We start from the raw sequence: 783,162 nt of genomic DNA, 5'->3' as shown, positions 1-783,162 counted from the left end.
ACTCAGCATTGGGCTGGAAAAGCCCTGTCGCATTCGAAAGGAAAGTGGCTTAAACGAGCACTTGGGGCGGCACAAAAACGGGACAGGTCCACTCCTTAATTGGGTCTTTGCCACTCCGGGCGACCTTACGCCATCGTTCGGCACTGTTACGGACTTCTTTCAGGCCCACTTCCGTAAATGAACCGAGACCCATTTCGCGTCGTCTGCCGTGGATTTGGACCCGCAGAAACCATTGCCCGCCGCCATCAGCGCGTTTGTGCAGCCAAAGCCCGCCACCGTCGTTGTATTTTCCGGGAGGCGCTGTCTTTACCTTGACTGCCGTGAGTTTGTTTAGTGCAGGCATCGATCCACCTTCATGTCCACCCTGTATTCAGGGACACAGTGAAACACTTGGAGCTAAAGGGAAACAGTAAAGTACCCGCAAAGCACTGTCCTTGCGCAATTTTTTCCACGCCGGTGGATATAGGGGGACAAGCAGAAATACAGGGCAACGGTACTTCAAGGCATCTCGACCGCACCAAATCTTTTCGCATCCTGTGAAGCACGGATCAGCTTATGCGAAGCAGGCTTTGCCGTTCTGGTCTGTTCTCTTGCATTGCAAATCCGAGGCCCGTAACTAAGCCAGGTGTCGGGAAGCGCGCCATACCTCTGCAATGATGCGATTTTTCCCTTCGTCCTGAGTTTGCGAGCCAAGGTTGCGGGTAGGTGCGATGAGACTTGTCATATCAACGATGAAAGACGAGGGGCCGTTCATCCTTGAATGGATCGCCTATTACCTTTCGATCGGGTTCACGCATTTCATAGTCAATTCGAATGACTGTTCTGATGGCACCGATGCGATCCTGAAAAGATGCGAGGAACTGGGTTTTCTGGTGCATATCGATAACCCCGGTCCCTGGAAGCATGGGCCGCAGGCGTCGGCCTATGCGAACGCTATGGAACATCCCTGGTACGCTGAGGCCGAGTGGATTCTGGTTTGTGATGTCGACGAATTTCTCGATATCCGTGTTGGGGACGGCACGCTGGACGATATGTTTCGCACCTTTCCACATGCAGACGGATTTGCCGCGATATGGCAGATGTTCGGACACAATGGGATTGTCGAGTTTGAAGACAAGTTTGTGATCGAACAATTCACATCTGCAGCAGAGTTGGGGGTGGTCACACCGCAGAATGTGCGTGCCTTCAAATCGCTTGTCAGAAACAACGGGTCTTATCGGGCAATCAACACACACCGTCCGCGTGGCCCAATCGCCGGAAAGGCCGAAAGCTTTGCATGGATTGATGGTGACGGAGATCCCTTGCCACCTGCAATGCGGCGAAACGGTTGGTCTCATTCCACGACTGGCGCGGCCTTTGGGCAGCAGTTTTTCAGGATGAACCACTATGCCGTTCGGTCCATTGAGAGTTATCTGATGAAGCGGCTGCGGGGGGATGTAAACACAACCGCGTTTCATCCCAAGATGGAGGCGACGGGACAAGCCTATTGGCACATGCATTGCTTCAACAAAGTTGAAGAATTTTCGATCCTTTCCAAATTGGACCGCCTTGTAAAATCGTATGATGAACTACGTGCGGATGGTGTTCTGGGAGTCTTGCACGAAAAAGCTGTTGCTTATCACAAGCGCCGTATCTCGGAGATACGTGAAACAGAGGCCGCGCAGGGATTCATAACCCGGTACAAGAATTTTGCCGGGGGGCGATATATAAAGGCGCTGGATCTGGGCGTGATGGAAGAAGGCGATCTTTCCTTTGATGCCGAGACCTACAAAGACCCCGAAGTTTCTTTCGCGCAAGTTGCGAAATGGACGCGTTTGGGCAAGATGTCCAAACCTGAAAACTCACGACCCAATAACTATCCCTGGTTTACCCGGCTGGATTCTCTGGGAACGGCCATGGAGTACGAAGAAGCGGCGGCACAGCATGCATTAATCACTGATGCAAAACAGGTGGACTTGCCGTTCGATCCGAAGGACCCATCTTTCCTGCCGCAAGTGTCTCCGGAGGTTGAAAGAACGAAAGAGCAGCGACAGCGGTTCTTGCGGTCAATTAGTGGCAAGAAGAACTGGGTTTTGATCGGGCATGTCGAAACCGAAATCGTAGAAGAAATACTCGCATTGGATGCAGTCGCGCAATTGACAATCATCGGGCCATGGGGGCTGTCGTGGGATACGTTCGCCTGCAAGGATACAACGCAAGATAGTAATCTACAGGCCCTGGATCGCGCGTTCTATGCATTGCTGGAGTATTTCCGCGAACCGATCATTGCGGGGCGTCTGAGGGTCTACCGAGCGCTGCCGCCTTTGATGCTGAAGTTGTTTCAGGATCAAAGTGTGGGCGTCGTAATCATACGCGGCGTTCGCGCCGAGCGTGTCATGTTACAATTGTTGAACCGGATCGACAGGGTTCTGGCTCCGGGCGGAAGTATCGCCTTTACATCCTACAGGCGGGGCAAAGGGTCTTATTCCGGCATGTCTTCGGCGATTAACCGTTTTCTTGCGAGCAAAGCGAGTGACTATCGGATTACAAGCCTCGAGCCTCCGTGGCTTGGTATCGACAAGTTGCCACCACTTTCCAAAAACGACACATAGCTTCTGGTTCTTGAGGCAACGACATGTTAGCCATTGCCCAATAAACAAAACGGGTTTCGCGAGAAATCAATACCCGTCTGCAAGTGAGGTCGAGATGTCAAACGAACCCAGAGTGATCGGTGCTGTTCCCGGCAGCCAGAATAAACCGAACGCAGACAAGGCAACCAAGCGCAAGAATACAAAAGACGCGATCCGTCGTACGTTCCTGACGCGCCTTCCCAAGGGCGGGGTGGCTGTTGAGATCGGTGTCTGGCAGGGCGAGTTTTCTCCGACAATCCTGAAATTGCTTGAACCCAGTCAGTTGTTTCTGATCGATCCCTGGAAACATATTGGCGAGGAATCGCACACAACGGCGTTTGTCGGCCGGACCGAAGACGAAAAGATGGAAGCAATCTTCCAGAAGGTCGTCACGTCCTTCGAAAAAGAGATCGAGGAAGGCAAGGTTGGCATCATTCGCGATTTCTCGGTGCCGGCATTAAAGCTCTTTGACGATGAAAGCATTTCATTTGCCTATGTCGATGGGGATCATTCTTACGAGGGCGTTACTGCGGACCTGGAGGCGTTGTTTCCCAAGATCAAATCGGGTGGGATCATGGCGTTCGATGATTACCACCGTCGCGGCTGGTGGGGTGATGGCGTGATCCGGGCCGTCAACGAGTTTCTGGGCAAACACCCCCGTGAATTGCGTATCCGGGCAATTGCTGGTGCGCAGATCGCTATAGAAAAAATCACCCCGCAAGACGACAGCAAGAAACAGGGCGACTAAGCGTCTGGGGTGGATGGCAGCGATGAACAAGCCTCAAAAAATCCTCATCTCTGCGATGAAAAATGAGGGCCCATATATTCTGGAATGGGTGGCTCATCATAAAGTTTTGGGTTTCGACAGGATCATTGTTTACACCAACGATTGCACGGACGGTACGAACAGAATTTTGCGCCGCCTTGAGGCCCTGGGGCATGTTGAATTTCACAGGAACCGCGTGGGAACGGGCGGGATTCACAGATCAGCACTGAGGCAGGCCCGCCGTTTGCCCGTCGTGAAAGAAGCCAAGTGGGTCTATGTCTGCGATGCGGATGAGTTTCTGAATATTCATGTCGGAAACCATAAGGTGGACGACCTGATTGAGGCCACACCGGGCGTGGATGTCATTTCGATTCCCTGGAAGATATTCTCGAACAGCGGTCGCCATGTGTTGCGCGACGCGCCAGTGACGCAGCAGTTTTTTGATGGTGAGTTAGAGTATGAGCAGGGCGGGGCGGGGCGCCGGTTCGTCAAATCGCTTTTCCGACAGGGCGAAGTCTATCTCCGCTATGGTATGCACAACCCGCATCCCAAATCCGAATTTGAGGCAGGTGTGTTCCGGTCTGTTCCCGGGGGGCACGCGAAAGAACCCGCACCTTTTGGGAATCATGTTGCACCGCCTTTTGGATTTGAGATTGCACAGATCAATCACTATGCGGTCCGCTCCACACAAGCCTATCTGGCCAAGCGCAGCCGTGGGCGAGCTAATCACTCGTCCCAGACGTTGGGAACGGAATACTGGGACCGCTGGAACCGGGGTGGCGCGACGGATGAGACGATCCTCAGGTACAAGGGCGAAGTTGACGCACTGATGGCGGAGTTTCAGTCCGATGGGCGGCTAGCTCGGCTTCACCGAAAGGCATTCCTGTGGCACAAGGCGTTGATCGAAGACCTTCTCAAACAGCCAGAATACAACGCGCTTTACCAGACGCTTGTTAATAAGCCGGCTGTTGAATTTGTTGCTAAAGACCGCGGATTGCACGCGCGTCTTTCGGCAGACAAGCAACCGTCTTCCAGCGTAAAACAGCCTGAATCCTGAAAAACCCGCCTTCGGAGAAACTGCATATGGCCGCGGAAAATACTCTTCCCACAATCGGAATGCTCTGGTTGGAAGGTCCTCTCAGTTTTCTGGAGCAGATGTGCCTTTTGTCTTTTGTCGCGAACGGACACAGGGTCGTGCTGTTCCACTATGACGAAGTCGAGAATGTACCCGAAGGTATCGAACTGGTTTCGGCGAACGAAATTCACGAACCGCAGCGGTTCATTATGAACAACCAGTTTAAAACACCGGTTCCGCAATCTGATATTTTCAGGCTGCAGCTGATGCAAAAAACCGATTTTCTCTGGTGCGATACGGATGTGATTTCTTTGAAACCGATCCCGAAAGCGGATCATATTTTCGGTTTCTTCAATCGCAATACGATCTGCAATGCGATCATGCGGTTGCCGTCAGACAGCCCCGCATTGAAAGCGTATACGGAATACAGTCTTGATCCATTCCCGATCCGTCCTTGGGTAGAAGGTGAGGAACGCGAGAATCTGGAACGCCAGAAGAAGGCCGGTGAGTTGCCTCATGCCTCGGATCAGGCACACAGTGTTTACGGACCCGGTGTCATGACGTGGTTTCTGCGACATCATGGCGAGATAGAACACGCCAGCCCACCCCCGGTGTTTTACCCGTTGCCGTTTCGGCAAACGGGGCAGGCGAACGACATTCCAGCGCGGGAGTTTCGAAAAAAGTACCTTACGGATCAGACGCAGGCCGTCCATCTTTGGGGCCGTCGGATGCGTTGGTGGATTGCCAAGGGTGTAAAACGTCATTCATTTCTGGATCGAAGGCTGCGCGGTTTGGGGATCAGTCCTGCCAATGCACCTTTGCCACGCAGAGGGCGGGGCGCGCCGCAGAAAATCGAGTTTCCCGACTTGCTTCCGGACTTGCGGATCAGCAAAGAGGAAATCAGTGAAGCCACCAACGGCGTGATGTCCGTAGCTCAGGTCGCAAACTCTGAGCAGTTCTTCAAATTGGCCCAGGTTGAATTGGATAAGATAAAAGACAAAGGGCTTTATGGGGTGAATGACAAACCCCAATCGGGTCATCAGCGAGGTTGGGATCACTATGCCAATGACGCATTGCGGTTGAATGCTATGTCTATGTCATTGTCGAGGTTTGCCAACAATCAGCGCTATTTGCCTGATTTGAGCAACCCCAAGACCGTGACTGAGAAGATGCTGGTCATGAAGCTGTTTGCCGAGATGCCCGAAGTGTCGGCGGCTGATAAGTTGACGGCGGAAAGTTATATCCCAGAACCAGCCAGGAACCTCGTTACACCGGTGAAGCGCTATTGGGTTTCATCGTCGCCTGAGTTGCCGGAAGACCTCGACCTCGAGCCCGGCAGCTATTGGCTCAAATGCAATAACGGGCAGGGGCAAAACCACAGGATCACCTGGCCCATGAACACAGAAGACCGCAACCTAGCCCAGGAAAAGCTTAACAATTGGAGCAATAAACCCATTCCCCATGGCTTCTGGGCGGCAGAATGGTGGTATTCCACGATCGAAACGCGCTATTTCCTTGAAGAGGATCTGGCGGCTGAAGGTCAGGATATCATCGACTGGAAATTCTGGGTTGTCGCCGGAAAGGTCCAGATTGTTCAGGTCGACCGGGACCGCTCTCGGGGGCATGTGCAGATGATCCACGACCGGGATTTCAACTTTATCCCGAAAGAGCTGTACTTCCAGACAAGCGATGACACCGAGCCCAAGCCAGAGGTCTTTGACGATATGGTCGCAATAGCCGAAGCGGTTGGGCAACGTGTCGAGTTTGCGCGGGTGGACCTTTATGTAATTGGCGACAAGATATATCTTGGCGAAATCACTCTCTGCCCGTTTGGCGGAAAACGCAAGATGCGTACTCCCGAACTGGATGTGCAGATGGGTGAGGCCTGGGTTGGCACCCGTCTGTTCCCGAACTGATCAGGTTACTCGACGGCGATTTCCTGACGCAGCTTTCCTGTTGTCTTGTCAAAGATCAGGACGCGGTTGTCGTCGGTCACGACCGCATACCAGTTGGACCCGATGGTCAGGGCCTGTGCCCGGGCACCGTCGGGCAGGTTGATTTGATCTGGCAAGGCGGGTGTGCGGTCCGATAGGCGGATGACAATCAGGGCGAATGTCACTAGAACCCCGCCAATCATCACCGCGGTCAGCAGCATGACCATCCGCCGCAGCAATCGCAGCTGTGGGGTTTCCTGCGGTTCTTGGGGTTCGGAAGGGACAGTCATGGGCACCCGCCAGATTGAGTTTCAGATCGCGGCCGATCCGCCGCCTCGCCTTGATAAGGCGCTTTCGCGGGATGTGCCAGACGGTGAAAACCTGTCGCGCACGCGGTTGGCGCGCCTGATCGAGGATGGCGCGGTTCGGATCGACGGGACCCGGATTCAGGACCCAAAGGCCAAAGTGTCCGAAGGGGCGCAGGTCGCCATAACTGTAGCCGAGGCGGAAGACAGCCATATCGGTGCTGAAGACATCCCGCTTGAGGTTGTTTTCGAAGACGCAGACGTGATCGTCGTCAACAAGCCAGCAGGCATGGTCGTGCACCCCGCGCCGGGCTCGCCCGGGGGTACGATGGTCAACGCCTTGCTACACCATTGCGGTGACGCTTTGTCAGGTGTTGGGGGGGTGAAACGCCCCGGTATCGTTCACCGGATCGATAAGGAAACCAGCGGTCTTCTGGTGGTCGCTAAAACGGACGCCGCGCATCACGGGCTGGCCGAGCAATTCGCAGCACATAGCGTCGAGCGCTATTACCGTGCTGTGTGTTACGGGGTTCCGGATGCAAGTGATCCTCGTTTGCGCGGCGTCAAAGGTGTCAGCTTTGAGCCGGGCAACATCATGCTTGTGACGACCCAGCTTGCGCGGCACAAGACCGACCGTCAAAGGCAGGCGGTGTTGTTTCATGGCGGGCGCCACGCTGTGACACGCGCGCGGGTTGTTGAAACATTTGGTGCGCCTGCTGGTCTGGCTTTGATCGAATGCTGGCTCGAGACCGGGCGAACGCACCAGATCCGCGTTCATATGGCCCATGCCGGGCATGGGCTTGTCGGGGATCCGGTCTATGGTGGAAAGCGGAAACTGGCGACCAAGGCGTTTGTGCCTGCCGCCGCCGAATGCGTGTCCGGCTTTCCCCGGCAGGCGCTTCACGCCGCCGTATTGGGGTTCGAGCACCCGGTGACCGGCGAAAACCTGCGGTTTGAAGCCGAACTGCCGCAAGACATGGAGAACCTGATTGCCGCGCTTCGTGCACCGCTGACATAATAAGCAAAGTCCTGTGAGTAAGAGTTTCTTATCTTTCCTTCATGAAAGATTAATTTCAGACTGTTAGCAGCACCTCTTGAACAGGATGGGTTCTTTACCCATATCCTATGTTAAAGACTTAAACATTTGTCGGAGGGACATCATAATGGCAAATTACGCAAATCTCCCCGCGCCGACGCCCGAGGGCGGCCTGAACCGCTATATGCAGGAGATTCGCAAGTTTCCCCTGCTTGAGCCAGAAGAAGAATACATGCTGGCCAAGCGCTGGGTTGAAGAGCAGGACACAGAAGCCGCGCATAAGATGGTGACATCGCACCTGCGGCTGGCGGCCAAGATTGCCATGGGATATCGCGGCTACGGTCTGCCGCAAGCCGAAGTGATTTCCGAAGCCAATGTGGGCCTGATGCAGGCGGTCAAACGTTTTGACCCTGAAAAGGGTTTCCGTCTGGCCACCTATGCCATGTGGTGGATTCGCGCCTCGATTCAGGAATATATTCTGCGGTCATGGTCGCTGGTGAAACTGGGCACAACTTCGGCGCAGAAAAAACTGTTCTTCAACCTGCGCAAAGCCAAGGCGCGCATCGGTGCACTGGAAGAGGGCGACTTGCGCCCCGAAAACGTCGCGCAAATTGCCAATGATCTAGGCGTGACCGAAGAGGAAGTCATCAGCATGAACCGCCGTATGTCCGGCGGGGACGCTTCTCTGAACGCCACGGTCGGGTCCGAAGGCGAAGGCACGATGCAATGGCAGGACTGGCTTGAGGATGAAGACGCCGACCAGGCCGGAGATTATGAGGCGCGCGATGAGTTGGAAGCGCGTCGCGAGTTGCTTGCTGCGGCGCTGGACGTGTTGAACGACCGTGAAAAGGACATCCTGACCCAGCGCCGGTTGCTGGATCAACCGGTTACGCTGGAGGACCTCAGCGCCCAATACAATGTCAGCCGCGAGCGGATCCGTCAGATCGAAGTTCGCGCGTTCGAGAAGCTGCAAAAGAAAATGCGGGATCTGGCACGTGAAAAAGGGATGCTGGGTGTCAGCTGACCACAATACCAGCCTGCAATAGCTGCGGGCTGGTTTTTACACTTGTGCGAAGAAACCGCCTCTTCGCGCACATGCCCGGCGCGTCCTGACAGATCATTTCCTGCTGAACGCGTATGACCGCTATCCAGACTGTGAAGCCAAAAGAATGGCCGCAGGGCCAAAGCTATGGTACGGCAAAGACGCGTTTCATTTCGATGACGGTGTGACAGGTCGATCCTGCGGACCTCGCAGGGGCACGAACCCTTTGGGGTTCAAACATCTATGGAGAGCGTTATGCAAAAACCGGTTCAGTTTGGCGTGTTAGGTGCCGCGAAATTCGCGCGTGAATACATGGCACCGGCGATACATGCCGCCAACGGGGCGCGACTGGCTGCGCTGGCGACGTCAGACGCGGCAAAGGCTGAACCTTTTTCGTCGTTCTGTCCCGATCTGAAAGTGTTCGAAAGCTATGATGCGCTGTTGGCGGACCCTGGTATTGATGCGGTCTACATACCACTGCCCAACCATCTTCATGTGGAATGGAGCCTGAAAGCGCTGGATGCCGGCAAGCATGTGCTGTGCGAAAAGCCGATGACTATGAAGGCGGATGAGTTTGAGGCATTGATCCAAAAGCGCGACGAAAGCGGCTTGCTTGCTGCCGAGGCGTACATGATCGTGCATCACCCCCAATGGCAACTGGCACGTAAACTGATTGCGGATGGTGCAATCGGAAATCTGGTGCATGTAACCGGGGCGTTCAGTTTCGACAATCGGGCAGATACCCAGAATATTCGAAACCGCGCTGAAACGGGCGGCGGCGGATTGCGTGATATCGGGGTTTACGTGATCGGCGGAGCGCGCTTTGCAACGGGGCAAGAACCGGTGGCGATACAGTCAGCCATCCGTTGGCAGGATGATATCGACATCTTCACCGAAATTCGCGCGCAGTTCCCCGGTTTTACCTACTCAAGCTACGTGTCCATTCGGATGCATCCTCATCAGGAAATGGTGTTTCACGGGGACAATGGCCTGATCCGCCTGACAACTCCGTTTAATGCGCGTGTGTTTGGTGAAGCCCGGGTCGAGTTGCATCGCCCGGGGCTTGAGGTGCTGGTCACCCGGTTCCCTGGAGCAGACCATTACAAGCTTCAGGTCGAGGCCTTCTGCCGCTCGGTCAGGGAAGGAGTAGAGTATCCCTGTCCGCTGGAGTTTTCTCGGGGGACGCAAGAGGTGATTGACCGCGTGTTCGACGGCGCAGTTTCGCTGTAACTTGCCCTTTGCGCGCGGGCTCGGCTATCCTTTTGCTTACGTTTAGCAGGAGATGACCCATGGCCGGAGGCTGGGCGCGCGACGGCGCAGTGAGCGAACAGATCGAAGCGTCGATTTCGGATGAACTGGCGCGGATGCAGGCGCAAAAGCGGCCTGTTGGTGAAAGCCTGACCCATTGCGCCGAATGCGAAGAGCCGATCCCTGAGAAACGCCGCGTTGCTTTGCCGGGCGTGAAGCTGTGCCTTGATTGCCAGCAGGAACGGGATGGTGCGTACAAGGCACGTGGCGGCGTCAATCGGCGTGGGTCAAAAGACAGCCAGTTGAAGTGATCTCAGGTACGGCTGCTACAAGCCCAGACTTATTGCTACGCAAACTGTTCGATCACCAGAATATTGTAAGCTTTGCCATATGCTCTCGAAACATTCCCAGGGCATCAATTGGTAAGATTGCGCCATCTTCGAGCAATATCTTGGTTCGGATTAGTTCAGGGCCAAACTCTCGTTCATGGTAAAAGAACACGATTTCGATTTCTCGCTGACTTGCAATGTCTTGTTCAGAGATAAATCCTGACAAAGAACCTCCACGCATACGTGCTGGACGTGTTTTCAGGCATTGGCCGGCGCCGCTTACTACCAATTCCGTGCAATAAACCTTGCGTTCTGAAAGATACCTTTCGCTCAAACTTCCATAGTGTTCAGACGTGTAAGGCGTGATGGCTTCCAAGAGAGCTGTGACCGGAGAAGCGCACTCTAAGCAGGTGTATCTAATAAATGCCTCATTGAACTCGGCTGACCAGATTTCCTCTCTTTCCATGTTGGCGATAAGGTATGACCCATCAAGGCGACCAAACCGAGTGCCTTCTGCATAGCTTGTTTGTGCGAACAGAATTGTGGCGATTGCCATCAATTGAGTAAGAAGTTTCAATGGCCATCCAGCATTCAAGGTTACTTTTCTTCACTGAGAAATCACTTTTACCATAAAGTCCGGTCCAAAGCTGTTCAACGCCAGGTTCGTCCCGCGTAGCGGGCGTTCAGGGGCCCCTTGGGCGCGACAGTGCCGGGCATGGCAGGTTTTTTCAGCAAGGCAGATGTCGCGACCCTCTGTCGAGGGCGTCTCAACCCTCCATCGCCTCCAACTCGTCAATGAAGCCTGAGATCATCGACAGGCCCTTGTCCCAGAACTTGGGGTCGCTGGCGTCCAGGCCGAACGGGGCCAGCAGTTCCTTGTGGTGCATTGAACCACCAGCGCGCAGCATGTCGAAATACTTGTCCTCAAACCCTTCCGCGCCGCTTTCGAATACCGAATAAAGCGCGTTCACGAGGCCGTCGCCGAAGGCATAGGCATAGACATAAAAGGGCGAGTGGACGAAGTGGGGGATGTATGCCCAGAAGGTCTCGTACCCGTCCATGAATTCGAATGCGGGGCCAAGGCTTTCGGCCTGAACGCTCATCCACAGGGCGTTGATGTCATCCGGGGTCAGCTCGCCCTCACGTCGGGCGGCGTGCAACTTGCATTCAAAGTCGTAGAAGGCGATCTGGCGGACCACCGTGTTGATCATATCTTCGACCTTGCCAGCCAGCAGAACCTTGCGCTGTTCCGGGGTTTCGGCCTGTTCCAGCATCTTGCGGAACGTCAGCATCTCACCAAAGACCGAGGCGGTTTCCGCCAGCGTCAGCGGGGTGGATGACAGCATCTCGCCCTGACCGGCGGCCAGCACCTGATGGACGCCGTGTCCCAGTTCATGGGCAAGGGTCATCACATCGCGCGGTTTGCCCAGATAGTTGAGCATCACATAGGGGTGGACATCGGTGACCGTCGGATGGGCGAAGGCCCCCGGCGCTTTGCCAGGTTTCACCGCAGCGTCGATCCATCCTTTTGAGAAGAAAGGCGCCGCGATTTCGCCCATCCGGGGATCAAAGGCATCATACGCGTTCATCACCGTCTTTTGGGCCTCTTCCCAATTCACGATACGCGTGTCTTCCATGGGCAGGGGCGCGTTGCGGTCCCAGACCTGCATGACGTCCAGTCCAAGCCACTTGCGCTTCAGCTCATAATAGCGATGGCTCAGTTTGGGGTAGGCGGCCACGACTGCCTCACGCAGGGCCTCGACCACCTCGGGCTCGACATCGTTCGACAGGTGACGCCCGGTCTGAGCGGTCGGCATCTTGCGCCAGCGATCGACGATTTCTTTCTCTTTGGCCTGCGTGTTGTGGACACGGGCGAAGGTTTTTACGTTGTCCTGAAAGACCGATGCCAGTTCGCGCGCCGCAGCCTCACGTTTCGCGCGGTCCTGTTCCGTCAGCAGGTTCAGGGTGCCTTCGATGTTCAATTCTTCACCGTCGACATGAAAAGCCAGACCGGCAATCGTTTCGTCGAACAGGCGTTCCCATGCGTCGCCGACAACCCCCAGATCATGAAGGAACTTTTCCAGTTCATCAGACAGCTGATAGGGCTTCATTGCGCGGATGCGGCGGAACACAGGTTCGTATCGGGCAAGATCTTTGTTGGCCGCAAAATGCGCCTTCAGAACGTCGTCTTCGATCCGGTTGATCTCGAGCGTGAAGAACACAAGCGGAGTGGTGAAGATCGTGATCTTTTCCTGCATATCCGACAGGAATTTGGCGCGCTCTGCATCAGTGGTCAGTTGGTAATAGCGCAGACCAGCAAAGGACATGATACGCCCGGCGATGGTGTTGATCTTTTCGTTGCGATGCACACAGGCCAGCAGGTCTGCATCATCCAGATCGGCCAGTTTGCCTTCGTAATCAGCAGCAAATGCGGCACATTCGCCTTCCAGCCAATCCAGATCGCGCGCTAATTCGGGTGCGCCTTCCGAGGTATAGAGATCGCTCAGATCCCATTCCGGAAGATTGCCCAGATTGCCGGAGCCACCGGTTGCGTTCGCGTCACGGACAGGGAAGGGGAGGTCGCGCATGGATCACCTTTAGTAGACTGCTTTTGCAAACATCTAGGGCTGGCGCGCCCGGATCACAAGCGGCCAATTCCAAAGGTGAAAGGGTTTACGAGGAAACCAGCTCGGATGCGCCATTGGCCTGATTGGCCAGAAAATGCGCCGCAATCTTGTCCAGAACCGGCCCTCGAACCTCGGGTGCTTCCATCAGCACCTCGTGTTCACCATCCGGGATTTCGATCAGCGTTCCGTTGGGCCAATTGGCCATGCGCGCACGAATTGCCTTGCGGTCAACGATTTGCTCATGGCTGCCCAGAAATGTCAGGCAGGGTGTTTTTGGGGCGGGCTGTTCCATCAACCAAGCACATTCATCCAGCGACTCGCGCAGCCACAGATTTGATGGGGCACCCAGCGCAAGTTCAGGATGCTCATTCAACTGATCCTGCATCATCCGGTACATGTCTGGATCACGGGTCAGCATATTGCCTTCGAAAGGTTGCGACAGGACATAACTTTTGAGCGTCGTGGTGGGGGGCGTCCGCTCGCCCAGGCCAAGTGCTGTGCCCCAATAGGCTGTCACGCGGCTTAGGGGTTTCATGACCGGGGTGAAGAAAATTCCCCACATCGGGCCCGTGAAGGCACACGCGGCAAAGCAGCCATTCTCGATGACGGCACGCAACCCGATTGCACCGCCCATCGAATGCCCGACCACGTACCATGGTTTTGGCAGGTCCAGCGCGCTTGCAAGTTTCAGGGTGACCTGAACGTCCTGCTGGTAATCGGTGAACTGATCGACATGTCCGACCCGAGCATCGTCCAGCAACCGATCCGCAAGACCCTGACCGCGCCAGTCGACAGCCAGCATGGCGAACCCACGCTCTACGAATTCGCTGGCAGTATTGCCGTATTTTTCTATGTATTCCGTGCGTCCCGGAAACATCATGACAGTGCCATGTGCCTTTCCGCCCGGAAGCCAGTGAGCAACGCGGATGCGTTTTTGATCCGACGTCGTCAACCAGTGGGCCTTTCCACCGGCGGGGCCGCCGGCCACGTCTTCAAACAAAGGGGCCGGCGAGAACTCCATCAGGCCAGTACCGATGCCAGCTTCATGGCAACACCCATGTCGCCATCAATGCTCAGCTTGCCGGACATGAACGCACCTGTCGGGTTCAATTCACCGCTGAGGATTTGTTCGAACGTGTCGGCATCCGCGCTTAGGGTGACATCAGCATCATCGTCGCTGACCCGCGCGCCGTTGGAATCCAGGACAATAGCACCCAGATCGGCGATATCAAACTTGGCCGAGGCATCAAACGCGCCGCCTTCCAGTTTTTCATTCAAAGCGGCGGCTGCCTTTTCAAGTGTCTCGCTCATGTTTTTCCTCATATTGTTAGTGCGCCGTGAATGGACATCCCCGGTCGCAACGCTACACTGACTATTGTTATGAGCATTGCAATCCACAATCTCAAAGGTACCGTCGCGGCACTTTTTGTCCTAGTCACGATTTCCTCCACTTGCCTTGCGCAACAGGCGGATTCACGGGACGAGGGCGAATTGCTGCAACAACTTGCCCAATCGACGCCCGAGCAGGCCATTGCCCTGGATCGGCAGTTGCAAGTTCTGTGGGCCCAGTCCGGTTCAGCATCGGCCGATCTGCTACTGGAACGTGGCCGCGAAGCGTTGGATGACGGTGACGTAGGTGCGGCACTGGAACATCTGACCGCCCTGACGGACCATGCGCCCGATTTTGCTGAAGGCTGGCACCTGCGCGCTTCGGCCTTTTTCGGGATCGAACGGTTTGGCATGGCCGCTGCCGATCTGGAACATGCCCTGACCCTGAACCCCAACAATTACGAGGCAATCTATGGTCTGGGCCTGATCTTTGAGATTATCGGACAACCTGACAAAGCCTACGACGCCTATTCACGGGCATTGGCTATACATCCCCACCACGAAGAAGTAACCAATGCGGTGAATCGACTGAAGCCGCAGATCGACGGCGCAGCGCTGTAAGGTCCGGGCAGGGGGCAAAGGTGAGCGGGTCATCCCGAATAGTGGCCGTTCTGGGCCCTACGAACACAGGTAAAACCCATTACGCAATCGAACGGATGCTGGGATACCGCACAGGTGTCATCGGTCTGCCGCTGCGTCTGCTTGCGCGTGAGGTCTATGACAAGATCGTCGCCATCCGCGGGCCGTCGGTTGTTGCGCTTGTCACCGGTGAAGAGCGGATCGTACCCCCCCGGACCCAGTATTGGGTCTGCACTGTCGAGGCGATGCCCGAAGGTATGGGTGCGGATTTCGTGGCGATTGATGAAATCCAGCTGTGTGCCGATCCCGAGCGCGGCCATGTCTTTACAGATCGCCTGCTTCGGTCGCGCGGAACAAACGAGACGCTTTTTCTTGGTTCTGACACGATGCGCGGCCCGATTGCAGCGCTGGTGCCCGAGGCGCAGTTTGTCCGACGCGAGCGGATGTCGCAGCTGGTCTATTCCGGTTCGAAGAAACTCAGCCGGATGCCGGCCCGCAGCGCTATTGTCGGGTTTTCGGTCGAGAATGTGTACGCCATCGCGGAGCTTCTGCGCCGCCTGAAAGGTGGTGCGGCGGTGGTCATGGGGGCCCTGAGCCCACGGACGCGGAATGCTCAGGTGGAACTTTATCAAAATGGCGAGGTTGATTATCTGGTTGCCACAGATGCCATCGGCATGGGCTTGAACCTGGATGTAAACCACGTTGCATTTTCATCCCTGACCAAATTCGACGGGCGGCGGATGCGCCCGCTTGCCCCGAATGAACTGGCCCAGATCGCAGGCCGGGCCGGGCGTGGCATGTCGGACGGCACCTTTGGCGTGACCGGAGAGGCGCCGCCGCTGGACGAAGGTGTCGCGCAGGCAATCATGGACAGCCGGTTTACGCCGATGAAAAAGTTGAACTGGCGGAATGCCGCCCTCCGGTTTGGCTCGATTGACGCGCTGATCAACTCGCTTGAGGTCAGTCCGAGTGACGAACACCTGATCAAAGCCCGCCCTGCTGACGACCTGAATGTGTTGAAATCGCTGTCACAACAGGCCGAGATTGCCGCCCGTGCAAGTGACGGTCCATCCATCCGATTGCTGTGGGATGTGTGCAGAATCCCTGATTTTCGCGGCATCAGCCATGCAGAGCACGCCAGTCTGCTGGAAGTGATCTATGGCCACCTGCACGAACGCGGCAGTATTCCTGATGATTTCATGGCCCGGCAGATACGGCGGATTGACCAAACCCATGGGGATATCGATGCGTTATCCAAAAGGTTGGCATATATTCGCACCTGGACATATGTTGCGCAACGAAACGGTTGGGTGCGTGACGAATCACATTGGCGTGACGAAACGCGCACTGTAGAAGACAGACTGTCTGACGCACTACATGAGCGACTGACTCAAAGATTTGTGGACCGGCGTACATCGGTTTTGTTGCGGCGGCTCAAACAGAAGGAGGCCCTTTTGGCCGAAGTAAATGACAAGGGTGAAGTGACCGTCGAAGGCGAATTCGTCGGTCGTTTGGAAGGGTTCCGGTTCAGCCCGGACAAAAGCGCGCAAGGAACCGAAGCGAAAGCGCTCAAATCGGCATCTTTGCAAGCACTCGCGCCGCAATTCCATCTGCGTGCCGATCGCTTCTACAATGCGCCCGATACCGAAATTGATTTCACCGATCAGGGCGGCCTGATGTGGGGCGAATATGCCGTTGGCAAACTGGTTGCCGGGGCCGAACCTCTCAAGCCTGTGGTCGAGGTTTTTGTGGATGAGGCCGCCGGTCCGGATGTCGAACAGAAGGTGCGGCGCCGGTTGCAACATTTCATCGACCGCAAGATCGCTGCGCTATTCGAGCCGTTGCTGAATCTGTCGCGCGACGAGGAACTCAACGGTCTGGCGAAAGGGTTTGCTTTCCGCATGGTCGAGGCGCTGGGCGTTCTGCCGCGCGCCGGTGTCGCGCAAGAGGTCAAGGATCTGGATCAGGACGCCCGCGGCGCCTTGCGCAAGCACGGTATCCGGTTTGGCCAGTTCACCATCTTCATGCCGCTCTTGCTGAAGCCCGCACCGACGCGTCTGCGCCTGGTGTTGTGGGCGCTGTATGGCGGTTTGCAGGAATTCCCCGAAGCACCGCCTCCGGGGTTGGTAACAGTGCCGGTCGCCAAGGATGCACCGCAGGGTTACGATACCATGTGCGGCTACCGCGATGCGGGCGACCGATCGATCCGTATCGATATGCTGGAACGTCTGGCGGACATGCTTCGTTCGGAAGATAGCCGTGGCGGGTTCGAAGCCAAGCCGGATATGCTGTCGATCACTGGCATGACGCTTGAACAGTTTGCAGACCTGATGCAGGGGCTCGGCTACAAAGCCGAGCGCGGCGAGCGTGACAAGGTCAAACCGGCCCCGGTAGAGCAGCCTGAGACAGAGGCGGCTGAACAAGCCGTTATCGATGAGACGCCAGCACCTGACACGGCCTCAGAAGAGGTCGCCGCGCCAGCCGAGGCCACCGAAAGCACTGAGGCGGCAGCAGAGGTCGTCGCAGAAGGTCAGGTTGCGGAACCTGCGTCGGATGAACCCGAGGTTGAAGTGTTCTACACCTTCACCTGGGGTCGTCAGCGCCAGCCGAACCGTGGCCCGCGCCGCGAGCCGGGGCAGGGCAAGGGGAAACCACGGGGCAAACCGCAGGACGGCCGTGGCAAACCGCACGGCAAGAAGGGCGGCAAGCCGCAGGGTGCCAAGACCTTCTCGTCACGGCCACCGAAAAAGGAAAAGGCCATTGATCCCGACAACCCGTTCGCCGCAGCGCTTATGGGTCTGAAGGACGGCAATTGACGCAAGATGGCCGAGGCCAAACTGCGAATTGACAAATGGTTGTGGCAGGCGCGGTTCTTCAAGACCCGCAGCCTTGCCGCCAAACAGGTCAGTGGTGGCCATGTCCGGCTGAATGGAAACCGGGTGCTGAAACCGGCGCAGACCGTGGCCCCCGGTGACGTTCTGACCTTCTCGCAGGGCCGCATTGTCCGCGTTATACGTGTGGAAAAACTGGGGGAACGCCGCGGTCCGGCGCCCGAGGCGCAAACGCTGTACTTTGATATGACCGAAAAGCAGGAAGCGCCTCCTGTAAATCCGGGTTTCGAGGGAAAAGGTCGACCAACCAAGAAAGATCGACGCGCTATTGATCTTTCTCGCCCGGAAGATCACTGATCCTGTCTTGAAGAGCGGGCCAGACTGAATTAGCTAGTCGCTCAAACCGCAAACAGGAATCCGACCATGACCTATGTAGTCACCGAAAACTGTATCGCCTGCAAATACACCGACTGTGTCGAAGTGTGTCCGGTGGACTGTTTCTACGAAGGTGAAAATACGCTGGTCATCCATCCTGACGAATGCATTGACTGCGGCGTGTGCGAGCCCGAGTGCCCCGCCGACGCGATCCGCCCCGATACCGAGCCGGGTATGGAGGAGTGGGTTGAGTTCAATCGTAAGTTTTCCGAACAATGGCCGGTGATTGTCACCAAGAAAGACCCGCTGCCAGATGCGGAGGAGCGTGACGGTGAAGAGGGCAAGATGGAGAAGTATTTCTCGGAAGCGCCCGGCGAAGGCGGCTGAGTGATTCGTTCCAAGCGGCCTGTTTTGGCATAAAGACCGCAGCACAACCTGTTGAATGCAGGTTGAATATGATAAATTCCCGTAAGGTAAACTTTCGGGCGTCGTAAATTTGTGATATACTGCACCTACATGATGACCGAGATTGGGATGCGCTCCGTAAGTATGCTCACTTTGGAGTTCTGAATTTGTGACAATATCGCCGCCTGACGGGGCTGAGACAGTCCCCGCATGTGGTGCTTTTGTTGTCCGTGTCCCGTCCGCAAGCAAGGAAGAAACTGAATGACAAAGTCGAAAAAGCTCGAGTTCCGCCCGAACGACTATGTTGTCTACCCCGCCCATGGCGTGGGCCAGATTATCTCGATCGAGGAACAGGATGTCGCGGGATTCTCGCTTGAGCTGTTCGTCATCTCATTTGAGAAAGACAAGATGACGCTGCGCGTGCCGACCAACAAGGTGACCGAATCCGGTCTGCGGTCGCTCAGCTCGCCCGATGTGATCAGTCAGGCGATGAAAACGCTGAAAGGCAAGGCCAAGGTGAAACGCGCCATGTGGTCCCGCCGTGCGCAGGAATATGAACAGAAGATCAACTCGGGTGACCTGATCTCGATCGCCGAAGTGGTCCGTGACCTGCACCGCACCGATGATCAGCGCGAGCAGAGCTATTCCGAGCGTCAGCTATATGAAGCTGCCTTGGAACGTCTGACCCGTGAGGTCGCGGCTGTTTCAGGCGCTGGCGAGGTGTCAGCTGCCAAGCAGGTTGACGAGGTTCTGACCTCACGCGCAGCCTGATCGAAGGTACTTTGACAAAACGGGCCGTTCCAAATTTGGGGCGGCCTTTTTCGTGGCTTGGTGATTTGTTCAAGTGGCGCTAATTTCACTGTATATGCAGCGGATTACTGGACAGACATGAAGCAGACTGTGAAATACCTGTATATCGGACACGACCCTGTTTCGGTCTGGTTTAGGTATGCACTGATCCTGTTTGACGTGGCGACAATCATTTTCTTTGTCGGGACGGCCCACATCCCGCACGGGCCGGGCTTGACCGTTGCAAGCCAACTGGTCGGTGTGCTGATCTTTCTGGATTTCGCTGCGCGTCTCTGGATTTCAAAAGACCGCTGGAGATTTTTGCGCCAGATCTACACAGTGGCGGATATCGTGGTCGTCCTCTCGCTGGTGCTTGATCCGTTTTTGACAGGAAACCTGGCTTTCCTGCGGATATTACGCGCCCTGCGTCTGATCCATTCATATCATCTGCTCTGGGATCTGCGGCGCGACAGCCGTTTTTTCCGCACGCATGAGGACGCTGTTATCGCGGCGATCAACCTGCTGGTCTTTGTCTTTGCCACCTCGACGGCCGTTTTGGTGTTTTTTATCCCCGAAGACGCGCAAACGCCCTACATAGACGCGCTGTATTTTACCATGGCGACGCTCACTACGACCGGGTTTGGCGACATCACTTTGGTCACACCGGGCGGCAAAATGTTTTCCGTCTTTATTATGGTCGTTGGCGTGGCCTTGTTCGTCCGGCTGGCGCAGGCAATTTTCGCGCCACAGAAGGTCCGTCACAAATGCCCCAGCTGTGGGTTGTACCGGCACGACCCGGACGCCGTGCATTGCAAACATTGCGGCGATACGTTGCGAATTGAAACTGGGGGCGCTTCTTAGATCTGGGCGCTGAGGGCAAGCAGAAACGTGATCTCCGCCAATTGCTGTGACGCGCCCAGAATATCTCCGGTTTGACCGCCGATCTTGGCTTTCGCGACGAGCCCCAATACCGCGACGACCAAAGCCGCGCAGACTATCGCGTTAAGCGCCAGACTTCCGCACAAGCTGAAAGCGACCAGAATCGCGATGCCCACGGCGATACAGGCTGATCCTGCGCCGGGGGTGCCAACTGAATGGCTCAGGCCCGACTTTCTGGCGTTTGGAAGAAGAACCATTAGTGCTGGCATCAGGGCGCGGGAAAATACGCAAGCTGCAACAACCATCCAGATCGGACCAACAGCCAGCATGGTGGAAATCGCGGATATTCGTAAAATCTGCGAGATCATCAAGGCAAGCACGCCGTACGTTCCAATCTGGCTGTCCTTCATGATCTCCAGCCGACGTTCAGGGGTGAAACCGCCCCAAAGCCCGTCGAACGTGTCGGCCAAACCATCCTCGTGCATAGCGCCCGTCAACAGGATCAGTACCGCGACCAGCAACGAGGCTGCCACAAACGGGGGCAGTTGAAGCCTCATCGACAGCCAACCGGTCAGGCATGCCAGTCCGCCAACGACCAGCCCAACCAGTGGAAATGCCCATACCGATTGTGCCTGCCGGGCAAACACGGCTTTGGGCAAACGGGGCAGGGGCAGGCGGGTCAACAGCACCAGGGCCAGCGGAACATCCCACAGGGAAAACGGTTTGGTGTCGTTTTTATGCACGCCCGTGCCTTTCGGGGTCTTGTTGGTTTCGATCCTTCGGTTAAACACGCAGGACCACTCTGATGCAATGAGGCTTTCATGCTGCCTGAACTGAATGATTTGAACACGTTCCGTGCTGTCCTGGCGGGGGCTCCGGGCCCGGATGCCGCTGCGGTGCAGGGCGCGGCCGAACGAAATGGACAATTGACCAAACCCCCTGGTGCGCTTGGTCGGCTTGAGGATCTTGCGGTCTGGTATGCAGGATGGCGAGGGGACGCCCGTCCACAAATCAGCGCGCCTCAGGTCATTGTGTTTGCCGGAAATCACGGTGTTAGCGCGCAGGGTGTTTCGGCCTTTCCGCCGGAAGTAACCGTGCAGATGGTGATGAATTTCGAACATGGCGGGGCGGCGATAAATCAGTTGGCAAGGGCGGCAGGCGCGAAGATGGATGTTCACGCGCTGGATCTGGACAAGCCGACCGCGGATTTCACCCAAACCCCCGCCATGACAGAGGATGAGTTGCTGGCCGCGTTGCGCACTGGCTGGCTGGCCGTTGATCCGCAATCCGATCTTTTGGTGGTCGGCGAAATGGGGATTGGCAACACCACCCCGGCTGCGGCTATTGCCTGCGCGCTGTTTGGTGGCGACGCGTCCGATTGGACAGGGCGCGGAACCGGTGTGGATGACGCCGGTCTGGTCAACAAAACCCGTGTCGTGGCCGAGGGCGTCGCGAAACACACGTCGAATGATGGTCTGGACATCCTGCGCTGTCTGGGTGGGCGCGAGATTGCTGCGATGGCGGGTGCAATTGCTGCCGCGCGGGTGTTGCGCATCCCGGTGATCCTGGACGGGTTCATCTGTTCGGCCGCCGCAGCCTGCTTATGGAAGCTGTCCGATGGCGCGCTGGATCATGCCGTGGCAGGCCACCAAAGCGCCGAAGCGGCCCATGGTGCCGTGCTGGCAAAATTGGGTAAAGAGCCGTTGCTGAGCCTTGGCCTGCGGTTGGGCGAAGGGTCCGGCGGGGCCTTGGCGATCAACATTCTGAAAAGTGCCGTCGCCTGTCATTCCGGCATGGCTACCTTTGCCGAAGCTGGGGTTTCGGACGGCTAAACCCGCACCTGACCCGGGCAAAGGCCTGGGTCAGGCCGATTTCTTGGCGTGCTCTTCAGCCAGTTCCAGCAGCGCGGTTTCCAGATCCTTTTCCAGCGCCTGCGAACGCTCGATGTATTTCTTGTTTTCGGCGATTGGCATTCCGGGGACCCAAAGCTCGGCCAGATCGCGCACTGCCTTCCTGTCATGGTGGTAAAACGTCTGTTCAGCCTGGGCTGCTTCGTATTCACTCAGTCCGATATTCTCCAGAACATAGCGACCTGCGCGCAGCGAACTGTCGAACATTTCCCGCACGATGTCATTGGCACCCGCCTGATACAACTCGTATACATGGGTCCGGTCGCGGGCGCGGGCGATGATGTGAAGGTCAGGACGCTGCCGTCGGGCATAGCTGACAAGCCGTGTGACTTGCTTGTGATCATCCATAACGGCGACAAGAACGGATGCTTTGTCCAATCCCGCCGCGCGCAACAGTTCCGGCCGAGTGGGATCGCCCAGAAAGCCTTTGACGCCAAATCGGCGCATCAGCTGAATCGTTTCAATATTGTGGTCCAGAACGACTGTCTTGAAACCGCTGGCCCGCACCAGCCGGTTGACGATCTGACCAAAGCGACCAATGCCGGCGATGATGACCGGGCCCTTTTCGTCAATCACGTCAGGTTCGGGGCTGGCCGCGGAATCGCCAATCTTCCGCGACAACGCATCGTAGACGATGAAAAGAAGCGGCGTGATCAACATCGTCAGAGCAACGATCATCAGCAGTTTCTGCGACAGGTCGGGCGGAATGACATTCTGTTTCGTCGAAAATGCCAGCAGGACAAAACCGAACTCACCAGCCTGCGCCAACCCAAGGGTGAACAACCAGTGATCACGTCCCCGCAGTTTGAAGGCCTTGCCCACCAGAAATAGGATGATCCCCTTGGCAAGTATCACAAGCAGCGCCAGTCCAATCAGGTCCAGCGGGTCGTTGAAAAAATAACCGAAGTCTATTCCGGCACCGACCGTGATGAAAAACAGCCCCAGAAACAATCCTTTGAACGGCTCAAGGTCGCTTTCCATTTCATGTCTGAATTCAGAACTGGCCAGAACAACGCCTGCCAGGAACGCGCCCAGGGCAGGTGATAGGCCGACCAGTGTCATCAGAAACGAAATGCCCACGACAATCATCAGTGCCAGTGCGGTGTACATCTCGCGCAGACGGGTTGCGTGGATGAAGCGAAACAACGGTCTTGTCAGGTAGACACCGGCCAGAATGACAAACACCACCGCGCCGATTGTGACCAGGGTAACGGCCCAGCCCGGCAGCCCTTCAACCAGCGACAGGCTGTGATCGCCCGCGCCATGTGAACCTCCGGCCCCCCTGTCTATCGATCCATCGGCTTGGAAGCGCGGCATGGCGGGCAGGGCCAGCAGTGGCAACAAAGCCAGAATTGGGATCACCGCGATGTCCTGCGTCAACAGAACCGAAAATGTCGCGCGGCCGCCGTTTGTCTGCATCAGGCCTTTTTCTGACAGGGTTTGAAGAACGATCGCGGTCGATGAAAGCGAAAGGGTCAACCCCACCGCCAGAGCAACCGACCATGGATGGTTGGCGTACATGGCCACGGCAGCAATCGCGACTGTTGACAGCAACACCTGCAAACCGCCCAGACCCAATAGCTTGTCGCGCATATCCCATAAGGCGCGTGGCTCCAATTCCAGACCAATGAGAAACAGCATCATCACCACGCCAAATTCGGCCACATGCTGAAGATTTTCGGTTTCCGCTCCGACTAACCCCAGTACGGGTCCGATTATGATCCCGGCTGCAAGATAGCCCAGCACAGATCCCAACCCCAGTCTGGCAGACAGGGGAACGGCAATGACTGCCGCTGCCAGATAGATCGAAGCCTGGTATAGAAAGTCGTCCATGTGTGTCCTCGGAACCTTTTCAGGTGGGAAGGGGGGCGTCGCGTTTAAGTTGATCCATTACAATCTGGCTCTGTACTCGTGCAACGGCAGGATGCGGCAGGATCACCTGATGTAGCAAGCTGTTGAGGGCGGACAGGTCGTCACAGTAGATGTGCAGCAGATAGTCTGCCTCACCCGTCATCGTCCATGCGCTGGTAATCTCGGAGCGGGTGTCGACCATGCGGGCAAAGCTTGCGGATTGCTCGGGGCCATGGGTGCCCAGATGCACCTGAACGAACCCCTGCACCTGCAGGCCCAGTTTCAGCGGGTCCAGCCGGGCAGCGTACCCGGTGATGTACCCTTCGACTTCAAGCCGCTGTCGGCGGCGTCCCGCTTGGCTGGGCGACAGGTTCAGCATTTCACCCAGTTGATGGGCCGTCAGATGCGCGTCTTTTTGCAGCGCGGAAAGCAGTCGCTTGTCGGTTGCATCCAGCATGTGCGGAAAAATCCTGGTTTTATTAACTTATATGCGCGTTTTGCGCGTCATCTTGCAGTTTATACGAAAACAATGCGCAGAAACAGCGTCAGAAAAGTCGTATTTTTGAATCAGCAAAGAAATTCCTGTTTTCGTAGGAGACGCGCCATGGGTCCTTTCCCGCACAATGCCCCGAAATCCGTGATCAGCGAAGAAAACCCTGCCGGTACAGATGGGTTTGAATTCGTCGAATTCGCCCATCCAGAACCGCAGGAGTTGCGTGACCTGTTCGCAAAGATGGGGTTTGATCTGGTGGCCCGCCACAAGGAAGATCCTGCCGTCGAGCTATGGCAGCAAGGGGATGTGACGTACATCCTGAATGCTGACCCGGACAGTTTTGCGGCTAAGTTCGTGGCTGAACATGGGCCCTGTGCGCCGTCGATGGGCTGGCGGGTCGTGGACGCGCAAAAAGCGTACGAGCATGCCGTGTCAAAAGGTGCGGAACCTTACGACCACGCTGACAAAACCATGAATGTGCCTGCGATCAAGGGTATTGGCGGGTCGCTGATCTATTTCATTGATCAGTACTACGACACATCGCCCTATAATCAGGAATTCAACTGGATCAAGGAATCCAAACCTCGGGGCGAGGGGTTCTTCTATCTCGATCACCTGACGCACAATGTCTACAAGGGCAACATGGACAAGTGGTTCAAGTTCTATGGCGACCTGTTCAACTTCTGTGAAATTCGTTTCTTTGACATTCAGGGAAAATTCACCGGCCTTTACAGCCGTGCGCTGACATCACCCTGCGGGCGCATCCGTATTCCGATCAACGAGGACCGCGGCGAGACCGGGCAGATCGTGTCTTACCTGAAGAAATACAAAGGTGAAGGCATTCAGCATATCGCGGTTGGTAGCGATGACATCTATGCCTCGACCGATGCCATTGCTGAAAACGGCCTGAAGTTCATGCCGGGTCCGAATGAAGCTTATTACGAGATGTCCAGGACCCGCGTGGTCGGTCATGAAGAGCCGCTGGACCGGATGATGAAACACGGCATCCTGATTGACGGTGAAGGTGTCGTTGACGGGGGCGAGACGCGCATCCTATTGCAGATCTTCTCGAAAACGGTGATTGGCCCGATCTTCTTCGAGTTCATTCAGCGCAAGGGTGATGATGGTTTCGGCGAAGGGAACTTCCAGGCGCTGTTTGAATCCATCGAGCGCGAACAGATCGAAAGCGGCGAGATTTCCGCGGCTTGATCCAAATGAACCAATAAGTCGGGGGCGGTTCTGCTGCCTCTGACGTGCCTGTCTACAGGTGATCGGTCACGGCTTTGAGCGCCTATGTCAGCTGCGCGGCATCGCCAGGGTCACGTTGCGACCTTTCTTTTGATAACGCAGTTCACTGTCACTGATAGCAATGACCTTGCCGCCGTCAATACTGTCCCCAACTTTCAGTTTTTTGTAGCGCCCGCTGGGAAGCCGGACCAAGGCGCGACGGTTTGCGGGTGTGCCGTAAACGCCGATCAGATTTAAGCGACGCAAGTTGATCGCGTTATCGAGCGTGGCCTGCCGGGCTACAGATGCGGTTGTGGGAATCTTGGGCGCGACCGATTTCGCCTGAAACGATCCGGCGTCGTCTAAACTCTGGTCCAGCGCGGCCGTTGATCCAAGATTGGAGTTACCAGAAGCAGATGCCTTTGCAGTAACAAGACCCGCCGGGCGCACTCTGGGGCGCGGGACGCGGACAACGGCCAATGCTGTTGGCGTCTCGTCGATTTCTGTGCGCGCTTGCAGACTGTCCGGGCGTGCTTTTGGTCGCTTCGTCGAAAGCTCTGCCAGCGACCGCCCCCCCAACTGCCCGCGTTCGAAGCTCTCGACCAGATCTGCGGGGCGAGGTTTGGGGCGAAGACCGGCCAGTCTTTCGTCGACCTCGTCAAGTACGGGTTCGTCTTCGAAACGCACTGGCGTTGCTGGCGGAACCTTCGACGGTCGGCCCTGATAAACGACAATCCCATCCGGGTTCAGCGTCCCTTCCGGCGTGGGCGTTACCAGCCCGCGATCATCCAGATTGAACCGCGCTCCTGCTATGCCATGTTGCACGTCCCGAACAAAGGGTTCGTCAGTATCGAAACTGGAAGCCGGAGGCAGGGCAACCGCATCGCTGGACAGGTCGGATTTGTCAATCGACGTCAGATACAGATCGTCCGGTTCCGGGGCTTCTGGCACGTCCAAAGCGGCCGGAGGCGTTACATTCACACCGGAGGCAGCGCTGATATCCTCATCTGCCTCGGGGTCCTGAGCTACAGATTCAACAGGGGTCGGGGCCACCTTGAGTGCCTCAAGGATTGCTGCGTCGGTTGGGGTGAGTTCCGGTTGTTCTTCGGCTTCGGCGTCAGTAGGTTCCGGTGTTGGGGGCACGTCCCTGTCCAGAGGAGGCTCAGGTGGCAAGTTTTCCGGGGGGGCAATTGCCGCAACTTCGGGCACTATCGGTGGCAGGGCGTCGATTACCGGCTCGGAAACACCTGTCTCGGTTGGAGTTGGGCTCAGTGCGGCCTGATCTGTTTCTCCACCGCTGTCCAAGGCCAGCCAAACGCCGAAAGCGCCACCAAGAAGAAGCGCCGCGGCAAATGCCGGGATAGCAAAACGCGGTGCCTGCGCTTTTGTGGTCGCAAACTTATTGTCAGGTGTTTCGGGGGTCAGAAACACGTTTGGTGCTGCCGTGCCTGCAATGGGATGCGCTGGTTTCCCAGCGGATTTTGCCGGTTCGGGCTGGTGTGTGTTTTTTACCGGCAGCGGGGGCTCTGTTGGTTGGGTTTTCGATGCGCCCGAACGTTCTGTGAACAATGCCTCTCGGGGGAATGCGTCTGCGTCTTCCTCGGCGCAAAACAAAACCGGTACGAAACCATGGTCCGAGGCAAAGGCCCTCGCCTCGCTCAGCGTTTCCTGCGCAACAGCAGCAACATAGGTGGTGCCGCCTTCGGTCTGATAGTCGTAGCTGAGTTCGGACAAAGCGTAAGGCGTTGCGTCGGCAAGTGCGCTCTCGATACGTTCGACCGTGTCTTCGGGGGGTAAGTCATCGGTTGCAACCTGAAGGTATCGAACTTGTTCGGAAGGCAAAACAAGCTTGCAGCTCAGGTCGTTTTCCAGCGCAAAGGCGTTTTCCCGCAAAACCTGCATCTGACCGGACAGGTCCGGCGAATCCAAAGGAATCGAGCCGATAACGAACCATTCGTCATCCGAGTGATGATACAATGATATTCCGGTCGCAGAAAAAGACAGCGCAAAGGCAGGTTTCATAATCCGCAGGAACCATAATTATCAACGTCAATGCAAACACCATGGCGTTCGCAGACCGACATTAAAGCAGGAACTTGCCGAGGGAAAGAAAAAGGCAAACTCTCCTCTTGTATGGCAATGCATCGCCGACCCATCTTTAACCCAAGCAAATCGGAGTGATAACATTGAAGACATTCGCTTTTCTGGCCGCAATGATGGCCGCAACGACCGCTGGACTTGCCCATGCGGAAGAACGTCGCATCACCGTTGACGCAACCGGAACCATCGATGTTGCCCCCGATATGGCGACGATCACATTGGGTGTGACAAATGAAAATGCCGAGGCTTCGGCAGCGATGCAGGCCACCTCGGACGCAGTTGCGAAGGTTCTTGCGCGCCTGACCGGGATGGGGATTGAAGACCGCGATATTCAGACCCGCGATCTGTCGCTTTCCCCTGTTTGGTCTGGGCGGCACGGGCAGAATGGGGAAACACCGGAAATTTCGGGGTTCGCTGCCTCGAACCGCGTGTTTGTACGTGTGCGTGATCTGTCCAAACTTGGAAGCATCATGGATGCGGTCATTCAGGATGGCGCCAACGATTTTGGCGGATTGAGCTTTGGGGTGCAGGATACCAAACCAATCGAAGCCCAAGCGCGCGCGCAAGCTGTCGGCGAAGCTATGGCCAAGGCCGAGCAGCTGGCACAGGCGGCGGGTGTAACCCTTGGCGCGGTGCAAACGATTTCGGAACAAACGGGGGGCGTGCGCCCGATGCCCGAGATGCGCATGATGAGCATGGCTGACGCAGGGGGTGTTCCTGTCGCAAGTGGTGAGGTTTCGGTGTCTGTCAGCGTCTCGATGGTGTTCGAGATCTCGGAATGAATTCAACCTGTCGCACGGGCTGTCAGCGGTTTTCGTTGCTGGCCCGAAGCGTCGAAATTGTCGGGTGACAACCAGGCCTCGAAAGCATCACGGATGCGTGGCCATTCGGTATCTATGATTGAATACCAGGCTGTGTCGCGGTTGCGCCCTTTGTAGTGGGTTGCTTGGCGAAACACGCCTTCGAAGGTGAACCCAAGCCGCTCTGCCGCACTGCGCGACGGACCATTCAGCGCGTCGCATTTCCATTCGTAACGCCGGTAACCCAGTTCATCGAACACGCGCCGCATCATCAGATACATGACTTCGGTTGATTGTGGTTTGCGCTGAAGCAGGGGTGAAAAGTGGATATGCCCGACCTCAATCGCTCCGGCAGCGGGTTCGATCCGCAAATATGAGGCCATGCCCAACGGTACGTCATCACCGTCCAGAACGGTATGGAACATCGGGTCCGCGTCCATGCAGTTGGCGCGCGTCCAGTCTTCGAACTCAGGTTCGCCAGCAAACGGGCCGTAGGGCAGGTACGTCCAGTTGCGGCCAACCGTGTCCATTGAAAACGCCCGGAACAGTCCGGGCGCGTGCCTGTTCACATCAAGGGGCACGACGGAACAATACCTGCCCACCATCGGCGTATATGGTGGTGTCGGGCGTGGAAAGTCACCCGAAACCGGTAAACCGATGGGCTGGCCAAGATCGTTTGTGTCGTGCTGGGTCATGGTCAGGCGGTTGCTTTGGCCAGGGCCTGATCAAGGTCGGCAATCAGATCGCTCGCATCTTCGATACCGATGGATACGCGCACCACGCCCGGACCTGCGCCCGCGGCTTCCTGCTGTTCCGGGGTCAATTGACGGTGTGTGGTCGATGCCGAATGAATGATCAGCGAACGCGCGTCGCCCAGATTGGCTACGTGGCTGAAAATCTCCAGCGCATTGACCAGTTTGATACAGGCGTCATAGCCGCCCTTCACTGCAAAGGTGAACAATGCGCCTGCACCACGTGGATACTGAGCCTTCACCCGATCCTGATAGGGTGAAGAGGGCAACCCGGCATAGGTGACGTAGTCCACGCGATCATCCGCTTCCAGCCAGGCCGCGATTTTTTGCGCGTTTTCAACATGACGCTCCATCCGCAGCGATAGGGTTTCGATCCCCATCAGCGTGTAGTGGGCTGCTTGCGGGTTCATGGTCATGCCCAGATCACGCAGACCGATGGCGATGCCATGGAAGGTGAAGGCCAGCGGGCCAAAGGTCTCGTGGAACTTCAGTCCATGATAGGCCGGTTCGGGTTGGCTGAGCGAGGGGAACTTGTCATTTGCCGACCAGTCGAACTTGCCCGAATCCACGATGCAACCGCCGGTGACCGTACCGTTGCCGGTCAGGTACTTGGTGGTTGAATGCACGACCAGGGTCGCGCCGTGATCAATCGGGCGGCACAGATAGGGCGTGGCCGAGGTGTTGTCGACGATCAGCGGAATGCCCGCTGCATCAGCCGCGTCCGCCAGCGCGCGGATATCCGTCACATAGCCGCCGGGATTGGCGATGGACTCGCAGAAAATCGCACGGGTATTCTCATCGATTGCGCCCTTCATCGCGTCCAGATCATCGGTGTCGACAAACTTGGCAGACCAGCCAAAACGTTTGATCGTCTGGCTGAACTGCGTGACCGTGCCGCCATACAGACGGGTCGAGGCGACCACGTTGCAACCCGGACCCATCAGCGGGAACAGCGCCATGATCTGGGCCGCGTGCCCGGACGAGCAGCAAACAGCACCAACGCCACCTTCAAGTGTCGCCACGCGTTCCTGAAGAACGGCCACAGTTGGGTTGGTCAGGCGGGAATAGATAAATCCTACTTCTTGCAGGTTGAACAGGGCTGCTGCGTGGTCTGCATCGCGGAACACATAGGCAGTTGTCTGATAGATCGGTGTCTGGCGCGCTCCGGTCGCCGGGTCGGGGCGGGCGCCCGCGTGAATTTGCAACGTGTCGAAACCGTAGGTGGGGCCGTCAGACATCTTGAAATCTCCTGTTGGAATTTGTCTTGCGAAATCTGTAGGCCATTGCCCGCCTGCGCACAACGATCCTGTCAGCGCAGCCAGAGGCCCTTGCTTTTGATCGTGTTGCGGATGGCCTGTTCACGTCGTGGCAGATGATCCCGGTCAAACAGGGCGCGGACTTTTGCGCCTTTCCCCTGCAGCACCATCTTTTTCAGTGGCTCGTATTGCTTGAGAACCTTCTTGACCTTGTTTGGAGCGACGACGGTTTCCAAGACGTCTATCACATGGTCGCTTTCACGGGCGTAAAGCAAGGGAAACAGGCGATAGTGGCAACTGACGGACCCGTCCAGCAAACCGGGGGGCAAAACATCACGACCGCCACCGAACGAGTGAATGACAAGGGGCAGGGCGGCCTGGTCCAGCCAGGGGTCAAGGCTTTGGCCAGTCAGCTCCGGAATGTTTTCGTCGCGGATTGTCCTGGCGTAGTCCAGAAAACGCTCACCAAATCTCCGCGGGCATTTATAGAAGAAATAGCCTGCATTGAAATACAGGTACCGCCGCCAGTGGTCATGGGGTTGATCGGTGTCCAGCGAGCTTTCGAAATCCAACCCGAACCGGGCGTAAAGCGCGCGCCAGATACCGTCAAAGCCGGGGCCATACAGCGTTGGTTTGGGCCATGTCCCTTCAACCTTCAGTGATGCGCTGGGGCGGTCGAAGTCAAAAGGTACAGATGTGATCTCGCCAGTGATCAGCGTGTCGGTGTCAAAGAACACAAAGGGCTCATCTTCCGGCAGGGCCATCAGCGCTTCGATCTTGTTGCCGTAGGGATAGCTTTCACCGAATACATGCGAGTCGAAGGGCAGAATTTCGGCATCCAGTTGTTTCAGGGCATTCAGAACTTCTTCGTCCTGAATGCGTGGGTCCTGTTTCCAGCGTGGCCCCGGATTGGGCGTGGCGACAAACAGTTTGCCCTCGAATTGCGGCGAAGAATGGCGCAGTGAAGCCGCAAACAACAGGGATTCATATTGCAGGCGGTTGTTTTGACCGACGACCGCGATGTTGAATTTCTGTGACGTTGCCTGCATCTATGCCCGTTTCCCGACAGGTGTTTGACCGTGCACCTTGAAGTTCGGATTACAGCAAGCGGCCCAAGGCGTCAAAAGCGGAAAATTTGAAATTTCATCACGCGATCCCATTTCTTTCAGGGGTCGCAGCAGAAAGGGTTACACATGCGGATCAATGCGGATTTCACAAAACGGGTCGCAGTTCATTTTGACAATAGCGAATGGGTTGCTTCCCCTGCGGCTGGCGTCGAGCGTAAAATGCTGGACCGGATTGGTGATGAGGTGGCCCGTGCAACGACCATTGTCCGCTTTGCGCCCGGCAGCGCTTTTTCCGCCCATACCCATGACGGCGGCGAGGAATATCTGGTGCTGGACGGCGTATTTCAGGACGAGACCGGAGATTTCCCCGTCGGCAGCTATGTGCGCAATCCGCCGACGTCCTCGCACACTCCGTCTGCAGCGGAAGGCGCGACCATTCTGGTCAAGCTGCACCAGTTTGACCCGCAAGACCGTACCGAGGTGCGCCGCTCGATAAATGGCGATTCTGACGTGCAACTGTTCAAAGATGATCATGAGGACGTTTTTGTGCGGACATGGGCGGCGGGGGACGTGGTCGAGCTGGATGCGCGCGACGGAATGGAAGTGTTTGTCATAAGCGGCAGTTTCTGTGAATCGGGGGAGGAATTTTCGACATGGGACTGGTTGCGCTTGCCGCCCGGAACGCACTCTCGGGCCGTTGCAGGGCCTGACGGCGCCCGGGTTTGGACCAAGTCCCGCCATCTTGGCGGAATGGTCTGAAAGCTTTTCGGCCCTGAAATTAACCAAAATGCCAATGAATCCGGGTTTTACGGCCCGGATTTTCAATTTTTTGACCATTTGGCAAATTTTACCAATTGATAAAAAATTTATTTGTGGCAAGCTGAGGTCATAACAAACATATCTACAGGGAGTAGAGTGATGGCACAGGGCCAGATGGCACCCGGCATCGTCGCCGGGCGGCTTTCAAGCGATGAGCTGACCTCGAATTTCACCGATCTGCATCCGCCCTTGGCCCCGCATGAGGCCGCAGTTGCAGCAGACCGTTGTTATTTCTGCTATGACGCACCTTGCGTGACAGCGTGTCCGACAGACATCGATATTCCGCTATTCATCCGTCAGATTCAGGCCGGACAGCCGCAGGCAGCCGGGCGAACGATTTTTCAGCAGAACATATTGGGCGGAATGTGCGCCCGTGTCTGTCCGACGGAAACACTGTGCGAAGAGGCCTGTGTTCGTGAGGCGGCCGAAGGCAAGCCGGTCGAGATCGGACGGCTACAGCGCTTTGCGACGGATGATCTTATGTCTGCGGGCGCGCATCCGTTTGAACGTGCGGCATCAACCGGGAAGACTGTTGCTGTCGTGGGGGCAGGGCCTGCTGGTCTGGCCTGCGCGCATCGTCTTGCCATGCTGGGCCATGACGTGGTGATCCACGAAGGCAAGCCCAAACCGGGCGGTCTGAACGAATACGGGATTGCCGCCTATAAATCGACCAACAATTTTGCGCAGGCCGAGGTCGACTGGCTGTTGAAAATCGGTGGTATCACGGTTGAAACCGGGTCGGTTCTGGGTGAAGGCATCTCGCTGGATGGTCTGGTCGAAAACTACGACGCGGTGTTCCTGTCCATCGGACTTGCCGGGGTGAATGCCCTGCGCGCGGATGGTGTTGACAAGGACGGCGTGCGGGATGCCGTCAATTTCATCTCGGACGTGCGGCAGGCTGGTGATCTTGCACAGCTTCCTGTCGGGCGGAACGTCGTCGTGATTGGCGGAGGCATGACTGCCGTGGACGCAGCGGTAAAGTCCAAATTGTTAGGTGCCGAGAATGTCACCATTGCCTATCGCCGGGGCCGCGACGCCATGGGTGCCAGCCGGTACGAGCAGGATCTGGCAGCCTCGCACGGGGTTCAGATCTTGACCAACGTGCAGCCGGTGGCGGTACACGGCAATGGAGCCGCTACCGAGATTGAGCTGGAATATACCTCGAGCCAGAACGGCCAACTCACCGGAACCGGTGAAACGGTCCGGCTGCGGGCAGACCAGGTCCTCAAGGCCATCGGTCAGACGCTGGAAGGTGCGCCGGAAGGGCTGAAGCTGGACGGCAACAAGATCGCTGTCAGCGGTGCGGGACGCACTTCTTTGGCCGGTGTCTGGGCGGGCGGAGATTGCGCGGCGGGGGGCGAAGACCTGACCGTTACGGCTGTTGCCGAAGGCCGGGATGCAGCGATGGACATCCACGCGACGCTGGTTTCGTGATAGGATGGGGTATTCACCCCATTCCTTTCGCTGCTGAGGTATTCCCATGTCCCAGATCGAACAAGCCGTAGCGCAACACTACACCACCGGAGCACTGACCGACCGCGTCCGCGCGGCGCTTGAGGCCAGCGGTATCGATCCGGATGCGGCCACGGTCGCAGACCTGAAAGCAGGGGACGAGTTCCACACGGGTGGCGTTCTGGCGACCAACAACCTGTTTGCGCAGTTGTCGCCGACCCATGCGACGCGCGTTCTGGATGTCGGATGCGGTATCGGCGGAACCTCTCGCTATGTTGTGGATCGCTATGACTCGACGGTAACGGGCGTCGATCTGACACCGGAGTTCGTTGAAACCGCCAGGGTGCTCAGCGATATGGTCGGGCATTCCTCGAAAACCAGCTTTCATGTGGGCAGTGCCTTGGAGATGCCGGTGCCGGATGCTGGGTTCGATCTGGCTGTCATGATGCATGTGGGCATGAACATTATGGACAAGGCCGAGCTGTTCGCCGAAGTGTCGCGGGCGCTAGCCAAGGGCGGTACTTTTGCCCTGTTCGATGTGATGGGCGGAGACGTGGACGAGCCGCTGGCTTTCCCTCTGCCGTGGTCCACTGTGGCCGAAACCTCGTTCGTGGATGCGCCGGATGTTTATAAGTCTGCGGCAAGCGCCGCGGGTCTTGAACTGGTGACAGAAACGGATCGCACCGAATTCGCGATACAGTTCTTCGAGGACGTCTTTGCAAAGATTGCTGAATCCGGCCCGGCACCGCTGGGCATTCATCTGATGATGGGCGAGACGGCACCCGAAAAGTTCCAGAACTACGTCAAAAACCTCAAGGCCGGGCGCATACGCCCGACCGAAATGATATTCAAAAAATCCGGCTGAGCCGGGAAGGGAGAAGCCATGGCCGATCTGACGACTAACTTTCTGGGCATTTCCAGCCCCAACCCTTACTGGTTGGCCTCTGCGCCGCCGACGGACAAGGAATACAATGTTCGTCGCGCGTTTGAGGCCGGTTGGGGCGGTGTTGTGTGGAAGACGCTGGGGTCCGAGGGGCCGCCGGTTGTAAATGTGAACGGCCCGCGGTATGGCGCGATTTACGGTGCCGACCGTCGTTTGCTGGGACTAAACAATATCGAACTGATCACCGACCGCCCGCTTGAGGTGAACCTTGAGGAAATGGCGCGGGTCAAGTCCGACTATCCGGATCGCGCCCTGATCGCTTCGATTATGGTGCCCTGCGAGGAAGAAGCCTGGAAAGCCATTCTGCCCCGCGTGGCCGAAACCGGCGCGGACGGAATCGAACTGAACTTCGGTTGCCCGCACGGGATGAGCGAGCGCGGTATGGGGTCCGCCGTAGGGCAGGTTCCGGAATATATCGAAATGGTCACGCGGTGGTGCAAGCAATACTATGACCGACCGGTCATCGTGAAACTGACACCGAACATCACCGATATCCGCAAACCTGCGGCGGCGGCCAGAAACGGTGGCGCGGATGCGGTGTCGCTGATCAATACGATCAATTCGATTACCAGCGTCAATCTGGACACGTTCAGCCCTGAACCTTCGATCGATGGCAAGGGCAGCCACGGCGGGTATTGCGGCCCTGCCGTGAAACCGATCGCCCTGTCGATGGTGTCCGAAATCGCGCGGGCCGAGGCGACGCATGGCATGCCGATCTCGGGCATCGGGGGTGTCACCACATGGCGTGATGCGGCCGAGTTTATCTCGCTGGGATGTGGCACGGTGCAGGTCTGTACCGCTGCGATGACCTATGGGTTCAAGATCATTGATGAATTGACTGCAGGTCTGTCGGAATGGATGGATGAAAAGGGGTATACCAGCATTGATGAGGTGATCGGGCGCGCGGTGCCCAATGTCACCGATTGGCAATACCTGAACCTGAACTACATCGCCAAAGCCAAGATCGATCAGGACCAGTGCATCAAATGCGGCCGATGCTATGCCGCCTGTGAAGATACCAGCCATCAGGCGATTTCAATGTCGGATGACCGTGTGTTCGAGGTGATGGATGACGAATGCGTCGCCTGTAACCTCTGCGTTGATGTCTGCCCGGTCGAGGGCTGTATTTCGATGGTGCCGATGGCGGCGGGTGAAATCGATCCGCGCACCGGGAAAGAGGTTCAGCCGACCTATGCGAACTGGACCACGCACCCGAACAATCCGATGGCCAAAGCAGCGGAATGATCGAGACAGGGAATATCCCTGAGGGGCCGCTGACGTGGCCCCTGCATTCATGGCGTCAGAAGCTTTCGGTACAGCGTATCGACAAAGGGTTCTGCACCCTCAAACGGGTTTTCGTCACCCAGAATAGCCCGCACCTGAACGTCGAAATCGGCATAATGCTGCGTCAGCGCCCAGATCGAAAACATCAGATGATAAGGGTGCAACCGCGCGATTTTGCCCTGATCCATCCAATTGGTGAGAATGGTGACCTTTTCGTCAACCAGTTGTTTGAGATCATTGGACAAAGCGTCGTGAATGCGGGGCGCTCCTTGCACAAGCTCATTGGCAAAAAGGCGGCTTTCCCGTGGTAGCTCCTGACTCATTTGCAGTTTCCGGCGAATATAGGCCAGCATTTCCTCCATCGGATCACCGGTCTCATCCAGATCGTGCAGGGGCGCCAGCCAGGTTTCCAGCAAGCCCGAAAGCAATTCGGTGTGGATCGCCTCTTTCGACGCGAAATAGTAGAGTAGATTGGGTTTGCTCAACCCCGCCTCGGCAGCAATCTGATCGACGGTCGCCCCACGAAACCCGTGTGCAGAAAACACATTCAGGGCAGCCTCGAGAATCGCGGCTCGGTTCTTCTTCTGGATACGAGTCGGTGCGCGGTCTTTCGGCATGATTTCAGTATGTCTCTTTTTTCGTCGGATAGGCACGGATTACACTGAAATTTCAGGCTTTGCCGCGCAATTTCTTGACTGATACCGAACCCGTGATAGCGTGAGTTTGACCAGTTGGTCAAATCAAGACACCAATAGCGAGCAAAATCGCAAGCAAACAGGGAATAAGACAATGGCAGCTCCGGCGCAGAATCTCAGGATCAATGGCGACAGGTTGTGGGACAGCCTGATGGAGATGGCCAAGATCGGTCCCGGTGTTGCGGGGGGGAATAACCGGCAAACTCTGACTGACGAGGATGCCGAAGGCCGCGCCTTGTTCCAGAAATGGTGTGAAGAGGCCGGATGCACCATGGGGCTGGACCAGATGGGCAACATGTTTGCGCATCGTGAGGGCACCGACCCGGACGCTTTGCCGGTCTATGTGGGTTCGCACCTGGACACGCAGCCGACTGGCGGAAAATATGACGGCGTTCTGGGCGTTCTGGGCGGGCTGGAGATTATCCGCACGCTCAATGATCTCGGGATCAAGACAAGACATCCCATCGTGGCGACCAACTGGACCAACGAGGAAGGGACGCGATATGCGCCCGCCATGCTGTCGTCTGGTGTCTTTGCGGGAATGCACACGCAGGACTGGGCGTATGACCGTGAAGATGCCGATGGTAAGAAATTCGGGGATGAACTGAACCGGATCGGTTGGCGCGGCGAAGAAGAAGTCGGCGCGCGCAAGATGCGCGCTTTCTTTGAGTTGCATATCGAACAGGGTCCGATCCTTGAAGCCGAAGGAAAGGATATCGGCGTGGTCACCCACGGTCAGGGTCTGAGCTGGACACAGGTCACGGTGACCGGCAAGGATGCTCATACCGGTTCAACCCCGATGCCGATGCGCAAGAATGCCGGGCTTGCGATGGCGCGCATTCTTGAGAAAGTGGACGAAATCGCCTGGTCTCACGCACCGCATGCGGTCGGTGCCGCGGGGCATATCGACGTTTTCCCGAATTCTCGCAACGTAATCCCGGGCAAGGTGGTGTTCACGGTCGATTTCCGCTCGCCCGAGCTGGAGGTGATCACCGACATGGAAAATCGCCTGCGGGTGGCGGCGGAAGATATTGTCGAAGAAATGGGCCTGCAGGTCGAATTCGAGAAAGTCGGCGGTTTCGATCCGGTGAAGTTCGACGACGATTGCGTGTCTGCCGTGCGCGATGCGGCTGAAAGGCTGGGCTATTCGCATACCAACATCATCTCGGGCGCGGGGCATGATGCCTGCTGGATCAACCGTGTTGCCCCGACCACCATGGTCATGTGCCCCTGTGTGGACGGGCTGAGCCATAATGAGGCTGAAGAGATCAGCAAGGATTGGGCGGCAGCCGGGGCAGATGTCCTGCTGCATGCCGTGGTCGAGACTGCCGAAATCGTGGAATAGGGGGCGCTGCCCCCGTCGCCCAAGGGCGACTCCCCCGGGATATTTTTGGCCAGATGAAGCAAGCGGCGCAGACCGCATCAGGGAGTTTAAAATGAGTACTGTTATTAAAAACGGAACCGTTGTCACCGCGGATTTGTCATACAAGGCGGATGTATTGGTCGAAGGCGGCGTCATCACCGGGATCGGGATGGGTCTGAAAGGGGATAGCGAGCTGGACGCGTCAGGCTGTTATGTGATGCCCGGTGGGATTGATCCGCATACCCATCTGGAAATGCCGTTCATGGGCACCTATTCCAGCGACGATTTCGAAAGCGGTACGCGGGCCGCCCTGGCCGGGGGCACGACGATGGTTGTTGACTTCGCGCTGCCCAATCCGGGCGAAAGCCTGCTGGATGCCCTGAAGCGTTGGGACAACAAATCGACACGGGCGAATTGCGACTACTCGTTCCACATGGCGGTGACATGGTGGGGGGAACAGGTATTTGACGACCTCAAGACCGTGATCGAGACGCGCGGCATCAACACGTTCAAGCATTTCATGGCCTATAAAGGCGCGTTGATGGTGAATGACGATGAGCTTTATGCTTCGTTCAGGCGTTTGGCCGAACTGGGCGGCATCGCAATGGTGCATGCCGAGAACGGAGACGTCGTTGCCGAACTGAGTGCCAAGCTTCTGGCCGAGGGGAACTCTGGCCCGGAAGCGCACGCTTATTCCCGACCGCCGCAAGTAGAGGGTGAGGCCACAAACCGGGCCATTATGATCGCAGATATGGCGGGCGTGCCGCTGTATGTTGTTCATACATCCTGCGAAGAGTCTCATGAGGCCATTCGCCGAGCCCGAATGCAGGGCAAGAGGGTGTGGGGAGAGCCGCTGATTCAGCATCTGACCCTCGATGAAAGCGAATATTTTAATCAGGATTGGGACCACGCCGCGCGGCGGGTCATGAGCCCCCCGTTCCGCAATAAGCAGCACCAGGACAGCCTGTGGAATGGCCTGCAATCAGGATCGCTGAGTGTTGTGGCAACCGACCATTGCGCCTTTACGACCGCACAGAAACGCTTTGGAGTTGGGGATTTTACCAAGATCCCGAACGGGACCGGTGGTCTGGAAGATCGGATGCCGATGCTGTGGACGCATGGTGTGAATACCGGACGCCTGACGCCCAATGAATTTGTTGCGGTGACTTCAACAAACATCGCCAAGATACTGAATTGCTATCCGAAAAAAGGCGCGATCCTTGTTGGAGCGGATGCAGATATCGTCGTGTGGGATCCTGAAAAAACGAAAACGATCAGAGCCAGTACGCAGCAATCTTCGATTGACTATAACGTGTTTGAGGGCAAAGAGGTCAAAGGCCTGCCGCGCTTTACGCTGACCCGCGGACAGGTTGCGGTACATGATGGTGAAATCCGCACGCAGGAAGGCCATGGCGAGTTCGTTGCGCGCGAGGCAAATACGACCGTCAACAAGGCTTTGAGCGCGTGGAAAGAACTAACCGCCCCTCGGCCAGTTGAGCGGACAGGTATCCCGGCGACGGGGGTTTGATCCGTTGGGCCGCTGTCTGGGCGGCCCCGGCACCACTCTTTTCAAGGCAGTAGAATGACCACTGAAAGCACGACCCAGCACGTCATCGAAGCAAGGCAGCTTGACCTCACCTTTCAAACCAATGACGGGCCTGTTCACGCGTTGAAAGACGTGAACCTGACGATCGACAAGGGTGAATTTGTTAGTTTCATTGGCCCCTCGGGCTGTGGGAAAACCACTTTCCTGCGCTGTATTGCGGCCTTGGAGACACCGACCGGCGGGTCGCTGACTGTCAACGGAATGACAGCGGACGAAGCACGGCGGAACAGGGCCTATGGGTATGTCTTTCAGGCAGCGGGCCTTTATCCCTGGCGCACCATAGCAAAGAACATCAAGTTGCCGCTTGAGATCATGGGCTATTCCGCATCCGAGCAGGAGGAAAGGGTGAGAAAAGTCCTGGAACTGGTTGATCTTGAAGGATTTGGAGGAAAGTTTCCCTGGCAGTTATCCGGTGGGATGCAGCAGCGCGCCAGCATCGCCCGGGCTTTGGCCTTTGATGCTGATATCTTGTTGATGGATGAGCCGTTCGGCGCTTTGGATGAGATTGTGCGGGACCACTTGAATGAGCAGCTTCTGGCGCTTTGGGACAGAACAGAAAAGACCATCGGCTTCGTGACGCATTCGATTCCCGAAGCCGTATATCTGAGCACCAAAATTGTCGTGATGAGCCCGCGGCCGGGGCGGATTACGGATGTGATCGACAGCCCGCTGCCAAAGGAACGGCCGTTGGACATTCGTGACACTCCGGAATTCATCGAAGTGGCCCATCGTGTTCGCGACGGGTTGCGGGCGGGGCATTCTTATGACGACTGATCCGGGGACAGAAACCATCAGACGGGCCGTGGTAGGTGACGTGCCGGCTTGTGCCCGCGTGATTTACAACTGGGCCTGGCAGACGGACTGGATGCCTGAAGAATTGCCGGTGGAGGAATTGGCGACCCTGATCCACGAAGCGTTCGACAGTCGCGAGATCTGGGTCGCGGGTGATCCGGTTGATTGCTACATGTCCATAGATCCGGCGCAGTGTAAAATCGGTGCGTTGTATTGCAGCCGGACGGGGCAGGGAATTGGCAAGCGTTTCGTTGCCAAGGCGAAGCAGGGTCGGACCCATCTTTGGCTGACAACACACAAACCCAATCAGGCGGCGCAGAGGTTTTACCGCCGTGAAGGGTTCGAGGTAACTGCCGAAGAACCACCCGTACCGCCGGATACAGTGCCCGTCTATCGAATGGAGTGGCACGCATGAAGCAGATCATTGCCGTTTTCACCGTCGTCGCCGTGATCGTTCTGTTCTGGTATGTCGCTTGCGTTCCGATGAACATCAAAGGGGTTTTGACCGAGCTTGAACGTGGCGGTGCCGAGGTTCAGCCACCCACCGCAAGTGCGCGCCGGGATCTGGGAGAGTTCGGTCTGGTTCTGAATAATTCGTTCGCGATTCCAGCAACTTGGGAGCAAGGCAAGCCCCGTTTGCCATCACCTCATCAGGTGGCGATTGAATTGTGGGATACAACTGTTCTGAAGAAAATCAACTCGAAAAGATCGCTGATCTTTCATGGGTGGGTGACACTCAGCGCTACGATGCTGGGCTTTGTTATCGGGACCGGGCTGGGTGTCCTGTTGGCCGTTGGGATCGTGCATAGCCGCGTGATGGATTTGTCAGTCATGCCATGGGCTATCGTGAGCCAGACGATCCCGATTATCGCTTTGGCACCGATGATTATCGTGGTTCTTTACTCGGTCGGGGTTCAGGGGATCATTCCCAAGGCGATCATATCAGCGTATCTGAGCTTTTTCCCGGTTGTCGTCGGTATGGTCAAAGGGTTGCGCAGCCCTGACGCGATGCAACTTGACCTGTTGCGGACTTATAATGCCAGCCAATCGCAGGGGTTTTGGAAACTGCGCCTGCCGGCGTCGATGCCATACCTGTTCACCTCGTTGAAGATCGGTATCGCGGCGTCGTTGGTCGGCGCAATCGTGGGTGAGCTGCCGACAGGCGCTGTCGCAGGATTGGGTGCTCGGTTGCTGGCAGGCAGTTACTATGGTCAAACCGTGCAGATATGGTCAGCGCTGTTTGCTGCGGCCATTCTGGCTGCCTGCCTGGTCGGTTTGCTGGGATTGATTGAACGGTCGGTTCTGAAGCGGATGGGGATGGCGCAATGATGTTGGTTGTCTTTGCTTTGCTGCTGTGGGCTTTCGGCTGGTGGTTGAACAGCCGATTGGCCAGTGGCCCGCAAGCCGACAGCCAGATGGTACGCTTTCTGGCACCGGTGATTTTTGGTCTGACCATTGTTGGAGCCTGGGAGCTGGTGGTCCGTGGGCTTGAAGTGCCGCTGGTCATTCTGCCGGCACCGTCTGCCATAGCGGTGCGATTTGCAGGTAGCCTTGACATTCTTTGGGCCGACTTTGTTCAGACGATCCTGAAAGGGGCGCTCAGCGGATATGTCATCGGCTGTGGATCGGCCTTCCTTATGGCGATTGCCGTCGATCGGTGGGATTTCCTGCGTTTGGGGCTATTGCCAGTTGGAAATTTCGTCGCGGCTTTGCCCATTGTGGGGACGGCACCCATTCTGGTCATGTGGTTCGGGTTTGATTGGCATTCCAAAGCGGCGGTGGTCGTTGTGATGGTGTTCTTTCCGATGCTGGTCAATACCGTGGCCGGTCTGCGCGAGGCCACCGCAATGCAGCGTGACTTGATGGAAACCTATGCTGCAAGCTATTGGCAGAGCTTTCTGAAGCTGCGGCTGCCTGCGGCGATGCCTTTCATTTTCAACGGGTTGAAGATTTCGACAACTTTGGCTTTGATTGGCGCCATCGTGGCGGAATTCTTCGGATCGCCAACGCTCGGTATGGGATTTCGGATTTCCACCAGCGTCGGTCAATTGTCGTTGGACATGGTCTGGGCCGAAATCGTTGTTGCCGCTATCGCGGGTACGGCCTTTTATGGCCTGGTGGCGGGAATCGAAAAAGTGGTGACGTTCTGGCACCCCTCACAACGCGGATAAGACGAAGAAAATCAACAGACCCTGAAAATCGGGGCGCAACAAGCAACTAGGAGAAATGAAGATGAACAAGCTATTCAGCGGGGCGGTTGCCGCCTTTGGTCTGGCAGCCAGTACGGCGCTGGCGGCGGATGAAGTGACACTGCAACTGAAATGGGTCACGCAAGCACAATTCGCGGGCTACTACGTTGCCAAGGACAAGGGCTTTTACGAGGAAGAAGGGCTGGACGTTACCATTCTGCCCGGTGGGCCTGACATCGCTCCGACACAGGTGATTGCGGGCGGCGGTGCTGATGTGACCGTTGAATGGATGCCTGCCGCTCTGGCCGCACGTGAAAAAGGGTTGCCGTTGGTGAACATCGCCCAGCCGTTCAAAAGCTCGGGCATGATGCTGACCTGCTGGAAAGATGCCGGTATTTCGTCGCCTGAGGACCTGAAGAACCGCACTCTGGGTGTCTGGTTCTTTGGCAATGAGTTCCCGTTCATGAGCTGGATGAGCCAGTTGGGCATCAGCACTGATGGGAAAGGCGACAACGGTGTGGAAGTTCTGAAACAGGGCTTCAACGTCGATCCGCTGCTGCAACGTCAGGCGGATTGCATCAGCACCATGACCTACAATGAATACTGGCAGGTCATCGATGCCGGTGTCAGCCCGGATGAACTGGTAACCTTCAAATACGAAGACCAGGGTGTCGCGACGCTGGAAGATGGTCTTTACGTTCTGGAAGAAAATCTCAGCGATGCGGCCTTCACCGACAAGATGCAGCGGTTTGTTCGAGCCTCGATGAAAGGTTGGAAATACGCCGAAGAGAACCCCGACGAAGCGGCGGATATCGTGCTGGAGAACGATGCAACGGGTGCGCAGACGGAAGAACATCAGAAACGCATGATGGGTGAGATCGCCAAGTTGACCGCAGGTTCGAACGGCGCGCTGGACCCGGCGGATTTCGATCGCACCGTTGGTACCCTGCTGGCCGGAGGTTCTGACCCGGTGATCACCAAGACACCCGAAGGGGCCTGGACGCACCAGATTACGGACGCTGCTCTTAACTGACGCTAACCGTTAATTTGAAGGTCAAAAACGCGGTCCCAATCGGGGCCGCGTTTCGCATTCGTGGTGTCGGAATTGTGTCTGTACTTGGCACCGATATAAAGTAGTATTTCCCTGTAAACTTACGCGTTTCTATACGAAGGGTCGATAATAGGGAATAAAATGCAGGAATTTTCAACAGAATTCAGTGCTGCGATTGCCTTGATCCTTGGGGGAGATTCTGAGCTGTGGGCAATTGTGCTGTTGTCTCTGAAAGTGTCCGTATTTGCGGTGCTGGTTTCTGCTCTGATCGGAATGCCCGTGGGGGCTGCGTTGGCCGTCGCCCGGTTCCCCGGCCGCCGGATGCTGATCGTCCTGATGAATGCACTGATGGGGTTTCCACCGGTTGTCGTGGGCCTGCTGGTCTATCTGATGCTGTCCCGTTCGGGCCCCTTGGGGGTGCTTGAGCTTTTGTACACTCCGACCGCCATGATCATCGCGCAGGTGGTGTTGGTCACTCCCATTGTCGCGGCTCTGACGCGACAGGTTGTTGAGATGCTGGCTGAAGAATATTCAGAACAGCTGCGGTCCTTGGGAGTGTCACGGCTGGCCTCGGTCCCGGTTTTGTTGTGGGATGCGCGACTGGCACTGGTCACGGCCTTGCTTGCCGGTTTCGGACGCGCCATCGCCGAGGTGGGCGCGGTTATCATCGTTGGCGGAAACATCAATCATGTGACCCGCGTGATGACGACAACCATTGCGCTTGAAACGTCGAAGGGAAATCTGTCGCTGGCACTGGCGCTGGGGGCGATCCTGATCGGGATTGCAATTGCGGTAAACGCGATGGTCAGCGCGGTCAGTTTGCGGGCCGAACAGGAGGGGTTGCGCCATGCGTGACGTGATCTGCGAGATGTCGAACTGTCTAACGGTTGAAAAAGTGCAAATTCGCAGCAACGGCAAGGTTTTGCTGGATGTTCCTTCATTGGTTCTGGATGGTCCGGGGCCGACGTTGCTTCTTGGCCCCAACGGTGCGGGAAAAAGTCTGTTGCTGCGGTGCTTGCATGGCCTGATCTCGCCGGATCGCGGGCGGGTGGTGCAGGATGGAAACCCTCTGGGCGCTGCGCAGAAAGCGCGCCAAGCCATGGTATTTCAGAGACCGGTTCTGTTGCGACGCTCTGTTGCTGCAAACCTGGGCTTTGTCCTCAAGCGTCAGGGCATGGGGCGAGCGGCGAGAAAGGCACGTATCATCGAGTTGCTGGCCGAAGGCGGGCTGGAGGGGAAGGCCTGGCAATCTGCCCGGTCGCTTTCGGGGGGCGAGGCCCAGAGGCTGGCCATTTTGCGTGCCTTGGCGCTGGAGCCCGAAACACTGTTTCTGGACGAACCGACCAGCGCCCTTGATCCCGGCGCAACACAGATGATCGAACGTATGGTTCTGCGCGCCTCGGCGCGGGGTGTACGGATCGTGATGGTGACACATGATATTGGGCAGGCCCGTCGTTTGGCCTCGGATGTGGTCATGATGCAGGGCGGTCATGTGGTTGAACACGGCCCCGCAAAACAGGTTTTGGATACCCCCGAAAGTGAAGCATCGCGTCGCTATCTCGCGGGTGGATTGGTTACCTAAAAGATAAAACGGAGAAAATGATGTTCCGCGCAATACTTCGGGCGGCAGTGATGGCCCTTGGTCTGTCGGCAAATGCGGCCTTGGCAGAGACACCGTTCATTGTCGTGCAGTCTACGACATCCACCCAGAACTCGGGGCTGTTGGACTATATACTGCCGTGGTTCGAGGCCGAGTCGGGCATTGACGTGCGGGTTGTGGCCGTAGGAACCGGTCAGGCAATCCGCAATGCGGTCAATGGTGACGGGGACGTCCTGCTGGTTCACGCCAAATCCGCCGAAGAGAAATTCGTCGCTGATGGATATGGCGTGGAGCGGAAGGACCTGATGTATAACGATTTTGTATTGGTGGGCCCCAAGGCAGATCCCGCCGGAATTCGCGGTGGTGCCGACATTCTGAGCGCTCTTACAGCGATTGCAAAGGCTGAAGCCCCGTTTGCGTCGCGCGGTGATGACAGCGGAACGCACAAGGCCGAGCTGCGGCATTGGTCGGCTGCGGGGCTGGACCCAACCGGCGCGTCCGGCAGTTGGTATCGGGAAACCGGTTCAGGTATGGGTGCGACTCTGAACGTGGCCAGCGGCATGGATGCGTATACTCTGACAGATCGGGCGACCTGGCTGTCCTTTGGTAACAGAGGCAATCTTGAGATCCTGGTCGAAGGCGACCCGCGTCTGTTCAACCAATATGGTGTGATCCTCGTGAATCCTGAAAAGCATCCGCATGTACGGGCGGCCGCTGGTCAGCGTTTCATCGACTGGTTGACCGGGCCCGACGGGCAGCAGGCGATCGCCTCTTTCCGGCTGGACGGTCAGCAGGTGTTTTTCCCCAATGCGCATTAAGCTGGCCTGCGGCCAGCCCCTGCGGGGCGAGTATTTTTGAAAAGATGAAGGCGCGGGTGGATTTTCACCCGCTGGCCCCATTGTGGTGGATCGTGCCAAGACCAGACAGGTCATAGCCGCCGAACTCGCGCGCCCGCTGGGCGAACTGACCCGAGCGCAACAGGGTTAGCAGTTTCTGTATCGGCGGATCGAAAAAGGCCCGACGCCAGATGGCAAGATCCAGCCGCTCGGAATGAGTGGGGACAAAACCCAAGTTGTAGAGACCGGCTAGGGCGCCAAGCCCAAAACCTGCCTCGGCCTTCCGGTCATGTAGGGCGATCGCAAGCTCTTCTTCTGTACGTGCGCAGCCGGGTCGAATGTCCAGATCATCCCGGCGCAGGCCGTGGGCGTCCAGTTGGGCGTCAAACAGGCGCTGGCTTGCCGCACTGTCCTGACGCAGTATGACGGTGCGTGACTTGAGGTCGTCAAAAGAATTGATGTCGGATATGCCCGGGGCAAGAAGCAATCCACGCTCACGTCGGGCGACTTCGTATAGGATCACCGGGGCTTCGCCCAAAGTGTCTTGCAGGGATTCCTTGTTGAATCCGCCATTTTCGTGGATGTGTAACACAGCGCCCTGCGCGCTGCGTTCACTGAGCCTGATCAGGCCATCAAAAGAACCGTCGTAATAGGTGGCCAGCCCCGACCCACTTTCACGCAGCGCCCAGTCCAGCAAGGGATCGTGGCTGCCTGCTATGATCGGGGGCAGGGGCGGTTCTGCGACCTGAGGGCCGGATCGCGACGCGTTGAGCCAGGCAATGATCTCGGCCCGCGGAAATAACAGCTTGCCCATGGCGCGCACACACGGCACCTCGCCTGACGAGGCAAGGTCATAAGCCTTCCGCTCGCCAATGCGCAGCAGATCGGCCAGTTCACGGGTGGTCAGATATTGCGCCATTCAGTCGAGGCGCACGGCGATGCCGGACGTAGTGTCAGCGGTGCTGAACCCGATCTGTTCCAGCACAAACGGGGCTGCGCCTGCAATAACGACCATCGTGGCGACGGCGGCAAGAAAGGCTTTCATGGGCTCCTCCGGTTCAGTTCCGGTCAGTTGTTGCGCGACGCAGAAAAGCGATAAGATCCTGGCGATCCTGTGATTTGGCAATTCGCTGCATCGGCATTTTCGACCCCGGAATGTAGTGGTCTGGCCCCTCGTCGAAAAGGGCATTTATTGTCTCGTCATTCCAAATGATATCAGAGCCTTGTAATGTATCCGAGTACAAATATCCACGAACCGTGCCGGCCTGACGTCCAAATACACCGTGCAGGGTTGGGCCTGCACGTCGCGCGTTATCTGATGACAGGCTGTGACAGATCGAACATTTGCGCGCAAACTGGCGTTCCCCGTTGTCCATCTCATCAGGATTTTTCAGGAAACTCGGTTCTGTCGAGGCCATCTGGTGTTGGTCGGACAGAGCGTCCACAGGCCAGCTGTACATCGCCTCGTCAAGTCCGCCCGCATGGATGTTTTTACCGTCTTTGGAAAATGCCAAAGCCCAGACCGGACCGCGCAACGTGGCGCGAAAATCCTGTGCAATGCGCCAATCGACGGTGTCGATGACCATAATATACCCTTCGCCGTCGCCTACGGCCAAAAGTTTCCGATCCGGGCTGAGCGCAAGGGTAAGGATCGGGCGGCGGTCCAGAGTGAAATCGCGCTCTTCACCGTTGGAAAGGTCAAGGATACGTGTGACACCGTCTACCGCACCATAAGCGAGCCAGTTGTCCTGTGCATTCAGCGCCAGTTCATTGATGCCGAACCCGTGCTCGACCAGACGCCTTGTTTCTTGCCCGCTGGACACATCCCATAAGCGCAAAGCGCCGTCGACGCCCGCCGAAAAAAGCTGCGTGCCGTCAGGTGAGAATGCGACCGCGTTTACGCCACTGCCGGTCGGTCCAAGCCGCGCGGGTTCTGTGCCATCGACAGGCCACAGGCCGATTGTTCCATCCCAGCTGGCCGTGGCAATAAGGGTTTCTGACGCGGCAAGGCCAACAATCTTCCCCTTGTGTCGGCCAATGATTTCACCGCTTGGCCATTTGCGCAGGGTGAAATCGTCTCCGGCAGAAAAGAAAGCGGAGCCGTTGAACGCGACTGCGTTCACGGCGGCCTCGTGCCCTTCGAACCAATTTGGCGTTTGCCCGGTCCAAAGACCCACAGAGTTATCGAAACTGGCTGTTGCGATGCGACCGTCTGGCGCGGTGGCGATGCCCATGATGGGGCCGCCATGCCCTTTCAGCGTGAAGAATTCTGCCACGGCGGGCAGGGGCACCAGCGCCAGCGCCAGAACCAGCCCACGCATCTATTCAGCGGGTGAGGCGGCTGCTTTGCCAGCCTCTTTTTCCTGCACCTCTTCCAGCCAGAGCGAGTGATGCTCGCGCGCCCATTGTTCTTCGACCTCTCCGGTTCCCATGGCGTCAAACGCGCCCTCCATCCCGACCGAGCCGAGATAGATATGCGCGACGATGATCGCGATGAACACATAGGCAATCATGACATGCCAGACTTGGGCGAATTGCATCTCTTCCTGCGGTGACATCTGCACCGGCAAGGTCAGACCCAGCGCCTGCGGAATACCCGTGGCGTTTGCGACCGAGAAGGTCTTGGCGAACAGGGGCATCTCGAACGGGAACAGCAGTGACAAGCCGGACAGGCTGATCGACACGCCCAGCAGGATGCAGGCCCAGAAGATGATCTTTTGCCCCGCATTAAATTTCCGGGCGGGCGGGTGGTTGCCCTTGGTGAACAGGCCCCCGCCAGCGGCCAGCCATTTCAGGTCAGTGCGGTTGGGGATGTTATGAGCAATCCAGTTCACCGTGACGATGATCAGACCCAGCATGAAAGCCCAGGCCAGATTATTATGCAGCCACTTGCAGCCCTGTGCGATGGTGGCGAAACCTTCCTTGCCGAAGATCGGGATCAGGAAGTCGCGACCATAGAGCGTAAGCAAACCAGTAATGCCGAGGATCAGGAACGATCCAGCAAACAGCCAATGGCCAAAACGTTCAATCCCGTTGAAACGGGTGACCGTTCGGCCTGTTTTCTCTCCATCGATGCGGATTTTCCCACGGATCAGGAAGAACAGCAGAATGATGCCCAGCATCCCGGCGATGATGTAAGTGCCATATTCGCGCAGCGGTCCGCTGCGGAAGTTCAGCCACCACATGCCGCCATCCTGTATCAACACGCTTGCAGCGGGGCCGTTTGACGATACGGTCACATTGGCCGAGCCATAGCGCAACGCACGATATACATCACTGTCCGACGCGACACCACGGGTGCCAAGCTGACCCATCAGACCCTCGACATTGCTCTGGCCGGTATTGCCGGAGCGATATCCGTTATCCACCTGCTCACCACGTTGCCGGGCGAGAATATCTTCAAGGGTCGTCGCTCCGCCGGTTCCCGCCCTTTCAGGCGTGGCGTTGCTGTCATCGGTCGTTTGGGCGGCTGCCGAAAAGGTCAGCCCAAGGGTGAACAGAAAAGCGATGAGGAAGCGGAGCATCTGAACCTCGGTCAAATTCCAAGATCGGACAACCCGCGCCGAGCGGGTTGTCCATTGCTTTGTGCAGACAGCGGCTTAGCCGTCTTTCTGGTCGTAGGCAGTACCCCAACCCCAGGCGCCCGAGCCGAAACCGCGCGCCACGACGCGTTCACGGTAAACAGCCGACACCACGTCGCCGTCACCGGCAAGCAGGGCCTTGGTGGAGCACATCTCGGCGCAGATGGGCAGTTTGCCCTCGGCGATCCGGTTGCGACCGTATTTGGCGAACTCTGCGGTCGAGTGGTTTTCTTCGGGACCACCGGCGCAGAAGGTGCATTTGTCCATCTTGCCGCGTGAACCGAAATTGCCTGCCTGCGGGTATTGCGGCGCGCCAAACGGGCACGCGTAAAAGCAATAACCGCAACCGATGCACAGGTCCTTGGAGTGCAGGACAACACCTTCTTCGTTCTGATAGAAGCAGTCGACCGGGCACACCGCCATGCAGGGCGCATCCGAACAATGCATACAGGCCACCGAGATCGAGCGTTCGCCCGGGTTGCCGTCATTGATCGTCACCACCCTGCGGCGGTTGATACCCCAGGGTACCTCATGCTCGTTCTTGCACGCGGTTACGCAGGCGTTGCATTCGATGCAGCGTTCAGCGTCGCAGAGAAACTTTGCTCTAGCCATTAATCGTCCTCCTTACGCTGCCGAGATCTTGCAGAGAGTACACTTGGTCTCCTGCATCTGGGTCACTGAATCATAGCCATAAGTCTGGGCGGTGTTGGAACTTTCGCCCAGAACATAGGGGTCAGCACCGGCGGGGTATTTGTGCCGCAAGTCCTCGCCCTGGAAATGGCCGCCAAAGTGGAAAGGCATGAAGGCGACACCGGCACCAACCCGATTGGTCAGCATTGCCATCACCTTGACCTTACCGCCTTCCGGACCTTCGACCCAGACCTGTTGCCCGTCCCGAATGCCAAGGTTGTTGGCATCGCGCGGGTTGATCTCGACGAACATATCCTGCTGAAGTTCAGCAAGCCATGGATTAGACCGGCTTTCCTCGCCGCCGCCTTCATATTCGACCAGACGACCTGACGTCAGGATTATCGGGTAATCCTTTGAAAAGTCGTTCTTTTGGATCGAAGCATAAAGGGTGGGCAGGCGATATGCGTGCCGGTCCTCGTAGGTTGGATAGTCCACCACCAGATCACGCCGGTTCGTATAAAGCGGCTCGCGATGCAGTGGGATCGGATCCGGGAAGGTCCAGACGACCGCGCGGGCCTTGGCGTTCCCGAAGGGCGCACAGCCATGCTTGATCGCCACCCGCTGGATACCGCCCGAAAGGTCGGTTTTCCAGTTGGTCTCGGGGCCTGCAACGGCATCGATTGCAGCGCGTTCTTCAGCCGTCAGGTCGCCGTCCCAGCCAAGGTCCATCAGCATCTGCATCGTGAATTCAGGGTATCCATCCTGAATTTCTGATCCAACGCTATAGACACCTTCGGCCAGCAGGTTGTCGCCATCGCGTTCCACTCCGAACCTGGCGCGGAAGGTCAGGCCGCCTTCGGCCACCGGTTTGGACATGTCATAGAGGTTCGGAGTCCCCGTATGACCCATCTCAGCGGTTCCCCAGCACGGCCAGGGCAGACCATAATATTCGCCGTCGTTTGGTCCACCAATGGCTTGCAGCGTGGTTCGGTCGAACGTGTGCTGATTGGCCATATGGCTTTTCAAGCGTTCCGGCGACTGCCCGGTATATCCAATGGTCCAGAGGCCTGAGTTGAATTCACGCGTGATGCTTTCAACATTCGGGGTCTCGGGGTCTTCCATCTCGATATTGCGGAACAGGCGATCCGCCCAACCGAACTTATTGGCGAACTTGGCCATGATGACCTCGTCCGGCAGGCTTTCGAACAGCGGATCAACCACCTTGTCACGCCACTGCAACGAGCGGTTTGACGCGGTGACCGAGCCACGGGTTTCGAACTGCGTACAGGCGGGCAAAAGGTAGACGCCATCGGTGCGGTCATGCAGAACGGCCGAGACAGTGGGATACGGGTCGATCACGACCAGCATGTCCAGCTTTTCCATTGCCGTTTTCATTTCCGGACCCCGCGTTTGCGAGTTCGGCGCGTGACCCCACAGAACCATGGCACGGACATTGTTGTCCTGATCCATGTTCGCAGGGTCTTCCAGAACACCGTCGATCCAGCGGGATACCGGGATACCGCTTTCATTCATCAGCGGTTTGTCCTTGCCGTCTTTGCCCTTGATCGTGACGAACTGGCCCTTCAGCCAATCCAGGTCTTCGCCCCAGACGCGGCTCCAGTGGCCCCATGCGCCTGCGGACAGGCCGTAATAGCCGGGCAGGGTGTGGGACAACACACCAAGGTCTGTCGCGCCCTGCACGTTGTCGTGGCCGCGGAAGATATTGGTGCCACCACCCGAGGTACCCATGTTGCCCAGCGCAAGCTGAAGCACGCAATAGGCGCGGGTGTTGTTGTTGCCGTTGGTGTGCTGCGTGCCACCCATGCACCAGATGACCGTGCCGGGGCGGTTGTTCGCCATGGTTCGGGCAACACGTTTCAGTTGTGAGCCGGGCACGCCAGTGACGCGTTCTGTTTCTTCGGGCGTCCATTTGGCCACCTCATCCTGAATCTGGTCCATGCCCCAGACACGGGTGCGGATGAATTCTTTATCCTCCCAACCGTTGTCGAAGATGTGCCACAGGATGCCCCAGATCAGCGCAACGTCTGTGCCTGGGCGGAAACGGACATATTCATCCGCATGGGCCGCGGTGCGCGTAAATCGCGGGTCGCAGACGATCAGCGGTGCGTTGTTCTGCTCTTTCGCGCGCAGAACGTGCAGCAGAGAGACAGGGTGCGCCTCGGCCGGGTTGCCGCCGATGATGAAGATGGCGCGCGAGTTGTGGATGTCGTTATACGAATTGGTCATGGCGCCGTAGCCCCATGTATTCGCAACACCCGCAACCGTGGTCGAGTGGCAGATACGGGCCTGATGGTCCACGTTGTTCGTGCCCCAGTAGGCGGCGAATTTGCGGAACAGATAGGCCTGTTCGTTATTGTGCTTTGCAGAGCCCAGCCAATACACGCTGTCGGGCCCGGATTCTTCGCGGATCGACATCATGCCATCGCCGATCTCGTTGATCGCCTCTTCCCAGCTGATGCGCTTCCACTCGCCGCCTTCCTTTTTCATCGGATATTTCAGGCGGCGCTCGCCGTGGGCGTGCTCGCGAACCGAAGCCCCCTTGGCACAGTGTGCACCCAGATTGAACGGGCTGTCCCAGCCGGGTTCCTGCCCGACCCAGACACCGTTCTGTACTTCGGCAACGACGGTACAGCCGACCGAACAGTGGGTGCATACGGATTTGATGTTTTCGACGGCCTGATTGGCCGCTGTCTGGGCACTGGCTGGCGTCACGGTTCCACCCGTGGCACTGATCGCGGCAAGGCCGCCGATCGTCAGGCCCGAGCCACGCAGGAATGCGCGGCGATCGACGGTTTTCTCGCCGACCTGGGACAGGATACTTGTCCGCTGGGGGCGTCTCGCAACCCCGTTGGTCTTTTTCCTAAGCATGTCTTTCCTCCCTTGCGCGCCGTGTCAGCCACGGCTGGCTTGGTACTGCTGAAACCGACGTCAGGGCCAATCGCAACCGTCTGCCGGGTGTGAAAGCGTCCGGTCCTAGAACCGGGTGCTCTCGATGTAGGCGCGTGTATGCGCAGTATCCTGAATGCGGGTTTCGTCGATCGGCAGCGCGGCGGCTTCGGCCTTCCCGGTCAGGCTGGCGGCGGCGACGGCAGCAGGTGCTGCGGTTCCGGCCAGTTTGAGGAAGTCACGGCGGGTGGCGCCTTCTTCCTTGGTCTTGCTCATGGGAACCTCCTTTCCCAATTGCAGTGTAACGCCCGTTTGGGCGCTGGCGAATGACAGCGGTTCACGCTGTCGTCATCCGGAACGCTTCGCGCTCGATCTCCATGAACACCCGACCGGCAGTGCCGACGGATGCATAAAGAACCGAGTTCTCGGCTGCTTCCAAATCCGAATAGAAATGCGTGGCCCACGGGCCGATATGCTTGCTCCAGAATGCCTTTTGGTCATCCAGGGATGCCGGGCTGCCAAAACGCCCGACGATCATTCCGGCCATCATCTCCATCAATGAAGCGATGTTATCTTCGGGCTCGAACACGTTCTGGGCACGTGTGATCCCGCGAACCGCCATGTCATTGCGCAGCTGAGCCAAGGGTTTCTCGTTCAAAAAGCCCGTCAGGTAGAAGCTGGCATAAGGCAGCAACTCACCCCGGCCCAATCCGATGAACAACGCATTGAATTCCCGTTCGGCAGCGGATGGCTTGGTCACCTTGGCAACCCGCGCCATGGATTGAATGGCCTTGCCAAGATCCGTGTCATCTCCGACCAGACCAGCCATTTGGTTCAGCAACATCTGGTCCGGAGGACCTGCCAGTAACAGACCCAGAAAGTTATAGAAATCCGCGCGCAGGCGATCCTCGGCTGAAACATCCAGAGTGTGCGCGTCACTTGCGGTCATTTGGTCATCCTTCAAATTCAAATGTCATTCGACGTGGCGACGGGAGACGTTCGAGTTCTTCGGGCTCTTCTACCTGAACCACTGAAACCGGATCTGGGGCAGGGTCGGGGTCAACTGACACGACCTCTGGTTCTGTGAGCGTCTCAGCTTCGATTTCGTCTACTTCCGATTCTTGCGCGTCGGCGGCCAGTGCTTCGACATGCGCCAGCATGCCTTTTCCAACCTGATAGGCGGTTTGGATGTTTTCGATCACGCAGGCCGCATCGGTGTAGTCCTCGCCGTAATCAACTAGCCCGTCGACATTGGCCAGAACAGGGTTCAACCGCCACAACCGCCGCAGGGCGCGGCGCCGCAGGCGATCAGGCACTGCCTTGGACATAAAGCCGGAAACATCATCGCCGGGTCCGAGGGTATCGGGATTGGGAAGGTTGAATTCGGCCAAAATCTCGGCGTCACTCTTTTCTTCAAGTTCGGCGTGATGGGCTGCGATCACCTGTTCTTCAAGGACCAGCGCCTCGGCTTCAGCTTCGGCCTGAACGGCTGCCTTTCGGCGCGACCAGAAATCACGCCGCTCTGTCATTGCAGCACCCGTCTTGGTGCGCGAAATACATCCGATGCCTGCCGGATACGCGCGTCGCCCTTACCATCCTCCACCAAATCGGTTCGCTTTCTGTCGCGACGGCGCTTGACGAACACTTCGTGCTGGTGATGTTTCAGGGTGAAATCCCGTACCCAGGCGATCAACCCTTCGGTCATTGGGATTTTCTCGACAATCTCTTCGCCGGTGTCCGCGTAATCCTGCCCCTGGAACGGAGAAGCGGTGATCAGAACTGCATTCAGGGGCGTGTCGCCCTTCAGCTCATTCCGCAGTACAAGATAGATCGAGGGTTGCCCGTCCGACAGGTTGACCAGGTAGGCTTCAGTCTCGTCCGCCCAGAGGGTCAGGGGAAGGGTGGCAGCGTGGTATTCGACCGCCTCGCCTTCGCGGCGCAGTTCCTGCCAATCGGCTGGCCCTGCACCGGGCAACACGGCGACCGCGCGCCAGTTCCAGCGGGCCCAACGTGTGACCCCGGGTGTTTTGCGCACAATGACGCCAACCGGCATGTCGATCTGGCTTGCGGCCTTGGCCACTGGATCCTCCCCGAAAGGCTCTCCCCTGCCTTTCCATGTCCACTATGGTACACAAAATAGCCACGTGCCAAGCCTGCGCTTTAATACTTTGGTCGTATTCCCGGTAGCGTCTTCGTGATCAAAGCCTGAGAAGGCTTTTGTTTTATGGGATTTTGCCGCGAAACTCTGCCGGGCGCGCTGTGCACTTCGCAGGGTTGAAGTTGCTTCATCGGGAATGCAGCCTAAAGTGCAAAGGCGGGAATGCAGCCTAAAGTGCAAAGGATCGGGACTGCTTCCCGAGGGAGGGGACATGGGCACGAAACTTTTGCTCTGCGATTGCGCGGGAACTCAGGCGCTGGATCCGGACAGGATCGAAAGCGCCTGCGGGATTACCTGTTCAAAGGTGCATACCGCGCTTTGCACAAAAGAACTGCAATCTGCTGCATCCTTGATGCAAGAGGGCGATACCGTCATCGCCTGTCTGCAGGAACAAGAGGTGTTCCGGTCGCTTGCCGAAGATATGAATGTCGAAATTCCCGGCTTTGTCGACCTGCGGGATCGCGCCGGTTGGTCCGATCAGGGCGCGGATGCGACGGCCAAAATGGCTGCCTTAGCTGCCGAAGCGTTCCTGCCGCAACCGGTGACGCCCAGCGTTGATGTTATCAGCGAAGGCACGTGTTTTATCATTGGTCCTGGTACCGTTGCCTTTGGACTGGCGGAAAGGTTGGCCCGAACACTGGCGGTAACCGTTCTGGTCACGGATCAGGCTGAGCCAGACTCTCGGGCCTTCGATGTCATTCGGGGACAATTGCGGTCTGTTTCGGGTGCTCTGGGTGGGTTTTCCTTGCGTCTGGACAATGTGCAGCAAGTGGTTCCCGCAGGCAGAGGTGCTTTCAATTGGACGGAACCAAGAGATGGGGCGCAATCGGCCTGCGATATCATTGTTGACCTGACGGGGGGCACGCCCTTTGTGCAGGCTCCGGCCAAGCGCGAAGGGTATTTGCGGGCTGATCCCAAGGATGCGGTTTCTGTAGAACGTCTGGCTTTTGACGCCGCCCAACTGGTCGGAACATTCGAAAAACCTCTGTACGTGCGACTGGAGGAAACACTTTGCGCCCATTCGCGGGCGGAACAGGTCGGATGCTCAAACTGTCTGGATATCTGCCCAACCGGTGCAATCACACCCTCGGGCGAGCATGTGGCGATTGATCCGATGGTCTGCGCCGGGTGTGGCGAATGCGCGGCGGTCTGCCCGTCATCGGCGATAACCTATGAAGATCCACCTGTTTCGGCCTTGCTGTCACGGATGCATATTCTGGAACGCACGTACCGAAGAGCAGGCGGAATCGCACCCCGGTTGCTTGTGCACGACGCCTACGGTGCCGAAATGACAAGGCTTACAGCAAGGTTCGGCCGGGGATTGCCTGCGGATGTTATCCCGCTGGAATTGAAAGTGATATCCGGGTTCGGCCATTCGGAAATGCTGGCCGCGCTGGCACATGGATTTGCGCGTGTGGATGTGTTGCTGGCCCCGAAGACCGAACGGGATGCGCTGGATCGCGAAATTGAACTGGCACGTGCCATAACCAGTTCGGATGCGATCGGGCTGATCGAGGAGGTGGACCCTGATGCGATGGCAGACTTGCTGTATGCGCAAAATGTCCCCGAACCGTTGGCAAATCCGGTCTTGCCACTTGGCAACCGCCGACAAATCGCGCGGCTGGCAGCACAGGCCCTGAACCCGCAGGCCAAAGCCCCGCTGCCATTGCCTGAAGGTGCGCCTTACGGTGCCGTTGCTGTGAATACAGACAGTTGCACGCTCTGTCTAAGTTGCGTGTCGCTGTGCCCGTCCGGGGCTTTGATGGATAACCCTGACAAGCCCCAGTTGAACTTTCAGCAGGATGCGTGCCTGCAATGCGGAATGTGCAAGACGATCTGCCCCGAAGACGCGATCACCTTGGTGCCGCAACTGGATCTGAGCGATGCTGCCCTGTCTCAGCAGGTCCTGAACGAGGAGGAACCGTTTGCCTGCATCGAATGCGGGGCTTTGTTCGGGGTGAAATCAACCGTTGAACGGATCATGGAAAAGCTTTCGGGCACGCACCCGATGTTTGCCACGTCGGATCAGGCACGGATGATCCAGATGTGCGACAATTGCCGGGTGAATGCTCATTTCCAGCAGCAGGACAATCCGTTCCAGTCAAAACCCAAGCCTCGGGTCGTTACCACCGAGGATTACTATTCGGATAGAAAGGATCACTGAAGCTTTAGCGGCGCGCCCAGATCAGCGGCGTCTATGCGCGAAACAAACGCCAGGATGGCTTCAAGATCGTCCAACGTCATCTTGACCGGGTGAATTGGGGATGGGCGCTCGGGATCAAAGGGCGGTGTCAACCCGTCGATCTGCGTGAATGCGGGGTGGGGATTGAGGGCAAAGAACGCTTCGAACCGTTCCGACCAATCCGGCATCGCGCGCAGGACGGCGAAAGAGGGGGTCGAGCCAAGCCCGTTCATCCGATTGCGGGGGCCAATCACATGACATCGACCACAATGGGTCATCGACAGTTCTTCGCCCAACACGGTGTTGCCGTCCAGGGTATCGTCCGACTGGGTGACCTTGGGATCAAAGCTGGCGCTGAACGGTTCACCCACCACAGGAGGAAAGCTTTCGACAGTGCGCTTGCCGATCTCTGATTGCAGCCAGTCGCGAAACCGGATTTGACGATCATCGCCTTCGATCCGCAGGTGATAAACCACGCCACCACGGGCAAAGACAGGATCGCCGGGTGGTTCGGTTACCAGCACCATGGCACCGGCATCATCTGCGACAACGCGTATCCCGGTCTTGAGAGAGAAGCGAGGAAGGATATGTTGCAACAGACCGGAGTCGTTAACCTCTGCCGGGGCCGCAAGGCCAATCGCCTCCTGCGACAAGGAGGGGGTGGCGGTGAGCGTCAGGCTCAGGCACAACAAGACAAGGCGCATGGTTTAGCCTAACTATGAAGGCTGTTACGCGTCAAATGAACAGAAAGAGACGGAGACACATGCAATGAGCGGCGACCAATACATGTCGACACGCACGCCCCTGTCGGCGGGGCATACCAAGGAGAGAACAGCGTGAGTGTTCGTGACGCGGTTCTGGCGAACCTGAAAAAGATCACCGATCCGGTTTCAGGTCAGGACATTGTCAGTGCGGGCATCGTGCGTGCGCTGAATGTCGAGGGCGATACGGTTCGCTTTGTCCTTGAGATCGACCCGAAGCATGCCGAAAAGATGGAACCTGTGCGCGCAACAGCTGAAAAGGCCGCACAGATGGTTGAGGGCGTCGTAAATGTTTCGGCCCTGATGACTGCGCATTCCGATAAGGCGCCGCCGGACCTGAAGCCGAAACCCAAGCCCTCGCAAACTGGACCGCAGGCCGTTCCCGGTGTCGACCGGATCATTGCGGTTGCTTCTGGCAAAGGGGGTGTGGGCAAATCCACCGTGTCGGCCAATCTGGCCTGTGCGCTGGCCGCAGAAGGGCGGCGCGTGGGTTTGCTGGACGCGGATGTTTACGGGCCGTCGCAGCCTCGGATGTTGGGTGTCTCGGGCCGTCCGGCCAGCCCCGATGGCAAGACCATCCTGCCTCTGCGCAACCACGGCGTCACCATGATGTCGATGGGGTTGATGACCAATGAAGGGCAGGCCGTTGTCTGGCGCGGGCCGATGCTGATGGGGGCGCTGCAACAGATGATGAGCCAGGTGCAATGGGGTGCCCTGGACGTGCTGATCGTCGACCTGCCGCCCGGTACCGGCGACGTGCAACTGACGCTGAGCCAGAAATTCAAGGTGGACGGCGCTATTGTCGTCTCGACGCCGCAGGACGTGGCGCTGATTGATGCCCGCAAGGGAATCGACATGTTCAATCAGCTCAAGACGCCTATCGTTGGGATGATCGAAAACATGTCCACGCATATCTGTTCGAACTGTGGGCATGAAGAACACGTCTTTGGTCATGGTGGTGTCAAGTCCGAGGCCGAGGCGATGGGCGTGCCGCTGCTGGGTGAAATCCCGTTGCATCTGGACATTCGTATCGCCGCAGACGGGGGTGCGCCTATTGTGGTCAGCAAACCAGACAGCCCTCAGGCTGAGGCTTTCCGCAAGATCGCCCGCGATATGATCGCCAAAGGCACCGCATGAGCCAACCGGTCTTTCCCCCTTTGTTGACGGGCCACCCGGTTCAGGGTGGGGAAGACCCGTTTGAACGCGCCCAGGCTATGGCGGCGCTGGGCTGCGATGCGGGGGCGGTTGTTCATAACATTCAGGCCGATTACCTGCGTGTCGCGATCGTTTTCGCGCCCGAGGTGCCGCTTCGGGACGCGATGGCGATGCTGCCGCTTTGTGCTGTTGGGTTTCAGAATGCGCTGGGCGCTCTGGCCCCACCCGAAGTGGCAGTGCATCTGGGGTGGGATGGTCTGATTTGTGTGAATGGTGCGAAATGCGGTGTGTTCCGCGTTTCGGCCTCCGGGGAAAACGCGGAAGAAGAACCGGATTGGCTGATTGTCGGCTGGGAGCTCGCATTGATGCAAACCAGCAGCGCGCCCGGCGAAACGCCGGATGTCACAGCCCTTTACGATGAAGGTTGTGCCGAGGTTTCGGCCACGCAACTGGTCGAAAGCTGGTCACGCCATATGCTGACCTGGCTCAACCGCTGGCAGGAGGATGGCAACGCGCCCCTGCATGCCGAATGGATGGGCCTGCTGCGTGGGGTAGGTGAGCCACTGGACGATGGCGGTGTATTCCTTGGCACGGATGAGAGGTTTGGAATGCTGATCCGCGACGGGGTCAACACCCGCCTGCGCCCGCTGACGGAACTATTGGAGAACGGACGATGAAACTGGCCCGCGCGATCCATTTCGATGAAAGCGACATGAACGTGTTCCATTCTCCGGCACGTACCGGCGAATGGTGCGTTTCGGGCGGGTTCGAGTTTTCGAACTGGAGCGGCGCGGATCTGGAAGGTAAGGCGCGTCAGGCTTTTGCGAATGGCTGGCTGGGGTTGGAAACCTTTGGCCGGGTGACATTTGTGGCGGTAACCCAGATCGAAGCGGCTGAAAGGGATCAGATCACCCGCAATCTGGCAGAACATTTCGTGCAGTACTACGGAGCGCCCTCGGTCGAAGCGGCATTGAGCGTGGCACAGAACGAAATCGATCACATGTCAGAGCTGTGTGAAGACCATGCCGCCAACACGCTGCTGACCGTCGCCAGAGAATTGTCTGAGACAGGAGTGCACGAAGCCTTTCGTGTGATCACTCCGCAAGACGCACAGCTAGAGGTTCTGGCGGTGCATGGGTCGCTGGACGACTAGAAAGGGTCGACAAACCCGCCGAACTGACCGCGCTTGAAGATCAGACCCTTGCCGGTGCGGTACATGACCTGATCCACATGACCCACAATGATCAGATGATCTCCAGCCTCGTGCCGGGCATGCAACCGGCAGTCAAACCGTGCCAGACAATTGGCCAGCTGCGGGCGATCAGCCTCGTCCGTCGTCCACTCGGCATGGGTGAAATCCACACCGTCGCGGGCAAATCTAAGCGCCTGGTCCTGTTGATCCTGAGCCATCACATGGATCGAGTAATGCGTGCAGGTGCTGAAAGTGTCGAAGCGGTTTGACTCTTTGGCCAGGCACCACAACACCAGCGGCGGATTTAGGGACACTGACGCGAACGAGTTTACAGTGATTGCACGCGGGCCGTCTTCGGTTTGCGCAGTGATCACGGTGACGCCTGTTCCGAAACATCCCAGCGCCTCACGAAAGGCGTGGCTTTGATCCGGGGTCGGTGTGAAAATCTTTTCCGTCATATCGCGCGCGTGTTCCTTGGCCGCGCATCAGGTGCCATGCGTGGCCCGGATTGTCCACGAAAAGCTGAACGGCGTTTGCAAATTTCGGTGTTAATTCAGGTCTTCCAGAAGACGTCCGTGTTTGCGGGTCTGGACGATGACTTCGCCAAAGGTGTTCAGCCCGCGCGCTTGCAGAATGGGCAGCATCTTGACCAGCGCCTCGGCCGTTGCCACCGCGTCGCCCAATGCCGTATGGCGCAGCGCCTCGGGGATAGTGATGTCCAGCCGTTCGCACACTGCGTCCAGTGTATGTGTATCGCTTGCGCCGAACAAAACAGCCGACAGCAGCACAGTGTCGAGTATCGGATGATCCCATTCGACTTCCATACGCTTGGCATGGCGGCGCAGGAACGCCATGTCGAACGGGGCGTTATGGGCTACGATCACCGCATCGCGTGAGAATTGGTGAAACACACGCCCGGCTTTGACGATATCCGGCGCGCCCTGAACCATGCGATCACTGATCTTGTGCACGCGGGTCGAGGCAGCAGGGATCGGAATGCCCGGATCAACAAGCATGTCCAGATGCTCGCCCGCAACGATCTTGCCTTTCACAACGCGGACCGCGCCGATTTGAACGATCTCATCCTTGTGCGGCAGCAAACCGGTTGTTTCCGTGTCAAAGACCACAAAACACAGATCCAGCAAAGAGCGGTTTTCGAACGCACCGTCACCCGGCGTGTCCAGCAACTCGAAATCATAGACCAGTGGGCGGGCCTCATCTGGCGACATACGGGCAACGCTGTCTTCGAACACCAGCATGTAACCGGGTGCGTCCCCCAGTGGCTTCATTCGGGCCGAATAGGTTTGTCGGCCGTCCACGCTGGTCAGGGTGCAGAAAACATCCTTACCTGATTTGCACAACTTTCCATACGCGTCCGTCAGCCCCGTCGATTCGATGTATTCGAAGAGCGAGGCGTTCAGGCGGGGATGCGCGATCTGGGCCAGCACCTCGGCTGCCTGACCATCATACAAAACGATCTGGTGTTTCGGACTGGCCAGCAACATGGCGACCGGGATTTCGGTCAGAAGGGCAGTAAGGCGCTGTTTTTCCGCCGCCAGATGAGCGGTTTCGGCGGCCACCGCCTCGGCCGTGTGCATGGCATTTGCGGCAAGTTGCTCGGCCAGGCCGGCCGCTGCTGGGGCCAGATCGCCCAGGTATCGCGCGGCCTGCATGTCCAGATCGGTGCTGACACCGGCATGAGCGCGGGCCCGCAGTTGCGCTGAAAGCCGTTCGATCGGCTTGGCGACATTGTCGTCAAACAACAGCCAGACACCTGCGATCAAAGCCAGCAATCCAAACCCGATCAGAACCTCGGCAAAGATGAAGTCATCAAACAGGTCAGGTTGTGCGGCCCGGGCATAGGTGATCCACAGGGCGGCGGAACTGATTGATATCCCGCCGAGCGCGAGCAGACAGAAAAACAGAAATATCCTGAGCCTGAGGCTTAACCCTGTGAGCATGGTCAAACCCCGCAGGTGGCGTCGATGATGGGGTCGGCAGGCCCGGCAGATATCCAGTCTGCATTCAGCAGACGCCCGTCATCGGAAAACTCAGCACCGTCCGCAAGGTTGGCGCGACGATTCTCGGCACAGTTTACGACCACGGGCAGTTTTGAAACCGGGGCCCAGCGGCCGAAGAAGTAAAGATCGACAAGCCGTTGATCTGGCACGTTTTCGTTTGTTCGCACCGACACGGTATCGATGGCGGCAAAGCGGTCGACGAAGGGCATGGCGTAGGTCCACGGGCGGTAGAGGGCGCGGCTTTCAACCTCTTGCACGATTGCCATCTCCTTGGGAAGCTGTTCGCGCGTACGGTCATACCAGGAATATTCGCTGGAGATGGTCACAGCGATCATCCCCAAACCCGCCGCGACCGGAGTAACCCATTTCGGCAACCGCCCTCCGGTCAGCTTGTTCAGCACAAGAACGATACCCGCAAAAGCGAAGCCCGCAAAAACAGTGCCGATCAATTCCAGAAACATCGTGTCACTCCGTTCTTCAGATGCATGTCAGCCCAGCATTCCCTTGCCGTGGCCGACCGCCGATTGCATCGTTTTTACCACAACGAAGGCGTCACGAAGATGACTTCGCTCAAAGTCCGAAAGATCGGAAGGTGGCAGATAATTGTCTGGTTTCTTGCCTGATTTGACCAGTTGGACCTGATGTTCCAGCCGGGTTTCGGCGATCAGATCATAGGCGTCCAGTAAATCGCGTGCACCCGACGCGCTGAGAACGCTATTGGCCTCAGCCGCTTTAAGGCGGGCGCGGGTATTGGCCTCGGGCAGTTCGCCTTGCAAGGCGTAGATCCGCGCCAGATCCACGACCGGAACAACACCATTGTGTTTCAGATCCAGCGTATTGCGGTGTTCGCCCGACCGGATGGTTGCAAACCCACGCAGCAACCCCAGCGGCGGGGTGTGTTTCAACGAGTTCGAGATCATATGTGCGACGAAGATCGAATTGGACCTGGCCGCCGCCAATGTGTCGGCCTGCAGGTCGGCGAACAGGTCGAACGCGCCGCCAATCGGACGCAAGTCAAACATGACCGAGGCCAGCATCTGCGCTTCGGGGTTCGGTTTGGCGATCCATCCCTTGAAATAGTCGCGCCAGACACGCACCGGCTGACACCAGCGCGGATTGGTCGCCATCATGTCGCCGGGGCAATAGAAATAGCCACAGGTATCCAGCCCATCCGACACAAACTTGGCCAGCTTTGCAAAGTACTCCATATCCGCATCGGTCACGCCGTCATCCAACATCAGGCAGTTGTCCTGATCCGACACGCCTGTCTGCTCCTGCCGCCCTTGCGAGCCGCAGGCCAGCCACAGATACGGCACAGGGGGCGGGCCCAGTTTCTGTTCGGCAAGGGCCAGAAGGCGCCGGGTAACCGTGTCAGCAATATCGGTGATTAGGCGCGTGACGATTTCGTGCCGGTTCCCGCCTGCAACCAGTTGCACCAGCAGCTGTGGGATTTCCGCCGTTACCCGCGCCATTTCTTCGGCGGTATTTGCCTGCGCGATGCGTCGCACCAGTTCGGCCGAGTTCACAGCCTGGTAATGTGTCAGGTCGGTTTGTGTGACAATACCGACCAGCCGACCGCCCTCGGAAATCGGGACGTGGCCGATGCCGCGTTCCATCATGATGTGCAACACGTCTGAACCAATGTCGCCGGGTGACAGGGTGACGGGGTTTGCGGTCATGATTTCGGAAACCGGCGTGGACGGAGGCAGGCCGTCCGCAACGTACTTGCCCGAGATGTCCCGCAGCGTCGCGATGCCCTGCAACGTGTCGCCGTCCGTGATGCACAGCGACGAGATGTGTTTATCGCGCATGATCTGCGCCGCTTTCTGAACTGGCGTATCCGCGGGGCAGGTGGCCGGGTTATGTGCCATCAGAATATCAATGGAACTGGTCGCAAGGCTTTGCGGGCCACTTCTGTCGCCGCGTGTCCGGTCGAAGAACTTGGCGACCACATCGTGACCGTCGATCAACTCGCGCACCAGATCCGGTGGCAAAACAATCAGGACCGACGGAGTGTGCGCACGCGCCTTGGTGGCTGCCTTACCGTCTTTCAGCAGTCCGCGCTCTCCAAAAGAATTGCGCAAACCCAGTTGAGAGACAACGGCACCATTCTCATCGGTGATTTCAACCTGTCCTTCATAGATCACGAACACACCGGGAAGCGCATGACCCAGTTCATAGACCGAGGTGTCTTCCTCGACTTCCCAGACCTCGATCTGTTTTACGATCTGATCCAGTGCATCAGCCGGTAACGCGTCATAGGGATGAACGGATTTCAGAAACCGGGCGATTTCATCGTGGGACAGGGGCATCTGATGTCTCCGATGTTCTGGTGAAAAAATCCCGCCCAGTGGTATGCCGGGCGGGAGTAGTGGATCGAAAGACGCGGTCGAAGGCAAGAGCCAACGACCGCATCATGCTCACTTGTTCTGAGCTGCACCCGCACCACGGGGAATGCGAACGCTTTCGACCAGTTCCTTGATCTCCTGCGGAGTTTCCTTGGTCATGCCAGCCACAACATAGGCGACAGCGAAGTTGACCATGGCACCGACAGCGCCGAACGAGGTCGACTGGATCGGACCCAGCAACGGATCGGCATCGGTGAACGAGTTGGTGTCCGGAATGAACAGCCATCCCTTGTGCAGGAAGATGTAGACCAGTGTAACGACCAGACCTGCCAGCATACCTGCAACAGCACCGGTGTTGTTGATGCGGGTCGAGAAGATCCCCATCATCAGTGCCGGGAAGATCGAGGCTGCCGCCAGACCAAAGGCCAGAGCAACAGTCTGTGCCGCAAAGCCCGGAGGATTCAGACCCAGCCAGGTCGCTACAGCAATCGCCACAGCCATCGCAATCCGTGCCGACAGAAGCTCGCCTTTTTCCGAGATCTGCGGGTTGATTGCGCCCTTGATCAGGTCGTGAGACACGGCCGACGAAATCGCCAGCAGCAGACCCGCAGCAGTCGACAGAGCAGCCGCAAGACCACCGGCAGCGACCAGACCAATCACCCAACCGGGCAGGTTGGCAATCTCGGGGTTGGCCAGGACCAGGATGTCGCGGTTGAACTTGGTCAGTTCGTTACCGACCCAGCCTTTTTGTTCCGCAATCGCCTGCATCGATTCAGACTTGTCATTGTAGTACTGAATCTTGCCGTCGCCGTTCTTGTCTTCCCAATCCAGCAGACCGGTTTTCTGCCATGTGGCCATCCAGTCGTACCGAGCATCATTGTCGATCTGTTCGACTGTAACGGCACCACCTTCGATGCCACCATTGGGCCACATCATGTCGGTGATATTCAGGCGGGCCATTGCGCCAACAGCCGGAGCGGTCAGATACAGCAGCGCGATGAAAACCAACGCCCAGCCAGCCGACCAGCGTGCATCAGCAACTTTGGGAACGGTGAAGAAGCGCATGATAACGTGCGGCAGACCGGCAGTACCGATCATCAGCGACAGGGTGAACAGCACCATGTTCAGCGTGTTCGAGTGATGGGCCGTGTATTCGTTGAAGCCCAGCTCTGTCACGATGCCGTCCAGCTTGGTCAGCAGCGGTACACCGCTTGCAGTGTCGCCAAACAGACCCAGTGCCGGAATCGGAGTGCCGGTCAGCTGTAGCGAGATAAAGATGGCAGGGATGGTGTAGGCGGTGATCAGCACGCAGTACTGAGCGACCTGTGTATAGGTCACGCCCTTCATCCCTCCGAACACCGCGTAGGCAAACACAACGCCTGCACCGATCAACAGCCCGGTGGTGTTCGACACTTCCAAGAAGCGGCCAAAGGCAACCCCAACACCGGTCATCTGACCGATAACGTAGGTCACCGATGCAACAATCAGACAGATCACCGCAACGATGCGTGCTGTCTGGCTGTAGAAGCGGTCGCCGATGAACTCCGACACGGTGAACTTGCCGAACTTCCGCAGGTAAGGCGCAAGCAGCAGGGCCAACAGCACGTAGCCACCCGTCCACCCCATCAGGAAGGTCGAGTTGTCATAGCCGGTAAAGGCAATCAGGCCCGCCATCGAGATGAACGAGGCCGCAGACATCCAGTCTGCCGCTGTCGCCATACCGTTGGTGACCGGGTGTACGCCGCGACCGGCGGCGTAGAACTCTGATGTGGAACCCGCGCGGGCCCAGATCGCGATGCCGATGTACAGCGCAAAGGATGCGCCGACAAACAGCAGGTTGATGGTAAACTGATCCATTATCCCCGCTCTCCCTTACTCTTCATCCACGCCGTGTTCGGCGTCCAGCTTGTTCATGCGCCAGGCGTAGTTGAAGATCAGCACCAGAAAGACCAGGATCGATCCTTGCTGAGCGAACCAAAAGCCCAGATCAGTACCACCGACGGCGATGCCCGACAGCAGCGGACGCAGCAGGATGCCGAATCCAAATGACACCAGCGCCCAGATCACGAGGCTGATGTAGATGAGGCGCAGGTTGGCCTGCCAATAGCCCTTGTCGGCTTCGGCTGCCTGCGCGGAGTTTGTAGATTGATCCGCCATTGCGGGTTCCTCCTTCGCTTCCTCGTTTGGCGGCCCGGTGCCCAACTCCTCCAGTGCGTCGGTCCGCTTCTCGACAATGCCCAACACCGTGTGGTGACAGGCAAAACTCCACCAGTCCGCCAAGGCGGTCTTTTGAAGTATTCTTTTTAGGATCAAAGCCTTGTGGCTTTTCTCCTCCCCTTAACTCATTACGTCGCCGACGATCCCTTCGAGATCGCCTGCGATATCTTCGATCCTGCCCATAGCATTGATGCGTTTCAGAACACCGTGACTGTCGTAGTAGGTGATCAACGGCGCGGTCTGTGCGTGATAAGCCGCCAGGCGCGAAGCCACGGTTTCAGCGTTGTCATCCGCGCGGCGCTTGAATTCGGTGCTGCCGCACTTGTCGCACTTACCGTCTTCGGCAGGCTTCTTAAACTGGTCGTGGTACCCTTCACCGCAGCCCGCGCAGGTATAGCGGCCCGAGATGCGGATCACCATTTCTGCATCTTCCACTTCCAGGCTGATTGCTGCGTTGATCTTTTGGTCATTGGACGCCAGCAGACCATCCAGCGCCTCGGCCTGAACCGTTGTGCGGGGGAACCCATCCAGAATGACACCCTTGGCGCAATCTGGTTGCGCCATACGATCGCGCAGGATCGCAATGACGATCTCGTCACTGACCAGATCACCGGCTTCCATCACGGCTTTGGCGGCTTTGCCTGCTTCGGTACCTGCGGCAACGGCTTCGCGCAACAGGTCACCCGTGCTGAGTTGAACAAGTCCGAATTTTTCTTCCAGCATCCGGGCCTGCGTGCCCTTCCCGGCGCCCGGAGGGCCGAGAAGGATAAGAACAGCGGGTGTGGTGATTGTGGCAGCGTCCATCACATCCTCACTTGTTCGCGCGGTTTTCGATCAGGTCTTCGACCACCGACGGGTCGGCCAGCGTCGAAGTGTCACCCAGCGAACCGAAGTCGTTTTCGGCGATCTTGCGCAGGATGCGACGCATGATCTTGCCCGAACGTGTTTTGGGCAGGCCCGGGGCCCACTGGATCACATCGGGGCTGGCGATCGGTCCGATCTCGGTCCGGACCCAGGTGCGCAACTCCTTGCGGAGCTCTTCGCTTGGTTCACGGTCGTTCATCAAAGTGACATAGCAATAGATGCCTTGCCCCTTGATTTCATGAGGATATCCGACAACAGCAGCTTCTGCCACGGCGGCGTGCGCAACCAGTGCGCTTTCCACCTCGGCCGTTCCCATGCGGTGGCCCGACACGTTGATCACATCGTCCACGCGGCCGGTGATCCAGTAGTCGCCATCTTCATCGCGACGGCAGCCATCACCAGTGAAGTAGTAGCCTTTGTAATCCGAGAAATAGGTCTTTTCGAACCGCTCATGATCGCCCCAGACGGTGCGCATCTGGCCGGGCCAGCTGTCTTTGATGCAGAGCACACCCTCGACACCATTGCCTTCGATCTCGACGCCGGACTGCGGGTCCAACACCACCGGTTCGATGCCAAAGAACGGCTTCATTGCCGATCCGGGCTTCATTGCATGGGCACCGGGCAGGGGGGTCATCAGGTGACCGCCGGTTTCCGTTTGCCACCATGTATCCACGATGGGACATTTGCCCTTGCCGACGACATCGTTGTACCAGTTCCAGGCCTCTGGGTTGATCGGCTCACCCACGGTTCCCAGGGTGCGCAGATCGCTGAGGTCGCATTTCTCGACAAACTCTTTGCCCTGACCCATCAGGGCGCGGATCGCTGTAGGCGCGGTGTAGAATTGGTTCACCTTGTGCTTTTCGCAGACCTGCCAGAAACGCGATGCGTCCGGGAAGGTTGGTACACCTTCAAACATCAGCGTGGTCGCACCGTTGGCCAGCGGGCCATAGACGATATAGCTGTGGCCGGTGACCCAGCCCACATCCGCAGTACACCAATACACGTCGCCTTCATGATAATCGAAGGTGATCTCATGCGTCATTGCGGCGTAAACCAGATAGCCGCCGGTTGTGTGAACAACGCCTTTTGGCTGACCGGTCGAGCCAGAGGTGTATAGGATGAACAGCGGATCTTCAGCGCTCATTTCGGCTGGTGCGCAGTAGTCGTCCGCCTCAAGGGCCATTTCGTTGTAATCAAAGTCACGACCGTCGATCCAGGTGGTCTGACCACCGGTGCGTTTCACGACAAGGCACTTGACGGTATCCTTGCAGTGCAGCAGCGCCGCGTCGGCATTGGATTTCAGGGGCGTTTTACGACCACCGCGCGGAGCCTCGTCCGCAGTTATGACGACCTTGGCGTCACAGCCATTGATCCGGGCCGCCAACGCGTCCGGCGAGAAGCCTGCAAAAACGATAGAGTGAATTGCGCCGATCCGCGCACAGGCCAGCATGGCATATGCAGCCTCGGGGATCATCGGCAGATAAATGACAACGCGGTCGCCTTTGCGCACACCCAAAGATTCAAGGACATTTGCCATGCGGCAAGTGCGGCGGTGCAACTCCGCGTAAGAGATATGCTGAGCCGGATCATTTGGATCGTCCGGCTCCCAGATGATTGCCGTTTGATCACCGCGGGTTTTCAGGTGGCGATCCAGACAGTTGGCCGAAACATTCAAGGTGCCATCGGCATACCAGTTTATCTTAACCGAACCGAAATCGTAGTTAACGTCTTTGACCTGGGTGAAGGGTTTGATCCAGTCAACGCGCTTGCCTTGCTCGCCCCAGAATGCGTCGGGGTCACTGATCGAAGCGGCGTACATGTCGGAATATTTTTCGGCATCAACATGCGCACGTGCGACGGTTTCTGCGGATGGCGGATAGGTCTTGGCATCTGCCTGGGCAGCGGTGGTCATTTTTGAGGCTCCTCCCTCTGGACTGGATTGCGTTGGGACATTTTTTGCCACTTGGTCCGGCAATGTCGATCCCGTTCCTCCCCGAGTTCGAATATTACCGAGTTCTGAAAATAAATAAATAAATTGCCGGAATCCCTGAATTTATTTGTAAAGAAATTTCTAACTACGACCATATCTAGTAAAGAAAACGCACTAATTCCGTAAAAATCCATTTAAAATATATGGATAGGTGTAACACATGTCCTACTTGCAGTTCCTAACACAAGTAGGTGTCAGTCCACGAATGTCGGGTTTTTCTACATGCGCAATCCAAGCGGGAACTGCTTCTGATACCAGCGGAAAACCAAGGCAGGGTTGGCACAGTAGAATGTTGGCGCTAGCTTGATCCTCAAGCGCCTCGGGAGGAGGCGCATCAATGGGAGATCAAATGATGAAAAAGATGTTGAGCGGCGCCGCTGTCGCCGCCCTGAGCTTTGCCTTTGTCGGTGAAGCTTTTGCTACTGAGTGGAACGCATCGGTCTGGGGCAAGCGTCGAGCCTTCACCGAACATGTTGAAAAACTGGCCGAACTTGTTAGCGAAAAAACCGGTGGTGAATTCACCATCAATGTCAGCTATGGCGGGTTGTCCAAGCCGCGCGAAAATCTGGACGGCATTGAAATCGGCGCCTTCGAGATGGCTCAGTTCTGTGCAGGTTACCACCGCGACAAAAACCGCGCGATTACCGTTCTGGAGCTGCCTTTTCTCGGCGTGAACAACCTGCAGGAGGAGGTGGCGGTCAGTCATGCGGTTTATGACCACCCCGCAGTCAAGGATGAGATGGCGCAATGGAACGCCCGCATCATCATGACCTCACCGATGCCGCAGTATAATCTGGTCGGCACTGGCGAGCCGCGCGATGAACTGGCTGATTTTGACGGAATGCGGGTCCGTGCAACTGGCGGTTTGGGGCAAGCCTTCGAGGCGGTCGGAGGTGTTCCGACTTCGGTCCCGGCAACCGAGGCATTCAATGCCATGGAATCCGGTGTCGTCGACACCGTGGCCTTTGCCCAGCACGCACATCTGTCTTTCGGGACGATCAACGAAGCCGACTGGTGGACGGCTAACCTGAACCCGGGAACGGTAAACTGCCCGGTCGTGGTCAACATTGACGCTTACGAGGCTCTGCCGGCTGCGCATCGCGAGGCGCTGGATAGCTCGATTGATGAGGCGATTGACCACTACCTGACAAATTACGACGGATTGCTCGAGCAATGGGACAGTGTTCTGCAAGAAAAGGGTGTCCAGAAAGTCATGATTGATGATGCCGTGATTGCAGAATTCCGCACCAAAGCAGCCGACCCGATCCGTGAAAAGTGGATCGCGGAAATGACGGAACAGGGGCTGCCAGCGCAGGATCTTTTTGATCTCGTGCAGATGACGCTGACGCAACAGCGCGGCGGCAACTGATCCTGAACCCGGGTGCCTGCCAGGCACCCGGTACACCAATATTGGGGAAAACTGGAATGGCAGGACAGGCCACAGTGCTGGTGGACGGAAGTCGTCTGAGCCAGCTGGATCAGCAGTTGTTGAAACTGGAGCGTTTTCTCGCGCTCATCAGCGGTTTGGCAGTATTTGGCCTGATGGTCCTGGCCGTTATCTCGGTCAGTGGGCGCAATGCCCTGAATGCCCCATTGCCAGGATATGTTGACTGGATCGAACAGGCGATGCCATTGATCGCATTTCTTGGCATTTCTTATGTTCAACGCGACGGTGGCCACATCCGCATGGACATCGTTCTGTCGCGCCTTCACGGCAGAGGGTTGTGGTTGTTCGAACTGATCTCGGTGGTTTTGATCCTGCTTCTGATGCTTGCACTGGTTTGGGGCAGCTGGTCTCACTTCGACCGCTCCTTTGATTTCGGTGCACCATTGTGGAGCCGCGACAGTTCCATTGATATCGGGATTCCATTGTGGCCCGCCAAACTACTGGCCCCTATCGCGTTTTCTGTTCTGTGCCTGCGGCTTGCCTTGCAGATCTGGGGATATGGCCGGGCTTTTTTGCTGGGACTGGAAGCTCCGGTGGCCGTTCCGTTGATTCAGGACGCGGCAGCACAAGCAGCGGCTGAGGCCGAACAGTTCGAAGGGCAGGACTGATTTATGGACACGATAGAAATTGGCCTCTGGGTCACAGGCGGGCTTCTGGTCTTTGTCGTGGTCGGCATGCGCGTGGCTTTTGCTGCGGGTTTGGCCGGGTTAATTGGGCTGATTTGGATTTTTTGGGCCAAGTTTGGGTATGATCCGGCGCGGTTTGGAAAAGCGCTGACTGTTGCGGTCAAAACCGCCGGGCAAGTGCCGCATTCCAAAGTTGCCTCTCATACTCTTAGCTTGATCCCGACCTTTATCCTGATCGGGTATCTGGCTTACTACGCAGGTCTCACGCGGGCATTGTTCGAGGCTGCAAAACGCTGGGTCGCATGGGTTCCCGGAGGGTTGGCGGTTTCAACCGTATTCGCCACTGCTGGTTTCGCCGCGGTGTCGGGTGCCTCGGTTGCCACCTCTGCCGTTTTCGCCCGCATCGCGATCCCGGAAATGCTGAAGGTAGGCTACAACAAACGCTTTGCTGCTGGTGTGGTGGCCGCCGGAGGAACGCTGGCATCACTGATTCCACCATCGGCTATTCTGGTGATCTACGCGATCATCGTCGAGCAGGATGTTGGGAAGCTGCTGTTGGCGGGGTTCATTCCGGGCGCGTTTTCAGCGATCATCTATGCCGTGCTGATTGTCGGGATCGCTGTGATCTTTAAATCTGTCGGTCCTCCAGTCACAGGCTTTACATGGAAACAGCGCTTTTCGGCCCTTCCCGGAGCCATTCCTATTGTCGCCGTCATCCTGATTATCATCTGCTTTGTCTATAACCCGTTTGGTGAAAAAGCGTGGGGCACACCGACGGAAGGCGGCGCAATCGGCGCCTTCATTGTCTTCTGCTTCGCCTTGTTCCACGGGATGCGATGGAGTGAGTTCAAATCAGCGTTGCTAGAGACGGCCAAGCTTACTGCGATGATCTTTTCGATCATCTGGGGCGTTCTGATCTATGTGCGGTTTCTAGGGTTCGCAGACCTTCCCGGCGCCTTTTCTGACTGGATAACTGGGCTCGAGATGTCGCCCATGTTGATCCTGATCTGTATTCTTCTTGCCTACGCCGTGTTGGGCATGTTCATGGATGCGATTGGAATGCTGCTCTTGACCTTACCTGTTGTTTATCCGGCGGTTATGGCGCTGAACGGTGGTGAATCTGTCAGTGCCGCAGACAGTGCGTTTGGCATGTCCGGCCCGATGTGCGCGATCTGGTTCGGAATTCTGGTAGTCAAGATGGCCGAATTCTGTCTGATCACACCGCCCATCGGACTCAACTGCTTTGTCGTCGCCGGGGTGCGACCGGATTTGAGTGTTCAGGATGTTTTCAGGGGTGTGACACCCTTTTTCGTGGCCGACGCGCTGACCATAGCAATGCTCGTGGCTTTCCCTGGTATTGTACTCTACCTGCCATCGCTTGCGGGGTAGGTAGGATGCGAGGCTCTGCCTCGCGCTCCGGGATATTTAAAGCCAGATGAAGAAGGGATCCCCTGCTTCATCTGGCCAACAAATATCCCGGGGGAGGCGCCCGGCACGGGCGGCGGGGGCAGAGCCCCCTTAGGCGCGCCTAACCGGCCCGCATCAGCATTCCGAACAGGTCGCGCGGATCGTCCGGGTCGGCCAACATGTCCAGAGGCTCAAAGAACGCGGTGCCTTTGATCGCCTGCTTGACATAGCGTAGGGCTGAGAAATCTTCGATTGCGAAGCCAACACTGTCGAACAGGGTGATTTGGCGGTCGTCTGTGCGCCCTTTGGCGGCACCGGTCATAACCTGCCACATCTCGGTCACGGGATGATCAGCATCCAGCGCTTGAATTTCGCCCTCGATCCGGGTTTGCTCGGGGTATTCGACGAAGATGTCAGAGCGCAGCAGGATATCGCGATGCAATTCTGTCTTGCCGGGACAATCACCACCGATGGCGTTGATGTGGACGCCGGGACCGACCATGTTGTCGGTGAGGATGGTGGCGTATTTCTTGTCGGCCGTGCAAGTAGTGATGATCTGAGCACCTTCAATAGCGTCTTCCGGTGTCTTGCATGGGATGACCGTCAGGCCTTTGCCTTGCAGGTTTGCGGTGCATTTCGCTGTTGCACCGGGATCGGTATCGTAAAGCCGGACAGTGTCGATCCCGCACATTGCCTTGAAAGCGAGGCATTGGAATTCGGACTGCGCCCCATTGCCGATCATGGCCATGGTCGTGGCATTCTTTGGGGCAAGATAGCGCCCGACCAGAGCCGACGTTGCCGCTGTGCGCAATGCAGTCAGCATCGTCATTTCGGTCAGCAGAGTGGGATACCCGGTGTAAACATCCGCCAGCAATCCGAATGCGGTCACAGTTTGCAGACCCTCGGAGGTGTTTTTGGGATGTCCATTCACGTATTTGAATCCATATGCCTCCCCATCCGAGGTGGGCATCAGTTCAATCACTCCGTGGGGTGAATGTGCCGGAATGCGCGGGGTCTTGTCAAAGCTTTCCCACCGTTTGAAATCGGATTCGATCTGATCGGCGATCTGTACGATCATCTGTTCGACTCCTATGTGGTGAATCAGCCGCATCATGTTGTCGACGGACACAAAAGGCACGAGCGCCTTTTCAGAAGGTTGGGTCATCAGAAACTCCGGGTGGGGCGGTCAAAGATGCGACGGCCCATAAGTGAGGCGGCCAGATCGACCATCAGTTTTGCGGTGCGGCCACGTTCATCCAGGAACGGGTTCAGTTCGACAAGATCCAGCGAACTGACCAGTCCGCTTTCATGCAGCAGTTCCATGACCAGATGAGCCTCGCGCTCGGTCGCACCGCCGGGAACAGTGGTGCCGACGGCAGGGGCAATGGCCGGATCCAGGAAATCAACATCCAACGAGACGTGAAGAATAGCGTTTTCGGCTTTCACGCGATCCAGGAACGCCAGCAACGGCGCCTTGATCCCATGTTCGTCAATGCTGCGCATGTCGGCCAGCATGGCGCGGTCCTGTTCCAGCGCCAAACGTTCCGCCGGGTCGACAGAGCGCAGGCCAATCATGCCGACTCGATCGGTTGGCACGACAGCGGGTAAGGGCGGAAGCGCCTCGAATCCCGACCTTCCTGTGAAATAGGCGACAGGTGTGCCATGCAGGTTGCCGCTGTCTGTACTGTCGGGGGTGTGAAAATCACTATGCGCATCCAGCCACAGAACGAATAGCGGGCGGTCGACCTTAGCAGCATAGGCGGCCATCCCGGTCACGGTTCCCATGGACAATGCGTGATCGCCGCCCATGAAGATTGGAATGCCCTGTTTAGCTGCTGTCAGTGCGGTCTTGCTCAGCGCTTGCGTCCATCCGACGCATTCGGGCAGCGCGAACAGGTGCGGATGCTCGGGCAGGTCCGTTTTTTCAGGTTGCACGTCGCCCCAATCGCAAACGGAGTGACCAAGATCGGCCAAGGCCTGATCCAGCCCGGCCACGCGATATGCGTCAGGACCCATTCGGCAACCCTGACGCCGTTTCCCGGCGTCCATCGGCGCGCCGACTAAAATGATGTTTTTGCGTTCCATGTGGTCCATTTAGGCCGTCACTGTGTCTTGCGTGAAGAGCACAAAATGCTCAAAATGGATCAGGAAACTCCTTAATGAGAAGGTAATATGGACGAATTGGATAGTCGTCTGCTGGGCGCATTGCAGCGCGACGCGCGCGCCAGCCTGTCAGAGCTGTCGGAAACGCTTGGTGTGACCCGCACGACGGTGCGCAGCCGTTTGCAACGGCTCAAGCAATCCGGTGAGATCGTCGGTTTTACCGTGTTGACGCGTCGGGATCTGGCACAAAGCCCGGTACGTGGGCTGATGATGCTGGAAATCGAGGGGCGCGGCACCGAGCGCGTGATGTCCCGGATCGGAGCCATGCGGCAGGTCACGGCGGTCCATTCGACCAACGGCAGTTGGGATTTGATTGCGGAAATCAGTACGGAAACTCTGGCCGAACTGGACGAGGTTTTGTTTCAAATTCGCAAGATCGACGGCGTTACACGTTCGGAAACGAACCTGCTGCTGTCAACGCGCAAGGGGCGGCTCTAGTGCTTTGAGATGAATGCGACTTGTGCCAGAGTTTGTGAGCAGACAGGGTGCGGCTTACCCTAAGGTAGGCCGCTTGCTGTCTAAGGGTTCAGTATATCCGGAAGGCTTACGGCATGACGACATCTGAAAAAGGCGACGGGCCTTTAGCCGGACAGTGGGCCGAACGACTTGCTGGTCTGCTGGAAAAACCCTGGCTGCGCATCGCGATACCGGTCGTTATTACCGGGATTGCCCTTTCGGTTTTGCACGATCTGTCGGCCCATGTGAAATGGTCGGATGTCCAGACCGATATTTCGGCGACATCATGGAAATTGATGTTTTTTGCGATGTGCTGGACAGCGTTCAGCTTTTTGTCGCTGTCGCTCTATGATGTGTTCGCGGTACAGAGCGTGGCAGATGGCAAGGTGCCGTTACCTGTGGCGGGGATGGCCGGAGCCAGCGGATACGCGGTGTCGAACTGCCTTGGGTTTTCCTACATCACGGGAACCGCGATCCGGTATCGGATATACGCGTCGCTTGGCTTGGACCTTGGCCGGGTGGCTGGCGTAATCGCGACCTCATGGGTGGCGTTCTGGATGGGTCTGATCCTGATTTTGGGTTTGTTGCTGACCCTGCACCCGGATGGAATATCCAAGGTGATGCCCGTCAGCGAAACGGTCGAAACCACCGTAGGGTTGTGCTTGCTGGCTGCATTTGTTGCGATGTTCATTTGGCTGTCCAGCGGTGGCCGGCGGTTGGCTGTTGCGGGCGTCGGTTTCGATCTGCCCGGAGGGAAACTGGCGGGCCTGCTGACGTTGGCTGCCATTGGGGACCTGTTTGGCGCATCCATGGTGCTTTACGTTTTGATGCCGGATGATCTGGGTGTCGGGTACCCGTATTTCTTCACGATCTATATCGCTGCCATTGCCGTTGGGATCCTAAGCCATGCGCCGGGTGGGATCGGCGTGTTTGAGGCGACATTGATTGCCGGTCTGGGGGCGTCAGGCCGTTCGGATGTGATTGCTGCGTTGCTGCTTTACCGGGTGGTTTACACTTTTCTGCCATTTGCAGTCGCCAGCCTTTCCATTGCCGTTGCATCTGCCTTGACCCAAAGACACATGATCGGCGGTGCCGCCATCTGGGTCTATCGCGTGATCCGTCCCATGGTTCCGATAGTCGCGGCCGGGGTTGCCGCGGCGGCCGGAGTGATCTTGCTGGTGTCGGGCGCTTTGCCAGCTGGGGCGCAAAAGCTCGGCACGCTGAAAGATATTCTGCCGCTTTCGTTTGTCGAGGCTTCGCATCTAGCAGGCAGCGTCGTAGGCGTGCTGCTGTTGCTGGTCTCGCGCGGGTTGTTCCGCAAGCTCTACCGGGCATGGATCGTTGCGATGGTGCTGATGGGGGCAGGGTTCTTTGCTTCGCTTGCAAAGGGGCTCGACATCCACGAAGCGCTTTCGATGCTGGGAACGATTGGTCTGCTGGCCATGTTTCGTGGCGCGTTCTACCGAGTCAGCGGCGCGTCGATATTTAGGCTGAACATCCCATGGCTGATCAGTGTCGTGGTTCTGCTGGCGGTGATTTTCTGGATCGGGCTGTTTGCATATTCGCATGTCGAATACCAAAACGATCTGTGGTGGCAGTTTGCCTGGAACGGTGACGCTTCGCGCTTTCTGCGGTCCAGCCTTGTTGTGGCCGTGATCGTGGGCATTGTTGCCGTGAACTCTCTGTTCGGGCGTGAGATACCGACACCGCAGCGGGTTGAAATCCCAGAGGTTGTGGAGCAGCTGGTGATGGAGAGTGAGGATACGGAATCCCAGATCTCGCTTACCGGCGACAAGCAATTCCTGATCTCACCGGATGAGACCGCGTTTATCGCCTACGCCGACACGGGCAATGCGCTGATTTCAAAAGGAGAACCTGTTGGTGACGAGAGGGCCGGGCAGCAACTGATCTGGCAACTTCGGGAAATGGCGGATCGCGAAGGTAAACTCTGCGCGTTCTACAGTGTCTCGACCAAATATCTGCCGACTTTTCTGGATCTTGGACTGTCGATCCTGAAGATTGGTGAGGTTGCGCGGGTGTCATTGCACGACTTCTCGCTGGACGGAAAGTCGCGCAAGCGGTTCCGGCAGGCCAAGAACCGTGCTCAACGCGAAGGATATGTGTTCGAGATCATTCCGAAGGAAGAACTGGCGCCTCTGTTGTCAGATTTGCGTGGGATTTCAGACCGCTGGCTTGCGCAAAAGGCCGGTGCAGAAAAGGGCTTTGCACTGGGGGGATTTGATGATCAATACCTGTCCTATTTCGATCATGCGATCCTGCGTGATGGCAATACCGGCAAGATCATGGCCTTTGCCAATCTGTTCCAAGGAGGGAACAAGTCCGAGCTGTCACTGGACCTCATGCGTTATGAACCCGATAGCCCAAGTTTCGTCATGGACGCTCTTTTCGCCGACATGATGGATTGGGGGGCGCAGCAGGGGTTTCACTGGTTTTCACTGGGTGCCGCACCGTTCTCAGGGATCGAAAACCGTCAGCTTGCTTCGCTTTGGAACCGCATCGGTGGGTTCGTTTACGAACATGGCGAACAGTTCTACCATTTTGAGGGCCTTCGTGCGTTCAAGCAGAAGTTCGATCCGGAATGGAGCCCGAACTATCTGGCCAGCCCCGGTGGGCTGGCCGCGCCCCGCATCCTCTATGAGGTTAATATTCTGATCTCGGGCGGATTGCGTGGATTAACCAAGTAGCACCTAATTCAGGCTTGCGCGGGTTGGGGTTTTCTGCAGCAGATCGCCCCAATCCGTGCGATAGGCCATCTCGGCCAGAACGGTTTCAGGCAGGAATTCCTGATTTTGACGGATTTGCCATCCGCCGCCCAGACCCTTGTAAACCGCCACCAGGTTGCTGGATACCTGCTGCCGCGCCTCGATCAGATTGGCCTGCGACCGCAATAGTGCGGTCTGGGTGTTCAGCACGCGCGAATAATCGGCAATGCCATCTGTATATTGGCTGACGGCGATTTCGGCAGCTTTGCGTGAGGCTTCGACACTTTGCTGATAGAACCCGACCTGCTTACGTGCCTGCGCATAAGCGACCATGGCACTTTCAACCTCGGAATAAGCGGTCAGCACAGTGTTCTGATAATTCGCAATCAGCGCCTGGTAAGCGGCGTCCTGCGCGCGAACATTGTTCTTGATGCGGCCATAGTTCAGCACATTCCAGACCACACCGGCACTGGCCAGACCGGTGGTGCTGCCACCGCTGAACAGATCGCGCCCGCCGGATGCCTGCAGACCGATTGCGCCTGACAGGATGAATTGGGGATACAGGTCCGCCATCGCGATGCCCACTTGTGCCGATTGCGTGGCTGCCGCCAGTTCAGCCGCGCGTACATCCGGGCGGCGGCGCAGCAATTCAGCGGGAACGCCCACTGCCACATTTGCCCGGGCCGATGGAATGCGGCCGGTATTGCCCAGCAGACCGGTCATGCGTGAAGGTGTCGTGCCCAACAACACCGCAAGCGCGTTCTTGGTCTGTTGCAGGTCGCTTTCCAGTTCGGGTACCAGCGCCTTGGTGTTGTTCAGCAGGGCGGCGGATTCCTGTACGTCCAGTTCCGTGGTGACGCCATTGTTAAACCGCAGCTGAGTCAGGTCTGCCGAGTCCTGCTGCAATTTGATGTTCTCGCGCGCAATTGCCAGCGTCTCTTGCAGCGCCCGGATATTGACGTAAAGCGCGGCGACATCCCCGGTCAGCGTAACCAACGCGTCGTCGTAGTTTGCTACTTGCAGGGCCAGATTGGATCGCGCGGCCTGAACGCCGCGCCGCTGCGCGCCCCAGACGTCCAACTCCCACTGGGCATCGAAGCCGACTTGCGAGGTCGAGAACTCGGTATCCAGCGGGATGACGCGATTGACATCCGAAATTGGCCCCAGATTGTCGCTGATCTGGCGCCGTTCAAGCGAGCCGCCAATGGCCTGCGACTGCGGGTAAAGCTCGCCAAAGGCGATACCCAGTTGCGCGCGCGCCTGCAAAACCCGCGCACCAGCGACCTGAAGTGTCAGGTTCTGGGCGTAGGCCTCGGCAATCAGTTTGTTAAGGGTCGGATCATTGAATGTCTGCCACCATTTCACGACAGGCGCACTGCGCGAGGTCAGCCCGCTTTGACCGGCGCTGGGGTTGTTGACCTCAATCCATTGTTTTACGACAGGTGAATTGGGGCGCACAAAATCCGGTCCAACGGGTGTGCAAGCCGCGAGAGTGGCGGCGCAAATGGCGGTTCCCAACAACCTGCGGAGTGTCATGGCGCGCATCCTCAGATATCCAGGGGTCGGATGAAGTTGGCGAAGGAATAAAGGCGGATGTTGATGCGCCTCAGAAACTCAAAACTTTTGCCCTGGCCTGTATAGATTGCCACAGCGGCATGGCCGCCCGCTGGGAAGATGTGGTCTTCCGGCACATCGACGGTGATCTGAACCGCAATCCGACCGGGCAGTTTGGGCAGCTCGAAACCGGGCAGGCGGCCCGACGGGATGAGTTGCCCTTGACGGGTGGCCCACCAGATCGCTTCGACCTTGCCCGTCAGGATTTCACCGGGATAAAGATCAAGCGCGACTTCGACCTCTTGTCCCGGTTCGACAAATTTCAGGTTCTGCTGGCGGAATGTGGCAAGGATATAAGGGCTTTCATCAGTCACGAAGCTGGCAATCGCACCCAACCGGACGTCACCGACTACCAATCCGGGGCGGGCCTGCTGTGAGACGATCATGCCATTTTCAGGCGCATAGATTGTTGTGTTTTCCAGAAAATACTCGGCTTCGGCCAATTGCGCCTGCGCCTGAAGGATGCCCGTGTTCACGCCGTCAATCTGCGATTCCAGCGCCAGTTGAGCCTTGGTCAGGTTGGCCCCAGCCTGTTTGACGGCGGCCTGATCTTCCGTCACCTGTTCGTTCCATCGATCCAGATCGTCCTGACGGGCGCCTCCGGCCGGAACAAGATTCTCATACCGCGCCTGTTGGGTTTGCGCATAGGCCAATTGCGCATTGGCCCGTTCGACAGCTTCGGTCGACGCAATGACATCCTGTTCAAGGATTTTGGCATTCTGCTGTGCCGCCACCAACTGGGCCTGCGCATTATCGACCGCCAGCGAAAACACCGTATCATCGAACCGATACAGCGGATCGCCCTTTGCGACCGGTGTATTCGGTTCAACAAGAACCTCGGACAGAATCGTCGGCTGTGTCAGCTTGGGGATGATCTGTATGGTCGAACGTACCACGTGGCTGTCTGCTGAAAACGGCTGAAAGAAGCGCAATGCCACAAGGAAGATCAACAGCAGGTGTGCACCCACCCAGAACGAAACAATGCCCCAGGCAATGTTGAACTTCAGCCATTCCAGCTTGAAAAAAATGAGCCAGACGAAAATGATGTAGAACAGCGTGATGCCGAGGGCGACGAACATAGGAATTAGGGTCCTTCGGTCTTAACTGGGTTGTGTGTCATCTGTGTCCAGACGATCCTGGTATTCGGGTTTGACCTTGCCGCCAAGGCGTTTGATTTCATCGCGAATGGCATCTTTTTCCTCGTCCGGGCCCCGGCGAATATCGACCGTGACGCCATCGTGGAAAGCCCACATGAAGGCGTGAACCCAAGGCACGACAGCCAAAAACCCCATCCATCCCATGATCTTTACGGCTTCGGCATGGGGATGATTACGTTTGATCGCGATCCGCCCCGGAAGGCCCATAATGAACAGGAACAGCGCCATAACTGCTGCAAGCAGCAGGATCAGCGCGACCAATGTCAGATAGTCATAATAGCCCAGCGGCTGGCCCAATAGTCCCATGTGTGTGCCTCCATCAGGGGAAGGTTAGGGTATCCTCAGTCATTCGTTTTCAGTTCGTCAATCAACTTGTAGTCCGTTGGCGGGTCATCACAAATGCCCGGTCCGCATTCCAGCAGAGTTGAACCGGCGTTCAGTACGGCAAGTGCCAGCATGACAAAGAAGGCGGTTTTGGCCAGCTTGTTTCCCCCAAAATGTACCTCGCTGGCCGCGCCCGAGTCATATTGGCGATCAAACAGCAGCATGAACGACGTACCCAGCAGGACAAGGAAAAAGGCGATGCCCGCCCAAGTGTAATAATGCAGCCCCAGAACGGGCGATCCGTAATGGCCGGTTCCAGGCACAATGTGCAACAGGATTTGCCGGATCGAAACACTGCCGCCATACAAAGCGGCAATGAGCATGATGGCATAGTGCTGCGGTCGCGCGCCATAAAGCAGGTTCAGGCCCAGCCCGACGCCGACGGCTACAAAGCCGACACGCTGCAACAGGCAAAGCGGACAGGGCAGTTCGTAAAGGACAAGTTGATAGAAGAACGCCAGCGCCAGAACGAGACTGACGGCCAGCATTCCGATCGCGTTTAGTGTACGTGACAGTTCGGGTGTCATGATGAGGCCCTCAAAGCTGAATTGTCAGCTGACTGGTGGCGTGGAATTTCAACCAGTAGATACTCAGGGCAATCGTAAGGAAGAACAGCGCATTGCCTGCCTTTGTCATGTTGAAATAGTTGAGCCCCATCGTGGCAGTAAGTAATGCAAATAAAAGCGCAATCATGGCCCGGTGCTCCCCTCCCGTGCACATATCTTTATGCAAACGATAGTGTCAGGCCGGGTGGCATCTGGCAAGCGGCGCGGTAAATTGGAGACTATTCTTAATGTCCGCTAGTTACACAGGACGATGTCCGTTTGCCATTCCTGACTGCGCAGGTGCAGATCGCCTGGTAACGGCGCATCCGTGTAAATTGCGTCGATTTCTGCCAAAGAAGTGATGCGCGCCGGAGCCGAGCGGTGAAACTTGGAATGGTCGGCAACCAGAAATGTGCGGCGTGCCTGCGCAATGATGGTCTGGCTGACTTGTACCTCCTGAAAGTCGAAGTCCAGAAGATCTCCGTCAGTGTCCAAAGCTGAACAGCCGATTACGGCAAGGTCAAATTTGAATTGCCGAATGGTCGAAACAGTCAGGTTCCCGATCAACCCGCCGTCGGTGCGCCGCAGGACGCCACCGGCCATGACGACCTCACAATCCGGGTTCTCAATCAGAATGTTTGCGACATTGATGTTGTTGGTCACAACCATCAGATTCTTGTGGTTCAGCAATTGCCGCGCCACGGCCTCGGTCGAGGTTCCGATGTTCATGAAGATCGATGCGCCGTCGGGGATATCGGTGGCGCAAGCCTGTGCAATACGGGTCTTGGCGTCGGCGTTCAGGGCACGGCGGTCTTCATATCCGATGTTTGACACGCCCGAGCGCAGCACCGCGCCGCCATGCACCCGATCCAGTTTACCTGCCTCGGCCAACTCGGTCAGGTCGCGCCGGATCGTCTGGACCGTGACACCAAATCTTTCGGCCAACCCGTCAACGGTGACGCGGCCTTCGGCCCCGGCAATGTCCAGAATGTCAGATTGGCGAAAAGACAGGGACATGGTGTTTCCAAACTTGAAGTGTTTCTTTCGTTTTTGTTCTTTTTGGCCGATTTTGCAAGAACGGTATTAGGAGATTTCAGGTTAGTGTTGCAAAGCGAAAAAATTCGAACATAAACATTGACCATACGAAGGATGTTCTGGCAAATGCCTGTCATCCATCCTGACAAGGAATCATTGGCATGCAGTCAGCGGACGTTCAGACAACGGACCTTTTTATCATCGGGGGCGGGATCAATGGTTGCGGCATCGCTCGGGATGCTGCTGGTCGCGGGCTGTCAGTTACATTGGCAGAGATGAATGATCTGGCCTCGGCCACATCATCAGCCTCGACGAAATTGTTTCATGGCGGGTTACGCTACCTGGAGTATTTCGAAATCCGTCTGGTCCGTGAGGCTCTGATCGAGCGTGAAACCCTGTTGCGCGCGATGCCGCATATCAGCTGGCCGATGCGCTTTGTGCTGCCCTACCACAAGGACATGCGGTTTGACTCGGAAACGCCGACCTCCCGGCTGCTCAGTACGGTCATGCCGTGGATGCGGGGGCGGCGTCCGGCTTGGCTGATCCGGTTGGGTTTGTTCATGTATGACAATCTGGGTGGTCGCAAAATTCTGCCGGGCACCACGTCGCTGAACCTGCGATCGGGTCCGGAAGGCGTCCCGTTACAGGACAAGTTCGAAACGGCTTATGAATATTCTGATTGCTGGATCGAAGATTCACGGTTGGTGGTCCTGAATGCCCGCGACGCCGAGGCGCGCGGTGCGCAGATCATGGTGCGAACCGAGGTGATTTCGGCCGAGCGGGTGGACGACCTTTGGCAGGTATCACTTCGTGATCGCAGTAGCGGCGAAACCCGTCTTGTCCGGGCCAGAATGCTGATCAATGCGGGTGGCCCTTGGGTCGGGGACATCATCCAGACCAAGATCCGAGTGAACTCACGCGAGGGTGTTCGACTTGTTCGGGGCAGCCATATTGTGACACCCCGGCTCTATGACCACGACAAGTGTTATTTCTTTCAGGGCGAAGACGGCCGCATCATTTTCGCCATTCCGTATGAACAGGACTTTACCCTGATCGGCACAACGGATCAGGATCACCCGGACCCTGACACGAAACCCGTCTGTACCGAGGTCGAACAGGAGTATCTGTGCGCCTTCGCATCGAAGTATTTCAAGCGCCCTGTGACCCGCGAAGATGTTGTGTGGACCTATTCTGGTGTGCGGCCGCTTTATGACGACGGTGCCAGCAGTGCCACCGCAGCAACGCGAGATTACACGCTGAAAGTCGATGCGCAGGGTGGGGCGCCTGTTTTGAACGTGTTTGGCGGCAAGATCACCACCTATCGCAGGCTCGCGGAAAGTGCTCTGGAGAAGGTTGGTGAATTCTTTCCAAATATGCCGGGCCCCTGGACCGCTGGTGTGGCGCTGCCGGGCGGTGACTTTCCGGTTGACGCAGTTGAAGCCCTGACTGATCAGCTTCAAGCCGCGTATCCGTTTCTGGGTGCCGCCTGGGCTGCACGCCTGATCAGGGCCTATGGAACCGAAGCAACAGATGTCCTTGGGGATGCGCAACAGCTGTCTGATCTGGGCGAGGATTTTGGCGCAACCCTGACCGCGCGGGAAGTCGCGTGGCTGATCGACAAGGAATATGCACGGACCGCCGAAGATGTCGTCTGGCGGCGCAACAAGCTGGGCCTGCGACTGAATGCCGAGCAGATCGCGCGGATCGACGGCTGGATGGCTGAACGGCTGGCCCCCGGCTCGACCTGATCCATCTTTCTATCCTCTTGGCGGGTGATGAGTGTTGTGCTAGCCGTTGGATACGGTCGGCAGACACCGAGGCGTCGCTGCTCTTACCCAGAGTGCTAAACCTGCCAGTGTATGTGAAACTATCGCAACCATCAGGGCGTTGTTTCGTCAAGTCAACGACCAACGATCGCGCAAAACGCCCGATATGGATTTGTGATGAGCAAAACTCCTGTACCCTTGCACGCCGATGATCTGACCGGATTCGTGCGTATCCTGTCCCAACAACTTGGCGACTCCAGCCCGTCGCACCTGAACCTGATGAACATGGTCGCTCGTGCCGCCGGGTTTCAGAACGTGCAACATATGCGCGCCACCAGTGCCGCTGCCCGGCGGATCGAGACCCGCCTGAAACAGCCGGCTGCTGACATGCGCACGGTTGAGCGCACACTGCACCTGTTCGACGGGCAGGGCAGACTTCGGCAATGGCCGTCAAAACGATCGGTGCAGACTTTGTCCTTGTGGGGGCTCTGGTCTGCGGTACCGGCAGCCGCGGTGCTGCAAGAGGGTGAGGTCAACACGTGCCTCAATGCCGAACATTGTTTTGATGACCCTGCAACCCTGCGCCGGACCATGATTTCATGTGGGCTGCTGACACGGAACCGGGATGGATCGGATTATCGCCGGGTCGAGCAGGCACCGACACCAGAGGCAAAGGTGGTGATCCGCGAACTCTCTGAACGTCGGCGGGGAAGACCAGACTGACGCCAGAAAAAAGCCCCGCTGATGGGCGGGGCTTTGATCGGATCAGGCCGCTTCTTCTGAAGGGCCGGGATCGTTTTTGCTGCCTTTCAGCCACTCACGCATGCTTTGCATCAGGGCGTAGAGGACAGGCACCACGATCACGCCAACCAGCGTCGCGGCCAACATGCCACCGAACACGGCGACACCGATGGCTTTCTGGCTGGCCGCACCTGCACCATTGGCGGCCAGCAGCGGTACGACGCCCAGCAGGAAAGACAGGGCAGTCATCATAACAGCGCGGAACCGCTGATGAGCGGCCTCGACGGCAGCTTCCTTGATCGAAAGACCCTTGGCGCGCTGTTCCATTGCAAACTCGACGATCAGAATGCCGTTCTTCGAAGCCAGACCCACCAGCATGATCATACCGATCTGTGTATAAAGGTTAATATCACTGCCAACGATGGCAACCGCGGCCACCGCCCCGAACAGGGCCACGACCACTGACAGCAGGATCGAGACCGGCATAGTCCAGCTTTCATACTGTCCCACAAGGAACAGGTAACCGAATAGGATGGCCAGCCCCAGAATAATGATCACCAGGCTGCCTGACGCCAACTGTTGTTGTGCCGTCCCCGTCCATTCGAACGAGTATCCCGGCGGCAGGGCTGAAGCAGAGACCTCTGTCATCGCGGTGATCGCATCGCCGCTGGAAAGGCCCGGTGCAGGCACCGCCGTAACCGTTGCCGACCGGAACAGGTTATGCCGTTTCAGCAGAACCGGCCCCAACACGTTTTCTACGTCGATCAGGGTGCCCAGTGGCACCATGTCGCCCTTCTGAGAGCGCACATAGAGGCTGGCAATGTCATCGACATTGTCGCGATAGCTGCCTTCCGCCTGGATCATTACGCGATAGACGCGACCAAACAGGTTGAAGTCGTTGACATAATACGACCCCAGCTGGGCCTGCATGGTCTGGAAAATCTCAGCCACCGAGACGTCCAGTGTTTTGGCTTTCTCGCGGTCCAGATCCACGAACAGCTGCGGAACGTTGGCGCGGAATGTCGTATAGGCCTGCCCGATCTCGGGGCGCTGGTTGGCCGAATAGACAAACGACCCCACAGCCGAAGCCAGATCCTGCGGCGAGCCGCCTCCGGTTTGCTGCACCTCCATCTCAACCCCGGCAGACATGCCAAGACCCTGAATTGGTGGCGGGTTGAAGGCAACGGTCGAGGCTGCGGTTTCGTTATTCGCGATGGCCAGCACCTTGGCCAGAATGGCCTTGGCGCTCAGGTCCTCCTCCTGCCGTTCGGCCCAGTTGTCGAGGTTCACGAAGATCGCAGCGCCGTTGGTGATTGTGCCGTTCAGCAATGAAAAGCCATTGATCAGAACGGTGCTGGACACACCCGGGATCTCGCGTATCTGGTCATCGAGGCGCTTTGTCACGGCCTCGGTCCGTTCCAGCGTCGCGGCGTCAGGCAGTTGCACGTCAACAAAGAGATAACCATTGTCTTCCAGCGGGATAAACCCGGCTGAGGTGTTCGACATGATTGCCCCTGTTCCCATGCCGAGACCAACCACGATGGCCAGCGCGATAGCTGGAAAGACAAGCAGTTTGCGCACAATAGCGACATAGCCGTTGCGAACGCCACCAATGAAGTTTTCGAACAGCGCAAGTAGCCCTTTGGGCGGCCCTGAGCGGGCCTTAAGGACCAGCCCGCACAGGGCAGGTGACAGTGTCAGCGCGTTGATGGACGAGATCACAACAGCGGTCGAGATCGTGACAGCGAACTGAGAGTACAACCGCCCTGAGATGCCCGGCATGAATGTCACCGGCACGAAAACCGCCAACAGAACCAGCGTGGTCGCGATGACCGGACCTGTGATCTGCCCCATTGCCTTACGGGTGGCTTCTGCCGGGGGCAGCCCCTCATCAGCGATGATGCGCTCGACGTTTTCGACCACGACAATGGCGTCATCGACCACGATGCCGATGGCCAAAACCAGCGCAAACAGCGAGATCGTGTTCAACGACATGCCGAAGGCCAGCAAGAAAGCAAACGTGCCGATCAGTGAGACCGGGATGGCAACCGCCGGAATGATCGTCGCGCGCCAACTTCCCAGGAACACAAAAACGACCGAGATCACGAGGGTAAAGGTCAGGATCAGTGTCGATACGACGTCATTCAAAGAAGCTTCGACAAAGTCTGTCGTGTTAAAGGGGACATCATACTCCACATCCGTCGGGAATGCGCGGGACAGCCGCTCCAGTTCCGCCTGCACGCGCTCTGAAACGGCCAGGGCGTTTGCGCCGGGGGCCTGATAGATACCGATCACGGTGGCGGGCACGGACTGAAAATAACCGGACGCCGAGTAAAACTGTGCACCAAGCTCAACCCGGGCGATATCCCTTACGCGGACAATTGCGCCGGCGTCTCCGGTACGGATCACGATGTTGCCAAATTCTTCGGCTGACGTCAGTCGCCCTTTGGACTTGATCGTGTATTGAAAGGTCTGGCCTTCGGGAACAGGCGGTGCACCAATCGAGCCTGCGGACACTTCGATATTCTGTTCGCGGATCGCGTTGATCACATCGCCTGGTGTGATGGACAGGGCTGCCATCTTGTCCGGGTCCATCCAGACCCGCATGGCATATTCAAGGTTGGTCAGAACATCAGCCTTACCCACGCCCTGCACACGCGCCAGCGCATCGCGCAGGTTGATCGAGGCATAGTTGGAAAGAAACACGCTGTCATAGGTGCCGTTGGGCGAGGTCAGCGTGACCAGCATCAGCATGTTGGTCGACGATTTTTGTGTAACAACGCCCGAAGATGTCACTTCGGCGGGCAACGACGACATTGCCTGTGCCACCCGGTTCTGCACGTTGACCGAGGCGATATCGGGGTCGGTGCCAACTTCGAAGGTTACGTCCAATGAATACGAGCCGTTGTCAGACGATCTGGACGTCATGTAGATCATGTCGTCCACACCGTTGACCTGCGCCTCGATCGGTGCGGCAACAGTGTTTTCCACTGTTTCCGCATTTGCGCCGGTATATTTGGTGGATACGTTGACGACGGGCGGGGTAATGTCAGGGAACTGCGCGACCGGCAGCACCAGATAGCCGATGCCACCCATGATGGTCAGTACCAGCGAGATGACAAACGCCAGCTTTGGCCGGCTGATGAACAGGGCTGAGAACATCGATTATTCTCCCGGCTGTTCAGAAGCGACGACCGCGTCAACAGCCACGCCGGGGCGGACCCGTTGCAGGCCCTCGACAATCACGCTTTCGCCCTCACGCAAGCCTTCCGTAACGATGATGGCAGTACCTTCCGTGTTGCCTGTGGTGATGTATCGCTGCTCCACCATCTGTTTGTCGTTTACTACAAGAACAAAGTCACCACGCTGGTCGCGTTGCAGTGCAGCTTGCGGCACCAGAACTTGCAGGGTTGGTTGCAGCGCTTCAATCTGCACGTTCACGAATGCACCATCCAGGATCAAACGGTCGGCATTTTCGAACTGGGCGCGCATTGTGATCGCACCGGTCAACGGGTCGATACGATTGTCAACGAATACGATCCTGCCCGTTTCATCCAACTTGGTTCCATTTGGCAGCGTGATATGCACATTGGGGCTTTGCGGGCTGTCAGCAAGAGAGGCGGAATTTGCGCCAACGGTCTGAAGAACCGAAGTGAAGATTTTTTCGTTGAGCGAGAAATTCACATAGATCGGCGTCTCGCTGACAATGTTCACCAGCGGGGGGTTGGTCGGGCCTACCACATCGCCGACACTGGTGGTGATGCTGCCGATACGCCCATCAAAAGGCGCGTGGATCTGTGTATAGCTGAGGTCCAGTTCGGCCTGCTGGATCGCTGCATTTGCGGCCTTGACCTGAGCCTCGGCGACCAGTTCGTTTGCCCGCGCGATGTCACGTTCGGATTCAGGTGTCGCGTCGCGCTTGTAAAGCTCTTCCTTACGCGCCAGGTCAACCTTGGCCAACTCAAGATTTGCCTCGGCCCGGTTCAGATCAGCTTTTCGGGCCTCCAATGTCGCTTCGTAAAGGTCCGGTTCGATGGTGAACAACAGGTCGCCTTCTTTGACCGTTGCCCCATCCTCGACATTTCGGCTGTTGAGAAAACCGTTCACGCGGGCGACGATGTCGACCTTATTGATCGCCTGAGCGCGCCCTATGAAGGAAGCCTCGTCGGTGATTTCTTCGGTGTAGGCGGCCGCAATCGTAACTTTCGGTGCCGCTCCTTCGTCCTGTGCAGTTGCAGGTTGGGCCAGTCCCAGGGATATCAGCAATAATGCGGTGGCAATTGGATTGCGGGCCTGAGTTGGAAAAGGGAAAACTTGGGACATGGCGAAAGCCTCGTGCATTTCAGAAACAATTGGTGTCCATCCCGGCGGTCACAATCGCGCGAGTCGACAAAACTTGTTTGCAGGATGGCTTGTTTACCACGATTTCTCAAGCGCGATGAATCCCGAGGTGGTTCGCGATGACGCCAAAAATTTGAGCAAGTAAGCTGGTTTAGGTGTCGGCCCGTTCCGAGGTGCCGAACGAAAACAGGGGCCAACGGCCCCCGTTTGAGTATCCGAATATCAGGGTGGTCAGCCGCGTTTACCAGCGAATTTTGCCTGCCATTCTTCGCGCTGTTCGTCTGTGATCTTGGCGAACAGAACGTCTGGCACGGTAAGGTCGTGACCCGCGGGTAGCGCGTTCAACGCTGCGGCTACGTCTTCCGGCCAGCTGGTATCAAGCGTGTTCATGGCGCTTAGCATCTTGGCCGAGGTATCAGGGATGAACGGCGCGCTGAGCACCGCATAGAACCGGATCAGGTTCAGGCCCAGACGCACCTGCGCAGCGGCCCCTTCGGGGTCTTCTTTGAAGGTTGACCACGGCGCCGCAGCTTGCAGGTATTCATTGCCAGCCACCCAGATGGCCCGCAGTTCCTGAGCCGACTTGCGGACGTCCATTGCTTCCATATGCGCCTCGTAAGCGCGGACGCGTTTGGTGAGTTCATCGATCAGAGCGTTCTCACGCTCGCCAAAGTCACCGCCTTCGGGCACCACCTCACCGAATTTCGAGCGGCAGAACTTGGTGATGCGGCTGACGAAGTTGCCTAGAACATCGGCCAGATCCTTGTTCACGGATTGTTGGAAGTTCTCCCACGTGAACTCGCTGTCGCTGCTTTCTGGCGCATGGCTCAGCAGCCACCACCGCCAGTAGTCAGCTGGCAGAATCTCGAGAGCCTGATCCATAAAAACGCCACGCCCCTGCGAGGTCGAGAACTGGCCGCCGTCGTAATTCAGGTAGTTGAAGGATTTCAGGTGGTCGACCATTTTCCACGGCTCGCCCGATCCCAGAATAGTGGCGGGGAAAGAAAGTGTGTGAAACGGCACGTTGTCCTTACCCATGAACTGGACATAGCGCACATCGTCCGCGCCCTTATCGGTGCGCCACCAGCGTTCCCACTCAGAATCGGGTTTCCCCGTGGAATCCGCCCATTCCTTGGCACAGGCGATGTATTCAATCGGCGCGTCGAACCAGACATAGAAGACCTTGCCTTCCATACCGGGCCAGTCCTGATCGCCTTTCTTGACCGGAACGCCCCAGTCCAGATCGCGGGTGATCCCCCGGTCTTGCAACCCGTCGCCATCATGCAGCCATTTCTTGGCAATGGATGTGGTCAGGATCGGCCAGTCGGTTTTGCTGTCAATCCAGGCATCCAGCTGATCCTTCATTGCCGATTGGCGCAGATAGAGGTGCTTGGTCTCGCGTACTTCCAGATCCGTCGAGCCCGAAATGGCCGAGCGCGGTTCAATCAGGTCGGTTGGATCCAACTGCTTGGTGCAGTTTTCACACTGGTCGCCACGTGCGTTCTCGTATCCGCAATTGGGGCAGGTGCCCTCGATATAGCGGTCCGGAAGAAAGCGACCATCTGCGTTGGAATAGATTTGCTTTTCCGTGACCTCGCGGATCAACCCGGCCTCATCCAGCTTTCCGGCAAAATGTTGGGTCAGCTTTTTATTCTGCTCGCTGGATGAGCGGCCAAAGTGATCAAAGCTCATCCCAAAACGCTTGGCGATGTCAGCCTGAATTTCGTACATGTCCGCGCAATACTCGGCCACCGGCTTTCCAGCTTTGGCAGCGGCCAATTCGGCTGGCGTGCCGTGTTCGTCGGTGGCGCACAGGAACATGACCTCGTTCCCCCGGCCACGCTGGTAGCGTGCATACAAGTCGGCAGGCAGTTGCGAGCCGATCAGATTGCCGAGATGCTTGATCCCATTGATGTAAGGGATCGCCGAGGTGATGAGAATCCGAGCCATATTCCGTTTCCGCATATCTAACTGCGCGTTCGTCTAACCTAAGTCACCGCTCAGCAAAAGCCCGGTTTCGTAGGTGACTGGAATAACTCTGATTTGTAACGCGCGCCTGATAGGGCGACCAAGCCGCCGATGGCCGTTGTAATACGGTCAGATTGTGGTCAGCCAATACGCAGACTCTGCGCAATGCAGGGCTGCGGGTCCGCTATTCATTCCTCGCGGGCGCGTTTCAGCAACCTTCCGACCGTAAAGGATGTACGCGGTGCGTAGACGTAATTGGTTCTCTCCGCGGGTGTTGGACGCGACCGCATCCGGGCCAGGCCGAAACCGATCAGGAATACGTGGCCGACCGCAACAAATGCAAACAGCGCGCTGGGGCCGAAATCCTGGATCAGTGTTGACGTGATATAGGGTGACGCAATAGCCCCCAGCGCGTACCAGAACATCAAGGCGGCAGACAACTCGACCCTTTGTTCGGTTGTCGCAAAATCGTTGGCATGTGCGGATGACACCGAAAAGATTGGGAATGTCGTGAACCCAAAAAGCGCCGCTGCAAGCATGACACCGACGGTTCCCGTGTCGCTTGCCGCCATTGTGACCCCGCAGCTTAGTACCGCCGCGACCGAAAGCCAGATCAAGACCCAGCGCCGGTCGTATTTGTCCGCGAGCCATCCCATCGGATACTGCGCCAGCGCCCCGCCCAGAACGAAAGAGGCGAGGAAGAAGGCGATTTGATCCACTCCCAACCCGACTTCCTGACCGTAGACGGGCCCGACCATTCGGAAAGATGCTGAACTGAGTGCCGAAACAATGACGCCCGCGACGGCCAACGGCGAACTGTGCCATGCCAGTTTCGGGCGCAGGCGGGGGGCGTCGGGCGTCTTCGGCTGACTTGCGCGTGTCAGTGTCAGCGGCAGCAATGAGGCGCAGCAAAGGATCGCCAAGAGGTTATAGGAAACATACGAGGCGGGTGGCAGGACGGCGATGATCAACTGAGCACTCAGCGAGGCACCCATATCGACGATGCGATAGGTGCCCATGGCTCGTCCACGTGTCTCATTGGTCACTTTTGCATTCAGCCACGCTTCGATGACAGTGTAACTACCTGCCACACATGTGCCCGAGGCGATGCGCAACGCCGCCCATACATAAGGATTGTCTGTCAGGGTGTGCCCGATCAACCCCATCGCGCCCAGCGCTGTGCATACGGCAAATGCGCGGGAATGCCCGACACTGCCCATCAGTCGCGGCGCCCACCAGCAACCTATGAAAAAGCCAAGGAAATGCGCTGAACCCAGCATACCGATCTGTTCGGTCGAAAAGCTTAAGGTGATCCCGGAAATGGCATCAAGTGGCCCGACGCCGCCCGTTGAAAGCTGAAGCAGAATGACCGAAAGAAACAGGGCGGCAAATGAAATGATCGTGCGCATGGTTTTCTCAGATAGGCGGCGTCACCGGACAATGCGCGCAACTATTCGACTTTATCCAGTCGTTTTTTGCTTTTTGTCGATTAGGTTGCACGAATGATCTCGGCACGTATGTCCAGTCCGACGTTTTGTCCTACCAGATCGGGATAACCCGAGGCACCGAAATCGTGCCGGTTCAATGTCCCGGTCAAACCTATGGACAGGCGGTTGAGGTCGTTCGCGGCTGTTCCGGGCTGGCGGTATAGGTTGGCATCCAAAGTTATGGGGTGCGTCACATCTCGGATACTCAGTTCCCCCGTGACACGAGCACCATTCGATATGCGCCCATCGGCCCCCAATTGAATGTCAGTCGATACGAATTGAATTGTCGGGTAGGTTTCGGCGCCCAAAACACCGGGGCCGAGCATCGGCATGCGGGCAAAGGGCAAGCGTGTTCTGGCCTTGTTGACATCCAGCACCACCGTGACCCGGCTGTTTTGCAGGCGGTGCATGTCAATCTGTACGTCCGCCTGCCGGATCGGCATTGATCCGGTCTGAGGGATACCTGACAGATCAAAGGTAAAACCAACCACGGTGGCTTTCGTTGACAAAATGTATGGCTGCAACGCGGCTTGCACCGTACGGGCCAAAGGCAGAGCCACCATCCCTGCAAGCACCAAGCGGCGGGTCAGGTGTGTCACGCCATGACCGTGTCCCGTCTGGGGCGGGATCTTTTGATCAACATCAGAACGATGGCAATGTTCAAACCGTTCCAAAGAATTCCGTTGACGAAGGCCAGGTGGTAACTTCCGGTGACATCGTAAATCCAGCCTGACATCCAGCCGCCAAGCGCCATGCCAAGGATGGTCATCATCAAGACGAATCCGACCCGCGCCCCGGCGTCCTGCGGCGGCATGTATTCACGGACAACCAAAGCGTAGCTGGGCACGATGCCACCCTGCGCCAGACCGAACAGCAAGCTGATCACATAAAGTGAGACCATCCCGTCATATGGCAGGAACAGGAACAGGGCGATGCACTGCAAGACTGAGCCGATCAAGAGCGTCATGACGCCGCCCAGACGGTCGGCCAACAGGCCCGAGAGAATACGGCTGGCGACGCCACCTAGCAGCATCAGCGATAGCATTTCGGCCCCCACTGCGGGGCCGTATCCCAGCCCGACGCAATACGACACGATATGGACCTGTGGCATGGACATCGCTACGCAGCATCCAATACCAGCCAGGCCAAGGATGTACTGTAACACGCGTGGTGAAACGCCGACAGTGCGCGCGTTGATCTGGGCTGTGGCCGCGGCTGTGCTGTGTGCTTCGACTGGGACCTGACGACGCAACAGCAAGGACAGGGGGATGACAATCAGCAGCGTCAATAGCGCCAATGTCAGGTAGACCTGTTGCCAGCCATCCCGTAACAGAATGCCGGACAGCAGGGTGGGCCAGATTGCGCCAGAGATATAGTTTCCGCTGGCCACCAATGCGACGGCGAACCCACGCCGCTTCATGAACCAGTGCGAGATATCGGCGATCAAGGGGCCAAACCCGATCGATGTTCCCAGCCCGACCAGCAGATGCGCCGCAGATAGTAGTGTTATATTCGGGGCCAGCGTTGCCAATAGATAGCTGAAGGCGCTTAATACAGCGGCGCCGATCAGGGCGCGTGTCACGCCCAGCCGGTCCACCAGTTGTCCTAGCCACATATTGCCCAGCGCAAATCCGATCATCGTAAGCGTATATGGCATCGAGGCTTCGGCGCGACTGGCGCCGAATTCTGCTTCGACAGTAGGCATGACCACGATGACCGCCCACATCCCTACATTCGCCACAGTTGCGATGGCGAGCGTGATCAGAAGGCGAATCCAGGAATAGCGGCTGTCATGGATCGGATGGCTCATGCGGCGACGCTAGGGTGCGATCCGGAGTTTGGCGAGTCACATCTTGCGTGATCCTTGCGGCTTCACGTCAGAATGTCCTCTGTTTCAATGCGTTTCAGGTGCAGACCGGTGCGGGCAGCAGTCTGAGTGGCCTGCCAGCTGACCGGGGGCAGGGCGCGGGCGCGGCGGCGGGTCAGGGTCCAGTGTCTGGTATCTCCCTGATGGGCGGCGGCCATGTGCCAGCGTGTCTCAACCCCTTGTGCGCCGCCATCACCGGGCGTCAGCAGCAAGCCAAGCGGGGCTTGGCCCATCGTACCGCCTTGTTCTGCGGCCAGATGCATCCGCCGCACCGGCGTCAGCCCCGGCGCGCCGGGCAGGTCGCCTATGATCAGCGGGATGGCCCCGCTGCGCAGCGCCTCTTCAATACACCATAGCAGATCTTCGGCGCGGGTGGGGTGGACGAACAGAAAACGCGCCGGATCAGCAAAAGCCATAATTCCGTCGGGGTTCAGTTGGGCGGGCTCCCACGCGGGGGAAATCCACAGCACGGGACCCTGTGTCTGACCAGCCAGCCAGATGGCAAAGCTGCGCCGGGCGGGGCCGCAAGATTCATGCACGCGACCCGGTTGCAGGGTGATCTGCGAATGGAGATTTATCCCCGGGATCTGACGTGCAGGTTTGGGACCAAGAAGCTGAGCAGACATGCCCGCAAGCTATCATGTTCCACTTTTGTTCTCAAGAGGTGAGGAGCATCAACGGGACAGGATCAGCTTGCCATCCGCAAACTGAATGCTTGAAAAACGGTGCAGATATTCCATCCCCAAAAGCGATTTATCCAGCTCACCCTCGTTGACCCAGGCCGAAACGTTCTGATCCGTAATGGGTCCTATCGTCAGGGTCTCAAGCCGCACCGGCGCGGTACGCACCTCACCGTTTGCAGTCAAGGCGCGGCCGAAATAGTTCAGCTGATCGGGATCAATGCCTGCCCGTTTGGCATCCCGCGCGTTCAACACGATCTGGCTGGCACCGGTGTCGACAAGAAAGGTGATCAGCTCACCATTCACCAGAACCGGAAGGTAATAATGGCCATCATAAGCGCGGGGAACCTCAACCGAGTTACCGGTGACACTCATCTGCGGCGCGGGAGCGACCGAGGAACGAATATCCTCCCACAGACCGACCAGTGCAATGACCCCGACAAAAATGAACACCCATGCCATGACCTGCTGCAACGTCTTGCCAAGCGACTGCCGATTATGCGTGACAAACCACATCAGCAGCGCCGCCCCCAGCAGGGCCAGATAGATCAGGCGTCCAATATCGAAACTGTCCATGCGGTTCCCGGAAATCCCCTTAACCTTGTTAATATGGGGGCTTAAGATGCGAATCCAAAGGCCTTGAGGCCATCAAGAATAAACTGAACAGACAATGCAGCCAGCAGCATCCCAAGAAGCCGGGTCAACACGTTCAGCCCGGTTTTCCCCAAAAGCCGTGCCACGGCCCCTGATGAAAGATACATCACAAAAACCATTGCCAGAACGACCAGCATAACGCCGATGACAACCGCCAGACCCTGAATGCCGGGATGTTGACCGGCCAGCAGGATCATGGTGGCAATCGCACCGGGTCCTGCAATCAGTGGGATGCCCAGCGGAAACACCGACGGGTCCGGATGTTCTTCTTCTTCGGCACTGTTTTCACGACGTTTGGTCCGGCGTTCAAACAGCATGTCGAGCGCGGTCAGAAACAGAAGAACACCTCCCGCAACGCGAAACGCCTCCATCGAGATGCCGACAAAACCCAGCAACGCTTCGCCAAAGGCCGCGAACATGGCCAGAATGCCGCCTGCCGTCAGGCATGCGCGTATCGCGACAGAGCGGCGCGTGTGCCAATCCATGTTCTGGGTCAGGGCCACAAAAATCGGCGTTTGCGCCGGTGGATCAAGAACCACGAAAAGCGTTGTGAACGCAGTGATCAGAAATGCGGTGTCAATCACTCTTTGCTACTCTGTTGCAGATGTTTCAAAATTTTTAGGGCGTCTTCGGCCCGTCCGGAGGGAACATAAACATGATCGTGGTGATAGCCCGCAACCATGTTCGCCGGAATTCCGGCCTGTGCCAACACCCCTGAGACCGCAGCGGTCAGACCCACGCCTTCGAGCGAGGAGTGCACTTGAAGCGTGATACAACGCATAGCAACCGCCTCTTTTGGTGCGCAATGGAACGGAACGATTAAAGACAGACCTTCGGCCTCGACATAACTGGCGCGTGTCCCGTCGGGCCAGTCCATATCTTCGGGCCAGACCACAAATGCGAATTCGTCGGGTTGAATTTCGGGGTGCATTCCCGCGATCATCGCTTTGGTTTCAACAACGGGATCGCTCATACCGTTTCTGCCTGTTCCAGTCGCTCGGCAGCGGCGATCCAAAGCGCTTCTGCTTTTTGCATGGCCTCGACCACCTCGGCGAATTTGCGGTTCCAGGTTTCCAGATCGTTGATCTTGTCGTCCTCGTATAAAGCCGGGTCGGCCAGTTTTGCCGCGAGCTTGTCGTGCATCTCTGTCAGTTTCTCGACCCGGTCCTCGCATTTGCGCAGGTCCGCCCGCAGTGCCAGCATGGTATCGCGCGAGGTACGTTTGGGCTTCTCTGTTTGCGGCTTTTCTTTCACCGGCTTGTCACGCGCCAGCAAAAGGGCCCGGTAGGATTCAAGGTCACCGTCATAAGATTTGACCGTACCGTCCGAGACCAGCCACAACCGATCGGCAACAAGCGACAGAAGGTGCATGTCGTGGCTGACCAGCACGACAGCGCCGGAATAGGCGGTCAGTGCTTCGACCAGCGCCTCACGGCTTTCGATATCCAGATGGTTCGTCGGTTCATCGAGGATCAGCATATGCGGTGCGTCGATGGTGGCCAGCAGCAGCGACAGGCGTGCTTTTTGCCCACCCGACAGGCGGCCAACCTCGGTTTCCGCCTGTGCTGCGTTCAGGCCGAACCCCGCCAAACGCGAGCGCCACTTGCCCGGCGCCTCGTCCGGGCGCAGGCGGCGCAGGTGGTCCAGTGGCGTTTCGTTCACATAAAGCTCGTCCACCTGATGCTGAGCGAAATACCCGATGCGCAGCTTGTTGCTGCGGGTCATCTTGCCTGCCATCAGGGGCAGGCGGTCTGACAGCAGTTTGGACAGGGTCGATTTACCCTGACCGTTCTTGCCCAGCAGCGCGATGCGGTCATCCTGATCGATGCGCAGGTTCAGGCGGCGCAGTACTTCGGTTTCGCCATAACCCGTCACACCGCCTTCAATCTGGATGATCGGTGGCGACAGTTCCTCGGGCTCGGGGAAGGAAAACGCACGCAGCGCGGCCTCTTGCGGGGTTGAGACCAACTGGATGCGTTCAATCATCTTCAGGCGCGATTGGGCCTGTACGGCTTTTGACGCCTTGTAGCGGAAGCGATCCACAAAGCTTTGCAGGTGTGCGATGCGGGCCTTGGCCTTTGCATTCTCGGATTCCGCCTGCGCTAGACGTTCCGCCCGCCGTTCGGCGAATTTGTCATAAGGCACGGCGTAATAGGTGAGTTTGCGATCCTCCAGATGCAGGATCGACCCTACGGCGCGGTTCAGCAAGCCCCGGTCATGGCTGATGATTATGACCGTGTGCGGATATTTCGCCAGATAGCTTTCCAGCCACAGCGCGCCTTCGAGGTCCAGATAGTTGGTCGGTTCGTCCAACAGCAACAAATCCGGCTGCGAGAACAAAACCGCCGCCAAGGCCACTCGCATCCGCCAACCGCCCGAGAAATCCGAGCAGGGGCGCAACTGGTCTGCGTCGTCAAACCCCAACCCCTTGAGGATCGAGGCCGCGCGGGCCTCGGCCGACCAGGCGTCGATATCGGCCAGCCGCGTCTGGATTTCGGCAATTCGCGTGGGATCTGTTGCGTTGCCAGCCTCGGCCATCAGGGCGCTGCGTTCGGTATCAGCGGCCAGAACAGTGTCGATCAGCGAAACGTTGGACGAGGGGACCTCTTGCGCGACCCCGCCAATGCGGGCGCGCTTGGGGACCGAAATATTGCCCGATTCCAGCGCCAGTTCCCCGCGGATCAGGCGAAAAAGCGTGGTCTTTCCCGTGCCATTCCGGCCCACAAGGCCAACCTTGTGACCGTCTGGTATGGTTGCGCTGGCGCCATCAAACAATGGGCGGCCTTCAACGGCATAGGTGATGTCTTCGATCCGTAACATGGAGCGCTCTTAGCAGAGGTGTGATGCCGCCGCCAGCGGCTTGGCATTTTCAAGTGTCAAGCAATGTGTTAGCGCTGTCTCGTTTGCTTTTTGAAACGGGTTTCCACATGCGCGCGGCCCGGACGCCTCCATCCCTGATCACGTTGATCTTTGCTACGGCGCTGTCTGTACTGACGCTCAACATGTTCCTGCCGTCGCTGGCACATATGAGTGAAGATTTCGCTGTGGATTACGGTCTGATGAACCTGTCGGTCGCGGGGTATCTGGCGGTTTCGGCAGTATTGCAACTGATTATGGGCCCTTTATCGGATCGCTTTGGTCGCAGACCTATCCTTTTGATTTGTATATCAATATTTGTCCTTGCGTCGATCGGATGCACATTGGCTGAATCGATCTGGGTTTTTCTTGGCTTCCGTCTGCTTCAGGCTGCTGTTGTCGCGGGCTCGGTCCTGTCCAGCGCGTCGATCAGAGACCGTTACGCACCGAATGAGGCGGCAAGCAAACTCGGTTACGTCGCGATGGCCATGGCTTTGGCCCCGATGCTTGGGCCGATGTTGGGTGGGGCGCTGGATATGCTTTTCGGTTGGCGCTCGGGGTTTGTCCTGTACTCGTTGCTTGGGGCAGGGTTGCTGGTGCTGCTTTGGTTCGACATGGGCGAGACCAACACCAACCGCTCGTCCACATTTGGTGCCCAACTGCGCGAGTATCCACACCTGTTCCGTGCCCGCAGGTTCTGGGGTTATGCCCTATGCGCTGCGTTTTCGATTGGGGGGTTCTACAGCTTTATCACCGGTGCGCCGCTGGTTGCCGCAGCGTGGTTCGACCTGAGCCCCGCAACGCTTGGGCTGGGGATTGGCATCATCACCGGCGGGTTCATGGTTGGCAATTTTGTCACCGGTCGGATTGCGGCCCGGACGCGGCTGACGACGATGATCTTGTCGGGGCGGATCGTGGCCTCGACCGGGCCGTTTTGCGGATTGTTGCTGTTCCTCGCTGATCTGGGATCGGTCTGGGTCTTCTTCGGCTCGGCAATCTGTGTCGGCTTTGGCAACGGTTTGACCAATGCCAATGCCGCGGCCGGTGTCATGTCGGTACGCCCCGGACTGGCAGGAAGCGCGGCAGGGCTGTCGGGGGCAATGATCGTGGCTTTGGGCGCTGTTCTGACCTCAATGACCGGCGCGTTCGTCAGCCCCGAAAACGGGCCGTATCTGGTACTGGGCATGATGTGGGCCTGTAGCTTTGCCGGCTTGATGGCGGTGCTTTACGTCCGTCGACTGGACCGCGTCGACCCTTTGCCGGACACAATCTGAACTGCAAAGCCACCGGCAAAGCATCATTACACTTTTCATGGACCAAAGACCGTGATACCCGGCGCGCGATGGATTTCGGCGCGGGTCCCGCGTCACATTATAAGGAGAGGCCGACATGGCACTGGAACGCACATTCTCGATCATCAAACCCGATGCAACCCGCCGCAACCTGACCGGCAAGATCAACGCCAAGTTCGAAGAAGCTGGCCTGCGCATTGTGGCGCAGAAACGCATTCACATGACCAAAGCTCAGGCTGGCAAATTCTATGACGTTCATGCCGAGCGTCCGTTCTATGACGAACTGTGCGAATTCATGTCGTCGGCTCCGGTTGTTGTTCAGGTTCTGGAAGGCGAAGGCGCCATTGCAAAGAACCGTGAAGTCATGGGCGCAACAAACCCTGCAGACGCAGCACCCGGCACCATCCGCGCCGAGTTTGCGGAATCGGTCGGTGAAAACTCGGTCCACGGTTCGGACGCTCCGGAAACCGCAGCGGTTGAAATCGCATATTTCTTCTCGGGTATTGAGCTGGTCGGCTAAGCCACAGCCATTGCTGACAAATAGGGGCCGCATCCTTGGTTGGGTGCGGCTTTATTCGTTCAGACCTGCTTTAGGTCCTTTGGTGCAACACGAACCCCGATGGCGTCCAGATCTGCAATCATCTGGTTTTCCGGAGCCGCCGCGTTACCGGCTTTGATTGCGTCGAACCTTTCGCGCAGGGCTTTTTTCTCGTCGCCCTTGCAGTCGTTCCACGGCCGGCCCTGCAATCCCATCACCAGAACGTAATATCCGATGAAATGCGCCCTGGTGCCGGCGCGCAACAGGCGAGCATAGACTTCGTCCGGCCCCAGTTCACGCAGCGCCTCGGCCGAATGAATACCAGCACGGGCGCAGGCCTGTTCAAAGGCGGGGCCAAGGTTTCGGATTGAAGATACTGGTTCGCTCATAGCGGTGTCTTACTTCGGCGCCCGGGGCCTGTCACCCCGTGAATACACTCGGTCGCAGTCATAATGCCTTGATGTCCTTTCGGGTTCCGCCGAGACTGAACAAGAAAACCCAGAATGGCGTTGGGGCAGCCCACCAAACAAAGGGGCGGGCGCGCAAATGACCGTTGAGAAACCTGTAAAGGGGTTTCTGAGTTTGAACTGGAAAGGCCTATCATGACCAGATCGTCAGGCGATCAGTTCATTTTCCCAGCGAAGATTGACGAAACGGCACTGGCACATGCCATTGCCGGGTTTTCCCCAAAAGCTTCACCCGATAGTTCCGTCGCAGCTTTCGCATTGCTCGATTGTCACGATCAGTCATTGCGCGCCTCCGGTCGTGCTTTGATCCATACTGGCGGGATGTTGCACCTGCTGCGGAAGGATCATGGCCCTTTGTCTCAGCAATACTCGGGGTATCTGCGGTTTGCGCGGGACTTGCCAGAAGGGCCGGTTCAGAAGGCGCTGAACGACTTTCCTGAACTGCGGGCGCTGACGCAGATCGGTGTTGGGGAGATCAAGGTTCAGACCTTTGCCGTACTAGATGATCTGCAAAAGACAAAAGTCAGGGGAACTTTAACGTACATGTCGACGCCATCAGGGCAGGCGACTATTGTACGAATTCAGAAGTTGCGCGGGTACAAGAAGGCTTATCAGTCGGTCTGTTCCTCTATCGCCAGCATTACGGGCGGTGTTCATGATATTGAAACGCTCTATTCCAGCCTGGTTCCAGACATGGTTCCCTATCAGGCCAAGCCTGAATTGAAGATTGGTCAAGCAGAACCTTCCTGCGAAGTCGCTGCAAAAATCATTCAAACACATCTGCGGGTTGCGCGGCAAAACGAAGAGGGCGTGATCGCTGATATCGACACTGAGTTTTTGCACGATTACCGGGTATCGTTGCGCAAGATCAGGTCAGTGATCAGCCTGTTCAAGAGTGTGTTGTCCGTAGCCCAGACGGCCGAGCTGAAGCGGGTCTTTTCCGACCTCATGACCCGTACTGGACCTCTGCGTGATTTGGATGTCTACCTTCTGGAAAAAGACAAGTATTTCAATCTTATCCCGCCGAATCTTCACTCAGGACTGTCCGAGATGTTTGATCAGTTTCAAACGGAACGTACACAAGAGCAACTGCGCCTGTCACGCTGGTTGCGCAGCGCCGACTACACAACGTCCATGACCGACCTGACCGCAATGTTCGCAGGTTCAGATCACTTGGACCTTGGGCCAAACGCGCATCTCGGTGCGTATGACTATGCCTGCGCGCTGATCTGGAAGCGCTATCGCAAGGTGTGCAAACTGGCGCGCGGCATAAGCGACGATAAACCAGACAGGAAGGTGCATGACCTTCGTATCGAATGCAAAAAGCTAAGATATCTGATGGAATTGTTTGCCCCACTATTCGACGGGAATGGATTTAGAGTGATCCTTAAGCCATTGAAAAAACTTCAGGATAGTCTTGGTTTGTTCAACGACTATTCTGTTCAGCAAGATGCGTTGTTGACCTTTGTTGCGTCTCGCGCCGATACGCAAGGCCGCGTGGACGCGCAGATCGGTTTGTCCGTGGGCGGCCTAATCGCTGTGCTTGATCAACACCAAAAGACGGAAAGAAAGCGCGTTGTCGCAAGTTTCCATCAGTTTGACGGGCAAGAAATCCGGCACATGTTCCGCAGTCTGTTTCACCACAAAAAGGAGTAAGGAATGAAGATCATTGCCTTTTACAGCAGTAAGGGCGGTGTTGGACAAACCGCGACTTCCGTGAACCTTGCCTATGTCTGTGTGCAAACCGGACGGCAGGTTTTGCTGTGCGATCTCGATTCTGGGGGTGCGTCTGGGGTCTATTCTCGAGCCGCCGATGAAATCCTTGTTCCTGCCATTCCCACAACCCTGTTCGAGCGGTTATTTGGTCAACTGGTTAGCATTTTCGACAAACACAATATGCATCAGAAAAGCTGCGGGCGTTCTTTTCAATGGCGCAGCATCGGGCCTTTGCCAATACTTACGCAGGTCGCGGCGCGGCTGGCAAGCATACCGGGCGGCGTTCGATGAGCTGGAAGAAAGAGTGGGGGCGCTCCGATGAGCACAGAAATTGAGCGCAAGTTTCTGGTGGCAAATTTACCGGACTTGAGCCGCGCAGAAAAAGCAATGGTGCGTCAGGGTTATCTTACCTCTCCGGATGATTCGACCGAATTGCGTCTGCGGCAAAGGAACGATGTGTTTTTCCTGACCTTGAAAAGGGGAGGTGATCTTGTCCGTGTTGAGCGTGAGACAGAGATAACCCGAGACCAGTTCGAAACTTTCTGGCCGGAAACCCAAGGACGCCGGGTCGAGAAGGTACGTTACACGGATCAAATGCCGGACGGCCACCAGTTCGAGCTGGATATTTTCTCAGGCGGCCTGGAACCCCTGCGTTTGGTTGAGGTTGAATTCCATACCAGTGAAGCCGCAAATGCTTATGTCCCACCGGATTGGTTCGGTGCGGAAGTCACAGGCGATAAACGGTATAAAAACACGATATTGGCGGTAAACGGACTGCCGGATTAACTCTGAATTGCCAGATTGATCGTGGTTTCCAGACCCGGGTCGCAGTTTCGGGCTGCGAATGTTCCGCCATGCATATGGGAAATCGCGGCAACCAGTGCGAGCCCCAATCCCGCGTTGCGTTCCGTCCGCGCCGGATCAAGCGTGACGAAGGGAAGCTGAAGGCGATCCAACTCTCCGGGCGGAACACCCGGACCACGGTCCCGAACCCGCAATTGGGCAAATCCGCCTTGGGTACCGATTGAGATCGTGATTGCGGTATCTGCCGGTGCATAGCGCATAGCGTTTTCCAGCAGATTGGAAAGAGCCTGCGAGAGGAGGGGCCGGTGCCCCTGAATAGCTGGGGCAGAGCCCGTAACCTCAAGACGGATGTCCTGATCCGCAGCCACCGGATCGTAAAGCTCTACGACATCGCCAACCAGTTGCTGCAAGTCAATGTCTTCGAATTGCTCGCGACCCAGACCAGCCTCGGCCCGCGAAATTTCGGTAAGCTGCCCCAAGACCCGCAAAACATGGTCGATTTCTCCCGTTGCCCGCGCAATGTCGATTTCGCGGTCCAGATCGCTTTTGCCGGGCTCGGAAAGGGATTCGACCCGTTGACGAAGGCGGGACAAAGGAGAGCGCAAATCATGTGCGATAGAGTTTGAGGTGGTGCGCAGATTACTGACCAGCTCTTCGATCCTGTCGAGCATGTTGTTCAGCGTTCCAGAGACCTGATCGAACTCGTCCCCGGTTCCGCGCAGGGGCATCCTTTTGGAAAGATCGCCGGAAACGATGTTTTCGGCTGTGCTTGCAATGTCCGACAGGCGTGAAAACACCAGGCGTGTGAACAGCCAGCCGGTGATCACGCTCAGAACAAATGCTATCCCTAGCGCCAGTGCCAGAGATCGGAACAATACACGGTCGAATTGTTGACGGGCCGCCGCATCCCGTCCCACCAGAAGGCGTTCGCCACCGGGCAGGCGGATCGATGCCGCCGAGATAGGCACCAGTTGGTCATTGTCAGCCCTGCGCAGCTCAAGGTCGACCCAACCGCTTCCGGCGGTCACATTGACCGGCCATGTTTTCAGGTTACCCACAAGCTTGACGCCTTGCCGATCCGCCAGAAGATACAGCGCGTCTCGGTCGGGCGCGCTTGGAAGACGGCGTTCGATCGCTGTGATCAGCCCGATCAGACCGCGCCGTTCATATTCATCTGCAAGCCCGGTCAGTTCGGCGGACACGACTGATCGGGTCTCGGATTCGATGCTTCTGTTGGCCGTCACATAGACCAGTGCCAGCACGGACGCGGTCAGGAACGTGCTTAGCACCATGCTGGTGGCGACAAGTCTTGTTCGTGAATTATTAAGGGAAAGCCGAAGGTTATCCATCGGACATCATGTAACCTGCTCCGCGAACAGTTTCAATCAAAGGTGTGTCTCCGCCTTCATCCAACTGGCGGCGCAGCTTTGAGATGTGAACATCCACAACGTTGGTGTTCGGGTCGAAATGATAATCCCAGACGCCCTCAAGCAGCATGGTACGCGACACGACACGGTTCTTGCGGCGCAGAAAGAATTCAAGGATCTGGAATTCACGGGGCGTCAGCGTGATCTCATGGCCGTCCCGCGTAACCTTGCGGGTCAGAAGATCCATTTCAAGATCCTTGCAGGTCAGAGTCGGCGTTTCCTCGGATTCCTGCGGACGTCGCAACAGGGCTTCGATCCGTGCATGAAGTTCCTGAAACGAGAAGGGCTTGACCAGATAATCGTCGGCGCCTGATCGCAATCCTTTGACGCGCTCGTCCACTGCACTCATGGCCGTCAACATCAAGACCGGTGTTTTCAGCCCTGCTGCACGCAGGGATTTGATCAGGGACAGCCCGTCCAGACCGGGAAGCATCCTGTCCAGCACAATGGCGTCAAACCCGCCATCCGTTGCGTGGTACAATCCCTCGCGGCCATCAGCAGCCGTTTCGACAACATAGCCTTCTTCGCCAAACCCTTTGGCAATGAAATCCCTGGTGTCAGCGTCATCTTCGACGATCAACAGACGGCGGCTCATGATCTGGCTCCTTTTCCCTTGGGATTTAAACACATTATCCAAACAAAGCCCATGGAATGCAGAATATCTTGCCGGGTGCTGGGCACGCACCCGGCAAGCCCGACGGACAGCGGACAACTCAGGTCCGCCGGGTGAGGCGCGCGCCGGATCTCCCCATCAAGCGACGCGCGCATAGTGTTGGTCAGACCAATTCGACGGCAACGAAGATTTGGCTGCCGGCCCGATTGATCAATACCAGTGCCGGGTCCGTCTTTTCGCTGTCCAGTGCCGCCTTCAGCGCTTCGGGTGTGAACGTGTCTTGGTTGCCCAGTTTGACGATCACGTCACCACGTTGCAGACCCGCCCGAGCCGCAGGGCTGTCCGGTTGCAGGTCTGTGACGACCACACCTTCGACGGCTTTAGCGATACCTGCCTCGGCCCGCACCGTTTCGGTCAGGGGGGCCACGGTGACACCAAGCGACGTGCCTGCCGCCTCGGATTCGACAGGGGTGTCGGACTGGGCCGCCGCTACCTGATGCTGGCCAACGGTCAAAGTGACCGTTTCCTGTTTGCCATCGCGCAGAATGGTCAAATTACTGGCGGTGCCGACCTTGGTTGTGCCCACCAGAATGGGCAGGTCACCACTGGAGTCTACGGCTTCGCCGTTGAAGGACAGGATAACATCGCCTTGCTCCAGAACGCCATCTGCAGGGCTGTCGGCGACAACATCTGCCACCAGTGCACCCGAGGAGGCATCAATTCCCAGTGCCGCCGCAAGCTGCGGGCTGATATTCTGGATAGATACACCCAGCCACCCACGGCTGACCTGCCCGTCATCCTGCAGATCGGCTGCAATATGTTCAACGATGTTCGACGTTACGGCAAATCCCAGTCCGACAGATCCGCCACTGGGGGAATATATGGCCGAGTTCACGCCAATCACTTCGCCGTCCATGTTGAAAAGCGGGCCACCAGAGTTGCCCTTGTTGATGGCGGCGTCCGTTTGAATGAACTCGGCATAAGGCCCGTCCGAGATATTGCGCCCTTTGGCCGATACAATGCCGGTAGTAACTGTCGAGCTCAAACCAAACGGGTTGCCGATCGCTACGACATCTTCGCCTACGCGGATTGCATCGCTGTCACCCAGTTCGACAGCTTGCAGGCCCGGGCCTGCATCAATCTTCAACACTGCGATGTCTGTCAGCGGGTCGGTGCCAACCACCTCGGCCTCAAATGTCCGGTCATCACTTAGGCGAACGGTTACAGTCGCGGCATTGTCCACCACATGGTGATTGGTGACGATATAACCGGCTTCATCCAGTACAAACCCTGACCCGAGCCCTTGTGCCGGCCCGCGTTGAGGCATGTTGAACCCTTCAGGCCCACCAAAGCGCTTGAAGAATTCCCCAAACGGATGACCGTCGAAATCAAAATTCTGCCCCTGTGCGGGGCTTGAGGCGGCCTTTTGTTCGGCAATGATGGTTACAACCGAAGGGGAAACGGATTCGACAAGATCGGCAAGCGCCTCATCCGCCATCGAAGGTAAAGCGGTTGTGGCCAGCATGGCTGCGCCCAATGCGCTGACCCCCATCCAGTTGGATGTGCGGGGAAGTAAAAGCGAAGATTTTCGGATGCTCATTTCTGTCTCCTGGTTTGATCACGCAATTTCCGTTGCGCGTTGAGACATGAGATGCACTGGCAGGATTGGGGTTTCCTGACTGATCAATTAATAAATCTTAATTTTGCCACAAAGCGGGTGTTTTGTGGCGAAGGACGTTGATCAGGATTCGCTGATTTAACCGGGTAGGTCGAAGGCGAATCGGAGGATTGTTGCCAAAACAGACGTCAAACTTTCAAAAAAGTTGAATTTTCATTGTTTTGTTGACAATGCTTTCACTGAACAGTGGGGAAAAATGCTGCTCTTCCAATGGTTGTGGGCGAGTCCGGGAGTCATCGGACTTGACGCTGTAACTTTGCTGACAGGCAGCTGAATGGGTGCATAAGTTTGCGCTTAATCCCGAATCGTTGATATGCGCACCGGACTTGGATCGCCTATAGGTTGAGCAAGCCCTGGGGCTATGTTGCCTAAAAGCCAAATCGAGGTGCGCGAAATTAACCTATTCTTCCAATTTTACGTTGTTTCTAAGGATCGGATAAGTGAGGATGAAATTGCCCAAGTGAGGGGAAGCCAAAAGCGCTAGGGGGCGCTGGCGGCTAACTCAGTTACCGGAAGTTTTAGCGGCGTGTTAACGAGGGGGTCTTGTTTAGGTTTAGCTGCTAGGGAACCAGAGTGTCTTTAAGACCTATTGGTCAAACTTTTGGAATTGTGGAAAGTGGTAGTCTTGTATTGGGCACCGGCCCGGTCGATATCGACCGGGCCGTGTTTATTCAAGAAGTGCGCTTCTTACACCAAGCATCCCAATCTTCCGGCGTATCCAAATCCAAAACCGCGTTTTGACCGGGAAGTGGTTGCAGGAATACGCCACCCTGTTGTGACCGAACCACCGTCTGCGCGCCGTGATCGCCGTGCAATACCAAGAGCTGACTGAAAAGCGTCCGATCGAAGATCACCGGGTGCCCGGGCTTTCCATCTGCGGTTGTTCCGCGCCAGATTACATTGTCGGGATGTAATTGACGTGCATTCAAGATCGTTCTCAGATCAGCCTGGGTCAGGTCAGGTAAGTCGGCCAGCAAAACCATGACTGCGGGTGCGTCTACAGGAAGGTATTCTATGGCGGTGCGCAAACTGGCGTTCATTCCCTCTGCCGCGTCCGGAACCGGAACGGTCTGAACATCCAGTCCCGCAAGTGCGTCATATCTTGGGTGTGGACGCGGTGGCAGGGCGACAAGGACAGGCGCCACACCACGCGCAAGGGTCGCCGTACGGGTCAGCAGTGGAATGCCGTCGATTTGCTGCAAAAGCTTGTCCAACCCGCCCATACGACTGGATTGACCGGCGGCAAGCAGGATGATTGGGATTTCGGTCATTGTGCCTCACTGCCGTCAGTCATGTGTGCTGTCATCCCCTCATGCGTGTGCCATCTGAGTCAAACAAAGGTGTCGAGATAACCTTCGCTTTGCGCATCTGCCCCAGAATCTCGATTTCAACCTCCAGACCATCTTCTATGCGCCCGGACGGAAGAAAGCCCATGGCGACGGATTTTTGCGCAAAATGAGAGTAGCCGCCCGAGGTACAGAACCCGACAACCGAACCATCCAGCCAGATCGGTTCATAGGCGTTGACGTCTGCATCGTATGTTTCAACTTCGAAGGCTGCCAGCTGGCGGGTGGTTCCGTTGGCCCGTTCTGCTTCCGCTGTATCGCGGCCGATGAAACGGGTGCTTTTGTTGAAAGCAATGAACCGGTCCAACCCCGTTTCTGCGGCGGTGTAATCTGGCGAATATTCCCGCATCCATGAGCCAAAGAACTTGTCTAGCCGCAGGCTCATCATTGCGCGCATTCCGAACGGAACAATGCCGTGGGGTTGTCCGGCCTCCCACAGCGTCCACCAAAGCTGACGCTGCGCTAAGGGGTCGCAATAGATTTCGTAACCAAGATCACCCGTATAGCTGACACGCTGAACGATACAGTCGGTCATGCCGACAGTCATCCGGCGCACGTTCAGGAAGTTGAAATCGGCCAAGTCGTCTCGGGTGCAGGCTGCCAGAACCTGCGTTGCCTTCGGGCCGGCAATCTGGAAGCCGTTCAACCGGTCGCTGACGTTTTCAATCCTCACGCCGTCCTGAGCGTTTTGCTGGAACCACCGCATGTGGAAGGCCTGACTGCCATAAGACGCCGTAAGCTGGAAGTCGGTGTCAGTCAGGCAGGAAACGGTGAAATCACCGATTAGCTTGCCCTTGTGCGACAGCATCGGGGTCAAAGACAGCCGACCGGGTTTCGGAATGCGGCCAGCCATGATCCGGTCCAGCCAGTTCCGAGCATCGGGTCCGGTGATGCGGTATTTGCCGAAATTGTGGACTTCGTTGATACCCACAGCTTCACGCACCGCCCGCACTTCGCGCCTTGTCGCCGTGAACGCGTTCGAGCGGCGGAAGGATGGCGTTTCAAACCCCGGCTCATCTTCCTGAGCAAAATAGTTTGGGACCTCAAGGCCGTATTGCTGCCCCCAGACCGCGCCCAGCTCGCTGAAGATGTCATACATTGGTGTTGTGCGGTTGGGGCGCGCGGCAGGCAGTTCTTCGTTCGGATAGGCGACGCTGAAGCGTTTCTGATAATTCTCGATGACTTTGGGGCGGGTGTAACCTGGGCTGATCCAGTCTCCGAAGCGGGCAACATCCATGGCAAACACATCGCGCTCGGGCTCGCCTTCGATCATCCACTGCGCCAGCGTCAGGCCAACGCCGCCACCCTGACTGAACCCGGCCATGACACCGCAGGCCGACCAGTAGTTGCGCATTCCGGGTACAGGGCCGACCAGCGGGTTGCCATCAGGGGCAAAGGTAAACGGCCCATGGATCACCGATTTTATCCCAGCCTCAGCCAGCACAGGAAAGCGGCGATACGCGAATTCGATACTGTCGGTGATCTTTTCATAGTCATCGGGCAGCAACTCGTGCCCGAAATCCCAAGGGGTGCCGTCTACTGCCCAGGGCTTGCAGGGCTGTTCGTAGAACCCGATGCACAGGCCACGCCCTTCCTGCCTTAAATAGCTTTCACCTGCCGGATCCATGACGTGCGGATGCTCGCCACCCGCATCGATAATTGCTTCGATCTGTGGGATCGCGTCGGTGACAAGATATTGATGCTCCATCGGGTGCAGGGGAAAATAGACACCGGCCATGGCGCCAACTTCACGTGCCCAAAGCCCGCCTGCATTAACAATGTGTTCGGCATGGATTGTGCCCTTGTCGGTGACGACATCCCAGCTTCCATCGGGGCGCTGGTTGGTTTCACGCACCATACAATGGGTTTCAATTGTGGCACCGCCCATTCGCGCGGCCTTGGCATAGGCATGGGTGGTGCCTGAGGGGTCCAAATGTCCATCCAGCGGATCGTAAAGAGCACCGATAATTCCGTCGATATTTGTAATGGGCGCGATCTTTTTGATTTCTTCCGGGCCGACGATTTCTGTCTCAAGCCCCATGAACCGATGCTTGGCGCGTTCCGCCAGCAGCATATCAAACCGGTCCTGATTGTCGGCAAGTGTCACACCGCCCACATGGTGCAGGCCGCAGGACATGCCGGTGATCTGTTCCAGTTCTTTATACAGCCTGATCGTGTATCCCTGTAGCGCCGCCATGTTGGTGTCGCCGTTGAGGGTGTGAAACCCGCCTGCCGCATGCCAGGTCGATCCGCTGGTCAGTTCGGACCGTTCCAGCAACATGACGTCCGACCACCCGAGCTTGGTCAGGTGATAAAGAACCGAACATCCGACAACGCCGCCACCAATGACGGCCACCTGGCATGTGTTTTTCATCTGCTCCTCCATCTCTGGTAGGACGGTGCAGATCAACGATAAAGCATTCTGTCATACGAGCGACAGAGCGCGTCGTTTTTGTCTGGCGTCCAAACCCTATAAGGGCCGCACTTTCAGGGCTGTGATACGATTGCCTTCGCGTGCTGTAACCTCGAACCGGAAGCCATGGAACGAAAACACTTGCCCAACAACCGGGATCATCTGGGCTTCGTGGATGACCAGACCAGCAAGAGTGTTGGCTTCTTCATCCGGTAGCGACCAGTCCAGCGCACGATTGACATCGCGAATGGTCATAGCGCCTTCGACAAGGAATTGGCCATCATCCGTCCGCACGACCGGCACCTCTTCGGCGATATCGAACTCATCGGCGATTTCGCCCACGATTTCTTCCAGAATATCCTCAAGCGTGATCAGTCCACGCAATGAGCCGTATTCGTCCACCACTAGCGCAAAATGACCGTGCATTCGCAGAAACTCGCGCATCTGGTCATCCAGAGTTGTGGTCTCCGGAACGAAATAGGGGGCATTTGCGACCTTGCCGATATCGAAGCTGGCCAGCCGGTCGGTGCCGCCGTCGCTGCTGCCAGCCTGTGCATACATCGCGCGGAACAAGTCCTTGGCGTGAACAACGCCAACAATGTTCTCCTGCTCGTCCCTGAAAACGGGCAGACGAGTGTGAGGGCTTTCAAGGCATTGCCTCAGGATAGCTTCGGGTGGGGCGTTCGCATCGATCATTTCGATGTTGGAACGGTGGAGCATGATCTCTTCCACCGTGCGGTCGCCCAGATCCAGTGCACCGAGGATGCGGTCGCGATCTTCTTTTTCGACAACCCCTTCCGAATGGCCCAGTTGCAGAGCGCCTGCGATTTCTTCGCGCACGGCCAGAATATTGCTGTCAGGATCGATCTGAACTCCGAACAGACGCAATACGCCACGCACCAACAAACGTACGGCCGCGACGACAGGCGAAAACACTGTCACGACCACGCTGATGATCGGCGCAACCGCCGCAGCGGCCTTCTCGGAATTGGTGATGGCGTATGTCTTGGGCAGCACTTCGGCAAAGATCAACACCAGAAAGGTCATGACCAGCGTTGCCAATGCCACGCCGCTTTCACCGAAAAGACGTGTGAACAACGCCGTCGCCAGTGACGCGGCCAGAATGTTGACGAGGTTGTTACCCAGCAGAACCGACCCGATCAAACGTTCGTTGTCGTCGGTGATTTCCAGAGCCTTTTTGGCCCCGCGCGATCCCTTGTCGGCCTGAGCGCGCAGTTTTCCCCTAGATGAGGCGGTCAGCGCCGTTTCCGAGCCCGAGAAAAATCCGGACAGGATAAGCAGGAACAGGATAGCGCCGGTCGTAAACCAGAATGCGCCGTCGATCATAGAAGGTAAGGGTTCCATTGGTCCTAGATAGGTTAGTGTACTGCATCCGTTATGGGGACGTCGCCCCGCTGGATCAAGGTCTTAGCCCTTGTCCTCATTGCGGTCTTTGCTCAACGGGTGATGTTGCAACACCAGTTCCGCCAGACGTTCATCCAGAACATGCGTATAGATTTCTGTCGTCGCTACGTCTGCATGGCCCAATAACGTCTGGATCGATCTCAGATCAGCGCCGTTGGCCAGCAGATGCGTAGCGAATGCATGGCGCAGCGTGTGTGGTGTGACTTTTTCAGAAAAAACACCGCCGCGTACAGCCAGCTCTTTCACCAGCAAAAAGAACCTGTGCCGTGTCAGATGACCGGACTTTCCGCGTGAAGGGAACAGAAAGCGCGAGCGCTGAGCGCCTTTTTCCGCGGCCAGGTCCTCGGCCTCGTCCCGCGCGCTCAGCCACGCGGCCAAAGCATCCCGGGCCGGCGGCGACAGGGGGACCATTCGCTCCTTCCCCCCTTTTCCCAGCACCAGCAACATCCGGGGGTCGCCACGGGCCGAGGAGACGGGCAGGGAGACAAGTTCAGTCACCCGCATTCCGGTGGCGTACAAAACCTCCATCAGGCAGGTGTTTCTTAGCCTGTCAGATTCGGTTCGCCCGGTTTTTCGAGCAGCCTCCAGCAAACGATCAACTTCGGGCACATCCAGCGTCTTGGGCAGCCGTTTCTGCCGGCCGGGACCTTTGATCTGAATGGCAGGATTGGTCGCGCGCCAGCCTTCCTCGAAGGCAAACCGGTACAGCTGCTTGATAGCAGACAAACGCCGTGCGCGGGTCGAACGTGACAAGCCCTGTGCATCGCAGTCGATCAGGTAGGCTTCGATCAGGTCGCGATCTGCCTGATCAAATCCGGATTTCTTGCGGTCCAGCCATTCGGCAAAATCTTTCAGGTCGCGCCCATAGGCCAGCAGCGTATTGGTAGCCGCGCCAAGCTCTGCCGCCTGTGCCTGCAAGAACGTTGAAATCCACAGGGCGTCTGATGCCGGAGAGCCCATGATCAACGCTTTTGCAGGATCAAAAGGGACAGGGCCGCACGTCGCGCGGTGTCTTCCAACCCAACGCGCCGGAATGTTGCAATCGCCGCTGTCAGGTCCACCAGATTGCCCCGTGCGCCATGTGCAAACAGTTGCATGGCTTCAATAATGGCTTCGCCCAATTGACCGTTGGCCAGCAGCGCATCAATGTCGCCCGGCACAGGCGCTGCCCATTCAAACCCCTGAGCGACAGCATCAGCCAAAGGGGACGGGGACACCGCGCGCCCGGGGTCACCTTGTGCCAAAGCGGCAAGAAATCGGGTTTCGTTGGATGTGTCGGGCGCTGCCAAGGCGGCCTGTTCGTAAAGCCCCGACAGCATCAGAATACGCCAGCGCAGGATTTCGGTGGTGGCAACCGGCAATGTGACAGACGACAAGCGCTCGGCGAACAGTTCGGCAAACGGAACCTCAAGCCCGACACCGCGCATCTGTTGCCAGACCGGTTGCAAAGTCTTTCCGATCGCTTCCGCGTTCCCGGTGTCTAACGCGCTTTCAAAACGCTGAACGGCGGCCACCCGATCCCAGACAGCACCTGAGGCTGCCGGATCACGCTCGGTATAAAGGCCCAGCAGCTGATTGGGGGTTAATGCGCCAATACGGGTAAGCCGTTCCGCTGCTTCGATCTGTGCCTTCCAACCCGCGACATCGCGCAGATCCGCATTGGCAAACGCCCGCGGCAGCGGAGCGGAAGGAAGCCGTTCGCCAATTGCCTCAAACAAACGGAACGTCAGGGGATCAGGGTTTTCCGGCTGCGGCAGGTAAGCTGCGCCTTCATACAGTTCCGGGCTGAGGAAACGGTCCAGAACCGCCAGATCCTCGGGTGGAAGGATTTCAAGCGCATGTGCCGCCTCAAGCGTCAGCGCAGCCGAAGCCCAATCCCCGCGGCGGGCCTTGCAGAAGATCTGAGCCGCATAGTCCCGCGAAAGATACGGTTCGGCAATAAGGGCGGTACAACTGCGATCCTCGTCCCCGGTCAAGAGCGTCGCATCGAACCAGCGCTTGAACCGGTCCTGCGTGTCAGTGGGTCCGGCCAGTTGAACAAGCGATTGTGCCGGATCAGCGGCACCCAGTTGCATCAACCGATCCAGCCGGGCCAGCAAAAGGGTTTCTTCGGCCAGAGGTCCCGACGGCGCGCGGGTTTCAGACAAGAGCAACGTGAACAACAAACGCTGCATGGCCGGGTTGTCACGCACGTGGACGTCGGCGATCAGTTCGGCCAGGCGATCCGCCTCGCTGCCCTGCCAAAGGTCGACGGGCAGACCGGTGACAGAGGACGAAACAAGGCCCAGCGGCTGCGATAGTGCCTCAAGCGAAGTCAACTCAATTTCCGGCAATGCGCCATCTTGCGTAACCGGTGGTTCCAGCAGAACGGTTCCCGGCAGGTTTTCCGGCGGGTCTGTCAGCCATTCGATGGCGGATAAGGGTTCCTGCGCATGTGCCGACCCGGCCAGTGTGATTGCCAAAAGCAGTTGCTTAGTTGACATCCAGTACAACCGGCTCGCGAATTTCACTTTGAGGCGCAGAGAAATCCACACCAAAGAATGGACCGACATAGGCATAGGCAACCAGCCCGATGAATGTCAGGCACAGAACATATATCAGGAACTTGATCAGACGGCTCATGGCGTCACGCTGCCTCAATTTTTGATTTTGACCAAGTTATAACTGGCATTTTTCCCAAGATCACGTCATTCACGGTGAAATGAGCGAAATTAAGCATAACACGCATTCAGCGGACGCGCAGACCCGATTTGATCTGCACAAAACCGTGGTTCTGGTGGGCATGATGGGGGCCGGTAAGACGGCCGTGGGCCGCGCTTTGGCCGCGCGTCTGGGTGTTCCCTTTCTGGATAGTGATGCCGAAATCGAATCAGCCGCCAACATGACCATCCCCGAAATCTTTGAGCGGGACGGGGAGCCGTTTTTTCGCACCAAGGAAACACAGGTCATCAGCCGCCTGCTGGACGAAAAAAAAGGCATCCTTTCAACGGGTGGCGGGGCGTTTCTTCAGCCCGACAACCGGCGTTTGATCACCTTGCGTGGGGCGTCTGTCTGGTTGCGGGCAGACCTGAAAGTTTTGTGGAGCCGAGTTCGCCACAAGGACACGCGCCCACTGCTGCGCACCGTTGATCCGTATGCGACATTGAAAGCCCTCTACGAGGCGCGTGTTCCGGTTTACGCCGAGGCGGATCTGATCGTGGATTCGGATGGCGAAACGTCGATCGAGAATATGGTGGACCGGGTTGTCGACGCCTTGTTGGCGCGCCCTGATGTTTTGGAAATCAGATAATGCATCAAACAGTACATGTGGAACTGGGTGACCGTTCGTATGACGTTGAGATCGGTCCGGATCTTCTGGCGCGAGCTGGCGAATGGATTGCACCGCTATTGGCGCGTCCCAAGGTGGCCGTCCTGACAGATGAAAATGTCGCTGATCTACATCTGGACTCGCTGCGTGCGGGTCTGAAAGTCGCCGGGATCGAAATGTCCGCGCTGGCCTTGCCCGCCGGCGAAGCGACCAAAAGCTGGCCTCATTTCGAACGCGCGGTTGAGTGGCTGTTGGCAGAAAAGGTTGAACGTAGGGACGTTGTTGTGGCCCTTGGTGGTGGGGTAATTGGTGATCTTGCAGGCTTTGCAGCGGCCGTCCTGCGCCGTGGTGTTCGGTTCGTGCAAATCCCCACGTCTTTGCTGGCGCAGGTCGACAGCTCCGTTGGGGGGAAAACAGGGATCAACGCCCCTCAGGGGAAGAACCTGATCGGCGCTTTTCATCAGCCATCGCTGGTTCTGGCAGATACATCTGTGTTGCAGACCATGACCCAGAGGGACTTTCTTTCAGGGTATGGCGAGGTGGTGAAATACGGCTTGCTTGGGGATGCGGAATTCTTTGAATGGCTTGAGGTGAACGGGCGAAGTGTGTCTTCAGGCGACATGGCCGCACGTGTGCGTGCGGTAACCCGCTCGGTTCAGATGAAAGCCGATATCGTGGCCCGGGATGAAACCGAACAAGGTGACCGCGCCCTGCTGAATCTGGGGCACACCTTCTGCCATGCCTTGGAGGCCGCCACAGGGTATTCCGACCGTCTTTTGCATGGCGAGGGCGTGGCCATCGGCTGTGCACTTGCGTTCGAGCTTTCGTCCCGCCTTGGCCTGTGTTCACAAGAGGACCCAAGCCGGGTACGCGCACATCTGCGGGCGATGGGCATGAAAACGGATCTGGCTGATATTCCGGGCGAATTGCCAAGTGCCGAGGTGCTGGTGGATCTGATGGGGCAGGACAAAAAAGTCGTGGACGGCCAACTGCGGTTTATCCTGGCCCACGGAATTGGTCAGGCATATGTGACTTCGGATGTGCCGAAGGATGCGGTCTTGTCGGTTCTGTCGGACGCTCTCGCCCCGGTGTGACGCAAGGGGTTAACGACCCTGAATGACCATCAGCTCGCCGATGTTTTCGCGGGTTATGTAACCGATCATGCGACCGCCATGGGTCAGAACTGCAATGGCCGGCGCCCCATTGTGCAGGTGTTCCAGCACGTCCTCAAGGCCGGTTGTCAGCAGGACTGTGGGGACGTTTGTATCCATGATCGAGGTCGCGGGTGCGGTTCTGGGCTGGTCGCTTGCAAGGGCGGTGAACAGGCGATCGCGTGTCACAAAGCCCAGCAACGTGTGATTTGGGTCCAGTATCGGAAATTCGTGCTGCGTGGTGTGAATGACGGCTTGTGCAGCTGTGCTCAGCGTATCACTGGGAGAAAGTGCGTGAAACTCGGTGATCATCGCGTCACGGGCCAGAACACGACGAACCGCAGATCGCAAAGCGACTTCCTGGCTTTCTGCATTGGCTGCAAAGAACACGAATACGGCGATCAATACCAGAATTGGATTGCCAGAGCTCAGCCCTAGAAATCCAAACCCGATGGCGACAACCTGGCCACCAACGGCTGCAATTCGGGTGGCTTTGACACGATTCATGCGTAAACACAGAAGTGCGCGAAAGACGCGGCCTCCGTCCATTGGGAAGGCCGGGATCAAGTTGAAGATGGCCAAAAGCAGATTGATATAGGCCAGCTTGTCCACAATCCTCACATTTGGTGACTCCAATTGCGCGAGGGTCTCAAGCGGCATCCCTGCGCCAAGCACGGCAAGGCCAATAAAGATTGCGATATTCACTGCCGGGCCCGCAAGCGCCACCAGAACCTCTTGCATGGGTTTTTCCGGCATTCTCTCAAGTCGGGCCAGGCCGCCGATGGGCAGAAGGGTGATGTCGGGGGTTTTGATACCATAGCGCCGCGCCATAAGGGCGTGACCGAACTCATGCGCGACAACGCAGGCAAACAGCGCCAGAACAAAGAGAAGGTTCTCTATCGCGGCTGGCATGCCACCGGCTGAGAACGCGGCAAAACCGACCCATGCAAGCAGCAGAAAAAAGGTGACATGGACCCTCAATTCGGACCCGAGCAATCGGCCGAGAGAGAAGGACCATGTCATGTTGTTTCTCCGTTTTACTTAGAACGGAATCTCGTCGTCGTCGATTCCGCCCGATGCAGGCGCCGGAGAGCTGGATGGACCGCCATAGGGGTCACCGTAACCGCCACCGGCCTGGCCGCCACCATAACCGCCGCCGCTGCCGCCACCGCCTTCACTACGACCGTCCAACAGGGTCAGTTCCCCGCGATAGGGGCGCAAGACAACCTCGGTCGTATAACGATCCTGACCGGACTGATCCTGCCATTTGCGGGTTTCCAGCTGGCCTTCGATATAAACCTTGCTGCCCTTGCGCAGATATTGCTCGGCGATGCGGGCCAGCGGTTCCGAGAAGATGGCAACCGAATGCCACTCTGTCCGTTCACGACGTTCACCCGTGTTGCGGTCTTTCCAGTTTTCCGAGGTGGCAATGCGCAGGTTGCACACTTTGCCACCGTTCTGGAACGACCGGACTTCGGGGTCGCGGCCAAGATTTCCCACCAGAATGACCTTGTTGACTGAACCCGCCATGTAAATCCTCGTTCTGTTCTGCGTAAATGCGCCGAATCTGGCGCAATGAGTTTCGTGAGACCCTATACGGCCTGCATCATGGTTGAAAACAGTTGATACAACACTGTCGAACAAGAGTCTTACTGTACTATTTACCAAGCTTTCATTTTTTGCGGGAATACCTATACTCCCACTGGTTTTGATCGAGCAGGATAAGCAAAGATGCGTTCTTGGGTTGCTGGGTTTTCCGTTGCCTGCCTTGTATTGGCCGTTGCGCCGGTGCAGGCACAAACATTGTCCAGCAAAAGCCGCAAGGATATTTTCCTGAAACAGGCGAAGGTTCTGGATTCTCGTGCGGCAACCCAGTACCGCGACTCGGCCCGGCTGAAACCCAAAACAACGCGCGATCAGGTCAGCAAACGATATTCAGGAAAATATCGCGGAGAGTATCTGGAAATCGCGCGGCGTGTTGCCCGCCTTCACAACATCCCTGAAGATCTGTTCTTGCGTCTCGTGCAGCAGGAAAGTGGATGGAACCCTCAGGCGAAGTCACATAAAGGTGCGTTGGGATTGGCGCAACTTATGCCACAAACGGCTGAGCTTTTGGGCGTAAACCCGCATGATCCCAAGCAGAACCTCGAAGGCGGTGCTAGATATCTGTCCTGGCAGTACCGCAAGTTCAAATCGTGGCCTTTAGCGCTGGCGGCCTATAACGCGGGGCCTGATGCGGTTGAAAAGCATGGTGGTATCCCGCCGTACAAGGAAACCCAGAACTACGTAAAGATTATCTGGGGCGGCTGAAACCGATGCTGCGCCGCAGAGTGTCGTATTCTTGATTCAGTGTAACGCCTCCAACTAACCTGACAGGGTATCGCCCAATAACTGGTGAGGCCCCTTATGCCTGCTGATCACCCGCAGATTCCCAAAGAAACGCTGGCAAACTGGCAGCAACTTGTTGATCTGGTCGCAGAACTGGCCGACGTGCCCGCAAGCCTGATCATGAAAACCGACGCGCCGGATCATGCGGTTTTGATCACATCCGATCACCCCGAGAATCCATATCCGGTCGGTCTGAGTTTCCAGTTGAACCCCAAGCTATATTGCCAGGGTGTTCTGGAGCGTGACGGAGAATTGGTGGTCGAGGACGCCAAATGTGATCCGGTTTGGGCGGACAACGACGACCTGGAACACGGAATGACCTTTTACATCGGCTTACCGCTGAAATGGCCCGATGGCTCGGTGTTTGGCACAATCTGTGTTCTGGACCGTAAACAGAACCGGCGGGCCTTGTTGTTCCGAGAGGGGCTGGCGCAGTTCGCGCGCATGGTCGAGTCGGATTTGGCTTTGTTGCAAGAGGTTTATCTGAGACGCGCGTTGGAGGAGAAACTGAACGAAACACTTGCCCAGCTTGAAACGCGTGTTTCGGATCGAACCCGAGAGTTGCAGGAGACGAACACAGCGTTGCGCGTATTGCTCTCAAGTCTCGACGATGACCGCAAGAACCGGGATCACGAAATCGTCGAGCAGGTTCGAAGCAGAGTTTTGCCGTATCTTGAAAAGGTTCGGGCGCAGCTTTCCGGCGACGAGGCGCAATTTGTCTATCTTGAGCTGGCCGAAAAGAACCTGAACGAGATCACATCTTCGCTGTCTGACAAGTTGACGGATGCCTTCGCGGCAATGACCCCGACCGAAATGGAAATTGCACAGATGGTCATGTTTGGGAAAACCACAAAGGACATTGCCAAGGCCCTGTCCCGAGAGACGTCGACAATCGATTTTCACCGCAACAACATTCGTCGAAAACTAGGACTTGAGGGACGGGATCAAAACCTGCGCAGTCATTTGCTCTCGATTTCGTGAATGCCGAATATGGGGATTGCCCCCATATTTCACCCCCATTTTTTCGGTCTGAGCCGATGTGTTTTGGCTTGTTACCCTCTGGGTTGAGGTGCGGAAAAACGGCGCACGTCCAACAGAGAGGTACAAAGATATGGATCGCAAGGATCTGAAACCGACCATCCTGAAAGGGGACAGGGATCATCTGGCACCGGGGCTGTCTCGGCGGTCACTTTTCATGGCGGCAGGTGCTGCCGGTGTTGGCGCGACAGCTTCAGTGCTGGGGGCAAAACCGGCCGAGGCGCAATCGCAAGTCTGGTTGCAGCCAGGAAACAATAACCACGTGATCGACCTGCAGGGATCGACGGGTCAGGCCAGTGCCGGAGTTGTCGGTATCGACTATTATGGCCATTGCGCCATAAAGATCACCTCGCCCAACGGCGCAACGGTCCTGTTCGACCCCTGGCGTGATGACCCGTCGGGCGCGTGGGGGCTTTGGTTCCGCAATGAATTCCCCCAGATCCCGGTGGACATTACCTTGTCGACACATGCGCATTTCGATCACGACGCGATCGAACGACCAAGCTCGACCATGGTGCTGGACAGGATGGTGGGCAATTTCGAGTTCGCCGATATCAAGATCACCGGTTTTGCAGATAAACATGCCTGCGTGGCGCCGGGGTGGTACAACTGGACCAATGCACTGGCCGAGTTTGGGGTCGAAGCCTGCCCGCCGAACAATGTGGGTCATATGGATATGGTGGTCTATCTGGTGGAAACAGGCGGCATTCGTACGCTGATCTGGGGTGATAATCGCCACAATCCGCCTCAGGAGTTTTGGGACGCCGTCGGACAGGTCGATGTTCTGACCCTACCGGTAGACGGGTCGCAACATATCCTGAGCTTCGATCAGGGTAATGACATCGTGGCCAAGCTAAAGCCCAAGATCATTATCCCAACTCATTACCTGAACGAAGTCACGTCTTATACGCTGACCACGCTGCAATCAGCAGACGAGTGGGTAAAGGGACAGCAAAGCTATCAGATGCTTGACAGTGCCAGCCTGAAACTGGAGGCCGGAGAGATTGCTGGTATGAACCAGGAGTTCATGCATTTCGGCAACAATGTCATGACCGGCTGAGAGTCTTACAGGGAACCACCACTCACAGGCGCCGCCAGTTTCCTCGTGAAACGCGGCGCTCACAGAAAGGGCCGGTCAACGACCGGCCCTTTCCAATGAAGATCCGCAAACCTATTCGGCCGCGACTTTGATTACTGGCTGCATCCGTGCCAGCACCTCTTCGGACAAGTGGCACTTCACCTGATGCCCCTCGGCCAATGTCTGCACAGGCGGCACATGCGACTCACAGCGCCCATCTGGCACTTCGGATTTCCAGCGACACCGTGTCTGGAACGGGCATCCCGGTGGTGGGTTCATGGCCGAAGGAATATCACCTTCCAGTACGATGTGCTGCTTTTCGACCGATGTATCGGCGATGGGAACAGCACTCAGCAGCGCTTCGGTATAAGGGTGGTAGGGGGGTGCAAAAACCTGATCAGTTGTGCCCAGCTCGACCACGTGGCCCAGATACATCACCATTACCCGGTCGCTGAGGTATCGCACGATGGAAAGGTCATGGCTGATGAACAGCAACGTGGTTTTGTGCTCGCGCTGAATTTCCATCAGCAGGTCGGTCACCGCAGCTTGCACCGAAACGTCCAGCGCCGATACGGGCTCGTCGGCTACCACGATGCGCGCATCGCCAGCAAAGGCGCGCGCGATACCTACGCGCTGCTTCTGGCCACCCGACAGCTGACGCGGCATCCTGTCGGCAAAGGCGCGCGGCAGCTTCACCAGATCCAGCAGCTCCAGCATCCGCTTCTTGCGCTCAGCCTCAGAATTGCCAACACCGAAGATTTCCAATGCCCGGATGATCTGGCGCCCAACGGTCATCGACGGGTTCAGCGTGTCGAACGGGTTCTGAAACACCATCTGAACTTCACCAACGGTCTTTGCGTCGCGCTCTTCTATGGGCACCTGTTCGATATTGCGGTTGTCCAGAAGAATCTGCCCGTCCGTGGCCGTCTCAAGACCCATGAGAACTTTGGCAAAGGTGGACTTGCCGCAACCGGATTCGCCCACAATGGCCAACGTCTCGGATTCATGCGCCTCGAAACTGAGCGTTTCGTTTGCCTTCACAACCTTCTTTTCGCCACCGCCGAACAGGGCATTTGCTGCAACCTCATAGTATTTCTTGAGGTTGTCCATCTTCAGAACGACCCTGCCGATCTCACCTTTCTCTTTCTGTTCACCCACCGTGATTGGTGCGTTCCAGTCAATCTCTTTGAATTTAAGGCAACGGGTATGGTGCCGGTCATTTCCGGGCACCGCCTCCATCAGGATGTCCTTGGCGTCACAGCGACCTTCTTCGAAATAGTCGCAGCGCGGACCGAAGTTACAACCAGGGGGCCGCTCATGGGGTAGGGGAAAGTTCCCCGGTATAGCCACCAGCGGACGCGAATTCTTGTCGGCCCCCGGCAGCGGGATCGACCGGAACAGGGCCTGCGTGTAAGGATGCTGCATCTCGTCAAACACATCCTTGATCGAGCCGCGCTCGACCGCCTCACCCGAATACATCACGCAAAGCCGGTCACAGGTTTCCAGAACCAGCCCGAGGTTGTGCGAAATGAACAGCATCGAGGTGCCGTATTTCTTGCCCAGATCCTTCACCAGCTCGACCACGGCAGCCTCAACCGTCACGTCAAGTGCCGTTGTTGGTTCGTCAAGGATCAGCAGCGCCGGTTTCGACATCAAGGCCATCGCGATCACGATGCGCTGCTGTTGACCGCCTGACAGCTGGTGCGGGAACGAGTTGAGCATTCGCTCGGGGTCCGGCAAGCGCACATCGGTGACAACTTCCAGCGCGCGCGAATACGCTTCTTCCGCGCTGACGCCCTCGTGAATCATGGGCACTTCCATCAGCTGCTTACCGATCTTCATTGCCGGGTTCAGTGAGGCCATCGGCTCCTGATAGATCATCGCGATCTCATTGCCGCGTATGTCGCGCAATTCGTCTGAACTCATTTCCGCCAGATCACGACCCTTGAACTTGATCGTACCACCAACGATGCGACCGTTTTTGCCAAGGTCCTGCATGACACCTAGCGCCACCGTGGATTTGCCGCAACCGGATTCACCGACCAGACCAACAGCTTCACCGGGTTGCACACTGACAGAGAAATCCATCACGGCCGGAATTTCCCGCAGGCGGGTAAAGAAGGAAATCGACAGCTTGTCGATCTCAAGGATCGGGCCGTCATAATCCGCCATCTTGCTCATCTTGTATCTCCTCGCCAGATCGAGGGGATCCTCTTCATCTGGCTAAAAATATCTCGGGGGGTCCGGGGGGCTGGCCCCCCGGTCGCTTTCACATCAGTCTTTCAGACTTTCTTCGCGCAACCCGTCGGCCAGCAGGTTCAGACCCAGAACCAGCGTCAACAAGGCCAGCGCGGGTGGCAGAGCAGGGTGCAGGTAGATCGACAAAAGCTTGCGCCCCTCGTTGATCGTCGACCCCCAGTCAGGGCTTTCAGGTGGCAGGCCCAGACCAAAGAAACCTAAGGTTCCCAGTAGGATGGTGGTATAGCCAATACGCAGACAGAAATCGACGATCAGCGGGCCGCGCGCGTTGGGTAGGATTTCCCACAACATGATGTACCACGGACCTTCGCCACGGGTTTGTGCTGCCGCCACGTAGTCCCGTGTTTTGATGTCCAGCGCCAGTCCGCGCACGATGCGGAACACGGTCGGCGAATTCACAAAGACCACCGAGACAAAGACCACCAGAATACCGCCTGGAATATCGAACAGATCCAGATAGGTCGGCAGCCCCCAGATACGATAGGCGTCGGTATTGATGATGTAGCCACCGGTCGAAATCAGAGACAGGTAGAACCAACCCGCTACCCCCAAAACTCCGATCAGCAGCGGTGTTCGGAAGTTCGGTCTGGTATAGTAGCGTGAGTTCAGCAGCACACCTAGGAAGATGATCGGGAATACGAACAAGACGGCCGCCATATAGTTCGGTACACCGGTCGCAACGATCTCGGGCGTGACCAGCAGATAGAACAGCAGGATCACCGGGAAGGCCAGGATCAGGTTCGCAAGGAACGACAGCAAAGTATCCAGCCGACCACCATAATAGCCTGCCGGAAGACCCAGCGTGATGCCAACCATGAAGGCAAACATCGTGGCAAGCGGGGCGATCTGAACAACAATCCATGCCCCTTTGACCATGCGGCTGAACACATCGCGCGCCAGATTGTCGCCACCCAGCAGATACCAGGCGTATTGACCGTCCTCTAGATTGGAAAGTGGCGTACCTGGCACTTTGTTCTTCATGCCCGAAACCTGCGACAGCGGGTCATGCGTGACGATCAAATCCATCGCGCCGAATACTCCGGTGAAAACCCAGAACATTACAAGGCCAAAGCCGATCATGCCGATGGGACTGTCAAACAGTTTGCCGTAGAGGCCAAGCTTGCGTTTGAAAGCGATCGACATGGCATAAAGGATGATCAACGACACCCATACGGGCAAAAACTGCTGGGACATGGCGCCAATAATCCCGGCGCTTGTGCCCATTAGTACGCCCAGTACGATATAGGCGAGCGCGATTCCGACACTGGCCAAGAAACTGTAGCGCAGTGCAAGTTGTATCAGTGTCCGCAGGCCCGAGCTTGAGCTCAACGTACCGTCCGGGTTCACCGTCATCTGGTCTTCGGGCAGCACGATGCTGGCCAGCATCCAGACGGCAATTGACAAGACCATTAGCGCAAGGCCAAGGGCAAAAAGCGGGTTCAGGAAGGCGATAGAGCCGGTCCAGGTAAGTGGTTCCATGATCTAACCCTCCTTAAGAAATGCGGATGCGCGGGTTGAGGTAGACATAGCCGATATCCGAAATCAGCTGGGTCACCAGCACCACAAAGACCGACACGACCGAAATCGCCAGCAACAGCTGAATGTCGTTATTGCCTGCGGCCTGAACCAGCGCCCAGCCGAAGCCCTTGTAGTTGAACAGGGTCTCGACGATCACTACACCATTCAGCAGCCAGGGGAACTGCAGCATGATGACGGTGAACGGTGCGATCAGCGCGTTACGCAACGCGTGCTTCATGACGATATTCGGGAACGAGACACCCTTAAGGCGCGCGGTGCGGATATATTGCGCCGTCATCACTTCGGTCATCGAGGCGCGGGTCATCCGTGCAATATAGCCCATCCCATAAAGCGCAATGGTCAGGACCGGCAGGAAGAAGTTCTCAAAGGTCGGGTTCTCCATCGCTTGCGTGGCCGTGCCTTTGAACCACTTCAAACCAACTGCGGATGAGGTGAAGATCGCGATAAAGATCACGCCCGAGACATATTCCGGCGTCGCCGTCGTTGTGATGGCGAAGGTCGACAACGTCCTGTCAGTGGCAGATCCTTCTTTCATTCCTGCCAAAACACCAAGGATCAACGCAGACGGAACCATCAGCAACATGACCCAGAGCATCAGACGACCAGTCAGAGCCAACCGGTTCCCAACAACGGTGGAAACCTCTTCCTTGAAGACAGTCGAATAGCCCCAATACCCTTGCAGGATTCCGCAGAAATTCGGAGATTCTTCGGCGGTTTTGCCCGGCAGAATGCATCTTCCCTGAACGGTTCCGTCTTCATTCGTGTAACGATAAGAGGGCAGGACACCCAGCCATTCGCCGTATTTTATCGGAGTGGATTGGAGGTAACCATTTTTGCTCAGGTAGCTCTCAACCTGTTCATCCGACATCCGAAAGTTGCCCTGCGTTTTCGCCAGCTTCTCGAGGTTAGGATAGAGGTTGGTTAAGAAGAAAACCAGGAATGTCAGACACAATGCCGTCAACAGCATGATGCCAACGCGCCTTAGAATGAAAAGTCCCATATTTGCCCCTGTGGGTCGGCTAGCGCGGGTTTCATGGAACGCCACGCTTAGCTGTTATTATTTGTTCGTCGCATTCAGGACGAAGAGGCCGCGCCGGGGTGGCGCGGCCTTTTGCTTTTTCGCTCAGGACGTGAAGCCGAACTTATAAAGCTGCGGCAGGTCAGCGATATGCTTTTCAACACCTACCAAATTGTCGCGGTGATGGCGCATCGCTGTCCGCCAGTAAGGCTGGATCGTAACACCTTCGTCGATCATGATCGCCTGCAGTTTGGCCATTACTTCGCGGCGCTTATCTACGTCGGCGATCGAGTTCGCTTCGGACAGCAGGGCGTCGAACTCTGCATTGGCGAAACCTGATTCATTCCAGGCAACGCCTGACTTGTAGGCCAGCGCCAGAACCTGCGTACCCAATGGGCGGTGGTTCCAGTTCGTCGACGAGAAGGCGTATTTCGTCCAGTCGTTCCAGAAGGTCGATCCCGGCAGAACTGTATGCTTGGCCTTGATACCCGCGTCGTTCAGTTGCGCTACAACCGCTGCCGTAGTGTTACGGCGCCAGTCATCGTCGATCGATTGAACTTCGTGCTCAAAGTCACCCATACCCGCTTCATCCATCAGGGCTTTCGCCCCGGCAGGATCGTACGGGATGCGAGTCACGGCCGAGTCATGTTCGGGGTGCATCGGCCCGACATGGCAGTTGTCAGCCGGAATGCCGTAGCCTGACATGCCCAGCTCCAGGCACACTTCGTTGTCCACCGCCATGGCCAAAGCCTGACGAACGCGCTTGTCGCCGTAGATCTTGTTGCCGTTTTCGTCTTCGGCCAACTGGTTCGGGCGGATAACGATGGTGAAGCCCGACGGGATTTCCGAGCGCACAAGCCCAATTCCGTCGAAGATGTCGACGAATTCGCCAACAGATTCCCAGTTCATGTCGATCTCTTCGGCCTCATAAGCCGCAAGGAATGCAGCCGGGTCAGTGCCGTAGTCGATGAACTCGATGCGGTCGATATAGCCGCCTTTTCCGGCCTCATATCCCCACCAGTCGAAGCCTTCGTTGCGCACCAGCACGCCTTTAACGCCAACTTCGTGGCTGTCAGGCAGCATGAAACCTGTGCCGACCGGGTTTGAAAGCATGTCGTTCGCATCGAAGCTGCTATGAACGATAGGAGCGGGATAGTCCGCCATGCCCGGGATGATCGTGATGTCAGGCGCGTTGCACTTCAGTTTGACAGTATGGGAGTCGACAACGGTGATTGCGCCGTCCGCAGCTTTCTGAGTGCTTTCGTCGATAAGCGACGCCATACGCGATGCCATCGAGTTGCCTTCCAGACCAGCGTCACACCATCCTTCGATGTTGCGGGCCACGTCTTCGGCTGTGAAGTCATCGCCATTGTTCCACTTTACGCCCTTGCGAACGTTCAATGTGTATTCGGTGGCGTCGGCGTTGGCTTCCCAGCTTTCCAGCAGCATTGGCTTGAACGAGCCGTCGTTGTTGTATTCGACGAGGTACTCAAGCCAGCCTGCTGTGAAAGTGGCAATTTGCGTCCAGTCATAAGTTCGCGGATCTTTAAGCGCGCGCACTTCCATCTGATAGCGGATGGTTCCACCGCGTTGCGGCTCTTGCGCCGCCGCAGGTGATTGCAGACCGATCAAACCATAGGCCGTCGGTACCGCGACACCCAGCGCCGTTGCGCGGACCAGAAATTCCCGGCGGCTAAGCTTGCCGTCACGGTATTCCTGCGCGTGCATCTCGGCCGCCCAGTGCACCTTGTCTGTGGTGATTGCCGTATTGGTCATAAATGTCTCCCTGTGACATTGATTTTGTTGATTTGTTCTTGTTCTAAGCGACACGGGCTTGTCCGGTCGAAAGAAAGAAGGATTCCGGTTTTTGGACTCTGTGCATCCCCATGCCGCCATTCGGCACCAGAAATCACTCAACGTCAACGTTCGGAATCGACATAAAATGCACAAAAGCGACGTTCCCGCAGTGTTGATATTTCAGTACGGATTTTGTCATGTGGCGCCCCGCAAGAAGAAACCCTTGCGGAGATTCTGCGTCAAATCACTGATAACAGACGAAAAACCAGTTAGTTTCCGTTGATCTGTTTGCTTTCGGTGTCATATCCTGTGGAATGAACAACTCCAGATATCACTTTGAGAAATCAACGTGATTCCATGTTTTCATTCTTGCCCGAAACCACGTGCGTTGACGTTTGGCAAATTGCCGGGTCGAGATTGTGGCCCGTTCACGGGCCTGATCCAAAGTCAGTGTTCCATCCAGATAGGCCATAAGCTCTGGCACACCAATGGCTTTGCAGGCGGGAAGAGCGGGGTCGAAACGATCCCGCATGGCGCGTACTTCGTCGATTGCTCCCAATTCAAGCATCTGATTAAAACGGCGCTCGATCCGATCCAGAAGCCACGCTTTGTCGACGTCAAAAACGATAGGAACCGCATCATTGAGCCGTAAAATTGGCGGTGGCGTATCGGCCTGCCAAGATAACAGGCTGCGCCCCGTGGCACGCTGCACTTCCCAAGCGCGCTGCACGCGCGCGCGGTTCTGTGTATCCAGGCCAGCCAAAGTCTGTTCGTCAACCCCGGCGACAAGCTCGGCAACGGTCAGCAAGTCTGCTTCGGCCCGCACCTGCACCGGAGTTGCGGGGATCTCGGCCATGCCTTGGGTCAGGGCCGAGAAATACAATCCTGTCCCGCCGACAATGATTGGCCGCTGGCCCCCGGTCAGCAGTGGCACCACTTCTCGCAGCCAGTGACCGGCCGAATACTCCTGATCATAGGCGATGTGACCATAGAGCAGATGCGGTACGCGTGCTTCTTCTTCGGCAGATGGTCGGGCCGAAATCACGCGCCAACAATCATAAACCTGACTTGCATCGGCATTGACGATGACCCCGCCATGCCGTTCGGCGATCTCCAGCGCCAGCGCTGATTTCCCGGATGCAGTCGGCCCTGCAATCAGGACAGGTTTGTCATCGGGAATAGGGGGCAATTGCCGAAATATCGCGTCTGTTGATCGCCGGGTCATATGCGGTTGCCTCAATCCTCACCAACCGCATTGAACCTGCGGAGCTTTTGCTTCATTTTGCGCCGGAAATTAACCCCGTGCCAGCCCGGAGCGCAACATGAGCCTTTCCCCGTCTTCTGAAACTGCCGAAACCCCGAAAACCACATACAAACGTGTCATGTTGAAAATTTCAGGAGAGGCATTGATGGGGGATCAGGGCTTTGGCCTGCACCCGCCAACCGTTCAGCGCATCGCGCAAGAGGTGAAATCGGTTCACGATCTGGGCGTTGAGATCTGCATGGTTATCGGTGGCGGAAACATTTTCCGGGGCCTGAGTGGATCTGCTCAGGGTATGGAGCGGACGACAGCAGACTATATGGGGATGTTGGCCACGGTGATGAACGCACTGGGTATGCAATCTGCCCTAGAAGAGATTGGGGTGTTCACCAGGGTCATTTCGGCCATTCGCATGGATGAAGTGTGCGAGCCGTATATCCGCCGCCGCGCCGTACGACACCTTGAAAAGAAAAGGGTTTGCATCTTTGCGGCCGGCACCGGCAACCCGTATTTCACCACCGACACCGCGGCGACCTTGCGCGCCAATGAAATGGCGTGTGAGGCGATTTTCATGGGCAAGAACGGTGTCGACGGCGTTTACGACAAGGATCCCAAACAACATGCCGACGCGGTGCGTTATGACACGGTCACCTATGACGACGTTCTAGCCAAGCGGTTGCGGGTCATGGATGCGTCAGCCATCGCGCTGGCGCGTGACAACAACCTGCCTCTGATCGTCTTTGGTCTGGATGAGCCCGGCGGTTTCCGTGGAATTCTTGCAGGCGAGGGGACATATACCAAAGTTCAGGGTTGAGGCCCGAACGAGACCCGCCCCAGAGTGTTGGAAATTCAGCCCCGGCAACCCCGCCGGGCTTTTTCTTTTGCTTCAGCTTGACGGTCGCGGATGGTGCTGTCTAAGTAGCGTTGTCCTTCCGAAGAGAAGGGCTGCCCGGTGTTTCGTCAGCTCATGGCGCAAGCACAGGCTGGGCTGGAAGACCTGCCATGATTTCTGAGATGCCCGGAAACATGAGCGGGCATCTTGTTGATATGACAGCACAACTAAGGAGCAATGAGGCATGAGCTCTCTGGATATCGATTTCGTTCGGGCACAGTTTCCGGCATTTTCCGAACCCAGCCTGGAAGGACAGGCTTTTTTTGAGAACGCTGGCGGGTCTTATACTTGCAAGCCGGTGATCGACCGGTTGACGCGGTTCTATACGCAACGAAAGGTTCAGCCCTACGCCCCGTATGAAGCAAGCCGTCTTGCAGGTGCCGAGATGGATGAGGCACGTGCGCGCATGGCCGCCATCCTGGGTGTTGAAACTGATGAGTTGAGCTTTGGCCCTTCGACAACACAGAATACCTATGTTTTGGCGCAGGCATTCCGGCAGTGGATGAAACCCGGTGAGGCGATTGTCGTGACCAATCAGGATCACGAGGCAAATTCGGGCCCATGGCGTCGTCTGGCCGAGGCAGGGATTGAGGTGAGGGAGTGGCAGATCGATCCGGAAACCGGATCACTGAACCCACAGGATCTGGAAAACATGTTGGACGAAAAAGTGCGTCTGGTCTGTTTCCCGCATTGTTCCAATGTCGTGGGCGAGATTAACCCGGTCACCGAGATCACTGCGATTGCCCACGCGGCTGGTGCATTTGTCTGCGTGGACGGCGTATCTTACGCCCCGCATGGGTTTCCGAATGTTGGCGATCTGGGGCCGGATATCTATCTGTTTTCAGCCTATAAAACTTACGGCCCGCATCAAGGCTGCATGGTCATTCGCCGCACACTGGGAGAGTTACTGCCCAACCAAGCGCATTATTTCAACGCTGACGTTCTGTATAAACGCTTTACCCCGGCGGGCCCGGATCATGCACAGATTGCTGCAAGTGCAGGTATGGCCGATTACGTCGAGCTCTTGTGTGCTCATCACGGCGGGCCTGACATGGGCGCGGCAGAGCAGGGTGCCTTTGCCCATGATCTAATGCGCGCGCATGAGGTGTCCTTATTGCAACCGGTTCTGGATGCGGTAAAGGATCGCAATGCGGTGCGTCTGATCGGCACATCAGACGCCACCCGGCGCGCGCCGACTGTTGCGCTGTCGTTGAACTGCCCGGCTGAACCGGTTGCAGCGGAACTGGCGCAATACGGTGTTATGGCTGGTGGCGGCGACTTTTATGCTGTGCGCCCATTGCAAGCGATGGGAGTAGATCCGGCACAGGGCGTTTTGCGGGTCAGCTTTACGCATTATACCTCGCAGCAGGAGATTGATCAGCTTTTGGAGGCGCTTGAACGCGTTTTGTGATCCACTCTGCTTGGGGCTTCGTAGAACGAAGAAAACCTCAGGGTGGATATGGAAAACGAGCCGTCTCCGATCATCTTATGGTTCCGACGGGATCTGCGCCTGTCGGACCATTCGGCATTGACTGCTGCTGTTGCAAGCGGCCGTCCGATCATACCAGTCTTTGTTCATGACCCTCTTGTGCAACACCTTGGCGCGGCCCCGAAATGGCGGTTGAGGTTGGGTCTGGAGGTCTTTTGCGACGCTCTGACGAGGCTTGGTAGCCGTCTGATCCTGCGGCGTGGCGATGCGCTTGAGCAATTGCGGACACTTGTCAAAGAGACGGGCGCAAAGGCTGTCTATTGGTCGCGGGCCTATGATCCAGCGTCGATCAGACGCGATACACAGATCAAAACGGCGCTGTCCGAACTGGGTGTAAGCGCAAAGTCGTTTCCTGGTCATTTGCTTTTTGAGCCCTGGACAGTAGCAACAAAGCAGGGCCAGCCGTTTCGTGTCTACACCCCTATGTGGCGCGCGGTTCAGCGGCGGGACGTGCCAGCGCCGGATGCGTTGGTGTCACGCTTGGCGGGGCCTGCAACCTGGCCTTCCAGTGATAAACTGAGCACCTGGCATATGGGTGCGGACATGTACCGAGGCGCTGCAATCGTGCGCCCCTATGTCCAACCCGGCGAGAAGGCCGCCCGCGATCGACTTGAGCACTTTCTCGACCAAGTCCCCCGTTATTCCAATGACCGTGACCGGTTGGATCTGGACGGAACATCAAACCTGTCAGAATACCTTTCATTGGGCGAGATCGGGCCACGCACGGTCTGGCACAGGGTTCAACAGGCTGCGATGACGGGAACCCCCGGCGCCGAGGCATTTCTGCGGCAGTTGGTCTGGCGTGAGTTTGCCTATCACCTGATGTTTCACTCACCGCATCTGCTGACTGATAACTGGAAAGCGGAATGGGATGATTTCCCGTGGAATATCGATCCAGATCACCCTGAAGTTGCCGCCTGGAGGCAGGCCCGAACCGGAATTCCTGTCGTCGATGCTGGCCTGCGGCAGATGTATGTGACAGGCCGTATGCATAACCGGGCCCGGATGATTGTTGCCAGTTACCTGACCAAACATCTGATGACACACTGGAAAATCGGGATGAACTGGTTCGAGGATTGCCTGATTGACTGGGACCCAGCCTGTAACGCCATGGGCTGGCAGTGGGTTGCGGGATCAGGCCCCGATGCGTCGCCCTTCTTTCGTATATTCAACCCCGAAACGCAGGCGGAAAAGTTTGATCCGCAGGGGGCTTACATGCGGCGCTGGATCGCCGAAGGCCAGACGAAACCCAGTGACGTTGCACTTTCCTATTTCGCTGCGCTTCCCGGTTCATGGAACCTGTGTCCGCAGGCGGATTATCCCGAACCTGTCGTGAAACTGGCGGATGGACGAAACCGCGCCTTGCGTGCGTATGAAAGCCGAAAATCCCACTAAGGAACTGAAAACTTGCCAGAAACAAAATCGCGGCCTAGCCTGATACCTGTGCCGCAGAGGGGAGAGCGGATGGTGCTGACGACGATAGAGGGGCAGTCGGATCTGCCCAGGTATTTCGCCCAGGTGTTCAAGATGCTGGCCCGAATGGAGTCGGGGCGACTAGACATAACATTGCCTGATGGCCGCATCTTTCGCGCAGAGGGGCCAAAGGCAGGGCCTGTTGCTCAGATCGATATCCACGACGGAGATGTTTTTGCCCGTCTGATCCGCGAAGGCGAGCTGGGGTTTTCTGATGCCTACCTTGAAGGACATTGGAGCACGCCTGATCTGCGCTCATTCATGGATCTTGTCCATCTGGGGTCCGAAACCGTCTATGACGGGTTTACTGGAAAGTTCCTTGTCCAGGCCTATGAACGGCTGCGGTTCTGGCTTCATCGCAATAGCCGGACGCAGGCGAAAAAGAATATCTCGTACCACTATGATCTGGGTAACGACTTCTACGGTTTGTGGCTGGATGACACGATGACTTATTCCAGCGCCATTTTTGAGACCGGGCAAGAAAGTCTTGAGAAGGCGCAAACTGCCAAATATGCCAGCCTTGTCGATGAAATGGGGGCCAAACCCGGTGACCACATTCTGGAAATCGGATGCGGTTGGGGCGGTTTTGCCGAATATGCCGCGAAAGAGCGGGGTTTGCATGTAACCGGCCTTACGATTAGTGAGGAACAGTTCAAGTTTGCTAATGAACGTATTGAAAAAGCAGGGCTTTCAGATCAAGTGACATTCAAGTTGCAGGACTATCGCGACGAGCGTGGACAATATGATGGCATAGCCTCAATCGAGATGTTCGAGGCGGTGGGTCAAAAATACTGGCCGGTTTATTTTGAAACCGTTCGTGAGAGGCTGAAGCCAGGGGCGCAAGCGACCTTGCAAATCATAACCGTAGGTGACCACCGCTGGGATTATTACAAGAACGGTGTTGATTTCATTCAGAAATACATATTTCCGGGTGGAATGCTTCCGTCGCCCACGATCCTACGGCAGCAGATCAATCAGGCGGGTTTGAATGTGGTGAAGTCGAAAGAATTCGGCAAAAGTTACGACCTGACGCTGCGGCGGTGGTATGAGACGTTCAATGCAAAATGGGAACAGATCGCAGACCTCGGCTTTGATGAGCGTTTTCGCCGCATGTGGAATTATTATTTGACTGCCTGTGGCGCAGCCTTTGACACGCGCAATTGCGATGTGACACAGATCACCGTATCAAAGCAAGTTAACTGACGGACCGTAACATGCCCACTGCCTCGCGTCTTGTAGCCGCCGTTTGTCTCATCGTGCTGGCATTCATTGTCTCTGGCATGATTATCGAAAACGGTGAAGAAGGTAAGGATTACGGGTACTTTACCCTGGTTAACATGGGCCTTGGCGCGGTATGCGGGTGGGGAATCATGGGCAAGCGTGCAGGGCGCGGCTGGACTGCTGGGATCAATAACGGTCTGACTGGTGTCGCCTCGCTGATTTTCTGGGCGTTGTTCGTGCAGGGCTGTTACGAAATGTTCCGGCTTGCCATGCGCAATCGTTACGGTGGCCCATTTGAGGCCATTCTGGCCATTTTCAAGATCGGGATTGAGTACGGTAAGCTGTTGATTTACCCGGAAATCCTGATTGCATTCCTAATTGGGGCTGTTGTATCGGGACTGGCCACAGAACAGGCCGCCCGATCATGGCGCTGATCCGTTTCCCGACAAGAGAGATCGACTTTGTCTGATTTGTTTTTTTATGGAACGCTGCGACACTTGCCGTTGTTGGAACGCGTTCTTGGTCATCCTCTGAGCAAAACCAAAGCGCGGCCCGCCCAACTTCGAGGCCATGCTGTCCATTCTGTTCAGGGGCAGGATTTCCCAATGATCCTGGAAATGGAAGGTGCCAGTGCCGAAGGTGTACTGGTGCAGGAATTGTCGTCTGTGGATCTGGCCAGGCTTGATTATTACGAAGGGTCATTCGACTATGATCTGAAGCCGTTGAAGGTCGAATTGGAAGACGGGACCGAGGCCGAAGCGCAGGTCTTTTTTCCTGCCCCCGATGCCTGGAGACCGGGTGATTTGTGGTCGCTTCAGGACTGGGCGGACAGATTGGGCGAACTTACAACGCTCGCCGCTGAGGAAGAGATGGCCTATTTCGGGAAGGTTGATCCCCGGATCTTGGCCCGCAGTATTCGCGCCACTCAAACGCGTGCCTGGTCAAAGATTATGGCCGGGCAGCGGAGAACCGGTGATCCGCGGGACATTGCAAAAGACGTGATCGTGCATCGCCATGACCGGGTGTATCTTGATTATTTCGGGATGGAGGAAATCGATCTGCAACATCGGCGGCATGACGGCAGCATGGGGCCGGTACTGCGCCGTGGAAGCTTGTTGCAGGGTAGTGCGGTCGGCGTTCTGCCCTATGATCCGGTCCGCGATACCGTTTTGATCGTGGAACAGTTCAGACCACCGGTTTTCCTGAACAACGATCCGGAACCCTGGCTTTGGGAAGCGGTGGCCGGGATGATTGATCCGGGTGAGACACCCGAACAGGCCGCGCATCGAGAGGCGATGGAGGAGGCGGGTATTCGTTTTGACAGGCTGGAATATGCTGGCGGTGCCTACACCTCGAGCGGATCTTCCACCGGGTTCATGTATCTTTATGTTGGTCTGGGTGAGTTGACGCACACCACAATCACCGGTGGCCTGGACACAGAAGGTGAAGACATCCGCAGTCAAATCCTGCCGTTCGACGAATTCATAGACATGACGGATCGCCATGTTTTCAAGGATCTACAATTGGTGTCTCTGGCTTATTGGCTGGCCCGCCACCGGGACAGATTGCGCGGGTGACTATCCCGCTTGTGGTCGCGGCGGTGCGGCTGTAAATCTTCGATGGTACAAAACGACAAGGGGCCATCATGCGCATTGCACGAGATCTTGCTGACGCAGTAGGAAAAACACCGCTGATCCGGCTGCGCCGCATCAGTGAAGAAACTGGTTGCGAAATTCTCGGCAAAGCCGAATTCATGAACCCCGGTCAATCCGTCAAGGACCGTGCTGCACTCTATATTATCCGTGATGCCATTGCGCGGGGCGATTTGAAGCCCGGTGGCACCATTGTGGAAGGCACCGCCGGCAATACCGGTATTGGTCTGGCGCTGGTGGGGGCGTCAATGGGGTTCAAGACCGTGATTGTGATCCCGGAAACCCAGTCGGAAGAAAAGAAAGACATGCTGCGGCTGGCCGGTGCACAACTGGTTCAAGTTCCGGCTGCACCTTATCGCAATCCCAACAATTTCGTGCATTATTCCCGGCGTTTGGCCGAGGAATTGGCGCAGACGGAACCCAATGGGGCAATCTGGGCCAACCAGTTTGACAACGTGGCGAACCGTCAGGCCCATGTTGAAACCACTGGACCCGAAATCTGGGAACAAACAGACGGTAAGGTCGACGGGTTTATCTGTGCTGTCGGGTCGGGCGGTACGTTGGCCGGGGTTGCCGAAGCGTTGCAGCCCAAGGGTGTGAAAATCGGTCTGGCCGATCCTATGGGTGCGGGTCTCTACTCCTACTACACCACCGGTGAAATCGCGATGGAGGGCGGATCGATTGCCGAAGGTATCGGACAGGTGCGGATAACAAAGAACCTGGAAGGGTTCACGCCGGATCATTCCTATCAGATCACTGACACCGAGGCGTTGCCGTATATCTTTGACCTGCTCCGTGAGGAGGGGTTGGTCATGGGCGGGTCGACCGCGATCAACATGGCGGGCGCCGTGCGTCTGGCCAAGGAAATGGGGCCGGGCCACACGATTGTGACTGTCCTTTGCGACTATGGCACACGGTATCAGTCCAAGCTGTTCAACCCGGATTTCCTGCGCGAAAAAGACCTGCCGGTACCGAATTGGATGACCGAAGCACCGCGCAGCATTCCTGGCGTTTTTGAGGACGTGTGATGCCCAAGCAGGTTCGCCTGTTTCTGACACTGGTTTTCCTGTGTCTTGTCGGGGTCGCAGGCGGCGCTGTTGCGCAGCTGACCGACAGGCAAAGTGAGTATTACCGGGGCTGGATAAAAACTGCGGACCGTGCCGAGTCGGTGATCGAAGCGAACCGTGCGTCAAACGCTGCGTTCGAGAATTTGCGTTCTGAAATAAACGGTTACCGAGAGGACTTTAACAAGGCGCGCAGCGCCAACACGGATCGTATCGCAACGCTGGAAAGCCAGATCAAGGCGCTTGGTCCGAAACCCGAAGGGGACGCGACCGAACCTGAAGACATCGCCAAACTGCGAACTCATCTTAATGATCAGCTCAACAGTTTGCGCGTGCCCCGCATCATTTCCGAAGAAGCGTATAGCCGCGCAAACGGATTGATCAGTGAAATCGACCAGATTATCCGGACACGGCAGACAAAGGAGTTCTTCCAGCGCGGCCCGTCGCCAATCAACCCCGTATATTGGGGACCCGCATGGCAGGATGTAAAAGAAGCGTTTCTGAGCCTGGCGAACGAAACACTTGCCAACCTGCGTTCGGACGTCGTCAAAGAGAATATCCGTGATCGCGGTTTGGCTATTCTGTTTCTCGTGAGCCTGGCGGCGGTTTTACTGGTCTTCGGCAAGCGTTGGTCCGAGCGGGGCGGCGATTATCTCAGGACGCTGGGCGGAGCGGGGACCGGGGCCTGGTCCTTCATCATTTCGCTGTTGCGAATACTGTTGCCCTGGATTGGTGTCGTTGCCGCCATCGCTGCGATCAGCTTGTCGGGTGTTCCCGGCCTGCGCGGCAGCTTGTTGCTGGAGAATATCTCGTATTGGGCGGCAATCGCCTTGTTCTACGACTGGATCGGCCGACAGATTTACCTGATTGGCGCCTCACAGGGCTTCAAGCGCCTGTCTGCCGCGCGGATCACCGAATTGCGCATCTACATCGATCTGTTGGCTTTGATGCTGATCCTGCACGAATTGGCGCTCCTGTTTCAGCAGATCGAAAATGTCTCGGATGCGACCCGTGCGGTTATCAGCTTTCCAGTGATTGTCGGAACGGCATTGCTTTTGCTCCGCGTGCGGCAAATCCGAACGAACGACCGCCTGCTGGACCAGACGGCGTCTACCCGGGCCGCTGGATTCAGCCAGTTGGTAGAATTCCTGCGCAAGGCCATGTTCCTGCTGGGGATCGCAACACCCGTACTGGCACTGGTTGGCTATACTAATGCGGCCGAAGCGATTGTGTTTCCGGCGGTAAAAACACTGGTTCTGATTGCCGCACTGGCAATTTTTCAACGGTTTGTCAGTCAGATATACGGATGGATCACAGGGCAGGGCGACGCTGCGCGCGACTCTCTTTTTTCAGTCTTGGTGGGCTTTGCACTGGCCATCGTCGCGCTGCCTGTTCTGGCGATATACTGGGGCGCGCGCGAAACGGACCTGCTTGAAGTATGGTCACGTCTGTTGCTTGGCTTTGACATCGGTGGTGTCACGATCTCACCCAGCAATTTCCTGACATTTATCGCCGTTTTCGCAATCGGTTATACGCTGACGCGGTTGTTGCAAAGCGGGCTGCGCAACTCGCTGTTACCCAAAACCAGTATCGATCCGGGCGGGCAGAACGCAATTGTCGCTGGCTCGGGGTATATCGGGATATTTCTGGCTGCGTTGGCCGCGATCATGGTCGCGGGGTTTGATCTGTCGTCTCTGGCAATTGTCGCAGGTGCACTGTCTGTCGGTATTGGCTTTGGCCTGCAAACGATTGTGTCTAATTTCGTGTCCGGTATCATCCTTCTGGTCGAACGGCCGATCTCCAAGGGTGACTGGATCGATGTGAACGGGATGATGGGCTACGTGCGTGACATCTCCGTCCGATCGACCCGGATCGAGACGTTCGACAGAACGGATGTGATCATTCCAAACTCGGACCTGATCAGCGGCGTCGTCACCAACTACACACGTGGCAATACCATCGGTAGGGTGATTGTACCGGTCGGTGTCGCCTACGGAACAGATACACGGCTGGTCGAGACCATTCTGGGCGAGGTCGCAAACAACCACCCGATGGTTCTGGCCAACCCGGCGCCCAGTGTGGTGTTTCAGGGATTTGGAGCGGATGCGTTGGATTTCGAGATCAGAGCGATCCTACGGGATGTGAACTGGGTTTTATCCGTCAAATCCGACATGAACCACGAGATCAATCGACGCTTTCTGGAAGCGGGTATCGAGGTGCCGTTTGCACAGCGTGATATCTGGTTGCGCAATCCCGAAGCTTTGCAGACCTCGAACAAGGTTAAAGAGGCAGGCCTTGCGCCCAAACAGAACACAACCGATTCAACGGCAGGAAAGCCAGTTGAGCTGACAGAATCTGATCTGGACCCTGACGCGGGCGATGAAATCTGACGACCAGCCCGACAGCTGAAAGGTCGCGTTTCTGGTCGCTTGACGCTCTGGGTAGACTACCGGATTTAATTGATCCTTTCCGATGATTTCACCGAATTGGGGACTTGCAAATCTCATGACATTGGTCCAAACATCGCCGGCACGGAGAGGTGGCCGAGTGGTCGAAGGCGCACGCCTGGAAAGTGTGTAGGCGGGGAACCGTCTCCAGGGTTCGAATCCCTGTCTCTCCGCCATTACCCCCTTAGTCAGAAACCCAAACCCGCCCCAGCGTCTCGGCTGTGTACAACGTGGTTTCGTGTACCACGCCGGGTCTTCGAAAGCGCAGGATTTTAAATCCAGGACACTTTTGCTTTTCCTAAAATGAACGCGCGTTAAGCCGGAAAACGAAAAAAATACCATAAACATTAACAAAAATGTCCATTTGATATAGAATTACAGTGTTTTTGTTCGGTAACTCTTGGGTTTTCGTGTGGCGCAAACGCTTTATGATAAATACGGTGGCTTCAAAACGATTAGCCGTGTCGTGATGACCTTCTATGAAATGGCGTTGGATTCGGATGACATCGGCCATTATTTTGAAGATATTGATATGCCGCGGTTGATTGATCATCAGACGAAGTTTGTATCGTCCCTGATTGGCGGACCGGCGTCATTCAGTGATGACAGGATCGAAGCCGTACACAGGCATCTGAGTATTTCACACGACGAATTTGATGTGATGGCTGAGCTGTTTGGCGAAGCGCTGAGCGTGCATGGTATGTCCGATCAGGATATCAAAACCGCGCTGGCTGCAATTGAAGGGAAGCGTTCAATTATCGTCGCCCGAAACGCGGCATGAGCATTCATGCAATAAACGAACAGCTGTTACGCGCCATCGGTGTCGGCATTGCCGTGGTGCGCGCCTCGGATCTTCAGTTCGTTTTTCATAACGGGCCGTTTTCGGAGTGGTTTGGAACCCCCGAGAACGGCAGTACTCTTACGGACATTCTTCCCGCCCTTGATCCCAAAGAATTGGAAGACGTCAAGCAATCGGGCTTGAGATATTCGGTTGAATTGCAAATCAAGCCGAAGCGGCGGACCTTGATCTTTGCAGTCGCAGTTTCGTTGGCCAAAGGGCTGTCCGAGCAGGTTCTGATTGTCGAATGCCAGAACATCACGCGCATTCGCGAGCTGGAAAGCATGATCGACAGCTATTCCACCATGGTCGAACGCAACACGCGAGAGCTGGAGCGCGAGAAAGAGCGGGTTGAACGGCTGCTTTTGAACCTGATGCCACGGGCCGTTTATGAAGAGTTCAAAACCTTCGGTGTTGTCACTCCGCAGCTCTACAAGCAGGTGTCTGTAGTCATGCTGGACTTTGTGGGTTTCACCGATTTCGCGGCCAAGACCGACCCGACAGTGACCCTGAGCGAGTTGAACGACATTTTCACAGCGTTTGACAGGATCGTTGAGCAATTCGGGTGTGAAAGGATCAAAACAATTGGTGACGCATATCTTGCGGTCTCAGGCATGCCTGACCCGACACCCGATCACGCGACGGCAGTGGCCCATTGCGCGGTACGTTTCCTGCGTTATCTCGAACGCCGGAACGAAAGCCACCCGCACAAATGGCAGGCCCGGATCGGTTTGGGCATGGGGGCCGCGGTCGGGTCTGTCGTGGGTATTCAGAAATACGTCTACGACGTTTTCGGTCCGGCGGTAAATATCGCGTCCCGACTGCAAATTTTCGCCAATCCTATGAAAATCGTTGCGCCGGAAGAGATGAAATACGCCCTGATTGACGAATTTCAGGTCTCGGACCTGGGACGTGTTGATATAAAGGGAATGGGCGAGATGAATCTGATCAACGTAACGTCCGGGCTGAGCTTACCGCAAAGCAGCCGAACTTTTTGACAGGTGTCAGTCGTCCTGCGGGATCAGGCCCAGCCCTCGCAGGTAGATTCCAATGCCGCTTTCCAGCAGGTCTTCCGGGGGGAAGGGTGACGTCGCTCCGGTATTGCGCGCGTATAATTCAACCACGCCATGGCTCATCGCCCAGATATGTGCGCTGAACATCGACGCGGGCGGGCGCTTTTCAGGTGGAATATGTTGTGACAGGTCGTCGGCGGCTTTTTCAAGAACCGATTTGGCCCGATTGGCGGCCATTGATAGTTCGGGGGTGCGATTCAACGAAATTCCACTTTCGAACATGGCGATGTAATGGCCGGGGTTCTTCCGCGCAAAAGCCAGATAGGCCCGCCCGGTTGCCTCGAAGGCGGCAAGGGCAGAGGGTTGGCCCTTGTCATAAGCGTATTGCATCAGGTCCGCGAACATCTCGAACCCTTGCCGTGCAGCTTCGGCGATAAGGTCTTCGCGCCCTTCAAAATGGCGATAGACAGCGGCGGGTGTTACGCCAGCGGTTTTGGCGGCTTCAGATAACGTAAAACCTGTCGGCCCCTTTTCTTCGATCAGGGACAAGGCTGCCTCGATCAGGGCTTGCTTTAGGTTTCCGTGATGATAACCGCGTTTCGACATCCCGGCCTCAGGTTCTTTGATTAGGTATTGGAAGACAAGGGGATAGACCAAATACACACGGTCGTCCAACGCTTGCCCTTGAAATCCTTGGCCGGGCAGGGTGAAAACGCAACCTAGGCGTCCCAGACATCCGGACCACCGCAGATCAGGGGATCAATGTCGCCAATGCTTTTTGCGTCCTTCTCATCATAGTCCAGCGTGTGCAGAACCGTTTGAATTGCTGCAAGACGGGCGCGTTTCTTGTCGTCCGACCGGACAATTGTCCAAGGAGATATGTCTGAATGTGACCGGGTCAGAGTTTCTGAAATCGATTGTGTGTATTCGTCCCACTTGTCCAACCCAGCCACGTCAATAGGGCTGAGTTTCCATTGCTTTAATGGGTCGGTTTCACGGGCCAGAAAGCGGTTCAGCTGCTCAGCCCGCCCGACATTGAGCCAGAACTTGAAGAGTTTGATGCCATCATTGACCAGACCCGTTTCAAGCGGCAGAACCTGACGAAAGAACCGCTCGCGCTCTTCCTGGGTGCAGAAACCAAAGACGTTCTCGACCACGCCGCGATTGTACCAGCTGCGGTCAAAGAACACGATCTCGCCAGCGGCAGGCAGGTGAGGGATGTAGCGCTGAAAGTACCATTGACTGCGTTCAGTCTCTGAGGGTTTGCTGAGCGCCACATTGCGCGCGCCGCGTGGGTTCAGGTTTTCGCGAAACCGTTTGATCGTTCCGCCCTTACCGGCGGCATCGCGGCCTTCGAAGATGATGGCGATCCGTTGCGCCGTGTCCTTGACCCAAGATTGCATTTTGACCAGCTCGATCTGGAGCAGTTCCATCTGCTCTTCATAGTCTTTGGTCTTCATCTTCTCGCTATACGGGTAGGTCGGGTTCAGGATTTCGCCTTTCTTCGAATTCTTGATCTCGTCCCGCACAGCTTTGGGCGCGCTTTCCTGAAAATACTTCTCGATAGAACCTTTTTCGGTCCGGGCCATATGTCACCTCGCGATAAAACCCATATCCGACTATGGATTAGAGCTTGGATTAACGCAAACCTGCACGCCGCGCTGCACGATCAATTGCGGCGGCAACCTCGGGCGCTGCGACAACCTGCGGCATGTGACCGATCCCCGGTAACGCGACCAGTTCGGCCTGCGGGATTTGCTGGATCAGTCGTTGGGAATGCCACTCGAGGCCGACAGTGTCGTCGGCGGTGCCGTGAACGATTTCGGTTGGCACTGAAATCTCACCGTATTTTGGCTGCAATTGGGTTATCTCATCCAATAGATTGGCCCGTTGCTTGGCATTTGCATGCATGGAACTGCGCCGGATGGTCAGGCCGGGTCCGAAATGCTGGGCATATCCAGCGGGGGCCGATTGGGGCGCAAATACAGTGTCCAATGCCCGTGTCACGTACCAATCGGGCACGAAGGAAGAGATCAGGGGCAGGGCGAGCGCGTTGCCGACCGTGGTAGATGCCAATTGGTTAAACCCATCCAGCGGCGTTTCCCACGGAATGGCAGCAGGTGCGATCAGAACAAGCGCCGAGAGATCCTCGGGCCTTGTGACCGCCCATGCAAGTGCCACTGAACCGCCATAGCTTTGGCCCGCAACGATTGGCTTTTCCGCCCCAAGTTGGGCAGCAGCTTTTTGCAGGATATCCGCTTGCTCCGTGATCGTTTCACCGTCTGGGTTGAAACTTTCTGAAAACCCCAGGCCGGGCCGGTCAAAAACGATGACGCGGTAGTTTTCCGCCAGAATGGGTGCCAGCGCAAAGGTCATGTCGCGGGTGTTGCCGCTTGAGCCGTGAAGAAGGACAACATCCGGCCCATTCCCCATGATAACCGCATGAACGGCGATCCCGTCGACATCAAGAATCTGGCCTTCGGGTGGGAAAGCCGCTTCTGCCTGTGCTTCGTTCCGGGCGCTGCGCCACGCAGTCACAACGGCAAGGCCCAGAATGATGAGGCCAAAGGATATCAATGTTTTAGCGGCCAATTTCGCTCATATCAAAAGGCGTCGTCTGATAGATTTCGTTTATCCAGTTTCCGTAAAGAAGATGCGCGTGGCTGCGCCAACGGTTTTGAGGTGTCTTGGATGGGTCATCATCCGGATAGTAGTTGATCGGCACGTTGATGGGCGTGTCATTGGCGACGTCGCGGTCATACTCCTGTTTCAGCGTGTCGCTGTCATACTCAAAATGATTGAAGATATACAGTGCGCGGTGGCTGGGATCTTCGACCAGACAGGGACCCACATCATCACTGCCCAGCAGGGTCGTCAAACCCTGCGCGGCGTCGATCTCATCTTGTTTCATTTCCGTCCAGCGGCTGACCGGTATAACGCAATCGTCAGAGAACCCACGCAAAAAAGGTGATGCAGGGTTCAGGTTGCGGTGACGGAAACAGCCAAAGGCCTTGGCATCCAGCATGTGTTTTCGGACACCGTGAAAATGGTTGATCATCGCCATCCCGCCCCAGCAAACACCAAAGGTTGAATGAACGTTGGTTTGGGTCCAGTCGAAGATCTCGCTGATTTCATCCCAATAGGTGACATCACCAAATTCCAGATGCTCGATCGGCGCGCCAGTAATGATCAGGCCGTCGAACTTTTGGTCCTTGACCTCCTGAAAAGGTTGATAGAACTCGGACATATGCTCGGCGGCGGTGGTTTTTGTCTGGTGTTCCGTCATACGGATCAAAGACAGTTCGATCTGCAACGGGGTTGCGCCGATCAGGCGCGCAAACTGGTTTTCCGTCTGAATCTTCTTCGGCATCAGATTCAGCAACCCGATGCGCAGGGGGCGAATATCCTGACGCATTGCCTGATCCTCGGACATGACCATAACGCCCTCTTTGTTCAGGACGTCGAAAGCGGGCAGATCTGAGGGGATTTTGATGGGCATGTGTCTGACTTCGAAGAGATTAGGGAAAACTGGTAGTTAGGCGTTATTGCGTCTGGCCTCAAGGGTACGTTCGATCAACTCATCGAAATCGGCCGCATCGCGGATCTTGCCGATGTCATTGGCATCAATCGTCACGCCCCAGTTCTTTGCCATCGCCTCGTACCGGGGCTGACGATGGGCCAGGGCTTGTGCATAGGTCCAGCGGACAAAATCATCGGGGTTGACCTCGGTCTCTGCACAGCCGTGTTGATCCAGATACTCTGTCCAGGAACGGGTCAGGAAATCGGCCTGATAGGACATGGGTTTTGGGGCCTTGTCGAAACGGCGCACAAGATCGGCCGTATGACCCTCGTCACCCTTCAGCCAGATCATGAGGGTGTGCCGCGCGAGTTCGGACAAAACCTGATCCCTTGGGTCTTTGGGATCCACCCACTCGCAGATGGATCCGCCCGTATCGCAGATAAAGTGAGGATATTTGTACAGACGCTCGGCGCGGTCGATGAAGTATTCGGTGTCCAGCAGCGCATGAATTTCGGCCAAGCGAAACTGTTCCTGCCTGCGGCGGTATTCCGGCATGTCCAAGCCGCCCAGATCGGGGTTTCCCGGCTTGCCCAGATAAGCAGCAACAGGTGTCAGATTGGCGAATGAAATATTCGAACCGATATAGATCGAATCCGACAACAGCAGTTCACGCAAGAACGGAACTTTCATGGCCTCGGCCTTGGCATTGTCGGTGATGTACTCGCCCATATAGCGCGTTCCGATCCGGTAATCGATCGAGTAGTGGAACCAGTTCCCGGAATCTCTGAGGATGTTGGATACGTAGGTCTTGCCTAATCCTGACATGCCAAAGAACAGCACTTTCTTGCGGCTTGCGGTGCGCCAGTCATTGGCTGAGGTGTAGATCATTTTGCGCTGTCCTTTTTGCCCTAGCTAAATCGGGCAGCGCACGGCGTCAATTGGGCCGGGACGAACGATTCAGAACCAAAAGGCCAATCGCCAGAACGGCAAAGCCCAGAAAGGCGTTTGGGGACAGGGACTCTTCGCGCAGCAATGCGCCCAGAACAATAGCGACCGGGGGTATGACAAGCGTCACCAGCATCAGATTGCCACTGCCGGCCATTGCCAAAACCCGATAGTAAAGCAGATATGCGCCGGCCGTTGCGACTATCGCATAATACCCGATGGCCGCCCAGGTTATCGCGGGTAACGCCAAGCTGGGTATTCCATCAACTGCTAGTGTTATTGGTAATACCAGCACTGTCGAAGCCGTCAGCATACCGGCGGCGGCAATCACTGGGGAAAGGTGCGATAACGTTTGCCTCGCCCAAGCCGCGGCACATGCGTAGGAAACTGTTCCGGTCAACACTGCAATCTGAGCGGTGCTTTGCAGGCTGAAATTCAAGAAATTCTGCACTCCGATCGCGATTGAGACACCAAGAAAGCCCAAGCAGACACCCAGTAGCCGGGTCTTTGTCAATCGTTCGTCGCGAAAAAACAGTGCTGCAATCAGAACGCCGAAGATCGCAGTCGCCGCGTTCAGGATCGCCGTCAGACCCGTGTCAATGTACAGCTGCCCCCAAGCCATCAGGCTAAAGGGGATGACGTTGTTCAATAGCCCCATGACCAAAAAAGCGCCCCAGATACCGGGCGAGCGCGGCACCTTGATCCCCTTGATCCAAGTCACCAGCAACAAGACAAGCATGGCCCAGAATGTGCGATGCAAAACCGACGTCATCACGGGAAGCGTGTCCAGAGCGACCCGGATGGAAACAAAGGAGGCGCCCCAGATCAGTCCAAGCAACAAAAGCTCGGCCCAGGCGCGAAGAGAGAGGTGTTTTTGTGCATCCATACGGGCACTGTTTCATTGAAGTTAACCAACGGCGACCCGGTTCATGCGAAAAAGCCCCGCAGAAACTGCGAGGCTTTGTAGGAACATATGATACTCAGATCAGTTCAGAGCGTATGTGATCTGGAAACCAACGCTCCAGGCGCTGTTGCCTGTGAATGTACCACGTGCCGCCGGACCGGCGCCATTCGCGGTGGCATCTCCGATATCCGTGTAACGTACACCACCGGAAATTTTGGCATTCTCAAGAGAATAGGTGCCACCCAGACCGATGCTCCAGAACCCATCTGTCGGGCCGAGGTTCGACACCGGCGTACCTTGGGAAGATTCGTAGCCCAGTGTCACAGCACCAGAAAACTCTTCCGAGAACTGATAGCCCAAACCCAGAGAGTAGGTGAAGGTGGCTTCGTCATAGTCAACCAGGTTCGTGGTCGGCGGATAGTTTGGCGGGTTATACACAAGCTGTGGCCAGTCGACCCAACGGATCGAGCCAAACAACAATGTCTTGGGCGCCACACCGGTCTGGAAATCCAAGTTGATTGACTGCGGTGTTTCAATCTCACTTGTGGTGTTGAACGTTGCCACAGTCCCCGGCGGAATTGGTGGGATAGGAGGCGGATTGAGCGATTCTGTCTGCGAAAGGTCGTGGCTGATCTTGGAGTTATAAGTCAGCGATACACGTGCTGCGATTTCGGGTTTTTCCCAGGCGACACCAACAACATACCCAAATGCGGTATCAGCGCTGGTATCCACCTGATAGCCTGCGGTAATGGGAACAGTTATCGAGGCCTTGACGCGCTGCGCGCGAATACCACCGATCGCACTGAACCCGCCATCGAATTTGTAGCGCAGCAGCGCTGTGATGGCATCTGTATCCGCTGTCGCCCTCAGGCTGTCGGTTCGACCGCCGGGAATTGGGTTGATAGACAAGGGATACGTGCTCGCGTACTGAATATCGGCACCGAAGGGCTGATCATACATGATGGCGAAATCAAGCTTTTCTGTAAGCGCCGTTTTGTACCCCAAGTGCGGTGTAAAAAAGTCGTTCGCAACTTCACCTGAATCAACGGGTTGGCCACCATTTGTGCCAAAAACGTCTGGCATCGTACCGGTCACGCTTGGGTCGGTATACCCCAACCGAAACTGAACTGCAGAGCCTTCTTCAAAGATCAGGTTGATACCCTGACCGCTGCGGTCCAGGCCGCCTGCAAAACCAGCCGTTGCTCCAACGCACAAAGCGCACGTTGCGAGTAGTGTTGTTTTCATTCTGTCCTCCCGAACTTTTTCGAGTATTTGCCTGGCGAAGAATTGAGTGAGTCCAGCGCCTACTCGTGTGTAATGCGCGATACTTTCTTTTCAGTTAGTTTAAGGTCAACTGGTGACGGTGCGTTACTTGTTGCCACTACAGTTCTGAACTGTTGCTAAACTGTTACGATTTTCGGACCAGATGTTCAGGAAAATGCCTGCAAAGATGATAGCGGCGCCGATCAGCACCCAATGGTCGATGGGCTCGTGATAGAGGATCATTCCGATCACCGCGATTGTCGGAAGGCGTGCAAAATCAAAGGGAATTACGACGGTTGCCGGGGCGATAGACAGGGCATTGGTAATGCAAAAATGCGCCAGCAAACCCGCCAACCCAACCAGAATCAAGTAGGGCGCGGTTTGCATTGTCGGAAGCACAATCTGACCGTCGATGCCAGCGGCTGTGGCCCCAAGGACCGCTTGCATTGCGGTCAGCCAGAAAACGATACACCCAATACTGGAAAATCGCGTAAGCTTCTTGGTGGTAATCGTTGTAAACGCAAAGAAAACCGCTGATGCCGCTGCTGTTATTAAGCCGGGGCTCAGGGGGGCAGCGCCTGGGCGTGTGACGATCAGAACCCCTGAAAACCCAATTAGCGCCGCAATCAACTTGAGCGGGGTCAACCGTTCGTTCAGAAACAGCGGCGAAAGCAGGATCACCCAAAGCGGTTGAGTGAACTCCAGCGCGAAAACCTGTGCCAAAGGAGCCACTGCCACGGCGTAGAACCAGAGATTTTGCCCTGTAAAGTGTAAGGTGTTTCGTAAAGCATGCAATCCCAGCCGTTCGGCTGAAACCTGCTGCCAGTTGCGCGTTAAAGTCAGGACTGTTGCAACAACAACGAACCCCACGATGCTGCGATACATCATGATTTCAAAGGTATCATGCGCAGAACTCAGCTCACGCCCTGCAACCGCCATGGATGAGAATGAGGCGATCGCACCTGTCATCCATAGACCGGCCTTCAACACGTCTTTCTGCGCATGGCTCATTTCGGGCGTCCCTCAGGTTCGTCGCGTAGCCGCGCGGCCAAAAGACCGCAAGGCCAAGAGCTTATGATAAGCAGGCTAGGTTTGCCCGGCCATTCAAACGTCGAAGGTGCACCAGATTCAAGGTCGTATAGATGACTGCCCCGAACAAAGGCTTGAACGAGAAGGACGTTTTGCAGCTCAATCAGTTAAGTTTTACGCAGACACCCACCGGTTATTCCCACTCGATGGTGCCGGGTGGTTTCGATGTGATGTCATAGGTGCACCGGTTGATGCCCTTAACCTCATTGATGATCCGCGTTGCCGTTTCGCCCAGGAACTCATGGCTGAACGGGTAGTAGTCTGCGGTCATGCCATCGACAGATGTGACGGCCCGCAGCGCACAGGCGTAGTCATAGGTGCGTCCATCACCCATGACGCCTACCGTGCGCACTGGCAAGATGGCGACAAAAGCCTGCCAGATGTCGTCATAGAGGCCGTGTTTACGGATCTGGTCGATATAGATCGCATCGGCTTCCCGCAAAATACCCAGTTTTTCACGTGTGATCTCGCCGGGGCAGCGGATTGCCAGACCGGGCCCGGGGAAGGGGTGACGCCCGATGAAACTCTGCGGAAGGCCAAGTTCACGGCCAAGCGCGCGAACCTCATCCTTGAACAGCTCTCGCAGGGGTTCGACCAGTTTCAGGCCCATCTTTTCCGGCAAGCCACCGACATTGTGGTGCGATTTGATGGTTACAGAAGGACCGCCCGAAAATGACACCGATTCGATTACGTCCGGATAAAGCGTGCCTTGCGCCAGGAACTCGGCCCCTTCAATGGTGTCGGCGTGTTTCTGGAAGACGTCGATGAACAGTTTGCCGATGATCTTGCGTTTGGTTTCCGGGTCGCTTTGCCCTTCAAGTTCGCCAAGGAACAGTTCGGATTCGTCCGCGTGGATCAGTTGGATGTTGTAGTTGTCGCGGAACATGCCGACGACTTCTGTCGCCTCGTTCTTGCGCAACAGCCCGTGGTCAACGAAGACGCAGGTCAACTGGTCTCCAATCGCCTCGTGGATCAGGATCGCCGCGACCGAGCTGTCAACGCCGCCCGACAAACCGCAGATGACCTTCTTGTCACCAACCTGCTCGCGGATCTTGCGGATCATCTCCTCGCGATAGGCCCCCATGGTCCAGTCGCCCTTGAAACCGGCCAGCTTGACGAAGTTCTCGTACAGCTTCGCGCCCTTGGGCGTGTGGTGCACCTCGGGGTGGAACTGCACGGCATAGAAATGGCGCGCTGGATCGGCTGTGATCGCAAAGGGCGCGTTAGGCGATGTGCCAAAGACCTGAAATCCCGGCGCGATTTCACTGACGTGGTCACCGTGGCTCATCCAGACCTGTTCATCCCCGTCGTCAAACCAGCCCTTCAGAATTTCCAGTTCGTCTTTTGGCGTGACAAAAGCCCGACCGAACTCGGCGGTGCCATGGCCACTTTCGACCTTGCCGCCAAGCTGGTGCATCATCACTTGCTGGCCATAACAGATGCCCAGAATCGGCACGCCGTAGTCAAAAATCTCTTGCGGAGCACGGGGCGACCCTTCGCGCGTCACACTGTCCGGCCCGCCCGAGAAGATCACGGCGCGCGGGGCCATTTCCCGCACGAAATCCATCGTGACATTCTGGTAAGGGTGAATTTCGCAATAGACATTCAGTTCGCGCAGGCGGCGGGCAATAAGCTGCGTAACCTGGCTGCCGAAGTCGATGATCAGAAGGCGGTCGTGGGATGTCTGGGTCATGTCAGCGCCTTAGGGCAAGCCTGCACATTTCGCAAGAGCGAGGTCCGATTCCGGCGCGGGATTCGATGAAGATCGCCACACAGGCCTTCGGCACTCGTGTTTCCCGCCGTTCGTGATCCGAAGTAGACAGGTGCGGTAACAATTGGGCCGCACTTTCCAAAATCCGATTATCCCCAATGGCAGCCCGTTGGCGGGATTGCAGAACGGCAATGTCGCTTTTTCCCCCAACGTGCCGCAATCCCTATGCTTGCGTTCCGGCAAACCTGTATCAAACGCTCAATCTAACCAACAACACGGGATCTTCTCATGACCGAGGCAAACACCCGGCGCAGGGCGAGAGGTGGCGGTGGCGCTGCCCGCCGTGCCGAGCGGACTGCAGTTCGTATCGAGACCGCGAAATACATCGAACGCAACATTCCGAACTTCGAAATCCTCAATGAAGAGGCACTGGAGATCATCGAAAACAATGCGGAAACCGTGTTGGAAGAGATCGGTGTTAACTTTGTTGATAACCCTGCCGCTCTGGAACGCTGGCGCGACGCTGGCGCGGATATCGACGGTGAACGCGTGCGCATTCCGCGTGGCCTGGCTCGTGAGCTGATCAAAACTGCGCCCAGCGAGTTTACCCAACATGCCCGCAACCCCGAGAAATCGGTCGTAATCGGTGGTCGAAACATGGTTCTGGCCCCGGTTTACGGCCCTCCTTTCGTGCGCGATGCACAGGGCGGCCGTCGTTACGCGACGATGGACGACTTCAACAAGTTCGTGAAACTCGCCTATATGTCCAAGTGGTTGCACCATTCGGGCGGTACTGTGTGTGAGCCGACCGACATTCCGGTGAACAAACGCCATCTGGACATGTTGAAGGCGCACATGACCCTGTCGGACAAGCCTTTCATGGGTTCTGTGACCGATCCCAGCCGGGCTCAGGATTCGGTCGAAATGTGCGAAATCCTGTTCGGCAAGGAGTTCGTTCAGCAAAACACGGTGATGACGTCGCTGACCAACATCAACTCGCCGATGACATTCGACGATGTGATGATGGGCTCGCTGGAAGTCTATGCACGTAACAATCAGGCCTGCATCATCTCGCCCTTTATTGTGGGCGGCGCGATGGCGCCGGTCTCGGTGGCCGGTACTTTGACACAGGTTTTGGCCGAGGTTCTTGCCGGTGTGGCGTACAGCCAGATCGTCCGTCCCGGTGCACCCGCGATCTTTGGTGCATTCGTGACTTCGATCGACATGAATTCAGGTGCACCGACCTTCGGAACACCAGAAGCTGCGCATATCACCTATGGCGCGGGTCAACTGGCGCGGCGTCTGAACTTGCCCTATCGGTCCGCAGGATCGTTCTGTGGCTCGAAACTTCCGGATGCGCAGGCGGCTTATGAAACAGCGAACTCGCTGAATATGGGACTGTTGGCTGGCGTGAACTTCATGTTGCATGCCTGCGGCTGGCTGGAAGGCGGCCTGGTGGCCGACTTCGAGAAATTCGTTATGGATGCCGACCAGTTGGGTGTTTTGCATTCGCTGGCCAAAGGCGTGGCCTATGACGAAAACGCGCAGGCCATGGATGCGATCCGGGAAGTTGGCCCGGGCGGGCATTACCTAGGATGTGCCCACACGCAGGCGAACTTCAAGGAATCGTTCTGGAAGTCCGATCTGCTGGACTACAAGCCATATGAAACCTGGCAGGAAGAAGGCGCACGTGATACGCGGGCTCTGGCCTCTGCGCGGGTTGGACACCTGCTTGCTAATTACCAGCAACCGCATATGGAACCGGATACAGCCGCAGCGCTGGAAGCCTATATCGCCGAGAAAAAGGCCTCCATGCCGGATGCGTTCTCCTGATTACTGAAGGACCGGGGCGCGGCTGGCCTGATACAGCCGCGCCTCACCCAACAGCGCGATAAGAATGTCGAGATGCCGGACCAGAGAGTATGCGGCATCATCTTCTTTGCGCAGTTCATTTACCTCTTTTTCCATCTCCATCAGTCGCAGCAGGGCCTGACCTGAACCCGGCAATGATCCGTATCCCAGAATACGTTGCAGATGCCTGTCCCGGTTGTACTCTCTCGCTCCGAAATTTGCGGCTCTTGCCAACATGCGTGGGCGGTGAAGCGTTGAGATCATTGTCATCAGGTCCTGCATCTTATGTGTCCTGTGTCTGAAGGTTTACGGGACCATTAAATGCACAACCTAAGCGGGTGTTGCCTGCGTGACAGCCTCTCCGAACGATGGTTTCACGACTGTTTATCTTTTTGAATCAAATCTGGTTCGTGCCTTGTGAGGTTAACGAACGAGTAACGAATGGACCTCTAGTTAGATTTGGTTAACCCGCAATCCGAGGGCGAAAAGTGACATTTTGTTTTGTCGACGAGGGCAAATAATCATGGAAAACAACATGGCTTTCACCATTCCGGCATGGGTTCCAGAGGGGGCGCAAAGATACCTTGCTCATACCGAAACCGGACGCTCGATCCGCGATATCGCGAGATCGGCAGGTTGCCATGCGTCAACCATCCTCCGGCAAATCCGGCGTATCGAGATGCGCCGTGACGATCCATTGGTGGATGCTGCTTTGCAATCGCTGGCAGAAACACATTTTTCCATGTCCGATGACGCAGGCGACGCGGTCGTGATCGCGGATGAAGCTGCCCAGGAAGAAGCGTTCGAAAGAGAAGCATTGCGCATTTTGCGCCGCCTGAGTGAAACCGGTTCGGTTCTTGCCGTGGCTGAAGAAATGGACAAAGCGGTAGTCGTTCGCGACACCGGCAACGCCGGAGCGACCAGAACCGCGGTCGTCGATTGCGAGATCGCTCAGGCTCTGGCCTTAAAGGACTGGATTTCCTGCGATAACCCCGGTCGTATTTCACGGTATCGGATTTCTGCAGCTGGCCGAACGGCCCTGAGCCACCTGATTGCGAAAGCGGAAAACAAGGCGCGGGTGGGGACTGAATTTGGATTTGCCGAAGCCCAGTCGTTGTTTCAGTCTAAGACGTCGGCCGGGGCGGCTGACCGGATCAAGCGCATTCGCTATAGTGCCACGGAAAGCCCGTTGGTTGCCCTTGCACGCAGACGTGACCGCGATGGCAAGCCTTTTCTGGATGAATCGCTTGTCAGCGCCGGGGAGCGTTTGCGCGAAGATTTCGAATTGGCGCAGATTGGCCCACAGGTTTCACAGAACTGGGAGCGGTTTCTAACGGCTGGTGGCCGCGGCAGTTATGACAGTGAAAGCCACGGAGGAAAGGGGTCATCCGACGCGCGGGACCGCGTGGCGCGGGCCTTGTCTGATCTTGGCCCCGGACTAAGCGACGTTGCCCTGCGGTGCTGTTGCTATCTCGAAGGGTTGGAACTGGCGGAAAAACGCATGGGCTGGTCAGCACGATCCGGAAAGATTGTTCTGCGGATCGCGTTACAGCGGCTGAAGCGCCACTATCAGGATCAGGCTGAACGCGACCGCATGATAGGCTGAAGGCACAAAAAAAGGCCCGTCAAAACGGGCCTTTCTTCGTCTTGTTAATACTCAGACCAGTTCGGGCTCTGCCGTTGCCTGAAGATGTTTCATCAGGTTTTCGGGCGAAGACACGCCATAGGGATCTTCGGGGCAGTTATCCATCAGGCCAGGTTCTTCGAACCACGCTTCGACAACACCGTCGGCTACGATGGCCGCATAGCGCCATGACCGCATACCAAAGCCCAGATTGTCCTTGTCAACCAACATACCCATTTTGCGTGTGAACTCGCCCGACCCATCCGGAATGACCTTAACGTTGGTCAGACCCTGATCTTGCGCCCATTTGTTCATCACAAAGCTGTCGTTGACAGACATGCAGTAGATTTCATCGACACCCCTGGCAATGAAATCGTCATACCCGTTTTCAAAGCCGGGCAGTTGATATGTCGAGCAGGTGGGCGTGAACGCGCCGGGCAACGAGAACAGGATCACGCGTTTTCCGGCAAAATAGTCAGCGGTGGTCTTGTCTTCCCAACGGAACGGGTTTGGTCCTTCGATTGAGTCATCGCGGACACGGGTGTGAAAGGTCACGTTGGGTAGTATTGCGCCGGATTTCATAGTCAAGCTCCTGTGATTCACCTGTGGTTTTGCCGTGACTTAAAACAGTTCTAAACTGCCTTCAATCGACGAAATGCCGCATTCTGAATTAATAAAATTTTCTCATTAGGCATTGAAAACATGCGGTAAAACGGGAACTTGCAATCGCGTTCTTGCTCATGCACGGCGGCGTTGCATGGCGGCTATGCGCCACTGGTGTAACACTGCACATCTGTCTATGTTATGAGCGACAAGATTGACCCAAAGTCAGGAATACTGCCCGTGCGAGATCTGAAGATCCCCGAACAGCGCCACCCGGAGAAAGCGCACCGCCCAGATAATGCGCAGCCCAAGAAACCGAACTGGATCAGGGTCAAGGCACCCGGCGGCAAAGGCTATGCAGATACGCGCCGGATCATGCGCGATAACAATCTGGTCACCGTCTGCGAAGAGGCGGGATGCCCCAATGTCGGCGAATGCTGGAGCCAGGGCCACGCCACTATGATGATCATGGGCGAGATCTGTACTCGTGGCTGCACATTCTGCAATATCGCTACTGGCCGCCCAGACGACCTTGACGCCTTTGAACCCGGCCGGGTGGCACATGCGGTCGAAAAACTTGGCCTGAACCATGTGGTTATCACCTCGGTCGACCGGGATGATCTGAGTGATGGTGGAGCCGAGCATTTTGCGCAGACCATCCGCGCGGTGCGGCACCGCTCTCCCAAAACCACGATCGAGATTCTGACGCCCGATTTTCTGAAATGCGATGCGGATGTTCTGGAAATTGTGGTCCAGGCAAAGCCGGATGTCTTCAATCACAATCTGGAAACAGTACCGGGTCTGTACCCCGAGGTTCGCCCCGGCGCGCGGTACTTCCATTCCCTGCGTCTATTGCAGCGGGTGAAAGACCTTGATCCGTCGATCTTTACCAAGTCCGGTATCATGGTTGGGCTTGGCGAAAACGAACAGCAGGTGCGTCAGGTCATGGATGACATGCGCGCGGCGGATATCGATTTTCTGACAATTGGCCAGTATCTGCAACCGACACCGAAACACCATGGCGTTGATCGTTTCGTTACACCCGACGAGTTCGCGTCATACGAAAAGGCGGCATACGGCAAAGGCTTTCTGATGGTATCTGCGACACCTTTGACCCGGTCTTCTTATCACGCTGGTGACGATTTCACCCGACTGCGCGCGGCGCGTCTAGAAAAGCTACAAAAAGCGTGACACCGGATCAGATCGCGCGACTGACTCGTCTGCGCCACGAGCTGCATCAACACCCCGAACTTTCGGGACAAGAAAAGAAAACCGCGGCGCGGGTGGCTGAATTTCTGCGCGACGCTGGTGCTGACCATGTCATGACCGGAATAGGTGGGCACGGGATCGCTGCTGTTTTCGAAAGTGGCCAACCCGGTCCCACGCTGGGCATTCGCTGCGAACTGGATGGGCTGCCGATCCAGGAGTTGGCGAACCATTCCTATGTATCACAGGTCGTGGGCAAAGGGCATTTGTGCGGTCACGATGGGCATATGACAATAGTTCTGGGCGTGGCAGACGGGTTGAAGCATCAACACCCCAAGAAGGGCCGCGTCGTATTGATCTTCCAGCCAGCCGAAGAGACCGGCCATGGTGCAATCGCTTTCCGAGCTGATCCCCAATACGCCGAGGTTGCGCCCGACCTGGTGTTGTCTTTGCACAACTTACCGGGATTGGAGTTGGGGGCGGTCGAAATTTGTGACGGTCCTGCCAATTGCGCCTCACGTGGGATGCAGATCGTCCTGACCGGAAAGACGTCACATGCTGCCGCTCCGCAAGATGGGGTGTCACCTGCCGGTGCGCTGGCAAACCTGATGCCGGCTTTGACCGCGTTAGGCGGCGGCGGGGATCTGAATGACAACTACGCGTTGACGACCGTCACACATGCAGCGTTGGGTGAGCGCACGGTCGGAGTAGCACCGGGGCGGGCCGAGCTGTGGGTGACGCTTCGCACCGTCACGGACGCGAGAATGGCGCAACTGATCAGCGACGCTGAGTCGCTGGCCCGCGAAACGGCCAAAGCCGAAGGGCTGGCGGTCGAAATCAGTTATGACGAAGTGTTTGAGGCTTGTGCCAATCACCCGGAAGCAGTTTCGATCCTGTCCAAGGCCTGCACGGAGCAGGGCGTTTCTTGCAGGTTGACCGATCAGCCACAGCGTTTTTCAGAAGATTTCGGCCAGTTTGGAAAAAGCGCGAAAACCGCAATGTTCTGGTTGGGGTCGGGGAGCGACCATCCCCAGTTGCACAACCCGGACTATGATTTCCCGGATGCGCTTATTCCGATTGGGACCGGGATATTTTTGAAGGCCATCGACGCTGTGTTAGGCCGCGACTGCTAGGACCGAGGCTTTCAGTTCATCAGATCGCCAACGATTCCAACAGCTTCTATTACAGTCTTCGTATCATCCGATATCGAGATTATTTCGTCGTCGACCCGAATATACCGTTGCCCTGGCTTCAGCGGTTTGAGCTTCCAGTTGTCGAGGTCGTCAATATAATCAAAACGCAGGTCGTTCGGCAATTTCTGACCTCGGGTGTATCGTTTGATTTGACCGGGCGGAACAGCTTTGCCGTTTGACTTAATGGATTTCTCTACTTTGGTTTTGTTGGCACCTTGCCCTTTGCCCTTGTTGTCTTTTGCGTAAGACGCACCTGCAAGGGACACGATCGCCAAAAAGACGCCCGCTATCGCGAAAAACCGCTTCATCATCAATACTCCTGCTATTTCCTGAAAGGTAAAGCGACGAGGCGATGATAGTCCAATGATATTCTGGAAATTGAATTGTTAAACGGGTCTGAGCACGAGATCTGTAAATTGCCCGCTCAGCTATTCGTCTGTAAAGCGGACTTTGCCAATATAGGGCAGGTTGCGATTGCGTTGGGCGTAGTCAATTCCATATCCCACGACAAATTCGTCTGGAATCTCAAACCCGATCCAGTCTGATCGGAAATCCACTTCGCGGCGGCTCGGCTTGTCCAGCAGGGCAATGGATTTCAGGCGCGCGGGGTTACGGCTTTGCAGCAACTTGGTGACATGGTTCAACGTATGGCCAGTGTCAACGATATCCTCGACAACCAGCACGTCGCGCCCTTCAATTGCGCCGCGTAAGTCTTTGAGAATACGAACTTCCCGGCTGCTCTCCATCGCGTCTCCGTAAGAAGAAGCTTCAAGGAAATCCACTTCGATCGGAAGGTCAAGTTCGCGCACAAGGTCGGCGATGAATACAAAGCTGCCGCGCAGCAGACCCACGACCACCAGCTTGTCGGTGTCTTTGAACTCTGCCGAAATGTCGCGACACAGCTCCTCGATTCGAGCAGCGATGGCCTTTGCCGAGATCATCTCATCTATCACATATGCGCGGTCAGTCATCGCAGCCCCCTTGATCTTTGGCGCGCAACATACGACATGACGCGCCATTGTCACCTGCAAATACCGGACGTCATGCCTATCCATTCGGAAACCCGCCACCTGCCTTATACAGCCCAGCAGATGTACGACCTGGTTGCCGACGTGGCCAAGTACCCGCAATTTCTGCCGTGGTGCGCTGCTGCCCGCATTCGCAAGACCTATGCGCTGGAAGAGGCTGAGGTGATGGAGGCAGATCTGGTCATCTCGTTCAAGGTTTTCCGGGAACGATTTGGCAGCAAGGTAACCCTGTTTGCGGATCAAAAGAAAATCGACACCGAATACCTGGACGGCCCCTTCAAATACATGAAATCCGACTGGCAGTTCGAGGACGCGCCTGATGGGGGTTGCAACGTCTCGTTCCATGTGGACTTCGAATTCAAGAATGCCATCCTGCAAGGGATTATCGGCGTGGTATTCAACGAAGCCATGCATCGGATCGTGCGCGCGTTCGAGGCGCGCGCGCAACAACTCTACAGCTAGGTCTTTACCCTTGTCAGGCGCACGCTAGACTACGCGCATGACGGAATTTACAGCATCATTGGCCGCATTTGCGGCAGGCCCGGTTTCGACGTCGTCTCAGGCAAGAATCGTCACGTCGCTATCTGTTCTTGACTGGGTCGCTGTGGGCCGGGCAGGCGCGCGCGAACCCGTCTCAACCACGGTTCGCGAAATGATACTGTCCGAGGGCGGGAATCCTCAGGCACATCTCTTTGGCGGCGGCTCGGCACCGCTGCGTGGTGCGGCGTTGGTCAATGGCACGGTGTCCCACGCGCTGGATTACGATGACACGCATTTCGCCCATATCGGGCATCCTTCCGTCGCCATCCTGCCCGCAGCCCTTGCTGTGGCCGAATGGGATGACCTTATTCTAGTCGACATGCTCGAAGCCGCTTTGGTGGGCATGGAAACCTCAATCCGAATTGGCTTGTGGCTGGGGCGCGGCCACTATCAGGCAGGGTTTCACCAGACGGCAACATCCGGTGCCTTCGGGGCGGCAGTTGCTGTCGGTCGTTTGCTGGGGTTTAACGCAAACCAGATGCGAATGGTTCTGGGTCTGACGGCAACGCGTGCGGCGGGGCTGAAGGCGCAGTTCGGAACCATGGGCAAGCCGTATAACGCCGGACTTGCCGCCTCGGCAGGGGTCGAGACAGCATTGCTGGTGCAGCGCGGTTTTCATGCCAACGCCGACGCGCTGGAAGGTCCTTTTGGGTTTGGCGCAACGCATCAAGGCGCGGCAGACCAAACTGCTCTGGATGGGTTGGGCGATGAATGGCTGTTTGAAACGGTCAGCCACAAGTTTCACGCCTGTTGCCACGGTCTTCACGCCGCGCTGGAAGCCGCGCGGGAGTTGGACATAGCAGAACCGGAGGTCGCCGAGATCCAGATAAAAACGCATCCGCGCTGGATGAGTGTGTGCAATCAGCTGTCACCGACAACCGGACTGGGAGCCAAGTTTTCCTATCGGACAGTGATCGCGATGCAGGCACTGGGATATGATACGGCTTTGCCTGGCAGTTTCACTGACAAGGTCTGCCTTGACCCGCGTATTACGTCTTTGCGCGACTGCATCACGGTCGAGGCAGATGACAGCCTGTCAGAAACGCAGGCGCATCTGTCCCTGTTGCGTCGCGATGGCATTCGCCGCGAAGCAACGCATGATCTGCTGAACCCAATGTCGCTGTCTGACCGCGAGGATCGCGTGCGCGACAAAGCGACCAAGCTGATCGGCGCGGATGAGGCGGACACGATCTGGTCGATGCTGCGCACCGGGGGGCGTGCCCGCGATCTGGCCGAACGAATGGCGGGTTAAGCCACGCACCAGTGCAACGGAAAACCCGGGTCAAACACAGTGACCGGTCCATCGCCTGTGTCAATCCTTGAGGGATACGAAACGGGCTCACCCTTGGTCAGGGTGATCATATCCTGGTTCACCGGCAAGCGATAGAAACCTGGCCCGTTGAGCGACACAAAGCCTTCCAGCTTGTCCAATGCATCTTCCCGGTCAAACATTTCGGCGACCAAAGACATGGTGTTGGTCGCTGTGAAACAACCGGCACAGCCGCAAGCCATTTCCTTGTTGGCATCCGTGTGCGGGGCGCTGTCCGTGCCCAGAAAAAACCGCGCATCGCCCGATGTCGCGGCGGATAGCAGGGCCAGACGGTGTTCTTCGCGCTTGGCAACAGGAAGGCAATAGTAATGCGGTTTGATGCCACCAACCAGGATATGGTTGCGGTTGATAATCAGGTGATGCGCCGTGATCGTTGCACCCAGATCAACCGCGTTGGCTTTGACATAATCCACACCATTTGACGTGGTGATATGTTCCATCACCACACGCAGGCCTGGTGTCGATCTGCGGATTGGATCAAGAACACGGTCGATGAACACGGCTTCGCGGTCAAATATGTCGATCTCGGGATCCGTCACCTCGCCATGTACGCACATGGGCAAGCCGATTTCGGCCATCTTCTCAAGCACCGGGCGCACTTTGTCGAAATCGCGCACACCCGAGGCAGAGTTGGTCGTTGCCCCGGCAGGGTACAGCTTGACGGCTTTGATCAGACCGCTGGCATGGGCTGCAGCGACATCTTCGGCATCTGTATCCTCGGTCAGATACAGGGTCATCAGCGGCTCGAACGTCATACCGTCGGGCAGGGCCGCCAGAATGCGGTCTCGATAGGCAGCGGCCTGGTCGCCGCGCACAACCGGCGGCACCAGGTTCGGCATAATGATCGCACGGGCGAAATGGCGCGCGGTTTCGGGCAGGACGGCCTGTAGCATCGCGCCATCGCGCAGATGCAGATGCCAGTCGTCGGGGCGGCGGAGCGTAAGGGTGTCGGTCATGGCCTTCCGCTAGCATAGCTGTTGCGAAAGACCAACTGCGTCCGCGCAAGGCACAAAAAAAATCTTGTCAACCGACCTGAACGTCGTAGCTCTGTCCAAGGTTGAGGCCTTGACGCCCAGACACTTGCATGACCTGTTTATCCCTAAAGCAGAGAGGGGTTCCATGACACAGCCAGATTCCATCGATGCCGTGCAGCAGATGCTGGGTCGTCAGGGCTATGTCTGCGGTCGCGCCCTTGCGACGGTTGTGTTCCTGTCGCTGAAGCTTGGACGCCCGTTATTTCTGGAAGGCGAAGCAGGGGTTGGAAAGACCGAGATCGCCAAGGCTCTGGCATCCGGGTTGAACCGGCGCCTGATCCGGTTGCAGTGCTACGAAGGGCTGGATGCGTCGTCAGCTGTTTACGAATGGAATTTTTCGGCGCAGATGGTCGCGATCCGAACGGCTGAGGCCGCGGGTGGGGCCGACCGGGGCGCGTTGCAGACTGAACTGTTCTCGGACGAATACCTGATCGAACGCCCCTTGTTGCAGGCAATGCGCCCGGACGAAAATGGAGCGCCGGTTCTTCTGATCGACGAACTGGACCGGACCGATGAACCGTTCGAAGCCTTTCTACTGGAAGCTCTGAGTGATTTTCAGGTCACGATTCCTGAACTGGGCACTGTTGTAGCACCCGAACCACCGATTGTAATTGTCACGTCGAACCGGACCCGCGAAGTGCACGATGCCCTCAAGCGTCGCTGCCTGTATCACTGGGTTGATTATCCTGATTTCGAACGTGAGATCGAAATTCTGCATGCGCGCGCGCCTGAAGCTGCGGAAGGGCTTAGTCGCGAGGTTGTAGCCTTCGTTCAACGTTTGCGCACCGAGGATTTGTTCAAGAAACCCGGTGTGGCCGAGACCATCGACTGGGCGAAATGCCTGTTGGCGCTGGATGTGTTGAACCTCAGCCCCGAGGTGATCGGCGACACGCTGGGTGCGATCCTGAAATATCAGGACGACATTCAAAAACTTCAGGGGTCCGAGGCCAAACGCATCCTCGACGAGGCCAAGGCCACGCTCGAACCGGTCTGATGTTTCATCTTTTTCCAAATACTCCGGGGGTATGGGGGCAGAGCCCCCATAACGTCTGATGGCCGAACAACTTTCGCTGGATATCCCGGACAACCCAAAGCTGGCGCACAACATCACCCATTTTGCCCGCGCACTCAGAAAGGCTGGGCTGCCAATCGGACCCGGTCGTGTGATCGACGCAATTCGTGCCGTGCAGGCGGCAGGTTTTTCCGAGAAACAGGATTTCTATTGGACCTTACACGCCTGTTTCGTGAACCGCCCGGAACACCGCGTGGTTTTCGCGCAAGTCTTCCGAATGTACTGGCGAGATCCGCGTTACATGGAACACATGATGGCTATGATGCTTCCTGCAATTCGCGGCGTTCAGGAAGAACGCAATGCCGATGCCGCTGAAAAGCGCGCAGCTGAGGCGCTGCTGGACGGGGTTGAGCGTGATTTGCCGGACGCTGCAGGACAGGAGGAAGACGAAACCGAGATCGAAATCGACGCAACCCAGACCGCATCGTCCGAGGAGCGGCTGCGCAATCTGGACTTCGAGCAGATGAGCACGGTCGAAATAGCGCAGGCCAAGCGCGTATTGGCGCGGATGACACTGCCAGTAAAGCCAATTGAATCACGCCGCGGGCAGACCAGCCATCTGGGGCACCGCATCGACCGTGCCCGCACCTTGCGCGCGGCCATGCGGCAAGGAGGTGAGTTGCGCGATATTGCCAGGCTACAGCCCAAACCGCGCTGGCCAAATCTTGTCGCACTTTGCGATATTTCCGGCTCGATGAGCCAGTACAGTCGGATCATCCTGCATTTCCTGCACACGGTATCGAACACCAAGGGAGCGGGTTGGGCGAAGGTCCATGCCTTCACATTCGGCACACGCCTGACCAACATAACGCGCCACCTGCACCAACGGGATGTAGACGCGGCACTTGCCGCCGCAGGGGCCGAGGCGCAGGATTGGGAAGGCGGCACTCGCATCGGAGAGTGTCTGCATCAATTCAATCGGGACTGGTCACGCCGGGTGATGGGGCAAGGGGCGGTCGTTCTGCTGATCACCGACGGGCTCGAGCGGGGTGATCCCGAGCTCCTCAGGAAAGAGATCGAGCGTCTGCACCTTTCCTCAAAACGCCTGATCTGGCTGAATCCCTTGTTGCGTTGGGACGGGTTCGCACCCAGGGCGCAAGGCGTTGCCGCGATGCTGCCGCATGTTGACAGTTTTCGCGCAGGGCATTCGATTGCCTCACTCGAAGACTTGGCCGCAGCGATTTCAGAACCCGACGACCAGGGGCAGAAAGCGCGGCTGATGGCCGCGCTTTCTGATTAGCAGATTACGACAGCTGCTCTTCGTTGCACTTGCGGGCCATCTCCATGGCTTTGTAAGTGCCTGTCAGATCGACCGTGAAGGCATAGGATGTCTCGGGGAACACGATCATGACCTTTTTCTTTGCCAGATCATCCGCGAACTGAGGGCTGTCCGACAGGACATAACCACCGGAATAGCCTTTGGTGATGTTACCTTTCATGCCGGTCGCTTCACCCAGATAGATGTTGTCGCCCAGCAGGATGGCGACTTCTTGCGTCTCGCCACGTTTGATATCGGTTTCAGCCTTGGTGAACACGCCGACATATCCCACACCGCGATCTTCGGTCAGACCCATCTGAACGACGTTTTCCGCATCATCAACGGCCTCGATCAGGCAGGATTTCTTTTCATTGTCGATGAAGATTTTCCAGCCTTCAACCTCTCCATAGCGTTGGAATGTGTCAGCCCACGCTGCGGTTGAAGTCAAAAGACCAACTGCCGCGCCCAGTGCAAGAATACGTTTCAACTGCATGTCTCCGATCTATGAATTGTTTGGTATGCAAGCCAGACCCGATGCCGGTTGCCTGTACAGGCTAGAACTCGGGTCACAAACAATCAATGCTATGATTTGTTGAATATCTTTCAGGCCGTGGCGTTGCCTTATGGGGTTCAATATAGACCTTTTGGTAAGCTTGGTGCGCTTTTCATCCCGCAAATCCCGCTTATGTTGGTGTCATAGGTCATCCGGAGGTTCCGATGGAGCGATTCGACAACAGTCCTGAAACGGCGCTTGACTGGCACCGCAGCGGGCGCGGCGCGGCGCTCGCTACAGTTGTCGAAACCTGGGGCAGTGCGCCGCGGCGGGTGGGATCCCAATTGGTGATTGGCGGTGATGGTCGGATAGAAGGCTCTGTTTCTGGTGGATGTGTCGAAGGTGCTGTTATCGTCGAGGCGCTTGAAGCCATTGATGAAGGCGAAGCGCGTTTGCTTGAATTCGGGGTCAGTGACGACGATGCCTTCGCGGTTGGTTTGGCCTGTGGGGGGACCATACGCATTCTTGTCGAACCCATAGGAAAAGTCCTGCCAGAATCTATGTTGGCGGAACTGGTAGCCGCTCGGGCCGCTCGAACGCCCGTTGCCTACGAAGTCAACATCGAGACCGGGCGCAGGGCGCTGCGCCGCAACGCTTATGCCGACAGGCTGCGTATGGATCGGTCAGGGTTCGAAGAGGATGGCCAGACCTTTGTCGCAGTACATAACCCACCGCTGAGGTTGCTGGTTGTTGGGGCGGTTCACATCGCGCAGGCTCTGGTACCGATGGCGCGGATTGCGGGCTATGATCCAACCATTATCGACCCGCGTGACGCCTTCGCGTCCAGTGCGCGTTTTCCCGGCGAAACGATCCTGACGGATTGGCCGGATGAAGCTGTTGCGAAGCTGGGACTGGACGCGCGGACCGCGATTGTCCTGCTGACACATGACCCAAAACTCGATGATCCGGCGCTACATGCCGCATTGGACGCCGATGTGTTCTATATCGGTGCATTGGGGTCAACACGCACCCATGCCAAGCGCATTGAGCGTATGAAAGCGGCTGGTTTCACCGATGCGCAAATCTCTGGCATTCATGGGCCCATTGGCCTGGATATTGGGGCCGACGGTCCCTCGGAAATCGCGGTTGCGATACTGGCGCAGATCACTGCAGTTCTTCGAGGGAAGGCATGAAATTTGGGCCTGTACCGGTCTCCCGGGCAGAAGGAGCTATTCTGGCGCATTCGGTTACAGCGGATGGGCGAAAGCTCCGCAAAGGGCTTGAATTGCGCGCGGAACATGTAGCGCAACTGGAAAAGGCTGGTTTAAGCGAGGTCATTGTTGCCCGGCTGGATACCGGTGATTGCCATGAAGATCAGGCGGCACGCAAACTGGCGTCTGCGCTGGCACCTGATCCAGCTTCAGCCAACTTGCGGGTAACCGAGGCTTTTACCGGGCGGGTAAATCTTTTGGCCGATGGGCCCGGGGTTGCCGTGCTTGATGTTCACGCACTTGAAATGTTCAATCAGGTCAATCCGATGATTACCGTTGCGACCGTTCCCCAGTACCAGCAAATGGGGGCGAACGGCATGGTGGCGACCATCAAGGTCATCTCATATGCCGTGCCAGAGGCTGATGTTCAGCGCGCCGCCGGGCTGGCAAAAGGAGCTGTGCGTTTGGCGCGGCCAGTTCATCGGACAGCCGGTCTTGTTGTCACGGAAATTCCCGGTGGGCCGCCGAACGAAAAGGGGATTGCCGCAATTCGGGGACGGGTCGAGGCATTGGGAATGGAGCTTTCGGAGGTGCAGATTGTTCCGCATCGAACGGATACTTTGACCAGCGCGATTTCTAAGGGGAAAGGTGATCTTCTGATGATATTGACGGGTTCGGCCACCTCGGACCCGAACGATGTCGCACCGTCGGCCGTTCGGCTGGCTGGCGGGACGATTGATCGCTTTGGTATGCCGGTTGATCCGGGAAACCTGCTGTTTCTGGGGGACCTGCAAGGCCGACCTGTGATCGGTTTGCCGGGATGCGCCCGCTCTCCGGCGTTGAATGGGGCGGATTGGGTGCTGTCGCGTGTCGCATGCGGGATTGAAACAACAGGCGCAGATATTGCCGGAATGGGGGTTGGCGGGTTGTTGAAGGAAATCCCGACCAGACCCCAGCCGCGAGCGAAACGAAACGACTGACCGCCGCCAAGGTCCGCTATATTGCGTATGTACTATTGATATTCTAGGGTTTTCTCATCCTTGGCAAAACGCCGGGCCGCCAATACGCGCCGGTGTCCTCCCGCGCTTTTTGAAACTGTTCGACCCTATCCCGTGCAGCTTCGCCCCCTGCATCAAAGAGATGACCGAGCAGGCATTCCAGAACCGCCATCGCGCCGGAAAAGCTTGAAAACGGATGTAATGTGCGGGTGCTGACGGGCAGAACCACATCCGGGTTGACGCCGGGGGCAATCACCTCGCTATCCGACAGCAGTACAATCTTTATGGCCCTGTCGCGGGCAAAGCGCATCGACTGGATCGTATCTGCGGAGTAGGGATGGACCGTGATGGCAAACAAACAATCCTCGGACGTGGCCTCGACCAGGTCATCGATGGCCGAGCCCATGTGCCGAGGTATCAGCTGTAATCCGGGATGGGCCATGCGCCCCGCGTAGTGAAAATAATAGGCCAGCGCATGACTGGACCTTGTGGCGGTCACATAACAGTGACGTGCAGACACCATGTATTCAACGGCACGCTTGGCCAAATTCGGCTCCATCAGACGCAGAGAGCGGGACACAACATTCATCTCATTGCGCGCGAATCTGGCCTGTGCGCCGTGGAAAGGGTCTTGTCCGGGTGATGTGGTTAGCCACCCATGACCTATCCTGTCTTCGCTGTCTGTTGTGAGGGCAAGGCGAAATGGGTGGCGGAAGGCGTCAAAACTGTCGAAACCCATACGCTGCGCCAGTCGAACAAGAACACTGGTGCTGATGCCGATCCGGTCAGCGGTCACCCGGACCGGGTTCAGGCCGAAATCACCGGGATGGTCGATGATATACTTCGCCGCGACTTGCATCTGCGCAGGCATCTCATCGATCTCGCGCCGAATTTGGCTGGTCAAGGCTGCAAGGGTGGGTGTCATGCAGAAAAGAAACATATGTTTTCTTTAGTGTAAATTGAAAACGTCATCCAGCGACTCTAACTGAGGGCAAAGACTTGGGTGGTGCTATGACATCAAAAACAACTGACAGCTTGGACAGGCCCTACATTCTGGTTGCGCCAAACGGCGCCCGGCGGAGCGCGTTGGATCATCCCGCCTTACCGCTCAGGATTGATCAGATCGTCACGTCAGCACGGGATTGTCATGCTGCGGGTGCGGACGGGTTGCATCTGCATATTCGAGATGCAGACGGACTGCATTCACTGGACGCCGGATTGTACCGGGAAACGCTTGCGGGATTGCAGCGCGAGGTTCCAGGAATGGAGCTACAGATCACGACCGAAGCAGCCGGGCAGTTCGACGTAGCATCGCAACTGGACTGTTTGCAAAAGGTGCAACCTGAATGGGCCTCAATCTCGGTGCGTGAAATCGCGCGCGACCTGAACCTTGCGCCCAGGGTCTATGCACAATGCGCGGATCAGGGCACGCGGGTTCAACATATACTGTATGATGCTGACGATGCACGACTACTGGACCATTGGCGCGCTCAGGGCATCGTACAGGCGGATCAGACAGACCGTTTGCTTGTTCTGGGGCGATACGGTGATGGCCAGCAATCTATGCCAGCCGATCTAGAGGCTTTTCCAAAAAGCCCGGCTCGTTGGATGGTGTGCGCCTTTGGTGCGCAAGAACATGCCTGTCTGGCCGAGGCTGCGCGACGCGGTGGTGACGTGCGGGTTGGGTTTGAAAACAGTCTGACCGGGCCGGATGGCAGACCGTGGGCAGATAACGCGGCTTCGGTCGCAGCATTAGTTGAATTGCTTGGAAGGGCAAAGAAATGAGTCATGTTTTCCCACGTCACACGAAATCGGACCTCCCCGTCGCGGTTGGCGGCGATGGCTGTTATCTGATTGATACAGAGGGCAAGCGATACCTGGATTGCGGTGATGCCGCAGTATCATGTCTGGGTCATTCGAATCAGGCTGTGATCCAAGCGGTACAGCAGCAGGTGGAACAGATCGCCTTTGCACATACCGGGTTCATGACATCGGAACCGGCCGAGGTTTTGGCCGAATTGTTGATCCGGCATGCACCGGGGGATCTGGACCGTGTGTATTTTGTTTCGGGCGGGTCCGAAGCGACCGAAGCGGCAATCAAACTGGCGCGCCAATATTTCCTTGAAATCGGACAACCTGAACGCCGTCACGTTATCGCGCGAAAGCAAAGCTATCACGGCAACACTTTGGGGGCTTTGTCCGCCGGGGGCAACGCATGGAGACGGGCACAATTCGCCCCGATGCTGATCGAGATGACCCATATCTCTGCATGCTACGAATATGCCGAAAAACCGGAAGACGAGAGCAGTTTTGACTACGGCCAGCGTGTGGCGAATGAATTGGAAACTGAAATTCTGCGGCTGGGTCTCGATACGGTCATGGCATTTATGGCCGAACCAGTGGTCGGGGCCACCCTTGGCGCAGTTCCTGCGGTTGAAGGATACTTCAAGCGTATTCGCGAGATTTGCGACCACTATGGTGTGATGTTGATTTTGGATGAGGTGATGTGTGGTATGGGCCGAACCGGTCACCTGTTTGCCTGTGATCATGACGGTATCGAACCGGATATTCTTTGTATTGCCAAGGGGTTGGGGGCTGGATATCAACCAATCGGGGCCATGCTGTGCACCGGTAAGATCTATGACGCGATTCGCGATGGATCAGGGTTTTTCCAGCATGGGCACACCTATGTCGGTCATCCGGTCGCCACAGCCGCCGCATTGGCGGTGGTCCGTGAGTTGACCGAACGGGATTTACCTGCGCGTGCCGGGGTCATGGGCAACAAGCTGCAATCCGCCCTTGAGGCAGCATTCGGACAGCACCCGAACGTGGGAGATATCCGTGGTCGTGGGTTGTTCCGAGGTGTTGAACTGGTCGCTGACCGTGACACCAAGGAACCTTTTGATCCATCACGCGGCATCGCAGGTAAGGTGAAAAAGGCAGCACTGGCCGAAGGGTTGATCTGCTATCCCATGGCTGGCACGCGGGATGGCCGGAATGGTGATCATGTCCTGCTGGCACCACCTTTTATCATCGAAGAGGAACAGATAGGCGAACTCGTCAGCAAACTGGAACGCGCCATTTCCGCCGTGCTTTGACATTACCGTGAGTGCACTGTTCGCCCGCAGCTTATTTGTTAGTGTCGCGGGAGAAGTATCTGAAAAGGCGAAATCAATGGTGCTGGATATTTGGCGCAGCTTCCGCGCGCTTCCCCTTTGGGTTCAGATCTGGGTGGCCGTAATATTGGTGCCGGTTAATTTGGTTCCGCTTGCTTTCCTGGATCAGCCGCAGGGGATGCTCATCGCTGTTCTGGCGATTACCGGTATGGCGCTGAACATACCCATCATGGCGGTTGCGCGCGGGATGAGCGGTGCGATGGCTTTGCCGCACATTCTGTGCTGGGTTCCACTGGTTGTCATCGTAACGCTTTTGTTGTTTTCCGATGCGACCCTGAGCATTGCCTTTATCAAGTTTCTTTGGGTGCTTCTGATCGTTGACATAATTTCCTTGCTTTTCGACTTCAGAGATGCGGTCAACTGGTTACGAAGCAGACGCGCGACCTGAACGAAAAAGCCCCTTCGGCAGCGAAGGGGCTTTGATCGTTTCTGTCTTTTAAGCGGATTACTTATGCGGAAGCGGGCCGATCATCATGACCATCTGACGGCCTTCCATCTTTGGCATGTTTTCGATCTTGCCGACCTCTTTGATGTCCTCGGCCACACGTTCCAGCAATTCGCGACCCAGGTTCTGGTGCGCCATTTCACGGCCGCGAAAGCGCAGGGTGACTTTGACCTTGTCGCCCTTTTCCAGAAACTTAAAGACGTTCTTCATTTTGACGTCATAGTCATGCGTATCTGTGTTCGGTCGGAACTTGACCTCTTTCACTTCGATGACTTTTTGTTTTTTGCGCGCTTCGTTTTCGCGTTTTTGCGTTTCGTACTTGTACTTGCCGAAATCCATGATCTTGCAGACCGGTGGGTTCGCATTGGGCGAGATTTCGACCAGATCAAGACCTGCATCTGCGGCCATCTGCATGGCTTTGGCGGGATGAACCACCCCGACGTTTTCACCTTCGGCGCCAATCAGGCGAATTTCGGGGGCACGGATCTTATCATTGACGCGCGGGCCTGTGTCTCTCTGTGGCGGCGCGTTGTGAGGTCTGCGAGCTATGGGTTCATTCCTTTGATGATTGCAGAATTTCGAGCCCGGAATTTAAACCGGGCAGAGCCGCACTTCAAGCGGCATAAATACAGGGTAATGCGAAAAAACTTGTTTTCTGCCGGTGTTTTTCGCGTTCAGGGTGGCAAAGCCCTGAACGCAGGGTTGCTTTAGCCGACAAAGGCTTTTTCGATCACGAACTCCTTGGGTTCCGAGTTGGCACCTTCACGCAATCCAAACCCTTCGAGGATTTCCTTGATATCTAGGTTGAAAGCCAACGAACCGCATACCATTGCACGGTCGGTTTCGGGCTTGATGCCACCGTCAATACCCAAGTCGGAAAACACGGTGCCGTCCTGAAGCAAAGTGGTGATGCGACCCATCTTTGGGCTCTCTTCCCGTGTGGTGGTCGGGTAATAGCGGATCTTGTCGGCAAATCCTTCACCGATCAGTTCGGCCAACAGTTCGTCCTGACGGATGCTGTCGATCAGTTGACGGCCATATTCCAGCTCTGCCACTTCGCGACAGGTGTGGGTAATGATGACCTCGTCATAATCCTCATAAGTCTGCGGTTCACGCAGCAGCGAGGCAAAAGGCGCAAAGCCGGTGCCGGTCGCAAAAAACCACAGGCGCTTGCCGGGCAGCAGGGCGTCATGCACCAATGTGCCAACCGGTTTGGGACGCAGGATAATCTGGTCACCCGGTTTGATATGTTGCAATTTCGAGGTCAGCGGGCCGTTCTGAACCTTGATCGAATAAAACTCCAGCTCTTCATCCCACGAGGGCGAGGCGATGGAATAGGCGCGCAGCAACGGCTTGCCGTTGTCACCCAGCAGACCAATCATCACAAACTCGCCCGAACGGAAACGCAGCGAGGCCGGGCGAGACACCTTGAATGAAAACAGGCTGTCGGTCCAGTGTTTGACATCGGTTACAGTTTGCGCGTCCGGCAGGACGGGGACTTTTACGGCGGTTGCTTCGCTCACGGGCTTCATCTCTGTCATCGTTTACCTGCCGGTCTGCTAAACCGACATCTCCGTTTAATCTTTGATCCAAGTCAGGAAAAGGGGACAGATTGCCCCCTTTGCGTCACAGGCTGGCAATCGCGGGATCAGCCGCGCAGGCGAGCCTGATAGTTATTCTCTTTCCAGTTCGCGCGGGCCAGCCACTGATCCTCGGGTTGGCGGTCTGCCAGTTCTCCGTCGATCTCGACCTCGTCAAAGCCGCTGCGGCGCGCCATGGCGTATTGATCGGCAAGCACATGCCCTTTGGCGCGCAGCCGGCCTTTGTAGCCCTTCAGGCGCAATGTGCGAGCGATGGTAAATCCGCGACCATCTGCGAAAGACGGGAAGTCTACCCGAACCAGCCTCGTGCCGCCCAACCGGTCAAACAGTTCGTCCGGGTCTGTCTCCGAGCTCACGTCTAGCGCGACCACGTCATTGGCGGCATCATCCAGAGTGACAAAGCCGTCGGTCCAGTCATCAGGCGAAAAGCCCTCATCCGTTACGATTACGTTCATGTTTTCTCTCCGACGCGCATCATCTTGCCATCGACAAAATGGATGCCGCATTCTTCCTTGTTCTGATCGCGCCACCGTCCGGCGCGGGGGTCTTCGCCCTCTTTGACAGGCGAGGTGCAGGGCGCACAGCCGATCGAAGGGTATCCTTTGGCCACCAGCGGATGCCGGGGCAGGTTGTTTTCATCCATATAGGCCCGCACATCCTCGGGCGCCCAATGGGCAAGCGGGTTGACCTTGATCCGACCTGTTCCGTCCTCGACCTCGAAGAATTCCAGCGCAGCGCGCGTGCCTGCCTGAAACCGCTTGCGTCCGGTTATCCAGCCATCGAACCCCACCAGCGCCATTTGCAGCGGGAAAGTCTTGCGCAGGTTACAACATGCATCGGTGTCGCGCAGGCGCAATGCACCGTATGGGTCTTCGCGCTCAACTTCTGCATCCTCGGCCCGGATGATGCGAATGTTGGTAAGCCCCAGACGCTCGCTCACCTCCTGCTGGTATTCCAGCGTTTCGGTGAACAGCATTTGCGTGTCCACGAAAAGAACGGGCGTTGCCTTGTTCACCACCGCCGCCATGTGCAAAAGAACGACAGATTCCGCACCAAAGCTCGAGACCAGAGCAAGCTCATCGATCTCTTCAATTGCCCCATGCATGACATCATGGGCGCTGTGGTGCCGGAACCGGGCATTCAGGTCTTCGACACGTTCAGTCAGTTCGCGTCTGTCCCGGCCCAGTTCCGTCTGGATCAGGTCAAGCGGCATTTGCTCGGGCCTCGGGGTAGAGGGCGTCTTTGAACGGCGCCATGCCCACCCGGCGATATGTTTCCAGGAATGTCTCCTCTGCGCTTGCACGCTGGTTCAGATAGGTGTCGACAATGCGCTCAACGGCAGGAACGATTTCGTCATAGGCAAAGCCCGGACCGGTGCGATCACCAATTGCCGCAGTTTCGGTCGCATCGCCACCCAGAGTGATCTGGTAATTTTCCACGCCTGCGCGGTCCAGACCCAGAATGCCGATATGGCCGACATGGTGATGACCACAGGCGTTGATGCAGCCTGAGATCTTGATCTTCAGGTGGCCGATGTCATGCTCGAGCTTCAGGTCCTCGAACCGCGTTGCAATTTCCTGAGCAACCGGGATCGAACGCGCCGTCGCCAGCGCACAATAATCCATGCCGGGGCAGGCGATGATATCGCTGATCAGACCGATATTGGCGGTTGCCAGCTCGTATTCCTTCAGCTTGGCGTGAATTGCAGGCAAGTCCGATTTGTGGACATGCGGCAGGATCACGTTCTGCTCATGGCTAATCCGCAGCTCGTCATAGGCGAACTCTTCGGCCAGATCGGCCATAACGCGCATCTGCTCGGCAGTTGCATCGCCCGGTGTTGCCCCATGCTTCTTGATCGAGATCGTTACAATCGCGTGGTCCGCATTCTTGTGCGGCGCGATGTTGGTGTCGACCCACGAGCGGAAGACCGGATCGTTGGTATAGGCGCTTTCAAACGACGCAACCGAAGCATGGCGGAAGGCAGGCGGTGCAAAGTGGCCCTTGATCTCTTCCAGCAGGTTCATATCCGCGCCTTTGAACTGCGGGCGGACCTTCAGGAAGCGTTCGTTGACCTTGGCGCGGATAGCGTCGATGCCATGCTCGTGCACGGTGATCTTGATACGTGCCTTGTACTTGTTGTCACGGCGACCAATCTGGTTCCAAACTGAAACGGTGGCTTCCAGATAAGCCAGCAGGTCGTCAAAGGCGACAAACTCGGACAATTCCTTGCCGATCATGGGCGTACGGCCAAGGCCACCGCCAACAATGACGCGCGCGCCAAGAACGCCGTCACGCTCAACCAGTTGCAGGCCGATGTCATGCGCCTTGATCACGGCGCGGTCGTTTTCACTGCCAGTGATGGCGATCTTGAATTTGCGCGGCATGAACTGGAATTCCGGGTGGTCGGTCGACCACTGGCGCAGCAATTCGGCGTAAGGGCGGGGATCAGCGACCTCATCCGCAGCGGCACCGGCAAAGTGGTCGGCGGTCACGTTGCGAATGGTGTTGCCCGAAGTCTGGATGGCGTGCATGCCAACCTCGGCCAGCGCGTCCAGCATATCCGGCACGTCGCTTAGCTTTGGCCAGTTGTACTGGATGTTCTGACGGGTGGTGAAATGGCCATAGCCTTTGTCCCACTTCTCGGCCAGCAACGCCAGTTGACGCATCTGTGCACTGTTCAGCGTGCCATAGGGAATGGCGACACGCAGCATGTAGGCGTGCAGCTGCAGATACAGCCCATTCATCAGGCGCAGCGGCTTGAATTCGTCTTCGGTCAACGAGCCGTCAATGCGGCGTTCCACCTGGGCGCGGAACTGCGCGTTACGTTCTGCCAAAAATGCTGTGTCGAACTCGGAGTAGCGATACATGTCTAGCTGTCCTTGTTTGCAGCCCCGAACCTAGGGGCCTTGAAGGGGAGAGAGATGGCCAGAGGTCAGGCCCGGGGCTGCGGGGAAGTTTCCTGTTTGCCGTGGGCATAGTTGGACGGACCAGTCCGGCGGAAATCTTCCCGAAAATGGGTGGGCTCGGGGCCGTTCTTGCCCGCAACGGCATCGGCCAGATAAGCGCCCACGACTTTATTTGCCTGACGCGCCGCATCCAGCAGACGCACCTGTGCATGTGCTTCGTCAGTGATCAGTTCCGCTTGCGACAGATCACGCGTCCAACTGTCATCTTCGGTCTGGTAAATGACGTCACCTATCAGCAAATCATTTGCGGTGACGACTTTGGGGGTAAAAGCGCGGGCCATCAGGCAAGCTCCTTGTTGAATTCGGTTACGGCCTGCGTCGCTTCGCGCGGGGCAAGGCCATAGAATGTCAGGGCTGGTCCGTCCATTTCGGCGGTGGCCAGGTCGGCGGGCAGTTGATCCAGTGTGGTGGCCAGAATCCGCTGGTTCGGGCGCGAGGCGTTTTCGACCAGTGTGACTGGAGTAGCGCGATCGGCGCCGTGCATGATCAGGCGACCCTGGATAAAGCGGGCAGATTTCTTGCCCATATAGATCGCAGCAACCGAACCGGCCCGTGCCAGGGCATTCCAGTCATGATCGGCAAAACCTTTCATGTCATGCCCGGTCAGGAACCGCACCGAGGAATTCCGGCCGCGTTGAGTCAGGCTTTGGCCGATACCAGCCACCGCGGCAGAGGCCGCCGTGATACCGGGAACGATCTGCCACGTGATTCCAGCCGCCTCGACGGCCTCAATCTCTTCATCCAGACGACCAAAGACAGTCGGATCGCCGGACTTCAGGCGGACCACGCGGTTACCTTTCAGGGCATATTCGACCAAAAGAGCGTCGATATCACTTTGCTTCCAGGATGGGCCGAATCCGGCTTTGCCGACATCAACCAAAGCGGCGCTTTGACCGGCTATGTCCAGAACGGGTTCACTGATAAGGCGGTCATGCAGCACAACATCAGCCTGCTCAAACGCAGTCAGCGCCTTGAGTGTCAGCAACTCGGGGTCGCCCGGACCTGCGCCGACAAAGTCGACATGCCCTTTGGTGCCTGTTGTGCGAACGTCCTGCATCGGATCATCTCGGGTGTGGTTTGACTTGACCCTCAATATAGGAAATATTCCCACCAAAGCGCCATATGGGCGCTCAAATAAGGACAAACGTTCCATCGAAACAAAATTTTGGAACGAAAGCTTCGATGTGGAAGGAATATTGGAATGTCGGTGCGGATAGATGATACGGATCGGAAAATTCTGGCCGAGCTGCAACGTGATGCAGGGCAGTCACTGGACGAAATAGCGGCTCGGGTCGGCAGTTCAAAGACGCCTGTCTGGAATCGTATTCGTAAGCTCAAGAGTGCGGGAATCATTGGTCAGCAAACGGTTTTGCTGGATGCCGAAGCGCTAGGGTTTGAGGCGACTTTCTTTGTTTTGATCCGCACGTCGGAACACGAGGCTGAGTGGCAGCGCAAGTTCCTTAAGGCATTGCGCGAACATCCCGAAGTGCAGGAGGCGCATCGGCTGGCAGGCGACATTGATTATATTCTCAAGGTTCGGGTCAAGAACGCGCGCGCCTATGATCAATTCTACCAGTCGCTGATTTCGGAGGTACGGGTGCACAATGTGACCGCGCTATTGTCGATGGAAGAAATCAAGTCCACAACGATGCTTCCCCTCAACGCATTGGTTGAAGGGGCATAGAAGGCAGGTGCTGCCAGCGCCGGATCGATCCGCGCCTTATATAGGTCAGACCTGAACCATTAACCGTTCCAGACCATGGAAGTGATAGCTGTCTGAATAGGTCGGCGGATCGGCAAGCCGCAGGTTCGGGCAGCTGTTGAACAGAATGGGCAGGGCTATGCGCATTTCCAACCTTGCCAAAGGGGCGCCGACGCAGAAGTGGATGCCTCCACCAAAACTTGTGTTGACCTCAATCGAGCGCGTCGGAACAAACCTTTCGGGTTCATCCCAGACGGTAGGGTCGCGGTTTGCAGCGCCAAGCAAAAGCGCGACCTGATCACCGCGCCTGAACGAATGCCCAAATATGTCAAGGTCTTCATACGCATACCGTGTGAACATATGCAAAGGCGGGTCATAGCGCAGGATTTCTTCGATCGTTGCGTCGATCTGGTCCGGTGCCAGAACGTCGGGGCTGGTATGTGTTTGCAACAGGGTTTTCACACCGTTTGCCAGCGAATGCACGGTTGCTTCGTGACCTGCATTCAGCAGCAAGATGCATGTTGCGACCAGCTCGTCGATGGACAGCTTTTCGCCTTCCTCCTCGGCGCTGATAAGCCGGGTGATCAAATCGTCACGCGGATCGTTGCGTCGTTGTTTAATGTATCCCAACAGGAAATCCGTGAACTCCTGAGAGGACTTGGCGGCCTTATCCTCGGTCGCCTGTGTCCGGTTGGCCTGATACATCGCGACCATGTCATGCGACCACTGCAACAGGTTGGGCGCCATGTCTTCGGGAACGCCCAACAGTCGGCAGATAGTTACCACCGGGACCTGAGTGCAATAAGCGCTCAGCAGATCGAAAGGTGTATTCGGAAACGCCTCGACAAGACTGTGGCATAGCGATTCTATGGAAGGCTGCAACGCAGAAATTTCCCGCGACGTGAAAGCGCGCATAACAAGCGCCCTTAGGCGGGTATGTCGCGGGGGTTCAGCTTCAAGCAGCGAATGGGCTTCGATAGCCAGCCAGGGGGCCAAATGGGCGGGGCCCTGTATCGCGCATTCAGGCGGAACTTCCCGCCCAAACCGGCGGTCGCGAAGAAGTGTTCGCACCGCATGGCAGGACGTCGCAGCAGCCATATCGTAGTCGCGCCAATAGAACAGATCACCAGCAGCGCGGGCCTGATCATAGAAAGGGTAGGGGTTCTGAACGAAACCCGGGTCTGTCGGGGATTGCGAGAATGACTTCATGCGACGCACACTTGCCACGAGCCGCGTTGAATGCAAGACCCTGTCTATGCAGAGAGTTTGGATCATTGTCGGTTTTTTGTCCGCTGTCGGGCTGCTGTCAGGTTTTGTTTGGTCTTATGGCTATCGTCAGGCGCTGTCTCAGCTAAGTGACAAGGCCGAAGCTGACCTTGAACTGGCGGCGGATCGGCTCAGCACCCAGATGCAGGTCTACCAGGAATTGGCGGTTCTGATGGCGACACATCCCGCTTTGCACGCGTTGGATACACCAACACAGATACATGACGCGCAAGCGATGTTGCTGGACGTTGCTGACAAGACAGCGGCCGTCAACATGATGTACCTGGATCGCAACGGTCGGGTTCTGGTCGCTGCACAGCCAGTGACACAGCGAGACATGTCCGCACATCCTGCGTTCAGGCGCGCCATGCAGGGGGCGGCGGGCACCGCGCATGAGGTGGTTCCAGACAGTGGCGACCGGATATATTCCTATGCCGCTCCGACTTTTGCCGCCTCCGGGCAAGTCGAAGGTGCAGTGATGGTGGTTGCCGATGTCCAGGATATTGAACAAACTTGGCGGGGCAGTACCGAAGCCGTTTTCTTTGTTGATTCTGACGGTGTCGTCTTCATCTCGAACCGGTCGGACTTGCTGTTCTGGAGCCGCGAGGTTGGTCAGTCCGGGCTGTCACCGCCAGAGGGTGCGTCAGTGGATTTTGCTGAGACGCGGGTCGGCCAGCATGAATTGTGGCGGCTGAACTGGGGGCGGTACTTGCCACGCGATGCGTTGCACCTAACGCTTGAATTGCCTGTGATCGATATGACCGCCGAGGTTTTGGTGGACGTGGCCCCGGCCCGGCGACTTGCCGGGTTGCAGGCGGCGGCGGTCGCCGCGATCTGTCTGGCGTTTGGCGCGATGCTGTATCTTGCGATGGAACGGCGACGGACGCTGGCGAATGCCAACACGGTTCTGGAAAGCCGGGTGGCGCAGCGTACCCGTGCTTTGACCCAAGCAAACACCGCATTGCGCCGCGAAGTTGCAGAGCGTCAGGAGGCCGAAGCAGCACTGAAAAAAGCGCAGGCAGAGCTGGTGCAGGCAGGTAAGCTCAGCGCGTTGGGGCAGATGTCGGCGGGGATCAGCCACGAACTCAACCAACCGTTGATGGCAATCCAGCAGTTCGCCGACAATGGTACGGCCTTTCTTGAACGCGGCAAAGGCGACAGGGCCAGCGAAAACCTTGGGCGTATTTCGGAAATGGCCGCCCGCATGGCCCGGATCATCAAGAACCTGCGCGCGTTTGCCCGCAACGAAAGCGAACCGATGGGCCGGGTCGATCTGGTGCAGGTTCTGAAAACTGCCGTCGAATTGACCGAAACCCGATTGCGTGACGATGATGTAACGCTGGAATGGGAACCGGGACAGGCTGCGGTTTATGTTTGGGGGGGTGAAGTCCGCTTGGTGCAGGTCTTTGTTAATCTGATCAATAACGCGGCGGATGCGATGCTGGGGAGACCCAAGCGGTACATTTCGATTGTGATGCACGAAGAAGACCGGTTGCGCGTTTCTGTGCAGGATACCGGACCGGGGATCGAAGACCCCGACCGGGTGTTCGAGCCGTTTTACTCGACCAAAAGCGTAGGATCATCTGAAGGTCTGGGGCTTGGTCTTTCTATATCATATGGTCTTGTTCAAAGCTTTGGGGGTGAAATCCGCGGGGCAAACACGGCTGATGGCGCAGTGTTTACCGTCGAGCTGGAGCCCTACGGAAAAGAAGAGGCTGCATGATGCGCAGGGTTCTGTTGGTCGATGATGACGCAGCTGTTCGCGAGGCATTGGCGCAAACCATTGAACTTGCAGATTACGCACCGACAACAGCCGGTTCTTTTGTGGCGGCCAAGGATCATATTCGGCGGGATTTCCCCGGTGTGATTATTTCGGACATTCGAATGCCCGGGCGGGATGGCTTCCACTTGTTGGCGTATGCTCGGGACATCGACCCCGAGCTTCCGGTGATCCTTTTGACCGGAGAAGGTGATATCCCAATGGCCGTAGAAGCCATGGGAAAAGGAGCGTTCGATTTTCTCGAAAAACCCTGCGCTGCGTCTGACCTGATGGATGTTCTTGAACGCGCATTCGCAGCCCGCACCCAAGTGTTGGAACAGCGCGCCCTGAAATCCGAACTTGAAAGGGGGGACCCGGCCGCACGTTTGCTGTTTGGCCTGTCTCCGCAAGCTGAGGCGCTGCGGGATCGCGTGCGGACCGTCGCACCGACAGGGGCCGAAGTTCTTGTTACCGGCCCGCCGGGCAGCGGCATATCCAAAGTAGCCGAAGTGGTTCACCTGATGTCGCCCGCTGGTCAGGGGCCTTTTGTCAAACGTCCGGCTTCAAGTCTAAGCCCCGATGACCTTGCCCAAAGCTGCGGCGATGCCGTGGGTGGTTCCCTGTTTCTGGACGAAGTGTCCGCCATGCCCCAAGCCACGCAGTTTGCGGCGTTGGAGATCATCGAGCGGGGTCCGGGGGGGCGCATTATTGCAGGAACAACCGCTGATCTGTCTGCGTTAAGTTCGGAGGGGCGGTTCAACGCTGATCTGTTTTATCGTTTGGATGTAATGCGGGTGCGTGTTCCTTCACTGGCGGAACGCCCCGACGACATTCCGGTTATCTTTCGTCACTATGTGGCGCAAGCGGCCGAGCAGGCAGGCATCGCAATTCCCGAGATTTCGTCTGAACATCTGGCGGCCTTGATGGCCAGCGACTGGCCGGGCAACGCCCGTTCGCTGATGTCAGCAGCGATGCGGTTTGTTCTTGGGATGCCTGAGGAGGTTGCGCAGGCTACGGATCTGGGGTTGAGCGAACAGATGGCGCGGGTTGAACGATCTTTGTTGATTGCAGCTTTGGGCCGCCACAATGGAAAAGCGTCAGATGCGGCCAAGGCGCTGAAGCTGCCGCGCAAGACCTTTTACGACAAGCTGGCGCGCTACCAGATTCGTCCCGAGGATTACCGCAGATAAGCAGGAACCGGATTGGCACATCTGATTCGAAGAAGTGATTCGGAAATTGTGCGGAAATCCGCACAAGCCGCTCTGAGGATGTGCGAGTTTTCGCACGGCTCGGACCTGGGAAGCGCAGAACCTGAACCAGCAACGGCGTAACACTTTGGTATTAAACAGGTAATCAGACACTTTCCGCAATCGCAGTCAAAAGTTGTGTGCTTTACCCTGAGTCGCTTCACTGCACGCCATACGGCGCTTACCCGGCGTCGACTGCAAGTTTCAAGGAACTCTGGGAGGATATCAGATGAAGCTTCTGACAACGGCAGCAACAGCGCTTGCTCTGACAGTAACCGCAACGGCTGGTATGGCTGCATGCGACGAAGGTGAAATCGTCGTTAAGTTCGCGCATGTGACGAACACCGACAAACACCCCAAAGGTATCGCGGCATCGCTGTTGGAGCAGCGGGTCAACGATGAAATGAACGGCACGATGTGTGTTGAGGTCTATCCGAACTCGACGCTCTACAACGATGACAAAGTTCTCGAAGCGATGTTGCAGGGCGACGTGCAACTGGCCGCGCCCTCGCTGTCGAAGTTCGAGAAGTTCACCAAACAGTTCCGCCTGTTTGACCTGCCGTTCATGTTCAAGAATGTCGACGCTGTAGACGCGTTCCAGGCCTCGGCCGAGGGGCAGGCGATGAAAGACAGCATGCAGCGTCGTGGCCTGCAAGGTCTGGCGTTCTGGCACAATGGCATGAAGCAGATGTCGGCCAACAAGGCTTTGGTTGATCCGTCGGATGCAAACGGTCTGAAGTTCCGCGTGCAGTCGTCAGATGTGCTGGTGGCACAGATGGAAGCCATCGGGGGCAGCCCGCAGAAAATGGCGTTCTCGGAAGTGTATGGCGCGCTGCAACAGGGCGTTGTGGACGGGCAGGAGAACACCTGGTCGAACATCTACGGCAAGAAGTTCTTTGAGGTGCAGGACGGTATCACCGAAACCAACCACGGCATCATCGACTATCTGGTCGTGACATCGGTGGATTGGCTGGACAGTCTTGATCCGGCGGTGCGGGATCAGTTCCTGACTATTCTGGCCGAAGTTACCGAGACCCGGAACAAAGAAGCCTTTGCTGTGAACGAAGCGGCCAAAGCGTCGATCATCGATGCAGGCGGCGTCATCCGTGAACTGACCCCTGAACAGCGTCAGGCCTGGGTCGACGCAATGAAACCGGTTTGGGACAAATTCGCCGGTGACGTGGGTCAGGACAAGATCGACGCGGCACAGGCCATCAACGCCGGGTTCTGATCCGGTCAAAGACCGCGCGTCCGGGGACTGGGGAGTATTCGACGCGCAGGCCGGGCGGGCTGAAATGGCCCGCCCCATTCTCAACTCTCTCTTCAATAAAATGCGGGGACTGAAAGATGTCTGGTGCGAACTCCGGCCAGGGCGGGCTGATCGACCATATCGAAGAAACCCTGATCGCGTTGCTTTTGGGCCTTATGACGGTCGTTACATTTGCCAACGTGATCGCGCGGTTTGTTTTTAATTCCAATATCCTATGGGCACTTGAGTTGACAGTGTTCACGTTTGGCTGGCTGGTGCTGCTGGGCGCGTCTTACGCAGTCAAGAAACATGCTCATCTGGGCGTGGATGCAATCCTGAACATGCTGGCGCCAGCACCGAGGCGCCTAATGGCGTTGGTCTCGGTTGGATGCTGTCTGGTGTTTTCTCTGCTGATGCTCAAAGGGGCATATGATTATTGGGCCGTCTTTGCAGATCTGCCGCCAACATCGGGCCGCTGGTTCCCTACCGGGTTTGATTTCGGCGCACGCAGCCAGAGTTTCTACGAGGTAGACGACATCCCCATGGTCGCTCCGCTGCGCTTTCTGGAAGACCTGATCAACTATGGCGAGGGGTATGAAAAACTGCCCAAGGTCGTACCTTATCTGGTTCTGCCGGTGTCCATGCTGCTGCTGGTGATCCGGTTTACGCAGGTCGCCGTTCAAATTTGGCGTGGTGAGACCGATCGCCTTGTCGCCAGCCACGAAGTCGAGGACGAGATTGAAGAAGTCCGCGCACAACAAGGGGTGCATGACTGATGGACGTTATCCTTCTTTTCTCGATGGTCATCGGCCTGCTGCTGATCGGGGTTCCGATTGCGGTTGCACTTGGCCTCAGCTCGACCCTGTTCCTGCTGATCTATTCCGACAGTTCGCTGGCTTCAGTTGCAGGCACGCTGTTTGAGGCGTTCGAGGGGCATTTCACCCTGTTGGCGATCCCGTTCTTCATTCTGGCCTCGTCCTTTATGACGACAGGTGGTGTAGCGCGTCGGATCATCCGTTTCTCGATTGCTTGCGTGGGGCATCTGCCCGGCGGTCTGGCGATTGCGGGCGTGTTTGCCTGTATGCTGTTTGCCGCGCTGTCAGGATCGTCCCCGGCCACGGTTGTGGCGATCGGGTCGATTGTCATCGCAGGTATGCGCCAGGTTGGGTATTCCAAAGAGTTTGCCGCTGGTGTGATCTGTAACGCGGGTACGCTGGGCATCCTGATCCCTCCGTCCATCGTGATGGTTGTGTATGCTGCCGCCGTCGAAGTTTCAGTTGGGCGCATGTTTCTGGCTGGCGTTATTCCCGGTCTGATGGCTGGCTTCATGCTGATGGTCACCATCTATGTCATGGCAAAGGTCAAGAACCTGCCCAAGGGTGAATGGAAGGGGTGGGGTGAGGTCTTTACCTCGGCCCGCGAGGCCGGTTGGGGCCTGTTCCTGATCGTTATCATTCTGGGTGGCATTTATGGGGGTATCTTTACCCCGACCGAGGCTGCCGCGGTTGCTGCCGTCTATGCCTTTTTCATCGCCAGTTTCGTCTACAAGGACATGGGTCCGCTGAGTACGGAAGGGGACGCACAGAACCTGCCGCTGCTGAAAAAGCCTTACGCGTTGGTCGCGGCGTTCTTTCACCCGGATACCAAGCATACACTGTTCGAGGCGGGCAAGCTGACGGTGACGTTGTTGTTCGTGATCGCCAACGCGCTGATCCTTAAGCATGTTCTGACGGACGAACAGGTGCCGCAGCATATCGCCGAGGCGATGCTGACCGCAGGGCTAGGGCCGGTGGCGTTCCTGATCGTTGTGAACGTGATCCTTCTGATCGGTGGACAGTTTATGGAGCCGTCGGGCCTGTTGGTGATCGTCGCACCGCTGGTGTTCCCGATTGCCATCGAGCTGGGCATCGATCCGATCCATCTGGGCATCATTATGGTGGTGAACATGGAAATCGGAATGATCACGCCTCCGGTTGGTCTAAACCTGTTCGTAACCTCGGGCGTTGCAGGTATGCCGATGATGAGCGTTGTTAGGGCAGCGCTGCCGTTCCTCGCTGTTCTCTTCGTCTTCCTGATTATGGTGACGTATATACCGTGGATCTCGACCTTCCTGCCCAACACTTTCATGGGCCCGGAAATCATAACCAATTAAGTGGTTTGACGATGTACGTAGCCGGGCGGTTTCGACTGCCCGGTTTTTTCGTATCTTGAACCCCGGCATCAAGTGCTTAACTCGGGTTCAGAGGACGACCTCCCCATAATGGGACATCTTTCGGGACGACCCGAACGAATACGAGGTTGTCATATGCCCTGGATCTTTCTTCTTTTTGCTGGCCTGTTGGAAATCGTCTGGGCTGTAGCGATGAAGCAATCGGCTGGTTTCACCCGATTGTGGCCTACGGCCTTTATGGCTCTTTCGATGATCGGCTCTTTCGGCCTGTTGGCGCTGGCGATGCGCGACCTGCCATTAGGCACGGCTTACACCATCTGGACGGGTATTGGGGCAGTGGGGGCGTTCTGTGTCGGTATCCTGTTTCTGGGCGAAGCCCTAAGCCCTGCGCGGATTCTCGCGGCCCTTCTGATCGTGTCGGGTCTTATCCTGATGAAGCTGGCATGAGCCCTTTATTGACCAAGCTATTGCGCTTGGGCAGGGTTCAGGAAACACGGGAAATGGAGACCGGAATGCTGACCGAGACCGACAAGCGCCTGCTGCGCGTTGCTTATGACGAGGCCAAAGCCGGGTTTGACGAAGGTGGATGCCCGATCGGGTCAGTTCTGGCGCGGGGTGGCGATATTGTTTCACAAGGGCGTAATCAACGTGTGCAGGGCGGGGATCCGATCGCACATGGCGAAATGGATGCCTTGCGCAAAGCGGGACGTCAGAAAACCTATCGGGATACGGTTCTTTACACGTCGTTGTCACCTTGCATGATGTGCTCGGGCACTATCGTTCAGTTTGGTATCCCGCGTGTGGTGATCGGCGATACCCAGAACTTTGGTGGCAACGAAGACTTCCTGCGCGAACGCGGTGTCGAGGTGGTGATAGCCAACGATCCTGACTGCATCGCACTGATGCAGCGGTTCATCGAAGAAAAGCCAGAGCTTTGGGCCGAAGATATTGCCGAGTAAAGGCGAATCCTAGACGCTCTCCAGCGCCTGAATAATGCCCGTGAAATCCCCGGCCTTCAGGCTGGCGCCACCCACAAGCGCACCATCGACATTTGAAACCGCAAAGATCTCCGCCGCGTTGGAGGGTTTGACCGACCCACCATACAGAAGACGGACAGAGCGGCCCACACCTTCGCCAAAGCGGCGCTCTAGCCGGGCGCGGATGAAGTCGTGAACTTCCCCAATCTCATCAAGCGTCGGAACCTTGCCGGTGCCGATGGCCCAGATCGGCTCATAAGCAATGATCAGGTTCTCGCCGGTTGCCTGATCCGGGATCGACCCCGACATCTGACCGCCGATTATGTCGAGCGTGTTGGCCGCCTCGCGTTGCTCCAGACTTTCGCCTACGCAAATGATCGCTTTTAACCCCGCGTCCATCGCTGCACGGGCCTTGGCGCGTATATCCTCGTCATGCTCTTCATGGTCTACGCGACGTTCGGAATGACCCAGGATGACTGACGTCGCGCCCGCGTCCAGCAGCATCTCGGCGCTGATATCGCCTGTATGCGCGCCCGCGCTTGCCGCGTGACAATCCTGCCCACCAACGGTGACTGCTGACCCGCGTACGGTGTCTGCGGCACGGCTGAGCAATGTTGCCGGAGGGCAGATGAGTATATCGACCGAAGCGTCTGGGTGAGACTTGCACAGTGCTTCAAGCTCGCTCAGCGCAGCACCGGTTCCGTTCATTTTCCAGTTTCCTGCCGCAAGCCTGCGCCGCATACCCGTATCTCCCTGATCATTCGATGATTTAGGATGCGGATAGCATTGTCGACGCGATCTTACAATTCCACGGATCGGGTGGGTTCACGCGCTTTGATCGACAACACGGCGTTCGGGCGGGCCCGTGTCACGGGATTATCCGGCGCAAACTAGGATTGCTGCGTGATGCTTTCATCGAATTTAATGGATTCACCGCAACCGCAGGCGTCGACAACATTCGGGTTCCTGAACTTGAAACCTGATTCCAGCAACGACACCTCGTAATCGATTTCAGTCCCGAACAGGAACATCTGCGCCATTGGCGCGATCATGACGCGTGCTCCATCCTGTTCGACAACTTCATCATGCGGATCAGCCTGATCGACATATTCCATGGTGTATTCCATGCCTGCACAGCCGCCTTTCTTGACGCCAATGCGCAAGCCAGCGTGGCCACCCGAGTTCATCAGGCGGGTGATTTGTTCTGCGGCTTTAGGTGTCATGGTCACAGCCTGTTTGCCGGGAATGCCGAACATGTAAGTCTCCGTTGTCGCGCGTTGCGTTTAATTTAGGGCTCAGGAGGTCAAGGCTCAAGACGGTGTGTTATAAAGAGTTTTATCCGGATGAAACAACCCGGCATTCAGAATGGGTTCGCTGAAGATATCCAACTGTGAGACCGTGGAACTGAATGGGTTCAAGTTGGTCAGCCGTTAATTCGGTTTGCTTTGATATACTATCGGAAAGGATATTATTGTGAATGATTTACAGGCGATTGTTAATTCGATCTTGATGCGCGCGGTGCTTACCATTGCAGTTCTTCTGTTTGTTCCGGATGATGCGGCGGCCACCAATGATGGAGAGAGGCATCCAGTAAACTGCGCGACCGCCGAGGGCGATTTGCGCGCCATCGCGGCCGAGAAAAAGCACGCGCAGGACCAACAGTTGGAAAGTGTTGCCGCCATTACTCCTGCCGGGGCACTTTTGGGGCTGGTCACAGGAACGGAACACAAACGGCTGCAAATGCTGTCGGGCGACTACATCAATCAACTTGACGCCAGATCTGCGGAGATCAAAAAGACCTGCAATTTTAACTGATTACCCGACGTTCGGTGGTTTGGATAAGAAAAAGGACCGTTCTCGGGCAAGAACGGTCCGTGTTTCGGGGCCGGAACTCGGGGGGCGGTCAAATCATGTCTGGCCCGAGGCGACACTGATTGGTGCCGTCCACAGGTCTTTTCCTGCATCATTGTGACAGGGACAGCACGAGCAGGTAACAAAAACGCCAATGTTTTGTGACAAATACCCGGGAAACTGTGGCAGGTGCCTACATAAATCCCAGTTCCAGACGTGCTTCGTCTGACATCATCTCCATACCCCAGGGCGGCTCCCAGGTCAGTTCCACGTCAACCTCTTTGATGCCTGCAACAGGCTCGATCGCTTCCATGATCCATCCGGGCATGTCGCCGGCAACAGGGCAACCGGGTGCTGTCAGTGTCATGATCACCTTCACGGCGTTGTCCGAGGAAATGTCGATCGTGTAGATCAGGCCGAGGTCATAGATGTTCACCGGGATTTCCGGATCGTAGACCGTGCGACACGCCTCGACCACGGGCTCGTACAGGGGGTGCTCAATGGTTGACGGCGCAATCAGCGGTGTGCCTTCAAACTGTTCGCTCGGGTGAGTCATCTTTGCCTCGGGTCAGTTGCCTGAGCGATTATATAGGGAATAGGAGCAACAGGGTCCAGTAGGGCGGCGGCGCCGATTGGGGCGCCGCGGCAATTTAGTCGTTGATGTCGTGGTTGAAAGTTTTGACCTGACCGTTCGGCAACGCAAACAGTTTCCGCAAAACAAGCCACGCAATCAGTGACATCACTGCAAAGATCAGCGCCAACACGTTCAAAGACAGAGCCATTCCGGATACGGCAAGGATAAGGCCCGTGACTGCGGCTCCGATTGCAAAGCCCAGAAAAATGAACCCTGGCAGGACAATCTCAAGGATACCCAGCGCCAATGCGGCGGCGAGCCAGATCCACCAGGTCAACCAGAATGGGTCTGCCATCATTTTCCTCCTTTTAGCATTTTGAATGCATCACCAAAGGCTTCCAGTGCGTTGGCAGGCACAACAATAGTTTGCTTGCCAGTACCGTTTCCAAGCGCATTCAGGGCTTCAACCTGCTTCAAGGCAACCTGATACTGGGCCGCTTCTATGCCGTTATCCTGAATGGCCTTGGCGACCACACCTGTGGCATAAGCTTCGGCTTCGGCCTGAATGCGCCGCGCCTTGGCGGTTTGTTCCGCCGCATAAAGCTCGGCGTCGGCATGCAGCTCGACTGCGCGCTTCTTGCCCTCGGCTTCTGTCACCTGCGCACGACGGGCGCGTTCGGCGTTCAGCTGTTGAAGCATGGCGTCACGGGTGGCCTGATCCAGATTTACGTCCAGAATCTCGGCGCGGGTGACTTCGATGCCCCAGTCATCGACAGCTGTTTCAACGCTTTCCTGAATACGCGTGATCAGTTGGGACCGGTTCGACTGAACCTCATCCAGATCCATCTTACCAATCTCGGCGCGAACGATCCCGGCGACAGTGGTGGCAATCGCGCCATCTACATCGCGAATCCGGTAAACCGTCTTTTCAGGTTCGAGAATACGGTAGAAGACCGATGTATCGATCTGCACCAGAACGTTGTCCTTGGTGATTGCGTCCTGCGTCGCGTTTGGCAGCTGGCGTTCCAGGATCGATATCTTGTGACGCGCAATGTCCAGTAGCGGAACAATAAAGTTGATGCCGGGGCCAAGCACGGAATGCAGGCGCCCAAACCGTTCAACCACATATTTTTCGGACTGTGGTACAATCTTGATGCCTTTGAAAATGATAACAATTACCAGCACTGCTGCCAGCAGGTAAATGATGTTCGACGAAAGCAATCCGATGATTTGGTCTTCGGTCATTCTGTCCTCTTATTGTTGTGTACTATAGTATACATGTGGCGATTGAGTCGCCCGATTTCAACTCTGGTATGAGGGGAAAGCAGCGTCATGCAAATGCCCAGATAGTGAAACGCGGCATTGAAAATTAGTGCTGTGACCGCTTTGCATCCCTGATTGTTTGCGATATCGGGCTTGGATGAAAATGATAATCGATACAGATCCTGGCATCGATGATGCCATGGCAATCGCCTATGCCGCCGCAGCGCCCGAGATCGAGCTGATCGGCCTGACCACCGTGTTCGGAAACACGCATGTTCACCAATCCAGCCGCAATGCCCGGTTCCTGCTTGATAAGCTGGGTCTGGATCTGCCTGTCGCGGAAGGGGCTGCGGTTGCCCTGGGTGCCGATACGCATTCGCCCTCCGAACATGTGCATGGTCCCGAAGGATTCGGTGACCTGACTGAAATTCCCGAAATTGGAAGCAACCACGCCCTGCCAGCTGCTGAATTTCTGGTTGATATGGCGCGAACCCACAAGAAAGAGCTGGTGGTGTGCGCCGTGGGCCCCCTGACCAACATCGCCAACGCCATTCGTCTGGATCCGGAATTCGCCGACAATCTGGGGCGTTTGGTGATCATGGGCGGGGCGGTGTACTGCCCTGGTAATATTACAGTACATGCCGAGGCCAACATCTATCATGATGCGATTGCCGCTGAAGAGGTCTTTGCCACACCGCCGGAAACCGTACTGGTCGGCTTGGATGTCACGCTGAAAACGCTCTACGAGACTGCAGATTTCGAAAGCCTGGCAATGCGATCACCTGACATGGGGTCCTTTCTGCGAGATATCTCTCGCTTTTACCTGAAGTTCTACAAGGACGTCGGTGGTCTGGAGGGCTGCGGCCTGCACGATTCGACGGCTGTGATTGCTTGTTCTCATGGTGCTATGTTTGACATGGTCGAAACGGGTCTGCGGGTTGTCACCGAAGGCGACCAGAAGGGTGCGACGCGACCTGATCCGGAACGTCCCGCAGTTCGGGTCTGCCGCGACGTGGATGGGGCAGGGGTTGTTCAACTGTTTACAGACCGTGTTGCCTCGCTACCCTGACGGGTTGCAAAGACCGAACGGATCGGGCAAAGCCTGCCCGGTTCGGCGACCCGAGGCGATGACATGACCCAACAGTTTTCTTTTGATCTGAAAGCCACAGACGGCAAAGCCCGGACCGGTGTGATCAGCACACCGCGCGGCGACGTGCGAACGCCTGCCTTTATGCCGGTTGGCACTGCGGCAACGGTCAAGGCGATGATGCCGGAAAGCGTTCGCGCGACGGGGGCAGACATCCTGCTGGGGAACACCTATCACCTGATGCTGCGTCCGACCGCTGAGCGTATTGATCGACTGGGTGGACTGCACAAGTTCATGAACTGGGATCGGCCCATTCTGACAGATTCCGGCGGATTTCAGGTCATGTCGCTGGCCGGTTTGCGCAAGCTGACTGAAAAGGGCGTAACCTTCAAATCCCATATTGACGGGTCAAAGCACGAATTGACGCCGGAACGGTCGATGGAGATCCAGCGCCTGTTGGGCTCGGATATTGTCATGTGTTTCGATGAATGCCCTGCGCTGCCAGCGGATCGTGACCGCATTGCCGAGTCGATGCGCCTGTCGATGCGTTGGGCCGGACGGTCGCGCGATGCGTTTGGCGATCGTCCGGGGCATGCGCTGTTTGGCATCATGCAGGGTGGGCTGGAAAAAGACCTGCGCGAAGAAAGCGCCGAGGCGTTGAAATCTATCGGTTTCGAAGGCTACGCAGTTGGTGGCCTGGCCGTCGGCGAAGGGCAGGAGGCCATGTTCTCTTGCCTCGATTATGCCCCCGATTTCCTGCCATCGGACAAGCCGCGCTATCTGATGGGCGTTGGCAAACCCGACGATATCGTCGGTGCTGTTGCCCGCGGGATCGACATGATGGACTGTGTGTTGCCCTCGCGGTCCGGGCGTACAGGGCAGGTTTTCACCCGTTACGGTGTGGTGAACATCAAGAATGCCCGTCACGCAGACGATCCGCGGCCGCTGGACGAACGCTGCACTTGCCCGGCTTGTTCGAATTATTCCCGCGCTTACCTGCACCACGTGTTCCGTGCGAATGAGATGATTTCCGGCATGTTGCTGACATGGCATAACCTGCATTATTTTCAGGAGATCATGGCCGGCATGCGCGACGCGATTGCCGCGGGCGCGTTCGAAGTCTGGCAAGCCGATTTCCACGCGCAGCGCGCGCAGGGGGATATCGAACCGCTGTGATGTTTTGCCCCCTCTAAGGCGAAAACGGGCAATTCTGCACAGCAGGGCTGTTTTCTGGCGACTGATCGCGCAAGACCGGGGCGTATTCTACTATTTTGGTGGATATGTTCCCGGCACGCCTTGCAGTCCGCCAAACCTCGGTTCATTCTGATTGGTGATACATGGCGGTAAGGTTGAAAATGGGCGATGAGGCCCCACCTTTATCGTCCAAGACAGGAGACGGTCAAATGTTGCCTCGATGAGGGACAAGTACCGTCTTGCCAACGATAAGGATAGAGCATGCAAGAGCCTCTGAATTCCTCCTACCCCGTCCTGCCGCTGCGCGATATTGTGGTGTTCCCACATATGATCGTTCCGCTTTTCGTAGGCCGTGACAAATCGGTCCGCGCGCTGGAAGAGGTGATGCAGGACGACAAGCAAATTTTGTTGTCCAGCCAGGTCGATCCCGGCGTTGACGACCCTGATGAAGAAGGCATCTACCGCACCGGCGTTCTGGCAAATGTGCTGCAACTGCTGAAGCTGCCCGATGGCACGGTAAAAGTGCTGGTCGAAGGGCAGGCGCGCGTTCAGATCACCGAGTTTCTGGAGAACGAAGAGTTCTTCGAAGCCCGCGCGGAATACCTGACCGAAATTCCCGGCGACGTCACCACGACCGAAGCACTGTTGCGCACTGTCGCGGACGAGTTCGAGCGTTACGCCAAAGTGCGCAAGAACATCCCCGAAGAGGCACTGACCGCAGTGGGCGATACAACCGAGCCTGCGAAGCTGGCCGACCTTGTGTCGGGGCATCTGGGCATCGAAGTCGAACAAAAGCAGGAGCTTCTGGAAACTCTCAGCGTCAGCGAGCGGCTTGAGAAGGTCTATGGCCTGATGCAGGGCGAGATGTCTGTTCTGCAGGTCGAGAAGAAGATCAAGACCCGCGTCAAATCCCAGATGGAGAAGACGCAGCGTGAATATTATCTGAATGAGCAGATGAAGGCCATTCAGAAGGAACTTGGCGATGGTGAGGACGGCAGCAACGAAGTTGCTGAACTGGAAGCCAAAATCGCCGAGACCAAGCTGTCGAAAGAAGCGCGGGAAAAGGCCGAGGGTGAGCTTAAGAAGCTCAAGAACATGTCGCCCATGTCGGCCGAAGCCACAGTCGTGCGCAACTATCTGGATTGGATTCTTGCTCTGCCTTGGGGCACCAAGTCCCGTGTCAAAAAGGATCTGGGCCGCGCGCAGGAGATTCTGGACGCCGACCATTATGGGCTTGAGAAGGTCAAGGAACGGATCGTTGAATACCTTGCGGTTCAACAGCGCTCGAAAAAGCTGAAAGGGCCGATTCTGTGCCTTGTCGGTCCTCCGGGCGTCGGTAAAACATCGCTGGGTAAGTCGGTTGCGAAGGCAACCGGGCGCGAGTTCATTCGCATCTCATTGGGTGGTGTACGCGACGAATCCGAAATCCGGGGCCATCGTCGGACTTACATTGGCTCGATGCCCGGCAAGATCATTCAGGCGCTGAAGAAGGCGAAAACCACGAACCCGCTGATTTTGTTGGATGAAATCGACAAGATGGGGCAGGATTTCCGGGGTGACCCGGCATCCGCGATGCTTGAGGTGCTGGACCCCGAACAGAACAACACGTTCATGGACCATTATCTTGAGGTTGAATATGACCTGTCCAACGTGATGTTCCTGACCACGTCGAACAGCTACAACATGCCCGGGCCTCTGCTTGACCGGATGGAGATCATCCCGTTGGCCGGTTACACCGAGGACGAAAAGCGTGAGATCGCCAAGCAGCACCTGATCAGCAAACAGGTCAAGAACCATGGTTTGAAAGCCAAGGAATTCGAACTGACCGATGAGGCGCTGCAAAAGATCATCCGCACCTATACCCGTGAGGCGGGCGTACGGAACCTTGAACGTGAAATCGCCAAGGTTGCGCGCAAATCGCTGACCAAGATCATCAAGAAGGACGCGGAAACCGTTAAGGTCACACCCGAAAACCTGCAAGATTTCCTGGGTGTGCCGAAATTCCGTTATGGCCTGGCCGAGCAGGACGATCAGGTTGGTGTTGTCACCGGTCTTGCCTGGACGTCAGTGGGTGGCGACCTGTTGCATATCGAAGCGTTGAAACTGCCCGGCAAAGGGCGGATGAAGACGACCGGTAAGCTGGGCGATGTGATGAAGGAATCCATCGACGCCGCTTCGTCCTATGTGCGTTCGATTTCACCTCAGATCGGGGTAAAGCCGCCGCAGTTCGACAAGATCGACATTCACGTTCACGTACCGGATGGCGCGACACCCAAGGATGGCCCATCGGCTGGTTTGGCTATGGTCACGTCGATTGTCTCGGTTCTGACCGGTATTCCCGTTCGGAAAGACATTGCTATGACCGGCGAAGTCTCACTACGCGGGAATGCGATGCCGATTGGTGGTTTGAAAGAAAAACTGCTGGCCGCGCTGCGTGGTGGGATAAAGACCGTTTTGATCCCGGAAGAGAATGAAAAGGATCTGGCGGATATCCCGGACAACGTCAAAGAAGGGCTGAAGATCATCCCGGTCAAACATGTCTCGGAAGTTCTGGAACATGCTTTGGTGCGTAAACCGGAACCGATCGAATGGGACGAAGCCGCGGAAGAGGCCGCGGCAGCGGCGGCCGCGTCGCCCGGTAATACCGGACCTTCCGCGACCGCGCATTAAGTCTTTGGTGAGTCAACAAAAGGCGAAGCAATAGCTTCGCCTTTTTTGTTGAGGGATGTAGTGAAGACCGCACCATGCAGCGCCAAGACGTTGCATGAAACCAGCGTTTCATTTTGGGCATCGGTGTGCTCTGGAAAATGGTGGGTGATAACGGATTTGAACCGCTGACATCTTCGATGTGAACGAAGCGCTCTACCACTGAGCTAATCACCCATGGGACGGGGTGATATCTTTCCCGAAGGTTGGCTGCAAGGGAAATAGAACCTGCGGCATCCGCAAAAAATCGCGCCGTATACAAAATTCTGGAATCTGACAAAAAACTTGAAAACGCCGCTTGACGCTGCCCGAGCGTAGCCATAATACACCCAAACGTTCAGCAATGAACATGCAGCGGGCGGTTGTAGCTCAGTTGGTTAGAGTACCGGCCTGTCACGCCGGGGGTCGCGGGTTCGAGCCCCGTCAACCGCGCCACCGCTGCCAACCTTGGTCCAGGCAAAAGGCCACGAAAATAGATGCGCGGTTGTAGCTCAGTTGGTTAGAGTACCGGCCTGTCACGCCGGGGGTCGCGGGTTCGAGCCCCGTCAACCGCGCCATTTTCATCCTCAAGCAGATCAACGGTTGCGCCTTTACGGGCACCTTTTTCCAATCCATTGATCATTGCAGGTTCTAATCGGCGAAATTTCGACTGTTCACTAAATGTTCTAACTTTTCTGTTGGAGTCTTGGTCTGGCTCGCCTATCTCTTAACCACTTGTTTGTTGGGGGCCGCATATGGCTGAGCTGAAGAATATCGAGGTGCGCGGCGCGCGCGAACATAACCTCAAAGGTATAGACGTTGATATCCCTCGGGATCAGTTGGTGGTCATCACCGGACTGTCGGGTTCGGGGAAGTCCTCATTGGCGTTTGACACCATCTATGCAGAAGGCCAGCGCCGGTATGTCGAAAGCCTTTCGGCCTATGCCCGGCAATTCCTGGATATGATGGAAAAGCCGGATGTCGACCATATCAGCGGCCTGTCTCCGGCAATTTCGATTGAACAAAAGACGACGTCCAAGAACCCGCGTTCAACTGTGGGCACGGTAACCGAAATCTATGACTATCTGCGTCTGTTGTTTGCGCGCGCCGGAACGCCCTACAGCCCGGCCACCGGGCAGCCGATTGAGGCGCAGCAAGTGCAGGACATGGTCGACCGGATCATGGCAATGGAAGACGGCACACGCGGCTATCTTCTGGCCCCCATCGTGCGCGACCGGAAGGGTGAGTACAAAAAAGAATTCCTGGAGCTGCGCAAACAGGGTTTCCAGCGCGTCAAGGTGGACGGAGAGTTTTACGAACTTGATCAACCGCCTGTATTGGATAAGAAATTCCGTCACGATATCGATGTGGTTGTTGATAGACTGGTTGTACGGGAAGGAATGGAAACGCGCCTGGCCGACAGCTTGCGCACCGCTCTGGACTTGGCGGACGGGATTGCCATATTGGAAACTGCCCCGCGCGAGGGTGATCCGGAACGCATCACATTCAGTGAGAATTTTGCCTGCCCGGTCAGCGGTTTCACCATTCCCGAAATCGAACCACGCCTGTTTTCGTTCAACGCGCCATTCGGTGCCTGCCCGGATTGTGACGGTCTTGGGGTCGAGTTGTTTTTCGATGAACGCTTGGTGGTGCCGGACCAGACTCTGAAACTCTACGATGGTGCTTTGGCCCCATGGCGAAAGGGCAAATCACCATATTTCCTGCAAACCATCGAGGCCATCGCGCGCCATTACGAGTTTGACAAGAACACGCCCTGGAAAGACCTGCCGAAAAATGTGCAGGAGGTCTTTCTGCGTGGGTCCGGGGATGATGAAATTCTGTTCCGGTACGACGAAGGCGGGCGCGTCTATCAAGTGACCCGCAGTTTTGAAGGCGTGATCCCGAATATGGAACGGCGGTACCGCGAAACTGACAGCGCGTGGATTCGTGAGGAATTTGAACGATATCAAAACAATCGCCCCTGCGGCGCCTGCGAAGGCTACAGGCTGCGGGCCGAAGCGCTGGCGGTTAAGATCGCCGGGCTGCATGTGGGGCAGGTGGTGCAGATGTCGATCCGTGAGGCTTTGGCGTGGATCGAAGATGCGCCCAACCACCTGAGCGCCCAGAAAAACGAAATTGCCCGCGCCATCCTCAAGGAAATTCGCGAGCGACTTGGTTTCCTGAATAACGTTGGTTTGGAATACCTTACGCTGTCCCGTTCAAGCGGAACGCTGTCAGGAGGCGAAAGCCAGCGTATTCGTCTGGCCAGTCAGATCGGCTCGGGGCTGACCGGGGTCCTCTATGTGCTGGATGAGCCTTCGATCGGACTGCATCAGCGTGACAATGACCGGCTTCTGGATACGCTCAAGAACCTGAGGGATCAGGGCAATACGGTGATCGTTGTAGAACATGACGAGGAAGCCATCCGCGAGGCTGACTATGTTTTCGACATCGGTCCGGGGGCAGGTGTGCATGGCGGTCAGGTGGTCAGTCACGGAACGCCTGCGGAAATCGCGGCAGATGCGGCCTCCATTACCGGGCAGTACCTGGCAGGAACGCGTGAAATCGCGGTTCCGGTGCAGCGTCGGAAGGGGAAGAAGCAGAAAGTCACGGTGGTCAAGGCCACGGGCAACAACCTGAAGAATGTCACAGCCGAATTCCCCTTGGGCAAATTTGTTTGTGTCACCGGTGTGTCGGGCGGGGGTAAATCCACCCTCACGATTGAGACATTGTTCAAAACCGCGTCAATGCGGCTGAACGGGGCACGTCAGACACCAGCACCCTGTGAAACCATCAAGGGGCTGGAGCACCTCGATAAGGTCATCGACATCGACCAGCGCCCCATTGGGCGAACGCCGCGTTCAAACCCGGCGACTTACACCGGGGCCTTTACCCCGATCCGAGATTGGTTTGCCGGTCTGCCCGAGGCTAAGGCACGCGGGTACAAACCCGGTCGCTTCAGCTTTAACGTCAAAGGCGGGCGGTGTGAGGCATGTCAAGGTGACGGTGTCATCAAGATCGAGATGCACTTTCTGCCGGACGTCTATGTGACTTGCGAAACCTGCAAAGGCGCGCGGTATAACCGCGAAACGCTTGAGATCAAGTTCAAGGGTAAATCCATCGCGGATGTGCTTGATATGACAGTGGAAGATGCGCAGGAGTTCTTCAAGGCCGTGCCCTCAATCCGGGACAAGATGGACGCCCTTGCGCGTGTGGGTCTTGGCTATATCAAGGTGGGTCAACAAGCCACGACGTTGTCAGGTGGCGAGGCGCAGCGGGTGAAGCTGTCAAAGGAACTGTCGAAACGTTCAACCGGACGTACGCTCTATATTCTCGACGAACCGACAACAGGTCTGCATTTCGAAGATGTTCGCAAGCTGTTGGAAGTGCTGCACGAACTTGTCGATCAAGGCAATACGGTCGTAGTGATTGAACATAATCTGGACGTGGTTAAAACCGCGGATCATATCATCGACATTGGACCTGAAGGTGGTGATGGCGGTGGCGAAATTGTCGCCACCGGAACACCGGAAGACATAGCCGATGTTGAACGCAGCCACACCGGGCGATACCTGAAGCCGATGCTGAAAGGGGCGCGTGTCGCGGCGGAATAAGTGCCCAGACGCGGACTCAGTTCAGGATATCTGCGATCGCGCCGATCAGGTTCAATACTTTGCGTGTCTCGGGGTCGACCCGGTACACGTAGTCACCTGCACGGACATATGAGTAGTTTCGGTTCAACCCATAGCGATAAGGGTCATTGATCCAGCGGTAATCGTTGGTAATGAAGTCACCATCGCGATAGATTTTCTTTGCCTGACCCGGCGGCACACAGGGAACGGATTTCTTGGCCAGACCCGGAGGGCAATGCCCGGCCTTGTTTTTTGCAACCGCGGCAACCGGGGAAAGGGCCAAAGCCGCCAGAGTTGCCGTCGTTACCAAAAATCTCGTCATGTCGCCTTCCTTTGCGATTTGGCCAGCCGGGCCTTTTGTTCATGACTGCCTAGATGGTCGCTTGCCCAAGATCTGTCAAATCGTTGGGCAAGATGCCGCCAGTTGTCTTAGTCACGCCTGCGCTTTTCAAACCGTGGCAGCATGGCACTGAAATCGCGTCCCTTGCCATCTTCGTTCTCGACAAATTGCTCATAAAGCGCGGTGGCAACCTGACCCATTGGCGTATCTGCATCTGCACTCTCAGCCGCCTGCTGGCTGAGGCGCAGGTCCTTCAGCATCAGCTCAGCCGCGAATCCGGGGGCATACCCATTGTCCGCAGGGCTTTGCGGGCCGACACCGGGGGCAGGGCAATAGGCGTTCATTGTCCAGCTGTATCCGGACGACGTACTTACCACGTCAAACATCTTTTGCCGGTCCAAACCCAGTTTGTCGGCCAATGCGAAGGCTTCACAGGTTGCAATCATAGTGACACCAAGGATCATGTTATTGCAGATCTTGGCAGCTTGACCGGCACCGGCCTCACCACAGTGAACAGCTTTCTGCCCCATGATATCGAACAGGGGGGATGCCTTGGCAAACGCGGCCTCTGATCCGCCAGCCATGAAGGTCAGCGTGCCAGCCGCCGCACCTCCGATGCCGCCAGAAACTGGCGCGTCTACGGACAACAGTCCGGCACTGATGGCCTGATCCGCAACTGCCCGCGCGCTTTCCACATCAACTGTCGAGCAATCGATTAGCACGGCACCTTGTGCCATTGCAGGAATGATCTGATCCGCAACGGCCCTCAGAATCGCACCGTTTGGCAGCATCGTGATGACAGCATCGGCCGCTGCAACAGCTTCCGAAGCGGTTGCGGCTTGAGTAACCCCGTCAACCGTCACGCCTGCTGTATCAAAGCCAAGTACTTTATGACCGGCTTTTGCAAGATTGGCTGCCATTGGCGCGCCCATGTTTCCCAGTCCGATGAAACCGATTTGCATCTCTTAATCCTCTTCGAAAGTCAGGGCGTCCGCACCCAGGGGCTGAAGCATTTTCGACACGGTAACCAGAGGGACGTTCATGTCAGGAAACTGCCAGTTCGGGTTGCGATCCTTGTCGATGATCTGCGCGCGGATGCCTTCCAGAAAATCGCCATGCTCCATCGCGCGGTGGGTGAAACGATACTCCATCTCCAGAGCTCGGCGTATGGTCAGAGAAGGGGAGCGCAGGCGATGAAGAACCTCGATTGTGCAAGCCACGGAAAGCGGTGCGTTTTTCCTCAGCATGCCCAGAGTTTTCGCCGAAAACTCACTGTCGTCGCTGCGCAGACTGTTCAGAACGTCGCCAAGGGTTTCACCGGAAAAATGCTGATCGATTTGGGCCTGCAAGTTCACCAATTCACCATCGGTCGGTGTATCGGCGTGGTCAGCCAACAGCTCAGCGTTTCCAGAGGCTTCGAGCAACTCGATCAGATCGGACCATTGTGATTGCGGGATGAAAAGGTCGGCAAACCCTGCATAGATCGCATCCGCAGGCCCCATCCGATAGCCCGTTGTTCCCAGAAACTCACCCGCGCGTCCAGGCGCAAGGGCCAGCATCAACGAGCCGCCGACATCCGGCACCAGTCCGATGGAGCATTCTGGCATGGCAATCTTTGCGCTTTCTCCCACAACGCGATGGCTGCCATGGCATCCGATGCCAACACCGCCGCCCATCGCGAACCCCTGAAGAAAGCTGATGACCGGTTTGGGATATTCGAAGATCAGGGCATTCAGACGGTATTCGTCACGCCAGAATTTCTGACCGTAAGAAAAATCACCCTTGGTGCCGGTTTCATAAAGTTCAGCAATATCACCGCCCGCGCAGAAGGCCTTTTCCCCTTCGGCGTCCAGGATGATCAGGTTAATCTCATCGTCCTCGCGCCAGTTGCGCAGCGCTGTGTCGATAGCCATGCACATGTCATAGGTCATCGCGTTCAGCGCATGAGGACGGGTCAGGGTGATACGCCCGGCACGGCCTGTGGTGCGGATATCGATATCTGACATGGGTGCCTCAGCGATTGGCAAGCAATTGGCGTGATACAATCACACGCATGATCTCGTTCGTGCCTTCCAATATCTGGTGCACACGAAGATCACGCACAAGCTTTTCGATGCCGTAATCCGCAAGATAGCCATAACCGCCATGCAATTGCAGGCACTGGTCCACAACTTTCGATCCGGTCTCGGTAACGAACTTCTTGGCCATGGCGCAGAACTTCGTGGCATCCGGCGCGCCCTGATCCAGCTTCCAGGCTGCCTGCCGAAGGAACGTACGCGCGGCCTGCAATTCGATCTCCATATCCGCCAGACGGAATTGAAGGGCCTGAAACTGGTCGATGGATTGGCCAAAAGCCTTTCGTTCGGACATGTATTGCAGCGTCATATCCAGCCCGGCCTGAGCGGCCCCAAGCGAGCAGGCAGAAATGTTAAGCCGCCCGCCATCCAACCCCATCATCGCGTATTTGAATCCGTCACCTTCCGCGCCCACAAGGTTTCCGGCCGGTATCTTGCAATCGTCGAACTGAACTTGCGCGGTGGGTTGGCTTTTCCAGCCCATCTTCTGCTCGAGCGCGCCAAAGCTGAGGCCGGGCGTGCCGTCTTCAACGTAAACGGTCGAAATCCCTTTGGGCCCGTCCTGGCCAGTACGCACCATACAGACGTAAGCGTCGGAATATCCGCCGCCTGAAATGAAGGCCTTTGTTCCGTTCAGCGTATAGCCTTCGTTGGTCCGTTCGGCGCGTGTTTTCAGCGCTGCCGCATCCGATCCAGAACCGGGCTCGGTCAAGCAATAACTCAACACAGTTTTCAAGCTCAGAACATCGGGCATGATGCGCGCCTTGAGGTCATCGTCTGCAAAGTTGTCGAGCATCTTGGCGCACATATTATGGATCGACAGGAACGCCGCGACCGACGGGCAGGCCATCGATAGGGCCTCAAAAACCAGAGTTGCATCCAGACGGGTCAGGTTTGACCCACCGCTGGCCTCGGACACGTAAAGGGCGCCGAAGCCAAGCTCTCCGATTTGGGGCCATAAGGTTTTGGGGATCGTTCCATCAGCCTCCCATTGCCGGGCAAAAGGGGCGATATGTTCCTGACCAAAGGCATGTGCCATGTCGAAAATGGCTGTTTGTTCCTCGCTGAGTGCGAAATCCATGGCGCTCCCTCCCATCGGCAATGAATTGAACAGTTGTTTATTTCTGAATTCTTACAGAAATTTTGCAGGCTCAACAATGGCTCTGGGCAGGGGACTGTTGTCGCCAGTGTCTAAAGATCCGCGTGGAACTCTTCGATCAGGTGGCGCACGACGGCCTTGCCAGGATCTTCCCCGCGCGCGGAAGCCTCGGCATGAACGCGGCGCTGGCGTGTGGCCGAGGTGCCGTTTTCGGCGATCTGCCGCAGGCGGGCCAGTTCCGACATTGTGCCCAGTGCCTCGGCGTCTTCGGCCAGCAATCCCATCAGATCACCGATCAGGTCGGACATGGGTTTGATCGAGCGATCGCCGAAATCGATCAATCCTTCGCCCACACCATATCGCTGCGCGCGCCAGCGGTTTTCACCTATCAGAAAGCGATCATATTGCCGCCAGCGCAAGTTGCGATCTTTCAAGCGGCACAACATTCTGGTCAACGCCTGAACAAGGGCGGCCAGTGAAAGCGTGTGTTCCAACCTTGGCTGGACATCCATAATCCGCGTTTCAAGCGTTGGAAAGCGATGCGAGGGGCGCAGGTCCCACCAGATCTTAGTGGTATCTTCGATGACCCCAAGTTCAATCAAAATACCCGTGGTGCGCTCATATTCGCCCCAGCTTGCAAAGACCGGTGGCAGACCGGTACGTGGCAGATTGTCAAAGACGGTCAGACGGTACGACGACAGGCCCGTATCCTCGCCGTTCCAGAAAGGCGAGGACGTTGACAACGCCAGAAGATGCGGCAGGAAGTAAGACAATTGCGGCATCAGATCAGAACGCAAGGCTCGGTCTTCGACCCCGACATGAACATGCATGCCGCAGATCAACATCCGGCGGGCCACGCCCCCAAGCGCGTGTTGCAGCGCATCATAGCGTTCCTTTCGGGTGTGATGCTGATCCTTCCAGTTCGCAAAAGGGTGGCACGACACGGCTATTGGTGACAGGTTATATTCCGCAGCCCGTTCCGATACACAGGAGCGCAGGCGTTTCAGGTCCTCGCGCGCCGAAGCAACGGTTGCATGCGGGCGGGTGCCGACTTCTATCTGACATTGCAGGAATTCGGGGCTGACCTGTCCTTCGAAATCATTCTGACAGGCTTCCATCAGCGCTTCGGGAGCTTCGGACAATTGGAGGCTGTCGCGGTCTACAAGAAGGTATTCTTCTTCGATCCCGATCGTGAATTCCTGCTGCATGGCGGCCCTCGCGGTAGTTATTTTGATCAGTGAATACGGAAATTTTCTTTTTGCCAAGGGTTTGCCCGGCTTGTCCTTGCAGAGGAACGACCACCAAAGGTATGGAATAACGCAGCAAAGACCACGGAGCCAGCGACTTGAAACCCAGAAAATTCCCGCAGATCAACGCCGCCCTGGATGAGCTGGGTGTGAAACTGGTCGACAAGGTCACCGAACAGGATGAGCGCGCGCGGCTGGAAGCTTTTGAGGCTGCCGGAGGTCTGACGCGCCCCGTCTATGCTTTGTCGCCGGGAATGGATGGGTTTGATATTTCGCAACTGGTCAGTGAATACGCCGCGCATAAGCATGCGCTGGACGCGCTGAAGGATCCTGAGCGCAATCAGACCGGCTATCGTGCTGGAAACGGCTATTACGACAGCCCCGACGCGGATGCCTTGTATCTGATGATCCGACGCTTTCAGCCCCGGCGGGTGATCGAGGTTGGATGTGGTAATTCGACCCGAGTAACCCGGCAGGCGGCCATCGATGGCGGGTTTGACACCACGATTACGGCAATCGATCCGTATCCCCGCGCTGACATTGCCCATGTTGTTGATCGGTTCGAGCAAAAACGGCTGGAAGAGGCCGACCCGGTACTGTTTTCAGAGCTGGAAGCCGGCGACGTCCTGTTTATCGACTCCAGCCATGTTGTGCGGATGAGCAACGACGTCGCACACTTGTTCTGCCGCATCATTCCGACACTGAAGCCCGGAGTGGTGATCCATGTGCACGATGTTTTTCTACCCTACGAATACCCCAAGCGGTTCTTCTATGACTGCCCGGGTTGGGGTGAGCAGTATATGCTGCACGCTTTGCTGCAATCTGGAGCGTATTCAATGCTTTGGCCGGGATATTACCTGCAACAAGATCGACCCGATGCTGTCGCCAATTTGCCCTTTTTGGCTGAAGGGCGCGCGCAAAGCATCTGGGTGCAGCTAAAAGAAAAGTGATCTCAGACTGATCCGGCGTGACGAAAGCCCCGTACCTCTTTCCATAACAAGCTGGAGAGGAGAAGACAGCCATGTTACGTCGTACTTTTATGGGCGCAGCCGCCGCATTTGCATTTGCCATGCCGCTCAAGGCGCAGGCAGCAGATATCGTTGATACCGCTGTAGCGGCCGGATCATTCAACACGTTGGTTGCCGCAGTTCAAGCTGCAGGTTTGGTAGATACCCTGAAAGGAAAAGGTCCATTCACCGTCTTTGCCCCAACAGACGAGGCGTTTGCTGCATTGCCCGAAGGCACGGTGGAAACGTTGTTGTTGCCGGAGAACAAAGATCAGCTCGTGTCGATCCTGACGTACCATGTTGTACCAGCCAAGGTGATGTCTGGCGACATCGCTGGCAAGCGCGCGAAGGTTCTGACTGTTCAGGGTGATCGGCTGAGCGTGAATGCCAAAAACGGCGTCAAAGTGAATGACGCCAAGGTCATACAGGCAGATATTGAAGCAAGCAATGGTGTGATCCACGTGGTCGACACTGTTATCCTGCCGGAATGATGCTCTGTTCCTGAAGAGTCAAAAGCCCCGGCGTATGACCGGGGCTTTTGCTTTTCTGAGCTGGTAGATCAGACCAAACGAACCTGTGTGCCAATCTGGACCAGCGGATACAGTTCCTCGACATGTTGGTTGTACAGGCCGATACAGCCAGACGAGCTCTGCCGGCCGATCTTGCGGGTATCATGCGTGCCATGAACCAGGTAAGCGGGCCAATCCAAATACATCGCGCGGGTGCCCAGTGGGTTTCCGGGATCACCGCCATCGATCCGAATGGGCAGGCTGGGGTCACGCTCGCGCATCGAGGCGGTCGGTGTCCAGCTTGGGAACTCGGTCTTGCGCACAACTTTTGTGTAGCCGCGTTTTGTAAGCTCTTCGCTCATGGGCACAGAGCTGGGGTACAGCTTATAAGTGCCATCCGGCGCCCAATAGTGAACCGCGCGGCTGGTAATGTCGGCCAACAGGCAACCTACGCCCAGCTCATCAAAATGGTCCTGCCAGTTTTGCTGCGAGAAGGACGACACATTGCGTCGGACCGGAAGCTGAGTGCTGATCGCGTCTTCTGTTTCCGGAAACGCGTCCGTGCTTTGTGCCCGAACAAGGGCAGGGGTTGCCATCAGGGATGCAGCGCCCAGCAGGGCGGAACGACGGGTTATTCGGGATTGGGCCAAGGTTGCCTCCGGTAAGTTCACTGCTCGCTGTGTATTTGGCGGCAAGATATTTCCATTGGTCGCAATTTTCCAGAGAGACGCACCTGAATTTCTTGTGAGCGTGGGGAATTTGAATGCTGTTCGGCGGAAAGATGCGAAAACCCGGCCCTGAATGGGGCCGGGTTCCATAATCTTGCAGGCTGAAATCAGTCCATGGCTTTGAAGTTGAACTCGCCACCTTCCTTGATGCCCGACGGCCAGCGTGCGGTCACTGTTTTGGTGCGGGTGTAGAACTTGAAGCTGTCCGGGCCATGCTGGTTCAGATCACCAAACATGGATTTTTTCCAGCCTCCGAAGGTGTGATAAGCCAGCGGAACGGGGATCGGAACGTTGATGCCCACCATGCCGATATTGATCCGGCTGGCAAAGTCGCGCGCTGTGTCACCGTCGCGGGTAAAGATCGCTGTGCCGTTTCCGTATTCGTGGTCCATCGCCAGGCCGATCGCCTCTTCGTAGGAACCTGCACGGACAGTCGACAGAACCGGGCCAAAGATCTCCTGTTTGTAGATGTCCATGTCCGGAGTGACGTGGTCAAACAGATGCGGGCCGACAAAGAAACCGTCCTCATAACCTTGCAGGCTGAAGTCGCGGTTATCGACGACCAGCTTAGCGCCTTGCTCGACACCCGAATTGATCAGACCAAGGATACGCTCTTTCGCGGCGGCGGTTACTACAGGGCCCATGTCGACATCGTCACCAGCGGTGTAGGGGCCCACTTTCAGCTTTTCGACGCGCGGTATCAGCTTTTCGATCAGCTTGTCCGCGGTTTCTTCACCAACCGGAACCGCAACAGAGATTGCCATGCAGCGTTCGCCTGCTGCGCCAAACCCGGCACCGACCAGCGCGTCGGCGGCCTGATCCAGATCGGCGTCGGGCATGACGATCATGTGGTTCTTGGCACCGCCAAAACACTGGGCGCGTTTGCCGTTTGCGGTGGCACGGCTGTAGATATACTGAGCGATCGGGGTAGACCCCACAAAGCTGACGCCCTGAATGATCTCGCTGTCGAGGATCGTATCAACGGCCTCTTTATCACCATTCACGACCTGGAACACACCCTTGGGCAGACCGGCTTCGACAAACAGTTCGGCCAGCATCAGCGGAACCGAGGGGTCACGCTCGGACGGTTTCAGAACAACGGCATTCCCGCAGGCCAGTGCCGGACCGACATGCCACAGGGGCATCATCGCAGGGAAGTTAAAGGGCATGATCGAACCCACGACACCCAGCGGTTGGCGCATGGAATACATGTCGATGCCGGGGCCTGCGCTGTCGGTGAACTCACCCTTCAGCATCTGAGGCGCACCGATGCAGTATTCGATCACCTCCAGACCACGCTGCAAGTCGCCCTTGGCATCGGGAATGGTCTTGCCGTGCTCGCGGCTTAGTGCCTCGGCCAGTTTGTCCATGTCGCGGTTCATCAGGCCGACCATTGCCATCATGACACGTGCACGTTTCTGAGGGTTGGTCGCGCCCCACTCCGGCTGGGCAGCGGCTGCGGCCTCAATGGCCGCCGTGGTTTCCGCAGCACTTGCCATCGGGCACTTGTATTGAACCTCGCCCGTAGCCGGGTTGTAGACGTTGTCGAAACGACCGGATGTACCGGCGACCATTTCGCCGTTCAGGAAATGGGTCAGATCTTGCATCAATAACTCCTCCGATAGATTTGTGCGCACAATAGGCTTGCAGAAATCCCGCGAACAGAGGCAATGTCTCAAAAGAGTTTTGCAAAAATGCAAAAGGAAGCGGTGTGACTCCAAACTGGGACGATATGCGGATCTTTCTGGCCGTGGCGCGCGAGGAAAGTCTTTCCTCCGCTGGTCGTATCCTGAAAATCGATCCCGCCACCGTGGGGCGACGTGTTGCGCGATTGGAAACGACGCTGGATTCTGCGTTGTTCACAAAGTCGCAGCAGGGATATGTCCTGACACCGGCAGGGCAGCGCCTGTTGGAACATGGATTGCATGCAGAAGAGGCGATGCGCGCAGCGGCCGGAGCCGTGGCCGGATCCACGAAATCACTCAGCGGGCAAATCCGGATCGGCGCGCCAGATGGCAGCGCAAATTACCTGTTGCCCCAGGTCTGCGCCAGGATCAGTGATTCAAACCCGGAACTGGATATTCAGATTCTGGCTCTGCCGAGGGTGATCAACCTGTCCCGTCGCGAGGCCGATATGGCCGTGACCGTCAGCGCGCCAACCGCAGGGCAGCTTTTGGTCAAGAAAGTCAGTGATTACAAACTGCATTTGGTCGCGACCGATGAATATTTGAAACGTCACGAACCAATCCACTCGGTCGCTGACCTCAAGGGGCACCGGTTGATCGGTTACATTCCCGACATGATCTTTGACCGCGAACTGGATTACCTGAACGATATTGGGGTTGACCGTGTCGCGCTTGCATCGAACTCGGTCTCGGTGCAATTGCGGCAGGTCAGTTTGGGAACTGGCGTTTGCGTGGCACATGACTTTACGTTGCCGTTCCATCCGGGGCTTCGGAAAATCCTGACGGATCAAGTGAGTCTGACGCGCAGTTTCTATCTGGTTCGGCATGAAGGAGATCAGCGCAACGAACGGTTGAACCGCTTTGCCGATGCCCTGACGCGCGGCATTCGCGAGGAAGTGCTTCGATTGGAAGCAGATGCCGGTGCTTGACAGGTCGCCACAATCGCGCAACGCTTTGGAATAAGTGTTATTATTCCGGAGGAATTCTTCATGTTGGTACAGGCTATCCTGACGTCCAAAGCGACAGACGGCGTTGTAACGGTGGCGCCAATGGCGACAGTTTCAGAAGCCTCGAAGATTCTTGCGGAAAAGCGGATCGGGACGGTTGTTGTTTCTGACGATGGCGGAGAAACCGCGATTGGAATTCTGTCTGAACGCGACATCGTCCGCGAGCTTGCCGCCAGCGGTAGTGGCTGTCTCGACCAGCCTGTAAAATCCTACATGACGCAGGACCTGATCACGACGACGCGTCAGGCCTCTGTTCAGGATATCATGGCCCGCATGACAGAAGGACGCTTTCGCCATATGCCGGTTGTCGAAGACGGTAAACTGATCGGCATCGTCACACTTGGTGACGTGGTAAAGGCCCAGCTGGCCGAACTGGCGATGGAAAAGGACGCCCTGGAAGGCATGATAATGGGGCACTAACAGCAAGGGGTGCCAAAGCAATCACTTGCACCTGCAGCAAAGTTGTGTTTGCTTGCGCAGAAATTTTATTGCGCAGGAGGGCGTGATGCGGGTTGGTTTGTATCCGGGAACCTTTGACCCTATCACCATAGGGCACATCGATATCATTCGCCGGGCGGCTGCATTGGTGGATAAACTGGTCATTGGCGTCGCTATCAACCGGGACAAAGGCCCGTTGTTCTCGCTGGAAGAGCGCGTCGCGATGATCGAGGCCGAATGCGCCGAACTGACCGAACAAACCGGTACTGAAATTATCGCTCATCCCTTCGAAAATCTATTGATCGATTGCGCAAGGGATGTCGGTGCGCAGATCATCGTCCGCGGTTTGCGCGCTGTCGCGGATTTTGAGTATGAGTTCCAGATGGTTGGTATGAACCGCGCACTGGACGACTCGATCGAGACTGTCTTTTTGATGGCCGAGGCACGCCATCAGGCGATTGCTTCAAAACTGGTGAAAGAAATTGCCCGCTTGAACGGGGACGTGTCAAAGTTTGTCACGCCCCGTGTCAATGCCGCACTGCGTGAGCGGTTAGGCTAGGGCACCCATCGCGGCGGCCGTATCCAGCATCCGGTTTGAAAAGCCCCATTCGTTGTCATACCAGGCCAGCACGCGAACCAGCGTACCGTCGGTGACTTTGGTTTCTGCCAGTGACACCGTCGAGCTGTGCGAGTCGTGGTTGAAATCGACCGAGACCAGAGGACGGCTTTCCGCGGCCAGAACACCGGGGATCTTTGCCGCGGCATCAATGAACAGTTGATTGACCTCATCTTCGGTCGTTGGGCGCGAAACCTCGGCAACCAGATCAACGACCGAAACGTTCGGGGTGGGTACCCGGATGGCCTGACCCGTCAATTTGCCCCTGAGTTGCGGCAGTACCAGCCCCACAGCGGCAGCTGCACCGGTTGTGGTAGGGATCATCGACAGGGCTGCGGCGCGCGACAGGTAGGGGTCTTTTCCAACCGTGTCATGCACAGGCTGGCTGGCGGTATAGGCGTGAACGGTGGTCATGTTGCCATGTTTGATGCCAAGACCAGCGTCCAGCGCTGCGGCAACCGGAGAAAGGCAATTCGTGGTGCAGGATGCGTTCGAAACGATCAGATCGTCGGCGGTTAGTTCGCTATCGTTGACACCAAAGACGATGGTTTTCACACCGCCGTCACCCCGTGCAGGGGCTGAGATCAGGACTTTCCGTGATCCGTTCTTGAAGTGACGTTCAGCCGCTTCTCGTGTGCGGAAAACCCCGGTGCATTCCAGAACAACGTCGATATCAGACCAGGGCAGGTCTTCGGGATTACGCTCACTGCTCAGGCGGATCGGGCCGCGGCCCACATCCAGACCGGCGTCTGTAAGCGTGACAGGGTTGGGATAACGGCCATGAACGCTGTCAAATTCGAACAGATGCGCGTTCATGTCGGGCTTGCCCAAGTCGTTGATCGCGACGATTTCAACGTCTTTACGTCCGCTTTCCATCACCGCGCGCAGAACCCCGCGCCCGATCCGTCCAAATCCGTTGATCGCTAGTTTCAGGGTCATGGTTCGCTCCGTACAAATATCTCAGCCATATGAGTTAGCGCTAACAATTACAGATCAAGCGAAATGTCAAGAAAAACCTCTGTCATCGCCAAAAAGCGAGCCAGTCCAGAAAGTCGTATAGCTTCTTACCGAGGAACAACATGTGCTCGGTTCCATACAAGGCTACGTCCAGCATCATGCCCCCAAGCAACAGGACGCCAAGCCAGATAGCGATTTGATTGTTCATGTCGGTTCCGAACGAAAATGCCCGCCCAGATAACCTGAGCGGGCACCAACGTACAAGCGAAGTCCGAAGGGTCAGTTAAGGCGGCCCATGGCGACGGCTACGTCTGCCATGCGAACCGAGAAACCCCACTCGTTGTCATACCAGGCCAGCACGCGCACCATGCGATCATCGACGACACGGGTCTGGTCGGGTGCGAAGATCGAGCTTTCTTCGGTGTGGTTGAAATCGGTTGATACCAGCGGTGCGGGCTCATATCCCAGAACGCGCTGCATCGGGCCCTTGGCTGCTTCTTCGACGATTGCGTTGATCTCGGCCACCGAGGTGTCACGCGACGCGCGGAAGGTCAGGTCAACCGCTGAAACGTTCGGGGTAGGGACCCGGATGGCAGACCCGTCCAGACGGCCTTTCAGGTTTGGAAGAACTTCACCCAAAGCTTTGGCAGCACCGGTTGAGGTCGGAATCATCGACATCGCGGCAGCGCGGGCGCGATAGAGGTCGCTGTGGCGACGGTCCAGCGTGGGCTGGTCGCCGGTATAGGCGTGAATGGTGGTCATGATACCGTGTTCAATGCCGACGCCCTCGTCCAGCACCTTGGCCAGCGGGGCCAGGCAGTTTGTGGTGCAGGAGCCGTTCGACACCATGTTGTCGTTCGCGGTCAGGGTGTTGTGGTTTACACCAAAAACGATGGTTTTGTTCACGTTCTTGCCGGGGGCGGACAGCAGCACCTTACCTGCACCGCGATCCAGATGTGTTTTGGCCTTGTTGCCGTCATTGAATTTACCGGTGCACTCCAGAACGACGTCACAGCCCTCCCAGTCCAGTTCATTCATATCGTAGGTCGAAAACATCTGCATCGGGCCACGGCCCAGATCCATTGTGTTGCCTTCGATCGAAACTTCGCGCGGGAACCGCCCGTGAACGCTGTCATATTTTAGCAGATGCGCAGAGGTTTCCAATGGGCCGGTTGCGTTGACTTTGATCACTTCGATGTCGTTACGCCCCGACGCGGCGATGTGCGACAGGGTGCAGCGGCCAATACGGCCAAAACCATTGATACCGACCTTGATGGTCATGTGACGTCTCCTGATGCGCTTGCGTTGAGGGCCATATAGCGGCGAAATGGGAATCTCAAAAGGGCAAAAACGGCATATTTTTAAGGTGTTAGCGCAAACCTGCGACGGTTGCGCTAACGCTTGCGCTAGCCGTTGGATCAGGTAGGGTCCAGATGCGGCAGTGATTGGGAAAGGAAACGCAATGAGTGGTCTTTTGGCCTTGTTGGACGATGTGGCCGGGATCGCCAAGGTTGCGGCGACATCGGTGGACGATGTCGTGGCCGCGGCGGGCAAGGCAGGGGCCAAGACGGCCGGTGTGATCATCGACGACGCTGCGGTAACACCAAAATACGTTCAAGGCTTTGCCCCGGCGCGCGAATTGCCGATCATCTGGCGTATCGCGCGCGGTTCGGTTTTCAACAAAATCATACTCCTGTTGCCGGTAGCCTTGCTGCTGGCCAATTTCGCCCCGTGGCTGATCACCCCACTGTTGATGCTGGGTGGATCATATTTGTGTTTTGAAGGTGCCGAGAAGATTTTTCACGTTCTGTTTCCTCATGGAAGTCACGTCATAGAGGAAGACATGAAAAACCGGGATCCGGGCCATCTGGAAGAGCAGAAGGTCAAGGGCGCGATCAAAACTGATTTTATCCTCTCAGCCGAGATTATGACCATTGCACTGGCGGCGATCGAAGCGCCAAACCTTTGGATGCAGGCCGCAACTTTGGCCGTTGTGGGGATTGGCGTGACTGTGGTGGTTTATGGCTCGGTGGCGTTGATCGTGAAGATGGATGATGTTGGGCTTTATCTGGCGAGTAACGCTCCAACGCCTGTTGGTCGTGGCTTGGGTCGCGGTCTGGTCAAGGCAATGCCGGCTGTGATGAAAACCTTGTCGGTCGTCGGAACTGCGGCGATGCTTTGGGTCGGTGGCTCGATTGTCATCCACGGTCTGGAAGTGCTTGGTTTTGGTTGGCTGCAGCATCAGATCTATGACTGGGCCAAAGCGATTGCGTATTCAGCGCCCGAGGACTGGGCCGCTGCGGTGAAATGGCTGGCCAAAGCGACAATGGACGGAGTTCTGGGCCTAGCCTGGGGACTGGTTTTGATCCCAATGGCCACCAAGGTGATCATGCCTTTGTTCGGCAAGTCCAAAGCGCACTGAAAAGAAACGGAAAAGGGCGGCTGAAGCCGCCCTTTGGTTGATTGTTCTGGTATAAGCTTACAGCCCCAACAATTCCTTGACCTTGGCCACGGTTGCTTCGGCGGAGATGCTGAAATGCTTGTATAGCTCACCGGCAGGGGCCGAGGCACCAAAGCTCGACATGCCGATGAACCCGGCTTTGGCTTCGCGGCCACGTTCACCCAGCAACCAACGATCCCAGCCGCCAGCACGAACCGCGGCTTCGATACCAACGCGGACCGGACCTGCCGGAAGGACGCGCTTGCGGTAGGCTTCGTCCTGCTCTGCGAACAGCTCCATGCAGGGCATCGAAACAACACGCGTGCCGATACCTTCGGCCTCGAGCGTCGCTTTGGCTTCCATGGCCAGCGACACTTCGGAACCTGTTGCAATCAGGATCGCCTGACGCTTACCTTCTGCCTCGGCCAGAACGTAAGCACCCTGAGCGGTCAGGTTCTTGGTCTTGTGCTCGGTACGTACCGTTGGAACACCCTGACGGGTCAGCGACAGGACAGAGGGGCTGTCCTTGAAGGTCAGCGCCAGTTCCCATGCCTCGGCCGTTTCAATGGTGTCAGCCGGGCGGAAGACAAAAGTGTTGGGGGTTGCACGCGAGATCGCCAGATGCTCGACAGGCTGGTGGGTCGGGCCGTCTTCGCCCAGACCGATCGAGTCATGGGTCATCACGAAAACCGAAGGGATCTTCATCAGCGCCGCCAGACGCATGGACGGGCGGGCATAATCGGTGAAGGCCATGAATGTACCGCCATAGGGGCGGATACCACCATGCAGCGCCATGCCGTTCATTGCCGCCGCCATGCCGTGTTCACGGATACCATAATGGATATAGCGACCCTTGCGGTTCTCCGGAAGGAACACGCCCATATCGGCCGATTTTGTGTTATTTGACCCGGTCAGGTCCGCCGAACCACCAACGGTTTCGGTCATGATCGGGTTCACAACGTTCAGGACCTTCTCCGACGACGAACGGGTGGCCAGTTTCGGCTGGTCTTCGGACATCTGCTTTTTGAAGGCACGAATGGCTCCGGCCAGACGCTTGGGGGCCTCGAACGCATAGGCGCGGGTGAACTCAGCCTGCTTTCGCTCGGACAGTTGTGCGAAACGCGCTTCCCATTCCGCACGCTCGGCAGCGCCACGTGATCCGATGGCTTCCCATGCGGATTTGACATTGGCAGGTACGTCAAACGCGTCATGCGCCCAGCCATAAGCCTTCTTGGCGGCCTTCAGCTGATCCGCATCGGTCAGCGCGCCGTGCCCTTTTGACGTGTCCTGCGCCGCGTGGCCCAGAGCAATGTGGGTTTTACACGCGATCATGGTTGGCTTTTTCGACTTCTTCGCCTGAACGATGGCCGCGTCGATGGCCTTGGGGTCATGACCGTCGATTTCGATCACATGCCAGCCCGAGGCCGCAAAGCGACGAACCTGATCGGTGCGGTCGGCGATGTCGACGGTGCCGTCGATGGTGATGTTGTTGTTGTCCCAGAAGACGATCAGCTTGCTCAGCTCGTGACGACCGGCCAGGGTGATTGCCTCCTGGCTTACGCCTTCCATAAGGCAGCCGTCGCCCGCGATGACATAGGTATAGTGGTCTACAACCTTCTTGCCATAATGCGCGCGCTGGATTTCCTCGGCCATCGCAAAGCCCACGGCGTTCGAGATACCCTGACCCAGCGGTCCGGTCGTGGTTTCAACACCAGCAACCAGAAAGTTTTCTGGGTGGCCTGCGGTTTTTGCGCCCAGCTGGCGGAAATTCTTGATCTCCTCCAGCGTTACATCTTCATATCCCGTAAGGTACAGCAACGAATAAACCAGCATCGAACCATGGCCTGCGGACAGGATGAAGCGGTCGCGATCCGGCCAGTTCGGGGCCGAGGCGTCAAACTTCAGATGCTTTTCGAACAGGACAGTCGCGACATCCGCCATGCCCATGGGCATACCGGAATGTCCGGAGTTTGCAGCGGCGACGGCATCAAGGGTCAATGTGCGGATGGCCGCAGCTTTGTCCCAGTGTTCGGGGTTGGCATTGCGCAGCGCAGTCAGGTCCACGGGCGTTGTTCCTTTGGATAAAAAGCAGATTGCGGGCTCAATACCACTCAGCACTCAAAGTGCAAGCAGAACCGGGGTTTATCCGCTTGGATTGCGTGAACTGCGTGGTCCAAGTAGTTGAAAGCAAACAGTGGGTATTTTCTGTCGCATTCCGTTAGACTGGCGGCAGGCGGGATTCGATTTTGATTCGGATCGCTTCGCAACAGAATGAACCTTGATAAAGAGGTGACAGGGGCATGAGCCAACTTGAGGAATTACAGCACCGCATTATTGCGGCGATGGACCGTATCGGAACGGGCGTCGACGCATTGGGCGGCGCGTCCGTAGATGCCCGGCCGGATGACGGCCTCCAGGCAGCGCTTGAAGATGAAAAAGTTGCGAACGCGCAGCTTCAGGAACGTCTGAGAACCCTAAAGGAACAGCACGAACAGGAAGTGGACGGGCTGAGAGCCGATCTTGAGGAGTTGCGAAGCGCTCCGACCAATACAGCCGAAACAGACGCTCTGCGATCCGAGCTGGAAGAAGCCCGTGCGAAAATCGCGACGGTCGAAGCCGCGCGCGCTGAATTGGCCGAAGCCAAGGCCGCATTGGACAACAGCACCGAGCTGGAGGCGCTGAAAGCGGAAAACAGCCGTCTAAAGGACGAACTGTCAGATACAGTCCGCGTCGACGACCTGAGCGCCGAGCTTGAGATGCTGCGCGCTGAACGGACCAGTCACGGCGCTGCAATGTCGCGACTGGACGACGATCTGCAACGGATGCGCAAGGCAAACGAGCAGTTGCGCACTGCGATAGAGGAATTGCGCGCCGCCACCGCCGAAGGTGTCGCAGATGCCGAGCTGCTGAACCGGGCCACCGTCGCGGAACTGGAAGCAACGCGCGCAGCACAGGCGTCAGACGCCGCCGAAGCGCAGGCAGTTCTTGCAAGGTTGGAACCTCTGCTGTCGCAGGCGAAACTTGTTGAAGGTGAGGTAGAGTGATGCCCGAAGTGACCATTCATATCGGCGGGCGCGGTTTTGAGGTATCCTGCCGAGACGGGGAAGAGCCCTTTCTGCACGCTGCCGCCAAAGTGTTGGACGACGAGGCACAGGTGCTGTCCGATCAGATCGGTCGTATGCCGGAATCCCGCATGTTGCTGATGGCCGGTTTGATGCTGGCCGACAAGACTGCGGCAACAGAGGACAAGGTCAAGTCGCTCGAAGGGAAACTGGCCGAAGCCGAAGCCGAGCTTCAGGCGCTGCGAAGCGCCCCGGCGCCCGAACCTGAGCGCATTGAAGTGGCTGTGGTTCCACCATCCGTTACAGATACGCTGGCCGAACTGGCCGCACGGGCCGAAGCGCTGGCCGCAGTAGTTGAGGAGAAAAAGGCACGATGAAGTTCCTGCGCAAATTCATCTGTGCGGTGGCGCTGATTGCGCCCGCGACAACAGCATTGGCTGAGATCGATATTCTGTCTGTCACCTTCACCTGTGAAAACGGAATACCGCTGCCTGTCACCTATTTCAACGCGCCGGACAGTACGGGTGCAGCGGCAACCTTGGTGGACAATTCTCTGGTTGTGATGCGTCAAGTCCAAAGCGGGTCTGGTATCCGCTACGAATCCATTGGTGATGGTGGAACCTACATCCTGCGCTCGAAAGGGTGGGACGCGTCCGTAAGCTATTTGGCGGCAGGCGCCGCCGTTGAGCAGGATATCTACCGGGGTTGTTCCAGCCGTTAGGCTGGATTACGCGTTTGCTTCGCGAATTTTGTCGGCTGCTTCCTTGTTGTAGCCGACGTTGTTTTCGTCGAACAACGCGTCCAGTTCGCCCGACAGAGTCATCTCGGTGATGATATCGCAGCCGCCAACAAACTCACCTTTGACGTAAAGCTGGGGCACAGTGGGCCAGTCGGAATAATCCTTGATCCCCTGACGCACCTCTTCATCGGCCAGAACGTTCACATCCGTGTATTCAACGCCCATGTAGTTCAACACGCCAGCCACGCGCGAGGAGAACCCGCATTGCGGCATTTCCTTGGTGCCTTTCATATACAGCACCACATCGTTGGCTTTGACGGTTTGGTCGATCTGGGTCTTAACGTCGGTCATCTTGTTTTTCCTTTTCATCCGCACCTGCGGGGATTGTTCCATCACTGGGCAAACTGGGTGCCCATCCTTCCGTTTCAAGCCGCCGGTGTTCGGCCTGCGCCATTTCCACCGGATCAAGCCCGTACCTCTCAAGGCCGCCCACTTTGCTGAGTTCACCCGGATCTGGACGCATGTCGGCGAGGTTGCGTTTTCTGTTCCGCTTCACATAGGCTTCGATCAGCGCGGCGGCAACTATCAAAGCTGCGATTGCTGATATCCAAACCTGCCATGAACTCATTTTTTGGGAACCATCGCTTTGGCGTAGGCCTGTGGGTCTCTGGTGACCCGAGACACGGTTACATGACCACCGCCGCCTCCCAACACGGTTCCGTGGTCTATCAATTGGTCTCCGTGACCAGGTTTCACACCCCGAATTTTGTCGGAGCGCCTATTTTTCATTGCCGATCTGATAATAAAGGCGCTGCCGGCAAAGGCAATCAGTCCACAAATGCCGTATATCCAGACGGTTGCACTCACTCAGGTACTTTCGTCGTCAGCGCCAGCGCGTGCAGCTCACCATCTGGGCCATCCATCTTGCCTTTCAGCGCGGCATAAACCGCGCGTTGTTGCTGCACCCGGTTTTTGCCGCGAAAGCTCTCGTCCACCACCATGGCGGACATATGAACACCGTCGTTGCCGCCGACCTGAATATCCGCGTCAGGAAAAGCTTCTCGCAGCAGGTGTTCGATTTGATGGGCGCTCATCGGCATGTAGGTAACTCCTGAAGGTCTTTCCAAAGATGTAGAGCGCCTGAACCGGGCGCGCAAGGGCACATGAATATGCCAAAACGACGAAACCTGCGCTTATTCAGAACGCAGGTTTCGAGCGAGATTTATTCAGCCTGATCAGGCGACGGCGTCGGCAAAGCTGTTGCGGAAAACGGTCGTCAGGTCTTCTAGCGAGGCCTCCGAACCGCCGATCCTGACGGTATCTCCAGTAAAACGACCTACAGAGACCAGCGGCACACCTGCCTGACCTGCCGCGATCATCAACGCCTCGGCCTGATCAAAGTTGCACGCGACCAGATACCGTGCCTGATCTTCCCCGAACAGGAATTCCGTCGGTGCATCATCGAGACAAACGCCAACCCCGGCCGCCTCGGCCAGTTCGAAGGCCGCAAGCGCAAGACCGCCATCACTCAGGTCTGTGCAGGCCTTGATCATTCCACGATTGGCGCGAATGAAATCACCATTGCGTTTCTCGGCGTCCAGATTCACATGTGGCGCGTCGCCATCTTCTCGGTTGAAGACCTCGGCCAGAAGGGCGGACTGACCCAGATGGCCTTTGGTTTCGCCGATCACCAAAGCCACGTGGCCTTCGCGCACCTCATTGCCGATGATTTCATCACTGTGTTTCAGCAGCCCGACAGCGCCAATTGTGGGGGTGGGCAGGATCGCCTGACCGTCGGTTTCATTATACAGTGACACGTTGCCTGACACGATCGGCATATCCAGCGCGCCGACTGCGGCGCCGATGCCCTGAATGGCGCCGACAAACTGACCCATGATTTCGGGCTTTTCCGGGTTGCCGAAGTTCAGGTTGTCGGTGGTAGCCAACGGTTTCGCCCCAACAGCCGTCAGGTTACGGTAGGCTTCGGCCACCGCCTGTTTGCCGCCTTCAACCGGGTTGGCGCGGACGTAGCGCGGGGTCACGTCAGAGGTAAACGCCAGCACCTTGTCGGTGCCGTGCACGCGCACCATACCCGCACCCAGGCCCGGTGTCCGGTTTGTATCCGCCATTACCATCGTGTCGTATTGCTCATAAACCCACTGCTTGCCCGCGTAGTTGGGCGACGATAGCAGGGCGCGCAGGCCGTCAATCGGGTCGATCTGAGGCACTTCAGCCAGTTCTTCGGCTTCGGGCGTCGGCACCCAAGGGCGATCATATTCGGGCGCGGTCGAAGACAGTTTGGACAGGACGAGATCGGCCTTGACCTCACCGTTGTGCATGATCAGGAAGCGGTCTTCGGCAATGGTTTCGCCAACGATTGCGAAATCGAGATCCCATTTTTCGAACACGGCGCGGGCCTCGGCCTCAAGTTCGGGTTTGAGAACCATCAGCATGCGTTCCTGAGATTCGGACAGCATCATTTCATAAGCTGTCATGTTCTCTTCGCGCTGGGGGACGTTTTCCAGATCCAGACGTACGCCCAGACCGCCCTTGTCGCCCATCTCAACCGCGGAACAGGTCAGGCCCGCGGCACCCATGTCTTGAATCGAGATCACGGCACCGGTCTGCATCAGCTCAAGCGTTGCTTCCATCAGGCGTTTCTCGGTGAAGGGATCACCCACCTGAACAGTAGGGCGTTTTTCCTCGATGGTGTCGTCAAACTCGGCCGAGGCCATCGTCGCGCCGCCAACACCGTCGCGTCCGGTCTTGGCACCCAGATAAACCACAGGCATTCCCACGCCCGACGCGGCAGAGTAGAAAATCTTGTCGCTGTCGGCCAAACCGGCGGCAAAGGCGTTCACAAGGCAGTTGCCGTTGTAAGCCGGGTGAAAGCGGACCTCGCCCCCAACGCAAGGCACACCGAAACAGTTGCCATAGCCGCCAATGCCTTCGACCACGCCGTTGACCAGCTGGCGGGTTTTGTGGTGGCCGGGTTCACCGAAGGACAGCGCGTTCATCGAAGCGATCGGGCGGGCACCCATGGTGAACACGTCCCGAAGGATGCCGCCGACACCCGTTGCCGCGCCTTGATAGGGCTCGATGTAAGACGGGTGATTGTGACTTTCCATCTTGAAAACAACGGCCTGACCGTCGCCGATATCCACGACACCGGCATTCTCGCCCGGTCCGCAAATGACCTGAGGTCCCGAGGTCGGAAGAGTGCGCAACCACTTCTTCGACGACTTGTAAGAACAATGTTCGTTCCACATAGCCGAGAAAATGCCAAGCTCGGTAAAGGTCGGTTCACGCCCGATGATCTCGAGGATCATGTCGTATTCCTCGGGCTTGAGCCCATGTGCGGCAATCAGATCGGGTGTGATGGCGGGCTCTTGCATCTTCTGTCCTGTGTCCAAGTGGGCCGAGATTGCGCGCCTTGTAGGGCAAGCACGCGCGTGTGGAAAGGGTCAAGTCGGCGCAGGTCGCGTCTTTCAAAGAAAAACGGAACCGGCATCACGGCCGGTTCCGAAAAACCGCACAGCAGTCCTGCTGCAAATCGCCGACGTAAACCCCGAAGGTTACGCCGATCCCTGGTCTTTGTTGACCTCGGCAGCAGCTGCGGCGCCAACAGCAGTCTTCTGCTCGGGCGTCAGATGCTCGACCTCTTCCAGTCCGGGAATTGCAACGCGCACCTCGCGGCGGGCAAAGTCGATGCCGTTGGCCTTGAACTCGGCCTTGACCTTGTTGAAGATTTCCTTGCGCAAGGTGAACTGCTTGCCGGGCTTTGCCATGAATTTACCGCGAATGATCATGCCCACATCGTCGAAGTCGAACACACCCTGAGACTTGAAGGGTTGCAGGAAGCCTTCTTTGTGGGTTTCGTCCTCCATCATTTCGGCCCCGATCTTCTTGAAGATTTTCTTGACCTTGTTGGGATCGGTATCGAAGGGCACGGTGAACTTCAGCTTCATGATCACCCAGTCACGGCTGTAATTCGTCAGCTTCTGGATTTCACCATAAGGGATTGTGTGCACAGGCCCCCTGTGATGACGCAGTTGCATTGAACGGATCGAGATTTTTTCGACCGTTCCGGTGGTTCCGCCCACATCGACATATTCGCCGACGCGGAAGGCATCATCGACCAGAAAGAAAACACCGCCCACGATATCCGCCACCAGTTTCTGAGCACCAAAGCCGATGGCCAGACCCAGAACACCGGCACCGGCCAGAAGCGGTGTGATGTTGATACCCAGCGCACCCAAGGCCAGCAGGCCAAAGATTACCGAAATTGTGACTTGGGCCGTAATCCGCATCAGCGGCAGGACCGTCGCCAGACGAGAGCCTCCGGCACCGCCGCCTTCACCGCTTGCTTCCTCGTCGACTGCTTCAGCTGCGGTCTGTTCCTTGGCCAGCCTGCGGTTGATCCATAGTGAAACAACCTCGTTCAGGATGTAGCCGACCGCAATGATCAGAAGGAATTCAATGACAGCGCCGCCAACTTCGGCACTGACACCGGCCGAGGCGACATTGCGCAGGTCAAGATGCCACGCGCGGGCGATCATGAAAACCACGACCAAACCCGCAATAACCCGCCCAATACGGATATAGCTGCGCTTGGCCGCGCGATGAGCGCGTTCGGCCAGCGGGCCTTCGCCTGACATTGGTGGCTGCAAATGGCGTACCAGCCCGCGGATCAAAGTGTCGAGAGCAGGGGCAATCAGTAACCAGAACATGGTTGTGAAATGCGCACCACGACCCAACAATCTCAGCGTCGATGGATCGCGTTGTGCGACCAGGAATTCGACCAGCAGCCAGATTGTCACCGAAACACCAATGGCGAAGTAGGGATAATAATGCGCAACTTCTTCATCGAATTTCGTGTGATCCGGATCTGTTCCCAGCATCATCTGAGACAACCCTTCGCGCGCGGTCCATGCGATAATAGCGATATAGACATGGGTTGCCGCGTTCAGCCAGAAGCCGATGCGTGTATCGTCACCTGTCACGCCATTAAGAGCGTTAAAGCGCACAACAAACAGTGTGAACCCAATCAGGATCAACAGCCCGATCAGATTGCGATGCAGATATTTTGCCCAATGGTCGTCAATACTCACCAACCGATATTTGGGCTTCTCCGGTGCCAGAACAAAACGTGAGGCCGCAGCCCCCAGGCGTGGAATCCAGATCAAATAGAAAACAAACGGAGCGGCATAGGTGATCTGTTCGGGTGTCAGAAGCCCGCGACCAATCGCGCGAATGACAACATAGAACACGATCAGCCCGGCAATTTCGCGGCAGAACCTGCGGAACAGGTAACTGATGGCGCCCCTGAGATCGGCCTCATCCCCAACTTCGGTCGCTTCATGCCAGCGACGGGTCAGGAAAATGAACAGTTTCTCGGCTATGAAACCCGCAATCAACACAGAAAGAATAAGCCCAAACAGGGTAAGGACGCCGGACGTTCCAAACGTGTCGCTGAAATTGCCAAACGCAGTTATCTGTGCCGTGACAATATTGGGAAGCGTGGTCAGAACATGTGTCCAGGACGAGACCATCTCGGCCCATATCTCACTGATTTCGGTCAGCGGGTCTTCCACGTTCGCCTTCTCGGCAGCCTGCTTTTCGGCGACCGCATCAAGGCGCTCTAACAGAATGGCGCGCACCTGGTCATCTGACATGCGGGCAACCAGACCATCGACCTGCTCAGGTGTTAGATCGTCCGGAATGGTCACTGAAGAAGTTGAGCCGGTATCTTGCGCATAAAGCGGAACCGCCAAAAATAGAGTGCAGACAATCGCCAACATAAGGCGGAATGGGTGGAACATGATTCTCCCTCGAACACGAAATTATCTCGTTTTTTTGGGATCATATGCCTATGCGTGTATTTTTCCCAGAGCTTTCGCTGACTTGATGCAACGCCTAGAGCAAAAAAAAGGCCGAGCAATAAGCTCGGCCGTAGTCCAACAGGGAGGTATGAAGATGATGAGCGTTTCAGCATCACCGCCTTCGAGTGCTCATTTAGGGGTCAGATTGTAAACGTTCAAGGAATTTAACCCTGAAATGTCCTCATGCCCGCTATGCCATTTATGCATAGCTAAAGTTTTCCCATCTTTTTCAGTTGTTTGCGCTGTGCGATGATCTCGTCCTGCACAAAGTCGCGGAACGCCCCGACACGTTTGGAGTGTCGGAGTTCTTCGGGATAAGCCAGATAGACCGGCACGTCAGCGGTTTCGACATCCGACAGAACTGGCACAAGATGCGGGAAATCCTGTGTGACGTAATCTGGCAGAACCCCAATGCCGAGATTGTGCAACACTCCCTGAAGGACGCCGAAGTAGTTGTTTACCGTCAACAGGGATGCGGGATTGTAGGTCATAAGGTGGCGAACCATGGCCGCGCTGGCGCCCACCTGGGGTGCCGCGGGTGTTTGACAGATCAGCCGGTGATTTTGGATATCCTCCAGAGATTTCAGCATTCCACCATGGGCTTCGATGTAGTTGTGCGTCGCGTAAAGCGCCATCTGAACCGTCATCAGGCGTTTTCGCACAAGATCTGCCTGGCTGGGTTCCTTCATGCGAATGGCGACATCCGCTTCTCGCATGGGAAGGTCCAGAACTCGTTCTTCCAGCATCAGGTCGATGTTCAGATCAGGATATTGTTCATAAAGCTTGGGCAGGCGAGGGGCGAGCCACAGTGTGCCGAACCCAAAGGTCGTCGTGACCCGAAGAACGCCAAAGACCTCTTCTTCACTGTCGCGAATGCGTGCGGCAGCTGCGTCCAGCCGTTTTGACATGGCGGATGTGGCGTCGAACAACAATTCACCCTGTTCGGTGAGAATCAGCCCCCGGGCGTGACGGTGAAAAAGGGTGGCATCCAACGACTCTTCCAGCGCACGGATCTGTCTGCTCACGGCGGATTGAGACAAATTGAGCTTGTCCCCGGCATGTGTGAGGCTGCCCGCATCGGCCACCGCGTGAAATATTCTAAGCTTGTCCCAATCCATCGCCGCAACTTTCGTTATCTTTTCGAACGCCTATATGAAACAGGTAACAAGTTCTACAATCAAAGGCCGAAATCGTTACAGTTCAGTGCATAAAACCTATACAGGTCAGAAATTATGACCTAAAATGCGCTGAGTACATGCACACTGATCTGGCGAGGGGAGACGTCTGATGAGTCAGCCACAGATTACGTTAAACGACCGGTTCGATCTTGAGAAAAGCCCCGTTCTTCTGAACGGAACACAGGCGCTTGTCCGGTTGATGCTGATGCAAAAGGCCAGAGACCGGCAGGCGGGACTGAACACGGCGGGGCTGGTGACTGGATATCGTGGCTCGCCACTTGGCGCTGTTGATCAGCAGATGATGCGGGCGCAAAGGCAGTTGTCCGAAAGCGATGTTACGTTTCAGTTCGGATTGAACGAAGATCTGGCGGCAACGGCGCTGTGGGGCAGCCAACAGGCCGGCTTGCGCGGCGACGGCAAGTTCGATGGGGTTTTCGGGCTTTGGTACGGCAAGGGACCGGGTGTAGACCGATCCGGTGACGTCATGCGCCACGCGAATATGGCCGGAACCGCCAAGCATGGCGGTGTGCTTATGGCGATGGGTGATGACCATACCGGCGAAAGCTCGACCGTGTTGCATCAGTCCGAATGGTCACTGGTAGATATGTATATGCCGGTCGTCAGCCCGGCGGGCGTGCAGGAAATCCTCGACTACGGAATATACGGCTTTGCGCTTAGCCGTTTTGCCGGGGTTTGGGTTGGGCTAAAAACCATGAAGGACACAATCGAGGTTACTTCGGTTGTGGATGGTCGCCCCGACCGAATGCAGGTTACCGTACCTGATTTCGATATGCCGGAGGGCGGTTTGAATATTCGCCTTGGGGACACGCCGCACCTGCAAGAAACGCGCGTCATCGATTACAAAAGGTTTGCAGCCGAGACGTTTTCGCATGCCAACAAGCTGGACAAGCGGATTTGGGGCAAACCGGGTGCAAAGATCGGGTTTGTTGCCGCGGGCAAGAACTGGCTGGACCTGACCCATGCGCTGTCGCTGTTGAACATCGATGAATCCGAAGCCGAACGGCTGGGGATCACGACCTACAAGGTGGGGCAGACTTTCCCGCTGGACATGGTCGGGTTCCACGACTGGGCCGAAGGGCTGGACCTGATCGTGATCGTCGAGGAAAAGCGCAAGCTGATCGAGGTTCAGGTCAAAGAAGCTATCTTTGACGACCGCCGCGGTCGCCGGGTTTATGGGTGGTACAAGGGCGGCGCCGGTACGTTGCACCGCGATGAACTGTTCCCGACCCGTGGCGCGCTGGACCCGATCATGATTGCTGAAAAGCTGGGTGAGATCCTGATCGAAGAAGGGCGTGAAACCGATGGTATTCGGGCCGGGCTGGCCTCTTTGTCCGAGGCGCGCCGGGCCGACAATGCGCAGGAAATTGCAACGCGGCTTCCGTACTTCTGCTCGGGCTGCCCGCATAACAGTTCGACCAAAGTCCCGGATGGCAGCCGTGCCTATGCAGGGATCGGTTGTCATTACATGGTGCAGTGGATGGACCGGAACACCACGGGCTTTACCCAGATGGGTGGTGAAGGCGCGAACTGGGTCGGTGAGGCCCCGTTTTCGACCACCAAACACGTGTTCCAGAACCTTGGCGATGGCACCTATAACCACTCGGGCGTTCAGGCGATCCGCGCGGCGTTGTCTGCAGGCACGAACATCACCTTTAAGATCCTGTTCAACGATGCCGTCGCCATGACGGGCGGGCAGGAGAATGAAGGCGATCTGACCGCAGAACGGATCGTTGCCGAAGTCAAAGCCATGGGTGTCCGTGAGGTTGCTCTGGTCTATGACGAAAAGGAAGACGTGAACTTCAAGGCTCTGCCGTCGAGTGTTCAGACATTCGAGCGTGCGGAACTGATGCAGGTGCAGGAGAAGTTCCGCGAGATCGAGGGTGTTTCGGTCATTGTCTACGTTCAGACCTGTGCGGCCGAGAAGCGCCGCCGCCGCAAACGCGGCACGTTCCCGGACCCGGACAAGCGTGTGTTTATCAATACCGATGTTTGCGAGGGCTGCGGCGATTGCGGGGTGCAATCGAACTGCGTGTCGATCGTTCCCAAGGAAACAGAACTCGGGCGCAAGCGGGCCATCGATCAGTCAAGCTGCAACAAGGATTATTCCTGCCTGAACGGCTTTTGCCCGTCCTTCGTTACGCTTGAGGGGGCGAAGATCCGCAAAGAGGCAACAACCGAAATCGACTTGCCCGATCTACCGATGCCGGTGCTGCCCAAAATCAGCGGTACGCATAACGTGGTGATCACGGGTGTCGGGGGAACCGGTGTTGTCACGCTGGGTGCGATCCTTGCGCAAGCTGCCCAGATTGACGGCAAAGGCGCGGGCATGATGGAAATGGCGGGCTTGGCGCAGAAGGGCGGCGCGGTCCACATCCATTGCCGTCTGGCCAACGCACCCGAAGACATCAGCGCCATCCGTGTCGCAACCGGCGAAGCCCATGCGCTGATCGGCGGTGATCTGGTGGTATCCGCCGGAGCCAAAACATTGGGCCTGACCCGCACTGGCCGTACAGGCGCCGTTGTGAACAGCCATGAGACGGTTACAGGCGACTTTACGCGCAATACCGAGTTCCGCATTCCCGCCGATCAATTGGAACTGGCTCTTCAAGCACGACTGAAAGAAGATGTCTCGCTGTTTGACGCGACCGAGTTGGCACGCGCCGTGATGGGCGACTCGATCTATTCCAACATGATGATTTTTGGCGCAGCGTGGCAGCGCGGGTTGTTGCCCGTCAGCCATCAGGCGATCTTTGATGCCATCGAATTGAACGGAACTACGATTGAACGGAACAAACGTGCGTTTGATATCGGGCGTTGGGCGGTTCTGCATCCGGCAGAGGTACAGTCCATTCTGTCCCCGACCGTAACCGAGATGCCCAAATCGCTGGATCAGAAGATCGAATCCCGCGCAAGCCACCTGACCGACTACCAAAGTGCGCGGCTGGCCAAGCGGTATCGCAAGCTGGTCGACAGTGTTGAGGATGCGGATATCCGCGAAGCGGTGGCAAAGGGCTATCACAAGCTGTTGTCCTACAAGGATGAATACGAAGTCGCGCGCCTTCTTCTGTCAAGCCGTGACAAAGCGGCTGCCGAGTTCGATGGCGATTTCAAGATGACGTTCCATCTGGCTCCACCCTTTTTGGGGGGATCGGGCAGCAACGACAGACCCCGCAAACGTGCGTTTGGCGAAGCCATCCTTGGCCCACTGAAGCTTTTGACCCGGTTGAAGGTGCTGCGCGGTACGCCATTGGACATCTTTGGCTATTCGTCGGAACGCAGGATGGAGCGTGCGTTGATCCGTCAATATGAAAAGGACATGCGCGAGGTTCTGCCGCGTGTGTCGCAGACCACACGCGATGCGATTGCCGCCCTGGCCCGTTTGCCGCTGGATATCCGTGGGTTTGGCCCCGTATTGCGCGCGAACGAGGCCAAAGCAGCCAAGCGGCGCGAGGAATTGCTGGCCGTCATTCGCGGCGGAGGGGCAGGGTTGCAGGCCGCGGCGGAATAAAACGTCACAAGCGTGTCACGATAGCTAGGCAAAATTGTTACTTGCACTTATTTTGCAGGCAGCAAGCCGGAGACCCATATGCCTTCTCGTCGTCATGCCGTTCGCGACATTTCCTACGCGCATTCCGCCGAAACCAAAGGCGGGCGGATGGTTATCAAGCTGATGGAGAACACGACGGGCCGTATGCGCCTGATCAAACGCGCGGACGGGTACGAGAAAGAAGTTGCCAATGGGCGCGACTTTTGGGCCGTGATGGTCGAACGCTATGGGCTGACTCTGGACGTGGCGGGGGGATCGCTTTCGAATATTCCGAAAGACGGTCCTCTGATCCTGATTGCCAATCATCCCTACGGAATTCTGGATGGCCTGATGATGGGACATATCCTGTCCGAAACGCGGGGAGATTTCCGCATTCTGGCTCATCGGGTGTTTCGCAAGGCCGAAGACCTGAATCGCATCATTTTGCCAATTTCGTTTGATGAAACGAAAGAGGCGATGCAACTGAACCTTGAGACCCGAAAAACCGCGCTCAACTATCTGGGCGAAGGCGGGGCGATCGGCATTTTCCCCGGCGGGACGGTCAGCACCGGGGTTAAGCTGTTCTCCCACCCCATGGATCCGGGTTGGCGCGGGTTTACCGCGCGGATGGTGGCCAAATCGAATGCCACGGTTGTTCCGGTTTTCTTTGATGGCCACACCTCTCGTCTGTTTCAGATCGCCAGCCATCTGCACAGTACTTTGCGGATGGGCCTGCTGATCAAAGAATTCAAGAAACGCGTTGATACACCGGTGAAAGTCGTGATCGGAGAGCCGATAGGCCGTGACATTCTGGACCCGCTCAGCAAGGATACACGCAAGATGATGGATTTCCTGCGCAAAGCCACGTATGAGCTGTCTCCAACGCCGTTGAAGTCTTATGATTACGGCTATGAGTTTGAGGAACGGCATCGCGCCTGAAGGATCTAATGGCAGTAGGTATCTTCGATTCCGGTTTGGGCGGTCTGACCGTCCTGAGTGCCGCGCAGCAACGTCTGCCGGACGTTGATTTCCTGTATTTTGCAGATAGTGCACACGCGCCTTACGGTGTGCGTGATGCCGAGGATATCTATCAGCTGACCCGCAAGGCGGTTCAGGATCTGTGGTCGCGTGGCTGCAACCTGGTGATTCTGGCCTGCAACACGGCCAGCGCCGCAGCGTTGCGGCGCATGCAGGAAGAGGGCGTGCCCAGCGGCAAACGCGTTCTTGGTGTTTTTGTCCCGTTGATCGAAGCGCTGACCGAACGGCAATGGGGTGACAATTCTCCGCCGCGCGAAGTGGCCGTCAAACATGTGGCGTTGTTTGCAACGCCTGCCACCGTGTCCAGCCGGGCCTTTCAGCGTGAATTGGCGTTTCGGGCTATCGGTGTAGATGTCGAGGCACAGGCCTGTGGCGGCGTTGTGGATGCCATAGAAGACGGCGACATGATCCTGGCCGAAGCCCTGGTGCGCAGCCATGTGGATGCGCTGAAACGCAAGATGCCGGAACCTCAGGCCGCTATTCTGGGCTGCACGCATTATCCGTTGATGGCCGAAGCATTTCAGGCGGCGTTGGGTGAAGATGTGCAGGTTTACAGCCAGGGGACGCTTGTTGCTGACAGTCTGGCAGATTACCTTCAACGTCACCCCAGCATGTTGGGTGAGGGCCCGAGTGGTTTCCTGACAACAGGCAAACCCAATGTGGTAAGCGACCGGGCGACGCAGTTCCTCCGACGACAAATCACCTTCCAGGCTGCCTGACTTAGGTCAAGGACGCAGCCGCTTTGCTTCCCTTATTTCAAGGCCGTCGCATCGGCGGTCGAAACATGTGACACTCAAGTGAAAGAGGTCTGACATGACCCATAAAATCGCAATTTTGGGCGCTTCGGGCTATACCGGCGCTGAATTGGTGCGGCTGATTGCCGAGCACCCGAACATGGATATCGTCGCGCTGGCCGCCGAACGTAAGGCTGGCATGACAATGGCGCAGGTTTTCCCGCATCTGCGCCACATGGATTTGCCTGATCTGTGCAAAATCTCCGAGATCGACTTTTCTCAGGTCGACCTGTGTTTCTGCGCCTTGCCGCACAAAACCAGTCAGGAAGTGATCCGGGACTTGCCGAAAGACCTGAAAATCATTGACCTGTCCGCAGACTTCCGGCTGGCAGACCCCGACGAGTACAAAAAATGGTACGGCAATCCGCATATCGCGCTAAGACAGCAGGAAGAGGCGATTTATGGTCTTACCGAGTTCTACCGCGAAGACATCAAGGAGGCACGGCTTGTTGCGGGTACCGGGTGCAATGCGGCGACCGGGCAATATGTTCTGCGGCCACTGATATCTGCCGGGGTCATTGATCTGGACGATATCGTTCTTGATCTGAAATGCGCCGTATCAGGGGCAGGGCGGTCACTGAAGGAAAACCTGCTGCACGCTGAACTGAGCGAAGGCAGCAATGCCTATTCCGTCGGCGGGACACACAGGCATCTTGGAGAGTTCGATCAGGAGTTTTCGAAACTTGCCGGTCGGGCTGTGCATGTGCAGTTCACGCCCCACCTTATCCCTGCAAACAGGGGTATTCTGGCCACAACCTATGTGAAGGGTGACCCGCACAGCATCTACGAAACGCTTGCCAAAGCCTACGCGGACGAGCCGTTCATCCAGATGCTGCCGATGGGTGAGACCCCTTCGACCCACCATGTGCGGGGGTCGAATTTCTGTCACATCGGTGTTGTGGCGGATCGGATTGAGCGGCGCGCAATTGCAATTGCAGCGCTGGATAACCTGACAAAAGGTAGCAGTGGGCAAGCCTTGCAGAACGCGAACCTGATGTTAGGTGAAGATGAAACTCTGGGCCTGATGATGGCCCCGCTTTTCCCGTGAGGATGGTATGAAAACGCTCAAGAAACGTCGGCGCGTACAAGTCATTCTGGTGGCAGTTGTTGCCTTGGTGGCGGCAACAGCGTTGATTGGCTGGGCATTGCAGGACGGGATCAACTTTTTCCGCTCACCCAGTGAGGTGATTGCCGAGCCGCCGAAACCAACCGAGGTGTTCCGGATAGGCGGCTTGGTCGAAGAAGGCTCGATCATTCGCGGACAGGGCGAAACCATTCGTTTTGTTGTAACGGATGGTGGTGAAAGCGTTCCGGTCTCGTTCACAGGTGTTCTGCCTGACCTTTTCTCGGAAAATCAGGGGATGATCGGCACAGGCAGTTACGTGAACGGAGTCTTTGAAGCGACTGAAATTCTTGCCAAACACGATGAAACCTACATGCCGAAAGAGGTCATGGACGCTCTGAAAGAGCAAGGTGTCTACAAAGGCGCGGAAGAAAGCTGAAGCCGTTTGACTCTGTTACGGAGCGTTGCGTGCATGGTGCATGCAGCGCTCCGTTTCGTTTTAAATCATTAATTTCTGTCGGAAACGGTGTGGCCACCTAACGTTACGAGGGTGGTATGCAAACGGTTCGGCAAATTGCCAAAGAGATTGTGGCCCGTGAAGGGGGCTTTGTTGATGACCCCGACGATCCGGGCGGGGCAACCAAGTTCGGGGTCACGATTCACACCCTGCGCAGGCTGGGTTTGGATCTGACTGGCGACGGTCGGGTTGACGAGGCGGATGTGCGCGCATTGTCCCGTCGGCAAGCGGTCGACATTTTTGTGCGGCACTATTTCGACAAGCCGCGCATTGTTGAGCTGCCCGAAACCCTGCATGCCTCTGTTTTCGACATGTATGTGAATGCCGGTGCGCAGGCGGTGAAGATCCTTCAGCGGCTGCTACAGGAAATGGGGTTTAACGTCACCGCCGACGGCGTGATAGGCCCGCAAACCGTGGCGGCCTGCCAAAGCGCGGCGCAGCCAGAGCCTGACGTCTTGCGCGACGCTTACGGAATTGCGCGGCGAAACTACTATTTTCACCTTGCTGATCGGCGGCCTGCATCCAGAAAATACGCGCGTAGCCGATCAGGCGGCAAAGGTGGCTGGATAAAACGGTCGGAAGAGTTCCTTTCGCCGCGTTATCACCTGTCGGACAGCGATTTTAACAGAAGGATCGCGGCATGGGGCTGATTTCAGGTGTGCTGGCGCTTTTGTTTGGTAACGGGCGCAACGTCTTACAGGAAACCGCAGAACTCTATCGTGAAAACACCGAAGCAGGCGCAGTACGCGCCAATGAGATTCAAACTCAGGCCATGGTGCAGTTCGGTAGCGAATTTCAGGCACCTCAGAAGGGTCTTTTTGACCGTGTCATGGACGGCGTGAACAGGTTACCGCGCCCGGCGCTGGCATTGGGAACGCTTGGCTTGTTTGTTGCCGCCATGGTCGACCCAATATGGTTTGCCGCACGGATGCAGGGCATAGCCTTGGTCCCAGAGCCGCTGTGGTGGTTGCTGGGCGTGATCGTATCGTTTTACTTTGGCGCGCGTCATCAAAGTAAAATGCAGGATTTTCAGCGGGATATCCGCTCAACCATGACGCAACTGCCAACGGTCATGAGCAATATCGAGGCCTTGCGCACGATGCAGAGCGACAGCCCGGGAGTTGCTGATCCCGGTCCGGATGCTGTGCTGAACAGCGATGTCATACGTCCCGAGGAAAACCAGGCGTTAAACGATTGGCGAAAGCTTCGCGGTATCTGACCCGCGACACTTTGTGCGTACAGATCAAGCTAAAGGTCATGGCCCCCGGTTCCGCACCGGCGTATATTCCGGGGCATGATTACAGAACTTGGCCACTTCACCCTGATCCTCGCGTTCTTTGTCGCAATTGTGCAAAGCGTTGTTCCCCTGATCGGCGCCTCAAAACGTTGGACCGGCTGGATGGCTTTTGCAGAGCCCGCCGCCATCGTGCAGTTCCTGCTGACGGCGTTTGCGTTTGGTGCTTTGATCTGGGCGTTTGTAACCTCTGACTTTTCCCTCAGGATCGTGGTCGAGAACAGCCACACGGCAAAGCCGATGCTGTACAAGATCAGCGGAACATGGGGCAACCACGAAGGATCCATGCTGCTTTGGGTGCTGATCGTCACCCTGTTTGGAGCGATGGCGGCTTTCTTTGGTGGCGGCTTGCCACCGACACTCAAAGCCCGTGTTCTGGCCGTTCAATCGGCCATTGCCGTGGCGTTTTTCGGTTTTATCCTGTTAACGTCGAACCCGTTTGACCGGCTGGCCATCGCTCCGTTTGACGGGCGCGACCTGAACCCGCTGCTTCAGGATCCCGGGCTGGCCTTCCATCCGCCGTTTCTGTACCTCGGCTATGTCGGGCTGAGCATGGCTTTCAGCTTTGCGATTGCGGCCCTGATCGAAGGGCGTATCGATGCGGCATGGGGCCGTTGGGTGCGCCCCTGGACGCTGGCGGCCTGGGTTTTCCTGACTATCGGTATCGCGCTGGGGTCCTGGTGGGCCTATTACGAACTCGGCTGGGGCGGTTTCTGGTTCTGGGACCCGGTCGAAAACGCGTCCTTCATGCCCTGGCTGTTGGCGGCGGCGCTGTTGCATTCGGCAATAGTTGTGGAAAAGCGCGAAGCATTGAAAAGCTGGACCATTCTGCTGGCAATCATCGCGTTTGGATTTTCCCTCATCGGTACGTTTATCGTGCGATCAGGGCTACTGACCTCGGTTCACGCATTTGCCAATGATCCGGAGCGCGGTGTATTCATCCTGATCATTCTGGTCTTCTTCATCGGCGGCGCGCTTACCCTGTTTGCCGCACGGGCACAGGCGATGGAGGCCAAGGGCGTTTTCGGCATGGTCAGCCGCGAAAGCGCGCTGATCGTGAACAATGTCCTTCTGGCGGTCAGTTGCTTCGTCGTTTTTGTTGGGACGATGTGGCCGATGGTCGCCGAGATGATGTTTGACCGCAAACTTTCGGTTGGGGCACCGTTTTTCAACGCGGCGTTTTCTCCGTTCATGGTATTGCTGGGGTTGATCCTGCCAATCGGGGCGATGCTGCCGTGGAAACGCGGTCGGCTGGGCAAAACGGCTTGGTCCCTGCGCTATGCCTTTGGTCTCGCGCTGGCGATTGCGCTGTTGGTTTGGGCCATGCAGACCGGCCGCAGCGCGTTAGGGCCCGTAGGCCTGTTCCTGGGGGCATGGATCACTTTCGGTGCAGCCATTGATTTGTGGAGCCGGACAGGCCGCAATGGCAGCTTCAAACGTCTGATCCGACTTCCAGGCGCCGATTGGGGTAAGGCAGTTGCCCATACAGGCCTTGGGGTGACGATCTTTGCGATTGCCGGTCTGACCGCATGGGAGGCAGAAGATATCCGTGTGGCGCAGCTGAACCAGCCCTTCGAAGTAGGTCAGTTCACACTGACGTTGCAGGACGTGCGACGGGTTCAGGGGCCGAACTATTTTTCAACCACGGCTGATGTTCTGGTCGAAAAGGGCGGTCGCGCCATTGGAACGCTGCATCCCGAGAAACGGGATTATCCCGTTGCACGCATGCCGACGACCGAGGCCGCGATTGACTATCGTTTTCTTGGTGATCTTTACGTCGTCATCGGGGATCAGCAGGCAGATGGCGGCTGGGTCATGCGAACCTATATCAAGCCTTTGGCGAACTGGATCTGGGGTGGTTGTATCCTGATGGCGCTCGGTGGTGTCCTCAGCCTGAGCGACAGGCGGTTCCGCGTCGCCGCAGGTGCGCGAAAAACACCAGCTGGCGGAGTACCTGCGGAATGAGACGCCTTGTTCTGATCTTGCTGCTGCTGGCAGCGCCGGTGTTTGCGGTACAACCTGATGAGGTTCTGGACGACCCTGTTCTGGAGCAGCGCGCGCGCGACCTGAGTGTCGGGTTGCGATGTTTGGTGTGTCGCAATGAAAGCATTGACGAAAGCAACGCTGAACTGGCGCGCGATCTGCGTCTTCTTTTACGCGAACGGTTGGTTGCGGGTGACACCGACGAAGAGGCCGTCGCGTTTATCGTTGACCGCTACGGCGAATATGTCTTGCTCAAGCCCACCACCAGCGGCTCGAATCTGCTGTTGTGGCTTGCCGGGCCGATCATGTTGCTGATCGCTGCCGCAGTCGGGTTGAACTTTCTTCGCACACGCGCCAGGGCGCAGGTTTCAGGTGAAACCGAAGCTCTAAGCGCGGAAGAACAGGAACGCCTTCGCCAAATTCTTGAAGACTGACGTTTGGTTCTGCTTTTCCCAACCTGCCCGGACAAGTAAACGTGCTGAAACACGTGGCGCGAGGGAAAAGTCTTCATGAATTACGAAACGGTTCTATTGGACATATCGGACGGTCTGGCGGTTCTGACCCTGAACAGACCGGACAAGATGAACGCGCTGACCACTCGGATGCGGGCAGAGATTACCCACGCGATGAAAGACGCCGCGGTTAAAGCGCGCTGTATCGTTATCACCGGCGCGGGGCCGGCGTTTTGTTCCGGGCAGGATCTGGGGGATGCATCATCGACCGGCAAGATCGATCTGGAACGATCATTGCGCGACGAGTACGAGCCGATGCTGGAAGCCATCCACAGCTGTCCGGTTCCGACGATCGCTGCTGTAAACGGACCTGCTGCGGGGGCAGGGGCCAACCTTGCGCTGTGTGCGGATGTGGTTATTGCAACGGAGAGTGCGTACTTCCTGCAGGCGTTTGCACGTATCGGCTTGCTGCCCGATGCCGGGGGCACCTGGTTCATGCCGCGCCAGATGGGCTTGGCCAAAGCGATGGGGGCGGCCTTGTTTGCTGACAAGATCAGCGCCCGGCAGGCCGAAGAATGGGGCATGATCTGGGAAGCTGTGCCCGATGATACGTTTGCCGCACATTGGCACAAAAGGGCAGAATATCTGGCCAAAGGTCCAACGGCGGCCTATGGCGCGATCAAACGTGCCATTCGCGGGACGTACGAAAACACATTGCAGCAGCAGCTTGCGACCGAGGCGCATCTTCAAGGTGAATGTGGCCGGTCGCGGGATTTTGCTGAAGGTGTAGTGGCGTTCATGGAAAAACGCCCTCCGAAATTCGAAGGGCGTTGATAAGCGTCAGGCGCGGCGGCGACGACGCGTACGGCGTTCGGGGCCCGCGTCGTCCTCGGTTCCGTCGGAAGCCGACGAAAACGGCCCCAATGCCTCGGTGATCTGATCCAGTGTCGGGCGCTCGCCGCGCGAAGTGGTATCCAGCGCTTCGCGCATTTTGCGCAGATGATCGGGCATGGTGCCGCAGCACCCGCCAATGATTGTGGCGCCCGAATCCCGCGCCATGGCAGCATACCGACCCATCAGTTCGGGTGTCCCGTCATAGTGGATATGGCCATCCACGTATTTCGGAATGCCCGCATTGCCCTTTGAGATCAGCGGGCGCTCGGTGCCTTGCGCAGCAAAACCCAGAACCGTGCGCAGGATATCCGACGCGCCGGTACCACAATTGGCCCCAAAAGCGATCGGTGGGTTTGGCAAGGTTTCAACCAAAAGCGCAAGATCGGCCGAGGTGACACCCATCATTGTGCGCCCGGCCGTGTCAAAGCTCATCGTGCCGCACCAGGGCATGTCGGCCAGTGCAAAGGCCTCGGCTGCCGCGCGGAACTCCTCGGGCGCGCTGATGGTTTCTACCCAAAGAACGTCAACCCCGCCCGCTTTCAAAGCCTCGGCCTGTTCATGAAACATTTCAACCGCTTCGGAATGCGACAGGCTGCCGACCGGCTCCATAATCTCGCCGGTGGGTCCAACCGATCCGGCCACGACAACAGGGCGCCCGGCTTTGTCTGCGACTTCACGTCCAAGTTCTGCGCCGATACGGTTTAGCTCGCCCACGCGGTTCTGCGCATCATGCAGTTTCAGACGCGCCGCAGTGCCTCCAAACGTATTGGTCAGAAACAGGTCGCTGCCCGCATCGACTGACCCCTGATACAGCGCCCTGATCTTGTCCGGAGCATCCACGTTCCACAGCTCAGGTGCATCACCTGATTGCAGACCCATGTTAAATAAGTTGGTCCCCGTTGCACCGTCCGCAAGGATGGCGTCTTTGGTGTCCAGAAGTTTGCTCAGCGCGTTTGTCATAGGGTTATTCCAGAAAAAGCGTATAAACGCTGCAAAAAAACAGAGACGCCCCATGTCTCATGACCAGGGCGTCAAATCAAATTCATAAAACTCATGAAGATCATGAGTTTTGCATTTCAGGCAATCAATGCTCGCCTTCCGCCATCACCTGTTCTTTGGCCTCAACCAGAAGCTCGGCCATTTTCGAACGGATCGTGGCTTCATCTGCAAGATCACCCAAGTAGGCTTTGACTGCCTCGACAACATCGTCCTCGCCGACATGCTGCAGGTCGGTATGAACCAGTTCCTGGCCGTATTTCCGTGCCTGTTCAACAGTTTCGCCCTTCAGCGCAGACGCCCAGACAGCCATAAAGCGGTTGCGGCGCATCCGTGCGATGAACTGCATCTTTTCGTCATGGGCGAATTTGCTTTCAAACGCGGCTTCACGTTCGTCGAATGTGGTCATTGGTTGGGGACCCCTTGGATTACCGTTTCTCACTGATGATATGACAATAGGACACTCTGGGTGCAAGGTATTTGCGCTGCGTCAAAGGCCCTCGGGGCAGCGAACTTGCGGGAACGCAGGGCTTGCACTATGAGGACGCCAACGTGAAGGGACTCATTCCCTTTCGCCAGTCTGGAAAGGTCGCTTATGGCGCGTCGCAAGAAAATCTACGAAGGCAAGGCCAAAATTCTGTATGAAGGCCCCGAGCCGGGCACCATCGTACAGTATTTCAAGGATGATGCCACCGCGTTCAACGCCGAGAAGAAGGACGTGATTGATGGCAAAGGCGTGCTGAACAACCGTTTGTCCGAGTTCTTCATGACCGGGCTGACCCAGATTGGCATTCCGAACCACTTCATCCGGCGCCTGAATATGCGCGAACAACTGGTGCGCAATTGCGAGATCATTCCGCTGGAAGTGATCGTGCGCAATTACGCGGCGGGTTCGATGTCGAAACGTCTTGGCATTGCCGAAGGGACGCAATTGCCTCGTCCGATCGTTGAATATTGCTTCAAGGATGATGCTTTGGGCGATCCTCTTGTCACTGAGGAACACATCGCCGCGTTTGGCTGGGCCAGCCAGCAGGACATGGACGACATCCTCAGCCTTGCGCTGCGCGTGAACGATTTCCTGAGCGGCGTGATGCTGGCGGTGGGAATCCGTCTGGTTGACTTCAAGATCGAAATTGGGCGCGTGTTTGAAGGCGACTATCAGCGGCTGGTTGTTGCGGACGAAATCAGCCCGGACAGCTGCCGCCTGTGGGATATCAAGACCGGTCAGAAACTGGACAAGGATGTATTCCGCCGCGATCTGGGCAGCCTGACAGATGCCTATTCCGAGGTCGCCCGAAGGCTGGGTGTGCTGCCTGCCAGCAATGTCACCAAGCCGACGCTGATCAACTAAACACTCCTTCTCAGCAGCGCCGCCCCCTCAGGGCGGCGTTTTGCCTTTGCCATGTTGTTGGCAGAGCAGGGTGTTTGCGTGTGGCCGGGCTGTTTGATCAGGTGACTATTCCGAAGTTTCCAGCTGCTGCGCCAACAAAACTACTCAGGTCCAACTGACGGCGCAGGATCGTCACTCGCCTGCGGCAAACTGCGTTTGAAACAGGGTTGTCGAAACCCATCAGGCGCGCTATCCCCCGCGCAACGAAATGGGCCTTGTATGCGGCCCACAGTTGGAGTTGCCAAAATGAAAGCACGGGTTCATGTGATGCTCAAGAACGGGGTGCTGGACCCGCAGGGCGAAGCAGTACGGCACGCATTGGGTGCAATGGGCTTTGATCAGGTCGAAGGCGTACGTCAGGGCAAAGTCATCGATCTTGAGCTTGCCGATGGCGCGACCGAGGCAGACGTGACCGAGATGTGCGAAAAGCTTTTGGCCAACACCGTCATCGAACGCTACGAGATCGAACTGGTCTGATTAATGCGGGCCGCGCGTCTGATCACCTATCGTCAACCGCTTGAGGTGTCGACGATCCCCGACCCGGTTCCCACCGAAGACGGTGTTGTGGTGCGGGTGCTGGCTTGCGGCGTGTGCCGGTCCGACTGGCACGCCTGGTCGGGCTCAGACCCCGACGTTGTCCTGCCCATGACACCCGGCCACGAGTTTTGCGGCGAGGTGGTCTCGGTCGGAACGCGCGTCACACGGTGGCGTGTCGGGGACCGGGTGATTGCGCCCTTCATCCTAGCCTGTGGGCATTGTCCGGACTGCGCGCAGGGTCATCAGACAATCTGCCCGAACCAGGTCGTGCCCGGCTTTACCTGTGACGGGGCTTTTGCTGAATATGTTGCCGTGGCTCATGCCGATGCCAACCTGACATCCTTGCCAGACAGCATCGCGCCTGAAATCGCCGCCGCATTGGGGTGTCGCGTAACCACGGCCTGGCAGGCGCTTGTTGGCCGGGCGCAGGTGCAGGGTGGTGAGTGGATTGCTGTCTTTGGCGGCGGCGGTGTCGGAATATCAACGCTTCTTCTGGGCAAGGCGCTTGGCGCGCGTGTAATCGTTGTCGATATCGCCGAAGACAAGCTGGCCTATGCCAAAACTCTGGGCGCCGATGCGGTGGTCAACGCCGCAACATGTGATGCCCCACAGGCGGTGAAAGACATCACCGGTGGCGGTGCCCATGTTGCGATCGAGGCGCTTGGCGTCGAAGCCACGACCGTTTCCGCCATGCGATCCCTGCGTAAAATGGGTCGCATGGTGCAAATCGGAATGCCCGCAGGGGACCATGCGCAGATGTCGCTGCCGATGGATGTGCTCTATTCTGGTCAGCTCTCCGTGTTTGGCACCCGTGGGATGCCAAGCTGGCGCTATCCGTCGCTGTTGTCGCTGATCGCGGGTCAAGGGGTCGACCTGAGCCCGCTGGTGACCCGGAAAATAACCCTGAACCAGGTAAGCGCCGAGCTTGCCGCTTTTGACCATCCAACGCCTCCGGGTGTTGCGGTTGTCACAGATTTTGTCTCGTAGGAGGGCCCGCCATGCGCGCAGCCGTAATCGTATTCCCCGGATCCAACTGTGACCGAGATCTTGCCGTCGCCTTTGAGCAGGCCGGTTTTCAGGTCGATATGGTCTGGCACAAAGACGCGGCTTTGCCCGAAGGTATTGATATCGTGGGTGTGCCGGGCGGGTTCTCTTACGGAGACTACCTGCGGTGCGGCGCAATCGCTGCGCAATCGCCGATTTGCAAGGCCGTCGTCGAACACACGCAGCGCGGCGGTTATACCGTCGGAATTTGCAACGGTTTTCAGGTTCTGACGGAAACCGGCATTTTGCCGGGCGCCTTGCTGCGCAATGCCGGGCTGAAATACATCTGCAAGACCGTTGGCCTAAGGGTTGAAACCAGCGACAGCGCGTTTACCAGCGGTTACAACGCAGGCGATGTGATCGGTATTCCGATTGCGCACCACGATGGCAACTATTTTGCGGATGACACGACACTGGCCGCTTTGAAAGATCAGGACCGGATCGCGTTTACCTATGCCGAAAACCCGAACGGCTCGGTCGGGGATATCGCCGGGATCCTGTCGGAAAACCGCCGCGTGCTTGGAATGATGCCGCACCCCGAACGCGCAGCAGATCAGGGCCATGGCGGCACAGATGGGGTGGCGTTGTTCCGCGCATTGTCAGGTGTGTTTGAAGCGGCGTGACTTGAGGTCTCGCCCGCCGGGGCGTAACCTTTCGCCATGAACCCCGAAGTTCGATCTGGCTGGTCAAATATGTTGAAACCGTTTCGTGGTGCACCGCTGGGCTGGCGGTTGCGGCTGGCGGTTCTTGTTCTGCTGGTCGCGACAATTGCAACGGTGTGGGTCACGAACCGGCTGTTGACCGACAGGTTCACCGAATCCACGCGCAACCGGGCGGAACTGCGGCTGACGCTGTATTCGGGCAACTTGCTGAGTGAACTGCGCCGCAACTCGATTGTTCCGCAATTGCTTGCCCGCGACCCGACGTTGATTTCGGCATTGCAGTCAGGCGATTACACCCTGTCGACACAGCGCCTTATTTCATTCGTGGAAGAGATCGGCGCGGCCTCACTGGTATTGCTGGACAGCGACGGGCGCACAGTTGCCGCGACCGACCGGAACAGGTTGGGCGAGGGGCACCGGAACACGCCCTATTTTGTGGATGCGATCCGCTCGAACGCGACGATCTTCTCTGTTATTCCCAAGGACGCAGGCGGATACAGCTTTGTGTATTCGCGCCGGTTGGAGAACGGGGCGGAGTTTCTGGGGGTGATCGTCGTCGAGGTTGACCTGCAAAAGTTCGAACGCGCTTGGGCAGGTATCTCGGATGCGGTGATGGTTACCGACAGCACCGGCAACATCATTTTGTCCACGGAACCCCGCTGGCGCGGGCTGGATGAGAACACGGCGATGCTGCGCCAACCGCCACAAGGGGCGATCCAGCGCGCGATCCGGGCAACAACCGATTGGACCGCGCTGCCGCCTGATGCCTATCTTCAGGGCGAAGCGGTGATGCGGATCGAGACGCGCATTCCGTTCCGCGGCTGGCAGATGACCTCGTTCACGACCTATGCCTCGATCCGGGAAAAGGTGAACAGCGTTCTGGCGCTGGAAATCATGGGATTTGCGATTCTTCTGGCGCTCGCGTTCTATGCGTTGAGCCGCCGTGCCACGTTGCGCATGACCCTGTTCCAGCGCGAGTCGGCAGAGCTTCGCGCATTGAACGCGCGGCTGCAGCGGGAAATCGCTGAACGTGAACGGGTTGAAAAGACGCTGGATTTGGCGGAACAGACGCTTGCGCAAAGCTCGAAACTGGCCGCCCTTGGCGAGATGTCGGCCGCGGTCAGTCATGAGTTGAACCAGCCACTGGCGGCAATGAAAACCTATCTGGCCGGGGCCCGCCTGTTGCTGCGCCGCAACCGCCCGGAAGAGGCCCTTGCCAGCTTTGGTCGCATCGATGGTCTGATCGAACGGATGGGCGCAATTACCCGGCAGCTGAAGTCTTATGCACGCAAGGGGGCAGATGCGTTTTCACCAGTAAATCTTGGTGAAGCGCTGGCCTCATCCCTGTCGATGATGGAGCCTCAACTGCGTCAGCGACACGTGAAGATCACACAGATCGTACCAGAGGAACCCGTGATCGTGATGGGGGACCGAATGCGCATCGAGCAGGTCATGGTCAACCTCTTGCGAAACGCACTGGACGCCACCAAATCAGTGGCGGAGCCGGATGTGGAAATCATCCTGGCAGCGGGTGACACGGCTGTGCTGACCGTACGCGACAACGGGCACGGAATCGAGGATATCGAAAACCTGTTCGAGCCGTTCTACACAACCAAACAGCCCGGAGACGGTGTTGGTCTGGGGCTTGCCATCTCGTCGGGGATCGTGAACGACCATGGGGGACGGCTGACTGCACGCAACGGCCAATATGGCGGTGCGGTGTTTGAAATGCAGTTGCCTGCATTGGGAAGCGACGGCCTTGAAGCCGCGGAATAACGAGGAATGACTATGGCACAAGCCATGAAAATTGCCATTGTTGACGATGAACAGGACATGCGCCAATCGATCAGCCAGTGGCTCGCTTTGTCCGGCTATGACACGGAAACCTTCGCCAGCGCGGAAGATGCGCTCAAGGTGTTGGGTCCGGATTATCCGGGGATAGTGATTTCGGACATCAAGATGCCCGGAATGGACGGCATTCAGCTTCTCAAAAAGCTGATGGGCGCTGACAGCACGTTGCCCGTGATCATGATCACCGGTCACGGCGATGTTCCGATGGCTGTCGAGGCGATGCGTGTCGGTGCATTCGACTTCCTTGAAAAACCCTTCAATCCCGACCGCATGTCGGAACTGGCCAAAAGGGCCAGCAATGCGCGGCGTCTGACGCTGGACAACCGCGCGCTGCGCCGGGAATTGTCCGGCGGCACCCAGATCATGAACAAGCTGATCGGCGCCAGCCCGGTTATGGAACGTCTGCGCGAGGATATCCTCGATCTGGGTCAGGCGGATGGCCATGTGCTGATCGACGGAGAGACAGGGACCGGAAAGACGCTTGTTGCACATGCCTTGCACGCGGTTGGCAGCCGTGCCGGTAAGAAGTTCGTGCTGGTGTCCTGCGCGGCGCTCGAGGAAGACGCGCTGGCCAAACGTCTGTTTGGGCCGATGATGCCTGAAGACGCCCAATTGCCCGCCATCGAAGAGGCGCGGGGCGGAACGCTGGTTTTGGAAGATGTCGAAGCGCTCAGCGATTCCCTGCAAGCCAAGCTGCTCAGCGTGATGAACGAGCAGGGCACGCCGGCCGAGACACGCATCGTTGCGATCTCGAACCTGCAAGAGGCCGGAAAAACCTCCGAAGATGTCTTACGGCCGGACCTGTTCTACCGACTGGCCGCCTTGCGCATCACCATGCCGCCCCTGCGCCAGAGGGGCGAGGATATTCTGACCCTGTTTACCCGTCTGAGCGAGCAGTTCGCCGAAGAATACGGCTGTGATGCGCCTCAGGTAAGTGCTCAGGAAGCGGCGCAGCTATTACAGGCACCCTGGCCGGGGAACGTACGTCAGTTGATCAATATTGCCGAACGCGCGGTGCTGCAATCGCGCCGCGGGTCCGGAACAATCGCCTCGCTGTTGATGTCAGATCACGAGGAAATGCAGCCGGTCATGACCACCGAAGGCAAGCCGCTGAAGGAATATGTCGAAGCCTTTGAACGGATGCTGATCGACAACACGATGCGGCGGCACAAAGGCTCGATCGCGTCTGTGATGGATGAGCTGTGCCTGCCGCGCCGGACGCTGAATGAAAAGATGGCCAAATACGGCCTCCAGCGGTCGGACTATCTGTAAACTTTGTGGCGGGGGCTCTGCCCCCGTCGCCTTTGGCGACTCCCCCGGGATATTTTTGGCCAGATGAAGGCGATCCCGCACGCCGTCGCAGGGGCGGTGCAGTTTGCCCATTGTCTTTTCCACAGGACTGCTTTTATTGTGTCCGGACGGGCCGGGCCAGTTTTGTGTCCATAAGCCCCGAATCATTGAGTTTCGCTGCTTTGCTGATGGTGATGACGGATTGTTCGCCGCAAAGCAGACCGATTGTGCCTCATTTGGGGCAATGTAGTACCTGAGTCCGACATGTCGGGCGAAAGGAATAATGGGCAGGCGGCGGCGCGAACCGTGCCTGTCGGAGAAGAACCGCGATGACGCGCGCGCAACGATTGAGTGACCGGGCAGGGGGCCACAGCGCCAGACCCTGCCGCGCGCCGTCCAATATCGCCCTGACAAGACACCTCCCCAAATGTGCCTGTCCACCTGGACGGGTCAGGACAACGCGTTTGGCGCGGTGCACCAAGGACACATGGCTAAGAAAATGCTTATCGATGCCACCCACGCGGAGGAAACCCGCGTCGTGGTGGTCGACGGAAACAAGGTCGAGGAGTTCGATTTTGAATCCGAAAACAAGCGCCAGCTTGCTGGCAACATCTATCTTGCAAAAGTAACACGGGTTGAGCCGTCGCTTCAGGCGGCCTTTGTGGATTATGGCGGGAACCGGCACGGCTTCCTGGCGTTTTCGGAGATTCACCCGGACTATTACCAGATCCCAATCGCCGACCGCGAGGCGTTGATGGAGGAAGAGCGCGCCTATGCCGAGGCCATGAAGGCACGGGATGAGGCTGACGAGGGCAAGCCAAAAAAGCGGCGTTCTCGGTCCCGATCAAAGGCCGCGGATCTGAAGTCGGACGATTTGGTCGAAACGATGGAAGTTTCGACCGAGCCGACCGGTATGGAAACCATCGATTTTGACGACAGTGATGAAGCGGACATGGAGGTGCCCGAGGGGACATCGCCAATGGAAGTCGTCGCTGAAACACCTGTTGAGGAGCCTGAGGACAACGAAGCGCCGGAAGCTGTGTCAGATGACACTGCAGAGGAAACGGCTTCGGAAGACGAGGCTGAGGTTGAAACGGTTGAGGCTTCACAAGACGACGCAGCAGGGGATTCTGATGACGCGGCGGATGTTTCAAGCGCTGACGATGGCGATGAAGCGTCTGGATTGTCTGAAGATGACCAGGACGCAGATGATGGCGACGCGGATGAAGAACACGCAGACGCCGCCGCGAAAGATGACACGATTGAATCCGTGGCCGAGGAAGACGACAGCGAAGACATCCGCCCTCCGCGCAAGCCACGCCCGCGCCGGTACAAGATTCAGGAAGTGATCAAAGTGCGCCAGGTTTTGCTGGTGCAGGTCGTCAAGGAAGAGCGCGGCAACAAAGGGGCGGCCCTGACGACATATCTGTCGCTGGCCGGTCGCTATTGTGTTTTGATGCCAAACACCGCCCGTGGCGGTGGGATCAGTCGCAAGATCACCAACGCGGTTGACCGCAAGAAACTGAAAGAAATCGCCGCGGATATTGATGTGCCGACAGGGGCGGGTTTGATCATCCGGACTGCGGGCGCGAAGCGCACCAAGTCGGAAATCAAGCGCGACTATGAATACCTGCAACGCCTGTGGGAGCAGATCCGAGCATTGACCCTGGAATCCATCGCACCTGCGAAGATCTATGAAGAAGGCGATCTGATCAAACGGTCGATCCGGGACCTTTATAACCGCGATATCGATGAGGTTCTGGTCGAGGGCGAGGGCGGATACCGCATCGCCAAAGACTTCATGAAGATGATCATGCCGTCGCACGCCAAGAATGTGAAACGGTACGAGGACGCGCTGCCGCTGTTTGCACGCTATCAGGTGGAAAGCTACCTGGCGGGGATGTTCAACCCGACTGTTCAGCTGAAATCTGGCGGGTATATCGTGATCGGCGTGACCGAAGCGCTGGTGGCGATCGACGTGAACTCGGGCCGGGCCACGAAAGAAGGCTCGATCGAGGAAACGGCGCTGAAAACCAACCTGGAGGCTGCGGAAGAAGTGGCCCGCCAGTTGCGTCTGCGTGACCTTGCCGGTCTGATTGTCATCGATTTCATCGATATGGACGAGCGCAAGAACAATGCGTCCGTTGAAAAGCGTCTGAAGGACAAGTTGAAAACCGACCGTGCCCGCATTCAGGTCGGCCGGATTTCAGGTTTTGGCCTGCTCGAGATGAGCCGTCAGAGGCTGCGCCCCGGTATGATCGAGGCGACCACGCAGCCATGCCCGGCATGCCACGGCACCGGCCTGATCCGTTCGGACGACAACATGGCACTGTCGATCCTGCGTCAGATCGAAGAGGAAGGCACCCGCCGCCGCTCACGCGAGGTTCTGGTGCGCTGCCCGGTCAGTATCGCGAACTTCCTGATGAACCAGAAGCGCGAGCATATTGCACAGATCGAATCGCGCTATGGCCTGTCTGTACGGATCGAAGGCGATGTGCATCTGGTCAGCCCGGATTTCTCGATGGAGAAATTCAAGACCGCCAGCCGCATTGTTCCCGAAGCGACAGCACCTGTCGTGTCGGTCGATGCCTCGCTGATGGATCTGGTCGATTCTTCGGACGAGGAAGAAACCGAAGAGGATATCGCGCCGACCGAAGATGACACCAAACCCAAGCGCAAGCGCCGCCGTCGTCGTCGCAAGAAGGGCGGGGGCAATGGTGACGCGCCGGAACAGGGCGCGGATGACGGTGAAGGGACAGAGCAGGAGGATGCCGCAGGCGAATCCGCTGAAACCGAGACCGCTGTCGAGGCAACCGAAGCCGAAGCGACGGAAGAGGAAAAACCCGCCAAGCCCAAACGCAAGCGCGCTCCGCGCCGTCGTAAGAAAGATGCGGTGGCAGAAGAGGCTTCGGAACAGACAGAAGCAACTGATGCCGATACCGCGGCTGATGCACCGACGGTTGAAGAGGCGGCCTCAGACGCTGAATCCGAACCTGCCGAGGCGGTTGTCGCCGAGCAAAGCGAAGCGGCTGAGGCTGCTGAAGCTAAGCCAGAAGCAACAGAGGTGGCCGAGCAGACTGAGGAAGTCGCGCAAGCTGAAGCGATCGTTGCGATGGAAGAACCTGAAGTTCAATCTGCCGATGAGCCGGTCGAAGACGCGCCCGTGGAAGAAACACCCGTGGCAGCAGAACCTGAACCGGTGCTTGAAACTGTGGCAGATGAACCTGAGCCAGAATCCGACAGGCCCAAACGGCGCGGATGGTGGTCGTTGGGCAACTGATGAAAGGGCGGGCAGATTTGCCCGCCTTTTTTATATCATTAAGTCAGTCGGATTTTTGGATCAGATAGACCTGATGTTCGCCATCCAAATCCTGAGACAGCAATGTGTGGCCAGCTTCGGCGCAAAAATGCGGGACATCGATGATGGCTGCCGGGTCATCAGCCAGTACACGCAACACAGAACCTTGCGGCATGGATTTCAGCCGTTTGCGGGCCTTGAGGACGGGCAGGGGGCAAAGAAGGCCCAGCGCATCCAGCGTATCTGTAATCTCTGACATGATTTTCGGGATAGGGCGTAGTTGTAATATTGTCCAGATTCCAAGCACGAGGATGTGACTCATTGGCCCCGTGACGGACCGCCAATCATCACTTATGTGCTTAGACATGTTCGGAATAGAAATCATAGACGCGGGGCTGCTGCCCGCCATGTTTGTTGCCCTGCTGGGTGGCCTGATCAGCTTTCTGTCGCCTTGTGTGCTGCCCATCGTGCCGCCCTATCTGGCATATATGAGCGGCGTCACGATCAACGAAATGCAGGATGAGACCCGCGCCCGGCGCAAGGCAACCATGTCAGCGCTGTTCTTTGTGTTGGGCCTGTCGACAGTTTTTCTGCTGTTGGGTTTCACTGCATCTGCCTTCGGGGCGTTTGTGCTGCAAAATCAGGTACTTTTCGCCAAACTGTCCGGTGCCGTTGTCATTGTCTTTGGTCTGCATTTCCTGAACGTCTTCCGCATCCCCTTTCTGGACCGCGAAGCGCGGATCGAAACCGGTGATTCCGGTGGTTCGGTCTTTGGTGCTTATATTCTTGGATTGGCCTTCGCATTCGGCTGGACGCCCTGTATCGGGCCCCAACTGGGCGCGATCCTGTCCCTTGCGGCGACCGAAGCCTCGGTGGCGCGGGGCACGCTGTTGCTGGGTGTCTATGCGGCTGGATTGGGTATTCCGTTCCTGCTCGCAGCCATGTTCCTAAACCGCTCTATGACGGTGATGAACCGGATCAAGCCCTATATGGGTGTGATCGAAAAGGTCATGGGCGGGCTGCTTCTGTTCGTGGGCATCATGCTGGTGACAGGCCTGTTCACCCGCTTCAGCTGGTGGTTGCTGGAAACCTTCCCGGCACTTGCGAATTTCGGCTGAGCGTCTGCCCCCCTTACCTTGACCTAAAGCCTGCGTTAACCTGCGCGGCAGAAGGTAAAGGCATGAGCAGTCAGAGAAATCAGTCACAGGTGCGCAAACGCCGGGTGTTCTACATCCCCGGTTATGACCCGATGCCGCCGCGACGATATCGCGAGCTTTACCGAACCGAGTCGCAAGCGCAGGCCCGGATTTCGGGATATGAGATCGCCATGGCTCCCAAGTCCGCGGAGGGTCTGTTCGGCTGGTCCGTGACGTCCATTCAGGACGGTGCGTCCGTCGAGACTGAAATTGAAGTACTGGTCTGGTCAGACATCGTGCGCGACAGCATGTCCGCGTCGATCCCTGCCACCTATGCGCAGTTGGCCCACACGGCGTGGATATACATTTCGACCGGTGCTTTGTGGCGCCTGATGCGGTTGCGCAAAGGCCCGGTGATTGCGGCGCTCTATCCGGTGGCGATGTTGGTGTCTCAGCTGCTGGTTGCGTTTGCAGTCGTGTGGGCATCCGTGGCGATGGCTGGCTGGTGGGGTCTGTTTCCGGGTATCGCCGTTGCGGTTGCGCTGATGCTGTGGTTCCGCAAGATCGACAACCGGTTGTTTGCCTACTACCTGATGCATGATTACGCCTATTCCGCACAGTTAAAGGGGGAAACTCCGCTAAAACTGAAGGAAAGGCTGGCCGCATTCCGCAAAGCGATTGAAGCCGCGCTGATATCCAGTGTGGATGAGGTTCTGGTGGTGGGCCACAGTTCGGGTGCGCATCTGGGGGTGTCTGTTCTGGCCGACCTGATCCGCGACAGGGCCGTGCCGCAACAGGGGGCAGAGTTGTCGTTCCTCAGCCTGGGGCAGGTGATGCCTATGGTGTCCTTTCTGCCAAAAGCGCATGGCCTTCGGTCCGACCTTCAATTCCTGTCCTCCAGTTCAGCCATCACATGGGTCGATGTCTCGGCCCCCGGGGATGGCTGCGCATTTGCGCTGTGTGATCCGGTGGCCGTTACAGGGGTGGCCAGGCCGGACAAACGCTGGCCGCTTGTCCTGTCGGCGGCCTTTACCCAAACCCTGGCGCCTGAACGTTGGAAAGCCCTGCGCTGGCGGTTTTTCCGGCTGCATTTTCAATACCTTTGCGCATTCGATAAGCCGGGTCCGTACGACTATTTCCGAATTACGGCAGGCCCTTTGACGCTGAAACAGCGGTTCCTTGGGCGCACACCTTCGCGCAGCCGGATTGAGACGCCAGTGTCCAAATACACGTCGGTGCGTCCATGACCCCGCCCAAGCCCCAGCCGCGCGCAGACAAGGTTTCCCTACTGCGTTACCTGAAACTGTTTCGTCAGGATCTGCTGTCTGCACAGCCAGCGCGCCTTTATCGCGCGTGGATGGCCGAATTCAGGACACCCTTCTTCCGGTCCTTCCTGGTCAATGAACCGGACCTGATTGACATCGTCCTCAGGAAAAGCCCCGAAGATTTTCCTAAATCGGGCCGGATCAGCGAAGGCCTGCGCCCCTTGCTTGGAAATTCGGTGTTTCTAACCAATGGAGAGACGTGGAAACGTCAGCGACGCATCATTGACCCGGCATTTGAGGGCGGGCGGCTGAAAGACACGTTTCCCGCCATGCTGGCCGCAGCAGACGCTTGTGTTGAGCGGTTGCGCCCCCATGTCGGCAAACAGATCGAAGTCGAAGAACAGACAAGCCACGCCGCAGCAGATGTGATTTTTCGCACCTTGTTTTCGGTGCCGATCGACCACGCCATAGCCAGCAAGGTGTTTGAAAAGTTCCGCAACTACCAGCGCGAACAACCTCTGCTGAACCTTGCAGCTTTCGTTCCGCTGCCCAAATGGATGCCTCGGTTCCACTCCCGGACGACACGGAAAAACGCCGAAGACATTCGTAACCTGATCACTGACCTGACCCATGAGCGGGCAGAGGCGATCAAGGCCGGAACCGCCCCCGATGATCTGGCAACCAAGATCATGACAACCGCTGACCCTGAAACCGGTCAGTATTTCGGGCCCAAAGAAATGGTCGATCAGGTCGCGATCTTCTTTCTGGCAGGCCATGAAACCAGCGCATCGGCCCTGGCGTGGACATTGTACCTGCTGGCGCTTTATCCCGAATGGCAGGAAAGGATTGCTGACGAAGCTGCCGCTCTGGACAACCCGACCTTTGCCTCGGTTTCCAAACTCAAGATCAGTCGCGACGTGTTTCGCGAGGCACTGCGCCTGTACCCACCGGTTCCCATGATGGTGCGAGAGGCCAAGTGCCCACACCAGTTCCGAAACAGGGACGTTCCCAACGGGTCACAAATCGTCATCAGCCCCTGGCATGTGCACCGTCACGAACGGTTATGGGACGATCCTGATGGCTTTGACCCGACCCGCTGGAACAGTGAAAACGGCAAAACATGCCAGCGTAAGGCATATATCCCATTTTCCGCAGGTCCCCGCGTCTGTACCGGGGCCGGGTTTGCAATGGTCGAAGGGCCGCTGATCCTGTCGATGCTGGTGCGGAATTTCAGATTCGAAACAATCAGCGGCAAAACGCCGGTTCCGGTGGCCCATCTGACAGTTCGATCCAGGGATGGCATATGGTTGCGGCTGGTTGAGCGCTAACAAACTACCATCGGTCCTGACTGTGATGTATGCGGGGGAAGACATCGGAATCATCATTGAACGGGAAAACATTATGGCCAAAGCAGAACAGCGCGCGCAGATGATCAACGGCGCAGGCTTTATCGCGGCATTGGATCAAAGCGGCGGTTCGACCCCGAAAGCTCTGGCGTTGTACGGCGTTGACGCGTCGACCTACAGCTCGGACGCTGAGATGTTCGGCGAAATTCAAAAGATGCGCGCGCGGATCATTCTGGCAAATGACTTCACCAAAGACAAAGTCATCGGTGCGATCCTGTTCGAACGCACCCTTGGTGAAGAGATCGAGGGCCGCAAGGTCGCAGATTACCTCTGGTCGGTCAAAGGCATCGTGCCATTCCTGAAAATCGACAAGGGCCTCGAGGATCAGGCCGACGGCGTTCAGTTGATGAAGCCGATCCCCGGTCTGGCCGATACGCTGGCTAAGGCAGAAGGCGTGTTCGGGACCAAAGAACGTTCGGTCATCCATGAGGCCAATGCCGAAGGCATCGCGGCCGTGGTCGCCCAGCAATTCGACGTTGCCCGTGAAGTGACTGACGCCGGAATGGTTCCGATCGTCGAGCCGGAGGTCAACATTCATTCAGAAACCAAGGCCGAGGCCGAGGACATTCTGAAAGCTGAAATCCTAAAGAACCTCGACCAGCTGGACGAGGGTCAGGAGGTCATGCTGAAGCTGACGATCCCGACACAGGCAAACCTGTATGACGAACTGGCCGACCATCCGCGCGTTCTGCGCGTTGTTGCGCTGTCAGGTGGGTATTCGACCGAAGAGGCCTGCGACCTGTTGGGACAGAACGGCAAAATGATTGCGTCTTTCTCGCGCGCACTGACCGAAGGTCTCTCGAAACAGCAATCGGACGCCGAATTCAACACCGCTTTGGGCGGCAATATCGACAAGATATTCAAAGCCTCTGTCTGATCCTCAGACAGGTTTCGTGAAAGAGCGGCGCAACTGTGCCGCTTTTTTTCTGCTGATACAGCCTTCGGCATGGTCATTGACCAGCCCCATGGCCTGCATGAACGCAAACACCGTCGTGGGGCCAACAAATTTCCAGCCCCGTTTCTTGAGGTCCTTCGACATTGCCACCGACTCGGGCGATGTGGATGCCGATTGTGGCGGCGGCGGGGTTTCCGCCTCATACCGCCAGACATAAGCGGCCAGCGATCCTTCCGACGCCACCAGTTCCTGCGCGCGGCGGGCGTTGTTGATCACCGCCTCGATCTTGCCCCGGTGGCGAATGATCCCATCATTTTGCAGCAGACGTTCAACATCGGCTTCAGAGAACTCAGCCATCTTGTTGAAATCAAACCCGCAAAACGCTTCTCGGAAATTCTCGCGCTTGTTCAGGATCGTGCGCCAGCTAAGACCCGACTGAAAGCTTTCCAGGCACAGTTTCTCGAACAGTCGCCGGTCATCCGAGACCGGAAAGCCCCATTCGGTGTCATGATAGTCAAAGAATTCCGGCGCCGCCTGGCACCAGGAACACCGAGGTTGACCGTCAGGTCCCAATACCGTGCTTCCCATGAGTGTACCCCTTTTGTTCCTTGGGGACGTTACACCCAACAGCCAAGATCTGACAAGCGTTAAACCTTGTCTCGGTACCAGTTCAGAATAAACACGCGAATAGCCGAGGCCAATCCGGTTTCCGGGTCGCGGTCAACATCAATTTGCGCAGCCAGTGCATTGATTGGCTGATCTTTTTCTTTCGCAATGTCGCGAAATGCCCGCCAGAATTCGTCTTCAAGCGAGACTGATGTCCGGTGTCCCTTGAGGGTCAATGAACGTTTTACCGGTCGACCGCTCATTCATCCAGCTCGTGATTGTCAAGGTCACGCTTCTGCTTGCCCTGCTGAAGCCTGACGATTGCTTTCTCGGACTTGGTGCGCCCAAAGGCGACGGCATTCTGATCTGCGCGGGCCTTCTTTTCGGCCCGCGCCTTTTCTTTTCGATACCGGTTCAGGTTGACCGGCTTGCCCATCAGTCTTTCGGGCCGATCATCTGTTCGGGGCGCACAACGGCATCAAAGGTTGCCTCGTCCACAAACCCCAGCGCGATGGCTTCTTCCTTGAGGGTTGTGCCGTTCTTATGCGCGGTCTTGGCGACCGTGGTGGCGTTGTCATAGCCGATGGTCGGGGCCAACGCCGTCACCAGCATCAGCGATTCCTTCATCAGCTTGTCGATGCGCGGCTCATTGGCCTTGATGCCCAGCAACATCCGCTCGGTAAAGCTGTCGGCGGCGTCGCCCAGCAACTGGATCGATTGCAACAGGTTGTAGGACATCATCGGGTTATAGACGTTCAGCTCGAAATGGCCCTGACTGCCTGCAAAATTCATCGCGGCGTTGTTGCCCATCACATGCGCCGCAACCTGTGTCAACGCCTCGGCCTGGGTCGGGTTCACCTTGCCGGGCATGATGGACGAGCCGGGCTCGTTCTCGGGCAGGATCAGTTCGCCAAGCCCCGAACGCGGGCCAGAGCCCAGGAAACGGATGTCGTTGGCGATTTTATAGCAGCTGCCCGCGATGGTCGCCAAAGCCCCGGACATAAAGACCATGGCGTCATGGGCGGCCAGCGCTTCGAACTTGTTCGGCGCGGTCACGAAGGGCAGGCCGGTGATCTGCGCCATATGGCCCGCAACCGCTTCGCCCCAACCGTTTTGGGTGTTCAGGCCGGTGCCTACGGCGGTGCCGCCTTGCGCCAGTTCGTAGATGCCGGGCAGCGCTGCGTGAACGCGTGCAATCCCCTGACGAATCTGGTGGGCATAACCGCTGAATTCCTGCCCCAGTGTCAGAGGCGTTGCATCCTGCGTATGAGTCCGGCCGATCTTGATGATGTCCTTGAACTCATCAGCCTTCTGCTCAAGACCAGAGGCCAGTTTTTCAAGCCCAGGCAGAAGGACGTCACGAACACTCATCGCTGTGGCGATGTGCATCGCGGTGGGAAAGGTGTCATTCGACGACTGACCCATGTTGCAGTGATCGTTCGGATGCACGGGGTCTTTTGAACCGATGACACCGCCCAGAATTTCGATGGCGCGGTTCGCGATGACCTCGTTCGAGTTCATGTTCGACTGGGTGCCGGAACCCGTCTGCCAGACGACCAGCGGAAAGTTGTCGTCAAACTTGCCTTCGATCACCTCACCCGCGGCCTGAATGATGGCATCGGCAATCCTGGCATCCAGTTTTCCGGTCGCCTTGTTCTCCATCGCGCAGGCTTGCTTGATCACGCCCAGCGCACGCACAATGGCAATGGGTTGTTTCTCCCAACCGATCGGGAAGTTCATGATCGAACGCTGCGTTTGCGCGCCCCAATACTTGTCGACAGGAACCTCGAGCGGGCCAAAGCTGTCGGATTCGGTGCGGGTCTGAGACATCTGTCACTCCGTCTGGTATGCTGTTGTATGCCGTTTAGCCGCAGCCAAGCTGTGACGCAATCGGCCAGTTGCGCGCACCTTAAACCCAAGGGCGTCAAAGGTATAGGCGCGGGGTGCGTCACTTTTATTGTTATCGTCGGGGAATGTGCCATTGTGCGCGGCCCCCTCTCAGCTACAATAGGTTCGTAGCCGCCTTGGAGGACAAGATGTCTAATTTCCATCGCATTACGCTTGAAAAAGCGATCGTGTTATTTGCTGTCTGTGCTTTGTGGCTGTCTGTTCTGGGCGCATCTGCGCGCGCCGCGGACATTACCCCGTTCCTGGGGGATTATGTGGGCTCGGCAAATGTCGTGGATGCGGACGGAACCTCAACCCCGCGGGATATGAGCGTTTCCATTTTCGAGACCAAAAACGGGTTCAACGTCAGCTGGCAAACCACGACCTACAAGCTGGACGGGCGGGTAAAAGAACAGCAGTTTTCCATCGACTTCGTGCCCTCGGACCGCCCGGATGTATTTTCGGCCGCAATGAAACGCAACGTGTTCGGTCATGAGGTTCCGCTGGATCCGATGAAAGGTGAACCCTTCGTCTGGGGGCGTATCGAAGGCGAAACGCTGACGGTGTTTTCGTTGTTCATTGACGTTGACGGCGGATATGAATTGCAGCAGTTCGACCGAACCCTGGCCGAAGACGGGCTGAACCTGTCATTCTCGCGCTTCATAGACGGTCAGAAATCCCGATCTGTCGAAACATTTCTGATGAAACGCTGAACCCCGCGCAGGGCGGGGCTCAAAGGCTTATTTGCGGAAGCTGTCCAGCGACACGACATCGGCGTCGTGATGCGCCTGTTCTTCCTCTTCGACTTCGATCAAGTCCTCTGCAACATAATCGTCCTCATCTTCGTCGTCCGGGCTTTCGAACCGCAGTCCAAATTCCACCGATGGATCGACAAAGGTCTTGATCGCGCCATAGGGGATGTAAAGCGGTTCCGGCGCGTCTCCGAAATTAAGGGTAATGGCGAATCCGTTCTCTCCGACCTCGAGGTTTTCAAACCAGTGTTGCATGACGATTGTCATTTCTTCCGGATACCGGTCGCGCAGCCAATCGGCGATATCCACGCCATCTTCGCGTGTGTCGAAGGTAATGAAAAAGTGATGCGCTCCGGGCAGACCGGATTTCGATACATCCGTCAGCACAGTCTTGATAAGCCCGCGCATGGCGGTGTGCATCAGGTTGCCATAGTCGATGCCTTGCGACATGTGTCATCCTCAAAAGTGGTTAAGCTCAGCATAGGGGTTTTGTTCGGAAACGAAAGGGCAGGTATGATCGGATTGATCAGATATTATGCGCAACCAGCCCTGCCAGTGACATCAGAACCAACACTGTTCCGATCCCCAATTTTAGTCGAAATATCAATATTCCAGCAATAAAGGTTAACGCAAGCGCCGGGATGTTGAGCGAAGACACTTGGGGCACGGGTATTGCCGCCGGACCCAAATTCATGTCTGGCACCGATTCGAAAAGAACGTTCAGGGCAAACCACACGGAAAGGTTGAGAATCACTCCGACAACAGCGGCGGTAATGCCGTGAAGGGCGGCAGACAGGCGGGGGCGTGTGGCCAGACGGTCAAGGTAAGGGGCCGTCAGGAAAATCCACAGAAAGCAGGGCACAAACGTTGCCCATAGCGCAACAGCGCCCGCAGCAAGCGCCAGTGAGAATCCACCGTTGATCTGTCCCGCCAGCATGGCGACAAACTGTGTAACCAGTATCAATGGCCCAGGGGTGGTTTCTGCCAGCCCCAATCCGTCGATCATCTGGTCTGCACTGATCCAGTGGTACTGATCCACAACCGTTTGCGACATATAGGCCAGAACGGCATAGGCGCCGCCAAAGGTCACAACAGCCAGCCGGGCAAAGAACCATCCCAGATCGCTGAGCAATTGGTGGCCGCTGAGTGTTAACGCGACAAGCGGCCCCAGCCAAAGCGGCAACCAGATCGCTATCGTCCGGGCCGAGCGGGCAAGGTGCGGCGTGTCCTGAGCCGCGGTTTTCCCGATGGGTCCATTATAACGCAAATACCCCCACAGGGCCGCGATCAGAATGATCAGCGGGAAGGGCAGGTTGAACAGAAAGATTGACAGAAACGACAGGCCTGCGATGACACGATGTTCCATATCCGTCAGCGCCTTACCTGACAGCTTGCGCAGGGCTTGCAGGACGATCACGATGACGGTCGCCTTGATGCCGGTAAATGCGGATTGCACCAGTGGAATGTCGCCGTATGCTGAATAAAGCGCGACCAGAACAGTAATGACAAACGCCCCTGGCAAAACGAACAGGCTGCCCGCAATCAACCCGCCCGCGACACCGCGCAAGCGCCAGCCTGCGTAGGTAGCCAATTGCATTGCCTCGGGACCGGGCAGCAACATGCACAAGGAAAGCGCGCGCAGATAGGTCTGTTCATCCAGCCAGGGCCTGCGCTCGACCAGCTCCTGATGCATCAACGAGATCTGGGCAGCCGGGCCCCCAAATGACAACAGGCCGATCCGTCCGAATACCTTGAAAAGGTCCAGTGCCGTAGGTCTCATGCGCCATGACCCGATGGCCAGTCATGCTTTTCATCAAACCCGTCGCGTGCCCAGCGGAACAGGGCATCATAAAGGTGCAACCCGGCTTCAAGCTGAGCATGATCATCGCGATACTGGCGGGACAAACCGACCGAGAACGCCAGCAACCCAGCGGCTTCCGGGGCCAGATCATTCTGGTCGGTATCCGCAGCGCGAATGATCCGGGCCATACGCTCAAGCGCCTCGGTTCGCAGGTGAAATGCCCGGATCATCGTGTCAAATGTGCAGCCGCTGTCCCGATGCGTCCAAAATGTATTCGGAACGTCAAAGGGGGTGGCACCAAAGTGATCAACGACTCCCTGAACTTCTTCCGACGCGACGAAAAGGAACCGTGCATTGCGATCAACAAACCGGCGGATCAGCCAGGGGCAGGCGATACGGTCAATTTTGGGCCTTTGACGCGTAACCCACAATGTGCTGCCGTCAATGCGCGCCGGCAGAATCGACAAGGGGATCAACGGCGCCTCGCGCTGTTCGCGCCACCCTTCAAACCCGCCTTCCAGATGTTCGGCGTTTTTGCCCATCCCGCGCAGCCAGGACGCCACCCCTTGGCTGAGCTTTTTGCCCTTGTGGCAGATTACTACGCAAGGGTCGTCGCCAATCAGACGACTCATCGCGTCGATTTCCGTGTGCGGGCAGCGAATTGACCCCGGAATCAACCGCGGATCGTCGCTGAAATCCGCATCGGTGCGTATATCGATCAGAACCGGCGCCCGAGGCGTTCCGATTAACCGGCTCAATTGGGTTGGTGTGATGGCGTTAAGAGCAGCCATAGCATGTCTCCTTTAGTCATTCGGATCCATGCGAAGCTTGGGCTGACGCCTCACGGGGTGTTCGCAAGCTGACCCCCTGCATCAGTGCTACCGCGCAAGAACGTAGGGGGTCAAGTTTGCGGTTTGAACCGTCAGGCCCAGTCGAGCCTCTGACCGGTCATGCACACCGGAAGGGTGTCGGCAGGAAACTGACCCATCTCTTCAAAAAACGAGATGAAATCGAAATGATTATACGCTTCGACCATCTTATTGTTTTTGAACCGGGCCATGACCTGACCGGTGACCTCCAAAGGGGCACCATTATCGGCCCGGCACGTCTGCACATGCAGGATGGCGGATACCCAATCGCCATTCTCGATGATCTTGGGCAAATCCACCTTGATATCCCCCAGGACATGGCGAAATGCCGTGACGAGATCCCGAAAATCGTCTGCACCCACCTGCATTTCGGGGATCAGCCCCTCGGCCATGGTTTCGGGCGCAAAGAACTGATCGATTGCCTCGGTGTTTCCGTTTTCCCAAACCTCAGAATACCAGGATCTGAGTATCTCTGAATTCGTCATCTCAACGCTCCTGTCCAACTGCGAACACGATGGCAAAAAGGAATGAACAAACTCTGAATCTGCGCAAAGGCGGCATAAATATCAGACATATTGGGGGGGAAGTGCAGGTTTCTGTTGCCAGGTACCTGCGAACCCCGCCTTACGCGGCTAGGCGCAAGGACTTAAGTTTCGGTCTTGTTACTGCTTACGCAGCAACTGCAACCGGAGCACGATTGTCGTTTGCAATTGTACTGTTTTCGCCGGTAACGGTGGCAGACAGCCGAGACAAAGCTTACCCCTTTAGACGTTCGTCGATCCTGTTTCGGCCCCGTGATCCTCAAACGAAGGATTTTGGTGGAGCCGCCGGGTACCGCCCCCGGGTCCGATCCGCTTATTACGAGCGCGTTTATGTCCATAGTCCCGAAGGACACCTCATATATAGGTGAGGAGAGCTGCGGATGCAAACCCGGAATGCACATCTTTGTTAGCTTTAATTACAAAGCGTTATGCAGATCTATTGAAGTTGGCGGCGATCAACCATATCGCCAGCACCAGTTCGATTCCACCAAAGGTTGCTGCCTTCACAAAAGGCGGGTTATCCAGCGCCAGTGACAGGAAGCGGCCCAATGCGGCACCCGCATAGACTATGCCCAGCATTGTGTAGGCCATCGGAGCATTCAGCCAGATGACAGCAATGCCCGAGACCACAAACAGCCCTCCGACCGAAGCGCGCAGCTCGCTCAGACCCATGGTGCTGTTGGTAGGTGCAAGATCCAGCGCGTTGGCGGTATGAACTGGCGCCAGAAAGCCGAACAGGCCAAAACCGATTGTCAGCAACGCGGCAATGACATTCAGGGTCGTGATCATCCGGGCCTCATTGAATTGTAATATCAGCACCTGAGGATAGTGTGTTGCGGCCCAAAGGAAAGCGATTAAACCGCCGACCACAGCCCCAAAAGACCAACTAAAACAAGGCTGAGCGCCCAGATGAGTTCAAGGTTGAACCAGCTGCGGGACAGGAAACGCAGCCCCAGCCAACGATAAACAGCGAAGGCCAGAAACCCTCCGCCCAGAACCATGGCGGCGGTATGCAAGGCCGCGACCCCCAGAACCAGCAGACCGTTTGTTGTCATGATTTTGGAGATCGCCTGATGACCGGCATCCAGTTCATCCAGCTGGCACAGACCAAGATAGATCGGAACCAGCATAAGGGCGGCCCCGTGGGCAAGCGCCACGAGAAACGACCACAGCGCCAGTTTGCTGGGCGGTATGCGCGACAGAAAACGGGGATGACGGCGGGTGATCGCAATGTATAGCCCCATCGCGATGACAATCAACGCAGCCCCGATGCGGATTTCCCGTTGATAGTCGACCAGAACGGCCATCAACGCAAAAGGCAGAAGGACACCCAGCATGGCAATGAAATGTCCACCTGCCAAAGCTGCCAGCGCGCGCCAGAGGGCGGATTGGCGCTGCTCCATCAGGGCCGAGGAAACCGCCAGCGGCCATCCCATCCCGGGGTTCAGCCCGTGATACGCGCCGCTCAGAACAACGGCCAGCCAAAGGCCAGCCGTTGATGTCATCAGAATCTCCAATTCAGACCGAGGGGTAACAGAAACTGTCGGTTGAACAATCTCCACCCTCCAGCCGGATTTGGTGGCTGCGATATCCTTTGGGGAAATCAACCCAGAATTTCGGGTCCAAAACCAGCCCGCCATTCTCACCGACATCCGCCTTGACCATGGCCGCGCCGCCTTCTTCGGGATAGAACTGATCGTCCCACGTGGAATAAAGTGAATTGGTCCAATAAACGCGTTTACCATCGCGGCTGATCTCGACCATTTGTGGCCCATAGCCAAAGGTCTGTCCGTTCGGATGTTTGGTCTTTTTGACAATACCTCCGATTTCAACTTTCCCGGCAAGGGTCGGGTTCATCGGATCGGATACATCATATTGATGCATCTCGCCGGTGCCCCAGCAAGCGACATAAAGGTATTTGTCATCCAGGCTCAGGTCGATATCGGTGACCAGTGGCGGTACAGCGGCAAACCCCTTCAGAAGTTCAGGAAGATCATCTGGATCAGCGGGTTGTGGGTCGATGGTGATCGTTTTCTTGGCTTCGAACGTGCCATCTTCATTGCGCCACCACGTAAAGATTGCGCCTTGCAGGTTGGTGGTATCGACGACAACACCACAGAACCCGTATTGTTTGACCGGGTCATGCGCGGGCCGGATTTCCAGCGCCATCTGGTGGTTTTCGCCCAGATCGATGGTTTGGATATTGGTCCGGTTGCGCAGGTTCCAGAAATGGATGCGGTGACCGTATTTGTTCGAAAGCAGATCCTCGGCCACCAGCCCGTTTTCAAATTGCGGGGGAAGGCCCCATTCGGAACTGACCATGTAATCGCGCGGCAGATTCCACCAGAAATCATAGTGCTTGTCCTGCACGCCGCGCTCGATCTCATAGCGCCCGATGATCTCGAAGGTTTCACAATCCATGATGAAAATACCCGGAGGGCCATCCGTGCCGTCCTCACCGCCGCCGCCCAGCGTGCTCACATAGATGCCTTCCGGCCCGCAATGGATCGTGTGTGGTCGTGAATACCCTGTTTTGTCAAAGACTTCCTCGGGTTCGATGATCTTGTGAATCTTCGCCTCAAGCGGGTTCTTTACATCGATGATGTATATCCGGCTGGAACGGATACCGGGGATGATCAGATAGCGACGTTCCAGAAACGCATGACCGCTGAGCGGTGACAGTGACGACGAACAGGCATTCCAACCAAAATGGTGAAACTCGTCGCCTTTTTCGGGCATGATCACCTGATGCACGATTTTCCCGAAATCGGCCGAGGTTGGATCGACATTCACTACTGCCAGCCCGTCGGGTTGCGAAAAATCGGGGCTGAGCATCAGCGTAAAAGCAAGCGTTTCTGCGGGGCCCTCCATCGCCAGCTTGGCCGAAGGATAAAAGGTTGGGTCCGGTCTTTTGTTCATAACGTCCTCCCGTAAATCATTGTCATTCAATTCTTATTGAGAGTTCCGGTCTTGATGCCGGATGACATTCTGCCTGCTCGACCTCTGCCTTTAAAGTATGTTTCCGTTTAAGCCTTCAGGCCGGTTTACGTTTGCGTTCAGCCACATCGTGGGCCAGCTGCTGTGTGTAATGTTCCAGATCGACCAGCGTGGCGTCGACGGTATCTGCGTCTCTGGCCTCAAGCGCGTCTGCAATTCTGGTGTGCAATGCGATGATTTCTTCGCGCGAACGTGCCGTGAAGGTAATCATGTTCATCAAAGGCTGCATCGCCTCGACCGCGCCAGCCAGTTGATAGGACAGGACCGGGTTGTCGGCCCCGTCCACCAAGGCCCTGTGGAAGGTGACGTCTGATGCACAAAACGCCTCATCCGTCAGACCGGGCTGGGACTGGCGAAAGATTTCCGCCCGCATCGTGGCAAGCTGATCCGCTGTTCGTCTCTGGGCAGACAGGGGGGCACAGGCCCGCTCCAGCGCATAGCGGGCCTCGCAGGCCGTATCAAAGCTGACAGCGTTCATCGACAGCAGCAGGGTCGAGGTCGTGATCTGCTGCGAATAGGCATCTTCGAAACTCAGACGGTTTACGAACGCACCTCCGGTTGCGCCACGCTGTGTGCGGATCAGGGATTGCGCCGCCAGTCGTTTCAAAGCCTCACGCACCGTTGGGCGCGAAACTTGAAATTGCTCGGAAAGTTCCGCTTCCGAGGGCAGGCGTGCATCCACGATCAACTCGCCTGAGACAATCGCGTCCCGGATGGCATGTGCAATCTGGGCAGACAGGTCGGCGGTTTTCCGAGGCGCGGTTTTCATGTTCAGAAGACCCTGAGCAAATTTTTATTTGTCTGACATTTAAAAGTCTGACATTTGAAAAGCAAGAGAGTTGAGTCGGGAGGCCGAAGTGAGTCGTACTTGGCTGCGCAGCGGAATGTGGCTGGGCTTTTATGTCCTGATCCTGTGGGCATGGTGGGTCATGTTCGCGATGGGCCGCGACATGGATCTTGACCTGATCGGTCGTCCGGGGCCCATGGGGCAGGCGATGGCCGCGATGGACCCGCGCATGGACATGTACATGCCCATGGCCGAGTTTGGCACGCTGTTCTGGATGTGGGCGATCATGATGGCCGCCATGATGCTGCCGACGCTTGTGCCAACCCTGCGCAGTTATGACGACCTGATCCGCAGCGCCAATGGCACCCGTGCCGGGTGGCTGGGTGTGCTTGCAGGGTATTCCTTGGTTTGGGTCGGGTTTGCGGCTGTGATCGCGGGAACGCAACTGGCTTTGCTGTTTGGTGGCGTGATCGACATGCTGGGCATTGCCAGATCCGGCTGGGTTGCGGGCGGGTTGATGATAGCGGTTGGCGCGTTTCAGTTCTCGCGCGTCAAAGAGGTCTGCCATGGCGTGTGCCACGCCCCAATGACCTATTTCCTGGGCCATTGGAAAACCGGATTTGCGGGCGGTGTGCGCATGGGGCTGGGCCTTGGTGCCTTCTGCGTCGGATGCTGCTGGGGTTTCATGGCGCTGGGATTTGTGGGCGGCGTCATGAGCCTGTTGTGGATGGGTCTTGCGACCCTGTTCATGGTATTGGAGAAACTTCCCCAGATCGGGCATGCTGTGACCCGGCCAATGGGGTTTGCGCTGATTGCGGGCGGTCTTGTTCTGCTCGTTTATCCAATTAGCTACGGAGGATAAGGCAATGGCTAAGAACAGAAAACCAGACGCCGACCGGTTGCCCGTCAGCCAACGCATCGACAGCCGGATGCCCAATCCCAAACGGCGCGAGATGAGTCCGACGGACTGGGCCATCAAGGGTGAGTTGATCCTGAACTGCTCGTGTGATGTGTTCTGTCCCTGCGTCGTTTCACTGGGCGCGCACCCTCCGACCGAAGGGCATTGCCATGCCTGGATGGGTATAATCGTTGATGAGGGCCATTATGAGGGCGAGGACCTGTCGGGTCTGAATGTCGGCCTGCTTGTGGATATTCCCGGCCGGATGGGTGAAGGCCAGTGGAAAGTGGCGGCTTACGTCGACGAACGCGCCAGCGGCAAAGCCTATAACGGGCTGCTGCAAATCTTCAGCGGGCAGGCGGGCGGTACCACCGGTCTGTTCACCATGCTCGTCAGCGAAATCATCGGAGCCGAACGGGCGCCGGTTCAGATCGAGCGCGACGGCACCAAACGCCGCATCATGATCGGTCGCAAGATTCAGGGTGAGATCGAGATGTTGGCGGGCAAAGACCCCGAGCATCCCGTGATGGTTTCAAACTCAAAATACTGGATGGGACCGGACATCATCGTGGCGCGCGGCACCAAATCGAAAGTGCGCGACTACGGTCGCGTTTGGGATTTTGGTGGCAAGTCCGCTGAGATTTGCCCGATTGATTGGCACGGGCCCAAATGATGATCACAGGCGCGTTTGCGCAAGATGTGGCGCGCCAAAAACACTGGCAAAACTCGCAGTTGGCCGCGTTTCTGCATTAGCTGTCGCATCAGGAACTGACCTGTTTATCGGGCCAATCACCTGTTGCTTAGTCGTAAAAGAGGTCGATGTCACAATGCCTTACGAAAACTATGTGATCCATTTCTTCAACCATCAGACCCACCACCGGGGTCAAATGCGCAAGATGCTGACCGAAGTTGGGTCGCAAGCGCCCGTCAGCGATATCATTTTTATGCCCAAGGAGGTTTGAATGCCGCAGATTTCCGCCTCTCGCCGGTTGCGGCGCACACCGTTTTCAGACGGGGTCGAGGCCGCAGGGGTCAAGGGGTACACGGTTTATAATCGTATGCTGTTGCCCACGGTCTTCGAAAGCGTCGAAGCCGATTACCGGCATCTGAAATCCCATGTGCAGGTCTGGGATGTCGCGTGCGAGCGGCAGATCGAGCTGCGCGGACCGGACGCCGCGCGCCTGATGCAGATGCTGACCCCGCGCGAATTGCGGGGAATGCTGCCGGGGCAATGTTTCTATGTCCCCATCGTGGATGAAACCGGCGGTATGCTGAATGACCCGGTTGCGGTAAAACTGTCCGAAGACCGCTGGTGGATTTCAATCGCTGACAGCGATCTGTTGTTGTGGGTCAAGGGAATCGCCGTTGGATATCGTCTGGATGTGCTGGTGGACGAACCGGATGTGTCACCTCTTGCTGTTCAGGGTCCCAAAGCTGACGATCTGATGGCGCGTGTCTTTGGCGACCGGGTGCGCGACATCCGGTTCTTCAAATTCGATATGTTCCAGTTTGAAGGTCGCGATCTGGCTGTGGCGCGATCCGGTTATTCCAAACAGGGCGGGTTCGAGATTTATGTGGAAGGCAGCGATATCGGCATGCCCCTGTGGAACGCTCTGTTTGCGGCAGGGGAAGATTTGCAGGTGCGCGCCGGATGCCCGAACCTGATCGAACGGATTGAAGGCGGTCTGCTGTCCTATGGCAATGACATGACCGACGACAACACCCCGCATGAGTGCGGTCTGGGCAAGTTCTGCAACACACATACCGCGATTGGCTGTATCGGCAGGGACGCGTTGCTGCGTGTGGCCAAGGAGGGGCCCGTTCAGCAAATCCGCCCCATCGCCATTGCGGGCGATCCGGTGCCTGGCTGCGACCGTCCATGGGACCTTTACGGCGAAGGCAAGCGTGTGGGGCAGGTGACCTCGGCCGCGTGGTCACCCGATTTCAACACCAACGTAGCCATTGGCATGGTACGCCTGAGCCATTGGGATGCGGGAACGGAGCTGGACGTGGAAACGCCAGATGGGATGCGCCGCGCGACCGTGCAGTCGCATTTCTGGATTTAAAGGGGGGTTTTGGGGGCGCTGCCCTCGTCGCTGCGCGACTCCCCCGGGATATTTGGGGCCAGGTGAAGCAGCGGGCCGGTTACAGAAACACGAAAGGAATTGAGAGATGTTCAATGCACTTGTGATGGACAAGGACGAAGAAAGCGGTTTGGCGAGCGCGTCGGTCAGGCAGCTTACGCTGGATGATTTGCCGCATGGCGACGTCACGGTCGCGGTTGAATATTCCACAGTGAACTACAAGGATGGTTTGTGTCTGTCCCCCAAAGGGGGCGGTTTGGTGCGGGCGTATCCGCATGTTCCCGGAATTGATTATGCCGGTACCGTCGAGGCATCGACCGATGCGCGTTACAAGCCGGGTGACAAGGTTGTTCTGACCGGGTGGCGGGTAGGCGAGGCGCATTGGGGTGGATATTCGCAGAAAGCCAGTGCCAAGGCGGACTGGCTTGTGCCTCTGCCGGATGGGCTCGATGCCCGGCAGGCGATGGCCGTAGGCACCGCCGGGTTTACCGCGATGCTGGCCGTGATGGCGCTGGAGGATCACGGGCTGACCCCCGATCGCGGCCCGGTTCTGGTAACCGGGGCGGCCGGTGGTGTTGGGTCGGTGGCGACAGCCATTCTGGGCCATCTCGGGTATGAGGTGGCCGCCGTGACCGGGCGACCTGAAACCGGCGATTATCTGAAATCGCTGGGCGCAACGACAATAGTGCCCCGCGATGAGCTGAATGAGACAACCAAGCGCCCACTGGAAAGTGAAACCTGGGCGGGCTGCGTGGATGCCGTGGGCGGTGCGATGCTGGCGCGTGTGCTTGGGCAAATGAAATACGGCTGTTCGGTTGCGGCCGTGGGTCTTGCGGGCGGCGCGGCGCTTCCTGCAACGGTGATTCCCTTCCTGCTGCGCGGCGTGAACCTTCTTGGCATCGACAGTGTGATGCAGCCCTATGAAAACCGGGTTCGTGCCTGGAAAAGGATTGCAACCGACCTGCCGATGGACAAGCTTGAGTCGATGGTACAACCAGCGGCCTTGTCCGACCTTCCGCAACTGGGTGCCGATATCCTGAAAGGGCAGGTCAAAGGGCGCGTTGTTGTCGATGTGAATGCCTGAGCGCAGTTGACAGCCTAAACCCGATACGATGCCGTGTCGGGTTTTGCGCAGGCGGTTTGGTACAAAATGATCGCAACACCTCTGGCCATTGGTACAAAACCGCCTCATGATTGCTATACATCCCAAATGTGATGGCGTAAGACCCATCCAAAGAGTACCTGAATACGGGGAGTGAGCAGCATGTCTGACGACTTCGAACTGGACACCGATGACCTGAAACGCCGTATGGATGGCGCAATGGCCAATCTGAGAACCGAATTTGCCTCGCTGAGAACCGGGCGCGCCTCGGCTTCGATGCTGGAACCTGTCATGGTCGACGCGTATGGCTCGATGACACCGATCAACCAGGTGGGCACCGTCAACGTGCCTGAGCCCCGCATGGTCACTATAAATGTGTGGGATAAGTCATTGGTCGGGAAGGTTGAAAAGGCCATTCGTGAAAGCGGCCTTGGCATCAACCCGCAGCTGAACGGCACCATCATCATGCTGCCGATTCCTGAGTTGAACGAAGAGCGTCGCCGTGAACTGGGCAAGGTCGCTGGCCAATATGCGGAAAGTGCCCGGATCGCGATCCGCAATGTGCGCCGGGATGGCATGGATCAGATCAAGAAGGCAAAAGCGGATGGTATGTCTGAAGACGACCAGAAGCTTTGGGAAAGCGAAGTGCAGGATCTCACGGATGCGATGATCAAGGCGGTCGATGCGGCGCTTGAAACCAAGCAAACTGAAATCATGCAGGTCTGATCTGGTCTGATGCCGAAAGATCCCCAAACCGATCCGGTCTGCGGCCCGCGCCACGTCGCTATCATCATGGATGGCAATGGCCGTTGGGCGCAGGCGCGTGGTCGCCCCAGGTTGTTTGGGCACCATGCCGGTGCGCGGCGTGTTCGCGAGGTTGTCGAGGCCTGCCCGCATCTGGGGATCAAGTATCTGACAGTGTTTGCATTCTCGACCGAGAACTGGAAGCGAACGCAGGTTGAGGTGGCCGGGTTGATGAGCCTGTTTCGGCGCTACATCATCAAGGAGACACGGACCCTGGCGGACAATGGCATCCGGGTTCGGTTCATAGGTGATCGGGTAAGGTTGGATTCGAAACTGACCGAATTGATGGATTCACTGGAAGAGGAAACCAAGGACAACGACCTTGTTCATCTGACGGTCGCCCTGAACTATGGCGGTCGGGACGAGGTGGCGCGCGCCACCAAACGTCTCGCGCGGGATGTGGCCGACGGGCGGCTTAGACCCGAGGATGTGGATGAAGAAACGTTACCTAAGTATCTGGATACACGCGTTCTTCCGGATCCTGACCTTGTCATTCGCACCAGTGGAGAAGCACGGATTTCGAACTTTCTGCTGTGGCAGTCCGCCTATTCCGAGTACGAATTCATAGATACGCTGTGGCCGGATTTCACCGCCGCAGAACTCGAGAGGCTTTGTCGCAACTATGGGGCCAGAGAGCGTCGGTACGGGGCGGTTCTGGCATGAGTGATGGCCGGTGGTCTGATCTGACGAGCCGGGTCCTTTCTGCCGCCGTTCTGGTTGCGATAGGGGCCATCGAAGTCTGGCTTGGCGGTCTCTGGTTCGAGGTCTTCATTGCGGCTGCTTGTGGCCTGATGACCTGGGAACTGGTTCGGATGATCGACCCTGAAAGCCAGGGTGTGGCCGTCCAGTTGGGCGTTCTGACTGCGATTGCGGTTATCCTCAGCTACCACCTGCCGGCGCTATACACGCTCCCGGTCGTGCTTGCGCCAGCTTTGGTGGGCATGGGACAGATCAGCCGTTCGAAACCCCTGTACGGCTTGTTCGCGGTCTGGATTGTTGCGGCTGGTCTGGGTTTCATATCCATTCGCGAAAACTCGGGTTTTGGCTGGATGGTCTGGCTGATCGCGGTGGTGGTTGCCACCGATGTGGCGGGCTATTTTGTGGGTAAAATGGTCGGTGGACCCAAGTTCTGGCCAAAGGTCAGCCCTAAGAAAACATGGTCGGGAACGGCAGGCGGATGGGCTGCTGCGGCCTGTGTCGGTATCGCCTTTGCAAGCCACGCGGGTTTCGGCTTTGCCTTTGTTGTTGTTTCCGTTCTCGCATCAATGGCCAGTCAGGCGGGTGACATAATCGAAAGCGCGATCAAACGTAAATTCGGGGTCAAGGACAGTTCAAATCTGATCCCCGGCCATGGCGGCTTTCTGGATCGGTTCGACGGCATGATGGGGGCTGCGGTGTTTGTTCTGATCGCAGGGCTTCTGTACACGCCGGGTGAGATGTAATGCGACGGATTTCCGTTCTTGGGGCCACGGGGTCGATCGGGCAAAACACGCTTGATCTGATTTCGCGTAAACCCGAAGACTATGATGTGGTGGCCCTTACCGGCGGCGCAAATATTCGACAACTTGCTGATGACGCTCGTCGGTTGCGTGCCGATTTGGCTGTCACGGCACATGAAGACAGGTTGGAGGACCTGCGCGCCGCACTGGCCGGAAGTGGGGTCGAAGCGGCGGCCGGGCCGCGTGCGATCGCCGAGGCCGCAGCGCGCCCGGCGGATTGGGTCATGTCAGCCATCGTCGGAGCAGCGGGCCTTGCGCCTGGGATCGAAGCCCTGAAACAAGGAACAACACTGGCCTTGGCCAACAAGGAAACATTGGTCTGCGCAGGATCGTTGGTTCTGGACACTGCAAAAAACCATGACGCGCGTTTGCTTCCTGTCGACAGTGAACATTCGGCGGTGTTTCAGGCATTGGTTGGTGAAGATATCAACGCTGTCGAGAGGGTGATTATCACCGCAAGTGGCGGAGCGTTCCGCGATTGGCCGCTGAAAGATCTGGCAAACGCCACCGTCGAACAAGCGTCCAGCCATCCGAATTGGGATATGGGCCAGCGGATCACGATCGACAGTGCCTCGATGTTCAACAAGGCGCTGGAACTCATAGAAACAAAAGAATATTTCGGAGTTTCCCCGGATCAGATCGAAGTTTTGGTTCATCCCGAATCCATTGTCCATGCAATGGTCGGGTTTCGGGATGGCGCGATGATGGCACATATGGGCGCCCCCGATATGCGCCACGCCATTGGGTATGCGTTGCACTGGCCCGACAGGCAGGAGCTGCCGGTTCAGCGGCTGGACCTCGCAAAGCTGGGACAGCTGCGCTTTAACGAACCGGATCTGACACGCTATCCAGCCCTGAAACTCGCCTGGGACGTGATGCAGCGTGGTGGGCTGGCTGGCGCAGTATTCAATGCCGCCAAGGAACGCGCGCTGGATCACTTCATTGCGGGCCGGATCGGCTTTCTTGATATGGCGGATACCGTTTCTGCCGTATTGGACAGGTTTGACGCAACGGGTGGCCTTATTGATGCCCCGATGACACTTGATAACGTGCAGCAAACCGACCATCTGGCACGTCAGTGGGTCGATAACACTGTGATGGAACGAGCAGGATAGAAATTTGGACGTACTTTCGCTGATCCCGCAATTCGGCAATCTGCTGTGGACGATTGTTGCCTTTGTTATTGCGCTGTCGGTCATTGTGGCCGTGCATGAATATGGCCATTACATTGTGGGCCGGTGGTCTGGTATCCATGCCGAAGTCTTTTCGCTCGGGTTTGGACCGGTGCTCTGGAGCCGCAAGGATAAGCGCGGAACCAAGTGGCAGATCGCAGCGTTGCCTTTTGGTGGATACGTGAAATTTCTGGGCGATGCCAATGCGGCCTCGGGCAAGGATGAAGAGGCGATGGAAGACATCGCGACCCAAAATCCTGAGGAGTTGCGCCGCACCATGCACGGCGCCCCGCTATGGGCACGGGCAGCAACTGTCGCGGCTGGCCCGGTCTTTAATTTCGCCATGTCCATTCTGGTTTTTGGCCTGATCTTCTGGTCACAGGGCGTGTCGCGTGAACCCCTGACCGTTGGCGCGTTGCAGCCTTTGCCAGGCACCGTGCAGGAATTGCGCGAGGGAGATGTGATTACGGCTATCGCCGGTCGTCCGACACCGGACTATGACGAAGAAGTCGCATGGAAGGAGTTCATCGATCAGCTGCCTGTTCAACCGGTTCTGGATTATTCCGTGATCCGCGATGGCCAACCCCTTGAGGTTCAGGCCCCCTGGATGCTTCCGCCGCTGATCCGTCAGGTTGCTCCGCGTAGCGCGGCTATGGATATCCAACTGAAGCAAGGGGATGTCATCACCTCGGTCAATGGTGAACCGATCTTTGCCTTCGAACAGCTAAAGGATCATGTCGAAGGATCGGACGGCCGCGTCTTGCTGCTTGAAGTCTGGCGGGATGGGTCCGAGTTGGAATTTGCCCTGGCGCCCCGGCGCACGGATGAACCGCAGCCTGATGGTGGTTTTGTCACCCATTGGCGCATCGGAATCGTCGGCGGCATGATGCTTGAGCCTGCAACCGTACCGGCTGGTCTTTTCGATTCCCTAAAGGGCGGTGTCATCCAGACTGGACGCATCATCGAAGGGTCCTTATCCGGCATGTGGCACATGGTGACGGGTGCAATCAGCACCTGCAACATCTCGGGGCCAATCGGAATTGCCGAAACCTCGGGGGCGATGGCCAGCCAGGGGGCACAGAATTTTATCTTCTTCATTGCTGTCCTGTCGACGGCGGTCGGGTTGTTGAACCTGTTTCCCATTCCGGCGCTGGATGGCGGACATCTCGTCTTCTACGCCTACGAGGCCATTGCCGGGAAACCGCCCAGCGACCGGGCGATGCGCATACTCATGGGCATTGGAATTTCGATCATTCTGACCCTGATGCTGTTTTCGGTCAGCAACGACCTGTTCTGCTGAATGTGGCGGCTGGAGCAGATTCCAGCCGCATTACCGCCATATTTCAGCGCTACAATATTCCCGTCTAAAGGGAACAGTCATGTCCAAAACGCTGAAAAAATCGTATCAAAGCTTTAGCTTCCTCTTCATGTTGAATTGGGATGTTATGTTGAGTTTTGCCGTTACAGCGTTGGCGATGGCTGGGGCCGCCTATCTGGCGGGAATGTGATTCTCGGGAAAATCGTAGGTCTGTTGTCGCGAAGCCGTCTGCCTAACTGCTTCGATATCGCCTTTTGACAAGCTCATTCAATCCCGTTACTCAGCATTAAAGTCTCAAAATTCTGGGTAGAGCATAAAATGACTGACAGGCGAGACGCAGGCACATCCTGCGGGGGGCATATGCCGACAAACAATATTTTGTGGCAGGCGCTAACGGTTTTTTTCCTTTTTGTTGCGGTAAGTTTACTGGCGTTTCCGCATGCGGCATCGGCGCAAAACTACACAATCAACTCGTTCGATGTTGAGGGGAACCGCCGGATCGAAACCGGAACAATTATCGCTCGGACCGGAATCGAACCGGGCCAGACTGTAACTGCCGGGCAGCTTAATGATGCCTATCAGCGTTTGCTTGACAGTGGTGTATTTGAGACAGTTGAACTGACGCCGCGCGGCACGACTCTGGTCATTCAGGTCCAGGAATATCCAACGATCAACCAGATTAGCATCGAAGGGAACGCTCGCGTCAAAGACGACGTTCTTCTGGACGTGATCTCGTCGCAACCCCGCCGGGTCTTTACGCCACAGGCGGCCGAAGCAGACGCCGACACCATTGCCGAAGTGTATTCGGCCCAGGGTCGCGTCGCGGCAACCGTTATTCCTCGCATTATCCGTCGCAGCGACAACCGGGTTGATCTGGTCTTTGAAGTGGCAGAAGGCACGACCATTGAGGTCGAGCGCGTCAGCTTTGTCGGCAACCGCGCCTATTCGGACCGGAGGCTACGCCGGGTTCTGGAAACCAAACAGGCAACCTTCCTGCGGACGTTCTTCCGCAACGACACATTTATCGGCGACCGCATTGAATTCGACAAACAGGTCATTCGCGATTTCTACCTGTCGCGGGGCTATATCGATTTCCGTGTGAACAGCGCCAACGTCGAATTCACCCGCGAACGGGATGCGTTCTTTCTGGTGATGAACGTCACCGAAGGCCAAAAGTTCTCGTTTGGAAAGATCACGACGGTTAGTGAAATCGCCGGCGTTGATGCAGCGCCTTATCAGGATGTGCTGAAAATCAAACCGGGCGTGACGTATACGCCGACGCTGGTGGAAAACTCGATCGCGCGGCAAGAACGCCTTGGGTTGAAACAGGGTGTCGATTTCCTGCGGGTTGAACCGCGTGTGACGCGCAATGACCGTGATCTTACCCTGGACATTGAATTTGTTCTGACGAAAGGTCCGCGGATTTTTGTTGAACGGATCGATATCGAAGGCAACACCACCACGCTGGACCGTGTGATCCGCCGCCAGTTTGACACTGTAGAAGGTGACCCCTTCAACCCGCGTGAAATCCGTCAGGCCGCGGAACGCATCAATGCGCTTGGGTTCTTTGCAGTTGCGGAGGTCGAGCCTCGGGAAGGGTCGTCACCCAGCCAGGTCATTCTGGATGTGGATGTCGAGGAACAGCCTACAGGTTCGCTGAGCCTTGGCGGCAGCTACTCGGTCACAGACGGCTTCGGGATTGCAATCGGCCTGAACGAGGCAAATTTCCTGGGACGCGGTCAGAATCTTGGTGTTTCGATCTCGACAGCACAGGATTCAGAACAGTACACGATTAACTTCACCGAACCCTATTTGCTGGGCCGAAAGCTGCGTTTCGATCTTGGACTGGGACTGTCGGCGACCAATTCCGGCTTTGCCAGCTACGACACGAGCTCGTTGTTCTTCACACCTCAGCTGACCTATGCAATCGGTGAACTGTCCGCTCTTCGTCTGCGCTATGGCTGGGACCGCAGCGAGATGACGCAACAAAGCAATCAGACCAATGGCGCAGTGATCGCATCCGAGATCGCGCAAGGCAAACGGACGTCCAGTTCACTGGGACTGTCCTACATTTATGACAGCCGGATTGGTGGTCTGGACCCGAATTCTGGTGTTCTGTTCGAGGTGGGCGTCGACGCGGCAGGCCTTGGTGGTGATAACAAGTATTTCAAAACCACTGCGCGCGGTATCGCCCAAACGCGGGTCTGGAATGAAGAAGTGGTACTACGGGCCACATTGGAGCTGGGTGCGTTGAATTGGAGTGGAAATGACTTCAGCCGCACCGTCGACCGTTTTGTGTTGGGGCCTCGTACTTTCCGCGGTTTTGAGCCTGCGGGTCTTGGCCCGCGTGATTTGTCCAATGGTCAGGACGATGCCATCGGCGGCAACTATTACTGGGTCGCGCGTTTTGAAACCGATTTCCCCTTGGGTCTGCCCGAGGAACTGGGCCTGCGGGGCGGTCTGTTCTATGACGTTGGAAACCTTTACAACATCAACGATGTGAACACCGCAGGGGCAAATATCGTTGGCGCAGACGGGTCCATTCGTCACGTTATCGGTATCTCGGTCTTGTGGGAAACGCCGTTTGGACCTTTGCAGTTCAACTTCTCGAAGGCTCTGAAAAAGGAAACGTTCGACAAGGAACAGAACTTTGACCTGACCATTCAGGCCCGGTTCTGATCTGCGATGACGAACAGGTTCTTTACCTTGATACAGGGCCCGCTTTGGGCCCTGTGTGCATTTATGATGCTGTTTCAGGCCCCTTCGGCTGATGCGCAGCAGCTAGGTGTTCCGCAAGCCAGCGTGGTTACGTTGTCCGGTGAGCAGCTGTTCAAGAATTCCGCATTTGGGCAACGTGTGTTGCGCGAGATCGAAAAAGAAAGCGCAATGCTTGCGGAAGAAAATGAACGGATTGTCGCGGAACTCAGCCGAGAAGAAAAAGACCTGACCGAAAAGCGTGCGACCATGCCAGCGGAGGAGTTTCGCCCGCTGGCCGAAGCGTTCGATGTCAAGGTTCAGTCCCATCGAGACGGACAAAGGGCAAAGCTGGACGCGCTGGCACGTCGTAGCGAGGAAGCGCAGCAAACGTTTTTTGAAATTGTTCGCCCGATCCTTGTTGATTTGCTACGCGAATTCGGGGCCAGCGTGATCATCGAACGCTCCAATGTCGTTGTAAGCACGTCAGATATCACCGAGGCCGCGATAATCCGCGTGAACACGGCAATTGGCGATGGCAGCGGGTTGCAAAAGGACACAAGCGAATAGGTTCGCTTGCCCTTGCGAGGCTGTATTGCTAACCACGCTGAAAAAGAAACATTCAGAACGGGATACCTGAATCATGACAACGGAACCCAAAAGCGCCGATATTCAGTTGATCCAAAGGATCCTGCCGCATCGTTATCCGTTTTTGCTGGTCGACAAGGTGGTGGACATCTCTGGCTATCAATCAGCCCGAGGTATCAAGAACGTCACCATGAACGAGCCGCATTTCCAGGGCCACTTCCCGGGAACACCGATCATGCCGGGTGTTACCATCGTCGAGGCGATGGCGCAGACAGCAGGCGTAATGCTGGGCGTGGGTATGGATGTCATCGACACCGAGTTGCTGATCTATTTCATGAGCATCGACAAATGCAAATTCCGCAGGAAAGTTGTTCCTGGCGACGTCCTGGAAATGCATGTCGAAACGGTTCGCGGCAAGAAAGGTGGCAAGCTTTTCAAATTCAACGGCCGCGCAACTGTTGATGGTGAAGTGGCCGCCGAGGCAGAATTCTCGGCCTATGTCGATTGGGATATGGAAAAAACAACATGAGCCGTATCCACCCCAGCGCAATTATCGAAGACGGGGCGCAGATCGGGCAGGATTGCGTCATCGGTCCTTTTAGCTATGTGGGCGCCAATGTAAAACTGGCTGATCGGGTCGAACTGAAGTCTCATGTCGTTGTGACCGGTGACACATCGATTGGCGAAGACACCGTGATCTTTAATTTTTCGGTGATCGGTGAGATTCCGCAGGACCTGAAATTTGGCGGTGAAAACACGCGCCTTGAAATCGGTCAGCGCAACCGCATTCGCGAGCACGTGACGATCAATACCGGGACCGAAGGTGGCGGCGGTGTAACCCGGATCGGGGATGATTGCCTGCTGATGGCAGGTGTTCATGTGGCCCATGACGTGCAGATCGGCAACCGGGTTATCATGGTGAACCACGCAGGGGCAGCTGGTCACTGCATCGTCGAGGATGATGTGATCGTCGGTGGCATTTCGGGCCTGCACCAGTGGGTGCGTGTTGGTCGCGGGGCGATCATCGGTGCGCTCACCATGGTGCCAAAGGACGTCATTCCCTACGGTTTGGTACAAGCCTCCCGGGGTGAGCTTGAAGGTCTGAACCTCGTGGGTCTCAAGCGTAAAGGTGTTTCGCGCGAAGACATCTCGGCGTTGCGTGCCGCGTTCAAGGAGCTGTCTGAAGGCGATGGAACATTCATGGATCGCGCCTACCGTCTTGGTCAGGGTAACGACAGCGACTATGTGCAGCGGATCGTTGATTTTGTCACCGGACACAGCGATCGGTCGTTCCTGACACCGAGGAAATAGGAACATGCTTGCGTTGATTGCGGGAACCGGGGCACTGCCGACCGAATTGGTTGCCCAACTGGCGGAACGTCCGCTGATCTGCGCGATGGAAGGGTTCCTGCCGGATGATCTGGTCGCAGATATCGTGTTTCCGCTTGAACAGCTTGGCAGTTTTATTGCCGGGCTTCAGGCGAAGGGCGTGACCGAGATTTGTATGGCCGGCGCAGTTCGGCGCCCGAAGGTTGATCCTAAACGTATTGACGCGGCGACGATGCCATTGGTTCCGGTGATCCAGCAGGCCATGCTGTCGGGTGATGACGGAGCATTGCGGGCTGTCATTGGCCTGTTGGAAGGCGCAGGATTGCGGGTGTGCGCCGCGCATGAAATCGCCCCTGGCCTGTTGCCGCCTTTGGGCTGTCTGACTGATGTGCACCCATCCGAGAGTGATATGGCAGATGCAGACCGCGCTGCCGGAATTCTGCGGGCCATGGGGGCTGTGGATATTGGTCAGGCCTGTGCAGTCTCAAAAGGGCAGGTGTTGGCAATCGAAGGCATCTTTGGAACCGCCTGGATGCTTCAATCCCTGACGCAACGCCCGGACGCGGGGGGCGGCATACTGTTCAAAGGCCCAAAGCCCGATCAAGATCGGCGTGCTGATCTGCCGGCCATCGGGCCAGATACCGTCACGGATGCGGTCGCGGCAGGCTTGTCTGGCATCGTTCTGGAAAAGGGCGGTGTGTTGGTTTTGGACAAAGAACAGGTCATCGCCGAATGTAACCGCCTTGGGCTGTTCCTGTATATTCGCGAGCGGGCGGTCTGATGCGCGTCTTTCTGGTCGCCGGTGAACCTTCGGGCGACCGGCTGGGCGGCGCGTTGATGGAGGGGCTGAAAACACTGATCCCCGATATTGAATTCGACGGCGTGGGCGGACCATTGATGGCGGCTCAGGGGCTGACCAGCCGGTTTCCGATGTCGGAACTTTCGGTGATGGGTTTGATCGAGGTTCTGCCGAAGTTTTTCCACCTCAAGCGTCGAATCTCGGAGACCGCGCAAGCAGTGTTGGACACGCGGCCGGACGTTCTGATCACCATCGACAGCCCCGATTTCAGCCTGCGTGTCGCCAAAATCGTCAAAGTCGCCAGTGATATCCGCACCGTGCATTACGTCGCGCCCAGTGTCTGGGCCTGGCGTCCGGGGCGAGCGGACAAAATGGCAAAGGTCATCGACCATGTGCTGGCACTGCTTCCGTTTGAGCCGCCATACATGGAGCGGGCAGGGATGGAGTGCGACTTTGTCGGCCACCCTGTTGCCAGCGAACCGACGGCAACACAGGCCGAGATTGCGGCCTTCCGGAGCAGGTACGACCTAGGGGATGCACCTGTCCTGCTGGCTCTGCCCGGATCGCGCCGGGGTGAGATCGAACGTCTGGCAGACACGTTCGGTGAGGCATTGCGGCTGTTTTTGACGGACCATCCCAGTTATCGTGTCGTGGTTCCAACCGTGGGTGCGACAACTGACCTGGTCAACGCTCTGACGCAAAGCTGGCCGGGCGCACCAATAGTGCTCGACCCGCGACAAATGGGGGCCGGGCAAGCCACGGTCGAAAAACGCGCGGCTTTTGGCACGGCATGTATCGCGCTGGCCGCTTCGGGTACGGTTTCTTTGGAACTGGCGGCGCAGAATACACCTATGGTGATCGCCTACAAACTCAATTGGCTGACCCAGAAAATGGCCGAACGCATGGTCAAGCTGGACACTGTTACATTGGTCAATCTGGTATCTGAAACACGCGCCGTGCCTGAATGCCTGCTGAACGATTGCCAGCCAGACAAGATCGCCAAAGCCCTGCATGATGTGACCAATGCCCCTGACGCTCAGCAACTCGCGATGAACCTGACAATGGAACGGTTGGGGCGCGGAGGAGAAGCTCCGGGGTTGCGGGCGGCACGAGCTGTGCTGGACAGAATGCAGATTAAGAATGCTTGATCACACGCTGTTCGCCGCTTCAGCCGGGGTTGCCATGATATCCACCAATCTGGACAATCTGGCCGTCCTACTGGGTTTGATATTGGTGATCGAGCAACGCCGCGCCATCATTGGCTTTGCCGTCGCGCAGACAATTGTTCTGACATTGGCCATGACCGTCGCATTGGGTGTTGACCAGAGCGGCGCACCGTTTTGGATCGGGTTTCTGGGTCTTGTACCACTGGCCTTTGGTTTGCGCGGAATCTGGCGGCAGTTTTTCGGGGCCAATTCTGAAGGAACCGAGGTAAAAGGGGCCGTAACATCGGTGGTTTCCCTGTTCCTGAGCCTGTCGATTGACAGTTTCGCGGTCATGACACCGCTATTGGCGGAGTCTGCCCCTTCATACCGTGTTGCCGCCTTGATCGGCGCAGCACTGGCCGCTTCAGTTCTGGTCGTAGTTGCCGCCTGGGGCGCACCTCGGGCCAAAAGCCTTGGGCCACGCGTCGCCCGTATGGATCGGATCGCCCCATATATCATGGTCTGCGTCGGGCTTTACATCCTCTTCAATTCGCCCACGGATGCCCTGTAACAGGCCTGTTTCGGCATTCCGTCTCGGGTTTGTTATCCGAGACCGTCTGTTGCAGCGGTGCGGACTTAAGATATCCTCGCTGAAAAGGAGATTTCATCATGACCCGCATCCCCCCTTTGTCAGACCCTGAGATGGCAGACGAGACACGCGCGTCACATGCGGCTTTGGGTGCTTATGGCCCGTTCGACAATTGGGCCCGGGTTGCCGCACATTGTCCACCGGTTCTGGAACATGTCGCGGGCATGTTGACGGCGTTGCGGGAACAGCAAACCTTGCCGCGTCGTGCGCTGGAACTGGCCATGGTGACGGTTTCCAAATTGAACGCCTGTGACTACTGCGTCTCGCATCATACTCCGCTGTTGACGGTTGCAGGTCTCAGCCCCGAAGGCGCGGCGCGCCTGCCAGATGTCGACAACCACCCCGAACTGGACGCGTGCGACAAGGCAGTCGTGCGATACGCCGAGGCGGTGACGACACGATCAGGCCGCATGCGCGACGCCGAGGTTTCCGGCCTGCGGGACTGGTTCAGCGATGCCCAGATTGTCGAGTTAACCTGGCGCATCGCATTGTGCGGTGCATTCAACCGGTTCAACGATGCGCTTCAGATCCAGATCGAACCCGTGGTTGAACCCGTTTCAGCCTAGTATCCGCGCCAGATCCAGCCACCGCCAAAGATGCGGCTGCCTTCTGAGGCATAGAAGACGCAGGCCTGACCGGGCGAGATGCCTTCTTCGGGTGTCAGCAATTCCACCTCAGCAGCGGTGTCGGACAGCGGTCGAATAATGGCCTCGCGCGGGGGGCGGGTCGAACGGACCTTGACTGACAGGTGCCATTCTTCGCGCGATGTGAAGGCTTCATCGCCCAGCCAGTTGATCTCACGCACGGGAACGACACGCGTTGCCAGCATCTCTTTGGGGCCGACAACGACCTGTTTTTTGTCCACGTCCAGCTTGACCACATAAAGCGGCTCGCTCAGGCCGCCGATGCCCAAGCCGCGCCTTTGGCCGATCGTGTATTGGATCACCCCGTTGTGCTGCGCCAGAACGCGGCCATCGGCATGAACAATCTCACCCGGTTCCGCAGCACCGGGGCGCAGCTTTTCAATGACGTTGGCATAGTTGCCGTCGGGCACAAAGCAGATGTCCTGACTGTCGGGTTTGTCCGCCACAGACAACCCATATTGAGCCGCCATTTCGCGGGTCGCGTCTTTTGACGGCAAATGACCCAACGGGAAGCGCAGGAAATCAAGCTGTTCGGGCGTTGTCGAGAACAGGAAATAGGATTGATCCCGGTTAGCGTCTTCGGCGCTGTGCAGTTCCGGGCCGTTTGGCCCCATCTTGCGTTGGATATAGTGCCCGGTGGCCATACAGTCGGCCTCAAGATCCTTGGCGGTTTCCAGAAGGTCCTTGAATTTTACGCGCTCGTTGCAGCGAATGCAGGGGACGGGTGTTGCGCCTGCCAGATAGCTTTCCGCAAATTCATCGATCACCGCGTCCTTGAAGATGTTTTCATAGTCCAGAACATAATGGGGAAATCCACGCTCTTCCGCTACGCGGCGCGCATCGTGGATATCGATCCCGGCACAGCACGCCCCTTTCTTGGCCAGAGCCGCGCCATGGTCATAGAGTTGCAGTGTCACCCCCACCACATCATAGCCCTGATCGGCCAAGTAGGCCGCGACGACAGAGCTATCGACGCCCCCTGACATGGCCACAACCACCCGCGTTTCCGACGGCGGTTTGGCAAAGCCAAGCGAGTTCAGCGGGGTCTCGGTGTCGAGGGCCATTGGCGGTTCCTGTCCGGGTTAAGAAAGACCGGCAGAATATAGGAAAATTCTACACACTCTCAAGGGGCGGTTTCATACGACCTTAAGTAGGCTGGCGCCAGCTTTGATGCAGCAAAAAGGGTAAAGCGATGTATTTGCACAAAGTGGAAGGGCCAAGGTTTGTTTCTCTGCCGGATGGATCCATACTGACGCGCGCCGATCTGCCGCCGACAAGCACAAGGCGGTGGGTAGCCTCCCGCAAGATTCTGGTCGTGCGTGGGGTACTTTACGGGCTGATCAGCCTGTCTGAGGCAAAACAGAAATACGGCATCAGCGACGAAGAATTCAACGGCTGGGTTTCTCTGGTCGCGGAACACGGTGTCGAGGCTTTAAAAGCCACGGCCTTAAAAAAGTATCGACAACCTATAGGTGAGCGGGAATAAATGATTCAACGGTAACGTCAGATTAACCATTCTTGGTCAGGTTTAATTTTAATTGGAATTATTGACCCGAATTGGAGCAGTGAAAATGCGTATACTTCTTGTCGAGGATGATCCGACCACGTCCAAAAGCATCGAACTGATGCTGACGCATGCGAACCTTAACGTCTATGCAACGGATCTTGGCGAAGAAGGTATCGATCTGGCAAAGCTCTACGATTACGACCTGATCTTGCTGGACCTGAACCTGCCAGACATGAACGGGCATGAAGTGTTGCGCCAGTTGCGGATTGCCAGGGTGGAAACACCGATCCTGATCCTATCGGGTGCAGATGATACGGACAGCAAGATCAAAGGCTTCGGGTTTGGCGCGGATGACTACCTGACCAAGCCCTTCCACCGTGAAGAACTGGTGGCTCGTATCCATGCCATCATCCGCCGGTCGAAAGGGCATTCGCAGTCCATCATCCACACAGGTCGCGTGGCCGTTAACCTGGACGCCAAAACCGTCGAGGTGGACGGAAAAACCGTGCACCTGACAGGAAAAGAGTACCAGATGCTGGAATTGCTCAGCTTGCGCAAGGGTACGACTCTGACCAAGGAAATGTTTCTGAACCACCTATATGGCGGCATGGACGAACCCGAGCTGAAGATCATCGACGTCTTCATCTGCAAACTGCGCAAAAAGCTCAGCAACGCAACTGGTGGTGAGAATTATATCGAAACCGTTTGGGGGCGGGGCTACGTGTTGCGCGACCCGCAAAGCAACACTCTGGACGAGACGCGAATGGCGGTCGGCCTCTGATTTGAACCGTTTGTGTCGCTGGTAGTCCAGGGCGGCACATTGCACTCACGGCTCAGCACATCTGGACCTGGCCATGGCCTCGCCCTATCACTGAGGTCCAAGAACGCGTGACAGGGCGAGGCCATGAGCAATTCCATTCCCATATCAGACCTGACGGATGATGAGGCGCGTGCCGAACTGGCGCGGTTGGCGGACATCCTGTCGCGAGCCAACACTCTGTATCACGCAGAAGATGCGCCCGAGTTGTCGGATGCGGATTATGATGCCCTCAAACGCAGAAACGCCGAGATCGAGGCGCGTTTCCCCCACCTGAAACGTGCTGACAGCCCGACAGAGCAAGTCGGGGCCAAACCGGCGGACGGGTTTTCAAAAGTTACTCATGCCGTCCGAATGATGTCACTGGGAAATGCGTTCGACGATGGGGACATTACCGATTTCGACACCTCGATTCGCAAATATCTGGGCCTTGATGCAGGTGCGCCATTGGCTTTCACAGCTGAACCCAAGATTGACGGCCTGTCTTTGTCCTTGCGATATGAGAACGGACAGCTGGTTCAGGCCGCGACGCGGGGTGACGGTGAAGTTGGCGAGAACGTGACGGCCAACGCCTGCACAGTCCCCGATATCCCACAGCTGATCGAGAACGCGCCCCAAATTCTTGAGGTCCGGGGCGAGATTTACATGTCTCATTCCGATTTTGAAGCGTTGAATGAGCGGCAGGCTGAACGGGGGGGCAAACCCTTTGCCAACCCGCGCAATGCAGCGGCAGGGTCACTGCGCCAGCTGGATTCGGAAATTACCCGTTCCCGCCCATTGCGCTTCTTCGCCTATGCATGGGGTGAACTGTCAGAGCCTTTGGCAGATACTCAGATTGGAGCAATTGAGCGTCTTGCGACCCTTGGCTTTCCCACGAATTCCTTGACGCGCCTATGTGCCACGACTGAGGACATGATCGCTCATTACCGGGATATCGAAGCGCAGCGTGGGACTTTGGGGTATGACATCGATGGGGTCGTCTACAAGGTAAACGATCTGTCTTTGCAGGCACGTCTGGGTTTCCGCTCAACGACGCCAAGATGGGCAATTGCGCATAAGTTCCCAGCCGAACTGGCCTGGACCAGATTGGAGGCGATCGACATTCAGGTTGGTCGTACAGGGGCGCTCAGCCCCGTGGCACGGTTGCATCCTGTAACGGTTGGCGGGGTGGTCGTCTCCAATGCCACTTTGCACAACGAGGATTACATCGCCGGGCGCGACGCCAAAGGCGGCACGATCCGTGATGGAAAAGATATCCGAGTGGGCGATTGGGTTCAGGTCTATCGCGCGGGCGACGTGATCCCCAAACTGTCGGATGTCGACTTGTCCAAACGCCCCGCCGATGCACGCCCCTTTGCCTTTCCGACACATTGCCCCGAATGCGAGAGCGATGCGATCCGCGAAGAAGGCGACGCGGTTCGACGGTGCACCGGCGGCCTGATCTGTCCTGCGCAGGCCGTTGAAAAGCTGAAACATTTCGTGTCGCGCAAAGCCTTTGATATAGAAGGGCTGGGTGCAAAACAGATTGAAATGTTCTATGGTGATCCAACCCTTCCGATCAATGCGCCAGCTGATATCTTCACGCTGGAACAGCGGGACTCAGCTAGTCTGACGCGGTTGAAAAACCGGGACGGGTGGGGCGAAACATCCGCCAGGAACCTGTTCGAAGCCATTGATGAAAAACGGAAGATTCCCTTTGCGCGCTTGTTGTTCGCACTGGGCATTCGACATGTTGGTGAAGTGGGCGCGCGTGATCTGGCACTTTTTTACCGCGACTGGGATGCAATGGCGCTGGCGTTGGACACTGCACGCCCGGCTGCGCTGGCCCAAAGGCGGGCGGATGAGGCGGAAGATGCCGAGCGTGCGGCGGCCCAGCTTGAAGGGCGTCGCGCGCGCGTGAAAGAAGTGCGGGACGCAGCCATCGCGGATGCCAATGTCGGTGCCGATGCCAATGCCGCCTGGACAGAGCTGATCGGCATCGACGGTATTGGCGCAACGCTTGGACTTTCGCTGTCGGACGCATTTGCCAATGAAGAGGAACGACGGGCTTTCGACACGCTGCGCAGCGAATTGACGGTTATCGCCCCCGACGCGCCAGCCTCGGACAGTCCGGTCGCGGGTAAAACCGTAGTGTTCACCGGAACGCTGGAAAAGATGACCCGCGCCGAAGCCAAAGCGCGGGCCGAGGCGTTGGGCGCTAAGGTTTCCGGCTCTGTCAGCAAGAAAACCGATATTCTGGTCGCAGGTCCCGGGGCCGGGTCAAAGGCGAAAAAGGCAGCGGAACTTGGGATCGAAACTTTGGACGAGGATGGCTGGCTTCAGCTGATAGAAGGCGCATGAGCGGACGGCCCGAACAGCTTTTCCCGCTATTTGCGGGGCTGGAAACGTTGGATGGTGTCGGCCCCAAGACCGCACAGGCAATGGCGCAGACCGGGGTGGAATCCCCGCGCGATGTTCTGTTCAGCCTGCCTTATGCCGTGGTGGATCGGCGCAGGCGGGATACAATTCAAGGGGTGGACCTGCCGGCCACTCTGACTGTCGAAGTGACAGTTGGCCCGCACAGGCCGCCCCGCAACAAGGGGGGGGCCTACCGCGTTCATGTCGAAGACAGTCAGGCCGATTTCCAGCTGGTCTTTTTCCACGCACGTGGTGAGTATCTGAAGAAAGCGTTGCCACAAGGATCACGCCGCGTGGTTTCCGGCAAGTTGGAACTGTTCGACGGTATGGCGCAGATGGTGCACCCAGACCACATGCTGCCCGTTGAACAGGCCGGAGATATCCCGGAATTCGAACCGGTTTACCACCTGACGCAAGGGCTGACGCAGAAAACAGCGTTCAAGGCCAGCCGCAGCGCATTGGCACGCGCACCCAAGCTAGAGGAATGGATCGATCCGGCGCAGGTGTCACAGCAAAACTGGCCGAGCTGGTCGGCGGCCGTTCACGCCGGTCACAATCCGCGCGGCGCGGATGATGTAGCGCCGTTTGCCCCTGCGCGTCAGAGGTTGGCGTATGACGAGTTGTTTGCGCATCAGCTGACGCTCGCTCTGGCCCGGCAACGAGAGCACAAGTCGCGGGGGATCGTCAGCGTGGGAACCGGGGTACTGCAATCGAAAGTGCTGGCAAGCCTTCAATATCGCCCGACTGGCGCACAAACGCGCGCCATTGATGAGATTTCGGCTGATATGGCGTCTGACGCCCGAATGAACCGGCTGTTACAGGGCGACGTCGGCGCCGGTAAGACGCTGGTGGCCTTCATGGCCCTTCTGATCGCGGTTGAGGCAGGCGGGCAGGGCGTGATGATGGCCCCGACCGAAATTCTGGCGCGCCAGCATCTGGAAGGATTGCGCCCCCTGGCGGAGCAAACCGGAGTGGTTCTGGAACTGCTCACCGGGCGTGACAAGGGCGCGGAGCGGCGTGCCAAGCTTGAGGCGCTTAAACAAGGCGATATTCACATTCTGGTTGGCACACATGCAGTGTTTCAAAGCGATGTTGAATTCAAGGCGCTGAGATTGGCCATCGTCGACGAACAGCACCGGTTTGGCGTGCGGCAGAGGATGGAGTTGTCGGAAAAAGGCAAGGGGGCCGATGTTCTGGTGATGACTGCCACCCCCATCCCGCGCAGTCTGGCGCTGGCGCAATATGGCGACATGGATGTTTCGGTGCTGGATGAAAAGCCTCCGGGGCGAAAACCGATCAAAACGGCAATTGTCAGCACACAGCGTATGGACGAAGTCATCGCCCACCTGCGGCGCGCGATTGATGAGGGGCGACAGTGTTACTGGGTGTGTCCTCTGGTCGACGAATCCGAAGTTTCAGACCTTACAGCGGCCGAGGAACGCTTCAAACGCCTGCGGGCCATTTTGGGTGAGGGCGTTGTGGGGCTGGTTCATGGTCAGATGCCACCAGCCGACAAAGACGCCGCAATGAGCGCATTTCAGAACGGGCAAACAAAGGTCCTTGTTGCCACGACGGTGATCGAGGTCGGCGTGAACGTACCCAACGCAACGATCATGGTCATTGAACGGGCCGAGATCTTTGGGCTCGCGCAATTGCACCAGTTGCGGGGGCGCGTTGGGCGCGGGGATGCGGAATCCACCTGTTTGCTGATGTATCAACCACCGCTCAGCGACGGAGGGCGCAAGCGGCTGGAGGTTCTGCGCGAGACAGAGGATGGCTTCCGAATCTCGGAAACTGACCTTAAGATGCGAGGCGCGGGCGATCTGATTGGTACTGCGCAATCCGGGTTGCCAAAATTCCATATCGCGGACCTGGAACGTCAGGCAGGATTGATGGCAGTCGCCCAATCCGATGCGCGGGCGTTGCTGACGACCGATCCCAAGCTGACCTCGGACAGGGGACAGGCCGCGCGTGTTCTGCTTTGGCTGATGAAACAGGATCAGGCGATCCGTTTGATTTCAGTGGGTTAGCTTTAGCGTCCCCTAAAGTTCACAAATGTTCTCAAAAAGTTCTTTACCTGCGCTTGGAAATATGAGAACAAAAGGTCAACAAAGGATTAAAACTCTGACCGGAGGTGACCCTATGCTGACCCAGATCAAGACCGCTTTCAGCCGCGCGCAATCGACTATCCTGCAGGATGCCGTTGGCGTGTTGTCTTTGGTCGTGATGCTGATGGTGGCCCTTCACCTGCCGGTTGGTTTCTAAGCCTTTCTGCCTGCGATCTCGTGCCGAAAAATCCGCGCTGTCATCCCCATTTCAGTCAAGGGTGACCTGCCTGTCCCAAACCCCTTGAGGGGCCATGCCTCGGCCCCGCGCGGTACACCGGACCCCACACGAGACACGCAATACCTGCCGCCGCCCTTTCGCCCGGAAAGCGCGGCGGCTTTTTTTACAATTGGCCGGTTTTGAAGATCTCCAACAGCGCGGACAGGACTGAGTTGGCAGCAACCGAGGCTAAAATCATCCCCATGACACGGCTGATGATTGCCGCGCCTGAATGACCGATCAGCCGAATGATGGGCTCGGCCAAAAGCATCAGTACAAACGCAACCAGCAATACGGAAAGCATGACAAGCGCTGTGATACCCTGATCCGCGATGCTGTAACGGTGGTTGTCAGTTAGGATAACAATTGCCAGCATTGCGCCGGGGGATGCCAGTGAAGGCACGGCAAGCGGGAAAATCGCCGGGTTCTGCTGGTGGTACGCGTCTTCACGATCTTCTTCGGCTTGCCGTTGTTCGACCTCTTGTTTGCTTTCACCAAAGATCATCGTCAGGGCAAACAGAAACAGGATAATGCCGCCAGCGACCTGAAAAGAATTCAACCCGATATCCAGCGCTTCGATCAGCACCTGACCAAATACAAGGAAGAACAGCAATACGGCAGCACTTATCACGGCTGCTAACATCGCTGTCCGCCGCCGGCCTGCCGCGTCCAATCCGGCAGTAACTGCAATGAAAACGGGAATTGTTCCAATCGGGTCGATAACGACCCAAAGCGTCACGAAATGCTCGAGCAAATTATTCAAACCCATCCCTCCTGAAATCTGGGCAGAGGGTAAACGGGTTTACGCCAAATAGCTATAATCAGGCGCAGTTGGCCTGTTCAGCCTGCGCCATGGCCTCAGCCGTGGCATCCAGAACCAGCAGGATCGACGCGTGGCGGTTTTTATAATCCCGTGCGGGCATAAGCACCTCAAGCCCATCAAACGGCACCTCAGGTGCAGGGCCGCCAGTCTTGAGCATGGCCGCCAACTGATCGCGCGCAGCTTCGACCTGCGCCCGCGACGCGCCAATTATTGCTTCCCCAACGACCGAGGCGGACGCTTGCCCCAAAGCGCAGGCTTTGACGTCCTGACCAAAGGCACTGATCTGACCATCGCGAACCTTGATGTCCACAGTTACTGTCGATCCGCATAAAGGTGAGCGTTTCTTGACGGTTGCATCGGGATCTTCCAGTCGCTCAAGATGCGGAATATCCGCAGCCAGCGCCAGAATGCGCCCAGAGTACAGCTTAATCAGGTCGTTCTCGCCGCTCATGGCTTTCCCTCGTCGTGTGTTACCCATACATAGTGGCGAGCCCACCGGATGCAAAAGGTTTTTGAGATGTCTGACCCAGTCGTGTTTGATCCCTCTACTTTGAGATTTAATGAGGCGGGTCTGATCCCGGCGATTGCGCAGGATGAAACATCAGGCGAGGTTCTGATGATGGCCTGGATGAATGTACAGGCGGTTGAAAAGACCCTCGAAACCGGGCGGGTGACCTATTGGTCACGCTCGCGGCAGGCTTTCTGGATCAAGGGCGAAACCTCGGGCCATGTGCAGGAATTGGTGGATTTCCGGATCGATTGCGACCGGGACTGTCTACTGGTTCTCGTCCGTCAAACCGGAGCAGCCTGTCATACCAACCGACGAACCTGTTTTTTTACCGCCGTTCGGGATGGGGACGAAACTGAACTGATGGCGCCAATGGAATAGGGGTCAAAGCCCAACCATTCGGCGTATGTCATCTGGGCTGGCCCCTTCGGCCCGGTACTTTGCAATTGCGCGGGCATCGTCACGTTTGGCCAGCCGTTTGCCTGCATCATCGCGGATCAGATCATGATGGAAATACTCGGGTTTCGGTAGGTTCAACAACGCCTGCAAAAGAACGTGGATGCGGGTTGCTTCGAACAAGTCCCGCCCTCGAACCACCTGTGTTACGCCCTGAGCAGCATCGTCAAGCACAACGGACAAGTGATACGACGTCCCCATGTCGCGGCGGGACAGAACTACATCACCTATGGTGGTAACCACCTCATCAGGCGTGAAAGTGATAATGCCGGTTTCGCCGCCCGGACCCGATCCCAACTCAAGAAATTGGTACCTGTCCGGGTTGCGGACCGCCTGACACGCCTTGACCACATCCAATCGCAAGGGGTCCTGAGTTGGACGAGGAAGGTTCGATAAATCTTTGCCAGCAAACCTTTTTCGACAGGTCCCGGGATAAACAAGCCCGTCGGGTCCAAGCATGGGTGCGCCTTCCTGCGGCGCACTGGCTGCTGCTGCGATATCTTTGCGATTACACGTGCATGGATACAAAAGCCCCTGCGCCCATAGCTGGTCCAACGCCTTATGGTAAACGTCCATACGATCCGATTGGCGCATTACGGGTTCTGGCCATGTCAGCCCCAGCCATCTGAGGTCGCTGTATATCTGATCCTCCCATAGCTGTCGTGAGCGGGATCGATCGATATCCTCAATTCGCAGCAAGAACCGGCCGCTTTCAGATGCGGCCCTATCGCTGGCAACCAACGCAGAATACGCGTGCCCAAGGTGAAGGGGGCCTGTTGGGGATGGCGCAAAGCGCGTTACAAGAGTCACGCTTTTTCTAATACATACACGTCAGAGTTAAGGTTGATACCAGGCAGGTGGGGACCGTGTTCACGAAATAACAAACGTGCTGCCCCCATGTCGACCCAATCCGTCAGACGGCAAGTGAATTTATGGTCCGCCAACGCATGATCGTTCAGCGAAAAGCCAAGCAAACCACCCTTGGGCAGTGCGTGCATCAACAAATCCAGTGTCTCGGGCGGGGCAGCACCTTTTCCGATCACTCCTATGGCTGTGATCATCGTGTACTCCCCACGCTTCAACGGCGCGGGTTTGGCGATATCGAATCCGGTCAATGCTCGGTAAACGCCTTTGCTGGCGGCTTCCTGAAGCATGTTCTCTGTTGGATCCATCCCATCGATGACCTCAAAGCCAACTGCGCGCAGGGCAAGCCCTGACAACCCGGTGCCGCAGCCGTAGTCCAGAATAGGTGTCTGAGGCTTCGGTGCGAAAGACCACAAAGCCGCTGCTACACGGCCCGGCGTGGCGTAACCGTGTTCACCAACTTCCTTTTCATAGGTTGCAGCCCAGTTCTGATAGTGCGCTTCAGTCGCTTCAGGCGTGCCGAGATTGTATGTGCTGTTCAGAAACGTGTCGTTCATTCCAGCATGCTAGGCTGAGACCGCATTACGCGTCCAGTCAGCAATGCTCCAACCAGGTACTCCATTCGGCTTTGGCCCGGTCGGTATAGGCCTTGTACCGGTCTTTACGACCCCGACGCCCGCCTTTCAGACCATCCACGGGGCGAAACAGGCCGAAATTCACGTTCATCGGCTGAAAGGTCTTGGCCTCGGCACCGCCCGTAATGTGGTGAATCAAAGCACCCATTGCACTGTCTTGCGGAACGGTTGGCAGGTCACGCCCCAAAATCTGAGCGGCGGCCAGCCGACCGGCCAGCAACCCCATCGCGGCGCTTTCTACATAGCCTTCGACACCCGTGATCTGTCCAGCAAACCGAATGTTGGGTTTGGATTTCAACCGCATTTGCGAATCCAAAAGCGTGGGAGAGTTGATGAACGTATTGCGGTGAATGCCGCCCAACCGGGCAAAGCTGGCATTTTCCAAGCCAGGGATCATACGGAACACGTCGGTCTGGGCGCCGTATTTCATCTTTGTCTGGAAACCCACGATGTTGAACAAGGTGCCCAATGCGTTATCGCGGCGCAACTGCACCACTGCATGTGGTTTCACGTCGGGCTCATGCGGGTTGGTCAGCCCGACCGGTTTCATCGGACCATGGCGCAGCGTTTCGCGACCGCGTTCGGCCATAACCTCGATTGGTAGACAGCCGTCGAAGTAACCTGCTGTCTCTCCTTCGTGAAATACGGTTTTATCTGCTGCCAGAAGCGCGTCTATGAAGGCTTCGTACTGGTCCCGGTCCATCGGACAGTTCAGATAGGCTGTGCGTTCTTCTTCGGTCTCGCCCTTGTCGTAGCGTGATTGCATCCACGCTTTGCTCATGTCGATGCTCTCGGCATAGACGATCGGTGCGATGGCGTCGAAAAAGGCAAGTGCGTCAGACCCTGTCTCGGCCTGGATGGACTGACCCAGCGTGGGTGACGTCAGGGGACCGGTCGCAAAGATCCACTGGCCTTCGTCGGGCAGGGTCGTCACTTCTTCGTCGGTTACCGTCACACGCGGGTGGGTGCGAAGTTTTGCGGTCACACTTTCTGCAAACGGGTCACGATCCACAGCCAGCGCGCCACCGGCTGGCAGGCGGTGTTCATCGGCCGTTGTCATGATCAACCCATTGGCGGCGCGCATTTCCCAATGCAGCAGGCCCACGGCATTCTGCTCATCATCATCCGAGCGGAACGAGTTCGAACACACCATTTCCGCCAGATTGCCGGTCTGATGTGCAAAGGTGCCGATGGTCGGACGCATTTCGTGGATCACAACACCCACACCCATTTCAGCAGCTTGCCAGGCCGCTTCTGACCCGGCCATGCCGCCGCCTACAATATGCAAAACTTGTGTCATGCGATGCCACATAGGGCAGACCACAATCGGGCGCAACTGAGGCGAAGCGGTTTCGCGAATTTTATCGAAGGGGTCTTGGGGCCGCCGCTGCGGGATTGTCAGCGCTGGTGAGAGAGACCAGCTGGAGGGACCTTCCGCCCACGGCGACCCAAAAGTGTCCTGAGGCCTTGGCCTCGACCCAGCTTTGCCACAGTGTCGCCCTTTTGAAAAGTGCAAAATTCAAAACAGTGGCGAAAAATGTGCAAAACAATTGCATTATTGGGACCAATTTGGGGGGCGTTTTTCGATAAAGGCTGAAATGCCTTCTTCTGTATCCCGGTACAGCATGTTTTGCGCCATTACGTCGCCGGTATAGGCATAGGCCTGATCCAGCGGCATCAGAAGCTGTTGATAAAACGCCTCTTTACCGATTTTGACAGCGGCTCCTAGCTTGGAGGCAACCTGTTCTGCAAGCGCATTGGCTTCGTGTTTAAGATGCGTCATGGGGACAACGCGGTTGACCAAACCCAAATCGGCAGCACGTTCAGCTGATATGAACTCTCCTGTTGTCAGCATTTCAAATGCCTGCTTTTTGGGGATATTGCGGCTGAGGGCCACCATTGGGGTGGAGCAGAATAAGCCGATATTAACGCCGTTCACTCCAAACCGCGTGTCTTCGGCGGCGACGGCCATGTCACAGGTGGCCACCAACTGACACCCGGCGGCGGTTGCAATGCCGTGGACCTGTGCGATGACGGGCTGGGGCAGGGACTGGATTGACATCATCACCTTCGCGCAGCGAGAAAACAGGTCATTGAAATAAGCTTTGCCGCCATCTTCGGACTGGCGTCCGGCCGTCATCTGTTTCAGATCGTGGCCAGCGCAAAATGCCTTGCCCTGACCCGCCAGGATCACTGCCCGGATCGACGTGTCTTTACGCAACGTGTCCAGTTCAGCCTGAAGCGCCGACAGCATCTCGTCACTCAGCGCGTTCAGCCGCTCTGGGGCGTTCATTGTAAGCCGCGCAACAGCGCCGGTGTCGTTACGTTCCAGAATTGCCATCTTGCCCTCCGATCCCATGTTGGGCCAACTCTAGGTCGGTATGAGCAGGAGGGAAAGCATGGCGTTGGCAATGAACCGGGACGAACTGTCACAATACCTTAAGCAGGTTTTCCCGCAGGTGCACAAAGACTTTGTCGTCGAGGACCTGACCGAAGATACAATCACTATGCGCCTTGTTGTGCAGGATCAGCATTTGCGGCCGGGGGGCACGGTTTCGGGGCCATCCATGTTTGGGTTGGCCGATGTTTGTGTATACGCAATGGTTCTGGCGCGAAAAGGGCGTCAATCCCTGGCGGTCACAACGAACAGTTCCCTGGATTTTTTGCGCAAACCAGAAGGCAACACGGACATGATCGCCAAATGTCGCCTGCTGAAACTGGGCCGGACTTTGGCCGTCGGTGACGTGCTTATGTATTCCGATGGCGCAGAAGACCCAGTTGCCAGAGCGACGATGACCTATTCCCTGCCACCAGCAGGGTCTGCAGCCGCGAAATTCGGATAAAAAAAGACCGGGGACAAGCCCCGGCCCAGGAAGAGGTCCCAATAATGGGACTGGGGATCAGTTAAATCTGCCAAAAATGGCGCTTTACTTCGCGGCGCGCATCATGACGGGTCAGACCGACGTCTTTCAGCAAGCGGTCATCCAGATAACTAAGATTGACGCGGCTGCGGCGACGACGCTCCCATTGAGTGACCGCTGCCGCAAACCGCACGGCCAGTGCAGCGGCCAGAGGCAGCCGGGGGCTGTCGGTCAGCAGCAGAAGGGCGGGGGTGTGCATTGTGCGTGTCATCTCGGAATTCCTTTCAAATTGTATTGACACAAATTAGCTGTACTTGATACACATGACTGATACATTCGAAATTGTGTCAAAAGCAAAGGAAGAATTGTAATGGATACAATTTGGCCAGAGGCGCTGCCGAAATCCAAAGGACCGAAATACACTCTGGTTGCTGACACAATTCGAAAAGCCATAGATAACAAATCTTTGGAAGTCGGTGTCAAACTCCCTCCGGTGCGCGAACTGGCGTATCGCCTGCAAATAACACCTGGTACAGTCGCGCGCGCCTATACAATCCTGACAGATGAGGGGTTGTTACAAGCCGAAGTCGGACGTGGTACATTTGTTGCGCCGCCGAAATCGCCCATTCTTGACGACGTTTGGGCGCGGCAACTGCATCTTCGCGACGACAAGTACAATGCCAATGTAAGCCTGTTCAGCCCTAGGTTGGCGGATATGGGGCAGGTGTCCCTGATCCGTGAATGTCTGAAAAAAGTGTCGCAAGCCGATCCGGGTTTGTTTCTGAATTACCCGACGCGCGATGCGTACCAGCCCGTGCGACAGGCGGTTGTGGACTGGTTGTCAGATCTTCCGCTGGGTGCACTGACCCATGATGATATTGTGTTGACACATGGTGGCCAGAACGGGCTTTGCGTTGTGTTTCAGACGATCCTGCGCGGGCCCAAACCTGTCGTGCTGGTCGAGGACCTGTCTTATGCCGGGTTCCGTCGCGCAGGCGAACTGATGCGCGCGGAAGTGGTCGGTGTGAAGATGGACAAATGGGGTGTCGATCCCGCAGCGTTGGAGCATGTTCTGCGCCAGACCACAGCGCAGGCCGTCTGTGTGTCGCCAGAAGTTCAGAACCCAACGGGCGCGCACACACCGTTGGAGCGGAGGAAAGAGATCGTTGAGATTGCCCGTCGCTTTGATTTGCAGATCATTGAAGATGACTGCTATCGCATGGGCGATGCCCGAGAGCCCAGCTTTCGGGCGCTGGCGCCTGAACGGGGATGGCACGTGTCATCAATCTCGAAGATTCTGACACCGGCATTGCGTGTGGGTTTTGCTATCGCCCCCAGAGAAAGAAGTGTGGATTTGCGCCGGTCCGCTGAATACGGATATTTCGGATTAGCCCAACCCTTGGCGGAATTAACCCGTCATTTGCTGTCCGATCCGCGCACGCGCCAGATCGCCAAGGATGTGCGCACGCGGATGGGGGATTATCTACGCGTCGCCGTCAATACCCTGGGTGGGTTTGATCTGAACTGGGGCCCGGACGTTCCCTTTGTCTGGCTGAGCCTTCCGTCTGGCTGGCGGTCGGCTGCATTCAGTCGCGCGGCCGAGAGGGAAGGGATACAGCTCCGATCCGCCGACGAATTCGCGCTGCGCGATGGGCGCGCGCCGAACGCGGTACGTATTGCCATGAATGGCCATGTGTCGCTGGAACGGTTCGAGGACGCGATGCAACGCCTGCGCATACTATTGGACAATCCGCCTGAACAAATCAGCGTTTGAGGGTGGGGTAAAATAATACCTATTTTTTAAGTTCTTGTTTTTACATACATAAATAAGACAAGTGTTGCTTGACCTGCGTGCAGGCACCTCATAAAACCCGTCCATCGAATTCGGGCCGCTCCGCTGGGGCGGTCTTTCACATCAAACAGGACTATCCTGCCATGAAAACCTTTTCTGCAACACCTGCAGACATCGACAAGAAGTGGATCCTGATCGACGCCGAAGGCGTTGTTCTGGGCCGTCTTGCTTCGATCGTCGCCATGCGCCTGCGTGGCAAGCACAAAGCGTCGTTCACCCCGAACATGGACATGGGCGACAACGTCATCGTGATCAACGCTGACAAAATCCAGATGACCGGCAAGAAGCGCGAAGAAAACTTCTACTGGCACACTGGCCACCCGGGCGGCATCAAGTCGCGCACCAAACAGCAGATTTTGGAAGGTGCGCACCCCGAGCGCGTGGTCTTCCAGGCCGTCAAGCGCATGCTGCCAGGCAACCGCCTGTCGCGCCAGCAGATGACCAACCTGCGTATCTATGCCGGTGCCGAGCACCCGCACGAGGCCCAGGCCCCCGAAGTTCTGGACGTCAAGTCCATGAACAAGAAAAACACCCGGAGCTAATGACCGATGGTTGATCAGATCAATACTCTCGAAGAGCTGAGCGCCGTCGCAGGCGTTGAAACCGTGGCCGAAGAAGTCATCGTGCGTGAACCCGTACGTGACGAGCTGGGCCGCTCCTATGCCACTGGCAAGCGTAAAGACGCTGTTGCCCGCGTTTGGATCAAGCCGGGTTCCGGCAAGGTCACCGTGAACGGCAAAGATCAGGACGTCTATTTTGCACGCCCCGTTCTGCAGCTGATCCTGCGCCAGCCGTTCCAGGTTGCCGGCGTAGAAGGTGAATTCGACGTTGTTGCAACCGTCAAAGGCGGTGGCCTGACCGGTCAGGCCGGTGCGGTTAAGCACGGCATCTCGAAAGCGCTGCAACTCTATGATCCGAACCTGCGTGGCGCACTGAAAGCCGCTGGCTTCCTGACCCGCGACAGCCGCGTTGTGGAACGTAAGAAATTCGGTAAGCGCAAAGCCCGCCGTTCGTTCCAGTTCTCGAAGCGTTAATTCGCCGGGAATACCAAAAAGAAAGGGCTCGCACTTGCGAGCCCTTTTGCTTTGCGCGGGTCAGGGATTCATTCTTCGTGAACGAGTTTCCACGCACCGTTTTCAACAACGTTGACGAACACAGTATCCGCGCCCTGATGATCCTCAGGACCATAGGTGATGTGGTTGCCAACCAGATCGTCCTGATAATCCAGCGTTTCCATCGCTGCGATGAAACTGTCCTGCGTCAGATCAGGGCCTGCGGCCTCCAACGCCTTAACCATCATTTCAGCCGCCGAATAACCCAGCATGGCAAATCCGACCGGATCTTCGCCTGTGGCTGCCTTGTATTCCTCGATAAATGCGGCCGGGGCAGGTTGATCCGCACGCGCCCAAAGATCCTGCCACGAAGCTGCCGCGTAGAATCCATCAGTCACGCCACCGGGCACCTGCGCCACGACCGTTAGGAAACTGGCCGAGGTGCCGAGAAATTTCATATCAGTCAGGCCCATTTTCTTTGCGGTGCCCACGACGGTGATTGCCTGCCGCACCCCAAGCGCCATGGTGACGATATCGCAACCCTCTTCCTTGAGCTTGCTCAGCGATCCGACAAAGTCCGTTTCATCCGGTTTATGGGTGGTTTCTGATCCAAAAGTGATCCCGGCCTCTTCGGCTCCGGCCTTGCTGCCTTCTAGAATTTCCTCACCAAAATCTGTCGGCAGGTACATGGTGCAGACCGTCTTTGAGCCAAACTCGCCTGCCAGATAGTTCACGCCAACGCGCGCCTGATCGAAATAGGTCGAGAAGGAGGTGAACTTGTTCCGCATGGGTTCCTGCAACATCTGACGCGCAGCTGTAAGAGGCGCTACGTTGGGAATGCCTTTGGGATCCAACAGCTTGAACCCTGCCATGTTCATCGGCGTGCCAAGCGATTGCAGCATGGCGAATACTTTGTCGCGATTCAGCAGTTTGTTATAGCCCTGCATGGCTCGCGGCATCTGATAGCCGTTGTCTTCGACCACGTAACGAATTTTGCGCCCGTGCACGCCGCCAGCCGCATTCACCCGATCAAAGACAACATTTGCACCTTTGGTTGCCGGAACACCCACTGCGGCGAAAATCCCGCTCAGGTCGTTAACCGAACCAATGACAATCTCATCATCGGTCACGCCCTGTGTTTGCGCCCAACCAAGTGTTGCCGATGCTGTCAGCAGTGATGCAGCCGCCAGCCTGTTGAGTAATTTCTTCATCTCTTTCCTCCCGTTAATCTTTTGGTCAAGTGTACATATCTTCGATCAGATGCCCGTGTTTCTTTTCAACCAATCCGCGTTTCAGCTTCATCGTGGCTGTAAGCTCGTCGTCTTCAGCGGTCAGCAGGACGTCAATCAGACGGAAATCCTTGATCTGCTCGACCCGCGCAAATTCTGCATTAACAGCGGCAATTTCCGAACTGATCAACTGCCTGATTTCCGGTGCTGCGCATAGCGAGGCAAAATTCGAGAAGGGGATTTTATGGCCCTGCGCGTATTTTTCGACATTTTCCTGATCAATCATGATCAGTGCCGTCAGAAATTTACGCCTGTCCCCGATGATGATTGCGTCCGCGACATAATGACTGAACTTAAGGCGGCTTTCGATCTCGGCTGGGGTGATGTTCTTACCACCTGCGGTGATGATAATGTCCTTCAGGCGGCCCGTGATGGTGACATAGCCATCCTTATCTAATGTCCCCATATCTCCGGTACGCAGCCAGCCGTCGGCGGTAAAGGTTTCTGCCGTTTTCGCGTTGTTGCGCCAGTATCCCTGAAAAATGTTCAGGCCCTTCAGTTGGATTTCGCCATCGCCCGAGATACGGATGTCGCACCCTTCGACGGCTTTGCCTATGGTTCCGATCTTATTACTGTCTGTGGTGTTGAGTGTGGCAAGGCCCGAAGTTTCGGTCATCCCGAACCCTTCCACCAACGGCACGCCGATGGACCAGTACCATTTCAGCAGATCAGTCGAGATTGGGGCGGCACCTGTTCCGCCTCGTCGCAGTTTGTCCAGACCCAGCATCCGGCGCAGGTTTTTCAAAACCAGCTGATCCCAGAACCAGAATCTGGTGGCGACGCCGGATGGAACTGGTTGGCCTGCGCTCAGATATCCGGCACGGCGCGCACCAGCTTTCAATGCCAAACCGAATGCCAGCCGCCCCAAAGGCGTGGCTTCCTGTGTTAGGATCTGGACATGTGAGTAGATCTTTTCCCAAACCCTTGGCACCGCTGTGAAGGTTGTCGGCGAAACCTCCTGAAGGTTTGCAAAAACAGTTTCAGGGCTTTCGGCAAAATTGACAGTGCAGCGGGCCGCCAATGGAAAATAGACCGAGACATTACGTTCCAGAATGTGACACAGAGGCAGGAAACACAGCTGTTCATCGCTGGGCAGCGCTGGCAGCGCCCGTGCCGCGGATTCGATGGCCGCCAGAATATTTTCATGGCTAAGCATTGCGCCTTTCGGCTGACCCGTTGTTCCCGACGTATAGACCAGCAAGGCAGTGTCCTGCGGTTTGGCCAATGCAATTTCCGCTTCGAAGCGCCCGGGCTCGGCCAACTCGGCCTTGTGGCCCAAGGCGAACAGCTCGTCGATCATCATGCAGCGCGGATGGTTCAGGTCATGCAATCCTTCGTCCTCAAGGATGATTACCTTGATCAGATCGGGAACCTCGGTCTCAATTCCCAGAAACTTGTCCAGATGTTCTTCATCCTCGACAATCAGAAACCGGCTGCCGCTGTCGTTGATCAGATACTGCAACTGACTGGCGGAATCCGTGGTGTAGACGCCGGAAGCGATACCGCCAACGCCCTGAATACCCATGTCGAGCCAGGCCCATTCCTTGCGATCTTCGGACAGGATTGAAACCACATCGCCGCGTTCCAGTCCCAGCTTGCGCAAGGCCAGCCCGATCCATTTGGCATGCTGCCAGTAATCGGCCCAGGAATAGGATTTCCAGATACCCAGGTCCTTTTCGCGATGCGCCGTTCGGCTGCCCAGTTCGGCACATCGGCTTTGGAACAACTCGGCAATGGTGATGCAGCCATCAACTCGTACCGGGCGCTGTCCTGCTGTTGCGTTGAACTGAACGCCGTTTATCACGACCTGAGGGGGGAGGGGCGTGGCGTCCATCCGTTTTACCTCCACGTCTTTTTCCGCTTCCAGCGGCGGCTTTCGCGCGCGCCTTCTTCTTGTTTTCCAAGATAGAAGCTTTGAATATCCTCGGATCGCAAAAGCGCATCCGCGGCCCCGTCCATGACGATGCGACCCACCTCCATGACATAGCCGTGATGCGCCAGTTCCAGCGCCGCATTGGCATTCTGTTCAACCAGCAACATCGTCATATTCTGTTCTTCGTTCAGACGTTTGAGAATGCCAAAGATCTCTTGCACCAGCAGAGGGGACAGGCCCAATGACGGCTCATCCAGCAACATGATACGAGGTCTGGCCATCAATCCGCGCCCTATGGCCAGCATCTGTTGCTGCCCACCCGAAAGGGTTCCGGCCTCTTGCGACCGACGGCTTTTCAGAACCGGAAAATAACGAAAGACCAGCTCACGATCCTGTTCGATCTGGTCTTTGTCTTTGCGGGTGTAGGCGCCGAGGCTCAGGTTATCATCAACCGTCAGAAGTGGAAAAACTTCGCGCCCTTCCGGGATGTGAACCACCCCGCGCTGGACAACCTTGTGCGGTTCCCAGCCCTGAATGTCACCGCCGTCAAAGGTGATCGTTCCCTTTTCCGGGTCCATCACGCCAGAGATGGTTTTCATCAAGGTGGTCTTGCCCGCGCCGTTTGCGCCAAGGATCGACACGATTTTTCCTTCGTGAACATCCAGCGAAACGCCCCGAATGGCCATGATTGGGCCATAGAAACTTTCGATATTGCGGACTTGCAAGATCGGAGCGTTCATGAGGCTTTCCCCAGATAGGCCTCGATCACGGCCGGGTGCGATTGCACGTCTGCCGGTGGCCCGAGGGCCAGCTTTGCCCCATCTGCCATGGCCAGGACCCGGTCGGACACGCCCGATACCAATCCCATGTCGTGTTCGACCATCAGCACGGTAATGCCCATTTGCCGCCGGATATCGTCGATCCACCAACGCATATCGGTCGTCTCTTCCACTGACAGTCCCGAGGCCGGTTCATCCAGCAGCAGCAACTTGGGATCGGTCGCCAGGGCACGTGCAACTTCGACCACTTTGCGCACGCCGTAAGGCAGCCCTGAAATCATCTTGTCGCGATAGGCCTGCAAGTCGAGGAAATCGATGATTTTTTCAACTTTTTCCCGGTTCTCCAGCTCTTGCCGTCGAACTGCAGGGGTGAACAAAAGTTCCGAAATCAGGTTCGTAGTCCGATGCCTGTGTCGTCCGACCAAAAGGTTTTGCAGGACAGTTGCGTGTTCGAAGAGCTCGATGTTCTGGAAGGTTCTCGCCACACCAAAGGCCGCCACGCCAGACGGTTTGACCTGAAGCAGATCGTGACCATCAAACCTAATCGACCCTGAAAACGGTTCGTAAAAGCGCGAGATCAGGTTGAAGACCGTCGATTTGCCCGCGCCATTCGGCCCGACTATGGCAAAAACTTCGCCCTTCTGAACCTCGAAGGACAAATTGTCCACGGCCGTCAGACCACCAAATTTCAGGGTAACGTTTTCAAATTCCAGCAAGCTCATCTCAGACGCTCCGTCTTGAGATAGGATTTCTGCCGTTTGAACATGTCCTTGCGATAGAAAGGAAACAGTTCGAACCAGGTGCGGATTTTTAGCCAGCGGCCATAGATGCCCATGGGTTCGAAAAGGATGAAGCCGATCAGGATCATGCCAAAGATGCCGAACTCCAGCCCCGGAATGGCAACGGTGTTTCCACCGATAATCGCGCCGACATATTCCTTTGAAATCGATAGAAACTGCGGCAAGAACCCGATGACGATTGCACCCAGAAACGCGCCATGGATCGAGCCCAGCCCGCCAATAACAATCATCATCAGCAATTGGATCGAGATCAGGACGCTGAAGGTTTCATTGTTAAACGCACCAGCAAACAGACCCATCAACGCGCCGGCCCAACCTGTAACCGCACAGGACAGGGCGAATGAAATCATCTTTGTTCGCGCGATATCTATACCCATCGCCTGCGCCGAAACCTCGGAGTCGCGCACGGCGATGAAGCTGCGACCCAATGGGGCCCGCAGCAGGTTTATATATCCCAACGTGACCAGAACGGTGACGAACAGAACCAGCCAGTAAAAAAGATCAGGCGTCCCCCAGCGGTCAACCGTAAGGCCAAAGATCTCGACCCCGCCGATATATTTACCAGCGACACCACCAGTGATCGGCTCGGACAGAACGATGATGTCATCCATCAGGATGGACAGCGCCATGGTAAAGATCGCCAGGTAGATACCGTGAAGCCGCAGCGCAGGGACTGCGACGGTCACGCCCGCGATCCCGGTCAGAATTCCGGCCAGCGGAAACGCGACTAGAAAAGGAACGCCTGCCTCAATCAGGGCCACGTTGGCGTAACAGCCAAAGGCCAGAAAGGCCGCATGGCCCAGGCTGACTTGCCCTGTATGTCCGGTCAGGATCATCAGACCCAGACCGGCGATGGCCCAGATCAGAACGTTTGTCAGTTCACCCAGATAGAAATCGTCCAGTGCGAAAGGCGCGGCCGCGACGACAAACAGTAGAAGCAGATAAAGGCGCAGCTGGAACCCGTCTTTCCAGGGGCGGATATCCTGCATGTAGTCGGTTTTGAAAACGATCCGCATGGCTCAGACCTTCTTGACCCGGACCTGACTGAACAGCCCGTTTGGTCGGAAGATCAGGACGGCAAGCAGCAAAGCGTATGGCGCGACCTGGCTGTAACCTGCCGCAATGTACCGGCTGGCGAAGGGTTCGATAACACCGACAATCAGCCCTCCGGCCAATGCACCCGGCAAACTGCCGAACCCGCCGATAACGGCGGCGGCAAACGCCTTGATACCCAGCAATCCGGTTGTCGGATCCACAGCACCTTTTGTAGCAAAGAGAATTCCGGCAATTCCCGCAACGCCTCCGGCCAAAGCCCAGACCCATCCTTGAACACGCCTGACGGGAATGCCCATGTAATAAGCTGCCAGCTGGTTTTGCGAGGCGCCCTGCATCGCCAGCCCCAGTTTGGTGCGGCTGAAGAAAACATAGAGCGACCATGTCAGCAGCACCGTGACAATGATTATCGCGACATCTTCCATCCCCAGTACAAGACCGCCCATACGCACTTCTTTGCCCGCAAGCGGGTTTTGCAGCGTTTGCGGCTCGTGCCCCCAGATCAGACCGGCAATGAAACGGATCACAAAGCCCAAAGCAATGGTCAGTATGACAACGGCGGTCTGGCTTTCACCAAACAGGCGGCGAATGATCAGGCGATCCAGAAGATAACCAAGCGCCCCCATGATTCCCAATGAAACAGGCAGAGCGAGCCAGAACGGCAACCCCATATATTCGGTATTTGTCAGGCCGATGGTCACAAATGCGCCCAGCATCATGAAATCGCCCTGCGCAAAGTTCACCGCTTCGGTCGCCTTGTAGATCAGTACAAAGCCAAGCGCGATCAGGCCGTAGACACACCCGTTCGCCAGCCCGCTAATCAGCAGCTGCGCATTATCCACACTGTCCTCCCTCCACCGGTTTTCCAGCGTCTTCTTCCGCCCGCGTGTATCCTCCGGCAACGCAGGTGAGTTCTACTATGGGGTGATAATCACCTTTCCGTCACTCTTTTTCAGCGCATCGGCAAGATTCGACACAAGATTTTCGAGTGTAAGGTGTTCGGAAACATCCGTTTTCCAGCGACCATTGGCAAAGCGGGCCTGAACTTCGGCCACAACCCGTATTTGGTCAGCGGGCGGTGTCGACATCATCCATTGCGTCAGCCAGAAACCTTCGATCCGTTTGCCCATGAAAATCAGCTGGCCGGTCTGGGAAAGCGTTGGCGCTTCGGTCGAAAGTTTGCCGTAGCTGACCCAGCGCGCCCGGTTGGGCATGGCGCAGAACAGTTTCTCGGACAGTTGATCCGTCACCGCATCAAGGAAGACCCGCGGCTTCAGCGTGGCGCTTATCGCGGCAAACTTCTCGACGATTTCAGGATCGGACGTCACAAGCACTTCGGCAGCTCCAAGACTTTTCAGCGTGTCGACTGTCTCGGCCCGGCGCACCAGCGCGATGGGTTTCAACCCCAGATCACGCCCGAGGCTGCACATCAGTTTTCCCAATTGGCTGGACGCAGCGGATATCACAAATGCATCGCCGTCTTCCCTTGCCATGTCCACCATCGCCATCGCGGTGAGAGGGTTGACGATTTGCGCGGCGCCGTCATCATCTGAAATATCCGGACGCAAGGGAATACACATTTGCATCTGCGTCACGATGTATTCCGCCCAGGCGCCGGAACCTGCGGCCACGAAAGCGACGCGCTGTCCCTTCAGCGCCTCGGCACCTTTTCCGGTTGCAACGACGTCGCCACAGCCTTCGAAGCCGGCCGCGGCACCTTTGACGCGCGGCTGGCCGTATTCACCCTTGATGAAGTGGAGGTCGGACGGATTGACCGACGACGCGCGCAGGCGGATCAAAACCTGACCGGGGCCGGGATTGGGAACGGGCAGTTCCGCGGGTTCAAGCCAATCAGCCGCATTCTCGATGACTGGTCCGGTCGAAGTGGCCGAGTACCCGCCGTGTTTCAGGATGGCAGCTTTCATTGTTTGGGGCAGGTCAGTCATGGGATCGTCCTCAAGATGGCTTGTTCAATGTGCACACCCCCTTAAACAGGAGATTGCCAACGGGCGACCTCGGGGTGAGGATGTGTTGTCGGGGCAGCCAATCAAAAGCCGAACACTGGGTCAATTCAGAGAAACGATAACGTAAGGGCACGACTGGAAAATTGGCGTGCGGGGTAGGGGCCGGAAACTGGCAACCGGCCCCTTCTTTGTTACTGCTGCGTCAACAGCGCGGTCAGTTCCTGAATCTTCAAGGCGATGGTTTCAGGCGACTCTTTAATGTCATTTACAATCTTGATCGCCTGTTCTTTCAGATCCGTGGCCAATGTGCTGTCCTGAATCGAGCTCATGATACCTTCATAGTCGAAATTGGTGGGGTCCAGCTTGCCTTCCTGAATCCAGGAGCTCAGCAATTCCTGTCCCTGACCCGCCAGCGCCGCCACCTGATCACCGGCTTGCTGTGCTGCCTCGGATGCTTGTTCCGCAACAGACGAAGCTGCCTCACTGGCTTGGTCGGCAACCGACGATGCGGCTTCCTGCGCCTGTTCGGTCAAGGATGAAGCTGCCTCGCTGGCCTGTTCTGTTGCACCTTCCAGCGCATCAGACGCAGCTTCCTGAGCGGTTGACGCGGCATCAGCCACTGCATCGCCCGCCTCCTGCGCTGCGGATTGCACTTGTTCAGCCGGAGTTTGTTCGGACTGGTTGAGATAGTAGTAACCACCAACACCGACAGCGGCGATGATGATCAGGATAAGAATACGCGACATGTGTGTCTCCTTTGGAAAATGTGTCGCCGGGATGCGTTAAATGTAGCGGAGATACAAAGGGGAATTCCTGTGAATTCTCAGCAGAATACAGGTTTGGGCCGTGCTACGCTGATTGCACCCGATTTCACGGCAAGAACACGCCGGGTGACCTAGGCCACTACAGTTTCTGACAGCGGATCACTTGCAATTTGTTGAGAACACAGATCAGACCGGAAGACGTTTTCTGACAGCCTTCGATATTGGGAATGTGGCGGAGAGACAGGGATTCGAACCCTGGGTGGGCTTGCACCCACAACGGTTTTCGAGACCGCCCCGTTCGACCACTCCGGCACCTCTCCGCGGGGGTCTGTGAGGGGGGGATTTAGTCAGGAACGAACGGGGGCGCAAGCAGAAAATTCCGGAAATCGTGATTGCCGGGATTTTCCGTTGCCTGCCAGCGCAAAACACCTACTCTGAAAGGTATGACACAGTTTGCACACCGCATCGCCTTTTGGTTTCTCGCCCCGTTTCTGGCACTTGTTCTGGTTCCTTTGGAGCTTTCTGCGGCGAACCGGGATCGGATTGAGGCTTTTTTGACGACGACCGGTTTTGACGTAGCTCTTGAAAGCATCGCCCTGAGCTCACGGTCCGCGCCGCAGATGTTGGGTGTTGACCCAGAGGGTTTCGGCTCGGACTGGACCCGTTTGACGGACGAGGTTTTTGAAGTCGGTGCAATGCACGACACCGCAGTTTCCATTCTGGAACAGACCCTAAGTGACGAGGCCCTGGCACACGCTGTCGAGTTTTACGCGTCTAACCTTGGTCAACGTCTGGTCGTGGCCGAAAATGCCTCACACATGCAAGAAGACGATGACGTCAAGCAATTGGCAGGCCAAAGGATCATTTCTGATCTGATCAAGAACGGGTCGAAACGGGTCGAAAGTTTTAAACGCATGAACGCCGCGATCGATTCCACAGGTACGGCGTTGCGTGCCTTGCAGGAAATTCAGGTGCGCTTCCTGCTGGCGGCCAGCGCATCGGGAGTCATCGAGCTACAGCTGGACGGGGATGAACTGCGTGAATTGATGAAGCAAAATGAACCGGCAATGCGTCAGTCACTGCAATTGTCCAATCTGGCGGGCGCTGCTTACACCTATCAGGGTTTTTCCGACGCTGATGTCGATACATATGTTGACGCGCTGGAACAGCCGCTGATGCAGGAAGTCTACGAGCTGTTGAACGCCATCCAATATGAGATCATGGCCATGAGGTTCGAGGTTCTGGCCGCGCGGATGGCCGAATTGCACCCGGCACAGGACATTTGATGCAGCGCGCTATTCTGGCATTTGTGGTCGCCTTGTGTTGGGCACTGCCGCTTTATGCCGATGGAAAAGTCGATCGATTGGCAAAAGCCATGCGTCTGACACAGGTGATGGAAATCCTTGTTCACGAGGGGCAGGGCCACCGCGAGACTCTTGACGATACTTTTTTGGACAACAAGGGTGGCGCTTTTTTCGAGTCGCAGGTCAATCGTATCTACGATCCCCTTTGGATGCGGGAACATCTGACGGACGCCTTCAAAGAAGGTATGTCCGATGTTCAGCTTGATCAGGCCATCTTGTTTTTTGAAAGCGATCTTGGCCAGACCATCGTAACACTGGAAAACTCGGCCCGGCGCGCCATGTCGGATCAGGCAATCGAAGACATGGCCCGAGAATCCTACAAATCCGCAGAACGCAGCACCGCTCAGTTTGCTTTGGTCAAGGAATATATCGAGGCAAATAACCTGATTGAAAAGAATGTTCAGGGGGCATTGACGTCAGACTACAGCTTCTTTCGGGGTCTTGATGTTGATGCGCGGACCGACGATCAGGAACTGCTGGCCGAGCTTTTGTTGCAGAAGGACAGTCGGAGCGAGGACACCGAAGAGTGGCTTTTCTCGTTTCTTCTTATGGCCTACCGCCCGTTGGATGAGGCTCAGATGCGCGAAAATATCGCGTTTTCAAGAACCGAAACGGGACGGGCCCTGAATGACGCCGTGTTTGACGGCTTTGACCGCATGTTCAATGATATTTCCTATCGCCTGGGGCAGGCGGTTGCACAGGCGCTGAGGGCGTCCGATCTTTAACGCCGCTTTGGTGTTGACTTTTACCTGCATTCTATGGATAAGCGCGCATCCCGGCCGGTTTTCCGCGCCGGGTATCGTTATTATTTGGCCTGCATGACGTTGTCAGGGGTCATTCACACAGCCCGAAAAGGGCGCGCTGTTCGAGGTGGCATTCAAGTTTCTTGGGGCCAAAACACCCGCAAAGGGGACCACAGAACGCGGGTTAGAAAAGGAAAAACGCATGTTTGCGGTCCTCAAGACTGGCGGCAAGCAGTACAAGGTTCAGGCGGGCGATATCCTCCGCGTTGAAAAGCTGGCTGCCGACGCAGGTGAAAAAGTTCAATTCAACGATGTTCTGATGCTGGGCGGTGACGCTCCGGTTGTTGGCGCACCTTTCGTTGCAGGCGCAGGCGTTCAGGCCGAAGTGATCGAACAGATCAAAGGTGACAAGGTCATCAAGTTCGTCAAACGCCGTCGTAAGCACAGCTCGAAGCGTACCGTTGGCCACCGTCAGAAACTGACACTGGTCAAAATCACCGACATTCTGGCGTCGGGCGCCGACAAATCGGGCATCAAAGCTGCAACCGGTTCCGCTCCGGCTGGCGAAGCGGCACCCGCTGCAAAGCCTGCCAAGAAAGCCGAAGCCAAGGCTGAAGCACCCGCTGCTGCCGCTGCTGACGATCTGACCCAACTGAACGGTGTCGGCCCTGCCGCCGCCAAGAAGCTGGTTGAGGCCGGTATCGAGAGCTTTGCCGCTCTGGCCGCCTTGTCGGATGAGCAGATTGCTGCTATCGAAACGGTCAAAGTGAAACCCGAATGGGTTGAGCAAGCCAAAGAATTGGCTAAAGGCTAAGGAGAGAGAGAATGGCACATAAAAAAGCTGGCGGTTCCTCCCGTAACGGTCGCGACTCAGCTGGTCGTCGCCTTGGCGTAAAACTGTATGGTGGCCAGGCCGCTATCGCAGGCAACATCATCGTGCGTCAGCGCGGCACCAAGTTCTGGCCGGGCGAAGGCGTAGGCATTGGCAAAGATCACACCATCTTTGCAACTGTCGATGGCGCCGTGAAGTTCCACAAGGGACTAAAAAACCGCACCTTTATTTCGGTCCTGCCAGTGGCGGAGGCCGCAGAGTAAGCCGAGACCCAGAAGGTTTAAGAAAAATTCATGGGGGACCGGCACAAAGTGCCGGTCCCCTTTCTCGTTTTAACGCAGTCGTGATCGAAAGAACCAATGACAGTCGCAACCACCAGTTTCCTGATATTTGCCGCCTCTCAGGTCGGCACGCCAGGGCCGGCCAACATGGTCCTGCTGGGAACTGGTGCGCGCTATGGGTTTCGGGCCGCATTGCCTTTTGTGGCCGGTGTCGTGCTTGGTAAGCAGCTGATTATCTGGCCCGTGGGCTTTGGTCTGCTGGAACTGGCGGAACAGGTTCCGACGGTCTTTGCGGCGCTGAAATATGCTTCGGCTGCATATATTTGCTGGCTGGCGTGGAAGATCGCGAATTTGCGACTGTCGCGCGAAACTGCGGTTGGTGATGTTCCGGGATTCTGGGCAGGGTTGATCGTGCATCCGCTGAATCCAAAAGCCTGGGCCATGATTGTTGCAGGTTTTACGGGCTTTGTCGCGGCGGGGACGTCCAGCTTTGATGCAACGCTCACGATCGCTCTTAGTTTGTTGATCTGCCAGATTGTTTTGCACCCGATCTGGACTTTTGCGGGGGATAGAATCGCGCATGCGGTTGAAGGTCGCCCGGCGGAAAAATATCTGATGTGGACGTTGGCGGGTCTTACGGTCGCGTCCGTACTATTCGTGTTGTTCGGAGGAGGAACACACCAATGAAGCTTGAGACAATAATAAATCAGCCGGTCATTGAAACCGAGCGGTTCGATCTGCGCCCCCTGCGCCGGTCGGACATGGGCCTTATCGAGCATTATGCAGGTGATGAGCGCGTGGCGCGGATGACCACCAGTATCGCACATCCACTGGCCCCCGGATCGATCGAAGCCTTTGTAACCCGTTCGATGGCCGACAACCGGGATGAAGACGTCTGGGTCATGGATGCCACCAAGGACGGAGGTCCGGAACTGATCGGTGTGATTTCGCTGAAACGACTTGACCGGAATCAGTCCGAAGTCGGCTATTGGGTCGCGCCGATCTATTGGAACACGGGCATTGCCTCGATGGCTGTCGAAGCACTTGTTAACGCCAACCCGCTGGAGAACGCGACGATGTTCGCCAGTGTGTTTCAGGATAATCCGGCCTCGGCCCGGGTCCTGACCCATTGTGGGTTCCAGTATCTGGGCGATGCGGAAAGCTATTCGGTGGCACGCGATGCGAATGTGCCCACCTGGACTTACAGTAAAAAACTCTGACTTGTGGCCGATGGGGCCTTTGCAGTAGGGGACACACATGAAATTTCTCGATCTCGCAAAGGTCTACATCCGGTCCGGGGCCGGCGGTAGCGGCTGCGTCAGCTTCAGACGCGAAAAGTTTATAGAATACGGCGGCCCCGATGGCGGGGACGGCGGCAAAGGCGGGTCTGTCTGGGCCGAAGTTGTGGATGGGCTAAACACCCTGATCGACTTCCGCTATCAGCAGCACTTCTTCGCCAAAAACGGGCAACCGGGCCGGGGGCAGCAACGCACCGGCAAGGATGGGGACGATATCGTTCTGCGTGTGCCGGTTGGCACTGAAATCCTGGACGAAGACGAAGAAACCGTCATCTGCGACCTGACCGAAGTCGGGCAACGTGTTCTGCTGGCCAAGGGCGGCAATGGCGGGTTTGGCAACCTGCATTTCAAATCTGCCACAAATCAGGCCCCGCGCCGCGCCAATTCGGGGCAGGCGGGGATTGACCGCACAATCTGGCTGCGGCTCAAGCTGATCGCCGATGTGGGTCTTTTGGGTATGCCGAATGCAGGCAAGTCGACCTTTCTGGCGGCCACGTCGAATGCGCGGCCCAAGATTGCCGACTATCCGTTTACCACGCTGCACCCCAATCTTGGCGTTGTCGGCGTGGACAACGTCGAATTTGTTGTGGCCGATATCCCGGGCCTGATCGAAGGTGCTCATGAAGGCCGTGGCATTGGTGACCGTTTTCTGGGTCACGTGGAACGCTGTGCCGTGTTGTTGCATCTGGTCGACGGCACCTCTGCGACGGTCGCCGATGATTACCGCACGATCATTCACGAGTTGGAAGCCTATGGCGGCGAGCTGGCTGAAAAGCCCCGGATCACTGTTCTGAACAAGATCGACGCGCTGGATGACGAAGAACGTGCCCTTGCCGTCGCAGAGCTTGAGGAGGCCGTGGGCGGCCCCGTCATGACGATGTCCGGTGTGGCGCATCTGGGTGTAACCGAAGTTCTGCGGGCGCTGCGCAGCCAGATTGACGACAACCGTGTGCGTCAGAAACCCGCTGAGGAGGCACAGCCTTGGCAACCCTGACCTCGGCACGCCGTCTGGTGGTAAAAATCGGGTCGGCTTTGCTGGTTGATCGCGACACTGGCCTGCTGCGGTCTGACTGGCTGCTGTCGTTGGCGCAAGATGTTTCCTGGCTCAAGGGGCAGGGGAAAGATGTGATCCTTGTTTCATCCGGTTCGATTGCACTTGGCCGCGGAGTATTGGGCCTGCCGATGGCGGCACTGCCTTTGGAACAGTCGCAGGCTGCTGCTGCGGTTGGGCAAATCCGGCTTGCACGCGCCTACGAAGAGGCGTTGGCACCCCATGGGATCACTACAGCGCAGGTTCTGGTGACGCTTGAAGACAGCGAAGATCGCCGCAGGTATCTGAACTCGCGCGCGACCTTGGAAACTCTGCTGGGGTTAGGCGTCGTACCGATCGTCAATGAAAACGACACGGTTGCAACGGACGAAATCCGTTATGGCGACAATGACCGCCTGGCCGCGCAAATCGCCGTGACAGTAGGGGCCGACCAACTGATTCTGCTGTCGGATGTGGATGGTTTCTATTCCGGTAATCCAAAAGAAGATTCCTCCGCGACGCGCTTCGAGACAATCGACAGGATCACACCCGAGATTGAAGCCATGGCTGGTGATGCGGGATCGGGCCTATCCAAAGGTGGGATGAAGACAAAGCTGTTGGCGGCCAAGATGGCAACCGCTGGTGGTTGCGCCATGGCAATTACTGAAGGGTCGGTTCTGAACCCTTTGAAAATGCTAGAAAACGGTGCCAATTCCACATGGTTTACTGCGACATTGGATCCACATGCAGCCCGCAAACGCTGGATTTCGGCAATGAAACCTCGGGGTGAGATCACAGTGGACGAGGGGGCGGCCAAGGCACTGGCCAATGGCAAAAGCCTGCTCCCTGCCGGGATTGTGGAAGTGACCGGAGATTTCGGTCGCGGCGATCCTGTCGCCGTCCTTGATCTGGAATCCCGCCGTCTGGCTCAGGGGATAAGCCGGTATACGGCGCAGGAAGCCGATGCGATCAAGGGGCGTAAGTCTTCTGAGATTGAAGCGACGCTGGGCTATCCCGGCCGCGCAGCCCTCATCCACCGGGACGACCTCGCCCTTTAACTTTCAATAAGATGATCTGAAAGGCACGCGATATGAAAGACTTCGACAGCATTCCTGCTCTGATGGAAGATCTTGGGAAACGTGCCAAAGCCGCTTCGCGTGAACTGGCTTTCGCAACAGCTGAAAGAAAGCACGCAGCGCTGATTGCAGCCGCAGATGCGGTTTGGGCCAATCGGGCACGGATCATCGAAGCCAATCAAAAAGATCTGGAATTCGGCCGCGACAAGGGTCTGAGCCCCGCAATGATGGATCGCCTGATGCTTGATGAGGCGCGTGTTCAGGGCATGGTGGACGGGCTGAGAACCGTCGCGGAGCAGGCCGACCCGGTGGGTGAGGTTCTGTCTGAGTGGAATATGCCCACGGGCCTTAACATCCAGCGCGTCCGGACACCGTTGGGGGTTATTGGCGTGATCTACGAAAGCCGACCCAACGTGACTGCGGATGCCGGGGCGCTGTGCCTGAAATCGGGCAATGCGGTAATCCTGCGTGGCGGATCCGAAAGCTTTCATTCCTCAACCGCGATCCATGCCTGTCTGGTCGAAGGGCTGAAGGCCGCGAACCTGCCTGAAGACGCCATTCAACTTGTGCCCACACGCGACCGCGCCGCGGTGCAGGAGCTGCTGACGCTGACCGACTATGTCGACGTCATCGTTCCACGCGGAGGCAAGGGACTGGTGGGCCTTGTACAACGAGAGGCCCGTGTGCCGGTCTTTGCCCATCTCGAAGGCATCGTGCACATTTACATCGACAAGGCTGCTGATCCGCAGAAAACGCTGGAAGTGGTACTGAATGCCAAGACTCGCCGCACTGGTATTTGCGGAGCCGCTGAATGCTTGCTGGTTCATCAGGATATCGCCGACACACTGGGGCGTGACGTGGTTGCGGCACTGGTCCAGTCAGGCGTCGAGGTTCACGCCGACGGTGTCCTCGCTGGGGAGGGTACAGTTGCTGCTACGGCGGAAGACTGGGGAAAAGAGTTCCTCGACAGCGTGATCGCGGCGAAGCCCGTTGCCGATATTGATGCCGCGATTGCTCATATTCAGCAATACGGCTCGAACCACACCGATTGCATCATGACCGAGGATGACGCAGCAGCGGCCCGTTTCTTTGAGCGTCTGGACAGCGCAATCCTGATGCACAATGCCTCGACTCAGTTTGCGGATGGTGGCGAGTTTGGCATGGGGGCAGAAATCGGAATCGCGACGGGCAAGATGCACGCGCGCGGACCGGTTGGGGCGGCGCAATTGACCAGTTTCAAATATCTCGTGCGCGGGAACGGAACGATCCGGGCTTAAAACCGAAGTGACACGCGGGTTGCCGAGGTTTCAACGGCAATCCGCCGACCCATCGCAGCTGCCGTTTCAGGCAGCAACGCGAACTGAACGTGCGCGGGCGTGATCTTGGTGGGAAACCGACCTGTCACGACGTTCTTCCAAAGATCACCATCGACATTCAACCGGTCTGCAACCCCGGTCACTATCCAATTGTTGCCCTGATTGACGATTTCGACTGCGCCGCCCAGCGGCATGGCACTTTCGCAGCACATAAGCGCCAGAAAGGCCAGTTTGACCTGATTACGCGGCACTGGCCCGGTCAGGTTCCAGTTGACCCGTATCCGCCCGGCACGCTCGATATCTTTCAGCAGTTCGGTTACTTCGGTCCGACCAAGCGGCTGATCACTGGCCGAGCCAAAGGCAACGCGGAAAAAGCGAATACGTGCCCCGGCACTTCCGACACTGCCCGAGATCAGTTCCATCTCGGGGCCCTGTACGGCGCCCACCATATCCAACAGCTCAAGCCCGTTGGTGATCGCCCCGATCGGGCTGATCAGATCATGGCAAATCCGCGAACCGATCAATTCGGCCAGGTTGACGTTGCTCTCGCCCATGCGTACCTCCGACTGTATCTGCCGCACGTCCCGGAGGCCCCTATGACAGACATGAATGCTATACTTGCACCGGGCATGTTTGTCCGCCACCCGGATTTTCCCGAATGGGGCGTCGGACAGGTTCAGTCCAACATTGCAGGCAAGATCACCGTAAACTTTCGCGAGCAGGGAAAAGTGGTGATCGACGGAACGCGCATCGCCCTGATGCCGGTCTTTGATCTGTGAAAGTGGTTTAGGAAAGGTTAACAACGCTGACCGAAGCGGGGCTTGTTGCCTTTGGCTGAAAAACTGCGGTATCAGCAGCCAAAAGAACACGGATCGCCCCATATGCCGGATACTGGCCCTTCTTTCACTGTAAAACTGGCCGAGACCGAAGCCGACCTGCAAGCAGCTCAACGCCTGCGCTATGATGTCTTCGTGCGTGAGTTGGGGGGCGGCGGAGAGATGGTCGATCACGATGCTGGCCTCGAGAAAGACCGTTTCGACCCGTATTTCGATCATATGTTGGCCTATGATGATCACACCGGCGAAATTATTGGCGTCTACAGGATGTTACCGGACGAACGTGCCGCGGAACTGGGGCAATTCTATTCTGAAGACGAGTATGACCTGACCGTACTCAAGAACAGTGGGCGCAAACTGCTGGAGTTGGGACGGTCGTGCCTGCACCCCGACTACCGTGGGGGTACGGCAATGTACCACCTGTGGAACGGTTTGGCCGCTTATGTAGCGGAACGTGACATTGAGGTGCTGTTCGGCGTTGCGAGTTTTCACGGAACAGACGTGACCACATTGGCACAGCCCTTGTCGATGCTTCACCACAACCATCTGGCTCCGCCAGAGTTGCGCGTACGGGCGCAGCCCGATGTTTTTCAGTCGATGGACCTTGTGAAACCAGAAGCTTTGGACCGCCGCGCCGCCATGGTTCAGGTGCCAGCATTGATCAAAGCCTACCTGCGCTTGGGTGGTTTCGTGGGCGAGGGCGCCTTTATCGACCACACCTTCAACACAACGGATGTTTGCCTGATCCTCGACACGACGCGCATGAATGAACGGCAGCGTCGAATTTATGGCGGGGCGTGACGCTGTGAATGACCCGCTCTGGAATAGTGAAGACGCGCCCGATCCGATCGAGCTGGGCGTTACCGGATGGGTTCTGGTCATTCTGCGCGGAGTCCCGCTGGCGGCCCTTGTCTTTGGTGGCCTGATCATCCTTCTGGCCGTTCGTCTGATCGAGTATCCGATTTTCGGCGTCCGGCGACCTGTGACGCCGTTCATCACACAGTTTGTCTGCCGCAACGCGTTTCGAATTCTTGGCATCGGGTTCCGCACATCAGGCGCGCTGATGAAAGAGAGGGGGGCGGTGGTGGCAAACCACACGTCCTGGCTGGATATCTTTGCTCTGAACGCGCGCAAGCGGGTCTATTTTGTCTCCAAGGCAGAAGTTGCCAAATGGCCCGGTATCGGCTGGCTGGCCCGTGCGACCGGGACGCTGTTCATCGAACGGGATCGCAAGAAAGCCAAGGAACAAACCAAGCTGTTTGAAACCCGCCTGAAAGTGGGTCACAAACTGTTGTTTTTCCCCGAAGGCACCTCAACCGACGGGCTTCGCATTTTACCTTTCAAAACAACGCTTTTCGCCGCGTTCTTTGCAGATGAGTTGCGTGATTTCATGTATATCCAACCCGTTTCTGTGGTGTTTCACGCGCCCAAAGGCCAGCCAAAACGCTTTTATGGCTGGTGGGGGGATATGGAGTTCGGGCCGCATTTGCTGAAGACCCTTGGCGCACGTCGGCAAGGAACTGTTGAACTAATATATCATGCGCCAGCGCGGGTCAGCGACTTTGAAAACCGCAAGGCTCTGGCCGCCCATTGTGAAGACGCCGTCAGGCATGCGCACGCATTGGCGCAGCTTGAAAAATAGGGGCGATTGGCCCTTGCGTAGCGCGCAAACCTGCCTTATACGCGCGCCATTCAAACCCGCAGGCGGGGTTTGGCCTTTTTGAGGGAGACATCCTCATCAAGACCGCCGGTTGGAGCGTCCGCTTCTTTCACCCCCGCCCAGGCGTAAACCGGAAAAGGAAAATTGCATGGCTCTTCCCGAGTTCACCATGCGTCAGCTGCTGGAAGCTGGCGTTCACTTTGGTCACCAGACACAGCGTTGGAACCCCCGTATGGGCCCGTTCATCTACGGCTCGCGCAATGGCATCCACATCATGGACCTGACCCAGACCGTTCCGATGCTGGATCAGGCTCTGCAGGCTGTTCGTGACACCGTCGCAAAAGGTGGCCGCATTCTGTTCGTTGGTACCAAGCGCCAGGCAGCTGGCCCGATCGCTGAAGCGGCTGAAAAGTCGGCTCAGTACTACATGAACCACCGCTGGCTGGGCGGCACGCTGACCAACTGGAAAACCGTTTCCCAGTCGATCAACCGTCTGAACCAGATCGACGAAGCCATGGAATCGGGCGCAGAAGGCCTGACCAAGAAAGAGCGTCTGGGCATGGAACGTGACCAAGGCAAACTTCAGGCGTCGCTGGGTGGTATCCGCGAAATGGGCGGCGTTCCGGACCTGCTGTTCGTCATCGACGTCAAGAAAGAAGCACTGGCCATCGCAGAAGCCAACAAACTGGGTATCCCGGTTGTGGCTGTAGTCGACACCAACTGCTCGCCCGATGGCGTTGACTACATCATTCCCGGCAACGACGACGCGGCACGCGCAATCGCTCTGTACTGTGATCTGGCCGCACGCGCCGCTCTGGACGGTATGACCGCGCAGATGGGCGCAGCAGGCGTTGATCTGGGCGCATTCGAAGAAGCTCCGGTTGAAGAAGCTCTTGCGGAAGAAGCCGCAGAAGCCCCTGCCGAAGCGTAAGCTGCCCGTCACGTAAATGACATATGGGGCAGGGTATGACCTGCCCCAATTCCGTTTGAATTGAGGAGAGCCAAAAGATGGCAATCACAGCAGCAATGGTTAAAGAACTGCGCGACTCGACCGGCGCAGGCATGATGGACGCAAAAAAAGCGCTGACCGAAACCGGCGGCAACATGGACGACGCCGTTGACTGGCTGCGTACCAAAGGCCTAGCCAAAGCGGCCAAGAAATCAGGCCGTACCGCAGCAGAAGGTCTGGTTGCTGTTCACGTCAACGGTGGCAACGGTGTTGCTGTCGAAGTGAACTCGGAAACCGATTTCGTTGCGAAAAACGCTGAATTCCAGGAAATGGTCAGCAAAATTGCAAACGCGGCTGAAGGTGTGGACAACATCGAAGCGCTACTGACCGCTGATCTGGGCGGCAAAAGCGTTGCCGACACCCTGACCGACAAGATCGCCACTATTGGCGAAAATATGTCAGTGCGCCGCATGGCCAAACTGTCGGGCGACACTGTTGTGTCTTATGTGCACAACGCTGCGACCAACGGCATGGGCAAAATCGGTGTGCTGGTTGCACTGTCGGGTGGTGATGAAGCTATCGGCAAGCAGGTTGCGATGCACATCGCCGCTGTGAACCCGGCCGCCCTGTCTGAGGCCGACATGGACCCGGCAATTGTCGAGAAAGAAAAGCAGGTTCAGATGGACATCGCCCGCGAATCCGGCAAGCCGGAGCAGGTGATCGAAAAGATGATCGAAGGTCGCATGAAGAAATTCGTCGCCGAATCGACATTGCTGAGCCAGCAATTCGTTGTGAACCCTGATCTGACCGTTGAAGCCGCTGCAAAAGAAGCCGGCGCAACCATCACCGGCTTTGTTCGCCTGGAAGTCGGCGAAGGCATCGTTGTGGAAAAAGAAGACTTCGCTGCCGAAGTCGCAAAAGCCGCTCAGGGCTAAAGAAAGGCTCCGACAGGGGCCTTGCTGAACAAAGTGAAAGGGTTACGCGTCGCGTAGCCCTTTTTTGTTGGTGGCACATCAGAGAATTGGCAAAGAAGTGAAGGATTGGAGGGCCCCGCATGATGGGGATGGTCGAGGCCCCCCAAAATTCCGACACAGGTACGCGGACGAATAGGCGCCCCCTTGTCAGAGTGATTGGAGAGCTTTGAAATCGCAAAGATCCAACCGAATGTTCCCTGGCTAAAGCCACCACTCACGGAACACTCTCACTTTGCAACTTTTAGGTTAGATTTGAAAAGTAGTGATTTCCTTACCTAGGGTAAACTGACGCGGGATGGCGTCATAAAAACACTCCTAAACTTCCATAATGAACATCTGATTATGCAAAGATGCCTTCAAAACAGCCTGAGCCGTCGTTTCAACCGACAACGCCTCACGGGCGAGTCGAAGATGCTTTTCGACAGTTGCCGCTGTCAGGCCCATCAGCAAGGCTATGTCCTGCGTGGTTTTTCCGTCACCAACCCATTGCAACGCCTCGCGCTGACGCTTTGTCAGGGCCCGGTTCGGTGGGTTGAAAGGCAATGTCAGGATCTTCAGATGCGCAACGTTGTTCATCAAAAGAATGTCTTCACCATGCTCTTGCCAGATCGCGTCAATGTCTTCCTGGCTCATCCCTTCCTTGGCGGATAGGGAAATCGCCCCTTTCGAGCGCACAGAGACCGAGTTGAAACTGATGGTGTAACCAGAAACGACGCCCATGGACTTGTTGAACTCGAAAACCTCACGCTCTTTATCGGTCATCGACCCGCGAGAATGCATGTCCAGCAACATTTTCCAGCTGGCGGCACCTTCATTGTCCAGCGCCCATTTCAACATGGGGGCGTGAAAATACAAACCGTCCTTGATGAAGCCATCCACATAGGCACGGTTATGGTTAGTCAGAATGACAAAGTCCTCTGGATCACCCAATGAGGTTGCCGTCCTGTATTGCGTGTGGCCGTAGATAAGGCGATCGAACCCGAATTCCGCCATCTGTCGGCAATGCGCATCCCACAGGTCTTCCAGGGTCTTGGCATAGCTGACAAACCGCAGATAATCCCTGAGGGTCATGCCGTGCCACCTGCTTTCAAATGCGCGGCCAGCGCGTCCAGAGCAAGAACATAGCTTTGGGCACCAAAGCCACAGATCTGACCCAGAGCAACAGGCGCGATATAGGACTTGTGACGGAATGCTTCCCTTGCATGGATGTTTGACAGGTGAACTTCGACAACCGGCAGTTCAACTGACGCGATGGCATCCATCAACGCAACCGACGTGTGTGTGAACGCCCCCGCATTGATCACAAGGCCATCCTGCACACCGCGTGCGCCGTGGATCGCATCAATTAACACACCCTCATGGTTGGATTGCAGATGCGAGACTTCAAGGCCAATGGACGCGCCATGGCGCTGGCACTCCTCCTCGATCATCTTCAGAGTGGTGCTGCCGTAAACCTCGGGCTGCCGTGTGCCAAGCAGGTTGAGGTTTGGGCCATTCAATACCAAAACGTTGTGCATGTCTTCACGATCCCCATTAATGGTACATAGACGCCTAAAGGTTGGGTTGTCTACCTGCCTTTGCCGGATCGAGTACAGTCGAAAAACCGGTGTGCGAAGCGGGTCGCTATTTTGTTCAGGGCTTCAACTTTCCGCCATGGTGACAACGATTTTTCCCAGAACGGAACGTTGTGACAATTGTTCAAGCGCCTCGTGCGCGCGGGCAAGCGGGAACCGCGCGCTAATTCGCGGTTTGATTTTGCCGGCTGTGTAAAGATCGAACAGGTTCTTGACGTTGTCAGCATGGCCGATTGGGTCGCGGAAAACTGACGCGCCCCAAAACACACCAACGATCTGACATCCTTTCAAAAGGGCCAAATTCAAGGGAATCCGCGGAATGCCCGCTGGAAAACCGACGACAAGGTAACGACCTTTCCAGGCCATGCTGCGCAGGGACGGTTCGGCCAGCGTACCGCCAACAGCGTCGTAGACGATGTCTACGCCGTCAAGACCGGCAAGTTTCTTAACTTCGGCTGAGAAGGCTTTTTGCGCATCCTTGTCCATGTCGCGCGGGTAAATCACCACGTCATCGGCACCAATCTGGCTACAGAATTCGGCCTTTTCAGGTGATGAAACGGCTGCGATCACCCTGGCACCCATGGCTTTGCCCAGTTCAATGGCGGCTGACCCCACACCTCCGGCGGCACCCAGTACCAACAGGGTTTCACCGGGTTGAATCTCCGCCCGATCCTTCAACGCGTGGTAGGACGTGCCGTAGGTGAAAATGAAACAGGCGGCATCTTCATAGGGCATCGCATCAGGAATTCGGATTGCAGTGTCCGCCATGAGCGTGACATGGGTCGAAAACCCACCATGCCCGGTAAGGGCCAAAACACGGTCGCCTGGCTTCAATCCATTGACGCCTTCGCCCACAGCCAGAACTTCACCCGCAATTTCACCGCCCGGAGCAAAGGGCCGTGGCGGCTTCATCTGGTACAGATCGCGGATAATCAACGTGTCCGGAAAATTCACGCCCGCTGCTTTCACACTGATCAAAAGCTGACCTTTGCCCGGCTGCGGATCTGGTAGGGTCGTAAGCTCCAGGGTTTCGGGACCGCCCGGTGCGACGCTGAGTAATGCTTGCATACCGCCTCTGATCTGCCTGTACTTTGTGTCGAGGAAGTTTTGGTGCAGCATGGTTTTTTGTCAACGCTACGGTCCAACGCCTGCCGCGACGGCAAGAGGAACGCAATTTGTATCAGGATGAACTGGCGACAAAGAAACTGAGGAGCACAAAATGACCCCCGACACCCTCTTTTCGCTTCACGGCAAAACCGCTTTGGTAACAGGTGGGGCGACAGGTATTGGCCGCATGGCAGCCGAGGCGCTGGTTCAGGCAGGCGCGCGCGTGCTCATTGCCTCAAGAAAAGGAGACGCCTGTGCCACGGTCGCTGCAGAACTGAACGCGCTGGACGCGCCGGGCAGCGCCGAAGGCTTTGCCGGTGACATTGGCAGCGCAGCCGGTATAGGCAAGCTGGTCTCTGACATTCAGGAGCGTACGGACAAACTGGACATCCTGATGAACAACTCGGGGGTGTCCTGGGGTGCTCCCATGGGGCAGTTTCCCTACGATGCATGGGAAAAGGTCATGTCTGTCAACGTGACAGGGATATTCGAACTGACCCAGAGGCTTTTGCCAATGCTAATGAAATCAGGCACCGCCGAAAACCCGGCGCGCATTGTCAATGTGGGGTCAGTCATGGGTGAAGTCCCAATGGGCGATGGGGCCTACAGCTATTCGGCCTCAAAGGCTGCTGTTTTGCACCTGACCAAGGTCTTGGCCAAGGAACTTTCACCGCACCACATCACGGTTAACGCACTCGCTCCGGGGCCGTTTGTGTCGCGCATGACTGCCTTTGCGACAGCCGATGAGGATACCAGAGAACGGGTTGGCAAGTCTGTACCTCTGGGTCGCGTCGGACGGGACGAGGATATTGCAGGCTGTATGTTGTTCCTGTGCGGTCGCGGCGGCAGCTATGTGACAGGCGCAGTGATCCCGGTTTCGGGTGGGATCAACGTGGTGACCGCCGGAAACATCTTTGCCGAGGCCCTGTGACGGGAAGACAGCCAATGAAAACCGAAATCAATCTGGATCTGGCGGCGGTAGATGCGTATCTGAGCGCGCATCTTTCCGGCTACAACGGGCCATTGGATGCGAGGAAATTTGATGTCGGGCAATCCAACCCGACGTTTGAGTTACGCACACCAGAGAAAGCCTATGTGCTGCGCCGAAAGCCCGCCGGCGTATTGCTGAAATCGGCACATGCCGTTGATCGCGAATTTCGGGTTCAAAGCGCCCTTGCCGGGAGCGAGGTTCCGGTGCCCAAGATGTATCTGCTGTGTGAAGACGACAACGTCATCGGCTCGGCCTTCTATGTGATGGAACGCTTGCAGGGCAGGGTGTTTCCGGACCCAACGCTGCCCAAAGAAAGCAACGAAACCCGCGCCGCCATCATTGACGAAATGAACAGGGTTCTTGCCCAATTGCACATGGTGGATATCGATGCCGTTGGCCTGTCTGACTATGGGCCGATTGGCAACTATTACGAGCGTCAGATCGCGCGCTGGACCAAGCAATACCGCGCGTCCGAGACCTCGGCCATTGCGGATATGGATGCGCTGGCTTCAGCGCTCGAGACCTCGGTACCGGCCGATGACGGGCAGCGCACGCTGGTGCATGGGGATTACCGCATCGACAACCTGATGTTTGCGCCGAACCGGGCGGAATGTATCGGGGTGCTGGATTGGGAACTGTCGACGATCGGTCACCCTTATGCGGATCTGGCCGCAGTAATCATGCAATGGCAGTTGCCGCCGGGAAAACAGGGCCGGGGGCTGGCGGGTGTGGATCGATACAGCCTGGGCCTGCCCAGCGATGAGGCATTCATTGCCCAATACTGCAAACGTCGAGGCCTGGATGGCATAGACAATTTCGGCTTTTATCTCGGCTTCAATTTCTTTCGCATGGCAGGCATCCTACAGGGTGTCTACAAACGCGCGCTGGATGGGAATGCGTCAGACCCCGACCGAGCAAAGGCTTTTGGCGCATATGTTCCTATATTCGCCCAGCACGGCCTGAAAGCACTTGAGTCCACATTAGAGTGACGACCTATCAAGCTGTTTTTATGTCACTATCTTGCCTTGAAAGTTCAACCTCAAGATTTGGCAGACTGTTCTTTCCAAAAAACAGCTCAGCCCCGGTGAACATGCTGGGAACCCCAAACACACCTCGCCGAACCGACGACTTGGTCATCTCTTTCAGTTTCAGTTTAACGTCGGGGCTCGCCATGGCTTCGCGAATTTTGCGAACGGGCAAGTCGTTTTCATGCAGGATATCCGTTAGGACACCGATCTCGTCCGCCTTCTGACCATGTACCCATATCGCATCAAAAACCGCGTTTATATATCTGACTTCCCAAGGTTTTCCATTGGCAAAACACGCGCCGCGCATGGCAAGTTTTGTGTTGATCGGAAAATGCGGGCTCATATGAAAGCTCAACCCACGACGGCGGGCAAACCGGTGCAGATCATGCGTCAAATAGGCTGTCTTTTGGCGGTTTTCGGAATACGCCTGAAATGGGCTTTGGTTATGCGTCGCCTTGAACACCGCAGGCAGCAGGACAGGAACATAAGTAATGCTTGCGTCATAGCGCTCGGCAAGATCGGGGAGCATCTTATGGGCGAGAAACGCGTTCGGGCTGCAAAAATCGTAAATGAAGTCTATGGTCTGCGTCATGGGGTTCCTCCCTTTCGGTTCCTTGAAATCTTGTTCATTGAACTTCAGGCGAATCTGCGTCGAAATCAGTCTAACATTCCATTGTGAGGCACGCTGATGAAGCCCGTTCACGAATTTCTCTGCAACACGCAACTTTTTGCTGCTATTTCAGGTCACAAGCTCAAACAGTCGCAGTTTAGTACCTCACGGAAGTTCCCAAATGTCCCACAGGCAATCCATGTTTGATCAAACCCGGCTGGATCGGCTTAGCCATTGGATGGAAAACTATGTTGAGCAGCGCAAATATGCCGGATCATCCTTTTTGCTGCGCCACAAAGGGAGTGAGGCCTTTTTTCATGCCTGTGGTGTCAGCAGCCTCGAGACTGGCCGGCAATTCCAACGCGACACGCTGGTGCGCATTTATTCCATGACCAAACCGATCACATCGGTCGCGTTGATGACATTGGTCGAACGCGGGCTTGTTCACCTGAACGCGCCTGTGTCTGAGTTTCTACCTGAATTCAAAGATATGCAGGCGCTGGTCCCGGGGGCGGAGAAACTGGATCAGACCGAGGCTGCACCGCCTCCAACGCTACATCAGTTACTGACGCATACCAGTGGGCTAAGCTACCCGTTCAACCCCGGGCTTTTGCCCCAAGCGATGGATGAACAGGACCTTATTTTCAAACCCAATCAGGGGCTTCTGGAACATCTTGTGCGCGATCTGGCAGGGCTGCCACTGGCGTTCCAACCCGGTGCTCGCTGGGAATACTCGGTCGGGATTGACGTGCTGGGTCGTGTGATCGAGTTGGTCTCGGGCCAGTCATTGGAGCAGTTCTTTCGAAGCGAAATCCTTGAGCCGCTGGACATGCGCGAAACAGGTTTTTCCGTACCCGCTGGGGCAGGGGATCGTTTCGCATCGCTTTACACCCCATTGGCTGGCGACGCGATGGCGCTGAATTCCGCGGATCACGGTAGCGAAAGCCTTAGACTGTTCGATTCCCACATAGAATCCCCGTTCGAAAACACGACGACCTTTTCCGGCGGTGGCGGTCTGATTTCGACAATCGATGATTATGCCAAATTCGCGGACATGCTTCGAAATCGGGGGGCCGGGAACGGGTACCGCATACTTGGCCCGAAAACCGTCGATTTCATGATGCGCAATCACCTTCCCGGGGACATTGCTTCAATGGGTCCGCAGAGTTTCGCAGAGCAACCGATGGAAGGAATGGGCTTTGGGCTAGCCGGTGCGGTTGTTCTGAATCCCGGTCTGGTAAGGGTTCCCGGCTCTATCGGGGATTTCAGCTGGGGTGGAATGGCGTCGACCTATTTCTGGATTGACTGGCAGAATGACCTGACGGCGATTTTCTTTACCCAACTGTCCCCCTCAAGTTCGTACCCATCCCGCGCCGAACTCAAGGCACTGGTTCATGCGGCCATGATTGAATGATTTCCTCTGTACTGATACCCGGTGCCGGACGACACAACTTGCGAGCAGACGATGACCGAAGCGGAACGTATCTTACTGGATCTTCTGGATATTGAACGGCTTGAGATCGATCTGTTTCGCGGGACAGGGTCGGGCGGTGAAACCCCCACACGCATCTTTGGCGGACAGGTCATCGCGCAAGCGCTCGCTGCGGCGTATCGGACTGTTGAAGAACGGTTGTGCCATTCGCTACACGCCTATTTCATTCGCCCGGGAGATCCAGAGAAACCCGTTATTTATCAAGTTGATCGCGCGCGAGACGGAGGTTCGTTCACAACCCGCCGTGTGGTTGCGATTCAGCATGGAAAGCAAATCCTGAACATGTCGGCATCCTTTCATGTCCGGGACGAAGGTTGGGACCATCAGCATCCGATGCCCGTCGTGAACGCACCGGAAGCGTACCCGTCCCGATCTGAATTGCGTAAAACATACGTTGAACGTGTTCCCGAAAGGTTGAGGGGCGAATTGCTGCGCGAGCGCCCGATAGAGGTTCGGGAAGTCGATCACCTGGATCCATTCACACCGAAAGTCTCTGACGATCGAAACCAGACTTGGTTCCGTATGCCTGCAGCCGCTTCCGTTGACGCCAGAACGCAGCACTTACTGCTGGCTTATGCGTCTGACATGAACCTGATGTCCTCTGGATTGCGGCCACACGGTCTGAGCTGGTTTAGCGGAGAGTTCAACGGCGCAAGTCTGGACCACGCGCTATGGTTTCACGCACCGGTAAATTTTCAGAACTGGCATCTGTACGTAATGGACTCGCCGTGGACGGGGCAGGGACGCAGTTTTAACCGTGGATCGATCTATTCCGAGGACGGTACCCTTGTTGCATCTGTCGCACAGGAAGGATTGATGCGCAGAATTCGCGCACGACCTTAAGTATTGCCAATAAACCTTTGATTTAACTTCTGCATTCCGCTAAGCCACCGATCGTAATCAGCCGCTTTGAATTGCAAATAATCAGCGACTTGTGGATGAGGCAGAATCAAAAACCGTTCATTTCGAATAGCTTGCACACAGGATTCAGCCACATCTCTGGGCTCAAGCATCCCATCAATCGAAGCTACTGAGATTTCATGGCCTTCGGTCATTTTCGAACGTACCGCCTGCGGACACAGGACCGAGACTTTCAATCCTTCAGCGCCATATGTCAGCGAAAGCCATTCGGCAAATCCTACAGCCGCGTGTTTGGTGACCCCATATGGGGCTGCACCAGGTTGGTTCAGCAAACCTGCCGCAGACGCAGTTATCATTATATATCCGCCGCCGCGACGAACCATGCGTGGAACCAGATGGCGAGCAGTCCAGACATGGGACATGACATTGATCTTCCAGATCCGATCCCAATCTTCGTCCGCAACATCGAGACCGCCAAGCGTCAGAATTCCGGCATTTGCGCAAAACAGGTCAATTGGACCGACAGTTTCTTCAACAAAATCAATCAGAGCCTTGATCTGCGCTTCGCTGGAAACGTCGCAGGGATACGCCTGACCACCAATTTGCTCTGCGACCAAATTTGCGCCAGCGATGTCGACATCCGAGCAGATTACACGTGCACCTTCTTGGGAAAACCGTTCTGCAAGACCACGACCAATACCTTGGGCAGCGCCGGTGACAACGACAGTTTTGTTCTTAAGCTCCATGCGTATTCCGGACAGGTTCGTTACAGTGTTTTCAATGTGTTGGCTTGCCTTCCGTATTACAAGTATTACGTTTTTACCATAATACCGATTACACGCTAATTGAAAGTAGCGGAGATATACTCAGATTCCACTGCAATCAGTCATCAGACCAATGCGATCAACACAGGTCTGATGCGATTTATCCCAACGCGTAACCTGCACCGCGGACTGTTCGAACCGGATCATCCCCGCCGTGTTGCGTTAAGGCTTTGCGCAGTCGTCCAATGTGAACATCAACGGTACGCGTATCGACATAGATGTCGCGTCCCCAGACCCGATCCAGCAATTGTTCACGGCTCCAGACCCTGCCCGGCTTTTCCATGAACGTGCTAAGAAGCCGGAATTCGGTTGGACCAAGTTTCAAGGGCTTGCTGTCACGGCTGACCTTGTGGGTTTCCGAATCCAGAATGATGTCATCGTACTCCAGTCGCAAGCCAACAGTTGCAGGTCGGACGCGGCGCAGTTGTGTTCGGACACGCGCCATCAGTTCGACGATCGAATATGGTTTGACCACATAATCGTCGGCACCAGTTTCCAGCCCGCGAACCTTGTCTACCTCTTCTGATCTGGCCGACAGCATTATTATCGGGATCGAACGTGTGTCCGGACGGCTTTTGAGCCGGCGGCAAACCTCAATCCCGCTTAGGTTGGGCATCATCCAGTCCAGAACAATGATATCCGGGCAGTCTTCGTCGACCAGCAGCATAGCTTCGTCACCGTTGGCCGCCTTTGAGACGCGAAAACCTTCGGCTTCAAGGTTGTAGGCCAGCACCTCGCGTTGGGCCAACTCATCCTCGACCACCAGAACCGTCGGTTGATCTGCGGACATCTCAAGCCTCTCCTACGCTGTTTGCGACGTTATATCGGCCTTGGGCCGAGCCTCGGTCGGGCGGTCGCCTGTAACCAGATACACCACCTGCTCGGCAATCGAGGTTACATGGTCGCCCATACGCTCGATGTTCTTGGCGATGAAATGCAGGTGCATACAGGCCGAAATATTGCGCGGATCCTCGGCCATAAAGGTCAGGAATTCGCGGAACAGGCCGTTATACATCTGGTCGACCTCTTCATCGCGGTTGATGACGTCGGTGGCCAGTTCCGCGTCGCGCTGAATATAGGCGTCCAACGCGTCGCGCAGCATACGTTCAACTTCGCGCGCCATGCGGCGTAAGGCAGCTGCGCTGCCGCTGATCTCGCCCGCATTGGCCAGAACGGTCGTACGCTTGGCGATGTTCTTCGCGTAATCGCCAATCCGCTCAAGATTGCCGGATACTTTCAGGACCGAAAGAACCAGTCGCAGGTCACTGGCCGTGGGCGCGCGCAACGCAATCAGACGCGCGGTTTCCTCGTCGATCAGGTCTTCCAACGCGTCGATGGCCTTGTCACCTTGTCGTACTTCCTGGGCCAGCTCAACGTCACGGCTTTCAAGCGAGCGCGCCGCGCCCATGATAGCGGCCTCAACCAGACCGCCCATCTTCATGATATGCGCCTGGATTGTTTCGAGGTCGCGGTCAAAAGCAGATGCAATATGTTGTTCGCTCATTGTTTGATACCTGTGCTTAGCCGATACGGCCTGTAATGTAGCTTTCCGTGCGCGGATCGACCGGATTGGTAAAAATCTGACCGGTTTCACCGAATTCCACCAGATTACCCAGGTGGAAAAAGGCCGTTTTCTGACTGACGCGCGCGGCCTGCTGCATCGAGTGGGTGACGATCACAACCGAATATCGGGAACGCAATTCGTCGATCAACTCTTCGACCTGTGCGGTTGCAATCGGGTCCAGCGCCGAGCACGGCTCGTCCATCAACAGGACTTCCGGTTCAGTTGCCACGGCGCGCGCGATACACAAACGTTGCTGTTGCCCCCCTGACAAACCCGTGCCAGGCGAATCCAGACGGTCCTTGACCTCATCCCAGATTGCGCCTCGACGCAGTGATTTCTCAACGATCTCATCCAGTTCCGCCTTATTCTTGGCCAAGCCGTGGATACGCGGACCATAGGCCACGTTGTCGTAGATCGACTTGGGGAACGGGTTCGGTTTTTGGAACACCATGCCGACTTTGGCGCGCAACTGAACGGGGTCGACCCGCTTGTCATAAATGTCTTCGCCGTCCAACAGGATATCACCTTCGACACGGCAGATATCGATGGTGTCGTTCATCCGGTTCAGACACCGCAGGAAGGTCGATTTTCCACAACCCGAAGGACCGATAAAGGCCGTGACGGTCTTGTCTTCGATCTCAACACTCACGTCCTTGATGGCGTGGGTATCACCGTAGTATACCTGAACCTTCTTCGCGTTGATCTTGATGTCTTTGGAGTCCACGGTTCTCTCCACTCGTGTCATGTCGTTCATTATTGCCCCCAATTACCAGCGGCGTTCAAAGCGGCGGCGCAGGATGATAGCGATGATATTCATGGTCAGCAGGAACATCAAAAGGATGATGATTCCGCCCCAGGCCTTTTCGTAGAACCCGACATCAGCGCGTGCGGCCCAAGTGTAAATCTGGGCGGGCATTGCCGAGTTCGGCTCGGTAAAGCCGGCAAGGAACCCGTCGGGATATCCCCGCGCCACAAAGCCTACCATGCCGATCAGCAACAACGGCGCGGTTTCACCCAAGGCTTGTGCCAGACCGATGATGGTGCCGGTCAGAATGCCCGGCGCGGCCAAAGGCAGCACGTGGTGGAACACAGCCTGCATTTTCGAGGCCCCTACCCCCAACGCTGCATCACGGATCGACGGCGGAACCGCTTTCAGCGAGGCGCGGGTCGAGATGATGATCGTCGGCAATGTCATGAGGGTCAGAACCAGACCACCAACCAGCGGCGCCGATTGTGGCAGGTGCATGAACTGGATGAACACGGCCAGACCCAGAATACCGAACACAATCGACGGCACGGCTGCAAGGTTCGAGATGTTCACTTCAATCAGGTCGGTGAACCTGTTCTGTGGAGCGAACTCTTCAAGATAAATCGACGCTGCCACACCAATAGGCAGTGACAGGCCCAAAACCACCAGCATCATGAAAAACGACCCAATGACCGAGGCGCCGATGCCGGCACCGCCCGGGTTGTCAACGCCAGAATCCGCACCGGTGATGAACGGCCAGTTGAAAGCCTGCTTGATGATGCCCGCCTGTTCCAGCGCATCAACCAGATCCAGATCGCTAAGCTGCAGAAACCGGCTGTCCTGCAAGGTGTCACGGGACACGCGGCCTTTGAAATACCCGTCGACCCGGCTGGAGGCGGCCAGATCAAACTTGACCGGATCACCCAGCTTGCCGGGGTTATCGGCATAGTAAGTTCGGATTGTACCGCCGATTTTACCAAGAAGACGTTCGATCGCCGCTTCGTCGAAATCAACGCTGATCCCTTGGTCTTCCAGTTCCTTGCTCAACTGAGCGATGAACAGGTTGGAATAGGCCTTAGTCTTGAACAACGTACTTTCCGCCTCGTCTCGCTGCGCAGCGGACAAGGTGAAATCCACGCTGACAACAGTGCGCTGAAAGGCCGGAATACCCTGCGACAGGATCGAGGCGAACAGAACGATCAGGAAGAACAGGCCCGTTGCAATCGCGACAATCCCGTAGGCCCGAAATCGTTTCTCTGCATTTGCGCGTTTTTTGGTATGTGCATCCGCTACAGTCAGCGAGACAGAGCGATGACCTGTTTCAGGACTTTGCATACTGGCGTCGGTCATTCGTATTGCTCCCGATACTTACGCACGATGTAGAGGGCAAAGATGTTCAGCCCAAGCGTGAGGGTGAAAAGGGTCATGCCCAGTGCAAAGGCCACAAGCGCCTCGGGCGATGCGAAATCCGCGTCTCCGGTTAGCTGGCTCACGATTTTTGCGGTTACCGTCGTCATGGCTTCAAACGGGTTCAGGCTCAGCCGTGCTGCCGCCCCTGCCCCAAGGACCACGATCATAGTCTCACCGATGGCGCGCGATGCGGCCAGCAGGATCGCCCCCACGATACCCGGAAGCGCAGCTGGCAGAACGACCTGACGGATGGTTTCCGATTGCGTTGCGCCCAATCCGTAAGAACCGTCACGCATGGCCTGCGGCACCGCATTGATGATGTCATCGGACAAAGAGGACACAAACGGGATCAGCATGATGCCCATGACCAACCCAGCGGTCATGACTGCCGTGCCAGCTTTCATCCAGCCAAGCCCCTCATCCCCGAACAGGCCAAGCAAAAGCGGACCAACGGTCAGCAGCGCAAAAAGGCCGTAAACGATGGTCGGGATACCGGCCAGAATCTCGAGCAGCGGTTTTGCTACGGCGCGGACACGGGGGGAGGCGTATTCGCTGAGGTAAATCGCGGCGAACAACCCGATCGGGACGGCCACCAGCAGCGCAACGATAGAGATATAGAATGTCCCCCACAACAAGGGAATAATACCAAGCTCAGACGACCCGCCGCGTCCCGAAAAACTGGGGGCCCATGTCGTGCCGAAAAAGAAATCGGTAGCAGGGTAGAGCTTGAAGAATTCCCAAGTATTGAAAACCAGAGACAGGACGATCCCGACAGTGGTCAGAATTGCGATGGATGCGGCCGCCAGCAACAGAAAACGCACGCCCTGCTCGACCACATTACGCGCGCGGTATTCTGCGTGAGTTTGAAACCAGCTGGCTGCAGCACCGGCGAGTGCCGTCAGTATGACGGCGACAGTCATGACCGAATAGCCGGTCGCATTCATGATCCGATAACTTTGCGCCGCGCGCAGCACAGGTTGCGTGATATCCGACGTCACCACCTGCCCGGCATCCTTCAGACGCTGGGTCATGTCGATTACATCCGCGCGCGCGTTGCGCGCCAGTTCCTCGGGTATCTGCCCGGCGGCAACCGCGTTATCCAGACCGTACGCGGTGCGACGGACCTCGGCCATGACCAGATTTAGGGACGAGCCGTCTTGGATGGCGGAACCCGAGATCGTTTCAGAAACCTGAGAGTTCACGTAAAGCGGTTGTACCAGCAACCAGAGGATCATAAGGCCAAATGCGGGTACGATCGTCTTGAGAGCGACATTTGCGCCATAATACGACGGCAGCGAGTGCAAAGCCCGGGTATCTCCTGTGGCGCTTTGCAGGGCGCGTGTGCGCCCCAACACGTAACCGACTGAAGCAATCGCAAGCACGATCAGAACGAGCCATACTATCGGCATGAAACCCCCATTTGGTCTTGGCCGGGAAAGCTGAAAAATGTGGGGGCGACATAAATGCCGCCCCCGGTATTTCGAACCAAAGGCGGGATTAGCTGCCCGAACCCATGGTGACTTCGTTGGCGATTGCATCCTGAGTTTTTGCCAGCTCAGGGTCCGCAACCAGACCATAGTTTGCCAGAGGACCCGAAGCGCCTGCGATTTCGTCGTGGGTAAAGAACTGGGCATATTCTTTCAGGCCGGGGATCACGCCGATATGGGCTTTCTTCACGTAGAAGAACAGCGGGCGCGAAACCGGATATTCACCGGTCGAGATGGTTTCGGTCGAAGGAGCGATACCCGACATGGTGGCCACTTTCAGCTTGTCGGTGTTGTTCTCGTAGAACGCCAGGCCGAAGATGCCGATGCCATTGGGGTTGGTGTCGATACGCGCCAGCGTTTCGGTGTAGTCACCATCGATGTCGACCGCCTTGCCGTCGGTACGTACAGCCAGACATGCATCTTCTGCGTCGTCTTCGCTCATACCGCCAGCAATCATGGCTTCCATCGCGCCGGTTGCTTCACACCCGATCAGCAGAACTTTTTCTTCGAACACTTCACGGGTGCCGTGCTTTGTACCCGGAATAAAGCCCGCGATTTCTACATCAGGCAGTTCGGGGTTGAATTCAGCCCAGGTGGTGTAAGGGTTATCAACCACTTCGCCGTCTTTCAAAACTTTTGCGCCCAAAGCGTTAAAGATGTCAGCAGGTTCAAAAGCGGTGAAGGCAGGACCGGTCTGCTGGCTTGCAAAAACGATGCCATCATAACCGATGCGGACTTCCATGATGTCAGTCACACCGTTTTCGGCGCAGGCTTTGATTTCTTTTTCACGGATCGCGCGTGATGCGTTTGCAATGTCGATGGTGTTTTCACCAACACCCTCACAGAAACGCTTTAAACCGGCTGACGAACCGCCCGATTCAACAACCGGGGTCGGGAAGTCGGTGTTCTCACCAAACAGTTCCGCAACGATCGAGGCATATGGAAGAACGGTCGACGAACCGGCAACCTGAACGTTGTCACGGGCAGCAGCGGTGGTTGCCGAGACGGTGGCGATTGCCAGCGCAGAAGCCGACAGTTTTACAAAGGACATTTCAGTCTCCTTGAAAAGGTATGATTGATCACCCCCATGATGATCCTGCGTGCACCCCTAGGGGCCGTGCGTAAGCCTTTTGTGACAAGTGTGTAACGCTTTTATGACAACCTTCGATTATCCGGAGATTTCGGGTCAAAAATTGTAACGAGGCAGATTTTGAAGGGCGGCAATGCGGGAAGGGCTACCGTGGTAAGATGACCGTAAAGACGGACCCTTTTCCCAACTCACTTTCCACGCGCAACCGTCCACGGTGGCGATTGACGATGTGCTTGACGATAGCCAGCCCCAGCCCCGTTCCACCCAACTGCCGGGATCTGTGATTGTCGGCGCGATAGAATCGCTCGGTCAGACGTGGCAGATGCACGGAATCAATTCCTGGCCCCTTGTCGATGACCTTCACCCGCACCCCAGGCCCACGCATGGCCGAGTCACGCTCTGATGACAGAACGCTGACTGTGACGCTACCACCGCTGGCACCGTATTTTATTCCGTTTTCGATCAGGTTGGTGAATACCTGCCGTAACTGATCGCTGTCTCCGGTCACGGAAAGCGGGCCGTCCTGTGCGTCAAGCGTCAGCGTCACGCCCGCCTCTTCCGCCAGGGGGCGCAACGAGTTCAGGGTGGATTGCAGCAGCCCTGTCAGCTCCAGCTGTTGATTTGGTCGAACTCTTTCTTCGCTTTCCACGCGGTTCAGGGACAAAAGATCGCCAACCAGCCGGTTCATCCTGTTGGCTTCATCGGCCATGATTTGCAAGAACCGGTCACGTGCAGCCGGATCGTTGCGCGCAGGGCCACGCAAGGTTTCAATGAAGCCCATCAGTGCCGTCAAAGGCGTCCGCAATTCGTGACTGACATTGGCAACAAAGTCGCGGCGCATCTGACTTGCCTGTTCCAGATGCGTGACATCTTGAAAAGTGGCCAGAACGGCCCCGCCCGACACGGCTCCGACCCCGTTCATATACCGGCATTGCACATCAAATGTCGTGTCCTGTGCACCATCATTGGAAAGATGACGTGCCGTCTTGGTTCCCTTCGATTGAAGGCTTTGTTCAATTGCTTCAAGAACCTGTGGCTGCCGCAGGATGGTCGCAAAATGCCGCCCCACGATATTCTGCCCCAAAAGGGTTTTCGCATCCGTATTGGCGGCAACGATCCGTTCGGTCTGATCCACCATCAGCGCGGGCATAGGGATGGCCTGGACAAATCCATCAAGAAGGTCATCTGACATGCTTCAAACCCCGATCAATCCACGCGCCTTATTGAGCAGCTCTCAGGGTGTCACGAAACCTGCGCATGTTTTCCTGATAGTGCAGCGCGCTTAGGGTAATCCGTTTTGCTGCGACCTCGTCCAGCTGGCGCACCACTTTGCCCGGAGCCCCCATCACAAGGGAATTATCCGGAATCTCCTTGCCTTCCGTGATCAGGGCCCCTGCCCCGATCAGGCAATTCCGGCCGATCCGGGCACCATTCAGAACAATCGCGCCCATTCCGATCAGAGTATTTTCTCCGATCGTACACCCGTGCAGCATCACTTTGTGTCCGATGGTGCAATTCGGACCAATCGACAAAGGATACCCGGCATCGATATGCATGACGCAGTTTTCCTGAACGTTGCTACCTGCACCAACGCGGATTTCCTCGTGATCTGCGCGTATCGTGCAGCCGAACCAAACCGAGGCGCCCTGTTCCAGCACGACCTTGCCGATTAGGTTGGCATCGGGCGCAACCCACGTGTCCTCGTGAAAATCCGGCATGTGCTCACCTAAAGCGTAGATCGTCATGACAGCCCCTCGAATTCGTTTTGAAGTTTGCGCACGTGCTGTTGCAGATTTGGCTGTTGAATACGGCGCATCCGTTCGGCGCTGACGATGGTCTTCAGCTTCTTTTCGGTCGCCTCAAGATCGTCATTGATCAGGACATAATCGTAATAGCCCCAGTGGCTGATCTCGTCCCAGCTTTTGAGCATCCGCCTTGCGATAACTTCATCGCTATCCTGTCCACGCGATTCCAGACGGCGGCGCAGTTCAGGGATCGACGGCGGCAGGATGAAGATCGACAGCGCGTGTTTACCCAAGTCCGAATTGCGGATCTGAACCTCACCTTGCCAGTCCACGTCGAACAGAACGTCCTTGCCCGCGTGAATCGAGCTACGCACCGGATCAGCGGGTGAGCCGTAGAAATTGCCGAAAACATGCGCATGTTCCAGCATCTGGCCATTGGAGACCTTCTGCTTGAACTCGTCCTCTGAAAGAAAATAGTAATCCCGCCCATGTTCTTCTCCCGGACGCGGGGCGCGGGTTGTGGCCGAGACCGAAAACTCAAGGTCCTTGTCCCAGTCCATCAGCCGCTTTGCCAGGGTGGATTTGCCTGCCCCGGACGGGGAAGACAGGATGATTAAAAGGCCTCGGCGATCCGCCATATCAGTCGTTCCCATCATTATTCTACGTTTTGCACTTGTTCGCGCATCTGATCGATCACCGCCTTCAGTTCCAGCCCGACAGCCGTCAGTTCCGTACTCTGAGCCTTGGAACACAGCGTGTTGGTTTCGCGGTTGAATTCCTGCATCAGGAAATCAAGTTTGCGTCCGACAGCCCCTTCCTGCCCAAGCAGCTCTCTTGCTGCGACGACATGTGCAGACAGGCGGTCAATCTCTTCGGTAATGTCGGCTTTAACCGCGATCAATGCCAGTTCCTGCGCGACGCGATCCGGGTCCGCGCCCTGCGCGTTGTCCAGTACGTGCGCCAGATTGTCCCGCAATGTCGCGGCCATCTTGTCCTTACGATGCACGGCCAGATCAGCTGCCCGAGCTGTCAGCGCCGCAACTTGGTCCAGCTGTGTGTTCAGCACAGTAGCCAACGCCTCGCCCTCGGCCCGGCGCATATCGACAAAAGCGGCCAACAGGTCGTTGAAATCTTCGGTCAGGCGCGCAACCAGCGGAGCGGGATCATCCGCATCTGCGGTTGCATCCAACATGCCTTTCAGTGCCAATAGGTCCGAGGCGCGCGCCGGCTCCAGAGCAATACCGCGCGCAGCTGCCATCTTGTGTGTTTGTTCCAAAGCGCTCAGGGCCGCGGCCATAGCGACCTCGTTCAATGCCAGTTCCGAGGCAGAGTCCTCGCGGGTCAGACGCATTGAAAGGGTCACATTCCCTCGGCTCAGGGATTTTGACAGCGCGGCCCGAAGGGCCACCTCAAGCCCGGTCAGCCAATCAGGGACGCGCAGGCGCATATCAAGGCCTTTGCCGTTAACACTGCGCAACTCCCACGTCCAGCTGTGCGGTCCGTATTCCCCCTTCCCCGAGGCAAACCCGGTCATGGATCTGATCATGCCTGTCCTTTCCTGTGACCTCACCCATTTGGATGTGTGCCGCACCTAATGCGATTGGCCGGTGCAGAGCAAGAGTTTGCTGAGGCCGCATTTGTTTGGCGTAAGTTAACCATTCGTTAAAGAATTGCTCCAAAATTGAATAAACCCGAGTCAAACTACCCCTGGTAATGGCTTGCAGGCCACAAATGCTCCGGTTGTGTTGCATTTAATGAAAATGGCGGCCAATTGACGTAAGGGTGAAGAAAATGAAAACCTTTTTCGGGACTGGTTCCGGGTCAGAATTTGGAAAGATCGTCGCAATGGATCGCTTTGACAGTGGGCGCAGCCTTACGCCGATCCGCCAGGCCGAGGCGTATTGGACTGCATTGCTGAGCGGTGACGGTGTTCCGATGCGGTCTCAGGTCGACCCGCGTGGACTGGAAAACATACTTGAATATACTTTCATTCTTGAACGGATCGCGCCCGGACTGGCCCGGTTTCGTCTTGCCGGAAGCCACTTGAACGCGCTTGCGGGTATGGAGGTTCGCGGCATGCCTGTGACGGCCTTTTTCCAACCTGATGACCGCGCCAGTCTTAAGGACGTTCTGGAGCAGGTATTCGCAGCACCCGCCGTTGCCGAACTGGGGCTGGATTCGAGCGGGATACTGGGACGTACCCGGATGCAGGCCTGCATGATCCTTTTGCCGCTCAAAAGCGATCTGGGCGACGTCAGCCGGGTTCTGGGCGTCATGGTTGCGGATGGTGCGATTGGTAAAACCCCACGCAGATTTTCGATTACGGATACGCGGATCAAATCGTTTTCGGAAGTTCAGGCACCAGTTCCTGCTGTGCCTCATACCGTTGACGGTTTTGCCGAAGACCAAACGGATTTCAAACGCGCGGCCAAACACCTTCGTCTGGTCGTGTCGCGCGATGACTGAACCAGATTGAACACCCGGAACAAAAAAACAGCGGACCGTTGGCCCGCTGTTTTTCTTTCTTTTCTAACGCTTAACTTGCGGCGCGTTTCGATCCATTACGGCGCAGGTTGGTCAATTCTTCCGCCACAAGGAACGCCAGTTCCAGTGACTGAGACGCGTTCAGGCGTGGGTCGCAGGCGGTGTGGTAACGATCCGACAGATCCTCTTCGGTCACGGCCCGCACACCACCGGTGCATTCGGTAACGTCGAGACCGGTCATCTCGAAATGGACACCGCCAGGGATCGTGCCCTCGGATTGATGCACACCAAAGAAATCGCGCACCTCACGCAGGACAGAATCGAACGGGCGGGTTTTGTAGCCCGTGGCCGATTTGATCGTATTGCCGTGCATCGGGTCGCACACCCAAGTAACCTTGGCGCCTTCTTCCTTCACGGCCTTGACCAGACGCGGAAGGTGTTCACCCGCCTTGCCTGCACCAAAGCGCGCGATCAGGGTCAGACGGCCCTCTTCATTTTCAGGGTTCAGCTTCGACATGAGAACCTTGAGATCTTCTGCCGTCGTCGTCGGACCACATTTCAATCCGATCGGGTTCAGAACGCCACGACAGAACTCGACATGTGCGCCGTCAGGTTGGCGTGTACGGTCGCCGATCCAGATCATGTGGCCAGACCCGGCCAGCCAGTTGCCCGAGGTCGAATCCAGACGGGTCAGCGCCTCTTCATATTCCAGTAACAGACCTTCGTGACTGGTGTAGAATTCAACGGTCGAGAATTCGTGCGTCGTGTCTGCCGTGATACCAGCCGCTTCCATGAAGTCGATGGTGTCCTGAATGCGGTCCGCAACTTCGGAATACTTCTGAACGTCCTGTTCGTCGGTAAAGCCCAGCGTCCACGAATGAACACGGCTCATGTCGGCGAAGCCACCGGTTGAGAAGGCACGCAGCAGGTTCAACGTGGCCGCCGCCTGCGTGTAGGCCTGCAACATCTTTCCGGGATTCGGAATCCGCGCTTCGGGCGTGAACGCCAGTTCGTTTATGATGTCACCCCGGTAGCTGGGCAGTTCTACACCATTCACAACCTCTGTCGGGGCGCTGCGCGGCTTTGCAAATTGACCGGCCATGCGACCGACCTTTACCACCGGCACCTTGGCACCGTAGGTCAGAACCATCGCCATTTGCAGCATCACCTTGAAGGTGTCACGGATCGCATCGGCGCTGAATTGTTCAAAGCTTTCAGCACAATCCCCGCCCTGAAGCAGGAAGGCCTCGCCGCGACCGGCGGCACCAAGATGTTGCTTGAGGCGCCGCGCTTCACCCGCAAAGACCAGCGGGGGATACTGCGAAAGCTGGGCCTCGACCTTGGCCAATGCGGCCGCGTCGGTATAGTCTGGCATCTGAACCCGGGGCTTGTTGCGCCAGTTCGACTTTTGCCATTCGGTCATAGCTTTGATCTCCGCTGAAGTGTTCAGGTCGCCTCTATACAAAAAGCAATGAAGAGTGACCATATCCCATTTGCGCCTCTTGACGCCGCAAACAAGCTTTGATCATGGTGACTGCCAAATACGCCGCAGGATACCTGGTTTTCCCGCGCAGAATTAAGGACATTTTGTCATGCAAGTGCAACGCCAAGCAGTCACGGTCGAAAATGCTGGGGCCATGCCCCGTCATTTCGTTTTTGTCCTTTTGGACAAGTTTTCGCTGCTGTCTTTTGCATCGGCACTCGACAGCCTGCGCATCGCAAACCGCATGGCGGACAAACAGCTTTATACATGGACTCTTTCAGGTGAAGGCGGAGATTCGATTTCATGTTCGGCCGGAACCGAATTCAAGCTCGATCGTGACCTGGACGAACTGCAACGCGACGATGTCGTTCTGATTTGTGGGGGCGTTGACGTGCAGGCTGCCACAACTAAACGCATTCTGAACTGGTTGCGGCGCGAGGCACGGCGCGGACTGCGGATCGGCGGTCTGTGCACGGCTGCTTATACCTTGGCCAAGGCCGGTCTGCTGGACAACAAGCGGGCGACCATACATTGGGAAAACTCCGACAGTTTCATCGAAGAATTCGATGAGGTCGAGTTGACGAAAGCAGTCTTTCAGATTGACGGCAGTCGTATGACGACGGCTGGCGGGACTTCATCCATTGATCTGATGCTCAAGTTGATTGCAGACGATTTCGGCGAAGACCTGGCAAATGCGGTGGCGGATCAGATGATCTATTCGTCTATCCGGACAGATCAGGACACGCAGCGCCTGTCTACACCGACACGTATTGGCGTACGTCACCCCAAGTTGAGTCAGGTCATCCTGATGATGGAAAAGAACATAGAAGAGCCGATCTCACCTTCGATTCTGGCCAAAGAAGTCGGCATGTCGACCCGCCAGCTTGAGCGCCTGTTCCGGCGTTATCTCAGCCGCTCGCCCAAGCGGTACTATATGGAACTTCGCTTGCACAAGGCGCGGAACCTGCTGATGCAAACGGATATGAGCGTCATCAACGTAGCGCTGGCCTGTGGGTTCGCTTCGCCCAGCCATTTCTCAAAATGCTACCGCGCGCATTACAACACCACACCCTATCGCGAACGCGGAGCGCAAAGCGGGCGGCTATCGGTGTAAGGTCACTCCGCCGGAGATATTCTGTAAACTGCCCCCTTTCCAACCGAAATAAACCAGATCGACCCGTCTGGCGCTTCGACGATATCGCGGACGCGCTCGGTTTCAGGGCTTCTGATCTGTTCGGCTTCATGCAATGGATCGCCCTGAAGTCGGGCGATATAGTCAAATTTCAAAGATCCTACGAAAACATCACCTGCCCATTGCGGCCAGAGCTTGCCGGAATAAACCAGCAGGCCAGACGGCGCGATGGAAGGATCCCAGTAGTGAGCTGGCTGTTCCAGCCCCTCTTTGGCTGTACCTTCTCCGATTTTTTCACCCGAATAATGCGTACCATAGGAGATGAGAGGCCAACCATAATTCCGGCCTGCGCGGGGTTGGTTGATTTCATCTCCACCCCGCGCCCCGTGTTCCGAGATCCAAAGTCGGCCAAGCGCGTCCAAATCCGCGCCCTGCGGATTTCGATGACCGTATGACCATATCTCGGGTTCGATATTCAATTGCCCGACAAAGGGGTTATCCGCCGGAACTGTCCCATCGCGGTTGATACGGATGACCGAGCCCATGGGATTGGACCGATCCTGTGCATTCTCCGCCTGCCCCCGGTCACCGAGGGTCACGAACAATGTCCCGTCCAGCGCTTCGACCACACGACTGCCAAAATGCCGCCCGCCCGTACCACCGGGCGATGCCTCGAAAATTACTCGGATGTTCTGAAGGTTTTTGCCAGTCTCGGGCAGGTGCGCAACCGCAACCGCAGTCCCTGCACCGTCGCCCTGAGGTTTTGCGAAGGTCAGAAAGACCTCTCGGCTTTGATTGAAATTGCGCGAAATCGTGACGTCCAGCAATCCGCCCTGCCCCAGAGCCGCAACCTTTGGAACGCCTGAAACATCCCCAACTTGTCCATTTCGCACATACAGCAACCTTCCATCCCGTTCCGTGACGAGGAAGCTTTCATCGGGCAAAATGCCAACCGCCCATGGGGTCTCTAGCCCGCCGATCATTTCTTCCAGTTCGATCATTCCGGTGGAAACCGACAACGTCTGGGCTGCGGCATTCAAGGCGCAGAGTGAGAAAGACAGAATCATCGCCGTCCTGAACATTCTGATCCCTTTCGATAACAATCAGGAGTGAGTCCCAACAAAACAGATAGATTTTCAACCGAAAAAGACACGTTTGCGTTAGGACTTTTCTTTTCCGAACAGCTTGCCTAGGGTCGTCGCCAGAACGAATACGTTCACAACTGGGAGTAACCATATGAAAAAGCTGCTTACTGCAACTGCAGCAACTGCATTGCTGGCCGGCACAGCCATGGCCGAAGATGTCAAACTGGGGATTTTGATCGGCTTTACCGGCCCGATTGAATCGCTGGCCCCTGCCATGGGGTCGGGTGCTGAGCTGGCAATCGCCGAAGTCAACGAATCCGGCAAGTTCATGAACGGCGCCAGCGTGGCTGGTGTACGTGCCGATACCGGCTGTATCGACAATGGTCTGTCCACCTCGAACGGCGAGCGTATGATCGCAGACGGCGTTGCAGGCATCATCGGTGGCGACTGTTCGGGTGTAACCGGCGCGATTCTGCAAAACGTTGCCATTCCAAACGGCATGGTCATGATCTCGCCTTCGGCGACCTCGCCCGGCCTGTCGACCATGGAGGACAACGGCCTGTTCTTCCGCACCGCACCGTCGGATGCGCGCGAAGGTCAGGTTATGGCTGATATCCTCAAGGATCGCGGCATCAACTCGATCGCGCTGACCTATACCAACAACGACTATGGCAAAGGTCTGGCCGATGCGATCCAGACGTCCTTCGAAGCGGTTGGCGGTGAAGTGACCATCGTTACGGCGCATGAAGACGGCAAGGCCGACTATTCGGCTGAAGTTGGCGCGCTGGCTTCGGCCGGTGGAGACATTCTGGTTGTCGCGGGTTATCTGGACCAGGGTGGTCTGGGCATCATCCAGTCGTCGCTGGACAGCGGTGCGTTTGACACCTTTGGTCTGCCCGGTGGCATGATCGGTGACTCGCTGCCCGCAAATGTCGGCCCCGACCTGAACGGCTCGTTCGGTCAGATTGCCGGGTCCGGTGGAGAAGGTGCCGAAAAGTACTTTGCACTGGCCGAAGCAGCCGGGTTTGACGGGTCGTCGCCCTATTCGCCCGAATCCTATGACGCGGCAGCGCTGTTCATGTTCGCCATGCAAGCCGCCGGTTCGACCAACCCGGCAGATTACGCGGGCAAAGTTATGGACGTCGCCAATGCGCCGGGTGAAAAGATCTATCCGGGTGAACTGGCCAAAGGTCTGGAACTGCTGGCCGCCGGTCAGGACATCGACTATGTCGGCGCGTCCGGTGTCGAGTTGATCGGCCCCGGCGAAAGCGCAGGGTCGTACCGCGAGATCGAAGTGACCGACGGCGAAAACAAGACCGTCAACTTCCGTTGATCCCGCATATCAAGCTATAAAATCAGACAGCCCGGGCCTTGTGTCCGGGCTGTTTCAATGACAAAAGGCTGCACCTCGTTTCACGGGGACAAGGCAAGGGGATACCATGATCGTCGTCGAGGACGTGCATAAGCATTTCGGCGGGTTTCACGCGGTGGACGGGGCGTCGCTGGAAATCCAAAAAGGGTCGATCACCGGCCTGATCGGGCCCAACGGGGCCGGAAAAACCACTCTGTTCAACGTGATCGCCGGTGTTTTGCCTCCGACCAGCGGAAAGGTGGTTATGGATGGTGAAGATATCACTGGCCTGCCTCCGCATGAGCTGTTTCACAAAGGTTTGCTGCGCACGTTCCAGATCGCGCATGAATTCTCGTCGATGACCTGCCGCGAAAACCTGATGATGGTGCCCGGTGCGCAATCGGGTGAGGCGCTGTGGAATACCTGGTTCGGACGCAAGCGCATCGCTGATGAAGAGCGCGCGTTGAAAGCCAAGGCAGACGAGGTGCTGGAGTTTTTGACCATCGAACATCTGGCCGATCACAAGGCCGGTCAGGTTTCGGGCGGTCAAAAGAAACTGCTGGAACTTGGTCGTACCATGATGGTGGACGCCAAGATCGTATTTCTGGACGAGGTCGGAGCAGGCGTGAACCGCACCCTGCTGATGACCATCGCTGATACGATCCTGCGCCTGAACAAAGAGCGTGGTTATACGTTTGTTGTCATCGAGCACGACATGGATTTCATCGGCAAGATCTGCGACCCGGTCATCTGCATGGCCGAGGGTAAGGTTTTGGCCGAGGGTACTCTGGATGAGATCAAGGCAAACGAGCACGTGATCGAAGCCTATCTTGGCACCGGCCTCAAAAACAAAGACAAGCTGGAGGCCCAGACATGACCGCTGGCATGAGCGACAACCCCTATCAGGACGACAAGGGCAACAAGGACGCATCGATTACCAACACGCAAGGTATCGGAACAATGACGCCTGCCCATCGTAAAAGCGGGACGACTCATCGCGTTGAAGGCGGCCCGTTTCTGATCGGCGACACCATGACCGGCGGTTATGGCAAAGGCCCGGATATCCTGCATGACTGCACCATTGCCGTGGACAAGGGTGAGATCGCCGTTATCGTCGGCCCCAACGGTGCGGGCAAGTCAACGGCGATGAAGGCCGTGTTTGGGATGCTGGATGTGCGCGCCGGCTCTGTACGTCTAGACGGCGAGGATATCACCAGCCTCACCCCACAAGATCGCGTGATCCGCGGTATGGGCTTTGTTCCTCAGACATCGAACATTTTCACCTCGATGACTGTCGAGGAAAATCTGGAAATGGGTGCCTTTATCCGTCACGACGATTTCTCGGACACGATGGAGCAGGTCTATGATCTGTTCCCAATTCTGCGTGACAAACGCAACCAACCTGCCGGCGAACTGTCTGGCGGTCAGCGCCAACAGGTTGCCGTGGGTCGCGCGCTGATGACGCAACCCAAGGTCCTGATGCTGGACGAGCCCACCGCAGGTGTCTCACCCATCGTGATGGATGAGCTTTTTGACCGCATCATCGAGGTCGCACGCACCGGCCTGCCGATCCTGATGGTTGAACAAAACGCCCGCCAGGCACTGGAGATTGCCGATAAGGGATATGTGCTGGTTCAGGGGCGAAACGCCTATACCGGTACGGGCAAGGAATTGCTGGCTGATCCGGAAGTGAGAAAGAGTTTCTTGGGCGGTTGAGGATGAGACGGCGCACAAACTCCCATTTGGTGCGCACCGTCCTCCTCATTCTAGCAGTGGGTTCGCAGAAACACGTTGCTTCAAGGAAAACAGTGTAGAAAATCACTGCATAACTAAGTGCAACCGCCTTCCTAATTCTCACCCCGCCGGATTGCTACAATATCCGGAGTCATTCGCGGCATGTGGACCTTTGACCGACATGTCATAGTGCAGGTTATCGAAATCCACCACAAAGGTCACCACGTCCTGATCCATGATATGCAGGAAGGTGAGCGAGTTCAGACCGGGAATAATCTGCGCCTCGCCCTTGATGTTTTCGGCCACGATGAACCCCTTGTCCGTCTCACCCGACCGCGCCAGAGTCACCGATCCCCCGTTTTTGTCGGAGAGGCAATTGACGACAAAATCCGCGCCATTCAGCGGGTCGTCGATTGCAGCTTGTACGAATGTGGGCATCAACAGGCCAGCCGTGATCAGCGCGGTAAATCTCATGAGTTTCTTCCTTCGGTTACTTATGCCTGCCCTCGCGCGCTATTACGCTCGCGAGATCAGCCTTATATTTCGGTACTGGCTGCGCTCGACAATCACATCTTCCGCAGCTCAACGAAGTGAACTTAGGAAAAACCCTTTCGTATCATAGACCTGAACCAGCTATTTCACCGGAACTTGAGGCCAGGTGAGGTGGTGTGCGCTCAGCTTGAGACAAAAACAATCTGGGGCCCTAGATTGGCAGACAAAACGGCCCGGCGCGGGTCACTTTGAACCTGAATCGCTCACCCCATGCCTGATTGTGTTTTCAATATGTCAGGATAATGGTGCGTTGAATTTGAGGACGTTAAACATGACTGTTATTTACTTGTTTTAATGGCTCTTTCACGAGACCAAATCGGTTATTTTCACGCGTTACTCAAAGGGCAAAAAACACGCTTAAGTTCAATTTGTGACATAATGGAGCTTTAGGCGGGCCATCCACGCCGGTCGGGCCATATTACTGAACCAATGGCTCGACAGTTCGAAGGCGAATGCAAAATCGAAGACAAGGACCCGCAGACTATGAAACTCTGGATCGCTTTGCCGCTTGCCCTATTTTCGGCCACTCAGGCAGTAGCCGAAGAACGCCACCTATTGTGCACCTCCGACCGCGACGGCAGCGAAATCCGCCTTAGCCGTGCCGCGGACGGTGACAAAGGTAGCATTGAAACCCCAATAGCCGCAGGCGATGCTGTGATCCTCAAAGGCGTGGGCAGCATGACGTTCATGTATATCGAAGGTCAGAACGTGATGACGCTGGTGGTTCAACTTGACGACATGTCCTATGATCTGTCTGTCAAAGGTCCCCATGCCGACGAGGATTTCGGCAAATGCCAAGACGTTCAGGCGTGACTTTGCATCCAAGCAATACTGCCGGGTGGCCACGCTGACCTCAAAAGTCGCGCGGCTTCACCTGCGGGTTTGGTTCTCGGAATCTCACAAGCCTTTCTGGTTCCGCGTTATCCAGGCAAAAAACGTTCGTCCAATTCGTTGAAAACCATAGCCGTGTGTTGAATTACCAATGGTACACATGCCATAAAGCCGCACCCGGACAGTGAGAAGAATTCATGGATTTACTGAACGCGTTGGTCACACTGGCCAACTTTGTCATCGTGCCTGCGATTGCCTATGGCAGCCAGCTGGCATTGGGAGCGCTAGGCGTGACCCTGATCTACGGCATCCTGCGGTTTTCGAACTTTGCCCATGGTGACACCATGGCCTTTGGGGCGATGATCGCTGTGCTTGTCACTTGGGGCTTACAGGCCGCTGGTGTCAGCTTTGGGCCGTTGCCGACTGCCCTGCTCGCCCTGCCCTTTGCCATCCTTGGCTGCATCCTGCTGGTGTTGGTCACGGACAGGCTGGTCTACCGCTTTTACCGCGAACAAAAGGCCAAGCCGGTTATCCTTGTGATCGTATCAATGGGTGTAATGTTCATCATGAACGGTTTGGTGCGCTTTATCATCGGGCCGGATGACCAAAAGTTTTCGGACGGTGCAAGATTCCTGATATCCGCGCGGGATTTCAAATCCATGACGGGCCTTCAGGAGGGGCTGGCTATCAAGACCTCGCAAGGGATTACACTGATAGTGGCCGTTATTGCCGTGGCCTTGTTGTTCTGGTTCCTCAATAAAACACGAACCGGGAAATCGATGCGCGCCTATTCCGACAACGAGGATCTGGCGCTTTTGTCCGGCATCAACCCTGAACGTGTTGTGATGATCACCTGGATCATCGTAGCCGCCTTGGCGACCACAGCGGGTGTTCTATACGGGTTGGACAAAAGCTTTAAACCCTTCGTCTATTTCCAGCTTCTGCTGCCGATTTTCGCTTCGGCCATCGTGGGTGGCCTTGGTAACCCACTGGGCGCAATTGCAGGCGGGTTCATCATCGCGTTTTCCGAGGTGACGATCACCTATGCCTGGAAAAAAGTTCTGACCTATGTGGCCCCCGAAAACCTGGAGCCGTCCGGATTGGTCCAGCTCCTGTCCACCGATTACAAATTCGCTGTCAGCTTTGTCATCCTGCTGATCGTGCTTCTGTTTAAGCCCACGGGCCTGTTCAAGGGAAAAGCAGTATGACCGAATCTGTCAAAAACACTCTGCTTTTCATTGCTGTTGGCAGTCTCATTTTGCTGACCGGTTTCACGCAAAGCTGGAACACTGCCGTTCTGATCCTGAACATGGGGCTGATCTCTGCCATCATGGCGATCGGTGTGAACCTGCAATGGGGCTTTGCGGGCCTGTTTAACGTAGGGGTCATGGGCTTCGTCGCGCTGGGCGGTCTGGCCGTGGTTCTGGTTTCGACAGAGCCTACTCCGGGTGCTTGGGGCGCCGGCGGTTTTGGTATCGTTCTGTCCTTGCTACTGGGGGCTGCCACCGTTGTTGCAGCCGTACTGGTGGCAACAAGACTGCCCAAAGGCCGGGTGCAGACGCTCACAATAATCACTGTCCTTATCGTCGGCTTCTTCCTCTACCGGGCCGTGTTCGACCCCAATGTTGCCGCGGTCGAGGCCATTGACCCGGCGATTGCCGGAAACATCGGTGGACTGAACCTGCCCGTTCTGCTGGCCTGGCCTGCCGGAGGTCTGCTGGCTGCCGGGGCGGCGTGGCTGATTGGCAAAACCGCGCTAGGGCTGCGGTCAGATTATTTGGCGATTGCCACGCTGGGTATCGCCGAGATTATCATCGCCGTCATGAAGAACGAGGACTGGCTGGCCCGCGGCGTGAAGAACGTCTATGGCATCCCGCGTCCCTCCCCGGTTGTCGGGTATGAAGTTGACTTGCAGCAAGATCCGGCTTTTCTTGCCCGCGCCGAATGGCTGGGGCTGGATCCGGTCACTGCATCCACCCTCTCGGTGAAGCTTGGGTATTCTCTGCTGTTCATGCTGGTTCTTCTGGTGCTGCTCTGGATGGCGCAAATGGCGCTGAAAAGCCCGTGGGGCCGTATGATGCGCGCAATCCGCGACAATGAAGTTGCAGCCGAAGCGATGGGCAAGGACGTCACCCGTCGCCACTTGCAGATTTTCGTATTAGGGTCGGCCATTTGCGGCATCGCAGGCGCGATGATGACCACTCTGGACGGACAGCTGACGCCGGGCACCTACAATCCGCTGCGCTTTACCTTCTTGGTTTGGGTCATGGTGATCGTTGGCGGTTCGGGCAACAACTTCGGAGCCGTTTTGGGTGCGTTCCTGATATGGTTCTTGTGGGTTCAGGTCGAACCGATTGGCTTGTGGTTGATGAGTGTTATCACTGCAGGCTTGCCGGATGGCAGCGCGCTGAAGGCACATCTTATTGATAGTGCCGCACATATGCGCCTTTTCACGATGGGCCTGATCCTTTTGATTGTTCTCAGATTCAGCCCAAGGGGTCTGATCCCCGAGAAATAGGTCCGCGCCACGTTCCAATGTGCAAAACCGCGCCACTTATCTGGCGCGGTTTCTTGATTCTTAAGGTTTTTCTGAATAAACGAACCCACCACAGTGTTTTCGATTTGCGGCAGGTTGCTGGCACTCACCCTCGCCAATGCCGTTTCAATCGATCAACAAGACGAGTAGATAAGAGTAGAAAATGAAAGCACCACATCTGAAATCACTCATTCTGTTTACGGCTATTGCGGTCGCGGTATCCGCTTGTGTCCCCAGCCCCGAAGATCTTGAGACGACGCCCATCAAGGTTCAGACACCTAAAGGTGTCGTGACCTGTCAGCTCTATCGTCAGGATCGTGTGACCTGGGACCGTGCAATCGACTTCCCAGCCACGAAGATGTCTGTTCCCGAGGCTGACGCCTATTGTCGCCAGGAAGGCCAACGCCGACTGAAGTAAACGCTGTAGCGCCCACCAAGGACGCTACGTTTTTACCTGTTGCGAAACAATCCGCCGAGGATACCGCGCACGATCCGGCGCCCGGTTGTGCCCTTAAGCTCTTTGATCACCGCTTCGGTCATTGCCGTGGCAAACGTGTCCTGCTTGCGCTCAACACGGGAGGAGGACCGGCCGACCCGGCTGCCCGAATATCTGCGGGCCGAAGAATATTCGCGTTCGATCGGCGATTGCGCTTCAAGAACTTCGTCGGATTCGGCCAGTTCTGCGGCATTGGCCGCAGCTTGGGCCCGAGCCTGAAGAATCTCGAAGGCAGATTTTCGATCTACGCTCTTGTCGTATTTTCCTGCCATCGCCGAGGCGGCAAGGATATCCCGACGTTCGGCATCTGAAATTGGCCCCAGCTGAGATCCCGGCGGACGAATAAGCGTACGCTCGACCACGCCCGGAACACCTTTCTTTTGCAGCATTGAGGTGACAGCTTCGCCAACGCCGACTTCGCGAATTGCCGTTTCCGTGTCAAAAGTCGGGTTCTCGCGATAGGTTTCAGCGGCCAGCCGCAGGTTCTTTCGGTCCCGCGCCGTGAATGCCCTTAATGCGTGCTGAATACGGTTGCCCAGCTGTCCAAGAATATCTTCCGGGATATCGGCGGGGCTCTGAGTAATGAAGTATACACCCACACCCTTTGAACGGATCAGGCGGGCGACCTGTTCGACCTTGTCCACCAGAACCTTTGGCGCATCGTCGAACAACAGATGGGCTTCGTCAAAAAAGAACACCAGCTTTGGTTTTTCGGGGTCTCCGACCTCTGGCAGCTCTTCGAACAGTTCACTCAACAGCCACAACAGGAACGTTGCATATAGCCGTGGGGCTGCCATCAGCTGGTCTGATGCCAGAATGTTCACTATTCCGTGCCCGTTTTCGTCAGTTCGCATCAAATCGGCCAAATCCAGCGCCGGTTCGCCAAACAGTTTTGTTCCGCCCTGATTCTCGAGAACCAGCAGACGTCGCTGAATCGCCCCGATTGATGACGTGGATACATTGCCGTATCGCAATGACAGTTGCGCCCGATTCTCTCCGATCCAGACCAGCAGCGCCTGTAGGTCCTTAAGGTCCAGCAACGGCATCCCTTCTTCGTCGGCCACGCGGAATGCGATATTCAGGATACCTTCCTGCGCCTCGCTCAACTCCAGTAACCGCGACAGCAACAGCGGACCCATTTCCGTCACCGTCGTGCGCACTGGATGGCCCTGTTCACCGAATAAATCCCAGAATGTCACCGGGCAGGCAGAATAGGCAAATTCCTCGAACCCGATCCGACTGGCCCGGTCCTGAAAGGCCTGATGCAGTTTGTGGGCCTCGCTTCCGGGAAGGGCCAGACCAGACAGATCCCCTTTCACATCCGTGAGGAATACCGGGACACCCGCCTGAGAAAAACCTTCTGCAAGAATCTGCAACGTCACGGTTTTGCCGGTACCGGTTGCCCCGGCAATCAACCCGTGGCGGTTGGCATATTTCAACGCCAGTTCCTGCGGCTGGCCATAGTTTTCACCGCCACCGCCCAAAAAGATATTCGTGCCCATTAACATTGCCTTATTGTTCACCGATCTGCCGCCAGCATACAAAGTTAACCTTTGACTGCGATAGTCAATTTGCCTTGCATTGCGGGGCAGACTTCCTCCCTGTCGACTGGCCGTGCCTGCTGGCACGGCCTTTTTGGTTTGGCCATCGGATTATTATTCTGGCGCATAGATTAAAAAATGAGGATAGCTGTTGACCCGTGTGCGCCCCTTCCGTAGGGTTTGCGCATAAATAAGTCGGCCAGTCCGACGGGGAGAAACTTATGGGGAAGGGAGCTGGTCGAACAGCTCCCTTTTTCTAATCTCCGAAGGTGCGGTTCCAGGCCTCAGGCAAGAATCCGTTCACGTTCGCAAAGGCCGTTCTGTTAGTGCCTGACACTGGTTCAGAAGAGTGTTAAACGAAGCAAAAAGATCAATCATCAACCCGAGGCATTCATGTTCAAGAAAATCCTCTCGTTCAACACGGTCGCCGCTGTTCTGCTATCCGGCGCAGCGTATGCACAAGACACAACCACAACCGCGCCAGACGCCGGTCTGGACCTTGGTCAGGAAGGCCCCCGGGTCGGAGAACAGTTCGTAAAGGAAGAATTCGGCGATTGGGACGTATCCTGTATCAAGGCACAGGAAGGCGAGGATCCTTGCGCCATCGTTCAGGTTCTGGAGGGTAAAAATGGTGATCCGATCGCAGAAGTATCCATCGGGAAACTGCCAGAAGGTGGTGCCGCCGTTGCTTGGGCAAATGTGATCGTACCCCTCGAAACTCTGCTGCAAGCGCAACTGGCCCTGTCAATCGATGGCGCGCCGCGTAAATTGTACAACTACCACCAATGCGTTCCCGTGGGCTGCATCGCGCAACTAGGTCTTAGCCAAGGGGATATCGACGCGATGAAAGCTGGTACCAAAGCGACGTTTTCACTGGTTCCCGCCCGTTTCCCGGATCAGGTTCTTGAAATGGACATGTCGCTCTCCGGCTTCACATCGGGCTTTGACGCTCTGAACGTCAACACAAACTAAGAAAAAACATCCGTGGAAGCCGCCGTTTTATTAACGGCGGCTTTTTCACTAAACCCGCTTCAGGGCCAGTACCGCATTCAACCCACCAAAGGCGAATGCGTTGCTAAGCGCGACGTTGACCTTTGCTTCGCGTGCTTCGTTCGGGACCACGTCCAACGCGCATTCCGGGTCCGGTTCCTCATATCCAATCGTCGGTGCAATGACACCGTCCCGCAGTGCCATGATGCAGGCCAGCAGCTCAACAGCTCCGGTCCCGCCTATCAGGTGGCCGTGCATGGACTTCGTGGACGATATCATCAGATCGTCTGCGTGCGGCCCAAACACGTCGGCCACGGCTGCGCATTCGGTTTTGTCATTTGCAGCCGTTCCCGTGCCATGCGCGTTGATATAACCCACATCTTTTGCGTTCAGCTTCGCATCGGCCAAGGCACCGGCCATGGCACGCGCGGCCCCTTGTTTGCTGGGCATCACAATGTCCGAGGCATCCGATGACATGGCAAAGCCGACAACTTCGCACAGTATTTCGGCCCCTCGGGCGCGGGCGTGTTCGTATTCCTCAAAGACAAAGACGCCAGCCCCTTCACCCTGCACCATTCCGTTGCGGTTGGCACTGAACGGGCGGCACGCGTCTTTCGACATCACGCGCAGACCTTCCCAGGCTTTTACACCGCCGAAACACAACATCGATTCGGACCCGCCCGTAACCATGACCGGAGCCGCGCCGCTGCGCACCATCTGAAAGGCCTGAGCCATCGCATGGTTTGATGACGCACATGCTGTCGACACGGTGAAACTGGGGCCCTTCAGGTTATGTTCCATTGAAACATGACTGGCGGCTGCATTGTTCATGAGCTTTGGAACGACAAAGGGGTGTACCCTGTTCTTCCCATCCTCATAAACAGAACGGTAATTGTCATCCCAAGTCGAAACACCACCACCCGCGGTTCCCAGAACAACACCTGATCTTGCTGCCAACTCGCCGTGAAACTCGATGCCCGACTGCTCAATCGCCTCTTTGGCTGCCGTCAGGGTGAATTGCGTGAAGCGGTCGTACAGCGACATCTGCTGTCGGTTGAACCGCCCTTCCGCCTCGAAACCCCGGACCTGTCCGCCGATCTTGATGGCCAACCGATCAACATCCCGGAATTCAAGTTCCGAAATACCACAACGACCTTCGCGCATTGCTTCCAGCGTGTCAGGGACCGAATGGCCCAGCGAATTGATCGTACCTGCTCCGGTAATGACAACGCGTTTCATGAGCGTGTGTCAGACCTTTTCCGACACAAGCTTTTCGATCCCAGAGATGATCGCGGCCACATTGGAGATATCGAAGTCATTGGCCTCGGGCTCGTTGGCATTGAAAGGAATCGAAATGTCGAACTCTTCCTCGATGGCAAATATGCTTTCGACCAGCCCGAGGCTGTCGATACCCAGATCTTCCAGCGTGCTTTCGGGCGTTACATCCGATGGCTCCAGAACGGCCTGCTCTGCAATGATCGCGATGACGCGGTCGCTGATGCTCATGTCGATCCCCTGATTATCAGTTTGAGGTTGATTTAATCGCTCGGGGTCTGTTTGAAAACAGCCTTTTTCAATGCCTCGACGTCGCGTGCCATACGGGGCAAACGCCGTTGTGCCTTGTAGATGTCCGTATGCGTTTCCATTTTGACGCCGGGATACCCCATGATCACGCGACCAGCGGGTACGTTGGACAGTATCTTAGTGCCGCCACCGGCAATAACCCCATCCCCGATGAAAATGTTGTCGACAACGCCGGTCTGACCGCCCAGAACCACGTTGTTTCCGATCTCAACCGAACCCGACACACCAGTCTGACCGCACAACAGGCAGTCCTGACCGACTCGGGTGTTGTGCCCGACATGGACCAGGTTATCCAACTTGGAACCGTGGCCAATATACGTATTTCGGATCGTGCCATTGTCGATTGTGCAATTCGCGCCAATTTCGACATCGTCACCGATTTCCACAGCACCCAGCGAGTGAATGCGCAGCCAGCTCTGAGCTTTGGCCTCACCCTGATCGCCCATTGTCTTGCGTACATTTTCGACGCCCGAGACTTCGGGGGTAACAAAACTGAACCCGTCCCCTCCGATCCGGGCACCGGGTTGCGCAATAAAACGATCTCCGATCTGCGCCCGTGCGCCAATGCTGACCATTTCGCGCAACACTGCCTGGTCGCCCAATATGGCGTCCATTCCCACGGTGCAATGTGCCCCTATGACAGAGCCTGCGCCGATCCGGGCGCGCGCTCCTACAACAACCAACGGTCCAATCGCCACGTCAGAACTGATTTCAGCTGTTGGATCGATCACGGCCGAGGGGTGAATCCCCGGCTCAACTCCTTGCCCACGGTCCAGCATGGAAGTGATGCCAGCCATCGCCATACGGGGACGTTTTACAAAAATCGCCGCACGCAATCCCATCGCCTGCCAGTCGGCCCCTTCCCATAGGACGGCCGCACGAGCGGCTCCGTTGGTAAGCGCCTCGGCGTATTTCGGAGACATAGCCATCGCCAGATCTGTCGGGCCTGCATCGCCCGGTTCGGCGGCGCGCACAATCGTCAGGCCGCCGTCACCCTGACATTCGGCCCCCAGAGACTCGGCAATCTGTTGTACGGTAAACTGCATGGCGGGCTTCCTTTTGGCAGGATTTGCCCTGTGCTTACCCCTGAACATCCGGCAGGGCCACCCCTGCCTTTTGCAAGGCTTCCCAAATCTTGCCGTCCCGCCCATAGACATCGCGGCGATAATGCACTTCACCTTTGGGCCCGATATAGGCCGTGCGGTAAATCAGATGCACCGGAACTTTCTGTTCCAAATTAACTTTGGTCTCTTTTCCGGTGTTCAGAACGCGATGGAAGAATGCCTTTGGATCTTCCTCTTGTTTGGCCAGCAGGGCGTATGCAAATTCAAAGGGCTGGGCCAAGCGGATACACCCATGTGAAAAGGCCCGAACTTCGCGCGAGAACAGGTTTTTCTGTGGAGTATCATGCAGATAGATGTTGTGCTTATTGGGGAACATGAACTTCACCAGACCCAGCGCATTGCTTTGGCTGGGCGGTTGACGCATTGCGAAGGGAAAATTGCTGGTCGTGAACTGGGTAAAGTCCACCGCACCCCGATCGACCTGCCTGCCGCTTCTGTCAGTTATCAGAATATGGCCCACGGAATTCGGGTTTGATTGCAGTTTCGGAAGGTATTCCTTGGTCACGATCGAGCGGGGAACATGCCAGCTTGGGTTGATCACCATATGCTCCATCTCATCCGAAAATTCCGGACTTCTTCGATCATGCACATTTTTACCGATGACTGCGCGGGTTTCAAAAGTGACTTGCCCTTCGTCCACGATCTTGGCCGTGAAGTCCGCTTGGTTCACAAGGATATGACGCGTGCCGCGTTCCCGAGGCAGCCAGCGTTCGCGTTCCAACGCAACGTAAACGGCTTTCAACCGGTCTGTGGCTGGACGGTTAATTTCAGCAATCGTCCCCTTGCCCGCCACACCATCGGTTTCAAGCCCATGCGCGGATTGGAAGGCACGAACGCCTTCAAGCAACGCGCTGTCGAAAGACGGGCTGGCGGACGGTTTCATGTAACCCATCACCACCAGACGGTCGCGCAGCTTGACAACATTCGGTCCCGTGTCGCCGTATTCCAGTTTGCTTTCGGGAACTGTTGGCCCCCATCCCCCTTGAAATACCAGCTTTTCCAAGGACAGCTTCTGCTTCATCAATGCGCGGTATTGATGTGATTGCGGCGCCAAGACTGTAAAGTAGGCCGCGCCCAGAGTGCTTATTCCCAGCAAATGCTCAACAGTGCTGCGTCGTTCTACGGACCGAACCAGCCCATCATCCACACTGCCGGGCCGGATTGCGCCCGCATAAAGCGCGTCGGCATATTCGACAAAGATACGGCTAAGTTCTGCTTCAACCGCACCGAGATCGCGCACCGAACGGGCCTTTTCCATCTTCTCCATCACGGCGGCAACAGTCGGCTCGGCCTGTGGAAGGCCGTGCAGATGCGCATTCGTAAGCGCATTGATCAGCGCCGCCCGGCGTTGAGTGTGTTCAGGCGTATCGCCGACCCAAAGCGGCAAAAACCCGTTTGCCCGGTAGAACTCAACCAGTTGCGGCGCCTGCTGAGTATGTTCAGCCATCGCCATCTGAAACGCAGTTCCTGGCGTAGCTTCAGACGACACATTGGCGACGGATGCGGTAGCCACGAAACACGCGGCAAACAGGATGCTGGTACTGGTGCGGAGAACAGAAAACATAGGATGGCCTTGGAATTCAATAGTTTGAACTGGTGATTTATACGTCGATCAACTATGCAGTCGTGCCAGAACGCTTGTCCACTCACGATATCCTTACCAAATCGCTTCTTCGTGGGCCTGATGCGCGTTTGCATCGGCTGCGCGGCCCAAAGCCCACAACTGCGAAATATTTGTGATGCTCTGTGGCAAATGCGCAAAAAACTGCCGAAAATTCCCCCTTGAAAAGGTAAAAATGAAACACTTCTTGGCCCTCGATTCCGATTGTGCCATAAATCCCGCATCTGGGATGGGAATAATTAAGACAGTGCACGTAACATCGTGTGCAGGCAGGAACAGTACGGGACGAAACCAAAATGACAGAGAGCAGTTCCTCGGGCTTGACCCGGCGTGCCCTATTGGGAGCGTTTGCAGCAACGGCAGTCGTAGCAGCACCCACCTACTCCAACGCAGCAGGCTTTTTACGCGGTGGCGGCGATATTCGTCGCATTCGTATGTATTCCGGTCGCACTGGCGAACGGTTGGATATGATCTATTGGGTCGATGGTAAGTATATCAAGGACGCTGTCAAAGAAGTGAACAACTTCATGCGTGATTGGCGCACAGATCAGGTAAAATCCATCGATTTACGCACGATTGATATCATGGCGGCATCACACAGCTTGCTGGATGTCAACGAACCCTATATGCTGTTGTCCGGCTACCGCTCTCCTCAGACCAACGCAATGCTGCGTTCCCGGTCCCGCCGTGTGGCGCGCAACTCGCTTCACATGGAAGGGCAAGCAGCTGATTTGCGCCTTGCCTCCCGCTCGGTATCGCAGATGGCCAAGGCGGCGATGTCGTGCCGCGCAGGCGGTGTTGGTCAGTATTATGGATCGAACTTCGTACACATGGATTGCGGCGTAGTTCGCACCTGGCGCGGGTAACACCTTGACGCTCCTCCCGGTTTGTTCAGAACTTTAGCTGACTGTTTATTCCGGTCGGTTTTATAGTTTTCGTGGCGATTGGCGGCAGAGCCGCCAAGTCTGCTAATTTGAATTTCTCGGTACCTGGCAGGGTATCCCTCTCTCAAGCACTACAACTCGGCTATGGTTATTAGCTTGCGGGCCGTTGTGATGACTGCACGATCAACGCGCAAAGCGAGCTAATTCACAAGCCTACAGTTCTGGGCTCCCGACTTCGATCCAATTTTGAATATTGGGTGGCGCACCTGAGAGGATTCGAACCTCTGGCCTCTGCCTTCGGAGGGCAGCGCTCTATCCAGCTGAGCTACAGGTGCCTTGGCCGTTAGCTAACCTTGTTCCAATCCGGGTGCAACTGCAAATCGCGATTGCCGCACCCCAATCAAGACCAAAATCAGGCAAACAGATCATGCGCCAATTCAAGCGCTTCGATCAGCGTGTCAACTTCATCGGTAGTGTTATAGAGACCAAAGCTGGCGCGGCACGTTGCCGTCACCCCCAGGTGGTCCATCAGTGGCCCGGCACAGTGGTGACCGGCACGAACCGCAACACCCTTCTTGTCGAGAATGGTTGAGACGTCGTGTGCATGGCCAGCACCGTCCAGCGTAAAGCTGAAAATCGCGGCCTTGTCCGGGCGAGTGCCCTGAACCTGCAACCAGTTCAGCCCTGTCAGACGTTGCATCGCGTAATCGCGCAAGCTGGATTCATGGGCAGCGATGTTTTCCATCCCCAAGTCCATCATATACTCCAGCGCTACGCCAAGACCGATGGTCTGAACGATCCCCGGCGTGCCGGCCTCGAACTTCATAGGCGGGTCATTATAGATGACTTGATCCTTACTGACCTCTTTGATCATGTCGCCGCCACCGATAAAGGGGCGCATTTCGGCCATGCGGTCGGATTTGATGAAAATCGCACCCGACCCTGACGGACCATAAAGCTTGTGGCCAGTGATCGCGTAGAAATCGCACCCGATCTCTTCGACATTTACCGGCATGTGAACGGCACCCTGACTGCCATCAACCAGAACCGGGACGCCCTTGGCGTGGGCACCGTCAGTTATGGCTTTCACATCCACGACCGTACCCAGCACGTTCGAGCAGTGTGTCACAGCAACCAGCTTGGTTTTCGGCCCGATTGCATCGATTACCGCCTGAGGGTCAAGCCCGCCCTCTGCGTCGACATCGACCCATTTCAGCACGATGCCCTGTCGTTCGCGTAGGAAATGCCAGGGTACGATGTTTGCATGATGCTCCATCACACTCAGAACGATCTCATCCCCCGCTTTAAGTCGCGGCATAGCCCAGCCATAGGCGATCAGGTTGATCCCTTCGGTGGTACCAGAGTTCAGGACGATCTCATTCTCGTTCGATGCCCCCAGAAACCGCGCGGTCGTGCCACGAACGGCCTCGTATTTCTCTGTCGCAAGATTGGACAGAAAATGCAGGCCACGATGGACGTTCGAATACTCCTCGGCATAGGCCCGCGTCACCGCGTCAATGACCACCTGAGGTTTCTGAGCCGAAGCACCATTGTCGAGATACGTCAAAGGCTTGCCATTCACCTGACGCGACAGGATCGGAAAGTCAGAGCGGATTTTCTGCACATCATACATAAGAGAGGTATTCCTAGACGGGCCCGGTTGGGCTTAGAAACAGAACGAAAGGGATGGCGACAAAAGCTGACAACACAATTACCGCAAAGGATTTCCAGAGAGACCCGAACTGATGCGCTTCATTCAGAAAATGAAGCGTGACGTAAAGGCTCAGGATTGCTGTCGCCAACAATGTCATCATCATCAGAAACGGTAAGGTCAGGCTCAAGATCAGCGTCACCACCAAGGCGGCAATTTGCAGGAACTGCAGCCAGATCGTCAAAACCATCAGATCATCGAACCTCGCCAGACCTCCCAGCATTCGCCCGACCAGCAGGAATGCGACGATGCTCAGCATCATGGCCCCGGCCGAGCGCACCAAAACGATGGGAAAACTCTCGAGCGCAGGAGAGGGTTGACCCGCCGCCATTGTTATCGACAAATCTATTCCCAATTGGACAGCGCAGTTCAAAACGACCGCCAGCGCAAATGCCAGCCAAAGCACTTCTCGCCCCAGTTTGAGCGCCATCAGCCGTCGCGCCGCTTCGGCCGGGTTCTTGATCGTCAAGACCGCCAGATTTCCCAGGAAACTCGAATTCATGCGACGGACCTTTGCACTTGTCTGAGACCGGATACCCAGAACCAAACAAAAACAGCAACCCAGACGAAACCCACAAACGTCAAGGTAGGCCCTGGCCCGATGAATCCGGCGACAAGGCCGTTCAGCAGAACCAGCGGTGCAGAGGACAACAGCGCCCAGAACAGCGCCAGACGCGCACCATAAGCGCTTCCCTGCCCGCCAAACAGGCGCGCCGCCCAATGAGACACCAGTGCCAGCGTGTAAAAGACCAAGGGCAGAATGAACACTGATCCAAGCAGAGCACCACCCAATAGCATGTTCAGTTCAACGCCTTCCAGATGCGCTTTGCGCGCAAGGCCAGGCATCTGGGCGATGAATGCCACCACACAAAACGCCATGACAAAGATCAGCGCCCGGTCTTCTCGTTGCCCCATATCCAGAAGCCTGCGCACCACGCGCCCCGGCCCCCGGTATGTTGCCAGGATATCCGACGAAAGGGCCATCAGCTTCGGCGCGCCAGCCACCCTTCCAGACGGCTTACGATTTCATCTGCCAAAGCGTTGTCTTCGATCTCGTCCACTGCTTCTGCCAGGAATGCCAGCGTCAACATGTTGGTCGCGTCCTTGACCGGAACACCCCGTGACCGAAGATAGAACAGCGCCGTTTCGTCAATCGCGCCCGAGGTTGAGCCGTGGGAACACGCCACATCATCGGCGTAGATCTCAAGTTCGGGTTTGGCGAGGAACTGGCTGTCATCATCCAAAAGCAGAGATTGGCTGATTTGGTACCCATCGGTTTTCTGGGCCCCTTCCTTTACAAGGATCTTGCCCTGAAACACTCCGGTCGCACCGTTGCGCAGCACTTTCTTAAAGACCTGACGGCTTTCGCAATTCACCGCGTCATGGGTGATGAACACCGTGTCATCATGGTGGAAATCACCATCCCCAACACAGGCCCCGGCCACATGCGCCACAGCATTGTCGCCGGTCAGTTCAACAACCTGTTCGTTACGGGTCAGCACCCCATTCGCTGTCAAGGTGAAGGACTTGTAGACCGACTCTGCCCCCAAACGCGTGAACATATGGGTCGCGGCGCGACGTTCATGGTCCCTGCCTTGTGCCCGCACATGATGCAGCGTCCCCTTGTCGGCGATTTCAATCTCCATGCATTTGTTGAAACGCGACGCCGCCGGACCGGATTCAAGAATTGTCACCTCGGCCCCGCTTTCCACACGAATAACGTGATGCAGGATCGCGTCGGATGTCGGTGAGGCATGACGATAGATCAGGTTGATCGGTTTAGAGGGTTTGCCCGTAACGTGAATGGCGACACCGTCCGACGCAAAGGCCGTGTTCAATGCAGCCAACGGACGTTGAACCGGGGACTGGCCACGCGCTTCCAGAACGCCATACAGGTCTTTTGCCCAATGAATGTCTTTGCAGCAGATGTCTTCAATCCGGTCGATCTTGACACCGTCCAGCGACAGCTCATCGGATTCCTCGGCGCTGAACACCCCGTCGACAAAGACTATTTTCAAACGGTCGAGGTCGTTGAAAAGTACCGGTTCATCATTGACAAACACCGCCGCAGGCAAAGCCTCGGCAGAAATCAGACTGTCGGGCTGGGTGTATTTCCAATACTCATCCCGGCGCCCCGGCAGCCCGGATTCCAGAACACGCGCCAGAGCGTCTTCGCGTGCACCGCGGGTGCAGCCCGCGTCAGGCATGGTCAGCGCAGCCAGACGCGCCTCGGTTGCGGTTTGTTTCGCTTGCGGCAAAGCCATCAGTTCACCTCGGCCAGAATGTCGGCATAACCGTTGTTTTCAACCTCAAGCGCCAGATCCGGGCCTCCGGTTTTGACAATGCGGCCATCGGCCATGATGTGCACGACGTCAGGTTTGATGTGATCCAGCAGGCGCTGGTAATGGGTGATGACCAGGAACCCACGGCCTTCGTCCCGCAGGGCATTCACACCTTCGGCGACCAGCTTCATCGCATCCACATCAAGGCCCGAGTCGGTTTCGTCCATGATGCACATCTTCGGTTCAAGCATAGCCATCTGCAGGATTTCGTTACGCTTTTTCTCACCGCCCGAAAAACCAACATTGACCGGGCGCTTAAGCATATCCGCGTCGATCTTTAGCGTCTTGGCCTTGGCACGCACTTCTTTCAGGAAGTCTGCGGCAGACAGTTCCTCTTCTCCACGGGCCTTGCGCTGCGCGTTTACTGCGGTGCGCAGGAACGTCATGTTGCCAACTCCGGGGATTTCAACCGGGTATTGGAAGGCAAGGAAAACACCTGCTGCTGCGCGTTCCTCCGGTTCCATCTCCAGCAGGTCCTGACCGTCCAGAGTGGCCGAACCTTCGGTTACTTCGTACCCGTCGCGCCCCGACAGAACATAGCTGAGGGTCGATTTGCCCGACCCGTTCGGCCCCATGATCGCGTGTACCTTGCCAGCCTCGACCGTCAGGTTCACACCTTTTAGGATCTGCTTGTCTTCTTCTTCAAGCTGTACGTGCAGGTTTTTGATTTCCAGCATTTTTTGTCCTTTTGCGTATCGCAAGGGGCCCTTGGCCCCGTATTGTTCTAGCCCAGTAATCTGCGGATCAGTCTGGCGATGATCCAACCCAGGATCGCCCCGCCACCTACTGCCCAAACCGGGTTGATGAATTCCATGTAATGGGTGTTGACGTAGGCCACGCCAAGCAGACCGCCCAGAACCGGCAATGTGTACCCAAGCCAGGTCAGCACATCATCCTTACGGATGCGGGTTCCGGGTGACCGCGTCATTACCCAACCGAACCTTCAAGTGAGATGGCCACCAACTGCTGTGCTTCCATCGCAAACTCCATTGGAAGCGCCTGAAGCACATCTTTGCAGAATCCGTTGACCACCAGCGCTACGGCTTCTTCTTCGTCCATGCCGCGCTGACGGCAGTAGAACAGCTGATCGTCATCCACTTTTGACGTCGTCGCCTCGTGCTCAACGCGGCTCGAGTTGTTCTTGACCTCGATATAGGGAACCGTATGTGCACCGCATTTGTCGCCGATCAGCAGACTGTCACACTGCGTGTAGTTCCGGCTGTCCTTGGCTTTCGGGTGCATCGACACTAGCCCACGATAGGTGTTCTGGGCCTTGCCCGCGCTGATGCCCTTGGACACGATGCGCGACTTGGTATTCCTGCCCAGATGAATCATCTTGGTGCCGGTGTCGGCCTGCTGATAATTGTTGGCTATCGCGATAGAATAGAACTCCCCCTGGCTTTCATTGCCGCGCAGGATGCAGGACGGGTATTTCCATGTCACGGCCGATCCGGTTTCCACCTGTGTCCACATCACCTTGGACCGGTCACCCCGGCAGTCGGCGCGTTTGGTCACGAAGTTATAGATACCACCCTTGCCGTTTTCATCCCCCGGAAACCAGTTCTGAACGGTCGAGTATTTCACCTCAGCATCTTCTTCGACGATGATCTCGACCACAGCGGCATGCAGTTGCGCCGTGTCGCGCTGGGGTGCGGTACAGCCTTCCAGATATGAGACGTACGAGCCCTTATCAGCAATGATCAGGGTGCGTTCGAACTGGCCCGTGTTCTCGGCGTTGATCCGGAAATAGGTGCTTAGTTCCATCGGGCAGCGAACCCCCGGCGGGATGTAGACGAACGAACCATCCGAGAATACGGCCGAGTTCAGTGTCGCATAGAAGTTGTCCGATACGGGAACCACGGTTCCCAGGTACTTCTTGACCAATTCGGGATGCTCTTTGATCGCCTCAGAGATCGAGCAGAAGATCACGCCTGCCTTTTTCAGTTCGGCCTGAAAAGTCGTGCCCACGGAAACCGAGTCAAACACTGCATCGACTGCCACCTTGCGGCCTTCGGCAGGTGCATCCTCAGCCCCTTCAACACCAGCCAGAATCATCTGTTCTTTCAGAGGGATACCAAGCTTCTCGTAAGTGGCGAGCAGCTTTGGATCAACCTCATCCAAAGATTTGGGTTTCTCTTCCATCGATTTGGGGCGGGCATAGTAATACTGGTTTTGAAAATCGATTGGCGGATAGTGAACCATCGCCCATTTGGGTTCTTCCATTTTGGTCCAACGCTCGAACGCGGCCAGACGCCATTCGGTCATCCACTCGGGCTCATCGTTTTTCCCCGAGATCAGACGGACGATATCCGGGTTCACGCCTTTGGGCGCGTATTCCATCTCGATATCGGTATCCCAGCCATATTTGTATGTGCCGACCTCGCGAACCGCGTCCACGGTTTCCTGATCGACACCTTCTTTTACCTGGGTCTGGTCCAAAGCGGCCATGACTTACCCTCCGTCAGATCACGCAGCCCGCGCGCGATGCTTTTTCTCTTTTTCAAGCCACGTTTCGGCGAAACGCAGCACATCTTCTTCAGTCGTCTCTGGCCCCAGCGATACGCGGATTGCGCATGACGCCACCGTCTCATCAAATCCCATTGCCGTCAGAACCCGACTGGTTTTGACCTTGCCGCTGGAACAGGCGGATCCCGCACTGATGGCAAAGCCAGACAAATCCATCTGCATCACCTGCGTTTCGCCTTTCCAGCCGGGCGTCGCGAAACACAGGGTATTCGGGAGTCGCTCCTGATCTTTCCCGACAAAAATAGTAGATATTGCACCAGCCTCAAGGGCGTTATCTAGAATATTTCTAAGTTCTCTGACTTTTTCCCATACTCCATCCGCCAGATCGCGCTGAGCAGCCTCGGCAGCCGCGCCAAATCCGGCAATGCCCACCACATTTTCAGTACCAGATCTTCGGCCCATTTCCTGTCCGCCACCGCTGGCCAAAGGTTCGATATCGATACCTTGCCGCAGGATCAAAGCGCCAACACCTTTTGGCCCGCCAATCTTATGCGCCGACAGGATCGCCATATCAGCGCCGCTCCAGGCGAAGGAAAATGGAATGCGTCCGACAACCTGCGTAATATCCAGCAACAGCCAGTCCGCGCGCCGCGCGCCATAGGGCCACTGGTTCTCAACTTTCTGTGGCGGCTGCGTGATGACTCCGGTTTCGGAGTTCGCAAGCCCCATCGCCAATATGTGCCCAGGGCCAAAGGGATGCTCGCTACAATGGGTCAGATCGAAATGCGACCACAGCGCATCGTGGGCAGTGCTGTCGACAAAGACGTCGCAGCCTTCGGGGCGATTTTGCAGAACCCGCGCCGCTTCAGTTGCGCCAGAGGTAAATATGACCTCTTGCGGACGGCAACCGACGGCCTCGGCGACCTGCGCCCGCGCGCGTTCGACCAGCGCTTTTGCGGCACGTCCTTCCGCATGAACAGATGACGGGTTCCCGACCACATCCATCGCCGCGATCATTGCCTCGCGCGCTTCGCGTCGCAGCGGCGTAGTCGCGTTATGATCCAGATAAACACGTTTCATGAATACATCTTTTCCTGCACAGAACTCATATGCATGTTCGACTTACCCAGCTCATTCATCGACGACGGAAAACAGGCTTGGAACTGCCGGGCAAGGCGCAAGGTCGTTTCTGATCACATCCGACAGGCGCGTCTGGTGCAGGAAGACATAAACATGCGCGCTCAGGCTTTCCCACAAGCGGTTCGTCAGGGATTGCGCCCTGCTACCCGATGACGCACCGGATGCTCCGGCCCCTTTTTGCAGCGCATCAACTGTCTCATCCACAGCGGCCAGAACCTCGACCACGCGAATCTCGGACGCGGGGCGTGCAAGACGATACCCCCCTCCGGGCCCACGGACAGAAGCAACCAGTTCCGCGCGACGCAGCTTGACGAAAAGCTGCTCAAGATACGGCAGAGAAATGTCCTGCCGTTCCGAGATTTCGCCCAGGGTTACCAGCCGGTCTGTTGGCTGAAGCGCAATATCCGCCAAAGCGACCATCGCGTAACGCCCTTTGGTCGAAAGCTTCATGCCCTGCCCCCTTTTAGCCGGATCTGCGCGAAATCATTGACGCCGACGCTGCCAGTGCGTATCTCCGACTGACAGCGCGATTGCGCCAAGCAATGTAATTAGAACCGTTCTAAGGTGTCCGACGATTATAGTCAAGTATATCCGGATACCCGCACGAAAATGACAGGACCAAAGCACACATGCCCGAGGTGATTTTTCCCGGACCCGAAGGCCGCCTGGAAGGCCGTTACCACCCGCAAAAGGAAAAAGACGCACCGATCGCTATCGTGCTTCACCCGCATCCTCAGTTCGGCGGGACCATGAACAACAAGGTGGTCTATAACCTGCACTATGCCTTTTACAACATGGGCTTCACAGTGCTGCGCTTTAACTTCCGCGGCGTCGGTCGCAGCCAGGGCGAATATGATCAAGGTGTTGGCGAGCTGAGCGATGCGGCATCTGCGCTGGATTACCTTCAATCCATGAACAACAACTCGAAACACTGTTGGGTTGCGGGCTTTTCGTTTGGGGCGTGGATTGGAATGCAGTTGCTGATGCGCCGCCCCGAAATCACGGGTTTCATCAGCGTGTCGCCGCCTGCAAACATGTATGACTTTTCCTTCCTTGCGCCCTGCCCGTCTTCGGGCCTGATCATCAACGGATCGGCTGACCGTGTGGCACCACCAGCGGATACCACCGCGCTGGTCAACAAATTGCACGAGCAAAAAGGGATCACGATCACCCATAACGAGGTTGAGGGCGCGGATCATTTCTTCCAGGATCGCCACATGGACACGCTGATCACAGATGTCAGCGACTATGTGAAACGTCGGCTGACCGAGAACACCCGCTAATGTCCGACACCATCACATCGCTCGCGGCCAAACTGGCCGAAGATACGATGAAGGTCATGGACGAAACCGGCGAAGACCGGTTCTTTGTGGAAGTGGGTGAAGTTCTTGGTGCGGCGTCTCAATCTCTGGAAGAGGCTTTCCTGACGGAAATCCGCGTGCGACTGGCTGAACGCAAGGCCAGACAATTCGTGATCAAGCGCCTCGCTTCGCATCGCGCGAAACTCAAGGCGATTGAAAAGCAATGACCGATCGCCTGGTTGCGCAGGTCGCATTTCTGAAACGGGCCGACAATCTGAAACTGGTCGAGCGGGCAAATGTCCTGCTTGACCAGTCAAGGCCCGAAAACTCCGCCGAACACAGCTGGCACTTGGCTTTGTGGGCAATGGTCATGGCGCCACTGGCCGGGCCGGACATCTCGGTCGACCGGGTCATCCGCATGTTGCTGCTGCATGATCTGGTCGAGATCGTGACAGGTGATCACCCGATTCACCTCAACACGGATTGGGATACCGTGGCCGAGGCTGAACAGGCCGCAGCACAGGAATTGTTTGGCCTGTTGCCCGACGAACAGGCACAGGAATTTCTTTTTCTCTGGCACGAGTTCGAGGCGGACCAGACCCCGGATGCCCGGTTCGCCAAGATTCTGGATCGCTGCCAGCCGCTGTTTCAGGTTCTGTGCGCCACTGACCCGCGACAGGATCATGTGGAAATTGCGCGGTCGAACCTGGCGGGTGGGCGCGCAGCTTACCTGGCCCATGCCTTTCCACTGGCCCACCAGCATGCCACAAACCTCTTGACCAAGTCCGACCCTCAGGATGACGCATTCACGAAAAGATTGGCGTTTCTCACAGAAGCGGACCAGTTGAAATCCGTTCTGCGCGCGTCACGCCTGATGGCCAGTGACCGGTTCGAAAACTCGGCGGAACATTCGTGGCATGTCATGCTCTACGCCTGGGTATTGTCGGAATACGCGCATTCGGATGTTCAAGTGGACCGAATCCTCCAGATGTTGCTTTTGCACGATGTTGTCGAAATCGACGCGGGCGACCACCCGATCCACGGACTTGTCGACCACGCGGAACAAGAAGCCAAGGAACAGGCCGCCGCCAAACGACTGTTTGGCCTTCTGCCTGACTGTCAACACAGGTCATTTACTGAACTATGGCGCGAGTTTGAGGCGGCTGAAACCCCGGAAGCCAGATTTGCAAAGGCTGTTGACCGGTTTCAAACACCCATAGCAAATCTGGAAACAGGTGGCGGATCATGGGTCGAATACAAAGTAAAATTCGATCAGATTGTAACACGTGTCCGACCAGCTATTGCAGCGGGAGCACCTCAGCTGTGGGACTGGCTGCAACCGCAACTGGTTGTGCATTTTGAACATGTCGAAACACCCGATCCTCAAACATAAAAAAGGAGCCTGAAGGCTCCTTTTTTCTTGCTTGGTTTCTAGCGGCGTTCAAAAAACACTACTACCATCAAACTGTTGAACCACGTTGGCTGCATTCACTTCGACGGACCCCCCGTCAGCAAGCCACCCAATCGCCACTATCAGACCCGAAGCAAATATGATTGATTTCGCAAATAACGTCATCGCTCAAAACTCATTAACAAAAATAAAAAATATAGGGCGAATATTACATTCATTCGATTGAAAAAACAGTCAGGTATACCTGACCCAAGGTAATCTTGTAGACTGCATGGCGGTCGACGTATTTCACTCACGAAGATCGCCACCAAGCCGCCCGACCCACCCTTTTCGAGGTACTCAAATGCCCCAAGCCTATCTGTATCTGTTACTGGCAGTGCTGGCGGAAACCATTGGCACGACGGCCTTGCAAGCCAGCCAGCAGTTTTCGCGGTTCTGGCCATCAGTGATCGTTGTCGTTGGGTACGCGTTTGCGTTTTACCTCATGGCGCTAACGCTGAAATTCATGCCTGTCGGTATTGTTTATGCAATCTGGTCCGGTCTCGGTATATTCCTGATCGCCGTGATCGGATTCATCGTGTTCGGCCAAAGGCTGGACTGGCCTGCGATCCTGGGGTTGACGTTGATATTGTCCGGAATCCTGATCATTCACCTCTTTTCAAAGACTGCCGGGCACTGAAGGCCGGTTAGGGCTGGTATATTTTGCCGCGCCGCGTTATGCGCGCGGCAACTTCCCGTTCAAAGGCTGACCTCTCATGGACCTGCGCAACATCGCAATCATCGCTCACGTGGACCACGGCAAAACGACCCTGGTGGACGAGCTGCTTAAACAATCCGGTGCATTCCGGGAAAATCAGGCCGTCGCGGAACGCGCCATGGACAGTAACGACCTGGAGCGTGAACGCGGCATCACCATCCTGGCCAAGGCCACCTCGGTTGAGTGGAAAGACACACGCATCAATATTGTCGACACCCCTGGCCACGCCGATTTCGGCGGCGAGGTCGAGCGCATCCTCAGCATGGTCGACGGTGTTGTTCTTTTGGTGGACGCCGCAGAAGGCCCAATGCCCCAGACCAAGTTTGTAACGTCCAAGGCACTGGCGCTGGGCCTACGCCCGATCGTGGTTCTGAACAAGGTCGACAAGCCGGATGCCGAACCGGATCGCGCGCTGGACGAATGCTTTGACCTGTTCGCCAATCTCGGCGCGGATGACGACCAGTTGGATTTTCCTTCAATGTACGCCTCGGGCCGTTCGGGCTGGGCGGATATGGAGTTGGACGGTCCCCGCAAAGACTTGAGCGCGCTATTCGACCTGATCGTCGATCATGTCCCTGCCCCGAAGCAGGTCGATCACAAAAATGAACCCTTCCGGATGCTGGCCACGACACTGGGCAGCGACCCTTTCATCGGTCGTATCCTGACCGGTCGTGTGGAAAGCGGTACGCTGAAGGCTGGCGACAGCCTCAAGGCGCTCAGCCGCGATGGTTCGGTCATCGAAAACTTCCGCGCCACGAAAATCCTGGCGTTTCGGGGACTGGCCCAGCAGCCCATTGATGTGGCCGAAGCAGGCGACATCGTGACCATCGCTGGCATGAGCAAAGCCACCGTAGCGGATTCACTGGTTGCCCCTCAGGTCACTGAGGCCCTGCCCGCGCAGCCCATCGATCCACCGACCATTACCGTGACCTTCGGTATCAATGATTCTCCGCTAGCAGGCCGTGACGGCAAAAAAGTTCAATCACGCGTCATTCGAGACCGCCTGATGAAGGAAGCCGAGTCGAACGTCGCCATCCGTGTCACCGACACCCCCGGCGGCGAGGCGTTCGAAGTTGCGGGCCGCGGAGAGCTGCAAATGGGCGTTCTGATCGAGAACATGCGCCGAGAAGGCTTTGAGCTTAGCATCTCGCGCCCGCAGGTTCTGTTCCGTGAGGAAGGTGGGCAGCGGCTTGAGCCCATCGAAGAAGTCACTATCGACGTGGATGACGAATATTCTGGTTCCGTTATCGAAAAGATCACCGGCGCCCGCAAAGGTGAACTGGTCGAGATGCGCCCGGCTGGTACCGGCAAGACGCGGATCATCGCCCATGTCCCGTCCCGTGGTCTGATTGGTTACCACGGCGAATTTCTGACCGACACGCGCGGTACCGGTGTACTGAACCGTGTGTTCCACGATTGGGCGCCACATAAGGGGCAAATTCCGGGCCGTCGCGCAGGCGTTCTGATCTCGATGGAGAAAGGTCAGGCTGTGGCTTATGCGCTGTGGAACCTGGAAGAACGTGGCCGTATGTTTGTTGGTCCGCAAACAGACGTATATCAGGGTATGGTGATCGGCGAACACTCGCGAGACAACGATCTGGAAGTGAACCCGCTCAAAGGCAAGAAGTTGACAAACGTGCGCGCCAGTGGATCCGACGACGCGGTCCGCCTGACGCCGCATATTCAGTTCTCACTGGAAGAGGCAATTGCCTATATCGACGATGATGAACTGGTGGAAGTTACACCAAACGCGGTGCGCCTGCGGAAGCGTTTTCTTGACCCGCACGAGCGTAAGCGGATGGCCAAATCTGCCTAGAACACCCTCAGGTTGCAAACTGACCAAACGGAAACAATGGCAATAGTGTGGCATATTTGCTTCCAATACGACAAAAGACGAAATCAGAAAAACCGGGCTCACTGCCCGGTTTTTATTTGAAAACTAACACCTTTCTCCGCATGGTTGAAAATTTCCGCCCCGGGCCTCACCAACAAGATATTGTAGGCGCCCTCGAATTATGGTCAAAACACGTCAGAAGTGTGACGTCCTTCACAAACACCGATATGGGAATGGTGCATAGAAGGACGTAGTTTAGTTATCGAGTTCCAAGGAGTTCAAAATGGGTAATAGAGCTCGCAAGTTTCCACTGTTTTTTATTGCGACAACTTTTCTGCTTTCACCTGCCGGTGAAACCTTTGCCGCTGGGACATGTACGGTTGCAACAGCACGGCAATCCGCTGCGTCCGCGCAGGTTTTGTGCGAATGCGATGCTGTGACATCCGGCATGATCCGCTACATTCAACGCCGTCATGACTTCGATCAGATTCTGGCGCGCGTCGGTGCAGAATGCGCCCCGCTGGCAGGTCTGCTAAGTGACTTCCCGACCGCATCGATCGGTGTCTCAGACCAGAGATCCGGCGACGGACCTTCCCAGGAAAATGGCACGCCCCCCAATGGTGGCGGCGGTAACCCAACCGGTGGCGAAGAACCTGGTGGTGAAGAACCCGGTGGTGAAGAGCCCGGTGGCGAAGAACCCGGTGGTGAAGAACCCGGTGGCGAAGAGCCCGGTGGAGAAGAACCCGGTGGCGAAGAGCCCGGTGGTGAAGAACCCGGTGGTGAAGAGCCCGGTGGTGAAGAACCCGGTGGTGAAGAGCCCGGTGGTGAAGAACCCGGTGGCGAAGAACCCGGTGGCGAAGAACCCGGTGGCGAAGAACCCGGTGGAGAAGAACCCGGTGGGGAAGAACCCGGTGGTGAAGAGCCCGGTGGTGAAGAGCACGAAGAAGACTGATAAAGACGAAACCGAATACCAGCGAACCGGCCCTAGGAACGCGGAGCATATTCGATAGAAAAAACTCTGCTGGTCGAGGCTTCGGGGCTGGAATACGTCGATACGCAAAACGTTCGGATTAATCCGTCCAAGCGTAAGGTCAAAGACTACACTCTTGGGCGCAGACCAAATCTGCGTCCAAGGGTAAGATTTTGGGTAGGTAAATATACCGCTGAGGTCAGCTGCGCCCGTAAACGCCGACCCATTGACTGGGCCGCTTCGGATCTTGCATGCGCAGGAACAAATAGCGCGTAGCTGTCCAGGGTTTGATCCGGTTTGTGAGATTGTCCAAGATCAGGTCGCCCTGCGCCGAGCGGTAGACCAGAACCGCATGAGGCGTCCGGCGTGTGTCCAGAACGGTCGCAATCAAAAGCTTACTTGGATCAACCCCGGCATGGATCAGATCCCTTTTCTTCAACAATGCAAAGTCTTCACAATCACCGCCTCTGGGTGTTGGCAAGGCCCATCGCTCACGCGTTTTGTACTGGGACTGATCCGTAACTTCCCGGGTCGACGCGTTTACGCGGCGATTCACTTGATTTACCACCGTCAGCTCTTGGTGGCTGGACAACGTGACCGAGCGTTTTGCAGTGCAAGCCCAGTTATATTGGTTGCATAGGTTGATTGCGCCTGAGGGCGGAGGTGAAGACGCAACGATTGGGATAAAGACGCCGTCGGATGCCTGCGCGACAGGTGCCGAGGCGATTACGCCGATACACACGGTGCAGATACCCAATGCGCGCGCCGCAACCGATGCAGGCACGGAAACACACCTCTTGGTTAAATTCGCTAATGAAATCATGCGAGTTCCCCGATCCGATGTTCTTCGAATGATTACATGGCCACCTGCACCACATTCTGTTTCTTGAAACTATCTGTGATCAGGTGTTACGCGCAATCTTTTGAGACCTTGCAAAGGAAACAGGGCAGAAATTCGTCCGAGAATCTGACAATTTCACGTAAGAATTTTGTTGGCGGGGCCACAATTCTGCCAGGACCCATTCGACAGAACAGGAGCATCAAAGGGTAAGTGATTGAATTAAAACAATTAAACAAAAAACAGCCCGCTGTCGCGGGCTAATCAGTATCAACCAAACATGACATAAGCCGAATCTTGCTTATTCACTGCCGGTTTTCTTGGAAATATCAGCGCCTTGGACGCAAGGCCCATATGTCACTCGGTGATTTCCACCACAACCAGTTCACGCTCACTTGCGCCGCGCGCGTGATTCAGGGCCTGCTGGTACTCATCCGAGTTATAGCATTCAACCGCAGCCTCCAGCGTTGGGAAGCGCGCCACTACGTTTCGTGGACGTTCCTTACCTTCCAGCTGAACGTACCGTGCAGCACGGGCGATAAACTCGCCCCCGTGCTTGGCGATGGCCGGTCCGGCCAGTTCCGCGTATTTGCCGTAAGCCTCAGTGTTCGTCACCGTGACATGCGCAATCCAAAGAGCAGCCATATTAACCTCCCAAAACCTGTTGTGCGGCCTTGATTGCCGCATCTGCATTTGATGCATCCTTGCCGCCGCCCTGGGCCATATCAGGACGACCGCCGCCGCCTTTTCCGCCCAACTCGATTACCGCAGCTTTGACAAGATCCACCGCCGAAATCTGTCCGGTCAGGTCTTCTGTCACACCAGCCGCAACGGCCGCCTTGCCGCCCGTATCCGCAATCAGCAACACCGCACCCGATCCAAGGCGGCTTTTGTGTTCGTCGATCAACGCAGGGAGGTCCTTACCTGAAACACCGCTAAGGGCTTGCGCCAGGAATTTCACACCATTTACATCCCGCGCCTCGGCACCACCGCCGTGACCGGCCCCACCAGCCATAGCCAGATCCCGGCGCAACTGAGCCACTTCGTTCTGCAAAGCCTTGCGTTCGTCCAGAAGGCTTTTCACGCGCGCCACAACGTCGTCCGGTTGCGCCTTCAGTTCTGATGCGACCTGAGCCAGACGTTGATCCTGTGCCGAAAGATAGCGGAAGGCTTCATCCCCGGTCAGCGCTTCGATCCGGCGCACACCTGCACTGCTGGCGCTGTCACCCAACACAACAAAGGTGCCGATATCACCTGTCTGGCGCACATGTGTACCGCCACAGAGTTCTATCGACCACGTATCGCCGTCATGGCCTTTGCCTGTTGGTGCCTTGCCCATGGAGACGACACGAACCTCGTCACCATATTTCTCGCCGAACAGGGCCTGCGCGCCCAATGCGCGCGCGTCGTCGGGTGTCATGACCCGGGTTTCAACAGTCGAATTCTGGCGGATGAAATCGTTCACCTCACGTTCGACTTTCTGGATTTCCTCCAGGCTCAGCGCTTTGGAATGACTGAAGTCGAACCGCAGACGATCCGCTGCGTTCAGCGAACCGCGTTGTGCTACGTGGTCACCTAGCGTTTCGCGCAGGGCTTCATGCAGCAGGTGCGTGGCCGAGTGATTGGCGCGAATGGCGGAACGGCGGGCGTGATCAACCTCAAGCTCTACCGCGTCGCCCTTGCAAACAACGCCGCTTTGAACCGCCACCTTATGAGCATAGACCTTGCCGTCGGCAAACTTCCTCGTGTCCTCCACGCGGCTCAGGTGATCGCGATCCTCCAGCCTACGCAACGCGCCAGTATCGCCGACCTGACCGCCGGCCTCCCCGTAGAACGGGGTCTGGTTCACGACGACCCAACCGCTGCTGCCCGCGTCGATCTTGTCGACCATTGCGCCATCAACAACCAAAGCGGCAACCTGCGCTTCGGCTTTCTCGGTATCGTAGCCCAGAAAATCCGTCGCACCGGCGGTATCCAGCACATCAAACCATACAACCTGATCCGCTGCTTCACCTGACCCGGCCCATGCAGCACGTGCCTTGGCCTTCTGTTCAGCCATCGCGGTGTCAAAACCGTCCGTGTCGACGCTCAGGCCCTTTTCACGCAGCGCATCCTGCGTAAGATCCAGTGGGAAGCCATACGTGTCGTAAAGCTTAAAGGCCGCTTCACCTGACAGGGGTGCCCCCTCAGAAAGCCCTGAAACCTCATCATCCAGCAACTTCAGACCACGGTCCAGTGTCTGCTTGAACCGGGTTTCTTCCAGCAGCAGCGTCTCTTCGATAAGCGGTTGCGCCTGTTTCAGTTCAGAATAATGCCCGCCCATCTGCTGCACCAGCGTAGGTACCAGGCGATGCATGACAGGATCCTTGGCGCCCAGCAGGTGCGCATGGCGCATGGCGCGGCGCATGATCCGGCGCAGAACATATCCCCGGCCGTCATTGCTGGGCATCACACCGTCTGCAATCAGGAACGAGGTCGACCGCAGGTGATCCGCGATCACCCTGTGATGCACGTTCTGGTCGCCATACGGGTCGACACCGGTCGCATCTGCCGAAGCCTCGATCAAGGTTTTGAACAAGTCGGTGTCGTAATTGTCATGGCTGCCCTGCAACAGCGCCCCAATCCGTTCAAGCCCCATACCTGTGTCGATGGACTGCATGTCAAGCTCGACCATCGAGCCATCTTCGAACTGCTCGTTTTGCATGAAAACGACGTTCCAGATTTCGATGAACCGGTCGCCATCTTCCTCGGGTGATCCCGGAGGGCCGCCCCAGATGTGATCGCCGTGATCATAGAAGATCTCGGTACACGGGCCGCAAGGTCCGGTCGGACCCATCTGCCAGAAATTGTCATTGGTGGCGATGCGAATGATCCGGTCCTCGGGCACACCGACCTTTTTCCAGATTTCAAAGGCTTCATCATCGGTATGATAGACGGTGGTCAACAGGCGGGTCTTGTCGATACCGAATTCCCTGGTGATCAGCTCCCAGGCAAATGGGATCGCTTCATGTTTGAAATAATCCCCGAATGAGAAGTTTCCCAGCATCTCAAAAAACGTATGGTGACGCGCCGTATAGCCAACATTGTCGAGGTCGTTGTGCTTGCCACCCGCACGCACACATTTCTGCGCCGTGGTGGCGCGTTTGTAATCGCGGGTTTCCAGACCGGTAAACAGGTTCTTGAACTGCACCATGCCTGAGTTCACGAACATCAGTGTCGGGTCATTGCGCGGCACCAGCGGGCTGGACGCGACGACCTCATGCCCTTGTTTTTCAAAGTAGTTCAGAAAAGTCGATCGGATGTCGTTCAGGGTTGGCATAGGGCTCTCTCGGCGCACATATATCTTGGTCTCCGTTGGTTTAGCCCCCTGTCAGGTGAGTGTCCACAGCAGAGGCACACAGGAACGAAACAAGGCGACCCGATCAGGCCGCCTTGTTTCAAGTGATACAGTCTTTGCGCAGATGTCAGGGGTTACCCACCTCAGGACATCAGGCCTCCAGAATATCGTCATCCTCGGCAACGCCTGGCGACATATCGAATTCCAGTCCATGCGCTGCGCGGATCTTGTCTTCGATGTCCAGCGCCACCCGGCTGTTTTCCCGCAGGTATTGTTTGGCGTTCTCACGCCCCTGCCCGATCCGCTCATCACCATAGCTGAACCAGGACCCGGACTTTTCGACAACACCAGCTTTAACACCTAAATCCAGCAATTCGCCCATCTTCGAGATGCCTTCGCCATACATGATATCGAACTCGACCTGCTTGAACGGCGGTGCGACCTTGTTCTTCACAACTTTGACGCGGGTCTGGTTCCCGACCACTTCATCCCGGTCCTTGATTGCGCCAATCCGGCGGATATCCAGCCGAACCGAGCTGTAGAATTTCAGCGCATTGCCACCGGTTGTGGTTTCCGGGCTGCCGAACATCACGCCGATCTTCATCCGGATCTGGTTGATGAAGATGACCATGCAGTTCGAGCGGCTGATCGAGCCTGTCAATTTGCGCATTGCCTGGCTCATCAGCCGGGCCTGTACACCCACGCTGCTGTCGCCCATGTCCCCTTCGAGTTCCGATTTCGGCGTCAGGGCAGCGACCGAGTCGACAACAACCATATTGACTGCGCCCGAGCGCACCAGAGTATCTGTGATTTCAAGCGCCTGCTCACCGGTGTCAGGCTGCGAGATCAGAAGCTCATCCAGATCAACACCCAGCTTGCGGGCATATTGCGGGTCCAGAGCGTGTTCCGCATCTACGAACGCGCAAACTCCGCCCCGCTTTTGCTGCTCAGCAATGCAATGAAGGGTCAAAGTGGTTTTACCCGAGCTCTCAGGCCCGTAAATCTCAACGATACGCCCCATCGGCAGCCCGCCGATACCCAGCGCGATATCCAGACCCAGCGACCCGGTCGAGCTCGCCTCGATGTCCTGCCGGGCATCTTCTCCCAGCTTCATGATCGACCCCTTGCCGAACTGCCGTTCGATCTGGGCCAGCGCACTGTCGAGCGCCTTTTGCTTGTCTGCGTTTTTCTTGTCGCTCATTGTCAGAAGATCCGCCATTGTCCTGTCGCCTTCCCTTTTGTCACACCCTTAATCGGGCGGCAATCGCTGCTTTGTTCGCCTCTTGTTCCTTATGAGATCAAAAAGAGAACATTTCAACTAAAACTTACAGAAATCAGTCTTCTGCAATTGTGTTAAAGAGTCGTTTACGACAATCTGCACAAGTAACATGGCAACCTTGGGAACCGATAAATGCTTGTTTTTTATAAAGAACGACTTGCTTTTCTTTCAGTCCCCAAGACCGGAAGCACGGCTTATCACACGGCGTTGCGTGACCGGGCCGATCTCATCGTGACACATCCGCCAGAGCTGAAACACGCCCCGGTGCGTCGGTATGACCGGTTTTTCCAGACCATGTTTCGAAAACTGTTTGATACCGAGATGGAAATTATGGCCGTTGTGCGCGAGCCGTTGGATTGGCTGGGCAGCTGGTACCGGTTTCGCAGTCGTGAAGACTTGATAGGTCAACCGCGCTCGACACGTGACATGAGTTTTGACGCATTCGTGCAAGCCTATTTGCTGGACACACGTCCCGAGTTCGCCAATGTCGGCAGCCAGGCGCAATTTTTCCGTACCCGCAACGACAGTTCTGGCGCTCGTCATATCTTCAAATACGAACATCAGGACAAGGTGTTGGACTTTCTGCAAACACGTCTGGACATGCAGATCGACCTGAAGCGCGAAAACGTATCGCCTCCGGGAGATTTGCATCTGTCACCTGCGACCGAACAGAAGTTTCGAAATGCCTTACCGGAAGAATTTGCGCTGCACAAAGCCGCATTATGATCCATCAATTGAGTTGTTGAAACACAGCCTCTGTCAATTGGTTGAGGGAAAACGGTTTGGGCAGGAAGGTTGAGTTGGCAATATCCGGACCGGTATCACCGAAAACGCCTTCGGTATACCCGGACACGAAGATCACACGCGCGTCCGGGCGCGTCTCCATGGCCTTGCGCACCCAAGTGGGCCCGTCCATTCCTGGCATGACAACATCTGTGACGAATACATCAACACTTAACGCGGAATCTTCAAGCAGTCGAAGCGCCTCTTCCGCCGAGTCCGCCTCGAGCACGGTGTAACCTTTCAGCCGCAGGGCGCGAGTCGCAAAGGCGCGAACAGGCGCCTCATCCTCGACCAGCAGCACCACGCCTTCGCCCTGCCTGGCGCTCTGGGCTTCGGGCTGGACTGGCGATTCAGTTTCGACCTCGGACGTCGTCGCGCAAACCGGAAGAAAGACAGTGAACTCGGTGCCCCGTCCAATTGCGCTGTCGACAAAGATAAACCCACCGGTTTGCTTTACGATCCCGTAGGCCGTTGACAACCCCAACCCGGTGCCCTCACCAGTTCGTTTCGTGGTGTAGAAGGGTTCGAAAATCTTCTGCAGCTTATCAGCTGGGATACCAACACCGCCATCCACAACCTTGACTGTCACATAGTCGCCCGGTTGTACGGTTGCCCTGTCCCGCATGAGAGGCTGCAAAAGGGTCAACACACTGGTTTCAATGCGAATTTCACCACCGTCCGGCATGGCATCTCGTGCGTTAACGACAAGGTTCATCAGCACCTGCTCAAGTTGACGCTTGTCCGCCCGCACGGGTTTGAGCACCGGATCGTGGCTCAGCGTCAATTGCACCTTCTCGCCAACCAAACGGTTCAGCAAGTGAATAAGATCCGATATCGTGTCACGCAGATCCAACACTTCGGGCCTGAGGGTCTGTTTTCGCGAAAACGCCAAAAGCTGACTGACCAGCGCGGCGGCCCGGTTGGCATTCTGATTGATCTGCACCAAATCCCCGTAATCCGGGTCATTCTGGTCATGGCGCAACAGCAGCAGATCGCAGTGACCGGAAATGGCCGTCAGCAGGTTGTTGAAATCATGTGCAACACCTCCGGCCAATTGCCCTACGGCCTGCATCTTCTGGCCCTGAACGAATTGAGCTTCGAGCGTCTTCAGTTCAGTCGCATCGTTCAGAACCGCGATCAGGCATATCTTTCCATCGACAAACACACGGCTCAGGGTGACTTGAACAAAGATTTCCTTGTCGTCCCTAATGAACTGCAAAAACTCTGATCGCTGCGTTTCTTCATGCGCCTCGGTTCGTTTCAACCAATCCAGCACAGGGCCCCCCACGCCCCGCATGATGTCGCTGATGTTACTGCCTTCAAGCTGCTTCTTTCCCAACAGTTTCGCCGCCAGCCGATTACTGTCCAGAATGATGCCGTCCTCGGAAAGTCTGAGGATTGGAACCGGAAGGTCAGAGAAGGACATGACCGCATCCTGTACGGGCATCTGCGTAATCGGTAACAAACAAAGGCTTCGTTCCGACCCGGATTGAGAAAATTCGGACACGGCTGCCAGAACATGACCATCGCGGGTCCTGACTGCGTTGACAGCCCCGGTCCGCGGTTCGGCTTCGCTGAAAATATCCTGCGCCCTGGCAGGGTGCGCACCAAACAAACGCTCGGCCGTGGCATTGACACGCAATACGTCACCTGCGCGTCCAAGGGTTACGACCGGCAAGCCAAGGGTTTGCCAGCTATCCTGTTGAACACAGCTAAAGTTCCAGTAGAACAGTCCCGGCCGCAATCGGTGCACGGAAACCGAAATAGTCCGATCGCCACCGGGAAACTCGCTCTGGGCGCTTCCTGTGGATTGCGCCCGCGATTGTAGGCTCAACAAGATCGCCGAAGGGTTAGCAAACCTGGAGCGCAAACAGCGGGCAAGGTTTTCGCCTCGTATGGCCCCCAGCTTTTTGTCCGCCAGGACGTTCGCGGCCAATATGTCACCATACCCGTTTGAGATCACGACCGGAGCATCCTCGCGCTCTGCGAAAGCGGCCAAAAGGGCTGATATCTGTTGCAAATGCCTGTTCGCAATCGCCCCCTTGATCCCAAACAAGAGCGCCACAACCAAAAGGGAAATGCCTGTTGCCAGCAAACCTTTCGTCCAATCCGACGGCAGAAACCCAACCGCAGGTGCCAAGCTGATCAACAGCGCCACAAACATCAACGCCCCGATCCGAAACACCGATGGAGTATTGGCGGCTGAAGGGGCTGGAACAAATTCAGTGATGTCAGGCATAAACGGCTCGGGCACAGGTTTTTGCGGTAATAACAGGTAGAGTTGGTTAACACTCGCCTAACGGCGCTAAAAAACAAATCAGCTACCCTGGGTTGTATTTACCGAAAGATCAGCGCGTCAAGTGTGACGTAAAGAACCCGTCGGACCCGCGTGTTACCTGCCATGCCTGCCGGAAGGTTTCACGCCAGCCCGCATGTTGCGCCAGAAACCTGTCGACAACCGCATCGTTCTCGTCGGCAAGAACCGAGCATGTCGCATATGCCAGCACTCCACCTGCTTGGACCAATGGCGTGATATCTGCGAGAATTTCAGCCTGAATGACCGTGAGTTCTTGCAAACGTTCTTCAGTCAACGCCCATTTGCCTGCCGGTGCGCGCCGCCACGAACCGCTGCCAGAACACGGGGCGTCAGCCAAAATGACGTCAAAAGGCCCGTGACCAGCAAGTTCCGCGCTGTTCAGGATGGTTATTCTGGCCCCTGCCCGTTCTGCCCGAGCCGGAACATCCTTCATTCGGCGCGCGTTCACATCATGAGCGTAAACCTCGACACCCTTGTTGGCCGCAATCGCAAGCGACTTGCCACCGCCCCCGGCGCAATAGTCCAAAACGCGCATTCCAGGGCGCAGATCCAAGGAAGCAACAACCGCCTGACTTGCCGCATCCTGAAGCTCGACCAAACCCTGAGCGTATGCCTGGCTTTGCGCAACCCGACGCGCGCCCTCTGTCACCTCCAGAGCAGTTTCACAAATCGGCGTTGGACGGGCTGAAATACCGTCGGTCGCCAAAGCATCAATCGCCCGGGTTACATCCGTTTTCAACAAGTTGACCCGCAGAAAAACCGGGGCGCGTTCCTGCAATGCCAATGCGCAAGGAACGGCGGCATCGTTCAAGGATGAGACGAGCTTTGGCCACAGCCATTCGGGAAAATCATATCTCTCGGCTTCGGATGCAAAATCCCTTGATACTTCGTCATTTTGAAGGGCTTCGGGCGCGTGGCGGTCGCCGGTAAACAACTCAACCGGATCTTCACCCGATGCGCGAATGGCGCCGATCATCAGGCCGCGACCAGCTCCGGAACCACCCAACGCAGCAAACGAGCGTTTGCACCGCAAAGTGTCAAACACATGATCGCGAATAGCTGCCCGATCCTTGGAGCCCGCAAACCTGCTGCGCCGCGCCCAGCCGGTCAGCGCCTTTTCAACCGGGGCCCCGGCGAGAATTTCATCCAGAATTTCAATCGAGGCCTGAACGCGGGCAGCAGGTGTCATCACGGATTACCTTGGCTGAAAAAGGCCGTGACAGGCCAATCCAAAATCACTACGGCACCCCGTGCTAGGGTGCCGTATGTCATGCGCAACGGCTTACATCACCCGGTAGTTCGGGCTTTCACGTGTGATCTGAACATCGTGTACGTGGCTCTCTTTCAGACCTGCGCCCGTGATCTTCACGAATTGGCAGTTTCTGCGCATCTCTTCGACAGTCGCGCAGCCGGTGTATCCCATCGCAGCGCGCAAACCACCAACAAGCTGGTGGATCACTGCACTGGCTGATCCTTTGTAAGGAACCTGCCCTTCGATCCCTTCGGGTACCAGCTTGTCATTTGCCGCGTCCTTCTGGAAATACCGATCCGCCGATCCGCGCGCCATCGCGCCAAGACTGCCCATACCGCGATAGGATTTGAACGACCGGCCCTGATACAGAATGACCTCACCCGGGCTTTCGTCTGTGCCCGCGATCATCGAACCCACCATGGCGCACGACGCACCGGCGGCAATTGCCTTGGCAAAATCGCCCGAAAACTTGATGCCACCATCCGCAATGACCGGAACATCCCCCGCCGCGGCGGCACAATCACTGATCGCGGTCAACTGAGGGACACCAACGCCCGCCACCATGCGTGTTGTACAGATCGAGCCGGGGCCAATACCCACCTTGATGGCGTCAGCACCTGCGTCGATCAGCGCCTTGGTCGCCTCGCCTGTAGCAACGTTTCCGGCAATGATCTGAACCTCGTTCGACAGGGTTTTGACCCGTCTCACCGCATCCAGCACGCCCTGAGAGTGACCATGCGCCGTATCGACCACAATGATATCAACGCCCGAAGCTACCAGCTGCTCGGACCGCTCAAAACCCGCGTCTCCAACCGAAGTCGCGGCAGCCACTCGCAGGCGGCCAAGCCGGTCTTTGCACGCTGTTGGGTTCAGAACCGCCTGCTCGGTGTCTTTCAACGTTAGCAGACCTGTAAGTTTACCCGTGCCATCAACCACAAGCAATTTTTCGATACGACGGGCCCGCATCAGGCTTTTAGCCTCTTCCAGATCGGCGGGTTCTTTCAGCATTGCCAGGTTTTCCGAGGTCATCATCGCCTTGATCGGTGTGTTGTCGGAATTGGCAAAGCGCATATCCCTGTTGGTCACGATACCAACAACGCGGCCATCCGCGTCAACTACCGGGAAACCGGTAAAATTATAGCGCTCGACCAGAGCCTTCGCATCGGCCAGGGTTTGATCCGCGCGCAAGGTAACAGGGTTGTAGACGATACCCGACTCGAACCGTTTGACGCGGCGAACTTCGCGAGACTGCTCTTCTACGGAAAGGTTCTTGTGGATGACCCCGATACCGCCTGCCTGTGCCATGGCAATGGCCATGCGCGCCTCGGTCACCGTGTCCATGGCCGAGCTCAGCAGCGGGATGTTCATGGTAATCTCACGCGTGACACGCGTGGTGGTGTCCGCTGTTGCCGGCAGCACTGAAGATGCGGCCGGAACCAGAAGAACGTCGTCAAAGGTGAGTGCCTCACGAATCTGCATCTGAATACCCCATGCAAAAGCCCGTTTGGCGGTGACCCTATTGCATGGATTGAACCAAAGGAAAAGCCCTTGAGGGCAACTCTGTGGCTCTAGTTGACTATACAGCCGAAGAAAACGACGCATGCCGTGCAAATCGTGCCGCTGATAGCCCTTTCCCTTTGCGCTCAAACCCATATCTTGCCGGGAAAACGCGCGAACACAAAAAGGCATGTCACTCATGACCAACGACCCACTTGTCGTCTTTACCCCGTCCGGCAAACGCGGGCATTTTCCTGTCGGCACGCCCATTCTGACCGCAGCCCGCCAATTGGGAGTGGATCTGGATTCGGTCTGCGGGGGCCGTGGTATCTGTTCAAAGTGTCAGATCACCCCAAGCTATGGCGAATTTCCCAAGCACGGCGTCACGGTGGCCCAGGATGCGCTGAGCGAATGGAACGCGGTCGAGCAACGTTATGACGACAAGCGCGGCCTGAAACCCGGTCGTCGTCTGGGCTGTCAGGCCTCGGTTCAGGGCGATGTCGTGATCGACGTGCCGCCGGAAAGCCAGGTGCATCGTCAGGTCGTTCGCAAGGCCGCCACTGCACGCGCCATCACCATGGATCCGGCAACGCGTCTGTATTTCGTGGTGGTGGAAGAGCCCGACATGCATTCGCCAACCGGCGATCTGGAGCGCCTTGAACGTGCGCTGCGCGAGCAATGGAAAATTGACGCGGCCACGGCGGACCTATCGCTTCTGTCCAAGCTGCAGCCGGTTCTGCGCAAAGGCAAATGGGAAGTCACTGTGGCAGTTCACAAAGGCCACAAGGACAGCGTCGCACGCATTGTCGAAATCTGGCCCGGCCTGCACGAAGGCGGGATGTATGGGCTGGCCATCGACCTCGGCTCAACTACGATTGCGGCTCATCTGACCGACCTGGAAACCGGCGAAGTCAAAGCGTCATCGGGTCTGATGAACCCGCAAATCCGCTTTGGCGAAGACCTGATGAGCCGTGTTTCATATTCCATGATGAACCCCGGCGGGGATCGGGAAATGACAAAAGCCGTGCGCGAGGCGATCAATGATCTGACCACCTCAATCGCCGAAGAAGCTGGCATTGACACCGCGCTGATCGTTGAAACGGTGTTTGTCTGCAACCCGGTCATGCACCATCTGCTGCTGGGTCTGGATCCCGTCGAGCTGGGTCAGGCGCCCTTTGCCCTGGCCACGTCCGAGTCGATGTCCCTGCCCGCACGCGAGATGGAACTGACCACCATGAACCCCCGCGCGCAGGTCTACATCTTGCCTTGCATCGCGGGCCATGTAGGCGCGGATTGTGCGGCGGTTGCCCTGTCCGAAGAACCCGGCAAATCCGAGGATTTGGTTCTGATCGTCGATGTGGGCACCAATGCCGAAATCCTGCTGGGCAACACCAGCCGCGTTCTGGCCTGTTCCTCACCTACCGGGCCTGCGTTTGAAGGCGCTCAGATCAGTTCTGGCCAGCGCGCTGCACCCGGTGCGATCGAGCGGATCGAAATAGATCCCCTTACCAAGGAACCCCGCTTTCGCATCATCGGGTCCGAGAAATGGTCGGACGAAGACGGCTTTGACCTTGATGTCGCCACCACTGGTATCACCGGCATCTGCGGCTCGGGCATTATCGAAGCTGTGGCCGAGATGCGTATGGCCGGTCTTCTGGACGAAAGCGGCCTGATCGGATCGGCCGAGCAGACTGGAACGGCCCGCTGCATTCCTGAAGGCCGCACACATGCTTACCTGATTCACGATGCCAGCGCCGAAGGTGGCCCCCGCATCACCGTCACGCAGGGCGACATCCGCGCCATCCAGCTGGCAAAATCCGCGCTATATGCCGGTGCGCGTCTGCTGATGGACGAGATGGAAGTTGACAAGGTGGATCGTGTGGTTCTGGCCGGTGCCTTTGGCGCTCATATCTCGACCAAACACGCCATGGTTCTGGGCATGATCCCTGATGCACCGCTGGACAAGGTCACCAGCGCGGGTAATGCCGCTGGTACAGGCGCGCGGATTGCGCTGTGCAATATCGGATCACGCGCTGAAATCGAACGCGTCGTGCGCGAGATCACCAAGATCGAAACCGCAATTGAGCCGAAGTTCCAGGATCATTTCGTGGCCGCCAACGCGATCCCGCACAAAACCGATCCATTCCCGGAACTGGCGCAGGTTGTCACGCTGCCCAATCCAAGCTTCAACACGGGCGGAGAAAGCGAAACAGGCGGTGGACGCCGTCGCAGACGTCGCGGTTAAACCAGCATTGGAACGACTCGCAGGTACGCCTCGGGTCGTTCCCCAAACTGGTTTCAGGTTGCGCGTCGCACCTCGCCCAGCGACGAAACGCCCATCTGCGCCATGGCAATACTCATTTCATCACTCAGCACAGACCACAGCTGCTCAAGCCCTTCTTCCCCTTCTGCCGCGATTGCAAATTGCAGGATGCGGCCGAAGAAGGCAAAATCTGCCCCGTTTGCCAACGCTTTCAAAACATCCTCGCCCGAGCGCAAACCGCTGTCGTAAAACAGCGGGTAATCCAGGCCGACGGCGTTCCGAATTTCTGGCAATACGGCAATCGGCGCTGGCGCACTGTCCAACTGGCGCCCACCGTGGCTTGAGACCTGAATGGCATCGACACCTGCCGACCTGAGGCTCAGCGCGTCCTCTGCATCCAGAACGCCCTTGACCACCAGTTTCCCGGCCCACTGGTCGCGCAGACGGGCCAAAGTCTCCCAGGTCGCCCTGGCCCGGCTTTCCCGGCGATCAAAATCATATCCGTCCATCAGGAAATTCGCCATTTCGGGCTTGCCCCGCAGCAGCGTCGACAGCGACCACCGCGGATGAAGCGCAAAATCAAGCACCTGTTTCGGACCCATTTTGAACGGCATCCTGAACCCATGGCGCAATTCGCGCGGGCGACGTCCCACTTCGGGTACGTCAACCGTCAGTACCAGCGTTTCGTACCCCGCAGCCTTTGCGCGCTCGACCAGCTTGAACGTGCCACTGCCATCGCCGCTGAAATACAGCTGAAACCAGGCATGTCCTTCTGCCTCGACAATCAGGTCTTCCAACGGGGTCGATGCGACGGTTGAGACCCCAAGCGGCACCTCGTACCGCGCCGCAAGACGTGCCAGCATCAGATCTGCACCGGGGGCCGACAGATTGCACATACCCATCGGTGCGATGCCAAACGGGCGTTGGGTCGAACCGCCAAAGACGGAACAAGCCAGCGACCTTTCACTGACATCTTTCAGAATCCGAGGGCGAAGGATCAGCGCATCCAGTGCAGCCCTGTTTCGGGCTGCGCCAACCTCGGCCCCGGCAGACCCATCGATATAGTCAAACACCATCCACGGCAGACGCCGCCGCGCCAGGCGGCGGGCGTCTTCGGAACTGTGGATAGCGCTGGATAACATCAGGCCTGTACGGCCTTCATGAACCGGTCGCGGATCACCACCGGATCCATCGTGATAACAGGCATCTTGGCATTTCCGCTTTCGCACTTAGCCACGATGATGGTCATCTGTTTCGAATCCAGCGCTTCTTGCAGCACGCGGCCGGTGTCTTCGGCCTGACATTCGATTACGCGCTCGCATCCTGCGGCTTCCGCCATTTTCGCCAGAGAGGTCTTCTGCCCGGCATACGTCGGCTGATCCCCAGTGGACCCGTACGACCCATTATCGACGATCAACAGGATATAGTTGTCCGCCACGTTGTTGGCGATGGTCGGCAAGGTACCCAGATTGGTCAGAACCGACCCGTCCCCATCGATCACGATAACCGGCTTGGGCTGCGACAAGGCCAGACCCAGACCGATGGATGAGGCCAGCCCCATCGTGCCCAGCATATAGAAATTGGTAGGCTGGTCGTCGATGGCATGCAGTTCCTGACTTGGAATGCCGATGTTACAAACAACAAGCTGATCGCGCAGGATCGGAGCGATTTCTTTCAGAATCTCAGAACGGATCATTGGTCGCCATAGCCTCCCCAGAAACTGGCATCGGTCAGAATGGCGACCGGTTTATTGCACATAAAGGTGTATTTGAGGATCGTGTCGAGCTCCTCAACATCTGACTGATGGTGGAAATGATAAGTCGGGATATTCAGCTGAGCCAGCAGCGCTTTGGTATGCACGGCCATTTCAACCTGGCAGGCAACCGGTTCGCGCAGCTCTCCGCGATAGGAAATCAGCATGGGCAAAGGCATTCGGTAAAACTGGATCAGTGTCGCCAGCGTGTTGATCGTCACACCGATTGCGGTGTTTTGCATGATGATCGCGGAACGCTTGCCGCCCATCCATGCCCCGGCGCACAGGCCCATCCCCTCGTCTTCCTTGTTGGACGGGATGTGATAGATGTCCTCTCGCTGGTCGATTTCAGCGATGACGCCTGCCAGTTGCTTGCAGGGGACGGTGGTGACGAACGAGATATCGTTGGCCACCAGATCGTCGGTTATCTTCTTGTCTATGTTCATGGTCGGGCTGTTGGTCCTGTTGGGGCGCTTGGCGCGATTAAGGAAATCAGGTTCTGCGATGCACATGTACAGCGCAGGGGGCATGACGAACAACGCGTGACGCTGTCGATCCCAGAAAGTAGTCGCTTAGATCCGGTTTATGCGAACCTATGACAATGCAGTCCACATTGTTGCTGGTCGCGTAGTCAATGATGGTGCGGGCGGTGTGCCCTTTGATGATTTCGGCTTTCACACCATCCAGCCCGTCAACTTTTTGCAACAAGGCCTGCCTCGCGCGCTCGAACCCTTCGGCTACTGCGGATTTGTCCAGATAGGCGCTGACCGATCCCTGTGGCATTTCGTAGACATGCAAGCCGATGACCTCGGCCCCGTTTTCGGACAAGGCACGCGCAATCTCCAGCGTATGCTGTGAAATGCCGTGATCCAAAGCCATCGGGACCAGAATTTTCTTGTACATGGTGGCCTCCAGTTCTGTCAGGTTTATCCCCAGGGTCTCAGGATAATCTTTGGTGCGGCTACAGAGCCAGAGCGGATATCGCGAAACGCCTGCGCGCCATCAGCCAGTGCTCGCTCATCAACCCAATTCAGTGCGCCAAGACGGCCGTCAAAGATCGCCTGGGCCGTGTCGCGGAAATCCTGCGCGGTGTAGGTGTAGGTTCCGATAAAGGTGATCTCCTGCAAGGTCATGCGACGCACGTCCAGACCTCCGGCATCTTCACCCAATCCGACATGCGCGATCACGCCACCCGGCGCGGCCAGGGTCGAAGCGACCGACCGTGTCGCGGCATATCCAACAGCATCAATGACCAACGGGAAAGACCCATTGGGCGCATCCACGAGCGCAAAACTTTCGATTTCCGCCAGATAAGCCCGGCGCAACGCGTTTGGTTCCGCGATTGTAACGTCTTCAATGCCCTGTGCCCGCAGGGCCAAGGCTGCCGCAAGGCCAATGGCCCCCCCGCCGATCACCAAGGCGCGGCGGTCCATCGCAGAATGCAGAGCCTCGATTCCCAATCTGACTGCGTGCCAGCTTACCGCCAGAGGTTCAGCCAGCGCAGCCTTGGCGAAAGAGACATCCTCGGGCACGTCGACAAGATTGCTGCCGGGCATCGAGACGTATTGCGCGAAAGCGCCTTCGCGCGGTGGCATCGAGATGATCTGACGATCCGGGCACAGATTCTCGCGACCCGTCCGACATGCCGCGCATTGGCCACAGGTTACCAGCGGGTTGATCGTCACCCGGTCACCGGCGCGGATACCATCAGCTATGACACCGGCTGCCTCGTGCCCGAGGATCAGGGGCGCTGGGCGACGTGCATCATGGCCCAGATAGGCGTGCATGTCCGATCCGCAGATGCCAACCGCCTCGACCCGGATCAGGTGTTCCGATGCGCCCGGTTCGGCATTCGGCACATCGTCAAACACCATGTGTTCAACACCTTTGTAAACCAGAGCCTTCATTTGGCAGTAAACCCTCCGTCAACCATCAGAACCTGTCCCGTGACATAGTCAGACGCCCGAGAGCATAAGAACAGGATCGGCCCGTCGATATCCTGCATCCGCCCATTGCGTCCGATACAGGTTTGCGCGGCGTTCCGTTCTGCGCGCTTGGGGTCCTCGAACACGGCCTGAGTCAGTTCGGTGGGAAAGAACCCCGGGCCGATGGCGTTGGCGTTTATGCCAAAGGGCGACCACGCCTCGGCCATGGCGCGTGTCAACTGCCCGATCCCCGCCTTGGACGCGCCATAGGCGATACCACCTGGAAAAGCGCGCGTTGTTTGTAGCGAGGCGAAATTGACAATACGCCCCCACCCCTTTTCCTTCATCGCCGGAACCATCGCCTGGCTGAGGAAGAACGGCGCGCTCAGGTTCAGGGCAAGCGTGGCATCCCACCCCTCAGGAGTAACATCAGCAGCAGCCTCACGCGTATTCACCCCAGCCGCATGGACCAGAATGTCGGGGGGGCCAAACTTGGAAGTGACGGCCTGTGTCAACGCATCTACCCCAGCGCGATCTGCAACGTCTGCAACAACCGCTGCAGCGCGCGTGCCAATCTCGGCCCGCATCTCCGCCAACGCATCACTGCGCCGGGCAACGCCGATAACACGGGCACCTGCTGCGGCAAGAGTCCGTGCCACTTGCCGCCCAAGTCCCGAGCTGGCACCGGTGATACACGCCACCCGGCCAGTCAGGTCAAACAATGAGCGCGGGTCATCCATCGGCAGTCAAGTCGAACTGCTCGTCCGGGAAGTACTTCGCAAGACGCACATCTGCTGCACGGGCGTGACCCTCCATTCCTTCTAACCGCGATATCCGCGCGGTCGCTTCGGCAATGGGCTTCGACCCTTCGCGCGTAGCCCGCTGCCACGTCACTATCTTCATGTATTTGTGGACACTCAGCCCGCCAGTATAGCTGGCCGCGCCCGAGGTTGGCAGAACATGGTTCGTACCGGTCGCCTTATCTCCGTATGACACGGTTGTTTCCTCGCCCAGAAACAGCGATCCATAACAGGTCAGTCGTTCCAGCCACCAATCTAGATCCTCAGCCTGAACCGTCAGATGCTCAGGTGCATATTCGTCGGAACAGGCGGCCATCTCTTCGCGGTTGGAACAGACGATAACCTCAGCATAATCGCGCCATGCGGCCGAGGCGTTCTCGCGGTTCAGTTCCGGCAGATCGGCGATGAGCGCAGGTACCAGTTCCATCACCTTTTGCGCAAGGTCGCGATCATCGGTGACCAGCCAGACCGGCGAGTTGTATCCGTGCTCGGCCTGACTGACCAAATCGGTGGCGACGACATGCGCATCGGCAGACTGATCGGCAAGGATCAAACTGTCGGTCGGACCTGCGATCATGTCGATACCAACCTTGCCGTACAGGATGCGCTTGGCTTCGGCCACGAACTGATTGCCGGGGCCCACAAGGATGTTGGCGCGCGGCAAACCGAACAGACCGTAAGTCATGGCGGCAACACCCTGCACGCCCCCCATGGCCAGAATGCTGTCGGACCCGCAGATATGCGCCGCATAAACGATGGCAGGCGCAACCCCTTCGCCAGGGCGCGGAGGCGAGCACGCTGTGATGTGGCGACATCCCGCAACTTTCGCGGTGGTCACTGTCATAATCGCACTGGCGATGTGGCTGTATCGCCCCCCTGGCACGTAACACCCTGCAGCATCCACTGGAATTGCCTTCTGCCCGGCGACGAAACCCGGAACGATCTCGGTCTGAACGTCAGATACGGTCGCTTTCTGCGTTTCGGCAAAGCGCCGCACATTGTCATGGGCGAAACGGATGTCGGCCTTCAGCTTTTCGGACACTTTTGCACAGGCGGCCTCAATCTCAGCCGGGGTCAGCAAGACATTCCCTTCGTACTTGTCGAACTTGGCGGCGTATTCTCTTGCCTTTGCATCACCGCCCGCCTCGATATCGGTCAGAATTGTCTTCACCGTATCATGCACCTCTGAGGCGTGTGATTGAGCCGTTAAAGTTGCCTTTTTCAGATATTCACGAGGCATGTTCAGCAGGTCCTATTGGTAGATTTCAGGTAGCAATGTTGTCGACACGGCTGGCACGTAGGCGATCAGGATCACTACGATCAGCATGGTCAATACGAAAGGCACGGCTCGGGCGGCAATCTTCAGAATGGATTCACCGGTAATGCCAGATACGACAAACAGGTTCAGCCCCAGCGGCGGGGTGATAAAACCCACTCCCAGCGCGGTGATCATCATGATGCAGAACTGGATCTCATTCATGCCGATATTGTCCGCCAGTGGTTTCAGGATAGGTGCCAGGATGACGATATTCGGCGTCGTCTCCATGACGCAGCCCGCTGCGATCAGGATGCCGATCATCAACAGGATCAGCAGAGATGGGTCGTCTGTCAGCGAGGTCACCGAAGTGACAAACCCCTGAGGAACACCCATGATCGCCAGCGCCTCGGCCAGCGGAGCCGAAAAGGCGATGATCGGCAGGATCACCCCGTTCACCTTTGCAGAGCTGACCAGCATCGACGGAAAATCCGCCAATGTCAGCGTACGCAGGATGAAGCCCATGATGATGGTGACGACAACAGCCGTGGCACCAGCCTCAGTCGGCGTAAGTCGGCCCGAAAAGATGCCATAAAAGATAATCCCCGGCACGATAAAGGCATACCAGCCAGACCTGAGCGCCTTGCCCAGATTGGCCAACCACTCCCCCATGGTCATCATGCCGCCGCCTTCGTATGCATAAAGGCGGTTCATGATGATGTTGGTGATCAGGATCGACACCAGGATAGCCAGACCCGGGATCAGGGCGGCCAGAAAAAGCGTCGATGCGGAAATACCCAGCACAAGGCCGATGATGATATAGGCGATCGAGGGCGGTATCAGAATGCCGGTGCAGGCACCGGCCGCGACCAGAGCACAGGCGTAGGGGCGCGGATACCCGCTTTCCACCAACCGGTTGATGGTCATCCTGCCAACCGCAGCAGCCCCGGCGGCGTCTGATCCCGAAATCGCGGCAAACATTCCGCAGACCAGCACCGTGGCCGATCCGAAGCCGCCCTTGGCGAAGCATGTCAAAGCCTCGGCAACATCCAGAAACTTGCGTGACAACCCCGTCCGAACCAGAACATCCCCGGTCAGGATAAACAGGGGCACGGCAGTCAGGGCAAAAGCATCGATGCCGGTAAACAGGCTCTCTCCGACAAGGCTGAGAGGAAGGTCACCGGACATGATCAGCATTACGATCGCAGCCGTTCCAATGGCCGCCCAAACCGGTACGGCCAAAGCGATCAGGGCAACAAACAGGATCACCGGCAGATAAAAATCCCAGCCCAGTTCAACAGTTTGATTGAGGGAGTTCCAAAGCATCCGGTCTCTCCTCAGTCAAACAGTTTGTCGCCTTCGAAGACGGGCGTGCCGTCGCGAAGGCATTTCAGATCGCGCAACAGGGATTGGATCAGCCGCCAGATCATCAGGGCAAACCCGGTCGGCACGGCCATCAGGAACCAAACCTTGGAAATCCGCAATCCGTCCGTAACGGAACCAAACTTGGCCGAAACGTGCACGGCTTCATACGACCAGTAGAGTGCGATGATCGCCACCAGGAACATCACCAGATCGCCGAAGATATAAAGCAGTGCCTTGGGGCGCGGCCCGACATAGTGCATGATCACATCGATCCGGATATGAGCGCGCTCTTTCACCGCGGCAGCAGCACCGATCCAAGCCAGATAGATAAAGGAATACCGCACGATTTCCTCGCCCCAGATCGAGGAATAGGCGAATATCTCGCGCCGCAGCACCTCGATGGCCATGGTGATCACCAGCATCACGTAGAACACCAGCAGCAACCAGCGTTCTGCGTTTCGGTCAATGTTCTGAAGAACGGTCATCTGATCCTCCGGCGATGGGACAGCCCAGTCCGTACCTGCCTTGACGGGCCACTGTCGGCCGCGCGGTACAAGAATCGTGGACGCCGACAGGCGCCCACGGGTTTCACCTTAGGCGTCGTGGACGTAGTATTTGCCCTGCGTACCGGCCGCTTCGACCAGCTTCTCAAAGTTGTCCATCGAACCGGCCAGTTCCGTCTTGAAAGGATCCCATTCCGAACGCTGATACCCACCGGCATCCTGCCATTCCGCCAACTGATCATCGCTGAGTGAATGGAATTCAACACCTGCCTTGTTCAGCTCGGACATGGCGTAAGCACGCGCCGATGGAACCTTGGACAAGTTCTGATGGCCAGTCATCTCGGCACCCCACATAATGCCTTCCTGCACGTCAGCAGGCATCGAGTTGAACCACTCCAGATTACAGGAATAAACCTGACTGTCCGGAACGGCCTGCGTGAAGGTCACATGGCTGAGGATGTCCTTGAAACCAAAGACATACAGTGCGCCAACTGACGGGTCGAGCGCGTCGGCAACACCCTGCTTGATCGCCGAAGGTGTTTCACCCCATGCCACAGGCGTCGGGTTGGCACCAACCATGCGATAGTATTGTTGCAGCATCTTCGAACCGGGAACGCGGAACTTGATCCCGCCCATGTCCCCCGGTGTTATGACCGCATTGCCACCCTGCCGGACTGCGACAACACGCGGATCGATGTTCACGTAGAACAGGGCCTTGAAGCCTGCCGCCTCGACCTTGGGGTGGACTTCGCTTTTCCACGTGTCCGAATGGACAAGGTTGGTGAAGCGCTGGTTCGACCCGCACAGATACGGCATGTTGATCAGGTCGACCGTGGACGCAAAAGGCGCAAAATTCGACAGCGAGTGCTGCGCGGCCTGAATGGTTCCACCCTGTACTTTCTGCACCAGCGCACCGCCCGCGCCAAGCTGACCACCGGGGGCCAATTTGACATAGACCTTGCCGTTGGTAGCATTCTGGATGTTTTCCTTCAGATCCAGCTGCATGATCGGATAGCTGCGCGACGCACCCAGCACATAGGCTGTGGCCACCGTCATAACGTGGTCTGCGGCCTTTTCGCGCTCACTTTCTTCTTTTGCGGTTTGCGCGGCAGCCTCGGAAGACCACAAAACACCCCCTGCCCCGGCAACCAATGCGGCCGTGAACGCGCCACTTGCGCTCAGCTTCAGAAAGTTGCGACGTTCTGTTGACGTCAGTTCAATCTCGTCGTTGTTCATGAATTGCCCTCCCAAGCAAAAGTTTAGCTGCCGTCTGTTGCGTTTCGGTCAGCTTCCTTTTTCAGAATCGCGACAACGAACAAAATCGACGCCGCGAACAGAACCAACATCTCTCCTACGTCACCAAGAAACGCGCGGCCTGCGAAAGCACCCAAAGCAACGTTGGCGAAATAGATCGCGAAAACGACGACAGATGCAGCAAGGACCATTTCCGGGACTCCCGTTCAGAATCGGCTCAACACCTTTGTAAGCGCTTACATCAATATTGCAAGCGCTTACATTGGTGCTTTCATCATTTGAAAAATGCGATTAACTTAAGCCAACTGGAATTGAGAGTTCGAGAATGTCAAAACATCGGTCTGCTCCGACACTGGATGACGTTGCCAAGGCCGCGGGTGTTTCGACCGCGACAGTGTCCCGGTGTCTGAACAACCCGCAACAAGTTGTTGAAGCAACGCGCAAGCGTGTCCTGTCGACGGTCGAGGAATTGGGGTACACGCCAAATTTCGCGGCCCGCGTGATGGCGGCCAAGCGGTCATTTACCATTGGCGCCATCATCCCCACCATGGAAAACGCGATATTCGCAAGGGGGTTGCAGGCGTTTCAGGAAGAGATACATCAGCGTGGTTACACGCTGCTGGTCTCCAGTTCAGCCTATGAGCCCGAAGCGGAAAAGGATCAGATCCGAACCCTGGTCGCACGGGGTGCGGATGGGCTGTTATTGATCGGTCATGACAGGGACGCAGATATTTACGATTATCTGGACAGACGGAAAGTGCCCGCGCTGGTTGCCTGGTCCTTTCTGCCGGATAAACCTGTGCCGTCAGTTGGGTTCGACAACCGCAAGGCCATGAAAGCGCTGGCAGACCAGATCATCAGACAGGGACATACGCGTCTTGCGACGATATCGGGTATCAGTTCGGGTAATGACCGGGCGCGGCTCAGGATCGCTGGGATAAAAAGCGCCATGGCTGAACACGGCCTGCAGCCGGATGACCTAATGGTGATCGAAACCACATATGAGTTCGAGAATGGCGCGACGGCATTCAGGGATCTCATGGCGACTGACATGCCGCCGACCGCAGTTTTGTGCGGAAACGATGTTCTGGCAGTCGGCGCATTGAGGCAGGCGCAGAAAATGGGGCTCCGAGTGCCCGAAGACGTGTCGATTACAGGCTTTGACGACATCGAAATCGCGCGCATTGTCAGCCCTGCCCTGACAACGGTTCACGTGCCCCACCGTGAAATGGGTCAAAAGGCTGCGCAGGAGTTGATACGAATGATCGAAACGAACTCTGCGGGCCAGTCTTTGGAGCTTTCGACCCATTTGGTCACCCGAGACTCCTTGCTTGACCGCATTCCTTAAGGCTCAGAAAGTTCGGCGATTCATTGCATGTAAAAGGCGCACCGGTCTACGATTCAGTGTGACGTTCCGCTTTCATTGACCTGAATCAAAGCACGCAATGCGACCACATAGTGAAGTACGAATATATCATCGGGCCCGACGCTCACTTGCCTGACCCCAAGCAAATTTTCCGGTGATCAGTGATTCAGTGGTGTGAAAGTTCGCTCCGTGGGCGCGGCGAACGTGCGGCGCGCTCTCCTGCCGACTACCCTCTGGCTACTCGGCACTTACCGCATGCCAGTAAATGCAAATGATCAAGGCGACGGGACCAAGCACGGAAACGTCGATGCCAACTTAAGACACGCGATGTAATCCAATTGGCGGATAGATGATGTCCATCGTTGAACAAAAGACACCAAAGCTGCGGCGGGCGCTGACGACCCCGCTGCTCACGCTCTATGGGCTTGGAGTTACTGTTGGAGCCGGAATTTACGTGCTTGTTGGTGCGACGGCCGGGATTGCGGGCCCGTATGCCGCTGTTTCGTTCCTGATTGCTGCACTTGTTGTTGCGCTGACTGCCCTGTCTTACGCAGAATTGGCAACCCGATATCCAGTGAGTGCAGGTGAAGCCGCTTATGTCGAAGCAGGGTTTCAGAAAAGCTGGATGGCCGTTCTGGTTGGTCTCGCGGTGGCCGCCTCGGGCATCATCTCGGCCTCGGCCGTGGCTATCGGGGCCGCGTCGTACCTTCAAACGCTTACAGGTTTAGGCATTTCAAGTCAGACAATCGGTGTAGTTCTGATCATGGGGCTGATCGCCCTATGGGGGATCACGCAGTCGGTAATGGTGGCGGCAGTCATTACCATCATAGAGATCAGCGGGCTACTTGTCGTTATTGGTTGGGGCCTGTCCCTTCCTGAGCCTCAGGGCTATGCGCTCACCCAGATGGTTCCCGGGCTGGACCCAAACGCCTGGAGAGGGATTTTGGCCGCTTCGCTTCTGGCGTTTTTCGCCTTCGTGGGTTTCGAGGACATGGCAAATGTCGCTGAAGAAGTTAAAGACCCCGCCGGAACAATCCCGAAAGCGATCCTGTTGACGCTTGTTCTGGCCACGGTCTTGTATCTTGGTACGTCCATGACTGTTCTGTATGTGGTGCCGATCGATGTCCTTTCGACGTCCGCCGCACCGCTGGCCCTGATTTTTACGGACGCGCCCGAGGTTATCCAGCAGGGGTTTTCGACCATTGCCATCGTAGCCACGATCAATGGTGTTCTGATCCAGATGATCATGGCATCCCGCGTGATTTACGGGCTCGCGGATCGGGATCATTTGCCTAAGTTTCTGGCTACGGTATCTCAGGTCACTCAGACGCCAACGGTAGCGACAATCATGGTCACGGCGATAATCCTGTTGCTGACCCAAACGCTTCCAATCGCCATTCTGGCCGAGCGCACGTCGCAAATTGTTCTGGGGGTCTTTGTGCTGGTCAATCTTTCACTGATCCTTTTGAAGACCCGGGCTGAAACCGATGAACCGCAGTTCCGCGTGCCACTTGTTGTTCCCCTCTTTGGGGTGGTGACCAGTTTGTTGCTTTTTGCGTCCGCGTTTCTGTAAGCCTGTATCATTGGGTCAAGGAAATCCTGCGATGCGATTTACGTGAACATGACCACTGACCAGCCTTCTACAGGAGCGCCGCTTTCTGCATGGTGGCAAAGAACCTTTGTTGATCTGGCGCGACAGATGCGATGGTCCTACCTGCCACCGCTCATGGTCTACTTTGCCGCCGGGGTTTCTGGCCTGACATCGGTCGTCGGCGCTTTTTTTCTTAAGGACTATCTTAACCTATCCGCTTCCTTTGTAGCCGGGTTGGCGTTTTGGGCCGGGCTTCCCTGGATCTTGAAAATGCCACTGGGTCATATCGTTGATCTGTTTTGGCGGTGGAAGTCATTGCTGATCCTATTGGGGGCAACCCTGATCACCTTGTCCCTGCTCACCATGTACGGGCTTGTGGCCTTTCCCGGACATATGGTTGATGTCATACCGCTGGAACACTGGTATATCATTGCCCTGCTCTTGGCGCCTTCCGGCTATGCCATTCAGGATGTCGTCGCCGACGCGATGACGGTCGAGGCCGTTCCAAAGATCAATCCCCACGGGCAGCCGTTTTCGCCCGAGGAAACCCGTGCGCAGCATACAACAATGCAAACACTGGGCAGGATCGCCATTTTCTCGGGATTCGCAGCCGTAGCCGCGGTCAATATCTGGGTGTTCTCGGGAACCGAGGGCATGCAGAAATCAGACCGTCTTGCATTGTATGGCAACGTCTATCTGATCGCGCTTGTCATTCCCCTGTTGTCCGTCAGCGGTGTGGTTTTGCACGGTTTGATACAGCGTCAACATCTTCGCCTAGGTCATCCCCCGCATACCCCTGACGAAACCACCGAGGTCAAATGGCCAATCCTGCTGGGCGGTCTCGCCTTTGTTGTACTGAGTATCGTGTTGGGAACATCGAATTTCCAACTCGCCCAGGAAACTATTTTTGTAGTCTCACTGAGTGTGATCTTGTACCTGATGTCGCGCTTGGTGAAGGAACTGAACCCAAATCAGGCAAAGGCTCTGATTGGTACGGCGATAATCATTTTCGTGTTTCGTGCGGTTCCTTTGCCCGGGCCGGGGCTGACCTGGTTCGAAATCGACGAGTTGGGGTTTGACGAGCAGTTCCTGGCAATCCTGGCGCTTCTGACGTCCCTGCTTGCACTGGTCGGGCTCATCGTTCTGAGACCGTTTATGGCCAACCGCTCGATTGCGCAGGTCGTTATCATTCTGACCATCGCGTCGGGGGTCCTCGCCCTGCCCAACCTTGCGCTGTATTACGGCGTGCATGAATGGACATCTGCGCATACCGGCGGGATCGTAGACGCGAGGTTCATTGCAATCCTCGACACCGCAGTTGAATCCCCGCTGGGTCAAATCGCGATGGTTCCGATGCTGGCCTGGATCGCACGTAATGCTCCTGTGCATCTGAAGGCAACTTTCTTTGCCGTCATGGCGTCATTCACCAACATGGCCTTGTCGGCCAGCAGTTTGGCAACGAAATACATGAACCAGATTTTCGTGGTGTCGCGCGCGGTAACCGACCCGGAAACCGGTGTCGTCACATCGATTGCCGATTACGGCCAACTTGGACACCTGTTGATCGCCGTGGCCCTGATTTCTGTGATCATTCCGTTGACGGTCGTATTCTTTGTTCAAAAATCGCCTTTCCAGACCAGTGATTGATCACTGGCTGACAGTTTCATTCAGCAAGGTTTTCAGGTGCAAAACCGGAACCCCGATGTTTGAACCCCCGAACTCTGGCAGGATCGCGGCGTTAATCGCGACCACCTCTCCCTTGCGGTTCAGGGCCGGCCCTCCGCTTCCTCCTGACGTTGTTTCTGCGTCGTAAACGACTGCACCCGGGCTTGTCTGCGCCACGATTCCTCGGCTGGCGAGAGGTTGAACCTGGTTTTGCGCAGATAACCGTGCGGCGATCGTCCAGAAATTGACGGACCCGTCTTTCTCGAGCGTTTTCAGAAATTCCGGCCCCGCCTGCGCAATTAACGCTTTCAGGCCAGTAGGATACCCCAGAAGAAAGACTTCGTCACCGCTGCGAGGAAGGTCATCGGCCAGTCGTAATCCCAGCCCCTCGATACGGTTTGGATCAACCGACAAAAGTGCCAGATCAGCGGTTTCACTGAACCGGTCCAAAGTGGCCTCGATCGGATCGGCCTGACCTGGCAGATAGGCCAGCAACCGCAGCATCTCGGCCTCAAGACCTGCGTTTTTCAGCGCCTGAGCCTTGTCGCCGGATGTCCAGGGCAAGGCAACGTGGCGGTTGGTGGCCAACAGCGGCGTACCCTCCAGCAGAAACCCGGTGCCGGTGAACTGGAACTCCGCGGGCTCACCTGTTGCGTCCGGTTCGATCCAGGGTTGACCGAAGGGTGTTTGCAACTTCTCTCCGTTCGGGCCCAACACATGGCGCAGCAGTTTACCGCTTTCGATATGACGTAATCCGTAGGCGCCCTGAATGAAAGCCACGGATTGAGTAGAGGCGGTGATAACCCGCGTGGACGCCCCCGCGCGCTGTTCAAGGGTACCCAACCGCTGCTCGGTTGATATCAGTTGGTTCTGAAAGGCATCCCTCAACGCCACAAGGTCTTCTGGGGTCAGCACATCTTCCCGCGTCTGGCTAAGCATGGCCGACACCGCTTCGATCTTGCGGGCTTCCTGTTGCAGGCTGTCGGCCAGTCTACGGTCGTTTTGATAAAGCAGGAACAGCAGACCTGCGATCAGCGCAATCGCTGCAACCACCGTAATCCTGAAGAACATAGTGGTTTGAGAAACAAGCCTTCGCCCACTCTCACGCAGCGCACCCGACATTCTTTGGGCAAAGGGCCGGCGACTTGACCGCGCATAAGCATAGGCGTCACTCAGGATATCCTCGACCGTGTGACGAATGGGAAACCTCTGAGTACAAATGCGGTATCGGGAGATCGGGCCCAATTCGCCAAATTCGATCACGTCGCCGTGTTTCAGCGTTGCCGACACAATCTTGTGGCCATTGACCCAGATGTCTTGCCCTGCCAGCGCGTTGAGCACATAGCCCCCCTCGAACCACTGAAGCGTTGCGATGTCTTCGTCATGGGGTGGTGTGTTGTCTTTCAGGCGCAGACCTAGCGCACGGCCTTCGCCAACAGAAACAGTCAATGCGCTGTCAACAAGCCAGGAAACCGTTCCACGGGACGGGCCGGTCAGGCTCTCCAGAAAGGCATGAACATCACCTGCGCAAGGCTCTTGGGGTGTACTCGTGCCGGTCTGATCAATTTCCCGCATAGTTGGGCTCTGCTCAACAGTGATGGGGTCACTCTATCATAAGACGCCCGGAATCCTACCAATCGCGAGAGGGATGCCCAAAACCGGAAATATCCACTGGCACAAGTCAATTTGGTGGAACGTCCCGATACGACCCCCATGCCTGCCGGAGCAGGCCTTCACCGGAAATCGCCGTCTGACCTGAAAGTTCTGGAGCGGGTAGCGGGAATCGAACCCGCGCGTTCAGCTTGGGAAGCTGACAGGCTACCATTACATCATACCCGCCGCACCCCTGAGATATAACCAGAGTTCCCTGACACGCAAGCCGGATCGTTTCAGGTTGCCCGGAAAAAGTCACTCGGTCCGCGCACGAAGACTGTCGATCAGCGAGTCATCTACATCCAAAGCCTGGATGGCCGCCTCAAGCGTGCGGCTGTCCAGATGTTGCGGGTTCAGATCGACCCCGGCTGAAAAGGCTTTGACAATGGCCTTCATGGCGCTGATGCGCGCGTATCTTTTGTTATTGGCCGGTATCACGTGCCACGGTGCCAGATCGGTCGACGTCCGGGCCAGCATTTCATCCACGGCGATCTCGGTATCATCCCATTTCTCGCGATTCCTGAAATCCTCGTATGTCAATTTCCAGCGCTTCAACGGGTTTCTTAGTCGTTCAGTAAACCGCTGCATCTGTTCATCTTCAGAGATGTGGAAGAACAGCTTGACGATCCGGGCACCATCGTCGACCAGCATGCGTTCGAAATCGTTGATTTCCTGATAAGCAGCGCGCCAGCGTGTTTCCGGGGTCAGGTTCTCGATCCTCTCGACCAACACGCGCCCGTACCAGCTGCGGTCGAAAGCGGATATCGCTCCGGACGGTGGCAAACGTTCCCAAAACCGCAGCAGGTAATGCCGGTTGAGGTAGTAGTTCCGGGGCGCCCCAATTGGCCAGACCTTAAAGCTGCGCGGGTCCAGAGCCTGGCTGATCCTGCGAATGGTTCCCCCCTTGCCTGCCGCATCCCAACCCTCGAACACCAGCACACCCTTGAGCCCGTGAAACAGATACGCTTGTTGAATCCTAGCCAGCTTGGCCTGAAGATCAATCAGTTGCTCGAAATACTCCTTTTTGCCCAACCGCTTGGTCAGATCCGCTTCTGAGAGTTTCGGGGGGTGATGTTTACGCATGGTGCCACCTGATCGTTGCGTCCCGGATCAGGATATCCTGAACCCTTGCGCAAAATCGACATTGATCAGAGTCAAACGAAAAAGGCCGGGCACAGTGCCCGGCCTTAGCTGTCTTTGTTGATGTAATCAGGCGCGGCGACGACGGCCACCGCCGCGACGACCACCGGCTGCGCCACCGGCCTCGTCAGGTGATTTGTTGAACCTGATCCACTCCCCACCATGCGGGTCGTTGTTGGTCAGCAGGTTGGCGGCGCGGATGGCCTCCATCTCCTTACCGGCGCGCGGCTTTGTGGAGCCCAAGCCGAACATCTGAACGAACGCCTCGTCATCCATGCCTTCGGGCAGGATGATGCCAGCTGCGGCAACGGCTTCTTTTTTCTCGGCAATTTTTGCCTGCGTCACTGGCAGAGCCACCGGGTTCATGATCGCCGAGGTCATGCCGGCACCCATTGCCATCGGCAGGAAGGCATTGTTGATGCCGTGGCGGTTCGGCAGACCGAACGAGATGTTGGACGCGCCACAGGTGGTGTTAACGCCCAGCTCCTCGCGCAGGCGACGGACCAGAGCAAACACCTGCTGACCGGCAGTTGCCATCGCACCGATCGGCATGACCAGCGGATCAACAACGATGTCGTGCGCAGGGATGCCGAAATCAGCGGCACGTTCAACGATCTTTTTGGCCACTTCGAAACGGACATCGGGGTCTTCCGAGATGCCTGTGTCGTCGTTCGAGATTGCCACAACAGGAACATTGTATTTTTTGACCAGCGGCAGAACCAGTTCCAGACGCTCTTCCTCACCTGTGACCGAGTTCAGCAGAGGGCGACCTTCCGCCGCCTCAAGACCCGCTTCCAGAGCACCGGGAACCGACGAGTCGATACACAGCGGAACTTCAACCAGCCCCTGCACCAGCTCAACGATCTTGCGCATAAGCGGCGGTTCGGTCTCGTTCGGGTTTGGGTTCGAGTTGTAGACGACGCCCGCATTGATATCCAGAACGGTTGCGCCCGCCATCACCTGTGCCAGCGCATCTTTCTCGACGGTCGAGAAATCGCCTGCTTCCAGTTCGGCCGCCAGCTTTTTCCGACCGGTCGGGTTGATCCGCTCGCCGATCACGCAGAACGGTTCGTCAAAGCCCAGAACGGCGGTTTTTGTTTTTGATTCTACGACTGTACGGGTCATGTCCGTTCCTTAGGAGTTTGCAGGCTGCGCCGAGGCGCCGCCATTATTGATCGCCCAGTTGGCGTTGGTTTTGATCCCGCCCAGCGGGAAGAAGTGCACGTTGGTGATGTTGAAATCCGGGTTGGCCGCCTTGTGGTTGGCCAATTCAGTCACAACATCATTCGGCTCATAGGGCAGCAGAAGCTTCGACACATCCATGGCGCGCTTTTGCAGAACTTTCAGCGACGGGCCGACGCCGCAGGCAATTGCGAACTTGATCAGGGTCTGCAGTTTGGCCGGACCGGCGATACCGATGTGGATGGGCAGGTCGATACCCGCCTCTTTCAGACTATCTGCCCAGGCGATGATCGGTTTGGCATCGAAGGCAAACTGGGTTGCCAGCGCCATCTCGGCATCCGTGGTCTCGTTGAATTTCTGTTTCCAGCGCAGGGCGTCATCGACATTCTTGGTGGACCCATCGGGATCGATGTCCTTGTTCCCCTCGGGGTGACCGGCAACATGAAGACGTGTGAACCCTGCCTTGTCGAACAGACCGGTTTCCATCAGCTGCATGGAACTGTCGAAATCGCCATGCGGCTTTGTCACGCCACCGGCCAGCAACAGCGCCTGTTCGACGCCCGCCTCGCCCTGGTACATTGAGATCCAGTTTTCCAACGTCGCCGCATCCTTGATGATCCGCGCCGGGAAGTGGGGCATGACAGGATAGCCTTCGGCTGCAATCCGCTTGGCTGTCTTGACCATATCTTCAATCGGGGTGCCTTCGATATGGGCAATGTAGACGCGTGTGCCTTCGGGCAGCAGCGCGCGGAAATCCTCGACCTTTTCGGCGGTCCGCGGCATGACCTCGATCGAATAGCCTTGCAGGAAGGCTTCGACGGTCGGGTTCACAGGGCTGTTTTCGACCACATCACGTTTCTTGAAGTTCAGCAAAGCCATTGAGGCCTCCCATTAAGATCCGGGCTTATGCCCAACCGTCATTTGCGATCAGCGCTTTAATGCGGTCCTGATCGTATTCCTTTTCCAGACGCAGGGCCTCGGCCTCGGCTACTTCTGCCGGGTCGCCATCAACCGCAAAAGGCTCGGCCTTGCGCCATTCGGCCAGATAGGCATCACTGTCCTTGGCGTTTACCTTCATGGCGGCGCGGTCGATGGCTTGCTCGAACCGTTCTTCCAATTGCCGCTTCGCGCCGCGACGGCCTTTGCCGACGATGACCTGAGCGGGAATGTCGCGCCAGTACACGATGGTGACGTCAGGCATTACTGTGATTCCTCCTAACCCGATGGGCCGGTTCTAAACTTCAATGTGGGGATGGGTCGGTCGGTTTTCGACACCCGGCGCTTTTCAAGCGACGTTTTCGCCCACGGTGGCGTGGCGGGGTTTTAACCCGTCTCGCGACGAAAACGCATACCAAAATTCTCATTGTCACTATGAGAGCGCTGCATAATGAACAAAAAGCCCCGGACGGCATGACCCGCCCGAGGCTTGATTCAGCGCGTCTTGCCAGGGTTAACCGACCAGCCCGCCGTCTAGACGAGTAACCGCAATGATGGCTGAACGTGGAACCGAGTTACCACCGTCGGGCCAGTGGCTGTTGCCGTCTTCACCGGGGTGCTGAATACCAACAAACATGGTGCGGCGATCCGGCGACCAGCTGAGCCCAGTGATCTCACACTCGTTCGGTCCAACCAGAAAACGACGGATTTCACCGGTAACCGGGTCGCCTGCCAGCATCTGGTTGTTCCCCTGCCCTTCGAAGTCGCCCTCGTTGCTGTATTTGCCGTCGGTCTGGATCCACAGCAGGCCGTTGCTGTCAAACTTCAGCCCATCGGGCGAGTTGAACATGTTGTCGGCGTTGACATTATCCGAGCCGCCATAAGCATCCTGATGCACGGTCGGGTTTCCGGCCAGTACATACAGGTCCCATTCAAACCCCGATGCGCCATGATCACCGCCTTCAGGACGCCAGCGCACGATCTGACCGTATTTGTTCGCATCGCGCGGATTCGGCCCGTTGACCGAAGTGTCGTCGCCACCGGCATTCGGTTTCACACCGCGGTTCTTGTTGTTGGTCAGGCAGCAATAGACCTCGGGCGCGTTCGGATTGGCCGCAACCCATTCCGGGCGGTCCATAGTGGTCGCGCCCACGGCCGACGCTGCCTGTCGCGTATGGATGCAGATTTCGGCCTGCGACGTCATACCAGTTGTTTCGGGGGTCAGGTCCAGCCACTCACCAGTCCCGTCGTCGTTGAACTTTGCAACCGACAACGTACCGTTCTCAAGCAGCGCATTCGTATCCACACCAGCGGCATAAACACCTTCCGAGACGAAGCGATACAGGAACTCGCCCCGTTCATCATCGCCCATGTAGACGACGACGCGACCGTCATTGTTCACAATGGCCTCGGCGTTTTCATGCTTGAACCGACCAAGCGCGGTCAGCTTGCGAGGCGTCGAGGCCGGATCGGTTGGGTCGATTTCGACAACATAGCCTGCGCGGTTCGGCTCGTTGGGGTTTTTCGAGACATCGAAACGCTCGTCAATTCCGGCCCATCCGTATCCCCAGTCTTTGGACGAAACGCCATAGCGCTGAAGTTCGGCGCTGACTTCATGGTTTTCGTCTTCAGCCGAGAAGTAGCCGTTGAAATTCTCTTCACAGGCCAAATACGTCCCCCATGGGGTCATGCCGTTGCCACAGTTGTTCCAGGTGCCCTTAGAGGTGGTGCCTGTCGGATCAGCGGCAGTTTTCAACAGATCATGGCCCGCGGCAGGGCCCGTCAGTGACATGTCTGTCTGCGGCGTGATGCGGCGGTTATACGGGCTATCCTTAACAATGCCCCACTTGCCATCGGTAGCTGCAATCTCGACCACCGTCACACCATGCGCCATCATGCCTTTGGCAACATCGTCATCCGAGGCGGCCTTGGCGTCCGGGTTGTTTCCCCAAAGGATATCGCGATTGGTGTATTCGTTGTTTACGACCAGCAGAACGTGACCCTCGTGCAGAAACACATCCTGACCGTCGGTGTTATCACCGAATGCACGTTCCTGACTGGCGGCAGTTCCACGGGTGGCCGGATCGAATTCGGGCGCATCAGACCAAAGCGGATCACCCCAGCGCACCATCACCTCGGCCTGGTAGCCCGGCGGCACGATGACGTCATCGGCAGTTGACGCCGGAATCGCCTCGAACGCAAAGCGATCTGCGGCTGCGCGCACACCAGTCGGAAGCAGCGCCCCACCCAAGGCCGTGAAACTTCCCATCGCCAATACGCCGCCCAGAAATCCACGACGTGATAAGGCACGCTCGACGACGCGGTCAAACTCACATTCCTCTGGGCGCGGATTCACCACTTCATCGAATTCGTCAAAGGTCAGGACACGTTCATCTTTCATGGCAGGCTCCGTCTGCGGCTAATTGCGATCAAGAATCCCTCAAGCGGGATCAAAGTTCAAATCGCACCTCAGTATGAACGGCGTGTGACATCCAGACTAAATTCGAAATGGAAATCGCTTGCACGTCGGCGATGCGCCGCCTAGGGTCAAATCAACTCGAAAATCGGAGGGCGTTACGATGGCGCCCAAGCGTCCCAAAGGTGCGGGCGCGTTCCCGCAAGCGGTCGAAAGCCCCGCGCCGGCAAGACCCGATCCGGATGCCCTGTATGCGGCTCTGGATTTGGGAACAAATAGTTGCCGCATGTTGATAGCCCAGCCCAAGGGCAGCGGGTTTCATGTGGTTGACAGCTTCTCCAAGTCCGTGCAGCTGGGCGCGGGTCTGGAACGCACCGGACGTCTGTCGCGGGCGTCGATGGCACGCACCGTTCAGGCGCTGCGAATCTGTCAACAGAAGCTCAAACGGAACAAAGTGAAACGGATGCGTCTGATCGCGACCGAGGCCTGCCGCCGCGCCAAGAATTCCCGCGAATTCATCCGGCAGGTCAAACGCGAAACCGGGCTGACGCTTGAAATCATCCAACCCGAAGAAGAAGCCCGTTTGGCGGTGATTTCCTGCGCCCCGCTGGTGTCCACCAAGACCGAACAGCTGTTGGTTGTCGATATTGGCGGCGGTTCGACCGAGCTGGTCTGGATCGACATTTCGTCCGTCCCTCGCCGTGACCGCCCGGCTGCGATCATGCGTTTGCATAACGGATTTCACACGGTCGACAGCCCTTTTCCGGCTGCAAAAGTCGTGGACTGGATCAGCGTGCCGCTGGGTGTTGCCACGTTGCGGGATCAGTTCAATGACGTCGAAAACGACGCCGCGCGGTTTGCGTTAATGAGCTGGTTTTTCGAAGAAAACCTGGCCGATTTCGCACCTTACAAAGATGAACAAACCCGTGAAGGTTTTCAGATCGTCGGCACCAGCGGAACTGTCACTACGGTTGCGGCATCGCATCTTGGCCTGAAGCGTTATGACCGGACCAAAGTTGACGGGCTGCGTATGACCAGTGACCAGATTGACAAAGTGATACGCGGGTATTTAGAACTCGGCCCTCATGGGCGCCGCCGGGATCCTCGGATTGGGGAAGACCGGCAGGCCCTGATCATGTCCGGCTCGGCCATTTTGCAGGCATTGTTGCGCTGTTGGCCCACTGATCGCCTTTCCGTGGCAGATCGGGGCCTGCGCGAGGGCCTGCTTTATGCGCAGATGAGCGCGGACGGGGTACTGGAAGACGGACCGTTCTGATGGCGAAGACACCAACTGGCAAAAACAACTCGGGGCGCGGGCAACGTGACCTGAAGGTAAAGGTAAAAACCGCACGTGGTCGCAAGCTGAGTTCGACCCGCTGGCTCGAACGGCAATTGAACGACCCCTATGTCAAGCGCGCCCAGACCGAAGGATACCGTGGGCGGGCCGCGTATAAGATCATGGAACTTGACGACAAGTTCCGCTTTCTCGTACCCGGAGCACGGGTTGTTGATCTGGGATGCGCACCCGGTGGCTGGTGCCAGGTTGCAGTCAAACGGGTAAACGCGCTTGGTGAAAAATCGGGGAAACGGATCGGAACGGTGCTGGGCATCGACTTGCAGGAAGTGGAACCGGTTGCGGGTGCCGATACCCATGTGCTGGACTTCATGGAGGATGACGCCGACCAGAAGGTCAAGGACTGGCTGGGTGGCAAGGCGGATGTTGTAATGTCGGACATGGCCGCAGCGTCCTCGGGTCACAAGCAGACCGACCATCTGCGGATCATCGCGCTGTGTGAAACTGCGGCCCATTTCGCCTTTGACGTGCTGGAAGAAGGTGGCACATTTGTAGCCAAGGTTCTTGCTGGCGGCGCCGAGGGCGATTTGCAAAAACTTCTGAAGCAGAAATTTCAGAAAGTGGCGCATGTGAAACCGCCCGCATCCCGTTCAGACAGCTCCGAGAAATTCGTTATAGCAACCGGGTTTCGCGGCTGAACTTAATCTTCCAAACGGATACGGTTTCCGGTCAGACGTTGTTCACGCAACGACGTGGCCGCCATACCCTGCAACATCAGAGTATCCCCGTGCGAAACATATACAGGCTCGCGATTGCGCAGCTCTTCAATGCGCTGCGCCAGTGTAGCAGGGTTCGGCCCGGTTGCTTTCTGTCTTGTTGACTCAGTGGACATACATCACCTCAAAACAACAGTTCTGAAATGCCGTTAGCGTAAAATCTTGCCGTGAAGATGGAACAAATCGGGCAAGCCTGTGCCGGATCAGGGGCCCAGTTGTTGCAGCAATTGCAGCAAGGCCGGGTCATCGGGCAACCTGCCCAAGGCTTCTCGCAGGGCGATACGTGCGGCTTCCGGGCCGCGATTTATCTGTGCCAGCTGTACCACCATGGGCCACGCTTCGGCACGTTGAGGGTCCAGCGCTACAACCTCGCGAAAGGCCCGTTCGGCAGCCGGGGCGTTGCGCAGCGTCAAGGCCATCCCCCCCAGAACCAGATGCGTTTCCGGGGCATCCAGCCTGTTCGAGATCGCCGCCTGCCACGCGGCCATCCCCTGCCCGGCCAGACCCTGTTGCTGAGGTGTCAGAGCTTGAGGAGGGATACTCAGATACTCCTTGGCGGCGGCAATGCGAACGTTGCGAAAAGGATCAGACAAAAGGGGCTCTAACCTTTGGGCACGATCCGTTGGGCTCGCCTGACGCTGCAAGGCTGCTGCATTTGCGCGTATCAGCGGATCGTCTTCCTGCAACAGTGGCGCTGTGTGCGCGGCAACTTCGGGCGAGCCGAAGGGTTGCAGCAGATACGCCGCTGTTGCGCGCACGATAGCGGGTTGCGAGGGGTCCATTGCGACAGCAATTAAACCCTCTGGCGTTTTCAACTGACCATCGGCAGCAGCTTTGAATACCGTACCAAAATGTGCGCCCCGATTGGCTGTGTCAGGAAACCACCCTTTGATCCGGCTGGCAGCCCAGACCTGATCCTTATTCTGGTGGCAATCAGTGCAGGCATCAGCCCCTAATCCCAAATCCGGTCGCGGCACGCGAAAGCTGTGATCCCGGCGACCGTCCACTCCCATATAAGTGCGTTCGATCATGTGGCAGCTTTTGCACTGGGCACCCGCGCTATCCATAACGTGATGATGGTGACTGGGGGTATCGTATTCCTGTTTCGCTAGCGTCGGGAATTCAGGGTTTGCGGCCGTGGAATGACATTGCGTGCAAATACCGTTGCCTTCGGCCTTCAACTGCGCGCTGTGTGGCTCGTGGCAGTTCATACACCCGACCCCTCGGGCATACATCTTGGATTGCAGGAACGAGCCGTAAACGTAGACCTCATCAAGTATCTGCCCGTCCGGATGATAGGAACCGGGCCGCAACACAGCCAGGTTATAGGCATCATGATACGGGGTTCCCGGCAAAGGACTTCCGTTGCCATGCGCCTCGCGCCGCGAATGACATCCGGCACATTGCTGGATCCCGGCCTCGGTCTGGCCCTTGCCCCAGCTCATCGAGAAGCCTCTATCACTCAGCCCCTCGGCAACGCCCTGCCCTTTGGTCCAATCGATATGTGCCGATCCCGGTCCATGGCAGGCTTCGCAGCCAACACCAATCTCGGCCAGTCGGGAAGAGTATGTTCTGGATTGCGCGTCGTAGTTCTTTTCAAACCCTGTGGCGTGACATTCGGCGCAGCGCGCGTTCCAGTTCTTGTAAGGGCCCGTCCAGTGCAGCCCGTCTTCTGGCGGCAGATCCTGATCGGGGTATAAGTGATACCAGCGCTTCTGCTCGGTATCCCAGACCACATCAAAACTTTGCAACCGCCCCGGTTCGGTTTCAAACAGAAATTGTTGCAGAGGCGTGATCCCGACAACGGAATGCACATCATATGCCGTCGTCGCACCGTCTTTTTCAGTTACACGAGCTGTGAACCTGTCTGCCTGTTTAGTAAATTCAACCGTCATCCCGTTCTGCACGAACCGGGTTCCATCGAAATCGGCGACCAGATGGCCGTCGCCAACTTCCGTCCAGGCCAAGGCATGATGAGACGAAGCCCATGCCTCGGCCTCGCGTTGATGGCAGTCCGAACATTGATCCGACCCGACATATTCCAGTGACTGCGCCTGCCCTTCACTTGCGAGGGTTAAGCAAGCCGCCAGAATGGCAAATCTCATGCCATATCTCCTTCAGCGGCGTTCCGAAGGTCGATTAATGCGCCGTTGTATTCAGCGCCAAGGATCAGCATCGCAGAACACAGATACAGGAAGATCAGCGCAGCCATTGCCCCGGCCAAACCCGCATATGTGGCACTGTAGGTGGCGAACTGGCTGATATAGACTGAAAATGCCCATCCGCCAGCTGCCCACAAAACCAATGTCAGTATGACGCCGGGCAGGATCTGGGTCAGGCTGTGCCTGCGGGTTGGCAGGATTAGATGAGCCAGCAGGACGGTGCCTGCCGGAACGGCCACGGTAAACGTCCACCGCAGGCGATCTACGGACAGCCAGTCCGCTACCGGAGCTTCGGTATGCTCTGCCACCAGTTTCGTGTAGACCGGCAAGACCACCTCGACCGTTGCAATAACAAGGATTGCCGAACCGCCAAGGATAACCAGAACCAGACACAAAAGCCGGGTCTTCCAAAAAGGCCAACTGTCCTGATCGTGATAGGCCTGATTCATCGCAGCGCGAACTGCGGCAACCCCGTTGGAGGCAAAGTAGATCGCAAGTAAGCCACCCAGCGTAATCACACCCGACCCTGCCCCGGCCAGAACGGCACGCAATTCGGCCACGATAGGGTCCGCAACATCCTTGGGCCATGCCCCGAACAGCAGATCAATCAACTCATCAGTGACATAGTCCTGCGACAATGCCCCGGCCAGCGCCACGGTGAACAACACAAAGGGAAACAGGGCCATCATCAGCGACATGGCGACGTGGCTGCTCATGACAGGTCCGTTTTTCCTGACGAACCGGCGAAGTGCCAGCCACAGTGCCTGAAGCGGGCGGCCAAACGGGGGAATCGTGGGCTTTGTCATCCTGCAACCCTAACCTGCCGAAATAAAACACAGAACCCGTCATCGGTATCAAAGTGACAAATGCCGATCTGCAAACGGCTGACTGCATTGCTAAAAACGGATTGCAGGTGCAGGATTGGAAAAAGCGGGGCGATCACCAGCCTGCGTAAGAACAGATAAACAGGATACTGAATGATCCCGGATCAGGAAGATTTCACGGCTCGCCCCAGGCTAAAACTGTCTGTTGTCCGCGACACCTGCATTATCGCGACGCTGATAGTGTTGGGGCTTTATGCGGGGGCGAACTTCCTGATCCCTCTTGCCATGGCGCTGCTGGTCAACGTTCTGATCATTGCGCTGAGCGACCGCGTTACCGCGCTGACCCGTGCTCCGGTCTGGTTGGCCAATATCGCCGGAGTGACCGTGGTTCTGGTGGGATTGTTCATGATCATGTACGTGCTGGGCAGTCAGGCAACGCAGTTTGCTCGGTCCGTCAGCACCTACGAAAACCAGTTCGACGGGGCGGTTGAGCGCATAACCGGTCTTGTCGGCAACGATGTCACCACTTTCATCCGCGACAATCTGGTCAGCATCGACATGACCTATGTCGCACGCCTGTTGCTGGGCAGCGCTACGTCCCTGCTAAACCAGTTCTTTCTGATCAGCCTCTATGTCGCGTTCCTGATGGCCGAGCGTCTGGCCTTTCGCAAGAAAATTCAACTTGCGGCTGGTGACCCCCAAACCGGCGCAGATTTTGCGACCATGCTTGATGCCATATCGATCAGCCTGCAACGATATGTTGGGGTAAAGACGCTGATCAGCCTGATCACAGCGGGCATCAGCTATTTTGTATTCAGGGTTCTTGGCTTGGAATATGCGGAAACCTGGGCCGTTTTGACCTTTGCTCTGAACTTCATACCCTCGATCGGGTCGATCATAGCGGTGTTTTTCCCAGCCATGATCGCGCTTGTTCAGTTTGATACGATCGTTCCGTTTTTGATTATCTTATTTGGGTGCGGCACCCTTCAATTCCTGATCGGTAACTTCCTTGATCCGGCCATGCTGGGACGTTCGCTGAACATGTCGACATTCCTAGTTATTCTGGCATTGACCTTTTGGACAACTGTCTGGGGCCTGATCGGTGCTTTCCTGAGCGTGCCACTGACGGTCTGCATCCTGATCGTGTTCAGCCACATCCCTGCTTTACGCCCGGTCGCAATCATGATGTCTCTGGACGGCCAATTGGGCGAGGAGGACAGTCAGGCGCGTGCGAAAAACTGAACCACGGCGTGGCAAAGGCTTAAGTTCGTCGGGTACCGTACACAGCGGCCAGCCTGTCCGCGTATATTGAACCGCATGCCGGTGTCGCTACCCGAAACCTCAGGTCTGACAACTGGCTATCAATGCGCCCCGATCCAGCAGTCGAACCCGGCCATACCCCAGTTCGATTAACCCCAAATCCACAAGCCGGTGAAGGTTCCTGTGCAAAGTCGGCTGCGATACAGCAATCATCGCTGCCAGATCGTCTTGCGAAACATCAATCCAGCCTTCGGTTTTCGAGGTCCCTTCGTCCAAGTGAAGCAACCTCAAGACCAGCCGCTTCTCCGTTCCCGTCACAGCCAGATTTGCCATGATGCGCAAAGCGGTCCGCATATTCTCATGCGTCAACGCATAGAAATCCCGGATGTAGTCAGGATTGTTCTGAATCAACCGCGAGATGCTCAGGTTAGGGAAAAACAAGGCTTGAGTGGCTTGCGTCGTGACAACACTGACCAGACGCAGTGCACCAGCAAACAACGCAAGATCGCCGATCCAGAACCCAGCGCCATCGCGGTGCAAAACGAACTCCTGACCATCGTCCGCTGGGGCCGTTATCTGCACACCACCGCTGAGAATCGCGTAGATTCCATTTGCCGTATCACCGTAGTGGTACAGTGTCTCACCCGCCTCAACCAATTTCAGTATGCCAAGAGCTGCCAAATCGGCTTGAAACTCTGACGAGCGGTCACTGAACCATCCGGTGTTTCGTAATAGCTTCAGATTATTCATTTTGTCTCACATTTGTACTTTGAGATATAATCATATGATGAGTTTCCAACGCAAGAACTGACCTATGCTGAAAACGTTCGATTCCCAGGATCTGATATTTTCGACATGGGAATCAACACATTGCTGCCGTGTTGTTCATGCGTTTGAACGCCGGAGATTTAATTTTCCAAGGGTCACTAAGATCCTCTCAAATCAGGAGCAAACCATGTTACCTCCACGTTCGCTATCCGGCACCTGGCGCAGTAACTTGCGCCGACTTGCCGTGGTAACCGCCACGTTGACACTGGCCATACCCGCCTGGGCGCAGAACCAGAAACCGAATATCCTTGTGATCTGGGGCGACGATGTTGGTCAGTCCAACATCTCGGCCTACACGCGGGGGTTGATGGGGTATCAGACACCCAATATCGACCGTATCGCCGAAGAAGGTATGATGTTCACGGATTACTACGGTGAACAGTCGTGCACGGCTGGGCGATCATCTTTCATCATGGGGCAATCCGTTTTCCGCACGGGCCTGTCCAAAGTTGGCCTGCCGGGCGCTGAGGAAGGCATGCAGATCGAAGACCCGACCATTGCGGGCCTTCTGAAAGCGGAAGGCTACGCCACGGGTCAGTTCGGAAAAAACCACCTGGGCGACCGGGATGAACATCTGCCGACAAACCACGGTTTTGACGAATTTTTTGGCAACCTCTACCATCTCAACGCCGAGGAAGAGCCGGAAAACATCGACTATCCCAATGATGCTGTTCTGCCCGATGGCAGAACCTTCCGACAAGCTTTTGGCCCGCGCGGTGTAATCAAGTCGACAGCAGGTGGTGAGATCGAGGATACCGGCCCGCTGACCAAGAAGCGTATGGAAACGGTCGACGATGAAACCGCGGCAGCTGCGATTGAATTCATCCGCAAACAAGAGGAAAGCGGCACACCGTGGTTCGTCTGGTGGTCAGGCACCCGGATGCATTTCCGCACGCATGTTTCCGAAGAGAAATGGGCAAAAGCCAATGAAATCGTGGGCAAGCAGGTGGATGAGTATACGGCTGGCATGATCGAACACGACATGCATATCGGTGACTTCCTTACTGCGCTGGACGAGCTGGGCATCGCCGATAAAACCATCGTGTTTTATTCGACCGACAATGGTCCGCACATGAATACGTGGCCAGATGCCGCGATGACACCGTTCTGGGGTGAGAAAAACACCCAATGGGAAGGCGCATGGCGCGTACCCGCCATGGTTCGGTGGCCCGGCAAGATTGCCGAAGGCGCTGTGTCGAACGAGATCGTGCACCATATGGATTGGTTGCCAACATTCCTGGCGGCGGCTGGCAACGAAACCGTGAAAGAAGATCTTCTGGAAGGCGTCACCGTGGCCGAAGTTGGCGGCGGGCGTGACTACCGCGTGCATCTGGATGGCTACAACATCCTGCCGTTGCTGACCGGCGAAACAAATGAGAGCCCGCGCAGGGAAATCTTCTATTTCACCGACGATGGTGACCTTGCGGCACTGCGCTTCGGTGATTGGAAGATCACCTTCCTTGAACAAAAGGCATGGGCAACCTTGCGCGCCTGGATGGAGCCTCTGACCCCTCTGCGTGTGCCATTGATCGCCAACTTGCGACGCGACCCATACGAGCGTGGCTATCGCACATCGAACACCTACTATGACTGGATGCTCGACCGTGCCTACATGCTGGTACCTGCGCAAGCCTATGTCGCGCAGTTCCTTGAAACCTTCAAGGAGTACCCTCCCCGGCAAGAAGCCGCGAGCTTCAGCCTCGACAAGGTGATGGAGAAGTTGACGTCACCCCCGGGCGCACCGTGATGCTGGCCGTTTGATCCAAGACACGACAAAGCCGGAGTCCCGATACCGGGGCCCCGGCGCTTCTCATTGGCAGTTGAAAATTGAGGAATAATCCGTGCGTCTGTTTTTGATATTGTGCAGTGTGCTAGGAGCGACGGTCGCCATCGCCGACCCCTTGCCCTCTTGGAACAATCTAGAATCCAAAGCGAAAATCGTTTCGTTTGTTGACGAGGTGACCGACCCTGCCTCAGCTCACTACGTGACGCCCGATGACCGGATCGCCGTATTCGACAATGACGGAACGCTTTGGGCCGAACAGCCCGTGTATTTCCAGTTTGTTTTTGCCATGGACCGACTGGCCGATCTGGCCGAGCGGGACCCGTCGATCCTGGCAACTCCTGCTTTGGAAGCTGCAGCAAAGGGTGATCTAGCGGCCGTTCTTGAAGGCGGGCATGAGGCGCTGATCGAAGTTGTCAACGCATCGCATTCTGGCACCAGCGTCGATGACTTTCAGGCAGGTGTTGCGCAGTGGCTGGAAACCGAACGCCACCCTGGCACCGGCCTGCCCTATGACCAGATGACCTATCAGCCGATGGTCGAGTTGCTGCGTTACTTGCGTGATGAGGGTTTCAAAACCTACATCGTATCCGGCGGCGGCATTCATTTCATGCGCGCCTTTGCCGAGGATGCATATGGTATCCCGCCGGAACAGATATTGGGGAGCTATGCAGACAGCACCTATAAGGTGATCGACGGCAACCCGACGATCATCAAGGCACCGGGGTTAGCCTTCATCGACGACAAGGAAGGCAAGCCGATCAACATCGAACGTACGATTGGCAGACGCCCGATTCTGGCCGCAGGCAACTCGGACGGAGATTTCGCTATGCTGGATTGGACAACGTCGGGTGATGGCCCGCGTTTGGGAATTCTGATCCACCACACGGACGCCGAACGCGAATGGGCCTATGACCGCGAAAGCCCAATAGGAAAGCTGGCAGACGGGCTGGATCAGGGTTCTGACAAGGGATGGATCATTGTCGATATGGCGCAAGACTGGTCACGCATCTACACTGGGGCAAACTGAACGGCCCGAAAGATGTAAGACCCCATGTGGACAGCGCTGGTATCTATCTTTGTATTCACGTTGTACGTGGCTGCATTTGTGTTTTCGATCCGAGCAGCACAAACCGCGCGAACACCGCAAGGTGCAGTTGGGTGGGTGGTCTTTCTGGTATCAGCACCTTTCCTGGCGGTGCCGTTGTATCTTTTTCTGGGACACCATCGCTTTCACGGATATCGCATCGCGCGCCAGAAAAGTGAGCGGGTTGTTGAAGGGATCAAAACCTTTGCCGATTACTCAAGGCCCGATCCCTCGTCTATGTCGATCAATCCGCGCCCATTCGAGTTTCTGGCGCATCTTCCTGTGTCCAGCGGAAACGGTGCCCGGCTGCTGGTTGACGGGCACGCCACATTCGACGCCATTTTCGACGCCATCGACAAGGCCAAGAACTATATCCTCATTCAGTTCTACATCATCAGAGACGACGCACTGGGCCGCAAACTGCAATCCAAGCTGATCGAGGCGACGAAACGTGGGGTTCACGTCCGTTTCATGACCGATGCAGTCGGCAGTTATGGTTTGCCGCGCGCGTATCTGGATACCATGCGTGAAGCCGGGATTGATGTCGCCGACCCTCGTCAACAACGCGGCCCGAATTTTCGGTTTCAGCTGAATTACCGAAACCACCGCAAAACCGTCATTATCGATGGCGAGACAGGCTTTATCGGTGGGCACAATGTAGGCGAGGAATATCTGGGCAAACACCCGCATTTCGGCCACTGGCGCGACACTCACATCATGATGTCCGGTCATGTCGTCCGGCAATTGCAGCTTATCTTCACCGAAGACTGGCATTGGGCACATAACGAAGACCTGATCGATGAACTTGACTGGGCGGGCAGTGAATCCGAACAGAACATGAATGCCCTGCTGGTTGCGACCGGGCCCGGAGACGAAACCGAAACTGGCGCCATGATGTTCTTTGCGGCAATCGCCGAGGCAAAAGAACGGTTGTGGATTGCGTCGCCTTACTTCGTACCCGACATCGATGTCATGACAGCCCTGCAACATGCCGCGATGCGCGGTGTGGATGTACGCATCCTTGTTCCTGACATGATCGACCATCGCCTGCCCTGGCTGGCCGCGTTTGCCTATTTCGATGAAATCCGCGACTGCGGCGTACGCGTGTTCCGCTATACCGGTGGGTTCATGCATCAAAAGGCGTTCGTTGTTGACGAGACGCTGGCCGCTGTTGGAACAACAAACCTCGACAACCGATCCTTCCGCCTCAACTTCGAAGCAATGGCGCTGTTCTTTGATGCCCGGGCTGCGCAGGCCGTCGACCAGATGCTACAAGAAGATTTCGAATCTAGCTACGAACTGACCCGCAGGTTGCGTCAACAACCGGCCCACATCCGCTTTGGTGCGCCGCTGGCGCGGTTGTTTGCTCCGATCCTTTAGGAAAAGAACCTCTCCTGAAAGACGCGTGTCATCAGTGCGACCAGATACGCGGTCGACAATCCAAACGCCAACAGCCCGGTGACCGAGGCAAACGAGCCGAAAATGCGCAGCCCTTCACCCAAAACGATGTCGCCGTATCCGAGCGTCGTAAACGTCACCAACGAGAAATAGATGGCCGAGTTCCAGTCCGGCAGAACATTCAGCAATACCCAGACGATAGCCCAGATCCAGACCTGAATGGTGTGCGTTGCGATAATGAAGCCCAAGGCAACGGCAATTGGCCCCGCGGTTGCCACAAACACCCCGCGTGTGACCCATCTTTTATCCATCTTGATTATGGACATCGTGCACCAGGTCAGAAAGAGAATCTCGATCAGGATGCAAATACCCAGAAAGGTACTGCCCCAAACGATCTGATGCAGCAACGTCATGTATTCTCACCCTGAATTTCGACCATGGATTGCCTGGGCACAATGACCTTTAGAACCACAAGGCACAACCCCGCCGCCAGATGAAGTAGCCTGCGGCGAAAGGAACCGGAGTAAGGTCTGCACTGGACAGTTGGGAAGTCCAACGCACATCCTGTGCAAAAAAGGGCGCTTCATGCTGTTGATCATCGACCGAGTTCAGAAAACCTACCCCGGCGGGCGGCCCGTTCTGCGCGACGTGTCTCTGACACTGGATCAGGGACAAACGCTTGCTCTGACCGGTGACAGCGGCAGCGGTAAGAGCACCTTGCTGAATCTGGCCGCCGCCCTGGACAGTTTCGACAGAGGCGAGATTACGCTGGATGGCACGCCCCTGTCCCCTTTGGATGATGCGGGCCGGGCCGAGCTGCGGCGCAGAAAGGTTTCGCTTGTGTTCCAGCAGTTCAACCTGATCCCATCGCTGACCGTGGGGCAAAACCTGTCCTTTCATGCCCGCCTTGCAGGTACCGAAGATGCCCAATGGTCCGGGCAATTGGCAGACCGGCTTGGGCTTTCGGATCTGCTGGACCGCTACCCCGAAAGCTTGTCGGGCGGCCAGCAGCAGCGGGTGGCCATAGGACGGGCCATGGCCGCGCGCCCGAAACTGTTGCTGGCGGACGAGCCGACAGGCAATCTTGACGAAACCGCCAGCGCCAAAGTGCTGGACCTGATGCTGTCACTTGTTTCTGATACTGGCGCGGCTTTACTACTGGTGACGCATTCCCCGCAGATCGCGGCCCGTCTGGACACGCACCTACGGCTGAGCGGCGGGTGCATCCAATGACATTGGCCGTCGTCCAGGCCCTGCTGTCCCATTGGCGGGTGCACCGGTTGCAACTGGCAACACTGCTAATCGGTATCGCCCTGGCAACTGGTTTGTGGTCCGCTGTTCAGGCCATCAATGCCGAAGCCCGCGCCAGCTATTCCCGTGCCAACGCCCAGCTGGCACTTGGGCAGTTTGACGAGTTGCGAGATCCAGCCGGTTTCATCCCCATGTCCCGCTATGTCGATCTGCGTCGCGCGGGATGGCAGGTGGCCGCCGTACTGGAAGGCCCTTATCGGGTCGCTGGACGTACGTTGCGTTTGATGGGCGTGGATATGGTGGCCTATCCCGCCTTGCCCGCAATTACCGAGGCCCAGCAAAGCGGTGCGCCGCCCGACCCGGCGGACATATTGACTGCTCCGGGCCGCCTGCTGGTTTCGACAGAGTTGGAGCACTTGTTGCGCGGTCACGATACTCTGCCCCCGGTTCTCAGTACCTCAGCGCTGCCGCCGGATGTGATCCTGACGGATATCGGCGTTGCCGAACGTCTTCTGAATCAGCCCGGTTCAGTCTCGCGGCTCATTATTCTGCCCGATCAACCCCGCGGGCTTCAGCCCCTGACCACGATCGCGCCAGAGCTGGAACGCATCAGCCCGTCACAAAAGATCGACACTGCTCGGCTGACCGACAGTTTCCACCTGAACCTGTCAGCCTTTGGATTGCTGTCCTTTGCAGTCGGCCTTTTTATCGTGAACGGCACAGTCGGGCTGGCATTTGCCCAACGCAGGGGCATTATCCGCACGCTGCGGGCACTGGGTGTTTCGATGCGATTACTGGTCTGGCTGATCCTTGCCGAGCTGACATTTCTGGCCTTGATCGGTGGGCTCGTCGGGTTGCTTTTGGGCTTCTTTCTGGCCGGAGCACTTCTGCCCGATGTCGCGGCCACGTTGCGTGGCCTTTACGGCGCACCAGTAACAGGGCAACTGACGCTGCAACTGGAATGGTTTTTGGCTGGGATTGCCATGGCAGTCTTTGGCACATTGCTGGCCAGCGGCCACGCATTGTGGCGCCTGTCGCGTATGCCCCTGCTGGCAAGTCCGGGCGTTCAAGCGTGGCGGGGCGACCCCCGCGCGCGCCATCTTGCTGCGGCGATGGGTCTGATCATGATTCTGGGTGGCGGTTTGGCCTATGTCACTTTCGGGGGGCTGATCGCCGGGTTTGCCCTGTTGGCTGGCTTGCTAACCGGTTCAGCTTTGATGTTGCCTGCGCTTTTGTCTCTAACGCTTTCACTCTGCGGCCGCGCGGCGCGGGGGCCTGTTGCCCAATGGGTTTGGGCAGATATGCGGGCACAACTGCCCGGATTGTCACTTGCCCTGATGGCCCTGTTGCTGGCTTTGGCGGCGAATGTCGGCGTAGGCACGATGGTGTCCAGCTTCCGGCTGACATTCGTCGGGTGGCTTGACCAGCGCCTGACGTCAGAACTCTACCTGACTGCCAGCGACGACGATCAGGGGCAGGAGATTACCGACTGGCTGCGCCCTCAGGTCGAAGCCATTCTGCCAATCCGAAATGTGGAATTGTCGCACGAAACGGGGCCTCTGTTTCTTTACGGTGTCGTGGATGATCCGGTCTATCGGCAGAACTGGCCGGTGATCACCTCAAGCCCGAATGCATGGGATGACGTCATGGCCGGACGTGCGGTTCTGATCAACGAGCAACTGGCCCGGCGTGCCGATCTCTGGCCCGGCGGTGCTTTGGCCTTATCGCGGGACCACATCCTGACCATCGCCGGGGTCTATTCGGATTATGGGAATCCTACCGGGCAAGCCATCGTCTCGATGGACCAACTGAACCGGATCGCTCCGGGTACGGAGGCCCGCCGCTTTGGCATTCGTCTAAACCCCGAAAACGCAACCGAAATGGTGCAAACCTTAAGGGAACGGTTCAATCTTCCACGTCAGTCTGTCGTACAGCAAGCTGCAATGAAGGCGCAGTCGTTGTCGATATTTGAGAAGACTTTTGTCGTGACCTCGGCCTTGAATGTGCTGACCCTCGGCGTGGCAGGATTTGCCATTCTCACCAGTCTACTGACCCTGTGGACCCAGCGCCTGCCACAGATCGCACCGGTCTGGGCGCTGGGGCTAAACAGGGCGCAACTTGCAGGGCTGGAACTGTTGCGCAGCTTATTGCTGGCGGCATTGACCGCCTGTCTGGCGTTGCCACTTGGGCTTGTTCTGGCATGGGTTCTGCTGACGGTGATCAACGTTCAGGCTTTTGGTTGGCGCCTGCCGATGTTCGTCTTCCCCTGGGATTGGCTGCGGCTGTTTCTACTGACCCTTCTTGCTGCCCTGCTTGCCGCCGCCCTGCCCGCGCTACGGATGCTGCGCCTGCCACCCGCCGATCTGCTGAGAGTGTTCGCCAATGAACGTTAGGACCCTTCTGTTCCTTCTTATGTGGCTCTACCCGATACCGCTTTGGGCGCAGGGCTACGCAGGTCTCGGCGGGTCGGCCGAAGGCTTTGACGTGCCAGTAGCCGGGTATGAGTTTGATTTCCCAAGGGACCACGGCCCCCACCCGGCCTACCGCATCGAATGGTGGTATCTGACGGCCAATCTCCAAGGGGACGACGGCCTGGACTATGGCATTCAATGGACTCTGTTCCGATCTGCCCTGAAGCCCTATGACAGCGACGGGTGGCAAAGCCCGCAACTTTGGATGGGTCATGCTGCCGTGACGACCCCCAAGGCTCATCTTTTTACCGAGCGATTGTCACGCGGGGGGATTGGGCAGGCCGGTGTGACAGTACAACCGTTTGAGGCCTGGATTGATGAATGGCGCATGGCCGGATCGGATTTGGACAGCCTGTCACTGACGGCAAATGGTGAAGACTTCGGCTATGACCTTTCGCTGACTGCGCAAGGGCCATTGGTTCTTCACGGCGACGCGGGCTATTCGGTCAAATCTTCTGATGGGCAGGCAAGTTACTATTACTCGCAGCCCTTCTATACAGTCGAAGGCGTGCTGCATTTGCCGGATAGCGAAGTCCGTGTAACCGGTCAGGGCTGGCTGGATCGGGAATGGTCCTCACAACCCTTGGCGGCAGATCAGAGGGGTTGGGATTGGTTCTCGCTCAGCTTTGAGGGCGGCGATAAGCTGATGGCTTTTCGCCTGCGCGGGGACCGAGGCGACTTCACTTCGGCCACCTGGATCAATTCAGACGGCAGTACTGAGGCCATCCCCAACGGCTCAATCAGCCTTTTGCCGCTGAGTACCAACGAGGTTGCCGGGCGTGACATCCCGACACACTGGCAAGTCGATCTTGTGGACCGGGGCATAGAAATTCAGGTCTCCGCCCTGACACCTGATGCGTGGATGGGTACCAGTTTCGAATACTGGGAAGGCCCTGTCACCGTAACCGGCAGCCATGAAGGCGTTGGCTATCTTGAGATGACAGGCTACTGAACCAACCCGATATTTGTTCACGACCAGCGACGCGATCTTTTGCGCGCTGGAAAATCAGTCAGCGAACGACATACACCGAGACGTTGGAATGCCGCACCACTCGCGCGGCATTCGGGCCAAGCAGGTAGTCCTTAAAATCCGGCTTATGCGCGCCGATCACAATCAGATCGGAACCGGCGCTTTCGGCGGTTTTCAGAATCTCCTGATAGGCTGTGCCTGTCGCAACGACATGGCGGATGCTTTCATTGCGCTCGGCCCCCAATGCCGAAATACACAGCGCCGTCAGTTTGGCCTGCGCCTCAGCCAACGCCTTGTCGTGAAAATCGGATTCAAAGAACCCGGACACCCAGCTTTCCCCGAAATCGGGCAACACAGTCACAACATCCAACTGTGCCCCTTCCAGATCCGCCAAAGCTGCGGCTTTCTTCAGGACCGGAGCATCAATCTCGCCATTGCTGATATCAATGGCACACAGAACAGAACGTGTCATGCGGGCACCCCTTGTCTGGCGGCACGGCCGCGTTGCAGGAACGCGATAAGTCCCAAGAGGATCATCGCTGGGATATAAACCAACTGCTTGGGCAGCTGGTCGGACGGTAAGCTGACCGAGGCCAGGCGTACGGGTTCATCGCCATAGTAGTCGAAGATGCCCAGATCGTCGGCCACCGGCGTGCCGAACAGCGGCTCGTCAAGCTTGATCAGTCCGTCCTCGGGGACCAGCAGCAAGCCCATCGCCTCGACTCGCGCGGCCCCTCCTTCTTCGTCGCCCACAGTGACAACAACGGTTGTATCCACCATCTCGAGCGTATCGAAATCGGGGCCCGCGACGACCAGGCGTACATCTGTTCCCGGCGGTGTCTGACCAATGGTTTCTTCGAATGCAGCGGGTTCAACCGATTTGAACGGAGGCGAGATACGATCCATGAAAAAGTCTGGTCGAAACAAAGCAAATGCCACCAGAACGAGCGCGACACTTTCATAGATACGGCTGCGGGTCAGGAAATACCCCATCGTACCCGCCGTGAAGACCAGAATCGCTATGGTCGCGAAAACGGCCACCGTGATCCCTTCAAGCCATGTAACGTCGATCAAAAGAAGATCAGTGTTGAAGATGAACACAAAAGGCAGTGCCACGGTGCGCAGGCTGTAGAAAAACGCCGTGAAACCGGTTTTGATCGCATCACCGCCCGACACAGCAGCCGCCGCGAAGCTTGCAAGCCCAACAGGCGGTGTAACATCGGCCATAATCCCGAAGTAAAACACAAACAGGTGCACAGCGATCAACGGTACAATCAGCCCGCTTTGCGCGCCCAGTTCAACGACGACCCCGGCCATCAACGAGCTGACAACGATATAATTCGCCGTGGTCGGCAGACCCATGCCCAGAATCAGGCTGAGCAGCCCAACCATAACCAGCATAAGGATAAGATTGCCGCCTGAAAGGAACTCGACCAGGTCAGCCATTACTTGCCCAACACCCGTCAAAGTCACTGTGCCGACGATCACGCCCGCAGTGGCAGTTGCCAGCGCGATACCGATCATGTTCCGTGCACCATCAATCAACCCCTGCCACAGGTCAGCGACGCCATCGACAAAGGTGTTCTTGAGATTGCTCTGCCCCCGGAAAAGAGCCTTGAGCGGTTTCTGCGTCAGCAGGATTACGAACAGCAAAGCGGTCGCCCAGAACGCCGACAGTCCCGGCGATTTCTGTTCGATCATCAGGAAGTAAACCAGAACGATGATCGGCAGCAGGTAATGCAAACCTGCCTTATAAATATCAGCGATAACAGGAAGCGTGACCTCTTTTGCATTCGGGTCGTCCGGCTCAAGGTCCGGCACCTGAGCGGCCAGATAGAGCAATCCGACATAAACCGCGCAGACGATCAAGCTCAGCACCAGGCCTGCCGCAGACGGTACCCAGCTTGTTACAGCATCGACCGGGAATTGCGAGCCGTAACAAAGCCCTGCAAACACCAGAAAGAAAGCCAACATACCCACAACGGTTCGCGCCAGATGCACGTCACGGTCGCCCAAAGTCGGCATGTTTCGCTTCACAGCTTCCAAATGCACGATATAGACCAGCGCGATGTAAGAAATCGCCGCAGGGAGGAAGGCGTGGGTGATCACCTCGACATATGAGATGCCCACATATTCCACCATCAGGAAGGCAGCCGCGCCCATCACAGGTGGCATGATCTGACCGTTGACCGATGAGGCCACTTCGACCGATCCGGCCTGTTCACTGCTAAAGCCCACACGCTTCATCAGCGGAATGGTAAATGTTCCGGTCGTCACAACGTTGGCAATCGACGAGCCCGAGATCAGGCCGGTTGCAGCGGAACCAACGACGGCCGCTTTGGCCGGACCACCACGCAGGTGTCCAAGCGCACCAAAAGCCATTTTGATGAAGTAGTTCCCCGCCCCTGCCTTATCCAGCAGCGCACCGAACAGCACGAACAGGAACACGAATTTGGTGGAAACGCCCAAGGCGATGCCAAACACGCCTTCAGACGTGATCCACATATGGCTCATCGCCTTTTTGAGACTCGCACCTTTCCAGCGGATAACTTCCGGCACCCATTCAGATGCGCCAAAGAAGACATAGGCCAAAAAGATCGTCGCGATAATTGCCATGGCCGGGCCAAGCGCGCGTCGCGCGGCCTCGAACAGTAGCACCAAGCCAAGCAACGCGACCCATTTGTCCGTATCGTCGGCCAAACCGCCTGCATTTACGATCTTGTCATAGAAAAAATAGCCATACAGCGCGACGAACGCACCGACCAAGCCCATGATCCAATCCTGAATCGGGATAAAGCCACGCGGGCTGGTTTTCAGCGCTGGATATGCCGCAAATGCCAGAAACAGAGCGAAGGCAAGATGGAATTGCCGCGCATTGTTTACCACGCTACCTGGCAACACGTAGTTTGCGAGCGGCGACGCCAGGATAACCTGAAAAATCGACCAGATCGCGGCTACAATCGCCAGGAAGACACCTACATTCCCGACCGGATTACGCCCGCCCGCGTCGGATGATGCGACCAGATCCTGAAGCTCTTCTTCGGAAAGCGGACGATTGGATTGAGTGTCGGAATTCATCAAATGTCTCCCCGTCGCGGCCATTTTTGACCTTCTAACTCACCTGCTTGGTACAGGCGTTGTGCAGGGCGCCCTAAAAAGCGCCCTGCTTCAGGTCTGGTTTACTGAATCCAGCCTTTTTCTTTGTAATACTTCTCGGCCCCCGGATGCAGCGGCGCCGACAGGCCGTCCGCGATCATTTCTTCGGGCTTGAGGTTGGCAAACGCCGGGTGCAGTTTTTTGAAGTCTTCAAAGTTTTCAAAGACCGAGCTGACCACCGCATATACCGCGTCGTCCGACACATCTGCCGAAGTCACAAAAGTCGCACCTACGCCAAACGTCTGGGTGTCGCCGTCAGAACCACGGTACATGCCACCGGGGATGGTTGCAGTACGGTAGAACGAATTGTCGTTGACCAGCTTGTCCACGGCTTCACCGCTGACATTCACCAGAACCGAGTCACAGGCTGTGGTGGCTTCCTGGATCGAACCAGACGGGTGACCAACGGTATAAACCATAGCATCGATCTGGTTGTCGCACAGGGCAGCCGATTGTTCAGCCGCTTTCAGCTCTGTCGCCAGTTCGAAATCATCGGTTGACCAGCCCATTTCGCTCAGAAGAACTTCCATGGTGCCCCGCTGACCGGAACCGGGGTTCCCGATGTTCACGCGCTTGCCTTTCAGGTCTTCAAAGTTTGTGATGCCTGCATCGGCGCGGGCCACAACAGTAAAGGGCTCAGGGTGGACCGAGAAGACGGCGCGCAGGTTTTCGAAAGGACCGGCCTCTTCAAATTTCGAGGTGCCGTTATACGCGTGATACTGCCAGTCGGACTGGGCAACACCGAATTCCAGCTCGCCTTCGCGAATTGTGTTGATGTTGTAGACCGAGCCACCGGTCGATTCGACCGAGCAGCGGACACCGTGTTCCTTCCGGCCCTTGTTTACCAGACGGCAGATCGCGCCACCTGTCGGATAGTAAACACCGGTCACGCCGCCGGTACCGATTGTAATGAACTCTTCGGCATACGCCGCCGGAGCCAACATGGCTGCGGTTACAAACGCGCCGAGGCTCAATTTGCTGCTGTTTCTCATTTCAATACTCCCACATTTTTTGTCTGGCAGTTGGAATTCAAATCGATCATCTGCCCATAAAACTGTGCCGATAACGATAATCGGCCCGCCTTACAGCAGGTGCAACCTGTTGAATTTTCCAGTTTCTCCCAACCCCTTTGAGGGTTCATTCAGATACTATCAATGTCAAGGCCAGCGCCAGCCTGACTCGCATCAATCCGCATATATGAGCGCAGATTTCGAATTTTCCCCTCTGGCACACAGCAATACCCGCCAGATCGGTCTTCCTGGTCTTTGCTCCCAAATATGTTCAGGTCGGTTCAACAGCGGGTCGTATATGGTGCCCTTTCGCAGGGAGAAGTTGATACCAGAGGACTGAAAGGAACCAGACCAGATCGAAAAGTAAGAATTAAGTGTGCGAACACGCAAGTGGCCCGAAAAGAAAAACAGGAAGCAGGTTCCCCTAACTCCCTGTTTTTACTTTGGTACCCAAGGCCGGACTCGAACCGGCACGGTATCACTACCGGGGGATTTTGAATCCCCTGCGTCTACCATTCCGCCACTTGGGCCACGAACACTGGATTAGCGCCCATCAAAGGGAAGGTCCAGAGGCAAAAATCATCCAATAATCCATTTGTTTCCACTGCGATGGTTGACGGGCCGTCAGGTGCGTGGTTTGGCTTTCCCGGGTCGAGAACGGGATTTGAGTGCTTAATGTTGCGATCGCTTTATGACTGGACAATTCGTCTGGCGGAACACCCTCATGCGCTGTGGGCGCTGGCCGTAGTGGCTTTTGTCGAAAGCTCGTTCTTTCCAATCCCCCCCGACGTTCTGATGATTCCGATGATCCTGGCGCGCCCGTCGCGCGCCTGGCTGATTGCATCTGTTGCCCTGGTGGCTTCGGTTCTGGGCGGGATGCTGGGCTACGCGATTGGTGCGTTTTTCTATGAAAGTCTGGGACAGCCCATTCTTGAATCAATGGGCAAGGCTCATGCGATGGAAGAATTCAACACTCGCTTCAACGATTTCGGGTTCTGGGCGGTTCTGGCCGCCGGTGTGACGCCTTTCCCGTACAAGGTCATCACCATTATGTCCGGCTGGACAGGAATGCCGCTTGGAACATTCATCGCAACGTCGATACTGGCACGCGCGCTCAGATTCTTCCTTGTTGCGGCCCTGCTTTGGGGCTTTGGCGAGCCGATCCGTGAGTTTATCGAAAAACGCCTGGGGCTGATGTTCACCTTGTTCATCATCCTGTTGTTTGGTGGCTTCCTGGTGGTGAAATACCTATGACGAGACGTTCACAACTTATCGCACTGGCAAGTCTTGGGTCCCTGGCCCTTCTGCTGGCAGCTTTTGGCTTTCAGCATCTGGGCGGCCTTGCCCCATGTAAAATGTGTATCTGGCAGCGCTACCCGCATGGGTTCGCAATCGCAATTGGCGTTTTGGCGCTGGCCTTACCAAGGCTAAGTTTCCTGCCCCTCTGTGGCGCAATGGCCGCCGCCACCACTTCGGGCATTGGGTTCTATCACGCCGGCGTTGAGCAGGGGTGGTGGGAAGGTCCGACCAGTTGCACATCCGGCAGCATCAGTGGGATGTCGAATGACGATCTGTTCGATCAGATTATGTCCGCGCCTTTGGTTCGCTGCGACGATATCCCGTGGGAAATGTTCAACATCTCGATGGCTGGGTGGAATGCCATTGCCTCGGCTGTTCTGGTGCTGATCTGGCTCGCGGCGTGGAAGTCAGGCCGGGCCTAGAATTCGTCCAGCTCTGCATCCCAATACAGAAAATCGATCCAGCTTTCGTGCAAGTGATTGGGGGGGAATTTCCGACCAACATTGCGCAGTGCTTCGGCGTCAGGCTGGCGCGGCGGCTTACGCAGGTTCATTCCTGCCTGACGCAGTGATTTCGACCCTTTGCGCAGGTTGCACGGGCTGCAGGCCGCCACAACGTTCTGCCAACTAGTCACCCCACCGGCGGCGCGTGGCACCACATGATCAAAGGTCAGATCACCACGACTGCCACAATACTGGCATCGGAACTCGTCCCTCAGAAATAAATTAAAGCGCGTGAAGGCCACGCGCTTTCTGGGTTTTACATAGTCTTTCAAAACAACGACCGAAGGTATTCGGATCTGCGTACTCGGGCTGCGAACCACTTCGTCGTATTCGGCCACGATGTCGACCCGATCCAGCCAGGCGGCCTTGATCGCCTCTTGCCAGGGCCACAGGGACAACGGGTAATAAGACAGGGGGCGATAATCGGCGTTCAAAACCAATGCCGGATGATGCTTCAATGCACCTGGCTCCCTGACAAATTCGGTCCTGAAGTCTCCGTCCATATCAGAATCGCTCCTCGCTCTGCTCTGCCCGTTTTTGACATCAGAGCGGGGAACACCCGCCCCGGCCTTAATATAACTATATATCGTGTTAATACTCTGACAAGCCCTGATTTTCCACAATATGTCGCAAACTGGGTAATGCGAATCCGTAACAGGCACATGACAGTTATCCACAGCTTGCGCGGGGTGCACTCTTCAGGGTATGCGCACGTCATGTCCTGGTTCATTCGCTTCAACAAACCTTATGATGTGCTGCCGCAGTTCACCGACCGCGACAATGCGGATACGCCGCGCAGTACACTGTCCGATTTCATCGATCTGCCCGGGGTTTATCCCGCCGGTCGACTGGACCGTGACAGCGAAGGTTTGATGCTATTGACCGACCACGGCAAGTTGCAGGCGCAGATCTCGGACCCCAAGCACAAGATGGCAAAAACCTATTGGGTTCAGGTCGAAGGTATTCCGGACGAAACCGCCCTGAAAGCGCTGCGAAACGGCGTCGAGTTGAAAGACGGCCTGACCCGTCCGGCGAAGGTGCGGCAGATCGACGAGCCAGACAACCTGTGGCCCCGCACCCCGCCAATCCGCGAACGCGAGACTGTACCAGACAGTTGGATAGAACTGTCCATACGCGAGGGCAAAAACCGTCAGGTGCGTCGAATGACGGCCGCCGTGGGCCTGCCGACCCTGCGCCTGATCCGCTGCCGCATCGGTGACTGGACATTGGACGACCTGGAACCGGGCCAGTGGGACAGCCTGCCCATGCCGTCCCTGAACTCCACACCGCAACGAAAACGCGACCGTCGACCGCGCCGGTGACATACCCTGCCCTGATCTGCTAAACTCGGGTCATGAAACTAACCCCCGGAATACCGGCCCCTTCGGCGATTCTGGAAGCGTCGCTTTATGTCGATGATCTGGACGCAGCGGAACAGTTTTACGGCGAAGTACTGGGCCTGGAACGCATTCAGCGTGTCGCCGACCGCCACGTGTTTTACCGAATTGGCGGATCGGTCCTGTTGATCTTTAACCCGGAACAGACGGAACAGCCGCCCCTGAACCCGGACATGCCTGTTCCGTCCCACGGCGCCCGTGGTGCAGGACACGTGTGTCTTGTACTGACCCGAGATGAAATCGCGGTAATGCGCAAGCACCTTTTGGACTGGAATGTCCCCGTAGATGCAGAATTCGACTGGCCCGGAGGCGCACGTTCCTTGTACGTGCGCGACCCGGCCGGAAACTCAATCGAATTTGCGGAAGCCCATCTTTGGTCTTGAACCCATACAAAACGACCGTGTTCCGCTGAACTGACCTTACTGGCTAAAGGCTCAGCTTGTCGCGCATGAAGGCCAGAGCCACACTCAGCCCGTCCGGGGCGATTCCGTGCCCGGTGCCCTTCATGACATGGGCATAGACCTCTTTGAAACCGGCGGATTGCAGGGCCTCTGCCGCTTCGGGCAAGGATTGCGGCGGGACGACGTCGTCGGCATCGCCATGCACCAGCAGTACAGGCATCCGGCTGACGGTTTCGTCTGCCAGAAGGTCCGCCTCTAGCAAACGGCCTGAGAAAGCGACAATTCCGGCCACGGGGTCTTCGCGGCGGGGCGCGACATACAGGCTCATCATCGTGCCCTGGCTGAAACCAAACAGGACAACCTGTTCTGGCAACAGGTCTTCATCCACCATCAGAGCATCCAGAAAGGCGTTGAAATCCTCGACCGCCATTTCCATGCCCCTGCGCGCCTCTTCTTCGGACGACCCGTCAATCCAGGGAATCGGAAACCACTGAAAACCATTGGGCATTCCGGGGATCTGCTCGGGCGCGTCCGGGGCCACGAACAATGTGTCGGGCAGATGTTCACCCAGCGGGTCGGCCAAACCCAGCAGATCGGCACCGTTTGCGCCATAGCCGTGCACGAACACCACAACCGAGCGCGTGTCGCCCGAAACAGGCTCTTTCCGGAGCGCATTCAAAACCCGTGTCATCTGATCCCTTCTCTTTGCTTTGCAACCCGGTAATAGGCCCACAGCACCCGCGCCGCAACCGAGCGCCAGGGCGACCAGGCCTCGGCCATCTTGCGCAGTTCTTTATCCGTTGGGCGGTTGGGCAGGTCATAAAGGATGCGCGCGGCCTCTTGCAGCGCCAGATCACCAGGTGCGATCACATCAGCGCGACCAAGCGAGAACATGGCGTATATCTCCGCAGTCCAGACGCCAATGCCTGACACTTGCGTCAGCGTGGCCACAATTTCTGCATCAGAGGCATCACGTAACGCTTTGTAATCTATACGCGCTTCTGCCAGAGCCTTTGCATAGCGGATCTTCTGACGGCTTAACCCTACGGCCCGCAGATCGTCATCCGTTGCCCACATGATCTTTCGCGGACCCGTCAATTTGGCATCTTGCAGGCGTTTCCATATTGCATTGGCCGAAGCCACGCTGACTTGTTGGCTGACAATGGCACTCAGCAGTTGCGCGAACCCGTCGGGACGGCGACGTAACGGCAATGGGCCAGTCTGTTCCATTGCATAGGCCATGCGCGGACAGCTCTGGGCCAGCCAGTCGGCCCCTTCCGCCACACAATCCGGCGTTTCGATGATGCGGCCAACGGGCATCTGTTCTCCTTGCTCGGTTGTCACTGGCACGTTAGGCGCATGTGCCGCAGATGCAACCGGCTTGTGCCGCATACACTTAGCCGATAACCATTCCGCCATGACCATGATCTCGACCCTTCCCGATGACCGTCAGGCCAAACGCAACGTTGCTGTCTTGGTGGCAGCGCAGGCCATTCTGGGCGCACAGATGCCAATGATGTTCATCGTCGGAGGGCTGGCGGGTCAGTCGCTGGCGACCAATCCCTGCCTGGCGACATTGCCCATTTCGCTGATTGTTCTGGGATCGATGCTGGCAGCCACGCCGATCTCGGCCATCATGCAAAAATGGGGGCGTCGGGTCGGGTTCCTTGTTGGCGCGACATCCGGTGCGTTGGGCGGGCTGATCGGAGCCTATGGCCTGTTTCTTGGCTCTTTCCCCGTCTTCTTGGTCGGCAGCCTGTTAACAGGCATCTACATGAGCGCCCACGGATTCTACCGGTTCGCCGCAGCGGACACCGCATCGGACGAGTTCCGCCCCAAAGCGATTTCCTATGTCATGGCTGGTGGATTGGCAGCTGCCATCATTGGCCCGCAGATCGTAAAGCTCACGTCCGAAGCCTACGTCATCCCGTTTCTGGGCACCTATCTGGCTGTCATTGGGATCAATGTACTGGGGTCCGCCCTGTTCTTCTTTCTTGATATCCCAACGCCCGCAAAACCCACCGGCACCGAGCCCAAGGGACGATCGCGACTGGAATTGCTGAAAACACCCCGCATCGCCGTGGCCATCATATGTGCCATGGTATCTTACGCGCTGATGAATCTTGTGATGACTTCGACGCCGTTGGCCGTGGTAGGTTGTGGTTACTCGGCCAATGACGCCGCTGACATCGTCACCAGCCACGTGCTTGCCATGTATGTGCCCAGTTTCTTTACGGGTCACCTGATCGCCCGGTTTGGCATCGAAAGGATTGTGGCGCTGGGTCTGGCGATTCTTGCAGCCGCTGGCCTGGTCGCTTTGCAGGGCGTAGAATTAGGGAACTTTTTCGTCGCTCTCATTCTTCTTGGTGTTGGATGGAACTTTGGCTTTATCGGCGCGACCACGATGCTGGCCGCATCGCATGAGCCGCAGGAGCGCGGCCGGATGCAGGGCCTCAACGACCTGCTGGTGTTTGGCGGAGTGACTATGGCTTCGCTGGCTTCGGGTGGATTGATGAACTGCTCGGGCGGTTCCCCGGTCGAAGGGTGGACAGCAGTCAATCTTGCTATGATCCCATTGCTGACACTGGCAGGCGGCGCCCTGTTGTGGCTGGTTCTGCGACCGGCCGACCCGGAACGGGCCTGATCACCAGCGCCCGCTGCCCGCAGTCCACATCAAGGACAGCCGTTGCTGTATTTCTCCCGGAACAAGATCACCGGAGGCAACACGTTCTGGGCTAGCTATTGCTTGCTTCAAAATCCGTTCGGCCAACCACCCGGAAAATAATGCTGGCCGTGCCTCGGCCGAAATCTCAGCCCGATGCGATCTGGCTTTTTGCAGGCGATTTAATGCGGTTCCGGCCAAGGCACGCACCCCTTCAGGGGTACCGTCCAAAAGCGGTATCCGCCCGCGTTGTTCCAGTTCAGGAATAGCCCTGAGCCAGTTCGCCACCCCAACCGCATATCCAAAGTCACGCAACACAGTTTCATCGGCCACCCCCAGCGCCTGGGCTGATGCAACAACCAATGAGCCCGTGCTGTGATCGATGTAGGCGTCAAAGTGCTCCTGATCCTCGAACGGATCACGATATATATCCCAACGCCTTACGGCCACATATTCATCCAAAACACCAGCCAGATGGGGCGAAAGAACCTGTGACAAGGGTGTTACTACCTCGTGCCGCCGTACGGTTGCCCCTTCAGCAATTTCCTGTAGCGCGTCACGCCACCATTGCAGCCGCATCTCGGCGATCATCGGCTCTTGCGTCGCCCAGGGCGCGCGGGCAACTTCGACGTTTAACGCGTAAATCGGGAACAGGACTGCACGGTCTGCCACCGGTGCAGCCATCGCTGCGCGGAAACGATCTGGATCAGCCCGTTGCACAAGTTCCGCGCAGGCCTTGACGTCTTGGTCAAAGACCACGCTCACTCGGCTGCTGCCTTTTTCGGATCACAATCGCGCACCAGTTTCCATTGAATCGCATCCAGAAGCGCCTCGAAAGACGCATCGACTATATTCGCGCTGACGCCCACGGTGGACCAGCGCCGCCCCTGCCCGTCTTCGCTGTCGATGATGACACGCGTGACCGCTTCGGTGCCGCCTTGCGTAATCCGCACCTTGAAGTCGACCAGACGCATATCTGACAACACCTGTGAATACTGGCCCAGATCCTTGGCCAAGGCTTTGGCTAGGGCGTTCACCGGCCCCCTGTCGCTGCCTGACTCGTCCATGGATTCGCTGACAGACAGCTTCTTTTCACCATCCACTCTTACGACAACAACGGCCTCGGACAGGCTGACCATCTTGTTGTATTTGTTCTTACGCCGTTCAACGGTGACTTTGTAACGCTTGACCTCGAAGAACTCAGGCAATTGACCCAGCTCTTCCCGCGCCAGCAGTTCAAAACTGGCCTGAGCGGTGTCATAGGAATATCCATCCGCCTCGCGGGCCTTTATCTGGTCAAGGATGCGGCCAAGTGCGGGGTCACCTGCCTCAACACGCAAACCAGCCTCGGTCAAACGCTTGCGCAGGTTTGACTGACCAGCTTGGTTCGACATCGGAATGATGCGGGCGTTCCCGACGCTTGCGGGGTCCACATGCTCATATGTCGATGGATCCTTGAGGATCGCGCTGGCGTGCAGTCCGGCCTTATGCGCAAAAGCCGACGCCCCGACATAAGCCGCCTGCTTGCTGGGCACCCGATTCAGAACATCATCCAGCATCCGGCTGACCCGGGTCAAACCAGCCAAAGCCTCACGGCTGACACCAATATCAAACTGCGACGCATAGGGTTCCTTCAACAACAGAGTCGGGATCAAAGCGGTCAGGTTCGCATTGCCGCAACGTTCGCCCAAACCATTCAATGTACCCTGAATTTGCCGTGCACCGGCCTCAACAGCAGCCAGAGAACAGGCAACGGCATTTTCGGTATCGTTATGGGTGTGAATGCCCAGCCGATCACCGGGCAACCCGGCTGCGATCACCTCGGATACAATCCGCCCGACCTCGGACGGCAAAGCGCCACCATTTGTGTCGCACAGGACAACCCACCGCGCGCCAGCCTCAAGCGCTGCGCGACAAACATCCACGGCATATTCCGGATTGTCCTTGTAGCCGTCAAAGAAATGTTCCGCATCAAACAGCGCTTCTCGCCCCTGCGCGACGATATGCGCGACCGAGGCGCGCACGTTTTCTGTGTTCTCTTCCAGTGAAATACCAAGCGCGTGGGTGACGTGATAATCATGCGACTTGCCGACCAGACAAACAGCCTGCGTTCCCGCATTCATCACGGCTGCCAGCACATCGTCATTCTCGGCTGATCGTCCTGCGCGTTTGGTCATGCCGAACGCCGTCAACCGGGCCTCGGTCTTTGGGGCCACCTCGAAAAACGCGCTATCGGTCGGGTTGGCGCCGGGCCAACCGCCTTCGATGTAATCCACGCCCAAAGTGTCCAGCGCCTGCGCGATCTGCACTTTTTCTGCGGTCGAAAACTGCACGCCCTGCGTTTGCTGCCCATCGCGCAGGGTTGTGTCGTAGAGGTAGAGGCGTTCCTTAGTCATCAGACCTCCTCCAGCTTGGCAGCATCAAAACCGGCGCCGGGCACCAGTTCGACACTGTTCTTGCTCATCCGGACTTCAAGCCCTGCCGCAACATAAGCTGCCTTCAAGCGATCAACTTCCGAGAAGTCCTTGCTTTGCATTGCGATTTCGCGTGCCTTCGCTAAACGGTCCGCATGAGAGGTCAAATCGACAGATGCGGTATCTGCCCAGTCGCTCATCTCAGGTAAAAGCAAACCCAGCAGTTGCGCACTGGCCAGCAGACCTGCGGCGTCACCGTCTGAAGCCAGACGATAAAGCTCGCTCATGGCACCTGCCGTATTCAGATCGTCACTTAGTGCTGCGATGACTTCAGGTGCCGCGTTGGCTGCGGGCTCGATGCCCGCTGTCAGCGCCCGCCACTTGCGCAGCGTCGCCTCGGCCTCACGCGCCTTCTTTTCGGTCCAATCCATTGGCTTGCGATAATGCGTCTGCAGAAAGACGAAGCGGATTACCTCGCCCGGCACACCCTGCTCCAACAGATCATGCACGGTAAAGAAATTGCCCAGCGATTTGGACATCTTCTTGCCCTCAACCTGCAACATCTCGTTGTGCATCCAGACCCGCGCGAACTCCCCATGCGGGTGAGCGCATTTGCTCTGGGCGATCTCGTTTTCATGATGCGGGAACATCAGGTCATTGCCACCACCATGGATATCAAAGCTCTCGCCCAGCAATTCATAGCTCATGGCCGAGCATTCGATGTGCCAGCCCGGACGTCCCCGGCCCCACGGGCTGTCCCAGCCCGGGAGATCATCAGTCGAAGGCTTCCACAACACGAAATCCATCGGGTTTTTCTTGTATGGCGCGACCTCGACCCGCGCGCCCGCAATCATGTCATCGACCGACCGGCCAGACAGTTTGCCATAGCTATCTTTCCAGCTGTCGACCGCGAACAGAACATGACCTTCGGCGGCATAGGCGTGACCCTTGGCAATCAGGTCTTCGATCATCGCGATCATCTGGGCGATATACTGGGTCGCGCGTGGCATCTGGTTGGGTTCCAACGCTCCCAACGCGCCCATGTCGTGCAAGTACCAATCGATGGTCTCGTCCGACCGCTCCTGCACCAATTGCTCAAGCGTGCCTTCTGCGCCCGCCTGTTTGCGCGCCAATGCCGTTGCGTTGATCTTGTCGTCCACGTCGGTGAAGTTGCGCACATAGGTCACGTGCTCTGTGCCATAGACATGGCGCAACACGCGGTAGAGCACATCGAACACAACCACCGGGCGGGCATTACCCAAATGGGCACGATCATAGACCGTTGGGCCACAGACATACATCCGCACGTTTTCAGGATCGATCGGTACGAAGTCTTCCTTCGTCCGCGTCCGTGTGTTGTGCAGCTTGATCGTCGTCATCGGTCGGGCTCCTAAGAAACAGTAAAGGCTTACGCGTTGGCGCGGGCTTAGCAACTTGTCTCAGGGATGAAAACGAAAGAAACCGGCCCGCTTGATAAATCAGCAGGTAATGCAGCAGATAATAATGATGCAGGTCACCGGGTTCATGGGACATCGGTTAGCATGGGATCATTCCCAAGCCAAGTGTTGAGTTTGCCATCCCCGTTCGGCACAGTGCCGAACATGGACCGAGATTTCGTCAATTCCATCTGCAAAACGCTGCCCGGCGCTGAACTGTCCGATCCCTGGGGCGGTGGCCATGACGCCTGGAAAATTGGTGGCAAAATGTTCGCCTGTATCGGGATCGCAAATGACGGTGTTTCCGTAAAAACACCCGATATCGAAACGGCTCAGATGTTGATAGACACCGGGATCGGCATAAAAGCCCCCTATTTCCACCGCAGCTGGGTGCGTCTTCCGTTTGACACCGGTGCAGACGAAATGCGCCATCGTTTGACTGTGTCCTATGACCTTGTCCGCGCATCATTGACCAAAAAACTTCAGGCCTCGATAGCGCCGCGAAGCTGATTGACAAACGCCTGCCGCTCTGCCCCATTCAGCGCAGAGTAACCGGGGCCATTGTCATGGAATTGTCCAAGCGCATCACGCAGATCACCGGCGGCAGCGACGGGTGGGAGGTGTTCAATCGGGCCCGACGGATGCTGAATGAAGGGCATGCCGTGACAGAATTGACAATCGGCGAGCATGACGTTCGTACCGACTCGTCGATCCTGCACGCTATGGACCTGTCGGCCCGCAACGGTCACACCGGTTATGCCACGGTGCCCGGAACGGATTTGCTGCGCGATACGGTTGCTGCCCGGGTTCAGTCCCGCACAGGCATCCCAACGACGCGCAACAATGTACTGATCACGCCCGGTGGGCAGTCCGCCCTGTTCGCGGCGCATATGGCGGTGTGCGATCCCGGCGACACCGGGCTGTATCTGGACCCGTATTATGCCACCTACCCCGGAACGATTCGCGGTGCCGGGGCCATTGCCCGCGCTGTTCGGACCGCTGCAGAGGATGCATTTCAACCGCGCGCAGATTTGATTGATGCAGCGGCGGAAGGCGCGGTTTCGCTGTTGATCAACACGCCGAACAACCCGACCGGAGTGGTGTATTCCCGTCAGTCACTTGAAGCCACTGCCGATGTTTGCCAACGCCGTGACCTGTGGCTGATATCAGACGAAGTCTATGACACCCAGATCTGGGAGGGCGAGCACCTGTCCGCCCGCGCGCTGCCCGGAATGGCCGATCGTACCTTGGTGGTTGGATCAATGTCCAAATCACATGCCATGACCGGGTCCCGATGCGGGTGGATCGTTGGTCCGGAATACGTGATCCGCCACCTGATAGATCTGGCTACTCATACAACTTATGGCGTTCCGGGGTTCATTCAGGACGCGGCCAGCTTTGCACTGACCGCAGGACAGGAACTTGAAAACAAGATCGCCGCGCCATTCCGTCGCCGCCGTTCATTGGCGATAGACGTATTGGCGGCACAGAACACAGTGGGGCTCATCCCGGCGCAGGGTTCTATGTATCTGATGCTGGATATACGGGCGACCGGGCTGACGGGCGAAGGGTTTGCGAACGCCCTGCTGGACACTCATGCGATTGCCGTCATGCCGGGCGAAAGCTTTGGCAAAGCCGCAGCGGGTCACATTCGGGTTGCCATGACCGTGGATGATGAGAAATTTGTCAGTGCCTTGAGAACCCTGTGCATGTTTTCAGCGCAGCTCGCCAAGCGACACGCGGCTGAATAGCTGCATCTAAAACCGAAATGTCGTACGCAGGTTGAAAACATTGGTGTCCAGACTGCCGCTGGATCGGGTGACATCGTCGAAATTCTGCCGCAGTGCCTCACCGCTGATAACGAAATTCTCGCCAATCGGATAGGCCAATCCGATTCCGTAAACCGCTGCCGTGTCACTGTCGACCGACGTATCAGCCCGCGCCGCGCCTACGACCACGTATCCCAGAGCGTTACCGAATTCATATCCGCCACGCAGTTTCAAGCTGGTCATGCTGTCGAGACTGCCCTGAGACTGGCCAAGGTTCAGGGACAGCCGGTTATATTCCAACTCACCGCCCAGAACGAAATTCCCAAAGTCCTGATCATAGCCCAGATGCGCACCAAAGGCCGTATCATCGCCATTCGCACCGCCCGGACCGTCGGCATCTGCAAATCCAAAACTGAACCCTGCATACCCGCCAGTCCAATCCTCAGCCGCAACAGGGCTAGCTCCGGCGATCAATATCGCAACAACAAGGACGGAAAAAGGGTTCATAGTCGGGCTCAATGCAACACCGCTCTGGTTTCGATCAGAGGCATGACTTCAATTCAATCTGTGACCTGCTGGTCATAATTCAACTCCGCTCAGCAGACCTTGGAAGTAAGTGAATGCAGTATAACAGATTTCTTCCAAAACGGGTGAAAATCTCGGCGTTTGGTTCTTTGACCCCAAAAGCCCTAAGAATTGTTCATGTGAATAATTATCAAAGGTCGCAAATAGAACAGATTGTGTCGCCGCGTTTTGGAATGGTCGCGCAAGACGTTGAGGGGCAAAATGGCAGACGACGACTGGAAAATCAGCCTGATCAGCCGCACCATTGGGGCAGATCGCGGCCGTGCCGCACGGGGACGGCCGTAAAGGTGTGCTTGCTGACACCTTAAGACATCACTCAACGACCGGATTCTTGAAATGAACGACCAACCCCGCAATTCATCGCGCAGTGGCGGCCGCGCCGCGCGCCGTGCTGCCCGTGCAACCGCACTGCCCGAGCACCTGCGACCTGTCCGCCCCGGAATGGAAGGCGGCGTCCTGAATGTACTGACACAGGCGCAGATCGAACGCATCCACGAAGCAGCACTGACCGCGCTTGAAACCATTGGCCTGGCGGACGCCCCGCAAAGTGGCATTGACTATCTGGTCGGTGCAGGCTGCACCTTGGGCGACGATGGCCGTATCCGTTTCCCGCGTGCCCTTGTCGAGGACACGATTGCTAAGGCGAACCGCTCGGTCACTTTGTACAGCCGGGATGGAAACACCGATCTGGAATTGTCCGGCACCAAAGTGCACTACGGTACGGCCGGAGCCGCCGTGTCCATGGTTGACGTGCACGGTCGGGAATATCGTCATTCCACCGTGCAAGATCTGCACGATGCCGCACGTATCTGCCAGCAGCTTGATAACATTCACTTTGTGCAACGGCCAATGGTTTGTCGTGACATCGCCGACAACCTCGAAATGGACCTCAACACGATTTACGCCTGCTGTTCGGGGTCCTTCAAACACGTCGGAACATCTTTCACCGAGCCAAGCCACGTCGCACCGGCGATGGAGATGATCTATATGATTGCGGGCGGTGAAAACAAATTTCGCGAGCGCCCCTTCGTTTCGAACTCGAACTGCTTTGTTGTTCCTCCAATGAAATTCGCAACCGAAAGCTGCGAAGTGATGGAAGCATGCATCAAGGCCGGTATGCCTGTCTTGTTGCTATCTGCCGGTATGGCCGGTGCCACAGCGCCGTCGACCATCGCCGGTGCGATCACGCAAGCAACTGCGGAATGCCTGGCGGGATTGGTTTATGTTAATGCCGTAAGTCCCGGTGCCCCGGCGATTTTCGGCACCTGGCCCTTTGGTCTGGACCTGCGGACCGGTGCCATGTCGATTGGTTCAGGGGAACAGGCCCTTCTGACTGCCGGATGCGCCCAGATGCACCGGTTCTATGACCTTCCGGGCGGTGCTGCGGCTGGCGCATCGGATTCGAAACTGCCCGATATGCAGGCCGGCTGGGAACAGATGTGTTCGAATGTCATGGCAGGTCTGTCCGGTCTGAACATGGTATATGAGGCGGCCGGGATGCATGCCTCGTTGCTGGGGTTCTGCCTGGAAAGCCTGATCCTCAGCGACGATCTGATCGGACAGGCGCTACGCTGTGTACGCGGGATCGAGGTGACGGATGACACGCTGGCACTGGATCAAATGGCGGCGGTATGCATGGGCGGCCCAGGCCACTATCTGGGAACTGACGCAACGCTGAGCCGGATGCAGTCAGATTACGTCTATCCAACATTCGGAGATCGCTCCTCGCCGAAAGAGTGGGTGGAGCTTGGCAAGCCCGATCTGGTGGAAAAAGCCGTAGCCCGGAAAGAGGAAATCCTTTCCACCCCTTCCCCTGCAAGGTTCGACCCGGTTCTGGACGCCGAGATTCGGAAAAAATTCAAAATCCATCTTCCCGCCTAAGGTGATGGAAAAGGCGGCCCGAAATGGATCGGGCCGCCTGTTCACTCGATGCCTACCCGTCGCTGGGCGGCAGCAATCCTGCCTCCTGCGCGATCGCGACCTCGTCTGCATCCAACGCTCCGTCACCATTGGCATCCATGGCCGAGAAAGTGTCAGCGTTGATTTCCGGTACGACTGCCTGAATTTCCTCGATGGTCAAAAGACCATCACCGTTGGTATCGGCTGAGGATTGGGCCGAAGCAACGCCGGGCAAGCCCAGAACGGCCACGGAAAGCCCGATCAAATAATGCGATTTCATTTCAGTGCCTCCTGAAAGGTGTGTTTGTGTTTACGTCCGGACAGCGCCCAGAAGCACATGGACACCCCGGCGCGTCACGCGCTTTGGTAGAGTTTCGTGATTTCACGCCAATCTTCGCGTGTTTGCCCGAGTCGGGTTTGCGGCCCTCCGCCTGAAGAAGGCGGCAAAACCTGTATCGGCGGCTCTTGCCCGACAGGACCACCTCAATCCGGCAATGTGGCGCTTATTCGGGACGACTCGGCGGGTAAAAAGAAAGGGGGCCGAAGCCCCCTGTCAGTTTCGCCTTCCAGGCTCATTTCGTTGACCGCCCGGTGTTTTTTTGCCTGCGGCCTGGACTGCGCATGGGGCGAGCGCACCCGCCCCTTGAAAGAGTGGGAGGGAGCAAATATTCCGCCCCACCCTGTTCCCGGCCAACACGGGCATGTCGGCCGAGTGGAGAAAGGTCAGTCGGTAAGTCTCAGACCTGTTCTCCGTATTCGTCGGGGTCGGTTACTTAGGGCAGCGTCCGACCCCTACGCCCCGGGGTGCCGGGGCGTTAAAGTCAGCTACACCCGCTTGTCGCGCCGCAGGTGTTGCACTTCATGCAAGTGCCGTTACGCACCAGCGTGTAGTTTCCGCATTCGCCACAGGGGTCGCCCTCATAGCCCTGCATCTTGGCTTTGGTGCGGGCGTCCATTCCGGTTGCCACTGCCGTTTCGGTGGCAGGCGCTTCGAACACAGTTGCTGTTTCCGACATTCCGGCCACGTCGCCATAACTGCCGTTTAACACCATCAAATCCTGCGGCAGACGCTTGCGCAGATACCCGGTCGAGCTGATTTGTTTCAACACTTCCAAAGACTTGGACGCCGCAGTTTCACTGATTTCCGAGACATTGGAAACGCCTTCCTCTTCTCCGCGGCCAAGATCATCAAAGGTAGCACCCTCGGGTTTCACATGGGCGAGATCGGTACGGTCCAGATAAGACACGGCCAGTTCGCGGAAGATGTAATCCAGGATCGAAGTCGCGTTCTTGATCGAGTCGTTGCCTTGCACCATCCCTGCCGGTTCGAACTTGGTAAAGGTGAAGGCGTCGACAAACTCCTCCAGCGGCACGCCATATTGCAGGCCGACCGACACGGCGATGGCAAAGTTGTTCATCATCGCCCGGAAGCCAGCGCCTTCCTTGTGCATGTCGATGAAAATCTCGCCCAATTGACCGTCTTCAAACTCACCCGTGCGCAAGTACACCTTGTGGCCGCCAACGATTGCCTTCTGAGTATACCCCTTGCGGCGATGCGGCAGTTTCTCGCGATGGCTGCGGATGATTTCCTTGACCACAACTTTCTCGATCACCTTCTCGGCGAGAACGACGGCTTTTTCCTGTGCAGAGCCGCTTTCCAGCACCTCGGCCGCCTCGTCATCATCCTCGACCAGCGCAGCCGCAAGGGGCTGAGACAGTTTCGAGCCGTCGCGGTACAGCGCGTTGGCCTTTACACCCAGCGACCAGCTAAGCTCATAGGCCTTCTGGCAATCCTCGATTGTCGCATCATTCGGCATGTTGATCGTTTTGCTGATCGCGCCCGAAATAAAACTTTGTGCCGCCGCCATCATGGTGATGTGGCTGTCAACCCCAAGGAAACGCTTGCCTTTCTTGCCGCACGGGTTGGCGCAGTCGAAGATCGCGTAGTGTTCTTCCTTCAGATGCGGTGCACCTTCCAGAGTCATGGTTCCGCAGACATGATCGTTCGCCGCGTCGATATCCGCCTTGGTAAAGCCCAGATGGCGCAGCAGATCAAACGTTGGGTCATTCAGCTTGGTCGCTGGAATGCCCAGAACACCGGTGCAGAAATCTTCGCCCAGTGTCCACTGGTTGAAGACGAACCGGATGTCGAAGGCGCTTTCCAGCGCGGCATCCACCTTGGCCAACTCGTTCGGGCCAAAGCCATGACCCGTCAGTGAAGTGTGGTTGATCCCCGGCGCGTTGCCGATGGTGCCGTGGCCGACCGCATAGGATACAATCTCTTCGATCTGCGACGAGGAATAGCCAAGCTTTTCCAGCGCAGAAGGTACCGAGCGGTTGATGATCTTGAAGTAACCGCCGCCTGCCAGCTTCTTGAACTTCACCAGCGCAAAATCGGGCTCGATTCCCGTGGTGTCGCAGTCCATCACCAGACCGATGGTGCCGGTGGGGGCAATCACAGTGGCCTGTGCGTTGCGGTAACCGTTCTGCTCGCCAAGGCTCAGCGCCTCATCCCACGCCGACATGGCCAGATCGACCAAACGCTTGTCGGGGCAGTTACCATGGTCCAGAGGCACCGGCTTGACGGCCAGCTTCTCATACCCCTCGGTCACACCCTGCGCCGCGCGGCGATGGTTGCGGATAACGCGCAGCATATGGTCGGCATTGCGCTTGTATCCCTTGAACGGGCCAAGCTCACCGGCAATTTCAGCTGAAGTGGCATATGCCACACCGGTCATGATCGCGGTCAGGGCACCGCAGATCGCCCGCCCCTCGTCCGAGTCATAGCTGTAGCCCATGTTCATCAGCAGGCCGCCAATGTTTGCGTAACCCAGGCCCAGAGTGCGGAAGTCGTACGACAGCTGCGCGATTTCCTTTGACGGGAATTGCGCCATGGTTACCGAGATTTCCAGCGTCAGGGTCCAAAGGCGCGAGGCATGCATGTAGTCGGCTGCCTGGAACTCACCATCCTTGAGGAAGGTCAGCAGGTTCATCGAGGCCAGGTTACAGGCCGTGTCATCCAGGAACATGTATTCCGAACACGGATTCGATCCGCGAATTTCACCATCTTCGGGGCATGTGTGCCATTCGTTGACCGTGTCGTGGAACTGGATACCTGGATCGGCACAGGCCCATGCAGCGTGGCCGACTTTCTCCCACAGGTCCCTCGCCTTGACCGTCTTGGCAACCTTGCCATCGGTGCGGTTGATCAGCTCCCAATCGGCGTCTTTCTCAACAGCGGTCAGAAACGCATTGGTCACGCGGATGGAGTTGTTCGAGTTCTGGCCCGAAACCGAGCTATAGGCTTCCGAGTCCCAGTCCGTGTCATATGTCGGGAATTCGATGCTGTCGTGACCCTGCTTGGCATAATCCAACACACGTTTGATGTAAGTCTCGGGGATTGCTACCTTTTTCGCCTCGCGGATCGCCTTTTTCAGCGCTTCGTTCTTGTTGGGATCATAGGCATCCTCGGCAGCACCGTCCCATGAGCGAATGGCCTCGAAAATACCGTTCAGCATCTTCTCGTGCATCTTCGATCCGGCAACGATCGAGGCCACTTTCTGCTCTTCGATTACCTTCCATTCGATGAATTGTTCGATATCGGGGTGATCCGCATCGACAATAACCATCTTTGCTGCCCGACGGGTTGTCCCGCCTGATTTGATCGCGCCAGCGGCGCGGTCGCCGATCTTGAGAAAGCCCATCAGGCCCGAGGATTTGCCGCCACCCGACAGTGCCTCACCTTCCGCACGCAGATGGCTGAAGTTGGTCCCGGTGCCCGAGCCGTATTTGAACAACCGTGCTTCGCGCACCCACAGATCCATGATGCCGCCTTCGTTCACCAGATCATCATCGACGGACTGGATGAAGCAGGCATGTGGCTGCGGATGTTCGTAGGCGGATTTGGATTTGGTCAGTTTGCCGGTCTTGTAGTCGACATAGTGGTGCCCTTGCGCCGGACCGTCGATTCCATAGGCCCAGTGCAGGCCAGTATTGAACCATTGCGGGCTGTTTGGGGCGGCGCGCTGAGTCGCCAGCATGTACCGCATTTCGTCGAAATAGGCGCGCGCATCCTCTTCGGTCGAAAAGTAGCCACCTTTCCACCCCCAGTATGCCCACGCACCGGCCAGCCGGTCAAAGACCTGCTTGGAGGAAATTTCGCCGTCGAATTCAGCATCTTCAGCGGGAACCGACCGCCACAGGAATTCAGGAACGTCTTTTTCCTTAACTTTGGTCAGTTTGGACGGGACACCAGCCTTGCGAAAGTACTTCTGGGCAATCACGTCGCTTGCCACCTGCGACCAGGTTGACGGAACTTCGATCCCTTCCAGGCGGAACACAATGGTTCCATCGGGGTTTCGGATTTCAGATGTCGCAGACACAAAATCCAGTTCCGAATAGGCATCCTGATCTGGTTTGGTGAATTTTCTTTCAATCTTCATGTCCGCAGCCCTAGTTAAATTCCGCCTAATTTTCGGTTCACGGCACTACATTTTGAGTTGCGGAGCACCACCCGCAACGCCGACAGAAGCGCGCAAAGGTACTGGTCGCTGTTTTGGACAGCGAAAAAACCGTTACAACGGCTGCACGTTAATAGACTGTGCTTATCCGACCCTCGCCTGTTGCCGTCCCGGCTTGAACACCAGATATTGTGGCAATCTCTTCGGCTCATACAATTTGACGTATATTGCCATAGAAGGTCAACGCCCTTTTTCAGCCAAATTTGAAATCTTTTTTGTTGACCAGACCCAGACACGAGGGGTGTGAAACTCAAGGTCCGATTCCTCCACAGGCTCGCCTTCGGCAAATTCTCGGTCACATCTCGAAGTCTCAAATCGAATTACCGTTTTTACCAGCATAGTTATCTGTATTTGATCAACCAACGCCGCGCTGGTTAGGCTGTAAAGGAATCATCTTCGTCGGGTCTGTCGAACCCACGCTGAACGACCAAAGGTTCACTTCGGAATGAGAAAGGCCAAATGAATGAAGTTGCTTCGCTTTATCCCCGCGTTGGCCTGTATCGTGGCCTGCACGCCACAAGAAACGCCCACCCCGTCACGTAGCGCGCTGTTCGAAACGCAGCCTCAAAGGTTGTTTGAGGCATTTGAATCCAGTTGTTCTGGACCCGGCAAGGTATTTGAGAAAATCGGCAAACAGGCTTTTGAGTGCAGCGAATACCTGCCCCCAAAAGCGGCAGCCTATTTGATTCTGAACTATGACGGATTTCCGCAGGACCTGCCCCAGAGTGTCATGCGCCTGACATCGTCAAAAACAGGTTCCGGCTATCGCGTCGACGCACGATCGTACTTTAAAGTGCCGCAGAAAACCGGAGCAATCGTTGAGGTTCCACTGGAAAGTGACGCGCTGGATCAGGCGATCAGCTCGTTGTATCTGGCGATGGGCGGAACGCCCACATGAGAATGTGAAGGAAGTGGTCGGGGCGGCAGGATTCGAACCTACGACCCCCTGTACCCAAAACAGGTGCGCTACCAGACTGCGCCACGCCCCGGACCGTGCGCCTTCCTAACGATGACAATCTGATTTGAAAAGCCCTAACAGGGCCAAATCGCAGGACCTTGCGAAAAAATTTCGTGCTGCATCTGAGTGCCGACGCCGATAGAGTAGCGCGCGGACAATCCGGAATTGATTTCCAGTACCGCAAAAACGGCATCCCCACCTTCAATCGGTGTCAGATCGCCGGGAATCGCACTCTCATGCACATGTGTCACTGTGCCCGTACGGTCCAGAAATATCATGTCGAGCGGAATCAGTGTGTTCTTCATCCAGAACGCGACAGGTTGCGGTGGATCGAACACGAACAGCATACCGGATCGATTCGGCAACGACTCGCGAAACATCAACCCTTTTGACCGTTCCTGAGGCGTAACCGCCAATTCCACGTCAAATCGGATTGTCGCGCTGTCGTTTCTGAGAGTGATATGATCAACGCTGCACGCAGCAAATGCCCCCCCTGTCCACAGTGTGATCAGAAGTGTCCAGAATACCAGAAAACGAGTCATCGAAGTGTCAGCCGTCCAGCGCGGCTTCCCAGGCGAGAACCTGCGCCGCCATTCGGCCGCGCTTGCCATCAATTACGCGCATCGCAAGCGCCTCTCCGGGCTGGAGGTCAGCAAGCCCCGAGCGCCGCAACACTTCGATATGCAAGAACACGTCTTCACCGCGCCCAAAAACATTTGCGAACCCGAAGCCCTTGCCTTTGTCGAACCACTTCACCCGCGCGGCCTCCAGAGGGGCTTCTGCGATAGCGTCCGGATCCAACTCGGCGAAATCGGCCAACATCATCGACTCGGCGCGCGCTGGCGGGTCAATTGCAACAACCTCAACCGCCTGAACACCTCTGTCCGTGCGGTGTGTCATGATCTCGATACCCGCTCCGTCCGCGACGGAACTCTGACCGAAATTGCGCAATACGTTCACATGCAACAGAATATCCGGGCCGCCTTCGTCAGACACAACAAAGCCGTATCCCTTGGCGGGATCGAACCATTTCACGTGTCCACGGACGCGATACATGTTGTTCAGGTCTTCTGGCACGGTTTTCCCATCGCGAATTTTAGCAGTTCGTTAAGGGTCTGTTGTTTATGGGATTGGCAGACAATTTCAAGCCGAAAAAATTGTTTACTTTCTGCTTGTTGCATTTCACGACACGTGAACGTCATGGATTCAACCTTTCAACATGCCATGCCGATCCCGGCTCAATTCGTTGCCATCTGAACCGGTCATGCAAGCGAAATGCTCCATCGGCCCAGAACTCAATCTCTGTCGGCGTTAATCGGTACCCGCCCCAGAATGGAGGACGAGGTGGATTCGGCCCAAGTTTAGCGGTCACTTTCGCGACCTCTGCCATCAAAGCTGTCCGACTTGAAAGCGGTTGTGACTGCTTTGAAGCCCAGGCACCCAACCGGCTTTTCAATGACCTTGATGCATAATACGCATCAGCCTGGGGCCCGTTTTCACGACATACTGTACCACGAACACGAAGTTGACGCCGCAAAGATTTCCAATGCATTACAAATGCAGCTTTTTCCGACGTATCCAGCTCACTCGCTTTGACGCTTTCGTAGTTTGTATAGAATACAAATGAATCCGCTTCGATTTCTTTCAGCAGAACCATGCGTGCATTTGGCAAACCATCCGGGTCAACGGTTGCAAGCGCAATCGCATTCGGATCATTCAATTCAGTTTCTTCAGCCTCAGCTAACCACCGGGCCGCAATTTCAAACGGATCGGAGCCAGCAAAGATGCCATCACGCTCGGTCATTTCCATCCCCTGGAAAGTATTAATGACGAGCCTAAGGCGAGAACCCGCTGCGAGCAAGAGCGCACGGCCTTGATGCAGCGCTACCAATGGCATAAACCATGCCAATCTAACGCGAAGACAGGCGGAGAACCAAACATGTCAAATCAGTTGATGGCCGGCAAACGTGGCCTCATCATGGGACTGGCCAATGACAAATCAATCGCATGGGGAATCGCCCGCGCCTTGTCCGAAGCCGGAGCTGAACTTGCCTTTTCTTATCAGGGTGACGCTTTAAAAAAACGTGTGGACCCGCTGGCTGCGCAATTGGGCAGCGAAATTGTTCTGCCCTGCGACGTGAGCGATGAGGCTTCAATTGATGGGCTTTTCTCGGCGCTGGAAGAGAAATGGGGCAAGCTGGACTTTATCGTTCACGCCATCGGGTTTTCTGACAAGAACGAATTGCGTGGACGTTATGTGGATACCAGCCGGGCCAACTTCACGCTGACAATGGATGTCTCCGTCTATTCGTTCACCGCGGTTATGCAGCGCGCGGAAAAGATGATGTCCGAAGGCGGCAGTGCCATAACACTGACCTATTACGGAGCCGAGCAGGTGATGCCCCACTATAACGTGATGGGTGTTGCCAAGGCCGCTCTGGAAGCGTCGGTCAAATACCTGGCCGAGGACCTGGGCAAGGACGGTATTCGCGTGAACGCGATCTCGGCCGGCCCGATCAAAACCCTGGCTGCCAGCGGCATTGGCGATTTTCGCTACATCATGAAATGGAACGAGTACAACTCTCCGCTGCGCCGCAACGTGACCATTGACGATGTCGGCAAGTCGGCCCTGTACCTGCTGTCGGACCTCAGCAGCGGCGTCACCGGAGAGAATCTGCACGTGGATTCGGGTTACCATATTGTCGGAATGAAGGCCGTTGACGCCCCTGACGTGGAAAAAGGTTAAGAACATGAGCGCTAAGGACCGCCTGCCGCACGAAAAAGGATTTCACATCAGCTGGGACCAGATCCACCGCGACTCGCGCGCATTGGCGTGGCGTCTGGACGGGCAAGGCCCCGATGATGGCAGCTGGCGTGCTGTTGTGGCGATCACCCGTGGCGGCATGGCCCCTGCGATGATCGTCAGCCGGGAACTGGATATTCGTACCGTCGACACGGTCAGCGTGAAATCCTACCACCATCAAGCTCAGGGTGAGGCGGAAGTTCTGAAAGCACCCGATGCCAAGTTAATGGGCGACGGAACCGGAATTCTGATCATCGACGATCTTGTAGACAGCGGGAAAACCCTGGAACTGGTTCGGGAGATGTATCCGAAGGCGCATTTTGCGACGGTTTATGCCAAGCCCAAGGGACGCCCTATGGTGGATACGTTCATCACCGAAGTCAGTCAGGACACATGGATCTTTTTCCCGTGGGACATGGCCCTTCAATATGTCGAGCCCTATCGCGGCACCGATTGAAATCAGATCAGTAGGCAGCACATGACGCTCAGCCGTACCGCCGCAACATTCGCGCCGCCAGTGATGGAAGCGCGCCGATGGCTCGAGGGCGTTACGTTCCCACCCGAACGCCCGCTGATCAACGTAAGCCAGGCGGCGCCGGTTGACCCGCCGCCGCTGGCCTTGCGCGAGGCTATGGCCGAATTTACCGTGCGCGAAGACCATGCGCATCTTTATGGCCCTGTGCTGGGAAACGACAATCTTCGCGCGGAACTGGCTGCGCAGATCAGCACGCACTACGCAGCAAGGGTTGGGGCACCTCAGGTTGCTATCACCTCAGGCTGCAATCAGGCGTTTTCAGCAGTGATATCGGCCATCACCGGTGAAGGGGATGAGGTCATTCTACCAACCCCTTGGTATTTCAATCATAAAATGTGGCTGGATATGTCAGGTGTCCACGCTGTGGACCTGAAGACCGGCGACGATTTGCTGCCCGATCCTGAGCGCGCGCGCGCGCTGATCACGGACAAAACACGTGCCATCGCTCTGGTCACGCCCAACAATCCCGGCGGCGTTGAATACCCGGCAGACCTTGTCCGCGCCTTCTTTGAGCTGGCGCGCGAAACCGGGATTCACCTGATCGTCGACGAAACCTACCGTGACTTCGACAGTCGCAGCGGGCCACCACATGACCTGTTCCAGCAACCAGACTGGGATCAGACACTGATCCACCTTTATTCCTTCTCCAAGGCCTACAGGCTGACGGGCCACAGGGTCGGCGCAATTGCAACGGGCACCGCACTTCTGGCTGAGGTCGAGAAGTTTCTCGACACTGTTGCCATTTGCCCCGGTCAGATCGGACAGTTCGCCGCGCTGTGGGGTATGCAAAACTTGTCGCAATGGCTGGCAGGCGAACGCGACGAAATACTCGACCTTCGCGCTGCCATCCTTGAGAGGATACCCGCACTGGAAGCCAAAGGCTGGCGTCTTTTGGGACTTGGGGCGTATTTCGCCTATCTGGAGCATCCGTTTGACATTCCGTCGGACGAACTTGCCCGGCGTTTGGTGCGTGAAGCCGGTGTTCTGCTATTGCCCGGTACCATGTTCATGCCCGATCACCACCCGGACGGGAAACGGCAAGTGCGCATTGCCTTCGCCAACCTCGACCGCACAGGTTTGGGCCAATTGTTCGAACGGTTGCAGGGCCTGTCCTTCTAAGCTTGCCCCCCGGCGGTGTGCGTCGTATTCAAGGCGGCAACCGACAGGGCAGAACGCTGCCGTAATAACAAGGGGGCACCATGGCCGCAGGCGCTAAAAGTCTTTCGAAAACCTTTGTCTGGATTCTGATGGGCATGCTCATGCTGGGGCTCGCGGGGTTCGGTGCTGTCAACCTGAGCGGCACAGTCCGTACCGTGGCGCAGGTTGGTGATGAAAGCATCTCGATCGATGATTTTGTCCGCGAGTTGCAGCGCGAGATCCGCGCGGTTGAGGCGCAATCGGGTCAACCCCTGCAAATGTCGCAGGCACGCGATCTGGGACTGGACCGAAACGCGCTTGCCCGCCTGACGGCCTTGGCGGCGCTGGACAACGAGGTGATCCAGCTTGGGATTTCCATAGGGGATGAGAACCTGCAAAAAGAGATCGTGTCAGTTCCGGCCTTTCAGGGCGTAGACGGCAGTTTCGACCGCGAGGCATACCGCTTTCAGCTTGAACAAGTCGGCATGACGGATTCCGAGTTCGAGACGGACCTGCGCAAAGAATCCGCCCGTACGATCGTTCAAGGTGCGATCATGGGGGGTGTGGAAATGCCTGCCACCGTGACAGAAACGATGGCCAACTACATTGGCGCCCGTCGCAGCTTTACCGTTGCGACGGCAGGGACCGAGTCATTGGAAACCCCCGTGGCCGAGCCGACTGACGCGCAGATTCAGACCTTCTATGACGAAAACGCTGAACAGTTCACCCTGCCCCGTACCAAACAGCTGACTTATGCGATTCTGTCTCCGGCCATGTTGGTGGACACGGTTAAGGTTGACGAAGATTCCCTTCGCAAGCTTTTTGAAGAGCGGTCGGACGAATATAATCAACCGGAACGCCGTCTGGTCGAGCGCCTGAATTTCCCGGATGAACAAGCAGCCAACGACGCCAAGGCGCAACTTGAGGTCGGCGGAACGACCTTTGAACAACTGGTTCGCGATCGTGATCTGGAACTTTCCGATATCGATCTAGGCGACCTGACACGTGAGGATCTGGGCGAGGCCGCCGACGCCGTGTTCGCGGCAGAGCTTGATGCTGTTGTTGGCCCTCTGCCTTCGGTATTGGGCCCCGCCCTGTTCCGTGTCAACGGATCCCTGGCTGCAAACAGCGTTCCCTTTGAGGAGGCCGAACCGGCCCTGCGCGAAGAACTGGCGACAGAACGCGCCCGCCGCCTGATCGAGTCTCAGTCCGAAGACATAAACGACATGCTGGCTGGCGGTGCGACCCTGGAAGAACTGGCAAGTGAAACCGAAATGGAACTGGGTCAGATCGACTGGACCCGAGACAGCGCCGAGGACATAGCGGCCTATGACGGGTTCCGCGCGGCCGCCGAAGCCGTGCAAGAAGGAGATTTCCCTGAAATCGCATTTCTCGAAGATGGATCGATCTTTGCCTTGCGCCTGAACGACGTTCTGCCGCGTCGCCCTGAACCGCTGGAAAGCGCACGCGACCGTGTCGCCGCTGCCTGGGTACAGGCAGAGACCAACAAAGCCTTGCTGGACAAAGCAAACGCCGCACTGAGCCAACTGGCCACTGATGGTGACTTCGCTGCGACTGGCCTGCCCTTCCGCGTTGAAAACGCACTGACGCGTACCGCGTTTCTTGATGACGTCCCCGCCAGTTTCATGAATGAAGTGTTTCAGATGGAACTCGGTGAGTTGCGCGTCATTGGTGGAAATGGTGCAGCCTTGCTGGTGCGTCTGGACGAGGTTCTGCCCCCCGAGGATTCCGACGAGCTGCGCCGGTTGCGCGACGCACTGGCAACGCAGATGGATCAGGCGCTGTCGCAGAATATTTTTGACGCATACGTACGGGACGCTCAGACCCGCGCCCGCCCGGTCGTGGATCAGCAGGCGCTAAACGCCGTGCAGGCGAGCTTTTAAGCGAGACCAAGATGGCCCTGACACCCGATTTCGATACCTTCGCACGCGCCTATGAAGCGGGCGAAAACCAGGTGGTTTACACACGTCTCGCCGCCGATCTGGACACACCCGTATCGTTGATGCTCAAACTGACGGGAGCGCAGAAAGATGCGTTCATGCTGGAGTCGGTTACGGGCGGTGAGGTGCGTGGCCGCTATTCGATCATCGGCATGAAACCGGACCTGATCTGGCGCTGTCACGGTGAAACGTGCGAGTTGAACCGCTCGGCGCGGTTCGACGCCGACGCCTTTGCTGCGCAGGACGGCAATCCGATGGACAATCTGCGCGCCTTGCTGGCCGAAAGCCGTATTGAACTGCCAGACGACCTGCCTCAGGCTGCCGCCGGATTGTTTGGATATCTGGGCTATGACATGGTCCGGCTGGTCGAATACCTGCCGAACGTGAACCCCGATCCGCTGGGACTGCCAGATGCGATCATGTTGCGCCCGTCTGTTGTCGCAGTATTGGATGGCGTCAAAGGCGAGGTGACGGTGGTTTCACCCGCCTGGGCCAGCGACGGTCAATCTGCCAAAGCTGCCTATGCGCAGGCGGCCGAGCGTGTGATGGATGCGGTCCGCGATCTGGAACGTGCGATGCCCGCCGAAACCCGTGATCTGGGCGACGCGCGCGAAATTGCGGCGCCGGTGTCGAACTTCACCAAATCCGGCTATATGGAAGCAGTTGAAAAGGCCAAGGAATACATCCGTGCTGGCGATATCTTCCAGGTAGTTCCAGCGCAGCGTTGGACGCAGGATTTTCCGCTGCCACCTTTTGCGCTTTATCGTTCGCTGCGGCGCACCAACCCCTCGCCGTTTATGTTCTACTTCAACTTCGGCGGTTTTCAGGTCGTTGGGGCCAGCCCCGAGATTCTGGTGCGGGTGTTCGGCAGCGAAGTCACCATTCGCCCGATTGCAGGCACACGTCCCCGTGGCGCGACCCCCGAGGAAGACAAGGCGAACGAGCTTGACCTGCTGGCCGATAAGAAAGAGCTGGCCGAACATCTCATGCTTCTGGACCTCGGGCGCAATGATACCGGCCGCGTGTCCAAAATCGGCACAGTTCGCCCGACCGAAGAGTTCATCATCGAACGCTACAGCCATGTGATGCACATCGTGTCGAACGTGGTGGGTGAGCTGGCGGAAGACAAAGATGCGCTGGACGCCTTCTTTGCCGGGATGCCTGCGGGCACCGTCTCGGGTGCGCCGAAAGTGCGGGCGATGGAGATCATTGACGAGCTTGAGCCGGAAAAACGCGGCGTCTACGGCGGTGGTGTTGGTTATTTCAGCGCAGGCGGTGACATGGACATGTGCATTGCCCTGCGCACGGCCATCGTGAAGGATCAGAAACTCTATATTCAGGCTGGTGGCGGTGTTGTCTATGACAGCGACCCCGAGGCCGAGTTCATGGAGACTGTTCATAAGTCAAACGCCATACGGCGTGCGGCGGAAGATGCCGCTCGGTTCACCGGAAACGGCAACAGTTAAAAAAAAGGGCGGCTGATCAATTGATCACCGCCCTGTTTCAAGCTGTCACTGTACCTGTTTCATCAAGACGGCCGAGATCGGCGCCATCGCTACCCGGCTGCCGCGATCCTCAAGACCCCACAGCAACAGGGCCGAGATTGTCTCGGGCCGTACGCGCCCCAGCATGACAACGGTTCCTTCCTGACCAGCCCGGAACGCGGCCTGATCCAGGAACCGGCGCATGATTCTGGGATCCTGTCGCGCCCCATCGATATCGCGGAACACAACGCTGGACGGAATGCCATTGCGAACCGCCAACTTCTGGACAGTGTTCAGCCCATTGTCCTGTGTGATCAACCCGCGTCCGGTTCCGGCAGCAATTGCCGCGACCTGATCGGCCAGCTTGCGGTTTCCCTGAATGCCACTGTTCACGCCTTCCAGAATACCCACTGTTTCAGGCAATGTATCCAGCCACACGGACAGGGAAACTTCGGCATCCTGCGCACTCGCGGCTTCGGGCAGGTCCGCAAGGGCCAGAACTTCGAACCCCGCCGCGCGGTGCCGTGCCATCTTTTCCGCCGCATCCGGATCAGACGGGTTCACGGCAAAGCTGATCGGGTAAGGGAAATCCTGCAACGCTTCGGCCCCGAACGCGCCTTCGTCATCAATCAGAATGATCGACATCAGCGGCTTAGATTCCGGGTTCTCGAACTTGGCGGCAAAACGTTCAATCGGTTTTTCCGCAGATGGCTGTTCGGAAATCGCCTGTTCTGCAACAGGCTCATCATCGCGTTCCGTCAAAGGCAGGATACGTTTTCCGACAATCGAACTGGCACTTTCTTCCTGTTCTCCCCCGATCTGAGGCAGCGCAGCAATACGCGGAAGCTCTCGGGGCAAGGTATCTTCATCCCCTTCCACCGCAATCGGACTGCTTTCAAATGAATTATCAGTCGTAGTGTCTTTTGTTTGTGGTTCAGCCTCGACCTGTGGCAACGGATTTGGTTCGGGCTCAAGAACTGCGACCTCGGTTGTGTCAGACTCGGTCGGCGGCGTGGGGGTTTCATCAATTACAACCGGCACGGACTGTTCCTGCTGAACTGCGGGTACCTGGCTAGGCTCGGGCGGCGCAGCGGGGGCTTCGGTCATGACAGACACTTCGGTCGCGACCGATGCAGCGGGCTCGTTCGGGGCCTCAGCCGCTTTGCCAACCTCGGGCTGCGGCTCGGATGACGCTTCCAACCCGGACAAATCAGCCAGATCTTCGCTGGCATTATCGGCGGCTTCTGGCGCACGCGGGGCCAGTTCCACCAGATCGGCATCAGAAACATCCTCGGCAAGTTCAGTAGGCGCCTCTGGTGTTTCTGAAATCGTCGGCGCTGGTGCTTCGGTCGCAACAACCGGTGTGTTGACCATCGGCGTGTTGAGCGACACGACCGCACCCAAGATCAAAACAACGATCGCCCCTGCGACCATTCCTCCGAAAAATCCGCCCATATTTCCTGCCTTTCGCCTCTTTTCCCTGCCTCGCCCTGCTCTGCGCCATCTGGTGTGGCGCTCGGTCAATTGGAGGCGTCAGAAACCGTATGTCCTCTTGACGCTGCCGTCCAAGCCTGAGCATGTATGTGCGGACATTATACCGTGGCCCGGGGTTGCATCGCCAGCCCGAAATGCCCAAGCGAAGATAAGTGCCCATATGCTGCTGCTGATCGACAACTACGACTCGTTTACCTACAATTTGGTACATTATTTGGGCGAACTTGGTGCCGAAATGGTCATTCGCCGCAATGATGCGCTGGATGTGCAAGAAGCAATGGCCATGAACCCGGCTGGGATCCTGCTAAGCCCCGGCCCCTGCGACCCGGATCAGGCGGGCATCTGTCTGGCTCTGACCGAAGCCGCCGCCGAGACCAAAACGCCCCTTTTGGGGGTTTGTCTTGGGCATCAGACCATCGGACAGGCATTCGGTGGCAAGGTGGTACGATGCCACGAAATTGTGCATGGCAAGATGGGCATCATGCACCACACCGGAAAAGGCGTCTTTGCTGGCCTTCCATCGCCCTTTGAAGCCACACGTTACCATTCGCTGGTGGTCGAGCGTGAGACGCTGCCCGACTGTCTTGAGATCACAGCCGAGCTGGAAGACGGCACGATCATGGGGCTGCAACACAGGGAACTGCCTATTCACGGTGTTCAGTTCCACCCTGAATCGATTGCGTCCGAGCATGGTCACGCCCTTCTCAAGAATTTCCTGCAAGAACTGAAAGTCCCCGCATGAGCGACGCGCTGAAACCGCTGATTGGAGCAGCCGCCGATCGTCCGCTGACCCGTAAAGAGGCCGAGACTGCCTTTGGCATCCTGTTCAACGGCGAAGCCACGCCAAGCCAGATTGGCGGGCTGTTGATGGCCATGCGTACAAGGGGGGAAACGGTTGATGAATATGCCGCGGCCGCGGCTGTGATGCGCGCCAAGTGCAATGCCGTGCGGGCGCCCGAAGGGGCGATCGACATCGTTGGCACGGGCGGAGACGGGAAAGGCACCCTGAACATCTCGACCGCGACTGCATTTGTCGTCGCAGGCGCTGGCGTGACAGTCGCCAAACACGGCAACCGCAACCTAAGCTCCAAATCCGGCGCAGCGGATGCACTGGGGCAAATGGGTATCAACGTTATGGTTGGACCACAAGTTGTTGAAAGTGCTCTGAAAGATGTCGGTATCGGTTTCATGATGGCACCGATGCATCACCCGGCCATTGCGCATGTTATGCCCTCGCGGCAGGAACTGGGAACGCGCACGATTTTCAATATCCTGGGCCCGCTGACCAACCCTGCCGGTGTCAAACGGCAACTGACGGGTGCCTTTAGCCGCGAGCTGATCCGCCCCATGGCTGAAACACTAGGCTTGCTTGGGTCAGACCGCGCGTGGCTGGTACACGGATCGGACGGGACAGACGAGTTGACGATCACCGGTATCAGCTGGGTCGCCGCTTTGGAAGATGACGTGATCAAAGAGGTCGAGCTGCACCCCGAGGATGCTGGCCTGCCTGTGCACCCTTTCGAAGACATCCTCGGCGGAACCCCTGAAGAGAACGCCATCGCATTTCGTGCGCTGCTGGACGGCGCCCCGTCCGCGTATCGTGACGCAGTGTTGCTGAACTCTGCCGCGGCATTGGTTGTCGCTGATGCGGCAGGTGATCTGCGCGAAGGTGTGGCCATGGCCGCCGAGAGCATCGACAGCGGTGAAGCCAAAAACAAAATTACGGCCTTGGCCGCCAAGACTCAGGAGGCCGCATGACCGAAACCGTTCTGGACAAGATCAAAGCCTACAAACTGGAAGAAATCGCAGCAGACAAGGCTCAGAAGTCCTTGGAAACGCTAGAAAGTGAAGCACGTGCCGCTTCGGAAACCCGCGGGTTTGCCGCAGCGCTTCAAGCTGCGTCCCGGCAAGGTTACGGCCTGATCGCTGAGGTCAAGAAAGCCAGCCCCTCCAAGGGTTTGATCCGGCCTGATTTTGATCCGCCTGCCTTGGCCAAGGCATATGAAGAAGGCGGTGCTGCGTGTTTATCCGTGCTCACCGACACGCCCAGCTTTCAAGGTGCCAAGGAATATCTGACACAAGCGCGTAACGCGACATCTCTGCCCGCTTTGCGCAAAGATTTCATGTATGACCCTTATCAGGTGGTCGAGGCACGTGCTTTGGAAGCCGACTGTATTCTGATCATCATGGCATCCGTCAGCGATGATCAGGCAGCCGAGTTGGAACAAACCGCTTTCGATTGGGAGATGGATGTTCTGATTGAGGTGCACGACGAAGCCGAGCTTGAACGCGCAGCCCAACTGAAAAGCCCATTGATTGGCATAAATAACCGCAATCTCAAAACCTTCGAGACCACTCTTGATACAACACGACGCCTGTCCAAACTGGTACCGGCAGACCGTACTATCGTGTGTGAAAGCGGGTTGGGCAACCCGGAAGATTTGCGGGATATTGCGCGCTATGGCGCCCGGTGCTTTTTGATCGGCGAAAGCCTGATGCGCCAGGACGATGTCGAAGCGGCCACCCGCCACATCCTGTCCAATCCGCTTATCCCCGGAGTGATGTGATGCCGCTGACCCATTTCGATGCTCAAGGTCAGGCGCACATGGTCGACGTCTCGGGCAAAGAGGTCACAGATCGCATAGCCGTAGCTGTAGGTCACGTGAAAATGGCGCCGGAAACCTATGGAATCATTTCAGAACAACGCGCAGCAAAGGGCGATGTTTTGGGCGTTGCCCGCCTGGCCGGTATCATGGGTGCAAAGAAGACGCCGGATCTGATCCCGCTCTGCCATCCTTTGCCAGTGACCAAGGTTGCCGTTGAACTGACCCTCGACCCGGATCTGCCGGGTGTTCAGATCGAAGCGACAGTCAAGACGTCAGGTCAAACCGGAGTTGAAATGGAGGCCCTGACCGCCGTTTCCACCGCAGCCTTGACTGTGTACGATATGACCAAAGCCGTCGACAAAGCGATGGAAATTGGCGGCATTCATGTAAGCCTCAAAGACGGCGGAAAATCAGGACGTTACGAGGCGAAATGATTACCGTCGAAGAAGCGCGCGCCCTGCTGTTCGATCTTGTCAGCCCTCTACCTTCGGAACAGGTTCCACTGGCCCAGTCTGCGGGACGTGTTCTGTCACACGAGGTTGTGGCAACGCGCGACCAGCCGCCATTTGCCGCATCATCGATGGATGGCTATGCCGTCAAAGCCGACGAAGTCGAGCTTCATGCCATGTTCAAAGTGGTGGGAGAATCCGCCGCGGGCCGTCGTTTCGACGGCTCAGTAGGCCCCGGTCAGGCCGTACGTATCTTTACCGGCGCTCCGGTTCCCGAGGGTGCAGACTTCGTTGTGATTCAGGAAGATACCGACCGGCGTGGCGATCTGATCACGATCACAGACGACCCCGGCCCCAAAACGAACATCCGCCCTGCCGGTGTGGATTTTATGGCAGGCACGCCCATCACGGCACCACGTATGATCCGCGCCGAAGACGTTGCCCTGATGGCTGCGATGAATATCGCGCAGGTCCCGGTTTCTGGAAAACCCGTGATTGCCCTGATCTCGACCGGCGACGAACTTGTCATGCCCGGCGAAGAACCGGGACCGGACCAGATTGTCGCGTCGAACACGTTTGGATTGCGGGCATTGCTTGAGGGGCTCGGTGCTGTGGTTCGTGTCCTTCCGATTGCACGGGACACGGTTTCATCGCTTGAGACTGCGTTTGATCTGGCGCGAGGGGCCGATCTCGTCGTGACGATTGGCGGTGCGTCGGTTGGTGACTACGACCTTGTGTCTGATGTATCGCAGGGTTTGGGGATGGATCGGTCTTTCTACAAGATCCGAATGCGCCCCGGAAAACCCCTGATGGCTGGTCGCATGGGTGGCACCGCGATGGTCGGACTTCCTGGGAACCCGGTCAGCGCGATGGTCTGTGGCTATCTGTTCCTTGCCCCGATGGTGCGCCGGATGCTGGGGTTGGAATTGGTTCTGCCGCCCTTTCGGTCTGCCCACTTGACCGAACCACTGACAGAAAACGGCCCGCGCGAGCATTACATGCGCGCGGTTCTGGGCGAAACGGGTATCCGGGCCTGTGCAGATCAGGACAGCTCTCTCCTTAGCGTTCTGGCGCAGGCAAACGCCCTATTGGTCCGTCCCCCGAACGATCCCGCCCGCAAGACCGGGGAAACGGTTCAGTACCTGCCGATCTGAACTTCTCCCAAATTCATTGACACAAAACGTGAACATGCGTAGAACAAAAGAAAACGCATGAGCGACGAGGTGTGAGCAATGCTGACCAAGAAGCAATTGGATTTGTTGAAATTCATCCAAAAACGCGTGCAGGCGGACGGTGTTCCGCCCAGTTTCGATGAAATGAAGGCCGCGCTTGACCTGCGGTCGAAATCCGGCATCCACAGGCTGATCACTGCACTGGAGGAACGTGGCTTTATTCGTCGCCTCGCGCATCGTGCCCGCGCGATTGAAATTGTGAAACTTCCCGAAAGCCTTGGCGGCGAACCAACTGCCGGTTTTTCACCCCGCGTGATCGAGGGTGACAGGCCCAAGGGCCCCCGCCCGACCAATATTGAGCCAGTTGCTGTGGATGCGCTGGAATTGCCGGTGATGGGTCGGATCGCGGCGGGTGTCCCCATTGAGGCGATCAGCCACGTGTCGCATCACGTGGCAGTCCCCGGCCCCATGGTGTCCGGGAAGGGCCAGCACTATGCGCTTGAGGTTCGCGGCGACTCGATGATTGACGCGGGCATCAATGATGGGGATGTGGTTGTCATCCGCGAAACCGCGACTGCTGATAACGGTGATATCGTGGTTGCACTGGTAGAAGATCAGGAAGCAACGCTGAAACGCTTTTTCCGCCGCGGCAACGCTATCGCTCTCGAAGCGGCCAACCCGGCTTATGAGACGCGCGTTCTTCCCGAAGAAATGGTCAAGGTTCAGGGTCGCCTAGTCGGTCTGATCCGCACCTATTAATCCTGCTTCAAACGACGGTCCCCGGCGGGCTTCGGGGACCAGAGCCGTTGGCCTGTCAGTTCTGCGCTGGAAGTCAGTTTTCCGTCCGACAATGACAGGCTGCCGGTTTCGCTCAGGTGATCCGGATCGAAGACTGCGCACGCGCCCGAAAGGGGCAGCGCGACCGTCGAAACAATGATCTGGTTGTGTTTGCATTCGTCAAACTTGCGCGCAGCCCTTTTGCCCGAAATATGGATGATTTCCATATCCTGATAAGGGTACCGCTGAACGGTGCTGCTATCCGGCCATCGGCCTGCTGCCGCAATCTGATCAACACCGTCACCGTCATTCTCCAGCCAGACGCTGGCGACAAACCCACTGCCTTTGCTTTTACTCAGGGCCCGCCCCTGAGAGGTCATCACGCCGACCAACCCCCCGTTTTCTGCAATCAGAACATCTGGCCTGTGGCCCGAATTCCAAAGCAAAAATGAAAGAATGACGGGCCCGACCCCGTACCAACGCGCGCGCCCTTGCCACAAGGCCAGCCACAAAGCCCCAACAGCAACAAGTGGCAATACATACCAGGGCGGACTGACTACAAAACCCTGAGCACCGCCCAGATGCGACACCCAGTTTGACACCCACAGGATCCAATGCAGAGCCCAGCCCATTACGGTCAGCGGGACAGCCTCAAACCCAAAAGGGGCCACCAGTGCGGCGACAACTGCCGCAGGTACAACAACAAGGCCCATCACGGGCACGGACAGCAGATTCGCCAGCAATCCATAGTGAGACATCGTATTGAAATGCGCAGCGCCAATTGGGGCCGTGGCAAGCCCGGCTATCGCCGAGGACATAACCACGCCAGCAATCGGTTTTAACCAATTCGGGCCCGGTAACGGACCCACCTTTTGCAATGCACCGAAGACGGCGACCAATGCTGTCGTTGCGGCAAAGGACATCTGAAAGCCTGGGCTCAGCAGCGACTCGGGCCAAAGAACCAGAACGATCAGCGCAGCAACAGAAACCGCACGCAATGAAATCGCACGCCTGTCGATCAACACGGCCACCAGCATGACACTGACCATGACATAGGCGCGCTCGGTTGCGATATTCCCACCGGACAGCAGTAAATAAAGCGTTGCCGCGATCAGCGCGAACACAGCCGCAACTTTTCGAACAGGTAACCTCAATGCCACGTAGGGGATCAGTGACAAACCAATGCGACAGGCCACAAAAACAAAACCCGTCAGTAACCCCATGTGAAGCCCGGAAATGGCAAGCAAATGTGCCAGGTTCGATGCGCGCAGGGACAAGAGCGTCTCTTGCCCCATACCGCTTCGATCACCTGTGGTGACGGCAGCAGCAAACCCACCGATTTCTCCGGGCAGGATTTGTTTCACTCGCCGCGATATCGCCATTCGGATTGCGGTAATCCGAACACCGCCAATACCGTCTTTGGCTGGCGCAATCGTCAAAACAGGAACGCGGGTATACCCGACCGCACCCAGCCCCTGAAACCAGGCATGACGACGAAAATCGAACCCGCCAGGTTCAACCGGGCCCTGCGGCGGCGAAAGATGCGCTGTGGTCATGATCCGTTGGCCAGGCGCAAAAGGGTCTGTCGTGCCATGAACAGAAAGACGGATGCGTTGCGGCCTGCGCTCCTGCGGCACGTCCCCTACGCGCACCTGATCGAGCGTCAACCGCAACGCATCCGACGCAGACCGATCCATGGCGACGACCCTCCCCTCGACAGGGCCATAATACCGCCAGGACAGGACCGGTTCTGCCACCATATGGGCGCGAGTGCCTGCCAGTATGAAACCGACCGCAATCAGCGCCCCCCCGGTCGCTAACGTTCCCACCCCCGGTGGCAGCCGGCGGCTTAAGGCAAAAAGAGCCAGGAACAAGCAAGACAGACCTGCGTATACCGGCCAGCCGGGCTCGCTCCGGGCACCGAAATAGAGACCGATCCCCGTTGCCAGCATGACTGGCGTCCACGGAAACAGGTACCCTGTCTGGTGCAGCAGCGCGGCCTCGACCCGTGAAAGAACACGCATGGTTGCCCCCGTCCTTCGGGCTCGTTAGACAGGCGTCAAACTATGCCAGATACGGTTACCAAAAGGTTAATCCTCAACATGTCCGAACAGGTCGTCACACGTTTTGCCCCCTCGCCCACAGGTTTTCTGCACATCGGTGGCGCGCGCACCGCATTGTTCAACTGGCTTTACGCCCGCGGACGTGGTGGAAAGTTCCTGCTGCGGATCGAAGACACCGACCGGGAACGCTCGACCCCCGAGGCGACCACCGCGATCCTTCAGGGCATGGAATGGCTGGGACTGGACCATGATGGCGATGTAATCAGCCAGTTCGAAGGAGCTGCCCGGCATGCTGAAGTCGCGCACCAGCTTCTGGCCGAGGGAAAGGCATATAAATGCTTCTCGACGCAGGACGAAATTGCCGCCTTTCGTGAACAGGCGCGGGCCGAGGGCAAGTCGACCCTGTTCCGCAGCCCCTGGCGTGACGCTGATCCTTCAGCACATCCCGACCTGCCATTTGTCGTTCGCATCAAGGCTCCGCAGGACGGCACAACAGTGATCCGCGATCAGGTTCAGGGCAACGTGACCATTCGCAACGACCAACTGGATGACATGGTTTTGCTGCGTTCCGACGGGACACCGGTCTACATGCTGGCGGTGGTGGTCGACGATCATGATATGGGTGTTACCCATGTCATTCGCGGCGACGATCACCTCAATAACGCGGCGCGCCAGATGATGATTTACGAGGCGATGGGCTGGGATGTTCCGGTCTGGGCCCATATTCCGCTGATCCACGGGCCAGACGGTAAGAAACTGTCCAAACGCCATGGCGCGCTTGGCGCGCAGGAATATCAGGCCATGGGCTATCCCGCCGCTGGAATGCGCAACTATCTGGCCCGCCTTGGGTGGAGTCATGGTGACGATGAATTCTTTACGGATGCACAGGCAAAGGACTGGTTTGATCTGAACGGCATCGGCAAAAGCCCTGCCCGGTTTGATCTGAAAAAACTGGAAAACCTGTGTGGTCAACACATCGCCATCTCTGATGATGCTGCACTGCGGCATGAAATCGAAGCGTACTTGGCCGCAGCCGCTTTACCGCCCCTGACAGATTCACAATCCAGTGATTTGGAACGTGCGATGTATTGCCTCAAGGACCGGGCGCGGACTTTTCCTGAACTCCTTGAAAAGGCTCATTTTGTTCTGACAGAACGCCCGATTGTTCCCGACGGGAAAGCGGCAAAGGCGCTGGCATCTGTATCCGACGGTATACTGGAAGAATTGACGCCGCAGTTGCAAAATGCTAGCTGGTCTCGGAACGAACTGGAGGAGACCCTGAATTCCTTTGCCGAGTCAAAGGAGCTCACGTTCGGCAAGCTGGCTGGCCCGCTCAGGGCCGCCTTGGCTGGTCGCGCCGTCACGCCTTCGGTTTTTGACATGATGCTTGTGCTGGGACGGGATGAAACCCTGGCGCGGCTTTCAGAAGCAGCGAAGTAACCCGAATTTCATAAACGGGTAACGCTGCTCCGCTAACACCCGGACTGCGCGAAAGCGCGCAGTCGTTGCCCGCACTGCCCGAGGTTCCTTTGGCGTGCGCATGAATGAAGAAGGGATACCCATGACTGACAGCAACAAGACAGCCACTCTGACCGTTCACGGCAAAGAGTATGAGTTGCCGGTTCATTCCCCGACCGCCGGTCCGGATGTCATTGATATTCGAAAGCTTTACGGTCAGGCAGGTGTATTCACCTATGACCCCGGTTTCACTTCGACAGCAAGCTGCGACAGCACCATAACCTTTATCGATGGTGAAAAAGGCGAGTTGCTGCACCGCGGCTATCCAATCGACCAACTGGCCGAAAAATCGCACTTTCTTGAGGTCTGCTACCTTCTGCTCTACGGAGAGTTGCCGGTCGCAAAAGATCTGGAGAAATTCGAAACCACAATCACCCGCCACACCATGCTGCATGAGCAGATGCAGTATTTCTACCGTGGTTTCCGCCGCGACGCGCACCCGATGGCCATCATGGTCGGTGTTGTCGGTGCGATGTCGGCCTTCTATCACGATTCGACCGATATCGCGGACCCGCACCAGCGCGAGGTCGCCTCGCATCGCCTGATCGCCAAAATGCCGACAATCGCAGCATGGGCTTTCAAATACCACACAGGGCAGCCCTTCGTGTATCCGCGCAATGACTTGGACTATGCGTCGAACTTCCTGCGCATGTGTTTCAGCGTTCCCGCCGAAGAATATGAGGTCAACCCGATCCTCAGCCGCGCGATGGACCGTATCTTCACGCTTCACGCGGACCACGAGCAAAATGCGTCAACGTCTACCGTGCGTTTGGCATCGTCATCGGGCGCAAATCCGTTTGCATGCATCGCCGCCGGCATTGCTTGCTTGTGGGGACCGTCCCATGGTGGCGCCAACCAGGCATGTCTGGAGATGTTGGAAGAGATCGGTACCGTTGATCGCATTCCCGAATTCATCGCCCGCGCCAAAGACAAGAACGACCCGTTCCGCCTGATGGGCTTTGGCCACCGCGTGTACAAAAACTTTGACCCACGGGCCAAGGTGATGAAGCAGTCGGCCGACGAGGTTCTGGATCTTCTGGGCATTGAAGACAACCCGAAACTGCAGGTCGCTAAAGAGCTGGAACGCGAAGCGCTGGAAGACCCGTATTTCGCCGACAAAAAGCTGTTCCCGAACGTTGACTTCTATTCGGGTATCATCCTCGAGGCGATGGGTTTCCCGACCTCAATGTTCACACCAATCTTCGCACTTTCACGGACCGTTGGCTGGGTTAGCCAGTGGAAAGAGATGATTGAAGATCCACAGAACAAAATCGGCCGTCCGCGTCAGCTGTATCTGGGTGAGACACTGCGCGACTACGTGGACATCGAAAACCGCTGAGCCATTAGGGTTCGCAATCAATCCAGAAGGCCCCGGTTAAACCGGGGTCTTTTGCTTTCGTTACTGAAGCAGCGGACGGTTCGGCATTTGGTTTCAGAACAAGCTCATTTGATCCCCGGGTTGCGGCGGAACTGCAAACAGGCCGCATCTTAACGGAGCGGATTTGATCGAAAGCCCCAGTCTTTTGCAGGTTTTAGCAAACCTCAGGGCGATGAGCTCGGCGTATTCCCCCTCACCCCGCATCCTGTGCCCCCAGCGCGGATCATAGTCGCGCCCGCCATGCATTTCACGCAGCTTGGACATGACCTTTTCTGCACGGGCGGGTTCGTGCTCTGCCAGCCAGTCCTGCCAAAGATGAGAGACTTCGCGGGGCAATCGCAACATGATCCAGCTTGCCGCATCTGCGCCCGCCTCTTTTCCAGCGTCCAACAGGCTCTCCAACTCATGATCTGTCAGCCCAGGCACAATAGGCGAGGTCATCACGCGAACCGGAACGCCCGCATCGGTCAACGCTCTGATCGTCTGCAACCGACGCGCCGGAGACGGTGCGCGAGGCTCCATCCGCCGGGACAGACCTGCATCCAGCGTGGTGAGCGATATACCAACCCGCGCCAATCCCCGGCTGGCCATGTCAGCCAGAATATCCAGATCACGCTCGATCAATGTTCCTTTGGTCACGATTGCGACCGGGTGGTTGAATTCTTGCAAGACCTCAAGGCACGACCTTGTAATCAGGCGGTTTTTTTCGATGGGCTGGTAAGGGTCAGTGTTTGTCCCGATCGCGAGCGTGGCGACCTTGTAGGACTTTGCCGACAGTTCCTTGCGCAGAACGATGCTCATGTTGGGGCGCGCAATAAGGCGGGTTTCGAAATCCAGTCCTGCGGACAAGCCCAGATAGGCATGGCTTGGTCTGGCGAAACAATAGACACAGCCATGCTCACACCCCCGATATGGGTTGATCGAACGATCAAAAGGCAAATCAGGTGAACGGTTATAGGTGATAGCACTGCGCGCCACCTCATCCCGCGTCTCGGTTCGCAAGGGCGGCAAGTCTTCATCGATGTCCCACCCGTCATCAACAGCCTGCGTTGCAAACCGTTCAAACCGCCCGGTCGTATTGGACGTCACCCCCCTTGCTTTGATGATATGCCCGATGCTCACGGCACATATGTTCCCTTTTTGTTCCTATCTCACGATAAGCCTGAAACGAATCCTGTGCAAGCCAGCACCGCGAAGAAACCGGGAAGCATTGATGAAAAATAAACAGGATAATATTGCAGACTTTTCAATCGAGCCGGTGCCATTTTTGGCATATAGGTCGGTCCCGAAACGACCAACGTCGCAATCGTCACAGTCAGAATGCGACGTTTTGGCCAAAACGGAAAAAATGCCACCACGGGCCGATGGCCCGCCCAGCACAGGGAATACCCCATGTCCGACGAAGAAGATATCGTCCTGTCCGAACTGAATGATGACGAACTGGTCGATCAGATGTTCGACGATCTCTATGACGGATTGAAAGAAGAGATCGAAGAAGGCACCAATATCCTGCTGGAACGCGGATGGACGCCGTATGACATCCTGACCAAAGCTCTGGTTGGCGGCATGACCATTGTGGGCCATGACTTCCGCGACGGCATTCTGTTCGTTCCCGAGGTTCTGCTGGCAGCCAACGCGATGAAAGGCGGCATGTCGATACTCAAGCCGCTGCTGGCCGAAACCGGTGCTCCGCGTGTTGGCAAGATGGTCATCGGCACCGTGAAGGGTGACATCCACGATATCGGCAAGAACCTTGTGTCGATGATGATGGAAGGTGCAGGATTCGAGGTTGTCGATCTGGGAATCAACAACCCGGTCGAGAATTACCTGGAAGCACTGGAAACAGAACAACCCGACATTCTGGGCATGTCCGCCCTGCTGACCACCACGATGCCTTACATGAAAGTCGTTATCGACACTCTGGTCGAACAGGGCGTGCGCGACGATTACATTGTTCTGGTCGGTGGCGCGCCGCTGAACGAAGAGTTCGGCAAAGCCATCGGTGCAGACGCATACTGCCGTGATGCAGCTGTCGCAGTGGAAACCGCCAAGGATTTCGTGGGCCGCAAGCACAACCAACTGGCTGGCTAAGACCTTTAAGGTTTTTCTTAAAAGGCCGCCCGTTTCGGGCGGTCTTTTTCGTTTTAGCGCTCCGCCCCTTCATGAGGTGTATCGTTTATCCGTTTGTAAACGAAAGTGCGGTTAAAAACCGAAACGTCCAAGTTTCGGGGGTTCCGTGCCACAGTCTTTCACAGCCATTTCGTTGGGCAAACTTGCCGATATCGATATCGCCGAGGGCAACAATGTCGCCGAAAACGCCTCTGCCCTGGTTGGGCAAACCTTCGGTCACGCGGACGCGCCGTTGGCGCATAACAGCGTGACGTGGAACGTGGTTGGAAACTCCGGCTCTGCCTATGACATGAACAACATGTCTGCCAATGATCGGTTTTCGATCGACGGCGGCGCGCCGCAAACCTTTGATGGCACATCAGTGTACCACGCCACCGTCACTTATTTCGACGGCACAAGTGCAAACATTACTGCCGTTGTCGCGCAGGATGTGGATGGCAACACATATTTGGTGCCTGAGTTCTCGGCCAATGCAGATCAAGCCGCTCTGGAAGCGGGGCCTATACATTCGATCACCTTCAACAGCCTTGCTGGCAATCGATATTCAGGCATGGTGTCCAGCCGTGAAGACTGGGATCTGGTCCCCTGCTTTACCTCTGGCACGCTGATCAGAACCCGCAAAGGGGAACGCCCAGTGGAAACGCTGCGCCCCGGCGACTGGGTGGAAACCCTTGATCACGGGTTTCAAACGGTGCGCTGGGTCGGGCAGCGGCGGGTTCAGGCGGTTGGCGTGTTCGCGCCGGTCCTGTTCAAGGCAGGCGCGCTTGGGAACACCCGCGATCTGCTGGTGTCGCAGCAACACAGGATGCTGATCCAGAGCTGGCGCCTGGAACTGCATACCGGCCAAAACGAAGCACTGGCCCCCGCCAAACACCTGATCAACGGACATGACATCATCCTCAAACCCGGCGGGGTCGTAACCTACATTCACATTCTGTTTGATCAGCATGAGCTGCTCTGGTCGGAAGGCTGCCTGAGCGAGAGCTTTCATCCCGGCGCCCAAAGCTGGAACGCCCTTGAACAGTCAGCCCAACAAGAGATCCTGTCCTTGTTCCCCGAGATATCAAAGCAAGGTACTGTCGCCTACGGCCCACCCGCTCGGCCTCTGTTATCGGCATTCGAAACACGAACGTCGGCAGCCTGACACGAGATGTCGGAAGAAGGCTTGCCTGCAAGCTGTTTTCATTCTCTTGTGCCATGAGCCCATAAGGATACCGATCCATGCCAAGCGATACGTTACCAGATGATGCAAGCCTGACGACCAAAGGCTATGACGGCGTGGAAAACGCAGGCATCCTGCTGATCGCCTGCGGGGCACTTGCGCGCGAAATTCTGGATATCAAAACGCGCAACGGCTGGGATCACATGGCTCTGACCTGCCTGCCTGCAATCCTGCATGTTCATCCGGAACGAATCACGCAGGCAGTTGAAGACACCGTGGCCAAACACCGCGACAGGTTCGAAAAAATCTATGTGGTTTACGCTGATTGCGGAACCGGAGGTCTGCTGCAATCCGCCTGCGAAAAACTGGGCGTCGAGATGGTAAAAGGCCCTCATTGCTATTCGTTCTTCGAAGGCAATCAGGCCTTTCAAGAACGCGGCGAGGACGAAACAACTGCCTTCTACCTGACTGACTTTCTGGCCCGCCAGTTCGACGCATTTGTCTGGAAACCACTGGGCCTGGATCGCCACCCGGAACTGCGGGACATGTATTTCGGCAATTACACCAAACTGATTTATCAGGCCCAGATCGACGATCCGAAACTGACCGAACGCGCACGGAAATGCGCGGACCGCATGGGATTGGCGTTCGAACGGCGTTTCACCGGCTACGGTGATCTGGAAACCACTTTGTCAGACTGGGCAAACCGCCCTGAGTGACCTCAGGCGTTTTCCTGCGCGACCTGGCGGATGCGTTCAATCATGGCCCGCAGACCATTGGACCGCTGCGCTGACAGATGATCGTTCAAGCCCAATCGAGCCAGTTCCGCTGCCGCATCGACCTGAGGCACCTCGGACACCGGCAGCCCGTTGTATAGGGACCGAAGCACGGCGATCAGCCCGCGAACGATCAGTGCATCACTGTCGCCATCAAACTTGAACACGCCTGCTTCGATCATCGGGTGCAGCCAGACCTGACTGGCGCAGCCGTGAACCTTTGTCGCCGGAACTTTCAACGCGTCATCCAAAGGCTCCATCGCCTTGCCCTGTTCGATGACATGGCGATACCGGTCTTCCCAGTCTTCGAGAAACTCGAAATCCTCGACAATGTCTTCAAAGGCAGGCGTGGCCATGGCGCAGTGATCCTTTCGTTGAAATCACAATGTGACCTATGCCGACGACCACCTGCTGTCCAGCCCCAGCTGTGGCTTTTCAACGCGAAGAATATACGCTAACCCATTGTCTGAATTCGTGTGAAAAGCAGTGGGTCCATGCAAAAGTCTCTGTCCGTTCTTATCATCGCCATGCTGACCCTGACTGCCTGCGGCAGCTGGCGCGACTCGCGGGTGAATCCGTCAAACTGGTTTGGCTCCAGCAAGTCTGTGAAGTCTGAAACACCGCCGGACCCAAATGCCGCCGATGCGCTGGTTCCCAAGGCAAGAGAGGGAAGCGGCCTGTTTTCGCGCCCAGATGCCGAAGACACCAGTGTTCCAATCGCCAAAATCGATGAGCTGCGGATCGAGCCAATACCGTCAGGCGCGATCATTTATTCCTCTGGCACCGCGCTTCGGCAGGGTGCCTATAACGCACGCTTGGTTTCGGTTAATTCAGAAGAAAACAAAGAAAAGGGGATTCTGGAATTTGTATTTCGCGTGAACTACCCCAACTCAGAGACCCCACAAGGATCTGAACGCACAAGAATGGTGTCGGATGCAATAAATGTCTCGACTCAGGATCTTGAAGGCATTCGCCTGATCCGCGTCGTCGGGCAACAGAACACCTTGGAATCGCGGCGGCGGTAATCGCCGTTAAAGTGAGACGACCTTGACCGCCTGCCCTTTGGCCGCCAGCGCGATTTTCCCCTCGCACAGTTTCAACGCGTCTTCACCAAAGACTTCGTAACGCCAACCTGACATCGCGGGCAATTCTCGCTCGCCCGCGGCAATCTGGTCCAACTCGGAACTTGTTGCGATCAGCTTGGCCGCAACGCCCGAACTTTCGGTTTTGGATTTCAGCAGAACCCGAAGCAAGTCGGCCAAAGCCGGGTTGACCTTCAGGTTGTCACGGGAATTGTCGATCTTCGGCAGGCTTTCCTGCGGACAATTTGTGCCCTTCGTCACCGCAGCAAGAATACCTTCGGCAATCGGACCTTTGCGTGCCTCGCGCAACAAAAGGCGCGATCCACCGAGATCGGCGATTGTCTTGGGCTTGGTCGACGCCAGTTCGATCAAGGCGTCATCCTTGAAGACCCGGTTGCGCGGTACGTTATTTTCCTGCGCATACCTTTCACGGAACTGCGCCAGCTCGCGTACAACAGCCAGGAACTTGGCCGAATTCGTTCGCGTTTTGACCCGCTTCCACGCCTCTTCGGGGCGAATGTCATACGTGGCAGGCTGCGTCAGCGTACGCAGCTCTTCAGCCACCCAGTGGCTGCGCATCGTCTTTTTGAGTTCCGCAGCAAGATATTCGTAGATCTTGCGAAGATGCGTCACATCCGCCAATGCATATGTTTTCTGCGCCTCCGTCAAAGGACGACGGGACCAATCGGTAAACCGCGACGTCTTGTCGACGCCCTGTTTGCAGATTTTCCGCACCAGTGTCTCATAGCCGACTTGCTCGCCAAACCCGCAGACCATCGCAGCAACCTGCGTATCGAACAACGGGTTGGGGAACACACCGGCCTCGACCCAGAAAATCTCAAGATCCTGACGCGCGGCGTGGAACACCTTGACCACGTTCTCGTTTCGGAAAAGCTCATACAGCGGTTCGAGAGACAGGCCATCAACCAGCGGATCAACCAGAACCGCGCTGTCTTCATCATCAGAGGGAAGCGCCAGTTGCACGAGGCACAGTTTCGAATAATAGGTCCGCTCGCGCAGAAACTCGGTATCGACTGTGATATATGGATAGCTTGCGGCCGCCTTGCAGAAATCAGCCAGTTCTTGCGTCGTCGTCAGAGTTTTCATGCGCCGTACTAGTTTTGCTCTTGCTCTTGTGAGTGCCCGTAATTTCCCTCGCCCCCAAGCGATACCGACGACCATAGGACGATTTTCAGGCGAGTGTAAATCACCCTCGGAACCTCACTGCATGAGAACGGGTGACCTGTTGCCTTCGGCAAAGCGGCGCAGCACCGCTGGATAAAGTTCATGTTCCCGGATCAGAACTTTTGAAGCCAGAGTTTCCGAGGTATCCGCTGGTTCGATATCCACCCGTGCCTGACCCAGAATTGGGCCATCATCCAGCGCCGCCGTCACCTCATGGACCGAGCAGCCATGTTTCGCATCACCCGCTTCAATTGCGCGGGCGTGGGTATGTAACCCCTTGTATTTGGGCAGCAATGAGGGGTGGATGTTCAGCATTCGCCCCTGAAAGCGCGTTACGAAATCCGCGGTCAGGACCCGCATGAACCCGGCCAGACAGACAATATCCGGCCGCGCGTCTTCCAAAGGCTTTAGCAACTCAGCCTCAAAGGCTGCGCGATTGCCCTTGAATGGCCGGTGATCGACCACTGCGGTCGGAATGCCACGGTCCGCAGCTTTTTTCAGCCCACCCGCCTGCGCATCGTTGGACAGGACCAAACAGGGCCGCGCCGGGTGATCACCGGTCATGCTGTCGACAAGCGACACCATGTTGGACCCGCCCCCAGAAATCAGGATCGCGACGCGCTTGTGGTTCACAGCAGTTTGCCTGAATAGGCAACTCCGGGCGTTTCGGTGACCGTACCGATCCGCGACACGGTCTCGCCAGCCTCGGCCAGCAAGGTCGAAAGCTGATCGGCCTTATCAGGATCGCACACCATGATCAGACCGATGCCACAGTTGAAGGTCTTGAGCATCTCGGCTTCCGCAATACCGCCAATCTGCGCCATCCAGCTGAATACAGACGGCAATTGCCAGCTGTCCAGATCAATCTGGGCCCCCAACCCTTCCGGCAATACGCGCGGCAGGTTCTCGGTCAGACCGCCACCGGTGATATGGGCCAGTGCGTGAACGCCACCTTCGCGGATCGCGGACAGGGCCGGTTTGACGTAAAGGCGCGTCGGTGTAAGCAGCGCCTCGCCCAACGAACCTTCACCAAAGGGGCACGGTGCATCCCAGCCCAGACCAGACAGTTCGACGAGTTTACGTACCAGTGAGTACCCGTTGGAATGCACTCCGTTCGAGGCCAGACCAAGCAGCACATCCCCCGCCTGCACCCCCGAAGGCAGATCGGCACCGCGTTCCATTGCCCCGACCGAGAATCCGGCCAGATCGAAATCGCCATCAGGGTACATGCCGGGCATCTCGGCAGTTTCGCCACCAATCAGAGCACAACCGGATTGTGCACAGCCTTCGGCAATTCCTTCAATGATCCGCGCGGCTGTATCTGTGTCCAGCTTGCCTGTCGCGAAATAGTCGAGAAAAAACAGGGGCTCGGCCCCCTGACAGAGCAGGTCATTGACACACATGGCCACCAGATCGATGCCAACCCCATCCACGACGCCGGTATCGATCGCAATTCGCAGTTTTGTACCAACCCCGTCCGTGGCACCAACCAGAATGGGATCCTGATACCCAGCAGCTTTCAGGTCGAACAGTGCGCCAAAACCGCCCAGACCGCTCATCACACCGGGGCGGTTGGTTCGCTTTGCTGCGGGCTTGATCCGGTCAACCAGAGCATTGCCCGCGTCAATATCCACGCCTGCATCGGCATAGGTGATTCCGTTCTTGCCCGCTGTCATGGCCAGTTCCTTTTGAATGCTTTGCGGGCGGGTTATTCGATTGTGGCGTTTGTTGCAACGGTCAGGCTTGACGCGGCTGTTCACCGTGATACGCAATGCGCCTAGGCGGGCCTGTAGCTCAATTGGTTAGAGCAGAGCGCTCATAACGCTTTGGTTGGGGGTTCGAGTCCCTCCGGGCCTACCAAATCACCGCCACGTTCCTTGAACACACCGCCCATCCTGCTGGTTTTGTTTGTATTTATGACCTCAGGCGTTCGTCACGTCTTGCGTACCCTGTCCACATACGCTTGGAAATCAGAAGAATTTATTCAGTTCATCGATTTTCGCTTTCGGTTTAATCGCCGTGGGATGACAGGTCTTACTAAAAACTCCGAAATCATCTCGCGAGAAATCCAGCGCCTCGGCTCAGAACATCGTCATATTGGCGCAGGTTTGGAGCGGCAAAGGTGCCAGGCGTTTACCGGCCAATAATAATATCCGCGCACAAACCGCCCAGGCGTTCACTTTTGGCCAGTCTCAGAGTTCCACCATGGGCGCGCGCAACGTCCGCCACGATCGCCAACCCCAAACCCACGCCACTGCCCTGATTCTGGTTGCGCGCTGGGTCGAGCCGCGTAAAGGGTTTGACCGCCTCTGTGCGCTGCTCTGCGGGAATTCCAGGGCCATCATCTTCGACACGGATGCGCATCGACTTGGCGTTCAGCGACAGGCTGACCTCAGCACGGCTGCCGTAGCGCACGGCGTTGCCGATCAGGTTTTCAACGGCCCGACGAACAGCCATAGGGCGCAGCATTGCCGTTCCCTCACCCTCGACAGTGACCAACTCGGCCCGATGCCCTGCCCGATTGGCGTCATCCACAATCTGTCGAACAAATTCCGCCGGGTTGATTTCCTCGGGCGATCCTTCGGACGCCCCGCGCGAAAATTCGAGGAATGCATCAACCAAGGATTGCATTTCCGCCACGTCCTGTAGCAAAGGTCGTGCCTCATCCTCAGGTAACATTGCCAGTCCAAGTTTCAGGCGCGTCAGAGGCGTGCGCAGGTCATGACTGACGCCGGACAACATCAGCGTCCGTTGTTCGATCTGACGTTCGATCCGTGACCGCATATCCAAAAACGCATTCCCCGCCGCGCGTACTTCGATGGCACCGCCCGGTGAATATGGTACGCTCCGCCCTCGTCCAAACGCCTGCGCCGCATTGGCCAGCCGTGTGATAGGGCGCAACTGGTTTCGCATGTACAGAAATGAAATCGAGGTCATTATGATCGCGAAAAACAGCATCGTCACGATCAACTGATGCGGCGCCGCTGGCGACAATCTGCGCCGGTCAAAGGTCAGTTCCAGCACCCCCAGATGTGTATCCAGGTACAGACGCGCTTCGCGGCTGCTTGGCAACGCTACAGCACTCAGCTCTGGCAACCTTGCACGAAGCTCGGCCTCGACCTGCGGTGCTATGAAGTCGTACCACCGTGGACGGTCAATTTTGGGAGTTTCGTTGGCGGGCAGAAATCTGGCCTGCATTTCCAGCGCCAGAAGATCCGGGCGCACTTCGGCCAATGCCTGGTGCTGCGTCTCGGCCCCCTCCATCATGGTGGTGATCAGCATCACTTCCCTTGAGGCTGCGCGCGTCATCTGGTCAGTGACATCTTCCAGATGCTTTTGAAGAAAAGCAACTCCAACGACCAGAAGCAGCACGATCACAGGAAGAACCAGAATCAATGCTGCCCGGGCGTAAAGGCTGCGTGGCATATAGGGTTTGAGCCAGTGCGTGGACATGCGCTAAACCTAGCGGGCTGCCCGGACAAGAGAAAGAGCACAGAATGCAAGCACCTGACGAATTCAATCCGCCCGCTGGTGTTGCGACAGAATTGCAACCGGGTCTTCGGCGCATTCTGGCCCCCAACCCGTCACCGATGACCTATCGCGGCACCAACACCTATCTGCTGGGCGATCGTGACATTGCCGTCATTGATCCCGGCCCCGCATGCGAAGAGCATTTGAACGCGATCCTGAATGAACTGCGACCTGGCCAGAGAATCAGCCACATAGTCGTCACGCACACACATCTGGATCACTCACCCTTGGCAGCACCCCTTGCCGCGCGAACGGGAGCTGCGATCTATGCGTTTGGTGGTCCCGAATCCGGTCGCAGCGCTGTTATGGCGACCCTTGCAGCGCGTGGATTGGCCGGAGGTGGCGAAGGCATCGACACAGCGTTTCGTCCGGATATCGAGGTTGCGGATGGTGAGGTCATCTTTGGCGATGACTGGCAGCTTGAGGTTATTCACACTCCGGGGCATCTGGGAAACCACATTGCCCTGGCATGGCAGGATACCTGTTTCACCGCCGACCATGTGATGGGATGGGCCAGTTCGCTGGTGTCGCCACCGGACGGAGACCTGACTGATTTCATGACGGCCTGCCACCGCCTGCGCGCGCGTGACTGGTCCGTTTTTCACGCGGGCCACGGTGCACCGATTACAGACCCCGCTGCGCGATTGGACTGGCTGATCCGACACAGGCAAAACCGCGAAGCCCAGATTCTGTCCGCGCTCGAGGAAGCAGACGGATCGGCACGGCACCTGGCCGAACGTGTCTACACCGACACACCCGCGACACTGCTGTCAGCTGCGGAGCGGAATGTTTTTGCCCACCTCGTTGATCTGACGGGAAAAAAACAGGTGTCACCGCTCGGCGAACTATCTGCCACGGCGGTTTTTCGCAGAGATCTATGAAGCCGCGAAAAATTTTCAAAGTTCGCGTGCTTAACCTCTGGACGCCGGGATTCCGGGTTGCTATACGCCCCTCAGTTCCGGCGTAGCTCAGCGGTAGAGCAGTTGACTGTTAATCAATTGGTCGTAGGTTCGATCCCTACCGCCGGAGCCAAAATTTCCCAATATTCAATCTTTTGTCAGGGTCGGAAACCACATCGGTATTCTGGGGCTTTTTCGTTGAAAAAATAATAACCGCCCTCTGGACGCCGGATACTCCGGTTGCTATACGGCGCGGACCGTTCCGGCGTAGCTCAGCGGTAGAGCAGTTGACTGTTAATCAATTGGTCGTAGGTTCGATCCCTACCGCCGGAGCCAATTCAGCCCGCTAAATCGCGTCTCATCCCCCAAGGGCATCCTTGAAATCCGCACGCAGGTTGCGTTTCAGCACCTTTCCGGTTGCGTTCAGCGGCAGCGCGTCAACAAAAACAACCTTGTCCGGAATCTGCCATTTGGCAATTTTCCCTTCGAAAAAGGCCAGAAGTTCCTTTTCGCTTGGATTCTCGCCGTCGGCCCTTACTGCAACTAGCAAGGGGCGTTCGTCCCATTTCGGATGCGGAACACCGACCACGGCGGCAGTTGCCAGTTTCGGATGCGCAACAGCGATGTTTTCAAGTTCGACCGAGCTGATCCACTCCCCTCCGGACTTGATGATGTCCTTGGATCGGTCACGAATGGTCATGTAACCATCGGTATCCAGCGTTGCGACATCGCCTGTGGCGAACCAACCGTCTTGTAACAGATCCTGATCCTGCATCAGGAAATAGCTGTCCAGTACCCAATGCCCCCGCACCATCAGATCGCCCTGCGTTTCGCCGTCTTGTGGCAGATCTTTGCCGTCATCATCCACGATTTTCAGTTCAACCCCAAACGGTGGCCGGCCCTGACTCAGACGGATAAGGTGTTGTTCTTCAAGCGGCAGCACCAGATGTTTGGCCAATGGGTAGTTGGCCGTACCAAGCGGGCTCATCTCGCTCATTCCCCACGCATGTACCGTATCGACGTCATATTTATTCCGGAAAGTCTCCATCATCGAAGGTGGGCAAGCGGCACCTCCAATCACGGTCCGTTCGAGGCTTTTCAAACTCGTCCCGCATTTGGCTGCATGCGCCAACAGTCCCTGCCAGATGGTTGGCACCCCCATGGCCAGCGTCACGCCATAGGTGTCGATCAGATTGACCAGCGCCTCGCCATGCAAATCCGGGCCGGGTAAAACCAGTCGCGATCCGGACATGGCGCAGGCATAAGGCGAACCCCATGCATTAACGTGGAACATAGGAACGACGGGCATCACGACATCCATCGCCGAAAAGCCTATCACGTCGCGCGTATTCGACGCGAAACTGTGCAGGACCGTCGATCTGTGGGAATAAAGAACCCCCTTGGGATGGCCGGTTGTACCCGACGTGTAACACAGCCCTGACGCGGTGTTTTCATCCAGTTCAGGCCAATCAAAGGCCGCGTCACCGGTTTCGATCAGCTCATCATAAAATTTCAGGTCGGGTATCTTTGCTGCAGCGTCATCATTGCGGGGGCCCATCAGAACAAAATGGCGAACATCCGTCAGCGCACCGTGCAAGGTGGCAACAAGCGGGACGAAGGTTGCATCAAAGAACAACACCCGATCCTGAGCATGGTTGATGATATAAGTCAGTTGTTCAGGAAAAAGCCTCGGATTGACTGTGTGACAGACATATCCTGCACCCGAGGTGGCATAATAGATCTCCAGATGGCGACGATTGTTCCAGGCCAGCGTCCCGACCCTGTCCTGCGGCTCCAGACCCAGCCGCGTCAGGGCCGACGCCAAACGCCGGGCGTTCACGGCTATCTCGGACCAATTGGTTTCGGTCACTGATCCATCCGTTTCGACCGAGATGATCTCGGTCTGACCGTGGTAACGCTGTGCGTGATCAATAAGCGACGAAATCAGCAAAGGCTGCGTCATCATCTGTCCCAGCATGGACATCCTCCCGTCATGGGCGGGACCTTGCCTGGCCCCTGCCTGTTCCGTCTGGCACAGACAGGCAGGGGTGTTCCCTGTCACGTCAGTCCAGCCGTTTCCTAGAAGGAACCCTGCCAATCAATTAATTGTCTGACAATAAGAGAATGCAAGCCACACCGGTAGCGGACTACATTCCCGTCGCCTAATCCCGGTGTTTCAGCGCGTAGGCGACCAATGCTGCGGTCGACCCATCCTTTCCCTCGGCGCTTTCTTCGCCATCCACGATGGGGCCAAGCGAATTGGCCAGTTCCTTGCCCAGCTCAACCCCCCACTGGTCGAAAGAGTTGATGCCCAGCAACACGCCTTCGACAAACACCCGGTGTTCATAAAGCGCAATAATCTGACCCAACACAAACGGTGTGAGTTTGGGGTAAATCAATGTTGTCGAGGGACGATTGCCGGGGAAAACCCGGTGCCGGGCCTGCCGGTCCAGTTCACCACCCTGATACCCCTGCTGCGTCATGCGTTGGCGCGCTTCTTCGAACGAACGGCCACGCATCAGGGCCTCAGACTGCGCCAGACAATTGGCCAAAAGCAGACGGTGGTGATGGGTCAGTTCTGGTTCATGCCCCTCGGCCGCAACCATGAATTCGCAGGGAATGACATCTGTGCCCTGATGGATCAGCTGGTAAAACGCGTGTTGTCCATTGGTGCCCGGCTCACCCCAGACGACAGGTCCTGAAGGCATGGTCAAGGACGACCCATCCATCGCCACGGATTTGCCATTCGATTCCATTTCCAACTGCTGGAAATATGCGGGCAGACGCAAAAGCCGCTGGTCATAAGGCAGCACCGCACGACTGGTATGCCCCAGAACCTGACGATGCCAGATGCCAACCAATGCCAGCATCACAGGCATGTTTTCATCCCAGTCAGCCGAGCGGAAATGCAGGTCCATCGCCTGCCCACCGCGTAAAAACGCGTCAAATGCGTTTGAACCAACTGCAATCATGACCGGCAAGCCGACCGGACCCCAAACCGAATAACGCCCACCGACCCAATCGGAGAAACCAAATACATGCGCCTCGGGAATACCGAAGGCTTTCGTCTTGTCCAAAGCGCTGGAAACGGCGGCAAACTGGCGCGACGGATCGCCCCCGCCTTCGGACATCCACGCGCGGGCGGTGCGCGCATTGGTCATCGTTTCGATTGTGGTGAAGGTTTTTGAGGCGACAATGACCAGCGTACGCATCGGGTCAAGCTGCCGCAACGTGTCCGCGATATGCGCCCCATCCACGTTCGAGACGTAATGCACCCGTGGTCCATCGTGATAAGGTGCCAGCGCCAAAGTGGCCATGACAGGGCCGAGGTCTGACCCGCCGATGCCGATATTGACCACATCGGTAAAGTTGCCCCCCGCCCCAGCGATAGCGCCGCCGCGCACCTCTTCCGCGAACACGCGCATCCGTTGCAGCGTATCCAGAACCTCGGGCATAACGTCCTGACCGTCCACTTCAACCGGCCCGCCATCAAGGTTGCGCAAGGCCGTGTGCAACACCGCGCGCCCTTCGGTCTCGTTGATCTTCTCGCCCGCGAACATCGCATCACGCCGAGACGCAAGACCAGCCTCTGCACACAATTGAATGAGCGCGGATCGCACCACATCATCGATCTGTGTTTTTGAATAGTCGAATACCACATCCCCGGTTGAGGCTGAAAATACTTCGGCCCGGTTTGCATCTGCCGCAAACAGGTCAAGGATACGACGGTCACTTGTCGTCTGAGCCAGTGTTTTCAAAGCATCCAGATGCATTGCTTTACTCCGCCCAGTGTACGGTCATGCCACCAAGAACTGCGGCGATCGGTGCCTCTTCCGGTGGTAGCGACATGGCTTTTTCAAGAACGGCGCGTTTTGCCTGTCCATAGATGATCAGATGTTTCGACAGCGCCCCGTCCAGGACCGGAGCGGTCAGGGAAATTCGCGCCTCTGGCTGCGTTTCGGTCCGGGCGACGATCAACGTAGGTGCATCACTGCGCAATGCCTCGTCCAGCCCTTCCATTCCCGGAAACAATGAGGCCGTGTGCATGTCTTCGCCCATTCCCAGTACCAGCACCGACAATGGCAATACCGGCGCAATCAGCGACTCGATTTCAGGCAACGCTGCCTCAGGTTCTGCACCAGGGACATAAAGCGGAATATATTGCGCCACAGAGGCCCTGCTGGTCAGCAACCTTTCGCGGATCAAACGCTCGTTAGAGCGGTCATGATCCGCTGGCACACAGCGTTCATCCGTTGGCAACACACGCACACGATCCCATTCAAGATCAGCGGCACACAGGCTATCAAAAACAGGGCCCGGAGTTGTTCCCCCAGGAACGGCCATTGCAACGGTATCATGGTGCAGCAATGCGGCCTCAAGATCGCCCGCCAACACGTTGGCCACGTCGATGGCAAGCATTTCGCGATCAGCATATTCCTGAATTTTCATGGCTTTATCCCTTGCCAGTGGCGTCCATCACGTTTCATTAGCAGTTCAGCGTCGCCCGGCCCCGTGCTGCCGCTGTCATAAGGCTTCGGCACGTCCCCGCGCGCCAACCATCCAGCGATGATCGGATCGGTCCAGGCCCAGGCGGCCTCAACCTCATCCCCGCGCATGAACAGGGTCTGGTTTCCACGGATCACGTCCATCACCAGTCGTTCATACGCATCTGGCGGGTCCTGATTTTCGGGGCCGAGGGCTTCGGCAAAGCTCATGTCCAAGGGAACATCGATCAGACGCATCCCGCCCTGCCCCGGTTCCTTGATCGTCACCTTCAGCGTGATCCCCTCATTCGGCTGCAACCGGATCGACAACGTGTTGGCGTGACGCCCCGCTTCTTCCCCGAAAATCGAATGCGGCGCGTCCTTGAACATCACGTTGATCACCGACGAGCGCGCCACCAGACGCTTGCCGGTGCGCAGGTAGAACGGTGTACCTGCCCAACGCCAATTGCTGATATGGGCCTTTAACGCCACATAGCTTTCGGTGGTTGATCGCAGGTTGCCAACGCAGTCCCGGTATCCCGGCCCGTCCGATCCGGCCGCAAACTGCCCCCGCACGATGTGATGCGGTTCAACAGGATTAAGCGCCCGGATCACCTTGAGCTTTTCATCCCGAACTGCGTCAGGATCGAACTTGGCCGGAGGTTCCATCGCAATCAGGCAGAGCAGCTGCATCAGGTGGTTCTGCACCATATCCCGCATCGCACCCGCGCGCTCATAATAATCTTCGCGCCCCGCGATACCGACAGTTTCCGCAACCGTTATCTGGATATGGTCGACATACTGGCTGTTCCACAGCGGTTCGAACAGCATATTGCCAAAGCGGACCGCCATCAGATTCTGGACGGTTTCTTTGCCTAGATAATGGTCGATCCGGTAGATCTGATTTTCATTAAAATGCGCGGCCAGCGTGGCATTCAAGTCCCGCGCGCTTGCCAAATCATGTCCAAACGGCTTTTCGACCACGATGCGGGTTTCTTCTGTCACCAGATCATACGCCCTAACCCGTTCGGCCAATGGCCCGAACAGGCTGGGACCGACCGAGAAATAGAAAGCGCGAACCCGGTCCGGCGAGAGCTTTTCGCCCAGTACATCCCAACCTTCCGACGTCAAGGCATCCAGCGATACATAGTCGACCCGTTGCAGGAACCGGGTCAGGGCTTGCGAATCCCGGGCGCGTTCCGAAGCGTGCCGTTGCAGCGACTCAGCAACCATCTTACGAAAGGCGTCCGCCGAATGACCGGCGCGCGCCGCTGCGATAATCCGGGCATCCTCGTGCCACTGACCCGCACAATACCGACGGTAAAGCGCAGGCAGGATTTTGCGCTGCGCCAGATCACCGGTGCCGCCGAAAATGATCAGATCAAATGGATCAACAGGGATGACACGTGAAACCATGAGTTGTCCTTACCCTGACACTTCCAGCATGTCCAATGTTAGCGCAACCAAAATTCAATAAATCTCGCTGTTCAAAACTCTGTCAGAACCCCTGTGCCAGACTTACCAAACCCGCGACAAAGGGCTAGATCAGTTCGACAACTTCAACGAACCGGATGTGGGAATGAAAGACAACGCCCCTCAGCTTGCCAATGTCGGCAAGTTTCAGCGTAAACTGGTAACGGCCGACGGCCAGACCCGCGCAAAGGTTTCCCTTACCAACCCTCAGACGCTGTGGTTCAATACCGGCACGCTGTGCAATATTGAATGCGTCAACTGCTATATCGCCAGCAGCCCGACCAATGACGCGCTGGTTTATATCACTGCGGACGAGGTTCGTGACTATCTTGATCAGATCAAAGCCCGCAATTGGCCGGTGCGTGAAATTGGTTTTACGGGCGGCGAGCCCTTCATGAACCCCGAGATGATCGACATGACACGCGACGCGCTGGAGCGTGGGTACGAAGTGCTGATTCTGACCAACGCGATGGCCCCGATGATGCGCCGCAAGATGCGCGACGGGCTGCTGGCATTGCAAAAGACATTCAATGACAAGATGACCCTGCGTGTTTCCGTAGATCATTACCGGGCAGAACTGCACGACCTTGAACGCGGCAAAGGAAGCTTTGAAAAAACCCTGACGGGTATGAAGTGGCTGCGCGATCACGGCTTTAACATGGCTGTCGCCGGACGCACCGTTTGGGATGAGTCTGACACGGAAAGTCGCGCGGGTTACGCCGCATTCTTTTCAGATCATGGCTTTGACATTGACCCGCATAACCCGGCACAGACCGTCCTGTTTCCCGAGATGGACGAAACTGTCGAAGTACCCGAGATTACAACGGCTTGCTGGGGAATACTGAGTAAGTCACCCGATGCATTGATGTGTGCCAGCGCCCGCATGGTGGTGAAACGGAAAGGCGCTGACCGGCCTGCCGTGTTGGCCTGCACCCTGCTGCCCTACGAGCCGGAATTCGAGATGGGTCATTCTCTGGCCGAATCCGAGGCTGACGTTCACCTGAACCACCCCCACTGTGCCAAATTCTGCGTGCTGGGCGGCGCCAGTTGTTCTGGCTGATTGGGTCAGGAAGTTCCTGATTTCATTTCAGACGCATCATCAGACACGCGCCGACCGCTTCGGTTCATTGTTTGAAGAGCATGCACCAACGGAAACTGCGCCTGTCCCTCGCTCAGTTCACACGAAACTCTCCTACCATGTTGCGCCACTCACCCGGTGCGATCATTTTGCGATGGGTGAATTTGACGGAATGCAGCGGGCCTTCGATTTCGCGCTGCCAGAAGTCGATGAATTTGAACAACTTCGGATGATCCGGCGCAAGGTCGTAATCCTGCCAGATGAACGTGTTCAAGACGTGGATATAGTCTGGCATATGATAGAAAAACTCCGCCGTCGTCAGCCCGTACCCCTTGAGCATCAATTCGGTTTCGCTTGGATTCATGCAGACCTCCTGTTTGATACAAGGCCTGCTCAAGATACCACGAAAACCTTCTAATACTTATATAACAATATGTTACTTGAGTATTACCGGGGAATTTCCCCGTAAAGGCGCTGCTTGCTTGCACCTTATGTGCCGGGTCTGATAAGATACACCCACAAGATATAGACCCAGAACAAGACACGGGCAGTTTACGTGAGCGATACGCCAGAAATTCCTGAAAACATGGATGAAACCCCGCCCGAGCGCCCAGTCTATGACGGCCCGACGGTTTCCATCGAATCCGAAATGCGCACGTCCTATCTGGACTATGCCATGTCGGTCATCGTCAGCCGCGCGATCCCTGATTTGCGCGACGGGCTGAAACCGGTGCACCGGCGTATCCTTTATGCAATGCACGAGACGGGGAATACCCACGATAAGGCGTACCGCAAATCGGCACGCCCGGTGGGCGACGTGATGGGTAAGTACCACCCGCATGGTGACAGTGCGATCTATGACGCACTGGTGCGGATGGCGCAGGATTTCTCGATGTCTCTGCCGCTGCTGGATGGTCAGGGCAACTTTGGCTCGATGGACGGCGATAACCCGGCGGCTATGCGGTATACCGAAGTGCGGATGGACAAGCCCGCCGCTTCCCTGTTGGCTGATATCGAAAAAGAAACGGTCGATTTTCAGGACAACTATGACGGCAAGGACCGGGAACCGACAGTTCTGCCGGCCCGTTTCCCGAACATGCTGGTCAATGGTGCCGGAGGTATCGCCGTGGGGATGGCGACAAACATTCCGCCGCACAACCTTGGCGAAGTAGTCGATGCGACTTTGGCGCTGATCGACGATCCCGACCTTACATCAGAACAGTTGATCGAATACGTCCCCGGCCCCGACTTTCCAACCGGCGGTGTGATGCTTGGGCGTTCCGGCGCGCGCAAGGCCTATCTGGAGGGCCGCGGCAGCGTCATCATCCGCGCCAAGACCCGGGTGGAAGAAATTCGCAAGGACCGCTATGCCATCGTTGTCGACGAGATTCCCTATCAGGTGAACAAGGCCGCGATGATCGAAAAGATCGCCGAGGCGGTTCGCGAGAAGCGGATCGAAGGCGTGGCCCATGTACAGGACGAATCCGACCGCAACGGCGTGCGCGTTGTGGTCGAGCTCAAGCGCGATGCGACGCCCGAGGTGGTGCTGAACCAGCTCTACCGCTTTTCGCCGATGCAGACCTCCTTTGGCTGCAATATGCTGGCGCTGAATGGTGGCCGCCCCGAACAGCTGACCCTGCGCCGGTTCCTGACCTCGTTCATCGACTTCCGTGAAGATGTCGTTGCCCGCCGTACGGCCTATGACCTGCGCAAGGCGCGCGAACGCAGCCACATCCTGTGTGGTCTGGCTGTGGCCGTGTCCAATGTCGATGAAGTGGTCGCAACGATCCGGTCGTCGGCGGACGCCGCCGAGGCCCGCGAAAAACTGATGACCCGCCGTTGGCCTGCCTCAGAAATCGAAAGTTATCTGCGCCTGATCGATGATCCTCTGTCCAAGATGAATGACGATGGCACCTATAATCTGACCGAGGTTCAGGCCCGTGCCATTCTGGAGTTGCGCTTGCAACGCCTGACCCAACTGGGTGTCAAAGAGGTCACGGACGAGCTGGAAGAACTGGCGGCCAAGATCAAGGAATACCTTGATATTCTGTCCTCACGCGAACGGATCATGGGCATCATCGCTGATGAGCTGCGCAGCGTGCGTGAACAGTTCGCGGTCGACCGCCGCACTGAGATCGTCGACTGGTCCGGTGACATGGAAGACGAAGACCTGATCGAGCGTGAAGACATGGTCGTGACCGTCACTTCGGGCGGGTACATCAAACGCACACCGCTGGCAGATTTCCGCGCCCAGAAACGCGGTGGCAAGGGCCTGTCGGGGATGCAAACCAAGGAAGAGGATGTTGTGACCAACCTCTTCGTTGCGAACACCCATACACAGCTGCTGTTCTTCACGACGGACGGGATGGTCTACAAGCTCAAGACCTGGCGCTTGCCCCAATCCGGACGCACCGGCAAAGGTAAGGCCATCGTCAACATCCTTCCGATCCCAACTGGCGTTTCCATCGCCGCGATAATGCCCGTGGATGTACCGGACGAGGAATGGGAAAACCTCCAGATCGTCTTTGCCACCAGCGCAGGTGACGTGCGTCGTAACCGGTTGTCGGACTTCACCAATGTCCGGCGCAACGGCAAGATTGCCATGAAGCTGCCCGACGGCATTGAACTGGTGAATGCGCGCATCTGTTCGGAAGACGAAGACGTGATGCTGGTCACCAATTCCGGCCGCGCGATCCGCTTCCGGACAACTGACGTGCGTGTCTTCAACTCGCGCGAATCCACAGGTGTCCGGGGGATCAGGCTGACCAACGGTGACCGCGTCGTTTCGATGTCCGTGATCCGTCATTTCGAGGCGACACCCGAAGATCGTGTGGCCTATCTCAAGATGCGGCGTGCGGTTGCGGGGCTTACCGAAGAAGACGCTGGTGAAGACGAGGAAGCCGCAGCAAGCAGCGATTTCAGTCAGGAGAAATACGCCGAGATGTCGGCTGCCGAAAACCTTATCCTCACTATCACCGCTGGTGGTGCAGGCAAGTTGAGTTCAAGCCACGACTACCCCGTGCGCGGACGTGGCGGCATGGGCGTAGCCGCGATGGACAAGGCGATGCGCGGTGGGGATTTGGTTGCATCATTCCCGGTCGAGATCGACGATCAGATCATGCTGGCCACATCGAAAGGCCAATCTATCCGGGTGCCGGTCGATGGCATCTCTTTCCGCTCACGTTCCGCAGGTGGCGTGAAAGTGTTCAATACCGGCAAGGGCGAAGAAGTCGTCAGCGTCGCCTGGATCGCCGACCAAGCCGACGAGGAAGAATGACAGTAACCCCGGGCACCGGTTCGACGGTTCCCGGAGTTCACTTCATGTCAGGTAGGCATTGAAAAAAGCGATGGTCCGGCTCCATGCCAGATATGCCGCAGCTTCGTCATACCTGGGCGTCGTATCGTTGTGAAAACCGTGATTGACGTCCGGATAGAAGTGCACGCTGAATTTCTTTTGATTGGCTTTCAACGCCTCTGAATATGCAGGCCATCCAGCGTTGATACGCTCGTCCAGACCGGCATAGTGAATCATAAGAGGTGCTTCGATGGACGGAACATCTTCGGCTGGTGGTTGCCGACCGTAGAATGGCACCGAGGCAGCAAGGTCCGGATAGGCTACGGCCAACGCGTTGCAAACACCTCCGCCATAGCAGAAGCCGACAGCACCAACTTTGCCTGTCGAAAGTTCATGATCACGAAGGAATTCAAAGGCGGCGAAGAAATCCGCCATCAGTTTTTCCCGGTCCATCGAGCGCTGCATCTCGCGCCCTTCTTCATCAGTACCGGGATAGCCGCCAAGGGGCGACAACCCATCAGGTCCAAAAGCCAGGAAACCGGCCTTGGCCGCGCGGCGCACAACGTCCTCGATATAAGGGTTTAGACCCCGGTTCTCGTGCACGACCAACACCGCAGGCAGTTTACCTTCGGCATTTGCCGGCATCGCCATCAGGCCGCTGGTTTCGCTATGCCCATCCGGGCTGTCATATGCGACCACCATGGTTTGGATCGCGGGATCGTCCGGGGCCACCTGTTGCGCCCAGGCGTAATTGGGTTGCAACTGGTCCAGGATCATTGCGCCTGTCATTCCGGCAGCCGTGTATTTACCGGCTTTTGAGATGAACTCACGCTTGGACATCGTGCCGTGCACATATCCGTCGAATATCTCGAGGATACGCGGATCAAAATCACTGGCTTTCTTGCGGGCGTTTCCGGTCATCGTTGCCTCCCAGGCGATGGTATCGGTGCACCGATTCTAACGCCTAGGCTGCAATTCGGAAACTCACAAATCGTAAAGCGCGCCGAACTTGGTCTCGAGATAACTTAGCAGTGGGTCCGGTCCGGGCTCGATGCCGCTTGCACGGGCAATCACCTCGCGCGGTGCATAAAGGCCGCCATGCTGCTGCACATGCTCGCGCAACCAGCCGGTTGCACCGGTGGTGTCGCCGCGAGCCAGTTGCGCATCAAGATCGGGCTCTGAACCGCGCAAAGCCTGATAGAGGCACCCAGCATAGACATTGCCCAGCGAGTATGTCGGGAAGTAACCGAACAACCCAACCGACCAATGCACATCCTGCAAACAACCGTTCGAGGGCTTGTCGACCGCATAACCGAAATCTGCCTTGAACCGATCATTCCAGGCGGCTTCCAGATCGCCGACCTGCAAGTCTCCGGCCATCAGCGCGCGTTCCAGATCAAACCGCAGCATGATGTGCAGATTGTATTGAACCTCATCCGCCTCGGTGCGGATATAGCCGTTATGGACGCGGTTGACCGTCGCATAAAACGCATCCGGATCGGCAATGCCGAACTCGCCGAACGCCTCTTTCATTTGTTCGAACAACCAACCGGTAAAGGCCCGCGACCGACCCAACTGGTTTTCGTAGATCCGGCTTTGACTTTCATGCACGCCCATCGACACACCAGACCCGAGCGGTGTCAGCAGGTATTTCCTGTCGATCCCCTGTTCATAGGCGGCGTGGCCCACCTCGTGAATGGTGGAATAGAAACAATTGAACGGGTCCGTTTCGCTGGTTCGCGTGGTGATGCGGACATCAAGACCACTGCCTGAACTGAACGGGTGAACCGCCTTGTCCACGCGGCCATTGTTCAGGTCATAGCCAAAGGCGACCGCCAGTTTTTGTGTCAGACGCATCTGGGTCTGCTCATCAAAACTGCGGTTCAGGGCAGCGGGCTCGGGCCGCTCCAGCACAGCGGCGCGCAGGGCCACCAGTCGTGGGCGCATCTGGTCGAAGATATCCGCAATCTGTGCGCTGGTCGTGTAAGGCTCGTAATCTTCGACCATGGCGTCGTATACGTCGCCCCCTTGCGCCAGCGCCTCGCCTTCCTGTCGTTTCAGCGATACGACCTCTTCCAGAACCGGAAGAAAGGCCGAGACATCTTCGTCCGCGCGCGCCTGCGCCCACTTTCCCTGCGCAGCGGATGTCACACGGGCAATCGCCGTCGCCAGATCGGCAGGCACCTTCACCGCGCGATCATATGCGCGCCGGATTTCACGCATCTGCGCCTTGCCGACCTCATCCTGAGGCGCGGCCTGATCCAGCCATTCGGCAACACGAGGATCAGAACGACGTGCGTGCAGGACAGATTCGATAGCTGCCATTTCTTCGGCGCGCTGTGGCGCAGCGCCGCGCGGCATGACGGTTTCCTGGTCCCAGCCAAGCCGACCGGCGATCTGGCCCAAAGCCGAAGTTTCCCGCTGAAAGGTCATCAGTTCATTGAAAGCGGTCATAATTTCAAACTCCGCGCACAGATGTTGCGATTGGATAAGCCGTGAGGAACCGCGCGCGCAGGATCAGCGTCCAAACGATGACGGCCATAAACTGGTGGAAGATAGCGACCTGCCATGGCGCGCCGTAAACCACGGTCACGATGCCGACGACGACCTGTAACGAAAGCGCGGCGAAAGCAGCGTTGAAGGCAAAACGCGTCTGCGGATGCGCGCTGCCGCTGCCACGTCGCCAGACGACAACGGCGAAGATGAACAGCAGATACCCTGCACACCGGTGGATGAACTGTACCAGACCGGGGCTTTCAAAGAAGTTTCGCCACATCGGCTCCAACATAGTCGCATCCGGTGGAAGCAACTGCCCTCCCATCAGCGGCCAGTCGGTGTAAGACCGCCCGGCGTCGATCCCGGCGACAAGCGCGCCAATGAGTATTTGTAAAAAGGCGAAGTGCATCAGCCCTGTGGACAATGAAAACAGCCTGACCTCTTTGGCCCGGCGCGCCTGCATCAGGTCACGTTCTTCCCGGCCGAGTTCAAAGATGTACCAGGCCAGGACTCCCAGGATCACAAAAGCCAGCCCCAAATGCGTTGCCAGACGGTAACTTGCAACAGCCGTCATGCCTTCACCCTGGGTGACGCCCGAGGCCACCATCCACCAACCAACAGCGCCCTGCAGACCGCCAAGAAGACCCGGAACGATCAGCTTTCCCATCCACCCTGTCGGGATCTTGCGGGTGAGAAGAAAGGTCAGAAATCCAACGGCCCAGACCAAACCGATCATGCGGCCCAACTGACGATGGCCCCATTCCCACCAATAGATGGATTTGAAATCACCCAGTTCCATCCACTGGTTCTGGATGCGCCATTGGTCAATCTGCTTGTACTTGTCGAACTCTGCCTGCCAGTCCGCTTCGGTCATCGGCGGCAAAGCTCCGGTGATCGGGCGCCATTCGGTGATCGAGAGGCCGCTGTCAGTCAGGCGCGTCAAGCCGCCAACCGCGATCATCACAACGACCAGAGCAAACAGGATCATCAGCCAGACGCGGATCGCATTGCGCGCGCCGCCGCGCCCCCGGTCGATCATACCGGGTTGAACCGCCTGTTGTTTTTTGGTGTCCGTGACCTCTTCGAAGATGCTGCGCTTACCGCTCATGCTGTCCTCATGTCCTGATTTTGTCGCAAGCTAGGGCTTGGGTGAAGATAGGTCCAGCCTCAGCCTTTATCCTTCCAGCGGACCATCTGACGCATGATCCCGTGCAACATCTGCACATCGGCCCGTGTCATTCGCATCCGCGACCACAGGTTGCGCAGGTTAACCTTCATCCCTTCGGCCTTTTCGGGAGGGTAGAAGAACCCCGCCTCCTCCAGCCTATCCTCGTAATGCTCGACAAGTTTTTCGACCTCGATCCCAGTGGCCCAGTCACCTTTGCCCAGGTCGGTCGATTCATGCACCACATCCCCGGTCTGGCGCATCCACTCATAGGCGGTCAGCAATACGCATTGACCAAGGTTCAGCGAGGCATATTCCGGGTTCACCGGCACCGAGATGATCGCGTTGGCCTTGGCGATGTCTTCATTCTCTAGCCCCGCGCGTTCAGGGCCGAACAGAACGGTAACCTTCTCGCCTGCCGCGATCTTTCCGGCGGCAATCTTCATTGCGTGTTCTGGGCTGTAGACAGGTTTGGTCAAGCCCCGCTGACGGGCTGTCGTGGCGAAGACAAACGTGCTGTCGGCCAGCGACCCGGCCAAGTCGTCAAACAGCTGCGCCTCATCCAGCAAGCGCCCTGCGCCGCTGGACATTGCCACCGCTTTGGGGTTCGGCCAGCCGTCACGCGGGGCCACGATACGCATCCGGTCAAGCCCAAAGTTCCACATCGCCCGCGCAGCAGCACCGATGTTTTCACCCATTTGCGGGCGCACAAGCACGAAGGAAGGCTGGGGTTTGTCGCTGGGCATGGCTCACCTTAAGAAAACTTGGCCTGCTGTAATTGGCAGGCTCTTGCAGGGCAAGGCGCAGGGGCGTTATTTGCAGGCTCTGATCCATAAAAGTTTGCTTCCCAGCCGCAATCCGCTAAACCGCGCCAAAGACTGAAAGCCGAAGGACGCGCCCATGGACACCCCCGAGCAGCCGCAGATTTACCTGATCACGCCTCCGACCATCGAGTTGAGCACGTTCACGAACAAGCTGGCGACTGTGCTGGACGGGGTCGAGATTGCCTGTATCCGCCTCGCGTTGGCCGGAAGCGACGAAGATACCATCGCCCGTGCAGCGGACGCTTGTCGCGAAGTCGCCCATTCGCGCGACGTGGCCATCGTGATCTCGAACCATGTATTGCTGGCGCAGCGTTTGGGGCTGGACGGGGTGCACCTGGATGATGCTGCACGCTCGGTCCGCACCGCGCGCAAGGAACTGGGCGCCGATGCAATCGTCGGAAGCTTTTGCGGCGCGTCCAGCCATGATGGCATGACTGCTGGTGAAAACGGGGCGGATTATGTGGCTTTCGGTCCTGTCGGCTCGGCCAAACTGAGGGATGGGACCCGCGCCGAAAAGGACCTGTTCCAATGGTGGTCCGAGATGATCGAGGTTCCGGTTGTGGCCGAAGGTGGGTTGACGCCCGAATTGATCCGCGATCTGGCCCCCTGCACCGATTTCTTTGGCATCGGCGATGAGATCTGGGGCAGTGACGATCCGCTTGGCGCACTGAAAATGCTGCTGGCCGCGTTGCCTTAACCCTGCACCCAAGGCTCGACTATCCAGTAGACCCCGGCACCTGCAATCAGCATCGAGGCCAGAACCGATACCCGGCCTCGTATACGGTGTGAGCCGCCAGAAAACAAAAGCGCCAGAGCAAGCCCGGCAAGGGCCACGGCAAAAAGCGGCAGAATATTCCCGGCGCCAAAGCCCAAGATGGCCGGGGGCAGATGATCTGGCGGCACTCCGATCCCGATCAGGGCCGAGGCAAATACCAGACCTTGAAGACCGCCAATGGCGAGAACCGCCAACAAACGCCAGACCTGCAATCGCCGGGCAACCAGATTCCACAGCGCCAGAACGATGGTCGAAGCCACCAGAACCGGGGCCTCGCTCACTTTTCCTGCATCCAATACGCCATGCAAACCCAGCCCAAGCCCGATCAGAGCGCCCGCTGACAGGAACACCAGTTGAGATACCACTGGGCGCAATTTCAAAGACAGAAACACTAGCGCCAAAACAAGAATGGATGGCTTAATTGGGTTTCGGAGAAACTGATCGACCCCTTTTGTGAAATATGTCTGCAATGTTTGTTGCGTTGTCAGAGACGCCCCGCCTTGCAAGGGGATCAGCGGGCTGGCTTCACCGGCAGCCAAATACCCGGTGTATGGGGCCGCGACATTTTGCTGTCGCAGAACGATGGGTCCGCTTTCTGACGGCCAGATCAGACGCAGGTTTGACGCCTGATCGGGCAAAGGAGCAGTCAGCAACAGTTTGGAAACCCGCACTTTCTCCGTTTCTCCCACAACAGGAATACGCACACCTTCATAAGACAAACTCAATCGCTCTGGTGCCTCCACGATAAGATTATGTTTCCAGAGCTGAACGAACTCTCTGATCTGGGGTTCCAGCTCAGAGGAAACCAGTCGCCGCAAGGATTTGTAGTTTGGATCGTCGGAAAACGCAGCGGGCTGCGCGGGACTGTTCCCGGTTAATATGGCCTCGGCATTCCATTTCAACTCTATAAACAAAGTGTCGGACTTGACCCAGAAATCAACGACGGTCGGCGGGGCGGATTGCGCTCTGCCGGATCCGGGATGCATAGCTACAAGAACAAAAAAACTCAGGGCACAGGTTTTGAGGGTTCGAAAGATGGCGCGGAAAACAGGGCCATTCATACGAAAAGCTCCAACAGGAAAATCAAATCACCAATCATTGCTATCGATTGTTCCCGCGAAGGCCGCAGATCGCAAGCCCAAAGGGCATATCGGACCTGTGCACCGTAAATCTCTGATTGCGGTAACGTTCTGACTTGCATGGGCATCACCGCTGCGGCATGACGTCCTTTATGACTCAGAACAGTAATATCCTGTGTATCGGTTCGGTCCTGTGGGACGTGATCGGACGATCGGCCAGTGCCATGCGGCAAGGCTCGGACGTGCCTGGTCGGATTACCCGCCTGCCGGGTGGTGTTGCGATGAACATAGCCATGACGCTGGTGCGTTTTGGTATGACGCCAACCCTGCTGACCGCCATTGGCCGCGACCCCGAGGGCGACGAGTTGATTCATGCCTGTTCCCGCCTAGGTATGATCACGGATCACATCTATCGCTCGCAGGACTTGCCGACCGACCGATATATGGCCGTCGAAGGTGCCAACGGGTTGATCGCGGCCATTGCCGACGCACATTCGCTGGAAGCCGCTGGCGCTAAGATACTGCGTCCGCTGATGCACGGCCCGCTTGGCTATGAAAACACGCCCTTTGAGGGGCCCATTGCGCTTGACGGCAACCTGACCCTGAACCTGCTGGAAGAAATCGCCCAAAGCCCTGCATTTGCCCGTGCCGATCTGCGTGTTGCCCCGGCCTCGCCCGGCAAGGCCGAGCGCCTGTTGCCCTTCCTGAAACATGCCCGCGCCACGCTTTATGTGAACCTCGAAGAGGCAGGAATATTGTGCCAGCGTGAATTCACTGATTCTGAATCTGCCGCAAAGGGCCTTCTGGATCGTGGCGCACTGCGCGTGCTGGTCACCGATGGCGGCAGCTCGGCCACGGTCGGCAGTTCGGACGAAATTCTGACCCAAACACCCCCCTCCGTTCTGGTCACCCGTGTGACCGGCGCCGGGGATACCTTCATGGCGGCTCATATCGCCTCAGAATCCGGCGGCGCATCGAGTGATGAGGCTCTGACCCGCGCTCTGCATGCCGCAGCAACCTACGTTTCCGGAGAAACCCCACTGTGATCGACATTCAATATTCAGCCGAGGTCCGCGCTGCCAAGGACGCGGGTCATCCCATCGTTGCGCTGGAAAGCACCATCATCACCCATGGCATGCCCTACCCGCAAAACGTCGAAGTTGCGGCGCAGGTCGAACAGGACATCCGCGATGCGGGGGCGGTTCCGGCGACCATGGCGGTGATTGAAGGCAAATTGCATGTGGGGCTCGAGCCTGGCCAGTTGCAATGGCTGGGTCAGGCGCAAGGCGTTGCCAAAATCTCGCGCGCAGATATGGCGGCCTGCATCTCGACCGGTGGTACCGGAGCCACAACCGTCGCCGCCACCATGATCGCCGCGCATTATGCCGGGATCGAGGTATTTGCCACCGGCGGCATCGGGGGTGTGCATCAGGGCGCTGAAACCACGTTCGACATCTCGGCTGATCTGCACGAACTTGGCCATACACCAGTCACCGTCGTCGCAGCCGGGGCCAAGGCCATCCTTGATCTGGCCAAAACTCTTGAAGTTCTGGAAACGCTGGGGGTGCCTGTCATCGCCCATGGCCAGGATGCGTTTCCTGCCTTCTGGTCTGCGAAATCACCCTATGCTGCCCCCCTGCGCATGGACACTCCTGAGGCTATCGCCAAGGCCCATGCAACGCGTCGCGCGTTGGGCCTGCCCGGCGGGCAGCTTGTGGCGAACCCGATCCCGATCGCGGATCAGATCCCTTCCGAAATACTGGCCCCCATCATCGCCGAGGCACAGGCCGATGCAGATGCGCATCGGATCACCGGAAAAGATGTGACGCCCTATCTGCTGCAACGTATCTTTGAAAAGACCGAAGGACGTTCGCTGACCGCCAACATTGCCCTCGTGCGCAACAACGCGCGCCTTGCTGCGGCGATTGCACGGGCACTGGCAGAACAGGGATAACGCAAGCCTATTGTGCCATGGATACCGATTGACTACCTAAATCCCGATAACCACTCGGAACCAAGATGAATACACCGTTCGACGAAGAACCGCATCATCGCCGCCCTGGCATGCTGGCACGGCTGCGCGCATCTTTCCTGACCGGCCTCGTTGTCATTGCACCGGTCTGGCTGACGGTTTGGCTGATTTGGTCGGTAGTCGGCTGGATCGACAGTGCCGTTTTGCCACTGGTGCCTCATCAGTTCCAACCGGAACAATACGTTGGTATCAACCTGCGCGGTGTGGGCGTCGTGATCTTCCTGATCTTTACCGTGATTGTAGGGTGGATCGCCAAAGGCATTCTGGGCCGGTCCCTGATCCTGTTCGCCGAAAGCGTGGTAGATCGGATGCCGGTCGTCCGCTCGATCTATTCGGGGATCAAACAGATCTCGGAAACCGTATTTGCCCAAACCGAACGCTCTTTTGAAAAGGCTTGCCTGATCCAGTACCCCCGCCGCGGGATCTGGGCCATTGGGTTCGTCTCGACAACCGCCAGGGGCGAAATCAGCAAACGCGCAGAGACCGGAGGAGAGCTGCTAAGCGTCTTTGTTCCGACCACCCCCAACCCGACCTCGGGCTTTTTGCTGTTTTTCCCGGCGGAAGACGTAATTTTGCTGGACATGACAATTGAGGATGCCGCGAAACTGGTGATCTCGGCCGGGCTCGTTTATCCTAACGAAAAAGACCCTACGCAACCACCCGAGTGATTAACCGAACATGGTCGGCAGATCGACTGTACTGGTCTGGCCCAGATCACTCTTGTGCTTGGCCAGAAAACGATCCGCTGCCGCCCGCCCCGCCTGTTTCAGCTTGTGCAAAATAACCGGGTTGGGCACGGTTTTGGTGGCAACAGACAGGCTGCTCATCAACTCGTTATCCGCAATCATATGCACCAGAACGCGGCTCATGTCCCCGGCCTTCAGCTTGCCCTCTTTCAGAAGCCGCTGAACAAAGCTGATTGCCCGCAATTCGCGAAACAGGGAGGAATTGAAGCTGATCTCGTTGATCCGGTTCTGGATCTGCTGCGGTGTGACCGGTACCGCGTCGCGCTCCAACGGGTTGATATTCACGATCACTACGTCATCCGGCAGGTCATTGTTGAACAGCGGATAGAGCGCCGGATTACCAGTATAACCGCCATCCCAGTAGGCTTCGACCCGGTTAGTATTTGGATCAAATATCTCGACTGCCTTGAACAGGGTCGGCAGGCAAGCTGAAGCCAGAATGGCATCTGTCGAGACCTCCTCGCCAGTAAAGACGCGGATTTTCCCACTTCTCACGCAGGTGGCGCACACAAACAGGCGGGGTCCCGCATCGGCGCATACTTCCGCAAAATTGAACCTGTCCACCACCGGCTCCAGCGGATTGCTGTAGAATGGACCATAGGCATAAGGCGACACCATCCGCGACCAGGCATCACCGATTGAAAACGGCACCGAATATTCCATCGCCTGCGCGATTGCGGCCGGTTCCAACCCGCGAAACCAATTGACTATACGCATGTCTCCAATCGCACCCATACGCCTCCAAAGCCCGTCCAGCTGCGCACGCGCACCCTCACGTCCTGAATGAACCATCCCCGATTTGAACGCCGCACCGTTCAACGCACCGGCGGATGTTCCGGTGATCGCGGCAACCTCGATGTCTTCCTCATCCAGCAGTCGGTCAAGCACACCCCAGGTGAACGCCCCATGCGCACCGCCGCCCTGCAAAGCCAGATTGATCCGTACCACCGCCTTCACCCTTCATCTTTTCAGAAATACTCCGGGGGTTTGGGGGCAGCGCCCCCAAGGCCAATCACAAGGCGGTCCAGCCGCCATCGACAGAAATCGTGGTTCCCGTGATCTGCGCCGCTGCGTCCGAGCACAGGAAAATGGTTGTCCCGCCCAGTTGCTCAACCGTGGCGAATTCCTTGGAAGGTTGCCGTTCCAGAAGCACGTTTTTTACAACCTCCTCGCGGCTCATATTGTATTCTTTCATCGTGTTCGGGATTTGGGCCTCAACCAGGGGTGTCAGCACATAGCCTGGGCAAATGGCGTTGCAGGTGATAGGTTCTTGCGCGGTTTCCAACGCAACGGTCTTGGTCATCCCCACCACCCCGTGCTTGGCGGCAACATAGGCTGCCTTGAATGGCGACGCCGTCAGGCCGTGGGCCGAGGCGATATTCACGATACGACCCCAACCCGCCTTGCGCATCATCGGCAGTGCGGCAGCGGTCGTGTGAAAGACCGAGTTCATGTTGATCGCAATAATCGCATCCCATTTTTCCGCCGGAAACTGATCGATCGGGGACACAAACTGAATGCCCGCGTTGTTCACAAGTATGTCGCAAGCTCCGGCCTGCTCAATCAGCGCCCGGCACTCTTCGCCTTTTGACATATCCGCCTTGATGTAACGCGCTTTGGTTCCGGTCTCTTTGGCAATCTCAGCGGCCAGCGCGTGATCTTCGTCTCGGTCCGTAAAGGAATTCAGGACAACATCTGCTCCGGCCTTCGCCAGCTCGCGCGCGACCCCCAGTCCGATGCCAGAATTAGACCCCGTGATGATTGCTGTTTTGCCGGAAAGGCTCATGACCGTTCTCCCTGAAGCGATGATTTGGTGCACAATGCCATGCTGCACCTGCAAAGAAAACGGGGAAACACACCTGCCTGAAATCCCAGCCTGACACTTCTCAAGCAGCCAAAAAAAACGCCCGCACGAAGCGGGCGTTAAGTTATTGAGGCAGGTTTCATACAGGCAAGAAACCTATCGAGCAGTGCATCCTTTATAAGCAATTCCACGCCTTCGTCCAAGCTAAAAGTTTGATAATATGAAAAATCATCACTACGGTGAATCCCAACAAAATAAGGCCAGAGCAGGATTGTTTCCAAAATGAGCCCGGATTTTCTCCGACCGTTTCGACCACTTGCGGCGGGAATCGCAAGCATTTTCATGATCTCTGTCGCCCATGCAGAATCGTCTCATGGCATAGCTATGTATGGGGACCCGGCCCTACCACCGGATTTTGTGTCCCTACCCTATGCCAACCCCGATGCGCCAAAAGGCGGTAAAGTCGTTTTCGGAAATACCGGCGGCTATAACAGCCTGAACCCGTTTTTGCAAAAAGGCACCTCGCCCTGGCAATTGCCTTTTTGGACCCATGAAAGCCTGATGGGGCGATCCTGGGACGAACCTTTCACACTTTACGGGCTGTTAGCCGAATCAGTTGAGACGGCGCCGGACCGGTCGTGGGTTGAATTTACCCTACGGGAAGAGGCCCGTTTTTCTGACGGCACCCCGGTCACGATTGACGACGTGATCTGGTCATACGATACGCTCGGTACTCAGGGACATCTGCGCTATCGCGGTTTTTGGGACAAGATCGACAGGATCGAACAGACTGGCCCGCGTTCGGTTCGGATTACTTTCAACGTGCCGGATCGCGAACTTGCCCTGCTCGCAGGGATGCGTCCGATCCTGCAAAAGGCGCAGTGGCAGGACAAAGATTTTGCCGACGCCGCCTTGCAAGATGTCCCAATCGGCACCGGCCCCTATGTGATCGATAGCTACGAGGCGGGGCGCTATGTGAACCTTCGTCGCAACCCCGAATATTGGGGGCAGGATATCCCGTTCCGCCGCGGCACCATGAATCTGGACGAAATGCGGATCGAGTTCTACGGCGACGGCAGCGTCCTGTTCGAAGCCTTCAAAGCCGGTGAACTATCAGCGGTGCGTGAGTTCAACGGCGACAAATGGGACACGCAATACAGCTTCCCCGCCGTTCAGCGCGGTGATGTCATCAAGACCGAGATACCGCATGGCAAACCGTCAGGCATGACCGGGTTCGTGATGAACACCCGCAAAGCCCCGTTTAACGACTGGCGCGTTCGCGAGGCCCTGACGCTGGCCTTCAATTTCGAATTCATCAACGACACGATCACTGGTGGGACGCAGCCAAGGATCACGTCCTACTTCTCGGGCTCAGACCTGGCCATGCAGCCCGGACCGGCCCAAGGGCAGGTAAAAGCCCTGCTGGAACCCTTTGCCTCGGATCTGATCCCCGGCACGCTGGAAGGGTATGAACTGCCGAAGGGCGACGGTTCAGCCCGCAACCGCGCAAACATCCGCAAAGCCACCAAACTGCTGACCGAATCGGGCTGGACCGTTCAGGACGGGGTTTTGCGCAACACGAATGGTGACCCGTTCAAAATGACGGTCTTGCTACAGCAGGGGGATAGCGAGATGGCGTCGGTGGTCGAGATTTATTCCCGCGCGCTGGAACGACTTGGCATTCAGATCACAGCGGAACAGGTCGACAACGCGCAGTATGTCGGGCGCACCGGAGAGCTGGATTTTGATGTTACGCCTTTCCGGCGTGCTCTTTCACTGTCTCCCGGCAACGAACAGCGTTTGTATTGGGGAAGCGAGAATGCGGACACACCCGGTACACGCAACCTGATGGGCGTGGCCTCGCCCGCTGTTGATGCGATGATTGACGCCATGCTTGCCTCGGAAACACCTGAAGATTTCACCGCGGCAACCCGCGCGCTTGACCGGGTTCTGACGGCCGGTCGTTATGTCATCCCGATCTGGAGTTTTGATGTCGGGCGGATTGCCCATATCCGCGAGCTCAAGTTCCCTGAGACTGTGCCAATCTATGGCGACGGACCGCAATACATGCCGGAAGTGTGGTGGTACGACGCCGGGTAATCACTTGAACATCAGGGCAGCCGGGCTTTGCACGACACCGGCTGTTCTCCGCACGGTGTTGGCGGACCCCTTGAAAAACGCGATTCCTTCGCGCTTCCAGCACGATTGGCCCCGGAAAACCACGCCTGTCGGCGGAATTCAGCACATGGCCGTCACACTAGGGATACGTTTCGCGACAGCAGGTCGCAGCATCAGATGCAGGCCATATCGGATGCCGGATGATCCCATGAGACGCACCTTCAGCCTGCTTCGGTCAACGTTAAAAGCTGCATTGAATCGCGGTATTTAGACATAGCCCAAAGATGGAGGTCGCCTTTACAACTCGCGCGCCGGGAATACCCGGTTCCGCACCAAACAGATCTCCTGATCCGCAGGTGCTTTAAACAGTTTCAAGCCTGCCGCCCTGTTGCGGCAGGTATTGCAGAGGCACAATCTTGTAAAAGGAATGCAGTGGCATGCTGCGACATTTTGTCATGTCTTCCCTAACGGCACCCATTACGTACCCTAAAGAGGGGGAGAGCAGTCCTAAACGCTACATAAGGAAAGCTCATACATGATGAACTGGACGGATCTGACACAAGACTGGAATGCGGCCTACGCACGTGCAAAGCGGCGTTTTCCGAATTTGCGTGACCAGGACATGATGCGCGTATCAAAAGATCGTAAAGGGTTCGAAGCCTATCTGGCAGAGCGTCACCAGTTAACCATGAACGAAGCTCATGAAGAGGTCGAAGATTTCCTGTTCACCGAAGGTCTGAACAGAGAATTCTGCCGCGCGTCGCTAAGCAAGTGATGTGACCCAAAGGATTGTCGCATCTTCGTCACTGACGGAGATTACGTTATGGCCCATGCTGCCATCGTAATAGGCGCTGTCACCCCTACGCATTTCGACCGGCTCATAGAACTCGGTATAGAGCCGGACAACACCAGTCAGAACATACATGAACTCTTCGCCATCGTGGCGCACCCAGCCGTCGAATTCGTCCATGGACCGTGCCCGAACCCGCGCGCGGTAGGGCAGCATGTGTTTCTTGGTCAGGGTTTCGGCCAGCAACTCATGCTCGTAGGTCGTTGTCGCATGGGCCGCCCCGTCGCCCATCCTGGTAATCGCCATCCGTCCGATGACCTGATCCCGCTGCGGCGGTGTGAAAAGCTGAGGCACCGAGATTTCCAAGCCAACCGCAAGCTTTTTGAGCGCGTCATAGGTAGGTGACATCTGCCCGTTCTCGATCTTGCTGAGCGTAGAACGGGCCAAACCGGCCTGACTGGCGGCCTGCTCCAGCGTCCATTTCCGCGCTTTTCGCAATTCGCGCACGCGCGCGCCAAGGTCCAGCGGTTCAACTTCGGTGTGATCGCCGGAATCGCGGGCAATTCGGATCAGGGATTTGGGATCTTGGGTGCTCATGCCATTCTCTATAGGCTTGGCCAGCCGCGCTTGCAACGCGCCAGACACCGCGTTAGCCAATGGCCATGTTATCTGTTTTCGATCAGGGGGCGCCCGCGCCCTGCCCCGCACCGTTCAATCTGGCGGCGCATGTCCTTGGCCGAGCCGATCAGGCCCCTGACAAAGTGGCGTTGTCGGTACTAATGCCCCACGGCGCGCAGGACTGGACCTATCGCGACCTGCAATCTGCCGTGTTGGGCACAGGCGCGGGGTTGCTGCAATCAGGTCTGACACCCGGCGATACCGTTCTGATGCGGCTCGGCAATACGGTGGATTTCCCGATTGCCTATCTGGGCGCGATTTCAGTGGGTATCATTCCGGTGCCGACTTCGTCGCAACTGACGGAACCCGAAACCGCCAGAATGATCGACGATCTGTCCCCGGCTGCGGTTCTTCGTGATCCCGCTGTCTCATGCGCGCCTCATCCCAGACAGATCGAGTTGGATGCATTAAAGGCCATGCGCGACATTCCACCCGCCAGCTATGACCTGGGCGACCCCGAGCGCATGGCATATGTCGTCTACACCTCGGGAACCTCGGGCAGTCCGCGCGCCGTGGCCCATGCCCATCGGGCAATCTGGGCGCGGCAGTTGATGGTCGATGGTTGGTATGGTCTGCGCACGTCCGATCGGCTGTGTCACGCCGGAGCGTTCAACTGGACCTATACACTTGGCACCGGTCTGATGGACCCGTGGACCATCGGCGCAACCGCCTTGATCCTGGAACCGGGCACGGACATCTCCGCCCTGCCCGCTCTGCTTCACCAGCATCGCGCAACGATCTTTGCGGCGGCACCGGGGGTCTTTCGCAAATTGGTGCAAGAGTATGAGCAAATCAGCTTACCTGACCTGCGCCACGGTTTATGCGCGGGGGAAAAGCTTTCGCGCGCCCTGCACGAGAAATGGTTAAGCGCCACCGGTACGGAGTTGTTCGAAGCCTATGGCATGTCTGAATGCTCGACCTTCATATCCTCCAGCCCGGCCCATCCCGCACGCGGCGACGCATTGGGGCACCCGCAACCGGGTCGTCGCGTGGCCATTCTGGGCCCGGACGGCCCGGTGCCGCAGGGGCAAGAAGGCACCATCGCCATTCATCGGTCTGACGCTGGATTGATGCTGACCTACCTCAATGCACCGGATGAAGTTGAAACCCGGATGCAAGGCGAATGGTTCCTGACCGGAGATCAAGGGGCAATGGCAGTGGACGGCCAGATCAGTTATCTGGGCCGGGACGACGACATGATGAATGCCGGAGGCTACCGCGTGTCCCCGGTCGAGGTCGAAGCCGCCCTGTCCCGTTTTCCCGGCATCACGCAGGTCGGCGCGGCCGCGGTCGAGGTCAAACCGGACACATTTGTGATAGCAGCCTTCTATACCGGCCCGGAAAAGCTGGACGATGCAGCCCTGCGCACCTATGTCGAGGCAAACTTGGCACGTTACAAACAACCACGCGCCTTCATCCACCTGTCTGCGCTGCCCACCGGTGGCAATGGCAAACTCCTGCGCCGGGCGTTGCCGGCCTATTTCGAGGCACCAGCCACATGACCCAGACCGTCAAGCTCGACATCCTGTCCGATCCGATCTGCCCGTGGTGCTATATCGGCAAAACGCATCTGGACAAAGCATTGGCTAATGTGCCCGAGCACCCTTTTGTCATCGAATGGCATCCGTTTCAGTTGAACCCTGATATGCCGGACGCAGGTATGGATCGTCGCGAATATCTGGAACGCAAGTTCGGTGGCAAGGACGGTGCCGTACGTGCTTATGCGCCCGTGGTTGAACACGCTGAAAACGCTGGTCTGAAGATCGACTTCGAAGGCATGAAACGCACACCCAATACTCTGGATGCACATCGCCTGATCCATTGGGCCGGGATCGAAGGCAAACAGAATGCTGTCGTCGATGCGCTATTCGATGCCTACTTCGTTCAGGCCCGCGATATCGGCGACCCCGAGGTCCTGTCCGACATCGCAGACAGTGCCGGAATGGACGCTGCGGTGGTCATGAAGCTGCTGAAATCCGGCGCTGATCGCGAGGATATTCGCAACCGCGATACTCATTCTCGTGAAATGGGCGTCAGCTCGGTCCCGACCTACATTGTTGCCAATCAACATGCCGTTCCGGGTGCTCAACCGCCTGAAATGTGGGAGAAAGTGATCGCTGAAATCATGTCTCAACTTGACACTTATCCTGCAGAATAGCACAGAGGTCTGTGCGAATTTCCAGTCTGGTCTAACCTGACCCGCCATGATAGCGCGAACAGGTTAGGAGTGCTTCATGGCCAACCGCATGTCGAAGGCGGAATTCATTGCGCTGATCGCAATGATGTTCGCCACTATCGCGTTTTCGATCGATTCAATGCTGCCCGCCCTGCCTGAAATCGGCGCGCAGCTTAGCCCTGATGACGTCAATCGCGCCCAACTGATCTTGACATCCTTCGTTCTGGGAATGGGTATCGGTACATTCTTTACCGGCCCGCTATCGGATGCGCTGGGGCGCAAGCCAGTGATCTTTTGCGGTGCGCTTTTGTACATTGCGGCTTCGGCTGTTGCCTGGGCCAGTTCTTCGCTGGAACTGGTACTGATTGCGCGTGTTGTGCAGGGTCTGGGCGCTGCCGGGCCTCGTGTCGTGGCGATGGCCATCACGCGTGACTTGTATTCGGGCCGGGAAATGGCACGCATCATCTCGATTGCCATGATGATCTTTACGTTGGTACCAGCAGCGGCTCCGATGCTGGGCGCTGGTGTTATCGTTCTCTTCGGTTGGCGCGGGATCTTCGTATCCTTTATCCTGTTTGCTCTGATCGTCGTGTTGTGGATGAGCACACGACTTCCCGAATCTCTGGCTGTCGAGGACCGCCGCCCCTTCCGTCTGCATCTGATGATTGCGGCTGTGAACGAAATGTTTGCGCATCCCACTGTGCGCTTGTCTATCTTCGTGCAAACCTTGTGCATGGGGACCTTGTTCACCATGCTGACTATGGTGCAACCGGTCTATGATGTGATCCATGATCGGGCCGACAGCTTTCCCTTCTGGTTCGGATTTGTCGCCCTGATGTCAGGTTCGGCCAGCCTTTTGAACGCGGCTTTGGTGGTGCGTGTTGGGATGCGCCGGATGGTGACTTTTGCCTTCGGCGCGCAGATTGCCATCACGTCTGTCGTCATCATCCTGAACATGGCGAACCTTTCGCCCGATATGTCATTTGCCCTGTTTGTCTTCTGGCAGACGATGGTCTTTTTCATGGCTGGTGTAACCATCGGCAATCTGAATGCCATTGCCATGGAACCCATGGGCCACATCGCGGGCATGGCCGCGTCGGTTGTCGGGTCGATTTCAACCGTACTGGCCGCGGCAATCGCCGCCCCGATCGGGCTTCTGTTCAACGGGTCCATCGCGCCTTTAACAATTGGCATCCTGAGTATGTGCGTTCTGGCGTTTGGCCTGATGATCCACATGGGTCGCATCGAAGAAAGGCTGCCTGCCTGACCTGTGAATTGCGGGTGAATCACGCTATCCTACCCTGAACTTACGGGAGGAACTGCGATGAACGACTATTACGATCTGGGCAGCTATTCCTGCCCAGTTTCCACTTCCAGTCCCGAAGCTCAGCTGTGGTTCGACCGAGGGCTGAACTGGACATACGGCTACAACCACGAAGAAGCGGTTGTCTGTTTCCAACGCGCGGCCGAGCATGATCCGAACTGCGCGATGGCCCATTGGGGTGTCGCGTATGCCGCCGGACCAAACTACAACCTCCCCTGGGACCTGCTGGATGAGAGAGGTCGGGAAGAAGCGTTGTCACGGGCTTACGACGCGATGCAGAAAGCTCTTAGCCTGCTCGCAGGATGCACTGCCGTCGAACAGGCCTTAATTCAGGCCTTGCCTGCGCGTTACCCGCAACGCGGTCCGGTTGAGGACATGCACCAATGGGACCACGGTTTTGCCGACGCGATGCGCGCGGCATTTGCGGCGCACCCGGACCACCTTGACTTGCGTACCATCTATGTCGAAGCAATGCTGAACCTGACACCGTGGAAAATGTGGGATCTGGAAACGGGTCAACCCGCCCAGGGCGCGGCAACGAAGGAAGCGCAAGATGCGCTTGAATGGGCCATGGCGAACGATCCGTCTGCGATGTCTCACCCGGGCCTGCTGCACCTCTATGTTCATCTGATGGAGATGTCTCCAACACCAGAAAAAGCCCTGAAAGCAGGGGATGTCCTGCGCACATTGGTTCCGGATGCAGGCCACTTGGTACATATGCCGACACATATCGATTTGCTCTGCGGACATTACCACAACGTTGTGCACTGGAACGAGAAAGCCTCGGAAGCCGACCAGAAGTATTACGAACGCGAAGGCGCGTTCAACATTTACACAGGCTATCGCCAGCACAATTATCACTTTGCCATCTACGGTGCGCTTTTTCTTGGACAGATCGAACCCGCCCTACGTGCAAATCAGGGATTGTGGGATACAACGCCCGAAGAATTGCTGCGCATCGAAAGCCCCCCGATGGCCGATTACTTCGAAAGCTACATGTCCATGGGCCCTCACATCCTGATCCGGTTTGGCCGCTGGGACGAGGCTAAGGCACTGAAACTGCCCTCAGATCCTGACCTGTTCCGTACTCTGACCGCCACAACGCACTACGCGCGCGCCATCGCTCATGCAGCAACCGGTGATATCGCCAATGCCGAGGCCGAAGAAAATCTGTTTCTTGCCGCCAAAGAATGCGTTCCGGAAACACGCAGGCTGCACAACAACCGTGTGATTGACCTACTGGAAATTGCGAGGGAAATGCTGCGTGGTGAGATCGAGTACCGCAAGGGCAAGTTTGAAATCGCGTTTGCCCATCTGCGCCGCTCGGTCGAGCTGGACGATACCTTGCCCTATGACGAACCCTGGGGATGGATGCAGCCCACCCGCCACGCGCTTGGCGCGTTGCTGTTCGAACAAGGTCATGCGGCGGAAGCGGAGGCCGTCTATCGCGAAGATCTTGGCCTTGGCGGCTCGCTCAGCCGCGCTTCGATCCATCCCGACAACGTGTGGAGCCTGAAGGGGCTGTACGATTGTCTCAAAGCCCGCGGGGAAGATGTTGAAATCCTACAGGTCAAACAACGGCTTGACCTGACGTTGGCCCGCGCCGACCGAATGGTAGCTGCGTCCTGCTTCTGTGCGCAGGCGGCAATGCGTAGCTAAAACGTCTTGATCGTGCTGACGCACCATGCCTCCGGCGGGGATATTTTTAGCCAGATGAAGCAGGGATCCGCTTCTTCATCTGGCCGTAAGTATCCCGGGGGAGATGCGCGGTACGCGCAGCGGGGGCAGAGCCCCCTCTCACATCTCAACCTGCTTTGACCTTTTTTTGCGCCACAACCGCTTTCTCAGCAAGATCGCGGGCAATTGCAAATGCCCCTTTGATTTTGTCACTGTCTTTTTTCCAGTCCCGGCGCACGACGATCTTGTTGTCTTTGACCTTGGCCATACCGCGTTGATTCTGAATGAACTCAACCAGTCCCTGCGGCGAGGCGAATTTGTCATTGTGAAACTGGATGGTCGCGCCTTTCGGCCCGCCGTCAAGCTTTGCGATCCCGGCGCGTTTACACATGGCCTTAATCCGCACAACCAGCATCAAGGTATTCACCTCTTTCGGCAACTTACCGAAACGGTCGATCAATTCCGCAGCAAAGCCTTCCAGTTCGACCTTTGTCGACAGCGATGACAGGCGGCGATAGAGCCCCAGGCGCACATCCAGATCTGGCACATAGTTCTCGGGGATCAGAACCGGCACACCCAGATTGATCTGCGGGGCCCATTGATCGTCCGCATCCGAAAGCCCCTCCATCTCGCCGGCTTTGATCTTGGCAATCGCCTCTTCCAGCATGGATTGGTAAAGCTCGTAGCCGACATCGCGCATCTGGCCGGATTGTTCTTCACCCAACAGGTTGCCCGCACCACGTATGTCAAGGTCCTGCGAGGCCAGAGTGAACCCGGCCCCCAACGTATCCAGCGAGCCCAGAACACGCAGGCGTTTCTCGGCGGCAGCGGTCAATTTCTGACGCGGTTTGGTGGTCAGGTAAGCATAGGCACGGGTTTTCGAGCGCCCCACCCTGCCCCGGATTTGATAGAGCTGCGCAAGGCCAAACATGTCCGCGCGGTGCACGACCATCGTATTCGCCGTCGGAATATCCAGCCCGCTTTCGACGATTGTCGTGGCCAGCAGCACGTCGAATTTCCCGTCATAAAACGCGTTCATCCGATCATCGAGCTCACCCGCTGCCATCTGGCCATGGGCGACCACGTAAGTGAGCTCAGGCAGTTGATCTTTCAGAAATTCTTCGATCTCAGGCAGGTCCGAGATGCGCGGTACAACATAGAAACTCTGCCCCCCACGATAGTGTTCACGCAGCAGCGCTTCTCGGATTGTAACGGCATCGAACTCGCTGACATAGGTGCGGATCGCCAGTCTGTCGATTGGAGGTGTTCCGATAATCGACAGGTCGCGCACGCCGGTCAACGATAGTTGCAGCGTTCGTGGGATCGGTGTCGCGGTCAGGGTCAGCACGTGAATGTCTGAGCGCAGCTGTTTCAGCCGTTCCTTATGACCCACGCCAAAATGCTGTTCCTCGTCGATGATCAAAAGCCCCAGATTGTTGAACCGTATGTTCTTGGCCAAAAGCGCATGCGTTCCGATCACGATGTCCACTGTCCCGCGGGCCAGCCCGTCACGGGTTTTCTGGGCTTCTTTCGACGAAACAAAGCGCGACAATTGCCGCACCTCCAGCGGGAATCCCCGAAAGCGCTCCCTGAAACTCGCGGCATGCTGGCGGGACAGAAGAGTGGTGGGCGCTACAACCGCAACCTGAACGCCCGACATGGCGGCGACAAATGCGGCGCGCATGGCAACCTCGGTCTTGCCAAAGCCGACGTCACCGCAGATCAGACGATCCATTGGTGCGCCGGAATGGATATCTTCCATCACATCCGAGATCGCTCGCAACTGGTCTTCGGTTTCCTGATATGGGAACCGCGCGCTGAATTCTTCCCACGCGTGGGGCGGCGGATCCATGACCGGGGCTTTGCGCAGCGCGCGTTCAGCGGCGATGCGGATCAGCTTATCGGCCATCTCGCGGATGCGCTCTTTCAGCTTGGCCTTCTTTGCCTGCCATGCACCGCCGCCCAAACGGTCCAGCAGACCTTCGTCATGTCCGTATTTCGACAGCAATTCTATGTTTTCGACCGGCAGGTACAGCTTTGCCTGCTCGGCATATTCCAGCAACAGGCATTCATGGGCAGCACCAGCTGCGGTGACGACCTCCATGCCCATGTAACGACCTATGCCGTGATCCACGTGAACAACCAGATCACCGGGGCTGAGCGATTGGGTTTCGGTCAGAAAGTTTTCGGCCTTGCGGCGCTTTTTGGGCTGACGGATCAGCCGGTCGCCCAGCACATCCTGTTCAGCGATCACCGTTAGATCAGGACTTTCGAACCCGTGCTCCAACGCCCAGACGGCAAGGTGCAAGCCGCGTTTACCAATGCGGGTGCCATTGGCCACATGTATCGCCTCGGCCAACCCTTCGTCTTCGATCAGGCCGGTCAGGCGTTCCCGCGCGCCATCGGAATATGAGGCGATCAGCACCGGTCCTTTGTCGAGCTTTGCAGTGATGTGACTGGCCAAAGCACCGAACAGGCTGATGCTTTCCTGCTGGCGTTCCGGTGCAAAGTTGCGCCCGATGCGTCCGCCCGCATCGATGACACCGGGGCCAGAGGCTTGCGGCAGCGGGCTGAACTGCAAAACCCGACGATCCGCGACCGCCGCCTCCCAGGCGGTATCGTCAAGATACAACAACCCCGGAGGTGTGGGTTTATAGACCGTGTCCATGCGGGATCGGTTTTCCAGCGCCAGTCGCCGGGTTTCGTACTGATCGGCAATCGTATCCCAACGCGCCAGACGCGCGGGCGTCACCTGATCATCGACAGTGATCACCGCATCCGGCAAATAGTCGAATAACGTCTCAAGTTTTTCGTGGAAGAACGGCAGCCAATGTTCGATCCCCTGATGTTTGCGGCCCACGCTTACGGCCTCATACAATGGGTCATCTGTACCGGCGGCACCAAACTCGATGCGATAGTTCTGACGGAACCGGGTTATGGCGGCCTCGTCCAGGATGACTTCGGACACCGGTGCAAGTTCAACGATGTCCAGCTTTTCGGTTGTTCGCTGGGACGCCGGATCAAAGCGTCGCGCACCGTCCAGAACGTCACCGAACAGGTCCAGCCGAACCGGGCCCGTCTCTCCCGGAGGGAAGATGTCGATGATGCCGCCACGGATGGCGTAATCGCCGGGTTCCATCACCGTTGGACTTTGTGTGAACCCCATACGCACCAGAAAGTTTCGCAGAGCGGTTTCATCTATGCGATGGCCAACTCGGGCAGTAAACGCCGCCTCTCGCAAAACTTCTCGTGCCGGGACGCGTTGGGTCGCGGCGTTCAGCGTGGTCAGCAATACATACTGTTGGGGCATCTGGTGAACCAGCGCCGCCAGTGTGGCCACGCGCGCCGCCGAGATATCCGCATTGGGCGAGACCCGATCATAAGGAAGGCAATCCCAGCCCGGAAACACAAAGACAGGCATCTGAGGCGCAAAGAACGCCAGTGCGGAACGCATCGCTTCCATCCGCTTGTCATCGCGTGCGACATGGGCCACCGGCCCCTTGCTGCGGGCAATCTCGTTCAGCACCAGCTGCGCGTCAAACCCTTCGGGGGCGCCGCCAACTGTCACGTGGTTCGGAGCCTTCATCGCCTCGCCTTTCAGAATCTTCTATCCCAGAACGCCAATCGAAAGGTTCTGATACATGCCCCAGAACGAAGTGACCAGTATCGAGATCATGCCGATGATCTGGGTATACAGTCGGCAGCGGGAAATTGTTTTTGAGACAGTTTCGAGAGTCAATTCCTGCCGCCGAAGACGCCTTGCATGCACGATATTGACCAAAAGCACCAAGGTCATTGGGAACAAAAGCAAAAACAGGGCCTGCGCGAATTCGACGTCATAATAGAACCCAAGCGTGGCCATCCCGGTGAACAGAAAACACCCAAACGCCAAAAGGATGGTGCCAGACATGTCGACAATCAGCAGAATCCGATTTGTATGGATGCGAACGATGTCGAGCAGATCGGTTTCAACCTGACCTCCGATCCGGCGGGCACGGACAACCAGATCATATGGGATGCCCATCACCCAGTGGCTGGCCGACGACCAGAGTACCGCCAGTACGATCCAGAACCACAGATTCGAAAAGCTGCGCATATCGATGAGTTCAAAGATCGAAGAGTACCAGTCCAAACCCAACCCTTTATTCACACTACTCAGGGGGGTTCCATCTAGGCGCGCGTCCATTGATACCCTTGAGACCTTTGTGAATTCATGCCACCCAATGCACGAATGTTCAAGGAGAACGCGCCATGAAACCGACCATTGCCCCATTTCCCATGACCCGCTTTCGCCGCGCCCGTCAATCACAGGCAATTCGTGCGCTGGTGCGTGAGAACACTCTGACAACGGATGACCTGATCTGGCCGGTTTTCGTACGCGAAGGCGAAGGCATTGAAGAGCCCGTGCCCTCGATGCCTGGTGTGGTTCGCAGATCGGTTGACCTGATTGCCAAAGCGGCGGTCGAGGCCCAGGCCCTTGGGATTCCTGCGATTTGCCTCTTTCCCTACACCGACCCTGCGCTGAAAACCGAAGACTGTGCCGAGGCATGGAACCCCGACAACCTGTCAAACCGGGCCATTCGGGCAATCAAGGCAGCGGCTCCGGACATTGCCGTAATGACGGATGTGGCGCTTGACCCGTATAACATCAACGGTCACGACGGATATGTCGTTGACGGCGAAATCGTCAACGACCAGACCGTCGAGGCACTGGTAAAGATGACGCTGGCACAGGCCGACGCCGGTGCGGATATCATCGGCCCGTCGGACATGATGGATGGCCGGATCGGGGAAATGCGTCGCGCGCTGGAAGGTGCAGGCTATCACAACGTGATGATCCTCAGCTATGCCGCAAAATATGCCAGTGCGTTTTACGGACCCTTTCGCGACGCGGTCGGTGCATCGGGGGCCCTGACGGGCGACAAGAAGACATACCAGATGGACCCCGCAAACTCGGACGAGGCTTTGCGCCTGATCGAACGCGATCTGACTGAAGGCGCGGATATGGTGATGATCAAGCCGGGCATGCCATATCTGGATATCTGCCGCCGCGTGAAAGACAGTTTCGGTACGCCGACATATGCCTATCAGGTATCGGGCGAATACGCGATGATTCAGGCCGCAGCTCAGAACGGCTGGATCGATGGCGAGAAGGTGATGCTGGAAAGCCTTCTGGCCTTCAAACGCGCCGGTTGCGATGGAATTCTGACCTATTTCTCTCCTCAGGTTGCGCGCATCCTGCAGGGATAAAGCCCGCAAGTTTCGCGATATTTCGCCGATAAGATTGCCCGATCGGGCAGCTTTCCCGTGACACATCGCCCTGATCGGCGTATCCTTGCCGCCAAGACCGGGATCACCCGGCATATCAGGCACAGTTACAGAGATATAAAACCATGAGCAGTTCCAACTCCCCCCGACTGAATCGTCGCGGCTTTGCCTTGGGCATGGCAGGTCTGAGCTTGACCGCCGCCTGCGGCAACGGTGTCGGCAATTCCAACGCAGCAACAATCGATGCCCGTGTCGACGCAACGCTGACCGAGATGTACAGCCGCTATCCCAATACGGTTGAAATTGCGAACAAGGCCAACGGCATGCTGGTCATGCCGCTGATTACCGAAGCCGGTTTCGTGTTCGGTGGCGGTTACGGTCGCGGCGCACTGCGCATCAGCGGTGCAACAGTTGACTTCTACTCGGCGGTCAAGGGCACGGCCGGGCTACAGATCGGCGCGCAGCAATATGCGCATGTTCTGTTTTTCATGACCGAAGACGCCCTGAACGATTTCCGTCGTTCCAGTGGTTGGACAGCCGGAGCAGATATTGGCTATGTGGTCAGCGATCAGGGCGATTCCCTGTCGACAGACACAACGACACTGCGCTCACCCGTTCTGGCCGCCATCTTCGGACAGGCTGGGCTTCAGATCGGTGCGACCGTGGAAGGCACGAAATATACCCGCATTATTCCATAACTCGGGCTTCCCACTTCTTCTGACAAACCCCATCACAGCGGAATGCTGCGGTGGGGTATTTGTTTTCATCCTTTCTGCACAGGTTCTTGCCGCGTTCCTCTTTCGGTTGGACCCGCCATCCACTAATCTCCGCGCAACCTTCATGTACTAGAATTTGGGGCAGTAATGGGTCTTGTTTTCCGCTGGCTGGTGCGCATCGTGTCGGGTCTGATCATGCTGATCCTCGCCGCAATGGGCCTTGTCTATTTTCTGGCCAGCCAATCCCTGCCGGATTATGACCAGACGCTCGAAGTCAACGGGTTGACCGCTCCGGTTGAGATCGTGCGCGACACCGCCAATGTGCCGCACATTCTGGCCCAAAATGACCCGGATGTATTTTTCGGTCTTGGATATGCCCACGCGCAGGATCGATTGTGGCAGATGACAGTCATGCGCCGCACTGCACAGGGCCGCTTGTCCGAGATCTTTGGACCGCGCACCCTGCGCGTTGACAAGCTGCTGCGCCGGCTGGATCTGTACGGCCTTGCCCATCGCTCGGTCGAGGTACAGGACGACTATACCAAGGCCGCCCTTCGTGCTTATGCGGCCGGGGTCAACGCACGCCTGACCGAGATCAACGACGAGGCATTGGGGCGCGGCGCGCCTGAGATGTTCCTGTTCAATGCCCCCGTCTCACCCTGGCAACCGGGCGACAGTATTGCCGTGATCAAGCTTATGGCACTGCAACTGTCCGGTCACCTGACAGACGAGGTTCTGCGCGCGCGTACGTCTTTGATGCTGAGCAATCCTGACAGACTGGCAGATATTCTGCCCGATGTTCCCGGCCCCGGCATTGCTGCGCTGCCTGAATACGCTTGGCTATTTCCCAACCTTCCGCGCTATACCGCTGGTACGAGTTTTCCCGAAACGCCTCTGTCACCCCTTCCCAAACGCGGGCTGGCGGGCGCATCAAATGCCTGGACCGCTGCGCCTTCGCGCTCGGCAAGCGGTGGGACGTTGCTGGCCAACGACCCACATCTGGGCTTCACAGCACCCAGCGTGTGGTATCTGGCGCATCTTGGTCTGGCAAAGGGAAGCGTCATTGGGGCCTCGATCCCAGGTATTCCCGCAATCATGACCGGCCGCAGTGACCGGTTGGGTTGGGGGGTGACGTCATCCTATCTTGACGATCAGGACATTCATATTGAGCAGCTGAACCCGGAAAACCCCGAAGAATACCTGACCCCGGATGGCTATAAGGAATTCCAGACCCGTCCTTCGATCATTGAAATCAAAGGGGAAGCTCCGGTTACACTGACGCTGCGCTGGACTGAAAACGGGCCAGTGTTGCCCGGTACGGATTACAAGCTGGAAACCATCACACCGCCGGGCCATGTTGCGTCTTTGTCCTGGACGGCGCTCAGCCCGCAAGACACTTCGATGACGGCGTCCATGGCCCTGATGAACGCGGACAACGTGCAGGACGCCGTAACCGTGGCCCGGCAATTCATTGCGCCCTCGCAAAACCTGTCACTGGTCGACAAAACGACAATAGGGATGAAACTGATTGGCGCCATGCCCCGGCGTGATCTGCAAAACCAAAGCCGCGGACGCATTCCGACACCCGGCTGGATCGAAGCAAACCGCTGGCAAGGCCGCCTGCCCTACGCCAACAACCCGGAATTCGTGGCCCCTGCCGGTGGCGTTCTGGGCAACACCAACAACAAGATCATCGACCGCCCGTTCCCGGATCATGTGTCCTACGAGTGGGGTGACACTCAGCGCGTACATCGCTGGGAACGCCTGATGCAATCGCGTGAGGTGCATACCCGCGACAGTTTCATTGAGGCGCAACTGGATACGGTCAGTTTCACCGCGCGCTCTCTGCTGCCGCTGATCGGTGCTGACCTTTGGTACACCGGTGCCTCGGCCCCTGAAGGGACGCCCGAACGACAGCGCCAGATTGCGCTGTCGCTGCTGGCGGACTGGAACGGCGAGATGAACGAGCACCTGCCCGAACCGCTGATCTATGCAGCCTGGGTGCGGGCGCTTCAGATCCGCCTGATTTCGGACGAGCTTGGGCCGCTGGCCAGCGAATTTAAACATGTCGAGCCCCTGTTCATCGAACGGGTCTATCGTGACATTGATGGCGCCGGTGTCTGGTGCGATGTACGACAAAGCGCGCCGGTTGAAACCTGTACCGAAATGGCACGACTTGCGCTGGATGACGCGCTGATCTGGATCACCGAACGCTACGGCAGCGCACTGGAATCCCTGCGCTGGGGTGATGCCCATCAGGCAACCCACGACCACCCGGTTCTGGGGAACGTGCCTATACTTCGGTATTTTGTGAACATTCACCAATCGACCAGTGGCGGCGACAACACCTTGCTGCGCGGGCGCACGTCCGGCGAAGGGCTCGACCCGTTTCAGAATGTGCACGGGGCCGGGTATCGCGGTGTGTATGACTTTGCCGATCCAAACAGCTCGGTCTTTATCACCGCTACCGGCCAATCGGGCCATTTCCTGTCGCGCTATTACGACGATCAGGCGCAGCTGTGGCGGCGTGGCGAGTATATTCCCATGTCGCTGGACCTTGACCTTGCCCGCGCCGCTGCTGTCGGAGTGACCAATCTGATCCCACGTTAAGCATCAGGGTTTCGGCGACTCCCCGCCCCTTTTTGTCCGGACCGTGGACGCCATGCGGCAGTTTCGCCTACCATCACCGGGCGAACTGTTTCGGACCAGGGGGAAACTATGGCCAGCATTCGGGATACTCTGAACAACCTTGCCCGGGATTACGCAATCGCCTGGAGTTCAGGTGACGCCGATGCCGTTGCCAGTTTTTTCGCGCTGGACGGACGGATTACAATCAACAGAGGTGACCCGATCGAAGGGCGCGCAGCGATTGCCGATATGGCCCGGGGTTTCTACGCCGATTTTCCTGATCTGGAGGTGCGCTGCGACATGATGCGATGGGCCGGATCTCATGCCCTATTTGTCTGGACGCTGGAAGGGCACCACTCACAGACTGGTAATCATGTCGTTGCGCGCGGTTGGGAAGAATGGGAATTGACACCCGACAATCTAGTTCAGTCATCCTTGGGTTGGTTCGACCCTGATGACTATCGGCGACAGATAGACGGGCGATAATCTAGTCCAGACGGTCGCTTGCGGTTTCAATTGTGTAACTCCGCGGTATTCCCTGTGTAATCAGAAACCACTCGGATGCCTTCGTCCGCTGCTGATGCGCATCAAAGGCCTGCTGATTCACAAAAACCTCTGAAACAGTGAACCGTCCGGGTGTGATCTGATCCTCGACAACGTCGAACGACAGGCAACCCTCTTCCGCCTTTGTGAGGGCGATATGCGTGGGCAGAGCGGCGCGCACATCTTCAAGGCGGTCCGCCGGGACATCAATAAATCCGGTCAGGAATACTCTTTGATCCATTGTATCAGCCATCTTCCGCAATTTCACTGTATCTATAGTGTGTCGAATTGGGCGGCCTGCTTATCTGTCCAAAGAACAGTGATACGGAACCCCTCTTCGGTCTGCTCTTCAGATTGTACAACATCCTGCCGGAACAACCACGCCCGCTTGTTCCCTTCCGCAAAGGTCAGGTTCAGAACAACCTCGTGCCGGGCCCCTTGCAGAATTGCTGCAATCTCGGACAGTAAAGGGGTCACGCCTTCGCCGGTAACTGCCGAAATGGCAAATATGGCCGGATCGCGATCCGCCCTCGCCAATGCGGCGTCTTTTTCTTCCGTGCTCAGCAAGTCAGTCTTGTTCCAAACCTCAAGCCGGGGGCGTTCTTCGTCGACACCAAGCGAGGTCAGGATTGCTTCGACATCCTGCGCCTGTGCTTCGGTTTCTTCATGGCTGATATCGCGCACGTGAACAATCAGATCAGCACCCAACACCTCTTCAAGCGTGGCCCGAAAAGACGCCACAAGCTCGGTCGGCAGGTTCGAGATAAAACCCACCGTATCCGATAGGATCACTTCCGGGCCATCGGGCAGTTGCACGCGGCGCATGGTAGGGTCCAGCGTGGCAAACAGCATGTCCTTGGCCAACACTTCGGCCCCGGTCAGCCGATTGAACAGAGTAGATTTCCCGGCATTGGTATATCCAACCAACGCAACGATCGGATAGGGCACCTTGGCCCGCGCGGCACGGTGCAACGTGCGGGTCTTGACCACTTTCTGCAATTGGCGACGCAGACGCACCAGTTGTTCATCAATGGCGCGGCGGTCGGCTTCGATCTGGGTCTCGCCGGGTCCGCCGACAAATCCCAAACCGCCACGCTGACGTTCAAGGTGGGTCCAGGCCCGCACCAGCCGTGTCCGCTGATAGCTGAGCGCAGCCATTTCGACCTGCAACACCCCTTCACGGGTACGTGCGCGGTCGCTGAAAATCTCAAGGATCAGCCCGGTCCGGTCGAGGATCTTGACCTTCCATGCCTTTTCCAGATTGCGCTGCTGAACCGGTGTTACCGGTCCATCGATCAGAACCAGCTCAACCTCGTTTTCACGAAGCCGCTCACCCAGTTCTTCGATCTTGCCACTGCCAAACAAATAGCCGGGTTGGGCGCGTTGCAGGCGTACGATTTCAGACCCGATCACATCCAGATCGGGCAAAGCGGCGGCCAGCGCAACCGCCTCGGCCAGCGCGGGTTCGGGAACGCGGCGCTGTTCATCTGATTTGATTTCGGGATGCAGCACCCAGGCCCGGGTGCGCGTCCGGTCATGTTCCATCAAGAGGCGTCTTCGCCCTCATACAGGTTGATCGGCTGTGATGGCATGATGGTTGAAATCGCGTGCTTGTACACCAGCTGCGACTGTCCGTCGCGGCGCAACAATACACAGAAATTGTCGAACCAGGTGATCACACCCTGCAATTTCACGCCATTGATCAGGAAAATTGTAACCGGAACCTTAGCTTTCCGTACATTGTTCAGGAAAGCATCCTGAAGATTCTGTCTGTCCGAAGCCATATTATGATAATCTCGCCATTGTTCTTGCTACGCGTTGCGGACCAACGCGCTCCCTCCCGGTGAGTATGGAGTGCCGCGGTAAGATATTCCAGACGAAAAATTAAGCACTAAAGACGACGGGATCCAACCGGTTCAATCCCGCCACAGCGAAGGGGTGATCAGGGCGATGATCGCAAGCGTCTCGAGCCGGCCAATGACCATCGCCGCGCACAGCGTCAGCTTGGCCCCTGCGGACAGGTCGATCAACCGGATTGGAACATCAGTGGCCAATTCAATCAGCGGACCCGTCGTGCTGAGCGTTGCGACGCTGAGCACCATGGCCTGTTCAAACCCGGCCCCCATTGCGGCCAGCAAAAGGTTGAACACCGCCAGTGTCAGCGCAAAGAGCATCAGAAAAATCCAGGCGATAAACGCGCCGTCCCTTTGAATGCGTCGGTTGCCGCCTCCAACCCCGCTGACGGATGAGGGATAGATCAACCGGTCGATCTCGCGCGCACCGTTCAGGTACAGGGCAAAAACCCGCAGCAGTTTCACGCCGCCAGCCGTGGTGGCAACCCCACCACCGATCAGGGCCAGCCCCATCAGCAACAATCCGGGCGTTCCCAGACCAGACAATTGCTGCGCATCATCCCAGTTTGCGCTTTCAAACCCGGCGGTTGTCAGAAAGGCCAGAACAGTGAACAGCATACCCCAGATGACCTGCAATGCCTGCAAAGGTTCGATTTGCCCGCCGATTTCCGTAACGCCTGCAATAACGCGAAAGAACAGTAACGCAGCAACGGCCAGCACAATCATCAGGCCAATGCGAAACTCCGGGTCCGTATCCAGGCGGGAATAACCGGATGTTGCCGTGTCGGTCGAAAATGTCAGGCGCGAAAGGGCAAAGAACAGGAACAAAAACAAGATCGCCTCACCCGTGAAGCCCGCCTGCGCGCCTTCCATGCCGCCCACCGGAGAAATTCCGGACGTCGCCATGACCGACATTGCGTGGCAAACGGCTGTCAGTCCGGTTTCGCCTGCGATCAGAAGAAGGATCCAGATCACAGCCGTCAGCCCGGCATAGACCGGGGTCAGTCCCTTTGCCACACGGAGCAGTCGACCGCGCGGATCAACGCGTTCGCTTTGCGCAACACCCGATACCGGGCGACCCGGCTGACCGCGGGCCGTGACCTCGAACCCACCCAGCGACAAAGGCGCAAGGATTGCCGCGGCGGCAATCCACATCAGCAAACCGCCCATCCATCCAACCAAGGCGCGCCACAGGTGCAGCGGGGCCGTCAGGCGGTCTGGATCCGGAAACAGATCCGCCCCCGTGGTTGTCAGGGCACTGACCATGTCAAAATAGGCGTTCAGGAATGTGGTCGTTCCCAGCGCATCGTGAAATGGAATCGCAAGAAAGACAGGCAGAATGGTGAAACATGCAAGCATCACCGCCAATTGTCCCAAAGTTCCGCGCCTTGGCACACGGTTGGACGAGGCCAGTGCGACACTGACGACCAGAAACAACCCTATGATACCGGAGTACAAAAACGACCGCGATGTATCGTGATCATCCAGCGCCAGCGCGTAAACTGCCGGAATCCACATGGCCAGTGACGCAATAGCCCAGATCAGAAGAAACAGCGGCAACCGCCGCAATAGCCCGATCTGTTGTATCCCCGCATGCGCCATCAGAAGAAATCGATTGAAACCTGCATCAGGCGTTCGACCTCAGGCACGTCGTTGGCCATGGCAAAGATCGCGACGACATCCTTTTCATCGATCCTGAGGCTGCCCGTCGGTCGCATAACTTCATCTCCTTTGAGTACGGCCCCCACCAGTACGCCCTCGGGAAAATCGATATCGCGCAGCTTTTGACCGGCCATGGGAGAGGTTGAAAGAACCTCAGCCTCGATCACTTCGGCCTCAGCATCTCCGATCGAGTAGACCTGTCGCACCCGGCCATGACGGATGTGGCGCAAGATCGAACTGACGGTGGTTGCCCGTGGATTGATATACGCATCAATCCCCAAAGGTCCCATCAGGGCCACCATACTGGGATCATTGATCAAAGCGATCGCCAGGGCACAACCCTCGGCCTTGGCGCGTACAGCGGCCAGCATGTTCGTGCGGTCGTCATCCGTAACCGCCAGCATTGCATCCGCCCTGTCGATACCGGCTTCGCTCAACAAACTGGCATCAAGGCCATCACCGTGCAGCACAATCGTCCGTTCCAGCGCCTCGGCGGCGATCTCGGCGCATCGGCGATCCCGCTCGACGATTTTGGCGCGCACGCGGCTTTTTTGTTCTTCCAGAGTTCGCGCCACTTCAAGCCCGACATTGCCCCCGCCCACGATCACCACACGATCCTGACGCTTTTGGGTCTTGCCAAACACCTCCATAGTGCGATCCACGTCTTTTACATTGGTAAAGACGTAGCATTCGTCGCCCACAAACAGCTGATCCTCGGATTCTGGTGCAAACAGTGTGCCATCGCGACGCACCCCCACTACGATCGAACTGAGCGTCGAGAACAAATCGGTCAGTTGCCGCAAAGGTGTGTTCACGATCGGGCAGTCTTCATCCACGCGAATACCCAAAAGCTGCGCCTTGCCGTCCATGAAAATCTCGGTGTCAAAGGCGGACGGGGCCGACAGGCGGCGCATCGCAGCAGCGGCAACTTCGCGTTCGGGGCTGATCACCACATCAATCGGCAGATGATCGCGCCGGTAAAGGTCCGAGTGGATCGCCTCAAGATATGATTTCGACCGCAGTCGCGCGATCTTGCGCTGGATCGAAAAGACCGAATGCGCCATCTGGCAGGTGACCATGTTCACCTCATCCGAATGGGTCGCAGCGATGATCATGTCCGCATCGCGCGCGCCTGCCCTTTCAAGCACATCGGGGTAACTTGCAAACCCGGCGATCCCCTGGACGTCCAGCGTTTCGGTCGCCCGCCGAACCAGATCGGGATTGTTGTCGACAACGGTGACGTCGTTCAGTTCGCCCGAAAGGTGCCGCGCAATCTGCCAGCCGACCTGACCCGCGCCGCAAATAATGACCTTCATGTTTCTGGCCCTTCTGCCTGAAAGGATTGAATGACAGATGCCCCCAAAGCGGTCAATTGAATTGTCATCGCCGATCAGCTGCGGCAAGATAAGCATATGAAAACGCTGTTTCCTATGCTCGTGCCCCTGATGGTGCTGTCCTCGTGCGGGCCGCTCTCGCTTTACTATCGCGAGGGTGAAACCGTATCACGTCTGCAAAAAGAGACCACCCAGTGCCAGCTTAGGGCGGTTAAAGAGGTGCCGGTTGCCAATCAGATCCGCCAAAGCCCGCCGACTTATTGGCCCGGGCGCACATATTGTGACGGCAGAGGTCGTTGCTATCAATCCCCAGGCTGGTGGCAACCCGGCAGGGTATATACCGTCGATGTGAACCAGGGCCTGCGAAACACGGTCGAGGCGCAATGCATGGCCGAAAAGGGATTTCGCCCTGTCAGCTTGCCGCCCTGCAAGCAAAATGTGAAATCGCGAGTGCCACTGGCGCGAACAACGACGTTGCCGCCCCTCAACAGTGCCTCATGTTTTGTGAAGTTCGATGACGGGTCGTTTCAGATCATCACACCGGGGCAATCCGGATAAGAAGAACCACGGTACCGCGCGATTGATCATTCCAGTCCGGTTGAAGCGCGTTTGCGCCGCGCGGCAAGCCACAGATGAAGCGCCATGGCAACAGCATAGAACCCGACCACGGCAATCAACATGCCCGCTTCACTAGTACGCCACAGTATTGCAAGCAAAACAGGTGTGCCCAAAAGGTTACCCGCATTCCCCATCTGCGCCATGGCACCATAGCTCAGCGCCTGGTTTTCGGGTGTCGAGTTCAACTGCGGCACCGCCGCAAAGCTGCCGCCCTGAACAAGCCCCAGCACCGCAAAAAGCGCAACGCAGACAACGGGCAACGGGGCACCAAGAAACAGGGCGCCTATCGTAAGGATAGACAGCCCGAAACCGAGGTTAATAACAAAAACACCAGAACAAACGCTCAGCAAAACCGGGACGGTAAGCCAGGAAATCACGATCCCGGCCAACGGCATCAGACCAGCAATCATCGCACTGACATCGTCCGGCAATCTTCCCGGAAGAATGGCCAGCAACGAGACAAAGGTCAGCGTGTAAAAGAACCACCCGAGCGCCGGAGCGGACACAAACGCAGAGCGATAGGTCTGTACGTGTATGTCAATCAGTGTTCGCACGCTCCAAAAGGGATTGTTTACCAAATCCGATGCACTGTTGGGACGGAAAGATACGATCAGGACGGCGATCAGAAACATCAGCGCGCCATGGGTAGCAAAATAAACCGGCAGCCCGACCTGAGCGATCAAGGGAAGCCCAAGCCATGCGTTCAGGGCAAAGGCGACACCAAAGAAACTGCTCCACAAAACCATTGCCGCGTTGCGCCATTTTCCAATCGTGATTTGCGCAATCAGTGTTGGTGCTGCGACAACGATAGCCAGATGAGAGACCCCTTCGACAACGCGGCTGACCAGCATCAGGCCCAAACCGGGGATACTGGCCTGAAACAGGGACACCGCCCCGCCAAGGGTCAAGCCAAACATCAGCAACCGGACAGGCCCAACCCGCCCGGCTATCGCGCCGGACAATGCACCAAGAATCGCGCCAATCAGGCTGATGACTGACAAAAGCCAGCCAATCTTGTCCGCGTGCGCAGGATAGAGGGCTGCGACCTGAGCAAAAGGAACCGCAATCTTGGCGAATTGGGTCGCCGCACCTAGCCCGGTAAGCCAAAGCAACAAAACCTGTAACAAGATGCGTAATGGATGGGGCATAAGCCGGTTCTACTGCACCCGACCGCACAGGAATACGCATAAATTATGCGCGTCCCGACCGTGCCCCACTGACCAGCCGGACCGGCGTTCCATCCGACAGGTACAACCGTTCCCAGGTGATCTGTCCGGCACTGATCCGGATACGGTCGTGCCGCGCTTCGGAGGTTACAAACGACTTGGGGTTGGGCGCTTGCAAATCCCACCATCCCTCGTCCTGTAGCTCGGCCTCAGCCTGACGGATTTCGTCCGTCGCAAATTGCCAGAGGGACACGCCAAGCAGTGCCCGTTGGGTGGTTTTCCAGTCCCGCGCCCGCCTGCGGGAATAGGCCAGGCACAGGTGGCTGGCCTCCTCAACCAGATGGATGCAGTCTGCCGAGTTCACGACAAGCCGTCTTAGCGCGTTGTCATCCGCCCTGAAAGGAGCCAGCGCAGCAAACACCGAGTGTTGTTGATCAGGCGTTGGAAGCTGAACCCCGTTCTCCCATCTGGAAACCGTGGTCTGATCGACCTGCAGAACCTCGGCCAGCGCAGCTTGTTTCAATCCGATCGACCGTCGAAGTCGCTTTAACCGCCTGCCAAAAGCCGGGTAGCCTTCGACGAACCGGCCAGACAGATCAGAGTTCACCGTTCTCGCCATCAGTTCCTCACATCCGTCTGCCCGTGAACTATGCCCCCAGACTCACTCTGCCGGTTCGGGTTCGTCGATTTGCGCGACCCGCGCACCAGATTTGTTCGAGGTCACAACACCCAGCGACTTTAACTTGCGATGCAGCGCACTGCGTTCCATGCCGACAAAGCTGGCGGTGCGGCTGATATTGCCGCCAAAGCGGTTGATCTGGGTCAGCAGATATTCCCGCTCGAACGCTTCGCGGGCCTCGCGCAGCGGCAAAGTAGCCAGCGCACCCGACAAGACAACGCGGCCCGACTCTTCGGCCTTGTCTTCTTCATTGGGCAGCTCGCGCGCCTCAATCGGGCCGGTGCCGTCGCCCAGAATCAAAACACGTTCGATCAGGTTCTTCAACTGGCGCACGTTACCCGGCCAGGTCATTGTCTGCAGCAAAGCGACCGCCTCGTCCGACAGCTCCCGCATAGGCAACCCTTGGGTTTCGTTGCACATTTCGATGAAGTGCTGGGCCAGTACCGGTATATCCTCGCGCCGGTCCTCGAGTGAGGGAACGGAGATCGGAACCACATTCAGACGGTGATACAGCTCTTCCCGGAAACGCTCGGCGGCGATTTCATCATCCAGATCCTTGTTGGTCGATGAGATCACCCGAAGATCCACGCGCACCTTGTCCGAGCCACCCACGCGCTGGAATTGCTGATCCACCAGCACCCGCAGGATTTTGGACTGTGTGCCCAAAGGCATGTCGGAAACTTCATCAAAATAGACCACGCCGCCATGGGCTTCTTCCAGCAATCCGGATTCCACACCGCGTTCGGCCGATTCCCGGCCAAACAGAACTTCTTCCACACGCTCAGGCTCAATCCCGGCACAGTTGACGGTCACGAACGGAGCGTTCGCACGGTTGGAGTGGGCATGGATATAACGCGCAGCAATTTCCTTGCCCGAACCCGCAGGTCCACGCAGCATGACGCGACCGTTTGATTTGGTCACCTTGTCCAACTGCCCCTGCATGGCCCGGAACGACGCGGATTTGCCGATCATGTCCGAGTTGTTGACCTCTTTCCGCTTCAGCGACGCGTTCTCGCGCCGCAGACGAGACGTCTCCATCGCGCGGCGGATCACCACCATCAACTGGTCAATGTTAAACGGTTTCTCGATAAAGTCGTAAGCACCCTGTTTGATAGCCGCTACAGCGATTTCGATATTGCCGTGGCCCGAAATAATCACCACCGGCACATCCGGGTTATCGCGCTTTACCGTCTTGAGGATATCAATCCCGTCCATGCGGCTGTCTTTCAGCCAGATATCCAGGATCAACAGACCCGGCGGTTCGGAATTGATCGACGCCATGCACTCGTCCGAGTTGGCTGCCAGCCGGGTTGAATAGCCTTCGTCCTCCAGAATGTCGGACACCAGCTCGCGAATATCGCGCTCGTCATCTACGATCAGAATGTCGCTCATCTTTGGCCTGCTTTCAGTTTGTTGGTTCTAATTGCCTGCTTCTGCGGCGCAACGGTTGGGGACATACTTGCCCCAGGCAAACGGATCACAGCCATTGCGCCAAAATGGTCCTGTCCGTCAAATACGGGCGCGTCCTCAAGGGTCAGCGCGCCGCCATGCTCTTCTATGATTTTCTTGACGATCGGAAGACCCAACCCGGTCCCTTCGTCGCGTGTCGTTACATAAGGTTCAAACAAACGCGCCCGGTCTTCCGGCAGACCTATCCCATTGTCTGCAATGGTGATGATTGTACCCGCATCATCGCTTGAAACCGCCACCTTGATCTGCGGCACCAGGTTTTCCGGGGCCCCTTTTTCTTTCAGAGTTGCAATGGCTTCTCCGGCATTCTTAATCAGGTTCGTCAACGCTTGATTAAGCATGGTCGCATCTACATCCGCCATGATCGGCTGCTGCGGCAGGTCGGCATCAATCTGTACGTCCGGCTGTCCCGCCTGTTGCAAAAGTACGGCTTCGCGCACCAGTTCGACAAGGTCTTCCTCCCGTCGAACGGGCTCGGGCATCCGCGCGAACTTGGAAAACTCATCCACGATACGCCGCAGGTCATTGGTTTGCCGCACGATGACGCCGGTCATCGATTCAAGGCTGCCGCTGTCTTCCTCATCCAGTTTGCGGGCGAACTTGCGCTTGATGCGCTCTGCGCTGAGCTGGATCGGCGTCAATGGGTTCTTGATTTCATGTGCAATGCGGCGGGCCACGTCACCCCACGCCGCCATTCGCTGCGCGCTGACCAGATCGGTTACATCGTCAAAGGCAACCACATAACCTTCCAGCCCGCCATCCTCTCCACGACGGATAGCCATGCGAACCAGCAGGTTTTCAAGCTGCCCCTTACGTGTGACCTTAACCTCACCCTGAACAGCCTCCTGCCCGCTGTCCTTGAGGCTTTCAAACAAAGGCAAAAACTCGGGAACCGCAATGCCGATAGCCAGGTGTTCTTCACCACGCGACCAGTCCAGCAAGCGTTCAGCCGAGCGATTGACAAACGTAACGCATCCATCGGGGTCCACGCCGACAACACCGGACGTGACCGAACTGAGCACGGAATCAAACAGGCGACGCCTGCTTTCGATTTGCTGGGTGTTTTCCAGCAGCGTGTCCCGCTGCCCTTTTAGTTGTCGGGTCATCTGGTTGAAATATCGGCCCAACATCGCAATTTCGTCGTCGCTGGCCTCTTCGATGACCTGAACGCTCAAGTCTCCGGCGCCGACCCGCTGCGCCGCTGTGGTCAAACGTCCGACCGGGCGCGACAGGCGTTCGGCAAACCACATCCCCAGCGACATCGCAGCCAGGATCAGGATCAGCGCAAAGCCCAGATAAAGCAGACCGAATTCGAACAACACCCTGCCCCGTTCACTTTCCAGCTGCTGATAGAACTGCGCCGTTTCCTTGGTGTCATCCAGCAGTGTCAACAACTGCCCATCCACCTCGCGGCTGACATAGAGGTAGCGGTCCAGATAAGCGGTCAGAGGTACAAGCGCGCGGAATTCATTATTCGGCCAGTCGGCAATGATCAGCAGCCCCTTATCTGCCGCTTCCGTCATTTGCTCGGCTGTTGGTTCCTCATAGTTGAACAGATAGGATCGATCCCCGCGCGACCGGATTTCGCCCGTGCCGTCGATGACATAGGCTTCGCGCAACCCGCGCTGAATCCGGGCCTGCCCCTGCGCCAGAACCTCGCGGAGTTCGGCATCAGAAATGTAGAACTCCACCGAACGTGCATTGTTCAGGAACCGCGCCAGAACCGTAGCGTCCTGCGTCAGACCGCTGCGATGTTCCTGCTCATAAGCCTCTGCTGCTGTCAGGGAAGACCCGACAACCTGGCGCACGCGATCCGAAAACCAGCCTTCCAGGCCGATATTCACGGTCAGGCCGGCAAAAATGGCGACCGTAACGGTCGGAACCAGCGCAAGCAGCGTAAACGCCCCAATCAGGCGCAAATGCAGGCGCGAGCCCGCCGACTTGGCCCGTCTGGCCGCAATCAGGCTGCCCAACTGACTGAGCACCAAAGCCGCAACGACCAAAACATAGACAAGATCGGCCAGCAGAATCAGCCGCAATGTCGGCGCGGTCGCACCTAGGTCAAAGGGACCAATGACAAGATATGTGGCAAGCGCCAGAACAGGCCCCAAGAGGACCAGCCCAAAGGTGCCAAAATTGCGCAGTTTCCGTGATTTACGCCATCGACCAATCGATGGGATCATCCCGCTCTGTGCTCGGGTTGCCACCGTCTGCCCTCATCCTGATGTGCCGCTTGTGCGGCTTACCGCCATATATCGTGATCTTTTCCCGACAGATGCCGGGATGCCACGGTTTGTGTGGCGATATTACATCAGTTTGCGGCGCCGTGTCACCTGTATATCGAGATCTGTAATCTTTTTTCGCAGCGTATTTCGGTTAATCCCCAGTAAATCAGCACATTTTGCCTGGTTCCCGCCAGTTGCATCCAGTGCGATTTCGATCAGCGGGGCCTCAACCTCACGCAAAATCCGCTGATAAAGGCCCGGTGGCGGCAATATATTGCCGTGCAGATCGAAATACCGTCGCAGGTGACGCTCGACCGAGGTTGAAAGCTTCTCGCGTTCGCCGCCGCTCAGAACCGGTGCAGCTTCGGGCTGGCTGCCCAACACCATTTCCACCTCGGCCTTTGAAATCTCATCTGCCCGACTGGTCAGCCCCAAACGGCGAACGGCGTTTTCCAGTTGCCGCACATTCCCCGGCCATGAATAGCGCCGCACCAACTCAACCGCTTCCGGGCTGAGCCACCGCTTGTTTCCGCTTTCCTTCTCTTCCCGAGCCAGAAAATGTTCGGCCAGCAGCGGAATATCGTCGACCCTTTCGCGCAACGAGGGCACGTGGATCGTCGCCCCGCACAAACGATAATACAGGTCCTGACGGATACGGCCGTTTTCCATCCCATCGGTCAAGTTTGTCTGGCTGGTCGCCATGAAACGCGGAACATGATCACCGGGCGTATCCATCATACGCACCACGCGGGCTTGAATTTCATCGCCGATATCCGCGATTTCATCTATCAGCAGCGTACCGCCACGCACCCGCGCCATCACGCGGGCCGGGCCCTCCAGATCGCTTAGGTCGGCTGCGGTGACTGTGACAAAGGGTAATGTACGCCGATCCGAAAAGTCGTGAATTGCCCGGGCAATCAGCGACTTACCCGTTCCGCTTTCACCCGAAATCATAACCGGCAGGTCGGTGTTCATCACGCGTGCGACCAACCGATACAAAGCCTGCATGACTGGCGTGCGCCCGACCAGAGGCAGCTCATCCGGGCGTTCACCACCTGCCTGTATGGGTTCCGGCTGTGCGCGCTGCTTCTGATCCAGCGCCCGCGCCGTGCGTTTCATCAAATCCGGCAGGTCAAACGGTTTGGGCAGATAGTCATATGCGTCTGCCTCAGCCGCCTGAATTGCGGTCATGATCGTGTTTTGCGCAGAAATCACGATAACCGGCAATCCAGGGCGATCCTTTGCTATCTTCGGCAGCATCTCCAGACCGTTGCCATCGGGCATGACAACGTCCGAGATCACCACGTCGCCTTTGCCTTCGCCGACCCAACGCATCAGGGTGGTCAGCGAAGATGTTGCGTGCACCTTGCATCCGGCCCGCGTCAGCGCCTGAGTCAGAACGGTGCGGATTGTGCGGTCGTCATCCGCAACCAGTACGGTGCCATCCATCAGGTGCTCTCCTTCTTGTGTTCGGTTGCATCTCGCGGCGCGCGGCGCAGCGACAGTTTGAATACGGTGCGGCCGGGCACGGAGTCGGCGGAAATCCAGCCGTCATGGTCGGAAACGATCTTGCTGACCAGCGCCAACCCCAGACCGGTGCCGTTTTCCTTGCCCGACACGAACGGGTCAAAGATATCACCACGGATATCCTCGGGCAGGCCCGGACCGTCATCGATGATCTCGATCTGCAACGGCAGGGAATGACCCGATCCGTCGCTTCGGCGCAGGCGGAAGGAATGTTCGAAATAAGTGCGCAGACGGATCGTACCGCCCTGCGGCCCCGCAGCCTCGGATGCGTTTTTTAGCAGGTTCAGAACCACCTGAAGAAACTGGTCCGGATCGCTGTAGGCCAGCGGCAATGAAGGATCGTAATCCTCGATGATTGTCATATCCGCGCCAAATCCCAGTAGCGCGGACCGCCTTGCACGGTCCAGCACATCGTGGATGTTGACCGGCCTGAGGTCCGGTTTCTGCAAGTTGCCGAATTGCTCGACCTGCTCCAGAAGCTTCACGATCCTGCGGCTTTCGGCCACAATAAGGTCTGTAAGTTCAAGATCCTGTGACGAAATGTTCATGCTCAACAGTTGCGCTGCACCGGTAATCCCTGCCAACGGGTTCTTAATCTCGTGCGCCAGCATCTCGGCCATGCCAATCGCCGACTGCGCCGCTGACTTGACCGTGTTGCCCAAGGTCATCCTGCCCGCCAGTTCACGAGGTGATATGATCATGATCATCGACCCCGGGTGCCCGACCAGAGGCGCGATCTGCAACGCACATTGCAACGGCGCACGGTTCCCTGAACCCGCATCCACATCGTTTACGAACAGTGGCGTGCCTTGCGAGCGGGCGCGCAGGAATGCTTCCTCCAGCGGTGCGTCAACGGCGATCTGGTCCCATACCGGATGCCCGATTATCGACCGGCGCGAGGCATTCAAAAACCCCTCGCCCGCCGAATTCACATCTGCGATGCGGTCGTTTTCATCAATAATGAAGGCCGGAACCGGCAATGAGTTCCAGATGTTGGCGTTGGAATTCATGCTGCCACCTCGCCCGTTTCGGCAAGTGCGTCCCCAAGCAGACGCAGGACATCATCCGTGTTGCGCGACGTCAGAACCGCCCGCCGCAGCGGCGCAGGGGTTGCGGCCTGATCCATGTACCATCCCAGATGCTTGCGGGCGACACGCAGGCCCAGATCGGCTCCGTAGAACCCCAGCATCGCCTGATAATGCGTGCGCACCATGTCGATCAGGTCATTCCCGACCGGAATATCCGGCGCATCCGCCCCGTAAAGGTCGTGACTGATCTGCGCCAGTAGCCAGGGTTTACCCTGTGCGCCACGCCCGACCATGACCCCATCTGCACCAGATTGTTCCAAAGCGGTTCGTGCGGCTGCTGTGTCTACAATATCTCCGTTCGCAATAACTGGAATCGACACAGCCTGTTTCACGGCCCGGATCGCGCTCCAGTCAGCGCGCCCCTTGTAGAACTGGCATCGCGTGCGTCCGTGGATCGTAACCATCTGAACGCCCGCCTCTTGCGCACGGCGCGCAACCTCGGGCGCATTCAGCAGGGTGTCATCCCACCCCAAACGGGTTTTTAATGTCACCGGAACGTCAACTGCACTGACAACGGCCTCAATCAGCGTCAGTGCGTGGTCCGGTGTTTTCAGCAGGGCCGAACCGGAATACCCATTTGTCACCTTCTTGGCGGGACACCCCATGTTGATGTCGATCACCCGCGCGCCCCGATCAGCAACCTGACGCGCGGCCTCGGCCATCCAATGCGCCTCGCGCCCTGCCAGTTGCACAGCTGTGTTTTCCACATCGGCGGACAGTTCGGCGCGCTCCCGCACTCCGGGTTTGGCCTGCACCATCTCCTGACTGGCGACCATTTCGCTGACGACCATGCCGGCACCAAAGCGCATAACCAGATCCCGAAACGGGCGATCTGTGATTCCGGCCATCGGGGCCAGCAAAACCGGCGATGTTACGAATTTGTCAGCGAAGCGCAAAGTCAACGTGCTTAATCCTTGGGCAGTTGCAGTTCTGATATCGAATTCCACGCATATGAACAACAAAACGACGCGCAACAAGCCCGCAAAACCATCATCTGCCTATTTTTTAATCACCCGACCATAGGTGATTGCCACTGCAATCACCGCCGCCTAAACAAACGCAACAAAATGGAGGGCGCGCGGCATGACCACAGCTGCCATCATAGTCGCCGCAGGCCGCGGCCTGCGCGCAGGGGGCGACGTCCCAAAACAGTGGCGCGGCCTTGCAGGCCGTCGCGTGGCAGACTGGACAATCGATCGGTTCCGCGGACAGGTCGCCCATATCGTTCTGGTCTTATCCGACGAAGACACTCTGGTCTGGGAGGAGTTTCGTGATACCGATCTGATCCTCGCCTCGGGCGGCACAGATCGCGCGGGTTCTGTGCGCAATGGTTTGAAAGCCCTGGCGCACCTCGACGTGAAGCGCGTCCTGATTCATGACGTTGCCAGACCCTGCGTTTCGTCGCGCACCATTCAGGACGTCTTGTACGCATTGGATGCACATCAGGCCGCCGCCCCCGGACTGGCGGTGACTGACGCCTTGTGGATAGGACAAGACGGGGCCGTGACTGGCACACAAGACCGCAGCAACCTGTTTGCGGCGCAAACACCGCAAGGCTTTCACTATGACACCATCACCGCCGCCCATGCGGCGCATCCGGGCGGTGCTGCTGATGATGTTGAGGTTGCACGCGCTGCGGGGGTAGATGTCTGCATCGTACCGGGCGATGCGGACAACCTGAAGATCACCCGCCCCGAGGATTTTGCCCGGGCGGAACGTATCATGGGAATGGATATGGATGTAAGACTTGGCAACGGCTATGACGTGCACCGATTTGGCGACGGGGATCATGTGGTCCTTTGCGGTGTGAAGGTTCCCCATGATCGCGGGCTGCAGGGGCATTCGGATGCGGATGTCGGGATGCATGCTGTAACCGACGCGATTTATGGCGCATTGGCGCAAGGGGATATCGGACAGCATTTTCCGCCCTCGGATCCGCAATGGAAAGGGGCCGCCAGCGAGATCTTTCTGCGTCACGCGGTGGAACTGGCAGGACAGATGGGGTATCGCATCTCGAACGTGGATTGCACGCTGGTCTGTGAATACCCGAAGATTGGCCCTCACGCCGCTGTCATGCGCGAAGAAATGTCCAAAATCATGGGCTTGCGTGCCGATCAGGTCTCGGTCAAGGCCACCACGTCCGAGCGTCTGGGCTTCACCGGTCGCAGTGAAGGCATCGCATCGCTTGCGACGGCCTGCCTGGTGAAATCATGAACGCGGCGCAGTTGATTGGCACCGTTGGCGGCATCGGATATACACGCCCTGCCCCCGGCACCTGGGGTTCGCTGGCCGCGCTGCCGATGGCTTGGGTCCTGCACACGCTGGGCGGATTCCCATTGCTGGCAATCGCAACGCTCGTGGTGTTCGCAGGCGGCCTGTGGGCCACGCGCGTGATGACCGACGGCCAGGACGATCACGACCCGTCGGAAATCGTCATTGATGAGGTTGCGGGCCAGTTCATTGCCCTCTGGGCGATCTCATATCCGTCCTGGGCGCATGGGATCGACATTACCGCCCTCTGGCCCGGCTGGGTTGCCGGGTTCGCTCTGTTCCGCCTGTTCGACATCACCAAACCCGGCCCCGTCGGTTGGGCAGATCGTCGCGGCGATCCTATGGGAGTGATGCTGGACGACGTGATTGCGGGTATTTTCGCAGCCGTTGGCGTGATGGTTCTGGCTGGCATCACGCACGGGGTTCTGGGCCTATGAACGTGCCCGACCTGCTGAACCGCGCCAAAGCGCAGGGCGTTATGATCGCCACAGCGGAAAGCTGCACCGGCGGTATGGTCGCTGCGGCCCTGACGGATATACCCGGCAGCTCGGCCGTCGTGGATCGGGGTTTTGTCACCTATACCAACAGGGCCAAGCAGGACATGCTGGGTGTGCTGGCAGAAACCCTGCAGGCTTTCGGCGCAGTGTCCGAGCAGGTTGCTCGCGAAATGGCCGAAGGCGCATTGCGCAACTCACAAGCGCAGCTTGCCGTCGCGATTACCGGCATTGCCGGGCCGGGCGGGTCTGAATTCAAACCCGAAGGGCGCGTATGTTTCGGACTGGCCAGAGAAGGCCGGGAAACCCGAACAGAAACGATTGAGTTTGGCGCGCAAGGGCGGGATGCGGTGCGCCGCGCCGCGCGGGATCATGCGCTGGCGTTTCTTCTGACTGGGCTTTCATAACGCGCACCTTTTTTAGGCATTATCTGCCCATAGCCGCCAAAACTGTCATCACTTGAACAAAAGGCGACAAAATAGGCGACCAATTCGGGTATTGCCTCTTTTTTCCTCACCTGCCCTCCGCTTCAAGGCTCTGCACATACACTCACTCGATCCCGGGCGTTGTCAGATGACCTGCCCGGGAAACCATGCAGGGAAAAGGAGAGCGGCCCATGAATGGAGCCGATACAGCCTGGATCATTGTTGCTACAGCACTGGTCCTTTTCATGACATTACCGGGTCTAGCCTTGTTTTATGGCGGGCTTGTACGTGCCCGAAACGTGCTCAGCGTTTTTATGCATTGCTTTGCCATTGCCTGTTTGATGAGCATTCTTTGGCTGGTGGCCGGGTACTCTATCGCCTTTGGACCCGGTGAAAGTGGGCTTTGGGGCGGTTTGGGCAAGGCATTCCTCAACGGTGTTGATGTGGACAGCCTTGCTGGCACTCTCCCGGAAATCCTGTTCTTTGCCTTTCAGATGACCTTTGCCATCATCACCCCAGCCCTGATCGTGGGCGCATATGTCGAACGGGTGGGCTTTGGCTTTGTGCTGACCTTCTCGGCGCTGTGGATGCTGCTGTGCTATGCGCCTGTGGTTCACTGGATCTGGGGCGGTGGAATGCTGTCCGATGGTGGTATTTTGGGTGACATTGGCGTGCGTGATTTCGCTGGCGGTATCGTGGTGCACGAAACCGCTGGTCTGGCAGCCCTGATCATCGCCGTCATCCTTGGCCCGCGCCGAAACCGAACGACCCCGCCACATAGTCCCGGCTATGTCATGGTCGGCGCCGCGATGCTGTGGGTCGGCTGGTTCGGCTTCAATGGCGGTTCGCAACTGGCCGCGGACGGTGGCGCTGCGATGGCGATGACCGTTACCCACCTGTCCGCCGCAACCGCGTCACTGACATGGGCGCTTTGGGAACGCATCCGCTTTGGCAAAGCCTCGATGGTGGGTCTTGTCACCGGAACAATTGCAGGCCTGGCCTCGATCACGCCCGCTTCGGGTTTTGTGGGGCCGATTCAGGCCCTTATCATCGGCGCTGTCGCGGGCATTCTGTGTCAGGAAGCCGTCAGTCTGGTGCGCAACAAGCTGAATATCGACGACACGCTGGACGTGTTCGCGGTACATGGCGTCGGAGGCATCTTTGGCACCATCATGATCGCCTTGTTTGGCCTTGGCACATGGACCGCCCAGTTGGGCGGGCTGGTTATCGTGGGTGCCTTCACGGCAGTTGTCACGTTTGTGTTGGTCAAACTGGTTGCACAGATCACACCACTTCGCGTAAACGCCGAGACCGAGACAAATGGCCTCGACCTCTCGGTACATGGTGAGCGGGCCTATGACATGAGCAGCTAAGCCCACCTTGGCTGCCTATCGCCCGCAAGGGCAAAAGCGGACCTGTCATGGGTCCGCTTTTCTTGTTTTCGTGCCTTGTCCACTTACGACACACCCAAAGCACCCTGAACCTTCAGGGCAAATGATCAGCCCGTCGCAGGATGCGCATTGGTTCCCTTGGGAATTACGATCCGGCATTCCAAACCGCCAAGCGAGCTGGATGCACCCAGATCAAGCCGACTGTCATAGGCCTTTAACAAATCAACCGCGATGGCCAGCCCAAGGCCGCTGCCCGAAACAGAGGTATCCAGCCTCCCCCCCGATCGCAGTGCCTCGCGGTGAGCGCCCTGAGGAATTCCCGGACCATCGTCGTCAATCACAACTTCGATCCCGTTCGAGGTTCTCATAGCCGTCACGCGGACCTTATGTTTGCACCATTTGACCGCGTTATCCAGCAGGTTGCCCAAAACTTCTTCGATATCCTGCGCGTCCATACGCACCCAAAGACCCGGGTCGCGTTCGATTTCCAATGACTTTCCTTCGCGCTCGGCCATGGTGGTGAACAGACGCGCCAGTCGATCAATCGAATGAGACAGATCGGTACGAGAATGGGTCAAGTCCGCAGTATTCAGCGCCCGCATTCGGGCAAGCGACCGGCCCAGCTGCGCGTCAATGCGGTCGAGAGCTTCCACAGCGGTTTCCGTAGAACCTCCCGCTTCGGACAACAGCAGCAGTTCATTGCGCATGATTGCAGTAGGTGTTTTCAGGGCATGGGCCAAATCTGCCGCCTGACGACGTGATCCCGATACGATTTCCCGGTTTCGACGCAAGAGCTGGTTCAGATCCTCGACCAGAGGAGACACCTCTTCTGGATAATCGCCTGGTCTAAGGTCTTCGTCCCGATCCCAACGATGCGCCACATCTGACCGAAGCTTTCTGAGTGGCGTCAGGATGATTGACGTCAGAAGTAGTGACCCAACGACACCGATCAGACCGACCAGCGCAAAAACCGGAAGCAGGCTTTGTTGTGCAGCGCGGCGTTCCGCGACAAGCTGGGCCTGACTTTCGGCAACGCTGACCCCCCAGACCGTGCCATCCTCATAGGTAATTTTCTGAAAGGCTCCTCGTAAAGCTTCGCTTTCCGGACCGGGAGTGTTCCAAAGCGTCGTTACATCAGGGGTGCCAAGGGGTTCGGCAATGACTTCATCAAACAAGGAAGCCGACGTAAAGATTTCGCCTTCGCTGTTGCTGACTTGCCAGTATCGGCCAGAATACGGTGTGCCATAGGCCGGATCGAACATCAGATCGCGCAGCGCATCCGGGTCATGGGTCGTAACGCTCAACCCAACGACCAGTTGCGTGTGACGATCAAGTAGTGCGGTATCAAACCTGTCCGAAACGCGGGCATTGATGAACGAGAACACGGCCAGCGTACCAACACCCACTGAAAGGGCACCCGACGCGATCCCCCCCAGTAGAGCCCGTTGACGCAGAGATAACATCAGGCAGAGTCGATCATGTATCCGCGGCCCCGAATCGTTGTGATCAGATCAGGGCCAAGTTTTTTGCGCAGACGGGTTATGAAGACCGCAATGGTATTCGAGTCCCTGTCTCCATCGTATTCGTAGATATGTTCCGACAACTCGGTCCTTGAGATCATACGCCCAACATTATGGGCCAGATATGTAAGAACAGCCAACTCCTGCGCGGTCAGGTCGATGGGCACGCCATCCGCCGTTACACGCCCGTTGCGGGTATCCAGCACAACATTTCCCATTTCGACGACGGGATTCAACTGACCGCTCTGCCGCCGCAGTATGGCACGGACCCGCGCTGCCAGTTCGGGCATATGGAACGGCTTGGTCATGTAGTCGTCCGCGCCTGCGTCCAATCCGTCGACCCTTTCGCTCCAGCCATCGCGGGCCGTGAGGATCAGCACCGGAGTCTTGATGCCCGCACTGCGCCATTCCCGCAGAACTGAAATGCCATCGCGTTCCGGCAATCCAATATCGAGGATGATCATGTCATAGGGTTCTGTTGCACCCAGATGCAAAGCTTCCAGGCCGCTGTTCACAATGTCCACGACCCGACCTTCAGCGTTCAACAGTTTCTTGATCTGCTCGCAAAGGTGCGGTTCGTCTTCTGCCAGTAAGACTCTCATACTTGGGAATTATAGGCGTGCGAATGGCAGTTTAACCATTACTTTTTACCACCGCCGTTGCCGCCACCGTTTCCACCACCGTTGCCGCCAGAATTGCCACCAGAATTGCCACCACCGTTACCACCGCCATTGCCACCACCGTTACCACCGGAGTTGCCGCCGCCGTTACCTCCGGAGTTGCCTCCGCCATTGCCACCAGAGTTGCCGCGACCGCCACCGCTGTTCCCGCGGTTGCCGCTTTGACCGCCATTTGCTTTGACTGAAGACTTGCCTTGAGATTTCGCATTGGCCGAGTTTCCGGGCGCAGATTTGGCCGCTTCTGAGATTTGTTTGCCGATCTTGGACCCGTTGGAAACGACAACGCCGGTTTTTGCGTTAACAATAACACTGACAATCTTCCCGTTCGGCTTTTTGACCAGTACGCGGTAGTAAACTTTGTCGGCCTGAAAAGCTCGCGCATCAATAGGCGTACCGCCAAAGACCTGTTCGACCCCTTTGATGACTTTCTGCAACCGGATTGCGTTGCCCGAGGTTGTTGCTTTGCGCAGTTCTGCCTGCTTCAGCTCACGAACGGCTGCATTGCCTTCTCCGGGCTGGAGAAAGACAATAAGAAACATAATGGTTAAGAGCTTTCTCATCTTCGGCACTCTTTACTGCGCAACCACCTACATAATCTACCGATTTCAACATGAACTGGGGATGAACGACCAGTTTGGCGTGGGTTCAATGATGATCGGTTTAGATAGCACCTGTCAGATCTTGATTCCGGCAAGCGGTTTGCCTGTGTGCGAATCTTGGAAAACTATGTCGGACCACTGAAACACGCCTTCGATTTACGAGGAACGCTATGAAAACCAATATGACCGGCTTGCTGAAAGCCTCTGCACTCGCAATCGCAATGTTAGGCTCCACCGCAATTGTTGGCGCGATTGCATTTCCTGACGTGGCTTATGCAAAAGATGGCAAAGGCGGCGGTAAAGGAAACGGCGGTGGCAATGGTGGTGGTAACGGAAACGGCGGTGGTAACGGTGGTGGCAAAGGAAACAGCGACAGTGCCGGAAAGGGCAAAGGCAACAGCGGCGGTAATGGCGCGACCAAAGGTGGCGGCTCAAAATCCGCCGGCAAGTCAGGGCGCACTACCTCTGGCGCAAAGGGTTCGAAGTCAAAATCTTCGAAGGGAAAATCGTTCTCTTTGAAAGAACTGTTTACCGGTAAGAAGTCCACGAAAACTCAGACCAAGACCGCACCGTCAGCGCACGCGACAAAATCTAAGGTTCAGGTCGAGGAAACGGACCTGACCGATTCCCACAAGAAGGGGAATAAACTGGCTGCCGCGCTGGGCGTCCACCCTTCGGAACTGGGCGCACTGAACGCAGCCAACGCAAGTGAGAAGGCCCTCCAGAACGCTGCCCCGAATTCGCGCGTCGGTCGCATTGCAACCTATCGCGACACGGTTTTGGCTGGCGACAGCATCCGAGCTGAGCTTGCCGAAAAACAAGACCTTCTGGATGATATGACCCCGCCGGAGCGCTCCAGCGCTGAAATCAATGACGACCTTGAGGATGCGCTGGCCGATGTTCAGGAAAAGCAGGACATCGTCGATGATCTCGAACAGCAACTGGCAGATGCGGGAGGCACCAATCCTGATATCGAGGACGCACTTCAGGACGCAAACGATGATCTGCAAGCTTCCAAAGATGCCGCTGACAGCCTGAATGCCGAAAAACAGGCAGCCTTGGAGTACGAGGAAGCCATGCAAGACGTCGAAGACCTGGCAGACGCCGTTGAGCAGCAGTCACTCGATGAGCGCGCGGCATTGGAAGACGCTGCGAACAAACCCGTCACCGACGAGGTCGAGGCTGCTGTAAAGGCAATGCTCGGACTGGATAGCTAACAGCTTTTGCCTTCATTCTTATGAAGTGGGCAAAAGACCGGGCCAGCTAAGTGATTACCAGCCGTTTGGCTGGCCCGACTTTCTCATTAAGATCCTGACCGCCAGGTTGTATTGCGCTTATGCCCGACGCAAGTTGGCAAAGGTTACTGAGAAAAAATATAGCCCGCTCCAATTCGGAGCGGGCTTTATCTTTCCTTGATCAAGTTGATCCGGAAATCCATCGGACGTCTGATTTTCAGAAGTCCCGGTTTGCCTCTTCTAGTCGCTTGTTATTTACGATTTCTGTCAGTGCATTTTCGATAGGAGGGAAGCGACTGCTGCTCGAATTTGTATTACTTGAAACTTCGCCGTTCATGACGGGATTATGGGGTTGCATTGTCGCACATGCATACGGCGCAACCTCAATAGCAGTCTTGATCATGCTGTTCCCCTTCCATTCAACCGGACGTGGTTTGCCCGGCCTGTGCGATCAGTATGCCCCGAGCCAGTTGAACACTCAGAGAATACATTGTTCACATTATGTTAATGTTGTCGCGAAATCATGAACAACGACTAAGTAATTAACAAAAAAGGATATTATTTCGCCAACAGATACAATCAGGCCAGATGGATAAAAAAATAAGGCACTCTCTCCCTACTCCGTAAGGTTGTTTAACCCAAGGAAAAGCGACATACGTCTATGGCGAGCGAGTCAGGTTTCTTACACCGAATTTGGGGGTAAAACTGCGGCCGAAAAAAGAAATCTACGAAACAGCCGACGAAATTGCGACACAGTTCAGCGGTTGGTCGACCTGCGCGGCACCATAAAGGGCAGGACCATGACGGCGGATGGATCCTTTGAAAACCAAAACGGTCTTCAGGTCGTCCCGGTAGCAATACATTCGGTTAACTAACCCGCGATCTGAGTAAAACCCCTGTCAGCATCAACGTTTCGGTTTAACAGATGCAAAAGCTCGACCTGGCTCGTTGCCCCTGTTTTGGAAAATATAGAACTTAGGTGCGAACGAACTGTTGTCGGGCCAATGGACAGAGTCTCCGAAATCGTCTTCACAGTCATTCCCTCTTTCATCATCGCGCACACCCGAAACTCGCATCTGCTGAGGTCGGCCGGATTGTGTGGATCAAGGATCGGGACAAAGCGATTGTTGCTGTTGAATTTGGACCGGTGACTCCGAAGAACCTCGGAACAGGCAGCAACCGTTCCGGGCAAGCGTTTGCCCCAGCCAGACGATAGTGTTGGTGCCAGAGCAGTTAGCAGATCCAGTTCGCAGGCCTGCGGGCGTATACTGTAATGCAGCTCAATGTAATCAACCTGCGCCCCGGTTACGTCCAGCGGAATTAGGATAACCTCCACCAGCCCTTCAGGCTTTTGAAGCCGATAGTGTGACATTGATGATGCGTCGGATAACACCAAGTCTGATAGTTTCCAGACTGAACCCGGCCTTGCCGTTGATATACATTCTCCAATAACCAACTCTGCCTGCGTTTGCGGCTGTGAAGGCCAGATTTTCCCCTGCTGGACACAACAGCGCGCAATATGCTTTGCCTTCCAATCCTTTTTCTGCATTCTGACAATTAGAACCGCATCAGCATTTGCCAGGCGCATTAAACAATTTACGGATCGAGACACGGAGCCATTACCGCATAGGGCCTGAGTCCACTCCACTACAAAGTCCAGACTCTCCCTCGCCTGAGCGCTCTTTAAAAAACTCACACTCATAACAATTAACCATTCAACTAAACAGACCGACCAAACAAACAGGTTCGGGTTACTACAACAAATTTGTGTTCCTTTCGAAGTCACAGCAACCGGAATTATCGGCTTGTCTGCGCGGGAAGTTTTCAAACAAAGGCTTTTAAGAAACTTTATATATCTGTTTTTAATATGCTTTTCTAAGTCTTGTCATCACTGAACCGCACGATGCCAATCCGCAAACGCCAGACCGGTCAGTAAAAATCAACCACCATCCCGCTCACAATTGCGACCCGGCTCAATTCATTGTTTCCGAAAAAGGGCGATTCGCTGAACGTTAATACGTTGTTAACGCAGGGTTAAATGTATTCGCCCAAAAGGGTGATTTTCTTCAATTGATTCAACCAAAAGGTGTATTTCAATTACCTTTGAAGGAAGGCACGCATTTCCCCCGTTCCTATTCTGATTCCCGAGCTAATGCATTTTCGCCTGGCTTGCGCTCAAGAATACGGAGCGCTGATAACGTCTAACCTATTTGGGGGAAATAATGACTAAATTCATGAAGAAGTTTGTTAAGAATGAAAGCGGTGCAGCAATTGTCGAATATGGCCTGGCTCTTTTGGTCGTGGCGTCGATTGCAGTTGGCGCATTCTCGTATCTGGGCACCACTACCAACACAAACGTGACTGGTGCATGCGCTGCTCTGGGTAGCGCGACCTGCTGACCCAAACACACTTACCAAAATACAGAGCTCTGTGCCGCCGCGCCACTGTTGCGGCGCAGAGTTCACCGCCAGGAATTTCGCGAAAACAAGACGACCGAAGTTCCATATTTCAGAACGTAATTGTTGGAGAGAGTGATGCGTATCAGGCCAATCATTTCTACACTGTTTGGAATTGCGATAGCGTCCGGTTCCGTTTACCTGGCGAAAGATCACATTCAGTTTAAGACAAGCACTGCCGGTGTCTCGCCAGATGCCGATCTGGTTGAGATCTACGTGGCCCGATCAGAAATCGCGTTTGGTCAAACGATCGAAGCGCACGACGTCACAATTCACCCCTGGCCGCGCGAGGCGCTCCCGGCCGGAGTTTTCACGGACATTGATGTACTTGTTCCAAACAATCGCCGTCAGCTGCGGCGCGCCAAGGGCCGGTTCTATCCCGGCGAAGTAATGCTTCTTTCCAAGGTTTCGAACTTTGGAGAAAAAGTCACCCTTGTTCAGAAGTTGGGTGAAAACACACGCGCCATGGCGATCGAGGTCGATGCTGTAACAGCCGTGGGCGGTTTTGTTACCCCAGGCGATCACGTTGATATCGTCTTGACCCAAGGTGCCAAGCAGGACCTGCGCGCGGTCACCATCTTGCAGAATATTCGCGTCATTGGCGTGGACCAGCAGTCGGAAGAATTAAGCGATCAGCCGGAGGTCGCCCGCACGATTACGGTGGAAGTGACCCCGCAGCAAGGTCAACGTCTGGCCCTGGCTCAAAAGGCCGGAACCCTGAGCCTGACACTGCGCACCCTGGACAGCGTCGAGGATGAACCCATGGAGATGGTTCGCCTGCGCGATCTGTTGCAGGAGGAAGGACCGGTAGAAAAGGTGGATATTCAACCCACTGTAAAGCTGCGCCGGGGAACCGAGACTGAGGTTGTGACCATCCAGCGGCAACAGGAAGAAGCGGAACAGGCAACAGAAACTGCGCCCGCCGCCGAATTGCAACCTGATACCCAAAAAGATGCGCAGCTTGCGCCGGCGTCCGCGACTCCGCGCGTCAAACCCCGCATTCGCCCAATCAAAGTCAGTCAGACACCCGGTCAATAAGTTCAGCCATGCCAACTCGCGCTATCATATCCGCATTCGCCCAAGAGGAGAACGGCACCGTCGCGATCCTGTGGGGCACTGCTTTGGTCGCATTCCTTGGGTTCTTTGCAATCACACTGGACGTTGGCCGGTTGAATTCGACACATGCAGAGCTTCAGTCATTCGCCGACAACGTAGCTTTGGCCGCAGCGGGAGAGTTGGACGGCCAACCGGACGCGATTACGCGAGCCACAAATGCAGCAGCAAATCTTGTCAGCGACAGCCAGACATTCGCAAACGGGGCGACCACGCTTTCAGGATCTTCGGATTATACCCTCCTGTTTCACTCGGCGCTTCCGGCATCGGATCTGACCCCGCTTGGCGCAGATATTACAACCGATCCACGAAAGGCCAGGTTCGCGCAGATCGTGTTGACACCTAAATCCCTGACGATGAGCCTGGCTTCGGCGCTGGACAAAATGCTTGGTGGGGCTGGGTTTTCTGCTGCCAGCGTTTCAGCCGAGGCAGTGGCCGGATACTCGAAAGCGGCGTGCGATATCTCACCCCTAATGTTCTGCCTGCCCCCGAATTGGGAATCCACTTTGACCGTAGGCGACCAGATATTGCTGCGCAGTGGCGGCAACGGAACGGCTTGGGGTCCGGGCAATTTCGGCTTTATTGATCTGGCGAATTTCCAAGACAGCTCGGGTGTATGTGCCGACGAAGGGGGCAATAAGCTGGCCTGTCTGATCGCGGCGCAAAGCCAGATCACCCAATGTGTTCTGACCAATGGTCTGAACACCGAACCCGGCCAGAAAAACGGCATTACCAACGCTGCATTCAACGTCCGCTTTGACATCTACCGCTCGGTTCTCAACGGTGAGAAGAACAATATCGATTTCGCGCCCGCACCAAATGTGATCAAGGGGATTGAAAGCAACGGTGGCGGCGCTTGCATTCAGGGTAATGAACAGACGACCCCTGATACAACAGGTTTGGGGCGCGACCTGTGCATGACGGCGGGCACCTGCGGTGGAAACAACCGTTTCGGTGACGGCAACTGGGATCGAACCGGGTACCTTAATCGAAACCACGATCTGGCAGATGGGATTGCCGACGGCATCGGCAGCGACACACATCTGCCCGCGCTGTCCGGGTCGGATACCGTTTTCGCAGGAACGCGGTACGGAATGTATCTGAGGGAAATAGCCTACGGAAATTCAAACCCACACGCGCCGCCGAACGCAAGCTCCATTCTGGACCCTTCGCTTGCTGAAACCGGCCGCCCGATGTGTTCCAGCCAGATGTCCGAAGACCCGGCGCGGCGCGTTGTTACGGCTGCTGGTGTTGATTGCGCGCAAAACCCGGTATCCGGTTCGACCACCGGAGTTCCAGTCACAAAATTTGTTGCCGTGTTCCTGACTGAACCGGTGGGTGATGACGGCGGCTCGCCCCCCAGTTTCGACATCCACGGAGAGGTCGTCGGTTTCCCCGATGTGACCGGTGTTGGCAGCGGCGGCAACGGGTTCGGCGGCATCTTTCGCGACGTCGTACAGTTGTATCGATAGGGGCAGAGTGTTCATGTGTATTCGCCTCAGATCCCCTTTCAAACGCTTCGCCAAAAACGAAGATGGTGCGATCCTTGTCGAGTTTGGCCTTGTCATGCCGATTATGCTGCTGCTGTTGGCGGTGACATTGGAATCCGCACGCCTCATGTGGTCGTACCAGTCGGTCATTGCCGGGGTCCGTGATGCCAGCCGTTATATGTCGCGCGTCACGCCCTCGGATATCTGTTCGTCTGGCGGAACTGTCGCGGGGCTCAGCACAACTCTGAAAGGGATTGTCGAGCGTGACATTCATGGCAACAGCCTGTTTCCACCCAGTATAACCGTCAACTCAGTAACGCCCAGCTTGTCCTGCGTGTCGGGCACGTATCGCATGAACCCGGCACCCGTCGGTCAGGTAAGCGCCAATATCACCGTTCAGTTCCCGCTGGGGGGCATTCTGAAGCTTTTCGGCAGCGGCGCGTCATCGATAACCACCGACGTCGCTGACACATCGCGGATATTTGGCCAATGACACGGTTGCGGAATAACCGCGCTATCTTGCGCCAGGTCGCGGACAAGATGCTGCGCGACCAGAATGGTGGGGTTCTTGTTGAGTTTGCCTTGGTGGTGTCCCTGTTTTCCTTCCTGTTCCTGGCATTGCTGGACTTTGGTCGGCTATCATACAGCGGAGTGAACGCGCAAAAAGCCGCACAGTTGGCGGCGCGCATCGCTGTGGTGCGCCCTGCGGCCTGTCCGGGTGTGCCACAAACCCACACGCGGGGAACATCCGCGTTGTCCCCTCGCTTTGGCACCCCATGCAGTGCGTCGGCTGGCGTATGTGCCGACCCCGTAACGCCAGCTTGTGTGGGTGACGCCACCAACACCACAGCATCTGAAATCTGGGGGCGCATCAACCCGTTGCTGCCCCCCGGCACGACGATTGACGCCTTGCAGTTTTCCTATGATTTCAATTCCAATCTGGGCTTCCTGGGTGGCCCTTACACGCCCATGGTCACGGTTGAGCTGAACCTGAATGATTTTCAGTTCGTGTCGCCGCTGGCCGCGCTTGCAAATGCCGCGGGCGCGACCAGCAGCACAATTCCTTCAACAGCCGGGTTTTCCAATTTCAGCGTTTCGCTGCCTGCCGAAGACCTGGCATCAGGAGAGTCAGGTTAATGGTTAAGAACGTTTCCAATCTCAATTCACATTCTGTCATGCTTGTATCTGAAAGCGAAACCGTCGCTCAGGTGGTCGCCAATGCCTTTCCCGCCGGTCAAAATAACGAAATCTCAGAGAATGCGGGTTCTTTCAAAGCTTTGAACGGAACAGCACGCAATCTGGCATTCAAGCATGACCTGGTTATTTTCGAAATCGACCCCTGCGACGCGGGCGAGGTTCTGGCTGTCAAAGACCTGCTGACCCATCGACAAGACGACACCTTGTTTGTCGCGCTGACGCAGAATGATGTTTCGATCTCGGTCGCCCGCGAACTGCGGAAAATCGGCATCGACGAGGTTCTGCCCCTGTCCATTGACGAGGATGGGCTGAAAGCTGCAGTAGCAGAAAAAATCTCTTCCCGATCACTTCCGCAAGGGTTCATTCGAAATGGCCCCTCTGCCCTTGGCACGGTGATCCCGGTTGCAAAATCCCGCGGTGGAATCGGAGCGTCAACGGTCGCAGTCAACCTTGCCTGCTCACTGGTGGGCGGGAAAGGATCCTTCCTGAGGAAAAAGGCGAAAAACCGCGTCGCGCTTCTGGATTTTGATCTGCAATTCGGAAACGCGAACGTGTTTCTGGATCTTGAAGATAACGGGGGATGCCTCCAACTCATCGAAAATCAGGAAGAGCCGGATGATCATTTCCTGACGTCGATCCTTCAGAACCATACGCTCGGCATTGATGTGTTGTGCGCGCCCGCGCCGCTGGTTCCGCTTCAATCCATACGACCAGGCTTGATCGAGGGGATGCTCGACCTGCTTCAGCGCCGGTACGACTATGTTGTCATCGACCTGCCCTGTGCCGTTGTGGAATGGGTCGAACCCATCTTTAAACGCGCGAACCAACTTGCACTGGTTACTGACACCACGGTTCCGTGTGTTCGCCAGACCCGGCGCCTGATCGATTTCTATCGCGAGGCGAACGTGGCCCTGCCCGTCGAGGTTGTCGTGAACCGCGAACGGAAGACGCTGATCAAACCCGCACACGTTCGCGAGGCCGAAAAAGTGCTGGAAACGAAACTGAAGCACTGGCTGCCGGACAACCCCAAGATTGCGCGAAACGCGGTCGATCTGGGACGACCGATTGTGGACATGAAGCCGCATTCGGACCTTGGCAAGGCCCTGACGAAACTGGCTGCGTCCATGTCCGAAGGCACCCGGCCAGCCACACAAAAAACTGCATAATGGGAGATCGCCGTGTTTAACGAGTACAAATCACGCCGGGCCGAGTCCAAGTCGAACGTGTTGATTCTGGAACGGCCGATCGAGGTGCCAAAGTCCAAAGCAACACCAGAGCCGGTGGACGTTGACCTGCAAGCACATCTGGAGCTTAAAAGCCGCCTGCACAGTGAGCTTCTCGACCGTCTGAACCTGTCTGTGATCGACAAGGTCGAACGGTCCGAACTGAAACGTCAGATCGCCGCGCTGGTCACAGGGCTGATCGAGGCCGAACGCCTTCATTTACGGTCCGAGGCATTTACGGCCCTTGTTGATGAGCTCATTCACGAAGTGATGGGTCTGGGCCCGCTGGAACCCCTTTTGGAAGACCCGACCATCAACGACATTCTCGTCAACTCTTATGATCAGGTCTATGTGGAACGATTTGGCCTGCTGGAGCAATCCTCCGTGCGCTTTCGCGACGAACGCCATCTGCTTCGGATCATTGACAAGATCGTCAGCCGGGTCGGCCGCCGTATTGATGAATCCCAGCCATGGGTCGATGCGCGTCTGGAAGACGGAAGCCGGGTCAACGCGATTATCCGCCCGTGTTCAGTTGATGGGCCGGCGCTGTCGATCCGCAAATTCTCGCGCAATCCTCTGACCATCGACAAGTTGGTCCAGCGGGACAGCATGAACGAACAGGCAGCCAAGCTTCTGGCCGCGCTGGTCGAAGCCAGGCTGAACATTCTGATTTCTGGCGGCACCGGTTCGGGCAAGACAACAATGCTGAACGCCGTTTCATCCTATATCGACGGCAAGCAGCGTATCGTGACAATCGAAGATGCGGCCGAACTTCAGTTGCAGCAAAGCCATGTCGTCCGCTTGGAAACCCGTCCCCCCAACTCGGAAGGTCAAGGGGTGATTACGCAGCGGGATCTGGTGCGCAACGCGCTCAGGATGCGGCCTGACCGCATTATTGTCGGCGAGGTCCGTGGTGCCGAATGCTTTGACATGCTTCAGGCCATGAATACGGGGCATGACGGCTCCATGACGACCGTACATGCGAATTCGGCCCGCGATGCGCTCAGCCGGGTCGAACAGATGGTGACGATGCTGGGGGCGGACCTGCCCGTCAGAACCATCCGGTCTCAAATCGCCTCGGCCATTCAGATCGTCCTGCAACTCAGCCGTCTGAGCGACGGGACACGCAGGGTCGTCAGTATTTCCGAAATCACGGGCATGGAAGACGATACGATCACGATGCAGGACATCTTTGTCTTCAAGCGCCGTGGCAAGTCTGAAAACGGCGACGTTCTGGGAGAGTTCCTGCCAACCGGAATACGGCCAAAATGCTTCGACCAGCTGGTGGCGGCGGGTGTCGATGTGGACACCAACATGTTTATTCATGGGGTGACGACATCATGATTGACCTTCAGCCCAACATACTGAACATCCTGATCTATATTTCGATTTTTCTGGGTATTCTGCTTGCCTACGAAGGCGTTCACCAGCTTCTGGCGCGCAAGGAAACGCATGGCGAAGCCAGAAACCGCCGCATGAAACTGATCCAGAACGGGGCTTCGACGGATCAGGTGTTGCAGCTGCTTCGCGATCCCGCAATGCTGGCTGCTGGTGAAAAAGCCGGGCTGATTACGCGGTTTCGTCGTCTGCTTGTGCAAGCCGGTTTGGCGGTCAACCCGGTTTGGGTGGTTCTCGCCGTCTCCCTTCTGGTTTTGATGATCTTTTTCGGGGCCTCCCGGTTCCTTGCACCGGAACTGGCAGTCATTCTGAGCGCTGTGTTCGGCCTCATCGGCCCGGTTATCGTGCTGGTCGCCATGAAAGACGCCCGCGCGAAGAAACTGACGAAACAACTGCCAGACGCGTTAGACCTGATGGCCCGGGGGCTGAAGGTGGGGCATCCCGTTGCAGTGACGGTTGGAAACGTTGCCTCTGATCTGCCGGATCCGATCGGGTCAGAGTTTGGCATCATCAAAGACCAGATCAACTATGGTGATGACGTCGCGACCGCCTTTCACGACTTTGCGCACCGCGTCGGAACAGAGGATGCAAAATACCTTGCTGTAAGTATCGGCATTCAGCATGGAACTGGCGGCAACCTGTCCCGCGTTCTAAGCATTCTGTCCCAGACCATCCGGGACCGGCACACGATGCAAAAGAAGATCAAGGCAATTTCCGCCGAAGGTCGCCTGAGCAGCCTTATCCTCACGATTTTGCCGGTCATCATTTATCTTTCGATCGAGGTCTCCTCCCCAACATTTTACGGCGACGTACGCAGCGATCCGCTGTTTCCGTATTTCGCCCAGGTGATCATTGGCCTGACAATTGCCCAGGGTTTCATCCTGAAGCGGCTGGTTAAATTCAGATTCTAAGAGGAATTGGGATATGGATATATTTCAGGACATTCTAAACGATCCGCGCATCACACCGCAGTTGATCCTGTTGGTCGGAATTGCCCTTAGTGTTTTCTTTGTCGTCATGGGCCTTTCCGGATTTACGGCAAGTGAAAACACGGCAGCACGCCGTATGCGCGTTGGGTCGGTTTCACAAGGGCATGGGCAGGATTTTGACCTTATCCAGGGTGACAATAGCGACCCGCACGGGCTGCTGAAGGCCTTCGTCCCGTCGTCAAAACGCGAACGCTCCAGGATCGGGAAGCTGTTGAAACAGGCCGGGATTCGGCAAAAGCACGCCATTCGCACCTATTATACCTTTCGGGTCGTCCTAGGATTTGTGTTGCCTGCCGCGTTCGTCGCAACCATGGCATTGCCGATCGAAACGCAAGTTCAGTTAGGGATCGCCGACCTTTTGCAGGGTGTTACCTGGATAAACACAATGCAGATCGTGACGGCACTGATGGTCCTGGGCTTTTATGGCCCGGCACTGTGGTTGCGGCGCCGCATAAAGAAACGCCGCCAGGCCATCGAACACAGCCTGCCTAACGCGCTTGACCTGCTGCAAGTCGCTATCGAGGCCGGGCTGGGCTTTGACGCGGCGATGATCCGGGTCTCGCATGAAATGGCCAAGGCAGCTCCGGAAATCTCGCAGGAGTTTTCGGTTCTTCAACTGGAGTTGCAGGCAGGCAAAGAACGTCAGGCCGCCTTTCTGGACATGGCGAACCGGGTCGGTATCGACGAGATGAACTCGTTCGCGAACGCCTTTTTGCAATCCAACCAGTACGGAACCAGCATATCCGCATCGTTACGCCGCTTCGCCACTGACATGCGGCTTGACCGAGAGCTTCGCGCCCAGGAAAAGGCAAACCGTCTGCCTGTGCAGATGTCTGCCGTGATGGCCATGTGCATGATGCCTGTCCTATTGCTGATTTGTCTGGCACCAATGCTGATCCGGTGGGTCAACATGTTCGGGCAAGGGTAACGCAGCGACAATGGTGTTCGCATAGCTGACTACCCGGAAACAGCGGACCTTAGGGGGGTCCGCTTTTCTTTTGTTCCAACAGCTCTCGACTCCGGGCCAAGGGTCGGGCTATCAGCCCGAAACATCATTTCATCGCCGAGGTCCCGCCATGATCCCCAGTTCTTTTCCCGACAGCACTGAAATCGCTCGCCTGACGGCCCGGATGCTGCTGGAGATCAAGGCCGTCCACTTCAACGCGCGCGAGCCGTTCACGCTGGCAAGTGGCCTTCCCAGCCCGACCTATATCGATTGCCGCAAGCTGATCTCCTACCCGCGCATTCGTTCCACGCTGATGGATTTTCTGACCGTTACGGTGATGCGGGACGCAGGTTTTGAAGCCTTTGACAACATTGCGGGCGGCGAAACTGCGGGCATCCCCTTTGCCGCGATGGTGGCCGAACGTATGGCATTGCCGATGACCTACGTGCGCAAAAAACCCAAAGGGTACGGGCGCAACGCCCGTATTGAAGGCGCAATGAGCGAAAGTGAACGTGTGCTGCTGGTCGAGGACCTGACCACCGATGGCGGTTCGAAACTGTCCTTCGTCGATGCAATTCGCGAAACTGGTGCCACCTGCGGGCATACGGCTGTGATCTTCTACTACGGCATCTTCCCCGAAACCGAGAAGACGCTGGGCGACCATGGTGTAAAGCTGCATCACCTTTGCACGTGGTGGGATGTTCTGGCCGAGGCCAAGGCGCAAAAAGCCTTTGATCAGGAAACACTTGACGGGGTCGAGGCGTTTCTGAACGATCCGCGAGGCTGGCAGGACGCGCGAAAATCGTGATTTTCAGCCTGTGGATGGCTTGGGGATAGTTGATTTTCGAATCGCATCAAAGCGCGCCTATCTTGTCAAGACATCCAGCCAACACACCAAATGTTGCGGTAACGCTGCGCCCGTGTAAAACTAGGGCTAAGTTATCCCCATTGGGGTGGGCAGTTATCCCAAGGCGGGGGGCAGTTATACCAACTTACCCCCATTCATTTGCAGATAGCTTGAACCGGGGTGTGGCGTGTAGAACCTCGGAACGGGCAGCGGGGACATGATGAACGAGATCAGCAGTATCGAGCAGGCAGCGGCGCATATTCAGAACGCCGAAACCATGCCGCATTCCATTGAGGCTGAACAGCAGCTTCTGGGTGCAATTTTGACGAATAACGACCTTTACGACCGGGTCGCTTCGATCATTGGGTCCGAGCATTTCTATGACCCGGTTCATGCCCGCATCTATGAGGTCGCCGCCGCACGCATTGCAAAGAACGCGCTGGCCTCGCCTGTGACGCTGAAATCCTTCATGGCCGAGGATGAGGGCCTGAAGGAACTGGGCGGGCCAGCTTATCTGGTCAAGCTTGCCGGCGCGTCGATCAGTGCCTTTGCGGTACATGACTACGCCCAGATGATCTATGACCTCGCCATCCGGCGCGAGTTGATCCGCTTGGGCCGCGACATCTCCGACAAGGCCGCGCGGGTCGATGTAGCCAGCGAACCGAAAGAACAAATCGTCGAGGCCGAACAACAGCTTTATCAGCTTTCCGAGCAGGGCCAGACCGAACAGGGGTTCCAGTCCTTCCTCAAGGCGGTCACAGAAGCCGTCAATGTCACCAACGAAGCCTACCAGCGCGGTGGCGGCATGGCTGGGATCTCGACCGGTCTGGTCGATCTCGACAAACAACTGGGTGGTCTTCACCCCTCGGACCTGATCATTCTCGCAGGTCGTCCGTCGATGGGGAAAACCTCGCTGGCGACCAACGTGGCCTTCAACGTGGCCAAAGCATACAAACGCGGTCTGAAACCGGATGGTTCCGAAGGCGCAATTGACGGCGGGGTCGTCGGCTTTTTCTCACTTGAGATGAGCGCTGAACAGCTGGCCGGGCGCGTTCTGGCCGAGGCGTCCGAAATCTCTAGCCACAAGATCCGTCAGGGCGACATGACCGAGGCCGAATTCCGCCGTTTCGTTGATGCGGCCAAAGAACTTGAAGCCTGCCCGCTTTTTATCGACGACACGCCCGCCCTTCCGATTTCTCAGCTTGCCGCACGCGCGCGACGGTTGAAACGCACACATGGGCTGGACCTGCTGGTGATCGACTATCTGCAACTGTGCCGCGGCATGTCCGACAACCGGGTTAACGAGATTGCTGAGATTTCAATGGGCATGAAAGCAATCGCCAAAGAACTGAACATTCCGGTGATTGCCCTGTCGCAGCTTTCCCGCCAGGTCGAAAACCGCGACGACAAACGTCCGCAGCTGTCTGACCTGCGGGAATCAGGCTCGATCGAACAGGACGCCGATGTCGTGATGTTCGTGTTCCGCGAAGAATACTACAAAGAACGTGAAAAACCCGGCGATCACGAGCTTGAGAAGATGGAAGAATGGAAGCAGGCCATGGAACGCCTGCACGGCAAGGCCGAGATTATCGTTGGCAAACAGCGCCACGGTCCAATCGGCACGGTCGAGCTGTCATTCGAGGCGCAATTCACCCGGTTTGGCAATCTGGTCAAGCCGTGGCAGCAGGGTGGCGAGATTGAAGGTTATTGATCGCGAAAGGACAGACTTACTTGGGTTTTCCCGACTTTCCTTTGATTGTTGGCAAAGCAAAAAGGTTCTGTGAACCTGTCGCGCGATTCAGGATCTGGTGCGCGAACCAAGAATGAGGTCCGCCCGCCTGTATTCTGACAGATTGAACCCCGCACTCACCAAAGCGTCGGATTGTTCAACGCAGACACGCAGTGCGACGGGCCGCTAAGTGGCGCAAGCGCCTGACCATCCAGCGACTGCCCCAGCCAGCCATGCGGATGGCTCAGCTTTAGCGTCGGTTGTGCAGTGGCCTCAGAAATCTGCTCAAAACCTGTTTTTCGATAGTAAGCGGGATCACCATAGGTGAGTGCCACGTTCACGCCTGATGCCCGCAGGCAATCCAGACCATAGGCAATCAAAGCCTGTCCAACCCCGGCTTTTTGCCTGTCTGTTCGGACAGCCATAGGCGACAGGATAAATACCCGGCGCGCATCCTGTGGAAACAGCATTCGGGAAAAGATGGCGCAGCCAAGCAGCACCTGATCGCGTCGCGCGGTGCACACCATCAGGTCCTGTGGTGGGGTGGTATCGATCATCTCTTGCACGAAAGCTTCGATAATCGCCCCCTCGTCCGGGCCTTCCGACGCCGAAAATACTTCTGCGAAAAACCGGGCTGTTTCGGACGGATCTGGCGTTTGATCGGTATAAAAATCCATGATTTCCTCGGGATATGCCGCAGCACCGTTTATTGCAGCGATGGGACGATCTTGTTCTCAACATCACTTTAACACCTATGTGAAGACAATCCCGAAAACGGCTTAATACAGCAGTAAGTCGCCAAAATGTCTGCTTTTTTGGGTGTTTTCCGCCGTATCTGTCGCTTGGTGGGCGCAATCTGTCGCGGAAAAAGCCCTTTCCCTCTTGACCTTGGACGGCGCAATGTCATGAACAGTCCCATGAGTACTGCACGTTTGACGATCAATCTTCAGGCCCTCGCCAGAAACTGGCGGGCACTCGACGCGAAAACCGGGGTCGAAACCGGCGCCGTGGTCAAGGCAGATGCCTATGGGCTGGGCGCAGGACCTGTCAGCGACACGTTGGCAGAAGAAGGTGTTCGCAAGTTTTTCGTGGCCGCCGCAGAAGAAGGCGCAACCGTTCGCGAGGCAGTTGGCCCCGGCCCGGTGATTTTCGTTTTTTCGGGACATATGGAAGGCGATGCCGACCTGCTGCGCGGCAACGACCTGATACCACTGATCAACTCGCCGGAACAGTTTCAACGCCACACAGAGGCCCTGCCCGACCACCCGTTTGGTATCCAACTGGACAGTGGTATGAACCGGCTTGGTCTTGAACCTGCTGACTGGGCTGAGTTGCGTCCCAAGGCCGAAGCCTTGAACCCGGCGCTCATCATGTCTCATCTGGCCTGCTCGGACGAGCCGGACCACCCGATGAACCAGCAACAACTGAAAACCTTCCGCGAGATGACTGATGGGGTCGCTGCGCCGCGCTCCCTGGCAGCGACGGGCGGGATGCTTTTGGGGCCTGAGTTTCATTTTGACTTCTGTCGCCCGGGTATCGGTCTTTATGGCGGAATGCCCTTTGCCGGTGCAAAACCCGTTGTAACCGTCGACCTTCCCGTGATTCAGGTGCGCAAGTTGGCTGTCGGCGAGACCGTGGGTTATGGAAACACCTGGGTGGCGCGTCGGCCGTCCCGGATCGCCACCGTTGCTGCCGGCTATGCAGATGGCCTGCATCGCGCCATTGGCGGCGGCATCGACACATTTGCGGGCGACCAACCCTGCCCGGTTGTTGGACGTATCTCAATGGACCTGATCACCGTGGACGTCACGGACCTGCCGAAAGACCCGGAGCGCCTGCGCATTCTCAACGGTCATCAAACCGTTGATGATCTGGCCGAGGCTGCTGGTACAATTGGCTATGAAATCCTGACATCAATGGGCAATCGCTATTCGCGGGGCTACGTGGAATGAACCCAATCAGCGCGCTGGGGGGGCTGGGCCGCACCGTGCTGGGCCTGCTTGCGGCCTTTGGCCGGGTGGCCCTGTTCGCGCTTGATGCAGTGTCGCATATCCTGCGCCCACCCTTCTATCCGCGCGAATTCGGGATGGCCCTGCTGAATATCGGCTGGCTGTCCCTGCCCGTCGTCGGCCTGACCGCCATTTTCACCGGCGGCGCGCTGGCCTTGCAAATCTATGCGGGCGGTGCGCGGTTCAACGCCGAAGCCGTCGTGCCCCAGATCGTCGCCATCGGCATGGTGCGAGAGCTTGGCCCGGTGCTGGTCGGCCTGATGATCGCCGCGCGCGTGACCTCGTCCATCGCGGCCGAGATCGCCACGATGAAAGTGACCGAGCAAATCGACGCTCTGGTCACGCTGTCGACCCACCCAATGAAGTATCTTACTGCTCCGCGTGTGCTAGCCGCCCTGATCACCGTACCTGCGCTGGTCGCGGTGGGTGACGTTATCGGGATTGCGGGCGGGTACACTGTCGCCACGCAGAACCTGGGCTTCAACCCGGCGGCCTATCTGAAAAACACCGTCGATTTCCTCGAGATGCGCGACATTGTATCGTCTCTGGTCAAGGGCGCAGCCTTTGGTGTGATCGCGGCTATCATGGGCTGCTATTACGGCATGAACTCGGGCCGCGGCGCACAGGGCGTCGGCCGCGCAACCAAAGGCTCGGTCGAAGCCGCAGCCGTTTTGATCCTGGCCGCAAACTTTGTTCTCACAGGGGTGTTCTTCTCGCTATGATCCGGATGGAGAACGTAGAAAAAGCCTTTGGCGACAACCACGTATTGCGTGGAATGAGCCTAGAGATACCCAAAGGAACCTCGATGGTCATCATCGGGGGTTCCGGTACGGGGAAATCTGTTGCCCTGAAATGTATCCTGGGTCTGATCAAACCCGATGACGGCATGATCTATGTCGATGGCAAAGACGCAACCAAAGGCGACCGCGACGCGTTTCTGGCGCGGTTTGGCATGCTGTTTCAGGGCGCTGCCTTGTTCGACTCGCTGACCGTCTGGCAGAACGTCGCCTTCCGCCTGCTGCGTGGATCCCTGAAACGTCCAACCGAGGAAGCGCGCGAGATCGCCATCGAAAAACTGCGCCGCGTGGGCCTGAAATCCGACGTGGCCGACCGTTTTCCGGCAGAGCTGTCAGGCGGGATGCAAAAACGTGTGGGCCTTGCCCGCGCCATCGCCGCCGAGCCCGAGATCATCTTTTTTGACGAACCCACCACCGGCCTCGACCCGATCATGTCCGGCGTCATCAACGACCTGATCCGCGAAATCGTGACCGAGATGGGCGCCACCGCGATGACCATCACCCACGACATGAGTTCCGTCCGCGCGATTGCCGACAACGTGGCCATGCTGCACGGAGGTGTGATCCAGTGGACCGGCCCTGTCAGCCAGATGGATGCCTCGGGTGATCCTTATGTGGAGCAGTTCATCAGCGGGAGCGCAGTGGGGCCGATTGAGGCGGTGCGGTGACCGGCGTCGTCTCAATCGCTGAATTGTCTTTACCTGTCAAAGAACTTGGCATCTATTATTGTGCTGGTGTTGGATTTGCTTCTTCCGGTGTCCTTCCCGGTCTCATGTCATCATCCGGCACACGCGAGAGGTACTCGGACGCGGTCGCTTCGTTCAGACGACAGAAATTTGGCTGGGGCGCCGAAGCTCGTCATGCCGAGGCGACAAAGGACGGCTCTCTACTAATAAGTGTTCTTACCTGGGCACTCCTGGCCGCCACGATTTTCTTGCTGTGGTATCTGATGAATAAGCTACAGAATCCCGTTGCGAATATAATCGTCGGAATCTCGTTTTTTGTGTTGGCTATCAAAACCAGACATAACTTCCGAAAGCGCTGGACCGGCAGTATGCTTGAGTATGACTGCGGCAGCCTCGCGTTCACACTTCTTCTGTTTGTAATTGGCATGTAGATTTGCCCCTCCGCCTCGCCACCCTCTCCCTCCTGATCCTCTACCCCATTGCGTGGTTCGCCCCGCTGATGCGCGCGGGGTTCCTGCCGATCTTTGGCCTTACCGAAATCAGCGTCATCACCGGCCTCCAGTCGCTTTGGAAATCCGACATCTTCCTCGCGCTGATCGTCACCATCTTTGCCCTCTTCGCGCCCTACATCAAAACCATTGGCACCGCCCTGATACAGTGGAACCTGCTGGATGCCCGTGTGCAGCCTGCGCTCAACATCCTCGGCAAGCTGGCGATGGCCGACATATTCCTGATCGCGCTATACATCACGCTGGCCAAAGGCATCTCTTACGCCACTGTTGAGACCGCATGGGGTCTTTACCTTTTCACCGCCTGCATCCTTGCCTCCATCGCTTTGGGCATTCTCACCGAACGCCAATGCAAAACCATCGCCCAGACATAGGGCGCTGACGACGAGGAAAGCCCTGCAAGGGCTTGAAGAACCGCCCGTCCTCGGGCACCAAGGCGTCATGGCAAAACCAACCTTCTCCTGCTCCGCCTGCGGCGCATCCCATTCCCGCTGGTCGGGTCGCTGCGACGGGTGCGGCGAGTGGAACTCGATCATACAGGACGTACCGCTGTCGGCAGGCCCAGCCAAGAAATCGCTGGGCTCGAAACGCGGGCGGTCGATGACGCTCACCGACCTGTCGACCGAGGAAACCCCGCCGCCCCGCACGCTCTGCGGAGTGGAAGAGCTGGACCGAGTGCTTGGTGGCGGGCTTGTTCCTGCATCTGCCCTGTTGGTGGGCGGCGACCCCGGCATCGGTAAATCCACCCTGTTGCTGCAAGCTGCTGCCCGATTTGCCCGTGCCGGCGTCAAGACGATCTATATCTCGGGCGAAGAAGCCAGTGCTCAGGTTCGCATGCGGGCGCGCCGCCTTGGGCTGGAGAACGCGCCGGTGCAACTTGCAGCCGAAACCAACCTACGCGACATTCTCACCACGCTTGAAGCCGAAAAACCCGGTCTGGCGATCATCGACTCGATCCAGACCATGTGGGCCGACAATGTCGACAGCGCGCCGGGGTCCGTGTCGCAAGTCCGGGCGGCTGCTCATGAACTGACCGCCTTTGCGAAACGGCACGGCGTGTCGATCATCATGGTCGGACACGTGACCAAGGATGGCCAGATTGCGGGCCCCCGTGTTGTCGAACACATGGTCGATACGGTTCTGTATTTCGAGGGCGAGCGCGGCCATCAGTTTCGTATTTTGCGGGCGGTCAAGAACCGCTTTGGTCCCGCCGACGAAATTGGCGTGTTCGAGATGACGGGCAAAGGGCTGGCACAAGTCACCAACCCCTCGGCCTTGTTCCTGTCGGAACGTGGTACGCCCAGCCCTGGCTCTGCGGTCTTTGCCGGGATTGAGGGCACACGGCCGGTTCTGGTCGAATTGCAGGCCCTTGTCGCCCCGTCCCCCCATTCACAACCACGCCGGACAGTGGTGGGATGGGACAGCGGGCGGCTGGCGATGATCCTTGCCGTTCTTGAAGCGCGTTGCGGCATTCCTTTTGCGGGTCTCGACGTCTATCTGAACGTGGCCGGTGGGTTGAAAGTCAGTGAACCCGCCGCCGATCTGGCCGTTGCTGCTGCACTGCTCAGCGCACGCGAGGACACAGCCCTGCCCTCAGACACCGTCGTTTTCGGGGAAATCTCGCTATCCGGGGCACTTAGACCAGCTCCGCAGACAGAAAACAGGTTGAAAGAAGCACAAAAACTTGGTTTCACAGCGGCAATAGCTCCGGCAGGTGGCAAAACCGGTACTGTGGCAGGTCTGACACTCACCCGACCCTCAGATTTGGTGGGGTTTGTTGGCGAAACCTTCGGAGCAGGTTAAAGTCGCGCCTTGAGGGGCAGAAAAGAACAGGCGAGGGCCATGGAAGGTTTTACAATAATCGACGGGGTGGTTGCCCTGATCATCGTGCTGTCAGGCTTGCTGGCCTATTCGCGCGGTTTTATGCGCGAAGTTCTGGCCATCGCGGGTTGGGTTGCGGCGGCCGTTCTGGCGTTCATCTTCGCCCCGCAGGCGGTACCTCTGGTCAAGGAAATCCCGGTCGTCGGAGATTTCCTGCGTGACAGCTGCGAACTGTCTGTGATCACCGGGTTTGCGGCAGTCTTTGCGGTGGCGCTGATCGTGGTCAGTATCTTCACACCGCTGTTTTCATCGCTGGTTCAGCGCTCGGCCCTTGGCGGCCTGGACCAGGCTCTGGGGCTGTTCTTCGGCATCGCTCGTGGCATTCTTCTGGTTGCGATCGCATTCTTCGTTTACGACACCGTCATGACCGGCCAGTCTTACACAATTGTTGATGAAAGCCGGTCGGCCAAGGTGTTTGAACAGTTCAGCGGCCAGATTGAGGAACAAAACCCCGAGGCAGCTCTGGGGTGGGTTACGACTCAGTATGAACAGCTGGTCGCCAGTTGCACGGCAGGAAACGCTGAACCGGCAACAACTGCGCCTTCCAACGGCTGATAGAGGCAGATCACCAATTCATGAAAGCCCGGCCCTGCCGGGCTTTTTTGTTGCAGATCAGACAAACCCCTCGCCACCGCACACGGTGCAGCGGATTGTTTTCAAGCCAAAGCATCCGTCACATCGACTGAAAATCGGTTTTCCAAAGATATCTCTGCTTTTGGCGATCTCACCCGCTCCGTTACAGATCTGGCACGACGCGCGCCCCAATCCTCGGCACCGATGGCACCGCTGCCTGATCCGTTCCTGGTTCTTGTGAGGAGGTTTATGCTGCCACATTCAGGTCCCCCCGAGGTGCTGAGTTTTAGCAGTTCATGTATGCAATCAAATGCATGACAGCACATATGTTTGCGCATGTCACCACCTTCGTTTTTCTTCGTCGACATACGCAAACTTGGCCTGCGGCATTTGGCTATTGTGATCCTTTGATGACAGCCACGCCATTAGGCATTATGTGGGGGCCAACCCGCCACGGAATCGGAGCCACCGATCTTGTCCTTTCTGTATGAATGCGCGCTGATCGCAGTGATGGTCGCCCTAACGGCGTCTTGTTCCTGTGTAGCAAACAGTTCCGCGCTGAAGATGCAGAAAGTCCGGTGCCGAACTGCGGCCAATCCTCGAATGAAATCGTCATAGAAGTTGGAGCCCCTTGAATGTGTGGGATTTTAGGAATCGCAAGCCGGACACATGATGTCTTTGCTGAGATCTATGACGGGCTGCTGATGTTGCAGCACCGGGGTCAGGATGCCTCGGGGATCGTGACTTACAACGGCGAATTCTTCCGGGAAAAGAAAGCCAATGGTCTGGTCAAGGACGTGTTCAACGCCCAGGATGCTGAAACCCTTTTGGGTCATATCGGCATGGGGCATGTTCGCTATCCAACGGCCGGATCACTCAGCGCGGCTGAAGCGCAACCTTTCTTCGTGAACGCACCCTACGGTATCTATCTTGTTCACAACGGCAACATCACCAACACAGCGGAACAGCGCGAGAAAGTGACCGGGAAATACAGCCGCCACCTGCGCACCACATCGGATTCGGAAATCCTGCTGAACGTGCTGGCCGACAAAGTGGCTGACGCCATCAAGGTGAACGGCAATTCGGACCCGATCCGAAACATCTTTGCCGGTGTGAAGATGACGATGGAGCGGGTTCAGGGCGCCTATTCAGTCATTTGTCTGGTGGCAGGTGTTGGCATGTTGGCGTTCCGCGACCCATTTGGCATTCGGCCCCTTTCGGTCGCAAAACGCAATGTCGACGGTCAGGGGGACGATTATGCCTTTGCTTCGGAAGACGTAGCCTTTGGCATCAACAGTTTTGAAAAGCTGCGCGATCTGCGCCCGGGCGAGGCCATCCTGATCGACCTGAAAGGCAACATGCACGAGTTTCAGGCGGTCGAAGGCAAGCTGACGCCCTGTATCTTCGAGTATGTGTATCTGGCACGTCCGGATTCACTGCTGGACGGTGTCTCGGTTTATAAAACCCAGATGCGCATGGGACAGACGCTGGCGAAACAAATTCAGGACTCGGGCCTGGAAATCGACCGGATCATTCCCGTACCCGACAGCGCCCGCCCCGTGGCACTGGAAGCGGCGAAAATCACCGGCATCCCCTATCGCGAGGGGTTGGTGAAGAACCGCTATGTCGGGCGTACCTTCATCATGCCGGGTCAGGCCGAGCGACAGAAATCCGTCCGCCGCAAGCTGAACGCCGTTCCGCTGGAATTCGAAGGCCACAGCGTTCTGTTGATCGACGATTCCATCGTGCGCGGCAACACCATCAAAAAGATCGTTCAGATGTGCCGCGACGCCGGGGCCAAGAAGGTTTATGTGGCCAGCGCCTCGCCGCCGGTCAAATACCCCAATGTCTATGGCATCGACATGCCGACCAAGGCCGAGCTGATCGCAAATGGCAAAGAGATCGAAGAGATCCGTGAAGAGCTGGGCGCTGATGCACTGTTCTATCAGCATCTGGAGGACCTGATCTGGGCGGCCCAGGAAGGCAACCCGGACATCCAGGGATTTGATTGTTCCTGCTTTGATGGCAATTACATTACAGGCAGCGTTAGCGCGGATTACCTGGACAGTCTGGAAAACAGCAGCCGTGTCAGCCAGAAACGCGCGGATATGCAGGTTCCGGGCGGGTCGTGGAATGCGGCTAAACTCGCCTCAGGCTGAATGACTCCGCCCACCGAGTGCACGTCCAGCTTCTGTTCAGACCGCGAATCAAACCGTTCGGCATGCAGAAAGGACAACCCTGTTCAGGGTGGCTCGCATCTATACTGTTCCACCGATGAGTGGAAATCTGCCACAACCCGGCGGCGATTCTTGCACGATCACAGGGACTAACAAAAAGGTCGCTACGTCGTGAATCGTGGAGTATGTGAAGGTCTTTTGCTTACCTGATCGTTTTGGTATCGGGCGGCAACCACTCACTCGAAATAAGGGGTTCGGAACTCATGCCGGGCCACGGACCATGTCAAACACCAATGTCAAAAGCGCGGCCACACAGCAGGGCGCGTTAAACAAGAACTCTGTTTCTGTTCTGGGGGTGTTCGGGCCCAAAACCGAACTGCACGCCTTGGTACGCCTGTCATCGGGCCGCGTGAAAGAGGTTGAACCCGGAAGCCGTGTCGCCTCGGGTACGGTGATAGCAATCGACGAACAGGGCATCATGCTGCGACAAAGCGGCCAGACCAAGCGGATCGCCATTCCCGGAAGCTAATCGCGACTTGACGCCCCTCGCGCAGGGGTTCAAACCGCAGCCATGACCGATCAGACAAAAATCGCCCTTATCACCGGGGCCTCTCGCGGGTTGGGCGCTGCGCTGGCCGAAGCGCTGGCACCTGAATACCATATCGTCGCCGTCGCCCGGACCACCGGCGGGCTGGAAGAGCTGGACGATCGTATCAAGGCGAAGGGCGGGTCAGCCACTCTGGCCCCCATGGACATCACCGATCCAAACGCCATGGCGACCCTGTGTCGTGGCATCCATGACCGTTGGGGCAAGGTTGACCTGTGGATGCACACAGCCATCCACACATCAGCACTGACGCCAGTGCATTTTGTTGACCCCAAGGAATGGGCCAAGGCGATCAACACAAATGCAAACGCGACCTCGGTTCTGATCCCCTATGTCTCACCCCTTCTGGGCGAGAGTGGCCATGCGGTGTTTTTTGACGATCCGAAAGCTGGCGAGAAGTTTTATGGCATCTACGGTGCCACCAAGGCCGCGCAGATGGCTCTGGCCCGCAGTTGGGCCGTCGAAACCGAACGCACCGGTCCTCGGGTTTCGGTTGTCGAACCCGCGCCGATGCCCACGGCCGTCCGTGCGCGTTTTCATCCCGGGGAAGACCGGAGCGTGTTGAACAGCACCAAGGATGAAGCTGCGCGGATTCTGGCACTGCTTTAGGAAATGGCCCTGACGGGCCATGCCTCTGGCGGGGATATTTGCAGCCAGGTGAAGCCTGGATCAGGCGATATGCACGCCGTTGCGCCCAGCCAGATCGACGAAGAATTGCCAGGCGACACGGCCAGAGCGCGACCCGCGCGTGGCTTGCCACTCAATTGCCTCGGCGCGCAAGATCTCTGCATCAACAGAAACGCCATAGGCGGCGCAATAGCGGTCGATCATCGCAAGATACTCGTCCTGATCACAGGGATGGAACCCAAGCCACAGGCCGAAGCGATCCGACAGCGAGACTTTTTCTTCGACCGCCTCGGAAGGATTGATGGCGCTGGAGCGTTCGTTTTCGATCATATCCCGCGGCATCAGATGGCGACGGTTTGAAGTGGCATAGAAGACCACATTCTCTGGCCTGCCTTCAATACCACCATCCAGAACAGCCTTGAGAGATTTGTAGTGCTGGTCATCGTGGCTGAACGACAGGTCATCGCAAAACAGTATGAACCTGTAGGGCGCTGCGCGCAGATGGTTCAGCAACCGCGCCACCGTTCCCATATCCTCGCGCTGCAATTCGACCAGTTTAAGGTCGGCATAATCAGCGCTCAGAGAGCCATGCACGGCCTTTACAAGGCTGGACTTTCCCATCCCCCGCGCCCCCCAGAGCAGCGCGTTATTTGCCTTGTACCCTGCTGCAAACCGGCGCGTATTGTCCATCAACGTGTCGCGAGAGCGATTGATGCCGACCAGGAGATCCAGATCGACCCGGTTGACATGTGTAACAGGTTCCAGTCGATCCGGTTCGACATGCCACACAAATGCCGGAGCAACGGCAAAATCAGGCGCCGCCAAAGGAGCCGGTGCCATGCGTTCCAACGCCTCGGCGATACGGTTCAGGGCTTGGTCGTCCATATGGGCCTCCGGTTTTGTCTTGAGGGGTTCAAAGCACGTTCCAATTGGCACAACAAGAGTTTCAAAAGAAAAAGGCGCGCCCACGGATGCGCGCCCGTTTATTTTCGTCGGCAGGTTTACTTGTCGTCTTCGAATTCCTGCATCAGGTCATCATCCGCTTCCGCTTCATCATCGTAATAACCGTCAGCGCGCAACTGGTCCTCGCGTTTTTTTTCTACTCGCGCGACCAGGAAGATCGAAATCTCGTACAGACCGTAGACCACCACAAACAGAATGATTTGTGTGATGACATCCGGTGGTGTGACGACTGCGGCCAGAACCAGAATGCCGACCACCGCATATTTACGAACAGCGCCCAGCCCCTCGGCACTGACCAGTCCTGCCTTCCCCATGAGAGTCAGGAGAACCGGCAGTTGGAAACATAACCCAAAGGCCACGATGAACTTGATCGTCAGGTTCAGATACTCCTGGGCTGAGCCCTGGAACACCACACTCAGCGGTGCCGCATTGACCCCATCGGCCACGGCTTCACCCTCAGCCCCGAATTGCTGGAACCCGAGAAAAAAGTCATAGGCCAGAGGCGTGACGACGTAGAAGGCAAAGCTTGCGCCCAGGAGAAACATAAAGGGCGAAGCCAGCATGAAAGGCAGGAACGCGTTTTTCTCGGACTTGTAGAGGCCCGGTGCTACAAAGCGCCACATCTGCATCCCGATATAGGGAAATGCCAGAATGAACCCACCCAATAAGGAAACCTTGATCGCAACAAAGAACCCTTCCTGTGGCGAGATGAAGATCAGGCCACAATCCTGCCCGCGCTCAGCCAGAACGTCACACAGGGGATTGGTCAGGAAATTGAAGATCGGCGTCGCCACTGAAAAACAGATGATCATACCGACCAGAAACGCCACAACGCTATGGATCAGCCGTGTGCGCAGTTCGGCCAGATGTTCGATCAACGGGGCCGAAGAATCGTCAATCTCGTCGGTTTTGCTCATGTCTTGCTTTCAGTGTTCAGCGCGGCTTCGGCCTCTTCTGCCTTGGCCAGTGCATCGGCTGCTTCCTTGGCCTTGCGCTCGGCGGTGGCACGGGCGGCTGATGCCTGTACCTTTTTGGCCTGCTCGGCCCGCTCGGCCGCCAGTTTACCCGTTTCGCTTTCAGGGTCGAACTTTGTAGGATCGATGCTTTTCGCCATCTCCTGCGCGGCTTGCTTGACACCGTCCATGGCCGATCCCACAGGGTTCACGGCAGCGTTGAGACCTTTCTTGATCTCATTCACCCCGGCCTGATCGGCGGCCTCGTTCATGGCGCTGCTGAACTCGCGCGCCATTCCGCGTGCCTTGCCGACAAAACGTCCGACATTGCGGAACAGCACCGGCAGGTCCTTTGGCCCCACAACGATCAGGGCAACGATGCCGATGACCAGAAGCTCGGTCCAGCCCAGATCAAACATCCGCGCTTACGCCTTGTCTTTCTCGGTTTCAGGTGTGACGTCCTTGGCCAGCTCAGAAGCGTCCTTTTCCAGCTCTTCCGAACCGTCCTTGACACCCTTCTTGAACGCGGTAATGCCTTTGCCAACTTCGCCCATGAGCGAACTGATCTTGCCGCGCCCGAACAGAACCAGAACCACAACGGCGATCAGCAGCAGGCCAGGAAGGCCGATATTGTTGAGCATGTCTTCTCTCCTATTTCGTCGGCACGTTTGCGCGCCGGGAACATCAACTGACTCAGTCTTTACGCCTCGATCGCTGGTCTCAAAAGGCATCTGCTACGGGTTGCGGGTAAAAATTTTGGAAAACGCGAGGAATCTAAAGGGTCGCAATTTTCAACTGACAGGTTTATGTCAGTTGCTATCCGTTAGGGATTTGGCATCGAAACAAGGTCAATGGAGATTTAAATGACCCACGTTGCTGAAATCGTCACCTTCACCCTGGCCAATGGCACCACACCGGAAGAGTTCGTGAAACTCAGTCAGGCCTCTGAGGCCTTTGTGCGCAGCGCGCCGGGCTTCGCCCATCGGCAGCTTAGCCAGGGCGAAGATGGTCGCTGGACCGATTATGTTGTCTGGACCGATTTGAAAGCGGCAGAGGACGCCGCTGCGCAGTTTCCGCAACAGGAATGTGCGGCAGGCATGATGGCGGTCATCAATCCCGATAGTATCCAGATGCGTCACGAGAAAGTCCTATGGAACATGACTGCCTAAACGCAGTCAGAACGGCGTGTCATGCGCCGCACTGACCGCCTGTTCGATATCATCCAGATCCTGCGCGATGGCAAACTGCACCGCGCGCAAGACATTGCGGACCGGCTTGAGGTGTCGGTCCGCACCATCTATCGCGACATGGATACGCTTGTTGCTTCGGGCGTTCCAGTCGAGGGAGAGCGCGGTGTCGGCTACATGGTGCGCGAGCAGATCACCCTGCCCCCGTTGAACCTGACCACAGCCGAGCTTGAGGCGCTGAATCTTGGCATGGCCATCGTGGCTGAGGCCGCGGATACTGACCTGAAGGCTGCCGCACAATCGCTTGCCGACAAGATCGACGCTGTTTTGCCAACGCAGGTCGTGGCCGAGGCGGACAGCTGGAAATTCGCGGTCTACCCGTTTGCCGATGCCGCAAGGGGCCTTGCCCATATGGCACCGATCCGCGCAGCCATCAAATCACGTCAGAAACTTCACCTGTCTTATCGCCGCATCGACGGCGTTTTGACTGAACGCACCATCCGCCCGCTCCATATGGAATACTGGGGGAGGGTCTGGACCCTTACCGCCTGGTGTGAGCTGCGCAACGGATTTCGTGTTTTTCGAATCGACCTGATCGAAGCTGTTTCACCCCTTCCGGAGATCTTCGCCGACGAACCTGGAAAGCGCCTGAGCGACTATGACCCGTACGTCTGACAGGCTTCATCTTTTCAGAAATACTCTCGCCGAAGGCATGGCCCGGTACGGGCCATCTAGTCTCACTTCAGATAAGGTTCCGGGTCTACGGACTCGAATCCTTTGCGGACTTCGAAATGCACATAGGCATTGTCGCCGCCCCGCAGTTGAGCCAGCTTCTGACCACGGCGTACCTTATCGCCTTTCTTGACGGTGATCTTGTCGACATTTGCATAGACAGTCAGAAGATCGTTGTTGTGCTTGACCACAATGATCGGCACCTGATCCGCGTCCGCTGTGATCGCCGCGACAGTACCAGCCTCGGCTGCTGTGACCGACGTACCCGGCGCGGCAGCGATGTCGATGCCCTCATTCTTGCCCTTGTCATAGCCGCGAATGATAGTGCCGCCAACCGGCAGGGACAGCGCGGAAGTGCGCGTATTGGTTGGCGCTTCGGCGGTCACGTCGGGGGCCTCGGCCAAAGGCGCAACTTTTTCGTCCGGCAAGGGCTGCGTAGCGCTGGGTGGCGTCGGCGTCGGAGAACCCTGCCCCGGTTCCGTCACTTCCGTGGCGGGAACGGGCGCGGCACTAGCCGCATTTTGCCGGGGCGCTGACTGGTTCTTGACCGGAATCAACAAGTACTGACCTTCACGCACGGTAAAATCTGATCCCAGCCCGTTCCACTCCGCCAGCGATTCAACCGGCACCTGGTAGAGGCGCGAAATCGTATAGGCCGTCTCACCCCGCTTGACCTTATGCCTGACCGGCTCCGGTCCTGTTGAAATCGGCGCAGGCGTTGTTGCCGGTTTCGCGGGTTCCAGTGTTGTGGTCTGAACCGAACCCGACGCCGGCACCTGGTCAATTGCAGACCCGGCAACCGACGCGATGTCCACGCCGCTGCCAGCACCAACAGTGCGTGGCAATGCAAGAACCTCACCCTCTCTCAGCGTGTCCGTTGTCTGCAGGCCGTTGAAGCGCGAAAGCTCGCCCTCGGGCAGGCCAACCCGCGCGGCCACGTCCCGCACCGTATCGCCGCGGCGGGCCACGACCACCTGGTAATTCGGATAGGTAATGACGCCCCGGTTGTCCGGTGTCGGGCGGGATGCCGTCGCGGATTGCGCTGCATTGGTGGTCGAAAATCCACCGATCTGCCCGCGAAGGTCATAATCCAGAGGCCCCTCGCACCCGGCCAGAATGGCCAGAGCGGCCACCCCGGTCGCACAGCGGTGCATTGCTGATTTGGATACTGCTCTCATAATTCTGTCCTCAACGCCTGCCCCTGTTGCCCGGAGTTCCGGCGACCAATTCTTTAAGCCTATTACGCCTCGTCCTTTCCAAGCCCCTCCAGAAGGGGCACGAAACGGACAGACGTTAATTCGTCATAGTCCAGACCATCTTCGGTGCGCGTCACTTTGATCAGCTGCTGCACCGCGTCCGACTGGCCTACGGGTAGAACCATAATACCCCCGATTTTCAGCTGCGCCAAGAGCGGGCCCGGAGGATCCTCGGCTGCGGCTGTGACAATGATCCGGTCAAAAGGGGCTTGTTCCGGCAGGCCAAATGACCCATCCGACAACATCGACGTGATATTCGTCAGGCCTAGGTCGGCAAACAGCTTGCTTGTTTCGCTCACCAACCGCCTGTGGCGTTCCACTGTGTAGACCCGGCGGGCCAGTTTAGACAGGATCGCTGCCTGATAACCTGAACCTGTCCCAATCTCGAGCACCGTGTCCCGAGGCCTCACGTTCAGGGCCTGCGTCATCAGGCCAACGACCGAGGGTTGACTGATCGTCTGACCGCAGGAAATCGGCAGCGGCATGTCCTCGTAAGCACGCCCTGCAAACAGGCCCGTGACAAAGCGACCGCGGTCCACCTGCTCCATCGCAGCCAGCACGCGCGCATCCGTGACCCCCCGTTTGCGCAGGGCAAACAGGAATTGCATTACGGTTTCAGGGTCCAGTCCGCTCATTCGACCGCCTTCAATGCCTCCAGCATGTCATGTGCAGTCAGGTCAGCGCGCATCGGCGTGACCGAGATATAGCCTTCCAGATTAACAGCCGCATCCGTTCCGGGTGCGGTCGGATTGTGCTGATAGCCGCCCTTGATCCACAGGAACCGCCGCCCTGAAGGCGAGCTGTGCGGTTCGACCGAAAAACGCGTATCGCGCCGAAACCCCTGCGCCGCAATCCGCGTGCCCAGAACATCGTCTGCCGGAACCGGTGGGAAATTCACATTGTAGAACAGCCGGTAATCACCCTGTTCTGCCGGAGTTGCGTCCAGAATCCGGCGCACCAGATCTGCACCATACCGGGCGGCTGCCTCAAACGGGTCGTCAAGGCCCAGGTTGCGAGGGCCAAAGTATTGCGACAGGGCAATCGCTGGGACGCCCTGCAATGCCGCTTCCATCGCGCCGCCGATCGTACCGGAATACAACGTGTTTTCGGCCGAGTTATTACCCCTGTTCACGCCGGACAGAACCAGATCGGGAGGGGTATCCAACATGACATCGTGAAGCCCTGCCAATACACAATCGGCAGGCGATCCTTCGGCTGCGAAGCGCCGCTCTCCCAGCTTGGCGACCATCATCGGGTGGGTATAGCTGATGCAATGCCCGACCCCGGACTGTTCAAACGCGGGCGCGACCACCCAGACCTCTCCATCCGGTCCGGCCAGCTCAGCTGCAATCGCCTCAAGCGTGATCAAGCCCGGCGCATTGATCCCGTCGTCATTGGTCAGAAGAATTCGCATGTGCCCGATTTACCCCCGCGTTTGGCTCTTGATAGACCCGGGCCTGCGTTGCGGCAAGCGACGTGGCCCCGCAATCTGAGGATTTCGCGCACCACTTGGGCGGAAAACGAAGGATCAGCGCCTGGTCTCGGGAAAAACGAAACATCTGTCGCGGCGGATGGTCAGCCACATCACCCGGCCCTGGTTGGGGACAAACACGTTTGGAACCGTCGCCCTCAGGATCGAACCATCATAGTCCATGCGGAACTCCACCAGGCTTTCATTGCCCAGAAATCGCGCACGTTCAACGACACCACGGGCTGCCACACCATCTGTTGGTGTCGGCAATGGCCCCTTGCCGTTGCGGTCAAAGTCCAGCTTGATGTGCTGAGGGCGAAAAACGATCTCGACATCCGTACCATTCGGAATGCCCGGCGCCAGGAACTGACCAAAGGGCGTGTCCGCCAATGCGCCATTCACTTGCGCCCGCAAAACGTTGACATCACTGAAAAACGCCACCGCTGCCTTGTCTGCGGGACGCGTATAGACGTTATAGGGAGCGCCCTGTTGCACGATCTTGCCACGCCGCATCAGGGCGATCTCGTCGGCCATGCGCATCGCTTCTTCAGGCTCGTGCGTGACCAGCAGTACGGCGGCATCTTCTTCCTTGAGAATGGCCAGCGTTTCGTCACGGATACCATCACGCAAACGGTTGTCGAGACCCGAAAACGGCTCGTCCATCAGCATGATGCGGGGGCGCGGCGCCAGGGCACGCGCCAACGCCACGCGTTGTTGCTCGCCACCTGATAGTTGATGCGGAAAACCATCGATGAACCGCATCAGGTCGACCTTCTGCAACAACTCCTCGACCCGGGCGCGTTTTTCGTCCTTGTTGCCCTTAAGGCCGAAGGCTACGTTTTTGGCCACGCTCAGATGTGGGAACAGTGCAAAGTCCTGAAACATCAGTCCGATCTCGCGCCGTTCCGGAGGCACCCGGAACACGGTGTCGCAGATCAGCTTGCCATCAACATAAATCTCACCCGAGTCCTGCATCTCGACACCGGCGATCATGCGCAACGTGGTGGATTTCCCGCAGCCCGACGGCCCCAGCAGACAAGTCACCTTGCCTGCCTGAACGGTCAGCGAAACATCATCCACAACAACCCGCCCCTCAAACCGACGGATAATGTTGCGAATTTCCAGACGCGGTGGAATTGCGTTACCTGTCACCGATGGACCCCGTTGCCTTTCCCGATCAAATCCATCGGGCTTGAGCGGGGATAGCAACCCCGCCCCTCAGGTGCAAGGGATCAGCAACACCCGCCAGAAGCGACAGATGCACCCGTGGCCTCAAACGGGCTTTCGCCACCACAGCCTTCGAAAATGCCATAATGGGTCGAAAAATCGCCGAAAAAGTCAAAGTGACGGTCAAATCGCGTGTCTTTCAGCATCATCCAGGTGTTGCCGCAGACCGGAAACACCTTGCCGGATTCGATAACGTGATGGTCATCCAGAACAAATTCATGCGGTGCGTTCGGCACGGTTCCCTTGTAGATCACGGCTTGCCCATAATCTTCACAAGCCGGTTCCAATGCGGGCAGTTTGAACAGTCGGTATGTCGCGGACAGGAACTTCAACGGCGCAACACGCTCTTCCAATACCGGATTTTCGATCGTCAGCGGACGGTGCGTCACACGGCGCGGGTCGCCGAAACCGGCCGTTCGAGCCATTGACAGGAAATCATTCCAATAAAGCGCGCCGGACAGGCACTCGCCATAAAGTACTTCGTCTTCGGCCATCGTCTGCGGAATACGGCGGTCTGCATAGACATCCGAGAAATACATCTCTCCGCCCTTTTTCAACAACCGATGCGCGCCGCGCAGAACCGCATTCTTATCCGTGGCCAGGTTGATCACGCAGTTCGAGACGATGATATCGAACGATCCGGGTTCCAGATCAAGCTCATCCAGTTTTTCGATATAGCCGTGATGGAACTCCACATTGCTGCGGGCATATCCAAATGCTTGGGCGTGATACTCCTGATGCGCGCGGGCGACGTCCAATTGTTCGGACGTCATGTCGACCCCCACCACCCGGCCCGTCTCGCCGACCATGGCGGACAAGGCATATACATCCCGCCCGGCCCCACACCCCAGATCAAGGATCGACATGCCTTCCAGATCAAGTGGGGCAATCAGACCGCAACCATAGTAGCGTGTCAGTACGTCGTCATGAATCTTTGAAAGGATCTTTTTGACATGACCGGGCATGTCGTCAGGCGTGCAGCATGCATTGGTCTGCAAGTCAGCACTGCTTTGCAGGACTTCACCATAATAGTTCTGCACCGATTCATGTTTCATCGCGCTTTTCCCTCGCAAATGGTCATGTCCGAGCTAAAGCAGCCGCCGGGTGTTCGCAATCCGGCGAAGGCGCTTTTGACGAAAGCGTGAGTGGTCCTGCGCGGTATTACCCAAGCAGGTCGAAGTCCACGCCCGCGCGAATTTTGCCATTCACCTGAACCTCAAGCCGGTGTGCGCCGGGAACCAACTTGAATGTTGTGGCGTCGCCCTTCAACTTGTGGCGTTTTTCCAACGTCAGTTTCCCGTTCTTCAAAGCCGCCTGCTTCAACTTGTGCACCTTGGCTGAGATTTTCCCGCCAGGTCTTTGAAAATGAATGACATAGTCAACCAGAACTGGCAGATCTCCAAACCCGTTCAAAGTGACCGAAAAGGCCAGAGCGTCCCCAATCCGAGCTTCGGAGGTCAGGTTGACTGCGACCTCGATTTCCGCTTCCGGGTCATAGCCTAACATCTTCATCGCTTCAGGATGCCCCGCTTTCACAAGCCCGCGCAGGGTGTGTGACGTCATCCAGTCCAGCTCGTCCTGATTCTGATGACCCTGGCTGCGCCACGCCGTCAGGCGATCCAATACCAGATCCGGGTCTTTCTTGGTGATGTCATTCAGGTGATTGGATACGGACCGGGTGACATACCGCGTCGAATCCATGTGCAAATTGTCCAGCAACGGCAGCGGGTCCTGCAAACCCAATGCGACCGCCTGCCCCCATGGCAATCGGGGGCGCGTCCCCTCGCTGACCAACCTGCGCACGTGGTAACTGTCATGAGAGCACCAATCCTGCATCCGCCGCAACACCCGGTCCGGGTCATGGTTCAGGAACGGTCGGATCGCCCATTCCATGGAAAACCTCTGTGTCAGTTCCTCCATCACGTCCAAAGCCAGATCAACATGCTCAAGGCCTATGGCCGCTACCCACTCACCGACCGGCGCAAAGATGAAATCGCCAAAATCGTCATCCGTTTTCGTCGGGTCCAAAGGCGCAGGCAAGGCGCGCAGGATCGTCGGGGCAACAGCAGGCAAGTCACCGGGCACCGCCTGTTGCAGACAAGTGGCGATCCAGATGATCCGATCCTTCAGCTCTAGATCCAGCAATCGCGACATGACCGCAGATCGGAATGCCGGGGCATCAAATTCTGCATGAGACTCGGAAAACAAACCACTGAGATAATTTACTTTCTCAGCGTTGAACATCTGATCTTTCAACGAAAACCCTTGCGCCATGGTCACATCGTCAAATTGGTTGCGCCGCCATCCAGCAGAATGTTCTGACCAACGATGAACCCCGCATGTTGAGAGCACAGGAACGCGCAGGCTGCCCCGAATTCCTGCCGCGTTCCATAGCGTCGCGCGGGAATGGTTGCCGAACGGTTTGCGCGTGCGTCTTCGATCGAGATGCCTTGCTGTGAAGCCACACCGCTGTCCAGCGCATCTGCACGATCCGTCGCGTGAATGCCGGGCAGCAGGTTGTTGATGGTCACGCCATGCGGTGCAACCTGGCGTGAAGTTCCCGCGACATATCCGGTCAAACCCGTGCGGGCTGCATTCGAAAGCCCCAGCACCGCAATTGGCGCGCGCACAGATTGCGAGGTGACGTTCACAACCCGGCCCCAACCTTTGTCCATCATTCCGGGAAGCAGCGCCTTCATGAACGCAATGGGGGTCAACATATTGGCATCCAGCGCCTTGATGAAATCATCACGCCCCCAATCCGACCATAAACCCGGCGGCGGGCCGCCGGCATTTGTCACAAGAATATCAACGCCCTGCGCTGCTTCGATCACCTGCGCCTGCCCTTCCGCAGTCGTCACGTCACACGCGACTGTTTGTACCTCGACACCTTGCTCTGACCTGAGGCGTGCTGCCTCGCTCTCCAAAGCGTCCGAACCACGCGCATTCATCACAAGATTTACGCCAGCCTCAGCCAAAGCCTCGGCACAGCCCAAACCCAGCCCTTTGCTGCTGGCACAGACCAGCGCGCGCTTTCCTTTTAGTCCAAGGTCCATCGGATCCTCCCTGTCAGTCATTGCCGCATGTCTAGCATCGGCCAGACAGGGAAGACCAGAAACGGCTTGGGATCAGTAGAAGAACTCTTCGCGTACGATCTTGCCATCTGCGACGTGATAGACACCCACTTCACGCATATCAAAGGCTTCGCCGGTTTCCTTTACCTTACCCTGCACTTCGAAAATCACCGCAAAGCGGTCCTCGCCGTGCACAAACGGGTCGCTGACCGAAGCGCCAGAAACCTCGTGGGCTCCTTCCCACCATTCATGTTTGCCACGGATCGCGTCACGCCCCTGTATTTCGCGCCCCATACCTGAGTAATCGACCGCTTCAACAGAAACTGCGTCCGACGCATACAATTTCTCAAGATTTTCCTTGGCGCGGTCCTCACGGCAGCCAGCCACCAATTCATTGGCAATCTCTTTCAAATCCATTGGTCTTCTCCACAATTTGTTCACTATATGTTCTTATAACCACAAGCCTGTGATTCGAACCACCCCCTTTGTCTTGCTTCGGCAGGATTCCCCGCCTATACGCGCGGTCATGCTTGATACCTCGAACCAACCTGCCCTGCCGCCCGAGATTGCCCGTCGCCGGACATTCGCCATCATCTCGCACCCGGATGCGGGCAAGACGACGCTGACTGAAAAGTTCCTGCTTTACGGGGGCGCCATTCAGATGGCTGGTCAGGTGCGCGCCAAGGGCGAGGCCCGGCGGACACGCTCGGACTTCATGCAGATGGAGAAGGATCGCGGAATCTCGGTTTCCGCATCGGCCATGTCGTTCGACTATGGCAATTTCCGGTTCAACCTTGTTGACACGCCCGGCCACAGCGATTTCTCGGAAGATACCTACCGCACGCTGACGGCCGTGGATGCGGCCGTGATGGTGATCGACGGCGCGAAGGGTGTCGAAAGCCAGACGCAAAAGCTGTTCGAGGTCTGCCGCCTGCGTGATCTGCCGATTCTGACCTTCTGTAACAAGATGGACCGCGAAAGCCGCGATACGTTCGAGATCATCGACGAAATTCAAGAGATGCTGGCCATCGACGTCACCCCCGCCGCATGGCCAATTGGCGTAGGTCGTGATTTCATCGGCTGCTACGACATGCTGCGCGACCGGCTGGAGCTGATGGACCGCGCCGACCGCAACAAGGTGGCAGAAAGCATCGAGATTAACGGGCTTGATGACCCGAAACTGTCGGAACATATTCCTGCGCACCTGCTGGAAAAGCTGCTGGAAGAGGTTGAGATGGCGCGCGAGTTGCTGCCCGCGCTGAACCCGCAGGCGGTGCTTGAAGGGCATATGACACCGATCTGGTTCGGCTCGGCCATCAACTCGTTCGGCGTCAAGGAACTGATGGAAGGCATCGGCGCTTATGGCCCACAGCCGCAGGTTCAGTCCGCCGAACCCCGCCAGATATCGCCGGATGAAAAGAAGGTCGCGGGCTTTGTTTTCAAGGTGCAGGCCAATATGGACCCCAAGCACCGCGACAGGGTGGCCTTTGTCCGCATGGCATCAGGCCATTTCAAACGCGGCATGAAACTGACCCATGTGCGGTCAAAGAAACCGATGGCGATTTCAAACCCAGTGCTGTTTCTGGCATCTGACCGGGAACTGGCAGAAGAGGCCTGGGCCGGTGACATCATCGGCATTCCCAACCACGGCCAGTTGCGCATTGGTGACACGCTGACCGAGGGTGAGGCGCTGCGCGTCACCGGCATCCCCTCTTTCGCGCCGGAACTGCTGCAAGGCGTCCGTGCGGGTGATCCGATGAAGGCCAAGCATCTGGAGAAAGCCCTGATGCAGTTCGCCGAGGAAGGCGCGGCCAAGGTGTTCAAACCTTCGATCGGGTCAGGCTTTATCGTGGGTGTCGTCGGCGCGTTGCAATTCGAAGTGCTCGCCAGCCGGATCGAGATGGAATACGGCCTGCCCGTGCGTTTCGAGGCGTCTCAGTTCACCTCGGCCCGCTGGGTCAGCGGTGACAAGGCCGAGGTCGAAAAGTTTGTGAATGCAAACAAGCAGCACATCGCGCACGACCATGACGGCGACATTGTCTATCTGACCCGGCTGCAATGGGACATCGACCGGGTGGTTCGGGACTATCCCGCCCTGAACCTGACCGCCACCAAAGAGATGATGGTGTGATCCAACTCACTGATTGCACAGCCGAGTCTGCCTGTGCAATTCTGCGCGCATGAGCAAGGATGAACTGACTTTCCCCGGCGGTCTGCCCGACATGCTGGACAGGTATGAAAACCGGCGCAGCCCGTTTCAGTTCGGCACCACCTCGTTGCCTGACCTTGACATTGACCTTATTGAACTGGCCGGTCGCACATTGCCCGAAAGCGCGACTGTGCCCCCGCCGAAGCCTAATACAAGCTGGGATCGCAAGCGTGCTCAGATTGCGCGGGAATTTGTCGGAAATTCGGAACTTGCCTTCCTGAATGCCCAGTTGATCTCGAACCTGCGAAAGCGGTCCTTCCCGCGCCACGCCCCGCTTCTGTTTTGCCGCCTTTGGGACGAACAGTCTGACCACCTTTTGTCCACGCTTGACCTGCGATGGCTGGTCTCGTCGGTTCAGACCTTTGCGGACCACGGCCAAACTGCAACCCAGCGCGAGGTTGGTCATGCGTTGCGCATGTTGTTCGGCATGATGAAGCTTTATGAGTTCGAGAGGCGCTTTTCCGGGCTGATCCCGGAAACACCGTTTCAGTATCAAAAATTGAATCGCGTGCCACTGCCCTATCAGATGAAAGGGTTTTCCCTTGGAAGCGGTGGGTTGGACGTCAATCTGATTGCTCCGGTCTGGACCAAGGCCCTAAGCGACACCACCATCGCGCCGCTGGTCGATCACTTGATGACCGAGCTCAACAGAGATCCCGGCGGTGTCTTTCGCCGCCTGAAACTCATGCGCGAAGCACGCGCGCAGCGCACATGACCACATGGGGTGTCGTGTCGATGGTCAGGGGCCCGACCGAAGATGTCCTTCGGTTCGTGGCCCATCACATCGATCTGGGCGCCGAGACCATCTATATCTATCTGGATGAGCCAAACCCGCGCACGTTCGAGGCGCTGAAGGCACATCCCAGTGTTTGCGTACAGGTTTGCGATGATGCCTATTGGCAAAAGCTAAAACGCACACGACCGGACAAGCACCAGGTTCGCCAATCGGTCAACGCCACCTATGCCTATCGTGAAACGCACCTGGATTGGCTGGCCCATATCGATGTTGACGAGTTTCTGTGGTCGCCGACCCCAATCTCGGATGTGTTGCGCGATATCGGGGACAAGGTTCACGCCGCCCGGGTCCGCCCAATCGAGGCGCTGGCAGGCGGCGAAGACCTGTACAAGGCGCATGTTCCACAAAGCCCGGCCCGAACACAGCTGATTGAGATGCTTTATCCCAACTATGGGGCTTTCGTCCTTGGCGGGTTCCTCAGCCATGTACAGGGCAAGTTGTTTGCGCGCACGGGATTGAAACGTCTGAGTTTTCGTATCCACAACCTGTTTCAGAACGGGAAATTGCTGCCGTGTAAATACGAACTTGCGCAGGTCGATCTATGCCACCGCCACGCGCCGGACTGGGATCACTGGATTGCACATTATCCGTTCCGCTTGGATCGCGGCTCGTATCAGGCTGGCATGGCCCCGAATGCCCCGCGCGAGATGGGGGGGCTGAACAAGAATGAATTGCTCAGCTGGATTGAAAGCGAACACGGCGAGGACGGGCTGCGCGCGTTCTTCAACGAGATGAGCGGCGCTGACCCAGAAGTCCGCGCCCGGCTGGAGCAGAAAGGGCTGATCCGCCACCGCGTGTTGAATCTGGACGGGAAATTGGCGAAACACTTTCCCGGAAGTTGCTGAATTGTTGCGCAAAACTCGAACCTGTCTCGATGAAACCCTGATGTAGCGGTCTTCATTTGACCCCGACCAACGTTTTTGTTATGTCCGCGTCCAAGCCGAAATGTCGCATCACGCGCATGGCCATCCGGGCCCGGCACATCTTATACGCGCGGGCCAGGTCAAGTGTCCGCATTCAACCGGACTTACATGACAAAGTTTAACGAACTGAACCTGAACCCGAAGGTCCTCAAAGCCATTGAGGAAGCCGGATACGAAACCCCAACTCCGATCCAGGCAGGTGCGATTCCGCCCGCATTGGAAGGTCGCGATGTTTTGGGCATAGCCCAGACAGGCACGGGAAAAACCGCCAGCTTTACGCTGCCGATGATCACGCTGCTGGCCCGTGGCCGGGCGCGTGCCCGTATGCCACGTTCGTTGGTTTTGTGCCCGACGCGGGAACTGGCCGCTCAGGTGGCCGAGAATTTCGACACCTATACCAAACACCTGAAACTGACCAAAGCGCTGTTGATCGGTGGTGTCAGCTTCAAAGAGCAAGAAGCCCTGATTGACCGTGGCGTCGACGTTCTGATCGCCACGCCGGGCCGTCTGCTGGATCATTTCGAGCGCGGCAAACTGTTGCTGACCGGTGTTCAGATCATGGTGGTGGATGAGGCGGACCGGATGCTGGATATGGGGTTCATCCCCGATATCGAGCGCATCTTCTCACTGACACCATTCACCCGGCAGACCCTGTTCTTCTCGGCGACAATGGCATCCGAGATCGAGCGGATCACCGATACGTTCCTGTCGGCCCCTGCCCGGATCGAAGTGGCCCGGCAGGCCACCGCATCCGAAACCATTGAACAGAGCGTCGTCATGTTCAAAGGTGGGCGCCGTGACCGCGAGGCCAGCAACAAGCGCGGCCTTCTGCGCGCGCTGATCGATGCCGAAGGTGACAAATGCACCAACGCGATCATCTTCTGCAACCGCAAGACAGATGTGGATATCTGCGCCAAGTCGCTGAAGAAATACGGTTACGACGCCGCCGCCATCCATGGCGATCTGGACCAGTCGCAGCGGATGAAAACATTGGATGGATTCCGTGACGGGTCCTTGCGCCTGCTGGTCGCCTCAGACGTGGCGGCACGCGGTCTGGATGTTCCGGCTGTCAGCCATGTGTTCAACTTCGACGTCCCCAGCCACCCCGAGGATTATGTGCACCGCATTGGCCGCACCGGTCGCGCCGGGCGCGAAGGCAAGGCCATCACAATCTGCTCGGGACGCGACGAAAAAGCACTGGTTGCGATCGAAAAGCTGATCCAGAAAGACATCCCGCGCATAGACAACCCGGTTCAGGAAGAGCCCAAGCCCGAACAGCCGAAGCCCGAGAAAAAGGCCAAGGCCCCCGAAAGCATGAAAGAAGGTAAAAAATATCGCGAGCCGAAGGGGCACAGTCGTGGGCGCAAGGAAGGCACCGGCCAGGTCGTCGTGGGCATGGGAGATCACCTGCCCAGCTTCATCGCGCTTAGCTTTGACGAACGTCGCGCCAGCTAGATTGCCAGCACAAGCGCTAAAATCGAGAACCCAAGCAACATCATCCCGGCGATCTCGCGCCGGGTGATCGTTTCTCGGAAGAATAGGATCGAAGCCATGAGGCTAAAGATCAGCTCAACCTGCCCCAGCGCTTTTACATAAGCCGCATTCTGCAAGGTGAAGGCCCAGAACCAGCAAAACGAGCCACCGAGGCTGGTCAGGCCGACAAATACCCCGGTCTTTCGCGTTTGCCAGACTGCGCGCAGTTCGGCCCGGTCCCGCCACAGCAGCCATATCCCCATGCTGGCGAACTGGAATGTCACCACTGCGGCCAGTGTTACCAGCGCTCGGAACCACGCATCGATATCGCCCAGTTGCAGTGAAGCCCCACGATAGCTGACGGCGGAAAACGCAAACAAAACACCTGATCCAAGCCCCAATTGCGAAGCCCGATTGGTCAGATGGCGCCACCAGGGTCCGTCCCCTCCGGGTGTTTTTGACAACAAAAGAACAGCCATCAACCCCAACAGGATCGCGAACAATGCGCCCCGCGACACACTGTCCCCCAAGACCAAAAAACCAACAATCGCGGTCTGGATCACCTCGGTTTTCTTGAAGGTAATTCCAACGGCAAAATTGCGTTGTTTGAACAACGCCACCACGCAAATCGTTGCAAGGATTTGCGCTGTCCCTCCGATGACCGCGTAAAGCCAGAACAAACTGCCAAGCCGAGGCATGCTCGCCCCGGTTATCTGCAACGCAACATATAGCCCGATAACCGCCAACGGCATGGAATAGGCAAACCGCGCAAAAGTTGCACCTGCAGCAGATAGTTTCACGCTTGCCAGAGATTTTTGCAGCATGAAACGCACAGTCTGAAAACTGGCGGCGGCGATGGTGACGGGGATCCAGAGACTCATGCCACCCGTTGTGTCGTCAATTCAAGGCTTTGGCCAGAGGGGATGTGGCACAGGGTCTTTTGCGCGAACGAAATACTGCCGGAATATCTGTGCATAGGACCGGTAAACATAGGCTTCGTTGCAAGCCAAGTACCTGTCCTTTCCGTCGCGGTACAATGCAGGCAAGCGATACCACGGAGCCGCCGGATTCATGTGATGAACGACGTGTAGGTTATTGTTTAAAAACAAAAACGCCAGAGGCCCGTGATCTTCGACAATCACCGTGCGGGCGCGGGATTTTTCATGTGCACGATGCTCCAGAAACGTGCGGATCTTCAAAAGCGACAGCCCCATATAGGCCGCGACCAGATAGGCCCAAACCGGCATGGCCGATTGCGCAGCTACCCACAGAACCACCGCCGCGCCGGGAAGGTGCACAGCCCATGCCAGCAGGATCGCCCTGTCCCCGCGTATCAACCCACGCCATTCGTCAAACATAAACAGACCCTGACCAAGGACGGGCCCCAGTACCATCCGCCCCAACAGCGTGTTGTTCAGGCTCAGGATCATCTGCGCCAGCCGCGGCAATCCCGACCAGATATGCGGATCCAGATAATTCGATTCCGGGTCGTCATAAGGGTCCGTCAGGGTGGCATCCTGATGATGCGCCAGATGCAGGTCCCGAAAGCGGTTATACGGAATTGCCAATGTCAACGGCAGTGCCATCAACGCCTCGTTCAGCCATTTGGCACGAAATGGGTGCCCGTGCAGGGCCTCATGCGTCAGTGACGAATGCAAAGCCGCAACAACACCCAGAGCAGGGATAGCCAACCACAAGGATGTGTTTGCCAGCCAGAACAGACCGGCAAGCCACGCAGCATAACACAAGACTATCAGGAAAAACGTGCCCCATTCGGGCGATTTGGGTGTCGTGGGGTCAGCCATTTCGGCCCCACGAAATGTTCGCCCAAATTCTTTCGTAAATCACGTACATCGTCAGGCCGATGGCCGTGTTCACCAGCGCCAGCGCCCCTCCTACAGCGGCCGAGCCTGTTGCCAACAGGCCCACCATTGTCATGATCGCCAACCCCATCGCATTCCAAACGATTGCTTTCACGACTGATCTTCGCCGCGTTTCCATTCCGAACCCCGTTTTTTTCTTACTCAAAGCGTTACATCCGGACCCCGGCATTGAAAATTCTGAATATGATTAACAAAACTAATCAAATGTGATAAAAATCACGGCATGCAGGAAAATATCGACAAGCGCGACCGTGCCGCGCAATTTCGTCTCCGCCTCGCCCGCGCGATGGAAGAGCGCCATGTCAGCCAAAGTGCCCTTGCGCGCAATATTGGCGTTGACCGCTCGACCGTTTCCCAATTGCTGACAGATCATGGCGCGCGGTTGCCCAACGCACATGTTGTTGGCGGATGTGCAGCGGCGCTCGGCGTTTCGGCCGACTGGTTGCTGAGCCTATCTGACAGGCCGGAAAGCGCGGCTGAGCTTCTGGCTAGCTCGCTGACCTTTACCGAGGCCCCACGCGCCCTTGTCGATGAACGTATCTTCGAGTGGCATCAGGAGGCCGCCGGGTACAAAATCCGCTATGTCCCGGCCACCCTGCCCGACATGCTCAAGACGCGTTCGATACTGGAATGGGAATACGCCCCGCATCTGGGCCGGACCGCTGACCAAGCCATCGGCGCGTCGGCGGATCGTCTGGCATGGATGCGTAGCGCCCAGTCAGACTATGAGATCGCCATGCCGTTATTCGAAATCGAAAGCTTTGCAAGCGCCACTGGGTATTATCAGGGTCTCAGCCCCGAGGTTCGGCTGGAACAGATCGATCACCTGTTGGCGCTGTGCGAACAGCTCTATCCGCGGATGCGTATCTATCTGTTTGACGCAAAACGGCTTTATTCCGCACCCGTAACGATTTTCGGCCCGCTGCTTTGTGTATTTTACGCAGGAAGTCACTATATGGCCTTCCGCGACCGGGATCGGATCGAGACATTCTCACGCCATTTCGACACACTAGTACGCGAGGCCGACGTGGCCGCCCGGGACTTTCCAAACCACCTGCGTCGCCTCAGAACGGCGGTTTCCCGCGACTGGTGATGCAGCGCCATCCAACCTGTGCTATTCTACTTTGGCGCGAACCATAAGGCATTCCGAACACAGACGGAGGAGCACAGGAATGGACGCAATTCAAACCGCTCAATACGCACGTGCACTTTTTGCCGCCCATGGAGACCAAGCCGAGGCCGAAGCCGCGCAAAAAATGCGCGACTGCGAAGCTGCCGGAAACCGGCAAGAAGCCCAGGACTGGCAGGCAGTCCGTCAGACCATCCGCCAGATCCGTGGTCCAAACCAGGGCTGAGTTACAATTTCGGGTCCGGGTTGACCGTGTGGCCATCCACCGCGATCACCTGTCCTGAAACCAGACGTGCCGCATCTGAGGCAAGGAAGACTGCCATATTGGCGACATCCTGCGCTTCGACGAAGCGCCCCATTGAGGTGCCCGAGGCATAGCCCCGATAGACCTCGTCACGGGTCATGCCCTTGGCTGCGGCCTCGCGGGTCAGGACGCCCTCCATCCGAGGGCCTTCAACTGCGCCTGGACAAATGGCATTGGCACGGATGCCATAGGGCCCCAGCTCCATCGCCAGTGTTTTCATCAACCCGATGACCGCCCATTTTGCCGACGCATAGGGCGCCCGGAACGGGTAGCCATACTGCCCGGCTGTCGACGAGGTCAGAATGATGCTGCCCGCCCGCGCCGTTTTCATCAGCGGCGCTGCATATTTTGCCGCCAGAAAAGCACCGTCCAGATTGACCGCGACACAAGCACGCCACGCGTCCAGATCAATATCCTCAATGGCATTTGTCGGGCCGGCAATACCGGCATTGGCGCAGAGCACATCCAACCCGCCTGTCGAACGGACGGCGTCAAATACCGCGCGCATGTCAGCCTCGTCCGCAACATCGGCTCGGTGCCCGGTCCAATGTTCGGGCAAAGTATCCAACGCCGCCTGATCGATATCAGTAACCCGGACGTCATAGCCAACCGCGTCAAACGCCTCGGCCATGGCCCGGCCGACGCCTGACGCGCCAGCCGTCACCAGAACACGGCGCGTCATGAAGGCTTCCTGATCGCTGCGCCTGCGCCCTCGGGATAAGGCAATCCGGCCTGAGCCTCTGCAACCCGCGCCATAGCCGCTTCGATTTCAGCGGATGGCGCGCTCGGGCGGCGGGTTTCCAGGCTGACATGCAGCAGAAAACTTTCACCCGTGGCCAGCAGCTTGTCGCCCTCATACATGCTGTGGAACACATGCAGCTTCTTGCCCTGCCCCAACAGCATCTGCGTGCGCACGTCGATTTTTGCACCGGCATGAGCTTCATCCACATAGCGAATGTGGTTCTCCGCTGTGAAATAGCTGCCGCCCGAGGCGATGTAATCCGCATCGCATCCGATGATTTCCATGAACCGATCGGTGGCGGCGGCAAAGGCCTCCAGATATTTCGCTTCGTTCATGTGGCCGTTGTAATCCGTCCAGTCCAGCGGAACAGCCCGCGACAGGGTCAGGATGGGCTGGCTCAGATCCGCCTGATCCAGCGTCGGCAGCGCACCGGGTTTCAACCGTGCGTCATGTTGGTTCAGCACCGCACCCGCGCCGTAATTCTGCGCCTTGAGGGCCCGCATCATGCCAACAAGATTGTTGTCGCGAATACGCTCCAGCTCTCGGATCGAATGCATCCCGGATTGTGCGTCAGATTGACTGGCGATCAAATCGACCAGTTCGTCAGTGAACTCGGGAACATCCATCAGCTTGGTCCACGGCCATTTCAAGGCAGGTCCGAACTGCGCCATGAAATGCCGCATCCCCGCCTCGCCACCGGCCACGCGGTAGGTTTCGAACAGACCCATCTGCGCCCAGCGGATGCCGAAACCCATACGGATGGCCTCGTCAATCTCTTCGGTCGTCGCAATGCCATCCTTGACCAGCCAAAGCGCCTCGCGCCAGACAGCTTCCAGGAACCGGTCGGCAATATGCGCATCGATCTCTTTCTTGACGTGTAGCGGGAAAAACCCAAGCGATTTCAACAGGTCCTGGGCCTGTTTGATCATCTCGGCCGGGTTCTTGTCCGTTGGTACAAGCTCGATCAAAGGCAGCAGGTAAACCGGGTTGAAGGGGTGAGTCACCACGATCTGCTCGGGGCGCAGCGCTCCGTCCTGAAGTTCGGACGGCTTGAACCCACTGGTCGAGGATCCGATGACCGCGCCCGGATCGCAAGCCTCCTGCAAGCCTTTGTAAACCTTCAGTTTCAAATCCAGACGTTCCGGCACACTCTCCTGTATCCAACGCGCACCCTTAACCGCTTCGGCCATGTCGCTGTGAAAGCTCAGCACACCCTCGGCTGGCAACGGAACGTCACTCAGCCCCGGCAAGGACCGTCTTGCGTTGTCCAGCACCTCGCCAATCTTGCGTTCCGCCTCGGGGTCAGGGTCAAACACCCGCACATCCCAGCCATTGAGCAGGAACCGCGCGGCCCATCCACCACCGATAACTCCGCCCCCAATAATTGCTGCCGTTTTCATGATTTCCCACCTACTGGCTGCGCATGTTTCATCTTTTTAGAAATATTCCGGGGGCTTGGGGGCTGGCCCCCAAAACCCGCGTGTCCATTATTTTGCAACAGGTGCCTGCTTGGTCAGCCCCAGCTTCGCACGGACTTCGTCAGGGCCGATCACGCGCGCGCCCATATTCTCGATGATGGATCCCGCACGTTCCACCAGTTGCCAGTTCTCGGCCATTACGCCCTTGTCCAGCCAAAGGTTGTCCTCAAGCCCCACGCGCACATTGCCGCCCGCGAGAACCGAAGCCGCGACAAACGGCATCTCGTTCCGTCCCAGTGAAAACGCGCTGAAGGTCCAGTCTTCCGGCACGTTGTTTACCATCGCCATAAAGGTATTCAGATCATCCGGCGCACCCCACGGTACCCCCATGCACAGCTGGACCAAAGCGTTTGGTGCCAGAATCCCTTCCTTCACCAGTTGCTTTGCAAACCACAGGTGGCCAGTGTCAAAGGCTTCGATCTCGGGCTTGACACCCAGATCGGTCATCATCTTGCCCATGGCGCGCAATGCCCCGGGCGTATTCGTCATAACATAATCTGCCTCAGCAAAGTTCATTGTGCCGCAGTCCAGGGTGCAAATTTCGGGCAAACATTCTGCAATATGCGCCACGCGTTCCGATGCTCCGACCATGTCCGTGCCCGCGGCCACTGGAAACGGGTTTTCAACACCGCCGAACACGATATCGCCGCCCATCCCGGCCGTCAGATTCAATACGACGTCCACATCAGCGTCGCGGATGCGGTCCGTTACCTCGCGATACAGATCCAGCCGGCGGCTTGGCACGCCGGTCTCAGGGTCACGCACGTGGCAGTGAACCACTGCCGCCCCGGCCTTGGCGGCGGCAATCGCGCTGTCGGCGATCTGCCGCGGTGACCGCGGCACATGCGGGCTGCGGTCCTGCGTCCCGCCCGAGCCGGTTACGGCACAGGTAATGAAGACTTCGCGGTTCATTTCCAGAGGCATGATGTTTTCCCCAAGTTATACCCGGTTCTGCCTTGGGTTTTCCCCAGGCTTTTCCCCGGATTCCGATTTGCGTTCTGACCCGACTCTGGCGCAGCTTTGGGAAAACCACTTGGCAATATGCGAATCAAACTTGATGAAATCCGCAAAAAACATACTGCAACCGGAACACCGCGCCCTGAAAACCGCGGTGCTTGTGCTGGACGAATGCAACACCCTCAGCTTTGCCTCTGCGGTGGACCCGATGAGGGCCGCGAACCGTCTGGCGGACCGCCCGGCCTTTGACTGGGACTATGTGACCGCAACGCCAGAGCCCGCGGTGCTGACCAGTGCGTTGCAAGTGCCCGGTATTCCACTGGCCCGGTTGCAATCCTGCGACCTGATGATCGTGGTCGCCGGGTTCCAACTGGCCCGCCACGCCACCCCCAGCCTGCTGGCTGGTCTGCGGCGCATCGCGGGCACAGGCGCAACGATGGCAGGCATTGATGGCGGCCCGTGGCTCTTGGCCGAGGCCGGGCTACTGGATGGCCATCTGGCAACAACCCACTGGGAAGACCTAGAAAATTTCGCCACGCGGTTTCCCGAAGTTGATGTGCGCACCGACCGCTTCACCGTTTCGGGCAATCGACTGACTTCGGGTGGCGCAATTCCGGCTGTCGAGATGATGCTGCACATCATCACCGCCCGTCATGGCGCAAGTTTCGCCGCGCGCGTTGCGGGCCTGTTCCTTTACGATGGTGCTCCGGACCCTGGAAAACCGCAAAGCCGCACAGGCGCACCCCATCGCCACACAGCACTGACCGCCAAGGCCAACTCGATGATGCAGGCGTCACTTGATGATCCCCTGCCGCTGGCCTTTATCGCAGACCGCCTGGGCACCAGCCCACGGACGCTGCAACAACAGTTCCGACTGCGCCTGAACACGACGCCGCAGGACCACTATCTGCAACTGCGCCTGGCCGAGGCCCGCCGTCTGGTCACCGACACCGACATGCCACTGATGGATGTGGCGCTCGCCACCGGCTTTGCTTCGCAATCCAGCTTTGCCCGCGCTTTCCGCACCGCCCACGGTCAATCGGCCCGCGACCTGAGACACGAACGCGCGCATCCCACCCATCACTGACCGGATCCTTCTTCATCTGGCCAAAAATATCCCGGGGGCGTCGCCAAAGGCAACGGGGGCAGAGCCCCTAAAACGGCATCGGGTGCGCCCGATGTGCCCTGCTGATCTCGGCCAACACATCCTTGGATAATTCAAGATCCACGCCCGCCAGAATATGATCCAGCTGTGCAACGGTCGTGGCCCCGAAGATTGCCGACATCATGAACGGGCGCGTCCGGCACCACGCCAACGCCATATGCACCGGATCCAGACCATGCCGTGCGGCGATGTCCAGATAAGCTGCAACCGCCTCGAAAACACGACCGGATTTCCGGCCTCCCATCTCAGGCACAAAGGACATACGCGATCCGTCGGGAACGCAGTCATTTTGGTACTTTCCGGTCAGAAAGCCTGCCGCCAACGGGGAAAACGCCATCAGCCCAACATCTTCATGCACACTCAACTCACCCAGGTCGGTGTCAAAATGGCGGCACAGCAATGAATACTCATTCTGCACCGATGCCACGCGCGGCGCCCCCATCTGGTCGGCCAGCCGCAGCCACTGCGCGGTTCCCCAAGCGCTTTCATTCGACAGGCCAAAGGCACGGATATTGCCCTTGTCTACCTGAGCCTGCAATGCCTCAAGGCATTCTAGCATGTTGCTCAGCACTTCATCTGTGTTTTCGCCAGACGGCGCATAATCCCAGTTCTGCCGAAACATATAGCTGCCCCGATTGGGCCAGTGAAACTGATAGAGGTCAATGTACCCGGTCTGCAAACGTCGCAAAGACCCCTCAACTGCTTCGGGTATTGTGCGGGCAGTGATCGGCGCACCATCGCGGACAAAGGACAGCCCCGCGCCGGAATGCTTGGTCGCCAAAACATAATCTCCCCGGCGGGTAGTATTGGCCGCGTTCCAGTTTCCCAGTATCTCTTCGGTGCGCCCGATCGTTTCTTTCGCGACAGGGTTCACCGGATACATTTCGGCCGCATCGACAAAGTTGATCCCCGCGTCCAACGCCATATCCATCTGCCGGTGCGCATCCGTTTCAGACGTTTGAGAGCCAAATGTCATCGTGCCAAGGCACAGATCGCTCACCATAATTCCGGTACGGCCCAAGGGCTTCTTCTGCATTGTCGTATCTCCTGAAAATTGCGGGCCGGTCAGGCTTCAGCCTTCTTCTCCCATCGCCCGGACTCCTCCGACCAATATTGTGCGGAACATCCGGCATCCGTCAGCGCTTTCCACTGCCCGCGCGCCTGTTGTACAGCCATGTCGTCATTGCCATCGAACAGGATACAAACCCGTTCCAACGCGGCGACTTCTTCCGCTTCGACCGGCGCGCCATCCACAGCCATGATGCAGGTCGCGTCGTTTCCCGCCACGGCGCTGGTGGTCAGCAGAATCGGCTGGTCCGCGTCATGCGGGCCGCCAGCGCGACCATGCGGCAGGAATCCCTCCTCGGGGCCCAGCCACAGCTTTTCATCCAGCCAGTCCATCCGCGCAGGGTCAGTACCCCGCACGGCTATCCGCCACCCGGCTTGCCGCGCCTTGTCCAGCAGCGCGGGCAAGGTGTGCTCCAGCGGCAGGCGGGTCAGGTGGTAGAAATAGACAGCGCCCATATGCTTACTCGAAATTGTCCTGCACAAACCGGCTCAATGCGCGCACGCCCCAGCCGGTGGCGCCTTTGGGCGCATAAGAGGTCTCTTCAGCCACCGAGGCGACGCCTGCAATGTCCAGATGAATCCACGGCGTTTCCTCTTTCACGAACCGCTGGAGGAACTGCGCGGCGGTGACTGAACCGGCGGGGCGACCGCCCACGTTTTTCATGTCGGCAATGCGCGATTTCAGCAACTTGTCATAGGCGTCGCCCAATGGCATCCGCCAAGCGCCTTCATCCTCGGCCTTGGCTGATTTCAGGAAAGCATCACAGAACGTGTCATTGTTCGAAAAAACACCAGCGTTTTCATGGCCCAATCCGATGATGATCGCACCGGTCAAAGTTGCCAAGTCGATCATTCCGACCGGCTTGAACCGTTCCTGCGCGTACCACATCACGTCACACAGAACCAGGCGGCCCTCGGCGTCGGTGTTGATGATCTCGACCGTGTCGCCCTTCATCGACCTGACCACATCACCCGGACGGGTGGCGTTACCTGATGGCATATTCTCGACCAGACCAACCAGCCCCACGACATTGGCTTTTGCCTTGCGCTTGGCCAGCGCGCGCATGGTGCCCGCAACAACGCCGGCGCCGCCCATGTCCATGGTCATCTCTTCCATGCCGACAGCGGGTTTGAGCGAGATACCACCCGTGTCGAACACCACGCCTTTTCCGACCAAAGCCAGAGGCGCGTCGTCCTTGGCCCCGCCATTCCACTGCATCACCACCACTTTCGAAGGGCTGTCCGAGCCCTGCCCGACGCTTAGCAACGTGCGCATTCCCAGCTCGGCCAGCTTGTCTTCGTCCAGCACTTCGACCTCAAGACCCAGCTCCTGCATCTCAACCAGGCGGTCCGCGAATTCGGTGGTGGTCAAAACATTTGCTGGTTCATTGGTCAGATCGCGCGTCATCCGAACCCCGTCAGCAATTGCATAGAGAGGTGCGAATTCTGCCTCGGCCTCAGCAGGCTTTGAGTGGCTGATTGTCACTGTGCCAGCCTTCTGGCTTTCCTTGGTTTTATGCGCGTCGAATTCATAGCTGCGCAGAACAATCCCCAGTGCCAGATCCTCGGCGCGCGCGTGATTGCCAACCATCACCAGCATGTCCTTTCCGCCCGCCAGTTTGGCAAGGGCTGCACCTGCCTTGCGGGCTTCGCCGGCCTCGGGGCGACGTGGCAGAACCAGAACATCCAGCGCCTCTGCCGCCATTCCTGTGGGCCATGCCATCGAGATGACGTCCCCTGTCTTCGACTTTCTGAAACTCTCGCTTTCAACAAGCCGCGCCAACCCGCCCTTCGTCAGACGGTTGGCTCTGCGGGCTGCCGGGCCCATCTTACCGTCGTCCGGAATGATGATGGCGACGCGCCCTCCGGCCTGCGCCATAGCCTCCAGGTCAAATTCCTGAAAACGGATCGGTATCAGACTGCTCATTGTACACTCCTCGAATTCTGTTCCCCAAGACCTAGCCCGCGGGGCACGCATTGACCAGATAGCAGTTTTCCCCGCCTTTCAATTGCATTAAGGTCCCGAAAAAATGACCGGCAGGCTCGGGGGAGAAAGACGTGGTACGAGAGGGCAGGCATACGCCGTCGCGCACAGCATTGCGCAGGCGCGATATCGGCCCGACGCCCCGCACTACAGGCGCAGCGGGGTCGCGCCTATGATCCTGGACCGTTATTTTGCCCGCCGGTTTCTGCAAAGCTTCATGGTCATCGGAGGTATTTTCCTGACCTTGATGATTCTCATCGATCTGATCGAACAGATTCGCCGCTTTGACGATTTCGACCTGTCTTTTGCCCAGCTGCTGCACCTCACACTGCTGAATACACCGGCCGCCATCAGCGAAATGCTGCCTTTGCTGGTCATCCTGTCCACCATCGCGCTGTTCGTTGGGCTGGCACGTACGTCCGAACTTGTGGTGACCCGTGCAACTGGCCGCTCGGGCATCCGCGCTTTGGTCGCCCCTGTCCTGTTGTCGCTGATCATCGGCGCTCTGGCCGTTGCACTGTTGAATCCCATCGCGGCGGCCACATCCGAAGAGTTCCGCCGCTTGTCGGATTCATACCGAAACAACGGCAGTTCGGCCCTTTCGATCAGCAGCGAGGGCCTGTGGCTGCGCCAGTCTGCCGAGAATGGGCAGGCCGTTATCCACGCCCGGGCAACATCGAACCAAGACAAGCTGCGGCTGGACGGTGTTACCGTCATCACCTTTGGGCGGGATGGCAAACCAACCCAGCAAATTGTTGCGGATCGGGCAGAGTTGGAAGACGGGAACTGGGTTCTGTATCAGGCAAAAACCTGGGCCTTGCAGGATGGGCAAAACCCTGAATCCAATTCAGTTGTGCACGAGCGTCTGGAGCTGCCGACCTCGCTGACCCGACAGCGGATCATGGATACGTTTGGGCAACAGGATTCGGTTTCTGTTTATGACCTGCCCCAGTTGATCAGCGACCTGCGCGAGGCGGGATTTTCGACCAAACAATATGAGGTTTGGCTGCAGGTACAGCTGGCCCGGCCTTTCTTTCTGATCTCGATGGTTCTGATCGGGGCCGCGTTTACCATGCGCCACGTTCGGTTCGGCGGTACTGGGATCGCCGTTCTGACAGCCGTCCTGCTTGGGTTTGCCATCTATTTCGTGCGCAATTTCGCGCAAATCCTCGGGGAAAACGGACAATTGCCCATCTATATCGCTGCCTGGGCACCGCCCTTTGCCGCAATTCTGCTGTCTCTTGGTCTGCTACTGCATGCGGAGGACGGCTGATGCGGCATATCGTTCCTGTATTGCTTACCAGTGCACTGGCTTTGTCCGTCCCGGCGGGAACTGCAGCACAGACATCCCAAGGCCGGCCACAACCACAGGGCACACAAGCGCAGCAAGAGCCCGCCTTGCTGGTGGCCGACAAGGTATTCATCACGCCTGAGCGCAAACTTGTGGCTGAAGGCAATGTCGAAGCCTTTCAGGGCGACACCAAGTTGTCCGCCCATCGTATCACGTATGACCGCGAGACTGGCGAGCTGATATTGGAAGGCCCCATTCGTATCGATCAGGGTGGTCAAACTACGCTGCTGGCGGATTCAGGGCAACTGGACAGCGGAATTCAGAACGGACTGCTGATCGGTGCACGCATGGTGTTTGAACAGCAGGTACAGATCGCCTCGGTTCAGGCGAAACGGGCCGCAGGACGTTATACACAATTCAGCAAGGTTTCAGCCACATCCTGTCATGTCTGCACCGACGGCAGGCCGCCTCTGTGGCAGATCAGGGCGCGCAAAGTCACGCATGATCAACTGGAACGGCAACTATATTTCGAAGGCGCGCAGCTTCGGGTCCTGGATTATCCGGTATTCTACTTTCCCTATCTGCGCTTGCCCGACCCAACGCTAGAGAGGGCAACCGGCTTTCTGGTTCCTTCTATCCGCAGCACCTCGCAATTGGGCACTGGCGTTCAGGTTCCGTATTTCTTCAAACTTGGCGATCACAAGGACCTGACACTTACGCCTTACGTCTCAGCCAAGACGACAACTCTGGGATACCGCTATCGTCAGGCCTTTGTGAACGGACGCATTCAGGTGGAAGGCGCTTATACACGGGACGATGTGCAACCCGATCAGGATCGCGGCTACCTGTTTGCCACCGGCTGGTTCAATCTGAAGAACGATTTCCGTCTGACCTTCAATCTGGAAACTACATCCGACGATGCCTACCTGGCCGATTACGGCTTGCCGGATCTGGACCGCTTGCGCAGCGAAATCGCACTGGAGCGGATCAAGCGCGATAGTGCGTTCAAAACCGGCCTGATCTACTACAAAACACTTCGGGACAGCGAAAATCAGGACGAAATCCCGTCCCGCGTCTTCGACCTCAACTATGAAAAACGCTATTTTCCCAGCACGCTGGGGGGCGAGGTTCGGCTGGCATTCATCGGTCATGCGCATGAACGTACCAGCGACACAGATGTTGTTGGTCGCGACATGGCACGGGCCACCTTCGATGCCGAATGGCTGCGCAGCTGGACTTTCTCATCGGGGCTGCGGGTCGATACAACGCTGGGGGCGTCGGTTGACACTTTCAACGTTCGCCACGACAGCAACTACCCCGACAACGTGACCCGATCTACGCCGCGCGCGGCTTTGACTCTCCGGTATCCAATGACCCGGCGCGAGGAATCGGGGGCTGTTCAGTTCCTCGAACCGATTGCGCAGTTCGGATGGACACATGTATCGGACACCGATGTTCCGAATGATGAAAGCACTTTTCAGGAATTCGATCAGGGCAACCTTCTGTCCCTCTCGCGGTTCCCTGCTGAAGATCAGCGCGAGAACAGTGCCACTGGTGTGGTTGGCCTGAACTGGGCCCGGTATGGCGCGGGTGGCTGGCAGGCCCAGGCGACTGTGGGCCAAGTGTTTCGGGCCGACGCCGATCCAAACTTCACGCTGACATCGGGATTGCAGGGCACATCGTCGGATTTGCTGGTAGCCGGGCAGATCAGCACGGCCAATGGCTGGTCACTTGCCGGACGCGGTCTGATCGACGGGGATTTCAGCTTTGTCAAAGCCGAACTGCGCGGCGCATGGGCATCCGAAAATGCCGGCCTGTCTGGTAGCTATATCTGGCAGGAACCGGACCCGGCGGAAAACATCACCGAAGAAATCTCGGAAATTCTGCTTCTCGGACGCTACCAGGTCGATCAGAACTGGCTGACCAATGCCCTGGCGCGCTACGATCTGGCTGAGTCGGAGCCGATCCGGCTGGGTCTGGGTGTGACCTATCAGAACGAATGCGTTCGGGTTAACATGTCCGTAAGTCGGCGCTTTACTTCAACATCCACTATTGAGCCTTCGACAGAATTCGGCTTTACCCTTTCTTTGACAGGGTACGCCCTTGAAGGCGGTGGCAAGACATACAAGAGAACATGCAGTTGATATCAGGTTTCTCCAGGTTTCTCCGTTCCGGTTGGCTTAAACCGGTCACACCGGCACTGGTTGCCGCAGTTTTTGCAATCGCGCCTCTTCAGGGTAGCGCGCAAAGCCTGTTCTCACCCGCGATCCGCGTCAATCAGGATATTGTCACCTGGTACGAGCTTGAACAGCGCCTGCAATTCCTGAATGTTCTGGGTTTGCCCGGTGGTAACGAAGCTGACGTCAGGGATGCCCTGATTGATGAAAAACTGCGCAGGCAGGTCATGCGCAGCGCCGGCGTGCAAGCGACGCCCGAGGCCGTCCAGCTGGGCATCGACGAATTCGCCTCGCGCGGACAATTGTCGTCCGAACAATTCCTGAAACTTCTCGGCGACGCGGGCGTCGACCCTGAAACGGTCCGAGACTATGTCGCGGATCAACTGGCATGGCGCGACTATATCAGCTCGCGCTATCTGTCGCAGGCGCGCCCGACCGAGGATGAGATTGATCGCGCGCTGGGCCAGACGGGCGGTGGCGGATTGCAGGTCCTGCTGTCCGAAATCATTATCCCGGTAAACCCGCAAACGGTTGCCCAGACCGAGTTGTTGGCCGAAGAAATCTCGCGCCTTGAAGGGCAGGACGCGTTTTCTGCTGCCGCCGCTCAGTATTCCGCAGCCGCAACACGGGGTCAGGGTGGACGTCTGGAGTGGCTGAACATCTCGAACCTGCCCCCGGCGCTTCAACCTGTCATCCTGGGGCTTCAGACCGGTGAGATCACCGACCCGATCACCCTGCCGAACGCGGTCGCCTTGTTTCAGATGCGGGGCTTGCGCGAAGTCGCAACCGGCGCTCCGCGTATTTCAAAGTTGGATTATGCCGCCTATTACCTGCCTGGCGGGCGCAGCGCCGAAACCCTTTCGCGGGCCGCGAAGTTGAAAGAACAAATCGACACTTGTGATGATCTCTATGGCATTGCCAAGGATCAGCCCGCCGAAGTTCTGGACCGGGTCGAAGCCGCACCTTCCGAGGTGCCCGGTGATATTGCCGTGGAACTGGCCAAGCTGGACCGGAACGAAGCGTCGGCGACTCTGACCCGCAACAATGGTCAGACGCTTGTGTTCCTGATGCTGTGCAACCGCACGCGGGATCTGGGCGAAGACACCTCTCGGGGCGATGTCGCCAACGCGCTGGCGCAGCAACGTCTTCAGGCCTTTGCGGCCAGTCTGGTGGAACAGCTGCGGGCTGACGCTGTCATTACTCAGGAATGATGCGGCCCGTCGCGCTCAGCTGCGGCGAACCGGCCGGTATCGGCCCGGAAATCGCGGCCAAGGCGTGGGCTGAACTGCGCGATGCCTGCCCGTTCTTCTATATCGGGGACGCCAGCCACCTGCCAACAGGCACACCCGTTGCTAAAATCGAACACCCAAGTCAGGTTGCTGAAGCCTGTGGCCGGGCCCTGCCCGTTCTTCAGATGGATTTTCCCGCCGCGAACGTATTCGGCCAGCCGAATCCGGCCAACGCGCCATCGGTGGTTGATGCCATCGAAACCGGTACCGAACTGGTACAGACCGGTGAGGCCGCAGCGCTTTGCACCGCACCAATCAACAAGAAAGCCCTGATTGACGGCGCAGGGTTCACCTTTCCTGGCCATACCGAGTTTCTGGCAGCCCTTTCCGGAACCCGCCGGGTAGTCATGATGCTGGCCAGCGAGCAGTTGCGCGTCGTTCCCGCGACAATTCACATTCCATTGTCACAGGTTCCCGCGGCACTTACCCCTGATCTTCTGCGCGAAACGATTGAAATCACCGTGCGCGGTTTGCGTGATCAGTTCGGTATCGCGCATCCCCGCATCGCAGTTGCAGGCCTGAACCCGCATGCAGGTGAAGGCGGCAAGATGGGCACAGAGGAGCTCGACTGGATTGCTCCGATGCTGGCCGATCTGAACCCCGAGGACGCGACAATTACAGGCCCCCACCCTGCGGATACGCTGTTTCACACCGCCGCCCGCGCCCGCTATGACGCCGCCATCGCCATGTATCACGATCAGGCCCTGATCCCGATCAAGACGTTGGATTTCGACCGGGGCGTGAATGTCACCCTTGGCCTGCCGTTCATCCGTACCTCACCCGACCACGGAACAGCACTGGACATCGCGGGGAAAGGCATCGCCAACCCCTCCAGCCTGATCGAAGCCCTGAAACTTGCCCAACGCATGGTAAAAAGCTCTTGATCCTTCACCTGGCTGAAAATATCCCCGCCGGAGGCACAAAAATCTCGGGCACAGCCCCTTTCACAGGCGCCAAGGTATTCGGATCATGAGCGCTATAGACACGCTTCCCCCTCTGCGCGAGGTCATCGCAACCCACCAGCTTTCGGCGCGCAAATCGCTGGGGCAGAATTTTCTGTTGGATTTGAACCTGACTGCCAAGATCGCCCGACAGGCCGGCGATTTGTCAGAATGCGATGTGCTTGAAATCGGCCCCGGTCCCGGTGGGTTGACGCGAGGCCTGCTGTCCGAAGGCGCGCGCAAGGTCGTGGCCGTCGAAAAAGATACACGGTGCATTGCCGCCCTGAACGACATCGCCACCGCGTATCCAGATCGGCTTGAGGTAATCAATGGCGACGCCCTGGACATCAACCCGCTTGAATATCTGACACCGCCAATCCGCGTCGCCGCCAACCTGCCCTACAATGTCGGCACCGAGCTGCTGGTGCGTTGGCTGACACCGCCCGAATGGCCCCCATTCTGGCAGAGCCTGACGCTGATGTTCCAACGCGAAGTGGCCGAGCGTATTGTTGCCCAACCCGGCAGCAAAGCCTATGGACGCCTTGCCATCCTTGCCCAATGGCGGGCAGAGGCACGTATCGCCATGTCGCTTCCCCCCGGGGCCTTCACTCCGCCGCCCAAGGTTTCAAGCGCCGTGGTCCACCTGACCGCCCTGCCCGAGCCACGCTATCCCGCCGATGCCGCCACCCTGTCGCGCGTCGTGGCTGCAGCCTTCAACCAACGCCGCAAGATGCTGCGCGCCTCACTCAAAGGCATTGCCCCGGATATCGAAGACCGCCTTCTGGCCGCGGGTATCAAGCCCACGGACCGTGCCGAGCAAGTCCCGCTGGAAGCGTTCTGCGCTTTGGCGCGCGAAGTTAAGAAAACCTGAACAAACGAAAAAGCCCCGAGTTAAACCTCGGGGCTTGGTTCTTTGGACATCGGCTTTATTCTGCCGCCTCCGGTGCGTCCCCCGTGTCGGCAGGAGCATCCTCTTTTGCCTCGGGTGCAGCTTTGGGCTTCCGGGCGCGTGGCTTGCGCGCGGGTTTTTCCTTGCGCGGAGCCTCTTCCGGTGTTTCAGCCGCCGGGGTTTCTTTGTTTTCCGGGGTCTCCACCAGACCGCTATCGGGCTCTGAAACTTGCTGAGACAGGTCCATCACATCAGGCTGCGGTGCTTCGGCCGGATCAGCCTGGCGGGTCGCTTCGCGTTCCTGACGTTCGGCACGTTCACGGTCGCGCTCGGCCTGGCGTTCGCGGTTCTGGCGCTCCTGCTCTTCACGGCGCGCGTCAATCTCGCGCTGCGCTTCGCTCAGCATCCGCAGGTAGTGTTCCGCGTGTTGCTGGAAGTTCTCTGCCGCCACGCGGTCATTCGACAGCTGAGCGTCACGTGCCAACTGGTTGTATTTGTCAATAATCTGCTGCGGCGTGCCACGGACCTTGCCTTCGGGACCCGAGCTGTCAAAAACCCGATTTACGACGTTGCCGCCAGAAGGACGATTGCGGTTATTCTTGGCCCGCGAACGGGGTTTGGAAGATCTCATCTTACTTTACGTCAGCCTTATCAATGCGCTGTCGCTCAACCCGTGTTTTGCACTGCTCTAAGGCGTTTGCCGTGACGGGAAGTCGACTTTTTGGGCTTGGCGTCAGGGGTGCGCTGCAACAGCGTCAACCTCGCCGACTAATCCTGAGTAAGCATGTCCTGACGGCGCAGACAAGAGGAATCTCGGATTTTCACCAGCTTTTTTCTACAGGTCGGCGATTTTTGCCGCAAACCCACCACTCATCCCGGCATTCTTGCGCCGACGACACGATCGCGACCGTCCAGATCGGGGATTACCCGGACGTCCACCAACCCGGCGGCATCGAACAAGGCTGACACTTTTGCCGCCTGCGTCGGACCGATTTCGACAAGAATTCGCCCGCCCGGCAACAGAAAATCCGGGGTCGCCGCCGCGATCCGACGATACGCGCCCAACCCGTCCCCCTCATCCGTCAGGGCCATGCGCGGCTCGTGCTCACGCACTTCGGGCGACAGTTCTTCCATCTCAGACACTGAGATATACGGAGGGTTGGAAACAATCAGGTCGAATTTATCTTCAATGTTTTCGAACCAGTTTGATCGAAGGATCTCAATCCGCGTCTCTACCTGATGCTGAACCGCATTGGCACTGGCTTGCAGGCAGGCGGCTTCGCTCAGATCAACACCCACGCCCGTGGCACTGCTGCGTTCGGCCAGAAGGGTTATCAGGATACACCCCGAGCCCAGCCCCAGGTCGAGGACATGATCAAATGGTTCGCTCAACGCTGCTTCGATCAGGGTTTCTGTTTCCGGACGCGGATCAAGGACATCCCGGCTGACGCGAAACCTGCGGCCGTAGAACTCCCGCTCACCCAACAGATGCGACACCGGAACCCGGATGGCCCGCAAGGAGATCAACTGGTCATAACGCTCGGCGATCTCGGGCTGTAATTCTTCCGGGGCAATCAATGTCACGCGGCTGGCTTCAATCCGTGCAGCGTGGGCCAGCAACAGACGCGCGTCACGTGCCGGATCGTCCACACCGGCCGCACGCAGACGCGCTGTCGCCGCCACCATCGCCTGTGCCGCTGTTTGCAGACCTGTCATTGTGCCATCTCGGCCAGCAGCCGGGCCTGATCATCCGCCGTCAGCGCATCAATCACCTCGTCCAGATCACCCTGCATCACCTGATCCAGCTTATATAGCGTCAGGTTGATCCGGTGGTCGGTCATGCGCCCCTGCGGGAAGTTATAAGTACGAATGCGTTCCGAGCGATCCCCCGAGCCAACCTGACTGGCACGATCTGCCGAGCGTTCACTGTCAATCCGCTGCCGCTCCAGATCGTACAAGCGCGTCTTCAGAACTTGCATGGCGATCTCGCGGTTGCGATGCTGGGACTTCTCGGAACTTGTCACCACCAATCCAGTAGGAAGATGCGTGATCCGCACAGCCGAGTCAGTCGTGTTCACGTGCTGTCCGCCCGCGCCCGAGCTTCGCATCGTATCGATTCGGATATCATTGGCGTCGATCTGGATGTCTACATCCTCGGCCTCGGGCAGAACCGCCACAGTCGCCGCCGAGGTGTGAATGCGCCCGCCGCTTTCGGTTTCGGGCACGCGTTGCACCCGATGGACGCCGGATTCGTACTTCAGTCGCGCAAAGACATTGTCGCCTTTGATATGGGCTACTACTTCCTTGATGCCGCCCAGATCCGAGGCCTGCTCTTCGATAATCTCGAATTTCCAGCCACGCGCCTCGGCGTAACGCTGATACATGCGCAACAGATCGCTTGCGAACAAAGCGGCCTCGTCCCCGCCGGTGCCAGGGCGAATTTCCAGCATCGCCGGACGGGCATCTGCCGCATCCTTTGGCAACAGTGCCAGTTGGAGCGCGTTTTCCGCCTTGGGGATGCGGGCCTGCAACTCGGGGATTTCCTCCTCGGCAAGCTCTTTCATGTCCGGGTCAGTCAGCATCGCCTGCGCTTCGGCCAGATCCCCCACCAGCTGTCGCCAGGCCATGATCTGATCGACCACAGGCTTAAGGTCGGAATATTCTTTGGCCAGCGCCGCAATATCACCACCCGATGCGCCATCTGCCATGGCAGCTTCGAGGTACTGAAAACGCTGGGTGATCTGTTCAAGACGTTCTTCGGGGATCATCCCGGCGGTGTCTCTCATCCGGGGGCTTTGGTCAAGGGCAACGTCATGCTAAGCTCGCGGCCATGAAACGGGTTTTACTTGCTCTGCTGCTGACAACCACGCCTGCCCTCGCCGATTACATCGGCCCTGACGGCAAGACGCGGGATTGCTATTGCACCGACACATCCGGGTCTCGCATCGAACTGGGTGAGATGATCTGCCTTCAGGTCGACGGACGCATGTTCACCGCGCAATGCCAGATGTCCCTTAACGTTCCCATGTGGCGCGAGGTTCAGGAGGGGTGTTTGTCGTCCAAATTACAGAGTGAGCCTTTCGACCCCATAGATCTGGACGATGCGTCCTGACCGTTTGCGCAACGACTAGAATTGTGCCAACCACCCATCGACCCGCGCCTTGTTCACACCGAAATCCCTGCGACCGAACCGCAAACGGCCATGGATGCGCAAGATGTCTCCGTCCTGCTGTACCGTGGTGTAGTCGGGAAAGCCGATCCATTTCGTGCGGGTAACATAGGTGATCATGCCCTCACTGACCGAACCCGCCAAAACAGTGGTGCGCGGCGTGGCTTGGGCAATCTCATCAAGACGCTGCAACCCGTCGGGACCGGTTTCAACAACGCGCAACGCACCACCCGGCAAGTTCTGGCTTTCGGGCGAAACTAAAGCGACGTGCCACCGCGCAGGGTCTGACGGTGCCAGCCGGACATAGGCGCCCGCCCCAACCACAAGCGCAATCACTGCCCACAAAGCCATCTTTTTCATCCCGCTCCATCCCTTTTGTGAACCCTAAGCGGAACAAAACCGGCGGCAAGACATTCCACCGCGTCTTACCGCGACGTCACACCCGGAAGGATGCACAGCATCTCATAGATCAGATTGGCTGCTGTCAGTGCTGTGTTGCCCGATGGATCATAAGGGGGTGAGACTTCGACCAGATCGCATCCCACCACGTTTACCCCATGCAGGGCATGGATCAGTTGCAGCGCTTGCGGTGTCGAAAGACCCGCGATTTCCGGCGTGCCGGTGCCCGGAGCGTATGCGGGATCAAGGCTGTCGATGTCGTACGAGATGTAAACCGGGTGGTCCCCAATGATCTTGCGAACCTGCGATCCGATCTGGGTCAGGTTCTGCTGCCACAGCTCCCATGCGGGGAACTGGCGGAAGCCCCAGTCCTTGGCCTCGGTAAAATCCGAGGCTGCATAACCCGAGCCGCGAATGCCGATCTGGAACGTCTTGTCGGGAACAATCAGCCCCTCTTCATATGCACGACGGAAAACGGTGCCGTGGGTTTCGCGTTCACCGAACATCTCGTCATTCACATCGGCATGAGCGTCCACATGCACCAGCGCCACGGGCCCGTGTATTGCCTTGATGGCTCGCAGGATCGGCAGGGTGATCGAATGATCGCCCCCCATGGCCATCGGGATCACGCCTTTCGCCAAAATGGCGTCATAGCTTTCCTTGATGATCCTGAGGCTGTCTGCAAGCGAGAAGGTGTTGATCGCCAGATCCCCAATATCGGCTATCTGCAAACTGTCGAACGGGGCCGCTCTGGTGGCCATGTTATAGGGCCGGATCATCGCGCTTTCGCCGCGGATCTGCTTGGGGCCAAAGCGCGTGCCCGACCGCCACGACGTGCCGATATCCATCGGCACCCCCAGCACCGCCACATCCAACCCCTCAAGCGAGGAGGCCTGCGGCAGGCGCATGAATGTGTTCGGCCCGGAAAACCGGGCCAGATCATTCCCGCTAAGTGGTTGGTTGAATTCGGTCATGTGCGTAATGGTCCCGTCTCTGTTCGTCACTTGATCCAGCACATACCTTAAGCATGGCTAACTGTTGGTTAACGTGAACCCTTGCGGGTTTACCCATCTGCTTTATCCAGCTTGTTCCACCCCAACAGGCAAATGATCTGCGTCGCCACATGGGCCCCAGCAATCGCTGTCGCACCTGAGGTGTCAAAGGGCGGCGATACTTCGACAACGTCCCCGCCCTTGATATTGATCCCGGCAATGTCGCGCAGGATGATTTGCGCCTGAATCGAGCTTAATCCACCCCAGACTGGCGTGCCCGTACCAGGGGCAAAAGCCGGGTCAAGACCGTCGATGTCAAAGCTGAGGTAAACGGGGCTGTCACCAAGAATGTTCTTGATCTTCTCTGCCACAGCAGCTGGTCCCGATTCATAAACCTCGCGCGCATCGATGATGTTCACGCCCAGCGTATCCTCGTTCGTCGTGCGAATACCCACCTGGACCGAGCGTTTCGGATCGACAATGCCCGACTTTACCGCCTTGTAGAACATTGTCCCGTGATCCACGCGGGACATGTCGTCGTCGGCCCATGTGTCGGTATGCGCATCGAATTGCAGCAGGGACATTGGCCCGAATTTCTCGGCATAGGCCTTGAGGATCGGAAAGCTGATATAGTGATCGCCACCCAACGCGACCGACGCCACATCAGCAGCCAGAATGGTTCGGATGTGGTCGGTCAGCGTGTCAGGAAAGGCCGGGATATTGGCGTAATCATAAGCCATATCGCCATAATCCACGATCGCCAGTTCACTCAGCGCATCAAAGGGCCAGCCATAAGGCGCATCGGGCGACTGAAGCGCGCTGGCCTCACGGATCGCCCGCGGGCCAAGGCGCGTGCCGGGCCGGTTCGTAACTGCCTGATCAAACGGCACGCCAGTAACGGCGATGTCCACGCCCTTCAGGTTCTTGGTGTAAAGCCGCCGCAGAAAAGACGTCGCCCCGCCGAACGTATTTTCATAAGACAACCCTTTGAGGTCCGGATTGGTGAATGCCTCATCCACCTGGTTTCTTGCGTCTTCCAGTGCCATGTCTTCCGTAGTCCCTTTCCCGAACCTTTATCAGCTCAACGGCTGCGCTTTTTCCACGATCCGCGCGAAAAACGACGCGCCCACCGGCGCGATTTCGTCGTTAAAGTTGTATTTCGGATGATGCAGCCCTGCGCCTTCGCCCTGCCCTAGGAACAAATAAGCACCGGGGCGCTTTTGCAGCATGTACGAGAAATCCTCGGCCCCCATCTCGCGCCCGGTATTGCCGGTGACGCGGTCGTCACCGGATATTTCACGCGCCACCTCGGTCGCAAAGCCCGCCTTTTCGGCATCATTGATGGTGGCTGGGTAATCGACATTGTATTCCAATCGCGCCTCGACCCCATAGGATTTGGCTTGTCCTTCGACAATCTCGGCCATGCGCCGCATCACCATCTGCTGGACGTTCGGATCGAACGTTCGAACGGTACCGTTGATATAGGCCGTATCCGGGATAACGTTGTTGACCGTGCCGGTGTGGATTTGCGTGACCGAAACGACAAGATCATCCAGCGCATAATGGTTGCGGCTGACAATGGTCTGAATGGCCTGCGCAATCCCACAGGCCGCCATAACCGGATCACGGGTTTCATGCGGCATGGCACCGTGGCCGCCGACACCCTGAATATGCACTTCGAACGTATCGACAGCCGCCATGATCGGCCCCGGCGTGGTATAGAATGTCCCTACGGCAAATCCCGGCGCGTTGTGCAGCGCATAGACCTGCGAGATGTCGAACCGGTCCATGATGCCTTCTTCGACCATCACACCAGCACCACCGCCATCTTCCTCGGCGGGTTGAAAGATCAGCGCCACGCGACCGCTGAAATTTCGCGTCTCGGCCAGATAACGTGCCGCGCCCAGTAGCATGGTAGTATGCCCGTCATGGCCGCAGGCATGCATCTTTCCGGGGTTCTGAGAGGCATAGTCAACGCCCGTTTCCTCGGTAATTGGCAACGCATCCATATCGGCGCGCAAGCCAATCGTCGGCCCGTCGCCCTGCCCGTTGATGATCGCGACCATCCCGGTCTTTGCGATCCCCTCATGCAACTCATCAACCCCGAACTCACGCAGACGTTCGGCCACAAAGGCTGCCGTTTCATGGCATTCGAATTCCAACTCGGGGATGGTATGCAGATACTGGCGCCATCTGGTCATGTCGGCAGAGAAATCGGCAATTCGGTTGACGACGGGCATCTGGGGTGGACTCCTGATCGGGACTGCGGAATGGATGCATCTGACACCGGAATGAAAGGGTTCGCAATGGCTGAAAATCCTCTGATCCATGACAGCAATGCAGGTATCGAACGGCTGCTGGAAATCATGCGCCGCCTGCGCGATCCGCAATCCGGCTGCCCGTGGGATATCGAACAGGATTTCGCGACCATCGCCCCCTATACGATCGAAGAGGCCTATGAGGTCGCTGACGCCATCGAACGCGAAGCCTATGACGAGCTTAAGGGAGAGCTGGGGGATTTGCTGTTCCAATCCGTGTTTCACGCCCAAATGGCAGAAGAAGCAGGACATTTCACCTTTCAGGACGTGGTGCGCACCATGTCCGACAAGATGGTCAGCCGCCATCCGCATGTGTTTGGCGATGAATCCCGCGACAAGTCGGCCGACCAGCAAACCAAAGATTGGGAAGCCATCAAAGCCGCCGAGCGGGCGGGCAAAGAACAAAAAGGTGCACTGGACGGTGTGGCTGCAAACCTGCCCGCCCTGTTGCGCGCGCATAAGCTGCAAAAACGTGCCGCTCGAGTGGGGTTCGACTGGCCTGACGCCAGCCATGTGCTGGCCAAGATCACCGAAGAAGCGGCCGAACTGGAAGAGGCGCGCGACAAAATGGATGCCGACGCGCTGGAAGACGAGTTCGGCGATCTGCTGTTCGTGATGGTCAATCTGGGCCGTCATCTTGGCATCGAACCCGAAGCCGCCCTGCGTCGCACCAATGCCAAGTTCACCCGTCGCTTTGAAAAGGTCGAAGCCCGGCTGGCCGAACGGGGCAAGACCCCCACGCAAAGCGATCTGGCCGAGATGGATGCGCTGTGGGACGAGGTCAAAACGGAAGAGCATCGCGCCAACGGCAAACTCCCGCCGGCGGATGCACTGGCGGCGACCAGAAACGGGTAGACAAGCGATCCGACACTTGCGAGTGTCCCACCTTCACGACCCCCGGAGACGCCCATGCCCCCTCGCAAGATCATCATCGACACCGATCCCGGACAGGATGACGCCGTCGCCATACTGTTGGCGCTGGCCAGCCCGGACGAGATCGAGGTTCTGGGTATCACGGCCGTCGCGGGTAACGTCCCACTCGCCCTTACGGCCAAGAACGCCCGAATCGTTTGTGAATTGGCCGGACGTACGGATGTGCCGGTTTATGCGGGCTGCGACAAACCGCTGAACCGCCCGCTTGTAACCGCAGAACATGTGCACGGAAAAACCGGGCTGGATGGCCCGGTCCTGCCGGATCCGCAGATGCCCTTGGCTGAAGGTCACGCTGTGGACTTCATCATCGACACCCTGCGCTCTGAAGAATCTGGGACGGTGACCCTGTGTCCACTGGGGCCGCTGACAAACATCGCGACTGCATTTCGCAAAGCCCCCGATATTATCGACCGCGTGCAGGAAATCGTCTTGATGGGTGGGGCATATTTCGAAGTCGGCAACATCACCCCCACCGCTGAATTCAACATCTATGTCGACCCAGAAGCTGCTGATATCGTTTTTAAATCCGGAAGGCCAATCGTTGTCATGCCATTGGATGTCACACACAAAGCGCTGGTGACCAAATCACGAAACGACGCGTTCCGCGCATTGGACAGCAAGGTTGGACATGCCGTGGCCGAGATGACGGATTTCTTTGAACGCTTCGACAAAGAGAAATACGGCAGCGCAGGCGCCCCCCTGCACGACCCTTGCGTCACCGCCTATCTGATCCGCCCCGAGCTGTTTTCGGGTCGCCACGTGAATGTCGAGATTGAAACAGGGTCCGACCTGACCCTGGGCATGACCGTTGCGGATTGGTGGGGTGTCACCAACCGCGCACCAAATGCGTTGTTCATGGGGGAAATCGACGCTGACGGCTTTTTCACCTTGCTGACAGAAAGGCTGGCCAGATTATGAGCGCCGCCCTCCGCCTTGCGCGCCCCGAAGATCTGGATCGCCTTATGACGCTGGTCACCGCCTTTCATACAGAGGCCGGGCTGACACAGGACGCCGACAAGACACGCAATGCCCTCGCCCCCATGCTGGATGGCATCCCTCATGGCTGTGTCTATCTGATCGGACCCGGGCGCGCGCCTTTGGGATATATCATCCTGACCTTTGGCTGGTCAGTCGAGTTCGGCGGCATGGACGGTTTCGTGGACGAGATCTATATACGCCCCGCCGTTCGGGGCCGCGGCATTGCCACCGAGGTTCTTTTGGACCTGCCCAAAGCTCTTGCCGGGGCAGGCCTGATGGCTCTTCATCTGGAAGTCGACCGAAACAATGAATCTGCCCAAAAGCTCTATCTGCGCACCGGGTTCAGACAACGTGACAGGTATATGCTGATGAGCAAGGTACTTTAGCGCGACTCGCCGCGGAAGATATTTGCCGGATTCATGTCCTGAACCGGGTCATTCGACGAAACCTGTTCTCCGGTTATCGGATACGTTCCCGGACCCGCGCAGGCGGACAATACTGTGATGGACGTTGTGGCGATTATCAGAAGGAATTTGGATACAGACATCGTAGTCTCCTTTCTGCAATGAAGACAAACTACGGCATTCGGTGTGGACGTGATAAGTAACAAGTTCACACATAAGAATAGATAAGCCACATTTTTATTGTCAAACACCTCCAAAACAGACGGATATATCCCTGAAAACTCTAACTTTTCTCAGGCCCGCGCGTGTCATTCTCAAATAGCGGCATCTCGAAAAAAAGCAGGTGGTCACGTGCGATTTCAGGAGTTTGGTAATAGGCGTCGCGCAGGTGAAAGCCCAAAGACAGGTATAACCGAGTCGCCGCTTCCAGGGGTTTGCCGGTGTCCATTCGAATATAGTCGAACCCAAGATCTCGACACATTTCGATCAGCGAAAGCATGATGGCACAGCCTGCGCCGGTCCCCCTTGCTGCGTCAGTTACAAATACGCGTTTGATTTCAGCCACACCAGGCTCGTACGTGTGAAACATGCCGCAGCCGACCGGTTCCCCATGCAGTAATGCCAGTTTGATCCCACCGTTCGGCGGCGTGTGTTCCGCGTCGATGTTGTCCATTACACGGGTGTATTTTTCGCTTGGGTAGAAGGCCTGAACGATTTGGGCGGTTCTTTCATCCAGTGCCAGCAGGAAATCCCTGTAATCCCAACACAAACGCCGAACCGCTTCAAACTGGTCCGGCGTTTCCGGTTCGATGATGTTCAGCACAATGCGACCCCCGGATTAAACCCAGGGGCCAGCCTAGCACCACGCGCGTTATTTGCGAAGGATCGACGCGCCCGCGTATTCCGCAACCTCGCCCAGTGATTCCTCGATGCGGATCAACTGGTTGTATTTGGCCAACCGGTCCGACCGCGCCAGCGAGCCAGTTTTGATCTGACCGCAATTGGTCGCCACCGCCAGATCAGCAATGGTGGCATCCTCGGTCTCGCCCGAACGGTGCGACATCACGTTTGTGTAACGCGCACGGTGCGCCATATCGACGGCGCGCAGGGTTTCAGTCAGCGATCCGATCTGGTTCACCTTGACCAGCATCGAGTTCGCGCAGCCGCGCTTGATGCCTTCGGCCAAGCGCGCTGGATTGGTCACAAACAGGTCGTCGCCCACCAGCTGCACCTTGTCGCCGATGGCGTCGGTCAAGGCTTTCCAGCCGTCCCAGTCATCCTCGGACATGCCGTCTTCGATCGAGATGATCGGATAGTCATTGACCAGCGCCGCCAGATAGGCTGCGTTTTCTTCGGATGTCAGGGTGATCCCCTCGCCCGCCAGAACGTATTTACCATCCTTGTAATACTCGGTCGCCGCGCAATCCAAGGCCAGGTGGATTTCTTCGCCGGGTTTGTAGCCCGCCTTTTCGATGGATTTCAGGATGAAGTCCAGCGCCTCGCGGGTGCTGGCGATGTTGGGGGCAAAACCGCCCTCATCGCCCACGCCCGTGGCCAGCCCCGCGGAAGACAGTTCTTTCTTCAGCGTATGGAACACTTCGGACCCCATTCGCACGGCCTCGCGGATATTCGCGGCCGAGGTTGGCATGATCATGAATTCCTGAATGTCGATCGGGTTGTCGGCGTGTTCGCCGCCATTGATGATATTCATCATCGGCACCGGCAGTACGCGGGCCGAGGTGCCGCCGACGTAGCGATAAAGGGGCTGCGTGGTGAAATCGGCTGCTGCCTTTGCTGTGGCCAACGAGACGCCCAGAATGGCGTTGGCACCCAGACGGCCTTTGTTATTGGTTCCGTCCAGTTCAATCATCGCCTGATCGATGGCCACTTGTTCTGTCGCGTCAAAGCCCACCAATTCCTCGGCGATCTCACCGTTCACGGCGGCCACGGCTTCCAGAACCCCTTTGCCCAAATAGCGGGATTTGTCGCCGTCGCGTTTTTCAACGGCTTCATGTGCGCCGGTGGACGCACCGGACGGTACGGCGGCGCGGCCCATGGTGCCGTCTTCCAGAATCACGTCGACCTCGACTGTCGGGTTGCCCCGGCTGTCCAGAATTTCGCGCGCGTGGATGTCAATAATGGTGCTCATGAGGTCTGTCCCTATGGCTGCAGTCGGTTGCACGCGTCATAACAGCAACCGGCCAAAAGTAAACCGGTTCCGTTATCGCTAACACGCATATTTACCGACCTTTAGGGCTAACAGTTTGCTGTTTGCGCCAACAGGTTCACGCCGGGACCAGATTGCGCGCCAGTCGTCGTTCGCGGATAAAGGTATACAGGCCAGATCCGATGATCAGGCTCGCCCCAGCCATTGTCAGCGCATCAGGGCGTTCCCCGAACATCAGCATTCCGGCAAGGATCGAAAAAACCAGTCGCGTGTAGCGAAACGGCATCATGGCCGAAGCCTCGCCAACCCGCATGGCCGTGACGATGCCGTAATACCCTAGAACACCAAAACCGATCGCCCCCAGATACGGACCTGCCTGGCCGCTTTGTACCGGCACGAAGGGTGTTCCTGAAACAACCATCAACAGCAACCCGGCCAGCGCCACTGCGATATACGCCTGCATCGCCACAACCGATGAGGCCACCCGAACATCCAGCTTGCGCGTTATCAGATCACGCGCCGCAATCGCAAACACGGTCAGAACGACAAACAGCGAGTCCGGCTGAAATCCTTCCAATCCAGGGCGAATGATCATCAGAACACCGACAAAGCCGACACCAATGGCACTCCAGCGGCGCCAGCCGACCTGCTCTCCCAGAAACAGGGCCGCGCCCATGGTCACGGCAAGCGGCATGGCCTGAAACACGGCGGCGACAGTGGACAGATCGATCAGCGACAGCGCGGTGACAAAGGTCACGGCACCGAATCCTTCTGTCCCTGCGCGCAGCATCGGCAGCAGTTTCCACGCCACGGGATCGAAGATGCGTTTGCGGGTGACCACCGACATCACCGCAAAGACAAGCCCGCAGAACACACCCAGACACACCATGATCTGACCGGTCGGCACAGCGCCCGACAGGAACTTGATGAACATATCCTCAAGCGAAAAGGCCGCCATCGAGCCGATCAGCAAAAGGATGCCGTTTACGTTATTCATGCGCGCGTCCACAGGAAAAGGGTACTTGGGGTGCAGTGTCCGGGCACATGAACCGCAACCAGCGACGTCTGGCAAGCCATTTCCCGACACGTTCAATGAATTAACGTGTTGGGGCCATTCGCGATTTGTGATGGATCACTCCTGCTTGAGCGGTACGCCGTACAGCTCCAGCCGATGCCCTTTCAGCTTGTACCCAAGCTTGGCGGCGATCTTTTCCTGCAAGGCTTCGATCTCGGGATCGACAAATTCGATGACCTCGCCCGAGTGCATGTCGATCAGGTGATCGTGGTGATCACGCTCGGCATCCTCGTATCGGGCCCGCCCATCGCCGAACTCCAGACGTTCCAGAATACCGGCCTCTTCGAACAGTTTGACCGTACGATACACCGTCGCAATCGAGATGCCTGTGTCGATGGCAGAAGCACGCGCGTACAGTTCTTCGACATCCGGATGGTCGTCGCTTTGTTCCAATACCTGCGCGATGATCCTTCTTTGACCGGTCATGCGCAGACCCTTGGCCTCACAACGTCCAATAATCGTTTCCGACATGATGTCCCTCAGAATTGCTCGGGTGTCTGTCTTAGTATGTCTGCGCACTTTGCGCCACAGGGATTTCTTCTTTTCCGTTGAAGTTAAGCCACGCGCGCCAAATCAGCCCAGACTGGCAAATGATCCGATGCGATATGTGCAGGGCGCGCGTCATGGACACCATGCGCAGTGGCCCTGACGCCCGCGCCCAGCGCGATCCGATCCAGCGCGCCCAGCGGCTGCGCGGCGGGAAAACTTGGCTTGGGGGGCAGGAAACGCATTTCCGGCGCGAGGTGATCCAGAATCGGCTGTCGGGACCATTCGTTGAAATCCCCCGCCCAGACAGTCGGCATCTGCTCCAGCTCTTTATCAAACCGCCTGATATGCGAGATCTGCTGACGTCGCGATGCAGGCAACAGCCCCAGATGCATACCCATCACCCGCAACGGCCCGATATGGGTATCAAATTCGACACGGACCGCGCCGCGCGGTTCAAGCCCGGGCAATTCGTGATGTCCGGTCCGCCGGACCGAAAGGCCCTCGCCACGCCAGATCACCGCGTTGCCATGCCAGCCCAGACTGCCGGCACCGCCCAGATCGACGATCTGCCACCCCGCTTCATCCAGCATGAAATGCGGCAGGGCCGCCGGGCGCGGCGGCAGACGTTTGTCGGCCTCCTGCAACACAACGATATCGGCCTGCATATGTTCGATGACCTGCAAAATGCGCTGCGGCTGGCGCCGGAAATCCAGCCCGAGGCATTTCTGAATGTTATAGCTGGCAATGCGAAGGGTGGAAGATGACTGCATATAGATCTGACCAGTGGGCTTGACCCAAAGTGACACGCCTGCCGCCGGACGCAACCCTTCAGTTTCACTTCGCAGCAACGGCAACCGGGGAAGTCGCCTTGGCATGGTATATCGCTTAAAAACCCGGCACGTGACGCGGCCGGAAACAAATGGGTTTCCCCTCATTTCATCCGGGAGCGGCAGAACGGAAGTGCCGCAGTTTCAGCGCATCCAACACCGATTTAGACCGGACAAAACAATTCGCCCCTCCCCGCGAAACCATACCGCACCGAGCGACTACCAGAGATGTTTGACCGTCACGTACCACAGAACGTGGCGTGCACGACCTCGTTATCGGTCGGGGGCCGTTTCAGGTCCTCCGCATCTGCCTGATCGTCGTAAGGCCGTGCGAGGACGGCGTTCAGCCGATGGAACGGCTGGTAATCCCCCGCCACCGCTGATTGGATCATCTGCTCGACCCGGTGATTGCGCGGAATAAAGGCTGGGTTCGCTGCGGTCATCACGTCATGCGGTAACGCCTCACGTGCCAAGCGTGGACGCCAGCCCTCTGCCCAGCTGTCAAAGGCCTGCGGGTCGATAAACTGATCGCGCGCGGTATCTTTGCCCAGCGCACGGAAGGTGTTGGTGAAATCAGCCTGCCCCTCGGCCATGCGTTTTAGCAGATCGGTGATCAGCGCCTGATCGCCTTCTTCAGCGGTCGTCAGTCCGACCTTTGCCCGGAACCGGGTCAACCAGTTCTGTTGCAGCAGGTCCGGCATGGCATGCACGATCTCGGTCGCCTCCTCAACAGCGGCGTCCTTGTTGTCCATCTGCTGGATCAGTGAGGTTGCCAGCTGCGCCAGATTCCACACTGCAATATCTGGCTGGTTGGCATAGGCATAACGGCCCATCCGATCTATCGAGCTGTAGACCGTATTGGGGTGATAAACGTCCATGAAGGCACAGGGGCCATAATCGATGGTCTCACCCGCGATCGAGCAATTGTCGGTGTTCATGACCCCATGGATAAAGCCCACGCTCATCCACCAAGCGATCAGGCGGGCCTGCGCATCCCGAACGGCCCGCAGCAGGCCCATTGGCCCTTCGACGCCGGGATAGTGGCGCGCGATGGCGTAGTCTGTCAGGCACCGCAGATTGTCCAACTGCCCCCGCGCGGCAAAGACCTGAAAGGTACCTACTCGCAAATGGCTGGTTGCAACCCGGGTTAGCACCGCACCGGGCATCGGACCCTCCCGGAACACGGTTTCACCGGTCTCTACCGCCGCCAGTGCGCGTGTTGTGGGGATGCCCAGCGCGTGCATCGCCTCGGACACCACGTATTCGCGCAGAACCGGACCCAGCCACGCCCTGCCGTCGCCCCTACGTGAAAACGGCGTCGGGCCCGAGCCTTTCAGCTGAACATCCCGCCGCACACCATCCGTTCCGACAGTTTCGCCCAACAGCACCGCGCGCCCGTCCCCAAGCTGCGGGTTGAACTGGCCAAACTGATGCCCGGAATAAAGCTGCGCGATGGGGTCCGCACCATCGGGGATGCGATTACCTGCAAAGGCTTCCGCCATCTCTTGCACGTCGCCCGGATGGACCTGCAACAGCCGTGCCAGATCATCATTGAACGCGATCAACTTGGGCGCGCGTACAGGCACCGGATTCTGTCGCGCAAAAAACGCGTCCGGCAGGCGGGCATATGAGTTATCGAATGGAATGGTCAGTGTCATGCGGCATACATATTCCCCGTGCGCACGAATACCATAGCGGATCACACCTTGCCGTGCATAATTGCGCCAAACACACGGGGGCCACATGACCGCACAAGAGATCATCGACCGCCTGAACCTGCAACCTCACCCCGAGGGCGGCTGGTACGCGGAAACCTGGCGCGCCGAGAACAAGGGCCGCCCGACCGGCACCTGTATCTACTTCTTGCTGCAGGCGGGGGAAAGCAGCCACTGGCACCGGGTCGACGCGACCGAGATCTGGCTCTACCACGCGGGCGCGCCATTAATCCTGTCCTTGAGCGCAACAGACAAGGGCCCGGCGGTTGACCATGTGCTGTCACTCGATTTGTCTCGGGGCGCACCGCAACTGATTGTTCCCACCGGCCATTGGCAGGCCGCGCGCAGCACCGGTGATTACACGCTGGTCAGTTGTACAGTGTCTCCCGGATTTCAATTCGATGGGTTCCAACTGGCAGAACCTGGGTTTGATATCCCTCGGGGATAGGCTGGTCTGGGGATGCTCTGAAAAGGTGAGTTTACAGAAAGTTACACATTTATCATTCTGTAAACGCAACCGCAGGTATCGGAGCATCGGGTGATTGCGAAACACATCTTTCTGGTCCTTCTGCTTCTGTTCGCAAGCACCGGTCTTGCAAACGCCGAGACCGCCTGCGCAGAATCCCCCCTTTCATCCGAATTGGCACTACCCGATCTGGAGGAGGAAGTCGCAACCGAACACATCGAACCTGCAGCGACTGTTGAACCTGCGGTGCTGATCTCGAAACGCCCTGCGCTGCGCCCTTGCAAGTTCCGCCGGTTTGAAGTGGGTCGTCAGCGTATGCGCGACCGCGGCGCGGTCTGTGGCGACTGGACCATTCTGGGCGAAACCCGCGCGTCTTTGGCTGGAAAAGCGCAGGGTTGCGGCATCGCCAACCCGGTCCGGATTTACAGAATTTCGGATGTTGCGCTCAGCCAGTTTTCGCTGATGGACTGTCAGACAGCTGTCACGCTGAAAACGTGGATCGAAAACGTCGCCAAACCCGTCTTCGCTGATCTGGGTGGTGGACTCAAGGGGATGCGTGTTGTTGGCCACTATGCCTGCAAGACGCAGAACAGCCAGCCCTATGCGCGCATTTCCGAACATGCGCGGGGTCGGGCCATCGATATCTCGACCTTCGTGTTGCAGGACGGAACGCAGATCACCGTTCAGAACGGATGGAGCGACACCGATCAAAGCACCGTGTTACGAGAGTTGCACAGCGGAGCCTGTGGCCTGTTTGGAACTGTTCTTGGTCCTGATGCTGACCGGTATCACAAAGGGCATTTTCACTTCGACACAGCCCGTCGCAGTGGCAAGCCTGTGTGTCGATAACGCGTTAGCCGTTACCTGTATGCAACCTCAACCCACCGGTTGAGCGTTCACAGTACTGACCATGCCGCCACCCACCAGCGCTTTCACCCCGGTTGTTCCCGGGCACGAGGTTGGCAATCCCCGCGCCACGCGCACGGCCAGATAGGCAAAAGCCTGCGCCTCGAGCATATCACCGTCCAGCCCCACGGCCTCGACCGGTTCGACCGGGCAGTCGAGGGACACGCGCAGCATCTCCATCAAAACCGGATTGCGCCGTCCACCGCCTGTAACCAGCACGCAAGACGGCGGTTGCGGACAATGTTCCATCCCCTGCACCACCCCCGCTGCGCACATCCCGGTCAGGGTCGCCACCGCGTCAGCGTCACCCAGTTCTTTCACCAGGTCGATCATCTCAGAGAAATCGTTCCGGTCCAGCGACTTGGGCGGCATACGTGCAAAGAAAGGCTCAGCCAGAAACAACTCCAACGCACCCATTTCGACGGTGCCATTGCGCGCAACCGCACCATCCCGGTCCATCGGCTGCCCCAGCCGGGCCTGCATCAGGTCATCGACCGGCGCGTTCGCTGGCCCCGTATCAAAGGCAAGCAGCGCCCCCAGCGCCTCGGGACCATCAAAGCTTGGGTCCACATAGGTCAGGTTACCGACACCACCCAGGTTCAGAAAACACAAGGGGCGGTCCGCGCCAAACCACTTGGCACAGGCAAAGTGAAAAAACGGCGCAAGCGGAGCACCCTCGCCCCCCATCGCCACGTCGTCGCTCCGGAAGTCCCAGACCACCGGGCGCCCCAGCGCCTGCGCCAGACCAAGACCATCACCCACCTGCAATGTGCCACGCCCGCGCGGTTCATGCGCCAGCGTCTGGCCGTGAAAGCCGATCAGATCTACATCTTCGAACTCGGACAGCGCCTCGGCATGGGCTATGGTTACCATTTCAGCCGCCGCATCGACCTGCGGGCCGTGCCATTGCCCCAAAGCCGCCCGCAGCACATCGCGTTCAGCGTCGGTATAGGCGCGATAGCCGCTTTTCCCGAATCCAGCGATGGAATGCCCGTCGGTTTCCACCACCGCAGCGTCCACCCCGTCCAGCGACGTACCGGACATCGCGCCCAATGCCCGAACCATTCCGTGTTTCTTGATGGTTTGGCCCACGCCCGCCTCCTGATCTGGCATTGTTTCCGCCGTGCCCGGAGTTCTGGACTTCACCTCTGGGTTGCAGCTTGGTCAAGGTGCTTTTGTTATGCCGCCTTGGCAAGCCTTCTGATTGGGGGCGTCGGTTTTTTTCCGACTTCGCGCCTCAGGATCAACACCCCGGCCACCTAGTTGCGCGCGCATATCACAGCACGCGCTTTTAGATTGAAAAGGTGGCTTTTCCTCATCCGCAGCGCCGCCTATACAGTGCCGCGCAACACAAACCCCGAGGGCACGATATGACCTACCACCCCAAATCGGATTTCATCGCCACGATGATCGAGCGCGGCTTCCTCGCCGACTGCACCGATTATCAGGGCCTTGACGACGCGCTGATCAGTGGGTGCAAGCCGGCCTATATCGGCTTTGATGCAACGGCCAAGTCGTTGCATGTGGGCAGCCTGATCCAGATCATGATGTTGCGCTGGTTTCAGAAGACCGGCCACCAGCCGATCACCCTTATGGGTGGCGGCACCACCAAGGTGGGTGACCCTTCGTTCCGCGCGGATGAACGCCCCCTGCTGGGACCCGAACAGATCGACGAAAACATCGCGGGCATCAAGAAAGTGTTCGCGGCCTATATCGATTACGACACTGACGCCGAAAACAAGGCACTGATGTTGAACAATGCCGAATGGCTGGATGATCTGAACTACCTCGATTTCCTGCGCGACATCGGGCGGCATTTTTCGGTCAACCGGATGCTCAGCTTTGAATCGGTGAAATCCCGGCTGGATCGCGAACAGTCGCTGTCGTTTCTCGAGTTCAACTACATGATCCTGCAAGCCTATGACTTTCTGGAGCTGAACCGTCGCTATGGCTGTGTTCTGCAAATGGGCGGCAGCGACCAGTGGGGCAACATTGTCAACGGTATCGACCTGACCCGCCGGGTGCTGGATCACGAAATCTACGGCCTGACCTCTCCCCTGCTGACCACCAGCGACGGTAAGAAGATGGGCAAATCGCAGGATGGCGCGGTCTGGCTGAACGCCGAGATGCGCTCGCCCTACGAATTCTGGCAGTTCTGGCGCAACACCACCGATGCGGATGTCGGGCGGTTCCTGAAGCTCTATACCGAATTGCCGGTGGACGAATGTGACCGTCTTGGCGCGCTTGCCGGGTCCGAGATCAATGAGGCCAAAATCCGCCTCGCCAATGAGGTGACAGCCCTTCTCCACGGGGCGCAAGCTGCGGCAACGGCCGAAGCCACGGCCCGTGAAGTGTTCGAAAAAGGTGGCGTTGGAGACGATCTGCCCACCCTGACCCTCAGCGCGGACGAGTTGGGCGACGGCATGTCCATCGTGCAGATCATTGTCAAATCAGGCCTCGCCAAATCCGGCAAAGAGGCCAAGCGCCTGATTGCTGAAAACGGGGCCAAACTGGACGACGCTCCGCTGACGGATGCAGGTTTGATGATCGACGCGGGCGCATTGTCATCCCCGATCAAGCTGAGTGCAGGCAAGAAACGCCACGCATTGGTGCAACTGGGCTGACGCCCCTTTCACCTTTGATTGCAAAGCAGGAAACGGCCACCCGATTGGGTGGCCGTATCTATTTTGGAATGGGCAAGGCTACTGACGTCCCTTTCCGCGACCGGGCCGGTCACTTTCGCCTTCATCGTCATTGGCGTTGTTTCCGCGACCCGGACTGCTGCCCTCGCCGCCGTTGCCGCCGCCATTGTTACCCTTATCGCCACCTTTGCCGCCGCCGTTATGGCCCTTTCCGCCGCCGTTATGGCCTTTGCCACCGCCGGGTTCACCATCGCCACCGCCGGGTTCTCCACCGCTGCCGCCGGGCTCTCCGCCACCGCCGCCGGGCTCTCCACCACCGCCGCCGGGTTCTCCGCCACCACCGCCGGGCTCTCCGTCACCGCCGCCGGGCTGTCCACCGCCACCACCGGGTTCTTGGCCGCCGTTGTCAGGTTCTCCGCCACCACCGGGGCCGTCTGGACCAGCCGCGTTCGCAAATCCCGCCCCGCCGGGTTCTGAACCGCGACTTTCACCCCGATTCTCTGCCAGACCGGACAGGCTTGCCGTTGGCACATCTGTCAGCAAAGCGGCCAGGCCCGGGCATTGCGCCCCGGTAATGCGCAGCGTTGTCTCAAAATCCGGTCGCTTCTGAAGTCTGTCCAGAAAGCTCGGGGTCACCTGAACACAATCGCAAAGCCCGGCATAGTCGCCTGCATTCGCAAGATTTCGAGCCGTTTTCCAGTTGCAGGTTTCCGGCGCTGCAACAGCGCTACCGGCAACCACAATCCCAAAAACAGGTGCAGCCAGAACCGCGCCCAGTGATCTATTCTTACCATTTACCATATCAGAACCTCCTGACGAAAAAACACGCAATGGCTGTGATTACTTCGTTCACGAACAGGCGCGTTTTCGTGAAGCGCGGATTAAGATGCCTTAAAGATGCGTATTGGTCCGGCGGCGGTCAGTCTGCCCCGCCCCTTAAGGCGTTCAGGCTCAAAGATGTAGACACCGACCCTGCAATGCAGTTATTGAACAGTTGTTCATATCCCAGGGAGGAGTTCCGATGCACCTGTCCACCACAGCCGCTCTTGTCACCGGCGGCGCATCCGGTCTGGGCGAAGCCACCGCCCGTCACTTTGCCGCGCAGGGTGCGCAAGTCACTATTCTGGACCGTGACGCGGACCGTGGCGCTCTAGTCGCCTCCGAAATCGGTGGGTATTTTGCGCTGACGGATGTAACCGACGAAACCTCGGTCGCAGCTGCCGTACGCCACGGCATGGACAAGATGGGCAAGATCACCGCGACTGTGAACTGCGCGGGTATCGCTTATGGAATCAAGACAGTCGGCAAGGATGGGCCCCACCCGCTGGACGCGTTCCAGCGTACGATCGACATCAATCTTGTCGGCACATTCAACGTCTCAAGGCTGGCCGCTGCCGAGATGGCAAAGAACGAACCCGAACCGGACGGGGCGCGCGGTGTGATCATCAACACTGCATCGATTGCTGCATTCGACGGCCAAAAGGGACAGGCGGCGTATGCTGCATCGAAAGGCGGGGTTGTTGGCATGACCCTGCCAATGGCCCGCGATCTGGCCTCGTCCGGGATTCGCGTCATGACCATTGCGCCGGGTATCTTTATGACCCCGATGTTGGCGGGCCTTCCTGAAGACGTGCAGCAACAACTGGCCGCCGACGTCCCGAACCCGGCCCGCCTGGGTGACCCCAAGGAATACGGGCGGCTGGCCGGTTTCATCGTTGAAATGGGCTATCTGAACGGCGAAGTCATCCGCATCGACGGCGCTCTGCGGATGCGGTAAGACAGCCCTATGTCGGAGCGCCAGAAAATGCAATCCGGGCAGTGGTATTGCTGTCTCGATCCTGAATTGGATGATCTGCGCGCGCGGGCACGACGGGCTGTTCACGCTCACAACACCTGTCCGCCCGACACACGCGGCGCGATGGCCCCGGAACTGCACGCGCTGCTGGGCCATGTCGGCGAGGACTGTTTTCTCGAAGCCCCTTTTCACTGCGCGTATGGAATGAACATCCATCTGGGCAGCCGGGTTTATTTCAATGCCGGATGCGTGGTTCTGGACACGGCCCCCGTTCGGGTCGGCGACGACACGATGTTCGGCCCTAATGTTCAGATTTACTGCGCCCATCATGCCAAGGACCCGGCTGATCGGGCGCAAGGGCTGGAAATAGGCCTGCCCGTAACCATCGGCAGGCACGTTTGGATTGGCGGCGGTGCGATCCTGTTGCCCAGCGTAACCATAGGCGACCACGCCACAATCGGCGCAGGCAGCGTCGTTACCAAAGACGTCCCCGCCAGAGAAACCGTGGCAGGTAATCCGGCAAGGCGTCTGGCGCGCTAAGCGCTTTCAGCCCTCTCTTCGAGCGTCAGCCATTCCTCTTCAGCGGCCGAGAGTTTTTCCTGCCTCTCAACCAGCGCCTCGGTCGCTTTTTGGAACTTCACCGGCTCACGCGTGAACAGCTCGGGATCGGACATCAACTCTTCCAGCTTGGCGATCTCGGCCTCAAGACGCGCGATCTCGGCAGGCAGTTTCTCCAGCCGGTGCTTTTCCGAGAAGGACAGGCCGGATTTCGGCTTTTCTTCCTGCTTGATCTTTGGCTTTGGAGTCTTTGCTTTTTCTACACTTTTTTCGATTACGTCACCGCGCTGCGCGATGTAATCCGACCAACCGCCAGCATAGACTGTCGCCCGTCCGTTCCCCTCCATAGCGATGGTGGTTGTCGCCACGCGGTCCAGAAAATCTCGGTCATGGCTCACCAGCAGAACGGTGCCGTCGTAATCGTCCAAAAGCTCTTGCAGCAGGTCCAGCGTCTCGACATCCAGATCGTTGGTCGGTTCGTCCAGCACCAATAGGTTCGAGGGTTTCGCCATCAGCTTGGCCAGAAGCAACCGGGCTTTTTCCCCACCGGACAGGGATTTGACGGCTGCTCGGGCCTGCCGTTCGTCAAACAGAAATTCCTTGAGATACCCTACAACATGTTTGGGCTGCCCGCCCACCATTACCTGATCGGCCTTGCCCGACACCCGCATATCCGGATCGCCGGTCAGACTGTCCCACAGGCTCATCTCGGGGTCCAGTTGAGCGCGGGTCTGATCGAACACCGCGAATTCAAGGTTCGTCCCCAAGGAAACCGAGCCCGCGTCCGGCTCCACCTGCCCCAGCAGCATCTTCAGCAACGTTGTTTTGCCAACACCGTTCGGCCCGACAAAGGCCACCCGGTCACCGCGCTGCACCAGCAGATCAAAGTTCCGAACGATCTGCTTGTCGCCAAACCCTTTGGCCAGCGCCCTGGCCTCAATCACTTTACGGCCTGATTTTGGCCCGGCCTCCAGTGCCATTGCAGCCGAACCCTGACGTTTGATCTGCGCCGCCTTTTCGGCCCGCAACGCCTGCAAGGCCCGCACCCGGCCTTGGTTACGTTTGCGTCGGGCGCTAATGCCCTCAACCGCCCATTTCGCTTCGGACTTAATCAGGCGGTTCAGCTTGTGGCGTTGCTGGTCCTCTTCCTCCCAGACCTTGTCCCGCCAGGCCTCAAAGGCTTCAAAGCCCTGCTCCTGTCGCCGAACAGCCCCCCGGTCGATCCAAAGTGTTGCCCGGGTCAGCGCCCTTAGAAAGGCCCGGTCATGCGAGATCAGCACAAAGGCCGCTCGGGTCGCGCCAAGTTCGCGTTCCAGCCACGCGATGGCTTCGATATCCAGATGGTTGGTCGGCTCGTCCAGCAACATCAGATCCGGAGCTTCTGCCATCAGCTTGGCCAGCGCAGCCCGCCGCCTTTCTCCGCCCGAAGCCGTCTCAACCGCCCGTGAAGGATCGAACTTCAACCCTTCACCGGCCCGTTCAACCTTGTAAAGTTCTCCCGGCTCCAACCCGCTGGAGGCGTAATCCCCCAACGTGGCAAAGCCCTCCATCGTCGGATCTTGCTCCATATAGCCAACGGATTTTCCGGGCGGCACGACAATCTCGCCCCGATCAGCCTCGACCAGACCGGCCATCACTTTCATCAGCGTGGATTTTCCGGACCCGTTTCGCCCCACCAGCGCAACACGATCACCGGGCTGAACCACCAGATCCAGTTCGGAAAACACCGGGTCACCCCCGAAAGTCAGGGAAATGCCGGACATCTGCAACAAAGGAATTCTCGCCATGTGCGCCAGCTAAACCGGCTGACACATTGCGTCAACGCCCCGTCTTCACCTTTTGAAAAATACTCAATCTACCCGGCCACCGCCCGCAACAGACGTTTGCGTGCCGGGGGGATCGCACCGATTTCCACCCCTGTGAAAACGTGCAGCGTGTTCATGTGGCGATCCACCACCGCATGATCGCTGACCCAACCGCCCATCATCAGATAAGTCCGCAACAAGGGTGGCATCCGCAGCATTGCCTTTTTCACATCCGGTCTGCGCCGCAGACGCGCGGCAAAACGAAACACATCCGGAGCCTTCACGCGCGGCAACCAACGTTTCGGGCCCAGATGGCGATGCTTGAGCATCGCAAAAGCATCCAGATACTGCTCTGTTTCGGTACCGGCAAAAGAGGAACATCCAAACAACATCTCGACGTTGTTCCGGTCAACGTAGGCCGTCATTGCCCCCCAGGCGACACGCAGGATGTCGGGGTCGCTGTGATTGGGGTGGATACAAAATCGTCCCATTTCGACCATCCGACCTTTAAAGCCTTCGAGCGAGGTCAGGTCATAGAACTGTGACGAATAGCTTCGCTTGATCTCGCCGCCACTTTCCATGGTCAGCATCCGAAAGCAGCAGACCAGCCGTTCAGCCGAGCGCATATCCTCGATCAGGATATGGCTACAGCGTGCATCAAATTCGTCGCAGTCCGGTTGCTCTGTGCCAAAAGCCAAGGTCCGCAATGCCTGAGCTGTTCTGATATCCTCGGGCGACTGCGCCAGTCTGGCGCGATAGCGCCCCTTGCTTAACAAAACTGCCGTTGTCACGGTCGCGTCCTCCACGGTTGCCGACCCTCAGGCGTCGGTACGACACCGTTAGCACAAGACATGTGACTGCCCTGTGACCACCGCAAGGTTTTGGCGCAAATTAGTTGGCGCCCGGAATGTTGGCCGGATTGAAGTTGCCGATATTGCCCAGCAGCTGACGCAGGAAGCCTTTGTCCTGAACGTTGGAATCAGTGACGCGGCGCTCCAGAGCAATCACATTCCCGTCTTCAAGACCAAAGCGTTCGATATTTCTGACAACACCGCGCTGATCAAAACTGATGGCAACCAGTTCGCGCGATACCACCTCGGGCCGTTTCGGACCGTAGTGGCGCACGCGAGAGCGGACGTAGTAATAGCCCGAATCCCGAACCACGCCGGATGCGCCCGGCGCGCCGATGGCCTCTTGCACGCTGTCCCGCGTGTCTACGCCCACTTTGATTTCCGCCAGTTCCTCGGCCGGTGGCACATAGCCGTGATTCTTGAAGACAGCCGTACAAGCTCCGGTCGCAGCCAGACAGGCAACAAACACAAGCGATTTCGCAGCTGGTTTCAACCGGTTCACTACCTTCAACATCTGCACCCTCTTGCCTTGGCCTTCTTCGGCTTCTATCCGATTACATAAACCGCTGCCACGGTTCAACACATAGAAAGGCTCACGAATGAGCAACGCGACATCATTTCGGGTGTCTGACCTGCCGCAGAACGCCCCGACACGGTTCGATCTGCGCCCTGCAACCACCGTGCTTGAGCAAATCAGGCAAGACCTTGGGCTGCTGGGGCTGCGCAAGCTCAGCTTTTCGGGCGACCTGCGGGCGCAGGGCAAACGGGACTGGGTTCTAAACGGCAAACTCGGCGCAACTGTCACCCAACCTTGCGTGGTGACGCTGGAACCGGTGACGACAAGGATCGACATTCCAGTGCACCGGACATTTCTTGCGGATTGGGCAGACCCTGATGATCCAGAGTTCGAAATCCCGGAAGATGACGAATCTGAACCTTTGGGACCGGAAATTGATCCGGCCCTTGTCATGATCGAGGCCCTGTCTCTGGCTTTGCCACAATATCCACGGAAAGACGGCGCGGAACTGGGTCAGGCTGCCTACACAGAACCGGGCAAACAGGCGATGACGGATGACGATGCCAAACCCTTTGCGGGATTGGCAGGATTGCGCGATGTGCTAAAAAAAGACGAGTGACAGGTGCCGGATTTCCTGTCATAGCAGGCGGTCAGAAAAATCGCTTGAACATGCCGAGAATCGCAGTATTTTCGCGCGCTCATCGGATTTTGGGTTGGACATTGCGGGGCTCGTCGCCTAAACGCGCGTCAAACCACGATAAACGAACTACGAAACCCGGGTCGGCAGCGAATCTGCGGCCCCCAGTCAGACAAAGGTTGAGACCATGGCCGTCCAACAGAACAAAGTTTCCAAGTCGCGTCGCAACAACCGCCGCGCACACGACGCTCTGGTTGCTGCAAACCCGAACGAATGCCCGAACTGCGGCGAGCTGAAACGCCCGCACCACGTTTGTGCATCTTGCGGCCACTATGACGATCGCGAAGTCGTCGCACAGGCCGACGAAATCGATCTGGACGAAGACGCAGCCTAAGCCTGATCGAGCGCAGGCCAAGGCATGAACGATCAGCCCACGCACGCCGGACGGATCACCATCTCGGTTGACGCAATGGGAGGGGACGCAGGTCCCGCTGTCGTCGTTGCAGGTCTGGCGAAATCGGCTGGCAAGAACCCGAATATCGGGTTCCTGCTGCACGGGCCCGAACAGGTATTGCGCAAGCTGGTTGCCAAACGACGTGTCCTTGAAGGGCGCGTCGTTTTTCGTGATTGCCCCGACGTTGTCACGATGGAGGACAAGCCCAGCCAGGTTGTGCGCAACGGCAAGCAGACCTCAATGTGGTCCGCGCTGGAAGCGGTTCGTCAGGGCGAAGCCCATGGCGCTGTGTCCTGCGGCAACACCGGTGCCCTGATGGCCCTGTCAATGATGCGCCTGCGCAAATTGCCGGGTGTCAACCGCCCCGCAATCGCGATCCTGTGGCCTTCGCGCAACCCGCAGGGGTTCAATGTGATGCTGGACGTGGGCGCCGATGTGCGTGCCGACGCCAAGGACTTGCTGCAATTCGCCCTGATGGGCGCGTCTTATGCGCGCAACGGCATGGCCCTGAACCGACCCCGGATCGGGCTGCTGAACGTTGGCACAGAAGAGCATAAAGGCCGCGCGGAACTGAAAGAAGCACACGCCTTGATCTCGGATTTCGCGGAACAGGCGAATTTCGAATTTGTTGGCTTTGTCGAAGGCAGCGACATTCCCGGTGACAAGGCAGATGTCATTGTTACCGATGGGTTTACCGGCAATGTCGCGATCAAAACGGGTGAAGGCACCGCCAGCCTGATCGGAGATCTTCTGCGCGAGGCGTTCAAATACTCTCCGTTGTCCCGATTGGCTTCGGTCCTGGCCATCACGTCGCTACAGCGCCTGAAAAAGCGCATTGATCCGCGGCGCGTAAACGGTGGCGTGTTTCTGGGTCTGAACGGGACAGTTATTAAATCCCATGGCGGGGCAGATGCGACCGGAGTGTCGGCGGCGATCAAACTGGCCTTTACTCTGGCACAGTCCGGCTTTGCCGAAAAATTAGCTGCGCGGGTTGCATCCACGGCCCAGCTTGCACAAGATGCCGCGCAAGCTGCGCCGCAGACCGATAAATAACAAAAAAGGCAGTACCTCAAAAATGGCAGGCCGTTCAGTTGTAGTAGGTGTCGGGCATTATTTGCCGGAACGTATTGTTCCAAATTCCGAGTTCGAGAAAACGCTGGACACGACGGATGAGTGGATCAGAACCCGGTCGGGGATCGAACGCCGTCACTTTGCCGCCGATGACGAAACGACGTCGGACCTGGCCACCAAGGCTGCCGAGGCTGCGCTGGCCGATGCGGGCCTGACAGCGGATGATATCGACGCGATTGTCCTGGCGACCTCGACCGCGGACCTGACCTTTCCTTCTGCCGCAACCATGGTTCAGGCCCGGCTGGGCATGACAAAGGGGTTTGCTTTCGACGTACAGGCTGTCTGCGCGGGATTCGTTTTCGCGCTCAGCAACGCAAATGCGTTGATCCTGTCCGGCCAAGCCAAACGCGTGCTGGTCATTGGTGCCGAAACCTTTTCCCGGATTATGGACTGGACCGACCGCTCGACTTGCGTTTTGTTCGGGGACGGCGCCGGCGCATTGGTGCTCGAAGCACAGGACGGCGAAGGCACCGCTGCGGATCGCGGCATACTCGCAACCGATCTGAACTCGGATGGGCGCTTCAAGGACCTGCTTTATGTCGATGGGGGTGTTTCGACCCAATCCACCGGGCATCTGCGGATGCAGGGCAATCAGGTCTTCCGACATGCCGTTGAAAAGCTTACCAAAACCGCTGAGACAGCCCTGAGCCGCGCCGGGCTGAGCAGCGCTGACGTAGACTGGATTGTTCCTCATCAGGCAAATATTCGCATCATTCAGGGCACGGCCAAAAAGATGGGCCTGCCAATGGAAAACGTAGTTGTGACCGTTCAGGATCACGGCAACACCTCGGCTGCATCCATCCCATTGGCATTGTCGGTTGGTAAACAACGCGGGCAGATCAAACCCGGTGACCTGATCGTGACCGAAGCGATTGGCGGCGGTCTGGCCTGGGGCGCAGTGGTTCTGCGCTGGTAACCGGCGCAATCCAGCTTACACAGCTTCTTGCAATTCATTGATATTGACAGCGAATTTGCCGTACCCGTATGCTTTGACAGCAACAGGGGAAATGACATGGGCGACAATACACTGACTCGAATGGATCTGAGCGAGGCCGTCTTTCGCGAAGTTGGGCTTTCGCGCAACGAAAGTGCGCAGCTGGTCGAAAGCGTTCTGAACCACATGTCCGACGCTCTGGTGCGTGGTGAGCAGGTGAAAATCTCGTCCTTCGGTACGTTCAGTGTTCGCGACAAGACCGCGCGAGTCGGACGCAACCCCAAAACCGGCGAAGAGGTTCCGATACAGCCCCGCCGCGTACTGACCTTTCGCCCGTCGCATCTTATGAAAGATCGCGTCGCCGTCGGGAATCGCAAGTAACCCCAGGGTCACGCGGATATGAGCAAATCCCGCGACGCGTTTCGCACGATCAGTGAAGTAGCGGATTGGCTTGGTGTTCAGGCCCATGTTTTGCGTTTCTGGGAAAGCCGGTTCGCTCAGGTCAAACCGGTCAAACGCGCGGGCGGGCGCCGGTATTATCGCCCCAATGACATGCGTCTTCTGGGGGGCATCAAGAAACTGCTTCATGAAGACGGGACCACAATCAAAGGCGTACAGCGAATCCTGCGCGAGCAAGGCGTCGCACATGTCGCAGCACTGTCTCCGCCTCTGGACGAACCGGGCCCTGCCCTGATTGAACCCGTTCAAGGTACTGTGGTGCCGTTCGAACCCAAACCAGCTGCAGCCACCGAACAAATCCCTATGGATCTGGACGAACCGGCCAAGCAGCCGGTGAATGAAGGTGTGCAGGCCGAAGCACTTCCCGCAGCTGTGTCAGAACAAGAACCAGAGTCTGACCTGAACACAGCGCCCCTGATGGGCGGAATTGCTTCGCTGGCGTGGAAGTGCGCCGACTTTGACGACGAACTTCTGCGCCGGATTGCACCAATTGCAAAAGACCTGCGCCGCTGGCTGGATCGGGTCGAAACACAGGCGACGGGTTAGGAAAAAAGGCAGTGTTTTCCTCTTGCCCCTGCCGGGAAAATCTTTATGAACGGCCCAACGTCGGGCTATGGCGCAGCCTGGTAGCGCGTCCGTCTGGGGGACGGAAGGTCGCAGGTTCGAGTCCTGCTAGCCCGACCAAATCACACCGACGTTTATGGCACAAAGGCCAGATCCCGCTCTGGCACACGAGGGGATCGAGATGACAGGTGTTTGCGCGAACCAGCAAATCGAAGCGATGATCGCGCGCGGAGAGATTGCCGCCAACCCCGATGTTCTGCCAGCGCAAATTCAACCGGCCAGCCTTGATTTGCGTTTAGGAACAGTTGCTTACCGAGTACGTGCCTCGTTTCTCGCGGGCGAAGGACGGACTGTTACGGATCGCTTGGCCGAGTTTGAAATGCACCGCATCGACATCTCGGACGGCGCTGTTCTGGAAAAGGGCTGCGTCTATCTGGTGCCACTGATGGAATCGCTTGCCCTGCCCCGCGACATGACCGCCGTCGCCAATGCCAAAAGCTCGACCGGGCGGCTTGACCTTCTGACCCGTACCATCACCGATGGTGGCACCGAGTTCGATCGCGTGCCCGCAGGCTACAAAGGCCCGCTGTACGCCGAGATCTGTCCACGTTCGTTTTCAGTTCTGGTCCGACCCGGTATGCGTCTAAACCAGATCCGTTTCCGTCAGGGTCAGGCCGTCTTGTCTGACGCCGAACTGACCGCCCTGCACGCCGAATCGCCGTTGGTGGACGGGCCTGCTGTGATTCATGATGGTCTTGGCTTTTCGGTCGATCTGCAACTGCCCGACACCGATCTGGTCGGCTATCGCGCCAAGCCCCATACCGGGGTAATCGATCTGGACCGAATTGGCGAATACGACCCCCAGGACTATTGGGAGGAAGTGCACACCAAGGACGGTCGCATCATACTTGACCCCGGCGCATTCTATATCCTTGTCAGCCGCGAGGCGGTCCATATCCCGCCGATGTATGCCGCCGAAATGGCACCTTATCTGGCAATGGTTGGTGAATTCCGAGTGCATTATGCCGGGTTCTTCGATCCCGGCTTTGGCCATGCCGCAGCAGGCGGTGCCGGGTCACGCGGTGTGCTTGAGGTGCGATGCCACGAAGCGCCTTTCGTGCTGGAACACGGACAGGTGGTCGGGCGTCTTGTCTATGAGAAAATGGCTGAGATGCCCACGCAGCTATATGGTGCCGGGATTGCATCGAACTATCAGGGGCAAGGCCTGAAATTGTCCAAGCACTTCAAAGCGGCCGTCTAATCCTCAGAATTTCTTTCAACGGTGCATGTGTCGGATAACCCGCGTTTACTGCCGCAGGTTCCGCGCCTGACCTGTAGTGACCTGTCCGGGTTATTACTCCTCAAACAGTTCCGACTGGTCCTCGTCCACTTCGTCCTCGCGCCCCTCACCCAGCGGGATAGCCCCCGGTGGAGGCCGGTTTTCCAACAATCCCGCAGCCCTCAATTCCTTGAGACCTGGCAGATCGCGGGCGTTCTCCAGACCAAAATGATCCAGAAACTCTGGCGTCACCACAAATGTCACCGGACGACCCGGTGTCATGCGGCGGCGGCCCAACCTGATCCACTCCATCTCTAGCAATTGGTCAATCGTCCCGCGAGAGACTGATACGCCGCGAATTTCCTCAATCTCGGCGCGGGTGCAGGGCTGGTGATAGGCCACGATCGCCAATGTCTCAATCGCGGCGCGGCTGAGTTTACGGGTCTCAACCGTTTCCTTCTGCATCAGAAAGCCCAGATCAGGGGCCGTACGGATCGCCCATGCCTCACCAACGCGCACCACGCGCACGCCGCGCCCCTCGTAACGTCTCTGAAGCAATTCAACGGCTTGCGCGGCGTCGCTTCCATGCGGCATCCGCGCCTCAAGGTCGGCAATCGTCACCGGATCTGCGCTGGCAAACAAAACGGCCTCGACCATACGCTCCTGTTCCGCCAGCGGTGGCGCCTCGAACAGGGTGCCGGTTTCTTCTGGGGCGTCAGTCACGTGTCTGGGTCCTCTTACGCAAATGGATCGGCGCGAATGTCTCGCTCTGCTTGATCTCCATATGTCCTTCTTTCACCAGTTCCAGCGAGGCCGCAAAGGTCGCAGCCGTTGCTGATCTGCGGCGCACCGGGTCAGTATCCCAACCATCGGGCAGATAGGTTTCCATATCGGTCCACGTCCCCGCAAAACCGATCAGCGGGCGCATCCGCTCCAGTGCCTGCTCCATCGTGAACACCGCATCGCGGTCCATCACAAAGGGGCGGAATTCGTCACGGGTGCGGATACGGGCATAACCCTGCATCAGGTCCAGAAGCGTGGCAGAATAAGTCACGGTGCGAATGCGGGTGACGTCCTCGCCCTGCCCGCGTTTGAAAAAATCACGCCCCAGTTGGTCGCGGGCCATCAACCGTGCAGCGACGTCACGCATCGCCTGCAGGCGTTCAAGTTGAAACGCCAGATGCGCGGCCAGCTCTTCACCCGATGGCCCGTCGTCATCCGGGTCTGGCGGTAGCAGTAGACGGGACTTGAGAAAGGCCAGCCACGCCGCCATGACCAGATAATCGGCGGCCAGTTCAATGCGCAGCGCACGCGCCTTTTCAACAAAGGCCAGATATTGCTGCGCCAGCGCAAGAACCGAGATCTTGCGCAGATCCACTTTTTGCGTGCGGGACAGGGTCAGCAGAACATCCAACGGGCCTTCGAAGCCGTCGACATCAACAATCAGCGCTTCGGCCGCAAGACGATCCGCGACCGAGACAGGGTCTTCGCTAAAAAGATTATCGTTCATATACCTGCCCGCCCATTAGGGCAGATAGTTCCGCTTCGGCGGCTTGGATGTCAAGTTCCCGCGGGGGTTTCCGCAGCGCCAGCGCCCGTTCTGCGCGGGCTTGTGCCACATCCGACATCTCCCCGGCAGTTTCCAACACAGCGGCACGTTCAGAAAAACTGCCATTGCAATGCAGGACCACATCACAGCCCGCCTGCAAAGATTGCCGTGTGAGGTCCGTCAACGCCCCACTGAGCGCTTTCATTGAAATATCGTCGGTCATGATCAGCCCGCCAAAGCCGATATTGTCTCGAATCAGGCCCATCATGGCCGCAGAAATGGTGGCTGGCCGGGGATCGATCTGATCGAAGACCAGATGTGCTGTCATCCCCATCGGCAGGTCATTCAAGGCGCGGAACGGCGCGAAATCGCTGTATTCCAACTCTTCCAGCGGCAAATCAACGTGCGGAAGGTCATGGTGACTGTCCAGAGTGGCACGGCCATGGCCGGGAATGTGCTTGAGAACCGGAAGAACACCCCCATCCAGATGACCCTGTGCCACGGCCCTGCCGATCCTGGAAATCTGCTCAGGATCAAAGGCATAACAGCGGTTTTTCAGAAACGCGTGGGTCTCGGGCCGCGCCACATCGACCATGGGGGCACAGTTGCTGTCGATACCCAGACCAAACAGCTCATCCGCAATCAGGCGGTACCTGAGGTACATGGCGCGTTCCGCTTGATCACCCGCCCTGATCACATGATCCAGCGGCGGCAGCCATTCGCGGGCCAAGGGTGCGCGCAAACGCTGCACGCGCCCACCTTCCTGATCGATGGTAATGGGGCAGTTGCGCCCAACGGCCTCGCGGAAATCATAACACAAGGCCCGCACCTGATCGGCGCTTTCAATATTGCGGGAGAACAGGATAAACCCAAACGGGTTCATCTGGTGAAACAGGTCTCTTTCCTCCTGCGTCAGGCGCAGTCCTTCAGCATCTGTGATCGCTGCTCCGAACTTCACCTCACGGCCACCGGGATACAATCAGCGCCTTGCGCGACCAGAGCAGCGCAGAACTGGCGCGAGTCGCTCAGGTCTTCGAACCCCAGAACACGCAGGCGGTAAAAGGTCCGTCCACCACTTGAGGTTTTCTGGATAACTCGTTGTTTTCCCGACAAATAATCACCAAACTGACCATTCAATCGGTCCCACTCGGCCTGTGCCACTTGCGTGCTGTCATAAGCTCCAAGCTGCGCCAGCCGGGTTCCCTTTGCCAGTGTATCCGGATCAACATCCACCCCGACCGCGGCTTTCACCGCTGCATTGATGGCGTCTTCGGAATTCTCGCTGGGCGCGACCTGACTGCGGGTGGACCGTGCCGGACGCGTCACAGGGCGCAACGATCGGCGCACACCCGGCAACTCTGCGAAGCTCGGGTCCGGCAAGGCCGCAGCAAAATCTGCCGGGTCAATGGCGGGTTCTTCATCAGGGGTGGTCAGCGATGCCAGTTGCACACCGTCTTCGAACTCTTGCTGCGTTTCTGCTGCCGCACCCGCCAATTCCGCAACCAGCGCATCTACTGCGTTCTGGCGCAGGCGCGCGGCCTCCTGCGTGGTGATAGGTTCTTCGACAACATGCAGCGCAGGGGTCGGCTTCAGTTCTCCGGCGGGCAGATCTTCGTCTGTCAAGGACACCGGGCGCGGTGCAAGGATCAACCGGTCGGCCGGCGCCGCAGCGCTGCCTTCGGCGGCGACGGCATTCACGGCAAAGCCCTGATGATCGGCGGGTGTTCCACCCGGATTTTCCGGCTGTACACGCATCGGCCCTTCGGCGGCGCGAACAACCGGCACGCCACTGACATCGCGCATGATCAGTTGATAGCCCCAGACCCCGACACCAGCGACCAGCGCCAAGGAAGCAACAGCCCCCAGGAAATTGACTGCCCTGCCCAGACCAAACGAGCCTCGCGGCGCGTCATCTTCCTGCATATCTTCGGGAAAATCATACACATCATCAGAATGCGCTTGATTCGGGTAATGAATCTGCCCGGGGCTTTGATGCCCCGAGTAATCGTAACTCGCCATGTCCGCCTCACTGCCCGTTTCGCGCCTGAAAATAAGGCCCGCGGGTCATTTCTTGCCTACCTCATACCGGCGGTTCGGGCGATATTTTTTACCGCATCTCCTGCGCCGGAGTAACGCCAAGAATACCCAAGCCCGCTGAAATCACAACAGAAACGGCCCGGGCCAAAGCGATTTTTGACTGGCTTGTGGCAACATCGCCATCCTGGATGAAACGCAATTGCGTCTCGTCATTGCCCTTGTTCCACAACGCGTGAAAGTCGCCTGCAAGTTCATAAAGGTAAAAGGCGACCCTGTGCGGTTCATTGGTCCGGGCGGCAATCTCGACCAGCCGTGGCCATTCTGCCAGCTTCTTGGCAACAACCAGTTCCGAGGCATGATCGATCTTGCTCAGGTCAGCGTCCGCAAGGGTCGCATCATCAGCCGCAATTCCAGCTTCGGCCGCACGGCGCAGCACGCTCATGACACGGGCATGTGCGTATTGAACGTAGAACACAGGGTTCTCGCGGCTTTGTTCCAGCACCTTGTCAAAATCGAAATCCAACGGCGCATCGTTCTTGCGGGTCAGCATAACAAACCGCGTCACGTCCGGGCCCACCTGATCGACCACATCGCGCAGAGTGACAAAGTTCCCTGCCCGCTTGGACATCTTGAACGGCTCACCATTCTTCCACAGCTTCACCAGCTGCGTCAGCTTGATATCAAGCGGCACCTTACCGTCGGACAGCGCCGACACAGCTGCCTTCATTCGTTTGACATAGCCGCCATGGTCGGCGCCAAACACGTCGATCAGCGCGTCAAAGCCACGGGTCACCTTGTCATAGTGATAAGCAATATCCGGGGCAAAATAAGTCCAGCTGCCATCCGATTTCTTGACAGGGCGGTCGACGTCATCGCCATGTTCGGTCGATTTGAACAGGGTCTGTTCGCGTGGCTCCCAATCCTCGGGCTTTTTGCCCTTCGGCGGCTCGAGCACGCCTTCATAGATCAGGCCCTTGTCAGTCAGCGATTGCAATGCGGCCTCAATCCGACCAGTGCCATAGAGCGATTTTTCCGAGAAGAACACGTCCATCTCAACGCCCAGCGCTTTCAGGTCAGCGCGGATCAGATCCATCATCGCGTCGGTCGAGAACTCACGCACCTCTTCCAGCCAGTCACTTTCCGGCTTGTCGATCAGGCTGTCGCCGTATTTCTCTTTCAACGCCTCACCGATCGGGATCAGGTAGTCGCCAGGATAAAGACCTTCGGCAATTTCGGGGCTCAGACCATTGGCCTCGCGATAGCGTTCGTAAGCCGAGCGCGCCAGCACATCCACCTGCGCGCCGCCGTCGTTGATGTAATACTCACGGGTCACGTCATGGCCCGAATAGGCCAGCAGGCTTGCCAGAGCGTCACCGAATACCGCACCCCGTGTATGACCCACGTGCAGCGGACCGGTTGGGTTGGCCGAAACATATTCAACGTTGACCTTTTGCCCATGGCCCATAGTCGAGCGGCCATAATCGGTGCCCTTCTCCAGCACAGCCGCCAGCACGCCTTGCCAGACCGACGGTGCCAGCCGCAAATTGAGAAAGCCCGGACCTGCCACATCGGCGCTGGTGATGCGGTCATCTGCCACCAGCTTCCCTGCCAATGCCTCGGCAATGTCACGCGGTTTCATCCTGGCCGGTTTTGCCAGCACCATCGCCGCATTGGTCGCCATGTCGCCATGCGCCGCATCACGCGGCGGTTCGACCGCCACGTTGTCAAAACTCAGCCCCTCGGGCAACGCGCCTTCGGACTGCATCTGTGCCAGCGCGTCCAGTACAAGGCCGCGGATCTCGGAAAACAGGTTCATTTCGGATGTCCTTTTGCTTGCCCGGCGGTTTACCATGCATCACGGCAAGGTCAATGGACGCCTATTGTTTGGACATGGTTTGCGCCCAATGTCTGCCAATGGCGCCCAGATATCCTCTGTCTGAGATTTCAAGTACCCTGCGCACTGTCCGTCGTACGGCTTCTGATCATCGCTTCCCGCCTGCGCAAGGTACCAATCAACCCGCAATAAAGGTCGCAAACATGGACCATTACCCGTTTCATTGCGGCGCAATCAGCCCGTCAGCCGGGCGTGATCCTGCAAAGCGAAGCGGTCGGTCATTCCTGCAATATAGTCCGATACGATCCGGGCCAGAGCAGTCTCGTCCGCCGCAGCTTCAATATCCTCGTGCCAGCGTGCCGGCATCTGTTTCGGATCGTTCAGGTAGATCGGGAACAGGTCTTCGACAACCGTTGCAACCTCGGCCCGCACCTTCATGACGCTGGGTGCGCGATACATCCGGGTGAACAGGAACGCCCTGATTTGTTTCAGATCCGCCCAAGTCCCGGTCGAGAATTGGATGACAGGATGCCCAAGATGGCGAATCTCTTCGACCGACTGCGCGCCCGAGGCCGCGATCAAGTCGCGCGACGTTGTGATGACGTCTGCCACCATGACCCCAAAAACCCGCCGCAGTGCTTCATGACGCCGCCGATACGGATCAAGACCGGGGTATTTCGCATCCACATCCGCATAACACGCCCCCACGATCGGAAGGTGGCGCAGATCATCATCTTCAAACAACCCCGCACGCAACCCATCCAGAAGGTCGTGATTGTTGTAAGCAATGTCATCAGACAAGGCCGCCACCTGCGCCTCGGCACTTGCATGGGTATGAAGTTCAAGGTCAAAGCCCTGGTTGCATTCCGCCAGGGCCCAGGGCAATTCGCCAACAACCGGGCCGTTATGCTTGGCGATACCCTCCAGGCACTCCCAGGTCAGATTGCATCCGTCAAACCCGGCATAATGCCGCTCCAGCTTGGTTACGATCCGAATGGCCTGAGCGTTGTGATCAAACCCCCCGTAAGGCGCCATCAGCGCGTGGAGGGCGTCCTCACCCGTATGACCAAAGGGCGTATGACCCAGGTCGTGCGCCAACGCTACAGCTTCGGTGAGTTCAGCATTCAGGCCCAACGCCCCTGAAATTGTTCGCGCGACCTGAGCGACTTCGATGGAATGGGTCAGCCGTGTTCGATAACTGTCACCTTCATGCTCGACAAAGACTTGCGTCTTGTGCTTGAGCCGCCGAAACGCACTGGCGTGAATGATCCGGTCGCGATCACGCTGAAAGCATGACCGGAAGCTGCTTTCTTCCTCTGGCACCAGCCGCCCCCTTGCGCGGTCTGGGTCCGAAGCAAAACCCGCTCTGTCCAAAGGCCTTGTCCTTGTCGCCTGTCTTTTGGTTTCATATATTGTAGGACGCTTGGGAAATAAACCTTTGGAGACCGGCATGAATCTGCCCCCATCAGTCACCGAACGCGCCTTTGACCGCCTTGCCGAAATCGGTGCCGCGGAACAGGGGCAAGCCCTGCGTGTCGCAGTGGAGGGCGGTGGATGTTCCGGTTTTCAATATGAAATCGCTCTGGACACGCCAAACACCGACGACCTCATTCTTGAAGGCAAAGGGCAGAAAGTCATCGTCGACCCGGTCTCTCTGCCCTTTCTTGAAAACGCGGTGATAGATTTTACTCAGGAACTTATTGGTGCGCGGTTTGTGATCGACAACCCCAACGCCACCTCTTCCTGTGGCTGCGGCACGTCGTTTTCGATGTAACCGGTGGGGGCTTTGCCCCCACACCCCCAGGATATTTTCAGCCAGATGAAGCAGGGATCCGCTCTCTGACCAAAACGACTAGAGAGCTTCACCTGGCGCGGTCATCGGCGTCCCCGCCTGTACCGCCCTTTCAAGTATCGAGAAAATGGTTAAGGATCAGTTTCTTCATCTGGCTAAAAATATCCCGGAGCGCGAGGCAGAGCCTCGCTAGTCCGATCTCCGACTTGCCGCTGGGCCCGTTCTGAGCGATAGGTTGCCACAAGGCTTCGGAGGATCGCGCATGAAAATCGCCACGTTCAACATCAATGGCATCAAGGCGCGAACCGAGGCGCTGCCCCGCTGGCTGGACGATGCCCAACCCGACGTTGTTCTTCTTCAGGAAATCAAATCCGTCGACGAAAACTTCCCCCGCGAGATGTTTGAAGATCGCGGGTACAACGTGGAAACACACGGGCAAAAAAGCTTCAATGGTGTCGCGATCCTGTCGAAGCTTCCGCTGGAGGATGTATCACGCGGCCTTCCCGGCGATGACAATGATGAACAGGCACGCTGGATCGAGGCGACCGTCGTGGGCAAAAAGGCCCTGCGACTCTGTGGGCTGTATCTGCCCAACGGGAATCCGGCACCCGGGCCGAAATACGATTACAAGCTGGCCTGGATGGAACGGCTTTACGACCGCGCGCAGGCCCTGATGAAGTCAGAGGAGCCGGCCCTGATGGCCGGAGACTACAACATCATCCCACAGGCCGAGGATGCCAAACGCCCCGATGCCTGGCGGGAAGACGCGTTGTTCCGCCCGGAAAGCCGGTCCGCCTTTCGAAAGATTCTGAACCTTGGCTTTACCGAGGCCTTCCGCGCGACAACGCAGGGTCCCGACCACTATTCTTTCTGGGATTATCAGGCTGGCGCGTGGAACCGGAATGACGGAATTCGGATTGATCATTTCCTGTTGACGCCACAAGCGGCCGACCTCATGCGGGATTGCCAGATTGATGCCGCTGTTCGGGGGCACGAAAAGCCATCCGATCACGTTCCTGTCTGGATTGACCTGGATCTTTGAGGCCCTAGGCAGCCGTGACGTCGTGACTGTAGATCCACTCATAGCGTTGTGACAACCGGGCACCAACGACCCGCAGCACACATTGCGCAGCCATACGGGCTGGACCGCGCAGATGAAAGTTCCGCGCATTTGACCCGGCCGCCGCGACAACGCGCTGCGCCCTTGGCTTGCGGGTTGTTTCATAGGCCGCCAGTGCGTTGGTGATACCCGATCGTTCGTCAAACGCGCGCGCCAGCACCCAGGCGTCCTCGAGCGCCAGACATGCCCCTTGTGCCATGAATGGCAACGTCGGATGGGCCGCGTCCCCTAGCAGAACCAATCGGCCATTCTGCCAGTTTTGCGCGACAGGCCGCAGAAACAATGCCCACAGATGCACATCGGTGACTTTCGACAGAATGTCGCGCACGGGGCCACCGAAATCTGCAAATCGCTTACGCAACTCGTCAGGATCGCCCGTCTGACGCCATCCTTCTTCCCGCCAGTCCGAACGCTCCTCGACCGCGACAATGTTCATCATGCTTTCGTCGCGCAACGGATAGGTCACCACATGCCGCCCCGGCCCCATGGTCAGGGACGCCGAAACCGGGTCGCGACCGGGCTGCCAGGGGATGGTGGCGCGCCACGCCACCTGATGCGTGAACTCCGGCGTCTCTGCCCCGTTCAGAGCCGGGCGGAGCACGCTGCGGCCGCCATCGGCCGCAATGGCGCATTCAGCGCGAATTCGCTCGCCTGACGCCAAGACCACCTCTGCCTCGTTGGGATGCTTTTGCACATGCAGAACTCTGGCGCCCAACCGGATATCCACGCCTGCCGCACAAGCCGCGTCATGAAGAAGGTTCAGAAGGTCGGCACGGTGATAGTAATAGGTCGGACCAGCTGAGGGGCCCGGCAGTTGACTGACCACGCGCCCTTTTCGGTAATCGCGCAAGACCGTTCCATGGGACTTCTGCCCGACGGAAAGACCCGTGACACCAAGGGCATGAAGAACGCGCATCCCGTTCTCACTGATCTGCAAACCAGCACCGACTTCGGTCAGGGCCGGGGCTTGCTCCAGAAGCGTGACATGCGCCCCACGGTGTTGCAGCGCCAGTGCCGAGGCCAGCCCGCCGATTCCGCCGCCGATTACACAGAATTTCAATCCGTCTATCTTCATGACACCCGCATAACGCAAAAACGCCGGAGCCACAGGCCCCGGCGCTTGGATTTCTTACACATACCCGGCGATTAATCGTCGCGGTGGACCTTCTCGCGACGCTCGTGGCGCTCTTGCGCTTCAAGTGTCATGGTTGCAATCGGTCGCGCGTCCAAACGCTTCAGCGAGATCGGATCGCCCGTCATTTCGCAATACCCGTATTCGCCATCATCGATCCGGCGCAGGGCCGAGTCGATCTTTGCGACCAGCTTTCTCTGACGATCACGGGTCCGAAGTTCCAGCGCACGGTCTGTTTCTTCGCTGGCGCGGTCCGCGACGTCCGGAATGTTGCGGGTGTTGTCTTGCAGCCCTTCGATGGTGTCGCGGCTACCAGCCAGTAACTCTGTCTTCCAATCCAGCAGCTTGCGACGGAAATACTCAAGCTGACGATCATTCATGAAAGGCTCATCTTCGGCCGGACGGTAATCTTCCGGCAGAAAAACTTCCTGCTTCATATTTGCTCCCTCGGTTTGGCCAGTGACGTCGTTCGCGGCTGTTTCAGCTGACATTTGGCTCTCCCTTCTGCGCAGCGTTTAGCCGACGGGCGGTGGAATGTCACTACACAAACGTTGCACGACAGTGCACCCCCGCGGATTTGTCTAACTATGAGACAAACATCAACAAAACCTTGTATTTCTATGAAATTTGACAGGCTTTTTTGGGGCGACAGGCACAACGCCTGCGAATGGTCTTTACCGGAATCAAGCAAAAGGGCTTGGAGTTGCAGCACAATTCCCGAGGGGCGACGCAGGGACGCGGGTTGTAAAAAACCTTGCCGCTCTGTAACCCGGAAACCACAAGCTGCCCGTCCAACACAATATACGCACGAGAGGCCCATGACCGCACGTTTCCAAGGTACAGCCGAATATGTCGCCACCGACGATCTGACCATTGCCGTGAACGCCGCTGTCACGCTTGAGCGCCCCCTGCTGGTGAAGGGCGAGCCCGGTACCGGCAAGACCGAATTGGCAAGGCAAGTGGCCGGTGCGCTGGGGCTGAGAATGATCGAGTGGAATGTGAAATCCACCACCCGCGCGCAGCAGGGTCTTTATGAATATGATGCCGTCAGCCGCCTGCGTGACAGCCAATTGGGCGAAGAGCGTGTCCATGACGTGTCGAACTATATCCGCAAGGGCAAGTTGTGGCAGGCCTTTGACGCCGACGAAAAGGTTGTTCTGCTGATCGACGAAATCGACAAGGCGGATATCGAGTTCCCCAATGACCTGTTGCAGGAACTCGATAAGATGGAGTTCCATGTCTACGAAACGGGCGAGACGGTCCGGGCCAAGCACCGCCCCATCGTCATTATAACCTCGAACAACGAAAAAGAGCTGCCCGACGCGTTCCTGCGCCGCTGTTTCTTCCACTATATCCGCTTTCCGGACGAGGCAACGATGCGCCGGATCGTTGATGTGCATCACCCCGGCATCAAGGACGCACTTCTGACCGCCGCGCTGACGCAATTCTATGAAATCCGCGAGACGCAAGGGCTCAAGAAAAAGCCCTCGACCTCGGAGGTGCTGGACTGGCTGAAACTGTTGCTGGCCGAAGACCTGACGGCGGAAGACCTCAGGCGTGACGGGGCCAGCGCGCTGCCGAAGCTGCATGGCGCCTTGCTGAAAAATGAACAGGATGTGCATCTGTTCGAACGTCTTGCATTCATGGCACGTGGCAAACGCTAGCCTGCGTGTGAACAATCTGTGATCACGGCTTGCCATTGGGTATCTCGGGTGTCAGCATCGAGATACCTGACGCAACCGCGTTGCAAAGCAGCAGTATTGGGGTCATCACTTGGCGAACGCTCAGACTATCCGGACCCTGCGGGCCGAGGACAAAGATCAGTGGGCCGAAATGTGGCGGGATTATCTGGCGTTTTATGAAACCACCCTGCCTGAAAACGTGTATGAAACGACCTTTTCCAGATTGGTGGGCGACGACCCGCAGGATTTTTCCTGTTTTGTCGCGGAACAGGATGGTGTTTTGGTCGGACTGACGCACTACCTGTTCCATCGCCACGCCTGGAAAGTGGAAAAGGTCTGTTATCTGCAAGACCTGTTCGCCCGACCTGAAACCCGAGGAACGGGCGTCGGTCGCGCCTTGATTCAGGCGGTTTATGAAGAGGCGGATCGCCAGGGCGCCCCATCCGTTTACTGGCTGACGCAAGAGTTCAACACCACGGCACGCCACCTTTATGATCGCATCGGCACCCTGACACCGTTCATCAAGTACGCCCGCCCATGATGCGTTTGGGCGCCCTTTTTCTGGCGCTGGTTATCGCTGGCTGCACGTCTGTCGAGACAATCGAACTCGGGAACGATGTCCCATATGTCGAAGTGGCGTTGCCGCCGGCCAAGTCTTTTGCGGCACCCCGCCCTTCGCCACCGGCACGGTCCAATACGAACATCGCGTCGGATTTCCTGTCCCTGCATTTCGAACTGGAAAGCGGGGCCGCACTGCCCGTGTTCACGCGGTTCGAAACGCCGATCACCGTTCGCCTGACCGGATCGCCGACACAAAGTATGCAGCAGGATTTGACCCGCCTGCTGAACCGCCTGAAGCGCGAGGCGGGTATCAACATCCGACAAATCAACGACGGGCAGGCCAATATCACGATCGAAGCGGTCAGCCAGAAGGACATTCTGCAAATTCTGCCAAACGCGGCCTGTTTCGTGGTGCCAAACGCGTCCAGCCTGACCGAGTATCAGCGCGACCGCCGCAAACCCAAAAGCAGTTGGGTTGAGCTGCGCCAGCGCGAAAGATTGGGGATTTTCATCCCCTACGATGTCAGCCCGCAGGAAATGCGCGATTGTCTGCACGAAGAACTGGCACAGTCCCTTGGTCCTCTGAACGACCTCTATCATCTGCCGGATTCGGTGTTCAACGACGACAATATTCATACGGTCTTGACCGGGTTCGACATGCTGATCCTGCGCGCGGCTTATGCGCCCGAACTGCACACCGGCATGACCCGCGATCAGGTCGCTGCCGTCATCCCCGGAATTCTCAGCCGTCTGAATCCACGCGGCGACCGACTAGCTGCGCAACCCCCCACAAATACCCCCCGAGAGTGGATCAACGCGATCCAGAAATCACTGGGACCGGGGCCGGGTTCCCCCCGACAGATGCGCGCCGCACAAAAGGCAGCCCGCATCGGGCAGCAACTGGGATGGACGGATCACCGCCGCGCCTATCCCCACTACCTGATGGGCCGGATGGAGCAGTTTCGTGACCCGGCAGAAGCCCAGCGGCAGTTCAAGATCGCGCAACAATTTCTTCGCGCGACGCCCGGAACCGAGGTTCATCAGGCTTATGTCTTAACCCAGACCGCAGCCTTTGCGCTTGCGCAGGATCGCGGGCCCGAGGTCCTGCCCGAACTGGATCAGGCCATCGACGTGATGACCCGCGCGGAAAACGCTTCGCTTCTGGCAACCTTGCTGCTGCTGAAGTCCGAGGCCTTGAAACAGGCCGGTCAATTGCAGCAGGCACGTGCCGTCAGGCTGGACAGCCTTGGATGGGCGCGATACGGGTTCGGTTCGGATTTGGTGGCTCAATCTCTGGCTCAAAACAGTGGCCGAAGCCCCGCTGACAGCACGAAAGACGGATGAAACGCATATGTTGCTAGTACTGGGAATGGCGATACTGGGTGCAATCCTGGGCGCTTTGACCGCAAAAAAACGCAATGGAAACGGCGCCGACATGGCGCAGTATGCCGCCGGATATGGGATCGCTTTTGCGCTTGTGGGGCTGGTGATCTCGCTGGTTCTGCTTCGCATGGTGGCGTGACGCGATGTTCCTGCCCTTTTTCGAAAACCTCCGCAAAGCGGGCATCCCGGTATCGCTCCGGGAGTATCTGACTTTTCTGGAAGGCATGAAAAAAGGTCTGGTCACCTATGATGTCGAAGCATTCTATTACCTTGCCCGGGTGTCGATGGTGAAGGACGAGCGCAATATCGACAAATTCGACCGCGCCTTTGCCGCCAGCTTTGAGGGATTGGGCGAGATCAGTTTCGATCAGGTGTTGGAAGCTGTCGATATCCCCGCCGATTGGCTCGCCAAGATGGCCGAGAAACACCTGTCGGACGAGGAGAAAGCCGAAATCGAAGCGCTTGGCGGTTTCGACAAGCTGATGGAAACACTGCGCGAACGACTCAAGGAACAACAAGGCCGCCACCAGGGCGGCAACAAGTGGATCGGCACCGCCGGAACCTCTCCGTTCGGGGCCTATGGGTACAACCCTGAAGGCGTCCGTATTGGTCAGAAAGAAAGCCGCCACCAGCGTGCGGTCAAGGTCTGGGACAAGCGGGAATTCAGGAACCTGGACGACACGGTTGAACTGGGCACCCGCAACATCAAGGTCGCCCTGAAACGCCTGCGCCGCTGGGCGCGGGAGGGAGCAGCCGAAGAGCTGGATCTGGACGGCACCATCCGCGCCACGGCCGAGCATGGCTATCTGGATGTCAAAACCCGGCCCGAGCGTCACAACGCGGTGAAGGTGCTGTTGTTTCTGGACGTCGGCGGCTCGATGGACCCGCACATCAAGGTGGTTGAAGAGCTGTTTTCCGCTGCAAGAACCGAGTTCAAGCATCTGGAATATTACTACTTTCACAATTGCCTGTATGAAGGGGTCTGGCGCGACAATCGCCGCCGCTGGAACCAACAGACCCCGACCCACGAAGTGCTGCGCACCTATGGATCCGACTACAAGTGCATCTTTGTCGGCGACGCCTCGATGAGCCCCTATGAAATCGCCTATCCCGGCGGTGCCAATGAACATTGGAACCAGGAAGCCGGGCAAGTCTGGCTGCAACGCGCGCGCGAACAGTGGGCGTCAAACCTGTGGATCAACCCGGTGCCCGAGAAATACTGGGAATATACCCATTCCATCAGCATGATCCGCGACATCTTTGAAGATCGCATGGTGCCCATGACACTGGCTGGTCTGGAAAAGGGAATGCGCGAGCTGACGCGGTGAAACACACCATCAGGTATTCCTGCTGATTAATACCTTGACCTCAAGCAGGGTTGAGCTTTCACAGTAACCCGGTTGCCGTTTGAAAACCTGAGGAGCTGACTGTGCATCTGCTGACAATCCTGGATCACCCAAAGCCGAACTCCTTTACGGCCGCCGCTGTCGCGAAACTCTGCGAAGGCGCAAAGGCGGCTGGCCATACCACCGAGGTTGCGGATTTGCATGCAGAAGGGTTCGATCCACGCTGGTCAATGGCGGATATAGAAGGCGAAGCAGGCACGGGCGCACCGCAAGACATACTTGCGGAACAAACACGGATTGCGCGCGCCGATGCAATCTGCCTGGCCTTTCCGTTGTTCTGGTGGGGAATGCCTTCGATGATGAAAGGCTGGGTCGACCGCGTGTGGATGTGGGACTGGGCCTACGATCAGTTGGACGACCCGGAAAAGTCCCTCCAGAGGTCGCGAACAGGATTACTGTTGGTGCCAGCCGGTGCGCGTTCTGACGAAATGGAAGCCAAAGGATACACCGACGCGCTTGAGACACTCTGGACCAAAGGCACGTTCGGGTATTTCGGGTTTTCACCCCGGAAACTCGAGCTGTTGCATGGCGCGACCGGATCAGCCCCGCGGCGACAGGCGCTTTTGGAACATTGCTATAAAATTGGACGTACGCTTCCGCAACCTGAAAGCGATCCATGAACACGGTCGCGCTCTGCAGCCTCACTTTGAAATGCGGCTGGATTGTGAGAAGCTTCTATTTTCCATTTGCTCTTGGGGTGTTGAAAACCCATATCTAGCCCATGCTGCGTCTGACCCCTATCCTGCTGGCCATTGCCTATGGAATTGTGATGTACCGGATTTCCGTCTGGCGCACCCATCGGGAACTGGACGCAAAGTCGACCGAGCTTGTTGACCCGGCCCTCAAGCGCATGACCGACCGGCTGGCTGCCGCGCTCGAGATCGAGCGGGTTCCGGTTTATATCTACGAGATCGACCCGGTGAACGGGCTGGCCGCGCCGGACGGGCGGATATTCATCACGCGGGGATTTTACCTCAAGTTCCGCAACGGCGAGGTTTCGGCTGAGGAAATGGCCAGTGTAATCGCGCATGAGTTGGGCCATGTGGCGCTGGGTCACGCGCGGCGGCGGATGATCGATTTTTCAGGGCAGAATGCGATGCGCACGGCGCTGATCATGGTCCTGAACCGGTTCATCCCTTTTGTCGGAGCTATGATTGCCAATGCGTTGACCGCACTGATCGCCTCGCGCCTGTCGCGGGGGGATGAGTATGAAGCGGATGAATATGCGGCCGCCTTGCTGACAAAAGCCGGGATTGGGATCGGTCCGCAGAAATCACTGTTTCACAAGCTGGAAGAGTTGACACAGCAACGCGCCGGGGTGGTCCCGGCATGGCTGATGAGCCATCCCAAGACAGATGAACGTGTTGCGGCGCTGGAAAAGCTTGAACAGCGTTGGGCACAGCAGTGAAGCCTGTGCTGCGAGAGGCCAGCCTCTCGCGCTCTCCGGGATATTTTGGGCCAGATGAAGCTGGATCCCGCTCAGGTGGCGAGTGCCTTGCCCAATCGCGGAAGCCGGGCTTTTTTCATGAGCGCGCGAAGGGTCCATTTTTCGGCTGAGAGGCGATTGGCCTCTGTCAGGACCCGAGTGGCAAGTGTGCTCATGCCTTCTGGATTGGATTGCCAAAAGCCGTACAGCAGGCTGTCGGGATCTTGCCGGTCAAGCCCTTCATCAGTCAGGATATTTCTGGGAAAATCCTTGGCATTAACCGTGACAATCAGATCAGCGGAAGCAGCTATTGCTGTGGCCAGCACGTGGACATCTGCGGCGTCCGGCAGCCACAGGCGGTTTTGAAGACCCTCGTTCGCTGGACGTTCGGCATCCGGCCAGGCCGCTTGCACCAACGCGATCTCGGCGCGCGCCTGCGCCTCACCTGTCGGGCCCAGCTTGCGGGCGGCGCGGGCCCATTCTTCAAGGATGCGGGCGGACCAGAGCGGGGTGAAATGCCCCAATCGCGCGGCACCCAACAGCATCTCGCGCATGACCGTGGGATAGAGGACGCAAGTGTCGAGAACAGCCTTCATAGGCGATAGAACACCGCTTTGAGGTAGCCGCTTTCCGCCAGTTGCGGCAGTTGCGGGTGATCCGGCCCGGCAAATCCGGTGTGGATCAGTTGCGCCTGTCGGCCCGCCCGGCCGATCCCGCGGGAGGAGGCGTCGCGGAACCGCCCCAGATCGGCGGCATGAGAACACGAACACAGCCCCAGATAGCCGCCGGGTTTGACCAGAGGTGCGGCAAGCCGTGCGATACGCTCATAAGCGCGCAATCCCGCATCCAGCGCTTGTTTTGAGGGGGCAAAGGCAGGTGGATCACAGATGACCACGTCAAACGCCGCACCCTCGTCCCCCAATTGGGTCAACACATCGAACGCGTCGCCCTGCCGGGTCTGGAACCTGTCGGCAAGGCCCGAAGCCTCGGCGCCTTTGGTGGCCAGTTCCAGCGCGGCCGCAGACCCATCGACGGACAGCGCTTGTCCGGCACCTGCGGCCAGCATTGCCAGACCAAAGCCGCCGACATGGCTGAACACGTCCAGCACCTGCGCTCCGGGATGTACCAGCCGTGCGGCAAAGGCATGGTTGGGGCGTTGATCGTAAAACAGGCCGGTTTTCTGACCTCCGGTCAGGTCGGCCATATACGTGGCACCGTTCATCGGCACATGCAGGGGTGCGTCGGGTGCGGTGCCGTGCAAAGTCTGGTTCTCATCGTCCAGCCCTTCCAGCCCGCGCGTACGGCCCGAGGCGTTTTTCAGCACCGTCGTCACGCCTGCGACCTTGATCAGCGCGTCGGTGAGCGTATCCAGATGCATCTCTGCCCAGGCCGCGTTGGGCTGGATGACACAGCTATCGCCAAACCTGTCGATGATCACACCGGGAAAGCCATCGGCCTCGGCATGGACCAGACGGTAGAAAGGCGCATCAAACAAGCGTTCACGCAGTGCAAGGGCGCGGCTAAGGCGGGTTTCGAACCAAGTTTTGTCCAATTGTGCGGTGGTATCACGATCCAGCACCCTGCACATGATTTTTGAGTCAGGGTTGACCGCCACCAGCGCAAGCGCCGCGCGGTTGTCATCCTCGAGAATCGCCAGAGCGCCTGCGGGGATCTTGCGCGTGCGGCGGTCGGTGACAATGTCATTTGCATAGACCCAGGGGAAGCCATGGCGCAGCCCGCGCGCGTTGGCTTTGGGTTTCAGGCGGATACGGGGGCGGTCGGCAGATTGGGTCATGGCGCCCTCTTAGTCGCGAATGTGCCGATGGAAAAGCCCTAGCGGTTCCGAGAGCGCCAGCCACCACGTCGTTTCGGGGTTTGGGCCGCCTGAAGGCCCTCGGACAGAACCTGAGTCATGGGATGGTCCGGGCTGTGCAGCGCGTATGCCGCATGCAACTCGGTCAGCGCCGTGTTCTGGTCACGCTCTTCGGGCAGGCTGAGCGCCCAGTCCAGAAATATGCTGCGGCATTCCGGCAAGGTGATGCCTTCGATGCGATAGGCTTCCTGGATCAGACCTTTGTGGTCATTGGGATCAGTGCTGCGTGCCATTTTCGCCCTCTTGGATCACGCTGCCGATCAGGTCGGCCGCGGTTGTGTAACTCTTCTGTAATGCCCGTTGCAGTGCATCGACCTGTTTAAACCCGGTGGCGCGGCACAGGAAATCCACACCTCCTTCACCGATCTGTTCCGCCTCGATGACCTTGCCCGAAAGAAGCCGGGCCGCACATTGCACCGACCAGCATAGGCTGTAGCAGTCTTTCAGGGATTGCGCCTGCGCGACATCCAGCAATCCGGTAGCGACGGCACCATCGAGGCCTGAGGACACATCGCGTGCCGTAGTCCCTGCCAGCAAGGCTCCGGTTTCGGCCATCAGTTCGATATCCATCAGGCGGCCGGGCCCGTTTTTAGCATCCCAGATCCCGGCGGGTGCCTTGGCCGCGGCCAGACGCGTTCGCATCTCGGCGACTTCGCGCAAAACCTTGTCCCGCTCGCGTGGGCGCGACAGAAACCCGGCGCGGAACGCTTCGATATCATTTGCCAAACCGGCATCACCCGCAACGACATGAGCACGGGTCAGGGCCAGATGTTCCCATACCCAGGCCTCATTCTGCTGATAATTGGTAAAGCTGGCCCAACTGGTGGCGACCGGCCCCTGATTGCCGGACGGGCGCAGGCGCATGTCAACCTCATACAGCCGCCCCTGAGACATCGGAGCCGAAAGTGCGGTGATCAGCGCCTGCGTGAACCGCGCGTAGTAGGTGCGCGTGGCCAGAGGGCGCGGACCATCGGATATGTCCTTATCCTGCGGGTCATAGATCACAATCATGTCCAGATCGGATTGCGAATTGATCCGTCCTGCGCCCAGCGATCCCATGCCCAACACCGCCGCTCCGCGTCCCGGGGCGGGCCCGTGTTTGCGGGCGAAATTCTCGGTAACATAGGGCAGGATGGCGGCAATCACCAATTGTGCAAGCTCTGCATATTGTCGGCCTGCCTGTGCCCCGTCGATCAGACCCCGCAAGTGGTGGACGCCGACCCGGAAATGCCATTCCTTACACCAGCGCCGCGCAAAGTCGAGCCGGGTTTCATAGTCAGACTCTTCCGCCAGCGCACGGGCCAGTTCGACCTGCAATTCCTTCTGCCCTGGCCAATCGGCAAAGAAACTGCCGCCGATCACCGCGTCGAAAACCGAGGCATTGCGCGACAGATGCGAGGCCAGAGCGTGAGACGTGCCAACGATATCGACCAGTAGGTCGATCAGTTGCGGATTGGCCTCGAACAAGGAAAACAGCTGCACCCCGGCGGGAAGGCCAGACAGAAACCCATCCAGCGCCATCAACGCCTCTTCCGGTTTGGCGGTCTTGGCAAGACGCGACAGCAGCTCGGGCCGCAACCGTTCGAATATCCGCGACCCGCGCTGGGACCTTAAGGCCGGATAGGTCGTCCACCGGGCCAGAACACTCTGGTCAAATTCCACATCCTGCGCCGCCACAGGTGCAGGACCGGGTCCAGGCGCAAAAAATCCTTCAGTCAGTTCGTGCACTTCGGTCAGGCGGTTTTTCAGGTCCTGTTTCAGTTCATCGCTGCCGATCCCTATCAAACAGGCGATGCGTTCAATGCCTTCCGGTGATTTCGGAACCTTATGCGTCTGTGCATCATGAACCATCTGAATGCGGTGTTCGACTTCGCGATGTGCCCGGTAATGATCGGTCAATTTATCCGCGACATCCTGCGGCACCCAGCCTTTTGACGCCAACGCCGCCAGCCCCGGAACCGTTCCGCGCACCCGCAAATCCGGATCGCGACCACCTGCGATCAGCTGACGGGTCTGGGTGAAGAACTCGATCTCGCGAATACCGCCCTGCCCAAGCTTCATGTCGTGGCCGGGGATCGACAAGGCCCCGCCCGTACCTTTGTTTTCGCGAATCCGAAGACGCATATCATGCGCGTCCTGAATGGCGGCAAAATCCAGATGGCGACGCCAGACAAAAGGGCGCAGACTGTCCAGAAACCGCTGCCCCGCGGCCAAGTCTCCGGCGCAGGGGCGGGCCTTGATATATGCCGCGCGTTCCCATGTGCGGCCAAGGCTTTCGTAGTACCGTTCAGCGGCCTCCATCGCCATGCAGACCGGTGTTACGGCAGGATCTGGCCTCAGCCTCAGATCGGTACGGAAAACATAGCCATCGGCAGTCTTGTCGCTGAGCGTCGCGCAGAAGTTCCGCGTTGCCCGCACCATGCCCTGCCGGGCCTCGTAGAAGTCATCGGGGTCAAACCGCGTCTCATCAAACAGCACAATCAGATCGATATCCGAGCTGTAGTTCAGCTCATGCGCGCCCATCTTGCCCATGGCCAGAATGACCATCCCGGCGGCAGTTTCGATATCGTCCTCGGTCATACCCGGCAGTTTGTTGCGCCGGATCAACGTCGCAATCTCGGCCTTGGCCGCTGTATCCGCGGCCAATGCCCCGAAATCGGTCAGTGCCGCGGTGACTTTTTCAAGCGGCCAGGCACCTGCAATGTCGGCAAGCGCGGTCAACAGCGCCACACGCCGCTTTGCCTGCCGCAAGCCGGACTTCAGCTGATCCGGCGGCAGCTTACGCGCATCCGCCATGACTTCAGACAGCGCCTGATCCGGGCGCAATAAGGCATCAGGCAGCCATTCCCTTTCACGCTCGATCAGGCCTTTCAGATATGGGCTGGACCCGGCGATTCCCGCCACCAGCTCTCCCATCTCCTGCGACAGATCAGGTGTCAGAGCGCGGGTTTCATCGCCCAGAGACGGATCAAACGCACGTGGAAGGCGGGTAATGGCAAGAGCGTCAGTCATGCGCGCACCCTGCGCATTGCGGGACGTAATCGTCAATGGGGCATTCTGATCAGGTTTCCTGAACCGGCGTATCCTGACTGAAGCTGTTGACCCAAACGTCGTTTCTTCGTTCCCACAAAGATGAAATCAGCATTGCCTCGCGCCGATCTGCGCCCGAGCGCAGGTAATCGGCACGGTAGGACAGCAAGACGATATCCGGGGTCAGAACGCGTAACCGAGTGTTACTCAGATCAAACTCGGCCATCGTTGGCGCATCTGCAAATTGCCCGACGTGATCGTCCCGATTGGCAAAACCCGTGGGATAAACGCCCAGAAAATCCGCGCTTAGCAAGGCGCGGTCGGCGCTTGCTTCGCCTTCAACCAGCGCCACCCAGACCTGCGTTTCCAGTTCAAGAATGTCCTTTAGTGCAGGGGCAGCTTTGTTGTCCGTCATATCCATACCCAGACCCTGCGAGCCAGATCCTGAAACGTCAACCGGATTGCTTAATGTAAATCTTTTTCACATTACCCCTTGCACCCAACCAAACGATACCCCATCTATGCAATGTGAATAGAGTTTACATCAACCCTGGAGAGCTCAAATGACCGCATTGTCCGACCCCGCCGTCCCCGCGAATCCGGGATGGCTTTATCGAACCGAGGCCTGGCTGGATGACAAAGGCAAAGGGGCCTGGATCGCCGCCATGGTTCTTGGATTTATCTTCTTCTGGCCCGTTGGACTTGCCCTGCTGGCCTATATGATCTGGAGCAAACGCATGTTCAGCAAATCCTGCAACCGCCGCAAATCCTGGCACAGCCACATGAGTGCAATGAAGCCCTCGGGCAACAGCGCCTTTGACGCCTACAAAGCAGATACACTGGCCCGCCTGGAACGCGAACAACAGGATTTCGAAGCATTCCTGCGCCGCCTGCGTGACGCCAAGGACAAGGCCGAATTCGACCAATTCATGGATGAACGCGCCCGCGAGAACCATGACGAAGACGGCAAGGGCGAGCCCGCCTGATTGACCTTGCCCTGCCCCGGTGTTTCGGGACAGGGTGCCCCTACCCCAGTTTTTCGGACCTATCGAATGAACCATCTGCCCAACCCGGACACCCAACCCGATTTCTATCGTTCCGTGACAACCAAACGCTTTGTCGCCTGGCTGTTCGATATCGCCTTCATTTCACTGCTTTGCACGGTGGCAATCCTCTTTACTGCGTTTCTGGGTCTGTTTTTCCTGGCCCTGATCTACGCCGTTGTCAGTTTCGTCTACCGGGTGGTGACCATCGCCAACGGCTCAGCCACGCTGGGAATGCGCTTTATGGGGATCGAGCTGCGTGACGCGTTCGGAGAACGAATGGACTTGGGCAAGGCGCTTGCCCACACTGCCGGCTATTTTGTCAGCATGGCCTTTCCCGTGGTCCAGATCATCTCGGTCATCATGATGATGACCAGCGCCCGTGGCCAGGGTCTGACCGACAGTTTTCTGGGCACCGTGATGATCAACCAACGGGCCTGACGCAAGGTTGCGTGAAACACTTGGCGGTCTCGGGAACGGTTGCTATCATCCCTCCCGAGGTTGGATGGGGATTTCATGCGACATACGCTGCCAATTGCGCCACAATTCTATGTCACGGCACCGCAGCCCTGCCCTTATCTTGGCGGCAGGATGGAACGTAAACTGTTCACCGCCCTGCAAGGCGAAGGGGCTGAACAGCTGAACAACTCCCTGTCTCAACAAGGATTTCGCCGGTCTCAGAATGTACTCTACCGTCCTTCGTGTACGGATTGCGCAGCCTGCCTGTCGGCCCGGATCGATGTTTCAGCCTTCAGGCCGACCAAAAGCCAGAAGCGCGCAGCAAGGCGGAATGGTTACCTGGAACGCCGCGCAACCTCGCCATGGGCCACGGATGAGCAATACGAGCTGTTCCGCCGTTATCTTGATACCCGTCACGCCGATGGCGGCATGGCTGACATGGATGTTTTCGAATTCGCCGCGATGATCGAGGAAACACCGATCCGCAGCCGCGTTGTGGAATATGCCGATCCTGAAACGGGCGAGTTGATCGCCGTCAGCCTGACCGATGTGCTCGATGACGGGCTAAGTATGGTCTATTCCTTCTACGACCCGGAACAGCCGCAGAACTCACTCGGCACCTACATGATCCTCGACCATATCGACATCGCACGTGAGGCGGGCCTGCCCTATATCTATCTGGGGTACTGGGTCCCCGGCAGCCCCAAGATGGGCTACAAAGCCAAGTTTTCAGGGCTCGAGGCCTATATTCAGGGGGGCTGGCAAAAAATCAGTGATCCGGATGCCTATACCGGCACATCGCATCACCCCTTGTCGGCGCCGCCAATCGCCGAACAGGTCGCCAATATCCAGCTCCCTGACCGGCACCCGACCAAAGGCTGACCGCGCGATGAAACAAAGCCTGCATGCCGTCACCCTTGTGGTGCCGGATTACGACGACGCCATCTTGTTTTATACAAAGACGCTCAGCTTCCAACTTATCAAGGACATAGACCTCGGCAATGGCAAGCGCTGGGTTCTGGTCGCGCCTCCCGGTTCGGATAGCGGCTGTCTTCTTCTGGCAAAGGCTGACGGACCCGAACAAACCGCCGCCATAGGCAACCAGACCGGCGGGCGCGTTGGGTTCTTCCTGCAAACCGATGACTTTTATCGTGACCACGCAGATATGCGCGCCGGGGATGTCCATTTCGAAGAAGACCCACGCCACGAACCCTATGGCATCGTCGCTGTCTGGCGTGATCCCTTCGGCAATCGCTGGGACCTGATCCAGTTCACCTGATCCGCATCTTCATCTGGCTATAAGTATCCCGGGGATGAATTGGCCGCAGGCCAAGAAGGGGCTGGCCCCTTGCCCGAAATAAACAGAAAAGGGGGCCAGCCGGCCCCCTTTGCAATATTCTCTTCCGGATCGGATCAGTTTGGCATCAGGTCCGGAACGATCGTGACAATCGTCGGGAAGAACCACAAGATCGCGATCCCCATCACCTGGATCAGAACAAACGGAACGATCCCGCGATAAATATGACCTGTTGTGACCTCTTTCGGCGCAACCCCTCGAAGGTAGAACAACGCAAACCCGAAAGGTGGCGTCAGGAACGACGTCTGAAGGTTCACCGCCACCATGATCGTGACCCATTTCGGATCGAACGAGCCGCCATAGATCACCGGGCCCACGATGGGGATCACGATGTAGATGATCTCGAGGAAATCCAGCACGAACCCCAGAATGAACAGCACCAGCATCACGATCAGGAAAACCGTGAACTCGTTGTCAAAGCTCTTCAGGAATTGCTGGATATAATGCTCCCCTCCGAATGAAATCACCACGAGGTTCAGCAACTGCGATCCGATCAGGATGGTGAACACCATCGAGGTCACTTTGGCTGTCTCACGCACCACCGGGGTCAAAACACCGCTGGAATAGAGCACCCAGCATCCGTACAGCAGCCCGAACAGGGCGTACAGATAGGCCGCATAAGCAATGATGAAGGCGATCCAGGTTTCTACCGTCACACTGCCTTGATTGATACGCAGGTCAAAGTTGACCCCCATCAGCAGTGCAATGACAACGGCGAAGGTCGACCAGATGACCACTTTGCCCGAACGGCCCTGATCCTGCAGCTTGCGATAGGCCGCCAGCATGATCGCGCCACCCGCGCCCAGCGCAGCCGCTGGTGTCGGATTGGTGACACCTCCCAGGATCGAGCCCAGCACCGCTATGATCAGAACAAGCGGCGGGAAGACCACGCGGATCAGATCGTTTGTGGCACAGCGGGCCGCAGCCTCTTTGCAACCATACATGGCCAGCGCGAACGGCAGGGCGAGCAGCACGAAAGTCACGCCAGAGGATGTGGTCGGCGATATCATCAGGATATCGACCAGTGCCATCAGCAACAGCCCGATCGCGCCAAGGATCAGCGGCTGCGGTGACCGCGACGGTGCGATACCACGGCCGAGAACCAGGGTCAGACCAAGCAGAACAAGGGTAACCGCCACTCCAGTGCCGATCGGCGCCGCGTCGGCAATCCTTTTTTGTTGTTCAGCAGCCAGTTCCTCTTCTGTCAGGCGATGCGCTTCGGTTGTGCCGCCAGCGGCATCAATGGCCTCCTGCTCGGCAACAGCCTGATCCCAGGCAACTTGCCCGTGCAGATCGATCATCGACGCCTTGCACTCTGCCGAAACGTTGGTCCTCAGCGACGCACCCTCGCCGATATCCGAAAAGGCCGAGACCGAGATATTCTGGCTTCCGATCACACCGACATTGCCCAAAAGGACCGCACCGACGATCAGGGCTACAGGCGCACCCAGCAACCATGTCAGGCCTTCTGACCGCGTAATGGGTTCCCCGGAACCACCGGACACAGCCACAGCGGGCGCTTTGTGTGGATTCAGCAATGCATAACCAAAGGCATAGAGCGCATAGAGCAGCGCCAGCATGATCCCTGGCAACAGCGCAGCCTGGAACAATGTCCCGACCGAGACAACCGCAGGCTCACCCAGATAGGTCAGCGCGTCGGTACAACCGGCTTCAACAGCCCGGGTTTCCTGCGCTGTCGAATACAGATCCCCCGCCAATGTGCCCAGCAGGACGATCACGATCGACGGTGGAATGATTTGCCCCAAGGTGCCCGATGCCGCGATCACACCGGTCGCCAGTTCCGGCGAATAGTTGTTGCGCAACATGGTTGGAAGCGCCAGCAGGCCCATCGTCACAACGGTCGCGCCAACGATACCGGTCGAAGCCGCCAGAAACGCCCCCACAACCACAATTGACACGGCCAGACCACCCGGAAGCGGGCCAAAAACACGTGCCATCGTCGTCAGCAGATCGTTGGCAATCTTTGAACGTTCCAGCGTGATGCCCATCAGAACGAACATGAGCACGGCCAGAAGGGTCTCGATGGATTGCCCGGCCAGAACCCGCTCGTTCATGCGGTTCACGATGAACGACACGTTCCGGTCCAGCGCGGTTTCCCAGCCCGAGGCAAAAACCGGTTCGGCGAGCCTTGGCAAATCCGGGTATCGGAACACGGATATGGTGTCCGGCTTGATTCCGGAGTTCACAAGGTCCCGATAACTTTGCGATCCGACGTCAATCGCCTGGTGGATCAGCAACCCCGCGCTGTCCAGCGCGGCGATGATGCCAAAGGATATTATCCCTGCCCCGCCGATGGCAAAAGCCACCGGAAAGCCGGAAAGAATGCCCCCGAAAAGGCAAAAGAATACGATAATGAGGCCTATCTCGACGCCATCAAGTCCGAATAGCATTGTCTTTGTCTCCGCCCTTAATGCGCGCCTTCATAGGCTTCTTCGCCCTCACCAAGGCTGTCCTTGTCGAGGTATTTTCCAACGCTGTCCGGTCCTTCCACGTATTCCAGATACGACCGGTACAAAAACGCGATGGCGTGCAGGAACACCATGGCCGCAAACGCCACCAGAAGGATCTTGAACAGGAAGTAGGCATTGAACCCGTTGGGGCTGAACCCGATGGTTTCCACGTTCCAACGCAGGGCGCGGGATTTGGCAACCAGACGGTCCAGCGCGTCACTGGCCGATGGGTTCGGCACGATCAGGTGCCGCCACAGGAAGAACCAGCCGTACATCCAGGTCAGCACCGCCATTGGCATCATGAACAGCAACGCACCGCACATATCGACCACACGCTTGGCGCGGTGGCTGATACCGGCATAGATCAGATCAACGCGCACATGCCCGCCCTGCACAAATGTGTAGGTACAGCACAGGCAGACGACCATGGCGTTATACAGTTTCAGCTCTTCCGCGAACCAGCTGATATCCATCTGGAACGGTATGCCCAGACCGAAGGACATATCAGGACGGGTAAAGACCCGTTGCATGAATACGATGACAATTTGCTGAATCACCATCAGCAGACCCGCCCAGGCAAAGAACCGCCCGGTGGTGTTTGCAAAACCTTCCAGGCCGCGCACGATGGCCCACATGAAGTTCCGGTAATACAACCCGACGGCTGTCAGAACCAAAAAGAAGGTGAACACCACAAAGAAGAACTCGACCGAACCGCCGTAATAGACAAAGCGCATGATCGACGCCTTGTCAGACCAGTCCAGCCAGAGCTGCGGATGCGTGACCGCATATCCGAAATTATAGAAGGCTTCGGCAATGTTCTGAATGAACCAGACCAGTCCATTCCACAGGGCGCCGAAGAACGAGATACCGTTTTCGTCCTGCATGTTGTCCCCAGGTCGTCTCAGTTGCGCGCAGGCCTATTGTGGCTTGCCCAAGTCCTTTCACGCAACGGGAAAGGTTTCCCCGCAAGGTGCGGGGAAACCGTTTTTCCTTTGATCAGGAAGGATTAGCCGCGAACACGGTCACGCTGTGCGGTGTAGACACCCGACGACAGGTTGTTCCATGCCGACGAAGCCGCCATCGACGGCATTGCGCTGTCGTGGATCTTCTTGAACAGCTCATCGCCCATGTTCTCGTCCAGAACTTCCTGGCTGGCCTTGCCGAACGCATCCCAGACACTGTCAGGGAATTCCAGGACCTTGACACCACCGGCCTGCAGGCGCTGCAGCGCTGCACCGTTGTTGGCCAGGAATTGCGCCAGGTTCCACTGGTGTGCTTCTGCGGCAGCAATCTCGATGATCTTCTGCTGGGCCGGTGTCAGTTCATTGAACACGTCGCGGTTGGTTGCCAGCGACAGACCTGCGCCTGGCTCGTGGAAGCCCGCGGTGTAGTAGGTCTTGGTGATTTCCTGGAAGCCCGCCTTTTCGTCGGCCCAGGGTCCGATCCACTCGGTTCCGTCAATCGCGCCAGACGACAGCGCCTGATACACTTCGGAACCGGGGATGTTCTGAACAGACGCGCCCAGTTTGCCCAGTGCTTTGCCGCCCAGACCGGGCATACGGAACTTCAGACCATTGAAGTCTTCGGGGCTGTTGATTTCTTTCGAGAACCAGCCGCCCGCCTGCGCACCGGTGTTACCGGCCAGGAAGGACTTCAGGCCAAAGATTTCGCCCAGCTCATCATGCAGCTCCATACCGCCGTCATGATAGTACCAGTTCACCAGTTCCTGCGCGGTCATGCCGAAAGGCACAGCCGTAAAGAAGGCGTAACCTGGGTGCTGACCCACAAAGTAATAGTCAGCGGCGTGATACATGTCGGCCTGACCGGACGACACCGCGTCAAACACCTCGAACGCGCCAACCAGTTCGCCTGCCGCTTTGATTTCAACATTCAGGCTGCCATCCGACATGGCGTTGATGCTGTCGGCACAACGCTGTGCGCTGTCAAACACGCCAGCCAGACCACGACCCCACGAGGTCACCATGGTCAGTGTGCGCTGTCCCTGTGCATAGGCCGGAGCCGCCAGAGCGGTTGCTGCAGCTGCCGAACCGCCCAGCGCGGATTTTTTCAGAAATGAACGACGATCCATATGAGTGTTCCTCCCCTTCATAGTCACGATCCGGCAGAACCGGACCTGTCGCATTCAGTGCGCGTCAGCCTAATGTGAGCGAAGCGAAAGGGAATACCTACTACTGCGTAGAGAATCGATTTCTTTTGGGGATGCGGTGAAATTTCCGAACGAAAACTCCAACAAAAACGGCCCAAACACCGGAATTTCACAGACCAACGCCAATCTTTTTGCATTTTTGACGCCGCTTGCGTATCGATTCGTCCATGCAAAGACTTCGACATCTTGTCTCGCTGACCTATGCGCAGAAACTGTCGCTGGTGGCCGCAATCCCGCTGGTTGTGGCCGTGGCCGCAATCGCTGTGCTTGTAGCCTATGAGGCACGTGCGACCGCCGAGCGCGAGATCGAAGCCCTGGAGCGCAGCCTGATAGAAGCCAAGAAAGAAGAACTGCGCAACTACGTGACGCAGGCGCGCAATGGTTTTGCCTATATCTATGGCCGCGCTGAACCGGATGACGAGGTATCAAAGAACCTTGTCTCGCAGATACTCTCGGCAATGATCTATGGGCAGGACGGGTTCTTTTTTGTTTACGACTATGATGGCAACAATCTGGTCAGCCCCCGTCAGACACAATTTATCAACCGCAACTGGGAAGGTCTGACCGACAGCGATGGCACGCCCATCGTTGACGAGTTCATTAGCCTCGCCCGTCAAGGGGCCGGGTGGCACAGCTTCATGTGGGAGAAACCCTCGACCGGCGATGAGGCGCAGATGATCGCCTATGTCGTCGGGTTGCAGGACTGGCGCTGGGTCGTGGGTACCGGGGTCTTCATTGACGACATTGTCGCCACGGTCGCCAACGCAAGGGCCGAGGTCGAGGCCCGCGTGCAGCGCACCTTCATGTATATCGGCGCTATTGTCGTGGCCGCCGTTCTGATTGTCTTTGCCTCGGGCATGTTGCTGAACATTCGCGAGCGACGGTTGGCAGATGCCAAGCTGAAGGAACTGACGCAACGTGTCTTCGACGCGCAGGAAGAGGAACGCGGCCGGGTTGCCCGCGAACTGCATGATGGCATCAGCCAGATCCTTGTGGGGGTACGCTATGCGCTGGACAATGCGCGCCGCCGTCTGTTGCGCGGCGATGATGCAGGTGCGCGCGATCCGCTGGACAAAGGCATCGACCATCTTCGCACCGCCATCACCGAGGTCCGTCGCATCAGCCGCGACCTGCGCCCCGGCGTACTGGACGACCTTGGTCTTGGGCCTGCGCTGAAGGCTCTGACCGACGATTTTCGCGAACGAACCGGGATCGAGACCGAATTTTCCACCGTCGTTTTCCGAAACCGGCTGGATCAGGACAGCAAGATCGCGCTCTACCGCATCGCACAAGAGGCGCTGACAAATATCGAACGCCACGCGGATGCCTCTTATGTTACAATTGACCTGCGCGGCCACAAGAAAGGCGCAACCATGCGGATCACGGACAATGGCCGTGGGTTGCGCGCAGAATCCGGGACCCCGACCACCGGCATCGGCCTGCGCAACATGCAGGAACGAATTGAACAACTTGACGGATCGCTGCGTATTCTGTCATCACGCGGACCGCGCGGCGGAACGGTGATCGAGGCCAGTCTGCCGCTGAGCCACCTGTTGCCACCGCAGGAAGACGCAACTCCGAACCGAAAGGCCGGTACATGAGCGCCAAAAACATCCGAGTTCTAATTGTCGACGATCATCCCATGGTGGCCGAGGGCATTCAGTCGATCCTTGAAAGCTACGACGATATCGAAGTGGTTGGAACACTCGGCAGCGGTCAGGCCGCGGTGGATCAGGCGGTTGGCCTCGCCCCGGATGTCATCCTGATGGACCTGAATATGCCTGGCCTCGGCGGACTCAGCGCCACGGAGATCATTCTGGAACGCCTGCCCGATACGCGCATCCTGATCCTGTCGATGCATGACAGCCCCGAATACATTTCGACCGCGCTCAGCCACGGCGCAAAAGGCTATGTTCTCAAAGATGTCCCAACCGAAGAGATCAAGCAGGCCATCGATGCGGTCATGCGGGGTGAGCAGTATCTGTGCACCGGTGCCAGTGGGTCCCTGAAACCCAAAGGCGACAACGCACGCGAGGCGCTGACAGGGCGCGAGCAAACAATTCTGCTGGAACTGGCGCAGGGCAAATCAAACAAAGAGGTTGCGCAAAAGCTGGATATCTCGGTGCGCACGGTTGAAACGCATCGCAAGAACATCAAGCGCAAACTGGGAATTTCCTCGACTGCCGGGCTGACCCGCTACGCGCTGGAACATGGCATGCTGCAAGGCACCGGGGTCGGTTTCTGATCCTTGCGCAACCGCAGCGCGCAGCGCTGCCCGGCCCAACCAGAGAAGACGCGCCACAGGCGCGTTGACGGCGGGCGGGAGCGTTCACCTCCGGTAGTGCCCCTTCAATCCAGCAACTGATCCCTTCGCAAACCCGCGCGCTCATAATGATGCGGCAACACGCGTCCATAAAGCTGCTGCGTCCGTTCGATCCCGCCGCACATGCCTTCGGCCTCGACAAATGAAAAGATACCCACATACCGCCGCCGCGTGCCCTTGACCGGGGCGACCCTGTGCAGGGAATAGCGGCCTTTGAATATCTGCAAATCCCCAGGTCGCAATTCCAGCCGATGAACATGCGCCGTGTTTCCATCCAGAACCGAAGCGACCTGATCGAAATTCTCATCCTCGGCTGAGCGCAGATTGGGCGCGTATTCGAATGCACCGCCCTGCTCGCCATTCTGGATCGCCAGTGTCACGGTGTAGTTGTTGGTGTCGAAATGCCAGGGAAAGCCCTGCCCCTCTTCCACGACATTGATGATCACGTCTGCCAACGGGTCGTCGTAACGAAAGAAGCGGTCCTCAGGCTCATCCAGCGCATCCCGAATGAAGGGAAGAAATCCGCTAAACTCGTAAATCCTGCGTAAAGGACCGGAATGCGCAAAATTGTCGGCAGGAACAAACGCGTTCGACCGGTCATAGAACCGTCGGATCGGATGGGCGGCGTCGAACCGTGGGTCGTCCTTGGTGAAATAGGCATTTGTGCGATTGAAAGACCGGTGTGCATTGGGCGCCACCTCATCTGCCTCCTGCACCAACAGCTCGATCCCTTGCGCATGTGCGAAACCCGGTAGAACCGCACATCCGTCCTGTTCCAACTCGCGCCGCAAATCCTCGATCAATCGCCTGTAAGCTGGCGAATCCGGGCGATCGATCGGATATCGTCCCAGATCTACCAGGTCCTGTAACATGCTCCGCCTCCCTCATTTGCGACCACAAGGTCAGCGTGACCCAGACAAAACACCGGATCATGCCAGTTTCAGACATCGGCCTGACGCATTCAGACCTTCATACTTGTCCCGCCCTCAGGAAAACGACTGCCCTTTTCCCGGAAATTCCCGGCATGCGGCAATCTGCGCAACAAAATTTCGCAAAATACCGCCATTGAGATAGAAAATTGGTGGATTTGCCTGTTGACGCTCCTCCCCCCCGACCATAATGTCCCCTCCAAGCAAAAAGGAGCCTCTGGCGATGAGAACGCTAGTCGTAATCGTAGGAACTACGCGCATGGGCCGGTAACGGTAAACCATAATCGAACCCATGCGCCTCCGAAAATTCGGGGGCTTTTTTTTGTCAAACGCAAGACACATGTCGCGAACGGAGCAAAGCAGATGACACGTGAGATGACCGGCGCAAAGATGGTGGTTCAGGCCCTCAAGGATCAGGGCGTGGACACGGTATTCGGATACCCCGGTGGCGCCGTCCTACCGATCTATGACGAGATCTTTCTGCAAAACGACATTCGCCACATTCTGGTGCGTCACGAACAGGGTGCGATCCACGCCGCCGAAGGCTATGCGCGGTCGACCGGTAAGCCGGGTGTTGCGCTTGTAACCTCTGGTCCCGGTGCCACAAACGCCGTTACTGGCCTGACTGATGCGTTGCTGGATTCGATTCCGATTGTGGTTCTGACCGGGCAGGTCCCGACCTTCATGATCGGATCGGATGCCTTTCAGGAGGCCGACACCGTTGGCATCACCCGCCCCTGCACCAAACACAACTGGCTGGTAAAGGACACGAATTCGCTGGCTGAGACGCTGCACGAGGCCTTCCATGTGGCCAAGTCGGGTCGTCCCGGCCCGGTTCTGATCGACATTCCCAAGGATGTGCAGTTTGCCACGGGTGAATACAACAGTCCCAAACCTTCGACCTCGCATTACCAGCCGGTGCTGAAAGGCGATCTGGAGGAAATCAACGAGCTTGTTGCAGCTATTGAAAAAGCCAAGAAGCCGGTTTTCTATACGGGCGGTGGCGTCATCAACTCTGGCCCCGCAGCCAGCCAGTTGCTGCGCGAGTTGGTGGATTCCACGGGCTTCCCGATCACCTCAACCCTGATGGGTCTGGGTGCCTATCCGGCGTCGGGCGAAAACTGGTTGGGGATGCTGGGGATGCATGGCCTTTACGAGGCTAACCTTGCGATGCATGGCTGTGACCTGATGATCAACATCGGCGCACGGTTCGACGACCGGATCACCGGGCGCATCGACGCGTTCTCTCCAAAGTCGAAGAAAGCCCATATCGATATTGATCCGTCTTCGATCAACAAGGTCATCCGTGTGGACATCCCGATTGTCGGCGACGTGGCGCATGTACTGGAAGACATTCTGAAGGTGTGGAAGTCACGCGGGCGCAAGACCGATGCGGCAGCCGTCAAGAAATGGCAGGCGCAGATCTCCGAGTGGCGCAAGATCAACTGTCTGGCGTTCACCAACAGCGAGAAGTCGATCAAACCGCAATACGCGCTGCAACGTCTTGAAGAACTTACGAAAAAGCATGATCGCTACATCACCACCGAGGTGGGTCAGCATCAGATGTGGGCGGCGCAGTATCTTGGGTTCGAAGACCCCAACCGCTGGATGACCTCGGGCGGGCTGGGCACGATGGGCTATGGCTTCCCCGCCTCGATCGGTGTGCAGATGGCACACCCGGACGCTCTGGTGATCAACGTCGCCGGTGAAGCATCATGGCTGATGAACATGCAGGAAATGGGCACCGCCGTTCAGTACCGCCTGCCGGTGAAACAGTTCATCCTGAACAACGAACGCCTCGGCATGGTCCGTCAGTGGCAGGAGCTGCTGCATGGTGAGCGCTATTCGCACAGCTGGTCCGAAGCCCTGCCCGATTTCGTGAAACTCGCCGAGGCGTTTGGCGCCAAAGGTATCCTGTGTTCCGACCCCGCCGATCTGGACGACGCGATCATGGAGATGATCAACTACGACGGCCCAGTGATCTTCGACTGTCTGGTCGAAAAGCACGAGAACTGCTTCCCCATGATCCCGTCGGGCAAGGCACATAACGAGATGCTTTTGGGCGAGGCCGAGACGCAGGGCGTGATCGACAGCAAAGGTTCGGTTCTGGTCTGATACCGTCCGAGGATTACCGCCGGGCGACCGTTGCGCCCGGCAAACACAGGATGATGAAAGGGACATAAATGTCTGCCCTACATATCAAAAAAGGCTCCAACCGCCATTCGGCCTATAACCTACGGCCTACTTTTTCGGACGTGCAGGAACGCCACACCATTGCCGTGCTGGTCGAGAACGAACCCGGTGTCCTGGCCCGTGTGATCGGCCTGTTCTCGGGGCGGGGTTACAACATCGAAAGCCTGACCGTGGCCGAGGTGGATCACACAGGACACCTGAGCCGCATCACCATTGTCACCACCGGCACACCGCAGGTGATCGAACAGATCAAGGCGCAGCTGGGGCGGATCGTGACTGTCCATGACGTGCATGACCTGACGGTCGAAGGCCCTTCGGTTGAACGCGAACTGGCCATCATCAAGGTCGTGGGTGAAGGCGACAAACGCGTCGAGGCGCTGCGCCTGGCTGACATCTTCCGTGCCAATGTGGTCGACAGCACCCTGAACTCTTTCATCTTCGAGATCACCGGTGCGCCGGACAAGATCGACGCTTTTGCTGACCTGATGCGCCCGTTGGGCCTGATGGAAATCGCCCGCACCGGCGTGGCGGCCCTGCTGCGCGGCGACTGAACAATATACCCGCCTTGGGGCTTTTCCTGCATCCAAGGCGGGAGCACATCTTTGAGTTGGTGGGCATTTGCAAAATCAACCCACACGTCCTTCTATGCGCTAAATTTGCCATAGGGTAAGCTTTTCCGGGTAAAGATTAGGCATTTTCAGATAAAGCCTATTGCCATTGCGCTTTATGGCATTAGCCTCAACGCGCAACGCGACGTGGGGATACGTTGCTTGGGGTCAATCTGTACGATTTTTCAATGCGCGCCGGGGCTTGGTTCCAGTGCTGCGATGGTTTTTCAGGAAACTTAGCAAGGCGTGGGCATCCATGACCGACGACATTCGCAGCCCGGCTGAACTTCGCGCTATGTTTGGCGCGAATCTGCGGCAACTGGCACGAAGGTATCGGTCGGTCTCGGCACTGTGCCGCAAGCTTGGCGTGAATCGGACGCAGTTCAACAGGTATCTTTCGGGCGAAAGTGTTCCACGGCCGGATGTTTTGGATCGCATCTGCCGGTTTTTCGACGTGGATGCGCGCATCCTCCTGAAGCCCCTGGACGAAATTGAAAAGATCGAGGACCACCCCGCAGCGGCGGCCTTGACTGAGTTTCTGGGATCAGGTGTGGACATGATCGCCAGAACTGCGTTTTCTCCGGGGTTTTATGCCGTGATCGAAAGCGTCTCGGCCTCGCACCGCATGACCTTGCTGCACGCCCGACCACTGGCCCAATGCACATTGATACGCGGATATGTCTCGCGCGCCGCGATGCCCGAAGCAACGCCGCAGGCGCGCGAAATACAAGGGATCGTCGCCTGCACCGGTAGTTCCGTCTATATGCTGACCTCTCAGCGAGCGGGTCAGAACAGCCGCGTTTATATGATTTCACCCGATCCCACGGGAACAGCGGTTCAGTGGCGCGGCACGGTCATAAGCCCGGCCGCCCCTGAGGCACCGGAACCCGTGGTTCTGAAATATCTCGGGCACGATGCAACGGCGATTTTCGCCGCTGCGCGCTTGTCGACCAACAATCCGGCACAGTATCCCTGAGCGGTTTTCTCAGGACGATGTGCCCTCCCCTTCGACTTGGGTGATTTGCCTATACAGGTGCCAACTGGCATGGCCTAACAGTGGCAGAACCACCAAAAGGCCCAGAAACCAGGGCACCATGGCCAGGAACGTCAGAACAGCGATGATTACCCCCCAGGCAAGCATCACCGGAAAATTCCCGGACACATAGGTAAAACTTGCAATCATTGCCGTGACAAAATCCAGTTCGCGATCCAGCAGCAGTGGGATCGACAATACGGTGATCATATAGAGAACGGTTGCGAATACCGCCCCAACCACCGTGCCCACAGCCAGCATTGTCAGGCCATTCGCCGTCAGAAAGACCTCAAGCGAGGATGACACGTTAGTCATCGTGGCCAGCCCAAGGAACAGGGCAAAGATCATGTGCCCCAGGAAAAACCAGAACAGAAACACCACGACGATGATGGCGCAAATCGACGGCAATTGCCGGCGGCTTTGTTGCAGCACGACACCAAAGATTGCACCAAGATCCAGCGGTTCGCCCTGTTCCAGCCGGTGCGACACCTCGTAAAGGCCAACAGCGGCAAACGGGCCGATCAGTGGAAAGCCGATAGCTGCCAGAACCAGCCAGAAGGTTGTACCAGTCTGGATGGTGACCCATGCCATCGCCCATCCCGCAAGCACGTAGAACCCGGCAAAGATCAACCCGAACTGCGGCGCGCGCCGAAAGTCGGCCCAGGCGCGCTTCAACGCTGTGCGCAGCATGGCTGTATCTACCGGACGCATGTCCGGAACGCCAAATGGCTTTTCCATTTAGTCTCCTCCCTGATCGGCGTTATGACATCGCCGGCCTCTTGTTAGGCCAGTCGGTTTCGGTGTGATACGCCGCCCCGACCGACAGTAATTTCTGATCCGATCCTTTTGGTCCAAACAGTTGAAAGCCCATGGGCAGGCCCTGCACACCAAACCCGGCGGGCGCGGCCAGACAAGGCAAGCCAATCAGGCTGACCGGTACCGTGACATGCATCCAGCGATGATATGTATCCATTGCGCGGTCCGCGATCCGGGTGGGGTATGGCGTTTCGATCCCAAACGGCCAAACCTGTGCGGATGGCAGGACCAGGGCATCAAACTGCTCGAACAGTTCCGCCGCGCGCCGGAACCATTCTGACCGAATTACGCTGGCGTGATGCACGTCCATGGCACTCATCGTCAGACCCCGGTCCAGCTCCCACTGGGCTGTGTCTTTCAGATGGTTCCGTCGTTCAGCCAAGGGTTCAAGCCCCGCAGCAACACTCCAGGATCGCAGGGTGATCCAACTGGTCCATAACCGTTCGGCATCAAAAGGCGGGGCGACATGTTCAACGCGCGCGCCCTGCGCTTCGAACACCTTCATCGCATCTTGGCACAGCTCAAGAATTCCGGCTTCAATAGGAAAGGCCTCGCCCCAATCGCCCAGCCAGCCAATGCGCAACCCGTTCAGATCTGCTGCGACCACCGGGGAAACCCGTGCGTATTCTCCGACCAATGGCAGGCGCGGATCGGGCCCCGAGATCACATCGAGCAGGATACCCAAATCTTCGGGACTGCGCGCCATCGGCCCCAGCGTGGACAGTTGATGCAGGAAACTGTCACCCACAGGATCAGACGGCACCCTGCCCCAGCTTGGGCGAAAGCCGTAAACATTGTTCCAGGCCGCCGGGTTGCGCAGGCTGCCCATCATGTCAGACCCGTCGGCCAATGCGACCATACCCGTCGCCAAAGCCACTGCCGCCCCACCGGATGAGCCGCCGCAGGTGAAACTGGCGTCATACGGGTTGCGCGTCGCACCATAGACCGGGTTGAACGTGTGCGAGCCCAGCCCGAATTCCGGCGTATTGGTCTTGCCGATCAGGATGGCGCCCGCGGCCCGCATTCTGGCGGCAATCAGATCATCCCTGTCAGGGACGACATCCCCGAAAACAGGCGATCCGTGTGACGAGACAATACCTGCCACATTGACCAAATCCTTGACCGCAATTGGCAGGCCGTGCAGCGGGCCAGTGACAGGACCGCTGTCGCGGGTCTGCGCTTCGGCCATCAGCTCGCCCTTGTCCCGCAGCGCCACGATGGCGTTCACGTCACCGTTGACTTTGGCAATGCGATCCAGCGTGGCCCGCATGACTTCTGTGGCCGAAACCTGCCGGGTAGCCAGTTGGTTCAGAAGCTCTGTGGCAGATATCCGGGTCAGGTCCATAACACGCCAGTCTGTTGTTGGTCTTCGACAGCCTAGCGAGCGGTTCACCTCATTTAAACCCACTGTTTAGATGTATCTTTTCTTGTCTTACTAACAACAGCATCACAGTGCTTTGCGGTGCAATGGCAGGTTGCTGTCCCGGCCCAGCCAATACCGTAGGCAAACGGCAATGGCCGCGCTACTCAACACCAGCCAGACCCCACCCCACAGCATCGCGGTGCCGCCGAATTCCTCGGCCAGTAGGAACGCGTCCGAGCGCGCGCCGGACCGTCGGATGGTGTCATCAAAGATATCAAACGGCACGTAGATCATGCTGGTCAGCCCGACAACGCGCAGCACCAGATCACTGACCTCGTGGCTCATGAACCACGCTGTCGCAATCATTGCGGCCCCGACGCCTGCGCAAAATAACAAGGCGAAAGCATCGCGTATGTACAGCAGTGCGATCAGACACATGATTGCGCCGAAAACAGCCAAAACAGCCTGGTCAACATTTGTCCGCAAGGCGATGATCAAAAGCGCCATGCCAAACACGAGCGAGCCGAGATAGCCGGCGGACAGGCTGAGAAACCTGCTGCCGCCCCGGCCGATCACCATCCCTCCTTGCTGGGGTGAGATCGTGAAACTCTCGACCGAACCGCCAGTCAGTAGGATTGTCACGGCATGAGACAGCTCATGCAGAAAGACGACCAGAATTTTCAGCGGAACTACAACCGGCGTGTTCCAGAGCGCAAAGACCAGACCGGTGATCAGGATTAGCTGCCAGTGCCCTTTCAGCAGGTCCAGAAAGGAACGCTGGCGTGTCACCTTAGCTGTCGCCCTGCGCCTCGGATCGACTTTTGCCTGACACGTTCAGGGCCAAGGTTGCCGCCATGAATCCGTCCAGGTCCCCGTCCAGAACACCTTTGGTATCCGAGGTTTCGTGATTGGTTCGCAGGTCCTTGACCATCTGATAGGGCTGCAACACGTAAGACCGGATTTGGTTGCCCCAGCCCGCATCGCCCTTAGCCTCGTGCGCCGCGTTGATATCCGCGTTGCGGCGATCCAGTTCCTGCTGGTACAGGCGCGATTTCAGGGCTTTCATGGCAATATCGCGGTTCTGGTGCTGCGACTTTTCCGAGCTGGTTACAACAATCCCGGTCGGGATGTGCGTGATCCGAACAGCCGAGTCGGTGGTGTTCACGTGCTGGCCGCCAGCCCCCGAAGAGCGGTAGGTGTCGATGCGGATATCGGCCGGGTTCACCTCAATCTCGATATTGTCGTCGACCACCGGATAGACCCAGACCGAGCTGAAAGACGTATGGCGCTTGGCCGCCGAGTCATAGGGCGAGATCCGCACCAGCCGGTGTACGCCGCTTTCCGATTTCAGCCAGCCATAGGCGTTGTGACCGGAAATCTTGTAGGCTGCGGATTTGATCCCCGCTTCTTCGCCCGGTGTCTCGGATTGCAGCTCGACCGTGTAACCCTTTTTCTCGGCCCAGCGCACATACATGCGCGCCAGCATCGACGCCCAGTCGCAGCTTTCGGTTCCCCCCGCGCCCGAGTTGATTTCGAGGAACGTATCATTGCTGTCGGCCTCACCGTCCAGCAGCGCCTCAAGCTCTTTTTTTGCGGCCTTGGTTTTCAGCGTCTTGATCGCCGCTTCGGCATCCTGAACGACTTCTTGGTCTTCCTCCATCTCGCCCAACTCGATCAGTTCGATATTGTCGTTGAGGTCGGTCTTGATGGATTCGTACGTCTCGATTGCATCGACCAGCATCTGCCGCTCGCGCATCAGTTTCTGCGCATTTTCAGGGTTATCCCAAAGGTTGGGGTCTTCGACGCGCGCGTTGAATTCCTCAAGGCGATGCGGTGCGGTTTCATAGTCCATACGCTGCGCCAGCAGCTCCAGCGACTTTTTGATATCCGCCACGATGTTCTGGGTTTCGGCGCGCATGGTCTTGTCCCAACTTGCTCAATCAGGCCTGCGTGATAGCAAGAGGTGCGAGACACCACAAGACAGGCTGGACCTGAATGCAAAACACAGTCGAAGAGTTGCTGGGCAGATGGGATTTGCACTTGCCTGAACTGGTTGCGGACACCGGCCATGCAAGAGTGTGGAAAGTACAATCCAATTGCGGCCCGGCTGCCTTGAAGCTTTATCGCAGGCAAGATCGCCGGAACGAAAAACCGGGCACAAACTTGTTGGTCGGGTGGCGCGACAGGGGCGCTGTTCGGATTCTGGAAGAGGCACGGAGCGCCGTACTGATGGAGTGGTTGGATGGACCATCTCTGGGAGATATCGCCCGCGCGGGCAGGCCCGAAGACGCCGTCAAGACACTTGCGGAAACAGCAGCGTGTTTGCACGCAGGGGACCCGGTCAGCGCCACTGGAATGAAACCCTTGCAACAGGTGTTCGCCCCTTTGGCTGAATGCACCTTTGCGGCCGAGTGCCCCGCCCAACTGCGTAACGCGGTGAAGTCGGCGATTGCACTAAGTGAAGACCTGTTAGACAGCCAACCTTCACCCGTACCTCTTCACGGGGATTTTCACCCAGACAATGTCATTATGACACTATCAGGACCCCGGATCATCGATGCAAAAGGTTATCTAGGCGATCCCGCTTTTGAACTGGCCAACGCGTTGCGACACCCTAAGGGAATGCCGGATCTTGTGCGCCAACCCCTGCAAATCGAAACCTGTCTGTCGGAGTATTCCAAAGCAATGAGTGTTCCACGAATACGGCTGGCTCAATGGGCTGCCGCGAAATGCGCATTGTCCATCTACTGGCGATCTGACGGCCCGATCTGCGGTGACGCAGAAGCTGATCTACTAAACCTGTTTCTGAAAGCGGCCGGTCAGTAAAGCCCACCGGTGCTCAGGTCCCCTTGGGAAGCTTTCGGTCCAACGGTCACGGTCTCGCCCGTTGACGTCTGGACCTGAACCCCCGCGCGCTGGACTTCTTCAAACAATGGCAGGTCCGATCCGATGGCAAAACCACCATCATAGACACGGTCGATGAAACCATCGACACCGTCGCGGAAGAATTCGGCCACGACATAGTCACCGGTGGCATCATCGGGCAGACGGGCCCCGCTGAAGCGGTCGATCTTGATGAAATGGCCGCCTTCGGGCACTTCGAACGGACCGCCGCCGTATTTCTCGACCGCTTTTTCCATGAAGCTCTGGAAGACCGGGCCGCACAGCGTGCCACCATAGGCCCCACGTCCCATCGGACGCGGTCGATCATAACCGATGTAGCAACCGGCCACGATATTCGACGTAAAGCCGATGAACCACGCATCCTTCGAGTCGTTGGTGGTTCCGGTTTTGCCCGCTGTTGGCACAGGCAGATTCACAACGCTGGATGCCGTCCCGCGATCGACCACACCTTTCATCATCGATGTCAGCTGGTAGGCGGTGATCGCATCCATGACCTGTGCGCGATCCGTGACAAGCGTCGGCGATTCATCTGGTTCCAGCCAGGTCGAGTTACAGTCCAGACATTGGCGGTCATCGTGGCGATAGATGGTTTTCCCGAACCGGTCCTGAATGCGGTCGACCAGAGTGGGTTCCACACGCTGGCCGCCGTTTGCAAACATCGCATAGGCCGCGACCATCTTGTAAAGCGTGGTTTCCTCGGCCCCCAGCGAGTTGGCCAGAAACGCGCCCATCCGGTCATAGACACCGAACCGTTCCGCATAGCCGGCAACGACGGGCATTGTAACTTCCTGCGCCAGACGGATGGTCATCAGGTTCCGCGACTGTTCGATCCCTGTACGCAAAGGGGTTGGACCGTAGAACTTGTTGGAGGAGTTCTTGGGGCGCCACAGACCCTGCGGCGTGTTCACTTCGATGGGTGCATCGACGACGATTGTCGCGGGGCTGTATCCGCTGTCCAGCGCAGCAGCATAGACAAATGGCTTGAAGGACGATCCCGGCTGGCGCTGTGCCTGTGTGGCCCGGTTGAACACTGTATCCTGATACGAGAACCCGCCCTGCATCGCCAGAACACGACCTGAGTTCACATCCATCGCGACAAAGCCGCCTTGTACCTCGGGCACCTGGCGCGCCGACCATTGCCCATCTTCACCCGCAACGACAAAAATGACGTCACCGCGCTTGAAGTTGGCCGCAAAATCACCCTGCATCCACTTGATGTCCGCGCGCGGGATAATCCCATCGGCAGGACCTTCTTCGACACCAACGGTCAGTTGCTGGTCGGTCACGCCCAGAACCACGGCGGGATACCAACGGGTTGGCAGAATGACGTCGCGCGGAATTTCCATGGCCGCCAGCGCCTCGCGCCATTGCGCCTCATCCGCCAGTTTTTCTTCCGGGATCACGTCACCTGTGCCGCGCCATTTGCCACGGGAGCGGTCGTATTTCTCGAGCGCCTCGCGCAGGGCACGTGCGGCCTCAACCTGCATTTCCTCATCCACCGATGCACGCACGGTGAAGCCGCCGGTAAAGAACTCGCCCTCACCAAAATCTTCGCTCAGCTGGCGACGGATTTCGTCGGTGAAATAGTCGCGGGGCGGCAGGGCCGTACGGAAGCTTTCAAAATCTCCGTTCTGGACCGAGCGCAGAGGCAATTCGACCTCGGCATCATAAGTCGCCTGATCGATGTAACCGTTCTGCTGCATCTCGCGTAACACGTAATTGCGCCGGGCCAGAAGGCGCTCTTTTTGCCAAACGGGGTGGTAATCTGACGGTGCTTTGGGCATGGCAGCCAGCATGGCGGCCTCATGCGGGGCCAGTTCCTGCAGGGTCTTGTTGAAATAGGTCTGCGCGGCAGCAGTCACACCGTAAGAGTTCTGGCCCAGAAAGATCTCGTTCATATAAAGTTCGAGGATCTGTTCCTTGTCCAAAGTATCCTCAAGCCGGGTCGCAAGAATGATTTCCTTGATCTTGCGCTCGGCCCGGCGGTCACCGGACAGCAGAAAGTTCTTCATGACCTGCTGCGTAATAGTCGACGCACCGCGAACGGTTTCGCCCTTGGTCCGCACCGCCTCGACCCCGGCGGCAATGATGCCGCGCGGGTCATAGCCCTGATGGTTGTAGAAATTCTTGTCTTCCGCCGAAATAAACGCCTGCTTCACCAGATCCGGGATTTCCTCGGACGGGGTAAACAGGCGGCGTTCCTGCGCGAATTCATCGATCAGCTTGCCTTCACCCGAATAGATCCGGCTGATCGTGGGTGGCTTGTACTGTGCCAGCGACTCGTGGCTGGGCAGATCGCGCCCATACATCCAGAACACCGCACCGATCACCAGCGCGGTCATGAAAATACCCAATGTCACGAGGCTGAAAATCGCCCCGAAAATCGAAAGAATGAACCGGATCACGTTACTGCCTTTTTCTCGCGGTGCCGCCTATATAGTGATGCGCCGCCCAAGGGTCAAAACACCGAGCGTATTCTAGCCGTTTTGCGCCGCAAGGTCACTGGCCAATAAGGGATTTGCGGATCACATCTTGATGGCGCCAATCTTCAAGCCCCCGATGAATTCCCAGCGCCATTCTTGCCCGCCAATCAGGATCTTTGAGGTTCTTGAGGTCTCTGGGGCTGGACAGAAACCCAAGCTCGACCAGAACCGACGGGATGTCCGCCGCCTTGAGTACTGAAAAAGATGCGGTACGCAGGGGTTTGCCGTTCATCGGCCCGCCTTGTTGTGCCAGACCGTTTGCAATGGCTTTGGCCAGCGCGCTTGTGCGTGGCATCGTTTCCTGACGGGCCATGTCCAGAAGGACATCCGTGACTTGATCATCTGCCCCGTTCAGATCGATACCGGAAATCAAATCCCCGCGGTCATGCCGTTCTGCCAGCTTCGCACTGGCCACATCCGAGGCATCGTTGGACAGGGTATACACCACCGCGCCATGCGCCCGCCCTTCGGACAGGGAATCAGCGTGCAGCGAAATGAACAGGTCCGCACCGGCCCGGTGCGCCAGCGCAATTCGGCGCTCCAGCGAGACGAACTGATCGTCGACCCGTGTCAGAACCACCTCGTACCCGCCTGATCTTAGAAGGATTTCGCGCAGCTCACGCGCGAAAGTCAGCATAAGGGTTTTTTCATCAATCGCGTCAGTCTCGGCCCCCGGATCAATGCCTCCGTGGCCCGGATCCAGCATGACACGCAAGGGTCGGTCGGCACTGCGCACCGCGGCTTGCGGCACATCCGCCGGTTCCGGCAAGTCCCAGCCCGGGTTTCGCGGCGCACCTGCCGAGGCGTTGAAAGCATCGAAATCCGTCCCCTTGAGGTCGAGCGACAACAATGCAGCCCCCGAATCCTCTGCCACCGACAATTCTGCCGTCGCCACTGCCATCGGCGCCCCCAGTTCCAGCACCATACGTGACCAACCCGGAACATATGCGCCGAACTGCACGCCGCTGATGCGATTGGATTGCAGGAAATCTTCGCGGGTCAGCCCGGCCCAATCCACTTCGTTGAAGTCCAGAACCATACGGTAGGGATCCTGCAAGGTGAAAATCCTGTAGGGAACGCCCTGACTGAGGGCGATGTCCACCCGAACACCGGTACGCCCGACATCCGTAATACGGCTCTGGTCAGGCTGGACACGCGCCAACGCGCTGAAATCCTGCGCAATGGCACCACCAGCCAACGCCCAACACAGCGCAATGCTAAAGAAGATCCTGCTCATGGCCTCAAGTTATCCCGAGATCGTTTGTCCGGCACCCTATACCACAAGGGGCGGTTTGTGAACGGCTCAGGCCGGTTCCCTGACTGCGCCGCGCCGCGTCATAAACAGGCGCAAACGCTCAAGCCCTTCCTGAATGTCATCCGTCGCGCGCGCATAGGAAAATCGCAATGTGGTATGGCCGCGCTGTGGGTCAAAATCCAGCCCAGGTGTCACGGCCACACCGGCATGCTCCAGAATCTCGGCCGCAAATGCGCGGCTGTCATCGGTCAGATCAGACACATCGGCATAGACATAAAACGCCCCGTCGGGTGGCGCGATGTTCGAAAACCCGGCTTTGGGCAGCCCGTCCAGCATCAGCGCGCGATTGCGGCGGTACACGTCCAGATTGGCTTGCAATTCGTCATCGCAATCCATGGCAGCCAGCGCTGCGACCTGACTGGCATGGGGGGCGCAGATGAACATGTTCTGAGCGATCCGTTCGACCACGCGCACCTGATCCTCGGGCACCACCATCCAGCCTACGCGCCATCCGGTCATCGAAAAGTACTTCGAGAACGAGTTGATCACATAGCATTCATCTGTCAGCTCCAGCGCCGTCACGGCCTTGGCTTCGTATTCCAGCCCGTGGTAAATCTCGTCACTGATGAACGACGCGCCCTGCCCGTGCGCCGCCTCGATCAGGGCGCCCATGGCGGCCCGGTCCAACATCGTACCGGTCGGATTTGCAGGTGAGGCCACCATCAGCCCCTTCAGATCCATCCCCTGAATATCCGCCGCCACGGGCTGCAACCTGTTTTCCGGCGCGGTCGGCAGGTCGACCGGGACCAGACCCAGTGCCTTCAGGATCTGGCGATAGGACGGATAGCCGGGCGCGCCGATACCGACACGGTCGCCACTGTCGAACAATGCGGTAAAGGTCAGCAGGAATCCGCCGGACGAGCCAGGTGTGATCACCACCCGCTCGGGGTTCAGATCGACATTGTACCAATCGCCATAAAGCCGGGTGATCCGCTGCCTCAGGGCGGGCAGACCCAGGGCAACCGTATATCCCAGCGGACCTTGCTCCATCGCTGCGGCCAAAGCTTCGGTCGCGCCCTTTGGCGCGCCGGTTCCAGGCTGGCCGACTTCCATGTGAATAACATGGCGACCTGCTTCTTCGGCCTTACGTGCCGCCTCCATCACATCCATCACGATGAAGGGATCGACCCCGGACCGGGTTGAGTTTCTCATGCCCATCTCCCATGTTGCAGTCATGGCTTTTGAGCGCGTATCCCGGTCGGCGTCAATCCCGGCCCTGATGGTTGCCGTTGTCGTTTGGCTGGCGGCAGCGATGCAATCGCACGCGCAAAGCCTGATCCGCGACCCTGATATCGAACATGGCCTGCGTGAACTGGCCTTTCCGGTGTTGCGGGCTGCGGGGCTGAACACGAACCGGGTTCAGATTCTGGTCGTCAACGACAACACGTTCAACGCATTCGTCATCGACTACAACGCGATTTATGTGAACTACGGGCTGATTCTGACCGTCGAAAGCCCCGAGATGTTGCAGGCTGTCATCGCGCACGAGGCCGCCCATATCTCGAATGGTCATCTGGCGCGGCGGGCTGAGAACCTGAAAGCCGCGCAGCGCAACGCCAGTCTCGGCACGGCATTGGCCCTGCTGGCAGCTGCGGCGGGTGGGGGCGAGGCCGCCATCGGAATTGCCGCTGGCACCCAAGGCGCGGCAATTCGCGGTTTTCTGGGTCACACCCGCGCAGAAGAGGCATCCGCCGACCGCAGTGCGGCAAGTTACCTGCGATGGGCCGAAATCTCGCCCAGCGGGATGGTGGAACTACACCGGAAGTTCGCCGGTCAGGAACTGCTGAGTGTCGCCAATCAGGACCCCTATATGCGATCACACCCGACAAGCCGTGACCGCCTGCGTGCCGCCGAGGCGTTCCTGGATGAGTTTGGCGACCGAGCCGTTCCAAACCCCAATGCGGACTACTGGTTTGCGCGGGTCAAAGGCAAGCTCTCGGCCTTTCTTCGGTCGCCCAGTTGGACCTTGCGGCGCGCTGGCGAAGAATCCTACCGAGACATCCGCCTGATGCGAGAGGCTTCGGCCTATCATCAGAACCGCGATCTGTCCCGCGCCCGTGCCGCAATTGACGCAGCGCTCGCCGAGCGTCCTGATGACCCGTTCTATTACGATCTGAAGGGGCAAATACTGTTGGAAAACAGACGTGTAAGCGAGGCTGTTAAAGCTTATGCTAGCGCTGTTGAAATGGCCCCGAACAATGCGTTGATCCTTGCGAGCTACGGGCGTGCCCTGCTGGCGCAGGGGGAAACGAAACAGGCATTGAACGCACTGGAACAGGCGCGCGCGCGCGATTTTCGTAACGCGCGCCTGATGCAGGATCTGGGTGTGGCTTATGCGCAGGTCGGAAATAACGGCATGGCTTCGACCGTGACGGCAGAACGCTATGCGCTGCAAGGTCGGATGGAGGATGCCGGAATTCACGCGAAACGGGCTGTAGGACAGTTGCCCGAAGGCTCTCCGGGTTGGCAAAGGGCACAAGACGTGCTGATTGCCTCAGAACGACTCAAGAAAGATAAAAGGAAACGGAAATGATCCTCAGACATGCTGCACCTGCCCTTCTGGGGCTTTCCATGGCGGCGACCTCGGCACAGGCGCTGGACCTGAACGCGATGAATGATGCCGAAAAGGCAGAGTTTGGTGCTCAGGTACGCGAATACCTGCTGGAGAACCCCGAAGTCATTATCGAGGCAATCAATATACTCGAACAGCGAAACGCAGTGGCCGAAGCGGCCGCCGACAAAGAACTGGTCGCCGCCAATGCGGCCGAACTGTTCGACGATGGCTATAGCTGGGTCGGCGGCAACCCGGATGGCGATATCACGCTGGTCGAATTCATGGACTACCGCTGCGGCTATTGCCGCCGTGCGGTGCCCGAAGTGGCAAACCTGCTGGCCAGCGACGGCAATATCCGGTTTGTGATCAAAGAGCTGCCAATTCTGGGCGACGCATCTGTTTTGTCCTCGCGCTTTGCCGTGGCCACCAAACACGTCGCTGGTGGTGACGCCTATAAACAGGTTCACGATGCCCTGATGGCCTTCAACGGCGAACCGTCCGAAGTTACCCTGCGCCGCATCTCTGACGGGCTGGGCCTGGACAGCGACGCGATCATCGCCGCGATGGACAGCGACAGCGTCACGGATGAGATCAGCCGCACCCGTGCCCTGGCGCAACGGATGCAGATTTCGGGCACGCCCTCATTCGTGCTGGGAACCGAGTTGCTGCGCGGCTATCTGCCCGCCGATCAGATGCAGCAAATTGCAGATGGCGTTCGCGCGGAACAGGGTTGATTGGTATTGGGGGCGGCACAGCTGCCCCCAGACAAAAAAGACGAACTGATCGCTGACCTCAGTCGTCTGCCGGTTCCACGGCCCGTTGATAGAGATGCCACGTTGTATGGCCAAGGATCGGCAAGGTGAAGATCAAGCCCATAAACGCCGGAACCATCGACAATAACATTGTGACCGAGATGATCGCTGCCCAGCCGAGCATGACCACAGGGCTTTCCGAGACGACGCGTAAGGACGTCAACATGGCTGAAACGAAATTGGTTTCCCGGTCCAGAAGCATGGGCATGGCGACGACAGTTACCGAAAACAGGACAGCCGACAGAAACGCTCCGACACAGGTACCGATTGCAAGGAATGTCCACCCCTGCGGAGTGAACAAGATGATGTTCAAGAATCCATCAAAATCCGAAAAGGATGAGTTCTGCAGGATGATCGCAAGCCAAAGCCGGACCTGGTAAACCCAAACCCAGAAAATGAACAGTGTGACAAAGGCCATCCAGCCCATTTCGCGCTTGCGTTGATCGGCCATGACAGTGAGGATTTCATACCAGCCAAATTCCTCTCCCTTCTGTAACCGCCGGGACATCTCATATAGTCCTGCAGCGGCGAAAGGCGCGACCAGAGGAAATCCAACAATCGCTGGAATGATCATCCAGATCTTGCCAAGCCAGACCAAGCTCCAGACCATCAGGATTCCAAAAGCCGCATAGAAAAGCCCGAAGAAACCGCTCATGAAGGGGCGCGCCAGAAAGTCGGAAAACCCAGCTTTCAGCGACGCCTTTATATCATCCGAAGTAACCCGAATGACATTTGGCATGGCCTGTTGGTCTGGCGTCAGGTTCTCAGGTGGCGTAGGGCCTGCGGTCTTGGATGTCATGACACACTCCTCCCAAAGCATGGGTCCGCGCGGGTCTGTTTACCAACAGAACCAGCGGCGAAACAGGCATCGTTCAGTCACGAAACAAGTTTGCAACAGCTCAGGCATCAGGGCAAGGGATGAGTAAGGTCGCTATGCCTGCCTTACCGACACAGCCAACCCCACACTACTCTGCGGCTTCCGCAGCCGCATCCAGTTCCGCGGCTTTCTTTTCGACCTGTTCCACGATGTGGTCGATCATCTGATCGTTGGACATCTTGTGGCTGGCCTTGCCTGCCAGATAGACCATCCCGGACCCGGCCCCGCCACCGGTAAACCCGACATCGGTCATCAACGCCTCGCCCGGCCCGTTGACCACGCAGCCGATGATCGACAGGCTCATCGGTGTCTTGATGTGTTCCAGACGGCGTTCCAGCGCCTCGACGGTCTTGATGACGTCAAACCCCTGCCGTGCGCAGGACGGGCATGAGATGATGTTGACGCCCCGGTGGCGCAGACCAAGGGACTTGAGGATTTCAAAGCCGACCTTCACCTCTTCCACCGGATCGGCAGACAGGCTGACGCGGATCGTGTCGCCGATCCCCATCCACAGCAGGTTGCCCAACCCGATGGCAGATTTGATGGTGCCGGACACCAGTCCGCCCGCCTCGGTGATACCCAGATGGATGGGCGCATCAGTGGCTTCGGCTATGCCCTGATATGCGGCGGCGGACAGGAAAACGTCGCTGGCCTTCACACTGATTTTGAACTCATGAAAATCATTGTCCTGAAGGATGCGGATATGTTCCAACCCGCTTTCGACCATCGCTTCGGGGCACGGTTCGCCATATTTCTCAAGCAGGTGCTTTTCCAGACTGCCCGCATTCACGCCAATGCGGATCGAGCAATTGTGGTCGCGCGCGGCCTGAATGACTTCTTTCACCCGGCGTTCATCGCCGATGTTGCCGGGATTGATGCGCAGACAGGCAGCGCCTGCTTCGGCCGCCTCGATACCACGGCGATAGTGAAAATGGATGTCCGCAACGATGGGCACCGGGCTTTCGCGCACGATCTCTTTCAATGCCTTAGCCGACGCCTCATCGGGGACTGAAACGCGCACGATATCCGCGCCAGCCTCGGCTGCGGCCTGAACCTGCGCCACTGTTGCCGCCACATCGGTGGTCAGGGTGTTGGTCATGGTCTGAACAGCGATCGGGGCATCGCCCCCGACAGGGACGTTGCCGACCATGATTTGACGGGATTTACGACGATAAATGTCGCGCCAGGGGCGCACGTGATTAAGGGACATAAGGACGGATCCGCGTCTGCCTGAGTTGCGACAGTAGATAGTCCGGCAAAGGGGTTACCGCAATGGCAAGATCACTCGGCGGGCGCTTCTGTCGCCGCGGTTTGCAGTTCAGCCACCAGCTGCTTGAGCGCGCTGTTCTGATCCGCTTCAAGATCAGCAACGGCATAAACTTCCGAAACTGCGTCTTTCGAAAGGATCACCCCTTTGGCAACCGTGCCGGGTGCCCCTGCCGGGCCATAGTGCTCGCCGTTCATCGAGAAATAAACCGATCCCGACGCCCCTGCCCGCAACAGCGGCGGTTCTTCTGTCAGCGGAACCTCAAAGACACTGCCTTGCTCGACCGTCCCAAGCGTCCCTTCGAAAATGACACTGCCATCTGCCGCCGTTACCCGCATCCAAGATGGATCGACAGCAACGATTTTCAGCGTGGTATCAACCTGTTCCACGACCTGAGGCAAAGCTGGTCGTTCAACCGTGTGCACTTCGGCAACTTCGAACTGCGGCAGGCTTGGCGGGCGGAAGGTTCCGACATCGCGCGGATCAAGGGTCGAAATCGGCGCATCCCGAGCGACCAGAACCGGAACATCCAAGGCCTGCGGACGATAGAGACGGTCCAGTGCTTCGGTATTCGCCGCAGCAACCACATCATCGACAACGCCGCCGCGCACGGCATCCAGCGGATCAAGGTCGGACAGCACCACAGGCGCTTGTTCAACCGGGCTGACCTGCACCTGCTGGATCTTGTTCAGAACGGCCCACCCGCCATAGCCGATGCCGCCAATTACCGCCAACAGCACCAGCGACGAGCCGATGGCGCGCGGTTCAATCTGACTGACCAGAGATTCCTTGCCCGGAATGTACGGCGTATTGGGCGAGATGAAGGGATCGCGCCCCATTGGCCCACGCGCCGGAAGCGCACCGGTCGGCTTTCGCACCACCGAAGCCTCGGCCGACATGCCATGCGCGACCGAAAAACCGCTTTCCGCGCAGAAAGTCGAGAATGTTTCATCCGGGTTCATACCCAGATAACGCGCATAAGAACGCACATACCCGGCGATAAAGCCGGGCGTGTCAAAGGCGTCGGGATCCGCGTTTTCGATGGCAGCAATGTAGTTGGCTTTGATCCTCAACTCGCGCTGAACATCCAACAGGGATTTGCCCATGGTTGCGCGTTCGCCGCGCATCTTGTCACCAAGGCGTACCTCGTAGTCATCAAACCCTTTGGGTCTGACATCTACGTCCTCATCAGATTCGCGCTGTGATCTGCGCCCAATCATTCCTGCTGCCCCATTCTGCCTGTCGCGTGTTTCGCGTTAGCGGCGAATCATCCCCAAAACGATTCGTCTGCCAATTTTGTTAGCGTAAGCTTAACACGCGGCAAATACGTTGCACACTTTGGCGCGAGGTTAACCGGCAAGTTCGGCGCGATTTAGCGCACAATGTGACCAAAGTTCGTCCATCGCCTGTACCAGACGGTTCATTTCGTCAGGTCCATGCACCGGAGAAGGGGTAAAGCGCAGACGCTCGGTTCCGCGCGGAACGGTCGGGAAATTGATCGGTTGCACATAAATGCCGTAATCATCCAACAGCATATCGCTGAGCTTCTTGGTATGGACCGGGTTTCCGACGATCACGGGCACGATATGGCTTCCGTGGTCGATCAGCGGCAGTCCCATCCCCTTCAACCGCAGCTTGAGGATTTTGGCCTGCGTCTGATGCTGCTCGCGCAGTTCAGGTGCAGTTTTCAGGTAGGCAACAGATGCGGCAGCCCCGGCCGCAACCGCAGGTGGCAGGGACGTGGTAAAGATAAAGCCCGGTGCGTATGACCGCACGGCGTCGCACATCTTGGCGCTGGCCGCGATATAGCCGCCCATCACGCCATAGGCCTTTGCCAGCGTGCCGTTGATGATGTCGATCCGGTGGGCAAGGTTATCGCGCTCGGTCACACCGCCCCCGCGGGGGCCATACATGCCCACGGCATGCACTTCATCGATATAGGTCAGCGCGCCGAATTCATCTGCCAGATCACAGATTTCTTCGATTGGACCAAAATCGCCATCCATTGAATAAACCGACTCGAATACGACCAGTTTGGGCGCGGCGGGGTCATCCGCCTCAAGCAGTTCGCGCAGATGCGCCACGTCATTGTGCCGGAAGATGCGCTTAGCCCCGCCATTCCGGCGTACGCCTTCGATCATCGAGGCATGGTTCAGCGCGTCAGAATAGATGATCAGGCCCGGGAACAGTTTGGGCAGCGTGCTGAGCGTTGCGTCATTGGCGATATAGGCGCTGGTAAAAAGCAGCGCGGCTTCCTTGCCGTGCAGATCGGCCAGTTCAGCCTCAAGCCTTTTGTGATAAACTGTGGTGCCCGAGATATTGCGTGTACCGCCCGAACCTGCACCGGCTGCATCAACAGCTTCGTGCATTGCATTCAGAACGACCGGGTTTTGCCCCATGCCCAGATAATCGTTGCCGCACCATACGGTGATATTCTGCTGTGACCCGTCCGGACGCGTGCGCACCGCATGGGGGAAATGTCCATTGCGACGTTCGATATCGATAAAGGTCCGGTAACGACCTTCATCATGCAGCCTGGCAATCGCTGAATCGAGCTGAGCAGTATAGTCCAAAGGACCCTCCTTGAACGCCCGTATCCGGTTTCCCACTGGGCGATATTTTCGCCACATCCCACAGCTTACCCTGTTTCGGTGGCTTTGTGTTCCCTTATTCAGCTGGTTACAGCCGAAAAGGTGAACCCAACTTTGATTTGCATCAAATATAAGTTTGCACCCCGTCCGACAAGTAAAGTTACGGCCATCGGACGCGTGGAAACGACGCAGGGCTCGCCGCCCTACCCAAGCTTACACTGCCGGGCTGTAATTCGTGTCATCACCTCTGGACGGCACCGACAACGCTGCTAGGGTTCGCGGGAACAAAAAACAGGCAGGAGCCCCCCATGTCGCTAGACGCCGTGCTGAACCGGATTGACGAAGATCTGCAAACCTCAATCGACCGCCTGATGGAACTGCTGCGCATCCCGTCGATCTCGACCGACCCCGCATACAAGGCCGAGGTCAGCCGCGCCGCGGACTGGCTGGTCGCCGATCTGAACAGCATCGGGATTGCGGCTGAGAAACGGGAAACACCGGGCCACCCAATGGTTGTCGGTCACGTGGGTGAGGACGCGACTGCTCCGCATTTCCTGTTTTACGGCCACTACGATGTGCAGCCGGTCGATCCGCTGAACCTGTGGAAACGGGATCCGTTCGATCCCGCCATTGAGGACACCGAAACCGGTCCGGTCATCCGCGGACGCGGAGCATCAGACGACAAGGGTCAGCTGATGACTTTTGTCGAAGCCTGCCGCGCCTGGAAGGCCGTGCACGGATCCTTGCCCTGCCGCATCACTTTCTTTTTCGAGGGCGAAGAAGAATCAGGCTCGCCCTCACTGGTTCCTTTCCTCAAGGAAAATGCCGCCGAACTCAAAGCGGATCTGGCGCTGGTCTGCGATACATCCATGGTGTCACGCGGCGTTCCGTCGATTGCGGCGCAGTTGAGGGGCATGCTGAAGGACGAATTTACCATCGTGGGACCGCGCATCGACCTGCATTCCGGCCACTATGGCGGCCCGGGCCTGAACCCGCTGCGCGAACTGTCGAAAATCGTGACCTCTTTTTATGACGACGAAACCGGGCGGGTCGCGGTCGACGGGTTCTACGAAGGTGTGCATGAAGTACCCGAAGACCAGTTGCGCCAATGGCAGAATTGCGGCTTCGACGAAGCGGATTATCTGAATTCGGTCGGCTACACCCAACCGCATGGCGAAAAGGGGTACTCCACCTTGGAGCAACAATGGGCACGACCAACGCTCGAAGTGAACGGTCTGTGGGGCGGTTATAACGGTGCGGGCTCCAAAACCGTTATTCCGTCCAAGGCCCATTGCAAAATTACCTGCCGCCTTGTTGGTGACATGGACCCGGACGCGCTGCGCGCCAAAATCCGCAAACATGTCGAGGATCGGCTCTCCCCTGACGCCAAAGTGGTCTGGGACAACGACATGGAAGGCTCTCCCGCTTCGGTCATGAATATCACCCGCTCCGAATTCGAAGCCGCGCGCGGCGCGCTGTCGGATGAATGGGACCGCGAGGCAGTGTTCACCGGCATGGGGGGATCAATCCCTGTTGTCGGCTATTTCAACACCGTTCTGGGGCTCGACTCGATGCTGGTTGGATATGCAAACGAAGATGATGCCATCCATTCGCCGAACGAGAAATATGACGTGAAAAGCTTCCACAAGGGCATCCGGTCATGGGCGCGCATTCTGGATGCTTTGAACACATAGGTTTTTTGCGAGGCTCTGCCTCGCGCTCCGGGATATTTGCAGCCAGATGAATAAAGGATCCCTGCTTCATCTGGCCCAAAATATCCCGGGGGAGGCGCGCGGCACGCGCGGCGGGGGCAGAGCCCCCACCCGGTCGGGGCAAATACGCCGATCTTACATATGGATCACGCGGCCATAGGCATCCAGCACGCTTTCGTGCATCATCTCTGACAGTGTCGGGTGCGGGAAGACGGTGTTCATCAGGTCTTCTTCCGTTGTCTCCAACTGGCGACCAACCACGTATCCCTGAATCAGTTCGGTGACTTCGGCACCGATCATGTGGGCGCCCAGCAACTCGCCTGTTTTTGCATCGAATACGGTTTTGATCAGCCCGTCCGGTTCACCCAAAGCGATGGCCTTGCCATTGCCGATAAAGGGGAAGCGGCCGACTTTGATGTCGTAACCCAGTTCTTTAGCTTTTGCTTCGGTATATCCAACCGAGGCAACCTGAGGCTGGCAATAGGTGCACCCTGCGATGCTTTCGGGTTTGACCGGATGCGCATGTTGACCAGCGATGAGGTCCGCAACCATAACACCCTCGTGGCTTGCTTTGTGCGCAAGCCAGGGCGCGCCCGCGATGTCACCGATCGCATAAAGGCCCTCAACCCCGGTGCGGCAATACGCGTCCGTGACCACATGTGTCCGGTCGATCTTGACGCCCAGAGCTTCCAGACCGAGGTTTTCGACATTGCCAACGATCCCGACGGCCGAGATCACTGTGTCGAACTCGTGTTTTTCAACCTTGCCTTTAACCTCGATATGCGCGGTCACTTTCCCCTTGCCACGATCCAACTGCTTGACCATGGCCTTTTCCATGATGGTCATGCCCTGTTTGGTGAACGCCTTCTTGGCCAATGCGCTGATCTCGGCATCTTCTACCGGCAACACCCGGTCCATCACCTCGACAACCGTGGTGTCTGCGCCCAGCGTATTGTAGAAACTGGCGAATTCGATGCCGATCGCACCAGACCCGATGACGAGCAGTTTTTTCGGCATCCGCGGCGGTTGCAGCGCGTGCTTGTAGGTCCAGACCAGATCGCCATCAGCTTCAAGGCCCGGCAGTTCCCGCGCCCGTGCCCCGGTTGCGAGAATGATGTTCTTGGCGGTCAGTTCCTCGGTGCCTTTGTCGGTCTTGACGCTGACCCTGCCCTTTGCGGGGATCGTGGCCTGACCCATCACAACGGCAACCTTGTTCTTCTTCAGCAGATGGCCGATGCCACCTGACAGCTGCGCAGCTACGCCACGGGATCGTTTGACCACCGCGTCCAGGTCATATCCGATCTTTTCGGCTTTCAGACCGAAATCCTTGGCGCGCTCCATCAGATGGAACACTTCGGACGACCGCAACAGCGCCTTGGTGGGAATACAACCCCAGTTCAGGCAGATCCCCCCCAAATGCTCGCGCTCGACAACCGCGGTTTTCAAACCCAGTTGGGCTGCGCGGATTGCAGCGACATAGCCGCCGGGGCCAGCCCCGATTACGATCAGATCATAGGATTGTGCAGCCATGTGTTCCTCTCGGCGCAGGAGTTGAAAATTTAGTTTACCATTAAACTATTATTCGGAACGCATCAATATACCCATCCCGCGACAAATAGGACGCAGGGTAAGCGATGCCTGAACTTGCGGATTTCAGCCTATACCCCGGGCCATGCAATGGCTAGAAAAGAAACGCCGACACCGGTCGGACCTACTCTTTTCTCAACCCATTCAAGGGGCTGACCATGGCCAAAACTCTGAAAGATCTGCTGCTTGCCCTGCTCAACGCCACATTGATACTTGTTGCGCTGTGCCTGTTTCTGGGCTGGAAACTGGCGTCGAAAGCCGAAAGCATCACTGCTGAAGTCTCGCAAACGGTTCAGGCCGTGACCCCCATCCGGGATGAGGCGAAGGGCATTCGGGACGAGCTTGCGGCGCTGCGGACTGATTTGACGGCGATTTCACAGCAAGACACGTTGGCAGACAGCCAAGCCGCGCAAAACCTCCAGGCAACGCTGGGCCGCCTGAATGCAGCAGAACAGAAGCTGCAAACGGTTCAGGAGCGGATTTCGGAACTTGCTGACACGCCAGAAGTGCTGATTGCGCAGGCGATCCAAACCGGTGCCGATATCGCAGCGGAACGCGTTCTGGCATTAAGGGGATGCACGCCTAAGTCATAAAGCGCAGCCGCGGCCAAAGCGCGGTTGCGGTTTAGCGCTTAGCCCGTTGCCTGTAGTTCGCGCACGGTTGTCCCGTACCCGCCCATATCGACATAAGCAGTTTCGTGCGGGGTCGAGCTGCGGGACAACGCTGCGTTCCGATACGGGAAACGACCAAACTTGCGGATCACCTCGCGATGCGCTCTGGCGTGCAGCAGGTTGCTTGCGTCGCTGCTCATGTTTTGGCAGATCAGACGCACACAGCGTTCCTGATCGCACAGGTTTTCCGAGTGCATCATGGGCAGGTAAAAGAACTGTCTGGCCGGTTCGTCGATCTTCTTGTCCCAGCCTTTGTCGACTGCGCATTTTGCTGCCGCCAATGCCGCACGATCAGTCGAGAAGGCACGCGCCTCCCCCCGGAACATGTTACGTGGGAACTGATCTGTCAGGATGATATAGGCCAGCGCCCCGCTGGGGTAAGTCAACCAGAGCGAAAACCGGCCCGCTGCCGCCGCTTCCCAAGTTGGCTGAAACCGCGCCCGAATGTCTGCATCCAGCGCCTCATCCTCAAGATACCAACCCTTAGGGCCAACTTCATCTAACCAAAAACTCAATACTTCTTCAGGCGTTACCATTGCCTTAAACTCCGTCAATTGCCCGCGCCCCAGACGTAACGTCATTTAAGTCCCTTTTACAGAACTGTTACAGTAACATATTGCAACACAACCGACATAATTTCGTGTCTCAAGCGGTTTCGCGCGCACCTTCTTCGAACTCTGCTTCTGCCGCCTCAATGGCAACTTCCTGTGCAACCTCGAATGCAACGGGCGATGCAGTGGGATAAAGCGTAGACATGGTGCCGGTTTCATCAACAGGAACTGCTGCACGCTGGGTCATCCGGTAAACCGAATAGGCGGCCAATGCGACAAGCAACACGGCAATGATCAGGAAAAAGCCCGGCGGGCCAAAGACTGCGTCACCCATCAGCCAGCCTGTGATAACGGGTCCGGTAATTGCCCCAAGGCCGTTGATGAAGATCAGACCACCGGATGCCGCGGCCATATCCTCGTATTCCAGAAAATCGTTGGTGTGCGCAATCAGCAATGAATACAAAGGGTTGGTCATTCCGCCGATCACAAAAGCAGACGCCAGGAGGATTTCGAAGGAAAAGCCATAAAGCATACCACTGACGGCGCCAACTGCCCCGGTTGCCGCGACCAACAGGATCAGGAAACGCCTGTCCATCCGGTCGGAAAACCAGCCCAGCGGGTATTGCAGGACAATTGCCCCAACATAGAACGCCGCCACAAATGCCGAGATCTCAACCAAGGACAGACCGGCCTGGGCCCCGTAAACCGCAGACATCCCGAATTGCGCCGAGAACACGCCGCCTAGCAGGAACATGCCGACACACCCCAGCGGAGAGCTTTTCATCAATTCCCGCAACGTCATCGGCTTGGTAGTATCGAATGCAGGCGTTGGCGAAATTGACAGCAAAATCGGTGCGAAAGATACCGAAACAAGGATCGAGGCGATCACAAATGTTTCGTATCCGGCAGGGTCGCCCAACAGGAAAAGGCCCTGCGCGCCGATGATACCCAACATCTGAACGATCATGTAAAGCGACAGGGCCTGACCGCGGTTTTCATTATTGGCTGCGTTGTTGAGCCAGCTTTCCGCAGTGACGTAAACGCCCGAAAAACAGAACCCGATCACTACGCGTCCCAGAACCCAGGCGATCGGGTCTGCCAGCATCGGGTACATGATCATCACGGCAGAAATGAAAGACGCCAGCGCCGCAAAGACCCGCACATGACCAACACGCCGGATCATCTCGGGCGCAAGCCGTGAACCACCCAGAAAACCAACAAAATATGCTGACATTACAAAAGACATCTCAAGAGTTGAAAACCCCTCGAGTTGTCCGCGAACACCCAGGATCGTGCCCTGAAGGCCGTTTCCGACCATCAGCAACCCCATGCCGAGCAACAATGCCCATGCGCTGGACAGAACCTGAATCATTTGGGCCTCCGATAGGTGCCAAGCTGGTTTGAGTTTTGTTCTGCGATCAAAGACCGCTTCCATCGCGCTTGTCTACGACATTCCCTGTCGGTGATGCCGTATGCGCGCCTATCCGGGGATCAAAAGCGACGCATCGCCATAAGAAAAGAAACGGTATTTCTGCGCGATGGCATGGGCGTAAACCTCGCGCATCCGGTCCTGACCCATCAACGCCGAAACCAGCATCAACAACGTGGATTTCGGCAGATGAAAATTTGTCATCAGCGCATCGGTCACGTGAAACCGGAAACCGGGATAGATGAAGATATCGGTGTCACCTTCCCACGGTTCGATCGTGCCCGAACGCGCAGCACTTTCGATCAGGCGCAAGGCGGTGGTGCCCACCGGGATGACACGCCCGCCCGCAACTTTTGTCGCCTGTATCTCGGCAACAGCCTCGGCGCCAACCTGCCCCCATTCGGCGTGCATCTTGTGGGTTGTCACATCCTCGACCTTGACCGGCAGGAAGGTTCCGGCGCCAACATGCAGGGTCACATGTGTGACGGCGACACCCCGTTTCGACAAAGCCTGCATCAGGGCATCGTCAAAATGCAACGAGGCGGTCGGGGCTGCCACCGCACCGGACCTGCGGGCCCAGATGGTCTGATAATCCGTCTTGTCCTGCTCGTCCGCCGGACGTTTGGCGGCGATATAGGGCGGCAGCGGCATCGCACCGGCCTGATCCAGCGCCTTGTCGAAATCCTGACCACTGAGATTGAAGCGCAAGTAGGCCTGCCCGTCTTCCACCCGATCCAGCGTCGCGCTCAGATCGGCCGAAAACACGATCTCTTCCCCCGGCTTCACTTTCTTCAATGGCTTGATCAGCGCAGACCAGGTGCCATCGGCCTGCGGGTCCAGCAGAGTGGCCTCGACCCCGGCGGAAACCGGGCCTTGCGCGCTGCTTCTGTGGCGCCGCCCGTTCAGGCGCGCCGGGATAACGCGCGTGTCGTTCAGCACCAGCCGGTCGCCCGGCCGCAGGAAATCGGGCAGGTCGAACACGTGGCTGTCCACTGTGGCACCCCCCCGCACCACAAGAAGGCGCGCAGAGGATCGCGGGCTGGCAGGCCGCGTGGCAATCAGGTCGTCGGGCAGGTCGAAATCAAAATCGCTGAGCTTCATGACCGCGCCTTACAACCCCGCAAAAGATTCGGCCATATCCCGTCAGCGGTCACTGGGAGGAGAGCCAAATGTCGGTTTCGGCTCGTCAGGTTCCACCGGCGCAGCATTGGGGCCGTCCGAGACCTTTGGCGCAGGCTGACGCAACAGATCACGCAAAAACAAGGGCGCCAGACCGGACAGAGGGTTCACCGCGACTTTGGGCGAGGATATCGGCCCGGTGAGCGTGTAATTGAACCCAAAGACGCCTTCACCCTTGCGGGTAAATACGCTGCCAACGGCATTTAGAAGGTAAATCGGTGAAATCGCCCCCCGCAGGTTCAGCAGGCTGTTCACGGTGTCGATTGTGCCATCAAACGAAAGCCCCATTGACGGGCCAACAGCGCTGCCACTCAGCACTTTGATGTCGGTGGGCGATATCCTCATGCGGCTGTCAATCGCCGAAAAGAAGATCCCCTGCCCGGCCATCTCGTCCAGCAGACCAACAAGGCTGATCGCGTTCAGGATCGCGGCCATGGCCGGGGCATCGGTGATCCGGGTATTAACGATCTTCAGGATCACGTCGTAACTGCCGGGCGCAGCCACCGGTTCAAGCTTGAGGTCCAGATCACCGCCGCGCGCCTGCGTCAGAACCCCGGCTGATCGCAAAACGGCCCCCGCGTCTTTCGACGTCAGGTCAACGGCGCTTCGATTTCCCCGCGGGGTCACTTGACCGGCAACAGCCGCTCCGCCGTTCACCCGCGCTGCGAAAGTGCCATTTACGCCACCGGTCGTCTGGAACGCACCCCGGAAACCTGTCAGCGCAACAGTTTCGGTGACCTGAAGACGGTCCAATGTCACGTCCAGTTTTGGTCCGGCACCTCCGCCTCCGCCCGATCCGCCGCTTTCCCCGAAGTTTGCACGCCCCATGTTCAGCACACCGCCTAAGACGCGGATATCCGGGACAGCAGCCCCCCGCCCGATCAGTTCCGCCGGAACCGCGAGCCAGTCCCCCAGATCGAACGAGCTGAACTGGACACGGTCATATTCACCGTTTTCGTGAAAGGAAATGGATGCGGTTGTGCGCAGTCCCGCTGCGTTGATCCGCAGGTCGTCCACCTTCAGCTGCGCGCCCAACGTCGCGTCGGCAGTCAGCGATCCTTTGGTGTTCGCCGCCTTGCGCCAGCCGAGTTCAGGGATGGCAAGTGCGACGCCCTGAAGGTCCGAAGCAACAGACAGTTTCGGAGGTGCCCCAGCGCCCAGGCCCAGTGTAATATCGGCAACCCCTTTGCCCGTCAGCATCCCCGGCGGCAGGCCGGCCCTGATCTCATCCATCAGACGCGGGGACAGTTCGATCTGGCCGGTCAAGGTGCTGCGCTGTTCGGTTTCGCCGTCAATAGGCTGCTGCCAAAGTGCTTCTAGCGGAACATCGCCGAACTGACCCAGCCCCTGAATCTGAACACCCGACTGATTGCCGGAAATATCCAGCATCGGGGCACTTACGGAAAATCCCGGCACCAGACGGTCACTGGACAGATTGGCCAGCGTTCCGTTGAAGTGAAATTCGGTATCCTGAAACTTTAGCTCTTTTATCAGCGGCAGGGACAGCGTTCCGGTCAACGCAACCGTGCCTTTGGCAACATCAACGGGTAACCCGGCCTTGCTCAGCAATTCCAGCGGTGGTCGGTCCAGCAGCGACAATGCAGAAGTCACGCTGCCCCTTGCCTGAATACGCGCGATGCCGGGCGCGGATTTCTTGATATCCGTGTCAGGTATGATGAAGGACGTCCCCGCGGCATCCACACTCCCCCCGTCATCGGCGACCACCACCCCCTGCTGCGCGGTGACCGTAAACCGGCTGTCGATCAGACTGGCCTGACCTTGTGCATCTTCGATTGGCGGCAGGGTCTTTGCAAAGCGAACCTTGGCTTGCTCGAACCCGAAATCAAGATACAGATCCGGTTTGGAACCGGGCTCCAGACGCAGGGCGAAATCCATGTCCGACAAAACCCCCTGATAGAGGTTTTCCGTCACCCATTCCCGTGGCTTCGGCGCCAGACGCTCGGGCCAGTAACTCAGAACATTGTCCGAGCTCATCTGATCCAGATGGGCATCCAGCGCCACAGCCCAGCCATCTGGACGCCCGTGCAAAACCCCGAAGGCGCGCACGGTATGACCCGGATCCTCGATAGTCATCTGGCCAAGGCGCAACTGGAACGGGTTGAACGCCATCTTGAAATCCACGCTGGCACGCGACAGCTGAATCGGCTCCGGGAAAAGATTTGCCGGGTTCACATTGATCCCGGACAAGCGCAGTTGCGTCTCCAGACTGTCCAGCACACCGTCTTCAGCCCCTTGCAGAAACGCCTTTCCATCGGCCTGAACTGTGCCCCAGGCCGACACCACCGAAACCTCATTGAAATCCAGCATCTGGGCTTTCGGGTCATAGGTGAAATACGTGCGGGCAGATTCGAAAGGAACCGGGCGCGTTTCCGGGTTGGGCTGCACCGCCCCGGCCCCCAGATTGAGGGTTGCGAACACGGTTCCTGTGGCCCCGTTCTCATCGACACTGCCCCGCAAAGCCCCTGAAATCGGTGCGCGCAGAACCTGCAACCAGGCAAGGGCCGGGCTTTGGCCTGCTATGTCTTCGGCCGGAAGATCGGTGACCGAGATGCCAAAGCTGGCGGCAGGCGTGCCCAGCACGCTGGTATAGTTGGCCTCGATACTGCTGACATAGTCACGCCCGGCCAGAACCGAAAACCCGGTCGCAAGCCGCACTTCGTTGTCACTGCGGTTCGCCTGAATATGCCCACCGTCCAGAACCCACGACCGCCCCTGCCGCAGGTCGCGGTAATCCAGCGTAATCGCATCAAGTTCGACCGAGGTCAGCGCCGACAGGAGCGGAGACTGAAACACCTCGTCCGATCCCTCGATCAGCTGTGCAAGGTCCGGCGCTTCCTGCACCGGCGCGCTGCCCGATCCCACGGTCAGGGTCAGCGCCCCGTCCTGATCGCGGGTCATGGCGATCTGCGCGCCGCTCAGAATGATGCGCTTGGGCCGGACCTGACCGCGCAGCAAGGGACGCATGGCCAGGCTGGCGCGCATATCGGATACCTGCGCAATCTGCTGGCCTGCGGCGTCACTGATGGCAACATCGGTCAGCCGCAGACGGGGGCGCCAGCCTTCGTGGATGATGAAACTGACGTCTCCAAACCGGATTTGCAGCCCGCCCAGCGCCCGTTCCAGCCGGGCTTCGACCCTGTCGCGCAGCCACACAGGTGCGTGCATCCTCTGCCCCACGACCATGAAACCGGTGAACATCGCCAGAAGCACCAGCACGATGGCCCCACGCATGGCCCACAGACCAGCGGTGCGGCGGCGCGACCGACGGCGCACAGGCTTGCCCGGCTTTGCTTCGTCGTCTTCGTGCTGCTTCAATTTGCTATCCACGCCTTCCAACCCGCACGCGTTGCCCTATGATGAAGGGCAGCCTTTAAAAACCTTTAGCGGAGTTTCCAATGCCCGACGTTTCAGACATCGCCCCCGACTTCACTTTGCCGCGCGACGGCGGTGGCGAGGTGACGCTTTCGGCGTTGCGCGGTGGCACCGTGGTTTTGTTCTTCTATCCCCGTGATGATACGCCGGGCTGCACCAAGGAATCCATCGGTTTCTCAGAGCAGCTTCAGGCGTTTACCGAGGCAGGGGCTCACGTTTTCGGCATTTCGCGGGACAGCGTCGCCAAGCATGACAAGTTTGTCGCCAAACACGGGTTGACCACTCCGCTCTTGTCGGACGAAGGCTCGACCGTCTGCGAGGACTATGGCGTATGGGTTGAAAAGAACATGTATGGCCGGAAATCGATGGGGATCGAGCGATCGACCTTTGTCATTGATAGCGAAGGACGCATTGCCAAGGTCTGGCGCAAGGTCAAGGTGCCCGGCCACGTGGAAGAGGTGCTGGAAGCGGTGAAAGCGCTCTAAGCCCCCCTCGACCTGCCGCGCCATCCGGTCTATCACCCGCGCTGACAAGCCTAAGGCGGAGCGACCCGGTGCCCAAAACACTGACACAGATGGCAACAGAGGTTCTGACAACAGCGGACGGGCGGACCAAAACCGCCCTGTCCAAAGCCCATGCCGCCGCATGGTTTGCCTCCCGCAAGGCCGAGGGTGAACCCATCGAGATCGGCACCGCATCACCGCCCCTGTCCCCCGCGCGCCCGGACAAGCCCGCGCTGTTGTCCCCGCGTGAGGTACCCAAACGGAAACCAGGTACCGAGGCCGGGCGCATTGCCCTGCTACACGCGGTTGCCCATATCGAGCTGAACGCTGTCGATCTGCACTGGGACATCATCGCGCGCTTTGGCCATGTACCCATGCCCATCGGGTTCTACGATGACTGGGTGAAATGCGCCGAAGAGGAATCGCGCCATTTCGAGATGGTCTGCGATTGTCTGGAACAGATGGGCAGCCACTACGGCGCCCTGCCCGCCCATGCTGGCATGTGGCGCGCTGCCGAGGATACTGCCGAAGATCTGATGGGGCGGCTGGCCGTTGTACCCATGGTGCTTGAGGCGCGCGGGCTGGACGTGACGCCCGGCATGATCGAGATATTCCGCAAGGCCAAGGCCGAACAGGCCATCGCCGCGCTCGAAGTGATCTATGCTGAAGAGGTCGGCCACGTCGCTTACGGCTCAAAATGGTTCCACTTCCTGTGTGGCCGGGAAAACGCCGACCCAAAGGATGTGTTTCACGCGCTGGTCCGGCGGTACTTCCACGGTGTTCTCAAGCCCCCCTTCAACGAAGAAAAACGGGCCGAGGCCGGGTTGCCACCCGATTTCTACTGGCCCCTGACCGAAGACCTGCCTGCGCCCGGAGACCTCTCGAACTGACACTTTTGCGTTATTTTCGGCAAAATCTCGCCGATCTTTGCAGGATTTCAGCGCCATTTGCATCTGATTGGTCAACAAACTTGCCCGAACGCCGCTGCCGCTTTATGCAATCGGCCCAAGGGACGGCAGGCACTCACGACCGGTTCCGATCTTGGGGATGAAAGGTGGGACGCGTGCGAACACGTCTGGCAATAAAACTGCACTCACTGCTTGAGAGACATTTCCCGGAACGCCGGGTCTTTCTGAAATCCGACACAGACACGAAATTTATCCGGCTCAGTTCGGAAACTCAGGTGGTCGCAGTGGCCGGAGTTGCCGTCATGGTCGGATGGACAGCGGTTGCGACAGCCATACTGTTGATGGACAGCATCGGGGCCGGGAATTTCCGGGAACAGGCAAAGCGCGATCAGGCCATCTATCAGGAACGCCTGAACACCCTGTCGGCAGAACGCGATTCCCGCGCGCATGAAGCACTGGCCGCTCAGGACCGGTTCAATGCCGCGCTGGACCAGATTTCCGCGATGCAGTCGGAGCTGCTGGCCTCGGAAAACCGTCGCCGCGAACTTGAGACAGGTATCGAAGTTATCCAGACGACATTGCGCGCCACGATGAAGCAGCGCGAAGAGGCGCGCTCAGAGCTGGCCCAATTGAAACAGGACACCAGCGGCTCTGATATGTATGCCGCGGTTTCCAGCGCCCCGGTACAGATGGCCTTCATGACCGACGCTTTGGCGCGGACGGCCAAAGAACGCGATCTGATCGCCTCCAACGCGCAGGACGCGCTGGAACAGCGGGACGATCTGGAACTTGAAATCCGTCTAATGCAGGAACGCAGCGACGAGATCTTCCGCCAGCTAGAAGAGGCGATGGTCATCTCGGTCGAACCTCTGGACAAGATGTTCCGTCAGGCCGGAATGCCCACCGATCGCATCATCGAAGAGGTCCGGCGCGGATATAGCGGTATGGGCGGTCCGCTGACCCCTTTATCCCTTAGCACACGCGGCGAAGAAGACGAGCTTTCGCCCGAAGAAGTCCGCGCAAACACGTTGCTGCGCCAGATGGATCAGCTGAACCTGTACCGGATTGCTGCGGAAAAGGCCCCCTTCGCCAATCCCGTACATTCTGCCGTGCGTTTCACCAGTGGCTACGGCAACCGGCGTGACCCCAAGTCCGGTGGTCGTCGGCAGCATAACGGTGTCGATTTTGCGGGACCGCAAGGCACCGATATATTCGCGACCGCTGATGGTGTGGTCACGCATGCCGGCTGGCAATCAGGCTTCGGACGCCTTGTGAAGATCAAGCACGCGTTCGGAATTGAGACACTTTATGCTCATAACACCAAGATCAACGTAAAGGTCGGCCAAAGGGTCTCGCGCGGGGATCATATTGCTGATATGGGTAACACCGGACGGTCCACCGGCACGCATCTGCACTATGAGGTGCGCGTGAACGGAAATCCCGTAAACCCAATGACTTACATCAAGGCTGCGAAAAATGTTTTCTAAAAGCAAAATCAACGAGCCCGCACCCAAAGCACCTGAGGCGGCCAAACCTGCCGCTCCGGCGACCCCAGCGGCTCCTGCTCCGGCTGACGCGAAACCTGCAATGGCACCCAAACCCAAGCCGCCGGCCTCGGTTCTGTCCTCGGATCTGCACATCACCGGCAACATCAAGACCAGCGGTGACATTCAGGTGGAAGGCACTGTCGAAGGCGACATCCGCGCCCATCTGCTGACCATTGGTGAATCGGCAACGATCAAGGGCGAAGTCACCGCAGATGACGTTGTGATCAACGGTCGCATCGTTGGCCGCGTGCGTGGTCTCAAGGTTCGCCTGACCTCGACCGCCCGTGTCGAAGGTGACATCATCCACAAGACCATCGCCATTGAAAGCGGCGCGCATTTCGAAGGCTCGGTTCAGCGTCAGGACGACCCCCTGAACCCCGGCCGCAGCGCCAAAGCCGGATCGAACCCGGCGGCAGAAGTCAAGCAGTAAGCAGACTGCATTTCTTGTCAGGACGCCGTGGGGAAACCCGTGGCGTCTTTTCTTTTGCGTGCCCGGTTGATCCGGGTTTCCCGTTTTCGTCCCTATCTGATCACGCTACAGTCGATCCATGTTGCTTTTTCTGACGGTTGTCGCGCTGATCGCTGGCGCTGTGGCCTTTCACTTCTGGTCGAAAAGACAATCCCGCCTGACCTTGCTGGCCACGTCGCTGTCCCGGCACCAGCGCGATATTGTGAACGCTCAGGTACCAATTATCCGGAAACTGCCCAAAGACCTGCGCGGGGCGCTGGAAGGAAAGATCAACCTGTTTCTTGATCAGGTCGATTTCGTCGGCTGCGACGGGCTGGACGTCACCGAAGACATGCAGGTGTCGATTGCCGCGCAAGCCTGTCTGCTCGTGGTGAATACGGACCAGTGGTATGACAACCTGACGACCATTCTGGTTTACCCCGGTGCCTTCAAGTCAAAACAGCGTCGCCACAGTGGCTATGTCGTCACCGAACAGGAAATCATCCGCAGCGGGGAAAGCTGGAACCGCGGCCCCGTGATCCTGTCCTGGGCCCACAGCCAGCGCGGAGCCCTGAATGATCACGATGGCCGGAACGTCGTCTTTCACGAGTTCGCGCACCAGCTTGATGACCTCTCGGGCGCAACCAATGGTGTTCCCGTGCTCAGCAATGGACAAAGTTTTGGCGAATGGGAAACCGCCTTTCTGAACGGTTACAAGACACATGTTCTTGCCGTGGAAAACGGAAAACCTACAGTGATCGATCCCTACGGCGCGGAAGGTCACGAAGAGTTCTTTGCCGTTTCGGTCGAAGTGTTCTTTGAACGTCCACATGCACTGAAATCCTCTGACCCGGCAATCTATGAACAGCTGTCAAAGCTTTTTCATCTTGATCCCGCTCAATGGCACAGCGGTCCGTTCTGACCCGATTGAGGAAGCGTCGAAAAAAATTCCCCGTTCGCAACAATTTAACATAAGCTAATTCTTGAATTACGGTTAACCTCATTATTGGGCGGAGGATTTTCTATGTCATCGAAACTACTTGCCGAGTTCTTCGGCACGTTCTGGTTGGTTCTGGGGGGCTGCGGCAGTGCCGTTCTGGCGGCTGGTGTGGCAGATGTCGGCATCGGCTGGCTTGGTGTTTCCTTTGCCTTTGGCCTTACCGTTTTGACGATGGCTTACACGGTCGGCCCAATCTCGGGCGGGCATTTCAACCCGGCCGTCAGTTTGGGTCTGATGATTGGAGGACGGTTTCCGGCCAAAGACCTTCTGCCCTATTGGGTTGCACAGGTCATTGGCGCAATTGCCGCCGCAGTGGTTCTGTACCTGATCGTCAGTGGCGCACCCGATTTCGCTGGTGTCGGTGGGTTCGCGTCAAACGGGTATGGTGAGGCCTCGCCACAGGGATATTCGTTGATGTCGGCTTTGATCATCGAAATCGTGATGACGGCTTTCTTCATTCTGATCATTCTGGGCGCGACGTCGGACAAGGCACCTGCAGGGTTCGCTCCGATTGCCATCGGTCTGGCGCTGACCCTGATCCACCTGATCTCAATCCCGGTGACAAATACCTCCGTCAACCCGGCGCGCTCGACCGGCGTTGCCCTGTTTGCCGACGGCCCTGCTTTGGCTCAGCTCTGGCTGTTCTGGGTGGCCCCCCTGATTGGCGGCGCAATCGGCGCTTTGATCTGGAAGGCAATGTCCTCGGATGACTGATCCGCGCGGGAAAGGTAATTATCCCGTTTACTGAAAAACACGGTATCCTTCCGTCAAATCTGGCTTGGTTACGGCCTTTGGTTCAACGGGAGGATACAATGAAGACATTCACCACAGCACTTTTCCTAAGCTGCGCCGCGACGGCAGGCTGGGCCGAAGACAAATGGCTGAGCATTCCGCAAGCCCCCCAGATGCCCGCCGCCACCGAAGCGGGCACGGCAGAGATCAACGGCATCAACATGTATTACGCCACATATGGCGAGGCGGGCGGCACCCCGGTTCTGATGATCCACGGCGGGCTTGCCCATGGCGATGTCTGGGCCGCGCAGGTTGCCGACCTGTCGCAGGACCACAGGGTGATTGTGGCGGATACGCGCGGGCATGGACGATCCACCAACGATGGCAGCCCCTATTCCTACGCGTTGTTGTCGCAGGATTATCTGGCGCTGCTGGATCATCTGGGTGTCGATCAGGTGCATCTGGTCGGCTGGTCCGACGGGGCAAATATCGGGTATTCAATCTCGACCACCAACCCGGATCGGCTGGCCAGTCACTTTGCCCATGCAGGCAATGTCACGCTGGACGGGATCGATCCTTCGGTGGAAACCAACGAGGTGTTTGGCACTTATGTGGGCATGATGGCGCAAGATTATGCGGCCATGTCCCCGACTCCTGACGGGTTCGAGGCATTCCTTGGTGGGGTGGCCGCCATGTGGGGCACCGAAAAACCCGGTGGGCTTGAGGCGCTGTCATCGATCACCGTCCCGACACTTGTGGTTCAAAGCGCACATGACGAGGCCATTCTGATGGCGCATTCACAAGCAATTGCTGACGCGATTCCGGGCGCCAAGTTGCTTGTTCTGGATGATGTCAGCCACTTCGCATCTTTTCAGGATCCCGGTGCCTATACCCGTGCCATCCGCGATTTCATCGATCAATAGGCCAAAGAAAAAGCCCGGCGCTTGAGCCGGGCTAAATCATCTTATTCGGTAACGGTAACTTTTTTCATCACATCCGGTGCACCGATGATCGCACCGTTCTGGCCATCGCCCCGCTTGATCGCGTCGACCACATCCATACCGTCGGTCACCTGACCAACCACGGTATACTGGCCGTCCAGAAACGGGCCGGGGGCGAACATGATGAAGAACTGCGAATTGGCCGAATCCGGATCGCTGGACCGGGCCATGCCGACAACACCCCTGTCAAAACTCACGTCCGAGAACTCGGCCGGCAGATCCGCGCGATCCGACCCGCCGCGCCCGGCATAGCGCATGTCGAAGCCGTCCGCGCCCGAGTTGCCGTATTGCACGTCGCCGGTTTGCGCCATGAAGCCATCGATTACGCGATGAAACACGACGCCGTCATACTGACCGTCAGCAGCCAGAGCGGTGATCTGTTCCACATGCTGGGGTGCCACATCTTCGAACAGGTCGATCGAGATTGTGCCATTGGCCCCTTCCCCTTCGACCTCGATCTGCAAACCGCTGGCCAGCGCCGGGCTTGCCAGCAGGGCAAAAGCCGCAGCCAGTTTATGCATCTGCGGCCACCTTGACGCTGATCATGCGGTCCGGGCTTGCAGGCGGCTCGCCGCGTACAATCGCATCGACGTGCTCCATCCCGTCGATGACCCGGCCATAGACCGTGTACTGACCGTTCAGGAAGTGATTGTCCTTGAAGTTGATGAAGAACTGCGAATTGGCCGAATCCGGGTTCTGCGAGCGCGCCGCGCCCAGCGTGCCGCGATCATGGGGCAGCTTGGAAAATTCTGCCGGAACATTCGGCAGTGACGAACCGCCGGTGCCCGCCATGCGCAGGTTGAACCCGTCTTCCATATCACCATGCTGCACGTCGCCGGTTTGTGCCATGAAACCGTCGATCACACGGTGAAACGCCACGTTGTCATATTCACCGCCACGGGCCAGTTCCTTCATCCGCGCACTGTGCAACGGCGCTACATCCGGCAGCAGCTCGATGACGACATTGCCGCCTTTCAGCTCGATGATGATTGTGTTTTCGGGGTCTTTGATCTCGGCCATGAGGCCCTCCTGTCGTTTATCTTGCGCAAATACCTATGACGCACGCGTGCGAATGCCAAGTGACGCATTGACCTGAGGGCAAAATGCAGGAAAAGAACCGCCTAAATCGGTTGCCAACGACAAGGATCGCACAATGGGCTGGAAAACACTGGACGATATGGACCTGAACGGCAAACGCGTGCTGGTGCGTGTGGATATCAACGTGCCCGTGGTTGACGGTGTTGTGACCGACGCCACCCGTATCCAAAGGATCGTCCCTTCGGTGCGCGATATTCTGGCCGCTGGCGGCAAGCCGATCCTTCTGGCCCATTTTGGCCGTCCCGGTGGCGAACGGCGTGAAAGCCTGTCACTGAAACAACTGGTCCCGACTTTGGAAAGCGCTTTTGGCGCAAAGGTTCTGTTTGCTGCCGATTGCGTCGGGGCCGAGGCGGAACTGGCCGCCAGTGCCTTGCAACCCGGCCAGGTCCTGCTGCTCGAAAACACGCGCTTTCACGCAGCCGAAACCAAGAATGACGCCGATCTGGCCGCTGGGATGGCCAAGCTGGGCGATGTCTATTGCAACGATGCGTTTTCAGCCGCGCACCGCGCCCACAGCTCGACCGAGGCCATCGCACGTCTGCTGCCGGCCTGTGCGGGCCGTCTGATGCAGGCCGAGTTGCAGGCGCTGGAAAGCGCGCTGGGTGCACCCAAGCGCCCGGTAACGGCGGTTGTCGGCGGCGCCAAGGTCTCGACCAAGTTGGAACTGCTGGGCAACCTGATCGACAAGGTCGATTATTTGGTGATCGGTGGCGGTATGGCGAACACATTCCTTGTCGCCCAAGGCATCAGCGTTGGCAAATCTCTGGCTGAAACCGCAATGAAGGACACCGCCGCCGAAATTCTGGCCAAGGCCGAAAGCTCGGGCTGCCAGATCGTCCTGCCGCTTGATGTTGTGGTGGCTGAAAAATTCGAGGCCAACGCACCCCACAAGGTTCTGCCCGCCGATCAATGCCCTGCGGATGGCATGATCCTGGACGCGGGCCCTGAAAGCGTCGCAGCGATTACCGCGATTTTCGACAAAAGCCAAACCCTGATCTGGAACGGCCCGCTGGGCGCGTTCGAGCTGGAGCCGTTCGACGCGGCCACCAATGCCGCAGCCCTGAAAGCCGCAGCCCTCAGCCGTTCGGGTCAGCTGATTTCGGTCGCGGGTGGCGGTGACACGGTTGCGGCGCTGAACGCGTCGGGTGCGGCCAAGGATTTCACCTATATCTCGACCGCAGGTGGTGCGTTCCTTGAATGGATGGAAGGCAAAACCCTACCGGGTGTCGCTGCGCTGGAACACTAAGCGACGCTCACCGCATTTGGCCGCTTGTCACGGTTCATGGTATTATCCCCTATTTGAACGGGGGATTATGTCATGAGGTCATTATACCTGCTCGTCCTTCTTGCAATGCCGTGGCCTGCAACAGCACAATCCAGTTGCGGTGGCCAGACACAGCTTGACGCAAATTTCTGTGCCAAGGAGCAATGGGAAGCCGTTGACCGCAACCTCAACCGGTTATGGAAACAGATCAAGCCGGTCGCTGATGCACGTGGCAACGGCGATGCCCTTCTGACGGAACAACGTGCGTGGCTAAAGACACGGGACGCCACTTGCGACAAGGAACTGTCCGGCGGCGGCAGCGCTGCGCCCATGTTCTACTGGACCTGTATGAAAGAAAAGACGCTTGCAAGAAATCAGCAGCTTCAGTCCTGGCGCTGAGCTTTAACCGGGACGCACACGAAATACTGATGAAAAAACCGAATCAGGGGATTCACAACCCGAATCGCCTGTGACATAGTGCGATCAGAGGCTCGGAAAGAGCCCGTTATTGAGGCAAGTTTTCATACGGCGGTAAACAGAGTGTCCCGTTCCCATCGGCCCGGTTTGGGTGCAGTTCTCTTCTTCTCGGTGGCTTTCATGCTGGGTGTGTATTTCACCTTTGCCGCTGTTCAAGGGGATTACGGCCTGTTCCGGCGGGTCGAAATTGCGGCGGAACGGGACGCTCTGTCACGCAGTCTGGAAAAACTGAATGTCGAAATCGCCGAGATGGAAAACCTGACACGGCGTCTGTCCGACACCTATCTGGATCTGGACCTGCTGGACCAGCAGGCGCGCTCGGTTCTGGGCATGATCCGGTCGGACGAAATCGTGATCCGCTGATCAAGTACCCTATTCAGAAAAGGCAACTCAGGCCCGGCGTTTCGGCCGGGATGCGCCGTGGCGAACGCTGCGTCACATTTACCCTCGCCAGAAAGCCCCAAATGCTTTATGAGATAGTTTAACGCTAAACTATCTGTCCGAAAGGGGGAGATCGCCACGATGGCTGCGCGAAAAACCACAAAGAAACCAAATGTTTCTGCGGAAGAACTCCAGACATACTACCGCGAGATGCTGCTGATCCGCCGATTCGAGGAAAAGGCCGGTCAGCTTTATGGTATGGGCCTGATCGGCGGGTTCTGCCACCTTTATATCGGACAAGAGGCCGTTGTTGTCGGGCTTGAGGCCGCAGCAGAGGAAGGCGACAAGCGCATCACCTCGTATCGCGACCACGGTCACATGCTGGCCTGTGGCATGGATCCGGGCGGCGTGATGGCCGAACTGACCGGGCGCATCGGTGGCCTGTCCAAAGGCAAGGGCGGCTCGATGCACATGTTTTCGAAAGAAAAGCACTTCTACGGCGGGCACGGTATCGTCGGCGCGCAGGTTCCGCTGGGCGCGGGGCTGGCTTTTGCCGACAAGTACAAGGAAAACGGCCGCGTGACCTTCACCTATTTCGGGGACGGTGCCGCGAACCAGGGTCAGGTGTATGAGACCTTCAACATGGCGGCCATCTGGGGCTTGCCGGTGATTTTCGTGATCGAGAACAACCAATACGCCATGGGCACCGCACAGTCCCGCTCAACCTCGACCAAGGACATCTTCCATCGCGGCGAGGCGTTTGGCATTCCGGGCGAGATCGTCAACGGCATGGATGTGCTGGCGGTCAAGGAAGCGGGTGAAAAAGCTGTCGCGCACTGCCGCGCAGGCAAAGGCCCCTATATCCTGGAAATCAAGACCTACCGCTATCGCGGCCACTCGATGTCCGACCCGGCCAAGTACCGTACCCGCGAAGAAGTTCAGAAGGTCCGCGAACAAAGCGACCCGATCGAACATGTGCGCGAGTTGCTGCTGACCGGCAAGCACGCGACCGAGGATGACCTGAAAGCGATCGACAAGGAAATCAAGGAGATCGTCAATCAGGCCGCCGAATTCTCGAAAGAAAGCCCCGAGCCTTCGGTCGAAGAGCTCTGGACTGACATTTACGCCTGAGAGGACGAATAAGACATGGCAACCGAAATTCTCATGCCCGCCCTTTCCCCCACGATGGAAGAGGGCACGCTGGCCAAATGGCTGGTCAAGGAAGGCGACACCGTATCCTCGGGCGACATCATGGCCGAGATCGAGACCGACAAGGCAACAATGGAGTTCGAAGCCGTCGATGAAGGCATCGTCGGCAAGATCCTGATCGCCGAGGGCACCGAAGGGGTCAAGGTGAACACCCCTATCGCAGTGCTGGTCGAAGAAGGCGAAGACGCCTCTGCCCTGCCCGCGGCAACCCCCGCAGCCGCAGCGGCACCCGAGGCCGCCCCCACAGCAGCCCCGGCCCCGGCTCCTGCCGCAGCGGCCCCCGCTGCTCCAGCGGTGGACCTGTCACCCGACTGGCCCGCGGATGCCGAGATGAAGTCCGAAACCGTGCGCGAAGCCTTGCGCGATGCAATGGCCGAGGAAATGCGCAGTGATGAAAACGTCTATCTGATGGGCGAGGAAGTCGCTGAATATCAGGGGGCCTATAAAATCTCGCAGGGCCTGCTGGATGAATTTGGCTCCAAACGCGTGATCGACACCCCGATCACCGAACACGGGTTTGCCGGTATCGCGGTGGGTTCGGCCTTTGGCGGTCTGAAACCGATTGTCGAATTCATGACCTTCAACTTCGCCATGCAGGCGATTGACCAGATCATCAACTCTGCGGCCAAAACGCTTTATATGTCTGGTGGTCAGATGGGTTGCCCCATCGTGTTCCGGGGGCCCAACGGGGCCGCGGCCCGCGTGGCCGCACAGCACAGCCAGGACTATGCCGCGTGGTACATGCAGATCCCCGGCCTGAAGGTCGTCATGCCCTATTCCGCTGCTGATGCCAAAGGCCTGCTGAAATCGGCCATCCGCGATCCCAACCCGGTTGTGTTCCTGGAAAACGAAATCCTCTACGGCCGCTCCTTCGAAGTGCCGCAGGTGGATGACCTGACCATTCCGCTGGGCAAGGCCCGCATCTGGCGCGAAGGGTCAGATGTGACAATCGTCAGCTTTGGCATCGGCATGCAATACGCGCTGGAAGCTGCTGACAAGCTGGCCGAAGACGGCATCAGCGCCGAAGTGATCGACCTGCGCACCATCCGCCCGATGGACACTGGCGCCATCATCAACTCGGTGATGAAGACCAACCGTCTGGTGACAGTGGAAGAAGGCTGGCCGCAGGGGTCTGTCGGCAGCTACATCAGCTCGGTCGTGATGCAGGAGGCGTTTGATTACCTCGACGCGCCGGTCATCAATTGCACTGGCAAGGACGTTCCGATGCCCTATGCCGCCAATCTCGAAAAGCTGGCCCTGATCACCACCGATGAGGTGATCGCCGCCGTCAAACAAGTGACCTACCGGTAAGGAGCGACAGACAGATGCCTACAGAAATTCTGATGCCCGCCCTGTCCCCGACCATGGAGGAAGGCACGCTCGCCAAATGGCTGGTCAAGGAAGGCGACACCGTCTCCTCCGGTGATCTGCTGGCCGAGATTGAAACCGACAAGGCCACGATGGAATTCGAGGCCGTTGACGAAGGCACCATCGGCAAGATCCTGATTCCCGAGGGCACCGAAGGGGTCAAGGTCAACACCGCCATCGCGGTTCTGCTGGAAGACGGCGAAAGCGCCGATGACATTGGCACGGCTCCGGCTGCTGCACCGGCGGCTGCCCCCGCAGCCGTCGCGGGCAACGAGGCTGCCGCGCCAGTGGCACCCGAGGCGCCCGCCCCTGCCCCGGCCGCTCCGGCCAAGGCAGATGGCGGTCGGATTTTTGCCTCGCCTCTGGCCCGCCGGATTGCTGCGCAAAAAGGTCTCGACCTGACACAGATTTCCGGTTCCGGCCCGCATGGTCGCATCGTCAAGGTCGATGTCGAAGGCGCAACTGCCACCGCTCCGGCAGCAGCTCCTGCCACTGCTCCGGCCGCCGCCGCGCCCGCAGCTGCCCCAGCAGCTCCGTCTGGTCCATCGGCGGATATGGTCGCGCGGATGTACGAAGGCCGCCAGTACGAGGAAATCAAGCTCGACGGTATGCGCAAAACCATTGCTGCACGCCTGGGCGAGGCCAAACAGACCATCCCGCATTTCTACCTGCGCCGCGATATCAAGCTGGACGCGCTGCTGAAATTCCGTGGTCAGTTGAACAAGCAGTTGGAAGGTCGCGGCGTCAAGCTCAGCGTCAATGACTTCATCATCAAAGCCGTTGCCAATGCGCTGCAACAGGTTCCGGCCTGTAATGCCGTCTGGGCAGGTGACCGGGTGCTGCAACTGAAACCGTCAGATGTGGCTGTTGCGGTCGCAATCGAAGGCGGGTTGTTCACGCCGGTCCTGCAAGACGCTGACATGAAATCCCTGTCAGCCCTTTCGACCGAGATGAAAGACCTTGCCGCCCGCGCCCGCGAGCGCAAGCTGGCTCCGCATGAATATCAGGGCGGCACCTTTGCCATCTCGAACCTGGGCATGTTCGGCATCGACAATTTCGATGCTATCGTGAACCCGCCCCATGCCGGAATTCTGGCCGTCGGCACCGGCGTCAAGAAACCGGTTGTCGGGGATGATGGCGAGCTGACCGTGGCAACGGTGATGTCTGTCACCATGTCGGTTGACCACCGGGTCATCGACGGCGCGCTGGGGGCCGAGCTGCTCAAGGCCATTGTCGACAATCTTGAAAACCCGATGGTCATGTTGGCCTGATCACAATAAACGCCCTCGCCAGAAAGCATCTCTGGCGAGGGCACATTTTTTATGGCGCTGAATTGAGCCCCCGTGATCGGCGAACCGATTGCCCGACACGGGCGCCATCCCCACCTTCTTCCTGCGGATGCTGAACGAAGAAAGGTGCGCGATGTTCCTACGATCCCTGATCCAAATCCTGTTCGTCTTTGTACTCCTCGCGGGGGCGGCACCTGATGCGGTATCCGCAAAGCCCAACAGCTATCCCGGTGAGAATTCGAAGTTCAATTCGAACGATCCCGCCGTCATCGCGCGCCAGAAAGCCGAGCAAAAACAGCGCAGGGAAATGCGCAGGCAAAAGCGGGAAGACAGGCGTCGCGAGCGGTTGGAAAGGCGCAACAACCGCTCGGACTGAAACCGTTTACTGATCTTTGCCCAGCATGTGATCCATCGAGATCGACGGCTGATCGCATCCGGCCTCGCCCACGATCTTGGCCGGGATACCGGCAACGGTCTTGCACGGCGGAACGTCCTGCAACACCACCGAACCGGCGGCGATACGACTGCAATGGCCGACTTTGATGTTGCCCAGCACCTTTGCCCCGGCCCCGATCAGAACACCGTCTCCGATTTTTGGATGGCGGTCTTCCTCTTCCTTGCCGGTTCCGCCCAGCGTCACAGAATGCAGCATCGACACGTTGTCTCCGACCACGGCGGTTTCACCGATGACGATGGAATGGGCGTGGTCGATCATGATCCCCTTGCCGATCCTCGCGGCCGGGTGAATATCGATGCCGAAAATCTCCGACGATCGCATCTGGAAGAAATACGCCAGATCATAACGCCCCTTGCGCCACAGCCAATGCGCGACGCGATAGGCCTGCATGGCCTGATAGCCCTTGAAATACAGAATGGGCTGCAACAACCGATGGCAGGCCGGATCACGCTCATAAACCGCCATCAGATCGGCGCGGGCGGCTTCCAGCAAACCGGGATCGTTTGCATAAGCCTCGTCCACGATCTCGCGCAGAACCATCATCGACATTTCGTTCGAACACAGCTTGGCCGCGATCCGATAGGACAGTGCACGCTCAAGGCTGCGGTGATGCAGGATACAGGCGTGCACAAGCCCGCCCATAAGCGGCTCTGTCTCGACGGCTGCTTGGGCCTCGGATGTGATACGGTTCCAGACCGGATCGACCGGTGTCACGGGGCTGCGTTTTTCAAACATAGCTTTTGATCCTTTGCTGCGCCTAGAATGCCATTTAGTGGCAAAAAGGCCAAACGCAAACCCGTGATCCGCGATACAACGAAAATGAATGAGTCCGAACGCGCATATTTTGAAACACGAATTCACGAGCGTCTGGCCGAACTGGATCAATTGTCCGCATCAGGCCAGCAGGCTCAGGCCGTTGTTGAACTGGATCAGCAGGCGGTTGGTCGGCTCAGCCGCATGGATGCGTTGCAAAACCAGGCGATGGCAAAGGCACAACAGGTGAATCGCAATGTCGAAACCCGCCGCCTTCAGGCCGCGTTAAAGCGTCTGGACGAGGGGGAATACGGCTATTGCGAGGATTGCGGCGACCGTATTCCCGATGGGCGATTGTATCTGGATCTGGCCGCCAGCAAATGCGTCAGCTGCGCAACCGGGTGATCAGAAACTCGGCAAGATGGTGCAAAACCAACGAGAAACACTGACAATATTGCAAATCGTCAAACCCCGGCTCATCGGCCAGCACCCTGTTGCGCGCAACCGCCATCAACGATCCGTTGCCGTAAACCGGATGCAGCCGACCCGTGTGCGCGCGGTGATTGTCGGCCAGTTCCGCCTCATAGATCATCCGGACGCATAAGCGGGTCCGCTCTGGCGGCGGCGCCGCCAACAAGGCGCGCGCCGCGGCACTTACATCACCGTGCAATAGCGGTCGCATCGGGCCGCTTACCCGACAACCAGTCGCGCCATCGCACCGGGGCCGTAAATGGCCGACACCTGCGCAATCCCGACCTCATATGACCCGGTCAGACCATCTGCCGCCTTCAATGCCGCCGAATAGGACCACCCTGGCAGGGATGTCATCTCTTCACGAACAAGGGTTCCCCCAGCAAAGACACGCACAAGATAGGATTCGCTTTCCTCGCCCAGTGGAACCTCCAGCCCTGACCAGTCATCCCCATCCAACCGGGTGCGCCGCACCCAGGTCAGGTGATCGCCGGTTGCGTCGGATCGCACCCGGAGGTGAACCGGGGAAAACGGGCGCAAACCATTGCCATCGAATGAGGCGATCAGGTGCTGGTAAGCCGGATCATCGTAACCACGGGTCGCCGGGCCGATGCGATAGTGTTTGGCCAGCCCCCGCTCGTTGCGCAACAGGTTGATCTGCTGCACCTGATCGTTCAGCACCACGAATATGGACCCGTCCGGCCAGACATCCGGCATCAGGGCATCCGACCCCAACTGGCCTCTCAACCGCCCGGACAACGCGTAAACGCCGGGGGACTCAAGCGTGGCATCCGAGAACTGGAACACCTCCCAGTTGCCGGGTGTTCCGTCGCCGATGGCCGCCAGATTGACACCGTTCAGAACCGCGCCACGCGGACGCGATTCCAACTGACCGGCCAACAGCCGCACCTTCACGGCCGCGCCTTCGTCCCAGACGCCGATACTGGCGCGCCTCAGCGGTGTTTCGGTCACGCCCACAATGGCCTGACCGGGGATCACATCACTCAGGCTGTACCCCTCATCGGTTGAGGAGGAATAAACCGTCGCGGCCCCCGGCCAGGGATCAGCGGTCACCGCAAGATAAGGTGCATGCGGGACCTCTGCCCCGGTGATCAGCGGCAGGTCCAGAAACACCGGCAACACGGGAACGGGCGCGGCATAGGGTCTGACAACCGCCGGGTCGTCGCGCAATTGCGATGCCTTATACACGCCCTGTTCAACCCGAACCGCCTCGACCAGTTGCAGATCGGCCGATTCCAGTCGGTCAATCCGGTAAAGCGGGCTGTTTTCGGTTTCTGACAACCGCACCAGATCACCTGCGCCCAGATGCAGCAGCGATGGCGGCAAGGCAAACCGCACCGTATCGCGGGAAACACGGGCCTCGCTCAACCAGCGCTCAGCCGTTTGCCGGCCTTCGGTGCGTGTCATGGATAACGGCATCTCGTTGACCGAGACCGAATGCGTGCTGTCCTCGGGCAGAACCGCCTCTTCCGCAACCAGATCGTGATCCGCATCCGACTGGACAAAGCGCAGGCGCACGCGGCCCGTCATCTCGGCCTCGGCTTCACGCCGGTGTTCAACCGTGCCATCCAGATCACCGCTGATCGCCAGATGATCGGGGTTCAGGGCAATCGCGCCATAGCCATCCCGCATCTGAAAGCGCAAGATGCCGTTCCGTTCGATCGCGTCGAACCCATAGCGCAGCATCAGCGGCTGCAAAGCCGACCGCGCATTTGTCACATCTTCGATGACATATCCCCGAACCACGCCATAAAGCCCGGTAACATCGATATCTGTCACCCCTGCCGCGTGGCAAATTTCAGTCGCGACCGAGGCCAGCGTGCGCGAGCCGGACCGGCCGTTCAGCCAATGCCCCCGGTCATAGTTTGACCCATCATCCCACTGGCTTCGCAGATTTGGAAAGGTCGGAAACGGGCGGGTATCCCACGCCCAGACATAGGCATTCGCCAGGTCCAGCATTGGTCCGCCATAGACTTGCGACACCGGGTTGACGTTCGGGTCGCTCCAATATCCAAGGGTCGCCGCCAGGTACTGAACCTGAATGAAATCGTCACGCAGCCCGTTTGAATATGCAGGCAACAGCGATTCAGACGATTTCGGATCCAGAAACTTGTTCGGCTGGTTCGTGCCCTTGTCGATTGCCGCACATCCCAACTCGGTAAACCAGATCGGCTTTGATCCGGGCACCCAGTCGGTCGGATTGGGCTGACGAACACCGCCGATCCGCTCGTGATGCAGATTTGACCACCAGCCGCGCAGGTCCTTGTAGCGCCAGACCCATGGCTCATCATGCTCCTGATCTTCGATGGGCGTTCTGATCTGTGCCTCGGCCTCTTCCGGCGCGGCATAATACCAGTCATACCCCTCGCCCCCCTCGATATTGCCGCGCAGATACCCAAGGTCGTAGACCGACGGCGCACCTGCCTCGGCGTCCACGTGGTTTTCTCCATCACGCCAGTCAGACAAAGGCATGTAGTTGTCGATGCCAATGAAATCGATGTTATCATCCGCCCATAACGGGTCGAGGTGAAAATACCTGTCTCCGCTTCCATCCGGCTGGTATCCGAAATACTCGCTCCAATCCGCCGCATAGCCGATCTTGGTGTCCGGGCCCAGAATCTGGCGCACCTCTGCCGCCAGCGCACGCAGTTGCGCAACGGCGGGAAAGCCCGAGGCTCCGCGGATCTGGGTCAGGCCACGCATCTCGGACGAGATACAGAAGGATGACACCCCACCAGCCGCCTTGCACAACATGGCATAGTGCAGAATGAACCGGCGCAGGCCCCATTCCTGCGGGCCAGAGTATTTGACGATCTTCGTGGCCGGAACCGGACCATTGCCAAGCAAGCCGCCAAACGTGCCGCCACCGTTTACCCATTGCAAATCGCCAGGCCCGCGATCATCCGGCCGCCCGCCAAGCACCGGGCCCGAGCCACTGCTGCCGCTGCCGCCGCCGATGTCCACCGGGGCGTCAAAACCTTCGTTGATCGTAAAATCCGCAGCACTTGCCGTCCCAAAGAACGCGGCCACCTGCGCGTCCGCCGCCGCGGTCTGATCAGCAGACCCCGCGCGCCCCGGCGCCACATCCAGCGTGATCCGTCCCCGCCAAGGCAGGTGGGGCTGACTTGTGGCCTCTGACCAGGGATCGGGCAGCCCGTTTCCCTGCAATTGCTCCATTAGGATGAACGGATAGAACATGACCCGTTTTCCCGACTGGTTGAGGTGTCGGATCGCCTCGACCACCGCCGGGTCTGCGGGTGTTCCGCCATAGACCGGGCGGCCGTCCTGCCGCGCGACCTGGCCCGCCGTGCTGCGGACCTGATCCGACACGATCCATGGCATGTTGCGGCTGTCCGTACCACTCTGTTCGACCTTGGGCCGGATCGTGCATGTGCCGCATCTCAGATCGTCACCGAACCACGACACCACCAACGAGGCCGCGCCGCAATTTGGCAGCTCGGTCTCCAGCGCACGGGTCGAGCTCACAAGATCCGATACACCCGACGCGGAATGCACATTGGCCGCCCAGCTTGTCCCGGATTGCGTATAATTCACCTGCGAACGGGCCAGCGCATACTCGCCCGTACCCGGAATCACCGCCACGCCCCGCACGATCTGCGGCAGGGCGCTTGGGTAATCCGGCATGTCGCGCTGCGCGGGGCGCACCACCTCGAACGAGAACTGCGGCACCCGGTTGCCAAAACTCGCAAGCGGGAAATCCTCGATCACGACATAGGCTGTACCGCGATAGGCCGGCACCGTACCCGCCCCTTCGATTGCTTCGATCAGGGGATCGGGCAACTGATCCTGCGTGCCGTGATAGATGCGCATGTTCAGCCCGGATCGGTCCTGTTCTTCCCCGTCTGCCCAGATGCGCCCGACATCGGCGATCTCGCCTGCACCAACGGCAATGGCCAGCGAAATCGAATAGCTGTAGCTGACGGTGGTCACTTCGGGGGCCTTGGGTTTGCCTTTGCCCCCGCCTCCGCCGCCCTGCGTTTCCCGGGTCTCGGTCTCAAGAAAGTCCGACGCCCAGATGACCTGACCACCCACGCGCATACGCCCAAAGACCGTGGTCACCGGTGCACCCTCGCCGGTTTCCGTCAGCCTGAACCGGTCCATGCGGCCTGTTTCGACGACTTCGCTGCCACTGCCCATGACGGACTGGCTGAAGAACCTCTGGTCGATGACCCGCCCAACCGTCGCGCCAATGGCCCGGCCGATGATCGCGGTGGACAGGCCCGCGACCGTTCCGCCGATTGAACCGCCCAGCGCCGCCCCGGCTGCGGAAAGAAGAATAGTAGCCATCAGAGCACCTCCAACGGGAATTCGAAACAGGAAACGACCCTGCGGCGCCAAGGGCCGCTCAGCGCGTTCTCGACGACGCCATGACCGGAATAGGCGTGAACGAACCTCGGCTCGTGGCCTGCGACGCTGACGATGCCAAGATGTTTGGCCACGCTGCCATCGCGCATCCGGAACAGCAGCACATCTGCGACCGCGAAATCGCCGACCGGTTTTTCGACCAGATGCCGCCGCGCCGCCGCCCACATGCGTTCCTCGCCCTGCGGCTCGGACCAGTCCAGACTGTAGACCGGAACCGCCTCGGGCTCCTGTCCGATCACGGCGCGCCAGACGCCGCGCAGCAGGCCCAGACAATCCGTGCCCGCCCCCTTGGTCGAGGCCTGATGCACATAAGGCGTCCCCAGCCAGCTGCGCACTTCTGCGACAATATCCTGCCTGTGTATCGTCACCTCAGGCTCCCTCCGCTGTTGGCTTTGCTCTGTTTGGGAACGGCCATCACCCAATCTTCGCCCGGAAGATCGGGAAAGCCCTGAAAGTTCAGAAGGTTGTTGAACTTCAAACGACAGGTCTCCATGCGTTTGTCGCACCCCGCCCTCAGCCTGACCGTGTCACCCGGCACCAGGCTTTCCCCGAAACCGGACCAGAGCGTGATCTGCCGCCCGTCCGCCACCTGCTGGTCATGCTTGATTGATGACCAGAGCCCCTTCGCCGCTCCCGACACAACGTCAATCCTGCCGCGCTCGAACCAGCCGTCTTCGATGGTTGCCCCGCCCGCGACAAGCAGAACGGTTCCACCATCAAAACCGGTGACGGCGCCCTCAATCCAATAGCCGGGCGTATCCATGTCGAACCGACAGGTCCGGTCCCCCAAAACGGCAGTACAAGGCTTCTGATACACGCGCCCCAACGGGCGGTTCAGCAAATCGGTCAGGCCACGCAACTCGGCGTGGAATGCACCGCCTGCGCGCCGCAATTCCCCGATCGAGCCCCGGAACTGAAGGATGCGCTGATCCGGGTCGGCCCAGTTGACCAGCCACGCGCGCACTTCGGCCCCGTCGAACCGCCCCGCCTCGATATCCTCTTCGCGAATGGCCGCATCCGACAGCGCGCCCATGGCTTCGGTGTTGTCAATGGACAGGCCGGTGGCCTGCTCGATGGCCGCCGCCGTCAAACCGGTGCTGGCCCTGAACGTCAATCCGTCAAAGCCAAGTTCCAGATCATGATCGGTGAACCCGTATTCCTGACCATCCCGGCGTCTGATCGCCCAACACCGGCACACGGTGGTCATCCCGCTTTGCAGATGCGCGTGCAGGCCCTGTTCATCCACAGCCATCAGACACGCACCTCAACCACGGGAACGTTCGGCGCCTCTCCGGCCTGAAAACTGGCGACGCTGGTATGGATCTTGTCGGTGTCAAACCGCACCGGCACATCGAATTCGAACCCGGCGGTGATATCCACCTCTTCCGGTGGCGGGTCGGCAAAGGTGATCCGGCCTGTTGCCAGATCAACCTCGAATTCCACGCCCTCCCGGATCTCATCCTGATCCAGCCCCAGACGCACCGTCCCAAGCACCGGCTTGACGATGGGGCGGGCATAGCTGACCCCGCCCGAGCTATAGGTCTTGATCAGCTGAAACTCGGTCCGCACACCGTCGCCGCGTGCGATAACCTGATCTCCGACATCGACATCCAACGTGGCCTTGCCGGATTTGAAATCCGACCAGTCCTTCCAGCGAAACCCGTACATCTGGCCCTGCCGCGCCTCGAAGAACGAGATCAGCGTCTCGATATCGTCCAGCGAGCGCATACCCAGCCCCGCGTCATACCTGCGCCGGGAATGGGCCCAGGGCGTGTTGCGCTCTTCGAACCCGTTGGCCAGCGTCACGATATCCGTGCGCCGCTCGGGGCCCCCGACCGAGCCAAAGCTCAGGCTGGCGGGAAATCTCACCTCGTGGAAAGTCATCACCTGCTCCCTGATTTACCTGTTGCGATTGCCGCGCCCCAACGCACGGCTCATCTGTGCTGCAATCTGTCCCTGCGAGCGGCGGAACCCCTGCACATCCGGGGTCGTGATGTTCATCACCACATTCACCGAACGCCCACCGCCCTGCGTGCGCACGCCCAGCTTGCCGTCCGCGCCGCGCGCCAGCGGCATGATCGCCTCGGGGCCGGCCTCGCCCATCAGCCCGGTGCCGCCGCGCATCGGAAACATCGTCGGGCTGCTGACCACGCCGCCATTGGCAAACGGCATCACCCGGCCCTGGCTGAAACTGCCGCCATCGGCAAAGGGCAGAAGACCCTGCACCAACCCGCCGACCGAGTTTGCCAGCAATCCGCCAAAATGATCCGTCACCGGCTTGATCGCGGCTGCATAAGCCGTTTGGATCAACGAGTTCTTCAGCACATCCAGCGCGCCCGACAGGCTCATCCCGTCCAGAACCACGCCATCGAACGCCTTGCGCAAACCGCTGGACATGCCCCGTTCCAACGTGGCGACATCCTTGCCGGTTTCCTCGAACGCGGCGCTGATCCGCTTCATCTGGCTGTCAAACGCCGCGGCCATCGTCGCAGCATCACCCAGGGCATCGCCCAGCGCTGCCCCCCGCTCCTGCAAGTCGTCAAACCCGTCACGATCCGTCATCACGCTCTCCTTGTTGCTTGTCCGGGAAGGCGGCCAGCAGCGCGTCAAGGCCTGCCCGGTTCATCGCGGACATCCCGGCGCCCTGCCCCAGCATCAGCCGCAGTTCTGCCGGGGTCAGACGCCAGAACTGATCCGGCGTCAGCCGCAGCCCCAGAAACCCGGCCCGCATCAGGGCGGGCCAGTCAAACCCGCTCATGTCGTTTCCGGCACCATGAAGGCGCGGGCCAGCAGTTCGGCCGCCGCTTTGGCCGCAGCCATCGGGCCGCCCTCGATTTCGGCATGAAGCAGGTCGGCGCGGCTGGTATCCCGGCCCCCGCCCCGCAATCCGGCAACGATCAGCGCCAGCACGTCACTGCTGGAATACGCGCCACCCTCGAACCGCTGCACCAGCTCGACCAGGGATCCGGTGTTCAGCTCCTGCTCCAGTTCCGCCAAAGCGCCCAGCGTCAGCTTGAGCACCCGCCGCTCTCCATCGATGGTCAGTGCCACCTCGCCCGTCCACGGATTGGCCATGCGATTACAGCGCCGTAAAGCTCAGCGCACCGGCGCTTGCCATGCTCATCTCATAAGTCGCCTCACCGTTGTGCGAGCCTGCATACTCGATGCCCGTCACCTGAAACGCCCCCTCGACAATGCCGAAATCGGGGATGATCACCTGAAACGCCGGGGTCTCGCCGTCAAAGAACAGCTGCCGCGCACGTTCGTCCGTACCAGCATCCTTGAACACGCCCGAGCCCGAGATTGAGGCCGATTTGACCCCCGCCCCCGACAACAGCTCGCGCCAGCCCCCCTGGCTTTCCAGGCTGGTGACATCCACGCTTTCGGCGTTGAAACTGATCCGCGTGGCCCGCAGGCCCGCTATGGTCTGGAACAGGCCCGTGCCGTTCATATCCACTTTGACCAAAAGGTCTTTTCCGTTCTGGGCAGCCATGTGCTCTCTCCGTTGATTGCTTAGTCGTCTTCCACGCGGGCGCGGAATCTCAGGTCGATCTGGCGGATGCTGCCGCCTGTCCCGGTCCGCCGGGCCGAGGCGCGCTCGAACCACAGCCCGATCAGATGCCCGCGGCTCAGAGCCAGTGGCGCATTGTCCAGCGCGTCACACACCGCCCCGGCCAGCGTCTTTGCCGCGCCAAACCCGGCGGCTTCGGACACCACCGAAACCGTGAAGCGGTGGATCGCACCCGCGCCCGACCGGTCCGAAGCGTCGCGGACCTCTTCCGGGCCCAATGTCACATAGGTCTGCGGAACCGTTCCCGTGGGCACCGCGTCATAGATCGCGCCACCGGACTGGCCGCTGACATCCGCATCCCCGGTCAGGTGCTGAAACACCGCCGCCTGCAGGGCGGCTGATACGCCATAACTCATGCCGCCACCTCTTCATCCGCGAAACAGGTCAGGTACTGGCCGCGCGCGTCGCGCTCAGCCACGGCGCGGATGACGAAACGGCGATTGCCTTCGCGAAACCGCTGATCCGGCGCCGGGCGCATGGTCGATCCCTCGGGCGCGCCCCGCACCACGATGCGATACCCCACGCGCGAGACGGAAACGCCGGCGATCTGCCGTTCCGCGCCACTGCGCGCCGTGACCTCGGCCCACAGCGTTCCCAGCGCGGCCCATGCCTCGGTATATCCCCCGGACCCGTCAGCGCTGCGCATCGGGGCCTCAAGCACCAGCTTGCGGTTCAGACGCGGCGTGTTCATTGCACCACCCCCGCACCAAAGCGCACCATCCGATAGCGCTGGATCAGGCTGGTAACCCCAAACGGCATACACCCCGCGCCCAGCGCGGTCTCGTCCCGGTATTCGTAATAATGCGCCGCCAGCAGCAGAACCGCCTGGCCCAGATCGGCGGGCAAACCGGCCCAATCCGTGGCCATCCCGGCCGTGAAGGAGATCTTCACCGCACCCCCCGTTGCAATCGCAGGCAGGGCCGACCCGACCGGCCGCACCCGCGGGCGCTGGCCATCGCGTTCCAGCCGATACACCGCCGCATCCGCAACGGTTTCAGAACCTGCAGCATCGGTCAGCGTCATGGCCAGCACCGATGTCACCGGAGCAACCGGTAAAACCTCGCCCAACGGATCGCGCCAACCGCTCAGGCTCCATGAAAAGTCGCGCTCGATCAGAACCTTGCCGGTGCGCGCCTCAATCGCGGCCATGGCCGCCCGCAGGAACCCCTTCAGCACCTCGTTCTGAACGTCATCCTCGGCAAAGCCCCTGCCCAGCCGCAGATGCGCCTTGAACTGATCCACCGGCAGCGCCGCATCCGCGATGGCGGTTTCTTCGATCAACATCATCCATTCACTCCGCAATCTCGGACCCCACCGGGGGCCTCAGTCAGGAAAATGACGGGCACGCGCCGCCCCACGTTGCTCGGACGGAGGGGAGCAGCTAGACAACGCGGGGGATCTCACCCCGGCCCGCGCCCGCCGCCCGAGGGGCCGATGGCCCCCCGGATTCGTCACCGCTTAGGCGATGCCGAATTTCACCAGCTTGATGGCTGCAAAGTCGCTCACATCGCCGCCCACACGCTTGGTCGCATAGAACAGGACATGCGGCTTGGCGCTGAACGGATCACGCAGCACGCGCAGATCGGGGCGCTCGGCGATGGTGTAACCGGATTTGAAGTCGCCAAACGCGATCGAGAAGCTGTCCGAGGCCGCGTCCGGCATGTCCTCGGCAATCAGTACCGGATAGCCCATCAGGCGCGCGGGCTCACCGGCGGCCAGACCGTCCGACCACAGGAAGCGGCCATCGCTGTCTTTCAGCTTGCGGATCACACCCGCCGTTTTCGAGTTCATGACGAATGTGCCATTGACCCGGTATTGCGCGCCCAGCGCATAAACCACATCGACAATCGCATCCGCATCGACGCCGCCATCGATGCCGGTGGCAACATACCCCAGGCTGCCCCAGGACCACGTGTCATCGGATACCGCACGGTGGATCATCAGACCCTTGGGTTTGTCCACACCATCACCCGTGATAAAGGCCGCCGCCTCGGCACGGGCGAACTTGTCGGCAATCCGACCGGCCAGCCAGCCCTCGACATCGAACGCGCTGTCATCCAGCAAACGTTGCGAGGCTTTGGGCAGCGCGCTCAACTCGTGCAGCGGGATCGAGATACGGTCAATCGACGGGGTTCCGGTTTCGGAAGTGGCCGAATTCTCATCTGCCCAGCCGGCACCGACATCGGTATGGTCGATCAGCACATCGAACGAATTCGCCTCGACATTCACCACCGACGCAATCGAACGGATTGACGCGGTTGCGTTCAGAACCGACTTGATCGTCTCGGCGGTCTGCGGATCGACCAGATACCCACCATCGCTGTTGACGGCGGTGGACAGCGATTTGCTCTCCATTTCCAGCCCGCGCAGCCCATCATCCTCGCCCGAGCGTACATAGGCGTCGAACGCCTTCTGGTGCGGGGCACCGTCCAGGGTCGAGGCCGCAAGATGCGGGCGCGCCGCGATGGTTGATTTACGATCCAGCATGGTCAGTCGCTCTTCTGTCTGTTGCAATTTGGTTTTAACTTCAGCCTTCAGGCCCTTGAATTCATTCACGAAGCCAGCCATCGCCTGCTTCACCTCCTGAACCAGGGGCGCACCCTCTCCGGTCAAGGCCGGGATCTCGGTCTTGCTCATCAGCATGTCCTGTTTTTGGGTGGGTTTGAGGCGCGCTAGGTCCGCGCCAGCTCCTGCCGGGCGTCGTTGAACACCTCGGCAATACTGCGCCAGGTGTTCTCGGCATCGGGGTCGCTCCCCTTTGCCGCCACCCGCGCACTGGGCAGCATCGGGAAGGTCACAAGCGACACCTCCCACAGCTCCAGTTCGGTCAGGACCCGGTGGCCCTTGTCATTCTTCACGGCCCGTTTGGTGCGATAGCCGATCGACAGGCCATCCATCGCACCCGCCCGGATCAGCTCGGCCGCTTCCCGGCCTTTCTGGGTGCTTTCCAGCAGGCGACCCTTGACCCACAAGCCCTTGTCGTCCTCGCGCACCTCGTCCCAGACACCTATGGGTTGCGCCGGGTCGTGCTGCCACAGCATCTTGACCCGCTGACCCGCCTTGGCGAGCCCCTCAAGCGAGGCGCGATAGGCCCCGCGCTGCACCATGTCACTGCCCTGATCGACTTGCCCGAACAGGCTGGCATAGCCTTCGATCACCGCATCCTCGGTCACTGACAGGATGTCACCAAACCCTGCGAACTTATGCTCCAAATCCATGAACTTCTCCATGTAACCCACTGAACTTATGGCGTTACCACCAGGAATGACTGAAACGCCTGCGCCAGGATCACTGCGGCCACACCATAGACTGTCAGCCACAGCCGTTTCTCCAGCCGCTCCATCATCTCTTCGATCTGATCCAGCCGCCTGCACAGATGCGCGTGCTGGATCTCGGCCACCCGCTCATGCGCGGCCAGACGTAGCCCCGGCGCGCAGTCGAACGGCGGATACCCCTCAGCCATCGGCACGCTCCGGCAGCCCCAGCAATCTGCGTTTTTCCACATCGCTCAGGAATTCCGCCCGGTTGACCCGCGCCCATTGCGCATCCCTCTCGGCAGACAGGGCCGTTACCTGATCCAGATCGGGCTTCAGGATCAGGTCCTCGCCGGTAAAGCCCGTCAGCCACTCCGACACCGCCGCCGCCACCCGCGTCACCAGGGGCAGCACGGTAAGGCGGTAAAACGCCCGGTTGGCCTCCTGATAGTTTGAATAGGTCGCGTCGCCCTGTATGCCCAGCAGCATCGGCGGGACCCCAAAGGCCAGCGCGATCTCGCGGGCGGCGGCTTCCTTGGTCTTCTGAAACTCCATGTCCGAGGGGGAAAAGCCCATCGGCTTCCAATCCAGCCCCCCCTCCAGAACCATCGGCCGACCCGCATTGCGCGCCCCGCGATAGTTCTGCTCGATCTCGTCGGACAAGCGGCGGAACTGCTCCTCGGCCATCATTCCGTGCCCATCACCGCCCTTCCACACCAGCGCCCCCGAGGGCCGCGCGGCATTGTCCAGCAGCGATTTCGACCACCGCGAGGCGCTGTTGTGCACATCAATCGCCGTCGCCGCCGCCTGCATCGGCGAGAACCCGTAATGATCATCTTGCGGGTGGAACGTCTTGATATGGCAGATGGCCTCGGCCGAGAACCGGTGCGTCTTGCCGCCGACGCTGTAATCATAGGCCTTGGGCCACCCATCCGCCCCCGGCACCACGCTCATCCGGTCCGAGCGCAGAACATGCAGCTCAACCGGCAGCCCGTCCTCGGCCTGCACCGCCTCGACATAAGCATTGCCCGACAGCAGCAGCTGCCCGAACAGGGCCTCCAGCATCTCTGCCCGCCCCTGCGCCGCATTCGGGCGCCGCAACAGAGCCAGGATCGGATGCGCATCGAAACGCTGCCCCTGACCCTGCAATATCAAGGGCAGAGCCGCCGCCGATTCAGCAATCAGCTTGACCGACCGAAACCCCACCGGATTGCCCGAAAATCCCGTCCGCGTCAGAGACACCGTGTCCCGCGGGCTCCACGCCACGCGCCCGCCGGTCTGCCACGCCACCACAGGCCCCGTCGCGCTCGCCTTCGCCTCGGGCGCTGCCTCAGCCGATCCACGACGCAAGAAATCGAATACCATCTGTGCTCCTTTCTGCCGCCGCTTTGCCCGGCTTGTTGAAAGGAGTTATGACGGAAAGACGTTTAAGCCTTGGGAACGGGGCGTACGGGGGGTGCGCAACGGGTCAATCACGCGGATCGTTTCGGTTCGCAAACCTGCTTTCGATCACGCTGAACATCAGTATCAAGTATATCCAAGGTAGGGTTAGTACGTAGTAGAGGAGCGATCGTTGTTCTGAAATCGACGCAAACAGCAAGATTGCAACGAAGATCAGTCTGACAAATAACCCTTGCTTCAGAACCGGCAACTCAGCTGCAGACGGGAACTTCAGTACTTTTCCGATGAAATCCATGGTCCTACCTGTCAAGGCAACACGACCGAATAGTCGCAACTAGATGCTCGGCATCCGGAATATAGTCTAGCAAAATGGGATAATGCGTCCTGCCAAAGAGAATTGGATGACCTGGGTGAGAAAGCCCGAGTCCGAATGGCTGTACTTGCTGTTCGGAAAGAAGAATACCAACCTCAAGTGACGGGTAAGGGCGCGTATCGACAACAGAGTACGGAAACGTTGCTGAATGCTCACACGATATGACATAGAGCCGTACACCAAGTCTCCAATTTCTACCGCGCCTACAAACAATCACGCGCCTATCTGTGACAAAGTAGGCCAGGTTGTTCAGCACATACTGACGCTGGCTCGCGATGCCTGTTGAAAACAAGAAAAAGGCGAATGTCGTGGCCCCATAAATCCAAAGCGCATCACCGGGACCAAACTGGGCGTCGGCATTGATGAACGGCAGCGTCGCCCACATGACAACACAAGCAATTAAGTTAAAGAAATGGAGCTTACGCTCGTCACCTACAACTTGAAAGTACTTGGTTCCGTAACCCGGTCCACCTGACCAAAGTAGCTTTTCGTCGGGGTCAAGAATATCTTTTAAATCAAATCTGTTAGTATTGGTTACTGTGACCTTTTGCATAGCTTGGCCTATACACTGCCATATCTCCAGAAACCAGCCGCAAACAGTTGATAGAAAAGCTTGGTTAAAGCTTTGTTGTCGTCATTACTTCGCCATCGCTAGGCTCACAACGCCCGCACCCTCGGCCTTCGAAACGCCCCCGCAGGCCCCACCACCAACTCATGCAGCGCCCAGACCAGCGCGTCGACCCGGTCGGGTGAGCCCTGCCCCTCGAACCCGCGCGCCGTCATCTGGCACATCTGCTCCTCCAGCGCGTCCAGCCCGGCCACATGGGCCACCCGCCCCTGCTCGTACAGCGCCGCTACAGGCTCGGCCCGCGCGACCTTGCCGCGTGACGCCCGCACCGCACGATAAGGGACCAGAGGGTCCACCTGCCGCACGACCTCTTCCACCAGTTGCCCGCCCTGATTGACCTCGGCCACCAGCCGTTCGGCCCCGAACTCATCCATCGTGTCAATCGCCGCCTGCGCCCAGCCCGCCGGGCCAACGCCCTGCACCGTCCGGTCAGCCAGCACGAACGCCCGCCACGCCTCAGGCGGGCCTTGCACTTGCGCGCCAACCACCACGATCCCGCAGGCATCCGCGCCTGACCCGGATGTCACCGCCGGGTCCAGCGCCACCACGATGCGATCCAATTCGGGCACCTGCGCACAGCGCGCCGCCTCCAGCATCGAACCCGTCCACAGCGCTCCTTCCGCGTCTGACAGCAGCACCCCGTCCAGCTCCTGCCGCCCCAGCCGCGTACCCGCATAGCGCGCGCGCACTTCTTCCAGAAACGACGCCGCCAGATTGGCCCGGTTCGCTTCGGTCGGCGCATGGGTCTGCACGGTGGACGACGACGCCAGCAACTCCTTCAAAACCTTCACATTGCGCGGCGTTGTGGTCACGCAAACCCGGGGCCGCTCGCCCAAACGCAGCGCAAATTGCAGCATGTCCCAGGTCTCGCTCGCCTTCTTCCACTTGGCCAGCTCATCCACCCAGGCCGCATCGAACTGCGGCCCGCGCAGCCCTTCGGGATCATGTGCCGAAAACGCCTGAGCCTCGGCCCCGTTGGGCCAGATCAGCTTGCGTTCCGATGCCTTCCACACGGGTCGCCGATCCGGGGGCGAGCATTGCAATATCCCGCTGTCGCCAAAGATCATCACGTCGCGCACCTGATCGAATGTTTCACCCACCAGCGCCACGCGGCACGCCTCGCCCTTGTCCAGCGGTTTCGGCCCCTCGACCATCGACCTTACCCACTCGGCCCCGGCCCGCGTCTTGCCCGCACCGCGCCCGCCCATGATCACCCAGGACCGCCAGTCGCCCTCGGGCGGCAATTGATGTGGCAGCGCCCAGAATTCAAACAGGAAAGGGAGGGCACACAGCCCCCCCTCCCCGATCTCACTCAGAAAACTCTCCCGCACCGCAGCATCGGCGGAGGCGAGCCAGCCTGCACCCGATCTCAAATCGGGCCCGCTCAAGGTCGAGCGCATAGCCCCCTTGGGCAATTCCGGCTTGTCTGTAATGTTGTTCGACAAAGCTTGTCTCCACTTTCTGGCAACTTCGGATCAGCCCCTCCAGCTGACCGAGTTGCTTGGCTGAACCAGCAAGATCTGCATCCTCCCCGGCACCGATCTGTTTGCGCAGGTCTTCTGCCGCTTGCCGCAGATCGCGAATGGACCTTTCCAGGGACTGCAACAGTTCAGCCGTCTGGGAAATCCGCTCTTCCGGGGTAATCAAAGTCATGTTTGCCTGTGACCTCATGCGTGAGTGTTCTCCGCACGAGAGAAACGAAAAAACGGCCATCGGGTCACCCCGAGGCCGTTCGCCCACTTCTTCTAGCATGACACAACCTATACGGGATAAAGCGCGCAAAGTCAAGGGTTTACGCAACAGGTACGCAACAGGGATCGTACGGTGCGGGTTAACGGACAGTGAATTTCCGGCTGTGGTAACCCTCGGCCTAAACGCCGCCCCGCCCTTTTGCCTCCCTAGCCCTGACCGCCTAACCGACCAGAGGGGTTAATACAGGGTTACCCCTGTGCCGCTTTCAGCGTGTACAAATTGCACAACCCCCGCGCGGACGCGTGTACAAACCTGACATTTTCCGAAGTCGCGCTCAAAATCGCCCGCATCACCCGATTTCGGCGCCGCAGGGTCCGGCGCGCTGCAAAACCAGTTCTTGACATTTCCCCCCGAAACCCTCATGTGCCCCTCATCACGGCGCCACCGCGTGAGCATCGTCGGGCTTCAGGCCCCACAGCGCCAACACATAACTCCCAGTTCCCCTTCACGCAGGGTTCTTTAGGCGATGGCCGGATGGCGCTGGATACGCTCGCGCATCCCGAGGTCTCGCTCAACCCTGCCGGTCACATGAACGTGGCCAGTCATCACCTGCTCGCGGGGCTTAACCTGCGGGCCGTAAAGGATAATTTTTTGTTCGACTTCGATATGCTCGGCCTCGCGCCGACACTGAACGACGCGTTGAAACGCGCCAATTTCACACAACCCACCCCGATTCAGAACCAGGCCATTCCGCTGGCCCTGAACGGGCATGACATCCTCGGGCTGGCCCAAACCGGCACCGGCAAGACACTGGCCTTTGGCCTGCCTCTGATCGACCACCTGCTGGCACAACCCGGCAAGCCCGATCCCAAAACAGCCAAATCGCTGATCCTCGCCCCTACACGCGAGTTGGTGAACCAGATCGCCGACAGTTTGCGCACCCTCACCAAAGGAACAAAGCTGCGGGTCGCCACAGTTGTTGGTGGCCAGTCGATCAACAAACAAGTGATGTTCCTTGCCCGCGGCACCGATATTTTGGTCGCCACCCCGGGGCGCCTGATTGACCTGATGGAACGCGGCGCTGTTGACCTTGGTTCGGTGCGCCATCTGGTATTGGACGAAGCAGATCAGATGCTTGACCTGGGCTTCATTCACGCTCTGCGTCGCATCGCGCCTGCACTGGGAACACCCCGCCAGACCATGCTGTTCTCGGCCACAATGCCGAAACAGATGGAGGAGCTCAGCCGTGCCTATCTGAACAATCCACAGCGGGTGCAGGTTTCACCCCCGGGCAAGGCGGCGGACAAGATCACTCAGTCCCTTCATTTTGTTCCAAAAGCCGAAAAACCCTCTAAACTTCGCCATATCCTGTCTCAGGACGCGGATGCACTGACGCTGGTCTTCACCCGCACAAAACACGGTGCCGAGCGGCTGATGAAAGGGCTGGTCGCCGATGGCTTCAACGCAGCATCCATTCACGGGAACAAAAGCCAGGGCCAGCGTGACCGGGCCATCAATGCCTTCCGCGCTGGAGAGGTGAACATACTGGTGGCCACCGACGTTGCCGCGCGTGGCATCGACATCCCCGGTGTCGCCTATGTCATCAACTTCGACCTGCCCGACGTACCCGACAATTACGTCCACCGTATCGGGCGCACCGCCCGTGCCGGGCGCGAAGGGGAAGCGATCGCGTTCTGTGCACCGGAAGAAGTCGACCTGCTGCGTCAGATCCAGAAGCTGATGAAAATTGAAATCCCTGTCACAAGCGGCACCATGCCGGAAGGGGTCGAGGTTCAGCAACCTGCACGTCGTCAAAACAACCGCCGTCGCGGGTTTAAACCCAAACCGGCCAACGGTGATGGGAAACCTTCCAGCAGCAGACGGCGCCGTCCCAACAAAAGACGTTCAGCCGCCTAAGGACTGAACAGGCTGCCAAAGAAAACGCCGACGCCAGTTTTCATACCGGCGTCGGCGTTTTTTGTTAGCAAAACCAGCATTCCGCCGGGCTTAATTCCCCGAGCTTTGCTGTTCCTCAATTTCGCGCCATTTGGCAACGTTGCGATTATGCTCCTGCAGGGTTTCTGCAAACGCATGACCGCCCGAGCCGTCGGCGACGAAGAATACATAGTTGGTGTCATCCGGCGCAACCGCAGCTTCAAGGCTCGCCAGACCCGGATTTGCAATCGGCGTGGGGGGCAGCCCATCAATCTGATAGGTGTTCCACGGTGTCGGACGGTTCAGTTCGCTGCGCCGCAACCCGCGGCCCAATGTGCCCTGCCCCTTTGTCACGCCATAGATGACGGTCGGATCTGTTTGCAGGCGCATCCCCTGTTTCAGGCGGTTCACGAACACACTGGCGACCTGGCCACGTTCCTCCGGAACACCGGTTTCCTTTTCGATGATAGACGCAAGGATCAGCATCTCTTCAGGAGTGTCCAGCGGCAACCCGCCTTGGCGGCTTTCCCAAACCGCGTTGATCCGCAGTTGTTGCTTGTCCTGCATGGCCTGCAAAATCGCATTGCGATCCTGTCCGGCCACAACATCGTAACTGTCCGGGGCCAACATGCCCTCAGCCGGGATCTCGGTCACTTCACCTGACAGCGCTTCGAATGATTTCAGAGCTTCAACCACCTGCCACGAGGTCACACCTTCGGCCAGCGACACGCGATAGCGCGTGTCAGCCTCGTTGCGCTTCTCGGTATAGGCATCAGGCGTTTCTTCCTCTGCCGCATCAAATGAAGCAATCTCGACGAAATCCAATGTTGCCGGGTTCAATTCACGCACGCGGGTTTGGGTGCGTGTCACACCGATACGGTATTCGATTTCCGACCCACAAGTGCTGGCGCCGCTGCTGGTGATTTCTTCGATGATCTGCGCCATAGACGCGCCTTCGCGCACCAGAAAGCTGCCCGCTTTCAACCGCTGCGCCTGATCGGTATAGTCAGCGGCCATCCGAAACAGAATTGAACTGCGAATGGCACCCTGATCTTCCAGATCGCGACTGACACGTGTCATATTCGAACCGCTTTTGACCTGAAGGCAAATCGCAGTTTCAAGCGGGCCTTCGGCCTTGTACTGCGACTGTCCCCACAGGATCAGACCGCCCACCAGAAACAGGCCGACCACCAGGATGGTCAGCGCATTCGAAGCGATGGCCCGCCACATTTAACTGACCTTTCCGAAGATCACGCTGGCATTGGTTCCGCCAAACCCGAACGAGTTCGACAACGCCACGTTAATCTCACGCTCGCGCTTGGCGTTGGGGGCAAGATCAATCGGAGTTTCAACTGCCGGGTTGTCCAGGTTGATTGTTGGCGGTGCGACCTGATCGCGGATCGCCAGGATTGAGAATATCGCCTCAATCGCACCCGCAGCACCCAGCAAGTGACCGGTTGCCGACTTGGTCGAGCTCATCGTCGCATTCCCGGCATGCTCGCCCAACAGGCGCTCGACAGCACCCAGTTCGATCGTGTCCGCCATGGTCGAGGTGCCATGCGCGTTGATGTAATCCAGGTCTTTCGGCTCCAGCCCGGCGCTGCGCAACGCCGCTCTCATGGAGCGTTCGGCCCCGTCGCCATCCTCGGACGGGGCGGTGATGTGATAGGCGTCGCCCGACATACCATAGCCCAGAACTTCGGCGTATATCTTGGCACCACGCGCCTTGGCGTGCTCGTAATCTTCCAGAACCACGATGCCAGCGCCCTCTCCCATAACGAAACCGTCACGGTCCACGTCATAGGGTCGGCTGGCAGCCTTGGGATTATCTGCATATTTGGTCGACAGCGCCTTACATGCGTTGAACCCGGCAATACCGATCTCGCAGATGCAGCCCTCGCCACCACCTGCCACCATGACATCCGCGTCACCCGCCCGGATGATGCGGCTGGCGTCGCCGATTGCGTGCGCCCCGGTTGAACACGCGGTCACGACCGAGTGGTTCGGCCCTTTGAACCCGTGGCGGATTGATACCTGACCCGAGGCCAGGTTGATCAGTGCGCCCGGAATGAAGAACGGAGATACCCGGCGCGGACCCTTGTCGCGGATCAGGTTCGCGGTATTGGCAATCGATCCCAGACCACCAATGCCCGAGCCGATCAGAACACCAGTACGCAGGCGCGATTCTTCGTCTTCCGGCAGCCAGCCTGCATCCTTACAGGCCATTTCGGCGGCTGCGATGGAATACAGAATAAAGTCTTCGATCTTGCGTTGCTCTTTCAGCGGCATCCAGTCATCGGGATTGAAGGTCCCGTTGGTTCCGTCGCCGCGCGGCACCTCGCAGGCGTAGGTCGTTGCGACCCCGCTTGCCTCTGCATCGAAATGCGTGATTGGGCCTGCGCCGGACTCTCCGTCCAGCAGCCGCGACCAGGTTTCCTCGACCCCGCTGGCCAAAGGAGTGACCAATCCAAGACCGGTTACAACAACTCTGCGCATGAAGTGCCTCTTGCCTGCTTCCTGTTATGAGAACCGCTCATACCCCGGCCCGGGGTGCGGGGGCAAGAGCAACGGTTCTTTCCGCCCCGGCGTTCTGCCGCCGAATGCCCAAGGAAACCGGAAATTCGGCGCTTGTCAAAACCGCCCTTTCGCGCGTTCAGCCGAAAGGGCGGAGTTGCTTACTGAAACTGCGCGACTGGCTCGTGGGCCGATTTGGCAGTTTCAAGTGCTTTGGCCAAGTCTAGTGTCTTGCGGAACAACGCGCGCCCGACAATCGCGCCCGAGATATTGGGGATGTATGCCAGCCGCGAGATATCGTCTGCCGTGCGCACGACACCGCTGGCAATCACCGGGGTACGCGAATGGTTTGCCAATCGCGAGATCAGACCCAGCTTTGCCTCGACATCTTCGATGTCGCTGTCGATATCCGTCACCACGATGGCGGCAAAAGGCGCATCGCCGAACGCGTCGATAAAGGCTTCGGGCGTGAACGCACTTTGGCTGCGCCAGCCGTCAGTCATAACAAGGCCTTGCCAGACATCAACCGACAGCACGATCTGATCCGGGTAAAGCTTGGCCAGTTCCTTGACCAGGTTCGGTTCGCGCGCGGCCAGCGTGCCAACCACAACGCGGCCCGCGCCCTTGTCGATCCAGCGCTCAATCTGTTCGCGCGTGCGCATGCCACCCGCCAGCTGCACCGGAATCTCGGCCTTGCGAATGATATCTCCGACCAGCTGCGCGTTGGTATCCTTGCCCTCGATCGCGTCGAAATCCGTCAGGTGCATCCATTCGGCACCCGCCTCTGCCCAGCTCCGTGCGGTTTCTACCGGATTCACGTGCCAGATCATCGCTTCTTCCAGACGACCCTTGTCCAGCGAGACACACCGGCCGTTCTGCAGTTCCATCGTGGGGTAAATCCTCATGAGCTTGGTCCTCCGCTCAATCGCTCTGAAAATCCCCGGCAGCATACATCCAGAAAGCCCGCCCGAAATCTCCGGGATCGGCACAGTTTGGCCATTTTGCGGCATACTGATTAAGTGGCGAATCTATGCGCGGGCTGGCGGTCCGTTGCGTCGTAACAAATGCACCGGGGTTTCATTATACACCCCTTCCCGCATCAGAACATAGCCAAGCTTCTTGGCGAGTTTCTGCGAAGACGTGTTGGACGCGTTTATCATCGCGACCAACGGTCCGGGAATCACCCGGTCAAACCAGTCATGCGCAGCCTTGGCGGCCTCGTATCCCAATCCCTGCCCCTGTGCTTCGGGGACCAGAACCCACCCTGCCTCGGGGAAGCCGTCGAAATCGTCGCCCATGCATCGGTTGCTATAGAAGAATCCGGCTTGCCCGATCAGCTTGCGATTCGATTGCTGCATTACGCCCCACTGACCAAAACCGGCCATCTGCCAATGCCCCGCATTACGCAGGAAAGAATCCCACGCTTCGCCACGCGATCGGGGAGAACCGCCGATATGCCGCACGACGCAAGGGTTACGCCAGATTTCTGCGAACCGGTCAAAGTCCTCTGGGCGCATAGCGCACAGCGTCAAACGCGCGGTATTTATCATCGGAGTGGATCTTATCATGCCCTGTCCACTTTGAGTTTTGCCTCAGTGGAAACAGTGCGCAGGCCACAATAGCCACGCAAGCCCGAAATTCGGGCAGGCATAAAAAAACGGCGCCCCCGTTGCCCGGAAGCGCCGATTTTAATCAGAAAGAAACGCTTAGGACGCTTCGCTGATGAACTTGACGGCGTCGCCAAAGGTCTGGATGGTCTCGGCTGCGTCATCGGGGATCTCGATGCCGAACTCTTCTTCGAAGGCCATGACCAGCTCAACAGTGTCCAGGCTGTCTGCGCCCAGATCGTCGATGAAGGACGCGTTTTCCACGACTTTATCTTCTTCAACACCCAGGTGCTCAACAACGATCTTCTTAACGCGATCTGCGACGTCGCTCATGTCTATTCCTCATTCCTTTACAGGGCGGTCCGCCCGATTCTGCCCTTGCCCGCACGGGTTGGCTTTGGTTTGCCCGTTTTGGGCGGTTTCGGTCCCGGCGAACCGGGAAATAGAAGGCCGACCTGAACGACCGGCCCCGCATAGATGCGCCGCCTATAGCATAGTCGACGCAAGAGGCAAACGCTTTCGCACTCGCCCCTGTCGCGCTCACAACATGGCCATACCGCCATTCACATGCAAGGTGCTTCCGGTAACATAGCCCGCTTCGGGGCTGGAAAGATACAGAACCGCAGCTGCAATTTCCTCCGGATCGCCCATGCGCCCGGCTGGAACCTTGAGCAACAGACCCTTTTTCTGTTCCTCGGTCAGTTTCTCTGTCATTGCCGTCGTGATAAATCCAGGTGCCACGGCATTCACAGTAATTCCGCGCGTCGCAACTTCGTGAGCCAAAGCTTTGGAAAACCCGATCATACCGGCCTTCGACGCGGCATAGTTCGCCTGCCCCGGATTACCGATTGCGGCCACCACGGACGAGACATTGACGATCCGGCCCCAGCGCGCCTTCATCATACCCCGGATCACCCCTTTGCACAGTTTCATGGTCGAGGTCATGTTCACATCAATGACGCTTTGCCATTCTTCATCAGACATGCGCATGAACAGATTGTCGCGCGTGATTCCGGCGTTGTTTACAAGAATGTCCACCGATCCCATCGCCTCGGCCGCTTGCTTTGGCAACGCTTCAACGGCTTCCGGATCACTTAAGTTGCAAGGCAGAACATGTGCGCGTTCGCCCAGTTCGTCGGCCAGAGCCTGAAGCGGTTCAACGCGTGTACCGGACAACCCAACCGTTGCACCTGCGCCATGCAACGCACGTGCGATGTGGCCTCCGATACCGCCCGAAGCACCGGTGATCAGCGCATTCTTACCTGTTAAATCAAACATTCGGTTTCCCTCTTGCTGCGTCGGTTACAACGCGAATTGAGCTTACGATTCGGCCTGAATGGCCTTCTGGACGTCTTCCGGTGTGCCCACAGCCTTACCCGCGATTTCGCGATCGATCTTGCGGATCATACCGGACAGCGCTTTGCCAGCGCCGATTTCCCATGTTTCGGTCACGCCTTGTGCCGCCATATATTGCACGCTTTCCCGCCAGCGAACCGAACCTGTCACCTGCTCGACCAGCAATTGACGGATCAGATCCGGATCGCTGACAGCCTCGGCGCGCACATTAGCCACCAAAGGTATGACAGGGGCCTTAATTTCGACGGCAGCAAGCGCTTCTGCCATTACATCTGCAGCAGGTTTCATCAGCGCGCAGTGAAATGGAGCACTTACAGGCAACATAACAGCACGTTTTGCGCCTTTTTCCTTGGCGATCTCGGCTGCGCGTTCGACAGCCGCTTTTGAACCCGACACGACGACCTGCGTAGGATCGTTGTCATTTGCGGCCTGACAGACCTCGCCCTGTGCGGCTTTTTCCGCCACAGCGCGCACGGCCTCCAGATCCAGCCCCAGAATGGCGGCCATGGCCCCCTCGCCCACGGGTACGGCGCTTTGCATGGCCTGACCACGGGTGCGCAACAGACGCGCTGTATCTGCAACAGACAAGGCACCCGCCGCGGCCAGGGCCGAGTATTCACCCAGTGAATGCCCCGCCACAAAAGCCGCCTTGCTGACAGATACGCCTTCGGCTTCCAAAGCGCGCATGGCTGCCATCGATGTTGCCATCAACGCGGGTTGGGCATTCTGGGTCAGTGTCAGGTCAGCAATATCGCCATCCCAGATCAGGCTGCTCAACTTCTCGCCCAACGCGTCGTCCACCTCATCGAAGATGGCCTGAGCCGCCGGGTAAGCCTCAGCCAGAGCTTTGCCCATACCTACGGTCTGGGCGCCTTGCCCCGGGAAAACGAACGCGAGTGTCATTGCAACCTCATGGATGGTGTCAGGTTGCGGCGGGGTGTAAACTGACTGACCGTCTGGCACAAGCATTGCCTGCTTTCTGCATTCTGGCACCTTTTGTGTGCACCCGCGCTCACTTGTGTCTGTTTCATCCGGCTTTACCTTGGGCACACCCAAGAATCCCGGAGCGCGCGACAAATGCAATCGACCAATTCCTTTTCAAGCTACGGCAGCATCGCAAAGACGTTTCATTGGCTGACCGCGTTGCTGATCTTCACGGCTTTGCCCCTCGGCTGGGTCGCAGATAATCTGGCGCATGCGGTACTGCACTCGGCAACGGCCCCTACCGAGTTGGAAATTGCCCGTGCGGCGCGCGTGTTCTCATTGCATAAAACCGTGGGGGTTACCGTGTTCTTCGTGGCATTGGCCCGCATTCTTTGGGCGTTCACGCAAACCAAGCCCGGCCTTCTGAATGCTGACAACAAGCCCGAAGCCTTTGCCGCTGAAACCGTCCACTGGCTGCTTTACGGTTCGCTGGTCCTTGTGCCGCTGACCGGCTGGATTCACCACGCCGCGACCGAAGGCTTTGCCCCAATCCTTTGGCCCTTCGGCCAAAATCTGCCTTTTGTACCGAAATCCACCGCCGTGGCCGAGGTTACAGGAGTTCTGCATTGGCTTTTCATGTGGGTTCTGGTTGTTTCCCTTGTCCTACACGTTGCAGGTGCGCTGAAACATCACGTCATCGACAAGGACGGCACATTGCGCCGGATGTTACCGGGCCTGTCTGATGTGCCGGAACCACCACATCAAACCCATTCACTGATTCCAGCCGTCGCCGCATTGGTGGTCTGGGGTGTCGTCGTCACCGGAGGCTGGGCAACGGGTAAGCTTACCCCTAACGTAGGTGAAGCACCGGATGTCCAACTGACCGAGGTTCAATCCGAATGGCAGGTTCAGAACGGCACGCTGTCGATTACGATTTCGCAACTGAATAGCCCCGTCACAGGTTCGTTTTCGGACTGGACGGCCGCAATTACTTTTGACGAACCCACAGAGCCGGGCCCGGCAGGGTCTGTCGATGTCACGATAGCCATCAGCTCGCTTAGTCTTGGAACCGTAACCGATCAGGCCATGGGACCGGATTTCTTCGACAACGCCCGGTTCCCGACTGCTCAGTTCAAAGCCGACCTTTATAAAACCGAAAATGGTTACGAGGCGCGCGGTCCGCTTACAATTCGCGACAAGTCGATCGATGTCGTTTTGCCCTTCTCGCTGGATCTTCAGGGCGACACAGCCACCATGGCGGGCACAATCGAGCTTAACCGGCTGGAGTTTGATGTAGGCACATCGCAGCCTACCGAAGACTCGCTGGGCTTTACCGTCGCAGTATCCGTAGAACTCACAGCGGCACGCGGTCAGTAAGGCAAAAAAAACGCCGGTGATTTGATCACCGGCGTTTTTCTGTTCGTGATTCTGTGATTACTCGGCTTTTTGTGCCTCGACCGAAATCTGGATCTGCACTTCGTCGCTGACAAATGGTGCAAACTGACCCAGGTCGAATTCGCTACGGACCAGCGTTGTTGTGGCATTGAAACCCGCCCAGGGCTGATTTGCCATCGGGTGAGTGTCAGCCTTGTTGAGCTTTGCGTCCAGAACAACCGATTTGGTCACACCGTTCATCGTCAGATCGCCGGTGATGTTCGCGGTGTTGTCACCGGTCACTTCGATTCCTGTCGATGTAAAGGTGATCAAATCTCCTTCGGCCGCGCCAAAGAAATCCTCGGTCATGAAGTGATCTTCACGGGGTTTCCAGCCGGTAAACATCTCCAAAACGGGCATCGACACACTCACGCTCGAAGCGGCGGGGTTTTCCTGGTCGAACATGATCTCGCCTTCAAAGCCGGAAAACATGCCAGTTGTGGTTGAAAACCCAAGGTGGTCATAGCTGAAAATGACTTGGCTGTGGCTGGGATCCAACACGTATTTCTCGGCGCTGGCGAATGCCGTTGTCGCTGATACGGCCAATGCAGCAGCAAGAAGGGTGGATTTCATATCAATCTCCGCGGTTTTGTGAATGCAGTCCGTCAGGACTGCTTGAATACAAAATGTGCCGCCCAAGGGCGGCACACAACCTTTTTTGATTCACAACTTCTGTTCTTTTTTGAACAGAATAAAAATCAACCGAAAATTGTTACGCTTTTGCTGAGCTGCCCTTTCAGCGCCCGGCTGACATCCGCCGATTCAAGTGGCAGCTTCATCAAAAGACTGCCGTCCACGTCAAACAGGTGAACTTCATTCTCTTCAAAACGCGCCCCACCCAGCGAGTCATAGCTGCGGCGCAGGACAGTCTGAGGGCGTCCGTCTTCGTTTCTCTGCAACACCCGGACTTCTCGGCGGATCGGGTCGAAATAGGCGTCAGGGCGCGGGTCAAGAACCTCGATCGTCAGCAAGGCGACGCCAACGACCAGAAACAGCATGGACGCCGCCATCTTGATCGGCCAAACATCTGCGCCGACCACCGATCCGGGCATCAACCACATTGAGAACGCAGAAACGATCAAAAACGCCCCGACCATCCGCGCCAGGATCAGGCGGGCCTTCCAGTTAGGTGCAAACGTGATCATTACCGGCACTGAATTCTCAAATCGCGAGCCGGCAACGTTTTCCTGATATGCGTTTGTGTTAGTAGCGGTCATAACACGTCACCCTTTTAAGGTTACTTTCGAAATTCTGTTGATCCGGTTGATGTCCGGTATGCAAAACAACTTTGAGCCGAAAAGCGTCAGCAATTGGGCGGCCTAAAGGAATTTGGGCGGCGTCTCAGAGGCATATGTGGCAGGGCTTGCCCTTGTGGCTCAGACGTGTATATGGGGCCATCCTTCGCAGTCGTATGAATCGCGCAGCCTCTCGTGGCAGGGTCGCGAAGGAACGTTTGGCCCCGCCTATGAAATGCGCCTTGATATAAACAGGAGTGCACATGCCACTGTATGAGCATGTAATGATCGCGCGTCAGGATCTGTCCAACGCGCAGGCGGAAAGCCTCGTCGAACATTTCGGCACCGTTCTGGCTGACAACGGCGGCAAGCTGGTTGATAGCGAGTACTGGGGCGTCAAGACGATGGCCTACAAGATCAACAAAAACCGCAAGGGCCATTATGCCTTTCTGAAAACCGATGCCCCCTCGGGCGCGGTGCAGGAAATGGAGCGCCTGATGCGCCTGCATGAAGACGTCATGCGCGTTCTGACCATCAAGGTCGACGGCCACGAAGATGGTCCGTCGGTTCAGATGCAGAAGCGTGACGAACGTGGCGAACGCCGCGAGCGCCGTTGATCAACGCCTGAGAAAAGGACACTAAACCATGGCCGCAAAACCATTTTTCCGCCGCCGCAAGGTCTGCCCGTTCTCGGGTGAGAATGCGCCGAAAATCGACTACAAAGACACCCGTCTGCTGCAGCGCTACATCTCTGAGCGTGGCAAGATCGTGCCTTCGCGCATCACCGCCGTTTCGGCGAAAAAGCAGCGTGAACTGGCCCGTGCTATCAAGCGCGCCCGCTTCCTCGCCCTGCTGCCCTACGCTGTGAAGTAAGGAGAGACTGACATGCAAGTTATCCTGCTGGAACGCGTTGCGAAACTGGGTCAAATGGGCGACGTCGTTGACGTCAAGCCCGGCTACGCCCGCAACTTCCTGCTGCCCCAAGGCAAAGCCCTGAGCGCGTCCGACGCCAACATCGCGTCGTTCGAAGCCCAGAAAGCGCAGCTTGAGGCCCGCAACCTGGAAACCAAGAAAGAAGCTGAAGCACTGGCTGAAAAGCTGGACGGTCAGCAGTTCATCGTGATTCGCTCGGCATCGGATGCCGGCGCTCTGTACGGTTCGGTCACCCCGCGTGACGCCGCTGACGCCGCAACCGAAGCAGGTTTCACCGTCGACAAGAAACAGATTGTCCTGATCGCCCCGATCAAAGAACTGGGTCTGCACACTGTCGCAGTGAAACTGCACCCCGAGGTTGAAGTCGAAATCAAAATGAACGTGGCCCGTTCGGCAGAAGAAGCCGAACTGCAGGCTTCGGGCAAATCGATTCAGGAACTGGCTGCTGAAGAAGAAGCCGCTGCTGAATTCGAAATCGCCGAACTGTTCGACGACATCGGCTCGGCCGCTTCGGATGATGATGACATGGTTGCCGACGCGGCACCGGTTGCGGAAGACGAAGCCAAAGCCTGATCCGGCTGCTTGTGAGCATCCTAAAGGCCGCGCCAAAGCGCGGCCTTTTCTTTTTTCCCTTTGTATTCACAAGTCGTACCGGCAAGTTTCAGCCCATTTTCCCGTGTACGCTTGAAGGCTCATTGTCGTTCCGTATCATTGCCGCCGAAATCCAGAGGACCGAAAAATGCTTGTTTATCTGCGCCAAAGTTTCCTGGCACTGTTTCTATTTGTGTCGTTGGTTGCCTGCGGGGCAGACCAGGTCTCCAAGGCGGGTACGCCACATTTTGACCCGCCGCTCCACCCGAATGAAACGCCCGAGCTGAGAGCTTCGATCAACAGATGGGCGGACCATTACGAGATTCCGCGGGAACTGGTTCACAAGCTGGCCATTCGCGAAAGCACACACCGACCATGGGCCGTCAACCGGCCCTATTACGGCCTTCTACAGATCCTGCCAGCCACGGCGCGCTCGATGGGATACACCGGCAAAGCCGAAGGGTTGCTGGATGCCGACACCAACCTTGAGTTTGCAGGAAAGTACCTGCGCGGGGCGTGGATGCTTTCAGATGGGGATCAACGCAGGGCTATTTACCTGTACGCCAAAGGTTACTATCCAGAGGCAAAAGCCAAGGGAATGCTGGTCGAAACCGGGTTGAGACCGGCGCCCTGACGTCCATTGGCGTCAGAAATTGGCCGGAGTTGGCACTTGAAACTGAATAGTGACAAAAATGTTCTATTGGTTGTCGCAATATGCGGTATTGCACAGACAATTTAGACCTCTCCTTGTCATGTTTAGAAAAGTATGATGTTCTGACTTGGTGAGGTAAACGGGTTCCACTCTGTGTAATACGCATGCTCGACGACACCATCGGGCAGCAAGATGGGCCACAGCTGGTAGGCGCCACATGGAAATTGTCGATCTGAGCACCCTGCCGGATTCAGAAGTTCGATATACCGAATTTCTAAGGCAAATCTGTGAGAAGCATGACATGGATCATGCTGCCTATGCTGGTATGAATCCGGCGGCAGGAACTGTGGCTGGCTTTGTCACCTATGACGACGCCTGGACTGAGCACTACCAGAAACAGGGTCTGATCATGATTGATCCGACCATCCACATGGCTCGCCGCAGTATTGCGCCGGTGGACTGGAGCCGTCTGGAAAGAAGTCCGGACTTTCAACGCGTGTTCCGGGATGCTCATGATTTTGGCTTGCCTAGTCAGGGTGTTACGATCCCGGTACGCGGCCCTTACGGTGATATTGGCCTGCTGAGCGCTACCCGAAATTGCAGCAAGGAAGAGTGGCGTAAGCTTTACACGAACTTTATCGGCGATTTGCAGGCCATGGCCGTGCACATCCACGACAACGTCGTGTCCTCGGATCAGCTGACCGGCGCACTATATCATCCGACATTGTCCTCTCGCGAAGCGGAAATCCTGCAATGGGTCGCTGCAGGTAAGTCGCAGCAGGATATCGGCGATATTTTGTCGATTTCGCACCGAACCGTAGAAGTACACTTGCGTTCGAGCCGGGAAAAGCTTAGTGCGCTGACCACCCCGCAGGCCGTAGGGCGGGCGATAGCGATCGGGCTTATTACCCCGGGATAAACAAAAAAATCCCCAAATTCCGCCAAAATACGGGAATCCCCCAATAGAAAAATCTTTCGAGAGCGGTAACGTCAGTATTACCGAACAACCACTCGAAGGGGGAAGAAATGATCATCGTGGTAGATGGCCTGAACAGACACATGTTCAGCGAAGTTCTTGACGAAATGTTCGAGTTGAGAGCACGTGTTTTTGGCGGACGTCTTGGATGGGACGTAAAGATCGAAGACGGCAAGGAAATTGATGAATTCGATCATCTGGACCCGGCATACGTAATCGGACTCGACGACGGGGGGAATGTCGTCGCAGCCGTGCGTGCCCTTCAGACCACAGGACCTCATATGTTGTCGGATGTGTTTTCGGCCATCCTCTGCGGGGAAGCACCACTGCGCAGCGCAACAATGTGGGAATCGACACGCTTCTGCGTGGACACGCAACGCCTTACACGCGGCAAGGAAAAGAACTCAGTCTCTTATGCCACCTGCGAGCTTATGATCGGCTCTCTGGAATATGCCAAGAACGCAGGTATTCAGGATATCATCACCGTAATCGATCCGGTCATGGACCGGGTTCTGAAACGGTCGAACTGCGCGCCATACGACTATGTCGGTGAAACGGTTCCCATGGGGAAAGTCTCGGCACTGGCCGCCCTGTTGGATTGCACCGATGAACGCATCTCGGGCCTGCGTGAGTTTGCAGGCATCCATGAGAACGTCTTTATGGATGACGAAGAGGCACTGGCACTGTTTGCAGCCAAGAAGGCAGCAACCCAGAGCCCGGCCAATCAGGATCACAAGCCACTGACCGAACTTGAGAAGTATTTTGTGGAACAGATGAGCGCCGCAAGAAACGAAGCTGAACGTCAGGACGTTTTGAAGCTGATCGAAGCGCTCTCGGATACGTTCACACCAGAGCAGAAGATCGCTCTGCTAGATACCCCCCGTGCTTTTGCTCATGAGGCCTGACCCCCTCACCTCATAGATACAAAAGCCACCCATGCGGAGCCGTCTGTTTACAGGCGGCTCCGTTTTTTTTACCCCTCTCTGAACAAAGAGGGAAGGAAGAGGATTATTCCTCTTCCAATGCCTCAATGGCTTTTTGCAGGTCGTCCTTGCTGACTTCCTTGTCGCTGACCTGCGCCAGCTCGAACACATAGTCGACAACCTTGTCTTCGAAGATCGGCGCGCGCAGTTGCTGCTGCATCTGAGCGTTCTGCTGCACGAACTCGAAGAACTGGCGTTCCTGACCCGGGTACTGACGCGCCTGGTTCATGATCGCCTGGGTCATCTCGGCGTCGGTGACTTCCACCTCTGCCTTCTGGCCCAGCTCGGCCAGCAGCAGACCCAGACGCACGCGGCGTTCGGCCAGCTTGTTGTGCTCATCGGTGGGTTCGATCTCACCGTGGTCATGACCGGTTACTTCAGGGTTTTCCTCGTGCCACAGCTGATGTGCAATCTGCTTGGCTTCGGCTTCAACCAGCGACGGTGGCAGGTCGAACGACACTTTTTCGTCCAGCACGTCCAGCAGGGCCCGCTTCATGACCGCGCGCGACGCGCCCGCATATTCTGCTTCGAGACGTTCCGAAATCTGAGTTTTCAGAGCGGCCAGATCCTCGGCGCCGAACTTCATCGCCAGCTCATCGTTGATCTCGGCTGCAACCGGCTCTTTCACTTCCTTGATCGTGCAGGTGAAGACCGCGTCTTTTCCGGCCAGGTGTTCGGCACCATATTCTTCCGGGAATGTCACGTTGACGTCTTTTTCTTCCTCGGCCTTCACACCGACCAGTTGCTCTTCAAAACCGGGGATGAAGCTGTTTGACCCCAGAACCAACGGGTAATCTTCGGCCGATCCACCTTCGAATTCTTCGCCATCAACCTTGCCGACAAAATCGAACACGATCTGGTCGCCATCCTTGGCTTTCGAACCCTTGCGGCGGGCTTTGAAGTCCTGAGCGGTTTCAGCCAGGTTATTCAGCGCTTCCTCGACGGCGGCGTCATCCGCCTTGACGATCAGCTTGTCCAGCGCGACCGATTTCAGATCAACCTCAGGGATCGCGGGCAGCGCTTCGTAGGACATCGCGACCTCGATATCGTCGCCTTCTTTCCAGTCCTCGTTGGTCATCTTGACTTCGGGCTGCAGCGCGGGGCGGTCGCCGCTGTCTTCAAAATGCTTGTTCATCGCACCGTCGATGGATTCCTGCATCGCCTCACCCAGCAGGCGCTGGCCAAACTGCTTTTTCAGCAGCGCCATCGGCACCTTGCCTTTGCGGAAGCCTTTCATTTCGATTTCCGGCTGTGCTTCGGTCAGCTTTTCATTGACCTTGTCGTCCAGTTCGGCTGCGGTCACAACGATGTTGTAGCCGCGTTTCAGACCTTCGTTCAGCGTCTCGGTAACCTGCATTTTGGTAGTCCCCATAGGATTCGGGGCGCGCAAAACGGGCGCGCCGGGCAAATTTGACGCCTTCTATTTGCCCTGCCGCCAACGTGCAAGGGGCAAAGGCTGAATCAACCTAGTTTTGGCAAAAAAGAACGCCCCGAAAACCGGGGCGTTCGTGTTGGCTCGCTGGAAGGCAATTAAAACTTCCAGCGCGCGCCCAGTACCCAGGCTTCGTTGTTTTCGAACGACGTTCCGTCATCGAAATCGTGGTTGCGATACTTCAGATAAACATCGGTATTGATCGCTTCGACCTTCTGCACGACAGCGATACCCCATGCCTTGGTGTCGGACCCGTTGGTCTCGAAATCCGCGCCGTCATAATAGTCGATGCCGACACCTGTCTTACCCCAGGATACCCAGTTCCCCTCGTACGAGACCTTGCCGTACCAGTAATTCGGGTCCGTCTGGCCAGCTCGGTCATCGTCACGCGTGCCGCCGGCAATCGTGAACCCCAGACCGCTGGGCAACAGCACCGAGGCCGAACCGAGTGTATCCTTGCGATCCCCTGAATTGTCATCCCGCTCCCGCACAGAATACGCGACAGCTGCCGCAAACTCTACACCGCCTGCAAAGGTGTTTTCATAGAACACGCCGACATCGTAGTAGTCATCATCGTCACTGCTGGACAGAATGTTCTGACCATATGCAAAAGCGGCCGAGAATCCGTTAACCGTTGGAGTGTCATACCGGACGCGCCCACGACGTGAGCCATCAAAGTTGCTGGAACTGTCACCAACCGTAATACCACTCAGCACACCGTTTGTGCCGCGATAGAAAAAGCCAGAGTTCTCATCGTTTGTGAACGAATACAGCGCGGTGCCGACATAGGACAGGTCCACTTCTGCAGCACCATCTGCCGCCATGCTGCCCTGACCTGCCGAGAACTTGCCGTAGCTGCCCTTCAAGGCAAAATCCACAAACCGGATATCGTCGCGGGTCCAGCCGCTAAAGTTTGTACCGTTCTGGTTCCATTCAGTCGAGTTCGGCAATCCCAACGCCGATTCCAAGCGGAAGGTAAACTCGTTCTGGCCAAATGGCTGCATCAGACGCAGGCCAACCCGGCTGTTCGACAGATCGTTGTCGAGGACCCGGGTCTCGGTATCTTGGCCGTCATCAACCGAAATCAAGGCCGGGTTTAACTGCCCGTAAAGCAGCACATAGCCGCCGCTGTTATTTTCGTATTTCAGCTCTGCGGCTGCCGGAACAGCGACCGTGGCAGTCAGAAAGGCGGCAACCGATATCTTTTTGATATTTGGGGTCATTTCACTCACCATAGTTGGTTCAGGGTTCAGATACTGCCCATTTGTTTACTGAATCCGAGCGTTCCAGTGATCTGCGCCTTGTCTTACGCAAGAATTGTATTTTAGCAACAGAACATACTAATAATTTGGACATTTTACATTATTTTTCATTAACTTACAAGATACAGCTCCATCTCGTACTGGCAGCTTGCAAACAATTAGTGATGCCTGCCTATGCACCTGGCAAATATGCGGTATGCATCTGCGCACATCTTGACAGCGAAAACATGCCATTCTGACAGAGCCTGAGCTGCTTTCTGCCCAAAACAACTAGATATTCAGCTGTTTGAAAACATCGGGCAACTGCTCAGGCAGATCCTCGGCGATCAATCCCGGCCCGAAACGACGCGCGCATTCCACGTGCAGCCACGCTGCTGTCTCAGCCGCCGCCATCGCATCGAATCCCCGCGCCAATAGCCCGGCGATGTAACCGGCCAACACATCGCCTGACCCGGCGGTTGCAAGCCAAGGGGCTGCGCGACCATAGCATGCGGCATTGATCGAACATCGCCCGTCCGGGGCAGCAATGACTGTATCCGGCCCTTTGAACAACACGACACATCCCGCGCGTGCCGATGCCTCTCGCGTTGCGTCCACCTTGGAATAGGCGGGGCCTCTGACCGGCGTTTCGCTCAGCTTTTCAGCCAGATCGGGGAACAGCCGCGCAAACTCACCGCCATGCGGGGTCAGAACGCAGTGGTCATGCAACATTTCAAACAAGTTTCCGGGATCGCCCGCAAATGCCGTCAGCGCATCCGCATCCAGAACCGTCGCACGTTTCGCAATCAGGGCGACTGGCACCAGGTCCCGGGCTCGCTCCAACCCCAGACCAGGGCCAAGACAAAGGGCGTTCATCCGCACGTCCTGCAGTACGTCTGACAGCATTTGAGACCCATCAACGCACTGTAGCATGAGGGCGGTGATCCGGCTCGCAACCTCTGCTAAAGCCAAGGATGGCACCCCCAGCGTCACCAACCCTGCCCCAATCCGCAACGCCCCCCGCGCGGCCAGTCGCGCCGCACCTGTCTTGCCGGGCCCACCCGAAAGGATCAGGGCATGCCCATGGGTGTATTTGTGCTCATTCATACTCTTACCAAGGCAAACCCCAGGCAGATTATCCACAGCCTTCGAAATCTCGTCGCCCCCCGCATCCTGCCTCAACCCGATATCTTTCGTGACAACATGTCCGCAAAAATATGGTCCCTCACTCAGCACGTGGCCAAGCTTTCTCGAATGAAACGAAACCGTAAGTGCTGATCGTGCACAGCGACGTCCATGCTGAGGGAAAAGTTCTCCCACGACTTTACCTGAGTCTGCGCAAAGACCTGAAGGAACGTCTATCGCGACCGTGCGTGGAGGAACGATGTGCGTACCTCCATCCTGACGCCGCAACTCCCATGCCGTCTCTGCGTCATCATATGCCCAAAGAACTTCCCATAGCCTCACATCTTCAATCGATCTTGTTAGACCGGTCCCAAACAATGCGTCGATGAGAATATCCGGATAAAAGATTCTGCCCCGTGCGATCTCAGATACATCCTTTGCCGAACCACCCCATCGCTCATAATTCACCCGGGCATCCGGCGGCAACTTTTCGGGATCGCCATACAGGAATACCTCAACCTTCCAGCCCAGTTCCCGCAAAAGCCGCGCCACGACAAACCCGTCACCGCCGTTGTTTCCGGGCCCGCACAATACGACTGCACGCAGCGGATCCTCTTCATCTTTTTCCAAATACTCCGGGGAGCGCGAGGGGCTGGCCCCTCGCCTGTCCAGATCCGGCCATTCCTCGAAGATCGCCTCGACAACACATTGCCCTGCCCGCTCCATCAGTTCCAAACCCGTAACCTCACCGGACCTGATGGCCGCGTGCTCGATGGCTTTCATCTGCGCTGCTGTCAGCAATTCCGTCATATCACACCTTCGCACGATTCAATTTCGATTATTTTTTGTGCAAACCGCCTAAAATTTAGCACAGAGCCTGATTTCAACGGATACCGACCCAACCGATACCGCAATCACGTTGCCGCCCGATCTTAGACGTGATCACTGCGCCTGAGACAACCATTCAAGGTGAGCCGGAATGAAAAAGATCGAAGCGATCATCAAGCCGTTCAAACTGGACGAAGTGAAAGAGGCGTTGCAGGACGTAGGTGTTCAGGGTCTCAGCGTCGTCGAAGTCAAAGGTTTCGGCCGTCAGAAAGGCCATACCGAGCTGTATCGTGGAGCGGAATATGTTGTCGACTTTTTGCCCAAGGTGAAGGTCGAGGTCGTATTGGACGATGACCAGGTGGATGCCGCCATCGAAGCCATCGTGTCGGCTGCCAAAACCGACAAGATCGGCGACGGAAAGATCTTTGTCTCTCCGGTTGAACAAGCCATTCGCATCCGTACCGGCGAGACCGGCTCGGACGCGCTCTAACATACCAATCTTCAAGTCAGAGGAATCAAGAGAATGAGCAAGGACGCAGTTCTTCAGCTGATCAAGGAAGAGGGCGCCGAATATGTCGACGTCCGTTTCACCGACCCCCGCGGCAAGCTGCAGCACGTGACCCTGATGGCCGATCAGGTCGACGAAGACTTCCTGGACGAAGGCTTCATGTTTGATGGTTCGTCCATCGCAGGATGGAAGTCGATCGAAGCTTCGGACATGAAGCTGATGATCGATACCGATAGTGCATATGTTGATCCGTTCTACGCAGAGAAAACCATTTGCGTGCACTGCTCGGTTGTCGAACCCGATACAGGCGAAGCCTATGAGCGTGATCCGCGCGGCACAGCGCAGAAAGCCGAAGCATACCTGAAGGCATCAGGAATCGGTGACGTCGCATATATGGGTCCCGAAGCCGAGTTTTTCCTGTTTGACGATGTCCGTTATTCGAACACAATCAACAAGGTATCCTACGAAGTTGATGCAACTGACGCATCATGGAACACCGACACCGAATACGAAATGGGCAATACGGGCCACCGTCCGGGCGTCAAGGGTGGCTACTTCCCGGTGAACCCGATCGACGAAGCGCAGGACCTGCGGTCGGAAATGCTGTCGACCATGAAGCGTCTGGGCATGAAGGTCGACAAGCACCACCACGAAGTTGCGTCTTGCCAGCACGAGCTGGGCCTGATCTTCGACAGCCTGACCAAGCAGGCGGATGAGCTGCAAAAGTACAAATATGTCATCCACAACGTGGCTCATGCGTACGGCAAATCGGCAACCTTCATGCCGAAGCCTATCGCAGGTGACAACGGCACCGGCATGCACGTGAACATGTCAATCTGGAAAGACGGCAAGCCACTGTTCGCGGGCGACAAATACGCTGATCTTTCGGACGAAGCGCTGTACTTCATCGGCGGTATCCTGAAGCACGCCAAGACCCTGAACGCCTTCACCAATCCGGCTACCAACAGCTACAAGCGTTTGATCCCCGGTTTCGAAGCCCCCGTTCTGCGCGCCTACTCGGCCCGTAACCGTTCGGGTTGTGTCCGTATTCCATGGACCGAAAGCCCTAAAGCAAAACGTGTCGAGGCTCGTTTCCCCGATCCGGCTGCAAACCCCTACCTGGCGTTTGCCGCTCTGTTGATGGCCGGCCTTGACGGCATCAAAAACAAGATCGATCCGGGCGAAGCCATGGACAAGAACCTGTACGATCTGCCTGCCGAGGAACTGGCCGGTATCCCGACTGTCTGCGGCAGCTTGCGTGAAGCTCTGGAAGCGCTGGCATCGGATCACGACTTCCTGCTGCAAGGTGACGTGTTCACCAAGGACCAGATCGACGGCTACATCGCCCTGAAGATGGAAGAGGTCGAAACCTACGAGCACACACCACACCCGGTTGAATACGGCATGTATTACAGCTGCTAAGCAACCACGGCATGGATTTGCAGGGGCGCTCAAACGGGCGCCCCTGTTTCATTTGCGCCGGTCTGTCGCTGTTCAGCCTCATCGGGCGCCATAGCGCAGAATACACACTTTTTACCTTCGCCCTTGCTATGCGCCCGATGCTGAGGATCTGAAATCCTTCAAAGGCACTCCGCAGATCAATCAACAGGCATTTGCAGGAACGGTTGGAGACACTCCAACGAACCGCTTTGCCCAATTCAAAGCTCAAGGTAGGCTGGCCACAGATTTCAACACCATCGGATTATCCTCATGTTTCGTCTTTACGTATTAATCGCCCTGCTTGTGTCTTCGCCCCTTCTGGCCGCGCCTTGTGGGAATACCAGCGCGGGGTTCGAGGCCTGGAAGGCCGATTTCGCCCAGCAGGCCCGCAAGGCTGGTGTGAAAAAGATGGGCCTTCAGGCGCTTGCTCAGGCGCAATACGCCACGGGCACAATTGCGGCGGATCGCAATCAGAAAAGCTTCAAATACACGCTGGACAAATTCATGCGTGTCAGAGGCGCTGATGCAATCGTCGCGCAGGGGCGCAAACGCAAGGCGGCAAATCCCGATTTCTATGCTGCTCTTGAACGGCAATACGGTGTTCCGGCGGGCGTTCTGATCGCCATTCACGGCATGGAAACCGGCTTTGGCAATTTTATGGGAGACAGTCAGGTTGTTTCCGCAATCACGACACTGGCCTATGATTGTCGCCGGTCCGAGTTCTTTGTTCCGCACGCAATCGGGGCACTGAAACTGGTCGATGCAGGAAGCATTACCGTGGCGACAAAAGGGGCAAAACATGGCGAGTTGGGTCACACTCAGTTTCTGCCGGGCAACGCCCTGACCTATGGCGTCGATGCCACCGGCGACCGTCGGGTGGACTTCTATGACATGACCGACGCGCTTGCCTCGACCGCCAATTTTCTTCGCAAGAAAGGGTGGAAGCCGGGGCGTGGCTATCAGCCAGGGGAGCGGAATTTTCAAGTGCTGCAACAGTGGAACGCGGCCTCTGTTTATCAGCAATCCATAGCAATCATGGCCGCCCGAATCGACCAATAGCCCGGTCGCACCAAAAACACACTCCGCACCCGCTTTCGCCACATTTCCGCCACAGTGACAAACAAAAGCCTTTAGTTTCTTGGTTTCCAATGCGTAACCAATGCCGGGGTAATATTACCTTTTTTGCATTTTCCGCCAAATTCTCCTCACGAATGGTTGTTACAGTGTTTGCTGAACAGTACGCAAAAAAGGACAGTGCAGTGGCTCGGAAGCACAGCTACCATGGCGGCCTGCAATTCAATGGCGACGCAAATGGCGCGATCGAGCGTTTTGGCACAATCGTTGCCACGACGCTGGAAGATTACGGCCATCTGGTCGAACGCAAGGCGTTGCTGAGCAATTCCGAAGCAAGCATTGTTTCAAGTCAGTACCTTGTGCGACTGACCTTGGATACAGGCACCCCCGAGCAGGAAGACCGGTACGAGCGTATGGATCGCGCCGCGGGGCTAAAAACGATAACAAAACCCCGCGCCGCAAATCCGCAAAACAGGTTGGTTCTTTCGATCACGCCGGTTTCCCCCCTGCTGGATGACTCCGAGATTTCGGAACTGATGATGGTCGTCATTCTGTATCGCATGGTCGATATCTGTTCGACCCGGCGCGTTGAATGGCTGTCGCCACACACGGTTCTGACGGTCGAGCAGTTCATGAGCGCCTTTGACACTCTGACCCCCAGCCGAACACGCGACAGAAAACAAATTTTTCAGTCGCTGACCGGGCAGTTTTCGGCAATGAATTTGCCCGAGAACGATGACACCATAAGTGTTCTTCATGCTTCGACGTCCCGCCCGATCCAGCTGACAGATGAACAATTGCTCAGCATCGCGTTTCGCAGTGAAGATACAAACAGGCCAGGTCAGGAAACGTTCGATGACGAAGATGGTGTCGTAAAGCCAAGTGACGTTTTGCGTCTCAGCAGTTGGTGCATGACGGGTGTACTGGCTGGCGTTTCGACCCCGATTGCCCTGTCAATGGCTGCTGTCAATCTGATCCGGGGTGAAGATTTTCGCCTCAACACACAGGTGCTTGTCTTTACCTTCGCGATAGTTGCCCTGAACGCAACGAACGCGTTTGCCGATGTTGCGGCCGCCTTGGGCCAATAAGAGAATTACAGAAGACCCTCCTTGGATGCCCCGCCTTTAGGCGGGGTTTTCCATTTTGGGAACCGCGTTCGCGGCCAGAATATAAGTGTGGATTGAAAAGACGACCGCATCCGTTTTCGGCAAGCGCAGCAGGGTTTGCCGCTCACTTCGCAAGTAGGACGTTTTACGTCGATCTGTGTCGCCCCGCCTGTCACTGGAGCTTCGGGGCTGAAACAGTTCGGGGTCTTCATACCAAAGCGCGTTAAAGCGCCAGAGTGGACGACCGGGCTGTATCCCGTCGAACAGGCGCTGCACCCGCTTGGCTATATTTTCGTCGTAACTTGCGACAGGCACATGGATGTCGATCAGTGGTCGCATGAATTTTTCCGACAAAAGCCAGCTGGCCGGGAAACACAGGATTGCGCCGGTCAATACATGTACAGTTCCGCGCTTTTGCAGGATGCAAAAATCCTCCTGAACCAGCCTGCACAATGTATCAAGCGGCTGCGCCCGGTCGACTGCGACACTTACTCCGTCGGGTCTCACGACTTCTTCATCCGCATTGGGATAGACCTGCGACAGCACAAGGTCGAGCAGTTCCCGAGCGGCCGGTTCAGCCTGCGGATCAAGCGCCAGAACGTCTTCGCGGCGTTCCGTCAGCAGCTTCTGCCGGCGTTGCATCTGACCGACAAAAGCCTCGTCCCGATGCAACCAGTTTTCCATCGTTGCAGGCTGGATACCCGGTAAAGCACGTAGGTCGCCGACATCATACGGTATATTATCTTGCAGAATTTTATTCATACCAGTGGCTTAGCATGGGTCGAAATATTTGTCGGTCGAAAACGACAGGATCGCCGTCGCATTTTTCCAAGACGATCGATATGGGCACCTTAGGTTTGACTGAACAAGCAACGAGGTCCGTCATGAACAAGCATTACCGAGACACGCGCAAGATTGACCCCAGCCGAGGCGCTACGCTGGGTGATGGCACGCCAAACGAAAATGACCGGATCGAGATCGGACCGACACAGCTGGCTTTTGACGAATGGGCTGCTGCGGGGCTGGAACTGCCCAATCTTGCCCGGATGCGGGAACACCGCTGGAAACGACTGACGCAGGCCATCGTTGATCGCGGATATGGTGGCTTGCTGGTTTTTGACCCGCTGAACATCCGCTACGCAACCGACAGCACGAACATGCAGTTGTGGAATACGCATAACCCGTTTCGCGCGGTGCTGTTATGTGCCAATGGCTATATGGTGATCTGGGACTACAAGAACTCACCTTTCCTCAGCACGTTCAATCCGCTGGTGCGCGAGCAGCGGTCAGGCGCGGACCTGTTTTACTTCGACCGTGGCGACAAGGTGGATATTGCGGCAGATGTTTTCTCGAACGAGGTGCGCGTACTGATCGATGCGCATGGCGGCGGCAACAAACGTTTGGCTGTCGACAAGATCATGCTGCATGGTCTGCGCGCGCTTGAGGCGCAGGGCTTTGAGGTCATGGAAGGTGAAGAGCTGACCGAAAAGACCCGTGCCGTGAAGGGACCGGATGAGATTCTGGCCATGCGCTGTGCCAATCACGCCTGCGAAACCGCTGTGGCGGAGATGGAGCGCTTTGCACGCGCGAATGTCGGCAATGGAAAGACAACCGAGGATGATATTTGGGCTGTTCTGCACGCGGAAAACATCCGGCGCGGTGGCGAATGGATTGAAACCCGCCTGCTGGCATCAGGCCAACGCACGAATCCCTGGTTCCAGGAATGCGGGCCCCGCATCACGCAGCAAAACGAAATCATCGCCTTCGACACCGACCTGATCGGGTCATACGGGATATGCATCGATATCTCGCGCACTTGGTGGATTGGCGACCAAAAACCCCGCCCTGACATGATCTATGCCATGCAGCACGCGCATGAACATATCATGACCAACATGCAGATGCTGAAGCCCGGCGTAATGATCCCGGAACTTACCGCCATGTCGCACAGGCTTGATGACAAGTTTCAGGCGCAGAAATACGGCTGCCTGATGCACGGAGTGGGATTGTGTGATGAATGGCCGCTGGTTGCGTATCCGGACAAAGCCGTCGAAGGCGCATATGACTATCCGCTGGAGCCCGGCATGGTGCTGTGCGTCGAAGCCTGCGTTGGCGAAGTCGGTGGCGATTTCAGCATCAAGCTTGAGGATCAGGTTCTCATTACCGAAACCGGGTATGAGAACCTGTCCAGATATCCCTTTGACCCCCAATTGATGGGAATCGAATAAGGCCGGGCCCTCAATTCGACCAATGGGACCGGCGGACATTTCCATGCCAATCTTCCGTGGCAAGGCTGACCTGAACCTGTGAACCACCTTGGGGCGCGGGCCAGGATTGGCCAATCGCGAACCCGGCAACGCCGGCCAAAACTATAGCCAGGATCATACGTGAACGCAGGTCGGGTATCCGGGGTGCAATATCTGCATGTGACATCTGTGTCTCCTGTTTCAGCTTTCAGGAACCACAAATGGGATGTGGAGAGACATAAGTGAAACGAATGTTTGTTTGAACCATCATCAAATTTTTTGATATTAAAAGAAGGTAAGAGCTCTGCCGCCATGCGGCCCGAAGGCGGCAGGGATCTTGCGCAGTCTGTGAAACACCCATTCGTTCTCACCTTCCCGTTACGCGTGTGACTTAAGGGTTGTGACCCAAGGGGCAAATACACAGTATTGGGCGTGTTCCCCCGTACCATTCAAGGAGCCGACATGCCCACGGAACGCATCACTTTTGCCGGACATGACGGCAGCCAATTGGCGGCGCGACTGGATTTGCCGGACGGACCGGTGCTGGCTACGGCCCTGTTCGCCCACTGCTTTACCTGCTCCAAGGATATCCCGGCCGCCCGGCGCATTTCTGCCCGACTGGCTGCCATGGGCATTGCGGTGCTGCGGTTCGATTTCACCGGACTGGGCCATTCCGAAGGCGAGTTTGCCAATACGACCTTCACTTCGAATGTCGAGGATCTGATTTCAGCCGCGCAATATCTGGCTGGTCGAAAAATGGCACCTGCCCTGCTGATCGGCCACTCGCTTGGGGGCGCGGCGGTGTTGCGGGCGCGGGCTGGTATTCCGACTGTAAAAGCCGTCGTGACATTGGGTGCACCGGCTGACCCCGCCCATGTGTCGCATCACTTTGAGGCGGCGCTGCCTCAGATCGAAGAGGATGGCAGTGCCGAGGTCTCTCTGGGTGGTCGCCCCTTCCGCATAGGTAAAGCTTTTGTGGACGACATTGCCAAATCGGCCCTGTCATCTGCAATCGCCGACCTCAAAGCCGCCCTGTTGATCCTTCATGCCCCACGCGACGAAACGGTCAGCATCGACAATGCGAGCGCGATCTTTCTGGCCGCGAAACACCCCAAAAGCTTTGTAACTCTCGACGACGCCGATCATCTGATCACGCGCGCCTCTGACGCCGAATATGCAGCGGATGTTATTGCCGCTTGGGTTTCACGCTATGTGAAACTGTGCCCACCCGCTCCGCCACCGGGAGCGCCAGAGGGCGTTGTGCGCATAACCGAAGCAGATCCGGGCGGGTTCATGCAGGATATTCAGGCGGGTCCAAACCACCATCTGGTCGCGGATGAGCCCGCATCTTACGGCGGTACGGACAAGGGCATGTCGCCTTATGGCTTTGTCTCGGCCGGTTTGGGGGCCTGCACATCGATGACAATACGCATGTACGCCCGGCGCAAAGGCTGGCCCCTGACAAATGTCAGCGTCGATGTGTGTCATGACAAGGTTCACGCACAGGATGCCGGATTGGTGAATGATGGCAAGGTGGACCAGTTTCGCCGGAAAATCCGCCTGAGCGGCCCGCTGGATCAGGAGCAAAGGCAACGTTTGCTTGAGATTGCGGACAAGTGCCCGGTTCACCGGACGCTCGAAGGCTCGGCCCACATAACGACCGAGCTTCTTTCATAAGAAAGGCCGCCTGACAGGCGGCCTTTTGTTCCTTAGCGCCGCGGGCCCGGTCGATGAATGGGCGGGCGGGCAACTGGCGGACGCGCCACAGGTGGGCGCGGGCGCGCGGGAGGTTTGGCCACAGGCGGTTTCGGACGCTCGGGGCGCACTGGTCGATCAGGTCGGTTGGGACGATCAACGTCAATATCCACATTAACGTCATGGTAGTAGTCGTTCCACAGCATCGAGTCGTAAAACGGGTCATACCCGTACCCGACCCCAACCGTCACACCGTCGCAGGCCGATAGCGTCAAAGTCGCGATCCCCAACCCCAGCGTAAGGGACATCCGTTTGATCAGTCTAATGCTCATCGCCCCCTCCCTCACTGAAGTGCCCGGAACGACGCGAAAACGGCGTTCAGATCATCTGCATAACTCGGGTCTGCCCCGTCCCGCAGAATAGCAACTGCGATGGCAACCCGGCCTTGCGGAAGGTCAATGACGGTGGCGGTAAAGCTTACTCCCTTGCCGTCCCGGTGTCCGGTGCCCCGAAACACGCGGGCTGGCATTCCGCCGATACGGGTATCGCTGGTGCTGGTCGTCGTAGGGTCTTTGACCAGAAACTTGTCGATATCCTGCAAGTACCGGACGCCGCCCTGAATTGTTCCAACCCCCGCAGGTGATACGAAACCCATCCACACCGCGTCGTCTGTCACTGGCCGGAACCCCATGACCCGCGCGACCGCACGGGCGTCGCCCAGTTCGGTATCCTCAATCTCGCGCGGGCCGCCGGTACGAAGGACCCAGAAGTCTGGTACATCAAACCGAAAGAGCGCTTGGCCTTCATCGGTGTATGTCACGGGTGTGTCAGCCAGTGCTGGTGCAGCTGCGCCGACCCAAAACGCACCACAGAGGGCAAGTATAGAACATGATAAAAATCGCATATCTCAATAACCTGGTTTTTTCCTTCCGATCAGATTGAACTGTCAAAGCGCTGTTTGTCCAGCATCGCTTGGCAGCAAGGGCAAGGCGGGCATCCACCCCAACTGGCGGCATGATCCGGTGAGACCTAGTTGCAGGCCCAAAACCTGCCTTGTTGCGGAGCCCTGCCCGTCAATGCCTTGCTATATCCTTTGCAGGACAGTTTTCCGAACCCGTCTGCTGCTGAAAAGCCCGAACAAACGGCAAGAATCAGGGCAAACCGTCTCATATACGCTCTCGCATCTTGTTCCCTACCCCGCACGCGGCTAAACCCCGCGCCAACGCCTCATCCAATCTGCAAAAAAGGTGCCGTCGCCTATGATTCCCCGTTATTCCCGCCCCGAAATGGTTGCCATCTGGTCGCCCGAGACCAAGTTCCGCATCTGGTACGAGATCGAGGCGCACGCGTGCGACGCCATGGCGAATCTGGGCGTGATCCCGCGTGAAAATGCCGAAGCCGTCTGGAAAGCCAAGGATGTGGAATTCGATGTCGCCCGCATCGACGAGATCGAGGCCGTCACCAAGCATGACGTTATCGCCTTCCTGACCCATCTTGCAGAGCATGTCGGCAGTGAAGAGGCGCGTTTTGTGCATCAGGGCATGACCAGCTCGGACGTGCTGGACACCTGTTTCAACGTACAGCTGACCCGCGCCGCCGACATCCTGATTGCCGATTTAGAAGGGCTTCTGGCCGCGCTCAAGCGCCGCGCGTTGGAACATAAGGACACGGTTCGTATCGGACGCAGCCACGGCATCCACGCCGAACCGACAACCATGGGTCTGACCTTTGCCCGCTTCTACGCCGAGATGGACCGCAACCTGTCCCGGATGCGCGATGCACGTGCGGAAATCGCCACCGGAGCGATCAGCGGCGCGGTTGGTACCTTTGCCAATATCGACCCGCAAGTCGAGGAACATGTCTGTGACAAGCTGGGTCTGGTGCCTGAGCCGATCAGCACGCAGGTCATTCCGCGCGACCGCCACGCGGCCTTTTTTGCAACGCTGGGCGTCATCGCCAGCAGCATCGAGAACATCGCCATCGAAATCCGCCACATGCAGCGGACCGAGGTACTGGAGGGGGCTGAGTTCTTCTCGATGGGCCAGAAAGGCTCCTCGGCGATGCCGCACAAGAAAAACCCGGTGCTGACTGAGAACCTGACCGGTCTGGCGCGCATGGTCCGCGCGGCCGTAATACCGGCGATGGAGAATGTTGCGCTCTGGCACGAACGCGATATCTCGCACTCATCGGTCGAGCGCATGATCGGGCCGGACGCCACAATCACGCTGGATTTTGCCTTGGCCCGCCTGACAGGCGTGATCGACAAGATGCTGATCTTCCCTGAGAACATGATCGAGAACATGAACAAGTTCCCAGGCCTTGTGATGAGCCAGCGCGTTTTGTTGGCCCTGACCCAGGCAGGTGTCAGCCGTGAGGACGCCTATGCCATGGTACAGCGCAACGCGTTGAAGGTTTGGGAACACCGCACCGACTTCAAGGAGGAACTGTTGGCGGATGCTGATGTAACTGCCGCACTCAGCCCTGCGGAGATTGAAGAGAAATTCGACCTCGGGTATCACACCAAGCATGTCGATACGATCTTTGCGCGCGTGTTTGGCGAATAACGATTATCTTTTCAGTCTGTTAGCCGGGGGTGCTCTGCCATATGCAGAGCACCCCCTTGCTTTTTGCCAGATCAACGGAAATGCGGTATCCTGCATGTGCTTTTTCCATACGAGGGAAACATCATGATCCGAACACTCCTAAGCGCATTGGCACTGGTTCTTGTGGCCTCGGTCGGGCTTGCCTGCGAAGAGCATTCCAAACAGACCCAATCCTGCGCACCCGGTACGGCCTGGGATACTGAAACAAAAAGCTGCGCGAAATCTGTCAACAGCTGACAATTTTTGTCCAGTTCGTGAATAAAAGCGACCGTTCCACTGTTAGCTTTTTTGTAGATCACACTATGATTTCAATAAGAGCCCCGAGAACGGAGTAAAGAAATGCGCCTTTTGTTAGCTTCTGCCCTTGCTTTGCAAGCCTTTGCCTTCGCGCCAGCTGTCCATGCCGCAGGTGGTGACAGCAGCAGCCCGCCGAAACCGACGAATACAACCAAGAAATGCCTGTTCGGCCGTGTATATGACGAAACCCGTGGAAAATGCGTCAAACCCGACAAGTCAAGCCTGACAGATGATCAGCTGTATGATGCGGTCCGCGAACTGGCGTATGACGGGCAATACGGGCACGCTCAGGACATTCTGCGCATCATGGATCAGGACGATGATCGTGTCCTGACCTATTGGGGTTTCACCTATCGCAAGATGGGCGAGCTGGAACTGGCAAATGTCTTTTACCAAAACGCGATCAATGCCAACCCAGACAATCTTTTGGCGCGCAGCTACATGGCGCAGGGGTTTGTGTCCGAAGGCCGAACCGATCTGGCGATCGAGCAATGGCGCGAAATAAAGTCCCGTGGCGGAGAAGGCACCTGGGCCGAGGCATCGTTGCGCGAAGCGATCCGAACGGGCCTGACATACAGCTATTAAGGTTCAGGGTTATTTAACCCGACTCTCTCTAATCTGCCTGTGGTTTGAAAACTTTAGCTCCACAGGCAGATGCAGAACACCAACGCATTAATTCAAACGGTTCAAGGGGCTTCGGCCCCATTTTCCGCAGGAGGTGGCGACAGCCCGCGCCTTGTTCCCCGATCTTTGACCAGCCGTCAAAAGGCGGCTGTTGTCGTGCGCCTGTTGTTGAACGACGGCGCCGATCTTCCGCTGGAGGAGCTTCCCGATGACCTGCAAGAGAAACTGACACATCAATTGGGGGAAATGGGCCTTGTAGACCGGGCGACTCTGGGTGCTGTGGCGCAGGAATTCAGCGAAGCCCTGGACAATGTCGGTCTGGCCTTTCCACATGGTCTTGCCGGGGCCTTGGATGCCGTCAGTGGAAAAATCACACCCGCGACAGCCGCGCGTTTGCGCAAAGTTGCCGGAGTTCGTCAGATCGGTGATCCCTGGCAAAGGTTGCGCGACATACCAGCCCAGGACCTTGCGGCCATGGCACAGGCGGAAAGCACTGAAGTGGCCGCTGTGATGCTTTCAAAAATGGATACGGCACAGGCGGCGCAGATGCTGGGCCACATGCCGGGTCCGGTGGCGCGGCGGATCACCTACGCAATTTCGAAAACAGCAAATGTCACACCCGAAGCGGTTGAGCGGATCGGCTGGTCACTGGCTGCTCAACTGGATCAGCGGCCTGTTCAGGCCTTCAATGACGGTCCGGGCGCGCGTGTGGGTGCGATTCTGAACCAGTCTGCGTCCGCCACGCGCGACGACCTGCTGAACGCGCTGGATGAGGACGACGCCGATTTTGCCGATCTGGTGCGCCGCTCGATCTTTACCTTCGCCCATATCTCCAGCCGGATTTCCCCACGTGATGTTCCAGCCATATTGAGGGAAGTCGATCAGCCTGTTCTGGTCGCGGCCCTTGCTGGTGCCGCCGCGGATGATGACAAGGCATCTGTCGAGTTTCTGCTGTCGAATATCTCCTCCCGCATGGCAGAAAACCTGCGCGAGGAAATCGCGGAACGCGGGCGGGTCAAGCAATCTGAGGCCGAAGATGCCATGACCCAGATCGTTGGGGCGGTTCGTACCTTGTCTGACGCCGGAACAATTACGCTGATTGAAAAGGAAGACGACGAAAACACGGGTTGAGGCAGGAACAGGCGCACCCGCCAGATCGTTAGGGCAGCCATTTCGCCAGGGTGCTTGAGGTTACGGGTACCGGGTTGTATGTCTGAGGCAACATTTCGCAACACGCGGTGAGACACCTCCATGCCCGTCGAAAAGTCGGAGCTCAGCCGGTTTGAGCTTGGAAAATACTATGTCGCCAATCTGTTCCTGCAGGGAATCATCGGCGCTATGCGCCAGCTTCCTTATGAAAAGCGCATAGCAACCATGGGTGCAATCATGAAAACCCTTGCACCCGTCGTTGGATTTCGCACCCGTGTCCGCCGGAATCTAAAGCTCACCTGCCCTGAATTGTCTGACGCCGAGATCACAAAGATCTATCGTGACGTGTCGGATAATGCCGGTCGGGCAATTATGGAGCATTTTTCACCCGAAGGTTTCATCGAACGTCAGGTGAACGCCAAGATATCCGGGCCGGGTATTGCTGCGTTTGACGCCGCGATTGCCGAAGGGCGTCCGGTGATGATGATCACGGCGCATTTCGGTCACTATCTGGCCGCGCGTGTTGCCCTGCAGAAACACAGCGGCAAGCCGATTGGATGCCTCTACCGGCGGATGGCCAATCCCTATTTCAACGACGCCTATGTCGAAGCCTTTTACAAAACCGGCGCGCCGATGTTCGAACAGGGGCGGCGTGGTATGGTCGAAATGGTCCGGTCACTCAAGAACGGTGGAATCATTGCCATCGTGTCCGACCTGCATGCGCTGGGGGGCGAAGAGCTGACATTCTTTGGCAAGCCTGCCGTGACATCCGTGCTGAACGCAGAGCTGGCCATCAAGTACAAGGCCGTACTGATACCGTGCTATGCCGTGCGCCAGCCTAATGGCATCGACTTTGAAATCATCCTGCATGATCCCGTTCCGCACACGGACCCAAAGACGATGACTCAGTTCACCAATGACGATCTGGAACAGATCGTGCGGCAGCATATGGGACAGTGGTTCTGGATCCATCGGCGTTGGAAAAGCTGGAACGGGCTTGGCGTTCAACCGGACGACATGCCCTGATCACTTGGCCCAAGACGCGGCAACTATAGGCCCGTGACCGGCCCTTTGCACAAGCACGACGGCTGGCAAGCCTGGTTCAAGCTGCGCCGAGTATGTCTGCGGCGTTTGCCCATCCCACCGGCCCGCAATCTGCCAGGTCTCGACAACATTGGCATAATCCAATTCCCGCCCTGCTAGTTCACCACGGCGGATCGAGGCATGGCGCAGAGGCGAATACTGAACGATACGCACGTCATAGGTCTCACCTTCGGGCAATTCTACAGGCGTCACACTCACGGTCACTTCGTCAGCGTCTCGGATTGCTGTCACCGCTGCCTCGGGGGCGGCCTTTAGATGCGCATCAATCAGACGGTCGAGCTCCTGAGCCTGAGCGCCGACAATATCGTGCTGACCATTTATGATCATCTGGGGCGTATAGATCATGGATTTTCCGTTTTCGCGGGCATAGGCCCGTTGCCGGAGCGTGTGATCAGGATCGGCATATTCGTCCTTCCAGCCGATGTAATCCCAATAGTCGACATGCAGCGCCAGCCCGATGACATCGTCGCGTTTCGCCAGCTCATGCATGATCCGGTCCGCCGGCGGGCAAGACGAACACCCCTGTGAGGTGAACAGCTCAACCACCACAGGATCCTCACCGGCCATGGACTGGGTGGCGAGCAGGCAGGATATCAGGGCGGTCAAAGCAGCGGGTCTGAACATAAAAACTCTCGGATAAAGCGGGTGTTCTCTGGGATAGCCGTTTTGCCCTTCAACCGCCAATCAACGTTTCTTGAGGGCGGTACTTGCAATTCTCCGCCTAAATGTGTGCAATGGTATACAAAATTGCAAATCCAGTGTCATTGAACCTTGAACCAGCGGCTTGGGTGATGCAGATAACATTCAGCGATGCCCGAAATCCAAGTCATTTGAGAAGGGAGGCCACCCGATGCCCATTAAAGTCGGACAGGATACCGCTAAGACACGCCGCAGCCTGAACGTGAATGGCAAATCCATTTCCTACTATTCGATCCCCGCCGCGCAGCAGGCCGGTTTGGGTGATTTTTCCAACCTTCCTGCCGCGTTGAAAGTCGTGCTGGAAAACATGCTCCGATTTGAAGACAGCGGCTTTTCGGTCTCGGTCGATGACATCAAAGCATTTGCCGAATGGGGTGCCAATGGCGGCAAGAACCCGCGCGAGATTGCATACCGCCCTGCCCGCGTGCTGATGCAGGACTTCACCGGTGTTCCAGCGGTGGTCGATCTGGCCGCCATGCGCGACGGGATCAAGGGCCTGGGCGGCGACGCACAGAAGATCAACCCGTTGAACCCGGTCGATCTGGTTATCGACCACTCGGTCATGATCGACGAGTTCGGTAACCCGCGTGCGTTCCAGATGAACGTCGACCGCGAATACGAGCGCAACATGGAACGTTATCAGTTCCTGAAATGGGGTCAGAACGCGTTCAACAATTTCCGCGTTGTGCCTCCCGGCACCGGTATCTGTCATCAGGTGAACCTGGAATATCTGGCACAGACTGTCTGGACTGACACCGATCAGAACGGCGAAGAAGTTGCCTATCCCGACACACTGGTTGGCACTGACAGCCACACCACCATGGTCAACGGCATGGCCGTTCTGGGGTGGGGCGTTGGCGGGATTGAGGCCGAAGCCGCAATGCTGGGTCAGCCGATCTCGATGCTGATCCCTGAGGTGATCGGTTTTGAGTTAACCGGCTCGATGGTCGAAGGCACCACCGGTACAGACCTTGTTCTGAAAGTTGTCGAAATGCTGCGTGCCAAGGGCGTGGTGGGCAAATTCGTCGAATTCTATGGCGAAGGGCTGGACCGCCTGCCGCTGGCTGACCGTGCAACCATCGCCAATATGGCGCCGGAATACGGAGCGACATGCGGCTTCTTCCCGATCGACGGAGAAACCCTGCGCTACATGCGCAACACCGGCCGCGACGAAGACCGCATCGCGCTGGTCGAAGCCTATGCCAAGGAAAACGGGTTTTGGAGAGGCCCGGACTATGCGCCGATCTACACTGACACTCTGTCACTGGACATGGGCACAATCGTTCCTGCAATTTCAGGCCCGAAACGCCCGCAGGACTACGTCGCGCTGACCGGCGCCAAGGCCGCTTTCACCAAGGAAATGGAAGAGACCTTCAAGCGCCCCATGGGCAAGGAAGTCGCCGTCAAGGGCGAAGACTACACCATGGAGTCGGGCAAGGTTGTAATTGCTTCGATCACCTCCTGTACCAACACGTCGAACCCTTACGTGATGATCGGTGCAGGCCTTGTGGCTCGCAAAGCCGCAGCTCTGGGTCTGAACCGCAAACCTTGGGTTAAAACCTCGCTGGCACCCGGTTCGCAGGTTGTATCTGCTTATCTTGAGGCCGCTGGACTGCAAGAAGATCTGGACAAGGTCGGTTTCAACCTTGTTGGGTACGGCTGCACCACCTGCATCGGCAACTCGGGCCCGATCCAGAAAGAAATCTCGGAAGCCATTGCCGAGGGCGATCTGGTCGCCACGTCGGTTCTGTCCGGCAACCGGAACTTCGAAGGCCGTATCTCACCGGATGTCCGCGCAAACTACTTGGCTTCGCCGCCGTTGGTTGTTGTCTATGCGCTGGCAGGTACGCTCGACATCGATCTGACGTCCGAGCCCATCGATCAGGACAAGGATGGCAACGACGTCTTCATGAAGGACATCTGGCCAACCCAAAGCGAAATCGCGGAACTGGTCGAAGCAACCGTAACCCGCGAAGCGTTCCAGTCGAAATATGCGGATGTCTTCAAGGGGGATGAGAAATGGCAAAGCGTCGAGGTTCCGCAACAGGAAACCTATGACTGGCCGCCAACGTCGACCTACATCCAGAACCCGCCCTATTTCCAGGGTATGGGGGCGGAACCGGGCACGATCTCGAACATCGAAGGCGCCAAGGTTCTGGCCATTCTGGGCGACATGGTAACCACCGACCACATCTCACCTGCGGGATCATTCGCTACCACGACGCCGGCTGGCAAGTATCTGACCGACCGTCAGGTTCAGCCGCGCGAGTTCAACTCGTATGGCTCGCGACGGGGCAATCACGAAGTCATGATGCGCGGCACCTTCGCCAATATCCGCATCAAGAACGAGATGTTGGACGGAGTTGAAGGCGGATACACCAAAGGTCCGGATGGTGAACAGACTTCGATCTACGATGCCTCGATGGCCTATCAGGCCAATGGCACTCCGCTAGTCGTGTTTGGTGGCGAACAATACGGCGCAGGCTCAAGCCGCGACTGGGCGGCCAAGGGCACCGCACTGCTGGGCGTCAAAGCCGTGATTGCAGAAAGCTTTGAGCGAATCCACCGGTCCAATTTGGTCGGCATGGGCGTGATCCCGTTCGAATTCACCGGTGGAGATACCCGCAAAACCCTGGGTCTGAAAGGGGACGAAACCGTCTCAATTCACGGGCTGGATACGGTCGAGCCGTTGCAGGACGTGCCCTGCACCATCACCTACGCAGATGGGGCTGAGACGACCATCCAGTTGAAATGCCGGATCGATACCGCGCCTGAGATCGAATACATCGAAAACGGCGGTGTGCTTCAATACGTGCTGAGGAATCTGGCGAAGGCCAACTAAGCCTAACCGGTCTGGACAAATGACAGGGGCGCCTGCGGGGCGCCCTTTCCTTTTCTGTATTTCAGTATCCCGTTCACGCATTTTTAAGTGGATTCCTTGACCCTGCTACAAAAACCGGAGGCGCGTATGCAGGAAGTCGTCATTGTCAAATCCACGCCCCTGCCGGGGAAATTCGCGGCGCTTGCCAAACTGATCGGGGATCTGGTTGCCGAAACCCGAAAATTCCCCGGATGTCGTGCCGCTTATCTTCTGCTCTCGCCCGCAAACAACGAACAAGTCGTTGTTCACATCTGGGAAAACCCCGACGCGCTTGAAGCCTACCTGAACTGGCGTGCCGACAAAGGCGATTTTCTGCGAATCAACGAGTTTCTTGAGGTCGAGCAGGATTTCCAAACCTACCAGCTCGCCTGAACCAGAGGTTGAAAGGCCCTACTCAGCCGCTTTCTCAAGCGCAGGCCGGATGGTGCTTTCGATGACACGTTGCGTGATCGGGCCTGCAAAGCGCAGAATGATCGTTCCATCACCGTCGATCACGTAGGTCTCGGGAACACCGTACAAACCCCAATCAATTGCCATGCGGCCCTGTTCGTCGCGGCCCATGGCGACGTAAGGATCGCCAAGATCAGCCAGAAAAGCCTCGGCACTGCTCAGCTTGTCTTTGTAGTTGATGCCATAAACAGGGATGCCTTCAGCTGCCAGCGCTTCGAGATTGGGGTGCTCGACGCGGCATGGGGCGCACCAGCTGGCCCAATAGTTGACCAGCTTGACCTCTCCGTCCCGCAGCGTTTCGTCGTCGAAAAGGGTCTTTCCCGGAAACTCGGTTAGAACCACGGGCGGCGCCGGTTGGCCTTCACGGGCCGAGGGCAAAGCGTTGGGATCTTCGCGAAACATGCCGATGCCTGCGAGAACCGCGAATGCGCCAAATATCAGAGGTGGCGCAATCATCAGGGGCGAGATTTTAGCCATTGCGCGACATCCTCTGTTCGACCTTTTCCATTTCAGCACGCACCTTGCGCCCGCGCATCACGCTGAACGCAACCAGTACCACGATAAGGGCAATGGAAACGGCATAAGACGACAAAACAGCGTCTGCATATTTTCCAAGATCGGGGATCATCCGCCCACCCTTTCCCGTGCCTGTAACGCCTTGATACGACGGGCGCGTATTTCCGTTCCGGTGCGGTACAACACCAAGGCGATGAACAGCAGAACAAATCCGATGATGCAGGCCAGCAGAGGGTAGAAAAAGACATTGCTGACTTTCTCTTCCGTATCCGCCCCGGTAACGGCCCCGGCCCGCATGACCGATGCGCCCTGATGCAGGCCCTGATTCCAGAAATTCACCGCATACCGGCTGAGGATCGCAAAGACCGACCCAACAAGACACAGAACCGAGGTCAGATCGGCTGCGGTATCAGGGTCCTCAATAGCTTCCCACAAGGCGACATAGCCAAGGTAGAACAGAAACAGGATCAGAAACGATGTCAGGCGCGGATCCCAGGCCCACCATGTGCCCCACATGGGCTGTCCCCAGATGGCCCCCGTCAGCAGCGCAATCAGGGTCATTACAATCCCGATCGGTGCAGCAGCCCGTGCCGCAAGCGCGCTGACATGGTGGCGACGCACCAGCCAGACCAATGAGGTGGCCAGCATCATCAGCCAGCAATTGATCGCCATCAGAGCCGCCGGAACATGCAGATAGATGATCTTGACCGTCGACCCCTGCTTGTAGTCGTCCGGTGTAAAGAAAAAGCCCCAGGTCAGACCGACAACGATGCAGAGGATCGAGACGATCCAGAAAAACGGCAGGACCCGTTCGCTGGTTTCAAGAAACTTGCGCGGGTTGGCATATTCCCAGAGGGCGTTGGCTTTGGCTGCGATTGACATGGGCCCTATCTAGTCCGAGTTGGGGTGGTTCTCAATTGACATCCATCAAACTTGTCGCGGTTCACCGCAGATTGATACGTAGCACGGCAGCGCTGGCAAAGGGCAACAATGCGATGGTCGCCGCTGTGATCCCGGCCAGCATCAGCAGTGGCGTCTGTACCTCCATCCCTGTTGCACCACGCCGGGCAACCTCGGCCCCGAATATCAGGGTGGGGACGTAAAGTGGCAACACCAGAAGCGACAGCAATAGCCCGCCACGTTTCAGACCAACGGTCAGCGCAGCACCAAATGTCCCGATGACGCTCATGGCTGGGGTACCGATCAGGAGCGAGATCACCAGCCAGAAAAACCCCGGCATCGGCAGGTTCAGCAAAACACCCAGAAACGGCGCGGCCAGAACCAGCGGTAAGCCGGTGGTCAGCCAATGGGCCAGCGCCTTGACCGTGACAACCGCTTCAAGCGGCAGCGGTGCTGTAGCCAGCAGGTCGAGCGAGCCGTCTTCCCAGTCCAGTGCCAGCAGGCGGTCAAGCGACAGAAGGCAGGCCAGCAAGGCCCCCAGCCAGAGCACTCCGGGCGCAATCGTAGACAGCAGCGAGGATTGCGGCCCCACTGCAAACGGCACCATCACGGTCACGATCAGAAAAAAGGCCAAACCCAGCCCGAACCCGCCGCCCGCGCGGAAGGCCAGTTTCAGGTCGCGCAGCAACAGGGCGATCACAGGAAACCTCCGTCGAAATCGTCGATGGGTTTGGGTTTGGCCTTGTTCGGACCGACGTCCAGAACCTCGCCATCCAGGCCAAGGTCGATATGGGTCGCGATTAGGGCTGAACCGCCCTGACCCAGATGTGTCCGCACAGCGTCGGCAAACATTTGCACCGCGTTTCTGTCCAGCGAGACGGTCGGCTCGTCCAGCATCCAGATCGGCCGCCCTGTGACCAGCATCCGTGCTAACCCCAACCGCCGTTTCTGGCCCGCCGACAGATTGCCGGCGTGACGGTCGGCGAGTTCGTTCAATTCAAAAGCGTCCAGCGCTGGCTGGATGTCATATGTGCCAAAGACCGCTGCCCAGAATGTCAGGTTTTCAGTCACTGACAATGTCGGTTTGAGCCCGTCCGAATGGGACGCGTAAGCGATCTGGTCCTCGGCCCCTTCGATCTTGCCTTCCAGCGGAGGTTGCAAGCCAGCCAACGTGCGCAGAAGCGTCGTTTTGCCGATACCGTTTGGGCCCCGCAGGATCAGAGCCTTGCCCGGCGACAGCTGAAAGCTGAGGCCCTCTAGGACGGGAACACCGCCACGTGTGATCGACAGATCTGTTACAGTCAAAGTCATGAGACCCGCTTAGCGGATTGTCCGCAGGGGCAAAAGGCGAGATTTGCCGCAGGATGCCAGCGCACCACAGCTGACACATGTCGGAGTGAGGGGCCAGCCCCTCACACTCCCCGGGATATTTTTGGCCAGATGAAGAGAATCCCGTCAGACAGGGATCAGGGCAAGTGCGATGCGGCGACCTTCGGCGAGCAGCACATTGTAGGTGCGGCAGGCGGCGGGGGAGTTCATGATTTCAACACCAAGTCCGACATTTTCCAGCTCAACCCGTAGCGATTGGGGGATGTGGGCCATGTCTGCGCCCGTGCCGATAAGCAGGACGTCGATTCTGCCCGCCAGGTCCAGAAGGGGGTGTCGGTCGTCATAGCCGCCCCACTCTGCCGGGCCTGCCGGGCCTGTCAGGACAGCGCCGTGGAAGACATCGCCACCAATTCGAAAAAAACCGGGGCCATAACCGTCTATGGGTTTGGCATCTGTAAAAGTAATCTGATTCAGACGCATGATGTCCCTTCTTCAATCCAGAAGCGGCAGTCCGGAAATGACCGCAATCAGGATGACCGAATAGGCCGCGAGGCGGTAGATCCGTTCCAGTTTCGGGTCGAACAATGCCTTGCCGATAAGCGTAGTGATCAGATAAGGCACGCACAGCAGCAGGACAATCCATAGGATCGACAAATCTGCGGCACCGCTGATGAGGATGTTGAAAACGATGACAACGTCGAGCAATGCCAGAAAAATGATGGTGTTGGCACGAATCTTGCGCACATCTGTGGAACTGGCCAGATAGAACACGATGACAACCGGGCCGGTCAGCCCGGTCATGCCGCCGACAACGCCTGCGCTACCGCCGATGGCGAGACGTCCGGGCAGTCCCAGTTTACCCTCCCACCGCCAGCCAGTAACCACGGCCAGCAGGGTCAGACCGGTAATGCCGCAAACAACCCAGCGCAGCGCAACCGAGTCCACCTGCACCATGATCCACAGCCCCAGCGGCACGGTTATCGTTGCGGCAAAGCCCAGAGTGCTGATTTCGACCTTGTCACAATCCCGCCACGCCTGCGGAGCCAAGGCAAAGGTTGATGCAATACCGGTGGCGGCCATCAGAAAGACCACTTCTGCAATAGGCAGGAACTGGGTCGCCACCGGCACAAAGATCATCGCGGTGCCAAAACCTGTGAAGCCGCGGACAAGTCCCGCGGCTCCGATGGTAAGGATCAGCCAAGTGAGGCCCGGCAGGGCCAAGGCCTGTTGTAGAGCCTCAGGCATCAATATTGGCAAACTGGTTGCCCGCCGTATTCGACGGTTTGGACCAGTCGCGCTTGACCCCCAGCCACAGCAGGATGGTTGAGGCCACGAAGACCGACGAATAGGTCCCGACAACGACACCCCAGATCATCGCGAAGACAAATCCGCGGATGACGTCCCCACCCAGCAGATAAAGCGAGATCAGCGCCAGTAAAGTTGTGACCGAGGTCATCACCGTTCGGCTCAGGGTTTCGTTGATCGATACGTTCAGAACCTCTTTCAGGTCCTTCTTTTTGTATTTCCGCAGATTCTCGCGCACCCGGTCGAAGACGACAACCGTGTCGTTCAGCGAATAGCCGACGATGGTCAGCAGCGCCGCGATGATCGCCAGATCGAAGCGGATTTGCAGTTCCGAGAAGATGCCGATGGTCAGGATCACATCGTGCACCAATGCGGCAACTGCCCCCAGTGCAAACTGCCATTCAAAGCGCAGCCAAATGTAGACAAGAACGGCGCCGATGGCCAAGACAACCGCGATAACAGCAGTCTGGATCAGCTCGCCCGACACTTTTGGGCCAACGGATTCGACGCTTTCAAAGGGCAGTTTTAGTCCGGGGTCTGCGGCAGCCAGCGCTTCGCCGACCTGGGTGATCACATCTGCGGTGACCGCTTCGGCGTCTTCCTGAGCCTGAATACGGATCATCGCGACATTTTCATCGGGACCGAAGCTTGGATCAAAAATCTCGGTGATGGTGACGTCACCCAGTTGCAGCGGAGACAAAGCATCGCGGTATACACCCACGTCGATTGCATGATTGCTTTGGGTCCGGATCGTGGTTCCACCGCGGAAATCGATGCCGAAGTTCAGCCCCTGCAGCAGAAATGAGGTGAACGCAATCACCATCATCAGGCCGGAGATTCCAAGCCAGATTTTCCAACGATTGAAGAAGTCGAACGAGGTGTTCTGCGGTACGAGTTTCAGTCTCATGTCAAACCTCGATCGTTTTCGGTCGGCGGCGTTCGAACCACATGACAACCATCAGGCGCGTCACGAAGATCGCGGTGAAGACGGATGTCAGGATACCCAGGCCCAGAGTGATCGCGAACCCGCGCACAGGGCCGCTGCCCATGGCAAACAGGATAACGGCGGTGATGAAAGTGGTTATGTTGGCGTCCAGAATGGCCGACAACGCCTTTTCATAGCCCAGATCGATGGCGCGAGCCGGACCTCTGGCGGATTTCAGTTCTTCGCGGATGCGCTCAAAGATCAGCACGTTGGCATCCACTGCCATACCGACCGTCAGAACGATCCCCGCAATCCCCGGCAGTGTCAGTGTTGCGCCGATCAGGGACAGCAAGCCGAACAACAGGCCCACGTTGATGATCAGCGCGATATTGGCGAAGACACCGAACAGGCCATAGCTGAGCGCCATGAATACCAGCACCGCGACAAAGGCCACGATTGTGGCAACTTTACCTGCGTCGATACTGTCCTGCCCCAGTTCGGGGCCGATGGTGCGTTCTTCCAGGAACTCCAGCCCCGCAGGCAAAGCACCGGCACGCAGCAGGACGGCCAGATTGGTGCTTTCCTCAACGGTGAAGTTACCGGTGATGATGCCCGACCCGCCCGGGATATGGCTTTGGATCACGGGGGCCGAGATCACTTCGTCATCCAGCACGATGGCAAAGGGTGCGCCGATATTGTCACGGGTATAATCCCCGAACTTGCGCGCACCGGATGTGTTGAACCGGAAGTTGACCGCAGGGCGGCCGTTCTGATCGAAGGACGGCTGGGCGTCGACCAGTTCCTCTCCTGTCACGACCGGAGCGGATTCGATGTTGTAATAAACTTCGTTTTCGTCAATCGACGGCACGATTTTTTCACCGACGCCTGCGACGGCATCCGGATCGGTTCCGCGCCCGACAACCGGATTAAACGTCAACTGTGCCGTTGTTCCGATAATTTCCTTAAGTTCGCCCGCACTGCCGATACCCGGCACCTGAATCAGGATGCGATCCGTCCCCTGACGCTGGATTGTGGGCTCTCGCGTACCGACTTCGTCGATCCGGCGGCGGATGATTTCCAGCGCCTGACGCACCGTGCGATCATCCGAGGCCAGTTTTTCTGCCTCGGACAGTTGAACAACAATCGTGTCGCCATCCGCACGGGCTTCGATATCTGTGGCACCTACACCTGTCAGTGTCTGCACCTGCCGGGCCAGACCGCGAACAACCTCCAACGCCTGTGGCATTCCTTCGGGCTGGCTGATGCGCACGCGAATCTCATCCGCGGCCGAGTCCTGACGGCGGATGGTTCCCACCGTGGCACGTTCATCGCGCAGCGCGTCGCGGATTTCCGGCCACATCGCCTCCATCCGGGATTCGTAGACGTCCTGCACCTGAACTTCAGCCAGCAGATGCGCACCGCCGCGCAGGTCGAGGCCAAGATTGACCAGGGATGACGGCAGCCAGTTCGGCCATTGCGCGGCTTCAGCCTGTATCTGCGGCGTGTCATTGCCCAGCTCGATCGCAGCCTTGGCGTCGTTGGATTGCTCGACCCGCGTGTAAAACGCGTTTGGCAGGGCCATGAGCAGACCGGTCACGCAGACCAGCCAGATCAGAACCCGCTTCCAGGTATCAAATTGCAGCATTACCCTGCCTTTTCAAGGAATTGTCGCGCGAAGTTACTTCGCCGGCTCGGTCTTGTTAAGAACCTGGGCGATGGTCGATTTGACCACGCGAATCTTGACGCCCTCGGCGATTTCGACCTCGATCTCGTTATCGCCTTCCTTGACCTTCGATACCTTGCCGATCACGCCGCCTTGCGTGATCACCTGATCACCCCGACGCACGGCATCAACCATGGCCTGATGTTCCTTCATCTTCTTTTGCTGCGGACGGATCAGCAGGAAATACATGATCGCGAAGATCAGGATCAGCGGGAGAAACTGGGCGATTGCGCCACCATCCATAGGACATTCCTTTGTTCTAGTCTTGCGGCACAGTTCCGCAAATTTGGGCGGAACCTATGCTTTGAAATGTCGGTTTGCAAGCAAAGGCGGTCATGTACCCCACCTGAATACTGGCATGTCCCGGCAACCACGGGCAAAGCGTTGCAGATATGCCCTAGGAACATAACCGAAACCGGGTATAGTTTGTCCGAAGGGGGACACATGACACGGCCGCTCAAGCCTTTCCTTTCGTTGCTTTATTTACTGACTGCCCTGTCGGTGACCGTGTGGCTGTCCGATGCGGCCATGTCGCAGGAAGCACCCGCGGAATCCCCCCTGACCGAGACTGCGGGATCGGACACGTTCATGGCCCCGGTCATAGTAGACGGGGACATTCTGTTTCAGGTGCGCGGATCAAGCGCCCTGCCTGCTCCGGAGCGCGCCGAGGGCGTACAGGACAAGATCATTGCGGTTGCGGAAGCGTCGGAAGCACCTTTGGTCGAGATCACCTATGAAGAGACCGAGTTTGGCACCTGGATTCTGGCCGATGGTCAAAGAATCTCGATCGTTACTAAAGCTGACGCTGAACTGGATCAGATGGAACTAAGTGTTCTGAGCGTTTTGCATGGCAATGCGATCAAACAATCCATTGAGGCGTACCGAGCCAACCGAACCGATCAGGCGCGCGTTTCCGGTGCTATCGAAGCGGCTGCCTGGACGTTGGGATTTGCCCTGTTTGTTGTCACTATCCTGTGGCTGCACCGTCGGATCAGGCGTCGCACATTGAAGCTGGTAAAGCGCTATTTAAAGGATGTCGAAACGGCGACAGCCAAAAGTGTTCAGGCCGAAGCAATCGCGGCCCTTATCCGCTATGGTCTGAACTTCGTGCTGCTGATCATCTTCTTTCTCGGTTTCTACTATTACCTGTCCTTTGTTCTTTTGGCTTTTGCGGAAACCAGATATTTCGCACAGCTTCTGCTGACCTATCTGACAGAGCCCGTGCTGCTTATCTTCCGGGGCATCCTCAGCTATATCCCCAATCTGATCATGCTGGGCCTGATCACATGGGTGACGTTGTACATCATCAAAGGGCTGCGCGTGTTCTTTGATGCGGTCGAAGCCGGTTCGTTCGAAATGGGTGATTTCGAGAAACACTGGGTCAACCCGACGTTCAACATCGCCCGTGTCGTCGTTATTTTGATCGCGCTGGTGTTTGCGGTTCCCTATATTCCGGGCTCAGATTCTGCCGCGTTCCAGGGGTTGACCATTCTGGTTGGCGCCATGCTGTCTTTAGGCGCGAATTCAGTCGTGTCCAACATGCTGGCCGGGCTGTTTGTGATTTACCGCAGGTCTACCTCGATCGGTGACCGTATCCAGATCGGGGACCACATCGGCGATGTGGTTCAGATTAAACTGATGGAGACCCACCTGAAGTCGATCAAGAACGAGCTGATCTCGATCCCCAATGCACAATTGATGAACTCAGATGTCGTTAACTTTTCAAAGAAAACCAATGGTGACGGACTATTACTGCACACGACAGTCGGCATCGGCTACGAAGAACCCCCTGAGAAGGTAGAGGCGATGCTGATCGAGGCCGCCAACCGCACCAAAGGTATCAAGGTCAATCCCGAACCTTTTGTGTTGTGGACCGCGTTGGCCGATTACGCGATCAATTATCAGATCAACGGCTACACCACCCGTGGCAGCATCATCCCCAAAATCCGCTCGGACCTGCATCGAAACATTGTCGCTGTATTTAACGAGAACAATGTGCAGATCATGACGCCTTCTTATGTGGCTGACCCGCCCGAGCCAAAAATACCGGCCGGGGCATGGGATGGCCACCTGACGCATGAAACCCACGAAGACGCTGATAAGTCGTAACCGGTGCTACACCCTGCCCCGCAGATGGTGCATAAGCGGGTTCAGTGATTCACGCATTCAAGGATCTGAGACATGCACGACATCCGCGCCATTCGCGAAAACCCTGCCGCTTTCGACGCCGCCCTAGCGCGCCGTGGGGACGCGCCGGTGTCGTCAGATCTGCTGAGGCTGGACGAAAGCCGGCGTTCCAAGATTCTGGCTGCCGAAACCGCACAGGCCGAACAAAACAAGGCCAGCAAGGAAGTCGGTGCAGCCAAAGGGCGCGGCGACGGGGCTGAATTCGAACGCCTGCGCGCGCTGGTCGCCGAGAAAAAGGCCGAAGTCGCCTGGATGCAGACCGAGGCCAAGGATCTGGATGCCTTGCTAACCGATCAACTAGCCCGCATCGCCAACCTGCCCGCCGATGACGTGCCGCAAGGCGCGGACGAAAACGACAATGTCGAAGTCAACCGCTGGGGCACCCCGCGCGATTTCAGCTTTGCACCGAAAGAGCACTACGACATTCCCGCCGTCGCAGCCGCAATGGATTTCGAAACCGCCGCCAAAACCAGCGGCAGCCGGTTTGTGAACCTGTCCAAGGGGGTTGCCCGGCTCCACCGTGCGCTGGCCCAGTTCATGTTGGACACACATATCGACAAGAACGGGCTGACAGAAATGCAGACACCGGTTCTGGTTCGGGATGAGGCGATGTATGGCACTGATAAACTGCCTAAATTCGGTGACGACAGCTATCAGACGACAAATGGCTGGTGGCTGATCCCGACCTCCGAGGTCACGCTGACCTATTCAGTGGCCGGTGACATTCTTGAAGAGTCTGCCCTGCCCATCCGTATGACCGCCCATACCGTCTGTTTCAGGTCCGAGGCAGGAAGCGCGGGCAAGGACACTGCAGGAATGCTGCGCCAGCACCAGTTCGAAAAGGTCGAGATGGTCTCGATCACCCATCCCGACGCGTCAGATGACGAACAAAAGCGCATGTTGCGCTGCGCCGAGGATCTGCTGGAACAGCTGGGTATCCCCTATCGCACTGTTGTTTTGTGCACCGGTGATATGGGCTTTGGCGCGCGCCGCACCTATGACATCGAAGCGTGGCTGCCCGGACAGGACACCTATCGCGAGATCAGCTCGGTCTCGACCACAGGTGCGTTTCAGGCGCGTCGGATGAATGCCCGTTTCCGGCCTGAAAGTGGTGGCAAACCCGAATTTGTTCATACTCTGAACGGTTCCGGTCTGGCTGTCGGGCGTTGTCTGATCGCAGTTCTGGAGAATGGGCAGAATGAAGACGGCACTGTTTCGCTGCCCGAGGTACTTGGCCCCTATCTGGGCGGCAAGCTGACCCTGCAACTGGACGGTACTTTGGCCTGACACACAAAACCGGCACCGTCAGGCACCGGTTAGGACATCAACTGAAGGCGAAGAGGTTTTACTTCTTCGCTTTTTTCTTGTCCTTCTTCTTTCCGCCTTTCTTGCCGTCTTTCTTTTTTCCGTCCTTTTTTGACTTTTTGTCCTTTTTGGACTTGGCTTTCACCTTGTCTTTGGCCTTGGAAAAGGCGGCTTCCATCTCTTTGCGCTTCTTCGCGGCTTTTTCGGCCTTAGCCTTGGCTTTGGCCTTTTTCTTTTCAGCAGCCTCGGCTTTTTCGGCGGCTGCTTTTTCTTCTGCCGCCTTGCGTGCGGCTTCCTCGACCCGTTTCTCGGCTGCGGCTGCGGCGATTGTTTTGCGGGGTGCGGCTTTGCGTGCGGTCGGTCTGCGCGTCGCGGGCGTCCGGGCCGCAGTTCGGCGTGTTGCCGGTTTCGCAGCAGGCGGTTTTGCAGCAACGGCATCTTTGGCAGATGCAATCAAAACCAGCGCGCGCGCCTCACCGATCCGAGGGACCTTGACCAAATCAGCAGGAGTGGCCTTGGCTATCGCCTCGGCCGTCTTGAAGCCATTGGCAACAAGGGCCTGGCCAAGTGCCTCTCCTACACCTTTTATGTCGGTCACAGCGGTCATTATAGGTCCTCTCTCTGTCTCGTTACCGGTTCGTATATACAAAAGATACACGAATCCGCAAGCTGTGTGGTGCTCGCCCCTGTTCTGCCAGCTTAGTTATGGGCAAGACCAGCGGCTCGGTTGTCTCTCGGAAAGGGTACGAGGCGCTTGGCATTTTCGTCCCATAGCTTCAGGTTCAATGCTGCCACGGCCTCGGGAAATTTGATCCGGCGGGGGGTATATTCCGGCGGCAGGTTATAGTGGCAGGCACGCAGGCGATATGATGGGATACGCGCGTTGAAATGGTGGATGTCGTGCAACGTGATGCAGGCCACAGCCATATCGAACCACCATCCGAAATCCAGTGCGGATGACCCCTCAAGCGCTGCTGTCTGAGGGTTCAGATCGGGGCGGCGATCCCAATAGGTATCTTCGAAGTTGTGCTGAAGATAAACAAGGAAGACGCCCAGCATTCCACCCAAAAAGGAAAACACCAGCCAGACCCAAATGCCCGTCATACCCGCGATCAGATACAACAATCCAAGAAAAACAACGATCGACAGGTTGTGCAACACCACACCTTTGGCGCCAAAACGCGCCGTATTCTTGGGCCAGCGGTATCGGATGAAATAGGTGAACAACGCGCCGGCCGGAACCAGGATGAACGGATTGCGATACAGCCGGTAAAACAAACGTGTTTTCCAATCAGCTGCATTCCACTCTCGCAGGGTCATCGTGTGAATTTCACCTGTCTCGCGGTGCTCAAGATTTCCGATGCCCGCATGGTGCAGATTGTGGTTCTGCTTCATCACCTCGAACGGGGCGAAAGTGAAGGGAGACAGGCCATGCCCTGCCCATTCGTTTTGAATCCGTGTTTCAAACAGAGAGTGATGCCCGCAATCATGTTGCAGCACATAAAGCCGTACTGCGGCAAAGGCGAACACGATCCCGGCGGGTATCATGATGTACCATCGATCAACAAAGGTGATCGCAACGGTCAGCGACGCGAAATACACCGCAAATGTGCCAAAATAACTTGCCGCGGCCAATCTGTTGTCCTGCACCGCGTAATGTCTTGTATATTCCCTCAAATCCATCCAGCCGTCTCCTTACGATGGCCGTTCAGTTTTCTGTTCAAATCTAGGTGCGGCTAGTCCGCGTGCAAGCAGTGCGTGCCCAAACAAATGCACACGCATGAATGCTAGCGCGGAGAACAGAAACTGTCACGCCCCCGTGAGGTAAGATGCTGAAAATTGGCGCAGTTACGCGCGGCCCTTGAGATGCTTGGCCAATGCGCCCGCATTTTTCTTGCGCCGCCCCTTATACGGGTTCTTGTCGCCCTGCCCGCGCAGCGTCAGACGGATTGGGGTGCCAGGCATGTCAAAGTCCTGACGCAACCCGTTGACCAGATAGCGGGTATAGCTTTCGGGCATCTTATCGGGATGAGAACACATCACAACAAAACCCGGCGGCCGCGTTTTCGCCTGGGTCATATAGCGCAGCTTGATGCGGCGGCCCTGCGGGGCCGGCGGCGGGTGTTGTTCCAGCATGGCAGTCAGCCACCGGTTCAACGCCGCGGTTGGCACACGGCGGTTCCAGACATCATGGGCGCGCAGGATGGCGGCGCGCAATCTCTCAAGCCCGCGGCCCGTTTTCGCCGAGACGGTAACCAGAGGGGCACCGCGCAGCTGCGGCAGCAAGCGATCAAAGGCTTCTTTCAGCTCCCGCAGCTTTTCCTGCTTGTTTTCCTCGACGTCCCACTTGTTTACAGCAACAACAACAGCCCGGCCTTCACGTTCGGCCAAGTCGGCAATTCTCAGGTCCTGTTGTTCAAACGGAATGGCCGCGTCCAGCAGTACGACGACAACCTCGGCGAACTTCACCGCGCGCAGACCGTCTGACACCGAAAGCTTTTCAAGCTTTTCCTGTACCTTTGCTTTCTTGCGCATTCCCGCCGTGTCAAAGATCCGCATCGGAATGCTTTCTCCATCCGGGTCGGCCCAATCGATCCGCAGGCTGATAGCGTCACGGGTAATCCCGGCCTCGGGCCCCGTCAACAGGCGGTCTTCGCCGATGATCTTGTTGATCAGCGTGGACTTGCCCGCATTCGGACGGCCGACCACGGCCACCTGCAACGGCTTGGCAGCGGTGATCAGGGGCATTTCGCCCTCACCGTCTTCATCCAGCTCAATATCTGTTTCCGGGGCTTCTTCGACCTGTTTTTCCTCGGCTGCATCCGCCAATGGCATCAGCTGAGCATAAAGGTCGGTCATCCCCTCGCCATGTTCACCCGACATGCGCACCGGTTCACCCAAACCCAGATTGTATGCCTCGAGCACCCCGGCATCCGCTGCGCTGCCTTCAGCCTTGTTGGCCGCAAGGATCACGTGCTTGGACCGCTTGCGCAGGATTTCTGCAAACATCTCATCCGTGGGCGTCAGCCCGACCCGCGCGTCGATCATGAACAGGCAGACATCGGCCATGTCCACGGCGCGCTCGGTCAGGCGGCGCATCCGGCCCTGCAAACTGTCATCTGTCGCGTCTTCAAGCCCGGCCGTGTCGATTACGGTAAAGCGCAGATCGCCCAGACGCCCTTCGCCCTCGCGCAAGTCACGCGTCACACCAGGCTGGTCGTCGACCAGGGCCAGACGTTTGCCCACGAGGCGGTTGAACAATGTGGATTTGCCCACATTCGGGCGCCCCACGATGGCGAGGGTCAGCGACATGATACTCTACTTTCAAGACTCAAGTTGCGCCCTTTAACGCATCTTGCCGTCAACGGAAAGCGTGTAGATCACCTTTGGTCGAAACAACATACAGCGTCTGCCCGGCCACAACGGGGGATGCTGTCGCGCCTCCGGGAACTTCAGCCTGATGTACCAGTGTTCCGTCAACTGGATTGAAGAACCGCAGATACCCGTCGTTGGACGCAACCACGATACGACCCCCGGCCAGAATTGGGCCGTAGTGCGCGAAGATCGGTCCTCGGCGGCCACGCTTGTCCTTGACAAAGCCCGGCAGGTCCTGCGCCCAGATGACAGACCCGTCCGCCGCGTTCAGGCGCACCAGCTGGCTGCGATCACTGATCAGGAAAATGCTGTTGCCCGCAGGCCAGACTGTATCGACCGCACCTTCATCCGCCGTCCACTGGCGCTCACCGGAAGCGGCATCAAATGCGACGGTCCGGCCCGAGTGATTGCCGATGTAGATACTGTTGCCAACAACCATCGGACCGCCGGTCACATCGACGATTTGTGCCGCAGCGCGCCCGCGACGCCCCCCTGCCACAGACGCGTTCCATCGACGGATACCGCCGCGGCGGAACGTGGCGGCTACGTCGCCCGAGCCAAAGGCAAATACGGCCAGATCAGACGCTATTGCAGGCGCAGGCGCACCCAGAACGTTCCCGACGCTTGGTGTGCCTTCGAATTGCCAGGCTATGCGTCCGTCCTTGGTGTTTACAGCCCAGCCGGTTTCGTCTCCGGCCACAACGTATAACAGCCCGTCGTTCACCAGCGGTGCGCCGCTGCCAGTCGCTTCCAAGCGTTTTTGCCAGCGCACAGAACCCGATTTGGCGTCCAGCGCAGTAAGCCGACCGAACCCTGACGACACATAAAGGACGCCGTCGGCATAAGCCAAACCACCACCTGTTGCATCCGAGTCGCCATCACTTGGCGGGATCAGGTCGGTCTCCCATGCCAACTGCCCCTGCGGTGTGACCGCTGAAACGGTCGCCCCCGAATCCAGTGTAAAAATCAATCCTCCCGCAACCACCGGCTCGGCGGTAATGCGCTGCTTGCGCGAGTCACCCTGCCCAATCGAAACAGACCAGATCCGCTGTGGCGTCGCGCGCAAAGCGGCATGCGTGGTCCGGTACGCGGGCGTTCCCGGACTTTGGGACCAGTTGGCGTTGACCTGTTGCCCCGGCAGGCTGATCGGTTGCGAGCCGCGCTTTTCGACCGTTTCAAGATCTGAAACAGGGCGAATATCCTCGCGTTCACCCGGCAGAATGGCTTCGGGCGGTTCACAGGCCGCCAATGCGGTCAGGGCCAGTGCCGCAAAAGGCATTCCCGTGCGGGAAAAAAATCTTTTTACCATGATACTCCGAACTCGCCTGTCGTTAAGTCTTTTGTCCCGCCTGGTCAGCCTTGCTGCGCCACCAATGGTTCAGGTTCCCCACCCAAAGCAATGATCATTTGCGCGGCGCGCTGTTGCAGGTCGATACCCACCTCGGCATCCTGCCGCAGCGCCTGCAACCGGTCCAGCGCAGCATCGACATTGCCGTCGGCCACGTCAATCAGGGCCAACTGTTCTTCCGCCAGCAGCCGCAGAGGAGCTCCGGGGGATGCCAACGCCTCGAACTGTTGCCGTCGATCGGCGGCAGGCAAGGTGTCACCCTGCAAAAGCAGCGATTTGAAGCTTGCTATCGCGCGGTAAATCTCGGGCAGGTCGCCCTGAACGGCCACCGCGTTCAGGCTGTTGACCGCGTCCTCCCGGGATCCGGATTCGACCTGTGACGCGGACAGCAACATATCCAGCACTGCTTTCCCGCCCGGTGACATCGCCTCTGCCTGCGCAAGACCAGCAGCCCTTGCAGCCGGGTCATTTTCGGACAACGCAGCAAGAATGGTGTCACCCAATTGCTGAGCTTGCGCCGTGTCCCGCGCCTTGCGGTATTCATTGAAAGCGGCACCGCCTACGATCAACACGACGGCGACGACACCCACCCAGCCCCAGCGGCGCAGCAACAGATAGATCCGGTCGCGGCGCACCTCTTCGGTGACCTCATCAATGAAACTGTCAATATCGCTCATCCAAGCCCCCCGGGCTGTCTATCTTGTGTAAGTGCGCCATGTCATACCCCGGCACCAACGCCAAGCCAAGGGTTCGATTTTGCACATTTTGACCGCTTTGCTTCCCTCTTGCGAAAAAATGCAAACCGAACTATTCAGTTCAGTATGGAAAAGATGCCGAACAGACCCCATTTCATGGCGTGACAGCCCAAGTATTAATGGCGCAGATTCTTAGGAGAAACACTGTATGCGTTTGATTTCATTCATCAACGCCCTTCTCGTGATTGTTGCACTGTATTTTCTGGTGTTTGAACGTGACACCTTGTTCGCCTTTGCCGGACGCGGTGATGCCGTGGAAGCAACACAAGACGAAGCAGCAGAAACCGAAAACTCCGATATCTCTGCCGTGGGCGTTGTCGCCGTGCGCTCGCAAGCGCGCGAAATTGACAGCGCCGTGCTGCTGCGTGGTCAGACCAAGGCGAACCGGCAGGTCGAAGTGCTTTCAGAAACCACGTCCACCGTTATCTCTGAGCCCAAACGCAAAGGTGCGTTTGTAGAGGCCGGTGACATATTATGCGAACTTGATCCCGGCACGCGCCCGGCACAACTGGCCGAAGCCATGGCGGGCAAACTGGAAGCCCAGAGCCGCATCCCCGAAGCCGAAGCACGCCTGACAGAGGCACATGCGCTTGTGGCCGAGGCCGAGATCAATCTGACTGCCTCGCGCAAACTGGCTGAAACCGGATATGCGTCGGAAACCCGCCGCATCTCCAGCGAAGCGGTGATGAGCTCTGCGAAAGCCGGTGTGAAAACAGCTGAAGCAGGGCTGGAAGCCACGCGTGCAGGCATCGAAGCAGCCGCAGCAGCAGTCGAGGCCGCACAGCGAGAGGTTGGCCGCCTGACCATCAAAGCCCCCTTCAAGGGCTTGCTGGAAAGCGACACTGCAGAACTGGGCAGCCTGATGCAGCCTGGATCACTTTGCGCGACTGTCATTCAACTGGACCCGATTAAGCTGGTCGGCTTCGTGCCCGAGACCGAAGTCAATCGGGTGCTTGTCGGGTCCGAAGCATCGGCGACACTTGTAACCGGTCGGCAACTGGGCGGTCGGGTCACGTTCCTCAGCCGTTCAGCGGACGAGACAACACGTACATTCGAGGTGGAAATCACCGTTCCGAACCCAGACTTGACCATTCGCGACGGTCAGACCGCCACCATCCTCATCGCGGCTGAAGGAACGAAAGCCCACCTGCTGCCGCAATCGGCGCTGACACTCAGCAACGAAGGAAAATTGGGTGTGCGCACAGTTGGCGCAGGCAACGTTGTTGACTTCATGCCAGTCCGCATCCTGCGCGACACCGCCGAAGGTGTCTGGATCGACGGCCTTCCGGAAACGGTTGATATCATCGTGGTCGGGCAGGAATTCGTGATCCGGGGTGTTACCGTTGCGCCAACTTATCGGGAAGCCTCGCAATGACGGGTATCGTCGCATGGGCCGCAGGCAGGGCCCGAATGGTAATGGCGTTTATCGCCATTTCACTGGTCGTAGGCGGCTTTGCCTATGTCTCGCTTCCGAAAGAGGGTGAACCGGATATCGAAATCCCTGCCCTTTTCGTTTCGGTGCAGTTTCCCGGGATTTCAGCGGAAGATTCGGAAAACCTTCTGGTCAAGCCAATGGAGACCGAACTGGCGGATCTCGACGGGCTCAAGGAAATGTCTTCGACTGCGGCCGAAGGCTATGCCGGGGTCGCGCTGGAGTTTGAATTCGGCTGGGACAAGACCTCGATCATGGCGGACGTGCGCGATGCCATGAACACGGCCCAGGCTGATTTCCCTGAAGGTGCGGAACAATACTCGCTGACGGAAATCAACTTTTCCGAGTTCCCGATCGTCATCGTCAACCTGACGGGGGCCGTTCCGGAACGCACAATGGCCCGTGTCGCCAAGGATTTGCAGGACGAGCTTGAGGCGCTGGATTCCGTTCTCGAAGCGGGTATCGCCGGCAATCGTGACGAGTTGCTTGAGGTCGTTATCGACCCCCTGCGGCTTGAAGCATACAACGTGACCGCGGCCGAGTTGATCAATGTCGTGCGAAACAACAACCAGTTGATCGCAGCGGGCGAAGTCGAAACCGCACAGGGTACATTCTCGGTCAAGATCCCATCGTCATTCAAAACGGCGCAGGATGTCTATGCCTTGCCGGTCAAGGTCAATGGCGACCGGGTTGTAACGCTGGGTGAGCTCGCACAGATCAACTACACTTTTGAAGATCGCGAAGGTACCGCCCGTTTCAACGGCGAGGCGACCGTCGCGCTGCAGGTTGTCAAACGCAAGGGATATAACCTGATCGACACCGTAACGCAGGTGAAGGAAACCATTGCTGAGGCCAAGACCAAATGGCCGCCCGAGCTTCAGGCGGCGGTCGAGCTTGGGACGTCAAACGACCAGAGCCGCATTGTCGGTTCGATGGTCAGTCAGCTTGAAGGCTCGGTTCTGACCGCAATCGCCCTGGTGATGATCGTGGTTCTGGCCTCTTTGGGTACGCGGGCCGCGCTTTTGGTCGGTTTTGCGATCCCGACCTCGTTTCTGCTGTGTTTCGCGTTTCTTGCGGTCATGGGTGTCAGTATCTCGAACATCGTGATGTTCGGCCTCATTCTGGCCGTGGGGATGCTGGTCGACGGTGCCATCGTGGTGGTGGAATACGCAGACAAACGCATCAAGGAAGGTGTCGGCCCGATGCATGCCTATGTCGAGGCGGCCCAACGTATGTTCTGGCCCATTGTATCCTCGACCGCAACGACGCTATGTGCCTTTCTGCCCATGCTGTTCTGGCCCGGTATTCCGGGCGAATTCATGGGGATGCTGCCGGTCACGCTGATCTTTGTTCTGTCGGCTTCGCTGATTGTGGCGTTGATCTACCTGCCGGTCATGGGAGGCGTTTCGGGGCGTCTGAGCCGCGTTTTCGACCGGTCTTCGAACTGGCTCCGGGCGCGTACCCGGTGGTGGGTTCGGGCAGTGATGGTACCCCCGTCGCTCTACATGATTTTCCTGGGTGCGATGCAAGTTCTGAACCCTGACTATCTGCTGCCCGGAGGAGTGATCGCAGGTGCCCTGCTGTTCCTGTTCGGGGCCTTTGCCGGGTCTGTAACGCTGAGCGCAGCCAAGTTCGAGCGGGCGGAAGAAAACCACGTTCACACGGCGGACGAACACACACCTTTCGGACATGTGATCGGGTTCCTTGTCGGCAACCCGATCATGCCGATCGTGTCGCTGGCGGCGGTTTTCTCTGCCGTGTATTTCGTGACCTTCGTCTGGTTCCCACAGGAATCCCGAGGTGTCGAATTCTTCGTTGAAAGCGAACCGGAACAGGCAACTGCTTATGTCCGCGCCCGTGGCAACCTGTCACTGGCCGAAAAAGACGAAATGGTGCTGCAGGCCGAACAGATCATTGGATCTCATCCGGCAGTAATCAACGTCTTTTCCTTTGCGGGCGAAGGCGGTCTGAACCAGAACACCGGCGGCGCGCAGGCACCGGCCGATACGGTGGGGCGCGTCCAGTTCGAAATTATCCCATGGGAAGATCGCCCGAACGTTTCGGAATCCGCTTTGTGGGGATTGTTTGAGCGCCACTTTGTGGCTCCAGAATTTGATGGCGATTACGTAATCGACGATCTCAACGCCAAACTGGCGACAATACCCGGAATCGTTGTTGAAATCCTGGCATTGGAACAGGGCCCGGCCTCGGCCAAGCCCGTTCACCTGCGCATCAAGGGGGACGGTTGGGACGAGCTGACATCGGCCACTGTCACCGCGCGCCAGATCTTTGACGAAACGCCGGGGCTGATCAAAACCGAAGACACCCTGCCCTTGCCGGGCATCGATTGGCAGATCGACGTCGATGTGGCGAAGGCCGGCCGGTTTGGGGCTGATGTGGCCACCGTCGGTGCCATGGTGCAGCTGGTGACACGCGGCATCCTGCTGGGTGAGATGCGCCCCGACAGCACGGATGAAGAGATCGAGATCCGTGTCCGATTGCCGGAACAGGATCGCGTGCTGTCGACATTGGACACGCTCAAGGTCCGCACGCCGGACGGGTTGGTTCCGCTGTCGAACTTCGTGACCCGGGAACCCGTGGCCAAACTGGCCCAGATCAACCGTGTCGACCAGCAACGTTATTACGATGTGAAGGCGGATGTCGAACCGGGGCTGAGCAAGGTTGTGACCAAAGGGCCGGACGGGAAAGAAGAACGTCTGGCTGTAATGCGTGAAGTGACCGACGGTTATACTCCTACCGGCACTGTGCTGGACGGCGACGGTGGAAAGTCCTACGAACTGGTTCAACTGACCGGTGCAGAGAGTATTGACCAGCTGCGTAGCGCGATTGACGCAGGAGACGCGCAGTTCGCCCTGATTAACCCGAATGAGCGGATTGCGGTTCTGACCGAATGGCTTGAAACCAGCCCCTTCGCCAACTCGATCAGTTGGCAATGGACCGGTGATCAGGAAGAGCAGGAAGAATCCGGCGCATTTCTGGTGAACGCCTTCATGGGCGCATTGGGGCTGATGTTCGTGATCCTGCTGGCCCAGTTCAACTCGTTCTACAATTCGGTGCTGGTGCTGTTGGCGGTTGTTCTTTCGACCACCGGGGTGCTGATCGGCATGATCGTGATGGAGCAACCCTTTTCGATCATCATGACGGGCACCGGCATCGTTGCGCTGGCAGGAATTGTGGTGAACAACAACATTGTTCTGATCGATACCTATCAGGAATACAGCGCCTATATGCCAAGGATCGATGCAATCGTCCGCACTGCGGAATCCCGCATCCGCCCGGTTTTGCTGACCACGTTGACCACGATGGCCGGTTTGACCCCGATGATGTTTGGGCTTTCGCTGGACTTTATCAATGGCGGCTATTCCATCGACAGTCCCACTGCCCTGTGGTGGAAACAGCTGGCCACAGCGGTTGTCTTCGGTCTTGGCATCGCCACTGTTCTCACGCTGATCGTGACGCCGTCACTTCTGGCCCTGCGTGTCTGGGTGACAACTTACGCTGTCTGGCTCAGCCGCGGGCTTGCCCGTGTGACTGCGGGGCGGTCCAGTCAGATCGCGCAGGACATGGCTATTGGTCGCTCGGCCCGCAAACTACAGGCGACCGAGATTGTGTGGGACGAACCGTCACAATCCGAAGCCCGGTCACGAGACGAGCCTATAGATCAGGTTCCGGGATCGCCGCTAAAAGCCGCAGAATAAGAATGAAAGGACCGGGATTCCCGGTCCTTTTCGTTTTCTGCCGTCACAGTCGGGACCAGGTCTGGTGCGCGCAAATCGCATGTTCACAGCCTTTGACCATGAGCTTGTTTCCCTGCAACGTCATCTGAGGAACAGCGTCAACGTCGATCAGGGGAACCCAGAACTCACCCCCGCCGTATTTTCCACCGCCTTCGCTCGACACATCCCAGAACAGCTTTTTCCCAATATTCGGCGTTTGAACCTCCTTGCCTGATGAATCAAAAGCCGAAAGTATCGTGCCGCAGAACTTGCCCGCGCAGGCGGATATCTTGATATGCGAGATCAGGTTCTTGCGATCAGGCTCGGTCTTCCAAACGCCCTCGATCGGGTCAGCTGCGACCATAGCCGGAAGAAGAACCGCAACAGCGACAGGTACTATTCGTCTTGCTAATCCATTGATCATGGCGTTCCCCTTCATGCACGGCGCATCCTAGCACATTCCGCAGGGCAAGATGAGCCCCTCAGGCGGCCTCACTGTCCGACTGCTGGCGGTTCCACAGTTGAGCATATCGCCCAGACCGTGCCAACAGCTCGTCATGTGTGCCCTGTTCGATGATCTCACCGGCCTCAAGAACAACAATCCGATCAGCCTCGGCAATGGTGCTGAGGCGATGGGCAATCGTGATCACGGTGCGCCCTTCCCCTGCGCGCGCCAGCGCATCCTTGATGTCCTGTTCCGTGTCGGTATCCAGGGCCGAGGTCGCCTCGTCCAGCAACAGGATCGGAGGGTTCTTCAGCAATGTCCGCGCTATGCCAACCCGTTGTTTTTCGCCGCCGGACAGTTTCAGACCGCGCTCACCCACCATGGTGTCGTACCCGTCGGGCAGCGAAGTGATAAAGTCATGAATCTGAGCGGCGCGGGCTGCGGCCTCGACATCCCCAGGGGTGGCATCGTCGCGCCCATACGCAATGTTGTAGCGAATGGTGTCGTTAAACAGCACTGTATCCTGTGGCACAACGCCGATCGCTGCATGCAGGCTGGTCTGGGTCACGTCCCGAACGTCCTGCCCGTCGATCTTCAGCGCGCCTTTGGTCACGTCGTAAAACCGGAACAACAGCCGCCCGATGGTCGACTTGCCAGACCCAGTCGCCCCGACGATTGCGACCGTCTGTCCGGCCGGAACCATCAAGGAAACACCCTTGAGGATTTCCCTTTCGGGGTCATACCCAAAATGCACATTCTCAAGTGTGACCTCACCACCTTTGACAACAAGCTCGGGTGCATCAGGCTGATCGGTGACTTCGGCAGGTTGTTCGAGCAGATCAAACATCTGCCCCATATCAACCAGCGATTGCCGGATCTCACGATAGACCGTCCCCAGAAAGTTCAGCGGAACGGTGATCTGGATCATATACGCGTTGACCATGACAAAGTCGCCCACGGTCAGGTTTCCATTCTGAACGCCAATTGCTGCCAGAACCATAACTCCGATCAGACCGCAGGTAATCAGGAAGGATTGGCCGAAGTTCAAAAACGCCAGCGAATAGGCGGTTTTCAGCGCCGCCCCGGCATAGGCTTTCATCGACACGTCGTAACGTGCAGCTTCGCGCGCTTCCGCGTTGAAATACTTGACGGTTTCGAAGTTCAGCAAACTGTCAATGGCGCGCTGATTGGCTTCGGTGTCCTGATCGTTCATCTCACGCCGCAGCTTTACCCGCCATTCGGTCACGGCAAAGGTGAACCAAATGTAAAGGCCGATGGTGACGGCGACGACGACCAGATACCAGACGTCGAACAACCACATCAGGATGATCGCTACCAGCAACAGCTCAAGGATCAGCGGCCCGATTGAGAACAGCAGGAATCGCAGCAGGAATTCCACGCCTTTGACGCCCCTCTCGATGATACGGCTCAGCCCGCCGGTGCGGCGCGAGACGTGATAGCGCATGGACAGGTTATGGATATGCCGGAACGTCTCCAACGCCAGCGCCCGCAAGGCCCGCTGTCCGACAGGTGCAAAGGCGGCGTCCCGCAGTTGCTGGAACCCAACCGTCATCATACGCGCCACGCCGTAGGCAACCGTCACACCCACTGCGCCCAGCGCCAGCGGCGGCACGCCTTCACCTGCCAAAGAATCAACGGCGCCTTTGTATAGGATCGGGGTATAGACCGCGATCAGTTTGGCCAGAACCAGCATCGCCATTGCGATAACCACGCGGCGCTTTACCCAAACCTCGTCCTGCGGCCAGAGGTAGGGCGCAACCTTGCGGATTGTCCGCCAGCCTGAACTGCGCTCGCCGCTCTGCACCCCGTCACTCGAGGCCATCGGAGATGTTCGTCTCATCACGTACCTTGTCTGCGGTCAGAGAAAGGCTCTGGCCCGCAACGGGCCAGTGCGTTGATTATTCCGGTATCGTAAAGATTTGCCCCGGATAGATCAGATCCGGGTCGCGGATCAAGTCGCGGTTGGCTTCGAACAGGCGCACATACAGGATGCCATCACCAAAGCGGTCACGCGAGATCGCCCACAGCGTGTCGCCCCGCTGCACAGTGACCGACCGGATTGCCGGGGCATTGTCCTGCGCGGCCGTTCCGTCACCGCCACCTGATGCTGCTTCCAAAACTTCCACAGGCTCGCGTTTGAACGGGGTTTCGACCCGGCTGAGGACCTTCCCGTCCGTGTTCACCGCGTCAACACGCAACGTGTAAACACCGGGGTCGATGCCGTCCAGATCACTCCGCCAGGATCCATCCTGTTCCGGAGTGAGGTCGGCAACCAGACGATTGTCCAGATACACCCTGATGGCCGCGCCGTCCTGTACTCGCCCGGTCAACTGGACATCACCGGTCTCAGAATACCCGATGGTATCCAGCGCGACCTGTTCCGGCGGGGTATCCCGAACCACGGGTGGCTGCACGAGTTCAACGCCTTCTTCGCCCGACCGCAGTACCGCGATCTGCTGACCCGTTTCAGATGTCTCTGCCGACTGGTCGGCAATCTGCGCTTCGCTGGGTTCTGGCGCGGTCGCCACAGGGTCTGATGTTTCGGTCTCAGCTTGGGTTTCGGTCTCTGGATCGACAACCGCCGAGGCTATCTGTTCTTCAGCTTCGGTTGTTTCGCCCTGATCGGCAGCATCAGGTTTCTGCGCAACCGGCTCTTCTTCGACCGGCTTCGGCAGAGCGGCGATCAGATAGTCGTCAGACCGGGTTGTTTGCCCGCCGTTTTTGCTGTGCAGGATTAGCCCCTGCGCGGCATCGCCGAAGGGGATCGAGACGAACTCGGCGAACTGCCCGCTGCTGTCCACCGTGAACGTGTGCACGGTTTCACCGTTCAACAGAACTTCAATCTGGCTGCCCGGTTCGGCGTCACCTGACAGAAGCGCCGTTCCGTCTGCTTCAACAAAAATCTGATCCAAAACCGGGGGGGCCGTGGGTGCCTGTACATTCTCTTCCGATTGGGCCGCCGCAGGTTCAGTGTCTGGAACAACATCTGTTGCCGCAGCCGTGTCTTCGGCGGGCTCAGCGGTTGGTACCTCATCCGGTGTTACGGCGGCCTGCTCAGCTGGTTCTGTTGTGGTAGTTTCCGCGGGCGCTTCGACCGCTTGTTCCTGCGGTTGCGTGGCTGCAACGGACGCGGGTTCCTGCGGTGCGCCCGCCTCAGGCTCTGGCGCTTTGGTGAAAGCGCCGGACAGATACAAACCCCCAACGCCCAGCACGGCAACCAGACCCGCAATCACACCCCAGACAAAATTGCCCGAGCTTCCGTTTCCCGATTTGGCGTCCATTGTTTTCCTTTCACCCCGCCGTACAAAAGCTTTGTCTTCAAAAGCCTTCCAGCGGACAGTTGAGCCAATCTATCAATCCCGCTATCAGGGGTCAAAACCTCTGACACAACCCCGGAGCGTCTCTTTCATGTCTCAGAAATCCGTCTGTGTGTATTGCGGGTCACGCAATGGGGCCGAGAAGGCTTATTCTGAAACTGCGCGACATTTTGGCAGCCTGCTTGCGCAGGAAGGCTGGCGGCTTGTTTACGGTGCCGGAGATGTCGGGCTGATGGGCGAAGTCGCCCGGGCCGCGCAACAAGCCGGTGGAGAGACCTTTGGCGTCATTCCAGTACATCTGGTCAAACGAGAGGTCGGCAAGACCGACCTGACCCATTTCGTGATCACCGAAACCATGCACGAGCGGAAAAAGGTCATGATCATGAACGCTGACGCCGTTGTTGTCCTGCCCGGTGGGCCGGGATCACTGGACGAGCTTTTTGAAGCGCTGACCTGGCGGCAGCTGGGCCTGCACGACAAACCCATCGTCATCGTCAATGTGAACGGCTATTGGGATGCGTTGAAAACCCTGTTGCATCAGGTGATCGGGCAAGGCTTTGCAGATCGATCACTGGGTGACTTTGTCATTTGGGCTGAAGATGCAGAAACAGCGATGACGGCCCTGCGCGACAAGCTGCGGTAAACCCGGCAGGTCGCGAAAGTGTCTGACCGAACGCAGCTGTGCATCGTTGCCGCACATATGCGGGCAAGACATTGGGCTGGTCGATTTGGTGAAGCCTCAGGTCTTTAGGCAGACAGTTCGATAACCGTGATCTCGGGGGTTACACCAAATCGAACCGGAAGAATGGAACATCCAATGCCGCCGGACACAACCAGATCACGCCCGCCTTCGCGCACATGCCCATAGGCATATCTGTTGCCGTATTTGGAGGGCACGATCGGCGACCAGCCAAACAGACGAATCTGACCGCCATGCGTATGACCGGATAGCGTCAAAGCCACCCTGTCGGGCACTTGAGGGAAGATGTCGGGCTCATGCGCCATCATCACAACCGGGGCATCATCGGTGATTTGCGCCAGTGTCCCCGACAGATCATCCAGCCCCTGCGGTTTACCGTTGCGCCAGATCGCAAGCTGGTCTTCAAGACCCGCCAACCAGAAACCAAGAGCTTCTAGCTTGATGGCGGTATTCGACAAAACCGTAATTCCGCTCTGCTCCAGCGCATCGGCATATTGGTTGGGGCCAGCACCACGGCGCTGCGCCTGCCGGTCATCCCACCAGTCGTGATTGCCAAGTACAGCAAAGACGCCGTTCTTGGCCTCAAGGTTGGCAAGAACCGGTGCCAGATCTTTCATTTCGACAGGACGCAAAACGCCTTTGTGGCTTGCGAAGAAATCACCCAGAAGCAGGATCATATCCGGCGCAAGCGCATTCGTACGCCGTACCACCTGTTTTATTCGGTCCAGCCCGACCAAAGGTTCGCCCAGATGCAAATCTGCCAGTACGGCAATCCTGAGCGGCGGCGCAGTCCAATCCTCTCGCCGGACGCGCCATTTTCGCACGCGTAGCCGCAGGGCGGGTTCGATGAAAAACCCGTAGACTGATGTGATTAGGCCTGCCAGCGTCACCGCCAGCAGGCCCTTGATAAACCGGCGTCGGTTCAATGACTTACATCCGCGACGCGACGTTCTCCCAGTTCACCAGATTGTCGAGGAAGTTCGACAGATAAGCCGGACGTTTGTTGCGGAAGTCGATGTAGTATGAGTGTTCCCAAACGTCACAACCCAGCAGCGCAGTCTGACCAAAGCACAGCGGATTCACGCCGTTTTCGGTCTTTGTCACGGCCAGCGAACCATCCGCGTTCTTGACCAGCCACGCCCAGCCCGAGCCGAACTGACCGGCACCAGCGGCGCTGAACTGCGATTTGAATTCGTCGACCGAACCAAAACTTTCGGTCAGAGCTTTCTCAAGCTCACCGGGCATGGCGTTGTCGCCGGGGCCCATCATTTCCCAGAACTGGTTGTGGTTCCACAGCTGGCTGATGTTGTTGAAGATACCGTTCTGCGCGACGGCATTTGCGTCGTAGGTGCCAACGATGATCTCTTCCAGCGACTTGCCGTCCCATTCGGTGCCGGCGATCAGTTTATTGCCATTGTCGACATAGGCTTTGTGGTGCAGATCGTGGTGATATTCCAGTGTTTCCGCGGACATACCCTTGGCTGCCAGCGCGTCATGTGCATAAGGAAGATCAGGAAGTTCAAAAGCCATGTCGGCCCCCTGTATAAATTTGAGTTGCGGTTCCCAAGGTTAAATGCTTTGGCAGCCGCCGCAGGTCAAGGGCCGAGACAAGAAAACCCGGAGGCAGGCGATGCTGACACAGGCGCGCAAGATGTTCTACCGCGCCCGCGGTTACTATGCGGGCAACCTGAACGGTGAGCCGTTTCGTCTGGACCCTTATCACTCAAAGTTCTGGCGCAAAGCCTCCACAGGCCAGTGGGAGCCTGAAACCTTTGCTGTTCTCGACCGGTATCTTTCGCCTGAAAGCGATTACCTGGATATCGGCGCATGGATCGGACCGACCGTTTTATACGGCGCGCGCAAGGCTCGCCATGTCTGGTGTTTTGAGCCAGATCCTTCGGCCTATCGATTTCTGGCGTGGAATCTGGACCTGAACCAGATCAGGAATGTCTCAGCCTTCGGGGTCGCTTTGTCTGACAAGTTCGGCGTGGCCCGCATGGCGTCGGTCTGGGGTGAGCCCGGGGATTCGACCACATCCCTGCTGCACAATGAAGCCCATGGGAATGACGCGCTGACGATTACATGGGAGCAGTTCCAGTCGACCTGTGATCTGTCGAAGGTTTCACTGGTCAAAATGGACATTGAAGGGGCGGAGTTTTTTGTACTTCCCACGCTAATACCCTGGCTCAAACAGCATCGTCCCCCATTGCTGCTGTCAACACATGCGCCACTACTGAATGAGGAAGACCGAGCCGACAGAATGAAGCATCTGGCCGACCTATTGTCGTTTTACGATACATGCCAGCGGGAAGGTGCTGCGTCAGATCACTCGATGACGGATGAGGGTGCCTTGACCCGCTTCCAGACCTATCTTTTCACGTCCTAGTACGATCAGAAACAGCTGTCTGCGGATTGGGAAGAACGCGCGAAACGCTCCCCCCTTCCGCGATCCGAATATCAGTATAGCGTGTGGGTATTGACCGCTTTGCAGCGTCCGACACCGCTTGGCCGGTTAGTTACATTCGCCTGCGGAAAACGCGCAATCATCTCGAACTCATTCGTTTGCGGGTTCATCATTGCGGTGTAGGACACACGCACTTGACCGCCCGAGTTCGCCATGAGGCTGACCCGCCAATTCATCTGGTATTCACCGCGTCGGTTGACCTTGAACTTGGTGTCCTTGGGTTGCTGTTCGTTCCTACCCGCCGATCTGTTGTCTTCGCCGATCACCCAATCATAAGCCCGAGCACGCTTGTTTTTAGCATCAACACTCAGCCAAACCTCGGGCGGGATCCACCCCCGAGCTTCCATACTATGAAGCTCACACATATAGTTCGCAACTTCGGCTTGCGCGGCAGCGGCCAATACAGAAAAACCAATAGCAAGAAATTTTCTTTTCATTTTCAGCACCTTTTTGTCAACTGGATGGTGTGGGTATCTGTTTGCATTTTCCTCGGGCAAAACCATCTCGCGGCAGGTACGCACTGTGTGAGGTTGATCGTGTGGTCGCCTTCAAAGTTCGGCGGTCCAGAAACACTGTGAACTCGTGATTGAGTAGATCGATCGCGTCAATACGCGACTCGTTCGACGCGTAGCTTCTGCCAGTCGCAGAATAGACATAGTCTCGACCGACCCAGGCAACCGACAAGTTTCGAATACTGTCGCGCTTGACCCTGGCTGGTCCTGGCTGTGTATCGATATCTGGCATCTCGATCTCATGGATATAGGCGGAACGACCATATTCATCGACCGAAAACACAAGGAATTCGGGAGTCGGTTTGTTGACAAGGCCATGGCCAAACTTGCACTCATACGTCTCTGTAAAGGTTTGAGAAGCTGAAACAGCCGGTATGGACAAAAGTCCAAGCGTCAATGCAAATGCTATCTTTTTCAAAGTATTACTCCGCTCTTTCCTTACCTTTGGAATGGTATCTCAACGCAGATCCCGTTTGCGTTTCCGTCATGTGAAGATTGTACATCCGAATTCGAGCTGGCTATTGCCTTCATTGTTTCGCGATTCAGGAAAATCGAAAACTCTTGGCGCCCTAAATCAAGAACCATCCTGCGAGGGTCACCGCTTCTGGTTCGTCTGCCAGTTCGTGAAAACGTATAGGCGTCGCCCGGCCAACTGATCGAAAGTACCCGAAAGCTGTTTCTGTTGATAGAAGCCGATCTTTTCGGCGTGTCTATACCCCGCATTTCAACTTCGTGGAGCAACGCCTGGCGCCCGTACACGTCAACTGAAAAAACAACGCGGGTCGGAGTTGGCCGATTTGCCAGGCCTTTGGCAAAAACACACTCAAATGTCTCTGAATAAGTCTCGGCTATGGCCACATTAGGTATAGTTGAAATAGCAATTAAGCCGCTTGCGATTAGTCTAAAGAAATTCATAATAAAGTTCTTATTTTTCAGCCTTTTGGTGATCGTTAGCCCAATCACACCGCTCCCGCAACAGGAGAAATCGCGCAACGAAATTCTCGACAGACCCTGTTGTGTGTCCCACACTCAAATCGCTTTGCAGCAGCACAAAATTCGATGGCCGCCTGTCCAGGACGAGGCGGCCATCGAATAAAACGTCAGATGTGTAGACAGGTCAGTAAACGCCAACCTCACTGCCCGGTTGCGCCGCAACCTTCAGCAGTTTGAAAACGTAATCCGCAGCCGAACGAAAGCAGACCACGCGGAAAGTTTCGGCATCGTCCATCCAGAACGCACCTGCCACTTGCGCCAGGCGCGAACGGCGGATTTGGCCGAGTTGGAAGGCCTCGGCCGACAGATCAACCGGAGCGACTTTGCCCAACACTTCTCGTGCGCTGGCGCCTGATATTGTGAAGACCGCGCGGGCATCCGAGACGTTGACGGCCAGTGCGTGAGTTTTTCCCAAAGCTTTGATAATTGCGGCCAGTTTGGCCTCGACCTCGGCATAAGGGACCAGCACCAGCAGCTCGTCCGGTGACATCCAGCATACGCCGGTATCTCCGCTGACCAGCGCCTCGCGCTGACCGGGTACGTTCTGCCCAGTCGCGTCCTTGACGGCCTTGGCGAGGCTTTTGTCGGACAAGTCACCGCGCAGGGTGATCATACCCTGCAGGCCACATTCCCTGACATTGGCGATGCCATCATAGCTGGCGTGGTTCAATGCGCTGATGGGTTCAGACATTCTGCTTCTCCCCGTCCTTGTCGAAGAAGATCGGGTCCACGATCTTGGCTTTGTAGGTTTTGCCGTCCGTGCCCGGGAACTCGACGATTTCACCCATCCGGTCCGGGCCGTGCTTGATCAGGCCCATAGCGATCCCTTTACCGAGGTTGGCCGAGTAATAGGTCGAGGTCACACGCCCGATCATGTTGCGCTGACCGTTGGCATTCACACCCTCACCGACCGCATAGGCACCGTCCGGCAAAACTGATCCATCCACAGTCTCCAAACCGACCAATTTCCAGCGTTCTGGATCGGCCATGTGAGTCCGTGAATGGGCGCGTTTACCGAGGTAGTCCCCTTTCTTTTTCGACAGCGCCCAGTGCAGCCCAAGATCCTGCGGGATCACGGTGCCGTCGGTCTCGTCGCCGATCATGATAAAGCCCTTCTCGGCCCGAAGAATGTGCAGACATTCTGTGCCATAAGGCATCACACCGAATTCCTTGCCTGCCTCCACCAGGGCGTCCCAGAACGCCTGACCCTGCGAGGCAGGAACGGCGATTTCGTAGGACAACTCGCCCGAGAACGAGATGCGATAGGCGCGGCAGTCGAACGCGCCGATCTTGCCATCGCGCCATTCCATGAAGGGCAGCGCCTCGCGGCTGACATCCATACCGCCCAGCTTTTCAAGAACCTTGCGGGCGTTCGGGCCGACCACAGCGACCTGAGCATATTGCTCGGTCACGTTGGCGACATAGACTTTCCAGTCCCACCATTCGGTTTGTAGCCATTCTTCCATGTGACCATGGATACGCTCGGCCCCGCCGGTGGTGGTGTGGCACAGCCAGGTGTCCTCATCGATGCGGGCGACCACGCCGTCGTCAATCAGAAAGCCGTTTTCCGAACACATCAGGCCATAGCGGCATTTGCCGACCTTCAGCGTGGACATCATGTTGGTGTACAACATGTCCAGAAACTTGCCTGCGTCGGGGCCTTTGACGATCAGCTTGCCCAGCGTCGATGCGTCCAGCAGGCCAAGGTTTTCGCGGGTGTTCTTCACCTCACGGTTCACGGCGTCATGCACGGATTCACCAGGACGGACATAGGCGTAAGTCCGGCGCCAGTGGCCGACCGGCTCCCAGTCCGCGCCGTTCTTGTCGTGCCAGTTGTGCATTGGGGTCTGACGGATCGGCTGGAACACTTCACCCCGCGCTTCACCGCCGATCGCGCCCATCGAGATGGGGGTATAAGGCGGGCGGAAGGTCGTGGTGCCGACCTTCGGGATTTCGGATTCCAGCGCATCAGCCAGAATCGCCAAGCCATTGATATTGCTCAACTTACCCTGATCCGTCGCCATACCAAGTGTGGTGTAACGCTTGGTGTGCTCAACACTCTCATAGCCCTCGCGCGCGGCCAGCTGCACGTCCGAGACTTTGACGTCGTTCTGGAAGTCGAGCCAGGATTTCATGCGCAGCTGGATTTCGGCGTTTGCCGGCATCAGCCAGACAGCCTCCATCGGTGCTTCTGCAGTGGTTTCGCCAACCGGAGCCTTGATGTTTTTCGGCTTGAACCCGGCCGCCTTGGCTGCTGCTTTTCCTACAGTGTGGGCGTCAGTCAGAACATCGCCCAGCGCCAACGCGCCATTCGATGCCCCGGCGGCCAGAACAAAGCCCTCACCATTTGCGCCCAGCGGCGGGCGTGAGGGATCGGGGCGGAAAAAGGCATTCGCGTCATCCCAGGTCAGCTTGCCACCGCAATGAGACCACATATGAACGACCGGCGACCAGCCGCCCGACATGGCCACTGCATCTGCTTCAACCTCTTCACGAGCGCCTCCAACACCTTCCTGGTTGCAGATGGCGACTTTTTTGACGCGCTTGCCGCCCTTGACCTTGGCAATGGCCTTGCCCGGATCGACGCGGATACCCAACTGGCGGGCTTCCTCTGCCAAAGGTCCAGCCGTTGCCCGTGCGTCAACAATACGCAAAACATCCACACCCGCTTGCTTCAGCGTAATCGCGGTGCGATAGGCGTCGTCATTGTTGGTGGCGACGATGACACGTTCGCCCGGGGTTACACCCCAGTTCACGGCATAATCGCGCATGGCCGAGGCCAGCATCACACCCGGAACATCGTTACCCGCAAAGGACAACGGGCGTTCAATTGCGCCGGTTGCAGTCACAATTTGCTTGGCGCGGATACGCCAAAGGCGGTGGCGCGGGCCCTGCACGCCCGGCGTGTGGTCTGTCAGGCGCTCATAACCCAGAACGTAACCATGGTCATAAACACCCGCGCCCATGCAGCGAGAGCGCATGGTGACGTTGTC

759 protein-coding genes, 13 tRNA genes, 1 other RNA gene and 3 pseudogenes (1 of these 776 running past the window's edge) are annotated in these 783,162 nt (G+C 57.4%); 369 read left to right on the top strand and 407 right to left on the bottom strand.

Annotation, left to right across the window (positions count from 1 at the left end; translation table 11 throughout):
* Nucleotides 1–49 precede the first annotated feature (49 nt).
* A complete protein-coding gene (locus ACR0EK_RS04185) occupies nucleotides 50–343 on the bottom strand; it encodes an Arm DNA-binding domain-containing protein (RefSeq protein ID WP_480565234.1) in 294 nt (97 codons plus the stop codon).
* 367 nt (nucleotides 344–710) lie between these two features.
* Between ACR0EK_RS04185 and ACR0EK_RS04180 the strand changes: the two genes are divergently transcribed.
* The 4 genes from ACR0EK_RS04180 (at nucleotide 711) to ACR0EK_RS04165 (ending at nucleotide 6,366) form a co-directional block, all read left to right on the top strand.
* Nucleotides 711–2,591 carry a glycosyltransferase family 2 protein gene (locus ACR0EK_RS04180; RefSeq protein WP_480565230.1) on the top strand — a complete coding sequence of 627 codons (1,881 nt, stop codon included), beginning with the start codon at nucleotides 711–713 and terminating at the stop codon, nucleotides 2,589–2,591.
* 94 nt (nucleotides 2,592–2,685) lie between these two features.
* Nucleotides 2,686–3,357, top strand: coding sequence for a class I SAM-dependent methyltransferase (locus ACR0EK_RS04175; protein ID WP_480476586.1), 672 nt, complete (start codon nucleotides 2,686–2,688; stop codon nucleotides 3,355–3,357).
* Between the two features lie 22 nt (nucleotides 3,358–3,379).
* A complete protein-coding gene (locus ACR0EK_RS04170) occupies nucleotides 3,380–4,432 on the top strand; it encodes a glycosyltransferase family 2 protein (protein ID WP_480565227.1) in 1,053 nt (350 codons plus the stop codon).
* Nucleotides 4,433–4,458: 26 nt separating this feature from the next.
* Complete coding sequence (locus ACR0EK_RS04165) at nucleotides 4,459–6,366, top strand: ATP-grasp fold amidoligase family protein (RefSeq protein ID WP_480565224.1); 1,908 nt, start codon at nucleotides 4,459–4,461, stop codon at nucleotides 6,364–6,366.
* 5 nt (nucleotides 6,367–6,371) lie between these two features.
* On the opposite strand, the gene ACR0EK_RS04160 is transcribed toward ACR0EK_RS04165, so the two are convergent.
* Nucleotides 6,372–6,674, bottom strand: a complete 303-nt coding sequence (locus ACR0EK_RS04160; RefSeq protein WP_480565221.1) for a DUF6476 family protein — start codon at nucleotides 6,672–6,674, stop codon at nucleotides 6,372–6,374.
* Between ACR0EK_RS04160 and ACR0EK_RS04155 the strand changes: the two genes are divergently transcribed.
* The 4 genes from ACR0EK_RS04155 to ACR0EK_RS04140 all read left to right on the top strand — a co-directional run bounded on the left by ACR0EK_RS04155 (nucleotide 6,673) and on the right by ACR0EK_RS04140 (nucleotide 10,326).
* Complete coding sequence (locus ACR0EK_RS04155) at nucleotides 6,673–7,707, top strand: RluA family pseudouridine synthase (protein ID WP_480565218.1); 1,035 nt, start codon at nucleotides 6,673–6,675, stop codon at nucleotides 7,705–7,707. The two genes, ACR0EK_RS04160 and ACR0EK_RS04155, sit on opposite strands and share 2 nt — an antisense overlap.
* Before the next feature lie 145 nt (nucleotides 7,708–7,852).
* Nucleotides 7,853–8,749 carry an RNA polymerase sigma factor RpoH gene (gene rpoH, locus ACR0EK_RS04150; RefSeq protein ID WP_267366971.1) on the top strand — a complete coding sequence of 299 codons (897 nt, stop codon included), beginning with the start codon at nucleotides 7,853–7,855 and terminating at the stop codon, nucleotides 8,747–8,749.
* Between the two features lie 273 nt (nucleotides 8,750–9,022).
* On the top strand, nucleotides 9,023–9,997 hold the full coding sequence (locus tag ACR0EK_RS04145; protein WP_480565215.1) for a Gfo/Idh/MocA family protein: 975 nt from the start codon (nucleotides 9,023–9,025) through the stop codon (nucleotides 9,995–9,997).
* Between the two features lie 59 nt (nucleotides 9,998–10,056).
* The gene (locus ACR0EK_RS04140; RefSeq protein WP_480485956.1) at nucleotides 10,057–10,326 is read left to right on the top strand and encodes a DksA/TraR family C4-type zinc finger protein; all 270 of its coding nucleotides are present in this window, start codon (nucleotides 10,057–10,059) and stop codon (nucleotides 10,324–10,326) included.
* Nucleotides 10,327–10,378: 52 nt separating this feature from the next.
* Here the strand turns inward: ACR0EK_RS04140 and ACR0EK_RS04135 are convergent, their stop codons facing one another.
* From ACR0EK_RS04135 to ACR0EK_RS04120, 4 genes are all read right to left on the bottom strand, one after another.
* Nucleotides 10,379–10,921, bottom strand: coding sequence for a hypothetical protein (locus ACR0EK_RS04135; protein ID WP_480485954.1), 543 nt, complete (start codon nucleotides 10,919–10,921; stop codon nucleotides 10,379–10,381).
* A gap of 190 nt (nucleotides 10,922–11,111) precedes the next feature.
* Complete coding sequence (locus ACR0EK_RS04130) at nucleotides 11,112–12,932, bottom strand: M3 family oligoendopeptidase (protein WP_480565212.1); 1,821 nt, start codon at nucleotides 12,930–12,932, stop codon at nucleotides 11,112–11,114.
* Nucleotides 12,933–13,017: 85 nt separating this feature from the next.
* Nucleotides 13,018–13,992, bottom strand: coding sequence for an alpha/beta hydrolase (locus ACR0EK_RS04125; RefSeq protein WP_480565210.1), 975 nt, complete (start codon nucleotides 13,990–13,992; stop codon nucleotides 13,018–13,020).
* Nucleotides 13,992–14,282, bottom strand: a complete 291-nt coding sequence (locus ACR0EK_RS04120) for an SCP2 sterol-binding domain-containing protein (RefSeq protein ID WP_209504212.1) — start codon at nucleotides 14,280–14,282, stop codon at nucleotides 13,992–13,994. The genes ACR0EK_RS04125 and ACR0EK_RS04120 overlap by 1 nt, the downstream gene beginning before the upstream one ends.
* Nucleotides 14,283–14,351: 69 nt before the next feature.
* On the opposite strand from ACR0EK_RS04120, the gene ACR0EK_RS04115 reads away from it, so the two are divergent.
* The 6 genes from ACR0EK_RS04115 to ACR0EK_RS04090 all read left to right on the top strand — a co-directional run bounded on the left by ACR0EK_RS04115 (nucleotide 14,352) and on the right by ACR0EK_RS04090 (nucleotide 20,200).
* Nucleotides 14,352–14,921 (top strand): tetratricopeptide repeat protein, encoded by a 570-nt coding sequence (locus ACR0EK_RS04115; RefSeq protein WP_480565207.1) that lies wholly within the window; start codon nucleotides 14,352–14,354, stop codon nucleotides 14,919–14,921.
* A gap of 20 nt (nucleotides 14,922–14,941) precedes the next feature.
* Nucleotides 14,942–17,755: a helicase-related protein gene (locus ACR0EK_RS04110; RefSeq protein WP_480565204.1), complete on the top strand. Its 2,814-nt coding sequence runs from the start codon at nucleotides 14,942–14,944 to the stop codon at nucleotides 17,753–17,755.
* A gap of 6 nt (nucleotides 17,756–17,761) precedes the next feature.
* Complete coding sequence (locus tag ACR0EK_RS04105) at nucleotides 17,762–18,127, top strand: RNA-binding S4 domain-containing protein (RefSeq protein ID WP_480485946.1); 366 nt, start codon at nucleotides 17,762–17,764, stop codon at nucleotides 18,125–18,127.
* Between the two features lie 66 nt (nucleotides 18,128–18,193).
* On the top strand, nucleotides 18,194–18,532 hold the full coding sequence (gene fdxA, locus ACR0EK_RS04100) for a ferredoxin FdxA (protein WP_480558659.1): 339 nt from the start codon (nucleotides 18,194–18,196) through the stop codon (nucleotides 18,530–18,532).
* 279 nt (nucleotides 18,533–18,811) lie between these two features.
* On the top strand, nucleotides 18,812–19,321 hold the full coding sequence (locus ACR0EK_RS04095) for a CarD family transcriptional regulator (RefSeq protein ID WP_209504207.1): 510 nt from the start codon (nucleotides 18,812–18,814) through the stop codon (nucleotides 19,319–19,321).
* Between the two features lie 117 nt (nucleotides 19,322–19,438).
* Entirely contained in the window at nucleotides 19,439–20,200 is a 762-nt protein-coding gene (locus ACR0EK_RS04090; RefSeq protein ID WP_480485945.1) for a potassium channel family protein, read from the top strand.
* Here the strand turns inward: ACR0EK_RS04090 and cobS are convergent.
* The gene (gene cobS / locus ACR0EK_RS04085) at nucleotides 20,197–21,009 is read right to left on the bottom strand and encodes an adenosylcobinamide-GDP ribazoletransferase (RefSeq protein ID WP_480485943.1); all 813 of its coding nucleotides are present in this window, start codon (nucleotides 21,007–21,009) and stop codon (nucleotides 20,197–20,199) included. The two genes, ACR0EK_RS04090 and cobS, sit on opposite strands and share 4 nt — an antisense overlap.
* A 30-nt stretch (nucleotides 21,010–21,039) precedes the next feature.
* Here cobS and cobT point away from each other — a divergent pair, with 30 nt between their 5' ends.
* Nucleotides 21,040–22,050, top strand: coding sequence for a nicotinate-nucleotide--dimethylbenzimidazole phosphoribosyltransferase (gene cobT / locus ACR0EK_RS04080; protein ID WP_480505547.1), 1,011 nt, complete (start codon nucleotides 21,040–21,042; stop codon nucleotides 22,048–22,050).
* A gap of 30 nt (nucleotides 22,051–22,080) precedes the next feature.
* Here the strand turns inward: cobT and ACR0EK_RS04075 are convergent, their stop codons facing one another.
* Both ACR0EK_RS04075 and ACR0EK_RS04070 read right to left on the bottom strand, forming a co-directional pair.
* Nucleotides 22,081–23,961 carry a monovalent cation:proton antiporter-2 (CPA2) family protein gene (locus ACR0EK_RS04075; protein WP_480565201.1) on the bottom strand — a complete coding sequence of 627 codons (1,881 nt, stop codon included), beginning with the start codon at nucleotides 23,959–23,961 and terminating at the stop codon, nucleotides 22,081–22,083.
* A gap of 19 nt (nucleotides 23,962–23,980) precedes the next feature.
* Entirely contained in the window at nucleotides 23,981–24,436 is a 456-nt protein-coding gene (locus tag ACR0EK_RS04070) for an Lrp/AsnC family transcriptional regulator (RefSeq protein WP_480565199.1), read from the bottom strand.
* Between the two features lie 147 nt (nucleotides 24,437–24,583).
* Between ACR0EK_RS04070 and hppD the strand changes: the two genes are divergently transcribed.
* The gene (gene hppD, locus ACR0EK_RS04065) at nucleotides 24,584–25,681 is read left to right on the top strand and encodes a 4-hydroxyphenylpyruvate dioxygenase (RefSeq protein ID WP_480565196.1); all 1,098 of its coding nucleotides are present in this window, start codon (nucleotides 24,584–24,586) and stop codon (nucleotides 25,679–25,681) included.
* Between the two features lie 87 nt (nucleotides 25,682–25,768).
* Here hppD and ACR0EK_RS04060 read toward each other — a convergent pair whose 3' ends face one another.
* Nucleotides 25,769–27,721 (bottom strand): hypothetical protein, encoded by a 1,953-nt coding sequence (locus tag ACR0EK_RS04060; RefSeq protein WP_480565193.1) that lies wholly within the window; start codon nucleotides 27,719–27,721, stop codon nucleotides 25,769–25,771.
* A 164-nt stretch (nucleotides 27,722–27,885) separates the two neighbouring features.
* Between ACR0EK_RS04060 and ACR0EK_RS04055 the strand changes: the two genes are divergently transcribed.
* The gene (locus tag ACR0EK_RS04055; RefSeq protein WP_480565190.1) at nucleotides 27,886–28,581 is read left to right on the top strand and encodes an SIMPL domain-containing protein; all 696 of its coding nucleotides are present in this window, start codon (nucleotides 27,886–27,888) and stop codon (nucleotides 28,579–28,581) included.
* 2 nt (nucleotides 28,582–28,583) lie between these two features.
* Here the strand turns inward: ACR0EK_RS04055 and ACR0EK_RS04050 are convergent, their stop codons facing one another.
* From ACR0EK_RS04050 to ACR0EK_RS04040, 3 genes are all read right to left on the bottom strand, one after another.
* Nucleotides 28,584–29,294 (bottom strand): GNAT family N-acetyltransferase, encoded by a 711-nt coding sequence (locus tag ACR0EK_RS04050; RefSeq protein WP_480565187.1) that lies wholly within the window; start codon nucleotides 29,292–29,294, stop codon nucleotides 28,584–28,586.
* 2 nt (nucleotides 29,295–29,296) lie between these two features.
* On the bottom strand, nucleotides 29,297–30,589 hold the full coding sequence (locus tag ACR0EK_RS04045; RefSeq protein WP_480565183.1) for an O-acetylhomoserine aminocarboxypropyltransferase/cysteine synthase family protein: 1,293 nt from the start codon (nucleotides 30,587–30,589) through the stop codon (nucleotides 29,297–29,299).
* Nucleotides 30,590–30,660: 71 nt separating this feature from the next.
* Nucleotides 30,661–31,656, bottom strand: coding sequence for a hypothetical protein (locus ACR0EK_RS04040; protein ID WP_480565181.1), 996 nt, complete (start codon nucleotides 31,654–31,656; stop codon nucleotides 30,661–30,663).
* Between the two features lie 144 nt (nucleotides 31,657–31,800).
* Here ACR0EK_RS04040 and ACR0EK_RS04035 point away from each other — a divergent pair, with 144 nt between their 5' ends.
* The 4 genes from ACR0EK_RS04035 to preA all read left to right on the top strand — a co-directional run bounded on the left by ACR0EK_RS04035 (nucleotide 31,801) and on the right by preA (nucleotide 36,133).
* Nucleotides 31,801–32,433 carry a cupin domain-containing protein gene (locus tag ACR0EK_RS04035; protein WP_480565178.1) on the top strand — a complete coding sequence of 211 codons (633 nt, stop codon included), beginning with the start codon at nucleotides 31,801–31,803 and terminating at the stop codon, nucleotides 32,431–32,433.
* 159 nt (nucleotides 32,434–32,592) lie between these two features.
* Nucleotides 32,593–33,927: an NAD(P)-dependent oxidoreductase gene (locus tag ACR0EK_RS04030; protein WP_480565175.1), complete on the top strand. Its 1,335-nt coding sequence runs from the start codon at nucleotides 32,593–32,595 to the stop codon at nucleotides 33,925–33,927.
* Between the two features lie 46 nt (nucleotides 33,928–33,973).
* Nucleotides 33,974–34,810 carry a class I SAM-dependent methyltransferase gene (locus tag ACR0EK_RS04025; RefSeq protein ID WP_480505530.1) on the top strand — a complete coding sequence of 279 codons (837 nt, stop codon included), beginning with the start codon at nucleotides 33,974–33,976 and terminating at the stop codon, nucleotides 34,808–34,810.
* Nucleotides 34,811–34,828: 18 nt separating this feature from the next.
* Nucleotides 34,829–36,133, top strand: coding sequence for an NAD-dependent dihydropyrimidine dehydrogenase subunit PreA (gene preA, locus ACR0EK_RS04020; RefSeq protein WP_480565171.1), 1,305 nt, complete (start codon nucleotides 34,829–34,831; stop codon nucleotides 36,131–36,133).
* A 47-nt stretch (nucleotides 36,134–36,180) separates the two neighbouring features.
* Here the strand turns inward: preA and ACR0EK_RS04015 are convergent, their stop codons facing one another.
* Entirely contained in the window at nucleotides 36,181–36,789 is a 609-nt protein-coding gene (locus ACR0EK_RS04015) for a TetR family transcriptional regulator C-terminal domain-containing protein (RefSeq protein WP_209504191.1), read from the bottom strand.
* A gap of 172 nt (nucleotides 36,790–36,961) precedes the next feature.
* Between ACR0EK_RS04015 and ACR0EK_RS04010 the strand changes: the two genes are divergently transcribed.
* The 10 genes from ACR0EK_RS04010 (at nucleotide 36,962) to ACR0EK_RS03965 (ending at nucleotide 46,286) form a co-directional block, all read left to right on the top strand.
* Complete coding sequence (locus tag ACR0EK_RS04010; RefSeq protein ID WP_480565169.1) at nucleotides 36,962–38,212, top strand: Zn-dependent hydrolase; 1,251 nt, start codon at nucleotides 36,962–36,964, stop codon at nucleotides 38,210–38,212.
* A 91-nt stretch (nucleotides 38,213–38,303) separates the two neighbouring features.
* The gene (gene hydA, locus ACR0EK_RS04005; protein WP_480565166.1) at nucleotides 38,304–39,758 is read left to right on the top strand and encodes a dihydropyrimidinase; all 1,455 of its coding nucleotides are present in this window, start codon (nucleotides 38,304–38,306) and stop codon (nucleotides 39,756–39,758) included.
* A gap of 54 nt (nucleotides 39,759–39,812) precedes the next feature.
* Nucleotides 39,813–40,610: an ABC transporter ATP-binding protein gene (locus ACR0EK_RS04000; RefSeq protein WP_480565163.1), complete on the top strand. Its 798-nt coding sequence runs from the start codon at nucleotides 39,813–39,815 to the stop codon at nucleotides 40,608–40,610.
* Nucleotides 40,600–41,043 (top strand): N-acetyltransferase family protein, encoded by a 444-nt coding sequence (locus ACR0EK_RS03995; RefSeq protein WP_480565160.1) that lies wholly within the window; start codon nucleotides 40,600–40,602, stop codon nucleotides 41,041–41,043. Before ACR0EK_RS04000 ends, ACR0EK_RS03995 begins: the two co-directional genes overlap by 11 nt.
* The gene (locus tag ACR0EK_RS03990; RefSeq protein WP_480565157.1) at nucleotides 41,040–41,957 is read left to right on the top strand and encodes an ABC transporter permease; all 918 of its coding nucleotides are present in this window, start codon (nucleotides 41,040–41,042) and stop codon (nucleotides 41,955–41,957) included. Before ACR0EK_RS03995 ends, ACR0EK_RS03990 begins: the two co-directional genes overlap by 4 nt.
* The gene (locus ACR0EK_RS03985) at nucleotides 41,954–42,799 is read left to right on the top strand and encodes an ABC transporter permease (protein ID WP_267364134.1); all 846 of its coding nucleotides are present in this window, start codon (nucleotides 41,954–41,956) and stop codon (nucleotides 42,797–42,799) included. The genes ACR0EK_RS03990 and ACR0EK_RS03985 overlap by 4 nt, the downstream gene beginning before the upstream one ends.
* Nucleotides 42,800–42,860: 61 nt before the next feature.
* Nucleotides 42,861–43,850: an ABC transporter substrate-binding protein gene (locus tag ACR0EK_RS03980; RefSeq protein WP_480476654.1), complete on the top strand. Its 990-nt coding sequence runs from the start codon at nucleotides 42,861–42,863 to the stop codon at nucleotides 43,848–43,850.
* Nucleotides 43,851–44,009: 159 nt separating this feature from the next.
* Nucleotides 44,010–44,723 carry an ABC transporter permease gene (locus tag ACR0EK_RS03975; RefSeq protein WP_480565154.1) on the top strand — a complete coding sequence of 238 codons (714 nt, stop codon included), beginning with the start codon at nucleotides 44,010–44,012 and terminating at the stop codon, nucleotides 44,721–44,723.
* Nucleotides 44,716–45,450 carry an ATP-binding cassette domain-containing protein gene (locus ACR0EK_RS03970; protein WP_480565151.1) on the top strand — a complete coding sequence of 245 codons (735 nt, stop codon included), beginning with the start codon at nucleotides 44,716–44,718 and terminating at the stop codon, nucleotides 45,448–45,450. Before ACR0EK_RS03975 ends, ACR0EK_RS03970 begins: the two co-directional genes overlap by 8 nt.
* A gap of 20 nt (nucleotides 45,451–45,470) precedes the next feature.
* A complete protein-coding gene (locus ACR0EK_RS03965; protein WP_480565147.1) occupies nucleotides 45,471–46,286 on the top strand; it encodes an ABC transporter substrate-binding protein in 816 nt (271 codons plus the stop codon).
* A gap of 64 nt (nucleotides 46,287–46,350) precedes the next feature.
* Here the strand turns inward: ACR0EK_RS03965 and ACR0EK_RS03960 are convergent, their stop codons facing one another.
* The 10 genes from ACR0EK_RS03960 to ACR0EK_RS03915 form a co-directional block, all read right to left on the bottom strand.
* On the bottom strand, nucleotides 46,351–47,223 hold the full coding sequence (locus ACR0EK_RS03960; RefSeq protein WP_267365570.1) for a helix-turn-helix transcriptional regulator: 873 nt from the start codon (nucleotides 47,221–47,223) through the stop codon (nucleotides 46,351–46,353).
* The gene (locus ACR0EK_RS03955; RefSeq protein ID WP_267365569.1) at nucleotides 47,224–47,349 is read right to left on the bottom strand and encodes a hypothetical protein; all 126 of its coding nucleotides are present in this window, start codon (nucleotides 47,347–47,349) and stop codon (nucleotides 47,224–47,226) included.
* Nucleotides 47,350–47,362: 13 nt separating this feature from the next.
* Nucleotides 47,363–48,625, bottom strand: a complete 1,263-nt coding sequence (locus ACR0EK_RS03950) for a c-type cytochrome (RefSeq protein ID WP_480565143.1) — start codon at nucleotides 48,623–48,625, stop codon at nucleotides 47,363–47,365.
* Nucleotides 48,626–49,828, bottom strand: a complete 1,203-nt coding sequence (locus ACR0EK_RS03945; protein WP_480565140.1) for a formate dehydrogenase subunit gamma — start codon at nucleotides 49,826–49,828, stop codon at nucleotides 48,626–48,628.
* Nucleotides 49,829–49,903: 75 nt separating this feature from the next.
* Complete coding sequence (gene fdh3B / locus ACR0EK_RS03940) at nucleotides 49,904–50,497, bottom strand: formate dehydrogenase FDH3 subunit beta (RefSeq protein ID WP_209504177.1); 594 nt, start codon at nucleotides 50,495–50,497, stop codon at nucleotides 49,904–49,906.
* A 12-nt stretch (nucleotides 50,498–50,509) separates the two neighbouring features.
* Nucleotides 50,510–53,404, bottom strand: a complete 2,895-nt coding sequence (locus tag ACR0EK_RS03935; RefSeq protein WP_480565137.1) for a formate dehydrogenase subunit alpha — start codon at nucleotides 53,402–53,404, stop codon at nucleotides 50,510–50,512.
* Nucleotides 53,405–53,509: 105 nt separating this feature from the next.
* The gene (locus tag ACR0EK_RS03930; protein WP_480565134.1) at nucleotides 53,510–53,698 is read right to left on the bottom strand and encodes a ubiquinol-cytochrome c reductase iron-sulfur subunit N-terminal domain-containing protein; all 189 of its coding nucleotides are present in this window, start codon (nucleotides 53,696–53,698) and stop codon (nucleotides 53,510–53,512) included.
* A 61-nt stretch (nucleotides 53,699–53,759) separates the two neighbouring features.
* Nucleotides 53,760–54,371 (bottom strand): TorD/DmsD family molecular chaperone, encoded by a 612-nt coding sequence (locus tag ACR0EK_RS03925; protein WP_480485900.1) that lies wholly within the window; start codon nucleotides 54,369–54,371, stop codon nucleotides 53,760–53,762.
* A 4-nt stretch (nucleotides 54,372–54,375) separates the two neighbouring features.
* A complete protein-coding gene (locus ACR0EK_RS03920; protein WP_480485898.1) occupies nucleotides 54,376–54,951 on the bottom strand; it encodes a DUF3306 domain-containing protein in 576 nt (191 codons plus the stop codon).
* Nucleotides 54,948–55,502 carry a DUF3305 domain-containing protein gene (locus ACR0EK_RS03915; RefSeq protein WP_267365561.1) on the bottom strand — a complete coding sequence of 185 codons (555 nt, stop codon included), beginning with the start codon at nucleotides 55,500–55,502 and terminating at the stop codon, nucleotides 54,948–54,950. The genes ACR0EK_RS03920 and ACR0EK_RS03915 overlap by 4 nt, the downstream gene beginning before the upstream one ends.
* Nucleotides 55,503–55,791: 289 nt before the next feature.
* Between ACR0EK_RS03915 and ACR0EK_RS03910 the strand changes: the two genes are divergently transcribed.
* A complete protein-coding gene (locus ACR0EK_RS03910) occupies nucleotides 55,792–57,744 on the top strand; it encodes a 4Fe-4S binding protein (protein WP_480565131.1) in 1,953 nt (650 codons plus the stop codon).
* Here ACR0EK_RS03910 and ACR0EK_RS03905 read toward each other — a convergent pair.
* Nucleotides 57,738–58,466, bottom strand: coding sequence for a hypothetical protein (locus ACR0EK_RS03905; protein ID WP_480485895.1), 729 nt, complete (start codon nucleotides 58,464–58,466; stop codon nucleotides 57,738–57,740). The genes ACR0EK_RS03910 and ACR0EK_RS03905 overlap by 7 nt on opposite strands.
* 132 nt (nucleotides 58,467–58,598) lie before the next feature.
* Here ACR0EK_RS03905 and ACR0EK_RS03900 point away from each other — a divergent pair, with 132 nt between their 5' ends.
* From ACR0EK_RS03900 to ACR0EK_RS03890, 3 genes are read left to right on the top strand one after another with little or no spacing between them, the layout of a single operon-like run.
* Nucleotides 58,599–59,660, top strand: a complete 1,062-nt coding sequence (locus ACR0EK_RS03900) for an Mrp/NBP35 family ATP-binding protein (protein ID WP_480485893.1) — start codon at nucleotides 58,599–58,601, stop codon at nucleotides 59,658–59,660.
* Nucleotides 59,657–60,355 carry a biotin/lipoate--protein ligase family protein gene (locus tag ACR0EK_RS03895; protein WP_480545646.1) on the top strand — a complete coding sequence of 233 codons (699 nt, stop codon included), beginning with the start codon at nucleotides 59,657–59,659 and terminating at the stop codon, nucleotides 60,353–60,355. The genes ACR0EK_RS03900 and ACR0EK_RS03895 overlap by 4 nt, the downstream gene beginning before the upstream one ends.
* Nucleotides 60,352–60,831, top strand: a complete 480-nt coding sequence (locus ACR0EK_RS03890; protein ID WP_480485889.1) for a DUF6505 family protein — start codon at nucleotides 60,352–60,354, stop codon at nucleotides 60,829–60,831. Before ACR0EK_RS03895 ends, ACR0EK_RS03890 begins: the two co-directional genes overlap by 4 nt.
* On the opposite strand, the gene ACR0EK_RS03885 is transcribed toward ACR0EK_RS03890, so the two are convergent.
* The 8 genes from ACR0EK_RS03885 to acs all read right to left on the bottom strand — a co-directional run bounded on the left by ACR0EK_RS03885 (nucleotide 60,828) and on the right by acs (nucleotide 70,232).
* Nucleotides 60,828–61,328 carry a flavin reductase family protein gene (locus ACR0EK_RS03885; RefSeq protein WP_480565128.1) on the bottom strand — a complete coding sequence of 167 codons (501 nt, stop codon included), beginning with the start codon at nucleotides 61,326–61,328 and terminating at the stop codon, nucleotides 60,828–60,830. The genes ACR0EK_RS03890 and ACR0EK_RS03885 overlap by 4 nt on opposite strands.
* Nucleotides 61,329–61,418: 90 nt before the next feature.
* Nucleotides 61,419–62,831, bottom strand: a complete 1,413-nt coding sequence (locus ACR0EK_RS03880) for a 3'-5' exonuclease (protein WP_480537664.1) — start codon at nucleotides 62,829–62,831, stop codon at nucleotides 61,419–61,421.
* Between the two features lie 2 nt (nucleotides 62,832–62,833).
* Complete coding sequence (locus tag ACR0EK_RS03875; RefSeq protein ID WP_480537666.1) at nucleotides 62,834–63,352, bottom strand: hypothetical protein; 519 nt, start codon at nucleotides 63,350–63,352, stop codon at nucleotides 62,834–62,836.
* Between the two features lie 27 nt (nucleotides 63,353–63,379).
* Nucleotides 63,380–65,203 (bottom strand): DUF294 nucleotidyltransferase-like domain-containing protein, encoded by a 1,824-nt coding sequence (locus ACR0EK_RS03870; protein ID WP_480565125.1) that lies wholly within the window; start codon nucleotides 65,201–65,203, stop codon nucleotides 63,380–63,382.
* 108 nt (nucleotides 65,204–65,311) lie between these two features.
* A complete protein-coding gene (locus ACR0EK_RS03865; RefSeq protein WP_480481301.1) occupies nucleotides 65,312–67,096 on the bottom strand; it encodes a sodium:solute symporter family protein in 1,785 nt (594 codons plus the stop codon).
* A 15-nt stretch (nucleotides 67,097–67,111) separates the two neighbouring features.
* Complete coding sequence (locus ACR0EK_RS03860) at nucleotides 67,112–67,396, bottom strand: DUF4212 domain-containing protein (protein WP_209504901.1); 285 nt, start codon at nucleotides 67,394–67,396, stop codon at nucleotides 67,112–67,114.
* 180 nt (nucleotides 67,397–67,576) lie between these two features.
* Nucleotides 67,577–68,260, bottom strand: coding sequence for an adenylate kinase (locus ACR0EK_RS03855; RefSeq protein ID WP_480565122.1), 684 nt, complete (start codon nucleotides 68,258–68,260; stop codon nucleotides 67,577–67,579).
* Between the two features lie 7 nt (nucleotides 68,261–68,267).
* Nucleotides 68,268–70,232, bottom strand: a complete 1,965-nt coding sequence (acs, locus tag ACR0EK_RS03850; RefSeq protein WP_209504160.1) for an acetate--CoA ligase — start codon at nucleotides 70,230–70,232, stop codon at nucleotides 68,268–68,270.
* Between the two features lie 430 nt (nucleotides 70,233–70,662).
* On the opposite strand from acs, the gene ACR0EK_RS03845 reads away from it, so the two are divergent.
* The 3 genes from ACR0EK_RS03845 to ACR0EK_RS03835 are packed head-to-tail and all read left to right on the top strand — an operon-like array spanning nucleotide 70,663 to nucleotide 73,772.
* The gene (locus tag ACR0EK_RS03845; protein WP_480565280.1) at nucleotides 70,663–71,679 is read left to right on the top strand and encodes a C4-dicarboxylate TRAP transporter substrate-binding protein; all 1,017 of its coding nucleotides are present in this window, start codon (nucleotides 70,663–70,665) and stop codon (nucleotides 71,677–71,679) included.
* Between the two features lie 56 nt (nucleotides 71,680–71,735).
* Nucleotides 71,736–72,365: a TRAP transporter small permease gene (locus ACR0EK_RS03840; RefSeq protein ID WP_480565119.1), complete on the top strand. Its 630-nt coding sequence runs from the start codon at nucleotides 71,736–71,738 to the stop codon at nucleotides 72,363–72,365.
* A 3-nt stretch (nucleotides 72,366–72,368) separates the two neighbouring features.
* A complete protein-coding gene (locus tag ACR0EK_RS03835) occupies nucleotides 72,369–73,772 on the top strand; it encodes a TRAP transporter large permease (RefSeq protein WP_209504158.1) in 1,404 nt (467 codons plus the stop codon).
* A gap of 139 nt (nucleotides 73,773–73,911) precedes the next feature.
* On the opposite strand, the gene ACR0EK_RS03830 is transcribed toward ACR0EK_RS03835, so the two are convergent.
* Both ACR0EK_RS03830 and rocF read right to left on the bottom strand, forming a co-directional pair.
* Nucleotides 73,912–74,955, bottom strand: a complete 1,044-nt coding sequence (locus tag ACR0EK_RS03830) for an ornithine cyclodeaminase (protein ID WP_480565115.1) — start codon at nucleotides 74,953–74,955, stop codon at nucleotides 73,912–73,914.
* Nucleotides 74,955–75,875, bottom strand: coding sequence for an arginase (rocF, locus tag ACR0EK_RS03825; protein ID WP_480565112.1), 921 nt, complete (start codon nucleotides 75,873–75,875; stop codon nucleotides 74,955–74,957). Before rocF ends, ACR0EK_RS03830 begins: the two co-directional genes overlap by 1 nt.
* Before the next feature lie 87 nt (nucleotides 75,876–75,962).
* On the opposite strand from rocF, the gene ACR0EK_RS03820 reads away from it, so the two are divergent.
* Nucleotides 75,963–76,391, top strand: a complete 429-nt coding sequence (locus ACR0EK_RS03820; protein WP_209504154.1) for an Lrp/AsnC family transcriptional regulator — start codon at nucleotides 75,963–75,965, stop codon at nucleotides 76,389–76,391.
* 113 nt (nucleotides 76,392–76,504) lie between these two features.
* A complete protein-coding gene (gene mprF / locus ACR0EK_RS03815; RefSeq protein ID WP_480565109.1) occupies nucleotides 76,505–79,114 on the top strand; it encodes a bifunctional lysylphosphatidylglycerol flippase/synthetase MprF in 2,610 nt (869 codons plus the stop codon).
* A gap of 3 nt (nucleotides 79,115–79,117) precedes the next feature.
* Here mprF and ACR0EK_RS03810 read toward each other — a convergent pair whose 3' ends face one another.
* From ACR0EK_RS03810 to ACR0EK_RS03785, 6 genes are all read right to left on the bottom strand, one after another.
* Nucleotides 79,118–80,668, bottom strand: a complete 1,551-nt coding sequence (locus tag ACR0EK_RS03810) for an efflux transporter outer membrane subunit (RefSeq protein WP_480565106.1) — start codon at nucleotides 80,666–80,668, stop codon at nucleotides 79,118–79,120.
* 11 nt (nucleotides 80,669–80,679) lie between these two features.
* Complete coding sequence (locus ACR0EK_RS03805; RefSeq protein WP_267366155.1) at nucleotides 80,680–81,825, bottom strand: HlyD family secretion protein; 1,146 nt, start codon at nucleotides 81,823–81,825, stop codon at nucleotides 80,680–80,682.
* Between the two features lie 21 nt (nucleotides 81,826–81,846).
* Nucleotides 81,847–82,209, bottom strand: coding sequence for a DUF3302 domain-containing protein (locus ACR0EK_RS03800; protein ID WP_480485873.1), 363 nt, complete (start codon nucleotides 82,207–82,209; stop codon nucleotides 81,847–81,849).
* Between the two features lie 35 nt (nucleotides 82,210–82,244).
* Entirely contained in the window at nucleotides 82,245–82,814 is a 570-nt protein-coding gene (locus ACR0EK_RS03795; protein WP_480485871.1) for a disulfide bond formation protein B, read from the bottom strand.
* Nucleotides 82,815–82,824: 10 nt separating this feature from the next.
* Nucleotides 82,825–82,980 (bottom strand): DUF5993 family protein, encoded by a 156-nt coding sequence (locus tag ACR0EK_RS03790; protein WP_209595994.1) that lies wholly within the window; start codon nucleotides 82,978–82,980, stop codon nucleotides 82,825–82,827.
* 107 nt (nucleotides 82,981–83,087) lie between these two features.
* Nucleotides 83,088–83,849 (bottom strand): DeoR/GlpR family DNA-binding transcription regulator, encoded by a 762-nt coding sequence (locus ACR0EK_RS03785; protein WP_480565103.1) that lies wholly within the window; start codon nucleotides 83,847–83,849, stop codon nucleotides 83,088–83,090.
* Nucleotides 83,850–84,028: 179 nt separating this feature from the next.
* Between ACR0EK_RS03785 and glpD the strand changes: the two genes are divergently transcribed.
* A complete protein-coding gene (gene glpD, locus ACR0EK_RS03780; RefSeq protein ID WP_480565100.1) occupies nucleotides 84,029–85,615 on the top strand; it encodes a glycerol-3-phosphate dehydrogenase in 1,587 nt (528 codons plus the stop codon).
* 195 nt (nucleotides 85,616–85,810) lie between these two features.
* Complete coding sequence (locus ACR0EK_RS03775) at nucleotides 85,811–86,356, top strand: DUF2087 domain-containing protein (RefSeq protein WP_480565097.1); 546 nt, start codon at nucleotides 85,811–85,813, stop codon at nucleotides 86,354–86,356.
* Nucleotides 86,357–86,398: 42 nt separating this feature from the next.
* Here the strand turns inward: ACR0EK_RS03775 and ACR0EK_RS03770 are convergent, their stop codons facing one another.
* The 11 genes from ACR0EK_RS03770 to ACR0EK_RS03720 form a co-directional block, all read right to left on the bottom strand.
* Nucleotides 86,399–89,536 (bottom strand): efflux RND transporter permease subunit, encoded by a 3,138-nt coding sequence (locus ACR0EK_RS03770; protein WP_480565094.1) that lies wholly within the window; start codon nucleotides 89,534–89,536, stop codon nucleotides 86,399–86,401.
* A gap of 3 nt (nucleotides 89,537–89,539) precedes the next feature.
* Entirely contained in the window at nucleotides 89,540–90,697 is a 1,158-nt protein-coding gene (locus ACR0EK_RS03765; RefSeq protein ID WP_480516752.1) for an efflux RND transporter periplasmic adaptor subunit, read from the bottom strand.
* A 249-nt stretch (nucleotides 90,698–90,946) separates the two neighbouring features.
* Nucleotides 90,947–92,665: a methionine--tRNA ligase gene (gene metG, locus ACR0EK_RS03760; protein ID WP_480565091.1), complete on the bottom strand. Its 1,719-nt coding sequence runs from the start codon at nucleotides 92,663–92,665 to the stop codon at nucleotides 90,947–90,949.
* Nucleotides 92,666–92,871: 206 nt separating this feature from the next.
* Entirely contained in the window at nucleotides 92,872–94,092 is a 1,221-nt protein-coding gene (locus ACR0EK_RS03755; protein WP_480485858.1) for an MFS transporter, read from the bottom strand.
* An 80-nt stretch (nucleotides 94,093–94,172) separates the two neighbouring features.
* The gene (locus ACR0EK_RS03750; RefSeq protein WP_480558583.1) at nucleotides 94,173–94,769 is read right to left on the bottom strand and encodes a YceI family protein; all 597 of its coding nucleotides are present in this window, start codon (nucleotides 94,767–94,769) and stop codon (nucleotides 94,173–94,175) included.
* Nucleotides 94,766–95,980, bottom strand: coding sequence for an MFS transporter (locus ACR0EK_RS03745; protein ID WP_480565088.1), 1,215 nt, complete (start codon nucleotides 95,978–95,980; stop codon nucleotides 94,766–94,768). The genes ACR0EK_RS03750 and ACR0EK_RS03745 overlap by 4 nt, the downstream gene beginning before the upstream one ends.
* A gap of 62 nt (nucleotides 95,981–96,042) precedes the next feature.
* A complete protein-coding gene (locus ACR0EK_RS03740; RefSeq protein ID WP_480565084.1) occupies nucleotides 96,043–96,663 on the bottom strand; it encodes an ImuA family protein in 621 nt (206 codons plus the stop codon).
* A 48-nt stretch (nucleotides 96,664–96,711) separates the two neighbouring features.
* Nucleotides 96,712–97,293, bottom strand: a complete 582-nt coding sequence (locus ACR0EK_RS03735; RefSeq protein ID WP_267364159.1) for a retropepsin-like aspartic protease family protein — start codon at nucleotides 97,291–97,293, stop codon at nucleotides 96,712–96,714.
* Between the two features lie 41 nt (nucleotides 97,294–97,334).
* Complete coding sequence (locus ACR0EK_RS03730; RefSeq protein ID WP_209504138.1) at nucleotides 97,335–97,955, bottom strand: MarC family protein; 621 nt, start codon at nucleotides 97,953–97,955, stop codon at nucleotides 97,335–97,337.
* Nucleotides 97,952–98,344 (bottom strand): ACT domain-containing protein, encoded by a 393-nt coding sequence (locus ACR0EK_RS03725; protein ID WP_480565080.1) that lies wholly within the window; start codon nucleotides 98,342–98,344, stop codon nucleotides 97,952–97,954. Before ACR0EK_RS03725 ends, ACR0EK_RS03730 begins: the two co-directional genes overlap by 4 nt.
* A complete protein-coding gene (locus ACR0EK_RS03720) occupies nucleotides 98,341–100,191 on the bottom strand; it encodes an ABC-F family ATP-binding cassette domain-containing protein (RefSeq protein WP_480565077.1) in 1,851 nt (616 codons plus the stop codon). Before ACR0EK_RS03720 ends, ACR0EK_RS03725 begins: the two co-directional genes overlap by 4 nt.
* Nucleotides 100,192–100,298: 107 nt before the next feature.
* On the opposite strand from ACR0EK_RS03720, the gene ACR0EK_RS03715 reads away from it, so the two are divergent.
* A complete protein-coding gene (locus ACR0EK_RS03715) occupies nucleotides 100,299–101,501 on the top strand; it encodes a multidrug effflux MFS transporter (RefSeq protein ID WP_480565074.1) in 1,203 nt (400 codons plus the stop codon).
* Nucleotides 101,502–101,616: 115 nt separating this feature from the next.
* On the top strand, nucleotides 101,617–102,039 hold the full coding sequence (gene ndk / locus ACR0EK_RS03710) for a nucleoside-diphosphate kinase (RefSeq protein ID WP_008757405.1): 423 nt from the start codon (nucleotides 101,617–101,619) through the stop codon (nucleotides 102,037–102,039).
* A 59-nt stretch (nucleotides 102,040–102,098) separates the two neighbouring features.
* On the opposite strand, the gene ACR0EK_RS03705 is transcribed toward ndk, so the two are convergent.
* Nucleotides 102,099–102,446 (bottom strand): TfoX/Sxy family protein, encoded by a 348-nt coding sequence (locus tag ACR0EK_RS03705; protein WP_480565071.1) that lies wholly within the window; start codon nucleotides 102,444–102,446, stop codon nucleotides 102,099–102,101.
* Between the two features lie 213 nt (nucleotides 102,447–102,659).
* Between ACR0EK_RS03705 and ACR0EK_RS03700 the strand changes: the two genes are divergently transcribed.
* From ACR0EK_RS03700 to ACR0EK_RS03690, 3 genes are read left to right on the top strand one after another with little or no spacing between them, the layout of a single operon-like run.
* The gene (locus ACR0EK_RS03700) at nucleotides 102,660–104,180 is read left to right on the top strand and encodes a CHAD domain-containing protein (RefSeq protein ID WP_480565068.1); all 1,521 of its coding nucleotides are present in this window, start codon (nucleotides 102,660–102,662) and stop codon (nucleotides 104,178–104,180) included.
* Between the two features lie 3 nt (nucleotides 104,181–104,183).
* Nucleotides 104,184–104,531: an AAA family ATPase gene (locus ACR0EK_RS03695; RefSeq protein ID WP_480565065.1), complete on the top strand. Its 348-nt coding sequence runs from the start codon at nucleotides 104,184–104,186 to the stop codon at nucleotides 104,529–104,531.
* 27 nt (nucleotides 104,532–104,558) lie between these two features.
* The gene (locus tag ACR0EK_RS03690) at nucleotides 104,559–105,026 is read left to right on the top strand and encodes a CYTH domain-containing protein (protein ID WP_480565062.1); all 468 of its coding nucleotides are present in this window, start codon (nucleotides 104,559–104,561) and stop codon (nucleotides 105,024–105,026) included.
* On the opposite strand, the gene ACR0EK_RS03685 is transcribed toward ACR0EK_RS03690, so the two are convergent.
* The 9 genes from ACR0EK_RS03685 to ACR0EK_RS03645 form a co-directional block, all read right to left on the bottom strand.
* The gene (locus tag ACR0EK_RS03685; RefSeq protein WP_480565059.1) at nucleotides 105,023–106,393 is read right to left on the bottom strand and encodes a sensor histidine kinase; all 1,371 of its coding nucleotides are present in this window, start codon (nucleotides 106,391–106,393) and stop codon (nucleotides 105,023–105,025) included. The genes ACR0EK_RS03690 and ACR0EK_RS03685 overlap by 4 nt on opposite strands.
* A complete protein-coding gene (locus ACR0EK_RS03680; protein WP_267366336.1) occupies nucleotides 106,386–107,066 on the bottom strand; it encodes a response regulator transcription factor in 681 nt (226 codons plus the stop codon). The genes ACR0EK_RS03685 and ACR0EK_RS03680 overlap by 8 nt, the downstream gene beginning before the upstream one ends.
* A 181-nt stretch (nucleotides 107,067–107,247) precedes the next feature.
* The gene (locus tag ACR0EK_RS03675) at nucleotides 107,248–108,684 is read right to left on the bottom strand and encodes a DegQ family serine endoprotease (RefSeq protein WP_480565055.1); all 1,437 of its coding nucleotides are present in this window, start codon (nucleotides 108,682–108,684) and stop codon (nucleotides 107,248–107,250) included.
* Nucleotides 108,685–109,433: 749 nt separating this feature from the next.
* Nucleotides 109,434–110,033, bottom strand: coding sequence for a nucleotidyltransferase family protein (locus ACR0EK_RS03670; protein WP_480565052.1), 600 nt, complete (start codon nucleotides 110,031–110,033; stop codon nucleotides 109,434–109,436).
* A gap of 31 nt (nucleotides 110,034–110,064) precedes the next feature.
* Nucleotides 110,065–112,482: a GcvT family protein gene (locus ACR0EK_RS03665; protein WP_480565049.1), complete on the bottom strand. Its 2,418-nt coding sequence runs from the start codon at nucleotides 112,480–112,482 to the stop codon at nucleotides 110,065–110,067.
* Nucleotides 112,483–112,578: 96 nt separating this feature from the next.
* Nucleotides 112,579–113,886, bottom strand: a complete 1,308-nt coding sequence (locus ACR0EK_RS03660; RefSeq protein ID WP_480505427.1) for an HlyC/CorC family transporter — start codon at nucleotides 113,884–113,886, stop codon at nucleotides 112,579–112,581.
* Nucleotides 113,887–113,949: 63 nt separating this feature from the next.
* On the bottom strand, nucleotides 113,950–114,906 hold the full coding sequence (locus ACR0EK_RS03655; RefSeq protein WP_480565046.1) for a site-specific tyrosine recombinase XerD: 957 nt from the start codon (nucleotides 114,904–114,906) through the stop codon (nucleotides 113,950–113,952).
* A gap of 2 nt (nucleotides 114,907–114,908) precedes the next feature.
* A complete protein-coding gene (locus ACR0EK_RS03650; RefSeq protein WP_480565043.1) occupies nucleotides 114,909–116,429 on the bottom strand; it encodes a hypothetical protein in 1,521 nt (506 codons plus the stop codon).
* The gene (locus ACR0EK_RS03645) at nucleotides 116,419–116,568 is read right to left on the bottom strand and encodes a hypothetical protein (protein ID WP_267363898.1); all 150 of its coding nucleotides are present in this window, start codon (nucleotides 116,566–116,568) and stop codon (nucleotides 116,419–116,421) included. Before ACR0EK_RS03645 ends, ACR0EK_RS03650 begins: the two co-directional genes overlap by 11 nt.
* Nucleotides 116,569–116,647: 79 nt before the next feature.
* On the opposite strand from ACR0EK_RS03645, the gene ACR0EK_RS03640 reads away from it, so the two are divergent.
* Nucleotides 116,648–117,235 carry a shikimate kinase gene (locus ACR0EK_RS03640; RefSeq protein ID WP_480565040.1) on the top strand — a complete coding sequence of 196 codons (588 nt, stop codon included), beginning with the start codon at nucleotides 116,648–116,650 and terminating at the stop codon, nucleotides 117,233–117,235.
* Nucleotides 117,235–118,347 carry a 3-dehydroquinate synthase gene (aroB, locus tag ACR0EK_RS03635; protein ID WP_480565037.1) on the top strand — a complete coding sequence of 371 codons (1,113 nt, stop codon included), beginning with the start codon at nucleotides 117,235–117,237 and terminating at the stop codon, nucleotides 118,345–118,347. Before ACR0EK_RS03640 ends, aroB begins: the two co-directional genes overlap by 1 nt.
* A gap of 9 nt (nucleotides 118,348–118,356) precedes the next feature.
* Here the strand turns inward: aroB and ACR0EK_RS03630 are convergent, their stop codons facing one another.
* Complete coding sequence (locus ACR0EK_RS03630; RefSeq protein ID WP_480565034.1) at nucleotides 118,357–119,427, bottom strand: site-2 protease family protein; 1,071 nt, start codon at nucleotides 119,425–119,427, stop codon at nucleotides 118,357–118,359.
* A gap of 18 nt (nucleotides 119,428–119,445) precedes the next feature.
* Nucleotides 119,446–119,934: a single-stranded DNA-binding protein gene (ssb, locus tag ACR0EK_RS03625; RefSeq protein ID WP_209504119.1), complete on the bottom strand. Its 489-nt coding sequence runs from the start codon at nucleotides 119,932–119,934 to the stop codon at nucleotides 119,446–119,448.
* A gap of 201 nt (nucleotides 119,935–120,135) precedes the next feature.
* On the opposite strand from ssb, the gene ACR0EK_RS03620 reads away from it, so the two are divergent.
* From ACR0EK_RS03620 to ACR0EK_RS03610, 3 genes are all read left to right on the top strand, one after another.
* Nucleotides 120,136–120,714 (top strand): lytic transglycosylase domain-containing protein, encoded by a 579-nt coding sequence (locus ACR0EK_RS03620; RefSeq protein WP_480481225.1) that lies wholly within the window; start codon nucleotides 120,136–120,138, stop codon nucleotides 120,712–120,714.
* Between the two features lie 96 nt (nucleotides 120,715–120,810).
* The gene (locus ACR0EK_RS03615; RefSeq protein ID WP_267363905.1) at nucleotides 120,811–121,773 is read left to right on the top strand and encodes a LuxR C-terminal-related transcriptional regulator; all 963 of its coding nucleotides are present in this window, start codon (nucleotides 120,811–120,813) and stop codon (nucleotides 121,771–121,773) included.
* A 130-nt stretch (nucleotides 121,774–121,903) separates the two neighbouring features.
* On the top strand, nucleotides 121,904–122,890 hold the full coding sequence (locus tag ACR0EK_RS03610) for an MBL fold metallo-hydrolase (protein ID WP_480565031.1): 987 nt from the start codon (nucleotides 121,904–121,906) through the stop codon (nucleotides 122,888–122,890).
* Between the two features lie 111 nt (nucleotides 122,891–123,001).
* Here ACR0EK_RS03610 and ACR0EK_RS03605 read toward each other — a convergent pair whose 3' ends face one another.
* The 5 genes from ACR0EK_RS03605 to miaA all read right to left on the bottom strand — a co-directional run bounded on the left by ACR0EK_RS03605 (nucleotide 123,002) and on the right by miaA (nucleotide 130,746).
* Nucleotides 123,002–125,089: an ABC transporter ATP-binding protein gene (locus ACR0EK_RS03605; protein ID WP_267363907.1), complete on the bottom strand. Its 2,088-nt coding sequence runs from the start codon at nucleotides 125,087–125,089 to the stop codon at nucleotides 123,002–123,004.
* Between the two features lie 93 nt (nucleotides 125,090–125,182).
* The gene (locus ACR0EK_RS03600) at nucleotides 125,183–126,646 is read right to left on the bottom strand and encodes an ABC transporter permease (protein WP_209504114.1); all 1,464 of its coding nucleotides are present in this window, start codon (nucleotides 126,644–126,646) and stop codon (nucleotides 125,183–125,185) included.
* Between the two features lie 13 nt (nucleotides 126,647–126,659).
* On the bottom strand, nucleotides 126,660–127,706 hold the full coding sequence (locus ACR0EK_RS03595; protein ID WP_209504113.1) for an ABC transporter permease: 1,047 nt from the start codon (nucleotides 127,704–127,706) through the stop codon (nucleotides 126,660–126,662).
* Nucleotides 127,707–127,829: 123 nt separating this feature from the next.
* On the bottom strand, nucleotides 127,830–129,500 hold the full coding sequence (locus ACR0EK_RS03590; RefSeq protein ID WP_480565028.1) for an ABC transporter substrate-binding protein: 1,671 nt from the start codon (nucleotides 129,498–129,500) through the stop codon (nucleotides 127,830–127,832).
* A 352-nt stretch (nucleotides 129,501–129,852) separates the two neighbouring features.
* Nucleotides 129,853–130,746 carry a tRNA (adenosine(37)-N6)-dimethylallyltransferase MiaA gene (gene miaA, locus ACR0EK_RS03585; RefSeq protein WP_480565026.1) on the bottom strand — a complete coding sequence of 298 codons (894 nt, stop codon included), beginning with the start codon at nucleotides 130,744–130,746 and terminating at the stop codon, nucleotides 129,853–129,855.
* 97 nt (nucleotides 130,747–130,843) lie between these two features.
* Between miaA and pyrH the strand changes: the two genes are divergently transcribed.
* From pyrH to ACR0EK_RS03530, 11 genes are all read left to right on the top strand, one after another.
* The gene (pyrH, locus tag ACR0EK_RS03580) at nucleotides 130,844–131,596 is read left to right on the top strand and encodes a UMP kinase (protein ID WP_209504110.1); all 753 of its coding nucleotides are present in this window, start codon (nucleotides 130,844–130,846) and stop codon (nucleotides 131,594–131,596) included.
* Nucleotides 131,597–131,858: 262 nt separating this feature from the next.
* Nucleotides 131,859–133,085 (top strand): aminotransferase class V-fold PLP-dependent enzyme, encoded by a 1,227-nt coding sequence (locus ACR0EK_RS03575; protein WP_480565024.1) that lies wholly within the window; start codon nucleotides 131,859–131,861, stop codon nucleotides 133,083–133,085.
* A gap of 48 nt (nucleotides 133,086–133,133) precedes the next feature.
* Complete coding sequence (locus tag ACR0EK_RS03570) at nucleotides 133,134–134,558, top strand: cryptochrome/photolyase family protein (RefSeq protein ID WP_480565276.1); 1,425 nt, start codon at nucleotides 133,134–133,136, stop codon at nucleotides 134,556–134,558.
* A 69-nt stretch (nucleotides 134,559–134,627) separates the two neighbouring features.
* The gene (locus tag ACR0EK_RS03565) at nucleotides 134,628–135,839 is read left to right on the top strand and encodes a class I SAM-dependent methyltransferase (RefSeq protein WP_480565022.1); all 1,212 of its coding nucleotides are present in this window, start codon (nucleotides 134,628–134,630) and stop codon (nucleotides 135,837–135,839) included.
* Nucleotides 135,840–135,850: 11 nt separating this feature from the next.
* A complete protein-coding gene (locus tag ACR0EK_RS03560; protein WP_480485825.1) occupies nucleotides 135,851–136,291 on the top strand; it encodes a TrgA family protein in 441 nt (146 codons plus the stop codon).
* A 27-nt stretch (nucleotides 136,292–136,318) separates the two neighbouring features.
* A complete protein-coding gene (locus ACR0EK_RS03555; protein ID WP_480485824.1) occupies nucleotides 136,319–137,434 on the top strand; it encodes an NUDIX domain-containing protein in 1,116 nt (371 codons plus the stop codon).
* 68 nt (nucleotides 137,435–137,502) lie between these two features.
* Nucleotides 137,503–138,537 carry a cysteine synthase A gene (locus tag ACR0EK_RS03550; protein ID WP_267367392.1) on the top strand — a complete coding sequence of 345 codons (1,035 nt, stop codon included), beginning with the start codon at nucleotides 137,503–137,505 and terminating at the stop codon, nucleotides 138,535–138,537.
* Entirely contained in the window at nucleotides 138,537–140,963 is a 2,427-nt protein-coding gene (locus ACR0EK_RS03545) for a DUF3772 domain-containing protein (RefSeq protein WP_480565020.1), read from the top strand. The genes ACR0EK_RS03550 and ACR0EK_RS03545 overlap by 1 nt, the downstream gene beginning before the upstream one ends.
* A 143-nt stretch (nucleotides 140,964–141,106) precedes the next feature.
* A tRNA-Ser gene (locus ACR0EK_RS03540) sits at nucleotides 141,107–141,196 on the top strand.
* Between the two features lie 236 nt (nucleotides 141,197–141,432).
* Nucleotides 141,433–141,801 carry a group I truncated hemoglobin gene (locus ACR0EK_RS03535; protein ID WP_209596705.1) on the top strand — a complete coding sequence of 123 codons (369 nt, stop codon included), beginning with the start codon at nucleotides 141,433–141,435 and terminating at the stop codon, nucleotides 141,799–141,801.
* Nucleotides 141,798–142,856, top strand: coding sequence for an adenylate/guanylate cyclase domain-containing protein (locus ACR0EK_RS03530; protein ID WP_209504102.1), 1,059 nt, complete (start codon nucleotides 141,798–141,800; stop codon nucleotides 142,854–142,856). Before ACR0EK_RS03535 ends, ACR0EK_RS03530 begins: the two co-directional genes overlap by 4 nt.
* Before the next feature lie 6 nt (nucleotides 142,857–142,862).
* On the opposite strand, the gene ACR0EK_RS03525 is transcribed toward ACR0EK_RS03530, so the two are convergent.
* The 9 genes from ACR0EK_RS03525 to guaA form a co-directional block, all read right to left on the bottom strand.
* Nucleotides 142,863–143,477 (bottom strand): TetR/AcrR family transcriptional regulator, encoded by a 615-nt coding sequence (locus ACR0EK_RS03525; RefSeq protein WP_209504101.1) that lies wholly within the window; start codon nucleotides 143,475–143,477, stop codon nucleotides 142,863–142,865.
* Nucleotides 143,478–143,590: 113 nt separating this feature from the next.
* Entirely contained in the window at nucleotides 143,591–144,460 is an 870-nt protein-coding gene (gene ppk2 / locus ACR0EK_RS03520) for a polyphosphate kinase 2 (RefSeq protein WP_480565018.1), read from the bottom strand.
* A gap of 49 nt (nucleotides 144,461–144,509) precedes the next feature.
* Nucleotides 144,510–145,463: an alpha/beta fold hydrolase gene (locus tag ACR0EK_RS03515; RefSeq protein WP_480565016.1), complete on the bottom strand. Its 954-nt coding sequence runs from the start codon at nucleotides 145,461–145,463 to the stop codon at nucleotides 144,510–144,512.
* Nucleotides 145,453–146,370: a homoserine O-acetyltransferase MetA gene (metA, locus tag ACR0EK_RS03510; RefSeq protein WP_480565013.1), complete on the bottom strand. Its 918-nt coding sequence runs from the start codon at nucleotides 146,368–146,370 to the stop codon at nucleotides 145,453–145,455. Before metA ends, ACR0EK_RS03515 begins: the two co-directional genes overlap by 11 nt.
* Nucleotides 146,371–146,406: 36 nt before the next feature.
* Complete coding sequence (locus ACR0EK_RS03505; protein ID WP_480472449.1) at nucleotides 146,407–147,279, bottom strand: ATPase; 873 nt, start codon at nucleotides 147,277–147,279, stop codon at nucleotides 146,407–146,409.
* A gap of 46 nt (nucleotides 147,280–147,325) precedes the next feature.
* Nucleotides 147,326–148,222 carry a DMT family transporter gene (locus ACR0EK_RS03500; protein WP_480565010.1) on the bottom strand — a complete coding sequence of 299 codons (897 nt, stop codon included), beginning with the start codon at nucleotides 148,220–148,222 and terminating at the stop codon, nucleotides 147,326–147,328.
* A 99-nt stretch (nucleotides 148,223–148,321) separates the two neighbouring features.
* Nucleotides 148,322–149,485 carry an OmpP1/FadL family transporter gene (locus tag ACR0EK_RS03495; protein WP_480481189.1) on the bottom strand — a complete coding sequence of 388 codons (1,164 nt, stop codon included), beginning with the start codon at nucleotides 149,483–149,485 and terminating at the stop codon, nucleotides 148,322–148,324.
* 123 nt (nucleotides 149,486–149,608) lie between these two features.
* Nucleotides 149,609–150,514: a DMT family transporter gene (locus ACR0EK_RS03490; RefSeq protein ID WP_480565007.1), complete on the bottom strand. Its 906-nt coding sequence runs from the start codon at nucleotides 150,512–150,514 to the stop codon at nucleotides 149,609–149,611.
* 211 nt (nucleotides 150,515–150,725) lie between these two features.
* Entirely contained in the window at nucleotides 150,726–152,285 is a 1,560-nt protein-coding gene (guaA, locus tag ACR0EK_RS03485; protein WP_480505386.1) for a glutamine-hydrolyzing GMP synthase, read from the bottom strand.
* A gap of 306 nt (nucleotides 152,286–152,591) precedes the next feature.
* On the opposite strand from guaA, the gene ACR0EK_RS03480 reads away from it, so the two are divergent.
* Complete coding sequence (locus ACR0EK_RS03480) at nucleotides 152,592–154,136, top strand: trimethylamine methyltransferase family protein (protein WP_480565004.1); 1,545 nt, start codon at nucleotides 152,592–152,594, stop codon at nucleotides 154,134–154,136.
* Here the strand turns inward: ACR0EK_RS03480 and ACR0EK_RS03475 are convergent, their stop codons facing one another.
* Nucleotides 154,137–154,436, bottom strand: a complete 300-nt coding sequence (locus ACR0EK_RS03475) for a DUF6477 family protein (protein WP_480481181.1) — start codon at nucleotides 154,434–154,436, stop codon at nucleotides 154,137–154,139.
* A gap of 241 nt (nucleotides 154,437–154,677) precedes the next feature.
* Here ACR0EK_RS03475 and ACR0EK_RS03470 point away from each other — a divergent pair, with 241 nt between their 5' ends.
* A complete protein-coding gene (locus ACR0EK_RS03470; RefSeq protein ID WP_480565001.1) occupies nucleotides 154,678–155,760 on the top strand; it encodes a DUF6456 domain-containing protein in 1,083 nt (360 codons plus the stop codon).
* Between the two features lie 51 nt (nucleotides 155,761–155,811).
* On the opposite strand, the gene ACR0EK_RS03465 is transcribed toward ACR0EK_RS03470, so the two are convergent.
* Nucleotides 155,812–156,360 carry a redoxin family protein gene (locus ACR0EK_RS03465; protein WP_480564998.1) on the bottom strand — a complete coding sequence of 183 codons (549 nt, stop codon included), beginning with the start codon at nucleotides 156,358–156,360 and terminating at the stop codon, nucleotides 155,812–155,814.
* Nucleotides 156,361–156,621: 261 nt separating this feature from the next.
* On the opposite strand from ACR0EK_RS03465, the gene lipA reads away from it, so the two are divergent.
* Together lipA and ACR0EK_RS03455 are read left to right on the top strand one after the other, a co-directional pair.
* Complete coding sequence (gene lipA / locus ACR0EK_RS03460) at nucleotides 156,622–157,572, top strand: lipoyl synthase (protein WP_480564995.1); 951 nt, start codon at nucleotides 156,622–156,624, stop codon at nucleotides 157,570–157,572.
* Complete coding sequence (locus ACR0EK_RS03455) at nucleotides 157,569–158,720, top strand: amidohydrolase (RefSeq protein WP_480564992.1); 1,152 nt, start codon at nucleotides 157,569–157,571, stop codon at nucleotides 158,718–158,720. The genes lipA and ACR0EK_RS03455 overlap by 4 nt, the downstream gene beginning before the upstream one ends.
* 11 nt (nucleotides 158,721–158,731) lie before the next feature.
* Here ACR0EK_RS03455 and ACR0EK_RS03450 read toward each other — a convergent pair whose 3' ends face one another.
* Both ACR0EK_RS03450 and hpt read right to left on the bottom strand, forming a co-directional pair.
* Nucleotides 158,732–159,088, bottom strand: coding sequence for a hypothetical protein (locus ACR0EK_RS03450; protein ID WP_480564989.1), 357 nt, complete (start codon nucleotides 159,086–159,088; stop codon nucleotides 158,732–158,734).
* Between the two features lie 120 nt (nucleotides 159,089–159,208).
* The gene (hpt, locus tag ACR0EK_RS03445) at nucleotides 159,209–159,751 is read right to left on the bottom strand and encodes a hypoxanthine phosphoribosyltransferase (RefSeq protein ID WP_267365856.1); all 543 of its coding nucleotides are present in this window, start codon (nucleotides 159,749–159,751) and stop codon (nucleotides 159,209–159,211) included.
* Nucleotides 159,752–159,823: 72 nt separating this feature from the next.
* Here hpt and ACR0EK_RS03440 point away from each other — a divergent pair, with 72 nt between their 5' ends.
* Together ACR0EK_RS03440 and ACR0EK_RS03435 are read left to right on the top strand one after the other, a co-directional pair.
* Nucleotides 159,824–160,270 (top strand): type II toxin-antitoxin system RatA family toxin, encoded by a 447-nt coding sequence (locus tag ACR0EK_RS03440; protein WP_480481682.1) that lies wholly within the window; start codon nucleotides 159,824–159,826, stop codon nucleotides 160,268–160,270.
* A 37-nt stretch (nucleotides 160,271–160,307) separates the two neighbouring features.
* Nucleotides 160,308–161,600, top strand: coding sequence for an MmgE/PrpD family protein (locus ACR0EK_RS03435; protein ID WP_480564986.1), 1,293 nt, complete (start codon nucleotides 160,308–160,310; stop codon nucleotides 161,598–161,600).
* On the opposite strand, the gene pyrC is transcribed toward ACR0EK_RS03435, so the two are convergent.
* Nucleotides 161,597–162,634 carry a dihydroorotase gene (gene pyrC / locus ACR0EK_RS03430; protein WP_480564983.1) on the bottom strand — a complete coding sequence of 346 codons (1,038 nt, stop codon included), beginning with the start codon at nucleotides 162,632–162,634 and terminating at the stop codon, nucleotides 161,597–161,599. The two genes, ACR0EK_RS03435 and pyrC, sit on opposite strands and share 4 nt — an antisense overlap.
* Nucleotides 162,635–162,797: 163 nt before the next feature.
* Here pyrC and ACR0EK_RS03425 point away from each other — a divergent pair, with 163 nt between their 5' ends.
* On the top strand, nucleotides 162,798–163,706 hold the full coding sequence (locus ACR0EK_RS03425; protein ID WP_480564980.1) for an AAA family ATPase: 909 nt from the start codon (nucleotides 162,798–162,800) through the stop codon (nucleotides 163,704–163,706).
* A gap of 58 nt (nucleotides 163,707–163,764) precedes the next feature.
* Nucleotides 163,765–165,024 (top strand): vWA domain-containing protein, encoded by a 1,260-nt coding sequence (locus ACR0EK_RS03420; RefSeq protein ID WP_480564977.1) that lies wholly within the window; start codon nucleotides 163,765–163,767, stop codon nucleotides 165,022–165,024.
* Nucleotides 165,025–165,028: 4 nt separating this feature from the next.
* Here the strand turns inward: ACR0EK_RS03420 and ACR0EK_RS03415 are convergent, their stop codons facing one another.
* Entirely contained in the window at nucleotides 165,029–165,535 is a 507-nt protein-coding gene (locus ACR0EK_RS03415; protein WP_480485800.1) for a hypothetical protein, read from the bottom strand.
* 224 nt (nucleotides 165,536–165,759) lie between these two features.
* On the opposite strand from ACR0EK_RS03415, the gene ACR0EK_RS03410 reads away from it, so the two are divergent.
* Together ACR0EK_RS03410 and ACR0EK_RS03405 are read left to right on the top strand one after the other, a co-directional pair.
* Entirely contained in the window at nucleotides 165,760–166,728 is a 969-nt protein-coding gene (locus tag ACR0EK_RS03410) for an XdhC family protein (protein WP_480564974.1), read from the top strand.
* Nucleotides 166,725–167,726 carry a molybdopterin-binding protein gene (locus ACR0EK_RS03405; protein ID WP_480505369.1) on the top strand — a complete coding sequence of 334 codons (1,002 nt, stop codon included), beginning with the start codon at nucleotides 166,725–166,727 and terminating at the stop codon, nucleotides 167,724–167,726. Before ACR0EK_RS03410 ends, ACR0EK_RS03405 begins: the two co-directional genes overlap by 4 nt.
* Before the next feature lie 43 nt (nucleotides 167,727–167,769).
* Here ACR0EK_RS03405 and ACR0EK_RS03400 read toward each other — a convergent pair whose 3' ends face one another.
* A complete protein-coding gene (locus tag ACR0EK_RS03400; RefSeq protein ID WP_480505367.1) occupies nucleotides 167,770–168,669 on the bottom strand; it encodes a MurR/RpiR family transcriptional regulator in 900 nt (299 codons plus the stop codon).
* Nucleotides 168,670–168,755: 86 nt separating this feature from the next.
* Between ACR0EK_RS03400 and ACR0EK_RS03395 the strand changes: the two genes are divergently transcribed.
* From ACR0EK_RS03395 to ACR0EK_RS03385, 3 genes are all read left to right on the top strand, one after another.
* On the top strand, nucleotides 168,756–169,529 hold the full coding sequence (locus tag ACR0EK_RS03395; protein ID WP_480564971.1) for a beta-keto acid cleavage family enzyme: 774 nt from the start codon (nucleotides 168,756–168,758) through the stop codon (nucleotides 169,527–169,529).
* Complete coding sequence (locus tag ACR0EK_RS03390) at nucleotides 169,526–170,842, top strand: aspartate aminotransferase family protein (RefSeq protein WP_480564968.1); 1,317 nt, start codon at nucleotides 169,526–169,528, stop codon at nucleotides 170,840–170,842. The genes ACR0EK_RS03395 and ACR0EK_RS03390 overlap by 4 nt, the downstream gene beginning before the upstream one ends.
* Nucleotides 170,843–170,918: 76 nt before the next feature.
* On the top strand, nucleotides 170,919–171,308 hold the full coding sequence (locus tag ACR0EK_RS03385; RefSeq protein ID WP_267365589.1) for a hypothetical protein: 390 nt from the start codon (nucleotides 170,919–170,921) through the stop codon (nucleotides 171,306–171,308).
* Nucleotides 171,309–171,365: 57 nt separating this feature from the next.
* Here ACR0EK_RS03385 and infC read toward each other — a convergent pair whose 3' ends face one another.
* The 7 genes and pseudogenes from infC to cobA all read right to left on the bottom strand — a co-directional run.
* Nucleotides 171,366–171,827, bottom strand: a complete 462-nt coding sequence (gene infC / locus ACR0EK_RS03380; protein ID WP_480481680.1) for a translation initiation factor IF-3 — start codon at nucleotides 171,825–171,827, stop codon at nucleotides 171,366–171,368.
* Nucleotides 171,828–172,072: 245 nt separating this feature from the next.
* Entirely contained in the window at nucleotides 172,073–172,906 is an 834-nt protein-coding gene (locus ACR0EK_RS03375; protein ID WP_209504075.1) for a ferredoxin--NADP reductase, read from the bottom strand.
* A 107-nt stretch (nucleotides 172,907–173,013) separates the two neighbouring features.
* Nucleotides 173,014–173,421 carry a DUF934 domain-containing protein gene (locus ACR0EK_RS03370; RefSeq protein ID WP_267365587.1) on the bottom strand — a complete coding sequence of 136 codons (408 nt, stop codon included), beginning with the start codon at nucleotides 173,419–173,421 and terminating at the stop codon, nucleotides 173,014–173,016.
* Nucleotides 173,418–174,179 carry a phosphoadenylyl-sulfate reductase gene (locus ACR0EK_RS03365; protein WP_480564965.1) on the bottom strand — a complete coding sequence of 254 codons (762 nt, stop codon included), beginning with the start codon at nucleotides 174,177–174,179 and terminating at the stop codon, nucleotides 173,418–173,420. Before ACR0EK_RS03365 ends, ACR0EK_RS03370 begins: the two co-directional genes overlap by 4 nt.
* Nucleotides 174,169–175,833: a nitrite/sulfite reductase gene (locus ACR0EK_RS03360; RefSeq protein WP_480481141.1), complete on the bottom strand. Its 1,665-nt coding sequence runs from the start codon at nucleotides 175,831–175,833 to the stop codon at nucleotides 174,169–174,171. The genes ACR0EK_RS03365 and ACR0EK_RS03360 overlap by 11 nt, the downstream gene beginning before the upstream one ends.
* A 65-nt stretch (nucleotides 175,834–175,898) precedes the next feature.
* Nucleotides 175,899–176,213, bottom strand: a complete 315-nt coding sequence (locus ACR0EK_RS03355; protein ID WP_480485783.1) for a DUF2849 domain-containing protein — start codon at nucleotides 176,211–176,213, stop codon at nucleotides 175,899–175,901.
* A pseudogene (gene cobA, locus ACR0EK_RS03350) lies at nucleotides 176,213–176,959 on the bottom strand (uroporphyrinogen-III C-methyltransferase); the annotation flags it as partial. The gene ACR0EK_RS03355 and the pseudogene cobA, both read right to left, overlap by 1 nt.
* 174 nt (nucleotides 176,960–177,133) lie before the next feature.
* On the opposite strand from cobA, the gene ACR0EK_RS03345 reads away from it, so the two are divergent.
* Nucleotides 177,134–177,616: an Lrp/AsnC family transcriptional regulator gene (locus ACR0EK_RS03345; RefSeq protein WP_267365581.1), complete on the top strand. Its 483-nt coding sequence runs from the start codon at nucleotides 177,134–177,136 to the stop codon at nucleotides 177,614–177,616.
* Nucleotides 177,617–177,661: 45 nt separating this feature from the next.
* On the opposite strand, the gene ACR0EK_RS03340 is transcribed toward ACR0EK_RS03345, so the two are convergent.
* Nucleotides 177,662–178,843, bottom strand: a complete 1,182-nt coding sequence (locus ACR0EK_RS03340; protein ID WP_480564962.1) for a cytochrome P450 — start codon at nucleotides 178,841–178,843, stop codon at nucleotides 177,662–177,664.
* Here ACR0EK_RS03340 and ACR0EK_RS03335 point away from each other — a divergent pair.
* From ACR0EK_RS03335 to ACR0EK_RS03305, 7 genes are all read left to right on the top strand, one after another.
* The gene (locus ACR0EK_RS03335) at nucleotides 178,842–180,623 is read left to right on the top strand and encodes a sensor histidine kinase (protein ID WP_480564959.1); all 1,782 of its coding nucleotides are present in this window, start codon (nucleotides 178,842–178,844) and stop codon (nucleotides 180,621–180,623) included. The two genes, ACR0EK_RS03340 and ACR0EK_RS03335, sit on opposite strands and share 2 nt — an antisense overlap.
* Nucleotides 180,620–181,849: a sigma-54-dependent transcriptional regulator gene (locus tag ACR0EK_RS03330; protein WP_480564956.1), complete on the top strand. Its 1,230-nt coding sequence runs from the start codon at nucleotides 180,620–180,622 to the stop codon at nucleotides 181,847–181,849. Before ACR0EK_RS03335 ends, ACR0EK_RS03330 begins: the two co-directional genes overlap by 4 nt.
* A 286-nt stretch (nucleotides 181,850–182,135) precedes the next feature.
* Nucleotides 182,136–183,137 carry a DctP family TRAP transporter solute-binding subunit gene (locus tag ACR0EK_RS03325; protein ID WP_209504066.1) on the top strand — a complete coding sequence of 334 codons (1,002 nt, stop codon included), beginning with the start codon at nucleotides 182,136–182,138 and terminating at the stop codon, nucleotides 183,135–183,137.
* A gap of 116 nt (nucleotides 183,138–183,253) precedes the next feature.
* Nucleotides 183,254–183,931, top strand: a complete 678-nt coding sequence (locus ACR0EK_RS03320; protein ID WP_209504065.1) for a TRAP transporter small permease — start codon at nucleotides 183,254–183,256, stop codon at nucleotides 183,929–183,931.
* Nucleotides 183,931–185,307, top strand: a complete 1,377-nt coding sequence (locus ACR0EK_RS03315; RefSeq protein ID WP_480564953.1) for a TRAP transporter large permease — start codon at nucleotides 183,931–183,933, stop codon at nucleotides 185,305–185,307. Before ACR0EK_RS03320 ends, ACR0EK_RS03315 begins: the two co-directional genes overlap by 1 nt.
* A gap of 153 nt (nucleotides 185,308–185,460) precedes the next feature.
* The gene (locus tag ACR0EK_RS03310; protein ID WP_480564950.1) at nucleotides 185,461–185,772 is read left to right on the top strand and encodes a DMT family transporter; all 312 of its coding nucleotides are present in this window, start codon (nucleotides 185,461–185,463) and stop codon (nucleotides 185,770–185,772) included.
* Nucleotides 185,769–186,284 carry a nucleoside deaminase gene (locus ACR0EK_RS03305; protein WP_267364504.1) on the top strand — a complete coding sequence of 172 codons (516 nt, stop codon included), beginning with the start codon at nucleotides 185,769–185,771 and terminating at the stop codon, nucleotides 186,282–186,284. The genes ACR0EK_RS03310 and ACR0EK_RS03305 overlap by 4 nt, the downstream gene beginning before the upstream one ends.
* A 9-nt stretch (nucleotides 186,285–186,293) precedes the next feature.
* Here the strand turns inward: ACR0EK_RS03305 and tpiA are convergent, their stop codons facing one another.
* Entirely contained in the window at nucleotides 186,294–187,043 is a 750-nt protein-coding gene (gene tpiA, locus ACR0EK_RS03300) for a triose-phosphate isomerase (protein ID WP_480537770.1), read from the bottom strand.
* 149 nt (nucleotides 187,044–187,192) lie between these two features.
* Nucleotides 187,193–187,558, bottom strand: coding sequence for a HesB/IscA family protein (locus ACR0EK_RS03295; protein ID WP_480481127.1), 366 nt, complete (start codon nucleotides 187,556–187,558; stop codon nucleotides 187,193–187,195).
* Between the two features lie 217 nt (nucleotides 187,559–187,775).
* Between ACR0EK_RS03295 and ACR0EK_RS03290 the strand changes: the two genes are divergently transcribed.
* Complete coding sequence (locus ACR0EK_RS03290) at nucleotides 187,776–188,117, top strand: hypothetical protein (protein WP_480485770.1); 342 nt, start codon at nucleotides 187,776–187,778, stop codon at nucleotides 188,115–188,117.
* Between the two features lie 229 nt (nucleotides 188,118–188,346).
* Here ACR0EK_RS03290 and ACR0EK_RS03285 read toward each other — a convergent pair whose 3' ends face one another.
* The 3 genes from ACR0EK_RS03285 to ACR0EK_RS03275 form a co-directional block, all read right to left on the bottom strand.
* Entirely contained in the window at nucleotides 188,347–188,709 is a 363-nt protein-coding gene (locus ACR0EK_RS03285) for an SUF system Fe-S cluster assembly protein (RefSeq protein WP_480481125.1), read from the bottom strand.
* A gap of 94 nt (nucleotides 188,710–188,803) precedes the next feature.
* The gene (locus tag ACR0EK_RS03280) at nucleotides 188,804–189,082 is read right to left on the bottom strand and encodes an NfeD family protein (RefSeq protein ID WP_480505339.1); all 279 of its coding nucleotides are present in this window, start codon (nucleotides 189,080–189,082) and stop codon (nucleotides 188,804–188,806) included.
* Nucleotides 189,082–189,972: an SPFH domain-containing protein gene (locus ACR0EK_RS03275; protein ID WP_480472533.1), complete on the bottom strand. Its 891-nt coding sequence runs from the start codon at nucleotides 189,970–189,972 to the stop codon at nucleotides 189,082–189,084. The genes ACR0EK_RS03280 and ACR0EK_RS03275 overlap by 1 nt, the downstream gene beginning before the upstream one ends.
* Nucleotides 189,973–190,147: 175 nt before the next feature.
* Between ACR0EK_RS03275 and ACR0EK_RS03270 the strand changes: the two genes are divergently transcribed.
* From ACR0EK_RS03270 to lon, 3 genes are all read left to right on the top strand, one after another.
* The gene (locus ACR0EK_RS03270) at nucleotides 190,148–191,059 is read left to right on the top strand and encodes a nucleoside hydrolase (protein WP_480564947.1); all 912 of its coding nucleotides are present in this window, start codon (nucleotides 190,148–190,150) and stop codon (nucleotides 191,057–191,059) included.
* Nucleotides 191,060–191,122: 63 nt separating this feature from the next.
* Entirely contained in the window at nucleotides 191,123–192,253 is a 1,131-nt protein-coding gene (tgt, locus tag ACR0EK_RS03265) for a tRNA guanosine(34) transglycosylase Tgt (protein WP_480545616.1), read from the top strand.
* 279 nt (nucleotides 192,254–192,532) lie between these two features.
* Nucleotides 192,533–194,941, top strand: coding sequence for an endopeptidase La (gene lon / locus ACR0EK_RS03260; protein ID WP_480485761.1), 2,409 nt, complete (start codon nucleotides 192,533–192,535; stop codon nucleotides 194,939–194,941).
* 138 nt (nucleotides 194,942–195,079) lie between these two features.
* On the opposite strand, the gene ACR0EK_RS03255 is transcribed toward lon, so the two are convergent.
* Nucleotides 195,080–195,154: transfer RNA gene (locus tag ACR0EK_RS03255), tRNA-Val, on the bottom strand.
* Between the two features lie 181 nt (nucleotides 195,155–195,335).
* Here ACR0EK_RS03255 and ACR0EK_RS03250 point away from each other — a divergent pair.
* The 3 genes from ACR0EK_RS03250 to uvrA all read left to right on the top strand — a co-directional run bounded on the left by ACR0EK_RS03250 (nucleotide 195,336) and on the right by uvrA (nucleotide 198,570).
* Nucleotides 195,336–195,412: transfer RNA gene (locus ACR0EK_RS03250), tRNA-Asp, on the top strand.
* Between the two features lie 45 nt (nucleotides 195,413–195,457).
* Nucleotides 195,458–195,534, top strand: a tRNA-Asp gene (locus tag ACR0EK_RS03245).
* A gap of 177 nt (nucleotides 195,535–195,711) precedes the next feature.
* Nucleotides 195,712–198,570 (top strand): excinuclease ABC subunit UvrA, encoded by a 2,859-nt coding sequence (gene uvrA / locus ACR0EK_RS03240; RefSeq protein ID WP_480564944.1) that lies wholly within the window; start codon nucleotides 195,712–195,714, stop codon nucleotides 198,568–198,570.
* A 16-nt stretch (nucleotides 198,571–198,586) separates the two neighbouring features.
* Here uvrA and ACR0EK_RS03235 read toward each other — a convergent pair whose 3' ends face one another.
* From ACR0EK_RS03235 to ACR0EK_RS03215, 5 genes are all read right to left on the bottom strand, one after another.
* Entirely contained in the window at nucleotides 198,587–198,910 is a 324-nt protein-coding gene (locus ACR0EK_RS03235) for a hypothetical protein (protein ID WP_209504052.1), read from the bottom strand.
* 107 nt (nucleotides 198,911–199,017) lie between these two features.
* The gene (gene mmsB, locus ACR0EK_RS03230; protein ID WP_480564941.1) at nucleotides 199,018–199,890 is read right to left on the bottom strand and encodes a 3-hydroxyisobutyrate dehydrogenase; all 873 of its coding nucleotides are present in this window, start codon (nucleotides 199,888–199,890) and stop codon (nucleotides 199,018–199,020) included.
* 3 nt (nucleotides 199,891–199,893) lie between these two features.
* On the bottom strand, nucleotides 199,894–200,934 hold the full coding sequence (locus tag ACR0EK_RS03225) for a 3-hydroxyisobutyryl-CoA hydrolase (RefSeq protein WP_480564938.1): 1,041 nt from the start codon (nucleotides 200,932–200,934) through the stop codon (nucleotides 199,894–199,896).
* 7 nt (nucleotides 200,935–200,941) lie between these two features.
* Nucleotides 200,942–202,084, bottom strand: a complete 1,143-nt coding sequence (locus ACR0EK_RS03220; protein ID WP_480564935.1) for an acyl-CoA dehydrogenase family protein — start codon at nucleotides 202,082–202,084, stop codon at nucleotides 200,942–200,944.
* Between the two features lie 110 nt (nucleotides 202,085–202,194).
* A complete protein-coding gene (locus ACR0EK_RS03215) occupies nucleotides 202,195–203,310 on the bottom strand; it encodes a carboxylate-amine ligase (RefSeq protein ID WP_480485758.1) in 1,116 nt (371 codons plus the stop codon).
* A gap of 137 nt (nucleotides 203,311–203,447) precedes the next feature.
* Between ACR0EK_RS03215 and ACR0EK_RS03210 the strand changes: the two genes are divergently transcribed.
* Both ACR0EK_RS03210 and ACR0EK_RS03205 read left to right on the top strand, forming a co-directional pair.
* Entirely contained in the window at nucleotides 203,448–204,299 is an 852-nt protein-coding gene (locus tag ACR0EK_RS03210; protein ID WP_480564932.1) for a class I SAM-dependent methyltransferase, read from the top strand.
* A 71-nt stretch (nucleotides 204,300–204,370) separates the two neighbouring features.
* Nucleotides 204,371–204,847, top strand: a complete 477-nt coding sequence (locus tag ACR0EK_RS03205; RefSeq protein WP_209504046.1) for a fasciclin domain-containing protein — start codon at nucleotides 204,371–204,373, stop codon at nucleotides 204,845–204,847.
* A gap of 68 nt (nucleotides 204,848–204,915) precedes the next feature.
* Here the strand turns inward: ACR0EK_RS03205 and ACR0EK_RS03200 are convergent, their stop codons facing one another.
* On the bottom strand, nucleotides 204,916–205,461 hold the full coding sequence (locus tag ACR0EK_RS03200; protein WP_480565273.1) for a L,D-transpeptidase: 546 nt from the start codon (nucleotides 205,459–205,461) through the stop codon (nucleotides 204,916–204,918).
* A gap of 239 nt (nucleotides 205,462–205,700) precedes the next feature.
* Nucleotides 205,701–207,200, bottom strand: a complete 1,500-nt coding sequence (locus tag ACR0EK_RS03195) for a CoA-acylating methylmalonate-semialdehyde dehydrogenase (RefSeq protein WP_209596112.1) — start codon at nucleotides 207,198–207,200, stop codon at nucleotides 205,701–205,703.
* 125 nt (nucleotides 207,201–207,325) lie between these two features.
* Here ACR0EK_RS03195 and ACR0EK_RS03190 point away from each other — a divergent pair, with 125 nt between their 5' ends.
* From ACR0EK_RS03190 to coaD, 3 genes are all read left to right on the top strand, one after another.
* Nucleotides 207,326–208,207 carry a LysR family transcriptional regulator gene (locus tag ACR0EK_RS03190; RefSeq protein ID WP_480565270.1) on the top strand — a complete coding sequence of 294 codons (882 nt, stop codon included), beginning with the start codon at nucleotides 207,326–207,328 and terminating at the stop codon, nucleotides 208,205–208,207.
* Between the two features lie 60 nt (nucleotides 208,208–208,267).
* Entirely contained in the window at nucleotides 208,268–208,705 is a 438-nt protein-coding gene (locus tag ACR0EK_RS03185; protein WP_267363439.1) for a CBS domain-containing protein, read from the top strand.
* A gap of 85 nt (nucleotides 208,706–208,790) precedes the next feature.
* Nucleotides 208,791–209,282 carry a pantetheine-phosphate adenylyltransferase gene (gene coaD, locus ACR0EK_RS03180; RefSeq protein ID WP_209596116.1) on the top strand — a complete coding sequence of 164 codons (492 nt, stop codon included), beginning with the start codon at nucleotides 208,791–208,793 and terminating at the stop codon, nucleotides 209,280–209,282.
* Here the strand turns inward: coaD and gap (ACR0EK_RS03175) are convergent.
* The 3 genes from gap (ACR0EK_RS03175) to gap (ACR0EK_RS03165) form a co-directional block, all read right to left on the bottom strand.
* Nucleotides 209,274–210,278, bottom strand: coding sequence for a type I glyceraldehyde-3-phosphate dehydrogenase (gene gap, locus ACR0EK_RS03175; RefSeq protein WP_480564930.1), 1,005 nt, complete (start codon nucleotides 210,276–210,278; stop codon nucleotides 209,274–209,276). The genes coaD and gap (ACR0EK_RS03175) overlap by 9 nt on opposite strands.
* 82 nt (nucleotides 210,279–210,360) lie before the next feature.
* Nucleotides 210,361–210,504, bottom strand: a complete 144-nt coding sequence (locus ACR0EK_RS03170; protein ID WP_209596120.1) for a hypothetical protein — start codon at nucleotides 210,502–210,504, stop codon at nucleotides 210,361–210,363.
* A gap of 71 nt (nucleotides 210,505–210,575) precedes the next feature.
* A complete protein-coding gene (gene gap, locus ACR0EK_RS03165) occupies nucleotides 210,576–211,577 on the bottom strand; it encodes a type I glyceraldehyde-3-phosphate dehydrogenase (protein ID WP_267363431.1) in 1,002 nt (333 codons plus the stop codon).
* A gap of 181 nt (nucleotides 211,578–211,758) precedes the next feature.
* Here gap (ACR0EK_RS03165) and ACR0EK_RS03160 point away from each other — a divergent pair, with 181 nt between their 5' ends.
* A complete protein-coding gene (locus ACR0EK_RS03160; RefSeq protein WP_480564927.1) occupies nucleotides 211,759–212,718 on the top strand; it encodes a DUF808 domain-containing protein in 960 nt (319 codons plus the stop codon).
* 57 nt (nucleotides 212,719–212,775) lie between these two features.
* On the opposite strand, the gene tkt is transcribed toward ACR0EK_RS03160, so the two are convergent.
* Nucleotides 212,776–214,800, bottom strand: coding sequence for a transketolase (gene tkt, locus ACR0EK_RS03155; protein ID WP_480564925.1), 2,025 nt, complete (start codon nucleotides 214,798–214,800; stop codon nucleotides 212,776–212,778).
* Between the two features lie 236 nt (nucleotides 214,801–215,036).
* Here tkt and ACR0EK_RS03150 point away from each other — a divergent pair, with 236 nt between their 5' ends.
* Genes ACR0EK_RS03150 through ACR0EK_RS03140 form a run of 3 tightly spaced genes read left to right on the top strand, consistent with a single transcriptional unit; the run spans nucleotide 215,037 to nucleotide 216,519 of the window.
* On the top strand, nucleotides 215,037–215,780 hold the full coding sequence (locus ACR0EK_RS03150) for a hypothetical protein (protein ID WP_480564922.1): 744 nt from the start codon (nucleotides 215,037–215,039) through the stop codon (nucleotides 215,778–215,780).
* Nucleotides 215,780–216,175: a cell division protein ZapA gene (locus ACR0EK_RS03145; protein WP_480472573.1), complete on the top strand. Its 396-nt coding sequence runs from the start codon at nucleotides 215,780–215,782 to the stop codon at nucleotides 216,173–216,175. The genes ACR0EK_RS03150 and ACR0EK_RS03145 overlap by 1 nt, the downstream gene beginning before the upstream one ends.
* Nucleotides 216,172–216,519: an MliC family protein gene (locus ACR0EK_RS03140; protein WP_480558491.1), complete on the top strand. Its 348-nt coding sequence runs from the start codon at nucleotides 216,172–216,174 to the stop codon at nucleotides 216,517–216,519. The genes ACR0EK_RS03145 and ACR0EK_RS03140 overlap by 4 nt, the downstream gene beginning before the upstream one ends.
* A 6-nt stretch (nucleotides 216,520–216,525) precedes the next feature.
* On the opposite strand, the gene grxD is transcribed toward ACR0EK_RS03140, so the two are convergent.
* The 6 genes from grxD to ACR0EK_RS03110 form a co-directional block, all read right to left on the bottom strand.
* Complete coding sequence (grxD, locus tag ACR0EK_RS03135) at nucleotides 216,526–216,888, bottom strand: Grx4 family monothiol glutaredoxin (RefSeq protein ID WP_480481103.1); 363 nt, start codon at nucleotides 216,886–216,888, stop codon at nucleotides 216,526–216,528.
* Nucleotides 216,875–217,165 carry a hypothetical protein gene (locus ACR0EK_RS03130; RefSeq protein ID WP_480558487.1) on the bottom strand — a complete coding sequence of 97 codons (291 nt, stop codon included), beginning with the start codon at nucleotides 217,163–217,165 and terminating at the stop codon, nucleotides 216,875–216,877. Before ACR0EK_RS03130 ends, grxD begins: the two co-directional genes overlap by 14 nt.
* Nucleotides 217,166–217,400: 235 nt before the next feature.
* Nucleotides 217,401–217,637, bottom strand: coding sequence for a BolA/IbaG family iron-sulfur metabolism protein (locus tag ACR0EK_RS03125; protein ID WP_267363417.1), 237 nt, complete (start codon nucleotides 217,635–217,637; stop codon nucleotides 217,401–217,403).
* Between the two features lie 135 nt (nucleotides 217,638–217,772).
* Nucleotides 217,773–219,932 carry a phosphoribosylformylglycinamidine synthase subunit PurL gene (gene purL, locus ACR0EK_RS03120; RefSeq protein ID WP_480564918.1) on the bottom strand — a complete coding sequence of 720 codons (2,160 nt, stop codon included), beginning with the start codon at nucleotides 219,930–219,932 and terminating at the stop codon, nucleotides 217,773–217,775.
* 180 nt (nucleotides 219,933–220,112) lie between these two features.
* Entirely contained in the window at nucleotides 220,113–222,359 is a 2,247-nt protein-coding gene (locus tag ACR0EK_RS03115; RefSeq protein ID WP_480564915.1) for a mechanosensitive ion channel family protein, read from the bottom strand.
* Nucleotides 222,360–222,628: 269 nt separating this feature from the next.
* Nucleotides 222,629–223,537: a LysR family transcriptional regulator gene (locus tag ACR0EK_RS03110; RefSeq protein WP_480481095.1), complete on the bottom strand. Its 909-nt coding sequence runs from the start codon at nucleotides 223,535–223,537 to the stop codon at nucleotides 222,629–222,631.
* A 169-nt stretch (nucleotides 223,538–223,706) separates the two neighbouring features.
* Here ACR0EK_RS03110 and ACR0EK_RS03105 point away from each other — a divergent pair, with 169 nt between their 5' ends.
* The 10 genes from ACR0EK_RS03105 (at nucleotide 223,707) to ACR0EK_RS03060 (ending at nucleotide 235,119) form a co-directional block, all read left to right on the top strand.
* On the top strand, nucleotides 223,707–227,126 hold the full coding sequence (locus ACR0EK_RS03105) for an indolepyruvate ferredoxin oxidoreductase family protein (RefSeq protein WP_480564912.1): 3,420 nt from the start codon (nucleotides 223,707–223,709) through the stop codon (nucleotides 227,124–227,126).
* A 78-nt stretch (nucleotides 227,127–227,204) separates the two neighbouring features.
* Nucleotides 227,205–228,083, top strand: a complete 879-nt coding sequence (locus ACR0EK_RS03100) for a lysophospholipid acyltransferase family protein (protein ID WP_480564909.1) — start codon at nucleotides 227,205–227,207, stop codon at nucleotides 228,081–228,083.
* An 8-nt stretch (nucleotides 228,084–228,091) separates the two neighbouring features.
* Nucleotides 228,092–228,901, top strand: a complete 810-nt coding sequence (murI, locus tag ACR0EK_RS03095) for a glutamate racemase (RefSeq protein WP_480564906.1) — start codon at nucleotides 228,092–228,094, stop codon at nucleotides 228,899–228,901.
* 94 nt (nucleotides 228,902–228,995) lie between these two features.
* The gene (gene argC / locus ACR0EK_RS03090; RefSeq protein ID WP_480564903.1) at nucleotides 228,996–230,024 is read left to right on the top strand and encodes an N-acetyl-gamma-glutamyl-phosphate reductase; all 1,029 of its coding nucleotides are present in this window, start codon (nucleotides 228,996–228,998) and stop codon (nucleotides 230,022–230,024) included.
* Between the two features lie 7 nt (nucleotides 230,025–230,031).
* Nucleotides 230,032–230,478, top strand: a complete 447-nt coding sequence (gene ccmE / locus ACR0EK_RS03085; RefSeq protein ID WP_209504023.1) for a cytochrome c maturation protein CcmE — start codon at nucleotides 230,032–230,034, stop codon at nucleotides 230,476–230,478.
* 116 nt (nucleotides 230,479–230,594) lie between these two features.
* The gene (locus ACR0EK_RS03080) at nucleotides 230,595–231,206 is read left to right on the top strand and encodes a holin-associated N-acetylmuramidase (RefSeq protein WP_480564900.1); all 612 of its coding nucleotides are present in this window, start codon (nucleotides 230,595–230,597) and stop codon (nucleotides 231,204–231,206) included.
* Nucleotides 231,197–231,775: a holin family protein gene (locus ACR0EK_RS03075; protein WP_480564897.1), complete on the top strand. Its 579-nt coding sequence runs from the start codon at nucleotides 231,197–231,199 to the stop codon at nucleotides 231,773–231,775. Before ACR0EK_RS03080 ends, ACR0EK_RS03075 begins: the two co-directional genes overlap by 10 nt.
* Before the next feature lie 75 nt (nucleotides 231,776–231,850).
* The gene (locus tag ACR0EK_RS03070) at nucleotides 231,851–233,815 is read left to right on the top strand and encodes a heme lyase CcmF/NrfE family subunit (RefSeq protein ID WP_480564894.1); all 1,965 of its coding nucleotides are present in this window, start codon (nucleotides 231,851–231,853) and stop codon (nucleotides 233,813–233,815) included.
* Nucleotides 233,812–234,267, top strand: a complete 456-nt coding sequence (locus ACR0EK_RS03065) for a cytochrome c-type biogenesis protein (protein WP_480564891.1) — start codon at nucleotides 233,812–233,814, stop codon at nucleotides 234,265–234,267. Before ACR0EK_RS03070 ends, ACR0EK_RS03065 begins: the two co-directional genes overlap by 4 nt.
* 75 nt (nucleotides 234,268–234,342) lie before the next feature.
* Nucleotides 234,343–235,119, top strand: a complete 777-nt coding sequence (locus ACR0EK_RS03060; RefSeq protein ID WP_480553428.1) for an enoyl-CoA hydratase-related protein — start codon at nucleotides 234,343–234,345, stop codon at nucleotides 235,117–235,119.
* 6 nt (nucleotides 235,120–235,125) lie between these two features.
* Here ACR0EK_RS03060 and bmt read toward each other — a convergent pair whose 3' ends face one another.
* Together bmt and ACR0EK_RS03050 are read right to left on the bottom strand one after the other, a co-directional pair.
* Nucleotides 235,126–236,139, bottom strand: a complete 1,014-nt coding sequence (gene bmt / locus ACR0EK_RS03055) for a betaine--homocysteine S-methyltransferase (protein WP_267364607.1) — start codon at nucleotides 236,137–236,139, stop codon at nucleotides 235,126–235,128.
* A 124-nt stretch (nucleotides 236,140–236,263) separates the two neighbouring features.
* Entirely contained in the window at nucleotides 236,264–236,584 is a 321-nt protein-coding gene (locus tag ACR0EK_RS03050) for a DUF1476 domain-containing protein (protein ID WP_267364605.1), read from the bottom strand.
* Between the two features lie 186 nt (nucleotides 236,585–236,770).
* On the opposite strand from ACR0EK_RS03050, the gene purC reads away from it, so the two are divergent.
* The 7 genes from purC (at nucleotide 236,771) to ACR0EK_RS03015 (ending at nucleotide 246,229) form a co-directional block, all read left to right on the top strand.
* A complete protein-coding gene (gene purC / locus ACR0EK_RS03045; protein ID WP_209504015.1) occupies nucleotides 236,771–237,526 on the top strand; it encodes a phosphoribosylaminoimidazolesuccinocarboxamide synthase in 756 nt (251 codons plus the stop codon).
* Nucleotides 237,527–237,811: 285 nt separating this feature from the next.
* Nucleotides 237,812–238,042: a phosphoribosylformylglycinamidine synthase subunit PurS gene (gene purS / locus ACR0EK_RS03040; RefSeq protein ID WP_117872765.1), complete on the top strand. Its 231-nt coding sequence runs from the start codon at nucleotides 237,812–237,814 to the stop codon at nucleotides 238,040–238,042.
* Between the two features lie 3 nt (nucleotides 238,043–238,045).
* Nucleotides 238,046–239,089: a zinc-dependent alcohol dehydrogenase family protein gene (locus ACR0EK_RS03035; protein WP_480564888.1), complete on the top strand. Its 1,044-nt coding sequence runs from the start codon at nucleotides 238,046–238,048 to the stop codon at nucleotides 239,087–239,089.
* 11 nt (nucleotides 239,090–239,100) lie between these two features.
* Complete coding sequence (purQ, locus tag ACR0EK_RS03030; RefSeq protein ID WP_480537806.1) at nucleotides 239,101–239,769, top strand: phosphoribosylformylglycinamidine synthase subunit PurQ; 669 nt, start codon at nucleotides 239,101–239,103, stop codon at nucleotides 239,767–239,769.
* Between the two features lie 69 nt (nucleotides 239,770–239,838).
* Nucleotides 239,839–241,584, top strand: a complete 1,746-nt coding sequence (locus ACR0EK_RS03025) for a sensor histidine kinase (protein WP_480481076.1) — start codon at nucleotides 239,839–239,841, stop codon at nucleotides 241,582–241,584.
* A 12-nt stretch (nucleotides 241,585–241,596) separates the two neighbouring features.
* Nucleotides 241,597–242,931, top strand: a complete 1,335-nt coding sequence (locus ACR0EK_RS03020; RefSeq protein ID WP_267364599.1) for a sigma-54-dependent transcriptional regulator — start codon at nucleotides 241,597–241,599, stop codon at nucleotides 242,929–242,931.
* A gap of 505 nt (nucleotides 242,932–243,436) precedes the next feature.
* The gene (locus tag ACR0EK_RS03015; protein WP_480564885.1) at nucleotides 243,437–246,229 is read left to right on the top strand and encodes an Rne/Rng family ribonuclease; all 2,793 of its coding nucleotides are present in this window, start codon (nucleotides 243,437–243,439) and stop codon (nucleotides 246,227–246,229) included.
* Nucleotides 246,230–246,272: 43 nt separating this feature from the next.
* Here ACR0EK_RS03015 and ACR0EK_RS03010 read toward each other — a convergent pair whose 3' ends face one another.
* Nucleotides 246,273–246,506, bottom strand: coding sequence for a sulfurtransferase TusA family protein (locus ACR0EK_RS03010; RefSeq protein ID WP_480481072.1), 234 nt, complete (start codon nucleotides 246,504–246,506; stop codon nucleotides 246,273–246,275).
* 106 nt (nucleotides 246,507–246,612) lie between these two features.
* Between ACR0EK_RS03010 and ACR0EK_RS03005 the strand changes: the two genes are divergently transcribed.
* The 4 genes from ACR0EK_RS03005 to ACR0EK_RS02990 all read left to right on the top strand — a co-directional run bounded on the left by ACR0EK_RS03005 (nucleotide 246,613) and on the right by ACR0EK_RS02990 (nucleotide 250,931).
* Nucleotides 246,613–247,365, top strand: coding sequence for a cytochrome c biogenesis CcdA family protein (locus ACR0EK_RS03005; RefSeq protein ID WP_480537808.1), 753 nt, complete (start codon nucleotides 246,613–246,615; stop codon nucleotides 247,363–247,365).
* 62 nt (nucleotides 247,366–247,427) lie between these two features.
* A complete protein-coding gene (locus ACR0EK_RS03000; RefSeq protein ID WP_480505280.1) occupies nucleotides 247,428–248,630 on the top strand; it encodes a hypothetical protein in 1,203 nt (400 codons plus the stop codon).
* The gene (locus ACR0EK_RS02995; RefSeq protein WP_480564881.1) at nucleotides 248,627–249,976 is read left to right on the top strand and encodes a cytochrome P450; all 1,350 of its coding nucleotides are present in this window, start codon (nucleotides 248,627–248,629) and stop codon (nucleotides 249,974–249,976) included. The genes ACR0EK_RS03000 and ACR0EK_RS02995 overlap by 4 nt, the downstream gene beginning before the upstream one ends.
* A gap of 73 nt (nucleotides 249,977–250,049) precedes the next feature.
* Nucleotides 250,050–250,931 (top strand): fructose bisphosphate aldolase, encoded by an 882-nt coding sequence (locus tag ACR0EK_RS02990; protein WP_480564878.1) that lies wholly within the window; start codon nucleotides 250,050–250,052, stop codon nucleotides 250,929–250,931.
* 3 nt (nucleotides 250,932–250,934) lie between these two features.
* Here ACR0EK_RS02990 and ACR0EK_RS02985 read toward each other — a convergent pair whose 3' ends face one another.
* Genes ACR0EK_RS02985 through fumC form a run of 4 tightly spaced genes read right to left on the bottom strand, consistent with a single transcriptional unit; the run spans nucleotide 250,935 to nucleotide 253,385 of the window.
* The gene (locus tag ACR0EK_RS02985) at nucleotides 250,935–251,537 is read right to left on the bottom strand and encodes a DNA-3-methyladenine glycosylase I (protein ID WP_480564875.1); all 603 of its coding nucleotides are present in this window, start codon (nucleotides 251,535–251,537) and stop codon (nucleotides 250,935–250,937) included.
* A gap of 59 nt (nucleotides 251,538–251,596) precedes the next feature.
* A complete protein-coding gene (locus ACR0EK_RS02980) occupies nucleotides 251,597–251,818 on the bottom strand; it encodes a ribbon-helix-helix domain-containing protein (protein WP_209504003.1) in 222 nt (73 codons plus the stop codon).
* On the bottom strand, nucleotides 251,815–251,991 hold the full coding sequence (locus tag ACR0EK_RS02975; protein ID WP_480485712.1) for a DUF4169 family protein: 177 nt from the start codon (nucleotides 251,989–251,991) through the stop codon (nucleotides 251,815–251,817). Before ACR0EK_RS02975 ends, ACR0EK_RS02980 begins: the two co-directional genes overlap by 4 nt.
* Nucleotides 251,991–253,385 carry a class II fumarate hydratase gene (fumC, locus tag ACR0EK_RS02970; protein ID WP_480481058.1) on the bottom strand — a complete coding sequence of 465 codons (1,395 nt, stop codon included), beginning with the start codon at nucleotides 253,383–253,385 and terminating at the stop codon, nucleotides 251,991–251,993. The genes ACR0EK_RS02975 and fumC overlap by 1 nt, the downstream gene beginning before the upstream one ends.
* A gap of 206 nt (nucleotides 253,386–253,591) precedes the next feature.
* On the opposite strand from fumC, the gene ACR0EK_RS02965 reads away from it, so the two are divergent.
* A complete protein-coding gene (locus ACR0EK_RS02965; RefSeq protein WP_480481056.1) occupies nucleotides 253,592–254,155 on the top strand; it encodes a hypothetical protein in 564 nt (187 codons plus the stop codon).
* Nucleotides 254,156–254,182: 27 nt separating this feature from the next.
* On the opposite strand, the gene ACR0EK_RS02960 is transcribed toward ACR0EK_RS02965, so the two are convergent.
* The 9 genes from ACR0EK_RS02960 to ACR0EK_RS02920 form a co-directional block, all read right to left on the bottom strand.
* Nucleotides 254,183–254,644: an SspB family protein gene (locus ACR0EK_RS02960; RefSeq protein WP_480481054.1), complete on the bottom strand. Its 462-nt coding sequence runs from the start codon at nucleotides 254,642–254,644 to the stop codon at nucleotides 254,183–254,185.
* Nucleotides 254,645–254,720: 76 nt separating this feature from the next.
* Nucleotides 254,721–255,974, bottom strand: a complete 1,254-nt coding sequence (chrA, locus tag ACR0EK_RS02955; protein WP_480564872.1) for a chromate efflux transporter — start codon at nucleotides 255,972–255,974, stop codon at nucleotides 254,721–254,723.
* On the bottom strand, nucleotides 255,971–256,786 hold the full coding sequence (locus ACR0EK_RS02950; protein ID WP_480564869.1) for a chromate resistance protein ChrB domain-containing protein: 816 nt from the start codon (nucleotides 256,784–256,786) through the stop codon (nucleotides 255,971–255,973). The genes chrA and ACR0EK_RS02950 overlap by 4 nt, the downstream gene beginning before the upstream one ends.
* A gap of 131 nt (nucleotides 256,787–256,917) precedes the next feature.
* Nucleotides 256,918–257,349: an ester cyclase gene (locus tag ACR0EK_RS02945; RefSeq protein ID WP_209503996.1), complete on the bottom strand. Its 432-nt coding sequence runs from the start codon at nucleotides 257,347–257,349 to the stop codon at nucleotides 256,918–256,920.
* A 100-nt stretch (nucleotides 257,350–257,449) separates the two neighbouring features.
* Nucleotides 257,450–257,796: a transfer-messenger RNA gene (gene ssrA, locus ACR0EK_RS02940) on the bottom strand.
* Nucleotides 257,797–257,832: 36 nt separating this feature from the next.
* Nucleotides 257,833–258,195, bottom strand: a complete 363-nt coding sequence (locus ACR0EK_RS02935; RefSeq protein ID WP_480564866.1) for a DUF4345 family protein — start codon at nucleotides 258,193–258,195, stop codon at nucleotides 257,833–257,835.
* Nucleotides 258,196–258,260: 65 nt separating this feature from the next.
* On the bottom strand, nucleotides 258,261–258,911 hold the full coding sequence (locus ACR0EK_RS02930) for a hypothetical protein (protein ID WP_267364371.1): 651 nt from the start codon (nucleotides 258,909–258,911) through the stop codon (nucleotides 258,261–258,263).
* A 13-nt stretch (nucleotides 258,912–258,924) separates the two neighbouring features.
* Nucleotides 258,925–260,325 carry a selenium-binding protein SBP56-related protein gene (locus tag ACR0EK_RS02925; RefSeq protein ID WP_480505262.1) on the bottom strand — a complete coding sequence of 467 codons (1,401 nt, stop codon included), beginning with the start codon at nucleotides 260,323–260,325 and terminating at the stop codon, nucleotides 258,925–258,927.
* 115 nt (nucleotides 260,326–260,440) lie between these two features.
* The gene (locus tag ACR0EK_RS02920; RefSeq protein ID WP_480564863.1) at nucleotides 260,441–261,172 is read right to left on the bottom strand and encodes a FadR/GntR family transcriptional regulator; all 732 of its coding nucleotides are present in this window, start codon (nucleotides 261,170–261,172) and stop codon (nucleotides 260,441–260,443) included.
* Nucleotides 261,173–261,287: 115 nt separating this feature from the next.
* On the opposite strand from ACR0EK_RS02920, the gene ACR0EK_RS02915 reads away from it, so the two are divergent.
* The 19 genes from ACR0EK_RS02915 to ACR0EK_RS02825 all read left to right on the top strand — a co-directional run bounded on the left by ACR0EK_RS02915 (nucleotide 261,288) and on the right by ACR0EK_RS02825 (nucleotide 277,837).
* The gene (locus ACR0EK_RS02915; protein WP_480565267.1) at nucleotides 261,288–262,052 is read left to right on the top strand and encodes a DUF2182 domain-containing protein; all 765 of its coding nucleotides are present in this window, start codon (nucleotides 261,288–261,290) and stop codon (nucleotides 262,050–262,052) included.
* Between the two features lie 4 nt (nucleotides 262,053–262,056).
* Nucleotides 262,057–262,761 (top strand): DUF1326 domain-containing protein, encoded by a 705-nt coding sequence (locus tag ACR0EK_RS02910; RefSeq protein ID WP_209596177.1) that lies wholly within the window; start codon nucleotides 262,057–262,059, stop codon nucleotides 262,759–262,761.
* Nucleotides 262,762–262,915: 154 nt separating this feature from the next.
* A complete protein-coding gene (locus ACR0EK_RS02905; protein ID WP_480564860.1) occupies nucleotides 262,916–263,050 on the top strand; it encodes a DinB family protein in 135 nt (44 codons plus the stop codon).
* On the top strand, nucleotides 263,051–264,154 hold the full coding sequence (locus ACR0EK_RS02900) for a dimethylsulfoniopropionate demethylase (protein WP_480564857.1): 1,104 nt from the start codon (nucleotides 263,051–263,053) through the stop codon (nucleotides 264,152–264,154). It begins immediately after the preceding gene.
* A gap of 106 nt (nucleotides 264,155–264,260) precedes the next feature.
* Nucleotides 264,261–265,256: an acryloyl-CoA reductase gene (acuI, locus tag ACR0EK_RS02895; protein ID WP_480564854.1), complete on the top strand. Its 996-nt coding sequence runs from the start codon at nucleotides 264,261–264,263 to the stop codon at nucleotides 265,254–265,256.
* 180 nt (nucleotides 265,257–265,436) lie between these two features.
* Nucleotides 265,437–266,000 carry a ribosome recycling factor gene (gene frr / locus ACR0EK_RS02890; RefSeq protein ID WP_480481034.1) on the top strand — a complete coding sequence of 188 codons (564 nt, stop codon included), beginning with the start codon at nucleotides 265,437–265,439 and terminating at the stop codon, nucleotides 265,998–266,000.
* Between the two features lie 9 nt (nucleotides 266,001–266,009).
* A complete protein-coding gene (locus ACR0EK_RS02885; RefSeq protein WP_480564851.1) occupies nucleotides 266,010–266,741 on the top strand; it encodes an isoprenyl transferase in 732 nt (243 codons plus the stop codon).
* Nucleotides 266,738–267,520, top strand: coding sequence for a phosphatidate cytidylyltransferase (locus ACR0EK_RS02880; protein WP_480564848.1), 783 nt, complete (start codon nucleotides 266,738–266,740; stop codon nucleotides 267,518–267,520). Before ACR0EK_RS02885 ends, ACR0EK_RS02880 begins: the two co-directional genes overlap by 4 nt.
* Complete coding sequence (gene dxr, locus ACR0EK_RS02875) at nucleotides 267,520–268,692, top strand: 1-deoxy-D-xylulose-5-phosphate reductoisomerase (RefSeq protein WP_480564846.1); 1,173 nt, start codon at nucleotides 267,520–267,522, stop codon at nucleotides 268,690–268,692. The genes ACR0EK_RS02880 and dxr overlap by 1 nt, the downstream gene beginning before the upstream one ends.
* A gap of 4 nt (nucleotides 268,693–268,696) precedes the next feature.
* The gene (gene rseP, locus ACR0EK_RS02870) at nucleotides 268,697–270,049 is read left to right on the top strand and encodes an RIP metalloprotease RseP (RefSeq protein WP_480558446.1); all 1,353 of its coding nucleotides are present in this window, start codon (nucleotides 268,697–268,699) and stop codon (nucleotides 270,047–270,049) included.
* Nucleotides 270,050–270,128: 79 nt separating this feature from the next.
* Nucleotides 270,129–270,257 carry a hypothetical protein gene (locus ACR0EK_RS02865; protein WP_267364732.1) on the top strand — a complete coding sequence of 43 codons (129 nt, stop codon included), beginning with the start codon at nucleotides 270,129–270,131 and terminating at the stop codon, nucleotides 270,255–270,257.
* Nucleotides 270,258–270,385: 128 nt separating this feature from the next.
* Nucleotides 270,386–272,746, top strand: coding sequence for an outer membrane protein assembly factor BamA (gene bamA / locus ACR0EK_RS02860; RefSeq protein ID WP_267364733.1), 2,361 nt, complete (start codon nucleotides 270,386–270,388; stop codon nucleotides 272,744–272,746).
* 63 nt (nucleotides 272,747–272,809) lie between these two features.
* Complete coding sequence (locus tag ACR0EK_RS02855; RefSeq protein WP_480545593.1) at nucleotides 272,810–273,331, top strand: OmpH/Skp family outer membrane protein; 522 nt, start codon at nucleotides 272,810–272,812, stop codon at nucleotides 273,329–273,331.
* A gap of 73 nt (nucleotides 273,332–273,404) precedes the next feature.
* Nucleotides 273,405–273,878, top strand: coding sequence for a 3-hydroxyacyl-ACP dehydratase FabZ (gene fabZ / locus ACR0EK_RS02850; protein ID WP_267364735.1), 474 nt, complete (start codon nucleotides 273,405–273,407; stop codon nucleotides 273,876–273,878).
* Nucleotides 273,875–274,660, top strand: coding sequence for an acyl-ACP--UDP-N-acetylglucosamine O-acyltransferase (lpxA, locus tag ACR0EK_RS02845; protein ID WP_480564843.1), 786 nt, complete (start codon nucleotides 273,875–273,877; stop codon nucleotides 274,658–274,660). The genes fabZ and lpxA overlap by 4 nt, the downstream gene beginning before the upstream one ends.
* A 4-nt stretch (nucleotides 274,661–274,664) precedes the next feature.
* Nucleotides 274,665–275,459 (top strand): LpxI family protein, encoded by a 795-nt coding sequence (locus ACR0EK_RS02840; RefSeq protein WP_480558440.1) that lies wholly within the window; start codon nucleotides 274,665–274,667, stop codon nucleotides 275,457–275,459.
* Nucleotides 275,459–276,625, top strand: coding sequence for a lipid-A-disaccharide synthase (gene lpxB / locus ACR0EK_RS02835; RefSeq protein WP_480564840.1), 1,167 nt, complete (start codon nucleotides 275,459–275,461; stop codon nucleotides 276,623–276,625). Before ACR0EK_RS02840 ends, lpxB begins: the two co-directional genes overlap by 1 nt.
* Entirely contained in the window at nucleotides 276,618–277,193 is a 576-nt protein-coding gene (locus tag ACR0EK_RS02830) for a hypothetical protein (RefSeq protein WP_480472675.1), read from the top strand. The genes lpxB and ACR0EK_RS02830 overlap by 8 nt, the downstream gene beginning before the upstream one ends.
* 98 nt (nucleotides 277,194–277,291) lie before the next feature.
* Nucleotides 277,292–277,837, top strand: coding sequence for a carboxymuconolactone decarboxylase family protein (locus tag ACR0EK_RS02825; RefSeq protein ID WP_480564837.1), 546 nt, complete (start codon nucleotides 277,292–277,294; stop codon nucleotides 277,835–277,837).
* Here ACR0EK_RS02825 and mnmA read toward each other — a convergent pair.
* Complete coding sequence (gene mnmA, locus ACR0EK_RS02820) at nucleotides 277,834–278,979, bottom strand: tRNA 2-thiouridine(34) synthase MnmA (RefSeq protein ID WP_480505229.1); 1,146 nt, start codon at nucleotides 278,977–278,979, stop codon at nucleotides 277,834–277,836. The two genes, ACR0EK_RS02825 and mnmA, sit on opposite strands and share 4 nt — an antisense overlap.
* Before the next feature lie 128 nt (nucleotides 278,980–279,107).
* Between mnmA and sciP the strand changes: the two genes are divergently transcribed.
* The 5 genes from sciP to ACR0EK_RS02795 all read left to right on the top strand — a co-directional run bounded on the left by sciP (nucleotide 279,108) and on the right by ACR0EK_RS02795 (nucleotide 284,901).
* Nucleotides 279,108–279,401, top strand: coding sequence for a CtrA inhibitor SciP (gene sciP, locus ACR0EK_RS02815; protein ID WP_480564834.1), 294 nt, complete (start codon nucleotides 279,108–279,110; stop codon nucleotides 279,399–279,401).
* Between the two features lie 85 nt (nucleotides 279,402–279,486).
* Nucleotides 279,487–280,203 (top strand): response regulator transcription factor CtrA, encoded by a 717-nt coding sequence (gene ctrA, locus ACR0EK_RS02810; RefSeq protein WP_267364745.1) that lies wholly within the window; start codon nucleotides 279,487–279,489, stop codon nucleotides 280,201–280,203.
* A 123-nt stretch (nucleotides 280,204–280,326) separates the two neighbouring features.
* On the top strand, nucleotides 280,327–282,579 hold the full coding sequence (ligA, locus tag ACR0EK_RS02805) for an NAD-dependent DNA ligase LigA (RefSeq protein WP_480564831.1): 2,253 nt from the start codon (nucleotides 280,327–280,329) through the stop codon (nucleotides 282,577–282,579).
* Entirely contained in the window at nucleotides 282,576–284,666 is a 2,091-nt protein-coding gene (gene recG / locus ACR0EK_RS02800; RefSeq protein WP_480564828.1) for an ATP-dependent DNA helicase RecG, read from the top strand. Before ligA ends, recG begins: the two co-directional genes overlap by 4 nt.
* 112 nt (nucleotides 284,667–284,778) lie before the next feature.
* Nucleotides 284,779–284,901, top strand: a complete 123-nt coding sequence (locus ACR0EK_RS02795; RefSeq protein WP_267366389.1) for a hypothetical protein — start codon at nucleotides 284,779–284,781, stop codon at nucleotides 284,899–284,901.
* Between the two features lie 184 nt (nucleotides 284,902–285,085).
* Here ACR0EK_RS02795 and ACR0EK_RS02790 read toward each other — a convergent pair whose 3' ends face one another.
* Entirely contained in the window at nucleotides 285,086–285,724 is a 639-nt protein-coding gene (locus ACR0EK_RS02790; RefSeq protein ID WP_480553457.1) for a MarC family protein, read from the bottom strand.
* Between the two features lie 58 nt (nucleotides 285,725–285,782).
* The gene (locus tag ACR0EK_RS02785) at nucleotides 285,783–286,235 is read right to left on the bottom strand and encodes an iron-sulfur cluster assembly scaffold protein (RefSeq protein WP_480564825.1); all 453 of its coding nucleotides are present in this window, start codon (nucleotides 286,233–286,235) and stop codon (nucleotides 285,783–285,785) included.
* A 48-nt stretch (nucleotides 286,236–286,283) separates the two neighbouring features.
* Here ACR0EK_RS02785 and hisI point away from each other — a divergent pair, with 48 nt between their 5' ends.
* Nucleotides 286,284–286,673 carry a phosphoribosyl-AMP cyclohydrolase gene (gene hisI, locus ACR0EK_RS02780; protein ID WP_480537831.1) on the top strand — a complete coding sequence of 130 codons (390 nt, stop codon included), beginning with the start codon at nucleotides 286,284–286,286 and terminating at the stop codon, nucleotides 286,671–286,673.
* A gap of 3 nt (nucleotides 286,674–286,676) precedes the next feature.
* Here hisI and gluQRS read toward each other — a convergent pair whose 3' ends face one another.
* The 4 genes from gluQRS to ACR0EK_RS02760 all read right to left on the bottom strand — a co-directional run bounded on the left by gluQRS (nucleotide 286,677) and on the right by ACR0EK_RS02760 (nucleotide 290,588).
* Nucleotides 286,677–287,558, bottom strand: a complete 882-nt coding sequence (gene gluQRS / locus ACR0EK_RS02775) for a tRNA glutamyl-Q(34) synthetase GluQRS (RefSeq protein ID WP_480564822.1) — start codon at nucleotides 287,556–287,558, stop codon at nucleotides 286,677–286,679.
* Nucleotides 287,555–288,169 carry a class I SAM-dependent DNA methyltransferase gene (locus ACR0EK_RS02770; protein WP_480481000.1) on the bottom strand — a complete coding sequence of 205 codons (615 nt, stop codon included), beginning with the start codon at nucleotides 288,167–288,169 and terminating at the stop codon, nucleotides 287,555–287,557. The genes gluQRS and ACR0EK_RS02770 overlap by 4 nt, the downstream gene beginning before the upstream one ends.
* Before the next feature lie 37 nt (nucleotides 288,170–288,206).
* Complete coding sequence (trmFO, locus tag ACR0EK_RS02765; protein ID WP_480564819.1) at nucleotides 288,207–289,547, bottom strand: methylenetetrahydrofolate--tRNA-(uracil(54)-C(5))-methyltransferase (FADH(2)-oxidizing) TrmFO; 1,341 nt, start codon at nucleotides 289,545–289,547, stop codon at nucleotides 288,207–288,209.
* A gap of 255 nt (nucleotides 289,548–289,802) precedes the next feature.
* Complete coding sequence (locus tag ACR0EK_RS02760) at nucleotides 289,803–290,588, bottom strand: enoyl-CoA hydratase (protein ID WP_480564816.1); 786 nt, start codon at nucleotides 290,586–290,588, stop codon at nucleotides 289,803–289,805.
* 58 nt (nucleotides 290,589–290,646) lie between these two features.
* Here ACR0EK_RS02760 and ACR0EK_RS02755 point away from each other — a divergent pair, with 58 nt between their 5' ends.
* Nucleotides 290,647–291,090: a PaaI family thioesterase gene (locus ACR0EK_RS02755; protein WP_480558422.1), complete on the top strand. Its 444-nt coding sequence runs from the start codon at nucleotides 290,647–290,649 to the stop codon at nucleotides 291,088–291,090.
* A gap of 61 nt (nucleotides 291,091–291,151) precedes the next feature.
* Here ACR0EK_RS02755 and ACR0EK_RS02750 read toward each other — a convergent pair whose 3' ends face one another.
* Nucleotides 291,152–291,379: a DUF1127 domain-containing protein gene (locus ACR0EK_RS02750; protein WP_480472702.1), complete on the bottom strand. Its 228-nt coding sequence runs from the start codon at nucleotides 291,377–291,379 to the stop codon at nucleotides 291,152–291,154.
* Between the two features lie 99 nt (nucleotides 291,380–291,478).
* Between ACR0EK_RS02750 and ACR0EK_RS02745 the strand changes: the two genes are divergently transcribed.
* The 3 genes from ACR0EK_RS02745 (at nucleotide 291,479) to rpsI (ending at nucleotide 293,994) form a co-directional block, all read left to right on the top strand.
* Nucleotides 291,479–292,882, top strand: a complete 1,404-nt coding sequence (locus tag ACR0EK_RS02745) for an aminotransferase-like domain-containing protein (RefSeq protein ID WP_480564813.1) — start codon at nucleotides 291,479–291,481, stop codon at nucleotides 292,880–292,882.
* Between the two features lie 161 nt (nucleotides 292,883–293,043).
* Nucleotides 293,044–293,502 carry a 50S ribosomal protein L13 gene (gene rplM, locus ACR0EK_RS02740; RefSeq protein ID WP_209503960.1) on the top strand — a complete coding sequence of 153 codons (459 nt, stop codon included), beginning with the start codon at nucleotides 293,044–293,046 and terminating at the stop codon, nucleotides 293,500–293,502.
* 6 nt (nucleotides 293,503–293,508) lie between these two features.
* Nucleotides 293,509–293,994, top strand: a complete 486-nt coding sequence (gene rpsI, locus ACR0EK_RS02735; RefSeq protein ID WP_209503959.1) for a 30S ribosomal protein S9 — start codon at nucleotides 293,509–293,511, stop codon at nucleotides 293,992–293,994.
* A gap of 68 nt (nucleotides 293,995–294,062) precedes the next feature.
* Here rpsI and ACR0EK_RS02730 read toward each other — a convergent pair whose 3' ends face one another.
* The 9 genes from ACR0EK_RS02730 to ACR0EK_RS02690 form a co-directional block, all read right to left on the bottom strand.
* A complete protein-coding gene (locus ACR0EK_RS02730) occupies nucleotides 294,063–295,223 on the bottom strand; it encodes an ABC transporter substrate-binding protein (protein ID WP_480564810.1) in 1,161 nt (386 codons plus the stop codon).
* Nucleotides 295,224–295,248: 25 nt separating this feature from the next.
* On the bottom strand, nucleotides 295,249–297,135 hold the full coding sequence (locus ACR0EK_RS02725) for an AMP-dependent synthetase/ligase (protein WP_480558416.1): 1,887 nt from the start codon (nucleotides 297,133–297,135) through the stop codon (nucleotides 295,249–295,251).
* 5 nt (nucleotides 297,136–297,140) lie between these two features.
* Nucleotides 297,141–297,914 (bottom strand): ABC transporter ATP-binding protein, encoded by a 774-nt coding sequence (locus tag ACR0EK_RS02720; protein ID WP_480558414.1) that lies wholly within the window; start codon nucleotides 297,912–297,914, stop codon nucleotides 297,141–297,143.
* The gene (locus ACR0EK_RS02715) at nucleotides 297,911–298,675 is read right to left on the bottom strand and encodes an ABC transporter ATP-binding protein (RefSeq protein WP_480480983.1); all 765 of its coding nucleotides are present in this window, start codon (nucleotides 298,673–298,675) and stop codon (nucleotides 297,911–297,913) included. Before ACR0EK_RS02715 ends, ACR0EK_RS02720 begins: the two co-directional genes overlap by 4 nt.
* Nucleotides 298,672–299,769: a branched-chain amino acid ABC transporter permease gene (locus ACR0EK_RS02710; RefSeq protein ID WP_267364860.1), complete on the bottom strand. Its 1,098-nt coding sequence runs from the start codon at nucleotides 299,767–299,769 to the stop codon at nucleotides 298,672–298,674. Before ACR0EK_RS02710 ends, ACR0EK_RS02715 begins: the two co-directional genes overlap by 4 nt.
* Nucleotides 299,770–299,772: 3 nt before the next feature.
* On the bottom strand, nucleotides 299,773–300,648 hold the full coding sequence (locus ACR0EK_RS02705; RefSeq protein WP_480564807.1) for a branched-chain amino acid ABC transporter permease: 876 nt from the start codon (nucleotides 300,646–300,648) through the stop codon (nucleotides 299,773–299,775).
* Nucleotides 300,649–300,723: 75 nt separating this feature from the next.
* Nucleotides 300,724–301,752, bottom strand: a complete 1,029-nt coding sequence (locus tag ACR0EK_RS02700; protein ID WP_480564804.1) for an alcohol dehydrogenase catalytic domain-containing protein — start codon at nucleotides 301,750–301,752, stop codon at nucleotides 300,724–300,726.
* A 209-nt stretch (nucleotides 301,753–301,961) separates the two neighbouring features.
* Nucleotides 301,962–302,516, bottom strand: coding sequence for a hypothetical protein (locus tag ACR0EK_RS02695; RefSeq protein ID WP_480545581.1), 555 nt, complete (start codon nucleotides 302,514–302,516; stop codon nucleotides 301,962–301,964).
* Between the two features lie 248 nt (nucleotides 302,517–302,764).
* A tRNA-Ser gene (locus tag ACR0EK_RS02690) sits at nucleotides 302,765–302,854 on the bottom strand.
* Nucleotides 302,855–302,977: 123 nt separating this feature from the next.
* On the opposite strand from ACR0EK_RS02690, the gene ACR0EK_RS02685 reads away from it, so the two are divergent.
* The 9 genes from ACR0EK_RS02685 to ACR0EK_RS02645 all read left to right on the top strand — a co-directional run bounded on the left by ACR0EK_RS02685 (nucleotide 302,978) and on the right by ACR0EK_RS02645 (nucleotide 310,435).
* The gene (locus ACR0EK_RS02685) at nucleotides 302,978–303,820 is read left to right on the top strand and encodes a DUF2059 domain-containing protein (protein WP_480545580.1); all 843 of its coding nucleotides are present in this window, start codon (nucleotides 302,978–302,980) and stop codon (nucleotides 303,818–303,820) included.
* Complete coding sequence (locus ACR0EK_RS02680; RefSeq protein ID WP_480564801.1) at nucleotides 303,820–304,623, top strand: DUF2059 domain-containing protein; 804 nt, start codon at nucleotides 303,820–303,822, stop codon at nucleotides 304,621–304,623. The genes ACR0EK_RS02685 and ACR0EK_RS02680 overlap by 1 nt, the downstream gene beginning before the upstream one ends.
* 220 nt (nucleotides 304,624–304,843) lie before the next feature.
* The gene (locus ACR0EK_RS02675; protein WP_480480969.1) at nucleotides 304,844–305,455 is read left to right on the top strand and encodes a 50S ribosomal protein L21; all 612 of its coding nucleotides are present in this window, start codon (nucleotides 304,844–304,846) and stop codon (nucleotides 305,453–305,455) included.
* Between the two features lie 11 nt (nucleotides 305,456–305,466).
* Complete coding sequence (gene rpmA, locus ACR0EK_RS02670; RefSeq protein ID WP_050602452.1) at nucleotides 305,467–305,736, top strand: 50S ribosomal protein L27; 270 nt, start codon at nucleotides 305,467–305,469, stop codon at nucleotides 305,734–305,736.
* Nucleotides 305,737–305,832: 96 nt separating this feature from the next.
* The gene (locus tag ACR0EK_RS02665) at nucleotides 305,833–306,441 is read left to right on the top strand and encodes a LysE family translocator (RefSeq protein ID WP_480480966.1); all 609 of its coding nucleotides are present in this window, start codon (nucleotides 305,833–305,835) and stop codon (nucleotides 306,439–306,441) included.
* Entirely contained in the window at nucleotides 306,438–306,974 is a 537-nt protein-coding gene (locus ACR0EK_RS02660; RefSeq protein WP_480472732.1) for a GNAT family N-acetyltransferase, read from the top strand. Before ACR0EK_RS02665 ends, ACR0EK_RS02660 begins: the two co-directional genes overlap by 4 nt.
* Nucleotides 306,975–307,011: 37 nt before the next feature.
* The gene (gene obgE, locus ACR0EK_RS02655; RefSeq protein WP_209596239.1) at nucleotides 307,012–308,046 is read left to right on the top strand and encodes a GTPase ObgE; all 1,035 of its coding nucleotides are present in this window, start codon (nucleotides 307,012–307,014) and stop codon (nucleotides 308,044–308,046) included.
* Complete coding sequence (proB, locus tag ACR0EK_RS02650) at nucleotides 308,034–309,140, top strand: glutamate 5-kinase (protein ID WP_480564798.1); 1,107 nt, start codon at nucleotides 308,034–308,036, stop codon at nucleotides 309,138–309,140. Before obgE ends, proB begins: the two co-directional genes overlap by 13 nt.
* Before the next feature lie 32 nt (nucleotides 309,141–309,172).
* On the top strand, nucleotides 309,173–310,435 hold the full coding sequence (locus tag ACR0EK_RS02645) for a glutamate-5-semialdehyde dehydrogenase (RefSeq protein ID WP_480537853.1): 1,263 nt from the start codon (nucleotides 309,173–309,175) through the stop codon (nucleotides 310,433–310,435).
* On the opposite strand, the gene ACR0EK_RS02640 is transcribed toward ACR0EK_RS02645, so the two are convergent.
* Nucleotides 310,432–311,028, bottom strand: coding sequence for a histidine phosphotransferase family protein (locus ACR0EK_RS02640; protein WP_480537855.1), 597 nt, complete (start codon nucleotides 311,026–311,028; stop codon nucleotides 310,432–310,434). The two genes, ACR0EK_RS02645 and ACR0EK_RS02640, sit on opposite strands and share 4 nt — an antisense overlap.
* A gap of 42 nt (nucleotides 311,029–311,070) precedes the next feature.
* On the opposite strand from ACR0EK_RS02640, the gene ACR0EK_RS02635 reads away from it, so the two are divergent.
* The 5 genes from ACR0EK_RS02635 (at nucleotide 311,071) to tsf (ending at nucleotide 314,854) form a co-directional block, all read left to right on the top strand.
* Complete coding sequence (locus tag ACR0EK_RS02635; protein ID WP_267364751.1) at nucleotides 311,071–311,253, top strand: DUF3553 domain-containing protein; 183 nt, start codon at nucleotides 311,071–311,073, stop codon at nucleotides 311,251–311,253.
* A 102-nt stretch (nucleotides 311,254–311,355) separates the two neighbouring features.
* Nucleotides 311,356–312,111 carry an L-ornithine N(alpha)-acyltransferase gene (gene olsB / locus ACR0EK_RS02630; RefSeq protein ID WP_480537858.1) on the top strand — a complete coding sequence of 252 codons (756 nt, stop codon included), beginning with the start codon at nucleotides 311,356–311,358 and terminating at the stop codon, nucleotides 312,109–312,111.
* Nucleotides 312,077–312,952 carry a lyso-ornithine lipid O-acyltransferase gene (olsA, locus tag ACR0EK_RS02625; protein ID WP_480485654.1) on the top strand — a complete coding sequence of 292 codons (876 nt, stop codon included), beginning with the start codon at nucleotides 312,077–312,079 and terminating at the stop codon, nucleotides 312,950–312,952. Before olsB ends, olsA begins: the two co-directional genes overlap by 35 nt.
* Nucleotides 312,953–313,118: 166 nt before the next feature.
* On the top strand, nucleotides 313,119–313,901 hold the full coding sequence (rpsB, locus tag ACR0EK_RS02620; protein WP_209503940.1) for a 30S ribosomal protein S2: 783 nt from the start codon (nucleotides 313,119–313,121) through the stop codon (nucleotides 313,899–313,901).
* A gap of 77 nt (nucleotides 313,902–313,978) precedes the next feature.
* Complete coding sequence (gene tsf / locus ACR0EK_RS02615) at nucleotides 313,979–314,854, top strand: translation elongation factor Ts (protein WP_480564795.1); 876 nt, start codon at nucleotides 313,979–313,981, stop codon at nucleotides 314,852–314,854.
* A 354-nt stretch (nucleotides 314,855–315,208) separates the two neighbouring features.
* Here the strand turns inward: tsf and ACR0EK_RS02610 are convergent, their stop codons facing one another.
* The 3 genes from ACR0EK_RS02610 to ACR0EK_RS02600 all read right to left on the bottom strand — a co-directional run bounded on the left by ACR0EK_RS02610 (nucleotide 315,209) and on the right by ACR0EK_RS02600 (nucleotide 317,535).
* On the bottom strand, nucleotides 315,209–315,964 hold the full coding sequence (locus tag ACR0EK_RS02610) for an autoinducer binding domain-containing protein (protein ID WP_480564792.1): 756 nt from the start codon (nucleotides 315,962–315,964) through the stop codon (nucleotides 315,209–315,211).
* Nucleotides 315,961–316,410: a type II 3-dehydroquinate dehydratase gene (gene aroQ, locus ACR0EK_RS02605; RefSeq protein ID WP_480480949.1), complete on the bottom strand. Its 450-nt coding sequence runs from the start codon at nucleotides 316,408–316,410 to the stop codon at nucleotides 315,961–315,963. Before aroQ ends, ACR0EK_RS02610 begins: the two co-directional genes overlap by 4 nt.
* Before the next feature lie 123 nt (nucleotides 316,411–316,533).
* Nucleotides 316,534–317,535 (bottom strand): NADPH:quinone oxidoreductase family protein, encoded by a 1,002-nt coding sequence (locus ACR0EK_RS02600; RefSeq protein ID WP_480564789.1) that lies wholly within the window; start codon nucleotides 317,533–317,535, stop codon nucleotides 316,534–316,536.
* Between the two features lie 151 nt (nucleotides 317,536–317,686).
* Here ACR0EK_RS02600 and ACR0EK_RS02595 point away from each other — a divergent pair, with 151 nt between their 5' ends.
* Both ACR0EK_RS02595 and ACR0EK_RS02590 read left to right on the top strand, forming a co-directional pair.
* The gene (locus tag ACR0EK_RS02595; protein ID WP_480564786.1) at nucleotides 317,687–318,505 is read left to right on the top strand and encodes an SDR family NAD(P)-dependent oxidoreductase; all 819 of its coding nucleotides are present in this window, start codon (nucleotides 317,687–317,689) and stop codon (nucleotides 318,503–318,505) included.
* A 14-nt stretch (nucleotides 318,506–318,519) separates the two neighbouring features.
* Entirely contained in the window at nucleotides 318,520–319,554 is a 1,035-nt protein-coding gene (locus ACR0EK_RS02590; RefSeq protein ID WP_480564783.1) for a phosphotransferase family protein, read from the top strand.
* Nucleotides 319,555–319,561: 7 nt separating this feature from the next.
* Here the strand turns inward: ACR0EK_RS02590 and ACR0EK_RS02585 are convergent, their stop codons facing one another.
* The gene (locus tag ACR0EK_RS02585) at nucleotides 319,562–320,296 is read right to left on the bottom strand and encodes a DsbA family protein (protein WP_480564780.1); all 735 of its coding nucleotides are present in this window, start codon (nucleotides 320,294–320,296) and stop codon (nucleotides 319,562–319,564) included.
* A 106-nt stretch (nucleotides 320,297–320,402) separates the two neighbouring features.
* Here ACR0EK_RS02585 and ACR0EK_RS02580 point away from each other — a divergent pair, with 106 nt between their 5' ends.
* The gene (locus ACR0EK_RS02580) at nucleotides 320,403–321,617 is read left to right on the top strand and encodes a serine hydrolase domain-containing protein (RefSeq protein WP_480564777.1); all 1,215 of its coding nucleotides are present in this window, start codon (nucleotides 320,403–320,405) and stop codon (nucleotides 321,615–321,617) included.
* Nucleotides 321,618–321,668: 51 nt separating this feature from the next.
* Nucleotides 321,669–322,538, top strand: a complete 870-nt coding sequence (locus tag ACR0EK_RS02575; RefSeq protein ID WP_480564774.1) for an acyl-CoA thioesterase — start codon at nucleotides 321,669–321,671, stop codon at nucleotides 322,536–322,538.
* Here ACR0EK_RS02575 and ACR0EK_RS02570 read toward each other — a convergent pair.
* The 11 genes from ACR0EK_RS02570 to ACR0EK_RS02520 form a co-directional block, all read right to left on the bottom strand.
* Nucleotides 322,535–323,302, bottom strand: a complete 768-nt coding sequence (locus tag ACR0EK_RS02570) for an SDR family oxidoreductase (protein WP_480564771.1) — start codon at nucleotides 323,300–323,302, stop codon at nucleotides 322,535–322,537. The two genes, ACR0EK_RS02575 and ACR0EK_RS02570, sit on opposite strands and share 4 nt — an antisense overlap.
* A gap of 178 nt (nucleotides 323,303–323,480) precedes the next feature.
* Nucleotides 323,481–324,170: a phosphate regulon transcriptional regulator PhoB gene (gene phoB, locus ACR0EK_RS02565; RefSeq protein ID WP_480480935.1), complete on the bottom strand. Its 690-nt coding sequence runs from the start codon at nucleotides 324,168–324,170 to the stop codon at nucleotides 323,481–323,483.
* 12 nt (nucleotides 324,171–324,182) lie between these two features.
* On the bottom strand, nucleotides 324,183–324,884 hold the full coding sequence (phoU, locus tag ACR0EK_RS02560) for a phosphate signaling complex protein PhoU (protein ID WP_267366515.1): 702 nt from the start codon (nucleotides 324,882–324,884) through the stop codon (nucleotides 324,183–324,185).
* Between the two features lie 16 nt (nucleotides 324,885–324,900).
* Nucleotides 324,901–325,698, bottom strand: a complete 798-nt coding sequence (pstB, locus tag ACR0EK_RS02555) for a phosphate ABC transporter ATP-binding protein PstB (protein WP_267366513.1) — start codon at nucleotides 325,696–325,698, stop codon at nucleotides 324,901–324,903.
* Nucleotides 325,699–325,710: 12 nt separating this feature from the next.
* A complete protein-coding gene (pstA, locus tag ACR0EK_RS02550; protein WP_267366511.1) occupies nucleotides 325,711–327,042 on the bottom strand; it encodes a phosphate ABC transporter permease PstA in 1,332 nt (443 codons plus the stop codon).
* Nucleotides 327,039–328,511 (bottom strand): phosphate ABC transporter permease subunit PstC, encoded by a 1,473-nt coding sequence (pstC, locus tag ACR0EK_RS02545; RefSeq protein WP_480564768.1) that lies wholly within the window; start codon nucleotides 328,509–328,511, stop codon nucleotides 327,039–327,041. Before pstC ends, pstA begins: the two co-directional genes overlap by 4 nt.
* Before the next feature lie 88 nt (nucleotides 328,512–328,599).
* A complete protein-coding gene (locus ACR0EK_RS02540; protein WP_267365708.1) occupies nucleotides 328,600–329,640 on the bottom strand; it encodes a substrate-binding domain-containing protein in 1,041 nt (346 codons plus the stop codon).
* Nucleotides 329,641–329,824: 184 nt separating this feature from the next.
* Nucleotides 329,825–330,871, bottom strand: a complete 1,047-nt coding sequence (locus ACR0EK_RS02535; RefSeq protein WP_480537869.1) for an ATP-binding protein — start codon at nucleotides 330,869–330,871, stop codon at nucleotides 329,825–329,827.
* Between the two features lie 28 nt (nucleotides 330,872–330,899).
* Complete coding sequence (locus ACR0EK_RS02530) at nucleotides 330,900–331,424, bottom strand: gamma carbonic anhydrase family protein (protein ID WP_480564765.1); 525 nt, start codon at nucleotides 331,422–331,424, stop codon at nucleotides 330,900–330,902.
* Nucleotides 331,421–332,062, bottom strand: a complete 642-nt coding sequence (gene gmk, locus ACR0EK_RS02525) for a guanylate kinase (RefSeq protein WP_480485630.1) — start codon at nucleotides 332,060–332,062, stop codon at nucleotides 331,421–331,423. Before gmk ends, ACR0EK_RS02530 begins: the two co-directional genes overlap by 4 nt.
* A gap of 17 nt (nucleotides 332,063–332,079) precedes the next feature.
* Nucleotides 332,080–332,970, bottom strand: a complete 891-nt coding sequence (locus tag ACR0EK_RS02520) for a YicC/YloC family endoribonuclease (RefSeq protein ID WP_480564762.1) — start codon at nucleotides 332,968–332,970, stop codon at nucleotides 332,080–332,082.
* Between the two features lie 245 nt (nucleotides 332,971–333,215).
* Between ACR0EK_RS02520 and ACR0EK_RS02515 the strand changes: the two genes are divergently transcribed.
* A complete protein-coding gene (locus ACR0EK_RS02515; protein WP_480564759.1) occupies nucleotides 333,216–333,890 on the top strand; it encodes a PAS domain-containing protein in 675 nt (224 codons plus the stop codon).
* Nucleotides 333,891–333,960: 70 nt separating this feature from the next.
* On the opposite strand, the gene ACR0EK_RS02510 is transcribed toward ACR0EK_RS02515, so the two are convergent.
* A complete protein-coding gene (locus ACR0EK_RS02510) occupies nucleotides 333,961–335,331 on the bottom strand; it encodes a class II 3-deoxy-7-phosphoheptulonate synthase (RefSeq protein WP_480480917.1) in 1,371 nt (456 codons plus the stop codon).
* A gap of 169 nt (nucleotides 335,332–335,500) precedes the next feature.
* Between ACR0EK_RS02510 and ACR0EK_RS02505 the strand changes: the two genes are divergently transcribed.
* Nucleotides 335,501–336,505, top strand: a complete 1,005-nt coding sequence (locus ACR0EK_RS02505; protein ID WP_209503918.1) for a GlxA family transcriptional regulator — start codon at nucleotides 335,501–335,503, stop codon at nucleotides 336,503–336,505.
* 2 nt (nucleotides 336,506–336,507) lie between these two features.
* Here ACR0EK_RS02505 and ACR0EK_RS02500 read toward each other — a convergent pair whose 3' ends face one another.
* Nucleotides 336,508–337,605, bottom strand: a complete 1,098-nt coding sequence (locus ACR0EK_RS02500) for a PQQ-dependent sugar dehydrogenase (RefSeq protein WP_480564756.1) — start codon at nucleotides 337,603–337,605, stop codon at nucleotides 336,508–336,510.
* Nucleotides 337,606–337,759: 154 nt separating this feature from the next.
* On the opposite strand from ACR0EK_RS02500, the gene ACR0EK_RS02495 reads away from it, so the two are divergent.
* From ACR0EK_RS02495 to ACR0EK_RS02485, 3 genes are all read left to right on the top strand, one after another.
* Nucleotides 337,760–338,941 (top strand): ABC transporter substrate-binding protein, encoded by a 1,182-nt coding sequence (locus ACR0EK_RS02495; protein ID WP_480564753.1) that lies wholly within the window; start codon nucleotides 337,760–337,762, stop codon nucleotides 338,939–338,941.
* Between the two features lie 106 nt (nucleotides 338,942–339,047).
* Nucleotides 339,048–339,836, top strand: coding sequence for an ABC transporter ATP-binding protein (locus ACR0EK_RS02490; RefSeq protein WP_209596275.1), 789 nt, complete (start codon nucleotides 339,048–339,050; stop codon nucleotides 339,834–339,836).
* Between the two features lie 8 nt (nucleotides 339,837–339,844).
* Nucleotides 339,845–340,675: an ABC transporter ATP-binding protein gene (locus tag ACR0EK_RS02485; protein WP_267366696.1), complete on the top strand. Its 831-nt coding sequence runs from the start codon at nucleotides 339,845–339,847 to the stop codon at nucleotides 340,673–340,675.
* A 138-nt stretch (nucleotides 340,676–340,813) separates the two neighbouring features.
* Here the strand turns inward: ACR0EK_RS02485 and ACR0EK_RS02480 are convergent, their stop codons facing one another.
* Entirely contained in the window at nucleotides 340,814–341,167 is a 354-nt protein-coding gene (locus ACR0EK_RS02480; RefSeq protein WP_480480909.1) for a hypothetical protein, read from the bottom strand.
* A gap of 561 nt (nucleotides 341,168–341,728) precedes the next feature.
* On the opposite strand from ACR0EK_RS02480, the gene ACR0EK_RS02475 reads away from it, so the two are divergent.
* The 4 genes from ACR0EK_RS02475 (at nucleotide 341,729) to ACR0EK_RS02460 (ending at nucleotide 345,030) form a co-directional block, all read left to right on the top strand.
* Nucleotides 341,729–342,058, top strand: coding sequence for a hypothetical protein (locus ACR0EK_RS02475; protein WP_480564750.1), 330 nt, complete (start codon nucleotides 341,729–341,731; stop codon nucleotides 342,056–342,058).
* Nucleotides 342,059–342,273: 215 nt separating this feature from the next.
* Nucleotides 342,274–343,284 carry a branched-chain amino acid ABC transporter permease gene (locus tag ACR0EK_RS02470; RefSeq protein WP_267366195.1) on the top strand — a complete coding sequence of 337 codons (1,011 nt, stop codon included), beginning with the start codon at nucleotides 342,274–342,276 and terminating at the stop codon, nucleotides 343,282–343,284.
* Nucleotides 343,281–344,594, top strand: a complete 1,314-nt coding sequence (locus ACR0EK_RS02465; RefSeq protein WP_480564747.1) for a branched-chain amino acid ABC transporter permease — start codon at nucleotides 343,281–343,283, stop codon at nucleotides 344,592–344,594. The genes ACR0EK_RS02470 and ACR0EK_RS02465 overlap by 4 nt, the downstream gene beginning before the upstream one ends.
* A 181-nt stretch (nucleotides 344,595–344,775) precedes the next feature.
* Nucleotides 344,776–345,030 (top strand): hypothetical protein, encoded by a 255-nt coding sequence (locus ACR0EK_RS02460; protein WP_480564744.1) that lies wholly within the window; start codon nucleotides 344,776–344,778, stop codon nucleotides 345,028–345,030.
* Nucleotides 345,031–345,062: 32 nt separating this feature from the next.
* On the opposite strand, the gene ACR0EK_RS02455 is transcribed toward ACR0EK_RS02460, so the two are convergent.
* The gene (locus ACR0EK_RS02455; protein ID WP_480564741.1) at nucleotides 345,063–346,610 is read right to left on the bottom strand and encodes a helicase HerA-like domain-containing protein; all 1,548 of its coding nucleotides are present in this window, start codon (nucleotides 346,608–346,610) and stop codon (nucleotides 345,063–345,065) included.
* A gap of 432 nt (nucleotides 346,611–347,042) precedes the next feature.
* Here ACR0EK_RS02455 and ACR0EK_RS02450 point away from each other — a divergent pair, with 432 nt between their 5' ends.
* Nucleotides 347,043–347,621, top strand: coding sequence for an invasion associated locus B family protein (locus ACR0EK_RS02450; protein WP_480480900.1), 579 nt, complete (start codon nucleotides 347,043–347,045; stop codon nucleotides 347,619–347,621).
* 48 nt (nucleotides 347,622–347,669) lie between these two features.
* On the opposite strand, the gene ACR0EK_RS02445 is transcribed toward ACR0EK_RS02450, so the two are convergent.
* The 4 genes from ACR0EK_RS02445 to ACR0EK_RS02430 are packed head-to-tail and all read right to left on the bottom strand — an operon-like array spanning nucleotide 347,670 to nucleotide 351,911.
* Nucleotides 347,670–348,878, bottom strand: coding sequence for a beta-ketoacyl-[acyl-carrier-protein] synthase family protein (locus ACR0EK_RS02445; protein WP_480485622.1), 1,209 nt, complete (start codon nucleotides 348,876–348,878; stop codon nucleotides 347,670–347,672).
* Nucleotides 348,879–348,887: 9 nt separating this feature from the next.
* Nucleotides 348,888–349,145, bottom strand: coding sequence for an acyl carrier protein (locus tag ACR0EK_RS02440; RefSeq protein ID WP_171723262.1), 258 nt, complete (start codon nucleotides 349,143–349,145; stop codon nucleotides 348,888–348,890).
* A 32-nt stretch (nucleotides 349,146–349,177) separates the two neighbouring features.
* The gene (locus ACR0EK_RS02435; protein WP_480485621.1) at nucleotides 349,178–350,269 is read right to left on the bottom strand and encodes a UDP-3-O-(3-hydroxymyristoyl)glucosamine N-acyltransferase; all 1,092 of its coding nucleotides are present in this window, start codon (nucleotides 350,267–350,269) and stop codon (nucleotides 349,178–349,180) included.
* A gap of 34 nt (nucleotides 350,270–350,303) precedes the next feature.
* The gene (locus ACR0EK_RS02430) at nucleotides 350,304–351,911 is read right to left on the bottom strand and encodes a L,D-transpeptidase family protein (RefSeq protein ID WP_480564738.1); all 1,608 of its coding nucleotides are present in this window, start codon (nucleotides 351,909–351,911) and stop codon (nucleotides 350,304–350,306) included.
* A 353-nt stretch (nucleotides 351,912–352,264) separates the two neighbouring features.
* Here ACR0EK_RS02430 and mepK point away from each other — a divergent pair, with 353 nt between their 5' ends.
* Nucleotides 352,265–352,834: a peptidoglycan L,D-endopeptidase MepK gene (mepK, locus tag ACR0EK_RS02425; RefSeq protein ID WP_480480893.1), complete on the top strand. Its 570-nt coding sequence runs from the start codon at nucleotides 352,265–352,267 to the stop codon at nucleotides 352,832–352,834.
* Nucleotides 352,835–353,110: 276 nt separating this feature from the next.
* Here the strand turns inward: mepK and ACR0EK_RS02420 are convergent.
* The 10 genes from ACR0EK_RS02420 to iscR all read right to left on the bottom strand — a co-directional run bounded on the left by ACR0EK_RS02420 (nucleotide 353,111) and on the right by iscR (nucleotide 360,961).
* Nucleotides 353,111–353,187 (bottom strand) — tRNA-Arg (locus ACR0EK_RS02420).
* Between the two features lie 77 nt (nucleotides 353,188–353,264).
* On the bottom strand, nucleotides 353,265–354,485 hold the full coding sequence (locus tag ACR0EK_RS02415; RefSeq protein WP_480564735.1) for a cysteine desulfurase: 1,221 nt from the start codon (nucleotides 354,483–354,485) through the stop codon (nucleotides 353,265–353,267).
* Between the two features lie 13 nt (nucleotides 354,486–354,498).
* A complete protein-coding gene (locus ACR0EK_RS02410; protein ID WP_480564732.1) occupies nucleotides 354,499–355,065 on the bottom strand; it encodes a YIP1 family protein in 567 nt (188 codons plus the stop codon).
* On the bottom strand, nucleotides 355,062–355,547 hold the full coding sequence (locus ACR0EK_RS02405) for a YIP1 family protein (RefSeq protein ID WP_209596716.1): 486 nt from the start codon (nucleotides 355,545–355,547) through the stop codon (nucleotides 355,062–355,064). Before ACR0EK_RS02405 ends, ACR0EK_RS02410 begins: the two co-directional genes overlap by 4 nt.
* A complete protein-coding gene (sufD, locus tag ACR0EK_RS02400; protein WP_209503899.1) occupies nucleotides 355,547–356,827 on the bottom strand; it encodes a Fe-S cluster assembly protein SufD in 1,281 nt (426 codons plus the stop codon). The genes ACR0EK_RS02405 and sufD overlap by 1 nt, the downstream gene beginning before the upstream one ends.
* The gene (sufC, locus tag ACR0EK_RS02395) at nucleotides 356,827–357,582 is read right to left on the bottom strand and encodes a Fe-S cluster assembly ATPase SufC (protein ID WP_480505147.1); all 756 of its coding nucleotides are present in this window, start codon (nucleotides 357,580–357,582) and stop codon (nucleotides 356,827–356,829) included. The genes sufD and sufC overlap by 1 nt, the downstream gene beginning before the upstream one ends.
* A gap of 47 nt (nucleotides 357,583–357,629) precedes the next feature.
* Nucleotides 357,630–357,833, bottom strand: coding sequence for a hypothetical protein (locus ACR0EK_RS02390; protein ID WP_480564727.1), 204 nt, complete (start codon nucleotides 357,831–357,833; stop codon nucleotides 357,630–357,632).
* Complete coding sequence (gene sufB / locus ACR0EK_RS02385; RefSeq protein WP_267365773.1) at nucleotides 357,833–359,353, bottom strand: Fe-S cluster assembly protein SufB; 1,521 nt, start codon at nucleotides 359,351–359,353, stop codon at nucleotides 357,833–357,835. The genes ACR0EK_RS02390 and sufB overlap by 1 nt, the downstream gene beginning before the upstream one ends.
* Before the next feature lie 18 nt (nucleotides 359,354–359,371).
* Entirely contained in the window at nucleotides 359,372–360,451 is a 1,080-nt protein-coding gene (locus ACR0EK_RS02380; protein WP_480564724.1) for a cysteine desulfurase family protein, read from the bottom strand.
* 51 nt (nucleotides 360,452–360,502) lie between these two features.
* Nucleotides 360,503–360,961: a Fe-S cluster assembly transcriptional regulator IscR gene (gene iscR / locus ACR0EK_RS02375; protein ID WP_209596301.1), complete on the bottom strand. Its 459-nt coding sequence runs from the start codon at nucleotides 360,959–360,961 to the stop codon at nucleotides 360,503–360,505.
* A gap of 179 nt (nucleotides 360,962–361,140) precedes the next feature.
* Here iscR and ACR0EK_RS02370 point away from each other — a divergent pair, with 179 nt between their 5' ends.
* The 6 genes from ACR0EK_RS02370 to ACR0EK_RS02345 all read left to right on the top strand — a co-directional run bounded on the left by ACR0EK_RS02370 (nucleotide 361,141) and on the right by ACR0EK_RS02345 (nucleotide 366,824).
* Nucleotides 361,141–361,794, top strand: coding sequence for an alpha/beta hydrolase (locus ACR0EK_RS02370; protein WP_170424714.1), 654 nt, complete (start codon nucleotides 361,141–361,143; stop codon nucleotides 361,792–361,794).
* The gene (locus ACR0EK_RS02365; RefSeq protein WP_267366187.1) at nucleotides 361,794–362,039 is read left to right on the top strand and encodes a hypothetical protein; all 246 of its coding nucleotides are present in this window, start codon (nucleotides 361,794–361,796) and stop codon (nucleotides 362,037–362,039) included. Before ACR0EK_RS02370 ends, ACR0EK_RS02365 begins: the two co-directional genes overlap by 1 nt.
* Nucleotides 362,036–363,205, top strand: coding sequence for an HD domain-containing protein (locus ACR0EK_RS02360; protein ID WP_480564721.1), 1,170 nt, complete (start codon nucleotides 362,036–362,038; stop codon nucleotides 363,203–363,205). The genes ACR0EK_RS02365 and ACR0EK_RS02360 overlap by 4 nt, the downstream gene beginning before the upstream one ends.
* A gap of 361 nt (nucleotides 363,206–363,566) precedes the next feature.
* Nucleotides 363,567–363,902, top strand: a complete 336-nt coding sequence (locus ACR0EK_RS02355; RefSeq protein WP_267366185.1) for an SMR family transporter — start codon at nucleotides 363,567–363,569, stop codon at nucleotides 363,900–363,902.
* A 76-nt stretch (nucleotides 363,903–363,978) separates the two neighbouring features.
* Entirely contained in the window at nucleotides 363,979–365,796 is a 1,818-nt protein-coding gene (typA, locus tag ACR0EK_RS02350) for a translational GTPase TypA (protein ID WP_480564718.1), read from the top strand.
* Between the two features lie 620 nt (nucleotides 365,797–366,416).
* Nucleotides 366,417–366,824, top strand: coding sequence for a histone H1-like repetitive region-containing protein (locus tag ACR0EK_RS02345; RefSeq protein WP_480564715.1), 408 nt, complete (start codon nucleotides 366,417–366,419; stop codon nucleotides 366,822–366,824).
* A 159-nt stretch (nucleotides 366,825–366,983) separates the two neighbouring features.
* Here ACR0EK_RS02345 and ACR0EK_RS02340 read toward each other — a convergent pair whose 3' ends face one another.
* From ACR0EK_RS02340 to recA, 4 genes are all read right to left on the bottom strand, one after another.
* On the bottom strand, nucleotides 366,984–367,568 hold the full coding sequence (locus ACR0EK_RS02340) for a transglutaminase-like cysteine peptidase (protein ID WP_480505139.1): 585 nt from the start codon (nucleotides 367,566–367,568) through the stop codon (nucleotides 366,984–366,986).
* 411 nt (nucleotides 367,569–367,979) lie between these two features.
* Nucleotides 367,980–368,267, bottom strand: coding sequence for a DUF1330 domain-containing protein (locus ACR0EK_RS02335; protein WP_480480870.1), 288 nt, complete (start codon nucleotides 368,265–368,267; stop codon nucleotides 367,980–367,982).
* Between the two features lies 1 nt (nucleotide 368,268).
* A complete protein-coding gene (gene alaS, locus ACR0EK_RS02330) occupies nucleotides 368,269–370,941 on the bottom strand; it encodes an alanine--tRNA ligase (RefSeq protein WP_480564712.1) in 2,673 nt (890 codons plus the stop codon).
* Nucleotides 370,942–371,110: 169 nt separating this feature from the next.
* Complete coding sequence (recA, locus tag ACR0EK_RS02325; RefSeq protein ID WP_267366220.1) at nucleotides 371,111–372,178, bottom strand: recombinase RecA; 1,068 nt, start codon at nucleotides 372,176–372,178, stop codon at nucleotides 371,111–371,113.
* A gap of 192 nt (nucleotides 372,179–372,370) precedes the next feature.
* Between recA and ACR0EK_RS02320 the strand changes: the two genes are divergently transcribed.
* Nucleotides 372,371–372,964, top strand: a complete 594-nt coding sequence (locus ACR0EK_RS02320) for a sulfotransferase family protein (protein ID WP_480564708.1) — start codon at nucleotides 372,371–372,373, stop codon at nucleotides 372,962–372,964.
* Nucleotides 372,965–372,968: 4 nt separating this feature from the next.
* Here ACR0EK_RS02320 and ACR0EK_RS02315 read toward each other — a convergent pair whose 3' ends face one another.
* The 3 genes from ACR0EK_RS02315 to guaB form a co-directional block, all read right to left on the bottom strand.
* Nucleotides 372,969–375,260 carry an ATP-binding response regulator gene (locus ACR0EK_RS02315; RefSeq protein WP_480564705.1) on the bottom strand — a complete coding sequence of 764 codons (2,292 nt, stop codon included), beginning with the start codon at nucleotides 375,258–375,260 and terminating at the stop codon, nucleotides 372,969–372,971.
* Between the two features lie 109 nt (nucleotides 375,261–375,369).
* Complete coding sequence (locus ACR0EK_RS02310) at nucleotides 375,370–376,527, bottom strand: RsmB/NOP family class I SAM-dependent RNA methyltransferase (RefSeq protein WP_480564702.1); 1,158 nt, start codon at nucleotides 376,525–376,527, stop codon at nucleotides 375,370–375,372.
* A gap of 93 nt (nucleotides 376,528–376,620) precedes the next feature.
* On the bottom strand, nucleotides 376,621–378,069 hold the full coding sequence (guaB, locus tag ACR0EK_RS02305; RefSeq protein ID WP_480485596.1) for an IMP dehydrogenase: 1,449 nt from the start codon (nucleotides 378,067–378,069) through the stop codon (nucleotides 376,621–376,623).
* A gap of 217 nt (nucleotides 378,070–378,286) precedes the next feature.
* Here guaB and ACR0EK_RS02300 point away from each other — a divergent pair, with 217 nt between their 5' ends.
* The gene (locus ACR0EK_RS02300) at nucleotides 378,287–380,332 is read left to right on the top strand and encodes an ASKHA domain-containing protein (protein ID WP_480564698.1); all 2,046 of its coding nucleotides are present in this window, start codon (nucleotides 378,287–378,289) and stop codon (nucleotides 380,330–380,332) included.
* Nucleotides 380,333–380,385: 53 nt separating this feature from the next.
* Here the strand turns inward: ACR0EK_RS02300 and ACR0EK_RS02295 are convergent, their stop codons facing one another.
* From ACR0EK_RS02295 to ACR0EK_RS02245, 11 genes are all read right to left on the bottom strand, one after another.
* The gene (locus ACR0EK_RS02295; protein ID WP_480505129.1) at nucleotides 380,386–381,492 is read right to left on the bottom strand and encodes an alpha-hydroxy acid oxidase; all 1,107 of its coding nucleotides are present in this window, start codon (nucleotides 381,490–381,492) and stop codon (nucleotides 380,386–380,388) included.
* Complete coding sequence (comE, locus tag ACR0EK_RS02290) at nucleotides 381,492–382,046, bottom strand: sulfopyruvate decarboxylase subunit beta (protein ID WP_209503877.1); 555 nt, start codon at nucleotides 382,044–382,046, stop codon at nucleotides 381,492–381,494. The genes ACR0EK_RS02295 and comE overlap by 1 nt, the downstream gene beginning before the upstream one ends.
* Entirely contained in the window at nucleotides 382,043–382,549 is a 507-nt protein-coding gene (gene comD / locus ACR0EK_RS02285) for a sulfopyruvate decarboxylase subunit alpha (RefSeq protein WP_480564695.1), read from the bottom strand. The genes comE and comD overlap by 4 nt, the downstream gene beginning before the upstream one ends.
* A 46-nt stretch (nucleotides 382,550–382,595) precedes the next feature.
* Complete coding sequence (locus ACR0EK_RS02280; RefSeq protein ID WP_480564692.1) at nucleotides 382,596–383,006, bottom strand: universal stress protein; 411 nt, start codon at nucleotides 383,004–383,006, stop codon at nucleotides 382,596–382,598.
* A 23-nt stretch (nucleotides 383,007–383,029) separates the two neighbouring features.
* Complete coding sequence (locus tag ACR0EK_RS02275) at nucleotides 383,030–384,010, bottom strand: alcohol dehydrogenase catalytic domain-containing protein (protein WP_480564689.1); 981 nt, start codon at nucleotides 384,008–384,010, stop codon at nucleotides 383,030–383,032.
* Nucleotides 384,007–384,768 (bottom strand): SDR family NAD(P)-dependent oxidoreductase, encoded by a 762-nt coding sequence (locus tag ACR0EK_RS02270; RefSeq protein WP_480564686.1) that lies wholly within the window; start codon nucleotides 384,766–384,768, stop codon nucleotides 384,007–384,009. Before ACR0EK_RS02270 ends, ACR0EK_RS02275 begins: the two co-directional genes overlap by 4 nt.
* Nucleotides 384,761–386,068, bottom strand: a complete 1,308-nt coding sequence (hisD, locus tag ACR0EK_RS02265; RefSeq protein WP_480564683.1) for a histidinol dehydrogenase — start codon at nucleotides 386,066–386,068, stop codon at nucleotides 384,761–384,763. Before hisD ends, ACR0EK_RS02270 begins: the two co-directional genes overlap by 8 nt.
* Nucleotides 386,069–386,080: 12 nt before the next feature.
* Nucleotides 386,081–387,409, bottom strand: a complete 1,329-nt coding sequence (locus ACR0EK_RS02260) for a TRAP transporter large permease (RefSeq protein WP_480564680.1) — start codon at nucleotides 387,407–387,409, stop codon at nucleotides 386,081–386,083.
* Nucleotides 387,410–387,420: 11 nt separating this feature from the next.
* Nucleotides 387,421–387,933, bottom strand: coding sequence for a TRAP transporter small permease (locus ACR0EK_RS02255; RefSeq protein ID WP_209503870.1), 513 nt, complete (start codon nucleotides 387,931–387,933; stop codon nucleotides 387,421–387,423).
* A 108-nt stretch (nucleotides 387,934–388,041) separates the two neighbouring features.
* Complete coding sequence (locus ACR0EK_RS02250) at nucleotides 388,042–389,187, bottom strand: TRAP transporter substrate-binding protein (RefSeq protein WP_480564676.1); 1,146 nt, start codon at nucleotides 389,185–389,187, stop codon at nucleotides 388,042–388,044.
* Between the two features lie 23 nt (nucleotides 389,188–389,210).
* Nucleotides 389,211–389,396, bottom strand: coding sequence for a hypothetical protein (locus tag ACR0EK_RS02245; protein ID WP_267366030.1), 186 nt, complete (start codon nucleotides 389,394–389,396; stop codon nucleotides 389,211–389,213).
* A gap of 134 nt (nucleotides 389,397–389,530) precedes the next feature.
* Between ACR0EK_RS02245 and ACR0EK_RS02240 the strand changes: the two genes are divergently transcribed.
* The 3 genes from ACR0EK_RS02240 (at nucleotide 389,531) to ACR0EK_RS02230 (ending at nucleotide 393,809) form a co-directional block, all read left to right on the top strand.
* A complete protein-coding gene (locus ACR0EK_RS02240) occupies nucleotides 389,531–390,553 on the top strand; it encodes a LacI family DNA-binding transcriptional regulator (RefSeq protein ID WP_480485585.1) in 1,023 nt (340 codons plus the stop codon).
* 370 nt (nucleotides 390,554–390,923) lie between these two features.
* The gene (locus ACR0EK_RS02235) at nucleotides 390,924–392,144 is read left to right on the top strand and encodes an APC family permease (RefSeq protein ID WP_480564673.1); all 1,221 of its coding nucleotides are present in this window, start codon (nucleotides 390,924–390,926) and stop codon (nucleotides 392,142–392,144) included.
* Nucleotides 392,145–392,192: 48 nt separating this feature from the next.
* Nucleotides 392,193–393,809, top strand: coding sequence for an MFS transporter (locus ACR0EK_RS02230; protein ID WP_480565264.1), 1,617 nt, complete (start codon nucleotides 392,193–392,195; stop codon nucleotides 393,807–393,809).
* Here ACR0EK_RS02230 and ACR0EK_RS02225 read toward each other — a convergent pair whose 3' ends face one another.
* From ACR0EK_RS02225 to ACR0EK_RS02195, 7 genes are all read right to left on the bottom strand, one after another.
* Complete coding sequence (locus ACR0EK_RS02225; protein WP_480564670.1) at nucleotides 393,810–395,402, bottom strand: trypsin-like peptidase domain-containing protein; 1,593 nt, start codon at nucleotides 395,400–395,402, stop codon at nucleotides 393,810–393,812.
* 190 nt (nucleotides 395,403–395,592) lie between these two features.
* Nucleotides 395,593–395,666: transfer RNA gene (locus ACR0EK_RS02220), tRNA-Gly, on the bottom strand.
* Nucleotides 395,667–395,735: 69 nt separating this feature from the next.
* Nucleotides 395,736–396,563, bottom strand: a complete 828-nt coding sequence (locus ACR0EK_RS02215) for a polyphosphate kinase 2 family protein (RefSeq protein WP_267365940.1) — start codon at nucleotides 396,561–396,563, stop codon at nucleotides 395,736–395,738.
* Between the two features lie 126 nt (nucleotides 396,564–396,689).
* The gene (locus ACR0EK_RS02210) at nucleotides 396,690–397,745 is read right to left on the bottom strand and encodes a methyltetrahydrofolate cobalamin methyltransferase (protein ID WP_480545562.1); all 1,056 of its coding nucleotides are present in this window, start codon (nucleotides 397,743–397,745) and stop codon (nucleotides 396,690–396,692) included.
* A 9-nt stretch (nucleotides 397,746–397,754) separates the two neighbouring features.
* On the bottom strand, nucleotides 397,755–398,681 hold the full coding sequence (locus ACR0EK_RS02205) for a methylenetetrahydrofolate reductase (protein ID WP_480537915.1): 927 nt from the start codon (nucleotides 398,679–398,681) through the stop codon (nucleotides 397,755–397,757).
* Nucleotides 398,682–398,706: 25 nt separating this feature from the next.
* A complete protein-coding gene (locus ACR0EK_RS02200; RefSeq protein WP_209503861.1) occupies nucleotides 398,707–399,003 on the bottom strand; it encodes a virulence factor in 297 nt (98 codons plus the stop codon).
* Between the two features lie 249 nt (nucleotides 399,004–399,252).
* The gene (locus tag ACR0EK_RS02195) at nucleotides 399,253–401,139 is read right to left on the bottom strand and encodes a PhoX family protein (RefSeq protein ID WP_480564667.1); all 1,887 of its coding nucleotides are present in this window, start codon (nucleotides 401,137–401,139) and stop codon (nucleotides 399,253–399,255) included.
* 178 nt (nucleotides 401,140–401,317) lie between these two features.
* Between ACR0EK_RS02195 and ACR0EK_RS02190 the strand changes: the two genes are divergently transcribed.
* Nucleotides 401,318–402,430 carry a Ppx/GppA phosphatase family protein gene (locus tag ACR0EK_RS02190; protein WP_267365936.1) on the top strand — a complete coding sequence of 371 codons (1,113 nt, stop codon included), beginning with the start codon at nucleotides 401,318–401,320 and terminating at the stop codon, nucleotides 402,428–402,430.
* A complete protein-coding gene (locus ACR0EK_RS02185) occupies nucleotides 402,430–403,146 on the top strand; it encodes an RlmE family RNA methyltransferase (protein WP_267365935.1) in 717 nt (238 codons plus the stop codon). The genes ACR0EK_RS02190 and ACR0EK_RS02185 overlap by 1 nt, the downstream gene beginning before the upstream one ends.
* 2 nt (nucleotides 403,147–403,148) lie before the next feature.
* On the opposite strand, the gene ACR0EK_RS02180 is transcribed toward ACR0EK_RS02185, so the two are convergent.
* The 3 genes from ACR0EK_RS02180 to ACR0EK_RS02170 all read right to left on the bottom strand — a co-directional run bounded on the left by ACR0EK_RS02180 (nucleotide 403,149) and on the right by ACR0EK_RS02170 (nucleotide 406,192).
* Entirely contained in the window at nucleotides 403,149–403,340 is a 192-nt protein-coding gene (locus ACR0EK_RS02180) for a hypothetical protein (protein ID WP_480480831.1), read from the bottom strand.
* Between the two features lie 87 nt (nucleotides 403,341–403,427).
* Nucleotides 403,428–405,329 (bottom strand): cytochrome c3 family protein, encoded by a 1,902-nt coding sequence (locus ACR0EK_RS02175; protein WP_480564664.1) that lies wholly within the window; start codon nucleotides 405,327–405,329, stop codon nucleotides 403,428–403,430.
* The gene (locus ACR0EK_RS02170; RefSeq protein WP_480472895.1) at nucleotides 405,326–406,192 is read right to left on the bottom strand and encodes a YihY/virulence factor BrkB family protein; all 867 of its coding nucleotides are present in this window, start codon (nucleotides 406,190–406,192) and stop codon (nucleotides 405,326–405,328) included. The genes ACR0EK_RS02175 and ACR0EK_RS02170 overlap by 4 nt, the downstream gene beginning before the upstream one ends.
* A gap of 171 nt (nucleotides 406,193–406,363) precedes the next feature.
* Between ACR0EK_RS02170 and ACR0EK_RS02165 the strand changes: the two genes are divergently transcribed.
* Nucleotides 406,364–407,452, top strand: coding sequence for an AI-2E family transporter (locus tag ACR0EK_RS02165; RefSeq protein ID WP_480480827.1), 1,089 nt, complete (start codon nucleotides 406,364–406,366; stop codon nucleotides 407,450–407,452).
* A 99-nt stretch (nucleotides 407,453–407,551) separates the two neighbouring features.
* Here ACR0EK_RS02165 and ACR0EK_RS02160 read toward each other — a convergent pair whose 3' ends face one another.
* A complete protein-coding gene (locus ACR0EK_RS02160) occupies nucleotides 407,552–408,220 on the bottom strand; it encodes a Crp/Fnr family transcriptional regulator (RefSeq protein WP_480564661.1) in 669 nt (222 codons plus the stop codon).
* 205 nt (nucleotides 408,221–408,425) lie between these two features.
* Between ACR0EK_RS02160 and ACR0EK_RS02155 the strand changes: the two genes are divergently transcribed.
* The 3 genes from ACR0EK_RS02155 to cls all read left to right on the top strand — a co-directional run bounded on the left by ACR0EK_RS02155 (nucleotide 408,426) and on the right by cls (nucleotide 412,548).
* Complete coding sequence (locus ACR0EK_RS02155) at nucleotides 408,426–410,045, top strand: arylsulfatase (protein ID WP_480564658.1); 1,620 nt, start codon at nucleotides 408,426–408,428, stop codon at nucleotides 410,043–410,045.
* A 94-nt stretch (nucleotides 410,046–410,139) separates the two neighbouring features.
* Nucleotides 410,140–411,111 carry an HAD family hydrolase gene (locus ACR0EK_RS02150; RefSeq protein WP_480485564.1) on the top strand — a complete coding sequence of 324 codons (972 nt, stop codon included), beginning with the start codon at nucleotides 410,140–410,142 and terminating at the stop codon, nucleotides 411,109–411,111.
* A 24-nt stretch (nucleotides 411,112–411,135) separates the two neighbouring features.
* Nucleotides 411,136–412,548, top strand: coding sequence for a cardiolipin synthase (cls, locus tag ACR0EK_RS02145; RefSeq protein WP_267366420.1), 1,413 nt, complete (start codon nucleotides 411,136–411,138; stop codon nucleotides 412,546–412,548).
* Here cls and ACR0EK_RS02140 read toward each other — a convergent pair.
* Nucleotides 412,545–412,979, bottom strand: a complete 435-nt coding sequence (locus tag ACR0EK_RS02140) for an ion channel (RefSeq protein ID WP_209503849.1) — start codon at nucleotides 412,977–412,979, stop codon at nucleotides 412,545–412,547. The genes cls and ACR0EK_RS02140 overlap by 4 nt on opposite strands.
* Before the next feature lie 172 nt (nucleotides 412,980–413,151).
* On the opposite strand from ACR0EK_RS02140, the gene ACR0EK_RS02135 reads away from it, so the two are divergent.
* Genes ACR0EK_RS02135 through ACR0EK_RS02125 form a run of 3 tightly spaced genes read left to right on the top strand, consistent with a single transcriptional unit; the run spans nucleotide 413,152 to nucleotide 417,240 of the window.
* Complete coding sequence (locus ACR0EK_RS02135) at nucleotides 413,152–413,799, top strand: ABC transporter ATP-binding protein (RefSeq protein ID WP_480564654.1); 648 nt, start codon at nucleotides 413,152–413,154, stop codon at nucleotides 413,797–413,799.
* On the top strand, nucleotides 413,796–416,210 hold the full coding sequence (locus tag ACR0EK_RS02130) for an FtsX-like permease family protein (protein ID WP_480564651.1): 2,415 nt from the start codon (nucleotides 413,796–413,798) through the stop codon (nucleotides 416,208–416,210). The genes ACR0EK_RS02135 and ACR0EK_RS02130 overlap by 4 nt, the downstream gene beginning before the upstream one ends.
* Nucleotides 416,200–417,240, top strand: coding sequence for a lipocalin-like domain-containing protein (locus tag ACR0EK_RS02125; RefSeq protein WP_480564649.1), 1,041 nt, complete (start codon nucleotides 416,200–416,202; stop codon nucleotides 417,238–417,240). Before ACR0EK_RS02130 ends, ACR0EK_RS02125 begins: the two co-directional genes overlap by 11 nt.
* Nucleotides 417,241–417,298: 58 nt before the next feature.
* Here ACR0EK_RS02125 and ACR0EK_RS02120 read toward each other — a convergent pair whose 3' ends face one another.
* The 4 genes from ACR0EK_RS02120 to ACR0EK_RS02105 all read right to left on the bottom strand — a co-directional run bounded on the left by ACR0EK_RS02120 (nucleotide 417,299) and on the right by ACR0EK_RS02105 (nucleotide 421,954).
* The gene (locus tag ACR0EK_RS02120) at nucleotides 417,299–417,730 is read right to left on the bottom strand and encodes a universal stress protein (RefSeq protein ID WP_480480811.1); all 432 of its coding nucleotides are present in this window, start codon (nucleotides 417,728–417,730) and stop codon (nucleotides 417,299–417,301) included.
* Nucleotides 417,727–420,336 carry a TRAP transporter permease gene (locus ACR0EK_RS02115; protein ID WP_480564646.1) on the bottom strand — a complete coding sequence of 870 codons (2,610 nt, stop codon included), beginning with the start codon at nucleotides 420,334–420,336 and terminating at the stop codon, nucleotides 417,727–417,729. Before ACR0EK_RS02115 ends, ACR0EK_RS02120 begins: the two co-directional genes overlap by 4 nt.
* Nucleotides 420,337–420,437: 101 nt before the next feature.
* The gene (locus ACR0EK_RS02110) at nucleotides 420,438–421,406 is read right to left on the bottom strand and encodes a TAXI family TRAP transporter solute-binding subunit (RefSeq protein ID WP_480564643.1); all 969 of its coding nucleotides are present in this window, start codon (nucleotides 421,404–421,406) and stop codon (nucleotides 420,438–420,440) included.
* A gap of 462 nt (nucleotides 421,407–421,868) precedes the next feature.
* Nucleotides 421,869–421,954, bottom strand: a tRNA-Leu gene (locus ACR0EK_RS02105).
* Between the two features lie 145 nt (nucleotides 421,955–422,099).
* On the opposite strand from ACR0EK_RS02105, the gene ACR0EK_RS02100 reads away from it, so the two are divergent.
* Both ACR0EK_RS02100 and ACR0EK_RS02095 read left to right on the top strand, forming a co-directional pair.
* Nucleotides 422,100–422,678 (top strand): YqaA family protein, encoded by a 579-nt coding sequence (locus ACR0EK_RS02100; RefSeq protein ID WP_480485552.1) that lies wholly within the window; start codon nucleotides 422,100–422,102, stop codon nucleotides 422,676–422,678.
* A complete protein-coding gene (locus tag ACR0EK_RS02095; RefSeq protein ID WP_480505075.1) occupies nucleotides 422,675–423,145 on the top strand; it encodes a disulfide bond formation protein B in 471 nt (156 codons plus the stop codon). Before ACR0EK_RS02100 ends, ACR0EK_RS02095 begins: the two co-directional genes overlap by 4 nt.
* On the opposite strand, the gene ACR0EK_RS02090 is transcribed toward ACR0EK_RS02095, so the two are convergent.
* Nucleotides 423,142–423,729 carry an HNH endonuclease gene (locus ACR0EK_RS02090; protein ID WP_480485548.1) on the bottom strand — a complete coding sequence of 196 codons (588 nt, stop codon included), beginning with the start codon at nucleotides 423,727–423,729 and terminating at the stop codon, nucleotides 423,142–423,144. The two genes, ACR0EK_RS02095 and ACR0EK_RS02090, sit on opposite strands and share 4 nt — an antisense overlap.
* Nucleotides 423,730–423,942: 213 nt before the next feature.
* Between ACR0EK_RS02090 and ACR0EK_RS02085 the strand changes: the two genes are divergently transcribed.
* Nucleotides 423,943–424,548 carry an rRNA large subunit pseudouridine synthase E gene (locus ACR0EK_RS02085; RefSeq protein WP_480557910.1) on the top strand — a complete coding sequence of 202 codons (606 nt, stop codon included), beginning with the start codon at nucleotides 423,943–423,945 and terminating at the stop codon, nucleotides 424,546–424,548.
* 32 nt (nucleotides 424,549–424,580) lie between these two features.
* On the top strand, nucleotides 424,581–425,006 hold the full coding sequence (locus tag ACR0EK_RS02080; RefSeq protein ID WP_480564639.1) for a VOC family protein: 426 nt from the start codon (nucleotides 424,581–424,583) through the stop codon (nucleotides 425,004–425,006).
* Nucleotides 425,007–425,049: 43 nt separating this feature from the next.
* Here ACR0EK_RS02080 and ACR0EK_RS02075 read toward each other — a convergent pair whose 3' ends face one another.
* The gene (locus tag ACR0EK_RS02075; protein WP_267364470.1) at nucleotides 425,050–425,715 is read right to left on the bottom strand and encodes an alpha/beta hydrolase; all 666 of its coding nucleotides are present in this window, start codon (nucleotides 425,713–425,715) and stop codon (nucleotides 425,050–425,052) included.
* Nucleotides 425,712–426,344: a DNA-3-methyladenine glycosylase family protein gene (locus tag ACR0EK_RS02070; protein WP_480564636.1), complete on the bottom strand. Its 633-nt coding sequence runs from the start codon at nucleotides 426,342–426,344 to the stop codon at nucleotides 425,712–425,714. The genes ACR0EK_RS02075 and ACR0EK_RS02070 overlap by 4 nt, the downstream gene beginning before the upstream one ends.
* Before the next feature lie 97 nt (nucleotides 426,345–426,441).
* Between ACR0EK_RS02070 and ACR0EK_RS02065 the strand changes: the two genes are divergently transcribed.
* Nucleotides 426,442–427,668 carry an MFS transporter gene (locus ACR0EK_RS02065; RefSeq protein WP_480564633.1) on the top strand — a complete coding sequence of 409 codons (1,227 nt, stop codon included), beginning with the start codon at nucleotides 426,442–426,444 and terminating at the stop codon, nucleotides 427,666–427,668.
* On the opposite strand, the gene ACR0EK_RS02060 is transcribed toward ACR0EK_RS02065, so the two are convergent.
* Genes ACR0EK_RS02060 through cysS form a run of 3 tightly spaced genes read right to left on the bottom strand, consistent with a single transcriptional unit; the run spans nucleotide 427,669 to nucleotide 431,479 of the window.
* Entirely contained in the window at nucleotides 427,669–428,445 is a 777-nt protein-coding gene (locus ACR0EK_RS02060; protein ID WP_480565261.1) for a squalene/phytoene synthase family protein, read from the bottom strand. It abuts the gene before it with no gap.
* A gap of 2 nt (nucleotides 428,446–428,447) precedes the next feature.
* Nucleotides 428,448–430,082 carry a citramalate synthase gene (gene cimA / locus ACR0EK_RS02055; RefSeq protein WP_480564630.1) on the bottom strand — a complete coding sequence of 545 codons (1,635 nt, stop codon included), beginning with the start codon at nucleotides 430,080–430,082 and terminating at the stop codon, nucleotides 428,448–428,450.
* Complete coding sequence (cysS, locus tag ACR0EK_RS02050) at nucleotides 430,082–431,479, bottom strand: cysteine--tRNA ligase (RefSeq protein ID WP_480564627.1); 1,398 nt, start codon at nucleotides 431,477–431,479, stop codon at nucleotides 430,082–430,084. The genes cimA and cysS overlap by 1 nt, the downstream gene beginning before the upstream one ends.
* Nucleotides 431,480–431,701: 222 nt before the next feature.
* Between cysS and ACR0EK_RS02045 the strand changes: the two genes are divergently transcribed.
* Complete coding sequence (locus tag ACR0EK_RS02045; RefSeq protein ID WP_480564624.1) at nucleotides 431,702–432,046, top strand: MmcQ/YjbR family DNA-binding protein; 345 nt, start codon at nucleotides 431,702–431,704, stop codon at nucleotides 432,044–432,046.
* A 56-nt stretch (nucleotides 432,047–432,102) separates the two neighbouring features.
* Nucleotides 432,103–433,287 (top strand): pyridoxal phosphate-dependent aminotransferase, encoded by a 1,185-nt coding sequence (locus ACR0EK_RS02040; RefSeq protein WP_480564621.1) that lies wholly within the window; start codon nucleotides 432,103–432,105, stop codon nucleotides 433,285–433,287.
* A gap of 6 nt (nucleotides 433,288–433,293) precedes the next feature.
* Here the strand turns inward: ACR0EK_RS02040 and ACR0EK_RS02035 are convergent, their stop codons facing one another.
* Entirely contained in the window at nucleotides 433,294–433,812 is a 519-nt protein-coding gene (locus ACR0EK_RS02035; protein ID WP_480485535.1) for an outer membrane protein, read from the bottom strand.
* A 414-nt stretch (nucleotides 433,813–434,226) separates the two neighbouring features.
* Between ACR0EK_RS02035 and ACR0EK_RS02030 the strand changes: the two genes are divergently transcribed.
* Nucleotides 434,227–435,771 (top strand): trimethylamine methyltransferase family protein, encoded by a 1,545-nt coding sequence (locus ACR0EK_RS02030; RefSeq protein WP_480564618.1) that lies wholly within the window; start codon nucleotides 434,227–434,229, stop codon nucleotides 435,769–435,771.
* 52 nt (nucleotides 435,772–435,823) lie between these two features.
* Here the strand turns inward: ACR0EK_RS02030 and ACR0EK_RS02025 are convergent, their stop codons facing one another.
* Together ACR0EK_RS02025 and ACR0EK_RS02020 are read right to left on the bottom strand one after the other, a co-directional pair.
* Entirely contained in the window at nucleotides 435,824–436,069 is a 246-nt protein-coding gene (locus ACR0EK_RS02025; RefSeq protein ID WP_480472945.1) for an EF-hand domain-containing protein, read from the bottom strand.
* 541 nt (nucleotides 436,070–436,610) lie between these two features.
* Nucleotides 436,611–440,231 carry a vitamin B12-dependent ribonucleotide reductase gene (locus ACR0EK_RS02020; protein WP_480564615.1) on the bottom strand — a complete coding sequence of 1,207 codons (3,621 nt, stop codon included), beginning with the start codon at nucleotides 440,229–440,231 and terminating at the stop codon, nucleotides 436,611–436,613.
* A 541-nt stretch (nucleotides 440,232–440,772) separates the two neighbouring features.
* Between ACR0EK_RS02020 and ACR0EK_RS02015 the strand changes: the two genes are divergently transcribed.
* Nucleotides 440,773–441,207, top strand: a complete 435-nt coding sequence (locus ACR0EK_RS02015; RefSeq protein ID WP_267365347.1) for a hypothetical protein — start codon at nucleotides 440,773–440,775, stop codon at nucleotides 441,205–441,207.
* A 14-nt stretch (nucleotides 441,208–441,221) separates the two neighbouring features.
* Here ACR0EK_RS02015 and ACR0EK_RS02010 read toward each other — a convergent pair.
* The 4 genes from ACR0EK_RS02010 to pdxH all read right to left on the bottom strand — a co-directional run bounded on the left by ACR0EK_RS02010 (nucleotide 441,222) and on the right by pdxH (nucleotide 443,071).
* Nucleotides 441,222–441,298, bottom strand: a tRNA-Pro gene (locus ACR0EK_RS02010).
* Between the two features lie 43 nt (nucleotides 441,299–441,341).
* Entirely contained in the window at nucleotides 441,342–441,809 is a 468-nt protein-coding gene (locus ACR0EK_RS02005; protein WP_480564613.1) for a DUF192 domain-containing protein, read from the bottom strand.
* Between the two features lie 7 nt (nucleotides 441,810–441,816).
* A complete protein-coding gene (locus tag ACR0EK_RS02000) occupies nucleotides 441,817–442,323 on the bottom strand; it encodes a cold-shock protein (RefSeq protein WP_245220458.1) in 507 nt (168 codons plus the stop codon).
* 142 nt (nucleotides 442,324–442,465) lie between these two features.
* Entirely contained in the window at nucleotides 442,466–443,071 is a 606-nt protein-coding gene (gene pdxH, locus ACR0EK_RS01995) for a pyridoxamine 5'-phosphate oxidase (protein ID WP_480564610.1), read from the bottom strand.
* A gap of 135 nt (nucleotides 443,072–443,206) precedes the next feature.
* Here pdxH and fabI point away from each other — a divergent pair, with 135 nt between their 5' ends.
* The 5 genes from fabI (at nucleotide 443,207) to trpE (ending at nucleotide 449,169) form a co-directional block, all read left to right on the top strand.
* Nucleotides 443,207–444,013, top strand: a complete 807-nt coding sequence (fabI, locus tag ACR0EK_RS01990) for an enoyl-ACP reductase FabI (RefSeq protein ID WP_267365343.1) — start codon at nucleotides 443,207–443,209, stop codon at nucleotides 444,011–444,013.
* A gap of 4 nt (nucleotides 444,014–444,017) precedes the next feature.
* Complete coding sequence (gene gpt, locus ACR0EK_RS01985) at nucleotides 444,018–444,527, top strand: xanthine phosphoribosyltransferase (protein WP_209503823.1); 510 nt, start codon at nucleotides 444,018–444,020, stop codon at nucleotides 444,525–444,527.
* A 21-nt stretch (nucleotides 444,528–444,548) separates the two neighbouring features.
* Nucleotides 444,549–445,724 carry an aminotransferase gene (locus ACR0EK_RS01980; RefSeq protein ID WP_480564606.1) on the top strand — a complete coding sequence of 392 codons (1,176 nt, stop codon included), beginning with the start codon at nucleotides 444,549–444,551 and terminating at the stop codon, nucleotides 445,722–445,724.
* An 80-nt stretch (nucleotides 445,725–445,804) separates the two neighbouring features.
* Nucleotides 445,805–447,646, top strand: a complete 1,842-nt coding sequence (locus ACR0EK_RS01975) for a peptidyl-prolyl cis-trans isomerase (protein ID WP_480564603.1) — start codon at nucleotides 445,805–445,807, stop codon at nucleotides 447,644–447,646.
* 11 nt (nucleotides 447,647–447,657) lie between these two features.
* Complete coding sequence (gene trpE / locus ACR0EK_RS01970; RefSeq protein WP_480564600.1) at nucleotides 447,658–449,169, top strand: anthranilate synthase component I; 1,512 nt, start codon at nucleotides 447,658–447,660, stop codon at nucleotides 449,167–449,169.
* 45 nt (nucleotides 449,170–449,214) lie between these two features.
* Here the strand turns inward: trpE and ACR0EK_RS01965 are convergent, their stop codons facing one another.
* Nucleotides 449,215–450,642 (bottom strand): divergent polysaccharide deacetylase family protein, encoded by a 1,428-nt coding sequence (locus ACR0EK_RS01965; RefSeq protein WP_480564597.1) that lies wholly within the window; start codon nucleotides 450,640–450,642, stop codon nucleotides 449,215–449,217.
* Between the two features lie 199 nt (nucleotides 450,643–450,841).
* Between ACR0EK_RS01965 and ACR0EK_RS01960 the strand changes: the two genes are divergently transcribed.
* The 6 genes from ACR0EK_RS01960 to lexA all read left to right on the top strand — a co-directional run bounded on the left by ACR0EK_RS01960 (nucleotide 450,842) and on the right by lexA (nucleotide 455,667).
* Nucleotides 450,842–451,423 carry an anthranilate synthase component II gene (locus tag ACR0EK_RS01960; protein WP_209503818.1) on the top strand — a complete coding sequence of 194 codons (582 nt, stop codon included), beginning with the start codon at nucleotides 450,842–450,844 and terminating at the stop codon, nucleotides 451,421–451,423.
* On the top strand, nucleotides 451,420–452,439 hold the full coding sequence (gene trpD / locus ACR0EK_RS01955) for an anthranilate phosphoribosyltransferase (RefSeq protein ID WP_480557934.1): 1,020 nt from the start codon (nucleotides 451,420–451,422) through the stop codon (nucleotides 452,437–452,439). The genes ACR0EK_RS01960 and trpD overlap by 4 nt, the downstream gene beginning before the upstream one ends.
* On the top strand, nucleotides 452,436–453,248 hold the full coding sequence (trpC, locus tag ACR0EK_RS01950; RefSeq protein ID WP_480564594.1) for an indole-3-glycerol phosphate synthase TrpC: 813 nt from the start codon (nucleotides 452,436–452,438) through the stop codon (nucleotides 453,246–453,248). Before trpD ends, trpC begins: the two co-directional genes overlap by 4 nt.
* Complete coding sequence (gene moaC / locus ACR0EK_RS01945; protein WP_267364518.1) at nucleotides 453,248–453,721, top strand: cyclic pyranopterin monophosphate synthase MoaC; 474 nt, start codon at nucleotides 453,248–453,250, stop codon at nucleotides 453,719–453,721. The genes trpC and moaC overlap by 1 nt, the downstream gene beginning before the upstream one ends.
* A complete protein-coding gene (locus ACR0EK_RS01940; protein ID WP_480564591.1) occupies nucleotides 453,718–454,890 on the top strand; it encodes a molybdopterin molybdotransferase MoeA in 1,173 nt (390 codons plus the stop codon). The genes moaC and ACR0EK_RS01940 overlap by 4 nt, the downstream gene beginning before the upstream one ends.
* 78 nt (nucleotides 454,891–454,968) lie before the next feature.
* Entirely contained in the window at nucleotides 454,969–455,667 is a 699-nt protein-coding gene (lexA, locus tag ACR0EK_RS01935) for a transcriptional repressor LexA (RefSeq protein WP_267364515.1), read from the top strand.
* Here lexA and ACR0EK_RS01930 read toward each other — a convergent pair.
* Nucleotides 455,664–457,709: a ComEC/Rec2 family competence protein gene (locus ACR0EK_RS01930; RefSeq protein ID WP_480564588.1), complete on the bottom strand. Its 2,046-nt coding sequence runs from the start codon at nucleotides 457,707–457,709 to the stop codon at nucleotides 455,664–455,666. The genes lexA and ACR0EK_RS01930 overlap by 4 nt on opposite strands.
* Nucleotides 457,710–457,787: 78 nt before the next feature.
* On the opposite strand from ACR0EK_RS01930, the gene gltX reads away from it, so the two are divergent.
* Together gltX and gltA are read left to right on the top strand one after the other, a co-directional pair.
* Nucleotides 457,788–459,188, top strand: a complete 1,401-nt coding sequence (gene gltX / locus ACR0EK_RS01925) for a glutamate--tRNA ligase (RefSeq protein ID WP_480565258.1) — start codon at nucleotides 457,788–457,790, stop codon at nucleotides 459,186–459,188.
* 121 nt (nucleotides 459,189–459,309) lie between these two features.
* On the top strand, nucleotides 459,310–460,605 hold the full coding sequence (gene gltA / locus ACR0EK_RS01920; protein ID WP_480485519.1) for a citrate synthase: 1,296 nt from the start codon (nucleotides 459,310–459,312) through the stop codon (nucleotides 460,603–460,605).
* 93 nt (nucleotides 460,606–460,698) lie between these two features.
* On the opposite strand, the gene ACR0EK_RS01915 is transcribed toward gltA, so the two are convergent.
* Nucleotides 460,699–461,766: a PA0069 family radical SAM protein gene (locus ACR0EK_RS01915; protein ID WP_480493089.1), complete on the bottom strand. Its 1,068-nt coding sequence runs from the start codon at nucleotides 461,764–461,766 to the stop codon at nucleotides 460,699–460,701.
* 270 nt (nucleotides 461,767–462,036) lie between these two features.
* Here ACR0EK_RS01915 and ACR0EK_RS01910 point away from each other — a divergent pair, with 270 nt between their 5' ends.
* The 3 genes from ACR0EK_RS01910 to ACR0EK_RS01900 all read left to right on the top strand — a co-directional run bounded on the left by ACR0EK_RS01910 (nucleotide 462,037) and on the right by ACR0EK_RS01900 (nucleotide 464,655).
* On the top strand, nucleotides 462,037–462,735 hold the full coding sequence (locus ACR0EK_RS01910) for a corrinoid protein (protein ID WP_209503809.1): 699 nt from the start codon (nucleotides 462,037–462,039) through the stop codon (nucleotides 462,733–462,735).
* Nucleotides 462,736–462,880: 145 nt separating this feature from the next.
* Nucleotides 462,881–463,918, top strand: a complete 1,038-nt coding sequence (locus ACR0EK_RS01905) for a Hint domain-containing protein (protein ID WP_480564585.1) — start codon at nucleotides 462,881–462,883, stop codon at nucleotides 463,916–463,918.
* 77 nt (nucleotides 463,919–463,995) lie between these two features.
* Nucleotides 463,996–464,655, top strand: coding sequence for a DUF1638 domain-containing protein (locus tag ACR0EK_RS01900; protein ID WP_480517173.1), 660 nt, complete (start codon nucleotides 463,996–463,998; stop codon nucleotides 464,653–464,655).
* Between the two features lie 2 nt (nucleotides 464,656–464,657).
* Here ACR0EK_RS01900 and ACR0EK_RS01895 read toward each other — a convergent pair whose 3' ends face one another.
* A complete protein-coding gene (locus ACR0EK_RS01895) occupies nucleotides 464,658–465,068 on the bottom strand; it encodes a SufE family protein (RefSeq protein WP_267367543.1) in 411 nt (136 codons plus the stop codon).
* A 138-nt stretch (nucleotides 465,069–465,206) separates the two neighbouring features.
* Between ACR0EK_RS01895 and ACR0EK_RS01890 the strand changes: the two genes are divergently transcribed.
* A complete protein-coding gene (locus ACR0EK_RS01890) occupies nucleotides 465,207–465,737 on the top strand; it encodes a hypothetical protein (RefSeq protein WP_480564582.1) in 531 nt (176 codons plus the stop codon).
* A gap of 6 nt (nucleotides 465,738–465,743) precedes the next feature.
* On the opposite strand, the gene rnd is transcribed toward ACR0EK_RS01890, so the two are convergent.
* The 3 genes from rnd to purM all read right to left on the bottom strand — a co-directional run bounded on the left by rnd (nucleotide 465,744) and on the right by purM (nucleotide 468,655).
* Nucleotides 465,744–466,901 carry a ribonuclease D gene (rnd, locus tag ACR0EK_RS01885; protein WP_480564579.1) on the bottom strand — a complete coding sequence of 386 codons (1,158 nt, stop codon included), beginning with the start codon at nucleotides 466,899–466,901 and terminating at the stop codon, nucleotides 465,744–465,746.
* Between the two features lie 114 nt (nucleotides 466,902–467,015).
* Nucleotides 467,016–467,612 carry a phosphoribosylglycinamide formyltransferase gene (gene purN, locus ACR0EK_RS01880; protein ID WP_480564576.1) on the bottom strand — a complete coding sequence of 199 codons (597 nt, stop codon included), beginning with the start codon at nucleotides 467,610–467,612 and terminating at the stop codon, nucleotides 467,016–467,018.
* The gene (purM, locus tag ACR0EK_RS01875) at nucleotides 467,609–468,655 is read right to left on the bottom strand and encodes a phosphoribosylformylglycinamidine cyclo-ligase (protein ID WP_480564573.1); all 1,047 of its coding nucleotides are present in this window, start codon (nucleotides 468,653–468,655) and stop codon (nucleotides 467,609–467,611) included. Before purM ends, purN begins: the two co-directional genes overlap by 4 nt.
* A 107-nt stretch (nucleotides 468,656–468,762) precedes the next feature.
* Here purM and ACR0EK_RS01870 point away from each other — a divergent pair.
* Nucleotides 468,763–468,839 (top strand) — tRNA-Ile (locus ACR0EK_RS01870).
* Between the two features lie 273 nt (nucleotides 468,840–469,112).
* Here ACR0EK_RS01870 and ACR0EK_RS01865 read toward each other — a convergent pair.
* Nucleotides 469,113–470,432, bottom strand: coding sequence for an ATP-binding protein (locus tag ACR0EK_RS01865; protein ID WP_480480750.1), 1,320 nt, complete (start codon nucleotides 470,430–470,432; stop codon nucleotides 469,113–469,115).
* 44 nt (nucleotides 470,433–470,476) lie between these two features.
* Between ACR0EK_RS01865 and ACR0EK_RS01860 the strand changes: the two genes are divergently transcribed.
* The 3 genes from ACR0EK_RS01860 to ACR0EK_RS01850 all read left to right on the top strand — a co-directional run bounded on the left by ACR0EK_RS01860 (nucleotide 470,477) and on the right by ACR0EK_RS01850 (nucleotide 471,745).
* Nucleotides 470,477–471,391: an MBL fold metallo-hydrolase gene (locus ACR0EK_RS01860; RefSeq protein WP_480564570.1), complete on the top strand. Its 915-nt coding sequence runs from the start codon at nucleotides 470,477–470,479 to the stop codon at nucleotides 471,389–471,391.
* Nucleotides 471,392–471,467: 76 nt separating this feature from the next.
* Nucleotides 471,468–471,542: transfer RNA gene (locus tag ACR0EK_RS01855), tRNA-Asn, on the top strand.
* A gap of 128 nt (nucleotides 471,543–471,670) precedes the next feature.
* A tRNA-Asn gene (locus ACR0EK_RS01850) sits at nucleotides 471,671–471,745 on the top strand.
* A 22-nt stretch (nucleotides 471,746–471,767) separates the two neighbouring features.
* On the opposite strand, the gene ACR0EK_RS01845 is transcribed toward ACR0EK_RS01850, so the two are convergent.
* From ACR0EK_RS01845 to zwf, 4 genes are all read right to left on the bottom strand, one after another.
* Nucleotides 471,768–473,387, bottom strand: coding sequence for a long-chain-fatty-acid--CoA ligase (locus tag ACR0EK_RS01845; protein ID WP_480564567.1), 1,620 nt, complete (start codon nucleotides 473,385–473,387; stop codon nucleotides 471,768–471,770).
* Between the two features lie 184 nt (nucleotides 473,388–473,571).
* Nucleotides 473,572–475,182: a glucose-6-phosphate isomerase gene (gene pgi / locus ACR0EK_RS01840; protein ID WP_480564564.1), complete on the bottom strand. Its 1,611-nt coding sequence runs from the start codon at nucleotides 475,180–475,182 to the stop codon at nucleotides 473,572–473,574.
* Nucleotides 475,183–475,186: 4 nt separating this feature from the next.
* Nucleotides 475,187–475,858 (bottom strand): 6-phosphogluconolactonase, encoded by a 672-nt coding sequence (pgl, locus tag ACR0EK_RS01835; RefSeq protein ID WP_480564561.1) that lies wholly within the window; start codon nucleotides 475,856–475,858, stop codon nucleotides 475,187–475,189.
* Nucleotides 475,855–477,309 carry a glucose-6-phosphate dehydrogenase gene (zwf, locus tag ACR0EK_RS01830; RefSeq protein WP_480564558.1) on the bottom strand — a complete coding sequence of 485 codons (1,455 nt, stop codon included), beginning with the start codon at nucleotides 477,307–477,309 and terminating at the stop codon, nucleotides 475,855–475,857. The genes pgl and zwf overlap by 4 nt, the downstream gene beginning before the upstream one ends.
* Before the next feature lie 163 nt (nucleotides 477,310–477,472).
* Between zwf and ACR0EK_RS01825 the strand changes: the two genes are divergently transcribed.
* Nucleotides 477,473–478,426, top strand: coding sequence for a radical SAM protein (locus tag ACR0EK_RS01825; protein WP_480480738.1), 954 nt, complete (start codon nucleotides 477,473–477,475; stop codon nucleotides 478,424–478,426).
* Between the two features lie 112 nt (nucleotides 478,427–478,538).
* On the opposite strand, the gene ACR0EK_RS01820 is transcribed toward ACR0EK_RS01825, so the two are convergent.
* Complete coding sequence (locus ACR0EK_RS01820; protein ID WP_267366492.1) at nucleotides 478,539–478,808, bottom strand: usg protein; 270 nt, start codon at nucleotides 478,806–478,808, stop codon at nucleotides 478,539–478,541.
* A 192-nt stretch (nucleotides 478,809–479,000) separates the two neighbouring features.
* Between ACR0EK_RS01820 and gyrA the strand changes: the two genes are divergently transcribed.
* Nucleotides 479,001–481,721: a DNA gyrase subunit A gene (gene gyrA, locus ACR0EK_RS01815; RefSeq protein WP_480564555.1), complete on the top strand. Its 2,721-nt coding sequence runs from the start codon at nucleotides 479,001–479,003 to the stop codon at nucleotides 481,719–481,721.
* A 42-nt stretch (nucleotides 481,722–481,763) separates the two neighbouring features.
* Here the strand turns inward: gyrA and yghX are convergent, their stop codons facing one another.
* The 4 genes from yghX to ACR0EK_RS01795 all read right to left on the bottom strand — a co-directional run bounded on the left by yghX (nucleotide 481,764) and on the right by ACR0EK_RS01795 (nucleotide 486,146).
* Complete coding sequence (gene yghX / locus ACR0EK_RS01810) at nucleotides 481,764–482,660, bottom strand: YghX family hydrolase (RefSeq protein ID WP_480537976.1); 897 nt, start codon at nucleotides 482,658–482,660, stop codon at nucleotides 481,764–481,766.
* Nucleotides 482,661–482,723: 63 nt separating this feature from the next.
* Nucleotides 482,724–484,193 (bottom strand): carboxypeptidase M32, encoded by a 1,470-nt coding sequence (locus ACR0EK_RS01805; RefSeq protein WP_480545539.1) that lies wholly within the window; start codon nucleotides 484,191–484,193, stop codon nucleotides 482,724–482,726.
* 4 nt (nucleotides 484,194–484,197) lie between these two features.
* Nucleotides 484,198–485,343 (bottom strand): heme A synthase, encoded by a 1,146-nt coding sequence (ctaA, locus tag ACR0EK_RS01800; protein ID WP_480480730.1) that lies wholly within the window; start codon nucleotides 485,341–485,343, stop codon nucleotides 484,198–484,200.
* Between the two features lie 59 nt (nucleotides 485,344–485,402).
* Nucleotides 485,403–486,146 (bottom strand): RNA methyltransferase, encoded by a 744-nt coding sequence (locus ACR0EK_RS01795; RefSeq protein ID WP_480480728.1) that lies wholly within the window; start codon nucleotides 486,144–486,146, stop codon nucleotides 485,403–485,405.
* Nucleotides 486,147–486,300: 154 nt separating this feature from the next.
* Here ACR0EK_RS01795 and ACR0EK_RS01790 point away from each other — a divergent pair, with 154 nt between their 5' ends.
* The gene (locus ACR0EK_RS01790) at nucleotides 486,301–486,921 is read left to right on the top strand and encodes a thiamine phosphate synthase (RefSeq protein WP_480564552.1); all 621 of its coding nucleotides are present in this window, start codon (nucleotides 486,301–486,303) and stop codon (nucleotides 486,919–486,921) included.
* On the opposite strand, the gene ACR0EK_RS01785 is transcribed toward ACR0EK_RS01790, so the two are convergent.
* A complete protein-coding gene (locus ACR0EK_RS01785; RefSeq protein WP_480564549.1) occupies nucleotides 486,918–488,060 on the bottom strand; it encodes a HupE/UreJ family protein in 1,143 nt (380 codons plus the stop codon). The genes ACR0EK_RS01790 and ACR0EK_RS01785 overlap by 4 nt on opposite strands.
* Before the next feature lie 170 nt (nucleotides 488,061–488,230).
* Here ACR0EK_RS01785 and ACR0EK_RS01780 point away from each other — a divergent pair, with 170 nt between their 5' ends.
* The 3 genes from ACR0EK_RS01780 (at nucleotide 488,231) to ACR0EK_RS01770 (ending at nucleotide 490,778) form a co-directional block, all read left to right on the top strand.
* Complete coding sequence (locus ACR0EK_RS01780) at nucleotides 488,231–489,124, top strand: PfkB family carbohydrate kinase (RefSeq protein WP_480480723.1); 894 nt, start codon at nucleotides 488,231–488,233, stop codon at nucleotides 489,122–489,124.
* Entirely contained in the window at nucleotides 489,121–490,032 is a 912-nt protein-coding gene (locus ACR0EK_RS01775; RefSeq protein ID WP_480528362.1) for a pseudouridine-5'-phosphate glycosidase, read from the top strand. Before ACR0EK_RS01780 ends, ACR0EK_RS01775 begins: the two co-directional genes overlap by 4 nt.
* Nucleotides 490,033–490,097: 65 nt before the next feature.
* On the top strand, nucleotides 490,098–490,778 hold the full coding sequence (locus ACR0EK_RS01770; RefSeq protein ID WP_267365243.1) for a DUF502 domain-containing protein: 681 nt from the start codon (nucleotides 490,098–490,100) through the stop codon (nucleotides 490,776–490,778).
* On the opposite strand, the gene ACR0EK_RS01765 is transcribed toward ACR0EK_RS01770, so the two are convergent.
* A complete protein-coding gene (locus ACR0EK_RS01765; protein WP_480564545.1) occupies nucleotides 490,779–491,804 on the bottom strand; it encodes a patatin-like phospholipase family protein in 1,026 nt (341 codons plus the stop codon).
* Nucleotides 491,805–491,868: 64 nt separating this feature from the next.
* Complete coding sequence (locus ACR0EK_RS01760; protein ID WP_480505001.1) at nucleotides 491,869–492,642, bottom strand: 3-hydroxybutyrate dehydrogenase; 774 nt, start codon at nucleotides 492,640–492,642, stop codon at nucleotides 491,869–491,871.
* Nucleotides 492,643–492,942: 300 nt separating this feature from the next.
* Here ACR0EK_RS01760 and ACR0EK_RS01755 point away from each other — a divergent pair, with 300 nt between their 5' ends.
* Both ACR0EK_RS01755 and ACR0EK_RS01750 read left to right on the top strand, forming a co-directional pair.
* Nucleotides 492,943–494,760, top strand: a complete 1,818-nt coding sequence (locus ACR0EK_RS01755; RefSeq protein ID WP_480564541.1) for an extracellular solute-binding protein — start codon at nucleotides 492,943–492,945, stop codon at nucleotides 494,758–494,760.
* Nucleotides 494,761–495,313: 553 nt separating this feature from the next.
* Nucleotides 495,314–495,553, top strand: coding sequence for a hypothetical protein (locus ACR0EK_RS01750; protein ID WP_209503780.1), 240 nt, complete (start codon nucleotides 495,314–495,316; stop codon nucleotides 495,551–495,553).
* Here the strand turns inward: ACR0EK_RS01750 and ACR0EK_RS01745 are convergent.
* Complete coding sequence (locus ACR0EK_RS01745) at nucleotides 495,542–496,165, bottom strand: helix-turn-helix domain-containing protein (RefSeq protein ID WP_480564538.1); 624 nt, start codon at nucleotides 496,163–496,165, stop codon at nucleotides 495,542–495,544. The two genes, ACR0EK_RS01750 and ACR0EK_RS01745, sit on opposite strands and share 12 nt — an antisense overlap.
* A 65-nt stretch (nucleotides 496,166–496,230) precedes the next feature.
* On the opposite strand from ACR0EK_RS01745, the gene ACR0EK_RS01740 reads away from it, so the two are divergent.
* From ACR0EK_RS01740 to ACR0EK_RS01725, 4 genes are all read left to right on the top strand, one after another.
* A complete protein-coding gene (locus ACR0EK_RS01740; protein ID WP_480564535.1) occupies nucleotides 496,231–497,748 on the top strand; it encodes a class I adenylate-forming enzyme family protein in 1,518 nt (505 codons plus the stop codon).
* A complete protein-coding gene (locus ACR0EK_RS01735; RefSeq protein WP_480564532.1) occupies nucleotides 497,745–498,404 on the top strand; it encodes a DsbA family oxidoreductase in 660 nt (219 codons plus the stop codon). The genes ACR0EK_RS01740 and ACR0EK_RS01735 overlap by 4 nt, the downstream gene beginning before the upstream one ends.
* Nucleotides 498,405–498,480: 76 nt before the next feature.
* Complete coding sequence (locus tag ACR0EK_RS01730) at nucleotides 498,481–499,689, top strand: multidrug effflux MFS transporter (protein ID WP_480564529.1); 1,209 nt, start codon at nucleotides 498,481–498,483, stop codon at nucleotides 499,687–499,689.
* A 57-nt stretch (nucleotides 499,690–499,746) separates the two neighbouring features.
* On the top strand, nucleotides 499,747–501,405 hold the full coding sequence (locus tag ACR0EK_RS01725; RefSeq protein WP_480564526.1) for a tetratricopeptide repeat protein: 1,659 nt from the start codon (nucleotides 499,747–499,749) through the stop codon (nucleotides 501,403–501,405).
* 145 nt (nucleotides 501,406–501,550) lie between these two features.
* Here the strand turns inward: ACR0EK_RS01725 and mfd are convergent, their stop codons facing one another.
* Both mfd and ACR0EK_RS01715 read right to left on the bottom strand, forming a co-directional pair.
* A complete protein-coding gene (mfd, locus tag ACR0EK_RS01720) occupies nucleotides 501,551–505,009 on the bottom strand; it encodes a transcription-repair coupling factor (protein ID WP_480564523.1) in 3,459 nt (1,152 codons plus the stop codon).
* Between the two features lie 21 nt (nucleotides 505,010–505,030).
* Complete coding sequence (locus ACR0EK_RS01715; protein WP_480486469.1) at nucleotides 505,031–505,555, bottom strand: component of SufBCD complex; 525 nt, start codon at nucleotides 505,553–505,555, stop codon at nucleotides 505,031–505,033.
* Between the two features lie 119 nt (nucleotides 505,556–505,674).
* On the opposite strand from ACR0EK_RS01715, the gene hemB reads away from it, so the two are divergent.
* The 4 genes from hemB (at nucleotide 505,675) to ACR0EK_RS01695 (ending at nucleotide 510,521) form a co-directional block, all read left to right on the top strand.
* Entirely contained in the window at nucleotides 505,675–506,673 is a 999-nt protein-coding gene (gene hemB, locus ACR0EK_RS01710; protein WP_480564520.1) for a porphobilinogen synthase, read from the top strand.
* 143 nt (nucleotides 506,674–506,816) lie between these two features.
* Nucleotides 506,817–507,389, top strand: a complete 573-nt coding sequence (locus tag ACR0EK_RS01705; RefSeq protein ID WP_209503773.1) for a lipid-binding SYLF domain-containing protein — start codon at nucleotides 506,817–506,819, stop codon at nucleotides 507,387–507,389.
* Nucleotides 507,390–507,554: 165 nt separating this feature from the next.
* Nucleotides 507,555–510,017: a penicillin acylase family protein gene (locus ACR0EK_RS01700; RefSeq protein ID WP_480564517.1), complete on the top strand. Its 2,463-nt coding sequence runs from the start codon at nucleotides 507,555–507,557 to the stop codon at nucleotides 510,015–510,017.
* 108 nt (nucleotides 510,018–510,125) lie between these two features.
* Entirely contained in the window at nucleotides 510,126–510,521 is a 396-nt protein-coding gene (locus ACR0EK_RS01695; protein ID WP_480564514.1) for a nuclear transport factor 2 family protein, read from the top strand.
* 1 nt (nucleotide 510,522) lies between these two features.
* On the opposite strand, the gene ACR0EK_RS01690 is transcribed toward ACR0EK_RS01695, so the two are convergent.
* The 5 genes from ACR0EK_RS01690 to trkA all read right to left on the bottom strand — a co-directional run bounded on the left by ACR0EK_RS01690 (nucleotide 510,523) and on the right by trkA (nucleotide 515,409).
* Nucleotides 510,523–510,819 carry a putative quinol monooxygenase gene (locus ACR0EK_RS01690; RefSeq protein WP_480544084.1) on the bottom strand — a complete coding sequence of 99 codons (297 nt, stop codon included), beginning with the start codon at nucleotides 510,817–510,819 and terminating at the stop codon, nucleotides 510,523–510,525.
* 32 nt (nucleotides 510,820–510,851) lie between these two features.
* On the bottom strand, nucleotides 510,852–512,123 hold the full coding sequence (hflX, locus tag ACR0EK_RS01685) for a GTPase HflX (RefSeq protein ID WP_480504981.1): 1,272 nt from the start codon (nucleotides 512,121–512,123) through the stop codon (nucleotides 510,852–510,854).
* Nucleotides 512,123–512,362, bottom strand: coding sequence for an RNA chaperone Hfq (gene hfq / locus ACR0EK_RS01680; protein ID WP_005982826.1), 240 nt, complete (start codon nucleotides 512,360–512,362; stop codon nucleotides 512,123–512,125). The genes hflX and hfq overlap by 1 nt, the downstream gene beginning before the upstream one ends.
* A gap of 132 nt (nucleotides 512,363–512,494) precedes the next feature.
* Nucleotides 512,495–514,033 carry a TrkH family potassium uptake protein gene (locus tag ACR0EK_RS01675; protein WP_267366208.1) on the bottom strand — a complete coding sequence of 513 codons (1,539 nt, stop codon included), beginning with the start codon at nucleotides 514,031–514,033 and terminating at the stop codon, nucleotides 512,495–512,497.
* Nucleotides 514,033–515,409: a Trk system potassium transporter TrkA gene (gene trkA / locus ACR0EK_RS01670; RefSeq protein WP_480504979.1), complete on the bottom strand. Its 1,377-nt coding sequence runs from the start codon at nucleotides 515,407–515,409 to the stop codon at nucleotides 514,033–514,035. The genes ACR0EK_RS01675 and trkA overlap by 1 nt, the downstream gene beginning before the upstream one ends.
* A gap of 96 nt (nucleotides 515,410–515,505) precedes the next feature.
* On the opposite strand from trkA, the gene ACR0EK_RS01665 reads away from it, so the two are divergent.
* The gene (locus ACR0EK_RS01665; protein ID WP_480480691.1) at nucleotides 515,506–515,985 is read left to right on the top strand and encodes a hypothetical protein; all 480 of its coding nucleotides are present in this window, start codon (nucleotides 515,506–515,508) and stop codon (nucleotides 515,983–515,985) included.
* A gap of 26 nt (nucleotides 515,986–516,011) precedes the next feature.
* Here ACR0EK_RS01665 and ACR0EK_RS01660 read toward each other — a convergent pair whose 3' ends face one another.
* The 7 genes from ACR0EK_RS01660 to dusB form a co-directional block, all read right to left on the bottom strand.
* Nucleotides 516,012–517,193 carry an MFS transporter gene (locus ACR0EK_RS01660; protein ID WP_480564511.1) on the bottom strand — a complete coding sequence of 394 codons (1,182 nt, stop codon included), beginning with the start codon at nucleotides 517,191–517,193 and terminating at the stop codon, nucleotides 516,012–516,014.
* Nucleotides 517,194–517,236: 43 nt separating this feature from the next.
* Nucleotides 517,237–517,830 (bottom strand): helix-turn-helix transcriptional regulator, encoded by a 594-nt coding sequence (locus ACR0EK_RS01655; protein ID WP_480485476.1) that lies wholly within the window; start codon nucleotides 517,828–517,830, stop codon nucleotides 517,237–517,239.
* Between the two features lie 42 nt (nucleotides 517,831–517,872).
* Nucleotides 517,873–519,282, bottom strand: a complete 1,410-nt coding sequence (gene ntrX / locus ACR0EK_RS01650) for a nitrogen assimilation response regulator NtrX (RefSeq protein ID WP_480480685.1) — start codon at nucleotides 519,280–519,282, stop codon at nucleotides 517,873–517,875.
* Nucleotides 519,279–521,543 (bottom strand): sensor histidine kinase NtrY-like, encoded by a 2,265-nt coding sequence (locus ACR0EK_RS01645; protein ID WP_480565255.1) that lies wholly within the window; start codon nucleotides 521,541–521,543, stop codon nucleotides 519,279–519,281. The genes ntrX and ACR0EK_RS01645 overlap by 4 nt, the downstream gene beginning before the upstream one ends.
* Nucleotides 521,544–521,666: 123 nt before the next feature.
* Complete coding sequence (locus tag ACR0EK_RS01640) at nucleotides 521,667–523,034, bottom strand: response regulator (protein WP_480485475.1); 1,368 nt, start codon at nucleotides 523,032–523,034, stop codon at nucleotides 521,667–521,669.
* Nucleotides 523,034–524,122 carry a two-component system sensor histidine kinase NtrB gene (locus tag ACR0EK_RS01635; RefSeq protein ID WP_480564508.1) on the bottom strand — a complete coding sequence of 363 codons (1,089 nt, stop codon included), beginning with the start codon at nucleotides 524,120–524,122 and terminating at the stop codon, nucleotides 523,034–523,036. The genes ACR0EK_RS01640 and ACR0EK_RS01635 overlap by 1 nt, the downstream gene beginning before the upstream one ends.
* Complete coding sequence (dusB, locus tag ACR0EK_RS01630) at nucleotides 524,119–525,102, bottom strand: tRNA dihydrouridine synthase DusB (protein ID WP_480564505.1); 984 nt, start codon at nucleotides 525,100–525,102, stop codon at nucleotides 524,119–524,121. The genes ACR0EK_RS01635 and dusB overlap by 4 nt, the downstream gene beginning before the upstream one ends.
* 181 nt (nucleotides 525,103–525,283) lie before the next feature.
* Here dusB and ACR0EK_RS01625 point away from each other — a divergent pair, with 181 nt between their 5' ends.
* From ACR0EK_RS01625 to ACR0EK_RS01610, 4 genes are all read left to right on the top strand, one after another.
* The gene (locus ACR0EK_RS01625; RefSeq protein WP_480564502.1) at nucleotides 525,284–526,414 is read left to right on the top strand and encodes a bifunctional 2-C-methyl-D-erythritol 4-phosphate cytidylyltransferase/2-C-methyl-D-erythritol 2,4-cyclodiphosphate synthase; all 1,131 of its coding nucleotides are present in this window, start codon (nucleotides 525,284–525,286) and stop codon (nucleotides 526,412–526,414) included.
* Nucleotides 526,411–526,908 (top strand): phosphatidylglycerophosphatase A family protein, encoded by a 498-nt coding sequence (locus ACR0EK_RS01620; protein WP_480564499.1) that lies wholly within the window; start codon nucleotides 526,411–526,413, stop codon nucleotides 526,906–526,908. The genes ACR0EK_RS01625 and ACR0EK_RS01620 overlap by 4 nt, the downstream gene beginning before the upstream one ends.
* Nucleotides 526,905–527,372 carry a CinA family protein gene (locus tag ACR0EK_RS01615; protein WP_480564496.1) on the top strand — a complete coding sequence of 156 codons (468 nt, stop codon included), beginning with the start codon at nucleotides 526,905–526,907 and terminating at the stop codon, nucleotides 527,370–527,372. The genes ACR0EK_RS01620 and ACR0EK_RS01615 overlap by 4 nt, the downstream gene beginning before the upstream one ends.
* 209 nt (nucleotides 527,373–527,581) lie before the next feature.
* Nucleotides 527,582–528,763 (top strand): ammonium transporter, encoded by a 1,182-nt coding sequence (locus ACR0EK_RS01610; RefSeq protein WP_480564494.1) that lies wholly within the window; start codon nucleotides 527,582–527,584, stop codon nucleotides 528,761–528,763.
* 125 nt (nucleotides 528,764–528,888) lie between these two features.
* Here the strand turns inward: ACR0EK_RS01610 and ACR0EK_RS01605 are convergent, their stop codons facing one another.
* The 3 genes from ACR0EK_RS01605 to ACR0EK_RS01595 are packed head-to-tail and all read right to left on the bottom strand — an operon-like array spanning nucleotide 528,889 to nucleotide 531,541.
* Nucleotides 528,889–530,244, bottom strand: coding sequence for an ATP-binding protein (locus ACR0EK_RS01605; RefSeq protein WP_480557994.1), 1,356 nt, complete (start codon nucleotides 530,242–530,244; stop codon nucleotides 528,889–528,891).
* A complete protein-coding gene (locus ACR0EK_RS01600; protein WP_209503754.1) occupies nucleotides 530,244–530,903 on the bottom strand; it encodes a response regulator transcription factor in 660 nt (219 codons plus the stop codon). The genes ACR0EK_RS01605 and ACR0EK_RS01600 overlap by 1 nt, the downstream gene beginning before the upstream one ends.
* Before the next feature lie 38 nt (nucleotides 530,904–530,941).
* Nucleotides 530,942–531,541: a PepSY domain-containing protein gene (locus tag ACR0EK_RS01595; protein WP_480485466.1), complete on the bottom strand. Its 600-nt coding sequence runs from the start codon at nucleotides 531,539–531,541 to the stop codon at nucleotides 530,942–530,944.
* A 209-nt stretch (nucleotides 531,542–531,750) separates the two neighbouring features.
* On the opposite strand from ACR0EK_RS01595, the gene ACR0EK_RS01590 reads away from it, so the two are divergent.
* Nucleotides 531,751–532,797, top strand: a complete 1,047-nt coding sequence (locus ACR0EK_RS01590) for a hypothetical protein (RefSeq protein ID WP_480485465.1) — start codon at nucleotides 531,751–531,753, stop codon at nucleotides 532,795–532,797.
* Nucleotides 532,798–533,032: 235 nt separating this feature from the next.
* On the opposite strand, the gene ACR0EK_RS01585 is transcribed toward ACR0EK_RS01590, so the two are convergent.
* Nucleotides 533,033–533,218, bottom strand: coding sequence for a hypothetical protein (locus tag ACR0EK_RS01585; RefSeq protein ID WP_480473092.1), 186 nt, complete (start codon nucleotides 533,216–533,218; stop codon nucleotides 533,033–533,035).
* A gap of 468 nt (nucleotides 533,219–533,686) precedes the next feature.
* Nucleotides 533,687–534,403, bottom strand: a complete 717-nt coding sequence (locus ACR0EK_RS01580) for a helix-turn-helix transcriptional regulator (RefSeq protein ID WP_480564491.1) — start codon at nucleotides 534,401–534,403, stop codon at nucleotides 533,687–533,689.
* Nucleotides 534,404–535,049: 646 nt separating this feature from the next.
* Here ACR0EK_RS01580 and ACR0EK_RS01575 point away from each other — a divergent pair.
* From ACR0EK_RS01575 to ACR0EK_RS01525, 11 genes are all read left to right on the top strand, one after another.
* Nucleotides 535,050–535,214 carry a Flp family type IVb pilin gene (locus tag ACR0EK_RS01575; RefSeq protein WP_267367933.1) on the top strand — a complete coding sequence of 55 codons (165 nt, stop codon included), beginning with the start codon at nucleotides 535,050–535,052 and terminating at the stop codon, nucleotides 535,212–535,214.
* 135 nt (nucleotides 535,215–535,349) lie between these two features.
* Nucleotides 535,350–536,309: a Flp pilus assembly protein CpaB gene (gene cpaB, locus ACR0EK_RS01570; protein WP_480480662.1), complete on the top strand. Its 960-nt coding sequence runs from the start codon at nucleotides 535,350–535,352 to the stop codon at nucleotides 536,307–536,309.
* An 8-nt stretch (nucleotides 536,310–536,317) separates the two neighbouring features.
* Nucleotides 536,318–537,856: a pilus assembly protein TadG-related protein gene (locus tag ACR0EK_RS01565; RefSeq protein WP_480480660.1), complete on the top strand. Its 1,539-nt coding sequence runs from the start codon at nucleotides 536,318–536,320 to the stop codon at nucleotides 537,854–537,856.
* A gap of 13 nt (nucleotides 537,857–537,869) precedes the next feature.
* Nucleotides 537,870–538,367: a TadE/TadG family type IV pilus assembly protein gene (locus ACR0EK_RS01560; RefSeq protein WP_480517257.1), complete on the top strand. Its 498-nt coding sequence runs from the start codon at nucleotides 537,870–537,872 to the stop codon at nucleotides 538,365–538,367.
* Entirely contained in the window at nucleotides 538,364–539,011 is a 648-nt protein-coding gene (locus tag ACR0EK_RS01555; protein WP_267367915.1) for a TadE/TadG family type IV pilus assembly protein, read from the top strand. Before ACR0EK_RS01560 ends, ACR0EK_RS01555 begins: the two co-directional genes overlap by 4 nt.
* Nucleotides 539,011–540,237: a CpaE/TadZ family protein gene (locus tag ACR0EK_RS01550; RefSeq protein ID WP_480485455.1), complete on the top strand. Its 1,227-nt coding sequence runs from the start codon at nucleotides 539,011–539,013 to the stop codon at nucleotides 540,235–540,237. Before ACR0EK_RS01555 ends, ACR0EK_RS01550 begins: the two co-directional genes overlap by 1 nt.
* 12 nt (nucleotides 540,238–540,249) lie before the next feature.
* Nucleotides 540,250–541,638, top strand: coding sequence for a TadA family conjugal transfer-associated ATPase (locus ACR0EK_RS01545; protein ID WP_480564488.1), 1,389 nt, complete (start codon nucleotides 540,250–540,252; stop codon nucleotides 541,636–541,638).
* Nucleotides 541,635–542,603, top strand: a complete 969-nt coding sequence (locus ACR0EK_RS01540; RefSeq protein WP_480480649.1) for a type II secretion system F family protein — start codon at nucleotides 541,635–541,637, stop codon at nucleotides 542,601–542,603. Before ACR0EK_RS01545 ends, ACR0EK_RS01540 begins: the two co-directional genes overlap by 4 nt.
* A 13-nt stretch (nucleotides 542,604–542,616) precedes the next feature.
* The gene (locus ACR0EK_RS01535; RefSeq protein WP_480538002.1) at nucleotides 542,617–543,609 is read left to right on the top strand and encodes a type II secretion system F family protein; all 993 of its coding nucleotides are present in this window, start codon (nucleotides 542,617–542,619) and stop codon (nucleotides 543,607–543,609) included.
* Nucleotides 543,610–543,757: 148 nt separating this feature from the next.
* Nucleotides 543,758–544,435, top strand: a complete 678-nt coding sequence (locus ACR0EK_RS01530; RefSeq protein ID WP_480480645.1) for an orotate phosphoribosyltransferase — start codon at nucleotides 543,758–543,760, stop codon at nucleotides 544,433–544,435.
* A 259-nt stretch (nucleotides 544,436–544,694) separates the two neighbouring features.
* Entirely contained in the window at nucleotides 544,695–546,185 is a 1,491-nt protein-coding gene (locus ACR0EK_RS01525) for a replicative DNA helicase (RefSeq protein WP_267366870.1), read from the top strand.
* A 155-nt stretch (nucleotides 546,186–546,340) separates the two neighbouring features.
* Here ACR0EK_RS01525 and ACR0EK_RS01520 read toward each other — a convergent pair whose 3' ends face one another.
* Nucleotides 546,341–546,880, bottom strand: a complete 540-nt coding sequence (locus ACR0EK_RS01520) for a GNAT family N-acetyltransferase (protein WP_480564486.1) — start codon at nucleotides 546,878–546,880, stop codon at nucleotides 546,341–546,343.
* 240 nt (nucleotides 546,881–547,120) lie between these two features.
* On the opposite strand from ACR0EK_RS01520, the gene alr reads away from it, so the two are divergent.
* The 10 genes from alr (at nucleotide 547,121) to ACR0EK_RS01470 (ending at nucleotide 556,051) form a co-directional block, all read left to right on the top strand.
* Nucleotides 547,121–548,155, top strand: a complete 1,035-nt coding sequence (gene alr, locus ACR0EK_RS01515; RefSeq protein WP_480564483.1) for an alanine racemase — start codon at nucleotides 547,121–547,123, stop codon at nucleotides 548,153–548,155.
* The gene (locus tag ACR0EK_RS01510) at nucleotides 548,152–548,934 is read left to right on the top strand and encodes an MlaE family ABC transporter permease (protein WP_209503739.1); all 783 of its coding nucleotides are present in this window, start codon (nucleotides 548,152–548,154) and stop codon (nucleotides 548,932–548,934) included. Before alr ends, ACR0EK_RS01510 begins: the two co-directional genes overlap by 4 nt.
* A complete protein-coding gene (locus tag ACR0EK_RS01505) occupies nucleotides 548,931–549,677 on the top strand; it encodes an ABC transporter ATP-binding protein (RefSeq protein WP_480564480.1) in 747 nt (248 codons plus the stop codon). Before ACR0EK_RS01510 ends, ACR0EK_RS01505 begins: the two co-directional genes overlap by 4 nt.
* Complete coding sequence (locus tag ACR0EK_RS01500; RefSeq protein ID WP_480564477.1) at nucleotides 549,674–550,126, top strand: hypothetical protein; 453 nt, start codon at nucleotides 549,674–549,676, stop codon at nucleotides 550,124–550,126. The genes ACR0EK_RS01505 and ACR0EK_RS01500 overlap by 4 nt, the downstream gene beginning before the upstream one ends.
* 2 nt (nucleotides 550,127–550,128) lie before the next feature.
* Nucleotides 550,129–550,578: a paraquat-inducible protein A gene (locus ACR0EK_RS01495; RefSeq protein ID WP_480564474.1), complete on the top strand. Its 450-nt coding sequence runs from the start codon at nucleotides 550,129–550,131 to the stop codon at nucleotides 550,576–550,578.
* Nucleotides 550,579–550,645: 67 nt separating this feature from the next.
* The gene (gene radA, locus ACR0EK_RS01490) at nucleotides 550,646–552,007 is read left to right on the top strand and encodes a DNA repair protein RadA (RefSeq protein ID WP_480564471.1); all 1,362 of its coding nucleotides are present in this window, start codon (nucleotides 550,646–550,648) and stop codon (nucleotides 552,005–552,007) included.
* A gap of 39 nt (nucleotides 552,008–552,046) precedes the next feature.
* Nucleotides 552,047–552,640, top strand: a complete 594-nt coding sequence (locus tag ACR0EK_RS01485; RefSeq protein ID WP_267364181.1) for a CvpA family protein — start codon at nucleotides 552,047–552,049, stop codon at nucleotides 552,638–552,640.
* A 653-nt stretch (nucleotides 552,641–553,293) separates the two neighbouring features.
* Nucleotides 553,294–554,817 carry an amidophosphoribosyltransferase gene (gene purF, locus ACR0EK_RS01480; RefSeq protein ID WP_267364182.1) on the top strand — a complete coding sequence of 508 codons (1,524 nt, stop codon included), beginning with the start codon at nucleotides 553,294–553,296 and terminating at the stop codon, nucleotides 554,815–554,817.
* A 298-nt stretch (nucleotides 554,818–555,115) separates the two neighbouring features.
* On the top strand, nucleotides 555,116–555,364 hold the full coding sequence (locus tag ACR0EK_RS01475; RefSeq protein ID WP_209503732.1) for a hypothetical protein: 249 nt from the start codon (nucleotides 555,116–555,118) through the stop codon (nucleotides 555,362–555,364).
* A 42-nt stretch (nucleotides 555,365–555,406) separates the two neighbouring features.
* On the top strand, nucleotides 555,407–556,051 hold the full coding sequence (locus ACR0EK_RS01470) for an SDR family NAD(P)-dependent oxidoreductase (protein ID WP_267364183.1): 645 nt from the start codon (nucleotides 555,407–555,409) through the stop codon (nucleotides 556,049–556,051).
* A gap of 60 nt (nucleotides 556,052–556,111) precedes the next feature.
* On the opposite strand, the gene ACR0EK_RS01465 is transcribed toward ACR0EK_RS01470, so the two are convergent.
* The 4 genes from ACR0EK_RS01465 to ACR0EK_RS01450 form a co-directional block, all read right to left on the bottom strand.
* Nucleotides 556,112–556,954: an ATP-binding protein gene (locus ACR0EK_RS01465; protein ID WP_267364184.1), complete on the bottom strand. Its 843-nt coding sequence runs from the start codon at nucleotides 556,952–556,954 to the stop codon at nucleotides 556,112–556,114.
* Between the two features lie 116 nt (nucleotides 556,955–557,070).
* Nucleotides 557,071–557,949 (bottom strand): twin-arginine translocase subunit TatC, encoded by an 879-nt coding sequence (gene tatC / locus ACR0EK_RS01460; RefSeq protein WP_267364186.1) that lies wholly within the window; start codon nucleotides 557,947–557,949, stop codon nucleotides 557,071–557,073.
* On the bottom strand, nucleotides 557,946–558,404 hold the full coding sequence (gene tatB, locus ACR0EK_RS01455) for a Sec-independent protein translocase protein TatB (RefSeq protein WP_209503728.1): 459 nt from the start codon (nucleotides 558,402–558,404) through the stop codon (nucleotides 557,946–557,948). Before tatB ends, tatC begins: the two co-directional genes overlap by 4 nt.
* Nucleotides 558,405–558,410: 6 nt before the next feature.
* The gene (locus tag ACR0EK_RS01450) at nucleotides 558,411–558,626 is read right to left on the bottom strand and encodes a twin-arginine translocase TatA/TatE family subunit (protein ID WP_209503727.1); all 216 of its coding nucleotides are present in this window, start codon (nucleotides 558,624–558,626) and stop codon (nucleotides 558,411–558,413) included.
* A gap of 222 nt (nucleotides 558,627–558,848) precedes the next feature.
* Here ACR0EK_RS01450 and ACR0EK_RS01445 point away from each other — a divergent pair, with 222 nt between their 5' ends.
* Nucleotides 558,849–559,154, top strand: coding sequence for a hypothetical protein (locus ACR0EK_RS01445; protein ID WP_267364188.1), 306 nt, complete (start codon nucleotides 558,849–558,851; stop codon nucleotides 559,152–559,154).
* A gap of 21 nt (nucleotides 559,155–559,175) precedes the next feature.
* Entirely contained in the window at nucleotides 559,176–559,847 is a 672-nt protein-coding gene (locus tag ACR0EK_RS01440; protein ID WP_267364189.1) for a helix-turn-helix transcriptional regulator, read from the top strand.
* Nucleotides 559,848–559,909: 62 nt separating this feature from the next.
* Here ACR0EK_RS01440 and ACR0EK_RS01435 read toward each other — a convergent pair whose 3' ends face one another.
* The 8 genes from ACR0EK_RS01435 to ACR0EK_RS01400 all read right to left on the bottom strand — a co-directional run bounded on the left by ACR0EK_RS01435 (nucleotide 559,910) and on the right by ACR0EK_RS01400 (nucleotide 567,349).
* Nucleotides 559,910–561,082, bottom strand: coding sequence for a peptidoglycan DD-metalloendopeptidase family protein (locus tag ACR0EK_RS01435; RefSeq protein WP_480564468.1), 1,173 nt, complete (start codon nucleotides 561,080–561,082; stop codon nucleotides 559,910–559,912).
* A gap of 62 nt (nucleotides 561,083–561,144) precedes the next feature.
* Complete coding sequence (locus ACR0EK_RS01430) at nucleotides 561,145–561,795, bottom strand: protein-L-isoaspartate(D-aspartate) O-methyltransferase (RefSeq protein ID WP_209503723.1); 651 nt, start codon at nucleotides 561,793–561,795, stop codon at nucleotides 561,145–561,147.
* On the bottom strand, nucleotides 561,792–562,574 hold the full coding sequence (surE, locus tag ACR0EK_RS01425; protein WP_267364192.1) for a 5'/3'-nucleotidase SurE: 783 nt from the start codon (nucleotides 562,572–562,574) through the stop codon (nucleotides 561,792–561,794). Before surE ends, ACR0EK_RS01430 begins: the two co-directional genes overlap by 4 nt.
* 114 nt (nucleotides 562,575–562,688) lie before the next feature.
* Complete coding sequence (locus tag ACR0EK_RS01420) at nucleotides 562,689–563,756, bottom strand: ABC transporter ATP-binding protein (RefSeq protein ID WP_480565252.1); 1,068 nt, start codon at nucleotides 563,754–563,756, stop codon at nucleotides 562,689–562,691.
* Nucleotides 563,757–563,863: 107 nt separating this feature from the next.
* Nucleotides 563,864–564,913 carry a methyltransferase domain-containing protein gene (locus ACR0EK_RS01415; protein WP_480564465.1) on the bottom strand — a complete coding sequence of 350 codons (1,050 nt, stop codon included), beginning with the start codon at nucleotides 564,911–564,913 and terminating at the stop codon, nucleotides 563,864–563,866.
* A gap of 106 nt (nucleotides 564,914–565,019) precedes the next feature.
* Nucleotides 565,020–566,132, bottom strand: a complete 1,113-nt coding sequence (locus tag ACR0EK_RS01410) for a hypothetical protein (protein ID WP_480564462.1) — start codon at nucleotides 566,130–566,132, stop codon at nucleotides 565,020–565,022.
* 2 nt (nucleotides 566,133–566,134) lie between these two features.
* Nucleotides 566,135–566,914 (bottom strand): SDR family oxidoreductase, encoded by a 780-nt coding sequence (locus ACR0EK_RS01405; RefSeq protein ID WP_480485424.1) that lies wholly within the window; start codon nucleotides 566,912–566,914, stop codon nucleotides 566,135–566,137.
* A 72-nt stretch (nucleotides 566,915–566,986) separates the two neighbouring features.
* The gene (locus tag ACR0EK_RS01400; RefSeq protein ID WP_267366520.1) at nucleotides 566,987–567,349 is read right to left on the bottom strand and encodes a nuclear transport factor 2 family protein; all 363 of its coding nucleotides are present in this window, start codon (nucleotides 567,347–567,349) and stop codon (nucleotides 566,987–566,989) included.
* A gap of 109 nt (nucleotides 567,350–567,458) precedes the next feature.
* Between ACR0EK_RS01400 and ACR0EK_RS01395 the strand changes: the two genes are divergently transcribed.
* The 4 genes from ACR0EK_RS01395 (at nucleotide 567,459) to ACR0EK_RS01380 (ending at nucleotide 572,315) form a co-directional block, all read left to right on the top strand.
* Nucleotides 567,459–569,063: a peptide chain release factor 3 gene (locus ACR0EK_RS01395; protein ID WP_267366522.1), complete on the top strand. Its 1,605-nt coding sequence runs from the start codon at nucleotides 567,459–567,461 to the stop codon at nucleotides 569,061–569,063.
* Nucleotides 569,064–569,112: 49 nt separating this feature from the next.
* The gene (locus ACR0EK_RS01390) at nucleotides 569,113–569,856 is read left to right on the top strand and encodes a hypothetical protein (protein ID WP_480564459.1); all 744 of its coding nucleotides are present in this window, start codon (nucleotides 569,113–569,115) and stop codon (nucleotides 569,854–569,856) included.
* Entirely contained in the window at nucleotides 569,853–570,782 is a 930-nt protein-coding gene (locus ACR0EK_RS01385; protein ID WP_480564456.1) for a glycosyltransferase family 2 protein, read from the top strand. Before ACR0EK_RS01390 ends, ACR0EK_RS01385 begins: the two co-directional genes overlap by 4 nt.
* A gap of 186 nt (nucleotides 570,783–570,968) precedes the next feature.
* Complete coding sequence (locus tag ACR0EK_RS01380; protein ID WP_480504903.1) at nucleotides 570,969–572,315, top strand: DEAD/DEAH box helicase; 1,347 nt, start codon at nucleotides 570,969–570,971, stop codon at nucleotides 572,313–572,315.
* Here ACR0EK_RS01380 and ACR0EK_RS01375 read toward each other — a convergent pair.
* Genes ACR0EK_RS01375 through ACR0EK_RS01365 form a run of 3 tightly spaced genes read right to left on the bottom strand, consistent with a single transcriptional unit; the run spans nucleotide 572,312 to nucleotide 574,334 of the window.
* Complete coding sequence (locus tag ACR0EK_RS01375) at nucleotides 572,312–573,214, bottom strand: EamA family transporter (protein WP_480504901.1); 903 nt, start codon at nucleotides 573,212–573,214, stop codon at nucleotides 572,312–572,314. The genes ACR0EK_RS01380 and ACR0EK_RS01375 overlap by 4 nt on opposite strands.
* 21 nt (nucleotides 573,215–573,235) lie before the next feature.
* Nucleotides 573,236–574,138 carry a fatty acid desaturase gene (locus tag ACR0EK_RS01370; RefSeq protein ID WP_480564453.1) on the bottom strand — a complete coding sequence of 301 codons (903 nt, stop codon included), beginning with the start codon at nucleotides 574,136–574,138 and terminating at the stop codon, nucleotides 573,236–573,238.
* Nucleotides 574,131–574,334, bottom strand: a complete 204-nt coding sequence (locus ACR0EK_RS01365; protein ID WP_267366130.1) for a DUF2061 domain-containing protein — start codon at nucleotides 574,332–574,334, stop codon at nucleotides 574,131–574,133. Before ACR0EK_RS01365 ends, ACR0EK_RS01370 begins: the two co-directional genes overlap by 8 nt.
* Nucleotides 574,335–574,439: 105 nt before the next feature.
* On the opposite strand from ACR0EK_RS01365, the gene ACR0EK_RS01360 reads away from it, so the two are divergent.
* Nucleotides 574,440–575,309, top strand: coding sequence for a helix-turn-helix domain-containing protein (locus tag ACR0EK_RS01360; RefSeq protein WP_267366129.1), 870 nt, complete (start codon nucleotides 574,440–574,442; stop codon nucleotides 575,307–575,309).
* 79 nt (nucleotides 575,310–575,388) lie between these two features.
* The gene (locus tag ACR0EK_RS01355) at nucleotides 575,389–575,571 is read left to right on the top strand and encodes a hypothetical protein (RefSeq protein ID WP_267366128.1); all 183 of its coding nucleotides are present in this window, start codon (nucleotides 575,389–575,391) and stop codon (nucleotides 575,569–575,571) included.
* A gap of 1 nt (nucleotide 575,572) precedes the next feature.
* Here the strand turns inward: ACR0EK_RS01355 and ACR0EK_RS01350 are convergent, their stop codons facing one another.
* From ACR0EK_RS01350 to bcoG, 3 genes are all read right to left on the bottom strand, one after another.
* Nucleotides 575,573–576,331, bottom strand: coding sequence for an SDR family oxidoreductase (locus tag ACR0EK_RS01350; RefSeq protein WP_480504897.1), 759 nt, complete (start codon nucleotides 576,329–576,331; stop codon nucleotides 575,573–575,575).
* Nucleotides 576,328–577,794 carry a carnitine 3-dehydrogenase gene (locus ACR0EK_RS01345; protein ID WP_480565249.1) on the bottom strand — a complete coding sequence of 489 codons (1,467 nt, stop codon included), beginning with the start codon at nucleotides 577,792–577,794 and terminating at the stop codon, nucleotides 576,328–576,330. The genes ACR0EK_RS01350 and ACR0EK_RS01345 overlap by 4 nt, the downstream gene beginning before the upstream one ends.
* Before the next feature lie 84 nt (nucleotides 577,795–577,878).
* Nucleotides 577,879–578,793 carry a 3-dehydrocarnitine:acetyl-CoA trimethylamine transferase BcoG gene (gene bcoG / locus ACR0EK_RS01340; RefSeq protein ID WP_480564450.1) on the bottom strand — a complete coding sequence of 305 codons (915 nt, stop codon included), beginning with the start codon at nucleotides 578,791–578,793 and terminating at the stop codon, nucleotides 577,879–577,881.
* 133 nt (nucleotides 578,794–578,926) lie between these two features.
* On the opposite strand from bcoG, the gene ACR0EK_RS01335 reads away from it, so the two are divergent.
* Nucleotides 578,927–579,913 carry a GlxA family transcriptional regulator gene (locus ACR0EK_RS01335; RefSeq protein ID WP_480564447.1) on the top strand — a complete coding sequence of 329 codons (987 nt, stop codon included), beginning with the start codon at nucleotides 578,927–578,929 and terminating at the stop codon, nucleotides 579,911–579,913.
* 67 nt (nucleotides 579,914–579,980) lie between these two features.
* Here ACR0EK_RS01335 and ACR0EK_RS01330 read toward each other — a convergent pair whose 3' ends face one another.
* The 3 genes from ACR0EK_RS01330 to ACR0EK_RS01320 are packed head-to-tail and all read right to left on the bottom strand — an operon-like array spanning nucleotide 579,981 to nucleotide 582,986.
* Nucleotides 579,981–581,027, bottom strand: a complete 1,047-nt coding sequence (locus ACR0EK_RS01330) for an aldo/keto reductase (RefSeq protein ID WP_480564444.1) — start codon at nucleotides 581,025–581,027, stop codon at nucleotides 579,981–579,983.
* Between the two features lie 29 nt (nucleotides 581,028–581,056).
* Nucleotides 581,057–581,515 (bottom strand): DNA polymerase III subunit chi, encoded by a 459-nt coding sequence (locus ACR0EK_RS01325; RefSeq protein WP_480564441.1) that lies wholly within the window; start codon nucleotides 581,513–581,515, stop codon nucleotides 581,057–581,059.
* Nucleotides 581,516–581,519: 4 nt separating this feature from the next.
* Nucleotides 581,520–582,986 (bottom strand): leucyl aminopeptidase, encoded by a 1,467-nt coding sequence (locus ACR0EK_RS01320; protein WP_480564438.1) that lies wholly within the window; start codon nucleotides 582,984–582,986, stop codon nucleotides 581,520–581,522.
* Nucleotides 582,987–583,215: 229 nt separating this feature from the next.
* Here ACR0EK_RS01320 and lptG point away from each other — a divergent pair, with 229 nt between their 5' ends.
* The 5 genes from lptG (at nucleotide 583,216) to rsmA (ending at nucleotide 589,612) form a co-directional block, all read left to right on the top strand.
* Entirely contained in the window at nucleotides 583,216–584,316 is a 1,101-nt protein-coding gene (lptG, locus tag ACR0EK_RS01315) for an LPS export ABC transporter permease LptG (protein WP_480480588.1), read from the top strand.
* Complete coding sequence (locus ACR0EK_RS01310) at nucleotides 584,316–586,478, top strand: LPS-assembly protein LptD (protein WP_480564435.1); 2,163 nt, start codon at nucleotides 584,316–584,318, stop codon at nucleotides 586,476–586,478. The genes lptG and ACR0EK_RS01310 overlap by 1 nt, the downstream gene beginning before the upstream one ends.
* Nucleotides 586,469–587,722 (top strand): peptidylprolyl isomerase, encoded by a 1,254-nt coding sequence (locus tag ACR0EK_RS01305; protein ID WP_480564432.1) that lies wholly within the window; start codon nucleotides 586,469–586,471, stop codon nucleotides 587,720–587,722. The genes ACR0EK_RS01310 and ACR0EK_RS01305 overlap by 10 nt, the downstream gene beginning before the upstream one ends.
* Nucleotides 587,719–588,684 (top strand): 4-hydroxythreonine-4-phosphate dehydrogenase PdxA, encoded by a 966-nt coding sequence (pdxA, locus tag ACR0EK_RS01300; RefSeq protein WP_480564430.1) that lies wholly within the window; start codon nucleotides 587,719–587,721, stop codon nucleotides 588,682–588,684. Before ACR0EK_RS01305 ends, pdxA begins: the two co-directional genes overlap by 4 nt.
* Before the next feature lie 85 nt (nucleotides 588,685–588,769).
* Nucleotides 588,770–589,612 carry a 16S rRNA (adenine(1518)-N(6)/adenine(1519)-N(6))-dimethyltransferase RsmA gene (gene rsmA / locus ACR0EK_RS01295; protein ID WP_480564427.1) on the top strand — a complete coding sequence of 281 codons (843 nt, stop codon included), beginning with the start codon at nucleotides 588,770–588,772 and terminating at the stop codon, nucleotides 589,610–589,612.
* 55 nt (nucleotides 589,613–589,667) lie between these two features.
* Here the strand turns inward: rsmA and ACR0EK_RS01290 are convergent, their stop codons facing one another.
* The 3 genes from ACR0EK_RS01290 to prfA form a co-directional block, all read right to left on the bottom strand.
* Nucleotides 589,668–590,261, bottom strand: coding sequence for a DUF4167 domain-containing protein (locus ACR0EK_RS01290; protein ID WP_267364566.1), 594 nt, complete (start codon nucleotides 590,259–590,261; stop codon nucleotides 589,668–589,670).
* 239 nt (nucleotides 590,262–590,500) lie between these two features.
* On the bottom strand, nucleotides 590,501–591,346 hold the full coding sequence (prmC, locus tag ACR0EK_RS01285) for a peptide chain release factor N(5)-glutamine methyltransferase (protein ID WP_480564424.1): 846 nt from the start codon (nucleotides 591,344–591,346) through the stop codon (nucleotides 590,501–590,503).
* On the bottom strand, nucleotides 591,343–592,398 hold the full coding sequence (gene prfA, locus ACR0EK_RS01280) for a peptide chain release factor 1 (protein ID WP_480481653.1): 1,056 nt from the start codon (nucleotides 592,396–592,398) through the stop codon (nucleotides 591,343–591,345). Before prfA ends, prmC begins: the two co-directional genes overlap by 4 nt.
* A gap of 62 nt (nucleotides 592,399–592,460) precedes the next feature.
* Between prfA and ACR0EK_RS01275 the strand changes: the two genes are divergently transcribed.
* Entirely contained in the window at nucleotides 592,461–592,742 is a 282-nt protein-coding gene (locus ACR0EK_RS01275; RefSeq protein ID WP_480480576.1) for a hypothetical protein, read from the top strand.
* A 15-nt stretch (nucleotides 592,743–592,757) separates the two neighbouring features.
* Here ACR0EK_RS01275 and ACR0EK_RS01270 read toward each other — a convergent pair whose 3' ends face one another.
* The 4 genes from ACR0EK_RS01270 to ACR0EK_RS01255 form a co-directional block, all read right to left on the bottom strand.
* Nucleotides 592,758–593,159 (bottom strand): DUF1499 domain-containing protein, encoded by a 402-nt coding sequence (locus ACR0EK_RS01270; protein WP_480564421.1) that lies wholly within the window; start codon nucleotides 593,157–593,159, stop codon nucleotides 592,758–592,760.
* Between the two features lie 65 nt (nucleotides 593,160–593,224).
* The gene (gene speB / locus ACR0EK_RS01265) at nucleotides 593,225–594,172 is read right to left on the bottom strand and encodes an agmatinase (protein ID WP_480504872.1); all 948 of its coding nucleotides are present in this window, start codon (nucleotides 594,170–594,172) and stop codon (nucleotides 593,225–593,227) included.
* Between the two features lie 89 nt (nucleotides 594,173–594,261).
* Entirely contained in the window at nucleotides 594,262–595,236 is a 975-nt protein-coding gene (gene speB, locus ACR0EK_RS01260; RefSeq protein WP_480480570.1) for an agmatinase, read from the bottom strand.
* A gap of 30 nt (nucleotides 595,237–595,266) precedes the next feature.
* Nucleotides 595,267–596,430: a M20 aminoacylase family protein gene (locus ACR0EK_RS01255; RefSeq protein ID WP_480564418.1), complete on the bottom strand. Its 1,164-nt coding sequence runs from the start codon at nucleotides 596,428–596,430 to the stop codon at nucleotides 595,267–595,269.
* 66 nt (nucleotides 596,431–596,496) lie between these two features.
* Between ACR0EK_RS01255 and mazG the strand changes: the two genes are divergently transcribed.
* From mazG to ACR0EK_RS01240, 3 genes are read left to right on the top strand one after another with little or no spacing between them, the layout of a single operon-like run.
* A complete protein-coding gene (mazG, locus tag ACR0EK_RS01250) occupies nucleotides 596,497–597,363 on the top strand; it encodes a nucleoside triphosphate pyrophosphohydrolase (protein WP_267364570.1) in 867 nt (288 codons plus the stop codon).
* Between the two features lie 54 nt (nucleotides 597,364–597,417).
* On the top strand, nucleotides 597,418–598,359 hold the full coding sequence (locus ACR0EK_RS01245) for a nucleoside hydrolase (RefSeq protein ID WP_480538025.1): 942 nt from the start codon (nucleotides 597,418–597,420) through the stop codon (nucleotides 598,357–598,359).
* Entirely contained in the window at nucleotides 598,356–598,805 is a 450-nt protein-coding gene (locus ACR0EK_RS01240) for a GNAT family N-acetyltransferase (protein WP_480480566.1), read from the top strand. The genes ACR0EK_RS01245 and ACR0EK_RS01240 overlap by 4 nt, the downstream gene beginning before the upstream one ends.
* On the opposite strand, the gene ACR0EK_RS01235 is transcribed toward ACR0EK_RS01240, so the two are convergent.
* From ACR0EK_RS01235 to ACR0EK_RS01205, 7 genes are all read right to left on the bottom strand, one after another.
* Complete coding sequence (locus ACR0EK_RS01235) at nucleotides 598,802–598,966, bottom strand: hypothetical protein (RefSeq protein ID WP_480480564.1); 165 nt, start codon at nucleotides 598,964–598,966, stop codon at nucleotides 598,802–598,804. The genes ACR0EK_RS01240 and ACR0EK_RS01235 overlap by 4 nt on opposite strands.
* A 140-nt stretch (nucleotides 598,967–599,106) precedes the next feature.
* Nucleotides 599,107–599,646, bottom strand: a complete 540-nt coding sequence (locus ACR0EK_RS01230) for a GNAT family N-acetyltransferase (RefSeq protein WP_480480562.1) — start codon at nucleotides 599,644–599,646, stop codon at nucleotides 599,107–599,109.
* A 48-nt stretch (nucleotides 599,647–599,694) separates the two neighbouring features.
* On the bottom strand, nucleotides 599,695–600,972 hold the full coding sequence (eno, locus tag ACR0EK_RS01225; RefSeq protein WP_480564414.1) for a phosphopyruvate hydratase: 1,278 nt from the start codon (nucleotides 600,970–600,972) through the stop codon (nucleotides 599,695–599,697).
* 136 nt (nucleotides 600,973–601,108) lie between these two features.
* Entirely contained in the window at nucleotides 601,109–601,987 is an 879-nt protein-coding gene (locus ACR0EK_RS01220) for a DMT family transporter (protein WP_267364551.1), read from the bottom strand.
* Between the two features lie 135 nt (nucleotides 601,988–602,122).
* On the bottom strand, nucleotides 602,123–602,536 hold the full coding sequence (locus ACR0EK_RS01215; RefSeq protein ID WP_267364549.1) for a Fur family transcriptional regulator: 414 nt from the start codon (nucleotides 602,534–602,536) through the stop codon (nucleotides 602,123–602,125).
* Between the two features lie 83 nt (nucleotides 602,537–602,619).
* Nucleotides 602,620–603,324 (bottom strand): endonuclease/exonuclease/phosphatase family protein, encoded by a 705-nt coding sequence (locus tag ACR0EK_RS01210; RefSeq protein WP_267364547.1) that lies wholly within the window; start codon nucleotides 603,322–603,324, stop codon nucleotides 602,620–602,622.
* Between the two features lie 296 nt (nucleotides 603,325–603,620).
* Nucleotides 603,621–605,039 (bottom strand): protein adenylyltransferase SelO, encoded by a 1,419-nt coding sequence (locus ACR0EK_RS01205; protein WP_480558064.1) that lies wholly within the window; start codon nucleotides 605,037–605,039, stop codon nucleotides 603,621–603,623.
* Nucleotides 605,040–605,124: 85 nt separating this feature from the next.
* On the opposite strand from ACR0EK_RS01205, the gene ACR0EK_RS01200 reads away from it, so the two are divergent.
* Nucleotides 605,125–605,544: a cupin domain-containing protein gene (locus tag ACR0EK_RS01200; RefSeq protein WP_480564409.1), complete on the top strand. Its 420-nt coding sequence runs from the start codon at nucleotides 605,125–605,127 to the stop codon at nucleotides 605,542–605,544.
* A 90-nt stretch (nucleotides 605,545–605,634) separates the two neighbouring features.
* Nucleotides 605,635–606,411 carry an extensin-like domain-containing protein gene (locus ACR0EK_RS01195; RefSeq protein ID WP_480564407.1) on the top strand — a complete coding sequence of 259 codons (777 nt, stop codon included), beginning with the start codon at nucleotides 605,635–605,637 and terminating at the stop codon, nucleotides 606,409–606,411.
* Nucleotides 606,412–606,438: 27 nt separating this feature from the next.
* On the opposite strand, the gene ACR0EK_RS01190 is transcribed toward ACR0EK_RS01195, so the two are convergent.
* Nucleotides 606,439–607,581 (bottom strand): anhydro-N-acetylmuramic acid kinase, encoded by a 1,143-nt coding sequence (locus ACR0EK_RS01190; protein WP_480480550.1) that lies wholly within the window; start codon nucleotides 607,579–607,581, stop codon nucleotides 606,439–606,441.
* 257 nt (nucleotides 607,582–607,838) lie between these two features.
* On the opposite strand from ACR0EK_RS01190, the gene tyrS reads away from it, so the two are divergent.
* A complete protein-coding gene (tyrS, locus tag ACR0EK_RS01185) occupies nucleotides 607,839–609,092 on the top strand; it encodes a tyrosine--tRNA ligase (RefSeq protein ID WP_267363943.1) in 1,254 nt (417 codons plus the stop codon).
* 78 nt (nucleotides 609,093–609,170) lie between these two features.
* On the opposite strand, the gene ACR0EK_RS01180 is transcribed toward tyrS, so the two are convergent.
* Nucleotides 609,171–609,911 (bottom strand): hypothetical protein, encoded by a 741-nt coding sequence (locus ACR0EK_RS01180; RefSeq protein ID WP_480564404.1) that lies wholly within the window; start codon nucleotides 609,909–609,911, stop codon nucleotides 609,171–609,173.
* A gap of 220 nt (nucleotides 609,912–610,131) precedes the next feature.
* Here ACR0EK_RS01180 and ACR0EK_RS01175 point away from each other — a divergent pair, with 220 nt between their 5' ends.
* Entirely contained in the window at nucleotides 610,132–610,887 is a 756-nt protein-coding gene (locus ACR0EK_RS01175) for a 3-hydroxyacyl-CoA dehydrogenase (protein ID WP_480564401.1), read from the top strand.
* Between the two features lie 9 nt (nucleotides 610,888–610,896).
* A complete protein-coding gene (locus ACR0EK_RS01170) occupies nucleotides 610,897–611,445 on the top strand; it encodes a sugar O-acetyltransferase (protein WP_480564397.1) in 549 nt (182 codons plus the stop codon).
* Here the strand turns inward: ACR0EK_RS01170 and ACR0EK_RS01165 are convergent.
* The 3 genes from ACR0EK_RS01165 to ACR0EK_RS01155 all read right to left on the bottom strand — a co-directional run bounded on the left by ACR0EK_RS01165 (nucleotide 611,442) and on the right by ACR0EK_RS01155 (nucleotide 614,633).
* Complete coding sequence (locus ACR0EK_RS01165; RefSeq protein WP_480564394.1) at nucleotides 611,442–613,250, bottom strand: ABC-F family ATP-binding cassette domain-containing protein; 1,809 nt, start codon at nucleotides 613,248–613,250, stop codon at nucleotides 611,442–611,444. The genes ACR0EK_RS01170 and ACR0EK_RS01165 overlap by 4 nt on opposite strands.
* A gap of 68 nt (nucleotides 613,251–613,318) precedes the next feature.
* Nucleotides 613,319–614,059, bottom strand: a complete 741-nt coding sequence (locus ACR0EK_RS01160; protein WP_480564391.1) for a GNAT family N-acetyltransferase — start codon at nucleotides 614,057–614,059, stop codon at nucleotides 613,319–613,321.
* Nucleotides 614,060–614,159: 100 nt separating this feature from the next.
* Complete coding sequence (locus ACR0EK_RS01155; protein WP_480545467.1) at nucleotides 614,160–614,633, bottom strand: outer membrane protein assembly factor BamE; 474 nt, start codon at nucleotides 614,631–614,633, stop codon at nucleotides 614,160–614,162.
* 85 nt (nucleotides 614,634–614,718) lie between these two features.
* On the opposite strand from ACR0EK_RS01155, the gene ACR0EK_RS01150 reads away from it, so the two are divergent.
* From ACR0EK_RS01150 to ACR0EK_RS01115, 8 genes are all read left to right on the top strand, one after another.
* Nucleotides 614,719–615,255: a YceD family protein gene (locus ACR0EK_RS01150; protein WP_480545465.1), complete on the top strand. Its 537-nt coding sequence runs from the start codon at nucleotides 614,719–614,721 to the stop codon at nucleotides 615,253–615,255.
* Between the two features lie 205 nt (nucleotides 615,256–615,460).
* Entirely contained in the window at nucleotides 615,461–615,667 is a 207-nt protein-coding gene (rpmF, locus tag ACR0EK_RS01145) for a 50S ribosomal protein L32 (RefSeq protein WP_008756996.1), read from the top strand.
* A 24-nt stretch (nucleotides 615,668–615,691) separates the two neighbouring features.
* Nucleotides 615,692–616,780: a phosphate acyltransferase PlsX gene (plsX, locus tag ACR0EK_RS01140; protein ID WP_480480536.1), complete on the top strand. Its 1,089-nt coding sequence runs from the start codon at nucleotides 615,692–615,694 to the stop codon at nucleotides 616,778–616,780.
* A 22-nt stretch (nucleotides 616,781–616,802) separates the two neighbouring features.
* Nucleotides 616,803–617,774, top strand: coding sequence for a beta-ketoacyl-ACP synthase III (locus ACR0EK_RS01135; protein ID WP_480564388.1), 972 nt, complete (start codon nucleotides 616,803–616,805; stop codon nucleotides 617,772–617,774).
* Between the two features lie 96 nt (nucleotides 617,775–617,870).
* Entirely contained in the window at nucleotides 617,871–618,173 is a 303-nt protein-coding gene (ihfA, locus tag ACR0EK_RS01130; RefSeq protein WP_209503673.1) for an integration host factor subunit alpha, read from the top strand.
* 18 nt (nucleotides 618,174–618,191) lie between these two features.
* On the top strand, nucleotides 618,192–618,797 hold the full coding sequence (locus ACR0EK_RS01125; protein ID WP_480564385.1) for a MerR family transcriptional regulator: 606 nt from the start codon (nucleotides 618,192–618,194) through the stop codon (nucleotides 618,795–618,797).
* 61 nt (nucleotides 618,798–618,858) lie between these two features.
* A tRNA-Pro gene (locus tag ACR0EK_RS01120) sits at nucleotides 618,859–618,935 on the top strand.
* A gap of 61 nt (nucleotides 618,936–618,996) precedes the next feature.
* Complete coding sequence (locus ACR0EK_RS01115; RefSeq protein WP_480564382.1) at nucleotides 618,997–620,076, top strand: 2'-deoxycytidine 5'-triphosphate deaminase; 1,080 nt, start codon at nucleotides 618,997–618,999, stop codon at nucleotides 620,074–620,076.
* A gap of 93 nt (nucleotides 620,077–620,169) precedes the next feature.
* Here ACR0EK_RS01115 and scpB read toward each other — a convergent pair whose 3' ends face one another.
* The 6 genes from scpB to ACR0EK_RS01085 all read right to left on the bottom strand — a co-directional run bounded on the left by scpB (nucleotide 620,170) and on the right by ACR0EK_RS01085 (nucleotide 626,888).
* Entirely contained in the window at nucleotides 620,170–620,817 is a 648-nt protein-coding gene (gene scpB / locus ACR0EK_RS01110) for an SMC-Scp complex subunit ScpB (protein ID WP_480564379.1), read from the bottom strand.
* Complete coding sequence (locus ACR0EK_RS01105) at nucleotides 620,810–621,604, bottom strand: segregation and condensation protein A (protein ID WP_480538046.1); 795 nt, start codon at nucleotides 621,602–621,604, stop codon at nucleotides 620,810–620,812. Before ACR0EK_RS01105 ends, scpB begins: the two co-directional genes overlap by 8 nt.
* The gene (gene nagZ / locus ACR0EK_RS01100) at nucleotides 621,594–622,601 is read right to left on the bottom strand and encodes a beta-N-acetylhexosaminidase (RefSeq protein WP_480564376.1); all 1,008 of its coding nucleotides are present in this window, start codon (nucleotides 622,599–622,601) and stop codon (nucleotides 621,594–621,596) included. Before nagZ ends, ACR0EK_RS01105 begins: the two co-directional genes overlap by 11 nt.
* Nucleotides 622,598–623,662 (bottom strand): SPOR domain-containing protein, encoded by a 1,065-nt coding sequence (locus ACR0EK_RS01095; protein WP_480480522.1) that lies wholly within the window; start codon nucleotides 623,660–623,662, stop codon nucleotides 622,598–622,600. The genes nagZ and ACR0EK_RS01095 overlap by 4 nt, the downstream gene beginning before the upstream one ends.
* Before the next feature lie 88 nt (nucleotides 623,663–623,750).
* Nucleotides 623,751–625,496 (bottom strand): arginine--tRNA ligase, encoded by a 1,746-nt coding sequence (argS, locus tag ACR0EK_RS01090; protein ID WP_480564373.1) that lies wholly within the window; start codon nucleotides 625,494–625,496, stop codon nucleotides 623,751–623,753.
* Nucleotides 625,497–625,748: 252 nt separating this feature from the next.
* Complete coding sequence (locus tag ACR0EK_RS01085) at nucleotides 625,749–626,888, bottom strand: deoxyguanosinetriphosphate triphosphohydrolase (RefSeq protein WP_480564369.1); 1,140 nt, start codon at nucleotides 626,886–626,888, stop codon at nucleotides 625,749–625,751.
* A 76-nt stretch (nucleotides 626,889–626,964) separates the two neighbouring features.
* Between ACR0EK_RS01085 and ACR0EK_RS01080 the strand changes: the two genes are divergently transcribed.
* Together ACR0EK_RS01080 and xth are read left to right on the top strand one after the other, a co-directional pair.
* Nucleotides 626,965–627,288 (top strand): HesB/IscA family protein, encoded by a 324-nt coding sequence (locus ACR0EK_RS01080; RefSeq protein ID WP_267363969.1) that lies wholly within the window; start codon nucleotides 626,965–626,967, stop codon nucleotides 627,286–627,288.
* 280 nt (nucleotides 627,289–627,568) lie between these two features.
* Entirely contained in the window at nucleotides 627,569–628,348 is a 780-nt protein-coding gene (gene xth / locus ACR0EK_RS01075; RefSeq protein WP_480564366.1) for an exodeoxyribonuclease III, read from the top strand.
* A 4-nt stretch (nucleotides 628,349–628,352) separates the two neighbouring features.
* Here xth and ACR0EK_RS01070 read toward each other — a convergent pair whose 3' ends face one another.
* Together ACR0EK_RS01070 and dksA are read right to left on the bottom strand one after the other, a co-directional pair.
* Entirely contained in the window at nucleotides 628,353–629,501 is a 1,149-nt protein-coding gene (locus tag ACR0EK_RS01070) for an FAD-dependent monooxygenase (RefSeq protein WP_480564363.1), read from the bottom strand.
* A gap of 71 nt (nucleotides 629,502–629,572) precedes the next feature.
* Nucleotides 629,573–629,995 (bottom strand): RNA polymerase-binding protein DksA, encoded by a 423-nt coding sequence (gene dksA, locus ACR0EK_RS01065; protein ID WP_209504868.1) that lies wholly within the window; start codon nucleotides 629,993–629,995, stop codon nucleotides 629,573–629,575.
* Between the two features lie 381 nt (nucleotides 629,996–630,376).
* On the opposite strand from dksA, the gene ACR0EK_RS01060 reads away from it, so the two are divergent.
* The 7 genes from ACR0EK_RS01060 to ACR0EK_RS01030 all read left to right on the top strand — a co-directional run bounded on the left by ACR0EK_RS01060 (nucleotide 630,377) and on the right by ACR0EK_RS01030 (nucleotide 635,998).
* Complete coding sequence (locus ACR0EK_RS01060) at nucleotides 630,377–631,222, top strand: AAA family ATPase (protein ID WP_480504831.1); 846 nt, start codon at nucleotides 630,377–630,379, stop codon at nucleotides 631,220–631,222.
* Nucleotides 631,223–631,331: 109 nt separating this feature from the next.
* The gene (locus tag ACR0EK_RS01055) at nucleotides 631,332–631,781 is read left to right on the top strand and encodes an N-acetyltransferase family protein (protein ID WP_480564360.1); all 450 of its coding nucleotides are present in this window, start codon (nucleotides 631,332–631,334) and stop codon (nucleotides 631,779–631,781) included.
* On the top strand, nucleotides 631,778–633,145 hold the full coding sequence (locus ACR0EK_RS01050) for a DUF2927 domain-containing protein (protein ID WP_480564357.1): 1,368 nt from the start codon (nucleotides 631,778–631,780) through the stop codon (nucleotides 633,143–633,145). Before ACR0EK_RS01055 ends, ACR0EK_RS01050 begins: the two co-directional genes overlap by 4 nt.
* 7 nt (nucleotides 633,146–633,152) lie before the next feature.
* Complete coding sequence (locus ACR0EK_RS01045; protein ID WP_209503658.1) at nucleotides 633,153–633,323, top strand: hypothetical protein; 171 nt, start codon at nucleotides 633,153–633,155, stop codon at nucleotides 633,321–633,323.
* 4 nt (nucleotides 633,324–633,327) lie between these two features.
* Nucleotides 633,328–634,512 carry a vWA domain-containing protein gene (locus ACR0EK_RS01040; protein WP_480564354.1) on the top strand — a complete coding sequence of 395 codons (1,185 nt, stop codon included), beginning with the start codon at nucleotides 633,328–633,330 and terminating at the stop codon, nucleotides 634,510–634,512.
* Between the two features lie 101 nt (nucleotides 634,513–634,613).
* On the top strand, nucleotides 634,614–635,210 hold the full coding sequence (locus ACR0EK_RS01035) for an NAD(P)H-dependent oxidoreductase (protein ID WP_480564351.1): 597 nt from the start codon (nucleotides 634,614–634,616) through the stop codon (nucleotides 635,208–635,210).
* Nucleotides 635,211–635,311: 101 nt separating this feature from the next.
* Entirely contained in the window at nucleotides 635,312–635,998 is a 687-nt protein-coding gene (locus ACR0EK_RS01030; RefSeq protein ID WP_480564347.1) for a M48 family metallopeptidase, read from the top strand.
* A gap of 71 nt (nucleotides 635,999–636,069) precedes the next feature.
* On the opposite strand, the gene ACR0EK_RS01025 is transcribed toward ACR0EK_RS01030, so the two are convergent.
* The 5 genes from ACR0EK_RS01025 to ACR0EK_RS01005 are packed head-to-tail and all read right to left on the bottom strand — an operon-like array spanning nucleotide 636,070 to nucleotide 641,340.
* Nucleotides 636,070–636,612, bottom strand: coding sequence for an RSP_2648 family PIN domain-containing protein (locus tag ACR0EK_RS01025; RefSeq protein WP_480564344.1), 543 nt, complete (start codon nucleotides 636,610–636,612; stop codon nucleotides 636,070–636,072).
* Nucleotides 636,609–637,811: an RSP_2647 family RNA methyltransferase gene (locus tag ACR0EK_RS01020; RefSeq protein ID WP_480564341.1), complete on the bottom strand. Its 1,203-nt coding sequence runs from the start codon at nucleotides 637,809–637,811 to the stop codon at nucleotides 636,609–636,611. The genes ACR0EK_RS01025 and ACR0EK_RS01020 overlap by 4 nt, the downstream gene beginning before the upstream one ends.
* Nucleotides 637,812–637,849: 38 nt before the next feature.
* On the bottom strand, nucleotides 637,850–638,122 hold the full coding sequence (locus ACR0EK_RS01015) for a hypothetical protein (RefSeq protein ID WP_480504821.1): 273 nt from the start codon (nucleotides 638,120–638,122) through the stop codon (nucleotides 637,850–637,852).
* A complete protein-coding gene (locus ACR0EK_RS01010; protein WP_480564338.1) occupies nucleotides 638,106–640,901 on the bottom strand; it encodes a [protein-PII] uridylyltransferase family protein in 2,796 nt (931 codons plus the stop codon). Before ACR0EK_RS01010 ends, ACR0EK_RS01015 begins: the two co-directional genes overlap by 17 nt.
* A 49-nt stretch (nucleotides 640,902–640,950) precedes the next feature.
* Nucleotides 640,951–641,340, bottom strand: a complete 390-nt coding sequence (locus ACR0EK_RS01005) for a DUF4440 domain-containing protein (RefSeq protein ID WP_480564334.1) — start codon at nucleotides 641,338–641,340, stop codon at nucleotides 640,951–640,953.
* A gap of 142 nt (nucleotides 641,341–641,482) precedes the next feature.
* On the opposite strand from ACR0EK_RS01005, the gene ACR0EK_RS01000 reads away from it, so the two are divergent.
* The 4 genes from ACR0EK_RS01000 (at nucleotide 641,483) to ACR0EK_RS00985 (ending at nucleotide 643,700) form a co-directional block, all read left to right on the top strand.
* Nucleotides 641,483–641,905: a DUF2852 domain-containing protein gene (locus ACR0EK_RS01000; protein WP_209503649.1), complete on the top strand. Its 423-nt coding sequence runs from the start codon at nucleotides 641,483–641,485 to the stop codon at nucleotides 641,903–641,905.
* 66 nt (nucleotides 641,906–641,971) lie between these two features.
* A complete protein-coding gene (locus ACR0EK_RS00995) occupies nucleotides 641,972–642,403 on the top strand; it encodes an RDD family protein (RefSeq protein ID WP_209596678.1) in 432 nt (143 codons plus the stop codon).
* 75 nt (nucleotides 642,404–642,478) lie between these two features.
* Nucleotides 642,479–643,303 carry an arginyltransferase gene (locus ACR0EK_RS00990; RefSeq protein WP_480480490.1) on the top strand — a complete coding sequence of 275 codons (825 nt, stop codon included), beginning with the start codon at nucleotides 642,479–642,481 and terminating at the stop codon, nucleotides 643,301–643,303.
* Nucleotides 643,304–643,310: 7 nt separating this feature from the next.
* Nucleotides 643,311–643,700 (top strand): VOC family protein, encoded by a 390-nt coding sequence (locus tag ACR0EK_RS00985; protein ID WP_480480488.1) that lies wholly within the window; start codon nucleotides 643,311–643,313, stop codon nucleotides 643,698–643,700.
* A 134-nt stretch (nucleotides 643,701–643,834) separates the two neighbouring features.
* On the opposite strand, the gene ACR0EK_RS00980 is transcribed toward ACR0EK_RS00985, so the two are convergent.
* The 3 genes from ACR0EK_RS00980 to ACR0EK_RS00970 form a co-directional block, all read right to left on the bottom strand.
* Complete coding sequence (locus tag ACR0EK_RS00980) at nucleotides 643,835–646,189, bottom strand: TRAP transporter large permease (protein ID WP_480480486.1); 2,355 nt, start codon at nucleotides 646,187–646,189, stop codon at nucleotides 643,835–643,837.
* A gap of 17 nt (nucleotides 646,190–646,206) precedes the next feature.
* On the bottom strand, nucleotides 646,207–647,133 hold the full coding sequence (locus ACR0EK_RS00975) for a TRAP transporter small permease subunit (protein WP_209503644.1): 927 nt from the start codon (nucleotides 647,131–647,133) through the stop codon (nucleotides 646,207–646,209).
* Nucleotides 647,134–647,255: 122 nt separating this feature from the next.
* Entirely contained in the window at nucleotides 647,256–648,338 is a 1,083-nt protein-coding gene (locus ACR0EK_RS00970; protein ID WP_267363846.1) for a TRAP transporter substrate-binding protein, read from the bottom strand.
* Between the two features lie 245 nt (nucleotides 648,339–648,583).
* On the opposite strand from ACR0EK_RS00970, the gene ACR0EK_RS00965 reads away from it, so the two are divergent.
* Complete coding sequence (locus tag ACR0EK_RS00965; protein ID WP_209596684.1) at nucleotides 648,584–650,017, top strand: cache domain-containing protein; 1,434 nt, start codon at nucleotides 648,584–648,586, stop codon at nucleotides 650,015–650,017.
* Nucleotides 650,014–650,661, top strand: a complete 648-nt coding sequence (locus tag ACR0EK_RS00960) for a response regulator transcription factor (protein ID WP_267363844.1) — start codon at nucleotides 650,014–650,016, stop codon at nucleotides 650,659–650,661. Before ACR0EK_RS00965 ends, ACR0EK_RS00960 begins: the two co-directional genes overlap by 4 nt.
* A 104-nt stretch (nucleotides 650,662–650,765) precedes the next feature.
* On the opposite strand, the gene ACR0EK_RS00955 is transcribed toward ACR0EK_RS00960, so the two are convergent.
* Complete coding sequence (locus tag ACR0EK_RS00955) at nucleotides 650,766–651,611, bottom strand: HalD/BesD family halogenase (RefSeq protein ID WP_480485344.1); 846 nt, start codon at nucleotides 651,609–651,611, stop codon at nucleotides 650,766–650,768.
* Nucleotides 651,612–652,031: 420 nt separating this feature from the next.
* Between ACR0EK_RS00955 and ACR0EK_RS00950 the strand changes: the two genes are divergently transcribed.
* The 3 genes from ACR0EK_RS00950 to ACR0EK_RS00940 all read left to right on the top strand — a co-directional run bounded on the left by ACR0EK_RS00950 (nucleotide 652,032) and on the right by ACR0EK_RS00940 (nucleotide 655,445).
* Entirely contained in the window at nucleotides 652,032–653,783 is a 1,752-nt protein-coding gene (locus ACR0EK_RS00950) for an acetolactate synthase 3 large subunit (protein WP_480564331.1), read from the top strand.
* Between the two features lie 68 nt (nucleotides 653,784–653,851).
* Nucleotides 653,852–654,412, top strand: coding sequence for an acetolactate synthase small subunit (gene ilvN, locus ACR0EK_RS00945; RefSeq protein ID WP_209503637.1), 561 nt, complete (start codon nucleotides 653,852–653,854; stop codon nucleotides 654,410–654,412).
* 313 nt (nucleotides 654,413–654,725) lie between these two features.
* Entirely contained in the window at nucleotides 654,726–655,445 is a 720-nt protein-coding gene (locus ACR0EK_RS00940) for a helix-turn-helix domain-containing protein (protein WP_480480478.1), read from the top strand.
* Between the two features lie 9 nt (nucleotides 655,446–655,454).
* On the opposite strand, the gene ACR0EK_RS00935 is transcribed toward ACR0EK_RS00940, so the two are convergent.
* The 4 genes from ACR0EK_RS00935 to prfB all read right to left on the bottom strand — a co-directional run bounded on the left by ACR0EK_RS00935 (nucleotide 655,455) and on the right by prfB (nucleotide 659,599).
* Entirely contained in the window at nucleotides 655,455–656,240 is a 786-nt protein-coding gene (locus tag ACR0EK_RS00935; RefSeq protein ID WP_480485340.1) for a DUF2189 domain-containing protein, read from the bottom strand.
* Between the two features lie 22 nt (nucleotides 656,241–656,262).
* Entirely contained in the window at nucleotides 656,263–657,663 is a 1,401-nt protein-coding gene (locus tag ACR0EK_RS00930; RefSeq protein WP_480564328.1) for an amidase, read from the bottom strand.
* A 102-nt stretch (nucleotides 657,664–657,765) separates the two neighbouring features.
* Nucleotides 657,766–658,470 (bottom strand): M50 family metallopeptidase, encoded by a 705-nt coding sequence (locus ACR0EK_RS00925; protein ID WP_480564325.1) that lies wholly within the window; start codon nucleotides 658,468–658,470, stop codon nucleotides 657,766–657,768.
* Between the two features lies 1 nt (nucleotide 658,471).
* Nucleotides 658,472–659,599, bottom strand: a complete 1,128-nt coding sequence (prfB, locus tag ACR0EK_RS00920; protein ID WP_480538084.1) for a peptide chain release factor 2 — start codon at nucleotides 659,597–659,599, stop codon at nucleotides 658,472–658,474.
* A gap of 77 nt (nucleotides 659,600–659,676) precedes the next feature.
* Here prfB and ACR0EK_RS00915 point away from each other — a divergent pair, with 77 nt between their 5' ends.
* Nucleotides 659,677–660,507 carry an aminoglycoside phosphotransferase family protein gene (locus ACR0EK_RS00915; protein WP_480564322.1) on the top strand — a complete coding sequence of 277 codons (831 nt, stop codon included), beginning with the start codon at nucleotides 659,677–659,679 and terminating at the stop codon, nucleotides 660,505–660,507.
* Here the strand turns inward: ACR0EK_RS00915 and ACR0EK_RS00910 are convergent.
* The 3 genes from ACR0EK_RS00910 to ACR0EK_RS00900 all read right to left on the bottom strand — a co-directional run bounded on the left by ACR0EK_RS00910 (nucleotide 660,501) and on the right by ACR0EK_RS00900 (nucleotide 665,535).
* Nucleotides 660,501–662,990 (bottom strand): penicillin-binding protein 1A, encoded by a 2,490-nt coding sequence (locus ACR0EK_RS00910; RefSeq protein WP_480564319.1) that lies wholly within the window; start codon nucleotides 662,988–662,990, stop codon nucleotides 660,501–660,503. The genes ACR0EK_RS00915 and ACR0EK_RS00910 overlap by 7 nt on opposite strands.
* A 94-nt stretch (nucleotides 662,991–663,084) precedes the next feature.
* Nucleotides 663,085–664,305 carry an N-acetylmuramoyl-L-alanine amidase gene (locus tag ACR0EK_RS00905; protein ID WP_480564316.1) on the bottom strand — a complete coding sequence of 407 codons (1,221 nt, stop codon included), beginning with the start codon at nucleotides 664,303–664,305 and terminating at the stop codon, nucleotides 663,085–663,087.
* A 66-nt stretch (nucleotides 664,306–664,371) separates the two neighbouring features.
* The gene (locus ACR0EK_RS00900; protein ID WP_480564313.1) at nucleotides 664,372–665,535 is read right to left on the bottom strand and encodes a pyridoxal phosphate-dependent aminotransferase; all 1,164 of its coding nucleotides are present in this window, start codon (nucleotides 665,533–665,535) and stop codon (nucleotides 664,372–664,374) included.
* On the opposite strand from ACR0EK_RS00900, the gene ACR0EK_RS00895 reads away from it, so the two are divergent.
* Together ACR0EK_RS00895 and ACR0EK_RS00890 are read left to right on the top strand one after the other, a co-directional pair.
* Nucleotides 665,534–666,916, top strand: a complete 1,383-nt coding sequence (locus ACR0EK_RS00895) for a M48 family metalloprotease (RefSeq protein WP_480564310.1) — start codon at nucleotides 665,534–665,536, stop codon at nucleotides 666,914–666,916. The genes ACR0EK_RS00900 and ACR0EK_RS00895 overlap by 2 nt on opposite strands.
* Entirely contained in the window at nucleotides 666,913–667,671 is a 759-nt protein-coding gene (locus ACR0EK_RS00890; protein ID WP_480558133.1) for a DsbA family protein, read from the top strand. The genes ACR0EK_RS00895 and ACR0EK_RS00890 overlap by 4 nt, the downstream gene beginning before the upstream one ends.
* 58 nt (nucleotides 667,672–667,729) lie before the next feature.
* Here ACR0EK_RS00890 and ACR0EK_RS00885 read toward each other — a convergent pair whose 3' ends face one another.
* The 4 genes from ACR0EK_RS00885 to hemA form a co-directional block, all read right to left on the bottom strand.
* Nucleotides 667,730–668,548 carry a DUF2189 domain-containing protein gene (locus ACR0EK_RS00885; RefSeq protein WP_480564306.1) on the bottom strand — a complete coding sequence of 273 codons (819 nt, stop codon included), beginning with the start codon at nucleotides 668,546–668,548 and terminating at the stop codon, nucleotides 667,730–667,732.
* A gap of 166 nt (nucleotides 668,549–668,714) precedes the next feature.
* The gene (gene ispG / locus ACR0EK_RS00880) at nucleotides 668,715–669,836 is read right to left on the bottom strand and encodes a flavodoxin-dependent (E)-4-hydroxy-3-methylbut-2-enyl-diphosphate synthase (RefSeq protein WP_209503626.1); all 1,122 of its coding nucleotides are present in this window, start codon (nucleotides 669,834–669,836) and stop codon (nucleotides 668,715–668,717) included.
* Between the two features lie 71 nt (nucleotides 669,837–669,907).
* A complete protein-coding gene (locus tag ACR0EK_RS00875) occupies nucleotides 669,908–671,113 on the bottom strand; it encodes a helix-turn-helix domain-containing protein (RefSeq protein WP_267364006.1) in 1,206 nt (401 codons plus the stop codon).
* Between the two features lie 129 nt (nucleotides 671,114–671,242).
* Complete coding sequence (gene hemA / locus ACR0EK_RS00870) at nucleotides 671,243–672,466, bottom strand: 5-aminolevulinate synthase (protein ID WP_480485327.1); 1,224 nt, start codon at nucleotides 672,464–672,466, stop codon at nucleotides 671,243–671,245.
* Nucleotides 672,467–672,792: 326 nt separating this feature from the next.
* Between hemA and ACR0EK_RS00865 the strand changes: the two genes are divergently transcribed.
* A complete protein-coding gene (locus ACR0EK_RS00865) occupies nucleotides 672,793–674,178 on the top strand; it encodes a M20/M25/M40 family metallo-hydrolase (protein WP_480564303.1) in 1,386 nt (461 codons plus the stop codon).
* A gap of 153 nt (nucleotides 674,179–674,331) precedes the next feature.
* On the opposite strand, the gene lpdA is transcribed toward ACR0EK_RS00865, so the two are convergent.
* Nucleotides 674,332–675,726 (bottom strand): dihydrolipoyl dehydrogenase, encoded by a 1,395-nt coding sequence (gene lpdA, locus ACR0EK_RS00860; RefSeq protein WP_267364003.1) that lies wholly within the window; start codon nucleotides 675,724–675,726, stop codon nucleotides 674,332–674,334.
* A 215-nt stretch (nucleotides 675,727–675,941) separates the two neighbouring features.
* Between lpdA and ACR0EK_RS00855 the strand changes: the two genes are divergently transcribed.
* Nucleotides 675,942–676,376: a hypothetical protein gene (locus ACR0EK_RS00855; RefSeq protein ID WP_480545429.1), complete on the top strand. Its 435-nt coding sequence runs from the start codon at nucleotides 675,942–675,944 to the stop codon at nucleotides 676,374–676,376.
* A 38-nt stretch (nucleotides 676,377–676,414) separates the two neighbouring features.
* Here the strand turns inward: ACR0EK_RS00855 and ACR0EK_RS00850 are convergent, their stop codons facing one another.
* The 4 genes from ACR0EK_RS00850 to ACR0EK_RS00835 form a co-directional block, all read right to left on the bottom strand.
* Nucleotides 676,415–676,990, bottom strand: coding sequence for a DUF924 family protein (locus ACR0EK_RS00850; RefSeq protein ID WP_267364025.1), 576 nt, complete (start codon nucleotides 676,988–676,990; stop codon nucleotides 676,415–676,417).
* Between the two features lie 109 nt (nucleotides 676,991–677,099).
* Complete coding sequence (locus tag ACR0EK_RS00845; protein ID WP_480485322.1) at nucleotides 677,100–678,377, bottom strand: MFS transporter; 1,278 nt, start codon at nucleotides 678,375–678,377, stop codon at nucleotides 677,100–677,102.
* Nucleotides 678,378–678,485: 108 nt separating this feature from the next.
* A complete protein-coding gene (queA, locus tag ACR0EK_RS00840) occupies nucleotides 678,486–679,535 on the bottom strand; it encodes a tRNA preQ1(34) S-adenosylmethionine ribosyltransferase-isomerase QueA (protein WP_480564300.1) in 1,050 nt (349 codons plus the stop codon).
* A gap of 42 nt (nucleotides 679,536–679,577) precedes the next feature.
* A complete protein-coding gene (locus tag ACR0EK_RS00835) occupies nucleotides 679,578–682,961 on the bottom strand; it encodes a YhdP family protein (RefSeq protein WP_480564297.1) in 3,384 nt (1,127 codons plus the stop codon).
* Between the two features lie 68 nt (nucleotides 682,962–683,029).
* On the opposite strand from ACR0EK_RS00835, the gene ACR0EK_RS00830 reads away from it, so the two are divergent.
* The 7 genes from ACR0EK_RS00830 to ACR0EK_RS00800 all read left to right on the top strand — a co-directional run bounded on the left by ACR0EK_RS00830 (nucleotide 683,030) and on the right by ACR0EK_RS00800 (nucleotide 689,067).
* On the top strand, nucleotides 683,030–683,491 hold the full coding sequence (locus tag ACR0EK_RS00830; RefSeq protein ID WP_480504768.1) for a peroxiredoxin: 462 nt from the start codon (nucleotides 683,030–683,032) through the stop codon (nucleotides 683,489–683,491).
* A gap of 89 nt (nucleotides 683,492–683,580) precedes the next feature.
* Entirely contained in the window at nucleotides 683,581–684,399 is an 819-nt protein-coding gene (locus ACR0EK_RS00825) for a ferritin-like domain-containing protein (RefSeq protein WP_480565246.1), read from the top strand.
* A gap of 173 nt (nucleotides 684,400–684,572) precedes the next feature.
* Complete coding sequence (locus ACR0EK_RS00820) at nucleotides 684,573–685,904, top strand: DUF5930 domain-containing protein (RefSeq protein WP_480564294.1); 1,332 nt, start codon at nucleotides 684,573–684,575, stop codon at nucleotides 685,902–685,904.
* On the top strand, nucleotides 685,894–686,394 hold the full coding sequence (locus ACR0EK_RS00815; RefSeq protein WP_209596778.1) for a bactofilin family protein: 501 nt from the start codon (nucleotides 685,894–685,896) through the stop codon (nucleotides 686,392–686,394). The genes ACR0EK_RS00820 and ACR0EK_RS00815 overlap by 11 nt, the downstream gene beginning before the upstream one ends.
* A gap of 118 nt (nucleotides 686,395–686,512) precedes the next feature.
* Complete coding sequence (locus ACR0EK_RS00810) at nucleotides 686,513–687,334, top strand: M90 family metallopeptidase (RefSeq protein ID WP_480564291.1); 822 nt, start codon at nucleotides 686,513–686,515, stop codon at nucleotides 687,332–687,334.
* Between the two features lie 102 nt (nucleotides 687,335–687,436).
* Nucleotides 687,437–688,126, top strand: a complete 690-nt coding sequence (gene aqpZ / locus ACR0EK_RS00805; RefSeq protein ID WP_209503607.1) for an aquaporin Z — start codon at nucleotides 687,437–687,439, stop codon at nucleotides 688,124–688,126.
* A 98-nt stretch (nucleotides 688,127–688,224) separates the two neighbouring features.
* A complete protein-coding gene (locus tag ACR0EK_RS00800; RefSeq protein ID WP_480564288.1) occupies nucleotides 688,225–689,067 on the top strand; it encodes an alpha/beta fold hydrolase in 843 nt (280 codons plus the stop codon).
* Nucleotides 689,068–689,108: 41 nt separating this feature from the next.
* Here the strand turns inward: ACR0EK_RS00800 and ACR0EK_RS00795 are convergent, their stop codons facing one another.
* Both ACR0EK_RS00795 and ACR0EK_RS00790 read right to left on the bottom strand, forming a co-directional pair.
* Nucleotides 689,109–689,666, bottom strand: a complete 558-nt coding sequence (locus tag ACR0EK_RS00795; RefSeq protein WP_480480435.1) for a peptidylprolyl isomerase — start codon at nucleotides 689,664–689,666, stop codon at nucleotides 689,109–689,111.
* Complete coding sequence (locus ACR0EK_RS00790) at nucleotides 689,659–690,165, bottom strand: peptidylprolyl isomerase (RefSeq protein ID WP_209503601.1); 507 nt, start codon at nucleotides 690,163–690,165, stop codon at nucleotides 689,659–689,661. The genes ACR0EK_RS00795 and ACR0EK_RS00790 overlap by 8 nt, the downstream gene beginning before the upstream one ends.
* 133 nt (nucleotides 690,166–690,298) lie before the next feature.
* Between ACR0EK_RS00790 and ACR0EK_RS00785 the strand changes: the two genes are divergently transcribed.
* The 7 genes from ACR0EK_RS00785 (at nucleotide 690,299) to ACR0EK_RS00755 (ending at nucleotide 696,607) form a co-directional block, all read left to right on the top strand.
* The gene (locus ACR0EK_RS00785; protein WP_480564285.1) at nucleotides 690,299–691,489 is read left to right on the top strand and encodes a phosphoglycerate kinase; all 1,191 of its coding nucleotides are present in this window, start codon (nucleotides 690,299–690,301) and stop codon (nucleotides 691,487–691,489) included.
* A gap of 72 nt (nucleotides 691,490–691,561) precedes the next feature.
* Nucleotides 691,562–691,906, top strand: coding sequence for a lysozyme inhibitor LprI family protein (locus tag ACR0EK_RS00780; protein WP_480564282.1), 345 nt, complete (start codon nucleotides 691,562–691,564; stop codon nucleotides 691,904–691,906).
* 141 nt (nucleotides 691,907–692,047) lie between these two features.
* Complete coding sequence (locus tag ACR0EK_RS00775) at nucleotides 692,048–692,347, top strand: FtsB family cell division protein (RefSeq protein ID WP_209503595.1); 300 nt, start codon at nucleotides 692,048–692,050, stop codon at nucleotides 692,345–692,347.
* Between the two features lie 159 nt (nucleotides 692,348–692,506).
* Nucleotides 692,507–693,496, top strand: coding sequence for a pyruvate dehydrogenase (acetyl-transferring) E1 component subunit alpha (pdhA, locus tag ACR0EK_RS00770; protein ID WP_209503593.1), 990 nt, complete (start codon nucleotides 692,507–692,509; stop codon nucleotides 693,494–693,496).
* A gap of 15 nt (nucleotides 693,497–693,511) precedes the next feature.
* Nucleotides 693,512–694,885 carry a pyruvate dehydrogenase complex E1 component subunit beta gene (locus ACR0EK_RS00765; protein ID WP_480564279.1) on the top strand — a complete coding sequence of 458 codons (1,374 nt, stop codon included), beginning with the start codon at nucleotides 693,512–693,514 and terminating at the stop codon, nucleotides 694,883–694,885.
* Nucleotides 694,886–694,899: 14 nt separating this feature from the next.
* Nucleotides 694,900–696,213 (top strand): pyruvate dehydrogenase complex dihydrolipoamide acetyltransferase, encoded by a 1,314-nt coding sequence (locus ACR0EK_RS00760; protein ID WP_480564276.1) that lies wholly within the window; start codon nucleotides 694,900–694,902, stop codon nucleotides 696,211–696,213.
* A gap of 88 nt (nucleotides 696,214–696,301) precedes the next feature.
* Nucleotides 696,302–696,607 (top strand): hypothetical protein, encoded by a 306-nt coding sequence (locus ACR0EK_RS00755; protein WP_480473362.1) that lies wholly within the window; start codon nucleotides 696,302–696,304, stop codon nucleotides 696,605–696,607.
* A gap of 6 nt (nucleotides 696,608–696,613) precedes the next feature.
* Here the strand turns inward: ACR0EK_RS00755 and cysE are convergent, their stop codons facing one another.
* Entirely contained in the window at nucleotides 696,614–697,423 is an 810-nt protein-coding gene (gene cysE, locus ACR0EK_RS00750; protein WP_267364267.1) for a serine O-acetyltransferase, read from the bottom strand.
* A gap of 84 nt (nucleotides 697,424–697,507) precedes the next feature.
* On the opposite strand from cysE, the gene ACR0EK_RS00745 reads away from it, so the two are divergent.
* The gene (locus ACR0EK_RS00745) at nucleotides 697,508–697,846 is read left to right on the top strand and encodes a TraR/DksA family transcriptional regulator (protein WP_480564273.1); all 339 of its coding nucleotides are present in this window, start codon (nucleotides 697,508–697,510) and stop codon (nucleotides 697,844–697,846) included.
* Here ACR0EK_RS00745 and ACR0EK_RS00740 read toward each other — a convergent pair.
* From ACR0EK_RS00740 to ACR0EK_RS00645, 20 genes and pseudogenes are all read right to left on the bottom strand, one after another.
* On the bottom strand, nucleotides 697,827–698,123 hold the full coding sequence (locus ACR0EK_RS00740) for a DUF7742 family protein (RefSeq protein ID WP_480564271.1): 297 nt from the start codon (nucleotides 698,121–698,123) through the stop codon (nucleotides 697,827–697,829). The genes ACR0EK_RS00745 and ACR0EK_RS00740 overlap by 20 nt on opposite strands.
* An 8-nt stretch (nucleotides 698,124–698,131) precedes the next feature.
* Nucleotides 698,132–700,747: pseudogene (locus ACR0EK_RS00735) on the bottom strand (baseplate multidomain protein megatron); the annotation flags it as partial.
* Nucleotides 700,748–700,909: 162 nt separating this feature from the next.
* A pseudogene (locus tag ACR0EK_RS00730) lies at nucleotides 700,910–702,241 on the bottom strand (baseplate multidomain protein megatron); the annotation flags it as partial.
* Nucleotides 702,241–702,687 carry a C40 family peptidase gene (locus ACR0EK_RS00725; protein ID WP_480564268.1) on the bottom strand — a complete coding sequence of 149 codons (447 nt, stop codon included), beginning with the start codon at nucleotides 702,685–702,687 and terminating at the stop codon, nucleotides 702,241–702,243. The gene ACR0EK_RS00725 and the pseudogene ACR0EK_RS00730, both read right to left, overlap by 1 nt.
* A complete protein-coding gene (locus ACR0EK_RS00720; RefSeq protein WP_480564265.1) occupies nucleotides 702,684–703,571 on the bottom strand; it encodes a DUF2163 domain-containing protein in 888 nt (295 codons plus the stop codon). Before ACR0EK_RS00720 ends, ACR0EK_RS00725 begins: the two co-directional genes overlap by 4 nt.
* Nucleotides 703,571–704,203 carry a DUF2460 domain-containing protein gene (locus ACR0EK_RS00715; protein WP_267364987.1) on the bottom strand — a complete coding sequence of 211 codons (633 nt, stop codon included), beginning with the start codon at nucleotides 704,201–704,203 and terminating at the stop codon, nucleotides 703,571–703,573. Before ACR0EK_RS00715 ends, ACR0EK_RS00720 begins: the two co-directional genes overlap by 1 nt.
* A gap of 15 nt (nucleotides 704,204–704,218) precedes the next feature.
* Nucleotides 704,219–704,881: a phage tail tape measure protein gene (locus tag ACR0EK_RS00710; RefSeq protein ID WP_480480413.1), complete on the bottom strand. Its 663-nt coding sequence runs from the start codon at nucleotides 704,879–704,881 to the stop codon at nucleotides 704,219–704,221.
* Nucleotides 704,868–705,077, bottom strand: a complete 210-nt coding sequence (locus ACR0EK_RS00705; protein WP_267364990.1) for a rcc01693 family protein — start codon at nucleotides 705,075–705,077, stop codon at nucleotides 704,868–704,870. Before ACR0EK_RS00705 ends, ACR0EK_RS00710 begins: the two co-directional genes overlap by 14 nt.
* A complete protein-coding gene (locus ACR0EK_RS00700) occupies nucleotides 705,074–705,394 on the bottom strand; it encodes a gene transfer agent family protein (RefSeq protein ID WP_267364992.1) in 321 nt (106 codons plus the stop codon). The genes ACR0EK_RS00705 and ACR0EK_RS00700 overlap by 4 nt, the downstream gene beginning before the upstream one ends.
* Nucleotides 705,395–705,398: 4 nt before the next feature.
* Nucleotides 705,399–705,812, bottom strand: a complete 414-nt coding sequence (locus tag ACR0EK_RS00695) for a phage major tail protein, TP901-1 family (protein WP_267364994.1) — start codon at nucleotides 705,810–705,812, stop codon at nucleotides 705,399–705,401.
* A gap of 20 nt (nucleotides 705,813–705,832) precedes the next feature.
* Nucleotides 705,833–706,246: a DUF3168 domain-containing protein gene (locus ACR0EK_RS00690; protein WP_480485295.1), complete on the bottom strand. Its 414-nt coding sequence runs from the start codon at nucleotides 706,244–706,246 to the stop codon at nucleotides 705,833–705,835.
* Entirely contained in the window at nucleotides 706,243–706,581 is a 339-nt protein-coding gene (locus tag ACR0EK_RS00685; protein WP_480485293.1) for a phage head closure protein, read from the bottom strand. The genes ACR0EK_RS00690 and ACR0EK_RS00685 overlap by 4 nt, the downstream gene beginning before the upstream one ends.
* The gene (locus ACR0EK_RS00680) at nucleotides 706,578–707,177 is read right to left on the bottom strand and encodes a head-tail connector protein (RefSeq protein WP_480485292.1); all 600 of its coding nucleotides are present in this window, start codon (nucleotides 707,175–707,177) and stop codon (nucleotides 706,578–706,580) included. The genes ACR0EK_RS00685 and ACR0EK_RS00680 overlap by 4 nt, the downstream gene beginning before the upstream one ends.
* 171 nt (nucleotides 707,178–707,348) lie before the next feature.
* A complete protein-coding gene (locus tag ACR0EK_RS00675) occupies nucleotides 707,349–708,527 on the bottom strand; it encodes a phage major capsid protein (protein ID WP_267365002.1) in 1,179 nt (392 codons plus the stop codon).
* 35 nt (nucleotides 708,528–708,562) lie between these two features.
* A complete protein-coding gene (locus ACR0EK_RS00670) occupies nucleotides 708,563–709,120 on the bottom strand; it encodes an HK97 family phage prohead protease (protein ID WP_480564259.1) in 558 nt (185 codons plus the stop codon).
* A gap of 14 nt (nucleotides 709,121–709,134) precedes the next feature.
* Entirely contained in the window at nucleotides 709,135–709,353 is a 219-nt protein-coding gene (locus tag ACR0EK_RS00665; protein WP_480480401.1) for a GTA head formation protein, RCAP_rcc01685 family, read from the bottom strand.
* Nucleotides 709,346–710,509 (bottom strand): phage portal protein, encoded by a 1,164-nt coding sequence (locus ACR0EK_RS00660; protein WP_480564256.1) that lies wholly within the window; start codon nucleotides 710,507–710,509, stop codon nucleotides 709,346–709,348. Before ACR0EK_RS00660 ends, ACR0EK_RS00665 begins: the two co-directional genes overlap by 8 nt.
* A gap of 335 nt (nucleotides 710,510–710,844) precedes the next feature.
* Nucleotides 710,845–711,471 carry a hypothetical protein gene (locus ACR0EK_RS00655; protein ID WP_480564253.1) on the bottom strand — a complete coding sequence of 209 codons (627 nt, stop codon included), beginning with the start codon at nucleotides 711,469–711,471 and terminating at the stop codon, nucleotides 710,845–710,847.
* A gap of 104 nt (nucleotides 711,472–711,575) precedes the next feature.
* Nucleotides 711,576–712,946 carry a DNA-packaging protein gene (locus tag ACR0EK_RS00650; RefSeq protein WP_480564250.1) on the bottom strand — a complete coding sequence of 457 codons (1,371 nt, stop codon included), beginning with the start codon at nucleotides 712,944–712,946 and terminating at the stop codon, nucleotides 711,576–711,578.
* Entirely contained in the window at nucleotides 712,855–713,199 is a 345-nt protein-coding gene (locus ACR0EK_RS00645; RefSeq protein ID WP_480564247.1) for a hypothetical protein, read from the bottom strand. Before ACR0EK_RS00645 ends, ACR0EK_RS00650 begins: the two co-directional genes overlap by 92 nt.
* A 690-nt stretch (nucleotides 713,200–713,889) precedes the next feature.
* Here ACR0EK_RS00645 and ACR0EK_RS00640 point away from each other — a divergent pair.
* Nucleotides 713,890–715,155 carry a DEAD/DEAH box helicase gene (locus ACR0EK_RS00640; RefSeq protein ID WP_480565243.1) on the top strand — a complete coding sequence of 422 codons (1,266 nt, stop codon included), beginning with the start codon at nucleotides 713,890–713,892 and terminating at the stop codon, nucleotides 715,153–715,155.
* Between the two features lie 90 nt (nucleotides 715,156–715,245).
* Here the strand turns inward: ACR0EK_RS00640 and mltG are convergent, their stop codons facing one another.
* The 7 genes from mltG to fabD all read right to left on the bottom strand — a co-directional run bounded on the left by mltG (nucleotide 715,246) and on the right by fabD (nucleotide 721,553).
* Nucleotides 715,246–716,403 carry an endolytic transglycosylase MltG gene (mltG, locus tag ACR0EK_RS00635; RefSeq protein WP_480504731.1) on the bottom strand — a complete coding sequence of 386 codons (1,158 nt, stop codon included), beginning with the start codon at nucleotides 716,401–716,403 and terminating at the stop codon, nucleotides 715,246–715,248.
* Nucleotides 716,404–717,669 (bottom strand): beta-ketoacyl-ACP synthase II, encoded by a 1,266-nt coding sequence (fabF, locus tag ACR0EK_RS00630; protein ID WP_209596796.1) that lies wholly within the window; start codon nucleotides 717,667–717,669, stop codon nucleotides 716,404–716,406.
* Nucleotides 717,670–717,848: 179 nt separating this feature from the next.
* Entirely contained in the window at nucleotides 717,849–718,592 is a 744-nt protein-coding gene (locus ACR0EK_RS00625; RefSeq protein WP_480564242.1) for a 1-(5-phosphoribosyl)-5-[(5-phosphoribosylamino)methylideneamino]imidazole-4-carboxamide isomerase, read from the bottom strand.
* Between the two features lie 123 nt (nucleotides 718,593–718,715).
* Nucleotides 718,716–719,255, bottom strand: coding sequence for a GNAT family N-acetyltransferase (locus ACR0EK_RS00620; protein ID WP_267364575.1), 540 nt, complete (start codon nucleotides 719,253–719,255; stop codon nucleotides 718,716–718,718).
* A gap of 138 nt (nucleotides 719,256–719,393) precedes the next feature.
* Entirely contained in the window at nucleotides 719,394–719,627 is a 234-nt protein-coding gene (locus ACR0EK_RS00615; RefSeq protein WP_050602116.1) for an acyl carrier protein, read from the bottom strand.
* A 207-nt stretch (nucleotides 719,628–719,834) separates the two neighbouring features.
* Complete coding sequence (gene fabG / locus ACR0EK_RS00610) at nucleotides 719,835–720,572, bottom strand: 3-oxoacyl-[acyl-carrier-protein] reductase (protein WP_209596801.1); 738 nt, start codon at nucleotides 720,570–720,572, stop codon at nucleotides 719,835–719,837.
* Between the two features lie 42 nt (nucleotides 720,573–720,614).
* Nucleotides 720,615–721,553, bottom strand: a complete 939-nt coding sequence (gene fabD / locus ACR0EK_RS00605; protein WP_480480389.1) for an ACP S-malonyltransferase — start codon at nucleotides 721,551–721,553, stop codon at nucleotides 720,615–720,617.
* A gap of 174 nt (nucleotides 721,554–721,727) precedes the next feature.
* Here fabD and ACR0EK_RS00600 point away from each other — a divergent pair, with 174 nt between their 5' ends.
* Complete coding sequence (locus tag ACR0EK_RS00600; protein WP_480545403.1) at nucleotides 721,728–722,951, top strand: cytochrome b/b6 domain-containing protein; 1,224 nt, start codon at nucleotides 721,728–721,730, stop codon at nucleotides 722,949–722,951.
* A 57-nt stretch (nucleotides 722,952–723,008) separates the two neighbouring features.
* Here ACR0EK_RS00600 and ACR0EK_RS00595 read toward each other — a convergent pair whose 3' ends face one another.
* On the bottom strand, nucleotides 723,009–723,581 hold the full coding sequence (locus tag ACR0EK_RS00595) for a YceI family protein (RefSeq protein ID WP_480564239.1): 573 nt from the start codon (nucleotides 723,579–723,581) through the stop codon (nucleotides 723,009–723,011).
* A gap of 125 nt (nucleotides 723,582–723,706) precedes the next feature.
* Complete coding sequence (locus ACR0EK_RS00590; protein WP_480504717.1) at nucleotides 723,707–724,225, bottom strand: hypothetical protein; 519 nt, start codon at nucleotides 724,223–724,225, stop codon at nucleotides 723,707–723,709.
* Nucleotides 724,226–724,506: 281 nt separating this feature from the next.
* On the opposite strand from ACR0EK_RS00590, the gene rpsF reads away from it, so the two are divergent.
* The 6 genes from rpsF to ACR0EK_RS00560 all read left to right on the top strand — a co-directional run bounded on the left by rpsF (nucleotide 724,507) and on the right by ACR0EK_RS00560 (nucleotide 728,300).
* Nucleotides 724,507–724,860 carry a 30S ribosomal protein S6 gene (gene rpsF / locus ACR0EK_RS00585; RefSeq protein ID WP_209503558.1) on the top strand — a complete coding sequence of 118 codons (354 nt, stop codon included), beginning with the start codon at nucleotides 724,507–724,509 and terminating at the stop codon, nucleotides 724,858–724,860.
* A gap of 28 nt (nucleotides 724,861–724,888) precedes the next feature.
* A complete protein-coding gene (gene rpsR / locus ACR0EK_RS00580) occupies nucleotides 724,889–725,116 on the top strand; it encodes a 30S ribosomal protein S18 (RefSeq protein ID WP_005608650.1) in 228 nt (75 codons plus the stop codon).
* 12 nt (nucleotides 725,117–725,128) lie between these two features.
* Complete coding sequence (gene rplI / locus ACR0EK_RS00575; RefSeq protein WP_267364588.1) at nucleotides 725,129–725,749, top strand: 50S ribosomal protein L9; 621 nt, start codon at nucleotides 725,129–725,131, stop codon at nucleotides 725,747–725,749.
* A gap of 166 nt (nucleotides 725,750–725,915) precedes the next feature.
* Nucleotides 725,916–726,401, top strand: a complete 486-nt coding sequence (locus tag ACR0EK_RS00570) for a transglycosylase SLT domain-containing protein (protein WP_480564236.1) — start codon at nucleotides 725,916–725,918, stop codon at nucleotides 726,399–726,401.
* Between the two features lie 235 nt (nucleotides 726,402–726,636).
* Nucleotides 726,637–727,338, top strand: a complete 702-nt coding sequence (locus tag ACR0EK_RS00565; protein ID WP_267364591.1) for a LuxR family transcriptional regulator — start codon at nucleotides 726,637–726,639, stop codon at nucleotides 727,336–727,338.
* 107 nt (nucleotides 727,339–727,445) lie between these two features.
* Nucleotides 727,446–728,300 carry an acyl-homoserine-lactone synthase gene (locus ACR0EK_RS00560; protein WP_209503550.1) on the top strand — a complete coding sequence of 285 codons (855 nt, stop codon included), beginning with the start codon at nucleotides 727,446–727,448 and terminating at the stop codon, nucleotides 728,298–728,300.
* A gap of 103 nt (nucleotides 728,301–728,403) precedes the next feature.
* On the opposite strand, the gene tig is transcribed toward ACR0EK_RS00560, so the two are convergent.
* From tig to ACR0EK_RS00545, 3 genes are all read right to left on the bottom strand, one after another.
* Nucleotides 728,404–729,735 (bottom strand): trigger factor, encoded by a 1,332-nt coding sequence (tig, locus tag ACR0EK_RS00555; protein WP_480504714.1) that lies wholly within the window; start codon nucleotides 729,733–729,735, stop codon nucleotides 728,404–728,406.
* A gap of 173 nt (nucleotides 729,736–729,908) precedes the next feature.
* Nucleotides 729,909–731,033, bottom strand: a complete 1,125-nt coding sequence (locus ACR0EK_RS00550) for a porin (protein ID WP_480504712.1) — start codon at nucleotides 731,031–731,033, stop codon at nucleotides 729,909–729,911.
* A gap of 309 nt (nucleotides 731,034–731,342) precedes the next feature.
* A complete protein-coding gene (locus ACR0EK_RS00545; RefSeq protein WP_480564233.1) occupies nucleotides 731,343–732,986 on the bottom strand; it encodes an NAD(P)H-hydrate dehydratase in 1,644 nt (547 codons plus the stop codon).
* A gap of 169 nt (nucleotides 732,987–733,155) precedes the next feature.
* Between ACR0EK_RS00545 and ACR0EK_RS00540 the strand changes: the two genes are divergently transcribed.
* The 4 genes from ACR0EK_RS00540 (at nucleotide 733,156) to ACR0EK_RS00525 (ending at nucleotide 737,114) form a co-directional block, all read left to right on the top strand.
* Nucleotides 733,156–733,494: a P-II family nitrogen regulator gene (locus tag ACR0EK_RS00540; RefSeq protein ID WP_209503542.1), complete on the top strand. Its 339-nt coding sequence runs from the start codon at nucleotides 733,156–733,158 to the stop codon at nucleotides 733,492–733,494.
* Nucleotides 733,495–733,527: 33 nt separating this feature from the next.
* Nucleotides 733,528–734,934 (top strand): type I glutamate--ammonia ligase, encoded by a 1,407-nt coding sequence (gene glnA / locus ACR0EK_RS00535; RefSeq protein ID WP_480538134.1) that lies wholly within the window; start codon nucleotides 733,528–733,530, stop codon nucleotides 734,932–734,934.
* Nucleotides 734,935–735,222: 288 nt separating this feature from the next.
* Nucleotides 735,223–736,011, top strand: a complete 789-nt coding sequence (locus tag ACR0EK_RS00530; protein WP_480564229.1) for a lytic murein transglycosylase — start codon at nucleotides 735,223–735,225, stop codon at nucleotides 736,009–736,011.
* Nucleotides 736,012–736,211: 200 nt separating this feature from the next.
* Entirely contained in the window at nucleotides 736,212–737,114 is a 903-nt protein-coding gene (locus ACR0EK_RS00525) for a hypothetical protein (protein WP_480545397.1), read from the top strand.
* 36 nt (nucleotides 737,115–737,150) lie between these two features.
* Here ACR0EK_RS00525 and ACR0EK_RS00520 read toward each other — a convergent pair whose 3' ends face one another.
* Nucleotides 737,151–737,894 carry a heme-dependent oxidative N-demethylase family protein gene (locus ACR0EK_RS00520; protein WP_480564226.1) on the bottom strand — a complete coding sequence of 248 codons (744 nt, stop codon included), beginning with the start codon at nucleotides 737,892–737,894 and terminating at the stop codon, nucleotides 737,151–737,153.
* Nucleotides 737,895–738,016: 122 nt separating this feature from the next.
* Here ACR0EK_RS00520 and dddP point away from each other — a divergent pair, with 122 nt between their 5' ends.
* Nucleotides 738,017–739,360, top strand: a complete 1,344-nt coding sequence (gene dddP / locus ACR0EK_RS00515) for a dimethylsulfonioproprionate lyase DddP (RefSeq protein WP_480485264.1) — start codon at nucleotides 738,017–738,019, stop codon at nucleotides 739,358–739,360.
* A gap of 10 nt (nucleotides 739,361–739,370) precedes the next feature.
* Here dddP and ACR0EK_RS00510 read toward each other — a convergent pair whose 3' ends face one another.
* A complete protein-coding gene (locus ACR0EK_RS00510) occupies nucleotides 739,371–739,565 on the bottom strand; it encodes a hypothetical protein (RefSeq protein WP_480485263.1) in 195 nt (64 codons plus the stop codon).
* A 275-nt stretch (nucleotides 739,566–739,840) separates the two neighbouring features.
* On the opposite strand from ACR0EK_RS00510, the gene ACR0EK_RS00505 reads away from it, so the two are divergent.
* Complete coding sequence (locus ACR0EK_RS00505; protein ID WP_480485262.1) at nucleotides 739,841–741,055, top strand: bifunctional alpha/beta hydrolase/OsmC family protein; 1,215 nt, start codon at nucleotides 739,841–739,843, stop codon at nucleotides 741,053–741,055.
* Nucleotides 741,056–741,087: 32 nt separating this feature from the next.
* On the opposite strand, the gene ACR0EK_RS00500 is transcribed toward ACR0EK_RS00505, so the two are convergent.
* Together ACR0EK_RS00500 and ACR0EK_RS00495 are read right to left on the bottom strand one after the other, a co-directional pair.
* The gene (locus tag ACR0EK_RS00500) at nucleotides 741,088–741,405 is read right to left on the bottom strand and encodes a hypothetical protein (RefSeq protein WP_480564222.1); all 318 of its coding nucleotides are present in this window, start codon (nucleotides 741,403–741,405) and stop codon (nucleotides 741,088–741,090) included.
* 11 nt (nucleotides 741,406–741,416) lie between these two features.
* Nucleotides 741,417–741,893, bottom strand: coding sequence for a hypothetical protein (locus tag ACR0EK_RS00495; protein ID WP_480564219.1), 477 nt, complete (start codon nucleotides 741,891–741,893; stop codon nucleotides 741,417–741,419).
* A 439-nt stretch (nucleotides 741,894–742,332) separates the two neighbouring features.
* Here ACR0EK_RS00495 and purB point away from each other — a divergent pair, with 439 nt between their 5' ends.
* The 5 genes from purB (at nucleotide 742,333) to ACR0EK_RS00470 (ending at nucleotide 746,772) form a co-directional block, all read left to right on the top strand.
* On the top strand, nucleotides 742,333–743,637 hold the full coding sequence (purB, locus tag ACR0EK_RS00490; RefSeq protein WP_480564215.1) for an adenylosuccinate lyase: 1,305 nt from the start codon (nucleotides 742,333–742,335) through the stop codon (nucleotides 743,635–743,637).
* Nucleotides 743,638–743,760: 123 nt separating this feature from the next.
* Complete coding sequence (locus ACR0EK_RS00485) at nucleotides 743,761–743,913, top strand: hypothetical protein (RefSeq protein ID WP_480504699.1); 153 nt, start codon at nucleotides 743,761–743,763, stop codon at nucleotides 743,911–743,913.
* Nucleotides 743,914–744,015: 102 nt separating this feature from the next.
* The gene (locus ACR0EK_RS00480) at nucleotides 744,016–744,558 is read left to right on the top strand and encodes a tetratricopeptide repeat protein (RefSeq protein ID WP_480480357.1); all 543 of its coding nucleotides are present in this window, start codon (nucleotides 744,016–744,018) and stop codon (nucleotides 744,556–744,558) included.
* Between the two features lie 69 nt (nucleotides 744,559–744,627).
* Nucleotides 744,628–745,728: a flagellar motor switch protein FliG gene (locus ACR0EK_RS00475; protein ID WP_480485254.1), complete on the top strand. Its 1,101-nt coding sequence runs from the start codon at nucleotides 744,628–744,630 to the stop codon at nucleotides 745,726–745,728.
* A gap of 120 nt (nucleotides 745,729–745,848) precedes the next feature.
* Nucleotides 745,849–746,772: a lysophospholipid acyltransferase family protein gene (locus tag ACR0EK_RS00470; RefSeq protein ID WP_480485253.1), complete on the top strand. Its 924-nt coding sequence runs from the start codon at nucleotides 745,849–745,851 to the stop codon at nucleotides 746,770–746,772.
* Here ACR0EK_RS00470 and ACR0EK_RS00465 read toward each other — a convergent pair whose 3' ends face one another.
* Entirely contained in the window at nucleotides 746,773–747,474 is a 702-nt protein-coding gene (locus ACR0EK_RS00465) for a DUF1223 domain-containing protein (protein WP_480538141.1), read from the bottom strand.
* Nucleotides 747,475–747,700: 226 nt separating this feature from the next.
* Here ACR0EK_RS00465 and acnA point away from each other — a divergent pair, with 226 nt between their 5' ends.
* Both acnA and ACR0EK_RS00455 read left to right on the top strand, forming a co-directional pair.
* Nucleotides 747,701–750,391 carry an aconitate hydratase AcnA gene (acnA, locus tag ACR0EK_RS00460; RefSeq protein WP_480564212.1) on the top strand — a complete coding sequence of 897 codons (2,691 nt, stop codon included), beginning with the start codon at nucleotides 747,701–747,703 and terminating at the stop codon, nucleotides 750,389–750,391.
* 126 nt (nucleotides 750,392–750,517) lie between these two features.
* On the top strand, nucleotides 750,518–750,802 hold the full coding sequence (locus tag ACR0EK_RS00455) for a putative quinol monooxygenase (RefSeq protein ID WP_480480348.1): 285 nt from the start codon (nucleotides 750,518–750,520) through the stop codon (nucleotides 750,800–750,802).
* 18 nt (nucleotides 750,803–750,820) lie between these two features.
* On the opposite strand, the gene ACR0EK_RS00450 is transcribed toward ACR0EK_RS00455, so the two are convergent.
* The 10 genes from ACR0EK_RS00450 to yajC all read right to left on the bottom strand — a co-directional run bounded on the left by ACR0EK_RS00450 (nucleotide 750,821) and on the right by yajC (nucleotide 757,821).
* Nucleotides 750,821–751,357 (bottom strand): DsbE family thiol:disulfide interchange protein, encoded by a 537-nt coding sequence (locus ACR0EK_RS00450; protein WP_480480346.1) that lies wholly within the window; start codon nucleotides 751,355–751,357, stop codon nucleotides 750,821–750,823.
* Nucleotides 751,350–751,508, bottom strand: coding sequence for a heme exporter protein CcmD (ccmD, locus tag ACR0EK_RS00445; protein ID WP_480480344.1), 159 nt, complete (start codon nucleotides 751,506–751,508; stop codon nucleotides 751,350–751,352). The genes ACR0EK_RS00450 and ccmD overlap by 8 nt, the downstream gene beginning before the upstream one ends.
* Entirely contained in the window at nucleotides 751,505–752,278 is a 774-nt protein-coding gene (locus tag ACR0EK_RS00440; RefSeq protein ID WP_267366837.1) for a heme ABC transporter permease, read from the bottom strand. Before ACR0EK_RS00440 ends, ccmD begins: the two co-directional genes overlap by 4 nt.
* A gap of 61 nt (nucleotides 752,279–752,339) precedes the next feature.
* Nucleotides 752,340–752,996, bottom strand: coding sequence for a heme exporter protein CcmB (gene ccmB, locus ACR0EK_RS00435; RefSeq protein ID WP_209503504.1), 657 nt, complete (start codon nucleotides 752,994–752,996; stop codon nucleotides 752,340–752,342).
* A complete protein-coding gene (gene ccmA, locus ACR0EK_RS00430; RefSeq protein ID WP_209596845.1) occupies nucleotides 752,993–753,607 on the bottom strand; it encodes a heme ABC exporter ATP-binding protein CcmA in 615 nt (204 codons plus the stop codon). The genes ccmB and ccmA overlap by 4 nt, the downstream gene beginning before the upstream one ends.
* A gap of 144 nt (nucleotides 753,608–753,751) precedes the next feature.
* Nucleotides 753,752–754,105 (bottom strand): Mth938-like domain-containing protein, encoded by a 354-nt coding sequence (locus ACR0EK_RS00425; protein ID WP_480480338.1) that lies wholly within the window; start codon nucleotides 754,103–754,105, stop codon nucleotides 753,752–753,754.
* Between the two features lie 12 nt (nucleotides 754,106–754,117).
* The gene (locus tag ACR0EK_RS00420; RefSeq protein ID WP_480480336.1) at nucleotides 754,118–754,870 is read right to left on the bottom strand and encodes a sulfite exporter TauE/SafE family protein; all 753 of its coding nucleotides are present in this window, start codon (nucleotides 754,868–754,870) and stop codon (nucleotides 754,118–754,120) included.
* Nucleotides 754,863–755,837, bottom strand: a complete 975-nt coding sequence (gene secF, locus ACR0EK_RS00415; RefSeq protein ID WP_480480334.1) for a protein translocase subunit SecF — start codon at nucleotides 755,835–755,837, stop codon at nucleotides 754,863–754,865. The genes ACR0EK_RS00420 and secF overlap by 8 nt, the downstream gene beginning before the upstream one ends.
* A 1-nt stretch (nucleotide 755,838) precedes the next feature.
* Complete coding sequence (gene secD, locus ACR0EK_RS00410) at nucleotides 755,839–757,500, bottom strand: protein translocase subunit SecD (protein WP_480480332.1); 1,662 nt, start codon at nucleotides 757,498–757,500, stop codon at nucleotides 755,839–755,841.
* Between the two features lie 33 nt (nucleotides 757,501–757,533).
* Nucleotides 757,534–757,821, bottom strand: coding sequence for a preprotein translocase subunit YajC (yajC, locus tag ACR0EK_RS00405; RefSeq protein ID WP_209503494.1), 288 nt, complete (start codon nucleotides 757,819–757,821; stop codon nucleotides 757,534–757,536).
* Between the two features lie 201 nt (nucleotides 757,822–758,022).
* Here yajC and ACR0EK_RS00400 point away from each other — a divergent pair, with 201 nt between their 5' ends.
* Together ACR0EK_RS00400 and serS are read left to right on the top strand one after the other, a co-directional pair.
* Nucleotides 758,023–759,687, top strand: coding sequence for a mechanosensitive ion channel family protein (locus tag ACR0EK_RS00400; RefSeq protein ID WP_480564208.1), 1,665 nt, complete (start codon nucleotides 758,023–758,025; stop codon nucleotides 759,685–759,687).
* Nucleotides 759,688–759,759: 72 nt separating this feature from the next.
* Nucleotides 759,760–761,052: a serine--tRNA ligase gene (serS, locus tag ACR0EK_RS00395; RefSeq protein ID WP_480564205.1), complete on the top strand. Its 1,293-nt coding sequence runs from the start codon at nucleotides 759,760–759,762 to the stop codon at nucleotides 761,050–761,052.
* A gap of 58 nt (nucleotides 761,053–761,110) precedes the next feature.
* Here serS and ACR0EK_RS00390 read toward each other — a convergent pair whose 3' ends face one another.
* The 5 genes from ACR0EK_RS00390 to ACR0EK_RS00370 all read right to left on the bottom strand — a co-directional run bounded on the left by ACR0EK_RS00390 (nucleotide 761,111) and on the right by ACR0EK_RS00370 (nucleotide 766,470).
* Nucleotides 761,111–761,677, bottom strand: a complete 567-nt coding sequence (locus tag ACR0EK_RS00390; protein ID WP_480564201.1) for a helix-hairpin-helix domain-containing protein — start codon at nucleotides 761,675–761,677, stop codon at nucleotides 761,111–761,113.
* Between the two features lie 92 nt (nucleotides 761,678–761,769).
* A complete protein-coding gene (locus ACR0EK_RS00385) occupies nucleotides 761,770–762,753 on the bottom strand; it encodes a fatty acid desaturase (RefSeq protein WP_480564198.1) in 984 nt (327 codons plus the stop codon).
* Between the two features lie 165 nt (nucleotides 762,754–762,918).
* Nucleotides 762,919–764,382, bottom strand: a complete 1,464-nt coding sequence (gene der, locus ACR0EK_RS00380; protein ID WP_480504671.1) for a ribosome biogenesis GTPase Der — start codon at nucleotides 764,380–764,382, stop codon at nucleotides 762,919–762,921.
* Between the two features lie 49 nt (nucleotides 764,383–764,431).
* Nucleotides 764,432–765,754: a PQQ-like beta-propeller repeat protein gene (locus ACR0EK_RS00375; RefSeq protein WP_480564196.1), complete on the bottom strand. Its 1,323-nt coding sequence runs from the start codon at nucleotides 765,752–765,754 to the stop codon at nucleotides 764,432–764,434.
* Nucleotides 765,755–765,798: 44 nt separating this feature from the next.
* Nucleotides 765,799–766,470, bottom strand: a complete 672-nt coding sequence (locus ACR0EK_RS00370) for a hypothetical protein (protein WP_480480318.1) — start codon at nucleotides 766,468–766,470, stop codon at nucleotides 765,799–765,801.
* A 226-nt stretch (nucleotides 766,471–766,696) separates the two neighbouring features.
* Here ACR0EK_RS00370 and ACR0EK_RS00365 point away from each other — a divergent pair, with 226 nt between their 5' ends.
* Both ACR0EK_RS00365 and ACR0EK_RS00360 read left to right on the top strand, forming a co-directional pair.
* Entirely contained in the window at nucleotides 766,697–767,923 is a 1,227-nt protein-coding gene (locus ACR0EK_RS00365; RefSeq protein WP_480564192.1) for an efflux RND transporter periplasmic adaptor subunit, read from the top strand.
* Nucleotides 767,920–771,699 carry an efflux RND transporter permease subunit gene (locus tag ACR0EK_RS00360; protein ID WP_480564189.1) on the top strand — a complete coding sequence of 1,260 codons (3,780 nt, stop codon included), beginning with the start codon at nucleotides 767,920–767,922 and terminating at the stop codon, nucleotides 771,697–771,699. Before ACR0EK_RS00365 ends, ACR0EK_RS00360 begins: the two co-directional genes overlap by 4 nt.
* A gap of 43 nt (nucleotides 771,700–771,742) precedes the next feature.
* Here ACR0EK_RS00360 and ACR0EK_RS00355 read toward each other — a convergent pair whose 3' ends face one another.
* The 3 genes from ACR0EK_RS00355 to ACR0EK_RS00345 are packed head-to-tail and all read right to left on the bottom strand — an operon-like array spanning nucleotide 771,743 to nucleotide 775,464.
* Nucleotides 771,743–772,141 (bottom strand): DUF2147 domain-containing protein, encoded by a 399-nt coding sequence (locus ACR0EK_RS00355; protein ID WP_480564186.1) that lies wholly within the window; start codon nucleotides 772,139–772,141, stop codon nucleotides 771,743–771,745.
* 58 nt (nucleotides 772,142–772,199) lie between these two features.
* Nucleotides 772,200–774,023, bottom strand: coding sequence for an ABCB family ABC transporter ATP-binding protein/permease (locus ACR0EK_RS00350; protein WP_480564183.1), 1,824 nt, complete (start codon nucleotides 774,021–774,023; stop codon nucleotides 772,200–772,202).
* Nucleotides 774,024–774,081: 58 nt separating this feature from the next.
* On the bottom strand, nucleotides 774,082–775,464 hold the full coding sequence (locus tag ACR0EK_RS00345) for a LysM peptidoglycan-binding domain-containing protein (RefSeq protein WP_480564179.1): 1,383 nt from the start codon (nucleotides 775,462–775,464) through the stop codon (nucleotides 774,082–774,084).
* A gap of 127 nt (nucleotides 775,465–775,591) precedes the next feature.
* Here ACR0EK_RS00345 and ACR0EK_RS00340 point away from each other — a divergent pair, with 127 nt between their 5' ends.
* The gene (locus tag ACR0EK_RS00340) at nucleotides 775,592–776,143 is read left to right on the top strand and encodes an LOG family protein (RefSeq protein WP_480564176.1); all 552 of its coding nucleotides are present in this window, start codon (nucleotides 775,592–775,594) and stop codon (nucleotides 776,141–776,143) included.
* A gap of 104 nt (nucleotides 776,144–776,247) precedes the next feature.
* Here the strand turns inward: ACR0EK_RS00340 and ACR0EK_RS00335 are convergent, their stop codons facing one another.
* Together ACR0EK_RS00335 and ACR0EK_RS00330 are read right to left on the bottom strand one after the other, a co-directional pair.
* Nucleotides 776,248–777,126 carry a metallophosphoesterase gene (locus ACR0EK_RS00335; protein ID WP_480485229.1) on the bottom strand — a complete coding sequence of 293 codons (879 nt, stop codon included), beginning with the start codon at nucleotides 777,124–777,126 and terminating at the stop codon, nucleotides 776,248–776,250.
* A 4-nt stretch (nucleotides 777,127–777,130) separates the two neighbouring features.
* Nucleotides 777,131–777,730, bottom strand: a complete 600-nt coding sequence (locus ACR0EK_RS00330; RefSeq protein ID WP_170704218.1) for a superoxide dismutase — start codon at nucleotides 777,728–777,730, stop codon at nucleotides 777,131–777,133.
* Between the two features lie 100 nt (nucleotides 777,731–777,830).
* Here ACR0EK_RS00330 and ACR0EK_RS00325 point away from each other — a divergent pair, with 100 nt between their 5' ends.
* Nucleotides 777,831–778,586, top strand: a complete 756-nt coding sequence (locus ACR0EK_RS00325) for an FkbM family methyltransferase (protein WP_480538155.1) — start codon at nucleotides 777,831–777,833, stop codon at nucleotides 778,584–778,586.
* Between the two features lie 71 nt (nucleotides 778,587–778,657).
* On the opposite strand, the gene ACR0EK_RS00320 is transcribed toward ACR0EK_RS00325, so the two are convergent.
* From ACR0EK_RS00320 to ACR0EK_RS00310, 3 genes are all read right to left on the bottom strand, one after another.
* Entirely contained in the window at nucleotides 778,658–779,161 is a 504-nt protein-coding gene (locus ACR0EK_RS00320; protein WP_480564173.1) for a hypothetical protein, read from the bottom strand.
* 1,132 nt (nucleotides 779,162–780,293) lie between these two features.
* On the bottom strand, nucleotides 780,294–780,860 hold the full coding sequence (locus ACR0EK_RS00315) for a sarcosine oxidase subunit gamma (protein WP_480480299.1): 567 nt from the start codon (nucleotides 780,858–780,860) through the stop codon (nucleotides 780,294–780,296).
* On the bottom strand, nucleotides 780,853–783,162 hold the 3' portion of the coding sequence (locus ACR0EK_RS00310) for a sarcosine oxidase subunit alpha family protein (protein ID WP_480564170.1). 705 nt of this gene lie beyond the right edge of the window; only the last 2,310 of its 3,015 coding nucleotides appear in the window; its start codon lies beyond the right edge, outside the window; it ends in the stop codon at nucleotides 780,853–780,855. Before ACR0EK_RS00310 ends, ACR0EK_RS00315 begins: the two co-directional genes overlap by 8 nt.

The sequence above is a fragment of the Ruegeria sp. AE4 genome (genome assembly GCF_056542185.1).
This window is presented reverse-complemented; position numbering and strand designations above follow the sequence as displayed.

What these genes read in the sequence shown, in the direction of transcription:
- ACR0EK_RS03770 (WP_480565094.1), bottom strand. Translation starts at nt 89,536, where the DNA reads ATGTTCTCAGCCCTGTTCATCAGCCGGCCAAAGCTGGCGTTTGTCATC.
- ACR0EK_RS01535 (WP_480538002.1), top strand. Translation starts at nt 542,617, where the DNA reads ATGGATATATTTCAGGACATTCTAAACGATCCGCGCATCACACCGCAG.
- ACR0EK_RS00370 (WP_480480318.1), bottom strand. Translation starts at nt 766,470, where the DNA reads ATGAGCGATATTGACAGTTTCATTGATGAGGTCACCGAAGAGGTGCGC.
- ACR0EK_RS01910 (WP_209503809.1), top strand. Translation starts at nt 462,037, where the DNA reads ATGTCCGACGAAGAAGATATCGTCCTGTCCGAACTGAATGATGACGAA.
- alaS (WP_480564712.1), bottom strand. Translation starts at nt 370,941, where the DNA reads ATGCCAACCCTGAACGACATCCGATCGACTTTTCTGAACTACTTTGAA.
- ACR0EK_RS01730 (WP_480564529.1), top strand. Translation starts at nt 498,481, where the DNA reads ATGGCCAACCGCATGTCGAAGGCGGAATTCATTGCGCTGATCGCAATG.
- ACR0EK_RS02005 (WP_480564613.1), bottom strand. Translation starts at nt 441,809, where the DNA reads ATGACTCGTTTTCTGGTATTCTGGACACTTCTGATCACACTGTGGACA.
- ACR0EK_RS02125 (WP_480564649.1), top strand. Translation starts at nt 416,200, where the DNA reads ATGAACGTTAGGACCCTTCTGTTCCTTCTTATGTGGCTCTACCCGATA.
- purB (WP_480564215.1), top strand. Translation starts at nt 742,333, where the DNA reads ATGATTCCCCGTTATTCCCGCCCCGAAATGGTTGCCATCTGGTCGCCC.
- ACR0EK_RS04145 (WP_480565215.1), top strand. Translation starts at nt 9,023, where the DNA reads ATGCAAAAACCGGTTCAGTTTGGCGTGTTAGGTGCCGCGAAATTCGCG.
- ACR0EK_RS02080 (WP_480564639.1), top strand. Translation starts at nt 424,581, where the DNA reads ATGAAACTAACCCCCGGAATACCGGCCCCTTCGGCGATTCTGGAAGCG.
- ACR0EK_RS01005 (WP_480564334.1), bottom strand. Translation starts at nt 641,340, where the DNA reads ATGGATATGACGGACAACAAAGCTGCCCCTGCACTAAAGGACATTCTT.
- ACR0EK_RS03980 (WP_480476654.1), top strand. Translation starts at nt 42,861, where the DNA reads ATGAACAAGCTATTCAGCGGGGCGGTTGCCGCCTTTGGTCTGGCAGCC.
- ACR0EK_RS01655 (WP_480485476.1), bottom strand. Translation starts at nt 517,830, where the DNA reads ATGGCGAGAACGGTGAACTCTGATCTGTCTGGCCGGTTCGTCGAAGGC.
- ACR0EK_RS02975 (WP_480485712.1), bottom strand. Translation starts at nt 251,991, where the DNA reads ATGGGCAAGCCGGTCAACCTGAACCGGTATCGAAAAGAAAAGGCGCGG.
- ACR0EK_RS03695 (WP_480565065.1), top strand. Translation starts at nt 104,184, where the DNA reads ATGAAGATCATTGCCTTTTACAGCAGTAAGGGCGGTGTTGGACAAACC.
- comE (WP_209503877.1), bottom strand. Translation starts at nt 382,046, where the DNA reads ATGATCCGTTCTGAGATTCTGAAAGAAATCGCTCCGATCCTGCGCGAT.
- xth (WP_480564366.1), top strand. Translation starts at nt 627,569, where the DNA reads ATGAAAATCGCCACGTTCAACATCAATGGCATCAAGGCGCGAACCGAG.
- ACR0EK_RS00505 (WP_480485262.1), top strand. Translation starts at nt 739,841, where the DNA reads ATGCCCACGGAACGCATCACTTTTGCCGGACATGACGGCAGCCAATTG.
- ACR0EK_RS02040 (WP_480564621.1), top strand. Translation starts at nt 432,103, where the DNA reads ATGGAATTGTCCAAGCGCATCACGCAGATCACCGGCGGCAGCGACGGG.
- ACR0EK_RS00885 (WP_480564306.1), bottom strand. Translation starts at nt 668,548, where the DNA reads ATGACATCCAAGACCGCAGGCCCTACGCCACCTGAGAACCTGACGCCA.
- speB (WP_480504872.1), bottom strand. Translation starts at nt 594,172, where the DNA reads ATGACCGAATTCAACCAACCACTTAGCGGGAATGATCTGGCCCGGTTT.
- rsmA (WP_480564427.1), top strand. Translation starts at nt 588,770, where the DNA reads ATGAGCGCTATAGACACGCTTCCCCCTCTGCGCGAGGTCATCGCAACC.
- ACR0EK_RS00390 (WP_480564201.1), bottom strand. Translation starts at nt 761,677, where the DNA reads ATGACCGCTGTGACCGACATAAAAGGTGTAGGAGAGGCACTTGGCCAG.
- ACR0EK_RS03680 (WP_267366336.1), bottom strand. Translation starts at nt 107,066, where the DNA reads ATGAGCCGCCGTCTGTTGATCGTCGAAGATGACGCTGACACCAGGGAT.
- ACR0EK_RS03450 (WP_480564989.1), bottom strand. Translation starts at nt 159,088, where the DNA reads ATGAAGCGGTTTTTCGCGATAGCGGGCGTCTTTTTGGCGATCGTGTCC.
- ACR0EK_RS04120 (WP_209504212.1), bottom strand. Translation starts at nt 14,282, where the DNA reads ATGAGCGAGACACTTGAAAAGGCAGCCGCCGCTTTGAATGAAAAACTG.
- ACR0EK_RS03610 (WP_480565031.1), top strand. Translation starts at nt 121,904, where the DNA reads ATGGATCGCAAGGATCTGAAACCGACCATCCTGAAAGGGGACAGGGAT.
- ACR0EK_RS00955 (WP_480485344.1), bottom strand. Translation starts at nt 651,611, where the DNA reads ATGTTACAGGACCTGGTAGATCTGGGACGATATCCGATCGATCGCCCG.
- ACR0EK_RS04040 (WP_480565181.1), bottom strand. Translation starts at nt 31,656, where the DNA reads ATGCAGGCAACGTCACAGAAATTCAACATCGCGGTCGTCGGTCAAAAC.
- ACR0EK_RS01565 (WP_480480660.1), top strand. Translation starts at nt 536,318, where the DNA reads ATGCCAACTCGCGCTATCATATCCGCATTCGCCCAAGAGGAGAACGGC.
- ACR0EK_RS03435 (WP_480564986.1), top strand. Translation starts at nt 160,308, where the DNA reads ATGACGGAATTTACAGCATCATTGGCCGCATTTGCGGCAGGCCCGGTT.
- ACR0EK_RS03110 (WP_480481095.1), bottom strand. Translation starts at nt 223,537, where the DNA reads ATGGATTGGGACAAGCTTAGAATATTTCACGCGGTGGCCGATGCGGGC.
- ACR0EK_RS01125 (WP_480564385.1), top strand. Translation starts at nt 618,192, where the DNA reads ATGAGCAAATCCCGCGACGCGTTTCGCACGATCAGTGAAGTAGCGGAT.
- ACR0EK_RS02725 (WP_480558416.1), bottom strand. Translation starts at nt 297,135, where the DNA reads ATGGACGCCACGCCCCTCCCCCCTCAGGTCGTGATAAACGGCGTTCAG.
- ACR0EK_RS02030 (WP_480564618.1), top strand. Translation starts at nt 434,227, where the DNA reads ATGAACGACCAACCCCGCAATTCATCGCGCAGTGGCGGCCGCGCCGCG.
- ACR0EK_RS02665 (WP_480480966.1), top strand. Translation starts at nt 305,833, where the DNA reads ATGACAGTCGCAACCACCAGTTTCCTGATATTTGCCGCCTCTCAGGTC.
- ACR0EK_RS00455 (WP_480480348.1), top strand. Translation starts at nt 750,518, where the DNA reads ATGCAGGAAGTCGTCATTGTCAAATCCACGCCCCTGCCGGGGAAATTC.
- ACR0EK_RS02450 (WP_480480900.1), top strand. Translation starts at nt 347,043, where the DNA reads ATGTTCAAGAAAATCCTCTCGTTCAACACGGTCGCCGCTGTTCTGCTA.
- ACR0EK_RS03765 (WP_480516752.1), bottom strand. Translation starts at nt 90,697, where the DNA reads ATGTCCCAAGTTTTCCCTTTTCCAACTCAGGCCCGCAATCCAATTGCC.
- ACR0EK_RS02910 (WP_209596177.1), top strand. Translation starts at nt 262,057, where the DNA reads ATGGCTAAGAACAGAAAACCAGACGCCGACCGGTTGCCCGTCAGCCAA.
- ACR0EK_RS01060 (WP_480504831.1), top strand. Translation starts at nt 630,377, where the DNA reads ATGACCGCACGTTTCCAAGGTACAGCCGAATATGTCGCCACCGACGAT.
- ACR0EK_RS02355 (WP_267366185.1), top strand. Translation starts at nt 363,567, where the DNA reads ATGCCCCAAGCCTATCTGTATCTGTTACTGGCAGTGCTGGCGGAAACC.
- metA (WP_480565013.1), bottom strand. Translation starts at nt 146,370, where the DNA reads ATGCCCATCAAAATCCCCTCAGATCTGCCCGCTTTCGACGTCCTGAAC.
- ACR0EK_RS02120 (WP_480480811.1), bottom strand. Translation starts at nt 417,730, where the DNA reads ATGACACGTTCTGTTCTGTGTGCCATTGATATCAGCAATGGCGAGATT.
- ACR0EK_RS04060 (WP_480565193.1), bottom strand. Translation starts at nt 27,721, where the DNA reads ATGAAACCTGCCTTTGCGCTGTCTTTTTCTGCGACCGGAATATCATTG.
- ACR0EK_RS00800 (WP_480564288.1), top strand. Translation starts at nt 688,225, where the DNA reads ATGAAGACATTCACCACAGCACTTTTCCTAAGCTGCGCCGCGACGGCA.
- ACR0EK_RS02715 (WP_480480983.1), bottom strand. Translation starts at nt 298,675, where the DNA reads ATGAGCTTGCTGGAATTTGAAAACGTTACCCTGAAATTTGGTGGTCTG.
- ACR0EK_RS02700 (WP_480564804.1), bottom strand. Translation starts at nt 301,752, where the DNA reads ATGACTGACCTGCCCCAAACAATGAAAGCTGCCATCCTGAAACACGGC.
- ACR0EK_RS03325 (WP_209504066.1), top strand. Translation starts at nt 182,136, where the DNA reads ATGAAGCTTCTGACAACGGCAGCAACAGCGCTTGCTCTGACAGTAACC.
- ACR0EK_RS03895 (WP_480545646.1), top strand. Translation starts at nt 59,657, where the DNA reads ATGAGCCAACCGGTCTTTCCCCCTTTGTTGACGGGCCACCCGGTTCAG.
- ACR0EK_RS01165 (WP_480564394.1), bottom strand. Translation starts at nt 613,250, where the DNA reads ATGGCGAGAATTCCTTTGTTGCAGATGTCCGGCATTTCCCTGACTTTC.
- ACR0EK_RS01245 (WP_480538025.1), top strand. Translation starts at nt 597,418, where the DNA reads ATGCCCCCTCGCAAGATCATCATCGACACCGATCCCGGACAGGATGAC.
- ACR0EK_RS01530 (WP_480480645.1), top strand. Translation starts at nt 543,758, where the DNA reads ATGATCCCCAGTTCTTTTCCCGACAGCACTGAAATCGCTCGCCTGACG.
- ACR0EK_RS03885 (WP_480565128.1), bottom strand. Translation starts at nt 61,328, where the DNA reads ATGACGGAAAAGATTTTCACACCGACCCCGGATCAAAGCCACGCCTTT.
- ACR0EK_RS00325 (WP_480538155.1), top strand. Translation starts at nt 777,831, where the DNA reads ATGCTGACACAGGCGCGCAAGATGTTCTACCGCGCCCGCGGTTACTAT.
- ACR0EK_RS01430 (WP_209503723.1), bottom strand. Translation starts at nt 561,795, where the DNA reads ATGAGCGGACTGGACCCTGAAACCGTAATGCAATTCCTGTTTGCCCTG.
- ACR0EK_RS03990 (WP_480565157.1), top strand. Translation starts at nt 41,040, where the DNA reads ATGAAGCAGATCATTGCCGTTTTCACCGTCGTCGCCGTGATCGTTCTG.
- mfd (WP_480564523.1), bottom strand. Translation starts at nt 505,009, where the DNA reads ATGAAGGCTCCGAACCACGTGACAGTTGGCGGCGCCCCCGAAGGGTTT.
- ACR0EK_RS03745 (WP_480565088.1), bottom strand. Translation starts at nt 95,980, where the DNA reads ATGAGCCATCCGATCCATGACAGCCGCTATTCCTGGATTCGCCTTCTG.
- ACR0EK_RS02710 (WP_267364860.1), bottom strand. Translation starts at nt 299,769, where the DNA reads ATGCGGATCGTTTTCAAAACCGACTACATGCAGGATATCCGCCCCTGG.
- ACR0EK_RS02660 (WP_480472732.1), top strand. Translation starts at nt 306,438, where the DNA reads ATGAAGCTTGAGACAATAATAAATCAGCCGGTCATTGAAACCGAGCGG.
- ACR0EK_RS03605 (WP_267363907.1), bottom strand. Translation starts at nt 125,089, where the DNA reads ATGAGCAAGATGGCGGATTATGACGGCCCGATCCTTGAGATCGACAAG.
- ACR0EK_RS03740 (WP_480565084.1), bottom strand. Translation starts at nt 96,663, where the DNA reads ATGTCTGCTCAGCTTCTTGGTCCCAAACCTGCACGTCAGATCCCGGGG.
- ACR0EK_RS00960 (WP_267363844.1), top strand. Translation starts at nt 650,014, where the DNA reads ATGAGCGCCAAAAACATCCGAGTTCTAATTGTCGACGATCATCCCATG.
- ACR0EK_RS00480 (WP_480480357.1), top strand. Translation starts at nt 744,016, where the DNA reads ATGCGCCTTTTGTTAGCTTCTGCCCTTGCTTTGCAAGCCTTTGCCTTC.
- ACR0EK_RS02720 (WP_480558414.1), bottom strand. Translation starts at nt 297,914, where the DNA reads ATGAACGCTCCGATCTTGCAAGTCCGCAATATCGAAAGTTTCTATGGC.
- ACR0EK_RS02295 (WP_480505129.1), bottom strand. Translation starts at nt 381,492, where the DNA reads ATGTTATCCAGCGCTATCCACAGTTCCGAAGACGCCCGCCGCCTGGCG.
- ACR0EK_RS01705 (WP_209503773.1), top strand. Translation starts at nt 506,817, where the DNA reads ATGAGCAGTTCCAACTCCCCCCGACTGAATCGTCGCGGCTTTGCCTTG.
- ACR0EK_RS00615 (WP_050602116.1), bottom strand. Translation starts at nt 719,627, where the DNA reads ATGAGCGACGTCGCAGATCGCGTTAAGAAGATCGTTGTTGAGCACCTG.
- ACR0EK_RS03420 (WP_480564977.1), top strand. Translation starts at nt 163,765, where the DNA reads ATGGCCGAACAACTTTCGCTGGATATCCCGGACAACCCAAAGCTGGCG.
- ACR0EK_RS01470 (WP_267364183.1), top strand. Translation starts at nt 555,407, where the DNA reads ATGACCGATCAGACAAAAATCGCCCTTATCACCGGGGCCTCTCGCGGG.
- tatC (WP_267364186.1), bottom strand. Translation starts at nt 557,949, where the DNA reads ATGAGCAAAACCGACGAGATTGACGATTCTTCGGCCCCGTTGATCGAA.
- ACR0EK_RS02410 (WP_480564732.1), bottom strand. Translation starts at nt 355,065, where the DNA reads ATGAATTCGAGTTTCCTGGGAAATCTGGCGGTCTTGACGATCAAGAAC.
- ACR0EK_RS02590 (WP_480564783.1), top strand. Translation starts at nt 318,520, where the DNA reads ATGAAAACCGAAATCAATCTGGATCTGGCGGCGGTAGATGCGTATCTG.
- ACR0EK_RS02945 (WP_209503996.1), bottom strand. Translation starts at nt 257,349, where the DNA reads ATGACGAATTCAGAGATACTCAGATCCTGGTATTCTGAGGTTTGGGAA.
- ACR0EK_RS00975 (WP_209503644.1), bottom strand. Translation starts at nt 647,133, where the DNA reads ATGCAGGACGAAAACGGTATCTCGTTCTTCGGCGCCCTGTGGAATGGA.
- ACR0EK_RS02130 (WP_480564651.1), top strand. Translation starts at nt 413,796, where the DNA reads ATGACATTGGCCGTCGTCCAGGCCCTGCTGTCCCATTGGCGGGTGCAC.
- gpt (WP_209503823.1), top strand. Translation starts at nt 444,018, where the DNA reads ATGAGCGCTAAGGACCGCCTGCCGCACGAAAAAGGATTTCACATCAGC.
- cimA (WP_480564630.1), bottom strand. Translation starts at nt 430,082, where the DNA reads ATGACTAAGGAACGCCTCTACCTCTACGACACAACCCTGCGCGATGGG.
- ACR0EK_RS00565 (WP_267364591.1), top strand. Translation starts at nt 726,637, where the DNA reads ATGGAAATTGTCGATCTGAGCACCCTGCCGGATTCAGAAGTTCGATAT.
- grxD (WP_480481103.1), bottom strand. Translation starts at nt 216,888, where the DNA reads ATGACCGACGTTAAGACCCAGATCGACCAAACCGTCAAAGCCAACGAT.
- ACR0EK_RS01615 (WP_480564496.1), top strand. Translation starts at nt 526,905, where the DNA reads ATGAACGTGCCCGACCTGCTGAACCGCGCCAAAGCGCAGGGCGTTATG.
- ACR0EK_RS02685 (WP_480545580.1), top strand. Translation starts at nt 302,978, where the DNA reads ATGACACAGTTTGCACACCGCATCGCCTTTTGGTTTCTCGCCCCGTTT.
- ACR0EK_RS00675 (WP_267365002.1), bottom strand. Translation starts at nt 708,527, where the DNA reads ATGAGCAAGACCGAGATCCCGGCCTTGACCGGAGAGGGTGCGCCCCTG.
- ACR0EK_RS03465 (WP_480564998.1), bottom strand. Translation starts at nt 156,360, where the DNA reads ATGAAATCCGGCGCAATACTACCCAACGTGACCTTTCACACCCGTGTC.
- ACR0EK_RS03775 (WP_480565097.1), top strand. Translation starts at nt 85,811, where the DNA reads ATGAGCAAAACTCCTGTACCCTTGCACGCCGATGATCTGACCGGATTC.
- ACR0EK_RS03410 (WP_480564974.1), top strand. Translation starts at nt 165,760, where the DNA reads ATGGAGCGATTCGACAACAGTCCTGAAACGGCGCTTGACTGGCACCGC.
- ACR0EK_RS02465 (WP_480564747.1), top strand. Translation starts at nt 343,281, where the DNA reads ATGACCGAATCTGTCAAAAACACTCTGCTTTTCATTGCTGTTGGCAGT.
- ACR0EK_RS00315 (WP_480480299.1), bottom strand. Translation starts at nt 780,860, where the DNA reads ATGTCTGAACCCATCAGCGCATTGAACCACGCCAGCTATGATGGCATC.
- ACR0EK_RS03600 (WP_209504114.1), bottom strand. Translation starts at nt 126,646, where the DNA reads ATGGAACCACTTACCTGGACCGGCTCTATCGCCTTCCTGAACCCGCTT.
- ACR0EK_RS01735 (WP_480564532.1), top strand. Translation starts at nt 497,745, where the DNA reads ATGACCCAGACCGTCAAGCTCGACATCCTGTCCGATCCGATCTGCCCG.
- ACR0EK_RS03505 (WP_480472449.1), bottom strand. Translation starts at nt 147,279, where the DNA reads ATGATCTACACCTCAGCCAATGACTGGCGCACCGCAAGCCGCAAGAAA.
- olsA (WP_480485654.1), top strand. Translation starts at nt 312,077, where the DNA reads ATGAACGGCAGCGTCGAATTTATGGCGGGGCGTGACGCTGTGAATGAC.
- ACR0EK_RS03375 (WP_209504075.1), bottom strand. Translation starts at nt 172,906, where the DNA reads ATGACAGAGATGAAGCCCGTGAGCGAAGCAACCGCCGTAAAAGTCCCC.
- ACR0EK_RS02530 (WP_480564765.1), bottom strand. Translation starts at nt 331,424, where the DNA reads ATGACGATCTACGCTTTAGGTGAGCACATGCCGGATTTTCACGAGGAC.
- ACR0EK_RS01205 (WP_480558064.1), bottom strand. Translation starts at nt 605,039, where the DNA reads ATGACACTGACCATTCCATTCGATAACTCATATGCCCGCCTGCCGGAC.
- ACR0EK_RS01790 (WP_480564552.1), top strand. Translation starts at nt 486,301, where the DNA reads ATGGACACCCCCGAGCAGCCGCAGATTTACCTGATCACGCCTCCGACC.
- preA (WP_480565171.1), top strand. Translation starts at nt 34,829, where the DNA reads ATGGCCGATCTGACGACTAACTTTCTGGGCATTTCCAGCCCCAACCCT.
- ACR0EK_RS03855 (WP_480565122.1), bottom strand. Translation starts at nt 68,260, where the DNA reads ATGGACGCTGCCACAATCACCACACCCGCTGTTCTTATCCTTCTCGGC.
- ACR0EK_RS03880 (WP_480537664.1), bottom strand. Translation starts at nt 62,831, where the DNA reads ATGCTCACAGGGTTAAGCCTCAGGCTCAGGATATTTCTGTTTTTCTGT.
- ACR0EK_RS01755 (WP_480564541.1), top strand. Translation starts at nt 492,943, where the DNA reads ATGAGCCCGGATTTTCTCCGACCGTTTCGACCACTTGCGGCGGGAATC.
- ACR0EK_RS00705 (WP_267364990.1), bottom strand. Translation starts at nt 705,077, where the DNA reads ATGAGCGGGTTTGACTGGCCCGCCCTGATGCGGGCCGGGTTTCTGGGG.
- ACR0EK_RS01900 (WP_480517173.1), top strand. Translation starts at nt 463,996, where the DNA reads ATGCCAAGCGATACGTTACCAGATGATGCAAGCCTGACGACCAAAGGC.
- guaA (WP_480505386.1), bottom strand. Translation starts at nt 152,285, where the DNA reads ATGACCCAGACATCCCACGACCGCCTTCTGATCATCGACTTCGGCAGC.
- ntrX (WP_480480685.1), bottom strand. Translation starts at nt 519,282, where the DNA reads ATGAGCGACATTCTGATCGTAGATGACGAGCGCGATATTCGCGAGCTG.
- gap (WP_267363431.1), bottom strand. Translation starts at nt 211,577, where the DNA reads ATGACCATCAAGGTCGGTATCAATGGTTTTGGCCGTATTGGCCGCTGC.
- ihfA (WP_209503673.1), top strand. Translation starts at nt 617,871, where the DNA reads ATGGGCGACAATACACTGACTCGAATGGATCTGAGCGAGGCCGTCTTT.
- ACR0EK_RS03080 (WP_480564900.1), top strand. Translation starts at nt 230,595, where the DNA reads ATGCAAACGGTTCGGCAAATTGCCAAAGAGATTGTGGCCCGTGAAGGG.
- ACR0EK_RS02075 (WP_267364470.1), bottom strand. Translation starts at nt 425,715, where the DNA reads ATGACACGGGTTTTGAATGCGCTCCGGAAAGAGCCTGTTTCGGGCGAC.
- ACR0EK_RS00685 (WP_480485293.1), bottom strand. Translation starts at nt 706,581, where the DNA reads ATGAACACGCCGCGTCTGAACCGCAAGCTGGTGCTTGAGGCCCCGATG.
- ndk (WP_008757405.1), top strand. Translation starts at nt 101,617, where the DNA reads ATGGCACTGGAACGCACATTCTCGATCATCAAACCCGATGCAACCCGC.
- rpsF (WP_209503558.1), top strand. Translation starts at nt 724,507, where the DNA reads ATGCCACTGTATGAGCATGTAATGATCGCGCGTCAGGATCTGTCCAAC.
- ACR0EK_RS01635 (WP_480564508.1), bottom strand. Translation starts at nt 524,122, where the DNA reads ATGAATTCCAACGCCAACATCTGGAACTCATTGCCGGTTCCGGCCTTC.
- ACR0EK_RS03665 (WP_480565049.1), bottom strand. Translation starts at nt 112,482, where the DNA reads ATGAAAAACACATGCCAGGTGGCCGTCATTGGTGGCGGCGTTGTCGGA.
- ACR0EK_RS00905 (WP_480564316.1), bottom strand. Translation starts at nt 664,305, where the DNA reads ATGAGCAGGATCTTCTTTAGCATTGCGCTGTGTTGGGCGTTGGCTGGT.
- ACR0EK_RS01820 (WP_267366492.1), bottom strand. Translation starts at nt 478,808, where the DNA reads ATGAATCCAAGCGAAACCGAATTGATGCTCAAGGGGTACGGGCTGACG.
- ACR0EK_RS02885 (WP_480564851.1), top strand. Translation starts at nt 266,010, where the DNA reads ATGCCGAAAGATCCCCAAACCGATCCGGTCTGCGGCCCGCGCCACGTC.
- ACR0EK_RS01150 (WP_480545465.1), top strand. Translation starts at nt 614,719, where the DNA reads ATGAGCAACGCGACATCATTTCGGGTGTCTGACCTGCCGCAGAACGCC.
- ACR0EK_RS03755 (WP_480485858.1), bottom strand. Translation starts at nt 94,092, where the DNA reads ATGCGCACGATCATTTCATTTGCCGCCCTGTTTCTTTCGGTCATTCTG.
- ACR0EK_RS00450 (WP_480480346.1), bottom strand. Translation starts at nt 751,357, where the DNA reads ATGGCTAAAATCTCGCCCCTGATGATTGCGCCACCTCTGATATTTGGC.
- ACR0EK_RS03340 (WP_480564962.1), bottom strand. Translation starts at nt 178,843, where the DNA reads ATGAAGTCATTCTCGCAATCCCCGACAGACCCGGGTTTCGTTCAGAAC.
- trmFO (WP_480564819.1), bottom strand. Translation starts at nt 289,547, where the DNA reads ATGACACAAGTTTTGCATATTGTAGGCGGCGGCATGGCCGGGTCAGAA.
- ACR0EK_RS03675 (WP_480565055.1), bottom strand. Translation starts at nt 108,684, where the DNA reads ATGAGCATCCGAAAATCTTCGCTTTTACTTCCCCGCACATCCAACTGG.
- ACR0EK_RS02990 (WP_480564878.1), top strand. Translation starts at nt 250,050, where the DNA reads ATGGCCAAAGCAGAACAGCGCGCGCAGATGATCAACGGCGCAGGCTTT.
- ACR0EK_RS03370 (WP_267365587.1), bottom strand. Translation starts at nt 173,421, where the DNA reads ATGAACGTAATCGTAACGGATGAGGGCTTTTCGCCTGATGACTGGACC.
- ACR0EK_RS03835 (WP_209504158.1), top strand. Translation starts at nt 72,369, where the DNA reads ATGGACACGATAGAAATTGGCCTCTGGGTCACAGGCGGGCTTCTGGTC.
- phoB (WP_480480935.1), bottom strand. Translation starts at nt 324,170, where the DNA reads ATGTCCGCAGATCAACCGACGGTTCTGGTGGTCGAGGATGAGTTGGCC.
- ACR0EK_RS01435 (WP_480564468.1), bottom strand. Translation starts at nt 561,082, where the DNA reads ATGAGAGCAGTATCCAAATCAGCAATGCACCGCTGTGCGACCGGGGTG.
- ACR0EK_RS02535 (WP_480537869.1), bottom strand. Translation starts at nt 330,871, where the DNA reads ATGTCAGATGACCTTCTTGATGGATTTGTCCAGGCCATCCCTATGCCC.
- ACR0EK_RS01585 (WP_480473092.1), bottom strand. Translation starts at nt 533,218, where the DNA reads ATGATCAAGACTGCTATTGAGGTTGCGCCGTATGCATGTGCGACAATG.
- mltG (WP_480504731.1), bottom strand. Translation starts at nt 716,403, where the DNA reads ATGTGGCGGGCCATCGCTTCGAATGCGCTGACCATCCTGGTGGTCGGC.
- cysE (WP_267364267.1), bottom strand. Translation starts at nt 697,423, where the DNA reads ATGTTTGAAAAACGCAGCCCCGTGACACCGGTCGATCCGGTCTGGAAC.
- ACR0EK_RS03845 (WP_480565280.1), top strand. Translation starts at nt 70,663, where the DNA reads ATGAAAAAGATGTTGAGCGGCGCCGCTGTCGCCGCCCTGAGCTTTGCC.
- ACR0EK_RS03195 (WP_209596112.1), bottom strand. Translation starts at nt 207,200, where the DNA reads ATGCAAGATCTGACCCATTTCCTGAACGGCGAAATGGTCGCCGGTACA.
- ACR0EK_RS02135 (WP_480564654.1), top strand. Translation starts at nt 413,152, where the DNA reads ATGCTGTTGATCATCGACCGAGTTCAGAAAACCTACCCCGGCGGGCGG.
- ACR0EK_RS03490 (WP_480565007.1), bottom strand. Translation starts at nt 150,514, where the DNA reads ATGAGCCATGCGCAGAAAGACGTGTTGAAGGCCGGTCTATGGATGACA.
- purQ (WP_480537806.1), top strand. Translation starts at nt 239,101, where the DNA reads ATGCGCGCAGCCGTAATCGTATTCCCCGGATCCAACTGTGACCGAGAT.
- ACR0EK_RS02595 (WP_480564786.1), top strand. Translation starts at nt 317,687, where the DNA reads ATGACCCCCGACACCCTCTTTTCGCTTCACGGCAAAACCGCTTTGGTA.
- ACR0EK_RS03170 (WP_209596120.1), bottom strand. Translation starts at nt 210,504, where the DNA reads ATGAACAATCAAATCGCTATCTGGCTTGGCGTCCTGTTGCTTGGGGGC.
- ACR0EK_RS02495 (WP_480564753.1), top strand. Translation starts at nt 337,760, where the DNA reads ATGAAAAAGCTGCTTACTGCAACTGCAGCAACTGCATTGCTGGCCGGC.
- ACR0EK_RS03390 (WP_480564968.1), top strand. Translation starts at nt 169,526, where the DNA reads ATGAGTCATGTTTTCCCACGTCACACGAAATCGGACCTCCCCGTCGCG.
- ACR0EK_RS03530 (WP_209504102.1), top strand. Translation starts at nt 141,798, where the DNA reads ATGAGCATTCATGCAATAAACGAACAGCTGTTACGCGCCATCGGTGTC.
- ACR0EK_RS00375 (WP_480564196.1), bottom strand. Translation starts at nt 765,754, where the DNA reads ATGGTAAAAAGATTTTTTTCCCGCACGGGAATGCCTTTTGCGGCACTG.
- ACR0EK_RS01210 (WP_267364547.1), bottom strand. Translation starts at nt 603,324, where the DNA reads ATGCAGTCATCTTCCACCCTTCGCATTGCCAGCTATAACATTCAGAAA.
- ACR0EK_RS00785 (WP_480564285.1), top strand. Translation starts at nt 690,299, where the DNA reads ATGGGCTGGAAAACACTGGACGATATGGACCTGAACGGCAAACGCGTG.
- ACR0EK_RS03700 (WP_480565068.1), top strand. Translation starts at nt 102,660, where the DNA reads ATGACCAGATCGTCAGGCGATCAGTTCATTTTCCCAGCGAAGATTGAC.
- comD (WP_480564695.1), bottom strand. Translation starts at nt 382,549, where the DNA reads ATGAACATAGACAAGAAGATAACCGACGATCTGGTGGCCAACGATATC.
- ACR0EK_RS03070 (WP_480564894.1), top strand. Translation starts at nt 231,851, where the DNA reads ATGATTACAGAACTTGGCCACTTCACCCTGATCCTCGCGTTCTTTGTC.
- ACR0EK_RS02215 (WP_267365940.1), bottom strand. Translation starts at nt 396,563, where the DNA reads ATGCGTAAACATCACCCCCCGAAACTCTCAGAAGCGGATCTGACCAAG.
- ACR0EK_RS03875 (WP_480537666.1), bottom strand. Translation starts at nt 63,352, where the DNA reads ATGTTTCTGGAATTGATCGGCACTGTTTTTGCGGGCTTCGCTTTTGCG.
- tatB (WP_209503728.1), bottom strand. Translation starts at nt 558,404, where the DNA reads ATGTTTGATCTGGGCTGGACCGAGCTTCTGGTCATCGGCATCGTTGCC.
- ACR0EK_RS01465 (WP_267364184.1), bottom strand. Translation starts at nt 556,954, where the DNA reads ATGGACGACCAAGCCCTGAACCGTATCGCCGAGGCGTTGGAACGCATG.
- ccmD (WP_480480344.1), bottom strand. Translation starts at nt 751,508, where the DNA reads ATGATCCCCGATCTTGGAAAATATGCAGACGCTGTTTTGTCGTCTTAT.
- ACR0EK_RS03385 (WP_267365589.1), top strand. Translation starts at nt 170,919, where the DNA reads ATGGTGCTGGATATTTGGCGCAGCTTCCGCGCGCTTCCCCTTTGGGTT.
- ACR0EK_RS04050 (WP_480565187.1), bottom strand. Translation starts at nt 29,294, where the DNA reads ATGACCCAGCACGACACAAACGATCTTGGCCAGCCCATCGGTTTACCG.
- ACR0EK_RS02750 (WP_480472702.1), bottom strand. Translation starts at nt 291,379, where the DNA reads ATGACACGCACAATGCACACCCCCGCCCTTCTGCTGCTGACCGACAGC.
- ACR0EK_RS02405 (WP_209596716.1), bottom strand. Translation starts at nt 355,547, where the DNA reads ATGGCCCTTTCGTCGGATATCCTGGCAACATACCGGGGGCCGGGGCGC.
- mazG (WP_267364570.1), top strand. Translation starts at nt 596,497, where the DNA reads ATGGCTGAAAATCCTCTGATCCATGACAGCAATGCAGGTATCGAACGG.
- ACR0EK_RS03105 (WP_480564912.1), top strand. Translation starts at nt 223,707, where the DNA reads ATGAGTCAGCCACAGATTACGTTAAACGACCGGTTCGATCTTGAGAAA.
- ACR0EK_RS02960 (WP_480481054.1), bottom strand. Translation starts at nt 254,644, where the DNA reads ATGTCGCAAGGCATCGACTATGGCAACCTGATGCACACCGCCATGCGC.
- ACR0EK_RS02500 (WP_480564756.1), bottom strand. Translation starts at nt 337,605, where the DNA reads ATGTTCAGGACGGCGATGATTCTGTCTTTCTCACTCTGCGCCTTGAAT.
- prfB (WP_480538084.1), bottom strand. Translation starts at nt 659,599, where the DNA reads ATGCGCGCCGAAACCCAGAACATCGTGGCGGATATCAAAAAGTCGCTG.
- fdh3B (WP_209504177.1), bottom strand. Translation starts at nt 50,497, where the DNA reads ATGGCTAGAGCAAAGTTTCTCTGCGACGCTGAACGCTGCATCGAATGC.
- ACR0EK_RS02210 (WP_480545562.1), bottom strand. Translation starts at nt 397,745, where the DNA reads ATGACCCGTACAGTCGTAGAATCAAAAACAAAAACCGCCGTTCTGGGC.
- ACR0EK_RS03235 (WP_209504052.1), bottom strand. Translation starts at nt 198,910, where the DNA reads ATGACGAGATTTTTGGTAACGACGGCAACTCTGGCGGCTTTGGCCCTT.
- ACR0EK_RS03685 (WP_480565059.1), bottom strand. Translation starts at nt 106,393, where the DNA reads ATGGATAACCTTCGGCTTTCCCTTAATAATTCACGAACAAGACTTGTC.
- ACR0EK_RS04095 (WP_209504207.1), top strand. Translation starts at nt 18,812, where the DNA reads ATGACAAAGTCGAAAAAGCTCGAGTTCCGCCCGAACGACTATGTTGTC.
- ACR0EK_RS00845 (WP_480485322.1), bottom strand. Translation starts at nt 678,377, where the DNA reads ATGATTCAGGTTCTGTCCAGCGCATGGGCATTGTTGCTCGGCATGGGG.
- pyrH (WP_209504110.1), top strand. Translation starts at nt 130,844, where the DNA reads ATGAGCCTTTCCCCGTCTTCTGAAACTGCCGAAACCCCGAAAACCACA.
- ACR0EK_RS04180 (WP_480565230.1), top strand. Translation starts at nt 711, where the DNA reads ATGAGACTTGTCATATCAACGATGAAAGACGAGGGGCCGTTCATCCTT.
- fabI (WP_267365343.1), top strand. Translation starts at nt 443,207, where the DNA reads ATGTCAAATCAGTTGATGGCCGGCAAACGTGGCCTCATCATGGGACTG.
- radA (WP_480564471.1), top strand. Translation starts at nt 550,646, where the DNA reads ATGGCAAAACCAACCTTCTCCTGCTCCGCCTGCGGCGCATCCCATTCC.
- ACR0EK_RS00995 (WP_209596678.1), top strand. Translation starts at nt 641,972, where the DNA reads ATGAACCATCTGCCCAACCCGGACACCCAACCCGATTTCTATCGTTCC.
- ACR0EK_RS01200 (WP_480564409.1), top strand. Translation starts at nt 605,125, where the DNA reads ATGACCGCACAAGAGATCATCGACCGCCTGAACCTGCAACCTCACCCC.
- frr (WP_480481034.1), top strand. Translation starts at nt 265,437, where the DNA reads ATGTCTGACGACTTCGAACTGGACACCGATGACCTGAAACGCCGTATG.
- sufB (WP_267365773.1), bottom strand. Translation starts at nt 359,353, where the DNA reads ATGGCCGCTTTGGACCAGACCCAGGTAAAAGAAGGTGTCGATCAGGAA.
- ACR0EK_RS01080 (WP_267363969.1), top strand. Translation starts at nt 626,965, where the DNA reads ATGAATCTGCCCCCATCAGTCACCGAACGCGCCTTTGACCGCCTTGCC.
- ACR0EK_RS01270 (WP_480564421.1), bottom strand. Translation starts at nt 593,159, where the DNA reads ATGAAAAAGATGGCTTTGTGGGCAGTGATTGCGCTTGTGGTTGGGGCG.
- ACR0EK_RS02915 (WP_480565267.1), top strand. Translation starts at nt 261,288, where the DNA reads ATGTGGCTGGGCTTTTATGTCCTGATCCTGTGGGCATGGTGGGTCATG.
- gltA (WP_480485519.1), top strand. Translation starts at nt 459,310, where the DNA reads ATGACTGACAGCAACAAGACAGCCACTCTGACCGTTCACGGCAAAGAG.
- dksA (WP_209504868.1), bottom strand. Translation starts at nt 629,995, where the DNA reads ATGAAGCAGGAAGTTTTTCTGCCGGAAGATTACCGTCCGGCCGAAGAT.
- hemB (WP_480564520.1), top strand. Translation starts at nt 505,675, where the DNA reads ATGAAACCGACCATTGCCCCATTTCCCATGACCCGCTTTCGCCGCGCC.
- ACR0EK_RS03860 (WP_209504901.1), bottom strand. Translation starts at nt 67,396, where the DNA reads ATGGCGGATCAATCTACAAACTCCGCGCAGGCAGCCGAAGCCGACAAG.
- ACR0EK_RS01610 (WP_480564494.1), top strand. Translation starts at nt 527,582, where the DNA reads ATGAATGGAGCCGATACAGCCTGGATCATTGTTGCTACAGCACTGGTC.
- ACR0EK_RS04130 (WP_480565212.1), bottom strand. Translation starts at nt 12,932, where the DNA reads ATGCGCGACCTCCCCTTCCCTGTCCGTGACGCGAACGCAACCGGTGGC.
- ACR0EK_RS03595 (WP_209504113.1), bottom strand. Translation starts at nt 127,706, where the DNA reads ATGGGACTTTTCATTCTAAGGCGCGTTGGCATCATGCTGTTGACGGCA.
- ACR0EK_RS01475 (WP_209503732.1), top strand. Translation starts at nt 555,116, where the DNA reads ATGTCAAACACCAATGTCAAAAGCGCGGCCACACAGCAGGGCGCGTTA.
- ACR0EK_RS03280 (WP_480505339.1), bottom strand. Translation starts at nt 189,082, where the DNA reads ATGGCAGACCCATTCTGGTTGACCTGGTGGATCTGGCTCGCCGCCGCA.
- pgi (WP_480564564.1), bottom strand. Translation starts at nt 475,182, where the DNA reads ATGCATCTGGATGCTTTGAAAACACTGGCTCAGACGACAAGTGACCGT.
- purS (WP_117872765.1), top strand. Translation starts at nt 237,812, where the DNA reads ATGAAAGCACGGGTTCATGTGATGCTCAAGAACGGGGTGCTGGACCCG.
- rpsI (WP_209503959.1), top strand. Translation starts at nt 293,509, where the DNA reads ATGGTTGATCAGATCAATACTCTCGAAGAGCTGAGCGCCGTCGCAGGC.
- ACR0EK_RS00645 (WP_480564247.1), bottom strand. Translation starts at nt 713,199, where the DNA reads ATGACTTTGATTACCCCGGAAGAGCGGATTTCCCAGACGGCTGAACTG.
- ACR0EK_RS01770 (WP_267365243.1), top strand. Translation starts at nt 490,098, where the DNA reads ATGAATACACCGTTCGACGAAGAACCGCATCATCGCCGCCCTGGCATG.
- ACR0EK_RS00485 (WP_480504699.1), top strand. Translation starts at nt 743,761, where the DNA reads ATGATCCGAACACTCCTAAGCGCATTGGCACTGGTTCTTGTGGCCTCG.
- ACR0EK_RS01595 (WP_480485466.1), bottom strand. Translation starts at nt 531,541, where the DNA reads ATGAGAAAGCTCTTAACCATTATGTTTCTTATTGTCTTTCTCCAGCCC.
- secF (WP_480480334.1), bottom strand. Translation starts at nt 755,837, where the DNA reads ATGAGACTGAAACTCGTACCGCAGAACACCTCGTTCGACTTCTTCAAT.
- rpsB (WP_209503940.1), top strand. Translation starts at nt 313,119, where the DNA reads ATGGCTCTTCCCGAGTTCACCATGCGTCAGCTGCTGGAAGCTGGCGTT.
- zwf (WP_480564558.1), bottom strand. Translation starts at nt 477,309, where the DNA reads ATGGTTTCACGTGTCATCCCTGTTGATCCATTTGATCTGATCATTTTC.
- surE (WP_267364192.1), bottom strand. Translation starts at nt 562,574, where the DNA reads ATGCGAATTCTTCTGACCAATGACGACGGGATCAATGCGCCGGGCTTG.
- gmk (WP_480485630.1), bottom strand. Translation starts at nt 332,062, where the DNA reads ATGGCGGATCGCCGAGGCCTTTTAATCATCCTGTCTTCCCCGTCCGGG.
- pdxH (WP_480564610.1), bottom strand. Translation starts at nt 443,071, where the DNA reads ATGACCGAGCGTGATGGCATCTTTGCTGGCTCCGATCCGTTTGAAATT.
- secD (WP_480480332.1), bottom strand. Translation starts at nt 757,500, where the DNA reads ATGCTGCAATTTGATACCTGGAAGCGGGTTCTGATCTGGCTGGTCTGC.
- ACR0EK_RS01600 (WP_209503754.1), bottom strand. Translation starts at nt 530,903, where the DNA reads ATGAGAGTCTTACTGGCAGAAGACGAACCGCACCTTTGCGAGCAGATC.
- ACR0EK_RS00865 (WP_480564303.1), top strand. Translation starts at nt 672,793, where the DNA reads ATGTCGCTAGACGCCGTGCTGAACCGGATTGACGAAGATCTGCAAACC.
- ACR0EK_RS01740 (WP_480564535.1), top strand. Translation starts at nt 496,231, where the DNA reads ATGTTATCTGTTTTCGATCAGGGGGCGCCCGCGCCCTGCCCCGCACCG.
- ACR0EK_RS01045 (WP_209503658.1), top strand. Translation starts at nt 633,153, where the DNA reads ATGTTGCTAGTACTGGGAATGGCGATACTGGGTGCAATCCTGGGCGCT.
- ACR0EK_RS01240 (WP_480480566.1), top strand. Translation starts at nt 598,356, where the DNA reads ATGAGCGCCGCCCTCCGCCTTGCGCGCCCCGAAGATCTGGATCGCCTT.
- ACR0EK_RS01795 (WP_480480728.1), bottom strand. Translation starts at nt 486,146, where the DNA reads ATGCCCAGCGACAAACCCCAGCCTTCCTTCGTGCTTGTGCGCCCGCAA.
- ACR0EK_RS03400 (WP_480505367.1), bottom strand. Translation starts at nt 168,669, where the DNA reads ATGACACCCACCCTTGCAGCCTTGACCAGCCAAATTCGGCGCGAGATC.
- ACR0EK_RS03960 (WP_267365570.1), bottom strand. Translation starts at nt 47,223, where the DNA reads ATGGCGCAATATCTGACCACCCGTGAACTGGCCGATCTGCTGCGCATT.
- ACR0EK_RS00700 (WP_267364992.1), bottom strand. Translation starts at nt 705,394, where the DNA reads ATGGCCAATCCGTGGACGGGCGAGGTGGCACTGACCATCGATGGAGAG.
- ACR0EK_RS03705 (WP_480565071.1), bottom strand. Translation starts at nt 102,446, where the DNA reads ATGAGCGAACCAGTATCTTCAATCCGAAACCTTGGCCCCGCCTTTGAA.
- ACR0EK_RS03015 (WP_480564885.1), top strand. Translation starts at nt 243,437, where the DNA reads ATGGCTAAGAAAATGCTTATCGATGCCACCCACGCGGAGGAAACCCGC.
- serS (WP_480564205.1), top strand. Translation starts at nt 759,760, where the DNA reads ATGCACGACATCCGCGCCATTCGCGAAAACCCTGCCGCTTTCGACGCC.
- ACR0EK_RS02345 (WP_480564715.1), top strand. Translation starts at nt 366,417, where the DNA reads ATGGCACGCCCCCCAATGGTGGCGGCGGTAACCCAACCGGTGGCGAAG.
- pstC (WP_480564768.1), bottom strand. Translation starts at nt 328,511, where the DNA reads ATGCCGATAGTATGGCTCGTTCTGATCGTGCTTGCGATTGCTTCAGTC.
- ACR0EK_RS03995 (WP_480565160.1), top strand. Translation starts at nt 40,600, where the DNA reads ATGACGACTGATCCGGGGACAGAAACCATCAGACGGGCCGTGGTAGGT.
- ACR0EK_RS01785 (WP_480564549.1), bottom strand. Translation starts at nt 488,060, where the DNA reads ATGAATGGCCCTGTTTTCCGCGCCATCTTTCGAACCCTCAAAACCTGT.
- bcoG (WP_480564450.1), bottom strand. Translation starts at nt 578,793, where the DNA reads ATGCCTCTGGAAATGAACCGCGAAGTCTTCATTACCTGTGCCGTAACC.
- ACR0EK_RS02070 (WP_480564636.1), bottom strand. Translation starts at nt 426,344, where the DNA reads ATGCCCGTTGGCCGCATCATCGAAACGCCGGATTGTGTGGCGGAAGGG.
- ACR0EK_RS02840 (WP_480558440.1), top strand. Translation starts at nt 274,665, where the DNA reads ATGCTTGCGTTGATTGCGGGAACCGGGGCACTGCCGACCGAATTGGTT.
- ACR0EK_RS00465 (WP_480538141.1), bottom strand. Translation starts at nt 747,474, where the DNA reads ATGTTCAGACCCGCTGCTTTGACCGCCCTGATATCCTGCCTGCTCGCC.
- ACR0EK_RS02230 (WP_480565264.1), top strand. Translation starts at nt 392,193, where the DNA reads ATGACCACTGACCAGCCTTCTACAGGAGCGCCGCTTTCTGCATGGTGG.
- ACR0EK_RS00720 (WP_480564265.1), bottom strand. Translation starts at nt 703,571, where the DNA reads ATGGCTGTGGATGAACAGGGCCTGCACGCGCATCTGCAAAGCGGGATG.
- ACR0EK_RS04125 (WP_480565210.1), bottom strand. Translation starts at nt 13,992, where the DNA reads ATGGAGTTCTCGCCGGCCCCTTTGTTTGAAGACGTGGCCGGCGGCCCC.
- ACR0EK_RS03935 (WP_480565137.1), bottom strand. Translation starts at nt 53,404, where the DNA reads ATGCTTAGGAAAAAGACCAACGGGGTTGCGAGACGCCCCCAGCGGACA.
- ACR0EK_RS03065 (WP_480564891.1), top strand. Translation starts at nt 233,812, where the DNA reads ATGAGACGCCTTGTTCTGATCTTGCTGCTGCTGGCAGCGCCGGTGTTT.
- ACR0EK_RS02460 (WP_480564744.1), top strand. Translation starts at nt 344,776, where the DNA reads ATGAAAGCACCACATCTGAAATCACTCATTCTGTTTACGGCTATTGCG.
- ACR0EK_RS03955 (WP_267365569.1), bottom strand. Translation starts at nt 47,349, where the DNA reads ATGAAAGCCTTTCTTGCCGCCGTCGCCACGATGGTCGTTATTGCAGGC.
- ACR0EK_RS01380 (WP_480504903.1), top strand. Translation starts at nt 570,969, where the DNA reads ATGACAAAGTTTAACGAACTGAACCTGAACCCGAAGGTCCTCAAAGCC.
- ACR0EK_RS01865 (WP_480480750.1), bottom strand. Translation starts at nt 470,432, where the DNA reads ATGTCCACGCACTGGCTCAAACCCTATATGCCACGCAGCCTTTACGCC.
- ACR0EK_RS02015 (WP_267365347.1), top strand. Translation starts at nt 440,773, where the DNA reads ATGAAGTTGCTTCGCTTTATCCCCGCGTTGGCCTGTATCGTGGCCTGC.
- ACR0EK_RS03905 (WP_480485895.1), bottom strand. Translation starts at nt 58,466, where the DNA reads ATGCGCCTTGTCTTGTTGTGCCTGAGCCTGACGCTCACCGCCACCCCC.
- ACR0EK_RS00980 (WP_480480486.1), bottom strand. Translation starts at nt 646,189, where the DNA reads ATGCTATTCGGACTTGATGGCGTCGAGATAGGCCTCATTATCGTATTC.
- lpdA (WP_267364003.1), bottom strand. Translation starts at nt 675,726, where the DNA reads ATGGCTGCACAATCCTATGATCTGATCGTAATCGGGGCTGGCCCCGGC.
- ACR0EK_RS03630 (WP_480565034.1), bottom strand. Translation starts at nt 119,427, where the DNA reads ATGACATGGTCCTTCTCTCTCGGCCGATTGCTCGGGTCCGAATTGAGG.
- tgt (WP_480545616.1), top strand. Translation starts at nt 191,123, where the DNA reads ATGACCCAACAGTTTTCTTTTGATCTGAAAGCCACAGACGGCAAAGCC.
- ACR0EK_RS02570 (WP_480564771.1), bottom strand. Translation starts at nt 323,302, where the DNA reads ATGGAGCTTAAGAACAAAACTGTCGTTGTCACCGGCGCTGCCCAAGGT.
- ACR0EK_RS01780 (WP_480480723.1), top strand. Translation starts at nt 488,231, where the DNA reads ATGACTCAGAACAGTAATATCCTGTGTATCGGTTCGGTCCTGTGGGAC.
- tig (WP_480504714.1), bottom strand. Translation starts at nt 729,735, where the DNA reads ATGCAGGTTACCGAGACGCTGAACGAAGGTCTGAAACGCGGCTACAAC.
- hfq (WP_005982826.1), bottom strand. Translation starts at nt 512,362, where the DNA reads ATGGCTTCGGACAGACAGAATCTTCAGGATGCTTTCCTGAACAATGTA.
- ACR0EK_RS01325 (WP_480564441.1), bottom strand. Translation starts at nt 581,515, where the DNA reads ATGGGCGCTGTCTATTTCTACCACCTGACCCGCCTGCCGCTGGAGCAC.
- ACR0EK_RS03305 (WP_267364504.1), top strand. Translation starts at nt 185,769, where the DNA reads ATGAGCCCTTTATTGACCAAGCTATTGCGCTTGGGCAGGGTTCAGGAA.
- ACR0EK_RS03920 (WP_480485898.1), bottom strand. Translation starts at nt 54,951, where the DNA reads ATGACAGAGCGGCGTGATTTCTGGTCGCGCCGAAAGGCAGCCGTTCAG.
- mepK (WP_480480893.1), top strand. Translation starts at nt 352,265, where the DNA reads ATGACAGAGAGCAGTTCCTCGGGCTTGACCCGGCGTGCCCTATTGGGA.
- ACR0EK_RS00930 (WP_480564328.1), bottom strand. Translation starts at nt 657,663, where the DNA reads ATGGACCTGACCCGGATATCTGCCACAGAGCTTCTGAACCAACTGGCT.
- ACR0EK_RS01290 (WP_267364566.1), bottom strand. Translation starts at nt 590,261, where the DNA reads ATGAGATCTTCCAAACCCCGTTCGCGGGCCAAGAATAACCGCAATCGT.
- ACR0EK_RS01560 (WP_480517257.1), top strand. Translation starts at nt 537,870, where the DNA reads ATGTGTATTCGCCTCAGATCCCCTTTCAAACGCTTCGCCAAAAACGAA.
- ACR0EK_RS00650 (WP_480564250.1), bottom strand. Translation starts at nt 712,946, where the DNA reads ATGCGCTCGACCTTGAGCGGGCCCGATTTGAGATCGGGTGCAGGCTGG.
- pdxA (WP_480564430.1), top strand. Translation starts at nt 587,719, where the DNA reads ATGATGCGGCCCGTCGCGCTCAGCTGCGGCGAACCGGCCGGTATCGGC.
- ACR0EK_RS01355 (WP_267366128.1), top strand. Translation starts at nt 575,389, where the DNA reads ATGGACGCAATTCAAACCGCTCAATACGCACGTGCACTTTTTGCCGCC.
- ACR0EK_RS00985 (WP_480480488.1), top strand. Translation starts at nt 643,311, where the DNA reads ATGAAACAAAGCCTGCATGCCGTCACCCTTGTGGTGCCGGATTACGAC.
- lpxB (WP_480564840.1), top strand. Translation starts at nt 275,459, where the DNA reads ATGCGCGTCTTTCTGGTCGCCGGTGAACCTTCGGGCGACCGGCTGGGC.
- ACR0EK_RS03575 (WP_480565024.1), top strand. Translation starts at nt 131,859, where the DNA reads ATGAGCTCTCTGGATATCGATTTCGTTCGGGCACAGTTTCCGGCATTT.
- ACR0EK_RS02635 (WP_267364751.1), top strand. Translation starts at nt 311,071, where the DNA reads ATGACAGACATGAATGCTATACTTGCACCGGGCATGTTTGTCCGCCAC.
- ACR0EK_RS02430 (WP_480564738.1), bottom strand. Translation starts at nt 351,911, where the DNA reads ATGTTTTCTGTTCTCCGCACCAGTACCAGCATCCTGTTTGCCGCGTGT.
- rplI (WP_267364588.1), top strand. Translation starts at nt 725,129, where the DNA reads ATGCAAGTTATCCTGCTGGAACGCGTTGCGAAACTGGGTCAAATGGGC.
- ACR0EK_RS03650 (WP_480565043.1), bottom strand. Translation starts at nt 116,429, where the DNA reads ATGTCAACTAAGCAACTGCTTTTGGCAATCACACTGGCCGGGTCGGCA.
- ACR0EK_RS00345 (WP_480564179.1), bottom strand. Translation starts at nt 775,464, where the DNA reads ATGGACGCCAAATCGGGAAACGGAAGCTCGGGCAATTTTGTCTGGGGT.
- hisD (WP_480564683.1), bottom strand. Translation starts at nt 386,068, where the DNA reads ATGCCTCGTGAATATCTGAAAAAGGCAACTTTAACGGCTCAATCACAC.
- ACR0EK_RS02205 (WP_480537915.1), bottom strand. Translation starts at nt 398,681, where the DNA reads ATGGCTTTGCTGAACTTCAAGAAACGTGATGTGGTCGAAAACAGCCCT.
- ACR0EK_RS01750 (WP_209503780.1), top strand. Translation starts at nt 495,314, where the DNA reads ATGATGAACTGGACGGATCTGACACAAGACTGGAATGCGGCCTACGCA.
- ACR0EK_RS00765 (WP_480564279.1), top strand. Translation starts at nt 693,512, where the DNA reads ATGGCAACCGAAATTCTCATGCCCGCCCTTTCCCCCACGATGGAAGAG.
- ACR0EK_RS01410 (WP_480564462.1), bottom strand. Translation starts at nt 566,132, where the DNA reads ATGGCGCAAGGGTTTTCGTTGAAAGATCAGATGTTCAACGCTGAGAAA.
- ACR0EK_RS02610 (WP_480564792.1), bottom strand. Translation starts at nt 315,964, where the DNA reads ATGACCCTCAGGGATTATCTGCGGTTTGTCAGCTATGCCAAGACCCTG.
- moaC (WP_267364518.1), top strand. Translation starts at nt 453,248, where the DNA reads ATGCCGCTGACCCATTTCGATGCTCAAGGTCAGGCGCACATGGTCGAC.
- ACR0EK_RS03365 (WP_480564965.1), bottom strand. Translation starts at nt 174,179, where the DNA reads ATGCCGCTTGACCTGATCCAGACGGAACTGGGCCGGGACAGACGCGAA.
- ACR0EK_RS02470 (WP_267366195.1), top strand. Translation starts at nt 342,274, where the DNA reads ATGGATTTACTGAACGCGTTGGTCACACTGGCCAACTTTGTCATCGTG.
- ACR0EK_RS01845 (WP_480564567.1), bottom strand. Translation starts at nt 473,387, where the DNA reads ATGCTGGGACAGATGATGACGCAGCCTTTGCTGATTTCGTCGCTTATT.
- purM (WP_480564573.1), bottom strand. Translation starts at nt 468,655, where the DNA reads ATGACAGCGGGCAAGAACGGAATCACCTATGCCGATGCAGGCGTGGAT.
- ACR0EK_RS01395 (WP_267366522.1), top strand. Translation starts at nt 567,459, where the DNA reads ATGCTTGATACCTCGAACCAACCTGCCCTGCCGCCCGAGATTGCCCGT.
- ACR0EK_RS02390 (WP_480564727.1), bottom strand. Translation starts at nt 357,833, where the DNA reads ATGACGCGGTCACCCGGAACCCGCATCCGTAAGGATGATGTGCTGACC.
- ilvN (WP_209503637.1), top strand. Translation starts at nt 653,852, where the DNA reads ATGTCTGCCCTACATATCAAAAAAGGCTCCAACCGCCATTCGGCCTAT.
- trpC (WP_480564594.1), top strand. Translation starts at nt 452,436, where the DNA reads ATGACCGAAACCGTTCTGGACAAGATCAAAGCCTACAAACTGGAAGAA.
- ACR0EK_RS03315 (WP_480564953.1), top strand. Translation starts at nt 183,931, where the DNA reads ATGGACGTTATCCTTCTTTTCTCGATGGTCATCGGCCTGCTGCTGATC.
- ACR0EK_RS02335 (WP_480480870.1), bottom strand. Translation starts at nt 368,267, where the DNA reads ATGGCTGCTCTTTGGATTGCGCATGTCACGGTGACGAACACTGAGGCT.
- ACR0EK_RS02745 (WP_480564813.1), top strand. Translation starts at nt 291,479, where the DNA reads ATGGATACAATTTGGCCAGAGGCGCTGCCGAAATCCAAAGGACCGAAA.
- gltX (WP_480565258.1), top strand. Translation starts at nt 457,788, where the DNA reads ATGTCCGAACAGGTCGTCACACGTTTTGCCCCCTCGCCCACAGGTTTT.
- ACR0EK_RS01700 (WP_480564517.1), top strand. Translation starts at nt 507,555, where the DNA reads ATGGGTCTTGTTTTCCGCTGGCTGGTGCGCATCGTGTCGGGTCTGATC.
- ACR0EK_RS00570 (WP_480564236.1), top strand. Translation starts at nt 725,916, where the DNA reads ATGCTTGTTTATCTGCGCCAAAGTTTCCTGGCACTGTTTCTATTTGTG.
- ACR0EK_RS01860 (WP_480564570.1), top strand. Translation starts at nt 470,477, where the DNA reads ATGCAAGCACCTGACGAATTCAATCCGCCCGCTGGTGTTGCGACAGAA.
- ACR0EK_RS03355 (WP_480485783.1), bottom strand. Translation starts at nt 176,213, where the DNA reads ATGGCCCGCGCTTTTACCCCCAAAGTCGTCACCGCAAATGATTTGCTG.
- ACR0EK_RS02995 (WP_480564881.1), top strand. Translation starts at nt 248,627, where the DNA reads ATGACCCCGCCCAAGCCCCAGCCGCGCGCAGACAAGGTTTCCCTACTG.
- ACR0EK_RS00900 (WP_480564313.1), bottom strand. Translation starts at nt 665,535, where the DNA reads ATGAGAAACTCAACCCGGTCCGGGGTCGATCCCTTCATCGTGATGGAT.
- phoU (WP_267366515.1), bottom strand. Translation starts at nt 324,884, where the DNA reads ATGAGCGAACAACATATTGCATCTGCTTTTGACCGCGACCTCGAAACA.
- ACR0EK_RS04185 (WP_480565234.1), bottom strand. Translation starts at nt 343, where the DNA reads ATGCCTGCACTAAACAAACTCACGGCAGTCAAGGTAAAGACAGCGCCT.
- ACR0EK_RS00890 (WP_480558133.1), top strand. Translation starts at nt 666,913, where the DNA reads ATGATCCTCAGACATGCTGCACCTGCCCTTCTGGGGCTTTCCATGGCG.
- ACR0EK_RS03725 (WP_480565080.1), bottom strand. Translation starts at nt 98,344, where the DNA reads ATGAGCGATCCCGTTGTTGAAACCAAAGCGATGATCGCGGGAATGCAC.
- alr (WP_480564483.1), top strand. Translation starts at nt 547,121, where the DNA reads ATGAGTACTGCACGTTTGACGATCAATCTTCAGGCCCTCGCCAGAAAC.
- ACR0EK_RS03145 (WP_480472573.1), top strand. Translation starts at nt 215,780, where the DNA reads ATGCCCGAAGTGACCATTCATATCGGCGGGCGCGGTTTTGAGGTATCC.
- ACR0EK_RS03950 (WP_480565143.1), bottom strand. Translation starts at nt 48,625, where the DNA reads ATGCGTGGGCTGGTTCTGGCGCTGGCGCTGGTGCCCCTGCCCGCCGTG.
- bmt (WP_267364607.1), bottom strand. Translation starts at nt 236,139, where the DNA reads ATGACAAACGCGCTGAGCAAACTTCTGGACACCAAAGACGCCATCCTT.
- ACR0EK_RS00500 (WP_480564222.1), bottom strand. Translation starts at nt 741,405, where the DNA reads ATGAGCATTAGACTGATCAAACGGATGTCCCTTACGCTGGGGTTGGGG.
- ACR0EK_RS04045 (WP_480565183.1), bottom strand. Translation starts at nt 30,589, where the DNA reads ATGTCTGACGGCCCCACCTACGGTTTCGACACGTTGCAAATTCACGCG.
- ACR0EK_RS02000 (WP_245220458.1), bottom strand. Translation starts at nt 442,323, where the DNA reads ATGTATCGCGTCCGTGGACACGTGAAATGGTTCGATCCCGCCAAGGGA.
- ACR0EK_RS02935 (WP_480564866.1), bottom strand. Translation starts at nt 258,195, where the DNA reads ATGATCACGACCCTGAATGTCATTGCCGCGTTGCTGACAATCGGTTTT.
- hydA (WP_480565166.1), top strand. Translation starts at nt 38,304, where the DNA reads ATGAGTACTGTTATTAAAAACGGAACCGTTGTCACCGCGGATTTGTCA.
- ACR0EK_RS02675 (WP_480480969.1), top strand. Translation starts at nt 304,844, where the DNA reads ATGTTTGCGGTCCTCAAGACTGGCGGCAAGCAGTACAAGGTTCAGGCG.
- ACR0EK_RS00665 (WP_480480401.1), bottom strand. Translation starts at nt 709,353, where the DNA reads ATGGCTGAGGGGTATCCGCCGTTCGACTGCGCGCCGGGGCTACGTCTG.
- ACR0EK_RS02195 (WP_480564667.1), bottom strand. Translation starts at nt 401,139, where the DNA reads ATGAAAGATGAACGTGTCCTGACCTTTGACGAATTCGATGAAGTGGTG.
- ACR0EK_RS01895 (WP_267367543.1), bottom strand. Translation starts at nt 465,068, where the DNA reads ATGGCCACGCCTGCCTTTGAAGACATTGTCGAGGATTTCGAGTTTCTC.
- ACR0EK_RS01330 (WP_480564444.1), bottom strand. Translation starts at nt 581,027, where the DNA reads ATGCAGAAGAAGCCCTTGGGCCGTACCGGAATTATGGTGAGCGATCTG.
- ACR0EK_RS04165 (WP_480565224.1), top strand. Translation starts at nt 4,459, where the DNA reads ATGGCCGCGGAAAATACTCTTCCCACAATCGGAATGCTCTGGTTGGAA.
- recA (WP_267366220.1), bottom strand. Translation starts at nt 372,178, where the DNA reads ATGGCGGATCTTCTGACAATGAGCGACAAGAAAAACGCAGACAAGCAA.
- ACR0EK_RS01180 (WP_480564404.1), bottom strand. Translation starts at nt 609,911, where the DNA reads ATGGTAAATGGTAAGAATAGATCACTGGGCGCGGTTCTGGCTGCACCT.
- ACR0EK_RS00935 (WP_480485340.1), bottom strand. Translation starts at nt 656,240, where the DNA reads ATGGAAAAGCCATTTGGCGTTCCGGACATGCGTCCGGTAGATACAGCC.
- ACR0EK_RS03975 (WP_480565154.1), top strand. Translation starts at nt 44,010, where the DNA reads ATGCAGGAATTTTCAACAGAATTCAGTGCTGCGATTGCCTTGATCCTT.
- ACR0EK_RS03645 (WP_267363898.1), bottom strand. Translation starts at nt 116,568, where the DNA reads ATGAGCCGTCTGATCAAGTTCCTGATATATGTTCTGTGCCTGACATTC.
- ACR0EK_RS00520 (WP_480564226.1), bottom strand. Translation starts at nt 737,894, where the DNA reads ATGAATAAAATTCTGCAAGATAATATACCGTATGATGTCGGCGACCTA.
- ACR0EK_RS02730 (WP_480564810.1), bottom strand. Translation starts at nt 295,223, where the DNA reads ATGAAGAAATTACTCAACAGGCTGGCGGCTGCATCACTGCTGACAGCA.
- fumC (WP_480481058.1), bottom strand. Translation starts at nt 253,385, where the DNA reads ATGTCTCAGACCCGCACCGAATCCGACAGCTTTGGCCCGCTCGAGGTT.
- ACR0EK_RS01305 (WP_480564432.1), top strand. Translation starts at nt 586,469, where the DNA reads ATGCAGTTGATATCAGGTTTCTCCAGGTTTCTCCGTTCCGGTTGGCTT.
- ACR0EK_RS02045 (WP_480564624.1), top strand. Translation starts at nt 431,702, where the DNA reads ATGGACCGAGATTTCGTCAATTCCATCTGCAAAACGCTGCCCGGCGCT.
- hpt (WP_267365856.1), bottom strand. Translation starts at nt 159,751, where the DNA reads ATGACTGACCGCGCATATGTGATAGATGAGATGATCTCGGCAAAGGCC.
- ACR0EK_RS00545 (WP_480564233.1), bottom strand. Translation starts at nt 732,986, where the DNA reads ATGACGGAATTGCTGACAGCAGCGCAGATGAAAGCCATCGAGCACGCG.
- rnd (WP_480564579.1), bottom strand. Translation starts at nt 466,901, where the DNA reads ATGAAAACTCTGACGACGACGCAAGAACTGGCTGATTTCTGCAAGGCG.
- ACR0EK_RS04115 (WP_480565207.1), top strand. Translation starts at nt 14,352, where the DNA reads ATGAGCATTGCAATCCACAATCTCAAAGGTACCGTCGCGGCACTTTTT.
- ACR0EK_RS01215 (WP_267364549.1), bottom strand. Translation starts at nt 602,536, where the DNA reads ATGTCGGAAACGATTATTGGACGTTGTGAGGCCAAGGGTCTGCGCATG.
- ACR0EK_RS04160 (WP_480565221.1), bottom strand. Translation starts at nt 6,674, where the DNA reads ATGACTGTCCCTTCCGAACCCCAAGAACCGCAGGAAACCCCACAGCTG.
- ACR0EK_RS02445 (WP_480485622.1), bottom strand. Translation starts at nt 348,878, where the DNA reads ATGAAACGCGTTGTCATTACCGGAGCAGGTACGATCAATTCGCTGGGC.
- ACR0EK_RS01825 (WP_480480738.1), top strand. Translation starts at nt 477,473, where the DNA reads ATGAAAGACAACGCCCCTCAGCTTGCCAATGTCGGCAAGTTTCAGCGT.
- ACR0EK_RS03335 (WP_480564959.1), top strand. Translation starts at nt 178,842, where the DNA reads ATGCGACGCACACTTGCCACGAGCCGCGTTGAATGCAAGACCCTGTCT.
- ACR0EK_RS01590 (WP_480485465.1), top strand. Translation starts at nt 531,751, where the DNA reads ATGAAAACCAATATGACCGGCTTGCTGAAAGCCTCTGCACTCGCAATC.
- ACR0EK_RS02180 (WP_480480831.1), bottom strand. Translation starts at nt 403,340, where the DNA reads ATGTCCACTGAGTCAACAAGACAGAAAGCAACCGGGCCGAACCCTGCT.
- ACR0EK_RS01640 (WP_480485475.1), bottom strand. Translation starts at nt 523,034, where the DNA reads ATGGATGGCACCGTACTGGTTGCGGATGACGACCGCACAATCCGCACC.
- ACR0EK_RS03985 (WP_267364134.1), top strand. Translation starts at nt 41,954, where the DNA reads ATGATGTTGGTTGTCTTTGCTTTGCTGCTGTGGGCTTTCGGCTGGTGG.
- ispG (WP_209503626.1), bottom strand. Translation starts at nt 669,836, where the DNA reads ATGTCCCTTAATCACGTGCGCCCCTGGCGCGACATTTATCGTCGTAAA.
- ACR0EK_RS04170 (WP_480565227.1), top strand. Translation starts at nt 3,380, where the DNA reads ATGAACAAGCCTCAAAAAATCCTCATCTCTGCGATGAAAAATGAGGGC.
- ACR0EK_RS03500 (WP_480565010.1), bottom strand. Translation starts at nt 148,222, where the DNA reads ATGGATGCACAAAAACACCTCTCTCTTCGCGCCTGGGCCGAGCTTTTG.
- ACR0EK_RS02520 (WP_480564762.1), bottom strand. Translation starts at nt 332,970, where the DNA reads ATGATCAGATCCATGACCGGGTTTGCCTCGGGGAAGGGGGAATACGGA.
- ACR0EK_RS02255 (WP_209503870.1), bottom strand. Translation starts at nt 387,933, where the DNA reads ATGACCGTTCTTCAGAACATTGACCGAAACGCAGAACGCTGGTTGCTG.
- ACR0EK_RS03185 (WP_267363439.1), top strand. Translation starts at nt 208,268, where the DNA reads ATGTTGGTACAGGCTATCCTGACGTCCAAAGCGACAGACGGCGTTGTA.
- ACR0EK_RS02085 (WP_480557910.1), top strand. Translation starts at nt 423,943, where the DNA reads ATGTCCTGGTTCATTCGCTTCAACAAACCTTATGATGTGCTGCCGCAG.
- ACR0EK_RS01040 (WP_480564354.1), top strand. Translation starts at nt 633,328, where the DNA reads ATGTTCCTGCCCTTTTTCGAAAACCTCCGCAAAGCGGGCATCCCGGTA.
- ACR0EK_RS03970 (WP_480565151.1), top strand. Translation starts at nt 44,716, where the DNA reads ATGCGTGACGTGATCTGCGAGATGTCGAACTGTCTAACGGTTGAAAAA.
- rpsR (WP_005608650.1), top strand. Translation starts at nt 724,889, where the DNA reads ATGGCCGCAAAACCATTTTTCCGCCGCCGCAAGGTCTGCCCGTTCTCG.
- ACR0EK_RS04030 (WP_480565175.1), top strand. Translation starts at nt 32,593, where the DNA reads ATGGCACAGGGCCAGATGGCACCCGGCATCGTCGCCGGGCGGCTTTCA.
- ACR0EK_RS00965 (WP_209596684.1), top strand. Translation starts at nt 648,584, where the DNA reads ATGCAAAGACTTCGACATCTTGTCTCGCTGACCTATGCGCAGAAACTG.
- queA (WP_480564300.1), bottom strand. Translation starts at nt 679,535, where the DNA reads ATGAAGCTCAGCGATTTTGATTTCGACCTGCCCGACGACCTGATTGCC.
- ACR0EK_RS01725 (WP_480564526.1), top strand. Translation starts at nt 499,747, where the DNA reads ATGAACGACTATTACGATCTGGGCAGCTATTCCTGCCCAGTTTCCACT.
- ACR0EK_RS00810 (WP_480564291.1), top strand. Translation starts at nt 686,513, where the DNA reads ATGTTGCTTTTTCTGACGGTTGTCGCGCTGATCGCTGGCGCTGTGGCC.
- sufC (WP_480505147.1), bottom strand. Translation starts at nt 357,582, where the DNA reads ATGCTGGAAATCAAAAACCTGCACGTACAGCTTGAAGAAGAAGACAAG.
- ACR0EK_RS03830 (WP_480565115.1), bottom strand. Translation starts at nt 74,955, where the DNA reads ATGACCCAACCTTCTGAAAAGGCGCTCGTGCCTTTTGTGTCCGTCGAC.
- ACR0EK_RS03360 (WP_480481141.1), bottom strand. Translation starts at nt 175,833, where the DNA reads ATGTATCGCTACTCCGAGTTCGACACAGCATTTTTGGCAGAACGTAAC.
- ACR0EK_RS01095 (WP_480480522.1), bottom strand. Translation starts at nt 623,662, where the DNA reads ATGGCGAGTTACGATTACTCGGGGCATCAAAGCCCCGGGCAGATTCAT.
- ACR0EK_RS01675 (WP_267366208.1), bottom strand. Translation starts at nt 514,033, where the DNA reads ATGGCGCATGCGGGGATACAACAGATCGGGCTATTGCGGCGGTTGCCG.
- ACR0EK_RS03000 (WP_480505280.1), top strand. Translation starts at nt 247,428, where the DNA reads ATGAGCAGTCAGAGAAATCAGTCACAGGTGCGCAAACGCCGGGTGTTC.
- ACR0EK_RS02320 (WP_480564708.1), top strand. Translation starts at nt 372,371, where the DNA reads ATGCTTGTTTTTTATAAAGAACGACTTGCTTTTCTTTCAGTCCCCAAG.
- ACR0EK_RS03025 (WP_480481076.1), top strand. Translation starts at nt 239,839, where the DNA reads ATGTTGAAACCGTTTCGTGGTGCACCGCTGGGCTGGCGGTTGCGGCTG.
- metG (WP_480565091.1), bottom strand. Translation starts at nt 92,665, where the DNA reads ATGGCTCGGATTCTCATCACCTCGGCGATCCCTTACATCAATGGGATC.
- ACR0EK_RS03470 (WP_480565001.1), top strand. Translation starts at nt 154,678, where the DNA reads ATGGAAAACAACATGGCTTTCACCATTCCGGCATGGGTTCCAGAGGGG.
- glpD (WP_480565100.1), top strand. Translation starts at nt 84,029, where the DNA reads ATGCAGTCAGCGGACGTTCAGACAACGGACCTTTTTATCATCGGGGGC.
- ACR0EK_RS00510 (WP_480485263.1), bottom strand. Translation starts at nt 739,565, where the DNA reads ATGTCACATGCAGATATTGCACCCCGGATACCCGACCTGCGTTCACGT.
- ACR0EK_RS00360 (WP_480564189.1), top strand. Translation starts at nt 767,920, where the DNA reads ATGACGGGTATCGTCGCATGGGCCGCAGGCAGGGCCCGAATGGTAATG.
- ACR0EK_RS04155 (WP_480565218.1), top strand. Translation starts at nt 6,673, where the DNA reads ATGGGCACCCGCCAGATTGAGTTTCAGATCGCGGCCGATCCGCCGCCT.
- ACR0EK_RS03100 (WP_480564909.1), top strand. Translation starts at nt 227,205, where the DNA reads ATGCCTTCTCGTCGTCATGCCGTTCGCGACATTTCCTACGCGCATTCC.
- ACR0EK_RS02760 (WP_480564816.1), bottom strand. Translation starts at nt 290,588, where the DNA reads ATGGCAATTCTGGAACGTAACGACACCGGCGCTGTTGCGCGGCTTACA.
- lexA (WP_267364515.1), top strand. Translation starts at nt 454,969, where the DNA reads ATGCTGACCAAGAAGCAATTGGATTTGTTGAAATTCATCCAAAAACGC.
- ACR0EK_RS04105 (WP_480485946.1), top strand. Translation starts at nt 17,762, where the DNA reads ATGGCCGAGGCCAAACTGCGAATTGACAAATGGTTGTGGCAGGCGCGG.
- obgE (WP_209596239.1), top strand. Translation starts at nt 307,012, where the DNA reads ATGAAATTTCTCGATCTCGCAAAGGTCTACATCCGGTCCGGGGCCGGC.
- ACR0EK_RS02785 (WP_480564825.1), bottom strand. Translation starts at nt 286,235, where the DNA reads ATGAGCGGCGAGAACGACCTGATTAAGCTGTACTCTGGGCGCATTCTG.
- ACR0EK_RS00560 (WP_209503550.1), top strand. Translation starts at nt 727,446, where the DNA reads ATGATCATCGTGGTAGATGGCCTGAACAGACACATGTTCAGCGAAGTT.
- rplM (WP_209503960.1), top strand. Translation starts at nt 293,044, where the DNA reads ATGAAAACCTTTTCTGCAACACCTGCAGACATCGACAAGAAGTGGATC.
- ACR0EK_RS02965 (WP_480481056.1), top strand. Translation starts at nt 253,592, where the DNA reads ATGTCTAATTTCCATCGCATTACGCTTGAAAAAGCGATCGTGTTATTT.
- ACR0EK_RS01135 (WP_480564388.1), top strand. Translation starts at nt 616,803, where the DNA reads ATGGCAGGCCGTTCAGTTGTAGTAGGTGTCGGGCATTATTTGCCGGAA.
- ACR0EK_RS03220 (WP_480564935.1), bottom strand. Translation starts at nt 202,084, where the DNA reads ATGGATTTCGCACTCAGCGAGGAACAAACAGCCATTTTCGACATGGCA.
- ACR0EK_RS01190 (WP_480480550.1), bottom strand. Translation starts at nt 607,581, where the DNA reads ATGCCAGATCAGGAGGCGGGCGTGGGCCAAACCATCAAGAAACACGGA.
- typA (WP_480564718.1), top strand. Translation starts at nt 363,979, where the DNA reads ATGGACCTGCGCAACATCGCAATCATCGCTCACGTGGACCACGGCAAA.
- ACR0EK_RS00715 (WP_267364987.1), bottom strand. Translation starts at nt 704,203, where the DNA reads ATGACTTTCCACGAGGTGAGATTTCCCGCCAGCCTGAGCTTTGGCTCG.
- pgl (WP_480564561.1), bottom strand. Translation starts at nt 475,858, where the DNA reads ATGAAAATTCAGGAATATGCTGATCGCGAAATGCTTGCCATCGACGTG.
- ACR0EK_RS01255 (WP_480564418.1), bottom strand. Translation starts at nt 596,430, where the DNA reads ATGCCCGTCGTCAACCGAATTGCCGATTTCTCTGCCGACATGACCAGA.
- ACR0EK_RS03130 (WP_480558487.1), bottom strand. Translation starts at nt 217,165, where the DNA reads ATGAGTTCATGGCAGGTTTGGATATCAGCAATCGCAGCTTTGATAGTT.
- trkA (WP_480504979.1), bottom strand. Translation starts at nt 515,409, where the DNA reads ATGAAGGTCATTATTTGCGGCGCGGGTCAGGTCGGCTGGCAGATTGCG.
- ssb (WP_209504119.1), bottom strand. Translation starts at nt 119,934, where the DNA reads ATGGCGGGTTCAGTCAACAAGGTCATTCTGGTGGGAAATCTTGGCCGC.
- ACR0EK_RS03405 (WP_480505369.1), top strand. Translation starts at nt 166,725, where the DNA reads ATGAAATTTGGGCCTGTACCGGTCTCCCGGGCAGAAGGAGCTATTCTG.
- ACR0EK_RS03190 (WP_480565270.1), top strand. Translation starts at nt 207,326, where the DNA reads ATGCGGATCTTTCTGGCCGTGGCGCGCGAGGAAAGTCTTTCCTCCGCT.
- ACR0EK_RS00350 (WP_480564183.1), bottom strand. Translation starts at nt 774,023, where the DNA reads ATGAGACGAACATCTCCGATGGCCTCGAGTGACGGGGTGCAGAGCGGC.
- ACR0EK_RS03345 (WP_267365581.1), top strand. Translation starts at nt 177,134, where the DNA reads ATGTCGGTGCGGATAGATGATACGGATCGGAAAATTCTGGCCGAGCTG.
- coaD (WP_209596116.1), top strand. Translation starts at nt 208,791, where the DNA reads ATGCGGGTTGGTTTGTATCCGGGAACCTTTGACCCTATCACCATAGGG.
- ACR0EK_RS02185 (WP_267365935.1), top strand. Translation starts at nt 402,430, where the DNA reads ATGGCGAAGACACCAACTGGCAAAAACAACTCGGGGCGCGGGCAACGT.
- ACR0EK_RS00330 (WP_170704218.1), bottom strand. Translation starts at nt 777,730, where the DNA reads ATGGCTTTTGAACTTCCTGATCTTCCTTATGCACATGACGCGCTGGCA.
- ACR0EK_RS01520 (WP_480564486.1), bottom strand. Translation starts at nt 546,880, where the DNA reads ATGGATTTTTATACCGATCAAACGCCAGATCCGTCCGAAACAGCCCGG.
- ACR0EK_RS03945 (WP_480565140.1), bottom strand. Translation starts at nt 49,828, where the DNA reads ATGCTCCGCTTCCTCATCGCTTTTCTGTTCACCCTTGGGCTGACCTTT.
- ACR0EK_RS02600 (WP_480564789.1), bottom strand. Translation starts at nt 317,535, where the DNA reads ATGCAAGCATTACTCAGCGTCGCACCGGGCGGTCCCGAAACCCTGGAG.
- ACR0EK_RS02095 (WP_480505075.1), top strand. Translation starts at nt 422,675, where the DNA reads ATGACGAGACGTTCACAACTTATCGCACTGGCAAGTCTTGGGTCCCTG.
- ACR0EK_RS01450 (WP_209503727.1), bottom strand. Translation starts at nt 558,626, where the DNA reads ATGCTCAACAATATCGGCCTTCCTGGCCTGCTGCTGATCGCCGTTGTG.
- fabD (WP_480480389.1), bottom strand. Translation starts at nt 721,553, where the DNA reads ATGACACTCGCGTTCGTTTTCCCGGGGCAAGGCGCCCAGACCGTAGGT.
- ACR0EK_RS02090 (WP_480485548.1), bottom strand. Translation starts at nt 423,729, where the DNA reads ATGGACGGAGACTTCAGGACCGAATTTGTCAGGGAGCCAGGTGCATTG.
- ACR0EK_RS03690 (WP_480565062.1), top strand. Translation starts at nt 104,559, where the DNA reads ATGAGCACAGAAATTGAGCGCAAGTTTCTGGTGGCAAATTTACCGGAC.
- ACR0EK_RS00760 (WP_480564276.1), top strand. Translation starts at nt 694,900, where the DNA reads ATGCCTACAGAAATTCTGATGCCCGCCCTGTCCCCGACCATGGAGGAA.
- ACR0EK_RS00895 (WP_480564310.1), top strand. Translation starts at nt 665,534, where the DNA reads ATGCCCATCTCCCATGTTGCAGTCATGGCTTTTGAGCGCGTATCCCGG.
- ACR0EK_RS03785 (WP_480565103.1), bottom strand. Translation starts at nt 83,849, where the DNA reads ATGTCCCTGTCTTTTCGCCAATCTGACATTCTGGACATTGCCGGGGCC.
- ACR0EK_RS02245 (WP_267366030.1), bottom strand. Translation starts at nt 389,396, where the DNA reads ATGGTCCTTGCTGCATCTGTCGTCGTTTTCGCGATCTATTTCGCCAAC.
- bamA (WP_267364733.1), top strand. Translation starts at nt 270,386, where the DNA reads ATGACTGACAGGCGAGACGCAGGCACATCCTGCGGGGGGCATATGCCG.
- mmsB (WP_480564941.1), bottom strand. Translation starts at nt 199,890, where the DNA reads ATGCAAATCGGTTTCATCGGACTGGGAAACATGGGCGCGCCAATGGCA.
- ACR0EK_RS01365 (WP_267366130.1), bottom strand. Translation starts at nt 574,334, where the DNA reads ATGGAAACGCGGCGAAGATCAGTCGTGAAAGCAATCGTTTGGAATGCG.
- ACR0EK_RS01940 (WP_480564591.1), top strand. Translation starts at nt 453,718, where the DNA reads ATGATTACCGTCGAAGAAGCGCGCGCCCTGCTGTTCGATCTTGTCAGC.
- ACR0EK_RS01930 (WP_480564588.1), bottom strand. Translation starts at nt 457,709, where the DNA reads ATGCGTGTTCTTTCACGGGTCGAGGCCGCGCTGCTGCACCAGACAGGG.
- ACR0EK_RS03035 (WP_480564888.1), top strand. Translation starts at nt 238,046, where the DNA reads ATGCGGGCCGCGCGTCTGATCACCTATCGTCAACCGCTTGAGGTGTCG.
- ACR0EK_RS02950 (WP_480564869.1), bottom strand. Translation starts at nt 256,786, where the DNA reads ATGGCTGCTCTTAACGCCATCACACCAACCCAATTGAGCCGGTTAATC.
- ACR0EK_RS01975 (WP_480564603.1), top strand. Translation starts at nt 445,805, where the DNA reads ATGGCCGCAGGCGCTAAAAGTCTTTCGAAAACCTTTGTCTGGATTCTG.
- ACR0EK_RS02880 (WP_480564848.1), top strand. Translation starts at nt 266,738, where the DNA reads ATGAGTGATGGCCGGTGGTCTGATCTGACGAGCCGGGTCCTTTCTGCC.
- ACR0EK_RS01030 (WP_480564347.1), top strand. Translation starts at nt 635,312, where the DNA reads ATGCTGCGTCTGACCCCTATCCTGCTGGCCATTGCCTATGGAATTGTG.
- ACR0EK_RS01385 (WP_480564456.1), top strand. Translation starts at nt 569,853, where the DNA reads ATGACCACATGGGGTGTCGTGTCGATGGTCAGGGGCCCGACCGAAGAT.
- ACR0EK_RS03570 (WP_480565276.1), top strand. Translation starts at nt 133,134, where the DNA reads ATGGAAAACGAGCCGTCTCCGATCATCTTATGGTTCCGACGGGATCTG.
- ACR0EK_RS01020 (WP_480564341.1), bottom strand. Translation starts at nt 637,811, where the DNA reads ATGACCCAATCTGCCGACCGCCCCCGTATCCGCCTGAAACCCAAAGCC.
- ACR0EK_RS04140 (WP_480485956.1), top strand. Translation starts at nt 10,057, where the DNA reads ATGGCCGGAGGCTGGGCGCGCGACGGCGCAGTGAGCGAACAGATCGAA.
- ACR0EK_RS01310 (WP_480564435.1), top strand. Translation starts at nt 584,316, where the DNA reads ATGCGGCATATCGTTCCTGTATTGCTTACCAGTGCACTGGCTTTGTCC.
- ACR0EK_RS01015 (WP_480504821.1), bottom strand. Translation starts at nt 638,122, where the DNA reads ATGGCACGCAGCACTGATCCCAATGACCACAAAGGTCTGATCCAGGAA.
- ACR0EK_RS02985 (WP_480564875.1), bottom strand. Translation starts at nt 251,537, where the DNA reads ATGGGAAGCACGGTATTGGGACCTGACGGTCAACCTCGGTGTTCCTGG.
- ACR0EK_RS03735 (WP_267364159.1), bottom strand. Translation starts at nt 97,293, where the DNA reads ATGGACAGTTTCGATATTGGACGCCTGATCTATCTGGCCCTGCTGGGG.
- ACR0EK_RS02160 (WP_480564661.1), bottom strand. Translation starts at nt 408,220, where the DNA reads ATGAATAATCTGAAGCTATTACGAAACACCGGATGGTTCAGTGACCGC.
- ACR0EK_RS00825 (WP_480565246.1), top strand. Translation starts at nt 683,581, where the DNA reads ATGGCAACAGAGGTTCTGACAACAGCGGACGGGCGGACCAAAACCGCC.
- ACR0EK_RS01400 (WP_267366520.1), bottom strand. Translation starts at nt 567,349, where the DNA reads ATGGATTTGAAAGAGATTGCCAATGAATTGGTGGCTGGCTGCCGTGAG.
- ACR0EK_RS03225 (WP_480564938.1), bottom strand. Translation starts at nt 200,934, where the DNA reads ATGTCAGATATCGATATCCGCACCACAGGCCGTGCCGGGCGTATCACC.
- ACR0EK_RS00745 (WP_480564273.1), top strand. Translation starts at nt 697,508, where the DNA reads ATGAATGAGTCCGAACGCGCATATTTTGAAACACGAATTCACGAGCGT.
- sciP (WP_480564834.1), top strand. Translation starts at nt 279,108, where the DNA reads ATGTATTTGCACAAAGTGGAAGGGCCAAGGTTTGTTTCTCTGCCGGAT.
- ACR0EK_RS01170 (WP_480564397.1), top strand. Translation starts at nt 610,897, where the DNA reads ATGTCGGAGCGCCAGAAAATGCAATCCGGGCAGTGGTATTGCTGTCTC.
- ACR0EK_RS02490 (WP_209596275.1), top strand. Translation starts at nt 339,048, where the DNA reads ATGATCGTCGTCGAGGACGTGCATAAGCATTTCGGCGGGTTTCACGCG.
- ACR0EK_RS02415 (WP_480564735.1), bottom strand. Translation starts at nt 354,485, where the DNA reads ATGTATGATGTGCAGAAAATCCGCTCTGACTTTCCGATCCTGTCGCGT.
- ACR0EK_RS00940 (WP_480480478.1), top strand. Translation starts at nt 654,726, where the DNA reads ATGACCGACGACATTCGCAGCCCGGCTGAACTTCGCGCTATGTTTGGC.
- ACR0EK_RS03930 (WP_480565134.1), bottom strand. Translation starts at nt 53,698, where the DNA reads ATGAGCAAGACCAAGGAAGAAGGCGCCACCCGCCGTGACTTCCTCAAA.
- acs (WP_209504160.1), bottom strand. Translation starts at nt 70,232, where the DNA reads ATGACCACCGCTGCCCAGGCAGATGCCAAGACCTATCCGCCATCCGCA.
- ACR0EK_RS02380 (WP_480564724.1), bottom strand. Translation starts at nt 360,451, where the DNA reads ATGAAACGTGTTTATCTGGATCATAACGCGACTACGCCGCTGCGACGC.
- acuI (WP_480564854.1), top strand. Translation starts at nt 264,261, where the DNA reads ATGTTCAATGCACTTGTGATGGACAAGGACGAAGAAAGCGGTTTGGCG.
- ACR0EK_RS00850 (WP_267364025.1), bottom strand. Translation starts at nt 676,990, where the DNA reads ATGGTAACGCCTGAAGAAGTATTGAGTTTTTGGTTAGATGAAGTTGGC.
- ACR0EK_RS01335 (WP_480564447.1), top strand. Translation starts at nt 578,927, where the DNA reads ATGAAATCCGCAAAAAACATACTGCAACCGGAACACCGCGCCCTGAAA.
- ACR0EK_RS03050 (WP_267364605.1), bottom strand. Translation starts at nt 236,584, where the DNA reads ATGACCACATTCGACGAACGTGAAGCCGCGTTTGAAAGCAAATTCGCC.
- ACR0EK_RS02370 (WP_170424714.1), top strand. Translation starts at nt 361,141, where the DNA reads ATGCCCGAGGTGATTTTTCCCGGACCCGAAGGCCGCCTGGAAGGCCGT.
- ACR0EK_RS00440 (WP_267366837.1), bottom strand. Translation starts at nt 752,278, where the DNA reads ATGTCAATCGCAGCCAAAGCCAACGCCCTCTGGGAATATGCCAACCCG.
- ACR0EK_RS00600 (WP_480545403.1), top strand. Translation starts at nt 721,728, where the DNA reads ATGCAATCGACCAATTCCTTTTCAAGCTACGGCAGCATCGCAAAGACG.
- ACR0EK_RS02155 (WP_480564658.1), top strand. Translation starts at nt 408,426, where the DNA reads ATGTTACCTCCACGTTCGCTATCCGGCACCTGGCGCAGTAACTTGCGC.
- ACR0EK_RS00815 (WP_209596778.1), top strand. Translation starts at nt 685,894, where the DNA reads ATGTTTTCTAAAAGCAAAATCAACGAGCCCGCACCCAAAGCACCTGAG.
- ACR0EK_RS01155 (WP_480545467.1), bottom strand. Translation starts at nt 614,633, where the DNA reads ATGTTGAAGGTAGTGAACCGGTTGAAACCAGCTGCGAAATCGCTTGTG.
- fabZ (WP_267364735.1), top strand. Translation starts at nt 273,405, where the DNA reads ATGACAACGGAACCCAAAAGCGCCGATATTCAGTTGATCCAAAGGATC.
- ACR0EK_RS02825 (WP_480564837.1), top strand. Translation starts at nt 277,292, where the DNA reads ATGACCCGCATCCCCCCTTTGTCAGACCCTGAGATGGCAGACGAGACA.
- glnA (WP_480538134.1), top strand. Translation starts at nt 733,528, where the DNA reads ATGAGCAAGGACGCAGTTCTTCAGCTGATCAAGGAAGAGGGCGCCGAA.
- ACR0EK_RS03075 (WP_480564897.1), top strand. Translation starts at nt 231,197, where the DNA reads ATGGGGCTGATTTCAGGTGTGCTGGCGCTTTTGTTTGGTAACGGGCGC.
- ACR0EK_RS01965 (WP_480564597.1), bottom strand. Translation starts at nt 450,642, where the DNA reads ATGGGCGGATTTTTCGGAGGAATGGTCGCAGGGGCGATCGTTGTTTTG.
- ACR0EK_RS02925 (WP_480505262.1), bottom strand. Translation starts at nt 260,325, where the DNA reads ATGAACAAAAGACCGGACCCAACCTTTTATCCTTCGGCCAAGCTGGCG.
- ACR0EK_RS01000 (WP_209503649.1), top strand. Translation starts at nt 641,483, where the DNA reads ATGACCGCATTGTCCGACCCCGCCGTCCCCGCGAATCCGGGATGGCTT.
- ACR0EK_RS03200 (WP_480565273.1), bottom strand. Translation starts at nt 205,461, where the DNA reads ATGGCAACCCCTGCCCTTGTTCGGGCACAAAGCACGGACGCGTTTCCG.
- hppD (WP_480565196.1), top strand. Translation starts at nt 24,584, where the DNA reads ATGGGTCCTTTCCCGCACAATGCCCCGAAATCCGTGATCAGCGAAGAA.
- ACR0EK_RS02250 (WP_480564676.1), bottom strand. Translation starts at nt 389,187, where the DNA reads ATGAACAACGACGAGATTGAACTGACGTCAACAGAACGTCGCAACTTT.
- ACR0EK_RS03640 (WP_480565040.1), top strand. Translation starts at nt 116,648, where the DNA reads ATGAGCGAAATTAAGCATAACACGCATTCAGCGGACGCGCAGACCCGA.
- ACR0EK_RS03150 (WP_480564922.1), top strand. Translation starts at nt 215,037, where the DNA reads ATGAGCCAACTTGAGGAATTACAGCACCGCATTATTGCGGCGATGGAC.
- ACR0EK_RS02865 (WP_267364732.1), top strand. Translation starts at nt 270,129, where the DNA reads ATGTCCAAAACGCTGAAAAAATCGTATCAAAGCTTTAGCTTCCTCTTC.
- ACR0EK_RS04075 (WP_480565201.1), bottom strand. Translation starts at nt 23,961, where the DNA reads ATGGACGACTTTCTATACCAGGCTTCGATCTATCTGGCAGCGGCAGTC.
- ACR0EK_RS00365 (WP_480564192.1), top strand. Translation starts at nt 766,697, where the DNA reads ATGCGTTTGATTTCATTCATCAACGCCCTTCTCGTGATTGTTGCACTG.
- hisI (WP_480537831.1), top strand. Translation starts at nt 286,284, where the DNA reads ATGCAAAAGGTTTTTGAGATGTCTGACCCAGTCGTGTTTGATCCCTCT.
- ACR0EK_RS03310 (WP_480564950.1), top strand. Translation starts at nt 185,461, where the DNA reads ATGCCCTGGATCTTTCTTCTTTTTGCTGGCCTGTTGGAAATCGTCTGG.
- yajC (WP_209503494.1), bottom strand. Translation starts at nt 757,821, where the DNA reads ATGGATGGTGGCGCAATCGCCCAGTTTCTCCCGCTGATCCTGATCTTC.
- uvrA (WP_480564944.1), top strand. Translation starts at nt 195,712, where the DNA reads ATGGCTGAGCTGAAGAATATCGAGGTGCGCGGCGCGCGCGAACATAAC.
- ACR0EK_RS02260 (WP_480564680.1), bottom strand. Translation starts at nt 387,409, where the DNA reads ATGCTTTGGAACTCCCTCAATCAAACTGTTGAACTGGGCTGGGATTTT.
- ACR0EK_RS03715 (WP_480565074.1), top strand. Translation starts at nt 100,299, where the DNA reads ATGCGCGCGGCCCGGACGCCTCCATCCCTGATCACGTTGATCTTTGCT.
- ACR0EK_RS03790 (WP_209595994.1), bottom strand. Translation starts at nt 82,980, where the DNA reads ATGATTGCGCTTTTATTTGCATTACTTACTGCCACGATGGGGCTCAAC.
- yghX (WP_480537976.1), bottom strand. Translation starts at nt 482,660, where the DNA reads ATGACCGGAAACGCCCGCAAGAAAGCCAGTGATTTTGATCCGCGTATC.
- argC (WP_480564903.1), top strand. Translation starts at nt 228,996, where the DNA reads ATGACCCATAAAATCGCAATTTTGGGCGCTTCGGGCTATACCGGCGCT.
- ACR0EK_RS02020 (WP_480564615.1), bottom strand. Translation starts at nt 440,231, where the DNA reads ATGAAGATTGAAAGAAAATTCACCAAACCAGATCAGGATGCCTATTCG.
- ACR0EK_RS02165 (WP_480480827.1), top strand. Translation starts at nt 406,364, where the DNA reads ATGATCCCGGATCAGGAAGATTTCACGGCTCGCCCCAGGCTAAAACTG.
- ACR0EK_RS00670 (WP_480564259.1), bottom strand. Translation starts at nt 709,120, where the DNA reads ATGGAGAAGTTCATGGATTTGGAGCATAAGTTCGCAGGGTTTGGTGAC.
- purF (WP_267364182.1), top strand. Translation starts at nt 553,294, where the DNA reads ATGTGTGGGATTTTAGGAATCGCAAGCCGGACACATGATGTCTTTGCT.
- ctaA (WP_480480730.1), bottom strand. Translation starts at nt 485,343, where the DNA reads ATGAGCGGTAAGCGCAGCATCTTCGAAGAGGTCACGGACACCAAAAAA.
- purC (WP_209504015.1), top strand. Translation starts at nt 236,771, where the DNA reads ATGGCGCGTCGCAAGAAAATCTACGAAGGCAAGGCCAAAATTCTGTAT.
- ACR0EK_RS04090 (WP_480485945.1), top strand. Translation starts at nt 19,439, where the DNA reads ATGAAGCAGACTGTGAAATACCTGTATATCGGACACGACCCTGTTTCG.
- cls (WP_267366420.1), top strand. Translation starts at nt 411,136, where the DNA reads ATGTGGACAGCGCTGGTATCTATCTTTGTATTCACGTTGTACGTGGCT.
- ACR0EK_RS02930 (WP_267364371.1), bottom strand. Translation starts at nt 258,911, where the DNA reads ATGACATCAACGGCTGGCCTTTGGCTGGCCGTTGTTCTGAGCGGCGCG.
- ACR0EK_RS01485 (WP_267364181.1), top strand. Translation starts at nt 552,047, where the DNA reads ATGGAAGGTTTTACAATAATCGACGGGGTGGTTGCCCTGATCATCGTG.
- rpoH (WP_267366971.1), top strand. Translation starts at nt 7,853, where the DNA reads ATGGCAAATTACGCAAATCTCCCCGCGCCGACGCCCGAGGGCGGCCTG.
- ACR0EK_RS02640 (WP_480537855.1), bottom strand. Translation starts at nt 311,028, where the DNA reads ATGGGCGAGAGCAACGTCAACCTGGCCGAATTGATCGGTTCGCGGATT.
- ACR0EK_RS03275 (WP_480472533.1), bottom strand. Translation starts at nt 189,972, where the DNA reads ATGACCGAAGACCAAATCATCGGATTGCTTTCGTCGAACATCATTTAC.
- ACR0EK_RS03810 (WP_480565106.1), bottom strand. Translation starts at nt 80,668, where the DNA reads ATGACACTCCGCAGGTTGTTGGGAACCGCCATTTGCGCCGCCACTCTC.
- ACR0EK_RS01625 (WP_480564502.1), top strand. Translation starts at nt 525,284, where the DNA reads ATGACCACAGCTGCCATCATAGTCGCCGCAGGCCGCGGCCTGCGCGCA.
- ACR0EK_RS02115 (WP_480564646.1), bottom strand. Translation starts at nt 420,336, where the DNA reads ATGAATTCCGACACTCAATCCAATCGTCCGCTTTCCGAAGAAGAGCTT.
- ACR0EK_RS01550 (WP_480485455.1), top strand. Translation starts at nt 539,011, where the DNA reads ATGGTTAAGAACGTTTCCAATCTCAATTCACATTCTGTCATGCTTGTA.
- ligA (WP_480564831.1), top strand. Translation starts at nt 280,327, where the DNA reads ATGAGCAATTCCATTCCCATATCAGACCTGACGGATGATGAGGCGCGT.
- ACR0EK_RS03805 (WP_267366155.1), bottom strand. Translation starts at nt 81,825, where the DNA reads ATGTTCGTCGCCCTCGGCATCACGCTGTTCTACATCATTTTCGTCTGG.
- ACR0EK_RS02315 (WP_480564705.1), bottom strand. Translation starts at nt 375,260, where the DNA reads ATGCCTGACATCACTGAATTTGTTCCAGCCCCTTCAGCCGCCAATACT.
- ACR0EK_RS00530 (WP_480564229.1), top strand. Translation starts at nt 735,223, where the DNA reads ATGTTTCGTCTTTACGTATTAATCGCCCTGCTTGTGTCTTCGCCCCTT.
- ACR0EK_RS03910 (WP_480565131.1), top strand. Translation starts at nt 55,792, where the DNA reads ATGGGCACGAAACTTTTGCTCTGCGATTGCGCGGGAACTCAGGCGCTG.
- ACR0EK_RS00550 (WP_480504712.1), bottom strand. Translation starts at nt 731,033, where the DNA reads ATGACCCCAAATATCAAAAAGATATCGGTTGCCGCCTTTCTGACTGCC.
- ACR0EK_RS03720 (WP_480565077.1), bottom strand. Translation starts at nt 100,191, where the DNA reads ATGTTACGGATCGAAGACATCACCTATGCCGTTGAAGGCCGCCCATTG.
- ACR0EK_RS01175 (WP_480564401.1), top strand. Translation starts at nt 610,132, where the DNA reads ATGCACCTGTCCACCACAGCCGCTCTTGTCACCGGCGGCGCATCCGGT.
- ACR0EK_RS02645 (WP_480537853.1), top strand. Translation starts at nt 309,173, where the DNA reads ATGAAAGACTTCGACAGCATTCCTGCTCTGATGGAAGATCTTGGGAAA.
- ACR0EK_RS02065 (WP_480564633.1), top strand. Translation starts at nt 426,442, where the DNA reads ATGACCATGATCTCGACCCTTCCCGATGACCGTCAGGCCAAACGCAAC.
- ACR0EK_RS02170 (WP_480472895.1), bottom strand. Translation starts at nt 406,192, where the DNA reads ATGACAAAGCCCACGATTCCCCCGTTTGGCCGCCCGCTTCAGGCACTG.
- aroQ (WP_480480949.1), bottom strand. Translation starts at nt 316,410, where the DNA reads ATGCACAACGTTTTGGTATTGAATGGCCCAAACCTCAACCTGCTTGGC.
- ACR0EK_RS02035 (WP_480485535.1), bottom strand. Translation starts at nt 433,812, where the DNA reads ATGAACCCTTTTTCCGTCCTTGTTGTTGCGATATTGATCGCCGGAGCT.
- ACR0EK_RS03005 (WP_480537808.1), top strand. Translation starts at nt 246,613, where the DNA reads ATGTTCGGAATAGAAATCATAGACGCGGGGCTGCTGCCCGCCATGTTT.
- ACR0EK_RS00340 (WP_480564176.1), top strand. Translation starts at nt 775,592, where the DNA reads ATGTCTCAGAAATCCGTCTGTGTGTATTGCGGGTCACGCAATGGGGCC.
- ACR0EK_RS02270 (WP_480564686.1), bottom strand. Translation starts at nt 384,768, where the DNA reads ATGGATGACCCGCGCTCATTGTTTGACCTGACTGGCCGGGTGGCGTGT.
- ACR0EK_RS01580 (WP_480564491.1), bottom strand. Translation starts at nt 534,403, where the DNA reads ATGCGCCTGGCAAATGCTGATGCGGTTCTAATTGTCAGAATGCAGAAA.
- fdxA (WP_480558659.1), top strand. Translation starts at nt 18,194, where the DNA reads ATGACCTATGTAGTCACCGAAAACTGTATCGCCTGCAAATACACCGAC.
- ACR0EK_RS01980 (WP_480564606.1), top strand. Translation starts at nt 444,549, where the DNA reads ATGACGCTCAGCCGTACCGCCGCAACATTCGCGCCGCCAGTGATGGAA.
- ACR0EK_RS01445 (WP_267364188.1), top strand. Translation starts at nt 558,849, where the DNA reads ATGACCCACGTTGCTGAAATCGTCACCTTCACCCTGGCCAATGGCACC.
- ACR0EK_RS02240 (WP_480485585.1), top strand. Translation starts at nt 389,531, where the DNA reads ATGTCAAAACATCGGTCTGCTCCGACACTGGATGACGTTGCCAAGGCC.
- ACR0EK_RS02480 (WP_480480909.1), bottom strand. Translation starts at nt 341,167, where the DNA reads ATGAGATTTACCGCGCTGATCACGGCTGGCCTGTTGATGCCCACATTC.
- ACR0EK_RS04175 (WP_480476586.1), top strand. Translation starts at nt 2,686, where the DNA reads ATGTCAAACGAACCCAGAGTGATCGGTGCTGTTCCCGGCAGCCAGAAT.
- pstA (WP_267366511.1), bottom strand. Translation starts at nt 327,042, where the DNA reads ATGACCGACGCCAGTATGCAAAGTCCTGAAACAGGTCATCGCTCTGTC.
- fabG (WP_209596801.1), bottom strand. Translation starts at nt 720,572, where the DNA reads ATGTTTGATTTAACAGGTAAGAATGCGCTGATCACCGGTGCTTCGGGC.
- pdhA (WP_209503593.1), top strand. Translation starts at nt 692,507, where the DNA reads ATGGCTGCGCGAAAAACCACAAAGAAACCAAATGTTTCTGCGGAAGAA.
- ACR0EK_RS00680 (WP_480485292.1), bottom strand. Translation starts at nt 707,177, where the DNA reads ATGATGTTGATCGAAGAAACCGCCATCGCGGATGCGGCGCTGCCGGTG.
- ACR0EK_RS01050 (WP_480564357.1), top strand. Translation starts at nt 631,778, where the DNA reads ATGATGCGTTTGGGCGCCCTTTTTCTGGCGCTGGTTATCGCTGGCTGC.
- ACR0EK_RS01320 (WP_480564438.1), bottom strand. Translation starts at nt 582,986, where the DNA reads ATGAGCAGTCTGATACCGATCCGTTTTCAGGAATTTGACCTGGAGGCT.
- ACR0EK_RS02515 (WP_480564759.1), top strand. Translation starts at nt 333,216, where the DNA reads ATGAAAACCTTTTTCGGGACTGGTTCCGGGTCAGAATTTGGAAAGATC.
- rpmF (WP_008756996.1), top strand. Translation starts at nt 615,461, where the DNA reads ATGGCCGTCCAACAGAACAAAGTTTCCAAGTCGCGTCGCAACAACCGC.
- ACR0EK_RS03565 (WP_480565022.1), top strand. Translation starts at nt 134,628, where the DNA reads ATGGTGCTGACGACGATAGAGGGGCAGTCGGATCTGCCCAGGTATTTC.
- ACR0EK_RS01350 (WP_480504897.1), bottom strand. Translation starts at nt 576,331, where the DNA reads ATGACGCGCCGTGTTCTGGTGACGGCTGGCGCGTCAGGCGTCGGCCGG.
- ACR0EK_RS01025 (WP_480564344.1), bottom strand. Translation starts at nt 636,612, where the DNA reads ATGAAGGCTGTTCTCGACACTTGCGTCCTCTATCCCACGGTCATGCGC.
- ACR0EK_RS01525 (WP_267366870.1), top strand. Translation starts at nt 544,695, where the DNA reads ATGAACGAGATCAGCAGTATCGAGCAGGCAGCGGCGCATATTCAGAAC.
- ACR0EK_RS02920 (WP_480564863.1), bottom strand. Translation starts at nt 261,172, where the DNA reads ATGAAAACCGCGCCTCGGAAAACCGCCGACCTGTCTGCCCAGATTGCA.
- ACR0EK_RS03270 (WP_480564947.1), top strand. Translation starts at nt 190,148, where the DNA reads ATGAAAATGATAATCGATACAGATCCTGGCATCGATGATGCCATGGCA.
- ACR0EK_RS02200 (WP_209503861.1), bottom strand. Translation starts at nt 399,003, where the DNA reads ATGCCTGACGTCACCATCGTGTACTGGCGCGACATTCCCGCTCAGGTC.
- ACR0EK_RS01415 (WP_480564465.1), bottom strand. Translation starts at nt 564,913, where the DNA reads ATGAAACATGAATCGGTGCAGAACTATTATGGTGAAGTCCTGCAAAGC.
- ACR0EK_RS01390 (WP_480564459.1), top strand. Translation starts at nt 569,113, where the DNA reads ATGAGCAAGGATGAACTGACTTTCCCCGGCGGTCTGCCCGACATGCTG.
- ACR0EK_RS01620 (WP_480564499.1), top strand. Translation starts at nt 526,411, where the DNA reads ATGAACGCGGCGCAGTTGATTGGCACCGTTGGCGGCATCGGATATACA.
- ACR0EK_RS02580 (WP_480564777.1), top strand. Translation starts at nt 320,403, where the DNA reads ATGTTTGATCAAACCCGGCTGGATCGGCTTAGCCATTGGATGGAAAAC.
- ACR0EK_RS02475 (WP_480564750.1), top strand. Translation starts at nt 341,729, where the DNA reads ATGAAACTCTGGATCGCTTTGCCGCTTGCCCTATTTTCGGCCACTCAG.
- ACR0EK_RS01540 (WP_480480649.1), top strand. Translation starts at nt 541,635, where the DNA reads ATGATTGACCTTCAGCCCAACATACTGAACATCCTGATCTATATTTCG.
- ACR0EK_RS02365 (WP_267366187.1), top strand. Translation starts at nt 361,794, where the DNA reads ATGTCCGACACCATCACATCGCTCGCGGCCAAACTGGCCGAAGATACG.
- ACR0EK_RS03660 (WP_480505427.1), bottom strand. Translation starts at nt 113,886, where the DNA reads ATGGAACCCTTACCTTCTATGATCGACGGCGCATTCTGGTTTACGACC.
- ACR0EK_RS03965 (WP_480565147.1), top strand. Translation starts at nt 45,471, where the DNA reads ATGTTCCGCGCAATACTTCGGGCGGCAGTGATGGCCCTTGGTCTGTCG.
- lpxA (WP_480564843.1), top strand. Translation starts at nt 273,875, where the DNA reads ATGAGCCGTATCCACCCCAGCGCAATTATCGAAGACGGGGCGCAGATC.
- ACR0EK_RS00790 (WP_209503601.1), bottom strand. Translation starts at nt 690,165, where the DNA reads ATGGCCGAGATCAAAGACCCCGAAAACACAATCATCATCGAGCTGAAA.
- ACR0EK_RS02575 (WP_480564774.1), top strand. Translation starts at nt 321,669, where the DNA reads ATGACCGAAGCGGAACGTATCTTACTGGATCTTCTGGATATTGAACGG.
- der (WP_480504671.1), bottom strand. Translation starts at nt 764,382, where the DNA reads ATGTCGCTGACCCTCGCCATCGTGGGGCGCCCGAATGTGGGCAAATCC.
- ACR0EK_RS01745 (WP_480564538.1), bottom strand. Translation starts at nt 496,165, where the DNA reads ATGAGCACCCAAGATCCCAAATCCCTGATCCGAATTGCCCGCGATTCC.
- pstB (WP_267366513.1), bottom strand. Translation starts at nt 325,698, where the DNA reads ATGAACGACATGACACGAGTGGAGAGAACCGTGGACTCCAAAGACATC.
- ACR0EK_RS01370 (WP_480564453.1), bottom strand. Translation starts at nt 574,138, where the DNA reads ATGGCTGACCCCACGACACCCAAATCGCCCGAATGGGGCACGTTTTTC.
- ACR0EK_RS00795 (WP_480480435.1), bottom strand. Translation starts at nt 689,666, where the DNA reads ATGCATAAACTGGCTGCGGCTTTTGCCCTGCTGGCAAGCCCGGCGCTG.
- ACR0EK_RS01105 (WP_480538046.1), bottom strand. Translation starts at nt 621,604, where the DNA reads ATGAACGATAATCTTTTTAGCGAAGACCCTGTCTCGGTCGCGGATCGT.
- ACR0EK_RS00355 (WP_480564186.1), bottom strand. Translation starts at nt 772,141, where the DNA reads ATGATCAATGGATTAGCAAGACGAATAGTACCTGTCGCTGTTGCGGTT.
- ACR0EK_RS03545 (WP_480565020.1), top strand. Translation starts at nt 138,537, where the DNA reads ATGCCCAAGCAGGTTCGCCTGTTTCTGACACTGGTTTTCCTGTGTCTT.
- pyrC (WP_480564983.1), bottom strand. Translation starts at nt 162,634, where the DNA reads ATGACCGACACCCTTACGCTCCGCCGCCCCGACGACTGGCATCTGCAT.
- murI (WP_480564906.1), top strand. Translation starts at nt 228,092, where the DNA reads ATGGCAGTAGGTATCTTCGATTCCGGTTTGGGCGGTCTGACCGTCCTG.
- ACR0EK_RS04000 (WP_480565163.1), top strand. Translation starts at nt 39,813, where the DNA reads ATGACCACTGAAAGCACGACCCAGCACGTCATCGAAGCAAGGCAGCTT.
- lon (WP_480485761.1), top strand. Translation starts at nt 192,533, where the DNA reads ATGCAAGAGCCTCTGAATTCCTCCTACCCCGTCCTGCCGCTGCGCGAT.
- ACR0EK_RS03415 (WP_480485800.1), bottom strand. Translation starts at nt 165,535, where the DNA reads ATGCAGTTGAAACGTATTCTTGCACTGGGCGCGGCAGTTGGTCTTTTG.
- ACR0EK_RS02275 (WP_480564689.1), bottom strand. Translation starts at nt 384,010, where the DNA reads ATGAAGGCTCTGGTTTACAAAGGTGTTGAACACATGGTGTTTGACGAT.
- ACR0EK_RS01695 (WP_480564514.1), top strand. Translation starts at nt 510,126, where the DNA reads ATGGCCAGCATTCGGGATACTCTGAACAACCTTGCCCGGGATTACGCA.
- lptG (WP_480480588.1), top strand. Translation starts at nt 583,216, where the DNA reads ATGATCCTGGACCGTTATTTTGCCCGCCGGTTTCTGCAAAGCTTCATG.
- ACR0EK_RS00710 (WP_480480413.1), bottom strand. Translation starts at nt 704,881, where the DNA reads ATGACGGATCGTGACGGGTTTGACGACTTGCAGGAGCGGGGGGCAGCG.
- ACR0EK_RS03480 (WP_480565004.1), top strand. Translation starts at nt 152,592, where the DNA reads ATGACCGAGGCAAACACCCGGCGCAGGGCGAGAGGTGGCGGTGGCGCT.
- ACR0EK_RS03620 (WP_480481225.1), top strand. Translation starts at nt 120,136, where the DNA reads ATGCGTTCTTGGGTTGCTGGGTTTTCCGTTGCCTGCCTTGTATTGGCC.
- ACR0EK_RS00420 (WP_480480336.1), bottom strand. Translation starts at nt 754,870, where the DNA reads ATGCCTGAGGCTCTACAACAGGCCTTGGCCCTGCCGGGCCTCACTTGG.
- ACR0EK_RS02100 (WP_480485552.1), top strand. Translation starts at nt 422,100, where the DNA reads ATGTTGCGATCGCTTTATGACTGGACAATTCGTCTGGCGGAACACCCT.
- aroB (WP_480565037.1), top strand. Translation starts at nt 117,235, where the DNA reads ATGCATCAAACAGTACATGTGGAACTGGGTGACCGTTCGTATGACGTT.
- ACR0EK_RS01360 (WP_267366129.1), top strand. Translation starts at nt 574,440, where the DNA reads ATGCAGGAAAATATCGACAAGCGCGACCGTGCCGCGCAATTTCGTCTC.
- purL (WP_480564918.1), bottom strand. Translation starts at nt 219,932, where the DNA reads ATGCAAGAGCCCGCCATCACACCCGATCTGATTGCCGCACATGGGCTC.
- ACR0EK_RS02795 (WP_267366389.1), top strand. Translation starts at nt 284,779, where the DNA reads ATGCTGACCCAGATCAAGACCGCTTTCAGCCGCGCGCAATCGACTATC.
- ACR0EK_RS03475 (WP_480481181.1), bottom strand. Translation starts at nt 154,436, where the DNA reads ATGCAGGACCTGATGACAATGATCTCAACGCTTCACCGCCCACGCATG.
- ACR0EK_RS03525 (WP_209504101.1), bottom strand. Translation starts at nt 143,477, where the DNA reads ATGTCGAAACGCGGTTATCATCACGGAAACCTAAAGCAAGCCCTGATC.
- ACR0EK_RS02855 (WP_480545593.1), top strand. Translation starts at nt 272,810, where the DNA reads ATGATGCTGTTTCAGGCCCCTTCGGCTGATGCGCAGCAGCTAGGTGTT.
- ACR0EK_RS00875 (WP_267364006.1), bottom strand. Translation starts at nt 671,113, where the DNA reads ATGATTGGGCGCAGATCACAGCGCGAATCTGATGAGGACGTAGATGTC.
- ACR0EK_RS00970 (WP_267363846.1), bottom strand. Translation starts at nt 648,338, where the DNA reads ATGGATCGTCGTTCATTTCTGAAAAAATCCGCGCTGGGCGGTTCGGCA.
- ACR0EK_RS02455 (WP_480564741.1), bottom strand. Translation starts at nt 346,610, where the DNA reads ATGGGCACGAATATCTTTTTGGGCGGTGGCGGTGAAAACTATGGCCAG.
- ACR0EK_RS03550 (WP_267367392.1), top strand. Translation starts at nt 137,503, where the DNA reads ATGCGCATTGCACGAGATCTTGCTGACGCAGTAGGAAAAACACCGCTG.
- ACR0EK_RS01510 (WP_209503739.1), top strand. Translation starts at nt 548,152, where the DNA reads ATGAACCCAATCAGCGCGCTGGGGGGGCTGGGCCGCACCGTGCTGGGC.
- ACR0EK_RS00655 (WP_480564253.1), bottom strand. Translation starts at nt 711,471, where the DNA reads ATGCAAAAGGTCACAGTAACCAATACTAACAGATTTGATTTAAAAGAT.
- ACR0EK_RS02435 (WP_480485621.1), bottom strand. Translation starts at nt 350,269, where the DNA reads ATGCAGTTTACCGTACAACAGATTGCCGAGTCTCTGGGGGCCGAATGT.
- ACR0EK_RS01375 (WP_480504901.1), bottom strand. Translation starts at nt 573,214, where the DNA reads ATGAGTCTCTGGATCCCCGTCACCATCGCCGCCGCCAGTTTTCAGACT.
- ACR0EK_RS00950 (WP_480564331.1), top strand. Translation starts at nt 652,032, where the DNA reads ATGACACGTGAGATGACCGGCGCAAAGATGGTGGTTCAGGCCCTCAAG.
- mprF (WP_480565109.1), top strand. Translation starts at nt 76,505, where the DNA reads ATGACGACATCTGAAAAAGGCGACGGGCCTTTAGCCGGACAGTGGGCC.
- ACR0EK_RS01115 (WP_480564382.1), top strand. Translation starts at nt 618,997, where the DNA reads ATGACAGGTGTTTGCGCGAACCAGCAAATCGAAGCGATGATCGCGCGC.
- ACR0EK_RS01575 (WP_267367933.1), top strand. Translation starts at nt 535,050, where the DNA reads ATGAAGAAGTTTGTTAAGAATGAAAGCGGTGCAGCAATTGTCGAATAT.
- acnA (WP_480564212.1), top strand. Translation starts at nt 747,701, where the DNA reads ATGCCCATTAAAGTCGGACAGGATACCGCTAAGACACGCCGCAGCCTG.
- cobT (WP_480505547.1), top strand. Translation starts at nt 21,040, where the DNA reads ATGCTGCCTGAACTGAATGATTTGAACACGTTCCGTGCTGTCCTGGCG.
- ACR0EK_RS03285 (WP_480481125.1), bottom strand. Translation starts at nt 188,709, where the DNA reads ATGACTCACCCGAGCGAACAGTTTGAAGGCACACCGCTGATTGCGCCG.
- ACR0EK_RS03495 (WP_480481189.1), bottom strand. Translation starts at nt 149,485, where the DNA reads ATGAAAACAACACTACTCGCAACGTGCGCTTTGTGCGTTGGAGCAACG.
- rpmA (WP_050602452.1), top strand. Translation starts at nt 305,467, where the DNA reads ATGGCACATAAAAAAGCTGGCGGTTCCTCCCGTAACGGTCGCGACTCA.
- ACR0EK_RS03115 (WP_480564915.1), bottom strand. Translation starts at nt 222,359, where the DNA reads ATGTTCCACCCATTCCGCCTTATGTTGGCGATTGTCTGCACTCTATTT.
- olsB (WP_480537858.1), top strand. Translation starts at nt 311,356, where the DNA reads ATGCCGGATACTGGCCCTTCTTTCACTGTAAAACTGGCCGAGACCGAA.
- hflX (WP_480504981.1), bottom strand. Translation starts at nt 512,123, where the DNA reads ATGGAACATGACCGGACGCGCACCCGGGCCTGGGTGCTGCATCCCGAA.
- ACR0EK_RS00470 (WP_480485253.1), top strand. Translation starts at nt 745,849, where the DNA reads ATGCCCGTCGAAAAGTCGGAGCTCAGCCGGTTTGAGCTTGGAAAATAC.
- ACR0EK_RS02225 (WP_480564670.1), bottom strand. Translation starts at nt 395,402, where the DNA reads ATGCGGGAAATTGATCAGACCGGCACGAGTACACCCCAAGAGCCTTGC.
- ACR0EK_RS00425 (WP_480480338.1), bottom strand. Translation starts at nt 754,105, where the DNA reads ATGCGTCTGAATCAGATTACTTTTACAGATGCCAAACCCATAGACGGT.
- ACR0EK_RS00915 (WP_480564322.1), top strand. Translation starts at nt 659,677, where the DNA reads ATGCAAAACACAGTCGAAGAGTTGCTGGGCAGATGGGATTTGCACTTG.
- ACR0EK_RS03865 (WP_480481301.1), bottom strand. Translation starts at nt 67,096, where the DNA reads ATGGATCAGTTTACCATCAACCTGCTGTTTGTCGGCGCATCCTTTGCG.
- ctrA (WP_267364745.1), top strand. Translation starts at nt 279,487, where the DNA reads ATGCGTATACTTCTTGTCGAGGATGATCCGACCACGTCCAAAAGCATC.
- ACR0EK_RS01505 (WP_480564480.1), top strand. Translation starts at nt 548,931, where the DNA reads ATGATCCGGATGGAGAACGTAGAAAAAGCCTTTGGCGACAACCACGTA.
- recG (WP_480564828.1), top strand. Translation starts at nt 282,576, where the DNA reads ATGAGCGGACGGCCCGAACAGCTTTTCCCGCTATTTGCGGGGCTGGAA.
- gap (WP_480564930.1), bottom strand. Translation starts at nt 210,278, where the DNA reads ATGACCCTGAAACTAGCGATCAACGGATTTGGACGGATCGGGCGCGGG.
- ACR0EK_RS02830 (WP_480472675.1), top strand. Translation starts at nt 276,618, where the DNA reads ATGCTTGATCACACGCTGTTCGCCGCTTCAGCCGGGGTTGCCATGATA.
- ACR0EK_RS03060 (WP_480553428.1), top strand. Translation starts at nt 234,343, where the DNA reads ATGAATTACGAAACGGTTCTATTGGACATATCGGACGGTCTGGCGGTT.
- fabF (WP_209596796.1), bottom strand. Translation starts at nt 717,669, where the DNA reads ATGCGCAGAGTTGTTGTAACCGGTCTTGGATTGGTCACTCCTTTGGCC.
- ACR0EK_RS02110 (WP_480564643.1), bottom strand. Translation starts at nt 421,406, where the DNA reads ATGAGAAACAGCAGCAAATTGAGCCTCGGCGCGTTTGTAACCGCAGCC.
- ACR0EK_RS00695 (WP_267364994.1), bottom strand. Translation starts at nt 705,812, where the DNA reads ATGGCTGCCCAGAACGGAAAAGACCTTTTGGTCAAAGTGGATATGAAC.
- ACR0EK_RS02310 (WP_480564702.1), bottom strand. Translation starts at nt 376,527, where the DNA reads ATGACACCTGCTGCCCGCGTTCAGGCCTCGATTGAAATTCTGGATGAA.
- ACR0EK_RS00595 (WP_480564239.1), bottom strand. Translation starts at nt 723,581, where the DNA reads ATGAAATCCACCCTTCTTGCTGCTGCATTGGCCGTATCAGCGACAACG.
- ACR0EK_RS03670 (WP_480565052.1), bottom strand. Translation starts at nt 110,033, where the DNA reads ATGACCGAAATCCCAATCATCCTGCTTGCCGCCGGTCAATCCAGTCGT.
- ACR0EK_RS02140 (WP_209503849.1), bottom strand. Translation starts at nt 412,979, where the DNA reads ATGACGTTGCTGCATCAGATCGTTTGGGGCAGTACCTTTCTGGGTATT.
- ACR0EK_RS03840 (WP_480565119.1), top strand. Translation starts at nt 71,736, where the DNA reads ATGGCAGGACAGGCCACAGTGCTGGTGGACGGAAGTCGTCTGAGCCAG.
- iscR (WP_209596301.1), bottom strand. Translation starts at nt 360,961, where the DNA reads ATGAAGCTTTCGACCAAAGGGCGTTACGCGATGGTCGCTTTGGCGGAT.
- ACR0EK_RS00830 (WP_480504768.1), top strand. Translation starts at nt 683,030, where the DNA reads ATGCCCGACGTTTCAGACATCGCCCCCGACTTCACTTTGCCGCGCGAC.
- ACR0EK_RS01665 (WP_480480691.1), top strand. Translation starts at nt 515,506, where the DNA reads ATGAAAACGCTGTTTCCTATGCTCGTGCCCCTGATGGTGCTGTCCTCG.
- ACR0EK_RS03205 (WP_209504046.1), top strand. Translation starts at nt 204,371, where the DNA reads ATGTTACGTCGTACTTTTATGGGCGCAGCCGCCGCATTTGCATTTGCC.
- dxr (WP_480564846.1), top strand. Translation starts at nt 267,520, where the DNA reads ATGCGACGGATTTCCGTTCTTGGGGCCACGGGGTCGATCGGGCAAAAC.
- ACR0EK_RS04010 (WP_480565169.1), top strand. Translation starts at nt 36,962, where the DNA reads ATGGCAGCTCCGGCGCAGAATCTCAGGATCAATGGCGACAGGTTGTGG.
- ACR0EK_RS01890 (WP_480564582.1), top strand. Translation starts at nt 465,207, where the DNA reads ATGCAAAAGTCTCTGTCCGTTCTTATCATCGCCATGCTGACCCTGACT.
- ACR0EK_RS00540 (WP_209503542.1), top strand. Translation starts at nt 733,156, where the DNA reads ATGAAAAAGATCGAAGCGATCATCAAGCCGTTCAAACTGGACGAAGTG.
- ACR0EK_RS02540 (WP_267365708.1), bottom strand. Translation starts at nt 329,640, where the DNA reads ATGTCCTTTGTAAAACTGTCGGCTTCTGCGCTGGCAATCGCCACCGTC.
- ccmE (WP_209504023.1), top strand. Translation starts at nt 230,032, where the DNA reads ATGAAAACGCTCAAGAAACGTCGGCGCGTACAAGTCATTCTGGTGGCA.
- ACR0EK_RS00475 (WP_480485254.1), top strand. Translation starts at nt 744,628, where the DNA reads ATGCAGAACACCAACGCATTAATTCAAACGGTTCAAGGGGCTTCGGCC.
- ACR0EK_RS02235 (WP_480564673.1), top strand. Translation starts at nt 390,924, where the DNA reads ATGTCCATCGTTGAACAAAAGACACCAAAGCTGCGGCGGGCGCTGACG.
- ACR0EK_RS00620 (WP_267364575.1), bottom strand. Translation starts at nt 719,255, where the DNA reads ATGATAAGATCCACTCCGATGATAAATACCGCGCGTTTGACGCTGTGC.
- ACR0EK_RS01440 (WP_267364189.1), top strand. Translation starts at nt 559,176, where the DNA reads ATGCGCCGCACTGACCGCCTGTTCGATATCATCCAGATCCTGCGCGAT.
- sufD (WP_209503899.1), bottom strand. Translation starts at nt 356,827, where the DNA reads ATGGCTTTGCCGCAAGCGAAACAAACCGCAACCGAGGCGCGTCTGGCT.
- ACR0EK_RS00690 (WP_480485295.1), bottom strand. Translation starts at nt 706,246, where the DNA reads ATGAGTTATGGCGTATCAGCCGCCCTGCAGGCGGCGGTGTTTCAGCAC.
- ACR0EK_RS04015 (WP_209504191.1), bottom strand. Translation starts at nt 36,789, where the DNA reads ATGCCGAAAGACCGCGCACCGACTCGTATCCAGAAGAAGAACCGAGCC.
- ACR0EK_RS03330 (WP_480564956.1), top strand. Translation starts at nt 180,620, where the DNA reads ATGATGCGCAGGGTTCTGTTGGTCGATGATGACGCAGCTGTTCGCGAG.
- tyrS (WP_267363943.1), top strand. Translation starts at nt 607,839, where the DNA reads ATGACCTACCACCCCAAATCGGATTTCATCGCCACGATGATCGAGCGC.
- ACR0EK_RS03425 (WP_480564980.1), top strand. Translation starts at nt 162,798, where the DNA reads ATGACACAGCCAGATTCCATCGATGCCGTGCAGCAGATGCTGGGTCGT.
- ACR0EK_RS00660 (WP_480564256.1), bottom strand. Translation starts at nt 710,509, where the DNA reads ATGGTATTCGATTTCTTGCGTCGTGGATCGGCTGAGGCAGCGCCCGAG.
- speB (WP_480480570.1), bottom strand. Translation starts at nt 595,236, where the DNA reads ATGGCACTGGAAGACGCAAGAAACCAGGTGGATGAGGCATTCACCAAT.
- ACR0EK_RS00855 (WP_480545429.1), top strand. Translation starts at nt 675,942, where the DNA reads ATGGCCAAAACTCTGAAAGATCTGCTGCTTGCCCTGCTCAACGCCACA.
- ACR0EK_RS02485 (WP_267366696.1), top strand. Translation starts at nt 339,845, where the DNA reads ATGAGCGACAACCCCTATCAGGACGACAAGGGCAACAAGGACGCATCG.
- ACR0EK_RS01010 (WP_480564338.1), bottom strand. Translation starts at nt 640,901, where the DNA reads ATGACTGACGCTCTTGCCATTACCCGCCTTCCACGTGCGTTTGATCCG.
- ACR0EK_RS02510 (WP_480480917.1), bottom strand. Translation starts at nt 335,331, where the DNA reads ATGACCGAATGGCAAAAGTCGAACTGGCGCAACAAGCCCCGGGTTCAG.
- ACR0EK_RS01645 (WP_480565255.1), bottom strand. Translation starts at nt 521,543, where the DNA reads ATGATCCCATCGATTGGTCGATGGCGTAAATCACGGAAACTGCGCAAT.
- ccmA (WP_209596845.1), bottom strand. Translation starts at nt 753,607, where the DNA reads ATGACTTTGACTGTAACAGATCTGTCGATCACACGTGGCGGTGTTCCC.
- ACR0EK_RS03655 (WP_480565046.1), bottom strand. Translation starts at nt 114,906, where the DNA reads ATGGGCTCTCCGGCATCAGACGCCCTGTGGATTTCAACGTTCTTGCAG.
- ACR0EK_RS00400 (WP_480564208.1), top strand. Translation starts at nt 758,023, where the DNA reads ATGACACGGCCGCTCAAGCCTTTCCTTTCGTTGCTTTATTTACTGACT.
- ACR0EK_RS02025 (WP_480472945.1), bottom strand. Translation starts at nt 436,069, where the DNA reads ATGAAATCGCATTATTTGATCGGGCTTTCCGTGGCCGTTCTGGGCTTG.
- ACR0EK_RS03215 (WP_480485758.1), bottom strand. Translation starts at nt 203,310, where the DNA reads ATGCAGCAGGAATTCACGATCGGGATCGAAGAAGAATACCTTCTTGTA.
- ACR0EK_RS01220 (WP_267364551.1), bottom strand. Translation starts at nt 601,987, where the DNA reads ATGAATAACGTAAACGGCATCCTTTTGCTGATCGGCTCGATGGCGGCC.
- ACR0EK_RS04035 (WP_480565178.1), top strand. Translation starts at nt 31,801, where the DNA reads ATGCGGATCAATGCGGATTTCACAAAACGGGTCGCAGTTCATTTTGAC.
- ACR0EK_RS03020 (WP_267364599.1), top strand. Translation starts at nt 241,597, where the DNA reads ATGGCACAAGCCATGAAAATTGCCATTGTTGACGATGAACAGGACATG.
- ACR0EK_RS02695 (WP_480545581.1), bottom strand. Translation starts at nt 302,516, where the DNA reads ATGTCGCGTATTCTTATCCTGATCATCATCGCCGCTGTCGGTGTTGGT.
- ACR0EK_RS02680 (WP_480564801.1), top strand. Translation starts at nt 303,820, where the DNA reads ATGCAGCGCGCTATTCTGGCATTTGTGGTCGCCTTGTGTTGGGCACTG.
- ACR0EK_RS00590 (WP_480504717.1), bottom strand. Translation starts at nt 724,225, where the DNA reads ATGACCGCTACTAACACAAACGCATATCAGGAAAACGTTGCCGGCTCG.
- ACR0EK_RS04070 (WP_480565199.1), bottom strand. Translation starts at nt 24,436, where the DNA reads ATGCTGGATGCAACCGACAAGCGACTGCTTTCCGCGCTGCAAAAAGAC.
- chrA (WP_480564872.1), bottom strand. Translation starts at nt 255,974, where the DNA reads ATGAGACCTACGGCACTGGACCTTTTCAAGGTATTCGGACGGATCGGC.
- ACR0EK_RS03160 (WP_480564927.1), top strand. Translation starts at nt 211,759, where the DNA reads ATGAGTGGTCTTTTGGCCTTGTTGGACGATGTGGCCGGGATCGCCAAG.
- ACR0EK_RS01235 (WP_480480564.1), bottom strand. Translation starts at nt 598,966, where the DNA reads ATGTCTGTATCCAAATTCCTTCTGATAATCGCCACAACGTCCATCACA.
- ACR0EK_RS02980 (WP_209504003.1), bottom strand. Translation starts at nt 251,818, where the DNA reads ATGAGCGGTCGACCGGTAAAACGTTCATTGACCCTCAAGGGACACCGG.
- ACR0EK_RS01405 (WP_480485424.1), bottom strand. Translation starts at nt 566,914, where the DNA reads ATGGACCTTGGACTAAAAGGAAAGCGCGCGCTGGTCTGTGCCAGCAGC.
- ACR0EK_RS02175 (WP_480564664.1), bottom strand. Translation starts at nt 405,329, where the DNA reads ATGAGATTTGCCATTCTGGCGGCTTGCTTAACCCTCGCAAGTGAAGGG.
- ACR0EK_RS02190 (WP_267365936.1), top strand. Translation starts at nt 401,318, where the DNA reads ATGGCGCCCAAGCGTCCCAAAGGTGCGGGCGCGTTCCCGCAAGCGGTC.
- ACR0EK_RS03870 (WP_480565125.1), bottom strand. Translation starts at nt 65,203, where the DNA reads ATGCCCCTGTCCCACGATGAAATCGCCCGGTTTCTGAAATCCGTTCAT.
- ACR0EK_RS03795 (WP_480485871.1), bottom strand. Translation starts at nt 82,814, where the DNA reads ATGACACCCGAACTGTCACGTACACTAAACGCGATCGGAATGCTGGCC.
- ACR0EK_RS00625 (WP_480564242.1), bottom strand. Translation starts at nt 718,592, where the DNA reads ATGAGGATTTACCCCACGATGGAACTGCAGAACGGCCGGTGTGTCTCG.
- ACR0EK_RS00990 (WP_480480490.1), top strand. Translation starts at nt 642,479, where the DNA reads ATGCGACATACGCTGCCAATTGCGCCACAATTCTATGTCACGGCACCG.
- ACR0EK_RS03615 (WP_267363905.1), top strand. Translation starts at nt 120,811, where the DNA reads ATGCCTGCTGATCACCCGCAGATTCCCAAAGAAACGCTGGCAAACTGG.
- ACR0EK_RS02900 (WP_480564857.1), top strand. Translation starts at nt 263,051, where the DNA reads ATGCCGCAGATTTCCGCCTCTCGCCGGTTGCGGCGCACACCGTTTTCA.
- ACR0EK_RS02300 (WP_480564698.1), top strand. Translation starts at nt 378,287, where the DNA reads ATGACCAACGACCCACTTGTCGTCTTTACCCCGTCCGGCAAACGCGGG.
- ACR0EK_RS02280 (WP_480564692.1), bottom strand. Translation starts at nt 383,006, where the DNA reads ATGTACAAGAAAATTCTGGTCCCGATGGCTTTGGATCACGGCATTTCA.
- ACR0EK_RS03560 (WP_480485825.1), top strand. Translation starts at nt 135,851, where the DNA reads ATGCCCACTGCCTCGCGTCTTGTAGCCGCCGTTTGTCTCATCGTGCTG.
- prfA (WP_480481653.1), bottom strand. Translation starts at nt 592,398, where the DNA reads ATGATCCCCGAAGAACGTCTTGAACAGATCACCCAGCGTTTTCAGTAC.
- ACR0EK_RS03010 (WP_480481072.1), bottom strand. Translation starts at nt 246,506, where the DNA reads ATGTCAGAGATTACAGATACGCTGGATGCGCTGGGCCTTCTTTGCCCC.
- argS (WP_480564373.1), bottom strand. Translation starts at nt 625,496, where the DNA reads ATGAACCTGTTTTCCGAGATCCGCGGCCTTGTACTGGACGCGCTGGCA.
- ACR0EK_RS03590 (WP_480565028.1), bottom strand. Translation starts at nt 129,500, where the DNA reads ATGACCAATACGGCAATCACCACAGACAAGGTGCACTGGGCGGCCGAG.
- cpaB (WP_480480662.1), top strand. Translation starts at nt 535,350, where the DNA reads ATGCGTATCAGGCCAATCATTTCTACACTGTTTGGAATTGCGATAGCG.
- plsX (WP_480480536.1), top strand. Translation starts at nt 615,692, where the DNA reads ATGAACGATCAGCCCACGCACGCCGGACGGATCACCATCTCGGTTGAC.
- ppk2 (WP_480565018.1), bottom strand. Translation starts at nt 144,460, where the DNA reads ATGGCCCGGACCGAAAAAGGTTCTATCGAGAAGTATTTTCAGGAAAGC.
- ACR0EK_RS02755 (WP_480558422.1), top strand. Translation starts at nt 290,647, where the DNA reads ATGGCGTTGGCAATGAACCGGGACGAACTGTCACAATACCTTAAGCAG.
- ACR0EK_RS04025 (WP_480505530.1), top strand. Translation starts at nt 33,974, where the DNA reads ATGTCCCAGATCGAACAAGCCGTAGCGCAACACTACACCACCGGAGCA.
- ACR0EK_RS00780 (WP_480564282.1), top strand. Translation starts at nt 691,562, where the DNA reads ATGAGGTCATTATACCTGCTCGTCCTTCTTGCAATGCCGTGGCCTGCA.
- mnmA (WP_480505229.1), bottom strand. Translation starts at nt 278,979, where the DNA reads ATGGCCCTCGACACCGAGACCCCGCTGAACTCGCTTGGCTTTGCCAAA.
- cysS (WP_480564627.1), bottom strand. Translation starts at nt 431,479, where the DNA reads ATGACGACGATCAAGCTGCACAACACACGGACGCGGACGAAGGAAGAC.
- ACR0EK_RS03395 (WP_480564971.1), top strand. Translation starts at nt 168,756, where the DNA reads ATGACATCAAAAACAACTGACAGCTTGGACAGGCCCTACATTCTGGTT.
- eno (WP_480564414.1), bottom strand. Translation starts at nt 600,972, where the DNA reads ATGAGCACCATTATTGACATCCACGCGCGCGAAATTCTGGACAGCCGG.
- ACR0EK_RS03320 (WP_209504065.1), top strand. Translation starts at nt 183,254, where the DNA reads ATGTCTGGTGCGAACTCCGGCCAGGGCGGGCTGATCGACCATATCGAA.
- ACR0EK_RS01275 (WP_480480576.1), top strand. Translation starts at nt 592,461, where the DNA reads ATGAAACGGGTTTTACTTGCTCTGCTGCTGACAACCACGCCTGCCCTC.
- ACR0EK_RS01805 (WP_480545539.1), bottom strand. Translation starts at nt 484,193, where the DNA reads ATGACCGCTTTCAATGAACTGATGACCTTTCAGCGGGAAACTTCGGCT.
- ACR0EK_RS01605 (WP_480557994.1), bottom strand. Translation starts at nt 530,244, where the DNA reads ATGTTATCTCTGCGTCAACGGGCTCTACTGGGGGGGATCGCGTCGGGT.
- ACR0EK_RS03890 (WP_480485889.1), top strand. Translation starts at nt 60,352, where the DNA reads ATGAAACTGGCCCGCGCGATCCATTTCGATGAAAGCGACATGAACGTG.
- ACR0EK_RS01690 (WP_480544084.1), bottom strand. Translation starts at nt 510,819, where the DNA reads ATGGATCAAAGAGTATTCCTGACCGGATTTATTGATGTCCCGGCGGAC.
- guaB (WP_480485596.1), bottom strand. Translation starts at nt 378,069, where the DNA reads ATGCAGATTCGTGAGGCACTCACCTTTGACGACGTTCTTCTGGTTCCG.
- trpD (WP_480557934.1), top strand. Translation starts at nt 451,420, where the DNA reads ATGAGCGACGCGCTGAAACCGCTGATTGGAGCAGCCGCCGATCGTCCG.
- ACR0EK_RS01070 (WP_480564363.1), bottom strand. Translation starts at nt 629,501, where the DNA reads ATGAAGATAGACGGATTGAAATTCTGTGTAATCGGCGGCGGAATCGGC.
- ACR0EK_RS02770 (WP_480481000.1), bottom strand. Translation starts at nt 288,169, where the DNA reads ATGAACGACACGTTTCTGAACAGCACATACAATCTCGGCACGCCTGAA.
- ACR0EK_RS02440 (WP_171723262.1), bottom strand. Translation starts at nt 349,145, where the DNA reads ATGAGCATCAGCGACCGCGTCATCGCGATCATTGCAGAGCAGGCCGTT.
- ACR0EK_RS02360 (WP_480564721.1), top strand. Translation starts at nt 362,036, where the DNA reads ATGACCGATCGCCTGGTTGCGCAGGTCGCATTTCTGAAACGGGCCGAC.
- ACR0EK_RS02505 (WP_209503918.1), top strand. Translation starts at nt 335,501, where the DNA reads ATGCAAGTGCAACGCCAAGCAGTCACGGTCGAAAATGCTGGGGCCATG.
- ACR0EK_RS03140 (WP_480558491.1), top strand. Translation starts at nt 216,172, where the DNA reads ATGAAGTTCCTGCGCAAATTCATCTGTGCGGTGGCGCTGATTGCGCCC.
- prmC (WP_480564424.1), bottom strand. Translation starts at nt 591,346, where the DNA reads ATGACAGGTCTGCAAACAGCGGCACAGGCGATGGTGGCGGCGACAGCG.
- ACR0EK_RS00385 (WP_480564198.1), bottom strand. Translation starts at nt 762,753, where the DNA reads ATGGATTTGAGGGAATATACAAGACATTACGCGGTGCAGGACAACAGA.
- dddP (WP_480485264.1), top strand. Translation starts at nt 738,017, where the DNA reads ATGAACAAGCATTACCGAGACACGCGCAAGATTGACCCCAGCCGAGGC.
- ACR0EK_RS01760 (WP_480505001.1), bottom strand. Translation starts at nt 492,642, where the DNA reads ATGAGCCTTTCCGGCAAAACAGCAATCATCACGGGGTCTAATTCTGGC.
- ACR0EK_RS03820 (WP_209504154.1), top strand. Translation starts at nt 75,963, where the DNA reads ATGGACGAATTGGATAGTCGTCTGCTGGGCGCATTGCAGCGCGACGCG.
- ACR0EK_RS01660 (WP_480564511.1), bottom strand. Translation starts at nt 517,193, where the DNA reads ATGCCCCATCCATTACGCATCTTGTTACAGGTTTTGTTGCTTTGGCTT.
- tpiA (WP_480537770.1), bottom strand. Translation starts at nt 187,043, where the DNA reads ATGCGGCGCAGGCTTGCGGCAGGAAACTGGAAAATGAACGGAACCGGT.
- ACR0EK_RS03925 (WP_480485900.1), bottom strand. Translation starts at nt 54,371, where the DNA reads ATGACCGCAAGTGACGCGCACACTCTGGATGTTTCAGCCGAGGATCGC.
- ACR0EK_RS00740 (WP_480564271.1), bottom strand. Translation starts at nt 698,123, where the DNA reads ATGCGACCGCTATTGCACGGTGATGTAAGTGCCGCGGCGCGCGCCTTG.
- ACR0EK_RS01960 (WP_209503818.1), top strand. Translation starts at nt 450,842, where the DNA reads ATGCTGCTGCTGATCGACAACTACGACTCGTTTACCTACAATTTGGTA.
- ACR0EK_RS03125 (WP_267363417.1), bottom strand. Translation starts at nt 217,637, where the DNA reads ATGCCGATGAGCGCCCATCAAATCGAACACCTGCTGCGAGAAGCTTTT.
- ACR0EK_RS02905 (WP_480564860.1), top strand. Translation starts at nt 262,916, where the DNA reads ATGCCTTACGAAAACTATGTGATCCATTTCTTCAACCATCAGACCCAC.
- ACR0EK_RS03295 (WP_480481127.1), bottom strand. Translation starts at nt 187,558, where the DNA reads ATGTTCGGCATTCCCGGCAAACAGGCTGTGACCATGACACCTAAAGCC.
- tsf (WP_480564795.1), top strand. Translation starts at nt 313,979, where the DNA reads ATGGCAATCACAGCAGCAATGGTTAAAGAACTGCGCGACTCGACCGGC.
- ACR0EK_RS01555 (WP_267367915.1), top strand. Translation starts at nt 538,364, where the DNA reads ATGACACGGTTGCGGAATAACCGCGCTATCTTGCGCCAGGTCGCGGAC.
- trpE (WP_480564600.1), top strand. Translation starts at nt 447,658, where the DNA reads ATGGCCCTGACACCCGATTTCGATACCTTCGCACGCGCCTATGAAGCG.
- rocF (WP_480565112.1), bottom strand. Translation starts at nt 75,875, where the DNA reads ATGGAACGCAAAAACATCATTTTAGTCGGCGCGCCGATGGACGCCGGG.
- miaA (WP_480565026.1), bottom strand. Translation starts at nt 130,746, where the DNA reads ATGACCCGGCGATCAACAGACGCGATATTTCGGCAATTGCCCCCTATT.
- ACR0EK_RS03800 (WP_480485873.1), bottom strand. Translation starts at nt 82,209, where the DNA reads ATGGGACTATTGGGCCAGCCGCTGGGCTATTATGACTATCTGACATTG.
- aqpZ (WP_209503607.1), top strand. Translation starts at nt 687,437, where the DNA reads ATGTCATCGAAACTACTTGCCGAGTTCTTCGGCACGTTCTGGTTGGTT.
- ACR0EK_RS03440 (WP_480481682.1), top strand. Translation starts at nt 159,824, where the DNA reads ATGCCTATCCATTCGGAAACCCGCCACCTGCCTTATACAGCCCAGCAG.